Here is a 918,809-nt window from a genome sequence, read left to right as displayed (position 1 = left end):
AAACCTCCCCCGCCGCCGTGGTACTGGACGTGATGCTGCCGGACGGTAGCGGTCTGGAACTGCTCAAGCAATTGCGCAGCGACCATCCGGACCTGCCGGTGCTGATGCTGTCTGCGCGTGGCGAGCCACTGGATCGTATCCTCGGCCTGGAACTCGGCGCCGACGATTACCTGGCCAAGCCGTGCGACCCACGGGAACTGACAGCCCGTCTGCGCGCCGTACTGCGCCGCAGTCATCCAACGGCGGTGTCCAGCCAGCTCGAACTGGGCGACCTGTGCTTCAGCCCGGTGCGTGGTGTGGTCAGCATCGACGAACAGGAATTCACCCTCACCGTCTCCGAAAGCCGTCTGCTCGAAGCCTTGCTCAAGCAACCCGGCGAGCCGCTGGACAAACAGGAGCTGGCGCAAATCGCCCTAGGCCGCAAGCTGACCTTGTACGACCGCAGCCTGGACATGCACGTCAGCAACCTGCGCAAAAAAATCGGCCCGCATCCCGACGGCCGCCCGCGCATCGTTGCCCTGCGTAGTCGCGGTTACTACTACAGCCTGTAAGCACCAGGAAGAACTGGATAAGAACAACCTGTGGCGAGGACGCTTGCTCCCGTCGGGCTGCGAAGCGGCCCCAAACGAAGGCCTGCTGCGCAGTCCAGCGGGAGCAAGCTCCCTCGCCACAGGTCACTGCCGGCAAAGTTTGTAAGGACGCCACGAACTCGTCTTTACCCAAGCTTTACGCTCCGCTGACCGCCGCTGACCTTGATCTCCGTAATCTGAACTCATCCGGAACGTACCGGGAACGAGACAAGGAGATTCACCATGCGCAAGACTCTTATCGCTCTGATGTTCGCTGCCGCCCTGCCGACCGTTGCCATGGCCATGCCTGAAGGTGCCGGCTCGATGGGTGGCCCGATGGACGGCCCGCGCCACGGCGGTCAGATGCACGGCATGCACGGTAAAGGCCCGTACAGCCAGCTGGACCTGAGCCGCGAACAGCGTGAGCAGATCCGTAAAATCATGGGCGAGCAGATGCACGAGCGTAAGCAAGTGGTCGAGAAGTACCTGGAGAAACTCTCGCCGGCCGACCAGAAAGCCATGAAGGACGAAATGGCCGCCAACCACAAGAAAGGCGAAGCCGAGGTCCGTGGCCTGCTGAAACCGGATCAACAGAAGAAATTCGACGAGATCCAGAAGAAACAGGCTGAGCGCCGCGCCGAATGGGCCGAGTTCAAGGCGTGGAAAGCGCAACAACCGCAAAAAGCGCAATAATGCGCTGACCCAGGACCCGACGGCTAACCCCGTCGGGTCTGTCTCCACCCAGTTAAATGTGGGAGCGGGCTTGCTCGCGAAGGCGTCCTTTCAGTCACGTTGATGTTGAATGTACCGACGCTTTCGCGAGCAAGCCCGCTCCCACATGGGATTTGTGTTTGTCTGAGGATTTTCTGTGCGCTCATTGTTCTGGCGTATCCTGGCCAGCTTCTGGCTGGCCATCGCTCTGGTTGCTGGGCTTTCCATTCTGTTGGGGCACATGCTCAACCAGGACGCATGGATTCTCAGCCGCCACCCGGGCCTCAACACCCTGGCCGAACAGTGGACGCAAACCTACGAAGCCCAGGGTGAGGAAGCCGCTCAGGACATCCTGGAACAGCGCAAGCGCCAGTATCACATCGACGTTCAGGTGCTCAACGAGAGCGGCGACCCGGTGGTGCGCGGCACCTTCCCCCGGCGTGCGGCGGCTTTCGAAGCACGGCAGAACAACGACGATCGCCGCCTGCCGTGGCGACGTCTGACCGACGAATACACCAGCGCCAAAACCGGCGACACCTACCTGCTGATCTACCGCATCCCGCACCCGGAACTGGACGCCTGGCACCGCGAAAGCCTGCTCTGGCCGCTGAGCGCGCTGGGTATTGCGCTGGTGGTGCTGACCCTCTTCAGCCTGTTCGTGACCCTGTCCATCACCCGCCCGCTGAACCGCTTGCGCGGCGCGGTGCATGACCTTGGGCAAACCACCTATCAGCAGAACAGCCTGGTGAAACTGGCTAACCGGCGCGACGAATTTGGTGTATTGGCCAACGACTTCAACCGCATGGGTGCGCGCCTGCAAAGTCTGATCGGTAGCCAACGACAATTGCTGCGCGATGTGTCCCATGAACTGCGTTCACCGCTGGCGCGACTGCGCATTGCCCTGGCACTGGCCGAACGGGCCACACCCGAGGAACGGGAAAAACTCGCGCCACGCTTGACCCGTGAATGCGATCGACTGGAAGCCTTGATCAGCGAAATCCTGGTATTGGCGCGGGTCGATGCCGACAACGCCAGCGCTGAAGAAGTGGATCTGAATGCGTTGCTCAGTACGCTGCAAAAGGATGCGCAATTGGGTTCATCGGAGCAGACCGTTCACCTCGACGCCGAACCGCAGCTGAACCTCAAGGGCTGGCCGACGATGATCGAGCGCGCCGTCGACAACCTGCTGCGAAACGCTCAGCGCTTCAACCCCGTGGGGCAGTCGATTGAAATGCAGGCGGTGCGCCAGGGTGAGCGAATTGTGGTCAGCGTCAGGGACCATGGGCCCGGTGTCGATGCCGAGCATCTGACTCAGTTGGGTGAGCCATTCTATCGGGCGCCGGGGCAAACGGCGGCCGGGCATGGCTTGGGACTGGCCATTGCGCGACGTGCGGCGGAGCGACATGGCGGGAGTCTGGTACTGGCCAATCACCCGCAAGGCGGGTTCATTGCCAGCCTGGAATTACCGTTGGTGCCCGGAGCTGTCGTCCAGCCTTGAAAGCTTCGCGGGCAAGTCGGATCGCCGCCCGCTCGCTCCTACAGGTCCTATGCCGAACACAATATCGAGGCATGACACATAAACCTGAGCGAGGCTTGCCCGCGAAGCATTTGATTTCAGGGTTTAGAAGGCCAGGCGCTGACGAACTCGGCGAGGTCGACTTTCTCCGCCACCCGCGGCTCTTTCTGCGGCGTGCCCAGGTACAGGAAGGCAATCACCTCTTCCCCTTCTGCCAACCCCAATCCCTTGGCCACATGCGCCGAGTACGCCAGCTCACCGGTGCGCCACACCGCGCCAATGCCTTGCGCGTAAGCGGCCAGCAGAATCCCGTGAGCCGCACACCCTGCCGCCAGCAATTGCTCGGATTTCGGGTATTTGACGTGGTCCTGCAACCGTGCGATCACCACGACCACCAGCGGTGCGCGCAACGGACCGTTACGCGCCTTGTCCAGCGCCGCCTCGGACACTTCGCTGTCTTGCAGCTTCGCCGCTTCGGCCAGCAACTCGCCCATTTGTTCGCGCGCCGCACCTTCGACTGTCAGGAAGCGCCAAGGCTGCAAATGGCCGTGGTCCGGCGCACGCATCGCGGCAGAAAACAGCACTTCACGCTGCGCTGCGGTCGGTGCCGGTTCGAGCAGTCGTGGAACGGAAACACGGTTGAGCAAAGCGTCGAGAGCCTGCATCGGCCACCTCCTGAAAAATATGTGCAGCTATTCTAGCTTCAACTGCCGTGGCAGTGCCGGTTTACATGCCCTGCCCCGCAGGTAGAATGGCGGCCTTCCCTTCTTCAGCCCGAGCGGACTTCATGGCGTTGCCGACCTTACGGATTATTGGTTTCATCATCGGCATCTTCCTGATCACGCTGGCCATCGCCATGGTCGTGCCCATGGCGACCCTGGTGATTTTCGAGCGCACGAGCGATCTGCCGTCGTTCCTCTGGGCGAGCATGATTACCTTCGTCGCGGGTTTGGCTCTGGTCATCCCCGGTCGTCCCGAACACATACATCTGCGCCCGCGAGACATGTACTTGCTGACCGTCAGCAGCTGGGTGGTGGTGTGCATCTTCGCTGCGCTGCCATTTCTGCTGACCCAGCGCATCAGCTACACGGACTCGTTCTTCGAAAGCATGTCCGGCATTACCGCCACAGGGGCCACGGTGCTCACGGGCCTGGACAGCATGTCCCCCGGCATCCTGATGTGGCGCTCGTTGCTGCACTGGATCGGCGGCATCGGCTTTATCGGCATGGCGGTGGCGATTCTGCCGTTGCTGCGCATCGGCGGCATGCGGCTGTTCCAGACCGAGTCGTCGGATCGCTCCGAAAAGGTCATGCCGCGTTCGCACATGGTGGCGCGTTTGATCGTTGCGGCCTACGTCGGCATCACCATTATCGGCAGCCTGGCGTTCTGGTGGGCCGGGATGAGCCCGTTCGATGCGATCAACCACGCGATGTCGGCGATTTCCACCGGTGGTTTCTCAACGTCCGACCAGTCTTTGGCAAAGTGGCCTGAGCCTGCAGTGCATTGGGTCGCGATCGTCATCATGATTCTTGGTGCCCTGCCGTTCACCCTGTATGTAGCGACCTTGCGCGGTAACCGCAAAGCACTGATCAAGGACCAGCAGGTGCAAGGCTTGCTCGGCATGTTGCTGGTGACCTGGCTGGTGCTAGGCACCTGGTACTGGTGGACCACCCAGCTGCATTGGCTGGAGGCGCTGCGGCATGTGGCGCTGAACGTGACCTCGGTGGTGACGACCACCGGTTTTGCGCTGGGGGACTACAGCTTGTGGGGAAATTTCTCGCTGATGCTGTTCTTCTATCTGGGTTTTGTCGGTGGTTGCTCGGGTTCGACTGCCGGCGGGATCAAGATTTTCCGTTTCCAGGTCGCCTACATCCTGCTCAAGGCCAACCTTAACCAATTGATTCACCCGCGGGCGGTGATCAAACAGACGTACAACGGTCACCGCCTCGACGAAGAGATCGTGCGTTCGATCCTTACTTTTTCCTTCTTCTTCGCCATCACTATTTGCGTGATCGCCCTGCTGCTGTCGCTGCTCGGCGTGGAATGGATGACTGCCCTGACCGGCGCCGCCAGCACCGTGTCCGGCGTCGGTCCTGGCCTGGGCGAGACCATCGGCCCGGCGGGCAACTTCGCCACCCTGCCGGACGCCGCCAAATGGATTCTGTCGTTCGGCATGCTGCTGGGCCGACTGGAGATCATTACGGTGTTTGTTCTGTGTATTCCTGCGTTCTGGCGGCACTGACAACCGCCGGCGCTTGCGTCAGCCGCGCCCGATATTCACCGGGCGTGGCGTCGAACCAGCGTCGAAAGGCGCGGAAGAAGTTGCTCGGATCGGCGAACCCCAACAGGTAGGCAATTTCCAGCAAGGTCATGGTGGGCTGCGCCAGGTATTGCTCGGCCAGTTCACGTCGCGTGTCGTCGAGCAAGGTTTGAAAACTCGTGCCTTCCTCCTGCAAGCGGCGCTGCAAGGTGCGTTGTGACAGGTGCAGCGTCTGCGCCACCGTATCGCGCTTGGGTTCGCCCTGGGGCAGCAAACGGCACAGCACCTGCCGCGCCTTGTGGGTCACGCGGCTTTCGGAAAACCGCGCCAGGTATTCGCCGGCAAACCGGTCATGCAACAGCGCCATCGCCTCGTTGGCCGTCGGCAGCGGCGCTTCCATGTCGGCGCGTTCGAAGATCAAGGCGTCATAAGGAGCGTTGAACACCAACGGCGCATGGAACGCTTGTTTATAGGGTTCCAGATCGACAGGCTGATCGCCCTGTATCAGCACCTTGCGCGGTTGCAACGTGCGCCCGGTCAACCAGCCGCACAGCGCCAACGCACAGGCCAGCGAAGCTTCGGCGCTCTGTCGGGTCGGCGGCAAGTGATCGCCATGCACCGTTAGAATCAGCGCATAGCCTTCATCCAGCAGTCGGAAACTCAGGTCGGCACTTTCGGCAATGATCCGCTGATAACGCACCAGCCGCTGAAAGCCTTCGGCCAGGGTCTGGCTGGACATCAGCGCGTAGCCAGCCACATGGAAGGACGCCGGTCGCACCACCTTGCCCATGTTCAGGCCAATCGCCGGGTTGCCGGACAGCTCGACCGCGCGCTGCCACAGGCGTGTCATGGAATCTTGCGGGAAGCGTGCATCCGGATCATCCAGTGAGGCGTAGTCGAGCCCCAGCTGCTTGAACAGAGCCCGGCAATCCAGGCCGTCCATCTCCAGTGCTTTGACAATCCCCATCGCCCAGCTTGCAGAAGTCGTTCGTTCGCTCATGGCGTTTTCTTACTGTTTTGTGAGCCGTCTACACGCGGCAAATTTGCGAAGGATACTAAAGTGGCGCCTATTGTCACTGGCCGATGCCAATGATCACTCTAGACTTAAATAGGCTACCCGCAGAACAACTTGCAATCAGAACAACAACCACAGAGATCGCAGTCGTGGAAAACGTCAAACGTTTCAATACGTTCGCTGAGTTTTACCCGTATTACCTCAGCGAACACAGCAACAGCACCTGTCGGCGACTGCATTTTGTCGGCACCACCCTGGTCATCTTCATTCTGGCGCTGACCATCGGCAAAGGCGCCTGGTTGATGTTGCTGGCCTTGCCGCTGGCAGGTTACAGCTTCGCCTGGGCCGGGCATTTCTTCTTCGAGAAGAACCGTCCTGCCACGTTTCAACACCCCCTTTATAGCCTGCTCGGCGACTTTGTCATGTACCGCGACATGATTCTGGGGCGTGTGCCGTTCTAGGCTCCACTCGCCATCAAAACGTCCTGCGCAGTCAGTGCGATAGTGGATCCAAGTCCTACACTCAAGGCATCCCTGTCGCCAAGAACAAGAGGATAGCTGATGAACGCCAATGCACGATTCACCCACATGCAGGATGGCACGCAGGAAGACTGGGCGATCATCGCCGCCGACTTCAGTGCCTACGCCAGGCAATTGCCGTCACGGATTGTGGCGCACCTGAAATTGCTGGAGGGTGATTTTGGCGGCTTCCCGGTGGATCGCCTGACCCACTCCTTGCAAACCGCCAGCCGTGCCTGGCGCGATGGCAGGGATGAAGAATACGTGGTCTGCGCCCTGTTGCACGACATCGGCGACACGCTCGGTTCCTATAACCATCCGGACATCGCCGCGGCGATCCTCAAGCCGTTCGTCAGCGCCGAGAATCTGTGGATGGTGGAGAAACACGGGATATTCCAGGGGTATTACTTTTTCCATCACCTGGGAATGGATCGACACCTGCGCGAGCAATTCAGCGGGCATCCGCAGTATCAGGCGACTATCGAGTTTTGCGCCAAATATGACGCGGCGGCGTTTGATCCGGCATACGAGACGTTACCGCTGAGCTTCTTTGAGCCGATGATGGAGCGCTTGTTTGCGCAGCCGAAGAACTCGATCTACAAGGCGGCGATGGAAGAACACGCACCGGCCTGACAGGTCCAGGGTATCCGGCTTGGCCCCATCGCGGGCAAGCCTGCGATGGGCCAGCCAATACACCTGATCTTTTAAGCAGGCTCTGGGACCTTCACTGCCTTCAACTCCGCTTCCCGCGCTTGGGCATCCGCCAACCGGTACAACTCGATCGACCCGTCCCAATGCTCGATCAACGCCGTGCACGACTCCACCCAATCCCCGCAGTTGAGGTAATCCACCCCGCCGACTTTGCGAATCTCGGCATGGTGAATGTGCCCGCACACCACCCCGTGCAACTCGCGTTTGACGCACTCGTGGGCGATGGCTTCTTCAAAGTCGCTGATGAAACTGACCGCCGTTTTCACCTTGTGCTTGAGGTAGGCCGACAGCGACCAGTAGCCGTAGCCATAACGCGCGCGCCAGTGATTCAGCCAGCGGTTGAGGGTCAGGGTAAATTCGTAGGCCGAGTCACCGAGAAAAGCCAGCCAGCGGTGATACCGGGTAATCACGTCAAACTGGTCGCCGTGGATCACCAGCAGATGGCGGCCATCAGCGGTCACGTGCACCGCTTCGTCCACCAGTTGGATGTTGCCCAGAATCAGCTTCGAATAGCGTCGCAGAAACTCGTCGTGATTGCCGGTGACGTAGATCACCTCAGTGCCGCGCTTGCTCATGGTCAGCAGGCGGCGAATCACGTTGGTGTGCGCCTGAGGCCAGTACATGCCGCCGCGCAGTTTCCAGCCGTCGATGATGTCGCCGACCAGGTAGATCTTGTCAGCGTGGTAGCCCTTGAGAAACTGCGACAGGTGTTCGGCTTGGCAGTCCCGGGTGCCCAGATGCACGTCGGAAATCCACAAGGTCCGCACACGTTGCTTACGGCTGGGTTTGGCGAGCTCGGCGCTGGTCATGGGCAACACTCAGGACAAGTTTTGGCAAGCTTGCGCCGGTCGGGTTAATGGTCCATGACAGCTGCGAGTCAGTCCTGTGACAACGCCCGGCCGGTGTAGACTGGCCGCATCTTGACCGGGAGACCTGCGATGAGACCGATCCTCACGCTGCGCCAATACACCAAGGACCTGATCGTCCACAGCCACGACCACGCGCAATTGGTGTTCGGGTTGTCGGGTGCGCTGGACTTCGAGGTCGACGGGCTTGGCAGCCAGGTGGTTCAACAGAGTTTCGTGGTGGTGCCGTCGGGTTTCCATCACGCCTGCGGCAGCAGCAATGGCAGCCGTTGTCTTGTGCTGGATATACCGAGTGATCAATGGGTTTCGCAGTCCCTTGGCGATCACGCCGACGCCAGCCGCCGTTTGCTCGACAACGCCGGGCGCCTGCCGCTGGACGCAGGGCAAAGCCAATTGGTGAGTTGGCTGGCGGGCAGCCAGGTCAGTGACCCATTGATTGCCCAGCAGGGCGCGGTGCTGTTATTGGCCAGCCTCAACAACGCCAAGCCTGACATCGTGGGCGGTCGGCGTCTGCCGTATGCGGCGCTGAATGCGCATATCGATCAGTACGCGGCGTGTCCGCTGCAGGTCGCCGATCTGGCGCGCGTTGCCGGGCTGTCCAGCGCCCGGTTGCATGCGCGGTTTGTCGCTGAGTGCGGGCAGACACCGATGGATTACATCCGCAGTCGGCGGCTGCATAGTGCGGTGCGACTGCTGCGGGATTCACCGTTGCCCATCGGCGAGATTGCCAGTCGGGTCGGTTACAGTTCTCAGAGTGCCTTTGCCGCGGCGGTGTTGCGAGAGTTTGGGGCGACACCGGGCAAACTGCGGCGCGAGGCTGGCGACAAAAGTCGATAGTCTGCCGACAGACTGGCTGGGGGCTGATGCGGTCAAATGTAGCAGCTGGCGAAGCCTGCGTTCGGCTGCGAAGCAGTCGTCATCAGGACACATGCGATTTACCTCACGCACCGCGTTTACTGGTTTTACGACTGCTTCGCAGCCGAACGCAGGCTGCGCCAGCTGCTACAGGGGGGCGATGGTCGTCTGGCAGCCCGTTTTAAATACATTTATCAAGGATCGCAATGACTCCCCGTACCGCCCTTGGCGCCCTGCATATCGGCGCACTGATGTTCGGCCTGACCGGTGTATTCGGCAAACTCGCCGCCGCCTCGCCCGCCGTCATCGTGTTTGGCCGTGCGGCATTTGCCGTCCTCGCCCTGGCGGTGTTCGCGCGGTTCGCCAGCAACACGCGCTGGTACAAACTCGAAGCGCTGGACTGGCGCCGTCTGTTGCTCAGCGGTTTACTGCTGGCCGGGCATTGGGTGAGTTTCTTCATTGCGGTGAAAGTGGCCGGAGTGGCGATCGCGACCCTGGGTTTCGCCAGCTTCCCGGCGTTTACCGTGATCCTCGAAGGGCTGATATTCCGTGAGCGGATCCGCGCCAATGAAATCCTCTTGGTGGTGCTGGTGAGTGTCGGGTTGGTGCTGGTGACGCCTGATTTTGATCTGGCGAGTGGCGCCACCACGGGCCTGCTCTGGGCGGTCGGCTCAGGCTTGCTATTCGCCCTGCTGTCACTGACCAACCGCGCCAGCTCCGGCAGAATCCCGCCGGTGCAGGCCGCGCTGTGTCAGAACGTGGTTGTCGCGCTGTGCCTGCTGCCGGTGGCGGCGCCGCAGTTGAGCGACGTCCGCGCCATCGACTGGCTGTGGATCGGTTTGCTCGGGGTGTTCTGCACCGGCGTCGCGCACAGCTTGTTCGTCGCCAGCCTGGCGGTGATCAAGGCGCGCACCGCCGCCGTGGTGTTCGCCCTGGAGCCGGTGTACGGGATCACTGTGGCGTGGCTGTTGTTCGATGAAAACCCGACGCTGCGCATGCTGCTCGGCGGCGCCTTGATCATCGTCGCGATTGTGGTCTCCAGCAGACTGTCCGGTTCAAGCAAAAAGACCGTGGCAGCCGAAGCCGCGTCTCACTGAGTGCGGTCGTTGTGGCCGAGGTCGCGGTCCGGGTCGATCTGATCGCGAACCCGCTGCTTGAGCACCTTGGCCTCCGGAAAACCGCCGTCGGCCTTGCGCTCCCAGATCTGCACATCGTCACAGAAAATATGAAAAACCCCACCGGTGCCGGGCACCAGCGACACTTTGCCCAGGTCGTCGCCAAAGGTGCTGAGCAGTTCCTGGGCCAGCCAGGCCGCACGCAACAACCATTGGCATTGCGTGCAATAGGTGATGACGATTTCCGGTTTATGCGCGGTCATGATGGGCAATACTCCTGAGCCAGAGGGCGCCGCTATAGTAGTGGCTCAGCGGATTCCCGCCAACAGGCTCCGGGCAGTCTGCTTGAGCGGCTCATCGCCCTCCTTCAGCAGCTCGTTGAGCAGTTCGATGGCACTGTCCAGGTCGCCATCATCGATACAGGTCTGGGCTTGTTCCAGTTTACCGGCACTGATCGGCGTGGCTGGCTCCAGACTGAGCGGTTCAAGTTCCAGTGACTGGCCGGGATCGCTGAAGGTATCGAGAAAGTCGTCATCCAGGGCCTGTGCATCGGGTTCGGCGACCCATTCGAGTTCAGGTTTGTCCAGCGGCGAATCCTCGGGCATCTCGAACACATCGGGCAACACGTGCAGGTTCGAAGTGAACGCTGGCTCTACAGCCTTTGTCGGTGCGTCTGAAGATTTAGCGCTTTCGAAGGGGCTGACCAAATCCCAATTCGCATCCATCGACAGATCATCCAGGTTCAGCTGAAATTCGTCGTCAGGCGCGCCTTCGGCTTTCATCGGCGGGTTGATTGTCGCCGCCGCAGGCACCGGCACTGCAATACTCAGTTTCGGATAACAGACACGGATGTCCTGCAGTTTTTGTGGGTCGACCCCTGCGTCGCGCAAACTGTTTTCCTGTGTCTCATAGGCGGCAGCGTCACCTTGTTTGCCGAGGACTTCCAGCAACTGCAAGGCAAGATCGGTACGCTGTGGCTCCTTGACTAATGCCTCTTGCAACAAACCGGCCGCTTCGGCAAAACGGCCATACGCCAGGTAGATCCCCACGCCTTCCAGCACATCGCCTGACGGCGTCTCTTCATGATGGGCCTGGGCAGGTTTGAGCACAGAACCGTGTGCCTGCGGTTCCGCAGTTCGATCAAGTGCAGGCTCATGTCGCGACGGCAGAACCGGGAAATCCGGAGCCAACGCCTGAACCTGCTGGCGTTGACGTCGAACAAACAGCCCCAGCAACACCAGAGCGATCAGCGCCAGCAAGCCGATAATCAGCGGCCAATGGCTAGCCTCGGGTTCTTCAACGACGACAGGGGCAGGTGCCACCGCTACCGGCGTCACCGGCGGCGCCTGGTTGACCTCCGACAGCCGGGTTTGCAGCTCGCTCACCTGTTTCTTCTGGCCAGCGATCTGTTCATTTTGAGCCTGAAGCGCTGCATTCAACTCATCGATGGTTTTTTGCAACTGCTGGTTTTGCAACACGCTGGCGGCCAGTTGTTCGGCAGCGGGATCGGTCGCAGGCGCGGCAGGTTGAACGACGGCCGGCGCCGGTGCGGACTTCTTCGCCGCCGGTGCCGGCGCAGTGGCCGGTTTGACGCTCGGGAATGGAGAGTTCTGTGGGCTGACGGCAGGTTCGTCTTCTGCCGGCACGATCCCCGGTGAGCCCGGCGGGTCGATCAGCACCGTGTACTCGCGCAGCAAGCGCCCATTGGGCTGATTGAGCTGCACCAGGAAATTCAGGAAAGGTTCATTGACCGGTTTGTTGGACGTCACCCGGATCAAGCTGCGATTGCCCCGCAGGATCGGTGTGAACTTCAGATCATTGAGGAAGAACACCCGATCGACGCCGGCGCGGGTGAATTCATCCGCCGTCGCCAGGCTGACCGAGAGTTCGTCCTCCTCCAGCCCACCGACATCCATCAAAACGATGTCAGCACTCAACGGCTGATTCAACGCGGAATGAAGGGTAATGTCGCCCAATCCCAGCGCAGGGGCCAATGCCGAGTAAGTGACAGCACCACCGACCAGAAGCAGCCTGGCGCAACACCGCAATACAACGTGCCAACTCTCGAGCATGAGCATCCCTTAGATAACCAGAACCAACCTGTACGCGTTCGCACATCCGGTACGAACACGATATTGCCTAGTAGTTCTTTATAGTCTGCCCAACGGGGTATCTCAAAAAGCTGACGCGCGGTTATGCCTCAAGATTTTTCCAGGTTGGCCAGAATGTGCCCGTGAACACGCATGCAGACCTTTAAGTCAGCCTCATCGACGCCGTCGAACAGTTCGTGGCGCAGTTGATTGGCAATGGTTTCAATTTGTTCGATCAGAGGACGGGCCGGGGCACAGAGGACGATTTTTTTCGCCCGGCGGTCTTCCAGCACGGATTGGCGCTGGACCAGGCCCTGGGTTTCCAGGCTGTCGAGCAACCGGGCCAGGGTCGGCCCTTCGACGCCGACGCTTTGCGCCAGTTCACGCTGGGTCGGTGCTTCTTCAAAGCGCGCCAGGTGCAGCAGCACCAGCCAGCGCGCCTGGGACAGACCCAGGCCAGCCAGACGGCGATCCAGTTCGGCACGCCAACCGCGCGACATCTGGGCCAGTTGCATGCCAAAACGGTGTTGATCAGTTAACGGCATAAAAAACTCATGATTAGACTGAAAATAGAGAAAAACTAATTATTAGTCAGCTAAGCATGACCGTTGGCTTGAGGCAAGGTCTGGTCTGTAGTGAATCGTTACATCACTGTAACAGGTCATTTAAACCTCGAATTCGGATTGCAGCGCCGCCCGAACGCAGTACAAGACACCTTCCGGCACTCTCCCGGCGAACAGCGCGGCAATCTCCGACACCGGCGGCAATTCGCCCTCGCCATCGAGGAAGGCATCCTGCACCTCGCCCATCAACTCTTCGGGCAGGTCCAGTGCTTGCTCCAGCGACAACTGCTGCTTGCCAATCGCTTCAGCGAGCATCGTGTAGACATTCTTTTCCGAGCATTGCAGCTGACCGGCGATCTGCAGCGGCGTCATGCCGGCGCGAGCGAGGGTGATCAACTCGTGGCGCACGTCGGCAACGACTTTCGGCGCCTCGACCTGACCTCCCAGCACTTCGAGGAAGGCCTCGCCGTAGCGTTCGAGCTTGCGCGCGCCGACGCCGCTGACCGTGGCCATTTCCGCCAGCGAGGTTGGCTGGCTGCGGAGCATTTCCAACAGTGTCGAGTCGGGGAAGATGACATACGGCGGCACGCCGTGTTCCTCGGCGAGCTTGCGACGCAAGGCGCGCAAGGCTTCCCACTGTTCGCGTTCTTCGCCGCGAACCAGCTGACTCGCCTGGCTCTTGCTGCTTTTGGCGGTGGTTTGCGGCTTGAGGTCGCGGCGCAGTTCCAGGGTCACTTCGCCCTTGAGCAGCGGTCGGCACGTGTCGCTCAGGCGCAGGCCGCCGTAGCCTTCGAGGTCAATGTCTGCCAGGCCACGGGCCACCAGCTGGCGGAACAGGGAGCGCCATTCACTCTCGCCCATGGCCTTGCCAACGCCATACACCGACAGGTGTTGATGGCCGAAGCTGCGGATCTTTTCGTTGTCCTTGCCCAGCAGCACGTCCACCAGATGCCCGACGCCATAACGCTGGCCGGTGCGGTAGATTGCCGAGAGCGCCTGCCGGGCCGGCTCAGTGGCGTCCCAGGTCTGCACGCCATCGACGCAGTTGTCGCAATGGCCGCACGGCTCGGGCATGTCTTCGTCGAAGTAGGCCAGCAAGGTTTGCCGACGGCAGCGGGTTTCTTCGCAGAGCGAAAGCATTGCGTCGAGCTTGTGCTGCTCCAGACGCTTGTGGCGCTCGTCGCCTTCGGAGTTTTGCAGCATCTGCTTGAGCATCACCACGTCTTGCAGGCCGTAAGCCATCCAGGCATCCGCTGGCAGGCCATCACGACCGCCGCGACCGGTTTCCTGGTAGTACGCCTCAAGGGATTTCGGCAAATCGAGGTGCGCGACAAAGCGCACGTTGGGCTTGTCGATGCCCATGCCGAACGCCACGGTGGCAACCATGATCAGGCCTTCTTCGTTGAGGAAGCGCTTCTGGTGATGGGACCGGGTGTCGTTGGGCAAACCGGCGTGGTACGGCAGCGCCGGGAAGCCTTGCTCGCTGAGAAACACCGCGACTTCGTCGACTTTCTTGCGCGACAGGCAATAGACAATGCCGGCATCACTGCGGCGCTCGGCAAGGAACGCCAGCAACTGCTTGCGCGGCTGCTCCTTGGGTACGATGCGGTAGAAAATGTTCGGACGGTCGAAGCTCGAGAGAAAGCGTTCGGCGTTCTGCAGATGCAAACGGTCGACGATTTCTTCACGGGTGCGCTTGTCGGCCGTGGCCGTCAGGGCAATACGCGGGACGTTGGGGAACAACTCCGCCAACTGACCCAGTTGCAGGTATTCGCGACGGAAGTCATGGCCCCATTGGGACACGCAGTGCGCTTCGTCGATGGCGAACAAGGCGATTTCAAGGCTTTGCAGGAAAGCCAGCATGCGTGGCTGGACCAGACGCTCGGGCGCCAGATACAGCATCTTCACTTCGCCGCGCTTGATCCGCGCCGCCAGATCACGCTGCTGCTCGGCGCTCAGCGTGGAGTTCAATGCAGCGGCGGCGACACCGAGTTCTTCGAGGGTCGCGACCTGATCGTCCATCAGTGCGATCAACGGCGATACCACCACCGCCAGGCCTTCACGCAGCAGCGCCGGCACCTGGAAGCACAAGGATTTGCCGCCACCGGTAGGCATCAGCACCAGGGCGTCGCCGCCACTGGCCACGCGCTCAATGATTGCACCCTGGCGGCCACGGAAACTGTCGTAGCCGAAGATGTCCTTGAGGACGCGTTGAGCCTGTTCGAGCATAAAAACTCCAAAAATCACAAAAACATCCCTGCAAGGCTGGTTCAGAACCACGCAGGCTGCACCGACAAATCGTAAGTGCGCATTGCATGACGCTTCACATCTCAGCCGCGACGCCAGCAGGGCATCACAAAACGCGCGAGTATACCCGAGGCCTCCCTTGCAAAGGGCACCGCTGAGAAGACACATAAGGACAAACACCGCACAACCTGTGGGAGCGAGCCTGCTCGCGATGGCGGCGTGTCAGGCGATAAATGTATTGGATGTACCGGCCTCATCGCGAGCAGGCCGCTCCCACAGGGATTGCGGTGTTTGTGAGGTCCCGGCAGCGCAAATATCCCGCGCGGCTGGCCTGAGCGCTCAAGAAGGCCTAGAATTCCCGCATCTGTTAATTCCCCCAAGGTAGCCCTTTAATGTCCTTCGCTGAGCAACTAACCCGTTTGCAAGTCTTCCTCGACGCCGACGAACTGCATGACGAGGCGCTGGACTACGTGGCCGCCCACGGCTACCTCACTGCGCTTTCGATCTGTTCCGAAGTCGTTCCGGATCGTGAATGGATCGACGCCCTCTTCGCCGAAGAGCCGCATTACGCCGACGATACCGAGCGTGAAGCGATCGAATCCACCCTGCTGGCCCTCAAGGCTCACATCGCGCGCCAACTGGCTTCCGATGAAGAGTTCGAGCTGCCATGCGACCTGGACCTGGGCGAAGAGCCGGACGATTCCGACCTGCGCGGCTGGTGCATCGGTTTCATGGAAGGCGTGTTCCTGCGCGAAGCGGCCTGGTTCGAAACCGCCGAAGACGAAGTCAGCGAAATGCTGCTGCCAATCATGGTCGGTTCGGGTCTGTTCGACGAACAGCCTGAGTTCGAAGACATCGCCAAAGACGCCAACCTGATGGACGACATGATCGTGCAGATCCCGGAAGCCCTGACCGCGCTGTACCTGCTGTGCCAGGCGCCCGACGAAAAACCGGCGATCCTCAAGCCACGTCACCACTAAGGTTTTGCCTATGGACAACCCCATAGGCAACCGCTCCCTGATGTTGCGTTACGTGCTGCTGGCCATCGGCTGGCTGAGCGTAGCGCTGGGGGTGATCGGGATTTTCCTGCCGGTGTTGCCCACCACGCCCTTTCTGCTGTTGGCGGCCGCCTGCTTTGCCCGCAGTTCGCCACGGTTTTACCAGTGGCTGGTGGGGCATCCACGGCTTGGCCCGTGGATTCGCGACTACCTCGACGGCAACGGCATCCCGCTCAAGGGCAAGGTCTACGCCATCGGCCTGATGTGGGTGAGCATCCTGTTCTCCTGCTACCTGGTGCCCCTGCCGTGGGCGCGGGGGATCATGCTGACCAGCGCGGTGCTGGTGACGATCTACCTCCTCAAACAGAAAACCCTGCAAAAACCCTGAGCTTCTGTGGCGAGGAAGCTTGCTCCCACTGGGTTGCGAAGCAGCCCCAAAACCTCCCCCCCATTTCTCCTGACAAACCTCATTGATTGGTATGGCGACTGCTTCGCAGCCGAACGGGAGCAAGCTCCCTCGCCACAGGGTCCATCTGCCGACCCGACAATTAGTCCTGTCTTTTAAAGAACTCCGCCTAGACTTCAGTCATCTGCACCCGAGCAGCCAGACATGTCCCGTCGCCGGCGTAGTCCAGGAAGGTCAACGCTCCGATTTCGGCTCGGCGGATGGCTGCTGTTGGCCAGTTTTCTGCTGACCGGGCTCGGCAGTGTCTGGGCCGACTGGAACTTTACGCAGATCCTGCAAATCGCCGAAAAGCGCTATGGCCCGCTCGGCCCCGCCCAAGGAAGAATCGAGGCCTGGAGTCAAATGCTCAAAAGCGAACTCAACCAACCCGAGCGCGAGCAACTGAACGCGGTCAATCGCTTCTTCAATCAACAGCTGAATTTTCAGGACGACACGCGCATCTGGCGCCAGACCGATTACTGGGCCACGCCAGAAGAATCGCTGATCAAAGGCGCCGCCGACTGCGAAGACTACGCCCTGGCGAAATATTTCAGCCTGCGCCAACTCGGGATTCCCAGCGAGAAACTGCGCATTACCTACGTCAAGGCACTCTCCCAAAACCAGGCGCACATGGTGCTGACCTTCTACAGCAGCCCCACCGCTGAGCCGCTGGTGCTCGACAACCTGATCGGCGAAATCCGCCCCGCCTCCCAACGCAAAGACCTGCTGCCGGTGTACGCCTTCAACGCCGAGGGCCTTTATTTGCCGGGGACGAATGGCGGAAAACGCAGCAGCGACTCAAAAAAGCTGTCGCGCTGGCAAGACGTGTTGAAAAAAATGCAAGCCGAAGGGTTCGCCGTGGGCGAAGGTTAGCCGCCGTCGCAAGGAGCGTTTTATGTCGCTGCGCAAACAGTTGTTTCTCGCCATTTGCCTGTTCTTGCTGGTGGCTTTCAGTGGCAGTTTTTTTGTCAGCCTGGAAAGCTCCCGTGAACAGATGCTCGGCCAGTTGCGTTCCCACGCCCAGGACGCCGCCACCGCCTTGGGTTTGTCACTGACCGCGCAGATCGACGACCCGGCGATGACCGAATTGATGGTCAGCTCGATTTTCGACAGCGGCTATTTCCGCAGCATCCGCGTCATCAATATCGTTGATGGACAAGTGCTGGTGGAGCGCAGCGCATCGGTGCAGATCGAAGGCGTGCCCGGCTGGTTTGTGAGTCTGGTCAACCTGCGCCCGGAAGGTGGCGACGCGCTGGTCATGCGCGGCTGGGAACAGGTGGCGCGGGTCGAAGTGTTGAGCAATCCGCAGTTCGCCCTGGCCAAACTCTGGGACAGCACACTTGGCAGCCTTATCTGGCTGTTGATCTGCGGGCTGCTCAGCGCCGTATTCGGTGGATGGTTGTTACGCCGGCAATTGCGCCCGCTCGACAAAATGGTCAGGCAAGCCGAAGCCATCAGCAAACGCGAGTTCCTCAGCCTGCCAAAACTGCCACGCACCCCTGAACTGCGGCGCGTGGTGCTGGCAATGAATCAGATGGTCGAAAAGCTCAAAGCGCTGTTCTCCGAAGAGGCCACGCGCAGCGAAAAACTGCGGGCCGAATCCTATCAGGACAGCCTCACGGGCCTGGCCAATCGACGCTTGCTGGACGAACAACTGGCCGACCATTTGTTGGTCTCCGAGCAAAGCAGCGACGGCCATTTGCTGATGCTGCGAATCAACGACCTGATCGGCCTCAACCAACGCCTGGGCGGCCAGCGCACCGATGGGCTGATCAGCGCCGTCGGCGAATTGCTCAAACGACTCACGCAACTGCCGGAACGGCGTACCTGGCTGGCGGCGCGCAATCGTGGTGGTGAATTCAGCCTGCTGACACCGGGCCTGGACAGCACCGAAGCGGCCCGCCTCGCTTCGGAAATCAGCGCCACCCTGGAAAATCTGCGCCTGACCGGCGCCAGCGATTGCATGCCCGTGGCGCACTTGGGCGTGGTCGCCTATCAGCCCGGCGAACCGGCCGGCGACGTCCTGCTGCGCCTCGATCAAGCGCTGGCCCAGGCCCAGCAACATCCTGAGCGACCGTGGGTGCATCTGGCCCGTTCCGATACCGCGACGAACCACTCGCAACACGACTGGCGCACCTGGATCGACGACGCGCTGACTGAGGGCAAAATGCAGCTGTATTTCCAACCCGTCGTGCAATGCGCCGACACCAGCCAGGTGCTGCACCACAAAGTCCTCGCGCGCCTGCTCGACCCACAAGGCGAGGCCATCGCCGCCGGGCATTTCCTGCCGTGGATCGAGCGTCTCGGCTGGTCGGCACGGTTCGACCTGGCGATGCTCGAAGCCACCCTCGACTACCTCATCGTCAACCGCTGGCCCCTGGCGTTGAGCCTGTCCGGCAGCACCTTGCGCGACCCGGTACAACTGCGACAAATCATCGACATGCTCGAATCGCTGCCTGATCTGGCCCCCCTGCTGACACTGGAAATCGACGAACGCCAACTGCCGCCCCCCGATGAATTACAACGCCTGAGCCATAGCCTGCTCGACACCGGATACCGCATCGGTTTACAGCACTTCGGCGGCAGCTTCAGCCAGATCGGCAACCTGACGCAGTTGGGATTGGCATATCTGAAAATCGATGGGGCGTACATCCGGCACATTGATGAGCAGAGTGACAAGCGGCTGTTTATTGATGCGATTTACCGGGCAACCAACAGTATTGATTTGCCGTTGATTGCGGAGATGGTCGAGACGAAAGGCGAGCTGGAGGTGATTCGGGAGTTGGGGTTATTTGGGGTGATGGGACGGTTGATCGGGCCGCCGGAGCCAATGTGAGGGATTGACCGTTCGTCTTAAAATCATCGCTACCTGTCAGATCTGACAGTAGGCAAACTACCACGCCAACTATCTAATCCATCCATATCGGTGCCGCACATTCGGGAAGCCGGCGCCTCTACGGAAGGTACGCATTCATGAATACCCCAGTGACAAACTCTGCCCCCGCACATAATGGACAGATCGTGGTATTTCCACCCGATCGCGGGCTCGGCGTACTGGCTGTCGTCCCGCCCTACCCTGTTGGTTTCAAACCGCAGAGCGATGGAGCTTTGGGGATCAATATCAACATGGTGCATGGCGACCGCGACGGCTTGCTGGTTTACATCCTCGCCTATCTGAACATGGCCATTGGCGACAACATCAGGGTTTACATCGAAACAAAAAACGCTCCCGTCGCTGAATTTTCGGTCACCGAAGCGCATTTCGATGCTCCCCCCGGTGTCAGGATAGTTGTCGCCTCTCCGATTTTTCCTTAAAAAGCATATCGGGGGCGGAAAGAGACTGGTCGTGCCGTACTATTCACCTGAACGCAGAGCCGCATTACTCAAGATGCTGCTTCCCCCGCAGAACCTGTCGATGGCCGAGGTTTCCCGGCGCGAAGGGGTCAGCGAAATGTCTTTGTCCAACTGGCGCAAGCAGCTCAGTTCTGAAGGAAGTGCAGTGTCCGAAAACAAGTCGTTGGCCGAAAACTGGTCAGCCGAAACCAAGTTTGCTGTCGTGCTCGAAGCCGCCGGTTTATCCGAGATCGACCTGGGTGAATACTGCCGCCGCAAAGGCCTTTACCCTGAGCAAATTACGGCCTGGCGGCAGGCCTGCATCAACGGTCAGAAGGCAGATAAAGCCCAGCAAAAAGAAGATCGCGAGCAAGCTCGCAAAGACAAGAAACGCATCCAGGAACTTGAGCGCGAACTGCGCCGCAAAGACAAGGCGCTCGCTGAAACAGCCGCGTTGTTGGTGCTGCGAAAAAAGCTCAACGACTACTGGGGGACGAACGACAACGAGGACAACTAACGTCTTTGCCAGAGCGCCAGTTGCTCGTTGCCTGGCTGGGTAGCGCGGTCGCGGCAGGCGCCAGAAAAATCAGGGCCTGCCGGGAAGTCGGTCTATCGCTGCGAACCTTGCAGCGGTGGACTGAAACAGACGTTATCCCGGCAGATGCCCGAACGACTGTCACACGGCCAACACCGCGAAATGCACTGAGCGAAGTCGAGCGTCAGACCATCGTGACGCTGTGTAACAGCCCGGAGTACGTCCACTTGCCGCCGAGCCAGATCGTGCCACGACTGGCCGATCAAGCGTGTTATCTGGCGTCGGAGTCGACGTTTTATCGCGTTCTACGTGCGGCAGGCCAACAGCAACATCGAGGCCGCAGCCAGCGACCCAGAAGGCACGCAGCACCGACGACGCATGCGGCCAAAGCGCCCAATCAGGTGTGGTCATGGGACATCACGTATCTGCCCTCGCCGATACGCGGCAAGTATTACTACCTCTATCTGATCGAGGATATTTACAGCCGCAAGGCCGTGGGCTGGGAGGTCTACGACGCAGAAAGCGGGGAGAAAGCCGCCGCACTGCTGCAACGCAGCGTGATCGCAGAGCAGTGTTTGCACGAACCGCTGGTGCTGCACTCGGACAACGGCGCGCCGATGAAGTCGGTGACGCTGCTGAGCAAGATGTACGAACTGGGCATCACGCCCTCGCGGGGCCGGCCGCGTGTGAGCAACGACAATCCCTACTCGGAGTCGCTGTTTAGAACGCTGAAATACTGCCCGCAATGGCCGCAGGATGGCTTTGTCAGTTTGGACGCTTCACGCGCTTGGGTGAGGGACTTTATGCGCTGGTACAACAACGAGCACCGGCATAGTCGTATCCGGTTCGTCACACCGGCTGAGCGGCATCGGGGGCTGGATCATCAGGTCTTGGCCCGGCGACATGAGCTGTACGAACGAGCCAAGGAGAAAAAACCGGAACGATGGTCAGGCCAGACGCGTAACTGGGAGCCGATCGGCACCGTGCTGCTGAACCCGGATCGAGAGCAACAGATCGAGAAAATAGCGGCATAGTTAGACGGTTGACGCGACAACTACCTTGAAAAACGCCGGCTCAAGGGAAAGCGAAAGACATTCCGTTCTATATTTCGGCCCAAAAGATGGAAGCCAGGTTTCTGCCGCTGAAACCAGAGAACAAAGACTTCTGGCTCGAGGTTGAGCGCGTGAGCGGCAACGGCACTGAACAAGCGCCGCCCGTTCCGCTGTTTTACAAATACCCGGCACCGGGCGAAGCGGACACCGACGGCGGCAAGCCATTTAACCAGGGCCTCAAATTGCCTGTCGCCTCGGAAAGCGTCGTCGATCAGACAGTGATCGATGACGGCATGTTCGTGACCGTGCTGGAATATTTCAATCAGTCCATCGGCGACGTGGTGGTGCTTGCCTTCGGGTCTTTGCTTCTGGAGAGCACTGTCACCGCATTGGGGGATGTAGTCTTTGAACTGACCCCGGAAATGCTCGCCACCCTGGCGCCCACCAACAGCCTGGTGGTGCGCTGGGAAGCGTTCGACGTGGTGGAGAACGCCAGCGGCTGGTCAGATGCGCTCATCCTCACGTTCAAACCCGGCATGGTGTTACTGGCCGCACCGATTTTTGAGAAGGCTGATCCCGACAATGTGGTGAATCACAATGGGCTCGCAGGCGCAGTCATGGTGATCCTGGTCACCGGTGTCTTTGCGATCAACGATCTGATCAAGCTGACCCTGGACGGGCTCACCAAAGGGGGCGACCCGGTCACCCACACTTTCAGCGTGACGCTGACCGCTGCGAGCAGATCCCTGGACTTTCCGGTGTTAAACGAGTGGGTACGCAACCTGATTGGCGGTTCGGCGCGGGCCACCTATACATTGACCAAGGCAGGCAAGACCCAGCGTTCGAAACCCGCCGATGCCACGTTCACTGGCACGTCCCAGCCATTGGGGCTACCGACTGTTGCACCTCTGGTAGACAACAAGCTGCCGGTCGACACCGCCACGGCCACGGTGCAGGTCGCCGAATACTGGCCTTTGAAAAAAGGCGCGATCGTCAAACTTTACTGGCAAACCACCGATCAGGACGGGATTACGGCGCTGTTCATTTTCCAACTGATCGTCACCGACCCGGCACAGCCGGTCATCTTCCAGGTGCCTGCCAAATACATCGCCCCCTACGCCAGCACTCCTTTGACGGTGCAATGCACGGTGACCAACCCGGGTGAGGTCGAGGTGTTTTCGCAGTTGCTGCAGTTGATGTTTGGCGATGCGGCGAAAATTGTACTGGAGCCACCGGTTCTGCTACCGCCGGCCACTAACCCCCTCGACCTGCTGAATCACGCCCAGGGCGTAAACGTTCGCGTCGCATTCACGGGGGCGTTATCCGGAGATCAGGCGCAACTGAAACTGCTCAATCGCTTGCCAGATTCACCGGCGTTTGCGGTTCAACCGCTCGATCAGAACCGTCAGACCGTCTTTTCCCTCAATGCGGTGTTTCTCGGCGCATGGCTCGGTAAAGTACCGCAATTGTCGTGGGTGCTGATTCGGGGAGGGCGAGAGATTGCCGAGTCGGACGCGCTGATGTTGAGGGTGAATCCGATAGTAGATGGGGATCCGCGGCTTCCAATGCCGGTCATCGCGAATCGCACAGGACTGGATCTGGATGTTACAAAACTGGTGGCTGGCGATACATCAAGTATTGCGCAATGGTTGCTTCAATTGGCGGGACAATTTGTGTGGCTACGGTATGAAGGGTTTGATAGCAACGGTACGCCAGTTTTTTACGATGACCTCAATGGCGTGCCGCATTACGAAACGCATGGCCTGACCCGACCGATCCCATTGAAGTGGTTGCAGACTCTCCGGAACGGAAGTGCTCTGACGATTACGTTCAAGGTTAATTTTGGCAAAGTGGCTGACCTGAACAGGGTGAGTTTTCCAATACGGCGCTATACGGTCAAAGTGGCGCCAGCTCTTCCGGAGCTTATTGTGGATACCTCGCGTTTGCTCTTGCTAGGGGAGAATTTCTCTTTTAAACATACTTTTGCCACTGAAGGTTATTATTCGGGTGTCGATGCCCTCGGCACGGCTGCAAACCGGGCAGCATCGGGGGGCGTTCCTCCCTATACCTATGAGTCAGAAAACGAAAAGATAGCGACAATAGATCGTCACGGAGTGGTTCGTAGCGAAAGCAATGGCACCACTAGAATCTGGGTGCGCGATGCTGCTCGTCAGCAAAAATCTTTTGAGGTTCAAACGGCTAACGTCATCCATGTCGAATACACGCCAAGATCAACTTTAGCGAATGGAAAAGCGCACGTTCGTAGCGTTGGCGGCACGATGATTGCCAATAGCTTGACAGATCGCCGAGTACAAATCGCGTCTAGACGGTCAAGTAGATTCGCTGTGAATCTCGGCATCATCGCTCCAGAAAACTCCAAAACTCAAATTTCAATTGTTCGAAATACGGGTGGACCCGTTCAGTTCAGTCGATCATCGCTCTATGCGGACGCCCCCGGTGTCAGGATAGTTGTCGCCTCTCCGATTTTTCCTTAAAAAGCATATCGGGGGCGGAAAGAGACTGGTCGTGCCGTACTATTCACCTGAACGCAGAGCCGCATTACTCAAGATGCTGCTTCCCCCGCAGAACCTGTCGATGGCCGAGGTTTCCCGGCGCGAAGGGGTCAGCGAAATGTCTTTGTCCAACTGGCGCAAGCAGCTCAGTTCTGAAGGAAGTGCAGTGTCCGAAAACAAGTCGTTGGCCGAAAACTGGTCAGCCGAAACCAAGTTTGCTGTCGTGCTCGAAGCCGCCGGTTTATCCGAGATCGACCTGGGTGAATACTGCCGCCGCAAAGGCCTTTACCCTGAGCAAATTACGGCCTGGCGGCAGGCCTGCATCAACGGTCAGAAGGCAGATAAAGCCCAGCAAAAAGAAGATCGCGAGCAAGCTCGCAAAGACAAGAAACGCATCCAGGAACTTGAGCGCGAACTGCGCCGCAAAGACAAGGCGCTCGCTGAAACAGCCGCGTTGTTGGTGCTGCGAAAAAAGCTCAACGACTACTGGGGGACGAACGACAACGAGGACAACTAACGTCTTTGCCAGAGCGCCAGTTGCTCGTTGCCTGGCTGGGTAGCGCGGTCGCGGCAGGCGCCAGAAAAATCAGGGCCTGCCGGGAAGTCGGTCTATCGCTGCGAACCTTGCAGCGGTGGACTGAAACAGACGTTATCCCGGCAGATGCCCGAACGACTGTCACACGGCCAACACCGCGAAATGCACTGAGCGAAGTCGAGCGTCAGACCATCGTGACGCTGTGTAACAGCCCGGAGTACGTCCACTTGCCGCCGAGCCAGATCGTGCCACGACTGGCCGATCAAGCGTGTTATCTGGCGTCGGAGTCGACGTTTTATCGCGTTCTACGTGCGGCAGGCCAACAGCAACATCGAGGCCGCAGCCAGCGACCCAGAAGGCACGCAGCACCGACGACGCATGCGGCCAAAGCGCCCAATCAGGTGTGGTCATGGGACATCACGTATCTGCCCTCGCCGATACGCGGCAAGTATTACTACCTCTATCTGATCGAGGATATTTACAGCCGCAAGGCCGTGGGCTGGGAGGTCTACGACGCAGAAAGCGGGGAGAAAGCCGCCGCACTGCTGCAACGCAGCGTGATCGCAGAGCAGTGTTTGCACGAACCGCTGGTGCTGCACTCGGACAACGGCGCGCCGATGAAGTCGGTGACGCTGCTGAGCAAGATGTACGAACTGGGCATCACGCCCTCGCGGGGCCGGCCGCGTGTGAGCAACGACAATCCCTACTCGGAGTCGCTGTTTAGAACGCTGAAATACTGCCCGCAATGGCCGCAGGATGGCTTTGTCAGTTTGGACGCTTCACGCGCTTGGGTGAGGGACTTTATGCGCTGGTACAACAACGAGCACCGGCATAGTCGTATCCGGTTCGTCACACCGGCTGAGCGGCATCGGGGGCTGGATCATCAGGTCTTGGCCCGGCGACATGAGCTGTACGAACGAGCCAAGGAGAAAAAACCGGAACGATGGTCAGGCCAGACGCGTAACTGGGAGCCGATCGGCACCGTGCTGCTGAACCCGGATCGAGAGCAACAGATCGAGAAAATAGCGGCATAGTTAGACGGTTGACGCGACAACTACCTTGAAAAACGCCGGACGGTACGTTGCTGTTTGGGTACTGGACTGAATCTACAGGTCTCTAGTTTTAGCGAGTCAGATGAGCCGTTCGAACCAAAAATAGACGAGGAGTAGGTCCGGTTAGTTATCTGTCTCTATCTCGAACGTTAGCGAGCATTAAACGGCGATGTTTAAAAGACATCTCCAGACACTGACCAAAGCTACACAACCTTGCGCCGTTACCTACGACTGCGCCAGAATCCGCCGGCTTGTGCGCCTTGTGCCGGGGCTCTATCGTTTCCCGGTCGCTGACAAATCAGCGATCGGGTTTAGCGACCCGAACCTATGTAGGCGCAACAGCGCTCCAAACTCTCTTGCAGACTGTTCATGTCTGCGGTTGATGTCATGGCGGCTGTGCGCGGGAGACTTTCGAGTCTGCCGGGCGCCTACACCCGGTTCGCTAACCTGCGTGCAGCCGCCACCCTTACTTGTTTAGCGACAGGTCTTGGTGGCTCCATTTCTTGTAGGAGTTTCACCATGTTCAAAATCACACCCAACCCGCCCGAAACCGACGATGTTTCCCCCTACGAATCCATCGATTCGAAAAAGCTCAACAACGCCGCCGACCGCGCCCTCGATTACTACCTCAAACCGGTCGTTCCCAAAGACATCCCGCGCAAACCGAGCACTATCTATTCCATCGACCCCGACACCAACGACGAGACCCTGCTGGTCAACGCCTGCGAAACCCTGGCGTCGGCGAGTGTAATGCTGAGTAATTTCGCGGGGTTGATGGAGGGTTCACATCGCAACACGGTGCTGGGGATTCAGCAGGTGGTGATGCTGGGGGAGTTGGCGGTGAACCGGATGCTGGATAATTTCGTGCCGCAGGGTTAGCGAAGAACCTGCGGCAAACGCATTCCTGTGGCGAGGGAGCTTGCTCCCGCTCGGCGGCGAAGCCGTCGTCATTCAGGCGCATGCGGTTTAATTGCAGAAATCGCGGTGAATGGTTTGGGGGCTGCTTCGCAACCCAGCGGGAGCAAGCTCCCTCGCCTCAACAGCGTGTCAGGCTGTGAGTTTTGTGGTGGTCTTTTGGGCCTCTTCGCGGGCAAGCCCGCTCCCACAGTTGATCTGGGTTGTTCGCCTGTTTTGTGTTCACTGAAGATCAAATGTGGGAGCGAGCCGGCTCCGGGCGGCGATCCGACGAAGGCGATCTCACAGACAACAAAAAACCCGCCATTCCTTACCCAGGAATGGCGGGTTTTGTCGTTTCAGCCTTCAGGTCACACGGCGTCAAGGCAAAAGGCAAGGCAAAAGGGGACGGATCTATTTATCCATTCGGTGTATGGATCACCGGACCTTGAGTGTGTATTAAACGGCGATGTTTAAAAGACATCTCCTGACACTGACCAAGGCTACACATCCTTGCGCCGTTGCCTACGACTGCGCCAGAATCCGCCGGCTTGTGCGCCTTGAGCCGGGCCTCTATCGTTTCCCGGTCGCTGACAAATCAGCGATCGGGTTTAGCAGCTCGGAGAATATCAAGGCACGTCAGTGTCGCCTCTGATCAACCGACACAGTTTTCGTCAGTTGCTCTACGTTATGGCGGCTTTGCGTGGGGCACTTCGGTGCGCCGGGTTCCTTGATGCCTGGTCTGCTAACCCGCGTACAGCCGCCACCCTTTTCGTTTAGCAGCGATGGGTGACGACTCCAATCATCAAGGAGTTTCACCATGTTCAAGATCACACCCAACCCACCCGAAACCGACGACGTTTCCCCCTACGAAACCCCCGATTCCAAAAAACTCAACGAGGCCGCCGACCGCGCCCTCGATTACTACCTCAAACCGGTCGTTCCCAAAGATACCCCGCGTAAACCGAGCACGATTTACTCCATCGACCCCAACACCAACGACGAGACCCTGCTGGTCAACGCCTGCGAAACCCTGGCGTCGGCGAGTGTGATGCTGAGCAATTTTGCGGGGTTGATGGAAGGTTCGCATCGCAACACGGTGTTGGGGATTCAGCAGGTGGTGATGCTGGGGGAACTGGCGGTGAACCGGATGCTGGATAATTTCGTGCCGCAGGGTTAGCGAAGAACCTGCGGCAAACGCATTCCTGTGGCGAGGGAGCTTGCTCCCGCTCGGCGGCGAAGCCGTCGTCATCCAGGCGCATGCGGTTTAATTGCAGAAATCGCGGTGAATGGTTTGGGGGCTGCTTCGCAACCCAGCGGGAGCAAGCTCCCTCGCCACAACAGCGTGTCAGGCTGTGAGTTTTGTGGGGGGCTTTCGGGCCTCATCGCGAGCAGGCTCGCTCCTACAGTTGATCTGGGTTGTTCGCCTGCTTTGTGTTCACTGAAGACCGAATGTGGGAGCGGGCTTGCTCCCGGCGGCGATCCGACGAAGGCGATTTCACAGACAACAAAAAACCCGCCATTCCTTTATCGGGAATGGCGGGTTTTGTCGTTTCGGATGTCAGCCTTCAGATCACACGGTATCCACCTTCAACGAATGGTCATTCAACATGCCATTGATGATGGTCGCGGTATCGTGCCCGCCCGCGACCAGCCCGCCCGCTCCCGGTGTGACGCCGTAATGGCTCGCCAGGTTGACACCCGCCAGGTCGATGGTCTGGTTCGGTGCCGCACCGGCCATGGCGCTGACGTCGATGCTGGTCAGTACCGAGGCGCCGCTGCCGATGACTTTGAAGTGCAGGTAGTCATCCAGCGATGCCGCCGTGCCGTTTTCGCCTTGTAGCAGTTGCGACAAATCGAGTTTGTCGGTGCCTGGGGTGAAGTCGGTAACGACGTCGTGGCCGCTGTTGCCTTTGAGCCACTGGAAGGTGTCGGCCCCTGCCCCGCCGGTGAGGGTGTTGTTGCCCAGGCCGCCGATCAGGAAGTCGTCACCGCCGCCACCCTTGAGGATGTCGTCGCCCAAACCGCCGGTTATGACGTTGCTGAAGTTATCGCCCGTGAGCGAGTCGTTGAAGTTGGAGCCGGTGAGGTTTTCGATGGCGGTCAGGGTGTCGGTGCCAGCGCCGCCGGTGTTTTGCGCGGTGGCCAGGCTCAGGTCGACCGTGACCCCAGCGGTGGCGTGGGCATAGCTCACGGTGTCGGTGCCGGTGCCGCCGTCGAGCAAGTCGTTGCCGGTGCCGCTGAACAGCAAGTCATTGCCGGCGCCGCCGTGCAGCTCGTTGTTGCCAGAACCGGCAGTGAGCACGTCGTTGCCGTCGCCGGCATTGAGGACGTTGTTACCGGTGCCCGCCACCAACACATCGTCGCCTGCGGTGCCGGTGAGGGTGTGGCCGTCCTGATAGCTGATGGTCACGCCCGCGCTGTCGCTGCCACCGTGGTTGTCGTTGGCGGTGTAGGTGCCGTGGGCATCGGGGGCGATGTCATGGCCCCCGGCGTAGTTGAGGGTCATGGTCAGCTGGTAGTTTTCCGCCCCCTTCCCGCTGTTGCCCGGACCACCGTCGTCGATGTTGGTGATGTGAATCTGATACGTCCCGTCCGCCGCCGCAGTAAGGGTTTGCCCGTCCGCGAGGGCGATCCACGCGCCGCCGTTGAGCGAATACTTCATGACGATATGACCGCCCGCCAGGTTGTGGTCCAGGTTGAGGGTTTCGCCCTGTTTGAGGTTGACGGTGATCCGGTCCTCATCGTTGGCATTGGCGTTGGTCACCCCGCCCAGATAACCACTGACCACCAGAACCGCCGTCATGGTCGCCGCGTTTGCCGCAAAGGCGTTGCGCACATTCGCCAGGACCTGGTTGGCGGTGTTGTTGCCGGTCGAGGAGAAGCTGATCGCGCCAGTGCCGGTGAAGTCGGCGCTTTTTGAAATCCAGCCGGTGTTGAAGTTGGTGGGTGAAGCCGTCAGCGGATCGCCATCGGCATCGGTGTCGTTGGCCAGCAGCAATTCACCCGGCACCACGATGTTGCCCGAGAGCACGTTGGTGATGATGTGGTCATCGGCCGCCACCGGCGCCGCGTTCGGAATGACTTTGACCGTGAGCGTGGAGCTGGCCAGGTCGCCGTCGTTGTCGCTGGCGGTGAAGCCGATGTTTTCGGTGATCACCACTGCCGTGGTTTTTTGCGAGGTGTAGGTGTACTCGCCGGTGTCGAGGTTGACCACCAGGGTGCCGCCATTGTTGGTGGCGATGCTGATGCTGTTGTTCACCGTGTTGAACGTGCCGTGGTTGGCGCCGCCACTGAAGTTCAACGAACCCTGATTGCTGTTGCCTTTAGGGTCGTAGGTGTACGTCGTGCCGTCGACCACGAGGGTTTTGATGAAGCCGCCATCGGCGCCGAACGTGCCGCCTTCGAGCAAGGTGCCGGTGACTGGCGCACCGACTACCGTGCCCGACAGCACCGAGTTGAGTTGGTTGAGATCGGTCACCACCACCGCGTTGGTGTTGGTATGCGTACTGCCGTCATAGGCCAGCGGATCGAGATTGGCGTTGCTCACGCCGCTGCCCAGGCCGATCGCGTAGTTTTTGATGCTGTTGGCGTCGAGGAAGGCTTTGAGCGCGGTTTCGTCTGCGGTGCCAATGTCGCCTTCGTTGGGTTTGCCGTCGGAGAAGAAGTAGCCGACGTTCTGCGCCCCGGTCAGTTTGCCCGAGGTGTTGAACGCGGTTTGCATCGTCGCGACAGCCGCGTCGTAGTTGGTGCCACCGCCGGCAGTCAGGCCGGAGATGATCGACTTGGCGGTCGCTACATCCACCCAGATCGATGTCTTGTCAGTGGCGTTGCTGCTGAAGGTGACGATCTGCACTTTCACATCGCCCAGGTCATCGTATTTGTCGAGCAAGGCACTGATCGCCTGCTTGGCCAGCGCCAACCGCGACAACCCGGGAACGCCGGACGCATCGGCCATACTGCCGGAGACGTCGATCACCAACAGCAGGTTGGAATCGATCTCGACCGCGGCGACCGAACGATCGGAAGCGACCGCCTTGGGTACGTCGTCGACGATGCTCACTACGATGGTGCTGGTGGAGCTGTTGCCCAGTGCATCCGTGGCTTTGTAGGTGAAGCTTTCGCTCAGGGTGTTGGGCCCGTCGTTGGCATTCGGCGAGGTTTTCGGTGCCGAGGTCAGGGTGTAGGTGTAGGTGCCGTTGGGGTTGAGCAGCATTTGTCCGAAGGTCCCGGTGGCACTGCCGACCAGGGTGTACGTGACCGCGCCACTCGCGCCGGTGACGGAGCCGACTAGGGTGCCAGTGGCCGTTTCGCCGGTGTTGCCGGGCTCGCTGCCCGTGACAGTACCGGCCGCCAGGTCTTGCCCGTCCTTGGTCAGGTCCAGCGCTTTCTCGTAGACGGTGACATCGGTGTCGGTGACCGCTTTGATGCAGCTGTTCGACACATCGATGGTGATGGTGGTGGTGCTTTCATCGCCGTCGGCATCGCGCACGGTGTAGGTGAACGTGTCGGTGGCGCCCGCACCGCTCACCGCGTTGGGATTGCTGTGATAGGTCGCGTTGCCGTTGGCATCCAGCGTCAGGTAACCGTAGGTGCCGTTGATGTTCGTGCCCAGGCCGCCAATGGCCGAGGACGACGTGTCCGAGCCTGCCCGCACACCAACCACCGCACCACCGGCTGCCGCGCCGTCGGCGCCCTTGATGTCGTTGCCCAGCACGTTGCCGCTGACGGTGCCGCCTTCGACCACGCTCGCCGTGTCCGCTTTGGCCGTCGGCAAATCATCGACGATGTTGACGTTGATCTGACCCGTCGCGGTGCTGCCGTCGGTGTCCGTCGCCACCACGTTGAAGTTCTCAGTGAGGCTGTTGGCACCGTTGGCGTTCGGATGGGTTTCGTTGTCCGCCAGGGTGTAGCTGTAACTGACCACGCCGGTGGTCGGGTTGTAACCGGTGATGGTCAGCGTGCTGCCGAGCGGGGTGACCACCGATTGCGGGAAGCCTGCCGCCACGCCACCGGTGACCAGCGCAATGCCGCCCACGGTGAGGGTTTGCAGACCGTCCAGTGCGGTCACGGTGAAGGTGCCGTTCTGGGTCAGTGCGGGCGCGTTCGGGCTGGTGCCGTCGCTGAGGTTTTTCTCGTAGACGGTCAGTTCGCCGCCGTACACATCGAGGCCGTTGAGCGTGACCGGGTCGTTGTTGTTCTGGATGTTCAGCACCAGGTTGGCGGTGCTGGTATCGCCGTCGGCATCCGTAAGGGTGTAGGCGAAGGTTTCAGTGCCCGTGCCGCCACCGTGCAGGTTTTTGAAATCGGCATCGTTGGTGTTCAGCGTGTAGGTGTACGTGCCGTTGGCGTTGAGCACCAGGGTGCCGTAAGTACCGGTGAAAGTGCCCGGGGTGACAGGCCCGGCGTTCGGGCCGGTGGCGACGCGGTCCGCGCCCTGGACGTCGTTGGTCAGAACATTGCCATTGAGCGTCAGCGCGGCCTCCGACGCTGTGCCGGTGTTGCTGTCGTTGAAGGCTTTTGGCACGTCATCGACGATTTTCACCACGATGGTGCTGGTGGTGCTGTTACCCAGCGAATCGGTGGCCTGGTAGGTGAAGCTTTCAGTCAGCGAATTCGCGCCGTCGTTGGCAGGCGGCGTGGTGGTCGCAGGCGATGTCAGGGTGTAGGTGTACGTGCCGTTGGGGTTGAGCTGGATCTGCCCATAGTTGCCCGTGGCGCTTCCCACCAGCGTGTAAGTGATTGCGCCGGTCGCGCCGGTGACCGAGCCGACCAGCGTGCCCTTGGCGGTTTCGCCGGTGCTGGTTGGATCGCTGCCGATGACCGTGCCGGCCGCCAGGTCTTGTCCGTCCTTGGTCAGGTCCAGGGCTTTTTCGTAGACGGTCACGTCGGTATCGCTGACCGCTTTGATGCCGCTGTTGTACACATCGATGGTGATCGTGGTGGTGCTTTCATCACCATCGGCATCGCGCACGGTATAGGTGAACACGTCAGTCGCGCCAGGGCCGTTCACCGCGTTGGGATTGCTGTGGTAGGTCGCGTTGCCGTTGGCGTCCAGGGTCAGGTAACCGTAGGTGCCGTTGATGTTCGTGCCCAGGCCACCAATGGCCGAGGTCGAGGTGTCCGAACCTGCGCGCACGCCAATCACCGCGCCGCTGAGCGCCGGGCCGTCGGCACCGCCGATGTCGTTATCCAGCACGTTGCCCGAGACGGTCGCGCCCTCGCCCACCGAGGCGTGATCAGGGTTGGCGGTGGGCAGGTCATCGACGATGTTGACATTGATCTGGCCCGACGCGGTGCTGCCGTCGGTGTCCGTCGCCACCACGTTGAAGTTCTCGGTGAGGCTGTTGGTGCCATTGGCGTTCGGGTGGGTTTCGTTGTCCACCAGGGTGTAGCTGTAGCTGATCACGCCGGTGGCCGGGTTGTAGCCGGTGATGGTCAGCGTGCTGCCCAACGGGGTGACGATCGATTGCGGGAAGCCTGCGGCCACGCCCCCGCTGACCACCGAGATGCCGCCGACGGTCAGGGTTTGCAGGCCATCGAGGGCGGTCACGGTGAAGGTGCCGCTCTGGGTCAGGGCGGGCGCGTTCGGGCTGGTGCCGTCGCTGAGGTTTTTCTCGTAGACGGTGATTTCGCCGCCATTGACGTTGAGGCCATCGATGGTCACCGGATCATCGTTGTTGTGGATTTGCAGCACCAGGTTGGCGGTGCTGGTGTCGCCGTCGGCATCGGTCAGGGTGTAGGTGAAGGTTTCCGTACCGTTGCCATTGCCGTGCAACGCTTTGAAGTCAGCGTCGCTGGTGTTCAGGGTGTAGGTGTATGTGCCATTAGCGTTCAGCACCAGGGTGCCGTAAGTCCCGGTGAAGGTGCCGGGGGTGATCGGGCCGGCATTCTCACCGACGGTCACGCGGTCAGCGCCTTGCACGTCGTTGGTCAGCACGTTGCCGTTGAGGGTCAGCAGGGTTTCCGAAGCAGTGCCGGTGTTGCTGTCATCCACGGCCTGAGGCAGGTCGTCGACGATGTTGACGTCTAGATTGCCGTTGGCGGTGGTGCCGTTGTCATCGACCACGGTGACGGCGAACTGCTCGGAGATACCGTTGGCGCCGTTGGCGGTCGGATGCGCTTCGTTATCGGCCAGGGTATAGCTGTAACTGACCACGCCGGTCGTGCTGTCGAACCCGGTGATGGTCAGCGTGCTGCCGAGCGGCGTGACGATCGATTGCGGAAAGCCGGCGGACACGCCGCCAACCACCACGTTGATGCCGCCGACGCTGAGGGTTTGCACGCCGTCGAGGGCAGTGATGGTGAAGGTGCCGCTCTGGGTCAGTGCCGGTGCATCGGGGCTGCTGCCGTCGCTGAGGTTTTTCTCGTAGACAACGAGTTCGCCGCCCTCGACGTTGAGACCGTCGATCGTGACCGGGTCGTCGTTGTTTTGAATTTGCAGCACCAGGTTGGCGGTGCTGGTGTCGCCATCGGCATCGGTCAGGGTGTAGGTGAAAGTTTCGGTGCCGCTGCCGCCGCCGTGCAGCGCCTTGAAATCGGCATCGCTGGTGTTCAGCGTGTAGGTGTAACTGCCGTTGGGATTGAGCACCAGCGTGCCGTAAGTCCCGGTGAAGGTGCCACCGATGATCGGCCCGCTGTTGGGGCCGGTGGGAATGCGGTCAGCCCCCTGCGAGTCATTGGGCAGCACATTGCCGGTCAGGGTCAGCAGGGTTTCCGAGGCAGTATTTGCGTTGCTGTCATCGACCGCTTTGGGCACGTCGTCGGTGATGTTGACGTCCAGCGTGCCGGTGGCGGTATCGCCATTGGAATCATTAGCGACGACGGTGAACTGTTCGCTGAGGTTGTTGGCCCCCTCGCTGGCCGAATGGGTATCGTTGCCGACCAGGGTGTAGCTGTAACTCACAACGCCGGTGGCCGGGTTGTAACCGGTGATCGTCAGGGTGTTGCCCAACTGGGTGGTGATCGACTGCGGGAAGCCGGCAGCCACCCCGCCGGTGATCACGTTGATCCCGCCTATGCTCAGGCTGTTCAGCCCGTCAGGCGCGGACACGGTGAAGGTACCGTTCTGGATCAACGCGCCCGGATTGCTGGCAGAACCGTCCGCGAGGTTGGCTTCGTTGAGGGTCAGTTCGCCGCCCGCCACCGACAGGCCCGCGAGGGTGACCGGGTTGTTCGGCGCGTCAGGAACGGGAATAACGCCTGTGCCCCCTGAACCGGCACCGTTGTCGCCGTTGTCGCCGTTGTCCGGGTCACCGGCCAGACGTTCCAGCGGAAATTCGGGAATGCCGTTGAAGCCCGCGGTAGGGAAGCCAATGATGGGATCAACCCGCCCGCCCACTTCTTCAAGCATGACAAAACTGTGGCCGCCGCCTGCCGCCCCACCAGGTGCGCCAGTCGAAGCAGGTCCGGCCGCCGTGGCTTCAGCGGTTTGAGTCGGGTCATCGCCGGCCGCGATGGCTTTTTGCAGTTGCTCGACATCGGTCAGTTGCGCCTGGGTCGGCGTCACCGCTTCAGCGGTATCCACATGGGGCGCCTGATTCGCCAGTAGCTGGGAGGTCATTTGCAGGCTGCTGCCACGCCCGAGGGTCAGTTCCCGGCCGTTTTGCAGATGCACGGCCACCGCGCCTTCGGCCCCGGTGATCAATTGGTCGCCGGCGAACAATCGATCGCCCTCGACCAGCGCACGTCGTGTGCCGCCGCTCGTTTCCGCGAACACCTGACCAATGACTTTACTGACGATACCGATGAGCGTTGCCATGTGCATTTCCTCCGCTGCCAACCGCTGTCGGCACCCTGTTTGTGCGAAGAACGTGCTCATGGTTGAAGCAGGTTGCCTGGCGGATCGCCTGCGGGGCGCGTTTACCCGAGTAAGCCGCTGCCCCGGCGAAATTCTCGCCAAGCGTGTCGCTCGTGGGCAATGTGTCCGTTTTTGGCAAAACCCCAATGTAATCAACAACCTTGGGGCTCCAATCGCAGCCGTATTGCCTTTTGTGCGATGCGTAACGATTTTGAACCTGTAGAGCGACAAAAAACTGTCGCCTCAAAACCGTTTCGCTTCCCTCCCCTCCAGCACTTCTCCGCCCTATGTCGATAAGTGGATGGAACTTTCCTCAACCCCTCGAATGCTCCCTAGAGCTCCTAAATCAAGGGCTTTCAGAGTGAACAATGTGCTGGATTTTGCAGAGCGCATAAGTTTTTTTTGGAATAAACCCTATGAAAAAAATTTCTTAGCTACGCTCTAGAATGTTCTTAGCTACGTTGTTACAAGCATGAAACGGTTTTGCTTATAAATGCCGTCAAATAATTGGCGACTGATAAAGAACCATCAGGAATCAGGGAGATGTACTCATGCGCGTTTTAACCCCCCTATGCAGCGCAGTTCTGCTGGCCATGGCCTGCACATCCCAGGCCCAAGCCATGTCGGTGACCGAGGCGATCCAGAGCACCATTGCAACCCACCCGGAACTGGCGTCGCGCGTAGACTCGCGCCTGTCCGCGGATGAGCAAGTCAAAGTCGCCAAGGGGGGCTTTTATCCATCAGTTGATCTGAACGCCGCCTACGGGCGCGGGTACAGCGATAACACCAACACCCGGGCGTTCGGCAATCACAACACCAGAATCCTCACCTACACCCAATCGGAGCTGCGTTTGCGGCAAATGCTCTTCGACGGGTTCAACACCGCCAACGAAGTCGAACGCACCAAAGGCGTGGTCAACTCCCGGGCCTATTACGCGCAAGGCACCGCTCAGGATTTGGCATTGCGCACCATCGAGGTCTACCTCGAAGTGCTCAAGCGCCGCGAACTGGTGACCCTGGCCACGAACAACCTGCAGGCTCACTTGCGGGTCAACGACCAGATCGGCCTGCGCACCCAGCGTGGCGTCGGCAGCAACGCCGACTCCGATCAGTCCAGTGCTCGCCGGGCATTGGCGCAAAACAACCTCGACACCGCCGAAGTCGATCTGGCGGATGCCGAATCGAATTTCTACGCCGTCGTCGGGCGCGTGCCCGATGAACTCGAAGCGCCGCCGTCGATCCGCGGCGAACTGCCCGGCACCCTGCCGGAAGCCCAGCAGAGCATGGTGGAAAACAACCCGTACCTGAAATCCGCCCAGGCTGACGTGCAATCGGCCGAGAGCCAATACGAAGTCGCCAAGTCGCCGTTCTACCCACGTTTCGACGCTGAAGCAGCGGTGGGCGCAAACAACAACATTCAGGGCGATGAAGGCCACGACAACGAATGGCGCGTGGGCGTGGTGATGAACTACAACCTGTTCCGCGGTGGCAGCGACAAGGCTCGCCTGGCTTCCGATGCGCATCAGATCAACCAGGCAATGGACATCCGCAACAACGCCCTGCGCCAACTCAACGAGAACATCCACCTGGCCTGGAACGCCATGGTCAATGCCAAGAAACAAACCCCGACTGCGCGCGAATACGCGGATACCAGCCGGCGCGTGCGCCTGGCGTATCAGGACCAGTTCGGCCTCGGCCAACGCACCCTGCTCGACTTGCTCGACAGTGAAAACGAGCTCTACAACGCCAATCGCCGCTACACCGAAGTGCGCTACACCGAGGAATACTCGATGTACCGCGTGCTGGCGAACATGGGCGAGTTGCTGAGCAAGCAACGGGTGGTGCTGCCCGCCGATGCGATCGCCCAGACAGAAGTGAAAAACGAAGCGCGTTTGCCTGAACTGAAATAGCTCACTGGGGGCGATCAATGTGACCAGCATGGAACCCGGCAACACCGGTGTCGATCCGCGCCTGAGCTTCGATGACCCGCTTCTGGACGGTCTGTTGATCCTCTGTAAACTCCACGGCGCGACGGTCAGTCGCGCCAGCCTGAGTGCCGGGCTGCCCCTCAACAAACAACGCCTGAGCCTGGACCTGCTGCCCCGCGCAGCAGCCCGGGCCAGCTTGCAGGCGCGGGTGCTGCGCCGCGAACTGGCGGACATTTCCGCGCTCAACCTGCCTGTGATGCTGATCCTCAACAACGGCCGCACCGCCATCCTGCGACGCTTCGGCGATGACGGCCGGTTGCTGATCCTGCCCAGCGAAGCGGACGGTGGAGAACAATGGGTCAGCCGTGAAGAATTGGCCGAAAACTACAGTGGCCAGGCCTTGTTCGCCCGGCCACGCCATGAACTCGAAGACTTGCGCTCACCCCTGGTGCCGCGTGTGGAAGCGTGGTTTCGCGACACCTTGAAGCTGTCGAAATGGCTGTACAGCGATGCGATTCTGGCGAGTTTTCTGATCAACCTTTTGGGGTTGATGGTGCCGCTGTTCGTCATGCAAACCTACGACCGCGTGGTGCCAAACCAGGCCACGTCGACCTTGTGGGTGCTGTCGATCGGCTTGCTGATCGGCACCGGTTTCGAACTGGTGCTGCGGGTGGTGCGCGCGCACTTGCTGGACACCGCCGGGAAGAAGACCGATGTGATTCTTTCCGCGACCTTGTTCGAACGCATCACCGGCATGGCCATGAAAGCGCGGCCGGCGACCATTGGCGGCTTCGCCCAGAGCATCCACGACTTCCAGGGCCTGCGCGAATTCCTCACCGCCGTCACGCTGACCAGCCTGATCGACCTACCCTTTGCTGTGCTGATGCTGGTGGTGATCGGCCTGCTCGGCGGCTGGCTGGTGGTGATTCCATTGTTGGCGTTTCCGATCACGATCATTTTCGCGATGATCATTCAGGTCCGCCTGCGCGACACCGTGCAGAAAAGTCTGAGCCTCGGCGCCGAACGCCAGGCCTTGCTGATCGAAACCCTTGGCGGCCTGGAAACCCTGAAAGCGTGCAGCGCCGAAAGCGAACGCCAGCACAAATGGGAAAGCACCCACGGCGCCCTCACCCGCCTCGACAGCCATGCGCGCAACCTCTCGGCGCTGGCCACCAACGGCACGCTGTTCATCCAGCAATTCTCCGGCATGGCGACCATCGTCGCCGGGGTCTACAGCATCATCGCCGGCAACCTCAGCGTCGGTGCGCTGGTGGCGACCTACATGCTCGGCAGCCGCGTGCTTGCACCCTTGGGACAGATCGCCGGTTTGATCACCCGCTACCAGCAAGCGCAACTGACCATGAAAAGCACCGATGCGCTGATGTCCCTGCCGCAAGAGCGCGACGCCAACCAGCGGCCGCTGGAGCGCACGCAACTGCAAGGCGCGATGGATGTCAGCGGTGTGACCTTCCACTACAACGGGCAGAACGCCCCGGCCCTGGCCAACGTCAGCTTCAGCGTCAAACCCGGCGAACGGATCGGCATCATCGGTCGCAGCGGCTCGGGCAAAAGCACCCTGGCGCGCTTGGTGATGGGGTTCTATGCGCCGGAAGAAGGCCAGTTGCTGCTCGATGGCCTGGACCTGCGGCAACTCGATGTCGCCGACCTGCGCCAGCAAATCGGTTATGTCGCCCATGACCTGCCGCTGCTGGCCGGCAGCCTGCGCGACAACCTGACGCTGGGCGCGCGTTACATCAGCGATTCACGAATGCTCGAAGTCGCCGAACTGACCGGCGTCACCGAGCTGGCGCGTCAACATCCGCAAGGTTTTGACCGGCCCGTGGGCGAACGCGGGCAGTTGCTGTCCGGCGGTCAACGCCAGGCAGTGCTGCTGGCCCGGGCCTTGTTGCTGGATCCGCCGATCATGTTGCTCGACGAACCCACCAGCGCCATGGACAACAGCAGCGAAGACGTCTTGCGGCAGAAACTCCACGGCTGGGTGCAGGGCAAGACTTTGCTGCTGGTGACTCACCGCACCTCGATGCTCAGCCTGGTGGATCGGCTGTTGGTGCTGGATAACGGGCGGATCGTGGCCGACGGTCCGAAAGAAGCGGTCATCGATGCACTGCGCAAGGGCCGTGTCGGCTCTGCGGCTGTCTAGGAGCTACCCATGGCCCGTTCATCATCCGACACGCCACAAGACCGGGGCTACTTCGGCAGCTTCGGCAAAACCGCCGAGAGCGAATTCATGCCGGAAACCGCCGGCGCCTCGCTGCAGGATTCTCCGCGCTGGTCGCGAATCACCGTGTGGCTGGCCGCAGCCTTGCTGATTACGGCACTGGTCTGGGCCAAGTTTGCGGTGCTGCAAGAAGTCACCATGGGCGAAGGCAAGGCGATCCCGTCGAGCAAGGTCCAGGTGATCCAGAACCTTGAGGGCGGCATCGTCACCGAGATCTTTGTGCGCGAAGGGCAAATGGTGAACAAGGGCGACACCTTGCTGCGCCTGGATGACACGCGCTTTCTGTCGAACAAGGGCGAGAGCGAAGCGGATCGTTATGCCTTGACCGCGCAGGTCGAACGTCTGTCGGCTGAAGCGGAAGGCCGGCCATTCAAGCTGTCGCCTGAGGTCATCGCCAAGGCACCGCAAGTGGCCGAGGACGAGCGCTCGCTGTATGAACAACGCCAGCGCCGATTGGCCAGTGAGCAACGGACGCTGAGTGAACAACTTCGGCAGAAAACCCAGGAACTGGCGGAATTCCGCTCCAAGCAGGGGCAGTTCAGTTCGAGCCTGGCCTTACTGCAACAAGAGATGAACATGTCCGCACCGCTGGTGGGCACCGGGGCGGTTTCACCGGTGGAAATCCTGCGGCTCAAACGCAGCGCCGTGGAGATTCGCGGCTCGCTGAACGCCACGACACTGGCAATTCCTCGGGCGGAATCGGCGATCAACGAGATCAAAAGCAAGATTGATGAATCGGAACAATCCTTCCGCTCGGACGCGGCGAAAGAGCTGAATGAGAAACGCACCGACCTGTCGAAAATCACAGCGTCGAGCATTGCCATCGATGACCGTGTGACCCGCACCACCGTGGTGTCGCCGGTGCACGGGATTATCAAAGTGCTGAAGGTCAATACCATCGGCGGCGTGGTCCAGCCCGGCAGCGACATGGTGGAGATCGTCCCCATTGAAGACAACTTGCTGATCGAAGCCAAGGTGCGGCCGCAGGACGTGGCGTTTCTGCATCCGGGGCAGAAAGCGATGGTCAAGTTCAGTGCGTACGACTACACGATTTATGGCGGGCTGACTGCCAAGCTGGAGTTGATTGGTGCGGACACGATTACCGATGACAAGGGCAACAGCTTTTATCTGATTCAGGTGAGGACCGACAAGAATCACTTGGGCGGGGATGTGAAACCGTTGCTGATTATTCCGGGGATGGTGGCGACGGTGGACATCATTACGGGCGAGAAAAGCGTGTTGGATTACCTGTTGAAACCGGTGTTGAAAGCCAGGACCGAGGCGATGCGGGAACGGTAGTTTCTTGCCGGGTTAGTTGGTGATTGTGCTGCCGTCTTCGCGGGCAAGCCTCGCTCCTACGGGGTTGATGTCGTTCACAAAACATCGGCACACCTCAATCCTGTAGGAGCGAGGCTTGCCCGCGAAGAGCCCCCTCTGTCACCCACTATTTTGGCCCATGGTTACGCAAAAAGGTCTCTTCTCCCATCGCCGCAATCTGCCCCTCGATCAACGCCTCGAACGGTTTCAACAAAGGTTCAAAAGAGCTCGGCGCTTCCAGCGTCTGCAACGCTTGAACAATCGCTTCCACCGTCGACAACGCTCCCGGCCCGGGGGCTTTGCGCAGTCGATAGCGAGACACGCCGCCCTCCGCCAACGTCACCCTCGGCAGCGCCGCCAGCAATGGATTGAGGTGCAACATCTTGCGCGCCTTGCGCCAGGTACCGTCCGGGACGACCAGCAACAGTGGCTCGTCATTCGAGGTGTACGCCTGCAACGGCTGCGCATCGTCGGCCGGAAACAACAACCGCGCTTGATACCCCGGAGGATTCAGCAGCACCGGCAAATCCTCGAACACCTCGCCGACAATCAACTCGGCATTCTTCAAGCCCAACGCGGCCAGTCGCGCCGTGTTCAGCGCATGGTTCACTTCGCTCGGATGCTGCAATAGCAACACCCGGGTGCGGCTGTCGAGGCTCGGGATCAACGGGCACAGGCAATGGGTTTGTGGGCGCAGGCAACGTGGACACTGGATTCTGGACATGTTCTCAGGCCTGGTTCAGTTGTGCTTTGAGCAGATCGCGGAAGGTCTGGATCAGCGGCTCGCGACTGCGGCCACGGCGCACGATCATCGAGAACGGTGCCTGATAGCCGAAGGTGGCGGGCAGCAGGACGCGCAAATCGCCCTTGTCCGCCCAAGCCTGGGCGTAGTGCTCCGGCAGGTAGCCGATGTAGGCGCCGGAGAGCACCAGAATCAGCTGCGCCTCCATACTTTCCACAGTGGCGGCGCTGTGTTTGAAGCCGTGACGCGCTAGCTCGGCCTGGCTCCAGTAACCACGGCCCACCATGCGCTGCTGGGTGATGACTTGCTCGGGGATGCGCCGTTCGGTGAACAGCGGATGACGACTGCTGCAATACAGCCAGTGTTGTTCGCGGTACAGCGGCATGTAGACCAGACCGCTCATGCGCGTGGAGAACGCGCCGATGGCCAGGTCGAGACGGTTGTCCTGCACGCCGAGCTGCAGTTCGTAGGGGCTCATGACCGACAGGTGCAAATGCACGGCCGGGTGTTCCTGGCTGTAGGCGCCGATGGCTTCGGCGAAGGGCAAGGCCTTATCGCTGACGGTGGAGTCGATCACCCCAAGGTTGAGGGTGCCGCGCAGCTCGCCCTTCAACGCCGCTGCATATTGTTCGAAGCCTTCAAGCTCGCCCAACAGACGCAGGGTTTCCTGATGGAACAGCTCGCCCTTGCTCGTCAGGCTGAAACCACCGCGACCGCGATGGCAGAGCACCAGGCCGAGGGCGGCTTCGAGCTGGCTCATGTAAGTGCTGATCGCCGAGGTCGAGAGGTTGAGCTCTTGCTGGGCATTGGCGAACCCCTGATGACGCACCACGCTGACGAAGATGCGTAACAGTTTCAGGTCGGGTAAAGCGTTGGCCATGGGGGGCTCCAGCAAAAGCACATGTAGACGATGAGGCCTGTAGCAGCTGCCGAGCCCGCGAGGCTGCGTTCGGCTGCGCAGCAGTCGTAAAACCTGAGCGCGAGGTTTTTTCTGAAGCACCGCGTTGCCTGATTTGACGACTGCTGCGCAGCCGAACGCTGCCTCGCGGTGCTCGACAGCTGCTACAAGGCCAAGTGTCAGTTGCGAAATAAAGCAGCGCCAGTCTATCGGCACGTCAGCCATTAGTTTAGAAAAATCTGAACTAAGTATTTGCCCGTAGCGATTCTTCCCGTGCACTACATTTCGCAGAATCGGCCCCCAACGGTGCCCGTACCTCCCCGGAGCGGCGCAACCGACATAAATAAAACAACGACGATGAGGCCTTACCCGTGGACAAGATTCTTCACCAACCACTGGGCGGCAATGAAATGCCGCGCTTCGGCGGCATCGCCACCATGATGCGACTCCCCCATTTGCCTACCGCTGCCGGTCTGGATGCTGCCTTCGTCGGCGTCCCGCTGGACATCGGCACCTCGCTGCGCCCCGGCACCCGTTTCGGACCTCGCGAAATCCGCGCTGAATCGGTGATGATCCGCCCGTACAACATGGCGACCGGCGCTGCGCCGTTTGACTCGCTGTCGGTGGCCGACATCGGCGACGTGGCGATCAACACGTTTAACCTGCTGGACGCCGTGCGGATCATCGAAGAATCCTACGACGCCATCCTCGAACACAACGTGATCCCCCTGACCCTGGGCGGCGACCACACCATCACCCTGCCGATCCTGCGTGCCATTCACAAGAAGCACGGCAAGGTCGGCCTGGTGCACATCGACGCTCACGCCGATGTGAACGATCACATGTTTGGCGAGAAAGTCGCCCACGGCACCACCTTCCGTCGCGCGGCCGAAGAAGGCCTGATCGACTGCGATCGCGTGGTGCAAATCGGCTTGCGCGCTCAGGGTTACACCTCCGAAGACTTCAACTGGAGCCGTAAGCAAGGCTTCCGTGTGGTTCAGGCCGAAGAGTGCTGGCACAAATCCCTGGCACCGCTGATGGCTGAAGTCCGCGAGAAAGTCGGCGGCGGTCCGGTGTACCTGACGTTTGACATCGACGGCATCGACCCTGCGTGGGCGCCAGGTACCGGCACCCCGGAAATCGGTGGTCTGACGACCATTCAGGCGATTGAGATCATTCGCGGCTGCCAAGGCCTCGACCTGATCGGCTGCGATCTGGTAGAAGTCTCGCCCGCTTACGACACCACCGGCAACACCTCGCTGCTGGCCGCCAACTTGCTGTACGAAATGCTCTGCGTACTGCCTGGCGTGGCCCACCGCTGAGGATCGGTCATGAACGAACGTGATCAGGTGTTGAAAGCCGCCGCCGATCTGGTGACGGCCTTTGCCCGTAACGATCGCGAAGCCTACTTCGGCGCGTTCAGCGCCGACGCCAGCTTCGTGTTCTACACCCTCGAGCAGCCCCTGCTGTCGCGCGACGCCTATCAGGCGTTGTGGGACACCTGGCGCGCCGAGGATGGCTTCGAGGTGCTTGCGTGCACCTCGAGCAACGCCTTCGTCAGCCTGCAGGGTGACATGGCGATTTTCATCCATGACGTGGCCACCGAGCTGCGCATGCAAGGGGAGCAACACTTCAGCCAGGAGCGCGAGACGATTGTGTTTCGCCGACAACAACAAGGCCTATGGCTGGCCTGCCACGAACATTTGTCCGCAATGCCGGAAGGGCTGCCACCCCCTTAGCCAAACAGGTGACGCTCACACACGATGAGCGCGCCTTTATGATCGGAGCTGATCATGAATAACAACAACAAAGACCAAAGCCTTACGCACATCGAAACCTACGGGGTCGAACAGATCCCGGACAACGAACGCACCGCAGGCCCGACGGACTTGTTCCGGATGATCTTCGGCGGTTCCAACACTTTTGCCACCGCCGTGCTCGGCAGTTTCCCGGTGCTGTTCGGCCTGTCTTTTCAGGCGGGCGTCTGGGCGATTGTGCTGGGCGTGCTGCTGGGCTCGCTGATCCTCGCACCCATGGGCCTGTTCGGCCCGATCAATGGCACCAACAACGCCGTGTCTTCCGGTGCGCACTTCGGCGTGCACGGGCGGATCGTCGGTTCGTTCCTGTCACTGCTGACCGCCATCGCCTTCTTCTCGCTCTCGGTATGGAGTTCGGGTGATGCGCTGATTGGTGGTGCGAAACGCCTGATTGGTCTGCCGGAAACCGACCTGACCCTGGGCCTGGCCTACGGTCTGTTCGCGATTCTGGTGCTGACGGTTTGCATCTATGGCTTCCGCTTCCTGCTGTGGGTCAACAAGATCGCCGTGTGGAGCGCCAGCCTGCTGTTCCTGCTGGGCATCTTCGCCTTTGCCGGGCCTTTTGATGTGAACTACGCCGGCACCGTCAGCATGGGGCAACCGGGTTTCTGGGCAGCGTTCATCGGTGCTGCACTGGTGGCCATGAGCAACCCGATTTCCTTCGGTGCGTTCCTCGGTGACTGGTCGCGCTACATCCCGCGGGACACTTCCAAGCGCCGGATCATGGCCGCCGTGGTGATCTCGCAGATCGCGACTTTCATTCCGTTCCTGTTCGGTCTCGCCACCGCCACCATCGTTGCGATCAAGGCACCGGACTACATCGCGGCCAACAACTACGTCGGCGGTCTGCTCGCGGTTTCGCCGAGCTGGTTCTTCCTGCCGGTGTGCCTGATCGCAGTGATCGGCGGCATGTCCACCGGCACTACTTCGCTGTATGGCACCGGGCTGGACATGTCCAGCGTGTTCCCACGGGTGCTGTCGCGGGTCAAGGCGACGTTGCTGATCGGTGTGATGTCGATTGCCTTCATCTTCATCGGGCGCTTTGCGGCGAACCTGGTGCAGAGCGTGTCGACCTTCGCCGTGCTGATCATCACCTGCACCACCCCGTGGATGGTGATCATGATCATCGGTCTGCTGGTGCGCCGCGGCTTCTACTGCCCGGATGACCTGCAAGTGTTCACCCGCGGCGAGAAAGGCGGCCGCTACTGGTTCACCCATGGCTGGAACTGGCGTGGCCTGGGTGCCTGGATCCCGAGTGCACTGGTGGGTCTGTGCTTCGTGAACCTGCCGGGGCAGTTTGTGGGTGTGCTGGGTGATCTGGCCGGCGGCATCGACATCAGCCTGCCGGTCACCCTCGGCCTGGCCTCGCTGGTGTACCTCACGCTGCTCAGCCTGTTCCCGGAACCGGCCGCGGTGTTCGGGCCGAATGATGCACGCAGCAAAGGCACGGATTCGCTCGGAAAACCGGCGATGCGACAAGCCGCCTGATTCGACACAAACGGTGGTCAACGGAACCTCTGTGGCGAGGGAGCTTGCTCCCGCTCGACTGCGCAGCAGTCGCAAAACAGGCTAATGGTGTTTCTCCTGAAGAAACGCGGTTACCGGATTTGGGGCTGCTTCGCAGCCCAGCGGGAGCAAGCTCCCTCGCCACAAAAAGCGGACTGATTGCCACATTGCTTTTCAGCCTCACCATAAAAAAGACAATCGGAGACACGCCATCATGGCTTTGGATTTATTCGTCGTACTCATCTACGCCGCCGCGATGCTGATACTCGGCTACTACGGCATGCGCAAGGCCAAGACCAACGAAGACTTTTTGGTCGCCGGTCGTAACCTCGGCCCGAGCCTGTACATGGGCACCATGGCCGCTACCGTTCTGGGCGGCGCGTCCACTGTGGGCACCGTGCGCCTGGGCTACGTCCATGGCATCTCCGGTTTCTGGCTCTGCGCCGCACTGGGGTGCGGGATCGTGGCGTTGAACCTGTTTCTCGCCAAACCGCTGCTGAAACTGAAAATCTACACCGTTACCCAGGTGCTGGAAAAACGCTACAACCCGATGGCCCGCACCGCGAGCGCGGTGATCATGCTGGCGTATGCGCTGATGATCGGCGTGGTCTCGATCCTGGCCATTGGCACCGTGTTGCAAGTGCTGTTCGACCTGCCGTTCTGGCTGTCGGTATTGGTCGGCGGTGGCGTGGTGGTGATTTACTCGGCGATCGGCGGCATGTGGTCCCTGACTCTGACCGACATCGTCCAGTTCGTGATCAAGACCGTGGGCCTGATGTTCATCCTGTTGCCAATCTGCCTGTACCGCGTCGGTGGTTGGGATGAGTTGGTGTTGAAACTGCCGGCATCTGCCTTCAGCTTCACCACGATTGGCTGGGACACCATCATCACCTACTTCATGATCTACTTCTTCGGGATCCTGATCGGCCAGGACATCTGGCAACGTGTATTCACCGTCAAGAGCGCCAAAGTGGCTCAGGTCGCCGGTACATTCGCAGGCCTCTACTGCATCCTTTATGGACTGGCTTGCGCCCTGATCGGCATGGCCGCTCATGTGCTGATCCCGGACCTGGACAACGTCAACAACGCCTTCGCCGCCATCGTCAAACTGTCTCTGCCGGACGGCATCCGTGGCCTGGTGATTGCGGCTGCCCTGGCGGCCATGATGTCCACCGCCAGCGCCGGCCTGCTCGCCGCCGCCACCACCCTGACCGAAGACCTGCTGCCGAAACTGCGCGGCGGAAAACAGTCAAGCCTGGGTATCAACCGCCTGTTCACCCTGCTGACCGGCATCGTGGTGCTGGGTATCGCGCTGGTGGTAAACGATGTGATCAGTGCCTTGACCCTGGCCTACAACCTGTTGGTGGGCGGCATGCTGATCCCGCTGATCGGTGCAATCTTCTGGAAACGCGCAACCACCGCCGGCGCTATCGCCAGCATGGGCCTGGGTTTTGCCACTGCGCTGCTGTTCATGATCAAGGACGGTATGGACGCCAACACTCCGATCTACTACAGCCTCGCCGTAGGCCTGGTGAGCTTCGTTGTGGTCAGCTTGCTGTCCCCTCGTCCGGCAGCGGTGGCCAGCGCCGCCTAAGCTGAACCTAACGACTTGATGCTTTCTTCGACGGGTGTGGCGTCGGTTGCCACATCCGTTTTTTTTCGTGTGGAGAAAACTGTTGATGAAGATTGTTTCTCGCGATCAGTGGTTCGAAGTCAAACAGCTCAGTGACGGCATTCGGTTGATTCACGAGCCTTACATCCGGCCGTTCTATCGCTGCAACCTCTGGCACATTCAGGGCCGCGACAAGGACTTGCTGCTGGACAGCGGTTCCGGGCTGGTGAGCCTGCGCGAACAGCTGCCATGGATCACTGAGCGGCCGTTGGTCGCCGTGGCCAGTCATTGCCATTTCGACCACATTGCCGGGCATCACGAGTTTCCGGAGCGGCTGGTGCATCCGGCCGAAGCGCAGATCCTGGCCGCGCCGGACGGCGAAAACGATTTGAGCCGGGCGTTCGTCGGCGACGACATGTTCGAGGCGCACCCGGACTGCCCGTTGTGCTACGCCGAGTATCGAGTCAAAGCCGCCCCGGCCACAGGGATGATTGAAGAAGGCGACGTGCTGGATCTGGGCAATCGCGTGCTGCAAGTGCTGCACACGCCGGGGCATTCACCGGGCGGCATCAGCCTGTACGAAGCCGCGACCGAGACGCTGTTCAGCGGCGACATCATCTACGACGGCCCGCTGATCGAAGACGCCTACCATTCCAATCTCGACGACTACGCTCGCAGCCTGCAACGCTTGCACGCGTTGCCGATCCGAACGGTGCACGGCGGGCATTTCGGCAGTTTTTCCGGGGAGCATTTGCGCACGATGATTGACGAGTGGCAGCGCTCACACGCCTGAAGCCTGCTGTACTCAAGCCCAGGGACAACAACAATAACGCCCTCGAAGAACCACCATGAAAAGAGCTGCCGTTCGTGCCGCCGTGCATCGCTTCATCAGCCGCCTGCTGGAGGGTCAGGATGACTTCGACGATAACGCCAGCCTGGCGCAGTTGGGATTGGATAAACAGGAGATCGAAGAGCTGATCTTCCATCTGGAGGATGAGCTGGGGTTGACGGCGTTTACGGCGGAAGAAGACAGGATGCTCAAGGACGCCAGGACGGCGAATGATTTGAGTCGGTTTTTGATGGAGATCGGGCGGCATTGATACGGGCTGCCAACTACGGACTATTTGGCATCCGAAAACCTGTGGCGAGGGGATTTATCCACGTCCGGCTGCGAAGCAGTCGCAAATCGCCTAGCGCGGTCAACCAGATACAACTCCGGTTGAATGGTCTTGGGGCTGCTTCGCAGCCCAACGGGGATAAATCCCCTCGCCACAACAGCCCGCTCACCACAATAAGCCCGCTCGTCACGGGCCCTGTGTCGGCAGTTTACCGACGGCGCTGCTGGCGTCGACGCTGTTCGTCGTCAGTGCGAATTGGCACAGGTTGCAGAGGCGGTTCGATCAGACCGAGTGCAACACCCAGATCGTGCAGCCAGTTTTGGATTTTCTCTTTCATGGTGCCCCCTTCAGGGTAGTGCCGAGCGGCTGAAATTCTGTAGCCCCTTCGCACTGATAATAGTCCGAAGTCCTACGCAATGCTCGGCCAAATCCGCAATGATCTGTTACTGAATTGATCAGAATACCTGACCGATAGTTCAAGCAATCGCCGAAGCCTGCACTGGCGCCGATGGATAGACCGCTTGTTGCTGCTCAATCCACGCGTTCAGGTTGGCCCCGACCATGCCTTTGCGCCACATCAGCCACGTCGTCGCGTGGGCAAACGGCTCCGCCAACGGGTGCACCGCCACGCTTTCGCGGCCCGGCAGGCTGGCCAACATCGACTCCGACATCAGCGCCACGCCCGAGCCGGCAATCACACACGCCAGCATGCCAGGGTAGGACTCGATCTCCATCGCCCGCCCCATGGCCGCGTGGTCATGGGCGATTGTGCGTCCGGTCACTGCTGCCCAAGGGCTTTGCGCAAACGACGGCGCACCCACTGCTCAGCGCTGACAAACGTGATGCCCAGCAGCACCAGCACCGCGCCGATGACGAAGTTCAGGCTCAGCGCTTCACCCAGCAACACCACGCCGAACGTGACACCGAACAGCGGCGTCATGAACGAAAACACGGCCAGGTTCGCCGCCAGATAACGGCGCAACAACCAGAACCACGCCAGGTAGCTGAAGAACGACACCACCAATCCCTGGAACAGCACGCTCGCCACCGCCACGGCAGTCAGGCTGACATGGGTCACCTGACCGCTGAGGATCGCAATCAGCAACAGCCCGACGAACCCGACGATCAGCTGATAGAACAGGGTCAGCGTAACCGGGGCTTCCGACAGTCTCGAGGCGCGCACCACCACCGTGGTTGCGCCCCAGGATGCACCGGCCAGCACGCCCAACGCGTCGCCCATCAACATGCGATGATCGAGGTTGTCCCAGGACACGCCGCCAGCAAACGCGATGGCGATCCCGACGAACGCGAGGAAAATCCCCAGCCATTGCACGGGCCTCAGACGTTCGCTCGGCAGCAGCCAGTGCACGCCCAACGCGGTGAAAATCGGCGCGGTGTAAAGGAACACCGACATGTGCGCGGCCGTGGTCAGTTGCAAACCTTCGGAAATGAAAAAGAACTCCAGGCCAAACAGCGCACCCGCCAGCAAGCCTCCGCGCCAGGTGCTGCTGACTTGGTCCCAACCGCCCTTCCAGCAGATCAACAATCCTACAAGCAAGGCGGAAATGCCCGACCGCCCTGCCGCTTGCATGACCGGCGCAATGTCTGGCGCCGCCCACTTGATCATCACCTGCTGAATACCCCAGATCAGGCACAACCCGATCATCACTTGCAGGGCAAACCCATCGGCGCTACGCCGGGTGGCGCTCACCGGAACACCTCGACAACACACAACATGGCAGTGGCTCGACAGTAAAAAACAAAGCCCCGGCCTGCTTGCTGAACAAACGGCGCCGGGGCGAAAAATGAGGCTGTCGATTATTAACCAAGTGGCCAGAAAATGCCGCTTCGGGGCGACCTTTAAATACGTACGACAACAATCAACTGTAGGAGCGAGCCTGCTCGCGATGACGTCATCTCAAACCACGGAGATCATCGCACTTTGCGCGCAGCCCAATACCCAACGCTACATGCAACACACGTGGCAAAAGCACCCCACGCCATATCCATCAACGCCAACTGAACCGACCACCCCTTTAACGTCGCCCAGTTGCTCAGGTCATACGTGCCGTAAGCCACCAACCCCAACAACGCGCCCAGCGCCGAAGCGCGTCGCCAAGTCTTCGCCGGCAACACCACGAACACCACACAACCCAATACATAGAGCAGATAGAACACCGCTGCTGGGGCCAGCAGCGGTTGGTCGAGCATCAGCGGACCGAGCAGCGCCCGATAAGTCGGCGCCATCAGTACGCCCAGCCAAAGGCCGTCGAGCACGAGAAACGCGAGCAAGGAGCCCGCGTAGGCAAACAGCCCTTTTTTCATAACCTACCCCCATGTAATCGTTCTAGATGGGGCCGGAGCGAGGTCAGCTTAGTTCAATGCGATCCGCATGAATGACGATCTGGCCGTTCTTGTACAGCGCACCGATGGCCTTCTTGAAGTTGCCTTTGCTGACACCAAACAGGCTGGTGATCACTGTCGGGTCGCTCTTGTCGCTGACCGGCAGGGTGCCGTTGTTTTCGCGCAACTTGGCGAGGATCTTCGAGTTGAGGCTGGTGGCGGCTTCTTCGCCTACCGGTTGCAGGCTCAGGCTGATCTTGCCGTCGGCACGGACTTCCTTGATAAAGCCCTTCTCTTCCTTGCCGGCGCGCATGAACTTGAAGATTTCGTTCTTGTGGATCAGGCCCCAATGCTTGTTGTTGATGATCGCCTTGAAGCCCATGTCGGTCGCTTCAGCCACCAGAAGGTCAACTTCCTGGCCTGGGGTGTAGTTGCCCGGGGTCTTGTCGAGGTAGCGGTCCAGGCGTGCCGTCGCGGTGATGCGGCGGGTGTGTTTGTCGAGGTAGACGTGCACCACGACATACTCGCCTGCCGTCATCTGGCGCTTTTCTTCGGAGTACGGCAGCAGCAGATCCTTCGGCAGACCCCAATCCAGGAAGACACCGATGCTGTTGACTTCAACGACTTTCAAACTGGCGAATTCACCGACCTGAACTTTCGGCGTTTCGGTAGTTGCGATGAGTTTGTCATCGCTGTCCAGATAAACAAAAACGTTGAGCCAATCTTCATCTTCGCTGGGAATATCTTTGGGAATATAACGATTAGGCAGGAGGATTTCGCCGTCCGCGCCACCGTCAAGATATAAACCGAAGTTAGTGTGTTTAACCACTTGCAAACTGTTGTAGCGCCCGACTAAAGCCATTTCCAATACCCTCATTGCGTGGGCGGCATTCTACCCGTTTTTGCGGGCAACGTTTCTGTGGCCAGCCCGGTGACACCAGAAATTCTTCTGAAGGCCTTAATTTTCCTAGGCCCTGCCTCAGGCTTTTGGCCGCTCGTCAGGCCGAACGGGTGATTTTTACCCCTGCCAGACCATCAGAAGCCCTGACGTTTCTACCGTCGTTCTTAGTTAAAACAGCAGCTTAGGGGCGTATTTCTAATATTAACTTGTGAGTAATTGTGCCCCTACGATGTGTATTTTGAGGGGATATTTGCCAAGCAATTGTCAAGTATTTCCTGTACGATGCCTGGCCAAGTTAATTTTCTACAGGTTAATGGCCGCCATGCGTGTAAAAGCATCCAACAGCAAAGCAAAGCCAGCTCCAGCCGTTGAAACCAGCGAATCGATCAACAACCAGATTGCTGCGTTCCTCAAGTCCGGCGGCGAGATCCAGCAAATTGCCAAAGGCGTCAGCGGCCAGACGTTCGGCCCGTCCAAGCAGATCACTTTGGGCAAGAAGTAACACTCCCCCAAAGATCCGCCGCGTCACCTGGTCCGTAAGCGCTTTGAGCTTCGAAGCGCTTGGACTGGAACCTCCCCGCAACACCCCGCCAAACACACCCATATTTCAAAAATCGACGAACGGCCTTCAATGCCGAGCATTCGCCGGTATGCTTGCACACGTCTAGATCAAGCGTTTCAGTAGGTTTTCGTTCCTGCTCCTCGCGGTCATGGAGTGACGCATGCTCAAACCCTCCTATTTATTGCTCGGCAGCCTGCTGTCGTGTTCATTCGCCAATGCGCAAATCTTTCAGCGTGAACTGGGCGACTTCGACCTCAAACTCGGCACCACCCCCAGCCGCAGCATGGCCCAAGGGCTGGTCAAACCTTCCAGCACCGGTTCGTTTCACGGTGGTCTCGACCTGAGTCATGACAGCGGCTTTTATGTGGGCCAATGGGCACCAAGCATGGGTCTGTCGCCCGGCGCCAACCTGGAAGTCGACTCCTACATGGGCTTTAAACAGCCTTTCGATAATACCCTCGGCTACGAAGTCGGCATGATCCGCTACAGCTATCCGAAAGTAGACACCCTCGACAGCCAGGAGCTGTTCGGTGGCCTGACCTTTCTCGGCAGCCGTTTCGGCGCAGCGTTCAGCAACGACCCGGACAAACAGAACAGCACCGTCTTCGCCGACCTGGGCGGCAATCAGCCGTTCGGCATCGGAGTCAGCATGAAATACACCACCCACCAGCTCAACACGCCGGCGTCCGTCGACGGTGGCTATATCGGCAGTTTCACCGATTGGTCGGTGCAACTTTCGCGGCCGGTCATGGGCGTCGACCTGAACCTGATCTACAGCGATTCAAGCCTCAGCGGCAGCGACTGTTCCGCCTATTCCGGGCACAACAGCCAATGCGACGGGTTGGTCACCCTCAAGGCCGAGCGCGCCTTCTATTGATCGGCTGAACTGCCGGGCCCATTCTGCGTTCACATAAGAATCCCCTCAAGAAGCCAGGCCTTCGCAAGGACTTGCCCATGTCGCGCTGGTTGAAGTATCTCGCCGTCATCATCACCCTCAGCCTCGCCCTTGGCGCGTGCAGCCGCGTGGGCCTGGCCTACCGCAATCTCGACGTGATCATTCCGTGGACGCTCAGCGACTACCTGGACATGAACGGCGAACAAAAAGGCTGGTTCAACGAGCGCCTCAAGGAACACTTGAGTTGGCACTGCACTACGCAATTGCCGGGCTATCTCGACTGGCTGGACCGCTTGCAGACCATGGTCGAGACCAATCAGGTCACCGAAGCCGCGCTGCAAACCCGTACTCAGGAAGCCAAAGCCGCCATCGCCCAGACCGCCCGGGAAATCACGCCCTCGGCCATCGAGTTGTTACAGGGGCTGGATGACAAGCAAGTCGCGGAAATGAACGACGCCTTCGCCAAGGATCAGCGAAAACGCCAGGAGGATTACGTTAAACCGTCTCTCGATCAGCAGATCAAGCAGCGCGCCGAGCGCATGGAAAAGCGCCTGAATGACTGGCTGGGTCCGCTCAGCCCGACTCAGCGACAACGGGTGGTCACTTGGTCGAACGCCTTGGGTGACCAGAACACGCAATGGATCGCCAACCGCGTCCATTGGCAGAAGCAGTTCAGCGCGGCGGTTGCGCAGCGCCAGAGTCCGGAATTCCCACAGCGTATCGAGACACTTCTGGTGAATCGCGAGAGTTTGTGGACGACGGCGTACCGTCAGGCCTACGCCAATACCGAAGCGCAGGCGCGAAGCTTGTTTGTGGATTTGATGGCTGAGAGTACACCGGCTCAGCGCCAGCGGCTGCTGAAAAAGATTGAAGGGGTGCGCAAGGACTTCAACGATTTGAAATGCCTCAAAGCCGCTCAGAAAGGTTAGGCCCAACACAAATCAAAATGTGGGAGTGAGCCTGCTCACTCCCACATTAGTTATCGGTGGTGTTCAGGCAATCTGCGCCTTCGACGCCACCTCATCAAACGTCACCTCATCCAGCGCATCTTCCTGCTCGTCCAATACCTGCCGCGGATGGTCATTACCCGGAATGCTGCTGTCGATCAGGCTCAACAAACTCGAGCCCCGAGCCGTCAAAATGTAATTGGAGCCGGTGCCACCCTGTTCCACGGGCCGAGGCTCGATATAACCGCGCGCCAGCAGTAATTTTTCGTACTCGCCGGCCACAGCCTTGAGGTGATCGAGGTTTTCAGTCTGCTCGCCTTCCGCCGCTTTCTCCGCAGCGTACTGCTCGGCATACGGGCGCGGCGTGAAACTGGACTCACCGTGTTGCACTTCGTGCAGCAAGCGTTCAATCAAATCCCAGTTGTAAGTTGTCATCCTGATTCAACCTCCAAAGCCTGTGAGTGAGATGGCCTTCTTAAGTTGTGACCGACACCGCACGCAGCCGTTCAGCCGAGTTTTTTGCGGCTAACGACCGACGGCATGTCGATTTGGACGCAGGTCAAACGACTAGGCTCTGTAAGACACCTCCCAGCATTGCGAAGGAGAAACCTGATGAACGTTCAGAATCATCCCGTCGTGTCCCGCGAAGAATGGCTCGCCGCCCGCAAACAACACCTGGCCCACGAAAAAGCCTTCACCAAAGAACGAGACAAACTCAGCGCCGAACGCCGCGCCCTGCCTTGGGTGAAAATCGACAAGGACTACCACTTCCAAGGCCCCAACGGCGAACTGAAACTCGCCGACCTGTTCGGCGGCCGCAGCCAATTGGTCATCTACCACTTCATGTTCGCCGCCGGATGGGACGAAGGCTGCCCCGGCTGCTCGTTCCTGTCCGACCACATCGACGGCGCCAACCAGCATCTGGCCCACCATGACGTCGCCGTGGTGGCGGTTTCTCACGCACCGTTTGCCGAATTCCAGGCCTTCAAACGGCGCATGGGCTGGAAATTCGACTGGGTGTCGTCAGAAGGTTGCGATTTCAACTACGACTTCGGCGTCACCGCCCGAGCCGAAGACGTCGCTGCCGGTAAAGCTACCTACAACTACGAAAAATCCGACGGCGCCGAAGAAGAACTCCCCGGCCTCAGCGTGTTTTATCGCAATGAAGCGGGAGAAATCTTCCACACCTATTCCACTTATGCTCGTGGCCTAGACATGTTGGTAGGGGCCTATAACTACCTCGACCTCATGCCCAAGGGCCGTAACGAAGAGGAAATCATGGAATGGGTGCAGCACCACGACAAATACGACGACAAGACGTCATCCAGCTGCTGCCATGGGGGATAGTGAGCTAGAACACATAACAACTTTCAGGCCGCAGAGTCTCGAAACGCCACGACCGGATCACTCCATCGGCCGTGGTGTACACCGAGTAGCTGCAATCGAATAGCCAGTTGAAGTAGTAACGATTGCCGTCACCCTCGACCACTCGCTGGTAGCGGCGTTCGTGATTGTTCGGGGACCACAACATGAGTCGACAGCGAACATCGCAAGGGCTGTTTTCGAGGTCGGGTATTGGTTGCCCTACCAGGTTGTTGGCGCTATCGATCCATACTGAACGAGAAGGTCCGCAGGCAGAAAGTGACAGGGCTAAAAACATCAACGCTAATTTGGAAAACATGTCCGATCCTTGGGCATAAAGAGGGGGATATCAATTCAAGAAGTCGTTGTGCCAATCACGATCCGGGGCAAAAAGGCTTTGAATCCTGCTCCCTCTGTCCCGTTCTGAATAAGATTTACGCCTTCTGATCCATTTTCAGGATGGAACAGTGAAGAAAACGGACGACCTTAGGGTTGCCCGTTTTCCTGATAGGCACAAGATCTGAGGGGCTTACGGTAATTTGAACATAACTACCGTTTCTGCCGATTCTGGCAGCCCCAAGAAAAGCTTCCACTGCTCCAGAACCTGACGCCACTCTTGCAGGGTAAATTTACCTTCGGGCTGTCCAACCCAGTCGTCGTTGATCAGGATGTCGACCTGGACACCTGTAGCGTCCATGGTCAGCTCAACATCATTGCCCCCCCCGACCTCTGATGATTCGGAACCATCTTCGATCGAAGTTATGCAATCTAGTAGTCGATCACAATCCCCTTGTGTCTGAGCAATCGCGTTAAGAACAGTGCAAATATAGAGCTCATACCGCTCAGCATTCTCTCCAGAAGAAACCAACGCGGCCCTGTAAAGCACTGTCCCAGCAATAGGGTGAATTCCTCCGGGAATATAGTAATACTTCAGTTCCATGTGCCTGCCTCTCGTCAAGGTCTATAAATTGGATAGATAGTTGTCCTTGGAGAAACATATCCCTCGACCTCAACCCCAGATGGGGTTGTCGACCGCCATATGGTTCCTGTTACAACCTTATCAGGACTATTCCATGCGCCATCAATTTCATTTATCAATCGTGCCTTATCCCAAGTGGAAGGGAACATCGAATTCTTCAATTTATTAGATGTTTTGGTCAACCATTGGCCAGGATTCTTCGGATCCCAATAAAAGGGGACAGATTTATTTTCCGGGCACACAGCAAAATAAATAAATCTGTCCCCTTTTCTCCAGCCAAACAAGTAAGTCCGCACCATGGCTCCCGAAGGTTAACGTAATATATCTCCATACTTATCCCAAACCAAACCACAGGACAAAATTGAGTCGTCGACATCGTGCAAGATACAATTCCAACGCTTACCAAAATTCAAGAAAACGTTCAGATACATTAATCTAGACCTCCGAGTATGGTCCAATCTCATTTCAATGAGTGTCTGTGGAGTTGCACCTAGAACACCCTCCCACTCAAGAATATCCTCCGCATCATAAAAACCCTCACAAACATCTTTTGGCAACATTGCCAACCATATATCTGACTCGCCTTCACTTATCGCTCCTCGAGGGAATTCGCCAAATTTAACAGACCCTCCGTTGCTATATATAAACACCTGAAACTCTTCTACCGTCAATAGCGCTGAAGAAATAATCATTGCAGAATCCGCCATAACTACAAACCTCCTTTGCTTGCGCCGTAAGAAAAAAAGCTGCTCAATACTACTCACAACCTTAACACCTATTTTTTTAACAAAAAGGGGACAGATTTGAATGGCACTTACTTAGCAGCTAACCAGTTGAGCTAAAAGCAAAAAATGAAGAAGGGCTGGTCTTGGTCTACGGTGATAGTTGCGAACACACACCGACGAACCAAGGACACAGCCCCAATGAATCGTAGACGTCAAATTCTCCAGCATCAACAGCAACGTTTCCATCGACACGCTTCGAACTGTGATGCCTATGCGTTTTTTAATCTTCTCACCGCTCCCGAACTGTTACAGCGCGTCGAGTCTGCACTGCCAGAATATCGGGAGCGTCTGTTTCCGCCGACTGAAACGCTGTCTATGTTCCTGGCTCAAGCGATGAGTGCCGACCGTTCCTGCCAGAACGCCGTCAACGACTTGTCCATCAAACGGTCTTGTGGCGGCATGAAGCCCAATAGCACTCGCACGGGCGCCTACTGTAAAGCCAGAGAGCGGCTGCCTGTTGAGATGGTTTCCACGCTGGTCAGGCACACCGGTGCTTCGATAAGTGAAAAAGCACCCTCGTCGTGGCGCTGGATGGGACGGCCTGTACGCCTTGTGGACGGTACGACGGTCAGCATGCCCGACACCGCAGCCAATCAGGGTGCCTATCCGCAGTCTCGCGGTCAGAAAGTCGGTCTTGGTTTTCCGCTGTGTCGAGTGGTTGGCATCGTTTGCCTCTCCAGCGGCGCCGTTTTAGATGCTGCCCTTGGGCGTTTCCGAGGCAAGGGCGGCGATGAACAGACGCTGCTCAGATCAATGCTCGACACGTTGAAAACAGGTGACATTTTGTTAGGCGACGCTTACTACGCTACCTATTTCTTGCTGTGCGAGTTGCAACGAAGAGGTATCGATGGCGTGTTCGAACAATACGGTGCTCGACGGCGCAGCACGGACTTTCGCTTGGGGCAAAGTCTCGGTTCGGAAGATCATCTGATCGAGTTGAAAAAGCCCGAAAGAAGGCCGCCTTGGATGAGTCAGTCGCATTACGAACAGGCGCCTGAAGGCTGACAGTGCGAGAGCTGAAGGCTGGCGGAAAGACGTTGGTGACCACGTTGCATTGCCCGAAGCAGACACCCAAAACAGCCCTCAAATCGCTGTACAAGGGGCGATGGCATGTCGAGTTAGATTTACGCAATCTCAAAGCTACGCTGGGACTTGGAAAGTTAAGCTGCAAAACCCCAGGCATGGCAGTCAAGGAGTTATGGGTCTATCTGTTGGCACACAATCTGATCCGAATGCTCATGGCGCAATCGGCTTTATTAGCTGACTGCTTACCTCGCGAACTGAGTTTCAAACACAGCCTTCAGTTATGGCTGGCCATGCGACAATACGGCCGCCTTGAAGAAGAGGATGACCTGTCAAATTTATTGACGCTGATCGCTCAAAGGCGCGTTGGAAACCGACCTGGTCGTATCGAGCCGCGAGCCATAAAACGAAGACCTCAAGCCTACCCCTTGCTGACCAAACCGCGTCGGTCAGCAAGGGCAGATGTCAGGAAAAATGGGCACGCAAAACATGTTAAGTAAGTGCCATTCGGGACAGATTTATTTTCCGGTCATTTCACCGATGCCAAACAAATAAATCCGTTCACTTTGCGTTCAATACGACCGAGCCAATGCTGCTAGCGGTAGCCCCTGAACCTATGCGAAACACATCTCCTATTCACAATTTATTAGAACACATGTATTGCCAAATTTTACAACCAAGCTAATCGGTTTTTGGGTCGCACCATCGTCCGTTGATATCTCAACTTGCAGTTCTTGATTTTCGAACGACTGCAGTTCCTTCACGAGTTGCTTAATTGTTTTCCCTCGACTGACCCAATCAGATTTCTTTTCATCAGCCATATTAATCACCGATACGATTCAAGTTAAAATCGAAAGTCGCAGATCGCGCTTCTTTACTCCGAAAACAAATAAATCCGCCCCCTTACCCTAACCACTCGCTCATACCGGTGTTCGTGATTGTCGCGGACCACAACATGTGCCGGCGGCGAGCGTCGCACGGGCTGCTTTCGACTCCAATTTTATGTATGTTTCAGAATTAACAAGAGACATTCAAACCGCAAGCAGAGATAAAATCACGTATCGGTATATCAAGAAAGCTACTCTCTCCAGCGGAAAGAACATCTTGCAATGTGACGATGCCTTTTTCAAAGTCCAAAGAAACGTCAAAGCAATTAAACTCGAACTCCCTGAGCAGAACGCTCTTTGAGCACATCCGCTCATCAAAGGCATCTTTCAAAATAGAGCGAACGCTGTCGTCCAACTCTTGGGCGACAAATCGTTCTATTAGTGTGCCGCCACTGCTCATAACCATTCCTAACTAGTACGGGAATGCAGTCTGAATCACACCATCCCGAACATTTATTTTGATTGTCGATGTTGGAGCGCCTGAGACGTTTGTTCCAATCACCTTACCTGCGTTGTACTCAATAACGTGCCCACCTGGGCCATTAGGAGTTACCTTCCCATATCTCAGTGCGTTATCAACATAACTAGAGACATCTTTAACAGATGTTCCCTGCGAGAACTTACTAACATTCCCAAATCCTGAGTCAGGCCCATGGCGATAGAATACATGCTCAATTCCTGTCATCAAACCGCCTTTGTTATAAGTGCTCGCGCTCCACGATGCATCTATTTGTCTTGGGGCTGGTAATGCCTTGATCGTGTCATCTACAACAGCCCCAGTTCCTTTTGCCCCAACTATAACTGACTCTTTTGCAAACCACGACCCCGCCTTCCCTAGTAACGCAGCCAACCCTAATCCGGAAAGCTCTCCCGCAGTGAAGGCGCCCCACGCCTTGACGAACTCATTTGCAGGCAGGACGCCATCAAAACCTTGCCCTTGAGCCAGTGCCAATTGCGTTTGGGCAATTTCTTCTGCTGAGGCTTTATTTTGCCGCATGAATTCCGTGAGGGACGTTGCTGCTTGTCCATACTCCGTCAAACCTGGCGGCATGTGAATTTCAAAATTGTACTGCGTAGCATTGTTGGCAACCCATGCCCCACTTTGCAGCGTTTCTGCATCCCCCTCTTGCGTCGACGCCGCCAGTACCCCGACGATCTGAGATGCCATGGAACGCAAATCAGGGTCGCCAGCAACCAATTTATTCAGGTCTACGATGAGGGCTTCATTCGCACCTGCTGCCAAGGCGCCCGTTGCAAAATCACCACCCGATATTTCTGAAAGCAACCCACCGACCATCGCGTGTATCGCGATTTTCTGAACAGATCCGTCGGCATAGGCTTTCGTATAGTCACCGACCGCGTTGAAACTGGCTGCCGCCAATGTATTGAACAGAGCTGTTTTCAATACATCACTGACACTGACGTCCTGCCCCAACGCCTTGCCCAGCAGTGCTGACGTCCCAACTTGCAGCACTTGGCTTGAAGCAAACTGACCGACGCCCGTCCAGGTGTTCAGTGGGGGGCCAGTGACTTTGCCAGTGAAGGAGTTTGTAGTCGTCCCAGTCAAATCATTGATGTAAGCGGCCGTGAAACCCGCCGTCACCCCTGAAATCACGTAGCCCTTGAGCGCATCCGAAGACGTCACATCCTTGAACACCGCCCCAAGATTCCCACCGTTATTGATAAAACTAGTGGTCGCGTTTGTTGCAGCACCTGTAGCCACTGCTGCAAGACCTGCAGCCCCTATGGTCCCCGCACCGGCGAACGCCGTCAGCGCAGCTGGGCCGACAATGGCCGCCATGATGATTGCGATGATGATTTGAGAAGCAGGCCCAAGCCCCGAGGTTTCATACTTGAACGACTCATGGATTTCCTTGACCAACTGCCAATCGACATCACCCCGAGCTTCGGCTTGCTTCAGCCAGGCCAGTTGCGGATCGGCCTGGACCATCGCATCAATGGTCTGACTGACGCTTTGCTGATCGACCTGTTTGATGTCGATTTTCAGGCCATCCACAGCCTTGATCACGATGTTGCCTTTGGCAATCATCTGGGTCTGGCGCAGTGTCTCGTCGGTATTGCCCTTGCCTTTCGATGAGGTCCAGAAGGCGTCGCCATCACTCTTGGTATGGCTCTCGTCATGCAGGTCCTTGACTGCTTCAAACGTGATGGAACCACCGCTGTCGAGAACGATGTTATTGCCGCTGTCGAGCTTCGCCACCTGATACCGCTGATCCCCCCCACTGGACAACGTCAGGTCACCACCGGATTTGATCTGCGTACCGATGTGGGTGATCTGCGTCACCTCATCGCGCTGGGTTTTCTCGGCGCCAAAGCCGCCCTTTTTCTTCATGTCATACAGCGAGTAATCACTGTCTTGCGCGGCCAGCAGTTGCAGGTCGCCGTCGGCGTGCAGGTAGGCTTCTTTGCCGGCGCTGATGTCGCTGGCGACCAGGGTCATGTCCTTGCCGGATTTGAGCGTGAGTTTGCCTCCCGCCTCCAGTGAGGTGCCGATCTGACTGATGTGGTCTTCCTGACGGGTTTCCTTTTTGTCCTTGAAATAGGAATGCTCTTCGTCGGCAGCGGCACCGAAGAACACATCGCGCTTAGCCTCGATGGTCACGTCGCCCTTGGCGTCGATCTTGCTGGCGACCGCCGCCATATCGCGGCCGGCATCGATTGTCAGGCCGGCACCGGAACTGACCTCTGCGCCGTGCTGGGTGAGGGTTGAGTCGAGGAAGTTGGTACGGCTTTCGGAGTGGCGCTCCTCCACGGAGGTGATGGTGACGTCGCGCTTGGCATCGATGTCCATGTCGCCACCGCTTTTCAACACACCACCGGTGTTGATCACATCGCGCCCGGCGTTGATCACCAAGTTGTTGGCGGCTTCGATGCGGGCGGCGTTGTCCACGAAGTCTCGTGCGTGACTGTAGTCGCCGACGCTGCTGTCGTGGGAGGTCACCGTGCGTTCATTGATCACGTCGCCTTTCGTGGTCGCGAGCGTCACGTCCCGCCCGGCAATAATGCCCCCCGCCTTGTTGGTCAAATTATTGGTGGCGAGCACCTTCAACCGGTCCCCCGCCTCCAGCAACCCGCTGCTCACCAGATCATTCTTGGCCGTCGCATCAAGGTTCTGGCTGGCGCGCAGGGTGCCGGCGTTGTTCAGGTCTTTGCCGGCGATCAGGGTTACGTCGCTGCCCTGGATCAGCGCGCCGTTGGCCGCCAAGCGATGGTTGGCGTTGGCCAGGTACAGCACTGGCACCAGGACTTTTTCGCCGTTCACTTCGTGCTCTTCGAGCCAGACGATGTCGTGGGTCAGGGCCGCGACTTGTTGTGAAGTGAGGGTCACGCCGAGGCTCAGGTTGAGCTGCTCCTTGCTGGCGATGGCGTTGTTCATCAGGTACTTGTAGAGCGCTTCGTCGGAGGTCTGGCCGTCGATGAAGCGTTGGCCGGTGCGGGCGACCACGGCTTGCTGGACCAGTTTCTGCTCGTAGAGACCGTCGCCCAGGCGCTTGGCGCTCTGGTCGGGGTCGTAGCCGAGGCCGGACAGCAGGTAGTCCGAGCTCATGAATTGCTTGAGGTCGGTGAGTGCCGGGTTGGTTTCGATCAGGTATTTGTGCGGGTGGGATTTGCCGGCGTTGCTCGGCAGGCCTTGCACGCGGTTGATAGTGACCGGCGTACTGGTAGACGAGGTGACGGTGGCGCCGGTGAGGGTCCAGCTTTGTGGGCCGGTGCCGGTCGGGTTGGTACTGCCTTCCTGACTCAGACGGAACAGGCCGTTCTGGCTGGTGGGCAGGCTGAAGCCGGGGAGCGCCAGCGGGTTGACTTGTTGCTGGGCCAGATCGGGGGCGAGTTGCTGGTTGATCTGGATCCGCGTCGAGTAGCCACTGCCCGCGCCGGTGTCGGTTGTGGTGCGACCCGCCGCCACATAGGCATAGAACGGGCGGACCACGCTGTTGTTGATGTTCTGGGTGGCATCGAGGGTGACGTTTCCGCCCGCCTGGATGATGGCATCCAGAGACTCGCCGTTGATGATGCGACTGCTGGTCGGCAGTGTTTCGCCCATCCAGGCCAGAAAGTTGCTCATGTCCTGTTCGACGGTGGCCGAGGGTGTCGGGTTGTTTCGTTGGGTGAAGAGATCAGCCATGCCAATGGCCGAGGCGGTTTCGTTGACCCAGCTCACGAATCGTCGGGTGGTTTCGATGTCCTGCTCTTGCACCCCCTTGTTGTTGATCGTCGACGCCGTGATCTTTAAATCCCCGGCGGCGGTCATGCTACTGCTGGTGTTGTTCACTTCTCCCGCATTAATCAACAGGTCCGCGCCGCTGTTGATCGAGGCGGCTTCAGAATGAAGCGTGATCTTCAAACGATCGGTTTCTGCAATTTCCCAAAGGCCGTTGATGCGGCCACCGCCACGGCTGTCACATCCATAGGCAATCAGCGTGCACGACAACTGAGTGATGGTCGCGACACTTTTCTCATGCTCGGTGTACTGCAACACATCCATGACGTTGTTAACCGTCGTGGCGGCGATTGTCAGGTCGCCGGTGCTCTCAATCCCTCCAGACCTGTTGTCCAGCAGATCAGCCTTGGCCTTGTTTTTGTCCCTGGCGATGAGCGTGCTGCCCAGGCTGTAGACCTGCCCGTAGTAGTTGGTGAAGCTGGGGCTCAGGAGCTGCATGTCTGCGCCACTGAAGATCAATCCGCGGTCGTTGCGTAACACGTCTGTGGTCAACGTCAGGTTCTCGCCGGCGCCCACGGTGCCGGTGTTGTTTACGCTACCGGCCGTCAGGGTCAGGTCGGCAGCCGACGTCAGGCGACCTGCGTTGTTGAGCTGCCCTCCCACGGAAATGGTTGTGTTGCCGCCACCGGCGAGGCTCGATGCGGCATTGAGGTTCAGTTGTGCAGCACTGAGGCCGAACGTTCCCAGGCTGCTGACCCGGCCATTGCCGGAGTACGTGCCACCGAGCGTCAGGCTCAGGCTGTCGTCGCTCGCGATCAGGCCATCGTTATTCCAGTTACCGCCGTTACCGGTCAGTGTGCTGACGGCCAGCAGTTGACCGCTGGCGGTCTGGTTGAGGCTGTTGATGTTGACGGTCAGGCGATCGGCCTGGATCACACTGCTGTTGGTCCAGTTGGCGGCGGTCAGGGTCAGGCCACCACGGGTGACGAAGTTGCCGCCAGCGCTGCCCAGTTGCCCGGTGGCGATGTCGAAGAGGCCGGTGCCGACGTGTAGCACGTTGCCGCCGGCGTTCAGCAAGCTACCGGCAGCGAGGGCTAGGTTGGTGTTGGCGGATTCCACGGTGCCATTACGGTTGTCGAACAGACCGCCGAGGGTGAACGCGGTTTTACCATTGTTGCCTAGTGCACGAAGTTGACCGGTCTGGTTGTCGAGGCTGGCGGCGGAAATGGTCAGGGTGCTTTCGCTTTCGATGATGCCCAGGCGGTTGTTCAATGCACCGCGCAGGCTCAGGTCGATCTGCTGCCCGCCGATCTGCCCGTCGTTGTCGCCGCTGTTGTCGAAGTCTTTAGCCGTGACGCTGACCAACCCCTTGGCGTAGAGACCGCCATTACGGTTGTCGATGTTGCCGTTGGTGCCGGCATCGACGATGGCATCACCGGTTTGCGCGGTAATCCGCCCGCCGTAGTTGTCGATGCCGGCCAGTGCCTTGAGGTCCAGGCTCTGGGCCTGAATGATCCCGCCCTGACGGTTGTTGTTCAGGTCATAGCCGTTGCGCAGTACACCAGTGATGCGGCTGCTGAAGGCGCCTTGCAGGCTGGAGAGCACACCGCCGCGGCTGTCGAGGCTGGCGGCGGTGATGTCGAGGTTGCCGGCCTTGGCGACGATGCGCCCGCTCTGGTTATCGATGGCGCCGCTGGTTTTTACCGTCAGGTCGCCCTCGCTTTGCAGGGAGCCCTTGGCGTTGTCGAGGCTGGCGGCATTGAGCGTCAGGCCAGCGTTGCTGCTGAAGACCTGACCGTTCGCGCTGTTCTGCACCACGCCACTGGCCGTGAGCGTCAGTAGATCGTTGGCCGCGACAATGCCGCTATTGCGGTTATCGAATCCGCCGGTCAACAGGCTCAGCAAACCCTGGCTGGTCAGTTGGCCGCCCTGGTTGTTGATCTGCACCGCGCGCTGAATGACCAACGGGCCTTTGCTCGCCAGTTTGCCGCTGGTATTGGTCAAGGTGCCGAGCAGATCGAGGGTGATCGCGCCATTGCCGGCCAAGGTACCGGCGCTGTTGTTCAGGTCGGTGCCGGTGAAGCTGATGTCCTGTTGTGCGTTGATCGTTGCGTTGGTGTTGCTGAGGGTTTGGGCCTGAATATCCAAAGCGGCGCCGCTGTCGATCAAACCACCGTGGGCATTATTCAGTGCTCCGGCGATGACCAAGGTTTGCGCGCCGGCACTGGAAAGAATGCCGTTGTCACTGTTGTCGAGGCTGGCCGCCGTGACCTTCAACGTGCCGTTACTGACCAGAGCGCCGGCGTCGCTGTTGCGCACAGCGCCGGTGAGGTCCACCAGCACATCACCGTCGCGGCTCGACAAGGTGCCCTGATTACGGTTGTCGAGGCTGCCGCCTAGAAGGCTCAGGCTTTGCCAACCGGAAATCAGACCATCGAGGTTAGTGGTGGTATCGGCCGTAAGGTCCAGTTGCTGACGACTGATGAGTTTGCCGTCGCTGTTGTCCAGGTTGCGGCCCTTCAGCGTATAGCTTTGGCTGCTGGAGAGTTCACCGCCACGGTTGTTCAAGTCCCGCAGGTTGCGGATGCTCAGTTGCCCGGCGGTGGTGATCAGGCCGTTGGAGTTGTTCAGGTCGCCCATGGCGCCGCTGAAGTCGATGGTAATGGCGCTGCCGAGCAACGAGCCGCCGTTCTGATTGTTCAAACTCGCCGTGTTGATGTTCAGGTTTTGGGTAGCGTTGATCAGCCCCTTGTCCTGGTTATCGAGCTGGCCGGTAACCCGAAGATCAACGTTGGTGCGACTGGTAAGGGTGCCGCCGTTGTTGTTCAGGCTACCGGCCTGTACATCGACGCTTTCCGCCGCGATCACGCCTTTGACGTTGGTCATCGACTGCAGCACGCGCAGGGTCACGGTCTGGTTGCCGAGCAGTTTACCGTTGCTGTTGTCGAGGCTGTCGGCCGCCAGCGTGAACGCTTGGGCACTGGAAATTTCGCCGTTGCGGTTGTCCACCTGCGCGAGGTTTTTTAGCACCAGCAACGGGGCGTTAATCAAACCGTTCTGGTTGTTCAGCTCGCCGTGATTCAGATCCAGCGCCAACGACGTAGCGCTGGTGAGCTGCCCACCATCATGCTGATCGAGACTGATGACACTGGCGGTCAGCGCTTTGTTGCTGGCGATCCGGCCCCCGCTGCTGTTATCGACCTTGCCGGCGTTGAGGCTCAAGGCGTCGAGGCTGGTGAGTTTGCCACCCTGATTGCTCAATGCCGCCGTGGCGGTGATGCTCAAGGCCTGACCGGCGTTCACCAGCCCTGCCACGTTATCCAGAGTCGCCATGCGCAACGTCGCGGCGGCCAGGCTCGAGAGTTCGCCAGCGCGATTGTTCAGGTAACCAAGGGTGGCGTTGAGATTACCGGTACTGGTAATCAGACCATTGCCATTGAGTACCTGATTGGCCGCGAGATTGAGACTGCCGTTACTCAACACTCGACCTTTGTTCTGGTTATCCAAGGTCCCGGCGGTGATGTTGGCAGTTTGCCTAGCGCTCAACGTACCGCTCGGGTTATTCAGGGCCTGAGCGGTGTTCACCGTCAGATTACGGCTGGCAACCACGCTTTTCCCGCTGTTGTTAAGGTTCTGCGCCACTAGGCTGACATCGCCGTTGGTGTTGCGACTGTCATCGGCATTGACCCCGGCCTCGATGATGCCGTTGTTGGTCAACTGCCCGCCGGCACTCAGCGCGATACCGTCCCGGGCGGCGAGGGTTTGCTGGTTGGTCAGGTTGCCTTGGGTTTGCACGTTGACGGAACTGCCGGCATAGACCGGACCCTGGGCGTCGAGGCTGGCGGCGTTGACGTTTACCGCGCCGACGGCAGAGGTCTGCGCCAGGCTCAGATGGCCATTGGCGTCGATCTGGATATCACCGCCACTGGCCGCCAGGTTGCCGGCCAGTTTCACCCCGACCCCGGCCTCGGTACCGACCAGTTTGATCGCCCCGGCGTACATCCCGCCCAGCGCCGACGAGTCGATAGCCAGTTGCGGTTTGGCGCTGCCGTCATCGGCACGTGCGGTGGCGTTGAGGCTCTGTGCATTGACGTCGTTGCGACCGGCCACAATGGTCAGGTTCTTCGCCTGAATCTCGGCGTTGATCTTCGCGCTGCGGGTGATGATTTCGAAGCTGTCGACGTTGTTGGCGTTGAGCCCGGCGCCATCGATGGAGACGCTGCCCTGATCGACCTGAAAACGATCCAGTCGCCCGTTGTCGAGCACCGGCTTGCCGGTGGTCAGCGTCACACGCGGCGTGTTGATAAACCCGCAACCGTTGCAACTGATGCCGTAAGGGTTGGCGACAATCACCCGCGCCGACTGCCCCGCCACTTCCGTGTAACCGCGCAACTGGCTCGGGCTGCCGCCGATCACTTCGTTGAGGATGGTTTGTGCGGCGACGCGGTTGGTGAGGTTGGGGTTGCCGACGATTATGCCGCCCAATTGCGTTGCGCCGGTCTGGTTGGCGACGTTGTTGAGGATGACGCCCTGGGTGCCGACGTTGTAATCGTGAAACTGGTTATGCGACAGGCCGGTGCCATTGGGCGTGGCGATGTGGACGATCGGCACGCCATTGCCCGCCTGGCCGAGGCTGGTGCCCGGCGAGGCCACGACGATCCCTTCCGCCTGCGCCCACATCGGTTGCCAGAACATCACATTCGCCAACAGGAACGCCAGTCCGCGCTTGGGCATGCCCCAGAAGTGCTCGCGGGTTTTGACGGCAGAAGAAGGCTGACGGCTCAGGAAGGCGAATTGACGGGCGTCCATGTCGAAGGTCTCGATGAGGCGAAATTAGAGGAAGAAATCCATGCGGAAATAGATCGGCGCTTCGCGCTCGGTCAGGGTGTCCGGACGTTCCAGGGAATGAGCAAAGGTCACGCTGGCGGCCAGGTGCTGACCGCGGGCAAACACCTCCACCGAGTTGCTGGACATACGGCCGTGCTGGTCGCCGTTGTAGCGATCGCCACGGATCACGCCCTGGTCGTAACCGAGGCTGGTGCCGTATTCGGCGAACACCGGGCGCAGCCATTCCAGCGTTACCGGGCGGGTCCAGCGCAGGTCGTTGCGCCAGTAACCACCGCTGTCGCCGGACAAGGATTGATCCTTGTAACCGCGAATCGACGACTGACCGCCGAGGCTGGTGCGCTGCGGGCTGAACAGCACGTCTTCACTGCGCTGGCCGGTCATCAGGCTGCTGAAACTGAACGATTCGCCCCACACCTTGAACGGTTGCAGGTAGCTCGCGGTGGCGGTGTATTTGCGGTAGCGCGCATTCGGTTCGCCGGGACCTGGATCGCCATTACCCTGAGCATCGAACACGCCGATGCCTTGCTGCATGCCGAGGTCAATGTTGACGAACGCGCTGCCGACTCGCCGACCGTGGTTGATGCCGAACTGCGCTTCGCTGATGCGGTTGCTGCTCAGCTTGAGCTTGCTGTCTTCGATGAAGTTGTTGGTGCGCAGGTAAGAGAGACCGGTGCTGAGGGATGTCTTGCTCACGGCGTCGCGATGGATCACCCGCTCGGCGCGCAGCTGATGGTTTTGGCTATCGCCGGTCTGCTTGAAGTTGAAGCCGTTGGCTTGCGCCTGCGAGCGGTACTCACTCTGGCTGTAGGTGTAATTGAAGTTCCACCAGCCCCACGGCAGGTTGTAATTGAGCAGCGCGTTATTGGAGGTGTGCTGGTGATCGGTCATCGCATCGTGACCGCCGCGCAGATTCAACTGATCCGCCAGACCCAGCGGACTGTCCCAATCAAACGTGGTGCCCCACTGCTGTTCGCCGGTGCTGCGCTGGCCGTCGTTGCTGCGAGACAATCCGGCACGCCAGGGCTTTTGCGGCGTGTTCTTGACCAGCACTTCGCTGCCGCCGACGTTCTTGCCCGGCGCCAATTCCATCTGTGCCTGATTCGATGGCAAACGGTTGAGCTGATCGACCAGTTGCTCGATTTCCCGCAGGTTGACCAGTTCGCCGGTCTTGCCGGGAAACGCCATGCCCAACTCGCGGTCCGACAGCTTGCTGCCCTCCGCGCCCTTCAACCCTTCGAGCTTGCCCTCGACCACCAGCACCTTCAAATGCCCGCCGGACAAATCCTGCTGCGGCAAGTAGGCACGGCTGGTGACCAGGCCTTTTTCGATGTAGTGATCGGTGATGACTTTCAGCAACTCATTGAGCTGCGTGACGCCCAGGCATTGGCCGATGTAAGGCTTGAGCAGACGGTTTTTCTCGCGCTCGGAGAGGCTGTCGGCGCCTTTGAGTTCGATGTCTTTGATCGGGAAACAACGGGTGTCAGCGGGTGCCGTCGGTGCGGCGGGCTTGGCTTCCTTGCCGGGTAATTCCTTGAGCTCTTCGAGGCGCCGACGTTGCTCTTCGAGCAGGCGATCCTGGCGTTCACGGATGAGGTCGGTTTCCCCTGGGGTGGGGGCGGCATGAGCAAGATGTAGGGGAGAAAGGCACAGCAAAGCCAGGCACAACCTCGCCGCGAGGGCGGCTGGGTACATGTTCGATCCCTCGAAATGGAGACTGATAGCACAATAGTGGCGCGATATTAGAGAGCCATCATTCTGACGTCAATTCCTGGATCCAAGGGAGATAAAAATGCGACGAACGGTAATGTCTACCCTACTAAAGGATGATGAGTGAACTTTCATAATCCTGCGGCCTCAACCGATTAACCGCCCGACACGGAACCGAGGCTCACGATGAAAACCCTGCTGAAACTCACCCTCGCCATCACCATCACCCTTGCCAGCGCCCTCCCCGCCTGGGCCTGCACCCCCGATGAAGCCACCGCCAAGCGCGAACAACTGGCCAAGGAAGTGACCAGGCTCACGGAGCAGAATCCGGCCAAGGCCAAAGAGATCAATGCCGAGTTGCAGAAGATGGATCTGGGCACCGCCAGCGCGGATTTGCCCGACAAGTGCCAGCTGATTGATCAGCGATTGAAAGAGCTGCAGACGGCCGATAAAAAGGCCGAGAGCTGAAACCAGAGCGTTCGGATAGCTCCTACGCAAACAACGACGGTTCCTCCGGCGCTGCTAAAGGCGTCGTTCTTTCGATCTGGAATTTGCACTAGCGCATTTAATTATTTGCACAAACGCATATCCATGCCTAAGGTTACCTCGAGCCTGGATCGGAGCCGGCCATCCAACATGGCAAACCGCACACGCCGATCGCTCAGTCACACCGCTACAGACCCACTAGCTGGACGCTTGTTTTCACTCATGGAGGATTGAAAAATGTTAACCACTGAAGCAACGTCATTCACCGGCGAAACCCTGCCAACGTGCCTGACCGGTCATCTGCTGAACCCGCAACTGTCCGATGTCGAATCGGCTGCCCCCCTCAACGCACTGGCCGCTGCCAGCCTCAACTTCACGATGCAGCCACAAACCCAGACCAACTGGTGCTGGGCAGCGGTTTCCGCTTCGGTCGGCAACTATTACGGTACCGGGTCCTGGACTCAATGCGGTGTTGCCACCACTGCGCTGGACCGCAACTGCTGTAATCAACCGGGGCCATGCAACGTGTACGGTTATCTGGATACAGCCCTGAGGATTACCCGCAGTTTCAACGGCATGAACCAGGGCTCGCTGCAGATGTCGGCCATCCAGAACCAGATCAACATGGGCCGACCGATCGGTTTGCGCTGTGCCTGGTACGGTGGCGGTGCGCACTTCCTGACGATCTATGGCACCAACGGCAACTACGTGCTGGTCGCAGATTCGATCTACGGCTACTCGACCCGAGCGTTGAACTCGTTCCCCGGCTCTTACAACGGCGGCGGCAACTGGACCAACACTTACTTCACCGTAAAAAACTAGGAGGGCGACATCATGCAACTGACTTATCCAAAGGCGCCTTCCAACGGCGTGCAGACCTTGCGTCCGGCGCTGCAAGCCGCCCTGCAAACCCAAGGCTTCGGCATCAATCGCCAGTTTGCAAACGCCACGCCCGGCAAGATCAGCCTCAGCGAGGCCTACCGTGGTTACTCGCTCAGCCTGGAGGACGTGAGCCAGGGCAAAGGCCTGAAAGACGCCAAGGTCGGCGATTGGCATTACCTGGTGTTTTCCGATGGCGTGACGATTGCCGATGCGCAATTGGCCGATGTTCGGGGTCATGTCGAGTTTTCCTCGCTGAACCACGGGGCCATGGCCGCCGCGACGGTCGGTGCGTTGAAACTGGCGGAACAGTCGCCGCAACTGCAGGGTAAAACCGTTGAGCTGCGGGTGCTGTTTGTTTCGGCGCTGCACTTGGTGGCGATCTGGCTGCATGCAGACACTGAAGACGTGCTGATCCCGATTGAGCCGACGCCAAAGGAACTGGCGGTCACTCGGCTGTACAGCGAGGCTGCCTTGCTCGCCGTGCTCAAACCGAAGGCTGATCAAGCCAAGCAACGCTTTGATGCGGACACCAGTGGGCTGTTGGGGAGCTGACAAACGCTGGACACAAAAAAAACCCGGACACTGTCCGGGTTTTTTATTGGATCGCTACGGCTAATACCAGTCAGTGAGGAGCAACACGGATCCTGTGGCGAGGGAGCTTGCTCCCGCTGGACGGCGCAGCAGTCCCTTCTTTTCAGGGCCGCTTCGCGTCCCAGCGGGAGCAAGCTCCCTCGCCACAAGGTGTTGTGTTCGCCGTACCTACCCTAACTGACCTGACAACGCGTTACTCAGCAGCCGGCGCTTCCGGCTTGCGGCGCTTGAGCGGCGCCATGCCGTCCTTGCTGACCAGCGACAGGGCGTCGGTCTTCGGGCGGTTGGCGATCTTGCGTTTGGTCGGGGCCTTGGCGCCGGTTTTCTTCTTGTCGCCTTTGGCGTCGACTTTTTTCTTCTTCACGCCAACGGCTTTGCCCGAGGCCTTGACCTTTTTCGGTCCGCCGTAGGTGCCTTTGACTTCCTTGATGGTGCGGCGCTCGAAGCTCTGCTTGAGGTAGCGCTCTACGCTCGACATCAGGTTCCAGTCGCCGTGGCAGATCAGCGAGATGGCCAAGCCATCGTTGCCGGCACGACCGGTGCGACCGATGCGGTGAACGTATTCGTCGCCGCTGCGCGGCATGTCGAAGTTGATCACCAGGTCCAGGCCTTCCACGTCGAGGCCGCGAGCGGCGACGTCGGTGGCTACCAGGATCTTAACGCCGCCCTGCTTCAGGCGGTCGATGGCCAGCTTGCGGTCTTTCTGGTCTTTGTCACCGTGCAGGACGAACGCTTTATATTCCTGCGCCACCAGACGGCCGTAGATACGGTCAGCCATGGCCCGGGTGTTGGTGAACACGATGGCCTTCTGGTAGGTCTCGTTGGCCAGCAGCCAGTTCACGATCTGTTCTTTGTGCTGGTTATGGTCAGCGGTGATGATCTGCTGACGGGTGGTCGCGTTCAGATCGCTGACGTTGTTCAGCTGCAAGTGTTCTGGATTGTTCAGGACCTTGGCGACCATCTCGCGCAGGCCCGACCCACCGGTGGTGGCCGAGAACAGCATGGTCTGCTGGCGGTTGGTGCATTCTTCGACCAGACGCTGGACGTCTTCGGCAAAGCCCATGTCGAGCATGCGGTCGGCTTCGTCGAGGACAAGCACTTCAACTTCTTTCAAGTCGAGGTTGCCGGCGTTCAGTTGCTCGATCATCCGGCCCGGCGTACCGATCAGGATGTCCGGTACCTTGCGCAGCATGGCGGCCTGGACCTTGAAGTCTTCACCGCCGGTGATCAGACCGGACTTGATGAAGGTGAACTGAGCGAAACGCTCGACTTCCTTGATGGTCTGCTGGGCCAGCTCGCGGGTCGGCAGCAGGATCAGGGTCTTGATGCTGACGCGGACTTTCGCCGGGCCGATCAGACGGTTGAGGATCGGCAAAACGAATGCAGCGGTCTTGCCGCTACCGGTTTGCGCTGTCACCCGCAGGTCACGCCCTTGGAGCGCCAGCGGAATAGCCGCTGCTTGCACAGGCGTTGGCTCGACAAATTTAAGCTCGGCCACGGCTTTGAGCAGGCGTTCGTGCAGGGCGAATTGGGAAAACACGGGTGCTACCTCGAAGAAATACAAAAAAACAGCTGCATAGGGTAACGGTTTCGAGCGCCGAGGCCGAGTTTCTTTATGCAAACGGCGGTAAACAGTGGCTTTTTTGTTGCCTGATTTGTCTCAAAACGTCATGCAAAGCGTCTTAGATGCTCTAATCGCCCCGTCGCGTCCTACAGAAGAACCGTTTTTACCCATGGATATCAAACAGCTCTGGCTCAACGTCCAAGACCTCTGGGGTGCCCTTGATCAGCATCCGCTCCTGCATTCCAGCCTGGCGCTGATCCTGTTGCTGGTGGTGGCGCTGGTCCTCGGACGAGTGGCGCGCTACCTCATTATTCACGCGACCAAAATACTCGGCCGGCAACCGGCCTTGCACTGGATCAACGACTTTCGGCATAACAAGGTTTTCCACCGCCTGGCGCAAATGACGCCGTCACTGGTGATCCAGTTCGGCCTGCATCTAGTGCCGGAACTGAGCAAGACCAGCCTGATTTTCCTCGGCAACGTCGCGCTGGCGTTTACCATCCTATTCCTGATGCTGGCGGTCAGCGCCCTGCTCAGCGCCTTGCTGGACATCTACGCGCGCACCGAACATGCCCGCACCCGCTCGATCAAAGGCTACGTGCAACTGACGAAAATGGTCCTGTACGTGTTTGGCGCGATCATCATCGTCGCCACGCTGATCGACCGTTCGCCCCTGTTGCTGCTGTCGGGCTTGGGCGCCATGTCGGCGGTGATTCTGTTGGTCTACAAGGACACGCTGCTGTCGTTCGTCGCCAGCGTGCAGCTGACCAGCAACGACATGCTGCGGGTCGGCGACTGGATCGAGATGCCGCAAGTCGGTGCCGACGGTGACGTGGTCGACATCACCCTGCACACGGTGAAAGTGCAGAATTTCGACAAGACCATCGTCTCGATACCGACCTGGCGCCTGATGTCCGAGTCATTCAAGAACTGGCGCGGCATGCAGCAGTCCGGCGGACGACGGATCAAGCGCAGCCTGTTCATCGATGCCAGTGGCGTGCGATTCATCCGTGATGACGAAGAGCAGAAGTTGTCGCAGGTGCATCTGCTGACCGATTACATCAGCCGCAAACAGGCCGAACTCAAGGCCTGGAATGAGGCTCAGGGCAACGTCGCGGCGATGTCGGCCAACCGGCGGCGGATGACCAACATCGGGACGTTCCGGGCCTATGCGTTGGCGTATCTGAAAAGTCACCCGGAGGTCCAGCCGAACATGACCTGCATGGTCCGTCAGATGCAAACCACCGCACAGGGTATTCCGCTGGAAATCTACTGCTTCACCCGCACCACGGCGTGGGCGGATTACGAGCGGATTCAGGGGGATATTTTTGATTACCTGCTGGCGGTGCTGCCGGAGTTTGGGCTGAGCCTGTATCAGCAGCCGAGTGGCGGGGATTTGCGGACCGGGTTGCTTCCGGCGGTGTTGGGCGCAAGCCATATCCCCGAGCCCGAGAAACACATCATGTAGCCCCTCATCTCCCCCTGTGGGAGCGGGCTTGCTCGCGAAGAGGGAGTGTCAGTCGAGATTAATGTTGAATGACACACCGCATTCGCGAGCAAGCCCGCTCCCACAAGGTTTAGTGGACGGCCAGAGGTTTTCGTATACCCAACCGACTGACCCACACCGCCATCAAAATCACCGATCCGCCCAAGAACAACCGCCCCAGCTCTTCATGCTGATTCCAGATCAGCAGATTGATCAGCAACCCCACCGGTACATGCAGGTTGTTCATCACCGCCAGCGTCCCGCCATTCACCAGGCAGGCGCCCTTGTTCCACCAATACAAACCCAACGCGGTCGAGACCAGGCCGAGGAACACCAGCACGCCCCATTGCAGCGGCGCCTCGGGCAGGAAATTCTGTTTGCCGAACATCAGGAATGCCGGTAACGCCACCGCCAGCGCGCCCAGGTAGAAGTAGCCAAAGCGCCGGTAATGCGGCAAATCGCTCGGATGACGCGCCACCAGGTGCTTATAAAGGACTTGTCCAGCGGCGTAGGTGAAGTTGGCCAGTTGCAACAGCAAGAAGCCCATCAAGAAATCCGGGTTGATCCGGTCGTAACGAATCACCGCCGCACCGAGCACCGCCACCAGTGCCGCCACCAGCGCCCACGGATTGAAACGCCGGTTCAGGGCATCTTCGATCAGGGTCACGTGCAGCGGCGTGAGGATGGTAAACAGCAACACTTCCGGGACCGTCAGCACCCGGAAGCTCAGGTACAGGCAGACATAGGTCACACCGAACTGCAGCGCACCGATCAACAGCATGCCGCGCATGAACGCCGGCTCGACCGAACGCCAGCGCGTCAGCGGAATAAACACCAGCCCCGCCAACAACACCCGCACCAGCACCGCGAAGTAACTGTCGACATGTCCGGCCAGGTATTCGCCGATCAGACTGAAGGAAAACGCCTGGATCAGCGTGACAAAAAGTAGATAGCCCATGCTCGCCTCGATTCGAATGGCGGCGACGATAGCGGGTTTGGCCCTTCACCGCGAATCGTCAGGCAATGCAAAACCTGTGGGAGCGGGCTTGCTCGCGAAGAGGCCGTGTCAGTCGACATCTCTTTTGGATAACACACCGCTTTCGCGAGCAAGCCCGCTCCCACAGTGGATTTGTGTGTATACCCACAAAATCGCAGGCAAAAAAAAGCCCGATCTCGCTAAAGCGTTCAATCGGGCAACAGCACTCAGGAGCAACAAGTGCAAAGGGAGGTTCGATGCGCGTAAAGCCTTGAAGGGGTTGCGCCAGGCCACTTGAACATCAAGGGATTATCTGACGATTAAAGCCTCAAGCCACTTGGGAAAGCTTGGCGTTGGCCTGGTTCAGGCCTTTCTCCTGGAAGTCACCGCCCAGGTTCATGCCTTCGGCGTGAATGAAGGTCACGTCGTGAATCCCGATGAAAGCCATCACCTGGCGCAGGTACGGTTCCTGGTGATCAGCGGTGCTGCCGGCGTAGATCCCGCCACGAGCGGTCAGCACATAGGCGCGCTTGCCGCTGAGCAAACCTTGCGGGCCGGTCTCGGTGTACTTGAAGGTCACACCGGCACGCAGCACATGGTCGAGCCAGGCTTTGAGCGTGCTGGGAATGGCGAAGTTGTACATCGGCGCGGCCATGACCAGCACATCGGCAGCCAGCAGTTCGTCAGTCAATTGGTTGGAGCGTTCCAGGGAGACCTGTTCGATGTCGCTGCGCTGTTCGGCGGGTTTCATCCAGCCGCCCAGCAAATTGATGTCCAGGTGCGGCACCGTGTTGACAGCGAGGTCACGCACGGTGATCTGGTCGTTCGGGTGAGCGGCTTTCCACTGGCTGATGAACGTCTGGGTCAACTGTCGGGAAACCGAGTCTTGCTGACGGGCGCTGCTTTCGATGATCAGAACGCGTGACATGGGATGTAGGCTCCATCTGAGAATGCTGTAAGGCGATGGAGTGAAGGTTAAACAGAGCTATATCGATGAAAAAGCGCAAATAACTGCTATAACCCATCAACAAATTCGTTTATAAGCTGAGCATGCCCTGCACCTGTAGGAGCGAGGCTTGCCCGCGAAGGGGCCGTGTCATTCAGCATCTATGTCGACTGCACACCGCCTTCGCGGGCAAGCCTCGCTCCTACAGGGTTTTATGTCATTTGGGGGTGCAGGTCAGGTTGATTCGCATCTTGATAATGGTGCGGGTGAACTTGGCGGTCGCATTTTTGTGTTTGCCGGCGGCCACTTCGATAGAGCGGGTGCGCGGCGCTTCCGGACCATTGTTGAAAACCACCTTACAGATCGCATCGGTGGTGCCGTAGTTATTGACCTGAATGGAGGCTATGTCGTTATCCGTGTCGTAGGCGTTGTAGTCGATCTTCATGCCATTGAGCTGCTTTGTTACATCGATCGGATAAGCAAACGCCGTCAGCGGCAGCATCGCCAACAATACACAACAGAATTTTTTCATTCAGCAGTCTCCAATAAGGACTGCCAGCTTAGGACAAGAGGAGCTATTCATGAAAGCGCCCCGCGTGACCCTTGATCAATGGCGAACCTTGCAAGCCGTGGTCGACCACGGTGGTTTCGCCCAGGCCGCCGAAGCGCTGCACCGCTCGCAATCGTCGGTGAGCTACACCGTGGCGCGTATGCAGGACCAGCTCGGCGTGCCGCTGTTGCGCATCGACGGCCGCAAAGCGGTGCTGACCGAAGCCGGTGGCGTGTTGTTGCGTCGCTCGCGGCAACTGGTGAAACAGGCCAGCCAGCTCGAAGACCTGGCCCACCACATGGAACAAGGCTGGGAAGCGGAAGTGCGGCTGGTGGTCGATGCGGCCTACCCGAGCGCCCGCCTCGTCCGCGCGTTGACCGCGTTCATGCCGCAGAGCCGTGGTTGCCGGGTGCGTCTTCGTGAAGAAGTGTTGTCGGGCGTCGAGGAGGTGTTACTCGAAGGCGTGGCCGACCTGGCCATCAGTGGTTTCAGCATTCCGGGCTACCTGGGTGCGGAATTGAGCGACGTCGAGTTTGTTGCGGTCGCCCACCCCGAACATGCCTTGCATCGCCTCAACCGCGAACTGAATTTCCAGGACCTTGAAAGCCAGCTGCAAGTGGTCATCCGTGACTCCGGTCGCCAGCAACCACGAGACGTCGGCTGGCTCGGCGCCGAACAGCGCTGGACCGTCGGCAGCCTGGCCACCGCGGCGACTTTTGTCAGCAGTGGCCTGGGGTTCGCCTGGTTGCCCCGGCACATGATCGAACGCGAGTTCAAGGAAGGCACGCTCAAGCTGCTACCGTTGGATCAGGGCGGCAGCCGCAACCCGAGTTTTTATCTGTATTCGAACAAGGACAAACCCCTGGGCCCGGCGACGCAAATTCTGATCGAACTGCTGCGCACCTTCGACACCGCGCCGCTGGATGCGCCGTTCGCCGCCCCTGAACAAGCCTGACACGGAGTATCCGCATGGCCTATTTCGAACATGAAGGTTGCAACCTGCACTATGAGGAATACGGCCAAGGCACGCCGTTGCTGCTGGTCCACGGGCTGGGCTCCAGCACCCTGGACTGGGAAAAGCAGATCCCGGTGTTATCCGCCCGTTACCGGGTGATCGTCCCGGACGTGCGCGGTCACGGTCGCTCCGACAAACCCCGGGAGCGTTACAGCATTGCCGGGTTCAGCGCCGACCTGGTCGCCCTGATGGAACACCTGAACCTCGGCCCCACCCATTACGTGGGCTTGTCCATGGGCGGCATGATCGGTTTTCAACTGGCCGTGGATCAGCCGCACATGCTCAAAAGCCTGTGCATCGTCAACAGCGCGCCGGAAGTCAAACTGCGCAGCCGCGACGATTACTGGCAGTGGTTCAAGCGCTGGAGCCTGATGCGTGTCCTCAGTCTGGGCGCCATCGGCAAGGCCTTGGGTGCCAAGCTGTTCCCCAAACCCGAACAAGCTGATTTGCGCCAGAAAATGGCCGAACGCTGGGCAAAAAACGACAAACATGCTTATCTCGCCAGCTTCGATGCCATCGTTGGCTGGGGTGTTCAGGAACGACTTTCCAAAGTCGCCTGTCCAACCCTGATCGTCAGCGCCGACCGCGATTACACGCCCGTCTCGCTGAAGGAAACCTATGTAAAACTGCTGCCCGATGCGCGGCTGGTGGTGATCGCCGATTCGCGCCACGCCACCCCGCTGGATCAACCCGAACGCTTCAACCAAACCCTGCTCGAGTTTCTCACCGCAGTCGACACCACCTCACTCAGGATCACTGACCCATGCTGAAAAAAATCGCCCTCGTCGCCGGCTCCGTTCTGTTTGCCGCCAACCTGATGGCTGCAACGCCCGCCGCCAAGGCGCCGCACGTATTGCTGGAAACCACCAACGGCCAGATCGAAATCGAACTGGACCCGGTCAAGGCACCGATCAGTACCAAGAACTTCCTTGAGTACGTCAACAGCGGCTTTTACAACAACACGATTTTTCACCGTGTGATTCCTGGCTTCATGGTCCAGGGCGGTGGTTTCACCAAAGAGATGACGCAAAAAGACACCAAGGCATCGATCAAGAACGAGTCCAAGAACGGCTTGCATAACGTGCGTGGCACGCTGTCCATGGCCCGCACCTCGAACCCGGATTCGGCCACCAGCCAGTTCTTCATCAACGTCAAGGACAACGATTTCCTCGACAGCGGTGATGGTTATGCCGTGTTCGGTAAAGTCGTCAAAGGTATGGATGTGGTCGATGTCATCGTCAACTCCCAGACCACCACCAAAAGCGGCATGAAAGACGTGCCGGCCGACCCTGTGTTCATCAAGTCAGCCAAAGTCATCGACTAATCTGCACAGGAGTGCTTGAGCGGCTGCCGGTATCCGGTGCCGCTCATATCGTTTAAAGGAGAGCCCGTGCGCGGGCGGAGAACTGATGCTTTATCGCCGTTTCGAGAAACTGATCGACATATTCCGCGACGCTCCGACGGCGGCTCCGCCAGATCGGGTTCTCCCCTTCTATACCTATTATTTGAAGCAGGTCTGGCCGAGTTTCGCCGCCCTGCTGATTGTCGGCCTGTTCGCCTCCTTGATCGAAGTCGCGCTGTTCAACTACCTGAGCCGCATCATCGACCTGGCCCAAGGCACCCCGAACCCGGATTTCTTCCAGGACCACGCACTTGAGCTGACCTGGATGGTGGTGGTGACCCTGGTTCTGCGACCGATTTTCTTCGGCCTGCACGACCTGCTGGTGCACCAGACGCTGAACCCCGGCATGACCAGCCTGATTCTCTGGCAGAACCACCGCTACGTGCTCAAACAGAGCCTGAACTTCTTCCAGAACGACTTCGCCGGGCGCATCGCCCAGCGCATCATGCAGACCGGCAACGCCCTGCGCGATTCCGCCGTGCAAGCGGTGGATGCCCTGTGGCATGTGCTGATCTACGCCATCAGCGCGCTGGTGCTGTTTGCCGAAGCCGACTGGCGCCTGATGATCCCGCTGACGACCTGGATCGCTGGATTCATCGGCGCGCTTTATTACTTCGTGCCTCGGGTCAAGGACCGCTCGGTGCAATCCTCCGATGCGCGTTCCAAACTCATGGGACGGATCGTCGACGGCTATACCAACATCACCACCTTGAAGTTGTTCGCCCATACCAACCATGAACAGCAATACGCCAAGGAAGCCATCAAGGAGCAGACCGAAAAAGCCCAACTGGCCGGGCGCGTGGTCACCAGCATGGACGTGGCCATCACCAGCATGAACGGCCTGCTGATCGTCACCACCACCGGCCTGGCCCTGTGGCTATGGACGCAGTCGCTGATCTCGGTGGGCGCGATTGCCCTGGCGACAGGCTTGGTGATTCGTATCGTCAACATGTCCGGCTGGATCATGTGGGTGGTCACCGGCATCTTCGAAAACATCGGCATGGTCCAGGACGGTTTACGGACCATCGCCCAACCGGTCAGCATCACCGACCGTGATCAAGCCAAACCGCTGGCCGTGCCCCGAGGCGAAGTGCGCTTCGAGCACGTGGATTTTCACTACGGCAAGAAGAGCGGGATCATTGGCGATCTCAACCTGACGATCAAGCCCGGTGAGAAAATCGGCTTGATCGGACCGTCCGGCGCCGGCAAATCGACCCTGGTCAACCTGCTGCTGCGCCTCTATGACGTGCAGGGCGGGCGAATCCTCATCGATGGGCAGAACATCGCCGAAGTCGGTCAGGAAAGCCTGCGCGAGCGCATCGGCATGATCACCCAGGACACCTCGTTGCTGCACCGTTCGATCCGCGACAACCTGCTTTACGGCAGGCCCGACGCCACCGACGCCGAGCTGTGGGAAGCCGTGCACAAGGCCCGCGCCGATGAGTTCATTCCGTTGTTGACGGACGCCGAAGGCCGTACCGGTTTCGATGCGCATGTGGGTGAACGCGGGGTGAAACTTTCCGGCGGCCAGCGTCAGCGGATTGCGATTGCTCGCGTGCTGCTCAAGGACGCACCGATCCTGATCATGGACGAGGCGACCTCGGCGCTGGATTCGGAAGTCGAAGCGGCGATCCAGGAAAGTCTGGAAACCCTGATGCAGGGCAAAACCGTGATCGCCATCGCCCACCGGCTCTCGACCATCGCCCGGATGGACCGGCTGGTGGTGCTGGAAAAAGGCAAGATCGCCGAAACCGGCACCCACGCCGAACTGCTGGCGCATGGCGGATTGTATGCGCGGCTGTGGCAGCACCAGACGGGTGGGTTTGTCGGTATAGATTGAATTGAATTCACCCCGCCCCTGTGGGAGGGAGCCTGCTCGCGATAGCGGTGTAACAGTCAACATTTTTTTCGACTGAAACTCCGCAATCGCGAGCAGGCTCGCTCCCACATTAATCGGCGACAACCTGAAAAACCGTCAGAGCCCTCTAACCACAGGCCCTGGCGGTTTTTCATGGCCGCTGGATATCCGCAAAAACCCTGCTGTACTCAGCCTAGGCTCTAGAGATGAGCCTGTCGTAAACCTGCAGGATGCATCACGCGATACAGTCTCGATAGCTTGCCTATCAAGGACGCTCTCATGTCTCTGTTCAAACGTTCAGTCACTGAGTTGTTAGGTACGTTCTGGCTGGTATTGGGCGGTTGCGGCAGTGCGGTACTCGCCGCGTCTTCGCCTTTGGGAATCGGGGTGCTGGGTGTGGCCATCGCGTTTGGTCTCACCGTGTTGACCATGGCGTTCGCCATTGGCCATATCTCCGGTTGTCACCTCAACCCTGCCGTCTCCGTTGGCCTGTGCGTTGGCGGTCGGTTTCCGGCGCGGGAGTTGCCCGCGTACATCATCGCCCAGGTGATTGGCGCCATTATCGCCGCCGCGCTGATCTACTACATCGCCAGCGGCAAGGAAGGCTTCGATCTCTCGGCCGGCCTGGCTTCCAACGGCTACGGCGAACACTCCCCAGGCAAGTACTCAATGGCCGCAGGCTTTGTCTGTGAAATGGTGATGACCGCGATGTTCGTGCTGATCATCCTCGGCGCCACCGACAAACGCGCGCCCGCCGGGCTTGCACCGATTGCCATCGGCCTGGCCTTGACACTGATTCACTTGATCTCGATTCCCGTCACCAACACCTCGGTCAACCCGGCACGCAGCACCGGTCCGGCGTTGATGGTCGGCGGCTGGGCCATCGCGCAATTGTGGATGTTCTGGGTGGCACCGCTGCTGGGTGCGGTGATCGGTGGCGTGACCTATCGCTGGCTCGGCAAGGAAGGCACTTGAGGCCACGGGCGAGGATCATGCTTGCCGATAAGGCAACGCGGTCCTCGCTTCCTCGGCATACGCCAACACCCCAAGACGCTCCTGCTGCAGGAAGTCTTTGACGGCGGCCTTCAGGCCAGGGTGACGCAGGTAGTGCCAGGAATGGGTGATGACCGGTTCAAACCCGCGAATCAACTTGTGTTCACCTTGGGCGCCGGCATCAAAACGCTGGAAGCCATGGGCAATCGCGTAGTCCATGCCCTGGTAGAAACAGGTCTCGAAATGCAGGCGGTCGAACTCCGCCAGGCAGCCCCAGTAGCGGCCGTAAAAACTATTGCCGCCCACCAGACTGAAGGCCATGGCCACGGGTCGTGAACCCTGTTTGGCCAGCACCACACGAATGGATTCGGGCATGCGCTCCGCCAGCAGGCTGAAAAATTCCCGCGTCAGGTACGGCGCTTGTCGACGCACCGCGTAGGTATTGGCGTAACAGGCATAGACAAAATCCCACTGCGCCTGATCCAGCTGGCTGCCTTCAAGCCATTCAAACTCAATACCCTGCCCCGCCACTTGCTCGCGCTCTTTGCGCATCTGTTTGCGTTTGCGCGAACTGAGGACGTCGAGGAAGTCCTGAAAATCCCGATAACCGCGGTTCTGCCAGTGGTACTGACAGCCGATCCGCTGCAACCAGCCGGGTTGTTCGGCCAATGCGGCGTCGGTGAATGGGTCCGTGAAGTTGATGTGAGCGCTGGAGAGTTCTTCGATCTCAAGATAGCCCGGCAGGCTCTTCAGTAATTCAAAGCCATCCTCGACCGTGGCCGCCAGCAATCGCGGCCCGCTGACCGGGCTGAACGGCACGGCGGTCAACAGCTTTGGGTAATAGTCGATGCCGGCACGCTCGCAGGCCTCGGCCCAGGCGTGGTCGAACACATACTCACCGTAGGAATGCCACTTGCGGTAGCTGGGCAACGCGGCAATCAGCCGCCCTCCTTCGATGTGCAACAAGTGCTCGGGCTGCCAGCCGGAATGGGGCCCCAGGCTGCCGCTGTCTTCCAGCGCGCTGAGAAAGGCATGGCGCAGAAACGGCTGATTATCCGGCACCAGGGCATCCCACGTGTGCGGACCAATATCGGACAGGCTTTCCAGACGTTGCAGCGGCATCGACACCCTCTCTACTTCTTCGCGTAACAGCCCGGCGAGTATCGCTTATCGCCCGCCATTACACATCCGACAAAACCGCCGACAGAGCTCTGGATCAAAAGTTCAGAGAGTCTTTGTATCGTCATCGACACGCCATCACTTTGCCACTGTTCTGTAATAAACCATCGCGATACTGACGCCAGTTTTTAGAGCGTCGGGTTCTACCCGGCCACTGTTTCCGTCCATCAACGGTCGGTTGTGTCCCGGATGGCTCTGTCATCCCCTTACATCTTCGGAGATTGATATGCGTCTTGCTTCCACGAAAACTGCGGCGGCCCTGTGTGGCGGTCTGCTGCTGGCCATGAGTGTTCCGGCCAGTGCCGCAGTCGACGCCAAACTGCTCGACATGCTTAAGGCAAACGGCTCGATTACCAACGCGCAATACAGCGAACTGCAAGCCGAGCTGGCCAGGGATCAGAAAGACCAGCAAATCGCGCGTCAGGCTCAGCAAGAGACCAACGAGCAGATCGCGGCCACCGCGAAGAAAACCAATGAACTGAGCACGTTCGACCAGAAACTGGCCTGGGCTGCCAAGACCCAGTTCAAGGGCGACGTGCGTTTCCGTCAGGAAACGGTCAAGAACGATGGCGTGTCGAACACCGGCGACCAGGATCGTCAACGTATTCGCGTACGCCTGGGTGCCTACACCGAAATCAATCCGCAAGTGGACACCGGCATTCGTATCGCCACGGGCAACAACAACGATGCTCGCTCCACCAACCAGAGTCTGGAAGGCAACTTCTCCAAGAAAGATATCTGGCTGGACCAGGGCTACGTCGACTACCACCCGAATGCCATCAAGAACCTGCACTTGATCGGCGGCAAGATGGCACAACCATGGGTGAGCATGGGCGACATCATCTGGGATAACGACATCAACCCGGAAGGTCTGGCCCTGACTTACAAATACCCGCTAGGCAGCACGGCCGAGCTGTTCGGTAGCGCCGGCCACTACACCCTCCAGGACAACGTCGACGGCGAAGGCAAGCAGTTCCGTCATGACCTGCGTCTGTACGCTGGCCAGTTGGGGGCGCGCTTCGCGATCACTGACAACCTGAAAATGACGCTGGGTGGCAGTGTCTACGCTTACGACAACGACGAGGACACCGCCACACTGGCCATCAACGGCAACAGCGCGGGCGAAGAGTTCAAAGTGTACGAAGGCTTTGGTCAGATCGACATCGGCGGCCTGCCAATGCCGCTATCGTTGTACGGTCAAGTTGCCAACAACGACAGTGCGAGCAACGATCAGGACATGGCCTGGCTGGCCGGTGTCAAGACCAAAGTCTTCGGCTTCGGCGTGGACTACAACTATCGCGACGTACAGCGTAACGCGGTGGTCGGCGCCTTCACCGACTCCGACTTCGCCAACGGCTTCACCGGTGCGCGCGGCAGCAAGTTGAAAGTGAGCTACGAGCTGGACAAGAACTTCGCCCTCGGCGCGACGTACTTCATGGCTGACTCCGACTACACCAACGCCACCCTGCGGGATTCGAAGATCAACACCCTGCAACTGGACGCCGAAGCCAAGTTCTAAGCAAAGCCGTTCCACGCCTCAGGTCATGGATGCTTGAGGCGTTTTTACAGTCTGGCGTGGATGGATCGATCCCCATCATCCGTTCGATGCCTCCACGCCGGACTGCTTCTCTTCCCTGCGATCACGCCACGACTCTACGGAATGTCCTTGCGACGCTCCGCAGCAAGACGTTCGGCGAGTGCATCGACCTCCTGCACCGCTTCCTCCGGCAAGACCCGCAGCGTCGCCTGCATCAGACGCATCTGACGAATGAACCGCCGGCAATTGGGGCAGAACATTAAATGATGCCGCACCAGCAACTTCTCCCGAAAGCTCAACTGGCCATCGAGATAGTCACTGGAACGTGCCACTTGCTCCTTACAGGTCAACATTCACCGGTTTCCTCAAAATGCTCCACGGTCGCAAAGACCTTCAACCGTGCCCGATGCAGCAGCACGCGGACATTGGAGAGCGAGATGTCCAGAAGATTACAGATAACTTCCAGCTCCAGGCCCTGACGCTCCCGCAGGAGCAACACACTACGTTGCAGTTCCGGCAGGCTGAGCAACGTATGTTCGAGGCATTCGCGCAGCTCGCTTTCGGTGAGCAACGCCTCTGGGGTGTCCTGATGCCAGGCGAACGGCGCCACCAGCCAATGGCCATCGCCGGATGAAAAACGATCGTCATCGATCGTCCCATGGGGCGATGGAATGTCGTCGAGCAGCACTTCGCGACGGTTCTGCTTGTATCGCCCTTTTGCCGCATTGGCGGTGATGGTCAGCAACCAGGTCTTGAGGCTCGAACGCCCCTCGAACTTGCTCAGATTGCGCACGACCGACAACCACGCATCCTGCACCACTTCGTCAGCATGCCGGCTGCCGACGATCGCATATGCCACCGCTCGCATAGCGCTCTGGTAAGTGCTGACCAACTCTTTGAAAGCTTGTTGTTCACCTGACAGCAATCGTTGCAGCAGTTGTGCGTCGTCAGCCGCCATTCACAAACCCCTTGTCCTGACCTCGAAAATGACTCAGCAGGGCGTCGCCGTCGGCAACGTCCTGCTGTCATTTCCGAAAATTACAGCGTCCCGACTGTTTCGGCTGTAGGAAAAGCCGTCGCGAATCAGAGGAAAGAACGACAGCCGTCCCCATCAACGCTTGCGCAAAATCACGCTGCCAATCGAGTAACCCGCGCCGAACGAACTGAGCACGGCCAGGGAACCGGCGGCCAGATCGTCCTGATGTTTGTGAAACGAAATCACCGACCCGGCGGAGCTGGTATTGGCGTAGGTGTCGAGAATCACCGGGGCTTCTTCTTCGGTGGCTTCGCGGCCCAGCAGTTTCTTGACGATCAGGTGGTTCATGCTGAGGTTGGCCTGGTGCAACCAGAAGCGCTTCACGTCACCGACGTTGAGCTTGTTCTCTTCCAGGTGCTTAGCGATCAGCTCGGCGACCATCGGGCAGACGTCGCGGAACACCTTGCGGCCTTCCTGTACGAACAGTTTGTCCTTGGCACCGATGCCCTCTTCCGCCGCGCGGTTGAGGAAGCCGAAGTTGTTGCGGATGTTGTTGGAGAACTTGGTCAGCAGTTTGGTGCTGACCACGTCGAACTGATGCTTGGACGTCGCCAGGTCTGCACGTTCGATGATCACCGCCGTCGCCGCGTCGCCAAAGATGAAGTGGCTGTCACGGTCGCGGAAGTTCAGGTGACCGGTGCAGACTTCCGGGTTGACCATCAGGATCGCCCGGGCCTGGCCCAGTTGCACGCTGTTGGTGGCGGCCTGGATGCCGAAGGTCGCCGAGGAGCAGGCCACGTTCATGTCGAAACCGAAGCCCTGGATGCCCAGCGCTTCCTGGACTTCGATGGCGATGGCCGGGTAGGCGCGTTGCAGGTTGGAGCACGCCACAATGACGCCGTCGATGTCGGCAGCGGTCTTGCCGGCACGCTGCAAGGCCTGTTCGGCCGCGCCGATGGCCATCTGGCAAAGCACCGACCATTCGTCGTTGGAACGCTCAGGCAGACGCGGTGCCATGCGTTGCGGGTCGAGGATGCCGTCCTTGTCCATGACAAAGCGGCTTTTGATGCCGGAGGCTTTTTCGATAAACGCAGCGCTGGATTCGGTCAACGCTTCGACTTCACCACGGGCGATGGCGTCAGCGTTGTCGGCGTTGAATTGCGCGACGTAAGCGTTGAAAGACTGCACCAGCTCTTCATTGGAGATGCTGTTGGCCGGGGTGTACAGGCCGGTGCCGCTGATGACGACGTTATGCATGGTCGTTTCTCTAATCTGTTCAGGCAGAAAGCGTTGGCACCGACGTACCAACACACAAAGGGTCTGTTCCCGTCACGGGGAGCACACCTGGCATCGCTTTATTCCGATCCGCCCGAACCTTGAAGAGGCTCAAAACCGCGGGGCCGGCGTTTATAGGCGCGAAGTTTGCCATAAACGCTGGGATTTGGCCCTATTTGCAAGAGCAAACGCCCGCCGAAGGAACGACACAATACCTGTAGGAGCCAGGCTTGCCGGCGAAGGCGCCCTCAAGAACGCCTTCGCCGGCAAGCCTGGCTCCTACAAAAGCAGTCCCCGCTAGGGTTCAACCTGGGTCCATTGCTTGTTCAGGCGCTTGTCGGAGATCGGCACTTTGGTCCCCAACTGCTGGGCGAACAGCGAAACCCGGTATTCCTCCAGCCACCAGCGATAGAGCTCCAACTGCGGATCACGCTTGCCTTCCTGGGCGTGCTTGTTGGCGCGGGTCTGGTATTGGGTCCAGAGACCGGACAGTTCGCCACTCCAGACCCGATCCCTCTGCACCTGAGCGCCGATCTTCTCGAAGCGCTGTTCGACGGCCTTCAGGTAACGCGGCAATTCCTTGAGCCATGCCATCGGCGTTTCCCGGACAAACCCCGGATACACCAGATGACTCAGCTGCTGCTTGATGTCGTTCAGGGCCACGGCTTGCGCCAGATCAATCTTGCCCTTGAAGCGTTTTTGCAGGCTGTGCCAGAGCTTGAGGATCTCCAGCGTCAATTTGGCCAGGCGCTCGGCGTGCTCGGTCCAGCCACCGCGCTTGCGCTCGGCCAACGAGGCCAACCCGGCGCCATCCCGTGGCAACGGGTCTTCACCCTCGAGAATGCAGCTGTCGAGGCTGGCCAGCAGGATGTCCTCCACCAGCGCATCAATGCGCCCCAGCTCACGGTACATCAGCCCCAACTCGGTCAACCCTGGCAGCTTGCCCCGCAGGAACTTCGCCGGCTCGGCCAATTGCTGCATCAGCAATCGTTGCAAAGCGCGGCGATGCTGGAACTCGGCTTCGGCCGGGGTCGAAAAACGCCCCTCCTTGACTGTGCCGCCCTCTTCCACCAGCGCCGGATACACCGTCATCGACAACCCGGCGATCTTCTGCTGGGTTTTCTCGGCGACCGCGGCAAACACTTTCGGCTCCACCGGCTGCTGGTTTTTCGCGGTTTGCGGCACGGCCAGCGCGGCTTGGCTGGCTTCGGCAAAGCGTGCGGTCAACTCCGCCAGATCACGCCCTTCACCCAGGAACTTGCCCTGGCCGTCGACGATTTCCAGGTTCATCCGCAAATGACTGTCGACTTGCTGCGAAGCTTCCGCCCACGCCTCATCGCTGACCCGCGCGCCCGTCATGCGCAGCAGCTCGCGGCCCAACGCCTGCGGCAACGAGCCCTCGGCGAAGGTCATGCGCTGCAACGCGGCTTTGACGAAGTCCGGCACCGGCACGAAGTTCTTGCGCAGGGCCTTGGGCAGGTTGCGCACCAGCGCGATGCACTTGGCCTCGATCACCCCCGGCACCAGCCATTCCAGGCGTTCCGGCGGCAGCATCGGCAACAACGGCGCCGGCACGCGCAGGGTCACGCCGTCACGCGGGTGGTTCGGTTCGAAGTGGTAACTCAGGGCCAGTTCCAGATCGCCGATGTGCAAGGTGTCCGGGTAATGCAGTGCGGTGACTTCGCTGGCCTCACGGGCCAGCACGTCTTCTTCGCGCATGATCAGCAGTTGTGGGTCTTTCTGGCTGTTGATCCGGTACCAGCTGTCGAAGGTTGCGGTCTGGTGGATCTCCGCCGGCAATCGCGCATCGTAGAAGGCGAACAGGGTCTCCTCGTCAGCGAGAATGTCGCGACGCCGGGCCTTGGCTTCCAGTTCGTCGAGTTGTTCCAGGAGTTGCGCATTGGCCGTCAGGCACTTGGCTTTGGATTGAATCTCGCCGCGCACCAAGCCTTCGCGAATAAAGAACTCACGAGAAACGACGGGATCGATCGGCCCGTAATGCACCGGCCGGCGACCGACCACGATCAGCCCGAACAGCGTGATCTGCTCGAAGGCCACGACCTGGCCGCGCTTCTTCTCCCAGTGCGGTTCGAAGTGGTTTTTCTTGATCAGGTGACCGGCCAGCGGCTCGATCCAGTCCGAGTCGATCTTGGCGACCATGCGCGCATAGAGCTTGGTGGTTTCCACCAGTTCGGCGGTCATCAGCCATTGCGGGCGCTTCTTGCCCAACCCGGAGGACGGGTGAATCCAAAAACGCCGCTGACGGGCGCCAAGGTAATCGCCTTCATCGGCTTTCTGGCCGATCTGGCTGAGCAGTCCGGAGAGCACGGCTTTGTGCAGCTTCGGGTAATCCGCCGGCTCTTTGTTCAGGCTCAACTGCATGTCGCGGCAGATCAGGCTCAACTGACGGTGCGAGTCGCGCCATTCGCGCAGACGCAGGTAATTCAGGAAATTCTTGCGACACCAATTGCGCAGCGGGCTCGCCGTCAGCGCCTGGCGCTGCTCTTCGAAACCGCGCCACAGATTGACCAACCCGGCAAAGTCCGAGTCCACGTCTTTCCACTGCGCGTGGGCCTGATCCGCCGCTTGCTGCCGCTCCGGCGGACGCTCGCGCGGGTCTTGAATCGACATGGCACTGGCGACGATCAGCACTTCCTGCAAACTGCCGAGTTTCGCCGCTTCCAGCAGCATGCGGCCCATGCGCGGGTCCACCGGCAGGCGCGCCAACTGGCGACCGAGCGGGGTCAACTGGCTGTTGCGGTCCACTGCCGAGAGTTCTTGCAGCAGGTTGAATCCGTCGCTGATGGCCTTGCCATCCGGCGGCTCGATAAATGGGAAGTCGGTGATTTCGCCGAGACGCAGGTGCAGCATCTGCAAAATCACCGCCGCGAGGTTGGTGCGCAGAATTTCCGGATCGGTAAATTCAGGGCGACCGATGAAGTCGTCTTCGCCATAGAGGCGAATGCAAATACCCGGCTCGACCCGACCGCATCGACCTTTACGCTGGTTGGCGCTGGCTTGGGAAATGGCTTCGATGGGCAGGCGCTGAACCTTGGCGCGGTAGCTATAACGGCTGATGCGCGCGGTGCCGCTGTCGATCACGTAACGAATGCCCGGCACGGTCAGCGAGGTTTCCGCGACGTTGGTCGCCAACACCACGCGACGGCCAGGGTGCGACTGGAAAATCCGCTGCTGTTCGGCCGGCGACAACCGCGCGTACAGCGGCAGAATCTCGGTGTGCTTGAGCTGGGCCTTGCGCAGCATGTCGGCGGCGTCGCGAATTTCGCGCTCGCCGGGCAGGAACACCAGCACATCGCCGGGGCTCTTGCGTTCGCTGCGTTCGAACGCGGCAATTTCGTCGAGGGTGGCGAGGATCGCCTGATCCACGGTCAAGTCGTCCTCGACGCGGTTGCCCTCTTCGTCCTGCTCCAGGGTCAGCGGGCGATACCAGGTTTCCACCGGGAAGGTGCGGCCGGAGACTTCGACAATCGGCGCGTCGTCGAAATGCTTGGAGAAGCGCTCCAGGTCGATGGTCGCCGAGGTGATGATGACTTTCAGGTCCGGACGACGGGGCAGCAGGGTTTTCAGGTAACCGAGCAGGAAGTCGATGTTGAGGCTGCGTTCGTGGGCTTCGTCGACGATGATCGTGTCGTAGCGTTCGAGGTAGCGGTCGTTCTGGGTTTCCGCCAGCAGGATGCCGTCGGTCATCAGTTTGATCAGGGTGTTGGAATCGCTCTGATCCTCGAACCGCACCTGATAGCCGACCAGCGCGCCCAACGGCGTCGCCAGTTCTTCGGCAACTCGGCTGGCCACGCTGCGCGCAGCGATTCGACGCGGCTGAGTATGGCCGATCAAGCCATGCTGGCCACGGCCGATTTCCAGGCAGATCTTCGGCAACTGGGTGGTTTTACCCGAGCCGGTCTCGCCGGCGATGATCAGCACCTGATGCTTGAGCAGCGCTTCCTTGATTTCGTCGCGCTTGGCGGCGATCGGCAAACTGTCGTCGTAACGAATCACCGGCAGGCTGGCCCGCCGTGCCAGTACCTGGTCACAAGACGCCTGCAGGCGCGTCGCCCACTGGGCCAGCTTGGCCTCGTCAGGTTTCTTGCGCAGCTCAAGCAACTGCCGCCGCAGCCGGTGGCGGTCGGCGAGCATGGCGTGATCGAGGTTTTTCAGCAGTTTGTCGATGGAAGGCGATTCGTCAGTCATCAGGTACGCAATAAGTCGTCAAGTGGCGCAGGGGGGCGATTGTCGCAGATTTGCGTGCACGGCGACGAATGCAACCTGCTTTTGTGGCGAGGGAGCTTGCTCCCGCTCGGCTGCGTAGCAGTCGTAATCCGGTCATCGCGGTGTATCTGAAACACGACGGTGGATGGTTTTGGGGCCGCTTCGCGACCCAGCGGGAGCAAGCTCCCTCGCCACAGGGGGTTCACTCAGGGGAGTTATTCGTTATCGAGGCCCTTGCGCCGATACGGGAACACGTCGATGACCTTGCCGGCGCGGATGGCTTCCTGCAGGCTTTTCCAGTAATCGGCGTTGTATAGCTCGCCATGCAACTGATCGAACAACTTGCGCTGCCCGGAATCGGCAAACAAAAACGGCGGAAACTCCTCGGGAAACACATCCAGCGGCCCGATCGAATACCACGGTTCGGACGCCATCTCGTCTTCCGGTGTACGCGGTTGCGGGATGTGGCGGAAGTTGGCTTCGGTCAGAAAGCAGATCTCGTCGTAGTCATAAAACACCACGCGACCGTGCCGGGTGACGCCGAAGTTCTTCAACAGCATGTCGCCGGGAAAGATGTTCGCCGCCGCCAGTTGCTTGATCGCCAGCCCATAATCCTCCAGCGCCTCATGGACCTGCGCCTCGTTGGCGTTTTCCAGGTACAGGTTCAGCGGCGTCATCCGCCGCTCGGTCCAACAGTGGCGGATCAGCACGGTGTCGTCTTCCACCGACACTGTGGACGCGGCCACCTCCAGCAGCTCTTCCAGGCACGCAGGGTCGAACTTGCTCAACGGGAAGCGAAAGTCGGCGAATTCCTGGGTATCGGCCATGCGCCCGACGCGGTCGACGCTTTTCACCAAACGGTATTTTTCGATCACCGTGGCACGGTCGACGTTTTTCGACGGCGAGAAACGGTCCTTGATGATTTTGAACACGGTGTTGAAACCCGGCAGGGTAAACACGCTCATCACCATGCCGCGCACGCCGGGGGCCATGATGAATTGGTCGTCGGTGTTGGCCAGGTGATTGATCAGCGCCCGATAGAACTCGGACTTGCCGTGCTTGTAGAAGCCGATCGAGGTGTACAACTCGGCGATGTGCTTGCCCGGCAGGATGCGCTTGAGGAAACCGATGAACTCCGCCGGCACCGGCACATCCACCATGAAATACGAGCGGGTGAACGAGAAGATGATCGACACGTCCGCTTCGTCGGTAATCAACGCATCGATCTGGATCCCGCGACCTTCACGGTGCAGCAGCGGAATCACCAGCGGCCATTGTTCGTCCCGGGTGTAGATGCGCCCCACCAGGTACGCGCCCTTGTTGCGGTAGAGCACCGAGGAAAACAACTCGACGCTCAGTTCCGGGTCCTTGCACACCCAATCCGGCAGGTTCTCGCGCAGTTGGGCTTCGAGGCGACGCAGGTCGCCGGCCAGGTCGGCGTAATCCTCGCTGAAGCTGTAATCGGCAAAAATGCTCGTGAGCATGCCGGACAACTGCCCCTGGGGCTTATAGGTTCGGGTTTGCGCGGCGCGGGCCCGGCGTAGGCTGGGCCGGGTGGTGTGGATGAACATGCAGCCATCGCTGATCAGGTCATGGCTGAACAGCCCGCAGAAAATCGAGTTGTACCAGGTCTCAGACAGCTCATCGTCGAAACGCAGGTCGATCAGGGTGATGTAAGCGCTTTTGACCAGCGGCCAGCAGCTGACGTCCAGCGTGTCGCTGTCAAACGCGATGCGCAGCCGTTCTACCGTTTCGCTGACTTTTTCTTCGTACAGATTGATCCGCGCAGCCGAGGCGACCTGCGCCTCCTGCCACTTGGCCTGCTCGAAGCGGGCCCGGGCGCCGTCGGTGATCTGGCGGAAATGCTCGCGGTAATCGTCAAAGCCATCGAGGATCATTCGGGCGATGTCGGCGGCTGGCCATTGCTGCGGCATGGTGAGACCTCTGCGGGAATTCGTGAGCCCTGAGCTTAGCCAGTGAATAGGGTGCAGGAGAAGCGTAATTTTTTCCGCCGCCTCGCCACCGGGGTCTTCCAGAATTAAATGCTCGTTTTTCGGTTGCCTTGGATAAGGCGCTCGGCAACACTCTCGTCCCCATCAAGGAAGGAGTGCCCCGTGAGCCCTGTCGATATTTTTCGTTTACTGTCGCTGGCAGCGATCTGGGGCGCGAGCTTTCTGTTCATGCGCATCATCGCCCCCGTGATTGGCACAATCCCCACGGCCTTTTTCCGCGTGTCGATTGCCGCCGTCGGCTTGCTGGTGATCCTCGGCCTGATGCGCATCAGCTGGGACTTCAAAGGCAAGCTCAAGACGGTGATGCTGCTCGGGGTGATCAACTCCGGGATTCCGGCGACCCTCTATTCCGTGGCGGCCCAGGTGCTGCCGGCCGGTTACTCGGCGATTTTCAACGCCACCACGCCGCTGATGGGGGTGTTGATCGGCGGCCTGTTCTTCCATGAAAAACTCACCGCCGCCAAGCTTGGCGGGGTGTTCCTCGGGCTGTTTGGCGTGGGCGTCCTGACCCGTGCCGGTCCGGTGGCGTTCGACATGGAGTTGCTGATGGGCGCCGCCGCCTGCCTGCTCGCCACCACCTGTTATGGCTTTGCCGGGTTCCTGGCCCGCCGCTGGCTTGACCACGCGGGCGGTCTCGACAGTCGTCTTTCGGCGCTGGGCAGCATGCTCGGGGCGACGCTGTTCCTGTTGCCGTTGTTCGGCTACAGCGTGATCAGCCAGCCGCCGGCAAGCTGGGGCGGCTGGAATGTCTGGTTGTCGTTGCTTGGATTGGGGCTGATGTGTACCGCGCTGGCGTACATTATTTACTTCCGCTTGCTCAGCTCGATCGGGCCAGTGAGGTCGATGACCACGACCTTCCTGATCCCGCCGTTCGGGGTGTTGTGGGGAGCGCTGTTACTGGATGAGCCGTTGTCGATGGCGCATATCTACGGCGGGGTGTTGATTGCGGCGGCGTTGTGGTTGGTGTTGAAGTCGGTGGCGGTGAAGACGCCGAAACTTGGGGAGCAGTAAGCTCAAAGCCCCATGGACCTTGAGCCTGGCGGATACCCTGCGGGAGCGAGCTTGCTCGCGAAGGCGTCAGCCGCGACGCCGCTAAACCGCAGCCTTGAACCCCTCCTCCCGCTGCAACGCCCGCGCCTGGATCACATCCAGCATGGCGCAGCCTTCGCGCGTCAGCAGATGCACCGCCCGGGTGATGCGGGTCAGGTCGCAGTCGGAAATACCTGTGAGGTTGAGGCTGGACAGGGTGTCGGTCAGATCGCGGACCACGGTGAACCGGTGCATGGCGCAGGCGGCCATCTCGCTGAGCTCTCTGTGGGTGTTGATATACAGCACCGGGTTGTCGGCGTCGTAGGTGTCGATGGGGAGGTAACGGGGCATGACTTGGTCGAACATGGGTACAACTCCAAATAGAGCTACCACCGCTCGCGGCCAAGCGAAAAAGGTGGCAGCTGTGTACGGGTTGGCCGACCGGCACCCATCAATCCGGCACACCCGAAGGTGTCCCGCGCACAGCTGCCATAACACGATGTCCAGGCAAGAAAAGCCCTGAACAATGACGCTGATGCGTTTTTGGATGACCGACCGGCCAAGGTCGTTCGCGGTGTTTTCCGCGAGCCCGAACTATAGCGGTCGGTACCGAAACGCGGCAACAGGGTACGTCGTAGGAAACGTCTTGGAAAGTTGAGCGTTACTGCATCATCGCCCTCATCCGTTGTAGGACCACTAATTCCCTCCCCCACAAAACCCCCTCGCCACAATCAGCGAGACTTACGGAATACGAACACCAATCCGACAATAATCAGCAGCATGCCGAGCATGCTCAATGCCGCCAGCCGATTACCAAAAATCAGGTAGTCCATCACCGCCGTTACCGCCGGCACCAGGTAAAACAGACTGGTGACATTCACCAGGTTGCCCTGGGCGATCAAGCGATACAGCAGCAACGTCGCCAGCACCGACACCACTAACCCCATCCACAACACCGGCACGATGAAACCGCTGCTGTGTTCGAAATGAAACGGCTGGAACGGCACGAAGATCCCGCAGAGCAGCAATCCCGCGAGGTACTGCACCGGCAGCGTGCCGAGGGGATTGTCGGTGATGCGCTTCTGCATGATCGAACCGAAGGTCATGCTCGCCAACGCCAGCAAACCGAAGAGCATCCCGGCCAATGACATGCCGGCCAGACCGATGCCCTGATAAACCACCATGATCAATCCGGCGAGGCCCAGTGCCAGACCAAACATGCGGCTGGCAGAGCGCTGCCGCTCCATGATCACCACCGTGAGAATCGGCTGCACCCCCATGATCGTGGCCATCACCCCTGGGGTGACTTTCAGGTCCAGGGCCAGCAGATAAAAAATCTGATAAGCCCCCAGCAGCACCACACCCGTGGCCATCGCATACAGCATCGGCTTGCCGCCCTTGGGCAACTTCAGCTTGAGCAACGGCACCAGCAGCATCAATCCGCACAAGGCGATGGCAAAGCGAATCAGCAAAAAGGCAAAGGGCGAAGCGTGGGCCAGGCCCCATTTGGAGAAGATCGCACCGCTGCTCCACAGCAGAACGAACAGGCTCGTGGACGCCGCCGCGAGCGCGGTTTTTTTCGAAAGGACAAACATGAATACCACCTGTCATCAGGCAAAAAGCCAACTCAGCCGAAGCTGAAGTTCAGTAGTTTTTTCAGACGGGCAAAGGGGAACAGCAGGAACAGCTGATCAGCCCGAAATGCCAACGCCTGGCGGTGATACGACGGCGCACACCGGCGAGCTACTGACAGGTGGGGGGTAATGACTGATCTGCGCAGGCTGCTGATCCCCGCACGGCACGACGCCAGCGTTGACCGCTGAATCGACTACCGCATTGATGAGGGAAGCTGGCATGGGCTGATCTTTTTTGATGGCCGTGCTCGGGAAAGCAGACGAGCGCCGACTATAACCAGCGCGCGGCATAGATTGCAATGACTTGAACAAAGGGCCAGTAACGACAGCGTGATCGCTCGATCTGCCTTGAAGGGAATACAGACAATAGCGGGGACATGGAATGCAAGCGATCACAGGCCAAGGGGACGGACTCAACTTCGGCATCAGCTGTACAGGTCGAAAGCTCGAAAGCAGGTCGCTGTAGGCAAATCCTGTAGCTGAAGAGCCTGACGGTGTTCTCGCGGGCGCGTCGTTTGAATTCCCTCATAAAAAAACCGCTCACAAGGAGCGGTTTTTTTCCATGACTGGAATCACCCAAACAACCAATACCCCAACAACGTCAACACCAGCACCGCCAACACCGGCCGCAGTACACGGTATGCCTTGGGATTACGACGCTTCCAGCGTTTGACCACGCCGCTGACCTTGTCACTGAAATTCTTGCTCCAGGCATACGCCTGGTTAATTCCACCGACGCGTTCATCATCAAGGTTCTGAGGTGCGGTGGCGCGACCGAGCAAGCCGCTGATCCAGCGATTGATGCGGGTCATGATGCGGTTACTTAGCGGTCGTTCGATGTCGCAGAACAGAATGACGCGGGTTTTCTCGGTTTCGTTCTTGACCCAATGCACGTAAGTCTCATCGAACATCACGTCCTCGCCATCGCGCCAGGCGTAGACCTGACCGTCGACGAAAATGCGGCAATCATCGGAGTTCGGTGTCGACAACCCCAGGTGATAACGCAGGGAACCGCCGAACGGATCCCGGTGCGGGTTTAGGTGGCTGCCACCCGGCAGCAACGCAAACATCGCGCCCTTTACGCTGGGAATACTGCTCAACAGCGCCACAGTTTTCGGGCACAAGGTTTCAGCGGATGGCAAGGGTTTGTCGTACCACTTGAGGTAGAAACGTTTCCAGCCTTTCTTGAAGAACGAACCGAATCCGGCATCGTTGTTCTTTTCGGCGGCGCAGATGTAACCCTCGTCAAACAGGTGCATGGCTTCGTCGCGGATGACTTCCCAGTTGTCCTTCAGTAAATCGAGTTCAGGGAACTTGCAGCGGTCAAGAAAGGGTTTGGACGGCACGCCGGAGAATAGGTACATCAAGGCGTTGTAAGGCGCAAACAAGGCCGAGTGATTGACGAATTGACGCAGAACCGGCAATCGCGCCTTGCCGCGCAAATGCACATAGAGGGTGCTGCCCAGGAATAGCAGCAACACTGACGCTTTCGCGGCAAAGGAAAAGGTCATCTACGGCTCCTTGAGATTAGACTCTTCGCACCACGCCATTTACCCGACGTGGCAGCCGGCCATGATAAACATTCCCGGCCACGGGAAGAACCCGCAAAACTAGACATTCAGTATTAAGGTTTGTGCAACAAAGCACTTATTAACATAAGGTTCCTGAACGGGGGCTGACGTGAATCAGCCCTCTTACCAGAAGATCAACAGATCAACAGATCAAGCAACGCCTACTGCTGATTCTCCTGATCCGTAAACAGATCACTGAACAGCATGCTCGACAGGTAGCGCTCGCCGGAATCCGGCAGGATCACCACGATGGTCTTGCCCTGCATTTCCGGTGTTTCGGCCAGACGCACCGCCACCGCCATCGCGGCGCCGCAGGAAATACCGCACAAAATCCCTTCTTCTTGCATCAGGCGCAGCGCCATGGCCTTGGACTCGTCATCGGTGACCAACTCAACCCGATCGACCATCGACAAGTCCAGATTCTTCGGGACAAAACCGGCACCGATCCCTTGGATTTTGTGCGGGCTTGGCTTGATCTCTTCACCGGCCATCGCCTGGGTAATCACCGGCGACACCACCGGCTCCACGGCTACCGAGATAATCGGTTTGCTCTGGGTATTCTTGATATACCGCGAAATGCCGGTAATGGTTCCGCCGGTTCCGACACCCGCAACCAGCACATCGACCGCGCCGTCAGTATCGTTCCAGATTTCCGGGCCGGTGGTTTTCTCATGAATGGCCGGGTTGGCGGGGTTGTCGAACTGCGCTGGCATGAAGTATTTGGCCGTATCGCTGGCCAGGATCTCGGCAGCCTTCTCGATCGCGCCCTTCATGCCTTTGGCCGGTTCGGTCAGCACCAGTTCGGCGCCCAGTGCCTTGAGCACCTTGCGTCGCTCGATACTCATCGACGCCGGCATGGTCAGCATCAACTTGTAGCCACGGGCAGCCGCGACAAAGGCCAGGCCAATACCGGTGTTGCCCGACGTCGGTTCGATAATGGTCATGCCAGGCTTGAGTTTGCCGGAGCTTTCGGCGTCCCAGATCATGCTCGCGCCGATCCGGCACTTGACCGAATAACCCGGATTGCGCCCTTCGATCTTGGCCAGGATGGTCACACCGCGCGGGGCAATGCGGTTGATCTGCACCAGCGGCGTATTGCCGATGGAATGGGCGTTGTCAGCGTAAATACGGCTCATGGCTGGGTCCTTGTACAGCGTTGAATAAGCTCCCAAAGGTATGCCTGTTGCCGGTGGTCGTCCAGTCAGGTCGAACGTCCGGTCATCACCGCAGTCAATCGCTTTACACCGCCAGAGATTTGCCGTCATGAAACGTCGATACAGTTGGCCCCTGTGGACCCTCGCCGGCCTCGTTGTGCTGCTGATTGCCCTGCATATCGCCCTGCCCTACCTGGTGCGCGACTACCTGAACGACAAGCTCGCGGACATGGGCGATTACCGAGGCCAGGTGACCGACGTGGACCTGGCCCTGTGGCGCGGCGCTTATAAAATCAATGGACTGAAAATCGTCAAGATCGACGGCAAGGTCCCGGTGCCTTTCGTCAACGCGCCGCTGATCGACCTTTCTGTCAGTTGGCACTCACTTTGGTCCGACCGCGCTGTGGTGGCCGAAGTGCAGTTCTTCAACCCAGAGGTGAACTTCGTCGACGGCGGCGCCAACAAACAAAACTCCCAGACCGGTCAAGGCACCGACTGGCGCGCACAGTTGAGCAAACTGGCGCCGTTCACCTTTAACGAAATACGCATTTACGACGGCAAGATCAGCTTTCGAAACTTCAATTCCAAGCCCCCCGTCAACATGAACGCCACCCAGGTCAACGCCAGCATTTACAACCTGACCAACGTGGTCGATACCGAAGGCAAACGCGACGCCCGTTTTGAAGGCAAGGCGCTGTTGCTGGGGCACGCACCACTGGAAACCACGGCCACCTTCGACCCTTTAAGCAACTTTGAAGACTTCGAGTTCCGCCTGCGGGCCAGGGACATTGAACTCAAACGCCTGAACGACTTTGCCTCGGCCTATGGCAAATTCGACTTCAACGCCGGTCACGGCGACGTGGTGATCGAAGCGCAGGCCAAGAAGGCCAAACTGACGGGCTACATCAAACCGCTGCTCAAAGACGTCGACGTGTTCAACTGGCAGCAAGACGTGGAAAACAAGGACAAAGGGATTTTCCGCTCCATCTGGGAAGCCATCGTCGGCGGTTCCGAAACCGTGTTGAAAAACCAGGGCAAGAACCAGTTTGCGACTCGCGTTGAACTGAGCGGCAATGTGCATCGACAAGATATAAGCGCGTTCCAGGCGTTTTTGCAGATTTTACGTAATGGTTTTGTCCAGGCGTTTAATGCGCGGTATGAGCGGCCGAAACCGGAGGCCGGTTAAGGTTTGCGCGTAACGGTGTAGCGACCGGTTTCTTCCGCCGCCCGTGCCGAATTCGATTGCTGTTGCAGGAAATCCCAGCCCAGACAGGCCAGTGCCAATGATCGAGGCACGGCTTCACGGCCACTGCTGTATCGGGTGATGCTGCGGGCGCTGACGCCCAGCGCCTCGGCCGCCTGATTGAGCGGCAACCCGGTACGGGCGCGCCAATCGATAAAGATCCGGGTGTTTTCGTCCGACGCATTTTGCGCGAGCGCATCCAGATACAGGGTGTCGGCGCCGATCTGGATATCCTGCTCGGGCCACTCGACGCTCCAGCCATCATCACCCGACATTGCACGTTCGAACGCGCCAGCCTCCAGCAACAGCTGCAAGCCTGGATAGGTGTGCAGATCGCGACTCAAATCGAGGGTCAGTTGCTGGCCGTCGATAAAGGTCAGTGCCAGGCGGTAGTCCGGCAACGCTTGCACAGCCGACAGCCGTGGTCGTTTCATGGGTAACATCGTTTCCAGTCCTCCAGCAATTGCATCTGATGGGCCCTGACCCACTCCAGTGCTTCCTTGATAATCAGCGGCGGCGCCTTGCCCACCCTCACTTCGACGGTTTCCAGGCTGAGCATCACATCGAGCCCGCCACCGGTCAGGTGGACATGGGCGGCGGATGATCTTTCTCGCGCAACTGAATGCGGTACGTATCGCGAAATCGGTATTTAGTAGACATGCCGGGCAAGCTATCGCCAAAATGGCGATAGCTCAATACTGGCCAGCCGCCGAGACTGAGTCAAGATGTGACGCCCCATTCAGGGACTGAATAAGCCGTCTGCGTTCACAGTCGACCGGCCTGCGCGTTATAGTCGAGGACTACAATTATTGCGCTCCGCCCTGCCTCTTTCAGGTCGGCGTTACCGTTCGAGGATTAGCAGATGAAGTTCGAAGGCACCCAGGCCTACGTCGCCACCGATGACCTGAAGCTGGCGGTCAACGCCGCCATTACCCTGGAGCGTCCACTGCTGGTCAAGGGCGAGCCGGGCACCGGCAAAACCATGCTCGCCGAGCAATTGGCCGAGTCCTTTGGCGCCAAATTGATTACCTGGCACATCAAGTCCACCACCAAGGCGCATCAGGGCCTGTACGAGTACGACGCGGTCAGCCGCCTGCGTGACTCGCAACTGGGCACGGAAAAAGTCCATGACGTTCGCAACTACCTGAAAAAGGGCAAGCTCTGGGAAGCGTTCGAGTCCGAAGAGCGAGTGATTCTGCTGATCGACGAAATCGACAAGGCCGACATCGAGTTCCCGAACGACCTGCTGCAAGAACTCGACAAGATGGAGTTCTACGTTTACGAGATCGACGAAACCATCAAGGCCAAGAAACGCCCGATCATCATCATTACCTCCAACAACGAGAAAGAGCTGCCGGACGCCTTCCTGCGCCGTTGCTTCTTCCACTACATCGCGTTCCCGGATCGCGTGACGCTGCAAAAGATCGTCGACGTGCACTATCCGAACATCAAGAAAGACCTGGTCAGCGAAGCGCTGGACGTGTTCTTCGACGTGCGCAAGGTCCCGGGCCTGAAGAAGAAGCCATCGACGTCGGAACTGGTGGATTGGCTGAAGCTGCTGATGGCCGACAACATCGGCGAAGCGGTATTACGCGAACGCGATCCGACCAAAGCGATTCCGCCGCTGGCAGGCGCCCTGGTGAAGAACGAGCAGGATGTTCAATTGCTTGAGCGCCTGGCGTTCATGAGCCGTCGCGGCACCCGCTAAGAGGCTGATCGCCATGCTGCTCAACCTGTTCAATGAAATGCGCGCAGCCAAGGTGCCGGTCTCGGTGCGTGAGCTGCTGGACCTGATCAATGCGCTGAAGCAGCGCGTGACCTTCGCCGACATGGACGAGTTCTATTACCTGTCCCGGGCGATTCTGGTGAAGGACGAACGGCATTTCGACAAGTTCGACCGGGCGTTCGGTGCCTATTTCAACGGTCTGGAAAAACTCGACGATCACCTTCAGGCCTTGATTCCTGAAGATTGGCTGCGCAAGGAATTCGAGCGCTCCCTGACCGAAGAAGAACGGGCCGCGATCCAGTCCCTCGGCGGCCTGGACAAGTTGATCGAGGAGTTCAAGAAACGCCTCGAAGAACAGAAAGAACGCCACGCCGGCGGCAACAAGTGGATCGGCACCGGCGGCACCAGCCCGTTCGGCTCCGGCGGTTTCAACCCGGAAGGCATCCGCGTCGGCGATGCCGGCAAGCGCCAGGGCAAAGCGGTCAAGGTGTGGGATCAGCGCGAGTACAAGAACCTCGACGATTCGGTGGAACTGGGCACGCGCAACATCAAGGTCGCCCTGCGCCGCTTGCGCAAATTCGCTCGTCAGGGTGCGGCGGAAGAACTGGACATCGACGGCACCATAGACCACACCGCACGCGATGCCGGCCTGCTGAATATCCAGATGAGGCCGGAGCGGCGCAACACCGTCAAGCTGTTGCTGCTATTCGACATCGGCGGCTCGATGGACGCGCATGTGAAGATTTGCGAGGAGTTGTTCTCGGCCTGCAAGACCGAGTTCAAGCACCTGGAGTATTTCTACTTCCACAACTTCATTTATGAATCGGTGTGGAAGAACAACATGCGCCGCACTTCCGAGCGCACTTCAACCCAGGACTTGCTGCACAAGTACGGCGCCGACTACAAAGTGATCTTCATTGGCGATGCTGCGATGGCGCCTTACGAAATCACCCAGGCCGGCGGCAGTGTCGAGCACTGGAACGAAGAAGCCGGTTATGTGTGGATGCAGCGGTTCATGGAGAAGTACAAGAAGGTCATCTGGATCAACCCGTATCCGAAAGATACGTGGGGCTATACGTCGTCGACCAATATCGTGCGGGACTTGATTGATGACCAGATGTACCCGTTGACGTTACGGGGGTTGGAGGAAGGGATGCGGTTTCTTTCCAAATAGAGATTTTTGTTGTCTGTGAGAACGTCTTCGCGGGCAAGCCTCGCTCCTACAGGTTTCGGTGTTCGTGCGTCGTGCACCAACCCTGTAGGAGCGAGGCTTGCCCGCGAAGCTTTTAGCGGTCTGAAAATCGCCGCAAATACTCGATCTGCTCCCTATGCGCCACCTCCTGCACCACCGGCCGCAACCGCACTTTCGCCCCCGGTAGGCACTGCGCCAGTCGCGCCAGTGCCAGCGGCGTCAACGCCCCCAATCGCGGATAACCGCCGATGGTCTGCCGATCATTGAGCAACACAATGGGCTGCCCGTCCGGCGGCACCTGGACCGCGCCTAGCGGGATGCCCTCGGAAATCATCGGTTTGCCCTGGTACTGCAACGCCGTTCCCAGCAAGCGAATGCCCATGCGATCAGCACGGCTGTCGAGGGTCCAGACGCTATTGAAGGCGTCGAACAGACTTTGCCCGCTGAACTCACCAATCTGCGCGCCGAGGACCACATCCAGTGGCGAATCGACTTTGAAGTCCGGTCGGTGTTCTGCCGGTAACTCCCGCAGCAATATCAACGCGCTCCCGCGATAGCTTAACGAAGCGTCTTTTGCCAACGGCCGGCCCATGCCATCCAGGCCGCCGAGTTCTTCACGGACCACCGTCGCGCTGCTGCCCAGCACCTTTGGCGCGTCGAACCCGCCGGGCGCCGCCAGATAAGCCCGAGCGCCGAGCAGCGGTTGAGTGAACTGTAATCGCTGGCCTTTGTTCAGCCGGAAACTGCGCCAAGGTGCCAGCGCTTCACCTTCCACTTGCGCGCCCAGATCCGCCCCGGCCAGCGCCAACACGCAATCGTCCTCGGCCACCACGCTGAATCCGCCGAGGGTGATTTCAATCACCGGCGCATCCACTCCATTGCCCAGCAGCCAGTTGGCCCACGACATCGAGCGCCAATCCAGCCCGCCGCCCTGAGTCACGCCCAGATGCCGCACGCCGAAACGACCCGCGTCCTGCAACAGGCACAGCGGCGTACTCGCCTCAATCAATAGACGGCTCATGCCTGGGCCTCCAATGGCGTGTCGTCACCACCCAGGTTGATGAACTGCGCATGGCTGACCGCTTCAAAGCGCACGGTGTCACCCGGTTGCATCAGGCTGTAGCCGTCGCGCTCGCGGTCGAACAATTTGGCCGGCGTGCGGCCGATCAGGTTCCAGCCGCCGGGGGACACCACCGGGTAGGCGGCGGTTTGCCGCTCGGCGATGCCGACACTGCCGGCAGCAACCTTTTTGCGCGGCGTATTCAGGCGCGGCGCGGCGAGCACTTCCTCCACCAGCCCCATGAAGGCAAACCCCGGCGCGAAACCCAGGGCGAACACCTGATACTCGCGCTCGCTGTGGCGGCGGATCACCTCGTCCACCGACAGCCCGCTGCGCTGAGACAACACGCTCAACTCCGGACCGACGCTCAAGTCATACCAGACTGGCAGCACATGGCATTTGCCGCCGGTGCTCGCGTTGGGCGACAGGTCGATCAGCGCTTCGGCGATCAATTCCCGGGCCTGAGCCGGACTCAACGCGGTCAGGTCGTAATGGACCATCAACGTCGTGTAAGACGGCACCAGATCGATCAGATGCCCGGCGAACGCAACGCGCAGGTTTTCGCTGGCCGCCAGCATCCACGGCATGTTGGCTTCGGCAATCTCATCGAACAGACGCACCATCAGGCAATCCAGCGCCACCACCTCAACCCGCGGTTTCATGGTGCGCTCTGCTGATCAAGGGCTTCGCGAATCCGGCGCACGGCCGCCACCGAACTGGCGTTGTCACCGTGGACGCACAGGGTATTGGCCCGCAAGTGCAAGGCGCTGCCGTCGCTGGCGGTGAGGTTGTCGCCACGGGCGATGGTCAGCGCTTGCTCGATAATGCTCTCGGGATCGTGGTGCACGGCCCCAGGCAGTTGCCGCGAAACCAACATGCCGGCGCTGTCGTAAGCGCGGTCGGCGAAGGCTTCGAACCACAGGGTCACTCCGTATTCATCGCCCAATTGCTGGGCGGCGCTGTTGTCGCGCGTGGCCATCAGCATCAACGGCAAGGTCCGGTCATACGCCGCCACAGCCTGAAGCACCGCGCGCAATTGCGCCGGGTTGGCCATCATGTCGTTGTACATCGCGCCGTGGGGTTTGACGTAACTGACGCGCCCACCCTGGGCCCGGCAGATGCCGTCTAGGGCACCGATCTGGTAATGCAAAATGTCCTGAAGTTCCTGGGCGGCGTAGGCCATGGAACGGCGGCCGAAACCCACCAGATCCTGATAGGCCGGATGGGCACCGATCTGCACGCCGTTGCTCAGGGCCAGGCTGACGGTCTTGCGCATGATGCTCGGGTCGCCGGCATGGAAGCCGCAGGCGATGTTGGCGCAATCGATGAAGGGCATGACCTCTGCGTCCAGACCCATGGTCCAGTTGCCGAAACTCTCGCCGATGTCGCAGTTCAATAGCAGGCGGCTCACGGTGAACACTCCTGTAGGCAATTTCTTTTTTTCTGCGGGGCAGTTGCCCACAGATTATCAGTTGCTGTCGTTTTGTTATTGGGCTTCAAGTTGCTTGCCACGGGTTTCCGGAAGGCTCAACGCCGCAAGGATCACCACACCGTAGGACACCGCCGCAAACGCCCCGATGCCGACGCTTAATGGCACCTTCTGGCTCATCAAACCGATCAGCAACGGAAACAACGCCGCCAACGCCCGGCCGATGTTGTAGCAAAAGCCCTGCCCCGAACCGCGAATCCGCGTCGGAAACAGCTCGGTCAAAAACGCGCCCATGCCACTGAAAATCCCCGAAGCGAAGAAGCCCAGCGGAAAGCCCAGCCACAGCATCACGCCGTTACTGACTGGCAATTGGGTGTAAAGCAGCACGATGGTGAACGAGCCCACGGCGAACAGGATGAAGTTCTTTTTGCGGCCGAGGATGTCAGTCAGATACGCGCTGATGACGTAGCCGACGTAGGAACCGACGATCACCATCGCCAGATAACCGCCCGTGCCGAGTACGCTCAAACCGCGCTCGTTTTTCAGAAACGTCGGCAGCCAGGACGTGATTGCGTAGTAACCGCCCAGTGCGCCCGTGGTCAGCACCGAAGCGCGAATCGTGGTGAAGAGGATGCCGGGGGCGAAGATCTCGTAGAACTTCGCTGCATTGCCCGGCTCCTGCTTGGCCTTGGCTTCGCGATAGATCTCCGGGTCCTTGACCAGTCGACGGACGAAAATCACGAAAATCGCCGGCACGATGCCGAGGATGAACAGCGCACGCCAGGCATCTTCCGGCGGCAATACCGAGAACAGCAGTGCATAGAGAATCGCTGTCAGCCCCCAACCCAATGCCCAGCCCGATTGCACCATGCCCACCGCCTTGCCGCGGTCCTTGGCGCGAATCACCTCGCCCATCAGCACCGCGCCGGCGGTCCACTCACCGCCAAAACCGAAGCCCATCAAGGTACGGCTGATCAACAGTTGCTCGTAGTTTTGCGCGAAGCCGCAGAGGAAGGTGAAGAAGGCGAACCACAATACCGTCAGTTGCAAGGTGCGCACGCGACCGATGCGGTCCGACAGAATCCCCGCCACCCATCCGCCGATGGCCGACGCAATGAGCGTGCTGGTATGAATCAACCCGGCCTCGCCAGTGGTGATGCCCCACATGGCAATCAGGGTCGGCACCACGAAGCTGAGCATCTGGGTGTCCATGCCGTCCAGGCCATAGCCGATCTTGCAGCTCCAGAAGGTGCGGCGTTCCTGCTGATTGATGTTGCGGTACCAGTCGAAAGGTCCCGGGCGAGGCGTGGCTTTGGGGATGTCGAGCGTGTCGGGCGCACTCATGGCAAATCTCCGTGCAAATTTTATTGGTATTGTTCTGAGCCCCGACGACGCCTATCGTGGGAACCGGATGGCCTGATTTTTGGGCGCCCGGCCCTGCTGCGTCCAACTAATAAAACCCCGCCCTAGACATAAGAAAACTTTATCCGCCACGAGCCGACCCCATGAACCTGAAGTTTCTCGAGACCTTTGTCTGGGTCGCCCGACTCAAGAGTTTTCGCCTGACGGCAGACAAGCTCTTCACCACTCAGGCGTCGATTTCCAGCCGCATCGCGGTGCTCGAAGGCGAGCTCGGGGTGAAGTTGTTTTTGCGCGACTCGCGGGGCGTGAGCCTGACGCCCGAAGGCCTGAAAGTGCTCGAATATGCCGAGCAGATGATGGACACCATGCAAGCCCTCAAGCAGTCGATCGAGACGCGCTCAAGCAAAGTCGGGCGCGTGCGGATCGGCGTGATGGACACGGTGATTCACACGTGGCTGAGCCCGCTGGTGGCACAGATGATGGATCACTATCCGCTGGTGGAAATCGAGCTGGTGGCCGATACAGCGCTCAACCTCTGCGATCAGCTGCAAAAAGGCTTTCTCGATCTGATCCTGCAAACCGATCTGGTGCGTCAGGAAAGCGTGCGCAGTCTTGAACTGGCGAGCCATCCGATGGGTTGGATTGTGGCCAGCAATTCGATCTACAACCGCGAGTACACGGGCATTGCCGATCTGGCGCGCGAGCGGATCATTACTTACTCGAAAAACTCACATCCGCATCAGGACATTCTGAGTCTGATGCAGGCGAACGGGGTGATGACGCCGCGGCTGAACTGCGTGAACTCGGTGTCGGCGATTACCCGGTTGCTGCGCGACGGATTCGGCATTGGTGCGTTGCCGCCGGTCCTGGTGGCCGAGGAACTGGCGCGGGGGGAGTTGACCCTGCTGGCCATCGATCAACAGCTGCCTAGTTTGCAGGTCGTGGTGTCGTGGCGGCTGGGTGTGGAGTGGGTCGAGGAGATTGTGGCGTTGTGTCAGCAGGTGCTGGAGGGGTATGCGAAGAAGGTTGGTGAGAACTACATCCTCCTCGCGCGCTAACCTTGTAGCAGCTGGCGAAGCCTGCGTTCGGCTGCGAAGCAGTCGCGAAACCAGGCACCGCGGTGTTTCAGGTAAACCGAGACCGCCGGATTGACGACTGCTTCGCAGCCGAACGCAGGCTTCGCCAGCTGCTACAGGTCGGTGGCGCTCATTAAAGGCCGCGCACATCCCGGTCTTCGATCGGCCGGCTCTGGCGCAGGCGTTTGCCGCCCAGCACCACCCAGTCGATCAAACGGAACAGGCATTCAATGCCGAAGGACAGCAGCAACGCGCCACTCATGCCCCAGATCATCGCTTCCGGCGTCAGCAGGATCTGGTAGCTGTAGCCGTTCCAGGTTTCCTTGCGAATATCCGGATCAGCCGCCAGCGCCACCTGCAGGACGCGGATGTACCACGGGCCTTGCATGGCCTGGAACTGTTTATCGAGCGCCAGCTGACGGGTGAGCAAGGTGCTCAGGCTCTCGGCGTCGCTGCGGAAAATCGGGTCTTCACTGGCGCGGTAATGGGCCACCAGCGCCTGCATATCGCCCTTGAAGAACTGATTGGCGGTGCCCTGGAAACCGCTCAGGCTGGTCTGCGCTTCAATCAGATGCGCTTCGACCCGTTTCGCGTAATCGCTGATGAACCCCGGCACCTGGACACCGATCAACAGGCCCGCCGCAAACAACACCAGCCGTAGATAACTGAGCAACATCGGGTGAGATCCTTATTCGGTCTTGCCCTGGCTGACGCATTCGCCGCGTCGCCAGAGGCTCCATTGGCCCGGTTCGTAGCGGGTCCAGGTTTCGTTTTCGGTCAAAGGTTCAGTGGCGATCACCGTGACCACATCGTTGGGCGTGGTTTCGGCCTGGAAATCGACGATCACATCGACATCCTTCAACCGCGCCGGGCCGAATGGCGCGCGCCGCGTGATCTGGGCCAACTTGGTCGAGCAATAACAGAACAGCCAGTCGCCGTCGCTCAGCAGGCAATTGAACACGCCTTTGCTGCGGTATTCGGCGCAAGCGGCCACCAATTCCGGCAGCAGTTCTTCGATTTCTACCGGTTCGGGAAAGGCTGCGCGCACACGGTTGAGCAAATCGCAGAATGCCGCTTCGCTGTCGGTGTCACCGACGGGACGGTAAAAGCTTTTGATCGGCTGAAAATCCGCCAACTGGCCGTTGTGGGCGAAACACCAGTTGCGGCCCCACAGTTCACGCACGAAAGGGTGCGTGTTGGACAGACAGACCTTGCCGACATTGGCCTGGCGGATGTGCCCGATCACCACTTCGCTTTTGATCGGATAGCGCTGCACCAGGTTCGCCACTTCCGACTCGCTGCTGGCCGCCGGGTCCTGAAACAGCCGCAGGCCGCGCCCCTCATAGAAGGCAATGCCCCAACCGTCACGGTGCGGCCCGGTGCGGCCGCCGCGCTGCATCAGCCCGGTAAAGCTGAACACGATATCGGTCGGCACATTGGCGCTCATGCCCAATAACTCACACATGCTCGGACTCTCGATGGAAGGCAGGGGCAAGGTTACAAACGCGGTTCGACCCGCAATCGCTGAGGGTTGCTCGGCACTGGCGGACGACCGTAACGATCATCGCCAGCACCGCCGAACGGAAGATCGTCGTCAGGATCGTCGGCCCGGGCCGCGGCCTTGGCGGCGGCAGCCTGTTCCTTGCGAGCGTTGGAAGCCCGTTCAATAGGGAACCGGATCGCCACGAACACGAGGTAAATGCCGAAGGCGATCATGCCGTACATGAACAGGTCGGAAACCGCCCGCCAGGCGTTGTTGCCCACCTTGAACAGCAGATCGAGCGCAGTGATGGCGATGGCCGGGGCCACTTTTTCCTTCACCGGGTCGATGATGGTCGGGCTGAACAGCAGCACCGCAACCAGCAGCCGCAGCGGTTCGCGCAACCAACGCCACATCCAGCGGGTGATGCGCATCCACACCAACAGGCAGCCTAAAGCGGCAAAGGCGTAGAGGCCCCAGGCGATCAGATAGTCGTTCTCGGTCATGGTGTCCATGGCAACGCAGGCAAAGAGGCGCTTATAGTAACGACTTTTCGCCCGTCAGGCGTAATCCATGTGGGAGCGAACTGTGGCGAGGGAGCTTGCTCCCGTTCGGCTGCGAAGCAGTCGCAGAGCTTTTGGGGTCGCTTCGCAACCCAGCGGGAGCAAGCTCCCTCGCCACACAGGCTCACTCCCACAGGGTCTGCACAGGCATCAAGAGTTGCATTGCGCCTGCAAAAACCTATTTTTCGTACAACGTCCGAGAGCCATTCATGCCCTTATCCGCCAACGTCACCAGCGCCCCGATTGCCCACAAGGCTGAAGGTTCAGACCCGTATGCCTGGCTGCAGGAGCGCGACACCGACGCGGTGCTCGACTACCTCAAGGCTGAAAACAGCTATCAAGAGGCACAAACCGTCGATCAGGCCGCGCTGCGAGAAACCCTGTTCGAAGAGATCAAGGGCCGGATTCTCGAAACCGACCTGTCGCTGCCCTCCCCCTGGGGCCCGTACCTGTATTACACGCGCACCACCGCCGGTGACGAATACGCCCGCCACTATCGCTGCCCGCGTCCGGCGGATGACAGCCTGCAACTCGACGAAAGCCAGGAACAGCTGCTGCTGGACCCAAACGAACTGGCCAACGGCGGCTTCTTTTCCCTGGGTGCATTCAGCATCAGCCCGGACCACCAGCGCCTGGCCTACAGCATCGACTCCACAGGCGATGAGATTTACACGCTGTTCGTGAAGGAATTGTCCAACGGCCGTGTCAGCGAACTGGAGTTTCAGGACTGCGACGGCAGCATGACCTGGGCCAATGACAGCCTGACGCTGTTTTTCGGCGAACTGGACGACACCCACCGTCCGCACAAACTGCTGCGCTATCGACTGGACGGCACGGCGGCCGAAGAAGTGTTCAACGAGCCGGACGGCCGATTCTTCCTGCATTGCTATCGCTCCAGCTCCGAGCAGCAATTGCTGCTGTCCCTGGGCAGCAAGACCACCAGCGAAGTCTGGGCCCTCGACGCCTCGCAGCCGCAGCAGGCCTTTACCTGCCTGGCCCCACGGGTTGAAGACCATGAATACGACGTCGACCACGGCACGCTGAACGGTGAATGGGCCTGGTTCATCCGCACCAACCGCGACGGCATCAACTTTGCCCTGTACACCGCCGTGGATGCCGGTGTTGCGCCCACCGAGGCCGACTGGCAGAACCTGATCCCCCACAGCGACAGCACGATGATCGAGGGCATGAGCCTGAACGTCGGCGCGATGACTTTGAGCCTGCGGGTCGGCGGTCTGCCGGTCATTGAAGTCCACCCGCAGGACCTGCCGAGCTACCGCGTGCAACTGCCGGATGCGGCGTACAGCCTGCATGTGCAGAACAGCCTGGAATTTGTCAGCGAGCGGATCCGCCTGCGTTACGAAGCCTTGAACCGTCCGGCGCAAATCCGCCAGCTGGAGCTGGACAGCGGCGAGCAGAAAGTGCTCAAGGAAACCCCGGTGCTCGGCGCGTTCGACGCCGACGCCTACGTCAGCCAGCGCCTGTGGGCGACGGCACCCGATGGCACGCAAGTGCCGATCAGCCTGGTGGTCAAACGCGAAGCTCTCGGTCAGCCGACGCCCCTGTATCTCTACGGCTACGGCGCGTATGGCGAAAGCCTCGACCCGTGGTTCTCACACGCCCGCCTGAGTTTGCTGGATCGTGGCGTGGCGTTTGCCATCGCCCACGTGCGCGGCGGCGGAGAGCTGGGCGAGGCCTGGTATCGCGCCGGCAAGCAGGAACACAAGCACAACACTTTCAGCGACTTTATCGCCTGTGCCGAACACCTGATCGACAACGGCTTCACCACCTCAGCGCAATTGGCGATCAGCGGCGGCAGTGCCGGCGGTTTGCTGATCGGCGCGGTGCTCAATCAGCGACCAGAGCTGTTTGGCGCGGCCATTGCCGAAGTGCCGTTCGTCGACGTGCTCAACACCATGCTCGACCCGGACCTGCCTCTGACCGTTACCGAATACGACGAGTGGGGTAATCCTGAAGAGCCGGACGTCTATGATCGGATCAAGGCTTACGCCCCGTACGAAAACGTCACCGCGCAAGCCTATCCGGCGACCCTGGTGATCGCCGGCTACAACGACAGCCGCGTGCAGTACTGGGAAGCCGCGAAGTGGGTAGCGAAATTGCGTGCGACCAAAACCGACACAAATCCCCTGCTGCTCAAGACTGAACTGGGCGCCGGGCATGGCGGGATGAGCGGTCGTTATCAGGGATTGCGTGACGTAGCACTCGAATACGCATTTGTTTTCAAGGTTTTGGGGATTGCCTGAGGAACTTGGCCCGGTGCGCTGGTCTTAACACCAGACACCGGGCTACACGCCTCACACATCCCCTGTGGGAGCGAGCTTGCTCGCGAAAGCGGCGGATCAGTTACATCGATACTGGATGTGCTGGCCTCTTCGCGAGCAAGCCCGCTCCCACAAGGGGTTGTGCGGTGGTTCAAGATCCGGAACAGATCCAGACACAAAAAAAAAGACCGTGCCAACATGTCAGAACCGACCTTACTGAACAACGAAATCCGCGACTGGCTGATGGACTGCGGCCTGTTCGATCAACTGCTGCCGGCAGACTTCGCCGCCGCTTCCGGCTACTTCAGCATCAGCACCATCCCCGAAGGCGAAGAGATTTTCCATGAGGGTGATGCCGGCAGCTTCATGTGCATCATCCACACCGGCCAAGTGTCGGTGCAGAAGACCAGCGGCGACGGGCAGTTGGTGACCATGGCTACCCTGCGCAGCGGTCGCTCGTTCGGCGAAATGGCTGTGCTTGATGGCGAACGCCGCTCGGCCAGTTGCGTGGCCGCCAGCAACTGCCAGCTGCTGAACCTGGGCAAGGACTCTCTGGAAAAGATGATCAACGACGCGCCGAAAATCGCCGCCAAAATCATCCGCGCCCTCGCCGTTGCCCTGTCCAAACGCTTGCGCATGGCCGACGGGCAACTGCTCTTGCAGCAGGTTTAACCGCCTGGGGATTTGGTTTTCGTGTTGTTCGGCTCAATCCCCGGCACCGGTTGATCCTTGGTCGGAGGGCTGGGCATCTCGATCGGCACCAGTGGCGGGCCGCCGCTGCCCGGCCCGGTCCTGGGCGCGGTGGAGGGGGTAATTTGCGGATAGGGCGTCGGGGTCGCGGTGCCGGGCGAACCGGGCATCGGCGCCGGGCTGATCGGAAGAGGTTGCAACTGCTGGGCCTGCACTGCAGTTATCGAGAGCGCGGCCAAGGCAATGACCGTTAGAATGGTGCGCTTCATCAATGGCTCCGTTGGCCTTGTTGTCATTGGCAGGCTACTCCCAACTGCCTCTGTTTGCCTTCCCCCAATTTGAGATTTCCATGAAACGTTTCGTTCTCCTCGACACCGCCCCTATCCCTGAAAACGGCGGCGCCTTGTGCCTGTTCGAGTATGGCGAGGATTTCGTCATCAAGATCCAGGGCGGCGACGGCGGGCAGTTGATGAACACCCGCATGCACGGTTCCGAAGATGCCCTGGCCGAGATCCCGTGCCGCAAGGTGGCCGGCCGGCCGAACTCACGGGTGCTGATCGGCGGCCTCGGCATGGGCTTCACCCTCGCCTCCGCCCTCAAGCATTTGGGCAAGACCGCTGAAGTGGTGGTCGCCGAACTGGTGCCTGGCGTGGTGGAATGGAATCGCGGGCCGTTAGGCGAGAAAGCCGGGAATCCGCTACTCGATCCGCGCACCGTGATTCGCATGGAAGACGTGGCCAAAGTCCTGCAAGCCGAGCCGCAAGGCTTCGACGCGATCATGCTCGACGTCGACAACGGCCCCGAAGGCCTGACCCAAAGGGCCAACAGCTGGCTCTACTCCGCCGGGGGCCTAAGTGCCTGCGCCAAGGCCCTGCGGCCCAAAGGCGTACTGGCGGTGTGGTCGGCCAGCGCCGACAAGCAGTTTTCCGACAAACTGAAGAAGGCCGGTTTCAAGGCCGAAGAGGTCCAGGTCTTCGCCCACGGCAACAAAGGCACGCGCCACACCATCTGGATTGCCGAGAAGCTCAAGGGCTGAGCTAAACTCCGGTCATAACCGTCATTAGTCTTTTACAAAGGTGAACCCATGAGTTCGTCAACGCCGACCAATACCTCGAAGCTGGATCGCATCCTCGCCGACAACCAGCGCGACAAGGAAATGGGTTACCGCGACAAGGCCCTGAAAATGTACCCGCACGTGTGCGGCCGCTGTGCCCGCGAGTTCTCCGGCAAGCGCCTGAGCGAACTGACCGTGCACCACCGCGACCACAACCACGACAACAACCCGCAGGATGGCTCGAACTGGGAATTGTTGTGCCTGTATTGCCACGACAACGAACACTCCCGGTATACCGACCAGCAGTATTTTCACGAAGGCTCGCTGAGCACGCCGAAGATTGCCAAGGCGACGCATAACCCGTTTGCGGCGTTGGCGGGGTTGATGAAGAAGGACGACTGAAGATTTTCATTGGCTGGACTGGCCTCTTCGCGGGCAAGCCTCGCTCCTACGGATATATGTCGTTCACCAGATTGTGATCGGCTCTGTACCTGTAGGAGCGAGTCTTGCCCGCCAAGACAATCTCCCAGGCACCACCAATCTCCAAACTGAACACCCCTCCCCCAATCCCCGTATAATCGCCGTTTTTTCCCGAAGGCACCCCGCTCGTGGCAGACAAACGGTACAGCTGCATTGGTTTGTATAACCCCAAATCACCGGAAAACGTCGGCTCGGTCATGCGCGCCGCCGGCTGCTATGGCGTGGCGTCCGTGTTCTACACCGGCAAGCGTTACGAACGCGCCGCCGACTTCGTCACCGACACCAAGCGCGTCCACTACGACATCCCGCTGATCGGCATCGACGATTTGAAGAAAATCCTGCCATTGGGCTGCGTCCCGGTCGCGGTGGAACTGGTCGAAGGCGCCCGCTCGCTCCCCGAATACACCCACCCGGACCGCGCGCTGTACATCTTCGGTCCGGAAGACGGTTCACTGGATAAAGAGATTCGCGACTGGTGCGAAGACGTGGTCTACATCCCGACCACCGGTTGCATGAACCTGGCTGCCACCGTCAACGTCGTCCTCTACGACCGCATGTCCAAGGGCCTCAACACCCGCTCCGGGGCAAAATTCCGCTGAATCACCGCACATTCGATGGAACGAGCCGACCGCCCCGGCAGTCAGCTTAACTATCTATTGTTGAAGCAGTCATTCCTGCCTGGAGACAGATCATGAGCGAACTCAAACGCGTAGAACGCATTGAATCCACCCCGTTCCAGACTCATTCCGAACAGAACGTACACGGCTGGGAGCGCGTCGGCTCCCTGGCTGGCGGCGTGGTGATGATGAGCAAGGGCCTGCGTCGCGGCGGTATTTTCGGGTTGATCCAGGTGGCCATCGGCGGAGTCGCGCTGGCTCGCGGAATTACCGGGCACAGCTCGGCGAAAAGCCTGCTGGAGAAAAGCCGTCAGGACATGAACAACGTTCGGGCGAAGATCGAGCGGGCCGGGGAAGAATTGAGCAAGTTGAAGGCGAATGCCGAGGCGGCGACCCATACCGCGACGGTGACGGGCAATGATTCGCTGAAATCGCCTAAAACCGGGGTTTGATTCGGGAGTTTCGCCGAGACTGACGGCCTCTTCGCGGGCAAGCCTCGCTCCTACAGGATTGGCGTGATAACACCAAAACCCTGTAGGAGCGAGGCTTGCTCGCGAAGGCGGTTTTACTGAAGCAACTCGGTGTCGAGGACTTTGGATGACTCGCCGATCACACTCACGGCCAGTTGAATAAATTCCTTGGTATCCACACTCCCCAGATGCATCGCCCCGCGCAACACATCATCGAGCGAGCGCTTGTTGCGCGTTTTCAAACGGATCTCGCGATCCAGCTCCTGTAGCAACACCACCGCTTTCGAGACCTGCGCCGGGTTCACCTGTTCGCCACGCAACGTGGTGACTTTCTGGCTGTCCTTGACCAACCTGCGGTGCAAACTCTCATACCGCTCATCACTCATACCGCCGGCGCGGCGCACCAGTTCGATGGCGTAATACTCGGCAAATCCTTCGCTGATCCAGTCGCTGCGCTGCTGGTCGTTGATCCGCCCGAACACCTGCGCCAATTCACGCACCACCGCGCTGGTGCCGCTTTCGCTGACCAGCGGCAGACGGGTATTCAGATAGATCGATTCGTGCGCGGCCAGGCTGCCGCGCCACATCGGATCGTTGGCACCGACGATCAGCAATTTAACGGGATGACGGGGGAACACGGCTTGAACCTGCGGCCAGACAAAGGTCAGCAGCGTCAGCACGTCCATGCGGCGCATGCCCTGGCCTTGGGGCGAGGCGACGGTGACTTCGGTTTCCCCCAGCCGTGTGCGACGGCTGCCGAGGTGGCCGGCGAGCATCCAGCCCGTCGGCCGGTCGAACAGTCGAGAGACGTTATCGATGCGGAATTTGTTCTTGCCGATGCGCGGCCAGGCAGTCTCGACGCTTTTCCAGCCGCTGGGCAGTTCGAATTCAAGGCGTGAAACCAGCTCGATGCCGTCCTGCTGATCGAGTCTGGCCGGTGGCACGAGGTCGTCACCGCGCATCAGCGCCCAGGTGGGCGTCATGCGCGTATCGAAGCTGCCGCTCTTGCGTCCATGGCTGATGCGCACGCGGTAGGTCAGGCTCGCCTTGTCAGTGGTCGGACGCCAAACCCCACGCGCCTGCTTGCCCGGCGTGAGCTGCCATTGGCCGTCGGCCTTGAAATCGCTGTAGTGGCTGCCGTCGCCCAGATCGAAATCAAGACTGCGCACCGCCGAGCCCTGGGCCAGGGTCAGCCGCACTTCGGCTTGGTCGCTTTGCGGCAACAGGCGCACGTGATAATCCAGATCGACCTTCTTCGCCGCCCACACGGGCGAACTCAGGGCCCATAGCCCAACGACCAACGCCCGCCGCAATCCCACAGCCATAGACACTCCTGTTGTGGCGAGCGAGCTTGCTCGCGCCGGGCTGCGTAGCGGCCCCGATTTTAGTAGTTATCGCCTGTTTGGTGAGTGCTGCGCACTCAGGCGGGAGCAAGCTCCCTCGCCACATTAACCCGCGCGGAAAATCAGATGATCTTCCCAATCGTCTTCGGCCACGCTGCCTTCGGCGAGCATGCGCCCGGACTGGGAAATGCGTTCGTGGTGCACCGCATCACGATCACCGCACACCAGGTGATGCCACAGGGGCAAGTCCTTGCCTTCACTGACCAGTCGATAACCGCAGGTCGGCGGCAACCAGCGGAACTCTTCGGCCTTGCCCGGCGTGAGCTGGATGCAGTCCGGCACAAAGTCACGACGGTTCGGGTAATCACTGCACTGGCAGGTTTTCAGGTCCAGCAGTTTGCAGGCGATGCGCGTGTAATAGACGGAATTGTCTTCTTCATCTTCGAGCTTTTGCAGGCAGCACAGACCGCAACCGTCGCACAGCGATTCCCACTCCTGCGGATCGAGTTGATCGAGGGTTTTGCGTATCCAGAACGGTTCGACTTTGGCGGCCATGGTTCGAGCATCAACATCAGGTGGTGAAAAGGCCGCCAGTCTAGTGCCAAGGCCCTTGCGGGCCAAGCATTGGCGACTGCCGGTAGAACGGGGCTTGTCAGTTTTTGCGCCGCCACGTAGCTTTGCCAGTCGCAAGGAGCCATGCCCAAATGCCATTAACGCTCAACCGCGTTGCATTCAGGTGAACTGCCAGGCTCTGGAAAAACCTTAGCGCTCAGCCCAACTGCGCCCGCAGGTTTTCGCCGACCCTCACTTTCAAACGAAGCAAGGAATCTCTGATGAGTGCCAATCCACGCGTTGCCGATTATGCGATCCACCCTCAGTTCACCGATCGCTGGTCGCCCCGCGCCTTCACCGGCGAAACCATTCCCGAAGAAACCTTGCTGAGCTTCTTCGAAGCCGCACGCTGGGCGCCATCGGCCTACAACTCGCAACCTTGGCGGTTTCTCTACGCGCGTCGCGATACGCCGAACTGGGAGCGTTTTCTGGGCCTGCTGAATGAATTCAACCGCGGCTGGGCGCAACACGCCTCGGCATTGGTGATCGTGGTTTCGAAAACCACCTTCGCGGTACCCGGCGCCACCGAAGAAACCCCGGCCCTGTGGCACACCTTCGACACCGGTTCTGCCTGGGGCCACTTGGCGCTGCAAGCGAGCATCAGCGGCTGGCACACCCACGGCATGGCCGGTTTCGACCAGGACCTGACCCGCAAAGAGCTGAACATTCCTGAAGGTTACGCACTGCACGCGGCGGTGGCCGTGGGCAAACTGGGCGATAAAGCGACGCTGGCCGATTACCTGCAAGCGCGCGAAGAGCCAAGCCCGCGCCGCCCGCTGAGCGAACTGGCGGCCGAAGGCAACTTCACCCTCTAAGCGACACCGCAAAAACAATGTGGGAGCGAGCCTGCTCGCGATGGCGGTGTATCAGTCTCCGTAAATATTGACTGACAGACCGCTATCGCGAGCAGGCTCGCTCCCACAGGTTTTGCACACTATTCGAGTGGTTCAGTAGCCACGGTTGAAGTCGACTTCCCCGCGCAACGCCTCGCCCGCCTGATACGCCCGCAGGTTTTCGACAAACAGGTTGACCATCATCGATGGCGAGGTCGGTGCCGAGCTGTGGCCGGTCAGCAGCAAGCCCCAGGCGGTCCAGAATGGATGACGCTGCGGCAGCGGCTCCTGACGGCAAACGTCGATGACCGCGCCCGCCAGATGCCCTTCTTTCAGGGCTTCGACCAGGTCCGCGTCCACCACGGCCACGCCACGCCCGACGTTGATGAACAACCCGGTCGGCTTGAACTGCTTGAACAGCGCCGCGTCGTACAAGTCGTGGGTATTGGGGGTGTTGGGCAGCAGATTGATGACGAAATCCACGTCACCGACCAGCCGTGGCAAGTCCGCCAGCGCGCCGACTTCAACAAATGGCGCCTGCTCGCGGGCGGTGCTGGCGATGCCATACAACTCGACGCCAAACGGCACGAGGAACTGCGCCACGGTCAGACCGATGTCACCGGTGCCGACGATCAACACCTTACGTCCCGCCAGGCTCTGACCCTGACGACTGTCCCACTTGCGTTCGACTTGGCTGACCAGCCGCGCCAGCACTTCGCGCTCGTGGCCGAGCATGTAGGTCAGGACGTATTCGGCCATGACCTGACCAAAAATCCCCACCGCTCGCGTCAGCCGATAATCGCGGCGCAAACCGTCGGCCAGCAGCGGCGTGATGCCGGCCCATGTCGATTGCAGCCATTGTGGCTGGTGGCCCTGGCGCAACAGGTTCGCCAACAGGTCCGGCTGGCCCAGCCAGATCGGGCAGTCGGCCGCCTGGCTGGCCAGTTCGGCGGAGTCGCCGCTGGTCAGCACTTCCAGATCAGGCGCAGCCTGACGCAACAGTTGGGCGTACACGGGGTGGTCGTGTTCAGCAATCAGAACGCGCATGGTTCAAACCTTTCGAAAACAGTGCAAACGGCCGCCGACGGAGTTTCGCTCCGTCGCCCTGGCCATCGCCAAAATCATTCCAGTGTTTCACACAGACTCTGAACTGAGCCTGTCTGCCGATCACATCGGGTCGTTGCGTCGCAGCAATTCTTCCGGCAAGTGTTCGATGTATTCGTCTTCGGCCGGCGGCATTTGCAGGTGGTAGCCCTGCTTCTCAAGGTTTTCCAGGACCACGGTGATGTCCTCGCGCGACAGCTTGCGCTCGGGGGTCAGCACCAGGTCGAAAGCGTGATGAGGTTTGCCGAAGGCGGCCATCAAACTTTCCGGGACACGTTCCAGTGCATCGCTTTTGAGCACATAGAGGTACATCTCGTTTTTCTTCAGGCTTCGATAGATGGAGCAAATACGTTTCAAGGCTGTTCTCCGGCGGTGGCCAGGCTGTCGAGCAGCGCCTGGCCCATCAATTCGCGGCGCCAGCCACGCAGCGAATCAGGCAATTGGTAAGGACCGTTGGGGTAACCGCTCTTCAGCAGCGCTTCCAGGGTTTTCTTGCGCAGCATCAGTTCCGGCGCAATGTTCAGGCGCTCGGCTTCGGCCTGGCCGATCGCACGCAGCTGTTTGACCAGGTTGGCGGCGTCCACCGGCAAAGGCTCTGGCACGGCGAGCGGCCATTGATCTGGCGACACACTGCCAGAGCGCTTGATCAGATCAAGCAGAAATTCGCCGTCCTGACGCACGGTACGCGGGTGCATGTCTTCGATTTTCGCCAAGGCGCCGAGGTTGTCCGGTTGCGTGCGCGCCAATGGCCACAGGGAGTGCTCACGCACAATGCGATTGCGCGGCAGGTCGCGGGCGCGTGCTTCGCGCTCACGCCAGGCGCAGAGCTCGCGCAACACGGCGAGTTGGGCGCGGGAGAGCTTCCAAGCCAGTTTGGCTTCGCGATAGACCTCGTAGGGATCGATCTCGCGGCGCAGGTTGGCCACCAGCTCGGCGCCGTCTTCCAGGACCCAGGCGTACTTGTCGTCAGACAGCTTCGGACGCAGCTGTACGAAAACTTCCGCCAGGTGCAAAGCATCTTCGGCGGCGTAGCTGATCTGGGTGTCGGACAACGGACGTTGCAGCCAGTCGGAACGGGTTTCGCCCTTGGGCAGGTCGATGCCGAGCACTTCCTGCACCAATCGCGAATAACCCATCGAGAAACCGAGGTTCAGGTAAGCGGCGGCCAGTTGCGTATCGAACAGCGGCGCCGGCAGGCTGCCGGTCAGACGCAGCAACACTTCGAGGTCTTCGCTGCACGCATGGACGACTTTGACCACGGCCGGGTTTTCCAGCAACGCGGCCAGCGGCTGCCAGTTGTCGATGGTCAGTGGGTCAATCAGGTAAGCGCGTACGCCATCGCCGATCTGCAGCAGGCCTGCGATCGGGTAAAAGGTGTCGACCCGCATGAATTCGGTGTCGAGGGCAACGAATGGCAGCTGCTGCCACTCGGCGCAAAACTGACCGAGGCTATCGTTGTCGCGAATCCAGTGAATATCGATGGCCACACGGCTCTCCCTTGAAGAATGGCGCGCAGTATATATCGCCCCCGGCGATTTCCGCGCATCCACTGAACAAGAGCTTTAGCGAAAAGACCTGCCAGACGGCAAGAAATGTCTGACAAGCGGAGGTTAACTGGCCTTGCGCAGCACGTAGACCCGCATCCGTGCACAACCGGGCAGGAAGTCCTGGTGACTGAGCAAGCTGAAACCCGCGAGCCTGAATTCGGCTTCGACCTCGGCCTTGCCGGCCAGCTGCCGGGCATTAGCGCCCGATTGGCTGAGTTTGAAATGGGCATCGACCCGTACCGCCAAAATCACCGTATCGCGACTCACACGGTGGAACTCCGACAGCAGGGCTAGCCGATGCACCGGGCTGTCGATGTGCTGAAACAGTTGCATGCAAAAAATGCTGTCGACCGCGTTCGCCGACAAGCCAAGGGTGAAGGCTGAACTCTGGAACGTCTTGATCCGCTTGAGCAAGCTTGGCGAATGGTGAGTCTGGGCGTGGTTGAGCATGTCCTGCGAAGGGTCGGACGCGAGGATCACGCGGTTCATATGCTCGGCCAACACCGGCCAGAAACGCCCGGCACCACAGGCCACATCAAGAATCAAGCCCGGCTCACCGGCGACCTTTAACGCGTTGCGCACCAGTTGCTCGTCGCGCCAGAACGTCAAGCGCCCCACCAAGCCACGCGGCCGCGACTGAAGACAGACGCGGGCGTGTTCCTGATCGTAGCGCCGGGCGAACTCAAGCTCGATGGCGGAAGGGGGCTGCGCGGACATGTGCAATGACTCTTGTCGGAATATGTACCGGTCGCAGGCTAGCGACCGGTACGTGAAAAAAAGGTCGAAACGCTTACTCTTTGGCCAACACACCGTCGATCACGGCGCCGCGGCAACCGGCAAACATGTCCAGATCCTGGTTGTAGACCTTGCTGTTGACCTCCAGCAGACCGAGCATCGAATGGAACAGGTTGTCCTGGCTCAGGGGCTTGTCGCGGCTAAGTTGCAGGCAATGGGTGTCCACCGAGAACGACTTTTGGTAGCTGTCGGAGAACCACGCCAGCATGGCCACGTGTTTCTGTTGTTCCGGTGCCAGCATGTAAGGCGTGCCATGGAGGAACAGGTTGTATTCGCCCAGGGATTCGCCGTGGTCCGACAGGTAAACCATCGCGGTATCGACTTTGTCCTGGTTGCTGCGCAACGTATCAATCAACGTCGACAGAACGTGGTCGGTGTACACCAGCGTGTTGTCGTAGCCATTGACGATACTTTCGCGACTGCAATTGTTCAGCGCATTACTTTCACAGACTGGAGTAAAGCGTTCGTACTCTTTCGGGTAGCGCTTGAAGTATTCCGGGCCATGGCTGCCCATCTGGTGCAGGACCAGCACGGTGTCTTTATCCAGGGTGTCGATAAAGTGCTGCAGGCCTTGCAGGAGAATTTCGTCGCGGCATTCACTGTTGGCGCACAGCACCGGGTCCTTGAGGTTGCTGACGTCATCGAGGGTGACCCGGTCGCACGTGCCTTTACAGCCCGATTGATTGTCACGCCAGATCACGTCCAGACCGGCACGCTTGAGCACGTCCAGCAGGCCCTCTTCATTCTTCGCCGTGCTGGCGTTGTAATTCTTGCGGCCCATGTTCGAGAACATGCACGGCACCGACACGGCCGTTTCCGTGCCGCAGGAATGCACATCGGTGAACGCGATCAGGCCGGCTTCCTTATCCAGTTTTGGGGTGGTGTCGCGGTTGTAACCCAGAACGCCGAAGTTCTCGGCCCGGGCACTTTCGCCGACGACCAACACCGTCAGGGATTTACGCCCATGAGTCTGCCAGGCGGGATTGCGCTGGGCATCCTCACCGACTCTGACGAACGGCTGCCGGGCGGAAACGACTTGCTCGCGCATAAAACCGAGCGAAGCACCGATGTAGTTACTCGGCACCACCATCAGACGCAATTCATGGTGATTGCGAAACAACGAGGACAGCCCCTGATAGTTCACCAGAGCGACACCACCGATGACCGCGACTGAAGCGACACTCACCAGTGCCTTACTTAACAACTCACGGTGCCAGCGGCGGTAATTAACCGGAACTTTCCACAATAACCACGAAGGCAAAATACCGAGCAGAAGACTATAGACCAACAACTTCAACGAGAGTAAATCACGCACTTCCGTCGCGTTGGTTTGCGCAAAGTTGCGCAACATGCCGGTGTCGATCAGCACACCGTATTGGCTCATGAAGTAAGCCACTCCAGCACTGATCATGAAGATCAGCATCAACACCGGTTTCATCACCCGCCGGAACGCCAGGAAGGTCAGCACAATATTGAACGCCGCGAGAATCATCACGCCGAACGCGACGCGCAGGACGATGCCCTTGCCGTCGGACGCGGTGATATCAAACAGGTGCTGCCAGAGCACTAAATTAAAGCCAGTCAAAAGAAAGGCGCTGGCAATCAGTGTCACCCACTCCGGGCGCACGGGCTTGAACTTCAACATGATGATTGGCTGTTCCTGAAAAGAAGGGCCCTCGGCAAATGTGAAAATTTCATTTACCGTGACAGCACTAACTTTAGGCAGCCAACCATCAATTTTTTGTGAAAAAGAAGCCAACGATTAGTTGGCTCCTGTTATGAGATCGACACTTTTAACTTATTTGAGAATGGTTCAGCTTTTGTTCAGGCCTGATGTAAATACCAACGCCAGTCCTGCTCCCCGACTTCGCCCATGAACTGCCGATACTCGGCGCGCTTCACCGCCAGGTACACGCCAAGGAATTCTCCGCCGAACGCTTCACGCGCCCAGCTCGAACCTTCCAGCGCCCGCAAGGTGGTCAGCCAATCGGTTGGCAACAATTCCGCGGCCTGAGCGTAACCATTGCCTTCCACGGGTGCACCCGGGTCGAGCTGTTCGCGAATACCGCGATGGATGCCGGCCAGAATCGCCGCTGCCGCCAGATATGGGTTGGCGTCGGCGCCGCAGATGCGGTGCTCGATGTGCCGGGAGAACGCCGGGCCGCCGGGCACGCGCAAACTCACGGTGCGGTTGTCCACCCCCCAGGTCGCTGCCAGCGGCGCATAGCTGTTGGTCTGGAATCGACGGTAGGAGTTGGCGTTCGGGCAGAACAGCAGCAACGAATCGAGCAAGGTACTGAGCATGCCGCCGACCGCGTGTTTGAGCAGTGGCGTGCCGTCCGGGGACTCGCTGGCGAACAGGTTGTTGCCGTCCTTGTCCGCCAGGCTGACGTGCATGTGCATGCCGGTGCCCGCCAGGTCATCGAACGGTTTGGCCATAAAGCAGGCGGCCATCCCGTGTTTATGCGCGACACCTTTGACCAGCCGTTTGTAGCGCACCGCTTCGTCCATCGCCTGCAGCGCGTCGGTGCGGTGTTCGAGGGTGATTTCCACCTGCCCCGGCGCGTATTCGGAAATCGCCGTGCGTGCCGGAATACCCTGCAGTTTGCAGGCACTGTAGAGATCCGCCAGAAACGGCTCGATTTGCTCCAGCTCACGCAAACCGTAGACCTGCGTCGAGCGCGGTCGTCCGCCATCGACGTCCCGCGCCGGTTGTGGCCGACCGTTGCTGTCGCGCTGCTGATCCAGCAAATAGAACTCCAGCTCCGCCGCCATCACCGGGTAATAACCGTCGGCCTGCAAGCCTTCGATCACCTTCGCCAGCAGATGCCGAGGATCGGCAATCGTCGCCGGCATGCCTTCCTTCGGGTGCATGCTGACCTGCACCGCCGCCGTCGGAATCAACCGCCACGGCATGCGCGTCAAACTGCCGCTGATCGGGTAGGCCCTGCAATCGATGTCGCCGACGTCCCAGACCAACCCGGAGTTTTCCACGTCATCGCCGTTGATGGTCAGGCCGAGAATGGTGCTGGGCAACGGCCGCCCGCTTTCGTACACCGCCAGCAGTTCATCACGATGCAGCAACTTGCCCCGAGGCACGCCGTTGTTGTCGAGGATGAACAACTCGAACATCTCGATATCCGGGTTCTGTTCGAGAAAGGTCAAAGCTTCTTGCTTCGTGGCGAAGGAGGTCGTGGCACAACTCATGGGAATTCTCTTATTTCCGCGTCAGGCAACGCGCGGGCGCTGCCGGTTTGATCCCGGCGCACAGCGCAGGACCTGTCAGAAGAATCAACGGGAAAGGCAGGAATCCGGTGGGCGCGCGTGACGGCAGTGCCAGAGCGCCCAGAAGGCTAATTCGGAGGGAAGTGCGACGGGGCAACCGTCCATAGAAATGACCGCAGAAAACAGATGAGCAGCAGCGTCACACGGGTGGTCAGGTCGTTAAATCGGGATTTGAAGAACTTTGGGTGTGGGCAGACTAAACAATCCATCTCCCAAACACCAATAGCCCCTGTGGGAGCGAGCCTGCTCGCGATTGCGCAATGTCAGCCAACACATGCATCGACTGACACTCCGCAATCGCGAGCAGGCTCGCTCCCACAGGGGAACCGTGTTGAGGCGAAGGTATTTGATTTTTAAATACCGCTACGGACTATCTGATTTGCGGCCTCCCGCCCTCGCGCGCCTAATCGGCTCCTGATTATTCAAGGTCCGATTGATGGAAAACGTTCGCGCAACTTCCCGCCCTGCCCTCTGGCTGATGGTCAGCATCCTCCTCGTCGCCCTGAACCTGCGGCCGTCGATGGCGGCTGTCGGGCCCTTGCTGTCGGCGATTCGCGGGGACATCCCGTTGAGTTTCAGCCTGGCCTCGCTGCTGACCATGTTGCCGGTCATGGCCATGGGGCTGGCGATGTTCTTCGGCTTGAGCGTCAGCCAACGCCTCGGCGAACAGCGCACGGTGGTGATTTCGCTGCTGATCATTGGCCTGGCCACGGTCACGCGGCTGTTCGTGGACTCGGCCACCGAACTGATCCTCAGCGCCATGTTGGCCGGCATTGGTATTGCGCTGATCCAGGCATTGATGCCGGCGCTGATCAAATCCCGATTCAGCGACAACGTTCCCGTCTGCATGGGGCTCTATGTGACGTCGATCATGGGCGGTGCGGCAATAGCGGCCTCGTTTGCGCCCCTGGTGATGGCCCATACCGGCAGTTGGCGCGTGGGGCTGGCAATCTGGGCCGCGCTGGCCCTGGTAGCATTGCTGTTCTGGACGGCCGGACGCCACGTGGCACCAAAGCCCGAGGAACAAGTCCCACGAAAGGCATCCTACTTCACCAATTCCCGCGCCTGGTTACTCGCCATCTTCTTCGGTTTGGGCACTGCGTCCTACACCTGTGTGCTGGCCTGGCTGGCGCCGTACTACGTGGAAAAGGGCTGGAGCGAACAAAATGCCGGTTTGCTGCTGGGCTTCTTGACGGCCATGGAAGTGGTGTCCGGGCTGGTGACCCCCGCCATCGCCAACCGCAGCCGTGACCGACGTCTGGTGCTGATGGTGTTGCTGGCGCTGATCATGGCCGGTTTCTGCGGGCTGATCCTCAGCCCGCAACACTTCAGCCTGCTCTGGCCGTGCCTGTTGGGGCTGGGCATCGGCGGCCTGTTCCCGATGAGCCTTATTGTGTCGCTGGATCACCTCGACAACCCGCAACGCGCTGGCGGGCTGACGGCTTTCGTACAGGGCATTGGCTACTTGATCGCCGGCCTCTCGCCGCTGATGGCCGGGAGCGTGCGCGATCAGTCGGGCAGCTTCGAATGGGCCTGGTGGTGCCTGATCGGTGTCATGGCGCTGATGATCCTGATGGCCCTGCGTTTCAATCCACAGTATTACGCCCAACAATTTCCTGAAGAGACCTAAGCCGCCTTCATCACCTTGCCATGCAATGCCTGCCACCGTTCGGGATAGAGGCTTCTGGCCATGTTTTGTGGGATCAGATTCAGGCGTCGTGTTCGCAACATTTTCTGTCCCACAACCGACAGCGAAACTTCTTACAGGGCATTCTCCTGGCACCATCGTTCCGTTAGGATCGTTCGCACACGTTTGCGCACAGTCAGCGCAAGGAGCACAGCGAGACAGAACGGATGCTGAACAGTAACTTGCTTAGAAAGCTCGATATGCAGGACCTCATGGTGTTTGTCGCCGTGTATGAGCAAAGCAGCGTCACCGGTGTGTCGGAGGCGCTTTGCGTCAGCCAGTCCACCGTGAGTTACTGCCTGAAGAAACTGCGCACCAGTTTTGAAGACGAGTTATTCATCAATACCCGCACGGGTATGCGCCCCACCTACAAAGCCAGCACCATGTACACCCATGTGCTGAAGATCCTCGAAAGCATCAACCTCTGCCACGCCGGCGCCCAGGCGTTCGACCCGACCTTGCAACCGGTCACGTTCAATATCTGCGCACCGGAATACTTCGAGCAGTTGATCCTGCCGCGCCTGTTGAAAAGCTTTGATTTCGCCGACCTGCCGGTGATGGTCAACATGCACAAGTTCGAAACCGACATCCCCGCCGAAGACCTGCGCGATGGCAGCCTCGACCTGGTGATTTGTTTCGGCCCCCATCTTCATCGCAGCCACAGCGACTTCAAATCCCGGTTGTTGCTGGAAGATGATCTGGTCTGCGTCTTTGACAAACGCGCCACGCCACTGGAACCACGTTTAAGCCTGAAGGCGTTTGTCGAACGCCGGCATGTGTTTCCGACGCCGTGGACGTCCACCACTAACATGGTCGATGGCTGGCTGGCGCGACAGGCGCACAAACGGCAGATTATCGCGCGCTCCAACAGCTACAGCGCGGCGCTGAAAATGATCACCGGCACCGACTTCATCCTGACGTTGCCCCGCCGTATCCAGCAATTGCTGGCCAACGAGGCGGTCTTCAATCACTGCGAAGCGCCCAACGGCTTGCCGGGTTTCACCCTGGAGATGCAGTGGAATCAAAGCGTCGATCAGGACAGCGCCCACACGTGGTTGCGCGAGCAAGTGATCAAAGCCTGCGCCGAGCAGGAAATGGCCTGAAAATCAGTGGCCGATGGCGGTCTTGGTGTAGGACTCACGGTCGATATCGAGGATCTCCACGCACAACTGGACTTCAACCCCCGTCGGCCATTCACACAGTTCCTGCACCACGGCCAGCAGGCTATCGGACAACTGCTTTTTGATCTGCGGCGGGCGACCGCTCAGCAGCGCCAGCTTCACATGCACAAACGCCCTTTCCCCCATCGCCGTGCCGACCTTGAACGTCTCGACCTTCACCGCACGGCTCTTGATATCGAACTCCGCAGCAAACTGACCGGAAGCCACCAAGGCATTATTGAGCCGAATCAACGCCACGTCGGCGTTCAGGCCGGGCAGGTTGGCGGTGTATTCCATGTGCAGGTGGGGCATGGTTTGGCTCCTGGTAGTGTGCAGAAAGGACTTACATATAACACAGCGTCGCCTGACTCATTTGGGCAGCGGCAACTCCGGGCGCTCACTCATGAACGCCTCCAGCCGCGCGCGCAACCAGCGTTCGGCCGGGTCGGTATCGACATGGCTGAGCCAGACCATGGACAAGTCCAGCGTCGGGGTTTTGAACGGAAAGGGTTCCCTGAATAGATGGCCGGACGCGGCCATCGCCTCGGCGGCGTAGTCCGGCAGGCTGGCGATCAGGTCGGTGCCGGCGAGCAAGGCCGGCAACGAACTGTACTGCGGCACCGACAGCACGACCTGACGGGTACGGCCGATTTCTGCCAGCCATTCATCGGCGTAGCCACTGACGTTGGCCGTGTGCGACACCAACACATGTGGGCGCGCGCAATATTCGTCGAGGGTCAGCGGGGTGTCCGAAGCATCGGCGCGCAAAATGTTCGGCTGGATGTGCCGCAGTAACTTGCGTTTAGCGTTGGCCGGCAGGCCGCGGGTCTGGCTGATGCCGACCGTGATATCGCCGGAGGCCAACAAGTCGGGAATGCGCCAGTAATCGACATGCTGAACCACGAACACCACCTTCGGCGCTTCCTGGCGCAAGGCGCGTAGCAGCGGCGGCAGCAGGCCGAACTCGACATCATCCGACAGCCCGATGCGAAAGGTCATGGTGCTGCTGGTCGGGTCGAAATCGTGGGTCAGGCTCAGGGCTACCGACAACGAATCCAGCGCCGGCGACAGATGCAGGATGATTTCTTCGGCCCGCGCGGTCGGTTCCATGCGATGGCCTACCCGAATGAACAGCGGATCGTTGAACATCGTCCGCTGGCGGTTGAGCGCGGCACTGATGGTCGGTTGGCCGAGAAACAGCTTCTCCGCCGCCCGCGTGACGTTGCGCTCGAGCATCAACGTTTCGAACACCACCATCAGGTTGATGTCAGCCTTGCGCAGTTCGTTGCGATTCATTCCTTGCCCCCGGGCCCCAACACAGCAGGCAGTGTAGAAAGGCACGACGGGGGCGTCTACGTGCCCCCGTCCTCAATTGACCGTCAAGGTCTTCAACCCGAGCGCGAGTTTTCGCTCGTCCTGTCCTATCCCGAATTGTTTCGGGCTGACGGCGTCGGCAAACTGCAATTGCAGACTCAACACGCCCTGACTCGATACCCTTTGTTGCATCTCGGCAGTGAGGCGCACATCGATAATGTTGCCATCGGCCTGTTCTAGTTGGGTATTCATTGCCGGCAGGCCGTTGATGCTGATGCCGACACGTTGGCGCCCATGGCCGGGAGGCAGAAACGCCGTGGTCTCCAGACGCAAGGAGTGCACGGGCGCCAGGGTCCGGAACATGACTTCAGCGTCCGGGTTTTTGGACCAGACACCCCAGGGTTCGGTCTCGGACCAGCCCTTGGCCAGCAACGCGCCGCCCTTGTTGCCGTAAGTGAACAGCGTCTTTTGTCCGGGTTCGAGGGCGGGTACCAGGTCCAGCGGATTGATTTGCGAGGTCGCCTGCAAGCAAGTGCTGCACTGCTTCCAGCCCGGAGCCAACACCGTGAAGCCGTCAATCCGGGCGAAGAGATCCGTTTGGGTATTAATGTTTCTCACAGACTGGATCAACGCACGCTCATCGAGCAGGTACAACGAGTCGGCGTCATATTTACCCGACGCCATTTCCCGGGCCGTCTGCTGCTCGGATTCAATCCAGTTGGCCGTGTCCATCCGCCCCAGGTAAACGGCATTCGTCGCCAGACCGTGGGCGCCGGCAAAATCAGCCACCGACATCCAGTGCGGGGACAGATTCTGCGGAACGATCCAGCGAACGTTCTTGTAATGGGCTGCCGCGCTTTCCCAGAACGGATCGACCATGGGCGACGCCCACTTCGACGCCGGTTCCATCATCAATTGCTTGCGCACCCCCACCCAGCCGGCGTGGGTGTCCACAATCTGTATCAGCAACGCCAGCGACAGCAGACTCAAGGCCGTGCGCGGCGTGTTGGCGCGAATGACCAGGAAAATGATGGCGAAGATGATCGCGTAGTACACCGGCCAGAACATTCGCCCCGAGGCGCGAAAGATGTTGGCAATGGAAATCACCAATGGCGGCAGCGGATAGGTGAACTCGAGCAAACCCAGCGCCACATGGTTTGAAATGGCGAACACCGTCAGCCCTATCAACGCCAGCAGCAGAAAGGGTCGCCGCCGCACCTGTTGCCCGAAACCGGTATTGCCTTGCAGTAAACCGACCACGGCACAGATGCCCAGCGTGATCAGACCAAGTCCCAGAAAAACAAACCCTTCGCCGTCACCGAACCCTTGGACACCGGGCAGATCCTTCAACACATAGGACCAGTTCCCCGAATCGAACAGTGACAGCAGGTTCATGCCGTAGATGCCAAAACCACCGGAGATCGCGCCTTCGGTGCCCACCGAAAAATACCCGGCCTGCCAACAGCAAAAGCTGACCAGAGAAAACAGTGCAAGAAATTCGATCGACGCAGAGCGCAGCGTCAGTTTCTTTCTGAAATACCCGGCCACCAGATCGGCGATCCAGATCAGTGCAACCATTGCCAGAAAGTACGCGTGGACCAAAGCGGCGGCCGCCAGTAACGCGCCCCAGGCCAGGCGTCGATGGCGCAGGTGCGGATGCAGGCTCAGGTAAAACGAGGCCAGCAGCAGAAAATGCCCGCCCAGGGACAAATGAAAGGGCATGCGCATGAGCATTGGCGGAACAAAGAGCAACAACGCCGTACTCACGGCACGCACCCCCACGTGCGACGACATCAGCCCCACTACCTTCCAGGCGAACCAGGCCTGCAAGACAAAGCAGGTCAGGAACCAGAGGCCGAAATACTGAAAAGGCGTCGGTAACAGCGCAGCGAAGGGTTTGAACAGAAATGCCAGCAGCGGGTTGGAGTCAGAAAAAATGATGCCATTGCTTAACTCCAACCCGTAGGAAGGATTGAGCCCTATGGGAAAAGTCCACGGCGACTGCCGGAAAAAAGCCCATCCCAGGTAATGCGTCGCCGGATCGCCATTGCCCAGCCACGCGATGTTTTGCGGGTTCAGCGCCCGTGGCCCGATGATGAGGAAAAAGGCCACAACACCGATCAACAGCGGCAAGAGGTTGAGCGGCAGGCGTTTAGCTAAATCCTTCATCGATACGTCCAGAAGTTATGCAATACAAAAGTGAAGGCCGGAATGGTCAGCGCCACCGCGCAGATGCCCAACAAATAATGCAGTCCGGCCATTTGCGCGACCCAGGCCACCAGCATCGCCAGCAGAAAACCGGCAGCGGAAACCATCATGAAGCGCAGCAGCGTTCGGCCGTGCAAACGGGCGGAAAAGCTCCAGGTGGTATTGATCAGGTAAGACACCACAGTCGCCACGGCGAATGCCGCGCCATTGGCCAAAGGCGGCAGAGGCAGCACGTAATGGATGAACAACACGGCCACCAGCGCATGCAGGGCCGTGACGAACAGCCCGGTCACGGCAAAGCGCAGGCCACGCTTGATCAAGGCGGATTTTTCGGCTGACGTCACGGCTTCTGCGCCAGGACAAACACCGTCAACCCGGCCAGACGATTCGCACCCATGAACGGCAGTTCGAGGCTGCACAGCGTCTTCAACAGCGTATTCACCAGCGGATGGTGCTGCTTGAGTTGCGAGCGTGGTGGCGACGGTTGTGCACCCTTAGGCAACAAACGCAGGGTGGCGGCAATCGGGAACACCAGGCCGAAGTAGTAAGCCCCTTGCTTCACGGTCAAGCCGGCCTCCCGCGCCACCTTCTCCAACTGCGGCAAGGTATAGCGGCGCTTGTGTTCCAGGAACTCATCGTGCCCGCTCCAGAGAAACTGGAACGCCGGCACCGTCATCAGGAAACGGCTGCCGGAGGGGACTTTATCGACGTAAGCCTTGAGCAACCCGACGTCGTCGTCGACATGCTCCAGCACGTCCATCAGCAGCACCAGATCGGCGTCCACCGAGTCGATGCCGCGACGGTAATGCACCGGTTTACCGGCGGTGGTGGCGTCCGAATCATCGTCGTAACTGATGTCGACGCACCAGGCTTCACGGGCCGCCGAATGCGTCAGCAAATGGTGGGAAAAGAACCCGGAGCCTGCGCCCACGTCGAGAATCCTTGTGAACGGCGTGTCGCCCAGCATTCGCGTGGTGGCCGCCGCTTTGGAGGCGTAATACCAATGCTGATCGATGCTTGAACCGAGGATGTCGGTTTCCTTGAGATCCATGGTTCAGTCCTTGGGGTCGTAGACACGCCGCACCAGATACACCGGGCGGCGTTTTGACTCGATGTACGTCCGGCCCAGGTATTCACCCAGTACGCCGATGCCGATCAATTGCAGGCCGCCCAGAAACGTGACGGCAACCATGAGCGAGGCATAACCCGGCAGATCGACACCGGAAACCAGGGTGCGCAAGATGATGAAAATGGCGAACGAGAAAGAGATCAGCGAAACGAGCAGCCCCAGATATGTCCAGATGCGCAGCGGTTCGGTGCTGAAACTGGTGATGCCTTCCAGCGCGAAATTCCACAAGCGCCAACCGTTGAACTTGCTCGCCCCGGCTACCCGCTCGAGACGTTCGTAGTTCACGTAGGTGGTGCGAAACCCGACCCAGGCAAACAGGCCTTTCATGAAGCGCCGGGACTCGGGCAGGGTTTGCAGGGCATCCACCACACAACGGTCCATCAGCCGAAAATCGCCGACGTTTTCCGGCAGGTGTTGCTCAGCAATTTTGTTGTGCAGGCGGTAGAACCAGTTGGCCGAGGTTTGCTTGGCCCAGGAGTCGGTCTTGCGACTCACACGATGGCCCAGCACCACTTCATAGCCTTCACGCCAAAGGGCGATCATCTCGAGGATGACTTCGGGCGGGTCCTGCAAATCGACATCGATCGGCACCACGACCTGGCCAGTGGCGGTCTGCAAGCCGGCGGTCAGGGCCGCTTCCTTGCCGAAATTGCGGCTCAGATCGACGATGCGCAGGCGCGAATCGGTCTGTTGACGCTCCAGCAGCAGGTCGAGCGTGGTGTCGGTGCTGCCGTCGTTGACGAACACCATTTCCAGACCGATCAGCGTTTCATCCTTGAAGACGTCAGTGATCCGCGCGATGAACAAATCAATGGTCGCCGCTTCATTGAACACCGGGATCACGAGTGAAAGCTGCACATGCCCGGTCAGTTGCGTTCCGTGCTGATGAGTCAATTGATTGCTCTTTTTTATAGTGATTTTTCTACAATCCGAGGTCGCCGACAGCTGCTCGACGCCATGAGCCGTTTCGTATTAAGCAGGACCGCGGGAGGTGATGCAAGGGCGAAACTGCGGGGGTTTTGGCCATTGGTGCCGGCCCGGTTGCGCTGGCTGAAATATTTTCAAATGCTTGGAAACAAATGCCTGATGGCCAAAAAACCCAGCTCCGCTAGGCTTGCCCCCGATGCGGCACACAGGTTGTCGCAATGACCCATCGCATGGAGCGAGCAGAATGTATTTCGAGATTTACAGGCAATCCAAAGGCACGCCGAGCACCGGAAAAGGACAATGGCGCTGGCGCTTGAGGGCGGGGAACCACGAGACGATCGCCAGTGGCGAGTCGTATGTGAACAAGGCGGATTGCCTGCATGCCATCGGGTTGATCAAAGGGGTTGAGGGTGAAACGCCGGTGAAGGAGATTTAAACCCGATCACCTCTGCCGAACCTGTTCTGGTGTTGGAACAGCTTCGGCATTTCGGGTTGAACTCACTGGCCCCATCGCGAGCAAGCCCGCTCCCACAGGAGACCTGTGAACGCCACAGATCCAATGTGGGAGCGGGCTTGCTCGCGAAGAGGCCCGAAAGAACACCTCAAGCCCCAGCCAAAAGCCCCTTTCAACCAGGCAACGGATACAACGCCTCATCAAACTGCGACAACCGCGGAAACTGCATCGGCCGGTCATCATTCAGATGCTCCAGACGCTGCTGATAACTCTGCAGGAAATCCTTGCGCGCTTCGTCACTGATGTACGGCACATGCCAGGCCACGAACGGCTCCAGCACGTCAAACCCGACATAGGCCAGCGTGCCGCGCAGGATCGGCCGCAGCATGTCTTCCAGCGGACCGTGAATCGCGCCATCACCGAACATATGCTCACGGCCGCCCAAGGTGACGGTAACCAGCGCCTTCTTGCCGCTCAATCCACCCTGATCGTAAAAACGCTTGCCGCCGTAGCAGATACCCGATACCAGCACCCGATCAATCCAGCCCTTGAGCATGGCCGGGGCCGAGAACCAGAAAATCGGGAAATTCAGGATCAGCAAGTCGGCCCACAACAGCTTGTCGAGTTCCTGCTGGATGTCCGGCGCCAGCGACTGGCTTTTCACCCCCAGTCGTTGCTCCAGTGCATACACCAGGTACTCGGGGTTCTCCCGCGAGGAAAAGTCATCGGCGCTGGCCACCGGGTTCCAGTTCATCGCGTACAGGTCGCTGACCCGGACCTCATGCCCCTGGGCCTCAAGGGTCGCCACCGCCTGGTCACGCAGGGCAGCGGTAAAGGATTTCGGCTCCGGGTGAGCGTGGACAATCAAAACTTTCATGGCAATTCCCTAAACGTTTACAGGTTTTATGGGTGGGCGATAACGGTGCGCAGATCGTCGGTGTCGTCAAAGCTCACACCTGGATCGCCTTCACTTCCACAAATTCGTTGAGCCCTTCTTCTCCCCATTCCCGGCCATTGCCCGACTGTTTGTAGCCCCCGAACGGCGCCTGATAATTGAACGCCGCGCCGTTGAGAAAGCACTGCCCGGCACGCAACTGCCGCCCAAGGTGCAAGGCGCGCTCAGTGCTGCCGGCCCAGACACCGCTGGACAAGCCGAACGGCGAATCGTTGGCGATCTGAATCGCTTGCGCTTCATCGGTGTAAGGAATCAGGCACAGCACCGGACCGAAGATTTCTTCCTGGGCGATACGCATGCGGTTATCGACATCGGCGAACAGCGTCGGGCTGACGTAGTAGCCGCGCTCGAACGCTTGCGTTGCATCGCCGCCATACACCAGCCGCGCGCCTTCCTGCTGACCGACCTGAAGGTAGTCCCGCACGGTGCGACGCTGCGCCGCCGAGCACATAGGCCCGAGGAAACTCTGCGGGTCCAGCGGATCGCCCATGCGCAGGCTTTGGGTTTCGGCAATCGCCAGTTCCACGGCCTCGGCGTAACGGTTGGCGGGCAGCAACATGCGGGTCAACGCGGTGCAGGTCTGCCCGGAGTTGATCATCACGTCCTGCACGCCGTAGCGCACGGCGGCGGCCAGGTCCGCGTCTTCGGCAATCAACAGCGCCGACTTGCCGCCCAGTTCCAGGCACACGCGCTTCACCGAAGGCGCCGCCGCTTGTGCTACGCGAACTCCGGCGCCGGTGGAGCCGGTGAACGAAACCATGTCCACGTCCGGGTGCTTGGCCAGTGCTTCACCGACCTTCGAACCCGGACCGCTGACCAGGTTGAACACCCCCGCCGGCAAGCCGATCGCTTCGATCATCTGCGCCAGCAAAAACGCGTGCAGCGGGGTTTCCTGGCTCGGCTTGACCACCACGGTGCAACCGGCGGCCAACGCCGGCGCGAGCTTGCCAATCAGTTGATGCAGCGGGTAGTTCCACGGGTTGATGAAGGCGCACACACCGACCGCCTCGCGGATGACCAGCGAATTGCCGACCTCGCGCACTTCATCCATCAAGCCGGCGAGTTCGACGTATTGCTCCAGGCCGATGATGGGCCCGTCGACCTGCACCGAGCGGCACCATTGCACCGGCATCCCCAACTCAGTGGTGATGACCGCTGCCATCTCGTCGGCCCGCGCACGTAACTGCTCGGCGAGCGCACGCAGGTAACCGGCGCGAACACTCGACGGCGTCCGCGACCATGGACCGAAGGCCCGGCGCGCCGCAGCCACCGCGTTGTTGACATCGCGCTCATCGCCCAGCGGCACCGAGCCTGCGACTTCTTCAGTGGCCGGGTTGATGACCTCGGCGATGCCCTGCCCCGACGGGGTTTGCCAGCGTCCATCGATAAACAGCGTCTTGTGGTTATGCATAGACGTGGGCTTCCATCAGTTCAGTGGCGCAACGAGTAATTCGCTGGCAGGCGTCACGCAACGGCGCCGCCCCCAGCACCAGTCCCAGGCGAATGTGCCCAGCAGCGCTCGGGCCGAACGCTTCGCCGGCCAACACCGAGACGCCGTAGCGATCAAGCAAGCGGTCGGCGAACGCCTGGGCGCTGAGCCCGGTGTCGCGGATATCGACCATCACGAACATCCCGCCATCGGGTTTCAAGGCGTGCACGCCGGGGCAATCGGCCAGGCAGTCGCAGACCAGATCGCGGCGTTGGCGATAGGCTTCGCGCATCGCCTCCAGCTCCGGCAAATGGCTTTCGAGTGCGACGACGGCGGCGTCCTGCACGAAATCCGGCAAACCGTAGAGCATGCACAGCGCGAGGTTTTCCAGGTGCTCGGCCAGGGCGGGCGGCGCGATCGACCAGCCGATGCGCCAGCCGGTCATGGCATGGGATTTCGACAAACTGTTAAGCGTCGCGGTGCGCTCGGCCATGCCCGGCAAACTCGCCGGGCTGATGTGTTCGCCGTCGAACAGCAACTCGCTGTAGACCTCATCGGAAATCAGCCACAGGTCGTGGGTGATGCACAGCTGCGCCAGCGCCTGCCACGTACCGCGGGACAAACTGGCACCCGACGGGTTATGCGGACTGTTGAGTGCGAGCGCCCGAGTGCGCGGGGTGATGCGTGCGGCGACGTCTTCAGGCAACACCCGAAAGCCGTTTTCAGAACGCACCGGCACCGGAATCACCACTGCGCCACAGGCACCGAACACCGCTTCATAGGTGACGTACATCGGTTCGGCGACGATCACCTCGTCCCCCGGATTCAGTACGCACTGAGCCACGCAGAACAACGCGCATTGTGCACCGGCGAGCACGGTGACCTGCTCCGCCGAGACCTGCTGGCCACTGCGTTTGGCGTAATGCAGGGCGATGCTTTCACGCAGTGCGCGTTTGCCACGCACGTCGGCGTAGTGGGTGTTGCCGGACAACAGGCTGTCGATGGCTGCCTGCACAATCAGCACCGGGGTGTCGAAATCCGGGTCGCCGACTGACAGCAGCAGGATGTCTTCGCCCTGCTCTTGCAGCGCCAAAGCGCGGTAATGAATGCCCCAGGCGGCAGCGCCGTCACCAGCGATGCGTTGAGTCAGATCGGAAAAGCGCATGGCCCCATCCCCTAAAAAAAAGCCTTTAAAAAAATGGAGTCACTGCGCGCACGCATGCTTGAGTTCGATCAGGGTCACGCCGTTGCGCTTGAAACCGTGGCGCAAGTCGGTTTGCAACTCGGCCAAGCTTTGCGGCTCGGTCACCGTGCAACCGAACGCGCGGCCAAGGGCGGCAAAGTCCGGGTTGCGCGGCAGCACGCCAATCGGCTCGATATCCAGCCCGATCATGTCGTCGCGAATCTGCCCCAGCGCATCGTTGTTCCAGAGCAACACCACCAGCGGGCTGTCCAGTTCTTCGACGGCGGTGGCCAGTTCTTGCGCGGTGTAGAGAAAACCGCCGTCGCCAACCAGCACCAGCCCCGGCCGCTGCGGCGCGCCGAACTTGGCGCCAATGCCCGCCGGCAAGCCATAACCCAGCGTGCCGTAGCCGGTCGGATGCAACCAGCTGCGTGGCGCCAGGCTGTTGAAGGCGTAGTTGCCGGTGTAGGCCAGTTGGGTCATGTCGGTGCTGATGAAGGCATCGTCCGGCAGCTCCGCAGCGATACGTTCGAGAATCGCTTGATGGATCGACTGCAATGGACCGTGGCTGTTTTGCACCGCCTCACGCAGTGCTGCGACGGACGCGATCGCTGCACTGGCATCGCGGTTGGCGGGAGACAGACGTTCCAGCAACGCGGCGAGGGTGTGTTGCGCATCGCCTTGCAGCGCCACCGCGCACGGGTAGAAATCGTTGAACTTGCGCGAGTCGATGTCCACGCGCAGCAGTTCGGCATTCAGCGGCAGACGCTCGCGCCAGAAATCGGTGTCGGCCATTTCGGTGCCGACGGCCAGCACCACGTCCGCCTCGGCGATCAACTGCCAGCCGGGTTCCACACACAGGGTCGAGCCGGCGTTGAGCGGTGCATCCGGCGGCAACAGGCCTTTGCCGGCAACGCTGGTGAACAGTGGCGCGGCGAGTCGGGTGCTGATGGCTTGCAGTTCTTGCTGCGCATTCAGCGCACCGCCACCGGCAATGATCATCGGACGTTCGGCGCTTTGCAGTTTGGCGACGGCTTCATCCAACGCAGTCGTTGAAGCGGCGCCACGGCTTGGACGACGCACCACGTCATTGCTCCAGTCGCGGCTGACTTTTGCCGACAACACGTCCAGCGGCACGGAGATGTGCACCGGGCGCGGGCGTTCACTGTCAAACACCGCATAGGCACGAGCGATCAACTCGGGCAGGTCTTCGGCGCTGAGCGCCACCGCCGAGAACGCGGTGATCGGCGCGGTGATTGCGCGCTGGTCCTGGGTTTCGTGCAGGCAACCCCAACCTTTGCCGAGACTGGCGGTGTGGTTGACGCTGGAAATCACCAGCATCGGAATCGAGTCGGCATAGGCCTGGCCGATGCCAGTCGCGGCATTGGTCACGCCGGGCCCGGTGATGATGAAACACACGCCCGGTTTGCCGCTGACCCGCGCGTAGCCGTCGGCCATGAAACTGGCGCCTTGCTCGTGGCGCGTCAGCACATGGCGAATGCCGCTGCCGGGCAGGCCACGGTACAACTCCAGCGTGTGTACGCCGGGGATTCCGAACACGGTGTCGACGCCGTAGTTGGCCAGCAGACGTACCAGGGCCTGGCCGCCGGTCAATGTTGTGCTTTGCATGTTTACTTCCTCACTCGTGGCCGAGGCGAATCAACGCATCGACCGCAGTCGTGCCATCGGCACCGACCAACAATGGGTTCACATCGAGTTCCAGCAATTGCCCGGTGTTCTCGCAGGCGTAGTCGGCCACCGCACGAATCGCCGCCACCAGCGCGTCCAGATCCGCCGCTTCGCGACCGCGAAAACCTTGCAGCAACGCCGCGCTGCGCAGGCTCAACAACGCTTGGCGAATCGCGCCATTGGTGGTCGGCAGCAACAGGCTGCGACTGTCCTTGAGCAACTCCACCAGAATCCCGCCCGCGCCGATGACCAAGGCCAGGCCGAAGTCGTTTTCGCGTTTGATGCCGACGATCAATTCGGCCAACGGCGGTTTGGCCATCGGTTCCAGCAGCACCTGATCGAATGGCACCTGCGGCGCGTAATCGGCAATGCTCGCGCGCATTTTTTCCAGTGCTGCGCTCAGGGCGGCGGCATCCTTGAGGTTCAACGCCACGGCGCCGGCTTCGGTTTTGTGCGGCAGTTGGGCACTGACCGCTTTCAATACCAACGGATAACCCAGCGCGTTGGCGTCGCTCAACGCCTTGTCCGGGGTGCTCAACACGCCGTTGGGCGTCTGCAGGCCGAAGGCGCGCAACGCTTTTTTGGAATCCCATTCATTGAGCAAGCGACCTTCGCCTTCCAGCGCCTGCGGGCAGTGCGGCACCAGCGCCGACTCACCGAGCGCCAGCAACGCCTGACGGTTGCGTTGATAGCCCGCGATTCGGCCCCACGCCGCCAGCCCGTCTTCCACCCCTTGCAACGCCGCCACGCCTTGGGCGTGCAGACGTTCGCGAGCGTGGGGCGGCAGCAATTCCGGGAACGCCGAGGTGACAAAACCGGTCTTGCCGTGGCGGATCAGGGCAGCGCAGAACAGCTCCAGCAGAAGGTCGCATTCCTTACGCTCGCCGGTAAATTCCGCCGGGAAATCGAGCACCAGCATCGCCGCATCGGCTTCGGTGCGCAGGGCGCTGTCGAGCATGCGGTTCAAGGCTTCGCCGTCGCCCCAGATCGCCGTGGTGAAATCCAGCGGATTGACCAGGTTGGCGTAGGTTGGCAGCACCTGCGCCAGTTCTCCGATCTGGCCTTCATCGAGTTTGGGCAGATTCAAGTCGTTGCGCTCGGCGTAGTCGGCAATCAGCCCGGCGTCGCCTCCCGAACAGGCCAGCGCAATCAGGCTGTTGCCCGCCGGCAACTTGCCGCACGCCGCCGCTTTCAGGGTTTCGACAAAACTCACCGGGCCACTGACGCGGATCACGCCGAGGCGCTCAAACAGACTGTCGTACAGCGCATCGGAACCGGATAGCGAGCTGGTGTGACTGAGCGCCAGTTCGGCACCGATCTGCGACACGCCGGTTTTCAGGGCGATGATCGGAATGCCCTTCTCCAGTGCCTTGTGCGCGGCGCGGGCGAAACCCGGGACGTTTTTCAGGCCTTCGAGGTGCAAGCCGATGGCTGTGACGCGCGGCTCATCGAGCAACACGTCCATCAATTCAGCGACGCCCAGTTGCGCCTGATTGCCGACCGACGCCATGTAGGCGATGGGCAGCGAGCGGTCGCTCATGGACACGTTGTAGGCAAAGTTGCCGCTTTGGGTCAGGACGGCGACGCCCTTCTCCACCGGTTTGCCGCCATGCGCCACCGGCCACAGCGCGGAGCTGTGCAGGTAGTCGAGCAGGCCGTAGCAGTTGGGGCCGAGCAAGGCCATGTTGCCGGCGGCTTTCAGCAATTGTTGCTGCAAGGCCTGGCCATCGGCACCGGTTTCGGCGAACCCGGAGGCGTAGCAGATCGCCCCGCCTGCGCCCTTGTCGGCCAGTTCGGCAACGCAGGTCAGGGTCAGCTCACGGTTGGTCGCGATGAACACCGCGTCCGGGCCGCACGGCAGTTCGGCAATGCTGCGCACACACGGCACGCCTTCAAGGCTGTCGTGCTGCGGATTGACCAGCCACATCTCGCCAAGGTAACCGCCGTCGGCGCAGCGCTTGAGCGCGCGGGCCATGCTGCGGCCACCGATAAACGCCAGGTGGCGCGGTGCGAGCAAGCGTTTGAGGTTGTCACGAATCGTTTGCGACATAGCAATTCTCCGGGCCGGTCAGCGCAACAGTGGCCGCAGCAATTCGCGGGAAATGATGTGGCGCTGGATCTCCGAGGTGCCTTCCCAGACGCGCTCGATCCGCGCGTTGCGCCAGATGCGTTCCACCGGGCATTCGTCCATCAGGCCCATGCCGCCAAAGATCTGCACCGCCTCATCGGCGACCTTGCCGAGCACTTCACTGGCGAACAGCTTGGCCATGCCGGCCTCGCCGTCGGTCATGGTGCCCTGGTCCATTTTCCAGGCGGTGTGCAAGGTCAGCAGCTCGGCGGCGCGGATCTGCGTGACCATGTCGGCGAGCTTGAACGAGATGCCCTGATAGGTGCCGATCGGCTGGCCGAATTGCTTGCGGTCCGCGGCCCATTGCAGCGAAACATCGAGCGCGCGTTGCGCCTGGCCGACGCAGTTGGCGGCGACCATCACCCGCCCGGCGGTGAGCCAGGCGTTGGCCACGTCCCAACCCTTGCCGACTTCGCCCAACACTTTGTTGGCGGGGACGCGGCAGTCGTCGAAGAACATTTCAAAGGTGTGGTAACCGCGGTTGCTCACGCACTTGGGACCACGGCGAATGGTCATGCCCGGCGTGTCGCGGTCGACCAGGAACGAGGTCACGGCGTTGCGCTGTTTGCCGTTGTGTTCGTAGGTGTCGGTGACGGCGAAAACGATGGCGAAATCGGCGTGGCCGGCGTGGCTGATGAAGTGCTTGCTGCCATTGAGAATGAAGTCATCGCCATCGCGCACGGCGCGGGTCTTGATCGCGTTGGCGTCAGAACCGGCACCCGGCTCGGTCAGCGCGAAGCAATCGATCTTCTCGCCCTGGATGCACGGCAGCAGGTAGTCGTTTATCTGCTCGCCGGTGCAGGCCATGAGGATTTTCGAAGGCCGCGCGACGAACACATGCAGCGCCCATGAAACCTTGGACAGTTCACGCTCGATCAGCGCCTGGGACAAGTAATCGAGGCCGCCACCGCCCACTTCTTCCGGCATGTTGAAGGCATAGAAACCCGCCGCAATCGCCTTGCCACGGATCTGTGCCGCCAGCTCCGGGGAGACTTCGTCGGCGCGGTCGACCGCTTCCTCATGAGGCAGCAGTTCCTTGGCGACAAAGCTGCGTACCGCGTCCACCAACATGTCTTGTTCTTGGGTCAGTTGGAAATTCATGGGGCTACCTGTTGTTCATGTGCTGAGTAGGTGTACGAGGCCAGTCATCGGGCCTATTGGCCGCTGAAGTGTGCCGGGCGTTTTTCGATGGCGGCGCGCAAGGCTTCGGCGCCGTCTTTGCTGCGACCGCAAAGCAGGCCGGCGGCGAGCTCGGCTTGCAGTTGCTCCGGCAGGCTGCGCTGGGCGCCTTCGCGCATGAGTTTTTTGGTCTGGGCGAAAGCGAACGTCGGACCGTTGGCCAGGCGCGTGGCCAATTCAGTGGTCACGTCGTGCAGTTGATCATCGGCGCAGACTTCGCCGACGAGACCGGCGGCCAGGGCACGGTCGGCGCCCCACAACTCGTCGAGGAACAACAGGCGCTTGGCTTGCTCGGTGCCGATCAGGCGCGGCAGATGCCAACTGGCACCGGCATCCGGCGAGTAGGCCATGCTGGTGTAGCCAGCCTTGAAGCGCGCCGATTGCGCGGCGATGCGCAGATCGCAACACAGCGTCAGGTCCATCCCGGCGCCGACGGCCGTGCCGTTGATGGCGGCGATGGTCGGTTTTTCCAGGCTGTACAAACGGCTCATCAGTGCGTGGGCGGTTTCGGTCCAGCCGTAGCTTTCGAGGGCGCCACGGGCTTCGGCTTCGGCCCACTCGGCGAGGTCCGCGCCGGAGCAGAAACTGCGGCCGCTACCGGTCAGCACCACGACTCGAACGGCGGGATCGGCGTTGTACTCGTCGAGCAAGGCGTGCAGGTTTTTCAGGGTCGGAATGTCCAGCGCATTGCGCTGAGCGGGGCGATCGAGGGTGATCCAGGCCACGCCTGCTTTTACCTGGCAGAGCAGAGAAATGTGAGTAGTCATGCGAATCCTCGAATTATTGTGTTTGGCGTGAGGTGATGCGACTTGAGGCCATACTAAACGAGTGTTCAGTAAGACGGCAATTGGCAAGAAAATAAGCTGTAACAACGCCATTCACTTAATAAGTAGTTGATTTTATTGAATTAATTAGTGGCTACCGACCTTTCGCCGACCGTGCTGTTACAACTTTGAACAAATGCGTGCCGCATCGCCGATTTACAGCCCGCCGCAAACAACTGTGGGAGTGAGCCTGCTCGCGATGACGGAATCCGGTTCAACATCTCTGTTGACCGATCCACCGTCATCGCGAGCAGGCTCGCTCCCACATGGTTTTGTCTTGGTGTGTGCGGTTACGCCGTCGGCAAGCTCGGTGCCAGCGCCGCATGGCGCTTGCGTTGAGTCAGGAAATACGCGGCGTAGCACACCGCGATAAACCCGAAGCCCCAATACAGCGAAGGACGTTGCGTCTCATCCAATGCCAGGAACACGAACAGCGAACAGCACAACGCGATGCACGTCAGCGGCAACAGCGGAAACCACGGCGCGCGGTATTTCAGGTCGCTGAGCTTGCCGCCATCGCGCAGGTAAGCCTTGCGGAATTTGTACTGCGCCAGTGCGATCACGATCCAGGTCACCGTGCCCGACATACCGCTCACCGCCATCAGCACCATGAACAGCGTGTCGGCCGCGACGAAACTGGTCATCAACGACACCAGCGCGAAGCACAAGGTGATGCTCAGCGCCCGCAACGGCACGCCGCGCTTGCTCAACGGCGACAGGCTTTTCGGCGCCATGCCGGTCTTGGACATCGCCCACAGAATGCGCGTCGAGGCATACAGGCCCGAGTTGCCCACCGACAAAATCGCCGTAAGAATCACAAAGTTCATCAAGTCAGCCGCATAAGGAATGCCGACCATGTCGAACACCTGCACGAACGGACTTTCCATCAACCCGGCCTGCTGCCACGGCACGATCGCCGACAGCACCACGATCGCCAGCACATAGAAAATCAACACGCGAAACACCACGTTGCGCACGGCGCGCGGGATGCTTTTTTCCGGCTGGTCGGTTTCGCCAGCGGCCACGCCCATGATCTCGCAGCCCTGGAAGGCATAGACCACAGCCATCATCACTGCGAACACCGCCGACAAACCGTTGGGGAACAGCGAGTCGCCGATCAGGTTGGTCATCATCGGTGCCGGGGCGCCGCTGGACAGCGGGATGGCGCCGAAAATCACCAGCACGCCGACCACGATAAAGCCGAGAATCGCCGCGACCTTGATCCCGGAGAACCAGTATTCCGCTTCACCAAAAGCGCGTGTCGCCAACGCATTCAGGCCGAACAGTACCACCACGAACAGCGCCGACCAGTACCAGATTGGAATGGTTGGAAACCAGCGTTCCATCAGCATGCCTGCCGCCGTGAACTCCAGGCCCACAGTGGTCGCCCAACTCATCCAGTACACCCAGCCGATCATAAACCCGGTGGCCGGCCCGATGTATTGGGTCGCGTGGGTTTGAAAAGAGCCGGAAACCGGCATGTGCACGGACAGTTCGCCCAGGCACACCATCACCAGGTACATCAGGAAACCGGCGACCAGGTAGGCCAGAATCGCCCCCACCGGCCCGCCCTGATTGATCGTCAAGCCAGAGCCCATAAACAGCCCGGTGCCAATCACGCCGCCCAGGGACAACATGAAAATGTGCCGGCTCTTCAGGGCGCGGGTCAGATGGATGCCTTTGCGTTCGGTAGCTTCGCTCATATCGGCACCTCAATAATCAGCAAGGTGCGCGTGGCGCAAGGATGGATGAGCTTTACGGCAGTTCATTATTATTATCTCCAATAAGCTTCGAATACCGCGCTGGGGCGGTTGTCTCGATTATTGGAAGACCATGTAAGCTCGCGTTGACCTTAAAGCTCGAAGTTGTGAAAAGTCGTAACAAACTTGTACGTCAGGGGTGCAGCAGGTCGGTCAGCGTCTGTTGCGACTGCTGCAATTGCGCATGAACCTGCGGCGCCAATGCGCGCAACCTTGATTCGTCGTTGACCAGCGCGGCTTCCTCCAGCGCGCGCAACACAGTGGCCAATGCACGGAAACCCAATGAGTCGCTGCTGCCGGCCAGGCGATGCGCCAAGTGAGCGACTTCGGTGCAGTCGTCGGCCTCGATCGCTTCGGTAAGCGCTTCGCGATGCTGACTGATCGAGTCGCGCAACACCGCCAGCAATCCCTGGAGTTTCTGTTCGCCGAGCAAGGTGCGGTGAGTGTCCAGCAGCGGCCAATCCATCGTCTCGTCAACAGGTTGCGGCGCGGGTATTGGTGAATGCCCGGCCAGGGCCTGACGCAGATTGTCGAGCTTCAGCGGTTTGGCGAGGATGCCGTCCATCCCGGCATCCAGATAACCGCGCACCAGCGCCGGTTGCACACTGGCGGTCAGGGCGAAGATGCGGCTTTGGCGGTTCGGGCCTTCGGTGCGGCGTATCAGCGTGCACAACTCGACGCCGCTGATGCCCGGCAGGTGCACGTCGAGCAGGATCAAATCGAACGCCTGCCCGGCGCATTGCATCAGCGCTTGTTCGCCGTCTTCAGCGAGCCAGACCTGATGCCAGTCCCGTTGCAGCAAGCCGCTGACCACTTCACGGTTCAGCGCCACGTCCTCGACCACCAGAATCTTCAGCGGCCTGCCGGGTTCGCTGCTGGACGCCACATCGGTGATGCCGGTCGACGGTTGCAACGTCACTTCGAACCAGAAACAGCTGCCCTGCCCGACCTGACTGTCAACACCGATCTGCCCGCCCAACTGCTCCACCAGATGTTTGCAAATGGCCAATCCGAGACCGGTTCCGCCGAAGCGTTGCGCCACCTCCTCGCTGGCCTGAGTGAAGCGCTCGAAAATCTTTTCCTGCACCGCCGGAGCAATGCCGATGCCGTTGTCCGTCACGCTCACGCGCAGCCGTTGCCCGGTCTGTTGCGGGTTGGGAGCCAGCAGCACGACCTCGACTCTGACCTCTCCACCCTCGGTGAACTTGATCGCGTTGGCCAGCAAATTGCTCAACACCTGACGCAAGAATTGTTCGGCGCCGTGGTGACGATCAGCGACCTGCGGATCCATCCGGCAGTGCAGCGTCGAGTCGTTGCTCAACGCCCGCGGTTCCAGCAGCGTCAGCACCTCATCCAGCAATTGTCGGAGCGAAAAATCGACGGGTTCCGGGTGGCTGACGCCCTCCTCCAGACGCGCGAAATACAGCACTTCGTTAAGAATCGACAACAACCCTTCGCCCGCCTTGTACAACGCATCCAGACGTTTTCCGTTGCGCTCATCCAGGTGGGCGTCACGCAGCAATTCGGCCATGCCGAGGATGCCGTTGAGCGGCGTGCGCAGTTCGTGGCTCATGGTCGCCAGGAATCGTGATTTCGCGAGGTTGGCCGCTTCGGCTTCATCCTTGGCACGCATCAGGCTGGCGGTGCGGCGCTCGACCATTCGGAACAGTTCATCGCGGTTGTCTTGCAGGGCCAGTCGATCAGTTTCCCGGCGGTCAATGTCACTGACGATCGCCCGGCGCATGTCGTCCAGCGCATAGGCCACGGTGTCGATCTCATCCGGGTGGACGCTGCGCCGCTTGTCCAGATGCATCGGCTCGTACCAGTCACCGGCGGCGATACGCCGCGCAAACTCGGCCATGACTTGCAGGTGCCGGGTTACCAGGCGATAAAACAACCACGATAGCGCGACTGCCAGCCCGCACAGAAACACGCTCATCCACAGCAAACTGGTCAAACCGGTGGCATACAAACGCTGATGCACGGCGCCCAGATCGGTGCTGACTTCCAGTTGCCCGAGATGCCGCTGCGGCCCGGACGGCGGTTGATAGTCCAGTTGAAAACGCTCGATGCGCAGCGGCCCGACCGGCGCCGGATTGCCTTGCAGCAAGTCGAAATCCGGGCTGGTCAGGCGCACCCGCGTCACGTCGGAAAAATCCACCAGCCCGCGCAATTGCACATTCAGTTGTTCCTGATTCAAATCCCAGAGGCTGCGCTCCAGGCTGGCCAGATAACCGGCGCGAATCAACGCCATGCGCGAATCGATCTCGCGCATCTCGCGGCGGTATTCGAAGTACAACTGCACGCTGCTAGCCACCACGGTGAAGCACAGGCTGAACAACAGAATAAACAGCAGCAGACGCCGCAGCAGTCCCCCGGGCCGGGCTCGAATCATTTCTTGTCGGCCGGCAGTTTGATCATGTCGCGGTAAGTGACCTGACTTTCGTGAAGTAAACGATCGACCTCCCCCGAGTCGACCATGCGCTTCAACTGCGCATCGATTTCAGGCATGCGCCCCGCCAGCGCAGAACGGCGCGACACGGCCACCCGCAAGTAATCCACGCCAAAGGAATTGGACAAGGCGACGATGTCTTGCGCCCCTGGCAGGGTCTCGACCCGCATCTGCCCGGTACGCCGCTCCGAGACGATGAAGTCGATGCGTCCGCGAATCAGTTTTCCGAAGTTTTGACTGCTGTCAGAGACCATTTCGATGTTCTGATGCTCGGCGACGAAGCGGTCGAACACCACGCCGTAACTTTCACCGAACAACAATCCGCCGCGGTAATTGGCCAAGTCCTCCAGCCGCTCGATTGTCACCGGATGCTGACGATTGATGAACACGGCGACTTCTTCGCGCAACACCGGGACAGTCGAAAAGACCATGCTCTGCTCGCGTTCCGCGGTGCTATACATCAGTACCACGTCGACCCGGCCTTCGGCGGCATCGCGCACGCAGCGATTCCAGTTGTCCAGCTCGACGATTTCGACTTCGTAGCCCAGCTGTCCAAAAAGCGCTTTCACCACGCCGGGCGCTACGCCGCGCACCTGTTTGCCGTCACTCCAGGAGATCGGGGGGTAGACCGGATAATCGCAATAGCGGACTTTGTCCGCCGCCATCGCGCTGTCGGCGAGCAACGCCAACAGCAAGCAAAAACGTCGCAGCATCGTGTTCAGGCTGCCACGCTGGCGGTGAACAGATAACCGGCGCCGTGGATGGTGATGATCAATTGCGGCTCGGCCGGGTCATCGTGCAACTTGCGACGCAGACGTCCGACGAGCACGTCGATGGAGCGGTCGTTGGGCACCCATTCGCGGTTGCGAATCTGGTCCATCAACTGATCGCGGCTCAGGGTGTGACCGCTGTTGCGCAAGAACACGCTGAGCAATTGATACTCGCCGTGGGTCAGCAGGGTTTCGCTGCCGCTGTTGTCGATCAACCGTCGGCGATCCGTGTCCAGGCCCCAGGCGGCGAACTGTTTGACCGGTCGAGAAATGGCTGCAACCGATTTAGGCGTATGGGCATGACGCACCCGGCGTATCAGGTTCTTCGCCCGGGACACCAGTTCACGTGGATTGAGCGGTTTGATCACGTAATCATCGGCGCCGCACTCTAGGCCGACGATGCGGTCGATTTCATCGTTGCGCCCGGTGATCAGAATGATCCCGACTTCCGAACGGACCCGCAGCTCCCGGGTCAGGGTCAGGCCGTCCTTGCCGGGCAAGCGGATATCGAGCATCACCAGATCGACCGTCTGGGTCGCCAGAAAGGTTTCGGCCAGCTCCGCGGTCGCGGCGCAATGCACCTCATAACCTTCCTGGCTCAAGTAAGCCTGCAGCAGTTCGCGAATCAACGGATCGTCGTCGACGATCAATACTCGAGGAGTCATCGCATGGTGTCCTGCGTGTGCCCGTAGGCGTGTTTCTTATTAGAGTTTTTTCCTGCACCGACGCCTGAGAGTATCCATTGCTGAACGATCGATCAACAGCCCGTCGTCTGTAAACAGAAACGCTGACGTCCACCGGCCTGTAAACCATCAACCCAGGCTTCGCAGATCTGCATGCCCTGCTCAGGGGTAAATGTTCCGGGGTTGAGTCCAGACTCCAGCCACAACCCGTCGAGCAGAGCACTGAGGCTGATGGCCGCCAGATCGGCGTCGAAGTGTTCCCAGCCCTCTTCATGCGCCAGTTCGGTCAGCACCTTGCGCAAAATGCCGCGATACTCGCCATAGGATTGTTCGTGCGCGAGGTTGATCGCCTCCGCAGTCTTGACCGCGCCCCAGAACGCCAGCCAGGCATCGAGCAGTTGCGGGTCCAGCAGTTCAGCGGAAAACGAGCCGCGGAAGAACGCTGACAGACGCTCGCGGGCATTGGGGGCTGCCTGTTCCATGGCGGCGCGCAGCAACCCCATGACCCGACCGGTCACTGCCAGGTAGGCCTCGGCGACCAGTTCGTCCTTGCCGGAATAGTGATGACTGATCAGACCGACCGAGACACCGGCCTCGGCGGAAATCTTGCGTATTGATGCGCCCTGGAAGCCGTCGCGCTTGAGGCACACGAGCGTGGCCTCGATGAGATTGGTTTTGCGCAGCTCCGGCGTCATTCTGGAAAATCGGACTTCCTGAGTCATGGGGCAGCGTTCCTGGAGGCGAAGGTTGAGCTCTGGATGAGCCGTTCGCGAGCTGAACGACTGTACAGCAACAACCCTCGCCTACTCCAGATGTTGAAGCTTTTTACATATCGGGCAGTACATCAGGTGGAACAATCGCACCGCCCTTCATCACGATCGGTGTTTTTTCAAGGATCGAGATGTCTGCGAGCGGATCACCGTCGACAGCGATCATGTCAGCGAATCGACCCGAACTGACGGCACCGACGTCCGCCTGCCAATTGAGCAGGTCAGCGGCAACGACCGTCGCGGACTGGATGGCCTGCATCGGGGTCATGCCGTACTTCACCATGTAGGCAAACTGTTTGGCATTGGTGCCGATCGGATAAACGCCCGCATCGGTGCCGTAGGCGATTTTCACCCCAGCCTTGACCGCTTTACGAAATGCCTGGCGCTGTACGTCGGTTGTTTCAGTGTTCTTGCGCAAGTAACTTTCAGGCCAGTTTTCCTTGCGCCCCACTTCATCGATGTAGTCACCGTTGTAAATATCCATCACCAGATAAGTGCCGTTGTCTTTCGCCAACTTGATGCCCTCATCATCCAGTAGCGAGGCATGTTCAACGGATCTGACACCTGCGCGGATAGCGGTCTTGATGCCTTCTGCACCATGGGCATGAACGGTGGCATAGCTTTTATGAACCTTGGCCTCCTGTACGACGGCGCGCATTTCTTCTTCGGTCATTTCCATTTGGCCCGGCTCGGTACCTTCGGCCAGTACGGAACCGGTGCCCATCATCTTGATGGTATCGACGCCGTGCTGGAACAGATAACGGGTCTTCAACTTGGCGTCATTGGCATCACGGTAAACGCCGACGCGCATATCCGCCGGAATCTCCACGCCCGGGGCAAATCCGGTCACTTCGCCACCACCGCCCGCGACGGTGATGTAAGCCCCGACGACGTTCATCCGTGGCCCCAGCACCCGATTCGCGTTGATTGCATCACGCAGTGCGACGTCGGTGAAGGCTCGATAAGTGCCCAGGTCATGCACGGTTGTAAAACCCGCACGCAACGTTTGATAGGCGTGTTTCGCGCCCATGAGCGCAACATCCTGAGGGGAATGCAAGAGCGGCTCAGCCACGTTGTTGGTCATGTCCCAGTCGGAGATATGCGTGTGCATATCGATCAGACCCGGCAGGACCGTCTTGGCGGACCAATCAATCACTTTGCTATCAGCCGGTGGAGGACTCCACGGTTCCACGGCAACGATGCGCTCACCGTCAATTTTGATGCGTTGATCGGTCAGCACCTTGCCACGCTCGACATCCACTAGGCGGCCGGCATGGATGTACACCGTGCCGGCTTGTGCGGACAACGCCATCGACGACAGCGCAATAGCCAATGCCACACACTTTATTGGAAAGTTTTTCATGTAGAACCTCTTGTTTTGGACGCAGGGCAAACGACTCAGAAGAGATCGAGCGGGTATTCGGTGATAATCCGCAGTTGTTTCACACTGTCACCGGTAAAGGCGTGTTCGGCGTAACGCACTCGCACGGACAGATCTTTCAGGGCGCCACTTTCGACAACGGTTTTTATATCCACATCACGTTCGATCTGTTTATCCGCGTGAGCAAAATAAGCATACAGCCCGTCCGGATCGACTTTTTCATTGTCGATATCAAACCCATAGATATACCGAAGCCCCAGCGTTGTTCGTAAATAGCCAGTCGAGCCAAAATCATATTCGTAGCCAATTCCGACTGACTGTTCACCGGGACCGTTGAAGTCTCCATACTGCGAAGAGTTCGCCAAATAGATCGAGTCCATGTAAGTGCCGTCTGACGACATCAAATAATCAAACGGTTCACTGCCATGCACTTTTTGATAACTCAGCGTAACGGTGTGTGGGCCATTCCCATAGGCCGTCGCCAAGGACCACGCGGTGACATTTATATCACCGGCATTGGCCTGCCCTTGATCCAGCGAACGATAAAGATTGAAGTCGAAGCCGAGTGTTTGTTCATGGGGCAGAGCAAAGCTGTAGTTGGCGTTGAAGTAATACTGGCGCCACAAGTCTTCCGCACGAGACACATAAAAGCCGACACCACCCTCCTCGACGGGTTGGTAGGTCAAACCGGCATAATCGACATCGCCGCTATCTACGCCAGCGTAACCGGCCTTGAAACCACCGTCATGGTTCGTGCTTGTATAACCCCTGGAGGAATAGAAGTGCCCAATATCGATGCTGACTTTGTCGATATCATCGCTTAACAACTGAATGCCTCTGGTCGTCATCGGCATGAGGCGCAAATCGGGTGTTGCAAAAACAGGGTTATAGGGACGCAAATCGCCATACTTGATAACTGTGTTTGACCATTTCATTTTTACAGAACCATTGAGTGTCGATGACTCTGTTCTTTCACCCTCACCCTCACCCTCGGCAGGAAACATTCCCGTCCCCACCGTGCCACGGCCACCATCCAGTTTGTAGGCGGTATAGGCACTTGCATCGATACCGAATCCGATTTCACCTTGTGTAAAACCGGATTGATAGTCCATCAAAAAGCCCTGCCCCCAACCTCGCGCATCGGGATAATCGGACAGTGAATTTCGATTGAAGTACATATTGCGTGCCAGTACTTTGGCTGCCCCACCCTCGACAAAGCCTTCTTGAGGATCGGCAGCCTGCGCTTCCAGCGAACTTGCTGACATTGAAACTACAAACATACCCAACAGGGAACGCTTCTTCATTGATGGCCTCAGGACTTGTTTATTATTGTTTTATGCAACGCCTGTACAACCCAATGGTAGTCAGAGCCAATCCGTAAATAACAGCATTGAAATGTATAGAATTGACGATCATTTGTAAGCCGAGTAACAGCATGTAACGTTGCCGACACATAAAAAACAAAGGCCCTGCCGTGCATTCCCAGGCTCGTCCCCCGGGAGTCATGCAGAGAGGAATCGCTTGAGGACGCCAGTAAAAAAATTATTTGATTTTTTACTAGAGGTAAATTCTTATAGAAAAATAATAATGCCGAAAACCGGCCTTTCGGCTTCAGCCTGCCTGGAGTAATCGCACCATGTCGACCGATTCCCCTGCCTTCGCGCACCTGTTCGAACCCTTGCAACTGCGTGGCAAACGCCTGAAAAACCGCATCATGTCCAGCGGTCACGACACCTCGATGCCCACCGAAAACCTGGTCAACGAGCAACTGATCGCTTACCACACTGCACGAGCCGAAGGTGGCGTCGGGCTGATTGTCTTGCAAGTGGCCGGAGTACATGACAGCGCGCGGTACACCTCGCACGTGCTGATGGCCACCGACGACGCTTGCATCGAGGGCTATCGAACGATCGCTGAGCGTTGCCATGCGCATGGCACCGTGGTGCTGTCGCAGATCTTCCATCCGGGTCGGGAAATCATGGAATCCAGCGATGGCTTGCTCGCTGTCGCTTACTCGCCTTCGGCGGTGCCTAACGAACGGTTTCGGGTGATGCCGCGTGCGCTGGACCAAGCGATGATCGACGAGATCGTCGCCGGTTACGGCGCCGCTGCCCGACGCCTTTATCAGGCCGGAATCGACGGTGTGGAAGTGGTCGCCAGCCATGGCTACCTGCCGGCGCAATTCATCAACCCACGGGTCAACCGTCGCACCGATGACTACAACGGCGAGCTGGAACAGCGCCTGCGTTTCCTGCGTGAAGTGATCGCTGCGGTGCGCGCCAACACTGATGAGCACTTCATCGTCGGCCTGCGCATTTCCGCCGACGAACGCGATCCCGAAGGGCTGACCGAGGATGAATCCCTGGCCGCCGTACAATCGCTGCAACCGATTCTGGATTACGTGCACATCGTCGCCGGCACCTCGGCGTCTTTAGGCGGCGCTGTGCACATCGTGCCGCCGATGGCGATCGAAGCCGCTTATCTGGCCAAGGAAGCTGGAACGTTCAAGGCCGGGTTGTCGATTCCGCTGTTCGTCACCGGGCGCATCAACCAGCCGCAAGAAGCCGAACTGATTCTTGCCCGCGGCCAGGCCGATGTCTGCGGCATGACCCGCGCCCTGATCTGCGACCCGCAAATGCCCAACAAAACCGACACCGGCCACGTCGAAGACGTGCGCGCCTGCATCGCCTGCAACCAGGCGTGCATCGGCCACTTCCACAAAGGCCTGCCGATTTCCTGCATCCAGCACCCGGAAACCGGTCGCGAACTGATCTTCGGCCAGCGGCAACCAGCCGCCCAACGCAAACGCATCATGATCGCCGGCGGCGGACCGGCCGGGATGAAAGCCGCCGCCGTGGCCGCCCAGCGTGGACATGACGTGACCCTCTACGAAGCCAGCTCGCAACTCGGCGGCCAGGTCTTGCTGGCGCAATTGCTACCTCGACGTGCCGAGTTCGGCGGCGCCAGCACCAACCTGCAACGTGAAATGGAACTGGCCGGGGTGCGCGTCGTGCGCAACACCCGCGTCGACCGGGCGCTGGTCGAACGCGAACGGCCGGACATGGTGATCGTCGCTACCGGCGCCGAACCGTATTGGCCGGAGTTCGAGCGCGGCGGCGAATTGCAGGTCGTAGACGCTTGGCAAGTACTGCGCGAGGAGGTGCAAATCGGTCGTTCCGTGGTGGTCGTCGACTGGCGCGCCGACTGGATCGGCCCCGGCATCGCCGAACGACTGGTACGCGCCGGGCACCAGGTGCAACTCGCCGTCAACGGCACCCATTGCGGGGAAAACCTGCCGCTGTATGTGCGCGATCAACTGGCCGGCGAACTGCACAAACTCGGCATCCCGATCACCCCCTACGCCCGCCTGTACGGCTGCGACGACAACACCGTCTACCTGCAACACACCGCCAGCGGCGAACCGATGCTCTTCGAAAACATCGACACTCTGGTGCTCTGCCAGGGCCATCAACCCGTCGATACCCTCGGCGCCGAGCTGCAAGGCCTGGTGGAATTCCGTCGCATCGGCGATTGCCTCGCGCCTCGCACCGCCGAAGAAGCCATCTACGAGGGTTTGAAAGTCGCCTGGGAGCTTTAAGGCTGTTTATACTCCGGGGCTTTTACACACCCCGGTTTGGAGCACGCCATGAGCAACAGCAGCAAGATGCCGCCTGCCAGCAGCGCGCCCACACAGGACAGCGCCACGGCAGAACCGCATTTTCTCGGCACACGAATTCGTGGGTTGCGTAAACGTCGTGGCATGACCTTGGCGGAGCTGGCGCAGATGAGCGAGCTGACGGCGGGGTATATCAGCCAGCTGGAAAGGAATCTGGCCTATCCCTCTATTCCTGCGCTGTTCAATATCGCTCGTAGTTTGGGAGTGACCATTCAATGGTTCTTTGCCAGCGAGGGCAATACGGCGCCTGAAGATAATGGCGTTGTGGTGCGCAAGAACACTCGGATGAGCGTGCATTATGAGGATGGGATTGTGGATCAGTTGCTGACGCCGCAGCCGAATCGGCAGTTGGAGATGCTGCATTCACGGTTTCCGCCCGGGACTTACAGTCAGCAGAGTTACAGCCATGAAGGGGAAGAGGCCGGGTATTTGCTGTCGGGGAATTTTGAGCTTTGGGTGGGGGAGCGGCACTTCCAGCTGAGGGAGGGGGACAGTTTCAGCTTTTCGAGCCAGGAGCCGCATCGGTATGGGAACCCTGGGAAGGTGGATGCGGTGGTGATCTGGGTGATTACGCCGCCTTCGTTTTGAGGGGCTGGCGACCTCAGAGCGGAGACAAAATCAGGGTGTCGGCAAATTGCACGAAAAAACCGGCGTTTAGCCGGTTTTTCTTTTTACTCGCTCATTTACAACCAACCGAACCCTTTTCCCATCATGGCTGCCAAGCCCAGCGCCGTGGTGATCAACGCGCCGAACAGTAAACGAAAATCCGTTCGAGCTTCTTTGCGGTGCTCCCGAAAATCCGTTCGAGCCTCTTGACGGTGCTCACGAAACTCCACGCGAAGGTCACCAATGTCACGCCGGACGTATTCGATATGCGTCTCAAGTTTAGATACTCGCGGTTCCAATGGGTTTTCTCCTGGAGGACCTGGTGGTCTTCGTCCATTCTCGTCAGTGCCACTTCTTTTGTTGCTCGGGAAGCGGTCGGGGTAATGCTCATCAAGGTTTACCAGCACAAAAGGTTCACTCATCGCAGACCTCCAGCGCTACGGTTTTGCTGCTGTCTTCGACGACGATATCTGCCAGCACATTGAGCGAATGCAGGCGAATAAATCCGCAGTACTTGCAATTAAGCATCACCGCCGGCGTGCCGGAGCGTAAATACTCTTTGCCACACGCCCAAGGCAACCCTACACCCGTCGCCCCGGCCTGGAGTGGTAACTCCCACTCATCATGCTCACAGAACGGGCACCCGGTATTCTTTATTCGCGCTTTGAAAATGTTGGCCAACCGCCCGGTATCCAGATGAAGATCCCCAGGCATTGGCTTGCCTCGTGCCCCCCCGGTCTGATCATCACTCTGAAAACCATCTTCACTGCTGCTGTGCATCGCTACCTCCTCCTTGAGGGAATAAATCATCGATTAACCGATCAACCAGAAGATGGTGCGTAACGTCCAGCCACCTGCTCGACCACGAAGTCATTACGGATGCCTTCGCTGAAAAACGAATATACCTTCGATCAATCTCGGACGTATCCGCGTGCGAAGTAGGACGATTCTCTTGTTTGTGTCAGCCCGGAATTACACCTGTGAGATCCGTCCACGGGGCTCTTGCGAAAGCTGCCAGCGCAAGGTCACAGGTTTCTCTGATGAGTGGGGTCTTCGGTTGAAAAGGTCAGTGGCCGTTCCGGCATTGCACCGGCATCGCCTTCAGGTTCTGCTTGAGGTCTGGAAATGATCGGGGCCACCAGTCGCAACACACCCCTTTCAATCAATGAGAGAAGTCCAAAAGTAATGAAGCCAAAAATCAGCCCGACAACCAGAATGCTCAATGGGTGGATTTTCACGGCGTCGGAGCTTTCCAGCATGTAGAAAAAAGCCTGAACAGCGACGGCCACGCAGGCCGCCAGGGCTGCTATCAGCTTGATAATCAACCAAAGCCGCCGCCATCTGTTCATGCGTCCCCCTGCTATCCGGTGATTTAGCGTTTTATTGCATGATAGCTAATGACTGGGATGCGCTGTGTTTTCCAGATCCATCTGCGCGGCCCTGACCGCTCGTCGAGATAAAAACGGAGACACCAGAAACAAAAAAGCCCCGTAACTTTTCAGCTACGGGGCTTTTTCTATGTAATGGCGGAGAGATAGGGATTCGAACCCTAGGTACCGGTGAAGGTACAACGGATTTCGAATCCGTCCCATTCGGCCACTCTGGCATCTCTCCAACGGCGCGCATCATAACAACACTTTCGCCGGAAGCGAACCCCCTAAGCGAAATTTTTCCGTGCTATCAGATGCTTGCGTCGATTAAAGCGGTACGCCCAGACGATTGGCGACTTCTTCGTAGGCTTCGATGACGTCACCGAGGCCCTGACGGAAGCGGTCTTTGTCCATTTTCTTGCCGGTGGCCTTGTCCCACAGGCGGCAGCCGTCCGGGCTGAATTCGTCGCCCAGGACGATGGAACCGTCGGAGAACACGCCGAATTCGAGTTTGAAGTCGACCAGCAGCAGGCCGGCGTCGTCAAACAGTTTGCTCAGGACCTCGTTGACCTTGAGCGACAGTTCTTTCATGCGAACCAGTTGCTCGGCGGTGCCCCAACCGAACGCCACGACGTGGGATTCGTTGATGAACGGGTCGCCCTTGGCGTCGTCCTTCAGGAACAGTTCGAAGGTGTAAGGATTGAGCTTCATGCCTTCTTCGACGCCCAGGCGCTTGACCAGGCTGCCGGCGGCGTAGTTACGCACGACGCACTCGACCGGGATCATGTCGAGTTTTTTCACCAGGCATTCGTTGTCGCCCAGCAGTTTGTCGAACTGGGTCGGCACGCCGGCGGCTTCGAGTTTCTGCATGATGAAGGCGTTGAACTTGTTGTTCACCATGCCTTTGCGGTCGAGCTGCTCGATGCGCTTGCCGTCGAACGCCGAGGTGTCGTTGCGAAACAGCAGGATCAAGCGGTCAGCGTCGTCGGTCTTGAAAACCGATTTGGCTTTGCCGCGGTAGAGTTCTTCACGTTTTTCCATGATGGGCTCCGCTTGCTAAGTAGGTGGGCTAGGCGATGTGTCGCCAGTCGAGCCCTGAATCTTGATCGGCCAGTTGCAGCCAGTCCGGGTCGCACCCGAGGGTGTCGACAAAACATTGCCGGGCCAGCTGCGGCAGGTTGTTCTTGCTGCTCAGATGGGCCAGGACCAGGTGTTGCAGGCCTTGCCAGCCCAACTCAGACACCAGGAATGCCGCCTGGTGGTTGTTCAAATGTCCCAATTCACCACCCACCCGCTGCTTCAGGAAGTACGGGTAGTGACCGCGAGCCAGCATGTCACGGCAATGGTTGGACTCGATCATCAACGCATCGAGGTCCCGATAGCCGTCCAGCACCTTGTTGCAATACGAGCCCAAGTCGGTCAGCAGGCCGAAGCGCCGCTCACCGTCGCTGAAGACGTACTGCGTCGGTTCCTGTGCATCGTGGGCCACAGCAATGACGCCGATGCTCAGTGCGCCGATCTGCAGTTGCTCGCCGCCAGCCAGAAGGCCAGCCGGTTCAATCGGTTTGCGCATCCCGCGCAGGGTCCCGCGACTGAGGTAGACAGGCAGATTGTAGCGCCGAGACAGCAAACCCACGCCATGCACGTGGTCGGCATGTTCGTGGGTCACGAGTATCGCGCTCAGCTGCGCAGGGTTCACACCCAGGCGCAGCAGGCGTTTTTCGGTTTCCCGCAGGGAGAAACCACAATCCACCAGCACATACGTGTCAGCGCTGGCTATCAGCGTGCCGTTCCCTTGGCTACCGCTGCCGAGAACGGCAAAACGCATGTGATCAGCCCAGGTTGTCCTGAATCACGCTCAACACTTTGCGCGCCACTTCTGCCGGCGCCACGGTGTTGATGTTTTTCTCGACGGTGACCTGGACGTTGTCGCCTACCTTGCTCAGGCGAACCTGATAACGCTCGGCACGGGCTTCAACTTCTTCCTTGCTCGGCGCGCTGCCGAACAGGCTGCTGAGGAAGCCAGGCTTCTCGTCTTTCTTCTCGGCTTTTTCGGAGAGGTTGATGTAGTACAGGCCCAGGCTGCGGTTGATGTCTTCAACGCGCCATTCGCCCTGTTCCAGCGCACGACCGACGCTCGACCAGGCACGATCCAGGTCATTGCCGACGTTCAGAACCGGGTTGCCGCTACCGTCTTCGCTGAGGCTGACACGACTCGGCGTATCGAAATCACGCGAAGCCAGCATGGAAACCGAACCGCCCTTCTCCGAGATGCGGCTCATGCTCGCGAGCATGTCGTCGACCAGTGCTGCGTCCAGGCCAGTGTTGACCGAACGGTTGGTGAAGGCCACGTCGGCCGTGCTGCCGGCAGGACGCTCGGCGCTGACCACGTAGATTTCGCTGGTGTTGCGCTGAACGCCCGGCTCGATACGCACTCGAACGCGGGTTTCGCTGTCGGTGCTGACGCCGGCGGCGCTCAGGCGCTTGGCCATCGCTGCCGACAGTTCGTCGGAACGCTGCCAGGTGGTGGTGAATTCACCGGTTTGCGGCTTCTGTTCGTCCAGACGGAAACCGTTGTCCTGGAAGAACTGTACAGCCACTGGCCAGGCTTCGGCGGGTGGATTCTGGGCCAGGATCGAACGCGAATCACCGCTCTTCTGCAGCGAGTAGGCGCTGGCGTCAGCCGATGCCGACAGTGGCTGCGGACGCGGCACGATGTATTCGCCTTTGGCGGTGTCATCAGCCACGTTGCGCGGGATCGGCAGCAGCGGATCCAGACGTTTGGCGGTGCTGACATCCGTTGGCAATTGCATAGGTGCAGTCTGTTGCGCTTCCAGGTAATCGCTACCACGGTCACGGAAATAACCTTCCGGGCCCCAGACCCATCCACAGCCACTGGTGCTGGAGATAATCAAGGCAAGTGCGGAAAGTCCGGCCAATCGCTTCATGCGTAGTGCTTCCTCAATTAAACCAGTACGCCGGACTGGCGCATGGCCTGCCGCAGCGGTTCGTGACAGGCAGCGCTGAGCCAGGTGAGCGGCAGACGGATACCGTCCGGCATCAAGCCCATTTCATGCAGCGCCCATTTCACGGGGATAGGGTTGGATTCGATAAACAGGGTTTTATTGAGCGGCATCAGCTTTTCGTGAATCGCGCGGGCCGTGACGGCGTCGCCTTTCAGGGCAGCGTTGCACAGGTCGCTCATGTCGCGCGGGGCGACATTGGCGGTGACCGAGATGTTGCCTTTGCCGCCGAGCAGGATCAGCTCAACTGCGGTGGCGTCGTCACCGGACAGCACCAGAAAGTCTTTGCTGACGCCATCGATGATGGCTTTGGCACGGGCCAGGTCGCCGGTGGCTTCCTTGATGCCGATGATGTTTTTCACGGTCGACAGGCGGATCACTGTTTCGGTCAGCATGTCGCAGGCGGTACGGCCTGGCACGTTGTACAGGATCTGCGGGATGTCGACGGCTTCGGCGATGGCCTTGAAGTGCTGATACAAGCCTTCCTGGGTCGGCTTGTTGTAGTAAGGCGTAACCAGCAGGCAAGCATCGGCGCCGGCGGTCTTCGCATTGGTGGTCAGCTCGATCGCTTCGCGTGTCGAGTTGGCGCCGGTACCGGCGATCACCGGAATGCGCCCTGCCACCTGCTTCACCACGTAACGAATCACTTCGATGTGCTCGTTCACGTCAAGGGTGGCCGATTCACCTGTAGTGCCGACGGCCACGATCGCGTGGGTGCCGTTCTGCAGGTGAAAGTCCACCAGTTTGCTCAGGCTGTCCCAGTCGAGACGACCTTGTGCATCCATGGGTGTGACCAGTGCCACCATACTGCCCGCAATCATGCAACCGCTCCTGCCGGAAAAAGAGAGCGGTAATGGTACTGGCGCCAAGATGCTTGTACAAGCGAAGTACTGCGCTGCTGCCATTCCCCTTGGCGCTGCTTTTCGCTACCCTTCAGACTTTGATCGGTACTGATAAGCTCGCACGTCGGGTTTCAGCCTCCATTTTCGGCATCACAAGCCCCGATCCAGCGTTGCCACCCCTCGCTTCTGCCTTGATGGAGCACGGTGCAACCTTCGGCCCGGGTTTTCTGAATTCGCATCCGCAGGCTCGCCCCCGGTAGTAAAAGCCCGTAAAAGTATCGACCGCTCATCGCTTTAGGAATGCTGCATGTCCACCCCCACAGTTCGCGAACAATTCCTTGTCATCAGTGCCCTCGGCGCCAACCCCATGGAGCTGACTAACGTCCTGTGCCGCGCCAGCCATGAAAACCGCTGCGCCGTGGTCACCTCTCGCCTGACCCGTCATGGCGAGTGCAGCGCGTTGATCCTCGAGATCTCCGGCAGCTGGGACGCCCTGGCTCGCCTGGAAGGCAGCCTGTCGGGCCTCGCCAAGAAGCACGCATTCACCGTGAATGTGGTGCGCAGCGCGGCGTTGGAGAATCGTCCCCAGGCCTTGCCTTACGTCGCTTATGTCAGTTCGGCCTATCGTTCGGACATCATCAACGAGCTGTGCCAGTTCTTCATGGACCACAACGTCGAGCTGGAAAACCTGACCTGCGACACGTATCAGGCGCCGCAAACCGGCGGCACCATGCTCAACGCCACGTTTACCGTGACTTTGCCGGCCGGCGTGCAGATCAGCTGGTTGCGTGATCAGTTCCTGGATTTCGCCGACGCGCTGAACCTGGACGCACTGATCGAACCGTGGCGCCCACAAAACCCAATGTAAGGAAGCTTTCATGGCCGTTGCCATCGACCAACCGGTTGCCGACTTCGAAGCACCCGCCACCAATGGACAGACCGTCAGCCTCGCGGGCCTTAAAGGCAAGCAAGTGGTGATCTACTTCTATCCGAAGGACAGCACGCCGGGCTGCACCACTCAGGGCCAGGGTTTTCGCGATCAGCTTGATGCCTTTAAAGCGGCCAACACTGAAGTGTTTGGCGTTTCACGCGACAGCCTGAAATCCCACGAGAACTTCAAGGCCAAGCAAGCGTTCACCTTCGAGCTGATCAGCGACAAGGAAGAAGCGCTGTGCCAGTTGTTTGATGTGATCAAGCTGAAGAAGCTGTATGGCAAGGAATACATGGGCGTTGATCGCAGCACGTTCCTGATTGATAAGGATGGCGTGCTGCGTCAGGAATGGCGCGGTGTGAAGGTGCCGGGGCATGTGGATACAGTGTTGGCGGCTGCACAGGCGTTGAACAAGGCCTGAATTTATCGGCGTCCGCTCTGATGCCTTCGCGAGCAAGCCCGCTCCCACAGGATTTAGGTGATCCTGTGGGAGCGGGCTTGCTCGCGAAGAGGCCCTCAGCCTCACTGAAAAAATCAGGGTTATCCGTTAAAGCAACGGCGCCACCACCGCCTCCTTCCTCGGCCAGGCATCCAGCACAGCTTTAAATAGCGTCGCCAGCGGAATCGCAAAGAACACCCCCCAAAATCCCCACAAGCCGCCAAACAACAGCACCGCACAGATAATCGCCACCGGATGCAAATTCACCGCCTCCGAAAACAGCAGCGGCACCAGCACATTCCCGTCCAGCGTCTGGATAATCCCGTAGACCGCCATCAGGTAAATGAACTGATCGCTCCAGCCCCATTGGAACAGCGCAATCAGCATGACTGGCACCGTCACCACCACTGCGCCGACGTAAGGCACCACCACCGACACCCCCACCAGCAACGCCAGCAGCGCTGCGTAGTTGAGCCCCAGCACGACAAAACCGATGTAGGTCACACCGCCACAAATGAAAATCTCAATGACCTTGCCGCGAATGTAGTTGGCAATCTGCCGGTTCATTTCATGGGCTACACGGGTGATCAATGCCCGTTCACGCGGCAGGTAGCCGCGCACCCACTGGCCGATCATTTCCCGGTCCTTGAGGAAGAAGAACACCAGGATCGGTACCAGTACGAGGTAGATCATGATGTTCACCAGCAACGGCAGGCTCGACAGCGAGAACGTCAGCGCCCACTGGCCAAACTTGCCGATCTCGCCCCGCGCCACCTCGATGGCCTGCAGCACCTGCTCGTCCGATACCAGATGCGGATAGCGTTCGGGCAGCAGCAACAGCAGCGACTGCCACTTGGCGAGCATGCCGGGTAGTTCATTGAACAGCGTGATCAACTGATGCCAGAGCAACGGCACCACGACAATAATGAACACCAGCAAAACGCCCATGAACAAGGCGAAGACCAGCCCTACCGCCACCCCACCGGGCATGCGCAGGCGTTCGAGGGTGACAACCAGGCCTTGCATCAGATACGCCAGCACCATCCCGGCCAGCACCGGCGCAAGCATGCCGCCCAACGTGAGCACGGCGGTAAAGGCCAGAAACAGCAGCACGGCCAGCACCACGGCTTCTTCATCGGAAAAGTAGCGCTGAATCCAGTCGCGTAACACCTTGAACATCAAAAATCCTTAGAAATGAACGCAGCAGGTTTCAGGCTTTTTTCAACCAGTAGCGGTAAACACCCGCCTCATCTTCTTCGCGAAGCAGCACATGACCGGCCAATCGGGCAAAGGTGCGGAAGTCGCGCTGGGAACCCGCATCGGTGGCGATGACCTTGAGCACCGCGCCACTGGCCAGTCGATTCAGCTCCAGCTTGGCCTTGAGCAACGGCAAGGGGCAATTCAGGCCACTGGCGTCCAGTTCGGCGTCATGGGCTACAGCGTCGGTCATTACATCGCTCCGGGTCAGGTGGTAGTGCTGCCTAGAATATCTGGTCCCAAGCCAAGTGTCCGGCTACAGTAAGGTCTTTGTCGACTAAGGCTTTGTGCATGACTTTTTTGCGCCCTACCCTGCTGACGCTCGCTTGCCTGCTCGCCTCACCGGGCTTCGCCGACGACCTGCCGTCACTCGGCGACGCCAGTTCTGCCATTGTCTCGCCGCAACAGGAATACCAACTGGGCCGTGCGTGGCTGGCACTGTTGCGCAGCCAGGTCTCGCAGCTCAACGATCCGCAGCTCAAGGATTACGTCGAATCCAGCGTTTACCGCCTGGTGGAAACCAGCCAGGTCAATGACCGGCGCCTAGAGTTCATCCTGATCAACAGCCCGCAGCTCAACGCCTTTGCGGCGCCGGGTGGGATTGTCGGGGTCAACGGCGGTCTGTTCCTCAATGCGCAGACTGAGGGCGAATACGCTTCAGTACTGGCGCACGAATTGGCTCACTTGTCGCAACGCCACTTTGCCCGAGGCGTTGAAGCCCAACAGCGCATGCAAGTGCCGATGATGGCAGCTCTGCTGGCCGGTATCGTCATTGCAGCTGCCGGTGCCGGTGACGCCGGGATTGCGGCGATTGCGGGCACTCAGGCGGCGGCGATTCAGGAACAACGACGTTTCTCGCGCCAGAACGAACAGGAAGCCGACCGCATCGGTATCCTCAATCTGGAAAAGGCCGGTTACGACCCGCGGTCAATGCCGACCATGTTCGAGCGGTTGATGCGTCAATACCGCTTCGACGCCAAGCCGCCAGAATTCCTGCTGACTCACCCAGTGACCGAATCGCGGATCGCCGACACACGCAACCGCGCCGAACAGGCCAAAGCGGGCGGCGTCGAAGACACCATGCGGTATCAGCTGATTCGTGCACGCGTTCAGCTGGTCTATGAAGAAACCCCAGGCTTGGGCGCCAAGCGCTTCCGCGCGCAGCTCGACGAGAACCCGAAAAACGACGTCGCCCGTTATGGCCTGGCAATCGCCCAGATCAAGGGTGGCCAGTTGAATGAAGCTCGCGAGAACCTCAAGCTGCTGCTGGCCAAATCACCGAACGAGATCATCTACAACCTGGCGCAGGTCGATCTTGATATCACCAACAATCGTCTGCCCGATGCTCAAACACGGGTTGACCGGATGCTGACTCAGTACCCTGGCAACTATCCGTTGAACCAGGTGCGTGTCGATCTGTTGCTGAAACAAAACCGCGCCGCCGATGCTGAAAAGGCGCTCGAAGGCCTGCTCAAGTCGCGCCCGGACGATCCGGACGTGTGGTATCAGGTGGCCGAGACTCGCGGCCTGTCGGGCAACATCATCGGCCTGCATCAGGCTCGCGCGGAGTACTTCGCCCTGGTTGGCGACTATCGCCAGGCCATTCAGCAACTGGACTTTGCCAAGCGCAAGGCCGGCACCAACTTCCCGTTGTCGTCGCGTATCGACGCCCGGCAACGTGAGTTGATGGAGCAGGAACGTATGGTCAAGGACATGATGGGCTGACCTGCTTCAGGAACATAAAACGCAGACACAAAAAAACCGCCTCTTTCGAGGCGGTTTTTCATTCAACCGACAACCGGTTTATTCAGCCAGTTTGAAGGTGATGAAGCTGGCACGACCTTGACGCAGAACCCGCATGGACACCGAACGATTCTTCGGCAGTGCCTTGGCGATTTCAGCGAACTCCTTGCTATCGTTGATTGCCTGGTTGTTCAGGTGAGTGATCACATCATTTGGCTGCAAGCCGATGAGCGATGCAGGACCGTCCTGAACCTCCTTGATCACCACACCACCTTTGAGGTCGTAGGTTTTCTTCTGCTCAGCGGTCAGATCAGCGACAGCAACACCCAGTCGATTGCTGTTGGTTTCAACGCCTGACTTGAGTTTCGAGCCCAGCTCTTTACCTTCGTCAGGGATCGCACCAACCGTCAGCTCGACATTCTTGCGCTTGCCGTCGCGAATCACTTCAAGATTGGCCTTCGCGCCTTCTTTCAGAGCGCCCACCAGGTGCGGCAGATCGGCTGACATGACGATCGGTTGACCGTTCATGCTCAAGATCACGTCGCCGACTTGCAGATCACCCTTGGCAGCCGGGCCATCTTCCTGGATCTGGGCTACCAGCGCACCGGCCGGCTTCTCAAGACCGAACGACTCGGCCAGATCCTTGTTCACTTCCTGGATCACGACACCCAACCAGCCACGGCTGACTTTGCCGCCACTTTTCAGCTGATTGGATACGTCCATTGCCACATCGATAGGGATCGCGAACGACACGCCCATGAAGCCGCCAGAACGGGTGTAGATCTGTGAATTGATCCCGACCACTTCACCGGCCAGGTTGAACAGTGGACCACCTGAGTTACCCGGGTTGATGGGTACGTCGGTCTGGATGAACGGCACATAGTTTTCGTTCGGCAGGCTACGACCGACAGCGCTGACGATGCCCTGGGTCACGGTGTGGTCGAAGCCGAACGGCGAGCCGATCGCTACGACCCATTGGCCGGCCTTCAGGTTCTGGGATTTACCGAGTTTCAGGACTGGCAGATCCTTGCCTTCGATTTTCAGCAGCGCCACGTCGGAACGTGGGTCGGTGCCTATCAGCTTGGCTTTCAACTCACTGCGGTCGGAGAGACGAACGAGAATTTCGTCGGCATCGGCGATCACGTGGTTGTTGGTCAGGATGTAGCCGTCAGGCGAGATGATAAAGCCCGAGCCCAGGGACTGCGCTTCACGCTGGCGATCACCGCGAGGCGAGCGCGGTTGCGGCATGCCCCGCTCGAAAAACTCGCGCAGCGCTGGCGGCAAGCCTTCAAGGTCGGGCATCTGGTCGGACACCCTGCGGTCCGGCAACTTTTGCGTGGTGCTGATGTTCACCACCGCGGGCGAGGCCTGCTCGACCAGCTGGGTGAAGTCAGGCAATTCGACTGCTTGAGCAGTGACCGCCTGACCGAGCACCAGCACGGTGGCAAAAATGGAAAGATAAGACTTCAAGCGTGGTATCGACATACGGCTCCCGTTACAACGAGCATGGTTAAGCGATATGGAGCAAGGAACACCGGGAAAGATACGCCGGTATTTTTGTTCCGGGAACAACAAAACAAGGCCAGAGCCGTGAGGTTCTGACCTATAGAAAAATTCAGGTTTTTTTGCAAATTGAAATGCTCACCAAACATTTCGATATCAGCTCACTACTTGGTTGCAGTGGCATCGGAGCGCATGGACAGCGCAATCCGTTCAGCAGTACCTATCGGAATCTCACCGACCACGGTCACCATCATCTCGCCTTGAGGGGTCGTCAAGCGTCGAGAAACAGCAACGGTTGGGCCTAACTGGGTGCGGGTATCGGTAACGGTGGCACCGTTCAACGGTTCAAGGAATACCGAAAACCGCGCCAGACCATCGTCGTACATCAGACTGTTGACCTGGGTTTTGGTCTCTGGATCTTTGCGGGCGCTGCTGCTGGTCAACTCGAAACCGGGCGGGAGCCAGTCCGAATGCCAGACCTGGGCGGCCTTGACGGCGGAAGCCTTGTCACTGTCTAGGGTGACAACCTTGCAATCCTCGCCTGCCTGCAAGTCGCGGTCAGACGGCACATTGTCGGTATCCAGTTGGGTAAACTGGAAGCGTTCCAGCAACTGCCCTTTGTCATTCAGTAGCAATGACTTCAACGGCAAGCCGGTTTCCTTATCAAGGTGAAGCTCAAAACCGTAGCGATGCTGATCACGTGGCTTCAAAGAAACAATCACTGCCGCACGCCCAGCCACACGCGACTTGCCAATGACGGCAAGCTCGTACCAATTCTTCAGCTTTTGTGGATCGAGTGCACGAGCAGCGGAGCTGGGAGAGTCCCCAAGCCCTGCTATCAGGGTGCCGCTGACGCATTGAGTATGCCCATCAATGCGCACGACTTCCTGTGCTGAGCCGTCGAGCTGGAGTAAACGCTCACGGAGCTTGCCATCCTGGACACGATGCCAGATGTTATGGGTAGAAAAACTACCGTTACGCTCGTAAACGAAAGTACCGTTAAAGCTTTGCTGTTGCTCTGCCTGACCAAGACGGGTCAACCAGTCCTGGGCTTCATCGGCGTGGGCTGGAACAATGAACCAGCCACTGAGCAGAAGCGAAAGTAGAGGTATGGCGCGCATGATCCTCCTTAACGGTTTTCCAGGCTTGCTGCACGAGCGTAAGGCAGAGCGCTCTCAGTACCTTTCAGTGCAGCCTGTTGAGCATGTTGGCGCAAGTAGCCTGGCAGACGCTGATCGTGCCAGCCTGGTTGACCTTGCAATACGCCGTTGGCCATAGGACCAGTGGCTTCCGAACTCTCATTGTAGCCTGCTAATACAGCTGGACCCTTGACCTGAGGAACGGCCAGACCCGGTTGACTGGATTGCTGAGCCAATTCGACACCCGCGATCTCGTCTTGGTTGTACAGACGCACACCGGCCAGCACGGCGACGGTCACCGAAGCAGCAACAGCCAATCGACCCAGGCTGCGCCATGGACCACGGGAGGCTTTTGCCGGTACGGCTTCGTCGGCCAAAGCAGCAGAAACTGCCGCGGCGATGTCCAGACGTGGAAGCAGAAGATCCTTGTGCATAACTGCCCGAGCGATTTGATAACGAGCCCAGGTTTCACGGGTTTCAACATCGTCAAAGGCATTTAATACCCGACGCAATTCCAGTTCGTCCGCTTCGTTATCCATCACTGCGGACAGCGATTCCTGCAGGGCTTCACGACTCATGGCGTTCCTCTCTTGGCTATCGCCGCTGTCTCAGTTTTCCTGCAACAACGGCTGCAGGGCTTTATCGATGGCCTCCCGAGCGCGGAAAATCCGGGAGCGCACGGTACCCACCGGACATTGCATGACCGCCGCAATGTCCTCGTAACTCAGACCATCGAATTCACGTAAAGTTAAAGCTGTACGCAAATCTTCTGGCAGTTGCTGAATGGTTCGATGGACGGTGCCTTCGATCTCATCCCGCAGCAATGCACGCTCTGGCGACTCGAGATCCTTGAGGCCATGATCGCCATCGTAGAACTCTGCATCTTCAGAACTGACATCGCTATCCGGCGGCCGACGGCCGCGTGAAACCAGATAATTCTTCGCCGTGTTGATGGCGATGCGGTAAAGCCACGTATAAAACGCGCTATCTCCGCGAAAGTTTCCAAGTGCGCGGTAGGCCTTGATAAAGGCTTCCTGTGCCACATCCTGGGCTTCATGGGTGTCGTGCACGAAACGCACGATCAACCCGAGAATTTTGTGCTGGTATTTCAGCACTAGCAGATCGAAAGCTCGCTTGTCGCCGCGTTGAACGCGCTCGACGAGCTGCTGATCCTCTTCCTGGGTTAGCATGAACACTCCTCGATAAGCTCGGAGGAGGCTTGCATAACTAAACGACCAGACTTGCAAACATAGACTCGGGCTTTTCGCAAAAGTTCTCCCCCTCCAAGCAAGTTTCCTGCGGGCTCTGATTTGGCACGCACGAAAAGCGCAGCTCGGCATGACCCGGCTGCGCGAATAATCTTGTCATCGGACTCACTGACCAGGACCAAACCACAAGCCCCGCCCTGAAACCGACACTGTCCTTCTTTTCAGGCACCGTCTATTGATCTTGGGCCTTTGGCAAAAGTTCCAAATATTTATAGCCGGGCGAAAGCGACATCATGCAACCCTGAACAGAAAAAGACTGTTAAATCGTTGATACAGTCGCCTTGCCGCAGAACCGCCCGAAAAACCATCCGACGAAGCGTCAGGTATTTTCTGTCACGGTAGTTTCACAATGCCATATGCGCTCGGGTATTGTGCCGCTCCCCCCCTCTATATACTAGTGGGCTGTGTGGCTGCCTTGACTCGCCGTTCCAGGAGTCTTGCGCCAACCCCGACCCGGGTCGCTTTGAGCGGAATCCTGAAATGAGCCAACAGTTTCAACACGATGTTCTGGTCATTGGCAGCGGCGCTGCCGGTTTGAGCCTTGCGCTGACCTTGCCCGGTCATTTGCGCATCGCCGTACTGAGCAAAGGCGACCTCGCCAACGGCTCGACTTTCTGGGCCCAAGGCGGCGTCGCTGCCGTTCTGGATGACACTGATACTGTCGAATCCCACGTTGATGACACCCTTAATGCCGGCGGTGGCCTCTGCCACGAAGACGCCGTGCGCTTTACCGTCGAGCACAGTAAAGAAGCCATCCAATGGCTGATCGACCAAGGTGTACCGTTTACCCGCGATGAACAATCCGGCACTGAAGACGGTGGATTCGAGTTTCACCTGACCCGCGAAGGCGGTCACAGCCATCGGCGCATCATTCATGCGGCCGATGCCACAGGCGCGGCGATTTTCAGAACCCTGCTCGCCCAAGCCAAACTCAGACCGAATATCGAACTGCTGGAGCAGCGAGTCGCCATTGACCTGATCACCGAAAAACGCCTGGGCCTGGAAGGTGATCGCTGCCTCGGCGCCTACGTCCTCAATCGTGGCACTGGTGAAGTCGACACCTACGGCGCACGATTCGTAATCCTGGCATCCGGCGGCGCAGCCAAGGTCTACCTCTATACCAGCAACCCCGACGGAGCCTGCGGAGATGGCATCGCCATGGCGTGGCGTTCGGGCTGCCGAGTGGCAAACCTGGAGTTCAACCAGTTCCACCCGACCTGCCTTTACCACCCGCAAGCCAAGAGTTTCCTGATCACTGAAGCCCTGCGCGGCGAAGGGGCACACCTGAAGCTGCCCAACGGCGAACGTTTCATGCAGCGTTTCGACCCGCGTGCCGAACTCGCGCCCCGGGACATCGTCGCCCGCGCCATCGACCATGAGATGAAGCGCCTGGGTGTCGACTGCGTCTATCTGGACATCAGCCACAAGCCCGAAGCGTTCATCAAGACTCACTTCCCGACGGTGTATGAACGCTGCCTCGAGTTTTCCATCGACATCACCAAGCAACCGATTCCCGTGGTTCCCGCGGCGCACTACACCTGCGGCGGCGTAATGGTCGATCAGAATGGTCGCACTGACGTGCCGGGGCTGTATGCCATTGGCGAAACCAGTTTCACCGGCCTGCACGGCGCCAACCGCATGGCCAGCAACTCGCTGCTGGAGTGTTTCGTCTACGCCCGTTCGGCGGCGGCGGACATTCTGAAACAGCTGCCGCAGGTTTCGATTCCGATCACCCTGCCCGTCTGGGATGCCAGCCAGGTCACTGACTCCGACGAAGACGTGATCATTGCGCACAACTGGGATGAACTGCGGCGATTCATGTGGGACTACGTGGGCATCGTGCGCACCAACAAGCGCTTGCAACGCGCGCAGCATCGCGTGCGGCTGTTGCTGGACGAGATTGACGAGTTCTACAGCAACTATAAGGTCAGTCGGGATTTGATCGAGTTGCGCAACCTGGCCCAAGTGGCGGAGCTGATGATCCGGTCAGCCATGGAGCGCAAGGAGAGTCGTGGCCTGCATTACACCCTCGACTACCCGGACATGCTGCCGGTCGCGCTGGACACTATTCTGGTGCCGCCCACCTACGCCGACTGAATGTGAGCCTGACCCGCAGGCGTCGGTGCACATCCGCCGCCTGCGAGTCCCGGGGAACGCAGATCGATCTGACCCGCCGCTCCTCTCGCAGTCGAAAACGCAGGACCACCATCATCGGCAACGCCAGACTGTCCGGTCGTAGTTGCACGGGCTGCCAGCCTGAGCCCTGATTCCACAACTGCCAGCCATCGGCATCGCGACGCAAGCCGCGAAATGCCTGTGGATGTGTCAGCAAAATCTGACGCGGCAGCAGCCAGACGCCATGAACCACACACAGCGTCATGCCGAGCAAACTGGCCCAGAGCGGTATGGAAAGAAGAAACAACGAACCCAGCGCGAACAGCTGGGCCACAAGATACGCCGCCAGCAACTGCCGCGAGGCATGCCAGCGGCATTCGAACGCATTACTTGGGCTGGACACGATCCAGGATCATGCGGACCATGCGCTGAAGCTCCGGATCTTCTGATTCGGCGCGTTCCATGAACCAGCCGAACATGTCCTGATCTTCGCATTCGAGCAGCTTGCGGTAGCAATCGCGGTCGACGTCGTTGAGATGCGGGTAGACCTCCTTAACGAACGGCACCAGCAATACGTCAAGCTCGAGCATGCCGCGGCGGCTGTGCCAGTAGAGGCGATTCAGTTCAACATCTTCGACCATGGAGCGCTCCTCAAATAGGCGGCAAGTATACAGGCCCAAGCCCGGTCGAACACTCGGCTTTGGTCGGGCGCCATCGATCCTTTGCGAACTACCCATTTCGAGAGCGCCCCCTTATGATGTCCCCCAGATTCTTTACCCTGCGATGACCCATGGCCGATTCTGCTTTTTTCTGCACCCTGTCCCATGAAAGCGTTCTTGCAGTCCGCGGCGCGGACGCCAGCAAATTCCTGCAAGGCCAATTGACCTGCAACCTCAATTACTTGAGCGATATCCAGGCCAGTCTTGGCGCCCGCTGCACGCAGAAAGGCCGGATGCAATCGAGCTTTCGCATTGTGCTGGAAGGTGACGGCGTGCTGATGGCGATGGCCACCGAACTGCTCGAGCCACAATTGGCGGACCTGAAAAAGTACGCCGTGTTCTCCAAGTCCAAACTGACCGATGAAAGCGCCGCCTGGGTCCGCTTCGGCCTCGATCATGGCGATGCCGCACTGAGCAGCCTGGGTCTTGAGCTGCCGGCAGACACCGACAGCGTCGTGCGTCTTGAAGGTCTGATCGCCATTCGCGTCTCGCCGGACCGCGCGGAACTGTGGGTCGCTGCCAATCAGGCCGACGTCACCAAGGGCAAGCTCTCCGCCCTGTTGACCGAAGGCACTCTGAATCAATGGCTGCTGGGCCAGATCCGCGCAGGGATCGGCCAGGTCATGCCGAGCACCCGCGAGCTGTTCATCCCGCAGATGCTCAATCTGCAAGCCGTCGGTGGAGTGAGCTTCAAAAAGGGTTGCTACACCGGCCAGGAAATCGTCGCGCGCATGCAGTACCTGGGCAAACTCAAGCGTCGCTTGTATCGCCTGACACTGGATGCCAGCGAATTGCCCGAGCCCGGCACGCAACTGTTTTCCCCGTCCCATGGCAGTTCTATCGGCGAAGTGGTGCTGGCCGCCAGCGCCGGGCAAAACATTGAACTCCTGGCCGTGCTGCAAGCCGAAGCAGCAGAAGGTGGCGATATTCACCTGGGCGCCCTCGAAGGGCCGGCCCTGCACCTGCTCGACCTGCCTTATCAACTGGATCGCGATCGCGAAATCCAGCGTTAACCGCAGCACTTGTTGCAACACCCTAGAGAAAAGAAATGAGCGATCTGGCGGATAAGGTCCAACAGGATTTGGTTGAGGCCATCGATAACGATGACCTGGTTCTGCCAACGTTACCGGAAGTGGCCCTGCAGATTCGCAAGGCCGCTGAAGACCCGGAAGTCAGTGTCAGCGCCCTGAGTAAAGTGATCGGCCGTGATACGGCGTTGTCGGCGCGCCTGATCAAAGTGGTCAATAGCCCGCTGCTGCGCGCGACTCAGGAAGTGACTGACCTGCACACGGCGATCACCCGGCTGGGCGTCAACTACAGCAGTAATCTGGCGATCGGCCTGGTGATGGAGCAGATTTTCCACGCCCGCTCTGAAGTGGTGGCGCAGAAAATGCGCGATGTCTGGCGTAAAAGCCTGGAAATCGCCGGGGTCAGCTATGCGCTGTGCCGCAGTTACACGCAACTCAAGCCTGATCAGGCAGCCCTTGGCGGACTGGTGCATCAGATTGGCGTACTGCCGATCCTGACCTACGCCGAAGACCATTATGAGTTGCTGTCTGACCCGGTCAGCCTCAACCATGTCATCGATCGCATTCATCCCTTGATCGGCGACAAGCTGCTCAGGGTCTGGGAATTTCCGGAAATGCTGGTGCAGTTGCCGGGGTTGTACCTGGATTTCACACGCCAGTCCGAGCGGGTCGATTATGTCGATTTGGTTCAGGTGGCCAGCCTGTATTGCCACAAGGACACCGATCACCCGCTGGCCCGTATCGATGCGTTCAGCGTGCCGGCGTTCAAGAAACTGGGGATCGACCCGGAGAATGAGGCGATGTGCCGGGATCTGGAAGAATCGCGGTCGATGTTTTATTGATCATTGTGGCGAGGGGGCTTGTCGGATTGCCACAGGTAATGTGTTTCACTCCCCCGCAATAAAACTCACCCGCACTTTCAACCCCGCCGACTCGCCATCGTGCAGGCTGATCTGCGCCAGGTGCGCGCGACAAATCTCACCGACAATCGCCAACCCCAGCCCGGACCCTGCCACTTGCTGGTTGCGCCGATAAAAGCGCTCGAACACCCGATCCCGCTCATCAAAGGGAATCCCCGGCCCGTCGTCCTCGACCTCCAGGACCGCCGGCGCCGTGACCCGCAGAATCACATTGCCCCCCGACGGCGTGTGAGCGAGGGCGTTATCCACCAGATTACTCAGCAGCTCATTCAACAGCGTCGGCTCGCCACGCAGCCACACCGGTTCGTCCGCTTCCAGCGCCAAGGCGACGCCGCGGGCATGGGCCAACGGCGCCATGGCCATGCCCAGCTCGCGCGCCAACTGACTCAAGTCCAACAACTGCGCACCGCCCTCGGCAATCGCCCGGGCCCCGTTCTCTACCCGCGCCAGCGAAAGCAATTGATTGGCCAGGTGGGTCAGGCGATCCGTGCCTTGAGCAGCGGTTTCCAGGGTGCTGCGCCAGGTTTGCGGTTCGTTTGAACGCAGGCCCAGCTCAAGTCGCGCTTTGAGCGCCGCCAACGGCGTGCGCAGTTCATGGGCGGCATCGGCGATAAACTGCGCCTGCCGCTCGAACTGCCCGCGCAGTCGCTCGGTAAAGTGATTGAGCGCGCGCACCAGCGGCCACAATTCATGCTGCACTTCCACCAGTGGCAATGGCCGCAAATCATCCGGCTGACGCTCTTCCACCGCCGTGCGTAAGCGCTCCAGCGGACGCAGCGCCGCGCTGACCGTAAACCACACCATCAGCAACGCTCCGATGGCCAACATGCCCAAACGCAGCAACGTGTCCGCCGCCAGACTGCGAGCCATCGCGACCCGAGCCTCGTCGGTTTCTGCCACACGGATTTCCGCCATGCCATTCATGTTCGGCTCGCTCACCGGCTTGAGCAGGCTCACCACGCGCACGTTCTGCCCACGGTATTGGGCGTTATAGAAGCGTGCCAGTGCCGGATAGTCATCGGTACGTGGCGTTCCCGGGGGCGGCGGCGGGAGGTTTTCGTAACCGGAAATCAGCTTCTGATTGATGTCGTTGACCAGGTAAAAAATCCGCCCGGCGCTGTCGTAGGCGAACGTATCGAGGGCCACGTAAGGCACGTCGGCGCTGAGGCTGCCATCGCGCTGGGACACGCCGGCGGCGATGGTCCGCGCCGACGCCAGCAGGGTCCGGTCATAAGCCGTATCAGCGGCTTCGCGACCATTCCAGTACGCGCTCAAACCGCTGGCCAGCATCAACACCACCAACAACAGCGCGAGGTTCCACAACAACCGCCAGCGCAGGCTGCTGGGCTTATGCATCGCGGCTTTCCAGCAAATAGCCGAGGCCGCGGAAGGTCACGATGGCGACCGGTTGGCCGTCGAGCTTCTTGCGCAGGCGGTGGACATAGATTTCGATGGCATCCGGGCTGGCTTCTTCATCGAGGCCAAACACCTGAGCGGCCAGTTGCTCTTTGCTCATCACCCGACCGGGTCGGGCGATCAATGCTTCGAGGACCGCCTGCTCGCGAGAGGTCAGGGTCAGCAATTCCTCACCGAGGGTGAAGCGCCGAGTATCCAGGTCATAGGCCAACACGCCGCAGCGCTGCTGACGTTCACCGCCCAACACGCTGCGCCGCAACAAGGCTTTGACCCGCGCTTCGAGTTCGGTCAGTTCGAAAGGTTTGGCCAGGTAATCGTCGGCGCCAAGGTTGAGCCCGTGCACCCGATCCTTGACGTCGCTGCGCGCGGTCAGCATCAGCACCGGCAGGTTTTTGCCCCGGGCCCGCAGGCGCGCCAGCACTTCGAAACCATCCATGCGCGGCAGGCCGACATCGAGGATCGCCATGGCGTACTCCTCGCTGCTCAAGGCCAGGTCGGCCGCCACGCCGTCGTGCAGCACGTCCACGGTCAGCCCGGTGCTCTTGAGCGCCTGGGCGACGCTTTCGGCGAGCTGCAGATGGTCTTCGACGAGCAGAACACGCATGGATTTTTACCTCATTCAGGGATGGTCGACGCCATTCTTTGGCGCGGAGTTTACAGTCGCATTCGCCGCTGTGAAGCCTGAAAACTGTGAAAGCCAACTGAAAGGTTAGTGAAAGGTTGGCCCGTTAGAGTCGACCCACGGATGGTTTCGACTGCGGACCACCCGATCGTGCTTTGAAATGTAGCTCCCGAAAAATGCCTTGATGCATTTTCGCCAATAAGAACAATAACGAGGTACTGCACCATGCTGGCCAGACAGCTTCAGGTTTGCCCGTCCCACCCGTTTTTTCAATCCCCTTCGTTCACGCTTGTCAGCGCCCCTACCGGCTGCACGACGCGAAATCGCCGCACCTGAAACATCCCCAAAAACAAAAACTCCCGTGGAGACAAAAATGAATCAATCACTGCGCCGTTTCGCCCTCGCCGCCAGCTGCATGCTGTTCGCCGGCCAATTGATGGCCGAACCAAAACGCCCGGAATGCATTGCCCCAGCCTCGCCAGGCGGCGGTTTCGACCTGACCTGCAAACTGGCGCAAAGCGCGCTGGTGAACGAAAAACTGCTGACCAAGCCAATGCGCGTGACCTACATGCCCGGCGGTGTCGGCGCGGTGGCGTACAACGCGGTGGTTGCTCAACGTCCGGCCGATGCCGGCACCTTGGTGGCGTGGTCCAGCGGTTCGCTGCTGAACCTGGCCCAGGGCAAGTTCGGTCGCTTCGATGAAACCAATGTTCGCTGGCTCGCGGCCGTAGGCACCAGCTATGGCGCCATCGCGGTAAAAAGCGATTCGCCTTACAAGACCCTCGACGATCTCGTTCAAGCACTGAAGAAAGATCCAAGCAAAGTGGTGATCGGTTCCGGCGGCACCGTTGGCAGCCAGGACTGGATGCAAACGGCACTGATCGCCAAGGCCGCCGGGATCAACCCGCGCGACCTGCGTTACGTCGCCCTTGAAGGCGGCGGTGAAATCGCCACCGCCCTGCTCGGCGGCCATATCCAGGTCGGCAGCACCGACATCTCCGACTCCATGCCGCACATCCAGAGCGGTGACATGCGCTTGCTCGCCGTGTTCTCCGAGAAGCGTCTGGACGAGCCGGAAATGAAAGACATCCCGACCGCCAAAGAGCAAGGCTACGACATCGTCTGGCCAGTGGTTCGCGGTTTCTACCTCGGGCCAAAGGTCAGCGACGAAGACTACGCCTGGTGGAAAGAGGCCTTCGACAAACTGCTGGCGTCCGAAGACTTCGCCAAGCTGCGCGATCAGCGTGAGCTCTTCCCGTTCGCCATGACCGGCCCGGAGCTGGACACCTACGTGAAGAAGCAGGTTGCCGACTACAAAGTGCTGGCCAAAGAGTTCGGCCTGATCCAGTGATCGCCTCTGTCTAGCGGCTGCGGCCCCCGATTTGCGGGGCCGTGGCACAGGAGTTTCCCATGCTCTTACAACGCATTTTTGCTTCGGTGCTGTTGCTGGCCTGTATTGGCCTGGCGCTGATGGCCTGGCCGTACCTGGCGGCTTTTTCCTACGAACCGGTGGGGCCACGCGCCTTTCCATTGTTGATGCTCGGCCTGATGGGTCTTGGCTTGCTGTACATGGTGTTTCGCCCGACTCCGATCATCCACAGCGAAGACGACCCAAAACTGGACCGTGAAACGCTGATCAAGATCGGCATCTGTGTGGTGCTGTTGCTGGTGTTCGCCGGCACCTTCGAACCCCTTGGTTTCATCGTCGCCAGCATCCTGATCGGCGTCCCCATGGCTCGCCTGTATGGCGGCCGCTGGCTACCGAGCGCGGTGATCATCAGCCTGATGGCCATTGGTCTTTACCTGCTGTTCGACAAGTTGATGGACGTGCCACTGCCCTTGGGCGTACTCGACGTTCTGGAGAACTGATATGGATACTCTTGGCTATTTGGGTCAGGGCTTCGGCGTCGCGCTGACCCCGTACAACCTGGTGACCGCGCTCTGCGGCACACTGATCGGTACCGTTGTCGGCCTGTTACCCGGCCTGGGCCCGATCAATGGCGTGGCGTTGTTGATCCCGATCGCGTTCGCCCTCGGCCTGCCACCGGAGTCGGCCCTGATCCTGTTGGCGGCGGTCTATCTGGGCTGCGAATACGGCGGCCGGATCAGCTCGATCCTGCTGAACATCCCGGGCGAAGCTTCCACCGTCATGACCACGCTTGACGGCTACCCGATGGCCCGCAAAGGCCTGGCCGGTGTAGCGCTGTCGCTGTCGGCGTGGAGCTCGTTCATCGGTGCGTTCATCGCGACTTGCGGCATGGTGCTGTTCGCCCCGCTGCTGGCGAAATGGGCGATTGCCTTCGGACCCGCGGAATACTTCGTGCTGATGGTGTTTGCGATTGTCTGTCTCGGCGGCATGGCCGGCGACCGACCACTTAAGACGTTTATCGCCGCGCTGATCGGTTTGTTTCTATCGACCGTCGGGATCGATGCCAACAGCGGCGTGTATCGTTTCACCGGGGATAACATCCATTTGACGGACGGCATTCAGTTCGTTGTGCTGGTACTGGGCTTGTTCTCCATCAGTGAAATCCTTCTGCTGCTGGAAAAAACTCATCGTGGCCAGGAAGCGGTAAAAGCCACCGGGCGCATGATGTTCAACTTCAAGGAAGCCTCGGCGGTGTTCGCGGTGAACATCCGTTGCGGCCTTCTGGGCTTCATCATGGGCGTGTTGCCGGGTGCGGGCGCGACCCTCGCCAGCGCCGTGGCCTACATGACCGAAAAACGCATCGCCGGCGCCAAAGGCACGTTCGGCCAGGGTGACATGCGCGGCCTCGCTGCGCCGGAAACCGCCATCGGTGGCGCGGCCTGCGGCGCGCTGGTGCCCATGCTGACTCTCGGCGTTCCAGGTTCGGGGACCACAGCGGTGATGATCGGCGCGCTGTCGCTGTATAACATCACCCCCGGCCCGCTGTTGTTCCAGCAACAACCTGACATCGTCTGGGGCCTGATCGCCTCGTTGTTCGTCGCCAACGTCATGCTGGTGATCCTCAACATCCCAATGATCCGAATCTTCACCCGCATCCTCGCCGTGCCGAACTGGGCGCTGGTGCCGGTGATCGCGATCATTACCGGGATCGGCGTCTACGCGGTACACGCCACCACCTTCGACCTGTTTCTGATGATCGGCATCGGTATCTTCGGTTACATCCTGCGCAAGCTGGACTTCCCGTTGTCGCCGGTATTGCTGGGCTTCATCCTAGGCGGTTTGATGGAGCAGAACCTGCGTCGCGCCCTGTCGATCTCCAACGGTGCGCTGGAGATCCTCTGGTCCAGTCCGATCACCTTCGGCTGCTGGGTGCTGACCGCGATCATGCTGCTGATGCCGATCCTGCGGATCTGGCGCAAACGTTCGGTCGCCCGGCGCGCAATCGCCGATGTCTGATCGAACACCCTTCAAAGCCTGGTGGGGTACGCCGCTGGTCGGTGCGCTGGGCGGTTACCTCGCCAGTTTGGTCGGCTGGCCGCTGCCGTGGATGGTCGGCTCGTTGCTGGCGATCATCCTGGTGCGCTGCCTGACACCCTGGCAGTTGGCGGAAATCCCTGGCGGGCGCAAGTGCGGCCAGTGGGTCGTCGGTATCGGTATCGGCCTGCACTTCACCCCAGTGGTGATGGAGCAGGTGTTGAGTCACTTCGGTCTGATCTTCTTCGGTGCGTTGATCACCAGCCTGTCCGCCGTGGTCGGGGTCTGGTTGATGCGGCGCACCGGGGAGGATCGCGCCACCGCGTTCTTTTCCAGCATGCCGGGCGGCTCCGGGGAGATGGTCAACCTCGGCGCGCGCAACGGTGCGGTACTCAGTCGCGTGGCGGCGGGGCAAAGTTTGCGGGTGTTGGTGGTGGTGCTGTGCGTGCCGGCGGCCTTCAAGTATTTGTTGGGTTACGGTGCACCGGTCCTGCATCCAACCGTCGTCAATTGGTGGCTGTTGGCCCTGCTGTTCCCTGCGGGCGCTTTGGCGGCCTGGATTTGGGAACATCTTCGTCAACCCAATCCATGGCTGTTCGGGCCGTTGCTGGTGAGTGCAGCGGTGAGCATTGGTTGGGATTTGCACATCGGTTTGCCCAATGGCGGCAGTCAGATCGGCCAATGGCTGATCGGCAGCGGGTTGGGCTGTCACTTCAATCGGCAGTTTTTCCGTCGGGCACCTTCATTCATGGGCCGGACCTTGATCGGGACGGTGCTGACCATGTTGATCGCCACGGCGGCGGCACTGGGATTGAGTGCGCTGACCCATCTGGACCTGCGTTCGCTGACGTTGGGCATGATGCCCGGCGGCATTGCAGAGATGAGCCTGACGGCAGAGACACTGCAATTGTCCGTGCCGCTGGTGACGGCGATGCAAGTGATGCGGCTGTTGTTTGTGCTGTTTCTGGCGGAGCCGTTGTTCAGGTATTGGAATCGGGTGCCTGAGTCAGACTGAGGACCGAGTCGCCTTCTTCGCGGGCAAGCCTCGCTCCTACAAATTCGCGCAGGACCTGTAGGAGCGAGGCTTGCCCGCGAAGTTTTTAGACTGGCGGCAACCGCCACTCGATCGGCGTTTCGCCATTCTGCTCAAGAAACTTGTTGGTCCGGCTGAAATGCCCGCATCCCAGAAAACCGCGATAGGCGGACAGCGGTGATGGGTGCACCGACGTCAGCACCAGGTGCTTGGTGGCATCGATGAGTTTCTGTTTGCTCTGTGCATGCGCGCCCCACAGCATGAACACCAGATGCGGTTGCTGCTGGCTGACCACTTCAATGATCCGATCCGTGAAAAACTGCCAGCCCTTGTCCTTGTGCGCATTGGCGTTGGCGCGCTCGACCGTCATGGTGGTATTGAGCATCAACACGCCCTGCTCGGCCCAGCTCTGCAGGTAGCCGTGATTGGGGATATCGATGTTCAGGTCGCGTTTCAACTCTTTATAGATGTTCACCAGCGATGGCGGCGCCGGTACGCCCGGTTGCACCGAGAAGCACAACCCGTGGGCCTGTCCCGGCCCGTGATACGGGTCCTGGCCAAGGATGACGACCTTGACCTTGTCCAGCGGCGTGGAGTTAAGTGCGTTGAAAATCATCGGCCCCGGAGGATAGATTTCCTTGCCCGCCGCGCGCTCCTGTTGCAGGAAGTTGCGCAACTCTTCCATGTAGGGCTGGTCGAATTCGGCACGTAGCGCCTCCTTCCAGCTTGGTTCGAGTTTGATACGGTCATCAGCAGTCATGGTTACATCCGGCAAAAACAATGGGGCGAACCCTAGGAAAGCCCACCACGCTTGTCAATTGATCTGACGCAGATCCGGCACTTTCCTGTACAGCGATCATACTGAACGCTCAATTTCCCGATCGAGGTCACGATGAATCTGCACTTCGAAGAACTCACCGGCACCGACGGCGCGCGCATCGGCATTGCCAGCCTGGATGCCGAAAAATCGCTCAACGCCCTCTCCTTGCCCATGATCAACGCCCTGCGCGATCAGATGGACGCCTGGGCCAAAGATCCGCAAATCGTCTGCGTTTTGCTGCGCGGTAACGGCGCCAAGGCCTTCTGCGCCGGCGGCGAAGTGCGCAGCCTGGTCGAAGCCTGTCGCGCTCATCCGGGGGAAGTACCGCCCTTGGCCGCACATTTCTTTGCAGCGGAATATCGCCTGGACTTCAATCTGCACACGTACCCCAAACCGCTGATCTGCTGGGGCCATGGTTATGTGCTGGGCGGTGGCATGGGGCTGCTGCAAGGGGCAAGCATCCGGATTGTCACGCCGAGCAGCCGCCTGGCAATGCCGGAAATCAGTATCGGTCTGTACCCGGACGTTGGCGCCAGTTGGTTCCTGTCACGCCTGCCTGGCAAGCTCGGGTTGTTCCTGGGGCTGACCGGTGCACACATGAACGGTCGTGATGCGATCGACCTGGACCTGGCCGACCGTTTCCTGCTCGATGAGCAGCAAGAAGAGCTGATCGAAGGCTTGCTGCAATTGAATTGGCAGGAACAGACGCCAATGCAGCTCAACAGTCTGCTCAAGGCCTTGCAGCAGGAAGCCGTCGCGCAAATGCCCGAAGCGCAATGGCTGCCTCGACGCCAGCAGATCGATGAGCTACTGGATGTCAGCGATGTGCGCTGCGCCTGGAAAGCCATCAGCCCTCTGCGTGACCATACGGACCTGCTGTTAAGTCGAGCGGCGAAGACCATGACCGAAGGTTCGCCCCTGACCGCTCATCTGGTCTGGGAACAGATCGCCCGCGCCCGGCACATGTCGCTGGCCGAGGTCTTTCAGATGGAATACACGATGAGCCTCAACTGCTGCCGTCATCCGGAGTTCAGCGAGGGGGTTCGGGCGCGGTTGATCGACAAGGATCAGAAACCTCATTGGCATTGGCCTGACATCAATAATGTGCCGGATGCGGTGGTGGAAGCACACTTCCACAAGGTCTGGGAAGGCCGGCATCCGTTGGCCGATCTGTCGGAATACTAAAAAAATGTGGGAGCGGGCTTGCTCGCTCCCACACTGGTATTGCATTAGCTCATATTAACGATGGCCACCTCGGCCATCGTGATCACCGCGACCGTTATGGTCCCCTCGCCCACCGTGATTGTTGCGTCCGCCATGACCACGGTAGTCGTTGTTCCAGCCGCCACGGTTACGGCCGTCCCAACCATGGGCCCGGTATTCGCCCCGCTGCGACTGGTAATAACGGGGTGCCGGTTGATAAACCCGCGGCTGGTGGTAATACCGCGGCGTTGGCTGGTAATACCGCGCTGGTGGCGCGTAGTACCGGCGTGGCTGCGTGTAATAACCGCCGCCACCTGAATAGTAAGGTCCGCCACCGGCATAATAGGTGGGCGCTGGCGAGGTATAGACCTCGGAACTGTAGTAGCTGCCTCCTCCATCGGAATAGGGCACGCACGCACCAAGAGACAATCCCAATACTGCAATCAGAAGAATTCGGTGGGGCTGTTTTCGACAGAGCATGGCGGCCTCCTGGACCGCGAGTGAGCCATACCAGCGACGCTGGCAGGCGACAGTCAATTATTCGGTGACTGTCGAAAGATCAGACATCGTTTTCCAAATCTGGTGCGTCTCTGAAACAGATTGAAACAAGTCGCCGATGAAAGGTTTTTCATCTATTCACCCGCTGATTAATGGTGGCCATGGCGATATCCACCGCCGTAATGACGTGGCCCGTGCCCGCCCCAATAGTAGTAGCGATAGCCACCATAGAAGCGCGGGCCGTAGTAGTAACGCGGGCCGAAATAGTAGGAATAGGGTGAATAGCCGGGGTAGTAATAAGGCGCGGAATACACATCGTAACCACCGGCGTAGTAATAGCAGCCGGACAGCCCAAGACCGAGAACCATACCGAACAACAGTCGACGAAACATGGCGGCCTCCTGAAAGACCCACAGCCGGAACAGGCCGGCTGACACCCATTTGACTGGCAATGCCGGGGTGAGTGCCGAGAGGGGCGGACCTTCAGATCAGCGGCCACGACGTCCCATAGCGGTGCACCTGCGCACCATCACAAGGCAACACCGCCTCGCCTGCCCCAAGCGCTCATCGCGCAATCCCCCACCCTAGAGCCCTCAAGCTAACTTGGCACGGCTCTCGCTTTAGCAAACCCGTGCAGGAGTCATCACAAGGTTCGCGGCACCACAATTTGCAATGGCTGACTAGGGTTCCGGCTCGCTAAGGCGAGTGGCTGGTCCGAGAGTTGGCGACCTCCAGTTGAGGTTACACGGCGGGACAAAAGCCCGGGAGACAAGCCACCGTTCGCGGTGCCGCGTTGACTCCTGCCCGCCCTTGATCAACTGGAGAACCACCCATGCTCAAGCTTCGTTTACCCGCCCTGCTCGCCGCTGCTTTCGCAGCCCTCGTGAGCGTCTCGTCCCAGGCTGCACAAAAAGACCACTTCAGCGTTTGCTGGACCATCTACGCCGGTTGGATGCCGTGGGAATACGCCGGCAGCCAAGGCATCGTCGACAAATGGGCGAAGAAGTACGGCATCAAGATTGATGTGGTGCAGCTCAACGACTACGTCGAATCCATCAACCAGTACACCGCCGGCCAGTTTGACGGCTGCACCATGACCAACATGGACGCACTGACCATTCCGGCAGCCGGCGGCGTCGACAGCACCGCGCTGATCGTCAGCGACTTCTCCAATGGCAACGACGGCATCGTGCTCAAGGGCGAAGGCAAGAAGGTCACCGACCTCAAGGGCATGGACGTCAATCTGGTCGAACTCTCGGTGTCCCACTACCTGCTGGCCCGCGCACTGGATTCGGTCGACCTCACCGAGAAAGACCTCAAAGTGGTGAACACTTCCGATGCCGATATCTCGGCCGCCTTCAACACCGATCAGGTCAACGCCGTCACCACCTGGAACCCGATGCTTTCAGACATCAAGGCCAAGCCTGCGGTGACCGAAGTCTTCAACTCCAGCCAGATCCCCGGCGAAATCATGGACATGATGGTGGTCAACAGCGCCACCCTCAAAGACAACCCGGCCCTGGGTAAAGCGCTGACCGGTGCCTGGTTCGAAGTGGTCGAGTTGATGAACGCGAAAAACGCTGCCAGCAAGGTCGCACTCGAACACATGGCCAAAGCTTCGGGCACCGACCTGGCCGGCTTCCAGTCGCAACTCGACACCACCAAATTGTTCGCCACGCCCAAGGAAGCCCTGGACTTCTCCACCAGCAAGCAATTGCCGGAAACCATGCGCAAGGTCGCCGAGTTTTCGTTCCAGCACGGCTTGCTGGGTGAAGGCGCCAAAGACACCAGCGCCGTCGGCATGGCCTTCGCCAATGGCGTGACCAGCGGCGACAAGACTAACCTCAAGCTGCGCTTCGACCCGACCTACGTGCAGATGGCCGCTGACGCCAAGCTGTAAACAGGAGGACCTGGCCATGCGCCTGATCAATCGCCACCCGGATCGCCCGAGTCGCCTGCTGTTGGTGATCCTGCCGTTCGCCCTGGTGCTGTTCGCCTACTTCATGGGCTCAGCCGAACGGCTGACGGACAACCCCAACGACAAGCTGCTGCCGAGCGCCGTGCAGATGGCCGACGCAGTCAAACGCCTGGCTTTCACTGCCGACACCCGCACCGGTGAATACCTGTTGTGGCAAGACACCGCATCAAGCCTGCGCCGCCTGGCCATCGGCCTCGGCATCAGTGCGCTGGCCGGGCTGTGCCTGGGCATCGCCGCCGGGACGTTGCCGCTGTTCGGCGCACCGTTGTCACCGTTGCTGACGGTGCTGTCGATGGTGCCGCCACTGGCAATCCTGCCGATTCTGTTCATCGTCTTCGGGCTGGGGGAATTGTCGAAAGTGATGTTGATCGTGATCGGCATCACCCCGTGTCTGGCTCGCGATCTGGAACAGCGCGCCCGGGAAATTCCGGTCGAGCTGCTGATCAAGGCCCAGACCCTCGGCGCTTCAACCTGGACGTTGATGCTGCGCGTGGTGCTGCCGCAATTGCTGCCGCGCCTGCTGATCTCGTTGCGGTTGATGCTCGGTTCGGCGTGGTTGTTCCTGATCGCCGCCGAAGCCATCGCGTCGACCGACGGCCTCGGCTACCGGATTTTCCTGGTGCGGCGCTACCTGGCGATGGACGTGATCCTGCCCTACGTGGTGTGGATCACCCTGCTCGCCTGGCTGATGGATTGGGGCCTCAAGCGCCTGACCCAACGCGCGTTCCCCTGGTATGAAGGAGCGCGGGCATGAGTTTCATCACGGTAAAAAACGTCTGGCAGCAATATGCTGATCAGGTGGTGCTCGAAGGGCTGAACCTGACTGTCAACGAAGGTGAGTTCTGCACCTTGGTCGGTGCGTCGGGTTGCGGAAAATCGACCTTCCTTCGGCTACTGCTAGGCCAGGAACGCACCAGTCGCGGCGAGATTCTGCTCGACGGTCAGGCGCTGGCCGGCGAACCGGATGCCAGCCGTGGCGTGGTGTTCCAGCGCTACTCGGTATTCCCGCATTTAACCGTGCTGGACAACGTGGCGCTAGGCCTGGAACTGCCACGCTCGCCCTTGCTCGGGCGCCTGTTCGGCAGCGCCAAAAAAGACGCCCGCGAACAGGCCTCGGTGCTGCTACACAAAGTCGGCCTCGGCCACTCGCTGGACAAGTACCCGGCGCAGCTGTCCGGCGGCATGCAACAACGGCTGGCCATCGCCCAGGCGCTGATCATGAAACCTCGCGTGTTGCTGCTCGACGAACCGTTCGGCGCCCTCGATCCAGGCATCCGCAAGGACATGCACGCCTTGCTGCTGGAGCTGTGGCGCGAGACGCAACTGACGGTGTTCATGGTCACCCACGACTTGTCCGAAGGCTTCAGCCTCGGCACCCGCCTGCTGGTGTTCGACAAGGTCCGCGTCGACCCGCACGCCCCCGGCGCCTATGGCGCGCGCATCACTTACGACATCCCTTTGAACAGCGACCGCCGCGTCAACCGCGCCGCCGTCGATGCCTTGCCGGCTGCGCTGGCGGGCACGCTTCGTATCGCTTAGAGGAATTTTGAAATGACTGATTCGACTCAACTGTTCCCACCCTTCGCCGAAGAAATGCTCCCCGGCGGCGGGCACCGTTCGTTCGTGTTGAAACGCGGCCAATTGCTGCGCCTGACTGACCTGCGCGGGGGCGCCAACGTCAGCCTGACGCTGCTCAACGCCAATGAAAAAACCGAACGCCTGAACCTGCCCGACAGCCTCAAATGCCAACACACCGCCAAACTCACCAGCGGCCATTGCCTGTACTCGGACATGGGCCGCGTGCTGGCGGCGATCACCGCCGACACTTGCGGCTGGAGCGACAGCCTCGGCGGTGTGCTCTGCGCTGAAGAAGTCGCGGAAAAATACGGCGCCGGCCGCTATCAGGAACTGCGCAACGGCTTCTTCCGCAACGGCACCGACAACCTGTTAGTGGAACTGGGCAAGTGGGGGTTGGGCCTGTCGGATCTGCTGATGACCCTCAACCTGTTCAGCCGCATCAACGTCGATGAGGCCGGGCGTTTCCACTTTGTCGCAGGCAACTCGAAAGCCGGCGACTACATCGAGTTGTACGCGCCGATGGACACGCTGGTGGTGCTCACCGCGCTGCAACATCCGATGGACCCATCGCCGGACTACGCCCCCAAACCCCTGAAGCTCAGCTGGATGAACCCCGACGCCAGCGTCGCCGAACACTGCCGCACCTCGCGCCCGGAAAACGAGCGCGGCTTCATCAACACCGACCGTTTGTTCGCCTGAGGATCGCTGCCATGTCACTCGCCGTCGCAACCACACACCAGCAGCCTGAAAACGCGGTGTATCGCGCCACCATCGCCGCCGGCGAACCCTGGTTAATGGAGGTCAAGGCCGGCCAGACCCTGCGCATCCTCGACCTGGAAGGCAATCAGGCCGTCGATACCTTGTTCTACAGCGTCGCCAACCCGAAGGAGCGCTATGACGTGCAACGCACGTTGCGTCGGCAGAACAGCGTCTACCTGAGCACCGGCAGCGTGCTCTATTCCAACCTCGGTAAACCGATGCTGACCATCGTCGCCGACACTTGCGGACGCCACGACACCCTCGGCGGCGCCTGCGCGCAAGAGAGCAACACCGTGCGTTACGCGCTGGAAAAACGCTACATGCACAGCTGCCGCGACAACTACCTGCGGGCCTGCGTCCACGACGGGCGACTGGGCAAGGGCGACATCGGGCCGAACATCAACTTCTTCATGAACGTGCCGGTCACCGCCGACGGCGGGCTGACGTTTGAAGACGGCATTTCGGCACCGGGCAAATACGTCGACCTGCGGGCGGAGATGGACGTGATCGTGCTGATCTCCAACTGCCCACAACTGAACAACCCATGCAACGCCTACAACCCGACCCCTGCGGAGCTTTTGGTATGGAACTGAAATTCGTGCGGTTGCGACGGTGGTTGTTTGCGTTGTTCCAGGCGCGTTCGGGCCAGTGCCTCAAACCTCCGGAACACCACTAATCCCCCTGTGGGAGCGGGCTTGCTCGCGAAGAGGCCGTCACATTCAAAATTGATGTCGACTGACACGCCGCCTTCGCGAGCAAGCCCGCTCCCACAGGGGTTGTGTGGTGGGTTTGAGTGAAGTGTTTTTGCTGTCGGGGACGACCCCGGCGCCTATCGAAAAACTGCGGGACGGCCCGCATCCCAGGTCGAGGCTGATGCGCTATCGCCTCCGGGGGTTATGCCATGTTCGAAAAAGTCCTGATTGCCAACCGTGGCGCCATTGCCTGCCGCATCCTGCGCACCCTGCGTGACGTGCAGGTCAAGGGCGTCGCCGTTTACTCCGAAGCGGATGCTGCCAGTTTGCACATCTTGCAGGCCGATGAAGCCCACAGCCTCGGTGACGGCGCAGCCGCCGGTACTTATCTGGCCGTCGATAAAATCCTTGCCATCGCCAAAGCCACTGGCGCCACGGCGATTCACCCCGGCTACGGTTTCCTCTCGGAAAACGCCGCATTCGCTGAAGCCTGCGAAGCCGCCGACATCGCCTTCATCGGCCCGACGCCGGAGCAACTGCGCGTGTTCGGCCTCAAGCACACCGCGCGCGCCCTGGCCAAGCAACACGGCGTACCGATGCTCGCAGGCACCGAACTGCTCGACAGCCTCGACGCGGCTCTGATTGCCGGTGAACAGGTCGGCTACCCGGTGATGCTCAAAAGCACTGCGGGCGGCGGTGGCATTGGCATGCGCGTGTGCCGCAGCGCAGCCGAGTTGAGCGAATCCTTCGAAGCGGTTAAACGCCTCGGCCAGAACAACTTCAGCGACGCTGGGGTGTTCATCGAGAAGTACATCCGGCGCGCCCGTCATCTGGAAGTCCAGGTGTTCGGCGACGGTCGCGGCGAAGTCATCGCCCTCGGCGTGCGCGACTGCTCGGTGCAGCGCCGCAACCAGAAAGTCCTAGAAGAAACCCCGGCGCCGAACCTGCCCGACGGCATGGCCGAAGCGCTCTGCGCGGCGGCGATCAAACTGGCGAAAGCAGTCAACTACCGCAGCGCCGGTACCGTGGAATTCGTCTTCGACAGCGAAGATCAGCGCTTCTACTTCTTGGAAGTGAACACCCGATTGCAGGTGGAGCACGGTGTCACCGAACAAGTGTGGGGCGTGGACCTGGTGCGCTGGATGGTAGAACTGGCGGCCGGTGACTTGCCGCCCTTGGGTGCGTTGAGCAAGGGCTTGAACGCCAGAGGTCATGCCATTCAGGCACGGCTCTACGCCGAAGATCCGGGCCGCGATTTTCAGCCGAGCCCAGGCTTGCTGACCGCCGTGAACTTCCCTGTCGCCGATGGCAAACACCTGCGCATCGACACCTGGGTCGAGGCCGGTTGCGAGATCCCGCCGTACTTCGACCCGATGATCGCCAAGGTCATCAGCTGGGCTCCGACCCGTGAAGAAGCGCGTGCCGATTTGCATCAAGCGTTGAGTGAAAGTCTGCTCTATGGCGTGGAAACCAACCGCGATTACCTGCGGCAAATTCTGCTCGATGCGCCGTTCGCCAGCGGCCAGCCGTGGACCCGTTGCCTGGAAGGTCTGGCCTATCAGGCCAACACCTTTGAAGTGCTCAGCGCCGGGACTCAGACCAGCGTTCAGGACTATCCCGGCCGTCTCGGTTACTGGGCAGTGGGCGTGCCGCCATCAGGGCCGATGGACAGTCGCGCGTTGCGGCTGGGCAATCTTTTGCTGGGGAATGACGAAGGCGCCGCGGCGCTGGAAATCACCATGAGCGGGCCGTTGCTGCGCTTCAACTGCGATGCCGTGGTGGCGGTGACCGGCGCGGTGATTCCATTGATGCTCAACGGCGAAACAGTGCCGATGAACACGGCGCTGCTGATTCCGGCTGGAGCCACGTTAAGCCTCGGCACAATTGCCGGTGCCGGCGCTCGCAGCTATCTGTGCCTGCGCGGCGGCTTGCTGGTGCCGGATTATCTGGGCAGCAAAAGTACGTTCACCCTTGGACAGTTTGGTGGGCATGGCGGTCGTGCGTTGCGGGCGGGTGATGTGTTGCACGTCCCTGCTTTGATTGATCGTAGCGTCGGTCAGCAAGTGGACCACGTCACCGAGTTACCTGTCGTGCGGCAAATTCGGGTGATCTATGGCCCGCATGGCGCTCCGGAGTATTTCACCGAAAACTACATCGGCACCTTCTTCGCGACCCAGTGGGAAGTGCATTTCAACTCCAGCCGCACCGGCGTGCGATTGATCGGGCCGAAGCCGGAATGGGTGCGTGCCGACGGGGGTGAAGCCGGGCTGCATCCGTCGAACATTCATGACAATCCGTATGCCATCGGCGCGGTGGATTTCACCGGGGACATGCCGGTGATCCTGGGGCCTGATGGTCCGAGCCTGGGCGGGTTTGTCTGCCCGGTGACGGTGATTGAAGCGGACCTTTGGCAGCTTGGGCAACTGAAGGCCGGAGACAAAGTCCAGTTTCTCCCCGTCGATCTAAAAACCGCCCGCACACTCGCCTTGAAATGGAATTCCCCCTGTAGGAGTGAGCCTGCTCGCGATGGCGACAGTACAGCCAACATTGATGTGAATGACACACCGCTATCGCGAGCAGGCTCACTCCTACAAGGGGTTGTGTCGCCTGTGGTGTTGGATTTGGGTCAGGACGATACGCGTCTGGTTGCGAGGTTATCGGGGGATACTCACCTGCTGCTGGAAATCGGAGCACCCGAGCTGGATCTGGTCCTGCGCTTCCGCGCTCACGCCCTGATGCAAGCCCTGGAAAGCAAAACCCTGCACGGTGTCATCGACCTCACCCCGGGCATCCGCTCGCTGCAAATCCACTATCAACCCGAGCAACTGCCGCTGGCCGATCTGCTCGGCATTGTCGCCGGTGAATGGGACGCCGTGTGCGCCGCCAAAGACTTGCAAGTGCCGTCGCGCATCGTGCATTTGCCGCTGTCCTGGGACGACCCGGCCTGTCAGTTGGCGATCGAGAAATACATGACCACCGTGCGCAAGGACGCACCGTGGTGCCCGAGTAATCTGGAGTTCATCCGCCGCATCAATGACCTGCCGAACCTCGACGAAGTGCAGCGCACGGTCTTTGATGCAAGCTATCTGGTGATGGGCCTGGGCGACGTTTACCTCGGCGCACCCGTCGCCACCCCGCTCGATCCGCGCCATCGCCTGGTCACCACCAAGTACAACCCGGCCCGCACCTGGACTGCGGAAAACTCGGTGGGCATCGGTGGCGCCTACATGTGCGTGTACGGCATGGAAGGCCCTGGCGGTTATCAGTTTGTCGGTCGCACGTTGCAGATGTGGAACCGTTATCGCGAAGTCGCCGCGTTCGACGGCAAACCGTGGCTGCTACGCTTTTTCGACCAGATCCGTTTCTACCCGGTGAGCGCCGAGGAACTGCTGCGCATCCGCCGGGACTTCCCGCTCGGGCGCTTCGAACTGAACATCGAACACAGCCAGTTGAACCTCGCGGATTACCAGGCCTTCCTGACGAAAGAGGCCGAGACCATCGACGCGTTTCGCGATCAGCAAAAAGGCGCATTCAACGCCGAGCGCGAGCGCTGGATCGCCAGCGGCCAGGCGCATTTCGACAGCGAGGAACCGGCCCCCGAAACCACCGAAGACGCACCGCTCGCCAGCAATGAAATGAGCGTCGACAGCCACATCGCCGGCAACCTCTGGCAGGTTCAGGTGGAGACCGGCAGTCGGGTCGCCGCTGGTGATGTGCTGGTGATTCTGGAGTCGATGAAGATGGAAATTCCGCTGCTCGCACCCATGGCCGGCGTGGTGCGCGAGGTCCGCGTGCAACCGGGTTCGGCGGTGCGCGCCGGACAGCGCGTCGTGGTGCTGGAACTCGACTGAACCCATTTGAAAAAGGATCAAGCCATGAACATCAATCTGCAACTCGATGCCCTGCGCAACGCTTATCGCATCGGCAACATCACGCCCCGTCAATTGCTGCTGGGCCTGCGTGATAAAGGCGCAGCGCTCAACCCGGATTATCACCTGTTCATCCATTTGCTCAGTGTTGAAGAACTGGAACCGTACCTCGCCGCACTCGACGGTCGCGACCTCGAGAGCCTGCCGCTGTACGGCGTGCCCTTCGCGATCAAGGACAATATCGACCTGGCGGGTATTCCGACCACGGGGGCGTGCCCGGCGTTTGCCTATGTGCCGCAGCGTTCGGCGACCATCGTCGAGCAGTTGCTGGCGCTGGGCGCGATACCGCTGGGCAAGACCAATCTTGATCAGTTCGCGACCGGGCTGAACGGTAGCCGCTCGCCCTATGGCGCGTGCCCGAACAGCGTATTGCCGGAGTATCCGTCGGGCGGTTCCAGCGCTGGATCTTCGCTGGCGGTGGCGCTGGGCGTGGCGAGTTTTTCATTGGGTACGGACACGGCGGGTTCCGGGCGCGTGCCAGCGGCACTGAACAATCTGGTCGGATTGAAAGCCACCAAAGGGCTGATCTCGACGGCGGGTGTGGTGCCGGCCTGTCGCACGCTCGATTGCGTGACGACGTTCACCGCAACGGCTCGGGAGGCCAGCCAGTTGCTGGCGCTGACGGCGCACCTCGATCCGCGAGATGAATACAGCCGCAGCAACCCGTTGTGGAATGACGGCTCGGCGTTCGGCACGCCGCGTCCTTTCCGTTTCGGCGTACCGCGTGCGCAGGACCTGGAATTCTTCGGCTGCCCTGAAGGCCCGTTGTTGTTCGGTGATGCCATCGATCGGCTCAAGGCATTGGGGGGTGAAGAGGTGGAACTGGATCTGACGCCGTTCCTCGAAGCGGCGCGTTTGCTCTATGAAGGGCCGTGGGTGGCCGAGCGATACAGCGTGGCCGGCGAGTTGATGGAGCAACATCCCGAAGCCGTGTTGCCGGTGATTCGCGCGGTACTGGCCAAGGCACCGGCGGTGACGGGCGTGCACACATTCCGCGCCCAGTATCGGCTGCAAGCCTTGAAAGCGCTGTGCGATCAAGCGCTGGAAAATCTTGATTGTGTCGTTACCCCCACCATTGGCCGCCCCGTTACGTTGGCGGAACTGGACGCCGAACCGGTCCTGCGTAATTCGGAACTGGGTTACTACACCAACTTCATGAACCTGCTCGATTACGCGGCTGTCGCCGTGCCCAGCGGTTTCATGGGCAACGGTTTGCCGTGGGGTGTGACCGTGTTTGGCCGGGCGTTTACCGATCAGTATTTGTTGGGGGTGGCGGATGCTTTGCAGCGCTGCTCGGCTGAGCCTGCACCGACGACGGTCGCTCGCCATGATCGCGCACGACTGGTGGTGTGCGGCGCGCATCTGGACGGGTTGGCGTTGAACTGGCAATTGAGGAAGCGCGGGGCTCGGCTGGTCGAGACGACTTGCAGTTCGCCTGACTATCAGCTGTATGCGTTGGCCGGTGGCCCGCCGTTTCGTCCGGGGATGGTGCGGGTGAAGGATGGTGGCGTGGCGATCGCGGTGGAGGTTTGGGAGTTGCCGAGCACTGAGTTGGGCTCGTTTCTGACCGGGATTCCGGCGCCGCTGGGGTTGGGCAAGGTGCAACTGGCGGACGGGCGTTGGGAGAGTGGGTTTATTTGTGAGGGGTACGGGTTGGAGGGGGCCGCCAATATCAGTCATCTCGGCGGATGGCGCGCGTATCTGCAATCCCTGGCTTAACGGCAAGAACCTGCTCGCGATGGCGGTGCATCAGTCGACATCAATTTTGAATGTGCTGCAGCCATCGCGAGCAGGCTCACTCCCACAAGGTCCGGGTACAATCTTCGAGGGACGTGGGAGCCATCATTCGCGCTGCACATAGAGCAGTCATTTTCCCGCAGTGCCATTAGAATGCGTGCCATCGGGTCACTGCCAACGGGATCGTCATGCCGCTTCGCTCGCCGCTGTATTCGCAACGTTCGTTGGTCCTTACGCTTATTGCGTTGCTGGGCGCAGGCTTTCTCGCGACCTCCTTCCTGAGTTACTACGCCTCGCGAGCCTCCATCCGCGACAGCATCGTCAACACCGAGCTGCCGCTGACCTCGGACACGGTCTACTCGGAAATCCAGAAAGACCTCGTCAGACCGATCCTGATTTCCTCGATGATGTCCCGCGACACCTTCATGCGGGACTGGGTGGTAAACGGCGAGCAAGACCCCGAGAAAATGACCCGCTACCTCAACGAGGTCATGACCCACTACGGCGCCTACACGGCATTTTTTGTCTCCAACACCAGCCTCACCTACTACCACGCCAAGGGCGTCCTCAAACAGGTCAAGTCCACGGAACCTCGCGATGCCTGGTATTTCCGCGTCCGCGACATGGCCGATCCCTACGAGATCAATGTCGACCCCGACCTTGCCAACAAGGACAACCAGACCTTCTTCATCAACTACAAGGTCTACGACTACAACAACCGTTTCATCGGCGCCGCCGGCGTTGGGCTGACGGTCGATGCGGTGATCAAGCTGATCGACAAATACCAGCAGCGTTACCAGCGCAGCGTGTACTTCGTCGACAACTTCGGCCGCCTGGTGCTGACCGGTGCCGAGGGCGGCCCGCAAGGCGCGCACATCGGCCAGAAGCTCGGCGAACTCGACAACATGAAGGACCTGGTCAGCCAGCTGCCCAAACCCCACAGCGGCAGCTACGAATATTCCGTCCACGGCCAGGGACATTTCCTCAACGTGCGGTTCATTCCCGAGCTGAACTGGTACCTGTTTGTCGACAAGCGCGAAGACGGCGCCCTCAGCGAAATCCGCCAGTCGCTGTACCTCAACCTGCTGATCTGCCTGCTCGTCACGCTGATCGTGCTGGCCTTGCTCAACCGCGTGATCAAGCGCTACCAGGGCAAGATCCAGGCGCAAGCGACGCTCGACAGCCTGACCGAACTGCCGAATCGTCGTGGTTTCGACCTCTTGGCGGCACAAGCCATGCTCGAAGCCGAGCGCGAGCCCAAGCCGCTGACCGCGTTATTGCTGGATCTGGACCACTTCAAGGTCTTGAACGACACCTACGGTCACCTGGCCGGCGATCAGGTGCTGATCGGCTTCGCGCGGGATCTGGAGAGTTGCCTGCGGCACTCCGACATCGTCTGCCGCTGGGGGGGAGAAGAGTTCATCGTGTTGCTCAAGGACACCGACGGTGAGACAGGTCTGATGATCGCCGAGAAAATTCGTCAACATGTCGAGCAACAGCGTTATGCCTACGACAACAAGGAACTGCAGCTGACAGTGAGCATCGGCCTCACCACCTTGCAGGTCGATGAAACCTTGCACACCCTGCTCTCCCGGGCCGATCATGCGATGTACCGGGCCAAACAGGCCGGCCGAAACCGAACCTGCGTGGAAATGCCTCACTCCCGTTATGAATAATTCTGCATGAACAAGCCTGACCAATGCCCCGCCTGCGGCGCCTCCAACGCCTGCACCCTCGCCGACCCGCGCACCATCGATCAGGCGTGCTGGTGCTTTGGCGTCAGTATCGACCCGGCGGTGCTCGAAGCGCTGCCGGCAGAACTGCGCGACAAATCCTGCCTGTGCCCGCGTTGCGCCGAGGTCGAGGCGCAGTTGTAAGCAACCGCCCGGCCGATCACGTAAGATACGCGGCCCTTTTCCGACTGATCCCCAGCCATGCGCGTTGACCGTTTCCTCAGCAACCTGCCGCGCTTCAACCGTAAGCAGGTGCGCCTGTTGCTGGTGGAAAAGCGCGTTCGTGTCGACGGAAAAATCGTCAGCGACCCGCATGCCGAAGTACTCGAGTTCAGCCGCGTCGAGGTCGATGACGAAGTCCTGCAGGTCGGCAAACCTGCACGCTACTTCATGCTGCACAAACCGCCCGGCTGCGTCAGCGCCACCCGCGACCCGGAGCACCCGACCGTGCTCGACCTGATCCATGAGCCGGACCGCGATGACCTGCACATCGCCGGTCGCCTGGATTTCAACACCACCGGCTTGATGCTGATCACCAACGACGGCAGCTGGTCGCGGCGCCTGACCCAACCGCAGACCAAACTGCCCAAGGTCTATTACGTCGAGACCGAGCAGGAGATTGGCCCGCAATACGCATTGAAATTTGCCGAAGGTCTGTACTTCGCGTTCGAAGACCTCACCACACAACCGGCCGAACTGATCGTGCTCGGGCCGAAAGCGGCGCGTCTGAGCATCATCGAAGGCCGGTATCACCAGGTGAAGCGGATGTTCGGCCACTTCGACAACAAAGTATTGAGCCTGCACCGCGAAAGCATGGGCCCGCTGGTGCTCGATAACGCGCTAAAACCGGGCGAGTACCGCGCATTGCGCACCGAAGAGATCCATTTGATCTAAGCAGCCTACCGCTCAGCAGAAGTTGTCGAACAATTTACGAATGACACTTGCGCGAAGACGTGACCCCTGCTTGAATCAGGACGTCGGCCGAAATGTGACCGACGAGTCACAACATACTTCTAAGAAACTTTTTGCCGGTTAGAGAACCCTCAGGTTCCGCCTCAGACCGGCAGACTGCCCGCCAATAACAATACCCGTCGACCGGACTGCACTGGATCGACATGGGCCTCCAAATTTCAGGCGTATGCCTACCTGTCACAAAGCTCGTGCAATCTCATTTGCGCGCATACCCGCTTGCTTGGAGTCTGATGACATGAGGCCAGAAATCGCTGTGCTGGATATACAGGGTCAGTATCGGGTTTACACGGAGTTCTATCGCGCAGACGCCGCAGAGAAGACCATCATCCTGGTCAACGGCTCGATGGCCACGACTGCGTCGTTTGCACAAACCGTGAAAAATCTTCATCCGCAGTTCAATGTGGTCTGCTACGACCAGCCCTACGCGGGCAAGTCAAAAGCGCACAACCTGCATGAGAAATTGCTGACCAAGGAAGTCGAAGGGCAGATCCTCCTGGAGTTGATCGACCACTTCGCCGCCGAACACGTGCTGTCGTTTTCCTGGGGCGGCGCCGCGACCCTGGTCGCCCTGGCCCACCAGCCACGGCGCATCGAAAAAGCCGTGATCAGCTCGTTCTCCCCGGAGATCAACGCGCACATGCTCGATTACCTAGAGCGCGGCATTGATTACCTCGGCAGTCGGGATGGGGATCGGGTCGGCAACTTGGTAAACAGCACCATCGGCAAACACTTGCCGACGCTGTTCAAGCGCTTCAACTATCGCCACGTAAGCTCCTTGGCCGAGCATGAATACGGGCAGATGCACTTCCACATCAGCGACCTGCTGCACAGTGATCGCCAGTGCTTCCTCAAAGCCGCAGAAAAAATCAACGTGCCGGTGCTATTCATGAACGGCGAATGGGACGAATACACCGCCGCCGATGGCGCCCGGTTGTTCGCCAACCATGTGCAAAACGCCACGTTCAGCACCCTTCAGGCCACCGGCCACTTTCTCGACATGGAGCACAAAGCTGCCTGCCGAGACAGCCGCAACGCACTGCTGGGCTTCCTGAAACCGGCGCAACACGCCAGCCGACCGCGTTACCACTACGTCCAGGACCAACATGCATTGGCCATCTGAAACAGCGTCATCGCGAGCACGCTTCGCCCTACAGTGTTGAATGCATTCCTGTAGGCGCGAGGCTTGCCCGTGATAGACCGTTTCACCTGCGCCAAACGCATCGCACACAAAGAAAAACTTCATTTCCACGCGCACATCTGGTACAAAGTCAGCCGCTCTGAGCGGGTGTCGTATAATGGCATTACTCCAGCTTCCCAAGCTGATAACGAGGGTTCGATTCCCTTCACCCGCTCCAATCGAATTTTTGTCTCACGTTGATTTTTGACGGGGGATGCAGGTAAAGAAAAAACCGGCCTTGATGGCCGGTTTTTTTGTGTCTGGGGTTTGTGTTTCGAAGGCGGAAATTAACGTTTTCGCGCAAAACCGGTGTTTTGTTAGCGTTTTTCTTGCCTCATTAACAGATTTCATCATTGCAAGTTGGTTTCAAACCCCTTGCGAACCATTGCGGCATGGCACAGTGACGTTGCATCTCTCTTGAGCGAAGACCACTATCTCCCAAAACGGGAGGATGTGCGGTGCGTGTGATTGCAAAAGGGACCTCGCGGGAATTCTGGGAAAGCAGTCCGGCTTACACTGACGCCGAAACACCGCTTGTTGAATGGTATCGACATATGGAAAAAGCCATTTATCGCACGCCACAAGAGGTCAAGGCGGAGCTGAGAACGGCGAGCATCCTCAAGGGCGGCAGGGTTGTATTCAACATCGGCGGCAACAAATATCGAGTGATTCTGGCAATCGACTATCTGCGACAGCTTGGTTTCATACGATTCGTCGGCACCCACGCCCAATATGATCAGATCAACGCGGAGACCGTGTAATGGACATTAAACCGATTCGCAGCCAGGAAGATCTGACCGCTGCATTTGCTCGTATAGAGCAACTGTGGGGGGCAGACATTGGTTCGCCTGAAGGTGATGAGCTGGAAATTCTGGCGCTGCTCATCGAAAAGTACGAAGACGAGCATTACCCAATGCCGCCCTCCGATCCGATTGAGGCCATTAAATTTCGTATGGAACAGCAAGGGCTGACCCCTCGCGACCTGGAACCCTTCATTGGGACGAGCGGGCGCGTATCCGAAGTGCTGAACCGCAAGCGCAAACTGAGCTTGTCGATGATCAAACGTCTACACGACGGGTTGCGGATACCTTACGAAAGTTTGCTTGCGGGTGTTGCCTGACGTGCAGCCCTGACAAAAAACCGGTCCTTGATGGCCGGTTTTTTTCTGGGTGGGATTCAGGTGATTTTTCCTGCTGAGGATGTGGCAGAAATCTGCGTACAGGCGTAAATCATTGCCAGGACGGGACAGACTGCGCCAGTGCTCCTAGTCTTTCCGCTCTACCATCTGCTTTATTTTTACGGCCTTTTCAAAATGGTCGAGCTTGTGCTCAGCGATCCACCATTGGGCGGCTTCCATTAAAAGCACGGGATCATCATTTTTGTTTGCAAAGAAAGCGTAGAACGAGAGTCCGACAGTCGGCCCCTTCTGCTCCATTTTCTTGTTGCAAACCTCGATCATCTTTTGCCTCAAGCTTTCTCGCATCATTTCTCTCAATCCATTAATGGTCTCGGTCGCGGCCAAATTCAGTACCAATTGCCCATCTTTCGGGGCTTCTAGCGAAGCCGACTTTCAGAAAGGCAAGGTCCTACACGACGGTGGGAATTGTCCGTAGACTTGCGCATTGCTGTCCATTTGCATCGAGGCCTATAGTCGAGCCGGCGCCAAAATGGCGCTTCGGGTTTGGCGACTCGATCCAATGAACAAAAGCTTCCGAGCAGTTTTCGGATCGCTTTAAAGCACTTAGCTGCCTGCTTTTTGGTGGCTGTGCGCGGGAGACCTTCGGGTCTGCCGGGTTGTCCATTGTCCGGTTCGCCAACCTGCGTACAGCTGCCACCCTTTTCGTTTGGCGACGATTGAGTGGTAGACCTCTTAACCCAATGGAGCTCTACTCATGAACGAATACATGGCTTTAACCAGCAACGCCGACGATCTTCCCTCGCTCTACGTCAACACCACCCAACCCCTGCATTCACTGCTCAGCACCGCCAGTTACAGAATCAGGGCCGTGACGCAGATCCTCGAAAATCTCGCAATGCGAGGCGACATTACCACCGATACGGTAATCCTCAGCGACTTTGCACTGCTGTGCTGCGTGCCTTTGCGCGACGGTTGCGATGTGCTTGATGTCATTGCTCGACGCATGGATGCGGAATAGTTCTGACGTAAAATGGGGGCGCCGTTCTTGGCGCCCTTTGCGGGTCATGACCGGCTAACATTGGTCAGTAAAAGATCGCACGAGCGATGTATTACTGTGGCGAGGGAGCTTGCTCCCGCTGGGTCGCGAAGCGGCCCCAAAAAAAGGACTGCTGCGCAGCCCGACGGGAGCAAGCTCCCTTGCCACAGGTTCGGTGTCACGCTTAACTACCTGGCATTGTTATGGATCGCCGGTTTGTCATGAAATCGAGCTTACAAATCCCCAACGCTCAACCCGTTCCCCCTCCCCGCCCAACCCGCTAGCATCTCCCTATCTTCAACCACCCTCTTCCCTGCGCGGCCATCGACGAACACGCGCCATCACTCTCCGAGGGAACCCAATCGGCCGCACATCAGGTGCCGCCCGTGAACGATCTCAACCGAGCAACCCAAACATGAATCAAAACATCTACGACGACCCAGCATTTTTCCAGGGCTACAGCCAAATGCCCCGCTCCATTGGCGGCCTCGACGCAGCCCCTGAATGGCCTGCCCTAAAAGCAATGTTGCCACCCATGCAGGGCCTGAAGGTCGTAGACCTCGGCTGCGGTTACGGCTGGTTCTGCCGCTGGGCCAGTGAATCCGGCGCCGACAACGTGCTCGGTCTGGACGTCTCGGAAAAAATGCTGGAGCAGGCACGCAAGACGACGTCGACAACCAATATCCAGTACGCCCGCGCCGATCTGGAACAACTGGACCTTCCCGCAGCCAGTTTCGACCTCGTCTATAGCTCCCTGGCGCTGCACTACATCAAGGATCTCCCGGGCCTGTTCGCCAAAATCCAAACAGCCCTTAAACCCGGCTCACGCTTCGTATTTTCCATCGAACACCCGATCTTCATGGCTCCACGCAATCCTGGCTGGCTGATTGATGGCGAAGGAAACAAGCGCTGGCCGCTGGACAGTTATCAACGGGAAGGTGAGCGGGTGACGAACTGGCTGGCCGAAGGCGTGATCAAACAGCACCGCACCATCGGCACTTTGCTCAATACGCTGATTGGCGCAGGTTTCAGCATCCGGCATGTCAACGAATGGGGACCGACTGATGCTGAGGTGGCAGCACAACCGGCCCTGGCCGAAGAGCGGGAGCGACCGATGATGATGCTGGTCAGTGCCCAACGCTGAGTGTCGTGCCGGGTACTCGTATAGTTTGCGTATAGATGCCTGCAAGCCGGTAAAGAAGCCGTAGCGCTGCGGTGGGCCTGTCCGCAGATACTTTATGCTCCAGGCTCACCTACCACCTAGAGATCGACATGGACAATTCAGAGTTGGGGATCATGATCATTTCGATGATTGGGTTGTTCGGCTTTGCTTCGTTTATTTTTGAATACTTGAGTGCCAGACAAAGGGACAGATAGCGTTCGGCGTTATCCGTCCCTTTTTGCCCTAGCGCGTCGCGACGATGAACAAGCGCGGAAATGGCAACAGTACCGAACCATCGCTCAGTGCCGGATACGCTTGCTCAACTGCAGCTTGATACTGCTTGAGGTATTGCGCTTTTTCCGCCTCATCCAGCGGATCGAGAAACGGCCGCAAGCCGCTGCCCTTGAACCACTCGACCACACCCGAAGCGCCGCCCGCGAGCGGGTGATGGTAGGTGGTGCGCCACACGTCGACTCGCGCACAGTGCGGTCGCAGCATCGAGTAGTAATCGCTGGCACTCGCCATTTCCGTGCGTTGCCCGGCTGCGTCCGCCAATTTGCTGGCCCACGGCCCATCGGCAGCGACTTCACGCATCAGGCGATGGGACGGTTCGTTGAGGTTATCGGGCATCTGAATGGCCAGGCTGCCGCCATCGGTCAGTCGGGCGGCCAGCGAAGGCAGTAACGTCGCGTGGTCAGGCACCCACTGCAACACCGCGTTGGCGAAAATCACATCGAACGGCCCCGTTTCGTTCCAGGTATCGATGTCAGCCGTGTCGAATTGCACCTGAGGCAAGCGCTTGCGGGCGGCCTCGATCATATCGGTCGAACTGTCCAGGCCACGCACCGTGGCATCGGCGAAGCGCTCCACCAGCAACTCGGTCGAATTGCCGGGGCCGCAACCGATGTCGATGGCCGTGCGCGCATCCACCGGCGGAATCGCCGCGAGCAAATCACGGGCCGGGCGGGTGCGTTCATCTTCAAAAGCGACGTATTGTCTGGCGGACCAACTCATTGCGTTCTCCTGTCGGTGCGTTGTTGTGGCCAGCGGCGCACAACCGGTTCGCTACGATACCTCGATCGGCGCGCGCAGCCAAAAACAGGCCTCAAGGGCCGGTTTCTTTTGCATACCAGTAAACGTGGTTAGTCGTAGTACCCAACAGTCTTCTTCAAATGATCCGAGTACTCGTAGATATCGTCTATCGAGTTTATGGCGTGCCGCGTTTCGTTCTTCTCCTCATCAAAAATACCGATGTATTTTTGTGACCGATTGAAGTGCAGACGGCAGATCGGTTTGCGGTTGTTATCGTCGAGCAGAATACCGAAGTAACTCTGCGTGTCGCGCTGAACAATCCGCTTGGCATCTACAACTGACCGAACCACGGCACGGACGATATGGTAGCCCTCCAGTTCTTCCAGCGTCGTCAGGACCTTGTCCTCTAACTCATCTCGCACATCCGGCTGCTCGGTACTGCCGGAAGAAACTGGCAAAGAGGCCAAGGCGGGTTGAATAGCACCGCTCATGGCCGACTTGAGTCTGTCGTTGATTTGGTCGTTTAGAAACTGAACGACGGCCTTTCTCGTTAGCTCATGGAACTGTTCACGGACCTTCTGTGTAATCACCCCGTCGTACACACGCGAGGCGAACACTTTCACAAAGTCGTCATCAGGTTTGCTGACCTGCGAAGCAATGACTTTTTTGATTTGGCTGACGTACTTCAATTCACCTGCGGCGCTGATGATCGAGTCCACATCGAAGGCTGATTTAGTGAGCTTGACCAACTCTGGGACGGAGTACTCGTCGATGTCCAACAGGTCGAGTTCAAGAAACGGCTTCTCATCCATCTTGTTGGGCGCGTCCAGGTCAGTGAAAAACTTGTAGACCTGACCGTTGGTCAGGATGGAGATTCGAGCACTGGTGACATGGAAGTAACGAAACAGTTGGGAGGCGTGATTTATGTGCAACGGCTCGCCTATTTTTTTGCACTCGATAAGAATCTGTACCTCTCCGCCTTTCATGATTGCGTAATCAATTTTTTCTCCCTTTTTCGTTCCGATATCGCAAACAAATTCAGGAGTCACTTCAGTCGGATCGAAAACATCGTAGCCCAGCACCGTGCTGATAAAGGGCATGACAAACGCGTTCTTGGTCGCTTCTTCCGTCTTGATTGCAGCGCCTTGCAAACGAACTTTGGCGGCTAGACTTGTGAGCTTTTCGAAGAATTCCATGAGTGACCTCTTAGCTGGGTTTCGATCCGTGGTTTGCATGCTGGCAAATTGACTGCTCTAGATACTAGACACAAACCGGCACAAAGAAAGATTCAGGCCAATAAAGGGGAAAGAAGAGGCGTGGCAGAAAACCGTTTTTTCATTGAACAGGGTCTTATTAAGTAGAATTTTCAACCCGCCGTCGCTGTCTGAAAATCAGGCGCATCCCTATAAGGAACACGGCAATGAAATTCGCAAAAATCTCGCAGAAACTCGCCCTGTGGGCCGGCAGTCCCAAGACGTTCATGGGGGCCTTGATTCTGATTGCGCTGTGGGGGATGAGCGGGCCGATTTTTGATTACAACGACACTTGGCAACTGATCATCAACACCTCAACTACGATCATCACGTTCCTGATGGTGTTTCTGATCCAGAACACGCAGAACCGCGACACCGACATCCTGCATTTGAAAATCGATGAGTTGCTGCGGGTAAACAAGGAAGCGCAGAACGCGATGCTGGGGCTTGAGGCACTGGACCTCAAGCAACTGGAGGCGCTGCGTAAACACTATCGCGCCATGGGCGAAAAAGAAGTGCATGGCCTGGCGGGGCTGGCGGCTTCGAGCAAGCGCAAACAGGATTTGAATGAGTGCTGAGCACAAACAAAACGGCGCGTGATGTGAATCACGCGCCGTTTGCCTTATCCGTCGTCAAACAGGGTTATCGACCGGCTTGAAGCGCCCTGGCCATTTGCAGATGGTTTTGCAATTTTGGCAGCGTTTCCTCAGCAAAGGCTTTGATTTCCGGCACGTCGGTTGTCTGAGCGACCTGTTGAAGCTGCTCGATGGCTTCCTGGGTCGTCTTCACCTGACTGGCGGTATACGCCTGGTCAAAGGATGTGCCGTCTTTCACTTCCGGCATCAAGGCTTTGGCCTTGTCGACCACTTCTTCGCGAGGGGCAACCGGCAAATCCAGTTGCTTGGCGATTTTCGCCAGGTGCTGGTTGGCGGTCGTGCGGTCATTAATGACCACGATGGTGTAGTCCTTGACCTCTTTGGATTCGGTTTTCTGGTGCGCCACGCGACTGGCTTCGATGTCGGCCATGCCTTTGGCCGACGCATCGTTGATGAATTCGGCGGGCGACTGGGCGAAGGCACTGTTGGCAAACAGGCCCAGTAACGTGACAAAACTAGCGGTGCGTAATCGGGTGGCCATCCGGCTCATGGTCGCGCCCTCCTTCTATAAAAATTCAAGCGGGAGCTTTCGCCCCCGCCTCTCAATCAAAACTACCCTCACCGACTACTTCGATTTCTGACCGCCTTTACGGCCCATATCGGGTTTCGCAGGGTCTTTATCGACAGTCGTGGTGGTAGTTTTCCCACCTTTGCGACCGGCTTCTGACGCCTTCGTTCGATCGTTGGCGAAGTTTCCCGAGTTCGAGTTTCTTGAGTTAGGCATGATTCTCTACCTCTTGGTGATGATCGCGGCGAGCAGGAGCCCGCATAGAATCTGAATTTCGATCACCGCAAAGGTTTAGAAAAAATGAAATCGCCGCGACGAACGGTGGCCGATTTTTCAGGCGCCGAGCCGCTGGTGATGTTGGCGCTTGGCCGCGTACATGGCCTCATCGGCATGCCGGAACAGCTGCTTTTCCTCGGTGCCGTGCTCGGGGTAATGCGCAACGCCAATACTCGGCTGGATGTTAACGCTGTGCCCGTCCAGGCGCAGGGGTTGCGCCAGCACTTGACGGATTTTTCCCGCGACGTTGTCAGCATCTTCCGACGCGTGGATGCTGTGCAACAACACTACAAACTCATCCCCACCGATGCGCGCCACCGTGTCGGTCTCGCGCACGCAGCCCTTGAGCCGATTGGCGACCGCTTGCAACAGCATGTCGCCGACCGCATGGCCGTGGGTGTCGTTGACTTCCTTGAAGCGGTCGAGGTCCACGTACAAAAGAGCCATTCGTCCGGAACCCGCTCGCGCCAGCGTGAGGGAGTCTTTGAGCCGGTCACGCAGCAACTCCCGGTTGGGCAGTTGGGTCAGTTGATCGTACTGCGCCATGCGCTGCAGTCGGGCATGTAATTGTTTACGCTCGATCGCGGTCGCGACCTGGGCGCAGACGAATTGCAGCAATTCCTTGTCTTGCTCGGTGTAGCGCTCGCCACCCGGTACACTTTTGACGATGAGCGCGCCGATGGTGCCATTTTGCGAACTCAGCGGAACACCCAGCCAGCAAGGCGACTCCTGCCCGGTGACCGGCAACTCAAACCCTTCTGGTAGAGGGTCCTGGTCCAGGCTCAGCAAAATCGGCTGGCCGCTGCGAATCACTTCGGCGCAGAGGCGCCCGGTCATGGTGCCGGGCTGCTCGGGTTGCAGTTCATGGTCGTCGACGTGGTACGGGAAATTCAGCTGCGCGCAATGTTCGTCATACAGTGCCACGGAGAAATTCAGCGCCGGCAGCCATTCGCCGATGATCAAATGGATGCGCTTGAACAACGCCAGCAAATCTTCCGCCGCGTGGGCCGCCTCGGAGATCGCGTACAACGCCGCTTGCCGGGACTCGGCCTGCTTGCGCTCGGTGATGTCCCGGGCCACGGCAATGCGCAACTGATCGACTTCAGACCAGCGCGCCGACCACAGGATATGCACCACCGCGCCGTCCTTGCGCAGGTAGCGGTTTTCGAAGTTGAGCTTGGGCTCGCCGCCTATGATCTCGCGCGCGGCGTCCAGGGTGCGCTGGCGATCTGCGGGATGCACCAGGTCGATCATCGGCTGGCCGATCAACTCGTTCGGGGTATAGCCGAAAATACGCTCGCAGGCCGCGCTGACAAATACGAAGCGACCTTGTTTATCGACCGCACAGACGGCGTCCAGCAAGAGATCGATGTAGCTCGCCAACGGCGCGGAATTTCTGGTTGCCATAGTGCGATGAGCGTATCCGGACAATGCAGCAATAAAGAACCCTCCCTGACCGATCAGTACAACTGACGCATCCGTGCGCTCAACCCCAAGCCTTGTTCGTCACCAGCCCCGGCAGCGCATGAGCGAGGGCGTTGATGGCGAAACCGATAAACATCACCCCGCATAACCGGGTGATCGCCAGTTCATGGCGCTGATACAAGGTGCGAACTTGCCGCGCACCGACGATGCCAATGAGGATAGCGTAGGCCATGAGGCCACCGACAAAGCTCAAGACAATCAACCACGGCAGCATTGACCAGTGCAGCAATTCCGCACGGCTGGACAGCAGCGCAGTGAACGTCGCCACCGCCACGGGGTAGGCCTTGGGATTGGTGAGGCCAAACAGAATGCCGTGCCAAAAGGGCTGGCGAGCCGGGCCTTGAGGGGCATCGGCGCTGCTGCGCTTCGCCCGTATGGCGCGCAAACCGAGCCAAAACAGGTACAGCCCGCTGAGCACGCCCAGCACATCAAACGCCGTGCTGCCGATTTCCCGTGCACCGACGATCGCAATCAGCGCCGTGCTGCACCAGACCACGTCCCCCAGCAAATGCCCACAGAGAAACCCCGCCCCGGCCCGTCGTCCCCGCGCCGCGCCAATCCCGAACACCGCCAATACGCCCGGCCCCGGTGTGATGCCATAAATAAAACCCGAGGTGAGAACAGCCATTAGCAGCGATGGGGTCATTGAAAGTCCGTTTAACTATTTGGTGAATGGGCGCAAGTCTATATCAGGTCCTGAGAATATCGACTGACTGATCGTCGAAGAACTTCATTCCCGCGTACGGGCGTTCACGGCAGGCTGCCAGCCGAGACGCCAGGTCTCCGACGTGGGCTTCAAGCTTGTGGCCATCCGGGTCGAGGAAATAGAAGGACGCGCCTTCGCTGCGGTTGTCGCGCCATTCTTGTACGTTGGCGGATCGCAGGCGTTCGACGAATAACGGGAAATTCGATGCGCTGATGGTGAAGGCGTAATGGGTGTAATCGGCAGCGGGTTCCGAGCTGCGCAGCGGATCAACAGACAGGCACAGCCACAAACCCGGCAGCGAAAGATAGGCGCCGGTGTCCCACGAGGCTTCAAGGCGCAGTTGCAGCAGCTCTTGATAGAACGCCACGCTGCGGTTCAGGTCGGTGACGGCCAGGGTCAGGTGGTTGAGGCCGGTGAGCATGGGTCATAAACCTTTGAGAGCTTCGGGGACTACATATTGTTTACCGTCGTAACGCAAAGTGGTTATCACGGGTTTTGCTGTCGTTGATCTGGATTCACATGCCTCGCCCTCACCGTTCCCAACCATAGTGGTAGATACCGATTTGACGATTAGGTCTGTGAAACCATGGGAGCTGGTTCTGCCGATTTCGACGGTGCGAACGACTTCCGAACGCTCACCGGCACAGTTGCCATCCCATTCGCCGCTGTATTGATAGGTGATCAACCGATCCATGACCGGACGCACCATTTCACCGTCTTTCACGTAGAGCGATAGCAACGTTTGATCGAATGGATTGATGCGTGATGAGCCTTTGAACAAAACTCGCACACCAAACGCGCGCAAATCGGAAGTGAGTTTGTATCGCGCGGTGTCGAGTTGCAGGTCGTCCAACGCAATCGCATCCGACTCAAAAACGGATGCGCGATGATACGTCGCCACGGGCTTCAACCCGTCAGTAGAAACCAAGGCAAGGTTGAGATCGTAAATCCCATCGCGGCCAGAGCTATCAGACGAAGGCCGGGACTCAAGTTGCGACAACGCGGTAATCGACAATCCCGGATAGGCTGGCCAGTCCTTGCACACTGAATATCCGAACTCGCTCGAAAGCGGCGGCTTTTCACATCTCGCCAGTGCTTCGCTGGTCACCAGGAAACTGCACACGACAGCACAACCGATCAATCCAGACCTCAATGTCATTTCCTTGCTCCTTATGCACTTATAGCGAGTGATTTCAGCCACGCACTATCCCCGGCTCGATGAATTCGCTCAATCAGTTGTTATGCCAGACGAAATTGAGGCTCATGGTGCTTTCTCCTGGCGGACTTCCTTTGGGTGTCCGATTGTTTTTGTTGTCTGGTTGAGAGGGTCGATGTCGCCCTGCTGAAAAAGTCGCGCCACTTGATGTAGCTTTACGCACCCACGACGGGGACGTCGGTTTCTGAAACACAAGGAAGACTCAATGAAGAGCAGCACCACGCTCCTCGTCACCTGCAGTACGGTGTTTCTCGCCCAACTGGGCATGAGCATTTACCTGCCGGCGCTGCCAGACATCGCCCGGGATCTGTCCGCCGACGCCTCTCAGGTGTCCTGGGGGTTGGCGGTGTACCTGATCGGAATGGCGCTGCCGATGTTGTTCTGGGGCAGCCTGGGTCAGCGCATTGGCCGAAAACCGGTGTTGCTCGCCGCACTCGGTATCTACGGGCTGGGTAACCTTGCCCTGCCCTTGGGCCAGACGCTTGAAACGTTCCTGTTCTGGCGACTGGTCCAGGGGATTGGCGCCAGCGGGATTTCGGTCATGGCGCGGGTACTGATCCGCGACAGTTTCCGCGGAGACCTGCTGGCCAAGGCACTGTCCTGGCTATCGATTTCTTTTGTAGTGGCGCTGGGGATCGGCCAGTACCTGGGGTCGATCATTCAGGTGGCGCTGGGCTGGCCGGCGATTTTTTATCTGTTGGGCGGCGTGAGCCTGTTGATGGCGATGGTGGTGGCGCGGGTCACGTTCACGGTGCTGAACGAGGAGCCTGTTCAGTCGTCCGCCTGGCCGAGCTACAGGCGCATTCTGCGTGATCGAGCCTTCCTGTTGCCGGCACTTGCCGGCGGCCTCGGTTATGGGGTGATCATTGCGTTCAACACCGCGGCGCCGCTGATTCTGCAAGGTCCCTTCAACTGGTCGGCCGTGGAATACGGGCTGTTGGGCTGGCCGATCAGCGCGGCGTATTTTCTGGGGGCGTTGGGGGTCAATGCTTTCGTGCTTCGCACCGGTCAACGCTGGCTGATGACCGTGGGCGTGGGCCTGGTATTGGGCGGCAGCGCGGTGATGTTGCTGGGGAGCATCGCGGGCACCTCCGTTGCGCTGCTGTTCTGGTTGCCGTACTGCTTTGCGGTGTTCGGGCAGTCTTTGAACTACCCGATCAGTCTATCCCTGGCCAACGACGGCTCACCGGTCGGTGGGGCTTATGCGATGGCGTTGAGCGGTTTCATTCACCAACTGATGGCCGCCATCATCGGCGCGATTGCCAGCCTGATCGCGAGCCAGCAAGCATGGCCACTGTCCCTGTTTTGCACCTTGCTGGCCTTGGGCGCGATGCTCTGCGTGATGCTCGCGCGCGGTCGTCAAACCTATTAAAACGCGTTGCGGAAAATCTCCTCGATCTGGCGCTGATCCGCCACCCGTGGATTGGTCAGGCCGCAGGCGTCTTTCAGCGCATTGGTGGCGAGCGTCGGGATGTCGTTGAGCTTGGCCCCAAGTTCACGTAAACCGGTGGGAATCTCCACGTCGCGGGACAGACTGCGGATCGCCATGATCGCCGCTTGAGCGCCTTCTTCCGAGCTTAAGCCGCGGATATCGGCGCCCATTGCGTGGGCGACATCGGTCAGGCGCGGGGCGCACACCAGCGCATTGAAACTCTGCACATGGGGCAGCAGCACCGCGTTGCACACGCCGTGCGGCAAGTCGTAGAAGCCGCCCAACTGGTGAGCCATCGCGTGGACATAACCCAGGGATGCGTTATTGAACGCCATGCCGGCGAGGAACTGCGCGTAGGCCATATTTTCCCGTGCGGCCATGTCGCTACCGTCGCGCACGGCCAGGCGCAGGTTGCTGCTGATCAAGGTGATGGCTTTCAGTGCGCAGGCATCGGTGATCGGATTGGCTGCGGTGGACACATAGGCTTCGATGGCATGAGTCAGCGCGTCCATGCCGGTGGCGGCGGTCAGGCCCTTGGGCATGGCGACCATCAGCGCCGGGTCATTGACCGACAGCAGCGGCGTGACGTTGCGGTCGACGATGGCCATTTTCACGTGGCGCGATTCGTCGGTAATGATGCAAAAGCGGGTCATTTCGCTGGCCGTGCCGGCGGTGGTATTGATCGCGATCAGCGGCAGTTGCGGCTGGGTCGATCGGTCGACGCCTTCGTAGTCGCGGATCTGCCCACCGTTGGTCGCACATAACGCGATGCCCTTGGCACAGTCATGGGGCGAACCGCCTCCGAGCGACACCACGAAATCACAGCGACTTTCCTTGAGCAGGCCCAGGCCGCGCTCGACGTTGGCCATGCTCGGATTCGGTTTGGCGCCGTCGAAGATCACCGAGTCGATGTCCTGCATCGCCAGTTTTTCAGCAATCATCTTCGCCACACCGGCCTTGGCCAGCCCGACGTCGGTGACGATCAGCGCCTTGCGAAAGCCGTACTTGCGAATGGCGTCCATGGCTTCGTCGAGGCATCCGTTGCCCATAATGTTTACGGAAGGGATGAAAAACGTGCTGCTCATGGGCGACTCTCCTGGCTGGGGCCGAATCGGCAGCGCCGATCCAGCGGGTACCCACAGGATCGACCTTTCGGTTACGCCGTAACTTGATCTGGCTCAAGTCCCCGTCGTGATAAAGTCGCCGCCCATCAGACCACTTGCTTTGAGACTTTGAATCGCAATGACCGATTTCCAGGATGTTGATGCCCAACTTGAAGACTGGAACGCCTTGCGCGCCACCGCCTCGTTCAGCGGCTTGCTGGTGGGCAACGGCGCCAGCCGTGCAGTGTGGGACGACTTCGGCTACGACTCGCTGTTCGAAAACGCCCGCACCGTCGAAGAAAAACCCCTGAGCCAGTCTGAGCTGAGCGTGTTTGACGCGATGCAGACGCGCAGTTTCGAACAGGTGCTGAGTGCGCTGAAAACCACCAGCCGGGTCAACAAGGCCCTGGCCGTCAGCTCCGCCGCGCCGCGCAATCGTTACTACGCGATCAAGGAAGCGCTGATCAACACGGTTCACGCGGTGCACATCCCATGGCGACTGGTGGTGCCGTCGACCCTGGCCGCCATCAGTCAGGAGCTCGGCCGCTATCGAACGGTGTTCACCACCAATTACGACTTGCTCAACTACTGGGCAATCCAGCATCAGCCTGATGCCATCACCGATCTGTTCCAGGGTGCAGAACCGGGTTTTGATCTGAGCGTCACGGCGACCGACAAAACCCGTTTGCTGTACCTGCACGGTGGCCTGCATCTGGTGCGCAATCAGGACGGCACGGCGCGCAAGCTGATGTCGACCGAGGGCACGTTGCTGGGCAGTTTTGCGATCAACAACACCATCAAGACGCTGGACGATGTGCCGCTGTTCATCAACGAAGGGCCGGCGCAGGACAAGCTCAAGACCATTCGCAGCTCGGATTATCTGTCGTTTTGCTACGACCAGTTACTGAGCCATGGCGATGGGTTGTGCCTGTTCGGGCATGCCCTGGGCGAGCAGGACAGCCACATCATCCATGCGTTGCGCCAAGCGAAACCGAAGGTGGTGGCGATCTCGATTTACCCGCGCAGCAAGGCGTTTATCCAGCATCAGAAGCGGCATTACGCGAAGGTGTTTGAGGGGACGGGGTCAGAATTGCGGTTTTTTGATTCGAAGACCCATGCGCTCGGCAGCCCGAAGCTCACAGTTCCCGTCGAGGTCTGAAGCGAACACCGAACCTGTGGCGAGGGAGCTTGCTCCCGCTGGGCTGCGAAGCGGCCCCTGCATTTTTTCAGAGAAAACGCATTGTCAGGTTTTACGACTGCTTCGCAGCCGAGCGGGAGCAAGCTCCCTCGCCACAACAGCCTGGCGACTTTATTCCTCAGCGCTATGCACCACCACCAGCAACTGCGCCTGAACCTCGCCCACTGAGCGAATCCGGTGCGGTTTCTGCGCATTGAAGTGCAGCGCATCGCCGCGATTGAGCAGCACGCGCTCGTTCATGAAGTCCACTTCTACCTGCCCTTCGTGGACAAACAGAAACTCTTCCCCCAAGTGTTCCTTGAAGGTTTTATCCGCGAATTCGCTCGGAGGATAAATCATGAACGGCAGCAGGCTGCGCTCGCTGACCTGGTGGGCCAGCACCGCGTAGCCGGGGCTTTCATCGTTGGCCGCCAGGGACTGGCGTTCGTCGCTGCGCACCAGGCTGTAACTGTCGAGGCTGATGTTGTCTTCGGAGAACAACTCCTCGACCTTCACGTTCAGCGCCTTGGCCAGTTTCAGGGCCGCCGCGATCGACGGGGTATTCAGCCCGCGCTCGACTTTCGATAGATAGCTCTTGGTCATGCCGGATTTTTCGGCCAGGGCCTCCAGCGTCACGCCAAGTTTTTTTCTCAGTAATTTCAAACGGATAGACATGAAGAACGATTAATCCATCAAGGAGGCGACGATTTACCCTTGCCAATGACACAGTGTGTCATATAGCCTCTTTAGTGTCATTTACATGAACCACCTAAGGACACCGATATGGCCAAGACCTTAGCACTACCCAAAGCGCAACTGGTCAAGCAAGCGCTGACCCAGATGCAAAACACCCTGGTGGATAATACGTGGACCGACCGGCAAAAGCTGGCCCTGACCTGCCGGATTCTGTTCGAGAATGGTCACGACTCTGGCCTGGCCGGGCAAATCACCGCCCGAGGCCCTCTGCCGGGCACCTATTACACTCAACAATTGGGACTGGGTTTCGACGAGATCACCGCGAGCAATCTGCTGCTGGTCAACGAAGACCTGGAAGTGCTCGAAGGCCACGGCATGCCCAACCCGGCCAATCGGTTCCACAGTTGGGTATACCGCGCCCGGCCCGACGTGAACTGCATCATTCACACCCACCCGACTCACGTCGCGGCGCTGTCGATGCTCGAAGTGCCGCTGCAGATTTCCCACATGGACCTCTGCCCGCTCTACGACGATTGCGCGTTTCTCGAAGGCTGGCCGGGTGTACCGGTGGGCAACGAAGAAGGCGATTTGATCGCCGGCGCCCTGGGCGACAAACGGGCCATCCTGCTGTCGCACCACGGCCAGTTGTCCACCGGCACGACCATCGAAGAAGCCTGTGTCATCGCTCAGCTGATCGAGCGTGCCGCAAAGCTGCAACTGCTGGCGATGAGTGCCGGGACCATCAAGCCGATCCTGCCGGAGCTGGGCCGCGAAGCCCATGACTGGATCTCGAAACCCAAGCGCCACGGCGCTGCCTTCAACTACTACGCCCGGCAGAACCTGCGTCAACACGCCGATTGCCTGAACTGAACCCGATCATTTTCTGAAGGAGACGCAACATGTCGACCCCAACCATTCACGGCATCATCGGCTACACCATCACCCCGTTCACCGCCAATGGCGAAGGCGTTGACCTCGACGCGCTCGGGCGCTCCATCGACCGTTTGATCGACGGCGGCGTCCACGCCATCGCACCGTTGGGCAGCACCGGCGAAGGCGCTTACCTGAGCGACGCAGAATGGGATCAGGTCAGCGAATTCAGCATCAAGCATGTGGCCAAGCGCGTGCCGACCATCGTCAGCGTGTCCGACCTGACCACCGCCAAAGCCGTGCGCCGCGCGCGTTTCGCCGAAGCTCACGGGGCTGATGTGGTGATGGTGCTGCCGACGTCCTACTGGAAACTCAGCGAAGCGGAAATCCTCGCCCACTACCGCGCCATCGGCGAAAGCATCGGCGTCCCGATCATGCTCTATAACAACCCGGCCACCAGCGGCACCGACATGTCGGTGGACCTGATCCTGCGGATCGTCAACGCCGTGGAGAACGTGACCATGGTCAAGGAGAGCACCGGCGACATCCAGCGCATGCACAAACTGCAACTGCTCGGCGAAGGTCGGGTGCCGTTCTACAACGGCTGCAACCCGCTGGCGCTGGAAGCGTTCGCGGCGGGTGCGAAAGGTTGGTGCACAGCGGCGCCGAACCTGATCCCGCAGCTCAATCTTGATTTGTATGAGGCGGTTCTGGCTAACGATCTGGGCAAGGCGCGTGAACTGTTCTATCGCCAATTGCCGCTGCTGGACTTCATCCTCAAGGGTGGCTTGCCGGCGACGATCAAGGCGGGATTGCGTGCGACCGGGTTGGAAGTAGGCGATCCGCGGTTACCGGTGTTTCCACTCGGTGAGGCCGGGATCAACCAGTTGCAAGACTTGTTGAAAGCCTTGCGCTGATCTCAAAGTTCACAAAAACCAATGTGGGAGCTAGCCTGCTAGCGATAGCGGCCTGACATTCAACATCTTCGTCGAATGTTAAGCAGCCATCGCTAGCAGGCTAGCTCCCACAATGGATTTGTATTGGGTTTAAAGGTGTGTTCACAGCACCGGCAAGGTCTTGTCCTTGATCACGGTAGTCGGCCCATTGGCCTTGACGCTGGCGATGCCTTTATCCATCGCGCCAGTGGAAGAGTAGGTCTCGCTACTCCCGATGATCTCGTGGTTGCCGGCCTTGAGGTTGAAGTAAGGATGGCCATCCTTGGTGGTTTTCTTTTCGTAGCGCTCATCCAGCGGGCTGTTCTTCTGCACCGAAGCAATGCCGTTGTCGGCAGCGCCACGAGTGGTGTACAGCTCGCTGGTCAGAATGGTTTCGGCGTTGGCGGCCTTCAGTACAAACTTGAACTGACCATTGCTGCTTTTGCTCACTTCGTACCATCCGGACATGCTCTTTCTCCTTGGCAATTGAAAGGTTTCGCGCTTCAGAGTAAAGACCAGCCAGGGATATCTGTCGCCTGTACCGGCCTCTTCGCGGGCAAGCCTCGCTCCTACAATGGAAATGCGATCCACTGTGGGAGCGAGCCTGCTCGCGATTGGGTCGACGCAGTATTCGCTACTTAGCTCCCGCCCGCACCACCGACAACTCCGGCACCTGCACCCGCCGCTGAGTCAAATACCGCGTACAACTCACCCGCAAAAACGAGGCGAAATTCACTACCTCGCCGCGATAGTCCATCACCTCTTCATACAGCTTGGCGATCAACTGGTTGGTAGTCATGCCATCGACCGCGGCGATTTCGCTGAGGATGTCCCAGAACTGATTTTCCAGGCGCAGGGTGGTGACCACCCCGCAGATGCGCAGCGAGCGGGAGCGCGATTCGTAGAGAATCGGATCGGCTTTGACGTACAGCTCGCACATGAAAAAGTCCCTCGTTACAGCGTGATTTTGGTGCCCAGCAACCCGAGGAAACCGGCGAGCCAGCTCGGGTGCGCCGGCCAGGCAGGCGCAGTGGCCAGATTGCCTTGAACGTGACCTTCCGTCACTGGGATATCGATGAACGTACCGCCCGCCAGACGCACTTCCGGCGCGCAGGCAGGATAAGCGCTGCACTCGCGACCTTCGAGAATCCCCGCTGCCGCCAGCAATTGCGCTCCGTGACACACGGCGGCGATCGGCTTGCCGGCCTTGTCGAACGCGCGCACCAGTTCCAGGACTTTTTCATTCAGACGCAGGTATTCCGGCGCACGACCGCCCGGGATCAGCAGCGCGTCGTAGTCGGCTTCGGCGACCTTGGCGAAATCGAAGTTCAGGGCGAACAAGTGGCCGGGTTTTTCGCTGTAGGTCTGGTCGCCTTCGAAGTCGTGAATCGCCGTGCGCACGGTCTGTCCGGCGGATTTGTCCGGGCAAACGGCATGCACTGTGTGGCCGACCATCAGCAGCGCCTGGAAAGGCACCATCACTTCGTAATCTTCGACGTAATCGCCGACCAGCATCAGAATTTTCTTGGCAGCCATGGGGAGGACTCCTCTGGGAAATACGCAGGAGTATTCAAGGTAGTCCTTATCCGCGAGGTCGGGTAATAACCACCTACTACTGACAATGTAGGTTTGAGTTCGGCCTTTGTGGCGAGGGAGCTTGCTCCCGCTGGGCTGCGAAGCGGCCCCCCTGCATTCTTCCCGGAGAATCAGGTCTCCAGGTTTTACGACTGCTGCGCAGCCGAACGGGAGCAAGCTCCCTCGCCACAAGAATCGCGGTCACTGTACGGATATTTCTGTTCCCAGCTGTAAGCGCCAAAACCATTGATTTATGGCTAGATGAATACACCCCCAATCACTCTAGATTCTGGTCCCCCATCATGTCCTCGCGCGAAAACACCGGCATGGCCCTCGGCCTGCTCGGCGTTGTGATCTTCAGCCTCACCCTGCCCTTCACGCGGATCGTCGTGCAGGAACTTCATCCGCTGCTCAACGGCCTGGGTCGGGCGCTGTTTGCGGCGGTGCCGGCGGCGATCTTGTTGGTGTGGCGCCGGGAAAAATGGCCGACCTGGAAACAGGTCAAAGGCCTGACACTGGTGATCGCAGGCGTGATCCTTGGCTTCCCGGTGTTGTCGGCCTGGGCCATGCAAACCTTGCCGGCGTCTCACGGCGCGCTGGTCAACGGTTTGCAACCGCTGTGCGTCGCGCTGTACGCCGCGTGGTTGTCCCACGAACGACCGTCGAAAGCCTTCTGGGCCTGCGCCGCGCTGGGCAGTGCGCTGGTGCTCGGTTATGCGCTGATCAGCGGGGCCGGCAGTATTCAGGCCGGTGATTTGCTGATGCTCGGGGCGATTGCCGTGGGGGGATTGGGTTATGCCGAGGGCGGCCGGTTGGCCAAGGAGATGGGCGGCTGGCAGGTGATCTGCTGGGCGCTGGTGTTGTCGACGCCGCTGCTGATCGGACCGGTGGTGTATTTGGCGCTGCAACACCAGGGTGAGATTTCGGCCAAGACCTGGTGGGCGTTTGGTTATGTTTCGCTGTTCTCGCAGTTCATCGGGTTCTTTGCCTGGTACGCCGGGTTGGCGAGGGGCGGCATTGCCCGGGTCAGTCAGATCCAGCTGTTGCAGATCTTCTTCACCATTGCGTTTTCCGCGTTGTTCTTCGGTGAACACATCGAGCCGATCACCTGGCTGTTTGCGGCCGGGGTGATCGTGACGGTGATGCTTGGACGCAAGACGGCGGTGAAACCCGCACGCATTGCCACCGCGTGACCTGTAGGAGCCAGGCTTGCCGGCGAAGGCGTCGGCACTATCGCCTTCGCCGGCAAGCCTGGCTCCTACAGGGTCATGCGATGTTTTAGAGGTAGCCGTCGGCTCGGAGCAGGGTTTCAAGGCAATGTTCGGTGATCTGGTAGAAGTCCTTCAGTTCCTGGATCTTCACCAACAGCTGGGCCGGGTCCACCGGCTCGGCGCGTTTGACCGCCAGAATCATCTTGTTCTTGTTGGTGTGGTCCAGTGAGATGAACTCGAACACCTTGGTTTCATAACCACAGGCTTCCAGGAACAACGCACGCAAACTGTCGGTGACCATTTCCGCTTGCTGACCCAGGTGCAGACCGTATTGCAGCATCGGCTTGAGCAGCGCCGGGCTCTGGATTTGCAGGCGGATCTGTTTGTGGCAGCACGGCGAGCACATGATGATCGAGGCGCCGGAGCGGATGCCGGTGTGAATCGCATAGTCGGTGGCGATGTCGCAGGCGTGCAGCGCGATCATCACGTCCAGCTCGCTCGGCGCCACGCTGCGCACGTCACCGCACTTGAAGACCAGCCCCGGATGCTCGAGCTTGGCGGCGGCGTCATTGCACAGGTTGACCATTTCTTCGCGCAACTCGACGCCGGTCACCACGCCTTCGGCCTTCAGGGTGTTGCGCAGGTAGTCGTGGATCGCGAAGGTCAGGTAACCCTTGCCCGAGCCGAAATCCGCAACCTGCACCGGTTTGTCCAGCGCCAAGGGCGAGGTGGTCAGTGCATGGCTGAAGACTTCGATGAACTTGTTGATCTGCTTCCACTTGCGCGACATCGCCGGGATCAGCTCGTGCTTGCTGTTTGTAACGCCCAGGTCGGCGAGGAACGGACGGCTCAGGTCGAGGAAGCGGTTTTTCTCGCGGTTGTGCTCGGCGGAAGGCACTTCGCGCAATTGCTGAGGTTTGCTCTTGAACAGCGAAGACTTGCCCTTTTTGCTGTATTCCAGCTGCGCTTCATCAGTCAGCGACAGTAAATGCGCATTTTTGAACGAGGCTGGCAACAGCGCGGCGAGGGTCGCCACGCCCTCGGCAAGCGGCAGGTTCTTGGTGATGTCGCGGGTCTTGTAGCGGTAGACGAAGGACAGGCAGGGCTGATCCTTGACCGTGAGCTGCTTGATGATCAGCCGCTGCAAATCGGCTTCGGTGCCGACGTACTTGGCCAGGACCAGTTTGATGAAGGCATTCTGGTCGAGGCTGGTTTGCAGCAAGTCGATGAACTGGGCATGGTGATCCGGCGCGAGGCTGGCGGGAGTGGCGGTGACAGACATGGAAAAAACGGCCTCGGGCGGAGCGAATCGGGGAATGGCGGGTATTTTAGGGGGGATGGCCGGCCGGGACACGCAGTTATTTACCGAACGGTGCGATCTGTAGCAGCTGGCGAAGCCTGCGTTCGGCTGCGAAGCAGTCGTAAAACCGGTATGCATGGTTTGCCTGAATGACCGCACCGCCTGAATTCACGACTGCTTCGCAGCCGAACACAGGCTGCGCCAGCTGCTACAGGGAATGAGTTGCAGCAAAGCTTTAGCCCAAAACCACCAACCGATTCGGCAACTCATTCCTCACATGCGTCACCGGCACGTGCACCTTGAGCAACTCGCCGCACGCCTCAACGCACGTCACAAACCCCTGCAACGTCTGGCCCTGCTTCACTTGCTGCGTAAACGCCGCAACAATCGCGTCCCAGTTCTTGTTGTCCAGCCGTTTCGAAATCCCTTCGTCCACCAGAATCTCCACATATCGCTCGGCTTCGCAGACGAAAATCAGCATCCCGGTGCTGCCCACGGTGTGGTGCAGGTTCTGCTCCAGAAACTGCCGTCGTGCCAGGTTTGACGCTCGCCAATGGCGTACCGAGCGCGGGATCAGGTGGGTGGTGATTTTCGGAATCCGAAACACCAGGCACAACACGATGAACGTGATCCATTGCACCAGCAGCAGACTGTGCATGGTCAGCCAGCCTGTCAGGTAATGCACGACACCCGGCACCACCAGCGCCAGCAGGCTGGCCCAGAGCAGCGGGATGTACGCGTAGTCGTCGGCGCGGGCCGCAAGCACGGTCACCAGTTCGGCGTCGGTGTCGCGCTCGACCCGGGCAATCGCCTCGGCGACTTTGCGTTGTTCGTGTTCAGTCAGTAAAGCCATGTTCACCAATGCCCATTCATTATTGTTATCACCAGCCGCCCGACGAACCGCCGCCCCCGAAACTGCCGCCACCGCCGCTGAAGCCCCCGCCGCCTCCACCGCCGCCAAAACCGCCACCGCCGAAACCGCCCCCCGAACGGCCTCTGCCACCTCCACCGCTGGGCAGGATCCCGAACATCTGGCAGACGAAAATCGTCAGGATGAACAGCAACACCAGAAACACGAAGACACCCGGGTGGCGGGACACGAAATCGTCACCTTCATCGCCGCGCGGCTCATAGACCGTCGACGGTTCATCCAGCGGATTGCCGCCCAACACCACCAGCATCGCAGCGACCCCGTCGCTGATGCCCTTGCTGAAGTTGCCGGTCTTGAACGCTGGTGTGATCACTTGATTGATGATCACCGAACTCTGCGCGTCGGTCAGACGATCTTCCAGGCCGTAACCGACTTCGATGCGCAATTTACGATCATCGCGCGCAACGATCAGCAACGCGCCGGTGTTTTTGTCCTTCTGGCCGATGCCCCAGTAGCGTCCCAGCTGATAACCGAAATCGGCAATGTCGGTGCCCTGCAAGTTCGGCAACGTCACCACGACCAACTGCTCGCCAGTGGCTTTTTCATGGGCCTGGAGTTGCTGCGTCAGTTGCTCGCGCACCGACGGCTCGATCATCTGGGCGTTATCGACCACCCGCCCGGTCAGCTGCGGAAACTTCAACTCGGCCTGGGCCGCCAGGGCAAACACCCACAGCACCAGCACCAGGCCCACTTTCAACACGCGCATTGGCAACCTCATCCGTGGTGATGCGTCAAGCCGATCAGAACTTCACTTCAGGCGCTTTTTCAGCATTGGGGCTGGTGGCCTCGAAGGTTTCGCGAATCGGCAAATCGCTGTACATCACCGTGTGCCACAGCCGACCCGGGAAGGTGCGGATTTCAGTGTTGTACTTCTGCACCGCGAGGATGAAGTCGCGACGCGCCACGGCGATGCGGTTCTCGGTGCCTTCGAGCTGCGATTGCAACGCGAGGAAATTCTGGTTGGCCTTGAGGTCCGGGTAACGCTCGGACACCACCATCAAACGGCTCAAGGCACCCGTCAGCTGATCCTGCGCCTGCTGGAACTGCTTGAGTTTTTCCGGGTTGTCCAGGGTGCTGGCATCCACCTGGATCGAGGTCGCCTTGGCCCGGGCTTCGATCACCGCGGTCAGGGTTTCTTCTTCGTGTTTGGCGTAGCCCTTGACGGTTTCCACCAGATTGGGGATCAGGTCGGCGCGGCGCTGGTACTGGTTCTGCACCTGCCCCCAGGCGGCCTTGGCCTGTTCGTCGAGGGTCGGAATGTTGTTGATGCCGCAGCCGGCCAGCAGCGTGGTGAGCAACATCAAGGCCGCAACCTGCAGGCTCGATCGATAGTGGTGTCGTACATTCATCTGGTTGACGCTCCCTTGCACATTCCGTTTGAAAAACAACCCGCGACCTTCTGTCCGGTCTCTTGGGGCATAATCTGCCACCACCACTGGATTGCATCGAGCCAATGGGCTAAAAGATGCCCCTGCGCTAAAACACTGCGCAAGTGTGCATGCATTTACTTGAACAACAATAGTCGCTCCCTAAATTTTGGCTGACCGGCGCGTATTCACTGCCGTTTAGGCTTTTGAGAAAACTATTCATGAAGAAGCTGTGTTTGCTGGGACTGTTCGTCAGCCTGGCCAGTCATACCGTATTGGCCGCCACGACCCCTGCACCTCTGGAAAACAAGGACGCGTTCATCAGCAAACTGATGAAGCAGATGACCCTCGATGAAAAGATCGGCCAGTTGCGCCTGATCAGCATCGGCCCGGAAATGCCTCGCGAGCTGATCCGCAAGGAAATCGCGGCCGGCAACATCGGCGGCACGTTCAACTCGATCACCCGTCCGGAAAACCGTCCGATGCAGGACGCGGCCATGCGCAGCCGGTTGAAGATCCCGATGTTCTTCGCCTATGACGTGATCCACGGCCACCGTACGATTTTCCCGATCCCGCTGGCCCTGGCCTCGAGCTGGGACATGGACGCCATCGGCCTGTCCGGGCGAATCGCCGCCAAGGAAGCCGCGTCGGACAGCCTCGACATCACCTTCGCGCCAATGGTCGACATTTCCCGTGACCCACGTTGGGGCCGCACGTCCGAAGGCTTCGGCGAAGACACTTACCTGGTGTCGCGCATTGCCGGCGTCATGGTCCGGGCCTTCCAGGGCACTGGCGCAAACGCGGCCGACAGCATCATGGCCAGCGTCAAGCACTTTGCCCTGTACGGCGCGGTCGAGGGCGGTCGCGACTACAACGTCGTCGACATGAGCCCGGTTAAAATGTACCAGGACTACCTGCCACCGTACCGCGCCGCCATCGACGCCGGCGCGGGGGGTGTGATGGTTGCGCTGAACTCGATCAACGGCGTGCCGGCCACGGCCAGCACTTGGCTGATGAACGACCTGCTGCGCAAGGAATGGGGTTTCAAAGGCCTGGCAGTCAGCGACCACGGGGCGATTTTCGAGCTGATCAAGCACGGCGTTGCCGCTGACGGTCGCGAAGCCGCGAAGCTGGCGATCAAGGCCGGCATCCACATGAGCATGAACGACACGCTCTACGGCAAGGAACTGCCAGGTCTGCTGAAGGCCGGTGAGATCCAGCAGAGCGACATCGACAACGCCGTGCGTGCGGTGCTCGACGCCAAGTACGACATGGGCCTGTTCAAGGACCCTTACCTGCGCATCGGCAAGGCTGAAGATGATCCGGCCGACACTAACGCCGACAGCCGTCTGCACCGCACCGAGGCCCGTGATGTTGCGCGCCGCAGCATGGTGTTGCTGAAAAACCAGGGCGAAACCCTGCCGTTGAAGAAAACTGCAAAAATCGCCCTGGTCGGCCCGCTGGCCAAGGCACCGATCGACATGATGGGCAGTTGGGCCGCCAACGGTCGTCCGGCTCAATCGGTCACCTTGTTCGATGGCATGACCCAAGCGCTGGGGGATAAATCGACGCTGATCTATGCCCGTGGCGCCAACATCACCAGCGACAAGAAAGTGCTCGATTACCTGAACTTCCTCAACTTCGATGCCCCGGAAGTGGTCGACGATCCGCGTTCGGCCCAAGTGCTGATCGACGAAGCGGTGAAGGCGGCCAAGGACGCTGATGTCGTGGTCGCAGCCGTCGGCGAGTCCCGTGGCATGTCCCACGAGTCATCGAGCCGCACCGACATCAATATCCCGGCCAACCAGCGCGAGCTGATCAAGGCACTGAAAGCCACTGGCAAACCGCTGGTGCTGGTTTTGATGAACGGCCGCCCGCTGTCGATTCTCGAAGAGAAGGAACAGGCGGACGCGATTCTGGAAACCTGGTTCAGCGGCACCGAAGGCGGCAACGCCATCGCCGATGTACTGTTCGGCGACTACAATCCGTCGGGCAAACTGCCGATCACCTTCCCGCGTTCCGTAGGCCAGATTCCGACCTACTACAACCACCTGAGCATCGGCCGGCCGTTCACGCCGGGCAAACCGGGCAACTACACCTCGCAGTATTTTGATGACACCACCGGGCCGCTGTTCCCGTTCGGCTTCGGCCTGAGCTACACCGATTTCAGCCTGACCGACATGGCGCTGTCGTCGACCACGCTGAACAAGACCGGCAAGCTCGACGCCAGCGTCATGCTGAAAAACACCGGCAAGCGCGACGGCGAAACCGTGGTGCAACTGTACATCCAGGACGTGACCGGCTCGATGATCCGCCCCGTCAAGGAACTGAAGAACTTCCAGAAAATCACGTTGAAGGCCGGCGAACAGAAAGTCGTGCACTTCACCATCACCGAAGATGACTTGAAGTTCTACAACGCCCAGCTCAAGTACGCGGCGGAGCCCGGCAAGTTCAACGTGCAGATCGGCCTGGATTCCCAGGACGTGACGCAGCAGAGCTTTGAATTGCTGTAACCCCTGACACACCGCAATAAACCTGTGGGAGTGAGCTTGCTCCGGGCGGCGTTCCGACGATGAGGCCATCACATTCAACATCTCTGTTGACTGTCACGCCGCCATCGCGAGCAGGCTCACTCCCACAAGGGATTAGCGTCGTACACACAATTTGATCGCAACTTGAAACCACTGTCGGAGTGAGCCTGCTCCTACAGTGGTTTTTTGGTGTGACGACTATCCGCGTCGATCCAGCAGATTCACCACCAATCGATCCACCCATCCCCACACCCTTTGCTTGACTCGCCGCCACAGCGGTCGGCGTTGCCATGCCTCCAGGCTCACTTCCTGGCTCAACGCAAAGTCCTTCTCGAAACTCTCCACCACCGCTCGCGTCAGCCCCGGGTCCAGCGCTTCAAGGTTGGCTTCGAGGTTGAAGCGCAGGTTCCAGTGATCGAAATTGCACGAGCCGATGCTCACCCAGTCATCGATCAGCACCATTTTCAGGTGCAGGAAACACGGCTGGTATTCGAAGATCTTCACTCCGGCCTTGAGCAGTCGCGGGTAATAGCGGTGCCCGGCGTAGCGCACCGACGGGTGATCGGTGCGCGGCCCGGTCAGCAGCAGACGCACGTCGACGCCCCGGCCGGCGGCCCTGCGCAATGAGCGGCGGACTTTCCAGGTCGGCAGGAAATAAGGCGTAGCCAGCCAGATCCGCCGCTGGCCGCTGTTCAGCGCACGAATCAGCGATTGCAGGATGTCGCGGTGCTGGCGGGCGTCGGCATAGGCCACCCGGCCCATGCCCTCGCCCATGGGCGGCACCCGGGGCAAACGCGGCAAGCCGAAGTGCGATGAGGGTTTCCAGGCGCGGCGGTGGCGGTTGGCGATCCATTGCCGATCGAACAGCAACTGCCAGTCGATGACCAAGGGACCGGTGATTTCCACCATCACTTCATGCCATTCGCTGGTGTCTTCGCCCGGCGTCCAGAACTCATCGGTGACGCCCGTGCCACCGACCACCGCCATGCTCTGATCGACCAGCAACAGCTTGCGGTGATCGCGGTAGAAGTTACCGAGCCAGCGCCGCCAGCTCAGGCGATTGTAGAAACGCAGCTCCACGCCCGCGGCCGTCAGACGCTGACGCAAGGTCAGGGTGAACGCGAGGCTGCCGTAGTCATCGAACAGGCAGCGCACGCGCACGCCGCGCTCGGCCGCCTGAACCAACGCCTGGACCATGGCCTCGGCGCAGGCCCCCGCCTCCACCAGGTACAGCTCCAGTTCGACCTGTTCTTCAGCGCGGGCAATCGCGACCAACATGCGCGGGAAGAACTGCGGGCCGTCGATCAGCAGTTCGAAGTGGTTGCCTGCACGCCAGGGGAAGATTGCACCGGCCATGTCAGCGCGCCGTGAATATCAGTACCGCACCCACCGGCACCGACAGACTGATGGCCGACAATCCGGCGACCTTGCGCAAACTTTCCAGGCCCGGTGCCAGATCAAAGTCTTCGGCATTGATGATAATCGGTTCAAGGGTCACCACCTGGAAGCGCCGGTCATCGAGACGAGTTGCCAGCAGTTCGGCGTTGTATTCGTGGGTTTTACCGTGAAGGTTGACGGTCAGCGGCAAGCGCAGCTCCAGTTGGGCACCGGGTGCGAGGTCGTTGATCGGGCGCAGATCGATCTGCGCGGTGATCAGCGCTTCGGGAAAGGTCTGGATCTCGAACAACTCCTTGCGCATGCGTTCGTCACGCAACGGGATGCCGCTGTTCACCGACTCCATCTCGACTTCCACCTCGGCCAGGCCTTTGGGACTGACCTTTCCGTGCAGCACCAGAAAGCGCTGCACTTCGGAGATGTTGGCGTTTTTGGTGCTGATGAACGACAGCCGCGAGGACTCGCCGTCGAGGTACCAATTGGCTTGGGCCGACAGGGTGGTGCCGGCCAGCAGCAGGAAGGCGAGGGTTTTGGAAAGGGACCGCTTGAACATAGAGACTCGTGGGGCAAATAAACCTGCACGAACCTTAACCGCCCTGAGGCAGGTTGCAAACTCTAATGCCACCGAACTTGAACCAATGACATATCCCTTTGGTGAAGGGCTGTTGTGGCGAGGGGGTTTACCCCCGTTCGGCTGCGCAGCAGTCGTAAATTCAGCAACCTCGGTGTGTCAGATAAAACACTGTTGCAGGTTTTGGCACTGCTTCGCAGCGCAACGGGGGTAAACCCCCTCGCCACAATAGCCCTACACCACAAGAAATTTCAGCACATTCAGGGTTGCAGGCGGCAACCCTGGCGTTCGCCGATCCATTGCGCGCTGTTGCTGCGGCCCATGCCGCTGACGGTCACGCGCTTGCTCGCGGGGTCATCGGTAAAGTCGCTGGTGGGCAGCCACTGTTTTACATAGGTGTGGCAGTACCCGGCCTGATTGTTCATCACGTACCGGCACGAGCAATATTCCTTGGCGGTGTAGGCGCTGATGATGTCGGGGAATGCCCACAACGCCACCCGCTCCTGCCAGATCCAGCCGAGCAAGGCGACCAGCAGTACCAGCCACATCGTGCTGAACGGTCGGCGACGAATAAAGTTGTTCATGGCTGCACCTTCCCGGCAAAGGCCTTGAGCGCGAGCTTGAGCAATTCGTTGTGCAGGTAGAGGTCGTCGCGGTCATCGCCGTAGCGCACGATCACCAGGTTTTCACTGGGAATCACGTACATCGCCTGCCCCCAATGGCCTAGTGCGGCAAAGGTGTCAGCAGGGGCATCCGGCCAGGGACTGGCAGCACCCTCCCCCGCGCGATTGAGCCACCAATGGCCGCCAGGAACCGCATCGTCCTGATTGGCTTGATAGCGGGCGAAGGGTTCGCGGTTAAAGGCGACCCAGTCTTTGGGCAGCAGCTGTCGATCACCCCAACGACCGTCACGCGCCATCAGCAGACCGACTCGCGCCAGGTCACGGGCGGTGAGGTAGGCATAGGACGAAGCGACGAAGGTTCCCGTGGCATCGCTTTCCCAGACGGCGTGGCGAACCCCCAGAGGCTCGAACAGTGCCGTCCATGGATAGTCGGGATAACGTACCGGGCCGACGATGTTTTTCAGCGCCGCAGACAACAGATTGCTGTCACCGCTGGAGTAACGGAATGCCTCGCCGGGTTTGGCGTATTCACCGTGATCGGCGGTGAACGCGGCCATGTCCGGGTGCCCCCGGGTGTAGAGCATCGCGACCACCGAGGATTTCAACGGCGCGTATTCATAGTCTTCCTGCCAGTCCAGACCCGAGGCCCAATGCAGCAGGTCGGCCATGGTCAGGGTCGGGTGTTTTTCCAGCAGTGGATAAAACTTCAGCACCGGGTCCTGGAGTTTGAACAGACCTTCGCCATAGGCGACGCCAAGGACCGTGGCCATCAGGCTTTTGCTGATCGACCAGGTCAGGTGGGGAGTTTCAGCAGTGGTTTGGCCGGCGTAGCGTTCGTAGATCAATTGGCCGTCACGGATCACCAGCAAGGCGTCGGTGCGGATGCCTTTCCGAGTTGAATCATCGCGAGGTGGGAAGGCGTAGGTTTCCAAGGCTTTAACTGCTGGCCCGGTGACCGTCGGAGCGGTCGACCATTGCTCGGCGGGCCAGGTTTCGGCGTGGGCGGTGAGGCTGATCAGCAGCGTGAAAATCAGGGGCAAGCCTTTGAACATGGCGGGGGCTCGGAGGGATGAACCTGCAGAGCCTAGTCGAGGTTGATGACAATTTAGGAATTTGTGTCGCCTATGCGGCCGCCTTCGCGGGCAAGCCTCGCTCCTACAGGAGTTCGCGATCCCATGTAGGAGCGAGCGGTGCGGCGATCCGACTTGCCCGCGAAGAGGCCAGTCAGATCGCCGCCAACGCCTTGGCCAATCGCTTAACTCTGGCTCCCGCCGCCAGATCCATCACGCTCTGATCACGCTGCCACATCGCCGCCCAGTGCTGCGGGCCATCGACCAGTGCCTGATTGACCTCAGCCTTGAGCCCCTCGAATTGCGCAAACAATCCCCCCAGCACCACATGCCCGGCCAAATTATTCGGCGCTTGCCGGCTGACTTCCGCACACCCGGCCAGCAGCGCCAGCAACCGCAATTGCAGGGCCTGAGACCAATCACTGTCCTGCCCCACCCCATACAGCCACGCGGTCATCGCGCTCAGTACATAAATGTCTTCCAGCGTGCGGAACGGTTTGACGTAGGCATCCCAGCCATCCCCCGCGAGCAATTCGCACTGGGCGTTGTCCAGAAACAACCGACCGTGGCTGATGTCCGGCATCAGCGCGATGGCCGGGAGTTTTTCCAGGCGCACGCCCGGTTCATCGGGATAGACCACCGCCAGACTCAAGCGCGCAGTTTCGCCGGGCGCTTCGCTGCGCGCGGCTATCAGCAGCCAGTCGGCCGCATCGCCAGCGGTGACAAAATCCTTGCGCCCACTCACGCGTAAATCGCTCAGGCGAGTCTGCATGTCGGCCACCCGCAGGCTGCGCTGTTCGGTGGCACACAACGCGCCAAGGCTCAGCGGTGCACTCGGCCAAAGCATGCGCAGCGCCGCCTGATAGCCCACCAGAAACGCGAGCCCCGGCGTCGCCATCAGCCGACCGCCGACCACCGCCAGCTCGAAAGGCGTGACCGTCCCCAACGTGTGCAACAAGGTCGCGAAACCCTCCGCCAGGTCCGGGTTAACGGGCAGGCGATCGCGGCGATTCAACAGGTTTTGCCAGGGCATAAGAGGCTCCTTGAGGGCTGTCATATAAGCATCACCAAAGCTTCATGGCGATGACACCGGGGCTACATAGCCTGACTTTGCACAACACGGCTGCATAAAGAAAGTCGATCGGCTCTAACCCAAGACGGGTTGACCAGCCCGCACGGAGATTCCCAATGACTCAGATCGCCCGCATCAGCGACACCGGCAATGAACGCCGCCTGCAAGCCGAACGCCTGGTGGGCGCCGAGGCATTGCAGGAAGCCCAGGCCTTGCGTTTCAACGTCTTCAGCGGCGAGTTCAACGCCAAGCTCAAGGGCGCGGAGCTGGGTCTGGACATGGACGACTATGATGTTCACTGCGCCCACATTGGCGTGCGTGACTTGAACACCGGTCGCTTGGTAGCGACCACCCGTTTGCTCGATCACACGGCCGCCAGCAGTCTGGGCAAGTTCTACAGTGAAGAAGAGTTCAGCCTGCACGGCCTGGTCCACCTGAAGGGTCCGATCCTGGAAATCGGTCGCACCTGCGTCGACCCGGCTTATCGCAACGGCGGCACCATCGCGGTGCTCTGGGGTGAATTGGCTGAAGTGCTGAATCAGGGCGGCTACAGCTATTTAATGGGTTGCGCGAGCATTCCGATGCAGGACGGCGGGATTCAGGCCCACGCGATCATGCAGCGACTGCGCGAACGTTACCTGTGCACCGAACATTTGCGGGCCGAGCCGAAAAAGCCGCTGCCGGTTTTGGACCTCCCATCCAACGTGATCGCCGAAATGCCGCCGCTGCTCAAGGCCTACATGCGCCTGGGCGCGAAGATCTGCGGCGAGCCGTGCTGGGACGAAGACTTCCAGGTCGCCGACGTGTTTATCCTGCTCAAGCGCGACGAACTCTGCCCGCGTTATGCCAAGCACTTCAAGGCGGCGGTCTGATGAGCCGGTTACGGGTGTACGCGCGGATTGCGCGAGTGCTGGTGGTGGTCGCGTTGGGGTTGAGCATGGCCAGTGTGTTCGGGCTGTTCGAGCGCTTGGGGATTGCCCATTCGATGGTACGCCGCCAACGCTGGTCGCGATTTTTCATGGCGCGGTTGAGCAACGCCCTGCCCTTTCGCGTGACGGTTCACGGTGAACTGCCGAAAGAGCCGATGCTGTGGGTCAGCAATCACGTGTCCTGGACCGACATTCCGTTGCTGGGCATGCTCACGCCGATGTCATTTCTGTCCAAAGCCGAAGTGCGCACCTGGCCGGTGGCCGGTTGGTTGGCGGCCAAGGCTGGCAGCCTGTTTATCCGTCGCGGCTCGGGTGACAGCCAACTGATTCGCAAACAGATGACGCGCCACCTGGCGCAGGCACATCCGCTGCTGATGTTCCCGGAAGGTACCACCACCAATGGACGTTCATTGCGTACCTTTCATGGCCGCTTGCTGTCAGCGGCGATTGATTCTGAAGTGAAGCTGCAGCCGGTGGCGATTCGTTATCTGCGTGACGGTGAACTTGATTCGCTGGCGCCGTTCATTGGCGATGATGATTTGCTGTCGCACCTGATGCGGTTGTTTGCCAATGATCGCGGGGAAGTGGAAATCAAAGTGCTCAAGCCGATCGCTTGCGAAGGCCGGGAGCGTGCGGCGCTGGCGTTCGAGGCACAGCAGGCGGTGCAGAAGGCGTTGTTTGGGGCGATCCCTCAGGCGCAACCGGAACCGCTGCGCCCCGCAATCGCGGCGTGATGCAGATCCCCTGAACAAACACTAATCCCCTGTGGGAGCGGGCTTGCTCGCGAATGCGGTGTATCAGTTGGTATCAATGCTGAATGACACACAGCATTCGCGAGCAAGCCCGCTCCCACATTAGATTCGCGGTGTTGCAGCGAACTTCTGAAGCTGCGGATAGAACAACCGGAAATCCTCACTGAGCGGCTCATACAGAACGCGCAATTCCTGCATCGCCCCCGCCAGTTCCTCTGGTCGGGTCAACCGCCGGGAAATCCCCCGTAGCACCTGCTCCAGCACGTCGAATTCCTGATAAGACCCCAACCAGTCATTCGCCACCATGTGCGGCGCAATCCTCGCCAACCGTTCCGGCAATTGTGGCTCCGCCGACAGCACCCGATACACATCCGAGGTGAACCGCTCCAGCGGCTGAGCCGAATAAAGTGTCCAGTCCCGCGCCAGGCAGTGGTCGAAAAACACGTCGAGCACGATCCCGGCGTAACGCCGGCGCGTGATGGAAAACCGCGACAGCGAGGCATCCACCAACGGATGGCGGTCGGTAAACACGTCGATGCTGCGATGCAGCTGGATGGCCGCTTCAATCTCCGGGTCGAACTGCCCTTGCAGCCGTCCCTTGACGAAATCGCCATACAGACTGCCGAGCAATTGACCGGGACGCTGGCCACCGAGGTGAAGATGGGCGAGATAGTTCATGGGCGCAGCTTAGCATTGCGCCCTCGAATGTTTACACTCAGCGCATCGTTATAACCCGATATAGCGATTTATGCGGTCGCCAGACCAAAATCATATTTGTATATCGCGATCTACCGATTTAAAGTTCGCCTCATCGCGATATAGCGTTTTACTCATCACGAGCCCAAACCCATGACCATCGACCTCGACGAAATAATAAAAGCCCTGGCACACCCAGTCCGCCGAGACATCCTCATCTGGCTGAAAGACCCCAAGACCCAGTTCCCGGAACAGATCCACAACCACGAGTACGGCATTTGCGCCGGACAGATCGATCAACGCTGCGGCCTGTCGCAGTCGACCGTGTCCGCCCATTTGGCGACCTTGCAACGTGCGGGACTGATCAGCAGCCAGAAAGCCGGTCAATGGCACTTCTTCAAGCGCAACGAGGACGTGATCCAGGCGTTCCTCGCGGCCATCGTCAAGGAGCTCAGCGCTCCGACAAGGAATTAACCAATGCCCCTCTCGCTTATCATTCTGGCCTTGAGCGCCTTCGCCATCGGCACCACCGAGTTCGTCATCATGGGCCTGCTGCCCGACGTGGCGGCTGATCTCGGCGTATCGATCCCGGGCGCTGGCTGGCTGGTGACCGGTTACGCCCTGGGCGTGGCCATCGGTGCGCCGTTCATGGCACTGGCCACCTCCAGATTACCGCGCAAGGCTGCACTGGTAGCGTTGATGGGCATCTTCATCATCGGCAACCTGCTCTGTGCCATGGCGACCGATTACAACGTGCTGATGTTTGCCCGTGTGGTCACCGCCCTCTGCCACGGCGCGTTCTTCGGTATCGGTTCGGTGGTGGCGGCAGGTCTCGTTCCGGCGAACAAACGCGCGTCCGCCGTGGCCTTGATGTTCACCGGCCTGACCCTGGCCAACGTACTCGGCGTTCCGCTGGGTACCGCGCTCGGTCAGGAAGCCGGCTGGCGTTCGACCTTCTGGGCAGTGACCGTGATTGGTGTGATCGCGTTGATTGGCCTGATCCGCTTCCTGCCGGCCAAGCGCGATGAAGAGAAACTCGACATGCGCGCCGAATTGCGCGCCCTCAAAGGCGCCGGGATCTGGCTGTCGCTGAGCATGACGGCGCTGTTCGCGGCGTCGGTATTCACCCTGTTCACCTATGTCGCCCCGCTGCTCGGTGATGTCACCGGCGTCTCGCCCAAAGGCGTGACCTGGACCCTGATGCTCATCGGCCTGGGCCTGACGGTCGGCAACATCATCGGCGGCAAGCTGGCTGACAAAGGCATGGCCGCGACGCTGATCGGCGTCTTCATCTCGATGGCCGTGATCTCGACCGTACTGACCTGGACCAGCGTCGCACTGATCCCTGCCGAAATCACCCTGTTCCTCTGGGCCACCGCGTGCTTTGCCGCCGTGCCCGCCCTGCAAGTGAACGTGGTGACCTACGGCAAGGCCGCGCCGAACCTGGTGTCGACCCTCAACATCGGCGCTTTCAACATCGGCAACGCCTTGGGCGCCTGGGTCGGCGGCAGCGTCATCGCCCACGGTTTCGGCCTGACCAGTGTTCCACTCGCGGCAGCCGCACTGGCGGTACTCGCCCTGCTGGTGACCCTGATTACTTTCCGTCAGCGCGGTAATCCCGAACTGGCCCCTGCTACCAACTGATACCTCACGAGGGTTGTACTTAAATGACGACTATTTTCGATCCGATCAAACTGGGCGACATCGAGCTGGCCAACCGCATCATCATGGCGCCGCTGACCCGCTGCCGCGCCGACGAAGGCCGTGTTCCGAACGCCCTGATGGCCGAATACTACGTACAACGCGCCTCGGCCGGCCTGATCCTCAGCGAGGCCACGTCGGTCACGCCAATGGGCGTCGGCTACCCGGACACCCCGGGTATCTGGTCCAACGATCAGGTGCGCGGCTGGGCTAACGTGACCAAAGCGATCCACGGCGCCGGTGGCAAGATTTTCCTGCAACTGTGGCACGTCGGCCGGGTTTCCCACGAGTTGTACCTGAACGGTGAAGCGCCAGTCGCACCGAGCGCCATCCAGCAAAAAGGTCACGTCAGCCTGGTTCGCCCTCTGGCTGATTACCCAACTCCGCGCGCCCTGGAAACCGCTGAAATCGCCGACATCGTCGACGCTTACCGCGTGGGTGCCGAGAACGCCAAGGCCGCCGGTTTCGACGGCGTGGAAATCCACGGCGCCAACGGTTACCTGCTCGACCAGTTCCTGCAAACCAGCACCAACCAGCGCACCGACAATTACGGCGGCTCCCTGGAGAACCGTGCTCGCCTGTTGCTGGAAGTGACCGACGCTGCGATCGAAGTCTGGGGGGCAGGCCGCGTGGGTGTGCACCTGTCACCACGTGCCGACTTGCATGACATGGGCGACGACAATCTGTCCGAGACCTTCACCTATGTCGCTCAGGAGTTGGGCAAACGTGGCATCGCGTTCATCTGCTCCCGTGAGCAAGACGCAGGCGACAGCCTCGGCCCACAACTTAAAGAAGCGTTCGGCGGCCCGTACATCGTCAACGAACGCTTCACCAAGGACACCGCCAACGCCTGGCTGGCTTCCGGCAAAGCCGATGCAGTCGCCTTCGGTGTGCCGTTCATTGCCAACCCGGATCTGCCTGCACGTTTGAAGGCCGATGCGCCGCTGAATGAGGCGCGTCCTGAATTGTTCTACTCCAAGGGCCCGGTCGGCTACATCGACTATCCAGTGATGTAAGCGTCCCCCTTGAAATGCAAAAGCCCCGACTCGAAAGAGTCGGGGCTTTTTGTTGCGCCATGGTTATTCACAGGGCTTCACACTGATTCACACGCTCGACACAAAATCCCTACAAAATACGTAGTTCGCTACCTTTCAACCTGACGAGCGTGCGTATATAAAAGCATCCCATTGCAATAAGGCGTGCATTGAAGGGATCAATACTCGCCTTAATGGTTGACATAACCGGATCCAATTACGCATTTTGTTTCATTTGCGCAGGCTGGGGCTCAAGCGCAGCATGTCCAACCCTGTATTGACCCAACGCTCGGCTTCAGTGTGCAGTTGAAAACTGTCGGGGGCCAATAGCCACTGGTAAAGCATGCCATCGATGTAGGCGTGCAGGCTGATGGCCGCGCGGGCCGTGTCGAGGTCCTCGGGCATTTGCCCCCGATTCACCGCATTACTCAGGGCCAGGGCGATTCGCACATTGCATTCGAGACTGACCTCTCGGCGCTGCTGACGCAGGTCGCACATTTCATCGGTGAATTCGCACTTATGAAACAAAATCTCATTGATGCGTCGGGTTTTCGGGTCCAGGGCAACTTGATGAAACAAATGAATCAGCAGTTTGCGCATGCAGCCCAGCGGGTCGAGTTCATCTTCGCTCTCACTGGCCCTGGCCATTTCATCGAGCGGCTCTTTCAAGCTATCGAGCATGGCCTGCACCAGGTCCGCCTTGTTGCTGAAATGCCAGTAGATGGCTCCGCGAGTCACACCGGCCAGGGTCGCGATGTCCGCCAGCGTCGTGCGCGCCACGCCCCTTTCATAAAAGGCCTTCTCTGCCGCTTCGAGTATCTGGCTGCGGGTTTCTTGAGCTTCCTCTTTGGTACGACGGACCATGGCAGTAAAACCTCAATCAGGATGCTTCAGCGATGTCTGAACAGCCGCTGAACAAAAGTGGGGCGAGCGCTCTTGGGTCTCGTCCCCGGCTTACAATTCGAACCTTTGACGGGCGTTGGTAACAGGGTGGATACGCAGTCAAGGTGTTTACAAACAACCATGAACGTAAGTATATTCCTTAGCAAGCTACTTATCCACCCGGCACCTATTTTTACCCTTCCACATTTCTTGTGCGCTTCATGCGCGCCTGACCCGAGGATTTTCATGCAATTCAAGCCAGCTGTTACCGCTCTGGTCACTGCCGTCGCCTTGGCATCACTGCTCAGCGGATGCAAAAAGGAAGAAGCGGCACCCGCCGCGCCACCTCCTCAGGTCGGCGTTGTAACCCTGCAACCTCAAGCCTTCACCCTGACTTCCGAACTTCCGGGTCGTACCAGCGCGTTCCGCATTGCCGAAGTGCGCCCACAGGTCAACGGCATCATTCTCAAACGTCTGTTCAAGGAAGGCGGCGACGTCAAGGCCGGCCAGCAGCTGTATCAGATCGATCCGTCGGTCTATGACGCTACGCTGAAAAGCGCCGAAGCCAACCTGCAACAGACGAAGTCAATCTCGGATCGCTACAAGCAACTGGTCAACGAACAGGCTGTCAGTCGTCAGGAATACGACACGGCCGTGGCCAACCGCATGCAATCGGAAGCTGCTCTGCAAACCGCGCAGATCAATGTGCGCTACACCAAGGTCTACGCGCCGATCTCCGGCCGCATCGGTCGCTCGAACGTGACCGAAGGCGCGCTGGTGACCAGCGGCCAGGTCGATGCCATGGCTGTCATCCAACAACTGGACCCGATCTATGTCGACGTCACCCAGTCCTCCGTAGAGTTGCTTGAGCTGCGCCGCGAACTGGAAAGCGGTCGTCTGCAAAAGGCCGGTGACACCGCGGCAGCGGTCAAGCTGACCCTGGAAGACGGCAGCCAGTACAAGCAGGAAGGCAAGCTCGAGTTTTCCGAAGTCTCGGTTGACCAGACCACCGGTTCCGTGACCCTGCGTGCCGTGTTCCCGAACCCTGATCACACACTTCTGCCGGGCATGTTCGTTCACGCCCAGCTGCAGGCCGGTGTGAACAGCGCAGCGATCCTGGCGCCACAGCAAGGCGTGACCCGCGACCTCAAAGGCACGCCGACCGCGCTGGTCGTCGGTGCGGATAACAAGGTCGAACTGCGTCAGCTCAAGGCCAGCCGCACCGTCGGCAGCCAATGGCTCATCGAAGACGGCCTGAAGGCCGGCGATCGACTGATCACCGAAGGGCTGCAATACGTCAAACCTGGCATCGAAGTCAAAGCCAGTGAAGCGACTAACGTTGGCGCAAAGAACCCGGCCCCCGCACAGGCAGCTGACAAGGCTTCCAGCGGCAAAGGGGAGTAAACCATGTCGAAATTTTTTATCGACCGTCCGATTTTCGCCTGGGTAATTGCCCTGGTGATCATGCTGGTCGGGGCTCTATCGATCCTCAAGCTACCGATTAACCAGTACCCAAGTATTGCGCCACCGGCCATTGCCATCTCCGTGACCTACCCAGGCGCGTCTGCACAAACCGTGCAGGACACCGTGGTGCAAGTGATCGAGCAACAGCTCAACGGTATCGATAACCTGCGTTATGTCTCCTCGGAAAGTAACTCCGACGGCAGCATGACCATTACCGCGACCTTCGAGCAGGGCACCAACTCCGATACCGCGCAGGTCCAGGTCCAGAACAAACTGAACCTGGCCACCCCGCTGCTGCCGCAAGAAGTGCAGCAACAGGGTATCCGCGTGACCAAGGCAGTGAAAAACTTCCTGTTAGTGATCGGCGTGGTCTCGCGCGACGGCAGCATGACCAAGGACGACCTGTCCAACTACATCGTGTCGAACATGCAGGACCCGATCTCGCGGACCGCCGGTGTTGGTGACTTCCAGGTCTTCGGCTCCCAGTACGCGATGCGTGTCTGGCTCGATCCGGCCAAGCTGAACAACTTCAACCTGACGCCAGTGGACGTGAAAGCGGCCATCGCAGCGCAGAACATCCAGGTGTCCTCCGGTCAACTGGGCGGCCTGCCTGCTGCCCCCGGCCAGCAGTTGAACGCCACCATCATCGGCAAGACCCGCCTGCAGACTGCCGAGCAGTTCAACAAGATCCTGCTCAAGGTCAACAAAGACGGCTCGCAAGTGCGCCTGTCCGATGTCGCCGATGTGGGCCTGGGTGGTGAAAACTACAGCATCAACGCTCAGTTCAACGGCGCACCGGCTTCCGGTCTGGCGGTGAAACTGGCCAACGGTGCCAACGCTCTCGACACCGCGAAAGCGCTGCGCAACACCATCAACACGCTCAAGCCGTTCTTCCCGCAAGGCATGGAAGTGGTCTTCCCATACGACACCACCCCAGTGGTGACCGAGTCGATCAAGGGTGTGGTTGAAACCCTGGTCGAAGCGATCGTGTTGGTGTTCCTGGTGATGTTCCTGTTCCTGCAAAACTTCCGCGCCACCGTCATCACCACGATGACCGTGCCGGTGGTATTGCTGGGTACATTCGGGATCCTCGCGGCGTTCGGTTTCAGCATCAACACCCTGACCATGTTCGGTATGGTGTTGGCCATCGGTTTGCTGGTGGACGATGCCATTGTCGTGGTGGAAAACGTCGAACGGGTCATGAGTGAAGAAGGCCTGTCACCCAAGGAGGCCACCAAGAAATCCATGGGGCAGATCCAGGGTGCACTGGTCGGTATCGCCCTGGTGCTGTCAGCGGTACTGCTGCCGATGGCGTTCTTCAGCGGCTCCACGGGCGTGATCTACAAGCAGTTCTCTATCACCATCGTCTCGGCCATGGCCCTGTCTGTGCTGGTTGCCCTGATCTTCACCCCGGCACTGTGCGCCACCATGCTCAAGGCGATTCCGAAAGGCGAGCACGGCACACCCAAACGCGGCTTCTTCGGCTGGTTCAACCGCAGTTTCGACCGCGGCGTCAAAAGCTATGAGCGCGGCGTAGGCAACATGCTCACGCACAAGGCGCCGTACCTGCTGGCCTACTTGATCATTGTCGTCGGCATGATCTGGCTGTTCACCCGCATCCCAACGGCGTTCCTGCCGGAAGAAGACCAGGGCGTGCTGTTTGCCCAGGTCCAGACCCCGGCCGGCTCCAGCGCCGAGCGCACGCAGGTGGTGATCGATGAGATGCGCTCTTACCTGCTGGATAAGGAATCGAGCGCCGTCGCCTCGGTCTTTACCGTCAACGGCTTCAACTTCGCCGGTCGCGGCCAAAGCTCGGGCATGGCGTTCATCATGCTCAAGCCGTGGGATCAGCGGGATGCGGAAAACAGCGTGTTCAAACTTGCCGCCCGCGCCCAGCAGCACTTCTTCACCTTTCGCGATGCGATGGTGTTCGCCTTCGCGCCACCCGCGGTACTGGAGTTGGGTAACGCCACCGGTTTCGACGTGTTCCTGCAAGACCGCGCCGGTATCGGTCACGACAAGTTGATGGCGGCTCGCAACCAGTTCCTCGGCATGGCGGCACAGAGCAAGGTGCTTTATCAGGTGCGTCCGAACGGCCTGAACGACGAGCCGCAATACCAGTTGGAAATCGATGACGAGAAGGCCAGCGCGCTGGGCCTGACCCTCACCGACATCAACAGCACCCTGTCGATTGCCTTGGGCAGTAGCTACGTCAACGACTTCATCGACCGTGGTCGGGTGAAGAAGGTCTACGTGCAAGGTCAACCCGGTTCGCGGATGAGCCCGGAAGACATCAAAAAATGGTATGTGCGTAACGCCGCAGGCACCATGGTGCCCTTCTCAGCCTTCGCCAAGGGCGAGTGGATTTACGGTGCGCCGAAGCTTTCGCGTTACAACGGTGTAGAAGCGATGGAAATCCTCGGTGCCCCGGCTCCGGGCTACTCCACCGGTGACGCCATGGCGGAAGTCGAAGCCCTGGCCAAGAAACTGCCGGCCGGTGTCGGTATTTCCTGGACCGGTCTGTCATACGAAGAACGACTATCGGGCTCACAGGCGCCAGCGCTGTATGCGTTGTCGCTGCTGATGGTGTTCCTGTGCCTGGCGGCGCTGTACGAAAGCTGGTCGATTCCGATCGCAGTAATGCTGGTGGTGCCTCTGGGGATCATCGGGGCGCTGTTGGCCACCAGTCTTCGGGGACTCTCCAACGACGTGTACTTCCAGGTAGGTCTGTTGACAACCATCGGTCTGGCAGCGAAAAACGCCATTCTGATCGTCGAATTCGCCAAGGAACTGCATGAGCAAGGGCGTAGCCTGCGCGATGCGGCAATCGAAGCGTGCCGGATGCGTTTGCGACCGATCATCATGACCTCGCTGGCCTTCGTGCTCGGTGTGGTACCGCTGGCGATTTCTACGGGCGCCGGTTCAGGTAGCCAACATGCAATCGGCACGGGCGTTATCGGCGGTATGATCACCGCCACCGTATTGGCGATCTTCTGGGTCCCACTGTTCTTCGTCACCGTGTCGTCCATTGGCCAACGCAAAAAAGCCGACCAGGACGACGCTATTGAACCTTCTAAAGAGGCTGGCCAATGAGCAAGTCGCTACTCTCCATCGCAGTTGCCGCCTTCGTGCTGAGCGGCTGCTCGCTGATCCCCGATTATCAGCAGCCTGAGGCGCCAGTGGCGGGCCAATACCCGCAAGGTCCGGCGTATTCGCCGGCCCAGGCGCCAAGCCAGGCGGCTGCGGAACAGGGCTGGAAGCAGTTTTTCCATGACCCGGCCCTGCAACAGCTGATCCAGGTTTCGCTGGAAAACAACCGTGACCTGCGTGTCGCAGCCCTGAACATCGACGCGTTCGCCGCTCAGTACCGCATCCAGCGTGCCGATCTGTTCCCGGCTGTTTCGGCCAATGGCACCGGCAGCCGTCAGCGCGTTCCGGCTAACGCTTCGCAGACCGGTCAAGCAGGGATTACCAGTTCCTACTCGGCCACCGTCGGCATCAGCGCTTATGAACTCGACCTGTTCGGTCGGGTTCGCAGCCTCAGCGAAGAAGCCCTGCAGAAATACTTCGCCACTGAAGAAGGCCGCCGCAGCACGCAGATCAGTCTGGTGGCCAGCGTGGCCAATGCCTACCTGACCTGGCAGGCCGACAAGGAACTGCTGAAACTGACCCAGGACACCCTCGGCGCGTTCGAGGAGAGCTACAAGCTCACCGCGCGCAGCAACGAAGTCGGTGTGGCCTCGGCCCTGGACCTGGCCCAGTCGCGCACCTCGGTGGAAAACGCCCGGGCACAATTGGCCAAGTACACCCGTCAGGTCGCGCAGGATGAAAACAGCCTGGCGCTGCTGCTCGGAACCGGCATCCCGGCCAATTTGCAAGCCGCCAAACCACTGTCTGACAACCTGCTGAGCGACGTACCGCCCGGTCTGCCATCGGACTTGCTGCAACGTCGTCCGGACATTCTCCAGGCCGAGTACAACCTGAAAGCGGCCAACGCCAACATCGGCGCGGCACGGGCGGCGTTCTTCCCGAGCATCAGCCTGACGGCCAACGCCGGGACCCTGAGCCCGGACCTGTCCGGTCTGTTCAAGGGCGGTTCGGGCACCTGGTTGTTCTCGCCGCAGATCAACCTGCCGATCTTCAACGCCGGCAGCCTGCGCGCCAGCCTGGATTACTCGAAAATCCAGAAAGACATCGGCGTGGCGAACTACGAGAAGTCCATTCAAACGGCCTTCCAGGAAGTCGCCGACGGCCTGGCCGCCCGCCAGACCTACACCGATCAGTTGCAGGCGCAGCGTGATTTCGTCACCGCCAACCAGGACTACTACCGTCTGGCCGAGCGTCGCTACCGTATCGGTGTCGACAGCAACCTGACCTTCCTCGACGCCCAGCGTCAGCTGTTCAGTGCCCAACAAGTGCTGATCACCGATCGTCTGGCGCAGCTGGTCAGCGCGGTCAATCTGTACAAGGCGTTGGGTGGTGGCTGGAACGAACAGACGGCGAAAGTCGAACCGCTGAAAGAAGAAGCGCCGAAGATGAAGTTGTTCTGATAGCGCTGTGAAAACATCAAGCCCACCTTTTTGGTGGGCTTTTTGTTGGCTGCGGGAAAAGGTGTGTTGTCAGGACTGCCCCCTTCGCGGGCAAGCCTCGCTCCTAAATCATATTCCATGAACCCGGCACAACCCGTAGGAGCGAGGCTTGCCCGCGAAGAGGCCAGCCCAAACAACACAAAAGCCTCAGACCAACATGCGTTCGATAACCGCCCAAAACCCGCTTTTGCCGATTGAACCCTCAAGTCCATCCCCCGCACCATTCGTCGCACAAGACCAATAACATCAGGTTCGACACCATGCCCCCGCGCCCTGCCCTGTCCGGCTGACCCCACCCCGTTTTTCACGACATCGAATCCCTTGTCTGCAACCCCAACGTTGCGGCAGCGCCCCGTTTCATCCCTAACAATTAGAGAGACCCGAGCCCATGACGCCTTCCACCACGCCTTACTACTTCCCAAGCCTGATCGCCATCGCCCTGGCCAGCGCGGCACTGCCCGCCATGGCCGAGGAGTCGGGTTTTGTCGAAGGCGCCAAGGTCAACCTGAACCTGCGCAATTTCTACATCAACCGCAACTTCACCAACCCGACCAAGGCCCAGGGCAAGGCGGAAGAGTGGACACAAAGTTTCATTCTCGACGCCAAGTCTGGCTTCACCCAGGGCACCGTCGGGTTCGGCTTGGACGTGCTGGGGTTGTACTCGGTGAAGCTCGATGGCGGTAAAGGCACGGGCGGGACGCAGTTGCTGCCGCTGGATCACGACGGCCGCCCGGCGGACAACTTCGGTCGCACCAACGTAGCGTTCAAGGCCAGGTTGTCGCAAACCGAAGTCAAGGTAGGCGAATGGATGCCGGTGCTGCCGATCCTGCGCTCGGACGACGGTCGCTCCCTGCCGCAAACCTTTCGTGGTGGCCAGATCACCTCGAAAGAAATCGCCGGCCTGACGCTCTATGGCGGCCAGTTCCGCGCCAATAGCCCGCGCGACGACAGCAGCATGAGCGACCTGTCGATGACCGGAAAACCGACCTTTACCTCCGACCGCTTCAACTTCCAGGGCGGCGAATACGCCTTCAACGACAAGCGTACCCAGATCGGCCTGTGGAACGCCGAACTCAAGGACATCTACAGCCAGCAGTACGTGAATCTGATTCACAGTCAGCCCATTGGCGACTGGACCCTCGGCGCCAACCTGGGTTTCTTCTACGGCAAGGAGGACGGCAGCGCCCGAGCCGGCGACCTGGACAACAAGACCTGGTCAGGTCTGTTCTCGGCCAAATACGGCGGCCACACCTTTTACGTCGGCCTGCAAAAACTCACCGGCGACAACGCCTGGATGCGGGTCAACGGCACCAGCGGTGGCACCCTGGCCAACGACAGCTACAACGCCAGTTATGACAACGCCCGGGAAAAATCCTGGCAGCTGCGCCACGACTACAACTTCGTCGCCCTCGGCATCCCCGGCCTGACCCTGATGAACCGCTACATCAGCGGCGACAACGTGCACACCGGAGCCATCACCAACGGCAAGGAATGGGGCCGCGAAAGTGAACTGGGTTACACCGTGCAAAGCGGCGCGCTCAAGGACCTCAACGTCAAATGGCGCAACTCGACCATTCGCCGGGACTTCAGTAATAACGAGTTCGATGAGAATCGGTTGATCGTCAGCTATCCGATCAGCCTGCTGTAAACACCGATCAAATGTGGGCGCGACGGTACGGCGATCCGACCTGCTCGCGAAGGCAGCGGCACATTCCGAACTGGGGTGGCTGACAGACCGCTTTCGCGAGCAGGCTCGCCCACACTGGATTTGCGCCACCTGTCCGATTGGCTGGCGCTTTACCGACCTTCAATTACAGTGAAAAAACCTGACAGGACTCAGGCGCCCCCCCCTTCCCGCTTCCGTTATCTGTTGATGTTGGTCCGCAAGACTTGAGCCAGGCTGTCATCGGAAGACAACCACTTGATCACCAGAGGACCACCTCATGATCACTCCACTCAAATCGGATCCCGTCAAACGCGACTGGGACGCCAAGGCCTACCAGCAATTCTCACATCTTCGACAACGACCGGTGAACGAGCTAATCGACCGTGTCGACATTAAAAACCCCAAGCGCATCTACGACCTGGGGTGTGGCACCGGCATCGCGACGCAAGTTTTGGCCAAACGCTGGCCCCGCGCACACCTGATGGGCATCGACAGTTCGGAACAGATGCTTCAGGAAGCCCGATGCTTGCCGATCAACGCGCAGTGGAAGCAGTGCGATCTACAGAACTGGCAACCGGAGCGACCCGCCGACCTGCTCTTTGCTGCCGCCGTGCTGCACTTCATCGACGGTCACGAACAGTTGCTGCCGCGTTTGCTAGGTTATCTCAATCCGGGCGGTTGCCTGGCGGCGCACATGCCTGACTGGCGGGATTCGGTCTGGTATGGACTGATGCTCGATACACTCAACGTTGGCGGCTCCGACGGCAAACCGCTCGGCTCCCCACAACTGCGCGAGACGATGGCGGCGCGGCCGTTATTGTCGCTGGAAAATTACCACCGGTTGCTTTCACCGATCACACGGACGCTGGATATCTGGGAGACCGAGCAGTTGCAGGTCGTGGACGGCAAGTCGCCGATTTATGACTGGATCAAGGTCTCGGCCTTGCGGGCGGTGATGCAAGGCTTAAAGGATGAGGAACAGGCGCGGTTCATTTATCACTTCATGATGCGGGTGCATGCGCATTACCCGCGAGAATGCGATGGACGCACGCTGTTTCCGTTCAAGCGGATCTTCATTGTCGCCACCGCTTGACCCTGTGGTCGCGGGGCTTGCCCGCGATGGCGGTGTGTCATTCACCATCGATGCAAGCTGACCTACCGCTATCGCGAGCAGGCTCGCTCCCACAATGGTCCTGTGCGAATACAAATCATGTATTCACCGGACATCCCCTGTGGGAGCGACCCTGCTCGCGATGGCGTCAGCTCAGACACCGCAAATCGCCAGGATCACTCCCGCGATTCAACCCCCAATTCATCCCAAACCGACTCCGCCAAATGAAACGTCGCATTCGCCGCCGGGATACCGCAGTAGATCGCGCTCTGCATGATCACTTCCTTGATCTCGCCGCGGGTCACGCCATTGTTGGCGGCGGCGCGCAGGTGCAGTTTGAGTTCCTCGTTGCGGTTCATGCCGATCAGCATGGCGATGGTGATCAGACTGCGGGTATGGCGTGGCAGGCCCGGACGGGTCCAGATGTCGCCCCACGCGTGGCGGGTGATCATTTCCTGGAACTCCGAGTTGAACTCGGTCAGGGCATTCAGGCTGCGGTCGACATGGGCGTCACCGAGCACCGCGCGACGGACTTCCAGGCCTTCGTCGTATCGTTGTTTTTCGTCCACGAAAATCTCCTCAATGACCCAGTAGAAACGCAAGCACCCGCTCGCTGAACGCGCTGCCAGCCTGAACGCTGGACAAATGCGCAGCGTAGAACTCCGCGTACTCGGCGCCCTGCACATGTTCCTGAATAAAGTGCCCACCGGACGGCGGCGTGACCGCGTCTTCGGTGCCGGCGATGACCAGCAGCGGCACCTTGATCGCGGATAGCTGATCACGGAAGTCGGCATCACGCACGGCGGCGCAGTTGGCGGCATAACCTTCAGGCGAAGTGGCCGCGAGCATGTCGGTAATCCGCTTCGCGGCAGCCGGGTTGGCCTCGGCAAAGTCAGGGGTAAACCAACGAGCAATCGACGCATCGCGCAAGGCGACCATCGCGGCCGAACCGTCACGCAGCACGGTTTCGATCCGTGGGTTCCACACCGACGGATCACCAATCTTCGCGGCGGTGTTGCACACCACCAGTTTGTTCAATCGATCACCGGCATTGATGCCCAGCCACTGGCCGATCAGGCCACCCATGGACAGCCCGCAAAAATGCGCGCGCTCGATGTGCAACGCATCCATCAGCGCCAGCACGTCGTGGCCCAGTTGCTCGATGCTGTACGGACCCGGCGTGACCAGCGATTTGCCGTGACCACGGGTGTCAAAACGCAGCACCCGGAAATGCTCGGAGAACGCTGCGATTTGCGCGTCCCACATGTGCAGATCAGTGCCCAGCGAATTGGAGAGCACCAGCACCGGCGCGTCGTCCCGCCCGTCTATTTGCGGCCCTTCAATTTGATAGTTCAGTTCGCCCTCGGCGAGTTGTACGAAAGCCACAGCAATCTCCTTCAGGCAGTCAACGCAGAATGTTCAGCCACCGCCCGCTCGACCCAGGTACGGGCCTGGCCGAGGTAATGGGCGGGGTCCAGCAGACGATCGAGTTCAGGGGCAGAAAGCTCGGCGGTTACTTGCGGCTCTTCGCCGAGTACCGCTCGCAGATGCCGTTGCTCGGCCACAGCACGTTTGCAGCATTGCTCCAGCAGATGGTGCGCGGTGTCGCGGCCAACCCGTTGCGCGAGGACGATGCTCACCGCTTCGGCCAGCACCAAACCCTGGGTCAGGTCGAGGTTGCGGGCCATGCGCTCGGCGTCCACTTCCAGTGCGTCCGCCACCAGCAACGCTTGCTTGAGGCTGCCGGACACCAGGCAGCAAATCTCTGGCAGGGTTTCCCATTCGGCATGCCACAAGCCCAGGCTACGCTCGTGTTCCTGCGGCATGGCGCTGAACAGGGTCGAGAGCAAACCGGGAACCCGAGTCGCCGCACCGATCAGCACCGCGGCGCCCACCGGGTTGCGTTTGTGCGGCATGGTCGAAGAACCGCCCTTGCCCGGAGCCGACGGCTCGAACACTTCGCCGGCTTCGGTCTGCATCAACAGGCTGATGTCGCGACCGGTTTTGCCGAGGCTGCCGGCGATCAAACCGAGTACCGCGCCAAATTCCACCAAGCGATCACGCTGGGTGTGCCAGGGTTGATCCGGCAACGTCAATTGCAGCTCACCGGCCAAGGCTTGGGCAATCGGCATCGCCTGGTCGCCGAGGGCTGCCAGGGTTCCCGAGGCGCCGCCGAATTGCAGCACCAGCAGGCGCGGCTTGAGTTCTTGCAGACGTTGTCGGCTGCGGGTGATGGCGCCCAGCCAACCGGCGATTTTCATGCCGAGGGTGACCGGCGTTGCGTGCTGCAACCACGTGCGTCCAGCCAGCGGTGTGGCGACGTAACGCTGAGCCTGGATGGAGAGCGTTTCGCCCAGTTGCGCCAAATCGCTTTCGATCAGTTCCAGCGCGCGGCGCAGTTGCAACACCAAACCCGTGTCCATCACGTCCTGACTGGTGGCGCCCAGATGCACGTAGCGTTCGGCTTCGGCATCGTGAGTGGCGATCTGTTTGCCCAGCGCCTTGACCAACGGAATCGCCGAATTGCCCGCCGAGGCAATCGCCTCGCCGAGTGCGGCAAAGTCGTAATGCCCCGCCTGACAAGCCGCTTCGATCGACGCGACAGCCGATGGCGGAATCAAGCCCACCCGCGCCTCGGCCCGGGCCAATGCCGCTTCGAAATCGAGCATGGCCTGCACCCGGCCGTGATCGCAGAACACTTCCCGCATGCCGCGGGCGGTGAAATAGGCATCGAACAATTGATTGCCCGGTCGCTGGTTCATAAACAGTCCCTGAAGGCATGGGCCGGTGAGGCCCACGCGTATGGATCAAAGGTCGTGATGCGTCCCCAATACACCGAACCACAGCATCGAGTTACGTCGGCCGATCTTGTCCGCGAGCATGCCGAACAGCGGCTGCATGCACATATAAACCACGAAGTTACCGGACGAGGCGCCGACAATCGCGAAGATCCTTTTGCTGCGCTCTTCGCCGGTGTAATGCGCTGGAATAGCGGTGGGGGTTGTCATTGTTCTTCACTCTTTGGGGACCATGGCAGTCTAGACACACTCTGCAACAGTCCCATTCCACAGATAGATCAGCGACACATGTCCCTGTGGGAGCTGTGTTCATTTAATAGTCGAAGAACACCGTCTCGGCATCGGTGCCCTGCAGGACGACATTCCACTGGTACACACCGGACGCATCCTTCTTCGCCAACAAGGTGTTGCGGCGTTCAGCCGGCACACACTCCAGCAGCGGATCCGCCACATTGGCCTGTTCGCCCTCAAAATAAATCCGCGTCAGCAAGTGCTTCACCAACCCGCGAGCGAACACCAGCACCACCAGGTGCGGCGCCTGGGTCGAGCCCTTCAGGCCTTGCACCGTTCCGGGTTTGATCGTGGTGAAGCGGAAACGCCCTTCAGCATCCACCGGCACCCTGCCGAAGCCTTCGAAGTTCGGGTCCAGGGGCTTGGCCTGGTCGTCTTCGGGGTGGTCGTATTTGCCGGCCGCGTTGGCCTGCCAGACTTCCAGCATCGCATCGTTGACGAAGTCGCCATTGCCATCGACGACTTGCCCGGTGATCGCCACGCGCTCGCCGAGGGTGTGTTCGACGGTCAAGTCTTCGCGGTTCAGCCAGGTCAGGCCGATGTGGTAATACGGCCCGACGGTGTGGGACGTGGTCGCGTTCAGCGTCATCTTATTTCTCCATCGGCGTGGCTTCACGGCCGCGCAAGACGATGTCCCAGCGATAACCGAGGGCATAGGAAGGGATGGTTTTTTCCAGATCGAACGTGGCGATCAAACGCTCTTTGGCGCGGGTATCCGGTACGCAGTTGTAGATCGGGTCGTAGGCCAGCAGCGGGTCGCCCGGAAAATACATCTGCGTGACCAACCGCGTCAGAATGCTCGGCCCAAACAGCGAGAAATGGATGTGCGCCGGGCGCCACGCATTGTGGTGGTTGCCCCACGGATAGGCGCCGGGTTTGATGGTCTGGAACTGGTACCAGCCATCAGCGTCGGTCAAGGTGCGGCCGGTGCCGGTGAAGTTCGGGTCCAGCGGCGCGTCGTGCAGGTCGCGGGCATGGTTGTAGCGACCGGCGGCATTGGCCTGCCAGATCTCCACCAGAATCCCCGGCACCGGCAAGCCGTCCTCATCCAGCACGCGGCCGTGGATGATGATGCGCTCGCCCAACGGTTCGCCCGCATGCTGCACCGTCAGGTCGTTGTCCTTTTCGTTGATACGCTCGGCACCGATGGTCGGGCCGGTAATTTCCGACAACGAATGCGGCAAAAACACCAACGGCTTGGACGGCGCGCGACGGTTGGTGGATTGATACGTCGGGTGCAGGTAGTCCGGCTGGGTGCCTTCCTGCGGGCGACGGTAACCAGGCTTGTCAGTCATTTCGCTTTCCTCTGTTCTTATTAGTCTGCCGGGCGTCAGACGCGCTCGATGGCCAAGGCCAGACCCTGGCCGACGCCGACGCACATGGTCGCCAGCCCCTTCTTGCCACCCGTTTTTTCAAGCTGATGCAACGCTGTAAGGACCAGACGCGCACCGCTCATGCCCAACGGATGGCCCAAGGCGATGGCGCCACCGTTCGGGTTGACCTGAGCCGCGTCGTCCGCCAAGCCCAGCTCGCGCAGTACCGCCAACCCTTGGCTGGCGAAGGCTTCGTTGAGTTCGATCACGTCGAAATCGCTGACAGCAAGCCCGAGGCGCTCGGTCAATTTGCGCACTGCCGGCACCGGGCCGATGCCCATCACCCGAGGTGCGACGCCGGCGCTCGCCATGCCCAGCACTTTGGCGCGGGCGGTCAGGCCATGTTTCTTTACAGCTTCAGCGGAGGCCAGGATCATCGCCGCCGCGCCGTCGTTCACACCGGAAGCATTGCCGGCGGTCACGGTTTTGTCTGGACCGTTGACCGGCTTCAGCTTGGCCAGGGTTTCCAGCGTGGTGTCGGCACGTGGATGCTCATCCTGGCTGACGACGGTTTCGCCTTTCTTGTGGGCAATCCGCACTTCGACGATTTCTTCAGCGAAAAATCCTGCAGCTTGCGCGGCGGCTGTCCGCTGCTGACTGCGCAGTGCGAAAGCGTCCTGATCCTCGCGGGAAATTTCGTAATCTTCAGCCACGTTGTCGGCGGTCTGCGGCATTGCATCGACGCCGTATTGCGCTTTCATCAACGGGTTGATGAAGCGCCAGCCAATGGTGGTGTCTTCCAGTTTCATGTTGCGCGAGAACGCCGCATCGGCCTTGCCCATCACGAACGGCGCGCGGGACATCGACTCGACGCCGCCGGCAATCGCCAGCTCCATTTCGCCACTGGCGATGGCGCGGAACGCGGTGCCGATGGCGTCCATGCCCGACGCGCAGAGGCGATTGAGGGTAACGCCGGGAATGCTTTCCGGCAGGCCCGCCAGCAGCAGCGCCATGCGGGCGACGTTGCGGTTGTCTTCGCCGGCCTGGTTGGCGCAGCCGAGGAACACCTCGTCCACAGCCGTCCAGTCCACCGACGGGTTGCGCTCCATCAGCGCCTTGATTGGCACGGCAGCGAGGTCATCAGCACGCACCGCGGACAGGCCACCGCCGAAACGGCCGATGGGGGTGCGAATCGCGTCGCAGATATAAACGTCACGCATCACGCTTCTCCAAGGGCTTGGCCGTGGGCGGCGGCGGTGCGGGCTTCCAGGTCCCTGAGCGCCTTCAGCTCAACATCCGATGGCTCAGCCGTATTTTCGACATTTTCTGCAAAGCGAATTGCCCAACCAGTGGCGGCAATCACTTGCTCGCGAGTCACGCCCGGGTGCAGCGCGGTGACCACGAATTCATGGGTGTCCGCTTCCGGCTCCATGATGCACAGGTCGGTAATGATGCCGACTGGCCCTGCGCCCGGCAGGCCGAGACGCTTGCGAGAATCACCTCCCTCGCCATGTCCGACCGAGGTAATGAAATCGAGTTTGTCGACAAAGGAACGCGCGGACTGTTTAAGGATGATCAAAACGCTTTTGGCCGAACCGGCAATCTCCGGCGCGCCGCCAGCACCTGGCAGGCGGACTTTCGGCGCGTGGTAATCGCCCACCACCGTGGTGTTGATGTTGCCGAAGCGGTCGACCTGCGCGGCGCCGAGGAAACCGACATCGATACGCCCGCCCTGCAGCCAGTAGCGAAAAATCTCACCGGTGGGGACGACGGTGTCGGCGGTTTCCGCCAGTTCGCCGTCACCGATCGACAGCGGCAACACGCTTGGCTTGGCACCGATCGGACCCGACTCGTAGATCAGGACGACATCCGGTGAGGACGTCAGCCGCGCCAGGTTGGCGGCTTTCGACGGCAGTCCGATGCCGACGAAGCACACCGAACCGTTCTTCAAGCGGCGGGCGGCGGCGACGGTCATCATTTCATTGGTTGTGTAAGTCATTACTTGGCCTCCGAAGCAGCGGCCAGCTTGGCCTGAAACTCGCTGAAGTCAGCGCAGCCGTGGATGTATTCGTTGATCCACGCAGTGAAGGTTTCACGGTCGCGGGCAATCGGGTCCCAAGCCTGGTAGAAGCGGTTGTCGCGCTCGTTGTAACCGTGGGCGTAGGACGGATGCGCGCCACCAGGGACGTGGCAGACCGCGCTCAGGGCCCAGGTCGGCAGCACGCAGGCGTTCATCGGTGCATTGAGGTCGTCGACGATTTCTTCAACGGTAACGATGCAGCGCTTGGCAGCCAGCGCTGCTTCTTTTTGTACACCGAGAATGCCCCAGAGCAGCACGTTGCCTTTGCGGTCGGCTTTCTGTGCGTGAATCACGGTGATGTCCGGGCGGACCGAAGGCACGGCCGCCAATACTTCGCCGGTGAACGGGCAGGTGACGGTTTTGATCAGCGGGTTGACCTTCGGCAAGTCGGAACCGGCGTAGGCACGCAGCACCGCGAACGGTAGGCCGGAGGCGCCAGCGACGTAGGCATTGGCCAGGTCGGCGTGGCTGTGCTCTTCGATTTCCAGCGCGTGCGGCCACTGCTTCTCGACCGCGTCACGCAGACGGTGCAGCGAACCGACACCCGGGTTGCCGCCCCAGGAGAAAATCAGCTTGCGAGCACAACCGGCGCCGATCAACTGGTCGTAGATCAGGTCAGGCGTCATCCGGACCAGCGTCAGATCTTTCTTGCCCTGGCGAATGATTTCGTGACCTGCCGCCGTAGGGATCAGGTGAGTGAAGCCTTCGAGCGCGACGGTATCGCCGTCGTTGACGAATTGCTTCACCGCGTCGTGCAGCGAAAGGATTTCAGCCATGGGGCAGGCTCCCGTTTTGTTTTGAACCGACAGTGGATGAAAAAGGCGCGAGGTTAAGCGCCGGAATGCCTGAAGGTTAAGCCTGTGCAAAACGCCAAACAATCCGATAATCGACTGAGTGTTCGTTTATCGAACAGATTGTTGTCTCGCTACCGATCCTTAAAGGCTTCGCGGGCAAGCCTCGCTCCTACGGTTTGGTGGTGTTCGCGAAATCACGGACATCATCATTCCTGTAGGAGCGAGGCTTGCCCGCGAAGAGGCCATCAAACGCGCCAAAGAATCCGGATCAGACTGTCAGGTCGCATCCGCATGACTGACCATGCCCTTGATCACCACCGCCGTGGCCGCCACGGCCGCCGGAATCACAAGCGCCGTCAGCACTTGCTCAAAATTCCAGCCCAATCCAAGCAGCGTCGCGCCCATCCACGCCCCGAGAATCGCGCCGAACCGGCCAATCCCGAGCATCCACGACACCCCGGTCGCCCGCCCCTGAGTCGGATAAAACCGCGCCGCCAGCGACGGCATCGCCGATTGCGCACCGTTGACACACATCCCGGCCACTAGGACCAACGTCGCCAAAATCGTGATGTTGCCCAGACTCTGTCCTACCGCGTAGGCAAACACCCCGGCCAGCAGGTAGAAAATGCCGATGACCTTGTGCGGATTGAACCGGTCCATCGCCCAGCCCACGCCTACTGCGCTCAGCACCCCGCCAAACTGGAATAGCGCCCCAATGAACGCCGCTTGTTCCATGCTCGCGCCACTGTCACGCATCAGCGTCGGCAGCCAACTGGTCAGCAGGTAAACAATCACCAGCCCCATGAAGTAGGTCAGCCACAGCAGCAAGGTGCCGGTGCTATAGGTGCCAGAGAAGATCACCGCGAACACGTTGCGCGCCTTCACGGTTTTCTGTTCCGGCACGCTGAAGCTCGACGCCTGGGCGACGACGGTCGGATCGATCGGTGCGAGGGCCTTGCGCACTTTGTCGGTGCCGCGGTTACGCACGACCAGGTAACGCGCCGACTCCGGCAGCCAGAACAGCAACACGACGGTGAGGATCAACGGCAGAATCCCACCGATCAGCAGCAAACTGTGCCAGCCGAAGGCCGGAATCAGCTTGGCCGAGATAAACCCGCCACCGGCCATGCCGAGGTTGAAGCCGCAGAACATGCTGGTCACCAGCAGGGATTTTTTGCGCTCCGGGGTGTACTCCGACAACAGGGTGGTGGCGTTCGGCATGCCGGCGCCAAGGCCCAGACCGGTGAGGAAGCGCAGCACCAGCAGTTGATCGACGTTGGTGCTGTACGCCGAGGCCAGGCTGAAAGCGCCGAATAACAATACCGCGCCGACCAGTACGACTTTTCGCCCAAAGCGGTCAGCCAAGGGACCGGAGCCCAGTGCGCCGAAGACCATGCCGATCAACGCGGCACTCATTACCGGGCCGAGACTCGCCCGATCGATGCCCCAGTCCTGAGACAGGGCCGGCGCGATGAAGCCCATGGCCGCGGTATCGAGGCCATCGAGGAAAACAATCAGGAAACACAGGATCACCACTCGCCATTGGTAGCGCGAAATGGGTTGAGCATTGATGAAGGACTGCACATCGAGGCAGTTCCCTACAGCAGACTGAGGCTGGTTCATTATTTTTATTCCACGCAAGAACGCAGTCGGACAGGTGCCAGCCTGGGGCTGGCGCTGCCGCGACAGTAATGATCCAGGGGAAACAGCGTCAATTCGATAAACGCGACTCTGTGCGTTTATCGAACAGCTTAGGCAAACAACTGGGCGCTGAGGTCACGACTGGCGCTCAACAAACCAGGCAGGAAACGCTGCTCCAGCTCGTTGCGGCTGACCCGTCCGGCGTGGGTACTGACGTTGAGCGCGGCCACCACCTGGCCCGAAGCGTCGTACACCGGAACGGCAATCGAACGCAGGCCCTGCTCCAGTTCCTGATCGACGATGCACCAGCCTTGTTGCCGCACTTCCTGCAGGCATTCGAGCAACGCCTCGGGGGTGTGCAAGGTTCGGCTGGTCTTGGCCTGGAACTCTGCATGGTCGAGGTATTCACGAAGCGACGTGTCGTCCAGTGCCGCGAGAAGAATCCGGCCCATCGACGTGCAATAGGCCGGCAACCGCCCGCCCACCGACAGGTCGACGGAAATCAGGCGCTGGGTGGTTGCCGAGCGAGCGATGTACAAAATGTCGTCGCCCTCCAGCGTGGCCATGTTGCAGGCCTCGTGAAGTTGCTCGCTCATGCGGTCCAGATACGGCTGGGCGGACACCGCCAAAGGCGTCGAGGACAAGTAGGCATGGCCGAGCGTCAGCACTTTGGGCAGCAGCGAATAGGTGCGACCGTCGGTGGTGGCGTAGCCGAGTTTGATCAGAGTGTGCAGGCAACGTCGTACAGCGGCGCGGGGGATTTCCGTGCGGTGGCTGATCTGGGCAATGGTCAGGTGCCGTTTGCGCTCCTGGAACGCTTGAACCACCGCCAATCCCCGGGCCAGGGACGTCATGAAATCCGGGTCGCCGGTCAGGGCCTGGATTCGCTTGGCGGGCGAGGCCACGATCGGCGGCGCCACTGAAGCGAAGGAATTGCGCATTTGATCGTTCATATCAGGTCCTTTTCCTACACGGATCAGCGGCTATTAAATTCGGCTTCGGGTCCTGCACACAAGCCACAGGTCGCAAGATTGGGCGATTATCGAACCATCGACCGATAATCGCAATCGGCGTCACCGGAAATACCAACCTGCGCGTCCTGATTTTCGCGGTGCCCACTACATGCTTTTATTCTTGTTGGGTCGCTGATTTAAAGGGCGATGTAATCGGGGTAACTTGTTCGACTTTATGGCGTCAGAAAGACATCGTCGCAAGGTGACATCATCCACACCGTAGTTACCGCTGAAAGTTGCGAGTAACAAAACAATCACACAGGTAGAACTACTTTTAACTCTCAAGAGATAGTGTTATTCGGATCGACCGCTATAATGCACCTCAGTGGCGAAGCGGTTTTTACGTGCCGATTACGCTACTCCGCAGCCCGGTATTCTATCGTCGCTGCGCGCAGCAAGCGCTTGACGCTCATTTCATATGCTCCGCCAACACGCTCGCTGAAACAGGTAACTGATGCTACGTCAGCTGTTTTTCTCTGGTGCCGTGGCCGCCTGCAACATGGAAGTATTGTTCGCACGCCGTAAAAAACGATGCTTTTTCAGGCATTGTCCTTTCGACGAGTGTGGTCAATAGATTCCTGCAGTGCGTTTCACCAGAATTTATCTCAACTCATACAGGTAGCACTGTGACGAAAGACGAACTGCGCGCGGAACTTGAGCGCCAGGAACAACGTTACAAGGAAGTTTACGGCGGGGAAGTCACCACCTACGCCGCTCAGCCCGAACCCGAACGCAAACCCTGGCGTAAACGCGCCACCGTTCAGGATCAGGCATTCACCCAGGAATTGCAGAAGATGGAAAAGGAACTCAAAGCCGAAGAGCCATAATCACCTCGGCCTGAATCCTTTCAAGGGTCTGCATCGGCACCCGTTAAAAGCGGGGTGTTCTGATGATGCCTTTCGCGCCCGCTACAAGCGGGCAGCGGCCACCTCACCCTACCGATGAGGCAAATGGCACTTGCCTGACCCTCTTCTCAGATATTTCACACAAGTGTTCAAGCCTCTCGGCCTCACGAGAGAAACCCTTGCGGCTGCGGCCTTTTCATCTGAATTCAATGACTTGCAAAACCCGGTAAAAACCTCGGGGACAGGCTATCGTCACAAACTAATTCGTTGAAGAATGTTACCGATGAGCACCTAGTGCATCGATTAGCAGTCTTTTCTGGCATAATCGCGCCCCCTTATGACCGGGTCAGAAAACCTTCATGATCGATTTATTCAGCGGACTGGATGCTTGGGTGCTTGTGAGCCTCTTGCTCGCCCTGGCCTTTGTCCTCGCCTTCGAGTTCATCAACGGCTTTCATGACACTGCTAACGCGGTGGCCACCGTTATCTACACCAAAGCCATGCCGCCTCATCTGGCGGTGTTCTTTTCCGGTGTGTTCAACTTTCTCGGCGTGCTGCTGGGCGGTGTCGGCGTGGCGTATGCCATCGTCCACCTGCTGCCGGTAGAGCTGCTGATCAATGTGAACACCGGTCACGGGCTGGCCATGGTGTTCTCGCTGCTCGCCGCCGCCATCACCTGGAACCTGGGCACCTGGTACTTCGGTATTCCGGCCTCCAGTTCCCACACGCTGATCGGTTCGATCCTCGGTGTCGGCTTGGCCAACGCGTTGATCAACGACATTCCGTTGGCCGATGGCGTGAACTGGCAGAAAGCGATCGACATCGGTGCGTCCCTGGTGTTCTCGCCAATGGCGGGCTTCCTGGTCGCAGCTCTGATACTTATCGGCCTTAAATGGTGGCGTCCCCTGTCGAAGATGCACAAGACACCGGAACAGCGCCGCAAGATCGACGACAAGAAACACCCGCCGTTCTGGAACCGCCTGGTGCTGGTCATTTCGGCCATGGCCGTGAGCTTCGTGCACGGTTCCAACGACGGCCAGAAAGGTATCGGCCTGATCATGCTGGTACTGATCGGTATCGTGCCGGCGCAGTTCGTACTCGACCTGGGCAGCACGACCTACCAGATCGAACGGACCCGCGATGCGACCCTGCACTTGAGCCAGTTCTACAAGCGCAACGCCGACACCCTGGGCGAATACCTGGCCCTGGGCAAAAGCGTGGAAGGCGATCTGCCGGAGAAATTCCGTTGCAACCCGCAACAGACCGAACCGACCATCACCGCCCTGCTCGACACCCTTAAAGGTGTGGCGGATTACCACTCCCTGTCGCCGGAAAGCCGCATCGAAGTGCGTCGCTACCTGCTCTGCCTGGATGACACGGCGAAGAAAGTCGGCAAGCTGCCTGGCCTCGCTGCCCGTGAAAAGGCTGACCTGGACAAACTGCGCAAAGACCTGACCACCACCACCGAATACGCCCCGTTCTGGGTGATTCTGGCGGTCGCCCTGGCCCTGGGCCTGGGGACCATGGTCGGCTGGAAACGCGTGGTGCTGACCATCGGCGAGAAGATCGGCAAGCAGGGCATGACTTACTCCCAAGGGATGTCGGCACAGATCACCACCGCGAGCCTGATCGGCATGGCCAACATCTTCAGCCTGCCGGTCTCCACCACCCACGTCCTGTCCTCAGGCGTTGCCGGCACCATGGTCGCCAACAAAAGCGGCCTGCAAGGCGGCACCGTGAGAACCATCCTGCTGGCCTGGGTCCTGACCCTGCCCGCGACAGTGACCCTGTCGGCTGGCTTGTTCTGGCTGGCGTCGAAGGCACTGGGCAACTGATACATCGCTGCGACAAAAGAGGCGCGCTCCGTGAGGTTCGCGCCTTTTTTATTGCCTGAAATTCGGCCTTCGTAGTTGTCAAAAGAGTTGGTTGCCCATGAGGAAGCCTTCGCGGGCAAGCCCGCTCCCACAGGGGAACTGGGCACATCTGCAAGAAACTGGTCGGCTGTCAGGCCGCCATCGCGAGCAGGCTCACTCCTACAAGGATTCGGTGTGCACGCTTCGCTCCTCACCACTCAACAGGCCGAGCGTTAGCTCGCCTGCAGCTTTTGATCTTGAACTGCCCGCCCCGTCGGGAGGCTGAGTGGAGGCGTTCATCTGGGGGGTGGGCGCGTAGCGCCGTGCGGCGAAGCCGCACACATCGAGAGGAGGTCGAGCGAAGCCGACCGGAGGCGATGCCCCCAGATGAATGCCGGAGCGAAGGAACGCCGAGCCTTAGCGAGGGGCCGGACGTTGGGGCGAAGCCTTTTGGTTCCTTTTTGCTGGGCCGGCACTCCGGCGTCTGAAAAAGGGACTCGCTGTAAGAGCGAAACCATAAGTGGCCGTTACCGCAGGAATGGATATGTATAGCTCAGAGAAATAGGTCGGCTACTAGGCCGCCTTCGCGGGCAAGCCTCGCTCAGGTTGAACTGCGTACATCAGTAAAAGGCGCAGGCAAAAAAAAGGGCAACCGAAGTTGCCCAAAATGCCTTGCGTGCTCATTACATCCAGAAAGAACTACGGTTTACGCTTATGCGAATCCTTCCAGATAAAAAATCCGAACCCTGCGAAAAACAGAACCATGAGGCCGACTGTCAGCACCCCGGCGATCACCACGTTGTCGAAAAACATGACGGCTCTCCTGCACTTGCCCTGTTGCGATAGGGCTAAGTTAACCAATCAGGCAGAAGAGAAAATTGACCGGGATCAATGTCGCCCAAGACAGGGCGTAAAGGAGGGGAAATAACTGACCTACATCAACCGATGCAGGGTATTTCAACGCTTTTTCGGTTTGTTCTTCGGCTTTTTCTTGGCTTTACCCAACGGCATCGCCTGCTCAAACGCCTGCCGCACTTCATTCAGACGCTTTTCATTAAGGTCATGAACCCGCTTGGCGCGTTCGGAATTGAGATCAATCAGCTTGTCGTCTTGGCTCATGGTGCTCAGTACATCGTATGGCAGGGTTGTCACAATAATGCGGTCTCACGGCAGCGCTGACCAGCCACAACCTCAAATCTGGATATCGACCCACAACCCCTGGCGCGGCTGATCTTCCATCAACGGCGCCACCGGCACGGTATTGTCGGCATTGAGCTCGACACCCGGTACCGCGAGATGCTCCTCCGGGTCCTCATCGGCTTCACGACGCCGCCGTTCCCGCTCCTGCTTGCGCCGCTGTTCTTCGCGCAGCTGAAAAGCCGCTTCCTCGGGGTCGCGTTGTTGCAAGTCGATGGTGCTTTCGTTGGAGCTTTCCTGCACCGGCACGACAGGCGGAATATCCGGGCGCTGACGGATCGGGTCCTGCTGTGACGTGATCGGCACGGCACTCAAGGGGAGCATCGGTGGCAGCATAATTATTTAGTCTCCTGTCAGCATGCTGTCGGCTGCGGGGATGGCGACTTGAGCCATCGGTCGCAAACTGTGACCGGTTTGGCACCGATTGGTGCCCCGACCTGCAAGCATCGCGTCGCTGGGCTAACGTAAGAGTGCGAGTTTTTATGAGAGTCCTTTGGCCCTGAAGCCCTCATTCCGTTAAGATAGCCCGCTTTTTCAAGGTGGGAGTCAGGCAGCATGGCGCAGCAGTATCAACCGGGGCAACGCTGGATCAGTGACAGCGAAGCCGAGCTGGGTTTAGGCACCGTTCTGGCACAGGACGGCCGCTTGTTGACCGTGCTCTATCCGGCCACTGGCGAGACTCGCCAGTACGCGCTACGGAATGCGCCCCTCACCCGCGTGCGATTTTCGCCGGGCGACTCCATCACTCACTTCGAAGGCTGGAAACTGACCGTCCAGGAAGTCGACGACGTCGATGGCCTGCTGGTCTACCACGGCCTCAACGCGCAGAACGAAGTGGTCACCCTGCCGGAAACCCAACTGTCGAACTTCATTCAGTTCCGGTTGGCCAGCGACCGTTTGTTCGCCGGGCAGATCGACCCGCTGGCCTGGTTCTCCCTGCGCTACAACACCCTGGAACACACCAGCCGCCAGTTGCAGTCCGCGCTTTGGGGCCTCGGTGGCGTGCGTGCGCAACCGATCGCGCACCAATTGCACATCGCCCGTGAAGTCGCCGACCGCATCGCTCCGCGGGTTCTGCTGGCCGACGAAGTGGGCCTGGGCAAAACCATTGAAGCCGGCCTGGTGATCCATCGCCAACTGCTCTCGGGCCGCGCCAACCGCGTGCTGATCCTGGTGCCGGAGAACCTGCAGCACCAGTGGCTGGTCGAGATGCGCCGCCGCTTCAACCTGCAAGTCGCGCTGTTCGACGAAGAACGCTTCATCGAAAGCGATGCCGCCAACCCGTTCGAAGACACCCAGCTCGCGCTGGTTGCACTCGAGTGGCTGGTGGAAGACGAGAAGGCCCAGGACGCGCTGTTCGCCGCCGGTTGGGACCTGATGGTCGTCGACGAAGCGCACCACCTGGTGTGGCACGAAGACAAGGCCAGCCCTGAATACACGCTGGTCGAGCAACTGGCCGAAGTCATTCCCGGCGTTTTGCTGCTGACTGCGACCCCGGAACAACTCGGTCAGGACAGCCACTTTGCGCGTCTGCGCCTGCTCGACCCGAACCGTTTCCATGACCTGCACGCCTTCCGCGCCGAGAGCGAAAACTATCGCCCGGTGGCCGAAGCCGTCCAGGAGTTGCTGGACAAGGGGCGTCTGTCGCCTGAAGCGCACAAGACCATTCACGGTTTCCTCGGCAACGAAGGCGAAGCGCTGCTGGCCGCCGTCAACGATGGCGACATCGAGGCCAGCGCCCGTCTGGTCCGCGAACTGCTCGACCGCCACGGCACCGGCCGCGTGCTGTTCCGTAACACCCGCGCCGCCGTGCAGGGTTTCCCGGAGCGTAAACTGCATCCGTACCCGCTGCCGTGCCCGGACGAATACCTCGAACTGCCGCTGGGCGATCACGCCGAGCTGTACCCGGAAGTCAGCTTCCAGGCCCAGCCGGACGCCAATGAAGAAGAACGCTGGTGGAAATTCGACCCGCGCGTCGAGTGGCTGATCGATCAACTGAAGATGCTCAAGCGCACCAAAGTGCTGGTGATCTGCGCCCACGCCGAAACCGCCATGGACCTGGAAGACGCCCTGCGCGTGCGCTCCGGTATCCCGGCCACGGTGTTCCATGAAGGCATGAACATTCTTGAGCGTGACCGTGCCGCTGCCTATTTCGCCGATGAAGAGTTTGGCGCGCAAGTGCTGATCTGCTCGGAAATCGGCAGTGAAGGTCGTAACTTCCAGTTCTCGCACCACCTGGTGCTGTTCGATCTGCCGTCGCACCCGGACCTGCTGGAGCAGCGTATCGGTCGTCTGGACCGGATCGGCCAGAAGCACATCATCGAGCTGCACGTGCCGTACCTGGAAACCAGTCCGCAAGAACGGCTATTCCAGTGGTACCACGAGGCGCTGAACGCGTTCCTTAACACCTGCCCGACCGGCAACGCCTTGCAGCATCAGTTCGGCCCGCGCCTGCTGCCGCTGCTGGAAAATGCCGACGATGGCGAGTGGCAAGCGCTGATCGACGAAGCCCGTGCCGAGCGTGACCGTCTGGAAGCCGAGCTGCACACCGGCCGTGACCGCTTGCTGGAACTCAACTCCGGCGGCGCGGGCGAAGGTGATGCGCTGGTCGAGGACATTCTCGAACAAGACGATCAGTTCGCCCTGCCGATCTACATGGAAACCCTGTTCGACGCCTTCGGTATCGACAGCGAAGACCATTCGGAAAACGCCCTGATCCTCAAGCCGAGCGAAAAAATGCTCGACGCCAGCTTCCCGCTGGGCGACGAAGAAGGCGTGACTATCACTTACGACCGCAACCAGGCGCTGTCTCGCGAAGACATGCAGTTCATCACCTGGGAGCACCCGATGGTGCAGGGCGGCATGGATTTGGTGCTGTCCGGCTCGATGGGCAACACCGCCGTGGCATTGATCAAGAACAAGGCGCTGAAACCGGGCACCGTGTTGCTGGAACTGCTCTACGTCAGCGAAGTGGTTGCGCCGCGCTCGCTGCAACTGGGCCGTTACCTGCCGCCGGCCGCCCTGCGCTGCCTGCTCGATGCCAATGGCAACGACCTGTCGGGCCGAGTGTCGTTCGAAACCCTGAACGACCAGCTGGAAAGCGTGCCACGCGCCAGCGCCAACAAGTTCATCCAGGCCCAGCGCGATCAGCTGACGCCACGGATCAACGCCGGCGAAGAGAAAATCTTCCCGCGTCACGCCGAGCGGGTTGCCGAAGCGCAACGTCGTCTGGCGGCCGATACGGACGAAGAACTGGCGCGCCTGACCGCACTGCAAGCGGTCAACCCAACCGTGCGCGACAGTGAACTGGTTGCCCTGCGCAAACAGCGCGAGCAAGGTTTGGCGATGCTGGATAAAGCCGCGTTGCGACTGGAAGCGATTCGGGTGTTGGTGGCGGGTTAAACCGCCCTGCTCCACCGCTGAAACAAGAAGGCCCGCAGTGATGCGGGCCTTTTTTATTGCCAGTTATCTATCCGGTGATGCTGATGGCCCCTTCGCGAGCAAGCCCGCTCCCACATTGGAATGCATTTCAAAATGTGGGAGCGGGCTTGCTCGCGAAGGCGTTTATGCAGTCGCCGCTGTAACCTCAGGCTCAACCACCCCGACCAACCCTTCCTTCATCCGCTTCGCATCCCGAACAAAACACCGCGACGCCAAAAACAGAAACACCATGGTGAAAAACAGCGCCACCGGAATCAGGTACATCGCGTCATGCAATCCGACCGCCTTGAACGCCTCGGTCATCTGCTCGGCGCCTGCCGCAGCCATCGCCGTATGCGCGAAGTGGTCGGACAAACCGCCCACCACTACCGGCCCCAAACCACCGCCCAGCAAGTACAAGCCGGCGAAGAACAGCGCCATCGCCGTGGCCCGCAAGCGCGGTTCGACCACATCCTGAATCGCCGTGTAAACGCAGGTATAGAAGTTGTAAGCGAACAGCCAGCCCACACTGAACACCGCCACGAACACCCCAATCTCGATCCGCCCGGCATGCAGCGCCCACGCCGTGCACACAGTCGAGACGATCAGGCTGAACGCCGCAAACAGCAGTCGCCCACTGGCCACTCGCTGGTGAATCTTGTCGGCGACCCAGCCGCCGAGCGTCAACCCGAACAAACCGGTCACGCCGACGATCACCCCGGTCGCCACCGCCGCTTCCTGCAACGGCATCAGGAAGTAACGCTGCAGCATAGGCACCAGAAACGAGTTGCAGGCATAAGTAGCAAAGTTGAAGCACAACCCGGCCATGACCAGCCAAAGAAAGGTCGGCACCGCCAGAATTCGCCGGATCGGCTTGTCGACTTTCTCTTGCGAGACCTGCACGGTTTCCGCCGCGCCGCGCTTCGGCTCTTTAATGAAGAACATGAAGATCGCCAAAATCAGCCCCGGCACCGCTGCGATGAAGAACGGCGCACGCCAGCTGTCGAATGCTTTGACCATTGCGCCAATGGTGAAGAACGCCAGCAGCAGGCCCAGTGGCAGGCCGAGCATGAAAATGCCCATGGCCCGCGCGCGACGGTGAGCCGGGAACAGGTCGCCGATCAGCGAGTTGGCAGCCGGTGCGTAACTGGCTTCGCCGATGCCGACGCCCATGCGCACGATCAGGAACGCCCAGAAATTGCCCACCAGCCCATTGACCGCCGTCAGGCCACTCCACGCCGCCAGGCCCCAGCCCATCAGTTTGCTGCGCGAACCGGTATCAGCCATGCGCCCCAGCGGCAGGCCGGCAATGGCGTAAACGATGGTGAATGCAGTACCGATGATCCCCAACTGAAAGTCGCTGAGGTGCCATTCCATGCGGATCGGTTCGATGATGATGGCCGGGATGGTGCGATCGAAGAAGTTGAACAGGTTGGCCAGGAACAGCAGGAACAGAATGCGCCAGGCATTCGCCGCTTGGGTCGAGTTCTGCATGGGGTCCGTCTCTTTTATTGTTATTGGGGCCTCGCTGTCCCCGGAACCTCCAATCTAGTCAGGCCCGCTGGAGCTGTCTGTAATTATTCGTAATGCTGATACCAGCCCATGGCGCAACACCCTACCTGTGGGAGCTAGCCTGCTAGCGATAGCTTTTTATCAGTCACCAGATTCTTTGAATGTCAGACCGCAATCGTCGGAACACCGCCCGGAGCAGGCTAACTCCGACAAGGGATTTGTAGTGTGACTAAGGTCGGTGTTTTCACCGCCGCTGGTCGCCTTGAAAAATACCTTTGCGCCCCCCTTCCCAAGTCCACGGCGAAGCCTAGAATAGCGGCCTTGTCCACCCCACCGTGTCCCCCATCCCTCCTTTGATTATCGCCCATGTCCGAAGCCAGTCCGTGTCTGAACTGCGGTGCCTGCTGTTCTCATTTTCGCGTGTCTTTTTTCTGGGGTGAATGCACCTCGGCCGGGGGAACGGTGCCTGACGAGCTTGTCGCACCCATCAGCCCCAGCCGGGTGGCCATGCTGGGCACGGACTGCAAACCCACTCGCTGCGTCGGGCTGGTCGGCGAGGTCGGCAACACCGTGCAGTGCTCGATTTACGATCAGCGCTCCAGTACCTGCCGGGAGTTCGACGCATCTTGGGCCAATGGCGAGGCAAATGTGGATTGCGACGCGGCGCGGGCAGCCTTTGGGCTGCCGGCTCTGCAACCGGAGTTCGAACTCCCTTATGAGCAAATTGCCTAAAACCTGAGCCCACTAATTTCAAAATCATCGAGAGCAATATGCCACCACGGCTTGCACTCTTTGTATGACTTCTATACTCCACCACATTCGCCAGGGTTCATGGTGTCGGCAGGGACAAATACGAGGCGTCCGATGGATTGGCCTGCTTTATATTTCACGACTCAACTGCCTGAGACCGGCCAGGTCATCCTCAATTGCTCCCATAACCCCTTTCTGGTGTTGCTGGCTTATGTGGTCGCCTGTGCGACCGGCTTCGCCACACTGGACATCACCGAACGGGTCGGCCATGCCGAAAAATCCACGTCCCAACGACTCTGGCGCTGGATCGGCGCCGGGTGCCTGGCGGGCGGTATCTGGGCCATGCACTTTGTCAGCATGCTGGCCTTCCAGGTCCCGATCGAAATCCATTACCAGTTACCCATCACCCTGATCTCGTTGTTGTTTGCACTGACGGCCTCATGGCTGGCGATGCATACCCTCAGCCATCCTCATCTGACTTTCTGGCAAACCCTGCGGGCCGCGGTATGGATCGGCCTGGGTATCGCGACCATGCACTACGTGGGCATGGCCGCCATGCGCTCGAATGCGACGGCTTATTACAACCCCGCCCTGTTCGCCCTCTCTATCGTGATCGCGATTGGCGCCAGCCTGGCGGCCCTGTTGATTTCCCGTCATCTGCGCGAAGGCAGCGGCGTGGTTCATCAACTGCTCAAATACACCGCTAGCCTGGTGCTCGGAGCCGGCATCGTCAGCATGCATTTCACCGGCATGGCGGCGCTCAACCTGGTGCTTCCCATCGATAGTCCCCAGCCGCTGCCCAGCGACAACAACCACCTGCAACTGGGGCTGACGGTGGCGGTGATGACCTTGCTGATCATCGGCAGCAGCATCAGCGCGGCATTGGCCGACAAGAAGCTGCAACACAAGGATTCGGACCTCAAGCGGGTCAACACCCTGCTCAGTCAACTGGATCAGGCGCGCTTGTCGCTGCAACAGGTGGCGCACTACGACGCGCTGACCAACCTGATCAACCGCCGTGGCTTCAACCAGATTTTCGCCGAAAAACTGCTCGAAAAGACCAATGAAGGCGGCATGCTGGCGGTGATGTTCCTCGACATCGATCACTTCAAACGCATCAACGACAGCCTCGGCCATGACGCCGGCGATGAATTGCTCAAGGTCCTGGCCAGCCACATCAAGGGCACGGTGCGCAGCCACGACGATGTGGTGGCGCGCTTCGGTGGAGACGAGTTCTGCATCCTCATCGGCCTGCATGACCTTGAAGAAGCCCGGAACATGGCCCAGCGCATCATGCTGAAAATGAAAGACCCGATCGAGCTGGCCGGGCGCAGCATGGTCATGACCACCAGCATCGGCATCAGCGTTTTTCCGCAAGATGGTACGACCTGCGAGGAGTTGCTGAAAAACGCCGACCTGGCGCTGTACCAGTCCAAGGGCAGCGGGCGCAACGGGCTGCATTTTTTCAGTCCACACATGAGGGCCCGCGCCACACTGGAACTGCAAGTCGAAGAAGAATTGCGCGACGCCCTGCGTAAAGACGACGGGTTGATACTGTATTACCAACCGATCTATGACCTGAAAACCGGCCTGGTCACCAAACTCGAAGCGTTGATTCGCTGGCAACACCCGGTTCACGGGCTGCTGACACCGGATCGATTCATTGCGATTGCCGAGGCTAACGGCCTGATCGCCGAACTGGACAACTGGGTCTTGCGCAAGGCCTGCGAAGACCTTGGCGAACTGTCCCGCCAGGGGTGCGAAGACCTCAAGATCGCCGTGAACTGCTCGACCCTGAACCTTGCGCGCGAAGAGTTGGCCGATGAAATCGAGCACGCCCTGCGCGTCACCGGGGTGGCGCCACAACGGCTGGAAGTGGAAGTGACTGAAAACGCCTTGATGGGCAACCTTGCCAAGACCCTGGTGCTGTTGCGGCAGATTCGCGCCCTCGGAGTCTCGTTGTCGATCGACGACTTCGGCACCGGCTATTCATCCCTGGCCTACCTCCGGCGCCTGCCCCTGAACACTCTGAAAATCGACCGCTCTTTCATCCAGGACATTCCCAAGGCCACCCAGGACATGGAAATCGTCCAGGCCATAATCATGATGGCCCACACCCTGCATCTGCAGGTGGTCACCGAAGGCGTCGAAACCATCGAGCAATATGACTTCCTCAAACGCCAGGGTTGCGACTTTGTTCAAGGCTATCTGCTCAGCCGTCCAGTGCCTCTGACCGAATTGCCTGGGGTGCTGAACGAAATCAACCAGCGCAAACACCTGCGCATCGTCAGTCCCTTGAATCTGGCTTACGGTACATCCGCACTAACGTCGACGGATCCTTTTCCAAAAAGCCCTGCCCCCCATGCAGGCGCATCAGTTGTGCGGCCAATCCACTGATCGGCGTGGCCGAACCCTGTTCGCGGGAGAATTTCACCGCGGTGTCTAGGTCTTTAAGCAGCGTGCGCACGTGCCACTTCACTGGTTCGAAGCGACTCTCGGCCATTTGCGGGGCGAGGATCTGCAGCGGTTTTGAATCGGCGAACCCTCCCGCCAGCGCCTCGGCGATCAGGCTGGCGTCGACCCCGGAGCGCTCGGCCAGTGCCACCACTTCAGCAATCACCAGCGCATTGCAGGCAACAATCATCTGATTGCAGGCCTTGGTCACCTGCCCGGCGCCGACACCGCCCATGTGAGTCACCCGTTGACCGAGGTTCAGCAGCACCGGCCTGACTCGCTCAAGGTCTGGTGCTTCGCCGCCGACCATAATCGCCAGGCTGCCGGCCTCGGCGCCGACGACCCCACCGGACACCGGCGCGTCCAGCCAGCGCATGCCGCATTGGCTGGCCAGCGCCGATGCCATTTCCCGCGTCGCCGTCGGTTCCAGACTGGAAAAGTCCACCAGCAGCTGACCACTTTTCGCCCCCTCGGCAATCCCTGCCGGGCCGAAAACCACCTCGTGCACCACCGCCGTGTCCGCCAGACACAGCATCAGCACATCGGCGTGCTGAGCCAGTTCAGCCGCCGTTGCCACTTGCCGGGCACCGGCCTCGACCAACGCTGCGCATTTGGCCGGATTGCGATTCCACACCGTCAGCGGATACCCCGCCGCCAACAGACGCAGGCACATGGGCAAGCCCATCAGGCCGATTCCGGCAAAACTCAACGAAGGTAGGGTTGACATCATTTAGCCTCCTTTTGATTAAAGATCGCCGAATATTGGCCGATTCTTCATGACTAAGGAAAGGATTCCCCCGAGCGACGCTCAGGCTTTGTCCCTGACGCTTGGGCAAAATACGCGCTAAAAAAGTCGCGAGTTCCTATTCCGTGAAGGTTCGACGACACCGTGTCGCCGAGCTAACCAGCCCAGGTACATGGCGCCCAATGACTTCTAAAAATAATCCGGCCACTACGGTTTCCGACCTGACACTAAGCCCCGCGGCGAACAGCCCCTCATCGTCGAAGCCATTGATCCCGTCACGTCCGCTGGCCAGTCAGCAATACCTGTATTTCACCGAAACCAACACCGACCGCATCCTCGATAACCTCGATGGCCTGCGCGACATGGTGTTCCCGCGCCCACCGCACCTGGAAGGCGACAACGAACAGCACAGCGATCAGGAATTTCCCTCGGTGTGCCTGATCGGCCTCGGACGTTGCGGTTCCAACATCGCGCTCGACGTCGCGGAACTGGTGTACAACGCGCGCAAGTTCTACCTCAACGAATTCAACAACGAAGATCGCCTGTCGCCGGACAAACGCTACGCCGAAAAGGGCTACAGCCCGGCCCAGTGGATCCGCAACAACCTGCGCCTGGGGCCGAACAAGGCCACCAAACCGGTGTTCCTGGTCGAGCCGCTGGTGATGCTTGGCGACCTGGACAAAGACATCGCCGGTCGCATCCGCTTCTCGCGCAAGGGCGAAAAGAGCGGCTTCCTGCGCGACTACAGCAAAATGAAGATCATGGACTTGTCGGAAGTCCACGCCGGTGGCGCCGGTAACGCGCCGATCCTCGGTCAGTACCTGGCCAAGATCATCCTGAACAAGGACACCCAGCGTTTCTCCAGCCCTGACTGGAAGATGATTCACTCGTACCTGATCGACAGCTGCGGGATCAAGGCCAACCAGTCGCGCCTGTATTTCTCGATCTTCAGTGCCGGCGGCGGTACCGGTTCGGGCATGGCCTCGGAATTCGGCCTGGCCCAGCAGCACTCGTACATGAACAAGACGTTCGACACCAAGCCGATGGATGAACACGACGGCAAGAGCGGTCATTCCTTCGTCTTCGAGCCGATCTTCACCAGCGGCATCTGCGTGCTGCCGAACATTTCCGACCACCGCAGCGAAATGTCCGAGGCGTTGCACATCAACGCCGGTCGCCTGTTGTGCAAATACCTGTCGGAAGAGTGGGACTTCTCCTACAACTTCGCCAACGAAGACAGCAGCGAAGCCAGTGTCATGGGTCGGATCCGCCCCTGGAACGCCATGATGCTGATCTCCAACGACATCATGCGGTATGCCGAAGAAAGCGATGACGGCAACATTCAGAACATCGACGTCAACGCGATGGAAAAGCACGCCAACCAATACATCTCGCAGCAGATCTTCAACATTCTGACGGCGCAAGCGGTCACGACTGACTACGACCAGAACTATTTCCGTCGCGCCGGCATCGACATCGGCGAAACCATTCGCCTCGACGCCAATGACTTGTTCATGAGCCTGGCTGGCCCGGTGGCGATCGCCTACGCCGAGTCCGTGGTGCCGGAAACCCCGCCGCCGAGCAGCGACAAGTTCAAGGTATTCGAGAAAGAACCGCAGCGCCTGAACATCGACGACTTGTTCTTCCGTTCCATCGACCTGCCGCACTTCAACAAAGTGACCCAGGCGATCGAAGGCATCAGCCTGTTGCCGATCGAGTCCAAGCGCTATCGGGCTTCGCTGGAGCAGTACAAGAATTCCGGTTACGACGCGGCCGCGTTGCACGACCTGCACTTCTTCAAGAACTGCTCGTCGGTGGTGTCGATTGTCTCGCTGCCGAAAGACTACAAGCTGTCCTACATGGACCTGAACCGGTTGAAGACCCACCTCAACAGCCTGTTCCCGAACACCACGCTCAAGCGTTATGCGCTGGTGATCGGTGCTTCGGCCAACTTGTCGTTGACCACGCTGATCGCCAAGAGCCCATGCCTGTCGGACGATTTCCTGACGCTGATCGTGGCCTTCATCAAGCGCTGCTTCGCGAAGAACCCGTACCGCTTCGACGACACCCTGGATAACTCGATTCTCGACTTCATCATCAACGAAGACTTCGACGAAGACTTGATCGACGACCTGCTGAACGAGTTCGAGAACCCGGCGAAGATCCTCGACACCAACTGGTACGCGATCAAACCGATGTACGAGAAGAAGTACCGCGAGCTGATCAACGACAAGGACAAGTTCGTGTCGATCAACGACATTCGCCTGTCGCGCGATTGCGTGAAGAAGGCGATCAAGTACCTGCGCGAGATTTACCGTCACCGGATTGGCAAGACCAAGGTTATTTCGCTGAATAACCATACCGGTAGAACTGCTTAGTCAGTGACGGCCTCTTCGCGAGCAAGCTCGCTCCCACAGGGATCGCGTTCCTTCAGAAAGAATGCGAACCACTGTGGGAGCGAGCTTGCTCGCGATGGCGGCATCGGATTCACCACAAAACCCAACATCCAGAAACAATTAAGCAGCCCGAAGGCAGCTCAATAAACTGTTCCCGTTACGTTTACGTCACCCTCGCCAAGACCCTTCTGTGGCCTTTCTCTACGGCAACATGCCATCACGCTACTCACCTACACACTTTGAGTCGCCCGCCAGGCGCACCAACAAAGCGCAGGCAGTCAGCTCGTCGCCCTTTCCTGGATCAGAATCCAAGGCGAAACCACCACAGCCCACAGCTGCGGATCGCGTTCAAAAAGATCCAGCGCCCGCGTTTCAGAGAGCTTGGCGACCTTGTCGGCAGCCAGCCAGGCAGCCACTTTCTCGCCTTCATCCGTTGCAACAGCTTCGGCTGCGGCGATCAAATCCAGGCCGGGGTCGACCCACAATAGGGCACCCTTGGCAAAGAAGGGCTCCAACTCTTTCCACGTAATAGATGCGGTCTCACCAAGCAGCTTGGCATAGAGGGTGCTAGGTTCTTGATTCATGGGCGCTGTCCGGAAAAGAAATCGACGCGAATGATAACGTCGGTGGTCCGGCAGAAAAACCCGGATGCAATTGAGTCACCGAACGAAAAGCGCAGAAAAGCCAAGGAATGCTGATGAATCAAGCAATTAGCCAGCTAACATCCCGCCGCTATTCTGTCTTTTTCTTTCAATAAAGCGACACCCTCAGGTTTTGCCCCCCGGCGCCAGCTTCCCAGGCTGACAATTGGCGCTCTACACTGTACCGGTACAGTTGTCGGGGGCATTTTCCGGAGGATATCGAAGATATCTGACCCGGTTCTGCTGCTACGGCGCCAGGACTATAAAAACTACAACAGTAAGAGTGGAGCACTATGACTAAGGCTACTAAGCAGATTTCCAAACTGTTTGCCGCTATGGTTCTGGCCGGGGTTGCCAGCCATTCGTTCGCAGCTGACACCATCAAGATCGGCATCGCCGGCCCTAAGACCGGCCCTGTAGCCCAATACGGCGACATGCAGTTCAGTGGCGCCAAAATGGCCATCGAACAGATCAACGCCAAAGGCGGCGTAGACGGCAAGCAACTGGTCGCCGTTGAATACGATGACGCCTGTGATCCAAAACAAGCGGTAGCGGTCGCGAACAAAGTCGTCAACGACGGCGTCAAGTTCGTGGTCGGTCACCTGTGCTCCAGCTCCACCCAACCGGCTTCGGACATTTACGAAGACGAAGGCGTGATCATGATCACCCCGGCTGCCACCAGCCCGGACATCACCGCTCGTGGTTACAAAATGGTGTTCCGCACCATCGGTCTGGACAGCGCCCAAGGCCCTGCCGCCGGTAACTACATCGCCGACTTCGTAAAACCGAAAATCGTTGCTGTTCTGCACGACAAACAGCAATACGGTGAAGGCATCGCCACCGCCGTGAAGAAAACCCTGGAAGGCAAAAACGTCAAGGTTGCCGTGTTCGAAGGCATCAACGCCGGCGACAAAGACTTCTCTTCGATGATCTCCAAGCTCAAGCAAGCCAACGTCGACTTCGTCTACTACGGCGGCTACCACCCAGAGCTGGGTCTGATCCTGCGTCAAGCCCAGGAAAAAGGCCTGAAAGCCAAGTTCATGGGCCCGGAAGGCGTGGGTAACGACTCCATTTCGCAGATCGCCAAAGACGCTTCCGAAGGCCTGCTGGTAACCCTGCCGAAATCCTTCGACCAGGATCCGGCCAACGTCGCCCTGGCTGACGCGTTCAAAGCGAAGAAAGAAGACCCGAGCGGTCCGTTCGTGTTCCCGGCCTACTCGGCGGTAACCGTGATTGCCGACGGCATCAAGGCTGCCAAGTCCGAAGACACTACCAAAGTGGCTGAAGCCATCCACAAAGGCACCTTCAAGACCCCGACTGGCGACCTGAGCTTCGACGACAAGGGCGACCTGAAAGACTTCAAATTTGTGGTTTACGAGTGGCACTTCGGCAAACCAAAAACTGAAGCCAAGCCTCAGTAAGGCGTTGCCTGACTGACTGCCAATAAAGCCCACGGCGTGCCGTGGGCTTTGTTTTACGAATGTATTGGGCCGCGCTGGCGTGATCCGCCAGTCTCCCCACCTGAAAATCTCAAAACCGTCATCAGCGGTTCGCTGGCAAACCTCGCGTTCGAAGTGGATGCAGATCCACGGGGCTCGAGCGGGAAAATGACTCCACCAGTGAAATGCGTATCAGGTTTTTAGGAGCGCTGTAATGCCTGACATCTATCACTTCTTCCAACAGCTGGTTAATGGTCTGACCATTGGCAGTACGTATGCCCTGATCGCCATCGGCTATACGATGGTTTACGGCATCATTGGAATGATCAACTTCGCCCACGGCGAGGTGTACATGATCGGCTCCTACGTGGCGTTCATCGCCATCGCCGGGCTGACCATGATGGGACTCGACAGTGTTCCGCTGTTGATGACCGCCGCTTTCCTCGCGACCATCGTCGTGACCAGTGCCTACGGTTACAGCATCGAACGGATCGCCTACCGCCCCCTGCGCGGCAGCAACCGTCTGATCCCGCTGATCTCCGCCATCGGCATGTCGATCTTCCTGCAGAACACGGTTCTGCTGGCGCAAGACTCCAAGGACAAATCCATCCCCAACCTGATTCCGGGCAACATTGCTTTCGGGCCAGGTGGCGCACATGAAGTGCTGATTTCCTACATGCAAATCGTGGTGTTCGTGGTGACGTTGCTCGCCATGCTCGGCCTGACGCTGTTCATCTCCCGCTCTCGCCTGGGTCGTGCCTGCCGCGCCTGCGCCGAAGACATCAAGATGGCCAACCTGCTGGGTATCAACACCAACAACATCATCGCCCTGACCTTCGTCATCGGTGCCGCCCTGGCGGCCATCGCGGCCGTGCTGTTGAGCATGCAATACGGCGTGATCAACCCGAACGCCGGTTTCCTCGTCGGCCTCAAGGCCTTCACCGCTGCGGTACTGGGCGGAATCGGCAGCATCCCCGGCGCCATGCTCGGCGGGCTGGTGCTCGGTGTCGCGGAAGCCTTCGGTGCCGATATCTTCGGCGACCAGTACAAGGACGTTGTGGCGTTTGGCTTATTGGTTCTGGTGTTGTTGTTCCGGCCAACCGGCCTGCTGGGCCGTCCGGAGGTTGAAAAAGTATGACTAGGAATCTTAAACAGGCGTTGTTCAGCGCCTTGCTGGTGTGGGCGGTTGCCTACCCGGTACTGGGTCTGAAGCTGACCATCGTCGGCATCAACCTCGAAGTACATGGCACCAGCAACGCAACGCTGATCACCATCGCCGTGTGCTCGGTCCTGATGTTCCTGCGTGTGTTGTTCGATCAACAGATCAGCTCGGCTTGGCGCTCTTCGCCCAACATGCCGCTGATTCCGGCCAAGGCCAGTAACTTCCTGACCCTGCCGACCACCCAGCGCTGGATCATCATTGCGTTGATCGCCGGTGCCATGGTCTGGCCGTTCTTCGGCTCCCGTGGTGCGGTGGACATCGCCACCCTGGTGCTGATCTACGTGATGCTCGGCCTTGGCCTGAACATCGTGGTCGGTCTGGCCGGTCTGCTCGACCTGGGTTACGTCGGCTTCTACGCCGTCGGTGCCTACAGTTATGCGCTGCTGTCGCACTACTACGGTCTGAGCTTCTGGATCTGCCTGCCGATTGCCGGCCTGATGGCGGCCACGTTCGGCTTCCTGCTCGGCTTCCCGGTGCTGCGTCTGCGCGGTGACTACCTGGCAATCGTGACCCTGGGCTTCGGTGAAATCATCCGTCTGTTCCTGCGTAACCTGACCGATCTCACCGGTGGCCCGAACGGCATCAGCAACATCGAGAAACCAACGTTCTTCGGCCTGACCTTCGAACGCAAGGCTGCCGAAGGCATGCAGACGTTCCACGAGTACTTCGGCCTGGAATACAACTCGATCAACAAGGTGATTTTCCTGTACCTGGTTGCCCTGTTGCTGGCCCTCGGCGCGTTGTTCGTGATCAACCGTTTGCTGCGCATGCCGATCGGCCGTGCCTGGGAAGCGTTGCGTGAAGACGAAATCGCTTGCCGTGCGCTGGGTCTCAACCCGACGGTCATCAAGCTGTCAGCCTTCACCCTCGGCGCCAGCTTTGCCGGTTTCGCCGGCAGCTTCTTCGCTGCCCGTCAGGGCCTGGTGACACCGGAGTCGTTCACCTTCATCGAGTCGGCGATCATTCTCGCCATCGTCGTATTGGGTGGCATGGGCTCGCAGCTGGGCGTAATCCTTGCGGCCGTGGTGATGATCCTGTTGCCGGAAATGATGCGTGAGTTCAGTGAGTACCGCATGTTGATGTTCGGCGCCTTGATGGTGCTGATGATGATCTGGCGTCCTCAAGGCCTGCTGCCCATGCAACGTCCTCACATGGAGCTGCGCAAATGAGCCGCGAGATCCTTAAAGTAGAAAACCTGAGCATGCGCTTCGGCGGCTTGCTGGCGGTCAACGGCGTGGCCCTGACCGTAAAAGAAAAACAGGTGGTTGCGTTGATCGGCCCTAACGGCGCTGGCAAAACCACGGTATTCAACTGCCTCACCGGTTTCTACAAGCCGAGTGGCGGCAGCATCCTGCTGGACGGCGAGCCGATCCAAGGCCTGCCGGGCCACAAGATCGCCCTCAAAGGCGTGGTGCGCACCTTCCAGAACGTGCGGTTGTTCAAGGACATGACCGCGGTCGAGAACCTCTTGATCGCGCAGCACCGTCACCTGAACACCAACTTCCTATCCGGCCTGTTCAAGACCCCGGGGTTCCGCAAAAGCGAACGCGAGGCCATGGAATTCGCCGAGTTCTGGCTGGACAAGGTCAACCTCACCCAGTTCGCCAACCGCCCGGCCGGCACCCTCGCCTACGGTCAGCAACGTCGTCTGGAAATCGCCCGCTGCATGATGACCCGCCCGCGGATCCTCATGCTCGACGAACCGGCCGCCGGCCTGAACCCGAAGGAAACCGAGGACCTCAAGGCGCTGATCAGCATGCTGCGTGAAGAGCACAACGTCACCGTGCTGCTGATCGAACACGACATGAAACTGGTCATGAGCATTTCCGACCACATCGTCGTGATCAACCAGGGCACACCTCTGGCCGACGGCACGCCGGAACAGATCCGCGACAATCCTGAAGTGATCAAAGCCTACCTGGGGGAAGCGTAAATGCTGCAATTCGAAAACGTTTCCACCTTCTACGGCAAGATCCAGGCGCTGCACAGCGTCAACGTCGAAGTCCGCCAGGGCGAGATCGTGACCCTGATCGGCGCCAACGGTGCCGGCAAGTCGACCCTGCTGATGACGCTCTGCGGTTCGCCGCAAGCCCACAGCGGCAGCATCCGCTACATGGGTGAAGAGCTCGTCGGTCAGGACTCGTCGCAGATCATGCGTAAAAGCATCGCGGTCGTGCCGGAAGGTCGTCGGGTGTTCGCCCGCCTGACCGTGGAAGAGAACCTGTCCATGGGCGGATTCTTTACCAACAAGGGCGATTATCAGGAACAGATGGACAAGGTTCTCGGACTTTTCCCACGCCTGAAAGAACGCTTCGCCCAGCGCGGCGGCACCATGTCCGGCGGCGAACAGCAAATGCTCGCCATCGGCCGTGCGCTGATGAGCAAACCCAAACTGCTGCTGCTCGACGAACCATCGTTGGGCCTGGCACCGATCATCATCCAGCAGATCTTCGACATCATCGAACAGCTGCGCAAGGATGGCGTGACCGTGTTTCTGGTAGAGCAGAACGCCAACCAGGCGCTGAAAATTGCCGACCGTGCCTACGTTCTGGAGAACGGCCGGGTGGTGATGACCGGCACTGGGGAAGCACTGCTGACTGATCCGAAAGTGCGCGAGGCGTATCTGGGGGGTTGAGTCTTTGCGCTAAACAAAAAACGGCCTTCGGGCCGTTTTTTTGTGGCTGACATAAGCGGTTATAACGATGAAGATCCCCTGTGGGAGCGGGCTTGCTCGCGAAGGCGGAGTGTCAGTCGACAAAAATGCTGAATGACACACCGCCTTCGCGAGCAAGCCCGCTCCCACAGGGATTGTGGTGTTTTGAGTTTTTTAAAAAAGTTTTGCACTGGGCTGTAACGCATCGCGATGACCTCTCTCTAGAGGGGTAAGCCAGCACAAACACGGCTTACCAAAACTCAAACAACGGAGAAACATCATGACTGCTACCACCCGCACCCTGTCCGCCACCGCCCTCGTTCTGGCCCTTGGTTCTGCGCTGAGCATGACCGCTGTCTCCACTGTCCAGGCCGCCGACAACAGCAACATGGAAAAATGCTTCGGCGTGGCCATGAAAGGTCATAACGATTGCGCGGCTGGCGCTGGCACCACGTGCGCAGGCACCGCGAAAACCGACTACCAGTCCAACGCCTGGAAACTGGTTCCTAAAGGCACCTGCGCCACCACCGAAAGCAAGACTTCGCCGACCGGTTTCGGTCAGATGGAAGCCTTCAAAGCCAAAGCCTGATCCCCCTGCCAGCCTGAGTGTCGACCATGAACAATTCACCGTTCGGGCTCCCGCCCCGCGCCGGGCTGGGGCTCAAGACCGGGCACTTGCGTGAAGTGCTCGGTTCACAACCGGACATCGGTTTCTTCGAAGTCCACGCCGAAAACTACATGGTGGCCGGCGGCCCTTTTCATCACTATCTGGGGTTGATCCGCGAGCAGTATCCGCTGTCGCTGCATGGCGTTGGCCTGTCCATCGGTGCCGATGGTCCGCTGGATATTCAACACCTGCAACGCCTTGCCGAGCTGATCGAGCGCTATCAACCCCACTCCTTTTCCGAACACCTGGCCTGGTCCAGCCATGGCCCGGTGTTCCTCAATGACCTGCTGCCGCTGGCCTACGACAACGCCACGCTGAACCGCGTCTGCGAACACATTGATCAGGTGCAAACCGCGCTCAAACGCCCAATGCTGCTGGAGAACCCGGCGACGTACCTGGCGTTCAAGCGGTCGACGATCGATGAAGCCGACTTCATCAGTGAAGTCATTCGCCGCACAGGCTGCGGGCTGTTGCTGGACGTGAACAACGTCTATGTGTCGAGCATCAATCATCAACGCGATCCTATGGCCTACATCAATGCCTTGCCCCTTGACGCGATCGGTGAGATTCATCTGGCCGGATTTGCCGAAGACACCGACAGCCTCGGTGACCGTCTTCTGATCGACGATCACGGCGCCCCCATCGATAACGCCGTGTGGGCTCTGTACGTGCAAGTGCTGGAACGCGTCGGCCCGATAGCGACGCTGATCGAGCGCGACAATCAGCTGCCGGCCTTCAGCGTGCTGCACGCCGAAGCGCGTCAGGCCGATGAATTGTTGCTGTGCGCCGAGGTCCGGTCATGAGCAATCACGCCGATTTCGCTGCTGCATTACTCAATCCGCAACTGCCCTGCCCCGACGGATTAATCAGTGCCAATGGCGCCGATCCGGCCAGCCGTTTTGCGGTGTATCGCAACAATGTGCAGGGCTCGTTGATCAACGCGCTGGCGGACAGTTACCCGGTGGTTTTGCAATTGGTCGGCGATGAATTCTTCCGGGCCATGGCTGGTATTTATGTGCAAGGCACCCCGCCCCGCAGCCCGTTGATGAATGAATACGGGCATGATTTCGCAGACTTCATCGAAGGCTTTGCACCCGCGGCCAGCGTGCCTTATCTGGCCGATGTCGCCCGACTGGAGCGCCTGCGCGTCATCGCCTATCACGCGGCTGATGCGCGGCCCCTGGGGCATGAGCAGATCGCCCCGGCGCTTGCCGACCCGCAAGCCCTCAGCGAGTTGACCGTTGAACTCCATCCCTCCCTCAACCTGCTGGATTCTGCCTTCGCCGTGGTCGCAATCTGGGCCGCGCATCAAAAGGAAGCGACGCTGGCGGGGATTGATCTGAACCTTGGTCAACACGCGCTGGTGCTGCGCAATGGCCTGGACGTTGAAGTATTCGCCATCGATCAAGGTGCCAGTGCGTTCATCCAGAACCTGCAGAACGGCCTGTCATTGATGCAGGCGCTGGAAGCCGCCCCCGCTTTCGACCTCAGCCAAACCCTGGCGCTGCTGATCAGCCGCAACGCCATCACTCACTTGCATAACAACAAGGCATCGACATGAATATCCGCACCGAATCACAGAACCCCATCGTTCGCGCCATCGCGCTAATGGAGATGATCCCCCACAGCCTGATCGCCTTTATTGCGCGCTTCTCGATTGCGGCGGTGTTCTGGAAGTCCGGGCAAACCAAGGTCGAAGGCCTGGCCATCGACCTGGTTGACGGCTCCTTCCAGCTTGGCGTGCCGCATCTGGCGGACTCGACCATCCCGCTGTTCCAGAGCGAGTACCACGTGCCGTTGCTGTCCCCGGAACTGGCGGCGCACCTGGCCGCCTTCGCCGAGCATTTCTTTCCGATGCTGATCCTGATCGGCTTCGCCACGCGGTTTTCGGCGTTGGCCTTGCTGGGCATGACCCTGACCATTCAACTGTTCGTGTACCCCGACGCCTACCCGACCCATGGCACTTGGGCGGCGGTGCTGCTGTACCTGATGGCGACCGGACCGGGCAAATTGTCGATCGATCACCTGATCGCCCGACATTTCGCCCGCTAAACACTTTCCCCTGTAGGAGTGAGCCTGCTCGCGATAGCGGTGTGACATCCAGCATTGATGTTGACTGATACTCCGCTTTCGCGAGCAGGCTCACGCCTACAAGAGATTGGGGGGGGCGGCTATTGTTGGAGACGCGCCAAGGCCTCGCCGCTGCGTTTGAACCAGTCGATGAGATAGTTCGCCAACACCTGCGTGCGTTTCGGCAGGCCGCCCTGATACGGATGCACCAGGTACATCGGCATGCTCCGCGTCTGATAATCGCGCAGGAGCCAGCGCAATCGCCCGTCAGCCAATTCCGTTTGCAGCAGGTAAGAAGGCAACCGCGCAATGCCAGCACCCGCCAGCGCTGCTTTTTTCAGCAGGCTGTAGTGATTACTGGCAAACGGCCCCGACACCCGCACCCGCAGCAACTCGTGCTGTTGGTGATACAGCCATTCTTCACGACCGCTGTAATGGCTGTTCAGCAGACAACGATGGTCGGCCAATGCCTGGGGCATCTGCGGCTCACCGTACTGTTCGAGATAGGCCGGGCTGGCGCAGGTCATTTCGTGCCAGGCCAACAACGGACGTGCGACCAGTCGTTGGTCATTGGCCACTTCGGAGCGGATGGCCAAGTCAAAACCGTCTCGGGACAAATCGTGAAAGCTGTTATTGAGGTCCAACTCAATCTGCACCTCGGGATATTTGCGGGAAAACTCCAGTAGCAAGCCATCGAAGAAGGTCTCCCCCAGCGAGACCGGAACCGTCATGCGCACCGGCCCTGCCATGTCGTCCTTCAATCGCGCCAATGCCTGACGCGCCTTCTCGACTTGTACCACCAGCGCCTGAGCTTGAGGCAACAGCGCCGCGCCCGCCGCCGTCAAACTCAAACGGCGGGTGGTGCGTTGCAACAGGACCACCGAGAACCGTGTTTCCAGCAAGCTGATGCGCTTGGACAACTGCCCCTTGCTGCAGCCCAATTGCTGCGCCGCCAGGGTAAAACTGCCCGCTTCGATCAACACCGCGAACGCTGCCAAATCATCCATCTCGCTCATGGATTGTTTCCATTTGAAAACCAAAGATTGCCTATTAGCGCGCTTATCAACGGAAAAAACCACTCTAGACTGCAACCTCGTTCAACCACTTCGAGGAACAGCACGATGAAAATTCTTTTGATAGGCGCAGGCGGCACCATCGGTTCAGCGGTCGACAAGGAACTGTCCCAGCGCCACGACATCATCCGCATCGGCCGTAACAGCGGTGATTTCAATGTGGATATCAGCGACAGCGCCTCGATCCGCAAGCTGTTCGAGCAAACCGGCAAATTCGATGCGCTGGTCTGCGCAGCCGGCAACGTCACCTTCGCGCCACTGGATGAAATGAGCGAAGACAGCTTTGCCCTGGGTTTGAAAGACAAGCTGATGGGCCAGGTCAACCTGCTGCTGATCGGCCGTGAATTCGCCAATGACGGCGCCTCGTTCACCTTCACCACCGGCGTGCTCAGCCACGACCCGATTCGCAGCGGCGCCTCGGCGGCATTGGTCAACGGCGCGCTGGACAGTTTCGTGCGTGCGGCGGCCATCGAACTGCCTCGCGGCTTGCGGGTGAACTCGATCAGCCCGACCGTTCTGCTCGAAGCCATGGGCAGTTACGCGCCGTACTTCCGGGGCTACAAGCCGGTTCCCGCAGCGGATGTGGCGTTGGCCTACGCCAAAAGTGTGGAAGGCTTGCAAACAGGTCAGACCTTTCACGTGGGCTGACACACCAGTCTCACTGTAGGAGCGAAGCTTGCTCGCGAAAGCGATGTGTCATTCACGACGATGCTGGATGTACTGGCCCCTTCGCGAGCAAGCTTCGCTCCTACGGGAGATCGAACATCGCCGGGGTTGTGATGAACGGTCAGGCTGCGTAACGTGGCGGCACTTGTCTGGAGAGCCAAAGATGCGTGTTGCCCGTTCCTTAGTCCTTGTTGCCCTGCTTCCGCTGTTTGCCGCCTGCCAATTGTTTGATGGCCCGCGTGAAAATGCCTCCCATGTCAGCCAGACCCGCCTGCAGGGCCAGTTGACGGCGGCGGACGGCAAACTGCTGTTCCAGCCGTGCAATGAGCAGCGCAGTTATGTGGTCAACGACACCGGCGGCACCAGCGTCCTGCAAGAGGCCGCGACCCTTGCCGATGCCCAGGGCAAGCTGTTCGCCGACGTGCGCGGGCGAATTGTCGATAGCCGTCTCGATCTTGAGCAGCTGTACCGTGTCGAACGCTCAGGCACCGCGTGCGACGATCCCAATTTCAAACTGCTGATCCTGCGCGCCGCCGGCCACTCGCCGGACTGGAACGTCAAGGTCAGCGGCAAAGGCATGGTCATCGACCGCGCCGGCCAGCCGCCCTTGGCCGTGCCTTACGTTGAAGAACAGCTGGGCGATGGCCGTTTCAATCTCAGCACCGAAGCCAATAACCAGCACATCGAACTGTGGGTCGCGCCGCAACGTTGCGTCGACAGCACCACCGGCAGCGTCCAGCACATGAGCGCCGAACTGCGCGTCGACGGCCAGGTTCAGCGTGGTTGCGGGTATTTCGGCGGATCGCGTAACGACTGATCGTTTTAGCCTCACGGGAATCATTCTTTGAGGCTTATAATCGCGGGCTTCAAACGCCTTGGCGCAGTTGTGCGCCCCGCGAACCGGATCCCGTCATGTTACGAATCACCGAACTCAAGTTGCCGATCGACCATCCCGATGAAGACCTGCGCCCTGCCATCGTGCAGCGCCTAGGCATCGCCAGCGATGACCTGCTCGATTTCACCTTGTTCAAGCGCAGCTACGATGCGCGCAAAAAGTCCTCTGAACTGTGCTTCATCTACACCATCGACCTCAACGTTCGCGATGAGGCCGCGGTGCTGCACACGTTCGCCGATGACCGTAACGTCAACGTGGCGCCGGATGTCAGCTACAAAGTGGTCGGCCAGGCGCCGGCTGATCTTGAGCAACGTCCTGTCGTCGTGGGTTTTGGTCCGTGCGGGATTTTCGCCGGGCTGCTGCTCGCGCAAATGGGCTTCAAGCCGATCATTCTCGAGCGTGGCACCGAAGTGCGCCAGCGCACTAAAGACACCTGGGGCCTGTGGCGTAAAAACGTGCTCAACCCGGAATCCAACGTGCAGTTTGGTGAAGGCGGCGCGGGGACGTTCTCCGACGGCAAGCTCTACAGCCAGATCAAGGACCCGAAATTCATCGGTCGCAAAGTCCTGCACGAGTTCGTCAAGGCCGGCGCACCGGAAGAAATCCTCTATGTCAGCAAACCGCACATCGGCACGTTCCGCCTGACCGGCGTGGTGGAAAACATGCGCGAGCAGATTCGCGCGCTGGGCGGCGAAGTGCGCTTCCAGCAGCGGGTCACCGACGTGTTGATCGAAGACGGCCAACTGGTTGGCGTCGAGCTCAATGGCGGCGAACAGATTCATTCGAAGCACGTGATTCTTGCCTTGGGCCACAGCGCCCGCGACACCTTCCGCATGCTTCACGGCCGTGGTGTGTTCATGGAAGCCAAGCCGTTCTCGGTGGGTTTCCGTATTGAACACCCGCAGTCGCTGATCGACCGCGCACGCCTGGGCAAATACGCCGGCCACCCGAAACTCGGGGCTGCCGACTACAAACTGGTGCACCACGCCAAGAACGGTCGCTCGGTGTACAGCTTCTGCATGTGCCCGGGCGGCACCGTGGTGGCGGCGACGTCCGAGCCGGGCCGCGTGGTCACCAACGGCATGAGCCAGTACTCGCGTAACGAGCGCAATGCCAACTCCGGGATCGTTGTCGGGATCACCCCGGAAGTCGATTACCCGGGTGGCCCGCTGGCGGGTATCGAGTTGCAGGAACGCCTGGAATCCCACGCTTTTGTGCTGGGCGGCAGCAACTACGAAGCGCCGGCGCAACTGGTGGGCGACTTTATTGCGGGCAAGCCGTCCACCGAATTGGGCAGCGTTGAGCCGTCCTACAAGCCTGGCGTTGCCTTGGGTGATCTGGCGTTGGCCCTGCCCGCGTTTGCCATCGAAGCCATTCGTGAAGCCTTGCCGGCGTTCGAAAAGCAGATTCGCGGTTACTCGCTGCATGACGCGGTGTTGACTGGGATCGAGACGCGCACCTCGTCGCCGCTGCGGATTACCCGTAACGAGTCGATGCAGAGCCTGAACGTCAAGGGGTTGTTCCCGGCGGGCGAAGGCGCAGGTTATGCGGGCGGGATTCTGTCGGCGGGTGTCGACGGGATTCGGATTGCCGAAGCGGTTGCCCGCGACATCCTCGGCCTCGAAGCCTGAAGCAACACCACCCTTGTAGGAGCGAGGCTTGCCCGCGAAGAACGATAATGCGGTCTTTCAGGAAGACCGCGTCAACTTCTTCGCGGGCAAGCCTCGCTCCTGCAGGGGTGGTGCTTGGTATCAGATATTGGCGCGCAGCACGGTGGCGGGAAGCGGCTCGCCGCGCTCGACACTCGCCGCGACAACATCCATCAATCCACTCAACTCATACCCCTGGGCCTTGAGCCAATCCTGGTCGTAATAGCTGGTCTCATACCGCTCGCCGCCGTCGCACAGAATCGCCACGATCGACCCCGACTCCCCCGCCGCCGCCATCTGCCCGGCCGCCATCAAGGCGCCGATCAGGTTGGTCCCGCTCGACCCACCGACACGCCGTCCCAAATGCTGCGCCAGGTAATGCATGGCCGCCAGCGACAAGGCGTCCGGCACCTTGACCATCGCATCGATCACCTTGGGCAGGAACGACGCTTCCACCCGTGGCCGGCCAATCCCTTCAATCCGCGAACCGCAGTCCAGACGCAGGCTCGCATCACCGGTCTTGTAGTAATCGAAGAACACCGAACGCTCGGCATCGGCGCACAACACGCGGGTGCAATGCTGGCGATAACGTACGTATCGGCCCAGCGTCGCGGTGGTGCCGCCGGTGCCAGGGCTGGAAATCAGCCAGCTCGGTTCCGGGTGCTGCTCGAATCGCATTTGCTGGAAGATCGACTCGGCGATGTTGTTGTTCGCCCGCCAGTCGGTGGCGCGTTCGGCGTAGGTGAACTGGTCGATGAAATGCCCGTCGTGTTCGCGAGCCAGACGCTCGGACTCAGCGTAGATCTGGGTCGGATCGTCGACCAGATGGCTCTTGCCGCCGTAGAAAGCGATCTGCGCGATCTTCTCTTTGGACGTGGTCGCCGGCATCACTGCAATGAACGGCAAGCCCAGCAACCTGGCGAAGTAAGCCTCGGAAATCGCCGTCGAACCGCTGGACGCTTCAATCACCGGCGCGCCGGGTTTGAGCCAGCCGTTGCACAAGGCATAGAGGAACAACGAGCGCGCCAGCCGGTGCTTGAGGCTGCCGGTGGGATGGCTGGACTCATCCTTGAAATACAACTCGATACCCGGAAAACCCGGGAGCGGCAAAGGGATCAGGTGGGTGTCGGCGCTGCGCTGGAAGTCGGCTTCGATGATCCGGATGGCTTCGCGGGCCCACTGTCGGTTGTCGCTCATGATGGTTTTCTCGTTGAATCGGACAAGAGTCGGCCTTGTCGCAAGGCTCAGCCAACAAGCTTAGGAAAAATCCCACGCTACGCACAGATACAGCTGAGGCCCAATACGTCTGGCAACTGCTAGGCTCAGGTCGGTGCCGGCCTTTCGTGCTGTAACGGCATATAACAAAAAAGAATATAACTTTTGTTTTAACAACTAACGGTACAGGTTAGGGTGTGCCACCTTTTTGATTATTCGATGGAGAGCGACCTTGCCTCTGCGTAGCACTTTCACGCGTTTCTTTCAGTTGGAAGCTGCCAGCGGTCTGTTATTGATCGCCGCGGCAGCCCTGGCTTTGATCATCAACAACTCCCCGTTGTCGTGGATGTACAGCAGTTTCCTGGACACGCCGGTGGTGGCGCAGATCGGTGCGCTGCAAATCGCAAAACCGGCGCTGCTGTGGATCAACGATGGCTTGATGGCTCTGTTTTTCCTGCTGATCGGCCTGGAAGTGAAGCGCGAAGTCCTCGACGGCCAGCTGTCGAAACCTTCGCAGATCGTCCTGCCCGGCGCGGCAGCGATTGGCGGCATGGTGGTTCCGGCGCTGTTCTACTGGTTTCTCAACCGTGACAACCCGGCCGCCCTGAGTGGCTGGGCCATCCCGATGGCCACCGACATCGCCTTCGCCCTCGGCGTCCTCGCCCTCCTGGGCAAGCGCGTGCCGGTGTCGCTGAAACTGTTCCTGATGACCCTCGCGATCATCGACGACCTCGGCGCCATTATCGTCATTGCAATCTTCTACTCCGGCACGCTGTCGACGCTTTCGCTGGCATTGGCCGCGTCGTGCATCGTCGCCTTGATCGCGATGAACCGGCTTGGCGTGGTCAAGCTCGGGCCGTACATGATCATCGGTTTGATCCTCTGGGTGTGCGTGCTCAAGAGCGGGGTCCACGCGACACTGGCCGGTGTGACCCTGGCGTTCTGCATTCCTTTGCGCACAAAAAACGCCGAACCCTCGCCGCTGCTGACCCTCGAACACGCCCTGCATCCCTGGGTGGCCTATGGCATCCTGCCGCTGTTCGCCTTCGCCAACGCGGGCTTGTCGCTCAGCGGCGTGACCATGGAAAGCTTCACTCACCACGTGCCGATGGGCATTGCGGTGGGCCTGCTGCTGGGCAAAACCCTCGGTGTGTTCGGCCTGACCTGGCTCGCCGTGAAAATCGGCATCGCTGCCCTGCCCCAAGGCGCCAACTGGGGCCAGGTGCTGGGTGTGGCGATCCTCTGTGGTATCGGCTTTACCATGAGCCTGTTTGTTGGTTCCCTGGCCTTCGAGCCGGGCGTCAGTGAATACGCCGGGATGGACCGGATGGGCATTTTGACCGGTTCGATTCTGGCGGCATTGATCGGTTATGCGGTGACGGCGGCAGCGAGCCGCAAGCGCACCGCGCTGCCATCCTGAGCGAAAGAGAACCCTCTGAGCGACAATCAGGATTCGTCCTACAGCCACGTTTAACCTCGTTCGTTAACGTCGCACAGCCCCTTGTTCGGGGCTGTCGATGTACGAACGCAAGGAAGATCAGTGGCTGGAAACAAGGATATCCCCAGGGTTAAAAACCCACCGTCCGGCGACGGACATCACGTCACTCACCGCTTCATGACGGCCACCGAACTGGCCAAGCGGGAGGCCCGGCAAAACGCCTACGACGCCATGCTTGCGCGGCAAGACGCTTTCGAGCGCAGTCGTGAGATCGTCGCCAAAAAGGACGAATCCGTTCGTGCCGGATGCGTCTTCGCCAAGTCCTGCAAACTGCCGGACGCCATCATCGATTACTCGAATCCTTCGGGCATGGTGCCCACTGACAGCCTCAAGGATTATGGGGAAGTCGTCTGGCTCGGCGCTCGCGAAGCAGACGACGCCGGGCTGCTGAATCTCGAAACCATCAGTGGCAGTACCGTCTCGCTTGGCATTGGCCGACTTGCGCTGAGTGCGCCGGCGCTCGCGGCTCCGGTTGCAGCAATCGGCGCTGCTGGAGCCACCGCATTGGCAACGGTGGTCGCGCTGTTCTGGACACCAAGTCTGGGCGACAGCGCGCTTTACACCGAAGATCAGTTGCGCGCCCTGAAACAGGCCAGGACCCGAGTTCGCCTTCGGGTTGAGCAACAGGCTGATGGCCGTCTCAAGGGGTATGGCTTTTACACTGGCAAGAACCGCGATTGGGAAATGGTTGATGTTGCGCAGTTCACGTTGCGCGGCAGTCAGCAGGTGGCTGACCTTGGCAACGGCGTAGAGCTGATTTGGACACCGGCTGTGGATGGGTCGGACATCCTTGGGATACCAGCGCTAGAGGCTGCTCCGCAAGCGCCGCATATTTGGGTGTATCCGCCGACGGAAGCGGCTGACGGGATTATTGTGAATCCGGTTTATCCGCCTGATTACAAGGATTTCATTCTTGTGTTTCCGGCGGGTTCGGGGGTGAAGCCGGTTTACATTGTGGTTAGTGTTTCAGGACGAAAACTTCCTAACCCCGATCACGACTATCACTCCGCGCCCGAAACAGAAGAAATCACCGGTTTTTCAGGCTTGCGCGAGGCGAAGAAGAAGACACCACGACAAGGAGGCGGCGGCCTTCGAGAACGTTGGATTGATGCCAAAGGCCGAACCATTTATGAATGGGACTCTTTGCATGGGGAGTTAGAAGCCTATCGTGCAAGCGATGGAAGTCATCTCGGCTCGTTCGATCACAAAACTGGTGAGCAAATAGATCCACCCAAGAAAAACCGCAGCATTAAAAAGTATTTGTGAGGACTACATGGGACTGAAAGTCAGATTGGACTGGTATGACAAGGAAACGGAAATAGCGGACGGAAAGGAATACTCCGCCGACCTTGGCGATAACGGCTCAATAATCGCCGCGTTGGGTTTGATGGCGGAAAACGAGATATACGACGGAGGATTCGATGTTTTGGTGGCTTGGATTCCTGAAATTCAGCCTCTGTTCAAACATCAAATTGATGTTTCCGCTTTTGACTACCAGATTGCGTTTCGATATCGGAAAGAATGGTGAGAGAAGCCAGGTCGTTTTTTACCCGGCAAATAACTATCCATCACAAAAGAAACCATGAAACATCTAATTATGGGATGGGCTCATGACGAAGACTCGTTACATGATTACCGATTAACCGACCAACAGATTCTCGGCATAGAAAAAGCGTGCGCAATGGAGCTACCTGAAAATCTTGATTTGTTTCTGACTTCACGCGACTAACAAAATATCCAAAACCAGTTCTCATAGGACGTCTTTCAGCACCCGAGTCATCCTGAGCAATCCCCAAAAACACAAAACCCCAACCAGTCACCTGATCGGGGTTTTCTTTTACCGCTCGTTCCCGCTTAGTGCGAAACGCGGCTCGTACCGTCAACAGTAGCAATCCGCACCCGCTCACCCACACGGAACACTTCGTTCTCCTGAACCTGCTGCACATAGGCGCGCATGCTGCCGTCGTCTTCGCGAACGGTGATTTCGACGCCCTGGGTGCGGGTCAGGCCTTCTTCTGTGGCTGAACCGAGCAGGCCGCCAGCCACAGCGCCGATGACCGCAGCGACGATGCTGCCTTTACCGCCACCGATGGCGCTACCGCCGACACCGCCGACGACTGCGCCAGCTGCGCCGCCGATCGGGGTCTTGGTGCCTTCGATTTTCACCGGGCGCAAGGATTCGATGGTGCCCATGCGAACGGTCTGCACACGACGCGCTTCATCACGGGAATAGGAGTCACCGGTCAGGCTCGATTGGCAGCCGGTGAGCAACATCGCCATCGTGGAAAAGGAAGCAACCAGCAGAACAGACTTACGCATAGCATCAACTCCAAAGGACAGGTATTCATTAAACTCCGCAGCTTGACGCCTGTCACGGCATCGCACGGATAAAATTGGTTTCATTCAGGCCCGGTACAGGCGCCTCGGAACTCACCACACAGTAGCGGCAAACTGAAAAATCTGCGCCACTGACCCAAGGATTTTCATGGATTACTTCATCATTGTCGTCACCACGGTCGCCGGTTTGTACTTCCACTGGTGGTTGTACGTGCGGATCAAGCGCTGGATGGACCGCGATCTGGCGTTGGCACTAGCGGGTAAAGACGAGCAGAAAAAAGCGTTCATGCTCGAGCAACTGGCAAGCGCTCAGGCGCAGAAGATCAAGCGCCGGGACCTGCCGCAGTGGCTTGAAGCCGCTGCAGCGGGCTATCCCGATCGGTAGACTGCCTAAGGTGCCAGACGTTCAAGAATCCAGTCGGCGCCTTGCAGGCGGTAGTTGAGGCGATCGTGCAGGCGGCTCGGACGGCCTTGCCAGAACTCGATGCGCTCGGGTAGCAAGCGATAACCGCCCCAGTGTTCCGGGCAGTGCGGTTGTGTGTCGCTGAAACGTTGCTCGGTGTTCTTGAGCAGCGCTTCCAGTTCAGCGCGATCGGCGATCACCCGACTCTGGGGCGAAGCCCAGGCACCAAGACGACTGCCCAACGGGCGGACCTGAAAATAGGCGTCAGACTCTTCAGCAGTCACCTTCACCACCCGCCCTTCGATGCGCACCTGGCGCTCCAGGGTCGGCCAGAAGAACGTCATGGCGGCGAGCGGGTTCGCCGCCAGATGCTGGCCTTTGGCGCTGTCGTAATTGGTGAAGAAGGTGAAGCCCTCTTCGTCCAGGCCCTTGAGCAGCAGAATGCGGCAATGCGGCCGACCGTCGTGATCGACGGTGGCCAGGGTCATGGCATTGGCCTCCACCGGCGGTTGCTCGGTTTTCACCGCGTCGGCAAACCACTGGTGGAACAGCCCGAACGGCTCGGCCGGGGCTTGCGCCTCGGTCAGGCCATCACGGGTGTAGTCGCGACGCATATCAGCCAGGCCCTGGGTCATGGCGCATTCCTTTTGGTTAACGAATTACTTTTTGACCGCATCGGCGGCAACGACTTTCTTGTCCGCTGCAGCGGCTTTCGCTGGCGCAGTCTTCTTCGCCGGGGTCGCGGTTTTAGCCGGTGTTTTCTTGGCTGGAGCCTTGGCGGCTTTCTTGGCCGGGGCTTTTTTCGCGGCTGGTACATCCGCTTTCTTCGCGGCTGGCGCAGGGGTAGCCGGCTTGGCCACTGGCTTGACGTCCTGGGCAGCGACCAGGCGCACTGGCGCCGGGGCCGGCATGTTGTACTTGCTCAGCAGCGCGACCATGGTGTTCTGCGGAGTGACCAGTAATTCCACGCGACGGTTCAAGGCACGACCTTCGTTGCTGTCGTTGGCAGCACGCGGAGCTTCACCACCCATGCCGCGCAGCATCAGACGATCACGCTGCAAACCACTGAGGCGGAAGATCGCGGCCACGGATTGTGCACGCTCCTGGCTCAGTTTCACGTTGGCCGGTGCGGCGCCCGAGGTATCGCTGTGACCGAGCACCAATACGGCGGTCTTTGGATCGACCTCCAGGATTTTCGCGACGCGAGTGAACGGGCCGAGGGTCACCGGCAGCAACATGGCCGGACGGTCCGGGTTGAACGAGCCTTCTACCGGCGCTGTCACCACCAATACGTTTTCACGGCGCTCGAGCTGCAGGTTGCTGCCCTTGATGGCCTCGCGCAGGCGCGGCTCGTAATCGTCGAGCCAGGCTTGAGTGACTTTAGGATCCGGCATCGGCACGGCTTTGGCAGTGGGTTGATCTTTACCACCGAACGGCCACCACCATTTGCCACCGGCATCGGCTTCAGCCTTGGCGACTTCGACAGGCTTGGCTTCGGGTTTTACTTCCGGCTTTTTGTCGAGCACTTCATCGGAGCCGAACGGCCAGTACCAAGGGTTGGAGCTTTCAGCTTTGGCCGCTGGAGCAGCGGCGGCAGTTTTCAAAGGGGCTGGGGCTGGAGTTGGGGCCGGAGCCGGCTCTTTCGCCGCGACTTTGTCGGAGGAGCCGAACGGCCACCAGCTGCTGCCATCCGAGTCATTTTGTGGGGTCTGTGCACAACCGGTGATCGCGACACACAGGGCCAAGGCAAGGGTGGTTTTATTGAATGACATTGGATATCCACAAAAATGAAATCATAAAAAATCAGGCCGGCGTGACCGGATAAACAGACGCTTGGAAAACATAAAGGCATTCGGGTTCCGGCCCTGGAGCCCGAGAGTGCGTTTTACAGACAAGTGGCCAGTACCCGCGCAAGCTTCTGCGCACGCGGATCCATCAAGACGTAAGGCCCCAGTGTATTTGTCACAAAACCGAAAGCCACATCATGTTCCGGGTCAGCAAAACCGATGGAGCCGCCAGCGCCAGGATGGCCGAATGCCCGTGGGCCGAGGCCATAGGTCGCATTGGGAACATCCGGTTGATCGAGCATGCAACCCAGGCCAAAACGGGTCCGGGTCAATAAAGTCTTGTCTTCGCCAACGCTGTGTTCGCGGGTCAGCTCCTCGAGCATTTCGCTTTCCAGCAGGCTGCCATCAAGCAGGCCGGCGTAGAAACCAGCGAGGCTACGGGCGTTGCCGTGGCCGTTGGCGGCCGGCTGTTGCATCCGGCGCCATTCGGGCTTGTTAGTGCTGGTCATGATCGACGGCGGGTTGGTGAAGGCCCGGGTGGTCATGGCGGTCGGCTCGCGCAGGGTCACTTGCAGCAAACGCTGGGCCGCGGCATCGCCAACATTGCCCTTGCCACGGGCGATGTGCGCCACGCGGTGGAACTCTTCGTCCGCCAGGCCGACATGGAAATCCAGTCCCAAAGGCTTCGCTACCCGCGCCACAATCGATGCGCCGGGCCCACGACCGTCGGCACGGCGCAGCAACTCGCCCACCAGCCAGCCATAGGTGATTGCCGCGTAACCGTGGCCTTCGCCCGGCGTCCACCACGGCGTTTCGGCGGCCAAGGCATCGACCATGGTGTGCCAGTCGTAAAGCGCTTCGGGCACCAGCAACTCGCGCAGCGCCGGCAGGCCGGCCTGATGGCAGAGCAACTGGCGCAAGGTGACGGATTCTTTGCCGGCGGCGGCGAATTCGGGCCAGTAGCGAGCCACCGGGGCATCCAGTTGCAGCTTGCCTTCGGCCACCAATTGCAGGGCGGTGACGGCAGTGAAGGTCTTGGTGCAGGAGAACAGGTTGGCGATGGTGTCGCTGTGCCAGGCTTCAAGGCCATCCTTGTCGGCGGTACCGGCCCAGAGGTCGAGGACGGTTTCGCCACCGACCCGGATGCACAACGCCGCGCCACGTTCCTGAGGATCGTCGAACAGCGCCACGAACGCTTCGCGTACTGCTTCGAACTTAAGCTCGTAATGACCCTGAATCTGCACCCGCAACTCCCCGAAATCTACAAAGTGGTCCGCATTGTTCCAGCCCTTGCGGGATTTGGGAACAGGTGCGGGCTGGGCGGTCGGTTGCCCATGGATTGGATCAGAAATTTGTTGTGCCTTTGAGGGCGCTTTCGCGGGCAAGCCTCGCTCCTACAGGGGATGCGTAATCCCGTAGGAGCGAGCGGGCGGCGATCCGACTTGCCCGCGAAGAACGATAACGCGGTCCGGCAGGACTCAGTGGCCGTTGGCGGAATGCCCGCCAGCATGACCGGCACCCTGCCCTGCGCCTTTGCCAGCATCACCTTTTTTGCCGCCCTCGCCCTCATTGCTGGCTTTGTCCGCTTCAGCCTTGGCCTTCTCAGCCTCCTTGCCCAACTGATCGACAGTCGCCAGGTTGCTCTTGCGCACGCTGTCGACGAAGCCCTGGAACGGCAGATCGGTAATGCCTACCAGGCCAAAGTGACCGTTCTCGCCATCCAGCAGACGTCCTGTCACCGGTTGATCGAGGTACTGGAACCAGTGCACGCCGACAATCGACGGTTCACTCAACGCCTGTTTGAGAAAGTTGGCATAAGCCGGGCCACGGTCTTCTTCCTTGGCCAATTGCGTCACGCCGCCCCAGAACGGACCGCGATCGGCGGAGCCGAAGTTGAATTCGGTGATCAGCACCGGTTTGTCCAGGCTGCGCAACTTGGCAAAGTCATAGCCGTCTTGCGGTTTCAAGGTGTACAGGTTGAAGCTCAGCACGTCGCAATACTGCGCGCAGGACTCAACGGCTTCCGGGGTGCTGATGGCAAAACGACCGCCCAGCAGCAATTGGTTCGGCGCGTGCCACTTGAGCGAGTCGGAGAGGGTCTTGAAGTAGGTATCGGCGAAGACCTTCTGGAAGTATTTGAAATCAGCCTCGATTTCCGGGTGTTCGGCGCTCGGCAGCGGCGGCACGAAGCCCGGGTCTTCCATCAATTCCCAGGCCGGCAAGTCGATGCCCCAGGCCTTGGAAAGGCCGGCCTGATTGCGGTACTTGTCGCGCAATTGCTTGAGGAACGCACGTTTGGCCGGCACGTCGGTGGTCATCTTCAAAGTGCCGTAGGCCAGTGCGTAACGGGCTTTCGGATCATCGCCGGGGCCGGCCCAGGCCAGTTCGTTGTCGGCGAAGTAACCGATCAGCCACGGATCGTCGCGATGGTCACGGGCGGCGATGGCCACGGCGCGTTCGGTGGCCATGGCGAAGCGTGGGTCAAACGGGTCGGGCATGCCGCCCCACCAGTCGGTGCCGGTACTGATGCTGGCGTAATCGCCGACGATCGACAGCGGCAAGGTGTACGGCACACGGTCAGCATTGGCCAGCGCCGGGGCGCTCCAGTTGCCGACCGTGTTGAAACCCCAGGCTTGCAGGCGATCCAGGGTATGGCTGGCCCAGCGTTGTTCATCAACCACGGCATTGCAGGGCTCAGCAGGTTTTTGCTCGACGGCTTTGGCGACAGTAGCTTCGTCTGCGCCGGTCTTGGCGGCTTCGGCGACGCCGGATTCGGCAGTCGTAGACGCGGCAGGTTGCTCGGCGGCCTTGTCGGCCGTGGCCTCGACCGCATCGGCCTTGGCCGCTTCGGCGACACCGGCCTTGGTGTCGCTGCCCAGCGCACACGGTTCGCCGTAAAGGCGCTGCAAGTTAGCGCCATAGAAATCGTACCAGCGACCGGCGTTATAGCCACGGCCCTGATCGGCGCCGTTGCCGCCACGGTTGTCGCCTTCGCCATAATGGCTGGCCAGGGGTTCTTCCGGTTTCGGCAGGGATTCAAACATCCACTCGCGGCCAGCGATGTAGGTCTGGTTGACGTCCGGGGTAACGGTGTTGACCCCGAGTGAATAGAATGGATGCCCTTCCGGGGTCACCAGGTACCAGCGACCGTCGCGCTTTTCAGTACGGAAAAAGCCGCTGGCCTTGAACGCAGGGCCTTTGTTCCAGCCGCCGAACTTGTCCAGGGACAGCTTCTCGCGCTCGGCGAGCCAGGTTTTCGTTTGTTGCTGTTCCTTGGAAGCGGCGCTTTTCAATTGCTCATCGCTGCTGACCTTTTCCGGCCATTTTGCCCGGGTCGATTGACCAAAGGCGTCCACCAGACCGCCATAAGCCGCCTTGGTCACCGCTTCACCGTCCTGCACGCCGAAGCGCTCAAGCAAGATGCTTTGGGCCGCTTTCGGCTGATCCATCGACAACGTGACCGACACCACCTGGCTGCGATCCAGCTCACCGGCGCTGCTGGCCAGCAATACCCGTTGACCGTCAAACGTCATCGGCATCGGTGGCCCGGCCTTCATGCCCTGGCTCAGCGGCGAACTCGGTTGCAGCGGCACCAGCAGGGTCTGCGCCGGTCCGGCGGGCAAATCGACACGACTGATCAACGTCTTGCCATCGTTGCTCTGGATTTTCACGTACAGGGTCACGGCCCAGTCCATCGCGCTCTGGATGCGCAAGCTCATGACACCCGACTGCGACCAGTCCCAGGCCCCGGTTTGCGGGGTCAGACGCAAGGTCGGTTGCGCCACCGGGTTGAACGTCACCCGACGCAACACTTCGCCTTCGGCCGTTTGCTCCGCATTGGATTGCGGCAGGCTGGCATCCTGAGTCGCCACCTGGACCACATCGGCGGGGCGCACAAAGTTGAACAGCGTCTGTTGGCCGGCAGGGGCTGCCAGCAAAGGGGCTGAGAAGATCAAGGCGAAAACAGCAGGCAACGAACGGCGAATCATAGGAACGTGGTTCTCCCTGACGACCCTCAACGGGCCAATGGAAAAGCGATGGCTGAACGATAGACAACGCGGCGGGCTAAAAAGCCCACCGGTGTTTCAGGAAATTTCGCGACGGAATGGCGGCAATGCGTTGAGGATCGCTTTGCCATAACGCTGGGTGACCAGACGTCGATCCAGCAGGGTGATGGTGCCGCGGTCTTCTTCGGTACGCAGCAAGCGACCGCAGGCCTGGACCAGTTTCAGCGAGGCGTCGGGCACGGAGATTTCCATGAACGGATTGCCGCCACGGGCTTCGATCCATTCGGCCAGGGCTGCTTCGACCGGGTCGTCGGGCACCGAGAACGGAATCTTCGCGATCACCACGTGCTCGCAATACGCACCGGGCAAGTCGACACCTTCGGCAAAACTCGCCAGGCCGAACAGCACGCTGGAGTCTCCGCCATCAACACGCGCCTTGTGCTTGTTCAGGGTTTCCTGTTTCGACAGGTTGCCTTGAATGAACACTTGCTTGCGCCAGTCGCGGTCCAGGCCGTCGAACACGTCCTGCATCTGCTTGCGCGAGGAGAACAACACCAGGGTACCGCGCGAACCTTCCACCAGTTGCGGCAGATCGCGGATGATCGCCGCGGTGTGGGCCGGCGCATCACGCGGATCAGCCTTCAGGTCAGGCACCCGCAGCACACCGGCGTCGGCGTGATGGAACGGGCTCGGGACCACGGCGGTCACGGCTTTTTTCGGCAGGCCGGCGCGCATGCGGAAGCGGTCGAAGGTGCCGAGCGCGGTCAGGGTGGCCGAGGTCACCAGCGCGCCATAGGCCACGTTCCACAGATTGCGACGGAGCATTTCCGCCGCCAGGATCGGGCTGGCATTGACCTCGATATCGAACAGCGAACCGCTTTCGGCCAGGGTCAGCCAACGGGCCATGGGCGGGTTGTCTTCCGGGTCTTCAGCGGTGAATGCGACCCACAACTCCCAGTTGCCCGAAGAACGCGACAACAGGCTGCCAAACAGCGGATACCACTCTTCGGCCTGGTTGCTGGCGATGCCGATGTTGACCTCGCCGTCCATGCCTTCCTTGAGCAGTTCGGTGAGCCGGGTGAACAGGTCGGTCAGACGGGCAAAGCCCTTCTTCAATTCGATGCCCATTTCACGCATGTGCTCGGGAATCACACCGCCGACGAAGCGGTGACGCGGCCGCTCGCGGCCTTCAACGTCTTCGCCGGGTTTGAAATCGGCGACCTGCTCGCACGCGGTGAACATGAACTGCTGCTGGGTCTTGATCTCGCGGGCCAGTTCCGGCACCTGCTCGATCAACTTGCCCAGGTCACCCGGCAGCGGATGCTGGGCCAGCAGTTTGGTGAGGTTCTTGGCGGTGGTTTCCAGCCAGTCGGCGGTGGAACGCAGGCGCGTGTAGTGGGCGAAATGGCCGATGGCCTTGTCCGGCAGGTGATGGCCTTCGTCGAACACGTAGATGGTGTCGCGCGGGTCCGGCAGCACGGCGCCGCCGCCCAACGCGAGGTCGGCCAGGACCATGTCGTGGTTGGTGACAATCACGTCAACCTTGCCCATGCCTTCGCGGGCCTTGTAGAAGGCGCACTGGCCGAAGTTCGGGCAATGACGGTTGGTGCACTGGCTGTGATCGGTGGTCAGGCGCGCCCAGTCGGCGTCTTCGAGGGCGGTGGACCAACTGTCGCGGTCGCCGTCCCATTTATTGCCGGCGAGTTTCTCGATCATGCTGGTGAACAGCTTCTGGCTGGCCTCATCGACCTCGATCTTGAAACCTTCTTCTTCGAACAGCTGAGCCGTGGCGGTTTGCGCGTGACCTTCCTGAAGCAACATGTCGAGCTTGGACAGGCACATGTAGCGCCCACGGCCCTTGGCCAGGGCGAAGCTGAAATTCAGCCCGCTGTTGCGCATCAGGTCAGGCAAATCCTTGTAGACGATCTGCTCTTGCAGGGCAACGGTGGCCGTGGCGATGACCAGGCGTTTGCCGGCGGCCTTGGCGGTGGGGATCGCCGCCAGGCTGTAGGCCACGGTTTTACCGGTACCGGTGCCGGCTTCCACCGCGACAATCGCGGGGTCGCCACTGCGCCGGCCTTCGTCGTCGGTGTCGATGTCACCGAGGACTTTGGCAATTTCGGCGATCATCAGGCGTTGGCCGTAGCGCGGCTTGAGGCTCTTGGCTTCAAGAAAACGCGAGTAGGCGCCCTGGATCGTGGTTTTGAGTTCGGTGCTGATCATGGATTGTCGGGCGCAAAAAACGCTGGATAAATTTTCAGTGGTTCGTATGGGCCGCTATCATACCCCGCTAATTAATCCCGCGCAGAACGGAGTACCTCAATGACACCTTTTGGCATCGTTTACACCCTGCATGTCCTGTCCGCCCTGGTGTGGGTGGGCGGCATGTTTTTCGCCTGGATGGTCTTGCGGCCCGCCGCGATGAAGGCGCTGGAGGGCCCTGCCCGTTTGAAGCTGTGGGTGGAAGTGTTTCAAGGTTTTTTCCGCTGGGTCTGGGTGGCGGTGGTGCTTTTGCCGATCAGCGGGGTGGGGATGATTCATCTGCAATACGCCGGGTTTGAGGCCGCGCCGCGGTACGTGCAGGTGATGATGGGGTTGTACGTGGTGATGACCGCGCTGTTTATCCGGATTCAGGCGTTGTTGTTGCCGGAGTTGCGCACGGCAGTGACGGCACAGGATTGGCCGACCGGGGCAACGACGCTTGGGAAGATTCGCAAATTGGTGGGGATCAATTTGATCGTCGGGCTGGTGCTGGTGGCGATTGCTGCGGCCAGACCGATGTTCTGACTCTTCACAGCTTTTGTGGCGAGGGGACTTGGCGAAACGTCGCACCGCCCCGTTCGGCTGCGGAGCAGTCGTAAAACCTGTGAGTGCGGTGTATGTGGAAGAGTGCAGGGGACCGCTGCGCGGTCCAACGGGGACAAGTCCCCTCGCCACAAAGTCCCCTCAACCAAGCTCCCTCGCCACAGGGGTTCTCGGTCGTTATTACAATCGCTGTACGGTCACCGAACCCGCCGCCCCGGCTGGCCCCGGCTGGCCATCTACGCCAGGGCGCCCGCTTTTGCCGCCATCGGCCTCGTAAACGAAACAGCCCTTGGCCTTGCCGCCCGCGCCCGGCTTGCCACCAGGACCCGCGAGGCCACCGGCACCACCCGCCACCTGAACCTTGATCTGTTCAACCGGATAATCACGAGGCACTTCCAGCCTGACCAGCGCCCCCGGCGCACCCGGCTGACCATCACTGCCATTGCTGCCATCGGCACCACGACCGGCCTGGCCCCAGGTGCAACCCGGTGCCTGACCGTTGGCCCCGTCGAGGCCGACAAAACCCGGCGCGCCCGCGCCACCGCGAGCGTCTACCGACAACTGCGGCGCATTCAGTGCCTTGATCTGCACATTCAGGTTGCGTCCCGAGCGGGCGGCCTTGAGGTAAGTCCCCGGCGCCCCCCTAGCCGTGATCTGGCTGCCTTCGGACAACTCGGCACGGCTGACTTTCAATTCCAGTGCCTGTTCACTTGGCACGATGGCGATCCGCGCCTCACGCCCCAGATGCAATTCGCCGACGATGACTTCGGTCACGTTCGAAGGAATCAACAAGGTGCCGTAATCGGCGACTTCCAGGCGTTCAAGCTGCAAGGTGCTGGCGGTGTTGGGCAGGCGCATCAACGAATTGGTTTCGACACTGACCACCTGAGCGCAGGCCAATGGGCTGATGAGTGCGGCGAGCAGACAGAGTTTACGCATGGGAAGCCTTCGATACGGTCGGAGCCGGGAGGGTTTGCAGGTGGAATACGCCGAAAAACAGGATCTTCAAGCGATCGCGCCAAGGGTGGGCGCGACCCCGGAGGCTGCGGAAACAGAACACCGCCTCAAGCAGATGAAGAGACGCCAACAAGCCGCCAGCCAGATTGACCAGCAGGTGCAGCGGATTGACAAACGGCATAAGCAGATTGACCAGCACCACCAGCCAGAACAGCAGGGTCAACAACTTCCCCAGCCCCCAAAACACCTTCATACGCCCCCCCGTTGAGAATTATTCTTTGCGCGCACAGTAACGGCATCCGCGAGGGATAAGCCAGAGGGCAACGGAAAATTCTTCATGAAGGCCGCCGAATGGCCGTCGGATCAACTGCAATTGCTGCCCGACGGCTCTATTTCGCGGCTTAGCGATTGATGTGCAACTCCACGCGACGGTTTTTCGCGCGTCCTTCATCCGTTTCGTTGTCGGCCACCGGCTGGCTTTCGCCTTTGCCTTCGCTGGTGAGTTTGCTCGGCGCAATGCCCTGGCTCAACAGATAAGCCGCCACACTGCTGGCGCGACGCTCCGAAAGTGCCTGGTTGTATTCATCCGAACCGACGCTGTCGGTATGACCGATCACCTTGATGCTCACCACATCGGCGAGTTGCAGTTTGAACATCAGCGCATCCAGCTGACTCTGCGCTGCGGGACTGAGGTCAGACTTGTTGAAGGCAAACAGCACGTCGCTGGGCAGAGTGATGACTTCGGGCTCCACAACTTCGACAGGTTTCACGCTGGCCGGGTACTGCGGCAGCGGACAACCATGGTGTTCAACAGGTGTGTTGGCGGGTGTATCGGGGCAGCGATCACGCCGATCGAAAACCCCGTCGTCGTCCTCATCGCCATCCTGGGCGTAACAGATCAAGCCGCCGGTCAAAATACCGAGCGCCGCACCACCGCCTGCCCAACCGGCACTTTCAATCGCGCCCAGGCCTCCACCGACCAGTCCGCCGATGAGGCTGCAGATCGGCCATGTACGTTGATTGAGAGGGGCGGTGCCATCGCTGTGAGTGGCGCAACCGGTCAACAGGCTGCCAAGCAGCAGAACCGGCAAGACGGTCCTTGTGAGAACGCTCATTGTGAAAGCTCCTGTGTTACCGGCCCATACCGGTTACACAGGAGTAAAGACCCGCATCCGCGACTGCACAAGCCGCGGAGCGGATGGGACTTAGCGGTTGATTTTGATTTCCGTGCGACGGTTCTGTGCACGGCCGTCAGCGGTTTTGTTATCGGCCACCGGCTGGCTTTCACCGGCACCGGTCACAGACACGAAGCTGCTGCGTGGTACGCCTTGCTGGATGAGGGATTCAACCACCGAATGAGCACGCTTATCCGACAGTTTCTGGTTATAGGTATCACTGCCCACGCTGTCGGTGTGGCCGGTCACGGTCAATTGAGCGGAGGAGGCTTCCTGTTTCAGGCGCGTGGCGATTGTGTTGAGTACATCTTTATCGGAAGGCGTGAGTGTGGCTTTGTCGAACTGGAAGTGGACATCTCGGATGACAATGACTTCTTCCTTGACCACCACGACCTCTTCGACCACTGGCGCAGGGACTGGTGGAGGGCAACCGTCGGCATCGACCTTCACGCCTCGAGGCGTACCCGGGCACTTGTCGCGACTGTCCGGCACGCCGTCGCCGTCTTCGTCGCCATCACCGTGAACCCAGCAATAGGCCGCTGCCGTGCCGCCAACGAGCAGCGCGCCATAGCCCGCCCACGCCGAGCTCTCGGTCGCGCCGAGACCTGCACCGATGACACCACCGACCGCCGCACAGGTCGGCCAGTCGGTTTTCTGCAAACCTGCACAACCAGTCAACACACTGGTTAGCAGAACCAAGGGTAATGCTGTCCGAACTATGCTCATCTAGTTTTCTCCTGAGGGATCGGCTTAGAACCGATTCAGGGAGTAAAGACCCGAGTTTTAATCTCCGCCAGCAATAGGCCATTGCTGTTTTGCCCCGTGTTCACGGCAGTTCGCCGATTTTGGCGCAAACCCGCTCTAGGCCCGGACGTTTGGGCAGGCTAGTCTTGGTGCTCTGATTGAGGAACTCTGATGATTGCAGGTATTTCTTCGCGCACGCCCCAGCAGGCGTTGGCCGCTTTGCTTGATCGATACGCCCCCGCGCGCCTGTTGTTGATCGGCGCCAGCGAGTTCCCCGCACTTGAGGCGTTCAAGCTCGCGCACCCGGACAGCTGCGTGGCGCATGCGGCACCGGGTGCGTTGCCGGCCGAACTGGCGGCGCGCCGCTTTGACCTGGCGCTGGTGGTCGATTGCCTTGAACACCTGCCAAAGCGTGACGGTCTGAATTTGTTAGGCGGGATCCGTAATCTCAACGCCAGTCGCATTGCGGTGCTGGCGGATTTGCCGGCCAGCGGCTGGCAGGAGACGGATTTCTTTTCCCTGGCCTTGCAAGCCAGTGAACGTTTCCAACGCGACGATCAAGTGCTGACGCTGTTCACCTACGATCTGCTTGACTATAAACAGGTGCCCGATTGGCTCAACTCACGGTTCTGGGCCAATCCGGAAAACTTCGGGAAATATTGGTGGTAACGCAATGAGTACATCCATTTGCCCTTGCGGCAGCGGCACCCTGCTCGACGCCTGCTGCGGCCATTACCATGCCGGGCATCCGGCGCCGTGTGCAGAAGCCTTGATGCGCTCGCGTTACAGCGCCTATGTGCTGGGGCTGATCGACTATCTGGTGGCAACCACCCTGCCCGCGCAACAGGCTGGCCTGGATCGGCAGTCCATCAGCGACTGGAGCGCAAAAAGCACCTGGCTGGGACTTGAGGTGGAAAGCTCCGAGGTATTGGGCGGTCAACCGGAACACGCATTCGTCACGTTCACCGCACGCTGGCATGACGGTGGCGGTGAACACAGCCACCGCGAGCGCTCCTCGTTCGTGCAGAACGCCGGGCACTGGTACTTCATCGACCCCACCGTGCCACTCAACGCCGGACGCAACGATGCCTGCCCGTGCGCCAGCGGGCAGAAATTCAAGAAGTGTTGCGCGGGGTATTTCGGCAGTTGAGGTGAACCCTGTTGTAGCAGTTGGCGAAGCCTGCCCGACCCGTAGGAGGGAGGCTTGCCCGCGAAGAACGATCACGCGATGCCCCTGAAGGATCGGGGGGGCCTTCTTCGCGGGCAAGCCTCGCTCCTACAAGGAGACGTCACCATGACCACCCAGCGACGCGTGTTACAGATGCTTACCCTGCTCCTGTTTCTCGGGCTCGGCGGCTGCGCGTCCTGGTTCGGTGAGGAACTGCCGGATCCGCAAGTGCATCTGGTCAAGGTCGAAGTGGTTCGGGCCAAGTTGATGGAGCAGAAATTCATCCTGCACTTTCGCGTCGACAACCCCAACGACAGCGACCTGACGGTGCGCGGCCTTGAATACCGCATTCACCTGGGCGACATGCTGCTGGCCGAAGGCGAGCATGAACACTGGTTCACCGTCGGCCCAAAGCGAAGTGCCTATTTCAAGGTGCCGATCCGTACCAATCTGTGGCCCAAGGTACGGGACTTGGTGAAAATGCTGAAAAAACCCGATCAGCCCATCCCCTATCGTCTGGAAGGTGAAATGGAAACCGGTTTATTCATCGCGCACTACGTGCACCTTGCGCGCAATGGCGTGATAATCCCCGCCGATTTAATTCCGGAGCAGAACCGATGACCCAGCAACCCCATGTCCATGGCCCTGACTGCAACCACGATCATGACCATGACCATGACCATCACGATCACCATGATCACGACCATGGCCATGTCCACGGCCCGAACTGCGGCCACGCCCACCAGGAACCGGTGCGAAACGCCCTGAAAGACGTCGGCCGCAACGACCCTTGCCCATGCGGCAACGGCAAGAAATTCAAGAAGTGCCACGGCGCTTGATGCTTCGGGCGAGTTTATTCTTCGCCAGTTGAATCGCCTTCGCGGGCAAGCCCGCTCCCACATTAGAACTGCGCCCGACACATGTTTTGTATCCGCAGCAGATTTAATGTGGGAGCGGGCTTGCTCGCGAAGGGGCCCTCAAACTCGCCGTCCATTCAAGATCTGCGCGGTACTCACAACCGTGGCATATTCCCCCTGCAAATTCCCCAGCGACATCGCATGCACCTCTTCCGCTGAATGCGCATTGCCAAAATAATCCGCCTTGTCGAACGTAAAGCACGCATCCTCCGCCACCCACGCGTCAAACCCCAGGTTCCCGGCCGTGCGCGCCGTGGATTCCACCGAGTTGTTGGTTGCAACGCCAACGATAATCAACTGCTCGATGCCTGTCTCGCGCAAACTCGCCTCCAGCCCCGTCGCACAAAACGCATCCGGTACCTGTTTCTGAATTAGTTGCTCGCCAGTCTGTGGCATGAAGCGTTCCTGAAACTCAACACCTGATTGCTGCGGCCAGAACACCGATTCCGGTGAACGGGACAGGTGCTGCACATGAATCACCGGCCGCCCGGTTCGACGCCAATAACCCAGCAAATCGAGAATCCGTTCCTCGGCCTGAGGATTATTTCGACGACCTAACTTGGGGTGCAGGATGCCTTTTTGTTGGTCGATGATGATCAGTGCTGCGTTGATCTTAATCTCCATGCCGACTTTTCTCACAACAGGTCATTGAATTTCACGCACTTCAACATCACCTCCTCTTACAGGCAAGCCATCAAATGCAAACAGGACGACCTGGTGCCCGCGGTCGCTGTCCGACCTATCGACGTCTCTTGATTGGAGTACTTCATGATCGACCTGTATTACTGGACCACCCCCAACGGCCACAAAATTTCGATATTCCTGGAAGAAGCCGGCCTGCCGTATAACGTGCACCCGATCAACATCAGCCAGAACGAACAGTTCCAGCCTCACTTCCTGAAAATTTCCCCGAACAACAGAATCCCGGCCATCGTCGATCACGAGCCCGTCGACGGTGGAGAACCGTTGTCGGTGTTCGAGTCGGGGGCGATTTTGTTGTACCTGGCGGAAAAAACCGGCAAGTTCCTGCCCACAGACCTGCGCGGTCGCCAACAAGCGCTGCAGTGGCTGTTCTGGCAGATGGGCGGCCTGGGGCCGATGGCGGGGCAAAATCATCACTTCAGCCAGTTTGCACCGGAGAAAATTCCTTACGCGATCAAGCGCTATATCGATGAGACCGCCCGTCTCTACGGGGTGCTCGACAAACAACTGGCCGACAAAGCGTTTGTCGCCGGTAGCGAATACAGCATTGCCGACATGGCGATCTACCCGTGGATCGTTTCCCACAAATGGCAGAGCCAGAACCTTGAAGACTTCCCTAACGTGCTGCGCTGGTTCAACCACATCCAGAACCGTCCGGCGACGGTGAAGGCCTATGCCCTGGCGGCCAAGGTCAACCCACCAAAACCCTGACCCCGACGCAGACGCAGACGCAGCCCCTATGGTGATGTACTAAATGTGGCGAGGGGACTTGTCCCCGTTGGACCGCGTAGCGGTCCCCTGCATTCCTCCAGATACACCGCATTCACAGGTTTACGACTGCTACGCAGCCGAACGGGGGCAAGCCCCCTCGCCACAGGTAATGCATCGCCCGGGAGATTGTGTTTATCGGACAAATCCTGAAATAACCTGAAGCCCCGCTTGCGCGCCCTCCTCCTGCTCACTAACGTAGCGCCTTTAATGACGCTACCCCCCGCAGGAGCTTTGCCATGGCCTCGCCAGCCCTTACACATTTTCTTCCCCGGTTCGGCGTTGCCGCAGCAGTGGCCGGTGTTTTGAGCCTGACCGGTTGTCAGACCTGGAACACCCAGGACACCCTCCCGCCGACCACCGGCGTGCAGCCGCTCAAGGGCCTGGCGCAGAACGTTTCGGTGCGCCGCAATGCCATGGGCATGCCGCTGATCGAAAGCAACAGCTTCCACGACGCCCTGTTCGCCCTCGGCTACGTCCACGCCAGCGACCGCATCACGCAAATGGTCACTCTGCGCCTGCTGGCTCAGGGCCGTTTGTCGGAGTTGTCCGGTTCGGACCTGCTGGACGCCGACCGCTACATGCGCGCCGTCAATCTGAAGAAAAGCGCGGGCGAGTTGTACAAGGCTTCATCGCCGCGCCTCAAACGCTTCTTCGAAGTCTATGCCCGCGGCGTGAACGCCTACCTGTTCCGCTTCCGCGACAAGTTGCCGGTCGACCTCACGGCCAGCGGTTACAAGCCTGAATACTGGCAACCGGAAGACTCCGCGCTGATTTTCTGCCTGCTGAACTTCAGTCAGTCCGCCAATCTGCCGGAAGAAATCAACGCACTGATGCTGGCCCAGACCGTCACCACGGACAAACTCGGGTGGCTGACGCCGTCCGCTCCCGACGAAAAACTGCCGCTGGGCGAAGCCGAAAAACTGCAGGGCTTTAAGCTCAATGGTGCTATCCCGGGCCTGACGGAAATCAGCAAAGCCACCGGACAACTGTCCGACCTGAATCTGCTGGGCGCCACCTCGTCGAACAACTGGGCCATCGGCCCGCAACGCAGCCGCAGTGGCAAAAGCCTGCTGGCCAGCGACAGCCACGGCCCACTGGGCGTGCCGTCGTTGTTCAGCTACGTGCAGATTCGCGCACCGAAATACCAGGCCTCTGGCGTGACGATCGCCGGTTTGCCCATGGTGCTTGGCGGTTTCAACGGCAAAGTGGCGTGGAGCATGACCTCGGTCATGGGCGACAACCAGGACCTGTTCCTGGAAAAAATCAAACGCCAGGGCAACGGCCTCACTTATGAGGTCGGCGGCAAATGGCAGCCGGCGATCGTGCGCAACGAAACCTACTTTGTCAAAGGCCAGCGGCCGATTCGCGAAGTGGTGTACGAAACCCGCCACGGTCCTTTGCTCAACAGCGCCCAAGGTACGGCGCTGGCCAACGGTTACGGCTTGGCCTTGCAGACACCAAACTTCACGGACGACAAAACCCTGGACGCGTTTTTCGACCTGTCCCGGGCGCAGAACGTCGAGAAAGCCTCGGACGCCAGCCGTGAAATCCGCGCCATCGCCTTGAACCTGGTGTTCGCCGATGCCAGCAACATCGGCTGGCAAGTCACCGGGCGTTACCCGAACCGTCGCGAAGGCGAAGGCCTGCTGCCGTCGCCGGGCTGGGAAGGTCGCTACGATTGGGACGGTTACGCCGACCCGATGCTCCATCCGTATGACCAGGACCCGGCCCAAGGCTGGCTCGGCACCGCCAACCAGCGGGTCATTCCCCATGGCTATGGCATGCAGTTGTCCAATTCCTGGTCGGCACCGGAACGTGGCGAACGCCTGGCCGAACTGGCGGGTGTGGGCAAACACGACACTCGCAGCGTGATCGCAATGCAATACGACCAGACCACGACGTTCGCCGCCAAACTGAAGAAAATGTTTGAAGCACCGGGCATGTCCCAGCCGCTCAAACAGGCCATCGAAGCCCTGCCGGTTGCCGATCGCGGCAAGGCTCGCGAGGCGTACACCCGTTTGATGGCGTTTGACGGCAAACTCAGCCCGACTTCCGCGGATGCGGCGATCTACGAGCTGTTCCTGCAGGAAAGCACCAAACAGATCTTCCTCGACGAACTGGGCCCGGAAAACAGCCCGGCGTGGAAAGCCTTTATCGCCAACGGCAAGTTGTCCTACGCAGCTCAGGCCGATCACCTGCTGGGCCGTGAAGACAGTCCGTTCTGGGATGACGCGCGCACGCCGCAGAAAGAAGACAAGCCGGCGATCCTCGCCCGCAGTCTGGCGGCGGCGATCAGCGCTGGTGACAGCCAATTGGGTAGTGATCACAAAGCCTGGCAGTGGGGCAAATTGCACCGCTATGAGTGGAAGAATGCCAGCGGCCAGACCGTGCGCGGTCCGCTCGCGGCCGGCGGCGATCACACGACGCTGAACACGGCGGCCTTCACTTGGGGCCAGGACTTCAACACCACGCTGGCGCCGGCCATGCGCTTTATCGTGGACTTCAGCCAGGCAGAACCGCTGATGGGGCAGAACAGCACCGGTCAGTCCGGCAACCCGGCGAGCCCGCACTACCTCGACAGCATTGATCCATGGCTGAAAGGGCAATACATGAGCCTGCCGATGCAACCGCAGAACTTTGACAAGGTATACGGCAAGACGCGATTGACCCTGACTCCCGGCAAATAAGGTCAAGCCGACCCAATGTGGGTTAACCAATGTGGGAGCGAGCCTGCTCGCGATAACGGTGTGTCAGTCACTAAAAGCGGTGGCTGACATGGCCTCATCGCGAGCGGGCTCGCTCCCACAGGGGAATATCTCTCTGCCATGAACATTTGATAGAACTTCTGGCTTCGCGCAAACCTCATAGCTAACAAGTCCCCCCATTTTGGTAACAACATGGATCTTGTTATCGCGCGTCCTGAAGGTCTCTACTGCCCCGCCGGCGATTTCTATATCGACCCGTGGCGGCCGGTCGAGCGTTCGGTCATCACGCACGCCCACGGCGACCATGCCCGCACTGGCAACCAGCATTACCTGGCAGCCGCGCCCGGCGAAGGGATTTTGCGTGCGCGATTGGGCCAGGACATCAACCTGCAAACGCTGCCCTACGGCGAGCGTTTGCGGCACCACGGCGTTACCCTGAGTTTTCACCCCGCCGGCCATGTCCTCGGCTCCGCGCAGGTGCGCCTGGAATACGGCGGCGAAGTCTGGGTGGCCTCGGGGGATTACAAGATCGAACCCGACGGCACCTGTGCGCCATTCGAACCAGTGCAGTGCCATACATTCATCACTGAGTCGACCTTCGGCCTGCCGATCTATCGCTGGCAACCCCAGGCGCAGGTCTTCGACGAGATCAATCAGTGGTGGCAGGCCAATGCCGCCGCCGACAAAACCAGCGTGTTGTTCTGCTATTCCTTCGGCAAGGCCCAGCGGATTCTCCATGGCATTGATGCCAGTCCAGGCCCCATTTTGGTGCATGGCGCGGTGGAACCGCTGAACCGGGTGTATCGCGAGAGCGGCGTTTATATACCGCCGACGATCTATGCCGGCGACGTGCAAAAGAGCGATCCGATGATGCGCAAGGCGCTGGTCATCGCCCCGCCATCGGCTGGCGCGAGCACCTGGATGCGCCGGTTTGGCGATTACAGCGATGGCTTTGCCAGCGGCTGGATGCGATTGCGCGGCACGCGGCGCAGACGCGGCGTGGACCGTGGCTTTGTATTGTCCGACCACGCCGACTGGCCCGGCCTGCTATGGGCCATCGAACAGAGCGGGGCCGAACGGGTCATGGTCACCCACGGTTCGGCGGGGGTGCTGGTGCGGCATCTGCGCGAACAGGGCCTTGATGCCATGGCCTTCAGCACCGAATACGGCGGCGACGATGAGGAAGAAAGCGCAGAGGTCGAGCCCGAGAGCGCCGAGGTGCCGGCATGAAAGCCTTCGCCGAGCTGTATGCCGAACTCGACGCCACCACATCAAACAATGCCAAATTGGCCGCCATGCAAACCTACTTTGCTCAGGCCGCCCCCGAAGACGCCGCGTGGGCGGTGTACTTTTTGTCCGGCGGGCGATTTCGGCAGTTGGTGCCAGTGCGCATGCTGCGTGAGCTGGCCGTCGAGTTTTCCGGCCTTGAGCCCTGGCTGTTCGAAGAAAGTTACCAGGCGGTCGGCGATCTGGCGGAAACCATTTCGCTGGTCCTGCCCGAAACCCAGCACAGCTCCACCGACGGGCTGGCGGTGTGGATTGAAGACAAACTGCTGTCACTGCGCGGTGAGTCCCCGGAAGTTCTCGCAGAGCGACTGCCCGCGCTCTGGGCGCAACTGGACCGTCACAGCCTGATGCTCTCCATCAAACTCATTACCGGCAGTTTCCGAGTCGGCGTCTCCAAGCTGCTGGTGACGCGAGCCTTGGCGGCCATGGCGGGGCTCGACAGCAAACGCGTGGCCCAGCGGTTGGTCGGGTACACCGACTTGTCCAATCGTCCGAGCGCTGCCAGTTACCTGAAATTGATCGCCGCCGAATCGTCCGACGAACATGCCCAACGCGGTGGCCAGCCCTACCCGTTTTTCCTGGCCCACGCCCTGTCACAACCGGTCGAACAGTTCGAAACCGTGCTCGGCCCGGCAAGCCAGTGGCAAGTGGAGTGGAAGTGGGACGGCATCCGCGCCCAAGTGGTCAAGCGTGAGGGGCGCCTGTGGATCTGGTCACGCGGCGAAGAACTGGTGACCGAGCGCTTTCCCGAACTCGACAGCCTGTTGCACGGACTGCCTGACGGTACGGTGATCGACGGTGAAATCGTCGCCTGGAAAGCCCCTCGACCCAACACTGACGATGCTTTCAATCCACCATCGCCATCCGCTCCTGCGGTACTGCCGTTCGCGCTGTTGCAGCAGCGAATCGGCCGCAAAACCCTGGACAAGAAAATTCTCGAAGACGTGCCGGTGGTGGTCCTCGCCTACGATTTGCTGGAATGGCAAGGCGAGGACTGGCGCCGTCAGCCTCAGGCCAAGCGCCGCACGCAATTGGATCAGCTCATCACCACCTGCAACAACCCGGTGTTACTCGCCTCACCGGTGCTTACCGGCGAAGACTGGTTCGACCTCGCCCGGCAACGCGAGGCCTCCCGCAGCCTCGGTGTCGAAGGCATGATGCTCAAGGCCCGGGATGCTTTGTATGGCGTCGGCCGGACCAAGGACATGGGCGTCTGGTGGAAATGGAAAGTCGACCCCTTCAGCGTCGATGCGGTGCTGATTTATGCGCAGCGCGGCCATGGTCGCCGGGCGAGTCTTTACAGTGACTACACCTTCGCAGTGTGGGACGGCCCGCCGGACGCCAGCGAACGCACCCTGGTGCCGTTCGCCAAAGCTTATTCAGGGTTGACCGACGAGGAAATGCGCCAGGTCGACAGCATAGTGCGCAAGACCACGGTGGAGAAATTCGGGCCGGTGAGCAGTGTGAAACCGAGCCTGGTGTTTGAGCTGGGGTTTGAGGGTATTGCCCTGTCGAAACGCCACAAGAGCGGGATTGCCGTGCGGTTTCCACGGATGTTGAGGTGGCGACAGGATAAGTCGGTTGAGGAGGCTGACAATCTCGGAACATTGCAGGATTTGCTGGGCTGAAATAAGCCTTTGTGGCGAGGGAGCTTGCTCCCGTTTCGGCTGCGAAGCAGTCGCAAATTTTCAACAGCGGGACCGCTTCGCGCTCCGGCGGGAGCAAGCTCCCTCGCCACAGGATTTGAATCCGTTTGACCTTATTTGGTGCAGCTATTTTCCGACGCCCGTTTTCGTGCACAAATCCCCTATTGCCACTTCTTGTATCACCTTTTAAAACGCTTGTTCGGGACTCTGGTTCGGAAATTGCTACTTTCAATGGGTCTTACGCTTTCCAGTAACAATAATTCTGCGCCACAAGCGCTCATATTGGTTCTTAGGGATTGAATAATGAAAAAAGCATTGCTGACCCTTTCTGCACTGGCGTTGTGCATGGCTGCTGGTTCCGCCATGGCAAAGGAATACAAAGAACTGCGTTTTGGCGTTGACCCTTCCTATGCGCCATTCGAGTCGAAAGCGGCAGACGGCAGCCTGGTGGGCTTTGACATCGATCTGGGGAACGCGATCTGCGCCGAGCTGAAGGTCAAGTGCAAATGGGTCGAAAGCGATTTCGACGGCATGATTCCGGGCCTCAAGGCCAATAAATTCGACGGTGTGATCTCTTCGATGACCGTCACCCCGGCCCGCGAAAAAGTCATCGACTTCTCTGAAGAGCTGTTCTCCGGCCCAACCGCTTATGTATTCAAGAAAGGTTCCGGCCTGAGCGAAGACGTTGCTTCCCTGAAGGGTAAGACCGTCGGCTACGAGCAAGGCACCATCCAGGAAGCCTACGCCAAGGCCGTGTTGGACAAGGCTGGCGTGAAAACCCAGGCCTATCAGAACCAGGATCAGGTGTATTCCGACCTGATGTCGGGTCGTCTCGACGCTGCGATCCAGGACATGCTGCAAGCCGAACTGGGCTTCTTGAAGTCGCCAAAGGGCGAAGGTTACGAAGTCAGCAAGCCGGTTGACAGCGAATTGCTGCCGGCCAAAACAGCTATCGGTATCTCTAAAGGTAACAAAGACCTCAAAGCACTTTTGGATAAAGGTATCAAAGCGTTACACGACGATGGCACCTACGCCACCATTCAGAAGAAACACTTTGGCGATCTGAATCTGTACAGCGGCAAATAATGCCCGGCGCCCATCTCGCGATGGGCGCTTTTTTCACCCGATCAGGTTGCTGATTTATGTTCGAAAACCTATTACAAAACCTGGGGCTCTCAGCCTTCAGCCTCAAGGGCTTCGGTCCGTTGCTGATGGAAGGCACCTGGATGACCATCAAATTATCAGCGTTGTCGCTGCTGGTGGCCGTATTGCTCGGCCTGCTCGGCGCCACTGCCAAATTGTCAAAAGTCAAACTGGTGCGGGTTCCAGCACAGATCTACACCACTCTGATTCGCGGCGTACCGGACCTGGTGCTGATGCTGCTGATTTTCTACAGCCTGCAAACCTGGTTGACGTCGTTCACCGATTTCATGGAATGGGAATACATCGAGATCAACCCGTTCAGTGCCGGGGTCATTACCCTGGGATTCATTTACGGCGCGTACTTCACCGAAACCTTTCGCGGGGCGATTCTCTCCGTGCCTCGGGGCCAGGTCGAAGCGGCTACCGCGTATGGCCTCAAACGTGGTCAGCGCTTTCGAATCGTGGTGTTCCCGCAAATGATGCGTTTCGCCCTGCCGGGTATCGGTAATAACTGGATGGTGATGCTCAAGGCCACCGCGCTGGTCTCGATCATCGGCCTCGCCGATCTGGTCAAGGCGGCACAGGATGCCGGCAAAAGCACCTATCAGCTGTTTTACTTCCTGGTGCTCGCAGCGCTGATTTACCTGGTGATCACCAGCGCCTCGAACTTTGTCCTGCGCTGGCTCGAACGCCGCTACGCCGCCGGTTCCCGGGAGGCCGTACGATGATCGAACTCTTGCAGGAGTACTGGAAACCTTTCCTTTATACCGACGGCTACAACATCACCGGCCTGGCCATGACCCTGTGGCTGCTCAGTGCCTCGATCTTCATCGGTTTCCTGGTGTCGATCCCGCTGTCCATCGCCCGGGTCTCGCCGCATTTCTACATTCGCTGGCCGGTGCAGTTCTACACGTACCTGTTCCGCGGCACACCGCTGTATATACAGTTGCTGATTTGCTACACCGGCATCTACAGCCTGGCCGCCGTGCGCGCCCAGCCGGTGCTGGATGCGTTCTTTCGCGATGCGATGAACTGCACGATCCTGGCGTTTGCCCTGAACACCTGTGCCTACACCACTGAGATTTTCGCCGGGGCGATCCGCAGCATGGCCCACGGTGAAGTCGAAGCGGCCAAGGCTTACGGCCTGACAGGCTGGAAGCTGTATGCCTACGTGATCATGCCGTCAGCCCTGCGTCGCTCGTTGCCTTATTACAGCAACGAAGTGATTCTGATGCTGCACTCGACCACCGTAGCGTTCACCGCGACCATCCCGGATGTTTTGAAAGTCGCACGGGACGCCAACTCGGCGACCTTCTTGACGTTCCAGTCGTTCGGCATCGCCGCGCTGATCTACCTGACCGTTACCTTCGTGCTGGTCGGCCTGTTCCGCCTCGCCGAACGCCGATGGCTGGCGTTCCTCGGGCCGACCCACTAGGACCCGCTTTCAGGAATAAAGAGACGAACATGCGCCACCAGATACATGACTTGCTGGCCCCACTGCCGGGGACCGCACGACAGATTCACAGCTTCCACTTCGGCCCAACGTCGGCCAAAGGCAAGATCTACATCCAGTCGTCCCTGCACGCCGATGAAATGCCCGGCATGCTGGTGGCCTGGCACCTCAAGCAGCGTCTGGCGGAGCTGGAAGCCGCCGGTCGCCTGCGCAGCGAAATCGTGCTGGTGCCGGTGGCCAACCCGGTCGGCCTGGAACAGGTGCTGATGGATGTGCCACTGGGCCGCTACGAGCTGGAAAGCGGGCAAAACTTCAATCGCTGGTTCGTCGACTTGAGCGAAGCGGTCGGCAACGAGATCGAAGGCCAGCTCGGCGAAGATCCGCAGCGCAACCTCGAGTTGATCCGCGAAAATCTACGCAACGCCCTCGCCAGGCAGACCGCTAGCACGCAACTGCAATCCCAACGCCTGACCCTGCAACGGCTGGCCTGCGATGCGGACATGGTGCTGGACCTGCATTGTGATTTCGAAGCGGTCGCCCACCTTTACACCACACCCGACGCCTGGCCCCAGGTCGAGCCGCTGGCCCGTTACATCGGTGCCGAAGCGAGCCTGCTGGCCACCGATTCCGGCGGTCAGTCGTTCGATGAATGCTTCACCCTGCTCTGGTGGCAGTTGAAAGAACGCTTCGGCGAACAGTTCAACATCCCGCTGGGCAGTTTCTCGGTCACCGTCGAATTGCGCGGCCAGGGCGACGTCAATCATCCTCTGGCCAGTCTCGACTGCCAGGCGCTGATTGATTACCTGATTCACTTCGGCGCCATTGCCGGCGAAGCGGCGCCATTGCCCGAGCTGCCCTACCCCGCCACCCCGTTGGCCGGCGTCGAGCCGGTGTCGACACCGGTGGGTGGCCTGCTGGTGTTCACCGCGCTGCCGGGGGAATACCTCGAAGCCGGGCAACTGATCGCCGAAATCATCGACCCGATCAACGATCGCGTCACTCCCGTTCATTGCACTGCCGCCGGCCTGATGTACGCCCGCTCGCTGCGGCGCATGGCCACTGCCGGCATGGTGATCGCGCACGTCGCGGGCACCGAGGCCTATCGCAGCGGCTACCTACTTTCGCCTTGAGGATGCATGCCCCATGTACAAACTGACCATCGAAGGCCTGCATAAAAGCTATGGCGATCATCATGTGCTCAAAGGCGTTTCACTCAAGGCCAACACCGGCGACGTCATCAGCCTGATCGGCGCCAGCGGCTCGGGCAAAAGTACCTTTCTGCGCTGCATCAACTTTCTCGAACAACCGAATGACGGCGCCATGAGCCTGGATGGCCAGAACATCCGCATGATCAAGGACCGCCACGGCATGCACGTGGCCGACCCCGATGAACTGCAAAAAATCCGCACCCGCCTGGCCATGGTGTTCCAGCACTTCAACCTGTGGAGCCACATGACGGTGCTGGAAAACGTCACCATGGCGCCGCGCCGGGTGCTGGGTTGCAGCAAAGAGGAAGCCGAAGACCGCGCGCGGCGTTACCTCGACAAGGTCGGGCTGGCGGCACGGGTGGCGGATCAATACCCGGCGTTTCTTTCCGGTGGCCAGCAGCAACGCGTGGCGATTGCGCGGGCATTGGCCATGGAACCGGAAGTCATGCTGTTCGACGAACCGACCTCGGCACTCGACCCGGAGCTGGTGGGTGAGGTGCTGCGAGTGATTCAAGGCCTGGCTGAAGAAGGCCGGACCATGATCATGGTGACTCACGAAATGAGCTTCGCCCGCAAAGTGTCGAGCCAGGTGTTGTTTCTGCATCAGGGCCTGGTCGAGGAAGAAGGCGCGCCGGAAGACGTACTGGGCAATCCGAAGAGCGAGCGGCTGAAGCAGTTCCTGAGCGGCAACCTCAAGTAACACAGCAAACCCTGTAGGAGCGAAGCTTGCTCGCGAAGGCGGTGTGTCAGACAACGATGATGTCGGCTGACACACCGCCTTCGCGAGCAAGCTTCGCTCCTACAGGGTTCAGGTGTCGATCGGCAGTACTGCAATTAAACTTGTTCACCCGCGCCGCGGTCACTGAAAGAAGACTTTCAGAGCGCACACCGCCGGCATGGGATCTTCCACCGACTACGCATCACAATGGTTCAGCGCCCGCGACTGGAAGCCATTCGCCTTTCAGAAGCAAGTGTGGACGGCCGTCAAGCGCGGTGAGTCCGGATTACTGCACGCCAGCACCGGTGCCGGTAAAACCTATGCAGTCTGGTTTGCCGCGCTCAATCGCTACGCCACGCCCACCGCCCCTGTTGAAAACCCTCGCAAACGGAAACCGCCGGCCGAACCGCTGACGGTGCTGTGGATAACCCCCATGCGCGCCTTGGCCGCCGACACCGCTCGCGCCCTGGAAGCGCCGCTGCACGACCTGCAGATCCCCTGGAGCGTCGGCCTGCGCACAGGCGACACCCGCAGCAGCGAACGTGCGCGACAGAGCCGACGCCTGCCCACCACGCTGATCACCACCCCCGAAAGCCTGACCCTGATGCTCGCACGTGCCGATGCGCAAACCGCGCTAGCGACCTTGCGCATGGTGGTGGTCGACGAATGGCACGAACTGCTCGGCAACAAGCGCGGCGTGCAGCTGCAACTGGCCCTCGCCCGTTTGCGCCGGTGGAAGACGGACCTGATCGTGTGGGGCGTTTCCGCGACGCTGGGTAATCAGGCCCACGCCGAACAGGTATTGATCCCACAGGGTGACGGCATCAGCGTGCAAGGCCAGACGTCCAAGGAACTGCGGGTCGACACGCTGCTGCCGCCCGCCATCGAGCGCTTTCCTTGGGCCGGGCACATTGGCTTGAAGATGTTGCCGCAAGTCGTCGCTGAAATAGACTCCAGCCCCAGCAGCCTGGTGTTCACCAATACTCGCGCGCAATCCGAGATCTGGTATCAGGCCTTGCTGGGCGCGCGCCCCGATTGGGCCGGGCTGATCGCCTTGCACCACAGCTCACTGTCGCGCGACACCCGCGACTGGGTCGAGCGAGCGCTGAAGGAAGGCCAGCTCAAAGCGGTGGTCTGCACCTCAAGCCTCGACTTGGGAGTGGATTTCCTGCCGGTGGAACGGGTGCTGCAAATCGGCTCGGCCAAAGGCGTGGCGCGCCTGATGCAGCGGGCCGGGCGTTCCGGTCATGCGCCGGGGAGAGTGTCACGGGTGACGCTGGTGCCGACCCACAGCCTGGAGCTGATCGAAGCGGCCGCGGCTCAAGACGCCGTGGCGCAACGCCGTATCGAGCCCCGAGAGTCGCCGCACAAACCGTTGGATGTGCTGGTTCAACACCTGGTCAGCATGGCGCTGGGCGGTGGGTTTCTTCCCGATGAGTTGTATGAAGAAGTCCGTGGAGCCTGGGCCTATCGAGACCTTACCGTGGAGGATTGGACCTGGGCATTGGCTTTCGTACGCCACGGAGGTCTTTCTCTGACAGCCTATCCGGATTATCGCCGGGTCGAGCCTGACGAGCTTGGCGTCTGGCGTGTACCGGATGCTCGGCTGGCGCGGCGACATCGCATGAGCATCGGCACCATCGTCAGCGATGCGAGCATTCAGCTGAAGTTCTGGAGCAAGGGCGGCGGCGGCAAGCAGTTGGGCAGTGTCGAGGAAGGTTTTATTGCGCGACTCAAACCGGGCGACGGTTTCCTGTTCGCGGGGCGCTTGCTGGAGTTGGTACGCGTGGAAAACATGACCGCTTATGTCAAACGCAGCACCGCGAAAAAAGCCGCGGTGCCGCGCTGGAATGGCGGGCGGATGCCCCTTTCCAACGAACTGGCACAGGCGGTGGTCGCGCGTTTCAGTGCGGCGGAGCAAGGCGAGTTCATCGGCCCGGAGATGCGGGCGCTACGGCAGCTGCTGGAGGTGCAGCAACGCTGGTCCGGGCTGCCGACCTCGAATTCGTTGCTGGCCGAAGCGCTGAAATCCCGCGAAGGCTGGCACCTGTTTCTATACCCCTTTGCCGGGCGCCAGGTGCATCTGGGCCTGGCGAGTTTGCTGGCGTGGCGGGTCAGCCAGCAGCAGGCGGTGACGTTTTCCATCGCGGTCAACGATTACGGGCTGGAGTTGCTCAGCGCCACCCCTGTGGATTGGTCGCAGGTGTTGAACCCTGGCCTGTTGAGCCCCGAACACTTGTTGAACGATGTCCTCGCCAGCTTGAATGCCGGCGAACTCGCGCTCCGCCGCTTTCGGGAAATCGCGCGAATTGCCGGACTGGTGTTTGCCGGCTACCCCGGCGCACCGAAAAGTACACGGCAGGTCCAAGCCTCCAGCGGACTGTTCTTCGAGGTGTTCAAGCAGTACGACGCGGGGAATCTGTTGCTGGCGCAGGCTGGGGAAGAAGTCCTACGGGAAGAACTGGATATTGATCGTCTGGAACAGACGTTGGCGCGTATCAATCGACTGAAACTGGACCTGCATCAGATCAAACGTCCTACGCCGCTGGGGTTTCCCCTGTTAGTTGAGCGCATGCGGGAAAGCATGAGTTCGGAAAAACTCGCGGACCGTATCCGACGCATGGTCACCGACCTTGAGAAAACCGCCGAAACCGGGAAAACCTGATGAGTACGCCCTATCCCGTGCGACTGGCCGGTGAGGAACTGTGGCTGCTGCCGGAAAAAGCCATTTACTGGCCGGCACAACAAGCCCTGCTGATCGCCGATGTGCATTTTGGCAAAGCGGCGGCGTATCGCAGCCTTGGCCAGCCGGTGCCCCATGGCACCACCGCCAGCAATGTCGCGGTGCTGGACGGGTTGTTGGCCGCTTTACCCTGCCGTCAGCTGATTTTCCTCGGGGATTTTCTGCACGGGCCTGGCTCCCATGCTTGCGGCACGTTAAGCGCCCTGGCTGAGTGGCGAGCGCGACACGCGGATCTGCCGATGACGCTGATCCGCGGCAACCACGACAAACGTGCAGGGGACCCGCCGGCGTCGTTAAACATACGCGTGGTGCCTGAGCCGTTGTTACTCGGGCCGTTCGCCTTGCAGCATGAGCCCGATCCGCATCCGCACCGGCATGTACTCGCCGGACATGTGCATCCGGTTTATCGGCTGAACGGCAGAGGTCGGCAGCGATTGCGCTTGGCATGTTTCAGATTGGGCGAGCAGATCAGCCTGCTTCCGGCTTTGGGCGCGTTTACCGGCGGGTATCAGGTTGAGCGCGACGACAGCTGCAGGATCTTTGTCATCGGCGACAACGAAATATGGCCAGTCAGCTGAAGTCTTCAAGGACTACAGCTGACTGACCATTCATTGTCGACGGCAGATCAGGCTACAGGCGCGGGAGGCGGCTCATCCGGCAGGGTGGGTTCACCGGGCTCGGTAGGCTGTTCGTTCGGGGTATCAGGATCAGGCTGGCCGGGGATGCCCCCTGCCATGCTGATGGCTGGATGTGCCAACAAGGACCAGGCCAGGACGCCAATCTGATTGGGCTCAAGCCTTGCCAGTTCGGCACTTATTCGCGGATCGATCTTCATAAAGCACTCCTGAGCGATGGCCCCGTCCGCTGTACGCGAACCGGGCAGTACACCCAATAGAGTGTCTACCCGCTCAAGAATTCCCGCGACCTGCCAGATGAATGGCTCAGGTGCGTGGCAGGGTCACGCCGCGTTGGCCCTGATACTTGCCGCCACGGTCCTTATAAGACACTTCGCACTCTTCGTCGGATTCAAGGAACAGCATCTGCGCCACGCCTTCGTTGGCATAGATTTTCGCCGGCAGGTTGGTTGTGTTCGAGAATTCCAGGGTCACATGCCCCTCCCACTCAGGCTCAAGCGGGGTGACGTTGACGATGATGCCGCAGCGGGCGTAGGTGCTTTTACCCAGGCAAATGGTCAATACGTTGCGCGGAATACGGAAGTATTCGACGGTGCTGGCCAGGGCGAAAGAGTTCGGCGGGATGATGCAGACATCGCTGTGGATATCGACGAAGCTGCCGGCATCAAAATTTTTCGGGTCGACAATGGCCGAATTAATGTTGGTGAACACCTTGAAATGACTAGTGCAACGAACGTCGTAGCCGTAACTCGACACGCCGTAGGAGATCACACGGTTATCGTCGCTGCCGCGCACCTGGCGCTCGACGAACGGCTCGATCATGCCGTGTTCCTGCGCCATGCGGCGAATCCACTTGTCCGATTTGATGCTCATGGCGGGTGTCCTGAATAGCGAGGTGGAAAAATTCTGTCCGGCATCTTACCGGGCGCGCGCTCCGGGTTCAAAGTCCGGGGGTGTAATTCTCGCCAATCCCCCGTGATATCTGGGTCTTCGCCGTAATCCGGTGCACCGTCAGTCATGAAAATAGAGAAACCTTCGCAGGAAGCATTGGCACGTTCCGGAAAAAGGGTTAAGGTGGCGCCACTGTGCTGCTTGTGTCACTGAGAATCTCTACACGATATGTTGAATTTCGATCCAACCATCTACAAGAATTTTTCCTGCTCTTTGCACTCAGTCTCGGCCAGGGTTCTTCCTGCGTCGCAGTTATCTTTGTTCAAGGAGTTACACCATGTCTAATCGCCAAACTGGTACCGTTAAGTGGTTCAACGATGAAAAAGGCTTCGGCTTCATCACTCCACAATCCGGTGACGACCTGTTCGTTCACTTCAAAGCTATCCAATCCGACGGCTTCAAAAGCCTGAAAGAAGGCCAACAGGTTTCTTTCATCGCTACCCGCGGTCAGAAAGGCATGCAAGCTGAAGAAGTTCAAGTTATCTAACTTGTACTTGCTTTAGTAAAAGGCCCCGCCCTCAAAAGCGGGGCTTTTTTGTGCCTGTGTGTTTTACAGGCACAAAAAAATCGCAGCCAATGGCTGCGATTTTTTTGCGCGCTTACCAGGCTACGCCGAATCCTGCGGTGTACCGGGTCTTGTCCAGATCGGCATCGTCTGTGCCGCTGATGATGTCTCGCTCGGCCTTAAGGTTAAGCGACGCCCAGTCGGTGACCTTGTAGCGCAAGCCCATTTCGGCATCGAGCGCGTACTCGGCAACGCCCGACAACGGCTTGCCCACTTCACCATTCGTGAAGAACTCCACCTTTTTACCAATCAGGTAACGGTTGTAGTCCCACTTCATCGCCAGGGAATAGAAGTTTTCTTTGCCGCCATCAGCGAACTCATAGTCCGTGCGGTTGACCAGCGAACCCAGCGAGAATGCGCCCAGCTCGTCGTCCCAGAACTGGTAACCAGGGCCGGTACCGACAGTGCGCTGGCGGGAGAGGTCTTCAACCTTGTCACGTTTATAGACGGCACGGCCCTGCCAGAACCATTTCTCGGTCAGGAAGCGGTCGAGCGAGTATTCGCCCCGCCAGTTATCAGTGGTGACCACGTCATCCTGGAACTCGCGGTTGTACTCGCCTTCAGCCGTGTGCCGCCATTTGCCGTGACGGGCACTGGTCTTGAAGTCGATGTCGTAGTCGTCGGTGTCTTTTTCCGCACGCTGATAATCCAGCGCCATGTCGACATTGCCCTTCCACACCAGGTCTTCGACCACCGGCTTGGGCTTGAGGATCTGCTGGATACTGGCCAACTCGACCGTCTTGGGCACCTCGCCGTTTTCCAGCGTCACCTTGCCGTCGTCTGCCGCATGCAGCGACTTGGCCTTCTCACCGGTGTAGGCATCCTGCTTGACCAGCAACTCCTGATCACTTTCCAGGGTCTTGACCTGTTTCCAGTCGATCGGGACCGCACCGGCATATTCGGTCTGGATCAGCAATTTACCGCCATCGAACAGCGTGATCTTGCCACTCAGTTTGTCACCGTTCTTCAACCAGACGGTATCAGCGAGCAACGGAGTGGAGGCACTCATGACAGCAAGGCACAGCAGGGTTCTGGACACCATAAGCAAATACAGGCTCAAGTTTGCGAAAAAAAGTCGGCATTATCCCTGAGAATAAGACCCTAGCAAGGACTGACCCGACTATTTCTATTGAGTTCATTTCTCAATTGCGCATCCAGGACTTACTCTACGGACGGTAAAGCGAAATTCTTCAGGAACCACGGACGTGACCGACCCAACCACTGAAACCGAAAGCGCAGCGCAAATCCGACGCACGGCGCTCTACTTGACCCTCGCGCAGGTGCCCAAGGGCAAAGTGGTGAGCTATGGTCAACTCGCCGAACTGGCCGGACTGGGCCGAGCCGCGCGCTGGGTGGGACGCACACTGAGCCAACTGCCCGGCGACACCAAGCTGCCATGGCACCGCGTGCTCGGTGCCGGCGGTCGGATCAGCCTCCCAGTGGGCAGCCCTTCAGGGGATGAGCAGCGCGCGCGATTGCGCTCCGAAGGCGTCAGTATCCTGAACAATCGTGTTGATATTCAGCGCCATGGCTGGCGCCCGGTAGAGCACAGCGGTTAGAGTGCGCGCTTTGTTTCCGTAATTCTTGAGGCAGACTCCAGCCCATGCCCCGTAAAACCTGGCGCGCCGCGCTCGCCGCCTATGCCAGCCCCTCGACGCTTGTGTTGTTGTTGCTTGGTTTCGCCGCCGGCCTGCCCTACATGCTGGTGTTTTCGACGCTTTCCGTCTGGCTGCGTGAGGCCGGTGTGGCCCGCGAAACCATCGGTTATGCAAGCCTGATCGGCTTGGCCTATGCCTTTAAATGGGTCTGGTCCCCGCTGCTCGACCAATGGCGCCTGCCATTTCTCGGCAAGCTCGGTCGACGACGCTCCTGGTTGGTGCTGTCACAGGGGCTGGTGATCCTGGGCTTGATCGGGATGGGTTTCTGCGACCCGCAAAAGCATTTGTCCTGGCTTATCGCCATCGCCGTGGTCGTCGCCTTTGCCTCGGCGACGCAAGACATTGCCGTTGACGCCTATCGCCTGGAAATCGCCGATGACACTCGCCAGGCGGCGCTAGCGGCCAGCTATATGTCCGGCTATCGGATCGCCGCACTGCTGGCGACGGCCGGCGCGCTGTTCTTCGCTGAAGGCTTTGGCTCCACAGGTTTCAATTACCAGCATTCGGCCTGGGCCGGCACCTACGTGCTGTTTGGCGCCCTGATGGTCCCGGCGCTGCTGACTACGCTGTTCATGCGCGAACCACCTGTGCCCCTGCGTACTCAACTTCAAGCCGGCCGCTACAGCTTTATGCATCAACTGATGTCGGTGTTCGTGCTGATCGTGCTGCTGGTGTCCGTGCCAGCCATGTTCACTCAGCTCTACAACACTGATTTCGCCAGCGTGCTGTTCGAAGGCGCGAGCCCGCTCGACCTGCTGCTCGAAGACCGCGCTTTCCTGCGCGCGATCCTCTACACCACACTTACGCTAATGTGCTTGTCAGCCATGGGCCGTCGCGGCCTGGCGCCGGTACTGACGCCGATCAACGACTTCATTCTGCGTTACCGCTGGCAAGCGTTCCTGTTGCTCGGGCTGATTGCGACTTACCGGATGTCCGATACGGTCATGGGTGTGATGGCCAACGTGTTCTACATCGACCAAGGCTTCACCAAGGACCAGATCGCCAGTGTCAGCAAGATCTTCGGCCTGATCATGACCCTGGTCGGCGCCGGCATGGGTGGCCTGCTGATCGTACGTTTCGGCATCCTGCCGATTCTGCTGATCGGCGGCATAACGTCGGCCGGCACCAACCTGCTGTTCTTGATGCTCGCCGACATGGGCGCCAACCTGAACATGCTGATCATGACCATTTCCCTGGATAACTTCAGTTCAGGGCTGGCGACGTCGGCGTTCGTGGCTTACCTGTCGAGCCTGACCAACCTGAAATTCTCCGCCACCCAGTACGCCCTGCTCAGCTCGATCATGCTCCTGCTGCCACGCCTGATCGGCGGTTATTCAGGGGTCATGGTGGAGAAATTCGGTTACCACAACTTCTTCCTGATCACGGCGTTGTTGGGTGTTCCGACCCTGCTGTTGATCGCCCTGCACTGGTTCCAGGAGAGCCGCCGCGCAGGTCCGACGCCGACACCCGAACCGGTGCCGACCCAGGTCGCGGAAGAATCGTAGGATATTTCGCAGAGGGCGCGACGATTCCCGCCCTCGTGCCACACCGCCGACCGCACGCCTGTACGCCAGCGGATCTCGCCCGTACAATGCTCCGTCATTTCTCGTCATCAGCAACCGACAACGGCCAACCATGCGCACCAGTCAATTTTTGCTCGCCACACAGAAAGAAACGCCTTCCGACGCGGTCGTCATCAGCCATCAGCTGATGCTGCGCGCCGGCATGATCCGCAAACTCGCCTCGGGCCTCTACACCTGGCTGCCGATGGGCTTGCGAGTGATGCGCAAGGTCGAAGCCGTCGTTCGTGAAGAAATGAACGCTGCAGGCTCTCTCGAAGTGTTGATGCCGAGTACCCAACCGGCTGAGCTGTGGCAGGAATCCGGGCGCTGGGAAGAATACGGCCCTGAATTGCTGCGCTTCAAGGATCGCCACGGCCGCGATTTCTGCGCCGGCCCGACCCACGAAGAAGTCATCACTGACCTGATGCGCAACGAGTTGAGCAGCTACAAACAGCTGCCGATCAACCTGTACCAGATCCAGACCAAGTTCCGTGACGAAATCCGTCCACGCTTCGGTTTGATGCGCGGTCGCGAGTTCATCATGAAGGACGCTTATTCGTTCCATGCTGATCAGCCTTCGCTGCAGGTCACCTACGACCGCATGCACCAGGCGTACTGCAACGTGTTTACCCGTCTGGGTCTGAAGTTCCGCCCTGTAGAAGCCGACAACGGCTCCATCGGCGGCGCCGGCTCCCACGAATTCCACGTACTGGCCGAATCCGGCGAAGACGATATCGTCTTCAGCAACGGTTCCGACTACGCCGCGAACATCGAGAAAGCCGAAGCCGTACCGCGTGAAACTTCCCGCGCGGCGCCGGCTGAAGAGCTGCGCCTGGTCGACACACCGAACGCCAAGACCATTGCGCAACTGGTCGAAGGCTTCAACCTGCCGATCGAAAAGACCATCAAGACCCTCGTGGTTCACGCCGAAGAGCAAGGCAAGCTGATTGCCCTGATCATCCGTGGCGACCATGAGCTGAACGAAATCAAGGCCGGCAACCAGCCAGGCGTTGCCAGCCCGCTGGTCATGGCTTCCGAAGCCGAACTGCGCGACGCCATTGGCGCCGGCGCCGGTTCCCTCGGCCCGCTGAACCTGCCACTGCCGATCATCATCGACCGTTCCGTCGAGCTGATGAGCGACTTCGGCATCGGTGCGAACATCGACGACAAGCACTACTTCGGCGTGAACTGGGAGCGTGATCTGCCGGTTCCGACCGTTGCCGACCTGCGTAATGTCGTCGCCGGCGACCCAAGCCCTGATGGCAAGGGCACCCTGGAAATCAAGCGCGGCATCGAAGTCGGGCACATTTTCCAGCTGGGCAACAAGTACAGCAAGGCGATGAAGTGCGAAGTGCTGGGCGAGAACGGCAAGCCGGTGACCCTGGAAATGGGTTGCTACGGCATCGGCGTTTCCCGCGTGGTGGCTGCGGCCATCGAGCAGAACAACGACGCTAACGGGATCATCTGGAGCGACACGCTGGCTCCATTCCAGGTCGCTTTGGTGCCATTGCGCTACGAAACCGAACAGGTTCGTGAAGCCACTGACAAGCTGTATGCAGAACTGACTGCCGCCGGCTTCGAAGTGCTGCTGGACGATCGTGACAAGAAAACCAGCCCGGGCATCAAGTTCGCTGACATGGAGCTGATCGGCATTCCTCACCGGATCGTGGTCAGTGACCGCGGCCTCGCCGAAGGCAATCTGGAATACAAGAGCCGTACCGAACCTGAAGCGCAAGCGCTGCCGGTCGATGACGTGCTGTCTTTCCTCCAGGCCCGTATCCGCCGCTGACACCAGATAGAGAAGTCATGTTCAAGCGAAACACCTTAGGCCTCGGTGGTGCCGCCCTGTGCGGCACCCTGCTGGTCAGCGGCTGTGCCAATCACATGTCGCAACGCAGCGAGCACGAGGAGCGTGTCGAGCGCAAATTGCTCGATCACAGCCTGCAGATCGATGTCGGCGAGCCCAAGGTGCTCGAGTTGCCGCAACGTCGGGTCAAAATCCACGAGCAAAAAACGTTCGAAGTCACCGAATTCGAAGTCACGCGTCACTACGATCGCTACACGCCTTACCAACCCTGGCGGGAGGTCTACGAGATCCCGCTGGGCGCAGTAGCGGTGGTGGGCGGTGTCGGTGCGAATGTGGTCAACGTATTCACCCTCGGCAGTCTGCCGGACAGCGTGACCAAGGATTGGCTGAGCTACGGTTTTGCCGGGCTCAACCCTCTCATGAACGTGCAGTCCAACGGTCGCGCGCAGCAAAACCTGGCAGGGATCGATGAGGTCCAGCTCGACAAGCGCACCGAATACTCGAGCCTGCCCTGGAGCGAGCGCCCGGTGGTGGTGAAAGCGGGCAAGGAAACGTTCGAGCTGAGCACCGACAAAAACGGCGTGTTGCGCCTGAACCTGCTGGACAGCCCGTTCGCCGAACATGACATCAATCATCTGAGCCGCCTGTTGATCAGCGTCGAAGACGGCCAGGACGATGTACACAGCGATTCGTCCCTGGCGGTCAGCCGTTCATTGCGCGGCAAGCTGCTCGAAGCCCATGGCCTGATTTATGACGACCTCGAAGACGACGAAGTGAGCCAGTGGGTACACCGGGTCAAACGACTGTCGGAACTGGGTCTTGAAGAAGAAGCCAGCGAGCTGGAACAAAGCCTGATCGAACTGACTCGCAATGACCCTGAGTTGCAGACCGAATTCCTCAAGTCATTGACCAAGGATGCCGGGCGACTGGTGGCGGATCCGGGACCGAATTAAAAGTAAAAGCTTCGCGGGCAAGCCTCGCTCCTACAGCATTGGGTTGAACGCGGTATCGCGCATGACACAAATCCGTAGGAGCGAGGCTTGCCCGCGAAGAGGTCTTAAGATTCAACGCAAAACTACCGCTCAAACAACTCCATCTGCTCAAACCCGCCCCGCAAATCCTCCAGCCGCACGCCAATCCCCAACAACCGCACCGGTTTCCCGCCGCGATTGAACGCCTGGGTCAGCAACAACTGATAACTGCCCAAATCCCGCCCTGCCCCGGCCTGCTCCAGCGTCGTCTGGGTAAAGTCATGGAACTTCACTTTGACGAACGGCTTGCCGGGCCGATAGCTGCTGTCGATCCGCGCCATGCGACCCGCCAGGGTTTCCAGCAACTCCGGTAATTTATCCAGGCAACTGACCAGATCCGGCAGGTCCACGTCGTAAGTGTTTTCAACACTGATCGATTGCCGGCGGCTGTCGTTGTGCACCAACCGCTCATCGATCCCACGGGCCAGGCTCCAGAGTCGCTCGCCGAAGCTGCCGAATTCACGCACCAGCGCCAACTTGTCCCACTCGCGTAAATGCGAGCAATCAACAATGCCGAGCCTGCCCAGCTTGTCAGCGGTCACTTTGCCAACGCCGTGCAACTTGCTGACGGGCAAACCGCTGACAAAGTCCTCGACCTGATCCGGCGTGATCACAAACAAACCGTTGGGTTTCTTCCAGTCACTGGCAATCTTGGCCAGAAACTTGTTCGGCGCCACGCCGGCCGAGACCGTGATGTGCAACTGATTGGAAACTCGACGGCGAATGTCCTGGGCGATGCGCGTGGCGCTGCCACCGAAATGCGCACAGTCCGACACGTCGAGGTAAGCCTCGTCGAGGGAAAGCGGCTCGATCAAGTCGGTGTAATCGCCAAAGATCGTATGAATTTCCTTCGACGCTTCTCTATAGGCGTCCATGCGCGGCTTGACGATGGTCAAGTCCGGACACAGCTTCAGGGCTTGCCCGGAAGACATGGCAGAGCGCACGCCGTAGGCCCGAGCCTCATAGTTGCAAGTGGCGATCACCCCGCGCCGATCCGCCGAACCACCCACCGCCAGAGGTTTACCCGCCAGGCGCGGGTCGTCACGCATCTCGATGGCAGCGTAGAAGCAGTCGCAATCGACGTGGATGATTTTTCGCTGACTCATATAAAAGCGGTGTTCATGGTGAAGAAATGGCGTATTTGCGTGTCGGATCGGCAGTATCTCACTGACACCTGTATATAGCACCAGTAGTCTGAATCTTCTTCCCCACCGGTAGGAAAAGTAACCGGTGAATTTATTTTCTCAATCGAAAAGCACCACCTGATAGAGCTGCAAGCCTTGCCACACCTGCCTCGCAGACGATAACCCTGCCCCACCTTCCCGCTAAGCGATTGAACCAGAACAGGTTTTATCCGAATTGAAGGTTGACAGCCCGGCGATCCTCTGTAGAATGCCGACACACAGACGCGGGATGGAGCAGTCTGGTAGCTCGTCGGGCTCATAACCCGAAGGTCGTCGGTTCAAATCCGGCTCCCGCAACCAAACATCAAAAAAGGCTACTCGAAAGAGTGGCCTTTTTTGTGCGCGTCTATTTTAGGTAGGAAATGAGAAATCGTTCTGATTCCGAAACTTAAGTCTGCCCTGCGACCGTTCGCCGCTTATTCACGCTTATTTGACCCGGTTTCAGATTAACGGTTGACACACCGGCGTATCTCTATAGAATGCCGCCACACAGACGCGGGATGGAGCAGTCTGGTAGCTCGTCGGGCTCATAACCCGAAGGTCGTCGGTTCAAATCCGGCTCCCGCAACCAAACATCAAAAAAGGCTACTCGAAAGAGTGGCCTTTTTTGTATCTGTTGAAAAAGTCCTTTCGCAACAATGACCTGTCACTGTGTAGTGAAGCGTTCGGGATCACCCAGGCTGTGAGTGCAGACTATGCTGAATCGCAGACAGAACCCTCTACGACCCATGACATGCCATCGCCGCTACCCGGTGAGAGGCGTTAATATTTGTGATTATTTTTTTCTACAGGGATTGGTAACTTGGCTGGATACCCCCATCCTGTCGCGCACAATCCAAGAGGTGATTGATGCGCGCCAACTCGTCTGATCCACAAGACACTGTCACAGCGACACAACCGATCAAGGCCGAGCGTTTGCGCTTGCTGGATCTGGTCAGCAAGTACCGTCAGCCCATCGGCCTGGCGGTGACGTTGCTGTTGTTCGCTATCGCGCTGATTGCCTGTCGTCATCTGCTGAGCGAACTCGACCTGTACGCTTTGCATGACTCGATCCTGGAAGTACCGAAGCCGGCATTGCTGGGCGCATTAGGTGCGACCGTGATCGGCTTCATCATTCTGCTCGGATACGAATGGTCGGCCAGCCGCTACGCGGGCGTGACACTGGCGCCGCGCATCCTGGCGCTGGGCGGCTTCACGGCATTTGCCATCGGCAACGCCATCGGCCTTTCGATGCTCTCGGGGGGCTCGGTCCGCTACCGTTTATATGCACGTCATGGCCTAGGCGCTACGGACGTCGCTCAAATGACTCTGTTCGCCAGCCTTTCTCTTGGCTGCGCCTTGCCACCACTGGCCGCCTTGGCGACCCTCAGCAACCTGCCTGCCGCCTCGGCGGCCCTGGGATTGTCCGAGGGTTTGCTGGGGGGCGTTGCCGCGGCGGTTTTGCTGCTGTTCGGCGGATTGGCCATCGGCATCTACCGCCGTCGCCTGCCGGAACAGCCTTCCCCGGACAACCTGCGGGTCAAGGTCGGACGCCGTACCTTGCGCCTCCCCGGCCGTCGCCTGACCTTCCTGCAACTGATCATCACCGCCCTGGACGTGGCCGCCGCCGCGACCGTGCTCTATTTGTTGCTGCCGGAAGCGCCGCCCTTCGGTGCGTTCCTGCTGGTGTACCTGCTGGCCCTGGCCGCCGGCGTGCTCAGCCATGTGCCCGGCGGTGTCGGCGTATTTGAAGCCATCCTGTTGGCCGCCTTCGCCGACACACTCGGCGCCGCTCCATTGGCCGCCGCGCTGCTGCTCTATCGCCTGATCTACGTGGTGCTGCCAATGCTGGTGGCCTGCGTACTGCTCCTGATCAACGAAGGTCAGCGCCTGTTTCAGACACGTCAGTCACTGCGCGCAGCCTCCGGCCTGGCCGCGCCGATTCTGGCGGTACTGGTGTTTCTGTCCGGCGTCGTCCTGCTGTTTTCCGGCGTGACCCCGGAAATCGACACCCGCCTGGAACACATCGGCTTTCTGATTCCTCACCGACTGGTCGACGCCTCGCACTTCGGCGCCAGCCTGGTTGGCGTGCTCTGCCTGCTGCTGGCTCAAGGCCTTCGCCGTCGCCTGTCGGCGGCATGGATGCTGACTACCGTTTTGTTGCTGGTTGGCGCCCTGCTCTCGCTGCTCAAGGGTTTCGACTGGGAAGAAGCCTGCCTGCTGATTCTGACGGCAAGCCTGCTCGGGGTATTCCGGCGCTCGTTCTATCGTCCGAGCCGCCTCACCGAATTGCCATTCTCGCCGCTCTATCTGGTCTCCAGCCTGTGCGTGCTCGGCGCCTCGATCTGGTTGCTGCTGTTTGCGTACCAGGACGTTCCCTACAGCCATCAACTCTGGTGGCAGTTCACCCTCGACGCCGACGCCCCGCGCGGCTTGCGCTCATTGTTGGGCGCCGCCGTTCTGCTGGTGGTCGTGTCGCTGACCTGGCTGCTGCGCACCGCGCGCCCGGTGATCCATCTGCCAACGCCCGATGAACTGGACCGCGCGATAAAGATCCTGATGGCCTCCGCGCAACCGGACGGTGGCCTGGCCCTGACCGGTGACAAGGCGCTGCTGTTTCACCCCAACGACGAGGCGTTCCTGATGTACGCCCGCCGTGGCCGCAGCCTGGTGGCCTTGTATGACCCGATCGGCCCGACCCAGCAACGGGCGGAAATGATCTGGCAGTTCCGCGACCTCTGCGACATCCACCACGCCCGGCCCGTGTTCTATCAAGTGCGCGCCGAGAACCTGCCGTACTACATGGACATCGGCCTGACCGCGATCAAGCTCGGCGAAGAAGCCCGGGTCGATCTGAAACGCTTTGATCTCGACGCCAAGGGCAAAGAGATGAAAGACCTGCGCTACACCTGGAACCGCGGCACTCGCGATGGCCTGTCGCTGGAGATCTTTGAACCGGGCCATGCGCCGATGGACGAGCTCAAGGTGATTTCCGATGCGTGGCTGACGGGCAAGAACGTGCGCGAGAAAGGCTTCTCGCTCGGGCGTTTCAGTGATGATTACATCAAGCATTTCCGCGTCGCGGTGATCCGCTTCGAAGGACGCCCGGTGGCCTTCGCCAACCTGCTCGAGACCTACGGCCATGACCTGGCCAGCCTCGACCTGATGCGCGCGCACCCGGACGCCCCCAAGCTGACCATGGAGTTCATGATGGTCGGCCTGATTCAACATTATAAAAATCATGGATACGCGCGCTTCAGCCTGGGCATGGTGCCGCTGTCGGGGTTGCAACCCCGGCGTGGCGCACCGCTGACCCAGCGTCTGGGCTCGATGGTTTTCCGCCGTGGTGAGCAGCTCTACAACTTCCAAGGCTTGCGCCGCTTCAAAGACAAATTCCAGCCTGACTGGGAACCCCGTTATATGGCCGTGCCCGCCGGACTCGATCCGCTGGTTGCCCTGGCCGATACTGCTGCCCTGATTGCGGGCGGCTTGACTGGATTGGTGAAACGCTGATGATTCAACGCTCCTTGCGGTACGTACTGGGCACGCTGGTCGTGTTGGCCCTGATTCTCGGTGCAGGTTTCTGGTACCTGAAACGCCCGGCCCCCGAGCCTACCCTCGAACAGCTGACACCGGCCGATGGCGCGGCGATGACCCGCGTCATCCCCGGCAACATGCCTCGCGCCCAGGTGCTGGTGGCGGTCAATGAAGACCAGAAACTCAGCGACAAACAACTGATGACCCTGAGCCGCAGCGCTTCGGCACAGATCGTTCAGGTCATTCTGCCAAAAGACTGCCTGCTGCAAAGTCGCGCCCTGCAATCAGGCCTGCGAGAACTCAAAGGCCCGGCGACTCTGGTCAGCGGTATCGGCCCCGGCGCGGTGCTGGCGTGGCGCTGGTTGTCCGAGCAAAAAGACGACAAGGCCCAGGCTATCTCCGTCGACCTGGCCCTGGAAAAACCCGGCTGCACCCACTTGCTGCCGAAAAGCGCCGCTCACGGTCACTGGCTGGTGGCCTGGAACGACAACCCGGACGACACCAGCGCCGGCTTCGTGCGCGACCAAGCCAACGCCGAAACCAGCATCAGCGACTACGACATCAACCTGCCGCAAGTCCTGAACAACGAACTGCGCAAGATCCTGGTCGGCGGCGATAAAGCGGCCGGTGGCTTGCAGATTCCGGTGGTTGAAGTCCCGGCCGGGCAAGCCAAGGACACCGTGACCCTGTTCCTGTCCGGTGACGGCGGCTGGCGTGACCTGGACCGCGACGTCGCCGGCGAGATGGCGAAGATCGGCTACCCGGTGGTCGGTATCGACACCTTGCGCTACTACTGGCAGCACAAGAGCCCGGAGCAAAGCGCCCTGGATCTGGCCGAACTGATGCAGCACTACCGGCAGAAATGGGGCACCAAGCGCTTCATCCTGACCGGCTACTCGTTCGGTGCCGACGTCCTGCCGGCGATCTACAACCGCCTGGAACCCGCAGAACAGCAACGCGTCGACGCAATCATCCTGCTCGCCTTCGCCCGCACCGGCAGCTTCGAAATAGAAGTCGAAGGCTGGCTCGGCAACGCCGGCAAAGAAGCCGCCACCGGCCCGGAAATGGCCAAGCTGCCGCCGGAGAAAGTGGTGTGCATCTACGGTGAAGAAGAAGTCGATGAGAGTGGCTGTACTGACAAGACCGCCGTGGGCGAAGCGATGAAACTGCCTGGTGGGCATCACTTCGACGAAAACTACCCGGCGCTGGCAAAGCGGTTGGTGGACATCATCGAGAAGCGCCAGGCCAAGGGTGAGACGGCTCAGGAGTGATCTGAGGCCCCGCCCACGAAAAAGCCCCCGCAGCTGTTTGGTTGCGGGGGCTTTTTTACATGCGACATGAAGCGCTTCTAGCTAGCCGGACTTTATGTCGAATTCAACTCAGATTCCATTTCCCAAATCGTTTTTCTTCTTGGGCGTGCAGGCTGGCGATCTTAAGCAAAAGCAAAACGTCTTGACTCTTCATCAAGCTAGAAACTCCAAGTGTCCACATTCCATAAAACGTGGACACTTTTTTCTTTGAAAAAATCGAGCCGTCAAGACCTTTCGATAGGTCCTGACCTCGCGACCAGCCCGGACAAAGACCAATCTGAAGAAAAACTGCCTGAAAGCAAGCAATACCGTAGTTCGCCTATAAGAGCGAGCTTGCTCGCGATAGCGGACTGATATTCGCTATTGGTGTTGCCTGACAGACCGCTATCGCGAGCAGGCTCACTCCCACGAGATGGTCAGTGGTTTCAAGTGATCGGACACAAAAAAGCCCCCGCTACCTTCACGGCAACGGGGGCTTCCTACTTATAGGCGACGCTCTGCGGCGTCATAGACCTCTTCGTCACGTCGGGCCCCGACTGCGACAATCAACACTTGAATGGCCTTACCATCGACTCGATAAACAATCCGCGTATCGCCGGTGCGAATCCGTCTGCAGCCCGCGAAGCTGGCTCTTAGGGGGTTGCCACTCTTGTCCGGCTCACCGTTGATAATCCGCTCTTCGATAACATCAAGAATGCGATTCGCCGCTACAGCTCCCAGCAGATCCAGATCCTTCTGAACCTCCGGATGATAGATAACGCCCCAAACCATCCACAGCTCCTTTAGTCTTTCCTGGCGTACCGTGCCCGCATATCGTCGTGACTAACTCCCTTGGCCTGATCAAACCCGATCAGTCGCTCCCGGACAGCAGCTTCAATGCGAAGATCCTCAAGCTCGTCGAGCATTTCCTGATACGCCTCGACATTGATAATGACCGCCGCTGGCTGATTGTCTTTGAAAATGACCAGTCGTTCGGTGGCTCGGCTGGAGATTTCCTTAAGCCTCGCGCTGAACCCCCTGACCATCGCTGTCACCGATATCGCTTGGTCAGCACGCTCTAATAATGCCGTCATACTCACCTCTCTACCTACTCGTGCAAATTTGAACACACAGTTCTACGCAGAGTATTGCGTTGAATTCGGCATACAGCAAGCTGCAATAAAACGCGAATCTGACGAGCTGCGTTTTTTCTCACTCACTGAGCATGTTTAGTTTTGTTTACTCAAGGTGTCGCAATATCGGATGACGCCCGCAGACCTTGTAGGCAAACTCCGAATCTCGTGTTTGGGCACTTTGCCGCCTTGTTGCGCTTTTCTTCGACGGGATACTCTCCGGACGTCGCTGACCTTTCAGCGATCGGGCTTGGAAACCCGACGAGCGTACAGCAACAACGTGCCCAACATGACCGCAGGCCTTTACGGCTGCAATCTATTGTCATGGCGGTTGTGCGTGGGACGTCTTCGGACGTGCCGGTTTCCTAGGCTCCCGGTTTTCCAACCTGCGCACAGCTGCCACCCATTCGCTTGGAAACGAACGTGGCAGCTCCTCAAGCTTAGGAAATAGACATGACTAAAATTGATGCTTCCACGATTTCAGAATTAAAAACCATAGGCTACACCCCACTCATCTACTGCTCCGACCAGGCGTTGTTCAACGTCCGCGCCGGTGTCCCCATCGTTGATGCCTTGTCACAAGCCTCTGACCTGCTGTTCCTCGGCAAATCATTCGCCGAGGATGCCGCCTCGCAAGAGACACCGACCGCCACGCCTGGGCCGCGCATTACCTGACGGCGATGGGCAAGGCGGTGATTGATGATGTGGTGAAGGTGCTGACGCCGCGACCGGCTCGGACGAAGACTGAATCTGAAGAAGAGCTGCACGAAAGCAGATAACACCGCAAATCCTCTGTAGGAGCGAGCCTGCTCGCGAAGCGTTGTGTCAGTTGATACTTGCATCGGCTGATACACCGCCATCGCGAGCAGGCTCGCTCCTACAGGGGTTCATCGCCCGCCTCTGAATCCTGGGCACAAAAAAGCCCCCGCTGCCGCACTGGCAACGGGGGCTTTTTGCTGTGGCTTACATCTCGACCTGTGTACCCAGCTCAATCACCCTATTCAGCGGCAAATTGAAGAAGCGCAAATTGCCGTTGGCATTCTTCAACATGAAGGCGAACAGCGCCTCGCGCCAGCGGGCCATGCCTTCGAGTTTGGAGGCGATTACCGTCTCGCGACTGAGGAAGTAGGTGGTACGCATCGGACTGAAGTCCAGGTCATCGAGATGGCACAACTTCAGTGCTTGCGGCACGTCCGGCTCGTCGACGAAGCCAAAGTGCAGAATCACCCGGAAGAAACCTTCGCCGTAGGAATCGACCTCAACGCGTCGTGTCGGCGGTACCCGCGGGATGTCTTCGTACACCACCGTCAACAGCACCACTTGCTCGTGCAGCACCTGGTTATGCAGCAAGTTGTGCAACAACGCATGAGGCACGGCGTCCGGGCGCGCGGTGAGGAACACCGCGGTGCCCTGGACGCGATGCGGCGGTTGCACACGAATACTGCTGATGAAGATCGGCAGCGGCAGCCCGCCCTCGTCCATGCGCTCCACCAGCAGCTGCTTGCCGCGTTTCCAGGTGGTCATCAGCACAAACAGCACGATACCGGCGATCACCGGGAACGCCCCGCCCTGAATGATTTTCGGCACGTTGGCAGCGAAGTACAGACTGTCCACCAAGAGGAATCCAAGCAACAGCGGAACCGCGAGGACCGGAGGCCATTTCCACAGCAGCAATATCACCGCCGACACCAGGATGGTGGTCATCAGCATCGTGCCCGTCACGGCCACGCCGTAAGCCGCAGCCAGCGCGCTGGAGGACTCGAAGCCCAGCACCAACAGGATGACGCCGACCATCAGCGCCCAGTTCACCGCGCCGATGTAGATCTGGCCTTGTTCGGCACTGGAGGTGTGCTGAATGTGCATGCGCGGTATGTAACCGAGCTGAATCGCCTGACGAGTCAGGGAGAACGCACCGGAAATCACCGCCTGAGAAGCAATGACCGTGGCCAGGGTCGACAACACCACCAACGGAATCAGCGCCCAGCTCGGAGCCAATAAGTAGAACGGGTTGCGAGCGGCTTCCGGATCACCGAGCAGCAACGCGCCTTGGCCGAAGTAGTTCAGCACCAGCGCCGGCAGAACAAGGATGAACCAGGCGCGTGCGATCGGCTTGCGACCGAAGTGGCCCATGTCGGCGTACAGCGCTTCGGCACCGGTCAGCGCCAGCACCACCGCGCCAAGAATCGCCACGCCCATGCCCGGGTGAACGATGAAGAAACGCACGCCCCAGATCGGGTTCATCGCTTGCAACACTTCCGGGTGCTGCATGATGCCGTAGACACCCAGCGCCCCCAGCACGACAAACCAGGTCACCATGATCGGCCCGAACAGAATGCCGATCCGCGCGGTGCCGTGACGTTGAATCAGGAACAGCGCCACCAGCACGACCAACGACAGCGGCACCACCCAATGGTCGATGCCGTCAAACGCCAGCCCCAGCCCCTCAATCGCCGAAAGAACGGAAATCGCAGGAGTGATCATGCTGTCGCCATAGAACAGCGCCGCGCCGATCAGCCCGCAGACCACCAGCAACGTGCGCAACTTCGGATGCCCGGCCGCAGCCCGCCGAGCGAGGGCGGTCAAAGCCATGATCCCACCTTCGCCCTGGTTGTCGGCACGCAGCACGAACAGCACGTATTTGATTGAAACGACCCAAATCAGCGACCAGAAAATCAGCGCCAGAATCCCGAAGACTCCGTCATGATTGACCGGTACCCCATAGTGGCCGGAGAACACCTCTTTAAGGGTGTACAGCGGGCTCGTGCCGATATCGCCGTAAACCACCCCGACCGCCGCGACCAGCATGCCGATCGGCTTTGCCGCCGAATGCTCGGCACCCGCTGCCTGACTACTTGCCTGCCCCATCCAATACTCCTACTACCCTGACCCGGACTTCTTATAAGAAGCACTATGCTTTGCCGTGCAGCATGCGCTGTTTCACATGACGTTACAGACGTTTCATTGACTGTAAAAATTCGGTAAAGCGTAACGGCGCGAAGCATAGCGCAGCACTCGTCGTATTTCCCTGCATAAAGCTGGTCAAGTGCGCGTCTCATCGCTAGAATTGCGCACTTTTTGACCAGAGGCGCAACATAGCGCCCGTCTGTCGCCTTGCCGTCTTCGGCTGGAGGCGTCCCAAATACCGAGGTTAGACATGTCCACCACTCCTGCGCCGGCCAATCCAAAGGTTGGCTTTGTATCTCTGGGTTGCCCTTACGATGCTTTATCTATACTAAAAATCTGACTTCGCCTTTCTCCTACCACTCGTCCCCCAAACGCTGAGAATCACAAGCGAATACAAGTGACAGCTTGTACAAAACCGAATAACTCCCTATCATCCGAACTACGCCAATGACGCACAGCAGGGATTGCATGATCTTCATCGAAACCCCAGTTTTTACCTCCGATCTCAAGGAGCACTTGGACGATGAAGAATACCGAGCTTTGCAAGCTTATCTGGCTGAGCACCCGGAAGCTGGTTCCCTCCTAGAGGAGACCGGTGGTCTCAGAAAGATCCGCTGGGCAGCCAAGGGCAAAGGCAAGAGTGGGGGCGTTCGAGTGATCTATTACCATGTCACCGCAGCCCACCAGATCCGAATGATTCTGATCTATCGCAAGGGGATTATGGATACCTTGACCAGTAGTCAGAAAGCGCAGCTTCGCGCACTTAATAAAGGGTGGAAATAATGGAAAAGAATCTCTTCGATCGTCTTGTGGAAAGCATGACTCAGATGGATGAGATCGATCGCGGTGAGCGTCAGCCATCGCGGGAGTTCCACGTAGACGCGGTTCAAGTCAAAAAGATACGTCAGGCCACTGGCCTTTCTCAGGCTACGTTCGCCAAACGTATCGACGTAGCGGTAGGGACCCTAAGAAATTGGGAACAGGGTCGTCGTGAGCCTGAAGGTCCAGCTCGTGCCTTGCTTCGAGCGATTCATAATGATCCAAAGCATGTACTTGCTGCATTGAGCTAAATACTTCAAAGCCCGCACAGCGGGCTTTTTTAGGCTCGCAGTTTGGAGAAAATACTCAGCTAACCCATATCAAAAAAGGCCGCCCAAGGCCGCTGGTTCCCAGTTCATTATGACCAGCTCGCCGCTGAGATCAGCCTTCCCCTCTCGCTGGTTACCGTTGCTGTAGCGAATGCTCAAAGTCTCAAAATGAAACCCATCAAAAACCGCACGAATGTCCGGGTGGTCGTTGATGCTGACCATCACCTTCCCCTTGCATCGCCGCATGAAATCGGCCATTCGCTCGTACTCCGCAAACGGAAAGTCATTCCCGTACCCAGCGGTCTGCCAGTATGGCGGGTCCATATAGAAGAACGTGTGCGCTCGGTCGTAGCGTTCAGCACAATCGAGCCAGGACAAATTTTCCACGTATGTACCGGCAAGACGTTGCCAGGCGGCGGACAGGTTTTCCTCGATGCGCAGTAGATTGATGGCAGGCCCCGTCGTGGCGGTGCCGAACGTCTGGCCCGTCACCTTGCCTCCGAAGGCATGCTGCTGCAGGTAGAAAAACCGAGCGGCTCGCTGAATGTCAGTCAACGTCTCGGGGCGTGTCATCTTCTGCCATTCAAAAATCTGGCGTGAGCTGAGTGCCCATTTGAATTGCCTGACGAACTCCTCAAGGTGGTTCTGGACTACGCGGTAGAGCGTGACCAGGTCGCCGTTAAAGTCGTTCAGCACCTCCACAGGGGCAGGCTGAGGACGGAGAAAGAACAACGCAGCGCCCCCAGCGAAGGCTTCGACATAGCAATCGTGCGGGGGAAAGAGAGGAATTAAGCGATCGGCGAGACGGCGTTTGCCGCCCATCCACGGAATGATAGGTGCAGACATCAAGACAGTACCTTACTGTATAAATAAACAGTGCCATCATACTGCATTCATCCTGAGGATCCAGGCTCTATCCCGAATCGCGGGCACTACGACACTGTGCAATGCGCATCCGTCTGCACAAAGCGCTGAAAGCCGCGTCTCGTTTGATTTACGAGTGTGGAGCGAATCACGTTGACTTGCTCCTGGTGAGTCAGAGTAGAGAGCAGTGTGAATTTTAAAATCTGCCCTATTTTAAGGTTTTTCAGTTTTCCGCCCAATGAAACCGGGCACTTTAACGACACTCCCTCCGTGACCTCCCCTTACACCGATGTGCGAACGCGCTGCATTTTCCTTCAAAACTTTGCACTTTGTGAAAATAACCATCGCCCGCCGAGCCCCACGGACAGCCTGGGCTGCAGACTCGTTTGCACAACATCCGGATTTGCACAAAAAACGGACGCAAAGCCCGTCGGCGGGAGGGGGATAAGTGCTTTTTCCTGGGTTTTTTTCTTCGTCCGACATTTTTCTCCGCGGCACTCATCCGTCGCTCTGGTCGGCTTTTCATTGGACAGACGTAGCCCAAACATCCCCCATTGATATACTGTGTATACGTACAGTATTTAAAGAGCTAATGAGGGCATGCGTGATGAACCAGGAACACGTTGAAGTACCGGGTGATAAGTCCAGCGCGATCGCGTTGTGGGAAGTAATGCTGCGGGACGACGTCGCGTTGCTCGATCACCCCGGCGCTCACCATAAAGCTCTTCTGACTCAGGCACACGCTCTGCACCGTTCCCATGTGATTGATCGGGATGATCTTAGCGATCTCTTGGAGCAGGCCGACGGGGCCCTGGCTTATGCGGTGGAAGCCTTGCTTGACCGTCAAAGTGGTGAGTAGATAGGGGGCATCATGCATATGCTTGTAACCCCTATGCGGCGCAATGGCATTGCGCTCACGTCTCAGGACCGGCGGCGCTATCCTCCGATCAGAGGGAACGTAATGGTAAATTCAGAGAACTGCCATGAGCTCGGTCGGAGCGCGAATGTCGCTCGCGTAGTTGTGGGGATGCCTAAAGACCCAAATCCGTTGCCCCTGCTGTTGGATGCAACACTGGCAGGAATGGCTGTCACCGGTTTTGTTTTGAGCGGCATCGAATACATCGACGGTTGCGCGTACGCTCAGTCTTGGTGGTGTCGTCTAGAATGAGGAAGCGAGATCGATGATATCTGTGAAAATTAAAGCGACGTACTCTATTAGCAACAAGGTCGAAAAATGCTCTTAGCCAAAAGTTGCAAAGCGGCACATCATGCAAGCAAAGGGACGATTCAGCTCGGTACGCTGCATCACTACAGGACAATCGAGAATGCGGCTTTAGTTGATCAGGAGGAAGGAGTTCTCAGATTCAATCTTTTATTCGAAGAGGAGATAACGCTCCCAACAAAAATCATCAACACCCTCTATGGGACCACAATGCAATTTGGTGAACACCCAGTCGAGCATTACCCAGGATATTCAAGCGCTAAATTTGATCTTTCCGCTGTGACGCAGTGTGGTGACTACGTAACCATCGGCAAGTCAAAAGCACTAATAAAACGGGAGTCGTTGAACAGTTTTATTTTTTGTCTTTCTCATATATCAGACATTAAAGAATGTGCCGAGATATTCCCCCACTATGAAGATAATTGGCACATCGCCCTTGCTAAGGCAAACGAATTTTCCACCATCGTAGCAGGCCTACTGATCGAAAAAATCCACAAAACTCGGTATGAAGGACCGCCAATTATTCCAATTGACACGCCCCTGAAAAACCTCACAATACATATTAGATTTGGCTTGGTCACTTATATAGATAGGCAAATCACAGTTACCAAAGCCAAGGAAATCGAATTCGAAAAATTCACTCAAAGAATACGAAATATGGAATTCGTTAAACCTAAAGACCCTTACGAACCTGAAAAAGAATTCAGATTCCAATTCACTATACTGGACGGCAGACGAATAGTTGAACCATGCGTAAAAACGGTTCTGCTTGAGACTAAACGCTTTATGCATCTAGTCAGATAATTTATGAGCGCTGACAAAAAAAAACCGCTCGATCCTAATCCTTTACCTCGTCACCTCGACGCGACATTGACAATGGCGGTTATCGGTTTTGTTTCGAGTGGCACTGATAGATGTGTCTTCGTACAATCTAGTATTGATTATCACTGTTAAAGAGAGGGTCACTGCCCCCTCTTGAGACATCCCTACAATGGCTCTAATCGTTTGTCCAAGGTGGAAAAATGCTGCGACAGGAATTTAGCTTTAGCTATAAACTGCTCGATTACAGCAGCTTCATTACTAATTACCTCTTGCGCCCTTTCTAATGCATCTTGCGCATAGTGTTTTCTAAAAATCGCAACGGCGCCAGCATCGACCGAAAGTTCAACCAGCAAGTTTCTCAGCGACGTCAAACTCTCTCCGCGAGGCTGCTTACTTAAAAAGACATCAAGGACAGAATAAAGCTCTTTCCTTCTCCCCAACCTATGAAGACACTGAATTTTGAATTTCAAATGCAGAAACGCTGTATCATTCGAACTTCCATACGAAAGATACTTTCTGATAGTGGTTAAACATTTTTTATACTGATCCGAATTAAACAAATACAAAACTTGCGCAATAGAGCCTTGTTGCTCGGATAGAGCCGCGCCATCAAAAATACATTTCTGCAACTCCATGAATGACTTGTATAAAATCTCTAAAGGTCCATCCATATACGTTAACGATGATACGGCGGGCCTAAAAACTTGGTTAATCGGGTTACTCGGGTTACTCGAAAGCAGATCACCTCTGAAGTCAAACCGCTTTAGTTCTTGCCTAATTCTTTCCAACAGCAAGACTTCTTTTGCATTTGCAAAATGACTAAGCTGTAACGCTTTCGAGATTAAGACAAGCGCCTCATCAGCGTCTTTTTCAAGATAGCTGCCGATCGGGACAAGAAATGGTGCAGCAACTGGATCATACAAGTAGTGATTATTAAGACACTTATTTTGCAAGCCAATACGAATATCATAATTAAGTAATTTCCCACCTACTATCTTCCGCTGATAAAACCCCGTCGTCATAAAAGGCCCCTGACTCATCACACTGTCAATCATGACGAACAACTTCCCTCTTAATTGCAACAAATCAAGGTCGAAAACAGGCCTCAGCTTTTTTCTTCGCCGGATATAAGGCAACCAATTAAAAACAATCCAAAAAATATACGCCGCAGCAATGGACAGAAAAAGTTGATAAAAGAATATGCTACCTTTCGCCCAATCGTGGACGAAATGATAATCGTCTACCACTACATCAGTTACCGACTGCCAAATGTGGTGGATAAATACTGACAGCTCATTCATTCCCTCCATCAAAACTATATCTCCTGAATATGCTGGGCACTAAACGTCAATGCGGTCGAAAAACAACCTTCCAAAAACAGTTAGCTAAAGCGTAATAAGACTGAGTTTTTGTGAAAGTAGCAATGCCTGCGCAGCTTTCTGTGTGAATGCCCCCGCATCTGTCGGGCTCGGCGTCGGCCCTGGTACGTGCGTGTGAGCCGCCAGCTGAGTATTCATCTGCTGCAGTAGATCGAGCATGTCGCAAACAACCTGAAACAGGTTCACAGTTCCGGAGCCGATCCAGTTCTTCGGCGCCTGCAGCTGCTGACTGATCCCGGTCACGCTTTCGCGTATCCCTTCGATCCGCTCGTGCATGTCGCCACCTACCGTGGCGTTGTGCTTCTGCCCCACCACTAAATTAAGATCCCGGCCAGTCGCCAGGTGCAAATCGTCCACCGCTGCCAGGCTCGCGGATCCACCCGACAGCAACTTGAGCGCGCCCATCGCCTCGATCTTCTTGATGCCCCCCACCGATTCGGTCGAATGATCGTCCACCGTCCTGGTGTGATTCTGAAAGCTCTCCGTGTTATCCAGGGCTTCGACTTCGCGCTCGATCGCCTTGTCCTGGATCTTGCCATCGGTCTGGCGCAACCAGTTGCCGTCGGCATCTACACGCTGCTGGCAGGCCTCGCTGTGTTGCCACACCTGGTCGCCTTTCGGCACCCGGGGCAGGCTCAGGCCGTGCGGCAGGATCTGCGTGATGAAGGGTTTGTGCGGCAGACCATAGGCGAAACTGATCACCACCGTGGTGCCTTCCTCGGGAAAGCCAAACATGCCCGCCTCTTGCCCGCCCATCGGCGCCGGCAACGGCAGGCTGCTCAGGATTGGCAGATCCGGATCGGGCTCGCCATCAGGCAGCAGCACTTCGACGTCGACGCCAAAGCGCGGCCGGAAGTCGTCGCACAAACCCGGGGCCGCTGGCGCATCCGGGACGGCGACCACCCGACCAAAGCGCGGCAAGTGGTAGCCGCCAGTGAGTTCTGGAAATTGCCGCTCTACGCTGCGACGGATTGCGTCGTCCATTTGATCGCCATTTGATTGCCGGCCAGGGTCACGCTGGTGATCCTCTCGCCTTGGTTAATAGTTGCACCTGGGCGAAGTCCCGGAAGGACCGCGACCACCGCGCTTTGATTACCCTGGTAGCCGTCGAATAATTCCACTGGCAGCTGCAGCGGCGATCGAGCGCCAAAGAAGCTGTCGGCCCAACTGCCCACGAACACCTCACCGTCACCCTGTTGCTGCCAGATGAAGTCGGGGATGTTGAACACGTTGGCCAGACTGTCCATGGCCAAATACCCAGTCGCAAGGCTGTAGAAAAACGGCGCCTTGACCTTGGCATAGGGTTGCTCTGGAACACGGAATCGCAGCCCGGTTTTGCTGCTAATCTCGGCCAGCACCGCCGACAGATCGACATGGCGCAGGTTCAGCGGCAACGGGTTGGCCAGGACCGCCGCCAGTTCGCGGCAGACGATGATCTGCTGCAGGTTGTTGGCCGCCGTCGATCGTTCGACGTAGCCAATGAAGTGCCGCTGCAGGGTGCGCTCGTTGTAGCCGATATCGAGCATGACCAATCCCTTCACCGGGGCATCGGCCTGAATGGTGAACGTCGCACGCCCCGGGCTTTTCGCGTCCAGGCGCACATCGTCTTTCACCAGGGAATACGCTTTGCCTCCGATGGTCAGCACCTTGTGCAGTTTCATGTCTTGCCGCCCAGGTAGTCGTCCACGCGCTTCAGGACGGATTCAAACCCGCCCAACGCCTGGCTCTCGCCTGCGCCACTGCTACCCTCGCCCGCTGCACCACCGACTGCCTGCCCGGGCGCAGACTGCGCGCTGACCGCATTGCCGGCGCGGCGGTTTTCCACTTTCTCGGGGTTCGATAGCTTCTCGGACAGGGTGAACTGCACCAGCCACGCGTTGAGCGAGTCGTCTTCCCGGGCACTGACACCGTCCGAGAACTGCACCTCACGGATCCCAAAAGCAGCAGCCGTGTCATTGACGATGCGGTAGAGCTTGAGCTGTCCGCCGCCGGCCGTGGCTTCAGCCATTCGCATCAGATCGCGCAACTGCACCTGGTCAACAAAAGGAATCATCAGCGTCACTGCCAGGGTTTTGGGCTTGAAGCCCTTGTGCGCTGTCTCGGTGTTGCTGGTTTGCCCCGACAGGTCATCGCTTTCAATGCGCAGATTGGCGGTGATCTTCATGCGCTTACCGAGGACTTGCTGACCATCAAGTAACAGCGTCATAGGCCGACCAGCTCCCGAACAAAACTCAATCCTTCCAGCGAGCCGACCAGCAGCACGCCGGCGCAAACCACCCACTCGTGTCCCGGGGCATCGCCGGCCAGCAGCTCGTGACGCAGGTCGCTGACGTGCCCCGGACCGATCAGGCGTGCCCGCATGCTGGAATCAGGGTTACCCCCAGCCAGCAGCGCTTTCAGATCCGTCAATTGCTGGTCCCGTCCCAGTTGCTGGGCGGCTTTACGGATCGCCAGCGCGGCCAGATCTTTCATCGGCGAGCTGTCGGCCGCGTAACTTTCCAGCACTGCCAATTGGCCGGACATCGACTGCTTCGCCGCCTTCACCACCGTGCAGCGTTCCAGCGGTAGTGACTGCCACCGGGGCAAAGGACCGGCGCTGGGCATCTGCCACTTTTCGGTTTCCAGTTGGGCCAGATGGCGGGAGCGTCGTTCGGTGCGCACCAGGTCAGGCACTGGCAACAACGCGTTGAAGCGCGACAGGGTTGCGGCCAGTTGGTCATAGCGCGTGCCTAGGAACAGCAGCGACAAGGCGTATTGCTCACCGACCGGCAACCCGCTGTCGCTGCCATCGCCAAGTTTGGCGGCCAGTTGCTGCAGCAAATTCGGCGCCGATAGAAAACGTTGGTGGCCCCGACCTTGACCGATCCCGCTTTGAAATGGCGTGACCGTCAAACACGCCGGCGCCTCGCCCATCTGCCCGGCAAGCGCCGCCCGACCGGCCGCAATCGCATTTTCGGCAGCAGCACCCACCGGTCCCGGGTTGGTGCTGGTCATGCCGTCGAGGCCGGCCAAGCGCTGCACGGTGCTGCCCAGCTCGCCGCTGGCCAGATCCTTGGCTGCTGACAACTGCCCCATCCATTGCGTGGCCTGCTCAGGCCAGCGCATCGTCACTGGCGCCCAGGTGCTGTCATTCATGAGGCAACACCAATGCCGGTAACTCGGCGATCAACTCGGCAGTCGTTGGCACTCCCCGTTGTTCGCTTTCGACCGCCGCCAGTTGCTCGTAACAGTAGGCCCAGCACAGTGAACGCCAGGTGCGAAACGCCACACCCTCAGCCTGGAAGCGCGGCACGGCGGGCTCATCGGCGTAGGTAATGGCGCTTTTAATATCGTCGTAGCCGGCAGTTTTGGCGGTCTTGTCCAAAAATGTCTGGACGGCAGCGACGTACACGCCGGTGCGCTGATCCCAGGTCAACGGCGGCGGATCTACCGCCACTGGATACTTGCCTTCGGCCCTGAGCACTTTTCCGCGTGACTGAGCGTCAAACAGTTCCTGATACTTGCTTGGCGTGATCTCGCACAGCTCGCTAGCCGGCGGCAGATGGCAGTCCGGATTGACGACTTCGATCAGCGGCGGCTGGGCTTGCTGGTCGTCGACCAGTACCCACGGAGCCTGTGCCTCGGGATCATCGTCGGGTGCACTCCAACTCGGGTCTGACACCCTCACCTTTGGAACGATCCAGTCCGGATCGGCGAGCCACAGGGTGCGCTCCCCATGGGCGCGGGTGTCATAGAAACCGGTACTTTTTGCGTGAAAAAAGATTGTCATGGTCAGTAACCCTCAGCCATCCAGTAAATTTCGTCCGGTGAATCGAATGGCCCGGAAATCACCGAGAAGCGTTCCCGGCTGACAATCAGGGTGTTGGTACCGGACGTAACGTCGGAGTAAAAAAGACTGGTCCGGGATGCGACCAGGGACGTGCACGCATTGGGAAAGGCGATCGGAAAACTGCGATGCGTGACCGTATCGGAAGCGCCGAGGGTAAGACCCCATTGCTTGATCCTTCCCGTCTCGTTGCATTTCCACCAGCCATTGGGGCCGAGGGAAGCCACGTTTTTGAACACGGCTCCTGGTACAAAAGGCGTTGCTCGCGGCAGGTTGGTTAAGCCCGAGGCGTTGCCGCTATAAATACCGGTGATGCTGAGGTGCCCACCTTCCGACAGGGTCATAGCGTTATCGGTGGTGCCCACATGGCTGACGATCATCGCTGGCGAGCCAGTGCCGCCATTCGAGAATGCTTCCATTGCGCCGATGTGGCGGTCACTCCAATCGGTTGCTCTCCACAGCAAGTACGTGAACGATCTGTTCGCACAATCGATCTGTAACGCTGGCGGTCGGGTACGCCAATGGACAAAGCCGCCGCCCATTTCGGCAAATGAAAAACGGGCGGTACCGGTCATGATCCCACCGGTAAGGGGCAGTTTGGAGCCATCCGCGATACCAATGTCTTGCGTGCCGTCAAACGGCACGCCGTTGATGGTCCTGGACGTGGCCAACTTGGTGGCACTCGCCGCGTTGCCGGACACGTTGACGTTGTAGGTGCCGCTCAGGCGGGCAGCGGGCAACGTCCCTTTCGTTATCGAACTGGCATCCAGCCCGGTGAGTTTGCCGCCATCGCCATAGTAGGAACCCTTGATCGTAAGATGCCCGGTGCCGTCGAAGGTAAACGCACTGCTCAAAGCACCGACATGCATCACCACCATCGGGATGGAACTGCTGCTTCCGCCGGAAAAAACGTCCATGGCGGCCAAATGGCGCTCGCTCCAATTCGAACTTTTCCAGATCGAATAGGCCAAGTTGTTCAGCGGGCAATCAATGTGCAGGGCTGATTGACGTTCCTGCCAACTCACCAGCCCACCAGCGATCTGCGGGACGCTAAAGCGCAAGCCGCCCGTGAGCGTGCCGCCGCCGAGTGGCACCTTGGTGCTGTCATCTACCGTGATATCGGTGCTGCCATCAAACGGCACGCCATTGATCAGGCGCGGCATGGCCAGCTTGTCCGAGGCCCCAGCGCGAAGGCCTGGGTAGTAGCCAATGCGCGCGGCAAAATGCTGGATCAGCGGCCCATCAATCGGTTCGATCGTACGCAGATCCGTCACCGAACCACCGGCCACGATATTGGCCACGGGGATGCAATGAACCCAGCTTTCCCCCTCCAGATAATCAGCGGGGCACGGCGAGCAGTTGACAGTCCAGTTGCTCACCACGTCGCTCAGTTCGCGGCGCAGACTCACGCCAATCCAGACTTGCGTGGGTAGCGATGGCGCTGCGATCGGCAAGGCGCTGGTCAGCTCGACGCGAATGCCTTCGACGTAAACCACGCCCGGGTTGAGCTGATACCCAGCCCCAACCTTTACCAACTGCAGGGCGTCATCGAAAAAGCAGGCACGCCCGAAAATATCTCGATTACTCTGGCGCTCGCGCTCATCGATGCCCTTGAGGCGGACGGTAAAGTCATGCTGCCAGGTGCTGGCATCGATCGTGATTCCGGTCAGCGCCTGGGCCCCGTCAAACACCACCAGAAAATTGCGGGTGACGTTGTTGCCCAACTGCAGCGGCGGAATGTTTTTACGCTTCTGCTGGACCGGCACGTAGGCCACGGCGAACAGCACGCCCTCGGCGCTTTCCAGCCCCAACCAGTTCCAATCGAAGTCGCCGATGTCGCTGCCCATCATCAGGCTGTAAACCACCTGATTGGGATTCACAAAGCCTTTTTGCGTGACGTCGTAACTGCCGACGATCTGCGCCGCCGCAGGTTTGCCAGCGGCACGGTCCACTGCTGCGTTGGGGTTGAGCCCCGGGACGTTGGCCAAGACAAAGCGGCTGATAGTCAGCGGTTGCCCGCCGCCCTGTTTTTGGGCAATCAGGCTTTCGCCGGCGAGGGTAATACTGGCTCCCATGGCGGGCTCTCCTACAGGGTGGCAACCAGCGTTTGCTGGTCATCGTTAAAGTCCACCGCGACGATGCGCAGTGACAAAGGGGTGATGGTGACGAAGTCGTAGCGCCGGCAAGTGCGGCCGTATTGCTGGATCAACACCCGCAACAGCTCGGGGTTCTGTGACAGCTGCGAGTCCGAGAGACGCAGCAGCACCACGTCCCAGTCCCGATCGGGCATGCGTTCGTCGATCTCGACATAGCCGACACCCAAGCGCACCAGGATCCGTTTGAGGCCGGCGGTGCTGCCGGCGTCCACCGCATTGATGAAGGCAAACTTCACCCGCAGGCGGTATAGGCTCTCGGGCTCATCCTTGAAGCGGGTGATGTCGCGCTGCCAGGCCAACAACTCGAGGATGGTCAGGTGGCAGGTTTCGGCGTCCAGTTGCAGCAGGGGCCACTGCAACCAGCCCTCGACCTTTTCCCACCAGGCTTGGCTGGCAGCCCTGAGTTTTGCCAGCTGTGGACCGTCCAGCCAAAACGGCAAATTAAGTTTGATCACGACAGCGCGACCTCTAGGCTGGCAATGCGCGGGATGCTCAGTTCCGAAACGATGTCGGCGTTTTCGAAATGCAACGACTCGATGCCGGCAAACTGTTGATGCAGCTCCTCCACCAACCGGCTGAAAGAGAACCGCGCCTGTGGGTAAGTCAGCGTCGGCTGGAAGTCGCCCGGAGTGCTCTCGCGAAACGCGGCACGGATGAACAGCGCCACATCGGCTTGCAGGGCTGTCCGTTTCTCAGCCGTCAGAAACGGTCGTGGCCAGACCGTCACCTGCAGCGCGTGCTGAGTTTCCGGCATCACCATCACCAGCAGATCGTCACCATGGCCATGGTTGCCCTGGTCGCGGATATGCGCGTTGATCTGCTCCAGATAGGTCGCTGCCGGCACATCCGCATCGAACAGCACATAGGCGTTGGCACTGCCTGGTCCACGGGGCGCGCCATGCAGGAAATACACGCCATCCGGGCGCACGCCCTGGAAGCTAGAAATCATGGCGCGATACACCGCGTCGGTGTGCCACTGGTTGACCGCCGAAAACTGATTGCGCACGCGCAGACGCAGCTGTTCATCGGGTTCCGGATCCGCACCTGGTGCAATCAGCCAACCGTCCGCATTCACCACCTGCACGATGCCCGGGACTGGTACCGGCAGAATCGCGTAGTACCCCGGGGCCAGGTTGTAACCACTGCCGACGTCCTGCGCTTGCACCGGCACTTCCAGCTGCAGGACGCCATCGGCGAAGGTGGCCGCCGTGGTCGTGACCAACTGATAGACGTGTCCATTGATGGCGGCCGATTGCACCTGGATGCCCGCTGGAAGTTCCAGCACGCCGGCGTTGGTATCACGAGTGAAGAGCAAGACACCCTTCGCTTTGGTGGCGCCTTTGCGCTCGACGTTGACTGCCCAGGCGAGCATGTCCAGCCACTTGTCGCGGGCCGTCTTCACAAAGAAGTTGGGCAAGATTGTGTCGCTCACAAAGCCGATCAACCAAAGTACCGGCTTGGTCACCAGCGCTGTGATCACGCGCCAGAATGGCGAGTAAGCCCCGGTGTTGCTGAGCTTACTGCCCTGTGCGGCTACTTCCGCTTCCCATACCTTGCGCAGCCCTTCCTCGGTCGTCGGAATGCCGGCGTCCGTGAGTGCTTGTTTAAAGTCCACGTCGCTCACAGCGTCACCTCGATCTCGCCGAATCTCAGGGTTTTCGCCGTCACCAGGAATTGACCTGGTGCAAGCTGGCGGATCAAAGCGGTGCCCGGTACCAGGCGTTCGTCATCCTCCACCCGCAACTCCAACTGCTGGATGCAGTCGCGTTGCCGCAGGCTGTTGCGCTCGGCGACCAGAGTCACCAGCAAGCCGCTTTCGCGGATCATGTGCGCGATGTCCTGGGCGATGCTGGCCCGGTCATCTATCAGCAACGGCTGACGCGACGGATCCAACGACAGGTCGTTGCCGACTATCAACAGATCGATGTACTCACTCATCCCGGCACCGCCATGCTGACCATCTGTTCCATCTCCAGCGGCGTCATTGCTTTGCTGGTGTGAATGTTCACGTTCTCCACATGGGTGCCCTTGTTCTGGTTGCTGGTGTTCTGGATGCTGGCGAGCAGACCGCCCACTGGCACAGCCGAGGCACGCGACGGCGAAAGACTGGGAACGGCCGCGTTGATGGATTGCTGGGTTTTCTGCGCTGCGCTGGCGGACTCCGCCGCCTTCACCGCCGCGTCGACACCCGGCACCTGTGGCAACCCGTGCGAACGCGGTCCGGTTGGCGCGGATGCGTTCAGCGCCCGCTCGAGCCCCGGCACCTTGGACACTTCGCCGGTTTGCGCACTGACGGGCACGCTCGCGCTCACGGCGGTGTCGATGCCCGGCAGCTCGGGGATGTCGCCGAAACGGGTCTCGATGTTCACGCCTGGGATGGTGTTGATCATCTCGATCAGGCTGTTGATGGCTTTGTAAAAGACGCCGACGATGCTGTCCCATGCGCCTTTGGCCATGGCTGACCAGCCTTCCATGGAGTTGAACCAGTCCGACAGTGCGGTGAGTTGTTCGCTCACCCACTTGAAGGCTTCACTGTTGAGCAGTGCGGCGGTCCATTCGTCCCAGTAGTAAATGGCGACGGCGACCAGCGCGACCAGCGCCGCAATCCCCATCACAACAACGCCAATCGGGTTGGCGGTCAGGGCAAAGTTGACCAGCCAGATAGCGGCCTGCCAGGCCAACATGACGCCGCGAACGACCAGCATGGCCGCACCGAACAGCGTCAAGATGGACAGGTAGGCCAGGATGGCCAGCTTCTGCAGCACGAAGCCGGCTATGGTGCGCAGGTTCAGCAGCTGCACCACTTTCCAAACCGTCACCAGCCCAAGCCAGGTCATGCGGCTGATGCCGATCACCATGGTCAGCGCGGACATCGCGAAGATGATCCCGAAGACGGTCAGCGTGACGATGCCGATCACCCGGGCGATGTTCGGGAACAGTTGAGTCCAACGTGTCAGCGTGGCGCCGATCGCCACCAGCTTGTTCATCAGTGGTGTCAGGATCGGGATCAGCACCTGGCCAAACACCACGCGCAAGGCTTCGACAGCGGCCGCAAATTGCTGCCACGGGTCCACCATGGCCTTGGCCATGTTCTCGGCATTCTCCAGGCCGCGCACCTTGCCGAGTTGATCCATGCCGTTGCGCAGGCGATCGGTGTCCTTGGTCAACGCGGTAATGACGCGAGCACCTTCACCGCCGAAGGCCTCGATCAACTTAGCGCCGGCGTCTGCGCTGTTCAGGTCGCCGAACTTGCCCTCGAGCTTGCTGAGGATGTCCATCATCGGCAGCAACTTGCCGTTCTGGCCGGTGAATTTCATCCCCAGCTTTTCCGAGGCGGCGCCGATGTTTTCGAAGAAGGCCTTGTAGATCCCGCCGGCGTCGCCACCTTCCATGGTGCTGCTGAGCGAGCCGATCACCGCGAACTGCTCGGCCAGGTCGACGCCAAAGGTCGTGGCGATCGAGCCAACCTCCTTGAACGCGTCCTTGAGCTGGGCGCCGTCAGTACGAAACAGCTTCACCGCCAGCGCGGTCTGGCCACCGAGTTTTTCAACCCACTCGGCTTTGCCCATGGCGTCGGCTTGGCCCTTGAACAGGTTGTACATGGTGCCTACGTAGGCGCCCATGGTTTCCGCATCGCCCTTGGTCGCCTTGGCCAGCAGGTTGCTGGTGTTGGTGAACGTGGCCAACTGGTCACCGGTAAGCCCTTTTATCGCGCCTTCGATGCTGTACGCCGACGCCACAAAATCCCGGGCGTTTTCACCGTAGGCCACGGAGAACTCCAGGGACTTGCGATTGAGTGCGTTCAGCGCGTCCTCGGCCACGCCCAGCGATCTCACCTCGCCCAGGGCGCGGTTCATCTCCAAGGCAGGGGCCAACGACTCGGTGATGGCTGCACCGGCGCCGACCATCCCGCCCAGCCCCATGCCCATCGTCTTGATGTTCTTTTCGCTCTTCTCGGCAAGGTCGGAAAAGCCCATTTTCACCTTGCCCAGAGGCGCGGTGACCTTGTCGGTCAGACTCAAAATGAAGGCCAGGCGGGCAGCGCGGTCAGCCATGCGTGTTTATCCGTTCAGTGCTTGAGCAATGCCGTTGGCTACGGCGATCTCAAAGCGTTTCCAGTGGTTGTCCTCCAGCCACTTGGCAGTGCCCATCACCTCAGGTGTGGGCGCTTCACCAGGTAACCAGCGACCGGCCAAGGCCAGCAGCTGACCTAGGCCGTCTTCGCTCAGGCGCTCAGCGTGGTCGAGGGCTTTTTTACGAGCACTTCAACGTCCGGGCCGTACTCCTCGACCAGCGCGCCGGCGAGTGTCATCACCATTACCGGGTTACCCAGCAGTGCTTTCAAAGTGGCGCGTTCTTCCTGCTTCACCGTGTTGACCAACAGGTTGTTGGCCGGGGCGACCTTGTTGTTTTGGGTCAGGGTGTTGAAGTACTTGGTCACGTCTTGGGGCGTCAGGGTGAAAGTGAATTCTTTGTCGCCGACTTCCAGGGTGATATCGCGTGTTTCGCTCATGATCTTTTCCGTTGTGGTGGTTGGTTAAAAAGGTGCTGCAGCCGCTGTTCCAGCCGGTCTTCCAGCTTTTCCATGGCCTTATCGATGTGCTCGGCCCGGACGTATCGCTCAGCGACCTCGATGCGAAACTCGAGGTGTTCACGGCGGGCCGCGCTGATCTGTTTAAAGAGGTACACCTGAAAGCCCGCGACACCGGTCAGGACCAGCTCGGTGATCATCAGCAGTACGCTCACGGTCATGGATGAAAGCTCCATTTCATGCGCTCCAGTTGCCACGGCCGCCAATCCGGACGGCGGTGTACATCAGCCAGGCCAACGGCTTGGGCATGCCCTCCTCGAGCAGGGCGTCGTAGAACACCTGGTCGGCCTCGGCCTTGGTGAATCGGTCGGTGGCGTTGGTGTAAATGAAGTCATGCACCACCGAAGGCCGGCGGGCGCATTCATCGTCACGCGGAATCAGCCACCAGACCGGGCGCGGTACGCTGGCCAGATCGGTGCGGTAGCACTGCGGCACCGTCACCCACTGATTGCGGGTGGTCAGGTACATCAGCGGCCGCACCAACTGCCATTGCTTGGTGCCCATCACCGCCTTAACGACTAGGGAGCTTTTAAAGGGCATCGGCGGTGCACTCCACGCGGATTTTGTTCGGTGCCGCGCTCACGTCGATTACTTCACGAAGAGCCAGACGCAGCTTTTCCGGAGCCAAGCAATAAGCCCCCGCGATCGCCGCGACTTCCTCGCCATACGAGCGATCAAAGGCGATGGCGATGTTCTCCAGCTGGCTGCCGAACAACACTGCGCCCAGGGCAACAACGACATGGGTGTGATTCAGGCGCATTCAGTAGCTCCAGATCGCAGGGCTGGGGAATCGGCCACCGGTCGGCGCCATGCCCAGGTGAAGAAAACGCGAGTTACCGCGCTGGCTGATGCCGAAGCGGGTGAACTTCAGGTTCATCGCCAGGCGCAGGATCTCTACGGCGTCTTCGCCACGGCAGCGCACATCAACGGCCAGGCCGGTGCAGTGTTCACCTGGTGCAGGCTTGTTCACTTCCACCGGGTGCTTCGGGCAGCGGTAGGCACTGCTCAGCGTCATCGGCCGGCCAAATTGCTGACGCAGAGTCACCAGTTCGGCCATGAACGCCGGATCCATCTCGGCGCCGGTGCTGTTGCATTTGCCGCATTTGCAGCGCAGTTCAGCCGCGGCGAAGTGCGGCCAGGTGGTGAGGCTCATCGGCGTTGTCCTTGCTCGGAAAGAGACTCGCAGGGCGTGCAGCGGATTTTTCCGCCCAAGGCACGGCGCTTCTCGGGAATCGGGTTTTCGCAGTCCAGGCAGTGGGTCCGGCTTGGCCCGATCGGGCGCACCTGGGCGAGCTGGGCCGCGATCGCCCGGTCACGCTGGCGTTGCTCCAGCGCCTGGGCACGGTCGAACGGGCACACCATCAGCGCAGGCCCTCGATCTCGGTAGCGTCCAGGTACGGCACGCCGTTGATGCGGATGAAGTCCGGGCTGGTGACGTCGAACGGCACCTTGTGTTTGGATTTCTCGCCGCCCTTGGGATCGACTGCCAGCAGGCTGGACACCTTCAACTTGCAGCCGAAGGCCTCGACGCGCAGCTCCTCATCGCCGGCGGCAGCGAAGAACACCACGTCGAAGGTTTCCATCTTGCGAAAGCTGCCCGCCGATCGGGCGGCCTCGATCAGCAAGTTGAAGTTGCTAGTGTCGAATTCCATCTCGCCGCTGGCCGAGACATCGCCGTCGACGTGCCCATTCGGCACGCCTGCGCTCTGTGCCACGGCGGTGTTGTCCGTGATGTCGAGCGTGCAGTTGTCGACGTGAACCTGCAGGTCGCCCAGGTTCACGTCGAAGTTCTTGCCGCCAATACGTGCTGACATAGGGGCTTACTCCAGATCGTCGTTGGAAAGGTCGAGGGCGATGTTGGCCGTCAGGTCTTTCGGGCAATTGAGCGGCCGGATCTTGATGTAGATCTCGACCTTGGTTTTGCTGTGCCACACCAGGACGATGTCGCCGTCCTGGGGCGATTCGATTTCGCCCGGGAACACCAAGCCAGCGAAGGTGGTGGACTTGGCCATCTGGCGCAGCGGCTTCATGAACGCGCTGATCGCGGCAGCCATGCTGTTCGGCGTGTTGTTCAGGCGGCGATCGCCGACGCGGCGGATCAGCAGCGGGCGAACCTGACGGGCAGCTTTGTCGGCCAGGCGCAGGTACTCGACCACCTGAAAGTCACTCGCCGGCGCGTCGAGCATGTTGCCGTCACCCCAGAACACGCCCGGGTAGTCGGGGTAGGTCTGCGAGACAGAGAACCGCGCTTTGTCCAACTCGGCACGGATCGCCGACGGCAGTGGTACGCCCTCCTTGTCCACGGGCACAGGCCCCAGACCCAGTACTGCGCCAGACGCCACACGCATGGGGCTGTCGGCAATGCTCACGGCAGCGTTGGCCAAACGACCAGCCAGCACGCCCAGGTCATTGCCGTGCAGTTGGGGCACGACCAGAACACGCGGCGCCGCGACGTCGGCCGTGAGGAGCTTTTGCTCGAGCAGGTATTCCGACCAGGCCTGCAGCACGGTGATGCCGGCAGACGCCGCCATCACGAAGGCGCGACGACCGTAGGTGTTGTTCAGGGCGATGGCCGCATCATGCATTTGCGACAGATCGGCCTTGGCGTCGATCGGTGTGGTGATCACCACCGCCTCGACGGAAAAGCCTTGCTGCTGGGCTTTTTCCAGAGCTTCGGACCACTCGCCGTCTGCCGCGATCGGAGCGGCCAGGCACGCCCAGCGATCGCCGCCATTAAGGCGTGCGGCGGTGATCTGGGTTTTCAGGTCACTGGCCGGAATACCCAGGGCGCCGTCGAGGTCACTGTCGGTGTTCAGGGGGAGCAACTGACCGACGTTCTTCGCGCCGGTGCCGATGAAAAGGAAATAGCGCTCGATCTCAGTCACGGCACCTTGGCCCAGATTGAGATTGTTAACGCTGACTTTGCCGAGTGCCATGCAGTGCCTCGCTAGCGGGGAGAATTAAGGATTTGTTGGAGCACCTGGTTCAGCAGCAAGCCAGTGTCTCGTTCGGTGCTGACGCCGATGAACTGGCGCTTGGGCAAGGTGATTTCCCAGCTCTGCGCGCCGCTGCTCTCGGTCTTTTCATCGTCCAAGATGCGGATCAGCAGCCCCGCCTTGGCGTAATTCACGTGCTCTTGAATCCAGGCTACGGACGGCCGGGTCAGGGCTTTTTTACCTTCCTGGCGAACCTTGAAGCCCAGGCGGCGCAAGCGCCTTGCCTGCTTGTCGGTGGCAGCCAGGCCGGCAGGAACATTGTTCCAGCGCTTCATCTGAGCCGCCGTGCGGCGCTCGCTCACGCCGTTGTGTTGCTGCGCCGCGACCCAACTGGTCAGGGCGTTACGCCAGCCCAGTTCGGCTTCGTCAGCGCTGACGCGGGTGACGATCATCAGCTTGGCCAGGCCGGCTTCCATCTTCTTCTTGCCCTTGCCCGAGCCTCTGCGCTCGGCGAAAGGCGAGCCGTCCAGGTTCTGCTGATCACGCGCGCGCTTGCGGCTCATGGTCCGCACACGCTTGGTCACGTTGTTCAGCAAACGCCGGCGCAGTTGCGGCGGCAGGCTGAGCAGGGCCAGTTGCTCGCGCACGCCGAGGTAGCCCCGGGCATCGAGTTCGAAGGTGCTACGACCGGCCATGGCTGGACACCTCGCCCTGTTCAGCGACCCACAGGTCAAACGGCACGAACGACCAAGTCTTTTCGAAGGCCAGGATCTCGCCGCTTGGGTCCTCGGCCAGGTACTGCGGCTCGATGAATTCGAGGGTGATGTCGACGTCGGCCAGGTCGTTGTCGAGCATGGTGATGTCGAACTTCGCCGCCGGCAGATCGTCGCGGTCCTGGTCGTTGCTCTCGAGCCAGCTGCCCACCAATGCCATCAACCGCCCCGGATGATCGGCGAAACGCTCCAGGGCGATCGTGGCGATGTAGCGCATATCACCCATGCGCATGCCGCCGACGTCGGGCTTCCAGATCAGTTCGAGATTCACCTGGTCGGTCCAGCTGTCGAGCTGTTCAGCCTCGACCAGGCGGCGCTCGATCAGGTAGGTGGTCAGGGCGCGGAGTTTGATCACAGCAGTGCCGCCGTGATGCGGCCACGGCCCTGCAGAGAGCGGACGGCCTGCTGGCTGAACTCAAGGAAGGTTTCGCCACGCTCGGGCATTTCTTTGCCGGTGTTTTCCGCGCTTTCGCGACGGGTCACGGTGGCGAACTGGGTCAGCAAGCTGGCCTTGGCACGGCAATAGACAGCGCGCTTGTACGTCGCTACGTGAAAAGTGCGCTCGGGCAGCACCGTGGTGTCCGCAGATTCCACGGTGGTGACGCCCACGTTCTGCCATTGGCTTTTGCGCTTGGCCAGGTCGTGATTGACCTCGATCATCGCAGTGGTCAAATCAGTGACCAGCATCTCTACCAGGTACTCCGCCGGCAGGCGATAACCCTTCTGGAACTCGGCCACGGAGAGGTCCGGCCAGAAGCCGTCGTTCTCGATCGCCTGCTCCACAAAGGTCGTGGGTTTCCCGGAAAAGCTCATTGCTGGGCACTCGAATAGGGGCGGGAAAACTGTTTCAGTGGGTCAGGGCCATAAATGGTTGGCTCACATCCACAGTTTCTCGCCGGGGGGGGGTAGTCGGGTTATTCGGCGGCTTTGGTAGCCAGTTCTTTTGCCAGGGCCTTGCGAGCGCCCTCCAGGCGTGTGCCCACACCAACAGCGGCATGCAGTTCAGTGGCGCGCTCAAAGTGCGTGATGGCCTTCGTCCACTCCCTGGCGTCCAGGGCGCGGATCCCAAGCAACTTGTGGTACTTGGCCGGGATCTGCTCAGTGAGCTGCCATTCGCCATCGACACGCGGCAGCAGGTCGGACACATACGGCTCCGGACTGCGACCGGCCTTCTGCTCAGCCTCGGCCCACTCGATCACAGCATCGGCAACGAAGGTCGGCACATCGCGCTTGAAGCGCTCAGGCATCGGCTGGTTTTGCTCCATGGCGAAGTTCGCCAAGTCGAGGCCTGCTTCGAATTGCACCGTGTCGAACAGCCACACCAGGACCTGCATTACTACCGAGTTCGGGAAACTCAATCCGGAATCGCGGTAGCGCTGCACGTAGTCCAGGTACTTGGGCAGCAGCTCGTCACGCTTGAGCTGCTGACGCAGTTCGCGGCTGTTGATCGCGCTGACACGCTCCAGATCCTGGGCTAATGCGTCTTCCATGAGCTTCAGGTGCTTCTTGGCGTTGGCTGGGCTGGACAGCGCGGTGGCGGATGAATACACCACCGCTTCGGCACCGGCGCGTGCAGCCGCTGCAGGGCCTTCGGCTTGAATGCGGCGCTTGTGCGCCAGTGCCAGGCTCATCAGATCAACTCCACGTTTTCAGCGGCCGCGAATTTCTCCAACTGCTCAATCACGTAGCCTTCGTTGCGGCCGTTGTAATCCTCGACGCGGGAGCGCTTCGGATTCTCGAGCAGGTGACGACGCCAGCTGCTGTCCTGGAAGTAGATCGACAGGTTGTCCCAGCTGGTGACGACCACGGCGTTAACCGGGAAGTGCGGCACGGTGAAGGTCGGCAGGCCACCATAGGTCGCAATAACCTGGGCGCTTTCGATGCGCTCTTTCTCAGTTGGCTTGCCCGCCTGGCTGGAATAAAGCTTGGCCTTGTCGGCTGCCAACAGGTCGCTGCCAACGATCGCCACCAGGTCACCGCCATCACGGAACACGGAGCTGATCATCTGCTTGGTGTCGTGCACCAGGGCGTCGAGGTTTTCGTAATCGCCGCCGGCGCCGAGGGTGATTTTCCCGTCGACCGCGCCTTCCTGCAGAACCTGCTCAGGAATCTGTTCGCGGGCCAGCTGCAGCCAACCCTTGTTCACGTCCTGCAGCATCGGGTTGGTGGCCAGATTGGTCTGGATTGCAGCAGTGACGCCGTGCCAGCCGATCATGATGCGATCGAGGGCGATCTGTTTTTGTACCGCCGCCGAGTAGCGATCGGCGAAGTCCGGAAACTTCGCCCAGCTGTCGATTTTGGCGAAAGGCAAACCAACGTCCGACTCGGTGGCGAACAGCTCGTAACCCTCGCCAGTCAGGTCGGAAACATCCTTGGCTTCGCGATCAGTGGTCTTGGTGTTGGTGCGGCTGGTCACCGGACCGTTCACGCCGAACATGACCTTTTCGCCCTTGATCTCAGTGACAGGCACGACGTTGATGCGCTCGAGGAAATCGGCGCGCTCGGTGATCTTGTCGTTCAGTTCCTGGGCAATGCTCGGCTCGACGTTGAACTGGCGAGTCACGTCGACGCCATAGGTTTCGCCGATCGCCAAACACAGTGCGGAGTATTGCAACAGAGCGCGGTTGGACAGGGATTTCTGGCTCATATCACAGCACCCGCGCTTTGGTGCCGGCGGGGCCAGTGGAACGCGGCAGCTGGCGACCTTGAGGGGTGTTCGACAACGTAGCGAATTGCTTTTGCAGTTGCGCCAGGCTAGCCAGGACGGCTTTGTTGCCGGACTGTTGGCGACTGAGGTTCTTTTCTTCCTCGGCCGTGGTTACGATCGCATCGACCGCCGTTTGCACGTCATCGATCGGCGCCTGGTCCGGCTCTTCTTCGGTGACGATCGGCTCAATCAATACTTGCAGGCCTGCGGCCACAATCATCAATTGCTCGATCAGGGCTTTGACGGCCTTGGCTGTAGCTTCATCCATTGGGGGTTTGCTCTCGGTGGGGGTTTGCGGGTCTGCTGGGGTTTCTTCAATACCGAAGCGCTTGAACAGCCCGGTGAACATGCCCAGAAGCTTGGTCAATTCGCCTTGAGGCTGATCGTCGCGAAGAGGGCCAAGCTCATGAGAGGCGGCGAAATACGCGGCCTTGCTTGTCTTGTTTGAAAAGTAGAGTTCCTGAGTGCCCAGGCTGGCCGGTTCGTCGGTCACACCCAAGCCAGTCAGGTAGGCTTTGCCGGTGTTCGCGAAGTTGGGGGTGATCTCGATGCTGGTGAACAACTTTTCGCCCTGGTCGTTGAGCCACAGCAATTTGTTGTTGGGCTTCAACTGCGCCTCAAGGGCAATCTGCCCCGGGGCCAAATCGTCACCCTCTTCCACCAGGCGCACCGCAAAGACAGTACCGTGGGAACCCGGCCAGCGTTCGTGGTCGCACCAGATCACAGCTGTGTAAAGGGACGGCTTGTAGGTATCAGCGATATCACGCAGTTCCTGGGGAAGGATCTCGCGGCCATCTACGGTCGGGCCGCTGGTGGCGACACGTTTCCAGAACGAAACAAGGGAACGGGGCATGGGCGTTAACTGCGCTCAATCGGTGATTTGAGCCGCCACGATAGGGAGCCAACGCGCCCCAAACAAACGGTTCAATTGCGCGTTTCTCCTATATCCGTGATCTAGGTGAAACGCGGAGTTTAACCCCGCGTTTTCACTGTTTTCGCCGCATAGACTGCGGCCATGCCATACGCCCCCGAACTAAAAGAAGCCGCCAAACGCCTGTATCTACGCCGCTGCAAGCCGCGTGAAATTCAGGCGCAATTGTCCCTGCCCAACATCCGGATCGTTTACTACTGGATCCGCCAGGGCGAGTGGGACGACATGCTGTCGGATGAAGAACCGCTGACCGCCGTCGGCCGGCGAATCACCCTCCTCCTGGACAAAGCCACGTCGCTGACCAAGGCCGATCTGGACGAGCTCGACCGATTGACCACCGTTCGCGAACGGCTGTTGAAGCAATCGGCGAAACCGGCACCGGCGCCGATCGGCGATCCGCCGGCGGACGATGGCCAGCGCCGAGATAATCAACGCAGTGAACGTCGGGACAGAGGCGAGCGCAGCGACAAGGGCGGAAAAAAACGCGAGAAGAAGGCCAAAAACGAAGTCGGCGAGCTGACGGAAGTGGATTTTCTCGACAAGTTCATCAGCAAAATGTACGGCTACCAGAAAGAGCTGTTCGCCGCCAAACAGAACCCGCTGACAGCGCGGATCCGCAACATCCTGAAAAGCCGTCAGGTCGGCCTGACCTATTACTTCGCCGGCGAAGCGTTCATGGACGCCGTGCTCACCGGTGACAACCAGATCTTCCTGTCGGCCAGCCGCGCCCAGTCGGAGATTTTCCGTAGCTACATCGTGTCGTTCGCCCAAGAGTGGTTCGGCCTCGAGCTGACCGGCAACCCGATTGTGCTGAGCAAAGACGGCAAGCCATGGGCCGAGCTGCGCTTTCTCAGCACCAACAGCAGTACCGCCCAGGGGCACCATGGCCACGTCTACGTTGACGAGTACTTCTGGATCCGCGACTTCGAGAAACTGAACACCGTCGCCAGTGCCATGGCCACCCACAAGAAGTGGCGCAAAACCTACTTTTCAACGCCCAGCGCGGTGTCGCATCAGGCGTACCCGTTCTGGACTGGCGAGAAATTCCGCAACAGCAAACGCAAAAACGCCAAAGATCCATGGCCCAGCGAAGCCCAAGCGGCGGCTGGCTCACTTTGTCCGGACGGGCAATGGCGCAAGGTCATCACCATCCTCGACGCCATTGCCGGCGGCTGCGATCTGTTCGACCTCGAGCAGCTGCAGCTGGAGTACGACGAGGACAAGTTTCAGCAGCTGTTCATGTGCAAGTTCATCGACAGCACGCAAAGCGCCTTTTCACTGGTCGACCTGGAGCGCTGCTACTCCGACTTGTCGTTGTGGACCGACTACGACCCTGACGACCCGCGCCCGTTTGGCAACAGCCCCGTATGGATCGGCTACGACCCGAGCCGCACCCGCGACGATGCCAGCTGCGTGGTCATTGCCCCTCCGCTCGAGGACGGCGGCAAGTTCCGGATTCTGGAAAAGCACAGCTGGCGTGGGCAGTCATTCAAGTACCAGGCCGAGCAGGTCAAGAAACTCACCGAGCGCTTCAACGTGCAGCACATCGGCATCGATACGACTGGCATCGGTTACGGCGTGTTCGACCTGGTGCGCGATTTCTATCCGCGTGCGACCTCGATCCACTACAGCCTCGAAACCAAAAACACCCTAGTGCTCAAGGCGCAGGACACGATTCAGGGCAGCAGGATCGAGTGGGACGCCGGCTGGAACGACATCGCTCAGGCCTTCCTGACGATCAAGCGTGGCACTACTGGCGGTGGCCAGGTCACGTACAGCGCGTCGCGTACCGACGCCTCCGGGCATGCCGATATCGCCTGGGCAATCATGCACGCCCTGGCCCACGAACCCCTCAATACCAACAAACAGCGGCGCAGCCGCTACACACTCAGCGGACCAAGCACCCATGGGCAAACCAGTAAAAAACCAGCCGCAAAAACCAGTACCAGGTCCGATGCGGGCATTTTCATTCGGTGCACCGGAACAGGTTTTGACCGAGAACATCGGGCACTACCTGGGCGTGTTCGCCACCCACGACGGCAAAACCTACACGCCGCCGGTGTCACGCCAAGGCCTGGCCAAACTGCTGCGCGCCAACGCACACCACGGCGCCATTCCCGGGTTCAAGCGCAACCTGCTGCTGCGTGAATTCATTGCCTCAGAGGGCTGTTCAGTCCAGACCATGAGCCGCGCCGGGTTGGATTTCATGGTTTTTGGCGAGGCGTACTTTCGGCGCAACCGCAATGCGTTCGGCCAGGTGCTGGAAATGGAACACCTGCCGACAATCAATATGCGGGTCAGGGTTGGTGGCGGGTTTGTGATGCTGCTGCCGGACGGCAAGGAAGTCGAATTTGAAGAGGATGAAGTCGAGCACGTCATGAACTACGACGTGGAACAAAACATATACGGCGTGCCCGACTACCTGGGCGGCATGCAGGCGCTGTTGCTCAATGAGGCCGCCACCCTCTTCCGCCGTCGCTACTACAGCAACGGCGCACACGCCGGTTACATCTTCTACACCAACGACCCGAACCTGACCGAGGAGGACGAAGAGTCACTGCGTGATCAGATCAGCGCGAGCAAGGGCGTGGGTAACTTCCGATCGATGTTCGTGAACATCCCGGGCGGTGCCGAAAAGGCGATCCAGATCATTCCGGTCGGGGACTTTCAGGCCAAGGACGAGCTGGAGAAGGTCAAGAACATCACGCGCAACGACGTGATTGCCGCCTGGCGCATGAACCCCGCGCTGGCCGGCATCATCCCGGAAAACAGCGCCGGCTTTGGCGATATTGAAAAGATCGATCGGGTATACACCAGCAACGAGATTCGGCCGATCTGCCAGTTGTTCAACCAGGTCAACGACACCCTGCGACAAGACAGGAGAATTAGCTGGAGAACCCCAGCTGAAGAAGCAAAAACCACTGACTAAATAGACAGTATTTGGTGATTATCACTAAAAGCGACGGCATAATAGTGGCTCTGCAACCCTGGGGAGGGAAACATGCGAATTTACTGCACTGCCTGCGACCACAAAGGGCGCATAAGTTCACGGGAGGAGATTACCCGGGGCTATGTGAAGCTGTATTGCCAGTGTTTGGATGCTCAGTGCGGACACACATGGGTATCCGAACTGACTTTCAAGCACTCATTGCGGCCTCCGGGACAACGCCTCGACACACTCCTGCTGGAGAGAATCAGAAGCTTGCCAGCGGAGCAGCAGCAAGAACTGTTCCTGCAGGTCGGCTCCTCCCAACGAGGCTGACCACAGGACCAGATTCGCAACCTCCCCGACGCATCCAAGCCTCTCCGCTCCCGTGCCCACAGTGGGTATATTTCAACATCGATCTCAAATCATGCATCGTAATGCCTGCACCGCAGGCATATAAGCCGCCAACACAATCTGAGCTGATACTCATAATCTCGGCGCGGCGGAACCCGCGTAGCGGCCGGTTGTCGGACAAATTCGCACCCAAAAATCTGAGCAGCGCCGGCCGATCCTGTCCGCGAGCGCTGCCCGTGAAATTTGCAGCTCACCTCGGCGCGCCCAATTGCCGCTTTGTGCCCGCTGGATGCCCGGCACGGAGTGCAGGGCATCCAGCATGGGTGCAGGGCACTGCCCTGCCGCTGGGCGGGCGCGTAGCCCGCGATCCTCATAAAAAGCTGAGCGCAGCGAACTGAGCCCTTGGGCGAAGGCATCATCTTGTACCCAACACACTGACCCTGTGGACACCTCGGAAGTCTCTTTTTTTACCCTATGGGGGGTACTGAGCGGGGTTTAAAATCCCATTTATTTCAAAGACATCCTGGTAGCCCTGCGTGCGCGCCGGCGGCGCAGCAGAATTGCGGCAGATAGTCGACGCAGACGTGGCCGATGGCCTCTACCGCGATGCGTGCAGGCGATGCAGGTACGGATGTGGGATGGTTTTTCGATGGCCAGGCGTGACCTGGCCTCGCGGGATCCGCGATTATTCCGAAGGGGTGTTGTCTTTCTTGACCTGAACACTGCGCATCAATCGCGCCAGCTTATCGTTCACGGTGCGACCATGCGGCTTGTCAGGCTCATACGGAGGGCTGGTGCCGCAAGGCGTCTCTTGCCTAGGCGTTGCATCCTGTGGCTGCCCCTGAGCAACAGCGGCCTTCCGAGCCTCGCTTTTCTGCCAATTGCTACGCGATTGCTGCCTCTTAAACTCTTCCAGGGACGCTTTCTCTTGACGTGCATTGCGCATCGCACCGACCTCGCGCAGCTCACGCTCCCGCTTTTTGATGGCCGCTTTCTTAGCGCGGAACCAAAGATAGCTAAGGCCTAGATCGGCAAAAAACTTTTCAGTGAAGCGCACCAGAACACGGGTGCGAACTAGGTGAAGCCCCTGCGAATCTTTTTCATCCAGACGCACTTTCTCAATGCGCCGGTAAACATACTCGGCCTGCTCCAAGCCTTGCATGAAGCGACTGAAAGACGAAGCGGAGACCTCGCTGTCTTCAGCGATATTGCACTGGGTGCTCAGGCAGTACCGCCCCTCCTCTACCTCCAGCCAACCTAATACGCCCGTAGCCAGGTCCAACCGTAGCAACATCTGCTCAGCTGTCTTGGCCAGCATTGAAAACTTCTCGGATCGAGTGCGTCGACCACCATGGATGGTGTCCAGCGAACGCAGATATGTACCGCGCAGCTCGTCACCCATCCGGCTGAGCCGTTTGAACGCCTGGCGTATCAAAGGATTACTCAATTGAGCCGCGGTTAGATGACGCTTTTCTCGGTAGCGAGCCGGTCGGATAGGTGCATGCAGGGCCGCATGCGGGTTTTTCTTATCGCGATGCACAGCAGTAGGCCGACCCTTTGTGGGGCCGGCCTTGCGGTCGCTCGTTCGCGATTTGATGTCCTTATCCGGCTGAGTCACAGGCGCTAGTTCACCTGGTGCAGGATAGGTTTCTGGGGCTGCTCGAGCAGCACGTCTTGGGCACGCGAGCGCAATTCGCAGCACCGCGCTTCGACTGACCGGAGCCGATCGACAAAGCAAGGTAGCTTGTCGATGTCCTGGAGGTCGATATGGCCGTCTGCAAGGATCTCGCTGCCCAGGGCAACCGTATCGCCCAGCCTAGCCACAAGCAGACCAAACGCACACAGAGGGTTGCCGTCACCGTCCTGCTCGCGTGCACCGGTCAAGCCGTGACGGCTGGCCAGCTCGTTAATGCAAGCGTCTTTGAAGTCGCCCTCAAGAGCAGCTACCCACGCCTCCTCCAGCCAGCACGGCAGATCTACCTCACCGTTGAGCCAGCGGCCAACGCGGCGCAACCAGGCCCCTGATGCTCTGAGGAAAGCCGGCGCTTCGTTACCCTTGGCCAACTCGTCGAAATCGGGCACGTCCTTGCTTACGGCCTTATCGGGAACAATGCGATGCAGGTTGCTGCTAAGCAACTGGGCAAAGTCGTCCTGGCTGAAACCGGTACGCGCGATCATCTCAACGGCATGGGCGACCAGCACCTGGTCACGGGACGTGGACATCTGTCCTAGATTGGACGTGTTCATAGAAGCTTCTGCGCAATAACCTGCGAGTCCCCAGCAGCGCCCCCTAGCTTGGGGGATGGCAGGACTTTTTGGAATGGAAACGGGCGCAGTTCTTGAGCTGTGTAGGAGCCATCATCATGCACTGACACGATGATCTGCCGACCCAACTTAATTGCCTTATGCACGGCTGCGGGAGTGACCCCGAAGGCCTCGGCAACCGCTGCCTGCCCAATTTTGGCGGCTAATTCAGACAATGGGATTTGGTTCATAGCAGGGCATCTCTAAGCAGACGCCAGAATATTAACCTGAGGTATCGCTGACCGCAAGGAAAAAGAAACCTATGGTATTTTGCTTTCCTCAACAAAGAAACCCCACGTATTAAAAAGCAGCCAACAACGATGCCGCAGGTAAATTATTTAAATTTACCTCCGGTTTATCATTACCCCTATGAATAAAAAGCCACCACTTCCACGCGAGCTTTTCGATGAGTGCAAAGCTGCAAATGAGCTTTACCTCTCGAAGAAAAAAGAACTCAACCTAAACAAGCGAAAGATTGCCGATGAAATAGGTGTAAGTCCTGCTGCAGTGGCTCACTACCTGAATGGCATCAACGCTCTAAACATCAGGTTTGCGTCCGCCTTAGCAAGGCTTCTGGGCGAACCGGTTGAAAAGTTCAGTCCGCGTCTCGCTGCGGAAATTTCAGAGTTTGCGGCAACCACTGCGCACTCCAATGTCAGCCCAATGCTGCAGCCGTATCGAGAAGCCAAGGAATACCCGTTAATAACATGGGTTGACGCTGGCCAAGGCATAGAGTCGTCTGCCAGTTACCCGTCGGGTATCTCTGACGAGTGGCTTAGCTCCACCGAAAATGCAGGGGCCAAGGGCTACTGGTTGAGGGTCAAGGGCAAGTCCATGACCTCGGACACCCCACCTACCTTTCCAGAAGGCACCCCGATACTGATCCGCCCAGAGGGCTTCGATGTCATCAGTGGAAAATTCTATGTTGCCCGCAACACAGTCAGTGGGGAGACCACATTCAAGCAGTACGCGATGGATGCCGGTGTCGGCTACCTGGTACCGCTCAACCCCAGCTATCAGCCAGTTGTATTGGACAACAACTGGGAAATAATCGGTCGGGCGATCGACGCCAAGATAACCGGAATGTAAGCGGAATGACTTTATGTTGATCTCTCAGGCGCCATGCCCAGACTCACAATACGTACTTGATTTCTGCCGTTCAGTAGTCCAAGGCCAGTCCCCCATCGTCATCCCTCATAAACCGTTGGATGGCGAGCCAATCGGTGAAAGTTTCGACACTGTCCCAAAGCAGATTGTTGCTCATAAGGGAAAACAGCTGAATGGCTGGGCTATTTGGCAAGTCGCTGATCTTTACATCGAAGCTGAGTTTCACGCTGTCTGGCAAGACACTCATGGAGCTTTGATCGACCTCACTCCCCACTGGACGGCGCATGAGTCCATCTTGTTCCTCCCTGAACCTGGCCGTGAATATGGACGAAGAAACATCGATGGCGTGAGACACGCCCTTACTGACGACCTGGACGTGGTTAGGTTTCTTCATCTCGCCAAAAGGCGTTTTGATATAATGAACAAGGGTGACTTGGCCTATCAGTTCGGGGATATCGAACTTCCCCCTCGCTCGCGTAGAGAGGTTCGGAAAATATATAAGGAGATGATGCAGCTTCAGCACAGACTGACTCTCCGCTACGAGTAGCGTTGGCCCAACAGACCTAGCTTTGTAGATAAACGTCTTCACGGTCAATCTCCCCCTTGAACAAGGCTTGTATTTACCACTGCCCCTCCAGGAGGGGCGCTATGTACCACAATGTGCCCTTGGCCGATTTTGAAATTCTTGATTACAGCGATGCACACATTCCACGCCTCACGGGCAACAGCCTCGCCAGACTCAACCACATTGCCCTGGTCATCGATGATGGCCAGACGCGCAGGTCGGCCATCCGCAGTAGTGAACTTGTAGCCGCTGGTGACGTTGGCAGCGATACGGCCATTTTCCAGGGTGCCTGTCTCTGGGATACCAATCATGACCGTGCTCCTTGTTCAATTGGGTCTGTGTATTTGTTTACGATCAGCGCGATGGTGTTCGCGTGCGATGACCGATCGATTTGGGCGCTGTCGATAGCAGTCCAGTTTTCGGACTCGATAGCGGTATCGATTTCCACGTTCGCGTTCCTCCAGCCAGACACGCTGTGGGAGAGAATTTGTCTGTCTTGCTCTGAAAAATCGAAAGTCATAGTCATGCCCTCCTCAAGCGGTCACATAGCCGGCGGTGGTTTTTCGCAACTCGCCCAGATCGAGCGCTGCACGAAATAGCTTCATGGCGCGTCGATTCCCGACACGAGCTGCAGCAGTGAAGTCACGGAGCGATATTGGCGTGCCTGGCGCAACTGTTCGCGTGATGTCGAGCAATGTCTTCATCAAGGCACCATCTGGTGAACCGAACAGATCCTGTTGTTCGCCAGATGCTGGATGTTCTGGGGCTGTTGTCACTGTTGCCGTGACCGTTGCCGGTGTTGTCGAGGCCATAGCCTCTGGCAACGAGGCATCGGATAGGCTGCCAACGCGCAGTGCCGATCCAATAAGCGCAGGCACCGCTTCCAGGGCGATAGCAAACCCAGCACATAGCAAGATCGCCAACAGCTCAGGCAGCCCAACCGATGCAGTTGGCCTGGCACGCAGTTCAGTCAGTTCTACCGATGCACGATCGAGCCGCTGTAGCACCTGCTCACGTTGACCATCGATCCGTCCCAGGGCAGACGCTTCCAACTCTTGCGCCTTGCTTACAATGCCGCGCTCGCGCAGTTGTCGTGCCTGATCTCCGATCGAGCGGGCGTCTTTGTCTAGGGAATCGAGCTGCCGTAGCCCATCGGATCTGACCGCCTGCAGGTCAGCCATGCGTTGTTCGGTTACAGCGGCGTACCGCGCCTGGCCCGAAACGATGGAGGTCAGTAATCGGTCATAAGTAGCCCACGCTGATACCGCTGCCAGCATCAGAGCCGATATGATCATCAGGACGGCATAGGCACGCTTACTTGCTGCCAGCATGCCCAGGGCGATCGGCCAGGCTAAGTATTTATAGAAATCCAGCAGCACTGCTGCAGAGGCGAACACCGCAGCCAGCATCGGGTCAGCAATCAGCGTCGACATAGCCATGCCAACAGAGAGAGCAGTGACACTGGAAAGGGCTACAGCAATGGCCAGCAGCAGCCAGCGAACCCGCTGGCAGATAAGGTGCTTAGGCATAGCTCACCCCCTGTTCGATTTGGCGAATCAGGGCATGGGCCGAAGATAGCTCCGCTCGCAATCGTTGGATCTCGTCCTGGAGCGATGCGGTGGCAGCTGTCTGGCCAGACCTCCATCCCATCCAGTAAGGCAGAGCCATGGCTATCACCTGGCAAACAGCCAAGCCGCCCAATATCACCAGGAGCTGAGAGGTAGTCATTGCCACTCCTCAACTTCACGGACGAAATTGGAGAGCAGTTCGTAGGCTTTATCAGGGTCCGTGGGCATCAGCATCGGAGCCGAGATCCCGGCACCACCCAGTAGAAATCTGAAATACGTCTGATCTGGATTACCGGCGGCGGCTGTCAGTAGCAACCTGAGGTCGTGCATTCCCGACCGGGGTAACAGATAGAGGCCTCGGCGACTTGTTGCAGCATTGCGCAACAGAAACTCCAGATCCCGATCGAGAATAGGCTGGGCCATCTGTTCGTAATGCATGTTCGCCAGCTCTCCTACGAAATGCTCGACCCTATGAGCCGGATCGTCGAGAAGCCCAACGGTAAGAGTGTTTACCGTCTCACCCAACCGGACCTGCACAGTAACGTCTGAAGCGCATTGCTCGATCGTCAAATGGGCTAGTAGGAAACTTGGGGCATAGTTGCAGACGAGAGATAGAGGAAAGACGCCGTTTTGTTTGACGTGCTCGGCCAGTTGCGCGCAGGCATCATACGAAAGGCTAAAGGTAGGGCGAATCATGCAGTGAACCTCCGTTGAAATCAGGACACCACATGGGCTCCTGAATTGACGGACATAGATTAACCGCGGGTATCTTTTTAAATCAATACCTCAGGTAAATAAAACGACCTAAGGTATGTTTTCCTTGTTGGTCAGCTCGGATGTTGATTGGTCCAAGTCAGGCCAACCGCGCCGCACTCCAATCGTGTCACTCGCACGCTGTCCTCTGTGTCCAGCTGGTCAAGCAAACAATCCCAGTCATCCAGCTTTTCACCTGATAGCCTGGCAATAATCGTACGTCTTCGCGTCTGCGCGGCTGAGCTGTTTACCTGCCGGTGAATGCGCCGGGTAAGCTGCTCAAATGGGGTATGCGAAAACTCAACACCACGAGGATAGACACTGTGAGACATAAACATTCCTTGCTTATACTGTACATCCAACCAGTATATAAGAGCTGTTCGCCACCCTTCAAGATCAGTCCCAGTCTTCGCTGGCCACCCACTCCCCTGAACGCCTGTTGATTTGTAACACCCTGTGTTGACCCGTGCGGGAGATCAGTTGCACATCGATAAACTTGCTCTTGCGATCCTCGTCGCCCATCCCTCGCATATAAACGACGATCCGCTGGAATGTATCCATGACCATCTGGCGCACCTTTTCCCTGGCACCGTAGTCACCCGCATTGACCAGGGCAGCTAGCGCAACCCATTGTTCCTGCTGCGCTGGCTTGCCAGATCCGGAAGCTGCCGCCAATTCATATTCAATATTCGCGACGTTCTTTTCAGCATCAAGCTGCTGCGCCTCCAGCTCGCGAGCTTTGCGCACGAATGAGATCGGCGCGGGGCCGTCATCGTCAGCGAGCAGCGCGGCTGTGACTCTTTGAAGCTGATCCGAAATTTTCTGCACTGCAGCCCGCGCAACCACCAGTTGATGGCGAAGGCCTTGCCCATCATCACCAACCTGCATCAATCGCTGCAGGTTGAGTCGGTCAGAACAGAAGTTCAGCAGTGCTTTCTCAATTGGGACGACGCTGCACGAACCACCGGAACCGCAGCCGTCGTTACGGCTGTATGACACGCAATGCAGACGGCGATGGCCATCGGCAAGTGTGCCGTCAGCGCGAGCGCGGCTCATATAGTTCTGCCCAATGACGGCAGTACCGCAATAGCCGCAATATGTAAGACCGATCCCAGTGATAATTCCTGGAATTTCACCTTTCATTCGCCGCCGTAATCGTTGGCCGCCCATGTGCTGCAGTTCGGCCCATTCCGTCTCCGACAACAGGCGCGGGTAGTAATCCTCCAAGACATATTCCTCACCATTAATGGTCAGGCTCTTGGCTCCCCGAAGGGCCTTGAGCTTGATCAGCCGGTAGATCTGCAGAGCGGTAATTCCGATATCGCTGTAGCTAAGCCCCTCGTCGTGCAGGATACGAATTGCCCGAGCGGCACCCATCCCCTCCAAATACAGCTGCAGGGCTCGACGCACAGTAGCAACTCGCTCAGGAATAAATTCCCAGTCGGTACCAGTCCATTTGAGCCACTGAGGATCTTTGCCGTTGCGGATCTGACCGCGATAGGTTCCAGCCTGCCAGGCTTCGCAAAGTCGCCGGATCGAGGCTTTAACTCGCTTGCTCTTCGTGTCCGATTCTTCGTGCGCACGGATCATGACCAGGAGCGAATAAACAAGGTCCATCGGCTGGGCCTTTAAACCGGCACGGTTGTATTCACGGCCATCACTGGCGGTTACAACGGTAATGCCGGCATTGATAATTTGCGCAAGTTGGGCTTGAGCCTGGATCGGCTCAGCACGGCTCAAGCGGTCCAGCCCTTCCACGACCAGGACTGAGCCGGAAGCGATGCGGCCTTCCTCGATCGCAACCAGGAACACTCCTAGTGCTCCCTGGGTTATGTGACGCTGGTGATATGCAGATAGACCTTCATCACGCATGGATAGCGATTCGTCGAGCAACAGGCCTTTTTCGGCAGCCCACTTCTGGGCGTATTGCAACTGACGATCGGCACTACTACCAGTGGACTGCCGAGGGTCTGAGAACCGCAAATAGCTGTATACTCGCGCACCGTTTTTAGCCATTAGAAAAAAGACCCTGATGAGGATCATCCTATGATGACAGTAAAAGCCCCGCGTGTAGGAATGATATCGTTAGGGTGCCCAAAAGCACTGGTCGACTCCGAGCGCATCCTTACCCAGCTGCGTATGGAAGGCTATGACGTCGTGTCCACTTATGAGGACGCCGACGTCGTGGTGGTCAATACCTGCGGCTTCATCGACTCGGCAAAAGCCGAATCCCTGGAAGTGATCGGCGAAGCCATCAAGGAAAACGGCAAGGTCATCGTGACCGGCTGCATGGGCGTCGAAGAAGGCAACATCCGCAAGGTGCACCCAAGTGTGCTGGCCGTGACCGGTCCGCAGCAGTACGAGCAAGTGGTCAATGCCGTGCACGACGCCGTGCCACCGCGCCAGGATCACAACCCGCTGATCGACCTGGTGCCGCCACAAGGGATCAAACTGACCCCGCGCCACTACGCCTACCTGAAGATTTCCGAAGGCTGCAACCACAGCTGCAGCTTCTGCATCATCCCGTCGATGCGCGGCAAACTGGTCAGCCGTCCGGTCGGTGACGTGCTCGACGAAGCCCAGCGCCTGGTCAAGGCCGGCGTCAAAGAGCTGTTGGTGATCTCGCAAGACACCAGCGCCTACGGCGTCGACGTGAAGTACCGCACCGGTTTCTGGAACGGCGCGCCGGTGAAAACCCGCATGACCGAACTCTGCGAAGCCCTGAGCACCCTCGGCGTCTGGGTGCGCTTGCACTACGTTTACCCGTACCCGCACGTCGACGAGCTGATCCCGCTGATGGCCGCCGGCAAAATCCTGCCGTACCTGGACATCCCGTTCCAGCACGCCAGTCCGAAAGTCCTGAAAGCCATGAAACGCCCGGCCTTCGAAGACAAGACCCTGGCGCGGATCAAGAACTGGCGCGAAATCTGCCCAGACCTGATCATCCGTTCGACCTTCATCGTCGGCTTCCCCGGCGAAACCGAAGAAGACTTCCAGTACCTGCTGAACTGGCTGACCGAAGCGCAACTCGATCGCGTCGGCTGCTTCCAGTACTCGCCAGTCGAAGGCGCCCCGGCCAACCTGCTGGACGCGGCCATCGTGCCGGACGACGTCAAGCAAGACCGCTGGGACCGCTTCATGGCGCACCAGCAAGCTATCAGCTCGGCGCGCCTGCAAATGCGCGTTGGCCGTGAAATCGAAGTGCTGGTCGATGAAGTCGACGAGCAAGGCGCCGTAGGCCGCTGCTTCTTCGACGCCCCGGAAATCGACGGTAACGTGTTCATCGACAACGGCAGCAACCTCAAGCCGGGCGACAAAGTCTGGTGCAAAGTGACCGACGCCGACGAATACGACCTGTGGGCTGAACAGATCTAAACGCAAAAAATACGAAAAGCCCCGCTCTCTTGACGAGATGCGGGGCTTTTTTACGTCTATCGTTTTGTGGGAGAAAGGACTCGCACACTCAACGGTAAAAAGGGGCATTCGGCCATGCGCCAACATTCGGTCATCCACACGCCGAAACAGAGCGACTACGAAGAACTCACCCAAGTCTGGGAAGCCTCGGTGCGCGCCACCCATGACTTTCTGCCGGACAGCTACATTGAATTGCTGAAGAACCTGGTGCTGACCCGCTACCTCGATGCGGTGATGCTGATCTGCACCAAGGACTCGCGCCAGCGCATCACCGGGTTTGCCGGGGTGGCGGCGGGCAAGATCGAAATGCTCTTCATCGACCCCGCCCACCGAGGCCAGGGCCTGGGCAAACAGTTGCTACGCTATGCCATGGAGCACTTGAACGCGGATGAACTGGACGTCAACGAGCAGAACCCGCAAGCGCTGGGGTTTTACTTCAAGCAGGGCTTCGAGGTGATTGGTCGGTCGGAAGTCGATGGCATGGGCCAGCCTTATCCGCTGTTGCACATGCGCTTGCGCCAAAACCAGCAGCGCTCACAACATGCCTGACACACCATAGAGCCCCTGTGGGAGCTGGCCTGCCAGCGATGCAGACGCTACGGTTTGTCAGATACACCGAGGTGATGCAATCGCTGCGATGCGGCGACCCGACAGGCCCGCTCCCACAGGAAATACAACCGCATTGAAATGGAGCCGGGATTAACCAGCGCCCAGCAGGTACAATGCCCACCCCTTTTTTGTTACGGCCCCTGTCATGACTGACCCGATTCGTCTCTCCAAACGCCTCATCGAACTCGTCGGCTGTTCCCGTCGGGAGGCTGAGCTGTTCATCGAGGGCGGCTGGGTCACCGTGGACGGCGAAGTCATCGACGAGCCGCAATTCAAGGTCGACACCCAGAAAGTCGAGCTCGACCCTGAGGCCAAGGCCACTGCGCCGGAGCCGGTGACCATCCTGCTGAACGTGCCCGTGGGCATGGACGCGGAAACCGCGATGGCGACCATCAGCGCCGAGACCCTGAGCGAAGAACACCGCTTCAGCAAACGTCCGCTCAAGGGCCACTTCCTGCGCCTGACCGCCAGCACCGACTTGCAGGCCAATGCCAGCGGTCTGCTGGTGTTCACCCAGGACTGGAAGATCCTGCGCAAGCTCACCGCCGACTCCGCCAAGATCGAACAAGAATATGTCGTCGAGGTAGAAGGCGACATGGTGGCTCACGGCCTCAACCGCCTGAACCACGGCCTGACCTACAAAGGTAAGGAACTGCCGCCGGTCAAGGCCAGCTGGCAGAACGAAAACCGCCTGCGTTTTGCGATGAAGAACCCGCAACCGGGCGTGATCGCCCTGTTCTGCCAGGCCGTTGGCCTGAAGGTCGTCGCCATCCGCCGCATCCGCATTGGCGGCGTGTCCATCGGCAAAGTGCCGTTGGGGCAATGGCGTTACCTGTCCGGCAAAGAGAAGTTCTAAGACTTTTCACGCCGCCACACATTTCGGCGCCGCTGCTTATGCCGCGCCCACTGCTGAATATCAGGATTGCACACCATGATTCATAACGACGTACTGCGCAGCGTGCGCTACATGCTCGACATCAGCGACAAGAAAGTCATCGAGATCATCAAGATCGGTGGCATGGACGTGTCCCTGGAAGACCTGCTGACCTACCTCGACAAGAAAGAGGAAGACGAGGAAGGCTTCGTGCGCTGCCCGGACGAAGTCATGGCGCATTTCCTCGACGGCCTGGTGATCTTCAAGCGCGGCAAGGACGAAAGCCGTCCGCCGCAGCCGATCGAAGTGCCAGTGACCAACAACATCATCCTGAAGAAACTGCGCGTGGCCTTCGAACTGAAAGAAGACGACATGCACGCGATCCTCAAGGCATCCGAGTTCCCGGTGTCCAAGCCTGAGCTGAGCGCACTGTTCCGCAAGTTCGGCCACACCAACTATCGCCCTTGCGGCGACCAGTTGCTGCGTAACTTCCTCAAGGGCCTGACCCTGCGCGTTCGTCCGCAGTAAGCCCACGCCATCTTTGAGCCGCACGCCTGCGGCTCAAAGGGCAGGCTGTATAGACCTTCATTCCGCGCAAAAATAGTGGCTCCGCTTCAGGCGGCTGACGACTAGGGTGTATGGACCCTCAGCTCTCAGGATTCGCCATGCACCCGTACTTTTCCCTGCAAGGCCGCACCGCTCTGGTGACCGGCGGCACCCGTGGTATCGGCAAAATGATCGCCAAGGCTTTTGTCGAGGCCGGCGCCACCGTGTACGTCTGCGCCCGGGATGCCGAAGCCTGTCAGCAAACGGCTGATGAACTGAGTGCCTTCGGCGTTTGCCACGGCGTGGCCGCCAACCTGGCCAATGAAGAAGGCGTACAGCAACTGACCACGCGGCTGGGCGAGCAAATCAGTCATCTGGACATTCTGGTGAACAACGCCGGCACCACATGGGGCGCACCTCTGGAAAGCTATCCGGTCAAGGGCTGGGAGAAGGTCATGCAGCTCAACGTGACCTCGGTGTTCAACTGCATCCAGCAGTTTTTGCCACTGCTGCGCAAGGCCGGTTCAGAGGCGAATCCGGCGCGGATCATCAACATCGGTTCGGTGGCGGGGATTTCTTCCTTTGGCGAACAGGCGTATGCCTACGGGCCGAGCAAGGCCGCCCTACATCAACTGTCACGGATTCTGGCGCGGGAGCTGGTGAGCCAGCACATCAACGTCAACGTGATTGCGCCGGGGCGTTTCCCGAGCAAGATGACGCAGCACATTGGTAACGATGAGCAGGCGCTGGCGGAGGATACGGCGCTGATTCCGATGAAGCGCTGGGGGCGCGAGGAAGAGATGGCGGCGTTGGCGATCAGCCTAGCGAGTACGGCTGGGGCTTATATGACCGGGAATATTATTCCGCTGGATGGTGGGTTCAGTCTCTGATACCCGCTTTTGTGGCGAGGGAGCTTGCTCCCGCTCGGTTGCGAAGCAACCGCCTACAGCACCGAGTTTCCCCTGGAGAAACTCGGTGAAGGTGTTTGGGGGCGCTTCGCACCCCAGCGGGAGCAAGCTCCCTCGCCACAGAGTGCGCATGGGCTATCATGTTCGCCCTCATTGCCGCCTCGACCCCAGACCATGACCTACAGCGTTTCCCCCATCGGCTTCGTGCGCTCCTGCTTCAAGGAGAAGTTCGCCATCCCGCGCCAGCCGCAACTGGCCCCGGCTGCTCGTGGTGTGTTGGAACTGGTGGCGCCGTTCGATCAGGGCGACGCGGTGCAAGGTCTGGAACAGGTGAGCCACGTCTGGCTGCTGTTCCAGTTTCATCAGGCCCTGGAAGAAAAGCCCCGCTTGAAAGTCCGCCCTCCTCGCCTGGGCGGCAACAAATCCATGGGCGTGTTCGCCACCCGCGCGACGCACCGGCCCAATGGCATCGGGCAATCCGTGGTGAAGCTGGACAAGGTTGAAGCCAATCGGCTGTGGATATCGGGCATCGACCTGCTCGACGGCACGCCGATTCTCGACATCAAACCCTACGTGCCTTACGCGGACATCGTCGACACGGCCTCGAACAGCATCGCCAGCGCCGCGCCACTGCTGATTCCCGTGCAGTGGACGGATTCAGCGCTGCAACAGGCTCATGACCATGCTCAGCGCCTTGAAGAGCCATTGGTGGAACTGATTGAGCAATGCCTGGCACAAGACCCACGTCCGGCGTACCAGATTCCTACGCCTGAGCGGGAATATGGCGCGCAGTTCTGGGATCTGGATGTGCGCTGGCATTATCCCTATGCGAGCGTCATCCGCGTCCTGGAAGTCATTCCCGCAAAAACCTGAACACCAGAAACCACTGTGGGAGCGAGCCTGCTCGCGATAGCGGTATGTCAGTCGACAGTAATGCTGACTGATACACCGCTATCGCGAGCAGGCTCGCTCCCACAGGGAAAGCAAAGCCGTCAGGCGTTGTGCTTATTTCTCGACGAACGCACGCTCGATCAGGTAGTCACCCGGCTCGCGCATCCGCGGCGAAACTTTCAGGCCGAAGCTGTTCAACACTTCGCTGGTCTCGTCGAGCATGCTCGGGCTGCCGCACAGCATGGCGCGGTCGTCCTGCGGGTTGATCGGTGGCAGGCCGATGTCGCTGAACAGCTTGCCGCTGCGCATCAGGTCGGTCAGGCGACCTTCGTTCTCGAACGGCTCGCGGGTCACGGTTGGGTAGTAGATCAACTTGTCGCGCAGCGCCTCGCCGAAGAACTCGTTCTGCGGCAGGTGTTCGGTGATGAACTCGCGGTAAGCGACTTCGTTGACGTAGCGGACGCCGTGGCACAGGATCACTTTTTCGAAACGCTCGTAGGTTTCCGGGTCCTGGATGACGCTCATGAACGGCGCCAGGCCGGTGCCGGTGCTGAGCAGGTACAAATGTTTGCCAGGCTTCAAGTCATCCAGCACCAGGGTGCCGGTAGGCTTCTTGCTGATGATGATCTCGTCGCCTTCCTTCAGATGCTGCAACTGGGAAGTCAGCGGGCCATCAGGCACCTTGATGCTGAAGAACTCGAGATGCTCTTCCCAGTTCGGGCTGGCAATCGAGTAAGCGCGCATGAGCGGCCGGCCGTTGGGCTGTTGCAGGCCGATCATCACGAACTGACCGTTCTCGAAGCGCAGGCCCGGATCGCGGGTGCACTTGAAGCTGAACAGAGTGTCGTTCCAGTGATGAACACTGAGGACACGCTCGTGGTTCATGTTGCTCATGTACGTGGGACTCCTGGAGATTTTGCCTGCGCCGCTGATGTGCGCAATTGCATCGCATTCTAATGGCAGCGACAATATCTGTTAAATGGATTATTAAGATAAGGGTTATCGGTTATATAGATATGCGATTTACTCTCCGTCAACTTCAAGTATTCGTCGCCGTCGCCCAGCAGGAAAGCGTATCCCGGGCTGCCCTGACGCTCAACCTCTCGCAATCGGCGGCGAGCACCTCGATCACCGAGCTAGAGCGTCAGTGCAGCTGCCAGCTGTTCGACCGCGCCGGCAAACGGTTGAGCCTCAACGCCCTCGGCAAACAGCTATTGCCGCAAGCGGTGGCGCTGCTCGACCAGGCCAAGGAAATCGAAGACTTGCTCAACGGCAAGTCCGGCTTCGGCTCCCTGGCGGTCGGTGCGACCCTGACCATCGGCAATTACCTGGCCACCTTGCTGATCGGCAGCTTCATGCAGCGCCATCCGGAAAGCCAAGTGAAACTGCACGTGCAGAACACTGCCAATATCGTGCAGCAAGTCGCGCACTATGAAATTGACCTGGGTCTAATCGAAGGCGATTGCAGTCATCCGGACATCGAGGTGCAGAGCTGGGTCGAGGATGAACTGGTGGTGTTTTGCGCACCGCAGCATCCGCTGGCCAAACGTGGCTTGGCGACCATGGAAGAACTGACCCACGAGGCCTGGATTCTGCGGGAGCAAGGTTCTGGCACGCGGCTGACCTTTGACCAAGCCATGCGTCATCACCGCAGCGCGCTGAATATCCGACTGGAACTGGAACACACCGAAGCGATCAAGCGCGCGGTGGAATCAGGCTTGGGGATTGGCTGCATTTCGCGCCTGGCGCTGCGCGATGCATTTCGCCGCGGCAGTCTGGTGCCGGTGGAGACACCGGATCTGGACCTGGCGCGGCAGTTCTATTTCATCTGGCACAAACAGAAATATCAAACGTCAGCGATGCGCGAATTCCTCGACCTGTGCCGCGCGTTCACCGCAGGGGTTCAGCGCAGCGACGAGATCGTGCTGCCCTCCATCGCTTAAATCAGAATCACCGCCCACACCAGCGCGATCATGCTCAACGCCACTAACTGCGCGGCGCTACCCATGTCCTTGGCATTTTTGGACAGCGGGTGTAACTCAAGGGAAATGCGGTCGATGGCCGCTTCCACTGCCGAATTAAGCAGCTCGACGATCAACGCCAACAGGCAGACCGCGATCAACAATGCCTGCTCGACGCGGCTGACGTTCAGAAAGAACGAAAGCGGGATCAGGATGACGTTGAGCAACACCAGCTGCCGAAAAGCCGCTTCACCGGTGAAGGCTGCGCGCAGGCCGTCCAGCGAGTAACCGGAAGCGTTAAGGATGCGTTTGAGGCCGGTTTGGCCTTTGAAAGGAGACATAGAGTAGGCAACTGACCAAAAAGGAGTGGGAAAGCTAGATCAACCAAAGTCAAAAAAGCGTGAACAGGCCAACTCTTAGTGGCTCGAAATTGACTCAAGTTGTTGCAAGAGCAACGCTGCCTGGGTGCGAGTCCGCACATTCAGCTTACGGAAAATCGCCGTGACATGAGCCTTGATCGTCGCTTCGGAAACGCTCAACTCGTAGGCAATCTGCTTATTCAGCAAGCCTTCACAGACCATGGTCAGCACCCGGAACTGCTGCGGCGTCAGGCTGGCAAGGCCTTCACTGGCCGCCTTGGCTTCAGCGGAAACACTCACGGCTTCGAAAGCCTGAGGCGGCCAGAACACATCGCCATCAAGTACCGCACGCACGGCTTTCTGGATGACGCTCAGGTCACTGGACTTGGGAATGAAGCCGCTGGCGCCGAACTCACGGGACTTCACCATGATCGAGGCCTCTTCCTGGGCCGACACCATCACCACCGGAATCTGCGGGTATTGACCGCGGAGCAGCACCAGCCCTGAGAAACCGTAGGCCCCCGGCATGTTGAGGTCCAGCAGCACCAGATCCCAGTCAGACTTTTCGTCCAGTCGGGTTTCCAGCTCGGCAATGCTTGCCACTTCCACCAGACGGACATCCGGCCCCAGGCCCAGGGTCAACGCTTGATGCAAGGCGCTACGAAAAAGAGGGTGGTCATCGGCAATCAGGATTTCGTATGTGGCCATTTTTCTAATGATCCTGTTTTTCAAACAACTCAAGGCACAGCCACGGAGCTGCACCAACAGGGCACGTTCAACCCCAATTACGTGGCTGTCACGTATAGAATACGGCGTATCAAACTTTGGCCGCGCCCTAATCGGCGCCAAGCATGCCCAGCGTAACCGGGGTGGTCAAGGTGCATGGCCGGTACAGTTCTTTGCAGTATGGGCGACAATCAGCAAATGCCCGGGGCCGGGTTCTGCACGAAAGGCATTAGCTCGGTGTGGGCCGGCGTTGCCACGTTCATGTCCAGCTGATGTTTCGCGTCCAGGTAATGCTGGCTGAACACGTCGAAATAAGCGTCCAGCGCCGAGGCCGCCTCGGTATCGCCCGCCAGGTCCAGGCACAGTGCCGCCACTTCGGCGGTGCACAAGTGCTCACTGCGGGTGGAGCGGCGCAACCGGTACCGTGACAATTTCTCAGGCAACAGGCTCAGGATCGGCAGTCGATCAAAATAAGGGCTCTTGCGGAAAATCTTCCGGGCTTCGGTCCAGGTCGCGTCGAGCAGAATGAACAGTGGCCGCTTGGCGCTATCGGCTACGACGGTGTTTGTCACTCGCTCAGGCTCGACGTATTCACCCGGAAAGACCAGATACGGTTGCCATTGCGGGTCGGCCAGTAATGCCAGCAACTGCGGATCTGTTTCCGTGCGTGACCAGATAAAGGCATGGTTATCGCGCACCACGTCGGCGATCAGCCAACCGGTGTTGCTCGGTTTGAACACTTCTTTGTTGGTCATGATCAGGCACACGCCGGAGCGGGCCTCGACCTGCGGGCGCCAGGCGCACAGGCAATGACTCTCGATCACGCGGCAGGCACGGCAACGTGGCGCCCTCCAGCCACGGGCCTGAATCGGCTTGATGCCCTCCTCCTCTCGTTCGTCGCGCAAGCGGGCGACGGCGTTTGCCGCAAAGGCTGGGGTGACAGGGCTCATCGCAGGCAGCACCGGAGGGGAAAGAAAATCGACACGAATAACACTCGGCAAGTCAGGAAGTGGCGGCAGTTTATCAGAGCGACCGGCGCAAGCCTGTACCGTCCAGGCCCCGTCCCCTATAATTCGCCGCCACTGAACGCACAGTCATGTGACGGGTCGAACCACCAGTCACTGAACCAGGAGAGTTTCATGCTGCGCCTTATCGTTCCCACCGCTGCCATTTTGCTGGCGTCGTCCTTCAGCGCTCAGGCTGCGTCCTTGAGTGAGCAGAATCTCAACAGAGAACTGCAAAACGTCGCCACACAAAGCAGTGTCGGTACTCCACGGGCGATCAACGAAGACATTCTTGATCAGGGCTACACCGTCGAAGGCAACACGCTGATCAACCACCTGAGCGTACAAAGCAGCCACGCCAACAAGATGCGCGCCGACCCCAAAGCCGTGTATTTCCAGTTGGGTGCCTCTGTGTGCAACAACCCATCGTTCCGCAAACTGATGGCCAAGGGCGCGGTGATGCGTTACGACTTTACTGAAGTGAAGACCAACCGTTCCGTCGGCTCCGCCAGCTATCAGGACTCGGATTGCCCGAAAGCGGCCCCGGCCAAGAAGAAATAATCATCGGGATTTGGCGCGCCGCTGTTCCTCCTCGGCGCGCAGTTCTGCTACCAACGCCTGCAAATAACGCGAACGCTGCTCAGCGCCTTCCAGACGCCGGCAGCACTCCTCTTCAAGACTCAAATGATGGGTCTCGGCGGATGACTTCAGTAATCGATACAGATGCGTATCGATTTCCAGAACGACTCTGGCCATGGTTTCCAGCCTCCCTGCACCTCGCCCTGTTTGAGCGAAAAATCCTTGAAACGCTTGAACGGTGCGTCCCGCCTTTGACGCAAAGTTGTCGTGTCACGCCTGTAACTTAGTAAATCAGAGCGCCGGGCCTGCTGCTTGCGTTCAGACGAACGGTGAATGCACCTTGCAAATCGTCAATAAGCGGTTGCCAGGAAAGACTTTGCGGCGCAATGATCAACTCAGCGAGAATCTCTGCAAGGGTCTAGATTCAGAGTATTCACGATCACTTTTCAGGGCAGGAAAGGGGCTGCCCGTCGCTTGTCTTGTTGTGCGAACGTTTCTTTCATCCAAGGGAAAAACAGAGCCTGTATGGACGACTCGAACCGAGTCGAGTGGAGCGCCCAGGCATGGGCTTGGGCAGACAGCGACACATGAAGTGTCGCGGCGCTGACGACTGCTTTGTCGGTGCCAAGGGTTCTGTGCAGAAGGAGAAGTTGAATGCCTTACCAACCGAATGACCTCCTGAGCCGTCATTTCGAAGAAAGCGGCCACGACCTCATCAGCAAGGTCGAAGAGCAACTCAACCTGGTTTCACCCAACAGCCCCAATATCCCGATTTACCGCGACATGATCCTGACCGTGCTGCGCATGGCCCAGGAAGATCACAACCGCTGGAATGCCAAGATCACCCTTCAAGCCCTGCGTGAACTGGAACATGCCTTTCGCGTGCTCGAGCAGTTCAGGGGGCGACGCAAGGTCACGGTTTTCGGCTCGGCGCGCACACCGATCGAACACCCGCTGTATGGCCTGGCCCGGGAACTCGGCGCCGCACTGGCGCGCTCGGACCTGATGGTCATCACCGGAGCCGGTGGCGGGATCATGGCGGCGGCCCATGAAGGTGCCGGCCTGGAACACAGTCTGGGGTTCAATATCACCCTGCCCTTCGAGCAGCATGCCAACCCCACCGTCCAGGGCACAGGCAACCTGCTGCCCTTCCATTTCTTCTTTACCCGCAAGTTGTTCTTCGTCAAAGAAGCCGATGCGCTGGTCCTGTGCCCGGGCGGTTTCGGCACCCTGGATGAAGCGCTCGAAGTGTTGACGTTGATTCAGACCGGCAAAAGCCCACTGGTGCCGGTGGTGCTGCTGGATGCGCCGGGCGGCAAGTTCTGGCAAGGCGCGCTGGACTTCATTCACCATCAACTGGAGGAAAATCGCTACATCCTGCCCACCGACATGAAGCTCGTGAGCTTGGTCTACAGTGCCGAAGAAGCGGTAGAGCAGATCAATCAGTTCTACGGCAACTTCCACTCCAGCCGCTGGCTCAAGCATCAGTTCGTGATCCGCATGAACCACAAGCTCAGCGACCCAGCGCTCGAAGACATGCAGGAAGCGTTCGCCGACCTGTGCCTGAGCGATCACTTTCATCAGCACGCCTATAGCGGCGAGGAGCACGATGACGCGCAGTTCAGTCATCTGGCGCGGCTAGCCTTCAACTTCAACGCCAGGGATCATGGCCGCCTGCGGGAACTGGTGGACTACATTAACCTGCCGGAAAACTGGGCCCATTCCAAACCCCAGGCGCAACAGCGCACGCGAGAGCCGTCCAAGGTGACGTAAAGCAAAAAAAAGGCCCGCTATCGAAATAGCGGGCCGTTTTTATTCAATCATCCATTCCCCGACCGCTGAACAAGCGGCCGATCATTTCCATGGAGTATCCCCGATAACTCAGGAAGCGCCCTTGCTTGGCGCGCTCCCGAGCGTCTATCGGCAGATGCCCGGCAAATTTGCGTCGCCAGGTCTCCTCCAGTTGCTCCTGCCAATTGAGACCGCTCTCGCGCAAAGCGAGTTCGATGTCGTTACGTTGCAGGCCGCGCTGGCTCAGTTCTTCACGAATACGCAAAGGGCCGTAGCCGGAACGGGCACGGTAGGAAACGAAGCTTTCGAGGTAACGGGATTCGGACAGCAGACCCTCTTCCGTCAAACGGTCGAGTGCTGTGTCGATCATTTCAGGGGGAGCGCCGCGCTGACGCAGTTTACGGGTCAGCTCGACTCGACCGTGCTCGCGTCGTGCGAGCAGGTCCATGGCGGTTCGCCGCACCGCGACGAGTGTATCGAGTACGGCGGTCATCGGATCAATCAGATATCAGCGTCAGCCAGGTCATCAGCCGTCGCTTTGACTGGCGATGCTTTGACGTCTGGTGCAGGGGTCAGCAACTTGTCACGCAGTTGCTTCTCGAGCTTGGCGGCGATTTCCGGATTGTCTGCCAGGAACTTGGCCGAGTTGGCCTTGCCCTGACCAATCTTGGTGCCTTCATAGGCATACCAGGCGCCGGACTTCTCAACGAAACCGTGCAGAACACCCAGGTCGATCATCTCGCCGTTGAGATAAATGCCCTTGCCGTAAAGAATCTGGAACTCAGCCTGACGGAACGGCGAAGCCACCTTGTTCTTCACAACCTTGACGCGGGTTTCGCTGCCGACGACTTCATCGCCTTCTTTCACCGCGCCAGTACGACGGATGTCCAGACGAACCGAGGCGTAGAACTTCAACGCGTTACCACCGGTGGTGGTTTCCGGGCTGCCGAACATCACGCCGATTTTCATACGGATCTGGTTGATGAAGATCACCAGGCAATTGGCGTTCTTGATGTTACCGGTGATTTTACGCAGAGCCTGGGACATCAGACGGGCTTGCAGGCCCACGTGCATGTCACCCATTTCGCCTTCGATTTCAGCCTTCGGAACCAGCGCGGCCACGGAGTCGACGATGATCACGTCAACCGCGTTGGAGCGCACCAGCATGTCGGTGATTTCCAGGGCTTGCTCGCCGGTGTCCGGCTGGGAAACCAGCAGGTCGTCGACGTTGACGCCCAATTTGCCGGCGTATTCAGGGTCGAGGGCGTGTTCGGCGTCGACGAATGCGCAGGTCGCGCCGGCTTTTTGAGCCTGGGCGATCACGGACAATGTCAGTGTGGTTTTACCGGAAGATTCAGGACCGTAGATTTCAACGATACGGCCTTTTGGTAGACCGCCAATGCCGAGCGCGATGTCCAGACCCAGAGAGCCAGTGGAAATAGCCGGGATCGCCTGACGGTCCTGATCGCCCATACGCATTACGGCACCCTTGCCGAATTGACGTTCGATCTGACCCAGGGCCGCAGCCAAGGCTTTCTTCTTGTTGTCGTCCATTAAAGTCCTCACGTAATCAATAAGGCCTGACGGCCAACACCTGTATAAGTAGCCAGTATTATTCCACAGCGTTTCAGGATCGCCTACCCCTGATTTGAGATTTCTCCAGTGGCATGGCGCAGCAGCCCCTCTAGCGCGGCCTTAACCGTTTGTCGGCGGACCTCGTCGCGGTTGCCGGGGAAGTGCTGGACCTCGCTAAACACTGCCTCCCCGACGCCCCAGGCCAGCCAGACGGTGCCCACCGGCTTGCTCGCGGAACCACCGTCCGGCCCCGCTACACCGCTGACCGCGACGGCAAAACGCGCGTGACTTTTCTCCTGCGCGCCACGAACCATGGCCTCGACCACCTCGCGACTGACCGCTCCCACCGTTGCAAACAGAGCCTCGGGAACATTCAGTTGCAGGGCTTTCTGGCGGTTGGAGTACGTCACGTAACCGGCCTCGAACCACGCCGAGCTCCCGGGAATGCGGGTGATCGCCTCGGCGATCCCACCGCCGGTGCAAGACTCGGCGGTCGTGACCTGGGCATTGAGAACCTGCATGCGTCTGCCAAGTTCAGCGGCCAGCTGGGTGAGTTCTTTCACGGGCATCTCCTGAGCGAGCGGAATGAGAACTACCGTACACGAGCAGATCGCGCTTGCAAGGCACAGGATCGATCAAAATGTTAGCGAACGATGGCTCTGACATAGGCCTGACAGGCCTGCAAAGCAATCAGTGCGCTGTCGCCGGCGTCGGTGATGGCGATAATTCGTTGAGCATGCGCCGGGTCAAGTCGGGCTCGCGCAGTTCCATGATCCACGCCGCCGGTGCTGGAGGTGGGTGACATTGAACAGCCTGAGGCAGCGTCATCGACGTCGAGGAGGACTGACAGGCGCAGATCAGCAGTGGCGAGACGATCGCGCAGGCGACCTTGATCACGTCGGGCATCGCTAAGCGCTCGATAATGGGTTTGTTCACTGACCGATAGACGTTGCTCAAGCGCCAGACGCTTGTCGTGCTCGGCCTGCTGCTGCGTTGCGGCGGCCAGTGTCAGCTGATTGAGTGCCTCGGCGTGCAGCCTGGCCAGATCCGCGAGTTGCTGGCCATACCGCCAATCCTGAAAGTGCCAGGCCAGCGCCGCCGAACAGCCGGCCAACACCGCCAGTAACACAATCATGACGATTGCCCGATAAGAAACCGGCATCACACCGAAGGCTGACATAGCACCGCCCTCGCCCGCGCCCACAGTTGCAAGCGATCCTGCAAACCGTTCAGGCCACCGTTGATACGGCGAGTGATGCTGTTGAACTGATCGCGGTCCGCCAGTTCGTTGAGGCCGTTCTGTTGCCAGAACCAGGCGGCTGATTCGGCGGCCCATTGGGGTTTTTCCAGCAGCTGCGGAATAAACACCAAGCGATCATCGCCGAACAGCCCAAGACTGCATTGGCGGTAGTTGTCGCGACCGGTGATCTGGATCAGGCCTCGACCGCGGTATTTTTGGCCGTCGCCGTCGGGCTCCGGGGTATTGCCCAAACGTGCGGCCAACGTGCCGGTGTCGTACTTGCTCAAATACTGATCGCTGCCGAGTTCTCGCACGTATTGAAGCTGTCCAGATTCATGGCCAACTTGTGCAAGGAAGGCGGCGACGCGTTTCGGGGTATTGATGTTGAAGCGAACCATTGCGCTGTTGAGAGCGGAAATGAAAACGCCCGCTTGGCTGCGGGCGTTGGGCATGATGGTTTCCAGCAGTTGCTGCGTAACAGTCATGGTTATACCCATAGACAGGATGGAAAAGTGACTCGGTCGCCACCGGCAGAAATCAAAAAATGTCCGTCAGGACCGAGCGTCCAGACAGGTCGCCTCGATCGAACACCGATAGCTGTTCTGACGACTGCCGCTGGCCGTAACCTTGTCGATTGACCAACGACCACGCATGAAATCGGGCCATGTACTGTCCAGCAGCACCAGACCTTCGGCGGACAATCCTGGATTGCCGGGACAGTCGATCTTCACCTTCAATGCTTCACGCATCATCCGGCGTACCTCGCCCTCACTGGCAGCCCGGGCATCGCCTGCACTCTGGTAGCGCTGGCGCATCGTCTTGAACGGCGCGATGCCGCTCTCCACCACCTGCACTTTGCCGGCGACCGCGTCCCACCAGCCGGTTTTGCAACCCTGATATTTCGCCCGGGCGGTTTCCACCAACACTGCGGAGATAAAGGCGTTATCGCCCGGGCGATTGTTGGTCGTCACCGACAGCTTAATGTTCGGTAGAACTTTGCCCGACAAGGATTTCGTCTGACCGCGCCGCGCCAACACATACAGTTCGTTGATCGGTTTGGCGACAGCGTCATGAAGGTGGGCCAGCCGGGTCAGAAAACCCATGTCCGTTTCGTTGGACTGATCGATGTGTTCGATTCTGATCAGCGCCAGCTCGGGTGCGACACGAGGCGAAAACCCATGCCTGGACGTCAGTTGGCGAAACAGTGCACCCAACGTCGTCGGACCATGGCTGACCGATCGACGCTGCTTGAAACCGGTCAGGTCCGCAGCGCTGAACGGTGCCGCCGTGGCCACTAGCGTCAGACGCAACGGGAACAGCGTCGGTGTACGTCGTGTAATGACGAACTCGCCTTTGTCCACCAGTCCCGACTCCCGATAACCGACTCGCAGACCGATCTTTCCACCCAGGTCCGGCAAGCCTTCAATCCCGTCCAGACTGAGGGTCAGCGTCAAACTATCGGACTCGATTCCCGCCGCATCGACGTGCTGCCAGGAGAGCAATCGTTCGTTGAGCAGCGCAGCATTGGCGCCATAAATTTCCACCGCGGGGGTGAATCCCAGTGACATGTTGCCTCCTTAATCCCAAGCCGAAACCGGCGTGGGTGCAACGGGTTTTGCATCCACTTCCGGCAGGACCACCCACACCCCCGCCGGCAACACTGCAGCGTATTCGGCCAGTCCCGGATTGAGCCGCCAGAGCGCTTCCTCGACGGCGTCGTCACAACGCCCGAGCTCGCGGTAGAGCAACAGGTTCACCGAATCACCGGCAATACTTCGAACCCTACGCATTGACGACCTCCATCAACTCGATCGACCAGTCGACTACCATCGCGGTACCGTCATCGATGATGTTGTTCTGGGTTTCGGACACATCGTTGATCCGCCACAAGCCCCAGTTACGACCAATGCCGTCAACCAATGGCAAAGGGATGCGTAGCGCCTGCAAGGCACGCAGTTCATCGAGCCGATCCATGGCGGTCGCGTACATTGATTTGCCCGAAATCGTCAGGGTTTGCAGGCCTTGGCCGATCTGGCTGGACTTGGGTTTGCTGGTGAGAATGTCGATGTTCGTCCAGCCACCGCTCGACTTGTGCACCAGGGCGCTGTAGGCGAAGTTTCTGGACAGGCCGAAGATGAAACTGCCCAGGACCATTTGCTGGCGCATTACGTACCTCCGTCGGTCAGGGCCGCGTCACTTCGTGCAGAGAGCGGATTGATCATCATCGGCATAAACTCGCCGTTGAACTGCATGCGCAGATTCGCCATGATTTTCTCAGTCAGTCGATCAGAGTCCGTCGGATCGGCACCGGTGATCTGGATGACGGGCGAGTAGTTGAACTGCCGGTTGTCCATGGGGTTGCGGGTCAGGTCCTTGCTGACCTGATCCGGTGACCTAAGCTGGTCAACCTCGGTGTAGAGAGATTCACCAAGTATTTCCCCGCCCTTACTGCCGGCGTAGGAACCGATCAGGCCGCCGACCAAAGCGCCAATTGCAGTGCCCACGACCGGGACCGGGATGAAACTGCCGATCAACGCGCCGGCGGCAGCGCCCGCATAACCGCCGGCCAAACCGCCGACGCCCGATCCGAGCGCACCGGAAGCGGCTTTGTAATCACCCGCCAGCAGCGCTTTAACGCCGTCGTAACTCGCGCTGGCGACCGCCATGGGAGCGCCCAGCCGGCCGGTGAAGGTCTTGGCTCTGGCCATCGAAGTGACCAGTCGACTGTGCATCGCAGGACGTGGGGCTTTGGTGTTTGCGGCCCCCAGTGGTTTCTGTTTGCCGTTGTTGTCCGGCGTACCGTCGCCTGTCTTTCTCCGGTCTTGACCAACGACCTCGTCACTTCCCGGCAGCTTGATGGCAGCGTCCGGTTTCAGCAGCTCTGTTTTTGCGGAAGAAACAATCGACGTCAGCTTGTTCATGATCGCCCCGCGAAACGGGGTCGCGAGCGCTGCGCCCAGCAAGGACAATCCGGCGATGACCTTCGGGAACGTCTCAACCACCGAACTGAGGCCACTGACCACCAGATCGGCGCTGACCATCGCGAGATCAGCAATGGGCGCCACTGCGTTAGCGAGCCCCGTATTGAGACGGGTCCCGCTTGCGTCCAGTGCATTCCAGCGCGCTTGCGAGGTATTGCCACGGGCGTCGGCAGTCTCTGCCATTGAGCCTTTGCTCTTATCGGCCGCCACCGTAAACGCGGTGTTCAGGTCCTTGGGGCTCTTCAGCAATTCGCGGATGCCGGCATCGCCCTCAAACAGCGTCTTGATCAATGCACCCTGTTGCTCGGCAGGCTTGCTACTCAGCAGCGCCAGCACTTCCTTGATTGCTCCCGATGCGTCCGTGCGCATCCTACTGGCCAGTGCCCCCGGCTCGATATCAAGCTCGGCCCAGGCAGCCCGTTGCTCAGGTGTAGCCTTGTCGCTCTTGCCGAACGCCGTGCCCAGTGTTTTCAACGATGCCCCGGCGCCGTCCTTACTCACGGAAGCGCTCAACAGGGCCGCAGCGATTGCAGCCACATCCTCAGGCTTCATGCCCGCCGCGAGGCCAGTCTCGCCGCCGTTTTTCACCACCGAACCGATGTCCGCTGCCGTGGCTTTCAGATCGACACGGGTGCCAAGGCGGTTGACCGCGTCGCCCAGGTCAAGACTTTTTGCCCGATCAAGTCTAAACGAGCTATGCCAACCGGACATCAACTCGCCGGCCTCCTTCACGTCAATTTTGTACGCAGACGCCATGATGCCGGTGTCGCGAGCGAAATCCGTCAGCACTTGCTCAAAGTCATCCGACTTGACGTTTTTGACCAGGCCCGCATTGACCGCTGCCAGTTGCACCTGCACCAGCTGCACACCCGTCGTGCCACTAGGAGAGATGCGTTTTTCGGCGGCAATTTTCGAGGCTGCATCCGCCAGCGCCTGAAGAGTTTCCGGGTCCAGCTGCAACTTTTGATTGAGGTCAACCAGAGCCGTCTGCATCGCCATTGCCGGCTTCAAATCTTCAGGTGGCGCACGCTGGTCAACCTCGGCCTTGAGCTTTGACTTGGCCTCCCCGGCTGGCGCAGGTGCCGGCGCATTTGCCTTGAGCAGCGACTGCTGCGAAGACAGGGTGCTGTTCAACGACACCAGCGTTTCGCGCAGCTTTTCCTGGGCCTCCACCAACAGACGGATGTCGAGGCTGGCGGTGGTGAGTGCCAGGTTCAACCCCGACAAAGGATCCGTGATACCGGCTAGTCCCGGTGTTTCTGATGCACTGCCGAGTGGCGGCAGCTCAATGTTCTTGATCTGCGCACCGGGCGGCGAATATTTACTCTCTGCCATCCCGCTCTACTCCTGTTTCACGCCAAGGCGAGTGATCGCGATGTCGTAGCGGCGCAATGCCTTGCCGGCGTCCCATTCCAGAATTTCCGCCTCACTTACCGAGTAAATGAGCGGCACCACATCGAGGATTACTTCGATGTCGCGCTCCGAAAGAAGTCCGCCGGTTTGTTTAAAAAATCGTCGATGCGTACCTGAAGCTGTGTCCAGTCGGGCACGGTCAGCAGGTCCAGATCGGGAATCATCAGGCCGGTGCAATGGGCGGTGATGAACTCGGCGCGTTCCTTGGCCGTTTTCAGTTTTTTCATCGCTTTGGTGGCACGCAGTACCGGCATTTCCAGGGTCAGAGAGGTCAGGCTGCGGCCCGCTGCATCGAGCGGTTGCAGCAGTTGAACTTGGTCGGGATCGTTCGATGCTGATTCAGCTTCGGTGTCCCGCTGTAGAAAATACGACGCCGGAAGGGTCGACATCTCATGCACGTACTGCGCGATGCTCACGTAGTCCGGGCGTTTGAGCTGGTCGAGTTCCTTGACCGAGAGGCCGGTAGCCAATTTCGCCAGCTCGAAGAACTGATCGTCTTCATCGTTGCCGGCGCGAGTCAGGGCTTCTTTCTGTGCGGCGTAAAACAGTGGCTTGAGCTGGATTTGCTCGAGTGGCGATTGGTCGTCGGCGGTGATCGACGACAACAAGACGTGAACGGGAGGCGTCCAGGACATGAAATGAATTCCTTGGGTGTGCAACCTGTGGAAGCCGGCCTGTAGCGATGGCGGCGACAAACCCGACATCAATGTGTCAGGCACGCCGCTTTCGCGAGCAGGCTCGCTCCCACAGGGACTGCGTTTAACCGGGTTGCATGGGGGTAGTGCGAGGGGTTACGGAATCAAAACAGCGCGGCGGGCATCACCGAGAATGTCCACGCCGTTGAGCACGAACTTTTGCGTGCGCACGTCGATGTCGATCACCGGAATGCCATTTTCGAGGCGGTTGTAGGTGCGGCAGGAGAGTTCGAGCGTGGTGGTGGGTTTATCGTTCATCTTGAGTGTGGCTTCAGTCAAAGACTTAAGTTGACCGCCAACGGTGTGGTACGTGAACCAGGTATTGCCGTCCTGATCCTGACCCGCCTCGCGCACGTTGAGCAGAATGTCTTCCCCCAGCTTCACGCCTAGGGCGAGCATGATTTCCGGCCCCATACCTTGCAGAACCAGTTTGGCTGATAGCGCGGTGGCACTTTTGGCCATTGACTCGCTAATGAAGCGCCCGCCCACCATTGTTTCCATTACAAAATCAATCTTCGGCGGTTCGAAACTTTCCACCGTCGCCGACAACGGCAGGCCTTGTAGGGTGGCCGCGATGGCCTGTCTTACGCGGTTGGTAAACATTAGAGAACGTCCTCCAGGAACTGCTCGATGATTTCATCGCGGGCATTGAGTTGATAAACCATGTGTTCGTTCGGCGCGTAGCGGCCGTAGTCGATGACGATGAACCAGGTGCCGTTCTTGTACTTCTCGACGCTGTTCAATTCCGGGTGCAGGTACACGCTGCCGCCCGGGATGGTTTCGTCGGCGACCAGGGTTTGCAGCCAGTCGTTGATGCGTTTGACCTCCTGGTCCATGAACGACTTGGTCAGATTCTTGGCCATGGCTTTCTGACCCGCCTTGACCAGCTTGCGGCTGATGGCATCTTCGAGGCCGACGTAGCTGATGAACTTGCCGGTGATGGAGCGGTTACCCAGAAGCGAGAAGCCGCCAAGGATGGTCCGGGCGTAGTAGCTGATGCCGTAGCGGTTGAGCAGATCGCCTTCGGTGGATTTGTCGAGGATGTTGTATTCCACGACCCGCGACACGTCTTCGGCGTAGGTCACCTGGTTGCCCGGGCTTTCCCATTGCTTGACCTTGGCCAAGGCGGCGATGGCCAGACTCGATGGCGACAGGAAGACGTTTTTCTTCGCCGCCTTGGAGTACACCGACGGCATGTTGTGCACCAACAGGCAACGGTCGAAACCGAGGTCCGCACCGCCGAGTTCCTGGCTGTAGGTCACTTGATCGGCCACCGCGGCATCCTTGCCGTCGAGTACCACACGCGCCTTGATGCGCTTGCCGAACGAGGCAAACTCGCTGGCCACGGCTTTGGTGCCGGTGAAGCCTGGTGCGCCGATGATGGTCAGGTCTTCCGGGACGCCGCTCAGTGCGGCCAGGCCCAATTTGCGACCGGTCAGGGGCTCAACGCCGCCAATCACGTTATTCGCCGTATCCGCCGGAGTCGCCCCCTCTTCGACGATGACCACGTAGACCGGCACCTTGACCACTTTCAGGATCTGGAACACCGCGTGAAACAGCGTGCCCGACTCTGTGCCGGTCGGATCGAGCAGCGCCTGGGTGGTGAAGCTGTTGATGCGGAAAGGCGCATTGCGCGGAATCAGCAGATCGGCTTTCGGCGCAGTGCCGATCAGACCGATGACGTTGTCACCGAGGCCACCCATGGCCTCGGGGGATTCGGTGGCATTGACGCTAATGCCGTTGTGCTCGAAGTTCAGAACCTCAGCCATGTTATTCAGCCTTCTTGGCAGCGGCCTTCACGGCCTTGGTGGATGTGGATTTCAGCTCCAGGCGACCGGCGCTGAGCAGTGCGTTGGCTTCGACGTCGAGCAGGTCGAGTTCCTGGCCGGCGGTGGACCAGTGACCGCGTCCGACGGGGAATGGGATGAGGACGGTGTAGGTTTGGCGTTCTGCCATTTGGGTTTCTCCAGATATGAAAAAGCCCCTGAGAGAAGGGGCTGTCGGGTGTTGGTTAGCGGATAAGAAAACGCCCCGACGGTGCGGGGCGTTTATTTGAGCTGGCCAGACAGCCAGGTGGGTGCAACCGGGCGGTGATACGCCTGGGGAAACTCCGCCCCTTGCGGCCAGTCGCGCAACTCGCGACGGTAGACTTGCAGCTCGGCGTATTGCTCGGTTGTCAGGGTCGTTGCGCCGCCACCATCCAGTTCGTCGCGCTGACGTGCCACGATGCCATCGGTTTTCGCCAACTGCCCATCACGCCAGGTGCGCTCTAAGTCAGCCAATTGCTCAGGAGCCATCGGCGGACGCTCAATCAAAGAGGGTGGATCCGTATCAAAGTTGATCTTGATCAACTGCGACTGGCCGTTCAAAAGCTCGGCGTGCAGTTCGAGCGATATTTCGACAGCGTCCGCGGGAAGCTCTCCGCCCAAATCTGAATCGTGAAAAAGACCGGTTGTCTTACTGCTGTAAATCATCTGATTTCCCCTTTACATCCCGAAGGCAAGTACGCGGACTGCCGATTGGCTGGCGGTGTAGTTGGACTGCACAACGACCTGTCCCAAGCCGTTGGCCATCCCCGCCACAAACGGGGAACCGGTGGAGCTGTAAATAGTGCTGTCTGTCATTGAAACGTTGCAGCCGAAGTTCTTGCTCGGAAAAGCAATTGGCAAATTAAATGGAGTGCTCAGCGCCGCGCTTGAAAACAGCGCCGTCATCCACTGAATGATCAAACCGGAAGGGAGTTTCTGATAGCCGTTCGCCGACATAAGTGCACCAAACGGTGCAGTCTTGCCAACGGCACCGGTACCCAGCAAAACCCAGGCCCCGTCGCCAACGCAGATCATATCCAGATAGGTATCTGGTGGAACCGACCTGCTCGCAGCGGAAGGCGGAATAGAGAGACTTTCCTGCATTTTGTCCGCACCCTGAGTGGACAGAATCAGGGTTGCAATTGACCAGTTCTGCAATCGAATGGTGGCGCCTGCCTGAATGCCATTAGCCACCGAGTCAGGAATACTGTAGGAAACGGGCCCGCTACCGTAACAGTGAACCATACTGCCCACGTGCGCCGCGATACCGGTCAACGGGGCAACAAACGAGTAAAAACCACCCAGTTCGAACCCTCTGGCCTTGATCCATTCAGTCGTTGCAAGCTTTTTGGTGTTATCAAATCGGGGAGGTGTGTTGCCGAGCACCGCAGCATATTGCAACTGAGCGGAACCCGAAGCCCACCAGCCGGAGCCACCAGCACTGGCCAACTCCAAAGTAGCCCCTGGCACCATTACCAGACTGGTAGCCGACGCTTGGCCGGCGCCGGCGTTGATCGTGTCAGCCCCGGCACAAACAACTGTAATGTTGCCACTGCCAATATTGCGGAAATTGATCGCCCCTCCAGACGGCAGACTGCCGGCAGTCGGTAAGGTGACCGAGAACGTTCCAATCATGCTCACGAGGGTGCCGGCTGCTGTCGTCGTTAACGTGGCGGCACCGGTCACGCTGGTCACACCGCGATAGTTGCCTTGGCTGCGCCGGGTAAACTCCGTCGTGGCGATTGCTTTAGAGTCGTCGAACAGCACAGGCGTAGTTGCTGTTGGGCTGATCAGCGCCGGCGAATTGAGCGGCGCAAAGCCTTGCGTCAAGTTCTGGAACGTCAGCGCCGTGGAGCCCAGGACAATCGCCCCGTCAGTGACCAATTGCCAACGAGTATCGGCCAGCGTCGCCCCCTGTTCTACGGAGACGATCAAGCCCGACGTCACCTCTGTGCTGACGTCCGCGTCTTTCGCCCGAACCCAGTCAGCAAACGCGGCAATATAGAGGCCGTTATCTTTCGCGGCCGTCTGGTTTTTAACCAAGACGCGATCGCCAGCGACAACGGCCACGCCATCGATTACTTGAGGCCCGGCCAGCGCGATGTTGGCGGTAGTCGCTATGCGCACCGATTGCTTGCTGTCGAGTTTGGCCAGTTCGTCAGCGACATAGGACGTCACCCACGCACGGGTCGCTTTAACCACCGTGTCGTCAATCAACAACGTCACCAACGCCGCATTACTGGTCTCGAAAATCGAGCGAATGTAAAACTCTTTCCCCGAACCCGACGTCGCCAATACCGGCTTGAACGACTCCGGGTATTTGACGATGGCGTACAGAATGCCGGTATCAGTCCAGATCCCGGCCTCACGCACATACCAACCACCAACATCCGGCGGGATGGTCACTTCAGCCAGCAACCAGCTCGGATTTTTCTCATCCTGAAACAGTGCATTGAGCGGCCCGCGCCAGACTTCGCGCTTGAGCGCGGTGTCGGTTGCCGCCGGGTTGTAAACCGCGCCACCGCCGTCACCGACGGAAAGCTGAGACAACTTGATTGGCAGGCCCGCCGCTTTGCAGGCAGTTTCGTAGGCAATCCCCGCATTGGTAAGCAGGGTGTAATAGTCGGCCATTTAGGACCCCTGAGGATAAATAGTGGAGGTTTCGACGGTGTAGAGCCCGACGGCCATGAAGGCCTGCCCCGAGGCTTCAAGCCCTTCGATGACAATCGGGTAAACCGTGGTCAGTTCGCCGCACACGGTGGCTGCGCCGATGACGTGATTGCCAAAGGCGCTCAAGCCGACGGAGACCGTCAAGGTGTCGCGTTCGCTTTTTGCGTCCGCCAGACGTCGATCAAGACGGGCATCGATCTCTTCGCTGTAGGGCTGTTCGGTAAAGGCCCGAACGGAAAAGCTGTAAGGCGGGCCTGGCGGTGTTTGCTCGTACCAGGCACGCACGTCGGGTCGCAACTGCAGCCCCTTGGCAGCGTTTTCCAGGGCCATGCGTGTCCCGGCCTGGCGAGCGGTGGGCCAGGCGAGTTCTACCGTCAAACGCTTTTCGATTTCGCCAGCCGTGGAACTCCATTCGCTGACACCACGATCCGCGCCGAGGTACGGCAGGAATGCCAGCGGTGTTTCAGCAGGATTCATCAACGCCGGAAACGGCGGAGCAATCCGATCAAGCAACCGGGCAAACCCCAGATCAAGCGCCCTTTCCAGCGACGAACTGTTGGCCGGCAGCAGGCTCGGACGATGCGTATCGTCACTCATAATGTGTCCACCTCGACCTCGACACCCGTGCAATACGGGGCCTGGAAAGGCGTTGTCACAATCGGCGCCAGCGGCTCAAGAATCTGCAACTGAACCGCGCCGGCACTGTGCAACGTGTAGTCGATCCAGCTCGGGTCAACTCGCCCTTCCAGGCGATGACAGGCATCGGCATATGCCTGCAACTGCTGCTGCGCGGCCACCTTGGTCAACCCGGAATCTGGCCCGGCGTTGATCTTCGCCACGACCCGGATTTTATAGTTCGAGATGTGCGCCCCCTGCACCGTGACAAGGTCCGTTTCGGGGCGCACATCAGGTCGGGCGAAATGCTGGCGAACACCGTCAAGCAACGCTTCGGAGGGCGTGCCATCACCCTCACGGGCAAGTACGGTGACCATGACCTCTCCGGGGGCAGTACGGCGTCCGTTGCCATCCTTGACCTGCGCCGCGTAGCCGTCCGGGTCGAACGTGTAGGTGACCGTCACCACGCCTGAGGCGGTGGTTTCCACCTTCACGGCGGGACGCTCTCCGAGGGTGAACACCTCACGACGGTATTGCATGCGCGACCCGGCCGCCGGTGCATGGGGCGCCAGGTAGTAACGCAACCGGGCGTCATCGTCGCTTTCATAAACAGGGGCCACTGGCGGGAACGCCGCCGGGTCGCCCGGGTCCAGCAATTGCCTTTCCAGGCCCATGTCCGCCAGTCGCGCATCGAGGTTGCTGCCCGTGGCCCACCACGCCAACATTTGCTTGATCCGGGCGTTGTATTTGCGCTCATGAATTTGCAGACGCACACAAAAGGCTTCAAGGGCCAGAGTCAGCAACTCGCTCTCGTTGTCGAGGCTGACCTTGAGTTTTTCCGCACGCTCGGGAGAGCGGGCGCCGACGTACTCGACGACGAACGTCTTGAACTCTGCGAGCAAATCTTCGAACGCTTCGACGGTGACGATCGCAGGTTCGGCCAGCTGATTCTGACCAGGTATCAACATACTCATGTCACCACCTCGAATGTCTGATTATGGTTTTTCCAGAGGCCGGCGAAACGCAGCAGCAGCCCTGCCCCGTGTCGGCTGGCAACAATCACCTGAGGCTGGAAATCACCAATGCCGTTCTGCTCGTTGTAAAACGCCTGCGCCGCATGGCTCTGGGCAAGCATCAGCAGGTCGTCACCGAGGTTTTGTCCCAAGAGATTCGGGATCAACGAGCCATACAAGGGACGCTTCTGACGAGTGCCCAAAGGCGTGGTCAGCGCCCGGGTCGCGCGCTGTACAAACTGCGGCCAGTCGTCGACCGCTATGCCGGTGTTTCTATCGATTCCGATCATGGAAATCTCTTTATGCAGTGCTAATGACTCGCCCCTGGTGATCCACCAAGGGGCCGCTCAGGTGCACACCGGATGCGTCGAGCAGTAAGCCGGTCGCGCCCAGTTGCAGCTGGATCGCCTCAGGCGTCATGACTAACCGGGCCAGGCCGATGCTTAGTTCGAGCGATTCGCGAGTGCCGGTGAATGTGGCCGGACCGTTTTGCCAGCGCAGGGCGTGACTGACGTCGTCGTAACCACTTTCGGTGTCGTCCTGATAGCGGCGACGCGTCAGCGAAGCCTGCGTTGAGACCGGCGGAAACTGGCCACCATTGAGGCCGAACAACGCGACGGACTGACCGCCGCTGTCGCCGCCGCCATGGTTCAGCAATACGCACTGTTCACCGACAGAGGGAATGCGCGACTCGCTTTGTGCCCCGGCACTCGGGTTGAAAAACCTGATGGCAGGGGTCAACAACTCCCCGTGGCGGACCCTGCACGTGTTGCTGGCCGCATCGACTACCTCGCACACGCCAATGCGGCAGAGACTGTCGGTACGCCGATGCAAGTCTTCAATCTCGGTTTCCATTTCTGCCAGGCGCTCGATGATCGGGCCCAGTTGCTGGTTGAACAGTGCGTCGAACATGGATTACTCCTCGAGTGGCTGGTACTGGCCTGGATCGTCGATGTCCGACACCTCCCAGGTACGGGCGAATTTCGGAGTGCCCAACGGGTCGTCCAGCATTAATGGGCCGAGGTACAAGGTCTGGGTGAAGGAAACGGTCCAGGTGGCGTACTCCCGGGCACCGCTGACGAATGTGGATGCAATGCCATCGATGTTCATCGGCAAATCGCATTGATCGCCGGGCAATTTCCAGCGGTTGTCAGTGATCAGGTTTTTCAGTTGGCTGCCCAGATCGCAGGCCGCCAGCGCGGATATGGGCGACACGACCTGCAACGAAACCGTCATGACATGAGCGATACGCCCGTCATTGCCACGGGCACCGGGGGCGTCGTGTTCCAGTGCAATCAGAACCCAGTCGGAATCGACCGTACTGTCGAAGTCTTGATGACGGGTTACTTTCAAACCTGAAATTACAGTGCGCAGCGCCTCGGAGACGGCGTAAGCCAGCTGCGAAGGTTTTTCGATGATGGCGGGCATTAATGGCCTCCTTTTCCTTTTAGCGATGCGAAGATCAACGAGGCCCGCTCACTGTCGATCAGAGCCAGAATCGCGCGGCGGCACCTCGCAAACACCTATCCGCTTGGCCGCCCAGCGCTCATAAAGTCCGATGGCCACGTCCGCCCCGGCCATCGCTGTCAGACAGCCAAACGCACCAGCAGCCCACATCGACATACCCGAGGCGTACAGCAGCATGATGGCCGACACCCCGCAGACCATGCAGGCTCCGGATCGCAACGCCAGGCGCCGCAGCAATGACCAGCCGCGGGCGCCTTCCTTGTCAGCGCGCCACATTTCGCCAGACACCCCACCCACCAGCGCAAGCACGATGACGAGCCAGATCGGCATGTCCAGCAACGCTTGTTGCTCGTTTGTCATGTCACGCCTCCCGGGGTGATTGATGCGTGCTCGAATGGCACGACGTGAAAAGGCATTGAAAAAAAACGGGCGAGCGCCGGGTTATTCGGTAAGGCAGTGCAATACGCTGCGATCGCTTGAACGAACTGATGGATTACCAGGGAACGACGGGCCAATTGATGTTTCGCGGATAGCTCGGTTGATTTTTCACTTCACTCACGGCAACGACGTATTGCTTGTATGCCAGTAGCAAAGTTTCGTCCGACGGTGTGGCGATGCCGAGATCAACCTTGTAGGGCAAAGGATTGAACATCAGCCAACGGCCTGCCTCTTCCAGAAATTGCTGTGTGCGACCAAGCGCCTGATTGAGCAGCTCTTCGTAGGGAGGCTCCGTAAACGTCCAGACATCGTCGATTTGCTCTGCCTTCCATCCCACCCGGATTTCCGTGTTACCCGTTACATCAACCCAGATAATCCACGGTGCGATGGGAATCGGCGCTTGCTCGGCATCCACCAGTGCGGTGACCTTGCCATTCATCCCGTCTGCGCATGCATATCGGTTCATCTTCCAACTCCCTGTAAGGTTTGCAGCGGACGCTGCTTTTCATTTCTGCATGCCGGGTCTCGCAGCGATTGCGATTGCACGCGCTGCGGACGGGTCATGCGGTCTTTGTCTTGTTGCGATTTCAGATCGTGTTCAAGGCAGCTCAGGCCAGACAATGGTCAGCGGAAAACCAGGCTGTTTATTGACCTGATTGAAGGCGATGCAGTACTCCTTGAAAGCCAGCAGGTAAGCCTGCTCCGCGGCCGTGGCCACACCGAGGTCGACTTTGAATTGCAAGGCCAGGGACTCAACGCTGGCCGTGACATTGTCGAGTCGACGGACCTTTTCATTGCGCAGTTGCTCACCGAGCGGCGAGCTGGGATAAGGGAAGCCCGAATTGAAGCTCCATACACCGTCGGTGTTGACGGCGTTGTACGAGTAGTCGACCTGGTTGCTGGACAACCCGGTGACCTCGACCCAGAGCTGGTCGGACGGAAACTCGTCAGTTATCGGGTTTACGGTCTGGAAGATGTTGTCGACTTTGCCACCGACAATGCGTGCGTACTTTTTCATGCTTATGTCCTTATTGTTCACCGGCATCCCGGTGTTTCGACTCCTGCCCCGAGGTGGGCATTCCAAAAAGCCCGGCGCTTGCCGGGCTTTTCAGTAATGCGGTCCTTCGCGTTGATCTTTCGGCGCTACTGGCGCGGTACGGATCCATTCAGATTGTTTTTCCGACCGCGGTCCCTGCCCGCCGGATAACTGCTTCTGGTGCTTTACGCTGCACACCCGGGTCAGTTGCCAACCCTCTGAACCGTTGAGGCCGGTTCATCGCTGCCTTTGTGGTGGAACTAAAGAGCTTCGTTTCGAGCTGCTTTGTTGAGCGGCTTGAGACAAAGAGTATGCATGAATGCATATACAGTCAATGCATTAATGCATTTAGTTATGCGCAACTCATGCGCTGGCGCATAGAACCCTTGTAGACAAAAGGCGCCTAAGGTTTTCTGGAGGCGAAAAAAAACCCGCTGGATGGCGGGTTTTAATGCAGAGAGGTGAGGTTAGCGGGCGTACATGCCCCACCAGAAGACGTGACCCAGGATGACGATTTGCTCTTCCTGGACTTCCTGGAAGGTGTAGTCCTCGTCCGGGTGTTCATCGCGATTGAAGCTGCGCAGGCGAATACCGGTGGGCAAACGGTAAAGCTGTTTCACACGTAACTGACCGTTGTGATTGATGGCGTACAGGTCGCCATCGACGATGTCGCCAATCCCGCACTTACCCGCATTCACGCCAACGGTGGCGCCATCGCGCAGCACCGGCAACATACTGTTGCCGCGCACCGTCACGCATTTGGCCTGATCGAACTGCACACCGTTATGGCGCAAGCTGCGCTTTCCGAAGCGCAGGCTAGAGCGCTCGCTCTCTTCGATGACGAATCTTCCTGATCCAGCAGCCAATTCAACCTCGCGAAGAAAGGGGACCGACACCTCGTCGTCATCGACGGGCGTGTCGTCGTCCCACAGACTTATGTCCTTGAGTTCGGAATGCAATTGATCGCGCCCGGCATTGACGGTGGCAGCGACATCCGCGCGCCCGCGCAACTGGTCGGTGCTCACGGCGAAGTACTCGGCGATCTTCGAAATGTGTTTATCCGAAGGATCGACGATCTTCCCGCTGAGGATCCGCGAGAGAGTGGATTGAGGCACGCCGGTGCGACGGTGAAGCTCCGTGGGGGAGATCCCGTGCTGATCGAGCAGCGCTCTTAAGACGGTAGAAACATTGCGTTTTTGCATAACGGGCATAGTGCTTGATCTTTTTTTGGAAGACAAATGCTGATTAGCATAATCGTGCATTTCTCCAACCCTCGCTGACCCGTTTGCCACCTTCTGCATGCGGCGAATTGCTGTAGAATCCCGCGAAATTCAGGAGGGCGCGATGCCGACTTCATCTTTACGATCTGGAAATATTCCAGCTCTCACCGGACTGCGCTTCTTCGCTGCATTGATGGTGTTTTTTTCGCATTACACGATTTCAGGCATCAACGATAAAGTCGGAACGTTCTTCGCTTCCGGTTATTCCGGCGTTGTTTTCTTTTTTGTGCTTTCCGGCTTCATTATTGCCTACACCTATCTGGACAGATTTGAATCCCGACCACTCGTTCACACACCACGGTATCTGTGGGCGAGGTTTTGTAGAGTGTATCCGCTGTACTTTTTGACAATGGCATTTGCCTGGCTTCAAGAAGGAGGCGAAAGGTCAACTGCGATTTACCTGTTGGCCCTGCAGTCCTGGCATCCGGACATACATGTCATTGGTGCACTTAATGGTCCCGCCTGGAGCATTAGTGTTGAAGCCTTTCTTTATCTTGCTTTCCCCTTCCTGCTACCTCTATTTAATAAAGCCGGGATTATCCATTCCAAAAACCGCCTGATCTGCATGGCCATTCTGATTATCGTGATTCAGTTCGGACTGGCGTACTACCTGTCTTTGCCGCCAAGGGACGCACTCTCCCCGGCAGATCCAAACTCTGCACATCGCTGGCTCTACAACTTCCCGCTGTTTCGTGTCCTGGACTTTAGCCTCGGTATACTGGCCGCTATCTTTTTTGCTCGACACTCGCACATCCTGAGCAATGTAAAAATGTGGCGCGTGATGTCTTACGTCAGCCTTGCAGTCGTTCTTGCCGTGATGTCTTGCAAACAACTTTATTACTCTGCCTATAGTTGGGACGCCGCTTACGCAGGTGCCTTTACATTGCTGATCTTGTCTCTGGCAATCGACCGCGCGGGGTACCTGAGCAAATTTCTATCGACAAAGAAAATTGTATTGTTGGGCGAAGCCTCTTTTGCTTTTTACATGATTCATATGATCACCTACCCAATATTTGCCGTAAAGACAACGAGTTCCCTAGGGATCAATATCGCCTTTGAGCTGATTTTCCTGGGTCTGATCATTACGATGTCCATAGGACTGCACTTGACGGTTGAAAAACCATGTCGCGACTTTTTGAACAAGTTGTTCCCCAAACCCAAGGTCGCGAAAGCTGAAATGGCACCTGCAGAGCGGTAATACATCCGCTCGACTCAGTATCTTGTCGTCGCAGAATTCAGGCCAAAAGGCGCGTGCCCCTGACACGCAGCCTGTTCCTGGAGGGGGTCACGCCGGTGAGCCCGCAACGGATAGGCAGGTGTCAGTCGATGTAGAGGCGCAACTGGCACATGAATGATGGCGCGCAGTCAGCGCGCCGTTTAGACTTCGCGCCTCTTCAGCAAGTGCATAACGACCCGAGCACCGGACGCATGATAAAAAACATCCAATACCTGCGCTTCTTAGCGGCCTTTCTAGTCGTTTGCGCCCACGCGAACCTTCAGATTTACGGAATTCCGTCGAGCGTGACGAACCTCGGCGGATTCGGCGTCGACATCTTCTTCATAATTAGCGGCTTCATCATGCCGTTCATTTTGTACGGTGGGTTGTACAAGCAAGGTTCAACCGCCCTGATGGGGCCGACCGGCTTCCTGTGGCGCCGGATAACCAGAATTTGGCCAATGTACTGCTTCACCATCTGCGTGGTGGTATTCGTTTCCTGGCTGGTGATGGCCGGAAAAATCGACAACGTCACCCCCGAGCTTGCCTATTTCTTCAATGGCTCACGGATGGACTGGGGCTGGTTCGTGGAAACCATGACGTTCACTCACTGGACGCGCCCTCCTATCCTCGGGATCGGCTGGACACTTCAGGTTGAATTCATGTTTTACGCGGCCATCGCTGTCGTGCTGCTGTTTCGCTCGCAGAAGCTGGCCACCCTCGAAGTGGGCTTAATCGTTTTCTTCTTCGCTGCGATGCTGCTCGCTTCAAACGCTCATGTTGGCGCGGTGGCGACCTCGTTCGCGAACCCAATGATTATTGAGTTCATGCTCGGCATCTTTCTGTACCGCCTGGTATCGGGCGGCACGTTGATGCCAAAAGGCGTGGCGATTGCGTGTGCTGTTCTCGCAATACCCCTGTTCCTGTTTGTTGAACTGAAGGGATTGATACAGGTTCCCGGCCTGCTATATCGACCAATCGCCTGGGGCATGCCCGCGTTCCTTCTAGTGTGGTCCGCGTTGAGCCTTGAGCGGGACACCAAAGAGTCAAAGGTATTTGGCTTACTCGGTGATGCGTCCTATAGCCTTTACCTGATCCATGGGTTTGTTGCGCCAATCTTTTTCTTCCTCTGGATGCGCTCCGGCCTGGATCAAACAGTCAACGTCTGGATCTACCTGGCCTGCTATCTGTTTGTTTGCCATGCCGCTGGCATCGTCGGGCACCTCTACATTGAAAAGCCAATGAACATGGCAATCAAAAAATACATGCGAGTCAGTCCAAGATGCGTCACCTCTTAACCTCCCTGATACTTGTCGTTGCGGGTGCCGCTAACGCTGCGAATGGGCCGGACGGCGTGCCCATTGAAGAAAACTTTCAGACCTGCGCCAATCTTGATTGCAGTGCAGCAGTCGTCAGCAAATTTCACACTGATCAGCGCAGCCTGGCCGGGCCTACGGTATTCGGCGAGACCTTCTACACGGAAGAAGGGCGATCGAACTTTGTCAGAACGATGTTTGCGCCAACGAAAATCCGGCTGGTGTACAACCCTGCTACCGGCCAGGTATTCAAGCCGATGACGGACTACATACCGACGAAAGAAGGAATCAAGATCACTCCCGGCAGCGCCATCAAACGAGCGCCGCGAGGATTTTCAGGCGATCTTACTGAGACCGATCTAAAGAACTATGGTGTGCGCGTGACACCAGGATTCCAGGAATTTCAATACGCAATCACTTATGACAAGCGCCAAAGCTTCGCGACTAAGACCATCGGTAATCTGGGTGATTTGAGGAACGTGGTCGGGAAAGTCCCGCTTTCCATTACCTTCTTCGGGGATTCAATCACTGTTGGAGCCAACGCCACCAGCATTTACTCCGCCCCCAATCAGCCCGGGTACGCGGGTCTTGTCATGGCGTATTTAAATAACAAATATCCAATGATGTTTGAGTCGCGCAATAACGCAGTGGGTGGATGGAGTTCTATCAATGCCGTCTCAGCTGTCGGATATCGAGTCAACGACAAGAAGTCCGATCTTGTTATTTTGGCCTTTGGGATGAATGACGGCGGCGTGTTTAAACCCGACGAATATAAGACAAACATGCAGACGGTCATCAGTGCCATCAGAGCAAAGCAGCCAAGAGTGCCGATACTGCTGGTGTCACCGCTGCGGGCAAACCCTTCGACGTTCATTCAAAAGCGTTCGAACATTACAGGTTATTTGCCTGTTCTCCGAGAGCTTGCCAGGCACAACCCGTCAGTCGCTGTGGCCGACATGACGTCGGCATGGGACATGATGATGTCCAGGAAAAACTATCTGGACGTCACAGGAAATGGGTTGAACCACCCCAACGATTTCGGACACCGGATCCTCACTGAAGTGGTTCTGTCGGCCATCCTTGGGCCGAAATACTAGCCAGGCAGGCGGACACACCTGCGCCTGCAGGTGCCTGACTGCCCGTGGTAACCTTGCGTTCATTGCAAATGGGCCACAAGGATTTCAACCTGCTTGTCGAGGTGTATGCCAAGTGGAGGGTCGACGAGTTGCCGACTTAGCTTCTACACATCTGGTCAGGCATTCAACATGCAAACCCTAAAGCCCCATTTTCGCCCCACACTTTTGAACGAATAATGCTAACTCACTGATGAATAAAGCTATCTCAGATTTATCCAGCCACACGCCGATGATGCAGCAATACTGGCGCCTGAAGAACCAGCACCCCGACCAGCTGATGTTCTACCGCATGGGCGACTTCTACGAGATCTTCTACGAAGACGCGAAGAAGGCCGCCAAGTTGCTGGACATCACCCTGACCGCCCGTGGGCAGTCGGCCGGTCAAGCGATTCCGATGTGTGGGATTCCTTACCACGCCGCCGAAGGTTACCTTGCGAAACTGGTGAAGCTCGGCGAATCGGTGGTGATTTGTGAGCAGGTCGGCGATCCGGCCACCAGCAAGGGTCCGGTGGATCGTCAGGTGGTGCGGATCATCACGCCGGGCACGGTCAGTGATGAAGCGCTGCTGGATGAGCGTCGGGACAACCTGATCGCGGCGGTGCTGGGTGACGAACGTCTGTTCGGTCTGGCGGTGCTGGACATCACCAGCGGCAACTTCACCGTGCTGGAGATCAAAGGCTGGGAAAATCTGCTGGCGGAACTGGAGCGGGTCAATCCGGTAGAGCTGATGATTCCGGATGACTGGCCAAAGGATCTGCCGGCGGAAAAACGTCGTGGGGTTCGTCGCCGTGCGCCGTGGGATTTCGAGCGCGACTCGGCGCTGAAAAGTCTTTGTCAGCAGTTCTCCACCCAGGACCTGAAAGGCTTCGGCTGCGAGAACCTGACCCTGGCCATCGGCGCCGCCGGTTGCCTGCTCAGCTACGCCAAGGAAACCCAGCGCACCGCCCTGCCGCACTTGCGCAGCCTGCGCCATGAACGTCTGGACGATACCGTAGTGCTGGACGGCGCGAGTCGTCGCAACCTGGAACTGGACACCAACCTGGCGGGCGGGCGCGACAACACGTTGCAATCGGTTGTCGACCGCTGCCAGACGGCCATGGGCAGTCGCCTGCTGACCCGTTGGCTGAACCGTCCGCTGCGCGACCTCAGCGTATTGCTGGCGCGCCAGACTTCGATCACCTGCCTGCTCGACGGTTACCGTTTCGAAAAACTGCAACCGCAGCTCAAGGAAATCGGCGACATCGAGCGGATTCTGGCGCGGATCGGCCTGCGCAATGCCCGTCCTCGTGACCTGGCTCGCCTGCGCGATGCACTCGGTGCGCTGCCTGAGCTGCAAGCGGCGATGACTGAGCTGGAAGCACCGCACATCATTCAACTGGCGAAGACCACCAGCACCTACCCGGAACTCGCGGCGCTGCTGGAAAAAGCCATTATCGACAACCCGCCAGCGGTGATCCGTGACGGCGGCGTGTTGAAGACCGGTTACGACAGCGAACTCGACGACCTGCAGTCACTGAGCGAAAACGCCGGGCAGTTCCTGATCGATCTGGAAGCACGGGAGAAGGCTCGCACCGGCCTGTCGCACCTGAAGGTCGGTTACAACCGCATTCACGGTTACTTCATCGAATTGCCGAGCAAGCAGGCTGAATCGGCACCGGCCGACTACATCCGCCGCCAGACGCTCAAAGGTGCCGAGCGCTTCATCACGCCGGAACTGAAAGCGTTCGAGGACAAGGCGCTGTCGGCCAAGAGCCGCGCCCTCGCCCGCGAGAAAATGCTGTACGAAGCGCTGCTCGAAGACCTGATCGCCCAATTGCCGCCGTTGCAGGACACCGCCGCTGCACTGGCCGAACTGGACGTGCTGAGCAACCTGGCCGAACGCGCCCTGAACCTCGACCTGAACTGCCCGCGCTTCGTTGACGAGCCGTGCATGCGCATCTCCCAGGGTCGCCACCCGGTGGTCGAGCAAGTGCTGACCACGCCGTTCGTGGCCAACGACCTGAGCCTCGACGACAATACGCGCATGCTGGTAATCACCGGTCCGAACATGGGCGGTAAATCCACCTACATGCGCCAGACCGCTTTGATCGTGCTGCTGGCGCACATTGGCAGTTTCGTGCCGGCGGCCAGTTGCGAATTGTCGCTGGTGGACCGGATCTTCACCCGGATCGGTTCCAGCGATGACTTGGCCGGCGGGCGCTCGACCTTCATGGTCGAAATGAGCGAAACCGCGAACATTCTGCACAACGCCACCGAACGCAGCCTGGTGCTGATGGACGAAGTCGGTCGCGGCACGAGTACTTTCGACGGCCTGTCCCTGGCCTGGGCCGCCGCCGAACGCCTGGCGCATCTGCGGGCTTATACGCTGTTTGCCACCCACTACTTTGAGCTGACCGTGCTACCGGAAGCCCAGCCGCTGGTGGCCAACGTTCACCTCAATGCCACCGAGCACAACGAGCGCATCGTGTTCCTGCACCATGTGCTGCCCGGGCCTGCCAGCCAGAGCTACGGCCTGGCGGTTGCGCAGTTGGCCGGTGTGCCGAGCGAAGTGATCGTGCGTGCTCGCGAACACCTCGGCCGACTGGAAGCGACTGCCCTGCCCCATGAGGTTCCGAAACCTGCCAAAGGCAAACCGGCCGCGCCGCAGCAGAGCGATATGTTCGCCAGCCTGCCACATCCGGTGCTGGATGAACTGGCCAAACTTGATCTGGATGACATGACACCGCGCCGCGCGTTAGAAATGCTCTATACACTAAAGACACGGATCTAACGCACTTGCCTGCAAGCTGTTAGAATCTCGCGCGGTTTGGGATGCTGCAGGCTAATAGCCTGGCCTGCAGACTATCGCTCCCAAACCTGGCGACCCCAACATGAAGGGGCTCCGCTGCCGCCGCCTGAGGAGAAAATCAGAAATGACCTTCGTCGTCACCGACAACTGCATCAAGTGCAAGTACACCGACTGCGTAGAAGTCTGTCCGGTGGACTGCTTTTACGAAGGCCCGAACTTCCTGGTGATTCACCCGGATGAATGCATCGACTGCGCACTGTGCGAACCAGAATGCCCTGCCGTGGCCATCTTCTCCGAAGATGAAGTACCGGAGGACATGCAGCAGTTCATTCAGCTGAACGTTGAGTTGGCCGAAATCTGGCCCAACATCACCGAGAAGAAAGAATCGATGCCCGATGCTGAAGAGTTTGATCGCGTCATCAACAAATCTGTAGGTAGCAAGCTCAAAGACCTCGAACGCTGATTTCCCCCGCGTTCCCAAAAGGCCCCTAGCGGGCCTTTTTGCTTTTCGGCAGGCAAAAAAAGGGGCGGTTTGACCCGCCCACATTTTTTCCTTATTCCCTGTGTTCCTTTTCATCGTCCTGATGAATCGCTTCCTGCGATGTCCATCCCCCTCATCCTTGAAGGGTGTGTCTGTCCGTCGACACAGTTCAGATACTAGAGAGTTCCCCACCAAGAGCAATCGCCCCCAATCCGCAAAAGTCTCTGTCACATGCTTTTAATATTTATTAATAACCATATAAATCAATTAGATAACTCGAGCAGACGTAGCAGATGGGCGACTGCCACACTGTAAAAATAACGAACACTTACGAAAGAGTAAGCAAAGACTTACAGCGCGAAACTACAAACCTGAGGCGCTTGCCAGCCATCTCCCAGGCATTAAAAAACCCCGAACCAGTCGGGGTTTTTTAATGTCACTCAAGCGCGTTGCTTACTGAAACAGCGACTCGCTCGACAGGCCGTTCTTTTCGAGAATCTCTCGAAGACGTTTCAGGCCTTCCACCTGAATCTGTCTGACCCGTTCCCGGGTCAGGCCAATTTCCAGGCCCACGTCTTCAAGTGTGCTGCTCTCGTGACCACGCAGGCCGAAGCGGCGTACCACCACTTCGCGTTGCTTGTCGGTCAGTTCCGAAAGCCATTGATCGATGCTCTGGGACAGGTCGTCATCCTGCAACAGTTCACATGGATCGGTTGGGCGGTCATCCGTAAGGGTGTCCAGCAGGGTTTTATCCGAATCCGGACCCAGCGAGACGTCGACCGAAGAAACCCGCTCGTTCAAGCCGAGCATGCGCTTGACCTCCGCCACTGGTTTTTCCAGCAGGTTGGCGATTTCTTCGGGTGAGGGTTCGTGATCGAGTTTTTGGGTCAGCTCCCGTGCAGCCCGCAGGTACACGTTGAGCTCTTTGACCACATGGATCGGCAACCGGATGGTCCGGGTCTGATTCATGATTGCGCGCTCGATGGTCTGACGAATCCACCAGGTAGCGTAGGTCGAAAAGCGGAAGCCGCGCTCAGGATCGAATTTCTCCACTGCCCGGATCAGTCCGAGGTTGCCCTCTTCGATCAGGTCCAGCAGCGACAGCCCACGATTGACGTAACGCCGGGCGATTTTCACCACCAGCCGCAGGTTGCTTTCAATCATGCGCTTGCGCCCGGCCGGGTCGCCACTTTGCGACAGACGCGCAAAATGAACTTCTTCTTCCGGGGAGAGCAGCGGGGAAAAGCCAATTTCGTTGAGGTACAGCTGCGTGGCATCAAGTGCCCGCGTGTAGTCGATGTACTTGTGTTGCTTTAGCGAAGCGGAGTGTTTGGATTTGGCACGAACGGAAGGTGGAGCAGCCCCTTCATCATTCGACATCGAATCCGTAGCGATGCCGGTCTCCATAAGGAGAACCTCATCGTCGATGTCAAACTCCGGCACTTCTTTACTGAGAGCCATTGTTATAGTCCTTTGGTGAGTTCGACCCCAAGCTCAAGCGGCGCCTTTATCCTTGGCAACGCTGGAGCCTGTCCCCTCTACGTGACGGAACAGGCTGGTAACAAATCAACGACGTGGCAGGAACTGCAGTGGATCTACAGGTTTACCTTGTCGGCGAATCTCAAAATGCAGTTTCACCCGGTCTGTACCCGTTGACCCCATTTCGGCAATTGTCTGTCCGACCTTGACCTGCTGCCCCTCCCGAACCAACAGCCTGCGGTTATGTCCGTAGGCACTGACGTAGGTATCGCTGTGTTTGATGATGACTAATTCGCCGTAGCCCCTTAAGCCACTCCCGGCGTATACCACCGTCCCATCAGACGCAGCTAAAACAGGCTGTCCCAAATCTCCGGCGATATCAATTCCTTTATTCAAACTACCGTTTGAGGAGAACTTTCCAATCAGAATGCCATTAGATGGCCATCCCCAGCCGGTCGGGGCCGGGCCGGCAGGAGGCATCGGAGCAGGGGTCGGCTTGTTGGCGACGGACGGTGCAACCACCGCTGTGCTGGTCGTTGCGCCATTCGGCTGACGCCGGATTACCGTGGTTTTCAGCGAAGACGAAGGCGCTGTATCGGCAGCACTGGCCACCGACGCCGACGTTGATCCGGTGCGACCGTCGAAGCGAATTGTCTGACCCGGATGGATCGTATACGGCGTAGGAATGTTGTTCCGTGCGGCGAGGGCTTTGTAGTCCCAGCCGTAGCGAAAAGCGATCGAGAACAACGTATCTTTTGGTCGAACGACGTATTGACCCGTGGTCACCGCCGGACGCTGGGCGACGGTCTTGTTGCGATCGACGACACGCACGTCACTCGTTTTGGAACTGGAGCAACCGACCAGCAAGGTGCTCATGACGAGGCCAGTCACCAGGCGCTGAAAGCTCTTTGTACCCATACGCTGCGCAATGACTGTGAGACTCACCCGCCGCTCCCTTTGTGGTGGCTGAAATTGTGGATTGCCGTGTTTCGGCACGAAATGTCGCAAGTATAACGGGCCGAACAGGCTTTACCTTTAATCAAGCGAAATCGCTCCGCGCACACGTTTGCTGCCTGCCGATGAATCCTGTTTAACCCATCGATGCCGCTGTAAGACCCGAGCAATCGAAGAGAATTCAGCGTGCCTGAACAAATGATCAGGCCAGCGGCCCGTTGAGCAGTGGTACGAAGCGCACCGCCCCCAGAACGCGGCGTGAAAAGCCTTGTTCTTCGCGGATGATCAGCATCAGTTGCTGCACCTCACCGGAGCCGACAGGAATCACCAGTCGCCCGCCAGGGGCCAATTGATCGAGCAGCGCCTGAGGCACATCGGTGGCCACGGCCGTCACGATAATGCCGTTATACGGCGCCAGCGCCGGCCAGCCTTCCCAACCATCGCCCCAGCGGAAGACCACGTTACGCAAGTTGAGATCGACCAGACGTTCCTTGGCCCGGTCCTGCAATACCTTGATGCGCTCGACCGAGAAAACCCGCTCGACCAGTTGGGACAGGATCGCTGTCTGATAACCCGACCCGGTGCCGATCTCCATCACCTTGTCCAACGGGCCCGCCTCAAGCAGCAACTCGCTCATGCGGGCCACCATATAAGGCTGGGAGATCGTCTGGTTATTGCCGATCGGCAACGCCGTGTCTTCGTAGGCGCGGTGCGCCAGCGCTTCATCGACGAACAGGTGACGCGGTGTACGGCGGATCACTTCCAGCACCTTGGCGTTGGAAATGCCTTCCTCATACAACCGCTGGATCAGGCGCTCGCGCGTGCGCTGCGAGGTCATCCCGATGCCACGATGCATCGGGTCTTGTTCACGAGCCATTAGCGCAACCCCTCCAACCAGCCATCGAGACTTCTGAAGGCATCATTGAAGGTGCGATCCAGTTGCAGCGGGGTAATCGACACATAACCCTGCATCACCGCATGGAAATCTGTGCCAGGGCCGCCATCTTCGGCATCCCCGGCGGCGGCGATCCAGTAACCGGACTTGCCGCGGGGGTCGACCACTTTCATCGGTGCCGCAGCACGTGCGCGGTGCCCGAGGCGGGTCAGCTGAATGCCGCGAATATGATCCAGCGGCAAATTGGGAATGTTCACGTTGAGTACCGTGCGCGGTGGCAAGTCGAGGTCGGCGTGGGCCTCGACCAGTTTGCGCGCAAAGTAAGCGGCCGTGGGAAGGTTCTCCACTTGCCGTGAGACCAACGAAAAGGCGAACGAAGGACGCTCAAGGAAACGCCCCTCGAGTGCCGCCGCAACGGTGCCGGAATACAGCACGTCGTCGCCCAGGTTGGCGCCCAGGTTGATGCCGGAAACTACCATGTCCGGTTCGCGCTCCAGCAAGCCGTTAAGGCCCAGGTGCACGCAATCGGTGGGTGTGCCGTTCAGGCTGATAAAGCCGTTGGCCAGGGTTTGCGGGTGCAACGGACGGTCGAGCGTCAGCGAGCTGCTGGCGCCGCTTTTGTCCTGGTCCGGGGCGATAACCACGCATTCGGTGTAATCCGCCAGCGCAGCATAAAGCGCGGCGAGACCGGGTGCGGTTACCCCATCGTCGTTAGAAATCAGAATACGCATGGGCTGTCCGTCTGCCCCACCGGCACCAGATCAACAAGCTCGCGCACCAATACGGTGGCAAAGCATCCGGCCGGGAGGACGAATTCCAGTTGCAGAATGTCAGGCTCGGGATAATGCCACGTCAACCCACCAATGGGCAGCCGCAGGATGCGACGTTCGTGGCTCATTCCGGCGTTAATCAACCAATCGCGCAGATCCGCTTCGCGAGCGGCGACTGCCTGCTCCAGTACATGGACAGCGCCGGTCGCCGGCGAGTCACCTTCGCCCCACTGAGGGCCGGTCGGGTGCAGGTCGAGAATCGCCAGGCGCGGGTCGCTGCACTCGGCTTCACCGGCCGGGAAAAAACTGCGGCTGTCAGTGAAGGCCAGCAGATCGCCCACCAGCGCTTTCTGCCAGGTGCCATCGGCCACACGCGCCGCCAATACCTGATTGAACAAAAAGCTACGGGCGGTGGAGAGCAGACGCGAACGGACATTGCGTTGCTCCGGCAGCGCTTTGCGCGCGGCCCAGGCACGGGCATCGACCACGTTGCCGCCGTCAAAGCCGAAACGCTGGGCACCGAAATAATTCGGAATACCTTGCTTGGCGATCAACTGCAACCGCCCTTCAATCGCGGCTTTATCGCCAGCGAATTGCGTCAGCCGCAAGGTGAAGCCGTTCGCCGAATGGGCACCGCGTTGCAGCTTGCGCTTGTGCCGACCGGTCTTGAGGATTTTCAGCGTGTCGTTTTCGGCCGCAGACAAATCAGGATCAGCCTTGCCCGGCAACTGCACGCTGAACCACTGGCGAGTCAGCGCCTGACGATCCTTGAGGCCCGCATAACTGACGGTGCGCAATGGCACACCCGCTGCCTTGGCAATGCGCCGTGCCGCTTCTTCGGTATTCAGGCCGCGCTTTTCCACCCAGATCCACAGGTGTTCGCCATCACCACTGAGGGGGATATCGAGCACTTCATCGACCTGAAAATCTTCCGCCGTGGCTTTTAAAACCGCCGTACCGAGGGCGTCACCATAGGCCCGCGGGCCGAGCAATTGCGCTTCGTTCATGCGCGCAGCAACAAGGCAACGGAATGCACGGCAATGCCTTCTTCGCGACCGACAAAGCCGAGCTTTTCGGTGGTGGTAGCTTTCACGTTCACTTGATCCAACTCAACTTGAAGATCCGCGGCAATCAGCGCGCGCATCGATTCGATATGCGGGGCCATTTTCGGCGCTTGGGCGACGATGGTGTTATCGACGTTGCCGACTTTCCAGCCTTTGGCGTGGATCAGTGCGACGACGTGACGCAACAGCACGCGACTGTCGGCGCCCTTGAATGTCGGGTCAGTGTCCGGGAAGTGCTTGCCGATATCACCCAGCGCAGCGGCGCCGAGCAAGGCATCGCTCAAGGCGTGCAGCAGGACGTCACCGTCGGAGTGAGCGAGCAGCCCGAAGCCGTGTGCGATACGCACGCCGCCCAGAGTAATGAAATCGCCTTCAGCGAAACGGTGCACATCATAGCCGTGGCCAATACGCATAAAAAAACGCCCCGATTTTTGTCAGGGCGTGATTCTACCTGCTTTGTCGGATATTAGGCGCTTAGAGCACGTCCATGATGTTGCAAGTGGTCATCAATGAAGCTGGCGATAAAGAAATAGCTGTGGTCGTAGCCCGGTTGCAAGCGCAACGTCAGCGGATGACCGGCCAGTTTGGCGGCCTGTTGCAAGGCTTCAGGCTTGAGCTGAGTGGCCAGGAAATCATCGCGATCACCTTGGTCGACCAACAGCGGCAACTTCTCGCTCGCCTCGGCAATCAGGACGCAGGCATCCCACTCACGCCATTTCGATCGGTCCTCCCCCAAGTAGCGGGAAAACGCCTTCTGACCCCAAGGGCAATCCATCGGATTGTTGATCGGCGAGAACGCCGACACCGACTGATAACGCCCAGGATTGCGCAAGGCGCAGACCAGTGCACCGTGGCCACCCATGGAGTGACCGCTGATGCCGCGCTTGTCCGACGCCGGGAAATGGGCTTCGACCAATGCCGGCAATTCCTGCACGACATAGTCATGCATCCGATAGTGCCGGGACCAGGGTTCCTGCGTGGCATTCAGGTAAAACCCGGCACCGAGACCGAAGTCCCACGCGCCATCCGGATCGCCCGGCACATCGGGGCCGCGAGGGCTGGTGTCCGGCGCGACGATAATCAATCCAAGCTCGGCAGCCATGCGCATCGCGCCAGCCTTGTGCATGAAGTTCTCGTCGGAGCAGGTCAGGCCGGACAACCAATACAGCACCGGCAGCTTGCCGCCCTGCTCCGCTTGCGGCGGCAGGTACACGGCGAACACCATGTCGCAGCCGAGCACATCGGAGCGGTGCTTGTAGCGTTTGTGCCAGCCGCCGAAGCTTTTCTGGCAGGAGATATTTTCCAGGCTCATGACCGACCTCAGAAATGGATGACGCTACGGATGCTTTTGCCTTCGTGCATCAGGTCGAAAGCCTTGTTGATATCTTCCAGGCCCATGGTGTGGGTGATGAAAGTATCCAGCGGGATTTCGCCGGTTTCGGCCATCTCGACGTAGCTTGGCAACTCGGTACGACCGCGCACGCCGCCGAATGCCGAACCGCGCCAGACGCGACCGGTCACCAGCTGGAATGGACGGGTGGAGATTTCCTGGCCGGCACCGGCCACGCCGATAATCACCGACTCACCCCACCCCTTGTGGCAGCACTCAAGGGCCGCACGCATCAATTGCACATTGCCGATGCACTCGAAGGAAAAGTCGACGCCGCCGTCAGTCATGTCGACGATGACTTCCTGGATCGGACGATCGAAATCTTTCGGGTTCACACAATCGGTTGCACCCAACTGCTTGGCGATCTCGAACTTGGCTGGGTTGATGTCGATGGCAATGATGCGCGCAGCCTTGGCCTTGACCGCACCGATCACGGCCGACAGGCCGATGCCGCCGAGACCGAAAATGGCCACGGTATCACCCGGTTTTACCTTGGCGGTATTGAGCACCGCGCCGATGCCGGTAGTCACGCCGCAGCCCAGCAGGCAGACTTTTTCCAGTGGCGCTTCTTTTGGAATTTTGGCGACGGAGATTTCCGGCAGCACGGTGTACTCGGAGAATGTCGAGGTCCCCATGTAGTGGAAAATTGGCTGACCCTTGTAGGAAAAGCGCGAAGTGCCATCCGGCATCAGGCCCTTGCCTTGAGTCGCGCGAATCGCCTGACACAGGTTGGTTTTGCCCGACAGACAGAATTTGCACTGACGGCATTCCGGGGTGTACAGCGGGATCACATGGTCGCCGACCGCGACGGAGGTCACGCCCTCACCGATCGCCTCTACCACCGCGCCACCTTCGTGACCGAGGATCGACGGGAAGATGCCTTCCGGGTCCGAGCCCGACAGGGTGTAGGCGTCGGTATGGCAGACACCGGAGGCCACCACTCGCAGCAGGACTTCACCGGCCTTGGGCATGGCGACATCGACTTCGACAATCTCGAGAGGTTTCTTGGCCTCGAAGGCAACGGCAGCGCGCGACTTGATCATGTGGATTCTCCAGTGAATAAAAACGAGACAGGGAGTGTAATACAGCGCCTTACGAGGAATAATCCGGACAAAAGCAAAACATTATTGCCACACAGGGATAATCCTTGATGTCTGAAAACCGCTGGGAAGGGATCGACGAGTTCGTCGCGGTGGCCGAGTGCAGCCAATTCACGGCGGCGGCGGAACGCCTTGGGGTTTCTTCCTCTCACATCAGTCGACAAATCGCACGCCTCGAAGAACGCCTCCAGACGCGGCTGCTTTACCGCAGCACTCGCCGGGTTACGCTGACCGAAGCCGGGCAAACCTTTTTGCAACATTGCCAGCGCTTGCAGGACGGTCGCGAAGAAGCCTTGCGCGCAGTCGGCGACTTGACCAGCGAACCCAAGGGCATGCTGCGCATGACCTGCGCCGTGGCGTATGGCGAACGCTTCATCGTGCCATTGGTGACCCGTTTCATGGGCCTTTATCCACAATTGCGCGTCGACATTGAACTGAGCAACCGCCCTCTCGACCTGGTGCACGAAGGGCTGGACCTGGCGATCCGCCTCGGACGTCTTCAGGATTCACGATTGGTCGCCACACGCCTCGCACCACGGCGCATGTATTTGTGCGCGTCGCCTTCCTACGTGGAACGGTATGGTCGCCCACACAGCTTGTCGGAACTCAGCCGCCACAATTGCCTCATCGGCAGTTCGGACATGTGGCAACTTGAACAGAACGGGCGGGAATTTTCGCAACGGGTGCAAGGAAACTGGCGCTGTAACAGTGGGCAAGCAGTTTTGGATGCGGCGTTACAGGGCGTGGGTTTGTGTCAGCTGCCGGATTACTACGTGCTGGAGCATCTGAAAAACGGCGAATTGATTTCACTGCTGGAGGCTCACCAACCGCCGAACACGGCGGTTTGGGCGCTTTATCCACAGCAGCGGCACCTGTCGCCGAAGGTGCGCAAGTTGGTGGATTATTTGAAGGAAGGGTTGGCGCAAAGGCCGGAGTATCGGAGTTAGACCTGCCAATGCATTCAGCGATAAATTCGTTGACTGGACCACCGCTTTCGCGAGCAAGCCCGCTCCCACATTGGTTCAGCGTCATACCACCAAACATGTAACCGACCGAGATCTCGTGTGGGAGCGGGTTTGCTCGCGAAGGGCGCGACTCGGTGGCCCGTATGAACACGAAAAGGCTTAGCGGCGATTAGCCCAGCGCTGCCGCAACCACTCAAGGTCTTCAGGCCGAGTAACTTTGAGATTATCGGATCGCCCTTCAATCAGACGCGGCGCCAAACCTGCCCACTCCATGGCCGAAGCTTCATCAGTCACCAAGGCATCCGCAACCAGACTGTCCGCCAACGCCCGATGCAACGCGCCGAGGCGAAACATCTGCGGCGTGTACGCCTGCCAGATCACGCTGCGATCCACGGTTTCAACCACACGACCGTGCTTGTCGACCCGTTTGAGCGTATCGCGGGCAGGAACTGCCAGCAGCCCGCCCACTGGATCGTCCGCCAACTCACTCAACAACTTATCAAGATCATCACGTGCCAGATTCGGCCGTGCGGCGTCGTGAACCAGCACCCAGTCTTCATCGTCAGCACCTTGAGCGTGCAGATGAAGCAAGGCATTGAGCACCGACCCGGAACGCTCGTCGCCGCCCTCGACCCGCTGAATACGCGGATCGGTAGCACACGCCAGGTTCGGCCAGTAAGGATCATCTACAGCAAGACTGACCACCAACCCCTTCAGGGCAGGATGATCAAGGAAACAGCCAAGGCTGTGTTCGAGAATAGTGCGCCCGCCCAGTTGCAAGTATTGCTTGGGACGGTCCGCGGCCATACGGGCACCGACGCCCGCGGCAGGAATCACGGCCCAGAAGGCCGGTAACGACTGGATCATTGGGCCAACTGGTAAAGGGTTTCACCGTCCTTGACCATGCCCAGCTCATGGCGAGCCCGCTCTTCAACGGTCTCCATGCCTTTTTTCAACTCACTGACTTCAGCGTCCATGACCCGATTGCGTTCCAGCAACCCTTCGTTCTCAGCGTGTTGATCTGCGATCTGCTGAGTCAACTCGGCCACTTGCGCCAGACTGCCATTACCCACCCACAGGCGGTATTGCAGGCCAGCCAGCAGCAAGAGCAAGACGAGGAACAACCAATTGGGACTGCGCATCGAATATCAGGTATCCAGTGAAAAAAGACAGCCATGCCAAAACTTTGAAGCTTCTGATAGCACGAAGCCTGGAAGACCCAGGCTTGTGCTTATAAGGCATCAGATTAGTGGCAAATCCATCGCTGTAGCGATTTTTCCGACACAATCCGGTGTCTTTTTACCAGTTAACGATTAACCGCGGAATTCGCTGCGACCGTTGTACTTGGCTTTGCCGTTCAACTGCTCTTCGATACGCAGCAGTTGGTTGTACTTGGACACGCGGTCCGAACGGCACAGGGAGCCGGTCTTGATCTGGCCAGCCGAGGTGCCCACCGCCAGATCGGCAATGGTCGAATCTTCGGTTTCGCCGGAGCGGTGCGAGATCACGGCGGTGTAACCAGCGGCCTTGGCCATCTGGATGGCTTCCAGGGTTTCGGTCAGGGTACCGATCTGGTTGAACTTGATCAGGATCGAGTTGGCGATCTTTTTATCGATGCCTTCTTTCAGGATCTTGGTGTTGGTCACGAACAGGTCGTCGCCTACCAGCTGGGTCTTCTCGCCGATCTTGTCGGTGAGGATTTTCCAGCCAGCCCAGTCGGACTCGTCCAGGCCGTCTTCGATCGAGATGATCGGATAACGCTCGGTCAGGCCTTTCAGGTAGTCGGCGAAACCTTCAGCGGTGAACACCTGGCCTTCGCCGGACAGGTTGTATTTACCGTCTTCGTAGAACTCGCTGGCCGCGCAATCCAGTGCCAGTGTCACGTCGGTGCCCAGCTTGTAACCGGCGTTGGCCACGGCCTCGGAGATCACTTTCAAAGCGTCTTCGTTGGAAGCCAGGTTCGGTGCAAAACCACCTTCGTCACCCACGGCAGTGCTCAGGCCACGGGCCTTCAGGACGGCTTTGAGGTGATGGAAAATCTCGGTACCCATGCGCAGACCTTCCGAGAAAGACTTGGCGCCAACCGGCTGAACCATGAATTCCTGGATGTCGACGTTGTTATCGGCGTGCTCGCCACCGTTGATGATGTTCATCATCGGAACCGGCATCGAGTAGACACCCGGGGTGCCGTTCAGGTTGGCGATGTGAGCGTACAGCGGCAGGTCCTGGTCCTGTGCTGCAGCCTTGGCCGCGGCCAGGGAAACGGCGAGGATCGCGTTAGCGCCCAGGGAGCCTTTGTTTTCGGTACCGTCGAGCTTGATCATCGCGTGATCCAGCGCTTTCTGGTCGCTTGGGTCCATGCCTTTCAACAGCTCACGGATCGGACCGTTGATGTTGGCCACGGCCTTCAGAACGCCCTTGCCCAGGTAACGGCTCTTGTCGCCATCACGCAGCTCGAGTGCTTCACGCGAGCCAGTGGAAGCACCGGACGGCGCGCAAGCGCTGCCGATGATGCCGTTATCGAGAAGCACGTCCGCTTCCACGGTGGGATTGCCACGGGAGTCGAGAACTTCACGACCTTTGATGTCGACGATTTTTGCCATTGTTGTAAACACTCCAAAGTTGACGAAAACGACGCAGCTAGAGGAAATCTTTTACCGTCGGCAAGTGGTGTGCAGCGGGCAGACTTGCGGACGATAAGGCTCAGGCCCGAGGGCCTGAGCAACAAATCGTGCGGTACTTTACCGGAGAAATGAGGTTTACGCGGTTTCTACCGTCGGAAAACTCTTCACCAGTTCGTCCAGGGCTTTGAGCTGGGCCAGGAATGGCTCCAGTTTGTCCAGGCGCAAGGCACAAGGGCCGTCGCACTTGGCGTTGTCCGGGTCCGGGTGGGCTTCGAGGAACAGACCGGCCAGCGACTGACTCATGCCAGCCTTGGCCAGGTCAGTGACCTGGGCGCGACGACCGCCGGCGGAATCGGAGCGACCGCCGGGCATTTGCAGCGCGTGGGTCACGTCGAAGAACACCGGGTATTCGAACTGCTTCATGATGCCGAAGCCGAGCATGTCGACGACCAGGTTGTTGTAGCCAAAGCTCGAACCGCGTTCGCAGAGGATCAACTGATCGTTACCCGCTTCCACGCACTTGCTCAGGATGTGTTTCATCTCATGCGGGGCGAGGAACTGGGCTTTCTTGATGTTGATCACCGCGCCGGTCTTGGCCATCGCGACCACGAGGTCGGTCTGGCGCGACAGGAAGGCCGGCAGCTGGATGATGTCGCAGACTTCAGCGACGACCGCGGCCTGCTCAGGCTCGTGGACGTCGGTGATGATCGGCACGCCGAAGGCTTGCTTGATGTCCTGGAAAATCCGCATGCCCTCTTCCAGGCCGGGGCCACGGTAAGAGGTCACGGAGGAACGGTTGGCCTTGTCGAAGCTGGCCTTGAACACGTAAGGGATACCGAGTTTCTCGGTGACCTTTACGTATTCTTCGCAGACCTGCATCGCCATGTCGCGGCTTTCCAGCACGTTCATGCCACCGAAAAGCACCATTGGCTTGTCGTTGGCAATCTCGATATCGCCTACACGGATGATCTTCTGCGCCATCGGATTTACGCCTTCTTCTGGTGTTGAACCAAAGCTGCTTTAACGAAACCGCTGAACAACGGGTGACCGTCGCGAGGTGTCGAGGTGAACTCAGGGTGGAACTGGCAAGCGACGAACCATGGATGATCCGGGGCTTCAACCACTTCTACCAGCGCGCCATCACCGGAGCGACCGGAGATTTTCAGGCCGGCTTCGATGATTTGCGGCAGCAGGTTGTTGTTCACTTCGTAGCGATGACGGTGACGTTCGACGATCACGTCCTTGGCGTAGCAATCGTGCACCAGGGAACCCGGTTCCAGCAGGCAATCCTGAGCGCCGAGGCGCATGGTGCCGCCCAGGTCGGACGATTCAGTACGGGTTTCAACCGCGCCGGTGGCATCTTCCCACTCGGTGATCAGCCCCACGACCGGGTGACCGCTGGCGCGATCGAACTCGGTGGAGTTGGCGTCTTTCCAGCCCAGCACGTTACGAGCGAACTCGATCACGGCCACTTGCATGCCCAGGCAGATGCCGAGGTATGGAACCTTGTTTTCACGAGCGTATTGAACGGCGGTGATCTTGCCTTCCACGCCGCGCAGACCGAAGCCGCCCGGTACGAGGATCGCGTCGACACCTTCCAGCAGCGCGGTGCCCTGGTTTTCGATGTCTTCGGAATCGATGTAGCGCAGGTTGACCTTGGTGCGGTTGCTGATGCCGGCGTGACTCATCGCTTCGATCAGCGACTTGTAGGCGTCCAGCAGTTCCATGTACTTGCCGACCATCGCGATGGTGACTTCGTGTTCCGGGTTCAGCTTGGCGTCAACCACGGCTTCCCACTCGGACAGATCGGCGCTGCCGCATTGCAGGCCGAAACGCTCGACGACGAAATCGTCCAGGCCCTGGGAGTGAAGGATGCCCGGGATCTTGTAGATGGTGTCGGCGTCTTCCAGCGCGATCACCGCACGTTCTTCAACGTTGGTGAACTGCGCGATCTTGCGACGCGAAGAGATGTCGATCGGGTGATCGGAACGACACACCAGCACGTCTGGCTGCAGGCCGATGGAACGCAGTTCCTTGACCGAGTGCTGGGTTGGCTTGGTTTTGGTTTCGCCGGCAGTAGCGATGTACGGCACCAGCGTCAGGTGCATCAGCATCGCGCGCTTGGCGCCGACTTCGAAACGCAATTGACGGATCGCTTCGAGGAACGGTTGCGACTCGATGTCACCCACGGTGCCACCGATCTCGACCATCGCCACGTCGGCATCGCCGGCGCCCTTGATGATGCGGCGCTTGATTTCGTCGGTGATGTGCGGGATGACCTGGATGGTTGCACCCAGGTAGTCACCACGACGCTCTTTGCGCAGGACGTGTTCATAGACACGGCCGGTAGTGAAGTTGTTGTTCTGGGTCATGGTCGTGCGGATGAACCGCTCGTAGTGGCCCAGGTCCAGGTCGGTCTCGGCGCCGTCGTGGGTGACGAACACTTCACCGTGCTGGAACGGGCTCATGGTGCCCGGGTCAACGTTGATGTACGGGTCCAGCTTCAGCATGGTGACCTTAAGTCCCCGCGCCTCCAGGATGGCCGCCAATGAAGCCGATGCGATGCCTTTCCCCAATGAAGAAACAACACCGCCCGTGACGAATATGTAGCGCGTCATGAAAAACCCTAGAAGTCTGCGTTAAAGCGGTCCGAGCCGCCGGGGAAAGCGAAGGAAGGCCGAAGCCCCCGATCACCTGCATTAATCACAGTGCACCTTTCAAAAAAACCGCCGCGTTGGGACAGACCGGCAGATGGAACACCGGTACGTTGCTCGCTACACATTTTTTGGAATCGCCCAGCAAAGACTGCTTGGTAATCGGCAACTCCTGCAATTCAGGCGAATCCACAGAAGTTGTATCAAGAAGGGAGCGTAGTCTACCGGAAAGCCCCTTTCAGCTCAAACCTTGATCTTCGCAAGGTGGCTGCCAATGCAAATGCCAGCCCCAGTGCTCACTGCCACTCAAGCCCCGCACATTAGCCACCGCCAGCAATTCTCCGGCGCGATAGACCAGCGGCAATCTGCCACGGACGAAGCCTGGAATACCGCGTTCGTTGAGCAAACGCTTGAGATCCCGGTGCCCGCGACCAGACAGACTCATGACCTCGCCTCCTTCACGATAGCGGATCTGCAGCGGGCCAGCGGGGATTTGGCCGGTGAAGGTGAGCACGCCATTTTCCGGCAATGCCAGCGCAGTCGAGGGGTCAGCCCAGACGCTGGCGGAGGGCGGAATGCGCAGCCAGCAGCCCGAAAGCCACCAGATACGCCCACCCGCCCGATGTAATTCGCCCTCCGCCAATCGCCAGATTGGACGGGCATCAACCGTGGCATCGCGCAAATCATCCCAACCCGACCAATGGTCGCTATCCGGCAACCGCGTCAACGCTGTGAGCCAGTGACTCACTGCGTTGCGCTGGCGCGCGGCAGAAAGTTTTGCCAGCGGCGCCAACTCCAGGGACGGTAACCCCAGCCAATCGAAATCGCTGACGGTGCTCGCGCTGACCAGATCGATTTGCGCCAGGTCATCGAGCAACCCCTGCGCTTCGCTCAGATGCGCGGCGCTGCGGGCCATGGTCGTCATCGCTTGCGGCCAGCGCTCGGTCAATACCGGGAACACTTGATGGCGCAGGTAATTGCGCGAGAAATGGCGGTCCTGGTTTGAAGGGTCCTCGATCCAGCTCAACTGATGCTCGGCCGCATAAGCCTCAAGCTCGGCGCGCGTGACATCGAGCAACGGGCGCAGAAGATGCCCGCGACCCAGGACGCGCTCGCGAGGCATGCCCGACAAGCCCCTCACTCCTGCCCCGCGCAACAGCCGAAACAGCAGGGTTTCCGCCTGATCGTCGCGGTGCTGCGCGGTGAGTAGCAGTTCGTTCGCTTGAGTGGCCTCAATGAACGCGCCATAGCGCGCATCCCGGGCGGCACGCTCAAGGCTGGCGCCGGGCTGAACCTGAACGCGAACCACCTGTAGCGGCACGCCCAGGGCATCACAGACGGATTGGCAATGTGCCGGCCACGCATCGGCCGCAGCCTGAAGGCCATGGTGGACATGGAGGGCGCTGAGCGCTGGCAGGGATTGGGTTTTTGCGAGGTGGGCGAGAAGGTGCAGCAGGACAGTGGAGTCGAGCCCGCCGGAGAAGGCGATGCGCCAGGTATTGGCGGTGCGCCATGGCGCGAGACTCAGCAGAAGCCTGGTAGACAGATCAATCATGGGCTGACTCATATCGATCACTCCACACAAAACAAATGTGGGAGCGAGCCTGCTCGCGATGGCGGTCTAACATTCAACTAATCGGTTGGCTGTTATACCGCTTTCGCGAGCAGGCTCGCTCCCACATGGGTGAAGCGCGGTCAGATCAGAGACCGTAGCTCATCAGACGCTCGTAACGACGGGCCAGCAGCGCCTCGTTATCGAACTTCTTCAGCATCGCCAGTTGCGAGCTGAGCTCGGCACGGATCGAAGCCGCCGCCGCCGCAGGATCGCGGTGCGCGCCGCCCAATGGCTCGCCGATCACTTTGTCGACGATGCCCAGGCCTTTCAGGCGCTCGGCGGTGATGCCCATGGCTTCAGCGGCGTCCGGGGCTTTCTCGGCGGTTTTCCACAGAATCGAGGCGCAACCTTCCGGCGAGATCACCGCGTAGGTCGAGTACTGCAGCATGTTCAGCTGATCGCAAACGCCGATCGCCAGAGCGCCACCGGAACCACCTTCACCGATCACGGTGGCAATGATTGGGGTTTTCAGGCGGGCCATGACGCGCAGGTTCCAGGCAATCGCTTCGCTCTGGTTGCGCTCTTCAGCGTCGATGCCAGGGTAAGCGCCCGGGGTGTCGATGAAAGTCAGGATCGGCATTTTGAAACGTTCGGCCATTTCCATCAGGCGGCACGCCTTGCGGTAGCCTTCCGGACGCGGCATGCCGAAGTTGCGGCGAACTTTCTCGCGCACTTCACGGCCTTTCTGGTGGCCGATGATCATCACCGGCTGATCGTCCAGACGGGCGATACCGCCCACGATCGCAGCGTCGTCGGAGAAGTGACGGTCGCCGTGCAGTTCGTCGAACTCGGTGAAGATGTGTTCGATGTAGTCCAGGGTATACGGACGTTTCGGGTGACGCGCGAGACGTGCGATCTGCCAGCTGGTCAGCTTGCCGAAGATGTCTTCGGTCAGCGTGCTGCTTTTGTCCTGCAGGCGGGAGATCTCATCGCCGATATTCAGCGAATTGTCGTTACCGACCAAGCGCAACTCTTCGATCTTGGCTTGCAGGTCGGCGATCGGCTGTTCGAAATCTAGAAAATTCGGGTTCATAGGCGTCCGTCTTGGGTCGACATCCAAGAGAGCTTGGGCCGGCCGGTTGTCTATTCGCGCCCTACCTTAAGGGACAGGCGCGTTCAGGTCGAGATTAAAAATGCTGGTCGAGATCGGGGCCTACGGATAGCCCCCGACCGTCAACGGTATTGGAGGAAGACGTTGTCTCGCCCGAACTGGTCACGCAAGGCTTGAATCAACGCATCCGCCGGGTCGATCCGCCAGGTCTCGCCAAACTGCAGCAAAGCCTTCGCATCGGGGCTCGTGTACTCCATGGTGATCGGGCACGCGCCGCGGTGACGCTTGAACAACTCACCCAGCCAGCGTAGCTGATCGCCCTTCAAATCCTTGGTCTGCAGCTTCAGGCGCAAGCTTTCGGCGAGGTTGGTGCGCGCATCTTCCATGCTCATCACCCGCTTGACCCGCAGCCGCAGGCCACCGGAGAAGTCGTCATTGCTGACTTCGCCTTCGACCACCACCATCGCGTCCGTCTGCAACAGCGATTGCGCCGAATGGAAAGCCTCGGCAAACAACGAGGCTTCGATCCGCCCGGAGCGGTCATCGAGGGTGATGAAACCCATCTTGTCGCCCTTTTTGTTCTTCATCACCCGCAAGGCGATGATCATGCCCGCGACGGTTTGCGTATCACGAGCCGGCTTAAGGTCGATGATGCGCTGGCGGGCAAAACGGCGAATCTCGCCTTCGTATTCGTCAATCGGGTGACCGGTCAGGTACAGGCCCAGGGTGTCTTTCTCCCCTTTCAGGCGTTCCTTGAGGGTCAGCTCCTTGGCCTTGCGGTGATTGGCGTAGACATCGGCGTCTGCCTCGACGAACAGTCCGCCAAACAAGTCGGCGTGACCACTGTCGTGGGTGCGTGCGGTTTGTTCGGCGGCCTTGATCGCCCCTTCCATGGCGTTCAGCAAGACCGCTCGGTTGCGGTCGATATTGGCCTGATAGGCTTTCTGCTCGTCATGGAAGTAAGGCCCCAGACGATCCAGCGCACCGCTGCGGATCAAACCATCCAGTGTGCGTTTGTTGATTCGTTTGAGGTCGACACGGGCGCAGAAATCGAACAGGTCCTTGAACGGACCGTTCTGACGCGCCTCGGTGATGGCTTCGACCGGACCTTCACCCACACCTTTGATCGCACCGAGGCCGTAAATAATTCGGCCTTCGTCATTCACCGTGAACTTGAACTCCGAAGTATTCACATCCGGCGCGTCGAGACGCAGCTTCATGGTGCGAATTTCTTCGATCAAGGTCACGACCTTGTCGGTGTTGTGCATATCCGCTGACAGTACCGCAGCCATGAACGGCGCCGGGTAGTGCGTTTTCAGCCAAGCGGTCTGGTACGACACCAGGCCATAGGCGGCGGAGTGGGATTTGTTGAAGCCGTAACCGGCGAATTTTTCTACCAGGTCGAAAATGTTACCGGACAGGTCCGGGTCGATATTGTTAGCGGTGCAACCTTCAATGAAACCGCCGCGCTGCTTGGCCATTTCTTCGGGCTTTTTCTTACCCATGGCTCGACGCAGCATGTCCGCACCGCCGAGGGTGTAACCGGCCATGACCTGGGCAATCTGCATCACCTGTTCTTGATACAGGATGATGCCGTAAGTCGGTGCCAATACGGGCTTGAGGCCTTCGTACTGATAGTCCGAGTGCGGGTACGCCAGTTCGGCGCGACCGTGCTTACGGTTGATGAAGTCGTCCACCATGCCCGATTGCAGCGGGCCCGGACGGAACAGAGCCACCAGTGCGATCAAGTCTTCCAGGCAGTCGGGCTTGAGCTTTTTAATCAGCTCTTTCATGCCGCGCGACTCAAGCTGGAACACTGCGGTGGTTTCGGCTTTTTGCAGCAACTGGTAAGTCGGCTTGTCATCCAGCGGGATGAACGCGATATCCAGCGGCGGCTCATCGACCTTGGCACGGTCGCGGTTGATGGTTTTCAGCGCCCAGTCGATGACCGTCAGGGTCCGCAGACCGAGGAAGTCGAACTTCACCAGACCCGCCGCCTCAACGTCATCCTTATCGAACTGGGTGACCAGACCATCACCGGCCTCATCGCAGTAAATCGGCGAGAAGTCAGTCAGCTTGGTCGGCGCGATAACCACACCACCCGCGTGCTTGCCGACGTTACGCACAACGCCTTCAAGCTTGCGGGCCATTTCCCAGATTTCCGCGGCTTCTTCATCGACCTTGATGAAGTCACGGAGGATTTCTTCCTGTTCGTAGGCCTTTTCCAGGGTCATGCCGACTTCGAACGGAATCATCTTCGACAGACGATCCGCCAAACCGTAGGACTTGCCCTGCACCCGCGCCACGTCACGGACCACAGCCTTGGCCGCCATGGAACCGAAGGTGATGATCTGGCTCACCGCATTGCGGCCGTATTTCTCGGCCACGTAGTCGATCACGCGGTCGCGACCGTCCATGCAGAAGTCGACGTCGAAGTCGGGCATGGAAACCCGTTCCGGGTTAAGGAAACGTTCGAACAGCAGGTCATATTCCAGCGGATCGAGGTCGGTGATCTTCTGCACATAGGCCACCAAGGACCCGGCACCCGACCCCCGGCCAGGCCCCACGGGCACGCCGTTGCTCTTGGCCCACTGGATAAAGTCCATAACGATCAGAAAGTAACCGGGGAAGCCCATCTGGATGATGATATCCAGTTCGAAATTCAACCGGTCGACGTAGACCTGACGCTTGGTTTCGTAGTCTTCGGTGGTGTCTCGGGGCAGCAGAACGCTGAGGCGCTCTTCCAGACCATCGAACGAGACCTTACGGAAATATTCATCGATGGTCATGCCATCTGGGATCGGGAAGTTGGGCAGGAAGTGAGTACCCAGCTTCACTTCGATGTTGCAGCGCTTGGCGATCTCGACGGTGTTGGCCAGCGCCTCGGGGATGTCGCTGAACAGCTCGGCCATTTCCTCGGCGCTTTTGAGGTATTGCTGATCGCTGTAATTCTTCGAACGCCGCGGATCGTCGAGGGCGCGGCCCTCACCAATGCAGACGCGGGTTTCGTGAGCGGCAAAGTCTTCCTGCTTGATGAAACGCACGTCGTTGGTGGCGACCAGCGGAGCACCGATTTTTTCGGCCAGGGCCACAGCGCCGTGCAACTGCTCTTCGTCGTTGGGGCGGTTGGTGCGCTGGATCTCCAGATAGAATCGATCCGGGAACACGGCCATCCATTCGCGCGCGAGGTTTTCCGCTTCTGCCGGATTACCACTGAGCATGGCCAGGCCAATCTCGCCCTCTTTGGCCGCCGACAACATGATCAAGCCTTCGCTGGCTTCGGCCACCCACTCGCGCTCGATGATGACCGAGCCATTGCGCTGGCCGTCGATGAAGCCGCGGGAAATCAGTTCGGTGAGATTGCGATAGCCGACAGCGTTCATCGCCAGCAGGCTGATCCGGCTCAGGGCGTTGTCCGGGTCCTTGTTCGACAACCACAGGTCGGCACCGCAGATCGGCTTGATGCCTGCGCCCATGGCGGCTTTATAGAATTTGACCAGGGAACACATGTTGTTCTGGTCGGTGACCGCAACGGCAGGCATGTTCATGCCGACCAGGGTCTTGACCAGCGGTTTGATCCGCACCAGACCGTCGACCAGGGAATATTCAGTGTGCAGGCGTAGGTGAACGAATGAAGCCGGCATAGTGATCCTGTCTGTGAACGTGAAGACAACAAGGCCCGGATTGTACCGGGCCTTGGTAAAAACATCAGCCTTGCGACTAACTCTCGATCAGGTTTGCGCGAGCCTCGTAAGCCAGGCGCACCGGGGCGAATGAGCGGCGGTGAATCGGCGTTGGCCCCAATCGGGCCAGGGCTTCCAGATGAACGGGAGTCGGGTAGCCTTTGTGGCCGCCGATCCCGTAACCCGGGTAAATCAGTTCGAAAGCGGCCATTTCACGGTCACGGCTGACCTTGGCCAGAATCGATGCCGCAGCGATGGCCGGCACCTTGCCGTCACCCTGCACCACCGCTTCGGCGCGCATGGACAGTTTCGGGCAGCGGTTGCCGTCGATCATCGCCAGTTTCGGCTGGATGTGCAGCCCTTCGATCGCGCGCTGCATGGCCAGCATGGTGGCATGCAGAATATTCAGCTCGTCGATTTCTTCGACTTCGGCCCGGGCGATGCACCAGCTCAGGGCTTTTTCGCAGATTTCGTCGTAGAGCTTTTCGCGGCGGGCTTCGGTGAGCTTTTTCGAGTCGTTCAGGCCCAGGATCGGACGGTTCGGATCGAGGATCACTGCAGCCGTGACCACGGCACCGCAGAGCGGACCGCGACCGACTTCGTCAACACCGGCAACCAAGTCTTCCACTTCAGCGACCAAGGTGAAATCCAGCCCCATTTGCATGTTTGTCTTACTCATTTCACTTGGCCAATCAGTTTCAGCACGGCATCCGCCGCCTGGTTGGAGGCATCCAGACGCAAGGTCCGGTGGATTTCGTCGAAGCCACGGGTCTGTTCTTCGCCCCCTTCGATCAGCGGCGACAAGGTCTTGGCCAGGGCGTCGACCGTCGCATCGTCCTGCAGCAGCTCGGGCACCAAAAGACGCTGGGCCAACAGGTTCGGCAGCGAGATGTAGGGGCTTTTCACCATGCGCTTGAGAATCCAGAACGTCAGCGGCGCCAGGCGATAAGCGACCACCATCGGCCGCTTGTACAACAACGCCTCAAGGGTCGCTGTGCCGGAGGCAATCAACACGGCGTCGCAGGCTGCAAGGGCCAGATGGGATTTGCCATCGAGCAGGGTCAGCGGCAGATCGCGGCCGGCCAGCAACTCTTCAAGCTGCGCGCGGCGTTCGGGGCTGGAGCAAGGCATGACGAACCGAACGCCGGGGCGCAAGGCCCGCAGGCGTTGGGCGGTATCGAGGAACAATGCACCGAGACGGCCGACTTCACCGCCACGGCTGCCCGGCATCAGCGCAACCAGCGGCCCGTCCGGCAAACCGAGTTCTGTTCGCGCGGCGGCGCGATCGGCTTCAAGCGGGATCGCATCAGCCAGGGAATGCCCGACAAACCGCACCGGGACCCCCTTCTCTTCATAGAACTTCGCTTCGAACGGAAACAGCGTCAGCATCAGGTCGCAGCCTTCGCGAATCTTCAGCACCCGCTTCTGCCGCCACGCCCACACCGAAGGGCTGACGTAATGCACGGTCTTGATCCCGGCCTGACGCAGCTTGAGTTCGATATTGAGGTTGAAGTCCGGGGCATCGATACCGATGAACACGTCCGGCTTCTCGGCGATCAGATCGGCAACCAGCTTCTTGCGGCGTGCCAGCAGCTCGCGCAAGCGGCCCAGCACTTCCACCAGGCCCATGACCGAAAGACGTTCCATCGGGAAATACGAAGTCAGGCCCTCGGCCTGCATCAGCGGACCACCGACACCGATGAACTCCACTGCCGGATGCTGAGCCTTGAGGGCGCGCATGAGGCCCGCGCCCAGAATGTCACCGGAAGCCTCACCCGCCACCAGCGCAATACGCAGATTAGCCATGATTAACGTGTGATGCCGCGGGTCGAAGACTGGATGGAATCACGAAACACCGCGACTTCAGGGAACTGGTCCGAAGGTTCGGCCAATTCGGCGAGTGCCTGCTCAACCGTCAGGCCCTGGCGGTAAACCACCTTGTAGGCACGACGCAGGGCGTGGATCGCATCTTCACTGAAACCACGACGACGCATGCCTTCGAAGTTCATGCTGCGGGCTTCGGCGGGGTTGCCGAACACCGTAACGTAAGCTGGAACGTCCTTGCCGATGGCGGTACCCATGCCGGAAAAGCTGTGGGCGCCGATGTGGCAATACTGGTGAACCAGGGTAAAACCGGACAGGATCGCCCAGTCTTCAACGTGCACATGGCCCGCCAACGCGGTGTTATTGACCAGAATGCAGTGGTTGCCGATTACGCTGTCGTGGCCGATGTGGGCATAGGCCATGATCAGGTTGTGATCGCCCAGGGTCGTTTCCGAACGATCCTGAACGGTCCCGCGGTGAATCGTCACGCCTTCACGGATGACGTTGTGGTCACCGATAACCAGACGTGTTTCTTCGCCTTTGTATTTCAGATCGGGCGTGTCCTCGCCTACCGAAGAAAACTGGTAGATCCGGTTGTGCTTTCCGATTCGGGTCGGGCCCTTGAGAATCACATGCGGCCCGATCACTGTCCCCTCGCCGATTTCCACACCAGCGCCGACGATCGACCAAGGGCCGACCTCGACACCTTCGGCCAGAACGGCCGTCGGATCGATGATTGCGCGAGGGTCAATCAAACTCATAGTTTGCGTTCCGCGCAGATGATTTCAGCGGAGCAGACTGGTTTGCCATCGACCGAAGCCTGGCACTCGAACTTCCAGATCTGACGCTTGCAGCTGATGAAGCGGGCTTCGAGGATCAATTGGTCGCCTGGAGTGACGGGCTGGCGGAAACGCAGCTTGTCGGAGCCGACGAAGTAGTAGAGCGTGCCGTCGGCAGGCTTCACGTCGAGCATTTTGAAGCCAAGGATACCGGCAGCTTGAGCCATCGCTTCGATGATCAATACGCCCGGCATGATTGGATGCGCGGGGAAGTGACCATTGAAGAAGGGTTCGTTGATGCTGACATTCTTGTAGGCGCGAATGCGCTTGCCTTCCACATCCAGATCCACGACCCGATCCACCAGCAGGAACGGGTAACGGTGAGGCAGGTATTCGCGAATCTCGTTGATGTCCATCATTTCGGGGGGAAGCCTATGTAAAGATTGGGAGCGCGCGACTGACGCGCGCCCCTCTAGCAAATCAAGGAGGCAGTCTAGCGGCTGTGCACACTTGATATGGAAATGGTATCAGCCATCTGATGAAGCATTACCGTCAGGGGTCACGTCCCCTACACGCTTTTCCAGCTGTCGCAGACGTCGCGCGATGTCATCGAGCTGACGGATACGGGCCGCGCTTTTGCGCCATTCGGCGGCTGGTTGCATCGCCGTACCGGAAGAATAGGCACCCTTTTCGGTAATCGAGTGGGTCACCATGGTCATCCCGGTGATAAACACGTTGTCGCAGATTTCGATATGCCCCACCAGCCCTACACCACCGGCGAGCATGCAATGCTTGCCGATTTTGGTGCTGCCGGAGATCCCCACACACGCGGCCATGGCAGTGTGATCACCGACCTGTACGTTGTGGGCGATCTGAATCTGATTGTCGAGCTTCACACCGTTACCCAATACGGTATCGGCCAGCGCTCCGCGATCGATAGCGGTATTCACGCCAATCTCCACATCATCACCGACCAATACACCGCCGATCTGGGCGATTTTCTGCCAGACACCTTTCTCGTTGGCAAAGCCGAAGCCTTCGCCACCCAGCACGGCACCGGACTGAATCACTACCCGCTTGCCGATGCGCACGTCGTGGTACAGCGTGACCCGCGGGGCCAGCCAGCCGCCTTCGCCGATTTCGCTACGGGCACCGATGAAGCAATGCGCCCCCACGGTCACACCGGCACCAATACGCGCGCCGCTTTCGATCACCGCAAAGGCACCGATGCTCGCCGCTGGATCAACCACTGCGTCCGAGGCCACTACCGCTGTCGGGTGAATACCGGCCGGCGCCTTGGGCTTGGGATCGAACAGATGGGAAATACGCGCGTAGGCCAGATACGGATCAGGCACCACCAATGCATCGCCGGCAAAACCTTCAGCGTCAGCGGCCTTCAGCAACAGGGCTGCGGCCCGGCTGTCGGCCAGGTATTTACGGTATTGGGGGTTTGCGAGAAAGCTCAACTGAGCTGGGCCAGCCTCTTGCAAAGTGGCTAGCCCAGTAATTTCTTTCTCCGGGTCGCCACGTAGCGTGGCGCCGAGGAACTCGGCCAACTGGCCGAGCTTTATAGTCGCTGTCATGGATTACTTCAGCTGATTCATGCGCTCGATAACCTGGCGAGTGATGTCGTACTGAGGTTTGACATCAATCACTGCGCCACGCTCGAAGACCAGGTCAAAAGCACCTTTCTTGATGACTTCTTCCACAGCGCTGTCCAGTTTCGGCTTGAGCTGCTTCAGCATTTCACGGTCGGCAACGGCTTTGGCTTCGTTCAGTTCCTTGGACTGGAACTGGAAGTCACGGGCCTTTTGCTTGAACTCGAGCTCAAGGCGTTCACGCTCGCCTTGCTGCATCTTGTCGCCGCCAGCCATCAGACGGTCCTGGATGCCTTTGGCGCTGCTTTCCAGCGTCTTGAGTTTGGACAGTTGCGGGCCAAACTTCTTCTCGGCATCCACAGCATATTTCTTGGCCGCGTCGGATTCCAGCAGGGCCATCTGATAGTTCAGAACGGCGATTTTCATGTCGGCAAAAGCCGGACCTGCTACCAGTACGGTTGCCAGGAGAACCAATTGAGTCAACTTACGCACGATGCACTCCTACAAAATCCATTGTCGTTATTTTGAGGCAAACGCTTAGAACGTCTGACCAAGAGAGAATTGGAACACTTGAGTCTCAGCTTCATCCGGTTTCTTGATCGGCATAGCCAACGCGAAGCTCAGAGGACCCAGTGCGGTAACCCAGGTCACGCCCACACCGACGGAACTCGCGACGTTGCTCAGGCTGATTTCGTTACACTCTGTTTGAGAGGTCGAACCGACATTTGCGTTCGTCGTTTTGTCGCACTTGGAATCGAATACGTTACCCACGTCCCAGAATACCGAAGTACGCAGGGAACGCTGATCCTTGACGAATGGCAGCGGGAACAGTAACTCGACACCACCCTGCATCAAGACGTTACCACCGAACGGCAGCGGATCCTGGTCCGGGTCGGCAAGCGTACCAGTGTTACCCGTTACAGCTTGACCACGGCTAGGTGTACTGCGCGGACCCAGGGTACTGTCCTTGAAGCCACGAACCGAGTTGAAACCACCAGCATAGTAGTTTTCATAGAACGGCAAGCCATCGGTGGAACCGTAGCCGTCGCCATAACCCAGTTCGGTATGCAGGCGAACGGTGTAGTTTTCAGTGATTGGCTGGAACAGCTGACCACGATAATCAAGTTTGAAGAACGACAGGTCGCTACCCGGCGTGGTGGTTTCCAGCGTCAAGCTCTGGGAATGGCCGCGGGTCGCCAGTACGCCTTTGTTCAACGTCGACTCGGACCAGCCGGCAGACGCCTTGAAGTTCAGGTAGTTATCGCCTTCACGGTTAACGAAGTCGAAAATCTCGTCGACGGTGTATTGACCGGTCTTGATCTTGTCCTGTTGTGCAGTCAAGCCGAAGGTCAGACGCGAAGTCTCGCTGATCGGGTAGCCGACGTTGACGCCAGCACCCAGGCTGTCTACGGCATAGCTGGCTACGTCGACATCGAGGTCTTTGTAGTCGGTGGTGCGATAGAAAGCGTTGTAACCCAGGCTCACGCCATCAGCAGTCCAGTACGGGTCGACATAACCGAAGTTATAGCGGCTCTGGTATTCACTGCGGGTCAAACCGATGCTGACCTTGTTACCCGTACCCAGGAAGTTGTTCTGGGTAATCGAACCACCGAGGATCAGACCGGCGCTCTGGGCGAAACCGACGCTGGCGGTGATCGAACCGGAAGCCTGTTCTTCAACGCTGTAGTTCACGTCAACCTGGTCATCGACACCCGGTACAGCCGGGGTTTCGACGTTGACTTCTTTAAAGAAGCCCAGACGCTCAAGACGGGTCTTGGATTGGTCGATCAGGTAGGTCGAAGCCCAACCGCCTTCCATCTGACGCATTTCACGGCGCAGCACTTCGTCTTCGGACTTGGTGTTGCCACGGAAGTTGATGCGGTTGACGTAAGCACGCTTGCCCGGATCGACGGCGAACGTGATGTCTACCGTGTGATCTTCATCGTGCGGCTGAGGCACGCCGTTGACGTTGGCGAAGGTGTAACCCTCGTTACCCAGGCGACGGGTGATCAGCTCGGACGTGGTGGTCATCAGCTTGCGCGAGAACACCTGGCCTTTCTGAACCAGCAGCAGGGACTTGACCTGGTCTTCAGGGACTTTCAGGTCGCCGCTCAGCTTGACGTCACGAACGGTGTACTTCTCGCCTTCGTTGACGTTGACGGTGATGTAGACGTGTTTCTTGTCAGGGGTAATGGACACCTGGGTCGAAGCGATATCCATGTTGATATAGCCACGGTCCAGGTAGTAGGAGCGCAGACGCTCCAGGTCACCGGACAGTTTTTCACGGGCGTACTTGTCATCGTTCTTGAAGAACGACAGCCAGTTGGTGGTCTTCAATTCAAACAGGTCGATCAGGTCTTCGTCAGGGAAGACCGTGTTACCCACCACGTTGATGTGCTGGATAGCCGCAACGGTGCCTTCATTGATGTTGACCTTCAGGCCGACGCGGTTACGCGGCTGCGGCACCACCTCGGTGTCGACGGTGGCCGAGTAGCGACCCTGAGCGACATATTGGCGCTGCAGTTCGTTACGCACACCTTCGAGGGTGGCGCGCTGGAAGATCTCGCCTTCGGCCAGACCGGATTGTTTGAGGCCCTTCATCAGGTCTTCAGTAGAGATCGCCTTGTTACCTTCGATCTCGATACTGGCGACCGACGGACGCTCGACTACCGTGATGACCAGGACGTTGCCATCGCGACCCAGCTGGATATCTTGAAAGAACCCGGTTTTGAACAGCGCACGAGTGGATTCCACCAGGCGACGATCATCCGCCTGTTCACCGACGTTTAACGGCAAAGCACCAAAGACGCTACCCGCGGAGACCCGCTGGAGGCCATTGACGCGAATATCAGAGATAGTGAAGGACTCGGCGTGAACTTCGGCGATCATCAATACGGTGAGAACCGCAGTTAGCAGCAGACGTTTCATGAAGTCCTTTCTTATTCCAACTGGCAATAAACAAACTGCCGCAAAATGCGGCAGATTCGCAATTCAGCGAAGTGTTACAGACGGCTCAAATCATTGACCAGAGCAAGCAACATCACCCCGACCACCAAACTGATACCTATCTGTATCCCCCAACCCTGCACCCGATCCGACAAGGGACGACCACGCGCCCACTCGATCAGATAAAACAACAAATGTCCCCCATCCAGTACAGGAATGGGCAACAAATTCAGAACCCCCAAGCTAATACTCAGATAAGCAAGGAAATTCAGGAAATCAGCGACACCCGACTGGGCAGAAGCGCCCGCCACTTTAGCAATGGTTATCGGTCCACTCAAGTTTTTTACCGAGAGCTCGCCGAACAACATTTTCTTGAGCGAATCGAGGGTCAGTACGCTCATGGTCCAGGTGCGTCGAGCACCCTCGCCAATTGCGGCCACCGGGCCATAACTGACCTCACGAATCATCTCTGGTGGCCAATCGACCGCCTTCACCCCTGCCCCCAGATAACCGGTGGGCGCCTTGCTCTCGCCGCGAGCGGCCAAGGTCACAGGGACGTCGATTTGAGCACCATCACGCTCAACGCGCAGCATGATTTTGGTATCCGGTTGCATACGGACCGTGTCGACCACCTGCTGCCAGTCATCGAGTGACTTGCCATCCAGCGCCAACAGCCGATCACCGGTCTTCAGGCCCGCAGCCTGTGCCGGCCCTTTCGAATCAAGTTCAGCCAATACGGGCGGCAACGCTGGACGCCAAGGACGAATACCCAGCGAACGAATCGGATCCGGTTCGTCAGCCCCCTTGAGCCATTTATCCAGCATCAGCTCACGGGGTGAATCCGCCGTGGAGCCCTGCTCACGCACCAGCAATTGAAGAGAACCGCTCTCGCCAAGACGACGAACCAGTTGCAGATTGACTGCGGCCCAACCGGACGTTGGCTCGCCATCGATGGCAATAATTTCCTGACCAGCACCCAGACCGGCCTTGGCGGCGATACTACCGGACTCGACCGCGCCGATGACTGGCCGCACCTGCTCGCTGCCGAGCATGGCCAACACCCAGAAAAACACCATTGCCAATAGAAAGTTGGCAATCGGCCCGGCCGCCACGATGGCAATGCGCTGACGGACCGATTTGCGATTGAAGGATTGATCGAGCTGATCGGCCGGCACTTCGCCCTCGCGCTCGTCGAGCATCTTCACATAGCCGCCCAACGGAATGGCAGCCACCACGAACTCGGTGCCTTTCTTGTCGTGCCAGCGCAGCAGCGGCATGCCAAAGCCTACGGAGAAGCGCAGCACTTTGACCCCACAGCGACGTGCGACCCAGAAATGGCCGAACTCGTGGAAGGTGACCAGCACGCCCAATGCAATCAGGGTGCCGACAATCATATAGAGCGCGCTCATCTACTTTCTCCGCAATCCTATCCAGTGCCGCATGGGGCCAACGTATTGCAGCACTTACCGCCCGTGACGGTTCAACCATTGCACGGCGAGTACTCGCGCTTTCGCGTCGGCCGTAAACACCGCCTCGAGATCATCCAGCGCAACGACCGGCTCGAGGTTTAACACTTCCTCGATGATACTCGCGATTTCCGGGTAGCGAACCCGCCCGTCGAGAAACGCCGCGACAGCCACTTCATTCGCTGCATTAAGTATGGCCGGAGCACTATTGCCCGCTTCAGCGGCCTGACGCGCAAGGCGCAGGCAAGGGAAACGCTCTTCATCGGGCACCTCGAAATCCAGTCGCGCGATGGCAAACAGATCCAGCGGCGCCACACCCGAATCGATGCGCTCCGGCCAGGCCAGGGCGTTGGCGATCGGCGTGCGCATGTCCGGATTGCCTAACTGCGCCAGCACCGAACCATCGATATAGTCGACCAGCGAATGAATCACGCTCTGAGGATGAATCACCACTTCGACCTGGGACGGCTTGGCGTCGAACAGCCAGCAGGCTTCGATCAACTCGAGCCCTTTGTTCATCATGCTGGCCGAATCGACAGAAATCTTGCGACCCATGGACCAGTTCGGATGAGCGCACGCTTGCTCAGGGGAAACATGCGCCAGTTCGGCCATCGGCGTCTGTCGGAACGGACCACCAGAGGCTGTCAGCAGAATCCGACGCACGCCCACCGCGCCAAGCCCACGGGCGAAATCCTGTGGCATGCACTGAAAAATCGCGTTGTGCTCGCTGTCGATCGGTAGCAGCACCGAACCGCTTTTGCGCACGGCCTGCATGAACAGCGCACCCGACATGACCAGCGCTTCTTTGTTGGCCAGCAGGATCTTCTTGCCTGCCTCGACCGCCGCCAGGGTCGGACGCAAGCCCGCCGCGCCAACGATGGCCGCCATGACCGCATCGACCTCAGGGTCGGAAGCCACCTGACACAGCCCCTCTTCCCCAACCAGCACGCGGGTCGACAGGCCTGCGGCGCGCAAGTCGTGCTGCAAGGTTCGGGCAGCGCCCGCTTCCGGTACGACGGCAAACTGCGGCGTATGGCGCACGCACAAAGCCAGCAGCTCACTCAGGCGAGTAAAACCGCTCAAGGCGAACACTTGATAACGCTCGGGATGGCGAGCGATCACGTCGAGGGTGCTCAGACCGATCGAACCGGTCGCCCCCAGAACGGTAATCTGTTGTGGACGGCTCACGGTGCAGCCATCCACAACAACACGGCGAATACCGGGATCGCGGCCGTCAGGCTGTCGATGCGATCCAGCACACCGCCGTGGCCCGGCAGCAAGTTACTGCTGTCCTTGATCCCCGATTGACGTTTGAACATGCTCTCGGTGAGGTCGCCCACGACCGAGATGAAGACGATCACTGCCGCACCGATCAGGCCCATCAGCATTTGCACGAAACTCCAGTCGCGCACAAATCCAACGATCGCCGTAATCAACAGACTCAGCAGCAAGCCGCCGTACACGCCTTCCCAGCTCTTGCCAGGACTGACCTGCGGCGCCAGCTTGCGCTTGCCAAAGGCCCGGCCGGAAAAATACGCGCCGATATCGGCACCCCAGACCAGCACCATCACCGCCATGATCAACCAGTTACCCAAGGGTTCCTGCTTGATCTGGACCAGACCCTGCCAGGCTGGCAGCAGGATCAGCAAACCGATCACCAGCTTGCAGGCGGCGCTGGACCAGTGCTCGCTGGAACGCGGATAAGTCAGCACCAGATACGTCGCCACGCCCCACCAGAGCACCGAAGCGCCCAGTACCCAGGGCGCGAGCCCCGGCAGGATGTGCATGACAAACAGCATCAAGGCGACCCCAACCGCGTAGCCCACGCGAATCGGCTGGGCGTTGAAGCCTGCCAGGCGAGCCCACTCCCATGCGCCGAGGGTCACGACCAACCCGATGAACAGCGCGAAGCCTGTACCCTCGAGCAGGAAAAACCCGCACAAAGCGATCGGCAGCAGGATCAGCGCAGTGATGATTCGTTGTTTAAGCATTAAAACCGGGCTCCAGCCTCGACCTGCTCGCTCGTTTTACCGAAGCGGCGCTGGCGAGAAGCGAAATCGGCCAGCGCGTTACGCATGGCGTCGTGTTTGAAGTCCGGCCAGAACAGGTCGGAGAAGTACAACTCGGCATAAGCCAGTTGCCAGAGCAGGAAGTTACTGATGCGGTGTTCGCCACCGGTGCGGATGCACAAGTCCGGCAACGGCAGATCGCCGGTGGCCAGACAGGTCTGCAACAGCTCCGGGGTGATGTCCTCCGGACGCAGATGCCCGGCCTGAACCTCCCGCGCCAGACGCTGCGCGGCTTGCGCGATGTCCCACTGACCGCCGTAGTTGGCGGCGATCTGCAAGACAAAGCGGTTCGCGCCGGCGGTCATCGCCTCGGCTTCACGCATGGCGACCTGAAGCTCGGGATGAAAGCGCGAACGATCACCGATGATGCGCAGACTGATGTTGTTGTCATTGAGGCGCTTGGCCTCGCGACGCAGCGCCTTGAAGAACAGATCCATCAAGGCACTGACTTCATCGGCCGGGCGCTGCCAGTTCTCACTGGAAAAGGCGAACAGGGTCAAGACCTCGACCCCGGCCTCGGCACACACCTCGATCACTGCGCGAACCGCATCGACGCCCGCTTTATGACCGGCGACACCGGGCATGAAGCGCTTTTTCGCCCAGCGATTATTACCATCCATGATGATCGCGACATGGCGCGGCACCGCGGACGGCGCAGTCTGCTTAGTCTTTTCCATGAAAACGCGACCCTTATACGGCCATCAGGTCTTTTTCTTTCTGCGCCAGATTCGCGTCGATTTCAGCCACGTACTTCTTGGTCAAATCGTCGATCTCGCCAGTGGCGCGACGCTCTTCGTCTTCGCTGATTTCTTTTTCCTTGACCAGATCCTTCAGCGAGCTGTTGGCATCGCGACGGATGTTGCGCACGGCAACACGGGCATCTTCAGCGACGTCACGAGCCTGCTTGGTGAAGCCCTTGCGGGTTTCTTCGGTCAGGGCCGGCATGGAGATCAACAGCAACTCACCCAGGTTGGTCGGGTTGAGGTTCAGACCTGCACTGCCGATCGCCTTGTCGACGGCACCGAGCATGTTGCGCTCAAAGGCAACGACTTGCAGGGTACGGGCGTCTTTGACCGTGATGTTCGCCACCTGCTTGATCGGCGTGTCTGAACCGTAATACGGCACCATCACGCCTTCAAGAATGCTTGGGTGCGCCTGGCCGGTACGAATGCGGCCGAAGTTGTGCGCCAGCGATTCAACGGATTTTTTCATGCGCTCTTGAGCGTCTTTCTTGATTTCATTGATCATTGTTGGCCTTCCTCGATCAGGGTTCCTTCAGCGCCGCCATGTACGATGTTCAGCAGGGCGCCGGGCTTGTTCATGTTAAAGACGCGCAACGGCATCTTGTGGTCGCGACACAGGCAAATGGCCGTCAGATCCATCACGCCCAGCTTGCGATCCAGCACTTCATCGTAAGTCAGATGATCGAACTTCTCGGCATGCGGGTCTTTGAATGGGTCAGCGGTGTAAACACCATCAACCTTGGTGGCCTTGAGCACCACGTCCGCGTTGATTTCGATGCCGCGCAGACAAGCTGCCGAATCGGTGGTGAAGAACGGGTTGCCGGTACCGGCAGCAAAAATCACAACTTCCTTGGCATCCAGGTGGCGCATGGCTTTGCGCCGATCATAGTGATCGGTTACGCCGACCATGGAAATAGCCGACATCACGATAGCGGTGATATTGGCTCGTTCCAGGGCGTCTCGCATGGCCAGGGCGTTCATCACAGTGGCCAGCATGCCCATGTGGTCGCCGGTGACCCGATCCATGCCGGCCGCGCTCAGCGCTGCACCGCGGAACAGGTTGCCACCGCCGATCACCAGACCGACCTGAACACCGATGCCGACCAGTTGTCCGACTTCCAGCGCCATGCGATCCAGCACCTTGGGATCGATCCCAAACTCTTCGGACCCCATCAGGGCCTCGCCGCTAAGCTTGAGTAGAATGCGTTTATAGCGAGCCTGATAACCACTGCCCTGCTGAGCCATTGCGAATCTCTCCTGCGGCGTATTTTAAAAATTCTTTGCTAGCTGTTTACAGCTGGCTGTTCACTCTAGCTTGGCGCTGCTTCAGCGCCATCGGAACATGGCTTTGTAAGCCAGTTCCAAAGGGAAACCAATTAAAAATTGGTGCCCCATCTGAAAAGAGGCTGCGCGCGTAAGCGGGCAGCCTCTTCAGGGCGACAGTTAAAAAACCGTCTTATTGCTTGGCGGCAGCCAGCTGGGCAGCAACTTCTTCAGCGAAGTTGTCGACCGGCTTCTCGATGCCGTCGCCTACTTTGAAGTAGGTGAAGGAGACGATTTCAGCACCGGCTTTCTTAGCCAGTTCGCCAACCTTGATTTCAGGGTTCTTGACGAACGCCTGCTCAACCAGGCTCGCTTCAGCCAGGAACTTGCTGATACGGCCTTTGACCATGTTTTCAACGATGTTTTCTGGCTTGCCAGCGATCTTGTCAGCGTTGAGGGTCAGGAAAACGCCCTTCTCGCGTTCAACCGCTTCAGCGGAAACTTCCGATGGCAGCAGGAATTCAGGGTTGGTCGCCGCTACGTGCATGGCGATGTCTTTGGCCAGCTCAACGCTGCCGCCTTTAAGGGCAACCACAACACCGATCTTGTTGCCGTGCAGGTAACCACCAACAACGTCACCTTCAACACGAGCCAGGCGACGAATGTTGACGTTTTCGCCAACCTTGCCGACCAGGACCAGACGATCGGCTTCTTGAGCGGCGATCAGCGGAGCAACGTCAGTCAGCTTGTCAGCGAACGCTTTTTCAACGCTGGAAGCGACAAATGCCTTGAAGTCATCCTGCAAAGCCAGGAAGTCGGTCTGCGAGTTCACTTCCAGCAGAACGGCGGATTTACCGTCTTCTTTCAGAGCGATTGCGCCTTCAGCAGCGACGTTGCCTGCTTTCTTGGCAGCCTTGATAGCGCCGGAAGCACGCATGTCATCAATGGCTTTTTCGATGTCGCCGCCGGCCTTGGTCAAGGCCTTTTTGCAATCCATCATGCCTTCGCCGGTACGCTCACGCAGTTCTTTAACCAACGCTGCAGTAATCTCTGCCATTTCAAAAATCCTCTTGGATAGGTTATCAACCATTCCACCCGATCGAACGGGCGTTCAATTCTTCCCGAAACACCTTTGTAAGTCGCTGCACGTTACAGAAGCTGTAGCTGCGCTACCGACAAACGGTTTCCGAGGTGGCAAAAAGGGGGCCAAGCCCCCTTTTTGCTTACTGAGTCAACGCCAAGGCGTCAATTACTCAGCTGCTGCTACCGGAGCTTCTTCAACGAACTGCTCGGTGCCGCCAGCAACGTGGTTGCGACCGCGGATAACAGCGTCAGCCATCGAACCCATGTACAACTGGATAGCGCGGATTGCGTCATCGTTGCCTGGGATGATGTAGTCAACGCCTTCCGGGCTGCTGTTGGTATCGACTACGCCGATTACCGGGATGCCCAGCTTGTTGGCTTCGGTGATCGCGATGCGCTCGTGATCAACGTCGATAACGAACAGTGCGTCTGGCAGACCGCCCATGTCCTTGATACCACCCAGGGAACGATCGAGCTTCTCAAGATCACGAGTGCGCATCAGCGCTTCTTTCTTGGTCAGCTTGGCGAAAGTACCGTCTTCGGCTTGCACTTCAAGGTCACGCAGACGCTTGATGGAAGCACGGATGGTTTTGAAGTTGGTCAGCATGCCGCCCAACCAGCGGTGATCGACGTAAGGCGAGCCGCAACGTGCTGCTTCTTCAGCAACGATCTTGCCAGCGGAACGCTTGGTGCCGACGAACAGAATCTTGTTTTTGCCCTGGGCCAGACGCTCTACGAAAGTCAGAGCTTCGTTGAACATTGGCAGGGTTTTTTCAAGGTTGATAATGTGGATCTTGTTACGCGCGCCGAAAATGTACTTACCCATTTTCGGGTTCCAGTAACGGGTCTGGTGACCGAAGTGCACACCGGCCTTCAGCATATCGCGCATGTTGACTTGGGACATGATAGTTCCTTAATAAGTCGGGTTTGGCCTCCACGTATCCCAATGACCAACCAGCAGCATCAGCTGAAGGCACCCAGGTCATCGTGTCGACACGTGTGTGGATTTAAGCCTTTCGGGGTATCCCCGGAAAGCGGCGCATTTTATATCACAGGACTGAAAAAAACGGAACCCGGATTCTCAATTCCTGGTGCGCGACTTCAACCGCGCACTTGGAATCGCCCAAGAATGCGCCAATCTATAGAGAGAAGCGATGCACAGAGGCTCAGATTTGCGCTGATCGTCTGTTAGAATCGCGTTTTTCAGGGCCGCGAAGATCGATCGCGCAATGCCCATTTCGTTTCAGCAAGCGCCATCGAGCGCAGAGAGAGCCTGTATGACCGTCACCCTCAAAACCCCCGAGGACATCGCAAAGATGCGTGTCGCCGGCAAACTGGCCGCCGATGTGCTGGAAATGATTGCCGAACATGTCAAGCCGGGTATCACCACCGAAGAACTGGACCGCATCTGCCACGACTACATCGTCAACGAGCAGAAAGCCATCCCGGCCCCGCTCAACTACAAAGGCTACCCGAAGTCGATCTGCACCTCGATCAACCACGTGGTCTGCCACGGCATCCCGAACGAGAAGCCGCTGAAGGATGGCGACACCCTGAACATTGATGTCACCGTCATCAAGGACGGTTTCCACGGCGACACCAGCCGCATGTTCCACGTCGGCAGCGTGCCGGTCTGGGCCGAGCGCCTGTCGCAAGTGACTCAGGAATGCATGTACAAGGCCATCGAAATCGTCAAACCCGGCTGCCGCCTGGGCGACATTGGTGAAATCATTCAGAAACACGCTGAAAAGAACGGTTTCTCGGTGGTTCGCGAGTTCTGTGGTCATGGCATCGGCAAAGTGTTTCACGAAGAGCCGCAAATCCTGCATTACGGCCGCGCCGGCACCGGCATGGAGCTGAAAGCGGGCATGACCTTCACCATCGAGCCGATGATCAACCAGGGCAAGGCTGACACCAAGGTATTGGGTGACGGCTGGACCGCGATCACCAAGGACCGCAAGTTGTCGGCCCAGTGGGAGCACACCCTGCTGGTGACCGAGACCGGTTACGAAATATTCACCTTGCGCGCCGATGACACCATCCCGCGCGTTTCGGCCTGATCCGCCCCCAGGCAGCTCCCAACCTTATAGATAGATAGGAAAGCCAATCGATGCCGCAGGTGGATCCCGAACTCTTCGACCGCGGCCAGTTCCAGGCTGAACTGGCCCTGAAGGCAAGCCCGATCGCGGCCTTCAAGAAGGCGATCCGCCAGGCCCGCGAGGTGCTCGACGGGCGCTTTCGCAGCGGCCGGGACATTCGCCGGTTGATCGAGGATCGCGCCTGGTTCGTCGATAACATCCTGCAAAAGGCCTGGGAGCAATTCAACTGGAGCGAAGACGCCGACATCGCGCTGGTCGCGGTCGGCGGCTACGGTCGCGGCGAGTTGCACCCTTATTCCGACATCGACCTGCTGATCCTGCTGGACAGCGCCGATCACGAAGTATTCCGTGATTCCATCGAGCGTTTTCTGACGCTGTTGTGGGACATCGGCCTGGAAGTCGGCCAGAGCGTGCGCTCGGTGGACGAATGCGCCATTGAAGCCCGCGCCGACCTGACGGTTGTCACCAACCTGATGGAAAGCCGCACCATCTGCGGCCCCGAGCGTTTGCGCCAGCGCATGCTTGACGTCACCAGCACCGCGCACATGTGGCCGAGCAAGGACTTCTTCCTGGCCAAGCGCGCCGAGCAAAAGGCCCGTCACCACAAATACAACGACACCGAATACAACCTGGAACCCAACGTCAAAGGATCGCCCGGCGGCCTGCGGGACATTCAGACGATTCTGTGGGTGGCCCGTCGCGAATACGGCACCCTGAACCTGCGAGCTCTGGCCGGTGAAGGTTTCCTGGTCGAAAGCGAGAACGCCCTGCTCGCCTCGTCCCAGGAGTTTTTGTGGAAGGTCCGGTACGCGCTGCACATGCTTGCCGGTCGCTCCGAAGATCGCTTGCTGTTCGACCACCAGCGCTCGATTGCCGGGCTGCTGGGTTTCGAGGGCGATGACGCCAAGCAAGCCATCGAAAACTTCATGCAGCAGTATTACCGGGTGGTCATGAGCATTGCCCAGCTCAGCGACCTGATCATCCAGCACTTCGAAGAAGTCATCCTCGCCCCGGAAGACGAAGCGCCGCCGCAGCCGATCAACTCGCGGTTCCAGCTGCACGATGGCTATATCGAAGCGCGTAACGACAACGTGTTCCGTCGCACACCGTTCGCCATGCTCGAGATCTTCGTGCTGATGGCCCAGCAACCGGAAATCAAAGGCGTGCGCGCCGATACCATTCGTCTGCTGCGCGAGCACCGCTACCTGATCGACGACGATTTCCGCAACGACATTCGCAATACCAGCCTGTTCATCGAGCTGTTCAAGTGCAAGATCGGCATCCACCGCAACCTGCGCCGCATGAACCGTTACGGCATCCTCGGGCGTTATTTGCCGGAGTTCGGCTTTATCGTCGGGCAGATGCAGCACGACCTGTTTCACATCTATACGGTCGACGCCCACACCCTGAATCTGATCAAGCACCTGCGTAAGTTGCAGTACACCCAGGTGTCGGAAAAATTCCCGCTGGCCAGCAAGCTCATGGCCAAGTTGCCCAAACCCGAGCTGATTTACCTGGCTGGCCTGTACCACGACATCGGCAAGGGCCGGCATGGCGACCACTCGGAAATCGGTGCTGTGGATGCCGAAGCCTTTTGCCAGCGCCACCAACTCCCGGTGTGGGACAGCCGCCTGATCGTCTGGCTGGTGCAGAACCACCTGGTGATGTCGACCACCGCCCAGCGCAAGGACTTGTCCGACCCGCAGGTGATCCACGATTTCGCCCAGGCCGTCGGCGACGAAACCCGTCTCGACTACCTGTACGTACTGACCGTCGCCGACATCAACGCCACCAACCCGACCCTGTGGAACTCGTGGCGCGCCAGCCTCTTGCGCCAGCTCTACACCGAGACCAAGCGCGCCTTTCGCCGTGGCCTGGAAAACCCGGTGGACCGCGAAATGCAGATCCGCCAGACCCAAAGCGCAGCGTTGGACATCCTGGTGCGCGGCGGCACCGATCCGGACGATGTGGAACAGCTCTGGTCGCAACTGGGCGATGACTACTTTCTGCGTCACACTGCCGGCGACGTCGCCTGGCACAGTGACGCGATCCTCCAGCAACCGGCTGATGGCGGGCCGTTGGTGCTGATCAAGGAAACCACCCAGCGCGAATTCGAAGGCGGTACGCAGATCTTCATCTATGCACCTGACCAGCATGACTTCTTCGCCGTGACCGTGGCCGCGATGGACCAGCTCAACCTGAACATTCACGACGCCCGGGTCATCACGTCCAGCAGCCAGTTCACCCTCGACACTTACATCGTGCTCGACGCTGACGGCGACTCGATTGGCGATAACCCGACGCGGGTCAAACAGATCCGCGACGGCCTGACCGAAGCCCTGCGCAATCCGGACGACTACCCGACCATCATCCAGCGCCGCGTGCCGCGCCAGCTCAAGCATTTTGCATTTGCGCCTCAAGTGACGATCCACAACGACGCGCAGCGTCCGGTGACGGTGCTGGAACTTAGCGCGCCCGATCGCCCGGGCCTGCTCGCGCGCATCGGCACAATCTTCCTGGAATTCGACTTGTCGCTGCAGAACGCCAAGATCGCCACCCTGGGCGAGCGCGTGGAAGACGTGTTCTTCATCACCGACGCGAACAACCAGCCGTTGTCCGACCCATTACTGTGCAGCCGCTTGCAGGATGCAATCGTCGAACAGCTGAGCGTCAGTCATGAACCGGATATCAAACTGTCGCGTTTGAGTATTTGAACTAACCAACTTTCCCTGTGGGATAGAGCTTTTGTGGCGAGGGGATTTATCCCCCGTTCGACTGCGAAGCAGTCGCAAACGCGGTTTAATTTTGAAATGCCAGGGCCGCTCCGCAACCCAACGGCGATAAATCCCCTCGCCACACAGGCTCGCTCCCAGATTTAAAGAGGCCCCTCATGAACAACGCTCTGAACCAGTTGCAGCCCTACCCGTTCGAGAAGCTCCGCGCCCTGCTCGGCAGCGTCACGCCAAACCCGGAAAAGCGCGCCATCGCGCTGTCCATCGGCGAGCCGAAGCACCGTTCGCCAAGTTTCGTCGCTGAAGCCCTGGCAAGCAATCTGGATCAGATGGCCGTGTACCCGACCACCCTCGGTATCCCTGCCCTGCGCGAAGCCATCGCCGCCTGGTGCGAACGCCGCTTCAGCGTCCCGAACGGTTGGCTCGACCCCGCGCGCAACGTGCTGCCAGTCAACGGCACTCGTGAAGCGCTGTTTGCCTTCACCCAGACCGTGGTCAACCGTGGCGAAGACGCACTGGTGGTCAGCCCGAACCCGTTCTACCAGATCTACGAAGGCGCGGCGTTCCTCGCCGGGGCCAAGCCGCACTACCTGCCATGCCTGGACGAAAACGGCTTCAACCCGGATTTCGACGCTGTCTCGCCGGACATCTGGAAACGCTGCCAGATCCTGTTCCTGTGCTCGCCAGGCAATCCGACCGGCGCGCTGATTCCGGTCGACACCCTGAAAAAACTGATCGCCCTGGCTGACGAATACGATTTCGTGATAGCTGCGGACGAGTGCTACAGCGAGCTGTATTTCGACGAACAAACCCCGCCGGCCGGTCTGCTCAGTGCTTGCGTGGAGCTGGGCCGCAAGGACTTCAAGCGCTGCGTGGTGTTCCACAGCCTGTCCAAGCGCTCCAACTTGCCGGGCCTGCGTTCAGGTTTTGTCGCCGGTGACGCCGACATCCTCAAGGGCTTCCTGCTCTATCGCACCTACCACGGCTGCGCCATGCCGGTTCAGACCCAACTGGCCAGCGTCGCCGCGTGGAATGACGAAGTGCATGTCCGCGCCAACCGTGCGCTGTACCGGGAGAAGTACGATGCGGTGCTGGCAATCCTCAGCCCGGTGATGGACGTGCAGCGTCCGGATGGTGGTTTTTACCTGTGGCCGAATGTTGAAGGCGATGACGAGGCGTTTTGCCGTGATCTGTTTGTGGAGGAACACGTGACCGTGGTACCGGGCTCATATTTGTCCCGTGCGGTTGATGGCTTCAACCCGGGTGCAGGTCGCGTCCGCTTGGCGCTGGTTGCGCCACTGGCAGAATGCATAGAAGCCGCAGAACGCATTCGCGCCTTTATTACGCGCAACAAGTAACACTGCCCCCCCGCGCCATACCCATGGCGCGGGGCGTTGTTGCAAAGCCGAACTTAACCCACTACAAACATCCAAACTACTTGAGCGCCCTTCTAACTCTTTAGTAGCGCCTTCGCATGCCCACAATAAAAGAAGCCACCCAGCCACCTCTATCCACTCTTAAATATACAACCAAATAGAGGACTTTTAGTATTCGCAGCGCGCAATGCAATGCGAAAGAGCCAAAACCACAAACATAATGAAACACCACAACATTCGCTACTTATCTTTATATCGATTACAACTTACCGAATGCGGAACACCTGAAACTGCCACGCGAGTAGCTTTTCCTGCATCTTAAAAAATCAAAACTATTTAAACACTTACAAGCAGCGATAACATATGAACATTCCAAAACCCTGCTGCCGCATGTACGACCTCAACGATGCCGGCTCTACAATTAACGCTTCCGAACCCCCCGATAACGAGGCCAGTGGCAACTACCTATCCCCCTTCGCACGAAGCGTCGCGGCGCCTACCAAATTCTGGACCAACGGCCAAACGCTGCGCATTGCTATCACACGCTATGACGAAGCCATGTTTCAGACCGTCGTCGCTGCCATCAAACAATGGGCACCCCACGTAAACCTGAACTTTGAATTCATCGAACTGGACGATAACGACGAGTTGTATGACGGCGACATACGTATATTACTGTCTCACCTGAACGATGGTGCAGACAGCTCTGTCATTGGGACAGACGCACAAAACATTCTCCCGCATCTGCCCACAATGGTGCTGGGCACCGACTACCAGTCTCCTTTTTCACGATAGCAGTCATGCATGAGTTTGGTCATGCCCTTGGGGTTGAACATGAACACCAACATCCCGATGCGCCGCTGGACTGAAATCTACCTGCCCTCTATCGCGAATTCAAAAAACACGGTTGGACCGAAGAAGAGATTTACCGGAATGTCCTGAAAAAACTTGATTACCGCCAGATCCGTCAAACACCTTATGACCCGAAATCAATCATGCATTACGCCTTTCCCGCGAGTGTCATGTGGGACAAGATCGAAGTTCCTCAAAACAACCAACTGTCCGAGCAAGATATCAAGTTCATTAGCTCGGTTTATCCACGCTGAAAACCGTCAGGTCGCCTATTCGCTCATGACTTCACTTGACCCAGGTTGGCCTCACTCAAATCCAGTTCCCCCAACACTTCTCGCAACACGTCATCGCCAATCTGGTGATGACGGCTGAGCTTGTACAATTCCAGGCGCTGCGCTCGCAGCGCCTTCAACCGCAGACGCCGCTCCAGCAAATCCATCTGAAATGCCAGTGCCTGGGCCTCCGCCGAATCATTGAACACGTCCAGTTGATGACGATACTCGGACATGATCCGCGCCTTCAGTTCGGCGGCCAACGCGGACTGAGCGGCGTCCTGGGGAGTGGCCTCTTCGGCTTCGAGCGCATGAATCGCCGCTTCGGCCGTCTTGCGCCAGGCGTCACGCACTTCATTGCGGCGTTTGTCGTCGGGACTTTTCTCAATGCCGCGCAGCAACAACGGTAGCGCAATACACGCGGCAATCAGCGACAGCAGAATCACCCCGGCCGAGATGAAGATCAGCAGATCCCGCTCGGGAAACGCGTCGCCGCCCATCAGCAGCGGCACCGACAGTACACCCGCCAGCGTCACGGCCCCGCGCACGCCGCCGACCGTCAGCAGCCAGCAGGAGCGCGCGGTCGGCACTTGAGTCATTTCGCCTTTGCCGCGCAATCGCCGCAGCAGAACCGACAAACGCCAGATGCTCTGCACCCAGACAAAGCGCAACACCAGCAGCACCAGAAAAATCGCCACCACGTCCAGGCAGCGGTAAAGCAAGGTCGGCCACAGCGAAGTTTCATGGCTGGCCACGGCCTTGATGATGTCCGGCAACTGCAAGCCCAGCAGGAGGAAGATCAAGCCGTTGAACGCGAACTCCAGCAACGACCAGACACTGCGGTTGAGCAGCCGGGTACTGGTCTGGCGCGGCAGCAGATCGAGCCAGCTCTGCATCATCCCCGCCGCGACCGCCGACAGAATGCCCGAGGCGCCAAGACGCTCGGCCAGCACGTAGGCGGCAAACGGCAGCAACAACATGAAAACGACATGGGTCGCCGGATCATCCCAGCCACGAGCGATCATCCACGACCTCAAACGCCCGACCAGCCAGCTCAGCGTCACGCCAACGGCCAGGCCGCCGACCGCCACCAACACGAATGTCACACTGGCGTTGGCCAGTGAAAACACGCCGGTTACCGCTGCGGCCAACGCAAACTTGAACGTCACCAGGCCCGAGGCATCGTTCATCAGCGCCTCGCCTTGCAGCATGTGCATCAGCGGCGTCGGCAAGCGGTTCTGAGAAATCGCCGAGACCGCTACGGCATCCGTCGGCGACAGCACGGCCGCCAGCGCAAAGGCCACCGGCAAAGGAATGCTCGGCAACAACCAATGAATGAAATAGCCGGCGCCGACCACCGTAAACAACACCAGCCCCACCGCCAGCGTCAGGATCGGCCCGCGCAGGCGCCACAGTTCTCGTTTGGGCATACGCCAGCCGTCGGAGAACAGCAGCGGCGGCAGGAACAGAAAAAGGAACAATTCGGGATCCAGCGCCACATGCAGACCCAGGGTCGGCCAGGCCAGCACCGCACCCGCAGCAATTTGCACCAAGGGCAACGGCAGCGGGATCACCCGTCCGATCAGGCGTGAAACGCTGACCAGCATCAGCAGGATCAGGACGGTGTAGGCGGTTTGCATAAAGCGCGGTTCCCAGGCAATCGACAGCATTGAAGTGCCATATTAGCCGCTTAGACTGCGGGCTGACCGTTGCACCAATGTCGCACGCCGTCGCGAACTGCCTGACAACCCCTGTGGGAGAGAACTGGCTCACACAGGGGTTGCGATGACTTAACGACCGCGGCCGCCGCGAAACCGTCCGGTCATGGCATAATCCTTCACCTTTTATTTCCAGCACCTGCAAAGGGGGCAATTCCTTGACCGTTTCAAGCAAAACGTTGCACCTTTTCGGCATCAAAGCCTGGGATGCCGTATAAAAATCAAGCAAGGCCTTTATAATCAAGGCCTTGAGCTACAAACCGGCCCCGAAAACCAGCAACTTTTGCACCCCTTTAGAACTCAAAAAACATTGGTCCAAACGGTTGCGTTTTGGGGAAGAATTTCCCGCAGAAAATCCTATCTCCGGCGTTCTGCCGAACGACAAACCACCAACACACCACTGATGCAACAGTTGTAGTACCGGGGATTGGCTACAGGCCACGTATTCAAAGGGTATGCATCGAGAATCGTCTAAAACTCTAACCCGATATCGGTGCCTTTCGGCCCAATGAAACCGACTAAGGTTTAGGTGGTACTAGACAGCTTTTTTTCACCCCTACGGCGTCCTGCCGAACGAAAAAACCCCTCTACCAAGAAACTCGAAAAAGATAGACGCGACATTAAATTATGACGTCACACGGGGATAGACGGGGAGCCGGCCTTTGAATTCAAGGGCTAAACCCAAAGGATTCCCCGCATTACTCCGTCATTCCCCGAGAAATTGCCCCAAGAATTGACCCATCCATCTAAGGCGTCCTGTTAGGCGAAAGCCCTACACTAGATCACAACTCATCGATGCAAAATGATGAGCCACAAAAATAGATTACTTTACGACATTTTGATAATAATTAAACATTGCTCTAAACGGTTGTGTTTTTGGGGAAGAATTCCCCGCTGAAAATCCCACCTCCTGCATTCTGTCGAAAGAACAAATAGGGTTAAGAACCGCATATTATCCAATCGTGCCGACAATGTAAGCCGCGCTCTGCTCACAATCGACCGCAATGAGGAACAACTCAGCATGACGCTCGCGGTGAGTCTCCGTCCGGCGGAGTCATCTATCGCGTATCAAAGCCCTAGTACGCTCAAGCCTGGGTGGTCGTCCGGACGCCGCCCCAAAGGCCAATGGTACTTACGCTAGAACTCAGCAATCTGCAGGTCATTAATGCAGGCAAAACGCCGCTGCATAAGCCCGTTCGCAGCAAACTCCCAATTCTCGTTACCGTACGACCGGAACCAGTTGCCCGAGTCGTCGTGCCATAGATCGCCTCCCCGCAAACATAAGCATCTTTCAAACTGGGAATATTCATGCTGCGCATGCTTGCCGGCAATCTGTTCGGGAGACAAACTCTAACGCAACATATGAGTCCCGAAATCAAAGCGCTCACTGCCTCGCAACAGTTTGCACTTGGGTCGACAGGGCCGACGGCGAACCTTCATGTAGCGCTGCACTATCAGGGCTGAGTAACGGCCGCAACTCTCCCGATAACGCCTCAACTCCCGACTGATGGTTGAGGGCGAGCGCTTGATCAAGAGGCCAATCTGAGCAGGCTGAGGCCTTGGACGTGATCGAGCTGGATGGTTACCCGCTCTTCGACGCTAAGTTCATGATAGGACATAGTGCAACACCGAACCGGAACGGTCAGGTGTTGCACTCAGTTCCCTCGGCCGCCCCATGACTACTTCAGACCTTCCTCGAAGGGAAAAATATTTTATATTAGTCGCTATACAAATTCTTTGCAGGAATGAATATGCCTAGATTGCGCGTCTGGGCAACCGATCCATAACCCCAAAATGGTGAAGTCCATTTTGAGGCAAGTCCAGGATCATAGATCGCGCATCTTGAGCCATTCTGGTATGACCAGCAATTGTCTGTAGCATTATTTGCAGTTCGAGAGTATTGAGTGGAAACGTCATAGTAATCCTCCCTCGCAAAATTAGTAGCAACATGACCAAAGCGAGTCCAAAGTGTCGGTCTTGCCGCAATCCGGTAAGCGGCAATATTGTATTTGCCAAATCCAGATGGATATAACGATGACTCAAACGTCCAATTCTCGCCAGCTAAGTCAAACACATATGTACCGCCACTACTGGGCAATTCTACGTAACATGTGCTGTAGTATAGAATTTCCGACGAACCCTGTGGGGTTACACCGTTGCAAAAGAGCACTTGTGTTGTCGTTCCAATAAACGTTCCAGTCAAAGAGTCGTAGTTACCTCTTTTAACATTGACATTTACTCCAGGGGGCACCTTGACGACCAACGTCCTTGTCACGGTCGGCGCAGTAGTATCTCCTCCGCATACAGCTTGCGCCCTCGTCTTATTGGAAGGGTATTTCAGATCAGTGTGACCGATAAATGTTGAACTACCGTCATTCAAAAGGTAAGAACATACCGCCTGCCTTGCGGACACGCCTCTCCATGGAAGTGGATGTTCCACCCCAATGGGTGTATTACGAAATACTGGCTCATTGAGGTACAATATATAAGGGCGACTAAAATTTAACCGACTTGCAACTTCCGCAGTCGGAAAACCTGTTGCATCGTCGACAGCCATCCCATTTTCACCTACACCCCATGAACCTAAGTTAGTAATTTGGTCATCCGAAAATGCACCGGGAACTGGTATATTTGAATACACTTCAAAACCAACATCATTAATTTTCTTGAATTTGTACTTGGTGAGATTTTGAATAAGACGGGCTCTGGCACCTGAGCTTGAATCGGCCGTACCATCAATGCCCGCTTCAATATTCAGAAGCCATCCATCAATATGAAGCGTTCTCGCCAATGCTGCAAGCTTGTCTATTGTGGGGGTGTTTATCGTGCAATCGTTATCCAATAAGGAACAACTATAATCAGTTCCGATTAATGCATCAGTCAAGTCAGTAAAGCTATTGTCATTTGCAATAAAAACCGTACCATAAATAGGTACGCCATTTGAGTGCGCCGCTCGTACCCAGTCCGGATGAGGGGCCACGACATGACTTCCCTCGCTACTTGCGCCGCCAAATGCAATGAACTTCCTGAAAAAGGCCCATCCACTAAAATATACTGACGTGTCGACGCCTGATTCATATGGATTTACAGAACCAACGGTTCGGTCTATCAGGGTGTAGTCTCTGGTCGTTACTGGTCGGACGCCAACTCCGGCCCACTCTGTTGTCATAGCAGGTTTCGTCCACGCAGGTGCAGGCGCAACGTAACTTGCTGGGAGCGGGCTGTTCAAATCTAAAGATGAGAGAAGAGGATAGCCTCTTTGATTATGTGTTGCATTCAAAGCCCAGACATGGTTACGCTTAACATTGACAGCGCCTGTTATTTCATCTTTTGGCACGCATGTAATAGCGACCGGAGTCATCCCTGCAGTAAGGGTACCTTGCGCCCTGGATGCATCAACAGAGCACAACTCTTCTCTTGGTTGGCATCCTACATAAATCGTGTATTGACTCCCGACAGCAATATATCGAAGTACATTTTTTGCAGTATGCCCTCCGCTAAAATTGCCAGTGGTCCGAACGGCGGAAGAGTATGGATTTTGTGTAATACATATTTCCTCTGGCCTAGAGCTTCCAAGAATACGTATCGGAATACCTCCCCCAGCCACTTCGGGGGGCATTATTGCCGCCGATAACGTGGTCTTTTCTTGTAGTTGAATTACTGTCTGAGTCAAATTTTTATTCGGCTCTGGCTCACTTCCATACACTGGAAGCACAACTGATGCCAAAAACATCATAGTTATACAAAGAAGCTTCATGATTTCCTCCGTAGTAATAAAAATCAATTGTGAACCGGATCAAGCTGTACATTCCCTCTGTAGCCAAAAAATTGCTGACCTGGCGTATACTCAATGAGCATTTTACCGTACAACACATTTTTCTCAATATCTGGGATTAGGCAGAGTATTTGGAGTTCGTTATATTGTACGCTTGCTGGAAAATCCGCGTTACCAACAAGGCAATTTATAGCACTCCGATTATTGATGATAATTTTTGCACTTATCTTTGAATTTCTTCAGGCACTGGCAGATAGACATCTTTAATTATTATTCCTGCATACGCGCCTTGAGTTACCCTATGACTCTCTGTATAGCTTGACGAGGCGATTGGGAACTTATAGGCAACTTTATCACGAAGCTTTTTGCACCAGTGATCACCGGTATAACCAGTTTGACCATAAAGCGCTTGATGCATTTTGCCACATACCAACGGCTGAACCGTAGACTTCTGAGAGTTTGTTGGATTACGACTTCCCCAATCGCATGTTTCACCATTACTAGAGAAACACATGATATCTCCAGCTGGCGAAACAAAGTAGAGAACATCTAAATCGGCAATCATGCCATCGTTCCATCGTTCCATCGTTCCATCGTTCCATCGTTCCATCGTTCCATCGTTCCATCGTTCCATCGTTCCATCGTTCCATCGTTCCATCGTTCCATCGTTCCATCGTTCCATCTGGCGTAAAATTGCGCATAAACTTTCGAACACCAATGATTAGAATCATAGCCGCTTGTTCCATAGATGGTGTTATGCATAGCACCGCAAACCAGAGGGGTTATTGTTTCGGAAGCACTTAACGAGGACCGTCCCCATGCGCAATTTCTTCCATCACTCGAAAGACAAGCGACGTTACCGTCAGCGGCAATGGTCATTTGCGTGCCGTTCCAGTCTCGCCACAAGAGACACTCTATATAGCCAATAAAAAATATGCTCTTATTATTCGCACTTAAAGACAGTCTGAAATAACCATGTATTTCTGCTTGACTTCGGCGACTGCCGATACTGAAAGTACTGAGTTGAACCCAAACGTTCCTCTGCCCATCTCCTTGGACGGTGGCCGGCTGGATATTGAAGCATCCCAACCGGTCGCTCTTTTTCCACTTCGGTACTAATTGAACTCACGTCAGCAGCGGCTGCCAGGCGGCTTCAAGCTCTCGCTTCAGCGGGCGGCTGGAAGGCTTGTCTTTGCCCGCCAGCTTGCGAAACACACGGACGCCCTGGTAAATGATCCAGCGCTTCCAGGCCGGCACCCCCAGCACACCCATCGACTCATCAAAAATCTCATCGCAGCGCTCACGCGTGATGCTCACCAGCTCGCCCGCGACCACGATCGTCAAGTACTCACAAAGCAGGTCGTGCACCACAGCGGCCTGGCCGTAACTGCCCCAGGGCGGAATCAAATTCCACAGCAGCTGCGGCACGCTGGCCCCGTCGGTCAGATACCCCGTCGGGACCGTGACCCACTGCTCGCTGTACTGGCTGCCCAGGTAATAGCGATAGGGCGTGATCACGCGCCAGTGATCGGCCCCCAGCACCTGACTGGCTGCCGTGTCGTAGCGTATATCCAACGGGGCGGTGAATGACTGCATTAGCCTCTCCTCACGAAAATGTTCCGCCCGCAAGGCGAAACTGTTTGAGCAAATCCTCCAGGCGCTGCTCATGCTGGCCATAACCGGCCCCGGGCAGGCTGGCCCAGATGCTCCGGCACTTGTTGATCGCCGTTTCAATGCGCCCCGCATGTACGTCGGGCAGTGCCCGGCATTCGCGCAGGTGCTGCAAAGCCAACCGATCCTGACTGATTGGACAGAAATCCGCCAGCTTGAACAGCGTCCGGTAATGCGGTCAGTCCTTGAGCATCTGCTGATAGCGGCCAGAGGCGCTTGAGGTCAATCCACCCGTGTTGATAGTCTTGGACGATTGGCCTCGGACGAAGGGGGGATTGGTGAAACCCTTGAACACCTCCGATTCCTGTCGATGCCGGTCACAATACCGAGGTGCCTGATGGCAAGAAATCATCGCTCCTTTTCGATCCTATTCAAATGTGAAGCTGTGAGTCTGATGCTCGACCAAGGCTACCGTTATATGGAAGCAAGCCGCTCGCTGGGATGTTGACGCATCCTTTCCGGTCGCTCTTTTTAACTTTGCGGGATCAGCTCGACGAGACGCATAACACTGCCCTCGCCCGCTCCCACAGCTGCAGTCGATCTGCCAGGCCATTGAGGCCGCCATTGATCTTGCGCGTGATCGCTTCGAACTCATCCCGATCGGCTAAAGCGTTCAGCTCGCGCACCCACCAAAACCACGCGGCCGACTCGGCGGCCCATTGCGGCAGCTCGAGCAGCTCTGGCGTGCGCAGCAGACGCTCGTCACCAAACAGTGCCAAGCTGCAGCGCAGGTAGTTATTGCGGCCGGTCACCTGGATCAGGCCGCGACCGCGATAGCGCTGGCCGTCACCGTCCAGTTCTGGGGTATTGCCCAGCTTCACCGCCAAATTACCGATGTCGTATTTGCTCAGGTACTGCTCCCCGCCCAGCTCACGCACGTACTGCAGCTGGCCCGACTCGTGGCCCACCTGAGCCAAGAACGCGGCCTGTCGTTTCGGCGTATTAATTTGCCGGTGCGTCATGGCGGCATTTAAGACGGATACAAAAACGCCCGCTTGGTGGCGGGCGTTGTGCATGAGGCGTTGCAACTGTTGCTCACTTATAGCCATACAGACTCCAGAGGAAAAATAGAAACAACAATCTGAGGAATGGCCCGCACCGACAGCCAAACGGACAGCGCGGGATGCTTCGTGGTGGATGGCACCGCAGTACTGCCACCGGTGGTAACTGTTCCATTTAATTGGAAAGTTCCCGACCAACGGACTAGATTATATTTATGCGCTTTCTCCCTGACTCAGGCCAAAGACAGCCATTTTGCCGAGCAGAAATGCGGACGCGCATCTCCAGCGGAGGTCGTCATGCTGCAAACTAAAATCAGTGGACAGGTTCAAGTCGTTAACCCCATTGCGGATAGGAAACTCGCGCTTCATCTGGAAAGTTGCTTTCGGGAAAGTGATCCGGGGCTGTTGCCTGGAGCGCTGCGGCACATTGCTAAACTCAAAGGGTTTACCGAACTTTCACGTGAGACGGGTATTAGACGTACAACACTCTATCGGCTGCTCTCCATTGATGCGGACCCGAGCTTTTCAGACATCCTCAAAGTAACCCGTGCGCTGGGCTTCAAGCTACGCCTTGAACCAATTTCCACACTAGAGGCTCCAAACAATGAGTGCCAGTAACGCCCCTCCAGAGGATGAACAACCGAAAAAACGGAGTGTGTTAGCCCCAGACACACCGAATCACGCTGCACAAAATGACGCGCTGTCGGAAGTAACGTGGTTCGATGTCGGGAGTGCCCTGGACTTGCTGAACTCAATGACTCGTAGATCACGCACAAGGCCGGCAGCGAAACCGTTGGAGCGTAAATAAGAACTGGATCATCTCTTCCCCTTCAAAGAAAACCGGTAACGCGGGGTGGCGAATCGCTACTCCGCATTTTTTTGTGGGTGTTCTCATGAAGATCATCGTCCCGGCCGAGGGTGAATGGCCGTTCTTCCATTAGGTGAGGACCTCCACCTTGAGTGGCTTCGCGGCTTTTTTCGGTTTCTTGCCCTTGGCTTTCGCCTTGCCATGCTTGCCGCCATTGCACTCGACGGTGGTCGACCAGCCGGCTTGGGTGTACACCTGCTCGACCGAGTCCGCTAGGTACTCGCCATCGAGGCCGACCTTGAAGCCCTGAGCAATGATCGGGCGTTCGGCAAACATGTCCGTGCGCCCAGGCATCTCAAAGCGCACCCCGGCGCTCGATCGGTTGAACGCAGCCAAACGCGCCTTGGCAGCCGATTCGGCGGCGGTTTTGTTGGGGTAGATATGGCGATCGGTATGCACCGCCGGCAGCCCATCCGGCAGGTCGTCATTGTCCAGCGACACGACCACCAGCTTTCCGGTTTTCGGGTCTTGGTGCTTAGCCCCAACAGTCTTGTGCGTGTTGCGATCGCCGAGGGTGAATTGCCAGCGACTGACATCACTGCGCGTCAGGATGATCGCGCCAAACGCCTTACCGCTGGCCGTCTGCCCACCTTGGCGCGGCATGACCAACAATTTGCCGTCCGCGACCTTGGCCGTGCAGTCGTATTGCTTAGCCAGGCGCGTGATGAAATTGAAGTCAGACTCGCCGAGCTGATCGGCCCGGGCGACCTTGGTCGACACTGGACACCCCGGCGCCCAACCGTTACGCGTGGCGACATCACCGACGATCGTCGACAGCGGCACGTCCTCCCAGCTCCCGCTACGCACGGTCTTGCCGCTGCCGCGCATGTCGCTGGCCTTGCCCTTGATCACGATCGTATCCGGCGGACCGGACACCGTGACCTCATCGACCACGTAACGACCCATGCGGGCCAAACCTGTCTCGGCATAGCCCAGGTACACCTCGATTCCGATGCCGCGCCGGGGCAGTGTCACCAGCCCATCGCGGTCATCTATGCGCAACTCAAACGTGTCCGAATCCATACCCGGTTTGTCTGTGGTGCTGAGCTGGATCAGCCGATCGTTGATCAGTCCGGTGATATCGGCGCCATCGGCCACGATACGAAATTGGGGTGTCATCGAATTTTTCCCAAAAAAAAACCCGCACAAGGCGGGCAAAAAAGTAAGGATTGAAGCGATTAACGACACGAGTGTAGTCCATCAATCCCACAGCGTGATTTGTTCTTGAGCGGGCGCCGCCAGATCCGGCAGTATGATCAGCACACCTGCGCGGTACGGCTGGGGCTCATCAGCCAACCCCTGATTGACATCAAGGACCGCCTCCACGCTGCCGTTGAGGTGGCCATAGAAGTTATGGCAGATGGTGTCCAGCAGATCCCCGTCAGACGTTCTGCATGTCGTCGCCATAGCGCACAAACTCCAGAGTGAACCCTTGTTTACGCGGGATGCCGCCCTGCATCAGCGAGCTTTGTTCTTCGTCGACGCTTTTCAGGCACCAGGTGCCCAGCACGTCGCCATAACCCGTGGTCAGCGTCAGCGGCTTAAGCTGGGCGCCGAGTGCGCGCAGCGTGTCGAGTTGCTTTAGTCCGCCCTTGAAGCCGGGAAAAATCGCGCCCTTGAGCGTGATCTTTTCGTCACCCATGCCCACGCCTTGCTGCGCCGGTCGACGCGACAGGCGTTCCTGAGAGGCCCAACGGAATTCGGTCGAGCGCCGCAACTCGTCAAAGGCCGCCGTGTCGAGGTTGAAGAAATACGGCTGCGCCTTGGGGTCTTCAGGCTGGATGATCAGCAGGTGCGGAAACGGCTTCACCGCCTCCGGCGCCGGCGTCTGATCCGTGGCAAAGGCCCCCGTGGGCACGATGTTGGCCAGTGACGGACTGACCTTGCCGGCAATCTTGTTGATCGCCGTCGCCGCCTTGCCCGCCTGTTCCTTCAGCACGCCCAGGCGTTCGTCAATTTGCGACAGCGCCCGGGTGGCCGTGCCGTACATGGCCACCACTTGCCCGACCTTGGCCTGAGCCGCATTCACCCCGCGCATGACGCGCTGAAGCTTGGCCCCGACCGCCGGCCCGACAAAGGGCAAGCCCTCCAGCTCGGACGCCGCGCCGGTGATTTCCCCGATCGCGCCATTCACCGGCCCCAACATGCCGTCCAGGCTGCGCCGCCCGGTTTCCCCGGCCGAGGCCAGAAACTTCAGCCCCGACTGTAACCGCTGCAATGAAGTCTTTTCCTGATCAGACATACGCCCTCCTGATTAAACGTGCGGCGCATCAAAGAGCTGTGCGCTCCCCATTTTCTTGGCCATGTCGCGATAGTGCTGATCGAGCAACGGCTTGAGCTGGCCATAGAGTTGCGCCGCGTCCTTGACGTCACCGTTGACCGTTAGCGAAAACGGTGCCTGAATCGCCACGTTGGACTCGACTTTGGGCGCCTCCGCTTTCGCGGCCATCGGCTTGACCAAGGCCCCCGCTGCCGCGTCGGCACTGGCCGGCGGCAACATCATGGCTTTGGCCGCCTCCCCCGGTTGCGGCGCCGGATCTTCCAGGCCCGAACGAATGACTTTCGGTCGACGCAACTCAGAGCCCGGAAAGCGCACCTTGTTGGCAAAGTGCGGCATCAGCATGGCGTCTTTTGAGTTGAGGTCGCGCGGGTCATACGACACCGGCGGCGCGGCTGGCACGAGCGGCGCGGCGGCTGTCGTCGCGGCGACACTCGCCCCCGGGCCAGCGCCGGGATTGGCCAGCATCAGCGGCCCGGTGGTCGACGGTCCGAATGATTGGGCAATGCCGCCCAGCACCGGCGGGATGTCCTTGCCAGCATTGGCCATCATTAGCGGCCCAGCGGCCGGCAGGCGCTTCAGCTCGTCAGGCGTGCCAAACGCGGCCTTACCCAGCGCACCGCCCAAGGCGTCACCGCCCTGGCTGCCGAGATAGCCGCCAATCAAACCGCCGACGAAAGTGCCGATCACCGGCAGCACCATCGAACCGAGCGCCGCCCCAGCGGCCGCCCCGGTCAGCGTACCCGCCAAGCCCCCAGCGGCCGCGCCGTAACCTTCGGCCTTTTCGTCCTGCGTCACCGCGTTGTCGTAGGTGTCCTGGGCCTTCAAGCCGGCCTCGACGACCGCAAAGATGGCCGGCCCTTTCACCCCCGACGCCACGGTCCGCCCGACGCCACTCACCGCCCGGCCGACCGAACCGGCAGTGCCGGCCGCCTTGGCCGTGTTTGCGGCGGTCGAGGCGACGGTGGCCAATTTGCCGGCTTTGCCCCCACGGCCGCCCTTCCTGCCCTTCTTACCGCGTTTGCCGTCGTCGTCCAGATCGCCGGCATCCAGACCACCACCCCCGCCACCACCCCCCACCACAATGACCTTTTGCGGGATGTTCGGATTCCCCATCAGCGAGCCACGGCCGATATTGAGCAAGCCCTTGGCGATCTTGAAAGTACTCATGGCGCTCTGAAAGGCAATCACCGCCGCCACGGCCGCGCCGATCCCGGTCACCACCTTGGGCGATTCGTCCGACAGCTTGCTCAGCCCCTGGGTGACGTAGGTCAGTCCATCCGCCACCTTGTCCGTGACCGGGCGGAACGCGTCGCCGATAGCGCGCATGGCGTCGTCCATGCCCTGGGCCATTTCCGACCACTTCTGCGCCGACGATTGCCGGCGCTCCTCAAGGTTCTTGTCCAAGATCCCGGTGGCGTTGGCCGAATCCTTTTTCAGACTGGCGTACAGCTCCTTGTTCTGCATGAACGCCGTCAGCGCGCCCTTAACCTGCATGTCGGCGAACAGATCGCCGGTGCGCAAGGCTTGTTCCAGGGACGCGATCATGGCCTTGGCTTTTTCCGGGTCCGCCTCCTTGCTGATCTTGGCCGTGGCTTCTGCCATGGCGGCGGCCTTCTTCGGATCGGTCGCCGCGATGTATTTTTGCGCCAGCTCAAAGCTGGACTCCAGAGTGGATTTGCCATTCTGCAGCCCGGTATTCATCGACGCCTGATAATCGATCCCGGCCTTTTTGTAGGCCTCGACCGTGTCACCCGAGCCGATCTTTTCCATCCAGTTTTTGAGGTTGTTGGCCGCCTCATCGGAACCGCCGGCGGTCTTCATCTGCACCTGAAGCATGGCGCCCAGTTGCGACACCGAGTCCATGCCGGTGATACCCAGCTTGCCCATGCCCGCCAGCAACTCGGGGAACCAACGCGCCATGTCGGCCGCTTCGAAACTGCCCGCCTGCCCTTGATAGGCGATCGCCTCCAGGGCCTTTTGCATCATGGCCGGGTCGGTGATCTTGGCGTTTTGCCCCAGGGCGTTGATCATGCGCGCCGTTTCGCCACCGTCGGAGCCCTGCCCCACGGCGAACTTGGCGGCTGTCGGGGCGTATTGCAGGGCCTTGTCCAGCTCCATGCCGGCGCCCACCAGGGCGTTGACCACCTCGGCCACCTGGTTGCGCGCCATGCCCGTGTCCCGCGACGTGTCGACGATCTTTCTCGACAGCTGCGCTTCTTCGGGTTTGTTGGCAATGTTGGACTTGATCGCAATGTCCCGAATGATCGCGCCATAGTCCGCGCTGACCTTGGTCGGAATCGCCATCGCCGCCGTGGCGGCCACGGCTTGGCCAACGCTGCTTTTGAGCTTCTGTTTGCCTTCATCGAGTTGCTGGTGACCTTTGGCCTTCAGCTCGGCCTTGTTCGCCGCCTGCCCCATGGCCGCATAGGCCTTGGTCAGATTGCGCACTTCCACGCCTTCTTTCTTCAGGCTGTTCAGGTTGCTTTCGAGTTGCTTTTGCAACGCCGCGGCGCCCTTCTCGCCGGCCATGTGCGCCCGGCGCCATTCGTCGCGCAGGCGCATGGTGTCGCCAATGGTCTTTTCCAGCACCCGGGCTTTTTTGCCTTCCGTCTCCAGCCGCTTGATGCGACTGGTGACGTCCTTGAACGCCGAGCCCACCGTGGAGCTGACCGCCCCGCCAATGACCAGACCGAGCGCGAGTTTGTTCGCCATGTGCGTGCCCTATACGTCGGGGAGTTCAAAGGCGGCTCAATCCGTGAGCCACCACAGCATCTGATCGAAGGGCAGGCCCTCAATCTCGGCCGCCGAGAACCCTGTCTCTTTGGCCAAGCGTTGAGCCGTGTCCCGCAGCGTGACGGCGTTAAACGTCGTCTTCGTCGACCAGGCGAAAATAGCCCGCCGAAAGGCGCTGATAGTCCCTGAATTTCAGGGTCGACAGTTCGGCCTCAGACAGCCCGGTGAGGCTGCTGAACAACGACAGCTCCTGCTTTTCAAAGTCGCCATTGCCGGCGATCTTGGATGCGCGCCAGTCCTTGACGCTGGGCGCGCGCATGGTCAGCGCGTCCGTGAGGACGTCACTGATCAAGGTTGGGTATTTGAGCGTTACGGTCACGCCCTCGTCGCTGAGCTTCAGCCACTTCGGCAAGGTCAAATCGCTGGTGACTTGGGTTACTTGAGTCATGTTCTTTTAGTCCTTAGAGGCCGAGGGCCGAGCGTTCTGCCGCCAGTTGATCGACGCCGTCGACCACCTGAATCATGTTGACCGGGTCGATCTCGTACATCACGCGGCCGTCGATTTCGAGCTTGTAATAAACGCCCTTGATCGCGTGCTTGATTTCCGCTTTATCGCCCGGCTTCCAGTCGCCCATGTCGACCTCTTTAATGCCGCCGCGCAGGGTGACCACGACCGGCGTCACCACGCCTTTCAGGCCCCGGAAGGCCCCCCGAAAAACGATGGTGCAGGCGGTCTGATCGGCCAGACCGAAGTACTTCAGCGACTCGCGGCGCACGCCGTTGGTGGTAAACGCCGCCTCGAGCTTTTCCAGGCCCATGGCCATTTCGATCGGGGCGGACATGCCGCCGCCCTGATAGTCGTCGGTCTTTTGCGTCAGCTTGGGCAGCGACAGGGTCGGCACGTCGCCGGCGAAACTCACACCGTCGACAAAGGCGTTCATGTTGGAGAGAACTTGAGGAATCATCGTGCGAGCCCCTTAGGCGGTTTCAAGAACTTCGGTCAACCATTCGTTGGTGACTTCAATGAGGAAATTCGGGTTTTCGGCCGGCGGCACGTCGGTAAAACGGATGCGCCAGTAAATTTTGCCCTGCTCGATTTGGCTGGCCGTGTTCATCTCCTTGTCCGCATAGACTTCGAAGTTGATCACCGCGCCGGCATTCTTCTGGTCGCGCATGAACGCCTGAAGGCCTTCGGTCACGTCCTGCACGTAGGTTTTGGTGATCGAGCGGTCGACCGCCCATTTGTGCCCCGCCTGGATCGCATCCATCAGGATGTCGCAGGTGCGCACCCGGGTGACGAACGCCCATTTCGGATCAGCGGACAGCGTGCGGTTGCCCCACAGGCGATAACCGCCATCGCGCAAAATCGTGGCGATGTTCGCGTTATTCAGCAGGTTGGCCCGGCAGGTTTCGTCACCGTCCAAGTACTCGATCGGGCGCGTGGTGCCGGTGATGCCGACAAACTCTTTGTTCGACGGCGACGCCCAGTAGCCGTAATTGGCATCGGTCCAGGCAAAGAGCCCAGCGACCCACGCCGAACCCGGGGCGTCGACCGTGGCACTGAGAACGGTGTCCCAGTACTTGACGCCGGGGTCGACCAGATACAGGCGCTTACTGCCGAACTCCAGGGCGTAAGCCATGGCCGCCTCATCGGTGGTGTTCGGGCCGTCGAGGATGGCGATCGCGCGCAACTTGCTGGCCAGCGCGTCCATGGCGGTGGCCACCGCTTGGGTCGACGAATGCCCCGGGGCGATCAGCAGCTTGGGCTGGGCGTTGTGCTTGCTCTTGCCGTCCAGCAGCGCTTGCAGGCCGGTACGCTGGCCATCGGCCAGAACACCACCAATGATGGCGGACGTTTGCAGCGCGGCGTCTTCCAGCTTGGGCACGCCGATGGCGACGATCACCGCCTTGGCGCGCACGTAGATCGCCTTGGCGGCCTTGGTGATTGCCGAGTCAGGGCCGAACGCGGCAATGGCTTCGCGCTCGGACGTGAGCAACACCAGCTCGCCGGCCAGGGCCTTGCCACCGCCCAACAGGCCCGGGGTGAAGGTGTCGCACAGGCCGATGATCGACGACGACGGCAGCGAGATGGTGCGCGCGCCGGTGTCGATCAACGTGGTGGTGACGCCGTGAAAGAAACTCATAAGGCTTACTCTCCAGAAACGAAAAAGCCCCGCATAAGCGAGGCTGTCAGGGATGGTCGTGTTACGCGTAACGGAAAAGAAAACGCCCCGTCAGTGCGGGGCGTTAGTTCGGCTCGGGCTCCAGCTCGGGGGCCGGCCCTGGATCAGGAAGTGGCAACGAATCGGGCCAACCTTCAGCCAGCATTTCGGCGCGATACTCGCCTGCCTCGACCGCGCTTAACAGCGTCATTTCCCGGTCAAAACAGGCTTGCACATGCGCACGAACGGCTGTCGCCGTTTCGATCAGTTGCGGCGCTGTCAACTCGACAAATCCGCTGCCGGTCTTCCAGCTGCATTTGTAGGCCGGATCGAGGATTGCCGACACTGCCGCGCTGGCAATCAAGCCCTGGCCATCACGAGTGGTCTCAATCTCAAGCCCGTTGACGGTAATGCCAACGCCTTCGCGCTTATAGCGCTCGGCGGCGATCAAGGCGGGATAATCCACTAAGGGAGAAGACCCCGCCGCGAGCGCGAGCGCCTCAGCCTCGTTTATTGGCAGTAGGTCCGCTGGGGCCTCCGTCTTGCTGGCAAACGCATAAACGTTTTGCCCGGCATCAATGAAGTAATGCATTCAACGAATCTCCGACCAAGTAAGCAGGGTGTAGTTGTTCGGCGGAACCTTATAGGTCGCACCAGCGGGAACAATGGCGGTTACCGAGACACTGGAATTGGCAGTTGGAAAAGAAGATCCGTAAATAGACACCCCACCGACAATTAGCAGCGCTGTCTCGTTAGTGATGGTCGTAAGCAACCCCACGTTAACGAGAATGGGGCGGTCCAGGGTGTTGGTGTAGGTGACGTTAATCGCCCGCGACGCCCGCAGGTCAGTGACCGTCTTGAAGAGCTGGGCAAACCGGCTGTTGAACGTCAGGACCTGCGTTTCTAGCGCCGCAATGTCGATGTTTCCCTGATTGATCGGCGCGTTCCAGGCCTTGATGCACCACATCACCGCCAAGTTGCGCGGGCGCGCCTCGGCGCCACCCGATGACTGGGTTACGACGTTATTCGTTGCGTTGTATTGCTGGACAAAGAATCTTGACGTTGCTCCCGGCGCGAAGGTGTCATTCACCGTCTCGTAATCGGTGGCATGGGCATGCGCCTTGTTTTCATCGGCCTGCCAGCTACCAATCACCCGGCCAGCGTCAACGCCGCGCCCATGGTCCCAGCCCCGCAAGAACTCCCCTCGCGACTCCGGCAGTCGGAAGTTGCCGGCACCTTCATTGCCCAGGTTGAACACGCCACCCAGGAATGCCGCCAGATCGGGATAGGTCGCGATGCTCTGCACACTGCCGTCAATTTCCAGAAACCCCGGCGCGACCTTGTTCACCGGAAACGCCACCATCGCCCCCACCGGCAGCGCCGAAGCCTGGGCGATCATCGACTCGATTTGCGGCTTGGTGTAGGTGTCCGTAATGCCCATCGCAGCCAGCGTGCTGGGGTTGTCACCCGACACCACCACGCCACGATTGTTGACCTTCACCCGGGTGAACTCGCCGGCCGTTTTATTCGCCGGCAACACCTCCAGAATCGCCGCGTCGACGTAGGATCGTGAGGCCAGCACCACCGCCGGATCGATCTTGAGCGTGATGTTGCCGGAGTTGTTGACGATGAAATTCATCCGCATCACTTGCGTGCGGCCGGAGCCCTGCGACAACAACGGTTTATAGCTCGGCGCACAGTTGGCCACCGCCACCAGATCGCCGGCCTCGTCGTACAGGCCGATTTCGCGAATCCAGCGCCCGCCCTCATCGGCCGGAATGATCTGCTCGGCGATGATGATCGCCGGGTCTGCCGCGTCGACCTTGAGCTGATTCAGCGGCCGGCGACGCCATTCGTTGATCAGGCTGGTTTGCGTGGCGGTCGGAATCGGGTCGGTCAGGTTGGCATCGCCCACGCCCATTTCGGTGATCTTCCAGGGAATGCCGAGCGCGTCGGCGTTCGCCTGCTTGGCCAGCCCTACGTTGGTAAGGATGGCGAAAAACTGGGAATTCGCATCAGTCATGGTAAACGTCCAGGGGGTCTATGGAGTGTTCGCGGCCGATCACGGCAAAGCGGCCTGTGACCTCGATGTCACGCATCACCGGCGGGTACACGTCGATTTCGTCGCCTTCGTAGAGGCAAGCGGCAATGTTCAAATGGCCTTTGGTTTCGAGGCTGATCGCCAGCCCCGTGAGCTGCCGCGTGACGGGCTTGGCGTCGTCAATCAGGCGCTCCAGCTCCTGATACATTTCCTCGGTGATGCCGGTATCCAGCACGCCGACCTTCAGCGCAAAGGTGCCCGGCGGCCCCTCCGGCACCGTCTTGAACCACTCGATAATTTCGATCAGATAGCCCAGGGGCTCGACCACCCGGCGCAACGCGCCGATGGTCCCCTTGTGGGCATGGATGTAATAAGACGCCTTGATGGCCGCGCGCTTGGTCGCTTCCGACCACCGATAGTCCCAGCGATCGACCGACCACGCCCACGCCAAATGCGGCAGCAAATGGACCGGGCAGGTGTCGGGGTTGTACAGGGTGCGCAGCGGGACAATGGTTCGCTCGTAGAAAGCCGCCTCCAGGGCGCGCTCCAGTTGCGTGCTGTTGCTCGGCAGCAGACTTTTCATGTAGCCCCCGCCAGCTTCACCTCATACCCCGCGCACCACGCCGCCTGCGCCTTGGTCGGCGCCAAGTCCACCCAGTCGACCAGCTCCACCCTGGCCACGCCGGCAACGTGCAATTGCGCGTCCACCGCCGACCGCGCCACCTCGACACCCAACCGCTTGCGCGGATTGATCCACGCCGCCAAACGCTTTTGAGCCTCGGCCAAACTGGCGTCCCCCTCAGGCCCGGCGCCAGTCATGTGCAGAATGGCGTCAACGCGATACTCGATAATCTCCGCGCTTTGCACCGTGACCCGATCGCACACCGGCCGCACGTCGTCGTCATTCAGGGCGGCCTTGACCGCGTCCAACAGCGCGGGACTGGCCTTGCCGCGCCCTTCAGACCCCAGCACCGTTACCGTAACGTAGCAAGGCGCCGGGCTTTCGGCCGTAGCATCGGCCACCAGCCCCGAGGCGTTGCGCGCGTGCAGGATGTAGCTGTTACGCGGCCCGGCCGTGGTCAGGCCCTCAAAAGCCAACTGGATGCGCTCGCGAAACGGGTCGTCCAGCTCCTTGACCTCAGGCACCGGTGGCACCGCGGCCAGATTCGCCGCCTGAATCACCAGACGTTTCTGGTTGTAGTTCGCCCCCAACTGATCAAGGTCAGGGCCGATCGCATGGGCCAGCAACAACGCCTTGCCGGCATCGTTGACTCGGGCGCGGTTACCGACCTTCAGATAGGCCGCCACTTCCAGCAATTTAACCACCGGATCGCTCTCCAGCGGCGCGCTCCAGTTTTCACCCATGTGGCCACGAAAGGTGGACAGCGCTTCGTCGTAAGTGTCTTCGAAGTCCAGCCCTTCCAAAACGTCCGGCGCCGGCAACGCCGATAGATCCACGATGCTCATACGCTCACCTCAAACAGAAAACGGTCGCCGAGGTATTCGCCGGCAAGACTTAGCTGAACCTTGCCGCCCAGCACCGACAGGATGCGGATGCGTTCCAGCTTGACGCGCGGTTCCCAGCGCCCGATCGCGCGGACCGCCTCGGCTTGAACCGAGCTTTTCCAGCCTTCGTTCATCGGCATGTCGACGTATGAGGGCACCTTGCTGCCGTACTCCGGCCGGTGCCGGCGACTGCCCAGCCGCGTGCCCAAGATGTCAGCGATGCACTGGCGCAGATGCGCGATGCCGGAGATGGGTTGGCCGGTGTGGCGATCCATTCCGATCATTGGGTTACTCCGACAATGGCTCCAGCTCTGGATGCGCTTTCAAAAACGCGTATTGATCGTCACCGCTGGCAGTGACACGACCCGCAACGACAGACAACGTACCGCCGCTGGGCAGAATCAGCGTTCGTGACGTAAAAACCTTGTCGCGAAAAACGTGCGGCGGCCCAACGGCCTCAACTGCGGCGGAGGTAGCAGGAAACCCCAGCGGTGCCGGCTTCAATCCCGGCACTGCAATGGCTTCGGCGGACTCGGCCGGATCGCCATCGGCTCTAGACTTACTCATAAGGCATACTCCGGGTATCAAAAAGCCCGCACTTGGCGGGCTGAAAAAGTTGTCTGTTAAAACTGCTGGTGTTTTGTAATGTCTCTCACCGCATCAGCAATTGCACCGGGATCAGCCCCATGACAGTTGACGGTGATATTCACCATCCTTGAGCGCGGCTCGCGAGCGACGTACTGCCCGCCGCTCAATACCCGCACCAGCGCCTCGGCGACTACAGCGGGATCAGCCTTACTCAAGACAATTGGCCAGCGCTCGCGCATTCGATACGCATCAAACTCTTGAGCGATCTGCCCCCTGAGCAGCTTCTCGATCACATCAACGCTATAAGTTTTTTCAGCAGAGCTCTGGGCTTCGACCATGTCGACCTCAATGCACGTGGTGGTTACTGTTGCCACCGGCGTCGATGATGGTGCCGGCACTGGTGATGTTTTGTGTGACGTGTAACGGTCCGTCGATCAGCACCGCGCCGACCAGTTTGACGGCCGGGGCTTTGAGCGTTGCCGACTCCGGTGTCAGCGCCACTTGAGTGCCACCGACCTTGGCCGTTACCGCATCATCCGTAACGACCACCTGCGTGCTACCGACCTTGATGGTTACCGTACCGGTCGGCAGGGTGATGCTGTAGGTCATGGCTTGCCAGTCGTAGACCAACGAGCCACCGTCATCGAAACGCCAGACCTCCACATGGTCGCGGTTATCCGGCGGCGCGCCGGCGTTACCGAACAAGCCCGGAATAAAGGTTCCCATGCCGGCCTGACCGCTGGGGTTAAACAACACCCCTTGCTCGCCAATGCTCGGTGCTCGCCAGTGCCGCGCCTTACCGGCCGCGAGACTGTGCCAACGCACCCAGGCGCTCGTCCACTCGCCATTCGATACTCGCACCATGGCCGCCGGCAGATCCAACCCGACCACCGCACACGGCATCAACATGGCCGCGATCATGCGGTCATGCTCACCTACCGCGAAACTCATAGTTCCTCCGGCTTAACCGGACCATCGCCCGGTTCAATGTCGAAAATCAGCGAGCCCGGCGGTTCGTCCGGCCATGGCCATTCCTCAACGCCCAAATAGAGTTGGTGAGTCCACTCCACCAACCAGACCACGTAGCCATCCAACTCCGGCTTGGTCCAATCCTGCAGCGCGTGGACAAACTCGGCGGGCTCAACTTCAAGCCCCCAGGTTTGCAAGCGCAGCAGGACGGCCAGTTGCGCTGCTAGGTGCGCGGCTTGCTGGCAGTGCTGTGGGCGTATCGGGTCGACAATGATCCGCGCTTCGAATTTACAAACGAGGGTTGTTTGCCCCGTGCCGATGTCGAGCCCCGGTTCCATTTCAGCCAGTTCGATGAACACCGCCGGCAGTGCAATACGGTCCTTGATGTTGGGCCACGCCGTCACGGCTTGAACGCCCGGCAGATGAGCCCTCAGGTTCTGTTCTATTGCCGTGTAGAGCTGGTCGAGACTAAAAGGCTCGTCAGACATTGGCCGCCCCCTTCAGGTACTTTTGCAATTCAAAGTTGAATTCCTGCCGCAGGATTTCCAGCAGGCGCGCATCCGCGCGTTTGACCCAACTGTCGAAGTGCGGCCGGGCTTGTTCCAGTGACACCTTGGCTTTGGCCAACGGAAAGCGATTGCCATTTTCCGCAACCCAGCCCGAACTGGCGCCGCTACGGGACGACACCGTGCTATCGGGATAGTCAGCCGTATTGAAATGTTTGCTCGCGGTGCGAATCCAGATATCGGGCTTGTTGCCGTAGACCTGCTTGAGAAAGGCGCCCTGATAACGCCGACCGGCCACCGACACGCCAGTGCCAGACTGTCGTGCCCGACCGATCCGACTGGACTCGATGGCATTCAAACCGAACCACAACTTGCCGCTGGTGGCCCCGCCAGCGACCGGGTAGCTGCGCAAGCGCTGACGAACCGCAGCAACTGCAATACGTTCCTGCCGACTCACGGCCCGGGCAATGTGCGTACGCAGCCAACCCAGCGTTTTGTTGATCGCCCGACGTTGGGCGGCGGCGGCCGCCTTGGGCACCAGCTTGGCGAAGTCCTCGAACGCGTTCAGGTCCGCCGTCGAGGACTGGATGGAAATCATCCCGCCACCGGCCGAGGGCTTGAAGTGACTGCCGACACTCATGGGCGCATCCTCAGAATCAAGGCAACCAGACCGTCGCCGCTCGGTTCCAGCTGCAGCAGGTCGTAGTCGCCACCGCCATCCAGCGCCGGCAGATCAATGCTAACCAGCATGCCCTGCTCCAGGCCGTGCGAATCGCTGACGCGAATCTCGAATCTCGGCTCTCGCAGCCCGGTGTTGAGCTTGCCGAATTTGGGCTGTAACCAGGGCGCGGCGAACATGCCAAGCACAGGTTCTGCTCGGCCCTCGATCCGGGCGCTGTCGCCCAGCGTTTCGAATACCACCGCGTCGACCTCGGCAATCAGATCGCGAAATCCCACGGTCAGAGTTCCAGCAGGATCTGTGCACGCGGCCGGGTGCACAGGTGCAGCGGGTTAGACTGGGCTTCGCCGGCCATGCCCTTGCCGAACTGCATCGGCTCAATCTTGCTGTAATACGGGATACCCTGGGTGTTGACCGTTTCCATGTAGTCAGCCGGTGCGAACACCGAGATGTACAAATCAGGAACTCCTTCAGGAACCAGCAACGCCTTATCGTCGTGGACGAACGACACACCGGCAACCTTGCCACGGTAGCGCTCCCAAGTAATACCGCCGAACTCAAAACTCTCCCGCGCATCGCCACGTAACGCCGCAGCCTGTAACGTTCCTTCGTAAGTTTTAACTACTGCCTTATGAGCGATCAGCTTGCTCCAGAAATGCTTGCCGCAGAAGGCGCGGGAACTGGTGCTGGTCACGGCGCCGAGTGCATCCTCCTGCATGTCCAGCGCTTCGAGGCACTTGACCCGCAGTTCAGTGCTTTGATCATTCAGGCCCATGGAGAGCTTCTGACGCTCTACACCGAAGCGGTCATACAGGTCCAGCAGCACCGTCGAACCATCGGCATCCAGGATCAGGCCATTGAGCGCGCCCATACGCTGAAACTCGTGGGTTGCGTCCAACTGACGACGCGCTTTGGCCAGACGGGTGTTGACCACGTCCTGCACCGCCTGCAACTCGGTGCGGGTACCGAAGGCGCGAATGCCCTGGATCTCATCGGCCTTGATGGTGAAGCGTTCCGGCAGGTGCACGGTATTGAACGGGATCAGGTTGCGCTTGCTCGCCGCGACCACTAGACCCGAACTGCCCCGCTCACCGGCCGGAACCAGCGCCAGGGTGTCACCATCCTTTTCGATCTGGACGGTCAGTGTGGTGATACCTTCCTCACGGAACAGGCCCAGGGCACTGATGCGGCCCGGCAGGTAGGGTTGATCGTTAAGTGCAGCAGTCAACGCGGTCACGGTAAACGCTTCGTCGTCAAAAATGGCGATCTCGGCCATGGGTACTCTCCAGAAATGAAAAAACCCGCGCAAGGCGGGCCGGGCAAACGTAGGGGATAGCCTTAGCGGACAATCAGGAAATGGCTGGCCAGGTCTTTTTCCGCCTCAGGGTCAAGCCCGGTCAGGTGCGCTTCGCTGACTTCCGCCAAGCGCACGACGGCGCGACCACGGCGCACGATGTCCGACTCTCCCAGGGGGCCGTAGAGGATCGCCACGGCAGACTGGGTACCGTCCTCAGCGGCCGGGGCATAGGGTGCGAATTCGCCTGTGGTTGTCACCAGGCCCAGAACCTGACCCGGATTCAGCGCAGGGCCCGCTGCAACGTTGATCGTCTCCCGAGAAATGTTCCCTGCGCCCTCGGACAGCAGAAACTCCCCCGCGTGAATTGACTCTTTTTTGATGCTCATGCTCTTGCTCCTTTCGCGCCGCGCGCAGTTCCAGATTGAGCCGCTTGTCGCGAGGCCCAGATCGAGGTGGGGTCAGGTTGTTTGGCCAGCACCTTGGGTGCCGGGTCGTGGTCCAGCGGCAGGCTGTTGTCGATTTCAAAGCCCTTGCCGCTGGTGACAATCTTGTCGAACAGGCGCGCACGGACCGCTGCAGCATCCAGCCCCGCCGAAACATACTCGGCGCTGAACTCTGGCAAGCGGGCGGCCACGCACAGGTCATTCACCGCTTTGGCGCGAGCCAGCCCGGCGAGGACGACCTCCTCACTTTCGAGCCGGGTCGAGCTGAGCAGCGATTCGACCAGGTTGCTGATGCCCGCCGCCGTGCAACGCTGGGTGATCATCAGTGCCAACTTGGCGGAATCGACGACCGGCGGCACCATTGGTGGATCGATCGGTTCCAGCTCCAGGTCCGGATCCGCTTCGGGTGGTTCGTCAAGCTGGGCCACCAGTTCAGCCGGTGCATGCTGGTAACGCTGCAACACAGCACCTTGACCGAGGCACGCCTTGACCGTGATGCCGTCGCCGACTTCATCGGCCAGGCCCAAGGCCACTGCTTCATTGGCGGTGAGCCAGGTTTCGGCGTTGACCATGCGTCGCAGCTCAGCGTCATCAATGTTCGGCGCCTTGGCCTTGTAGGCCGCAATAATCGCCTCGAGCGTCTGATCCAGCACATCAGCGACTCGGCGGAAGTCCTCAGCGTCGCCACCGGCATAGGTGTATGGGTTGTGGATCATCAGCATGGCGTTGGACGCGATCACCACCCGGTGTGCACCGCACACTGCCACACTCGCCGCGCTGGCAGCCAACGCATCAATCCGGCCAGTGCAGCGCTCGCCCAAACGCGACAGCGCGTTGTGCATGGCCAACCCATCAAACAAATCGCCACCGATGCTGTTGAACGCCGCGATCACCGGCGAGACGCCGTCGTCCATGGCGCGCAGGTCCTGTACAAATTGATTGGCCGTGATGCCCCAGGTGCCAATTTCGCCATAGACAAAGACTTCGATCACTCGCTCGGCGGCCTCGCCGCTGATCTGCAGCGCGTACCAGGTCTTGTCCTGAACCTGCACCCGCTGACCCGCGCGGTTGTAAACGCGCGGTCGCGTTTTTTTGCTCATGGTTGCTCCTTGTCGTCGTTGGTGTCGACGGCATCCAGGGTGTTGTAGTTGAGGCCGAGGGCGGTGGCCCGGGCCAGATCGGCGGCGTTTTCGGCATCGACTGTCTCGGCGTCGTAGCCCGTGCGCAGAACCATTTCGCTGCGCGAGGCAAAGCCGGCCTGCACTTCCATGCGTCGTGCCTGCACGTCCTGTACGGGCTGGATGTAGGCCCAACCTTGCGGCACCCAACGGGTTCGCAAATAGTTGCGGCGCTGCTGCGCGTAATCGGCCAGCACCAGGACACCGGATAACACGGCCATGTCCATCCAGGCCGCCCGCACCGGACGGCAGAGCTGGTGCACGTACACGCTGAATTGCAGTTGCTCCAGGCGGCGGCGAAACTCGTTGAGGACCACCCTTAGCGCTCGATCATTAATCCCGCGCATGTCACCAGTGAGGATTTCGTAAGGCGTGCCCGACCCCGCAGCAGCAGCCATCAGTTGCTGGCGCATGAAGTCCGGATAGTTGTTGCCCGCGTCCGGCGGCTTGGAGAACTCAACCTCTTCACCGGGTCCCAGTTCCTGCATGGTGCCGGGTTCCAGCGCGACCATCGGGGTGAAGCCATCACCGTCGAGGTCCAACAGCTGGCCGGTGACTGGATCGCGGGGCGTCTGTCCCGCGTCCGGAGGCGGGCGACTGATGAAGCCGGCAAACAGGTTGGCGACTTCCTGGCGAAACAACACGGCGTCGTCGTAGTTGTCGAGACTGCGCAGGCGTTTGAGCACCGGCGACAAGCGCGGCACGCCACGCAACTGACCGGGCTCAATCGGCTCGAAGATGTGCAGCACCTGGGTGGCCGGCACGCGGACCAACTGGTTATAGCCGGTGTTCTGCGACGCCGCATCGCGGGGGTGCGACAAGTACATCCAATACGCCACGCGCTTGCCGCCGGGAGTGAACTCAATGCCGGCACGGATGATATTGCCGGTTTTAGTGCTCTCGAACTTGTCATGCGGAACAAACTCCGGCGCCAGAATCTGCAACTGCAGCGGAACCGCCAAGCCCTCATCCAGGCTGCGCGGTCGCAGCCGCACAAAACACTCCCCGGAGGTTTCCACCGTACGGGCCACCAAAGCCTGCTGGCCGTAGAAATCGGTACGCTCATCGGCGTCCGACTCATCGACCCAATCCCCCCACAGCTCCTGCAGCAACTTGCGTAACGCATCATCGTCGGTCGTCGGCCGGGGGGTGATGCCCGTACCGATCAGGTTGCTGACACGTTTGTCGATCACGTTGAAGGCATACGGGTCATTGCGAACCGCTGCCCGGGAACGCGAGCGCAGATTGCGCAGGGCCGGTGTATTAATGCTGTTGATGCCGTTGTCCGGCGCATCCCAGCCCGCGGAACGACGGCCTTCGCCGGCACCTTCGTAACTGGCCTTGATGTTAGAGGGCAGGACAAAGCCGTTGCGGGTCAACGTCGGAAAGTGACGAGCCATTAAATCCCCTTCCCTGCGTGATACAGCCGAACCACGCGCGAGCGCGGCCCAGCTGCGCTGACCAGTGACGTGCGGATCTGGTCGCGAGCCTTGAGCAGCTCATCGACCGTGCGGTACTCCACGGTGCGGTCGGTGTAGCGCACGGTTTTTTCACCGCGAGCGATGGCCGCCTCAACCGCGTCGAGGTGCTTCTGGGTAAATGACATATCAGCGTCTCTTCAGGTAGCTGCTGCTGGAGCTGCGGCGTGGAGGGGTTCGTAAGGGTGGTGTTGGAGCCGCGGTGGCTTTGGGTGGTACGGCGACTTCAGCAGGCTTTTGCATCGGCACCGCAGGGGTGCGAATACGTTCGGCGACAATGGGTTTCTCCTCAAGCAAACCAGACGATGTACCGGCCTGGCCCAAGGCATTTTTTACCCGCTGCCAGTCGTGCTCCTTGTAGCGGTTGAGCCCTAGGTAATGCGCCATGGCCAAGGCGTACACCATCAGGTCGAGGGCCTCGTTACGTTCAGCCTTACCCTTAACCCACTCGATTTTCTTGTACCCTTTGACATACCGGGCGACCTTGCGCTCGGCCACACACTGGGCAAAAAAATCATCTGGCAAATCGTTGGCAAAGTGCAGCGCACCCGGACCGTCTTCCACCGGGTAACGGTTATAAATCCAGTCCTTGGCCGTGTCCGTACCGATTAGCCAGAGCTCAACTCCATTGCGCTCCGTCAAACCTTTCCAGGTCACGTCCATCATGGACGGGCGTTGGGCAATCACCGGCCGGCCAGGCTTACTGGCACCCTTGACCGCAAAAACATTACGCCAACGGCGCAAACGACAGAACTGGTACACCTCATCCACATGGTTACCGCCGGAGTCGATGGCCGTTGCCAAGATGGCCAGGGCCACACCGCACGGATGGGGGTACCGAGCCTTGAGTTTTTCATCGAGCGCCGCCCACGTGCGCTCATCGGACGGGTCTCCCCAAATGACCTGGTAGTCGATAATCCAGCGCTCCATACCAGCGCCCCAGCCCACCACCATGAACTCCAGGCGGTTGCCTTGGGTGTCGACCGATGCGGTGAGCATCAGTACCGCGGACGGCATGGATCCCAGTCCATAATTCTCCAAGCGTGCCCGGGCCATCAGGACATCAGCTTTGGTTTGTTCCTGGGCGCTGTCCCAGACCTTGGCCAGGCGCGTGTTGTAAAACACCTGCATGGGCTCAAGATCGCCTTTGTTCTGAGCCACCTTGGCCTTTTCAAACTGCATGGCCAATGCCGCCCAACCGGTCCAACCGGGTGGCGAGTACAACGCATTGAGGTTAAAGCCTACGGTTTCGCCATCGCCTTGGGCATGGGCGCGCCACTCCCCCTTCGCCAGCATCTCGCCCTTGTGAAATTCCTCAATCAGCACATCACAATCAGGACCGGCGCACTGGTAATGCACCACCTGGTAACCGGTCGAGTAATGCAGACGCTCCCACTCCAGAACCTGCATATGCCCGCAGGTCGGACAGGGCACGTAGTAATAGCGCTGGTCGCTGGACTCAAACAGATCCGCGATACGCGAGGCACCCTTGATCGTCGGCGAGCTGGAAAAATAGAACTTGGCATTGCGGCCAAAGGTACTGGCCCGCGTTTCGGCCAGCTCGACAGGGTCGCCCTCCTCACCCACGTCCACGACCCAGCGATCAACCTCATCCCCATAAATATAGCGGGCCGACAGCTCCGACAGGTTGGCGGCGGAGCCGGCGGTGGTAATGTACAACGACCCGCCTTCAAACTCCTTGGTGTCCATGGTGTTGCGCGCATCGCGCGAACGGTTGGCCGCCACACGCTCGCGCAGGACCGGTGTCGCCTTGATGGTTTTGCCGATCCGCGATGACACGCGCTTGGCCAAGCCCAGGCTCGGCAATAACGTCAGAACGTTGGACGGCGCCATGTGGATCAGGCCACCGATCCAGTTCAGCGCGATCTGTGTTTTCATCAGTTGCGAGGCCACCATGGTGACCACGCGCTTGCAGGGGTGTGCCGGGGACAGGCAACGCATGGGCTCCCGGGCATACGGTGTGCGCGAAGTGCGGTATTTGCCTGGCTCAGCAGCTCCGGTATCGCGCGGGATACGCATGTACTCGTCAGCCCATACATCAATCCAGACATCCGGTTCTGGTCTTAGCCCACGGAAATAAGCCTCACGGTACGCCTCTGCACCGTTCGGCATTTCCGGTGACATAGATTAGCTCTCAACAGTTAATACATGGGCAAGGTCCGCCAAAGACATGCGCTCTGCATCCTCAAGAACTCGGCGCAATTCTGCCGTCAAACGCCTTTCGACTTCCCAGTGACTTGTCATCGCTGCCAGTTCGGGGGCCAATTGCGGCGACATGCCCAGCAATAGATCGCGCAGCGTGCGACCAGCGCTGTAGGCTGCGATTTCCACTTTAGTCCGCTCAACCAAGAGACCTCGTCGCTCGCACAATTCGATCCCGGCTAGCTGCGCCATATTATGCTCACGCAGGGCACGGGCCTTCTGAAACTCGGGCTCCTGGTCCTGAACGAAAGACGCTGCAAAGGACATCGGCAGGCCGTGAGCATCCCGCTGAGCTCGATCCTGCTGGTGACGAGCGGCGACGGCGGCCTTGCTTGGATCGGCGGTTTCAAGAATCAAGGCCTCGGTTGCGAGGACATCGACCTTCTTCCCATCCGGGGCCAGCACCAAGCGGCTGCTTTCCTTGAGCTGAGTGATATAGCTGGGCGACCTGCCAATACGATCCGCGAAGGCCTTCTTCGATAGGTAAATGGGCGCCGTCACCGTCTTTTCCTTAGGTCTCTTCTTACTGAAATTTTTCGCTGAAAATTTTTCTAACTGAAATCCTTACTGAAATATCGCGCGACGAGCTTTAGCTCAGGGCTTTAAGCCCGTTTTTTTGAAATTTCAGTAAGGGATATTTCAGTAACTTTTCAGGGGGGCCGCTAACGCTTTTGCGCGGGTTTCCGACCCCGTATCCTTCGGAAAACCCCAGGGTCCCCGGCGATTTCGTCGCACCAACATCGTGCAAGGCGGTAGGCCTCCCTGGACAACGCCCCGCAAACAGGTCCGCGCAATGGCGGGCGCCTCCTCACATGGTTAAGATCGACTTGGAACCATCAAAACCAGAAGGACACATATGAAAAACCTCAACACTGAAGCTTATTCAACCCAGCTTGCACTGATGTCACTGATAAGGGCCCTCAATGAAAACGGCCAACAGGACATCGTCCGTCACGCAAAAACATTTCTCGACAATGAGCTCAATCATTTCCCCGAAGGCCTTAGACACGACTTGGAGGAAGTCAAAAAATCGACTGCTAATATTTTTGCGGTCAACGCCCCAACCTTAACGCCGAAACAATAAACTGCTCGCGCGGCACTTGAATGCCGCTAAATCGCTCCAGCTGTTGCTCAGGGCGCTCAACGGTGGCCTTGAGCATCTCAACTTCAGTCTCGCCCTCACTTTTTACTTTATCGCAGTGGCGAAGATCTCTTGGTGGTTGTAGACCATGGACAATCGCCGCGGCATACACCGACGCTTTTGAAATAGAAACGGGTGGATAGCTTTCTTGCATCTGCCCGTTATCCACCCGTTTGAAACTGACGCAGTCGTCATACACAACAACCTGCCAAGTCGAGATGGCTTGCTTGTCTCTAACGCTCATGATTCGCACCACTCCCCAATTTGTAATTTCTCGGGCCGCTTAGTGTGGTGCACAACTGCACGCGTTGCTCAGCCAACAAGGCATCTAAATGCTGAACCAATGGGCCAGGCGGGCCAACATGACCTGGGCGATCCCGCAACTTAAGATCCTCAACCAGTCGCGCCACAGAGTCGATCGCTTCAACCAGCGGGCTGACGGGTGACAAAAAGCTAGACACAACACCAGTGGTGTAGCTTATCGGCTCTGCGGCAGACAAAGCAGGCAATGGCTCCAGCTCATTCACCACGACACTTTCAATGTGCGGGAAATGGGCTTTGATTTGGTCACCAACGAACAGAGTCAGCTGCTTGTCGAGCAATTCCATACGCTCAGCCTTGACCAATACAGACGATTCTTGATGCGGAGTAATCCAGTATTTTTTCAATTAATCACCTCGTTGTGAGTTAAAGGAAGACGCGACCTACTTGCCCAGATTCGGCTGAAGGATCACGCGAGCAACCATCACCAGGACGCCCAACACGCCATAAGCAATCGGCGGCAGCACGGCCTGTAGTTGCGGCATCAGCTGTTCAGCGATGCCCAAGACAGCAATGGCGCCGCCGGCCTGCACACTGGTCATGCTCAGCGCTTGTTTCCAGTTGTCGATCAGTTGCATGGAATCACTCCTGCCGCTTGGGCAATTTGAAGTCGGTGAATCGGTCGGCCAACGCGGCGACCTTCTTGACGCCCAGCGTGCCGATGCAGGCGCCTACAGCGGCTGCAAGGCTCGAAGGGAGATTGAAGTACTCGAGCAGCGGGAAGGCCCCGGCAGTGATCGCACCACACAGGCAGGACTCCAGCAAAGCTTGTCGCCGCCCCCCGCCGCCGTAGATGACACGCAAGAAAGCGATCCAGCACGACAGCGCCGCAGCGTAGAACATCGGTGCATGCTGGCTAAGCCAGGCCATGACGATGAGCCAGGTGTCTGGTTTGTCGGGCATGTTCGGCATCTCAGATTCCTCCCTTTCGGGGAGCGAAATTGATTCAGCTCCAACAGCACTCCCAGCTCGGAGCGATGGGTGTGGTGGAGCCGAAAACGAAAAAGCCCCGCACGATGGCGAGGCCTTGGAACAGAAAGCAAAAAGCCCAGCGGATGGCTGGGCTTTGCTTGTCGTCTCTCATAACGCGCAAGATCGACATGATGGGAGTAAATTACGATCATTCCGTCACTACGTCAAGCAGCATCAATGAAGATTTCTTCCCTGTCGAATACCTCGGTCGCATGGATGACTGCGGCCTCTTCGAACGACTCAAGGCGCTTTGCAATCCCAGTCTTCCAGCGCCGGCGTGTCGACTCTGGCTTGCCCTCCAGGTCCCAGGTGTTCATGTCGTAGAACTCGGCGGGCAGCACGATCATATCGGTGGAGCGCTTGCCGATCTGGACACCCTTGAGTTTGGGGATTGCCCAAGCGGTAAGCGCCTTGTAGATGAACAGCTGCGGAGCCGGGGAAGTCATGCGTGCCACCAGACGGCCGATGGCGGCGACCTTATTAGCCTTGTGCGTCGAGTACTTGGCGACCAAAACATCCCACTGGGCTGGCTCAAGCTGGCGGTGCAGCAGCGCATAGAGGCAGCAGTCGTAATCGAACTTATCACGCGGTGACAGCGAGCTACCGGTGCCTCCTTGGCGTAGATCGGCGTCGATCAGCTTCTGCCACGACTGCTTGGTGCTGTTGTCGATGTTGTCGGCGGCCAGTACGCGCACCAGAGTGCCCATCACGTCTTTATAGATGCCCATTGATCAATCCCCCGTGAAATTCGATCCGCCAGCACCGCGGCGGTTGTTCTGGTGGTACTGCGCCGCTGGCCCTGACCTTAGCGACGCACGCTTCAATGCTTCGACCTCCTGCTCCACGGACTGCAGCTTCAGGCTCAACTGGGTTACCAGAAACTCCAATGACAGCGCGTAACCGGTGCCAGCCTCCACCCACCCTGAGGCATTGCACTGGACGCAAGCCAGTTCGTGGAAAACGCCCTTAATGAATGCCTTCCCCTTGCACGCCGGACACGATGCCAGTTCGATCTGCTGGGCGTTGAAGGCGGGGCCATGCTGCTTTTTCACCATTTTTTAACCTCGCCCTTAACAAATTGTGGAATTGACTCGCAGGCCACGTCATTCAAGGCGTCTACGAGGTTTTGCGAATCTTCATATCTAACGCCTGTCTGCTGGTGGATCGCCTTGAAGCCGCGCTCATCTAACCAGGTGTGCCACTTCACCAGTGCCAGTCGACGCTGTTCCTTGGCCTGGGTGTTGATGTAGGTCGAGGCGATCTTGCCGAGGGAATGGTTCAACAGCATCTCGCCGATGTGGCCGTCGACGCCAAGATCCGTCCACGCAGTACGGGCCACTTTGCGCAGGTCGTGACTGGTCCAGGCGCCCTGCCCCAGTCGGGTAAACACGGCACTGGCTTGGTTATCGCTCAGCGCCTTGCCTCGGCGGGACGGGAACAGGAACGGCCCCTCGTAGCCTTGGGCGGCCTGTCGATCACGGTAGCGGCGCAGCAACGCGCAGACCTGATCAGTCAGCGGCACCCGAAGTTCGGTCTTGCTCTTGGTGTGCTCGGCCGGCAGGAACCACTCACGTTCAGGCAGCGCAATGTCGGCCCAGCGAGACTGGCGGGTTTCACCGATGCGGGTGCCGTGGCACAGCATCATCAAGGCCAGCATGGCGTCACCGGGCGCACTCTCGAAACGCTCGGTCAGCTGCTCTACCAGCTCAGGCAACTGGACATCGCGCAGGCGGGCGGGTTTCGGCAGGATGCGCGCCGTCGTGAAGTGGATGAATTTGAGTTCGGCCATCGGGTTGGCCGGGATCAGATCCAGCTTACGGGCCTGCCGGAAAGCCACCGCTAGCATTCGATACAACTGCTGGACGTACGACAGCGACAACTCTTCCTGAGCAGGCCACATCAGCAGCTTGTCCAGAGTCTGGGCGTTGACGTCGCGAATCAGCAGATCATCCAGACGCGGCTTGAGCTGACAACTGATGGCAGACTTGCCGGCTGAGCGCCGCTTGGCCGAGAGCGCGCGGGAGCGGGCCATGCGATCAGCAAACCAGTCGAGCAGCTCGCCGACAGTGACCCACCCCGACACGCTGGCGGCGCCATCGGCCGCCACGCGCAGGCGCACCGCCGGCAAGGCTGAAACCACCTGTTTGGTGGACAGGTCGGGGAAACCGCCGATACGGTGCCACTGACGTTTGTTCAGCAGGTACCACGACCCGTGCGCGCGATTCTTCGCATAACGGAAGTGCAACGCGGGGTGACTGGCATCACGCAGGTCGCGCACATGTTCAAGCTTGGCGTTGCGTTGAATTTCAGTGTCTGACAGCTTCACCGTCAGGGTCTTGATCAGGGCGCTCAATCGGTCGCCTCCTGCTGGGCGAGACGGTCAACCACCTCGAACGTTGTCGGCCACATCCATGCACCATACCGATGGGCCATGGCCTCGTCGGCGAACAGCGCCAAGGCATGGTCGGGGGTGCTGCTCAAATCCATCTTGAAAGAGCAGCAGAACACCGCAAAGCGATAGGTGGACGGTTCGGGAACAGCGAGTCGCATAGAGTCCATCAGAATGTTTCCTTTTGGCGGTAACGGTTGGCCAGGCTGGTGACCTTGGCCGGCGGCTCGACAGGCTCTGGCTTCCATCCTGCAGCAAGGTTTTCAAAGCGGTTGTACTGCCCGAGAAATGCAGTGCGGACCGTGCCCATCTCGATGTCGCGGCCCTTGCCGATGATGATTTCGGCAATGCCCTTGGCTTCGGTGTTTTCGTGATAAACCTCGTCGCGATACACGAACAAGATCACGTCGGCGTCCTGCTCGATGGCGCCGGACTCTCTCAGATCCGAGGGGATGGGCCGCTTGTTGGGGCGTTCTTCGCATTTTCGGGAGAGCTGGCTCAGCAGAACGACGGGGATGCCCAGCTCCTTGGCGAGTAGCTTGCAACCGCGGCTGATGCTGCTGACCTCTTCGGTCCGGTTGCCGCCCTCGCCTTCCAGCAATTGCAGGTAGTCGATCATCAGCAGGTCGAGGCCGTAACGCAGCTTGTGGCGGCGGGCCAATGAGCGAATGCGCCCGATTGACGAACCGGCACGGTCGGCGATGTACAGCGGGGCGCGACGCAGCACGCCGGCCGCTGCGGCCAGTTCCGTGCCGTGGTTCTGGCACGCCGTGCCGTTTTTCACCTGGGTGAGCGGGATACGTCCCTCGGACGCCACGGCGCGGTCCAGCAGTTGGCCCTTGTTCATCTCCAGGCTGATGACCAGTGAGGACTTGCTTTGGCGCACGGCCGCATCGATGACAAAGCCCATGGCCAGCGTGGTTTTTCCCATGGCGGGACGCCCGGCGACGATGTACAGGTGGTCGGGTTGCAGGCCGCCGATCTTCTCGTCCAGGTCGCGCAACCCCGTTGATAAGCCGATCAGGGTTTCACCGCGAGCATGACGGTCATGGCGCTCCTGCCACACCTCCAGTTGGACGACCAGTACGTCACCGACTTTGACGATGTCGTCATCGCCCGAGCCGCAGTCAATGGCCATGGCGGCGGCCTGGACAGCGGCGATTTTCGTCTGCACGTCCTGATCGCTGTGCGCGATGTCCATGGCCTGGCCACCCAGATCGAACAGAGCGCGTTCGATTGCCCGGTCACGCACAATGCCGGCGTAGGTCTTGGCGCTGGCGACGCTGGGCGTGCCGTTGACGATTTCGGCGCAGTAAGCAAAAGCCGGCGTGCCATCCAGCAAGACGCCGACGTGATCTCCCACCGTGAGGAAGTCGACGGACTTGCCGGCGGAGCGCACCGCCAGAATCCCCCGGTACACCTCGGCGTTTTCCGCAAAATAAAACGATTCGGCGGACAGGTCATCGCTCAGGGAGTCGATCAGTTCGGGGCGCTGCATCATCGCGCCCAGCAGGCCGTGTTCAGCCTCGATGTTGTAGGGTTCACGCATGGTAATTACCCTCGACGACCTTGACGAAATTGCTCGGGGCGATCAGCCAGTCGAAGTTGCAGCGGAAAGGACTGCCACCAGCAGCGGACACCTCGCCCATCAGAAACTTGCTCGAACGCACCAGGGCGAAGTACTCAGCCCAGAACTGGAGATCCTGATGCACCGGGCTCTCGTTCCAGCGGGCACCGATTTTGGCGATCCGATCCTTGGTCAACATCACCACTCGGGGAAACTCTGGAATCGCCTTGTTGAACAAATCGACGATGGCCTGAGTCGGGCATTTCGCTTTCGAAATCTTCGACGGTTGCTCGTCGCCGACAAGAGGTGATGGTTCACTTGATGGTTCTATTACGGTTCTGGGTGCGGCTGCTGCGGGGGTTTGTGTCGTGAGCTGCGGGGGTGGTGGTGCATCTGCTGCGGGGTGCGGCGCTTGCGGGGGTGCGTATGCTGCTGGGGTTAGGGTGTAAATCGTCGAACGCCCCATGCGCTCACGAACGGACAACAGCCCGACTTGCCCCAGCCACTTGATGGCGGTCTGCACCGTCCTTTCGGAAAGACAGGTACGTTCCGAAATACGTGCAACGGATGGCCAGCAAACGCCCTCATCGTTTGCGTTGTCCGCCAACGAGATCAGCACAGCCTTTTGTGGGCCACTCATACCCTGAAGCGGCCAGCATAAGCTCATGATTATGGTGCTCACAGCGGATATCCAGTTGCAGATTCAACCGTGATAAGCCGCGATACGTTTTGCGATTGTTCGAAAGGTGTCGCGACATAGGGGGGATTGCTTGAATTGGGTTGGTTCTGCATAATCAGGCCTCTCTAGTTTTGCAGATCAGCCGACCTTCTCCGTCGGCTTTTTTGTGTCTGAAATTCAGGCAGCCTTTAGCGACTCGCGTAGAACCTGAAGCGCGTCAATTGCCTCAAGGATTGCTTTTTCGCCCTGGGCTTTTTCGTGCTGGCTGATGTGGTTGTCCGCCGTGGCGTCGAAGATCAACCGCCCCACGTCCCCGCACTCGGCCGACAGACTCCCCAGTGCAATCAGCAATGGCTTCGCCGCTGGGCGCTCCCGCGGCACCAGGTCAAACCCGAAGCGATCTGCCCAAGCCACCAAAGGTCGGAAGTCCTGAGTGAACGACATGATCCGATCAAGCTCAGGCACGTTCATGTTGTGACTGTCGTAATCAGGGTTGGCTTTCTGAGCCAGAAGCGTGCGTGACGTGAAGCTGGCGCCTTCCGCGATATTCTTGGTGCCGTGCTCGTCCACTACGTCGTAGATGGCTCTCATCAGTGATTGCATGTAACACCTCGAAATTTGTTACGTGGCTTGGTGCCAAGTGATGGGTGATCATTTCTGCGGCGACTTATGCGACCGATTTTTTGGGATGAGCTTCAGCGAGGAGCCAGTCGGCGTCGAATGGCATGCCCTTAGCGGCGGCCAGTTCGGCAATCTTTTTGGCGTATAGGGTTTCTCCTGTGTACTCGGTACGCGGTAACGCGTCCGCGGCGAGCCACTTATAAATAGCTCTCGGAGTTTTCCCGCAGCCCAAGGCAACGGCGGGAACACCACCAGCGTCATCAATCGATTTCTTGAGCGGCCGCATGAGGCCTCCGAGTTAAATGTGAACCTGAAGTACATATTATGTCGGAACTGAAAGTACATGCAAGGGCGTGCGATATTGAACCTATGGTTCACATAGAAGATATTCGCGCGGCTTTCGTGACGCGCCTCAAAAAGTCCTTGTCTGCCCACGGCATTGACCAGTGGGGCGCAGGCGCTCGGCTCGCTGAAATAGCCAAGGTCACGCCGAAAGCAGCGAGCAAGTGGCTAAATGGTGAGTCGATGCCGGGGCCCGCCAAAATGAGCGCTATTGCTGCTGCATTGGGCGTGAGAATTGAATGGCTGCAACACGGCGCAGGTAACGAGCCTGGCTTGTCAAAACTTCCGGCGGATGAAAGTCACGCTACTGAAAAGCCGTCCTTATCAGCAGCTGATGTAGTTCGGAACATGCTGACCCAGCAGGGGAAAGGGCTGACCGATGACGCTCGCAGACGGTTACTAGCAGTCGCTGAAGCCGAAGATGGCGGCGGCGTCATCGAACTCGATTACTACCGGCCCGGCGTCATGGGCGATGAAGTATGGATCGCGCATTACGACGTACGCGCCGCTATGGGTGGCGGACAGATCCCGCACGATTATCCTGAAATGCTTCAGGACGTTCGTGTCAGCCCGCAGCATCTGCGTGAGATGGGGGTTGAGTTCAAAGAACACTTTCATCTCAAGATGGTGACCGGCTGGGGTCAGTCGATGGCGCCCACGATCAAGCACCGCGACCCGCTGCTCGTCGATATCAGCATCCGAGAATTCGCGGGAGATGGGATCTACATGTTCTCTTGGGAAAGCCACCTCTACATCAAGCGCCTTCAGTGGCTGGGTGACGAGCAAATCACCATGCTCTCTGACAATCCTCGGCACCCACCGCAAACGATCAGGGCGGACGAGACCTACATCCAGGCTCGCGTGTTGCTGGTATGGAATGCTCATCTTCTCTAGTCGTTCGAATCCCAAGCCCTCACTTCCAATATTTAGAGCAAGGACGCCGTCATGGCAAAGAAGAAAAATAGTAAAACCGAGAGAACATATATCTGCAGCATTAACATCGAACATTTCCGAGGCCTTAAAAATCTGACCATACCTATCGGAAAGAGAATTACCTTGTTATGCGGAAAAAATGGTACGTCTAAATCTTCCATACTCGGAATTGCTGCGCAAGTATTCAGCTTCGAAACAGATTACGAGAAAAACACATCACTATCATACAAAACTATAACTGGAGGAAAGTTTGAGTCATTGGTATCAGAACATTTTCGGCTATCTAAAAAATTCGATATGCCTGACTCAATGCAAACCACTGTTTCGATTTATGATGGCTACACTTCGAATTACGGCGAATTAACACTAAAGCTCTACGACTCTAAGGATAGAGCTAAACCGCGACCTATTGTCCGCGGAAATACACTATCAGAGGGTAATAGCAGCCGAAATGCGACTCACCCCGTCATCTATCTTAGCCTAAAACGCCTAACACCAATTTCTCAGCGCGCACGATACGCAGAAGACACCAACGAATATATTGCGGAAAATCGGCGCGATTTTGTAGCGCTAAGCAATCGGCTTTTGAGCAAGCGTTCTGCGGTGGCCGTGACTGCAACTAAAGGGTCAATACTGTCGGCCTCTGCCCACGGATCTAATTACGATCATGACTCAGTTTCTGCTGGGGAAGACAACGCAGGACAAATATTGCTTGCCATTTTCTCCTTTAGAAAGCTCAAAGATGAATACCCTGATTACAAAGGTGGATTGCTGCTAATAGACGAGGCGGACGCTGGTCTATTTCCTGCCGCTCAGCGGCAACTCATCAAAATTTTGACAGAAGAATGTGATGATCTCAATCTTCAAGTAATCATGACATCCCACTCACCCACGATGATTGAAGATATTCATAATCTAAGTATTTTGGACAGAAACAACTATCAAAATATATATTTAACAGACAGCTACGGACCAATAAAGTTTTTTGAGAATGTCACATGGCCGCAGATATTCGCCGACCTGCACGTTCAACCCGTAATGGTAGATACAACATTGCTCCCCCAAGTCAACATATACTTTGAAGACAAGGAAGCATACGATTTTTACTCGGCAATAATAACCGATCGAAACATAAATAAAATAACGAATACACTTAAAGATGTGGCCTTAGGGTGCAGCGAATATATAAAGCTCGTTAAACGAAAGATTCCAGAATTTACCAGCAGAAGCCTCATCATTCTCGATGGAGATGTGGAAGCAGTAGCCGGCTTTGAAAGCATTATTAAACTGCCTGGAAAGCTTCCTCCTGACCAGTTAGTATTTGAGTTCCTCTACAACCTGGATCCGGCAGATCCTTACTGGCTCAACGCCTCAGGATTTACTAAACCGGTATTCCTATCCCTTTGCGAAAAAATCTCAGAAACCTTGGAAATCGACCCTGCCGAGGATCAAATCGACCTAGAAGCATTAGTCATTGCCTATAGGAAGGTTGCAGGCCCTGAGGACCAAAGGCTCCGCAGTCACTTCAAAAATTTTGCGAAGGACCCGAAGCTTTTAAGCATGGTGAGTGGCGGGGCCGCTAAAAACCCTTACCGAGCATGGGCCAAGCACAATCCGGGCCCAGCAACCGCTTTTAGAGAAGACGTGAGAAAGGGCTTGCGTTCAACATTGATCAATGGTCACGGGATCGAAGCAGCAATGCTCAAGGTACTAGATGCCCCGGACGATCAGAAAAAGCTTGTGCCGGCGGTTCCAGGCTGAGGCTGGCCAAGTATAATGCCGACCGCTAAACTGGGGCCCGCACGCCTCAAAGGAAGAGATCAAAATGTACTCCAACAAGCTATATAGCCCTTTGCGTTACCCGGGCGGGAAAGCCCGCTTTGCGCCGTTTATGGCGGAGGTGATGCGCGCTAATGGCTTGGAGAGCGGCCATTATCTGGAGCCCTTCGCAGGTGGTGCTGGTGTGGCCCTAGAGTTGCTTTTCGACGGGCATGCCGCACATGTGCACATCAACGACTTGGACCCAGCCGTCCATGCGTTCTGGTCGGCCGCCACAACAGATCCTGAAGGGATGCTGAAACTGCTGCATGAAACTCCCATCACAATGGATCAGTGGCATCACTGGCGATCAGTGATGCTTGAACAAGCCCCGAATCTTTCGCTTACAGAAAGAGGTTTTGCCACGCTGTTCGTGAACCGGACAAATCGGTCTGGCATCCTCAAAGGCGGCGTGATAGGTGGGAAAGCCCAGACAGGAGCGTATAAGCTCGACGCTCGTTTCAGCAAGACAATGATTGCGGCCCGTCTTGAGCGAATCGCGCTGAACTCAGACCGAATTTCAGTCTATTGCGAGGATGCGTTCGCCTTGCTAAGTCGTGCATCTGAGTTCCTGCCTGAACAATCATTGATCTATCTCGACCCGCCCTACTACGTCAAAGGGCGCGGGCTGTACAGAAACTTCTACAAGCATGCTGATCATCTTCAAATTGCTGAGTTGCTGAAGTCGCCAAGCTTCAACCGGCCCTGGGTGGTTTCATACGATAACGCTCCGGAAATCTGTGAAATGTACAGCCAGAACGAAGCATTGAAATATGGCCTGCACTACACCGCCCAAGCACGTTATGTAGGTGACGAGGTGATGTTTTTCCAAGAAGGAATCTCCGTTCCTGATGCGGAAATCCCTCGGGCCACTGCCGCTGCCTAACCACAGCCCGCTACTAAGCGGGCTTTTTTGTGCGCGTTAGAATGGCGCCACCTCCTCCACCTCTTCCATGCTGTCGACCTCAATCACGCGGTCTTCGTCGGCCTGGGGCTCCCACTTCAGCGTCACCGACTCATCGTCGTTGAGCGTCATGTCTATGCCGTCCGTCTCGGACAGCAAGCCCATCACCTCCTCCCATTCCTGATCACCATCCGTATCCAAACGGTAGATCGTCACCCTGCGCCGAGTCTGCGCGACGGGATGATTAATCATTGACGAGATACGTAGTCCAAGCCTCTCCATGGCACTGATCTCCCGTAGCTCCGACTTGTCTTGTTTTTTTACTTTTGCCATCCAACCCTCCGATAACTGTATGGACATACAGCAAACAAAGCATAACGAGCAGATTGTTTTCGGTAAATCGTAGATCCCCAATGTCGGCGAATTTTGTATTACGAAAAATTATGTACTTTTGGTACTTGACCAAATATGAACTATTGGTTCATATTACATCCACCGCAGCGATTCACCACCACTGCGAAGGGTCATGCAGAACCTGCCGCTCTTTAACAGTCAGCGCAACACACAACAGACCGCATTTCCTCTACCGGCGACCGGCGAGCAGACAGGCCCGAAAGCCTGCCAACGACAGGAAAGACCTGGACGGCTGCTCGATGGTGAAACGCCAAAACCGTGTGAATGACCCGGCAAGCAATGCGCCCCGCCCCTCCGGCGGTAATAGGACGGACAGCATCACTTCTGCACCTTTGCGACAGGGCGCAGCGGGATGACAACCGAGGGAAGGAACATGGCTTATTACAAAACAAGCGATGCCGGAGTGATGGCGGCATGGAGGACATACCGCGAAGGGTGCGATCGCCTCAAAGTATTGGCGGATGCATTTGCCGCCACGTTTCCGGGTGCTGAAGCGCTGCTGCGCACCGATTGGCACAGCGGGAATAGTTTCTACGGCCTCGCATTCAAACCTGCCATGCCACAACCACTATGGACGAAGCCGGACGAGAGAGCAGGCCGGTCCCAGTTCCCACGTCGTGCGCTCCCCGCAGGCTTCAAAGGTGAAGAGCGCAAAACGCTGAAAGCCGAGTTGCTCAAGCTGACTGAGGACTTCAATGCACGCAAGCCGAAAGAAAAAATCGACATGCAACCGTTCCTCGAATCCATGGGGCTGGGCGGCGGCGCGCTGTTCTTTGCGAGATACAAGCACGTCATCACCGCTGACTGCCTTTTTGTGAGCACGTCGGCGAAACCAAACGATTTGATGACGGAGATCCTCGGTAGCGAATTCGAAGCCGCCGAGAAACTCAACTCGATCTCCCAGCGCTCCTGATAAAGCTTGGCAACGGCCTTGGTGTTGTAGGTCTTGGCCGGCAAGGACGTCATGACGGTCTTTACTTTGCCTTGGACTTCATAGCTGACCTCGCGTACCTCCCAGTGCGATGGAAGAGCCGGATTTCGCTTTCTGGCCTGCGGCGAGACTTTCATGCGCACCAAACGGTCGTGCTGGCTGTAACGGGCCACTTCCTCACAGAGCATCCCTTTTTTGGCCGGGATCAACCAATGACGGTTGGTGCCTGCACTGCTCAGGCTCGACAACAGCTCGGCGCCCCAGAACCCTTTGTCGAACAGCGTCACCGAGTGGTCGGGAATCTGCTGCAAAAACTCGTCGGCCAAGCGCATTTCACTTCGTCGGTAAGGGCTCAATTGAGCATCCAGGATCACGTGCGAACGCACATTCATCAGCGCCACCAGGCGCAACATCGGAAACGGCGTCTGGCGGTCGTTCGGCGTGTTTCCCGACCCGAAGTGATCGCGGAGCTCGGGCGTATCCGGAGTGCGTAAAAGTGCACCGTCCACCGCGAATACCTGCAGGTCATGCCAGGCATCATCGTCGTAGAGCTCCGCGCCCCATTGGGTTCCGGTTTTGCGGAATAGCCACTCAACAGGATCGGCACCGAGCCGCTTTCGCGCCTCGGTTACACCACTGCGGGCCAACAAGTGATCAGAGGCCAGGCCTTGGGCGCAGATGTTCAAGCGTCTGGCCACCTCGTGAACCGGCTCGTCACGAAACAACGCCATGCCGAGCACCAGCCAAAGCACTTGGTCAGCGGGCAGGCGACGTCGGCGAATGGTTGCCTGACTCGACAGATCCAGCGCAGTCGCTACCCATTCAATGGGAATGTTTTGGGTGAAAGTGCTCAGGTCGCAGAAGTTGAAAAGGTCGCCGAGGTCGAGCAGGTCCTGTTGAACAGACATAAAAAATCCGATGCCAGAGGTCTGGGATCGGATTTTCGGTGAAGCCCGGCTTGGACTAAAATGCTTAAGTGAACAGCATTACGAACGTCCAACGGGCCTTTCTTTTTCACGCTTTTATCCGTCAGCACTCTCCCCTGCGCCCAACGGCAACCAGCAGACCGGCCGAGTGCTGACGAATACACGCAACCCACCATAAGGAATCGTCATGAACCAGACCATTCGCCAAAACCAATCGGTCCTGCAGGTGTTGCGGGAACGCGTTTCGTTGTCCACCTCGGAGATGCATCAAATGATTGGTCGCGAAGAGCCTTTGCGGACCCCGCGCTTCAACGTCGTGCCACTGGGTTCGAACAGCTTTGATGTGGTCGAGCGATCCACCGGCCAATCCCGTGGCGCACGCACTGGTCACGACAGTGCCTGCCAATACGCGCAGCAGCTTGAAGAGAACGCGGACTACATTGATTCGGTTGGTCTATCCGTGCGGCACTTCGGGCGAAACCTGCTTCGCTGGACCGTCGGCATCTCAGTACTGCTGACCGGGTTCGCTTTCTACGGTGCTGGTCATTGAGACGAATCAGTAACCAGGTGCGCCAGCGCCGACGATAGACATGGCCGGACCTACCGGCCCACGGAATTGAGGAGGCAGGCCATGGCCGAGGAAAAGCAGAAGCCGACGGCGGAGGCGATCAAGCAGCGCAATAAGCGCGAGAAGAAAGCGGTGGACGATGCGGCGAAAGGAATCAGCGTATTCAAGGTTGAAGTGGCCGGCGTGTTTATGCAGGACCTCAAGCGCCTGATGAAAGCACACGACTTCAACAACCAGCAGGAGGTGTATCAGAACCTGCTGCGCAATGCGATCGCTGCCGATTTCGACACCGCTGCTCGAATGCTTCGCTGTGTCACGACACCTTTTGTTGTTACGGAGAAGGTGTCACGCGATTTCCACAATCAAAGCCTCATAGAAATAAGCAAAGACCCTGATGACGAAATCATCGCGCCAGAGTAACGCCATCTTACTTCTCGCATGCGGTCATGGCGGGTGGGAGCTACTCGGACGGGTTCTTGATCTTGGTAACGGTTCATGGAGCCTGGTGCGCCACCATTCGAACTCAGCTATCAAGCGAAGCCCTAATTTAAACTCGACCTGAAGCTCGTCATCGGAAAGGCTGAGCAGCCGAACGGCTTCTTTGGCGATAAACCGAAGTGTAAGCCCAGCTTTAGCATTCATCTTGGCTACCTATCCCTATCGACCCAAACTTTTCGCTGGAATTGCCAACGTCAGGTCATCTGATAATTTTTCAAGCTTACCGCGGAGCCCCTTTAATGCCTCTCGGCTAAAGAAAATCAGCCAGGATCCATCGGGCCGCTGTAGGCAACTAACGAAGTATGTTCCGACCTCATCCTCCGTTAACCCTGCAAGATCAGCGATTTCTTTGTACGTAGGTCGACCTGGCATCAGCAATCTCCTTCCCGACCTGTGCGGGATCTTCAAGCAATAGCCCACTTCAACGAATCACGCCAGCAGACAAGGTAGGCGGGCGCCCTCACCTATTGCGCTGAACCTTCTGCTCTGGCCCATAGGCAATATCCCGCCACCGCGCAAGGTCAGCGATTAGGTTAAGCCCTGAGCGAACCTCAACATCAAGCCTGTCATCGGGAAGGCTGAGTAGTCGCACTACCTCTTCACCGATCAGCCGAATCGCTTCCACATCGGTTTTCGTAGTCATTGCAGTCACCGTCAGGTTTATGCCAGGTGTAAATCATCAGCCCAATTTGCGAATCACGCCAGCCGGCGAGGCAGGCGTCTGCCTGGAGATTTCCCCATGGATGACCAGTTCTACTTGCAGGACAGTCGCAGCAACACCGGTGATGGTCTGATGTTCTGGGCCCAGGGTGGTGGCTACTGCACCGACTTGGCCCGGGCCGAGATATTTACCAAGGCCCGCGCCATCCGCTACCACGAAGACCGCGAAAGCGACGTGCCCTGGCCGAAAGCCTACATCGATGAGCGCTCGCATCCCGGCGTCGATTGCCAATACGTCTGCGTAGAGGAAGCCGCGTCCCACTTGGTTGAAGGCTGCCAGTGCGTCGCGCAGATCCCGGGCGAGTGGAACGGCAACGATTTGATTTGGGCAAGATGGCCAATCAGTGGCTCGCCAAATCTGGATCGCGCCCATCGCATGGACTTGGCTTATACGCGACGCCTTGAGCCCACCGAGGTTGTTATCTGGCCTCTGTCCTATATCGAAGGCAAGGCACGTCGCTTGGTTCACGCCGGCAAGGTTTCAATCAATGAGGCCCTGATCGGGACCGGAATCAAGCTGATCAAGCCGAAGAAACCGCGCAGTGAGATATTCAACTGTTCCGGTTGCGGGCGGTTCATCACTGATATCCAACGCTACCAAGAAGACTGCCGCAACTGCGGGGCTAACAACTGCCCTTGACCTACCGCGCCGAAGGCTCTGCAAGTTGGTCAATCGCCTTCCTGTAGTTGGCCAGCTCAATGATCTGCCGCAAGCAAATGACGACCTCCAGCTTCTGCCTGTCGTCGGGAATCCCTATTCGCTTGAGCATCATTTGAGCGTCTTCTTCGATTGCCGCGAGTGCATCAATATCGCTTTGCAATCTCATGTCGGTCTCCTGCCAGGCTGAATTCGACATAGATACATAGACCACAAACTCACTTCACGCCACCGCCCGGGCATGACCAGTCGGATCGAAGTCAGAAGTCCATTTATTCCAAAGCCATCGATTTCCTAGAGCGACTGGGCAAGCTGTCAGATCGCTCTTTAGTGGCACGATGCAACAAAGAAACATTGTAATCGAAGGTCGATATCAACGGCATTGGCCCCTCGTTCCGAGCCATCCCGAGCCATTGCCTTGTTCGTTCAACGTCAAAGAATTCGTTCTTGAACTTCATCTTCGCAACAAGGTTCGCTGAGACCCTAAAGTGTCCACATCCGGCCGAGCATTTGACCTCGGACCAGCCCCCTACCATGTGAACAATTTTAGAAGCAGCCTGGCAAATTAAGCATTGCATGTCCGATCTCCATTTCGATGACTTACCTACTGTAGCCGAACATCGGCCAAGGCTCCCTCCATGCCCACAAAAAACAAACTCACCCTGAAGCAGCAGCGCGCCGAGCAGGTCAATCTGGCGATCCGTATCATCGCTGACCACGGGCGCCGGTTCTTCTACACCCAGGCGGTCAATCGCTACGCCAGCATGGAAGTCGACGCCCGCGGCAAGGTCTGGTTTATCGACGACTACACCGGCAAACGGGTCTTCACCCATGAAACGGTCTGGGGTGGTCGGTGGCGCGGGTTCAGTCACAGCGGAACGCTGAAGGATCTGGTCAAAGAATTTCGAGATTACATCTGCACCGGCCAGCCGCTGCACCGTGGCTATCTTGGGCCTGAACGGTTCAACGACGGCAACATCTGGGGTTATGACGAATCCGGCATGAAGGCTGTACGCGAGCAGGCGGGCGCCCTTCCCGTGTTCCGCCATTCGGTTGCGGAAGCCGCATGAAGCGCCTAATCCGCCGCAAGTTCGAAGCCTGGCTGATCCTGCTGGCAGCCTGGATCTTGAGCGGCAGAAACGTGCACCGCTCAGCCGTCGTATCCCGCCGCGACAACAACGATATGTTTGGCATGGCCGAGCAACTCGAAGCGATCGCCAAACGCATCAGCAAGAACTACCCCTAAACCCCTCTTCCACCTACCAGCCTGCCAGTGTACGGCGGGCGGAGCTATGCGCGTATGAACAAGAAAGCCGCGAAAGATGTTCTCGACGAAATGACCAAGGAGGACCTGGTGGCCTGGATCAAAAGCCATCACTTCTCGCGCCCAAAACGCAGCGATGTTCTGTACCTGCGCTGGGAGCGGCAGTCGGCCGAGGTGCTTGAAGAAATGCAGAAGGAAAATCGCGCACTCGACGGAGTGGATTTCAAAGAGCGCGACCGGCTGGCCGTCCGATTCAATGAGTCAAACGACTCTGCTGAGAGGATGCGGCTTCTTGATCTGATGACCCCTTACAACAAGGCAATGTCGGACCACATCAAACGATCCCAGGCCATCGAAAGAAAAAGCAAAAGGGTAGATGCCCTCTATGAGCAGATCTACGTAGAGCGCCAGAAAGAAAACGGACGCAGATCAGCGTAACCCCTCCCCACCCTCTGCCGCCACGCGCGGCATGGAGCATTCATGAGCAAAGTTACCCTAGACGAATGGGCGGCGGCCGAGTTCAAGACGCCACCAAGCCGCAACACCCTGCGCAAATGGGCACGGGAGGGCCGTATCACTCCGGTACCGGTCAAGCACGGGCGCAACTACTATGTAGAATCTGACGCCCACTACCAAGAACCTGACCAGCAGCCCGTCCGGATCGTCGGTGGCAGCCTGATCAGCAGAATAGAGAGAGCACGCAATGGCGCCCAGGCCGCGTAACACAGGGTCAAAGGATCTTCCGCCCAATCTCTACCGCAAGACCGACGCCCGTAACGGCGTCACTTATTACACCTATCGCGACCCGATCAGTGGTCGCGTGTTTGGTCTGGGCAAAGACAAAGAAGCGGCCATTCGCGAGGCCGTCGCAGCGAACCACACCGACGCCATCAAGCCAACCCTCACCGAACGGATCAGCACCCCGGCACCAGCGCCAGGAAAGTTGTTTTCCGAATGGCTGGTGGAGTACCGCGAACTGTTCGCCGAGCGCAAGTTGTCAGCCAGCAGCAACAAAAACGTGGGCATGCGAATAAATCGACTGGGCGCGATATTCGGTTCGAAGGGGATAAAGGACATCTCAACGATGGATGTGGCCGATTACCTGACGGCTATGGCCAAAGAGGGAAAGGCGCAGATGGCCCGGGCGATGCGCTCGCTGTTGCGAGACGTGTTCGCCGAGGCTCAGGCGCGGGGTTGGGCAGACACCAACCCGGTCGAGGTGACCAAGGCGGCGCGGGTGAACATCAAGCGCGAGCGGCTGACGCTGGAACTCTGGAAGGCAATCTACGCGGAGGCCACAAAGCCGTGGCTGCGCAGGTCAATGGAATTGGCGGTGCTCACCGGCCAGCGCCGGGACGATATCGCCTCGATGCTGTTCAAGGATGTGCATGACGGCTTTCTGCACGTCGTTCAATCCAAAACCGGTGCGCGGATCCGGATCAGCACCGGCATTCGGCTTGAGTCGGTCGGGATGGAACTGTCCCAAGTGATCAAGCAATGCCGCGATAGCGTTCTGTCACAACACCTGGTGCATCATGCGCAGGCCCCGGGGCGGGCCAAGGCTGGTCAACCGGTGGTGCTGGACACCCTCAGCTCAGCATTTGCCGACGCAAGGGACAAAGCCGGCGCGAAGCTGGGAATAACTTTTGGCCGGCAGCCGCCGACCTTCCACGAGCAACGCTCGCTGGCAGCGCGACTTCATGAGCTTGAAGGGCGTGATGCCCAGAAACTGCTCGGTCACCGTTCGGCCACCATGACGGATCTGTACCGTGACAGCCGAGGCGCGGAATGGATCGACGTGGCATAATGCACGGCTGAATTTTGGGGATATATTGGGGAGATTTTGGGGGATGATTTATGCCCAATAGAATCAAGCACTTACAGCTTTACGGCATCAAAGCCTGCGACACCATGAAAAAGGCGCGCACCTGGCTCGATGAACACGCTGTCAGCTATGACTTCCATGATTACAAGACGGCAGGAATCGACCGTGAACACCTGACCCAATGGTGCGACGATCACGGCTGGCAAGTGGTGTTGAACCGCGCAGGCACGACCTTTCGCAAGCTCGACGACGAACGCAAAGCCGATCTCGACCAAGCGAAAGCGATCGAACTGATGCTCGCACAACCCTCGATGATCAAGCGCCCGGTGCTCGATCTCGGTGACCGAACCCTGATTGGCTTCAAGCCAGATATCTACGCGGCGGCGCTCAAGTAAGCCTGCCCGTTCAATTTTGTTAGAGGTATTTACATGTCCACTACCCTGTTCAGCCTGGCCTTTGGTGTCGGCACTCAAAACCGTCAAGGCGCATGGCTGGAAGTGTTTTACGCACAGCCACTGCTTAACCCGTCGGCCGAACTGGTCGCGGCCATCGCGCCGGTTCTGGGCTACACCGAAGGCAATCAGGCCATCGCATTCAGCACCGCTCAGGCCTCGCAACTGGCTGAAGCGTTGAAAGGCGTCGACTCTGCACAAGCCGCACTGTTGACCCGTCTGGCCGAGAGCCACAAGCCGCTGGTCGCGACCCTTCTGGCTGAAGACGCCCAGCTGACCTCCACGCCTGAGGCGTACCTCAAGCTGCATTTGCTATCCCATCGTCTGGTCAAGCCGCACGGCCTGAACCTGGCGGGCGTGTTCCCGCTGCTGCCGAACGTGGCCTGGACCAGCCAGGGCGCCATCGACCTGGCCGAACTGGCCGAACATCAACTCGAAGCCCGTCTGCGCGGCGAGCTGCTGGAAGTGTTCTCGGTAGACAAATTCCCGAAAATGACCGACTACGTGGTTCCGGCCGGCGTGCGTATCGCTGACGCGGCACGTATTCGTCTGGGCGCCTACGTCGGCGAAGGCACCACCGTGATGCACGAAGGTTTCGTCAACTTCAACGCCGGCACCGAAGGCCCGGGCATGATCGAAGGCCGCGTTTCCGCTGGCGTCTTCGTCGGCAAGGGCTCGGACCTGGGCGGCGGTTGCTCGACCATGGGCACCTTGTCGGGCGGCGGCAACATCGTGATCAAGGTCGGCGAAGGCTGCCTGATCGGCGCGAACGCCGGTATCGGCATTCCATTGGGCGACCGCAATACCGTCGAGTCGGGCCTGTACGTGACCGCTGGCACCAAAGTCGCGCTGCTGGATGAAAAAAACCAGCTGGTGAAAGTCGTGAAGGCCCGTGAACTGGCTGGTCAGCCTGACCTGCTGTTCCGCCGCAATTCGGAAACCGGTGCCGTGGAATGCAAAACCCACAAATCGGCGATCGAGCTGAACGAAGCGCTGCACGCTCACAACTAAGCAGCGTCACACGATCACCTGTAGGAGCGAAGCTTGCTCGCGAAGGCCCTTGAGGCCGCCAAAAGCTTCGCGAGCAAGCTTCGCTACTACAGGTTCGGCGTAGACCCGACCATCAGGTCAGGCGTACACCCGCCCATGTTGACCAGGGCCCGATAGCATGATGATTCCCTCTCCCTGGCGCGCCGACTTCCCGGCCATCGCCGCGCTGCAACGGCAAGACCAGACCTATCTGGACAACGCCGCCACCACACAAAAACCTCAAGCCCTGCTGGACGCTTTGGCGCATTACTACGCCAATGGCGCGGCCAACGTGCATCGGGCGCAACACTTGCCCGGCGCCCATGCCACCCAGGCGTTCGAGGCCAGCCGCAGCAAAGTCGCGCAGTGGCTGAATGCCGGCGAATGCGGGCAGATCATCTTTACCCACGGCGCGACCTCAGCGCTGAACCTCCTGGCCTATGGCCTTGAGCACGTATTCAATCCGGGCGATGAGATTGTCATCAGCGCCCTGGAGCATCACGCCAACCTGCTGCCGTGGCAGCAACTGGCGCAGCGTCGCAACTTGAAACTGGTGATCCTGCCGCTGGAGGCTGACGGTTTGATCGACCTCGACGCTGCCGCGCAATTGATCGGTCCACGAACCCGCTTGCTGGCGGTCAGTCAGCTGTCGAACGTGCTCGGCGCCTGGCAGCCGTTGCCCGCCTTGCTGGCAATGGCCAAGGCGCACGACGCGTTGACCGTGGTCGATGGCGCGCAAGGCGTGGTTCATGGTCGCCATGACGTGCAGGCTCTGGGTTGCGACTTTTATGTGTTCTCCAGCCACAAGCTCTATGGCCCCGACGGTCTGGGCGTGCTGTTCGGTCGCCATGAAGCGCTCAAGCAACTGCGTCATTGGCAGTTCGGCGGTGAAATGGTGCTGGATGCGGATTACCACAGCGCACGCTTTCGCCCCACGCCACTGGGGTTTGAGGCCGGAACGCCGCCGATATCGAGTGTGATCGGTCTTGGGGCGACGCTGGATTACCTCGCGGGCCTCGATCAGGACGCGGTCTCGGCCCATGAAGCGGCGCTGCATGACTATCTGTTGAAGGGCCTTGAGGCGCGCAACGGCATACGGCTGCTGGGCAAACCGCAATTGGCGTTGGCGAGTTTTGTCGTCGAGGGTGTGCATAACGCTGACCTGGCGCATTTGCTGACCGAACAGGGCATCGCCGTGCGCGCCGGTCATCATTGTGCGATGCCGTTGCTCAAGAGCTTTGAACTGGCCGGGGCCATCCGGGTGTCGTTGGCGCTGTACAACGATTCCGAAGACCTGGAGCGGTTCTTTGAAGCGCTGGATCAGGCGCTGGAGCTGTTGCGATGAGTTTACCGGCCGACGCCGTTATCGCACTCGAAACCTTTCAAAATGCTGCGGGCTGGGAACAGCGGGCGCGGCTGCTGATGCAATGGGGCGACCGTCTGCCTGCCTTGAGTGATGTCGATAAAGTCGACGCCAACCGCGTGCATGGCTGTGAAAGTCAGGTGTGGCTGGTGGGTTCGTTGAATGACGGTCACTGGCAGTTTGCAGCGAGCAGCGATGCGCGGTTGATCCGTGGGTTGGTGGCGTTGCTGCTGGCACGGGTCAATGGGTTATCGGCGGATGAGTTGCGGCAGGTGGATTTGCCGGAGTGGTTCAATCAGCTGGGGCTTTCGCGGCAACTGTCACCTTCGCGCAGCAATGGCCTCAATGCCGTGCTACAGCGGATGAATGAGTTGGCTGGTTAACCGCTTTCGCGAGCAAGTTCGCTCTCACATTGGAATGCAATCCCCTGTGGGAGCGAGCCTGCTCGCGATGAGGCCATCACCCCCACCACTCAAACCTCAGGCTTGACCCGGTCCGCCGGCCGCCGCACACCCGCCACGATCTTATCCACAGCCTTGGTCGCCGCGACCATGCCGAACGTCGCCGTCACCATCATCACCGCGCCAAACCCGCCAGCGCAGTCGAGCTTCACGCCATCGCCGACAAAACTCTTCTGCAAACAGATGCTGCCATCCGGTTTCGGGTAGCGCAGTTGTTCGGTGGAAAACACGCACGGCACGCTGTAATGACGCGTCACGGTGCGCGAGAAGCCGTAATCCCGGCGTAGGGTCGAGCGCACTTTCGACGCCAACGGGTCATTGAAGGTGCGGTTCAAGTCGCAGACCTGGATCAGTGTCGGGTCGATCTGCCCGCCCGCCCCGCCGGTGGTGATGATCTGGATCTTGCGGCGTTTGCACCAGGCAATCAGCGCCGCCTTCGCATTCACGCTGTCGATGCAATCGATCACGCAGTCGATGTTCGGCGTGATGTACTCGGCCATGGTCTCGCGTGTCACGAAATCCGCCACCGCGTGCACCGTGCAGTCCGGGTTGATCCCGCGCAAGCGCTCGGCCATCACTTCGACCTTGGGTTTGCCGACGGTGCTGTCCAGCGCGTGCAACTGACGGTTGGCGTTGCTGACGCAGACGTCATCCAGGTCAAACAGCGAAATCTCGCCGACGCCACAACGGGCAATGGCCTCCGCTGCCCAGGAACCGACGCCACCGACGCCGACGATGGCCACATGGGCCGCGCGCAGACGCTCCAGGCCGTCGATGCCATATAAACGGGCGATGCCTGCAAACCGCGGATTTTCTGTACTCATGACCATTACCCCAAAAACCGGCGCGCATTATAGGGCTAGACAGCGACAAGATCTAAGTTCCCGCGACAAGTGTAAGAACTTATGCGAAACGGGATTGCCAAACGTAGGGCATTTCCCTGTCAGCTATACGCTCAGGGAATGCCCGGTGTAGGATGCGCGCCCCTTGGCACTCGCCGACCGGTCCTTCGTTCCACAGCCTTTGGAACCTGAAATAGCTATGTCATCGCGTAAATTTGGACTCAACCTGGTCGTGGTGCTTGCCATCGCAGCCTTGTTTACCGGCTTCTGGGCGCTGATCAATCGCCCGGTCACCGCCCCCAACTGGCCCGAACAGATCTCCGGCTTCTCGTACTCGCCGTTCCAGCAAGGCCAGTATCCGCAGAAAGAGCAGTACCCGACCGACGATGAAATGCGTCGCGACCTGGAGATCATGAGCAAGCTGACGGACAACATCCGTACTTACTCGGTCGATGGTTCCCTGGAAGACATTCCCAAACTGGCCGAAGAATTCGGCCTGCGGGTGACCCTCGGTATCTGGATCAGCCCGGACGAGGTGCGCAACGAGCGCGAAATCACCCGCGCCATCGAGATCGCCAACAGCTCGCGCAGTGTGGTTCGCGTGGTGGTCGGCAACGAGGCGATCTTCCGTAAGGAAATTACCGCCGCAGAACTCAGCGTTATTCTGGATCGCGTTCGCGCCGCGGTGAAAGTGCCGGTAACCACGTCCGAGCAATGGCACGTCTGGGAAGAAAACCCGAGCCTGGCCAAGCACGTCGACCTGATCGCCGCCCACGTCCTGCCGTACTGGGAACATGTGCCGATGGAGCAGGCGGGACAGTTCGTACTCGATCGTGCCCGTGATCTGAAAAAGATGTTCCCGAAAAAGCCGCTGCTGCTGTCGGAAGTCGGCTGGCCGAGCAACGGCCGTATGCGCGGTGGCGCCGATGCGTCGCCGGCAGACCAGGCGATTTACCTGCGCACGCTGGTCAACAAGCTCAATCGCCAGGGCTTCAACTACTTCGTGATCGAAGCGTTTGACCAACCCTGGAAGGCCAGCGACGAAGGTTCGGTGGGCGCTTACTGGGGTGTTTTCAACGCCGCGCGTCAGCAGAAATTCAACTTCGAAGGCCCGGTCGTCGCGATTCCGCAATGGCGCGTGCTGGCGGTTGGTTCGGTGGTCCTGGCCCTGTTGTCCCTGACCCTGCTGATGATCGACGGCTCGGCCCTGCGTCAACGTGGCCGTACCTTCCTGACCTTTATCGCCTTCCTCTGCGGATCGGTGCTGGTGTGGATCGGTTACGACTACAGCCTGCAATACAGCACCTGGTTCAGCCTGACGGTCGGTTTCCTCCTCGCCCTTGGCGCACTCGGGGTCTTTATCGTACTGCTGACCGAGGCGCATGAACTGGCCGAAGCGGTCTGGACCCACAAGCGTCGGCGCGAATTCCTGCCGGTGGTGGGCGATTCGGACTACCGACCGAAAGTGTCGATCCATGTCCCGTGCTACAACGAGCCGCCGGAGATGGTCAAACAGACCCTCAACGCCTTGGCCAACCTCGACTATCCGGACTTTGAAGTCCTGATCATCGACAACAACACCAAGGACCCGGCGGTCTGGGAGCCAGTGCGCGATTATTGCGAAACCCTGGGCCCGCGCTTCAAGTTCTTCCACGTCGCACCACTGGCCGGCTTCAAGGGCGGCGCGCTGAATTACCTGATTCCGCACACCGCCAAAGATGCCGAAGTGATTGCGGTGATCGACTCGGACTACTGCGTCGACCCCAACTGGCTCAAGCACATGGTGCCGCACTTCGCCGACCCGAAAATCGCTGTGGTGCAGTCGCCGCAGGATTACCGCGACCAGAACGAAAGCACCTTCAAGAAGCTCTGCTACGCGGAATACAAAGGCTTCTTCCACATCGGCATGGTCACCCGCAACGACCGTGACGCGATCATCCAGCACGGCACCATGACCATGACCCGGCGTTCGGTACTCGAAGAACTGGGCTGGGCCGACTGGTGCATCTGTGAAGACGCCGAGCTGGGCCTGCGCGTGTTCGAAAAAGGCCTGTCGGCGGCGTATTACCACACCAGCTACGGCAAAGGTCTGATGCCCGATACCTTTATCGACTTCAAGAAACAGCGGTTCCGCTGGGCCTATGGTGCGATTCAGATCATCAAGCGTCACACCACCAGTTTGCTTCGCGGCAAGGGCAGCGAACTAACCCGTGGCCAGCGTTACCACTTCCTCGCGGGCTGGTTGCCGTGGGTGGCGGACGGCATGAACATCTTCTTCACCGTGGGCGCCTTGTTGTGGTCGGCGGCGATGATCATCGTGCCGCAGCGGGTCGATCCGCCGTTGCTGATTTTCGCGATCCCGCCACTGGCGCTGTTCGTGTTCAAGGTGGGCAAGATCATCTTCCTGTACCGCCGTGCGGTCGGGGTCAACCTCAAGGATGCGTTCTGCGCGGCACTGGCCGGGCTGGCGCTGTCGCACACCATCGCCAAAGCGGTGCTCTACGGCTTCTTCACCAGCAGCATTCCGTTCTTCCGCACCCCGAAAAACGCCGATAACCACGGCTTCTGGGTGGCGATTTCGGAAGCGCGTGAAGAGGTGTTCATCATGCTGCTGTTGTGGGGCGCGGCGCTGGGGATTTACCTGGTGAACGGCATGCCGAGCAACGACATGCGCTTCTGGGTGACCATGTTGCTGGTGCAGTCGCTGCCGTACCTGGCGGCGCTGATCATGGCGTTCCTGTCTTCGCTGCCGAAACCGGCACCTGAGGCCGAGACGGTACCGGCAGTCTAAATCTGTGCAGATGCACTAAACGGCGGCCAATGGTCGCCGTTTTGCTTTAAGATAACCGCCATTTTGCGCGCCTTGCCTCAATTCCTGTAGGAGCGAGGCTTGCCCGCGAATGATGCGACTCGGTGTAACAGATACACCTCATTATCGTTCTTCGCGGGCAAGTCGGATCGCCGCATCGCTCGCCCCTACAAAAGCTTCCGGAGTTTTCCATGACGGCCCACGCCAACCTTTCGCCGACCCTTCAACTCGCCATCGACCTGATCCGCCGTCCGTCCGTGACGCCGGTCGACGCCGATTGCCAGAAGCAGATGATGCAGCGCCTGGGCGATGCCGGTTTCACCCTGGAGCCGATGCGCATCGAAGATGTGGATAACTTCTGGGCGACCCACGGCCAACACGACGGCCCGGTGCTGTGCTTCGCCGGTCACACCGACGTGGTGCCGACCGGCCCGGTGTCCGCCTGGCAGGTCGACCCGTTCAACGCGCTGATCGACGAACACGGCATGCTCTGCGGCCGTGGCGCGGCTGACATGAAAGGCAGCCTCGCTTCCATGACCGTGGCCGCCGAGCGCTTTGTCGCCGATTACCCGGACCACAAGGGCAAGGTCGCGTTCCTGATCACCAGCGATGAAGAAGGCCCGGCGCACCACGGCACCAAAGCTGTGATCGAACGCCTTGCCGCCCGTAAGGAGCGTCTGGACTGGTGCATCGTCGGCGAACCGTCGAGCACCACGTTGGTGGGTGATGTGGTCAAGAATGGCCGTCGCGGCTCCCTCGGCGCCAAACTGACCGTGCGCGGCGTGCAGGGTCACGTGGCGTATCCACACCTCGCCAAGAACCCGATCCACCTCGCCGCCCCGGCGCTGGCCGAACTGGCCGCCGAGCATTGGGACCACGGCAACGATTTCTTCCCACCGACCAGTTTCCAGATCTCCAACGTCAACTCCGGCACCGGCGCGACCAACGTGATTCCGGGCGATCTGGTGGCGGTGTTCAACTTGCGCTTCTCCACCGAATCCACCGTTGAAGGCCTGCAAAAGCGCGTCGCCGACATCCTCGACAAACATGGCCTGGACTGGCACATCGACTGGGCGCTGTCCGGCCTCCCATTCCTGACCGAGCCAGGTGCATTGCTGGATGCCGTGGCGTCGAGCATCAAGGACATCACAGGTCGCGAAACCAAGGCGTCCACCAGCGGCGGCACCTCCGACGGGCGCTTCATCGCAACCATGGGCACGCAAGTGGTCGAACTGGGCCCGGTCAACGCAACGATCCACCAGGTCAACGAGCGCGTGCTCGCAGCCGACCTCGACGTGCTGACCGAAATCTACTACCAGACCCTGATCAAGTTGCTCGCTTGATGCTCGCCTGCCCGATCTGCAGCGAACCGCTGAACGCGGTGGACAACGGCGTGGCCTGCCCCGCAGGGCATCGTTTCGACCGTGCGCGGCAGGGTTACCTGAACCTGTTGCCGGTGCAGCACAAGAACAGCCGCGACCCTGGGGATAACCTCGCCATGGTCGAGGCCCGTCGCGACTTTCTGAACGCCGGCCATTACGCGCCGGTGGCCAAGCGCCTGGCCGAACTGGCGGCGCAATACGCGCCCCAGCGCTGGCTGGACATCGGTTGTGGCGAGGGTTACTACACCGCGCAAATCGCCGAGGCCTTGCCGAATTCTGACGGTTACGCACTGGACATCTCCCGGGAAGCGGTCAAACGCGCCTGCAAACGCAACCCGCAACTGACCTGGTTGATCGCCAGCATGGCCCGGGTGCCGTTGGCTTCGGGGAGTTGCCAGTTTCTCGCCAGCGTCTTCAGTCCGCTGGACTGGGAAGAGGCCAAGCGCCTGCTCAGCCCTGGCGGTGGCTTGATGAAAGTCGGGCCGACCAGCGGCCACCTGATGGAATTGCGCGAGCGGCTGTACGACGAAGTCCGTGAATACACCGACGACAAGCATCTGGCCCTGGTGCCGGAAGGCATGGCGCTGCAACACAGCGAAACCCTGGAATTCAAACTGACGCTTTCAAAGGGTCAGGATCGCGCCAACCTGCTTGCCATGACGCCCCACGGCTGGCGTGCCAGTGCCGAACGCCGAGCGGCGGTCATCGAACAGGCCGAGCCGTTCGAGGTCACCGTGTCGATGCGCTACGATTATTTTGTACTTCAATAATTTTTGGTCTTGAGCAATGGCTCAAGGCCGGCTAAATCCGCGAATGGATTTTTCAAGACCGCAGTGAGGACATCCATGCGCCAACCCGATATCGAGATTTACCTGAAAGACGCTGACGTCGACTACAAAGCCGTCGCAGACTGGCTTAGCGAAGCGTTGGGCCAGTGCAGTGAATGGGTCAAGAAGGGCCAGACCTACAAGTGCAAGGCCGGCAACGTACCCGTGACCTGGCTACCGAAAGCCGTCGGTAAATGGAACAGCCTGTTCCTGGACAGTGACCAGACCCCGTGGGAAGACGACATCGCTTGCGCCCGCGCCGCGTTTGCCGCGCTGAATGTCGAAGTGCGTTGCGCACCGGGTACATGGGTCGAGGAAGAAGGAGAAGAAACCGCAGATCGCTGGATGCGTATCAGCGCTGATGGTGAAGAAGAAATCACCTGGAAAACTGCTTAACCCGCCACACACGAAACCTGTAGGAGCGAGGCTTGCCCGCGAAGGCGTCATCACTGGCGCTAAAAGCTTCGCGGGCAAGCCTCGCTCCTACAGGATTTTGGGCGATCTGAAGGGTGGGTTTACAGACCTACAACATCCTCAGCCTGCAACCCTTTCTCGCCGGTCACCACGGCGTATTCCACCTGCTGACCTTCAGCCAGCGAACGGTGCCCTTCACCGCGGATCGCGCGGTAGTGCACGAACACGTCCACCCCGTCCTCGCGCTGAATGAAGCCGTAGCCCTTGGCGTCGTTGAACCACTTCACATTGCCGGTTTCACGCGTAGCCATGTCTCGTTACCCCTTTGTTTTTATTTTGAGCGGTCGAGTATATGACAGGCGCAAAAACTCTCAACTACAGATTGGTTGAGCGCTTTTTTGCCGATTTTCGGCGAATACGGCACACTATCGGCCGCCCGAGCAATTGCTTGGTTTTACTCACTCACGCAGAAGCCGTATGACCCGTTCCCCGTTCCGCCGTCTTGTGTTTGGCACCCTGCGCCGACTGCTCTATCTCTGGGTTCGCTCGGAGACGATCAACCAGTCGTCGTTCACCCTCAACCTCGACCGCAGTCGTCCGGTGTTCTACGTCCTGCAAAACCCTTCGCTGACCGACCTGGCCGTGGTCGACACCGAATGCGGCAAGGCCGGCCTACCCCGTCCGGTGCTGCCTGTGTCTGTGGGTAATCTGGTGGAACCCGCCGCATTTTTCTACCTGACTCCGGAGCCCGATTGGCTCGGCCGTCAGGACAAACGCGGCGCACCGCCGACCCTGACCCGACTGGTCAGCGCCCTGAGCCAGAACGCCGCCGAAGATGCGCAGATCATTCCGGTCAGCGTGTTCTGGGGCCAGTCACCCGACAGCGAATCGAGCCCGTGGAAACTGCTCTTCGCCGACAGCTGGGCCGTGACCGGTCGCCTGCGTCGGTTGCTGAGCGTCATCGTGCTGGGGCGCAAGACCCGCGTGCAGTTCTCGGCACCGATTCACTTGCGAGAGCTGATCGACCACAACAAAGGCCACGAGCGCACGGTGCGCATGGCACAGCGGATCCTGCGGGTGCACTTCCGCAACCTGAAAACCGCAGTGATCGGCCCGGACATTTCCCACCGTCGCAACCTGGTCAAGGGCCTGCTCAATCAGCCGCTGGTCAAGCAAGCGATCCTCGACGAAGCCGAACGGGAAAACATCTCTCCGGAGAAAGCCAAGGCCCAGGCCCTGCGCTACGGCAACGAGATCGCCTCGGACTACACCTACACGGCGATCCGCTTTCTGGAAGTGGTGCTGAGCTGGTTCTGGAACAAGATCTACGACGGGATCAAGGTGAACCACATCGAAGGCGTGCAGCAGGCCGCCCAGGGTCACGAAGTGATTTACGTGCCGTGCCACCGCAGCCACATTGACTACCTGCTGCTGTCCTATTTGCTGTTCCGCAACGGCCTGACGCCGCCGCACATCGCCGCCGGGATCAACCTCAACATGCCGGTGATCGGCAGCCTGCTGCGGCGTGGCGGTGCGTTCTTCATGCGCCGCACCTTCAAGGGCAACCCGCTCTACACCTCGGTGTTCAACGAATACCTGCACACCCTGTTCACCAAAGGTTTCCCGGTCGAGTACTTCGTCGAAGGCGGCCGCTCGCGCACCGGGCGCATGCTGCAACCGAAAACCGGAATGCTGGCAATTACCTTGCGCAGCTTCTTGCGTTCGTCGCGTATGCCGATCGTTTTCATCCCGGTCTACATCGGTTACGAGCGTGTGCTGGAAGGCCGGACTTACCTCGGCGAATTGCGTGGCGCGAGCAAAAAGAAAGAATCGATCTTCGACATCTTCAAAGTCATCGGCGCGCTCAAGCAGCGTTTTGGCCAGGTGGCGGTGAACTTCGGCGAGCCGATCAAACTCGCGGAATTCCTCGACAGCGAACAACCTGACTGGCGCCAACAGGAACTCGGCCCACAGTTCAAACCGGCCTGGCTCAACGAAACCACCAACCGTCTCGGCGAGAAAGTCGCACATCATCTGAACGAAGCGGCGGCGATCAACCCGGTGAACCTGGTGGCCCTGGCGCTGCTGTCCACCACCCGACTGGCGCTGGATGATCGCGCCATGGCGCGGGTACTGGATTTATATCTGGCGCTGCTGCGCAAGGTCCCGTACTCGCCGCACACCACGCTGCCGGAAGGCGATGGCCGGGCACTGATCGAGCATGTGAAGGACATGGACCTGTTGTCCGAGCAAAGCGATGCCTTGGGCAAGATTCTGTATCTGGACGAGCAGAACGCCGTCCTCATGACCTACTACCGCAACAACGTGCTGCACATCTTCGCCCTGCCCGCCTTGCTCGCGAGTTTCTTCCAGAGCGCCTCGCGCATGAGCCGCGAACAGATCCTGCGCTACACCCGCGCGCTGTATCCGTACCTGCAATCGGAACTGTTCATTCGCTGGTCGCTGGACGAGCTGGATGGCGTGATCGATCAATGGCTCGAAGCGTTCGTCGAGCAAGGTCTGCTGCGTTTCGAGAACGACGTCTACCTGCGCCCGGCGCCAAGCTCACGGCATTTTGTGTTGCTGACATTGTTGTCGAAGAGCATCGCCCAGACCCTGCAACGCTTCTACATGACCGTGTCGCTGCTGCTCAACAGCGGCCAGAACAGTATCAGCGCCGAAGAGCTTGAAGACTTGTGCACCGTCATGGCCCAGCGCCTGTCGATCCTGCACGGGCTGAATGCCCCGGAGTTCTTCGACAAGAGCCTGTTCCGCCACTTCATCCAGACGATGCTGGATCTCGACGTACTCAAGCGCGACGAAGCCGGCAAGCTGAGTTATCACGAACTGCTGGGTGAACTGGCGGAAGGCGCGGCCAAACGGGTGTTGCCGGCGGAGATTCGTTTGTCGATTCGCCAGGTGGCGTTGCATCGAAGTGAAGATGCGGCGGACCAGACTTAGTTGAAGCCGGCTGTAACTTCCTGACAATGACTATAGGAACAAGGATGTTCTTATAATCTGTCAATTATGGATTAATAGAGGCCCATTTAATTTCGATACGGATATCGCGATGAGCCAATCAGATAACGCAACCCCCTATATCACCCTGACGTTTAGTTTGCCTGAAGACTTTCTGCCCCCCAGCGATGGCGAAGGTGAAACTTATATAAGCGTTCAAACTACCAACACTGCTACCCCGCTCAACGTAGCGCAATTGCGAGAACCGATGCTGCGCAGCGGGCGCTGGAACTTTTCGTTTGCACACAATTATTTCGATGTCAGCGTCAAATACCTCGTGACGATCAACATGACCCATAACGGAGTTCCTTTGCTGATTGATCTGGACTACGTCGTGATTGTCCATCGTGCGCCGCACCGACAGACCCTGCATCTGAGCCCCATTGGCCGTCTCTACATCCAGGCGCAAGCGCCCCGAGCGGTCGAACCCGAACATGCCGTCACCGTTGCCGCCCATGAGCATGACGACACTCACGCCCTCGTCACCCAAATCCATGTCAGCGAAAAAATGGCGGAGGCGTTTTATCTGGAATACGATCCAGCCACGGTCGTTCCCGGCAAGCGCTATACCCTGACCGCCACTGAAAACGAATACCGGAATTCAATAGCGGTCTATCCGGGATCCGTTGTATTGAAGCCCTTTAGCAAGGTTTGAAAGCCCCCCAACACGTTTATCTTCGTCGCTCGTTATCTCGCTACCTATTCGTTCAGCAAGTCAGGAAATGCCCTACATGGCGTTTATTGCTGTCGGGGATATGCTAACGACTCGTCATTCCGTCGATGCATTCGATAAGGAAATCAAAGTGAGCAACGACTACGAAAAGAGCATCAGCGGCACCGTGCACTATCTGCTGAGAACTGAGTTACCACCCAACTCGACACTTCACGTCAATCTATTGGATGTCACCTGCGCAGATACCCCTGCCAAAGAACTCGCCCGGCAAGTTACCCCTTGCGCAGAAACAACGGGTTTAGACTTTACCTTGCTGTACAAGATGGCCGATGTCCTGCCTGACCACCGCTATGCAATCCGTGCACGGATCGAAACCACCGAACAAGTGATCTTCTCGACCACTGAAGATCACGCAGTGCAGTTGGGTGTCGATCACCTGCGCCCTGAGGACGTTATTGTCCACAACGTTCGTACAAAACCAGACCGTAACTTCTAAGCCCTGCGCTGAAAAATTCCGTTAAATTGTCGTTGGCGCCGGTCTTCTTCGGGCGCCAAGGACAAGGATTCAATTCATGAAAAAACGCTCGCTTCTGGCACTGGCTGCTTTGCTCAGCGCCTGCCAAACCCTGCAACCTGCCACGAAAACCAGCCTCGATGGCGAAGTCTTCTACCTGCAACGCATCGCCCTGCCGCCGAGCGCCACCTTGAGCGTCAGCCTGCAGGACGTGTCCCTCGCGGATGCGCCCGCCGTTATCCTCGACGAACAGAAAGGCCCGGTCAAAGGCCAGGTGCCGCTGCCGTTTCATCTGAGTTACGATCCGGCCCAGGTCAAACCCGGCCATCGCTACTCCGTCAGCGCGCGCATCGAAGTCGACGGCAAGCTGATGTTCATCACCACCGAACATCACGCCGTACAGCTGGATGGCCGCGATCCGCAGCCACTGAAAATTCGCGTCGACGCCGTTCGCTAAACTCCTCTTTCGTACAAGGAAGCTGCCATGTTCCGCCCTACCCTTCGTTTCGCCGGCCTCTGCGCAGGCTTGATGATCTCCGCCAGCGCACTGGCGCTGTCGCTCAATGACCTGTCGCAAAAAGACGCCACCGGTGGCCTCAAGGACGCCCTGACCCAAGGCGCGCAACTGGCCGTCAAACAACTCGGCACGCCGGGCGGCTTCAGCAACAACCCGGACGTAAAAATCGAACTACCGGGCAAACTGGCTAAAGTCGCCAGCAAAATGAAACAGTTCGGCATGGGCGATCAGGTCACTGAGCTGGAAACCAGCATGAACAAAGCGGCCGAAACCGCCGTGACCCAGGCCCAGCCGATCCTGGTCGATGCCGTGAAGAAGATGAGCGTCGAAGACGCCAAAGGGATACTCAGCGGCGGTAACGACTCGGCGACCCAGTACCTGAGCAAAACCAGCCGCGAACAGATTCGCGTCAAGTTCCTGCCGATCGTCAAGCAAGCCACCGACCAGGTCGGCCTGGCCAAGCAATACAACACCTTCGCGGGCCAGGCAGCGACCATGGGCGTGCTGGATACCAAGAACGCCAACATCGAAAGCTACGTCACCGAGCAGGCCCTGAACGGCTTGTTCGAGATGATCGGCAAACAGGAAGAAACCATTCGCAAGAACCCTGCGGCTGCGGCGACGAGTCTGGCGAAGAAAGTCTTTGGTACGCTTTAATTCCAGGCAATTGAAACTCGCAAAAAAGCCCACTGGTCTTTACAGGTCAGTGGGCTTTTTCCGTTTGCGCTACTGGTGCGGATCAACCTGATCCAGAACGCGATTTACCGATAACTCCGCCAGCGACATCATCTGTTGAACCGCCAACATAAGATTGCATGTCGGTCCGTTCAGACCGAAGGCTAACTCACTGGCCATCACATTTGCCGAAGCGAGGGTTTCGCAGGCGTGAGCCAAAAGGGTTTCGGAATCAACGTTGGGGGCGATGACGAAAACTGAGCTGGGACGACGGTCAGCTTTAGCCTTTTTTTCGGGTGGTGGCGCCAAATAGTGATCAAGAGCGCGAATTGCCGCGTCGTGGAGTTTTTTGGAATCGAGAAAGGCGTAAGGGGAAACCGGGTCGGTTTCTTTTTCCAGTTCTGCTTCCGTGTCTGGAGGATTTGGGCTGTCTTTAATCATCGTGTAACTCCTGAAGTAGTGGAGCTGTCACCGTTCGCTGCGAAACGAACATAAGGTGGCAGCTGTACGCAGGTTCGCAGACCGGGACTTCAGGAACCCGGCAGACCCGAAGATCTCCCGCGCACAGCCGCCATAACACAGGCATAAAAAAACGCCCGCTTTCGGATGGTGGACGCTGTGCGTCTGAAGTTTAACCGGGCTGCGAAACCCGGTCGCTGCTTTTTGCAGCGACACCCAAAAGCCTAGAGATCGCGCTTCCGACAGACAACCTGAAAGTTTCGTGGGAAGGTTCTGATGTTTTGGCAGATCTTTAAACATAGTCGCCTGCCAGATCGCCATCGTCGGAACGCCGCCCGGGGCAAGCCCGCTCCCACAGGGTTTTGTGTCGTACACGGTATTTGTATTCAGAAGATTAACTGTGGGAGCGAGCCGGCTCCGGGCGGCGTTCCGACGAAAGCGGTCGTCCATTTGCGAAATGTATTGCCTGTCACGACGCCATCGCGAGCAGGCTCGCTCCCACAATTTAGAGCGGTGAACGTCAGCAAGAGAGCGGGCGGCCCGAAGGCCGCCGAGATTACACCGACTCGTTCCTGACCCTGAACCACGCCGCATACAACGCCGGCAAAAACAGCAGCGTCAGCGCCGTCGCCACAATCAACCCGCCCATGATCGCCACGGCCATCGGCCCGAAGAACACACTGCGGGACAACGGGATCATCGCCAGCACCGCCGCGAGTGCGGTCAGCACAATCGGTCGAAAGCGTCGCACCGTGGCTTCGATAATCGCTTGCCACGGTTTAAGCCCGGCGGCGATGTCCTGCTCGATCTGGTCCACCAGAATCACCGAGTTACGCATGATCATCCCGGACAGCGCGATGGTCCCGAGCATTGCGACAAAACCGAACGGCTGACGGAACACCATCAAGAACAGCGTCACGCCTATCAAGCCCAGAGGTGCGGTCAGGAACACCATCACCGTGCGGGAGAAACTGCGCAGTTGCAGCATCAGCAAGGTCAGCACCACCACAATGAACAGCGGCACGCCGGCCTTCACCGAGTTCTGCCCGCGGGCCGAGTCTTCCACCGTGCCGCCGACGTCCAGCAAGTAGCCGTCCGGCAATTCGGCGCGAATCGGGTCGAGGGTCGGCATGATTTGCTGCACCAGCGTCGCTGGTTGTTCCTTGCCGTAGATGTCGGCGCGGATTGTCACGTTCGGCAGGCGATTACGGTGCCAGATGATGCCCTCTTCAAAGCCATATTCCAGGGTCGCGATCTGCGACAGCGCCACGCTGCGGCCGTTGTCGGTCGGCACCGCCAGGCTCGGCAGCAACGACAGTTCGGTACGCTCATGCAAGGTGCCGCGCAGCAGGATCTCGATCAACTCGTTGTCTTCGCGGTACTGGCTGACACTGGACCCGGTCAGGGAGCTTTGCAGGAACTTCGACAGGTTTGCCGTGCTCACGCCCAGCGCCCGGGCACGGTCCTGATCGACGTTCAGGTAAACCACTTTGCTCGGTTCTTCCCAGTCCAGATGGACGTTCACCACATGCGGGTTCTCGCGAACCTTGGCCGCCACTTTGCGGGCCAATGCGCGGACTTCCTCGATGTGCTCACCGGTCACCCGGAACTGCACCGGATAGCCAACCGGCGGGCCGTTTTCAAGGCGTGTGACCCGCGAACGCAGGGCCGGGAATTGTTCGTTGAGGGTTTCGATCAGCCAGGTACGCAGGATTTCACGCTCCTCGATGGTCTTGGCCAGGACGACAAACTGGGCGAAGCTCGCCGCCGGCAGTTGCTGATCCAGCGGCAGGTAGAAACGTGGCGAACCGGTGCCGACGTAGGCCACGTAGTTGTCGATACCGGCGTGATCCTTCAGCAAGGCTTCAAGGCGTTTAACCTCGTCGGCGGTGTTGCTCAGGGAGGCGCCTTCGGCGAGTTTCAGATCGACCATCAACTCGAGTCGACCCGAGGCCGGGAAGAATTGTTGCGGCACAAAGCGAAACAGCACGATCGAGCCGATGAACAACACCGCAGTCAGCACGATGACGGTTTTACGCCAACGCACGCACCACTCCACCAAGCGTCTGACCCGCTGATAGAACGGCGTGCCATAAGGGTCGGGCTGACCCGTGCCATGTTTGGCGGCATGAATCTTCGCCAGGTCCGGCAGGAGTTTCTCCCCCAGGTACGGCACAAACACCACCGCCGCAATCCACGAAGCCAGCAACGCGATGGTCACCACCTGGAAGATCGAACGGGTGTATTCGCCGGTGCCCGACTGCGCGGTGGCAATCGGCAGGAAACCTGCGGCGGTAATCAGGGTGCCGGTGAGCATCGGGAACGCGGTGCTGGTCCAGGCATAACTGGCGGCCTTGATGCGGTCGAAGCCCTGCTCCATTTTGATCGCCATCATTTCCACGGCGATGATCGCGTCGTCCACCAACAGGCCCAACGCCAGGACCAACGCGCCGAGGGAAATCTTGTGCAGGCCGATGCCCAGGTAATACATGCAGGCGAAGGTCATCGCCAACACCAGCGGAATGGCCAGCGCCACCACCATACCGGTGCGCACGCCGAGGGAGAAAAAGCTCACCAGCAACACAATCGCCAGGGCTTCCACCAACACCTGAACGAACTCGCCGACACCGGTTTTCACCGCTGCAGGCTGATCGGAAACCTTGCGCAGCTGCATGCCGGCCGGGAGGTTTTTCTGGATGCGATCAAACTCGATTTCCAGCGCCTTGCCCAACACCAGAATATCGCCGCCGTCCTTCATCGCCACGGCCAGACCGATGGCGTTTTCCGCCATGAAGCGCATGCGCGGCGCCGGCGGATCGTTGAAGCCGCGACGCACGTCCGCCACATCGGAAATACGGAAGGTGCGATCACCGACGCGGATCGGGAAGTTCTTGATCTCATCGACTGTCTGAAAATTCCCCGAAACCCGTAGCTGCAATCGCTCGCTGGTGGTTTCAAAGAACCCGGCCGTGGACACCGCGTTCTGCTCTTCAAGGGCTTGCTGCACGGCGGCCAGTGGCAAGCCGAGCGTGGCGAGTTTGACGTTGGAGAGTTCGATCCAGATCTTCTCGTCTTGCAGCCCGAGCAGATCGACCTTGCCCACATCCTTGACCCGTTGCAGCTGGATCTGAATGCGGTCGGCGTAATCCTTGAGCACCGCGTAATCAAAACCCTCGCCAGTCAGCGCGTAGATGTTGCCGAAGGTGGTGCCGAATTCATCGTTGAAAAACGGCCCCTGAATACCCGGCGGCAAGGTGTGCCGAATATCACTGACTTTTTTGCGGACCTGATACCAGAGGTCCGGTATTTGAACCGAATGCAGGGAGTCACGAGCAATGAAGGTCACCTGGGATTCGCCGGGACGCGAGAACGACACGATGCGTTCGTATTCGCCGGTTTCCATCAGTTTCTTTTCAATGCGCTCGGTGACCTGGCGCGAGACTTCCTGCGCTGTGGCGCCCGGCCAGTTGGTGCGGATCACCATGGCTTTGAAGGTGAACGGCGGGTCTTCGCTTTGGCCGAGCTTGGTGTAGGAAAGCGCGCCGACGACGGCCAGCAAGAGCATCAGGAACAGTACGATCTGGCGATTGCGCAGCGCCCATTCGGAAAGATTGAAACCCATCGGGGATTACTCCTTGTCCGCCAGATTGACCACTCGGTTGGAGCGATCCACCGGGCGCACTTGCTGCCCTTCAAGCAAAACATGGACGCCAGCGGCCACCACCCAGTCGCTGGCATTCAGGCCTTCGAGCACCGGGACGGTTTTTTCGCCGAAGGCACCGACCCGGACCGGGGTTTTCTTCAAGGTATTGTTGGCACTGACGACCCAGACATAGGTCGCGCCGTTTTCCGCCGTCAGTGCCGACAGCGGCACAGACAGCGGAATCACGTCAGCGGTCTGGACGAACACCCGGGCGCTCTGGCCGAGTTCGGCCGGGACCTTGCCGCCAGTGAATGAAATCCGCGCGGCGAAGGTGCGCGACTTTGGATCGGCCGCGGGCGACAGCTCGCGGATGCGCCCGGCGAAACGCTGATCGGGTTGGGTCCAGAGTTCTACCGACACCGGCTGACCGACCTTGAAGCGGCCGAAGCTCTGCTCCGGCAAGCTGATCAACACTTCACGCTCGCCATCGGTGGCGAGGGTAAACACGGTTTGCCCGGCCGCCACCACTTGCCCGACTTCCACCGCACGCTTGGCCACCACGCCATCCTGGGGCGCTCGCAGCACCGCGTAGCTGGCCTGATTGGTCGAGACGTTGAATTCGGCTTTGATTTGCTTGAGGCGCGCTTCACCGGATCGGTAAAGGTTTTCGGCATTGTCGTACTGCGAACGGCTGACCATCTGACGGTCCATGAGGGTCTTGTAGCGATCACGCTCGGCGCGCACCAGGCTCAGATTGGCCTCGGCGGCGGCCACTTGCGCACGGGTGGCTTCCAGTTGCAGGCGGACGTCCTGGGGATCGAGTTCGGCCAATGGTTGGTCAGCCTTGACCCGCTGCCCCTCTTCAACCAATCGTCGACTGACCTTACCGCCAATGCGAAACGCCAAGTCCGGCTCATAACGAGCCCGCACTTCACCGGGAAAGCTTTCCATTGCCTGCGCCGAAGGCTCCGGCTGCACCACCATCGCCGGGCGGACAGTGGCTTTAGGCGCCTCTTCGTGGCCACACGCAGACAATAAAAGCGCCAGACAGACTGGCAACGCGACGGGCAAGGCATAGCGGAACATGGTGAAGGACCTTTCGCTAATGGTGCTTGGAATAATTATACTGGCGAGTATGTTATTAATAGCAAACTCACCAGTCCAGTATTAAAGCGAAGAATGTCGAACAATCTTTCAGCACCCAACGGCCCGGGCCGCCCCAAGGATCTGGCCAAGCGCCAGGCCATCCTTGATGCGGCGAAAATTCTGTTTCTGAGTAATGGTTACGCCAGCACCAGCATGGATGCCGTGGCGGCTGAAGCCGGCGTGTCGAAGCTGACGGTCTACAGCCATTTCAACGACAAGGAGACGCTGTTCTCCGCCGCCGTGATGGCCAAGTGCGAAGAGCAATTGCCCACACTGTTTTTCGAGTTGCCGGACGGCATTTCGGTAGAAACGGTGCTGCTGAACATCGCACGTGGCTTTCATCAGCTGATCAACAGCGATGAATCGGTGAACCTGCACCGGCTAATGATGGCCTTGGGTAGCCAAGACCCGAAACTCTCACTGATCTTCTTCGAGGCCGGGCCGCAGCGCATGTTGCATGGCATGGAGCGGTTGCTGACCAAGGTTGATCAGAGCGGCGCGTTGAGCATCGATAAACCGCGCAATGCGGCCGAGCATTTCTTCTGCCTGCTCAAGGGCGCGGGGAATTTCCGCTTGCTGTATGGCTGCGGCGAGCCGGTGACGGGCGACGCAGCCGAGGAGCATGTGCGGGAAGTGGTGGGGTTGTTTATGCGGGCCTATCGACCTTAGCGATGATCGTTCCCACGCTCTGCGTGGGAATGCAGCCCGGGACGCTCCGCGTCCCATCCCAAACCGAACGCGGAGCTTCCGTTGATGCATTCCCACGCAGAGCGTGGGAATGATCAGGGTTTCAGTGCTTTCTTCGGATAAATATCATACCGACTGGATTTGCCGTCCAGCGCATGACTGGGCTTGGGCCCCGCAATACACGGCGCTTTGCGCGGGCGCTTGACCACCACCCGATGGCTGGCCAGCGCCAATGCAGCTTCGAGCAGTGCCGGCGCATCGGGATCATCGCCAACCAGCGGCCGGAACAGGCGCATTTCCTTTTTCACCAACGCCGTTTTCTCACGGTGTGGAAACATCGGATCGAGGTAGATCACCTGCGGCGGCTCGCCTTCCCAGTTGCGCATGACCTCGATTGAGTTGCCCTTGAGCAACTTCATCCGCGCCACAATCGGTGCCACATCGAAATCTTCCGCAGCACGGGCCAGACCATCCTCAAGCAACGCCCCAATCAGCGGCTGACGCTCGATCAGGCTCATCTCGCAGCCCAGGCTCGCCAGCACGAACGCATCCTTGCCCAACCCCGCCGTGGCATCCAGCACTCGCGGACGCACGCCTTGGGCGATGCCAACCGCCTTGGCGATCATCTGCCCCGTGCCACCGCCGAACAACCGCCGATGCGCAGCACCACCCTCGACGAAGTCCACCCGCACCGGCCCTGGTGCGTCCGGCCCGAGTTGTTGCAGTTGCAAACCCTGTTCGCCCACCTGCAAGGCAAACTCGCCGTCATCCACGTGCAAAGGCAAGCCCAGGCGTTCGGCCCACTGCTCGGCTTGTGGCTGAAACGCCGGGGCCGAGGCCTCGACATGGATGCGGCAGGCCGCAGGTTGCTCAATCATGGGAAAACACGCTCAAAAAATTAATGATCGGCAAAAACGGCCGATAACAAAACTAACGAGCATTTTGCCAGAGCTGAGCGTCGACCGAGAAAAATGTCAGGCATTCAATCCACATCCGTAGGCTACCTATCGCGTCATGGCGATTATGGCCTGCGAAATTCACAGGCACTGAGCGGCGTCAGTCACCTGTGGCAGGATTTTTTTGCCCAGGCCCTGGCCGAACAGTCGACCGATGTGGTGCCGGCGTGTGGAACTTTCCCACCGGTTGATCTCGAAAGCCCAGTCGAGCCTACCGTCGGCAGCGAGCTGCTGGCGCATATCGTTTCCCAGCGCGAATGCGATGTGAAAGAGACCGAAGTCAAACCACCCGAGCCGCTGTTCCTGCCGATTGCCGAGTTCGAAATGGACCTGGCCGACAAGCCTTTCCCGCCGTTCCCGGCCGAAGAAATCGTCGCCCAGCAGAAGCAACAAGACTTTGAAAGTGGCTGGGTGCGGCCGATCGTGCTCACCGCCGGCCAGCCTGTACCGGAAGCCGGCCCGACGCCACAACCGCGTCCACTGCATTTGCCGATCGCCGAATTCGAGCTCGACCTGCTGGACAAAACGCTCCCGCCGTTCTCCCCTGAAGAGTTGGTCGAGCAACAAAAACACTTCGATTTCGATACCGGCTGGGCTCGCCCGATCGTCCTGCAAAACCTGCGCATCGCCGCTTAAGCCTCAGCGACACACCCACCACGGCCCGACATCGACATGAAAGTGATTTCGATGGGCGGCGTTGTAGTCCGGGCTCAACACCACACTGAACAGGCCACAGGCGCCATCGCGAACCTGGCGCAGAAACCGTGCGTCCTGATTATCCTTCGGCCAGTCCTTGAGCACGCTGATGGAGCGACCATCCGCCAGGCGGAAACCGGCGATGTCCAGCGCATCGGCGCTGGCGTGCTGGCTTCGCCTGCCGTTTTCGCGGCCATAGACGTTGCGACAGGCAAAGCTGCCAAGATGATCGACCCGGCTGACAGGCTGTCCATACACCGCTTGCGCGGCAGGTTGCAGGGCATGGTGTTCGAACAGGGCAAACGACACCGCCAGGCGGCAACTGGCGAGAAAGCTGCTGCTCAGCGCGACATCGCCGCCCTGCACCCGCAAGGTGTTGATCAATGGGCACGTCGCGCCGGGGCTGTCGGCCTGATGCGCAACGCGTAAACCGGAGCTGCTCAAGGCTTGATCACACAATTGCGGATCATCGCGCAGGCGCATCAGTTTGTAGCGCGTCAGAAAGTTCGGTTCGGCCTTTACGTCCAGCGGCGCCCAAGGGTTCCACTGGGGTGGCAGCGAGATCCAGCCGCGCCAGACGCCCACGCCCGCCGCACCGATCATCAACAACATCAACAACAGCCACCACCGAAACCGCATCGTCAGCCTTTGAACAATTGATTGGCCTTGGCGTATGGCATCGACCGTGACGTGAACCCAAAGGTGCCCGACGTCTTGATCTCTTCGGCCGCGCGGAAAAACTCGCCGTAGGCCGCCAAGGCCAGGGCCGAACCGACGCTGATGCGTTTGACGCCCATCTCGCTCAACTGCTCGACCGTCAATTTGAGCCCGCCGGACATCAACACGTTGACCGGTTTCGGCGCCACGGCGCGGACCACCGCCAACACGTCTTCAGCGCTGCGCAGACCCGGCGCGTACAACACGTCGGCGCCCGCTTCGGCGAACGCCTGCAAACGGCGAATGGTATCGGCCAGGTCAGGATTACCGTGCAGAAAATTCTCGGCACGGGCGGTCAGCATAAACGGGAAAGGCAGGCTGCGAGCCGCTGCGACGGCGGCTTCAATGCGCGCTACGGCATGTTCGAAACAGTAGATTGGCGCGTCTTCACGGCCGGTGGCATCTTCGATCGAACCCCCGACCGCACCGGCCGCCGCGGCCTGCAAAATACTCTGTGCGCATTCAGCCGGGTCGTCCGCGAAACCGTTTTCCAGGTCCACCGCCACCGGCAGTTCGGTTGCCGCGACAATCGCCCGGACGTTCGCCAGCGTATCGTCGAGCGTCAACCCGCCATCAGGGCGTGCGTTGGAAAAGGCATAACCGGCGCTGGTGGTCGCCAGCGCCTCGAAACCCAGGCTGGCGAGCATCTTCGCCGAGCCGGCGTCCCACGGATTGGGAATGACAAATGCGCCCTCGCGTTCGTGCAGTGCTTTGAACGCCTGGGCTCGAAGGGTTTGCGCATCCATTGGCAGGCTCCTGAAAAGGGGAACGAATCCGCCTCAGAGCAGGCCAAGTTGCTCGGCGGCGGGCTCTCTGTATAGCTCAGGCAACGGCGGCAAGCCAGGCAAACGCAGCATCAGTTTTGCGTGAAAACGTTGCGCCAGTCTGGCGGCCAGCAAGTTATCGGCGGTGTGCAGGAAGATATAGGGCGTGCGGCCCTCTTCGATCCACACGGCGATTTTCTCGACCCACGGCTCCAGGAACGGATCGTTCGCCTCAAGCTGTGGATGGCCGATGAAGCGCACCTGCGGAAACTGGGTAAACGCTGCCGGACGCGGCGGCACCCTGGGCTTTTTCGATTGGGCGTGGAGTACCGATGGATCGGTCGACGTGCAGCTGAACAGCGCTCGCGGATCAAGACAGATGCGTTCTACGCCCCGATCCAGCAGCAGACGATTGAGCCTGCGCTCGCTATCCCCTTTGGCGAAGAACTCGTCATGCCGCACTTCGACGGCCAGCGGTCGCTCAAGCGCATCGATGAAGCCGGCCAGTTCGGGTAATCGGTGCGGCGTGAAGCTTTTCGACAGTTGCAGCCACAGGGGCGAAACCCTTTCACCGAGCGGGCGGAGCAATTGCAGGAAAGTGTCGGCGGCGGTCAGTTGTTCGCGCAGGTCACCACCGTGGCTGATGTCGCCGGGAAACTTGGCGGTGAAACGAAAGTGTTCGGGCATGGTTTCGGCCCAGCGCTGCACGGTGCTGGCAGCCGGGCTCGCGTAGAAGGTCGTATTGCCTTCTACGGCGTTGAATACTTGGGAATAGAGATTAAGAAATTCGGCGGGTTTGGCATCCGGCGGATACAGATAATCGCGCCAGGCGTTTTCACTCCAGGACGGGCAGCCGAGGTAGTAAGGCTGCCGCATCAGATGTACAGGTCGAGGCCCATTACATCCGTATCCCAATCGACAAAACCGGCAGTGCTCAGGTAGCTGGCAAGTGCCGTGGCGACGCTTTTGCTCATGGCGCGGTGGTAGATCATGTCTTGCTGACGGGCCGGGAGATTGCTCAAGCGTTGCGCAGAAGCCTTGGCGGCACGGGCGGCCATTTGCTCTTCGGACGGAATTTCCAGTTCGCCGTCGATATCGACGTAGTCGTCATCCGCCACAGGGCCTTTGCGAGGCTTGCGCTTGATGGGGTAGGACTGGGAGGAAACGCCGTCTATACGCATGAGTACATGTCCGGTATCAGTAATGGCAGTTTAGTGGCACACAACCCACTTCGCAAACCGCCGAGTGATAACTAGAACACAGAAATACGAAAAGGTTTAAAAGCCGGGATCAGAAAGTGACGATTGGCTGAGTTGGGAATGTTTATTGTGGCGAGGGAGCTTGCTCCCGCTGGGCTGCGAAGCGGTCCCAATTATAGTCAGGTACTCCGCGCAGTCTGATTTTACGACTGCTTCGCAGCCGGATGGGAGCAAGCTCCCTCGCCACAAAAGCAGTCGGATCAACGCGCTTTCGGCGTCGCCACTTTGTCGCGCAGATAAACCGGCTGCGCCTCATCCGCCACGATCGCCTCACCACGCTCCCAGGCAAACCGCGCCAGCGTCAGCAGGTCTTCAGCGTGGGGCAGCATGCCCGCGTCCTGGCCGATCAGGTTGACGGCGATGCGCTCGGCATACCCCCAACCCGTGCCGGCGCCGAACCATTCACCCTTGGCATCGGCCGGCAATGCGGCCACTTCCGGTGCCAACACCGCTTCATTGCCGACCAGGCGCATCTCCCCCGCCGTTTCGCGGTAGCACCCCCAATACACTTCATCCATGCGCGCATCGATGGCGGACGCGACCTGGCTGACGCCGTGCTCGCGATACGCACGTTGCGCCAGTACCGCCAGGTTGGAGACCGGCAACACCGGGCGATCCAGCGCAAAGGCCAGGCCTTGCACCACACCGATGGCGATTCGCACGCCGGTGAATGCGCCCGGTCCACGACCGAAGGCGATGGCATCGACCGCTTGCAGGGTGGTCCCGGCGTCGGCGAGCAACTGCTGGATCATCGGCAATAGTTTCTGCGCATGCAGGCGCGGGATCACCTCGTAATGACTCGTGACCTTGCCGTCATGCAGCAAGGCAACGGAGCAAGCTTCAGTCGCGGTGTCCAGGGCCAGCAAGGTGCTCATCGATATTTCCGTAAGAGAGGTCAGAAAAAGTGCGCCAGTATAAACAACTACGGCCCGCAAGCGGGCCGTAGAAGATGAAGCAGTTCAGACTTTTCAGTTCAGCGCTTCAAGCACCTTGCCGGTGATCGCTTCAACCGAGCCGACACCTTCGATGTGGCTGTACTTCGGTTTGCCCTGAGCGACGGACAGCTCCTGGTAGAACTTCACCAGAGGCTCGGTCTGAGCGTGGTAGACGGAGAGACGATGACGCACGGTTTCTTCGGTATCGTCTTTGCGCTGCACCAGCTCGTCACCGGTGATGTCGTCTTTACCGGCAATTTTCGGCGGGTTGTAGACGATGTGGTACACGCGGCCTGAAGCCTCATGCACGCGACGACCGGCAATACGCTGGACGATGTCTTCGTCCTTGACGTCGATTTCGACCACGTGATCCAGCTCGACGCCGGCTTTCACCAGGGCTTCAGCCTGGGGAATGGTGCGCGGGAAACCGTCGAACAGAAAACCGTTGGCGCAATCCGCCTGGCTGATGCGTTCCTTGACCAGATTGATGATCAGGTCATCGGAAACCAGGCCACCGCTGTCCATGACGCTCTTGGCGATCAGGCCCAGCTCGGTGCCGGCCTTGACCGCGGCACGCAGCATGTCGCCGGTGGAGATTTGCGGGATGCCGAACTTTTCGGTGATGAACTTAGCCTGAGTACCTTTACCGGCCCCGGGAGCTCCCAGCAGAATGACGCGCATCGATGTGCTCCTCAATTTTTTATATAGATAACAACGGATTCGCCTCGTGGGGCCAATCTCAAAAACAGGGTCGTGGCCGCCCAAACGGCCAAAGGCTGCTCAAGATACACAGCAGGCCCGGACCACACAAGCCGCCGAAAGTCGGAGAAACCCGCGCCTTGCGTGACCTTTTGACGGGGTACCCCAAGTCGCAACCCCGTCATTAACTGTCGCCTGGCGGACCTTTTCAGCCCCTCGCCCACCGGCACCCGAAGCTCGCGCCGGGCTCCTTCCCCCACGACGAAAACCTTAGCCGGTATTTCGCAAACCGGCAGCGATCCCCGCCACAGACACCAGCAGCGCCTGTTCTACCGGGCTGCCCTGCGCCACTTCCTGTTGCCGCGAACGGGCCAACAGTTCGGCCTGCAATAGATGAAGCGGGTCGAGATAGGTGTTGCGCAAGCGGATGAATTCGAGGGTGTCGGGGCTATGTGCCAGTAGTTGAGACTGGCCAGTCAACCCGAGGACCACGGCGCAGGCCTGCGACAATAGGTCGCGTAAATGCGCACCCAAAGGGAGCAAATCCGGCTCGACCAGACGCTCATCGTAGGATCGGGCAATGTCGGCGTCGGCTTTGGCCAGGACCATTTCCAGCATGTCGATGCGTGTGCGGAAGAACGGCCACTGTTCGCGCATCTGCCCCAACAGCTCACCTTCGCCGCGCTCCAGCGCCTTGCTCAGCGCCGCTTCCCAGCCGAGCCAGGCCGGCAACATCAGGCGCGTCTGGGTCCAGCCGAAGATCCATGGAATGGCGCGCAGGCTTTCGATCCCGCCGGCGCGGCGCTTGGCCGGGCGACTGCCCAACGGCAAACGGCCCAACTCCTGCTCCGGGGTGGATTGGCGGAAATACTCGACGAACTGCGGATTTTCCCGCACCACGGCGCGGTAAGCCTTGACGCCGTCGGCAGCCAATTCATCCATCAAATGGCGCCACGCCGGTTCCGGCGGAGGGGGTGGCAGCAAGGTCGCTTCCAGCACCGCCGCGAGGTACAGATTGAGGTTTTGCTCGGCGATGTCCGGCAGGCCGAATTTGAAACGAATCATTTCCCCCTGCTCGGTGGTGCGGAAACGTCCCGCTACCGAACCGGGCGGCTGCGACAGAATCGCCGCGTGTGCCGGACCGCCGCCGCGCCCCACGGTGCCGCCGCGACCGTGGAACAACAGCAGCTCGACTTGCTGCTCGCGGCAGATATCGACCAAGCGCTCCTGCGCCCGGTATTGCGCCCAAGCCGCGGCGGTGGTGCCAGCGTCCTTCGCCGAGTCGGAATAGCCGATCATCACTTCCTGCGGACCTTGCAGGCGCGAGCGATAGCCCGGCAGCAGCAACAGCTGTTCAATCACCGGGCCGGCGTTGTCGAGGTCAGCTAGGGTTTCGAACAGCGGCACCACGCGCATCGGCCGCAACACGCCGGATTCTTTGAGCAGCAGCTGCACGGCGAGCACATCGGAAGCGGCGCCAGCCATGGAGATCACATAGGAGCCGAGCGAGGCCTCTGGGGCGGCGGCAATTTCCCGGCACGTCGCCAGCACTTCGGCGGTGTCGGCCGACGGCTTGAAGTACGCCGGCAGCAATGGCCGACGGTTGTTCTGTTCACGCACCAGGAAGGCGATGCGCTCTTCCTCGCTCCAGTCTTCATAGCGACCGAGACCGAGGTAATCGGTAATTTCAGTCATCGCCGCCGTGTGACGGGACGAATCCTGGCGCACATCGAGCCGTACCAGGAACAGCCCGAACGTCACCGCCCGACGCAGGCAATCGAGCAACGGCCCCTCCGCGATCACGCCCATGCCGCACTCGTGCAAGGAGTGGTAACACAACTCCAGCGGATCCAGCAGGTCGCGGTTGTTGTGCAGCACATCGGCCGGTGCCGGGGTGGTGGCTGTCAATGACGCATGCGCCCAGTTGCGCGTTGCCCGCAGTCGTTCACGCAACTGTTTAAGCACCGCGCGATAAGGTTCGGCGCTGTCCCCGGCCTGGGCTTTCAGCGCATCGCTGGCCTGTTGCATCGACAGTTCAGCCGCGAGGTGATCGACATCGCGCACGTACAAATCAGCGGCCATCCAGCGCGCCAGCAGCAGCACTTCGCGGGTCACGGCGGCCGTCACGTTCGGGTTGCCGTCACGGTCGCCGCCCATCCACGAGGCAAAGCGAATCGGCGCGCCTTCCAGCGGCAGATGCAGGCCGGTGGCGGCATGCAGGGCTTTATCGGCCTTGCGCATGTAATTCGGAATCGCCTGCCACAGCGAATGCTCGATCACCGCGAAGCCCCATTTGGCTTCGTCGACTGGCGTCGGGCGGGTGCGGCGGATTTCTTCGGTGTGCCAGGCTTCGGCGATCAGGCGCTGCAACTTCGCCTGGATCTGCTCGCGCTCGGCCGTTGTCAGGTCGCGATGATCCTGGGCGGCGAGTTGCGCGGCGATGGCGTCGTATTTCTGGATCAGCGTGCGACGCGCCACTTCGGTGGGGTGCGCGGTGAGGACCAATTCGATCTCCAGCCGTCCGAGCTGCCGGGCCAGGGATTCGGCGCTATGGCCTTCGGCACGCAGGCGCGCGAGCAGTTCCGGCAACACCCGTGCCTCGAACGGCGCCGGCTGCGACTCTTCGCGGCGGTGAATCAGCTGATACTGCTCTGCGATATTGGCCAGGTTGAGAAACTGGTTGAACGCCCGCGCTACCGGCAGCAACTCTTCTTCGCTCAATTGGTTGAGGCTTGCGCTCAGCTCGGCATCCATCGAACCGCGACGGTCAGCCTTGGCGCCCTTGCGGATCTGCTCGATCTTGTCGAGAAAGCCGTCCCCGTACTGTTCACGAATGGTGTTGCCCAACAGTTCACCCAACAGGTGAACGTCCTCGCGCAAGCGTGCATCAATATCGGTCATCAGCAGTTCTCCAGCGAAAATCCGGGTGTCTTTGAATGCCATGCTCTGAGCACAGAGAGTGCCGCTCTAAAGCGCTTCTTACAAGCAGACGACGAAGGGACGGTAAACCTTATGGGTTCGAGCTAGTCTGAAGAGTAAGCCGTACAACGGCTTGCCGCCGACCGATGGCGGACACTCACACGCCTGCCACGAGCAGGAGCGAAATGAGGTTTTTATGAAAATCCGCGAACTTGCCCTGCATTGGGAAGAAAACGCCAAGGGTCGCCTGACCGACACCGGTTACAGGATTCATCTGGACATGGAAGCGGCAGCACGGCTGGCGGCGATTACCGAGATGTACCCCAAACGCCAGCCCGAAGAACTGCTGGGCGAACTGATCGGCGCCGCACTGGAAGAGCTCGAGAAGAGCTTTCCCTACGTGAAAGGATCGACCGTGGTGGCCACCGATGAAGAAGGTGATCCACTGTACGAAGACGTCGGCCCGACCCCGCGTTTTCTCGCATTGTCCCGTCGTCACTTGCACGATTTGTCATCCGGTAATGACAAGCAGAAACACTGATTCCCCCGATATGAACCTGTAGAAGCGAGCCGGCTCCGGGCGGCGTTCCGACGATTGCGGTTGAACAGTCAACATTTCTGTTGGCTGACACACCGCTTCGCGAGCAGGCTCGCTCCTACATTGACCTGCATATCCCTTCGATAATTGCGTGCTCCCAGACCTTGAAAAGTTCGGGAATACCGCTGCACATCGCCAAAGTTCCCGATTTAGAGACTTGTCCGTTCGGTCAAAGTATTTTCGGGCGATAGGCCATCTTCTCTGAACTTTTGAAAAACCCCTCGGGTCACAGCCATTAACCACGCCTGGGACGGCCGTTTCAAAACACCCCGGAAATTGACGGTTACGGCTCCTTGCCCAGCATGGATTTTTAAGTTTTTCAGGAGTTATACCAATGGAGTTGAAGACCATGAAGACCCGAACTGCCAAATCCTCGTTCACCCACCTGCGCGGTCTGAAACTGGCTGCCCTGGCAATCGGCAGCAGCTTTGTACTGGCCGGTTGTGCCGGCAATCCGCCGACCGAGCAATTCGCCGTGACCCAATCGGCTGTGAATGGCGCCGTCAGCGCCGGCGGCACCGAGTTCGCCGCCGTTGAAATGAAATCCGCGCAGGACAAGCTCAAACAAGCCGAAATCGCCATGCACGACAAAAAGTATGCCGAGGCCAAAGTGCTGGCCGAACAAGCTGAGTGGGACGCTCGCGTAGCCGAACGCAAAGCTCAGGCGATGAAAGCCGAACAGGCTGTGAAGGACTCTCAGAAAGGGGTTCAGGAACTGCGTCAGGAAAGCCAGCGCACCGTGCAGTAAGCGCGCGTCCAGACCCACAGACCTGAAGCTCTTATCGATAGAAAGGACGAATTATTATGCGTACACAATTGATGATCCCCGCTCTCCTGGCCGCAAGCGTTGCACTGGCTGCCTGCTCCACCCCGCCTAACGCGAACCTGGAACAGGCCCGCACCAACTACAGCGGCCTGCAAGTCAACCCGCAAGCCAGCAAAGTAGCTGCACTGGAAACCAAAGACGCCAGCGATTACCTGGACAAGGCCGACAAGGCTTACCAGGACAAGAAAGATCAGAACGAGGTCGACCAACTGGCCTATCTGGCCAATCAACGTGTTGAAGTGGCAAAGCAGACCATCGCCCTGCGCACCGCCGAGGCCAACCTGAAAAACGCGGCGGCGCAACGTGCCCAGGCCCGTCTCGATGCTCGCGATCAGCAAATCAAGCAGTTGCAGGACAGCCTCAACGCCAAGCAGACCGATCGCGGTACGCTGGTGACCTTCGGTGACGTGCTGTTCGCTACCGACCGTGCTGACCTGAAATCCAGCGGTTTGGTGGATATCAACAAACTGGCGCAATTTCTCTCGGAAAACCCGGATCGCAAAGTGATCGTCGAGGGTTACACCGACAGCACCGGCACTGCGAGCCACAACCAGTCGCTGTCCGAGCGTCGTGCCGGCTCGGTGCGCATGGCACTGGTAAAAATGGGTGTTGATCCAGCGCGCGTCGTTGCGCAGGGTTACGGCAAGGAATATCCGGTTGCGGAAAACACCAGCACCTCGGGTCGTGCGATGAACCGTCGTGTGGAAGTGACCATTTCCAACGACAACCAGCCCGTGATCCCCCGTTCGGCCGTCAGCTCGAACTAAGCTTCCCCCGCTGAAACACAAAAGCCCCGCCTGAGTCGATCAGGCGGGGCTTTTTATGTCTGCAGATCACTCAACCCCTGTGGGAGCGAGCCTGCTCGCGATTGCGGTTTAACATTCAACACTTCTGTTGTCTGACACACCGTTATCGCGAGCAGGCTCACTCCTACAAGGGATCTTCAGTGAATGCAGGACTGGGTTACTGCTCGAGTTTTTGCGGAGTTTCTTCGCCCATGCAGCGCACGGCTTTTTTCTTGTTGTTGACCAGTACGCCCGTCAGGCCTTTTTGTTCGGTGTCGAACATCACCAGTACGCCGTCGATGCATTGGGCCACTTGCGAGGCAGGCTCCAGGGAGACCTTGTAGTCCTCTCCCGGCACGGTCTTGATCATGGTGAAGTCGCTGAGCAGCAGCGCATCTTCCGGTTTGGCGAAGTGCAGGTAGCCGTAGTACCACAGGGCACCCACCGTGCCGAGGATGCTGCAGATACCGGTGATGATCAGCGGGATGGCGTTACGTTCTTCACTCATTGCGGACTCTCTGGTGGTTCATCTTCTGAATTCGGGGGTGCCGGGTAATTGGGGATTTCACCCAACCGGCGCAGGCCGTTGAAATGCTGCGGGTCGTCGAGATAACGCAGCATGACCTTGCGCCAGACCGGGTCGGCAAATGTCTGCACATGTCCTCCACGGGTCAATTGCAGCACTCGCGGCGGCGGCGCAGCTTGATACAGACGGATGCCGTTGGAAAGGGGCACGATCGGATCGTCGATGCTGTGGTAGATCAGTTTCGGCACGCCATTGAGCTGCGCCATGGAGTGGATCGCGCTGTCGCCGTCCGGCACCAGCCACGAAAGCGGCACCTGGAACGCCCAGGTCAGCCAGGAATTGCTCAGCGCGAATTGGCCGATGCTGCGATAACTGGCCGGCACGCCGTCGAGGACGAAAGCCTTGAGTTGTTTCTGGCGCTCAGGATGTTGAACCAGATAATGCACGGCCATTGAACCACCAAGGCTCTGGCCGAGCAGGATCAGCGGCTTTCCTTTGACCTCGGGGGCCTGATCGAGCCATTTAAACGCGGCGTCAATGTCCTGATAGATCGCCGGCAGACTTGGTTCACCTTCGGACAAACCGTACCCGCGATAATCGATCAGCAACACTTGATAACCTTCCTCCGGCAACCACCAACTCCCGCCCAGATGCATCGGCAGATTGCCGCCGTTGCCGTGCAGATGCAGCACCGTGCCCTTGACCTCGACACCCTTTTTCGCCGGCAGCCACCAACCGTTCAACCTGAGGCCATCGGCAGTGGTCAGGGTCACTTCGTGGTAGTCGAGTTTGGCTTTTTCCGGAGTGAACAGTTGGCCGGGTTCGGGGTAGAACAGCAGGGAGCTGCAACCGCCGAGGGTCAGGAGAAGGCAGACGATGCCGAGGATTCTCATCCTATGAAACCTCGCGAAAATGGGTTGAAACACCGAACAAATGTGGGAGCGAGCCTGCTCGCGATGCGGTTTAACATTCAACACTTCTGTTGTCTGACACACAGCCATCGCGAGCAGGCTCGCTCCCACAGGGGGATTTGGTGATCACAAAATGTTGGAGTAATCCGCTTCGATCCGGTCCAGGCTCAGGTGGTTGAGGAAGTTGGAGAAGCACATCCACGCCGACAGTGCATTCAGGTCGCGGAACTGATCCGGCAAATACTTCGGTGGCACCACCAGCCCTTCATCCACTAACTGACGCAAGGTACGCATGTCTTCCAGCGTGGTCTTGCCGCAAAACAGCAGCGGAATCTGCTCAAGCTTGCCTTTACGCACGGCCAACTGAATGTAGTTGTAAACCATGATAAAGCCCTTGAGGTAGGACAAGTCTTTGGTAAATGGCAGGCCGGTCGGCACCGAACCACGGAACACCCGGCTGGCGTTGCCGTAGCTTTCCGGCATTTCGAAGCCTTGCTCGCGGAAGAATTCGAAGACCTGCAAGAAGTCCGCGCCCTCCTCCACCATGTGAATGGCCCGGGTGCGGTTGGTCAGTTTGCGCAGGCGGCTCGGGTAGGACGCGAAGGTGATGATTTCCATCAGGATCGCCAGCCCTTCCTGGGTCACCGTCGACGACGGCGGGCCTTTGGACAGGAAGGTGCAGATCGGCTGGTTCAGCCCGTTGAGCGTGGTGCCGACGTGTACCAGCCCTTCATGAACTTCCAGGGCGCGCACGTCACGTTCGTTGAACATCGCATCGGTGCGGATCTTGATGTAGTCGGCGCCGGCCGCCGCATCGGCGACAATGCCGTCGGACTCGAACACGCGAATGGTTTCTTCCGCCTCGCCAAATACTTTGCTCAGCCGGGTTTGCAATAAATGCACGGCCTCCTTGGCGGTAAGGATTTTCGGCTCGTCCTTCAGGTCACCCCGGCCATCGATGTTGTTCAGATAATCGGAGAGCATCAGGCCGAGGTCGGACAGGGTCGGGTCGCCGGCATGGAACGCGTCGGACGCAGCGCCGTACAACTCCTGGGAAATCAGGCCGAAATCCTCGGTGCCGCGCGCTTCAAGCATGCGCACCACCATCCGGTATTCCTTGCACATGCGCCGCATGATCTGGCCGACCGGGTTGAACTGGCCGAGCTGACGGGTGATGTCACGCTCGATGTTCTGGAATTCCAGTTTCACTTTGCTGGAATCGAACGACAGCGGCCGATTGAGGTAATAGTCGCGGTCAACGGCCGGCATTTCCTTGCCCTTGGCCTTGAGGAAACCCTTGCGGATGTTGTCGTCCCACTTGACCGCATCGAGGACGCGAATCGGCGTCTGCGCCAGCACAATGCGATCGGACAAAATGCGTATCGTCTGCTGGTAATCGTCCACCCGAAACTCCTGTAGTAAAACCGTTAGGTGCTGGCTTTATTTAACTTTAGCTTTGGCTTTGGCCAGGCGCTGATAACGCACCGCCTCGACGAAGACATCGGAATTGGCCGGATCATCGAGGTAAGCAAAGACCTGGTCCATGCTGTTGTTGATCAAGACACCGTCACCATCATCGGTCTGGAAGACTTCACCGCTCAGGGCTTCTTGTCCGAGGACTTGATTGATCTGCTCGAGATCGAGGTTGTAGACCACCAATTCGTGCTTATCGGTGAGTTCAAACCCGGCAATGATGAAATGCCCACCGAATTGCGCCGGCACTTTCGCCGACAGGTACCAGCGGCTGCCATGGCGTGACACCGTAAAGGGGTAGGCTTCGCGCTCTTTGGGTTTGGCCTTGAAGTAGCTGACCGCCTGGTAGCGATTGTCGCTCAGACGGGTCAACTCCAGATTCATCGGCTCGCCCCAGGCGTTGGTGCTGGTCCATTTGCCGAGCAAACCTTTGGGCGCGGGGTCGCTGGCGGGCAGCGGGTCCCGGAAGGTCACCAGACAGCCACTTAGCAGCAGGAACGACAAGGCGATCACAACGACACGCCAGGCTTTCATTCAACACTCCCTATGAACACACAGCCCCGAATGGTCACCGAACCTGTAGGAGCGAGGCTTGCCCGCGAAGGCGTTGTGTCAGTCAACACATATGTTGAATGTTAAACCGCCTTCGCGGGCAAGCCTCGCTCCTACAGGGTCGAGTGCCCTGCAGGATTTACACCGACGCCAATACCAAATGCATGTAGCGGGTCAGGATACCGAGCATTTCGGCTTCGGCGACAGGCTCGGCGTCGTTGAGCAGGCCCTGATATTCCATCCGTCCGATAATCGCCGTCAACACCTTGGCATCCTGTTGCGGTTCGCGCGAACCCAATACCTGGAAAAGCTGGCACGTACCCTGTAGCAGAATCTGCTGATGTGACCGTACCAACAGCGCCAGGCGCGGGTTCAGCAACGCTTCCTGGCGGAACGCCTGTTCCGCCATCAAGTGTTCGCGGCGGTTGATCAGTTGCCGGTGAACATAGTCCGCCATCAACCGCGCAATGTCGTCCGCCAGCTGCGAGCGCGACTCGGGGCTGCCGTCGCCGCTGACCACCATCTCGCGCAGCAGGCCCTCGTTGTTCACCCACAACTTGGCCATGAACGCGGCGCTGCGTTCCACGTATTGGGCGAAGGTATCGGTGAGCAAGTCATCAATATCCTTGAAGTAGTAAGTGGTGGCCGACAGCGGCACACCGGCCTCGGCTGCCACCGCACGGTGACGCACGGCCCGCACGCCATCACGCACGACAATGCGCATTGCCGCATCGAGAATGTCCTGTCGACGCTGCTCGCTGCCCTGTCGGCTGGCCTTGCGGCCCTGGTACTGAACACTTTCAGCGACTGCAGTGGCGACACCCGCTGCACCCTCTTGAGCCATTGCACGGTTCACGACAGGTCTTCCTCTCTTACTTCAAAAGTAACCATTTGATACGTTTGTACCAGACAGGCAATAAAAAGCCGCCTGTTATAGGCGGCTTTTTTATTGAAACACTTACGCTTGCGGCCGCATGTGCGGGAACAGGATCACGTCGCGGATCGACGGTGAGTTGGTCAACAACATCACCAGGCGGTCGATACCGATCCCTTCACCGGCCGTTGGCGGCATGCCGTACTCCAGCGCGCGAACGAAGTCGGCGTCGTAGTGCATGGCTTCGTCGTCGCCCGCGTCCTTGTCGGCCACCTGCGCCATGAAACGCTCGGCCTGGTCTTCCGCGTCGTTCAACTCGGAGTAGGCATTGGCGATTTCACGGCCACCGATGAACAGTTCGAAACGGTCAGTGACGTTCGGGTTGTCGTCGTTACGACGGGCCAGCGGCGACACTTCGAACGGGTACTGGGTGATGAAGTGCGGCTGCTCCAGCTTGTGCTCGACCAGTTCTTCGAAAATCATCACCTGCAACTTGCCCAGACCTTCGAAGCCCAGCACCTTGGCGCCGGCCTTCTTGGCGATGGCGCGAGCCTTGTCGATGTCGGTCAGGTCGTCAGCGGTCAGCTCAGGGTTGTACTTGAGGATCGAGTCGAACACCGACAGACGCACGAACGGTTCGCCGAAGTGGAACACTTTGTCGCCATACGGCACGTCGGTGCTGCCCAGAACCAGCTGTGCCAGTTCGCGGAACAGTTCTTCGGTCAGGTCCATGTTGTCTTCGTAGTCGGCGTAAGCCTGGTAGAACTCCAACATGGTGAATTCAGGGTTGTGACGAGTCGAAACGCCTTCGTTACGGAAATTGCGGTTGATCTCGAACACTTTCTCGAAGCCGCCGACAACCAGGCGCTTGAGGTACAGCTCAGGCGCGATACGCAGGAACATTTCCATGTCCAGCGCGTTGTGGTGCGTCTCGAATGGCTTGGCCGCCGCGCCGCCCGGAATGGTTTGCAGCATCGGCGTTTCGACTTCGAGGAAGTCGCGCTTCATCAGGAAGCTGCGGATGTGCGCAATCACTTGCGAACGAACGCGGAACGTCTGGCGTACCTCTTCGTTGACGATCAGGTCAACGTAGCGCTGACGGTAGCGCTGTTCGGTGTCGGTCAGGCCGTGATGCTTGTCCGGCAGCGGGCGCAGCGACTTGGTCAGCAGGCGCACTTCGGTCATTTCAACGTACAGGTCGCCCTTGCCGGAACGGGCCAGGGTGCCAACGGCGGCGATGATGTCGCCCATGTCCCAGGTTTTGACCGCGGCCAGGGTGTCTTCGGACAGGGTCTTACGGTTGACGTAGACCTGGATGCGCCCGGTCATGTCCTGGATCACCATGAACGAACCACGGTTGAGCATGATGCGACCGGCAACCTTGACCGGAATAGCAGCCTCTGCCAGCTCTTCCTTGGTCTTGTCCGCGTACTGTTTCTGCAAGTCTTCGCAGTAGTTGTCGCGGCGGAAGTCGTTGGGGAAGGCATTGCCCTTGGCGCGCTCGGCAGCAAGCTTTTCCTTGCGCAGGGCGATCAGGGAGTTTTCTTCCTGTTGCAGGGCCTGGTCGATTTGTAGGTCGCTCATGTCTTTAAAAATTCCATCACAGGTTCGTTGCCCCCACCGAGGGCAGGGGACTTAAGGTCTTGACTGACGGTTTACAGCCCTTGTTTCAGGCTTGCCACCAGGTATTCGTCGATATCGCCGTCGAGTACCTTGTCGCAGTCACTGCGTTCGATGTTAGTGCGCAAATCCTTGATTCGCGACGCATCGAGCACGTAAGAGCGAATCTGGTGACCCCAGCCGATGTCGGACTTGGTGTCTTCCAGGGCCTGGGAGGCGGCGTTGCGTTTCTGCACTTCCTGCTCGTACAAGCGCGCCCGCAACATTTTCATCGCGGTGTCTTTGTTGGCGTGCTGGGAGCGTTCGTTCTGGCAGCTGACCACAGTGTTGGTCGGAACGTGAGTAATACGCACGGCCGAGTCAGTGGTGTTTACGTGCTGACCACCGGCACCCGAGGAGCGGTAGGTGTCGATGCGCAGGTCCGACGGGTTGATGTCGATTTCGATGTTGTCATCGATTTCCGGCGACACGAACACGGCCGAGAACGAGGTGTGGCGGCGGTTGCCGGAGTCGAACGGGCTCTTGCGCACCAGACGGTGCACGCCGATCTCGGTGCGCAGCCAGCCAAAGGCGTATTCGCCCTTGATGTGGACCGTGGCGCCCTTGATCCCGGCGACTTCACCGGCCGACAGTTCCATGATGGTCGCGTCGAAACCGCGTTTGTCAGCCCAGCGCAGGTACATGCGCAGCAGGATGTTGGCCCAGTCCTGGGCCTCGGTACCGCCGGAGCCGGCCTGGATGTCCAGGTAGGCGTTGTTGGCGTCCATCTCACCGCTGAACATGCGACGGAATTCGAGTTTTTCCAGCGACTCGCGCAGTCGCTCGACTTCGGCAGCGACGTCATCGACGGCGGCCTGGTCTTCTTCTTCGGCGGACATCAGTAGCAAATCTTTGGCGTCGGCCAGACCGCTGTGCATTTCGTCGAGGGTTTCGACGATCTGAGCCAGCAGCGACCGCTCGCGGCCCAGTTCCTGAGCGTAAGACGGGTTGTTCCAGACAGACGGATCTTCAAGCTCGCGATTGACTTCAGTCAGACGCTCATGCTTTTGATCGTAGTCAAAGATACCCCCGAATAGTTTCGGAGCGCTCGGACAGGTCCTTGATACTGTTAAGGATCGGGTTGATTTCCATGGCGGGCAGCACTCGTTGGCGAACTTTTGAAAGCCGGCGAGTATAACGCAATCATGCTGTCACGGCAGCCCGCCTGGCGGCTTTAGGGCGAATGGTTTTGGCTGATTGTGATGTAGAGGCTGACACTTGTAGCAGCTGCCGAGCCTGCGAGGCTGCGTTCGAGGACGCAGTCCTCGTCAATTCTTTGCATGCGGTTTACCTGAAAGACTGCGCTGCCTGAATTTACGACGGTTTCGCCGCCGAACGCAGCCTCGCGCTGCTCGGCAGCTGCTACAGGAAGCATCGGGTTATTCGATGCCCACCTGATTGCGCCCATTGTTCTTCGCCAGGTACAGCCCCTTGTCCGCCGCCGAGATCAATTGCCGGCAGTCACTGCCCGGCTGCGGGATCATGGTCGACAGTCCGATGCTGATGGTCAGGCTTGAGCCTTCGCTGGGGAAAATGTGCGGAATCTTCAGCGCTTCCACGGTGAGCCGTAGTTTTTCCGCCACCAGCCGCGCGCCGCCCGGCGTGGTGTTGGGCAGCACCAAAACAAACTCTTCACCCCCGTAACGGGCGGGCAGGTCCGACGGTCGGGCGCTCGCGTCGCGAATCGCGGTCGCGACTTTGCGCAGGGCTTCATCGCCTTCGAGGTGGCCGAAGCTGTCGTTGTAGGACTTGAAGTAGTCGACATCAATCATCAGCAGCGACAGTTGACTCTGATCACGTAGCGACCGGCGCCATTCCAGCTCCAGGTATTCGTCGAAATGCCGGCGATTCGACAGCCCGGTCAAGCCGTCGGAGTTCATCAACCGCTGCAACACCAGGTTGGTGTCGAGCAACTGCTGCTGGCTGACCCGCAAAGCGCGGTAGGCCGCATCGCGCTGCAGCAGCGTCATGTAGGAACGCGAGTGATAGCGAATGCGCGCCACCAGTTCGATGTTGTCCGGCAGCTTGACCAGGTAATCATTGGCCCCGGCAGCAAACGCCGCGCTCTTGATCAGCGGGTCTTCCTTGGTCGACAGGACAATGATCGGAATGTTTTTGGTCGCCGGATGGTTACGGTATTCACGCACCAGGCTCAGGCCGTCCAGACCGGGCATCACCAGGTCCTGCAGGATCACTGTCGGTTTGATGCGGATCGCCTGCGCGATGGCCTGATGCGGGTCGGCGCAGAAGTGGAAGTCGATATTGACTTCGTTCGACAACCCGCGACGCACCGCCTCGCCGATCATCGCCTGATCATCCACCAACAACACCATGGCGGCGTTTTCGTTGGTCTTGAAGTCGTCGAGCTGTAAGTCAGTCATGTGCGGTCACCTGAATACTGCCTGCGCCAGGATTGCTGTGAAAAGTCTTCATTTTGGGAAAATCTCCAGCAATCGTGGCGCTATCTTGTCCAGTGGGCGAACTTCCACGGCAGCGTCGATGGCCGCTGCCGCTTTCGGCATTCCGTACACCGCACTGCTGTGTTGGTCCTGAGCGATGGTCAAGTAGCCCTGTTGGCGCATGAGTTTAAGCCCCTGCGCGCCGTCGCGCCCCATGCCGGTGAGCAAAACCCCCACGGCATCGCCGTTCCAGTAACTGGCCACGCTCTCGAAAAACACATCGATCGAGGGCCGATAGATCTCGTTGACCGGTTCGGCGGTGTAGGCCAGCGTGCCGTTTTTCAACAAGCGAATATGGTGATTGGTGCCCGCCAGCAACACCGTGCCGGCCAGCGGCGGCTCACCTTCCTGGGCCAGGCGCACATTCAGGCCGCTGGCGCTGCTGAGCCATTCGGCCATGCCGGCGGCGAATACCTGGTCCACATGCTGCACCAGCACGATGGCCGCCGAAAAATCCCGTGGCAGGCCCTTGAGCAAGACTTCCAGTGCGGCTGGCCCGCCTGCCGAGGAGCCAATTGCAACCAGGCGCTGGCGCGAGGCCGAGCTGCGCAGCGGACTGGGGACCGATCGCTCTCGATTGCCCTTGTCACCAATCAGCCAGCCAATGTTAATGATCTTGCGCAACAACGGCGCCGCCGCCTCCTGGGCATTGCCCGCCCCGAGGGCCGGAGTGTCGACCACATCCAGCGCACCGTGGCCCATGGCCTCGAACACCCGGTGCACGTTCTGCTGCCGGTCGACCGTGACGATGACAATGGCGCACGGGGTTTCGGCCATGATCCGCCGGGTGGCCTCGACGCCGTCCATCACCGGCATGATCAGGTCCATCAGGATCAGGTCCGGCGTATGTTCGGCGCAACGCTGCACCGCTTCAGCGCCATTGCCGGCAACCCAGACCACTTCATGCGCCGGTTCGAATGCCAGGGCGCGGCGCAGGGCCTCCACCGCCATGGGCATGTCGTTGACGATCGCTATTTTCATGCCCGCGCTCCTCCTATGAGCTCAACCACTGCATCAAGCAGGGCATCGTCATGAAAACTGGCTTTGGCTAGATAATAGTCGGCTCCGGCGTCCAGTCCACGACGACGGTCTTCTTCGCGATCTTTATAGGACACCACCATCACCGGCAGCGATTGCAGGCGATTGTCCTGGCGCAGTAAAGACACCAGTTCGATGCCGTCCATGCGCGGCATATCAATGTCGGTAATCAGCAGATCGAAATCCTCCGAACGCAGTGCGTTCCAGCCATCCATACCGTCGACCGCCACGGCCACGTCGTAACCACGATTGAGCAGCAACTTGCGCTGCAATTCGCGAACGGTCAACGAATCGTCGACCACCAGAATCCGTTTACGGGCCGCTTCTACGGCCTGGCTGCCCTGACGGGCAATCCGCTCCAGCCGCCCGGTGTTGAGCAGTTTGTCCACCGAGCGCAGCATGTCTTCAACGTCGACGATCAGCACCACCGACCCGTCGTCGAGCAAGGCCCCGGCGGAAATGTCCTGCACCTTGCCCAGACGTTCGTCCAGCGGCAGTACGACCAAAGTCCGCTCGCCGATAAACCGCTCGACCGCCACCCCGTAAACCGCCTCGCGCTCGCGGATCACCACGACTTTCAGGGTTTGCTGACTACTTGTGCTCGCCGGGCGCTGCAACAGCTGACTGGCGGCGACCAGCCCGACATGCCGACCTTCGTGCCAGAAGTGCTGACGCCCTTCGACCTGGACGATGTCCGCCGGTTCCAGATCGCACATGCGTTCGATGTGCGCCAGCGGAAACGCATACGCCTCGTCACCGACCTCCACCACCAGACTGCGCACCACCGACAGTGTCAGCGGCACTTCGAGGTGAAAGCGGCTGCCCTCGCCTGCCGTCTGCTCCAGCACCACCGCGCCGCGTAACTGACGGACCATGTGCTGAACCGCGTCCAGGCCGACGCCGCGCCCGGACACTTCGGTGACCGTGTCGCGCAGGCTGAAACCCGGCAGAAACAAGAAGGTCAGCAGCTCTTCTTCGCTCAACTGGGCAGCGGTTTCGGCGGGGGATAACTGCCGCGAGATGATGCTGCTGCGGACCTTTTCCAGATCGACGCCGTGACCGTCATCGCTCAACTCCAGCACCAGCAGACCGGCTTGATGGGAGGCGCGCAGCCGAATCAACCCTTCTTCGGGCTTGCCAGCGAGCAAGCGTTGCTCGGGGGACTCGATGCCGTGATCGACGGCGTTGCGCAATAAGTGCGTCAGCGGCGCTTCGAGCTTTTCCAGGACGTCGCGATCGACCTGGGTTTTCTCGCCCTCGATCTCCAGCCGCACCTGTTTACCGAGGCTGCGACCGAGGTCGCGGACCATGCGCACTTGCCCCGTCAACACGTCGGCAAACGGCCGCATGCGACAGGCCAGCGCGGTGTCGTACAAGACTTGCGCTCGCTGACTGGCGTGCCAGGCAAACTCATCCAGTTCTGCGTTTTTTTCCACCAGCATTTGTTGCGCCTCGGCCAGCAGCCGACGGGCATCGCCCAGAGCTTCCTGGGCTTCGAGGCTCAAGGCATGCTCTTTGAGATGGACGTTGAGGTTTTCCAGCGCCCGCAGGCCATTGTTCTGCATGCGCTTGAGGCGTTGCATCGTGGCCAAGTGCGGCTTGAGTCGCTGGGTTTCGACCAGGGATTTGCTCGACAGGTCGAGCAGGCTGTTCAAACGTTCGGCCGTGACGCGCAGTACGCGTTCGCCGTTTTCGGTGGTGCGCCGGGGCTTTTTCGGGGGTTCTGCGGGTGGAGGTTCGGCGGCCGGAACCAACTCTTCGACCAGTGGTGCGGGCGCTTCGGGCTCCCGCTCGGACTCGGTCATGAACGGGGCGATCGGCGTGCTGATCGGCGCGGCCAGCGCCAGCGGATCGAGCAACCGCGCCATCAATACCAGATAGGCCTCGATCTCCGCCGCAACGGAATTGTTGTTGGGCGTCGCAATGCGCATCAGCAAATCAGTGCCTTGCAGCAAGGCGTCAATGTGCTCGGGCCGCAGGTACAGGCGCCCTTCCTGCGCGCTGACCAGGCAATCTTCCATCACATGGGCGACGCTCACGCCGGCATCAACCCCGACAATCCGCGCCGCACCTTTGAGCGAGTGAGCGGCGCGCATGCACGATTCGAGGTGATCGGCCTGGGTCGGGTCGCGTTCCAGCGCCAGAAGACCTGCGCTCAGCACCTGGGTCTGGGCTTCGGCTTCGAGGCTGAACAGCTCCAGCAACGAGGCGTCGCGCATTTGCTCGGGGGTCATGTGAGGCTCCGGGTCACGGCGGACAACAGCTGTTCTTCATCCAGCCACCGCAGGCTGCGACCCTTGAATGGCAACACGCCACGGGTGAACTTGGCGCTGGCCTGGGTACCGGATTGCGACGCGGCATCGAGGATACGCTCGTCGATGGCATGAATCCCGTCCACTTCGTCCACCGGCACCACTACTGGCCCGCCGTGGGCGGCAATGATCAGCATCCTCGGCATCACGCGTGCGCCAGACACCACGCTGCCGGAGCCATCGAGACCGAGCAGTTCGACCAGCGACAGGCACGCCACCAACGCACCGCGCACATTCGCCACGCCGAGCAGGGCCCGGGAGCGCTGGTGCGGCAACGAATGAATCGCTTGCAGCGGTGCCACTTCGACCAGGCTGCGAGTGGCCAGGCCCAGCCATTCTTCGCCGAGACGAAACATCAGCAGCGAGCGGGTTTTCACGTCGATTTCGACCGCCACCGAGACCTGCTCGCGATCGTCTTGTTGCAAGGCGTAGCGGTCGAGCAAGCGCGTAGCCGCGGCGGAATACACCGCGCAATTACGGCAGTGAATGTGTTCGATCAGCAGCGGGCAGGACTTGTCGCCGTGGATCCCAATGCGGTTCCAGCAGTCATCGATGGCCTGGGCATCTTTATGGGTGAGGTTCAAGGAGTCGGAGGCGGTCATCGTTTACGCTCACTGTCGGCGGCGCGTTCGCTGCGGGCGGCGCGGTCTTGCAATCTTTTCGCACCCGCCGTGTCGCCCTGGGATTGCAGCAAGGCGGCCAAGTGCATCAACGCGTCAGGGTGTTGCGGTTCGAGGTACAGCGCCTTGCGATAAAAACCCTGGGCCTCGAGGACTCGGCCGGCGACATCGCTGAGCAGTCCCAGCCAATAAAACACTTGGGCCACCGGCTCGTGGCTGCGCAAATAGCCTTCGCAGGCGGCGCGGGCTTCGGCACTTTTGCCTTCGTTGGCGAGGGCCGCGATGTTGGCCAGCAAGGCGGTAGCGTCCGAAGCTTTTGGCGTGACGGCCGGCGGTGTGAGGGTTGCGAACGGACGATTGCGCACCGGCGGCGGTGTCACGCTGCGCACCGGCTGACGCACTGGCAGCGGTGTCGGAACAAAGACTGGCAGAGGCTCGGGCGCACTCTGGCGACTGAAGGCAAAAGACTGCGGGATGCCAATCGAGCGCATGCCGAAACGACCAAGCAAGCTGCCTTCGGCCGGACCGATAAACAGCACGCCGTCGACATGGGTCAGGCGCTTGAGCACTTCGAAGACTTGCTGCTGGGTGGGCAGATCGAAATAGATCAGCAGGTTGCGGCAGAACACAAAATCATAGGGTGGCTCGCTGGCCAGCAGCGCCGGATCCAGCAGATTGCCGACCTGCAAACGCACCTGATCGAGCACTCGCTCGCTAAGGCGGTAGCCGTCTTCTTCGGCCGTGAAATGCCGCTCGCGAAATTCGATGTCCTGGCCACGAAATGAATTCTTGCCGTACAGCGCACGCTTGGCTTTTTCCACCGACAGCGGGCTGACGTCCATGCCTTCGACTTTGAACTGATGCGGCTTGAATCCGGCATCGAGCAAGGCCATGGCGATAGAGTACGGCTCCTCGCCCGTCGAACACGGCAGGCTGAGGATCCGCAGTGCGCGCATGTTGTTGATCTCAGCCAGTCGTTTACTGGCCAGCTTCGCCAGGGTGGCGAAGGACTCCGGGTAGCGGAAAAACCAGGTCTCGGGAACGATCACCGCTTCGATCAGCGCCTGCTGTTCGTCCTGCGAACCTTGCAACGTGTGCCAATACTCATCGGCCGTCAGCGCCCTGGAGGCGGTGCTGCGCTGGCGCAGCGCGCGCTCGATGATCGCCGGCCCCACCGACGTCACGTCGAGGCCGATGCGTTCCTTGAGGAAATCGAAAAACCGCTGATCGCTGCTCATGGCTGTTCCTCAAGCGATGCCGGGTCCAGCGGTGGCGAAGGAAACAGCAGCGCGCGCACCTTTTCATCGAGCAGATCGGCCACTCGCACCCATTGCAGCAAGCCTTGGGCATCTTCACGGACCGGCCCCAGGTAGGGCGCCTGGCGATTGTCCAGGCCGTAGGGTTTAAAATCCGCCGGGTTGCAGCGCAAGGTGTCGGTGGCCTGTTCCAGAATCAGCCCGAGTAACTTTGAAGGCGTCTGCTCATCCGGCCAATAGTGCACCAGCACCAGCCGTGTGCTGGTGCGCGATTGCGCCGGTTCGCCAAAGGTCAGCGCGCTGAGGTCGATCACCGGCACCACCGCGCCGCGATAGGCGAACACCCCGGCGACCCAGTCCGGCGCCTTGGCAATCGGCTTCAATGGCAGACGCGGCAGCACCTCGGCCACTTCGCGCGCCTGCAAGGCATAACGCTCGTTGCCGATGCGAAACAGCAGAAACAACGCGTGCTTTGCCGGCATCACCGCGCTGCGTTTGGCCGCGAGTTCGCTCATCAGACTTTGAATCGCGAGACGCCGCCCCGCAGCCCTACGGCCACCTGGCTCAGCTCGTCAATCGCGAAACTGGCCTGGCGCAGGGACTCGACGGTCTGGCTGCTGGCGTCACCCAACTGCACCAGCGCGTGGTTGATCTGTTCGGCGCCGGTGGCCTGCGCCTGCATGCCTTCGTTGACCATCAACACGCGCGGCGCCAGCGCCTGAACCTGGTGGATGATCTGCGACAGCTGCTCACCGACCTGCTGCACTTCGGACATGCCGCGGCGTACTTCTTCAGAGAACTTGTCCATGCCCATGACCCCGGCCGACACCGCCGACTGGATCTCACGGACCATTTGCTCGATGTCATACGTGGCCACAGCGGTCTGGTCCGCCAGACGCCGCACTTCGGTGGCGACCACGGCAAACCCGCGCCCGTATTCGCCAGCCTTTTCGGCTTCGATGGCAGCGTTCAGCGACAAGAGGTTGGTCTGGTCGGCGACTTTGACGATGGTCACCACCACCTGGTTGATGTTGCCGGCCTTCTCGTTGAGGATCGCCAGTTTGGCATTGACCAGATCGGCCGCGCCCATCACCGAGTGCATGGTCTCCTCCATGCGCGCCAGGCCTTGCTGCCCGGACCCGGCCGCTACCGAGGCCTGATCGGCGGCGGTGGAGACTTCGGTCATGGTGCGCACCAGATCACGGGAGGTGGCCGCGATTTCACGGGACGTCGCGCCGATTTCGGTGGTCGTGGCAGCGGTTTCGGTGGCGGTGGCTTGTTGTTGCTTGGAGGTGGCAGCGATCTCGGTCACCGAGGTGGTGACCTGCACCGAGGAACGCTGGGCCTGGGACACCAGGGACGTCAGCTCGGTCATCATGTCGTTGAAGCCGGTTTCCACGGCGCCGAATTCGTCCTTGCGCGCCAGGTTCAGACGACCGCTGAGATCGCCGGTACGCATTATTTCGAGGATCTGCACAATGCGGTTCATCGGCGCCATGATCGCGCGCATCAATAAAAGACCACACAACCCGGCACTAATGACTGCGACCAGCAACGAAATGCCCATGATCAGCTTCGCCACCGCGACCGATGAAATGATCGAGTCAGTGGCTGCTTCAGCCGCCTCCCTGTTGAATTCAATGAGTTCATCCAGCTGTTTGCGGCCGGCAGCCCATGCTGGGGTCAGCTCTTCGGTGAATATGCGACGGGCCTGTTCGACGTCCTTATGCTGGTAGGCATCGAGTACCACTTCTAGCAGCTTGTCATATTGATCGTGCAGCTTTTCAAACTCGTCGAATCTTGCCTGATCATCTTTCTCGAAGATGGTACCCCGGTAGCTGGTCATCGAGCGTTGCAGCCTTTCCTCAATACCCTGGTACATATCCTTGTCAGCCTGGGTCATTCCCCGACCGCCACCCAGCCCTATCAGTTGCTGGGTCAGCACGTAATCATCGACCCAGGCACCGCGAATCAGGGAGCTGGAGTGAATCCCGGGAAGACTGTCCGAGCGCACAACGTTCTCACTGGACTCAATCGACAGTAAACGGGAATACGACACGACGACCATCAGCAACATGATGGCGATAATCACCGCAAAGCTCGCCAAGATGCGTTGGCGTAACGTCCAGTTCTTCACAGTCAGTCCTCGGGGCGGTACAAATGCTGCGGAGTATAGCTGAGGGTGTTTCATTTATAAGACGGCTGTCATGCCACTATTCATGGCGATGACAACGGATTGGCGGGAATGTGCGGTGAGGTCACCGGAATGGGGTGAGGCTTGAAACGCCTTTGCGAGAAGACTCGCGCCCACAGTTGTATGGGAGCGAGCCTGCTCGCAAAAAACAATGACGCGGTTTAACAGACCGTAACTTTACAGGGACGCCTGACGCACCTGCTTCTCCAACTCCGCCTTCAACCCCGGCTCCAGCTTCAACTGCCGTGCCAGTTCATCCAGGTAGGACTTCTCCATAAAGCTCTCCTCATCCACCAGCATCACGCTGGCGATGTACATCTCGGCAGCCATTTCCGGTGTGCTCGCCGCGCGGGCGACTTCTGTCGGGTCGAGCGGCTTGCTGAGTTCGGCATGTAGCCACTGCTGCAACTCCTGATCGTTGTCGAGCTTGGTGAACTCGCCTTCGATCAATGCACGCTCGCGTTCATCAACGTGGCCATCGGCTTTGGCCGCTGCAACCAACGCTTTGAGGATCGCCTGGCTGTGCAGTTCGACTTGCGCGGGCGGCAGGCGGTCGAGCGTTTGTGGCTCGCTCTTCGGCGCTGTGCCCTGCTGGGCCTGCCAGTTGCCGTAAGCCTTGTAGGCAATCACGCCAAGTGCCGCGAGGCCACCGTAGATGGCGACTTTGCCGCCGACATTGCGGGCCTTTTTGCTGCCGAGCAACAGGCCCATGGCGCCGGCCGCCAAGGCACCGCCACCTGCGCCGGAGAGCAGACCGCCGAGGCCGCCCGAACCACCGCTGCCGCCGAGCAATCCACCCAGTCCACCACTGGACGACTTGTTTTGATTTCCGCCGGCCTTGTTCTGCATCAGGTCCTGACCGGACTTGAGTAGTTGATCGAGCAATCCACGCGTATTCATTTTGCCGCCTCCACGAAAGGGGTTAACCGGACACATAAGGCCACCAGCCTAGAACGAAAGTGCCCGGCGACCGGGAACGAGAGTGCTTCTGGATGTTGCCTGGAAAAACAGGGCTATCGATTAAAGCGATATACACTCAAGCAAATCTATAAAAACCGCCCACCGGGTATTTTCCATGATGACCTTGCGTCAGATTCGTCACTTCATCGCCGTGGCCGAGACCGGATCGATCTCCGCCGCCGCGCAAACCGCGTTCATTTCCCAATCGACCTTGACCTTGGCGATCCAGCAACTCGAAGAAGAGATTGGCGTCGGCCTATTCAACCGACACGCCAAGGGCATGAGCCTGACCCATCAGGGCCATCAATTCCTGCGCCAGGCGCACCTGATTCTGGCAACGGTGGATAACGCCAAACGCAGCCTGCAACAAAGTACCGACCAGGTCGCCGGCCAATTGATCATCGGCGTGACCAGCCTGGTGGCCGGTTACTACCTCGCGGATTTGCTCACCCGTTTCCAGCGCGCCTACCCCAACGTCGAGATCCGGGTGATGGAGGATGAGCGCCCGTATATCGAGCATTTGCTGGTCAGCGGCGAGATCGATGTCGGCGTGCTGATCCTCTCCAACCTCGAAGACCGCCATGCCTTGCAGACCGAAGTGTTGACTCATTCGCCCCATCGGTTGTGGCTGCCAGCCCAGCATCCATTGCTGGAACACGACAGCATCAACCTCGCCGACGTGGCCCGCGAACCGCTGATTCAGCTCAACGTCGACGAAATGGACCGCAACGCCCATCGCATGTGGTGCGGGGCCGGACTGCAACCGCGCATCACCTTGAAAACCGCGTCGACGGAAGCCGTTCGAAGCCTGGTAGCCGCAGGTCTGGGCGTATCGATCCAGCCCGACATGACTTACCGCCCCTGGTCACTGGAGGGCGACATCATTGAAGCGCGCCCTATCGCAGACCTGAGCCAGACCCTCGACGTCGGCCTGGCCTGGCGTCGCGGCACCGCGCGCCCGGCGTTGGTGGACCCGTTTTTGACCGTCGCCCGCGAACAACCCCACGGCGGGCGCAAGCCATCTATTTAATCGAACGCCACCTTCAGTATTTAGAATTTGTCGACCTCGGGCCCGCGCACTAGTCTTGCTCCATCAATAAGACGGCCGAGCCCCAGTCACAGGGAGCACCATGGCCACACAAGAAAAGAGAACCCGAAAAATGGCTGGCGCGCAGACCCCGTTGTTCACCGCGTTGTTGATCGATGGCGAATTGGTCGCGGGCCAGGGTTTTGTCGAGCCAATCCTCAACCCGGCCACCGGGGAAGTGCTGACCCACATCGCCGAAGCCAGCACCGAGCAAGTCGAAGTCGCCATCCTTGCCGCCCACCGCGCCTTCGCCGGCTGGTCGCGGACCACACCGCAGCAACGCTCGAACCTGTTGCTGGACATCGCCAACGCCATCGAAAAACAGGCCGACCTCCTCGCCCGTCTCGAGTCCCTGAACTGCGGCAAGCCGTTGCACCTGGCCCGTCAGGACGACTTGAGCGCGACGGTCGACGTATTCCGCTTCTTCGCTGGCGCCGTGCGTTGCCAGACCGGCCAGCTCAGCGGCGAATACCTGCCGGGCTACACCAGCATGGTCCGGCGCGATCCGATTGGTGTGGTCGCCTCGATTGCGCCGTGGAACTACCCGATCATGATGGCCGCGTGGAAAATCGCCCCGGCCCTCGCCGCCGGCAATACGCTGGTGTTCAAACCGTCCGAACACACGCCGCTGTCGATTCTGGCCCTGGCGCCGGCGCTGGCCGAGATCCTTCCACGCGGCGTGATCAATATCGTCTGCGGCGGCGGTGAAGGCGTCGGCAGCCACTTGGTCAGCCATCCCAAAGTGCGCATGGTGTCGCTGACCGGCGATATCGTCACCGGACAGAAAATCCTTCAGGCCGCAGCAAAAACCCTGAAACGCACGCACCTTGAGCTCGGTGGCAAAGCGCCGGTGATCGTCTGCAACGATGCAGACATCCAGGCCGTGGTCGAAGGCGTGCGCACTTACGGTTATTACAACGCCGGCCAGGACTGCACTGCGGCGTGCCGGATTTATGCACAGGCCGGGATTCACGACCGCCTGGTGGCGGAACTCGGCGCGGCGGTCAGCAGCCTGCGTTTTGCCGGCAAACGCGACGCCGACAACGAAATCGGCCCGCTGATCAGCACCCGCCAGCGCGACCGCGTGGCCAGTTTCGTCGAACGCGCCCTTGGCCAGCCGCACATTGAACGGGTGACCGGCGCGGCGGTGCATTCCGGTGCCGGCTTCTATTACCAACCCACCCTGCTGGCCGGTTGCAAACAGAGTGATGAAATCGTCCAGCGCGAAGTGTTCGGGCCGGTGGTCACCGTGACCCGTTTCGATCAGCTCGAACAAGCCGTGGACTGGGCCAACGATTCGGAATACGGCCTCGCCTCCTCGGTCTGGACGCAGAACCTCGACAAGGCGATGCAGGTTGCGGCGCGCTTGCAATACGGCTGCACCTGGATCAACAGCCATTTCATGCTGGTCAGCGAAATGCCCCACGGCGGCCTTAAACGGTCCGGGTATGGCAAAGACTTATCCAGCGATTCGCTTCAGGACTACAGCGTGGTGCGGCACATCATGGCGCGCCACGGCCAGCATCTCTGACTACGCTAATAACAAGCCGCTAACGGCAAGCTTCACCACGTTCACAACTGCCCCGACCATAATTAAAGAAGAGGGAATCCCCATGTTCGTGCACAAGACCGCACTGCTCAGTGCAATCACCACGGCGCTGTTGGCCAGCGCCAGTCTCCAGGCCGCCGAACCGCTGAAAGCCGTCGGTGCCGGCGAAGGCCAGCTGGATATCGTGGCGTGGCCCGGCTACATCGAACGTGGCGAAAGCGACAAGGCCTACGACTGGGTGACCGGTTTCGAGAAGGAAACCGGCTGCAAGGTCAATGTGAAAACTGCAGCGACCTCCGATGAAATGGTCAGCCTGATGGCCAAGGGCGGTTATGACCTGGTGACCGCGTCGGGCGATGCGTCGCTGCGGTTGATCGCCGGCAAGCGTGTGCAGCCGATCAACACCGCGCTGATCCCGAATTGGAAGAACATTGACCCTCGTCTCAAGGATGGCCCGTGGTACGTCGTCAATAACCAAACCTTTGGCACCCCGTATCAATGGGGCCCGAACGTGCTGATGTACAACACCAATGTCTTCAAGACCGCCCCGGACAGCTGGAGTGTAGTGTTTGAAGAGCAGACCCTGCCGGACGGCAAGTCCAACAAGGGCCGGGTCCAGGCGTACGACGGCCCGATCTACATCGCCGATGCGGCGCTCTATCTCAAAGCGAAACAGCCGGAACTGGGGATCAAGGACCCGTACCAGCTCAACGAAACGCAATACAAAGCGGTACTGGACCTGCTACGCAAGCAGCAACCCTTGATCCACCGCTACTGGCATGACGCGACCGTGCAGATGAGCGACGTCAAAAACGAAGGTGTCGTGGCCTCCAGCACCTGGGGCTACATGGTCAATGGCCTGGTGGCGGACAAGCAGCCGGTTGCCTCGGTCATCCCGAAAGAAGGCGCCACCGGTTGGGCCGACACCACCATGCTGCACGCCGAGGCCAAGCACCCGAACTGTGCCTACAAGTGGATGGACTGGTCGTTGCAACCGAAAGTCCAGGGTGACCTGGCGGCCTGGTTCGGTTCTTTGCCGTCGGTTCCGGCCGGGTGCAAGGAGAGCGAATTGCTGGGTGCCGAGGGCTGCAAGACCAACGGTTTCGACCAGTTCGAGAAGATCGCCTTCTGGAAAACCCCGCAGGCTGAAGGGGGCAAGTTCGTGCCTTACAGCCGCTGGACCCAGGACTACATCGCGATCATGGGCGGCAGATAACACACCGTCCCCTGTGGCGAGGGAGCTTGCTCCCGCAGGGTGGCGAAGCCGCCCCAAAACCAGTCAATGCGGTCAATCAGAGAGACCGCATCAGTCCTTTTGGGAGTGCTGCGCACTCCAGCGGGAGCAAGCTCCCTCGCCACAATAAGTTTTCCAGGCAGAAAGTTGATCCAGATTTTTCAGAAGTCCAGGCAGGGCCGCTGTGACGGCCCTCGCCTTTTTGGAGCACCGCACCATGACGCTTGCAGTCCAGTTCACCAACGTTTCCCGTCAGTTCGGCGAAGTGAAGGCCGTTGACCGGGTTTCCATCGACATCCAGGACGGCGAGTTCTTCTCCATGCTGGGCCCTTCCGGCTCGGGCAAGACCACCTGCTTGCGCCTGATCGCCGGTTTCGAACAACCGAGCGCAGGCTCCATCCGTATTCATGGCGAAGAAGCCGCAGGGCTGCCGCCGTATGAGCGTGACGTCAACACGGTGTTTCAGGATTACGCGCTGTTCCCGCACATGAACGTGCTCGACAACGTCGCCTACGGCTTGAAAGTCAAAGGCGTCGGTAAAGCCGAACGGCGGAAACGCGCCGAAGAAGCCCTCGACATGGTCGCCCTCGGCGGCTACGGCGAGCGCAAGCCAGTGCAACTGTCCGGCGGTCAGCGCCAGCGCGTGGCCCTGGCCCGCGCCCTGGTCAATCGCCCGCGGGTGCTGCTGCTCGACGAGCCGTTGGGCGCCCTCGACCTGAAGCTGCGCGAACAAATGCAGAGCGAGTTGAAGAAGCTGCAACGCCAGCTCGGCATCACCTTCATCTTCGTCACCCACGACCAGACCGAAGCGCTGTCGATGTCGGACCGCGTGGCGGTGTTCAACAAAGGACGCATCGAGCAAGTCGACACTCCACGCAACCTCTACATGAAACCGGCTACTACATTCGTCGCGGAATTCGTCGGCACGTCCAACGTGATTCGCGGTGATCTGGCCAAGCAATTGAGCGGCAATCCACAGCCGTTTTCGATTCGCCCGGAACACGTGCGTTTCGCCGAAGGCCCGCTGGCCAGCCACGAGATTGAAGTCAGCGGCTTGCTCCACGACATTCAGTACCAAGGCAGCGCCACACGCTATGAACTGAAACTGGAAAACGGCCAGACCCTCAACATCAGCCAGGCCAACGTGCAATGGCTGGACGTCAGCGCCCAGCATCAGACCGGGCAACGCATCAGCGCACGCTGGGCGCGCGAGGCGATGATCCCGCTGCACGACAACGTTGTCGGCGGGGTGTGAGATGACCAGCGTGGCTATCCCTCAAACCCCGGCCGGCGGTTCGCCGTTGCGCAGGTTTTCCAACCTGCTGTATCGCCGACCGAATTTTTACCTGTCGCTGCTGCTGGTGCCGCCGTTGCTGTGGTTCGGCGCGATCTATCTCGGTTCGCTATTGGTGCTGTTGTGGCAAGGCTTCTACACCTTCGATGACTTCACCATGGCAGTCACCCCCGACCTGACCCTGGCGAACTTTGCAGCGCTTTTCCAGCCGTCGAACTTCGACATCATCCTGCGCACGCTGAGCATGGCCGTCGTCGTGTCGATCGCCAGCGCCATCGTCGCGTTTCCAATTGCCTATTACATGGCGCGTTACACCACCGGCAAGACCAAGGCGTTTTTCTACATCGCGGTGATGATGCCGATGTGGGCCAGTTACATCGTCAAGGCGTATGCCTGGACCTTGCTGCTGGCCAAGGGCGGCGTCGCGCAGTGGTTTGTTCAGCACTTGGGGCTGGAGCCGGTTTTGCACTTCGTGCTGGGCATTCCCGGCGTCGGCGGCAGCACCTTGTCGACCTCGCACCTGGGCCGTTTCATGGTGTTCGTCTACATCTGGCTGCCGTTCATGATCCTGCCGATCCAGGCTTCGCTGGAACGCCTGCCGCCGTCGCTGCTGCAAGCTTCTGCGGACCTGGGTGCCAAGCCACGCCAGACGTTTATGCAGGTGATTCTGCCGCTGTCGATTCCCGGCATCGCGGCCGGTTCGATCTTCACCTTTTCGCTGACCCTGGGCGACTTCATCGTGCCGCAACTGGTGGGCCCGCCGGGTTACTTCGTTGGCAGCATGGTGTACGCGCAGCAAGGCGCGATCGGCAACATGCCAATGGCCGCGGCCTTCACATTGGTGCCGATTGTGTTGATCGCCATTTACCTGACCATCGTCAAACGACTGGGGGCTTTCGATGCACTCTGAGAAAGCTTCCATTGGGTTAAAAATCGCCGCCTGGGGCGGGTTGGTGTTCTTGCACTTCCCGATCCTGATCATCTTCCTTTACGCCTTCAACACTGAAGAAGCCGCGTTCAGCTTTCCACCCAAGGGCTACACCCTGCATTGGTTCAGCGTGGCGTTTTCTCGGCCCGATGTACTGGAAGCAATCAAGCTGTCGGCCGAAATCGCCGCCATCGCGACACTGATTGCGATGGTCCTTGGCACCCTCGCGTCGGCGGCGTTGTACCGGCGGGATTTCTTCGGCAAGCAAGGCATCTCGCTGATGCTGATCCTGCCGATTGCGTTGCCCGGGATCATCACCGGGATCGCGTTGCTGGCGACGTTCAAGACATTGGGGATCGAACCGGGGATGTTCACCATCATCGTCGGCCACGCGACCTTCTGTGTGGTGATCGTCTACAACAACGTCATTGCCCGTTTGCGCCGCACTTCGCACAGTTTGATCGAGGCCTCGATGGACCTCGGTGCCGATGGCTGGCAGACCTTCCGCTACATCGTCCTGCCGAACCTCGGCTCGGCGCTGCTGGCCGGCGGCATGCTCGCCTTTGCGCTGTCGTTCGACGAAATCATCGTTACCACCTTCACCGCCGGCCATGAACGCACCCTGCCGCTGTGGCTGCTCAACCAGCTCAGCCGCCCACGGGACGTGCCGGTGACCAACGTCGTCGCGATGCTGGTGATGATGGTGACCATGCTGCCGATTCTCGGCGCCTATTACCTGACGCGGGGCGGTGAAAGCGTGGCCGGTAGCGGCGGGAAGTAACGAACAACGATTACTCACTGTGGAAACCGAATCCAGGGTGGGAGCGGGCTTGCTCGCGAAAGCGGTGTATCAGCCAACATCAATTTTGAATGTGATGGCCCCTTCGCGAGCAAGCCCGCTCCCACATTTGGATTCGGTTCCTAAAGGAAAAAAAACAATAGCTTCGAAGAGGACATGAACATGCAAACCAAACTCTTGATCAATGGCCAACTGATCGACGGCGACGGCCCCGCCCAACCGGTGTTCAACCCGGCCCTCGGTCGTGTGCTGGTGGAAATCAACGAAGCCAGCGAAGCTCAGGTCGATGCCGCCGTGCGCGCCGCCGATGCCGCGTTCGACAGCTGGGCGCAAACCCCGCCGAAAGAGCGCTCGCTGCTGCTGCTTAAACTCGCCGACGTCATCGAAGCCCACGGCGAAGAGCTGGCCAAACTGGAATCGGACAACTGCGGCAAACCCTACAGCGCCGCACTGAACGACGAGATCCCGGCGATTGCCGACGTGTTCCGTTTCTTCGCCGGCGCCAGCCGTTGCATGAGCGGTTCGGCGGGCGGCGAATACTTGCCCGGCCATACCTCGATGATCCGCCGCGATCCAGTCGGCGTGATCGCCTCCATCGCGCCGTGGAACTACCCGCTGATGATGGTCGCCTGGAAAATCGCCCCGGCCCTCGCTGCGGGGAATACCGTGGTGCTCAAGCCATCGGAACAAACCCCGCTGACTGCGCTGCGCCTGGCAGAACTGGCGTCGGAAATCTTCCCGGCCGGCGTGCTCAACCTCGTCTTCGGCCGTGGTCCTACCGTCGGCAGCCCTCTGGTCACGCACCCGAAAGTGCGCATGGTCTCGTTGACCGGCTCGATCGCCACCGGGTCGAACATCATTTCCAGCACCGCCGATAGCGTCAAACGCATGCACATGGAACTGGGCGGCAAAGCCCCGGTGATCATCTTCGATGACGCCGATATCGACGCTGCTGTTGAAGGCATTCGCACCTTCGGCTTCTACAACGCCGGGCAGGATTGCACCGCAGCTTGCCGCATCTATGCGCAGGCAGGCGTCTACGAAAAATTCGTCGAGAAACTTGGCGAGGCGGTCAGCAGCATCAAGTATGGGTTGCAGGATGATCCGTCGACCGAACTGGGTCCGTTGATCACTGCGCAGCACCGTGACCGTGTGGCCGGGTTTGTCGAGCGTGCCGTGGCGCAATCGCATATCCGCTTGATCACCGGCGGTAAGGCAGTGGAGGGCAATGGGTTTTTCTTCGAGCCCACTGTACTGGCAGATGCTCAGCAGGATGACGAGATCGTTCGTCGCGAAGTGTTCGGGCCGGTGGTGTCGGTAACCAAGTTCATCGACGAAGCCCAGGTGCTGGGTTGGGCCAACGATTCGGATTACGGCCTGGCGTCGTCGGTCTGGACCTCGGACGTCGGTCGCGCGCATCGCTTGTCTGCCCGCTTGCAATACGGCTGCACCTGGGTGAATACGCACTTCATGCTGGTCAGCGAAATGCCCCATGGCGGTCAGAAATTGTCCGGCTACGGGAAGGACATGTCCATGTACGGGTTGGAGGACTACACCGTCGTTCGGCATGTGATGTTCAAGCACTAAAAAATCGCGAGCAGGCTCGCTCCCACAGGTTCACCGCAGTACCTGTAGGAGCGAGGCTTGCCCGCGAAGGCATCACCTCGGTTTCAAGGAGAAACAGCAACACGCACCACCAGGGTTCAACGCCAGAAAACCAAAACAATAACCACCGATCCGGGCAGCGCCTCCACGGCCCCGCCACGGTTTCGGACATCCGAAATCTGCCGATTTTCCGGAGCTGACACACCATGAGTACACCCGAACTATCCCCATCCGTTGCCGACAGCGACGCCGAGCAACTACGCAAGTTGGGTTACACCTCGAACTTCAACCGCAGCATGAGCCTGTGGGAAAACTTCGCCCTGGGCTTCACTTACCTCTCCCCGGTCGTAGGGGTTTATACCCTCTTCGGCCTGTGCCTGGCCGCCGGTGGGCCACCGATGTTCTGGGCCTATTTGCTGGTCGGTTGCGGCCAGTTGCTGGTGTGCCTGATCTTCGGTGAAGTGGTCTCTCAATTCCCGATTTCCGGCGGCGTGTACCCATGGGCTCGTCGCTTGGTGGGCAAGCGCTGGGCGTGGATGGTCGGCTGGATCTACTCCATCGCCCTGTGCGTGACCATCGCTGCTGTTGCGGTGGGTGCAGGTCCGTACCTGGCCGCGATGATGGGCTTTGAACCGAGCAACAACACCAACATTGTCATCGCTCTGTTCCTGACGCTGTTCGCCACCCTGGTCAACCTCAGCGGCACCAAAATGCTCGCGCGGATCGCCATGTTCGGCTTCCTCTGCGAACTGGTCGGTGCGGTAATCGTCGGCGTTTATCTGCTGATCTTCGAGCGTCACCAGTCGATCAGCGTGTTATTCAACACCTTCGATATCAGCATCGACGGCTCGTACCTGCCGGCCTTCCTCACCGCCTCGCTGGCGGGGATGTTCCTGTACTACGGCTTCGAGGCCTGCGGCGATGTCGCCGAAGAAACCCCGAACCCGAGCAAGCAGATCCCGGTGGCCATGCGCATGACCATCTACATCGGCGGCATCGCAGCAATGTTCGCCTGCCTGGCGCTGATCCTCGCCGTGCCGGACATGCAAGCCGTGATCAACGGCACCGACAAAGACCCGGTCTCCACCATCCTCAACAACGCCTTCGGCCCGGTCGGCTCGAAAGTGGTGATGGGCGTGGTCATGATCTCCTTCATCTCCTGCGTCATCAGCCTGCAAGCGGCGGCGAGTCGTCTGCTGTACTCCTACGCCCGAGATGAAATGGTCATCGGCAGTTCACTGCTGAAGAAGATTTCTCCTACGACCCAAGTGCCGGTGGCCGCGCTATTCGTGTCCGGCGTCCTGCCGGCGCTGATCATCATCCTCGGCTTCTTCCTGCAAGATGCGGTGGCAACCATCGTCAGCTTCGCGGCAATCGGCATCTACCTGGCATTTCAGATGATCGTGCTCGCCGCGCTTTACGCACGCCTGAAAGGCTGGAAACCGAGCGGCAAATTCACCCTCGGCGGATGGGGTTGGGCGGTGAACATCGGCGCGCTGGTTTATGGTGTCGGCGCGATCATCAACATGGCCTGGCCGCGTACACCGGATGCGGCGTGGTACATCAACTATGCGATGGTGTTGAGTACGGCGATCGTGATTGGGTTGGGGTTGTTGTACATGTGGTTGGCCAAGCCGTATGACCACGGGACTGCGCCTGCGGGGGATGCGTGGAAGGTTAGTCGGTAATAGCCATTGTCCAGCCCGCAGCGATGCCGGCTGGACGCTTGGTGTTAGATCGGCTGAGGTTTGGAGAGGGTTTCGAACTCGTCCATCAGCAGATGGATTTCGGTACTCGGGTTGGGTTCACCGCTGATGGCGACATCCTCGATAATCTTTGGCGCTAAAGCTCTCGCCCTTTGAAATGGCTCACCCAGGAGTTGGGCGAAATAGTTGACGTCTTCGCCCTTGGCGTACTTATCCATGTTGGGCTTCTTTCTGAGGCTCTTGGCTACCAGGTCGCCAGGAGAGCGCTTCCCGACTGCACGAAAAGGCTTTCGATTGAATCCGAAGTGCAGAAGCAGCCAAAACTCAAAGCAAGGATACGAAGCGATGACTTTGATTTTCGGATGCGATCTCGCCAGATTGATAGCTCGCTCAAAACACAAATGCGTATCGCGATCCAATGCACAAAACACCTTGTCGAAGCCTTTCTGACGGGCGATCACTGTTTCAACAATGCCACTTGGGTGTGTGATGCCGCAGTGGGCAATTTCTACTAGAGCGCTGGCACGAAAATGAAAGGCGGCCTCCTCCAGATATCGTTTCCCTGACTTGCTGTCTTCACAGAGAATCAGCACTTTGGGTTGAGGCTTGAACCGGGGTTCCTTCCGATCAAACAGCCTTATTGAACGCGCCATGATCAACCCCGCCTTATCAACGGTAACCCACGATAACGACCTTCAAAGTAGCGTTTTTCGACGTCTTCTCCTTCCCTGCCTTCAAAATCGTGAACCGAAAAAAGACAGGTTGCACCGTTAGCATCGCGTTCGGTGATCCAGAACTGATCGCGCCGAAGTGCTTTGGTATTCATTAGATGAGTGTCATGGGTGGTAAAGATCAGTTGAGTACTCAGCCCACTGTCCAAGTGTTTTTCAATCAGGCCATCGACTATTGAGGGATGAAGGCTACTGTCCAATTCATCGACAGATAGAATTCCGCTGCCATCGGCGTGATTGATCATGAACCAGGGCAGCCAGAAACCGATCAGGTTTTTTTGTACCGCCGGACTCCTCTGAAAAATCGAACTCGGCTTTTCCTAAAAGGCTCGTATGCGTCAGGGTGACTTTGTCTTTTTGGGCCGCCGCAAAGAACTCCTTGAGTGTGAGTTTTTTTGTACGGTGAAAAGATTCTGCGTCTTCGGTGTTGAGGTGAATAGCTGACACCGGGATATCCACTTCCTTTAGAAAGTCTCGCAAGTTGCCAGTGTGATCCGAGGCCATCTGCAGAAATCTGATGGACGCTGCAGACAGCCCCATCATGTTGTTCTGCTCAATAACCAGTAGACCTGATTGAAACCAGCTAAACGGGGCCCGCAACTGGGTCAGCTCTTCGCTACTGTTCGCCACCGCCTGTGAAATAAACAACATTTTGGGGCTCGTCAGCCGCAGCCATGCACAGTGGACTTCTTTACCACCCTCAAGACTTGCCCCAAAAACATATTGCTCACCCTCCTCTACAAAACGACGCTGATACAACAGAGTTTCCTTTCCTTTGGGATATGAAACCAGTTGCTCCTCGATAATCCGCTGAGCCGTCAGTCGTAAAACAAAGCGATATCGGAGCCCGCGTTGAATGAAGTTGTACTCAAAGGAACTGGGTTCGTTTTGAAGTTGCGAGTCAAAACGAAATGGCGAGACCGGTAGTGGTTCATCATTTGAGGAAGGTAATGCGGTGAGCAGCTGTCCGATGATCCCCATCGCCCGGATGAGCGAAGATTTACCGGACGCATTCGGCCCATAGATCGCAGCAACCTTCAACAAATCCGGTAGTTTTTCCCCATTTACGGGCGGCGCGAACAGGTTGCGCTTTTTACTCAAGCGCGGCGTCGCAGCCATGGACAGGGTTTGCCTGTCGCGGAAGGAGCGATAGTTGGAAACAGAAAATTCGATCAGCATGCAGCGAACCCGCAGTTCATTCCTGAAAGCGCAAAAAATAAAGGAAAAAACAGCCGTTCGGCGCAGTCGGGCTGCACTTCACGCAAAAACAGGAAATTCCTACAGACCGAGCCTTCCGTTAGAAGCTCCAATTCCTACAACACGCGGCGCCAGAGTAGACTTGGCGCCGCGAGCGCCTGAACGATAGGCTTGACCTCGTCGCTGCCAAATCAGCGACCCGGAGTCGAAGCCGGGAAATGTCAGAACGGTGCTTACGCGCCCCCATAGAACTGTGGCTGTTTTCTGCCGTTAGTTCTGCATTATGGCGGGCCGTGTGGCGCGGGCCTTTCGGCTTCCGTTTTGACTGGAAGTGTCCCGACTTCGAACGCCACTCGGTTCGCCACCCTACCTGTCGAAGGGTTGGTGGCGACTTTCCTGATCAAAACGGAAGTCACTTCATGTCAGCTCACGCTCAAAATTCGCTTCAAGCTTACTTCACACCAATCGTCTTCACCCGTCACAACCGCTTCCTCCATGCGTTCATTCAGGACAACCAAGCCTGGTTCTGCGTCCAGGACCTCGGTCGCTTGATGGGCCGTCCGCTGGACCAACGTCTCACCCTTAAACTCGATCCCGATCAACGCCGATACGTCTTGTTGATGAAAGACGGCAAAACGGTCGAATCGCTGATGGTCAGCGAATCGGGAATGTATGCCTTGCTGGTCCACCATTTCATCCCGGAAAACCGAAACCTGCGTCAGTGGCTAAGCAACGAAGTCATCCCGAAGCTGCGTGAGTCGAAAGCGGCTGTGGAAAACATTCCAAGCCTGAGTTCATTGCAGTGGGCAGGCATCTCGGTGCCGCTGCTGCATTGGCAGCATCAGGCCTGGATCAAGTGGCGGGACATGCCTGATCTGATGCAGGTACAACGACCGTTCACGATCATGGGCACTTGCAGTTGAAGGCAGGGTGAAAAATGAACAAGGGGCAGACTTCTCAGTCCGCCCCTTGGTTTATCGCTCAAAACCGCGAAACACTCCGCATCGCATCCACCAGATACCGCATCGCAATCCGGTCGCTTTCCGACAACTCGCGGTACCGCTCCAGCAACTTCATTTCGTCCGAATTGAGACGATGCCTTCGCCGCCCGGTCGCCAGGCAGGGAAAGATTCCTAACATTTCGGTGATGCCTTGTACTTTCGTCATGGACGACGTCCTTCTATAAGACCGAGAAAACTTCAAAAACCGCATCGCCCTATCCTTTTATTAGTCGCCGGCCTGAAGGGCAGAAACCGGCCTTGAACACAGAATAGGAACATTCCCGGCGCTGAAAAGCGGTTTTTAGAGTAATTAGTCAAAAAAAAGCAGAAATGCCCTATAAATCAGAAAGTACTGTCGGAAAACTTAACCGACATTTCTTGTTTCATTGCCGCATCATCAAATTGCTACCAATCATTTTTTCTCTGCAACCGAACGGTTTAAGCTATTTGGCATCTCTTTAAGGTCCGTTGCGTTTGGCCAAGGTATGTCCGAACCGATATTTTTGATCCAGCACGTGCCAGGAACGGCGCGGGATTGTTCACGACAGGTTGTACTTATGCATCGCAGGAATTTGCTCAAAGCGTCCATGGCCATTGCTGCCTACACCGGTTTGTCGGCCACTGGCCTGCTGGCCTCACGTGCCTGGGCGGGCAATGGCACCGCTGATGGCGACGCCCAGGCGTTCGATTTCGAAGCGCTGAAGATTCAGGCCAAGCAACTCGCTGGCAATCGCTATCAGGACACCAAGCAGGTGCTGCCGCCGACGCTGGCGACCATGACGCCACAGAATTTCAACGCGATCCGCTATGACGGCAACCACTCGCTGTGGAAAGACTTGAACGGTCAGCTGGACGTGCAGTTTTTCCACGTCGGCATGGGCTTCAAGCAGCCGGTGCGCATGTACAGCGTCGATCCCAAGACCCGCCAGGCCCGTGAAGTGCATTTCCGCCCTTCCCTGTTCAACTATGAAAAAACCACCGTCGACACCAAGCAGCTCACCGGCGACCTGGGGTTTTCCGGGTTCAAGCTGTTCAAGGCCCCGGAACTGGACAGGCACGATGTGTTGTCCTTCCTCGGCGCTAGTTATTTCCGCGCAGTAGACGCCACTGGCCAGTACGGTCTGTCGGCACGCGGGCTGGCGGTCGATACCTACGCGAAGAAGCGTGAGGAGTTCCCGGACTTCACCAAGTTCTGGTTCGAGACGCCGGGCAAGGACAGCACCCGCTTCGTGGTCTACGCGCTGCTGGATTCGCCGAGCGCCACTGGCGCGTACCGCTTTGACATCGATTGCCAGGCCGAACGCGTGGTCATGGAGATTGATGCCCACATCAACGCGCGCACCGCCATCGAACAACTGGGCATCGCACCGATGACCAGCATGTTCAGCTGCGGCACCCACGAGCGCCGCATGTGCGACACCATTCACCCGCAAATCCACGACTCCGACCGACTGGCCATGTGGCGCGGTAACGGCGAGTGGATCTGCCGCCCGCTGAACAACCCGGCGACACTGCAGTTCAACGCCTTCGCCGACACCGACCCGAAGGGTTTCGGCCTGGTGCAGACCGATCACGAGTTTGCCAACTATCAGGACACCGTCGACTGGTACAGCAAGCGTCCAAGCCTGTGGGTAGAACCTACGACCGCGTGGGGCGAAGGCTCTATCGACCTGTTGGAAATTCCTACAACCGGCGAAACCCTCGATAACATCGTTGCGTTCTGGACCCCGAAAAAACCGGTCGCGGCCGGAGACTCCCTGAACTACGGCTACAAGCTCTACTGGAGCGCCCTGCCACCGGTGAGTACGCCTCTGGCGCGGGTCAATGCGACCCGTTCGGGCATGGGCGGCTTTATCGAAGGCTGGGCACCGGGCGAGCATTACCCGGAAGTCTGGGCACGACGCTTTGCCGTGGACTTCACCGGTGGCGGCCTGGACCGGTTGCCGGAAGGCGCAGGGATCGAGCCCGTGGTGACGTGCTCGAATGGGCAGGTGAAAGACTTCAACGTGCTGGTGCTGGATGACATCAAGGGTTATCGGATCACCTTCGATTGGTACCCGACCAACGACAGCGTGGCGCCGGTTGAGCTGCGGTTGTTCATTCGCACCAATGACCGGACGTTGAGTGAGACCTGGCTGTACCAGTATTTCCCGCCGGCGCCGGATAAGCGTAAGTACACCTGATAGTAAAAGGTTGTCTGGGCGGGCCTCTTCGCGGGCAAGCCTCGCTCCTACCAGAGCATGCGATCAACTGTAGGAGCGAGGCTTGCCCGCGAAGACGGCCTGACAGTCCACAAACATCCCGGCCCAGAAACGCAAAAGCCCCAATCAACTCGATCGGGGCTTTTTGCTTTTACAGCCGCATTCAGTCGCGCAAATCAGACTCATGAATCGGCTGATCCCGATGGGTCGCCCGTTGATACTGCGCAGGCCAGACGGCCTTGCGACCACCCAAATCATCATCTGCATGCAACGGCCAATATGGATCGCGCAACAGCTCCCGGGCGAGGAAAATGATGTCCGCCTGGCAGGTGCGCAAAATGTGCTCGGCCTGGGCCGGTTCGGTAATCATTCCGACCGTGCCGGTGGCGATGCCTGACTCCTTGCGCACCCGTTCGGCGAACCGGGTCTGATAGCCCGGACCTGTAGGAATCTCCGCGTTGGCTGCGGTACCGCCCGACGAGACATCAATCAGGTCCACACCCAGATCTTTCAGGCGCCGCGCCAGCTCCACCGTTTCATCCGGGTTCCAGCCGTCTTCCACCCAATCGGTGGCCGACACTCGCACAAACACAGGCAGCTCCTCAGGCCAGACTGCACGCACCGCTTCGGTGACTTGCAGCACCAGCCGGATCCGGTTCTCGAAAGAGCCGCCATATTGATCGCGTCGCTGATTGCTCAATGGCGAAAGAAACTGATGCAGCAGGTAACCGTGAGCAGCGTGCACTTCGACCACTTTGAAACCGGCCGTCAGCGCTCGCTTGGCTGAGGCGACAAAGGCCTGAATAACTTCGGCGATCTCGCTTTCATCAAGCTGCTTCGGATGGGTGTGCTGCGGGTCGAAAGCAATCGGCGAAGGCCCTACAGGCACCCAGCCGCCGTCTTCGGGTTTGACGCTGCCATGCTTGCCGATCCACGGCCGATGGGTGCTGGCCTTGCGCCCGGCGTGGGCCAGTTGAATGCCCGCCACGGCGCCCTGAGCGGCAATGAAGCGCGTGATGCGTTGCAGGGGTTCGATCTGTTCGTCATTCCACAAGCCGAGGTCCTCGGCGGTGATGCGCCCGTCGGCCGTGACCGCCGTGGCTTCGGTAAAAATCAGACCGGCCCCGCCGACGGCGCGGCTGCCGAGGTGGACCAGGTGCCAGTCATTGGCCAGCCCATCGACGCTGGAGTACTGGCACATCGGTGACACGGCAATGCGGTTGAGCAGGGTCAATTGACGAAGGGTATAGGGTTCAAGCAGCAGACTCATGGGGCACCTCTCGAATCAGTGGGCAGGCTCCAGGGTTCTGTTTGAAAAGTCGACGAGTGACAGGAAAAAGGCGCAGCACCCGCCCCCGCGGGCAAAAATTGGACGAGACGTCACAAGGATTATCAAGCAGTGCTTAGAGCCTAGTCGACATCGGGGGATGAGGGAGGGTTCCGAGGGATTGGCTGTCAGAAAGATCGTTTTCGCGGGCAAGCCTCGCTCCTACGGATCACTGATACCTGCGAGCGGTGCGACGATTCGACTTGCCCGCGATGGTGTCAACGCGGTTCGATGTGGGCAATCATCAACTGAACGGTCTCGTTCCCGCGAAACTCGTTGAGGTCGAGTTTGTAGGCCAGTTCCACCCATTTGATGGTCGGGTTCGGCCAGATGTCGCGGTCGATGCCGAAGGCAATGCCATCAAGCTTCACCGAGCCACATTCACTTTTGAGCACCACTTTGAGGTGCCGCTCGCCGACCACGCGCTGTTCAACCAACTGAAACACGCCATGAAACAAAGGTTCAGGGAAGTGCTGCCCCCAAGGTCCGGCATGGCGCAGGGCACGGGCCAGTTCGAGATGGAATTCTTCGACCGCCAAAACCCCGTCCGACAACAGACGCCCGGTCAGGTCTTCTTCGCGCAATTGCCTGCGCACTTCTGCGTCAAAGGCCTCGGCGAACAGCGGAAAATTCGCTTCCGGCAAGGTCAAACCGGCCGCCATGGCGTGGCCGCCGTACTTGCTGATCAGGTTCGGATGCTGCGCGGCCACCACGCTCAGGGCGTCACGGATGTGGAAACCCTGAACCGAACGCCCCGAGCCCTTGAGCAAACCATCACCGGCATCGGCAAAGGCAATGGTCGGACGGAAATAACGCTCTTTCATACGCGAAGCGAGGATGCCGATGACCCCCTGGTGCCACTCGGGATCAAACAGGCACAAGCCGAACGGCATCGACTCGACCGGCAAATCCTTGAGCTGAGCCAGCGCTTCACGCTGCATGCCCTGCTCGATGGACTTGCGGTCCTGGTTCATACCGTCGAGCTGCACGGCCATTTCCCGCGCCAAGCCTGCGTCGTCGGTGATCAGGCATTCGATGCCCAGGCTCATGTCATCCAGGCGCCCCGCCGCATTCAGGCGCGGGCCGACAATGAAGCCCAGGTCGGTCGAGGTGATGCGCGCCGGCTCACGCTTGGCGACTTCGAGAATCGCCTTGATGCCCGGACGGGCGCGGCCGGCGCGAATCCGCTCCAGGCCTTGGTGCACCAGAATCCGATTGTTGGCATCCAGCGGCACAACGTCGGCAACACTGCCCAGCGCCACCAGGTCCAGCAACTCGCCGATGTTCGGCTGCGGCGTGTTTGCGTACCAGCCGAGGCTGCGCAAACGCGCGCGCAGGGCCATCAACACATAGAAAATAACCCCGACGCCGGCCAGTGCCTTGCTCGGAAACTCGCAACCGGGCTGGTTCGGATTGACGATAGCATCGGCCAACGGCAGTTCGTCGCCGGGCAAGTGGTGGTCGGTGACCAGCACGTTGAGGCCAGCCTTTTTCGCCGCCGCCACGCCTTCGACGCTGGAAATGCCGTTGTCCACGGTGATCAGCAACTGCGGCGTGCGTGTCAGCGCCACTTCAACGATTTCCGGGGTCAGGCCATAGCCATACTCGAATCGGTTCGGCACCAGATAATCGACATGCGCCGCGCCCAGCAGCCGCAACCCCAGCACGCCCACGGTACTGGCCGTCGCGCCATCGGCGTCGAAGTCGCCGACAATCAGAATCCGCTGGCGCTGTTCCAACGCCGTGACCAGCAAATCCACCGCCGCATCCATGCCTTTGAGCTGCTGGAACGGAATCAGCCGCGCCAGGCTCTTGTCCAGTTCCGCCTCGGATTGCACGCCCCGCGCCGCGTAAAGACGCGTCAGCAGCGGCGGCAGATCACCGAGGAATGGCAGGGTGTCGGGCAACAGGCGAGGTTCGATGCGCATGGGGTGACAGGTGCTTCTCTTGAATACGTAGGATAAAACCGGATAACGCGGATGAACGGCGAAAAATCAGCCGCGTTCGCCGCTCAGCCACTGCAACTGGACTTCGTGCTGACCCCGGTCGTCGGTGACGAAAATCGTCCCTTCGCTGATCATCACGTCCCACTTGATAACACGGGGCATGTCCTTGGCGAGGGTTTCCAACACTTCCTGAGGCACGGCTGCGATGTGCACGTTTTTCAGGTTCTTGATCGCCGGGATCACCTTGGTTTCCCAGACGCGCAGACTGCCGTAGGCCAACAAGCTGGTGCGCTCGGTACGGCGCGAGCACCAGGTCAGACGATCGGCGTCTGGCTGGCCGACTTCGATCCAGTGCAGGACACGGTCATCCAGGCTCTTTTCCCACAGGGCGGGTTCATCCACGTCTGACAGACCGCGACCGAACGACAGCTGCTCGTTGTACCAGAAGGCGTAGGCCAGCAGCCGCACGGTCATGCGCTCTTCGGTTTCCGAAGGGTGACGGGCGATGGTCTGCTTCACGCTCTCGTAGACGCTGCGGTCGAGGTCGGTGAGGTTCAGTTCAAACTTGTAGGTCGTGGACGGCTGGGCCATGAACGGGCTTCTTGATACGAGGAAAGGCGGCAAGTCTAACCGATGCAGTAGTCAATCAACGAATAGAAGGCGAGGAACCTTGCTCGTCTGACGTTGGGCTATGTTAAAAGGCTATATCCGCTCAGCCTTTGTCCTACAGGATCCAGTATGCCGTTCACCGCCAAACCGCTCTCAGGTCTGAAAGTCATCGAATTGGGCACCTTGATCGCCGGGCCGTTTGCCTCGCGCATTTGCGGTGAGTTCGGCGCCGAAGTGATCAAGATCGAATCCCCCGACGGCGGTGATCCGCTGCGCAAATGGCGAAAACTCTACGAAGGCACCTCGCTGTGGTGGTTCGTGCAGGCGCGCAACAAAAAGTCCCTGACCCTGAACCTGAAACACCCGGATGGCCTCGCGATTCTGAAAAAACTGCTGAGCGAAGCGGACATCCTGATCGAGAACTTTCGCCCTGGCGTGTTGGAAAAGCTCGGCCTGGGCTGGGACGTCCTGCACGCCCTCAACCCGAAACTGGTAATGGTGCGGCTGTCGGGGTTCGGTCAGACCGGGCCGATGAAAGATCAACCTGGTTTTGGTGCCGTCGGTGAATCCATGGGCGGCCTGCGCTACATCACCGGTTTCGAGGACCGGCCACCGGTGCGCACCGGGATTTCCATCGGCGACTCGATTGCCGCGCTGTGGGGTGTGATTGGCGCGCTGATGGCGTTGCGTCATCGCGAGGTCAACGGTGGCCAGGGCCAAGTGGTGGACGTGGCGCTGTATGAAGCGATTTTCGCCATGATGGAAAGCATGGTCCCGGAGTTCGATGTATTCGGTTTCATCCGTGAACGCACCGGCAATATCATGCCGGGCATTACGCCCTCCTCGATCCACACCAGCGCCGACGGCAAGCACGTGCAGATCGGCGCCAATGGCGATGCAATCTTCAAACGCTTCATGCTGGTCATCGGTCGTGAAGACCTGGCCAACGACCCAGTGCTGTCCAGCAACGACGGACGCGACAGCCGCCGTGACGAGATTTACGGGGTGATCGATCGCTGGGTCAATTCGCTGCCGCTGGACACCGTGCTGGCGCAGCTGAATCAGGCCGATGTGCCCGTCAGCCGGATCTTCAGCGCCGAAGACATGTTCAGTGATCCGCAGTATCTGGCCCGGGAAATGTTCCTGCAGGCCAAGCTGCCGGATGGTAAAGACTTCAAGATGCCGGGGATTGTGCCGAAACTCTCTGATACACCCGGCGATTGCGAATGGGTCGGGCCACAACTGGGTGAGCACAACGCACAGGTACTCCAGGAACTTGGCTATGACGCGTCGCAGATTGCACAACTGCGCAAAGACGGAGCCATCTAAGCTGAGGCGCCGGCTAGCGCAGTCCATCAGATTCTGCCTGGCGCATGGCGGGCGGGTAGTGCGCGCGTTGCTGGTTACGCTTCTGCTCGCCGGGCTGGCACCATCCGCGATGGCGCAACCCAAGGAAACGCTGATCTGGCTGATGCGTGATTTGCCGCCATTGACGATCTTCGAAGGACCGAAAAAACGCCAGGGCGTTATCGACCAACTGTTGCCGCTGTTGATCGCCGGCATGCCGCAATACGAACACACGCTGATGCGGGTCAATCGCGCTCGCGGCTTGCAAATGCTCCACGAGCCCTCCCTCACGTGCGACGCGGCGCTGAACAAAAGCAAGGAGCGCGAGCGCTGGATTGCGTTTTCCATTCCGGTTTTTCGGGCGATGAGTAATGGTGTGGCGGTTCGGCGCGTGGATCGTGAGACGCTGACACCCTTTATCCAGGACGGTGAACTGGACTTGGCCGCCCTGCTCGCCAGTGGCCGCGAGAAGCTGGGCATCATCGCCGAGCGCAACTATGGTGAGTACCTCGACGCACTGCTCAAGCAAGCGCCGCCCGACGCGCTGACGCTGCACTACGGCAACGACGCCTTGGGCAGTCTCCTGCAAATGCAACGTCTGGGACGATTGCGCCTGCTACTGGGCTATCGCCCGGAAATCCGTTACCAGGCCCAGCAGCAGGGAATCGCGGAGGATGAGCTGCAGTTTTACCCGATTCGTGGAGCGGAAAAATTCTTGTCCGGTTACATCGGCTGTACCGACACACCCAAGGGCCGGCAAGCGATCGTCGAGATCAATCAGCTGCTGCGCAAACTGCCCCGCGACCAGTTGAGCGAGGCTTACGCCGCGTGGCTCGACCCGGAAAGTCGCAGTGCTTACCTCGAAGAATCCCGAGTGTTCTTCGAGCGTCAGGCGCAGCCGTGACAAATCGCAGGCAAAAGAAACCCCGAGAAGTGGGGAGACGACTCGGGGTTAAACGTGGCCTACATAACGACCAGTGGCAGCAAGCTACAAGCACCGGAGCACAATGCTTGATCCTGCTGTTACATGGTCTGACGACCTGAGTGCAGGAAGGTTCCCACAAAAGAACAATTCAATTTCGACTGGCCAGGACCTTATCCTGAGCCGCATTGCGCAGCGCCGCGATGACGCAGGGTTCCAGCCGTCCTTCGGCAATCAGTACGTCGCGGTGCAAGCCGTCGACGACATCCGTCAGCAGACGGTAATCGGTTAACTGGGCTTGATTGAACGCCCGTTCGACCACGATCTCGCCGGCCGCATTCTTCAGTGTCACCAGGCATTCGCCATGGGCGCCCGACGGGGTCAGCGTGACCTGATACGGGCTCAGAGCCTCACCGAGCAATAGACTGATACTTTCCATCTCGATCACCACTCAATAGTCCGAAAACAAAGTGCCTTGGGGCGTGTTCACAATAAATGACCACTGGCCCGAGAAGAAAGTTCTGGATTCCAGGTGCAGACGCGTCGGCGTCCCTGGTCGATAGAGCATGCACGGCAAAGATGACAGGGAAAAAACAGCCGATTCACAGTTGCCTTGTCCGGTGGCCGATATCAGTCCATCCCCCCAGCAACCCTCGCAATTGGCCATCGGCGCTGTAAAACGGCACCGTCCACTGGTAGATGTCCCGGACACCGTTGTTGAACAGCAATTGACGTTCACTGAAGCGTGGCTTTCGAGTCTCCATCTGCGCCATGAATTCAGCATGCAGCAGCGCTGCGGTTTCCGCCGGCAGCACTTCGAGCTCAACCAGCTGTCGCCCCTGAACCTGGTCAAGACGGGTGCCGAGGCTCTCCTCATAACTTTTGTTGCACATGATCAAACGCCCTTGCAGATCACGGACAAACATCGGATCGGGCATGGCGTCAATCAACGCATGCTGGAAAGCAAGCTGATCGCCGAGTCCCTTCTCAGCGTCTACGCGTTGCTTGATCAGCGCCGCGAGCCTGCGGTTCCAGAGCAAGGAAAGCAGTCCGAACAGGCTGACGATAAACATGCCCCAGCATACCCAGTGAGTCATCTGCCGCCAGCGAGAAGGTGACTCGACGGGAGCGATACCGTTGAGCCATTTCAGGCGAATGGCACGCAAGTCGGCCGCAGGAAAGGCCTCCAGCGCCTTGTTGAGAATGCTCAGCAACGGCGACTGACCTTTGCGTACCGCAAGGTGATCGGCCTCCCATTTGCCCTCCAAACCGCGCCCGACCTTGAGCTGCCCCAACGGATAGAGCTGCGCTCCGATTTCATTTTCGATGGTGGCAAAGGCTTCACCACTTTCAACCAGCGCCCTGGCTTCAGCGTAAGTCTTGACCGTACGCAACTCGATCGCCGGGTAGTCGCGGCGAATCGTGCCTTCGAGTGCATGCCGGGCCGGCAACACCAGTACTTTTTTCGCCAACTGCGCCAGATCGTGCACGACCGGTGCGCCTGCCCGTCCGACAAACACCCATCCAGCGCCACCGAATGCATGACTGAAATCCAGGAACGCCTTACGCTCGTCATTCATTGCCAGCGTTGTGCTCATGTCCGCCTCGCCACTTTCCAGACGCCCAAGCAGCTGATCGGTGGAAAACGACTCTTCGTGAACAAACTGCAAGCCCGTCATGGCACTGATGCGATTGAGCAGATCGTTGTTCAGACCGCTCCACTGACCGTGTTCATCCTTGAACAGATAAAGCGGGTATTGCACCGACGAGACGATGACTTGCGGGTGCTCGGCAATCCACTTCAATTCCAGAGCATCCAGTTCGATGGTTGCGCCGACGCCCGCCCCCCTGGACTCGGGCGTCGCCAATTGCGCGGCCGCCCCTTCTTGAACAAAGCCCAGAACGCCGATCAAAAACATCCAGCACACGGCTGGTTTTAACCCTCTGAAAAACAGCATTACCACTTCCTTCGCAATCAACTCGCCCATCCTTTCTGGGGCGAAAACGAGACAAGTGTGGCATGCAGAAATGAGAAAGCCCGTCAGGAGACGGGCTTCAAAATGTGACAGCTTTTACCGGTTACAGAGGCTTGCCGCGGTTGCCATGCTGACTGACAAAGGCCTGCACGGCTTTCAAATCGTTCGGCAACACGGTGCAACGCTCATCTCGCTCAAACAAATCAGAAAGATGTGCAGGTAGTTCGAGCGCTTTTCCTACACCGGCTTTCTCCACTGCTTCCGGGAATTTGACCGGATGGGCCGTACCGAGGATCACCATTGGAATATCCAGGCTACGACGGCATTCGCGCGCAGCCTTCACACCGATAGCGGTGTGCGGATCCAGCAGTTCGCCGGTTTGCTCGTAGACTTCGGCAATGGTTTCGCAGGTTTGGGCGTCATCCAAGGCCAGGGAATCGAACAGTTTGCGGGCTTCGGTCCAGCGTTCCTGTTCGACGCTGAAACCGCCACCTTGCTTGAAGTTGTCCATCAAACCGGCAATCGCTGCGCCGTTGCGACCGTGCAGGTCGAACAGCAGACGCTCGAAGTTCGACGACACCATGATGTCCATCGACGGCGACAGCGTGGCGTGCAGGGTTTCCTTGACGTACTGGTTGCCGCTCATGAAGCGGTGCAGGATGTCGTTGCGGTTGGTGGCGACGATCAACTGATTGATCGGCAGGCCCATGTTGCGCGCCAGGTAACCGGCGAAGATGTCGCCGAAGTTGCCCGTCGGCACCGAGAACGACACCGAACGCGCCGGGCCGCCCAACTGCAGGGCTGCGTGGAAGTAGTAGACGATCTGGGCCATGATCCGCGCCCAGTTGATCGAGTTCACCGCCACCAGACGCGTGCCCTTGAGGAAGCTCTGGTCGGCGAAGCTGGCCTTGACCATTTCCTGGCAGTCATCGAAGTTGCCTTCAATGGCGATGTTGTGGATGTTCTCGCCGAAAAGAGTGGTCATCTGCCGACGCTGCACTTCGGACACGCGGTTGTGCGGGTGCAGGATGAAGATGTCGACGTTTTCGCAGTGCTTGCAGCCTTCGATGGCGGCCGAACCGGTATCACCGGAGGTGGCGCCGACGATGACCACGCGCTCGCCACGTTTTTCCAGCACATAGTCGAGCAAACGACCAAGCAGCTGCAGAGCGAAGTCCTTGAACGCCAGGGTCGGGCCGTGGAACAGCTCCAGCACCCATTCGTTGCCATTCAGCTGACGCAACGGTGCCACGGCGCTATGCGAGAACACACCGTAGGTTTCTTCAAGGATCTTTTTGAAATCGGCGTCAGGGATGCTGCCGGTGACGAACGGGCGCATCACCCGGAAGGCCAGCTCGTGATACGGCAGGCCAGCCCAGGAAGCGATTTCTTCCTGGGTGAAACGTGGCAGGTTTTCCGGGACGTACAGACCGCCGTCGGTGGCAAGACCGGCCAGCAGGACATCTTCGAAATTCAGGGCCGGTGCCTGGCCGCGGGTACTGATATAACGCATGACTGGCTCCAATAGACAGTGTTCGCAAACCCGGGCCCGCACGCAGGCCCGGTGAACGATAACGGCTTAGTTCAGGTGCTCGACGCGGATCCGAACGACCGGACCGACCACACCTGCCAGGGCTTCCAGCGCGGCGATCGCGTCGTTCATGTGCTGCTCCAGTACACGGTGGGTCAGCAGGATCATCGGCACCAGACCGTCATGCTCTTCGACTTCTTTCTGCATGATCGATTCGATGTTGATGCCACGCTCCGACAGGATGCTCGCGACCTGGGCCAGTACGCCCGGATGGTCTTTCGCCTGAATGCGCAGGTAGTAAGCGCTTTCGCAGGCCTCGATCGGCAGGATCGGGTGCGCCGACAGTGAATCCGGCTGGAAGGCCAGGTGCGGCACACGGTTTTCCGGGTCGGAGGTCATGGCGCGAACCACGTCCACCAGGTCGGCGATCACCGACGAAGCGGTCGGTTCCATGCCGGCGCCCGCGCCGTAGAACAGGGTCGAACCGGCCGCATCACCGTTGACCATCACCGCGTTCATCACGCCGTTGACGTTGGCGATCAGGCGATCGGCCGGAATCAGCGTCGGGTGCACGCGCAGTTCGATGCCGGACGCGGTGCTGCGAGCGACGCCGAGGTGCTTGATGCGATAGCCCAGCGCTTCGGCGTAGTTCACGTCAGCGGTGGTCAGCTTGGTGATGCCTTCGGTGTAAGCCTTGTCGAACTGCAGCGGAATGCCAAAGGCGATGGAGGCCAGGATCGTCAGCTTGTGGGCCGCGTCGATGCCTTCAACGTCGAAGGTCGGATCGGCTTCGGCGTAACCCAGGGCTTGCGCCTCGGCGAGTACGTCTTCGAAGGTGCGACCTTTCTCACGCATTTCGGTGAGGATGAAGTTGCCGGTGCCGTTGATGATCCCGGCAACCCAGTTGATGCGGTTGGCGGACAGGCCTTCACGGATCGCCTTGATCACCGGAATGCCACCGGCCACAGCCGCTTCGAACGCCACGATCACGCCTTTCTCGCGTGCCTTGGCGAAAATCTCATTACCGTGAACGGCGATCAGTGCCTTGTTCGCGGTGACCACATGCTTGCCATTCTCGATGGCCTTGAGTACCAGCTCGCGGGCAACGGTGTAGCCGCCCATCAGCTCTATAACGATGTCGATCTCAGGGTTCGTGGCCACTTCGAAGACATCGTTGGTAATCGCAATACCGGTCGTTTGGAACTGAGGCTTTGGCGTGCGCATGGCAATTTGTGCCACTTCGATTCCACGCCCGGCACGACGAGCAATTTCCTCGGCGTTGCGCTGAAGTACGTTGAAGGTACCGCCACCGACGGTCCCTAACCCACAGATGCCTACTTTGACCGGTTTCACTGTGAACTCCCCATAAAACGGCCGACTCAAGGCCGGCCGTGAAAACAGCCGCATACTCGCGGCTCTCTATTAATGGCCCGGCAAATGGTGCCGCCGGACCATGATCGTCAAAGGCTGGCCGTGACGATGCGAATTATTTCGCGCCCAGCGCCAGTTTGGCGACTTGTGGCGCAGGCTGGTAGCCCGGAATGACCTGACCGTCAGCCAAAACGATGGCCGGTGTGCCGTTCACGCCGATCGACTGACCCAGTGCGAACTGCTTGGAAACCGGGTTATCGCATTTGGCGGCCTTGATTTCCTTGCCGTCGACCATTTTGTCCATGGCAGCTTTCTTGTCTTTCGAGCACCAGACCGCTTGCAGCTGTTCGTCACCCGGCGAGCCCAGGCCCTGGCGCGGGAACGCGACGTAACGCACTTCGATGCCGCGCTTGTTCAGCTCAGGCACTTCGGCGTGCAGTTTGTGGCAGTACGGGCAGGTAGTGTCGGTGAACACGGTGATGTGCGATTTGGTTTCGCCGATCGCCGGGTAGACCACGGTTTCTGCAACCGGGATGGCGTTGACCAGTTTGGACACGCCCAGGCGTTCGGTCTTCTCGGTCAGGTTGACCGGTTTGCCGTCCTTGAGCTGGAACAGGTAGCCCTGCACCACGTATTGGCCATCGGCGCTGGCGTAGAGCACGCGACTGCCTTGCAGTTTGACTTCGTACAGGCCCGGCAGCGGACTGGCGGAGATGCTTTCTACGGGTACTTCCAGCTGGAGGTTTTCCAGGCTTTTACGAATGGCTTTGTCGGCCGCGTCATCGGCGACGGCAAAGGTACTGACCAACGCAATGGCTGCGGCGGCGAAAATCTGGATCAGACGCATGAGAACTCCTGAAGGCGGACAAATGGGACGATCAGAACGCCCGTGCCGAAACACCGGGTCATAACCGCCCATCGTGCAAACCGGCAAAGCCTACCACATAAGCCCCCTGTGGCCGAATGCGCCTGACGCAACACACATAATGGTGCGTATCTGATAACACTTGTTGTGGCGAGGGAGCTTGCTCCCGCTCGACTGCGCAGCAGTCGTAAAACAGGCACCTCGATTTTCCTGATTAGCCGTGGTCCATGGTTTTGGGGTCGCTTCGCGCCCCAGCGGGAGCAAGCTTCCTCGCCACCGGTGATTTGTTCCATCCGTCAGCCGCGCGGATGGTGTTTGGCGTGCAAGTCCTGCAAGCGGGCGCGGGCGACATGGGTGTAGATCTGGGTGGTCGACAGGTCGCTGTGGCCAAGCAGCATTTGCACCACTCGCAAGTCGGCGCCGTGGTTGAGCAGGTGCGTGGCGAAAGCGTGACGCAAGGTGTGCGGCGACAGCGACTTGCCGATCCCGGCGACCTTGGCCTGGTGCTTGATGCGGTGCCAGAAGGTCTGGCGGGTCATCTGCTCGCCGCGCTGACTGGGGAACATGACATCGCTGGGACGTCCGCCAAGCAATTCTTGGCGACCATCACGCATGTAACGCTCGACCCAGACAATCGCCTCCTCGCCCATCGGCACCAGCCGCTCCTTGCTGCCCTTGCCCATCACTCGCAGCACGCCTTGACGCAAGTTGACCTGTTCCAATGTCAGGCTGATCAGCTCCGTCACCCGCAAGCCACACGCGTAAAGCACTTCGAGCATGGCGCGGTCACGTTGGCCGATGGCTTCGCTCAGGTCTGGCGCCTTGAGCAGCGCTTCTACGTCTGCCTCCGACAGAGACTTAGGCAGCGGCCTGCCCAGTTGGGGCATATCGACACGTAGGGTCGGATCGACGGCAATCAGCTTTTCACGCAGCAGATAACGATAAAAGCCACGCACACCGGAGAGAAATCGTGCCGTGGAACGGGGTTTGTAGTTTTGCTCCAGGCGCCAGGCCAAGTGATCGAGGATCAATTCGCGGCCAGCATTGATCAGTTCCAGGCCCTTTTCCTGCAACCAGCCATTGAACAAGGCCAGGTCGCTGCGATAGGCATCGCGGGTGTTATCGGAAAGACCTTTCTCCAACCACAGCGCGTCGAGGAATTGGTCTATCAATGGATGATCGATGGCGGGCATAAAGGCTCAGGCAAGACCGACAGTACGGTCAGGGAAGATAAATCGCAGGCAACAAAAAAGCAGCCCGTAGGCTGCTTTTTTCTGCATCGGAAGCTGGACTTAAGCCAGTTTTTCCTTGATGCGAGCTGCTTTACCGGACAGGTCACGCAGGTAGTACAGCTTGGCTTTACGTACGTCACCGCGACGTTTAACGGCCATGCTGTCGATTTGCGGGCTGTAGGTCTGGAAAGTACGCTCTACGCCAACACCGTTGGAGATTTTACGAACGGTGAAAGCACTGTTTACGCCGCGGTTACGCTTGGCGATAACAACACCTTCGAACGCTTGCAGACGCGAACGGTCGCCTTCCTTCACTTTCACCTGAACGACAATGGTGTCGCCCGGGGCAAAGGTAGGGATCTCTTTGGTCATCTGCTCTGCTTCGAGTGCAAGGATGATTTTGTTAGTCATGCTGTGCTCCTAAGGTAAATCGTCGATTTACCATCGATACGTTGTTAACTATCGTCCCGCTCGCGGATGTATTCCTCGAGCAGCTTCTTCTCTTCTCCAGAAAGCGAGCGGCTTTCCAGAAGATCGGCGCGTCGTTCAAAGGTCCTACCAAGGGACTGCTGTAAACGCCAACGCCGGATATGCGCGTGATTGCCACTTAGCAACACGTCGGGAACACGCTGATCCGCATACACCTCCGGTCGGGTGTAGTGCGGGCAATCCAGCAAACCATCCGTAAAGGAATCTTCCTCGGCGGAGTCCGCATGCCCTAAAGCTCCAGGCAGCAGTCGTGTAACCGCATCGATCAGGACCATCGCCGGCAGCTCGCCGCCAGACAGTACATAGTCGCCAATCGACCACTCTTCATCGACATGAGCCTCAATAAAACGCTCGTCAATGCCTTCATAGCGGCCGGCAATAAGGATCAATGCATCCAGATTCGCCAACTCGCGTACCGCCGACTGAGTCAGTTGACGGCCTTGGGGGGACAGGTAAATCACCTTCGCCGCCTCCCCGGCTGCTGCCTTGGCCTGAACCAGAGCATCTTCCAGGGGCTTGATCTTCATCACCATGCCCGGACCACCGCCAAATGGGCGATCATCCACAGTGTGATGTCGATCCGTCGTGTAGTCTCGCGGATTCCAACAGGTGAGCTGCAACAGCCCCTGTTTCACCGCACGACTGGTGATGCCGTACTCGCTGACGGCGGAAAACATCTCGGGAAACAAACTGATCACTTCTACGCGCAAGTTAGCCACGCTTAGAAGTCCGCATCCCATTCCACCTTCATCTCGCCTGCGGCAAGGTCGACGGCCAACACGCATTGCTCCGTATAGGGCAACAGGCGTTCGCGATCATCCAGGCTGCCAGCGCAAGGCTTGACCACCATTACATCATTGGCGCCGGTTTCCAGAAGATGATCGATTTCCCCAAGCAATTGCCCGAGTTGATCAATAACCTTCAGACCTTCCAGCTGGTACCAGTAGTACTCGCCGTCGGTCAATTCAGGGAACAGGTTGCGCGGCACACAGATCTCATAACCGGCCAGAAGACGAGCTTCTTCACGATCATCAAGACCCTTGAGCTTTGCGACCAGGAACTTGTCGTTCCCTCGTCCGCTGACCAGCTCGACCTGTTTCACATTGCCTTCGCGCTTGAGCGTCCAGGTTTTGTACTGCAACAGGTTTTCAGTCGGATCAGTAAAGGAATAAACCTTCACTTCGCCGCGAACGCCATGAACAGAATAAATCTTGCCGATAACGATCAAATCATCAGCAATGGCAGGCGTCGCGCTCATATTGCTCAGGCCGCAGCCTTAGATGCATCCTTCAACAACTGAGCAACACGCTCAGAAGGTTGTGCACCAACGCTCAGCCAGTAGGCTACGCGCTCTTGGTTCACGGACAGACGGACTTCTTGACCACGAGCAACAGGGTTGAAGAAACCAACCTGTTCCTTGTGCGAACCGTCGCGCGGGTTGCGGCTGTCGGTTACGGTCAAGTGGTAAAACGGGCGCTTTTTGGAGCCGCCAAGGGCAAGACGGATTGTTAGCATGTGAACATCGTTCCTGTAGTCGGTGCTGCAAATCTAAAGGCACAGCGGGCATAGCTGCCCGAAAGGCCGCATATTCTAAGGAATATCCGGACTTTTGCAAATGACTTTTTCCGGCGGCCTTCCGGTCGCCATCAAGATTTGCTATAGAGCCGTCGTTGAAAACGGCCAGTCAGCTCCCGCCAAGTGCGGGTTTGCTGGAGTTCCCACATTGCTGTGGTACTGCGCCGACATGACTGCCGGCGCGGATTCTTTACATCTTGGGCATGCCGCCGCCGGGCAACATACCGCCCATGCCGCGCATCATTTTGGCCATTCCGCCTTTTGCGGAGAATTTCTTCATCATCTTCTGCATCTGCTTGTGCTGCTTGATCAAGCGACCGATGTCCTGCACCTGAGTGCCGGAGCCCATGGCGATCCGGCGTTTGCGCGAACCGCTGATCAGCTCAGGGTCGCGGCGCTCGGCCGGGGTCATGGAATTGATGATGGCTTCCATCTGCTTGAACTGTTTCTCTGCCGCGCCCTGGGCGTTGCCCATTTGCGCCAGATTGACGCCGCCGATGTTCGGCAGTTTGTCCATGAGGCCGCCAAGGCCACCCATGTTCTTCATCTGTTGCAGCTGATCGCGGAAGTCTTCGAGGTCGAAGCCCTTGCCCTTCTTCAGCTTCTTGGCCAGTTTGTCGGCCTTGTCCTTGTCGAGGGTCGCTTCCGCCTGTTCGATCAGACTGAGCACGTCGCCCATGCCGAGAATGCGCGAAGCGATCCGCTCGGGGTGGAACGGCTCGAGCGCGTCGCTCTTCTCGCCCATACCGATGAACTTGATCGGCTTGCCGGTGATGGCGCGCACCGACAGCGCGGCACCGCCACGGGCATCGCCGTCGACCTTGGTCAGGATCACACCCGTCAGCGGCAATGCATCGCCGAAGGCCTTGGCCGTGTTGGCGGCGTCCTGGCCAGTCATGGCGTCGACTACGAACAGGGTTTCGACCGGGTTGATCGCGGCGTGCAAGGCCTTGATCTCGCCCATCATCTCTTCGTCGATGTGCAGACGACCGGCGGTATCGACGATGACCACGTCGATGAATTTCAGTTTTGCTTCTTTAATAGCCGCTTGCGCGATGTCGACCGGCTTCTGGCTCAGGTCGGACGGGAAGAAGGTCACGCCGACTTCACCGGCGAGCATTTCCAGCTGCTTGATCGCCGCCGGACGGTAAACGTCCGCGGACACGACCATGACCGACTTCTTCTTGCGCTCTTTAAGGAAGCGCGCGAGTTTGCCGACGGTGGTGGTTTTACCCGCACCCTGCAAACCGGCCATCAGGACCACGGCCGGCGGAACGGCGCTCAGGTTCAGGTCTTCGTTGGCGGCGCCCATCAGGCTTTCGAGTTCGGCCTGGACGATCTTCACGAAGGCCTGGCCCGGCGTCAGGCTGCGAGACACCTCGGTGCCGACGGCGCGCTCCTTGACCGAATTGACGAAGTCTTTCACCACCGGCAAGGCGACGTCGGCTTCGAGCAACGCCATGCGCACTTCGCGCAGGGTGTCTTTGATGTTGTCCTCGGTCAGCTTGGCCTTGCCGGTGACATGGCGCAGCGTCTGCGAGAGACGGTCGGTTAAGTTTTCAAACATTGCGCGATCCTTTCAGGCCCTGTGTAGACCGGGATAATGGCGGCCCAGACCGGAATAAACATGAGCTCGGCGAGCCTGCGGCGTGGGCAGGTCGCGGATTATAGCGAAGACTGCGTCTGGCGGACACCTCGTCGTCAGGTTGCATGGTCTTTCGTGCTACAGGGGTTCTATGCCAAACTCAGCGCCTTTCGGGCTTGCCTAACAGGATTTATGCTCCCCTTGTCACCCAGTTTGCTGACTACCCTCGCCGCCGCCTGCTTATACGCCGCTGCGACCCTCTATCAAGGCTCTCGCCTGGCCACTGGTGCCAAGGCGAACAAGCGCCTGCTGGTCACGCTCGGCGTACTGGCCGTGCTGGCTCACAGCGCCAGCCTGTTCACCCACCTGCTGACCCCGATCGGCCTGGGCCTGGACTTTTTCAGCGCGGCCAGCCTGATTGCCGCGGCGGTCATCGCCCTGACCCTGCTGGCCTGTTCGCGGATCCCGGTGGAAAACTTGCTGATATTGCTGTTCCCGCTTGGCGCAGCCACGGTACTGCTGGCACAGTTCGCCCCCGCCGGCACGGTACAGGTCATCGACGAAGAACCGGGTATTCTTGCCCACATACTCTTGTCGATCCTTGCTTACGGCATGTTCACCATCGCCATGTTCCAGGCCTTGCTGCTGCTTGTGCAGGACCATCAACTCAAGCACAAACACCCGTCGGGCCTGATCAAGAACTTCCCGCCGCTGCAAACCATGGAAAGCTTGTTGTTTGGCTTCCTCTGGGCCGGCTGGACCCTGCTGTCGCTATCGCTGATTTCCGGCTGGCTGTTCGTCGACAACCTGTTTGCCCAGCACCTGGTGCACAAAACCCTGCTGGCTTGCCTGGCCTGGATCGTCTTCAGCGTGCTGCTATGGGGCCGTAACCGCCTCGGCTGGCGCGGACACAAGGCCATTCGCTGGACCCTCGCCGGCTTCTGCCTGCTGATGCTGGCCTATTTCGGCAGTAAGCTGGTCCGTGAATACATCCTGCATATCTGACGGGCGGCATTAATGGACGACTTGCCCATAGGGCCGATGCTCGCGGTATTGGCCCTGCTGATCTTATGGTCGGGGCTGTTTACCGCCATCGAAACGGCACAACAGCACTTGCTGGCCCAGCGCACCGCCTCGCGTTCCAGCGACAAACCGGTCGCGAAACTGAGCTTCCCGCTCAACAGCCTGATTTTCTGCAATACCCTGTGCCGGGCACTGGCGGTGGTCATCAGCACCTTGCTGGCGACCTTCATCTGGGCGGAAAACGGCCCATGGATTGCCTGCCTGGGTGCAGGGGTCGCGCTTCTGGTGTTCGCCGACTACCTGCCGCGCACCCTCGCCGTGCGCTATCCCGACGCAGTGCTGTCCCTGGGCAACACGCTGCTCGGCGCGCCACTGAAAATCATCTACCCGGCCGCCTGGCTGCTCAATGGCTTCACCCGGCTGCTGATGCGACCGTTTGCCCGCAAGGTCAAAGTGGTGCAACAAAGCGAAGACGAGAGCCCCAGCGAGCGCAAGGACGATCACGAAGCCGTCTGCCGCCCCCACCCGCTGGCGGGCATCCACGCGCTCGACAACATCACGGTCAACGACATTCTGGTGACGCGCAGTGACGTCGACGGGATCAACCTCGACGACTCCCTCGCAGAGATCATTGAGCAACTGCGCAACAACAAGCGTACCCGCCTGCCAGTGTTTCACAGCGACATCAACCAGGTCGAAGCGGTACTCAACACCCGGCAGATCCGCCATTTGCTACCCGATGCGAGCCTGACCCGCGAAGCGCTGCTGGCCGCCAGCCACGAGCCGTACTTCGTGCCGGAAAGCACGCCGCTGCAATTGCAACTGCTGAATTTCCACAAACAGCAGCGGCGCCTGGGCATGGTGGTCGACGAGTACGGCGAAGTGCTCGGCATCGTGACCCTGGAAGACATTCTCGAAGAAATCGTCGGCGAATTCGAAAGTCAACACAGCCTGGACAACCCGCACATCCACCCGCAGGCCGATGGGCGACTGATGATCGAAGGTGCGGCGTCGATTCGCGAATTAAACAAGAGCCTGGGCTGGCAACTACCCAGCGACGGCCCGAAAACCCTTAACGGCTTGGTGACCGAGGCGCTGGAGACGATTCCGGACAGTGCGGTGTGCCTGAAGATCGGGCGTTATCGGCTGGAAATTCTGGAGACGGAAGACAATCGCGTTACGCGCGTGCTGATCTGGCATACCAGCTCGGTTCCAGCCGTTATCTAAACCCTGACACCTGCCCTGGGGTGTGGGGTTTATCTGTGGCGAGGGGATTTATCCCCGTTCGGCTGCGAAGCAGTCGTCAACCAATTACATGCGGTTTGACTTTGAAGTGCTGGGGCCGCTTCGCAGCCCAACGGGGCGGTGAGACGTTTCGATAAATCCCCTCACCACAATTGCATTACCACCCCTTAGTCTTTGTTGTCTTTGCCAGCCTGTTCAATAGTGTCATCGCCAACCCAGGCCCCTTGTTTGATCGTTAGCCACCTTCCTATAATCGAACCCGCTTACCCAAGCCCCAGCCGAACCACGTGCTTACCCCGCACGCAGCAGGTTCCGGCCTGACCATCAACACTTTCCGCACTACACCGACGACTGTTCCTACCTTGAGCAGCGGCCGCGCCTCACTCCCACATCCCTGGGTGTTCGACCATAATAATTCGCTCCACTGGGGCACATGACTGTCAGGGATAACCGCATGACGACCAGCACGACTTATACCGAGACCACGCCCACCCAACCGACGAACTCCGCCACCCGAGTAGCCACGGCGAGCTTTATCGGCACCGCTATCGAGTTTTACGATTTCTACGTCTATGCCACAGCCGCTGCACTGGTGATCGGCCCGGTGTTCTTCCCGCAGACTTCCGGCACCGCCCAGATGCTCTCGGCATTCCTCACCTTTGGCATCGCCTTCCTTGCTCGCCCCTTGGGATCGGCGCTGTTCGGGCACTTCGGTGACCGCGTCGGGCGCAAATCGACGCTGGTCGCCTCGTTGCTGCTGATGGGCGTGTGCACCACGCTGATTGGCGTGTTGCCGGGTTATGACAGCATCGGGGCCTGGGCGCCGATCCTGCTCTGCGTGCTGCGGTTCGGCCAAGGCCTTGGGCTGGGTGGCGAATGGGGCGGTGCGGCGCTGCTGGCGACGGAGAATGCGCCCAAAGGCAAGCGCGCCTGGTTCGGCATGTTCCCGCAGCTCGGCCCTTCGATCGGCTTTCTGGCGGCTAACGGCCTGTTCCTGACGCTGGCCATGACCCTGAATGACGAGCAGTTCCGCTCGTGGGGCTGGCGGATTCCGTTCCTACTCAGCGCCGCGCTGGTGATGGTGGGTCTGTATGTGCGCCTAAAACTCCACGAAACCCCGGTGTTTGCCAACGCCATGGCCCGCCAGGAGCGAGTGAAGATCCCGCTGGTCGAGCTGTTCAGCCAGTACTGGGCGCCGATGCTATTGGGCGCCGGGTCGATGGTGGTGTGCTACGCACTGTTCTACATCTCGACGGTTTTTTCGCTGAGTTATGGCGTATCGACACTCGGCTACAGCCGCGAAACCTTCCTCGGCCTGCTGTGCTTCGCCGTCCTGTTCATGGCGGCGGCAACACCGCTGTCAGCCTGGGCCAGTGATCGATACGGGCGCAAACCGGTGCTGATCATCGGCAGCGTGCTGGCGATCCTGTCGGGATTCTTGATGGAACCGCTGCTGACCCAAGGCTCGACGTGGGGCGTGGCGCTGTTCCTGTGCATCGAGCTGTTTCTGATGGGCGTGACGTTTGCACCGATGGGCGCGCTGCTGCCGGAGCTGTTTCCAACGCATGTTCGGTATACCGGCGCGTCGGCTGCCTACAACCTGGGCGGAATCGTCGGGGCCTCGGCGGCGCCGTTCTTCGCACAGAAACTAGTGGCGATGGGCGGTTTGAGTTATGTCGGCGGGTATGTGTCGGGGGCGGCAGTGCTGAGCTTGATTGCGGTGCTGTGCCTGAAGGAGACGCGGCATAACGATTTGAATCGGGTGGCCTGAAGCAGAAGCATCGCCAGCAGGCTGGCTCCCACATGGAAATTGGGTGTACACAAAATCTGTGACCAACCAATAACCCTGTGGGAGCTAGCCTGCTAGCGATAGGCGCACCTCGGTTTACAACTCGACTACAACAGCCTGAGAAGCGCGGGTTGCCTTGGCACGAGCCGCTTCAATCGACTCATCCCGCGCCAACGCCACGCCCATCCGGCGCTGGCCATTGACCTCTGGCTTGCCAAACAGACGCAACGCCGTATCCGGTTCGCTCAACGCAGCCCCCAGGTTGGCGAACGCGGTCTGGGTCGACTGCCCTTCTACCAGAATCACCGCCGAAGCCGATGGGCCGAACTGACGGATCAACGGAATCGGCAAACCCAGAATCGCCCGTGCGTGCAACGCGAACTGCGACAGGTCCTGGGAAATCAGGGTCACCAGACCGGTGTCATGCGGGCGCGGCGAGACTTCGCTGAACCACACCTGATCACCTTTGATGAACAGCTCGACGCCAAACAGGCCGCGACCGCCCAGGGCTTCGGTGACGGCTTTAGCAACGCGCTCGGATTCGGCCAGGGCAATCGGGCTCATGGCTTGTGGCTGCCAGGATTCCTGATAGTCGCCCTTCTCCTGACGGTGACCAACGGGCGCGCAGAAAGTAGTGCCGCCGACGTGACGCACGGTCAGCAAGGTGATTTCGTAGTCGAAGTCGATAAAGCCCTCGACGATCACGCGACCTTTACCCGCACGGCCGCCTTCTTGAGCGTAATCCCAAGCGGTTTTCACATCATCAGCGCTGCGCAGCAGGCTCTGGCCTTTGCCCGACGAACTCATCACTGGCTTGACCACGCACGGGAAGCCCAGGTCCTGGACGGCCTTGCTGTAATCCTCGAAGGTGTCGGCGAAGTGGTACGGCGAGGTCGGCAGGTCCAGCTCTTCGGCGGCCAGGCGACGGATGCCTTCGCGGTTCATGGTCAGCTGCGCGGCACGAGCGGTCGGGATCACGGTGAAGCCTTCGGCTTCCAGTTCCACGAGGGTCGCGGTGGCGATGGCTTCGATTTCCGGCACGATGAAGTGCGGCTTCTCGGCTTCGATAACGGCACGCAGGGCGGCGCCGTCGAGCATGTTGATTACGTGGCTGCGATGCGCGACTTGCATGGCCGGTGCGTTGGCGTAACGGTCGACGGCAATCACTTCAACGCCCAGGCGTTGCAGCTCGATCACCACTTCCTTGCCCAACTCACCACAGCCACACAGCAATACGCGGGTCGCGGTTGGCGACAATGGAGTTCCGATACGGGTCATCTCAGGTCCTCAAGAAGCGGATCATCGAGGGTCGCGGCGCCTGGCGCGCTTCCCATGGGGAGAAAGCGCGGCATTTTACATGAACCGCAGGGTTTGGCTTCAGCTGGCGACAGCCTGTTTGCGCAAGCGCCAGGCCATGATCAGCCACACGACCGTTACGCCGGCGAACTTCGAGCCCATGGCGGTAAGGATCACGGCCGGGGTGAAGGCATCGATCATGCCGAAGAAGATAAAGGTGTCGAGGGGAATGCTCAGGGCCGAACTTATCCACAGGCGATCGTGCAACGGGCGTTTGGTGATGCTGAACACCAGCCAGTCAATGCACTCGGACACCGCGAAGGCCGTGGCGCTGGCCAGCGCGATGGACGGATCGGAAGTGACATAGGACAGGACCAGCGCCGCCAGCATCGCCGCAATGGCGCCATGGCCGAAGCGGGTTTGCACCATATCGCGCAGGACAAACACCAACCCGCCCCAGGCCGACCAGATGATGTCCAGGTGCGGGGCGGTGGAAAAGGCGTAGTTGATCAGCACGACGCTGCTGATGTAGGCGATCAGGAAGAACATGGGGTGGCGGGATACCTGTCAATTTGGCGCACAGGGTACTTTATCTTGGGCTCACAATTAACCCTGTGGCGAGGGAGCTTGCTCCCGCTGGGGCGCGAAGCGGCCCTGAAATCAGGGGGCGCGGCGTGTCAGGTTGAATGTGTTTGTCAGCTATGGGCTGCTTCGCAACTCAGCGGGAGCAAGCTCCCTCGCCACAAAAAACCTCATCAGCCACAAAAGCTCACAAGGCTCAGGAATCGGATCTTGAAGGCAGCATCCAGATCAACCCACTCGACTTGGCCCGCTCATGACACAACCCCAACACCCTGCGGCGCTCTTCGTTGTCCATCCGGCTCCAGCGCGTGATCTCTTCGACCGTGCGCTGACACCCGGTGCAGATATCATCCTCGTCCAGCGCACAAATGCTCACACACGGCGATGAAACCGGTCGTTCGGTGGCGCTCATTCTTCCTGCTCGACCAGATCACGGGCATAACGCTGCGAATTGTGCACATAGTGCGCAGCGCTGGCCTCCAGCATCTTCTTTTGCGGCTCGGTCAGCTCACGCACCACCTTGCCAGGCGAACCCATAACCAGCGAGCCGTCGGGAATCTCCTTGCCCTCACCGATCAGCGAGTTGGCGCCGATGATGCAGTTCTTGCCGATTTTCGCGCCGTTGAGAATCACGGCATTGATACCGATCAGGCTGTAATCGCCCACGGTGCAGCCGTGAAGCATGGCGTTGTGGCCAATGGTCACGCCGGTGCCGATGGTCAGCGGGTAGCCCATGTCGGTGTGCATCACCGTGCCGTCCTGGACGTTGCTGTTCTTGCCGATCAGGATCAATTCGTTGTCGCCACGCAACACGGCGTTGAACCAGACGTTGGCGCCCTCTTCCAGTTTGACCTTGCCCACCAGCACGGCATTGGGTGCGATCCAGCTCTGCGGATGGGTGTCGACGCGGGCATCGCCCAGGCGATATTTCATCTTGTTTTCCTCAAGGCTCAGGCAGCCGCGATTCACGCCATACGAACGATGGCTTCAACTATTGATAAAGCTTTTGGGCGGATGGTGCAGACTGATGTCGGCGTCATAGAGCAGGTTGATCAGTTCAACGATCATGATCGCCGTCAGCCCCCAGATTTTGTACTCGCCGTAACGATAACTCGGCACGTACCAACTGCGCCCCTGGTAATCGATGCGGTGGGTGTGTTCCCGAGGGTCCTCACGGAAAAACTCCAGAGGCACGCTGAACACCGCTGCGATCTCGGCATCGTTGGCCAGGTACTCGACAAAATCCGGAATCACCCCGACATAAGGCGTGACCTTGATACCGTGCAGGGAGATCAGCGGGCTCAGCGGGCCAATCACTTCGACCAGCCCAGGCGGCAAGCCGATTTCTTCTTCGGCCTCCCGAAGCGCGGTGAAAATCAGGTCCGGGTCTTCGGGGTCGCGCCGACCGCCGGGAAAGGCGACTTCTCCGCCATGGGTCGAGAGCCCGCTGGCACGCAGGGTCAGAATCAGTTCCGGTTCGTCGCTGCGGGTGATGGGCACCAGCACTGCGGCTTCGGGGAAACGTCGATCGGTTTCCAGGGTACGCGGCGTGTGGTTGCTTACCCGGTGAAGTAGCTCGTCCAGCATGAGTCTTCTCGATTTGTTCTCTACCTCGCATCATGCACCAATCACACCGGCCGCCCAACCCCATAACCACTGCATGTCGCTAAACGACAACTTGCCGACAGACACCGCTGCACGCCAAGATAGGCGCAGCATTCAGGAACCCCAGCATGAAATTTTGCAGTCAGTGCGGCAACCCGGTCACCCAGCGCATCCCCGAAGGCGATTCGCGCCAGCGTTTTGTCTGTGACAGCTGTCAGGCGATTCACTATCAGAACCCCAACATTGTCGCCGGCTGCGTGGCGACCTGGGGCTCGAAAGTGTTGCTGTGCCGGCGCGCCATCGAGCCTCGGCTCGGTTACTGGACCCTGCCCGCCGGTTTCATGGAAAACGGTGAAACCATCGAGCAGGCGGCCATTCGCGAGACCGCCGAGGAAGCCTGCGCGCGGGTGCGCAACCTGAACATCTATACGTTGATCGACGTGCCGCACATCAGTCAGGTGCATGTATTCTTTCGCGCGGAGCTGGTGGACCTGGATTTTTCCGCCGGCCCCGAGAGCCTGGAAGTGCAGCTTTTCGACGAAGCCGACATCCCGTGGTCCGAGTTGGCTTTCCGCACGGTGGGCCGTACCTTAGAATGCTTCTTCGCTGACCGGCGGACCGGGGTCTACCCCGTGCGGTCCGAATCGATCCCGCCGCTTGTCCAGCCTGCCATCACCTAAAAGCTCCTGGCTCCAAAATCACCTATAACTAACTAAATAGTCGCGACACCTTTCAGGGATATCGTTTCAATGCGCTGGTTGCTTGCCGTGTTTTGCTTGTCGTTCGTCGCTATGTCACAGGCTTCCGTTGCGGAAACCCTGAACGGCAAAGTCATCGAAAAAGTTCTGGTGCTCAAATCCGCCCATCAATTGCAATTGATCAATGACGGCAAGCCGCTCAAGACCTATCGCATATCCCTGGGCAAACGGCCCAAGGGGCCGAAACTGATGGAAGGCGACAAGCGCACGCCTGAAGGTTTCTACTGGCTGGACTGGCGCAAGGTCAGCGATAAATTCAATTTGTCGATGCACATCTCCTACCCGAACATCAGCGACTCTGCCCGTGCCCGGCGCGAAGGCGTCGAGCCTGGCAGCATGATCATGATCCATGGCACACCGGACACCGAAGAAACCCCGGAAGACCTGTTCCACACCCTGGACTGGACCGACGGCTGCATTGCCATGCGCAACATGGACATGCGTGAGGTTTGGGGCCTGGTGCCGGATGGCACGATGATCGAGATTCGGCCGTAATCCCGTAATCCCGTTACCTGTGGCGAGGGAGCTTGCTCCCGCTGGGCTGCGAAGCAGCCCCAAGTTCGGCCTGACACCGCATTCTCCGATTTCAGGGCCGCTTCGCGGCCCAGCGGGAGCAAGCTCCCTCGCCACACAAAGCCACCTGCTGCTATCCAGCTACGTGTCTGACCGCTACCTTCGGTCGCTCCTCGAAAAATAAATTCAAAAGATCGCAGCCTGCGGTAATGACTGCCGGGAAGATACCAATCCTCCCGGCAAGCGTTACCGCAGGCTGCGATCTTTGCGTTCAAAACCTCCACCTCTAATACCACTTAATACCAAACCCTAACCCCACCACCCAACAGGGCAGGCTTTCCGACGCCAACAGCAAAGTACTGGCATTGACATGGTATTCAAGTGGTATTAATTTTCGGCCATTCGCGGAACACAACACTCCAATATCCGCATCGGACATCCCTGACATGAATGACCTCCAGGCCCTACGCCCTGACGACACCCAGCCCACGCCGCTGTACCTGCAACTGGCGCGCAATCTGGAAGCGGCGATCCATGCCGGCCAGTGGAAAGCGGAGCAGGCCATGCCCTCGGAGCGCAACCTCAGCGAGCTGCTGGGCATCTCCCGCGTCACCGCCCGCAAGGCACTGGAAGTCTTGTTCGAACAAGGCCTGATCCGCCGCAACCAGGGTTCCGGCACGTTCATTACGCCGCGCCTGGAACAACCGCTGTCGCGCCTCTCGGGTTTCAGTGAGATGTTGCGCCTCAAGGGCTTCGTTCCCGGCTCGCAATGGCTGGAACGGGAAATCACCCCGCCGACCCACGAAGAACTGATCCGTCTCGGCCTCTCGCCCAACGACAAAGTCGCGCGGCTCAAACGCCTGCGCAAAGCCGACGACACGGTGATGGCGATCGAGATGAGCACCCTGCCCGCCTCGATCATCCCCAAGCCGCAAGCGGTGGGCGATTCCCTCTACGAATACCTCGACGGCATCGGCAAACCGATCGTCCGCGCGTTGCAGCACATCCAGGCGATCAACGCCTCGGACGAATTCGCCGCCCTCGTCGGTATCGCCCCCGGCACCGCCATGCTGCTGATGACCCGGGTCGGCTACCTGGAAGACAACACACCGATCGAAGTCACCGACACCTACTGCCGCAACGACTACTACGACTTTGTCGCAGAGCTTCGTCGATAACCCGCTTCGCCGCTAAAACCGAGAACAGATCATGTCCGAAGACAACATCCTCACCGCCCACGGCTGGGTTCGCGGCCGGCTGATTCACGAACACGGCAAGGTCGTGTCCATCGAAGGCGTGCCGTGCGATCCGGCCGACAACGACTTGCCCTACCTGCTGCCCGGCTTCATCGACCTGCACGTTCACGGCGGCGGTGGCAAAGACATTATGGAAGGTGCTCCGGCCTTCGAAACCATCACCAAAACCCACGTGCGTTTCGGCACAACCTCGCTGCTGGCAACCACCATGACCGCGCCGCCGGAGGAGATTTCCAGCGTGCTCAAAGCCGTCGGCGAGTTCTGCGAGCAGCGGCCAACAGGCTGCGCCCGGGTCCTCGGCGTGCACCTGGAAGGCCCGTACATCAACCCCGGCAAACTCGGTGCCCAGCCGAACTTCGCCCACACCGCGCTGATGGCCGAAGTCGAGGACTACCTGGCGCTGGCACCGATCCGGGTGATCACCATCGCCCCGGAAATCGCCGGCCACGATGCCTTGATCCGCACCCTCAGCGAGCGCGGCATCCGCATGCAGATCGGCCACACCCTCGGCAGTTACGAGGAAGGCGTCGCCGCGCTGGCGGCGGGTGCCAGCAGTTTCACTCACCTCTATAACGCCATGAGCCCGCTGCATCATCGCGAGCCGGGCATCGTCGGTGCGGCGCTGGCCCACGCCAAATACGCGGAGCTGATCCCGGATTTGCTGCACGTGCATCCCGGCGCCATGCGGGTGGCCCTGCGGGCGATCCCATGCCTGTATTGCGTCACCGATTCCACCGCCGCCGCCGGCATGCCGGACGGTGAATACAAGCTCGGCAGCCACACCGTGACCAAATGCCTGGGCGGCGTGCGCTTGCCCGACGGCACGCTGGCCGGCAGCACGCTGACCATGGATCAGGCGCTGCGCAATCTGGTGAAGATCGGTTTGCCGATCGCCGAGGCGTCGCAACGTCTTTCGCAATTTCCCGCCGACTACCTCGGACTCGAAGAACGCGGCCGCCTGCAACCTGGCAGCTGGGCCGACTGCGTGCGGCTGGATCGCTCACTCACACTCACCGCCGTCATGGTCGAAGGAGAAGACATTGACTTCAAAAATGCTTGAAGAGGCGCTGTCCTCGTTCGAGGCCGTGCAAGCCCAACTGCAGCAACTCGACCCGCAGATGATCGAGATCGCCGGACGCCTGCGCCGTCAGCCGCCGCAAGTCGTGATGACCGTCGCCCGCGGCAGTTCAGACCACGCCGCCAGTTACTTCGCCTACCTGACCATGCAGCAACTGGGCTTCCCGGTGGCGTCGCTGCCGATGTCGGTGGTGACCATGCTGCAAGCACCGCTGAAGGTCAGCGGCCAGGTGGCGTTTGCGTTTTCGCAGTCGGGGCAAAGTCCGGACCTGGTGAACAGCCTGCGCCTGTTACGCAAACGCGGTGCACTGAGCATTGCCATGGTCAACGCCGAAAGTTCGCCGCTGGAGGCCGCGTGTGAATTCAGCCTGCCGCTGTGCGCGGGTACAGAAACCAGCGTCGCCGCCACCAAGAGTTTTATCGCCACCCTCAGCGCCAGCGCCCGTCTGATCGCCCACTGGAAAGAAGACGTGGAATTGCTCGAAGCCGGCAATGCCTTGCCGGAAGGTCTGCGCGAAGCGGCGCAACAGGATTGGAGCCTGGCCATCGACGCCCTGCGCGATTGCCAACGCTTGATGGTGATCGGCCGTGGCGCCGGTTTTGCCATCGCTCAGGAAGCAGCCCTGAAGTTCAAGGAAACCTCGGCGATTCAGGCCGAGGCCTTCAGCAGCGCCGAAGTCCGTCACGGCCCGATGGCGTTGATCGATGAAAACTACCCTCTGCTGATCTTCGCCCCACGGGGTGCCGAGCAGGCCGGTTTGCTGAGCCTTGCCGCGGACATGCGCCAGCGTGGTGCCCGCGTTCTGCTGGCGGCACCGGATGACATTGCCGAACGTGACCTCACGCTGACCCGCGCCGAACACCCGGCCCTTGATCCGATTCTGGCAATCCAGAGTTTCTACGTCATGGCCGCTGGTTTGGCCGTGGCCCGTGGCATGGACCCGGACCAGCCGCGGCACCTCAGCAAAGTCACACGAACCCACTGAGCTGAATAGCCCCCCCGTAGCAGCTGATCCGAACCGTCGTTTTTACTGATGAGACCGAGCCATGCATAACAACAATAAAGAGCTGACCCTCAGCGCCCCGCTCAGCGGCCCGGTGCTCACGCTCGCCAAAGTCCCGGACCCGGTGTTCGCCAGCGGCGCGATGGGCGACGGGATCGCCATCGATCCACTGAACGACACCCTTCACGCCCCCTGCGCCGGCGTCGTGGTGCATGTCGCCCGCAGCGGTCACGCCGTCACCTTGCGTGCCGACAACGGTGCCGAATTGCTCCTGCACCTGGGCCTAGATACCGTCGAGTTGCAGGGCGAAGGCTTCTCGATGCTGGTCAAGGAAGGCGCCCGCGTCAGCAACGGCCAGCCGCTGTTGCGCTTCGACCTGGACAAGGTCGCGCAGCAGTGCAAAAGCCTGGTCAGCCTGATGATCCTGACCAACAGCCAGGAGTTTCAAGCGCGGCCCATCACGCTGAAATCGGTGAAGGTCGGCGACCCGCTGCTGCACATCATTCGCCGGTCGGAACCGGGCGCCCAGGCAGAGGTGGACCTTTGCGGTGAAGCACATTTCGGCCACGTGCGCATCGCTCATCGTGGCGGTCTGCACGCTCGCCCGGCCGCGCTGATTCGTCAGACCGCGCAAGGGTTCAAGAGCAAATCGCAGCTGCATTTCGCCGGAAAATCGGCGACCTGCGACAGCTTGATCGGGCTGATGAGCCTGGCCGTCGGCGAGCAGGATGAGGTTCAGGTCAGCTGCCAGGGCCCGGATGCCGAAGCGGCATTGCAAGCGTTGCTGATCGCCTTGTCCACCGCGTTGGCCGAAGACAGCCATGCCGCTGCGCCGGCGCCGATGACACGACGCCATAGGGCGGCCGAAGCCGGTGTACTGCACGGCGTTTGCGCAGCGCCCGGTCTGGTCGGAGGGTCGTTGTTTCGCTTGAACGCCATCAGCCTGCCGGTGGATGCCGGCCGCCACGATCCCGAGCAACAATTGCACGCACTCGATACCGCGCTGACCGTCGTGCGCGGCGAAATCGACCACACCCTGGCCCAGGCGAGGAAGCACAAAAGCACTGACGAAGAAGCGATCTTCACCGCGCACCTCGCCTTGCTCGAAGACCCGGCGCTGCTGGACGCGGCCAACGTTTCCATCAATCAAGGCATGGCCGCGACGCACGCCTGGAGCCAATCGATCGACGTGCAGTGCGACGTCCTTCAACAACTCGGCAGCGCGTTGCTGGCCGAACGCGCCAACGATCTGCGCGACCTCAAGCAACGGGTGCTGCGCGCCTTGCTCGGCGAAGCCTGTCATTACGACGTGCCGGCCGGCGCCATCGTCGCCGCCCATGAACTGACGCCCTCGGACTTGCTGCAACTGAGCCAGCAAGGGGTCGCCGGGTTGTGCATGGCTGAGGGCGGCGCGACTTCCCACGTGGCGATTCTGGCGCGGGGTAAAGGCTTGCCTTGCCTGGTTGCACTGGGTTCGGCGCTGCTGGACCAGGCGCAAGGCCAGGCGGTGGTGCTGGATGCTGATGGCGGTCGTCTCGAATGGGCGCCGACGGCTGAACGCCTGGCCGACGTGCATCAGGCGCAACGTGATCATCAGCAACGCCGTGCGCTTCAACAATCACAGGCTCATACCCCGGCACTGACCCTCGATGGCGTGCACATCGACGTCGCCGCCAATGTCGCGTCCAGCGCAGAGGCGGAAGACGCGATGGCCAATGGCGCCGATGGCGTCGGCCTGCTGCGCACCGAGTTTCTGTTTGTCGACCGCAACACCGCACCGGACGAACAGGAACAACGCCTCGCCTATCAAGCGGTGCTCGACGCCATGGGCGACAAGTCGGTGATCATCCGCACCATCGATGTCGGCGGCGACAAGCAACTCGACTACCTGCCGTTGCCAGTCGAAGCCAATCCGGTGCTCGGCTTGCGCGGCATTCGCCTGGCTCAGGTGCGGCCGGAATTGCTCGATCAGCAACTGCGCGCGTTGTTGCACGTCAGCCCGCTGTCACGCTGCCGGATCCTGTTGCCGATGGTGACCGAGGTCGATGAGTTGCTGCACATCCGCCAGCGCCTCGATGCGTTGTGCCTTGAACTCGGGGTAAATGAACGCCCGGAGCTGGGGGTGATGATCGAAGTCCCGGCCGCCGCGCTGCTGGCCGAGCAACTGGCCGAACACGCGGATTTCCTGTCCATCGGCACCAACGATTTATCGCAATACACCCTGGCGATGGACCGCGACCACGCCGGCCTCGCCTCGCGAGTCGACGCCATGCACCCGGCCCTGCTGCGGCTGATTGCCCAGACCTGCGCCGGTGCGGCAGTGCATAACCGTTGGGTTGGCGTTTGCGGCGCACTGGCCTCCGACCCGCTGGCCACGCCGGTCCTGATCGGCCTGGGCGTCAGCGAGCTTTCGGTCAGCCCGGTGCAGATCGGCGAAATCAAGGACCGCGTGCGCCACCTCGACACGGCCGAATGCCGACGCATCAGCCGCGACCTGCTCAAGCTGAGCAGCGCCAGCGCGGTGCGTCACGCCTGTCACCAGCAATGGCCTCTGAGCTGAACAACGACAACAACTCTCAAACAAAAAGAGCACAGGGAGAACCGCCATGTACCACTACTTCATCGAAGGCCTGCAGCGCCTCGGTCGCGCATTGATGCTGCCGATCGCGATCCTGCCGATTGCCGGCCTGTTGCTGCGTCTGGGCGACACCGACCTGCTGAACATCGCGATCATCCACGACGCCGGCCAGGTGATCTTCGCCAACCTGGCAATGATCTTCGCCATCGGCATCGCGGTCGGTTTCGCCAAGGACAACAACGGCACAGCAGGCCTCGCCGGGGTGATTGGCTACCTGGTGATGATCTCCACGCTCAAGGTGCTGGATGCGAGCATCAACATGGGCATGCTCGCCGGGATCGTCAGCGGCTTGATGGCCGGCGCGCTGTACAACCGATTCAAGGACATCAAACTGCCAGAGTACCTGGCGTTCTTTGGCGGCCGGCGCTTCGTGCCGATCGTTACCGGGTTCGCCGCCGTCGGTTTGGGTGTGATCTTCGGTTTGATCTGGCCGCCAATCCAACACGGCATCAACGGCTTCGGCACATTGATGATGGAGAGCGGCAGCATCGGCGCCTTCGTGTTCGGTGTGTTCAACCGCCTGCTGATCGTCACCGGCCTGCACCACATCCTCAACAACATGGCGTGGTTCGTCTTCGGCAACTTCACCGACCCGACCACGGGCGCCATGGTCACGGGCGACCTGTCGCGCTACTTCGCCGGTGACCCGAAGGGCGGCCAGTTCATGACCGGCATGTTCCCGGTGATGATCTTCGGCTTGCCCGCCGCGTGCCTGGCGATGTACCGCAACGCCCTGCCGGAACGCCGCAAGGTCATGGGCGGGATCTTCCTGTCCATGGCGCTGACCTCATTCCTGACCGGCGTCACCGAGCCCATCGAATTTGCGTTCATGTTCCTCGCACCGTTCCTCTTTTTGCTCCATGCGCTGCTGACGGGTCTGTCGATGGCGATCACCAATGCGCTGAACATCCACCTGGGTTTCACCTTCTCCGGCGGCTTCATCGACATGGTGCTCGGCTGGGGCGAATCCACCAACGGCTGGCGGGTGGTGCCTGTGGGGTTGGCGTATGCGGTGATCTACTACGCGGTGTTTGATTTCTGCATTCGCCGCTTCAACCTCAAGACGCCAGGGCGTGAAGAGGTGCCGGCGGGCGAAAAGGTTGTGGTCACCGAGAATGAACGCGCCGGGGCGTACATCAAGGCGCTGGGTGGGGCGCAGAATCTGATTACCGTGGGCGCGTGTACCACTCGGTTGCGGCTGGACATGGTGGATCGCAACAAGGCCAACGATGCGCAATTAAAAGCACTGGGGGCGATGGCGGTCGTGCGTCCTGGCAAGGGTGGGAGCCTGCAAGTGGTGGTCGGGCCGATGGCGGACAGCATTGCTGATGAGATTCGCTTGGCGATGCCTGCGTTGGGTCGCGCGCTTGTTTCCTCCCCTCCCGCGGTTATCGATGCACCGAAACCTGTGGCAGTGGCGAACTCAGAAGCGCAGCGATGGCTGGATGCCTTGGGCGGCGGGGACAATCTGTTGCAGATGGATTGCGTGGCCATGACCCGGATTCGACTGCAACTGGCGGATGGCAAGGCGTTGTCGGAAAGTGATTTGAAGGCGCTGGGTTGTCAGGGTGTCAGCCAGCTTGAAGGGGGTGTCTGGCACCTGGTGATTGGCGATAAGGCGCCGAGTTTAAGCGGAGCGCTGGAGGCGTTGGTTAATCGTAGCGAGGTGAGTGCCAAGGTTTGAAACCTACACAATCCTGTAGTGAGGGAGCTTGCTCCCGCTCGACTGCGAAGCAGTCGTCATCCGGTTTGATGGGGTTTACCTGAGAGAACGAGGTGGCTGATTCAGGGCCGCTTCGCAGCCCAACGGGAGCAAGCTCCCTCGCCACAATGGTTCGGTGTATTTAGATCCATTGTGGTAGCGAGGCTTGCCCGCGAAGAGGTCCTGACAAACACAGAAAAGTTCAAGGCACATAAGCTCAAACAGACGTTGCGTGTTGCTCAACTTCGTAATGTCGAGTCTGGAAAGGCATCAGCGTCTGAGCCTTCAGACCCAGCCCCTCATTCAGGCCCCAAGAATCCGCGAGTTCATCGCGACGTTTGCGAAGCGGAACAGTAGCTACCTGCGACTTCACTTCAAGTCTGGATGTCGAGCGTGAAAAAAGCTTAAGAGCGTCGAAGGTTTCCAATACACGGCTATCAGAAACACATGCAAAGCGCGTGAACCGCTCGAGCAAATAACCTGCGCGGCGAACTTCGAGCTCGTCAGCGTGAAGACTCAGGAAGGCTTCGACTTCACTCATAAGGTCTTCCTTCGAATACCAGACAACTTTGGCTGCGCACACCAGCGCAGCGTCATCTGCTTGATTCAAAGGTTTTTTGACCAAGGTGTCCAACGCGGATGAGAGGACGTGGCCGCTATGGGGCGTCGCCATCTGTAGTCTCCAGGTAATCTTGCAAAATACTGGTGAGAACTGAGGTCGGTGGCTCTTTGTTGCCAACATATACATCAATTGCCTGCAATGCCAGACGACGAAGTTCAGTGGTCAGTATGAAACCCGCCCGAAGCAGCGCCATGATGTCGCCAATATCCTGGTCTGTCGCTCTACCCAGTTTGGATATTGCGATGTCGACAGGAGCAGCAATATGGACATGCAGCGGTGACTCTACGGAGAAATCTGCAAGGGGGGACTGCGTTCCCAGTAGTCTTCATGAATGGGACCGAAGCTGGTGTTGTATTGAAGGTCGTAGTTCAGCTCCATCAACCGACCGGATTGTTCATCAACAAATTGTTCAGGCACCTCTGCGAGCAAGCTCTGCAGGTGAAGACCCGGTGGGAGTTTTGCATAGTAAATCTCAGCGTCAACATCAGTTGACACACGGTGATGAGTGTAGAGGTGAACGGCGCACCCTCCGAACACAATAACCTTGACCGCCCCTGGCTCTGCGCGGTGTTCGAGTTAACCCTGGGAGCAATTGCGTCCGGCAATTCCATCTTTGAACCTCAAGTGGATTGAAGTGTTTGTGATGGACATAGGCTGGACTTGGCACTTCCGACGGACAACCTGAAAGGGTTGTCGGATATTTCCTCGAGCGATGTAGCCGTTACCGTAAGAATAGGTATGAATACCTTGACTAAAATAGGCGGCTATCAGGCAGCCATCGCAGCGATGCGGCGACCCGACAAGCCAGCTCCCACAGCATTGGTCTCCATACATTCATCATATCGCAGGCAACAAAAAACCCGCTGAACGCTAATTCAGCGGGTTTCTCATTTCAGCAGCCGGAAGATCAGAAATCCTCCAACCGCCACACTTCATAAGCCGGCGTCTCATAGGGATGGCTGAGTTTCAGCGCGGCCACCACGGCCACGATCAACTCATCCGCCACCACCAGCTCAACCTTCCATTCCTCGACCTGCTCGACCTGCCCCGCTTCACCAATGAACGGTTGACTGCCATCCAAAGGCCGAAACTGGCCCAACCCAAGCACTTGCCACGCGCAGTGATCATAAGCACCGATCCGCCCGCCACCGGCAGCGAACACAGCGCTCTTGACCACCTCGACATGACTGGCCGGAACAAAAAAGCTGAGCTTATACACAGCCCTTAGTTCACCCAAACCCGCGCATTACGGAACATGCGCATCCAAGGAGCGTCTTCGTTCCAGTCTTCCGAACGCCACGAGTTCTGCACAGCGCGGAACACGCGTTCCGGGTGCGGCATCATGATCGTTACGCGACCGTCGCGGCTGGTCAAACCGGTGATCCCGCGCGGCGAGCCGTTCGGGTTGGCCGGGTAGTTTTCGGTGACCTTGCCGTGGTTGTCGACGAAACGCATCGCCACACAACCCGACAGATCGGCTTCCAGCAACGCTTCTTCGCTGGCGAACTCGGCATGACCTTCACCGTGAGCGATGGCGATCGGCATACGCGAACCGGCCATGCCTTGCAGGAAGATCGAGTTCGATTCCTGGACCTGGACCATCGCCACGCGCGCTTCGAACTGCTCGGAACGGTTGCGCACGAAGTGCGGCCAGAACTCGCTGCCCGGGATCAGCTCGTGCAGGTTGGACATCATCTGGCAACCGTTGCACACGCCGAGGGTGAAGCTGTCGGTACGTTCGAAGAAACCCTGGAACGCATCGCGAGCACGGCTGTTGAACAGCGCGGACTTGGCCCAGCCTTCACCGGCACCCAGTACGTCGCCGTAGGAGAAACCGCCGCACGCCACCAGCCCCTTGAACTCGTTCAGGTCGACACGGCCGGCCAGAATGTCGCTCATGTGCACGTCGATCGCGTTGAAACCGGCGCGGTCGAACGCGGCCGCCATTTCCACCTGACCGTTGACGCCCTGCTCGCGCAGCACGGCAACCTGTGGGCGGATGCCTTTCTTGATGTAAGGCGCGGCGACGTCCTGGTTGACGTCGTAGCTGAGCTTGACGCTCAGGCCCGGATTGTCTTCTTCCAGCAGCACGTCGAACTCTTGCTCGGCGCAGTCGGCGTTATCACGCAGACGCTGGATCTGGTAGCTGGTCTCAGCCCACTGACGTTGCAGCAGACGACGCTGACCTTCGAACACGGTTTCGCCGTTGAAGGTGATGTTGATCTGGCCGTTGTTCATCGGCTGACCGACCACCGAAACGCAGTCGCCCAGACCGGCAGCGCTGAACTGCGCGAGGATGTCCGGCGTGGCGTCCTGGCGAACCTGAATCACGGCGCCCAGTTCTTCGTTGAACAGGATTGCAGCGATGTCGGCAGACGTTTCTGCCAGACCGTCGAGGTTCAGGCTCAGGCCGCAGTGACCAGCGAAGGCCATTTCCACGGTGCTGGTCAGCAGACCACCGTCGGAACGGTCGTGGTAAGCCAGCAAGTGACCGTCGGCGTTGAGGCCCTGGATCACTGCGAAGAAGGCTTTGAGGTCTTCGGCGTCGTCGACGTCCGGCGCTTGCGAGCCGAGCTTGCCGTGAACCTGGGCCAGGATCGAGGCGCCCATGCGGTTCTGGCCACGGCCCAGGTCGATCAGGATCAGGTCGGTGGTGCCCTTGTCCATACGCAGTTCCGGCGTCAGGGTCTGACGGATGTCAGCCACAGGCGCGAAACCGGTCACGATCAGGGACATCGGCGAGGTCACGGTCTTGTCGACGCCTTCGTCGTTCCAACGCGTGGCCATGGACATGGAGTCCTTGCCCACCGGAATGGTAATGCCCAGCTCAGGGCACAATTCCATGCCGACCGCTTTCACGGTGTCGTACAGACGCGCGTCTTCACCCGGGTGACCGGCAGCGGACATCCAGTTGGCCGACAGTTTGATATCGGAGATCTTGTTGATGCGCGAAGCCGCGATGTTGGTCAGGGTTTCGCCGATGGCCATGCGGCCCGACGCCGGAGCGTCCAGCAGAGCCAGCGGAGTGCGCTCGCCCATGGCCATGGCTTCGCCGGTGTAAACGTCGAAGCTGGTGGCGGTGACGGCAACGTCAGCCACCGGGACCTGCCACGGGCCGACCATCTGATCACGGGCAACAAGGCCGGTGATGGTGCGGTCGCCGATGGTGATCAGGAAGCTTTTGCTCGCCACGGCCGGGTGATGCAGGACACGCTCGACGCAGTCGGCGATGTCGAGGGTCGACGGATCGAAATCGTCGCCCAGTTCATTCTCCCGAACGGCCGAACGGTGCATACGCGGGGCTTTGCCCAGCAGCACTTCGAGCGGCATGTCCACCGGGCTGTTGCCGAAGTGGCTGTCGGTAACGGTCAGCTGCGGTTCCGCAGTGGCTTCGCCGACGACGGCGAACGGGCAACGCTCACGTTCGCAGATCGCCTGGAAGCGTTCGAAGTCAGCCGGGCCGACCGCCAGAACGTAGCGCTCCTGGGATTCGTTGCTCCAGATTTCGTGCGGGGCCATGCCCGGCTCGTCGTTTGGAATGTTGCGCAATTCGAAGCGGCCACCGCGGTTGCCGTCGTTGACCAGTTCCGGGAAGGCGTTGGACAGACCGCCCGCACCCACGTCGTGGATGAAGCTGATCGGGTTGTGTTCACCCAACTGCCAGCAACGGTCGATGACTTCCTGGCAGCGACGTTCCATTTCCGGGTTTTCGCGCTGTACCGAAGCGAAGTCCAGGTCCGCCGAGCTGGTGCCGGTGGCCATGGAGGATGCCGCGCCGCCGCCCAGGCCGATCAACATCGCCGGGCCGCCGAGCACGATCAGCTTGGAGCCGACGGTGATCTCGCCTTTCTGTACGTGTTCGGCACGGATGTTACCCATGCCGCCGGCCAGCATGATCGGCTTGTGGTAACCGCGAACTTCGTCGCCACGGGGAGTGGTGATCGACTGTTCGAAGGTACGGAAATAACCGGTCAGGGCCGGACGACCGAATTCGTTGTTGAACGCGGCACCACCCAGTGGGCCTTCGATCATGATGTCCAGCGCGGTAACGATGCGCTCAGGCTTGCCGTATGGCACTTCCCACGGCTGTTCAAAGCCCGGGATCTGCAAGTTGGATACGGTGAAACCGGTCAGGCCGGCCTTTGGCTTGGCGCCACGACCGGTAGCACCTTCGTCGCGAATCTCGCCGCCACTGCCGGTGGATGCGCCCGGGAACGGGGCAATCGCGGTCGGGTGGTTGTGGGTTTCGACTTTCATCAGGATGTGCACCGGTTCCTGCACCGCGCCGTACTGGCGGGTTTCAGGGTCCGGGAAGAAACGACCGGCGACGTTGCCGACGATCACCGAAGCGTTGTCCTTATAAGCCGACAGAACGCCTTCGCTGTGCATCACGTAGGTGTTCTTGATCATGCCGAACAGGCTTTTTTCCTGGCTCTGCCCGTCGATGTCCCAACTGGCGTTGAAGATCTTGTGACGGCAGTGCTCGGAGTTCGCCTGGGCGAACATCATCAGTTCGATGTCGTGAGGGTTGCGCTTCAAGCCGACGAAGGCGTTGACCAGGTAGTCGATCTCGTCTTCGGCCAGGGCCAGGCCCAGCTCGGTGTTGGCTTTTTCCAGCGCGGCGCGGCCGCCACCCAGCACGTCGATCGCGGTCAACGGCTTCGGCTCGGCGTGGCTGAACAGGCCGGCGGCTTGTTCAAGGTTACCCAGCACGATTTGAGTCATGCGGTCGTGCAGACCGTCCGCAATAAGCTGCGCGTCGGCGTCACTGAACTGCCCGGCCACGTAAAACGCGATGCCGCGTTCCAGGCGCTGGATCTTGCTCAGGCCGCAGTTGCGAGCGATGTCGCTGGCTTTACTGGACCACGGCGAGATGGTGCCGAAACGCGGCAACACCAGGAACAGACGACCGGTCGGTTCTTGTACCGGAACACTTGGGCCGTACTTCAGAAGGCGCGCGAGCACCTGCTGTTCGTCGCCGGTCAGGACGCCGGTAACTTCGGCGAAGTGAGCGAATTCAGCATACAAGCCGCTGACAGCCGGGACCTTCTGGCTCAGTTGCTCAAGGAGTTTGCTGTGGCGAAAGGCAGAAAGGGCAGGAGCGCCGCGCAGGATCAACATCTTCGGGACAGCCTCGGGAAGGGGTGTGCTTTGAGGCCGTGCATTCTAGCCTAAACCGCCCGCGACATCACCCGAAACGGTGCGCGCGACCGCACCCGAACGTCGGGCCGGGCATTTGGACCTTAAACAGCGGTGCGCCGAGGGTTATTTTTTATGTCAAAAATTGCCGTTCTGGCCCATTCCTGCGGGCTCCAAGCGGGTTTTACGCTGCCTAGCAGACAAGCCCTTCGCTGTCGAGATATGGCGCTCGTGGTCCTTTGCGTATACTGCGCAGATGTTTTCCCCAACGGCTTTGCGTCCGCGATACGCCAAATGGCTGATCGCAACCGGACTCTTCCTGATGCTCAGTGGCTGTGTTGATAAACCCAACACGCTGGAGCGCGTAAAGGAGGATGGTGTGCTGCGGGTGGTTACCCGAAACAGCCCCGCCACCTACTTTCAGGATCGCAACGGTGAAACCGGCTTCGAATACGAGCTGGTGAAGCGCTTCGCCGACGATCTGGGGGTGGAACTCAAGATCGAGACCGCCGACAACCTCGACGACCTGTTCAATCAGGTGGGCAAGCCTAACGGCCCGGTGCTGGCTGCTGCCGGTCTGGTCAGCAGCGAGAAACGCAAACAGCAGGTGCGGTTTTCCCACTCCTATCTCGAAGTCACCCCACAGATCATCTACCGCAACGGCCAATCGCGGCCGACCGATGCGGGCGACCTGGTCGGCAAGAAGATCATGGTGCTCAAGGGCAGCACCCACGCCGAACAGTTGGCGGAGCTGAAAAAGAAATACCCCGGCATTGAATACGAAGAATCCGACGCGGTTGAAGTCGTCGACCTGCTGCGCATGGTCGATGAAGGCCAAATCGATCTGACCCTGGTCGATTCCAATGAAGTGGCGATGAACCAGGTCTACTTCCCCAACGTGCGAGTGGCCTTCGACCTCGGCGACGCCAGCAACCAGAGCTGGGCCGTGGCCGCTGGTGACGACAACAGCCTGCTCAACGAGATCAATGCGTATCTCGACAAGGTGAAGAAAAACGGCACTCTGCAACGCCTGAAGGACCGTTACTACGGACATGTCGATGTCCTCGGCTACGTGGGCGCCTACACCTTCGCCCAACACTTGCAGCAACGCCTGCCCAAGTACGAACAACACTTCAAGGCATACGCCAAGAAAGAGAAAGTCGATTGGCGCCTACTGGCGGCCGTCGGCTATCAGGAATCGTTGTGGCAAGCCGCGGTGACGTCCAAGACCGGCGTTCGCGGGCTGATGATGCTGACCCAGAACACCGCGCAGGCCATGGGCGTGTCCAACCGGCTCGATCCCAAACAAAGCATCATGGGCGGCGCAAAATACCTGGCCTACATGAAAGAGCAGTTGGACGAGTCAATCCAGGAGCCGGATCGCACATGGTTTGCACTGGCGGCCTACAACGTCGGCAGCGGCCATCTGGATGACGCGCGCAAACTGGCGGCGAAAGAAGGACTGAACCCGGACAAGTGGCTGGACGTGAAGAAGATCCTGCCGCGTCTGTCCGAGAAAAAGTGGTACAGCAAAACGCGTTACGGCTACGCCCGAGGCGGCGAACCGGTGCACTTCGTGGCGAACATCCGTCGTTACTACGACATCCTGACGTGGGTCACGCAGCCGCAGCTTGAAGGCAATCAAGTGGCGGAAGGCAACCTGCATGTGCCGGGGGTCGACAAGACCAAGCCGAATCAGGAAACCCCTCAGCTTTAGATCTTTGGTGTTTTCAATGGCGTCTTCGCGGGCAAGCCTCGCTCCTACGAGCCGGCGTCGATCACACCATCGCGAATCAACACAATCCCGTAGGAGCGAGGCTTGCCCGCGAAGGTAGCGCCGCCTATCTCAACCCTTGAGCGCAGCCGCCAGAATCAGCGCCTTCATTTCCGATACCGCCGACTTGAACCCGACAAACAACGCATGCGCCACCAGCGCATGGCCGATGTTCAGTTCGTTGATGCCCTTGATCGCGGCCACCGCTTCAACGTTGTGATAATGCAGGCCGTGACCGGCATTGACGATCAGCCCCTGAGCCAGACCAAACGCCACGCCATCTGCCACACGCTTGAGTTCTTCAGCCACTTCGGTCGGCGTCTCGGCATCGGCATAACGACCGGTGTGCAGTTCGATAGCCGGAGCACCCACACGACGGGACGCTTCGATCTGCCGCTCGTCCGCATCGATGAACAGTGATACCTCACAGCCAATCTTCGACAGACGATCCACCGCAGCCTTGATCCGCGCCTCTTGTCCCGCCACGTCCAGGCCACCTTCGGTGGTCAGTTCCTGACGGGTTTCCGGGACCAGGCATATGTGTGCCGGGCGGATGCGCTCGGCGAACACCATCATTTCTTCGGTGACGCCCATTTCGAAATTCATGCGGGTTTGCAGTACATCCTTGAGCAACAGCACGTCGCGCTCCTGGATGTGGCGGCGGTCTTCGCGCAGGTGCACGGTGATGCCGTCGGCGCCCGCCTCTTCCGCGTCCAGTGCTGCCTTGACCGGATCCGGGTAACGAGTGCCCCGGGCCTGACGCAGGGTGGCCACGTGGTCGATGTTCACGCCAAGAAGAATGCGATTGCTGGTGGTCACGGAAGCGCTCCTGAATTTAAAGATTCGGCGCACAGCATACGGGGAGACTAAGGCTTGCGAAACAGCTCGCGACTGACCAGCGGACGACCGCCCAAGTGAACAGCCAGCGCCTGACGCATCAGACGCTTGGCAGCGGACAACGCGCCAGGCGCGGTCCAGTCCGCCTCCGCCATGGCCAACAGCTCGGCACCGTTGAACAGGCCGGGTTGCAGCAGATAGACCTGCTCCAGGCCGGCGTCCACTTGCAAACGGTACAGACCGTCCGGGGCGATGGGCTCGCCGTGGATGTCGCTGGTCAGGGCGAAACCGTAACCGAGGTCGTCGAGCAGGCGCCATTCGAAAGAGCGCAGCAAAGGCTCCAGCGGACGACCTTCGGCCAGCGCGAGCAACGTCGCGGCGTAGTGATCGAACACACCGGGATGCGGGTCTTCGGCGGGCAACAGGCGGATAAGCAGTTCGTTGAGATAGAGGCCGCTGAACAAGGCCTCGCCGTTGAGCCAGGTTGAAACACCGCCCGCTTCCATTCGCCCAACGTTCTTCAGCTCACCCCGCCCCCGAAACTCCACTTCCAGCGGCACGAATGGCCGCGCCAATGTCCCGGCCTTGCCCCGCGCACTGCGCAACACCGCCCGCAGCCGACCTTGCGGCGTGAGGAAGTCCACCAGCGCGCTGCTTTCGCGGTAGGCGCGGGAGTGGAGGACGTAGGCAGGTTGGCCGATGGGCTGGGACATGGAGTTCTCAATGAAGAAACGCGATCTTATAAACAACCAGAAACCAATGTGGGAGCGAGCCTGCTCGCGATTGCGGTCTGTCAGTCAACAGTGATGTTGAATTTCAGGTCCTCATCGCGAGCAGGCTCGCTCCCACAGGGGTTCTTCGGTGTATCTGGATCCGGTGTTACAGGTCGCCGTAACCCAGCGAACGCAATGCGCGCTCGTCGTCGGACCAGCCGCCTTTCACTTTCACCCACAGGTTAAGCATGATCTTGGAGTCGAACAGCAATTCCATATCCTTGCGCGCCTCGGTGCCGATGCGTTTGATGCGCTCGCCCTTGTCGCCAATGATGATTTTCTTCTGGCCGTCACGTTCGACGAGGATCAAGGCATGGATGTGCAGGGTCTTGCCCTGCTGCTTGAACTCTTCGATTTCGACGGTGATCTGGTACGGCAGCTCGGCGCCCATCTGGCGCATGATTTTCTCGCGCACCAGTTCTGCGGCGAGGAAGCGGCTGCTGCGGTCGGTGATCTGGTCTTCCGGGAAGAAGTGATCGTTTTCCGGCAGGTAACCGGCAATCACCCGCTCCAGCGCTTCAAGGTTGTGCCCGTGCTGGGCCGAGATCGGCATGATCTGCGCGTTCGGCAGTTGCTCCTGCAACCAGCTCAGGTGCGGCATCAGTTCGGCTTTGTCTTCGATGCGATCGGTCTTGTTCAGCGCCACGATCAGCGGGCCGGTCACGTACTGGACGCGCTCGAGGACCATCTGGTCTTCGTCGGTCCACTTGGTGCGATCCACCACGAAGATCACCACGTCGACGTCTTTCAACGCCGCCGAAGCGGTCTTGTTCATGTAGCGGTTCAGAGCCTTTTCGCCGCCCTTGTGCATGCCCGGGGTGTCGACGTAGACAGCCTGGATGGCGCCTTCGGTCTTGATGCCCAGCATGTTGTGGCGGGTGGTTTGCGGCTTGCGCGAGGTGATCGCCAGCTTCTGACCCAGGATGTGGTTCAGCAGCGTGGACTTGCCCACGTTGGGACGGCCGACGATGGCAACATAGCCACAGCGAGTTGCAGTTGAATCAGTCATTGCCATTCTCCACACCCAGGGCAATCAGTGCTGCGGCGGCCGCTACCTGTTCGGCAATACGACGACTCACACCCTGACCTCGGCTTTTTTCATTCAGTAAGGTGATTTCACATTCGACGAAGAACGTCCGGCAATGCGGCTCACCCTGGATATCCACCACTTCGTAACGCGGCAGCTCGCAACCACGCGATTGCAGGAATTCCTGCAGGCGGGTTTTTGGATCTTTGTTGGTGTCGACCAGCGTCAGGCCTTCGAACTCACCGGCCAGCCAGGCCAGCACGCGCTCGCGCGCCATGTCCATGCCGGCGTCCAGGTAGATCGCACCGATCAGCGCTTCGAGGGCATCGGCCAGAATCGACTCGCGACGGAACCCGCCGCTTTTCAACTCACCGGAGCCCAGGCGCAGGTATTCGCCCAGATCAAAACCGCGGGCCAGTACGGCCAGCGTCTCACCTTTCACCAGACGTGCGCGCAAACGCGACAACTGGCCTTCGCGAGCCAGCGGGAAGCGATCGAACAGCGCCTCGCCAGCAACGAAGTTGAGGATGGCATCACCGAGGAATTCCAGGCGTTCGTTGTTGCGCCCGGCAAAACTGCGGTGAGTCAGGGCCAGGACCATCAGTTCCTGATCCTTGAAGGTGTAGCCGAGCTGACGCTCTAGACGGCTTAAGGAGACGCTCACGGTTTACCCACGCTGAGTTCGTGGCTGGATTCCACCGCCATGGCCGTGATGCGGCGCAGGCTTGGGACAATTAACGCTGTGTTCAAAAATTACGTCCTGAATATCATTGTTTTCATGCTTTCGGCGCCGATTGTGTCGACTCCAGAAATGCATTCGGCGCTGTGTTCAACAGCGCCGTGTGTGATTACTTGATCAGGCCAACCCGCGAGAAATTCGGCAGGTGACTGAGTTTGGGTTCCGGCCAGCTCATCCAGACTGCGAAGGCCTTGCCGACGATATTCTTGTCGGGAACCATGCCCAGCAGATCCTTGGGAATGCTCGGATCGTCCCAGTAGCGACTGTCGTTGGAGTTGTCGCGGTTGTCGCCCATCATGAAGTAGTGCCCGGCCGGCACGGTCCACGAACGGTCCGGCGATGCGCGATAGCGGCTCATTTCCTTGCGGATCAGGTGCTCGGCGACACCGAGTTTTTCCTTGTAGAGCTCGGCACTGCCCAGCGTGCCCGGCTCGGAGCCGACCAGTTGTTCGGCAATCGATTCGCCGTTGACGAACAGACGCTTGTCGGCGGTATAGCGAATCTGGTCACCCGGCAGGCCCACCACACGTTTGATGTAGTTGACGTTCGGATCGCTCGGGTAGCGGAACACCATCACATCGCCGCGCTGCGGATCACCGACTTCGATGACTTTCTTGTCGACCACCGGCAAGCGGATCCCGTAAGAAAACTTGTTCACCAGAATGAAGTCGCCGACGTCCAGGGTCGGTTTCATCGAGCCGGAAGGAATCTGGAACGGTTCCACCAGGAACGAACGCAGCACCAGCACGATGAACAACACCGGGAAGAACGACTTGCCGTATTCAACCAGCAGCGGCTCTTTGTTCAGTTTCTCGACGACCACCATGTCAGCCTGGCTGACACTCCCCTGATAGGAGTTGATGGCAGCCCGGCGCCGAGGCGCCAGGAACAGCAGATCGAGCAACGCCAACAAGCCGCAGACGAACACGGCGATGACCAGCAACAGCGGGAAATTTAGTGACATAGGACCTAACTATCCAACCTGAGCACCGCAAGGAAGGCTTCTTGTGGAATTTCCACGTTGCCGACTTGCTTCATGCGTTTTTTACCGGCCTTTTGCTTTTCAAGCAGTTTTTTCTTACGGCTAACGTCACCGCCGTAGCATTTGGCCAATACGTTCTTTCTGAGTGCCTTGACGGAGGTCCGCGCAATGATCTGCCCGCCAATGGCGGCCTGGATCGCGACGTCGAACATCTGGCGCGGAATCAGTTCTTTCATCTTCTCGGTCAACTGGCGACCTTTGTAGTGCGCGTTATCCTTGTGCACGATCAGCGCCAGGGCGTCGACCTTGTCACCGTTGATCAGCACATCCAGTTTCACCAGATTAGCTGATTGGTAACGGTCGAAATGGTAATCCAGCGAAGCATAGCCGCGGCTGGTGGACTTCAGACGGTCGAAGAAGTCGAGGACCACTTCGTTCATCGGCAAATCGTAGGTCACCTGGACCTGCGTGCCGAGGAACAGCATGTCGTGCTGCACGCCACGCTTCTCTATGCACAGCGTAATGACGTTGCCCAGGTGCTCTTGCGGCACAAGAATATTGGCTCGCACGATCGGTTCGCGCATGTCTTCGATCGAGGACAGGTCTGGAAGCTTGGACGGGTTGTCGACGTAAATCGTTTCACCGGTTTTCAGCAACAGCTCGAAGATTACCGTCGGCGCCGTGGTGATCAGGTCCAGGTCGTACTCGCGCTCCAGGCGCTCCTGGATGATTTCCATGTGCAGCATGCCGAGGAACCCGCAACGGAAGCCGAAGCCCAGGGCGTCGGAGCTTTCCGGGGTGTACTGCAGGGACGAGTCGTTGAGCGTGAGCTTTTGCAGGGCTTCACGGAAATCTTCGAAGTCGTCAGAGCTGACCGGGAACAGACCGGCGTAGACCTGCGGCTGAATGCGCTTGAAGCCTGGCAGCACGTCGACGTCCGGCGTGGAACTCAAGGTCAGGGTGTCACCGACCGGTGCCCCGTGAATGTCCTTGATGCCGGCGATGATGAAGCCCACTTCGCCAGCTTTCAGGTCAACGGTGGCGGTGTGTTTCGGGTTGAAGACACCGACGCTGTCCACTAGGTGGATCTTGCCGGTGGATTTGACCAGGATCTTGTCGCCCTTCTTCACACGACCGTGCCGCACACGTACCAGGGAGACAACACCCAGGTAGTTGTCGAACCAGGAGTCGATGATCAACGCTTGCAGCGGATCTTCGTAGTTGCCGGTCGGCGCAGGAATGGTCTTGACCAGACGCTCCAGCACTTCGTCGACGCCCAGGCCGGTCTTGGCACTGCACTCGACTGCGTCGGTGGCATCGATGCCGATGATTTTTTCGATTTCTTCTTTCACACGGTCCGGATCGGCCTGTGGCAGGTCGATCTTGTTCAGGACCGGCATCACTTCCAGGCCCTGCTCAATCGCGGTGTAGCAGTTGGCTACCGACTGCGCTTCAACGCCCTGACCGGCATCGACCACCAGCAACGCACCTTCACAGGCCGCCAGCGACCGGCTGACTTCGTAGGTGAAGTCAACGTGGCCCGGGGTGTCAATGAAGTTCAGCTGGTACTTGATGCCATCGCGAGCGGTGTAATACAGGGTGACGCTGTGGGCCTTGATGGTGATCCCGCGTTCACGTTCCAGGTCCATGGAGTCCAGGACCTGGGCTTCCATTTCGCGCTCGGCAAGGCCGCCGCACATCTGGATGAAGCGATCGGCCAGCGTCGACTTGCCATGGTCAATGTGGGCGATGATGGAGAAATTGCGGATATGACTCAAATCACTCACGGATCAACACTCAAAAAGGCTGCAGGCATAGCCCGCCGAAAAATAGCCGGGAATTGTACCTGATCCACGGCGCAAGCGTCACGTTCGCAGGTCAGACGGCGCCTACAAAAACGCCCCGGTCTTGCGACAGGGGCGTTTTTTATCACCGGCGAGGTCGGGAAAACCCCCTGATCAACCGGCTCGACGCAACAGCCAGACACCGGCCAGGGCACAGACACCCGCTGGAACCAGCACCGCAAACAGTGGCGAGAAACCGAACACCAGGCTCGAAGGCCCCAGCAAATCCTGGACGATGCGGAAGGTGAAGCCGACCAGCACGCCAGTGAAGACCCGCTGACCCAGGGTCACCGAGCGCAACGGCCCGAAGATGAAGGAAATCGCCATCAGTACCAGCGCGGCGGTCACCAGCGGCTGCAACACCTTGACCCAAAATGCCAGCCAGTAACGGCCGTTGCTCAGGCCCTGATCAGCCAGGTAGTGGATGTAGCCCCACAGACCGCTGATCGACAGCGTGTCAGGCGACATCACCACGGTGCTCAGCAGTTGCGGGCTCAAGGCGACATCCCAGCGCTCGACCGGGGTGGTGACCACTTCGGTGCTCTTTTCATGGAACAGCGTGGTAGTCACGTCGCTCAACTGCCAGTGATCCTGATCGAACTTCGCCCGCTTGGCGAAGCTGGACGACAGCATATGACGCTCATTGTCGAAACGATAACGGGTGACACCGTACAGCAGACCGTTCGGTTGCACAGAGTTGACGTGAATGAACTCGTCACCCTGGCGATGCCACAAACCATGCTTGGCGCTCTGCGCATCGCCGCCACCCTGAGCCAGGGAACGGTTGGCCTGAGCGGTGACTTCGGTGGCCGGCGCGACGTATTCGCCGATCAGCACTCCCACCACCATCAGCACCAGCATTGGCTTCATGACCGCCCAGACGATGCGCCCGATCGACACGCCCGCAGCGCGCATGATCGTCAGCTCGCTGTGACTGGCCAGGCTGCCAAGGCCGATCAGACAACCGATCAGTGCCGCCATCGGCAACATGTCGTACAAACGACGGGGCGCGGTCAGCAGGACGTAGCTCAAGACGTCCACCAAGGTGTAGGTGTCGCTGACCTCACTCATCTCATCGATGAAGGCAAACAGGGTCGCCAGGCCAAGGATAATCCCCAGCACCGCCAGGATGGCTACGAATACGCTGCTACCAATGTAGCGATCGAGCTTATCCACGGGCCACCTCCAGCGCACTGCGGCGACTCGCCATCTTCAAGCGCAACGGCTCCCAGTAGAGTAAGCCCAGGCCAATGGCCAGGAAGATCGCGTGAACCCACCACAACCCCAGCGCCGGCGGGATCTTGCCTTTTTCGAGGGCGCCGCGCGCGGCAATCAGGATGCTCAGGTAAGCCATATAAAGAAGAATCGCCGGCAGTAACTTGAGGAAACGGCCCTGGCGTGGATTGACCCGCGACAGCGGCACCGCCATCAAGGTCACGATGAACACCAGCAACGGCAGGGACAGGCGCCATTGCAGTTCAGTGCGCGAACGAATGTCATCGCTGCCGATCAAGGAACGGGTGGTCATTGCATCGCGGTCGGTGACTTCGTCGCTGACGTCCGGCTTGGGCAGCAATACGCCGTATTCCTCGTACTTGATCGCCCGGTAGTCGGCCTGCCCCGGGTTACCGTCGTAGCGATAGCCGTTATCGAGAATCAGGTAACGATTGCCGTCAGGGCGGATTTCCTGACGGCCCCTCTCGGCCACCAGCACGGAAATCCCGCGATCCTTCTTATCGGACGAGACGTTCTTTTGCGAAATGAATACGCCGCCGAGGTTGATGCGATCATCCGACAGCGTTTCGGTGTAGGTCACCCGCGTCCCGTCACGCAGCGCCTGGAAGCGACCCGGCTCCAGGGTATCGAACTCGGTCAGCGCATCCTGCTTGTTCAGCAGCAGCTGGAACTGATTGGCACCTTGTGGCGCCAGGCTCAGACTCAGCCAGGCCACGACCAGCGCAACCAGCGTGGCCGGAAACAGCGTCATGGCAAACAGACGTTGCTGGCTCATGCCGGTAGCCGACAACACGGTCATTTCACTTTCAAGGTACAGGCGACCGTAGGCCAGCAGGATCCCGAGAAACAGGCCCAATGGCAGGATCAACTGCAGAAAACCCGGCAGACGAAAGCCCATGATCAGGAACAGGGAGCCCGGATCCAGCAGGCCCGAGGCCGCCTGGGCGAGGTATTTGATGAAGCGCCCACTCATGATGATGACCAGCAGCACGGCGCTGACGGCGCTCAAGGTCAACAGGACTTCGCGGGACAGATAACGGAAGACAATCAAACCAGACACTCCAGGGTTGTCAGGCTAAGGCGGCCAAACAAGCAAACGTATCAGACAGCCCGCAGGGCAGAGCCGCCGAAAAAGTTGGCGCATTATCCTGTGATTGAGTGCGCCTGTCACTGCGCATGCTCAAGCAGGCGGGGAATGCGTTGAAGATCGTACAACCGAGGGTTGTCAGGCGCAGGGAGCGAGGTTCAAACTGCGGCCTTTGTCGCGGGCCGAGACCTGCGTCTTTCTATCTATAAGCAAGCGTCTGTGCGCCGCCGTTTTTGCCCGCGCACGTTGACCATTCATTCAGGGACCCGGACATGGAACTGGTTGTAAAGAGCGTTAGCCCAGAAACGTTGAAGACCGCCACTCTGGTGGTCGCCGTCGGCGAAGGCCGCAAGCTCGGCGCCGCTGCCAAACAACTCGACGAACTAAGCGGCGGCGCCCTCAGCGCTGTACTCAAGCGCGGCGACCTGGCCGGCAAAGTCGGCCAGAGCCTGTTGCTGCACAGCCTGCCGAATCTCAAGGCCGAACGCGTTCTGCTGGTCGGCGTCGGCAAGGACGAAGAGCTGGGCGACCGCCCGTTCCGTAAAATCATCGCCGGCGTCCTCAACACCCTTAAAAGCCTGGGCGGCACCGACGCCGTGCTGGCGCTCGACGAAATCGTGGTCAAGGGCCGCGACAGCTACGGCAAGACCCGCCTGCTGGCCGAAACCCTGGTGGATGGTGAATACACCTTCGACCAGTTCAAGAGCCAGAAAGCCGAACCTCGCGCCCTGAAGAAAATCACCCTGGTGACCATCAAGGCTGCACAGGCCGAAGTCGAGCGCGCCGTGGCCCACGCCACTGCGATTGCCAACGGCATGGCGTTCACCCGCAACCTGGGCAACCTGCCGCCGAACATCTGCCACCCGACATTCCTCGGTGAGCAAGCGAAGAACCTGGGCAAAGAATTCAAAAGCCTGAAAGTCGAAGTCCTTGATGAGAAGAAGATCAAGGACCTGGGCATGGGATCGTTCTATGCCGTGGGCCAGGGCAGCGCCCAGCCACCGCGCCTGATCGTCATGCAATACAACGGCGGCAAGAAATCCGAGAAGCCGTATGCACTGGTCGGCAAAGGCATCACCTTTGACACTGGCGGCATCAGCCTGAAACCGGGCGCCGGCATGGATGAAATGAAGTACGACATGGGCGGCGCAGCCAGTGTGTTCGGCACCCTGCGTGCCGTGCTCGAGCTGAAACTGCCAATCAACCTGGTGTGCATCCTGGCTTGCGCCGAGAACATGCCGAGCGGCAATGCTTCGCGCCCAGGCGACATCGTCACCACCATGAGCGGCCAGACCGTGGAAATCCTCAACACCGACGCCGAAGGCCGTCTGGTGCTGTGCGATGCCCTGACCTACTCCGAACGCTTCAAGCCGCAAGCGGTGATCGACATTGCGACCCTGACCGGTGCGTGTGTTGTCGCGCTGGGCTCCCACACTTCGGGCCTGCTGGGCAACAACGACGAGCTGATCGGCCAACTGCTGAGCGCCGGCAAGTCCGCCGACGACCGCGCCTGGCAACTGCCGCTGTTCGATGAGTATCAAGAGCAACTGGACAGCCCGTTCGCCGACATCGCCAACATCGGCGGCCCGAAAGCCGGCACCATCACCGCCGCCTGCTTCCTGTCGCGCTTCACCAAGAACCTGAACTGGGCGCACCTGGACATCGCCGGCACCGCATGGACCAGCGGCGGCAAGGACAAGGGCGCCACTGGCCGTCCGGTTCCGTTGCTGACCCAATACCTGCTGGACCGCGCCAAAGCCTGAAACCGATGACCTCGGGCTGCGTTGCTTTCGAGTGACGCAGCCCCGGGCTCAGGAACCGCAATGACCAAAGTCGACTTCTATATCCTGCCCAGCGCTGATCCATCGGCACGGCTGGATTTCGCCTGCAAACTCACCGAAAAAGCCTGGCGCATGGGCCACCGCATTTACCTGCATTGCAGCGATGCCGCCCAACGCGAGGATCTCGACGCGCGTTTGTGGGCCTTCAAGGGCGAAAGCTTCGTGCCTCACGGTCCTGCCGAAAGCGAGCCGGATAGCTTGATTGTCCTGGGCCTTGGCGATGACTGCGGTCCGCATCAGGATCTGCTGGTCAACCTTGACCTGAAAGTCCCGGCCTTTGCCAACAAGTTCGCCCGCGTAGCGGAAGTGGTGGTGGAAGATCCGACGATTCGTGCGGCGGCGCGGGAGAGTTTCCGTTTCTACCGCGAACAGGGCTATCCTCTGCAAGATCACCGTTTACAGCGACTCTGAGCATTCCGATGGACACTCCAAAACCGCAACAACAGTCCGCGCACCTGCTGGACGACCTCGAGTCGATCCGTCAACTGCTCGGCGATGACAACCTGCAACCGCCACTGCTGACCGACACGGTCAATGACGGTGATCAGGAACAGATTCCGATGTTGTTCGACTCCGTCAGCGCTGCGTCGCAGACCGTCGAACCGACACCCCCCGCCCCGGCCGCGCAACCGGCACCCGCGGCCAGCAAAGGCCCCGACGCCTTGCTGCACCTGGACAGTGAACTGCGCGCGGCAGCGCAGTTGATCATGCAAGACGTGATCGACGACTTCGCACCGCATATCGAAACCGAGATCAAGCGCCGGCTGGATGCGCGGATGGAACGGTTGCTCAGCCAGTACGAATAACACTGAGTCGAGCGGGCTTCTGTGGCGAGGGAGCTTGCTCCCGCTCGGTTGCGAAGCAACCGCAAAACCTGAACACACGGTGTACCTGACACACCTGACTTGCTGTTGTCGGGGCCGCTTCGCGCCCCAGCGGGAGCAAGCTCCCTCGCCACAGGATCATTCCACATTTGATCTGCGCCCGGTCCGCCCCTGCTCGCCCTCTGCCCCATGCCCCGCTATACTTGCCGGCTTTTCCTGAATAAATGCCAATAGGGTCCCGCCGCGCATGGATAAGACCTACCAGCCGCACGCCATTGAAACTTCCTGGTACAACACCTGGGAGTCAGAGAATTACTTCGCCCCGCAAGGCGCGGGCGAGTCCTACACCATCATGATCCCGCCGCCGAACGTCACCGGCAGCCTGCACATGGGTCACGGCTTCAACAACGCGATCATGGACGCACTGATCCGTTTCCGCCGCATGCAGGGTCGCAACACCCTGTGGCAACCGGGTACCGACCACGCCGGTATCGCCACGCAAATGCTGGTGGAACGCCAACTCGAAGCCCAGGGCCAGAATCGCCACGATCTGGGCCGGGAACAATTCCTCGAGAAAGTCTGGGAGTGGAAGGATCAGTCCGGCGGCAACATCAGCCGTCAGATCCGCCGCCTCGGCTCATCCGTCGACTGGAGCCGCGAGCGCTTCACCATGGACGACGGTCTCTCGGAAGCGGTTAAAGAAGCGTTCGTTCGTTTGCACGAAGACGGCCTGATCTATCGCGGCAAGCGTCTGGTCAACTGGGACACCAAGTTGCACACGGCAATTTCCGATCTCGAAGTGGAAAACCACGACGAGAAAGGTTTCCTGTGGAACCTGAAATACCCACTGGCTGATGGCGCCAAGACCGCTGACGGCAACGATTATCTGATCGTCGCGACCACTCGCCCGGAAACCATGCTCGGCGATGCCGCCGTCGCGGTTAACCCGAACGATGAACGCTACAAAGCCCTGATCGGTAAATTTGTCGAGCTGCCGCTGATCGGCCGCCGCATCCCGATCATCGCCGACGATTACTGCGATCCTGAATTCGGCACCGGTTGCGTGAAAATCACCCCGGCCCACGATTTCAACGACTACGAAGTCGGCAAGCGCCATAACCTGCCGCTGCTGAACATCTTCGACAAGAACGCCGCCGTACTGCCGGCCTGTCAGGTGTTCAACCTTGACGGCACGCTCAACGAAAGCATCGACGGCACGCTTCCGGCCGAATACGCCGGTCTGGACCGTTTCGAAGCGCGCAAGCAGATTGTGGCTGCCTTCGATGCCGCCGGCTTGCTGGTCAGCATCGACGATCACAACCTGAAAGTGCCGAAAGGCGACCGTTCCGGGACCGTTATCGAGCCGTGGCTGACCGACCAGTGGTATGTATCGACCAAGCCGTTGGCCGAGCCGGCCATCGCTGCCGTTGAAGACGGCCGCATCGCCTTCGTGCCGAAACAGTACGAAAACATGTACTTCTCGTGGATGCGCGACATCCAGGATTGGTGCATCAGCCGACAGCTGTGGTGGGGCCACCGGATTCCAGCCTGGTACGACGAGTCGGGCAAAGTCTATGTCGGCCGCGATGAAGCCGAAGTACGTGCCAAGAACAACCTCGGCCCGGACGTTGCGCTGCAACAGGACAACGACGTTCTCGACACCTGGTTCAGTTCGGGCCTGTGGACGTTCTCCACACTCGGCTGGCCTGAGCAGACCGAATTCCTGAAGAAATTCCATTCCACCGATGTGTTGGTGACTGGCTTCGACATCATTTTCTTCTGGGTTGCCCGGATGATCATGCTCACCATGCACCTGGTGAAGAACGAAGACGGCACGCCGCAGGTTCCGTTCAAGACCGTTTATGTTCACGGTCTGGTCCGCGATGGCCAGGGCCAGAAGATGTCCAAGTCCAAGGGCAACGTCCTGGACCCGCTGGACATCATCGACGGTATCGAGCTCGAAGAGCTGGTGCAGAAACGCACCTCCGGCATGATGCAGCCGAAACTGGCGAAGAAGATCGAGAAGCAGACCCGCGACGAGTTCGCCGACGGCATCGCCAGCTACGGCACCGACGCCCTGCGCTTCACTTTCTGCTCGCTGGCGTCCACCGGCCGCGACATCAAGTTCGACATGGGCCGCGTCGAAGGCTATCGCAACTTCTGCAACAAGATCTGGAACGCCGCGCGCTACGTGCTGGACAAGGGAGAGGACTGCGGCCAGAACGGCGAAGCCTACGAGTTGTCCCTGGCGGATCGCTGGATCATCTCGCAGCTGCAACGCACCGAAGCCGAAGTGACCCGTCAGCTCGACCAGTTCCGTTTCGATCTGGCCGCACAAGCCTTGTACGAGTTCATCTGGAACCAGTATTGCGACTGGTACCTGGAGCTGTCCAAGCCTGTACTGTGGGACGAAAACGCGCCAGTCGAACGTCAGCGCGGCACCCGCCGCACCCTGGTTCGGGTGCTGGAAGTTGCCCTGCGTCTGGCGCACCCGTTCATGCCGTTCATCACCGAAGAAATCTGGCAGCGCGTCGCGCCGCTGGCCGGTATCGAAGGCAAGACGATCATGCTGCAACCTTGGCCAGTGGCCAATGAAGCGCGCATCGATCAGGGTGCCGAAGATGACATCGAGTGGCTGAAGACGCTGATGCTCGGCACGCGCAACATTCGCGCCGAGATGAACATTGGCCCGGGCAAGCCGCTGAACCTGTTCCTGAAAAACGTCAGTGCCGAAGATCAGCGTCGTCTTACCGAGAACGAAGCCCTGCTGAAGAAGCTGGCTCGCCTCGAATCGATCACTGTGTTGGCTGCCGGCGAAGAAGCACCGCTGTCCGCCACCGCACTGGTGGGCGAGATGGAAGTGCTGGTGCCGATGGCTGGCCTGATCGACAAGGACGCCGAACTGGCGCGCCTGGACAAGGAAATCCTGCGTCTGCAGGGCGAAGTTCAGCGGGTGGGCGGCAAGCTGTCTAACGCCGGTTTCGTCGACAAGGCCCCGGCCGAAGTCATCGAGAAGGAACGCGCCAAACTGGCTGAAGCAGAACAGGCTTTGGGCAAGCTGGCGGAGCAGCATGCGCGGATTGCCAGTTTGTAACGGCAAATCGCAATGAAAAAGGGAGGCCCTTGTGGCCTCCCTTTTTTGTGCCCGCCCTTTTCGCTTTCTGTAGGAGCGAGGCTTGCCCGCGAAAAACGATAACGCGGTGTACCTGATTGACCGTGTCGCGGCCTTCGCGGGCAAGCCTCGCTCCTACGGGATCCCCGCGCAGCCATTGTCTGTGGGACAATACCCGCCACTTTCAGCCATACCCGAATCGACCACACCCATGAACGCCCCCCGCACACCCCGCCCTGCGCGTAAAAAGCCTGACTCCGCGACCCCGGCCAAAGCCGTTGAGCCGCGCGAAAAGGCCAGCCTGCACCCGCGCAATCGCCACCAGGGTCGCTACGACTTCCCGTCGTTGATCAAAACCACGCCGGAACTGGCGAAGTTCGTGATCATCAACCCTTACGGCAAGGAAAGCATCGACTTCGCCAGCCCGGATGCGGTGCGGGTATTCAACCGAGCGCTGCTCAAGTCGTTCTACGGCATCGCCCATTGGGACATCCCGGCCGATTACCTGTGCCCACCGGTTCCGGGCCGTGCCGACTACGTGCACTTCCTGGCCGACCTGCTGGCCAGCGTCAACGACGGTGAAATCCCTCGCGGTGCGCCGGTCAAGGTGCTCGATATCGGCATGGGCGCCAACTGCGTCTATCCGTTGATCGGCTACAGCGACTATCGCTGGCACTTCCTCGGTTCGGAAATCGACCCGACGGCGGTGGCTGCAGCCAAAGCCATCGTGCAATCCAACGGTCTGAACAAAGCCATCCAGTTGCGTCAGCAAAGCAATCCCAAGCACATTCTGCTGGGCCTGCTCGAACCCGGCGAACGCTTTGACCTGACCATGTGCAACCCGCCGTTCCATGCCTCGATGGACGAAGCGACCAAAGGCAGCGAGCGTAAATGGCGTGCTCTGGGCCGCGCCGACCCGAAGCGCAAACTGCCGGTGCTGAACTTTGGCGGTCAATCGGCCGAACTGTGGTGTGAAGGTGGCGAAGCACGCTTTGTGACGCAACTGATCGCCGAGAGCGCGCATTTCCAACACAAAGTGCTTTGGTTCAGCACGCTGGTGTCGAAGGCTTCGAACCTGCCTTCGATCCAGACGGCGCTGAAAAAGGCCGGTGTTCTGGAAAGCCAGGTCGTGGAAATGTCTCAGGGCCAGAAGCAAAGCCGCTTTGTCGCGTGGACCTTCCAGACCAAATCCGAGCAACAGGTCTGGCGCGAGCGCTGGGTAAAGAAAAGCTGAGTAACTGACCGACGCAGATCAAAATGTGGGAGCGGGCTTGCTCGCGAAAGGGCCATAACATTCAGCATCAATATTGAATGTAAGACCGCTTTCGCGAGCAAGCCCGCTCCCACAATGGGTTTAGCGGTGTATGCGGGAGCACCTCTAAATCGCAGACACAAAAAAGCCGTGCCCGGATTGCTCCGGAGCACGGCTTTTTTTACTGCGTCTTACTTGTTAACAGCGTCGGTCAGGCCTTTGGCCACAACCAGCTTGATAACTTTCTTGGCAGCGATTTCGATGGCAGCGCCAGTCGAAGGGTTACGGCCGGTACGGGCTGGACGCTCAGTCACTTTCAGTTTGCCGATACCTGGCAGAGTGATTTCGCCGCCGTTTTCCAGCTGATCGGCAACGATTTGGCCCAGTTGGTCCAGAGCGTTACGCGCGGTGGTTTTTGGCGCGTCGATAGCTTCAGCGATGTCGGCGATCAGTTGGTCTTTAGTAAGAGCCATGTAGTGTTCCTTCCCTATCAAATTCATATGGATTGCAGAGTGCAGTGTCAGCCATCGAGCCCGATCTTCTGGATCTGGCACCCTCGGCCAATAACCACGGGATCGGGGTTATAGATACCGAAATCAGGGTTTGGTTCGACCTGACAAATGCTGAATGCACGCTTAACGCAGTGACTTCGCGTAAGACGGGGCAAAACTAGCACAGAGACGGGGAAATATCCGCCTCTAGCTACCCATTTGGTCAGCTTTATTGCTCTAAAACGGGAAAAAACTGCATAAGGTCCGTCGCACGGCTGCGAATTACCCTTCGAGCCGCGCCAAAACCAGTGGTTGCGGTACACTTGGCACTTTTTGGGGGAGCACGCCCTCCTCTCTTCAACCAGCCGAGAAGCCCATGCCGATCCGTCATTGCATCGTCCACCTGATCGACAAAAAACCCGACGGCACACCCGCAGTTCTCCACGCCCGCGACTCTGAACTGGCCGAGTCGAGCGCCATTGAGAACATGCTTGCCGACCTCAACGAAAGCTACAACGCCAAACAAGGCAAGGCCTGGGGTTTCTTCCATGCCGAGTCCGGGGCGCATCCGTTCAGCGGCTGGCTGAAGGAATACCTCGAGGGCGGCAAGGATTTCACGGCGTTCAGCCGGGTGGCGGTGGAACACCTGCAAAAACTGATGGAAGAGTCGAACCTCTCTGTGGGCGGCCACGTGCTGTTCGCGCATTACCAGCAGGGCATGACCGATTACCTGGCGATCGCCCTGCTGCACCACAGCGAAGGCGTTGCAGTGACCGACCAGCTGGACGTGACCCCGTCCCGACACCTGGATCTGGGCCAGTTGCACCTGGCGGCACGGATCAACGTCTCCGAGTGGCAGAACAACAAACAATCCAGGCAGTACATTTCGTTCATCAAAGGCAAGAACGGGAAAAAGGTGTCGGAGTATTTCCGCGACTTTATCGGTTGCCAGGAAGGCGTCGATGGCCCGGGCGAAACCCGCACCTTGCTCAAGGCCTTCAGTGATTTCGTTGAAAGCGAAGATTTGCCGGAAGAGTCCGCCCGCGAAAAGACCAAGACCCTGGTCGATTACGCCAGCAGCCAGGCCAAGCTCGGCGAGCCGATGGGCCTGGAAGAACTCTCCGAACTGATCGACGAAGAGCGCCCGAAAGCCTTCTACGATCACATCCGCAACAAGGATTACGGCCTGTCTCCGGAGATCCCGGCGGATAAGCGCACCTTGAACCAGTTCCGTCGCTTCACCGGCCGCGCCGAGGGTCTGTCCATCAGCTTCGAAGCGCACCTGCTGGGCTCGAAGATCGAATACGACGAAGAGGCCGGCACACTGATTATCAAGGGCCTGCCCACTCAATTGACTGATCAGCTGAAACGGCGCAACTGATGCTGAACGGCGTGCTGAAGAAATTCCTGCTGATCCTGTTGGTGGTCGTGGTTTACCAGAACTGGGGCAAGATCGAGCGAGTGTTCAATCCGAGCCAAGTGGTGTCCGAGCAAACCCAGGCCAAGGCCAGCGTCGTGCTCTACGCGACCGATTGGTGTGGCTACTGCAAACTGACCCGGCGCTTTCTCGATCAGAAAGGCATTCCGTACAAGGAATTCGATATCGAGAAAGACGCCGAGGCGCGCAAGGCCTATGAGGCGTTGGGTGGCGGCGGGATTCCGATTATCGATGTGAACGGGACGTTGATTCGCGGGTACGACCCCGATGCGATCCTCGCAGCCCTCAAATAGCTGATCAGGCCCACAATCCTTGTGGCGAGGGAGCTTGCTCCCGTTGGACCGGTCCGCGTTCGGGCGCAGCAGTCCCTTTTTTGGGGCCGCTTCGCAGCCCAGCGGGAGCAAGCTCCCTCGCCACAGGTTCAAGCCAGTCCACCCATCCGTGAAGTAGGCTACTTCGCTTCGATACGGAAACCAAACCGCGGAAAGTGCACATGCACCACACCGCACCGTTCGTCGTCACGACGCAGAATCAACTCCTCTCTCCCCGCAAACAGCAACTCACCCGCCACCGGATCAACGCCGTAGTCCGTTGCCGCGATGACCACTTGCTGGCCAGCCTCAAACCCATTCGGCTCATCGAACTGCTCATCTGGTAACGCGGCCGGTGTGGCATGTCGCGCAACGTCCAGCGCTTGCTCGGACGCCATCTCACTGAACGCGCCATGCCCGAACCCCATCACGCGACCCAACCACGCCGACACCGCCGGATAAGCATCCACCAGTGGTGAAGTCACGGGCGTGGCCTTGAGGAACCACATCGGATGGGCCAGCGCAAAGTCGGCAATCGACGGCTCGCCGAACAGAAAGTCTCCGCGCTCGCGCTGAAGCTGCTGCTCCAGGCGCGCCATGAGGGTTGGCCATTGGTGACGGGCTTGCTCGGTGGATAACTTTGTCGCGCTGCCCCCGCTGAAGAGTCCGGCGCGATCAGCCAGAAACGCCTTGATCGCTTCCGGCGGCAGGCTGGCGAAACGCACTGCTATCGATTCCGGTTGAAATACCAGGCTCACGGCATGCTGGAACACCACCGAATCGGCCCAGGCGGCGAAGGTCGCGGCTATCATTTCCTGACCTTCCGGGAAGAACGCCGGCAAGGCTTTCTCCTGCTCCAGACGACGGGCAATCAGCGACGTGTCGCAATAAATATCCGCGCCAATCTGCAATACGGGCGTCTTGCGGTAGCCACCGGTCAGGGCGGTCAGATCAGGTTTTGGCATGATCGGCGCGATCTTCACCGAGCGCCAGGACAGCCCCTTGAAACCCAGCAGCAAGCGGGCCTTTTCGGCGAAAGGGGACGTCGGGTAATGATGAAGAATTAACTCGGACATGCTCGGCTCCGCCGCACGGATAAGGAACCCGCAGCTTAGCGCGCAATCCAGGGGCAGCCTACAGATCTGCCTGATGGGCACTTATCAGTCAGGTTGATAAGCCCGCGGCAGCGCTGGCGACCAGGCATTCCTTGGCGCTTTTCCTGAGTTTTTTGATCAAGCGTTCCTGACGCAGTGCTTCGCCTTTGTCGCGGCAGACTTCTGTGTAGACCAAAGCCACAGCAGGGCTGGAAAGGAAGAAGCGTGCGCCCTTGCCACGTTGGTGGGTAGCGAAGCGGCGCACGGGATCGTCGCTGACCCCGCAGTACAGCGAACCGTTGGCCGCGCGAACGAGGTAGACGAACCAGGGTTTGCTCACCGGCGTGTCGGCGTCGACAGGGATTTCGCTGGGGGTAGTCACGTATCGATCAAGGCTTGAAAGGAAACAAGCCGCGATCTTATCAGCGACTGGCCTGGAATGCCTTCAGCCCCTTCAAGGCTTGAGCGCGAACGGCATTTTTCACCACGGGCGTCCAGCCCAGCAACAGCCCCTTGAAACCTAGCGCCTGGCGCGACCAGGCCCACAGATCGAAGCTGTCATGGTGCTCGCAGATCTTGCCGTCACGAAACACGAACTGCGCCTGAATATCATTGACCACCGTGTTGCCGGTCTGGCTGAACAGATAGGTCGCGACCCAATGCGCACCGCCGGTGCGGTCCTCGGCTCGAACATTGTCGAACGTCAGGGAAAAATCCTTCGCCCGAGTCGTGAGCATGCGCCACATGTCGCCGGCATCGCGGCCTCGCAGTTCGCCGAAGGCCGGATCACTGAACACCACGTCATCGGTGTAGCAGGCGCTCATGGCCTCGGCATCCAGCCGCTGGAAGGCTTGATAGAACTGGGTGATCAATGCGCGGTTGGCATCACTCATGGGCAGGCTCCGGACGTTTGAAGAATTGCCTGCACGATAGTCAACAAATGCGCGGAACACTATCGGTATTCGTGGCGGGAATACCCTGAGGTGCGCCGTCACCTAATGCACCATGCCGCTGTCCCGGGCGTAGGCAAAAAGGTCTACATCCGTGGAGATGCCCAGCCTCTGCATCGCCATGCTTTTCTGTTTGCTGATAGTCGACACGCTGCGTTTGAAGTAGGTCGCAATTTCACTGACGGTCATGCCGCTGGCGAGCATTCTCACCACTTCATGTTCTTTGGCCGACAGCGAAGGGGAATGCGACTGAGCCGCGATGTCTGCCTGAGCCAGCGCCGTACGCAACGACTTGCTGATAAAACGCCGTCCCTCACCTACCGACTTGATTGCCTGGGGTAGCTCTGTCGCCGAGGCATCCTTGGCGACGATCGCCATCACGCCCTGAGCGAATGCCACTCTTAGCGTCGCAACGCTGGCAAACATGGTGACCAGAATGATCGGCGTCGAAGCGTAGTGACGTCGAACCGTGTTCAGCATCTTCAGTCCGTCGGCCTGTTGGTTGCCCGGCATGGAGAAGTCCGTGATCAACAGATCACACGGTGTGGTTGAGAGAAGGCTCAACAGGCTGTCCGGGCCATCGGCCTCACCCACGACCACACACGTCCGGCTTAGATTGATGAGCATCCGTAACCCGATGCGGACGACAGGATGGTCGTCAGCAATAATTACGCGCATTGTCGGATTTATCCTGTTTGGTGACTGGAATATGCGAAAAATAACGCCGTCCTATTCCGACCACAACGACCAATCTCGACCGAATACCACCCTCCCCCAACGTATCCGGGGCCCTGTCCTTTCTCTGATAAAACAAAAGGAACCGCCCTACGTTTTAAAGCTACGCAGCTCACACCAAAAGACTACAGACAACACTTCGCACGATGACGATCTGTAGCCCGCCATGACCTTTCCTACCCCCGGCCAGCCTTTTTCGTATTAGTTGCATTCCGCCCGGCTACCTCGACCGATAGATTGCGCCCTGCCTGCACAGGGCAAACTCCTCAACAATCTTTCATCAAGGAAGAGCCGACGCATGAATAACAACATCCCCCTCCTGACAGCTGCTTTGCTTTTGACCGGCGCGGTGCCGGCGTTCGCAGCGTCCACTACCGAACTGAGCGTGACGGGCACCATCACTCCGGTGGCCTGCACACCTACTCTGGCCAATGGCGGCGTCGTCAATTACGACAAGATTTCGGCAAAGGACCTGAAGCCCACCTCCCACACCCGACTCGAGGACCAATCCATTCAGCTCACCATCGACTGCGATGCACCAGCGCAGTTTGCAATCAGTGTCTCCGATAACCGCAAGAACACAGCGAGCGTGGGCAACTCGGCCTTCGGTCTGGGTTTGATCAACGTGAATGAAAAACTGGGCTCTTACCAATTGAGCTTCATCAACCCGGTCGGCAATGTCCCGGTGAACTCGATGTATTCGAGAAACAAAGGCGACACCTGGAGTCGGCTTGACGCTGACTCCGCGATTTTTCCGACGGACTGGGTCGGGTTTGGCAACCGGATCGACAGTAATTGGACACCCGATTTCCTTCAGACCGTGACGGTGGATATTGCACTGACAACCCTGATTGCCCCCGCCAACAACCTGACCCTGACCGACAAAGTGAATCTCGACGGCTCCGCAACCCTGCAAATCGAGTACCTGTAACTCGACTTCATTTAACGGGCAGCGTGAGCAATGCGGCGTTGCCCGCTCATTCAAAGGATTAACGCTCATGGACAGAAGCTCCCTTGCGCTTTGGCCGCTCCTGTTGATCACCTGCGCACCCGCGGTTTTCGCCGCCAGCAATGCCGGGTTGAGCATCACCGGGTTGATCACCCCTGGCGCTTGTACACCGACCCTGTCCAACGGCGGCATCGTTAGCTACGGCAAACTGACGGTGAAGGATCTGAATCCAGACCAGCCCACAAGCCTGCAAAACGGCACGCTTTACCTGGAGGTGAACTGCGAAGCCGCCACTCTGTTTACCCTGACGACAATCGACAATCGTGATGGTTCTTCGGCTATTCACCCCAGTCACCATGGACTGGGCGTGATCAACGACGATCAGAATCTTGGCAGTGTGGCATTCGGGCTGTTTGATACGGTGGCTGATAAGGCTCCGGTAAGAACCATCATGTCCCGTAACGACGGTGCCAACTGGCGGGTCTCCTCCTACCTGGGACATGCCGCCCTGACCTCGTTCGCGGAGCTGACGGACCTGACCTCACCGATCGCCATTAAAAACCTGAACGCCCGGCTCACGGCGTTTACCACCATCGTTCGCGCGAACGACCTGACGCTGAACGACGAAATCCCCATCGACGGGCAAGTCACCGTGCAGCTGAATTATTGACAGGCCGGTGTTCCCGGCACCTATTTATTCGACCACTCAACGAGACACGTCATGACGTTGTTTTCATCTGTCACCCGCCCTCTACTCCTTGGCGGGATCGGTACACTCGCCTTCTTGCTGACCGCACCGGCCCAGGCCGACGGCATGGTTCCGAACACATCGGTGGTCATCGTCAACGAGGCCGACGGCGAAGCGTCCGTTTCAGTCACCAACACCGATGCCAACCTGGCATTGATGCATGTCACCCTCGAAAACATCCCAGAGGACAGCGAGCCCCTGGTGTTCGTGACGCCACCGCTGGCACGCGTCGAAGCCGGCAAAACCCAGTTGGTCCGGTTCATTCTGCAAACGGAAAAGCCCCTGCTGACTCAGCGATTGAAGCGGGTGATCTTCGAAGGCATCCCCCAAGGCAAACCGGCCGCAGAGGCTGGCCGGGCACGGGTAGGCGTGACCGTGCGCCAGAACTTGCCGGTGATCCTTCACCCCAAAAGCCTGCCGCCCAATCGCAAGCCGTGGACCGACCTGCAATGGTCGCTGAGCGACGGTCAACTGACCGTGCGCAACGACACCCCTTACGTGGTTCGCCTCAGCCAGGAAGTGCAATTACTGCCTTCCGGCGGCAACGCGATGTTGCCGAAAACCTACGTGCTGCCGGGCGAGCGCATCAGCATCAAGGCACCTGAAGGGGCCGCCACTCAGGTGCGCTTTCAACCGGCGACCGTCTATGGCTTTGCGGTGCAGCATTACGAGGCGCCGCTCCGGTCCTGACACCCACCTGAGAATGAGCGCCGACGTTTCAGGGCGACGGCCGGTTGGCCGTTGCCACAGGCGTGTCCGCAACCCCGACGCGCCGCTATAACTCCAAGTGAACCCGATGAACACAGTATCAACTTACCGTGACGGCGAAGCCGTGCCCGTCATTCGGGCCGCCACTCGCCCTGAACTTTTGTGGCGGCGGACCACGATGGCGATGCTGCTGAGCAACATGCTGATGATGCTCGACGCTCATGGAAACGTGTCATTGCCAACGTCGTTCGACAAAGACACGTTGCTGCAGCGGGGAATCGATCCGGGATTGGCGACGTCGCTGATGCAGGCACCGCAATTCACCGCAGGCCGGCACCCGGTCACGCTCACCGTCAACGGCCAGCGCCTCGGCCGGGTCGATGCCACGTTCAACCGTGAAGGAGACGTGTGCTTCGATCGCGTCCTGCTCGATGCGGCGAACCTGAACGTGCCGACCCGCCTGCTGAACGAGGGTCGGTGCCACGACTTTCTCGGCACCTCACCGCAGACCGTCATCGAACCTGACCCCGCCAGCCTTGCCCTGTCGTTGATCGTCCCCACCGATGCGCTACGTCCCGCCGTCCGGGATTTTTCCACCTATCAAACAGGCGGCATGGCCGGTTTGCTCAATTACGACGTCACCGGTTTGCACAGCCGTTCCGGCGACCGTTCAAACCGCTACGCCTCGGCCAACACCGAACTCGGTTTCAATGCCGGCGACTGGATCGTGCGCAGTCGTCAGGTGCAGACCTGGCAGGACGATGCTTCCCGAACGACACCGGTCGCGGCCTACGCCCAGCGCACCTTCGCCAGTCAGGAGGCGGTGCTGCAAGCGGGTCAGATCAACCTCTATAACCCGGTGCTGGCCGGTGCCCGGATCACCGGTGTGCAGGTGCTGAATGAGCAAGCGCTGCAGGTCGAGGGGCAAGGTGCGGTCATCGAAGGTATTGCCAACAGCCAGGCGCAGGTCGAGGTTCGCCAAAACGGTACGCTGATTCATTCCACCGTGGTGCCCGCCGGCCCCTTTGCGCTCGACAATGTGCGACGCCTCAACACCCGCTCCGATGTAGAGGTCACCCTCAAGGAAGCCGATGGCAGCGAACGCAGCTATGTTGTCCCCGCCGCGATGCTCGGCATCGGCTTGCCGGCGCCCGGTTATTCGTTGGCCGCCGGCCGAGTGCGCGGTGCTGGCGAGACACAGGGCGGCGAGCCGTGGGTGATCAGTGGTGGCTGGAGTGGTGCACTTCACCCGCAAGTCTTGTTCAGCACAGGCCTGACCGGTGCCGCCGACTATCACGCAGCGGCTGCCGGCGTGGGCTTGTTGCCCACGTCCGCGACACAGGTTCAGGCCACCCTGACAGGCACCGCCGCCCGTGGCGAGACTGCTCGGCAGGGACTTCAGGCTGCCCTGACCGTATCGCACCGTTTGAGCGAACAGTGGGCGCTCAATGCCGCAGGCTCTTACCGCACCCTTGGCTACCGGGAACTGGAAGATGCGGTGTTCGACAGCCCCTGGGACAACGATGAATCCACTTACCGCGACCAGCAAAGCGCCGCCCTGTCGTGGTCCCACCCATGGCTAGGCGCCTTTAGCAGCGGTTTCAGCCGCTCCCGTTCATTCGACGGCCAAAGCAGCAGCCGCGCGCTCGCCTCCTGGGGTAGCAACATCGAGGCGGTGTCTGTGTCCGTGACGGCCGAATGGCAGGTCAGCGGCAAGGACCGCAGCGATGACAGCGTCTACCTGAACCTGAGCATTCCATTGGGTGAGAACCGTCGGGCGCGCTCCTGGGTGCGCAGCGCCTCAGGTGAATACCGCAGCGGTGTGGGTTTGAGTGAGCAGATCAACGATCAACTGGCTTACCGACTTGGCATTGAACACGACACGCATGACAGACAGGTGCAATCCACTGCCGGTATTTCGCTGTTACCGCGCTACAGCCAACTGGACCTGAACTACACCCGCGCCGACGCCGAGCGTTCCAGCTATCAGGCCAGCGCCCGTGGTGGCGCCGTGTTGCACGGCGGTGGCGTGACGCTGTCGCCTTATCCAGTGAGCGACACGTTTGCGCTGTTGTCGGTAGGCAATATAGGCGCCATCAAAGTGGCAACACCCAGCGGCCCGGTCTGGACCGACTGGCAAGGTCAGGCCGTGGTCCCGCAAGTGGCGGCTTATGGTCGCAGCGCAGTGGAGGTCGACACCAAAACCCTGCCGCGCAATGCCGATATCCACAACGGGATGGCGGTGATTTCTGCCGGTCGCGGTGCCGTGGACAACATCGAGTTCGGCATCAGCCTGACCCGCCGCGCGCTGCTCAAAGTCACCACCAACGGCGCCCCCCTGCCGAAAGGTGCAGCCGTGAATACCGAAGATGGCGAGTTCGTCACCCTGGTGCAGGACGGTGGCCTGGTTTTCCTGCCCAACGTTCTGGACTCACGCGCACTGTGGATCTCCGCGCCTGGGCTGGATCGCTGCGAACTTCAGTTTGAACTGCCGGCCGCCCCCGACACCCAGGCGTATTACGAAACCGCCCCCGCCAAGTGCCAAGCGCTCTGAGAATAACGCCATGAACCTGTTCCGCTATTTGCTATTGCCACCCACCCTGTTACTGAACGGATTCGTTTCGCCCGCCTGGGGATACTCTGACGACTGCCAGTTCAACCTGAGCCAGCCGGTGCTGGATTACGGGCTGATGAACAGGGCAATTCGCCCCGATTCAACACCGGAGCGGAACCTGGGAGAACGCCAGCTGAACCTGAGCCTGAACTGCTCACAACCCATCGACATGACCCTGTTCTATCGAGCCATGGCCGCGACGGCCACCCGCTTTCACTTTGCCGAACGCGGCAGCTACCAACTGCGCATTCGCGACGCCGTACTGGATGGTCAGGTGGTCGATCTGGGGTTGGTCGGCGGTAGCGGCCAGCCACCCACAGAATCAGCGCGCAACCTGATTTGGCGACCCGGGTTCGGGATCACTCCGGTGCAGGCCGGCGTGCCGATACAGGGCCGACATTTCTCGGCACAGCTTGAGCTGACGGCTTGGGTCAAAGACCAAGGGATGCAAGTACGTGAAGCGGTCACCTGGGAAACTTCCGCTGTGTTCGACGCCGTCGCTGCCGGGCGCACCCAGGAGGTGATCTTGCGTGCCCGCTTCGCGCCTGCGGCCTGCGAACCGGTGTTGTCCAACGGCGGCGTGGTCGACTTCGGGAAGCTGTCAAAAAAAGACCTGAACCCTGACCAGAGCACTCGCCTGCCTCCCCGTTCTCTGACGTTAAGAGTGGGCTGCGACGCGCCCACTTCATTCGCCCTGATCATGCACGACAACCGCGATGGCACGGCGACCATCAGCAGCGAGATCGACTATGGCCTCGGCAGGGACCACCGCAATAACAGGATCGGCCGGTATTCACTCAACGTCGACCCGGCTAACGCCAGCGCCGACCGTTTCGCCCGTCTTTTACGCACCGACTCCACCACCGGTGGCATGACCTGGAACAGCGCCAGCGCCAACCCGATCCCCCTCGCCAAGACAAGTTACCTGGGGTTTACCGACGGCGCCGGCAGTAACTCTGGCCCGGTGCTGATCCAGAACCTCAGCACCACGGTGACTGTCGACGCGGTCATCGCGCCGGCCAACAGCCTGGAGTTGAGCAGCGCCATCGACCTCGATGGCTCGGCGACGGTCGAGATTGTTTACCTCTGACATCGGCTCAGACTTTTTCGCTTTCAACCTGAACGTACAACGAACGCCCGGCGCCGAGGCCGGCGATGATGGCGCCAAGACCGATCACGCCGAAGATCCAGCCCAGCGCGGTCCAGCCGCCCGTCCAGTCATGCACGATACCGACCGCGAATGGCCCCATGGACGCCAGGGTATAACCGAATCCCTGGGCCATGCTCGACAGGTTGGCGGCCACATGGGAATCGCGCGAGCGCAGCACGATCAGGGTCAACGCAAGACTGAACGCACCGCCCTGCCCCAGACCGAGCAGGATCGCCCATCCCCACAGGCCTTCGATCGGCGCATAGAGACAGCCGAACAGTCCGCCGAGTGTCAGCAGCATGACCACCACAATCGCCAGCCGCTGATCCTTGCCGCGCGTCGCCAACCAGGGCGCCGCCAGAGAACTGGCCAACTGCACAATCACCGAACCGGAGAGCACGAGACCGGCCTGGGTCGGTGTCAGGCCGCGACCGATCAGGATCGATGGCAACCAGCCAAAGACGATGTACGCCAGGGATGATTGCAGCCCCATGTACAACGTGACTTGCCAGGCCAGCGGATCACGCAACAGGCCGCGAACCCGATAGGCGACGTTGTGTGCACCGTGTTTCTGCCCGACTTGCGGTAACCAGAAAACCGCCGCAACCAGCGCAGGCACGACCCAGAAACCGAGGCCCAAGGCCCAGCTCTTGTCGAAATGTTCGCTCAACGGCACCGTCGCACCCGCCGCCATCGCCGCGCCCAGACAAAGAGCCATGGTGTAGACGCCGGTCATGGCGCCGGCCTGTTTCGGGAAGTCGCGCTTGACGATGCCCGGTAACAACACACCGATCACACCGATGCTCGCACCGGCCAATACACTGCCGGCGAACAGGCCGACCTCACCGAATGAACTGCGCAGGATGATACCGCCGGCCAGCATCAGCAGAATGCCCAATACCACGCGCTCGGCGCCAAAACGTCGCGCCAGCAAGGGCGCCAGCGGAGCAAACAAACCGAGGCACAGGACCGGCAACGTTGTCAGCAGTCCGGCCTGGGACGCCGACAAGCCGAGGGTCTTGGAGACTTCGCTGAGCATCGGCGCCATGCTCGACAACGCCGGGCGCAGGTTCAGCGCGACCAGAATCAAACCCAGCAGCAACAGCCAAGGACGACGCAGGATTGGATGCTGCTGCTGGACCTCTTCGTCATCGGCCTCGGCGTCGATCAGCAGCTCTTCGAGTTCTGCTGTGCGCTTGGGTTGAGTGATGTTGCTGTTGCTGCTCGACATGGAATTCTCGGTTTCAAGGTTCATTGATCAACTGCCTCGACAGGGCTTTGGCCCGTTCCGGGTCGCGTTGTTCGACGGCATCAAGCAGCTCGATATGAAGGTCGAACACTTCTTGGCGTCGGGGAGTGATGTTCAAGGTCTGGCGCAATTGCGCGCCGACGATGCTGGAGAAATAGCGATACAGCTCGCTGAGGGTCGGGTTGTGCGCGGCGTCCACCAGACGGCGGTGGAACACCAGATCGCAGGCAATGTAGCTGTCGAGATCGCCGTGATAGTGGCTGCCGCTGACGCCCAGCGCTTCGCGCAACGCCACCAGGTCCTCGTCAGTTCTGCGCAAGGCCGCGAGGCCGATAGCTTCGACTTCAAGGATGTGCCGGGTCTCGCGGGCCTGTTCGTGGGAGCAGCGGGACAGGGCCTTCATGGTATCCAGCGGATCGATCACCGCCCGCAAGTAACTGCCGTCGCCCTGACGGATTTCGATCAAACCGGAAAACGCCAATACACGCATGGCTTCACGCACGGTGTTGCGGCTGATGCCCAACTCGGCGGACAGCTCTGGCTCGGTAGGCAAACGCTGGCCGACCTGCCAAGTGCCAGCATTGATGCGTTGGCGCAGTTGATCCAGGGCCTGATCGACCAGGGATCGCTTAACGAGTGGTGAAATGTCTGACATAGGATTCGCCCTTTCATCCAATCATAGGATGAATTTTCTGACATGTTAGTCAGCTTCACGTAGGACGGCAACCGCCTAAGGTCAGAGGCAGGGAAATGGAGCGGGATTTTCGATTAGTAAAAATTACCCTTTAAGGGTAATTTCAGGGATAGGGTTTTTGGTTTCTTATGGAAAAGAGCACACCCCATTACGACTTGGCGGTGGTCAAGGCGGAGGTTGTCAGGCTAGGCAAAAAGGCATTCACCCGGCGGGCTCTCGAATCGGGCAATGACATGGGTTTCACCCTCTGGCAAATGATCCAGGCGATCTGTGAACTGGAGCGCCGAATGCTCTTCAAATCCATGACCACCTATGTCGACCACAGAGTCTGGCAAGACGTTTATCACACGAAATTTCATGGAATGGAGATTTACATAAAAGTGTCTTACCGCCCCGGCGGTGGACATCCAGTAGTCTCCTTCAAGGAGAAAAATCTATGAGAACGCAGCAATGCGTCAACTGCGGCACTCACGATGGAATGGGACACTTCGAAGGACGTACCCTCTCCGTCAATTACAAACAGATGTCCCGACTTGTTAACGATCTTGCAGGCTGGGAGTGCAGAGTCTGCGGTGAAATAGAATTCGATCATGACACCGACAGCGCCGACCGTTATTCGGATGCCGGCGATCAATTGCTCGCAGACTGCTTGCAACTGATCGGCTCTGAAATAAAGCGTATCCGCCGCAAACTCCACCTCACGCAAAAGAACGCAGTGAAGTTGCTGTCCGGCGGTGGGAACAATGCCTTTTCGCGGTATGAGCGTGGTGAGCTGCCTTTGCCCAAACCGTTGCTCACACTGATGCAGTTGTTGGATCGTCATCCCTATTTGCTGGCTGAAATTCAAGTCTTGAACGAAGGTGCCGCCCTCAAACAACTATTGGTCGCCCGTCATCCGGAATTTGAAGCGGCACTCACCTCCTGACCCCGAACCCCAGACAAAAATAAACCCGGAACACTGTCCGGGTTTATTTCACTGCCAAGCGTCGATCAATGCAGGATCTGGCTCAAGAACATCTTCGTCCGCTCATTCTGCGGGTTGTCAAAGAAGTCGTTCGGCGCTGCCTGCTCGACGATTTCACCCTTGTCCATGAAGATCACGCGGTTGGCCACGGTGCGGGCGAAGCCCATTTCGTGGGTCACGCAGAGCATGGTCATGCCGTCTTCGGCCAGACCGATCATGGTGTCCAGAACCTCTTTCACCATTTCCGGGTCGAGTGCCGAAGTCGGTTCGTCGAACAGCATGATTTTCGGTTTCATGCACAGGGCGCGGGCAATCGCCACACGCTGTTGCTGGCCGCCGGACAGTTGCCCCGGGAATTTATGCGCCTGCTCCGGAATGCGGACGCGCTCCAGGTAATGCATGGCGATTTCTTCGGCCTGGCGCTTGGGCATCTTGCGCACCCACATCGGTGCCAGCGTGCAGTTCTGCAGGATGGTCAGGTGCGGGAACAGGTTGAAGTGCTGGAACACCATGCCGACTTCACGACGGACCGATTCGATCTGCTTGAGGTCGTTGGTCAATTCCACGCCATCGACCACGATGCGACCCTGCTGGTGTTCTTCCAGACGGTTGAGGCAACGAATGGTCGTCGACTTGCCGGAACCCGACGGGCCGCACAGGACGATTCGCTCGCCCTGCTTGACGTTCAGGTTGATGTCTTTCAGCACGTGGAACTGGCCGTACCACTTGTTCACGCCCTGCATCTGAATAATGCCTTCAGGGCTCACAGGCTTTTTGATTGCTTCGCTCATTACAGAACTCCTAACGCTTGTGGCCAGTGTCGAGCTTGCGTTCCAGATGCATGGAATAGCGCGACATACCAAAACAGAAAATCCAGAACACCAGGGCCGCGAACACATAGCCTTCGGTGGCCATGCCCAACCATTTCGGGTCGGCGGCGGCTTGTTTGACGCTGTTGAGCAGATCGAACAGGCCGATGATGATCACCAGGCTAGTGTCCTTGAACAGCGCAATGAAGGTGTTGACGATGCCAGGAATCACCAGCTTCAGGGCTTGCGGCAGAATCACCAGGCCCATGCTGCGCCAGTAACCGAGACCCATCGCTGCGGCCGCTTCGTACTGACCTTTGGGAATCGCTTGCAGACCGCCACGCACCACTTCGGCGACGTAGGCCGACTGGAACAGGATCACGCCGATCAGTGCTCGCAGCAGCTTGTCGAAGTTCATGCCTTCAGGCAGGAACAACGGCAGCATCACCGAGGACATGAACAGCACCGTGATCAACGGCACGCCGCGCCAGAATTCGATGAAGGTCACGCAGACCACTCGAATCGCCGGCATGTTCGAACGACGGCCCAGCGCCAGTACGATACCCAGCGGCAACGCACCGGCAATACCGACGGTGGCGATCACCAGGGTCAGCATCAAGCCGCCCCATTGGCTGGTCGCCACCTGGGTCAGGCCGAAAACGCCACCATGCAACAGGCACCAGGCAATGATCGGGTACAGCACCAGGAAGCTCAGCCCGTACACCGCTTTACGCGGGAAGCGCGAGATGAACAACGGTGCCACGCCGATGACTGCCAGCCACACGGTCAGGTCCACGCGCCAGCGCAGGTCCACAGGGTAGTAGCCGTACATGAACTGGCCGAAGCGCTGCTGGATAAACACCCAGCAGGCGCCTTCCTTGGTGCAGTCGGCCTGGGAGGTGCCGACCCAGTTGGCGTCGAGGATCGCCCACCCAAGGATCGGTGGAACCACCAAGTAGATGAGGTAGAACGCAAACAGGGTCAGCAGCGTGTTGAGCCAGCTGGAGAACATGTTGGCGCGCATCCATGCGATCACACCGATGCTGCTGCTCGGTGGGGGCATGTCAGGTTTGAAAGTATGAGTACTCATGCGCTTTTCCTTACCGCTCGATCAGCGCAATGCGCTTGTTGTACCAGTTCATCAGCAGGGAAATGCTGATACTGATCGCCAGGTACACGCTCATGGTGATGGCAATCACCTCGATCGCCTGCCCGGTCTGGTTCAGCACCGTACCGGCAAACAACGACACCATTTCCGGATAACCGATACCGGCCGCCAGCGAGGAGTTCTTCGCCAGGTTCAGGTATTGGCTGGTCAGCGGGGGAATGATCACGCGCAGGGCTTGCGGGATGATCACCTTGCGCAGGGTCGGACCGTTGCGCAGGCCCAACGAGTGCGCCGCTTCGGTCTGGCCGTGGCTGACCGACTTGATGCCCGAACGCACGATCTCGGCGATGAACGCCGCGGTGTAAACGGTCAGGGCCAGGGTCAGCGCCAGCAGTTCCGGGATCAACACCCAGCCACCGACGAAGTTGAAGCCTTGCAGCTTGGGCATTTCCCAGTGCACCGGCGCGCCGAAGATCAAGGCGCCCAGCGCCGGAATCACCAGAAACAGCGCCAGGCCGACCCAGAATTTGTGGAACGGCACACCGGTCGCTTCGAAACGCTTGTTGGCCCAGCGGCTCATCAGCACGATGGCGACAATGGCCACGACGACACTGACCACAAACGGCCAGAAACCGTCCGCAGCCAACGCTGCCGGCATATTCAGGCCGCGGCTGCTGACGAAGAAGGTGTCGCCGAAGTTGTGGCTGTTGCGTGGCCCCGGCATGGTCAGGAACACCGCGAAGTACCAGAACAGGATTTGCAGCAGTGGCGGAATGTTGCGGAAGACTTCCACATAAACAGTCGCCAGCTTGGCAATGATCCAGTTCTTCGACAGCCGTGACACACCGACGATGAACCCGAGGATCGTCGCCAGGATCACGCCGATGAACGTCACCAGCAGCGTGTTGAGCAAGCCGATGACAAACACCCGGGCATAGCTGTCCGATTCGGTGTAGTCGATCAGGTGTTGAGCGATGCCGAAACCGGCACTGCGCTCCAGAAAGCTGAAACCGGAGGTAATGCCCCGGTGTTGAAGGTTGGTTTGCGTGTTGTCGAACAGGTACCAGCCCATCGAGACCACCGCCACAATGGTGATGATCTGAAATAGCCACGCACGCACTTTGGGATCGCTGAGGCTGAGCCTCTGCTTTGGTGCGCCGATTGAATTTTGCATGAAGTGCCCCGGATGTAATGGAACAGAACATCACCCGGTGGTTGGCCCACCGGGTGATAGAACCATCAGCGCACTGGTGGTGCGTATTGAATGCCGCCGTTGTTCCACAGAGCGTTCAGCCCGCGGTCGATGGCCAGTGGAGTGCCCTTGCCGAGGTTTTTCTCGAACACTTCACCGTAGTTACCCACTTGCTTGACGATCTGCACGACCCAGTCTTTCTTCACTTTCAGGTCTTTGCCGTATTCACCGTCAGCGCCCAGCAGACGAGCAACGTCCGGGTTCTTGGTGGATTTGGCTTCAGCTTCAACGTTTTTCTGGGTGATACCCATTTCTTCAGCGTTGACCATGGCGAACAGGGTCCACTTCACGATGCTGAACCACTCTTCGTCGCCTTTACGCACGACTGGGCCCAGAGGCTCCTTGGAGATGGTTTCCGGCAGAACGACGTAGTCGGTCGGGGTCGCCAGCTTGCTGCGTTGTGCGTAGAGCTGGGATTTGTCGGAGGTCAGCACGTCGCAACGACCCGATTCCAGCGACTTGGCGCTTTCATCGGAGGTGTCGAAAGTGATCGGGGTGTATTTCAGACCGTTACCGCGGAAGTAGTCGGAAACGTTCAGCTCGGTGGTGGTACCGGCTTGAATGCAGATGGTGGCGCCGTCGAGCTCTTTAGCGCTTTTCACGCCCAGCTTGTTGTTCACCAGGAAGCCGATGCCGTCGTAGTAAGTCACGCCGGCAAACACCAGACCCATGCCCGAATCGCGGGAGCTGGTCCAGGTGGTGTTACGCGACAACACGTCGATTTCGCCGGACTGCAGCGCGGTGAAGCGCTCTTTGGCGTTCAACTGGCTGAACTTGACCTTGGTCGCATCGCCGAAAACGGCAGCGGCCACAGCGCGGCAGACGTCAGCATCGATACCGATGATCTTGCCAGTGGAGTCCGGAACCGAGAAGCCCGGCAGACCGTCACTGACACCGCACTGTACGAAACCTTTCTTCTGAACTGCATCCAGGGTTGCACCCGCCTGAGCGAACCCGCTGACACCAAGCACTGCAGCTGCAGTCACGATAGCCAGGGTGGATTTCAACATCTTCATTCAAACCTCCAGTTTTGCTCTTGTTGTGTCGGAGCGTGAGTCCAGTCGCACCCTTATGAGGCGTAGTCGACCCGTGTTGGCTTTTTTTGGGGTCAACCGACGTAAAGACCTTAGCTATGAGTCTAGTAAGAGAAAATCCACATCATGGACAACTCACTTCTCACCAATCGGCCGAACGGGCTGTAGCCCTTTCACGTTCGCGAAGCCCGTAGCGGCCACTGGCGAACATCCATCACCGGATTCTTTGCTATCCCGCTGCCAGCAGTACACTGATAGTGTTACCGCAAGGCGCGAGATAGGTTGCACCGCTTTCACATAGCAAAGCCCGTACCAGACCGCTTGCCGATGCGGTTAAGGGACAGGTCAATAGCAAAACTTGTAGCCTTGCGACATCTTATTAACGGATCAACCTGACGCGCACTCACATCACGCACCCAATGAGAGCGCACGCACAAAACTGGAGCAGCCATGACCGAGCCCTTGATTCTTCAACCCGTAGAGCCCGCAGACGCCTGCGTTATATGGCTGCACGGCCTGGGCGCCGACCGCTACGACTTCCTGCCGGTTGCCGAGGCGTTGCAGGAAACCCTGCTGACTACGCGCTTCGTTCTCCCCCAGGCACCGACCTGCGCCGTGACCATCAACGGTGGCTACGCGATGCCCAGCTGGTACGACATATTGGCCATGAGCCCGGCGCGCGCGATCAATCGCGAGCAGCTGGAAGAGTCGGCGGACAGGATCGTTAAATTGATCGAAGTGCAGCGCGCCATCGGAATAGACGCCTCGCGGATCTTTCTGGCAGGCTTTTCCCAAGGTGGCGCGGTGGCGTTACACACCGCGTTTCTGAAATGGCAGGGACCGTTGGGTGGCGTACTTGCCCTCTCGACGTATGCACCGACCTTCAGCGATGAACTGGAGCTTTCCGCCAGCCAGCAACGCATTCCCGTACTGTCTTTGCATGGCCAGTACGATGACGTCGTTCAAAACTCCATGGGCCGCACCGCTCACGAGTATTTAAAGCAGCGTGGTGTCACCGTGACATGGCAGGAATACCCAATGGGCCACGAAGTGTTACCCGAAGAAATCCGCGACATCGGCGTCTGGCTGGTCGAGCGTTTACGCTAAAAGTTACCCATTGATCCATCCCACTACGCCGCGCCCGATTCTTGCATTACACTGGCCGGCGTATATTCCTTAACCAATTGATGAGATGACCGTGCTCAAAGCACTCAAGAAAATGTTCGGTAAAAGCGAGACTGAGCAGCTCGCGCCAGTTCCCAGCGCTCCGTCTCATATCCCCAGCCACCGCACCGACGGTAATCAGCCTGGCCGGACCGCAACCGTAGCGGCACCGAAACACGAGCCTGTGACCACACCGGCCGCCCCACCTGTCGAGATTCTCGCCGCCGAGCCACCGCGCAGCGAAACGCCGAAACCGGCAAAACCAAGTCGCGAACCGAAACCGAAACCGAAAGCGCCGGTCATCCCCTGGAAACTCGAAGACTTCGCCGTTGAACCCCAGGAAGGCAAAACCCGTTTCCACGACTTCAAACTCGCCCCGGAACTGATGCACGCCATCCAGGACCTGGGCTTCCCGTATTGCACGCCGATCCAGGCGCAAGTGCTTGGCTTCACCCTCGCGGGCAAAGACGCCATCGGTCGCGCCCAGACCGGCACCGGCAAAACCGCTGCGTTCCTGATTTCGATCATCACGCAACTGCTTGAAACCCCGCCACCCAAAGAACGCTACATGGGTGAACCGCGGGCGCTGATCATCGCGCCGACCCGCGAACTGGTGGTGCAGATCGCCAAGGACGCCGCCGACCTGACCAAGTACACCGGCCTCAACGTCATGACCTTTGTCGGCGGCATGGACTTCGACAAGCAGCTCAAGCACCTCGAAGCCCGTCACTGCGACATCCTCGTGGCCACCCCGGGCCGCTTGCTCGACTTCAACCAGCGCGGCGACGTGCATCTGGACATGGTCGAAGTGATGGTGCTGGACGAAGCCGACCGCATGCTCGACATGGGTTTCATCCCGCAAGTGCGCCAGATCATTCGCCAGACGCCGCCGAAGAACGAACGTCAGACGCTGCTGTTCTCCGCGACCTTCACCGAAGACGTGATGAACCTCGCCAAGCAATGGACCACCGACCCATCGATCGTCGAGATCGAGTCGCAGAACGTGGCCAGCGAAAACGTCGAGCAACACATCTATGCCGTCGCCGGTGCCGACAAGTACAAACTGCTCTACAACCTGGTCAACGACAACGGCTGGGAGCGGGTGATGGTGTTTGCCAACCGCAAGGATGAAGTGCGGCGCATCGAAGAACGCCTGGTGCGTGACGGCGTAAACGCCGCGCAACTGTCCGGCGACGTGCCGCAGCACAAGCGCATCAAGACTCTGGAAGGCTTCCGCGAAGGCAAGATCCGCGTGCTGGTCGCCACCGACGTGGCCGGTCGCGGCATCCACATCGACGGCATCAGCCACGTGATCAACTTCACCCTGCCGGAAGTCCCGGACGACTATGTGCACCGCATCGGCCGTACCGGTCGTGCTGGTGCGGAGGGCGTGTCCATCAGCTTCGCCGGTGAAGATGACTCCTACCAGCTACCGTCCATCGAGGCGTTGCTGGGTCGGAAAATCAGCTGTGAAACGCCGCCGACGCATCTACTGCGGGCGGTTGAGCGTAAGCGCCCGTAACCCGGCCCTTACTGAAAGAGGCGCAGCCGGAAACGGACTGCGCTTTTTTTTCGTCCCGATGTTGCTCGAGACAACTAAAAGTCCATAATGGACAAATTAGTTTACTTTCAGTGCCCGGAGCCGACCATGTCCAGTACGCCATATGTGATCACCCAACCCCAGGCCCGCGAACTGCTGGCGCAGGTCGACGTGCCGCAGATCCTGCGTAAGCTGTTCCGCGACCTGGCTGCCGGGCAAGCGGTGCAACCGACGCAACAGCTGGTGGAATTCCCTCAGGGTGCTGGCGACTTCATCAACTACTTGGGCGTGCTGGCCGAAGACGGCGTCTACGGGGTCAAGACTTCGCCCTACATCGTGCGCGAACAAGGTCCGCTGGTGACGGCCTGGACATTGTTGATGTCGATGCAGACCGGCCAACCGTTGCTGCTTTGCGATGCCGGCGAATTGACCACCGCACGCACGGCCGCAACAACCGCCGTCGCTGTCGATGCCCTCGCTCCGTTGAAGGCGCAGCGCCTGGCGATTATCGGAAGCGGCAAGGTGGCTCAGGCACATCTGCATTACGTTAAAAATCTGCGTGACTGGCAGAGCATCAGCCTCTATTCGCCAAGCCTGAACGATAAAAACCCTGAAACGCTGGCACAGCTCAAACGCCTCGATCCACGCCTGACCATCACCGACAGTCGCGAAGCGGCGATTCAGGACGCCGACGTGATCATGCTCTGCACCTCGTCCGCCGGCCCGGTGATCGATCCATCCAACTTGAGTAAACCGGCGCTGATCACCTCCATCAGCACCAACGCCCCGCGCGCCCATGAAGTGCCGCCGCAGAGCCTCAATGACATGCAGGTGTTCTGCGACTATCGTCTGACCACCCCGGGCTCGGCGGGTGAAATGCTGATTGCGGGGGAACAGCATGGCTGGGACACGCGCTTGATTGTCGGCGACCTGCCCGATTTGCTCAGCGGAAAAGTCCCGCGTCCCGACTACGACCGTCACGTGTTCTTTCGTTCTATCGGCCTGGGCCTGGAAGACATCGCACTGGCCAACGCCATCTACCGCCTACAGCCCTGACACCTAAATCCTGTGGGAGCGGGCTTGCTCGCGAATGCGGTCTGACATTCACCAATGAGTGGACTGACACACCGCTTTCGCGAGCAAGCCCGCTCCCACAATGAATCTCTACAATTTCGGCATTTGCGCTCGACAGGAGACGTTCATGAGCCAGGCAGATTTCATCATCATCGGCGGCGGGATTGCCGGCGCTTCCACCGGTTTCTGGCTGTCGCAGCACGCCCGGGTGATTGTGCTCGAACGCGAATCCCACCCGGCTTATCACTCCACCGGTCGATCCGCCGCGCTGTATACCGCAGCCTATGGCACACCGCAGGTTCGGGCACTGACCCAGGCCAGCCGCGACTTCTTCGATGCGCCGCCAGCCGGTTTCTGCGAACACCCGCTGCTGACCCCGCGCGGCGAGATGACCGTGGACTTCACCGGCGACCCGGCCGAACTGAACAATCAATACCTGAGTGCCAAGGCCACGGTGGCAGAGATGCAACGGCTCAGTGCCGACGAAGCCTGCGCGCGCCTGCCGATCCTGCGCCGTGAAAAAGTCCATGGCGCGATCTACGACCCTACTGCCAGCGACATCGACACCGATGCCCTGCACCAGGGTTACTTGCGCGGTATCCGTCGCAATAAAGGCGAAGTCCACACCGACAGCGAAGTGCTGAGCCTGACCCGCAATGCCGAAGGCCTGTGGCAGGTTCAAACCAACAGCCAGACCTTTAGCGCACCGGTCATCATCAACGCGGCAGGCGCGTGGGCCGACAAGATCGGCGAGCTGGCCGGCGCCAAGCCGTTGGGCCTGCAACCGAAGCGGCGCGCGGCATTCATCTTCGCCGGCCCCGAGGGCGTGGACATCCACCATTGGCCGATGCTAGTCAGCCTCGACGAATCGTTCTACATGAAACCCGACGCCGGAATGTTCCTCGGCTCGCCAGCCAACGCCGACCCGGTCGAGCCACACGATGTGCAGCCCGAAGAGCTGGATATCGCGATGGGCATCTACCAGATCGAAGAAGCCACCACCCTGACCATCCGCCGTCCGACCCGAACCTGGGCCGGTCTGCGCAGTTTCGTAACAGACGGAGACCTCATCTGCGGCTTCGATCAACATGTGCCAGGGCTGTTCTGGGTCGCGGCGCAAGGTGGCTACGGCATCCAGACTTCCCCGGCCATGGGCCAGGCCGGCGCAGCGCTGGTACGCGGTGAAGCCTTGCCCGAACAGCTCAGCCGTTTCGGCCTGGACGCCGAGATGCTCTCCCCCGCCCGCCTGGGCTGACTTTCGTCCTCAGGTGACGTGTCGACACGATTGCGGCACACTTCCAGCGCCCTTTTTGCAGGGCGCTGACGCTGCCTGGAGCTCCACTGTATGAACGCACCTGAAAAAGACCCGGCCCTGGACAACTACCGGGCAATCGCCGATGCGATCGCTACGTTGTTCTTCCCTCATGCCGAGGTGGTGCTGCACGATCTGCGCACGCAAAAAATCGATTACATCGCCAACAATCTGTCCAAGCGGGAAGTGGGCGATGACGCGGCACTGGAGGACATGCTCAGCGACGATGTCAGCGAACGGAACATCGGGCCGTATGAAAAGCTCAATTGGGACGGCCAGAAGATTCGCAGCCTGAGCAGTGTCTTGCGCGACAACGACGGCCATCCTCTGGCGGTGCTGTGCATCAACCTGAACATCTCGCTGTTCGAAAATGCCAAGGCCGCGCTGGACCTGTTCCTGTCACCAAGCAAGCTGATTCCGCAGCCGGACTCACTGTTTCGCGATGACTGGCAGGAGCGTATCAATACTTTCCTGCACGCCTGGCTGCGCGAACGTCAGCTGAGCCTGAACCTGCTGACACGCGACCACAAACGCGAACTGGTGTTGGCGTTGCACGCCGAAGGAGCCTTCAAGGGCAAAAGCGCTTCGAACTATGTGGCCAATGTGCTGAACATGGGGCGGGCGACTGTTTACAAGCATTTGAAGGAATTGAAGGGCTGAGCCCAACGATGTGTATTGGCTGATCCGGCCTCTTCGCGAGCGAGCCCGCTCCCACATTTTGCCTGTGTTCGCAGGACTAATGTGGGAGCGGGCTTGCTCGCGATATAGGTTGATCAGTCGCCGTAAATGTCCGACTTGAAGTACTTCTCGGAAATCTTCTGATACTCGCCACTCGCACGAATGCCATCAATGGCCGTGTTCAACTCGGCAACCAACTCGCTATTACCCTTGCGCACCGCAATCCCGGCACCCTCGCCCACGTATTTCGGATCCTTCAACTCCGGCCCGACAAAGGCGTAGCCCTTGCCACGCGGCATCGCCAGGAAGTCACTCAGTGGGATGGTGTCGGCAAAAATGGCGTCGAGGCGACCGGCTGCCAGGTCCATGTAGATTTCTTCGTTGTTGCCGTAGCGCTTGACGTTGATGCCCTTCGGTTCAAACACCTCGGTGGCGTAACGGTCGGTGGTGGTGGCGCGCTGCACACCGACGGTCTTGCCCTTGAGGCTGGCGTACTGGTCATCCACGGCCGCGCCTTCCTTCATCACCAGACGCGATGAAGTGAAGTAGTACTTGTGGGAGAAATCCACCGACTTCTTGCGGTCTTCGTTGATGGTCATGGACGACAGCGCCATGTCGATTTTCTTCACTTTCAGGGAAGGAATCAGACCGTCGAATTCGCCTTCTACCCACACGCACTTGACCTTCATCTGCGCGCACAGGGCATTGCCGATGTCGTAGTCGAAACCAACGATCTCGCCCTTGTCGGTTTTCGACGCGAAGGGCGGATAAGCGGCTTCAATGCCGATGCGCAGGGTTTTGTCGGCGGCGAACAGCGTGCTGCACGCTAACAGGCTCAGCGCCAGACCGGTGATGAGGGGGAGTTTCTTCATGGTCGTTCTCTCGCGGGTTGTTGTTGGTTTGGCAAGACAGAAGAAAGAGCTGAAACGGAGGAAACACCTTTTTTTGTACTTATAATTCCATACTGGACTTTTATGTATAAGTCGTCAATCGGGGTTATGGCCGATGGTCGGGTGGTGCGTCAGGAAGATATTGGGTGATGCGAATGGCCCTTCGCGAGCAGGCTCGCTCCTACAAGGGATCTACGTCGTACACAGATTTTGTGTTCATGGAGATCAACTGTGGGAGTGAGCCTGCTCGCGATGGGGTCAGACCTTTCGACAACAAAATAACAGGTTGTCTACTGCTTCCAGCGATCCGCCGCCGCATGATCACTGTCACGCCCTTCCACCCAACGCGGCCCGTCGCTGGTGTTTTCTTTCTTCCAGAACGGCGCACGGGTTTTCAGGTAGTCCATGACAAAGGCGCAGGCGTCGAACGCCGCCTGGCGGTGGGCGCTGGCGGCGCCGACGAAGACGATCGGTTCACCCGGCTCCAGGGCTCCGATCCGGTGCAGCACTTCAAGCTTCAACAGCGGCCAGCGCTGTTCCGCCTCCAGGGCGATTTTGCCGAGGGCTTTTTCGGTCATGCCCGGATAGTGCTCGAGAAACATCCCGGCCACATCGAGCCCGTCATTAAAGTCGCGCACGTAGCCGACGAAACTCACCACCGCCCCAACGCCGACATTGGCGGCGTGCATGGCATTGACTTCCGCCCCCGGATCGAAGGCCGTGGACTGCACGCGAATCGCCATGTCAGCCCCCAGTCACGGTCGGAAAAAACGCCACTTCGTCACCGTCAGTCACCGGTTCGTCGAGCTGGCAGAGGTCTTCGTTGCGGGCGCACATCAGGTTCTGCTCGCACAGCACCTCGGCACCGTCACGCTGAGCCAGCAACGCACGCACATCGTCGACGGTGGCGAAATCGCCTTCAACCTTGACCGAGTCCACGCCGAGCGCTTCGCGGTAGCGGGCAAAAAACTTCACGGTGACATTCATGGCTGATCTGCCTGGAAATGGCCGCTCTTGCCGCCAAGTTTTTCCAGCAGCCGCACGCTTTCGATGGTCATGCCACGGTCCACGGCCTTGCACATGTCGTAGATCGTCAACGCGGCGACACTGGCAGCGGTCAGGGCTTCCATCTCGACGCCGGTCTGCCCGGACAACTTGCATCGCGCGACGATGCGCACGGTGTCATCGCCTTCGGCACTCAGCTCGACCTTGACGCCGGTGAGCATCAGCGGATGGCACAGGGGAATCAGGTCGCTGGTTTTCTTCGCTGCTTGAATGCCGGCGATGCGCGCCACGGCGAACACGTCACCCTTGGGGTGACCGCCGCTGACGATCATCTGCAGGGTTTCGGGCAGCATGCGCACCAGCGCTTGAGCGGTCGCTTCACGGAACGTCACGGCTTTTTCGGTGACGTCGACCATGTTGGCGCGACCTTGGGAATCGAGATGAGTCAGCACAGGGTTACTCCTGATCAGGAGCGTCGATTGTAAACCTGCGGGTCAATTTTTCGCACGTTTGATTATTTGATGGATGGCCCTTGTAGGAGCGAGGCTTGCCCGCGAAGGCGGCGTGTCAGACAGATTGATGTTGAATGTGCCGCCGTCTTCGCGGGCAAGCCTCGCTCCTACAAGGGTTTTGTGGTGGGCATAAAAAACCGGGCAGCTTTGGGCCGCCCGGTTCTGGTTATGTGGTTACAAATGCGATTCGGCGTATTCGGCCAGAATCGAACGTGGCACCCCTTGCAGGGTGATGTGGACACCGTTCGGGAAATCCTTGAAGCGTTCGGTCAGGTAGGTCAATCCGGAGCTGGTCGCGGACAGGTAAGGGGTATCGATCTGTGCCAGGTTGCCCAGGCACACCACTTTGGAACCGGCACCGGCACGGGTGATGATTGTTTTCATCTGGTGCGGTGTCAGGTTCTGGCATTCATCGATCAGGATCAGACTCTGCTGGAAGCTGCGGCCTCGAATGTAGTTGAGGGATTTGAACTGCAACGGCACTTTGCTGAGGATGTAATCGACGCTGCCATGGGTGTTTTCGTCATCCATGTGCAAGGCTTCGAGGTTGTCGGTAATGGCGCCCAGCCAAGGTTCCATTTTTTCCGCTTCGGTGCCGGGCAGGAAACCGATTTCCTGGTCCAGACCCTGCACGCTACGAGTCGCAATAATGCGGCGATAGCGTTTGCTGACCATGGTCTGCTCAATCGCTGCGGCCAAGGCCAGGATGGTTTTACCGGAACCGGCAGCACCGGTCAGGTTGACCAGGTGGATATCCGGGTCAAGCAAGGCGTACAGCGCCAGGCTCTGATAGATGTCACGCGGTTTCAGGCCCCAGGCTTCCTGGTGCAACAACGGTTCCTGGTGCAGGTCAAGGATCAGCAGCCGGTCTTCCTCAATCTCCTTGATCCAGCCGACAAAGCCCTGCTCGTCGATGATGAACTCGTTGATGTGCACGGCCGGCAGGTTATCGATCAGCTTCACCTGGTGCCAGGTGCGGCCATGGTCCTGACGGGTTTCGACCTTGCTCACGAGGTCCCAGAAGGAGCCGGTCATGTTGTGGTAACCGTTGGGCAGCAGCGATACGTCATCGACCAATTGGTCGGTGCTGTAGTCCTCGGCCGCGATCCCGCACGCCCGGGCCTTGAGGCGCATGTTGATGTCTTTGGTGACCAGCACCACGGGCAGCTTGGGTTCGCGCGCGTGCAAGTCGATCAACTGGTTGATGATGATGTTGTCGTTCAGGTGTTCGGGAAGAATGATGTTCGGCTCGGCACGCTTGCTCATCAGAATTGACAGCAAACCCTTGGGCCCACTTTTGCCACGCTGGATCGGTACGCCAAGCTCGACGTCTTCGGGGCTGGCATCGCCCAGGGTCTTGTCGATCAGGCGAATCGCCTGACGGCATTCCGCAGCCACGCTGTGATGCCCGCTCTTGAGCTTGTCCAGCTCCTCAAGCACGGTCATCGGGATGGCAACGTGGTGTTCTTCGAAGTTTAGCAGGGCGTTTGGATCGTGAATCAATACGTTGGTATCGAGTACATAAAGGATTGGCTGGTTGGAGGAAGAACTACGTCCGTGATCATCCATACTCGGTCACCTTTGTGGGAGCCATTCGACGCAATACCTTGGCGGTGCTGCGCCTCGAAGTGACTACCGAATTCACCTGCGGGGACTCAAGTGAACTGCATCCATAGCGGGGTCTTGGGAGACGCCACCTGTGTTGCAGGTTTCGGCGGTCTGTCTTCGTAATACTCCAAAACCCATGACAGAAAAAAGTACTTTGACGTTTTTTTGAAGTTTATTTTTCAGAGTGACCAATAGCACTAGGCGGATGGCCATCACCCCGTTAAAGTCGGAAGTCCGCCTGCATCGAAATCTGCTCGAAAATCACCCCGCTTTGCCCTCCTCTCCAATGATTCCGGGCTTTTGACGGTTTCAACGAAACGCGTCCTGACAATCCTCCCAACCGATCCCGCTTTGCGCCGTTTGCGTAATGAGCCAGGGCATCGCCGTTTTCACGGCATCCTGCTTCACATTGAAGTTGATCACCCCGTGTCGCCACAGCAGCATCAGCGTCAACACGCGCTGGGCGCTCGGGTTGCCCTTGAGCTTGCCGGCGCCATCCTGGGCATCGATGTCCCACAAGGCTACTTGCAAACCCTGAGCCTTGAAGAAGCCTTCGGCATCCGAGCGGCGCTGGCCATCCGGCGGGCGAAACAGCGGCACGTAATTCTCCGGCAGTTTGCTTTTGACCAGGTCGACGCTACGGCGCACCGAATCCTGCCAGTCCTGCCAGTGGCTGTGGGAGCGAAACTCCCAGCCTTGCACACCGATGCACTGCGTCGAATACGTCACTTGCAGACTGGCCACCGAGCGCTCGGAAAGACGCGCCTGGATGTCTTTACCCAGCACAAAGAAGGTGCCGCTCATGTTGGACTTGCGCAGGTACTCCGTGACCCAGCCGGTGTTGTCCGGCGTGACATTGGCGGCGCTGTCGAACGTCAGCAAAAACAGCCGGTCATGCATCTCGTCGCCGTTGCGCTCATAGTCGCCAAAACGATCGACTTCGCTGCTGCTCTGTGGAAACAGCGCGGCCTTGCGCAGTTGCTCGTCCAGATACTGGGCGTGGAACAACCGGCTCGGCTCCGACCACTTGATGTAATAGCTGTCGTCGCTGACCTGAAACTTGGCCGCTTGCTGGCGCAGGGTGTCCAAGTCCTCGACGAGGAAACAAAAGGAGGCATCCTGATCGCAGCTCTGCTGGGCAAAGTTGTAGTTGGCGAGCAAGCGCTGCCACAGGCGCTGGCGCAGATTGTTGACGGCCTCCAGATTAATCTTGCGCAGGCCCAGGCGTTGGGCCAGGTTCGCTTCATCCAGCGATTCGCTGGCGAGCAGCACCCGCGCGAACATGAGGATTTCGGCGCGTGATGCCACGTCGAACAGCGTCGGGCTGCTGAGCTGTTCCGGCCATGTGCTGCGATCAAGCGTCGCCACATCGCCGGGCGCCGCCATGGCACCGAAGCTCAATAGCCAGGCCGATAATAGAAAAACGATACGCAAAGGGATGTCTCCATAACAAAACCCGCGCGGCACTATAGCTGATCCGGCCCACATTCCCGCAGCAGCACCGAACCCATTGTGGCGAGGGAGCTTGCTCCCGCTGGGCTGCGAAGCAGCCCCAAACCTGCGATCTGATTCCTTCTGGTGAAACCTGCGCAGCAATCTTGCGACCGCTTCGCGCTCGAGCGGGACGGTGCGGCGATCCGACAAGCTCCCTCGCCACAAAAGCCCATCCAGTCAAACCACCGATCACCTATGGACTTGATAGCTGGAGTGAACCGGCTCAACCCCCTAGAATCGCCCCCACGATTAAAGGAGACGACTTCATGCTGATGGTGATTTCCCCCGCCAAGACCCTCGACTACGAAACACCGCCGGCGACCCAGCGCTTCACCCAGCCGCAATACCTCGACCATTCCCAGGAGCTGATCATGCAGCTGCGCGACCTGACGCCAGCGCAGATCAGTGAGTTGATGCACGTCTCCGACAAGATCGGCGGCCTCAACGCCGCGCGTTTCGGCAGCTGGACGCCAGCGTTCACACCGGAAAACGCCAAGCAGGCGTTGCTCGCTTTCAAGGGTGACGTGTACACCGGTCTCAACGCTCAAACCTTCAGCGAAGCCGATTTCGATTACGCCCAGCAGCACTTGCGCATGCTCTCAGGCCTGTACGGCCTGCTGCGCCCTCTGGACCTGATGCAGCCTTATCGTCTGGAGATGGGCACCAAACTGGCGAATGCCCGTGGTAAGGATCTGTATGCGTTCTGGGGCACCCGGATCAGCGAATGGCTGAACGAAGCCCTGGCCGATCAGGGCGACGACGTGTTGCTTAACCTGGCCTCCAACGAATACTTCTCCTCGGTCAAACGCAGTGCCCTGAACGCGCGCATCATTAATACCGACTTCAAGGACTTGAAGAACGGCCAATACAAGATCATTAGCTTCTATGCAAAAAAAGCGCGCGGAATGATGAGTCGTTTTGTCATTGAAGAGCGCGTCAACGACCCGGCAGACCTCAAAAAATTTGACGTTCAAGGCTATCGCTACAGTGCCGAGCAGTCTAAACCGGACCATCTGGTATTCCTGCGCGATCACGCGCCAGAGTAAGCACCCGATCGGTGCACGACAGTAAAAATTCGTCGTGCACCGCCGTCTGATCGTCCAACAATTCCCCGCCATATTTGCCGTTTTATTGGCGCCAAAAATACATCACTCGATTTTCTAACTATTGTTTCACTCGACTTTGATTATTTTTTTCAGTAGTGGCACTGAAAATTTTTATCGGTAGTGGCACAAAACTATCTGACTCGATAATAAGCCTATATATAAAGGGCCAAACGGTAAGTGCTATCAATCTGAGAGCAGTGCCATCTTTCTCAATATTTCAAGAAATTTCAGAATTCGCGATGGGCGGGCTGGAACTATGTCCAAATGCGTAGCTCATACCACCGGTAACGATTCTCTCAATGCATGTACGAGATAACTTACGCAGAGAAGAGCGTCACGTAGCGAAGTTGTCACATTAACTTCTGCAGACTGGGCCTCTAATTTGGGCAACACATAAAGGACAGGAGATACGCTCATCACTATCCCCTTCAAGGCCAAGGCTGCGCCCCTATAAACGTGCTCTCCTGAGCACCCAACCGCTTGATTTACGGGCTTCCGCCTGACATTAAGCGCGCAAGACCATTGCACGAATGTCTTCTGATCAGAAGATCGGCTGCATAACAGGGCACATCAGAATAATAAGGCCTAGTTGCGCACATCTTGAGTGCACTTATTTAGACACTCGGAACTTTGTATGCCTGCACGCGGCGCTTCGGCGCCTGTAAGGCCGCACTTGCGAGTGCACTATACCGCTGAACACCATTAACTCCGGCCATGTAATGGCTTGATAAACACAGAGGTAATTGCGATGCGCATCAGCATATTTGGTTTGGGTTACGTCGGCGCAGTATGTGCCGGTTGCCTGTCTGCACGGGGCCATGACGTCGTTGGCGTCGATGTTGCCAAAGACAAAATCGATATGATCAACGCCGGCCGTTCGCCGATCGTTGAACCGGGTCTGGGCGAACTTCTGAAGAAGGGTATCGAGACGGGCAAACTGCGCGGCACGACCAACTTCGCCGAAGCGATTCGCGACACCGACCTGTCGATGATCTGCGTCGGTACGCCGAGCAAGAAGAACGGCGACCTGGAACTGAACTACATCGAAGCCGTGTGCCGCGAGATCGGTTTTGTCCTGCGTGACAAGACCACCCGCCACACTATCGTGGTTCGCAGCACCGTTTTGCCGGGCACCGTCGCAAACGTTGTCATCCCGATCCTCGAAGACTGCTCCGGCAAAAAAGCCGGCGTTGATTTCGGCGTTGCAGTGAACCCTGAGTTCCTGCGCGAAAGCACCGCGATCGCTGACTACGACCTGCCGCCAATGACCGTCATCGGCGAGTTCGACAAGGCCTCGGGTGACGTTCTGCAATCGCTGTACGAAGAGCTCGACGCACCGATCATCCGCAAGGACATCGCTGTCGCCGAGATGATCAAGTACACCTGCAACGTGTGGCACGCCACCAAGGTGACCTTCGCCAACGAGATCGGCAACATTGCCAAGGCGTGCGGCGTCGACGGTCGCGAAGTGATGGAAGTGGTCTGCCAGGACAAGACGCTGAACCTGTCCCAGTACTACATGCGCCCAGGCTTCGCGTTCGGCGGCTCTTGCCTGCCGAAAGACGTGCGCGCCCTGACCTACCGCGCCGGTGCCCTGGACGTGGAATCGCCTTTGCTGAACTCGCTGATGCGCAGCAACGAGTCCCAGGTGCAGAACGCCTTCGACATCGTTTCCAGCCACGACAAACGCAAAGTCGCCCTGCTGGGCCTGAGTTTCAAGGCCGGCACCGATGACCTGCGCGAGAGCCCGCTGGTGGATCTGGCGGAAATGCTGATCGGCAAGGGTTACGACCTGAGCATCTACGACAGCAACGTCGAATACGCCCGTGTCCACGGCGCAAACAAGGACTACATCGAGTCGAAGATCCCTCACGTCTCGTCCTTGCTCAACGCCGACTTTGACGACGTGATCGCCAACTCCGACGTAATCATCCTCGGCAACCGTGACGAGAAATTCCGCGCCCTGGCGCAGAACGCTCCACACGGCAAGCAAGTGGTCGACCTGGTCGGCTTCATGTCCAAAGCCACCAGCGTCAGTGGCCGGACTGAAGGCATCTGCTGGTAAGTCAGTTTTCCGGCCGGGGGATTTCACCCCCCGGCCGGTCTTTCGCCTGCCTTAACCCCATCGGGCCACCCGACAGGCTCGCCCGAGATAGAGACGGATGCAGATTATGCACAGGCTAAAGCACGGCCTACTTCAGGCCGCCGGTTGGCTGTTTTACTTAAGTATTTTGATGGGCATCGCCATGGCGTTGCCTGCGTCCACATTCGATTCCGATTCGAAGGACTTTATCTTCCTCATCGGTTTCATCGGCATCTGGCGCTACTCGATGGGCGCCACGCACTTTGTGCGCGGGATGCTGTTTCTGTACGTGGTCTACCCGCACCTGCGGCGCAAAGTGCGCAAGCTGGGTAAAGCGGCAGACCCGTCCCATGTGTTCTTGATGGTCACCAGCTTCCGTATTGACGCGCTGACCACCGCTCAGGTCTACGCCTCAGTGATCCGCGAAGCGATCGACTGCGGCCTGCCGACCACGATGGTGTGCTCCATCGTCGAAATGTCCGATGAGAAGCTGGTGAAAAGCCTTTGGACGAAAATGAATCCGCCGGATCGGGTCAAGCTCGACTTCGTGCGTATTCCTGGCACCGGCAAGCGTGATGGCCTGGCCTACGGTTTCCGCGCCATCTCCCGCCACCTGCCGGACGACCGCGCCGTGGTGGCCGTGATCGATGGCGACACCGTGCTCGCCGAGGGCACCGTGCTCAAGACCGTGCCGTGGTTCCAGCTGTTCGGCAATGTCGGCGGCCTGACCACCAACGAGTTCTGCGAAGTGCGCGGCGGTTACATCATGAGCGAGTGGCACAAACTGCGATTCGCCCAGCGCCACATCAACATGTGCTCGATGGCCCTGTCCAAGCGCGTGCTGACCATGACCGGCCGGATGTCGGTGTTCCGCGCCACCGTGGTCACCAACCCGGACTTCATCGCCGACGTGGAAAGCGACTCGCTGCAACACTGGCGCCTGGGCCGCTTCAAGTTCCTGACCGGTGACGACAAGTCGAGCTGGTTCAGCCTGATGCGCCTGGGCTACGACACGTTCTACGTGCCGGACGCCGCGATCCACACCGTGGAACACCCGCCGGAAAAAAGCTTCATCAAGGCCAGTCGCAAACTGATGTTCCGCTGGTACGGCAACAACCTGCGTCAAAACGCCCGCGCCCTGGGCCTGGGGGTTAAACGCCTCGGCCTGTTCACCTCGGTGGTGCTGTTCGATCAGCGCGTATCGATGTGGACCTCGCTGCTGGGCTTGACCGTCGCGCTGATCGCCAGCTTCAAGTACGGCACCGCGTTCATCCTCGTGTACCTGCTGTGGATCGGCATTACCCGCCTGATCCTGACCGTGTTGCTGTCGTTGTCCGGTCACCGGATCGGCCCGGCCTACCCGGCGATTCTCTATTACAACCAGATCGTCGGCGCGATGGTGAAGATCTACGTGTTCTTCCGCCTCGACCGACAGTCCTGGAGTCGCCAGCCCACTTCCCTGACCCGTGATCTCGCCAGCTTTCAAGGTTGGTTCAACACTTGGTCGTCTCGGACCATGACCTTCTCCGCCGGCAGCATTTTTGTTGCCGTGCTGCTGATGATGGTCTGACCGAACTCGCCTGAATTAACTAGGAAATCGCCCATATGAATACCGCCGTCAACGCCAACGTAGTGCATGAGTCAGAAGCCCAGCGCCAGCACGCCCGAGTAAAAATCCCGGCCAAGCTGCGCTTCTTCGGTCCCGACCGGACCCCGATGGAAGCTCGAGTGATCGACCTCTCCGCTGGCGGTCTGGCCTTCAACGCCGGTCAACTGCCGCTGAAAATCGGCGACGTGTACAAGGCTCGCCTGCAATTTGTCATCGATAACCTCGGCCTGGCCATGGACGTGGAGCTGCAAGTGCGCTCCTTCGACCGCCCGACCGGTCGTGTCGGTTGCCAGTTCCAGAACCTGGAACCACAAGACATTTCGACCCTGCGCCACCTGATCACCTCGCACCTGGCCGGCGACATCGTCAGCATGGGTGAAATGCTCGCGACCCTGCAGCGCGACAACTTCACCAAGGCGCGCAAGATGAAGGACGGCGGCCACGGCATGACCGCGTTCGGTCGTCTGCGTGCAGTGACCTTCAGCCTGGCGATTTTCATCGTCGGCCTGGCGGCGTTCGGTTTCATCTTCAAGTCGGTGTACGGCATGTACTTCGTCAGCCACGCCCAGGCCGGTCTGGTCAGCGTGCCGGGCATGAACATCACCATGCCGCGTGACGGCACCGTACAGAGCCTGATCAAGGCCGACGGCGTTGCCGCCAAAGGCGCTCCGCTCGCGACATTCAGCACCAGCATGCTCGATGTGCTCAAGGGCCATCTTGACGACAATCAACTGCAACCGGCCAAGGTTGAAGAGCTGTTCGGCAAGCAAATGACCGGCACCCTGACCTCGCCGTGCGATTGCACCGTGGCCCAGCAAATGGTCGCCAACGGTCAGTACGCCAGCAAAGGCGACGTGATCTTCCAACTGGTGCCGCGCAACAGCGAAGCCAACATTGAAGCGCGCTTCACCTATCGCCAGTTCGCCGATGTGCGTCCAGGCAGCACGGTCAGCTTCCAGATTGCCGGCGAAGAAACCACCCGCAGCGGCAAGATCGTCAGCAGCACCAGCCTGAAAAGCGCCGACCTTTCCTCCGACATCCGCGTGCTGATCCAGCCTGACGAGCCACTGGACAGCAAGTTCGCCGGTCGCCCGGTTGAAGTGAACAGCACCCGTGGTCCGAACCTGAACTGGCTGATCGACAAAGCCATGGCTTCCGGTCTTTAAGCAGAGGACATGCCCGTGACTAGCCCACTCAGAATCCTGCCGGTCCCGCTGACCCTGGCCATGGCAATTGCTCTGGCCGGTTGTGCCGGCCTTCCAGACCAACGTCTGGCCAACGAAGCCCTCAAGCGCGGCGATACCGCGCTGGCGGCGCAGAATTACCAGCAACTGGCAGACCTGGGCTACAGCGAAGCACAGGTTGGCCTGGCCGATATCCAGGTCGATAGCCGTGATCCGGCGCAGATCAAACAGGCCGAGGCGACTTACCGCGCCGCGGCCAGCGTCTCGCCGCGGGCCCAGGCTCGCCTGGGTCGTCTGCTGGTGGCCAAACCCGGTTCCACCGAAGCCGAACAGCACGAAGCCGAGGGCCTGTTGAAAAAAGCTTCGGCCGCTGGCGAAGGCAATACGCTGATCCCGCTGGCGATGCTGTACCTGCAATACCCGCACAGTTTCCCCAACGTCAACGCCCAGCAGCAGATCAGCCAATGGCGCGCCGAAGGCAAGCCGGAAGCGGGCCTGGCCCAAGTGCTGCTCTATCGCACCCAGGGCACTTACGACCAGCACCTGGACGAAGTGGAAACCATCTGCAAAGCCGCGTTGAACACCACGGACATCTGCTACGTCGAACTGGCCACGGTCTATCAGAAACAGGCCAAGCCAGAGCAACAGGCCGAGCTGATCAAGCAGATGCAAGCCGCTCAGGCTCGCGGCACGGTCACCGCTCAACGCGTGGACAGCGTCGCTCGCGTGTTGGGTGATGCGACCTTGGGCAAGACCGACGAGAAAACCGCTCAGTCGCTGCTCGAAGGCATCGCTCCGGGCTACCCCGCTTCCTGGGTCAGCCTCGCGCAATTGCTCTACGACTTCCCGGAACTGGGCGACGTCGACACGATGATGAAGTACCTGGACAACGGCCGCGCCGCCGACCAGCCACGTGCCGAACTGTTGCTGGGCAAGCTCTACTACGAAGGCAAAATGGTGCCGGCCGACGCGAAGGCCGCCGAAGAACACTTCAAGAAAGCCGTCGACCGAGAAGTGGCCGCCGATTACTACCTCGGCCAGATCTACCGTCGCGGTTACCTGGGCCAGGTCTATTCGCAGAAAGCGCTGGACCACCTGCTCAAGGCTGCGCGCAACGGCCAGAACAGTGCCGACTTCGCCATTGCCCAACTGTTTTCCCAAGGCAAGGGCACCAAGCCCGACCCGCTTAACGCTTACGTCTTCAGCCAATTGGCCAAGGCGCAGAACACCCCGCAAGCCACCGAGCTTGCGCAAACACTCGAAGCCCAACTGCCGCCTGCCCAGCTCGCCGAGGCCAAACGCCTGTTGAAACAAGAACAGGACGTTCGTGGTGCCTTGAGCCAGAACACGCTGGAACTGCATGCCCTGCAAGAAGAAGACGGCGAGGAATCCCTATGAAGTTGAATCCATTCGTGAAGGCCGGTATTGGCCTCTCATTCGCCCTCTTGTGGTCGTGCCCGACCCTGGCGGCCCTGACTGAAAGCAAAAACTACGGCCTTGACGTGAAAATCACTGCCCAGTCCGAAGACGACACCGACCTGGGTACCGCAAGCGGCGGCGACGTCAACGGCGTCGGCCTCGACCTGCGTCCATGGATCTACGGCGAGAGCGGCGCGTGGAGCGGCTACGCCATGGGCCAGGCCGTGACGTCCACCGACATCATCGAGACGGACACCCTGCAACAGTCCGACAGCGACGGCACCCAGGCCACCGACAACGGTGACCGCAAAAGCAAGAAAAACTACCTGGCGATGCGCGAGTTCTGGGTCGGCTACAGCGGCCTGACGCCGTACCCCGGCGAGATCCTCAAGCTCGGTCGCCAGCGCCTGCACAACGATGACGGCCAATGGCGCGACACCAACATCGAAGCCCTGAACTGGACCTTCGACACCACCCTGTTGCGCGCCAACGCCGGTGTGGCCGAACGCTTCAGCGAGTACCGCACCGACCTCACCGAACTGGCCCCAAAAGACAAGGATCGCCTGCACGCTTACGCCGATGCGGCGTATCAGTGGACGCCGGGCAACTGGGTCGGCATTCGCGGTCATCACACCCACGATGACGGCAAACTCGACTACGCGCAGCCGGGTGTTCCTGCCGATTCTCTGGACAAGAAACAGAACGGCGACATCAGCTGGATCGGCCTGACCGCCGACAGCGATGCCTACAACTGGCGCAACACCAACACCGTCAACTACTGGGGCAGCGTCACCGGCATGAGTGGCGACCGCGACGAGGTCAACCCGCTGAACGCCGACGGCACCGCGCCGGCACAAGCCAAAACCAGCGGCAACGTCGATGGCTGGGCCACTGACCTGGGCGTGCGTCTGCGCCTCGATCCGCAATGGCAAGTCGGTGCAGCCTATGCCCGCGCCAGCGCCGATTACGAACAGAACGGCCTGGAAAGCAACCGCTCGAACTACACCGGCACCCGCTCGCGGGTTCACCGTTTCGGCGAAGCTTTCCGTGGCGAAATGCAAAACATGCAGACCGCCACCCTGTTCGGTTCGTGGATGCTCAACGACGAATACGACGCCAGCGTGATCTACCACAAATTCTGGCGTGTCGACGGTAACAAGCCGGTCGGCAGCAATGGCATCAACGCCGTCGAGAACAATACCGACGACGGCACCGGGGCGATTCTTTCCAGCACGTCCCTGCCGCTGGAAGACGGTAGCAAGGACCTCGGCCAGGAAATGGACGTGGTCGTCACCAAGTACTTCAAGCAAGGCCTGCTGCCAGCCTCCCTCAGTCAGTCGATCGATGAGCCTTCGGCCCTCGTGCGTTTGCGCGGCGGTGTGTTCAAGCCAGGCGATGCGTATGGCAAAGGCGTCGACTCGTACATGCACCGCGCGTTTATCGACGTGATCTGGCGCTTCTGATGCGAACCGCTAAGGGAGTTCCTGACATGAACAGTCCGAAGAGAGGCTCGATAACCTTGCTGGCCGGCGCGATGCTGCTGGCCAGCACGGCAGCCTTCGCCACAGTGGAGCCGGCCTCGCCCATTCAAAAAGGGCAACCGGCGACCATTGCAAAAGGGTTGCAACAGGCCAAGACCTACACCGTCAGCAGCGCACCGACCGCACCGCTGGAACTGGAAAAACCGAAACTGCCGGACACCTCCGGCTACACCGCCGAAGCCATCGCCGCGAAAATCGTGCGCACCAAGGCTGGCAAAATCAGCGTGCGCCGGATGATGCAGGAAAACGCCCTGAAGGACTTCATCGGCGGCGATAACAAGATGGCCGAGTGGGTGGTTCGTCAGCACGGCATCCCGCAGGCGATCTTCATCGACGACGGCTACATGAACCTCAAGGACCTGGCCAAGAAAGTACCCAAGCAGTACTTCAGCGAAACATCGCCGGGCGTGTTCCTGGCGAAGTTGCCGATCGTGGTGGGTGAGAAAGGCATCCTGGAAATCGACAAGCAGACCCAGGAACTGCGCCTGTCCCAAGAGTCCGGTTCGTTCCTGGTCAACGACGGCCAATTGTTTGTGCGTGATACCAAGATCACTGGCTGGAGCGAGAAAGCAAACGGCCCGGCGGTCTTCAAGTCGCCGAAGGAATTCCGTCCGTTCATGCTGTCTTGGGGCGGCACCGAGACCTACATCGCCAACAGCAAGATCGCCAGTTTCGGCTACGCCAACAGTAAGTCCTACGGCGTGAGTATTTCCCAATACACGCCGAACATGGCCAAGGTGCTCAAGCGCCCTGAACCGACCGGCTGGATCGTCGGTTCCGAGTTCTCGGACATGTGGTACGGCTTCTACTGCTACGAAACCCAGGACTTCGTGGTCAAGGGCAACACCTACAAAGACAACATCGTCTACGGCATCGACCCGCATGACCGTTCACACGGTCTGATCATCGCCGACAACACCGTTTTCGGGACCAAGAAGAAGCACGGGATCATTATTTCCCGTGAGGTCAACAACAGCTTCATCTTCAACAACCGCAGCTACGACAACAAGTTGTCGGGCCTGGTGATCGACCGTAACAGCGTGAACAACCTGATCGCCTACAACGAGATCTACAAGAACCACACGGACGGCATCACCCTCTACGAGAGTGGCGACAATCTGATTTACGGCAACAAGGTGATCAGCAACCGTCGCCACGGCATCCGTATTCGTAACAGCGTGAACATTCGCCTCTACGAAAACCTCGCCATGGCCAACGGCCTGACGGGCGTGTACGGCCACATCAAGGACCTGAGCGACACCGACCGGGACATCAAGCTCGACCCGTTCGACGCGCAGGTCTCGCTGATCATCGTCGGTGGCGAACTGGCCGGCAACGGCAGCGGACCGCTGTCCATCGACTCGCCGCTGAGCGTCGAGTTGTACCGCGTGTCCATGCTCGCCCCGACCAAATCCAGTGGCATCAGCTTCAACGGGATTCTTGGCGAGCGCCAGGATGAAATTCTCGACCTGCTGGTGCGCCAGCAGAAAGCCGTGCTGATCGACCCTGTCGAACGCCAGACCGAAATGCAGGACTGAGGATAATTTTATGCACCCACACTTGATCAAATTACTCAGCCTGTCGGCCCTGACCGCCGGCATTCTCGCGGCCAGCGCCGGCGCTCGTGCCGATGAAGCCAAAGCACCTGCCTTCAGCGCCGAACCGTGCTGCAACCTGTGCCCCGAAGCCCACGACGCGAAGAACTACACCACGCGTTATCAGCAGAACTTCACCACGCTGGTGCAGGCTCAGGGCGATTGGTTGTTCCGTACCCAGGAAGACTTGCGCACCGAATTCGACACCACCCCCGCCGGCTACAAACGCATGAAAGAGCTGCACGATGCGTTCAAAAGCAAAGGCATAGAACTGGTCGTCGTTTACCAGCCGACCCGTGGCCTGGTAAACCGCAACAAGCTCAATCCGGAAGACAAAGCCAAATTCGATTTCGACAAGGCACTGAAGAACTACAAGACCATGCTCGGGCGTTTCGCCGCCATGGGCTACGTGGTTCCGGACCTGTCGCCGCTGACCAACGAATCGCTGCCCGACACCTTGCCGGCCCACGACTTCTACTTCCGCGGCGACCAACACTGGACGCCGTATGGGGCCCAGCGCACAGCGAAAATCGTCGGCGAGAAAATCAAGCAATTGCCTGAGTTCGCTGACATTCCCAAGCGCGAATTCGAGAGCCATAAGTCGGGTCGCATGGGCAAGACCGGAACGTTACACAACATGGCCGGTCAACTCTGTGGCACCAGCTACGCGGTCCAGTACATGGATCAGTTCACCACCGAGCCCAAGGGCGAAGCAGCGGACGGCGACCTGTTCAGTGACTCTGGCAATCCAGAGATCACCCTGGTCGGCACCAGCCACAGTGGCAAGAACTACAACTTCGCCGGTTTCCTCGAAGAGGCCATCGGCGCCGACATCCTCAACGTGGCGTTCCCCGGCGGTGGCCTGGAAGGTTCGATGCTGCAGTACCTGGGCAGCGAAGAATTCCAGACCAAGCCGCCGAAGATTCTGATCTGGGAATTCTCGCCGCTCTATCGCCTCGACCAGGAAACCATCTACCGCCAGATGATGGCGCTGCTGGACAACGGTTGCGAAGGAAAGGATGCACAGATGACCGGCAGCACCACGTTGAAACCGGGCAAGAACGAATTGATGGTCAACAGCAAGAACCTGAACCTGCAAAACAGCAGTCACCAGGTCGACATCCGCTTCGCCGATCCATCGGTGAAAACTCTGCAAGCCACCCTCTGGTACATGAACGGTCGCCACGAGGACATCAAGATCGATAAACCGGAAACCTCCGACACCGACGGGCGTTTCGCCTTTGAGTTGCGCACGGACGAAGACTGGGCCTCGCAGAATCTGCTGGCCGTCGAAATCCAGGGCCCTGAAGCGGGTGCCACTCCACAGAAAGTCGAAGCGAAGATCTGCAAACGCAATGTATTCCCTGGCGCTGGGCAACGTACCGCTCAAGCCGGGCAGTGAGGCAATCTCTTATGACATGCATGCAAACCCGAACTTTGAAAAAGTTAATCGCGCCCTCCCTGCTGACGTTGGCGATGTTCGCCGGCGCCACCCAGGCTGCCGCGCCACTGCGTCCGCCACAGGGCTACTTCGCGCCGATTGAAAAAGTCAAAACCGGCGACAAGAGCGAAGGCTGTGACGCGGTCCCGACGCCGTACACCGGCTCGCTGCAATTTCGCAGCAAATACGAAGGTTCCGACAAGGCCCGTTCGACCCTGAACGAAGCCTCGGAAAAAGCGTTCCGCGACACCACTGCCGACATCACCAAGATTGAGCGCGGCACCAGCAAGCTCGTGATGCAGTACATGCGTGACGGTCGTCCGGAACAGCTTGACTGTACGTTGAACTGGTTGACCGCCTGGGCCAAGGCCGATGCGTTGATGTCCAAGGACTTCAACCACACCGGCAAGTCCATGCGCAAATGGGCGTTGGGCAGCATGGCCTCGTCCTACATTCGCCTGAAGTTCTCTGACTCCCATCCGTTGGCGAACCATCAGCAAGAGTCGCAGTTGATCGAAGCCTGGTTCAGCAAAATGGCGGACCAGGTGGTCAGCGATTGGGACAACCTGCCGCTGGAAAAAACCAACAACCACTCGTACTGGTCCGCCTGGTCGGTGATGGCAACGTCCATCGCCACCAACCGCCGTGATCTGTTCGACTGGTCGGTGAAGGAATTCAAGGTCGGCGCCAATCAGATCGACGCCCAAGGTTTCCTGCCTAACGAGCTCAAGCGCCAGCAACGCGCCCTCGCCTACCACAACTACGCCCTGCCGCCGCTGGCGATGATCGCCAGTTTCGCTCAGGTCAACGGTGTGGACTTGCGTCAGGAAAACAACGGCGCATTGAAACGCCTGGGTGATCGAGTGCTCGCGGGTGTCGAAGACCCGGAAGAATTCGAGAACAAGAACGGTAAAGAACAGGACATGACCGACCTGAAAGAGGACTCGAAATTCGCCTGGCTCGAACCGTTCTGCACGCTCTACACCTGCTCGCCGGATGTGCTCGAGAAAAAACACGAGATGCAGCCGTTCAAGACCTTCCGCCTCGGGGGTGACCTGACCAAGGTCTACGACCCGGCCAACGAGAAAGGCAAAAAAGGCTCCTAGAGCCAAACACAAATCCCCGTAGGAGCGAGGCTTGCCCGCGAAGGCGGTCTGACATTCACCAATGATGTCGACTGACACTCCGCCTTCGCGGGCAAGCCTCGCTCCTACAGGGATCGCGGTGATTTGAATGCAATACATCCCCCGGTTTTCGGTGGGGGGTTTGGGGGGGCCGTTGGCCCTTGACTGTGGTTAAACATGGAGAGACCGGGATGGTATTTTCATCCAACGTGTTCCTGTTTTTGTTCCTGCCGATCTTTCTCGGCATGTACTACTTGAGCGGAATACGCTATCGCAACCTGCTGCTGCTGCTCGCCAGCTACATGTTCTATGCCTGGTGGCGTGTGGACTTCCTTGCGCTGTTCGCAGCCGTCACGTTGTGGAACTACTGGATCGGCCTTAAAGTCGGTGCCGCAGGCGTTCGGACCAAACCGGCACAACGCTGGTTGCTCCTGGGCGTGGGCGTCGACCTGTGCATCCTCGGCTACTTCAAGTACGCCAACTTCGGCGTCGACAGCATCAACGCGATGATGACTTCGGTCGGTCTGTCGCCGTTCATCCTGACCCACGTGCTGTTGCCGATCGGGATCTCGTTCTACATCTTCGAGTCCATCAGCTACATCATCGACGTCTACCGGGGGGACACCCCGGCGACCCGCAACCTGATCGACTTTGCCGCGTTTGTGGCGATCTTCCCGCACTTGATCGCCGGCCCTGTGTTGCGTTTCCGTGACCTGGCCGACCAGTTCAACAACCGCACCCACACCCTCGACAAGTTCTCCGAAGGTGCCACGCGGTTCATGCAGGGTTTCATCAAGAAAGTCTTCATCGCCGACACACTGGCGGTGGTGGCCGACCATTGCTTTGCCTTGCAGAACCCGACCACGGGTGATGCCTGGCTCGGAGCACTCGCCTACACCGCGCAGTTGTACTTCGACTTCTCCGGTTACAGCGACATGGCGATCGGCCTGGGATTGATGATGGGTTTCCGCTTCATGGAAAACTTCAAGCAGCCGTACATCAGCCAGTCGATCACCGAGTTCTGGCGTCGCTGGCACATCAGCCTGTCGACCTGGTTGCGTGACTACCTGTACATCACGCTGGGCGGCAACCGTAAAGGCACGCTGATGACCTATCGCAACCTGTTCCTGACCATGCTGCTCGGTGGTCTGTGGCACGGCGCGAACATCACGTACATCATCTGGGGCGCCTGGCACGGTATGTGGCTGGCGATCGAAAAGGCCCTGGGCCTCAACACCTCGCCACGCAGCATCAACCCGATCCGCTGGGCGCTGACTTTCCTGCTCGTGGTCATGGGTTGGGTGATCTTCCGCTCGGAAAACCTGCACGTCGCCGGTCGCATGTACCACGCGATGTTCAGCTTCGGCGAATGGTCGTTGTCGGAACTCAACGCGGCCAGCCTCACCGGCCTGCAAGTGGCGACCCTGGTGGTGGCTTACATGACCCTGGCGTTCTTCGGCATCCGTGATTTCTACACCAACCTGCCGCCAGAAAAGACCAAGCCTGTGGTGAATGTCGAGGCCGATGGCCCCGCTGCTGCCACGCCTGGAATGATCAAAGCCGTACCGGGCGACAACCCGGGCAGCATCCACGAACCGGGTTACACCGTCGGCGTTGAAGCCACCGTGCAACCGGCTTACTGGACCGCTGACTGGTCGCGTTACGTGATGCGCACGCTGGTGCTGGTGCTGTTCATCGCCTCGATTTTCAAACTCTCGGCGCAAAGCTTCTCGCCGTTCCTTTACTTCCAGTTCTGAGGGATCTGACTATGACCCGCTCATTACGCATCTTCTACATCGCCCTGTTCATGGTGACCCTGCTGGTGCTGGGCCTGTGGTCGACGCGCAGCTTCTTCGGCTTCAGCACCAACGCCGATGCGACGGTGCTCAACGGCCGCTGGGCCAAAGCCGTGGAAACCCATTACGACGAAGAGTTCCCGATCAAGCGCCTGGGCACCAACCTTTGGGCCGCGCTGGATTTCAAACTGTTCAACGAAGGTCGTCCGGGCGTGGTGCTCGGTCGCGATCAATGGTTGTACAGCGATGAAGAATTCAACCCGATCGTCAACGAAGAGTTGAACCTGCAAGGCAACTACGCGCTCGTAGAAGGCGTACGTCAGGAATTGAAGGCCAAAGGCGTGAAACTGGTAATGGCGATCGTGCCAGCCAAGACTCGCCTGTACCCGGAACACCTGGGCGCAGTGAAACCTTCGAGCATTCACGCCAACCTCTATGAAGACTTCCATGCTCGCGTGGCGGCCAACAAGATCATCGCGCCCGACCTGTTCGGCCCGATGCTGAAAGCCAAGCTGGACGGTCAGCAAGTGTTCCTGCGCACCGACACCCACTGGACCCCGGAAGGCGCGCAAATCGCCGCCGAGACCCTGGCCAAAACCATTGCCGAGAAAACCCCGCTCAGCGGCGAGCCGCAACGCTTCGTCACCGAACCTGCGGAGAAAGTCACGCACAAGGGCGACCTGCGGTTGTTCCTGCCGCTGGACCCGCTGTTCGAAAACCTGATGCCCAAGACTGAACCGTTGCAAAAGCGCAACACCGTGGTGGCGCAAGACCAGCCTGCCGGTGATGACGCGCTGTTCGCCAACACCGAAGTGCCGGTGGCCCTGATCGGCACCAGCTACAGCGCCAACCCTAACTGGAACTTCGTCGGGGCGCTGAAACAAGCGTTGCAAAGCGACGTGGTCAATTACGCCGAAGACGGCCACGGCCCGATTCTGCCGATGCTCAGCTACCTCAAAAGTGATGCTTTCAAGAACAGCCCGCCACAGGTGCTGATCTGGGAGTTTCCTGAACGTTATCTGCCTGTGAACAACGAAATCGGTGACGCCGACCCGCAGTGGGTCGCAGAGCTCAAAGCTGCCGGCGTAAACCAACAAAACGTAGCCGCAAACACTAAATCCGAGACGCCCGACCGGGCGCAAAACTGAAAGAGAGAGGTACTACCATGACTTTCACTACTACTCCTCGCCGTCTCGCCAAGACCTTCGCACTCGTTGCAGGCATGAGCGTGTTGTCGATGTCCGCCTTCGCTGGCGACGGCGCACTCTACGGCCCGACAGCACCAAAAGGTTCGAGCTTCGTGCGTGTCTACAACGCTGGTAACGCTGAAGTCAGCGCCACCGTCGGCTCCACCAACCTGGCCGAAGTCGCGCCGCTGTCCAGCACTGACTTCAGCTTCATGCCGGGTGGCGACTACAGCGCCAAGGTCGGTAGCCAGACCCTGCCGGTGAAACTGGCCGGTGATCACTATTACACCCTGGTCAACAACGCCAGCGGCGCGCCGCAACTGATCGAAGAGCCGCCGTTCAAGAACAAGCAAAAATCCCTGGTTCGCGTACAGAACCTCAGCGACAAGGCCCTGACCCTGAAAACCGCTGACGGCAAGACCGAAGTGGTTCCGTCTGTAGCGGCCAAGGGCCGTGGCGAGCGTGAAATCAACCCGGTCAAAGTCAGCCTGGCCCTGTATGACGGCGCCACCAAAGTCGGCGACGTGAAACCGGTTGCCCTGGAACGCGGTGAAGCCGCCGTGCTGTACGTCACCGGTAAAGGCAGCAGCCTGTCGCCAGTCTGGGTAAAACGCCCGGTTTCGACGCGCTAAATAGTTTTGTCAGGACGGTGATCCCTCTGTAGCAGCTGGCGAAGCCTGCGTCCGGCTGCGCAGCAGTCGTAAAACCGGCACATTCGGTCTTCCAGAGAGACCGGGTTGCCAGGATAACGACCGCTTCGCGCTCGAACGCAGCCTCGCAGGCTCGGCAACTGCTACAGAGATCGGTGAAACGGCCTGGCTACGGAATAAGAACAAGAGTGAAACGACAGAACGCAGTAGCTCTGACCCATACGATTTTCAAGGAGTAACAACATGATTCCGGTGATCTTGTCAGGTGGTAGCGGCTCACGTCTTTGGCCGCTTTCGCGTAAGCAATTCCCTAAACAGTTCCTCGCCCTGACCGGCGAACACACGCTGTTCCAGCAAACCCTGGAACGCCTGGTGTTTGAAGGCATGGACACCCCGATCGTGGTCTGCAACAAAGACCACCGCTTCATCGTCAACGAGCAGCTGAGCAACCGTAAACTGGAAACCCAGCGCATCCTGATGGAACCGTTCGGCCGCAACACGGCGCCGGCCGTGGCCCTGACCGCGATGATGCTGGTCAACGAAGGTCGTGACGAATTGATGCTGGTACTGCCGGCCGACCACGTGCTGGAAGACCAGAAAGCCTTGCAACGCGCACTGGCCCTGGCCACCGTCGCTGCGGAAAACGGCGAAATGGTGTTGTTCGGCGTACCGGCCACCAAACCGGAAACCGGTTACGGCTACATCAAATCGACCGCCGACTCGCTGTTGCCCGAAGGCGTCAGCCGTGTCTCGCACTTCGTCGAAAAACCGGACGTGAAACGCGCCACCGAGTTCGTCCAGTCCGGCGGTTACTTCTGGAACAGCGGCATGTTCCTGTTCCGTGCCAGCCGCTTCCTGGAAGAGCTGAAAAAACACGATCCGGACATCTACGACACCTGCCTGCTGACCCTTGAGCGCAGCGAGCAAGATGCCGACACCATCACCTTCGACGAAGCCACCTTCGCCTGCTGCCCGGACAACTCCATCGACTACGCGGTGATGGAAAAAACCCAGCGCGCCTGCGTCGTACCGCTAACTGCCGGCTGGAGTGATGTCGGTTGCTGGGCGTCGCTGTGGGAAGTGAATGAAAAAGACCTCAACGGCAACGTCACCAAAGGCGACGTGGTCATCCAGGACAGCAAAAACTGCATGATTCACGGCAACGGCAAACTGGTGTCGGTGATCGGCCTGGAAAACATCGTGGTCGTCGAAACCAAGGACGCCATGATGATCGCCCACAAGGACTCGGTCCAAGGCGTGAAACAAATGGTCAACACCCTCAACGAGCAAGGCCGCAGCGAAACCCAGAACCACTGCGAAGTCTATCGTCCGTGGGGTTCCTACGACTCGGTGGACATGGGCGGCCGCTTCCAGGTCAAGCACATCTCGGTCAAGCCGGGCGCGTGCCTGTCCCTGCAAATGCACCACCACCGTGCCGAACACTGGATCGTGGTCAGCGGCACGGCCGAAGTAACCTGCGACGAAAACGTGTTCCTGCTCTGCGAAAACCAGTCGACCTACATCCCGATCGCTTCGGTTCACCGTCTGCGCAACCCGGGCAAGATCCCACTCGAGATCATCGAAGTGCAATCGGGCAGCTACCTGGGCGAAGACGATATCGAGCGGTTCGAAGATATCTACGGTCGCTCTACCCCGATCGAACGCGGCGTGTCGGTGAAAACCATCGCGCAGTAAGCGTTAAGTAAAAACAAAAAGCCCCCGTCCAGTCCGCTGCGTTTTCCCTATCCGCAGCGGGTGGGTCGGGGGCTTTTTGTTATCCATTGCTGGACCTTTTCGCAGTGACCACCTGCTTGGCCATGGTCTTTCTGATCTTCGTCTGTGAATAAATGGAAACAGCAGCGTTCGAGCGATTGAACAAGCCCGTTTTGCCTGGTGCGTAGCGCTCGATACCGCTTGCCCCTTGAATGGTCTGATAATGAATATTCCAGGCACTTTGTTTTCGATCGTACTTCATAAATGCGAAACCGGTGGTGACTAACTCCTGTAGGCCTTGCCCGTCCGAGGCATAGGCGTAGTCCTGAAATTCCATCGCCGCGCCAAGCCCCATCCCATGTTCCCGTGCGGAAAGTTCGTTGTATTGCACATTTTCCTTCGAGCCCTCCACATGCCGGACGCGAAGCACACTGTCGTTTAGTTGATCCACGGTCAGAGAACAACCACTGAAGCCTGGAGTGAATACATGATCAGGCTCGGTTCCAGTGGGCCTGAGTGGTATATCCACATAACCGCCTTGCGGAGCCCAGAAACCAGACACCGCATTGGCTTTGTCGGGAATCTCGCCCTTTGGGATATCAACGATTCTTAATGCGTTGAACATCCCCTTTCTAGCTCCCGAGTAACTCAGTTGGTCCATGGTGAATATAAACTCGCCCCCGCCATTCTTATTACTTACGCCGGAAAGAATATCTTTCGAATATCGACCAGGAACCGGATCCAGAAACGTAGTGCTGACCTCCACCCGGCTAAACTCGCTTACCTCCAGGGCCTTGTGAATGTTGGTCGGCTTACCGGTCGCCGGCACACTCAAGTTAGGTTTTCCTCTATCAATAGATGGCGCATCCGGAATATCGCGCGCTGCACCTGCCGCAATGACCGGCTCCCACAATCCGTTGGCCAGTTTTTTGCGCGTGACAGCTCCATCATCATCAATAAAGGTGACCGGATTGTTCTGGGCCATCTGATACAGGTTAGGCCCATCAATACCTCCCTTCGGATCAGGATTGAGCCAACGAAACAACCACGGTACGTAGTAGCGCAGTCCGTAGTTATAGAGCCCGGTGGTCTCCCGCTCCTTGCCCGAATAACGAATGGTTTTATAGTCGCTGTCTACCACGTCCGCTCCGGCGTACCACGCGGTTTCGCCATAGGGATAAAAGAGTTCCTGGCTGATGATTTGCGCATCGTCGGCCAGTTCCACGGTGCAGGATTTCAGGTGGTCGACCAGGGTGTAGCGGTGCTGATCGTTGACGCCGGACGGCGGTACGCTTTCCCAATGCAACACCCGCACGGCGTTGAGACCGGCCTGTGCGGTGATGACCTGCCGCACCTCTCCGGTGCCACTGTCGGTACTAAGTACAAGCCCCGGCAAGTAGCGCACTTCCGCCATCATGGTTCTGGCGTTGGTCTGCAACGAACGAATTTTGCGCGTCCGCTGGCCAGCGCCGTCATAGAGATAGAGTTCACAGTCATTGCGTCCGGAATCGCGCTCTACCGGGCTGACCGAGTGCAATTGATTACGCACATTCCACGTCAGAAAGCGCCCCTGATCCAGTTCCAGCAAGTTGCCCTTGGCATCAAATGCAGCCGCGATATCTGCTTCGGTTGGCGGCACGCCGTTGCGCCAGGGCAGGCAGCGATTGCTGTAGCGCGCGGCTGTCAGTTCTCGCCCCGGGCTCTGTGCGCCGACATGTGTCAGCTTCAGCAGGTTGCAGCCCTCGTCATAGCGGTAGGTCTGATGGTAATTGCTGACCGCTGCCGGATCAGTGCGGCCGACTGAGTCCGGCCCCTGGTTGCGGCTGCCTGCCTCCCAGCCAAACGCCTGGATCAACTGATAAAGACTGTCGTAGATAAACCGACTGAGAGGGTCGATGCGTTGATTGTTGAAGTAGCGCACCGGCAGCGCCTTGTCTTCGATACTCAACACATTGCCCACACGGTCATAGACGTAGAACAGATGTTGCAGCAGTCCGGCTCGGTCGCTGTACGCACGCCGCTCCAGCAAGCGCCCATCCTCGGGGTCATACGTGAGCGTTGTTTGTACGCCGTTACCCGCCACTTCTCGTACGACCTGTCCCTCGGCGTTGTACTCGATGTCGCTGACCAGTGTTTGCCAAGCGGGCTTGCCGGCCAGTTTCAGGGCGCCTTGGCGTAACCGACCGTCCACGGTAAAGGCGAAGGTCTGGCCGTTCTGCCGGGCATCGACGGTTTCCAGCACCTCACCCAACGGACCGTAACGCCACGTTGAGCGGGCCCCTTCGCCTGGCTCGAGCAGGTTTTGTCGATCCACTATTGGCTCCGGCCAATCCGCTGCAACGGCTTCCAGGTTGAAGTGCTGGACATGCCGGGTGCATTGGCCGGTGATCGCAAACGCTTCAAACTGTACCGTCCCGCCGGGGCTGTCGTGGCGAATCAACTGCCCGAAGGGGTTGTGATCATCGTTGCCATGATCGGGGCGACCGTATTCCATGCGCTCGGCGCATCGGGGCGGCTGGGTGGCGACGTGCTCAAACACCGCCAGGGGACGCAGCAGGTCGTCGTAGCGAACCTCGCGTCGGGTACCGCGACTGTCCCAGCCCTGCAGCAATTCATTGGCCAGGCCGAGCAGACTGATCTGTAAGCCAGCATCGACACTGTCCGTACAGACGGGATGACCGGAAAGGGAATGCACGGTCGTGAGACTGGCCGGCGTCATCGGATCTTGCTGCTGGAGCAACCACAGCCGCGGATCCCAGCGCTTTACCGCGAATCCCGCGGCATTGTGGAAGGTTCGGTTGATGCGGGCCTGAGTCTGGACACCTTCGATCTCGCGCCAATAATCGACCGAACGAATTGGCAGCCCTCGCGGGTCGAAGGTCGACACTTTGGGTGTTTTGTGGTGCATTCCCAACGCTGAGGTCTGCATGCAGGCCCGTTCCTGTTTACTTTTGGATATCTAACCGTTCGTGGCCGGGGCTGGCTACTGTCAGAAATTACAGTGACGACCAACGGCAATCACGGCTGATCCTTGAATGTCCATTCCCGCAGCCGTTCGGTAGGATGGTGGTCATGAGTTCAAGGAGCGTTCAAACATGTTCATCGGCGTTTTGCTGGTCATCACCTGGCTGATTTTATTGTTGCGCTACCCAGCCAAGGCTTTGCCCGTCTCGGTGGCGGCCGCCATCGGCCTGGGCCTGGTGGCCACGTGGGTGATCTGGATGGACAATCGCGAGGTCAAGCAACTGGCGCGCCTGGAGTTGCGCATCACCTACGCGCCCGAACACTGCCCCGCAGACCGGCCGTTGAAGCTGACCATGAACAACGGCAACGACGTGCCGCTGACCGAGTTGCGCTGGCGCGTCGCCGCGTATGCGCCGGGCGATACGGTCAATCTGGCCGACAATCAATACGCCGCCCCGCGTTATCGCGGCCCCGGCGAACTGCAAGCCGGCGCCAACTGGGAAGACTGCTTGCCCCTGCCGCCGCTGCGCCCCGGCTATCGCCCGCAAACCCTGGAGTTTCGCGCCGAGCATTTGCAGGGTAGTTTCTCCGACTGATCCCCCCCTCTATTTTTTTGCACAAGGACCGCGCCATGCCCGTTGCGTTGATTACCGGTTGCTCCAGCGGCATTGGCCGCGCCCTCGCCGATGTGTTCAAAGGTGCCGGCTACGAAGTCTGGGCCAGCGCCCGCAAGGCTGAAGATGTGGCCGCATTAGCCGCTGCCGGTTTCACGGCCGTGCAGCTGGACGTCAACGACGGCGCGGCGCTCGAACAGTTAAGCGAGCGAATCAACCAGCAACATGGCGGCCTCGATGTGCTGATCAACAACGCCGGTTATGGCGCCATGGGGCCACTGCTCGACGGCGGTGTGCCGGCGATGCAGCGCCAGTTCGAAACCAATGTGTTCGCGATTGTTGGCGTGACCCGCGCGCTGTTCCCGGTGTTGCGTCGTGCCAAGGGATTGGTGGTGAACATCGGCAGCGTTTCCGGGGTGTTGGTCACGCCGTTTGCCGGCGCGTATTGCGCCTCGAAAGCCGCCGTCCACGCATTGAGCGATGCGCTGCGCATGGAGCTGGCACCGTTCGGTATCCGTGTGATGGAGGTGCAGCCAGGCGCGATCGAATCCAGCTTCGCCAAGAATGCCGGGCATGAGGCGGAGCAGTTGATCACTGAGCAATCGCCGTGGTTTGCGTTGCGTGAAGGCATTCGTGCACGGGCCAAGGCCTCACAGGACAAACCGACCCCGGCCAGGGAGTTTGCCGTTGGTTTACTCAAGGCTGTCCAACAGAGCAAACCACCACGGCTGATTCGCCTGGGCAATGGCAGCCGGGCGTTGCCGTTGTTGGCGGGGTTGCTGCCAAAGGGGTTGCTGGAGGCGGGGTTGATGAAACGGTTTGGGCTTAAGGGGCAACTCTAAGACCGAGTCGACGCCATCGCGAGCAGGCTCGCTCCCACAGGGATCTTTGGTGTGAATGCTATTTATGGCACCCAGTAGAATCCTGTAGGAGCGAGGCTTGCCCGCGAAGACGTCAGACCAGACGCTGCAAAAATTCAGGAAACAACCATGACCGACTACACCGACTACTTCGACGAAGTGATCCAGGCCCATGTCGCCATCGAACAATGGCTGGCCGAAGAACAAGACGACTCGGAACTTGAACAACTACTGAGCCGGTTTTCACCACAGTTTTCCATGATCTCGCCCCTCGGCCGGGTGCTGGATTTTGAGGCGTTGAGCGAGTTGTTCTTGCTGGCCGGCGGCAAGAAGCTCGGTTTCAGGATTAAGCTCAGCGAGTTGCGCGGTATCGCGCTGCACGACGGTGGTGCGGTAGTAAGTTATCGCGAGCAGCAGACCGATGCGACCGGCCTGCACTCGGATCGCCGCTCGACGGTGGTGTTTGAGAAACCGGCCAGTGGCAAGGTCATTTGGCGGCATTTGCACGAGACGTTTTGCAAGGGCTGACACGGTCGCTTTTTGAGGCGAGGGAGCTTGCCCCCGCAGGGCTGCGAAGCGGCCCCAAGAGGGGACTGCTACGCAGTCCAACGGCAGCAAGCTCCCTCGCCACAGGGTCACTCGCCAGCCGCAGATTTAACGACAACGGTGCAGGTAATCCCCGCCGCCAACAGGACCCCCTCCGGCACTTCATCAATGTGAATCCGCACCGGCACTCGCTGCGCCAGGCGCACCCAGTTGAACGTCGGGTTCACATCCGCAATCAGCTCGCGACTTTGCGGGTTATCGCGGTCGTAGATGCCCCGGGAAATGCTCTCCACATGCCCCTTCAACACCTCGCCGCTCATCAACTGCATGTCGGCCTTGTCGCCCACCCGCACGTGCGGCAGTTTGGTTTCCTCGAAGAAGCCATACACCCAGAACGAATTCATATCGACCACGGCCATTTTCGCTTCGCCGATGCGCGCGTAGTCACCGCGATGGACGTTGAGGTTGGTCACGTAACCGTCCACGGCGGCGCGCACTTCGGTGCGTTTGAGGTTCAGTTCAGCCGCTTCCAGTTGCGCCTGGGCATGCTGGTAATCGGCCAGGGCCGAGTCGGCGATATTGCTGGCGTCGTCGCGGTTTTCCTTCGAGATCACCAACGCATCCATGTCGGCGCGGCGATGGGCGTTGACCTTGCGCATCTCCCACGTCGACTTGCGCGAGGCCACCAGGGCCTGTGCCTGTTTGACCGCGATGCGGTAGTGCTCGGGGTCGATGCGCATCAGCAAATCGCCCTTCTTCACTTGTTGGTTGTCGCGCACCGGCACGTCCACCACTTCCCCGGTGACATCGGCGGCGACGTTGATGATGTCGGCACGCACCCGGCCGTCGCGCGTCCACGGCGTGTCCATGTAGTGCACCCAGAGGGTCCGGCCGATCCCTATCGCGAGGGCCAGCACCAGCAACGTGGCGAGCAGGCTGAAAAGCTTTTTCATCAGGGCATTCTTCAGAGATAGAGAGTCAGTGGTAGACAGTCAGCGCCAGGGCACCGAACAGACAGGTAAACAGGCTCAGGCGCAGCAACGCCGGGTGCCAGAAGAAGCGGTACAGATCGAACCCGGACAGCAACCGGTCCAGCGCCCAGGCCAGCGCCGCGGCGATGAAAAACATCAGCGTCATGGTCGGCATGTACACGCCGTGGAAAGCGATTTCACGAGGCATGTTTAAGTCCCTGGGGCGAGGTGTTGGCAACAGCATTTATGTAGCCGGCGAGCGGTGATTGCGGGTCCAACAGCGAGGTGCGGATGAAGTGCAGATAACTCTTCACCCGACGCAACGCGGAGGTGTCGAAGTGCGGCGCGAACGGTTCGTCGGTGGCTTGCACGCGGCTGATGGCATGGTCGACCGCGATCAAGCCGCGCTCCAGATTGCTCTGGCTCGGTTGCAGGAACAGCCGCACCAGCGAGCGGCCCATCACACGGATTGCCTGGCGCCACGGCTGGGATTCGGCGTAGGCCGGATGCACCGGCAGAATTGCCTGCTCCTTGCGCAACTCGATGATCGCGTGGCCGACTTCCAGCACCACGAACATCCAGCGCAGCAAGTCCCGTTGCACCTGCGGCTGACCCACCGCGAGGCCGTAAGCCTGATGCAGCAAGTCCCGGGTCCGGCTTTCGAAACTCGACGCCAGGCCCTTGAGTTTGCCGCTGATCGCATACACCACTTGCCCGCGCAAATCCTGTTCGAGTCGGCGCCATAACCAGCGGCTGTTCGGCGGCAAAATAATCGCCCCGGCCGCCGCGCACACGAGCATGCCGAGCACCATGGCGATGTAGTCGTTGATGAACGCGTAAGGGTTGTAGACGGTGAGGTTGTCCGGCACCGAACCGGTGCTGAAAAAGATCAGCAGCCCGAGGCCGACACCGGCATATTGCGGCCGCGATGTGAGGAACGAACCGAGCACAATCACCGGTGCGAGCATCACGCACAGCAACGGAAAACCGTCGATCCACGGGAAGATGAAAAACATCTCGACGAAGCCGATCAGCGCCCCGAGGAACGTCCCGCACGCCATCTGAAAGGCCATGCGCTTAGGGTTCGGTGTCGCGGCGGACAGACCGACGGTGGCCGCGGCGATCAGCGTCATGGTCGCCCCGCTCGGCCACGCCGTCGCTACCCAATAACTGCCCAGCACCACCAGAATGAACGCCGCGCGAATCCCCGACGCCGCCGACGCCATCCAGTTGGTTTGCGGAGTGAACGGTTCGTCCCAACGCTCGCGCGCGTGGCTGTGATCGGCCAGTGAGGCGTGGGTCTGTGCATAACTGTGCAACTCGTCGACGAAGCGATAGAGCAGTTCGTAGGCGGTATGGAAATCGAGCTGCTCGGTATCGCTCGGCGCACTTTCCTGAAAGGTCGTCCGCAGGCTGCGAACCCGCGCCGGCAAGTTCTCCTTGTAGGTCGCCAATGCGCTGGCCAGGCGCGCGGCGTCGGGGCTGGTCAAGGCGCGACCGCTGAAGCCATCGAGCAATTCCGCCAGGTCCTGCAACCCCGGTTTTATTGCCGCCACCACGTGGTCAGCGCCGCTGCTGCGCAAGCGTTCGAGCAATTGGTGTAAGGCGTTGAACCGCGTGGTGATGCCCATGAATTCGCTGTTCAAGCGACTCAGTCGTCCGTTGCGCCGGCGCATGTGCGGGTCTTCGAACACAGTGACGCTGCGCAGCCCTTCCAGCCCGACGGCCTCGGCGATAAAGCGCACGTTACTGGCTTCGAAAGCGTCCCGTTTGCTGCGACCGCGCAAGCCATCAGTGACGAACAAGGCGAACACGCCGAAGCGCTGATACAAGGCGTTGCGCATCGCCGCGCTGGCAGTTTGCGGCAGGATCGCGGCGCTGACCACGGTGGCGCAGAGAATCCCCAGGGAGATTTCCAATACGCGCCAGACCGCGGCCATGAACGCGCCATCCGGGTGGGCCAACGCGGGCAAACCGACCATCGCGGCGGTGTACCCGGCGAGCACGAAACCGTAAGCGCGAAAGTTGCGATAACGCGCCGCACCGGCCGAGCAGAGGCCGACCCAGATCGCCAGCGAGCCGAGGAACAGTTCAGTGTTTTGCGCGAACAAGGCGATCAACGCCACCATCACCGCCGACCCGGTCAGGGTGCCCAGGAAGCGGTAGAAACTCTTGGCGAACACCTGGCCGCTTTGCGGTTGCATGACGATGAACACGGTGATCATCGCCGTGCGCGGTTGCGGCAACTCCAGACGCATCGCCAGCCACAGGGTCAGGAACGCGGCGAACAGCACTTTGAAAATGTAGACCCAGGTCACGCCGTCGCTGCGTGCCCAGTCAAAGAACCCACGGCGCCATTCAAGGGAGTACAGCCAGCGCAGAGGTGCGGGCAAGGGGGTCATGGAATCCTGCTCACTTTAATTCAGTCAGGTGGCGAACCTGTGGGAGCCAGCCTGCTGGCGATTGCGGTGTGTCAGTCAATGCTGAGGTCACCTGACACATCGCAATCGCCAGCAGGCTGGCTCCCACAGGGTTTGTGTTCACTTGAGAAGCGTCGGGGTTTTCGGTGCAGCTGTCCGGCTGTCTTCCGGCACATCGTCACCCGCGCCGAGTCCACCGCCCAAAGCCGTCACCAGTTCAGCATGTGCACTTAGCCGCGCTGCCTGAACCTGCTGCTGAACCTGCTGCTGTTTGAACAACAAGGTCTGCGCATTGAGCACGTTGAGGTAATCGGTGAGCCCGCGCTGATACGCGATCATCGCGATGTCGTAGGTCTTCTGCGCAGTGGCCACCGACTCGGCGGCGAAGGTCTGCTGCTTGTCCATGGACTCGCGGCGGATCAACTGGTCGGAGATGTTTTTCAGCGCGTTGACCAGCGTCTGGTTGTACCTGGCCACGGCGATGTCATACCCGGCCGAGGCTTCGCCCAGCTCCGAACGCAAGCGCCCGCCGTCGAAGATCGGCAACGAGATCGCCGGGCCGACGCTGTAGTTGAGTTTCTTGCCGGTCAAAAACTCCAGCGCCCCGCCGCCGGTGGCCATGTAGCCGAGGCTGCCGACCAGATCGACGTTGGGATAGAAACCGGCATGGGCGACATCGATACCACGCGCCTGGGCCGCGACTTGCCAGCGACTGGCAACCACGTCCGGGCGTTGACCGAGCAATTGTGCGGGCAGCGCCGACGGTAGTTTCAGCGGCGCGGCCAATGACAGCGCGGGTCGTTGCAACTGCGCGCCCTCGCCCGGGCCTTTCCCGGCAAGGGCCGCCAATTGGTTGCGGCTCAGGGCGATTTCTTCGTCCAGCGCATCGATCTGACGATGGGTTTCCGGCAGCGGCGTTTCAGCCTGACTGACCTCGAAATGCGTGCCGATGCCGCCGTTCAGACGCTTCTGCGCAAGGTCGAGAATTTGCTGCTGTTGCTTCAGGGTCGCCTCGACAATGTCCCGCTGCGCGTAGTGCAACGAGAGTTCGATGTAGGCGCGCACGATGTTGTTCTGCAATTCGAGCTGGGCCAGACGCGCTTCGGCGGCCGTCATGTGCGCCATGTCCACAGCGCGCTCGGTGGCGTTGCTTTCGCGGCCCCAGAGGTCGAGGGCATAGCTGAAACCCAGCGCGGCGTTGTTGTCCCAAGTGGTCGTGTTGGCCAACGCCCCCGGCCCGTAGAACTGATCGGCGGGCCAGTTATGACGCTTGAGGGTGGACTCGCCATTGATCTGCAACGACTCGGCGGACTCGGCGATGCCGGCCATGGACTTGGCCTGCCGCACCCGCGCGGCGGCCAGATCCATGGTCGGGCTGCCTTGCACGGCGAGGTCGATCCAGCGGTTCAATTGCGGGTCACCATAGGCCTGCCACCATTGTGCGGTGGGCCAGTGAGCGTCCTGCGCAGCGTTTTGAATGGCTTCGTCGGTGGCCAGGGAATCGGCCTCCAGTGCCTTGCCCTGCGGGGCAATACCTCCGGTTCCGATGCAGCCGCTGATGGTCAGGGATAAAGCCAGAACACTGAGCGTCTGAAGCGCTCTGTTGATGCGACGCGGCACTGCTGCGATTTCCTGAAAGAAGGGGCGTACGAGGTCCTGTAGGAGCGAGGCTTGCCCGCGAAGACGGCGTATCAGTCGACATCGTTGGTGACTGTTACGCCGCCTTCGCGGGCAAGCCTCGCTCCTACAAAGACCGGCGCAATTCTAGGCGGCGGCCTGAATGGCGATAAGCTGGGAATCCTGTGAATCTTTGTTACCGTTAACGCGATAATCCCTTGGTCGGGGTCTCAGACCCTGAAACCTTGTGTCACAATTTGCCATCGCACCCGAGAGCACCCCATGGACACTTTGCAAAACATGCGCGCCTTCAGTTACGTGGCCGCGGCCGGCAGCTTCACCGCCGCCGCCGTGCAACTGGACACCACCACGGCCAACGTCTCGCGCGCGGTCTCCAACCTGGAAGCCCACCTGCAAACCCGCCTGCTCAACCGCACCACCCGCCGCATCGCCCTGACCGAAGCAGGCAAACGCTATTTATTGCGTTGCGAACAGATCCTGGCCTACGTCGAAGAAGCCGAAGCCGAAGCCAGCGACGCCCACGCGCGCCCGGCCGGGCAGCTCAAAGTGCACACCATGACCGGCATTGGTCAGCACTTCGTGATCGACGCCATCGCCCGCTATCGCAAGACTCACCCCGACGTCACCTTCGACCTGACCATGGCCAACCGCGTGCCGGACCTGCTCGACGAGGGCTACGACGTGTCCATCGTCCTGGCCAGCGAACTGCCGGACTCGGGCTTCGTCTCCCAGCGCCTGGGCATCACCTACAGCATCGTCTGCGCCTCGCCGGCGTATGTGAAAGCCAACGGCTGCGCGCACAAACCCAGCGACTTGCTCAACCACGCGTGCCTGCGCCTGGTGAGCCCGGTGATCCCGCTGGAAAAATGGACCTTCGACGGTCCGGAAGGCCAGGAAATGGTCACCATCAACAGCTCGCCGTTCCTGGTGAACTCGGCCGATGCCATGAAAACCGCGATCACCAGCGGCATGGGCGTCGGCGTGTTGCCGGTGTATGCGGCGATTGAAGGGCTGCGTGACGGCACGCTGGTGCGAGTGATGCCGAACTACCGCTCGCAGGAACTGAATCTGTATGCGATCTACCCGTCGCGGCAGTACCTGGACGCGAAGATCAAGACCTGGGTCGAGTACCTGCGCGGGTCGTTGCCGGAAATATTGGCGGCGCATCAGGCGGAATTGGTGGCGTATGAATTGAGTGGGAGTCTGGGTGGGGTCAGGGTGGCGAATTAGCCGCCACGCCTCATTGGCTTATGGCAAAGGAATGCCGACTCACCGGTTGATGTCGCGAAAAGACACTGTAAGTTCGTAATACCTGTAATTTCTGACAGTAGACGGCGTTTATTGGGTCAAGGAGACTTCATGACGTAGATTCGACTTATTGTCGTTATGAAAGGGAAAACGAAATGACAACTTACTTGATTGAACAAAACACAACCTCCAAAGCCGTATCGGGCACGTTGACAGCGGAGATTCAAAAATTTGGCCAATTTGATGGAAAAGCCACTCACTTTTACACCAATGACATCCAAGTTTTCCTTAAAGCCCTCCATCAAACTGACGACAAAAACTGGATGACTATCACTTTTCTATTTCCGGCGAATATTGAAAACCAGCGACATGAGTTTTATGAAAACAGCCCAGTTGAACCGCCTTCTTTCTCTCTACATTGGATCGATGAAAATGGACTCACCTGGTTTCGCCCCTATTACTCGAGGTTGGATGCGGGGCACATTGATATAAATTTCGATCTTGCCAAAGGTACGCTCGACGCTACGTTTAATTTCACATTTAAAGACAAACTTGATGCACGCCAAGTTGTGGGCCAGATGACGAACATCAAAGGTCTGGAGCACGTGAAATACAGTTTTGAGGGTGATAAGACGGGACACACAGTTTGAAAGTTCGTGAAACATTTAAACATCTGGTCCTACAGACGTGGTGATTTTGGCGGATGTTTCTGACAAGTTCTGTCGGTTGTTGGGTCAGACGGGAAATGGGTAGGCTTTGTGGGTCGCTGCAAAATCAGCGGCCAGGCTTGGAAACCTGATTCCCATCACAGCACATGGCATACTGCGGCGCTTTTTTCAGCACGCAATTCCTTGTTATGGCGGCTGTGCGCGGGAGACCTTCGGGTCTGCCGGTTTTGATGGGATATCGGTTTTCCAAACCGCGCATGGCTGCCACCCTTTCGCTTGGAAACGAAAATGGCAGCTCGATTAATCCCATTTCGAGTAACTGTCATGATCAAAGAAACCCCGAATCCCCCGGAAACCGACGACGTTTCCCCCTACGAATCCCTCGATTCCAAAAAACTCCACGATGCCGCCGAACGCGCATTGGATCACTACCTCAACCCCGCCGCACTCAGATCTCCTGCCGCGCGCAAACCCAGCACGATGTTTTTGATCGCACCGGATATCAAAGACGAAGACCTGCTAGCCCATACCTGCGAGTCGTTGGCCCAGGCCAGCGTGATGGCGAGCGACTTCGCGGACTATCTGGAAGGCCCACACCGGCACAAGGCGATGGCGATCCAGCAGATCGTCATGCTGGCCGAACTGGCAGCGAACCGGATGCTGGATAACGTAGCCATACCAAAACCTGCGCCACACAGCTAATCCCCCTGTGGGAGCGAGCCTGCTCCGGGCGGCGTTCCGACGATTGCGGTCCGACATCCGGCACTGATGTCGGCTGACACTCCGCCATCGCTGGCAGGCCAGCTCCCACAATTGGATTGGGTGCATCAGCAAGATATCGGTCGGCTGTCAGGCCGCCTTCGCAGGCAAGCCAGCTCCCACAATTGAATTTTGTACATTAGTAAGAGATTGGTCGGCTGTCAGGCCGCCTTCGCAGGCAAGCCAGCTCCCACAATTGGATTGGGTGCATCAGCAAGATATCGGTCGGCTGTCAGGCCGCCTTCGCAGGAAAGCCAGCTCCCATAATTGAATTTTGTACATCAGTAAGAGATTGGTCGGCTGTCAGGCCGCCTTCGCAGGCAAGCCAGCTCCCACAATTGGATTGGGTGCATCAGCAAGATATCGGTCGGCTGTCAGGCCGCCTTCGCAGGCAAGCCAGCTCCCACAATTGAATTTTGTACATCAGCAAGATATCGGTCGGCTGTCAGGCCGCCTTCGCAGGCAAGCCAGCTCCCACAATTGAATTTTGTACATCAGCAAGATATCGGTCGGCTGTCAGGCCGCCTTCGCAGGCAAGCCAGCTCCCACAATTGAATTTTGTACATCAGTAAGAGATTGGTCGGCTGTCAGGCCGCCTTCGCAGGCAAGCCAGCTCCCACAATTGAATTTTGTACATCAGTAAGAGATTGGTCGGCTGTCAGGCCGCCTTCGCTGGCAGGCCAGCTCCCACAATTGGATTGGGTGCATCAGCAAGATATCGGTCGGCTGTCAGGCCGCCTTCGCAGGCAAGCCTCGCTCCTACAAGGGCCCGGCGTACATCCGCTTCTCACCACTCATCAGGCCGAGCGTTAGCTCGCCTGCAGCTCTTGATCTTGATCCACCCGCCCCTTTCGGGAGGCTGAGTGGAGGTGTTCATCCGGGGAGTGGCGCGCAGCGCCGTTCGACGCAGTCGAACACGCTGCATGTAGGTCGTCGCGAAGCAGACCGGAGGGCAGTGTCCCCGGATGGATACCGGAGCGAAGGTACGCCGAGCCTAGGCGAGGGGCCGGACGCTTGGGGCGAGCGTTTTTTTGCTTACTTTTTTTAGGCGTTTGTAAAAAAAGTGAGTCGCCGTAAGGGCGAAACCGCCAGCCGCCGTTACCGCAGAAATGGATATGTACACCTGAGAGAGACAGGTCGGCTGTCAGGCCGCCTTCGCCGGCAAGCCTCGCTCCTACAGTTACCCCCGGCAATCCGCGAACTCGCACAACAACGGAGAAGAATGTTAGCGTGCTTGGCATTCACCAAGCCCCGACGAGCCCTCCTCCCATGAAAAAGACCGTCCTCGCCTTCAGCCGCGTCACCCCGGAAATGGTCGAGCGCCTCCAGCAAGACTTCGACGTCATCGTCCCCAACCCGAAAAACGGCGACATCAACGCCCAATTCAACGAAGCCCTGCCCCACGCCCACGGCCTGATCGGTGTCGGTCGAAAACTCGGCCGCGCGCAACTGGAAAACGCCGCCAGACTTGAAGTCGTCTCCAGCGTCTCCGTCGGCTACGACAACTACGACGTCGCCTACTTTAACGAACGCGGGATCATGCTGACCAACACGCCGGATGTCCTCACAGAAAGCACCGCCGACCTGGCCTTCGCCCTGCTCATGAGCAGCGCCCGCCGCGTCGCCGAACTCGATGCCTGGACCAAGGCCGGCCAATGGCAAGCCACCGTCGGCGCCCCGCTGTTTGGTTGCGATGTGCACGGCAAAACCCTGGGCATCGTCGGCATGGGCAACATCGGCGCAGCCATTGCCCGCCGCGGGCGACTGGGCTTCAACATGCCGATCCTCTACAGCGGCAACAGCCGCAAGACTGAACTGGAGCAGGAACTGGGCGCGCAGTTCCGCAGCCTGGATCAATTGCTGGCCGAAGCTGATTTCGTCTGCCTGGTCGTGCCCCTCAGCGAGAAAACCCGCCACCTGATCAGCCACCGCGAACTGGCCCTGATGAAGCCGAGCGCCATCCTGGTCAACATTGCCCGCGGTCCGGTCGTGGATGAACCCGCCCTGATCGAAGCGCTGCAAAACAACCGCATTCGCGGCGCCGGGCTGGACGTCTACGAGAAAGAACCGCTGGCCGAGTCGCCGTTGTTCCAGCTGAAAAACGCGGTGACGTTGCCGCACATCGGCTCCGCGACCCATGAAACCCGCGAGGCCATGGCCAACCGTGCGTTGGCTAATCTGCGTAGCGCACTGCTGGGCGAGCGGCCGCAAGATCTGGTCAACCCGCAAGTGTGGAAAGGCTAACTAAAACGGGCAGAGACTTATAAAGTCTCTGCCCGCCCGTTACATAACTTGCAATTCAGTCATCTCACTAAAAAAGTTCAAGGGCTATACACTCCACACTACTTATCCGACCCACGGAAAATAGTGATGGAGCACACTAACCTTGAACAGCCTTACCACCGACAAGATCGTCAGATACAGCAAATTATCATTAATGGCCTATATAAGCTTTTTCGGCCTTCTGGTGATGTACAGCAACTTCACCGACTACCCATCCAACTATGAATATGTCGGCCACATCCTGAGCATGGACACCACCCGAGAAAACATCAACCTGAACTACCGGGCAATCACTTCACCCATGCTCCACCACCGAATCTACTGGTTCATCATTACCCTTGAAGTGATCTATACCGCCTTTTGCCTGGTCGGTGCCTATCACCTTTACCGAAACATAAACGCGTCTTCCGAGATGTTCCATGAGGCCAAAAAGTTCTCAATCATCGGATTAATGATCGCCATATTTGTCTACTACGTTTGTCTGCAAGTGATCGGCGTCGAATGGTTCAACATGGACGAATCACAAACCTGGAACGCCAAGGACTGGGCCCGGCATATTGTCGATTTCATCCTTCCGCTGCTGATATTCATCGCGCTCCGGACCGAGCGCTAAGCGCACTCGGCCCCAACGTTTTCATGCGAGTTTGCCATTGCCTTGCGCTATCGGCGCCTTGGGTTTGCGGAACACCAGTACGTTGCCGAGCATCACCAACACCAACCCCGCCAATGCCGGCGCTGTCCATTGATAGCCTTCGGCAAACGCCGAGACATTGAGCGCCACGACCGGGAACAGCACGGTGCAATAGGCCGCCCGCTCGGGGCCCATACGCCCGACCAGCGTCAAGTAAGCGGTGAAGCCGATGACCGACCCTGGAATCACCAGGTACAGCAGCGAGCCGATGTAGCGCGCATTCCATTCCATGTCGAACGCAATGCCCCTGAACAGGCACCACACCGACAGCATCGCGGCGCCATACGCCATGCCCCAGGCGTTGGTGGTCAACGGCTTCAAACCGGCCTTCTGTTGCAGGCTCGAGAGCATGTTGCCGGCCGAGAAACACAGGGTCCCGAGCAGCGCCAGGCCAAAGCCGAGCAGGGTTTCAGGGCTGGCGGTGTGGCCCGCCAGTTCCGGCCAGAACAACAGGCCAAGCCCGGCCAACCCCAACGCACCGCCCATCAAAACGTTGCGGGCGATTTTCTGGCCGAAGAACACCCGTGAATTCAGGGCGTTCCACAACGTGGCCGTGGAAAACACCACCGCGACCAGACCGCTGGGAATCCACTGGCTGGCGGTGAGGAAACACATGAAGTTGACGCAGAACAGGCACAAGCCCTGCGCCAGACAGATCAAATGCCCGCGACGGTTCATCACTTGCAGGCGCCGACTGAGCAGCAACAGAACAAACAGCACCAGCGCCGCGAGGCCGAAGCGATAAACGATCGACACAGGAATGGCCACCACGCCCAACTGCCATTTCAAGGCAATCCAGGTGGTGCCCCAGATCAGCACGGTCAATAAATACAACGACAGGTTCATGGCAAAGGCTCCTCAATAGGGGCTCAGTGTCCTGCGCCAGGCCCTGGCGCACTTGCATAAACTTGCGGTTTTGTAGGCCGACAGGCTGGCAGGCCAACGTCTACGGAGTAGGATGCAAGGCGTTGGAGAGAACCGATCATGCCCGCATTGGAAACCCTGCAAGTCTTTCAAGCCCTCAAGCGCTCGCCCAAAGCTCGCCTCGAGCACAGCGCCGAGCTCGGTGACGGCATGGCTGCGGCCTTGTGGAGCAACCATCACGACGCCCAGGACTACGAGGCGCCTAGCCACCACACGCTGTCGTGCTACATCGCCGGCGGCACCGGCACATTCCGCCGCGACCAGCCCGGCACCAAGGGTGGCCCCGACAAGCTGTGCATTCTGCCGGCCGAGCATCAATCGGGTTGGGTGATCAACGGCGACATTCGCCTGGCCCACGTGTATTTCAGCCCCGAACAATTCGCCCTCGGCTGCGTCACGCTGCTGGACCGCGAGCCTCGCGAACTGCAATTGCGCGAAGCGACTTTCCTCGACGACCCGGCACAGGCCCGACGCTTTCGGCAAATGCTCACACTCAACTGGGATGAGCCAGGCGAACGTTTGCTCACCAGCAGCCTGGCTCATGAAATGCTCAGCCACGTGTTGCTCGGCCAGGTCGGGATGCGTGAGGGCTTGCGGTTAAAAGGCGGATTGGCGGCGCATCAGCGGCGGCAGTTGGTGGAGTTCATCAACCATCAGTTGGCCGAGGCGATCAGCCTGGGGCAATTGGCGGCGTTGTGTGCGCTGTCGGAATATCACTTTGCGCGGATGTTTCGCGAGAGCTTTGGCTTGCCGCCGCATCAGTATGTGTTGGCGCGCAGACTGAGCCGGGCGCGGGAGTTGTTGCGTTCGACCTCGCAGCCGTTGGGGGAGATTGCGCTGGCGTGTGGGTTTGCCAGTGCGAGTCATTTCACCAATCGGTTTCGGCAGGTTTGGGGGGGGACGCCTGGGGAGTATCGGCAGGCGTTTTTGCGGTAGTCCCTAAATTTGCAGCGCCTGTCATGCCGTCTTCGCGGGCAAGCCTCGCTCCTACAAGGACAACGTAAAACGTGTAGGAGCGAGGCTTGCCCGCGAAGAACGATGACGCGGTTTTCCGTCAGAACTCCAACGTGCTGGACAGCGAAATCTGCCGCGAATCCCCCATCGACACAAAGAACCGGCTCGCCGCCGAGGTGTAGTAGGTGCGGTCAAACAGGTTCTTCACGTTGAGCTGAAACTTGACCTTCTGCCCTTCAACCTTGGTGTCGTAGGTCGCGAACGCATCGGCCACGGTGTAGCTCGGCAGGTCGAAATCGTTGACGGCGTTACCCGCCCGCTCGCCGACATAACGCGCACCCGCGCCGACCCGCAATTGATCACCGCCCACAATGGTGCCGAAGTCGTAGACCGCCGACAGCGAGCCACTGTTCTTCGCGACGTTTTGCAGTTTTTTGCCCTTGTAGGTCGGGTCTTCAGTGACTTCGGCGTCGGTGTAGGCATAGCTGCCGATCATGCTCCAACGGTCGCTGAGCTGACCGCTCAAATCCAGTTCCAGACCACGGGAACGTACTTCACCGGCGGCGCTGTAAATCGTCACCGGGCCTTCGGAGTTGGCCACCAGTACGTTGCGTTTCTTGATGTCGAACAGCGCGACGTTGCCAGTCACGCGCCCTGGCATATCAAGCTTGGCCCCGACTTCCCAGGACTTGGCTTCTTCCGGCGCGATGCTGCCATCCAGCACGGTACTGCTGCCGCTCAACGGCGCGATGGTCGAGTTGGGTTTGAATGATTCGGTGTAGCTGCCGTAGAACGACAATTCATCGGTGAAGCGATAGACCAGACCGGCGCGCGGCACCCATTTCTGACCGTTGCTGTCGGTGTTGGCCTGGAACGGCACGCCTTTGCCAGCGTACTGGTCGTATTCCTGAAAGCGTGCGCCCGCGACGAAAATCCATTGATCGGTGAGGTGGATCGAGTCCTGCAGGAAGATCGAATCGCTGCGCAGCTCATCGGTCTGCGCGCTGTCCGCCGGGCTGACCGTGGTGCCGGCGACTTCGCGGCCATAGACCGGGTTGACGTAGCTGAAGGTGCTCAGGCTTTTCTGGCGGATCAGGTCTTCGCGGTAGATCTTGCGGTACTCGTCATCGACGCCGAACACCAGGTCATGTTGCAGGCCCAGCACGTTCACCTTGCCTTCGAGGCTGGCGGTGGTGAAACGGTCGGTGCTGATAGCGTTCTGGGTGCCGTCCATGCTGCGGGTCAACGTGCCGCGTCGGGTGTCGATGGCGGTGACGCGCACCTGGCTGGCGTCGTAGGTTTCACGGTTCCAGCTGTAGCCGAAATGGGCGTTCCAGTTGTCGTTGAGCTCGTGATCGGCTTCGAAGTGGTAAAGGTCCGAGCGGCCTTCCATGTTGTTGAACGGCTCGTCCAGGCGTTCATTGCGCGAGATGTCCAACGGGTGGTTGGTGCGCGGATCGATGATCGTGCCTCGGTCGAACGGGGTGAGGAACTCGCGGTGTTCGTAGGAGAACAACAGCTGGGTGCTTTCACCGAACCAGGCCAGTGACGGCGCCACCAGCGTCTCGCGGTGGGTGCCGAAGTTGCGCCAGTAATCTTCGTCTTCGTGGTCCAGCACCATGCGGTAAGCGAAGCCGGAATCACCGAGTGCGCCGGTGCTGTCGAGGCCGCCGCCGCTGCCGTTTTTGCCGTCGCCGTAGGTCGAACCGCGCAGCGTCAGGGCGTTGTATTGCTCAAGTTCGGGTTTCTTGCTGACCATGTTGACCACGCCGCCCGGGTCCTGGATGCCGTAAAGCAACGAGGCCGGGCCCTTGAGCACTTCGACTCGGTCCACGGTCGCATTCATGCCTCGACCCTGCACGATCGGCATGCCGTCGCGCATGATCGAGCCGTTGCGGTTGTCGCCGAAACCGCGGGTCATCACCGAATCCTGAGTGCTCGCCAGCGTGTTGCCCTGGGTGATGCCGCTGACGTTGGCCAACGCGTCATCCAGATTGCGCGGTGCCTGATCGCGAATGACCTGGCCCGTAATGACGTTGACGGTCTGCGGAATTTCCTGGAGCAAGGCCGACGAGCGCATCACCGAGCTGGTGGGCGGCGGCTGATAGCTCATGGACTGACCGGCCACCGAGTTGATGGTGGTGGTGCCCAGATTCAACGTGCCGGCACTGGGTAGCGGTTCAAGCACCAGGGTGTGAGCATCGCTACGGCGGAAGGTGAAACCCGAACCGCTGAGCAAACGCTGCAGGGCCTGCTCGGCGCTCAACTGGCCATTGATCGCCGGAGCGGTGAGGCCGTAGGGCGCTTCATCGGTGTAGACCACGCTGATACCGGTGACGCGACTGAAGTCGCTCAAGGCCTGGGGCAGCGGCTTGGCAGCGATGGCGAAACTGAACTGCGTGCGCTGCTGCGTGTTGCCCGCCTCAGCGGCCGATGCGACGCTCGATGGCAGCAAGGCCAACGCCGACATACTTAGTGCAGAAGCACCCAACCACTGTTTGACCGAACCCGATTTTGCCCTGGACTTCATTGCTCAATGACCTGTGTAGAACCTACGGGATGCGAATGACTCGCAGTTTCAGTCACTACACGGATGAGGGTCGGGTTTACCTCATCAAAAATCTGAAAATAATTTCATTGGGATTATGTATCGCCTGATCGGACGCCTTCGCGAGCAAGCCCGCTCCCACATTTGGAATGCATTCCCTTGTGGGAGAGGTGGTGTTTGAACTGGCCCCATCGCGAGCAGGCTCATTCCCACAATTTGGAATGCATTCCCTGTGGGAGCGGACTTGCTCGCGAAAGCGCCAGTGGCTTCAACGCAAGATAATGAGATGTCCCAAAACGCTGGTCTGCTCAAACCCCAAAACACCCTGCAACGAACCCAACACCGCCTGCGGATCCTTGCTCGGAAAACTGCCACTGACCCGCCGCGCCGCCAGTTCATCGTTGAGCAGCACTATCCGCCCCGGGTAATAACGCCCCAGATCCTGCACCACATCGGCCAGCGTCGCCTTGTAGTAATTGAGCCAACCCTGACGCCAGGCCAACTGCGCTTCGCCGTCGACCACACGCAGCTTTTGCGCCGAACCTTCGCCATAGGCCACTTGCTGGCCAGCGGTCAGAATCTGCTGCTCGGCGTACTTGTCCGCTGTCACGCCGACCCGTCCGGACAGCACCGTGACCTGCGCACCATGGGGCTGCAATCGCACTTCGAACTGCGTGCCGAGCACCCGCGCCTGACCCTTTTCAGCATCGACCACAAACGGATCGCCCGTGTGGGTCACGCTGAAGAATCCGGCACCGCGACGTAGCTGAACGTGGCGCTCGCCGCGACTGAAATCCACAGCGATGGCGCTGTCGGCGTCCAGCGTGACTTGCGACTGATCGGCCAGCGTCACGGTGCGAATTTCCCCCGGCGCGGACACATAGTCCGCCCCCAGATCATCGATCCAGCGCGTCGGCTGCCAACCCGCACCGAGGCCGATCATCAGCACCAGGCACGCGGCCATGGCCAGCGCGCCAGACCAGCGCCGCACGCTGGTACGTCGGGATCGGTTCATCGCATTGAGGTAACCCTGCAAGGCGAAAGCGTCTTCATCGGCCAGGGTTCGCGCTGGCACTTCGCTCAGTTCCCACAGCACTTGCGCCTGGGCGTAAGCCTCGGCGTGGGCGGGATCGGCCTGGAGCCAGCGGCTGAAAGTGAGTTGATCGCCGCTGCTCGGTTGGTCGTGCAACAGGCTCAGCCAGGCAAGCGCAGCCTGCTCTTGGGCGGGCGTCGTGACGCGGTCGAGTGGATTCACGGTGCTTTCCCTGGCGTGCGCGTTGGCGGTTCCTGCAGGCTGGCCTTGCAGGCATCGAGGGCGCGCATCATATGTTTTTCCACGGCGCTTTGGGACAGGCCCATGGCCTTGGCGATCTCCGCATATTTGCGGCCGTGGATGCGGTTGAGCAGAAAGATTTGCCGGGTACGTTCCGGCAACGCGCGCAACGCCGCTTCGACGTGCCGCAGGTCGTTGCCCGCCTCCAGCGCCGCTTGTGGTTCGCTGCCCTGACTGTCCGGTTGATCCGGCATCCAGCCTTCGTTGACCCGCACCCGCGTGCCTTCGCTGCGCAGATGGTCGATGGCAATGTTGCCGGCGCAACGCAGCAGGTAAGTGCTGAGTTCCTCGACCTGCACCAGCGGACGCCGCCAGAAACGCAGGAACAAGTCCTGCACCAGATCGGCGGCGGTCGCTCGGCAGCCGACACGCCGGCTCACCAGCGCTTCCATCTGCGAACGCTGGGACAGGAACACCTGAAGGAAATGCGCGCGGGCGCCACGATGTTCTTCGTCGCGCGATTCCGGAGGATTGGTGATCATCACTGCGCAAACACGGCGACGGGGCTGGCGAGCACGCTCAACCCGGCCAACGCCAAGGCCAGGCGCGGGCGATACGGCATCAACAACACCAGCAGCAAGGCGCTGAGCATCAACACCGCAAACCACTCCACCAACCCGAGCCCCCAACCGGTTTTCGCCACCGCCGCCCATAAAGAAACCGCCAGCAGCAACCAGCCGCTCAGCTTGAACGTTTTACGCCGCCGGGCCGACGACTTGCGCCCCAGCAGTTCGGCGTGATGCCGATCCATCGATAAACACAGCGCGGTGAAACCGCCGTAGCACAGCAGCAAAGCCAGCAACATTCAGTTCACCTTCTGCTCAAGCGCGATCGGTCGGGCACGCTCTTTGGCGACGCGAACGGTCTGCCCGGCGCGCTGCATTTTCCAGGCAGCCCAGGCCAGGAACAGGCCACTGCCCAGGCTCGTCAAATCGAACCCGGCGAGCGTCCAGTCGCCTTGAGCCAGCGTCACGCCCAAGTGGTACGGCGTGGTCAGCGCGTTCAAGAGCGGTACGCCGCAGAACAGCACTGCGGCCAACGCCAATTGCTCGACCCACGCCGGGCGACCACGGCGGAACACTGCGTGAACCACGCTCAAGCCCCAGACGATGAAAAAGCTGTTCACTTCCCAATCAGCCCGGGTGGCCATCTCGACCGGCAGCAGCCGATTGGCCCAGAAGAACGCCGCCACCGCGACCACCAGCCCGGACATGCTGGCAATGTTCAGCACTTCCACCAGCCGCAACTCGAAGGGCATCACACCGCTTTTGACATGTTTGAGCTGACGTTTGCCGAGCCAGATCACCAGCCCGGTGCCGATCATTGCCGTACTCGCCAAACCGCAAATGAAGTACAGCCAGCGCAGCACGGGGCTCGCGAAATGCCCCATGTGCAAGCCATAGAAACTGCCGGCGATGGCCATCGGCACCGGTTGCTGCGGCGTGGCGCTGAGTTGTTGGCTGGTCACGCCGTTGAAGGTCACCGCGCTGCTGGCGTCATAAATCACTCGGTCGGCGTCATCCCTCGAGACGACAATCGAGGCATTCGCATCCCCCGGATTGTTCACCGTCAGCCGTTCCATCCGGCCGCCCGACCACTGCGCGCGCGCCCGCTCCAACAGCGGCGCCATCGGTGCCAGTTCAGCCGGTGTGCCGGCAAGCTCGGGTGTGCTGGAGGCCGGAAACACCTCCGCGTAAAACGCGCGGGGATCGCCTTTGTACGAGGCCAGGATGCTCGCCGGCATCACCATCGCCATGAAAATCACCAAGCTGCTGTAAGTGATCATCAGGTGGAACGGCAACACCAGAACGCCCACCACGTTGTGCCCGTCCAGCCAGGACCGCTGGCCTTTGCGCGGGCGGAAGGTGAAGAAGTCCTTGAAGATTTTCTTGTGGGTGATGATCCCGGTGATCAGGCCGATGAACATCACCATGGCTGCGATGGTCGACAACCAGCGGCCCCACGGATAGGGCATTTGCAGCTGGAAGTGGAAACGATAGAAGAAGTCGCCGCCCATGGATTCGCGGCCCTGCACTTCGCGGCCGGTTTGCGCGTCGAGCAGTTTCTCGGTGAATTGCCCGCGCTCGCCGGGTTTGGCCGGGGTCTGTTGCCAACGCACCGACAGGCCCGGTTCCCGGGCGCTCGGCAAGTCGATCAGCCAGCGCGAGGCACCCGCGGCGTGTTGCTGGAGGTAGTCTTGCGCCAGGGTCAGACTGGCTTCGGAGGTCACCGCGCGCGCCGGGATCTCGGGCTGCATCCAGTGACTGATCTCGTCCTTGAAATAGGCGAGCGTGCCGGTCAGGAAAATCGCGAACAGCAACCAGCCGAAGGTCAACCCGGCCCAGGTGTGCAACCAGGCCATCGCCTGACGAAATCCCTCTTTCATGCGCGGCCCAACCAATACGCCAACCCTGATCCCGCCGTCAGCACCAGGCCCGGAACGATCAACCCGAACCAGGCCTGCCACGCGCTGCGACAGGCAAAACACCAGAGCACCGCCACCAGATAGACCAGAAACGAGGTCATCATCCCGGTCACCACCGCTTCGGCGCGGGCCATCGGCAACCATAAGCTCAGGCTGACGCTGGCCAGCGCCGCGACGATATAGCCGCCCACCACCGCAGCCAGCACCCGTGAAGTGACGGCCAATCGATAAGAAACGGAGAGCGTGCTGATTTTGCCTTTCATGTTTCGACCTTGAAACCGGGTGAGGCCGCGTGAAGATCACGGGCCAGCAAGCGCGCAATACTAATGATAAATATTCTCATACGCAAAACAGATCCGATTGCCGGGGGCCGTTGCACACCTCTACAATGCGAACAATTCTTGTTCTCTAACGTATCCGTTTGTGTCGGAGTGGTTCTGTTGCAGCCTGCCAATCCCGTCGAAGTCCTCTATCACGCCCACCACAATTGGCTCACCGGTTGGTTGCGGCGCAGGCTTGGCTGCCCGGACAGCGCGGCGGACCTGGCCCAGGACACGTTCATTCGTGTACTCACGGCCCGGGAAACACCGCAGATCATCGAACCGCGAGCGTTCCTCACCACGATCGCCAAACGCGTGCTGTTCAACCATTACCGTCGTCAGGATCTGGAACGCGCCTACGCCGAAGCACTGGCGCAAATGCCCGAGGTGTACGCGCCGTCCGAGGAAGAACGGGCAATCATCCTGCAAACCCTGATGGAGCTGGACCAGTTGCTGGACGGTTTACCACGCCGGGTCAAGCGCGCCTTTCTGCTCGCGCAGGTCGATGGACTGACTTATCCACAGATCGCGGCCGAACTGGGCATTTCCATTGCCACAGTCAAACGCCATTTGAGCAAAGCAGCCATGCGCTGCTATTTCGCAAGATGAACGGCACTCCGGACTTTTCTTCCCAGGTCGCCGAACAGGCCGTGCACTGGCTGATGGAAATGCAGCAAGCCCCGCTGAACCCGCGCCAGCAGCACGCCTGGCAACAATGGCACGATGCGCACAGTGAACATCAACGGGCGTGGGAGCATATCCAGCGGGTCAATCAGCGGCTTCGCGGTTTGTCCTCTCCGCTGGCCCACGCGGCGCTCAATGCGCCGAAGTCCGGCAGCCGACGTCAGACGCTGAAACTGCTGCTGATTCTCGGCGCAGGTTCTGCAGTCACTTGGGGCATGCGCGAGCAAAACATGCTGCCGCCGTTGCTTGCTGATTACCGCAGCCCCATCGGCCAGCGGCGCAAGGTGGCGCTCGGCGCAGGCAATCAGTTGCAGCTCAACACCGCGAGTTCGGCGGATGTGCGGGTAGAGGGTCAGCAGCGGCTGATCCGTTTGCTGGAGGGCGAACTGCTGTTGACCGCCAGCCAGGCGTTTCAGGTGCAGACCGCGCAGGGTGTGTTGACGACGCAAGGTGGGCGATTGAACGTCCGACAGTTTGCTGATCGCACCCAGGTGGCCGTGTTCGAGGGCAGCGTCGAGTTGACCCCGGACGGCGGCAAACCGCTGGTGTTGCCCGCCGCCCGGCAACTGGGTTTCGGCCCGCGTGGCGTGGGTAAACCGCTGCCGCTGGACGCCGACAGCGGCGCCTGGGCCGACGGCATGCTGGTGGCCGCCCACATGCGCCTCGGCGACTTTCTCGACGAGCTCGGCCGTTATCGTCGCGGGCAGCTTAATTGCGATGCGAAGGTGGCGGATTTGTTGATCTCCGGGACGTACCCGCTGGACGACAGCGAGCGGATTCTTGATCTGCTGGAAATCAGTTTGCCGGTGAAGGTAAGGCGCTTTACGCGGTATTGGGTGACCGTCGAAGCGAAGGCGTAATCCTGGAGCGAGACACCTTACCTGTGGCGAGGGAGCTTGCTCCCGCTGGGCTGCGAAGCGGCCCCAAATTTACGACTGCTGCGCAGCCGAGCGGGAGCAAGCTCCCTCGCCACAAAAAGCCAGCCAGTGTCAGCCCAGCAAAAGAGTTTTCATCCAGCGTGAGCCGTTTTTCAGATCTGGCGTGACAGAGAAGGAAAGCCCCCTTGATTCCACCTTCTCAGGATCGACCTCCATGCACCCCACCCGCCTCACCCCGCTGGCCCGAACCATGCGCCAACTCTTGCTGGGCGCCAGCCTGAGCTTCGGCGCGCTGCCGCTCGCACACGCCACCGACGCCAAGCCGTACCACATCGCACCGTCGTCCCTGGAAAACGCCCTCAACCAGTTCGGCCGTGAAGCCGGCGTGTTGATTACCTTTGGCTCGCAAGTCACCCGCGATGTGCAGAGTCCTGGCCTGGAAGGCAACTTCACCCCGTCGCAGGGCTTGGACGCTTTGCTCGAAGGCACCGGCCTGCAAGCGCGCGCCGAGGGCGACAATGCCTTCAGCCTGCAACCGGCGGGCGACACCGCGCTGGAGCTGGACACCTCGAAGGTAGTCGGCGACTGGCTCGGCGAGGCGGCGCCAATCAACGTCTTCGAGCACCCCGGCGCACGTGATGTGATCCGCCGCGAGGAGTTCGAGCGCCAGGGCGCGACCCAGGCCAAGGATGTGCTCAACCGCATCCCTGGGGTGAACGCGCCGGACAACAACGGCACCGGCAGCCATGACATGGCGCTGAACTTCGGTATTCGTGGCCTCAACCCACGCCTGGCGTCCCGCTCGACCGTATTGATGGACGGTATCCCGGTGCCCTTCGCACCTTATGGCCAGCCGCAACTGTCATTCGCCCCGGTGAGCATCGGCAACATGGACGCGGTGGACGTGGTCCGCGGCGGCGGCGCGGTGCGTTACGGCCCGCAGAACGTCGGCGGCGTGGTCAACTTCGTGACCCGCGCGATTCCCGACGAGCCGACCGTGAAAGGTGGTTTCCAGACCGAAACCAGCCCGTCTTCCAGCCACGACGGTTTCAAAACCACCGGCAACTTACTGGCCGGCGGCACCGCCGACAACGGCCTGGGCGGCGCGCTGTTGTATTCCGGCACCCGTGGTGGCGACTGGCGGGAACACAGCGATACCGAAATCGACGACCTGATTCTCAAGGGCAAATATCAGCTCGATGACGCCAACAGCTTCAACGCGATGGCTCAGTATTACGAAGGCAAGGCCGACATGCCCGGCGGCCTGAACGTTGCCGATTACGACGCCGACCCGTACCAGTCGACCCGCCCGAAAGATCAGTTCTGGGGCCGCCGGACAATGTTCAACTTCGGCTATCGCTATCAGGAAGACCGTCGCGAATTCACGGCCAACACCTTCTTCACCAAAACCCTGCGCAGCGGTTATCTGGACCAGGGCACGTTCCTGTCGCTGTCACCACGCGAGTATTGGGTGCGCGGCCTGGAAACCCGATTCGCCCAAGGCTTCGACCTCGGCCCGACCAGCCATGAAGTCGGCGTCGGCTATCGCTACATCAACGAAGCCGGCCACGAACTGCGCTACCGCGAGCCGATCGCCAACAACACCTTCCCGACCACCAACAGCCGCAATGACCGCGACACCCGTGGCGGCACCGAAGCCAATGCATTCTTTGTCGACGACCGGATCGACATCGGCAAATGGACACTCACGCCGGGCATTCGCTACGAGATGATCGACTCGCAGCAGACCAATAACCTGACGAACGTGAAGTACAAGGGCGACTACAACACCGCGCTGCCGGCATTGAACGTGCTCTATCACGTGACTGACACCTGGAATCTCTACGCCAATACCGAAGGCTCGTTCGGCAGCGTGCAATACAGCCAGATGCCGAACCGGGTGACCAGCGGCGAAGTCAAACCGGAAAAGGCACGGACCTGGGAGTTGGGTACCCGTTACGACAACGGCGCGTTACGAGCGGAAATCGGCGCGTTCCTGATCAACTTCGACAACCAGTACGAAAGTAATCAGACCAATGACTCGGTAATCGCTCGCGGCGAGACGCGTCATCAAGGGATCGAAAGCAGCATCAATTATTCGCTGGATGACTTGAGCCCGTCGCTGGCCGGCTTCGATGTCTACGCCACGTATGCCTTTGTGGATGCGACCATCCGCGAAGACGGACCGAACAAGGGCAATCGTGTGCCGTTCTCCTCGAAACACAAAGGCAACATCGGGGTGGGTTACACCGAAGGGGCCTGGAAGTTGAACCTGGACAGCAGCTACCAGAGCGACCAGTTTGCCGACAACGCCAACACCTCGACCGAAAGCGCTGATGGCAGCACCGGCAAGATTCCCGGGTACATGCTGTTCAGCAGCCGCGCGGCGTATGACTTCGGGCCGAAGTTGTCGGATTTGAATGTGGCGGTGGGGGTGAAAAACATTCTCAACCACCAGTATTACACCCGGTCGTTTGATGACAACAACAAGGGCAAGTACGTGGGCGAGCCGCGGACGGTTTATGTACAGACATCCGTGGCTTTCTGATTACTGTCGACATCACTTGAGTTTGTCGCAGCCCCTGTGGCGAGGGAGCTTGCTCCCGCTCGGCTGCGAAGCAGTCGCAAACCGGCTGAGACGGTTTGCCTGATAAAACTCGGTTGCAGGTTTTGGGACTGCTCCGCTGCCCAGCGGGAGCAAGCTCCCTCGCCACAGGTAATCGTGGAGCCAACGGATTCGGTGAACACCACAAACAAGAACGGGCCTGCATCAGCAGGCCCGTTTTCAGTGGGAAGGTAAAAAGTGAATCAGGCTTCAGCCGTTTTGTGCAGCCTGTTCGTTCTCGAGAAACTCTTCTTCCAGCAGCACATCAGCATGTGCGCCTCGTTCAAACGGCACAACAGCGGCACGTGGTTTGCCCCGCAGTTTGCCAAACAGGTGATCCAGCGCGTGTTCAAGTTTGGTGGCCGCACCGTCGATCGCTTGCTCCAGGGTGTCGGCTTTATGAGTGACAGAAATCGGTTGGTGGCCTTTTGGTCGCGCTTCCAGTTGGCAGCGCATGTCATGGGGACCTGGCTTGTCGCCATTCTCGTCCCGCAGATGAACCTCGACGCGTGTCAGGTCCTCTTCATAACGTTCGAGCGTGCTCTCAATGGTAGTACGTACCCACTCCTCCAGTCGGATGCTGCTTTGAATATGGTTATCGCTGTTGACTTGGATTTGCATAGTTCATCCCTTATTTCAGCTAGCTCGCGAGAGGCGCATCGGCTGGCCCTTGGGCGTCATCACCGTGACCTCTTACTTACACAATCGGTCTGCGCGCAGAACATTTCAACCCCTAAAAAAAGATAAATATGGATTCGCAAAAAAAGCCGGACAACCGGTAAAAGCGCTGTTAAGGTCGGGAGTTGGGTCGCCCCTCTCTTTAGTCACAATTGCTCACATCTGCCGCTCCGCCAGTGGGTGCAGACTCCGGAAAATCCCCGCCTCTTCTACCAGCCAGTCATGCACCGCGCGCACGCCCGGATGGCTCAGCGCCCCTGGCGCATAGAGCAACACATAACGCTTGTGATTGGGCACCGCCAGGCCGAACGGCACAATCAACGTCCCCCGCTCCAACTCGTCATTCAGCAACGTGCGCCGCGCAATCGCAACGCCCATGCCGGCAATCGCCGCTTCGATGGTCAGGTGATTGCGATTGAAGGTATGCCCGCGCCGCACGTCCGCGCCTTCGAAGCCGATGGCATTGAGGTAGAACTCCCATTCGGCGTACTCGTAACTGCCGCGCCAGGCGGTGATGTCGTGCAGCAACGCAAAATGCACCAGGTCCGCCGGGCCGTGCAGCGGCGGTCGGCCGCGCAGCAGGCTCGGGGCGCAGACAGGGAAGATCTGCTCGTCGAGCAGGGTTGTGGATAACAGTCCGGGATAACTGCCGTCATTCAGGTCGATCGCCAAGTCGAAGTCGCCTTCGTGCAAGGGCACGCTGCTGTCCTCAGCCACCAGGCGCAATTGAATGTCCGGAAAGCGCTGCTGCAAGCGTGGCAGGCGCGGGGTCAGCCACTTGCTCAAGAACGATGGAATCGAACGCACCCGCAAAATCCCGCTGATCATTCCGGCGTCCAGTCGTCGCAATTCTGCGTCGATGCTGCCGTAAGCCTCGTTGACCGTGATGGCCAGTCGCTGGCCCTCGGCGCTCAATTCCACGCCGCGTGCACGACGGTGGAACAGTCGAAAACCCAAACGCTCTTCCAGTTGGCGGATCTGCTGACTGACCGCACCCGGCGTGATGTGCAGCTCTTCGGCGCATCGGGTGAACGACAAGTGCCGAGCGGCACAGGAAAACACGTGCAGCCAGACGTAAGTCTGGGCGTGCAATTGGCGACTCATTGTTTAGTCCTGCTAAAGGCTGTCTTAGGAAGTTTCGTTGGTCACGTAGGACCGAGGTAGGCAGTATCGCCGACATTGCGCTTGTCCTACAAAAATGGCAGCGATTTCTCTCCCATTGCTTGTATAGGCTTTAGCATGGCTATCAGTGTTTTCGATCTCTTCAAAGTCGGCATCGGTCCATCCAGTTCCCATACCGTCGGCCCGATGCGCGCCGCAGCGACCTTCGCCCAGGCACTGATTGACCAGGATTTGCTCGACGCCGTCCGTCGGGTAGAAATTCGTCTGTACGGCTCCCTTTCGGCCACCGGCGTCGGCCACGCGACCGACCGCGCCTGCGTCATGGGCCTGATGGGCGAATGGCCGGACAGCATCGATCCGACCAGCATCGACAGCCGAATCCAGACCTTGCGCGAAACTGGTGAACTGTCTCTGGCCGGCCACAAGACCATCGCCTTCAACTGGCAACGCGATCTCCTGCTGCTCGACGAGAGCCTGCCTTACCACCCTAACGCCATGTCTCTGACAGCCTTTGGCGAAACCGGTGAGTTGTCGGAGCAAACTTACTACTCGATCGGCGGCGGCTTCATCATCGAAGCGGCGGAAGCCGAGTCGGGTATCGCGCCGGCCAGCGACGTGGTGCTGCCCTACGATTTCTCCAGCGCCGCCGAATTGCTCAAGCTCTGTAACCTGCACGGTCTGCGCGTTTCCGAGTTGATGATGGCCAACGAACTGGCCTGGCGCAGCGAAGCTGAAATCCGTCAGGGCTTGCTGCATATCTGGTCGGTGATGCGTGAGTGCGTCGAGCAAGGCCTGCGTCACGAGGGCATCTTGCCCGGCGGTCTGAATGTTCCTCGCCGCGCGGCGAAATTGCACCGTAGCCTGCTGGAAATCGGCAAACCGAATGTCATCACCTCGACGCTGTCGGCCATGGAGTGGGTGAACCTGTTCGCCCTCGCCGTGAACGAAGAAAACGCAGCGGGCGGGCGCATGGTGACGGCACCGACCAACGGCGCGGCGGGGATCATTCCGGCGGTGCTGCACTACTACATGAAATTCAACCCGGACGCGTCGGACGATGACGTTGTCGCGTTCTTTTTGGGCGCGGCTGCCGTAGGAATACTCTGCAAGAAAAACGCGTCCATCTCCGGTGCCGAAGTCGGCTGCCAGGGTGAAGTCGGCTCCGCCTGCGCCATGGCCGCCGCCGGTCTGGCCGACGTGCTCGGCGCCACGCCCGAGCAACTGGAAAACGCCGCCGAAATCGGCCTGGAACACAACCTCGGCCTGACCTGCGACCCGGTCGGTGGCCTGGTGCAAGTGCCGTGCATCGAGCGCAACGCCATCGCGGCGGTGAAGGCCATCAATGCCACGCAAATGGCCCTGCGCGGCGACGGCAAACACTTCATTTCCCTGGACCGGGTGATCCGCACCATGCGCGATACCGGCGCCGACATGCATGACAAATACAAAGAGACTTCACGGGGCGGCCTGGCGGTGAGCTGGGTGGAGTGCTGAGGAGCACTCCCTGACCGTCTGCAACACGTGAGCCCGAGCAAGAACAATAACGAGGCCAAACGATGACCGATGTACGTACACCTGCTGCCGATAATCCTGCTGTAGACCTGACACGCAATAGCGAAATAACCCACAAGGGCTGGAGCAAACACGACACCACCTGGATGCTCGGCCTCTACGGCACGGCCATCGGCGCCGGCACGCTGTTCCTGCCGATCAACGCCGGCGTGGGTGGTTTCTGGCCGCTGCTGATCCTGGCAGTGCTGGCATTTCCGATGACCTACTTCGCTCACCGAGGCCTGACCCGCTTCGTGCTGTCCGGCCGTTCCGGGGACATCACCGAAGTGGTGGAGGAACACTTCGGCATCGGCGCCGGCAAGTTGATCACGCTGCTGTATTTCTTCGCGATCTTCCCGATTCTGCTGGTGTACAGCGTGGCGCTGACCAACACCTTGAGCAGCTTCATGGAGCATCAGTTGCACATCGCCCCGCCACCGCGAGCGATTCTGTCGCTGGTGTTGATTCTCGGTCTGATGGCGATCGTGCGTTGCGGCCAGGGCGTCATCGTCAAATGCATGAGCGTGCTGGTTTATCCGTTCGTCGCGGCGTTACTGCTGCTCGGTGTCAGCCTGATCCCGAACTGGAACGGCGCTTTTTTTGCCACCGCCAGCGAAGGCATGCCGCTGCCGCTGTTCTTCAAAACCTTATGGCTGGCGATCCCGGTCATGGTGTTTTCGTTCAACCATTCGCCGATCATTTCCGCGTTCGCCGTTGACCAGAAACAGCGGTACGGCGAGCACGCCGAGCGCAAGAGCAGCGGCATCCTCGCCATTGCCCACGCGATGATGGTGGTGACGGTGATGTTCTTCTGCTTCAGCTGCGTGCTGGCACTGTCCCCGGCTGACCTGGCGGCGGCGAAGGCGCAGAACATCTCGATCCTGTCGTACCTGGCCAACCACTTCCAGACCCCGGTCATCGCTTATGCCGCGCCGCTGATTGCGCTGGTGGCGATCACCAAATCCTTCCTCGGCCATTACATCGGTGCCAGTGAAGGCTTTCAGGGCCTGATCGTGAAAAGCCTGCGCGGCCGTGGCCGGGTGATGTCGGCAAGCTGGCTGAACCGCGTCACTGCGCTGTTCATGATCCTCAGTTGCTGGGCCGTAGCGACCTTCAACCCGAGCATCCTCGGCATGATCGAAACCCTCGGCGGGCCGATCATTGCGTGCCTGTTGTTCCTGATGCCGATGTACGCCATCCGCCGCGTGCCGGCCTTGCGCCAGTACTCCGGGCAAGCTTCGAACGTGTTCGTGGTGTTGATCGGCTTGGTTGCACTGTCTGCGATCATCTATTCATTCATGCCCTGAATCGGGCAGACAAAAAGGAGGCGGGCTACAGTGCCCGTCTCTTTTTTGCCGTGTCTATTGTTCGACAATTTTTCCGGCATGGCCCTTGCTATATCCCTATAGGGGCTACCCAATGTTGCTCCTCAAAGAAGCAAGCGATGATGGCGATATGGCTATGGAATGGCCGATGGTCTGGTACTGCGAACCAACCCGATCATGGCCAGTCAACTACTGCACGTTCAATCAGGCGGTGACGCATCATGGACAATCCTTTTCAGCTCATTACCGATGCCTTTGCAGCGGATTATCAGATCAACCTGAGCATTCAGGGTCTGGACGGCAGCATCATGCTGACCCTCTCCAACAGCGGCCACGTGGTTGCCAAGCGGATGATCAGCGCAGAACAGCGCAATGACCCCAAGCGCCTCAAGCGCCTGGTGCAAAGCATTCAGTTCGGCATTGCCATCGAACAGGGCCACAGCGCCGTGGCCATCCTCGAAGCCATGACCGATGGCGACAATCGCAACCTGCCGCCACCCCGGGTCAAAGCCCGGCCCCGGCCGACCATGGGCCTTTAAATCTCGCCCTTCTCGACTTCGGGATGCTCACCGGAACCCGCACCGGTCTTGCGTTGCGGGTGTTCGATCTTCACCGATGGGAATTGCGACGAAGCGTAACGCACCACCAGAATTGCAAACGCCAGCAGCAGAATTCCGCCGCACAGGTAAATGATGCCCAGGTCCGGCGGATTATGGTGCGAGACGTTGGAGATCAGCAGTCGCGTCAGCGCCGTGATCGCCACATAGATCAGGAAACGCACCGGCATGTGGTTGGTCTTGAAGTAAATCCCGACCATCGCACCCAGTTCCAGGTAGATGAACAGCAGCAAGATGTCATCGATCTTGATGTCCCCTTCTTCGATCATCCCCAGAAATTCCATCACCGCCGCCCACGCGGTCACTGCACCGATGGCGAACAGCGCCAGGTAATGGAAGGTCTCGACAAACAGATTGCCCAGGGACTCTGCCAATTGATGCACGTTCTGCCGCAGGTTCTCGGCCCAGTTGATTTTCACGATGATTCTTCCTTAGCTCGGTTCGAGCGGATGATGCGGGTTTGACGTGACGGTTGTTCTGCATGCAGAAAAAAGGCCAGAGGCTGTTGGGTGAGATGGCGATGGGCTGCCACGGGACACTTCTCTGGTGTCTCGACGGGCCCCTTCGCGGGCAAGCCTCGCTCCTACAGATCACATCAACCTGTAGAAGCGAGGCTTGCCCGCGAATGGAGCAACACGGTTTAACTGACAAATGCTGATTTCGGTCTACATTAAAAAGCCACTACCCAAAGCGCAGGGATTCGCTTATCCTTTTCGCTGTATATAAATACAGTAGTCGAAACAGACAACTAATGTGAAGGCATGTGAGGTGGTGAATGGCCGTCGAAGTGGTATACCGCAGCAGCCGAGATCTGGAGCGCTTGTTCATGGATAAAGCCGAAGCTGACCGTCATGACAAAATGCTCGAACTGGCTGAATTGCTGGCTGAAGTGTTGCAGAAAGCCGTTCCGTCCCTGACCGAACAGCAAGTGGAAGAAGCCGGGATCTACATGGCGAAGAATCGCGATGTGTTCGCCAAGGCATTCAAGAGCCAGCCGGATGCGTTGTCCGAACTGCTGAATGCGCCGGTTGAAGTGGTTGAAAAGGTTGAACCGGTCGAAGAGGGTGAAGCCGCTGAGCCGACCAAGCCAGCCAAAGCCGCCAAGACACCGAAGTAAACAACGCCCGAATTGAATAGGCCCTGAGTCGAATGGCTCAGGGCCTTTTTCATGTCTGCCGTAAAGGAGTGGCTCAGCGGTACAGCACTTTCTCCGCCAACTCGTCCGCCACCCGTGCCGGAGAGCGTTTTTCCGCCTGGGCATGGGCGAAGACTTCAGTCAGTCGAGAGGCGATTTTCGACAGGTGCGCGGTAATGGTCGTGAGCTCTTCGCCACGGTGCTTGAGCGACACGTAGATCAGCCCGCCGGAATTGATCACGTAGTCCGGCGCATACAAAATGCCCCGCCGCTCCAGTTGATCGGCAACGTCCAGATGGGTCAGCTGATTGTTAGCAGAACCGGCCACCGCCGAGCAGCGCAATTGCGTCACGCTGTGGCTGTTGAGCACACCGCCCAGGCCGCAGGGCGCGAGAATGTCGCACGGCGTACTGAGCAACGCGTCATTGGCGATCGGGTGAGCCCCCAGTTGCTCCATCGCCAATTGCACTTTGCCATGATCGATGTCGCTGACCAGCAGTTCCGCACCGGCGGCGTGCAGCTGTTCGGCCAAGGCATAACCGACGTTGCCCAGGCCCTGGATGGCCACTCGCAGGCCTTCGAGGTTGTCGCTGCCCAGACGGGCCATGGCGGTGGCACGGATGCCAGTGAACACGCCCATCGCTGCGTGGGGCGCGGGGTCGCCGGCCGAGGTGGTGCTGGTGACGTGTTGGGTCTGTTGGGCGATGCAATCCATGTCCGCCACCGAGGTGCCGCTGTCGATCGCGGTAATGTAGCGCCCGTCGAGCTGATTGATGCAGCGGCCGAAGGCTTCGAACAGCGCCGCGCGGTTTTCCACATGCACCGGTCGAACAATCACCGCCACCCCGCCGCCTTGGGCCAGGCCGGCCAGTGCGGCTTTGTAACTCATGCCCTGCGCCAGGCGAATGGCATCCTCGACCGCAGATTCGTCGCTGGGATAGGCAAGGTAACGACATCCCCCCAGGGCAGGCCCCAGGCGGCTGTTATGAATGGCAATGACCGCCTTCAACCCGGTGACCGGGTCGACGCTCAGATGCAGCGATTCAAGGCGAGTGCTTTGCATGAGAGCGAACATCGTCGGGCTCCCGAATCACTTCTTGTAGTCGCCAGTATAGGCTTGCGCCCAAAATTTGCAGAAGCGCACCGGAATAAGCGGCGCCGCATTGCAGGCTTTCGGGCATAACCTGCTACCGCATGTGTGCGGTACTGGACGAATGCCGGCGACGGGGCTAAAACGAGGCATTGCCCGGAGATTTTGATGACGCCGCGCCAACGTTTTTTTGATTGCCTGCAACGATCACCGCCCGCGCTGTTCGAGGCTGCGCTGTGGATGGCGGCCGAGCACGACAAAGAGGTGAATCCCGAAAAAGTACTGGCCGAATTCCAGGACCTGCAACAGCGGGTGAGCTATGGCTTGCCGATGCTGCCGGTGAGCGAACTGGCCCAGCCGCTGTTGCGGCGCATGAATGACCTGGGGTTCGCCCAGGACGACTTCACCCCGTTGCGCCCGCAGGTCGCCCTGCTCAACAAAGTGCTGGAACTCAGGCGCGGCCAGCCGTTGTCCTTGGGGCTGATCGCACTGGAGTTGGCCAAACGCCTGGAGATCCCTTTGGTCGGGGTCAATTTCCCCGGCCATTTCCTGCTGCGGGTTCCGGGCGCCGATCATCTGCTGGACCCGTGCGGTGGCCGCCGCTTGTACCCCAACGATTGCCGTGAATTGCTGCAACGCCAGTACGGCCCGAACATGCAACTCAACGCCGAGCATATGCTGACCGCCGACCCGGTGCAGATGCTGCAACGGCTTTCGCGCAACCTGCGCCAGTTGCACCTTTCCCACGATGACTGCATCGGCGCCTTGATCGACGCTGAACGCGTGCTGGAACTGGGCAACGCCAACGCCGCCGATTACCTGGCCCGGGCCAGCCTTTATCAACGGCTGGACTGCCCGAATGCCGAGCGCTTCGACCTGGAGCATGCACTGCTGCTCAGTGATGACCCGATCCAGCGGATTCGCCTGACTGAACGTCTGGGGCATTTGCCCCCCAACTCGATTGTGCATTGACGCCACGGGTGCTCCACTGACGCTCTGCATTTTTTCGTCATCTGGATGAAGCCGCCATGTACTCCCCGTCCCCTGCGGAACGTTTCTTTGAGGACTTCCACCAACGCCGACCTGGCACCACCAGCGCAGCATTTGCCCACTTGCGCAGCGACCGGTATGAATCGTCTTACGCGGCACTGGCCGCAACACTCCCCTCCTCGTCTTCCCCCTTGACCGTACTTGATCTGGCCTGCGGTAACGGTTACTTGCTCAATCTACTCGACGAGCTTCGCCCCGGCCGCCTGCACCTGATCGGTGTGGACATGAGCCAAACTGAATTGGATATGGCCCGTTCGAAGCTGCCGAACGATGTTCGCTTACTCAAGGAGCGCGCCCAGGCGTTGTCAATCACCACCGCCAGTGTCGACGTCGTCGTCTCGCATCTCGCGCTGATGTTGATGGACGACATAGAACGGGTGCTCAGCGAAATACACCGAGTGCTCCACAAGGAAGGCAACGTTGTCGTCATCGTCGGTCGCGGTTTTCTCATGGGGCCAGTGGGAGAAGCCTATTCGCAGGTGTTTCGCGAAGTAGCCGCGCAAGATGCCCTGGCGCATTTGCCGATGGGTGATCCACGCATGCGCACTGAAACCGGTTGGCTGGAGTTGTTCAACAAGGATTTTGATGCCGTGACCTTTGAAGATATCGACGTGTCCTGGCAGCCAGACTTCGCCGAACTCTGGCAATCACTCAGCGAGACCTACGACATCGACCGGTTGACCCCGGCGGCCAGAGTGCAATTGAAGGAACGCTTAAGCACGTCAATCAGCGCACTGGAACAACCGGACGGGACCTATGTCACTGGTTGGGGGTTGCGCATGATCCAGGCTCGGGCTCGCTGACGAGAACACAGGCGCCTGCAGACTCACGGCGTATCGGGCTGATTCGCCGGATGCGCCTTGATGAACGCCGGATGCGTAGCCGCCAACACCGCCACCCGGCGAATCCGTGGATACGCCTCAAGCGCGATGTTGAAGCGCTCGGCCGCATACAACTGAGGGATCAAGTACACGTCTGCCAGGCCCGGTTCAGCGCCGAAGCAGTAGCCGTCATCACCGATCAACTGCTCCACCGTCGCCAACCCCTGGCTAATCCAGTGCCCGATCCACTCCACCACCTGCGTTTCATCGTGGCCCAACTGCCGCAGCTTGTTGAGCACGCTGACGTTGTGCAGCGGATGCACGTCGCAGCCGATCACCGCCGCAACACCACGCTCATGAGCCCGCGCAGCCAGGTCTTTGGACAGCAGCGGCACCTGTGGATAACGTTCCTCCAGGTATTCGATGATGGCCGGCGATTGAATCAGCAGGTCGCCTTCGTCGGTGCGCAAGGCCGGCACGCGGCCTTGTGGGTTGATGGCCAGATACGGCGCTTGCCGATGCTCGCCACCTGGCGGTGCGATCAGGTTGACCGGCAGTGCCTGGTAATCCAGGCCCTTGAGCGCCAACGCGATGCGCACCCGGTACGACGACGTCGAACGGTAGTAGGTAAAAAGCTCCATGACCCGATCCTCTTAGCGCGCCGCGATCACTTTGCCACGGCATTCACCGAAACCGATGGAGGCAAAACCGTCGCGACTGCAACGGGCGCGCAGGATGATTTCGTCGCCGTCTTCGAGAAATTTGCGCACCTCGCCCGACGCCAGCTCGATCGGCTTTTTCCCGCCTTCGGTGATTTCCAGCAAGCTGCCGAACTGACCGTTTTCCGGCCCCGACAACGTGCCCGAACCGAACAGGTCACCGGCCTGCAACTGGCACCCGTTGACGCTGTGGTGCGCGACCATTTGCGCCACGGTCCAGTACATGTGTTTTGTGTTGCTGAGGGTCAGGCGATGGGCCGGCAGTTTTTGCTCGCGCAGGCCTTCGGTGAGCAACAACACTTCCAGCTCGATATCGAACGCTCCTGCGGCTTGATCGCGCTTGTCGAACAGGTACGGCAGCGGCTGCGGATCGCCTTCAGGGCGCACCGGTTGTGCGCGACGGAACGGCTCCAGTGCTTCGGCCGTCACGACCCACGGCGAGATGCTGGTGATGAAACTCTTCGACAGGAACGGCCCCAGCGGCTGGTATTCCCAGGCCTGGATGTCGCGGGCCGACCAGTCGTTGAGCAGGCAAAAACCGGCAATGTGATCGGCCGCATCGCCAATGGCGATCGAGTCGCCCATCTCGTTGCCCTGGCCGATCCAGATGCCCAGCTCCAGTTCGTAATCCAGACGTGCGCACGGGCCGAAGGTCGGCTCGGTCTGACCGGCCGGCAAGGTCTGGCCTTTCGGACGGCGAACGTCAGTGCCGGAAGGGCGAATGGTCGAGGCACGACCGTGGTAGCCGATAGGTACGTACTTGTAGTTCGGCAGCAAGGGGTTGTCCGGGCGGAACAGTTTGCCGACGTTCTGTGCGTGCTCGATGCCGACGTAGAAGTCGGTGTAATCGTTGATTTTAGCCGGCAGGTGCATCTCGCAATTCGCCGCCAGAGGCAGCAGTTTTGCGCCTTGGGCCTCGATCTTGCCGTGCAGGGTGCTGCCTTCAGCGAACAGTTCCAGCAGACGTTCGCGCAGGGCAATGCGAGCCTCGCGGCCCAATTCAAAAAACGCATTGAGCTGGCCGCTACGGGTGGCTTCAACGGCCGTTTTTGCCACGCCTTCGAACAGACCGGCGTCCAACGCCGCTTCCAGATCAAAGATGTGTTCGCCAATGGCCACACCGCTGCGCGGTGCCGAACCTTTCACGCTGAACACGCCCAGCGGCAGGTTTTGCAGCGGGAAATCAGCATGGCCGTTGGCGGAAGAAACCCAGCTACGAGTGATGGAAGTCTGAGTCATGGGTTATCTCCGGGTCGGGTCGAAAGTTGCGGGCAGCGTGGCCCAGCAGGCATCGTAGTTGGTTTGCAGTTGCGGGCAATCCAGGGCAAAACGGCTCGGGCGCAGCACTTGGCTGGTCTCGAACATGAACGCCATGGTGTTGTCGATTTTCGCTGGCGCCAGTTCGGCGTTGATTGCCTTGGTGCAGGTTTCGCCGTCCGGGCCGTGAGCGCTCATGCAGCTGTGCAACGACGCGCCGCCGGGCACGAAACCTTCGGCCTTGGCGTCGTACTCGCCCTTGATCAGGCCCATGAATTCATTCATCAGGTTGCGGTGGAACCACGGTGGACGGAAGGTCTTCTCGGCCACCATCCAGCGTGGCGGGAAGATCACGAAGTCCAGATTGGCCAGACCGTGGACGCTGGTCGGCGAGGTCAGGACGGTAAAGATCGACGGATCCGGGTGATCGAAACTGACCGTGCCGATGGTGTTGAAACGGCGCAGGTCATATTTGTACGGCACGTTATTACCGTGCCAGGCGACCACGTTCAGCGGCGAATGATCGAGCTCGCAGCCCCATAACTGGCCGAGGAATTTCTGCACCAGGGTGGTCGGTTGCTTGAGGTTTTCGTAATGCGCGACGGGGGTCAGGAAGTCTCGCGCGTTAGCCAGACCGTTGCTGCCGATCGGCCCCAGGTCCGGCAGGCGCAGCGGTGCGCCGTGGTTTTCGGCGATGTAGCCGCGAGCGTGCGGGTCAAGCAATTCGACGCGGAATTTAAGCCCGCGCGGCAGCACGGCAATTTCCAGCGGTTCCAGGTCCAGCACGCCCAGTTCGGTGGCGATGCGCAGGCGCCCCTGCTCTGGCACCAGCAACAGTTCACCGTCGGCATTGAAGAACACGCGTTCCATGGAACGGTTGGCGCGGTAGCTGTAGATGCTGATCCCGGCTGGTTTTTCCGCGCCCGAGTTGGCAGCCATGCTCACCAGCCCGTCGATGAAGTCGGTCGGTTCGGTGGGGATGTCCAATGGGTTCCAGCGCAGGCGATTGGGAGTCACTTCACCCAACGGGCCACCGGCCAGTTGCCGCTCCAGTTTGACGAACGCCGGGTGATTGGCGGACGGCTGAATGCGGTACATCCAGGTGCGCCGCGCTTCGCTGCGGGCCATGGTGAACGCGGTGCCGGAAAACAGTTCGGTATAGAGGCCGTATGGGGCTTTTTGCGGGGAGTTCTGGCCGACGGGCAGTGCGCCGGGCAACGCTTCGCTGCTGAATTCGTTGCCGAAGCCTGACTGATAAGCCAGCGCTGGCGCCGTTGAATCGAGGTTCATGGAGCCTCCTGAACAGGGAGTAGGCAATGGCCTGTCGCTCTGCTGCAGAGGTCTCGGCACGCCTGGGTTATTTTTGTCGTAATTCGATTACGCATAACGTAATTTGATTGGTATTGACCGTCAAGCTATAAAGACGCCCATTCGTCCCGGGATCACATCGCCTCCATGGAAACGCCGCGCAACAACGACAAACAGAAAGTCCGCTCGGCCGAGGTCGGTACCGACATCCTCAAGGCCCTGGCCGAGTTGTCGCCCTCGACCTCACTGTCGCGCCTGGCTGAACACGTGCAGATGCCGGCGAGCAAGGTTCATCGTTATTTGCAGGCGCTGATCGCCAGTGGTTTTGCCGAGCAAAACGCAGCGACCAACCACTACGGCCTCGGCCGTGAAGCCTTGCGCGTTGGTCTCGCCGCCCTCAACAGTATGGACGTGTTGAAAGTCGCAGCTTTGCCCTTGGCCGAGTTGCGCGATGAACTGAACGAAACCTGTTTTTTGGCGGTGTGGGGCAATCAGGGCGCGACTGTGGTGCACATCGAACCGGCAGTGCGTGCGGTGACGGTGGTAACGCAATTGGGTTCGGTGCTGCCGTTGCTCAGTTCGTCCACTGGACTGGTATTTGGCGCGTTTCTACCGAAACGGGAAACCGTGGACTTGCGCGATCAGGAACTGCACAACGCCACTGACCACGTCTTGGCGGACGATCAAACCTATGCGGCCTTGTGCGAACAGATCCGCGAACGCGGCCTGCATCATGTGCACGGGTTGTTGATGCCGGGAGTGGATGCCTTGTCGGCACCGGTATTCAACGCCGTGGGGAACGTGGCGGCGGTCTTGACCATTGTCGGCCCGACTTCGTTATTTCATGCCGACGAAAACGGCCCGGCGGCGCAGCGATTGCTGGCGGCGACGCGGGCCGTGAGTTGGCGGATGGGGTATGAGACACCGCCGATGTCCGAAGACCGGAACTGATCAGCTCCGATCATTCATCCTCTGGATAACACCTTGATGTGCGTCCCGACTGTCAACCGATCACGCGGGTCGTACTCTCGGGGGTCCAGTGCGGCACAGCCACCGCAGTGACATAACTGACTCCAACCGGAACGCCCGTGACGGCCGAGAGCACGTCGGTCAGATCCCTGATCGTGGACAGCAGGCCAAGTGCAGAGGCCGCCGATCCTACCGAGGCGACCTTACCCAGGTACATGAGGATTGCCCCGCGCCATGCGGCAGCAAAATGTGCATTGGCGCCTGCAGAATCCCCATGGCTGGATGCAATGATGCCTTGCACGATCGAATGACTGATCTTCAACACGCTGACGGCGAAACCCACCGGCGGGACAAAGATCGAGATCACATCCAATGCCACTTCGAGAAGAATCTTAGTCTCCTGCCAGAACGCTTCGACTGGCGAGGTGGTCAGGACATCCAGATCATCGAGTGCGCGATTAATCAGGTTTTCGTATTCGGCCTTGAAGTTGTAAACCGGATTGGTGCCGCCCAACCCCGGTACTGGCAACGAACCTCGTGGATCGCGGGACTTGCTGATGTAGGCGCCGACCCTGTTCTGCCCACGTAATCCAGCCAGACTCCGAAGATGCTCGCCCAAAATACGATCGTTCTCGATAGCCTTGGATAAATCACCGACCCAGATAAAGGCCTTGCCAGGCGAATTCGGGATATAGGCAAACTTCATATGCCCCTCACCAAAAACATACCCCCCGGCTATGCGCGCACCTTCAAGCCAGAATTCATAAACCCCTTCGCCAGGCTCACTGCCAGGTGAAACACCGTCTGGCGTCCTTGTGTCTCGATCCAGCCCCTTGATCGACTCTATCAACCAATCATAATGCCCCGACGGCAACGTGCCATTGAGCTTTTGCGTCAATGCTGCTCGGAACATCTCGTTTTTCTTGAGCTCCCGGTACAGGTTGGCCCGCAGATCAATATCCGACTTCCATAGAAAGTTTGATTTCAGATAACGGCTGTAATGCTCGCCGGGCATCAGGTCGATAAGCTTGTTGAGCGTACTGGAATTCAGCTCAGTCATTGGCTTGCCCGTGTCTTTCCACCAGAACTCAGACACCCGGATACTGTCTCTGAGCGTACTCGATCCAGGCAGCACGATTTTCTCGAACACATTGGTATCGCTGCGCCACAGATGCCAATTAATAAACAACTGTGTCAGCGTCATTGCGCCTTTGTGGAATTTCACCATGACTTGATCAGGATCGATTTGGCGATCGCCCGTGCGGCCCAAATGTTCATTTAACCGGCTCATGACCAATTCACGAGAAAACTTGTGAAAGCCCTCAATATGAAATTTGTCTTTTGACGCGTTATAAATGGCCTTGAAGTCTGTGGTCAAACGATTGAACAGCTGGCGATCAGAGAGCGAGGCGTTTCGGTACCAATGGGGCGTGACTGCCTTTTCTTCGGCGTCTTCCCAGTCAAGGACACTTTGAATACTGCCCTTTAACCCATCGCTTTCAACCCAGGCAACAAGATTGACCTGGTCCCACCATGCTCGGCCCTGATTCCTCTCCCTCGGCTCACCACGCGGCCATTCCTTGCCGAAGACTTCATGCTCCAGATTACGTCGATCACTTTCATGCACTTGGGTTCGAAGGTAGGTACGTCCCTCTTCTTCAAGTGCCCACAACCCTATATACCGTTGCAGACTGTCCAGATCGGAGAATTCGTACCAGTCTTTATCCGTCGGGGAGCCGGGGGCATAAAGCACGTAAGCTTTGAGATTCAGGTCTCCTCCTTTCCTCCGGTAGACAATGAGATCCTTCAAGGGCTTGAAGTTATAGAAAGCTCTTAATGCGATACCAGACGCTTCAATAGAGGGATCGCCAAAGTTGTAGCGCTGAACAATATCCTGCGCAGCCGAGGTGATGTGTTTTTGCAAGATGGCGCCGAACAGGGTCAAAGCCGTCTTTCGACCCAGCACTTCCCGCAAAGCTTCCTTGACGTTCTGCTGGCCATACACCCGCTGCCGCGCGGGGCCATACGCCAGACGCAGATCCAGCGTTTCAATGGCGCGCATTATGTTTTCAGGCGTCAGCCTGGCGAGGTCATAGTTCTTCTCCAGCGTAATCGTGTAACGCCCTGCGCGATCATGTGCCCCATACATGAACGCCTGGGTCAGCGTTTTCCGCTCAATGTGTTCTATGCGTTTGCCATCCGCCATCCTGACCGAGTGCTGAATATTCACGAACACCGTGTCAGGATCGATTCGTTCGTCGGTTCCCGGCGAGATGAATGCCTCTACTGCCTGTCGGGCATAAGCTGTAAGAGTCGCCACATCTTTGGTCAATTCATGAAGCTGAATCTGGCTTTCCAGCAGGTTCTTCTCCAGACCGACATAAAGCTCCTGATTGGTGACATAGGCTTTTTTAAACCACTCGGGCCGGGCATTCGCCAGCATCGCCTTGATCAAGAAGACATTTCGCGCATTTTCAGAACGTACAAGTGCATCCATGGACAGAATAGGATCCAGCGGCTTCCACGCCGCCTCGGTATGCGCGCCGACGGTCACTAACTTTCGTACTTGATAGATGACATCACGACTTTGCCTTGCCAACAGACCGCCATTGCAATGCTCAAACAGTTCTTCAAGGATTCTCGCGTAACGAACCGCTGGAACAGTCGATACCAGAGCTCGCTCGTCCTCCGACAGGCCCTGCAAAAGGTCGGCGCGGGTCGACGCATTGGACAACCGTTGTTGCAATGCTTGATGAAGTGCACTCACGGTGCTGAATTTTTCAAATCCACCGAACGGCGAATAAAGAACAACCTCTTGATTGCCTGCTGGATTCAGCTCATTTGCAACAGCGCCGGAAAGAGAAATAACAAAGGTGGATGCCAGCGTCGCAAAACCTCCCTTTTGTTTTTCAACAGAGACGGCATAGCAGGAACTTGGCAGTCCCGAACCGATTAAACCATTGATGGTCGCGACATCGGCTTTGGACATCAGGTTCTCGCTGCCCGCCAAGTCCAGCTCGCGCCAGAAAAGTCGCGCCTGAAGAATGCGCAACTCCTGTTTAGGCGACGGCAAAGGACGATTTCTACTATCAACCAGATAGGATACGTTCCAATACTTACCTAATTCAGAACTGCATTTCTCAGGCAGCTTTTGCATCAGTTCGGCGATCATTTTTCCGACATTTGCCACATCCAGATGCTTCAGCCTGAAGGTTTCAGTGCCGATTTTATCCAGCTCATACATCCCGTATTTATCAGCAGTGTACTGGGGTGGCCTGCCGCGCTTTAAGCACTCAAAAAACACATCTAGCAGATTGCCAGTGGGTTCTGCAGATGTTGGACTTACACCCGAGCGAAGATTAACAAAACGCCGCGCTATAGAGGCGCCAGAGTCCATCTTCTGAAACTCGCCTATCAGGCCAACATGAAGAATCGCCTTAAACGAAGGAATTTTCCTGAGTGTTTCAAGTAAATTGTTACGCGCTTCACGCACTGGGTCCAGCATTGTATTTGTTGCTTGTTCGACTTGCATTTCCAACCTCATTTAGTTTGATCACAAAAACGGCACGCTGCTGCCGACTAACTTGAGATCAAACTAAAACAGACAGAACCATTATTAAAAACTCAAATCGTTTTTCAATAATTGTACAAGCAACTTAAATACAGAAAAAACACATAAAGAAAAAACGAAATACATGAACCAACAGCCTCCACAACAAAGCCGCGCACTCAGCCACTGCGGGCTTGGCACGGCAAAGACCACCCCACCCCTAACGTTTAATCAATCATTAAAACACCAGACCTTACAGATAAGATGAAACATCTCCCACCGGAAATTTCTTCCAATCCGAAGGGACTTTAAAGCAGAACCGGCCATTCGTACTCCGTGAGCGCTCATACTCACTAGCAAACAGTCTTGCACTCTTCAATCCAATAAACCGACACTCTTGGCTTTCGCAACCGCCTGAGTCCGACGTTCCACGCCCAACTTTCCGTGAATTCTCCGCGCATGTGTTTTTACCGTATGCAAGGAGATAAACAACTGCTCGGCTATTTGCTGATTCGAATTGCCCAGAGCAATCAGCTTTAGCACTTCCACTTCACGCTGACTGAGCGGATTAACTTCACTCATCGGCAGATTTTTTTCCGAACGCTCCCAACCATCATCAAGTGCTGGCAGAAGATCGGGCTTTCGCAATTGCAACTCACCGAGCGCCTGGCGAAGCCCATGGTGCTCAGAAAGATTCAATCCTTTGCGCAACCAATCCCGGGCTCCGACCCTGTTACCGTTCTGCCACGCGACTTCGGCTGCGGCGAACAGCAATTCGACCTCCAGCGCCAGCATGCCCGCGAGCTGCGATTGTTCGAGTGCCAGGGCGAAATGGCTCAGCGGGTCCTGGGCCTGGTGCAGATCGACTTTTGCCAGCACCAACAGATAATCGATCCGCGCGATCAACATCAGCGTCGCGGGAGGCGCCTGCCGTGCATGCGGGCCACGATAGTGGCGCAGTACTCGACTGAGCGCCTCATGGGCCAGTTCCGGGCGGCCCTGCTGAAGCCAGAGTTGACTGCTGATCTGCAACAGCACACCGCGGTAAACGGTGTCGGGAATCTGCCGTTGCTGCATCAAGCGCTCGGCATCGCGTAGATGGACAAATGCTTGGGCATAGTCGCGCTGATTGGCCGCCACCTGCGCCAAACCGAGGAAACCGTAAAGCACCCGTTTGTCGTGGTTGCGCAAACAAATAGACAGCCCCGCTTCGAAATACTCGGCAGCCTGCGTATCCAGACCCTGGCACAAACTCAAGCGTCCACGGTGCAAGGCAATCCGCCCAAGTAGAGGCTCGGCGATCCGCTCCTGTTGAGTGAGCATGCCCTCGACGTTGGCGAGCAAATGGTCGGCGCGTTGAGGAGCCCCACGTTGCTCCAGCAATTGCGCATGATCGAGTTCCAGCAGCCCTTCGAAAACCAGCGAGCCTTGAGCCCGTGCCAGGCATAACGCATCGCGGTTTATCGCCTGCGCCACTTCGAGCTCACTCCTGAGCAGGGCCTGTTGCGTCAAACCCGACAGGCACATCAAGCGCACGGGCCAGAGGTCAGGACCGAGCACAGTCAACGCGTCGAGAAAATGCGCGCGTGCCCCCTCCATGCGCCCCTGCAAATGCAGGAGCCACCCTTGCTGGGCCTGCCAGCGCGCAATCAATTGCTGCTGAAGGAGCGACGACGGCATAGGTGTGAATCGTGACAACTGCTCGATGCAATCGGCCGCTTGCTCGAATCGACCGGCAAACAGCAAGGCTGCGGTGATCAACCCGACCAGTTGCGGCGAACCGAACATCAGCGCGTCGCCTTGTTGCTCGTACAACTTCAACAACAGCACGACCGTCTGCTCCTCGAACAAATGCTCGAAACTGAAATGCTGCAGCAGGCTGACCGCGACCTCGAACTCTTCGGCCAGCAAGGCCTGTTCGAACGCCGCTTTCCAGTCCTGCTCGGCGGCGAACCACTGACAGGCGCGGCGATGCCAGGAACGTCCGGCCGGCCATTGCTCATCGCGCATCAATTGCGTGAGGGGACGGAAAATCTGTAGCCAGTCTGCCGAGTCCTGCCAGGGCTCGATAAAGCACCCCAGGTCCTGCAACGTCTTCAGACATTGCGCGCCCTCCGCTGCGCCAAACAGGTGATCGCACAGCCGTGCGTTGAAGCGTGGCAGATGCGCGAGCACCTGCCACGCTTCCGTCAACTCCGGGGTCAGGCTGGTGAACAGCTCGTGTTCGAGGTAATCGAGCAGCGTGTTCGGTCGATTGTGAAGCGGGTCGTTGCGCGACCAGTCGCATTTCTGCAGCAGTGCAACGCGCACGCCAGCACACCAACCACCGCTGCGCTGGATGATCTTGCTCGCGGTGGTGTTGGCATCGGCCGGTGTCAGGTGGCGCAACAGCGAGGCAATCTCAGTTTGATTGAAGGCCAGCGTGGCGCGTTCGCATTCGTACAACTCATCATCGAGCAGCAACCGCGGCCAGTTGCATTGCGGGCGACGGCGGGCGCCGAGCCACCAGGTCAGCATCGGGCTGCTGACGGCCAGCATGCGATCCAGCAGGTGATCGAGTTCCGGGTTCGGAACGCGGCAATAGTCATCGAGAAACAGCCAGGTCGGCGCCTGCAATCGAGCCAACGCGCCGAGCATCGCCGGCTCTTCTGACGAAGCCAGCCCCAGCGTTTCTGCCACACGCTGACGAAATTCCGCCGCGCTCATCGCTACACCCGATAACGGCAACCAGCACACCCGGTATGGCGGCGGCGCCTGCAACAGGCAGTCGGCAAGCAGCGCGGTCTTGCCGCTGCCGGCCGGCGCGCAGAGTAATTTCACTCGAGACGTGGACGCCAGCAAGGGCTCGGTCAATCGCTCACGTGATAGGTGATGAGAGGACAGACGGGGCAGGAATCCAGAACGGTCAAGACACGGGGTCATGGCGGTCATTGCGGCGTGCCTATTTATAATTGTCCGGCAACCCTAGCCCTCTCTAACCCGCTTGTTGAGAAGTATTCAGGACGCTGATTGGCAGCCATAAAAAAGGCGACCCACCGGTCGCCTTCTGCACTGCGAATGTATCAACTCCCTTACCGGACGCCCTCGGCACGCAACGCCGATGGCGTGTAGTCCGCCGCCTTGGCTTCAAAGCCGAATTCAAAGCTGTGCTTCTCTTCGTTCTTCATCCCCAGCGCAATGTATCGACCGGCAATGATGTCGTAGAGCGCTTCGAGCGTGTAAGCCTGGGCCTGATGATCGTAGTAGTACTGAGCGTGACCCTCGGCCACTCGCCACAGTTGACCGCGACCGTCGTAGTGATCCACCAGCGCCACTTGCCAGCTGTCTTCGTCGATGTACATGTGGCGTTTTGCGTAGATGTGCCGCTCGCTCGACTTGACCGTGCCGATCACTTCCCAGACGCGGTGCAGTTCATAGCGGGTCAGGTCCTGGTTGATGTGGCCGGCCTTGACGATGTCATCGTACTTGAGGCTCGGCGAGTCGAGTTTGTAGCTGTTGTAGGGGATGTACATTTCCTTCTTGCCGACCAGTTTCCAGTCGTAGCGATCCGGCGCGCCGGAAAACATGTCGAAGTTGTCGGACGTGCGCAAACCATCGGCGGCGGTGCCCGGCCCGTCGTAAGCGACTTGCGGCGCGCGGCGCACGCGACGTTGGCCGGCGTTGTAGATCCATGCCAGGCGCGGTTCTTTCACCTGATCGAGGGTTTCGTGCACCAGTAGCACGTTACCCGCCAGACGCGCCGGCGCCGTGACCGACTGCTTGAAGAAGGTCAGCACGTTGGCGGCTTTTTCCGGATCCAGGTCCTTCATCAATTGCGGAACGGCGATCTCTTCCTCAAAGCGGATCGGCGTGTAGCTGCCATTGGTCTGCGGCGTCACCTGGGTAATGATGCGTCGCAGGTTACCGCCGTGATAACGGGTGATGTGGTTCCACAACACCTCCACGCCCGTCTTCGGAATCGGGAACGCGTAATAACGGTTGCCAGTGAAATTGGCCAGGCCGTTACCCTCGTTGATGCTGTTCACGTTCAGCGCGCTGCGCTTGGCCGACTCGTAAATCTCCGGGGGTACGGCCACGGTGCGGTGAGTCGGGTAGACCGGGATCTTGTAGGTTTGCGGGTAGCGCTTGAACATCGCCACCTGACCTTCCGAGAGTTTGTCCTTGTACTTGTCGACGTTGGCGGGGGTGATCACGAACAGCGGTTTTTCGCTGGCGAACGGGTCAGCCAGGAAGCCTTTGCTGTCCACCGCGCCGGCATTTTTCGGGATGCCACCGGTCCACGCCGGGATCGAGCCATCCGCGTTACCGGCCTTCTCGGCGCCGAGCGGCGTGAGGGTGGTGCCGAGTTTGTTCGCTTCCTCCGGCGATACCGCCGCCATCACGTTGGCCGCCAGCAGGCTCAGGGCCAGGGCGCCGCATTGCAGAATCATCTTGCGCATCACATTCATCCTTCTCAGCCAGATCAGAAGTTCACGCCGAAGCTCAGTGCCAGGAAGTCGCGGTCTTCCAGGGTGTTGTAGTCACCGCCGAAGAAATCGGTGTAACTCAGGCTCGCGGTATAGGTGTTGCGGTAGTCGGCATCGACACCGACGCTGACGGCCTTGGCGCCTTCGTTGAACAGCCCGTTGGGGCCATAACCCGCGACGTCATGGGACCAGGACAGGTTGGGTTTGAGGTTGATCCCGCCGATCACGTTGGCGTAATCGAGGATCGCCCGGGCACGATAGCCCCAGGAAGTCGAGGTGACGAAACCTTCGGTGTCGCCGCCGAAACCGTACTGGCCGTAGACCGAGTCGCGGCCGTAACGCAGGTTGCTGCGCGACTCCAGGCCACCGACGTGCACCACCGCCGCTTCGCCGACCAGCGTCAACCGTTGTGCGCCCCACACCTGATCGAAGAACTGCGTGAGGGTGCTCTGGATCTGCGTGATTTCCTTGCGGCGGTAGCCTTTGTTGTCAGCGCCAGGGGTGGTGGCGATCGGTGACGCAGCGCCACCGGCAATCGGGTTGAGCAAAGCCAGGGTCAGGTCGTTGGTGCTGACCTGCACCGGAGCATTCGGTCGATAGCTGATCTCGCCGCTCCACGCGGTGCCGGTAGGCAAGGTGGTAGAGAAACTCGCGCCGTAGAGACGAATGTCTTTCGGGTAGTCGAGGTAATACTGACCGCGACCGAGCATCACGCTTTGGGCCAGGCCCGCACCGCTGCCCGGCGCAAGACGGTTGGCGATACTCACCATCCCCGGCAGGCTGGCCAGTGTCGATGCACCCGCGGTAACGGTGCCCACCGTCGGTGTGCGGCTGTGGTAATTCATGAAATACAGGCCGTACTCGGTGTCGTCACCGAGCCAGCGCAACGCCGTGCCCCACTGCCCGGAATCCCGCGCATCGCGGTCGCCACCACGGGGAACGACCACGCCTTCGCGGGTGACCTGGATAGGCTGACCGAAGGCTGCCGCCAGTGGCGCCAACGGGGCAATGGCGGGGCTGCCTACGGTGTAATTGTTGTTGCAACCATCCGCCACCACGTCGTTGCCGAAGAAGGTGCCGCAGTTGTCGACGACAGTCTGGTCCCACTCCAGTTGATAGAAACCTTCCACCGAGAGCTGATCGGTCAGGCCTTGGGAGGCGAACAGCATGTTCACCGGAATCAGCCCCTCCTTGATCTCGGCGCCTGGGCGACGGAACGCGGATACGTCGATCGGGTTGATGCTGTTGATCGAGTTGCCGATGAAAGTACTTTCACCCCAACTGACCACTTGCTTGCCGGCGCGCACGGTGCCCGGCAAATCGGCGATGGAATAGTTGTGATAAACGAAGGCATCGAGAATCTGCGCACCGGAGGACTTGGCGCCTTCCTTGCGGCCGCTGTCGCTGATCTGTTTGAACGGGCGGTCTTCATCCTTCAGCTCGAAGTCGTACCAGTACTTGCCACGGACGAACACGCCAGTGTCGCCGTATTTCAATTCGAGGTCGTGCAGGCCTTTGAAGATCTTGGAGAAGGTTTCGCCCTTCTCGAAGTTCTGCCGGCCATCATCACCGGTCGAAGACTGTCCGGTTCCGCCGTTGACGGTACCCACCAAAGATTTATCGGCATCGCGCATGCCCCAACTCGCGCCGACGGACAGCGAGGAGTCGAACGTCCCCTCGATTTCGCCAATGTTGAACGCAACAGCCTGCGCCTGGGCACAGCAGCCCAAGGCAACCGCAGCGGCCAGCGCTTGCGGCGTGAAGATGGCGCGCATTGTTGTTTTTGTCATGCGTCTTCCCCGGTGAGTGACAGAAGGCCCCACCCTACTGCCGCACGTTTGGAGCGATAAGCGCACCAAGGAGGTATTCGTGGTGTACCTCTAAAGGATGAATGGCCTGACGGGACGGGGGTTTACGCCGGATATGGATGGGCTGGATGGGGGGCTATCAGCAGAACGCATGGCGGGAGGATGACACCGACCTGTAGCAGCTGCCGTGGCGCGGCGGACTATTGCTCATGCTGCAACAGTGCATGTCGCGAATCGCTATTTTTCCTTTGGGCTCAAGGCCTTATTCTTGCCGGGCTTTCAAGGTGAACCGCCAGAAAGCACGAAGCGATGGTGTGTGATCAGCCCACGCCATTGGCGACAGAATCCAGATGAATCGACGCTTTATCGATTGATCGCCCTGTGTTCTCTGACGTTGATTTGTAGCTCCTTGATCCAACGTCTTACTTTGGCCGCTGCGTTTGCAGCGGCCTTTTTTATGGGCAAAGGTTTTGTAGCGAGGGGACAATCGGGGACTTGGCAGGATTCAGGCAAGCCCTGCGCAATACATCAACGTCAAATCGAATACTTCTGCAAATTCCCCATCATTTCCTTCAGCGCCTCAATATTGTCCTTCGGGTGCGCCGCCCCTTCGAAATCACAAATCTGCTGCCAATGCGCCGCCACATCCTCCGGCGAGAAGCCCGCCCGCGGATCAAACCCTGCGCCCAGGCTACGCTCCCAGCGAACCTTGCCCATCCAGCCGCCGCCAACTTCGAACAACCCGGACGTCTCCTGGCAATTTTCACTGGCCAGGTACACCACCAACGGGCTGACCAGTTCCGGCTTGAGTTGCTCGAACACTTGCGGCGGAATCAGGCCTTCGGTCATGCGGGTGCCGCCGGTGGGCGCGATGGCGTTGACCAGGATGTTGTTCTTGCGACCTTCGATGGCGAGTGTGCGAGTCAGGCCGTAGAGGCCGAGTTTGGCCATGCCGTAGTTGGACTGGCCGAAGTTGCCGTAGATGCCCGAGGTCGATGCGGTGAAGATCACGCGGCCGTAGTTTTGCTCGCGCATTTGCGGCCAGGCGGCGCGGGTGACTTTATAGGCGCCTTCGACGTGGACGCGGTAAACCAGGTCCCAGTCGGCGTCGTCCATTTTGTGGAAGGTCTTGTCACGCAGGATCCCGGCGTTGTTGACCACGACATCGATGCGACCGAAGGCGTCGAGGGCGTGCTGGACGATTTTGTCGCCGTCGGTAACGGAGTCGTGGTTGGCTTCGGCGATGCCGCCTGCCTCGCGAATTTCCGCCACCACGCGGTCTGCTGCCGAGGCGTTCGCGCCTTCCCCTTGCGCCGAGCCGCCGAGATCATTGACCAGCACTTTGGCGCCCTGTTTGGCGAACAGCAGCGCGTGAGCCCGGCCCAGGCCGCCGCCGGCACCCGTGACGATCACAACTTTATCTTCGAAGCGCACAGACTCATTCATGGGGGAACTCCAGCAGACCAGGGACAATAAGTCCGAGTGTCAGGCACCAGGCTGCTGGTCACAATAAACACAGGTAGAGCTGAATGGTGCCCGATAAGGCTGGGGGATAGTCAGGAACAGGCGGCCCTGCGCGGCGGAGAAACCAGCCGATCCCGAAACTCCAGGTAATGTTTGAGCACCTGCGCCGGCGCTTCGGTCTGAGGGTAATGGCCAATATCGGGCAGCAGCACCGTGTCCGGGTTGGGGACCAGTTCCCGATAGCGCTTGACCATGTGAGCGCCGGAAATGGGGTCGACCTCTCCATCGATGACCCGCAGCGGGACCTCGCCACGCTGCATGGCGCTGACCCAACGATCGCGCTGAACACGCCGCTCAGGGATATAAGCGATGAGTTTGTGCATGATCCGCTGGCCGTGATTGCTGTCGATCAGGCCCCAAAAATCATCCATCTCACTTTCGGTGGGTCGAGTTTGTGGACCAAATATCTGCCGGAAACTTTTCACCATCGCATCACGCGTGAAGGCGCGGCCAATCATCCAACCTAACGGGCTGAGCAATAGTTTTTGCGCCAGCAGCGGTCGATGGGTTTCGGGAAACAGGCCACCATTGAGGAACACGCAACTGGCGAGGTGAATGCGCGCTTCGTAATGCCGGGCCAACAGCTCCTGAGCCACGCTGTCGCCATAATCGTGGGCCAACACATGCACCGGCTGCTCGATGTTCAAATGCGCGAGCAAGGCCTGTTGCAGATCGGCCTGCTCCAGCAGGCTGTATTCGTGATTGACCGGCTTGGCGGAGTCGCCGAAGCCGAGCATGTCGCAGGCAATCACCCGATAGCGCTGCGCCAGCGGTTGCCACAGGTAGTGCCAGTCCCAACTGGCGGTGGGAAAGCCGTGGATGAGCAATAGGGGCTCACCCTGACCCGCCGTCCAGTAACGAATGGTCTGGCCACGGAACGCGAACTCCTGGCCGCGTTTGCGCCAGACACACAGGGGGATCTCGGCGAGCTGCATTAGAGTTTATAACCCGGGTCTTGTTGATCGAGTTTGCGCAGCAACGCCGGCCAGGCCAACGCGCCACCCATCCCTTGAGCACTTTTGGTCACGCCGGCGATCATCGCCTTGGCGCCCGCCAGAATCTGCGGCTCGATAGCAATCAGCTCGGCGCCACCGTTCTGCGCCAGCACCTGGATATCGCAGGCGCGCTGAAAGGTGAACATCATCAGGAACGTGTCGGCGATGGTGCTGCCGCAGGTCAGCAAGCCGTGGTTGTGCAGCATCAGGAAATTGTTTTCACCCAGGTCGGCTTGCAGACGCGCCTTCTCTTCATGGTTCAGGGCAACACCTTCGTAGGCGTGATACGCCAGGCTGGACAGCACAAACAATGACTGCTGACTGATCGGCAGAATGCCCTGCTTTTGCGCGGACACTGCCACACCTGCAGCGGTGTGGGTGTGCAATACGCACACCACATCGTGACGCACTTCATGCACGGCGCTGTGAATGGTGTACCCCGCCGGGTTGATCTCGTAAGGGCTGTCCATCAGCTTGTTGCCGGCCTGGTCGACCTTGACCAGGCTCGATGCGGTGATCTCGTGAAACATCAGCCCGAACGGATTGATCAGGAAATCTTCGGTGCCCGGCACCTTGGCCGAGATGTGCGTGAAGATCAGATCATCCCAACCATGCGAAGCAACCAGACGATAACAGGCCGCCAGGTCGACGCGGGTCTGCCACTCGGCGGCACTGACCTGGTCTTTCACACTATGGGGGGATTGGACGGGAGCAACTTTCACGGCAAGGACCTCCTGTTCTTATAGTTTTACTGTCGTTACCGCAGTCTAGTCGCCCCCGGATTTCGCGTAGTTGCATTGGCAGCCAGCTTGGTGACCTAACGAGTCAGTTCAGGAGAAAGACTGGATCCATGTCAAAGGACCGCCGCCAACAAGGGGGCGGCAAACAGGTTCAAAAGCCCCGTCAGAACCATGACAAGCCCCGCGACCGAGCCTTCCTCACCGCCCACTTCATGGGCCCGACTGACGCCGGCACCGTGCGCGCCGACGCCAAACAACGCGCCGCGCGCAAGAGCGCTGCGCAACGGTAGCCACTTCAATAAAAGGCCGCCGAGCATCGCCCCGAACACCCCGGTGAACATCACGAACACCGCCGTCAGTTCTGGCACGCCGCCGAGGTCGTGAGCCAGCGGCATGGCAAACGGCGTGGTGATGGAACGTGGCACCAGCGACATCGTCACCGAACTGTCCAGCGCCAGCGCCTTGGCCAGACCGAACGAGGTGCCGATGGAAGCTACACTGCCTGCCAGCATTCCGAGCAGCAACGCCGGCCAATGCCGCATCAGCATCTGCCGCTGTTGCCAGATCGGCACCGCGAACGCGACGGTCACCGGCCCCAGCACCCGCATCAGCCAATGGGTGTTGCTCGAATACTCGGCATATGCGGTGTGCAGCGGAACCGCGAGGGCCAGCAGCAGGGCCGGAACCAGAATCAGCGGCGACAGCAGATAACGCCCGGTGCGCCGGTAGATCCAGCGACTGAATAAATAGGCCGAGAGTGTGAAGGCCAGCCAGAACATCGGCATCAACTCAAGCTTCATGGGACCTCCTCAACCGCACCACCCCTTCCACGGTAAACGCGGTGACCAGCATCACCATCAGCGTACTGACACCAATCACCAGCAGAATCCGCCAACCGTCATCGCGCATCAGGCCGCCGTAATCGAGCAGGCTCATCAGCGCTGGAATAAAGAACAGCAGCATCTCGGCCATCAACAGGCCGGCGCCCATTTGCAACGCCGCCGGTTTGATCCCGCCAACCGCGAAGGCCAGCAGCAACAGCGCCATGCCGATGACGCCACCCGGGATCGGCCAGGCCAATCCTGCGGCGATTTCGCAGCCGAGCAGGTAGATGCCGAGCAGCACGGCCAGTTCAGCGGTCAATCGAGCCAGGCGTTTGAAGGTTGATGCATTCATGGTTTCAGTCCTCACAGGTGCTCATTTTACGGAGCGGGCTGCTATCCCCGAAACGAATTGTTAGACTCGGCTCTATTCCAATCTGGAATCACGCGCATGGAATTCAAGCAACTACGCAGCTTCGTCGAAGTGATGCACCAAGGGGGTTTCACTCAAGCCGCCAAAACCCTGCACATCAGCCAATCAGCGGTCAGCAAGCAAGTCGCTCAGTTGGAACAGAGCCTGGGCACACCGCTGCTCGAACGTTTGGGTTCGCAGCTTCGCCTGACCGCCGCCGGCAGCGTGGTACTGCAACGGGCCGAAGGCATGCTGCGGCTGCGCAACGAGTTGCTCAGCGAATTGGACGATTTGAGCCAACTGGCTCGCGGGGAATTGCGTCTGGGCCTGCCATTGCTGGGCAGTGACGCGCTGTTCGCCGGGCTGTTTGCCGAGTACCGGCGGCGCTATCCGAACATCAGCATTCAGTTACTGGAGGGCGGTAGCCTGAACATCGAACAAGCGGTGTTGAGCGGTGAGCTCGAACTCGGTGGCAGTCTGTTGCCGAAGGATCCGCAGTTCGCCTTTCAGCCTTTCTGTGATGAGCCGCTGGATGCGCTGCTGCCCGCCGATCATCCCCTGGCGACGAAGTCGGTGATCGGATTGGAGGAGTTGGCCGATACGCCGTTTCTGCTGTATCAGCGCAGCTTCGTGCTCAACGACCGTTTGCTGCAGGCCTGTCATCAGCTGGGGTTTACGCCCAAGGAAGGTGGGCGCAGTGGCCAGGCGGATTTTCTCGCGGCACTGGTGGCGGCCGGCCAAGGCGTGGTGCTGTTGCCCAGCGTGGTGGCACGCGGGCTGGTGCGGCCAGGTGTGGTGCGCCTGACCTTGAATGCCCCGAGCTATTTGCGCTGGGACATCGCCTTTATCTGGCGTCAAGGTGCGTACTTGTCGAAGGCTGCACAAGCCTGGCTCGCCCTGCTGCGCGAGCGGCCGGTCAGCCCTGCAGCGCTTTAATCAACTCCGTCAGCCAAGGTTCGGCGTCGGTTTCCGGGGTCACGCTTTCGCTGGCGTCCAGGCGCAGCATTGGCAGCACTTCGCGCAGGCCCAGTTCGCCGAACAATTCACGCATCTGCTCGCCGCCGCCGCAGAACGTATCGCCATAACTTGCATCGCCCAAGGCGATCACCGCCCCCGGCAAACCGCGCCAGGCCGCAGGCAATTGGTCACGGATCATCGAATACAGCGGTTGCAGGTTGTCCGGCAACTCACCCATGCCGGTGGTCGACGTCACCGCCAGAAATGCTTCCGGGCCGAAGGCCTGGACATCGGCAAGCATTGCCCGCGGGTTGTGCCAGGTTTCGAAACCCGCTTCTTTTAAAAGAGTGGCGGCGTGGCGGGCAACTTCTTCTGCCGTGCCGTACACCGAGCCGGAAATGATGGCAACTTTCATCAATCGATCCTGAAGCTGAGTAAAAGACACAGATATTAACAGCACAGGCTCATTTGATCTTTTAGAATGCAAATCCCTATCAATACGGAAAGGATTCTCCGATGATCAACGCTCAACTGCTGCAAATGGTGATTAACGCTTCCAACGACGGCATTGTGATTGCCGAAAAGGAAGGCGAACAGGACAACATCCTGATTTACGTAAACCCTGCGTTTGAGCGTCTGACGGGTTACACCAGCGAAGAAATTCTCTACCAGGATTGCCGTTTCCTGCAGGCCGGCGACCGGGATCAGGAAGTCCTCACTACGATTCGCGAATCCTTGAGCAATGACGGCTCCTGCCGGGAAATCCTGAGAAATTATCGCAAGGACGGCACGCCGTTCTGGAATGAGCTTTCCCTTTCCACAGTGAAAAACCCGAATGACGGGCAGACTTACTTTGTGGGCGTGCAGAAAGACGTCACCGTTCAGGTCAAGGCACAACAGCGAGTTGCGCAACTGGAAGCGCAATTGGCGCAGACGCAAGCCGAGCTTGCTGCGCTCAAAGCGACGAACGGCAAAAACAAAACGGCGAATTAATGGTCATTAACTACAATCACCGATGACTTTGTAACTATTCCTTTCGAGCAAGCCATGCAACGCGACGCACTCCTGACACAGGATGAGCTGGATTTCATCCAGACCATGCAACACAACCCGCAACTCAATGTGCGGGATGCAACGTCGAGTCTGCTCGTCAACGGTGGATCGCAAATCCGTGATTTGCTCACGCGCCTGGCAGCACATGAGCAAGTCACCATCCAGGCTAACTTCGAAAACCAGCAAATGACCTTTCCGCTGCACCTGGTGGAAGACGAATTTCATGCGCTGCATTTGCGCCTGGGTGTGCCGAGTATTTATGAAGACGGCCCGATGGTACGGCCATGGCGCCTGACGCTCGAAGAGCCAGTGGCGCTGGAAAATGCCAAAGGCCAGCCTGGCACGATGTGGGTGCACGAAATATCGTTCAAAGGCGTTTTGCTGGAAGTCCGCAACAAGACCAAACCCCCCAAGCACTTCGCGTTGTGGTTCAGCCCTTCAGGCTATGAGCGGATTGCATTGCGCGGTACTTTTGAGCGCGAAACCGAACAAGGTTTCTACGCCTACGAACTGAGCCAGAGCGACAAGGACGAGACCGAGCGTCTGCGCCAGTACATCCTTCAGCAGCATCGCCTGACACATCCCGCACTGCACCTCTGAATTCAGGTATCCAGGTTTCCTGCCAGGAACTGTTTCAGACGCTGACGCATCACCATCCCCTCATTCCCCAGACACCCGATCGACGATCCGGCCAGGCTGTCCTGTGCCAGATCCGACGCATCGCCGGCCAGCAACAACTGACAGTCCAGGCTCAAGGCCAGTCGACTCAGACGTCGAGGCAACTCAGGAGCCGGTGCGTGATGGGACACCAGCACCAGTGCCGTGGGCTTGATCCGCTCGCAAACCAGGGTCAACTCGTCGAAGGGCTGACCGATCGCCAGCAATTGAATGGCCGAGTCGACACTGCTCAAGTACAGCGCCGTGACCAGCACTTCGAGTTCATGGGCCTGATCGGCCAAGGCGCAGACAATCACACGTCGAGGCTGCATGACACGCACCAGCAGCATGCGCTGCAACACGCGTGAACGCAGGAAACCATCCAGAAACAGCCACCCACTGGTCTGACCGAACGCGTCATGGCGCTGCAGCATCAGCTTCCAAATCGGCATCAGGATGTCCTGGAACACCACTGTCAGAGGGTAACTGGAAAAAATCTGTCCATAGACTTGCTCCAGCTTCACCTCGTCAAACGCCGTTACCGCCACCTGCACCTGCTGCTGCCACTGGACGTAGTCGGCCTGAACGAGTTCGTCGGGAATGATCTTCGCCAGGGCTTTGAGCGGCTCGGTCTTGGCCAGTATCTTGCCGACCTTGCTCACCGCAACGCCGCGGTCGATCCAGCCGAGAATGCTGCGGACCTTTTCAATATCCGCCATCGAGTACAGCCGATGCCCGCTTTCGGTGCGTGTGGGCTGGATCAGGCCATATCGTCGCTCCCATGCGCGCAACGTGACAGGGTTGATACCCGTCAGGCGCGCTACTTCACGAATGGGAAACAGCTCTTCCTGTTCCAGTGCAGCACCTCGCTGCAAAACTGGGACACCTTCAGTCAGGACAGGCATGTGGCAATGACGTCCGCGTGCAAAATTGGATCCCATTCTAACTCTTCCACCCCATGCCTGTTCAAGACTGATAAACGACGAAGTCGCTGGTGTATCCGTCAAAATCAGGAATAATCCTTGCTTGTCTCAAGACGCAGCCCATCACCCCGGCGCTGCGCCTGGCGAAACTCCTACCCGGAGTGACGCGTCTGTTATACGGAGATTCACCATGTCTACCTCACCCGTCACGCTGATGGTTGCGCGCCGCGTCGCCGATGGGCGCTATCAGGACCTGATGGCCTGGTTGCGCGAAGGCGAACAACTGGCCACCGACTTTCCCGGTTATCTCGGCTCAGGCGTGCTCGCTCCGCCGCCCGGCGATAACGAATTCCAGATTATTTTCCGCTTTGCCAACGAGCAAACCATGCACGCCTGGGAGCACTCCGCTTCGCGTACCGCATGGCTGGCCCGCGGCAGCGATCTGTTTGCGCATAAGACGGAACATCGCGTGAGTGGCATTGAAGGCTGGTTCGGCGCGGTCGGCCAGCGCCCACCCCGCTGGAAGCAGGCTGTGGCGATCTGGCTGGCATTCTTTCCGGTTTCCCTGCTGTTCAACTTTGTATTGGGGCCGTTGCTCGACGACATGAGCCTGCTGCCGCGCGTACTCATCAGCACCCTATGCCTGACGCCATTGATGGTCTATTTCTTCATTCCGTTGTCGACCCGCCTGCTGGCCGGCTGGCTGAACAGCACGCCGGCACGCCCATTGCCCGCCGAGCCCACTCCCCAAAACCACTGATTTCCATGTAGGAGCCCCGCAATAGGTGAATGCCGCTGCGCGCTGGTATAGTTTTGCTCTTACCGCGACGCGAGCCGTTCATGACCTCTTCCGCAGCTCCGATCCTCATCACCGGTGCCGGCCAGCGTGTCGGCCTGCACTGTGCGCAGCGTTTACTCGAAGACGGCCATCCGGTGATCTTCAGCTACCGCAGCGAGCGCCCCGGCGTGCAGACATTGCGCAACCTGGGCGCCACTGCGGTATTTGCCGACTTCTCCACTGAAGCGGGGATCCTCGCGTTCATCACTCAACTGAAAACCCACACCGACAACCTGCGAGCCATTGTCCACAACGCTTCCGAATGGCTGGCCGAAACCCCGGACACCGACGCCGAGGCCTTCACCCGCATGTTCAGCGTGCACATGCTGGCGCCCTATTTGATCAACCTGCACTGTGCCGACTTGCTCGAATGCTCAAGCCCCGCCGACATCGTGCACATCAGCGATGACGTGACCCGCAAGGGCAGCAGCAAACACATTGGCTACTGCGCCAGCAAAGCCGGGCTCGACAGCCTCACCCTGTCCTTCGCCGCGAAATACGCGCCGACAATCAAGGTCAACGGTATCGCGCCAGCCCTGCTAATGTTCAACCCCGACGACAACGCGGCGTACCGCGCCAAAGCATTGGCCAAATCCGCGCTGGGCATCGAACCCGGCAGCGAAGTGATCTACCAGAGCCTGCGTTATTTGCTCGACAACCCTTATGTCACCGGCACGACCCTGACCGTCAACGGCGGACGGCACCTCAAATAAGCGGCCCCGCGAGGATGTTCCATGACGTTATCCCTGCCCCAGAATTCATTGTCCCAGAGCTATCGCGATATCCTCATCGGCCTCGGTGAAAACCCCGACCGCGAAGGACTGCAAGACACCCCGGTTCGCGCGGCCAAGGCCATGCAGTACCTCTGCCACGGCTACGACCAGAGTGTCGAAGAGATCGTCAACGGCGCACTGTTCGCTTCCGACAACGATGAAATGATCATCGTCGACAACATCGAGCTGTACTCGCTCTGCGAACATCACATGCTGCCCTTCATCGGCAAGGCGCATGTGGCTTATATTCCAACGGGCAAAGTGCTGGGCCTGTCGAAGATTGCACGACTGGTGGACATGTTCGCCCGTCGCCTGCAGATCCAGGAAAACCTCACCCGGCAAATCGCCGACGCGGTGCAGCAAGTGACCGGTGCGGCGGGCGTCGCGGTGGTCATCGAAGCCAAGCACATGTGCATGATGATGCGCGGCGTCGAGAAACAGAATTCGACCATGAACACCTCGGTGATGCTCGGCGCCTTCCGCGACTCGAGCAACACCCGCCAGGAGTTCCTGCAATTGATTGGACGGAGCAAGTAGCAATGCCACAACTTCAACCAGGAATGGCACGCATCCGGGTCAAGGACCTGTGCCTGCGGACCTTCATCGGGATCAACGAGGATGAAATCCTCAACAAGCAGGATGTGCTGATCAACCTGACCATCCTTTATGCCGCTCAGGAAGCGGTGCGTGACAACGACATCGATCACGCGCTGAATTACCGGACCATCACCAAGGCGATCATCGCCCACGTGGAAGGCAATCGCTTCGCCCTGCTCGAACGCCTGACCCAGGAGATCCTCGATCTGGTCATGGCCAACGCGTCGGTGCTGTACGCCGAGGTTGAAGTCGACAAGCCACACGCCCTGCGATTCGCCGAGTCGGTGTCCATTACGCTTGCAGCGAGCCGCTGACCGCGTCTGGCGCATTGTCCGTCAGACTTTTATCATCCGCGCCACGATTGAATTGCACAGAGCCCGCCATGAACGATCAACAACGCCTGGAACTTGAAGCCGCCGCCTTTCGCCGGCTGGTCGCCCACCTGGACAGCCGCAAGGACGTGCAGAACATCGACCTGATGAACCTCTCGGGTTTCTGCCGCAACTGCCTGTCCAAGTGGTACAAGGCCGCCGCCGATGAACGCCAGATCGAGGTCAGCCTCGATGACGCCCGCGAAGTGGTTTACGGCATGCCTTACGCCGAGTGGAAAGCCCAATACCAGCAAGAAGCCAACGCCGAACAACAAGCGGCGTTCGCCAAAGGAAAACCCAATGAATGATTTGACGACCCTGCGCACCAGCCTCAAGAGCGGCGATCACGTTTTCGCCGACACCCTGGCGTTCATCGCCGCGGGTTATGACTACCAGCCTCAGGCGTTCAACAACGGTGGCGTGGAAAACGCCGCCGGGCAGAACGAAGGTTCGTGCAAGACCCTGGGCCTGGCGCTGCTGGAAGGCCTGAGCGATGAAGAAGCGCTGTTGGCGTTTGGCGAGCATTACCGCTCGGTCGTGGCCACGCCTGAAGGCAACGACCACGGCAACATTCGCGCGTTGATTACGCATGGTCTGGCCGGCGTGAAGTTCTCGCAGCAACCGCTGACTCGTCGCTGATCAAAGCCCGCAAAACACTTCACAAGTGACACTGAACCTGTGGCGAGGGAGCTTGCTCACGCTGGACTGCGTAGCGGTCCATTTTTTTTGGGGCCGCTGCGCGCCCCAGCGGGAGCAAGCTCCCTCGCCACAGGTTACGCTTTGCCTGCCCATCTCTTATTCGCACACATCCCGACTTTTAAGATTGACCCGGTCACTTTATTTCGTTTGCCGGGTACCACTGCTCACGGCTTAGATAAAAGGAAGCATCCCTTCTTCTGAGTCAGGTACCCATGAGCAGCGAAACCATCAGCCAGTCGATCAACGTCGTTCATCCCGTCACGCTTAGCCACGGCAAAAACGCCGAGGTGTGGGACACCGATGGCAAACGCTATATCGACTTTGTCGGCGGCATCGGCGTACTTAACCTTGGCCATTGCCATCCGCGCATCGTCGAGGCCATTCGCGAACAAGCCACGCGGCTGACGCACTACGCGTTCAACGCCGCACCGCATGTGCCCTACATCGAATTGATGGAACGTCTGACGGCGTTCATGCCGGTGGACTACCCGGTCAGCGGCATGCTCACCAACAGCGGCGCAGAAGCGGCGGAAAACGCCCTGAAGATCGTGCGTGGCGCCACCGGTCGCACCGCGGTCATCGCGTTCGACGGCGCCTTCCACGGCCGTACCCTCGCCACACTCAATCTCAATGGCAAAGTCGCGCCTTACAAACAGAAAGTCGGTGTACTGCCGGGGCCGGTGTTCCATTTGCCGTACCCAAGCAAGGACAACGGCGTGACCTGTGCCGATGCCTTGAAAGCCATGGATCGACTGTTTAGTGTCGAAATCGACGTTGAAGATGTGGCCTGCTTTATCGTCGAGCCGGTGCAAGGCGAAGCGGGGTTCCTGGCGATGGACGTGGCGTTCGCCCAGGCGCTGCGCACGTTCTGCAATGAAAAAAAGATTCTGCTGATCGCCGATGAAATCCAGTCCGGCTTCGGCCGCACCGGCGAACGTTTTGCGTTTTCGCGCCTGGGCATCGAGCCGGACCTGATCCTGCTGGGTAAAAGCATCGCCGGCGGCGTGCCACTGGGCGCGGTGGTCGGGCGCAAGTCGCTGCTCGACACCTTGCCCAAAGGTGGACTGGGCGGCACCTATTCGGGCAACCCCATCGCCTGCGCCGCCGCATTGGCGACGCTGGATGAAATGACGGATGCCAACCTGCACGCCTGGGGTGCGCAGCAGGAAGAAGCGATTGTCAGCCGTTACGAGTCCTGGCGCGCAAGCGAACTTTCACCGTATCTGGGTCGTTTGACCGGCGTCGGCGCGATGCGCGGCATCGAACTGAGCCTTGCCGACGGCTCCCCGGCCTCGGCGCAGTTGACGCAACTTCTGAGCCTGGCACGAGACGCGGGTTTACTGCTGATGCCCAGCGGCAAGTCGCGCCACATCATTCGGCTACTGGCACCGTTGACGACTGAGGCGACAGTGCTTGAGGAAGGGCTGGATATGCTTGAGGCGAGCCTGAAGAAACTGGCCTGATCCCAAGCTCATGCAGCCCGCTCCCACAGTGGTATGTGATGAGACATTAAATCGCGGGCACAAAAAACCGGCCGAAGCCGGTTTTTTCATTTCAACGACTTCAGAACTTGGCGTTCTGCAGGTCATCGAGGTAACGCTCCGCATCCAGTGCCGCCATGCAACCGGCGCCGGCCGAGGTGATGGCCTGACGGTAAACGTGGTCAGCCACGTCACCGGCAGCGAAGATGCCTTCGAGGTTGGTCGCGGTGGCGTTGCCGTCGCGGCCGCCCTGCACAACCAGGTAACCGTCTTTCAACGTCAGCTGGCCTTCGAACAACGAAGTGTTCGGGGTGTGGCCAATGGCGATGAACACGCCGTCGACTGTCAGCTCGTCAAAGCTGCCGTCGTTGTTCTTCAAACGGGCACCGGTCACGCCCATGTTGTCGCCCAGGACTTCGTCCAGGTTCGAGTTCAGCTTCAGGATGATCTTGCCTTCGGCAACCCGGGCATTCAGCTTGTCGATCAGGATCTTCTCGGCGCGGAAGGTTTCGCGGCGGTGGATCAGGGTCACGGTGCTGGCGATGTTGGCCAGGTACAGCGCTTCCTCGACAGCGGTGTTGCCGCCACCCACCACAGCCACTGGCTTGTTGCGGTAGAAGAAACCGTCGCAGGTTGCGCAGGCCGAAACGCCTTTGCCCATGAACGCTTCTTCCGAAGGCAGGCCGAGGTAACGCGCGCTGGCGCCGGTGGCGATGATCAACGCGTCGCAAGTGTAAGTCGCGCTGTCGCCGATCAGGGTGTATGGCTTGGCAGCGAAGTCGACGGCATTGATGTGATCGAAAACGATCTCGGTTTCAAAGCGCTCAGCGTGCTCTTTCATGCGGTCCATCAGCGCCGGGCCGGTCAGACCGTGGACATCGCCCGGCCAGTTGTCGACTTCGGTGGTGGTGGTCAGTTGACCGCCGGCTTGCATGCCGGTGATCAGCAGTGGCTTGAGGTTGGCACGGGCGGCATAGACCGCGGCGCTGTAACCGGCAGGGCCGGAACCGAGAATAATCACTCGCGAATGACGGACTTCAGACATGACCTGCTCCTGTTGACCGGCCGTAAACATCTGGCGCGGAACGCCGGATTGCCGGCGGGAATAAAAAAGGACCGTTGAAAGCGCTTGGGGAAGGCTTGAGCTCGACAGTCCTGTAAAAGATTGGGTGCAGCGTATCGAGGGGGCGAAGATTAAGGAAATACGGTTTAACAATCCAGCTCATAGGTGGTCTCTATCCTGTCACGCTGAATATAGAGACGCCTTTGTTACAGTTGATGTCGATGCTGCGACCGCGCTTTCGCCTGTCAGGCAAAGCCGGTAAGGTCGGCGCGTTTTCCCTCTGCTCGGAGCACGTTATGCCCGCCCCCGTTCTGTCCGGCCCGCAATACCTGCGCGAAGGCCTCAAGCTGGTCTTGAGCCCCAGCCTGCGTTTGTTCGTATTGTTGCCCTTGGCGATCAACCTCGTGCTGTTCGTCGGATTGATCTACCTGGCCAGCCATCAATTCAGCCTGTGGGTCGATACGCTGATGCCGTCCCTGCCCGACTGGTTGAGTTTTCTCAGTTACGTCCTCTGGCCGATTTTTGTCGTGTTGGTGGTTCTGATGGTGTTTTTCACCTTTACCATGCTCGCCAACGTCATCGCCGCGCCGTTCAACGGCTTCCTGGCGGAGAAAGTGGAAGTGGTGGTGCGAGGCACCGATGACTTCCCAGCGTTCAGCTGGGGCGAACTGATCGAAATGGTCCCCCGGACCCTGGCCCGGGAAATGCGCAAACTCGGCTACTTCCTGCCGCGGGCGATCGGCTTGTTCATTCTCTCGTTCATTCCCGTGGTGAACATCATTGCCGCGCCGCTGTGGCTGCTGTTCGGCGTGTGGATGATGGCGATCCAGTACATCGACTACCCGGCAGACAACCACAAACTGGGCTGGAACGAAATGCTCGCCTGGCTGCGCGAAAAGCGTTGGCAGAGCATGAGTTTCGGCGGGATCGTGTATCTGGTGTTGCTGATTCCGGTGGTCAACATCCTGATGATGCCGGCGGCTGTGGCGGGTGCGACGCTGTTCTGGGTGCGTGAGCGCGGCGCGGAAAATCTGGTGACCCAACGCTGACACCGTCACAAATCCATCATCGAAACGCCACAATGACGACATGCCCCCAGCCGACACTGGGGTCATGACGACAGCTCTGCATATCACTCTGATCACCGAAACCTTCCCACCGGAAATCAACGGCGTGGCCAATACCCTTGGCCGCTTGTGCGATGGTTTGCGCGCGCGCGGGCATCAGGTCGAACTGGTGCGGCCGCGTCAAGGCTGCGATCAGCTGGCGGCCAGTAGCGATGAATTGTTGCTGTGTCGCGGCTGGCCGTTGCCGGGCTATCCGGGCTTGCAATGGGGTCAGTCGTCGGTGCACAAGCTGCTACGGCGCTGGAAGCGTCATCGTCCGGACGTGCTCTACATCGCCACGGAAGGTCCGCTGGGATTGTCGGCATTGCGTGCCGCGCGGCGCTTGGGGATTTCGGTGGTCAGCGGCTTTCACACCAATTTCCAGCAGTATTCCAATCAGTACGGGCTCGGCTTGCTGTCGCGCTTGCTGACTCATTATCTGCGCTGGTTTCACAATCGGTCCACGTTGACTCTGGTGCCGAGCATCAGCCAGCGACTGGAACTGGAGCGGCGTCATTTCGAACGTCTGGCGTTGTTGTCCCGAGGGGTCGACAGCCAATTGTTTCATCCGGTTAAACGCCTGCAATCTTTACGCGAACAGTGGGGGCTGACCGAGAAGGACATCGCGGTCATCCACGTAGGACGCCTGGCGCAGGAGAAAAACCTTGGCTTGCTCAAGCGCTGTTTTGACGCGTTGAAGGCCACTTATCCACAGCGCAAATTGAAATTGATCGTGGTCGGCGACGGGCCGCAGCGAGGTTTTTTGGAGAAGGAACTGCCTGACGCGATTTTCTGCGGCTCACAACGTGGCGAAGTCTTGGCCAGTCACTATGCGTCAGCGGATGTATTTCTGTTTCCAAGCATGACCGAAACCTTTGGCAATGTGGTGCTTGAAGCGCTGGCCTCGGGATTGGGTGTGGTGGCCTACGATCAGGCTGCCGCGGCTCAGCATATACGCCATGGCTACAACGGCGTGTTGGCGATGCCGGGGGACGAAGAGGCGTTCTGCGATGCCGCGACGTGGTTGTTGGAAGAGCGCGAAACCTTGCGCTGCGTGCGGCTCAATGCGCGTCAGCATGCGAGTCGTCAGGGTTGGGCGGCGATTATCGAGCAGTTTGAGGGGCAGTTGCGGGGGGCTTGTGTCAGGGAACAGGTGGTTCCTGGTGCAGCGTCCTTACCCTGAATCTTTGGTGACATTGAGTCAGCCATCGCGAGCAGGCTCGCTCCCACAGTGGTTCTGCGTCGAACACAAATCCAGTGTGGGAGCGAGCCTGCTCGCGAAGAAGTGAGTCCAGTCGCTGCTTAAACCAGCGTCATCAACGCCTCACGGCTGAACGGCAGGATGTCTTCCTCACGACCATCACGCACTTTCTGCGCCCAGTCCGGGTCGACCAGCAGCGCACGCCCTACCGCCACCAGATCGAACTCATCGTTGTTCAAGCGCTCCAGCAGTTTTTCCAGGCTGGCCGGCTGCGCGATCTTGTCGGTGTTGACCATGAACTGCAGGAACTCGCCATCCAGGCCAACGCTGCCCACGGTGATGGTCGGTTTGCCCGTCAGCTTGCGCGCCCAGCCGGCCAGGTTCAGCTCGGAACCGTCGAACTCCGGCTCCCAGAAACGGCGCGTCGAGCAGTGGAAAATGTCCACGCCAGCGTCGGACAACGGCTTGAGGAACTCACCCAGCGCCTCCGGTGTTTGCACCAGGCGCGCGGTGTAATCCTGCTGCTTCCACTGCGAGAAACGGAAGATGATCGGGAAGCCTTCGCCGACGGCTGCACGCACGGCCTGAATCAATTCGATGGCAAAACGCGAACGGTTGGCCAGGCTGCCGCCGTATTCGTCGGTGCGCTGGTTGCTGCCTTCCCAGAAGAACTGGTCCACGAGGTAGCCGTGGGCGCCGTGGATTTCCACGCCATCCATGCCGATGCTTTGGGCGTCTTTAGCCGCTTGGGCGAACGCGGCGATCACGTCCTGGATATCCTGTTTAGTCATGCCGTGAACCACGACCTGACCTTCCTTCAATTTCTCCGAGGGACCGTAACCCGGCACGCTGGCATCCGGCTCGGTGCCGATGCGGCGCACGCTGCCCACATGCCATAACTGAGGAACGATCCTGCCGCCCTCGGCGTGAACTGCGTCGACCACTTTTTTCCAGCCGGCCAGCGCGGCTTCACCGTAGAAATGCGGCACGTTCGGATAGCCGTTGGAGGCCTTGTGCCCGACGGTGGTGCCCTCGGTGATGATCAGGCCTACGCCTGCGGCGGCGCGTCGACGGTAGTACTCGATCACTTTGGAATTGGGAACGCCACCCGGCGAAAACGAGCGGGTCATCGGCGCCATGACGACGCGGGTCGGCAATTCAAGGGTGCCGAGGTGGAACGGTTTGAACAGGGCTTTGACTGGCATGGGACGCTCCACGTGAAAAGACTTTATGACGGCGATAATATGGAGAGCCGCAAGCTTTGAACAGCACTATTGATTTTGGTGATTAAGGGTCAAAAGACAGTAGGAGCGAAGCTTGCTCGCGAAGGTGTCAGGTCAGTCGATATCAATGTTGAATGACATGACGCCTTCGCGGGCAAGCCTCGCTTCTACAGAGGGGTTAGCTCAGCGCTTTTTCAATCGCATGGATGACCGTCGGATCATCCGGCGCTGTGCGCGGCGAGAACCGCGCCAACACACGGCCGTCCTTGCCCAGCAGGAATTTTTCGAAGTTCCAGGTGATGTCCCCCGGAAACTCCGCGCCCTCGCCCGCCAGCAGACGGTACAGCTGATGACGATCGTGACCGTTGACTTCCAGCTTGCTGGACAACGGAAAGGTCACGCCATAGTTGAGGCTGCAGAATTCCTGGATCTCTTGCTCGGTGCCCGGTTCCTGCCCGGCAAACTGGTTGCACGGCAGGCCCAGCACACTGAAACCCTGGCCTTTGTACTTCTGGTAAAGGTTTTCCAGTGCCGCGTACTGTGGGGTCAAGCCACATTTGGAGGCGACGTTGACCACCAGCACGACGTTCCCTTTAAAGGGCGCCAGCGGTAGCTCCTGTCCATCCAGGGCTGTCAATTTAAGGTCGTGAAAAGCACTCATGACGAACTCCAGATTCCCGTGTTCTACTCGAAACAGCCACTTGGCGTTGTCGCCAGGGACAGCCGCGGACTAAAAAGGCGCCCTCGGGCGCCTCTCCAGTTCTCTGAGCTTAGCGCAGAAAATCAGTGGTGATGGCCACCTTCGCCATGGACGTGACCATGAGCGACTTCTTCCTGGCTGGCGTCACGGATGTCGATGATCTTGACCTGGAAATTCAGGCGCTGACCGGCCAACGGGTGGTTGCCGTCGACGGTGACATCGTCGCCGTCCAGATCGCGGATGGTAACGATCTGCATCTGGCCGTCCGGCGCGGAAGCGTGAAACTGCATGCCCACTTCCAGTTCGTCGACGCCTTCGAACATGCTGCGGCTCAGGGTGCTGACCAGTTCGGCAGCGTATTCGCCGTAGGCATCTTCAGGTTCAACGGCTACGGTCAGCTCGTCGCCGACTGCTTTGCCTTCCAGAGCCTTTTCCAGGCCCGGGATGATGTTACCTGCGCCTTGCAGGTAGACCAGCGGCGCGCCGCCGGCGGAGCTGTCGATGACCTCACCAGCGTCGTTGGTCAGGGTATAGTCGATGGAGACAGCCTTATTGGCGGCGATCAGCATGGGGCGAGACCTTTTGCATAAGAATGAAGAAAGGCCAAGTTTAGCGAAGCAATCGTCCGAAAGCGAACACAACCCGGACAGACGGATTGCGGCGAAAGGCTCGACGGTCACCGGCTTCCATCAGGATGAGGACGGGCATTGGGTGGCCGACCTGTCCTGCGGCCATACTCAGCACCTGCGTCACCAGCCGCCGTGGCAATCACGTGCCTGGGTCCTGGATCCCGCGCAACGTATTGAAAAAATAGGCCAGCCCTTTGATTGCGGTTGGTGCGCACAAGGCTCGGTTAGCGATAACCTTGGCGACTGAATTTCGGTAGATCGTCAGATATAGATGATCGCCATTGCCATGCACCCTTAGAGAATCCGCATGCAAACTTTTTTTATCGCGCCCACCGATTTTGGTGTGGGTCTGACCTCCATCAGCCTCGGGCTGGTGCGCACCCTTGAGCGAGCCGGCCTCAAAGTCGGCTTTTTCAAACCGATTGCCCAACCGCATCCGGGTGACACCGGGCCTGAACGGTCCACTGAACTGGTGGCCCGCACTCACGGTTTGAAACCGCCTCAGCCGCTCGGTCTGGCACACGTCGAGCGTATGCTCGGCGACGGTCAGCTGGATGAGCTGCTCGAAGAAATCATCACTCTTTATCAGCAAGCGGCCGTCGGCAAGGATGTGCTGATTGTCGAAGGCATGGTCCCGACCCGCAGCGCCAGTTACGCCGCGCGGGTCAATCTGCATTTGGCGAAAAGCCTCGACGCCGAAGTGATCCTGGTTTCCGCGCCGGAAAACGAAGTGCTGACTGAACTGTCCGGCCGAGTGGAACTGCAGGCGCAATTGTTCGGCGGGCCGAAAGACCCGAAAGTCCTCGGCGTGATCCTAAACAAGGTCAAGACCGACGAGAGCATGGAGGCCTTCGCCTCGCGCCTGAAAGAACATTCGCCGTTGCTGCGCAGCGGTGATTTTCGCTTGCTCGGCTGCATTCCCTTTCAGCCGGAACTGAACGCGCCGCGCACCCGCGACGTCGCCGACCTGATGGGCGCGCAGATTCTCAATGCCGGCGATTACGAAACCCGGCGCATGACCAAAATCATCATCTGCGCCCGCACCATGCGCAACACCGTGGAGCTGCTCAAGCCCGGCGTGCTGGTGGTGACCCCCGGCGATCGCGACGACATCATCCTCGCCGTCAGCCTCGCCGCCATGAACGGCGTGCCCCTGGCCGGCCTGTTGCTGACCAGCGACACCATGCCCGACCCGCGCATCATGGACCTGTGCCGAGGCGCATTGCAGGCGGGCTTGCCGGTGTTGTCGGTGAGCACCGGCTCCTACGACACCGCCAACCAGTTGAACGGTCTGAACAAGGAAATCCCGATCGACGACCGCGAGCGTGCGGAGATCATCACCGATTTCGTTGCCAGTCATCTGGATGCCAACTGGCTGCACCAGCGTTGCGGCACCCCGCGTGAAATGCGCCTGTCGCCCGCGGTGTTCCGCTATCAATTGATCCAGCGCGCCCAGGCCGCCAACAAGCGCATCGTCCTGCCTGAAGGCAGCGAGCCGCTGACCGTGCAAGCCGCGGCGATCTGTCAGGCGCGCGGCATCGCCCGTTGCGTGTTGCTGGCGAAACCGGAAGACGTCGAGGCCGTCGCCCGCGCCCAAGGCATCGAGTTGCCGCCGGGGCTGGAAATCCTCGACCCTGATCTGATTCGCGAGCGCTACGTCGAGCCGATGGTGGCCCTGCGCAAAAGCAAAAGCCTCAACGCCCCGATGGCCGAGCAGCAACTGGAAGACACCGTGGTGATCGGTACCATGATGCTGGCGCTGGATGAAGTCGATGGTCTCGTCTCCGGGGTCATCCACTCCACCGCCAACACCATCCGCCCGGCCCTGCAGCTGATTAAAACCGCACCGGGCTGCACGCTGGTGTCGTCGGTGTTCTTCATGTTGTTTCCCGAAGAAGTGCTGGTCTACGGCGACTGCGTGATGAACCCGCACCCGAGCGCCAGCGAACTGGCCGAGATCGCCCTGCAAAGTGCAGACTCGGCTGCCGCGTTCGGCATCACCCCGCGTGTGGCGATGATCAGCTACTCCAGCGGTGAATCGGCCAGCGGTGAAGAAGTCGAGAAGGTTCGCGAGGCGACATTGCTCGCTCACGAACAACAAAACTCTTTGTTGATCGATGGCCCGTTGCAGTACGACGCCGCTGCCAACGAAACCGTCGCCCGGCAACTGGCACCCAACAGCCAGGTCGCCGGTCGCGCCACGGTGTTCGTGTTCCCCGACCTGAACACCGGCAACACCACGCACAAAGCCGTGCAGCGCAGTGCCGATTGCGTCAGCCTCGGGCCGATGCTGCAAGGCCTGCGCAAACCGGTGAACGACCTGCCGCGCGGCGCGCAAGTCGATGACATCGTGTACACCATCGCGTTGACCGCGATTCAAGCTGCCAACCGACCTATGGATCTTTAAATGCTGGCTTTCCTACCTGCCGCCGTGCGCGGCGTGATTGCATCGTTGTTGCTGGCGTTGAATACCATTTTGCTGTGCTCATTTCTGTTCTGCGTGGCGATCTTCAAGGTGTTGCCCTTTGCCCTCACCCAGCGTTTCACGCTCTGGTTGATGAGCCATACCCATGAAGCCTGGATCAGCAACAACAAGGCCTGGATGAACCTGGTCTGCCGCACCCGCTGGCACCTCAGCGGCCTGCAAGGGCTGGATTATCAGCACTCGTACCTGATCACCAGCAACCACCAGAGCTGGGTCGACATCATGGTGTTGCAGTACGTACTCAACCGTCGCATCCAGCCACTTAAGTTTTTCCTCAAGCAGGAACTGATCTGGGTGCCGGTGATTGGCCTGGCCTGGTGGGCGCTGGGTTTTCCGTTCATGAAGCGCTACTCCAAGGCCTATCTGGAAAAGTACCCGGAGAAGAAAGGCAAGGACCTGGAAACCACCCGCAAGACCTGCGACAAGTTCCGCAATAACCCGGTGGGGATTTTCAATTTCGTCGAAGGCACGCGCTTCACTGAAGGCAAGCATGCGCAGCAGAAATCACCGTTCAAGTACCTGCTCAAACCCAAGGCCGGCGGCATTGCGTTTGTGCTGGATGCGATGGGTGAGCAGCTTGAGTCGATCGTCAACGTGACCATTCACTACCCGGCCGGGCGTCCCGGTTACTGGGATCTGCTGTGCGGGAATGTGAAGGATGTGGTGGTGCATTTTCAGGAGCTGAAGATTGCGCCGCAGTTCATTGGCAAGAATTACGACCAGGATGGCGAGTATCGATTGCAGTTTCAGGGCTGGATCAACCAGCTATGGGAAGACAAGGATGCGTTGCTGGAGCAAATGCATCGGGAGTATCCGGCGAAGTAATCAGGCGCCTGTACCGGCCTCTTCGCGGGCAAGCCTCGCTCCTACGGATTTGGGATGATCGCAACATATGACGCGACACAAACCCGTAGGAGCGAGGCTTGCCCGCGAAGGCGTCCGAACAGACACAAAAAAACCCGCCGATGATCGCTCATCGGCGGGTTTTTTATTGGAGCGGCTAACGCTTAGATCGCGCCACGCTTGCGCAGCAGATCCAGCACTTGCTTGACGCTTTCTTCCAGCGACAGCGACTGGGTGTCAACCACGAGGTCGGCGTCCAGCGGCACGTCATACGGGAAGGAATCGCCCGGGATGTTATCCCCGGCCGCCGCGTACAGGCCTTGCGGATCACGCTCGGCACAGACCGTCGGCGAGGCCTGGACGTAGACCGTCAGCAGACGTTCCTTGCCGATCAGTTCCCGCGCCTGTTCACGACCTTCAGCACTTGGCGCAACAAACGCTGCCAAGGTCAGCAAACCGGCTTCGTTGAACTGACGCGCAACGTGGGCGGCACGACGCCAGTTCTCGGTACGCCCGGCGCGATCCTGTGGCAGGCCTTTATTCAGGTCGTGACGCAGGTTCTGGCCATCGAGGACAAACACCGCACGGCCCAAGTCGAACAGTTTGCGTTCAACCGCGTAAGCCAAGGTGCTTTTGCCCGCACCCGACAAGCCGCTGAACAACACGGTGGCCGGTTGCTGACCGAAACGCTGGGCGCGTTCTTCGGTGGCCACGTGCGCCAGTTTGCCGTGGTGCGTGCTGCTGCCATGCGCCAACGGCTGGGCGATGATCATGCCGGCGGCAACGGTGCCGTTGGTCAACCGATCGATGACGATGAACGAACCGGTGGTGCGGTTACTGGCGTAACCGTCCAGCGCGATCGCGGCGTCGAGGCTGACCTTGACCCGGCCGATCTCGTTCAGGTTCAACGAACTGGCCGGACCTTCTTCCAGGGTGTTCACGTCAACGCGATTGACGATGCTGGTGATCGAACCCGGCACGTAACTCGTGGCGCGCTTGATGTCGTATTTCTTGCCCGGCAGCATCGGTTCTTCGGCCATCCACACCAGCATGGCGTCGAAGGCGTCGGTCACTTGCGGCAGGTTATCGGCGTGCACCAGCAAGTCGCCGCGAGAGATGTCGATCTCGTCTTCCATGGTCAGCGTGACAGCTTGACCTGGACCGGCGTGTTCCAGCTCACCTTCGAAAGTGACGATGGATTTCACGCGGCTGCTCTTGCCCGACGGCAACACAACGACTTCGTCGCCCTTGTGCACGACGCCGCTGGCCAGAGTGCCGGCGAAACCACGGAAGTTCAGGTTCGGACGGTTGACGTACTGCACCGGGAATCGCAGGTCGGTGTAGTTGCGGTCGTTGGCGATCTCGACGGTCTCGAGAATTTCCATCAGCGACTGGCCGGTGTACCACGGCGAGCGCTCGGACTTGTTCACCACGTTGTCGCCTTTCAATGCCGACATCGGCACGAAAGCCATGGTGGTCGGCTTGAATGCGATGCCGTCGGCGAACTTCAGGTAATCGGCCTTGATCGACTCGAACACGGTTTCGTCGAAGCCGTTGAGGTCCATCTTGTTGATGGCGACCACGATGTGCTTGATGCCGAGCAACGAGGCGATGAAGCTGTGGCGGCGGGTCTGGGTCTGCACGCCGTAGCGGGCGTCGACCAGGATGATCGCCAGGTCACAGGTGGACGCACCGGTGGCCATGTTGCGGGTGTACTGCTCATGGCCAGGAGTGTCGGCGATGATGAATTTGCGTTTGGCGGTGGAGAAATAGCGGTAGGCGACATCGATGGTGATGCCCTGCTCACGCTCGGCCTGCAGGCCGTCGACCAGCAACGCCAGGTCGATGTCTTCGCCGGTGGTGCCGACTTTTTTCGAATCGCGGGTGATGGCTTCCAGATGATCTTCGTAGATCATCTTGGAGTCGTGCAGCAGGCGCCCGATCAGGGTGCTCTTGCCGTCGTCGACGTTGCCACAGGTCAGAAAGCGCAGCATTTCCTTGCGTTCGTGCTGGCCCAGGTAGGCGAGGATGTCCTCGCTGATCAAATCAGATGCGTGCGACATGACAACCCCTTAGAAATAACCCTGACGTTTCTTTTCTTCCATCGAGCCTGCGCCATCGTGATCGATGACCCGGCCCTGGCGTTCGGAAGTTCGCGTCAGGAGCATTTCCTGAATGATGTCGGTCAGGCTGGTGGCCTCGGACTCGACCGCACCGGTCAGCGGGTAGTCACCCAGTGTGCGGAAACGGACTTTCTTCTTGACGATGCGCGCCTTGTCTTCATCGCTCAGGTGATTGAGCAGGCGTTCGTCGTCGATCATGATCCAGGTGCCATTCATCTCGATGACGTCGCGCTCGGCGGCGAAATACAGCGGCACGATCGGGATGCCTTCGAGGTAGATGTACTGCCAGATGTCCAGTTCGGTCCAGTTCGACAACGGGAACACACGAATGGATTCGCCCTTGTTGACGTTGCCGTTGTAGACGTTCCACAGTTCTGGGCGCTGGTTTTTCGGGTCCCAGCGGTGCTTGGTGTCGCGGAAGGAATACACGCGCTCTTTGGCACGGGACTTTTCTTCGTCGCGGCGAGCGCCACCGAAAGCGGCGTCGAAGCCGTACTTGTCGAGGGCTTGTTTCAAGCCTTCGGTTTTCATGATGTCGGTGTGCTTGGCACTGCCGTGGGTCAGCGGGTTGATGCCCTGCGCGACGCCATCGGGGTTCACGTGTACCAGCAGGTCAAGGCCCAGCTCTTCGACCATGCGGTCGCGGAACGCGTACATCTCCTTGAACTTCCACCGGGTGTCGACGTGCATCACCGGGAACGGCAGTTTGCCCGGGAAGAATGCCTTGCGCGCAAGGTGCAGCATCACGGCGGAGTCTTTACCGACGGAGTACAGCATCACCGGGTTATCGAACTCGGCGGCGACCTCGCGGATGATGTGGATGCTTTCGGCCTCCAGCTGTTTCAGATGCGTCAGTTTGTCGACCATGGCTACTCACGAAAACGATCTTATGGACGGCCAGCGGGCCGTGTTCGAGCGGGGAATCCTAGCACAGCGACCTCTTCTAATCAGGCCGCCAGCTAGATCGAAAGGGCATATGAATATACCCCCTCGTTTGGGCAACACGGACCCGTAGAAGCGAGGCTTGCCCGCGAAGAACGATCACGCGGTTTAACTGATGGACCGCGTTATCGTTCTTCACGGGCAAGCCTCGCTCCTACAGGGAACTGTGTGAAATTCAGATCGGATTCGGGCAATCGATGAAGATGTGCTCGAGGGCAAACCGTCGGGCCAGGTAATCACCCAATGCCTGCACGCCATAGCGCTCGGTGGCGTGGTGGCCGGCGGCGATGAAGCTGATGTCGTTTTCCCGGGCGCTGTGGAAGGTCTGTTCGGAAGCCTCGCCGCTGAGGTACAGATCGACCCCGGCCAACACGGCCTGATCGATGTACCCCTGACCGCCACCGGTGCACCAGCCTACGCGACGGATCATTTCGCTGCCTTCGATCAGCAACGGCTCGCGGCCCATGACCTCCTGCACTCGGCGAGCGAAATCACGGGGCGTCATCGGTTCGCTCAACGAGCCGACCAGGCCGACCACTTTGAGGTTGTCCGGATCCAGCGGGCCTTCGACCGTGATGTCGAGCTGACGCGCCAGCTGCACGTTGTTACCGACGTCCGGGTGCAGGTCCAGCGGCAAGTGATAGGACAGCAGGCTGATGTCGTGCTTGAGCAGGGTTTTCAGCCGACGCTGCTTCATGCCGGTGATGCACGGGTTCTCGCCTTTCCAGAAATAGCCGTGATGCACCAGCACCAGATCGGCCTGAGCTTCGACCGCGGCGTCCAGCAAAGCCTGGCTGGCGGTGACGCCACTGACGATTCGCATCACCTGTGGGCGGCCTTCGACCTGTAAGCCGTTGGGGCAGTAATCGGCAATCCTGGCACTGTTAAGGTAACGGTCGGCTTCTTCGACCAGGGTGCTCAAGGCGACGGCCATAAAAGACTCCTAAATATCCCGTTCAGAGGCGAGCTGCGCCTCGTATAATGCGCGACATTATGGGCGGTCTCATACCGCCTGCAACCTCTCAGGACGTGCTTAATGCTCAAGGCGCTGCGTTTTTCCGGCTGGCCGCTGTTGGCCGGCGTGCTTATCGCTCTGTTGATCATCCAGCGTTACCCGCAGTGGGTCGGGCTTCCGAGCCTCGACGTCAACCTGCAGCAAGCCCCGCAAACCACCACGATGCAGCAAGGTCCGGTGTCCTATGCCGACGCGGTCACCACCGCAGCGCCGTCGGTGGTGAACCTGTACACCACCAAAGTCATCAACAAACCAAACCATCCCTTGTTCGAAGACCCGCAGTTCCGCCGCTTCTTCGGCGACAACTCGCCCAAGCAGAAGCGCATGGAGTCGAGCCTGGGCTCGGGCGTGATCATGAGCCCGGAAGGTTATTTGCTGACCAACAACCACGTGACCAGCGGCGCCGACCAGATTGTGGTCGCGCTCAAGGACGGTCGCGAAACCTTGGCCCGCGTCATCGGCAGCGACCCGGAAACCGACCTCGCGGTGCTGAAGATCGATCTGAAAAACCTGCCGTCGATCACCGTCGGTCGCTCCGATAACATCCGCATCGGTGACGTCGCGCTGGCCATCGGCAACCCGTTCGGCGTCGGCCAGACCGTGACCATGGGCATCATCAGCGCCACCGGTCGTAACCAGTTGGGCCTGAACAACTACGAAGATTTCATCCAGACCGACGCCGCGATCAACCCCGGCAACTCCGGCGGTGCGCTGGTGGATGCCAACGGCAACCTGACCGGCATCAACACGGCGATCTTTTCCAAGTCCGGCGGCTCGCAAGGCATCGGTTTTGCGATCCCGGTCAAACTGGCCATGGAAGTGATGAAGTCGATCATCGAACACGGGCAGGTGATTCGCGGCTGGCTCGGCATCGAAGTGCAGCCGTTGAGTCAGGAACTGGCGGAGTCGTTTGGCCTGTCGGGACGCCCGGGGATTGTGGTCGCGGGGATTTTCCGTGACGGTCCGGCGCAGAAGGCCGGCCTGCAATTGGGTGATGTGATTCTAAGCATCGACGGCGAACCGGCCGGCGATGGTCGTCGTTCGATGAATCAGGTCGCGCGGATCAAACCGACCGACAAGGTCACCATTCAGGTGATGCGCAACGGCAAAGAGCTGAAGCTCACGGCGGAGATCGGCCTGCGTCCACCACCGGCGCCGGTTAAAGAGAAAGAAGAAAACTGACCCTGGCCCGAGGATCTCGGGCTAACAGCAGACATTCTCATTAGGCATGTTATATTGTTTCAATATCTCAATTGGAACAACATAACATGTCGTCTAGAACAATGGCTTGCGTGGCAAGTCTTGCCCTCGGCCTGCTGGGGGATCCGGTCTTCGCCGAAGAGCCCGGCACCCTCGAACTGGACGCCATCAGCGTCACCTCCGACTACGAATCGCCCACCGGCCCGGTCCAGGGTTACCGCGCCATGCGGTCTTCCAGCGCGACCAAAACCGATACCGCGATCCGCGACATCCCGCAATCCATCAGCGTGATTCCCGTCAGTGTGCTCAATGACCTGGGCAGCACCAGTGTCGAGCGCGCCCTGGATTTTGCCGGCGGTGTGTCGAAGCAGAACAACTTCGGAGGCCTGACGCTTTACGAATACAGCGTGCGCGGCTTCACCACGTCGGAGTTCTACAAGGACGGCTTCAGCGCCAACCGGGGTTACCCGAGCACCCCGGACGTCGCCAACATCGAGCGCATCGAGGTGCTCAAAGGACCCGCCGCCAGTCTCTACGGGCGCGGCGATCCAGGCGGCACGGTAAACATCGTCACCAAGAAACCCCAGCCCGAAGCTTTCACCACCCTGCAAACCAGCGCCGGCAGTTGGGATCGTTATCGCACCGCCCTCGACGTCAACACGCCGCTGGATGACGACGCCAACGTGCTGTCTCGAATCAACCTGGCCGTCGAAGACAACCACAGCTTCCGCGATCACGTCGACAGCCAGCGAGTGTTTGTCGCCCCCTCCTTCAGTTGGCAACTGAACCCGGACACCAGCCTATTGGTGGAGAGCGAATTCGTCCGTCATAGCTCCACGTTCGATCGCGGCATCGTCGCGCCAAACAATAAATGGAGTGGCGTTTCCCGTTCGACGTTCCTTGGCGAACCCAATGACGGCAACATTGACAACCACAATAATCTGCTGCAAGCCGCGCTCGAACATCATCTCAATGACAACTGGAAACTGCGCCTGGCCAGCCATTACAAGGAAGGCAAACTCTGGGGCTACGCTTCCGAAAGTCGCCCGTTGAATGCCGACGGCCACACGGTGAATCGGCGGTATCGCGAGCGCGATACAAACTGGCACGACAGCATCACCCAACTCGAATTGCGCGGTGTGTTCGACCTCGGTAGTTGGCAGCACGAACTGCTGATTGGCAGCGAGTATGAAAACTTCCGCAAGAACGAACGGGTCACGACCATTGCCGGCGGCCCCTACGCCGTCGACATTTATCAGCCCGTCTACGGTCAGCCGAAACCCAACGGCAAGCGCTCCGGCACCGACCTTTTTGAACACGTCGAAAGCCGGGCGCTGAACCTGCAGGACCAGATTGTCTTCACCGACAAACTGCGCGGCATGCTCGGTGCTCGCTTCGAACATTTCGAGCAAAGCATCGACGATCACAGCCGCGGCGCCACCAGCCGCCAGAGCCACGACGCTCTGACCCAACGGGCCGGTTTGCTTTATCAACTGACACCCGAAGTCGGGCTATTCGCCAACGTCTCCACCTCGTTCAAGCCGAACAACGGCCTGGACGCTGGCGGCAAATCCTTCGACCCGGAAGAAGGCGTCGGTTACGAAGTCGGGATCAAGAGCGAGCTGTTCGATGATCGCTTGAGCACCACCCTCGCCGCCTTCCATATCGAAAAGGAAAACGTCCTTGCGCTCGACCCGGGCACGGACACCAGCCGCGCCATGGGCAAGGCCCGCAGCCAGGGATTCGACTTCCAAGTCACCGGGCAAGTGACCGACGCGGTGCGGGTGATCGGTGCCTTCGCCTACATCGACGCCGAGGTCACCGAGGGCGACAAGGTCATTCCCACCGGCAGCCGAATCCTCGGCGTCGCCAAGCGCAGCGGCAGTCTGCTGGGCGTTTATGAATTCCAGGATGGACATTTACGAGGCTCGGACGTCGGCGCGGCGTTCACTTACGTCGGCGATCGCTCGGGCGAGTCCGGCAGCGATTTCGAGCTGCCGGCCTACCACACCGTCGACCTGCTGGCCCATTACAAGGCCAGCGAAAACGTCACTGTCGGCCTGAACCTGAACAACATTTTCGACGAGAAATACTACGAGCGCTCGTACAGCAATTACTGGGTCAACCCCGGCGAGCCGCGCAATTTCACCGTCAGCCTCACACTCAATCTGTAAAAGGAAGTTCCCATGCAACACCTCAAACCCCTGGCATTGCTCGGCCTGCTGTTCGCAACCCAGGTGTCGGCCCATGGTCTCTGGACCGAACAACGTCGCGGCAACATCGAAGTGATTTACGGCCACGGCGCCGAAGACAACGCCTTCAAGGCACAAAAGATCAACGGCGCCTGGGCTTATGACGTCAACGGCAAAATGATCCCGGTGACCGTGCAGCGCCTGGCCGATCACGCACGTCTGCAACCGTTGAAGCCGCCCGCCGTGATGGCGGTGGCGCTGGACAACGGCATGTGGTCGCAGACAGCGGATAAAAAATGGATCAACGAAGGACGCAGCAAAGTGCCGGGGGCCATCGAGTCGACGCAGACCTTCAAATACAGCCTGGCGATTTATCAGCCAGGAGCGAAGTTGCCGAAGCTTGATCAGATGAAGCTGCTGATTCTGCCGGAGGTTGATCCGCTGACGGTAGGACCGGGCAAGTTGCTGCCAGTGCGGGTGCTACTGGATGGGAAACCGGCGGCGGGGGTGAAGTTGACTGGCGATTATCGCAGTGCGCCGAATACCTTGAGCACCGAGACTGATGCCAACGGCCGTGCGCAGGTGGTGGTGCGCAATGAAGGGTTGAATGTGATTTCGGCGCAGATGGAGATTGTGTTGAAGGACAATCCGGATGTCGCGACGCGCGGCGTGTTCAGTTCGCTGACCTTCCTCGGCGAACCGCATCACGAGTAACCCACAAAACCTTGTAGGAGCGAGGCTTGCCCGCGAAGAACGAAAACTCGGTGTAACAAGTAAACCTTGTCATCGTTCTTCGCGGGCAAGCCTCGCTCCTACAAGTTCAATGTTGGATCAGAGGTCGCCGAGGCCGTCGATCAGTGCCTGATTCTGCTCCGGCGTACCAATCGATATCCGCAGGAACTGCGCAATCCGCGCCTGCTTGAAGTGCCGGACGATCACGCCTTGCTCACGCAATTTCGCCGCCAGCCCGGCCGCATCGTGCTGCGGATGACGGGCAAAAATGAAGTTCGCCGCCGATGGCAGTACTTCAAACCCCTTCCCTTCCAATTGCGCAACAACCCACTCACGATGCTCGATGACCAACCGGCAGGTCTTGTCGAAGTACTCGCGATCCTCGAACGCCGCCGCCCCCCCGACATTCGCCAGGCGATCCAGCGGATAGGAGTTGAAGCTGTTCTTGATCCTCTCCAGCGCCTCGATCAAATCCGGATGCCCCACCGCCAGGCCCACCCGCAGGCCGGCCAGTGAGCGGGACTTGGACAAGGTCTGAGTCACCAGCAGGTTCGGATAACGGTCCACCAAAGTGATCGCCGTCTCGCCGCCAAAGTCGATGTAAGCCTCATCCACCACAACCACCGAATCCGGGCTGGCCTTGAGGATTTGCTCCACCGCATCCAGTGCCAACAGGCAACCGGTCGGGGCATTCGGGTTCGGGAAGATGATCCCGCCGTTCGGCTTGGCGTAGTCCGCAGGATTGATCTGGAACTGCTCGTCCAGCGGCACCGTGTCGAACTTGATGCCGTATAACCCGCAGTAGACCGGATAGAAGCTGTAGCTGATGTCCGGGAACAGCACCGCTTTGTCGTGTTGCAGCAAGCCGTGGAAAATGTGCGCCAGGACTTCATCGGAACCGTTGCCGAGGAACACCTGATTGGCCCGCACGCCGTAATACGCAGCCACAGCGTTTTTCAGCAGATCGCTGTTCGGGTCCGGATACAAACGCAGATTGTCGTTGAGTTCGGTCTGCATCGCTGCCAGGGCTTTTGGCGACGGGCCGTAAGGATTTTCGTTGGTGTTGAGCTTCACCAGTTTCGCCAGCTTCGGCTGCTCGCCCGGCACGTAAGGCACCAGATCCTTGACGAACGGGCTCCAGAATTTACTCATCTTCAGTTCCCCTGCTTGTCGTCGACGATGCGGTATTCAGCGCTACGGGCGTGGGCGGTCAACGACTCGCCACGGGCCAGCACGGAAGCGGTCTTGCCCAGTTCGGACGCACCTTGCTCGGAGCAGAAGATGATCGACGAGCGTTTCTGGAAATCGTACACGCCCAGCGGCGAAGAGAACCGCGCGGTGCCGGACGTCGGTAACACGTGGTTGGGACCTGCGCAGTAGTCACCCAGGGCTTCGGAGGTGTGACGACCCATGAAGATCGCGCCCGCGTGACGGATCAGCGGCAGCCAGGCTTGCGGATCGGCGACCGACAACTCCAGGTGCTCCGGCGCAATGCGGTTGGCCACTTCGATGGCTTGTTCCATGTCGCGAACCTTGATCAGCGCGCCACGGCCATTGATCGAGGTTTCGATAATCTCGGCGCGCTCCATGGTTGGCAGCAGTTTGGCGATGCTGGCCGCGACCTTGTCGAGGAACTCGGCGTCCGGGCTGACCAGAATCGCCTGGGCATCTTCATCGTGCTCGGCCTGGGAGAACAGGTCCATGGCGATCCAGTCCGGATCGGTCTGGCCGTCGCACACCACGAGGATTTCCGACGGTCCGGCGATCATGTCGATGCCGACCTGGCCGAACACGTGGCGCTTGGCAGTGGCGACATAGATGTTGCCCGGGCCAACCACCTTGTCGACCTTCGGCACGCTTTCGGTGCCGTAAGCCAATGCGGCGACCGCTTGCGCGCCACCAATGGTGAAGACGCGGTCAACTCCGGCGATGCACGCTGCGGCCAGCACCAGCTCGTTGATTTCACCGCGCGGGGTCGGCACCACCATGACCACTTCCGTCACGCCGGCGACCTTGGCCGGAATCGCATTCATCAACACCGAGGATGGGTACGACGCCTTGCCGCCCGGGACGTACAGGCCGGCGCGATCCAGCGGCGTGACCTTCTGGCCCAGCACCGTGCCATCGGCTTCGGTGTAGGTCCAGGACTCCTGTTTCTGTTTTTCGTGGTAGCTGCGCACACGAGTCGCGGCTTTTTCCAGCGCTTCGCGCTGAGGCACGGTGATCCGGGTCAGCGCCAGTTCCAGACGTTCGCGCGGCAGGATCAGGTCCGCCATGGACGCAACGTCCAGTCCGTCGAACTGCCGGGTGAAGTCCACCAGCGCGGCATCGCCACGCTCACGCACAGCCTTGATGATGTCCAGCACTCGCTGATTGACCGAGTCGTCAGACACACTTTCCCAGCTCAGCAGATGATCCAGATGATGCGCGAAATCCGGGTCAGCAGCGTTGAGTCGGCGAATTGCAGTCGGTGCGGTCATAGCGAGAGCCTCATAGGATTGGCAAAAACTCAGGCGCCCTAACTTAGCAGTCGTTTCCGCTTGGGCACCTGAGAATTCTGGCTATGAGGCGGATAGACGGGCGCGACTTAACGTCGCGCAGGTGAATCAGCCGCGGTGTCGAGACTCCACTGCCTTGCGCAGGGTGTCGATCAACGCCTGGATACGGGCGTGCTGCATTTTCATCGAAGCTTTATTGACGATCAGCCGGGAGCTGATGTCGGCAATGAAATCCTGGGGTTCCAGGCCATTGGCGCGCAGGGTGTTGCCGGTGTCGACCACGTCGATGATCTTGTCTGCCAGACCGATCAGCGGCGCCAGTTCCATCGAGCCGTAGAGCTTGATGATGTCGACCTGACGGCCCTGCTCGGCGTAGTAACGCTTGGCAACGTTGACGAACTTGGTCGCCACTCGCAGGCGGCCCTTGGGCTCGACGTCGCCGACACGGCCGGCGGTCATCAGCTTGCACAGGGCAATTCGCAGGTCCAAAGGCTCGTACAGACCCTGGCCACCATATTCCATCAGCACATCTTTACCGGCGACGCCCAGGTCCGCGGCACCATGTTCGACGTAGGTCGGCACATCGGTAGCGCGCACGATCAGCAGGCGCACATCGGCCTGAGTCGTGGGGATGATCAGCTTGCGGCTCTTGTCCGGATTCTCGGTCGGCACGATGCCCGCTTCAGCCAGAAGCGGCAGGGTGTCGTCAAGGATGCGGCCCTTGGACAGTGCGATGGTCAACATGGGAAACGTCAGTCCTTATCAGGCTACTGATGCCCGGTCGCAAATGGCGCCGGACACACATCGAGCCAGAAACAGGCTCGACTTGAAACAAATTCAACGGGCGCGTCCCTGCGCCCATGCAGCAGAAACTAGCCCGGTACGCGGCGGATCTTGGCGCCGAGCATCTGCAGTTTCTCTTCGATGCACTCGTAACCACGGTCGATGTGGTAGATGCGGTCGATCAGGGTGTCGCCTTCGGCAATCAGTGCCGAGATCACCAGGCTGGCCGAAGCACGCAGGTCGGTGGCCATCACTGGCGCGCCTTTCAGCTTTTCGGTACCGGTGACGATGGCCGTGTTGCCTTCGACCTGGATCTTGGCGCCCATGCGGTGCAGTTCGTAAACGTGCATGAAGCGGTTTTCGAAGATCGTCTCGATCACGGCGCCCGTGCCTTCGGCAATGGCGTTGAGGGAGATGAACTGCGCTTGCATGTCGGTCGGGAACGCCGGGTACGGAGCGGTCCGCACGTTGACGGCTTTTGGCCGCTTGCCGTGCATGTTCAGCTCGATCCAGTCTTCGCCGCAGGTGATTTCCGCGCCCGATTCCTTGAGTTTCTCAAGAACGGCTTCGAGGATGGTCGGATCAGTGTCCTTGACCTTCACACGACCGCCGGTTACGGCTGCGGCCACCAGGTAGGTGCCGGTTTCGATACGGTCAGGCATCACTTTGTACGTGGTCGGGTGCAGACGCTCAACGCCATCGATGGTGATGGTGTCGGTGCCGGCGCCAGTGATCTTGGCACCCATGGCAATCAGGAAGTTCGCCAGGTCGATGACTTCAGGTTCGCGAGCGGCGTTCTGCAACACGCTGCGGCCCTTGGCCAGAGCAGCGGCCATCATGATGTTTTCGGTACCGGTTACGCTGACGGTGTCGAAGAAGAAGTGCGCACCGCGCAAGCCGCCTTCAGGCGCCTTGGCCTTGATGTAGCCGCCTTCGACGTCGATGACCGCGCCCATGGCTTCGAGGCCACGAATGTGCAGGTCAACCGGACGCGAGCCAATGGCGCAACCGCCAGGCAGGGCGACTTCGGCTTCACCGAAACGGGCAACCATCGGGCCCAGCACCAGGATCGATGCACGCATGGTTTTCACCAGCTCATACGGTGCGATCAGGGTCTTGATGGTGCGCGGGTCGATTTCGACGCTGAGCTTCTCGTCGATCACCGGCTCAATGCCCATGCGGCCGAACAGCTCGATCATCGTGGTGATGTCGTGCAGGTGCGGCAGGTTGGCAACCGTTACCGGGCCATCGCACAGCAGGGTTGCAGCCAGAATCGGCAGGGCAGAGTTTTTCGCCCCGGAGATGCGGATTTCGCCATCAAGACGAACGCCGCCAGTAATAATCAATTTATCCATAAGAATCTCGACGCCCTTGGGCTCAGGTGCGCTCGGCCCAGGCCGCGCTGCTGAAAAATTTCATAGTGACCGCATGGATGCTGCCATCGGTGATCCATGGGTTCAAATGGGCATAGATCTGCTGCTGACGCTTCACCGGGCTCAACGCCGCCAGTTCATCGCTAATCACGTTCAGCTGGAAATTGCAGCCTTCGCCCTCAACTTCTACCAACGTTCCGGGCAGCTTTCCTTCAAGGAAGCTCTTCACTTCTACGGCCTGCATGCTCAACCTCAATCGGCGCCCTGTGCGCGCGGGTCGGACATCATACAAAAAAGCCCCGCGCCTGCGAACCCCGCGAAGCAGGACTCTGACGGGGGGCTTCTTAATAGATGCTGGTTAGGGATGCGCCAACAGCTCGGTCAATTCGCTGACCTGAGCGATTTCACGCATGTCTTCTGGCAGCCCGCGGATGCTCAGCGCCTTGCCGGCCGCCTCTGCATCGCGCATGAAGCACAGCAGCAGGGACAAGCCTACGCTGCTGGACTTCAACACTGCCGAACAATCGACTACCACTTCGGCAGCCGTGCTGGACTTGATCAACGCCTGCCCCTGCTTGCGCAGACCAGGGCCGGTGAGGTAATCCAGCATGCCGCTCAGTCGCAGCTCGCCGGTTTCGCTCATCCGAATGGCCGACACACTCATTGGACAGACTTCTCGGTGGCGTCTGCGGTTTTTTCCTTGGCCTTGGCGACTTCGCCGGCCCAATCATTGATGGTCTTGTCCAAGTCATTGCCATTGCGCTGCATCGCATCAGCGAACTGATCGCGGAACAGCTTGCCGATGTTGATGCCGTTGATGATCACGTTGCGCAGTTTCCACTCGCCATTGATCTTCTCGAGTGTGTACGACACAGGATAGATCGAGCCGTTGGTGCCTTTGACCGTCATGGCAACGCTGGTACGGTCTCCAGACTCATCCTTGGCAGGGTCGACGGTAATGCCCTGATTGTTGTACTCAAGCAAGGCGTTGCCATAGAACTGGAACAGACCTCTCTTGAAGTTTTCTTCGAAGGTCTTCATCTGCGCCGGCGTGGCTTTGCGCGAGTATTTGACCGTCATGATGCTTTTGGAAATGCCCTCGGCATCCACGACTGGCCCGACGATGGTGTTCAGCGCCGTGTAAAAGTCTTTCGGGTCCTGCTTGTACTTCTCTTTGTTGGCCGACAGGTCGGCAAGCAACCGAGTCGTGGTGTCCTGCACGATTTCGTGCGCTGAGGGCGCTGCCACGGCGTTAGCCATCAACGGCAGGGCCGCGAGTAATACCAACAGGCCACGTCGCAAGGTAGAGATCATTCAAAAGCTCCTCATTTGGCGTCTTTGCTAACGGTATTGAGCAGAAATTTACCGATCAGGTCCTCGAGCACCAGCGACGACTGGGTGTCGTGAATGGTTCCACCCTCCTTGAGCAAGCCTTCTTCGCCGCCCACGCTGATGCCGATGTACTTCTCGCCCAACAGGCCAGCCGTCAGGATAGATGCAGTGGAGTCAGTCGGCAGGTTATCTACGCGCTTTTCCAGCTGCATCGTCACTCGACCGGTGAAACTGTCGCGGTCCAGATCGATCGCCGTGACCTTGCCGATGGTCACACCGGCCATGGTCACTTTAGCTCTGACCGTCAAACCGGCGATATTGTCGAAATACGCATAAAGTTTATAAGAATCGGTGGTGGCACTTGGGGACAGGCCACTGACCCGCAACGCTAGCAACAGCAAAGCCAGGATGCCAGCCAGCAAGAAAAGGCCGACACCGATTTCCAGGGTGCGGTTTTGCATCAGAAATCTCCAAACATCAAGGCGGTCAAAATAAAGTCCAGGCCGAGCACAGCCAAAGAGGCGTACACCACGGTCTTGGTAGTGGCACGACTGATCCCCTCGGAAGTGGGCTCGCAGTCATACCCTTGGAATACGGCGATCCAGGTCACGACAAAGGCGAAGACGATGCTCTTGATGATGCCGTTGAGCACATCATCCGTGAACGTCACGCTGTTCTGCATGTTGGACCAGTAGGAACCTTCATAGACACCCAGCCAGTCGACGGCCACCCACGAACCGCCCCATATGCCCACCACGCTGAAAATCATAGCCAGCACTGGCAGGGAAATGAAGCCGGCCCACAGCCGCGGGGCAATGATGTACTTGAGCGGGTCGACGCCAATCATTTCCAGACTGGACAATTGTTCGGTGGACTTCATGTTGCCGATTTCGGCGGTCAGCGCCGAACCTGCACGCCCGGCGAACAGCAATGCCGTGACCACGGGGCCAAGTTCACGCAACAGCGTCAGCGCAACCATCTGCCCGACCGCCTGCTCCGAACCGTAGCTGGACAGAATGTTGAAGCCTTGCAACGCCAGCACCATGCCGATGAACACCCCGGAGACCACAATGATCACCAGGGACATCACGCCCACCGAATGCAGTTGCTTGACCAGCAGGCCAAAGCCGCCGCCGATACCACCGCGACCGAGCAAGGCATGAAACAGGAAAATCGCCGAACGGCCGAACACCGCCAGCACATCGATGCCGCCGTGGCCGAATCGACGCACGCGTTCCAATAGTGAAATCTTGCGCATCAACGCTTCCCCAGAAGATCTGCGCGGTAATCCGTCGCTGGAAAGTGGTAGGCGACCGGACCGTCGGGATCGCCGGTCATGAATTGACGAATTCGCGGCTCCTGCGAGTTCATCAGCTCCTCGGGAGTGCCCTGCCCCAAGACCTGGCCGTCGCCCACCACATAAATGTAGTCGGCGATGCTGGCAGTCTCGGCCAGATCGTGGGAGACCACGATACTGGTGATGCCCAGCGCATCATTGAGCAAGCGGATCAGGCGCACCAACACGCCCATGGCGATAGGGTCCTGACCGACAAAGGGTTCGTCATACATGAGGATTTGCGGGTCGAGGGCAATCGCCCGCGCCAGCGCGACACGGCGCTTCATGCCACCGGACAGTTCGTCGGGCATCAGGTCGATGGCGCCACGCAACCCCACGGCCTGCAATTTGAGCAGGACGATGTCACGGATCATTTCTTCCGGCAGCTCGGTATGAACGCGCAGCGGAAAGGCGACGTTCTCGAACACGTCGAGGTCGGTAAACAGCGCGCCGCTCTGGAACAACACGCCCATGTGCTTGCGCGCATCGAACAAATCGCTGCGCGACAGCTTTGGCAGGTTCTGGCCATTGACCCAGACTTCGCCCTTGGTGGGCCGCAACTGTGCGCCCATCAACCGCAACAGCGTGGTCTTGCCACACCCGGAAGGCCCCATGATGCCGGTGACCTTGCCGCGCGGGATACGGATATCGACGTTATTGAAAATGCTGCGCGCACCGCGCTTGAAGGACAGTCCCTTCAGCTCGACCGCGTAGGCGTTATCGGCACTCATCTAAACTCCTTGCGATGCAGCCTCACACTCGGACGCCTGGCTTTCTGACGAAAGCACATACCTCCCCGGGCAGGCCGAACTGGCGGCGAACTATATCACTGCAAAGGCCAAGCGCCCAAGGCCCAAGCCGGCCCATGTTCAGCAACATGACAGGCAAAAAGCCTCGTTCAGAGGGGATTCGGTAACAGGGAATGACAAAGCGTGACGAACTTGCGTGAGGGTTTTGATCATTACCGCTATAATCGCCGCCTTTTCATCAGGCTATACGATTTCTGACATGAGCCAATCCAGCGACCTGATTCAATCTGCACAACGCACCATCCGCCTCGAACTGGAAGCCGTACAAGGCTTGCTGCCCCATATCGACGCAGATTTCGTACGCGCTTGCGAGATGATTCTGGACAGCAAAGGCCGCGTGGTCGTGGTCGGCATGGGCAAATCGGGGCACATCGGCAACAAGATCGCCGCCACCCTGGCCAGCACCGGCACCACGGCCTTTTTCGTGCACCCGGCCGAAGCCAGCCACGGCGACATGGGCATGATCACCCGCGACGACATCATCCTGGCCCTGTCGAACTCCGGTTCCACCAATGAAATCGTCACCCTGCTGCCCCTGATCAAACGGCTGGGCATCAAATTGATCAGCGTGACCGGCAACCCGGACTCGGCGCTGGCCAAGGCCGCCGAGGTCAACCTCAACGTTCACGTCGAGCACGAAGCCTGTCCACTGAACCTGGCACCGACCTCATCGACCACCGCCGCGCTGGTGATGGGCGACGCCCTGGCCGTTGCTCTGTTGGAAGCCCGGGGTTTTACCGCTGAAGACTTCGCCTTTTCCCATCCAGGCGGCGCGCTGGGCCGACGCCTTTTGCTGAAAGTCGAAAACGTCATGCACGCCGGCCAGGAGCTGCCGCAGGTTCAACGCGGCACGCTGCTCAAGGATGCGCTGATGGAAATGACCCGCAAGGGCCTGGGCATGACCGTGATCCTGGAAGCCGATGGCAAACTGGCCGGGATCTTCACCGACGGTGACTTGCGCCGCACACTGGACCGCAGCATCGACATTCATAGCGCCACCATCGATCAGGTCATGACCGCGCACGGCAAGACCGCTCGCGCCGAGATGCTCGCCGCCGAAGCCCTGAAAATAATGGAAGACCACAAGATCAACGCACTGGTCGTGGTCGACAGCGAAGACCGCCCGGTCGGCGCCTTGAACATGCACGACTTGCTGCGTGCGGGAGTAATGTAATGAGCACGGACCTGCTGCAACGCGGCAAACAGATCAAACTCGCGGTGTTCGACGTCGATGGCGTGCTGACCGACGGGCGCCTGTACTTTCTCGAAGACGGCAGTGAATTCAAGACGTTCAACACGCTCGACGGCCAAGGCATCAAGATGTTGATGGCAGCCGGCGTGCAGACCGCTATCATCAGCGGCCGCAAGACCCCAGTGGTCGAGCGACGGGCGAAGAACCTCGGCATTCCACACCTCTATCAGGGTCGTGAAGACAAACTGGTGGTGCTCGACGAACTTCTCGCCCAACTCAACCTAAGCTATGAACAGGTCGCCTACCTGGGTGACGACTTGCCGGACCTGCCGGTGATTCGCCGCGTGGGTCTGGGCATGGCCGTAGCAAACGCTGCCAGCTTCGTGCGTGAAAACGCCCATGGCATCACCCTGGCCCGTGGTGGCGAGGGTGCCGCTCGCGAATTTTGTGAATTGATCCTGCGCGCCCAGGGCCGCCTCGATGCGGCCAACGCCGCGTACCTGTGAGCCCATTATGCTGAGCAAAAAGATTCGTAACATCTTGGTGTTCGGCTGCATCGCGGCGCTGTTCGCCGCGGTCGGCTACTGGAACATCAGCCCCGAACGCTTCCTCGACAAACCCGTGGTCAAGGTAGACGAAACCGCGATCGACTATTACGCGCTCAACGCCCACAGCGTGCAGTACCTGCCAGACGGCAAATTGCAATACGAGATGACGTCCGACAAGGTTGAACACCTGAAGGCGACCGAGGTGACGTTGCTGACCAACCCCGACCTGAACATGTTTCGTGGCACCCAGTTTCCCTGGCACGTCCAGAGTGAGCACGGCGAAGTCAACCCGGACGGCACTCAGGTCGAGCTGATTGACTCGGTGCGCATCACGCGTTTCGACGAGAAAAACCGCAGAACCCTGATTACCACCACCCGAATGACAGTGTTCCCGCAGCAGCAATATGCGCAGACCGATCAACCCGTTAGAATCGACGGCGCTGGCGGTGTATCGACAGGCAACGGAATGAAAGCGTATTTGAAAGAAAGCAGGATACACCTGCTATCGAACGTAAGAGGACAGTATGAGGCTCGTTAAAACTCTCCCTATTTTGCTCAGTCTGGGCGCAGCACTGGGAAGCGTGAGCGCCTGGGCTCTGCCGAACGATCAAGAGCAGCCTATCCGCATTCAGGCCGACGACGCCCAACTGGACGACAAGAATGGCATTGCCACCTATAAAGGTGACGTGATCATCACTCAGGGCTCGATGAAGGTCACCGGCAATACCGTGACCATCACCCGTACCCCGGCTGGCGACATCGATGTGGTGACCTCGGTGGGCAACCTTGCCTACTTTGAGCAGATGCAGACGGCTGGCGACACCAAGCCGGTTCAGGGCTACGGAGTGACCATCCAGTACCACGCCTCGCAAAACCGCGTCGTATTGATCGATCGTGCAAAAGTCATCGACAAGGACAACAACGTCACCCAAGGCGAGAAAATCGTCTATGACACGGTGAAAAAGCTGGCGAGCGCCGGTCGCGCCACGGGCAACAAGGTCACCGAGTCGCGTCCGCGCATCGACATGGTGATCCAGCCCAAGCCAAAAACCGACGAGAAAAAGGCCCCGTAATGGCAACTCTGAAAGCTCAGCATCTGGCCAAGAGCTACAAGAGCCGCCAAGTCGTGCGTGACGTCAGCCTGTCCATTGACAGCGGTCAGATCGTCGGCCTGCTGGGTCCTAACGGCGCCGGCAAGACCACCTGTTTCTACATGATCGTTGGCCTGGTACAGGCCGATCAGGGTCGCGTACTGATCGACGATCTAGACGTCAGCCACCAGCCGATGCACGGTCGTGCAAAGGCCGGTATCGGCTATCTTCCGCAAGAAGCGTCGATCTTCCGCAAACTGTCGGTGGCCGATAACATCATGGCCATCCTCGAGACCCGCAAGGAACTCGACAAGGCAGAGCGTCGCAAGGAGCTGGAAAGCCTGCTGCAGGAATTCCACATCAGCCACATCCGCGACAACCTCGGCATGAGCCTGTCCGGCGGTGAGCGTCGTCGGGTGGAAATCGCCCGGGCACTGGCCACCAACCCGAAATTCATCCTCCTCGACGAACCATTCGCCGGTGTGGACCCGATTTCGGTGGGCGACATCAAACAGATCATCTACCACCTCAAGGCCAAAGGCATTGGCGTGCTGATCACTGACCACAACGTCCGTGAAACCCTGGATATCTGCGAAACCGCCTACATCGTCAACGATGGCCAGTTGATCGCCGAGGGTGACTCCGCCACCATCCTGGCCAACGAACTGGTCAAGGAAGTGTATCTGGGCCATGAATTCCGCCTTTAAGCGCTAAGGTGTCTGGCTGATTGTCCGAGCGCTTGTCTCGATAAAAAATCAATACTTTTTTATTGTTACAGCGCTCTAGGCAAACGCTGCAGTTTCGGGCATATAATTTGCTTATGTTTGGCGCTCCGGCGCCCTGTAGTGGATGGCGCATGTGCGCCGGCGAATAAGGTGTTAAGCCCCTGCCATGAAACCATCGCTAGTCTTGAGAATGGGCCAGCAGCTGACGATGACACCGCAGCTGCAACAGGCTATCCGCCTGCTCCAATTGTCGACCCTGGACCTGCAACAGGAAATCCAGGAGGCCCTGGAGTCCAATCCGATGCTCGAACGCCAGGAAGAAGGCGACGACTTCGATAACGCCGACCCTTTGGCCGACAAAGCCGAACAGCTCCCCAACGCCGACATTTCGGAACCCTCCTACCAGGAAACCGCCCCGACGGTGGATAACCTCGAGGAAGGCGACTGGAACGAGCGCATTCCCAACGAGCTGCCCGTCGATACCGCGTGGGAAGACGTCTACCAGACCAGCGCCAGCAGCCTGCCGAGCAACGATGACGACGAGTGGGATTTCACCACCCGCACATCGGCCGGTGAAAGCCTGCAAAGCCATTTGTTGTGGCAACTGAACCTTGCACCGATGTCCGACACCGATCGCCTGATCGCCGTGACCCTGATCGACTGCATCAACAATCAGGGCTACCTGGACGAAACCCTTGAGGAAATTCTCGAGGCCTTCGATCCGGAACTGGACATCGAACTGGACGAAATCGAAGCCGTCCTGCACCGCATCCAGCAATTCGAACCGGCCGGCATTGGCGCCCGCAACCTGAGTGAATGCCTGCTGCTGCAACTGCGCCAACTGCCAGCCAAGACCCCCTGGCTGGCCGAAGCGAAACGCCTGGTCACCGACTACATCGACCTGCTCGGCAGTCGCGACTACAGCCAGCTGATGCGCCGCATGAAGCTCAAGGAAGATGAACTGCGCCAGGTCATCGAGCTGGTGCAGAGCCTCAACCCGCGTCCGGGCTCGCAGATCGAGTCCAGTGAAGCCGAATACGTTGTCCCTGACGTCATCGTGCGCAAGGACAACGAGCGCTGGCTGGTCGAGCTGAACCAGGAATCGGTGCCACGGCTGCGGGTCAACGCCCAATACGCCGGGTTTGTGCGCCGCGCCGACACCAGCGCCGACAACACCTTCATGCGCAATCAGTTGCAAGAAGCTCGCTGGTTCATCAAAAGCCTGCAAAGCCGCAACGAAACCCTGATGAAAGTGGCCACCCAGATTGTCGAGCATCAGCGCGGCTTCCTGGAGTACGGCGACGAAGCGATGAAACCGCTGGTGCTGCATGATATTGCCGAGGCGGTGGGCATGCACGAGTCGACGATTTCACGGGTGACCACGCAGAAATTCATGCATACCCCACGGGGCATATATGAACTGAAATACTTTTTTTCCAGCCATGTCAGCACCTCCGAAGGCGGCGAATGCTCGTCCACAGCGATCCGCGCGATCATCAAAAAACTGGTTGCCGCGGAAAATCAGAAAAAGCCGTTGAGTGACAGCAAGATCGCTGGTTTACTGGAGGCACAAGGCATTCAGGTGGCTCGCCGCACCGTCGCCAAGTACCGCGAATCCCTCGGGATCGCGCCTTCGAGCGAACGCAAGCGGTTGATGTAGAGCCACGCCACAGCGTTCCAGTGGTAGATCATCTGATCTACCGCTTTATGCACTGGCAACGAAGGAGAAGCTGTATGCAAGTCAACATCAGTGGACACCAACTGGAAGTGACCGAACCTCTTCGCACCTACATCGGCGAAAAACTCGAACGATTAGAGAGGCATTTCGACAAGATCACCAACGTGCAGGTCACGATGACGGTCGAAAAGCTCAAGCAGAAAATCGAAGCCACGCTGCATATTCCCGGCAATGAAGTGGTCGCCAACGCGGAGCATACCGATATGTATGCGGCGATCGACGCACTGACCGACAAGCTGGATAAACAACTCAAAAAGCATAAGGAAAAGACCCAAAGCCTCCTTCAGGGCGCTACCGGTCGTTAACACTCCCAACCCATGATCCGACTTGAAAGCATCCTGACCCCCGGCCGTTCCCTCGTGAACGTGCCGGGCGGCAGCAAAAAGAAAGCCCTCGAGCAAATTGCCAACCTGATCGCCCGGGAAGTGCCGGATCTGGAAATGCAAGATGTCTTTGAGGCTCTGATTGCGCGTGAAAAACTCGGTTCGACCGGTTTTGGCAACGGCATCGCCATTCCCCACTGCCGCCTGAAGGGCTGCACCTCGCCCATCAGTGCCCTGATGCACCTCGACGCACCCATTGATTTCGACGCCATCGACGGCGCCCCGGTTGACCTGCTGTTTGTTCTGCTGGTCCCGGAAGCAGCTACCGATGCGCACCTGGAACTGCTCCGCCAGATCGCCAGCATGCTTGATCGCAAGGAAGTACGCGAAAAACTGCGTAGCGCCCCGAGCAACGAAGCCTTGTATCAGGTTGTCCTGGACGAGCAAAACGGTCACTAATCATGCGTTTGATCATTGTCAGTGGCCGTTCCGGCTCAGGTAAAAGTACCGCACTCGATGTTCTCGAGGACAACGGCTACTACTGCATCGACAACCTGCCCGCCGGATTGCTGCCGGAACTGGCCGAGCGCGCACTTATTCATACCGAGCTGGCACAACCCCTGGTCGCGGTATCCATCGATGCACGCAACCTGCCGAGCCACCTTTCGCGGTTTCCGGAATTGCTCGAAGAAGTCCGCAGCCGGCATATCAAGTGTGATGTGTTGTACCTGGACGCCGACGAAGAAACCCTGCTCAAACGCTTCTCGGAAACCCGCCGCCGCCACCCACTGAGTACTGCCCACCGTTCGTTGGCGGAGGCAATTCAGGACGAAACCAGTTTGCTGGGGCCGATCGCCGATCTGGCGGACCTCAAAGTCAACACCACCAACCTGAACCTGTATCAACTACGCGATACCATCAAGTTGCGCCTGTTGAACCAGCCAGATAGCGGCACTGCGTTCCTGGTGGAATCTTTCGGATTCAAGCGTGGCATGCCGGTGGATGCGGATCTGGTGTTCGACGTGCGCTGCCTGCCCAACCCTTACTGGAAGCCGGAATTGCGCGATCAGTCCGGGCTTGATCAACCGGTGGCCGAGTACCTGGCGGCACAACCGGACGTCGAAGAGATGTTCCAGGACATTTCCACTTACCTGCTCAAGTGGTTGCCGCGCTTTGCCGCCAGCAACCGCGCTTATGTCACCATTGCCATTGGCTGCACCGGCGGGCATCACCGCTCCGTCTACCTGACCGAACGTCTGGGCCAGGTCCTGCAACAATCCCTGAAGAACGTCCAGGTTCGCCACCGCGACCTCAGCTAAAGGATTCACATCGCGATGCCTGCTCTGGAAATCGAAATCATCAACAAGCTGGGCCTGCATGCCCGCGCTTCGGCAAAATTCGTTGGCGTTGCCGGTGAGTTCAAGGATTGCACGATCCGGGTCGGACGTACTCCCGACTCCTTGGTCGACGGAAAAAGCATCATGGCCATGATGATGCTCGCCGCCGGCAAGGGAACAAAAATCCACCTCAGTACCGAAGGTGAACAGGCTGACGAGGCCTTGCAGGCATTGGTGGAGTTGATCAACGACTACTTCGGCGAAGGCGGTTAAGCACTCGCCTAGGCGAGTGCAGTATCCATCACCATCATCAAACAAAACCCGATCAACAAGCCAAGACTCGCCAGCTTGTCGTGACCATTGCGCCGCGACTCGGGGATGATTTCATGGGTGACCACCAGCAACATCGCACCCGCCGCCAACGCCAACCCTAACGGCAATAGCAATTCGGCCAGGCTCACCAGCCAGGCGCACAACAGCGCAAAGACCGGCTCAACCAGACCTGAGGCAGCACCGATCAGGAATGCCTTGACCCGCGACATCCCCGCCCCTGCCAGTACCAGCGCAATCACCAACCCTTCCGGCACATCCTGCAACGCAATGCCCATGGCCAGGCTGTCTGCATCCGGCATCCCACCACCGGCCGAAACACCGACCGCCATGCCTTCAGGAATGTTGTGGGCAATGATGGCAAACACAAACAACCAGATCCGTGGCGGGATGACCGGCCGCTCCAGGGTTCCGACGAGCATTTGCGGCGAGGCGCCAGACACCTTTCGGTCCACCAGAAACAGCCCGAACGCGCCGAGCATGATGCCGAAGCTGATCAGACCACTGGCCGCCCAGGGTGTCAGCCCCAGGCTTTCAGCAGCGGAAATACCCGGAACGATCAGCGAAAACGCCGTCGCCGCGAGCATCACCCCGGCACCAAAACCGAGCAACGTATCGCTGACCGCCTGCGGCATGCGGCGAATCACCAACACCGGCACCGCGCCCAACGCAGTGCCCAGGGCACAAACCGCCCCGCCCTGCAGTGCACGCAGCAGCTTGGGTTCCAGATCGAACCACGCCAGCCCATTGGCGACCAACAACGACATGCCCGCCAGCAGCAACAGCGATCCCAACGCGTAACGAAACATTCGTCCGCCTCCGATCGCCAGTGTTTCAGTGCCCATAGTCAGCCTTGGATTGTTTTTATAGAGGACTTAAACCAGCGCAGCCTGATAACGCGCAGCGACTTCAGGCCAATTGATCACGTTGTAGAACGCATTGATGTATTCCGGACGACGGTTCTGGTACTGCAGGTAATACGCGTGTTCCCAGACATCCAGGCCTAGGATTGGCGTATTGCCGTTAATCAATGGACTGTCCTGATTACCGCTGCTTTCAACGACTAGTGTCTTTTGCGGCGTCACACTGAGCCACGCCCAGCCGCTGCCGAAACGAGTCAGCGCGGCTTTGGTGAAGGCTTCCTTGAAACTGCTCAGGCCGCCCAGTTGCTCATCGATCGCCTCAGCCAAGGAGCCTTCAGGATTGCCGCCGCCGTTGGGCGCCATCACTTGCCAGAACAGCGAATGGTTGGCGTGGCCGCCGCCCTGATTGATCACCGCCGCCCGGAGTTTTTCCGGCAACTGCAGGACGCTGGCGACCAGTTTTTCCACCGGCCACTCGGCAAACTCGGTGCCTTCCACCGCAGCGTTGAGGTTGTTGATGTAAGTCTGGTGGTGCTTGGTGTAGTGGACTTCCATGGTCTGCGCATCGATGTGCGGTTCCAGGGCGTCGTAGGCGTAGGGCAAGGCAGGCAAGGTAAAAGCCATTTCAATGAACTCCATGATGTAGGGGCGCAGGCGAGGCGGCATCGATGTGCAGCAATCGATGCGTACGCGGGTATTCGCCGTGTTCGCTGATGAAATTCAGCAGCTCGACGTAGGTTTTGCTGCTCTGGCGCAACGCTGCTTCACGCAGGGCTGGCGCCAGTCGTGGGTCCTGCAAGGTCTGCAACAACCGCTGATGGATCGCGCACAGGTATTCGGCGCTCTCCTCTGGCTGGTTCAGACGCAAATGCAGGTCCGCCAGGTTGTGGTGGGAAATCACGCTGGCCGCCACCGCTTCGTCGGCATCCGCCCAGCGCTCGAACAACACCTGGGCCAAGGCAAGGGCCTGCAAGTAAGCCTCGCGGGCATCGACCAATTCGCCCAGCATGAAATGGCGATTGGCCCTTTCGATCGTGCGTTTCCAGTGCTCCATGGTGAGCCTCCAAAGCGGTAGCGGTGATTACACGCCGCCTGCGGTGAGCTTCTCTGGGTTGAGTAATTCTTCCAGTTGGCTGCGCGTCAGGTCGGTGTGCTCCAGGGCGACATCGATCACCGGGCGCCCTTGCTGATAGGCCTTCTTGGCGATTTCAGCGGCTTTTTGGTACCCAATGATCGGGTTGAGTGCGGTCACCAGAATCGGATTGCGTGATAGCGCTTCTTTGATTCGTGATTCGTTGACCTTGAAGCTGGCAATGGCCTTCTCACCCAGCAGATGACTGGAGTTGGCCAGCAGTTCGATGCTGCTCAGCAGGTTCTGGGCGATGATCGGCAGCATCACGTTCAGCTCGAAATTGCCCGACTGACCAGCGATGGTGATGACCGTGTCATTGCCGATCACTTGGGCGGCGACCATAGCGGTGGCTTCCGGGATCACCGGGTTGACCTTGCCGGGCATGATCGAAGAGCCCGGCTGCAAGGCTTCGAGTTCGATTTCGCCGAGGCCGGCCAGCGGGCCGGAGTTCATCCAGCGCAGGTCGTTGGCGATTTTCATCAACGAAACCGCTGTCGCTTTGAGCTGCCCGGAGACAGCCACCGCAGTGTCCTGGGAGCCGATCAGCGCAAACAGATCCTTGCCCGGCGTGAACTGAACATGGGTCAGCTCGCTCAGCTGTTGGCTGAAACGTGCTGCGAATTGCGGATGTGCATTGATCCCGGTACCGACCGCCGTGCCGCCCTGGGCCAGGGATTGCAGGCTCGGCAGCAGGTCCTGCAAATGACCGATGTTGGCCTTGAGCTGTTGCGCCCACCCATTGAGCACCTGGCTCATGCGCACCGGCATGGCGTCCATCAGGTGCGTGCGACCGGTTTTGACGTGGTGATGAACCTCTTCAGCCTTGCGTTCGATGACCTGCACCAGACGCACCAGCGCCGGCAGCAGTTGCTCATGCAACGCGAGTGCGGCGCTGACATGGATGGTGGTCGGGATGATGTCGTTGCTGCTTTGGCCGCAGTTCACGTGGTCGTTAGGGTTCACCGGCTCGCCGAGCAGGCGGCTCGCCAGGGTGGCAATCACTTCGTTGGCGTTCATGTTGGAACTGGTGCCGGAACCGGTCTGGAAGATGTCCACCGGGAAGTGCTGCATGAAGTCGCCCTTGAGCAGGCTCAGTGCCGCGTCAAAGATGGATTTGCCTTGGGATTCACTGATTTGCTTGAGCTCGACGTTGGCTTGGGCGGCGGCCGCCTTGGCCAGGATCAACGCACGGATGAACTGCACCGGCATCGGCTTGCCGCTGATCGGGAAGTTATCCACCGCACGCTGGGTCTGCGCGCCATAGAGCGCATCCACCGGGACTTGAAGCTCGCCCATGCTGTCGCGCTCAATACGAGTCTTGGTCATCTGTAAATCCTTGCACCAGTTCTATGAGAGGAATCGAGGGCTGCAACTCGCAGATCGAGAGTTGCCAGGTGTAGCTTTGCCAGCGCTTGAGGCGGCATTTGCACAGAGAGAGGCGTTCGAGTTCGCGCAGCGGGCGCCAGGCCTGATCCAGGCAGTAGGTCCGCCAGTGCCAGGGCAGCGCGACATCGGCGGCGGTGTCGAGCAACAAACGGAAGGACGTCTCGGCGATGGTCCAGGGAGAAGTGGCCGTGCAGCACGCCAGATACCGGCCTTCAGCCAGGTAATGTTCGATCAGGCGCGGCTCGTCGGGGTCCATCGCGCAACGGATCTGGCGACTCATCCAGCGCCAGCTTTCGAGGTAAGGTTGCTCGTGCAAGGCAGAACTCATAATCCGGGCTCGCTCGGTAATGAGATTTATTATTATATGATAATGAGAACCAAAACAACCCCGAGAGAACACACCGAAATCCATTCTGGGAGCGAGCCTGCTCGCGAAGGCGGCCGAATATTCAATATCCGTATCGTCTGACACTCCGCTATCGCGAGCAGGCTCGCTACCACAGGGGGCCGATGTATGGCGCATAAAAAAGGCGCGCCACCCAATGGGTGGCGCGCCTTTTTGTGTAGCGGCAAGCGTTAGCTGCCCGCGACGGTCATCCGCTCGATCAACACCGAACCGGTGCGAATGTTGCTGCGCAATTCCAGGTCATTACCGACGGCAACGATCTGCTTGAACATGTCGCGCATGTTGCCAGCGATGGTCACTTCCTGGACCGCGAACTGGATTTCGCCGTTCTCGACCCAGTAACCCGCCGCGCCCCGGGAATAATCACCGGTGACCATATTCAGCCCCTGGCCCATCAGCTCGGTGACCAGCAAGCCACGCCCCATGCGGCGCAGCAAGGCGGCCTGATCTTCATCACCATGGGTGACGAACAGGTTGTGCACGCCACCCGCGTTGGCGGTGCTCGGCATGCCCAACTTGCGACCGGAGTAAGTGCCGAGGATGTAGGACACCAACTCGCCTTTTTCGACGAACGGTTTCGCGTACGTCGCCAAGCCATCACCGTCGAACGCCGAACTGCCCATGGCGCGCATCAAGTGCGGACGCTCGTCGATGGTCAGCCATTCCGGGAACAGCTTCTGACCCAGCGTGCCTTCAAGGAACGACGATTTTCGATAGAGGCTGCCGCCGGAAATCGCCGAGAGGAAGCTGCCGAACAAGCCACCGGCCAGTTCCGCAGAAAACAGCACCGGCACTTCGCAGGTCGGCACCGGACGGGCACCCAACCGGCTCGCGGCCCGTTGCGCGGCACGTTGACCGATGCTCACCGGGTCGGCCAGCAAGTTGCCCTGACGGTTCACGTCGTACCAGTAATCGCGCTGCATCTGGCCATCGGCCTCGGCAATCATCACGCAGCTCAGGCTGTGACGGGTCGACGCATAGCCACCGATAAAACCGTGACTGTTGCCGTAAACACGGCAGCCTTGATGAGTGCTGAGGGTAGTGCCGTCGGCGTTCTTGATCCGGCTGTCGGTAGCAAATGCCGCGGCTTCACAGGTCAGCGCCTGCTCGATGGCTTGCTCCGGGGTGATGTCCCATTCATGGAACAGGTCGAAATCCTGCAGATCCCTGGCCATCAGCGCGGCATCTGCCAGGCCGGAAGCTTCGTCTTCGGAGGTGTGCTTGGCGATGGCCAACGCCGCCGCGACGGTTTCACGAATCGCTTCTGGGCCACTGGCCGAGGTGCTGGCCGAGCCTTTGCGCTGACCAACGTACAAGGTGATACCAAAGCCCTGGTCGCGGTTGAATTCGACGGTTTCGACTTCACGCTGGCGCACCGAGGTGGACAGGCCCTGTTCCAGGGATACAGCGACCTCACAGGCACTGGCCCCCTGACGCTTGGCTTCAGCGATGATCTGCTCGACTTGTTCTTGCAGTGCCGGCAACGCTTGTGGGCCGACGCTTTCAACTGCACTCATGCTGTTCTCCACTCAAATTCTGCTTTCGGCTGGGGCCTTCGAGCGACCGGGCCGGACAAGCGGCCCCCGACTGGTTATCATGGCGGCGTTTCTTTGCGGACGGCCACCATGGTTGATTCTTACGACGACTCCCTCGATACGGGAGAAAAAAGCAAATCCCAGGTTAAACGCGAGCTTCATGCTCTGGTTGACCTCGGCGAGCGCCTTACAACGCTCAAGCCTGACTTGCTGGCAAAACTGCCGTTGACCGACGCTATGCGCCGGGCACTGGCTGATGCGCCCAAGCACACCGCGAATATCGCGCGTAAACGGCACCTTATGTTCATCGGCAAACTGATGCGCGATCAGGACACTGACGCCATTCTCATGTTGCTCGATCAACTCGATGCCTCCACCCGGCAGTACAACGAACGTTTCCATGGCCTGGAACGCTGGCGCGATCGCTTGATCGCGGGCGACGATGCGGTCCTGGAGAAGTTCGTGCTCGACTACCCGGAGGCTGATCGTCAGCAGTTGCGCTCCCTGATCCGTCAGGCCCAGCACGAACTGGCGACCAACAAGCCACCGGCATCGAGCCGTAAAATCTTCAAGTACATCCGTGAGCTGGACGAGACTCAACGCGGTCTGCGTTAAATCTCGAATCGGGTGAGTCGCCAAGCGGCTCACCCGAAGCTCCATCCTTTTACGATCCTGTGCCACCCACAGTGATCGCATCGATTTTCAGCGTTGGCTGGCCGACACCCACCGGCACCGACTGCCCATCCTTGCCACACGTCCCCACCCCGCTGTCCAGCGCCAGATCGTTACCGACCATCGACACCTTGCTCATGGCTTCCGGGCCGTTGCCGATCAACGTCGCGCCTTTGACCGGGGCGGTGATTTTGCCGTCTTCGATCAGATACGCCTCGCTGGTGGAGAACACGAACTTGCCGCTGGTGATGTCCACCTGCCCGCCGCCGAGGTTAGCGCAATAGATGCCGCGCTTGACCGACTTGATGATTTCTTCCGGGTCGCTTTCGCCCGCCAGCATGTAGGTGTTGGTCATTCGTGGCATCGGCAAATGCGCGTAGGATTCACGGCGACCGTTACCGGTGCGGGCCACACCCATCAAGCGGGCGTTGAGTTTGTCCTGCATGTAGCCTTTGAGCACGCCGTTTTCGATCAGCGTGGTGCACTCGGTCGGGGTGCCTTCGTCGTCGACGCTCAGGGAACCGCGACGACCGGCCAGCGTGCCGTCATCGACGATGGTGCACAGCTTGGACGCAACCATCTCGCCCATGCGCCCGCTGTAGGCCGAGCTGCCCTTGCGGTTGAAATCACCTTCAAGACCGTGGCCGACCGCTTCGTGCAGCAGCACGCCGGACCAGCCCGAACCCAACACCACCGGCAACGTACCGGCCGGCGCAGGAATGGCTTCAAGGTTGACCAGCGCCTGACGCAGCGCTTCACGGGCGTAGCCCATGGCGCGGTCATCGCTGAGGAAATAACGGTAATCGGTACGACCGCCACCGCCATGCCCCCCGCGTTCGCGGCGGCCGTTTTGCTCGACGATCACGCTGACGTTGAAGCGCACCAGCGGCCGCACATCGGCGGCCAGGCTGCCGTCGGTCGAAGCGACAAGAATGCGCTCCCAGACCCCGGCCATGCTCACGGTGACTTGCTGGATACGCGGGTCAAGGGCGCGAGTTGCCACGTCGATACGCTTGAGCAGTTCGACTTTTTCCGCGCGGCTCATCACTTCCAACGGGTTGTCCGGCCCGTACAACTGGGCGACGTCCGCCGTGGTGAACGCCTGCACCGTGCCGTTCTGCCCGGCGCGGGAGATCGAACGCGCCGCACGGGCCGCTGCGCCGAGGGCTTCGAGGGTGATGGCATTGCTGTAAGCGAAACCGGTTTTTTCACCCGATTGCGCACGCACGCCCACACCTTGGTCGAGGTTGAAGCTGCCTTCCTTGACGATCCCGTCTTCCAGCGCCCAGGACTCGGAAATCTGCCCCTGGAAATACAGATCCGCGGCATCGATGCCCGGACCGGCCAGATCGCCGAGCACACCTTGCAGGCTCTCGATCGTTACGCCACCGGGCGCCAGGAGGTGTTCACTGACGGAGGACAACAACTCGCTCATATGTTTACGCCTTAAATTCGTCGTTCTGGGCAGGTCGCTGTGCGCCCTGCGAGAAAAAGCGCCGGTGACTGGACACCGGCATCCGCGCCCTGATGGACGCCTGTTCGCTGCTATCGCGTTCGGCCAGCAGCACGGCCTCGCCTTGATTCTGTTGTGCCAGCACCCGTCCCCAAGGGTCGACGATTGCGGCGTGCCCCCAGGTTTCTCGAGGTCCCGGATGCGTCCCACCCTGGGCGGCCGCGAGCACATAACATTGAGTCTCGATGGCCCGTGCGCGAATCAGCACATCCCAATGCGCCGCCCCGGTCACCGCGGTAAACGCCGACGGCGCGGTAATCAATTGCGCGCCCGCAGCTCGCAACTCGCTGTATAGCTCCGGGAAGCGCAGGTCGTAACACACCGTCAGACCGACCCGGCCGACGGGCGTGTCCGCCACCACGACCCCACTGCCATAAGCATAGTCATCGGATTCGCGATAACGCCCGCGGTTGTCCGCCACGTCCACGTCGAACAGGTGCAGCTTGTCGTAGCGCGCCACCGTTTCGCCCTGATCATTGACCAGCAACGAGCAGGCATGCGCCTTGGACGTCGGATGGTCCAGCGGCGGCAACGGCAAGGTGCCGGCCACTATCCATAACTTGAGGTCGCGGGCGGTCTGTTTCAACCACGGCAGGATCGGACCTTCGCCCAGCGCCTCGGCGCGACCGATGTCGGCAATGTCGCGACGGCCCATGGCGGCGAAGTTTTCCGGCAGCACCGCCAACTGCGCGCCGCCTGCTGCCGCTTCTTCAAGCAGATACCGGGCCCGGGTCAGGTTGGCCAGCACATCGCTCTGGCTGACCATTTGAATCACCGCAAAAGACATGGCCTTTTCCTTATCGGGAATCAACACAACCCTGTAGGAGCGAGGCTTGCTCGCGAAGGCATCTTGCCTGACACACCGCGGTGCGTCGATTCGCGGGCAAGCCTCGCTCCTACAAAGGTCAGGGGCGAAGCATCAGAACCGAGGACCATGCTACTCCATAGATCTGGAGAGTGGCTTTTCAAAAAGGCTTGTCGAAGGTGATTTTCGGCTCTTTCCATGGGCCTTTGACGGTGTATTTGACGCTGGCGAAACGTGCCACGCGGTCACCGATCAGCTTGTCGATCAGGAACAGCGCGCCGCCGATGGCCGGTGCGCCGACAATCAATGCGGCAATCGGCAGGTTGTTGGTCACCGGCAAAGTCACCAGCAGTTTCGCGTCAACCTGGTCGGCCACCAGGTTCAGGGTACCGTTCAGTTCGATGTTGCTCGACGGGCCGGTCAGCAAGATCGGTTCCTTCGTTACATAAACCCCGTTGGTCGCGGCCAGCAGACCTTTGACCCGGTCATAACTCAAACCTTTGCCGAACAGGTCGGAGAAGTCCAGGCGCAGACGACGGCCGATGGAGTTGAAGTTGAGCAGGCCGAAGACTCGCAGGGCCTGGGCGCTGCCCTCGACCTCAACGAACTGGCCTTTATTCAACGAGGCATCGAGGGTGCCAGAGAAACGTTTGGTGGCCAGCCACGCCGGAGAACCGGGCCAGCGACCGTCGACATCCATGTGAAACTCTTCACTGGTGACGCTCGGCGCAAAGCCCCAGCCTTTCAGCACGTCAGCGAGGTTCTTGCCGCTGATCCGCCCTTTGTACCAACTGCTGGAGCTGCCGGGTATGCCCTCCCAGCCGCCACTGCCCTGCAGCAGAACGCCCTTGAGGCCCATATCCAGAGTATTGAGCGCGATGCCCTTGGCGGTCGGACGGACTTTCAGGTACCAGGCGCCGACGAGGTCCTGCCCCTGGAACAGCTGATTGATGGTGATATCCAGTGCCGGGATCTTGGTCGGGTCCACCGAGGCCAGTGGATCCGGTGAGTTTTCGTCGGCAAGGACCGTCGGGTCTGGCGCCGGCAACCGCACGGTTTGCAGATTGATCGCAATCGGCGCGCCTCTCGCATCGGGGATGCTCGCGCTGCCCTTGACCTGCTGACTGTCGAGTAGCAAGGCCCACGCGGCCGGTTTGCGGTTCAACTGCACCGACGCCTGATCGAGCGTAGTGCCGATACCGCTGAGCTTGCCAACCTTGAAGTCCGCACTGCTGAGCAGCTGCTTGGCACTGCCGCCCGGATCCTGACCGGCGTACTTGTCCGCCAGATCTTTCCACGGTCCGACATCCAGCTCCGACAGCACGCCACGCACTCGCAACCCTTTGGCGCCCGGCAGCACGGCACTGCCGCCGCCCAGGAACAACTCGCCACGACCGTCGGCAAAATTGCCGGGCGGCGCCGCAAACGTGAAGTCTGCCAGCTCGCCATAGTTGACCCAGTAGCGCCGTTCCGGCCCCTGAAGGGTCATGCGGAACGTGGTGTCGCGGCCAGCATCGGCGGACATGCCGAACGGCGCCGGCAAATCGACCGCCACGCCTTTGAGACTGGAATTGACCGACAGTTGGCTGTCAGGGCCGTCGAGGCTCAGTTGCAGTTGATACGGGATCAGACCGGACACCGGCAATGGCTGGGTGACGCTCAACCAGTCAGTGAGCTTCTTGACCTCTACATGTCCGGAGGCGGCGACTCGGGTCTTGAGGTTGCCCGCATTGCCATCGGCAAAAATCTGCGCGGTGACCGGTTTATCGAAGGCGCGCGCGGTGATGTTCTGTCCGCTCAAGCCCTTGGCGCTGTCGAAACGGAAATCACCCTTGAGCTGTGTCAGCTCCAGGGAAGGCTCGGCCAGCTTCAAACGCGCCTTGGCGGTCTTGAAGTCGACGAGAATCTTTGGCTGCTCGCCTTTGACCAACGGAATATCCAGCTTCAGCTTGCCCTGCAGATCGCCCTCACCTTCCCAACCTGCGAAGGTGTCTGCGGTGCCGATCGGCGCTTCCTGAAGAATCTTCAGGCCGTCGCCCAATCCGCCGGAAAACCCACCGTCGAGGAACAGGTGAACGCTTTGACCTTCCGGTGCATGGGGAATATTGACGTAAATGTCGCGAACCTGAGTGTCGAGCAACTGGCCTTTGCTGGCCAGGATCCGCACGCCACTGTCTTCAACAAACACATCGCCCGTTACCTTGCTGACATGTGGCCAACCCGGCTGGAAGGACAGTTCGGCATCGTGCACCTTGAAAAACAGGCTGATGCTGCGCGCCGTCTCGGCGGCGCCATGGTTCAGCGAGCCCTGATACTGGAAAAAGCCCTGGTCCACCGCGCCTTTGAGAATCGCCGTGCGCAGCCATTCGTCCAGCGCCGGGCTGAGCATGGTCGGCAGGTACTTGGCGGTGTAGCGACCGTCGCCGTCCACCAGGCCGACCCGCAGGTCCATGTAGTCTTCCTGGGTGTGGTCGAAATGCAGGCGGATCAGGAAGTCACCGGCAATTTTGCCCTCCTCCCCCAGCACCTTCAGGTACGGCGCGATCAGGGTGAAGCTTTCTTTGTCGAGCTTCCAGGTCAGCCGGGCGTTGGCCTGAATGTATTGCCATGGCTTGGCGAAAATCGGGTCCAGGTGCAGGACAAAGTCTTTGCTGTCCATCCGCAATTCACCCTGACCGAGGTCACCGCTGATGCTGCCGCTGACATTTCGCGCTGCCGGAGCGCCGTGATACGCGTCGAAGCCGACCTGATCGAGGTTGGCGGCAAAGCTGAACTTACTGTCGTCGGTGGCATTGGGCCGCAGGTCGATCAGCACATTGCGCAGCCCACCGGTCACCTTGAGTCGTTCGATCGCCGTGGCAACGCCTTCGGGCAGAGGCCCCAAGGCGTTAATCAGCGGCGTGAGCGGGGTGAGATCGAGGCGGTCGGCTTGCAAATGCCAGAGTTCTTCAGCCTTGTCGGTGGCGGCGCTCTGTCGAAGTTGCAGATGCGATTCCCAGCGGGTCTCGCCGAAGTTCATGGCCAGAGAGTCCAGGGTCACCAGCATGCCTTCGGTGCTGCGCTGGAAATAACCGTTGAGCGCCAGATTGTTGATCTGGATCGGCTTGCGTTCGGCATAGGCGCCCTTGAGTTGCGGCGCGTTCAAGCGAATGGCGCCGCTTTGCAACGTGCCCTTTCCCCAGTTCACCCAGAGCTCGCCACCGGCCTTGAGCTCGGAGAAGTTCCATTGCCGGGTCAGACGCTCGGGCAGCCATTTCGACCAGTCACTTTGCGGCAGGCTCAGGTAGGCCTCGGCCTCCCCGTCCTTCCACTGGCTGGCGCGAATACGCGTGTGCACACTCATGGCCACCGGTTGGCCGTCTGGCAGGTTTAGACGGACATCGAGGCGCTGGCGGTAGACGCCGGTTTTCAGATTCAGGCCAACGTAGGTCAGGGTCAGCGGCGGGTGGTTCAGTGGCTGCAAGGTCACCTGGCTGTCGATCACCGACAGCTGCTGGACCATTTGCATGCGGTTGAGCAACTGCTCCGGATCAAGCGGCTGGTCCTGTTGCACCGGCAACCCTTCCAGCGCCCAACGACCATCCGCGCCTTCCTTGAGGCTGATCTTCAGGCCGTTGAGTTCCAGGTGGGCAATGCGAACTTCGCGAGCCAACAGGCTTTCCCAAAGGTCCGGCACCGCTCGCACCTGATCCAGGTGCAGGGCGTTGGCGCCCTCGCCGACCGTCACGTCGTGCGCCAGCAAAATCGGCGCGAAACCGCTCCAGTTACCTTCCAGCTTGCCAATTTGCAGCGGCATGCCCAAGGCGGCGCTGGCTTTGGTTTCGACGTCGGCACGGTATTCGGCCACCAGAGGCGTCAGCTCCCGGCCGAGGCTGACGTATAACGCCATCAATACCAGGACCAACGCGCACAGGCCAAGACCCCAGCGGGTCAGTGCGGCCAAAATGCGTGTCAGACGTTCCATGTCAGTTGGCTCCCATGGCAAAAATACTGCAAAAAGCTGAGGCCAGCCGTTCTAGTAAGGTAGAAACACAGCGATTCAGAGCAGCACCACGTCGTATTGTTCCTGGGAATACATGGTTTCCACCTGGAACCGAATGGTGCGTCCGATAAATCCTTCCAGCTCGGCGACATTGCCCGACTCCTCGTCGAGCAAACGGTCGACGACTTTCTGGTTCGCCAATACACGATAGCCTTCCGCTTGATAGGCGCGCGCCTCGCGGAGGATTTCGCGGAAAATTTCGTAGCAGACCGTTTCCGGCGTCTTTAGCTTGCCGCGGCCCTGACAGCTGCTGCACGGTTCGCACAACACTTGTTCGAGGCTTTCGCGGGTGCGCTTGCGCGTCATCTGCACCAGGCCCAACTCGGTAATACCGATGATGTTGGTCTTGGCATGGTCGCGTTCCAGCTGCTTCTCGAGGGTACGAAGCACCTGGCGCTGGTGCTCTTCGTCTTCCATGTCGATGAAGTCGATGATGATGATTCCGCCCAGATTGCGCAGACGCAGCTGGCGGGCGATGGCGGTCGCGGCTTCGAGGTTGGTCTTGAAGATGGTTTCTTCGAGGTTGCGATGGCCGACGAACGCCCCGGTGTTGACGTCGATGGTGCTCATGGCTTCGGCCGGATCGACCACCAGATAACCGCCGGACTTGAGCGGCACTTTGCGCTCGAGGGCTTTCTGGATTTCGTCTTCGACGCCGTACAGGTCGAAAATCGGCCGCTCGCCGGGGTAATGCTCAAGACGATCGGCAATTTCAGGCATCAGTTCGGCGACGAACTGTGTGGTTTTCTGAAAGGTTTCCCGAGAGTCGATGCGGATCTTTTCGATCTTCGGGCTGACCAGGTCACGCAAGGTACGCAACGCCAGGCCTAGGTCTTCGTAGATCACACTCGGCGCACCGATGGTTTTGATCTGCTCGTTGATCTGATCCCAGAGACGGCGCAGGTAGCGGATGTCCATGAGGATTTCATCGGCGCCGGCCCCTTCGGCGGCGGTACGCAGGATGAAACCGCCCGCCTCCTTGATGCCTTCTTTGGCCACGCAATCGGTGACGACTTGCTTGAGGCGTTCACGCTCGGCTTCGTCTTCGATCTTCAGCGAAATGCCGACGTGGGCCGTGCGGGGCATGTACACCAGATAGCGCGACGGAATCGACAGCTGAGTGGTCAGGCGTGCGCCTTTGGAGCCGATCGGGTCCTTGGTGACCTGAACGACCAGACTCTGGCCTTCGTGAACCAGCGCGCTGATGCTCTCCACCGCCGGGCCTTCGCGCAGGGATATTTCCGAGGCGTGAATGAACGCGGCGCGGTCCAGACCGATATCGACGAAGGCGGCTTGCATGCCCGGCAATACCCGCACGACCTTGCCTTTATAGATGTTGCCGACGATCCCGCGCTTTTGCGTGCGCTCGACGTGGACCTCTTGCAGGACACCGTTTTCGACCACCGCCACGCGCGATTCCATCGGCGTGATGTTGATCAGGATCTCTTCACTCATGGCAGGGTCTCGTTCAGGCATGTTCACGATAATGGCCGCATCTTGTCAGTACGACGCTCAGCGCGCGTTAAGGGTTTGCCAACAGGGTATGCCGAAATGGCCGAGCAGCTCAGCGGTTTCGCACAGCGGCAGTCCAACCACCGCCGAGTAACTGCCATTGAGCCCGGCGACAAACACCGCGCCCAGGCCTTGAATGCCATAGCCACCGGCCTTGTCCCGGGGTTCACCACTGGCCCAGTAGGCCGCCGCTTCATCGCGAGCGATGCTGCGAAAACGCACCAGACTGCGCACTACCCGCGACTCACAACGCTCACCGTCAAGCACCGCGATGGCGGTCAATACTTCGTGTTCCTGACCGGCCAACATCATAAGCATGGCGCACGCCTCGGCTTCGTCCACCGGTTTGCCGAGAATTTTCCCGTTGAGCACCACGGCGGTGTCGGCACCCAGCACGCAAAAATCGGCGGCGGACACGACCGCGCCGCGCCCGGCCTCGGCTTTGCCGCGCGCCAGGCGCTCGACATAGGCCGACGGGGATTCTTGAGCTAAAGGGGTTTCATCGATGTCCGCGCTGATGGCGGAGAACGGCACGCCGATCTGCGTGAGCAGTTCACGCCGACGCGGCGAGCCTGAGGCCAGATAAAGCTTTCTCATCAAGACATCTCCCTGTCGAGGTTATGGGCAAATGCCTGACCGAATTAATTGATCTTGTAGCGTCGACGCAACCCGCGCAAACCGTAGCTGACCCATGGCCAGAGCAATGCACTGACCAAGGCCGGCAGTACCAGCGCCAGGGTCGGCTGACGGTTGCCGGTCAGGGCGCTCAGCCATAGTTGAACCAGCTGCGCGAGGCCGAAAATCACCAGGATCACCAGGCTCTGTTGCCACATCGGGAACATGCGCAGGCGCTGTTGCAGCGACAGGACCAGGAAAGTGATGAGGGTCAGGATCAACGCGTTCTGGCCCAGCAAGGTGCCGTAGAGCACGTCTTCGGCCAGGCCCAGGCACCACGCGGTGACCATGCCGACTTTCTGCGGCAAGTACAACGCCCAGAAAGCCAGCAGCAAGGCCAGCCAGAGCGGGCGGAGGATTTCCATGAATTGCGGCAGTGGTGAAACGCTGAGCAGCAGGCCAATGGCAAACGTCAGCCAGATCATCCAGTCATTTCGGGATGCGGTAGCACCGACCATTATTCTCGTCCCCCAGTGGAAGCCGGCGCGGAGACAGGCGGTTTGGCGGCAGGTTTCACCGCAGCCGGTTGAGTGGCGGGCGGTTTGGTTGCGGCAGGTTGCGATGCGGGTGGCTTGGCGGCCGCCGGTTTGGCCGGGGTTGCCGCCGGTGCGGGTACTGCCGGCGTTGCGGCAGGCGCAGCGGCTGCGACGGGCACCACCACGGTCGCCGGCACGGGTTTAGGCACGGTCGCCGGAATGATCGGCCCACCACCGTGCTGGTCCAGCGCTTCTTGCGCCTGGGCAGCATCGTTGGCGCGCTCTTCGGCGGTGCGACCGTCGGTGAACACCAGCAGCAGGTAACGGCTGCGGTTCAACGCGGCGGTCGGCACGGCACGCACGATGGCAAACGGCTGGCCGGAATCGTGGATCACTTCCTTGACGGTCGCGACCGGGTAACCGGCCGGGAATCGCTGACCGAGGCCGGAACTGACCAGCAGATCGCCTTCCTTGATATCAGCCGTGTCCGCTACGTGACGAAGTTCCAGGCGTTCCGGGTTACCGGTGCCGCTGGCAATCGCCCGCAGACCGTTGCGATTCACCTGCACCGGAATGCTGTGGGTGGTGTCGGTCAGCAGCAGTACACGGGAGGTGTAAGGCATTAACTCGACCACCTGGCCCATCAGGCCGCGGGCATCGAGTACCGGCTGACCGAGGACCACACCGTCGCGCTCACCTTTATTGATGATGATGCGATGGGTGAAGGGGTTGGGGTCCATGCCGATCAACTCGGCCACTTCGACCTTTTCGTTGACCAACGCAGAGGAATTGAGCAACTCGCGCAGCCGAACGTTCTGCTCGGTGAGGGCGGCCAGCTTTTGCATGCGGCCCTGCAACAGCAGGTTTTCGGTCTTGAGTTTTTCGTTTTCGGCGACGAGTTCGGTACGGCTGCCGAATTGGCTGGCCACACCCTGCCATAGCCGCTGCGGCAGGTCGGTGATCCAGTAAGACTGCATCAGCACCAGCGACATCTGGCTACGCACTGGCTTGAGCAGTGTGAAGCGGGCATCGACCACCATCAGCGCGACCGATAGCACGACCAGCACCAACAAGCGCACGCCCAGTGAAGGCCCTTTGGTGAAAAGCGGTTTAATAAGCCGCTCCTCCCAGGCAAATGTTTTGTTTATTCATACGGCAGACCGGCCTGGATGCAGACTGACAGAAGATAAACGCCAACAGGCAGCACTGCAAAGTGCCGCCTGCGCGCTCAACAGCATAGATGCATCGGGCGAGATCACTCGCTCGACAGCAGGTCCATGGTGTGTTTATCCATCATTTCCAATGCACGGCCACCGCCGCGAGCAACGCAGGTCAGCGGGTCTTCGGCAACGATCACCGGCAGACCTGTTTCCTGGGCCAGCAACTTGTCGAGGTCACGCAGCAAGGCGCCACCACCGGTCAGCACCAGTCCACGCTCGGCGATATCGGAAGCCAGTTCCGGAGGCGATTGCTCCAGAGCACTTTTCACAGCCTGAACGATGGTGGCCAGGGACTCTTGCAGAGCTTCCAGCACTTCATTTGAGTTCAAGGTGAAGGCACGCGGAACGCCTTCGGCCAGGTTACGGCCACGAACGTCTACTTCACGCACTTCGCCGCCTGGGTAGGCCGTACCGATTTCCTGCTTGATGCGCTCGGCAGTCGATTCGCCGATCAGGCTGCCGTAGTTGCGACGCACGTAGGTGATGATCGCTTCGTCGAAGCGATCGCCGCCAACCCGAACGGATTCGGCGTAAACCACACCGTTCAGGGAGATCAGCGCGATTTCAGTGGTACCACCACCGATATCGACCACCATCGAACCGCGCGCTTCTTCAACCGGCAGGCCGGCACCGATCGCAGCAGCCATTGGCTCTTCGATCAGGAACACTTCACGAGCACCGGCGCCAAGGGCCGATTCACGGATGGCACGACGCTCAACCTGGGTGGATTTGCACGGAACGCAAATCAGCACCCGCGGGCTTGGCTGCAGGAAACTGTTTTCGTGAACCTTGTTGATAAAATATTGCAGCATCTTTTCGCAGACGCTGAAGTCGGCAATGACGCCGTCCTTCATCGGACGAATGGCAGCAATGTTGCCCGGCGTACGGCCGAGCATGCGCTTCGCCTCGGTGCCGACAGCAACGACACTTTTCTGGTTACCGTGTGTCCGAATAGCCACAACCGATGGCTCATTCAGGACGATACCGCGCTCGCGCACGTAAATAAGGGTGTTGGCAGTGCCCAGGTCAATGGAAAGATCGCTGGAAAACATGCCACGCAGTTTCTTGAACATGGGAAAGGGACCCTAGGCAACGCGTGGGTAAAAAAGTGCGGCAAACTCTAACAACGACAGGGATTTTGGGCAAGGCGCCAATATGTTAAATTGGCCGCTTTTCTGTGCACCAACCCCCACAATCGCGGCCTTACGACCGTAGAAATGCGGTAGTGTTCCGACAATCTAACACACGGACGCCGTCCGTTCTGTTTTCCACTGGAGATTCCCATGGCGCTTGAACGCTCCGACGTGGAAAAAATCGCTCATCTGGCCTGCCTTGGCCTCAATGATGCCGATCTTCCACACATTACTTCAGCCCTGAACAGCATTCTCGGGCTGGTCGACGAAATGCAGGCGGTCAATACCGACGGTATCGAGCCGCTCGCCCACCCACTGGAAGCCAGCCAGCGCCTGCGTGCAGACGTCGTGACCGAGACCAATCATCGCGAGGCCTATCAGTCCATCGCACCAGCGGTCGAAAACGGCCTGTACCTGGTTCCGAAAGTCATCGACTAAAGGGAAAGAGCCTGCAATGCATCAATTGACTCTGGCCGAGATCGCCCGCGGACTCGCCGATAAAAAGTTTTCTTCCGAAGAGCTGACCAAGACCCTGCTGGCGCGTATCGCCCAGCTCGATCCTCAGCTCAACAGCTTCATCAGCCTCACCGAAGACCTGGCGCTCCAGCAGGCGAAAGCCGCTGACGCACGCCGCGCCAACGGTGAGAGCGGCGCCCTGCTCGGCGCGCCGATCGCCCACAAAGACCTGTTCTGCACCCAGGGTATCCGCACCAGCTGCGGCTCGAAGATGCTCGACAACTTCAAGGCACCGTACGACGCCACGGTCGTTGCCAAGCTGGCCGCTGCCGGCGCAGTGACCCTGGGCAAGACCAACATGGACGAATTCGCCATGGGGTCGGCCAACGAGTCGAGCTACTACGGCCCGGTGAAAAACCCGTGGAACCTCGAATACGTTCCGGGCGGTTCGTCCGGCGGTTCCGCTGCGGCGGTCGCGGCGCGCCTGTTACCGGCGGCTACCGGCACCGACACCGGCGGCTCGATCCGTCAGCCCGCGGCACTGACCAACCTCACTGGCCTGAAACCGACGTACGGTCGTGTTTCGCGCTGGGGCATGATCGCTTACGCCTCCAGCCTCGATCAGGGCGGCCCGTTGGCCCGCACTGCCGAAGACTGCGCAATCCTGCTGCAAGGCATGGCCGGTTTCGATCCGCAGGATTCCACCAGCATCGACGAGCCCGTGCCTGATTACAGCGCCAGCCTCAACGGTTCGCTGCAGGGCCTGCGCATCGGTGTGCCGAAGGAATATTTCAGCACCGGCCTCGACCCACGCATCGCCGAGTTGATCCACAACAGCGTCAAGGAGCTGGAAAAGCTCGGCGCCGTGATCAAGGAAATCAGCCTGCCGAACATGCAGCACGCGATTCCTGCGTACTACGTGATCGCTCCGGCAGAAGCCTCGTCCAACCTGTCGCGTTTCGACGGCGTGCGCTTCGGCCACCGCTGCGAAAACCCGGTCAACCTGATCGACCTGTACAAGCGCTCCCGTGGCGAAGGCTTCGGCCCGGAAGTGCAGCGCCGGATCATGGTCGGCGCCTACGCGCTGTCCGCCGGTTACTACGACGCCTATTACCTGAAGGCGCAGAAGATTCGTCGCTTGATCAAGAACGACTTCATGGCGGCCTTTAATGAAGTCGACATCATCCTCGGCCCAACCACGCCGAACCCGGCCTGGAAGCTCGGCGCCAAGAACAGCGACCCGGTGGCTGCATACCTGGAAGACGTCTACACCATCACCGCCAACCTCGCGGGCCTGCCGGGCTTGTCCATGCCTGCCGGTTTCGTCGAGGGTCTGCCGGTCGGCGTGCAACTGCTCGCCCCGTATTTCCAGGAAGGTCGCCTGTTGAACGTTGCCCACCAGTATCAGTTGAACACTGACTGGCACACCCGCACCCCAACCGGCTTCTGAGGAGAAACACATGCAATGGGAAGTCGTGATCGGGCTGGAGATTCATACCCAGCTCACCACCCGGTCGAAAATCTTTTCCGGTAGCTCCACCACATTCGGTTCCGAGCCGAACACCCAGGCCAGCCTGGTTGACCTCGGCATGCCTGGCGTACTGCCGGTGCTGAACCAGGAAGCCGTGCGCATGGCCGTGATGTTCGGCCTGGCCATCGATGCCGAGATCGGCCAGCACAACGTGTTCGCCCGTAAAAACTATTTCTACCCGGACCTGCCCAAGGGCTACCAGATCAGCCAAATGGAATTGCCGATCGTCGGCAAAGGCCACCTGGACATCGCCATGGAAGACGGCACGATCAAACGTGTCGGCGTCACCCGTGCGCACCTGGAAGAAGACGCCGGCAAAAGCCTGCACGAAGAGTTCAACGGTGCCACCGGCATCGACCTGAACCGTGCCGGCACGCCGCTGCTGGAAATCGTCTCCGAGCCTGACATGCGCAGCGCCAAGGAAGCCGTGGCCTACGTCAAGACTGTCCACGCGCTGGTGCGTTACTTGGGCATCTGCGACGGCAACATGGCCGAAGGCTCGCTGCGTTGCGACTGCAACGTGTCGATCCGTCCGAAGGGTCAGGTTGAATTCGGCACTCGTTGCGAGATCAAGAACGTCAACTCGTTCCGCTTCATCGAGAAGGCGATCAACAGCGAAGTGCAGCGTCAGATCGAGCTGATCGAAGACGGCGGCAAAGTGATCCAGCAGACCCGCCTGTACGATCCGAACAAGGACGAAACCCGTCCGATGCGCAGTAAAGAGGAAGCCAACGACTACCGTTACTTCCCCGATCCGGACCTGCTGCCGGTGGTCATCGAGAACTCGTTCCTCGACGACGTGCGTGCCACGCTGCCGGAATTGCCACCGCAGAAACGCGAGCGTTTCCAGGCGCAGTTCGGCCTGTCGGTGTATGACGCCAGCGTCCTGGCCACCAGCCGCGAGCAAGCCGATTACTTCGAGCAAGTCGTGAGCATCAGCGGCGACGCCAAGCTGGCGGCCAACTGGGTCATGGTCGAACTGGGCAGCCTGCTGAACAAGCAAGGCGTGGAAATCGACCAGTCACCGGTCTCGGCCGAGCAACTGGGCGGCATGCTGCTGCGCATCAAGGACAACACCATCTCCGGCAAAATCGCCAAGGTGGTGTTTGAAGCGATGGCGAACGGCGAAGGCAGCGCGGACGAGATCATCGACAAGCGTGGCCTGAAACAAGTGACCGACAGCGGCGCGATCTCGGCGGTGCTGGACGAAATGCTCGCGGCCAACGCCGAGCAGGTCGAGCAATACCGCGCGGCAGACGAAGCCAAACGCGGCAAGATGTTCGGCTTCTTCGTCGGTCAGGCCATGAAAGCCTCCAAAGGCAAGGCCAACCCGCAACAGGTCAACGAACTGCTGAAAAGCAAGCTCGAAGGCTGACCGGAATGGAGCCAGCTCTAACTACTGGCTCCATTCCCTGTGGCGAGGGAGCTTGCTCCCGCTGGTCTGAGAAGCAGACCCAAATCGGTAACCGCATTCTTTCAGTAAGAATGCATCAAACGATTTGCGACCGCTTCGCGGCCGAGCGGGAGCAAGCTCCCTCGCCACATTTATTTTGGGAAGCTTTCAAATGAAGCGTCTACTGGGTGCTTGCGCCCTGCTCTCTCTGCTGGCCGGTTGCGCCAGCAACGATGCCATCGATCCACACGGCTACGACAAGACCGGCGTAGCTTCGTATTACGGCGCCAAACACCACGGTAAACGCACCGCCAGCGGCGAGCGTTTCAACATGAGTTCCCTGACTGCCGCCCATCGCCAGTTGCCATTCGGCACGCGGGTGATGGTCACCAATCTGAATAACGACAAGTCCTGCGTGGTCCGGATCAACGACCGCGGGCCGCACACCCGTGGCCGCCTGATAGATCTTTCACACGAGGCCGCCGAACAACTGGGTATGCTCCGTAGCGGCACTGCACGGGTTCGCGTGCAAGCCATCGACGATTAACTGACGGAGCCCCGACCATTTTCGGACTTGCCGATTTACCCCTGATCAGCCTGATCGAGTTGCTCGGTGGCCTGCTGTTGCTGATCGCCGGCGCCGAGCTGATGGTCCGTGGCGCCGTGCGCCTGGCGGCGCGCTTGCAGGTGCGGCCGCTGATCATCGGCCTGACCATCGTCGCCCTGGGCAGCAGCGCGCCGCAAATGGCCGTCAGCCTGCAAGCCACCCTGGCGCAAAACGCCGACATCGCCGTCGGCAGCGTGATCGGCAGCAGCATCTTCAACATCCTCGTCACCCTCGGGCTTTCGGCGCTGATCATTCCGCTGCGGGTTTCGCGGCAACTGGTACGCCTGGATATTCCGCTGATGATCGGCGCCAGCCTGCTGGTGTTTTTACTGGCGTGGAATGAAGAGCTGAACCGCGTGGACGGCATGATTCTGCTGGCCGCCCTGGCGCTGTATCTGGGTTTGCTGCTGCGTCAGTCGCAGCACTCGGCCCGTCCGCCCTCCCATGACGGAACACCCCGGGCACCGTGGTTCAGCAGCGTGCTGATGATCGTCGCCGGACTGGCGATGCTGGTCTACGCCGGCCATTTGTTACTGGGTGCCGCCGTGGCGGTCGCGACTGATCTGGGGTTGTCGGAGCGGGTCATCGGCCTGACCATCGTCGCCATCAGCACGTCCCTGCCGGAACTGGCCACCTCATTGATCGCCGCCTTGCGCGGTCAACGGGACATTGCCGTGGGCAACGTGATCGGCAGCAACCTGTTCAACCTCCTGGGTGTGCTCGGTCTGACTGCGCTCGTCGCCCCCTCGCCGCTGTCGGTCTCGCCCAACGCCCTGGATTTCGACCTGCCAGTGATGCTCGGTGTCGCGGTGTTGTGTCTGCCGCTGTTCTACACCGGTTACCGGGTGACCCGCGCCGAAGGCCTGCTGTTTCTGGGCTTGTACCTGGCTTACGGTCTGCACGTGGTGTCGTTCACCACCGGCATGCCCCTGGCCGGCAAGCTTGAACACCTGATGCTGTTTTACGTCCTGCCGGCGCTGGTGGCGTTTCTGCTGTTCACGTCGCTACGCGCCTGGCGTCGCCAACACCACAAGAGGGAAATGCCATGACCGACCATAAAAAGCCTGGCGTTGAAGTCCGCCGCCAAGTGATGGGCGATACGTTCGTCGACCGCGCATTGGGCAATGCCACCGAGTTCACCCAGCCGCTGCAGGACTTCGTCAATGAACACGCCTGGGGCGCCGTGTGGAACCGCGAAGGTCTGCCGCTGAAAACCCGCAGTCTGATCACCCTCGCCGCCCTGACCGCATTGAAGTGCCCGCAGGAATTGAAGGGGCACGTGCGCGGTGCGTTGAACAACGGCTGCACCGTGGAAGAGATCCGCGAGGCGCTGCTGCATTGCGCGGTGTACGCCGGTGTGCCGGCGGCGATTGATGCGTTTCGGGCGGCGCAAGAAGTGATCGACAGCTATCAGAAGCCTGAGTGACTCTTCAAAAGTTGTGGTGACAGGACTGGCGCCTTCGCGGGCAAGCCTCGCTCCAACAGGTTCGGTGAACTCCGTAGGAGCGAGGCTTGCCCGCGAAGAGGCCCTGGACACCAGCGAAAATCCCGAAGCTAGATCCACCCGCCCCACTGCAACAAGAAGATCCCGACATTGGTGGTCACCGCCGCCATCAACGTGGTGATCACGATGATCGCTGCCGCCAGTTCATGATTGCCATTGGCCTGACGGGCCATGACAAAGCTGGCCGCGGCGGTCGGGCTGCCGAAGTACAGGAACAAAATCCCCAACTCCGCACCACGAAAGCCCCAGAGCCATGCACCCAGTGTCGCCAGAACCGGCAGGCCGATCATCTTCACCAGGCTTGAGCTGAGCGCCATGTTGCCGCTTTTGCGCAATGCCGCCAGCGACAGCGTGCCGCCAATGCAGATCAACGCCAACGGCAAGGTGGTTTGCGCCAGGTATTGGCCGGACGTCTCCAGCCATCCCGGCAAGCTGATCTTGAAGTAGGCAAACGGTGCCGCCGCAAACACGCTGATGATCAGTGGATTGACCATCACGCTTTTGCAGATGCTCCAGGGGTCGGACTTGATCACGGGGCTGTACACCGCCAGCACAATGGTCGAGAGCGTGTTGTACAGCAGGATCACCAACGCCGCGAGAATTGCCCCGAGGGAAATCCCGTAGTCGCCGTACATGCTCGCCGCCAGCGCCAGCCCGATGACCCCGTTGTTACCGCGAAAGGCGCCTTGGGTGTAAATCCCCCGGTCTTCCCGTGGGCACTTCCAGATCGCCCAGCCCCAGGCGATGGCGAAACACGCCAGCGTGGCGAGCGAGAAATAGATCAGAAGCGCCGGTTGCAGTGCAGCGCGCAGGTCGGCATGCAGGATGCCCAGAAACAGCAACGCCGGCATGGTGACGTTGAACACCAGGGCCGACGCCGTGTGGATGAAGTTGTCGTTGATCCAGTCGATGCGCTTGAGCAGCACCCCCAGAAACAGCATGGCAAACACCGGCGCGGTGATGTTCAGGGTTTCGAGGAAAATTGCCAGCATGCCGGGGATAACCTTGGGTGAGCGTCGTTAGGGGGCTAATGATAAGCCACCAGGTCCCCCGGCGTCTGGACGAGCAGGCGATGACTCACCTGTGGCGAGGGAGCTTGCTCCCGCTGGACTGCGTAGCAGTCCCCTTTTTTGGGGCCGCTTCGCGACTCAGCGGGAGCAAGCTCCCTCGCCACAGTCTTAAGTAATCGGCGCCGGGTTGAACAGGGTGATGTCGTTATGCAGCTTATGCTGCTCGGCCCAAGTCTGCTTCGTGCCGCTGGCCACGTCCAAGTAGTAGTGAAACAACTCCCAGCCGAGGTCTTCGATCGAAGCGCGTCCGGTCGCAATCCGCCCGGCATCGATGTCGATCAAGTCTGGCCAACGCTGCGCCAGCTCGGTCCGGGTCGACACCTTCACCACCGGCGCCATCGCCAAACCATATGGTGTGCCACGCCCGGTAGTGAACACATGCAGGTTCATCCCCGCCGCCAACTGCAACGTCCCGCAGACAAAATCACTGGCCGGGGTCGCGCAGAAAATCAGCCCTTTGCGCTTGAAACGCTCGCCAGGGCCCAGCACGCCGTTGATCGCGCTGCTGCCGGATTTGACGATCGAGCCCAAGGACTTCTCGACAATGTTCGACAACCCGCCCTTCTTGTTGCCCGGCGTGGTGTTGGCGCTGCGATCCGCTTCACCCTTGGCCAGGTAACGGTCGTACCAGTCCATTTCCCGCACCAGTTCCTGAGCAACTTCCTCAGTCTCCGCGCGGGAAGTCAGCAGGTAAATCGCGTCGCGCACTTCGGTGACTTCGGAAAACATCACCGTCGCGCCAGCCCGCAGCAACAGGTCCGAGGCATAACCCAGCGCGGGGTTGGCGGTGATGCCGGAAAACGCATCGCTGCCGCCGCACTGCATGCCCAGAATCAGCTCGGACGCCGGCACGGTTTCCCGGCGACGCTGATCAAGCTTCTTCAAACGGGTCTCGGCCAGCGCCATGATCTGTTCGATCATCTCGGTGAAACCGTGACTCGAATCCTGCAAGCGGTACAGCCACGGATCGCTCAAATCCACCGAACTGTCGTTCTCGTGCATCACCTGCCCGGCCTGCAATTTCTCGCAGCCCAGGCTGATGACCAAGGCTTCGCCACCCAGGTTCGGGTTACGCGCCAGGTTACGCACGGTGCGGATCGGGATGTAGGCGTCGGTGGCGGTTATCGCCACGCCACAGCCGTAGCTATGGGTCAGCGCCACCACGTCATCGACGTGCGGATACTTGGGCAGCAATTCATTCTTGATGCGCTTGACCGCATGGTCCAGCACGCCGGTAACGCACTGAACGGTCGTGGTAATCCCGAGAATGTTGCGCGTGCCGACGGTGCCGTCGGCGTTGCGATAACCCTCGAACGTGAAGCCTTCCAGCGGTGCCTGCGCGGCCGGCACTTCGGTGGACAGCGGCAAGCTGTCCAGCGGTGGTGCGGTGGGCATGCGCAGTTGATCTTCCTTGACCCAGCTGCCGCGTGAAATCGGCTGCAACGCGTAGCCAATGGTCTGCCCGTAACGAATCACCTGGCCGCCCTCGGGAATATCCTCGAGGGTGACTTTATGGCTCTGCGGCACGAAGTCCACCGTCACCAGGCCATCGGGAAACTCGGTGCCGGCCGGTACGCCCTGGTCGTTGACCACGATCACGACGTTGTCCCGCTCGTGCAGGCGGATGTAGCGCGGCGAGTCGGAATGTTCAATCAACTGCATGACGCCGCTCCTCAGGAATGCGCTTGAGACAATTTGTTATTGGTTTCAGGACCGCTGACGGGCGGCTCTTTGAGCACCACACGCTTGATCGGACCGACGATCACCAGGTAGCTGAACACCGCGACCAGTGCGTTGCAACCGACAAACACCAGCGCCCATTTGAACGAACCGGTGGAGCTGATGATGTAGCCGATCACGATCGGGGTGGTGATCGAAGCGATGTTGCCGAAGGTGTTGAACAGGCCGCCGCTGAGACCGGCGATCTGTTTTGGCGAGGTGTCGGACACCACGGCCCAACCCAACGCACCCACGCCTTTACCGAAGAATGCCAACGCCATGAAGCCGACGACCATCCACTCAACATCGACATAGTTGCAGGCCACGATGCTGCTGGAGACCAGCAAACCGGCAATGATCGGCGCCTTGCGGGCGAAGGTCAGGGAGTGGCCCTTGCGCAGCAGGTAGTCAGAAATCACCCCGCCGAGCACACCCCCGATAAACCCGCAGATGGCCGGCAACGAGGCAATGAAGCCGGCCTTGAGGATGGTCATGCCGCGTTCCTGCACCAGGTACACCGGGAACCAGGTCAGGAAGAAGTAGGTGATGCCGTTGATGCAGTACTGGCCCAGATACACACCGAGCATCATGCGGTTGGTCAGCAACTGGCGGATGTAGTCCCACTTCGGACCGTCGGCTTTGGTGCCTTTGCCTTTGTCCTGGTCCATGTCGACCATGCCGCCGTTGTCGGCAATGTGCTTGAACTCGGCGTCATTGATCATCGGGTGCTGGCGCGGGCTGTAAATCACCTTCAGCCAGATCCCCGAGAAGATGATACCGATCACGCCCATGACGATGAACACGTGCTGCCAGCCGAAGCTGTAGACGATCCAGCCCATCAGTGGTGCAAACAACACGGTGGCAAAGTACTGCGCCGAGTTGAAGATCGCCGAGGCAGTGCCGCGTTCAGCCGTCGGGAACCAGGCCGCGACAATGCGTGCATTGCCAGGGAAGGATGGCGCTTCGGCCAGGCCCACCAGGAAGCGCAGCATGAAGAGCGCAACCACCGCCGTGGACATGCCGAACTCACCGACATAACCCTGCAGCACGGTGAACAGCGACCAGGTGAAGATGCTTAATGCGTAGATTTTTTTCGAGCCAAAACGGTCCAGCAGCCAGCCACCGGGAATTTGCCCGGCCACGTAAGCCCAACCGAATGCAGAGAAGATGTAACCGAGGGTGACCGCGTCGATGCCGAGGTCTTTTTGCAGGCTGGAGCCCGCGATGGCGATAGTGGCCCGGTCGGCGTAGTTGATCGTGGTCACCAGGAAAAGCATGAGCAAAATCAAATAGCGGACGTGAGTCGGCTTGGTCGCTTGCATGTAGATGTACTCCCACTGATTATTTTTATGCGCGGGTGAATCTTTGGTTTTTCTGTGGAAGCTGGCCTGTCGGGTCCCACAGGTATTGCGGTGTATCAGGAGCCGATGTAGCTGGTCTTCACGACCGTGTAGAACTCTTGCGCGTAGCGACCTTGCTCGCGGGAACCATAGGATGAACCTTTACGCCCACCGAATGGAACGTGGTAATCCACGCCCGCCGTCGGCAGGTTGACCATCACCATCCCGGCCTGGGAGTGGCGCTTGAAGTGGTTGGCGTACTTCAGCGACGTGGTGGCAATGCCTGCCGACAGACCGAATTCGGTGTCGTTGGCCATGGCCAGCGCGGCGTTGTAATCCGCTACGCGAAGCACGTTGGCGACCGGTCCGAAGATTTCCTCACGGCTGATGCGCATCGCGGCTTCGCTGTCGGCAAACAGCGTTGGCGCGAGGTAGTAGCCTTCGGTATCGCAGGTCACCAGACCGCCGCCGCTGACCAGACGCGCACCTTCGGACTGGCCGATGTCGATGTACTTCAAGTCCTGTTCAAGCTGCGCTTGCGAGACGACCGGGCCAATGTCGGTGCCGGTTTTCAACGCGTGACCAACCTTGATCGACTTCATGCGCTCGGCCACGGCTTCGACGAACTTGTCGTGAATCCCGGCGGTGACGATGAAGCGGCTCGACGCCGTGCAACGCTGACCGGTGGAGTAGAACGCGCTCTGCACCGACAGCTCGACCGCTTGTTTCAGGTCGGCATCGTCGAGAATGATCTGCGGGTTCTTGCCACCCATTTCCAGCTGAACTTTGGCCTGACGCGACACGCAGCTGACGGCGATCTGACGACCGACACCGACCGAACCAGTGAAGCTGATGCCGTCGACTTTCGGGCTCTGTACCAGCGCATCGCCAACCACGCGACCGCTGCCCATCACCAGGTTGAAGACGCCGGCCGGGAAGCCTGCGCGGGCGATGATTTCCGCCAGCGCCCAGGCGCAGCCCGGCACCAGATCGGCCGGTTTCAGCACGACGCAGTTGCCGTAGGCCAAGGCTGGGGCGATTTTCCACGCAGGGATCGCGATCGGGAAGTTCCACGGGGTGATCAGGCCAACGACGCCCAATGCTTCGCGAGTGACTTCGACGTTCACACCCGGGCGCACCGACGGCAAGTAGTCGCCGGACAGGCGCAGGCACTCACCGGCGAAAAACTTGAAGATATTGCCGGCGCGGGTCACTTCGCCGATGGCTTCGGGCAGGGTCTTGCCCTCTTCCCGGGCCAGCAAGGTGCCGAGCTCTTCGCGGCGGGCGAGGATTTCGGTACCGACTTTATCCAGCGAATCGTGACGAGCCTGAATACCCGACGTGGACCAGGCCGGGAACGCGGCGCGCGCGGCGTCGATGGCGGCGTGGACCTGAGCGAGGTCAGCCTTGGCGTAGTCGCCGATGGTGTCGGTCAGTTCGGACGGGTTGATGTTGGCGCAGTAATCGCTGCCCGCGACCCATTCACCGTTGATGTAGTTATCGAAACGCTTTGTATCAGCCACAACAATCTCCTCACGCAAAAGGCCGCTGATTGCTCAGCGGCCTTATTAATCGGGTGTGTTACTGCGCACCTTGCTTGTCGATCAGCGCGGCCAGAGCTTCGTACTCTTCTGGCAGCAGATCGGTCAGCGGTGCACGCACAGGACCTGCGTCATAGCCGGCAATTTTTGCCCCGGCCTTGACGATGCTCACCGCGTAACCGGCTTTGCGGTTACGGATGTCCAAGTACGGCAGGAAGAAGTCGTCGATGATCTTGCCAACGGTGGCGTGATCTTCGCGGGCAATGGCGTGATAGAAATCCATCGCGGTTTTCGGGATGAAGTTGAACACCGCCGAGGAGTAAACCGGTACGCCCAAAGCCTTGTAAGCAGCGGCGTACACTTCAGCGGTCGGCAAACCGCCAAGGTAGCTGAAGCGATCACCGAGGCGGCGACGGATCGACACCATCAACTCGATATCGCCCAGGCCATCCTTGTAGCCGATCAGATTCGGGCAACGCTCGGCCAGGCGCTCAAGCAATGGCGCGGTCAGGCGGCAGACGTTGCGGTTGTAGACCACCACGCCGATGTTCACCGATTTGCACACGGCTTCAACGTGGGCGGCAACGCCGTCCTGGCTGGCTTCGGTCAGGTAGTGCGGCAGCAACAACAAACCTTTCGCGCCCAGACGCTCGGCTTCCTGTGCGTATTCGATGGCTTGACGAGTGGAACCGCCCACACCGGCCAGAATCGGCACGCTGGTTTCGCAGGTGTCGACGGCTGTCTTGATGATTTCCGAATATTCGCTGGCCGCCAAAGAGAAGAACTCACCGGTGCCGCCTGCGGCAAACAACGCCGTGGCGCCGTATGGGGCCAGCCATTCGAGACGCTTGATGTAGCCCGCGCGATGGAAGTCGCCCTGAGCATTGAAATCGGTGACCGGGAAAGACAGCAGGCCAGAAGAGAGGATGGACTTCAGTTCTTGTGGATTCATTATTCGAACACCCTGGGTAGCGACGTATGTGTGAGAACAGCGTTCAGCCTGCGGCCGAGTTGTATGTCATCGTACAACTTAAATAATAACCGTCAACTGCATTTCATCGGTGTGGCTGGAATTTGTGTCGGAAAGGTATTTTCTTGACGTAGGAAGTTTCTCACCTAAGCTCTGATTGGCTGTATATACATACAGCTATCTTGAATCATACCGACGACATATCAAGGAGCCAGAAATGTCAGGTCTACAGACTCAACCGCAGGAAAAACCCAAGCAGGTCATCGCTAATCTTGATGAGCTTTTTACCGTGAAAGGCATTGTCATCAACGACAGCGATTCTCTGATGTTGCATCTCGCTGAACACCACGACGCCCCTCAACCCTCCGGCAAAGCCTTGAAAGGCAAGCCACAACTAAGGTTCGAGGGCGGCGAGCACACCGCCATCGGAGATGGCACGTTGCTGCGTTTCATCAAGGACGCGCCCGCTGTACCCGCCTCGCAGGTAGCGCTGCATCTACCAAACGGACTGGCGCTGACTTACGGTCAGGTCGTCGCCCTGGGCGGTGACTTTTATGGCATTCCCGATCAACCGGTCAGCGAAAGTGCCAACGCTGCCGATCGCATCCAGCGGTTTACCAATGCCTTCAACTCGCTGGCGGTGCTGCCGGCATCCAATGCCGAAGCCAAGCTGATCCTCGGCGTCATGCAGAAGGAAATCGCCGCCGTTAAACAGGCGATCAAGGACGGTAAACAGCCGCATGAAGCGTATGACGCCCTGGGAGATACGTTGTCCGAAGAGTGGAACAAAATCACCGGCGGCGGCAGTTTCGTCTCGGCGCTGTTTCCGTTGGGACGCTATTTGAAACTGGCCGCCAATAATGCCGATCACTTCGCCGAGTGGGCGCTGCTCGCCTATATCGCCGGGCACACGGCAGCCCTGCAACAAGCGGTGAAGGCACACAGCCGCAACGATGAAAAGCAGCTGGAACTGGCCTACGCCATGAACGCGTTTGCCGATCACTACCTGACCGACCTGTTTTCTGCCGGCCATTTGCGAGTACCGCGTAAACAGTTGGCCGCGGTGGTGACACCGAGTGATCTGGGCTCGCTGATTACCCGCTTCATGCACGACGAAGACAGCAAGTTCGGCCTCAATGTGCGCAACGGCAACGGCGATCACTGGCGTGGGTATGGCGACAAACGCTACTTCGACGCCATCGACAGCGCCAATCGCGTCCAGGTGAATCAGGCGGTGCAGGTGTCGGCGGACGAAGTGTTTGCGGCGTATCTCAGCGGCACCGCCACGGCACCCGGCAACTTCGGCGCCTTGAAAAAAACCCCGGACCTGCAAGCCGTGCTGAACCTGGCGAACAACTTTTCACCGCTGTTCCGGGTTGAAGGCAGCAAGGTGCTGCGGCGCAAGGACGTCAACAACCTGAACGATACCGCCACCGTCGATGACTGGTGGGGCTGGAGCACTTATTTGCTGCTCAAGGACTACAAACCCACTGGCAATCTGGCCTGATAAGGAGATCGATGATGACTATCAAATTGAAACTGGAACTGGCTTCGGGGCAATCGCTGGAGGGAGCGCCGCTTGAGTTGTTGTCCAAGGGCATGCCGATTGCTCGAGGGGTTGTGGATAAACAGGGCCGTGTGACGTTCGAGGTTAAATCTGCGAAGGCTGGGTTGGCGGTGCGGGTGGATCGTTCGATTCTGACGACCGGCTGAGGGCTCTGCGCCAGGGCTTCCGGCCTCTTCGCGAGCAAGCCCGCTCCCACATTGGATCTTCGGTGAACACATTTTTTGTGACCCGCCGAGGTCAAGTATGGGAGCGGGCTTGCTCGCGAAAGCGATTTGTCTGGCAACAAATCCTTCAGCCTGAAACCTACCCCCGCTGCGCCTCAGCCTCTTCATGCGCATGGCGCAGCCGCTCGCGACTGTTCGTCAAATGCAAGCGCATCGCGGCCCTTGCCGCATCTGAATCCTGGCGCGCAATCGCGTCGTAAATCTCTTCGTGTTCGCGGCTCAGGCGACTCATGTAGTGCTGCTGATCATCATGGGCGAGACGCGCGGAGTTGAGGCGGGTGCGTGGAATGATGCTGGTGCCCAGGTGGGTCATGATGTCGGTGAAGTAGCGGTTACCGGTCGCGAGGGCGATTTGCAGGTGGAACTGGAAGTCGGAGGCCACGGCATCACGGGCGTGTGCGGCACTTTCATTCAGGGCGTCCAGCGCGGCACGCATCAAGGCCAGCTGTTCCGGGCTGCGGCGTTGCGCGGCGAGGCCGGCGGATTCCACTTCGAGGCTGATACGCAGTTCCAGGATCGCCAGCACATCCCGCAGGGTGACCACGGTCGCCGGGTCGATACGGAAACCGCTCGGGCTCGGGGTGTCGAGCACAAAGGTGCCGATGCCGTGGCGGGTTTCCACCTGGCCAGCCGCCTGCAAACGGGAAATCGCCTCGCGCACCACGGTGCGGCTGACGCCATGGGCATCCATGATTGCCGACTCGGTGGGCAATTTGTCGCCGCGCTTGAGGCGACCGTCGCGGATCTGCTCGGACAGCACCGTCACCAATTCCTGTGCGAGGCTGCGGCGCTTGCGAGGGAGGCGTGGTGCGTCGATCGGGTTTTCCATGGTGAACGTCTGTCTCGAAAATTGCGGCTGAAACCGCATCATAGCTCAAGCGGGTTGTACGATCACCATCACCACTTTTGTAGGAGCGACCTGTGGCGAGGGGATTTATCCCCTCGCCACAAAAGCTCGCTCCCACACGGATTGCGGTGTTCAGGCGATCACGGTCTGGTCCACCAGATGACCATTTTCAATGCGCACATGCCGTGGGTGGAAACGCTTCAGGCTGCTGCGATGCCCGACGCTGACAATGCTCAGCCCCGGAATCTCATCGATCAACGCCTGATACAGCGACGCTTCATCCTCTTCATCCATTGCCGACGTCGCTTCATCCATGTACAGCCATTGCGGTGCGTAAAGCAGCGCACGGGCGAAGGCCAGTCGTTGCTGTTCACCCGGCGACAGCATGCGCTGCCAGTGGTTGGCTTCGTCCAGGCGCGCAACGAGGTGCGGCAAGCGGCAAGTCTCCAGCACATGCACATACCGCTCGTGCGGATAGGTCTCGCCGGCCTGTGGATAACTCAACGCCTCGCGCAACGTGCCAATCGGCAGATACGGTTTCTGCGGCAGGAACAGGTAGCGCGCCGCTGGCAGACGAATGCTGCCGTGGCCAGCCGGCCACAGGTGCCCCATCGCCCGCAGCAAGGTCGACTTGCCGCTGCCGGAGCGACCGCTCAGCATGACGCGTTCGCCCTCCTCCACGGTCATGTCGGCGTTGGTCAGCAAGTGACGACCGTCGGCCAGGTCGAGGCCCAGGTTGTGCACCTTCAATGCCGTCCCCGAATTCTGCACATCGATCGCCGGCGCACGCTCTTCGTTATCGGTCATGGCCTGGCGGAAACTCAGCAGACGATCGCAAGTGGCTCGCCACGACGCGAGGTTCTGGTACGCACTGATAAACCAGCTGAAACTCTCCTGCACATTGCCGAACGCCGAACTGATTTGCATCAGCTCGCCGAGTTCGATCTTGCCGGACAAGTAACGCGGCGAAGCCACGATGAACGGAAAGATGATGGCTGCCTGTTGGTAACCTGCGGTAAAGAACGTCAGACGCTTGGACACCTTCATGATGTCCCAGAAATTGTGCCAGACCATCCCGAAGCGGTTGCTCAAGCGACGGTTTTCATTGGGCTCGCCGTTGTACAGCGCAATGCTCTCGGCATTTTCGCGAATCCGCACCATGGAGAAACGCAGGTCGGCTTCGAAGCGTTGTTGTTGGTTGTTGAGGCCGATCAAGCGGCGACCGATCAAATGGGTCAGCCAGCTGCCGACCACGGCATACACCAGCACACACCAGAACATGTAGCCGGGAATGGTAAAACCAAACACTTCGATACTGCCCGACACGCCCCACAGAATGATCGAGAACGACACCAGGCTGACAATATTGCGAAGCAAACCGATGCCCAACTCCAGGGTATTGGAGGTGAAATTGTTGAGGTCTTCGGAAATCCGCTGGTCCGGGTTATCGGTGTAACCGCCCTGCTCCAGCTGGTAGTAATTCTTGTTGCCGAGCCAGCGGGCGAAATGCTTTTCCGTGAGCCAGGCACGCCAGCGAATGGTCAGCATCTGGGTCAGGTAGAGCCGGTACACGGCACCGACAATCGCCACAGCCGCAATCCCGCAGAAATACAGAATCAGCCGCCAGAACGCCGCTTCGTCTTTTTGCTGCAGCGCGTTGTAAAAATCCTTGTACCAGGTGTTGAACCACACCGAGATCCCCACGCTTATCAACGATAACGCAATCACCGCGATCAGCAGCGTCCAGGCCTTGACCTTCTCCTCGCTGCGCCAGTAAGGCGTGATCATCGCCCAGACTTTTCGAAAAAACTGCCCGCGCACAGCATCGTTGACCGCGGAGTACTCAGCGTTCTGATTCATGGAAAAGGCTCGATAAAGAAAAGAACACACACGAACCGATCATAGATGATCGGTTCGGGTTATCGCGAGGGCTGCCGATAATCGTTGAGCGTCCGTTCAACGGCGGACAGGACGCTTCTGCAGTTTGCGCTGCAGCGTGCGGCGATGCATGCCCAAGGCGCGGGCAGTGGCGGAGATGTTGCCTTCGTGCTCGGTCAGTACGCGCTGGATGTGTTCCCACTGCAGGCGGTCCACCGACATCGGGTTTTCCGGCACCAGGGTGTCGAGGTCGGCGTGCTCGGAGAGCAGCGCGGCCAGCACGTCGTCGGCGTCTGCCGGTTTGCACAGATAGTTGCAGGCGCCGCGCTTGATTGCCTCGACGGCGGTGGCGATGCTCGAGTAACCGGTGAGGATCACCACGCGCATTTCCGGGTCGAGTTCGAGCAGTTTGGGCAGCAACACCAGGCCCGAGTCGCCGTCCATTTTCAGGTCCAGCGCGGCGTAATCCGGGATGTCGGCCTGGGCGATGACCAGGCCCTCTTCGGCGGAACCGGCGGTGCTGACGCGAAAACCACGGCGGGCCATGGCGCGGGCCATCACCCGGGTAAAAGTTGCGTCGTCGTCTACCAACAGCAAATGCGGCAGTTCTTCGCCTTCGCCTTCGACTTGGATCTCGTCACTCATGTTCGTCTCCTCGGGCGACACGGGGCAGGCGCAGCTCGGTGAGCGTGCCGCCTTCCTCATGACTGTAGAGTTTCACTGAGCCGCCGGCGCGTGTCACGCTGGCCTTGCTCAAAAACAGGCCCAGGCCGAAACCTTTGCCCTTGGTGGTAAAAAACGGCTTGCCGATCTGTTCGGCAATGGCCAACGGCACGCCGGCACCGTGGTCGCGAATGCTGATGGTCAGGTCTTCGGCATTCCAGTCCAGCGTCACCTGCAGCCCTTCGGGGCACGCGTCGGCGGCGTTGTTCAGCAAATTCAGCAGGGCTTGCGTCAGGTCCGGTGGCGGTGCCATGCGCGGCACCGTGCCTTGGCCCAGGCGCTGGAAGCGGTAACTGGCTTCCGGACGCATCAAGTGCCAGCGGTTCAGCGCTTCGTCAAGCCAGTCGGTGACGTCCTGCATCTCCACCGCGAGGCGGCGATTGGCCTCGGCGGCGCGCACCAGCTGCTGCAAGGTTTCTTTGCAGAGTTTGACTTGATCCTGCAGCACGCTCAGGTCGTCCTGCAACAGCGGGTCGGGATGGTCCTGACGCATTTCCTTGAGCAGCACGCTCATGGTCGCCAGCGGCGTGCCCAGTTCATGGGCGGCGCCGGCAGCCTGGGTCGCAACGGCCAGCAACTGCTGGTCGCGCAGGCCTTCTTCTCGACGGATGGCGCGCAGTTCTTCCTGACGTCGCAACTCTTCGGCCATGCGGGCGGCGAAGAAGGTGATGACGGCTGCGGCGAGGGCGAAACTCAGCCACATGCCGTAGACCTGCAGGTTTTCCCGGGCAATCGGGAAAGTTTGCAGCGGATAAAAGCGCGCGAGCAGCAAGGTGTACATCGTCAACGCGATACCGGACAGAATCACCGAATAGCGCCACGGCAATGTCACGGCAGCGATGGTCAGCGGCACCAGATAATAAGAGACGAACGGGTTAGTCGAGCCGCCGGAGAAATACAGCAAGGCACTGTGGATAAACAGATCGCAGGCCAGTTGCAGGGCATATTCCAGCTCGGTGACCGGCCACGAGGTGCGCAGGCGAACCGCGGTGAACGCGCACAGCAGCGTCGAGCAGCCGAGGGTCATCGCCAGTTGCACCCACGGCAACGGCAGCAGATCGAACCAGTAGGCCAGGCCCACGGAACCGGCTTGAGCGGCGAGCACCAAAGTGCGGATGAACGTCAGCCGCCAGAGGTTCTGGCGAGTGGCAGAAGTGATTTGAACGGGGGCGAGCATGAGCTCTCCTGATGAGCGCTCCAGGCGGATCGCACGGAGTATAACCAAGCACGGGGGCTGACAGGCAAAAGTGCGGCAAACAGCCACAGTCTACCGACCTGATCCTTCCTCTGTGGCGAGGAAGCTTGCTCCCGCTCGGCTGCGCAGCAGACGCAACTCGGCTGACGCGTTTTGCCTGATGAATCGCGGTGGCAGGTTTTGGGACTGCTTCGCAGTCCAGCGGGAGCAAGCTCCCTCGCCACAGGATTCACCGACATCTGCATATCTGTATATCTGTATAGAAGTTGTAACTGTGCGAACCGGATCATTAAAGCTAGAGTCTGATGGTTTCACGCAGGCTCGGACCTAACCCCTGCGCACCGTCCAAGGAGTTTTCATGCACAGTTTCCGCCGCAGCGCCGCCCTTCTTGCCCTCAGCGTTGGCACCGTCGCCAGCCTCCCGGCCCTGGCCGCCGACGAGCTTCATTACAACCAGATCGCCCTGCGCGCCGAAGTCAGCCAGGAAGTGGCCCGCGACCTGATGATCGTGACCCTCTATACCGAAGAACAAAACACCGACCCGGCCAAACTCGCCGCCGACGTCAGCACCACCATGAACAAAGCGCTGGCCCAGGCCAAACAGGTCAAGGAAGTCACCCTGCGCCAAGGCAGCCGCAACAGCTACCCGATCTACGACACCAAGGGCCAGAAAATCACCGGCTGGCGTGAACGCGCCGAACTGCGCCTGGAAAGCTCCGACTTCGCCGCGCTCTCGAAGCTGACCGGCGAACTGCTGACCGACCTGAAAATGGGTGGCATGGACTTCGCCATCGCCACGCCAACCCGCAAGGCCAGCGAGGATGCGCTGCTGAAAGAAGCCGTCACCGCGTTCAAGGCTCGCGCCCAACTGGCAACCGACGCATTGGGTGGCAGGGGTTACAAAATCGTCAGCCTGAACCTGAACAGCAACGGTTATCCACAACCGTACATGCGTGGGCCGATGATGATGAAAGCGGCGGGCATGGACGGTGCGCCGGTGACGCCTGAGGTGGAGGCCGGCACGAGCCAGGTGAGCATGACGGCGGATGGCGCGATTGAAGTATTGATGCCTTGATTCGGTAACCCGTACACAGAAACGGCGGTCACCTGAAGTGATCGCCGTTTTTTGTTGCCTGGCGGAAAGCCGGCAGGTTTGTCTGATGATTTTGTGGTGATTGATCCACCGTAATCGCGAGCAGGCTCACTCCTACATGGGATCAGAGTCGTACACAAAATCCATGTACACACTCGCCCCCTGTGGGAGCGAGCCTGCTCGCGATAAACGATAACGCGGTCTACGCCGGATCGACGTTATCCAGTGCCCGATTCACCGCCAACTCCGCCAGCATGATGATCTGCTGGATCGCCAACACCGTATTGCGCTGCGGGCCGATCAGGTTAGCCGCGAAATCACTGGTCATGACACTCGCCGAAGCCAACGACTCGCAGGCTTGGGCCAGGAGACTTTCAGTGTCCATGTCCGGGGCAATCATGAACATAGTGCTGGGGCGGCGGGGTTTTGGGGCGTACTGGTCGGGGGGATCGAGGTAGTAGTCGAGAGCGCGTTTTATGGCTTCGCTGTCTTTGAGTAGTTCTTCATCGCGCAAGGCGTCGGCGTTTGGGTTAGTTTTATTGAAATTCGAATCGGAATTATCGTTGTCCATTTGCAGCTCCTAATCTTAATTGGAGCCATCACTTGCCGTTATGGTCGTGAGGGCCTTCGCCCTACTGATTCAGGTTTCCACTCCTGGCCGCTGATTTAGCAGCGACAGGAACGAGATTAGAGACACTGCTTCCTACCCGGCAACCTGAAAAATGCGTGGGAAAACGCTGTGTTTTTTACACATCTTTCAACACACAAAAATGGAACGCGGAGCGTCCCTGGCAGCATTCCCACGCGGAGCATGGGAACGATCAATCGGGAGCAACAGAAAGAGATTGGTCGGCTGTCAGGACGCCATCGCTGGCAAGCCAGCTCCCACAGAAATCGGCGTGTACCGCTCGCTTCTCACCACTCAACAGGCCGAGCGTTAGCTCGCCTGCAGCTTTTGATCTTGATCCACCCGCCCCTTCGGGAGGCTGAGTGGAGGCGTTCATCTGGGGGGTGGGCGCGTAGCGCCGTGCGGCGAAGCCGCACACATCGAGAGGAGGTCGAAGCGAAGCCGACCGGAGGCGATGCCCCCAGATGAATGCCGGAGCGAGGGTACGCCGAGCCTAAGCGAGGGGCTGGACGCTTGGGGCGAAGACCTTTGCTTCCTTTGGGGCGTTTGCCAAAGGGAGTCGCTGTAAGAGCGAAACCATAAGTGGCCGTTACCGCAGGAATGGATATGTACACCAGCGAGAGACTGGTCGGCTATCAGGCCGCCATCGCGGGCAAGCCTCGCCCCTACAGGAAACTGGGGTCATCTGGAAGTAAGGATCGGCAAACAGGCTCGTTGCCAACATTTGACCTATGCCTATCTATTAACAAAGGCTCAGGGATCAGACCTTCAACACGCGGGAAAAGCCAATAGTGCTACCGCAAGCAGCAAAAAGGTTGCACCCAAGGTACTACCCACCATGCCGATGTAGCCTCCATCACCTCCCGGATCCAAATCATCCCCACAGATGTCCAGTGCCAAACAGTAACGCAACAATCTGCCTCTACAGACACAACAACCCTTTAAACAACAAACACCTACCCTTCCAACCACAACTCAATCCCATTCACGCCCGCCCGCCCCATTCACACCCCTCAATGATGGGTATAAATAAGTAACACCGCGCTCCAATCGGGTGCGCAAGCCGTCCAGATTGCCCCGCGCAGGTGCGCCAGACGCACCGAAAAAACCCTGCGCAAACGGTCAAATGCGCATGAATTTATACATATGCGACATTAAGGTACGTTCGTGCCACCGTTTAACGCCTGTGGTCGCTCTGGATCTTGCATTGGGTATGGCCCCTGCATAAGTATCCGCAGGAACGACTCACGAGGTCGTCCTCTAATTCCAAAAATGACAACAAATCATGAGGCCAACATGCTTAAACACGCGGTCATTCCGTTTTTAGTCGGCGCAGGCTTGTTAGCCTCCGCACCTTTCGCCCAAGCGGCGACTAACCTGGTGTTTTGCTCCGAAGGGAGCCCGGCCGGTTTTGATCCTGGTCAGTACACCACCGGAACCGACTTCGACGCCTCTGCAGAAACCATGTTCAACCGCCTGACCCAGTTCGAGCGCGGCGGCACCGCCGTGATTCCTGGTCTGGCGACCAAGTGGGACATCTCCGATGATGGCCTGACTTACACCTTCCACCTGCGTGAAGGCGTCAAGTTCCACACCACCCCGTACTTCAAGCCGACTCGTGAGTTCAACGCCGACGACGTGCTGTTCACCTTCAATCGCATGATTGACAAGAACGACCCGTTCCGCAAAGCGTACCCGACTGAGTTCCCGTACTTCACCGACATGGGGATGGACACCAACATCACCAAGATCGATAAAGTCGACGACAAAACTGTCAAGTTCACCCTGAAAGAAGTCGACGCCGCGTTCATCCAGAACATGGCCATGAGCTTCGCGTCGCTCCAGTCCGCCGAGTACGCTGCCCAGCTGCTCAAGGAAGGCAAAGCCGCCGACATCAACCAGAAGCCGGTCGGCACTGGCCCGTTCGTGTTCAAGAGCTACCAGAAAGATTCCAACATCCGCTACACCGGGAACAAGGACTACTGGAAGCCTGAAGACGTCAAGATCGACAATCTGATCTTCGCCATCACCACCGACCCGTCGGTGCGTATCCAGAAGCTGAAGAAGAACGAGTGCCAGATCACTCTGTTCCCTCGTCCGGCCGACCTGAAGGCACTGCAAGAAGACAAGACCTTGAAGGTGCCTAACCAGGCTGGTTTCAACCTGGGTTACATCGCCTACAACGTGATGGACAAGATCAAGGGCAGCGATCAGCCGAACCCGATGGCTCAATTGAAAGTGCGTCAGGCACTGGACATGGCCGTCAACAAGCAGCAGATCATCGACTCCGTCTACCAAGGTGCTGGTCAACTGGCCGTCAACGCCATGCCGCCAACCCAGTGGTCTTACGACACCACCATCAAGGATGCGCCGTACAACCCTGAGAAAGCCAAAGAGCTGCTCAAGGAAGCCGGCGTCAAGGAAGGCACCGAGATCAACCTCTGGGCGATGCCGGTACAGCGTCCTTACAACCCGAACGCCAAGCTGATGGCTGAAATGCTGCAGTCCGACTGGGCCAAGGTCGGTATCAAGGCCAAGATCGTGACCTACGAGTGGGGCGAGTACATCAAGCGCTCCAAAGGCGGCGAAAACGGCGCGATGCTGATTGGCTGGAGCGGCGACAACGGTGACCCGGACAACTGGCTGAACGTGCTGTTCGGCTGCGACTCGCTGCAGGGCAACAACTTCTCCAAGTGGTGCGACAAGAAGTTCGACGGCATCGTCAAAGAAGCCAAGCGCACGACCGATCAGGGCAAGCGCACCGAACTGTACAAACAGGCGCAACACGTCCTCAAAGACGCAGTTCCAATGACACCTATCGCTCACTCGACGGTGTTCCAACCCATGCGCAACAACGTTGAAGACTTCAAGATCAGCCCGTTTGGCTTGAACTCCTTCTACGGCGTCAGCGTCAGCAAATAAGGTTTTGCAACGGCGACGTTTTTAACGTCGCCGTTGCTTTATCTGCCGAGAAAGTAGGAAACAGCCTACATCCAATTCCGTCACGGATGACCACTGTGACGTCGGATGCGTTGCCTTTTCCCACAAGTCTTTCGGACTCTACGCATTTACTGCCGGACCCACGGCTCATACCGTCGGGATCTGACCAGTGCATGCGTGGGTTCTCGGTTTTGCTGCACGTCATGGTTTGAACTCAGTGATGCCTCCATGTCCGCGGACGGGACGGAGGCTCATTGAAAACACTTAGCGAACGAGAAAAGGGAGCGTCATGCGCCATACCTTGGTTTTATCCGCATTGCTGGGCACCGGCCTGTTGGCCGCCACTTCCATCAGCCAGGCCGCCAATAACAGCCTGGTGTTCTGCTCCGAAGGCAGCCCGGCTGGCTTCGATACTGCGCAGTACACGACATCGACCGACAACGATGCCGCCGAGCCGTTGTACAACCGATTGGCAGAGTTTGAAAAAGGCGCCACCAACGTCGTACCGGGGCTGGCTACTCGCTGGGATATTTCCGAGGACGGCCTCAAGTACACCTTTCACCTACGCGAAGGGGTGAAATTTCACACGACCAAGTACTTCACGCCGACCCGTGACTTCAACGCCGATGACGTGCTATTCACGTTCAATCGCATGCTCGATCCGCAGCAACCTTTCCGTAAGGCTTATCCAACCGAGTTCCCGTACTTCAACGGGATGAGCCTGAACAAGAACATCGCCAAGGTCGAAAAGACCGGGCCGCTGACCGTGGTCATGACGCTCAACAGCGTCGACGCCGCGTTCATCCAGAACATCGCCATGAGCTTCGCCGCCATTCTGTCCGCCGAATACGCCGACAAACTGCTGGCCGAAGGCAAGCCGAGCGACATCAACCAGAAGCCGATCGGCACTGGCCCGTTCGCGTTCAAGAGTTACCAGAAAGATTCCAACATCCGCTACACCGGCAACAAGCAGTACTGGGACCCGAGCCGGGTCAAGCTCGACAACCTGATCTTCTCGATCAACACCGACGCGTCGGTGCGCGTGCAGAAGCTCAAGGCCAATGAGTGCCAGATCACCCTGAGCCCGCGCCCCGCCGACGTACCCGCGCTGAAGAACGATCCGGCACTCAAGCTCATCGAAAAGCCCGGTTTCAACCTGGGCTACATCGCCTACAACGTTCGGCACAAACCGTTCGACCAGCTCGAAGTGCGTCAGGCGCTGGACATGGCGGTGAACAAGCAAGGCATTCTCAACGCCGTCTACCAAGGTGCGGGTCAATTGGCGGTCAACGCCATGCCGCCGACCCAATGGTCCTACGACGACACGATCAAGGACGTCGCCTACAACCCGGAAAAAGCCAAGGAGCTGCTCAAGGCTGCCGGCGTGAAAGAAGGCACCGAAATCACCTTGTGGGCAATGCCCGTTCAGCGCCCTTACAACCCGAACGCCAAGTTGATGGCCGAAATGCTCCAGGCTGACTGGGCAAAAATCGGCCTCAAAGTGAAGATCGTCAGTTACGAATGGGGCGAGTACATCAAGCGCACCAAGAATGGCGAGCACGACGTCAGCCTGATTGGCTGGACCGGTGACAATGGGGACCCGGACAACTGGCTCGGCACGCTTTACAGCTGCGACGCCATTGGTGGCAACAACTACTCCATGTGGTGCGATCCGGCTTATGACAAGTTCATCAAGCAGGCCAAGGTCGTTACCGACCGCGACCAGCGCACCGTGCTCTACAAACAGGCGCAGCACTATCTCAAGCAACAAGTGCCGATCACGCCTATCGCCCATTCGACGGTCAACCAGCCGTTGAGCGCCAAAATCGAAGGATTCAAGGTGAGTCCATTCGGTCGTAACGTGTTCTCGGGCGTCAGTATCGACCAATAACCGATTAGCCAGAACGCTGGGGGCGCATTGCGCCCTCACGCATACGTATTGCCTTAATTTGCCAATCCGGCTGACAGCAAACGTTTGCGAAGCCTTGTATGAGTTCCAAACCAAATAGCCGGATCACCAAAAAAGACCGGAATTAAAAAAAGAAAGTAAGGAGCTTCACCCATGAAACTGAGCAGCACCGCGTTATTGGCCCTGGCCATCAGCAGCGTAACCGCCTCGGCTTACGCAGAAACCCAAAGCCAGGCGTTCACGCCGGTTACCGTCAAAGAGAAAAGCGCCCAAAGCGAAGCCACCGGTTTTGTTGAAGGCCAATCGGTCACCGGTTCCACGCGTAACTGGTATGCGAATGAGTCGTTCAAGCGGGGCGCGACGCTCAACTATCTTAAAAACGGTGAGACTCGCACGACTGACCGTCGCATCAACTGGGTGCAAGGCACAATCATCAAGTACAACTCGGGCTTCACCGAGGGTACTGTCGGTTTCAGCACCGAAGTGGCGGCCTACAACGCAATTGCTCTGGACCGGGATCGCAAAGACCTCGCGTCCGGTAACGGTGGTGCTCCTGAGCCAGGTCGCAGTGGCCGTGGCAACAACCGTACTTTGACTGAAAATGGCGGTGACGCCGTTGATCAGTGGAGCAAACTGGGCCTGGCCAACGTCAAGGCACGTTTCTCCAACACCACGCTGACGGCCGGTCGCCAGAACTTCAGCAGCCCGCAAGTGGATGTCATCGGTAACCGACCGCTGCCTTCAAGCTTCGAAGGTGTGACCCTGCACAGTGAAGAGCTGGAAAACCTGTCCTTCGACCTCGGCACCTTCGACCGTAACTCGCCGCGTACCGAACAGAGCCAGCGCAAATTCCGTTCCGAATACGGCGACGGTACCGCTGAAGCTGATCACGTCAACACTGCCGGTATCACTTACACCCCGTTCGCCAGCCTGACCACCAGCCTGTGGGGTACCCAGGCCGAAGACCTGTGGAACCAGTACTACTTCGGCGCCACCCACGTTCTGGGAGACAGCTCGGTACTGAGCCTGACCACTGGCCTGAACTACTACAAAACCGTCGACGAAGGCAAAAAACTGCTGGGCGAAATCGACAACGATACCTACTCCCTGTCGCTGGGCCTGACTCACCAGGCCCACAGCCTGACCTTCTCGTACCAGGAAGTGAACGGTAACGAGTACTTCGACTACCTGCACGAAACCAACGGCATCTACCTGGCCAACTCCCTGCTGTCGGACTTCAACGGCCCGAACGAGAAATCCTTCCAGATCGCCTACGGCCTGAACATGGCTGAATACGGCGTTCCAGGCCTGAAGTTCAACATCTACCAGGCTCGCGGCTGGGGCATCGACGGTACTCACTATGCCGGCGGCGGTTACGACGGCGTGCAGTCGATGGACGGCGAGCACCATTATGAATACGGCATCGGTACTTCGTATGCCGTGCAGAGCGGCCCGCTCAAGGCCACCACTGTTCGCGCGACCTACACCGCTCACCGCGCCAGCGAAAACCAGGCCGATGGCAGCCTCAACGAGTTCCGTCTCGTGACCACCATCCCGTTCAACGTCCTGTAATGCACCTGCCGAACGGCTGATTCAGTGATGGATCGGCCGTTCGGCTTTTGTCCTTTAACCGATTGCAGAGGGTTCTTGATGAAAATGCTTCCCCTACGTGCGGCCATTGCAGCCGCGTTGCTGAGTGTCGCTGTTGGCGTCTCGGCCAAACCCCTGGTGGTCTGCACCGAAGCCAGCCCGGAAGGCTTCGATATGGTCCAGTACACGACTGCAGTCACAGCCGATGCGGTGGCCGAAACCATCTTCAATCGTCTGGCGGACTTCAAGCCCGGCACCACTGAAGTGATTCCGGCACTGGCCGACTCCTGGGAGATCAGCGAGGACGGTCTGACCTACACGTTCCACCTGCGCAAAGGCGTCAAGTTTCACACCACCGAATATTTCAAGCCGACCCGCGACATGAACGCCGACGATGTGGTCTGGAGTTTCCAGCGTCAGCTGGACCCGAACCACCCATGGCACAAACTGTCTAGCGTGGGCTTCCCGTACTTTGAAAGCATGGGCTTCAAGGAACTGCTGAAAAGCGTCGAGAAAGTCGACGACAACACCGTCACCTTCACCTTGACCCGTCGCGAAGCGCCATTCCTGGCCGACATCGCCATGGCCTTCTCCTCGATCTACTCCGCCGAGTACGCCGACCAGTTGCTCAAGGCCAACAAGACCGGCGACCTGAACAACAAGCCTGTCGGCACCGGCCCGTTCATCTTCCAGCGTTACGCCAAGGATGCTCAGGTGCGTTTCAAGGCCAACCCGGAATACTTCCGTGGCAAGCCACCGGCTGAAGCGCTGATCCTGGCCATCGCCACCGACAACAACGTGCGCCTGCAAAAGCTCAAGGCCAACGAGTGCCAGATCGCGCTGTATCCGAAACCGGATGACATCCCGAGCATCAAGAAAGATGACAAGCTGAAGGTCGATGAGCTGAACGCGATGACCGTCGCGTATATCGCCATCAACACCACGCACAAATACCTGAGTGATGTGCGCGTGCGCAAAGCCATCGACATCGCCTTCGACAAGGAAGCGGCCGTCAACGCGCTGTTTGGCAAAGGCAATGCGACCGCTGCGGTCAATCCGTTCCCGGACACGCTGCTGGGTTACAACCACACTCTGAAAAACCCTGCCCGCGACCTCGACAAGGCCCGCGCCCTGCTCAAGGAAGCCGGCGTACCGGAAGGCACGGTATTCACCCTGTTCACCCGCAATGGCGGGGGTGCGACCAACCCGAACCCGATGCTCGGCGCGCAGATGATACAGGCTGACCTGGCCAAGGTCGGGATCAAGATAGACATTCGCGTCATGGAATGGGGCGAGATGCTCAAACGTGCCAAAAACGGCGAGCACGACATGGTTTCCGCCGGATGGGCGGGTGATAACGGCGACCCGGATAACTTCCTGACGCCTATGCTCAGTTGCGAGGCGGCCAAAAACGGCGAAAACTACGCGCGCTGGTGCAACGAGAAGTTCCAGGCACTGATCGACCAGGCCCGCGAGAAAGTGGACCCGGCCGAGCGTGCAGCGCTGTACGAACAGGCTCAGGTTATTTTTAACCAGGACCAGCCATGGATCAGCATGGCGCACACTAGAATGTTCACCGCAATGCGCAACAACGTAGAGGGCTATCACATTAGCCCCCTCACCACTAATAACTTCGCCACCACCCAGGTGAAGTAGATAAGAAACTACCGGCATTCCTGACCCAGGAATGCCGGGCACGCCTAACCGGCTGATGAGGTACACCACAAGATGTTTAGTTTTATTGCCCGCCGATTGGGGTTATTGATCCCCACATTCTTCGGCATCACCTTGCTGACTTTCGCGTTGATTCGCATGATTCCTGGCGACCCCGTGGAAGTGATGATGGGCGAACGTCGGGTCGACCCCGAAATGCACGCTCAGGCAATGGAACGCCTTGGCCTGAACAAACCGCTGTATGCCCAGTACCTGGACTACATCGGCAAGTTGGCCCACGGCGACCTTGGCGAATCCTTGCGTACCCGTGAAAGCGTCTGGAGCGAGTTCAGCTCTCTATTCCCCGCGACCCTGGAACTGTCCATGGCCGCGCTGTTGTTCGCCGGCATCCTGGGCCTTCTGGCCGGGGTGATTGCGGCACTCAAGCGAGGATCCCTGTTCGACCATGGGGTGATGGGTATCTCCCTGGCGGGATATTCGATGCCGATCTTCTGGTGGGGCCTGATCCTGATCATGTTCTTCTCGGTATCCCTGGGCTGGACCCCGGTGTCCGGGCGGATCGACCTGCTCTATGACATCGAGCCGCGGACCGGCTTCATGCTCATCGACACGCTGCTGGCCGATGACGTCGGGGCGTTCTTCGATGCCCTGCATCACCTGATCCTGCCGGCCATCGTGCTCGGCACCATCCCGCTGGCGGTTATTGCGCGGATGACCCGTTCGTCGATGCTCGAAGTGCTGCGTGAAGACTACATCCGTACCGCCCGTGCCAAAGGCCTGTCGCCGTCGCGCGTGGTCTTTGTTCACGGCCTGCGCAACGCGCTGATTCCGGTACTGACCGTGGTCGGCCTGCAAGTCGGCACATTGCTGGCCGGTGCGGTCCTGACCGAAACCATCTTCTCCTGGCCCGGCATCGGCAAATGGCTGATCGAAGCCATTGGCGCACGGGACTATCCCGTGGTGCAGAACGGCATCCTGTTAATCGCCTGCCTGGTGATTCTGGTCAACTTCGTAGTGGACATCCTCTACGGCTTTGCCAACCCACGCATTCGTCACCAGCGCTGAGATCATCATGACCATGACCACTCCAGCTTCAACTCAAAATCAAGCGGTAACAGTCGATCAAAGCCTGCTGTACCCGTCCCCGTACAAAGAATTCTGGCAAGCGTTCTCCAAGAACAAAGGCGCCGTCGCCGGCTTGATGTTCATGCTGCTGGTGATTTTCTGCGCGATCTTCGCGCCTTGGGTTGCCCCGCATGACCCGAGCGAGCAATACCGCGACTTCCTGCTGACCCCGCCGTCCTGGCTGGAAGGTGGGCAGCTCCAGTTCCTGCTCGGCACCGATGAACTGGGTCGCGACCTGCTGTCGCGGCTGATCAACGGTTCGCGCCTGTCCCTGCTGATCGGCTTGTCGTCGGTGGTGATGTCGCTGATTCCCGGGATCCTGCTGGGTCTGTTCGCCGGCTTCTTCCCGAAACTGCTCGGCCCGACCATCATGCGTCTGATGGACATCATGCTGGCCCTGCCGTCCCTGCTGCTGGCGGTGGCGATTGTCGCCATCCTCGGCCCTGGCCTGATCAACACCATTATTGCCATCGCCGTGGTTTCGTTGCCGTCCTATGTTCGTCTGACCCGCGCCGCGGTGATGGGCGAATTGAACCGCGACTATGTGACCGCCGCGCGTCTGGCCGGTGCCGGTCTGCCACGCCTGATGTTCGTCACCGTGCTGCCCAACTGCATGGCGCCGCTGATCGTTCAGGCCACCCTGAGTTTCTCTTCGGCGATTCTCGATGCTGCGGCACTGGGCTTCCTCGGCCTTGGCGTACAACCGCCAACCCCTGAGTGGGGCACCATGCTGGCTTCGGCTCGCGACTACATCGAACGCGCCTGGTGGGTGGTAAGTCTGCCTGGTTTGACCATTTTGCTCAGCGTGCTGGCAATCAACTTGATGGGCGACGGTCTGCGCGATGCGCTGGACCCGAAACTCAAGAACGCCGCCTGAGGAGATTCAAATGTCACTGTTAGAAATCAAGAATCTCAACGTTCGCTTTGGCGACAAGAACGCCGTTCCGGTGGTCGACGGGCTCGACATTACCGTGGACAAAGGCGAAGTCCTGGCCATCGTTGGCGAGTCGGGTTCCGGTAAATCCGTGACCATGATGGCGCTGATGGGCCTGATCGAGCATCCGGGGATCGTCACCGCCGACGCCCTGAATTTCGACGGCAAGAACATGCTCAAGCTCAGCAACCGTCAGCGTCGACAAATCGTCGGCAAAGACCTGGCCATGGTCTTCCAAGACCCGATGACCGCGCTGAACCCGAGCTACACCGTCGGTTTCCAGATCGAAGAAGTGCTGCGCCTGCACCTGAAAATGTCCGGCAAGCAAGCTCGCGCACGCGCCATCGAACTGCTGGAAAAAGTGGAAATCCCGGGTGCCGCCAGTCGTATGGACGCTTACCCGCATCAACTCTCCGGCGGTATGAGCCAGCGTGTTGCGATTGCCATGGCGATTGCCGGCGAACCGAAACTGCTGATCGCCGACGAACCGACCACTGCCCTCGACGTGACCATTCAGGCCCAGATCATGGACCTGCTGTTGGCGCTGCAAAAAGAGCAGAACATGGGTCTGGTGCTGATCACTCACGACCTCGCGGTCGTGGCCGAAACCGCTCAGCGCGTGTGCGTGATGTACGCCGGCCAGGCGGTCGAAGTGGGTCAAGTGCCGCAACTGTTTGACATTCCGGCGCACCCGTACAGCGAAGCGCTGCTCAAGGCGATTCCGGAACACAGCCTGGGCGCCACGCGCCTGGCCACGCTGCCAGGCATCGTTCCCGGTCGCTACGACCGTCCGCAGGGTTGCCTGCTGTCGCCGCGCTGCCCGTATGTGCAAGACAGCTGCCGCGCGCAGCGTCCTGGCCTTGACCCGAAAAGCAACAGCCTCGCCCGCTGCTTCTACCCGCTGAATCAGGAGGTGGCGTAATGGCCGTCGTACTTACCGCCCGCGACCTGACCCGTCACTACGAAGTGTCCCGCGGCCTGTTCAAGGGTCATGCGACCGTGCGCGCCCTCAACGGTGTGTCGTTCGAACTGGAAGCCGGCAAGACGCTCGCCGTTGTAGGTGAATCGGGTTGCGGCAAATCGACCCTGGCCCGCGCCCTGACGCTGATCGAAGAGCCGTCCTCCGGCTCCTTGAAAATCGCCGGGCAGGAAGTCGCCGGTGCCGACAAGGCTCAGCGCAAGCAACTGCGCAAAGACGTGCAGATGGTGTTCCAGAGCCCATACGCGTCGTTGAATCCACGGCAGAAAGTCGGTGATCAACTGGCCGAGCCGCTGCTGATCAACACCAACCTCAGCGCCGCCGAACGTCGCGAGAAAGTGCAAGCGATGATGAAACAAGTGGGCTTGCGTCCTGAGCACTATCAGCGTTATCCGCACATGTTCTCCGGCGGTCAGCGCCAGCGGATCGCCCTGGCCCGCGCGATGATGCTGCAACCGAAAGTGCTGGTCGCGGACGAACCGACCTCGGCGCTGGACGTGTCGATTCAGGCGCAGGTGCTGAACCTGTTCATGGATTTGCAGCAAGAGTTCAACACCGCCTACGTGTTCATCTCCCACAACCTGGCAGTCGTCCAGCACGTGGCCGATGACGTGATGGTGATGTACCTCGGTCGCCCGGTGGAAATGGGCCCGAAGAACGACATCTACGAGCGTCCGTTGCACCCGTACACCCAGGCGTTGCTGTCGGCGACCCCGACCATTCACCCGGACCCGAACAAGCCGAAAATCAAGATCGTCGGCGAGTTGCCCAACCCGCTGAACCCGCCGTCCGGCTGCGCTTTCCACAAGCGCTGCCCGTACGCGACCGAGCGCTGCAGCACTGAAGAGCCAGCCCTGCGCCTGCTCGACAGCCGCCAGGTGGCTTGCCACTACGCCGAGCAGTTCCTCGACGGCGCCGCGTAACAAACTGTGGGAGCGAGCCTGCTCGCGATAGCGTTTTCTCAGTCGACTTAGATGTTGACTGGAATATCGCCTTTGCGAGCAGGCTCGCTCCCACTGGGATTTGCGAGCTGTTCAATGACCTCTGCTTCTTCGGCTGCGCATCAGTCGGGGGAGAAGGGGTTTTCTTTTGCCTGCGGTTTACGTCTGGCTGTCGGCGTCATCAGTGTCTGGCTCTGCAGTGGTCGAGTCATCGTCGTCCGCACTGCCGCCCTGTCCCTTATCACCAGGCTCTGATTCGGATTTGGCAATCATCAACTCGCCCTGACCACCCTGCCCACTCGACGCTTGCGTATCGTGATCCTCGCACTCGGCCCAAACCGCCGAACTGCCGAGAGACAACATCACCACCACCTTCAACAGCAGTAAAACCCGTAGAAATCTGTTCATAGCCGATTCCATCCTTTTGCAGGTGAAACATAAGTGCCTGGCTGGCGCTGAGTGAAATCTAGTTCCGATCAGCCGGGTTCTCCAGATAGGACACTAACGAATGGGCAGAAATACCGTCCGAAGCCAGATTGGTTTCGAATAACCCTCATAATCGAATCAGCTAAGCGAAGTGACGCGCGACGTTTGTGAATCCAGGCCTTTCAAGGCGCCCAAACGTGTGGCCTGATAAATCAGCGGCGTGGACAACAAGGCCAGTGCGGCGCTGACCCACCAGACAATGTGCCCGCCGAAGTGGCCATAGAGCTGACCGCCAAGTACCGGTGAAAGCAGCGCGCTCGCACTCCAGCACATGAAGAACAGGCCGAAGTATTGGCCGCTTTTTCCCGCTTGCGCGTGCTGCATGACGAGTACATTCAGCGGCGGCATGAACAGTGCCTCCCCCAGCGTCCAGATCACCGTCGACAGGCAGGCATAAAACAGCCCGGAACCCAGCGGCAACATGCCAAGCCCGACCGCCAGCAACACACATCCTGCGACCAGTTGCCGGCGCGCATCCCAGCGTTCGCCCCAGTGCGACAGCGGTATTTGCAATACCACAATCAACATCGCATTGATCCCAAACTGCCAGCCGATGGCTTCAGTGCTCAACCGGTAGTAATCCCGCAGGTAATTGCCGAGCATGCTGTAGATCGAATCGAACGCCATGCCGAGGAGGATCACCGCTGCCAGCAACCAGAGGAACGGTCGATCTCGATAGGGAACGCCTGTGCCAGCGCCGGCATCGGGCGTTTCGTCGGGAATCAGCACCGGCCGGTGCCATGTCGTGCGGACAAACCAAAGCAATGCCAGAAGCGTCATGGCCGCGCTGACAAAAAATACCCAGCGAAAATCGGTCTGTGCCAACACCCCGCCCGCCAAGCCGGCGGCAGCCATGCCGAGGTTTCTGGCGACACGGCTCAAGGCCTGCGCGCGAGGACGCTGCGCCACCTCGCAGTACTCCATGATCAGCCGCTGATGCAGCGTACGAATAGCCCCGTCGAGTGTCCCGCTGAGCAACAGCAAACCTGCCAGCAGCGGCGCTTGAGTGACCAGCCCCAGCAAAACCAGAACCCACATCGAGGCAAAGAACAGGGCGGCCGTCAGCTGTGCCGTCCGGACATGATCGCTGAGCCATCCACCCAGCATGGAACCGATGAGCAGACCGGCGCCGTAAGCGGACAGCAGCCAGCCAACGGTCTCGATCGCGAAGCCCAGTTCCTGACGCAGGTACAACGCCATGAACAGCTTGACCATGCTGCTCAGGCGATTGATGAACAGTAGCGCCGCGAGCACCCACGCCATGGTGCAGAAATAGCCATCCAGCCGCAGCAGGTGGGTCAGCCGACTCATCATTCCATTGATCCCTTGTACTCTTGCTCGTAGAGAGACGCTTCTTACGAAGTGAACCCCGAACACTAGACGTCAACAATTGCGTTGTCGCTGGTAAAAACCAGCGGTGCTGGAAAAGTAGAGCAAAACTACGCCCGTGGAAAATCAGTGGGTCACGGAAGAATGAACGGTTGGATGTTCCATTAAACGGGTCGCCTGATAAATCAGCGGCATCGCGGCAAACGCCAAAGCTGCACTCGCGAGCCAGACGCTGTGCCCGCCGAAATAGGCATAGAGCTGGCCTCCAAGCGTCGGTGAAAGCAGCACACTCGCACTCCAGCACATAGAAAAAAGGCCGAAGTAATGCCCACTTTTACCCGCTTGCGCACGCTGCATTACCATTACGTTGAGGGTCGGCATAAAAAGAATCTCGCCAAGCGTCCAAACCACTGTCGACAGGCAGACATAAAGTACCCCGCCTCCCAAAGGCAACATTCCTAATCCGCAAGCCAGCAACGCGCTGCCTGCCAACAACTGGCGCCGCGCTCCCCACTTATCCCCCCAGTGAGATAAAGGTATTTGCAGCAGGACCACCAGTAAGGCATTGAGTGCAAATTGCCATCCGATGACTTCAGTACCCAACCGAAAGTAATCGAGCAGATAGTTGCCCAGCATGCTGTAGACCGGCTCGAAGGCAAGGCCGAGCAAGACAGAAGCCGCCAACAACCAGAGGAAGGGTCTATCTCGATAAGGTACGCATGTACCCGAAACCGAGTCAGGGGCCAGATCTGGTATCAGAACTTCTCGATGAAATGTCGCCCGAACAAACCAGATCAAAGCCAACAGCGTCATGGCCGCACTGACAAAAAACACCCAACGGAAATCCGCTTGCGCCAGAAACCCACCCACGACCCCGGCCACAGCCATGCCCAAGTTACTGGTAACACGGCTCAGTGACTGCGCACGAACACGTTGTGCATCTTCGCAATACTCCATGATCAACCGCTGATGAAGTGTACGAATTGCACCGTCGAGTATCCCGCTGAAAAGCAACAACCCCGCCAGCAAAGGCACCTCGGCGACCAGCGCCAGCAAAACCAGCACCCATGCCGAAGTAAAAAACAACACAGCGGTGAGCCGCGCCGCCGAAAAATGATCACTCAGGAGTCCGCCCGCCATTGCCCCGACCAACAAGCCGCCGCCGTAAGCGGACAACAACCAGCCAACGGTTTCAATCGCAAGTCCCAGGTCCTGGCGCAGGTACAACGCCATGAATAGTTTGACCATGGCGCTTATGCGACTGATAAAGATCAACGCAGCAAGTACCCAGGCCATTGGACAGAAGTAGCCATTACGGCGGACCACGTGAGCAAACCGACTAATCATGCCACTGGTCCAGGTTGTGGCTAACGGCGCTGTGAATGCCTTTTGATACGAAAGGAATGTCCGAGCGGATCTCATGATCGGCATCGTAAAAATACTGCGCTTGCAGCCGGCCGCCAGCATCCAGACCCATCAAAGGGTTGTTGATCAGAAACTGTCTGGAGGAAGCACAAAACGTCGGCGCTCGAATCAATATCCGCCACTGCCCGAATGCGTTATCCGGAATGAAGGCCTGAGCCCCGAAGCGTTTTTTATACTGAAACGTTCCCTTACTCAAAAATGGTTCGCAACCTTGGAAATCGACAAAATCGATGAGGAACTGATTCGATGCCCATTCCAGGATCGCGTGATATACAAAGTTCTGCGCTCCATTTGCGCGGTAAATTGCTGCACCACCTTTCACCCCGATTAACCGCGCATTCAAAGTGCGCATCGACGCATCAAGCTGGGAAACGCTTCCCGCCACCCACTCATCATGCAAGTGGACTCGAAACAACATTCCTCGCTTGAACAAATCTTGATAAGCCACTTGTTCCTGCACACTCCGAGCAAATGCCCCATAACGAGCACTCATTGTCGGCAGATGCATGGAGCGGTAGAAGGCAAAAAAATCCTCATCTTCAAGCGAAACATCGAAATCGAAACCTTGCCTGATCGATTGAACACGACGCTTGTTTTCTCGATGAGAGAGCTGCCCCTGGACATGTTCCCAACCGGCAGAAACGTCTACTTTCTGGTGAATCCTGCTAACACCCACAATATCGCCATGCCGTTGAAACGCCTGGACGAACTCCATGGGCGCCATCAACAAGCTCATGTTGGCTTGATTTTGTTTTATGAACGCCTCAAGTTCACTCCACTCCAGAGTTCCTTCCTGCTCCACAGAGGAATGCTTGAAAAAACATTGATCCACAAAGGGAACGATGTAGAGCAGCCCCTCTGCCACACCGACATAAACCAGCCGTGCAGGTATTCCAGCTTTGGAATACCCCCTGTAAACACGGAAATGGCAAAGCGTTTTCCAGCTTTTGAGAAGGTCTCCGCTCATGAGTTACAACGACTGCGAAGTATCCCCATCATCTCTTCAGCACTGCTAATAAATGACAACCCGTCGGCAGGAATGGCCTTAAAATCACCCCGGCAATAAGTGCCCGATGCATGAATGGTGCAACCGTCCATGCCCTCAAGTAACTGTCGATCAATTGCATTAAGGCAACCCGTCAGCGCCATCACCAATGACCACTCTTTCAGGTCCCGGGGATCGGTGGGCAATCTGACTGGCGTATTTGCGAGCAATCGAGTGCATTCGCTGTAGCGTTGCATGCACTCATGAAGCGAAACGACTATTCCCGAGCCGCCATTGGCCCTGACCTGCGCAGTCATTTCCACTGCGGTAGGCGGCAGGTGTGTATAAAAAGTGGATTCGAGCACTTCGTCTGGACTCCATGTTGCGGCAGGAAAGTGCGCAGACTCCGACTGCACCCATAAACCGTCGGCACTCTGCTTATAGCGTGGAGCAGAAGCGCCCTCGAAATTTCCGTCGAGCAAGTGCAGAACCATGTCGCTGGTTGCGAGATGTTGAACCAATAAAAATGAAGGAGTGGAAACTTTTGTCCCGTGACGTCTCATCACGTCTACACCTGAACAATATCCCAGAAGACCATAGGCACTCGACACCGCATGCACATGCACGGTCTTGCGGTCAGTGTCCCAGGCGTCACCATACTCAAAATCAAAAAAAGCCCGGGCCTGATCAGAAAACCGGTAGTTCTCGAGCCGCAGGGAATGCCACAACTTCGAATCACCCAATGGACGACGATTGAAGAGATCCTTGAACTGTTGTCCAACAACCTTCACTGCTTCCGGCGACTCGGTATCAAGCACGAACACAGGATTCAGAGCACGCAACCGAGGGTCGTCGTAAAGTTCGGTTCTACGCAGCTTTCCAGTCGTCTGGGCAGGCGTCAGCGTGACAATGCGTAATTGCTCTGGGTGGACCAACTTGTTCTTCAGTGCACGTAGAACCGCATCACGTAGAGCAATGGCTTTGTTTCCCGATGAGGGGGAAAACAACAGAATGCTGTCGCCGGTATCCTGAATATGGCGAATGGCGCGTGCAACGATCAGCGTCGAGGCAAAGGTCTTTGTGGTTTGAGTATTTGCGTTTTGCCTCAGATCGAACAAACGCAACGGCATACCTCGGTAACGGCCCATCTCAAAAAACTGCGCAGTGGCGACAGAAAGGAAGGCCTGCATACGCGGCTCCATTGCGGGCAGCTTCATGGAAGGCTCAAAAGCGTCGTCACTGGTGCTGACTTCGAAGCCGGGAGCACTGCTGACGATCAGATCGTAGTAACGTTCGATGACAGAAATGGGAGTCAGAGGTCGTTGGGTTGTCAGTGCAGCCGCATCGGTTTTCATTACATCCATTTGTCTTGTGCTCCTGCTCGTGGAAAGTCGCTACTTGCGAAATGTCCACCGAAAGCTAGACGTCAACGACTTCCATGTCTCGGGTAAAAGACCGGAGAAGTTAAAAGCAGAGCCAAGCTACAAAACTCCGTAAAAACACCTACAGAAATTCCTGACGCACGCGTACTGACTCATCGCTTGATGATGTTCGCGCGCCTTGCGGAATTTCACGTCCGGCCAGCACTCGCGAAAAACGTCAACGATAATGCGATCTGCCTGACAACCCGTGGCTTACTGACGACCATCGCGAGCAGGCTCGCTCCCACAGGAAATGGTGGCGGGTATGAAAAAGCCCCGGTGCTTTCGCGACCGGGGCTTTTGGTTTTGCGGCTCAGCGCTTAATGATGCTCACGCGTCGCCCTGAATTTCACGTCCGGCCAGCGCTCTTCCATCAGCGCCAGGTTAACCCGCGTCGGGGCCAGGTAGGTCAGGTGACCACCGCCGTCGACTGCAAGGTTTTCCACAGCCTTGACGCTGAACTCTTCAAGCTTCTTCTTATCGCTGCAATCAATCCAGCGAGCGGAGTACACGGTGATCGGCTCGTAAGAGCACTCAACCTTGTATTCCTCTTTCAAGCGGCTGGCGACCACATCGAACTGCAGCACACCCACGGCGCCGAGGATGATGTCGTTGCTGCGCTCGGGGAAGAACACCTGGGTGGCGCCCTCTTCCGCCAATTGCTGCAAACCTTGACGCAGTTGCTTGGATTTCAGCGGATCACGCAGGCGCACGCGACGGAACAGTTCCGGGGCGAAGTGCGGGATACCGGTGAAGCCCAGGACTTCGCCTTCGGTGAAGGTGTCGCCGATCTGGATGGTGCCGTGGTTGTGCAGGCCGATGATGTCGCCGGCAAACGCTTCTTCCAGTTGCTCGCGCTCGGAGGAGAAGAAGGTCAGCGCGTCGCCGATGCGCACGTCCTTGCCGGTGCGCACGTGGCGCATCTTCATGCCTTTTTCGTACTTGCCGGAGCAGATCCGCATGAAAGCGATACGGTCGCGGTGTTTGGGGTCCATGTTCGCCTGGATCTTGAACACGAAGCCGGCGAATTTCTCTTCAACTGGCTCAACGGTGCGCTCGTTGGCAACACGGGCCAGAGGTTTCGGCGCCCAGTTGACCACGGCGTCGAGCACGTGATCGACACCGAAGTTGCCCAGTGCAGTCCCGAAGAACACCGGCGTCAGTTGGCCGTCGAGGAATTCCTGTTGATTGAATTCGTGGCAGGCGCCCTGAACCAGTTCCAGCTGATCGACGAAGCGATCGTACTCGTCGCCCAAGTGCGCGCGAGCTTCATCGGAATCGAGCTTCTCGATGATTTTGACATCAGTGCGCTCGTGGCCGTGGCCCGCGGTGTACACGATGATGTAGTCGTCGGCGAGGTGATAAACGCCTTTGAAGTCGCGGTAGCAACCGATCGGCCAGGTGATCGGCGCTGCCTTGATCTTCAGGACCGCTTCGATTTCGTCGAGCAGTTCGATCGGGTCGCGGATGTCACGGTCGAGTTTGTTGATGAAGCTGACGATCGGCGTGTCACGCAGACGGCAGACGTCCATCAGCGCGATGGTCCGTGGTTCTACACCCTTACCGCCGTCGAGGACCATCAAGGCCGAGTCCACCGCTGTCAGGGTACGGTAGGTATCTTCGGAGAAGTCTTCGTGGCCCGGGGTGTCGAGCAGGTTGATCATGTGGTCGCGATACGGGAACTGCATGACCGACGTGGTAATCGAGATACCACGCTGCTTTTCCATTTCCATCCAGTCGGAGGTGGCATGGCGGTCGGACTTGCGAGACTTCACCGTGCCCGCAATCGCAATCGCCTTGCCCATCAGCAAGAGCTTCTCGGTGATGGTGGTTTTACCGGCATCGGGGTGGGAAATAATGGCGAAAGTGCGGCGTTTCGCGACTTCGGCGGCCTGTTTGGTCATGGGAAATCGCCTGGCAGGTGATTCAAAAAAGGGCGGCGAGTATAGCCCAAAACGTTACCTCCGGACCACCGTTCGCCCTGTAGCAGCTGCCGGTGTGGTGAGGGGATTTATCCCCGTTGGGCTGCGAAGCGGCCCCTGTTTTTCCAGCCACACCGCGTCCATTACGACGGCTTCGCCGCCGAACGGGGATAAATCCCCTCACCACACCGGCAGCTGCTACATCGGGTAATCGAGATCAACGGTGGCTAATTGCTGTTAATTATGGAACCTTTTAAAAGGTGCAGACGTCCACTCCCCTGTTACGGCACTCGTCTCAGGGGCCGAAAAATCAGCAAGTTAGCCTGACGAGGCTGCGCTTATGGCTCGATCTCATGCGGTTTCATCAGCATGAAGAGCTGCTTCTCGCGAACGTTGATTTCCCGGCAGCCAGGAATGGCATGCCACACGGGACTGCGTTCGCCGACAAAGAAAAAAGGAGTCCGCCTGTGGCTATTCGCTATGGCAAGGGGCTGATAGGAGGTGCGGTTGTCGTCGCTCTCCTGGCCCTGCTGGTCCACTGGATTGGCATCAACACGATCGAACATTACCGCGACGATTTATTGTTTTACCTGCAAGCTCACCTGATTCTCGTCCTTGTTTCCATGCTGGCCGCCCTCGTTGTAGGCATCCCCGCCGGTATCTTCCTCAGCCGCCCGACCATGGTAGGCCGCGCTGAACGCTTCATGCAGATCTTCAACATCGGCAACACCGTGCCGCCTCTCGCCGTACTGGCCATCGCCCTGGGGATCCTCGGCATAGGCAGCGGCCCCGCGATCTTCGCGCTGTTCCTCGCCTCGCTGTTGCCGATCGTGCGCAACACCTATGAAGGCCTGAAAAACGTCCAGGGTTCACTCAAGGAAGCGGCCGTCGGCATCGGCATGACCCCGACTCAGGTGCTGTGGCGGGTCGAACTGCCGAACGCTGTGCCGATCATCATCGGTGGCGTGCGCGTGGCGCTGGCGATCAACGTCGGGACGGCACCGCTGGCGTTCCTGATCGGTGCCAACAGCCTGGGCAGCCTGATTTTCCCTGGCATCGCCCTGAACAATCAGCCGCAACTGCTGCTCGGCGCGGCCTGCACCGCCCTGCTGGCCTTGCTGCTCGACGGCCTGGTGACACTCGCCAGCCGCCTCTGGCTCGAACGCGGCCTACGCCCGTCTTAAGCCTCGGCAAAGGAATATTTATGAAAGCTTTCCACCTAAAAGGCATGACCTTAATCATGGGCTGCGTTCTGCTGTTCGCAGGATTTGCCCAAGCCGCTGAAAAACCGGTGATCCGCATCGGCGCCCGGGTGTTCACCGAACAAACCCTACTGGCGGAAATCACTTCCCAATACCTGCGCACCAAGGGTTACGACACCCAGGTGACCGGCGGTCTGGGCAGCAATCTGGCCCGCAGCGCCCACGAAAGTGGCCAACTGGATTTGATGTGGGAATACACCGGCGTGTCGCTGGTGGCTTACAACCATGTCACCGAAAAACTCGACAGCGCCCAGTCCTACGCCAAGGTGAAAGAACTCGATGCGAAAAAAGGCCTGATCTGGCTGACCCCGTCGAAATTCAGCAACACCTATGCCCTGGCCTTGCCGGAAAGCACCGCGAAGGCTTACCCGCAGATCAACACCATCAGCGAGCTGAACACGGTGCTGCAGGCTGAGGCGAAGACCAATCACCTGGTGGCGCTGGACACCGAGTTCGCCAACCGTTCCGACGGTCTGGACGGCATGGTCGACCTCTACGGCATGAACCTGACCCGCAAAAACATACGGCAGATGGATGCAGGTTTGGTCTACACCGCCCTGCGCAATGGCCAGGTATTTGCCGGTCTGGTCTACACCACCGACGGTCGTTTGAATGCCTTCAAGCTCAAACTGCTTGAAGACGACAAGCACTACTTCCCGGATTACACCGCCGCGCCAGTGGTGCGTCAGGACTACCTCGACGCCCATCCAAAACTGGCGGAAGAAATAAAGCCGCTGGCGGAACTGTTCGACGACGCCACCATGCGCCAACTCAATGCGCGGGTCGATGTCGATCACGAAAGCCCTTCATCCGTTGCCGCCGATTTCCTGCGCCAGCATCCATTGAACTAAGGAGGAAAAGCCATGGAATTTCTCAACGCCTTTTCCCATCTCGACTGGCCGCTGGTGCTGCACCTGACCTGGCAGCACATCACCCTGGTCGGCATCGCCGTGACCTTGGCGATTCTGGTCGGCGTGCCGCTCGGCATTTTGATGACACGTTTCCCGACACTCGCCGGTCCCTTGCAAGCCAGCGCCACCGTGCTGCTGACCGTACCGTCGATTGCGCTGTTCGGCCTGCTGCTGCCGTTCTACTCCAAATTCGGCCAGGGCCTCGGTCCGATGCCGGCGATCACGGCGGTGTTTCTGTATTCGCTGCTGCCGATCATGCGTAACACCTACCTCGCCCTGACCGGCGTCGACCCCGGCATTCGCGAAGCCGCGCGCGGCATCGGCATGACCTTCGGCCAGCGTCTGCGCATGGTCGAACTGCCGATCGCAGTGCCGGTGATCCTCGCCGGTGTGCGCACCGCCGTGGTCATGAACATCGGTGTCATGACCATCGCCGCCACCATCGGTGCCGGTGGCCTCGGTGTACTCATTCTCGCTTCCATCAGCCGCAGCGACATGTCGATGCTGATCGTCGGCGCCGTGCTGGTCAGTCTCCTGGCCATCTTCGCCGACCTGCTTCTGCAATGGCTGCAACGCACGCTGACTCCTAAAGGACTGCTCAAATGATCGAACTTCAAAACCTCAGCAAGACCTTCCAAAGCAACGGCAAAGATGTGAAAGCCGTGGACTCGGTAAGCCTGACCGTCAATGAAGGCGAGATCTGTGTGTTCCTCGGGCCATCGGGCTGCGGCAAAAGCACCACGCTGAAAATGATCAACCGCCTGATCAAGCCGACCTCGGGCAAGATCCTGATCAACGGCGAAGACACCACCGACCTCGACGCCGTGACCCTGCGTCGCAACATCGGTTATGTGATCCAGCAAATTGGCTTGTTCCCGAACATGACCATCGAGGAAAACATCACCATCGTTCCGCGCCTGCTGGGCTGGGACAAACAGAAATGCCACGACCGCGCTCGCGAGTTGATGAGCATGATCAAGCTCGAGCCCAAACAGTATCTGAATCGCTACCCCCGTGAGTTGTCCGGTGGCCAACAGCAACGGATCGGCGTGATTCGTGCGCTGGCGGCGGATGCACCGCTGTTGCTGATGGACGAACCGTTCGGCGCGGTCGATCCGATCAACCGCGAGATGATCCAGAACGAGTTCTTCGAAATGCAGCGCGCGCTGAACAAGACCGTAATCATGGTCAGCCACGACATCGACGAAGCCATCAAGCTGGGCGACAAGATTGCCATCTTCCGCGCCGGCAAGCTGCTGCAGATCGATCACCCGGACACGCTGCTGGCGCATCCGGCGGACGACTTTGTCAGCAACTTCGTCGGTCAGGACAGCACCCTCAAGCGTCTGTTGCTGGTGAAGGCTGAGGACGCGGCGGACAACGCGCCGTCGGTGAGCCCGGAAACGCCGGTGGCCGAAGCCCTGGAGTTGATGGACGAACTGGACCGTCGTTATGTGGTGGTCACCGATGGTGATAACAAGGCGCTGGGTTATGTACGACGTCGCGACTTGCACCGTCAGACCGGTACTTGTACGCAATACCTGCGCGAATTCAACGCCACCGCAGCGTACGACGAGCATTTGCGCATCCTGTTGTCACGGATGTACGAGTTCAACCGCTCGTGGTTGCCGGTGATGGATGCCGAGCGAGTGTTCCTGGGGGAAGTGACTCAGGAATCGATTGCCGAGTACCTGAGTTCCGGTAAGTCCCGTGGCGGCAAGACCAGCATTGTTTCGCCGGCCGAGACTGCTGTCGCCTGATCTGACGCCTTCACGGGCAAGCCTCGCTCCTACAGGTGCGGTGTCGTACGCAACATCACGGCATGCCGCAACCCTGTAGGAGCGAGGCTTGCCCGCGAATGGGCCAACTCGATTTATCTGAATCCCGCCAAAATCCCCTTATCCGGGGAACATCACACTGTCATGCAGGTCGGTTACATCAGTAACTGTCGGGGACCGCACGACGGAAGCGTGCAAAAACGCGACATTTTTTGTTGATCTCAAGCCCCTCACGCCCTAAAGTTCGCGCCGAACGTCCATGCTGGAAACGATCCATCCGGCTCAAGTACTGACGACGAGACAGCAAGGCCAAGGGAAGCACCGCCTCCCATGGCCTTTTTGCTTTCGGCGACATGCCTTGGGAAGTAGGCGAACCAAAGTGGGGATACGGAGGACGTTCAGGAGGGTGTGTCATCAATGAAATCACGAGTGCGATTTCATTGATGACACACCCTCGCACCCATTGATAATTTCAGTTTGCCAGTAGGAGTTCCCAGCATGTCGATCAACGTCGAAGACTATTTCGCGCGCGATACCTTCAACAAAATGAAGGCTTTCGCCGACAAACAAGAAACCCCGTTCGTGGTGATCGACACCGCGATGATCAGCCAGGCCTATGACGACCTGCGCGCCGGTTTCGAATTCGCCAAGGTCTACTACGCGGTCAAGGCCAACCCGGCCGTCGAAATCATCGACTTGCTCAAAGAGAAAGGCTCGAACTTCGACATCGCGTCGATCTACGAGCTCGACAAAGTGATGAACCAGGGTGTCGGCCCGGATCGCATCAGCTACGGCAACACCATCAAGAAATCCAAGGACATCCGCTACTTCTACGAGAAGGGCGTGCGTCTGTATGCCACCGACTCCGAAGCCGACCTGCGTAACATCGCCAAGGCTGCACCGGGCTCGAAAGTCTACGTGCGCATCCTCACCGAAGGCTCGACCACCGCTGACTGGCCTCTGTCGCGCAAATTCGGCTGCCAGACCGACATGGCCATGGACCTGCTGATCCTCGCTCGTGACCTGGGCCTGGTGCCATACGGCATCTCGTTCCACGTCGGCTCGCAACAGCGCGACATCAGCGTCTGGGACGCGGCGATCGCCAAGGTCAAAGTGATCTTCGAACGCCTGAAAGAAGAAGACGGCATTCACCTGAAGCTGATCAACATGGGCGGTGGCTTCCCGGCCAACTACATCACCCGCACCAACAGCCTGGAAACCTACGCTGAAGAAATCATCCGTTTCCTCAAGGAAGACTTCGGTGACGAACTGCCGGAAATCATCCTGGAACCGGGCCGCTCGCTAATCGCCAACGCCGGAATCCTGGTCAGCGAAGTGGTGCTGGTCGCCCGTAAATCCCGTACCGCGGTAGAGCGATGGGTGTACACGGATGTGGGCAAGTTCTCCGGCCTGATCGAAACCATGGACGAAGCCATCAAGTTCCCGATCTGGACCGAGAAGAAAGGCGAGATGGAAGAAGTGGTCATCGCCGGCCCGACCTGCGACAGCGCCGACATCATGTACGAGAACTACAAGTACGGTCTGCCGCTGAACCTGGCGATTGGTGATCGTTTGTACTGGTTGTCGACCGGTGCGTATACCACCAGTTACAGCGCGGTTGAATTCAATGGATTCCCGCCGCTGAAGTCGTTTTACGTGTAAGCGCTAGACGCTCAAAACAAAAAGCCCATGACGTGTCATGGGCTTTTTTGTGTCTGACATTCCAGGCTGTCGGAGCAACTTTTATCGGTTTTCTCTCACATGCCAAAGACGAAGGATGTAGAGCGTGGAGCCTTGAATCTCATACCGCATTTCGTAATGGCCGACCAAAAGTCGTCGCACATCTCGCGGTTCAAACTCGTCGACTCGCTCTCCGATCCGAGGATTGCTGATTAACGCTTCGGGAGCCTGAGTGAGAGATTGCATGGTACGGGCTGCCGCAGGACGATTGACTACCGCAAAAAAATCAAAAAATCGGGCGAGATCCGATAACGCCTTGCTCGTCCACTTCAACTCCATCAGTACGGTACCGGCAACGGTTTATCAGTGCCCAAACTTTCTGCCCAGGCTTGGACAGACTGATGATCAATCACACGTCCGGCGTCAACGTCAGTCATTGCCTCACGAGTAAGCCGGCTGCGGTCCTCTTCCAGATCGACCCAGTCAGCAAGCGCTTGCTTCACGATCCAGCCCCGTGAACGCTCCAGCTTCGCAGCCATCTGATCGACTTTATCAGCTAGCTCCAACGGGACATGGGCCGTCAGCACTTTGGTTGCCGCCATGATTTCGTCTCCAGGAAGCAATTGATGAGATGTGATTAGTTTCCAATCATAGTGATTTAAACCAGCTCAACAACCCCTGACACGGACCGCTCATCGCTCATCTGAGCGACGCGCTGATGATAGAGAGCCGCTAACTCACGAATTTGTGGATTCAAGGCGCTCAACAGCGCCTTGCTCGCCACCCGCAGAAAATTCAGATTCCCCGCCTCCATCGCCTTGCGTAACCAACCCAGCGCTTCTTCGATATGTCCCTCGTCAGCCAGCACCGCGGCATAACTGAACTGCCCGCGAAAGTCACCGCCGAGCGCCGAGCGTCGATACCACTCACGCGCAGCTTGCGGATCCGCCGGACACTCCCGTCCTTGTTCCAGATAACGCCCCAGCAGGTTCATCGACTTCGCATGACCCAGCTCAGCCGCACGGCGATAAAGGTTCAACGCTTGCAACTGATCCTCAGTCACCCCGCGTCCGGTGGCCAGCAGATTGGCGTAGTTGTACATCGCCCAATCCAGCCCGGCGTCGACGGCGATTCGATAATGCCGCGCAGCAATCGAGGCATCCGCCGCACACCCCCAGCCATGTTCATGACAACGACCGAGCATGTTGCGCGCCATCAAGTGACCGCCCTGAGCCGCAATCGCGAACCAGCGCAGCGCCAGCGCCTGATCCATCGCGATGCCCTGGCCGTCCAGCAGAATCTGCCCGAGCAAGGCCTGAGCGTCGAGCACGCCTTCGCGGGCAGCGATCAGAATCGCCTGCGCCGCACGAGCGGGGCTTTCCTCCAGCATGGCTTTGAGCGAATCACCATCGAGGACTTCCTCGCGGCGCAATTGAAAACTCATACGTCGACCCAGCGACGCAAGAGGTTGTGATACGTGCCCGTGAGGCGGATCAGCGACGGGTGATCGGGCATGTCCTGAGTCAGTTGCTGGATCGCCCCGTCCATCTCGTACAGCAACGCGCGCTGACTGTCTTCGCGCACCAGGCTTTGGGTCCAGAAGAACGACGCATAACGCGTGCCGCGGGTGACGGCGTTGACCTTGTGCAGGCTGGTGCCGGGATACAGGACCATGTCCCCGGCGGGCAACTTCACGCGCTGGGTGCCGAAGGTGTCCTGGATTTCCAGTTCTCCGCCGTCATAGTCGTCCGGTTCGCTGAAAAACAGCGTCGCTGACAGATCGGTGCGAACCCGCTCGATACCGCCCTTGGGCTGGCGCACGGCATTGTCGATATGAAAGTCGAAACTGCCGCCCGCCGTGTAACAGTTCAGCAACGGAGGAAAAACCTTGTGCGGCAACGCTGCGGACATGAACAGCGGATTTTTCCACAGCCGCTCCAGCATCGCCGCGCCCACTTCCTTGGCCAGCGGATGACCTTCAGGCATTTGCAGGTTGTGCTTGGCTTTGGCCGACTGGTAGCCGGCGGTGATTTTTCCATCGGCCCAATCTGCCTGCTCCAGAGCCTCGCGGATGCGCTGCACTTCTTCTTTCGCGAACACGCCGGGAATGTGCAGCAGCATGGGATGACACCTGGAGGTAAAGAGGCGGCAATGGTATTGATTCTTATTGGCCGTGTAAAACCCCCACGACGAACGAATCATCAAAAACCGTAAGGTTAAATTGTAAAGAATGTAAATTCCTCGCGAATAGTAACGTTTCGCAATTGATACAAATACGCGTCTACCCTATATTCCGCGGCCTCAAATCCTTGGGGAGGGGAATTCACATGTCACGCCAACAATCACAATTACCGGTCAGTTCACCGCGTTTGCTCGCGTCTGCAATTGGCGTGGCGATCACGGCCGGCTCTGCCGGACACATGGTTTTCGCGGCGCAAGAGACCGAGGGAAAAGCGCCGGGCAATGCGATTTCCCTGGGCGCAACCGCCATCACTGGCGAAGCTCAGGACGCGACGTCCTACAACGTCGAAAAAGCCTCCTCGCCCAAGTACACCGCACCGCTGGTGGACACACCGCGCTCGGTCACCGTCATCCCGCAGCAGGTGCTCAAGGACACCGGCGCCCTCAACATGCAGGACGCACTGCGCACCGTTCCGGGCATCACCTTCGGTGCCGGTGAAGGTGGCAACCCACAAGGCGATCGTCCGTTCATTCGTGGTTTCGACGCTCAGGGCGACACCTATCTGGACGGCGTGCGCGACACCGGTTCGCAGAGCCGCGAGATCTTCGCCGTCGAATCGATCGAAGTCAGCAAAGGCCCGAACTCGGCCATTGGCGGCCGTGGCGCGGCGGGCGGCAGCATTAACCTGGTGAGCAAAAAGGCGCACTTGGGCGACTCGTTTGACGGTGGTTTTACCTGGGGTTCGGACCAGACCCAGCGTTACACCCTGGACGGCAATTACCAGTTCACCGACACCGCCGCTGGCCGTCTGAACCTGATGAGCCACGAAAGCAATGTCGCCGGCCGTGACAGCGTCGATTACGACCGCTGGGGCATCGCGCCGTCGCTGGCGTTCGGCCTGGGCACCGACACCCGGGTCAACCTCGATTACTACCATCTGGAAAGCAACGACACGCCAGACTCGGGCATTCCGTACACCATCCCGGTCGCCGGTTCCGCCGCCCGCACCAAGTCCAACCCGGACAAGCCGTTCGCCGGTGGCGATGACAGCAACTTCTACGGTCTGGATCGCGATTTCCGCAAGGGCCGCACCGACACAGCAACCTTCGCCATCGAGCACGACCTGACCGATGCGCTGACCGTCAAGAACACCCTGCGCCACGGCAACAGCATGCAGGATTACATCCTGACCCAGCCGGATGACAGCAAGGGCAACGTCAATAACGGCAGCGTCTGGCGCCGGGCCAACACCCGCGTCAGCAACACCGAGACCACCACGAACCAGACCGATCTGTTTGGCGACGTCTACATCGCCGGGTTCAAGAACAGCTTCTCCACCGGTATCGAGTTGAGCCACGAGGAAAGCGAAAAATCCTCGTACAGCGTCAACACCGACACCACCCCGGCGACGGCTGCAGCGACAAACAACTGCCGCCCGGCGATCATCGGCGCACCAAGCGGCTACAACTGCACCTCGCTGTCCAACCCGAACCCGAACGATCCATGGAACGGTGCAATCTCGCGTAACTACGCCGGCACCGATACCAAAGCCAACACCTATGCGCTGTACGTGTTCGACACGCTGGAATTGTCAGAACAATGGCTGGTGAACATGGGCCTGCGTTACGACCATTTCGACACGAAGTACAAAACCTACAACGCGTCCAGCGTGACCACCTCCAAAGGAGATGATGTCAGCGAGTTCGTGACCGGCCAGTTCGGCGTGGTCTACAAACCGGCCGAAAACGGCAGCATCTACGCGTCCTATGCCACCTCCGCCACGCCGCCGGGCAACACCCTGGGCGAAGGCCAGGAAGGCAATCCGTTGGGCGGCACTCCGGATCGCAACGGCAATCTGCTGAGCAGCGACATGGAGCCGGAAACCACCAAGAACTACGAAATCGGCACCAAGTGGGACTTGCTGAACGATCGCCTGTCGCTGACCGCCGATATCTTCCGCACCGAGAAAGAAAACGCCCGCGTACAAGTCGATACCACTTCGTATGAGAACGCTGGCAAAACCCGCGTTCAAGGTATCGAACTGTCGGCCACCGGCAAGATCACTGAAAAATGGCAAGTCTTCGCCGGTTACGCCTACATGGACAGCGAGCAAGTCGACGGCGGCCCACTGGGCAAAGCCAACGATGGTAACGAGCTGCCTAACACCCCGAAAAACAGCGCAAGCCTGTGGACGACCTATCAAGTCACGCCGAAGCTGACCATCGGTGGCGGTGCGTTCTATGTTGACGATGTATTCGGCAGTGTGGCCAACACCACCATGGTCGATTCCTACGTTCGTTACGACGCAATGGCCGCGTACAAGTTGACTAAAAACGTCGACTTGCAACTGAACGTGCAGAACCTGACCGACGAAACCTACTACGACAAAGCCTTCTCGACCCACTTCGCCAACCAGGCGGCAGGCCGCACGGCATTGCTGAGCACCAACTTCCACTTCTGATTGCCAGCCACACCGCAATCCCCTGTGGGAGCGGGCTTGCTCGCGAAGGGGCCATCACACCCGATAAAGGTGTCGACTGATACTCCGCATTCGCGAGCAAGCCCGCTCCCACATGGGATGTGGGTGAGGCTGAAATCAGGCCAGGCCCCGTTCATCTACATGAACGGGGCTTTTGTACGTAAAAAAGAATGTTTCTCAGCAACCCACGGCATAATGCGCGCCGTGATGATTATTTCGAACGAACAAGGCGAGCGACGTGTTGAAGAAAACCCTGTTCCAGTTGCACTGGTTTTTTGGCATCAGTGCCGGACTGGTCCTGGCCCTGATGGGCATCACCGGGGCGATGGTGTCGTTTGAGGATGAAATCCTCAGCGTGCTCAATCCTTCCGTGCTGCAGGTCGAAAAGCAGGTTGCCGGTGTGCTGCCGCCCGCCGAACTGGTGGAAAAAATCGAGGGCGCCTCCGGCAAAAAAGTCGCGATGCTCTGGGTCGATACCGACAGCGGCAATGCCGCGCGGGTGAGTTTCACACCGCCACCGGGCGAACGCCGTGGCGAGATGCGCTACTTCGATCCGTACACCGCCGAGTTCATGGGTGAAGCCACCGGCCAGGACTTCTTCGGCCTGATGCTGCAACTGCACCGTTTCCTCGCCATGGGCGATACCGGGCGGCAGATCACCGGGGCCTGCACGCTGATCCTGGTGTTTTTCTGCCTGTCCGGTCTGTACCTGCGCTGGCCGCGCCAATGGAAAAACTGGCGCGCCTGGCTGACCCTCGACTGGAAGAAAAAGGGCCGCAGTTTCAACTGGGACCTGCACTCGGTGGCCGGCACCTGGTGCCTGGTGTTTTACCTCCTGTCAGCGCTGACCGGGTTGTCCTGGTCCTATGAGTGGTACAACAAGGGCCTGACCCAATTGCTTTCCGACGCTCCGCAAAAAGAGCGCGTGCGCGGCGGTCGAGGTCCTGCGCCAAGCGGCCCGGCGCCCACCGCCGATTACGCCGCCATGTGGAGCAGCATCTACAGCGCCGCAGGTCCGGCACTCAGTGCCTACAACATCCGCATGCCGCCCGTGGCCGGCCAACCCGCCACCGTTTACTACCTGTTGAACACTTCGCCCCATGACCGTGCGCTGAACCAGATCACCCTCGATCCGGCCACCGGCCTCGTCAAACGGCATGACCGTTACAGCGACAAGAGCCTCAAGGCGCAGTTGCTGACCAGTATCTACGCGCTGCACGTGGGCAGTTACTTCGGCATCGTCGGGCGGATCATCCTGACCCTCACCGCGCTGACCATGCCGCTGTTCTTCGTCACTGGCTGGTTGTTGTACCTGGACCGTCGCCGCAAGAAAAAACAGATCAGGGACGCCCGCAAAGACTTCGCGCAAACGGGCAGCAATGCACCCGCTTGGTTGATCGGCTTCGCCAGCCAAAGCGGCTTTGCCGAGCAACTGGCGTGGCAGACCGCCGGGCAATTGCAGGCGGCCGGCCTGCCGGTGAAGGTTCAGCCGCTGGCGAATGTCAGCGAACAGGATTTGCGTGAATCCAGCAATGCGCTGTTCGTGGTCAGCACCTTCGGCGACGGCGAAGCACCGGACAGCGCCCGGGTTTTCGAGCGCAAGGTGCTGGGCCAGGCGTCGAACCTGGAAAGCCTGAATTATGCGGTACTGGGTCTCGGTGATCGCCAGTATCAACACTTCTGCGGCTTCGCCCGACGCTTGCACACCTGGCTGGGCGAACATGGCGGCAAGACCTTGTTCGCCCCGGTGGAAGTCGACAGCGGCGACCCTTACGCCTTGCGTCACTGGCAGCAGCAACTCGGTCTGTTGACCGGGCAAGCGCCGGTCGACACCTGGCAAGCCCCGAGCTACGACCACTGGACCCTGACCCGCCGCGAGTTGATGAACCCGGACAGCAGCGGCTCACCGGTGTACTTGCTGGGCCTGACCGCCCCGACGACCAGCAGTTGGCTGGCGGGGGATCTGGTGGAAATCCTGCCACGCAATTGCCCGTGGGCGATCGAGCATTTCCTTGATGGCCTGGGCATTGAAGGCCGGGCTATGGTGACCTTCGACGGACTGTCGCAACCGCTGGAGCAAGCCCTCGCCAGCCGACAACTGCCGGAAAACAGAACCCACCTGGTCGGCCTGCACGCGCAAGCGCTGGCCGACGCCCTGGTGCCCTTGGCCCTGCGCGAATACTCCATCGCCTCGATCGCCGCCGACGGCGTGCTCGAACTGATCGTGCGTCAGGAGTTGCATGCCGATGGCAGCCTGGGCATCGGCTCCGGTTGGCTGACCGAACACGCGCCGGTGGGTGGCACCATCAGCCTGCGAGTGAGGCGCAACAGTGGCTTCCACCTGCCGACCGAGCCGGTGCCGATGATCCTGCTGGGCAACGGCACCGGGCTGGCCGGGCTGCGCAGTTTGCTCAAGGCGCGCATTACCGATGGGCAGCAACGGCATTGGTTGCTGTTCGGTGAGCGAAATCGGGAATACGACTATCTGTGCCGCGATGAGCTTGAGGAGTGGTTGACGTCAGGTGATCTGGAGCGACTGGACCTGGCGTTCTCGCGGGATCAGGCCGAGAAGATTTATGTACAGGATCGGCTGCGTGAGTCTGCGGATGAGCTGAAAAAATGGTTGGCCGACGGCGCCGTGATTTACATCTGCGGCAGCTTGCAGGGAATGGCTTCAGGCGTGGATCACGTACTCAACGAAGTGCTCGGGATTGAAGAAGTGGACCGACTGATCGAACAGGGCCGTTACCGCCGCGACGTCTACTGACAACCCGCACTCCCTGCAGGAGTGAGCCTGCTCGCTATGAGGTCATCACATTCAACAGCTTCGTTGACTGTGAGATCGCCATCGCGAGCAGGCTCGCTCCTACAGGGGGCTGGCGTACGACCATCAGACCGGCTGCACTTTCTGCTCAAACACCGCCACCCCATCCAGATCCCGTAACACCACACTCATCTCCCCCGTCTGCCCATCGATATTCACCTCGCCAAAAAACTGAAAACCGGCAAACGGCGAGGTGTTTTGTGCCAGCGGAGCTTTCTCGAAAACCACTTCGGGCCCGAAGGTCTTGTCCAGCGGATTGGGTCCGAAGCTCCCGGCATTCAACGGCCCGGCCACAAACTCCCAGAACGGCTCGAAATCCTGGAACGCGGCGCGATCCGGGTGGTAATGATGCGCGGCGCAGTAATGCACATCCGCCGTCAGGAACACGTAATTGCGCACCTGCTGCGCCCGTAAAAAGCCCAAGAGTTCAGCGATTTCCAGTTCACGTCCCTGGGCCGGTCCGGGATCACCGTTGGCCACCGCTTCCCAGCGCGCCACACCCGGGCGGACCTCTCCGTCGGGAACGCCGAGGCCGATCGGCATGTCGGCGGCGATGACTTTCCATTGGGCAGTGGAGGCTTTTAACGAAGCCTTGAGCCAGTCGAGTTGCTCACGACCAAAAAACGGTTTGCCGGCGCCGAGGTTGTCGTCATTGGCTTCGCGATAGCTGCGCATGTCCAGCACGAACACATCCAGCATCGGCCCATAGCCAAGCTGGCGATAAATCCGCCCGCCGCCATCGGCGCTCTGTAGACGCATGGGCGCATATTCGAGCCAGGCCTGGCGGGCGCGGCCCACCAGGCTGTGGATATCTTTGCTCTTGTATCGGTCATCCAACTGCTTGCCCGGTGACCAGTTGTTCACCACTTCATGGTCGTCCCACTGCCAGATCTGCGGGACTTCGGCGTTGAAGCGACGGACGTTTTCGTCCATCAAGTTGTAGCGGTAATTGCCGCGGTAGTCGTCGAGGGATTCAGCGACCTTGCTCTTGGCTTCGCTGGTGATATTGCGCCACACCCGGCCGCTTTCGGTGGTCAGTTGCGCCGGCACCGGACCGTCGGCGTAGATGGTGTCGCCGCTGTGGATAAAGAAGTCGGGCAGGCGCAGACGCATGGCTTCGTAGATGCGCATGCCGCCGATTTCCGGGTTGATGCCGAAGCCCTGGCCAACGGTGTCGCCGCTCCAGACGAAACGAAGGTCGCGCCGGGTTTGCGGCACGCTGCGCAAGTGGCCGAACCAGGGTTCGCTGGCGACGCCGCTGTGGGCGTCTTCGAAATACACGCGATAGAAAATCGACTGATCGGCCGGCAGGCCCGTGAGTTCGACCCGTGCGGTGAAATCGCTGCGCGCATCGGCCAATGGCGAGACGAATCGACGGGGGTTGCTGAACAAGCTGCGGGTGTCCCATTCCACCACCATCCGCGCCGGCCGGTCGCTGCGGCTCCAGATCATCGCCCGGTCGCCCATCAGATCGCCGGACTGCACGCCATCGGTGAGTTGCGGACGGTCCTTGACCGAGGCGATGACGGCCGGCGCCAGCCCTGGAAGCAAAAGCCCGGCGCCGACGGCTTGCATGACACGCCGGCGGCCGAGGTCGAATTCGCTCATGGTGTTCTCCCTCAAAAGGAAAACTAAAGCACGTGCGCATGAAACCGGTGTGACACCGCGCGCCCATGTAGGAGCGAGGCTTGCCCGCGAAGACGGTTTAACATTCAACAAAATATGTGTCTGTCAGTTCGCCTTCGCGGGCAAGCCTCGCTCCTACAAGGTTGGTGTCAGGCCTTGGCGGGTTCCAGTGCCATCTCAACAACTTCCGGCCGCTTGAGCAGCGCATACGCCACCGCCGTCAACAAACTCCCCGCCACAATCGCCAGCAGGTACAACAGCGCATGGTTGATCGCATTCGGGATCGCCAACACAAACAACCCACCGTGCGGCGCCATCAGTTTGCAGCCGAAATACATCGACAACGCACCGGTCAATGCGCCCCCGGCAATGCTCGCTGGAATCACCCGCAACGGGTCTTTGGCAGCAAACGGAATCGCCCCTTCGGAGATGAAACACAGCCCCAACACCAGCGCCGCTTTACCCGCCTCGCGTTCGGCCTGAGCAAACTTGCGCCGTGCGATAAACGTGGCGATGCCCAAGCCAATCGGCGGCACCATGCCGGCGGCCATGGTCGCGGCCATCGGTGCATAACTTTGCGAGGCCAGCAGCCCGACCGAGAACGCATACGCGGCCTTGTTGATCGGTCCGCCAAGGTCGACGCACATCATTCCGCCGAGCAGCACACCGAGCAGAATTGCGTTGGTGGTGCCCATGCTGTCGAGGAAGTGTGTGAGCCCCTCGAGCATCCCAGCCACCGGTTTGCCGACGATGTAAATCATCACCAGGCCAGTGAACAGGCTCGCCAGCAACGGGATGATCAGGATCGGTTTCAGCGCCTCAAGACTTTGCGGCAAGCGTGCGTATCGATTGATCGCCTGCGCCGCGTAACCGGCGATGAAACCGGCAATGATCCCGCCGATAAAACCGGCGCCCAAGGTGCTCGCCAGCAGGCCACCGATCATCCCCGGCGCCAGCCCCGGACGGTCGGCGATCGAGTAGGCGATGTAACCCGCCAGCAACGGCACCATCAACTTGAATGCAGTCTCGCCACCGATCTGCATCAGTGCGGCGGCGAGTGTGCCTTCCTCCTTGAATGCGGTGATACCAAACACGAACGACAACGCAATCATCAAGCCGCCCGCCACCACCATCGGCAACATGAACGACACGCCCGTCAGCAGGTGTTTATAGACGCCGGTCTTCTCCTGTTTGGCCGGGCCTTTGGCGCCGGTCGATGCGGTTTCCTGCTTGCCTTCGGCCAGCGCTTTATTCAGCGTCGCCTCGGCTTGTTTCAACGCAATGCCAGTACCGCAGCGGTAGATTTTCTTGCCGGCAAAACGCTCGGTGGCGACTTCGATATCGCACGCCAACAGCACCACATCGGCATCGGCAATTGCCGCAGCGCTGAGTGGATTGCGCGCGCCGACCGAGCCCTGGGTTTCTACTTGCAGGTCGTAGCCCAGACGCTTGGCTGCTTGCTGCAAGGCTTCGGCGGCCATGAAGGTGTGAGCGACACCCGTCGGACACGCCGTGATCGCCACCAGGCGTGGCGCGTTTTGAACGGCAGCAGCAGGTTGCGCGACAGCTTCGGGCGCGACATACACCTGAGCGTCTTCAGCACCGCGTCGCAGCACCGCTTCGACATCCTGCAGCGCTTGAGCGGGCGTGCTCTGGAAGACGCGTTTGCCAACAAACCGCGACATATCCACCGGCGTACTGGTGACCAGCAGCACCCACTCGGCCGCTTCAATCGTGGCCGCTGACAGCTGACGTTCCGGGTGCGCGGCATCCACCACTTCGACGCTGGTGCTCCAGCCCTGACGCTGGGCCGCTGCATCGAGCAAACGGGCGCACAGCACACTGGTAACCATGCCGTTCGGGCAGGCCGTAACAATGGCTAACTTCATGACAAACCCTCTTATTGTTCTGTCAGGGTGCGGATGCGCACGCCCTGTTCGAGCCGCGCCAACTGCGCGACATCGCCCATTCCGAAACCGATCTGCGTGACCGCCATCGCGGCAATCGCCGTAGCGGTGCGCAAGGTCTGTTCAGGCGTGTCGGCGCTGAGCAAACCGTGGAGCATGCCGGCCAGCAACGAATCGCCCGCGCCCACGGTGCTGGCGACGCTGACCTTGGGCGGCGTGGCATGCATCGCCGTGCCGACACTGAACCAATTCACGCCATCGGCACCGTGGGAGATCACCACATGCTCGATGCCTTGAGCGCGCAAACGGCTCGCCGCTTCGGCTTGTGCCGCCACCGATATCACCTCGCAGCCCAGCGCGTCGGCCAGTTCTTCAGTGTTCGGTTTGATCAGCCAGGGGCCGGCCTTGAGCGCAGCACGCAAGGCTTCGCCGCTGGTGTCGAGGGCGACGTTCAGACCGAGGTTTTTCAAACGCTCAATCAACGCCTGCAACCACTGAGGACTGATCCCTTGTGGCAGGCTGCCGGCCACAACGACGGCGTCATGACCGGGCGCAATCTGATCAAGTCGATCCAGCAACGCTTGCTGCGCGGCCTCATTGACCATCGGTCCTGGCCCGTTGATGTCGGTGATGCGCCCATCGTTTTCCGCCAGTTTGATGTTGCTGCGTGTCTCACCGGGCACCCGGATGAACGCATCGACAAACCCGCGTTTGGCGAACAGGGTTTCGAACGCTTGAAGGTTGTCTTCACCGAGGAAACCGCTGACCGTCAGTTGATGCCCGAGGTCGGCCAGCACCTGCGCCACGTTCACGCCTTTACCGGCGGCGTGGGTGTGCATCTCGTCGCTGCGATTGACGTGGCCGGGCTCAAGACGCGGCAACTGCACCGTCAAGTCCAACGCCGGGTTGAGCGTAAGGGTCAGTATCTTGGCCATTACAGGGCCTCCACTAATGCGCGCACTTCATTGGCGCTGCCCACGGCCAGGGCCTGTTGGGCGAGAATTCTGGTTTGGCTCAGGCTGAGTTCGCGGATGCGCGCCTTGACCTCGGCAATGCTACGACCGGACACGCTGAGCTCGTCCACGCCGAGACCGACCAGCACCGGCACCGCCAGCGGGTCGGCCGCCAGCTCACCGCACACGCCGACCCACTTGCCGTTGGCATGGGCCGCGCGCACGGTGATGTCGATCAATTGCAGCACCGCCGGGTGCAAGCCGTCAGCCTGGGCCGACAAGGTTGGATGACCGCGGTCGATGGCCAGGGTGTATTGGGTCAGGTCATTGGTGCCAACGCTGAAGAAGTCCACTTCCTTGGCCAGCACTGGAGCAAGCAAGGCCGCCGATGGCACCTCGATCATGATCCCCAGTTGCAAGTCGGCGACGGGGATTTCCAGACGCAGGCGTTCGGTCATGTCCCGTGCCTGGCGCCACTCATCAACGCTGCCGACCATCGGGAACATAATCCGCAACGGGCGGTTGTCCGCCGCACGGAGCAAGGCGCGCAATTGCGCTTCCATGATCTGTGGACGCTGCAAGGTCAGGCGAATGCCACGCACGCCGAGGAACGGGTTTTCTTCTTTCGCAATCGGCCAGTACGGCAGTGGTTTATCGCCCCCGACATCGAGGGTGCGAACGACCAAGGGACGACCAGCCAGGCCATCGAGGACGCGGCGGTATTCGACTTCCTGGGTCGCCTCGTCCGGCGCCTGGGAATGGGCCATGAAAATCAGTTCGGTGCGCAGCAAACCAATGCCTTCGGCACCCTGCTCCACCGCGCTGGTCACGCCTGCGCTTTCGCCGATGTTAGCGAACACTTCGACCGCGTGGCCGTCGGTGGTCAGCGCCGGTTGATGACGTTGTTCGGCGGCGGCTTTCAGGCGTTGTTCGCGGGTGTCGCGTTCTTCGGTGGCGCGCTGCAAGGTCGCCGCGTCGGCGTCCACGTGCAGACGACCGCGCTGACCGTCAATCAGCAACGGCGTGCCCGGCGCCAGCAGCAACACCGCTGCACCGGCACCGACCAAGGCCGGGATGCCCAGCGCCCGGGCGACAATCGCGCTGTGAGCGGTCGCGCCGCCACGGGCCGTGAGAATGCCGGCCACGCGGGTTGGATCGAGACGGGCGACGTCGGACGGGCCGACTTCGTCCATCACCAGAATGTACGGCTGATCGGGTTCACTCGGGGTTTCGACGCCGCTGAGTTGCGTCAGCACCCGACGGCCAATGTCGCGCAAGTCAGCGGCCCGTTCGGCGAGCAAGGCGTCCTGCAGCGATTCCTGTTGTTTGGCCGCGGCTTCGATCACCGCCATCCACGCCGCTTCGGCGCTTTCGCCTTGCTTGAGGCGGGTGTCGACTTCATCGGTCAGTTCCGGGTCGTCGAGCATTTCCTGGTGGGTGATGAAAATCTCGCGAATGGCCTTGGATTTGCTGCGCTCGATCAAACCTTCGATGTCGCGACGCACGTGCGCCAACGCCTGTTTGAGACGCTCGCGCTCGATGGCGGCGGACTCGCCACGCAACGGGTAATCGATGGTTTGCAGCACTTGAATGTGCGCCGGGCCAATGGCGATGCCCGGTGCAGCGGCAATGGCCTGGACCAGGCTGCCGGACGCTGGCGCGAGGAGCACTTCGGCGACATCGGCAAACACCTCGCGCTGCTGGCTCACGGCGGGCAACGGCTCGACTTCTTCGCCCAAGCCCTCTTCGATGGCGGCGAGCAAGGCTGGCAAGGCGTCGGCGGCGATGCTCGGTTCAGCGACGAATTCCAGCACCTGACCGCGCCGGGCGCCGAGGCTGAGCAATTTGCTCAAGCTCTTCACCGACACGGCGCTGTCCTGGCCATCGACGATGCGCACGCGGATTTCGCCTTCAAAACTCTTCGCCAATTGCGCAAGGATTTTCGCCGGGCGTGCGTGCAAACCGTGGGCGTTGGCCAACGCAATGCGCGCGCTCGGCCAATCCGCCGGCAGTTCACCGCCCAGCACTTCGAGGACTTTACGGCTGCTGGTGGCGCGGCCCAATTCGTGGCCACGGCCTTCGATCAGCAACGCACAAAGACGCTCGAGCAAGGCCTGATGGGCTTCGCCGAGGCTGGCCAGGCAGAACAGACCGCTGAGCGGCTGGCCGAGGTAGCGCATGGGTTTGTCGGGGGTGACGAAGGCCAGGCCCGGGCGCTTGACCGTTTGTTCGCTGTGCAACCACCACAAGCCATCACCCAGCGGCAGCGCCTCGACTTGCTGCAAAACAGCGGAGAAACCGTTGCTCACGCAATCTGCCTGGCGCAGCAAGCGCGCACCGCGCCACACCAGTTCTTCGAAGTCATCGGCGGAGACACCAAGGCCGATCATTTGTGCATCCAGCGCCAGTTCTTGCGGCGCGCCTTGCAGCAGTTTCAACAAGGCTTCGGCGGAACTGGCGCGACGCAGGGCCTGGCCGAGGTCGGTTTCACCGAGGGCGCGGGTCAGCAGTTGCAGCAATCGCAAGTGCTCATCGGATTTGGCGGCGATACCGATCGCCAGGTACACGATCTGGCCATCGCCCCAATCCACGCCTTCGGGGAACTGCATCAGCCTCACGCCGGTGGAAAACACCAGATCGCGGGTTTGCGGCGTACCGTGGGGGATGGCAATACCTTGACCGAGAAAGGTCGAGCCCTGGGCTTCTCGCGCCTGCAAACCGGTGAGATAACCCTCGGCCACCAGGCCATCGGTGACCAGATGCCGGGCCAGCAATTGCAAGGCTTCGGACTTATCCACGGCAGACTGGCCCATGGATATCTGCTCTATGGTGAGCTCGAGCATGCTTTCTCCTTTTTGGCGTCTGTTGGCGCCAGGTATTGTTTTGAATGATTCAGCTTAGGCGCTTAGTCATCATTTTTGGCGGTTTCGCGGCAGAACCGGCCAAATGCGCTTATAACGTAGAAAATACGCCTGCTGAAACGTTTAATCTAGAATGATTGGCACGTTACTCGATAATGTCCCATCCTTGAAGTCCAACTTGTCGGATGTGTTCAGACCATGGTCGTCTGCCCGAATCGGGTAGGATTGGCGAAAATGTCGGCCGAAAAACAAGGAAAGCCCGCGTTGAAACTCAGTGATATCGCACAGTTGGCCGGTGTGTCCGTTACCACCGCCAGTTATGTCATTAATGGCAAGGCCGAACAGCAACGGATCAGCAGTGCCACCGTCGAGCGCGTTCGTGCGGTCGTCGAACAACATGGCTTTACGCCCAACCCTCAAGCGGCCGGGCTGCGCAGTCGGCACACCCGCACCCTGGGCTTCATTCTGCCGGACCTGGAAAACCCCAGTTACGCACGAATCGCCAAACTGCTGGAGCAAGGCGCCCGGGCGCGCGGTTATCAATTACTGATCGCCAGTTCCGACGATGCGCCGGACAGCGAACGGCAATTGCTGCAGCTGTTTCGTGCCCGACGCTGTGATGCGCTGATCGTCGCCAGTTGCCTGCCCGCCGGTGATGACAGTTATCGTCAGTTGCAGGCCAAAGGTATTCCGATCATCGCCATCGACCGGGTGATGGAGCCTGAGCATTTCTGTTCGGTGATCAGCGATGATCGCGAGGCCAGCCTGCAACTGACCCGCAGCCTGCTCGACCCTCTGCCCAAGCAAATCGCGCTGATCGGTGCCCGTCCTGAACTGAGCATTAGCCAGGAACGTGCCGCCGGGTTCAAGGAAGCGTTGAGCGGGTTCAAAGGCGACGTGCTGATCGAGCATGGCGAGTCGTTCAGTCGCGAGTGCGGCAAGCAGTTGATGGAAGAACTGCTGCAGCGCCTGGGGCATTTGCCGGATGCGCTGGTGACCACGTCCTACGTGCTGCTTCAAGGCGTGTTCGATGCCTTGCACGACTTCCCGCTGAAAACCCGTCCGCTGCGCCTCGGCACATTCGGCGACACGCAGTTGCTGGACTTCCTGCCGCTACCGGTCAACGCCATGGCCCAGCAGCATCAGTTGATTGCCGACAAGGCGCTGGCGCTGGCCCTGGCCGCCATCGAGCAGTCCGATTACCAACCCGGCGTGCAAGCCATCGCGCGGACCTTCAAGCAGCGTATTCGCCAGGACTGAACCGTGGAGCTGATCGACAGCCACACTCATCTGGATTTTCCGGACTTCGACGAGGACCGCACGGCGCTGCTCGCCGAAAGCCGCGCCCTCGGGGTGCGGCGGATGGTGGTGCTAGGGGTTTATCAGGGAAATTGGCAGCGGGTCTGGGACCTGGTGCAAAGCGATCCCGACCTGCATGCGGCACTCGGTTTGCACCCGGTGTACCTGGACCAGCATCGCCCTGACGATTTACTCGAACTTGGTGACTGGCTGACTCGCCTGGCGGGTCATCGGCAATTGTGTGCCGTGGGTGAGATCGGTCTGGATTACTTCATCGAAACCCTCGACCGAGACCGCCAGCAGGCTTTGTTCGACGCACAACTGCAACTGGCGGTGGACTTCAATCTTCCGGCGCTGATTCATGTGCGGCGCAGCCATGCCGCGGTGATTGCCACGCTTAAAAGGTTTCGACTGAAACGCGCGGGCATCATCCATGCCTTCGCCGGCAGCAAGGAAGAGGCTCGCGAGTACATCAAACTCGGTTTCAAACTGGGCCTGGGCGGTGCCGCGACCTGGCCGCAGGCGTTGCGCATGCACCGCGTCCTCGCCGATCTGCCCCTGGAGTCGGTGGTGCTGGAAACTGATTCACCAGACATGGCGCCTGCCATGTTTCCCGGTCAACGCAACAGCCCGGCGCACTTGCCGGCGATCTGCTCGGCACTGGCCGGGATCATGTCGATCAGCCCTGAGCAATTGGCGGCAGCGAGCACGGCCAATGCCTGTGAGTTGTTCAACTGGTAAATCAGCCCTGCACAAAAACCTGTGGGAGCGAGCCTGCTCGCGAATGTGGTGTGTCAGTCACTCATGAATTCGACTGATACACCGCTTTCGCGAGCAAGCCCGCTCCCACATTTTGATCCCTGTGTGCCGTCAGACCCGGAACGCACTGATCAGTTGTTTGAGTTCCACCACCTGGGCTGACAACGCACGACTGGCGTCCTCGGTCTGGTGCGCACCTTCGGCGGTGCGTTCGCCCGCACGGTTGATCTCTACGATGTTCTGATCGATGTCGTGAGCCACGGCGGTCTGCTGCTCCACCGCGGCGGCGATCTGTTGGTTCTGGTCGACGATCATACCGACGGCCCCGAGGATGTTTTCCAGCGCCTGCTGGACTTTTTCCGATTGCCCGACGGTGCCATCGGCCACCTGATGGCTGATGCCCATGGCTTTCACCGCCGCGCCGACACCGTTGTGGAGCTTGGTAATCATCTGCTCGATTTCTTCGGTCGATTGCTGGGTGCGCTTGGCCAGGGTCCGCACCTCATCGGCCACCACCGCAAAACCACGCCCCTGCTCACCGGCACGAGCGGCCTCAATGGCGGCGTTGAGCGCCAGCAGGTTGGTCTGCTCGGCGATGCTTTTGATCACTTCCAGCACGCGGCTGATGGACTGGCTGTCGCTGGCCAATTGGTTGATGACCCGCACCGACTGATCGATCTCACTGGCCAGTTGCGCGATGCTGCCCTGCTGGGACGCTACCAGGCCGCGACCGCTGATGGTCTCGTCGTTGACGCTGTGAGCGCTGCTGACCGCCGCGGCGGCACTGCGCGCCACCTCAAGGGAAGTGGCCGACATCTGATTCATGGCCGTGGCGACCTGCTCGATCTGCGAGCGCTGCCCCGCCACCGCCTGATTGCTTTGGGCAGAAACACTTTCGACCTGCCCGGCCTGGCGCTCGACCTCATTCACGGTCTGGCCTACGCGCTCGATCAGGTCATGGATTTTTTTCACGGTGCCATTGAACACCTCGCCCAGCTCGCCCAGCTCATCGCGACTTTCGGCGCGGAAGGTCACCGTCATGTCGCCCGCCGCCACTTTGTCCAGCGTCGCGCCCAAGCGTTTGAGGGTGGTACGAGTCGAAGCGTAGAAGCCGCCATAGAGGTAGAAAATCAACACAAACACCACCGACAGCGCCACGGCCTGCAAGACCATGTGGGTGCGGTTCTGCTCCAGTCGCTGCTGTAACTGGGTACCGAGGAATGTCAGGGTCGCTTCATTGAGTTGGTAGGTCTGGTCCATCAGGCCGGTGACCTGATCGTAAAAAGTCTGCCACGGCGCATCGAGGGTGTCGGCCATCACCACCTGTTCTTCGAACAGCTCACTGGCCTTTTTCAGCGAGGCCTTGCTGCTCTCGGCCTGGGCGGTCAGGGTGTCACGCGCCGCTTTGCTGGAGCCCAATGCATCATTGAGCTTCAGACCGTATTCGCCCTGAAGCTTTTCGATCTGCGCCAGCAACTCATCGAATCGGGTGCTCGACGACGAATTCAGAAAACCTTGCCCAAGCGAATAGGAACCCATCGCCCGGCCGTCGCCCAGGATCTGGGTCACCGGCGGAGTCACGTTGGTAATGAGTTCGCTGAGCTGACGCATGTCGCTCTGGGTATCGCGGCTCAGGCCGGCCTGACTGGCGATGATCTGGCTGAAAATCTGTGCGCTGCCGAGCAACTTCCCAATCATTCCACTTTTGCTTTGCAGGGAGGTTTCCGCTTGCTGGGCCTTGAACGCCGCGATCATTTCATCGCGTTTGCCATCGAAAACCGTGATCTGTTCCGGATCAGTGGTCATCGCCGTCAGCCCTTGCAGGCGGGCCAGAACGCTTTGCTCCAGGGCGCTGATCTTCGTCTCGACATTACCGGCCTTGCCAGACTGGCCAAGGGTGACGTTGATTTGCACCAGGTTGTTCAGGGTTTCCAGATCACGCCGCAGGGTCAGGCTGCTGCCGAGCAGGTCGAGGCTTTGCAGTTCGACCTGTGTGCCCTGGAATTCACGATAGGAGTCGCGGACCAGGTAGAAGTTGGTCACCAGCATCGGCACGAGGAACAGCACACTGATCAGGCTGAACTTCATGCCGAAGCTCAGGCGATTCATCAGCGCGACGGCGGGATAGAGCAAGCTCTTCACTGGAAGTCTCCCTTTTGATTCTTATTTTTATTGGCAGGCGCGGGTCGACGGCAGATAGCCACTATTCAGCGCTATCTCTGTATAGCTTAAATCGGCAGGGGGTTTTGTAACTTAAGGTTAACGGCAGATCGCCGGTCTTGAGATCGATGATCCTTCTTGTGGCGAGGGAGCTTGCTCCCGCTCGTCTGCGAAGCAGACGCAATGCAGACGAGCGGATTTTCCTGACATATTCGCGTGGCCGTTTGAGGGCGCTGCGCGCCCAGCGGGAGCAAGCTCCCTCGCCACAATGACGTTCACGTCAGACAGCTGTTGGGTTACGGGAGGACCGTCCACAACGCAAAACCTGCATACCAGAGCACCGCCGCACGCAGCAGCAATTCCCAGATCCGGTCCAGGCTGTTGATACCATCCGGTCCGACGACCGGTGCAGGAATTTCGCCAGCCACCAGGCCGACTTTCTCGATCAACTGGGCGGCGCTGATGTTCCAGTTCAGCAGTTCATGCAACATGACACGGCTGACCGCGACAAAGTTTCCGACCAGCGCGAAACTGGCCGCCAACAGACGCACCGGCACCCAATCAAACGCATGACGCAACTGTACAGCGCGCTCGACCACGGCCGGGTTCTGTCCGTGCTCTTCGACCAGCGCCAGCAGCCGGTAGCTGAGGGCGGCGACCGGGCCCAGCACGAAGTACCAGAAAATCACCGCGAAAAAGCTCTGGTAGGCCTCCCACAGCAAATGGCCTTCGACCCGCTCAAGCAGTTGTTCGCCGCTATCGGCGCAGATGTCCACGTCGCGCTTCGCCACATGGGCAGCGGCTTGCAGGTCTTCCCGGCGCCAGGCATCGCGAAACGGTCCCAGGCCAGCCAGCAAATCGCCGCGACCCAGACTGTAAATCACCACCAGCAGGTGCACCGGCAACGCCAGCAACCCGTAGGCCACCGGCTCAAGCACCACCAACAACAAACCCAGCAGCGCCACCGGCAACAACACCAGCACCACCAATATCAGCCATGGCCGATCGATCAGGCGCGGACTGACTTCAAGCTTGTTCAGTTCACGCACCCAACCGCCGTCACGTTGGACCCGATGGCGCAGGGCCGAAAACTTCTCGATCCAGACGGCCAACAGCAACACCAGAAAACTCATTGTTGTTCCTCTTTTTCCAGGGCGGCGCGATAGCGCGCCCAGTCGAACGCAGGTCCCGGATCCGTCTTGCGCCCCGGTGCGATGTCGCTATGCCCACAGATGCGCTGCGCGGTGATCGCCGTAAATGTGCTTTGCAGTTGTCGGGTCAGTGTCGTCAACGCCTGATATTGGGCGTCGGTGAACGGCAGATCATCCGTGCCTTCGAGCTCGATACCCACGGAAAAATCGTTACAGGTGTCCCGCCCCTCGAAACTCGAGACACCGGCGTGCCAAGCGCGCTCAAGGCAAGAGACAAACTGAGTGACGGTGCCGTCACGCTCGATCAGAAAGTGCGCAGACACCCGCAGGTCAGCAATCCCTGCAAAGTAGGGATGCTCCGTGACATCCAGACGATTCTGGAAAAATTCCTGCACCTTGCCGGTGGCGAACTGCGCTGGCGGCAGGCTGATGTTGTGGATCACCAGCAGGGAAATTTCGCCCGAGGGGCGCGCATTGAAGTTGGGCGAGGGGCATACACGCACGCCCTGACACCAACCACTCGCGGGGTCCAACTGCATACAGGTTCCTTCAACGACGACTGTGTTGGCGCCCAGTATGCCGCGATAGGCCCTCGGGGCGCGATCACTTGCCGCGATTGAGACGCCGCAGATTGCCCAGCACCGACTCCAGGGCCCGGTCGAACAGCAAGGTATCGTCCAGCGCCCGCACCGCGCCACGGCGAAATTCTAGGGCCAGGCCGGTGCGGCTGCGCTCCAGCACTTTCATGCCTGTGCGGTCGACAAAGATGTATTTGCCGGTGGAATCGATGATCGCTGCCAGCTTGCAACGCAGGGAGTTCTCGTCGTCTTCCTGAAACTCGACCCAGCAGCCCGGACGCATCTGATCGACCTGATGCAAACCGGCATCGTCCGCCGGCAACCGTACTGACACCGCATCGGTCGGGCCCTCGTCGGCGTTGTGCAGCACGATTTGCTGCAGCACTTCGACCATCACCGGCGGCTCGACGGGCTGTTCAGCCGCCTGGCCCGGGCGCTCGAACAATTGCACGTGCAAGGTTTCCAGCTCACTGAAAAACTCACTGGTGGCGAACGGATCGAATGCCGAGCTGCTCAGTCCATCGCGCAAGGCCTTTAGCAACCCCGGCACCAGCGTCAACAAGCGCAGGCCGGCATCGGGCTCCTCATGGCGCTGCACGCTCCAGATCAATTGCTCCATGGTCTGCACATCGGCATGCCATTGCGCCGACGCATCAACGTGTTTGAGGCAGGTCAACAACAGCACTTTGCTCCAGGCCTCCTGCAAGAAGACCACTACACCTTCGGGTAGCACTTTGCCCAATAACGCCTGATTCAGCGCCTGCTCGACACGCTGGCGAGCCAGTTCGGCCCTCGCGCGGCCTTCTTCGGCGTCACGGGTGCGTTGTTCCAGCAATTCACTGCGACGGCGCTCGTCACTGGTGAAAGCGAGAAAATCCGCGAGCAACTCGGAAAAGATCGCCGGATCGTCAACAAAGTCGTTCAACAGGCGCTGCACCACTTGCTCGATGCGCAGGTACAGGCTGTCACGCTCGTGGTCATCGCACTCGCCCCAGCCCATCGCGGCGGCAGCGATTTCGTTGAGCAGACGCCGGGCCGGGTGGCTGGCGCGGCTGAAGAAGCTCTTGTCGAGCACCGCAACCTTGAGCATCGGGATCTGCAACCGACCAATCAGCGCCTTGAGGGAGTCAGGCAGGTTGCGGTCATCAAGGATGCATTCGAAGAGCATGGCGATCAGGTTGATCACGTCTTCGTCAGCCACGCCGACCACGCGCGACTTGCCGCTTTTGACGCTGACCCGGGTCAGCAGTTGTTCGAGCTGGTTACGCAGATCGAAGTCGTCCTGGGTCGCCAGCGCCGGCACGTATTGCTGCAAGTGCGAGAGCAGGCGCAACAGGTCTCGGGTGGAAATGGGTTGGGTCTGGGCACTGGCCTCGAGGGTGGGTGCGACGCTGCCGCGCACGTGCAACAACAGCTCCTGCAACGCGGCAAAGACTTCCTGCACGCCATCGTCGACCGGCGTCTCGCCTGAGTGGATGCCGGCTTCGATCGGTTCGGCACGGGCGCTGGCGGCTGCATGATCGCTGGCACGTCGCATCGGTGCAGGCTTGAGGTCGGGCAACACGCCGGTTGCGATGAGCAGTTGATTGGCTTCGGCGTATAGCTGTTCAGCGCTGCTGAGCACGTAGCGGTCGAACAGTTTGAGAATGATCAGCTTGACCTTGATCTCCACCCCCAGGTTGCGCCAGGCCTGCAAGAAATACTCGCAGAGCCGCGCCGGTCCCAGCGGGTTGTGCTCATCGTCCAGCGCCTTGCCCAGCAAAGCACTGAGCCGGGCTGTCAGTTGGTCGAGGGCGAATCCGTCGCGGTTCAGCACTTTGCTGACCATGGACTCCACCGCGACGCTGCGCTCCAGATCGTCATTGGTCAATGCATCGGTTTCAAACGCCAATGCCTGAGGCATGGCCGCCTGGGTGCTGTCGTACTGCGAGAGGCTGACGAACGCCTCGAAGAATTGTTCGAGAAAACCGCGCTCGATGCTTTTTCGCTTGAGACGCAAGTCGCGCATGGCTTCGAAAAAGAGGTTCTGCTCGACATCGTTGCGGGCCCGATCAGCCATTTCGAACAGCGTGTCGTCGGCGTTATCAAACAGCTCCTGCAAGCCGTGCCTGAGCTGTTGAGTGGCCTTGTCGCGAACCTGAAGCAGAATCACAGGCAGGCGGGCGAGCGGCGATAGCGTCGCCTGATCGGTAGCCGCCTTGTGCAAAGGCACTACATTCCCGTCGTTGTGCATCCAAGCCTCCTGAAACGGTGATTCTGCAAATAGTCGTGAACCCAAGAATACGTCAAAGCCATGACGTCAAAAGCAAGGCGGATTATCTTGCAAAAGCGCCCCCAAGTACCAGCAGACTCTGCGCTTCGTATTGAAATAGACGCATTGGGAAGACGCTGACTTAGTGCCGATGACTCAAGGGAATCGACCAAATGCAGGTTTGCAGGTGAGGGGAACGCCTCTGATGCCTTGGGTTGCCTCGCGCCATGGCCCTATAATCGGGCCACTTTGTTTGTGGAGCCCCTTATGCCGAATCTACGTCTCGCCGATTTGACCGCCGAAATCGAAGCCAACGTGCGCCGTGCGTTGCTCGAAGACATCGGCAGCGGCGACATCACCGCACAGCTGATCCCGGCCGAACGCCTGGCAAAAGCCACCATCATCACCCGCGATGCGGCCGTCATTGCCGGTACTGCTTGGGTCGATGCCGTTTTCCGGCAACTCGACCCACGGGTCGCGGTGCACTGGCAGGTGCGCGACGGCGAACGGGTGAAACCCAATCAGGCGCTGTTCCACCTCGAGGGCCCGGCACGCTCGCTGCTGACCGGCGAACGCTGCGCACTGAATTTCCTGCAATTGCTTTCGGGCGTGGCCACCCGCGCGCAATACCTGGCGGATTTTGTCGCCGAGACGCAGGTGAAGCTGCTCGACACCCGTAAAACCCTGCCGGGCCTGCGTCTGGCGCAGAAGTACGCCGTGACCTGCGGCGGTTGCCACAACCACCGCATCGGCCTTTACGACGCCTTCCTGATCAAGGAAAACCACATCGCCGCCAGCGGTGGCATTCCTGAGGCCATTAGCGCTGCGCACAAGATCGCCCCGGGCAAGCCGGTCGAGATTGAAGTGGAGAGCCTGGAGGAATTGAAGGAAGCCCTGGCGGCGGGTGCAGACATCATCATGCTCGATGAGCTGAGCCTGGATGACATGCGTGAAGCCGTGCGCCTGAACGCGGGCAAAGCAAAACTGGAGGCCAGCGGCGGTATCAACGAAAACACGCTGCTGCCGATCGCGGAAACCGGGGTGGATTACATTTCGATTGGTGCGATGACCAAGGATGTGAAGGCTGTCGACCTGTCGATGCGTCTGAGCCTCTGAGAATGAAAAACGCCAGCCTCATTGAGGCTGGCGTTTTTGTCAGACCACCAGATTGTTCATCTCGCAGTACTCTTCCCACTCGACGCCCAACACCTCGGCCGCCTCCTTGTGCAGCACCAGGCGCGCAGCCTCGAACTCTTCAGGGGTCGAGGTGTACTTGAGCGTCAGCTCCCACGGCTGCAAGCCCTGGGATTCCGCCTCATCCTCGAACGCCCACTGGATCTGGTCTTTCTGATCGTCGGCTGGCAGGTCCTTGATCTCGTCCGCTAGCTGGGGCGTATCAAGCAGGTACTTTTTAAGCGCTTCTTCGTGTCTGGCTTCTTGAGTCAATTCTTTAACGGTCATGGCGTTCTCGCTGATCTGGGGAATGGAAGATGGATCTGGATCATCAAGGATCTCTCTGACGCAAAAAACCGTGTGAAGCCCGGTTTGTCTGGCCTTCAGAACCATTCGGGGATCATCTGAAAACTGCAAAGTGGTACGTGTGCAACGTCCGAATATAGGACGTTTGGTCGACGATTTATATGGACTTTTACATCAAATCTACAAAAAAACCGTTGATCGGGCTTTCTGAAAATTTTCCTTCGCTACCCAGGAACAACGTTCAAAAGGTAAAGTCATAGCGATGTGCCATCTAGGCACGTCACAAGGAACCCGTGATGCGCAATTTTTCCAAGCTTCCGTCCCTCCTGTCTGCAACTGGCATGGCCGCCCTTCTTCTCGGCAGCCTGACACTGCCAAATACGGCTCAAGCCAGTCTGGAATACAAGTCCGTCAGCGCTACGTCTTCGGATAAATTCCTCGTTTTCCACAACTATTACGGCAAAGACGTGATGGTCAGGTCCGACGTCAGTATCGAGGAGGTCGAACAATTACAAAGAATTGTTAAAACCAATACGGCTGATCTGGAAGTGCTGAAGAAAACCGCCAGTGAACAGGCGCGCCTCATCGAAGAGTTCAAAAAGAACACGGGGTCCAGTTCAAGCTCCAATGCCAACGAGGTGGCCAATCTCAAGCGCACCGTCAGTGAGCAGGAAACGGTTCTGAAAAACCTCGCAAAGGCCATGGACGAGTTCAAACGCAACAGCGGCTCGAGTTCCAGCTCCAACGCCAGCGAAGTTAACGACCTGAAACGCACGGTCAGCGAACAGAACACCGGTTTGGTAAACCTTGCCAAGGCAGTGGACGAAATCAAACGCAATAGCAGCTCGAATTCCAGCTCCAGTACCAGTGAAGTCAACGACCTCAAGCGCACGGTCACCGAACAGGACAATGGGCTGAAAAAGCTCGCCAGCCAAATGGACGACCTCAAGCGCAGCAGCAGCTCGAATTCCAGCTCCAGCTCCAGCTCCAGCGAAGTGAGTGATCTGAAACGCACGGTGAGCGAACAGGAAAACGGCCTGAAAAAGCTCGCCAGTCAGATGGACGATCTGAAGCGCAGCAGCGGCTCGAACTCCAGTTCAAGTTCAAGCTCCAGCGAAGTGAACGACCTCAAACGTACCGTCAACGAACAGGAAAACGACCTGAAAAGGCTTGCCAGTCAGGTGGAAGACCTCAAGCGCAGCGCCGGATCGAGTTCCAGTTCGAGCTCCAGCGACCTGTCCAGCCTAAAGCGGGAAGTCAGCGATCAGGACAATCAACTCGATCAGCTCAAACGCTCCGTGGAAGACCTGAGCAGAAAGGTGAAATAAAAGGGGAAATGGTGCCCGAGACAGGAATCGAACCTGCGACCTTCGCGTTACGAGTGCGCTGCTCTACCGGCTGAGCTACACGGGCGGTGGGCTAAACCTAGCACCGGGTTCGAGAGCCAGCAACTTCACACCCTGTTTCACAGACAAAAAAGGCCCCGCAGTTTTCACTGCGGGGCCTTTTTTATAACGTTGAAGCAATCAAGCGGGAGTAATTAAACGCCCGAAGCCTTGGCCGCTGCTACGTCTTTGATGGACAGCTTGATACGGCCGCGGTTGTCCACGTCCAGTACCAGTACTTCCACTTCCTGGCCTTCTTTCAGGATGTCGGTCACTTTCTCAACGCGAGCGTCGCTCAGCATCGAGATGTGAACCAGACCGTCCTTGCCAGGCAGGATGTTGACGAATGCGCCGAAGTCGACGATGCGCTCAACCTTACCGACGTAGATCTTACCGATCTCGGCCTCAGCGGTGATACCCAGAACGCGCTGACGTGCTGCTTCAGCCGCTTCCTTGGTTTCGCCGAAGATCTTGATCGAGCCGTCGTCTTCGATGTCGATCGAAGCCTTGGTCTCTTCACAGATCGCACGAATGGTCGCGCCGCCTTTACCGATGACATCACGGATTTTGTCGGTGTCGATTTTCATCGCGATCATGGTCGGAGCATTTTCCGACAGTTCAGTGCGGGACTGACCAATGATCTGGTTCATCTGACCGAGGATGTTCAGGCGCGCTTCCAGGGCTTGGCCCAGAGCGATCTCCATGATTTCTTCGGTGATGCCTTTGATCTTGATGTCCATCTGCAGCGCGGTAACACCTTTGGCGGTACCGGCTACTTTGAAGTCCATGTCGCCGAGGTGGTCTTCGTCACCCAGGATGTCAGTCAGGATGGCGAACTTCTCGCCTTCTTTAACCAGACCCATGGCGATACCGGCAACCGGTGCCTTCATCGGAACGCCAGCATCCATCAGAGCCAGGGAAGCGCCGCAAACGGAAGCCATCGAGCTCGAACCGTTGGACTCGGTGATTTCCGATACAACACGGATGGTGTACGGGAACACGTCGGCAGCAGGCAGCATGGCTGCAATCGAACGACGGGCCAGACGGCCGTGACCGATTTCGCGACGACCAGCGCCACCCATGCGGCCACACTCACCTACCGAGAACGGAGGGAAGTTGTAGTGCAGCATGAACGGGTCTTTTTTCTCGCCTTCCAGGGTGTCCAGCAGCTGTGCGTCACGGGCGGTGCCCAGTGTTGCAACAACCAGAGCCTGGGTTTCGCCACGGGTGAACAGAGCCGAACCGTGGGTCTTGGGCAGAACACCGACTTCGATGTTCAAAGGACGTACAGTCTTGGTGTCGCGACCATCGATACGTGGCTTGCCGTTTACGATGTTTTCGCGAACGGTGCGGTATTCGATTTCGCCGAAAGCGGCTTTGACTTCGCTGGACGAAGGCTGGCCTTCTTCACCGGACAACTTGGCAACGACCTGGTCTTTCAGCTCACCCAGGCGAGCGTAACGGTCGGCCTTGATGGTGATGGTGTAAGCCTGGGAGATCGCGTCGCCGAACTCGGCACGGATGGCGCCCAGCAGAGCGGTGGCTTCTGGCTGTGGAGTCCAGGTCCAGGTCGGCTTGGCAGCTTCGGCGGCCAGTTCTTTGACGGCGTTGATCACCACCTGGAACTCGTCGTGAGCAAACAGTACCGCGCCCAGCATTTGGTCTTCGGTCAGCTCTTTGGCTTCCGATTCAACCATCAACACGGCTTCCGAAGTACCGGCAACGACCATGTCCAGGCTCGAAGCTTTCTGTTGTTCGTAAGTCGGGTTCAGCAAGTAGCCGGTGCTTTCGTGGAACGCAACGCGCGCGCAGCCGATAGGGCCATCGAAAGGAATGCCGGAGATGGCCAGAGCAGCCGAGGTACCGATCATCGCAGCGATGTCCGGATCGGTTTTCTTGCTGGTGGAAACGACGGTGCAGACAACCTGCACTTCGTTCATGAAACCTTCTGGGAACAGCGGACGGATCGGGCGGTCGATCAGTCGGGAAGTCAGGGTTTCTTTCTCGGAAGGACGGCCTTCGCGCTTGAAGAAACCGCCAGGGATCTTACCGGCAGCGTAAGTCTTTTCCTGGTAGTGAACGGACAGAGGGAAGAAGCCCTTGCCTGGATCGGCTTGTTTGGCACCGACTACGGTCACCAATACGCTGACGTCGTCGTCAACGGTGACCAATACTGCGCCGGAGGCCTGACGGGCGATACGGCCAGTCTCGAGGGTAACGGTCGACTGACCGAACTGGAATTTTTTGATTACCGGGTTCACGGTGTCCTACCTTCTTTTGTGGCTCTTGGGGAACTTGTCTTCTTGCGAAATTCTTGGGCAATGTCGGGAATCGGCCCAACGCCTGTCCAGGGTAAAACGACTATCCAGATAAAACTTGAGGCTGGGAGCCTGCCATGTGCCAGCGGGAAACCCACTGGCGCACGACAGACAACCAACCTCTAGCGCAATCGCTTATTAGCGACGCAGACCCAGGCGACCGATCAGAGCCTGGTAACGGCCCAGATCCTTGCCTTTCAGGTAGTCCAGCAGCTTACGACGCTGGTTTACCATGCGGATCAGACCACGACGGGAGTGGTGATCTTTACCGTTGGCCTTGAAGTGACCTTGCAGCTTGTTGATGTTGTGGGTCAGCAGTGCAACTTGCACTTCTGGCGAACCAGTGTCACCAACAGCTTGCTGGTAGTCAGCTACGATTTGAGCTTTTTCTTGAACGTCGAGAGCCATGAGGCAATCCTTTTATCAGGAAACTGTTTCAAAGAAACAGCTTCAACAGGCCAGGGACAAATCCCTGTATCTAAAAATGAGTAGTGACCGTGCCTGTTAACAGCCACCCTCGTCCGGTCATTCTGACCGAATAAGCCGACGCGGCGCGATGCGCCCGTCTTCGCTCACTTCACCGATACCGATGAAGCGACCGTTGTGATCCTGTACCCGTACCATGCCGAACTTCGGTGCATCCGGGGCTCGTACCGGTTGGCCGTTAAGCCAGTAGAACGAACTGTGCTCCGAGAACTGCAACAGTGGCCAATCCAGCAGGCCGCTGTCCGATGGCATCAGGAAGCGGTCGACCGCTTCGTTGCCGCCTTCGGCATGTACAGCTTCCAACTCTTCAAGCGTGACCGTCTGCGCCAGCGTGAAAGGCCCGGCCTGGGTACGTCGCAATTCAGCCACGTAAGCGCCACAACCGAGTTGCTCACCGATATCCTCCACCAGGGTGCGAATATAGGTGCCTTTGCTGCAATCCACCACAAGCCGCGCAGTATCACCTTCAAAGGCCAGCAATTCCAAGCGCGCAATAGTAACAGAACGCGGTTCACGCTCCACTACTTCGCCCGCACGGGCCAGCTTGTACAGCGGCTGGCCATCACGCTTGAGCGCCGAGTACATCGGCGGTATCTGACTGATTTGCCCGCGAAAACCGGGCAAAACCGCTTCGACATCGGAGCGACCAACGGTCACCGGACGCTCCAGCAAAACATCACCTTCGGCATCCGCCGTGGTGGTGGTCTTACCCAGTTGCGCCAGGGTTTCATAAGCCTTGTCGGAGTCGAGCAAATACTGCGAGAACTTGGTGGCCTCACCGAAGCACAACGGCAACACGCCGGTGGCCAGCGGATCAAGACTGCCGGTGTGACCGGCCTTCTCGGCGTTCAGCAGCCAGCGAACCTTCTGCAACGCGGCGTTGGAAGTAAACCCCAACGGCTTGTCGAGCAAAATGATACCGCTGACGTTACGACGGATACGTTTGACCTGAGCCACCGATTACTCCTTGGCGTCTTCGGGTTCAGCCGCTACCGGGTGCTGATTGTCTTCAGCCACCGCACGCTCGATCAGGGCCGACAGGTGCGCGCCACGCACGACGCTTTCGTCGTAGTGGAAGTGCAACTGAGGAACGCTGCGCAACTTCATTTCGCGAGCCAACTGCATGCGCAGGAAACCGGCGGCGGAGTTGAGCACCTTGATGCTTTGCGCGATGTCTTCGGCGTTGTCCTGGCCCATCACAGTGATGAAGATCTTGGCGTGACCGACGTCACGGCTGACTTCAACTGCGGTAATGGTGACCAGGCCGACGCGCGGGTCTTTGACTTCACGACGGATCAGCTGTGCCAGCTCACGCTGCATCTGATCGCCGATACGTTGGGTACGGCTGTATTCTTTTGCCATGTCTTGTTACCTGTTACTGCCCCACGGTGAAACCCGAGGGGTCTGAAAGCGGCAAACGCCCGGCCTGACAAAAGCCAGACCGGGCGTTGCGTTTAGAGTCCTGACGCCGTGCCGCGCACTTGCATGCGACGGCTCGTCGTGGCCCTTGAAGTACGGAAGTTAGAGGCTGCGAGCAACCTGAACCTTCTCGTAGACTTCGATCTTGTCGCCAGCTTTGACGTCGTTGTAGCTCTTCACGCCGATACCGCATTCCATGCCGGCACGTACTTCGGAAGCGTCATCCTTGAAGCGGCGCAGGGATTCCAGCTCGCCTTCGAAGATAACGATGTCTTCACGCAGTACACGGATTGGACGGTTACGGTGAACAACACCTTCGATAACCATGCAACCGGCGATCGCGCCAAACTTCGGCGAACGGAACACGTCACGCACTTCAGCAGTACCCAGGATGTTCTCGCGAACATCGCTGCCCAACATACCGGTGAGGGCTTTCTTGACGTCTTCGATGATGTCGTAGATCACGTTGTAGTAACGCATATCCAGACCTTCCTGCTCGACGATCTTGCGAGCGCCAGCATCGGCACGCACGTTGAAGCCAAACAGTACAGCGTTGGAGGCCAGTGCCAGGTTAGCGTCGGACTCGGTGATACCACCGACGCCGCCACCGACAACACGCACTTGCACTTCGTCGTTACCCAGGCCGTTCAAGGCACCGTTCAACGCTTCCAGCGAACCACGGACGTCGGATTTGAGGACGATGTTGAGCGTCTTCTTCTCTGCCTGACCCATGTTTTCGAAGATGTTTTCCAGCTTGCCGGCGTGAGCGCGAGCCAGTTTGACTTCGCGGAACTTGCCTTGACGGAACAGAGCCACTTCACGGGCTTTCTTCTCGTCCGACAGCACGCTCATCTCGTCGCCAGCGTCCGGGGTACCGTCCAGGCCGAGGATCTCGACAGGGATGGAAGGACCGGCTTCCTTGATTGGCTTGCCGTTCTCATCGAGCATGGCACGTACACGGCCATAGTTCGAACCGACCAGCACCATGTCGCCTTGGCGCAGGGTACCGTCTTGAACCAGAACGGTTGCAACCGGGCCACGACCTTTGTCGAGACGCGATTCAACCACAACACCGCGACCTGGGGCCGATGGGGTTGCTTTCAGTTCGAGTACTTCAGCTTGCAGCAGGACCGCTTCGAGCAGTTCGTCTACACCAGTACCGACTTTCGCCGATACCGAGACGAAAGGCGTATCACCGCCCCACTCTTCGGAAGTCACGCCGTGAACCGACAGTTCGCTACGGATGCGATCGAGATCAGCGCCCGGCTTGTCGATTTTGTTCACTGCAACAACCAGTGGAACACCGGCAGCCTTGGCGTGCTGGACCGCTTCAATGGTCTGCGGCATTACGCCGTCGTCCGCTGCAACGACCAGGATCACGATGTCAGTCGCCTTGGCACCACGAGCACGCATTGCGGTAAACGCGGCGTGACCCGGGGTATCGAGGAAAGTGACCATGCCGCGATCAGTTTCAACGTGGTACGCACCGATGTGCTGGGTGATACCGCCGGCTTCGCCTGCAGCTACCTTGGCACGACGGATATAGTCGAGCAGCGACGTCTTACCGTGGTCAACGTGGCCCATTACGGTCACGACTGGCGCACGGGAGAACGTCTCACCTTCAAACTTCAGGGACTCGGCCAGGGAATCTTCCAGGGCGGTGTCGCTGACCAGGGTCACTTTGTGGCCCAGTTCTTCGGCTACCAGTTGAGCAGTTTCCTGATCAAGCACCTGGTTGATGGTCGCTGGAGTACCCAGTTTGAACATGAACTTGATGATTTCAGCAGCCTTGACCGACATCTGATTGGCGAGATCGCCAACAGTGATGGTCTCGCCGATCTGCACATCACGCACGACAGGGCCGGTTGGGCTCTGGAAACCGTGGGCGTTGCGTTTTTTCAGCTTGGCCTTGCCGCGACCACCACGACGGAAGCCATCGCTTTCTTCGTCGGTAGTACGTGGCGCAACACGTGGAGCAGGCGCTTTCTCTTTGACCGAAGCACGATGCGGAGCGTTTTTGCGCTCGCCATCGCCACTGCCGCTGCGACGATTGTTATCGTCGGCACGTGGTTTGTCCGGACGGCGCTGTTCGTTCTGCTTGTTGCGAACGTCAGCAGACGGTGCTGGTGCAGCAGCCACAACCGGAGCGCTTTCACGCACTGGCTCGGCAACCGCAGCAGGAGCTGCGACAGCGTCGTTAGTAGCGTTTTGCGCAGCAGTAGGCTGGCGACGCGCTTCTTCTTCGGCGCGACGCTTGGCTTCTTCTTCAGCCTTCTGACGAGCAGCATTTTCTACTGTGCGACGCTCTTCCAGTTCGCGTTTGCGCTCGGCTTCGATTTCTTCCGGGCTGCGCTGTACGAAGACTTTCTTCTTGCGTACTTCAACGCTGATGCTTTTGCTGCCAGCAACACGCAGGGTGCTGGTGGTTTTGCGCTGCAATGTAATCTTGCGCGGTTCTTCCACTTTCGCCTTGTGGCTGCTCTTCAAGTGAGTCAGCAAAGACTGCTTCTCACTATCGCTCACACCTTCATCGGCGGCGGTGTGCGGCAGACCTGCCTCACGCATCTGCTGCAACAGGCGCTCTACCGGTGTTTTGACCTCATCGGCCAGTTGTTTCACCGTGACTTGCGTCATGCACTTCTCTCCTCAGGCCGCGCCTAATTACTCGAACCAGTGGGCTCGGGCGGCCATGATCAACTTGCCGGCACGATCATCGTCAATGCCGTCGATGTCGAGCAGATCGTCAATAGACTGCTCGGCCAGGTCTTCGCGGGTAATTACGCCGCGCACCGCCAGTTCCATCGCCAAATCCTTGTCCATACCCTCAAGCGAGAGTAGGTCTTCGGCCGGATGGGCGTCTGCCAGCTTTTCCTCAGTAGCGATGGCTTTGGTCAACAAACGATCCTTGGCGCGAGCGCGAAGCTCGTTGACGGTTTCTTCGTCAAAGCCGTCGATGTTGAGCATTTCTTCCAACGGTACGTAGGCAATCTCTTCCAGGCTGGTGAAGCCTTCATCTACCAGCACCTGTGCCAGGTCTTCGTCGACTTCCAGCTCGTCGATGAAGTTGCGCAGGATGTCGCCGGTTTCTGCTTGCTGCTTAGCCTGGATGTCCGATTCGGTCATCACGTTCAGGGTCCAGCCAGTCAATTGGCTAGCCAGACGCACGTTCTGACCACCGCGACCGATGGCCTGAGCCAGATTGTCTGCGCCAACGGCGATATCCATTGCATGGGCATCTTCGTCAACGATAATTGCCGCAACCTCAGCCGGGGACATGGCGTTGATTACGAACTGAGCCGGGTTGTCGTCCCACAGGACGATGTCCACACGCTCACCACCCAACTCACCCGACACTGCCTGGACGCGCGAACCGCGCATACCGATGCAAGCGCCTTGCGGGTCGATGCGTTTGTCTTTCGAGCGGACCGCGATCTTGGCACGCGAACCCGGGTCACGGGAGGCCGCCATTACTTCGATCAGGCCTTCAGCGATTTCCGGCACTTCGATGCGGAACAACTCGATCAGCATTTCCGGCGCGGTACGCGACAGGATCAGCTGCGGGCCGCGGTTTTCGGTGCGTATTTCCTTGAGCAGCGCACGCAAGCGCACGCCAACCCGGAAGGTTTCGCGAGAGATGATGTCTTCACGAGCCAGCAACGCTTCAGCGTTGTTGCCCAGGTCAACGATCACGTTGTCGCGGGTCACTTTCTTCACGGTGCCGGAGATGATTTCCCCCAGGCGCTCGCGATAGGCGTCAACGACCTGAGCGCGCTCGGCTTCGCGAACTTTCTGCACGATGACTTGCTTGGCAGTCTGTGCAGCAATGCGGCCGAACTCGATGGACTCGATTTTCTCTTCGACTACATCACCCACCTGGGCGCCCGGGTGCGTTTCAGCAACCTTGCTCGGCCAGGTTTCGATGGCCGGATCATCCAGGTCTGCTTCTTCGACGACCGTCCAGCGACGGAATGTCTCATAAGCACCGGTGTGGCGATTGATTTCCACACGCAGATCGACTTCGTCCTCGAAACGCTTTTTGGTAGCAGTGGCCAGAGCCAGCTCCAGCGCTTCAAAAATTACGTTCGCCGGTACGCCCTTTTCATTGGATACCGACTCAACAACCAGCAGTACTTCTTTGCTCATCGTACGCCTCGCCTTTCGCAAGCCATTGGATCCGCGGGATCCGCGTCTCAGTCAAAACTGGGAATAATGTTGGCCTTGTCGATCATATCGATCGGCAACAGGAACTCATGGTCTTCTACCTGCACCACGACGTCCTGCTCTTCTACACCGCGCAGAAGGCCCTGAAAGTTGCGTCGTCCTTCAAAGGGCGAGCGCAGCTTGATCTTCACTTGTTCACCGGCAAATTTTGCAAACTGCTCAATAGTGAACAGTGGGCGTTCCATGCCAGGCGAGGAAACTTCAAGGGTGTATTCAACGGCGATTGGATCTTCAACATCCAGGACACCGCTGATCTGACGGCTGACGATGGCACAATCGTCCACCAGCACACCGCCCTCTTTATCAATATAAACGCGCAACATTGAGTGGCGACCTTGAGCCGAAAACTCAATACCCCAGCATTCATAGCCCAGGGCCACGACCACCGGGGCCAACAAGGCCTGCAACTCTTCTAGCTTGCTCGACACCTGAACCCCCTCGTGCATGTATGTGCATGCTATGCAAAATAAAAAAATGGGCGAAACGCCCATCCTTGAAACGCCGTCGAACAGCGGCGCAGAAAGTGTCCAGCTAACAAAAAGCCCCTCAAAAGGGGCTCCTTAAACTGGTTGCGGGGGCCGGATTTGAACCGACGACCTTCGGGTTATGAGCCCGACGAGCTACCAGACTGCTCCACCCCGCGACAAAGCTGGGGCGGAAGTATACGACCGATCCCTGACAGGGTCAATGTAACCTTCCACCTACAAGAAAGCCCGCAACAGCGGGCTCTCCTGATAATTGGTACCGAGAAGGGGACTCGAACCCCTACACCCTATGGGCACAACCACCTCAAGGTTGCGTGTCTACCAATTCCACCACCTCGGCAATACTACGTTTGAAACCCTTCTTACTTTTGCTCTTGAGCTGGAGGCACGTCAGTCGCTGGAGTAGCCGACTTTTGCTCTTGAAGCACCGGTACATCATCAGAAGCCGGCTGCTGCTTTGGAACTTCCAACACTGCCGGGTTTGGCAAACCTACTTGAGTCAGCTGGTGAGCTTTCTCTTTAGCAAAGTAACCTAACCCTAAGCTGGTTATGAAGAAACCGGCGGCAAGTATAGCAGTAAACTTACTAAGAAAGGTAGAGGAACCTTGGCTTCCGAACACAGTATTTGAAGCACCTGCTCCGAAAGACGCGCCAGCATCCGCACCTTTACCCTGCTGCAGCAATACCAGAGCAACTACGCCCAATGCACCCAGCAGATGAAAAACGACTACGACTGTTTCCAGCATTTTTTCAGTTTCCCGCGGCGCGACAAATCGCACCGAACTCATCTGCATTCAGGGAAGCTCCACCAATGAGCCCCCCATCGATATCCGGCATGCCGAACAGTTCGACCGCATTGGCCGCCTTCACGCTGCCGCCGTATAGAAGCCGCACACCTTGTGCGACCTCAGAATTCTCTGCCGCCAACTGAGCGCGAATGGCTGCATGCACATCCTGCGCTTGTTGCGGCGAAGCAGTCAGCCCGGTGCCAATGGCCCAGACCGGCTCGTAAGCAATTACTGCATTTGCAAAGGCACCTACACCCAGCTCCTCTATGATACTGCCTAGCTGACGCCCGACAACCTCAAGAGTTTTACCGGCTTCGCGCTGCTCAAGGGTTTCCCCTATGCACAACACCGGGATCAAGCCACATGCCTGCGCCGCTGCGAACTTGCGAATCAGCATACCGTCCTGCTCGCCCATAATCTGGCGGCGTTCGGAATGCCCGACAAGAACCAGGGAACAACCTGCATCCACCAATTGACTCGGCGCGATTTCACCGGTCAGTGCACCTTGCATGGCTTCCACCGCAGAGTTCTGCGCGCCGATCGAAATCGACTTGCCGTTCAAGCCATCAATCACTTGATTGATATGCAAGTAAGGCGGGAATACCGCTACATCAACACCGCTCGGCAAGGCCAGATGACGAAGGCCATTGATCAGCTCAGCGACGCTGGCGCGGGTACCGTGCATCTTCCAGTTACCAGCTACCATAGGGCGACGCATGCTGTACCTCGTCGGTCAAAGTGGGCGCAGATGTTACCCAACACAATCATGGCTGGCAAGCCGAATTCAGGCAGAAACTTCAGTAACCAGTTTTGCCAGCTCTTCGGCGTAGCCACGGACCTGTGTTTCGTCCTCGCCTTCGACCATCACCCGCACCAACGGCTCCGTCCCGGACTTGCGCAACAGCACGCGCCCGCGACCGGCCATAGCCTCGGTGACCCGGGCACTGGCTTCCTTGACCGCCGGATGGTCGAGCGGACTCGCACCCCCGCCGAACCGGACATTGATCAGCACCTGAGGGCACTTGCGCAGCGCCTGACGGGCCTGACCCAGACCTTCCGAGCGCGTTTTCAGCGCCATCAGCACCTGCAACGCAGCGATGATCGCATCACCTGTGGTGGTGTGATTGAAGCAGACGATATGACCCGAGTTCTCACCGCCTACCAACCAGTTGCGCTCTAGCAAGTCAGCGATTACATAACGGTCACCAACGTTGGCACGCACGAAAGGAATCGACAAATCCGCCAGGGCCAACTCCAGCCCCAGGTTACTCATCAATGTTCCGACCACGCCGCCTTGCAGCTTGTCGCGCTCGTGCAGATCGCGGGCGATGATGTACAGCAGCTCATCACCATCAACAATGGCGCCAGTGTGATCAACCATCAGGACGCGATCACCGTCACCGTCGAAGGCAATGCCGAGATCGGCGTGCTCGGCCAGGACAGCAGCCTGCAATTGGCCCATATGGGTCGAACCGCAATTGTCATTGATGTTCAGGCCGTTAGGCGAAGCGGAAAGCACAACGACTTCAGCACCCAGCTCGCGGAACACGCTGGGCGCAACTTTGTAGGTCGCGCCGTGAGCGCAGTCGATCACAATCTTCAGGCCAGCGAAGCTGGTACCGGTCGGCACGCTGCTCTTGCAGAATTCGATATAGCGGCCAGAGGCGTCGTTGATTCGCGAAACTTTGCCGATCTTGCTCGACTCAACCACGGTCATCGGGGTGTCGAGCAACTCTTCGATCATCAGTTCGACTTCATCCGGCAGCTTGGTGCCCTTTCCGGAGAAGAACTTGATGCCGTTGTCATCGTGAGGATTGTGCGAGGCACTGATCACAATACCGGCTTCAGCATGAAAGGTACGCGTCAGGTAAGCGATCGCCGGCGTTGGCATCGGGCCCAACAGCATCACGTCAGCACCCGCCGAGGTCAGACCGGCCTCGAGCGCGGACTCGAACATGTAGCCAGAGATCCGGGTGTCCTTGCCGACCAGCACTTTGCAGGCACCCATTTTGCGGAACGCCATGCCCGCCGCCCAGCCAAGCTTAAGCATGAAATCAGGAGTAATCGGGTACTCACCGACCCGACCACGGATACCGTCGGTGCCAAAGTATTTTTTGCTCATAATTGCTCCATCATTCTTATTCGGCTGATTCCACTGCGGCGATCATCCGCACCACATCCACTGTTTCAGCTACATCATGGACGCGCAATATACGCGCCCCCTTGGCCGAAGCCAGCGCCGCGAGCGCCAGACCGCCAAACAGGCGTTCTCCAACCGAGCGATTCAAGGCCTGACCTATCATGCTCTTTCGCGAAACCCCGACCAACAAGGGCCGCCCCAAGGCATGCAGATCTTCCATATGTTTGAACAAGCTTAGATTGTGCTGCAAGGTTTTCGCGAACCCAAAGCCTGGATCGAGAATAATCCGCTCAGCCGGGATTCCCACCAACGCACACTGAGCCATGCGCTCGGCGAGAAATTCGCCAACCTCTTTGGTCACGTCACCGTAATGTGGATTGTCCTGCATGTCGCCCGGCTCACCGAGCATATGCATCAGACACACCGGCAATCCGGTGGCGGCTGCCGCATCCAGAGCGCCGTCTCGACGTAGCGAGCGCACATCATTGATCAGGCCTGCTCCGAGCCGTGCGGTTTCGCGCATGACCGCCGGAGTGGACGTATCGACCGAAATAATCACATCCAGTTCGCGATTGATGCGCTCAACGATAGGCGCCACGCGCTCCAGCTCTTCAAGTGGCGAAACCGCCCTTGCACCAGGCCGGGTCGACTCACCACCAACATCGATCAGCGTGGCGCCCGCCGCTACCATCAACTCGGCGTGGCGCAGGGCCGCGTCGAGCTGGCTGTATCGGCCGCCATCAGAAAAGGAATCGGGAGTGACATTGAGAATGCCCATGACATGCGTCTGGGCCAAATCAAGAACCCGGTTGCCGCAAGGCAACCGGGTCGAGGACTGAACAGAAGTCATTTCAAACCTTATACGTCAGCAGCCGGACCGCCGATCGGTGTTTCCGGACGCTCATCCTGCACCACCGGAGGTGTCCCGGAAGTACCGGTGCCGCCGCCCGACCAATCGCGTGGTTCGCGAGGGGTACGACCCGCCATGATGTCATCGATCTGATCGGCATCGATCGTCTCGTACTTCATCAAGGCATCGGCCATGGCGTCGAGCTTGTCGCGGTTATCCGTGAGGATCTGTTTGGCCGTGCCGTAGCACTGGTCAATGATGCTGCGCACTTCGGAGTCAATCAGCTTGGCTGTCTCACCGGAGAAGCTTGCACCCTGGCCACCGCCGCCGCGACCGAGGAACACCTCACCCTCTTCTTCGGCATACATCAACGGACCGAGTTTTTCCGAAAGACCCCACTTGGTCACCATGTTCCGCGCAATCTGGCTAGCACGCATGATGTCGTTGGACGCGCCGGTGGTAACACCGTCGAAACCCAGGGTCATTTCTTCAGCGATACGACCACCGTACAGCGAGCAGATCTGGCTGATCAGTGCACGCTTGGACAGGCTATAGCGATCTTCTTCCGGCAGGAACATCGTCACACCCAGCGCACGACCTCGCGGGATGATCGACACCTTGTAGACCGGATCATGCTCTGGCACGACACGACCGACGATGGCGTGACCCGCTTCGTGATAAGCGGTGTTTTGCTTCTCTTTTTCGGACATGACCATGGATTTGCGCTCGGCGCCCATCATGATCTTGTCTTTCGCCAGTTCGAACTCTTTCATTTCGACGATGCGCTTGCCGGTACGGGCAGCGAACAACGAGGCCTCGTTCACCAGGTTGGCCAGGTCGGCACCCGAGAAACCAGGCGTACCACGTGCGATCACCGCAGGAGCGACGTCGTCACCCATCGGCACTTTGCGCATGTGGACCTTGAGTATCTGTTCACGACCACGAATATCCGGCAGACCGACCACAACCTGACGGTCGAAACGGCCCGGACGCAGCAACGCAGGGTCCAGTACGTCAGGACGGTTGGTTGCGGCAATGACGATAATGCCGTCATTCATTTCAAAGCCATCCATCTCAACCAGCAATTGGTTGAGCGTCTGCTCGCGTTCGTCGTGACCGCCACCCATACCGGCGCCACGGTGGCGACCGACGGCGTCGATTTCATCGATGAAAATGATGCATGGCGCGTGTTTCTTGGCCTGCTCGAACATATCGCGAACACGGCTGGCACCGACACCGACGAACATCTCGACGAAATCGGAACCGGAAATGGTGAAGAACGGCACTTTGGCTTCACCGGCAATCGCCTTGGCCAGCAAGGTTTTACCGGTACCCGGAGGACCCACCATCAGCACGCCGCGTGGAATGCGGCCCCCCAGACGCTGGAACTTGCCCGGATCACGCAGGAACTCGACCAGTTCACCAACCTCTTCCTTGGCTTCGTCGCAACCGGCAACGTCACCCAAGGTGGTTTTCACCTGATCTTCGGAGAGCAGTCGTGCCTTGCTCTTGCCGAAGCTCATCGGCCCGCCTTTGCCACCTGCACCGCCCTGCATCTGCCGCATGAAAAACATGAACACGGCGATGATCACCAGGATCGGGAAGCTGGCGACCAGGAGTTGAGTCCAGATGCTTTGCTGCTCAGGCTGCTTGCCTTCGACCACGACGTGGTTATCCACGAGGTCGCCGATCAGACCGTTGTCCTGGATGGCAGGACGAATGGTCTTGAAGCTGTCGCCATCGTTGCGCTTACCGGTAATCACATAGCCGTCAACTGCTACGCGCTCGACCTTGCCATCCTTGACCTGCTGGATGAAGTCGGAATAGTTGAGGGTCTGCGGCTCGTTAGGGCTGGAGAAGTTGTTCATCACTGTCACCAGGACAGCCGCGATGATCAACCACAGGATCAGATTCTTTGCCATATCGTTCAATTAACTACCCTCTGAAGCAAGCTCCGCTAATGGCGCGCGCTTCGCATGATATTCACCGGCCTAACTTACTACATTACCTACGACTCTGGCAGGCGCCGTCTGTAACCCTTTGTGAAACACTTTCTACACAATATTCGCTAATGCTCACGGGGCGAAATACGAAAAACCTATCGACCCGCAAAAAAACCTCGATTTACTCACTACGGCCGCGGTAGCCCCAAGCCAGCATGTATTGCTCGCGGGAACTGCCACGGGAAGAGTCCGGCTTGATCATCTGGACCTTGTCGAATTTCTGACGAGCGTCCTTCACGTAAGCATCAAACCCTTCGCCCTGAAACACCTTGATCACGAAATTACCACCCGGCTTGAGTATCCGAGCCGCCAGATCAAGAGCCAGCTCACATAGAAACATGGCTTTTGGCATGTCCACCTCAGGCGTACCACTCATATTGGGGGCCATATCGGAAATCACAAGGTCCACCTGCGAATTACCCACGGCTTCGAGGATCTGAGCGAGCACTTCGTCCTGGGTGAAGTCACCCTGGATGAAAGTCACGTCCGGAATGCTGTCCATTTCCAGGATGTCCGAGGCGATCAGACGCCCCTGACCACCGATCAGCCGACTAGTGACCTGCGACCAGCCGCCGGGCGCCGCACCCAGGTCGACAACGCTCATACCCGGACGGATCAGCTTGTATTTCTCCTGGACCTCCAGAAGCTTGTAACTCGCACGCGAGCGGTAACCATCCTTCTGCGCCTGCTTCACATAGGGATCATTGACATGTCTTTGCAGCCATTTAAGGCTTGTCTTGGAACGGGCCACGGGCCACCTCGAAAATAAAACGGGTCGTGATTAACTGGGCGGTCCCGGACTCGCTCGGGTAAACTGGCCGCCGCTTTTTACAAGATCAGACGCAGAGGTCAGATTATGCCGCTCACTCAAGAGCAGAAGAAACAGTACAAATCCATTGGCCACCATCTGAAACCAGTTTTGATAGTGGCTGACAACGGTTTGACTGAAGGTGTGTTAGCCGAACTTGAACGCGCTTTGGCGGATCACGAGCTGATTAAAATCAAGCTCAACATCCTCGATCGCGAGTCGCGCCTGGCGAACATTGCAGAACTGTGCAAGGTCGGCAAAGCGGACCTGGTTCAGGTCATCGGCAAGATGGCACTGATTTATCGCAAGAACTTCAGCGTCAACAAGCAGCTGTCGAACGTTCATCGCTTCAAGTGATGGCAAGGGTCAAGGGTGTGCTTCGCGCACCCTGCCACTCCATCCGGGCACCGGCTGCAACACCAGCACCAACCCGGAAAAGCCCAGAACAAGATAACTGAACACCTGCCAGCGCACGGCATCCGGCCAACCGACGCGCACCGCGAAGAACATCCCACACGCATACAGCGCCATCAGCAGCAGCTGCCCACGAATATCGCGCCATAGACTGGCAAGGCCCTCAGCCTGAATCAGCACCAAAGCCTGAAAAATCACACACGCTGTGGCAAAACCCACCATCAGCGCATTCAGCATGCCTGCAATTTCGTCAATCAGCAGCGGCGCCAGGCCTATCTGGCCTAGCACCGGCAGCAGACCGATGTGTAGCAACCACAGGCCGCCGACCCACAACATCTGAGTCAGTTGCCAAAGCAGGGCGCCCGCACGGACTGGGCGCCTGCGTTTAGATGTGGCGAACTTCGACAATCTCGTACTCGATAACGCCACTCGGCGTTTTCACGGCCACCACATCACCTTCTTCCTTGGCAATCAAGGCGCGGGCCAGTGGTGAGCCCACCGAAATCTTGCCAAGTTTGAAGTCAGCTTCATCCTCACCCACGATGTGGTAAGTGACGCGGTCGTCCGTCTCGACGTTGGCGATTTCAACAGTCGTACCGAAAATCACTTTGCCGGTGTGAGGAATGGTCGTGACATCGATGATCACCGCGTTTTGCATGCGGCCTTCGATGTCGCGGATCCGCGCCTCGACCATACCTTGCTGCTCGCGAGCAGCGTGGTATTCGGCGTTTTCTTTCAAATCACCCAACTCGCGGGCCGTACCGATATCCTGGCTGAGCTTCGGACGGACGACCTTGGTCAGGTGAGCGTGTTCTTCTTCCAGGGCCTTCGCGCCCTTGACGGTCATTGGGTACTTGATCATGCCTTCAATCCTGCGTGTAGATCCTGCAAGCGGCGCACGGTCTTCTCGGGACCGAACTTCAGCGCTTCGCAGATGGCTTCGCCAGCAGCAATGGTGGTGGTGCAGTAGATTTTGTGCTGCAAGGCATTACGACGAATGGAGTACGAATCAGCAATCGATTGACGACCTTCGGTGGTGTTGATGATCAGGGTGACTTCGTCATTCTTGATCATGTCGACCACGTGCGGACGACCTTCGGTCACCTTGTTCACACGACGCACTTTCAGGCCTGCGGCTTCGATCAGCTTGGCAGTACCGGCAGTGGCAACCACTTCGAAGCCCAAGTTGATCAGATCACGGGCCACGCCTGCAACCAGTGGCTTGTCGTCATCACGCACACTGATGAACGCGGTACCGCCGGTCGGCAGCACTTCGCTGGCACCCATCTGGGCTTTGGCAAACGCTTCACCGAAGGTGTCGCCCACGCCCATCACTTCACCGGTGGACTTCATCTCTGGGCCCAGAATCGGGTCCACGCCAGGGAATTTGGCGAATGGGAACACCGCCTCTTTCACGCTGTAGAAGTTCGGAATGATTTCCTTGGTGAAGCCGATTTCTTTCAGGGTTTTACCGGCCATCACGCGGGCAGCGATCATTGCCAGGGAAACACCGATGCACTTGGACACGAACGGTACAGTACGGGATGCGCGCGGGTTGACTTCGATGACGTAGATGTCTTCGCCTTGCAGCGCCAACTGAACGTTCATCAGGCCGACAACGCCCAGTTCCAGGGCCATTTTCTTGACCTGTTCGCGCATCTCGTCCTGGATGTGCGCCGGCAGCGAGTACGGCGGCAGGGAGCACGCGGAGTCACCGGAGTGAACACCGGCCTGCTCGATGTGCTGCATGATCGCGCCGATCACCACGTCGGTGCCGTCGCAGACCGCATCCACGTCCATTTCGATGGCGCAGTTGAGGAAGTGGTCGAGCAGCACCGGGCTGTCGTTGGACACTTTCACCGCATCACGCAGGTAGCGCTTGAGTTCTTCTTCTTCGTAGACGATTTCCATCGCACGGCCGCCCAATACGTAGGACGGACGCACCACCAGCGGGTAACCGATCTTGGCAGCGGCACGAATTGCTTCGTCTTCGCTGCGCACGGTGGCGTTTGGCGGCTGACGCAGGTTCAGGCGCTCGACCATTTGCTGGAAGCGCTCACGGTCTTCGGCGCGGTCGATGGCGTCTGGGCTGGTGCCGATGATCGGCACGCCGGCTTCTTCCAGGGCGCGCGCCAGTTTCAGCGGGGTCTGGCCGCCGTACTGGACGATCACGCCTTTTGGCTTCTCGACGCGGCAGATTTCCAGCACATCTTCCAGGGTCACTGGTTCGAAGTACAGGCGATCGGAGGTGTCGTAGTCGGTGGAAACGGTTTCCGGGTTGCAGTTGACCATGATGGTCTCGTAACCGTCTTCGCGCAGGGCCAATGCCGCGTGTACGCAGCAGTAGTCGAACTCGATGCCCTGGCCGATACGGTTTGGACCGCCGCCGAGGATCATGATCTTGTCGCGGCCCGACGGCGCGGCTTCGCACTCTTCCTCGTACGTCGAGTAGAGGTAGGCGGTGTCGGTGGCGAACTCGGCCGCGCAAGTGTCAACGCGCTTGTAGACCGGGAACACTTCGAGCTTGTGACGGTGGCGACGCAAAGCTTTCTCGGTCACGCCCAGCAGCTTGGCCAGACGCATGTCGGAGAAGCCTTTGCGCTTGAGCTTGAACATCAAGTCGCGGTCGATGCTGGCCAGACCCAGGGTCTTGACCTTCTCTTCGTCCTTGATCAGGTCTTCGATCTGCACCAGGAACCACGGGTCGATCATGTTCATGCCGAAGATGTCTTCGACCGACAGGCCGGCACGGAAGGCGTCAGCCACGTACCAGATACGCTCGGCACCCGGCACGGTCAGTTCGCGCTTGAGGATACTCATGCTTTCCGGATTGCTCAGGTCGAGCTTCTCATCCAGGCCGCAAACGCCCACTTCCAGACCGCGCAGGGCTTTCTGCAGGGATTCCTGGAAGGTCCGGCCGATGGCCATGACTTCACCGACCGACTTCATTTGAGTGGTCAGGCGTGCATCGGCTTTCGGGAATTTTTCGAAGGCGAAGCGTGGCAGCTTGGTCACGACGTAGTCGATCGACGGCTCGAAGGACGCCGGAGTAGCGCCGCCGGTGATCTCGTTCTGCAACTCGTCCAGGGTGTAGCCGATCGCCAGCTTGGCAGCAATACGCGCAATCGGGAAACCAGTGGCTTTCGAGGCCAGTGCCGAAGACCGGGATACCCGCGGGTTCATCTCGATGACCACCATGCGACCAGTGTCCGGGCAGATGCCGAACTGGACGTTGGAGCCGCCGGTTTCCACGCCGATCTCGCGCAGTACCGCCAGGGAGGCGTTACGCATGATCTGGTATTCCTTGTCCGTCAGGGTCTGTGCTGGCGCAACGGTGATCGAGTCACCGGTGTGCACGCCCATCGGGTCAAAGTTTTCGATGGAGCAGACGATGATGCAGTTGTCCTTCTTATCGCGGACAACCTCCATCTCGTACTCTTTCCAGCCGATCAGGGATTCGTCGATCAGCAGCTCTTTGGTCGGCGACAGGTCGAGGCCGCGAGCGCAGATTTCTTCGAACTCTTCACGGTTGTAAGCGATACCGCCACCGGTGCCGCCCATGGTGAAGGACGGACGAATGATGCACGGGAAGCCAAGCTTCTCGAGGACCACGTTGGCCTCTTCCATGCTGTGGGCGATACCCGAACGCGGGCAGTCCAGGCCGATGGACTTCATCGCCTTGTCGAAGCGCGAACGGTCTTCTGCCTTGTCGATGGTGTCAGCGTTGGCGCCGATCATCTCTACACCGAACTTCTCCAGAACGCCTTCGCGCTCCAGGTCCAGTGCGCAGTTCAGAGCGGTCTGGCCACCCATGGTTGGCAGCAGCGCGTCCGGACGCTCTTTCTCGATGATCTTGGCAACGGTCTGCCACTTGATCGGTTCGATGTAGGTCGCGTCGGCCATGTCCGGGTCGGTCATGATAGTCGCCGGGTTGGAGTTCACCAGGATGACGCGGTAACCCTCCTCGCGCAGGGCTTTGCAGGCCTGGGCGCCGGAGTAGTCGAATTCGCAGGCCTGGCCGATCACGATCGGGCCAGCGCCGAGAATCAGGATGCTTTTTATGTCTGTACGTTTTGGCATGGGTTTGTCACTCAAATCCGCAGGTCAGTCGGCAAGCCGTCTTGTTCAATCTGTGAAGCCTTGAGGGGGGCCGCCGGTTTTCGGGACCGCCCCTCAAGCTTTGCAACATCAAGGCGAGCGATTAGCGTCGCTTGGCCATTTCGTTGATGAAGCGATCGAACAATGGCGCTACGTCGTTCGGGCCAGGGCTGGCTTCAGGGTGACCCTGGAAGCTGAAGGCGCTCTTGTCGGTACGCTCGATGCCTTGCAGGGTGCCGTCGAACAGCGATTTGTGGATCGCGCGAACGTTGGCTGGCAGGGTCGCTTCGTCTACCGCAAAACCGTGGTTCTGGCTGGTGATCATCACCACACCGCTGTCCAGGTCCTGGACCGGGTGGTTGGCACCGTGGTGGCCATGGCCCATTTTCAGGGTCTTGGCGCCGGAGGCCAGGGCCAGCAGCTGGTGGCCGAGGCAGATGCCAAATACCGGAATTTCGGTTTCGAGCACGTCCTTGATCGCCTGGATCGCGTAGTCGCAAGGCTCCGGATCACCAGGTCCGTTGGACAGGAACACGCCGTCCGGGTTCATCGCCAGAACGTCGGCGGCCGGGGTTTGCGCCGGCACCACGGTCACGCGGCATCCGCGCTCGACCAGCATGCGCAGGATGTTCAGTTTGACGCCGTAGTCGTAGGCAACCACGTGGTAGGGCAGCTCGGAGGCTTCGATGGTTGCGTGGCTGTCGGTTTTTAAGTCCCAGACCGTCGAGCGCCACTCGTACTGCTCTTTGGTGCTGACGACTTTCGCCAGGTCCATGCCTTTGAGGCCAGGGAAGCCCTGGGCTGCAGCGATAGCGGCCGCTTCGGAGATGTTGTCGCCGGCCATGATGCAGCCGTTCTGTGCGCCCTTCTCACGCAGGATGCGCGTCAGGCGACGGGTGTCGATACCGGCGATTGCCACAACGTTGTTGGCTTTCAGGTAGTCGGACAGGGACATGGTGTTACGCCAGTTGCTCGCAACCAGCGGCAGGTCACGGATAACCAGGCCTGCGGACCAGACGCGGTCGGACTCGGCATCTCCAGGGTTGGTGCCGGTGTTGCCGATGTGCGGGTAAGTCAGGGTAACGATCTGTTGGGCGTAGGAAGGATCGGTAAGGATTTCCTGATAGCCGGTCATTGCGGTGTTGAACACCACCTCACCAACGGTTTGACCGTCGGTTCCAATGGCTTCGCCGCGAAAAATGCTGCCATCAGCAAGGGCGAGTATGGCTGGCTTAGTCAAGAAGACCTCCCGTAAATAAAGCCTGAAAGGGCGATCGCAGGTGTAAAAAAGCGGAGTGACGTATGGACACGTCACCCCGCTCATTCACTGAATTATTCTGCGCGCTTTTAGTGAACACACTAAAGCTGTAGCTTACAGAAAAAGGCATTTTTGGTCTACCGCCAATGAGCCTTAAAGGCCGGAGAATGCGACAGGACGTCGCTTGGCGGAATAAAACCGGGCTCAAACGCTGGGTTTGAACCCGATTTCGGGCGCATCTTAACGCAAGTCGAGCACGTCTTGCATGTCATAAAGACCCGGCTCGCGACCAGCCAGCCACAAAGCAGCACGTACTGCGCCCTTGGCGAAGGTCATGCGACTGGACGCTTTATGCGTGATCTCGACACGCTCACCATCAGCGGCGAACAGCACGGTGTGATCACCGACGATGTCACCGGCACGCACAGTGGCGAAGCCGATGGTTTCGCGAGCACGAGCACCGGTCTGGCCTTCACGACCGTAGACCGCCACCTTCTTCAGATCACGCCCCAGCGCATCGGCAATCACTTCTCCCATGCGAACGGCAGTACCGGACGGCGCATCGACTTTATGCCGATGGTGGGCCTCAGTGATCTCGATATCGACATCATCACCCAGCACGCGAGCAGCGGTGTCGAGCAGCTTCAGGCACAGGTTGACACCGACGCTGAAGTTGGCCGCGAAGACGATCGGAATGTCCCTGCCCGCTTCCGCCAGCAATTGCTTCTCTTCAACGCTGAAACCGGTGGTACCGATGATCATCGCCTTGTGATGCTTGCGGCAGAATGCAAGGTTCTTCAGCGTCACCGTCGGGTGCGTGAAGTCGATCAGCACGTCAAACTCGTCAACCACGCGATCCAGATCACCCGACAGAGGCACACCGATACGACCCAGCGCAGCCAGTTCGCCGGCATCTGCGCCGACCAGCGAGCTGTCCGGACGATCAATGGCCGCCGTCAGACCCGCGCCCGGCTGCTGCTGCACAGCTTCGATCAGGGTTTTGCCCATGCGCCCGGCGGCGCCCATCACTGCAATACGTCGCATGCCCGTCTCCTTACAAATCGCCGAAGAAGCGCTTCACGCCTTCGAACCAACCGGTGGTTTTCGGCGAATGGCTGTTGTCGTCCGCCAGCGAACTGCGGAACTCTTCCAGCAATTCGCGCTGTCGACGACCCAGGTTGACCGGGGTTTCGACCGCCACACGGCACATCAAGTCACCGGCACCGCCGCCACGCACTGGCGCAACGCCTTTGCCGCGAACGCGGAACTGCTTACCAGTCTGAGTCCCCTCAGGAATCTTCAGTTTGACTCGACCATCAAGGGTCGGAATCTCCAGCTCGCCGCCCAGCGCTGCATCAACAAAACTGATCGGCACTTCGCAGAACAGGTGCTTGCCGTCGCGCTGGAAGATCGCGTGCTCGCGCACATTGATCACCACATACAGATCGCCCGTCGGACCACCCTGCGCACCCGCCTCGCCTTCGCCGGACAGACGAATGCGATCACCGGTATCCACACCGGCCGGCACTTTCACCGAGAGGGTTTTGTACTCTTCGACACGGCCTTCGCCGTTGCAGGAGTTGCACGGGTCGGAAATGATCTTGCCTTGGCCATGGCAACGCGGGCAGGTCTGCTGCACCGAGAAAAAGCCCTGCTGCATGCGCACCTGGCCAATACCGCCACATGTCGGGCAAGTGACCGGCGAGGAGCCCTTCTTGGCACCCGAGCCGTCGCACGGTTTGCAGTTGACCAGTGTCGGAACGCGGATATTCACGGTCGTGCCGCGCACCGCTTCTTCCAGGTTCAGCTCCAGGGTGTAACGCAAGTCGCTGCCGCGCTGAGCGCCGCCACGGGCACCGCCGCGACCGCCACCGAAGAAATCGCTGAAAACATCACCAAAGATGTCGGAGAAGTTCTGACCGCCAAATCCGGCACCGCCACCACCCATGCTTGGGTCGACGCCGGCATGACCGTACTGGTCGTAGGCCGCACGCTTGCTGGAATCGGACAGAACTTCGTAGGCCTCGTTGGCCTCCTTGAACATCTCTTCCGACGCTTTGTCATCGGGATTACGGTCCGGGTGGTGCTTCATCGCCAGGCGACGGTAGGCCTTTTTCAGGTCTGCTTCGCTTGAGCCGCGCTCAACACCCAATATTTCGTAATAGTCACGCTTTGCCATAAGTCTTTGCACTCTTAAGGACGTCCGGCAAACCCCTCCTGAGCCTCGCCAAACTCGTTGAGCCCCAATACAGGCCCGGACCCAACTCACGTCAATTCAACGATCCTGGTCTTTGATTCAATGCGGTACTTTCGGCTCGAAAAGCAGGAGCATTCCCGGCCATACCGCCAGCATTCGAGCGTTGTCGCATGCTGTAAAAATTCTCTAACTCCAGACACGCCAACGCGGGAGCAAGCTCCCGCGCGGCGACATCCTACCAGTCACCGCCTGAAGGCAGTCAACCGGGCGACCAACAACTTACTTGTGGTCTTTGACTTCTTCGAACTCGGCATCAACAACGTCGTCGGCTTTTTCAGCTTTTTCGTCATTAGGTGCCGCGCCTTCGGCAGGCTGGGCCTGTTCGGCGTACATCTTCTGCGCCACTGGAGCAGAGACTTTCGACAGCTCTTCAACCTTGGCTTCGATTGCAGTCTTGTCGTCGCCTTTGACAGCGGCTTCCAAAGCGACAACAGCGGCTTCGATTGCAGTCTTCTCTTCAGCGCTCACTTTGTCGCCAGCATCAGCGACCATTTTGCGCGTCGAGTGAACCAGCGCATCGCCCTGGTTACGGGCAGCGGCCAGCTCTTCGAACTGGCGATCTGCGTCGACGTTGGCTTCAGCATCGCGAATCATCTGCTGAATCTCTTCCTCGGACAGACCGGAGTTGGCCTTGATCACGATCGACTGGGTCTTGCCGGTAGCCTTGTCTTTCGCGCCTACGTGCAGGATGCCGTTGGCGTCGATGTCGAAGGTCACTTCAATTTGTGGCACGCCACGTGGCGCTGGTGGAATCTCGGCCAGGTCGAACTTGCCCAAGGACTTGTTCTGAGCCGCTTGCTTACGCTCACCTTGCAGCACGTGAATGGTCACAGCACCCTGGTTGTCATCGGCAGTCGAGAACACTTGCGATTTCTTGGTAGGAATCGTGGTGTTTTTCTCGATCAGCGCGGTCATCACGCCGCCCATGGTTTCGATACCCAGGGTCAACGGACTAACGTCCAGCAGCAGAACGTCTTTCACGTCGCCAGCCAATACCGCGCCCTGGATAGCAGCACCCATGGCTACAGCTTCGTCCGGGTTCACGTCTTTACGAGCTTCTTTACCGAAGAACTCGGTCACCAGCTTCTGAACCAGTGGCATACGGGTCTGACCGCCGACCAGGATCACGTCGTTGATCGCGCCAACGTCTATACCGGAGTCTTTCAGAGCGATGCGGCAAGGTTCGATGGTGCGTTGAACCAGGTCTTCAACCAGAGCTTCCAACTTGGCGCGAGAGATTTTCACGTTCAAGTGCTTCGGACCGGTGGCGTCTGCAGTGATGTACGGCAGGTTCACGTCGGTCGACAGCGCAGAGGACAGCTCGATCTTGGCTTTTTCAGCGGCTTCTTTCAGGCGCTGCATTGCCAGCGGGTCACCTTTGAGGTTCATGCCGCTTTCTTTCTTGAATTCGTCGACGAGGTAGTCGATCAGACGAATGTCAAAGTCTTCACCGCCCAGGAACGTGTCACCGTTGGTGGCCAACACTTCGAACTGGTGCTCGCCATCGACTTCAGCGATTTCGATCACGGAAACGTCGAAAGTACCGCCGCCCAGGTCGTAAACGATCACGGTGTGATCGCCCTTCGCCTTGTCCATACCGTAGGCCAGAGCGGCTGCGGTTGGTTCGTTGATGATGCGTTTTACGTCCAGACCAGCAATACGGCCGGCGTCTTTGGTTGCTTGACGCTGGCTGTCGTTGAAATAGGCCGGAACGGTGATCACCGCTTCAGTCACTGGCTCGCCGAGGTAGTCTTCGGCGGTTTTCTTCATTTTCTTCAGAATTTCAGCCGAGATTTGTGGCGGCGACATTTTCTGGCCGTTCACTTCAACCCAAGCATCACCGTTGTCAGCCTTGGCGATCTTGTAAGGCACCATCTTGATGTCTTTCTGTACGACTTCTTCGTCGAACTTACGACCGATCAGACGCTTCACCGCGTACAGGGTGTTATGCGGATTGGTCACAGCCTGACGTTTGGCGGACTGGCCAACCAGGATTTCGCCGTCGTTGGCGTAAGCGATGATCGACGGCGTGGTACGCGCGCCTTCAGCGTTTTCGATAACTTTGGCTACGCCGTTTTCAAGCACGGAGACGCAGGAGTTGGTAGTCCCCAGGTCGATACCGATAATTTTGCCCATGTTAACTCTCCCGAAACTTTGGATTTGGTTGCCGCAGCAGTGGTGGCTAACTGCGGTAGCACTTAAACGCTTGACTTCTAAATGGGGGCCTTGCGGCTAATTTCAAGCCTGTTCGTCAATAGAAGGCGAAACTGGCGCAGGGGCCTTGCTGACCACGACCATGGCCGGGCGCAGCAGACGACCGTTAAGCTGATAACCCTTCTGGAACACCTTGAGCACGCTGTTCGGCTCAACATCAGCGCTTTCCTGCATGGCCATTGCCTGATGCTGAACAGCGTTGAACGGTTCGCCATGCGGATCGATCGTTTCCAGCTGATAGCGCTTCAGGGTGTCCTGGAACATTTTCAGGGTCAGCTCGATGCCTTCACGCATTGGGCGGATGCTTTCGTCATCCGGGTTGGACAACTCCAAGCCACGCTCCAGGCTGTCAATGATCGGCAACAAATCGCCAGCAAACTTTTCCAGGGCGAATTTGTGCGCTTTTTCTACATCCTGCTCGGCGCGACGGCGGACGTTCTGCAGATCGGCGGCAACACGCAAAGCCTGATCCTGCGCGCCTGCCAGTTGCTCTTCGAGCACTTGTACACGAGCCGCCAGGTCTTCACCCGAAGCCGCGGAGCCCTGGTTGGCGTCTTGATTTTGCGTATCCACTGTCTGTTCGTCAGCCATAGATTTCTCCTTTCAATATCGTCCGTGAGCTCAACTCACGCTTCTGTCCCGGTATATGGGGCCGCAAAAATCAGCTTCAAGGGGTTTGTTGCGATTAACCCTACAAAAAGCGCTGCATTGCGATGACCCGATGCTCTAGGCATTTCGTCAGACCGAGCAAATCGAGCTAAGCGAGGGCATTGTCAGGCGCAAATAAAACACTGTATAAATAACCAGACCTAAAGCCTGGGAGCGGCCTTTATGCTGGTGCACCTGTCCGTACATAACTACGCCATCGTTGAACATCTCGATCTCGAACTCGATCGCGGGATGAGCGTGATCACCGGGGAAACCGGCGCCGGCAAGTCGATCATGCTCGACGCCTTGGGCCTGACCTTGGGTGATCGTGCCGACAGCGGTGTGGTCCGCCTCGGCGCGGACAAGGCCGACATTCTGGCGACCTTCGACCTGGTCGATATCCCGGAAGCCAGCGCCTGGCTCGCCGAGCGCGACCTTGAAAGCGATGGCCCGTGCATCCTTCGCCGGGTAATCACCGCAGAAGGACGCTCACGCGGCTATATCAACGGCACGCCTTGCCCGCTCGGCGATCTCAAAGCCCTCGGCGAACTGCTGATCGATATCCACAGCCAGCACGAACACCAATCCCTGCTGAAGACCGACACTCACCGCCGCCTGCTCGACGAATACGCCGGCGCCACCGACCTTGCCCGTCAGGTGCAACTGGCCGCCCAACGCTGGCGCCAGACTCGCCAGGAGCTGGAGCGTCTCTCCAATTCCGGCGACGAGCAGCGCGCCCGCCATCAATTGCTCAGCTATCAACTCGAAGAGCTGGAAAACCTCGGCCTCGGCGAAAACGAGCTGGAGCAACTGGAACAGGAACACAAGAACCTGACCAATGCCGAAACCCTGCTGGGCATCTGCCGGCAAGTGGTCGAGCAGTGCAGCGAAAGTGATTCCGGCAATGTCCTGAACGCGCTGACCGCAAGCCTCAATCGTCTATCGAGCGTCAATAACTCGATCGGCGCACTGGGTGAAGCCAGCAGCCTGCTGACCAGCGCACAGATACAGGTCGAAGAAGCCGTGGGTGAGCTCAACCGCTTTCTCGACAACTTCGACGCCGACCCGGCGCGGCTTCAGTACCTGGAAGAACGCCTGGATGCGATCTACACGATGGCGCGCAAACATCGCATCCAGCCGACCGAAGTCGCCGAGATGCAGCAGCGCTTGCTGGATGAAATCGAAACCCTGAACGCCAACGACGAATCCATTGAGCGACTGAGCGATGAGCTGGCCTCTTATGCCCGTCATTATCAGGAGAAGGCTCGGGAGCTGAGCGACCTGCGCCATCAAGCCTCGAACAGCCTTGCCAACGCAGTGGAACAGGAAATCCAGCGACTGGGCATGCCCGGCGGGCGCTTCACTATCGAATTACGCCCTAACAGCAGCGACGAGCTGCTGCCCAATGGGCTTGAGCAGGTAGAGCTGCTGGTCAGCGCCAACCCCGGCCAGCCATTGAAAGCCTTGGCCAAAGTGGCCTCGGGTGGCGAGCTGTCACGGATCAGCCTGGCTATTCAGGTGATCACAGCGCAGACCTCACGCGTACCGACGCTGGTGTTCGACGAAGTGGACGTCGGCATCGGCGGCCCCACCGCCGAGATCGTTGGCCAGTTGCTGCGCCGCCTCGGTGAACGCGGGCAGGTGCTGACGGTGACCCACCTGCCGCAAGTGGCCGCTCAGGGCCATCAACATCTATTCGTGCACAAGGTGCGCGGCGAAGAGGCAACCCACACGGCTGTTTCCAAACTGAGCAAGAATGAGCGCGTTGAAGAAGTGGCGCGGATGCTGGGCGGCATCGATCTGACCAAGGAATCCCTGGCTCACGCGAAAAAAATGGTCGTTAGCGCAAAAATTTAAGGACGGCAGAAAGCACGAAGACGACCTTGGGGTCGCCTTCGCTCGTTTCGCGAATGTGAAATTCGCGCGACATGCTTACTTTTTCTTGCGTACGTACAACACCAGATTGTGATCAACCATCTCGAAGCCGTACTTATCGACGATGGCTTTCTGCAGGCGCTCGATTTCTTCGTCGAAGAATTCGATCACTTCGCTGGTTTCGACGTTGACCATATGGTCGTGATGCTTGCCGTCATCCAGCTCGAAGACCGCATGGCCTCCGTCGAAGTTGTGCCGCACCACAAGGCCAGCTGCCTCGAACTGAGTCAGTACACGGTAAACCGTGGCCAGACCGACGTCCTCACCAGCCTCCATCAGCGCCTTGTAAACATCCTCGGCACTCATGTGGCGTTGCTCGGCGGAATCGAGCATTTGCAGAATTTTGACCCGTGGAAGGGTCACTTTGAGGCCGGCTTTGCGTAGTTCGCTATTTTCAACCATGGTCAGCTTTCTCGCGATGCTGCTTCGCAGCTTCTCTTAATGCGGGTATGATCGGCGTTTACGTTGTCCCAGCCAAGATAGTGGAAGTCGCCCACCGATGCAAAACACCAAGCTCTTGCTAACCAGTTTCACCTTTGTGGGACTGCTCGCACTCGCCGGTTGTTCATTCCCCGGGGTTTACAAAATCGACATCCAGCAGGGCAATGTCGTCACGCAGGACATGATAAACCAGTTACGCCCGGGAATGACCCGTAAGCAAGTACGGTTTATCATGGGCAACCCCCTGCTGACCGACACGTTCCATGCCGATCGCTGGGATTATCTGTACAGCCTGCAACCGGGTGGCGGTGAACGCCAACAGGAACGCATTAGCGTTATCTTCAACCCAAATGACCAACTTGTCAGCCTCTCTGGTGATTTCATGCCAGGCGTGAGCCGCGACGAAGCCATTCTCGGCAAGGACAGTGGTACAACAGTCACTGCACCAGCAGAAAACGCCGAGAAGCCGAAACCGGAAAAACCGGTCAAGCCAGGTTCGTTGCTGGACCAGATCCAGAAGGACGTAGACGGTGTAGAAACCGTTCCGGTCCCGACGCCAGAACCGCTGGAAACTTCGCCGCAATAATTTGCGACGCAATAAAAAACCCGGACTTTCCGGGTTTTTTATTGCCCTGCGTTTGAACGGATCACTGATTTCGGGCTTTGGCCTCGGCAGCCTTGGCGGCACGCAGCCGACGAACCTCTTTCGGATCTGCCAGCAATGACCGGTAAATCTCGATGCGATCACCTGCCTGGACAGGACGACTGTCCGGGTCAGCGATCACCTTACCGAAGATCCCCACCGGGCAATTGGCCAGATCCAGCTCCGCAAAGGCCTCGCCAACGCCTGACGCCAGCAAAGCCGCGCGTACTGTCGTTCCTGCTGGCACCGACACAGCGAGAAGCACCTGACGATCAACTGCGGCGTAGACCACCTCGACGTCAACCATCGACTCAACCATGCATCTGTTTGACGCGCTGGCAAAACGCGTCCACCAGCGTGTTTGCGGCCTGGTTGAACAGCGGCCCCAAGGTTGCGCGAACAATCGGCCCGGCATAATCGAAGGACAGGTCCAGACTGATCTTGCAGGCCTTTTCGCCCAACGGCTTGAACACCCAAATGCCGTGCAACTGGGTGAAAGGTCCTTCCTCGAGGTTCATTTCGATCGAATGGCCAGGCACTAAAGTGTTTCTGGTGACGAAATGCTGACTCAACCCACCCTTGGCCACGCCCACACTGGCACGCATGTGTTCGGGAGTGCTTTCCAGCACTTCGGCGGTGGAACACCACGGCAGAAATTCCGGGTAACGCGCCACGTCGTTGACCAGGTCATACAGCGCTTGCGCCGGGTAGGGCAGCAGAGCCGAACGTTGAATGTGTGTCGTCATGTCAGCGTCACTTCCACAGCTGTGCGGCAAACACTACGAGAATGCCGATGGGCGCCACATAGCGCATCAAGAACAAGGACAGGGCGAACAACGCAGGGTTGCGGATCGACAACTCGTCGCGCACCGCTTCACGCCCCATCACCCAGCCTGCAAACACCACGAAACACAAACCACCGAGTGGCAACATGATCCGCGAAGTGAAGAAATCGATCACGCCAAAGAAATCCAGACCGCCTGCGGCACCCCATTGATAGAGATGGAACATCCCGCCTTCGTTCACGAAAAATTTGGCTTCCTTCCAGATATTGAAGGAAAACACCGTGCCCAGCCCCACAAACCAGCAGATAAACGCCAGCCAGAAAGTCACCCAGGCGCGACTGACTTTCGTGCGCTCGACCAGGTAAGCCACCATCGGCTCGAGCAGGGAAATCGCGGAGCTCCAGGCAGCCACCGCGACCAGTACGAAGAACACTACGCCCATCAACTGGCCGAACGCTACGTTACCGAAGGCAAACGGCAAGCTGACAAACATCAGGCCCGGGCCTTCGCTCGGGTTCAAGCCCGCAGCGAACACAATCGGAAACAATGCCAGACCGGCCACCAGGGAAACGAAGGTGTCGAGCAGCGCCACGCCGACCACGGTGCCGGAGATCGACGAATGCTTCGGCATGTAAGCGCCGTAAATCATGATCGAACCGACGCCCACGCTCAGGGAGAAGAACGCGTGCCCCATGGCCGGGAGTAAGCCGTCGAGGACTTTTTCCGGGTGGAAGTCGAACATGAAATGCACGCCTTCCATGAAATGCCCGGTGGTCATGCTGTAGCCCAGCAGCACCAGAATCATCACAAAGAGCAGCGGCATCATGATTCTTAGGCTGCGTTCAAGCCCGGCGACCACGCCTTTGGCGATCACGACGGCAGACAGCAGCATGAAAATCGTGTGCCAAAGTGTCAGGCGCCACGGATCGGCGATCACATTGCCAAAGTAAGCGCCGACCTGATCGGGCGTTGCCCCCTGGAAGTCGCCACGGCCCATGTCGATGATGTAATCCAGCGACCAGCCGCCGACCACACTATAGAAAGACAGGATCAACAACGCCGTCATCATCCCGGCGAACGCGCCCCAGGACCACTTGCCCGAATGCCCCGCCTCCACCGCCAGCACCTTCAAGGCGTTGGCCGGGCTCTGCCGCGCGCGGCGGCCTATCAGGGTTTCGGCCAGCATGACCGGCACACCGATCAGCGCGATACAGGCCAGGAACATCAGCACAAAGGCGCCGCCACCATAGACGCCGACCATGTACGGGAATTTCCAGATACTACCCAGGCCCACGGCCGAACCGGTCGCGGCGAGTATGAAGACCCAGCGGCTAGCCCAACTGCCGTGGACAGAAACCTTGTCTGTCGACATCGTTATCACGCCCAAGCGTTCAAAAAAGAGGCCGCATTGTCCGGGATTCAATCAACCTGCTCAAGCACGTAGCGATACCGTAGCCGACTTGCGTGCAACTCCCTATAATGCCGCCCCTATGGCTAAACAGAAGAAACACCCAACAGGGACCATCGCGCAAAACAAAAAGGCGCGACACGATTACTTCATCGAACATAAGTTCGAGGCTGGTCTGGTCCTGGCCGGCTGGGAAGTAAAAAGTCTGCGGGCAAGCAAGCTGCAACTGGTTGACAGTTACGTGCTGCTCAAGGATGGCGAAGCCTGGCTGCTCGGCAGCCACATTACGCCACTGATGACCGCCAGCACCCACGTCATCGCTGATCCAACCCGCACCCGGAAATTGCTGCTCAACCGCCGCGAGCTTGAAAAGCTGGCCACCGCCGTGCAGCAAAAAGGTTACGCCTGCGTGTGCCTGTCCTGGTACTGGAGCAAGCACATGGTCAAGTGCGAGATCGCTCTGGGCAAGGGCAAGAAGGAATACGACAAGCGTGATACCGAACGCGAACGCGACGCCGGTCGCGAGTTGCAGCGTGCAGTGCGTAACAAGGGCAAGGAAGACTAATCTTTCGGCCTGATTGTGGCGAGGGAGCTTGCTCCCGCTGGGGTGCGAAGCAGCCCTCGCTTGAAGACTGCCGGCGACTGCTGCGCAGTCGAGCGGGAGCAAGCTCCCTCGCCACAGTCATCCCTACATCCCCTTGCGCCGCTCCGCCCGGGCCATGCGCTGCACTTCCTGACGCACTTCTTCCAGCACTTCCTGCACATACAGGATATGTCGGCTGGAGACTTCTCGCGCCTGTTCCGCTCGCCCTTCGATAATCGCCAGGTACAACTCCCGGTGCTGCGTGATCAGCATGTCGCGGGTTTCCGTGCGCTGCTTGTACATCCCGCCAATGTTGGTCACCACGTTGCGCTTGAGCAGATCGAACAGCCCACGGATGGTGTGCAGCAACACCGCGTTGTGACTGGCTTCAGCAATCGCCAGGTGAAATTTCGCATCCGCCGCGCCCTCTTCCGCCCGGCTCACTTCATCGTGACGCGTGTAGCAGTCCTGTAATTCATCGAAAGCCGCGGTCAGTCGCTCGCGATCGACATCCGTAGCGCGCAGTGCCGCGTAATAGGCGCAGGACGCCTCCAGCGTATGGCGAAATTCCAGCAGATCGCGCTGGGCTTCGGGATTGCTTTCCAACAGATGCAACAGCGGATCGCTGAAGGTCGAACCCAGCGATTCCACCACATAATTGCCGCCCCCCTGGCGACTGACCAGCAAGCCTTTGGCCGCCAGTTTCTGGATCGCCTCGCGCAACGAAGGGCGCGACACACCGAACTGCTCGGCCAACGCGCGCTCGGCCGGCAAGCGCTCGCCAGACTTCAACGTGCCTTCGAGAATCATCCCCTCGAGCTGCTCGACAATATCGTCAGACAAACGGCGCTGACGAATCTGATCAAACCCCATAACTCAATTCTCCACGGTCCCGACGGCTCGCCGGGCTCTCTATTCTGGCCTATCGGCGCTGTGCCAGCACCTACCAGACGGCATTTGTTAAAGCGGATCAAGCCCACGACTCAGCACATATTCGACAAAAGTTTTAGGGCGACAAATTGACACACCGCATACAAGGCTTTTACCCTAGCCAACAGCGATTGTAAATTGGTATTACCAATTATCCAAGAACGCTGACCAGTGCCTGACCAACAACAATTAGGGGCCACCCCATATGCAAACCTGGCAACAGCTCTATACCCCGCTCGGCAGCCTTGGCGTCTCCGCGCTCGCGGCCGTTATCCCCATCGTGTTTTTCTTCCTGGCGTTGGCGGTGTTCCGCCTCAAAGGCCATGTGGCCGGCAGCATTACCTTGGCGTTGTCCATCGCCGTTGCAATCTTTGCTTTCCAGATGCCGGTTGATATGGCCTTCGCCGCTGCAGGTTATGGCTTTGCCTACGGTCTGTGGCCGATTGCCTGGATCATTGTCGCGGCCGTGTTCCTCTACAAACTGACGGTCAAGAGTGGTCAGTTCGAAGTGATCCGCAGCTCGGTGCTGTCGATCACCGACGACCAGCGTTTGCAGGTTCTGCTGATCGGCTTCTGCTTCGGTGCGTTCCTTGAAGGTGCCGCCGGATTCGGTGCGCCGGTAGCGATCACCGCCGCGCTGCTTGTAGGACTGGGCTTCAACCCGCTGTACGCCGCCGGCCTGTGCCTGATCGCCAACACCGCGCCGGTGGCCTTCGGTGCCTTGGGGATTCCGATCATCGTGGCCGGGCAAGTGACTGGCATCGACGCGTTCAAGATCGGCGCCATGACCGGTCGCCAACTGCCGTTGCTGTCGCTGTTCGTGCCGTTCTGGCTGGTTTTCATGATGGACGGCCTGCGCGGCGTTCGGGAGACCTGGCCTGCTGCGCTGGTGGCCGGCTTGAGCTTTGCCATCACCCAATACTTCACGTCGAACTTCATCGGCCCGGAGTTGCCGGACATCACCTCGGCCCTGGCCAGCCTGATTTCCCTGACGCTGTTCCTGAAAGTCTGGCAGCCAAAACGCGCCGCCGGCCAACACATCGCCGGTGCCGTTTCGGCATCAGTGGTGACCGCCAGCGCCGGCGGTTTCGGCCAGCCGCGCACCAGCGTGGCGTCGCCTTACAGCCTGTTCGAAATCGTCAAAGCCTGGTCGCCGTTCCTGATCCTCACCGTGCTGGTCACCATCTGGACCCTGAAACCGTTCAAAGCCATGTTCGCCGCCGGCGGTTCGATGTACAGCTGGGTGTTCAACTTCGCCATCCCGCACCTGGATCAGATGGTGATCAAGGTCGCGCCGATCGTGACTGCGCCGACTGCCATTCCAGCGGTGTTCAAACTCGATCCGATTTCCGCGACCGGCACGGCGATTTTCTTCTCCGCGCTGATCTCGATGCTGGTGCTGAAGATCAACATCAAAACTGGTCTGACCACTTTGAGAGAGACCTTCTACGAGCTGCGCTGGCCGATTCTGTCCATCGGCATGGTCTTGGCATTCGCCTTCGTCACCAACTACTCGGGCATGTCTTCGACCATGGCACTGGTATTGGCAGGCACTGGCGCGGCATTCCCATTCTTCTCGCCATTCCTCGGCTGGCTGGGCGTGTTCCTGACCGGTTCCGATACCTCGTCCAACGCCCTGTTCAGTTCGCTGCAAGCGACCACCGCGCACCAGATCGGCGTGAGCGATGTGCTGCTGGTGGCGGCAAATACCAGCGGCGGCGTGACCGGCAAGATGATCTCGCCGCAATCGATCGCCGTGGCCTGCGCCGCGACCGGGCTGGTGGGCAAGGAATCGGACCTGTTCCGCTTCACCCTCAAGCACAGCCTGTTCTTCGCAACCATCGTCGGCCTGATCACCTACGTCCAGGCCTACTGGCTCACTGGCATGTTGGTGCACTAGGGACTACAAGCCACATCGAAAAAACCGACGCCGGACCACGATTCCGGCGTCAGCTATTCACAACCCGGTCTGTAAGGCTGCTGAAAGCTTCCCTCTCTATATTCAGCAGCCTCAACAGACGGATAACCGGGCCCACCCGGAGACACGCCTGATGAGCGAGCTTTTTTACAACGCCGTGCCAAATGCGACCCGCGTCGCCCCGCCACTGCCCGAACCTCGGCAATACCCCAGCGAGAAACCGTCACGGGTCTACCTGTTCGGGACCTGCGTGGTGGACTTGTTCTACCCCGAAGCCGGGATGGATGCGATCCACTTGCTGGAGCGTGAAGGCATTCGGGTCGAATACCCGCAAGGACAGAGCTGCTGCGGACAACCGGCCTACACCTCGGGCTACACCGAGCAGGCTAGGACCGTGGCGCGCTCGCAACTGGCGCTGTTCGCCGGAGACTTTCCGGTGGTGGTGCCGTCGGGATCCTGTGCCGGGATGTTGCGCGAACACTACGCCGACTTGTTCAAGGACGAGCCGCAGACGTTGAAGCAGGTTCAGGCGCTGGCGGCCCGGACTTATGAACTGGCCGAGTTCCTGTTGTTCGTCTGCAAGGTGCAGCTCAAGGACAGCGGTGCGCCGGTAAAAGTGGCGTTGCACACCTCGTGTTCGGCACGTCGTGAAATGAACACCCACTTGCATGGCCGCGAGTTGCTGGCGCAGCTGGGCAACGTGGAACGCGTCGATCACAGCCACGAAAGCGAATGCTGTGGCTTCGGTGGGACTTTCAGCGTCCGTATGCCAGATATTTCCGGCGCGATGGTGGCTGACAAAACAAGGTCGTTGAAGGAATCCGGCGCACACAAGGTACTCAGTGCCGATTGCGGTTGCCTGATGAACATCAACGGCTCGCTGGAGAAACAGAAGGAAGCGTTGCGCGGCCAACATTTGGCCAGTTTCCTTTGGCAGCGAACCGGAGGTGCTCTATGAACGCTTCCGCGATTATTCCTACGGTTGCCGTGGAAGAAGATTTTCGCACCCGGGCTCACAAGGCATTGGGTGACAAGCAGCTGCGAAATAACTTTCGCAATGCGATGGATTCTCTGATGACAAAACGGGCAGCGTCCTTCAGCGATGCCCATGAAAGAGAACATTTGCGATCGTTGGGCAATGCTGTCCGCGCCCGTGCTTTATCAAAGTTGCCCGACCTGCTCGAGCAGCTTGAACAGAACCTGACCCGCAACGGTGTGACAGTGCACTGGGCGGAAACGGTGGACGAGGCCAATGGCATCGTTCTCTCGATCATCCGCGCTCACGAGGGGCGGCAAGTGATCAAGGGCAAATCGATGGTCAGCGAAGAGATGGAGATGAACCATGTCCTCGAAGCTCAAGGCATTGAATGCCTGGAGTCGGACATGGGGGAGTACATCGTCCAGCTCGATCACGAGAAGCCTTCACACATTATTATGCCGGCGATCCACAAGAATGCCGGTCAGGTCGCGTCCTTGTTCCACGACAAACTTGGCGTGGAGTACACCAAGGACGTTGACCAACTCATTCAGATCGGTCGCAAAGTCTTGCGACAGAAATTCTTCGAAGCGGACATCGGCGTCTCCGGCGTCAACTTCGCCGTGGCCGAAACCGGCACCTTGCTGCTGGTGGAAAACGAAGGCAACGGACGCATGACCACCACGGTGCCACCGGTGCACATCGCCGTCACCGGCATCGAAAAAGTCGTGGAAAACCTGCGCGACGTGGTACCGCTGCTGTCGCTGTTGACGCGCTCGGCCCTCGGCCAGCCAATCACCACCTACGTCAACATGATCTCCGGCCCGCGCAAGGCGCATGAACTCGACGGCCCGCAAGAAGTGCATCTGGTCCTGCTCGACAACGGCCGCAGCCAGGCCTTCGCCGACAGCGAATTGCGCCAGACCCTGAACTGCATCCGCTGCGGCGCCTGTATGAATCATTGCCCGGTCTACACTCGAATCGGCGGTCACGCCTATGGGGAGGTTTACCCTGGGCCTATCGGAAAAATCATCACCCCGCACATGGTCGGCCTGGCGAACGTCCCGGACCATCCGAGCGCGTCGTCGTTGTGTGGCGCCTGCGGTGAAGTTTGCCCGGTAAAAATTCCGATCCCGGCACTGCTGCGTCGCCTGCGGGAAGAGAATGTCAAAGCCCCGGACAGTCCGCATCAAGTCATGCGCGGCCAGGGCAGCAAGTATTCGCGCAAGGAACGTTTTATCTGGAACGCCTGGGCCAGACTCAACAGCTCGCCGACGCTGTATCGTCTGTTCGGCTTTTTCGCCACACGGCTGCGCGCCCTGGCACCGAACAATGTTGGTCCGTGGACGCAAAACCACAGCGCACCGAAACCCGCTGCCCGCTCACTGCATGACATGGCCCGTGAACATCTGGCCAAACAGGGAGATCGTTGATGAGCGCCAAGCAAAACATCCTCGCCAAACTACGGAAAAGTCTGACAGGCACCACGCCGGTGCCTGACGCGTTCGACGTCGAGCTGGTGACAGCGCCTTATACCTACACCGCCGAACAACGCATCCCACAACTGCGCAAACTGATGGAAGCGGTGCACACCGAAATCCACCTGACGTCCGGAGAAGGTTGGCCGGCGCTGCTCGCACAGTTGCTGCGAGACCGCCAGTTGCCGAGCTTGTTGATCGCACCGACTACGCCTCACGGCCAACGCGTCACTCAACACTGGGCGAACAATCCAGGCCTGCCGACACTCAAGTCCTACGACCGCCCGGTTGAAGAGTGGAAAGCCGAGCTGTTCAACGACACCCCGGTCAGCCTGACCACCACCCTCGGTGCAATCGCCGCCACCGGCAGTCTGATTCTCTGGCCGACACCGGAAGAACCGCGCTTGATGAGCCTGGTGCCGCCGGTGCATTTTGCCCTGCTGAGGGCCAGTGAAATCCGCGACAACTTCTATCAGGTCCAGCAGGAATTCAACTGGGCGCAAGGCATGCCGACCAACGCCCTGCTGGTGTCCGGCCCGTCGAAAACCGCCGATATCGAGCAAGTCCTGGCCTACGGCGCGCACGGTCCGAAAGACCTGGTGGTTTTGATTCTGGAGGACCAATGACTCTACCGGCGGCTTTCCTGCGAGATGCGCAGCAACTGATTCCCCAAGAGCGGCGCTTCGACGACCCGTTGTCGACATTGGCCTTCGGCACCGACGCCAGTTTTTATCGGCTGATTCCGAAACTGGTGATCCGTGTCGAGTCCGAAGACGAAGTGGTCGCGCTGCTCAAACTGGCGCAACGTGACCAGGTCCCGGTGACTTTCCGCGCGGCCGGCACCAGCCTGTCCGGCCAGGCCATCAGCGATTCGGTGCTGATCGTGCTTGGGGATAACTGGAACGGGCGTGAGATCCGCGGCCAAGGCACGCAAATCCGCCTGCAACCGGGTGTGATCGGCGCGCAGGCCAACGCCTGGCTGGCGCCGTTCGGGCGCAAGATCGGTCCCGACCCGGCCTCGATCAACGCCTGCAAAATCGGCGGCATCGTCGCCAACAACGCCAGCGGCATGTGCTGCGGCACGGCGCAGAACACATACCACACGCTGGCCGGTATTCGTCTGGTGCTGGCTGACGGCAGCCGTCTCGATACCGAAGATGCGGCAAGTGTTGCGGCGTTTCGCCAGAGCCATGCTTCGCTGCTCGAGCGTCTGGCAACATTGGGCCGCGAGACCCGCGCCAATGCCGAACTGGCCGCAAGAATCCGCCACAAATACCGTCTGAAAAACACCACCGGCCTGTCACTCAATGCGCTAGTGGATTTCGACGAGCCTGTGGATATCTTGAGCCACTTGCTGGTGGGCTCCGAAGGCACGCTCGGCTTCATCAGCGCGGTGACCTACGACACGGTCATCGACCACCCGAACAAGGCCTCGGCGCTGATCGTGTTCCCGGATGTAGAAACCTGCTGCAACGCCGTCACCGTGCTGAAAAGCCAACCGGTGTCAGCGGTAGAACTGCTGGACCGGCGCAGCCTGCGCTCGGTGCAGGACAAACCCGGCATGCCGGCTTTCGTACAACAGCTGTCGAACAATGCCTGCGCGTTACTGATCGAATCCCGCGCCGCATCGTCCACTTTGCTACAGGAACAACTGGCGCACATCATGGCGTCGTTGACTTCTTTCCCCGTGGAAAAACAAGTCGACTTCACCGAGGATCCAGTGGAAAACGCCCGGCTCTGGGCGATCCGCAAAGACACCTTCCCTGCCGTCGGCGCTGTGCGCAAAACCGGCACCACGGTGATCATCGAAGACGTGACCTTCCCGATTGAACAACTGGCCATCGGCGTAAACCGCTTGATCGAGCTGTTCGACAAACATCACTACGATGAAGCGATCCTTTTCGGACACGCACTGGAAGGCAATCTGCACTTCGTCTTCACCCAAGGCTTCAACAACCCGGAAGAAGTCGCACGCTACCAAGCGTTCATGGACGACGTGGCGCAGTTGGTGGCAGTGGAATTCGGCGGCTCGCTGAAAGCCGAGCACGGCACGGGTCGCAACATGGCGCCCTTTGTCGAGCTGGAATGGGGCAGCGATGCCTATCAACTGATGTGGCAACTCAAACGGCTGCTCGACCCTAACGGCATTCTCAACCCGGACGTGGTGCTCAGCGAGGATCCGCAGATCCACCTCAAGCACCTGAAACCGCTGCCGGCCGCAGACGAGATTGTGGATAAGTGCATCGAGTGTGGTTTCTGCGAACCGGTCTGCCCGTCAAAAGGCCTGACCCTGAGCCCGCGCCAGCGCATCGTGATCTGGCGGGACATTCAGGCGAAGAAACGCGCAGGCGTCGACACCTCCGAACTTGAAGCCGCCTACGAATACCAAGGCATCGACACCTGCGCCGCCACCGGTTTGTGTGCGCAGCGTTGCCCTGTAGGCATCAACACCGGCGAGCTGGTGAAAAAGCTTCGCAGCCGCAAGGCGACGCATACGAAAACCGCCAACTGGCTTGAAGGAAATTTCGCCACCGCGCTGCAAGGTGCACGCTTCACCCTGCATGTCGCCAACGGCGCGCGGATGCTGCTGGGCGCACCGCGCCTGGCGAAGATTTCGGCGACGCTGACTAAGTTGTCCAAAGGCCAGGTCCCGCAATGGACCAACGCCATGCCGCAGCCGGAAAAAGCCATTCGCTTCAGCCCGGTCGTAATGGATGAGCGCCCTCGCGTGGTCTATCTCGCGGCCTGCGTCTCACGCGCTATGGGACCGGCGGCTGGCGACAAGGAACAAATGTCACTGTATGACAAAACCCGTGGGCTGCTGGAAAAAGCCGGCTATCAGGTGGTGTTTCCGGACAACCTGGACAACCTCTGCTGCGGTCAGCCGTTTGCTTCCAAAGGTTACGCCGAACAAGCCGAGCACAAGCGCCAGGAACTGATCGGCGCGTTGCTGCACGCCAGTCGCGGCGGGCTCGATCCGATCTATTGCGACACCAGTCCGTGCACGTTGCGGCTGGTTCAGGATTTGGGCGAAGTTCGACTGGACCTGTACGACCCGGTGCGATTCATCCGCACCCACTTGATGGATCGCCTGGATTTCACTCCGCAGGAAGCGCCGATCGCGGTGCACGTCACTTGCAGCACCCAGCACCTTGGCGAGAGTCAGGCGCTGATCGACCTGGCGCGCAGATGCAGCAACAACGTGGTCATTCCCGAGGGCATTCACTGTTGCGGGTTTGCCGGGGACAAGGGATTCACCACGCCGGAGTTGAATGCTCATTCGCTACGCACGCTCAAGGATGCGGTGCAGCAGTGCAGCGAAGGGATTTCCACCAGTCGCACTTGTGAGATCGGATTGACGCAATACGGCGGAATCGATTATCACGGACTAGTCTATTTGGTGGACCGGGTAACGCAGGCAAGGGGCACGCAAGAAAAATAGAACCCTGACGCGCTGCCATAGTCCACTCATTAAGCCCGGACATTGCCGGGCTTTACCAAAACTCGGCAGCCCGTCCTGACGGCCAGCGATGCCTGGACCCTCAGTTCAAGGAGATACACATGAAACGTTCTGTACTGTTAGGTCTGTTCGTTACTGCCTCACTGATGGCGTCCACCTCGTTTGCCGCCGAAAAAGATCTGTGTACGACCAACTTGCAAACCATCGAAAATGCCAAGGCACAGATTCCACCGGATATGACTGAACAGGTCATGGAAAGCGTCAAAAAAGCCCAAGCCGATCATGCAAAAGGCACCAAGGAAGGGACTGACGATTGCATCGCCGAGACCAACCAAACCATCCAGGATCTCAAGAACGCGAGCAAAGGCGGGAAATAATCCCGCTCAGGGCCAACCCTCGGGTTGGCCTTGTTGGCGCAATGGCTCCACCCAATATGAAGCAAACCAAAACCCGCCTATTGCGGGTTTTGTTTCCTCTGGGGGTTTGGCAATCCCCTTTAGTGCCATTGCTCCTATCAAACAGTTTTTTCATAGCCTTTTTTGCAAAAACCGAATTCCTGCGCAGCGCCGTAGTCTTTTAAGTAGGCCCCATCAATCGTGGCTTGTTTTCGGACCTCGGCCGAGCCCCGCTCATATGGCAGCACCGAGACCATCAGTTCTAGGAGATATCCATGAAACGTACCGCACTCGCTGGTCTGTTCATTTCTGCTGCAATGTTGGCCTCTCCGGTATTTGCTGCGGACAACGACCTTTGTACGAGCAAACTGCAGGAGCTCGAAGCCAAAGTGAATACGCTACCAGCGACCTCCACCAACGCACCGGAGATCAAAAGACTGCTGGCCAGCGCCAAAACTTCAAAAGCCGCCGGGGACGACAAAAAATGCGCCACCGAGGCCATCCAGGCATTGGCGCTGACAAACTGAGCAACGAACCCAACCCATAATCACTCGCGGCCAACCTTCGGGTTGGCCTTCTCACGCGTTTGGCGTACACTGCGCAGGCTTGTTGCTCACCATGATTCACAGAGCAACAGGCTCGGGGCCGTTTAGGATTCGACGCCGGTTGCGAAACTTTAGGTGCATGCCGAGTTGGTAACAGAACTCGTAAATCCACTGTTGCAACTACTTATAGTTGCCAATGACGAAACCTACGGCCAGGAATTCTCTCTCGCTGCGTAAGCAGCTTTAGATCCTGAGCTTCTGGTACCTTCGGGTCCAGCAATCACCAGGGGATGTCTGTAAACCCAAAGTGATTGTCATATAGAACAGAATCGCCGTGCAGTACGTTGTGGACGAAGCGGCTAAAACTTACACAACTCGCCCAAAGCACCCTGCCCTTCGGGTCGCTGAGGGTTAACTTAATAGAAACGGCTACGCATGTAGTACCGACAGCGGAGTACTGGCGGACGGGGGTTCAAATCCCCCCGGCTCCACCAAATACGAAGCAAGACAAAACCCGCCAAGTGCGGGTTTTGTTGCATCTGGGGGTTGGTGATTTTTGGTTAAACACAACCAGACCGATGCTGGCGCTCTACCCGCAAGGATGCCGCCATGAAACTCAACGTACTGATCGTCGCGTTAACCCGTTCCCTGACGTCCGGCTGTGCGCACTACAACGACCGCACCACTTGTAAGTCGGCGCCGGATTTGGCACCGTGCGGCACGATGTTTGGCATTTTAACATCCACCTCAACCCCCCAGTTTTTTGCGGTTTGTTTGGCCCTCGGGTTTACGCCTCGACCGCCACCTAATAGCAGGACAAAAGCTCCCCCGATTGCGCTAGCTGCGGGGCGAATTTCTTTCAGAAATTTCCTACATATAAATTTTGTTCACACGTATCTAATTCAACTCGGGCGCTCCGCGGGAGGTGGCAGGCAGACAGTGTTTTCGCCGCCTTGTAGCGTCCACTCTAAGGTGTTTTTTTTGCGAAAATATTTGCGATGCGACTGCCCTCCAGGCCAGTCGCTTTTTTTTTGCGCTCTGATTTTCCTCTTCGCGGCGTTTTTTGTTCAGTCCACCGACTTAATTGCGAAAAAAAACGCCCCCGATTGCGCTAAGCAGTGGGGGCGTAAAGGGTTCACTGGCGATTATCGGAATAGCCGCCTAACACAGCGATAGCAGGTTCGACCTACGGCTCAAAAGTCCCGCCCGGGCATGGCTTCAGGCGATCAATATCTGTACCACTGCCTTCACTGCTATCAATGTCGCCGTTCGCATCAAGATAGATGTGCGTATTGGGCCACTTGGGCGTGATGCTGACGCAATGGTGACGTACGTTCCTACCCCACCAATCAACCATCATGAAAAAATTCTCATCCGGGAAAAAATGCCCGTAGTCGCTAATGGCCCCTCCGGGTATAAACATTTCCCCTTTGTATACTCGGTGCTGTACGTTCCAAATATACTTGAGGTCTTCCTTACCTTCTTTGGCGTAGTGGACGGTTACGGTGGGTAGAATTGCGGTCCATCCGATAAAAATCATTATAAGGATTACCGGAACCGCTAGCAGCCATGCGCACCCTGATCGTGACTTACGTACATTTGTGGTCATCGATCCCCCCCCCCCAATTTGCTGGCGAAACTGCCAAAACCTCGTCCATGATGATCTGCGCCGTAAGCCCACCATTGGGATACTGCTCGTAAAGTTTTATGCCGATTTTGATCGATACTCTATCAGCAACATCATCCCATGAACGCAGTTCCGTCCATGGACTGGCCGTAGGGTGGGGGCCAAGAAGCGTTCTTGCCTCCTTGGGCTTTGAATACAACTCTTGTACCTTCCGCACGGTGTCGGAGACGATTTGCTCAGCCCCCGCGCCATCCAAGAGCACGCTTTCTGAGAGCCCTCCAGCCACGCCAACGTAGCCATAGTGGATGTTCGACCAGATATCGTAGAAATAGAGGTACTTCCCCTGCTTGTGCCATACGACGCCGTGGTGCATCGCCTGTAACTTCGGTTTGTGGTCCCATTCCTGATTCTGGCCCACTTTCTTAGTCCAGATCGCCGCCGCTGTAACCTTCTTCGCCATTGCGATGCTGCCGAAGTTCGGCCGCCCACCCAAGCGTGCGAGCAATGGTAGCTCCGCAAACTGCTTTGCAACCGCGTCGGGATCGTAGTCAATCAGCCGTCTCATTTCCAACACGGCCGGGTCATGTATGTTGCGGTTCATCTCGCCAGCGATGTAGCTGGCCAGCCCTTCCATTTGATCCGGGTGATTGCAAACGATAGGCTTCGGCGGTTCTGCTTCCTGTGGTTTTGGGGCTGCGTTGGGGTCAACCAGTGCATTCGCAGCAGTAGCCTTTTCTGTCAGCCTCGGATCAGCCAACAGAGTCGCCATGCGTTCATCATCCACAGAGCCATCAGGTTGGAATGCTCCAAGCAGTGCGAAGTTGATGATTACAGTTTCGGCCCCACCACCAAACATGAACCCGCCGCCGACATCACTTGACCCTGTGAGGATCGTCCCGCCGTGGCTGGTTCGGCTGCCCAAGTGAGCCATGGGCCTCCCGTTTATCCGAATGGAAGGAAAACCGGTGATGATCACCGCGCCACAACCACATACATCACCCACACGGGCTGCGCCCATGAAATTAATATTCGTGTCAGCAGAAGCGGAGGCAATGGGGGTGGTACCGTGACCCGGCAATGGGCAGACATGTTTGTCCCCCAGTCGTGCAGAAGAAATCATGCTTCGTCCTTGATTGATTTTGAGAAATCCCCGGCCTAAGGCTGGGGTAAGATCGAACCTACAGGGGGGGGGCAGGCGCTGACTGTAAGAAAAATCCCAAGTGATGCGGTCCGATTTCCCAGTAACGCCATCCTATACATTGCAGATCGCTTGATTTGTTCTAGTCTACACGGAAGGGAAGCTCCGGCTGACATGCAGTGGTGAACTGCTGTTGGTGCCTTGTTGTCAGAAGTACGTCCCCCAATGACCCTCAACTGACAACAGGGCGCTTCCTACTTTCGAAGTTTCAACCCTCGTCCAATTCGATGCTGCGCTCGCAGTGTCCAGGATCGATCCGATCCAGCCACTTACAAAGCACACACCCCCAGCGCTTACCGGAGCGGGCTGCCTTTCCCGCCCGACTACTGATGGTCTCGTCTTCATTCCCACCAAACGCAGCGTTAGCGAGCTGGTCGTGGGCAATTGCCAAACGCCAGGCGCGAGTGCTTCCGGCCAGCGTGGCCAGAAGCATCCAGATAGCCGCCACCACGGCAGCTGCGACACAAATGATCCACAATCCCAGCAGGGTCAAACGATTCATTCAGCTTGTTCCTTCAGACCATTTCGAAACACCATAAAACAGAGCCACGCGGCCTCGCGTCCAGCCGGCGGGACCGCATGGCGATACGACGGGGCGAACTGGATCGCATCGCCGGCCGCGAGGATGTAGTCCCGACCATCGACGACCAGGTGCTGTTTGGAAAACAGCGCCATCAGGTAAAAGTCCACCGGAGTGCAGCGGTTTACCCATGCGTCCTGCTCGTCCAGAAAGTCGCCCTCGTCGAAGTACAGCATCCAGTGCGTGGCTTCACGATCCAGCACCGCCGGGAGCGGTTGCAGCGCGGCCTTGGATCCGGCCGGCCACGAATATTCCTTAAGCGTCCGATAGCGACTGAGGTTGTCGGTGTTATGGGCGCCCATTCGCTGCTGGTGACCGCGCACATAAGGACGCGGTTTTACATGCTCCTGGACGAGTTGCTGAAGGGGCTTCAACTGTTCGGCCGTCAACACCTTGCGGCTCACACTGACTGCGGGTAGTTGGCCCACCACTTGGTTGCGATAGACGGATTTAAGTAGGGTCACAGGATCACCGATACAGAAAAATGATGGAGAGACGCATGGCCGACACCACGGGCACCGCATGCACGATGGCCAGGCTGTCGAAGATCAACGCCTGGCCAATCTCGTCGACGACGTGATGCGCCGTACCCTGCTCGTCGTACCAGGTCACGCCTTGGACGGGATCGCTCTGCAAGGGCACGACGACCATGGCCAGGTGGCCTTCGCGGGTGTTGTCGCGGTGCGGTGGGATAAAACTGCCGGCCGGGTAAACATTGATGTAGGCCTGGTCCAGCTCGTGATCAGCTAGGCGCGGCGCCAAACGGGACAACTCAGCCAACATAAAAGCCGGGCACGCGTCATGGCGCACGCTGTAGTAATGGCCAAAGTCGCCCGCGATACCAAGGTTTACGAAGCGTTGCGAGCGGTCGACAAACCGGGAAGGCTCCCGTTCGAAGAGCTGGCACGCTTCATCGCGTAAAGCGGCGCAAAGCACGGGATCACACTGTTCTAGACGAACCATACGCACCTCAATGGAAAGGAGTCACGACGCTGCCCAGCGGGCTACCGATGACTTCGTGCAAACCACCTTCCAGCTCATCGAGCACGCGCTGCTCCAGCGCCGCTTTGCTCAGAAACTCGAAGTCCGGACTTTCAGCATAAGCCGCCTTGTAGCGCGCATTGCGCACCTGACATTCGTCGATATAAGCGCGCATGTCCCGGAACGCCTCCACGGTAGGCCCTGTGGTCTGTAGCTCGTTCACCAGCGCCTCGAGCAGGTCCCCCAGCACATTGAGCTGGCGGTGGATGGGGTAACGCTTGAGCACCTTGTCACTGCACCGAGCGTTGAGGGTGTACTCGTCAATTACCGGCGGTTGCTCGGCCTGCAGTACAATCTCAAACGCATCGACCGTGCCGCGAACCATTTCTAGGTCTGGGTCGATCTCCACCGGCTTGGCGATGAAGTGGGTTTCGTCTATCTCCAAGGCAGCTTCGCCCATGCGACCGAGCAACAGCACAAAGGCGCCAGAGAGGCGGTTAAACAGGGCATACATCGAGCGTTTGCCCTGCCCGAAGGGTTGGGGAACATCGAACATTTAGAGGCGCTCCATAATGACGTACCAACCGGCCTGATAGAGCCAGTAGGTGTAGACGCTGCGATAAGCACCGGCCGTACCGTTGCCGGTGCCGTACTCGTAATATTGCTGCCAGCGTACGAACAGCGTGTCGCCGGTTTTGATGGGCAGCACGGACGCCGCCAGAGACAGCGCTTGCCAAGTGGTGGTGGCGCCGTAGGAATAGACGTCGGAGTAATACGCACGGGCCGCGTTGGAAAACTCCGGGTGGGTATGATTGCCCGCTGCCACCTGACCGGCACCGGCGCCCACCCACATATAGGCGGCATTGCCCAAACTGGCTTTCAACACGTACTGCGTGTGCGGATCCGCCCCGTATCGGTGGGCATTCAGCTCGACCAGGCTGGCCAGATCCGGGTGGCCATGGTTGCCAATGGCGACTTGGCTGGCACCGGCCCCCACGTTCTTGTAGGCGGCATTTCCCAATTCGGGATGGGTGACGTAGTCACCAGCGGCGAGGGTGCCGTTGATGGCCAGGCGAACGGCCTCCAGCAGCTGATAGTTGTCGGCCTTGTTCAGCGCAGGCAGATACGCTTCGACCACGTGCGCCACTTCTTCCTGCAGCGCGTTCATGATGTCGTGAGTGACAACCGTGGCAGGCCGGTTCGTTTGCGGATCGCCCTTGTAGTGTAGGCCGCCCGTGGCCGTGACATGGTCATTACGATGCATGAGGCACCTCGGGGAACTGCGGTACGAAGCCTCGCAACCGGTCGCGATTCGCTTGGGTTTCGACCCATTGGGTCACTGCCCGGCGCCAGGCGATCACGCCACCGACCGCAGTTTTGTATCCATCGGCCTTGCTCAGGATGTTCAAACAAAGCGCTTCCATTTGCGTGCTATCCACATGGCCGGCAATTGCATCAAGCAACGGCGTATGCGCCGACGCGTTCGCCAACCATGCCCGAGCTTCAAGGCATTGCTCCGACCAGGAGTCGATTTCAGTCCGTGGGTACTGACTGGTGATGGGGATCAGCGCCGCATCGGCCGCCGCATTGATCGCCGCGACCGCGTTGGCGCGCAGCTCATCAACGGGGCGGTTATCCACTGGTTCCATCGACAGCGGTTTATGGCCTTCAGCTTTCCACGTCAGAAAGACATCCCAGCCGATACCGCCCTCGTTGATGAGGCCACTGTTGCCCTCATCGTCTTGCCATATGACGGCGTCTGGGGCGCCAGGAATCTGGAGATATTTCATAACTGCTCCTCAAAAATAGGTCGTGACAATGACAACGCCGTTAGTACCATCGCCGCCGGCTCCTGATAGGTTTGGTGCGATAGCCGCGCCACCGCCACCGCCGCCTGACCCATAGCCGCCAGCATGACCGCCATTGCCACCATTCCCTGTAGCGTTCCCGCCGCCACCACTGCCAGGAATCCCTGGATACAGATAACCTGACCAGGGTGAAGTCGTGGATGCACTGATACCGTCCGCCCCTCCTGCTGCACCACCCGCCGTCGCCAGGCCTCCAGCCGAATACAGAACGCTGTAACTCGCACCGCCGCCGTAAAAGGCAGCTCCTGCGCTGCTCACGGCACCGCCCCCGCCGCCCCCTTGACCTATAGCTACAGTAGATCCACCGCTAATGCCGCCGGGCCCCGCGTTTCCTCCAAGCCCCCCCAACCCTCCTGGAAACATACCCAAAGGAGGATTTTGCCCAACGTCACGTCCACCTTCGCCACCGTTTACCTTGTAGGCCGCCGGCGATCTAGCGAAGAAATAAGAAGCAGCTCCGTGACCTCCAGGATAGGAGGCGCCATTACTTCGGCCAGCACCTTTCCCGCCGACGCCAACGGAGACGGCGCAGGTGTCAGGGAGATACTGCGCATCAATATCCATTTCGAGCGAGGGGCCGCCAGCGCCGCCAGTCCCGCCTTTGGCGGCAGTTCCAACGGGACTCACCTGCCCGCTGGCGCCTCCTCCGGTCGCACCGATCATCTTCAGATGAATGGACTTGGCACCAGGTGGTTTGATCCAGGTTCCACTGACCGTGAACACTTCAACCTTGCAGCTCGCGGAGGACGCTGAGGGTGCGGCGGGGTTGAGCAGCTCCCATTTATCACTGTCTTGCTTGTACCGCAGGGCGATCCAGTGGCTGTTGCCGGGAATATCCCCAGGGGCGAGCGGCTGGCCGGTGCCTTTAATAATCTGCCGGCCGCTAAACAGTGCAGCGTTAGGCGTAAACGTCGGATTTGGCAAAACGTTGGCGTGCAGCGAGCGCACCTGCAAAATCATGCCGGGCGTCAGATCGGTCAGCTCAGGGAAAAACTCCGCTGTAATGGCGTCGGTTGAGCCGTCCGCTATCGCACTGACGTAAGTGCCTGCCTGTATTCCCGCGTGGGTGGCACGACGACCTATGGCATCGCGCACCTGCGTCCGACTGGCGGGGTCCAGGGCGTCACCGTCCATCGTGGCCGCCGCGCAAAGCTCCTCCTGTACGTCGTTGAGGAATTTTTCAGCGAGCGGCGTCGCTTCAACGTCCAGGGCAACATCGCCATCGGTAAACATACGGTCATCATCGACCTGGTCGGGGTTGTAAATACGGTCCATGGGGTCTCCTTAAGGGATTGAGGGCGGGGCCGCGACGACATGCACGTAATCGCCGGCCGGGGCGATACGACGCAGGTAGTCCTGCAACCAGACCAAGTCGACTTCAAGCGGGTTGTGTACGTGAACGATCCAGGTGCTGTACCAGTCAGTCGATAAGGCATCGCCCACCGCTGACATCCCGACGCGAAACGGTCGGACGAACTCGACGTCAGCCTGAATGCGCAACCGGTCGAGCAAGGCCTGGATGTCGGTACGGTTCAAGGTGCCGCCGGCCAGCCATTCGGCGGCCAGTGCCTGACGGCGCTGTTGTTCTGTGCCGGTGCCGGCTAGCTCGAAAAAAGCCTCCCAGTCTTTAAACAATTCTTTGGTGGTGCGCGGGTCCCACTCATCCAGCAAATTCCAGCCGCGCTGCTCTACGCGATACGCCTCTTCAGCCCAAGCGCCCATCAGGTCGGCGTCTTCACCATCGCGTGGCCATGCTCGGCCGCGAGGTAACAGGTTGAGCAGTTGCTGTTGAAAGTCCGCCTTGCTGTAGCGCCGGTAGCGCACCGGGCGCTCGGGTTGCAACGGCAGCCAGATAGCCCCACGGGCGCGGACTTGCGCCTCGGCGAGTACCGACGCTTCACCACGACGCAACCGGTAGGCCCGCGCTTGCAGCAAGGCGTAAGCGGTTATGCGCCCCTCGATTTGCCGCAAGCGATACCCGACCGCCCGCACCTCGGCGCTGGCCTGCAGCGCCGCGCTGGTACGCCGCAGGCGCTTGCCATCGCCGCGAACACTCGCCGTCGCGACGATAGACCCGGCCGAAGATACTACCCACGTCACGATGGGCAGACCGCAGGCCATACCGGCGCGCAAGGGGTTTTTGTAGGCCGCCATGGCTTTAATTCAACTTCACGGCAAGGTCGCCGGCCGCGACGAAAAACAGGTCGTTGGTCTCGATCAGCCGCGCAGCAAGCAAGGGGCCGTGATACCAGCGGTTACCACCGGCCGCTGCGTCAAAAATGGCAAAGTGGCTGACACTGCCCCACGGCGCGGTACTTGGTTGCGGCGAGCGCAAGTCGGTTTCATTGGCGCAAAAGGTGCTGCCATCGACATCCGCCACCGGCGCGGCAAACGTCGCCCGAATGCGCAGGTAACCATTGCCGACCACCTCACTGCCGACGCCATCGAGGTCGCCCGTCGCGCTGGTAAACAGCCCGATGTACAGCTCTGTCGGGGGCACGAAGGCCTCACCACGCAGCGTGGCGCGTAGGAGTATGTTTTCCGCGTAATCAGTAAAAGCGCTCACAGTATTTTTCCTTAAGGGGCCCAGGTGATGTTGCCGTGTACGGGGATTTCGCCAATGCCCATCGCGAGATTGGCGGCGGGCAACCGCAGCGTGTGCGAGCGTTCGCCCGCTGCCTTGCTGATCGCTTCGGAGAGGCGCGAGCGGTAAACGACACCGCCCGGTTTGATATCGGGGTCGATCAAGTACCAATCCTTGACCTCCAGAGTCACGGCGTCGCGCACTTCGGGGGTGTCCGGCTGGACGGATAGATCGGTGGCGACACTGACCGGTATGGGGGCAATCACATACAGTTCAGGCGTCGCTGGCATGATGGCCCGAACGTAGGCATACACCTCATCGAGCAGTGCCTGGTTGGGAATCAGCCCGGCCGGGTCGTGGTCACAGACCAGACGAACGGTGATGGTGTTGGCGCCCATCTCGTTGCGGTAGGACCACGCACGGGTCACTGCCGGATGCGCTTCACGCGCCCAGGCGACGTAGTCATACAGTGCGCCCGCTTGGGGCGGATGGCGCAGGCGGAACGTCACCCGCTCGCGGAATGACTCCAGGGTTTCGGCGTCCGCACCGGTGGCCACTTTGATCACCTTGGCACTGGAGCCGATGCCAGCGACCGCACGGGTCAAGCGCAAACTGGTGTCGGGGGCGCAGTTACCGGCGTAACCACCAAGCAGTGACACCACCGGCACGTTGGCTTTGCCCATGGCGTCCAGGTTCATGGTTTGCGAGACGACGTATTCCCAGCCATCGGCGCGCTGATAGACCTCGCCGGACTTGAGTAACGCCCGAGGCTGGCCAGTGACCGCCACCGTACCGTAAGCCCCGGAGGCGGTGAGCGGGTACAGGCCCCATAGGCTGCCCCAGCGCAATAAGGTCTCCCACTCCGCCTGGTCCGGCAGCAGTTGCTTGGCCAGCCAGGCCAGGTGGCCGTGGTGGCCATGGGCGGCCCCCGCGTTGACCTTGGTCAGCAGGTGCAGTTTGTGCCGCCGCACGTGAGCATCCCCGCCCGGCATCCAGGTTTCGATGTCGGCCGCTGCGCGCTCCATCAGCGCGGGTAACGTTGGGCGTTCAAAAGGCATGCTGAGCCTCCTTGTTCCAGATATCCGTAAATTCAAAGGTCTCGACTTCACCCGCTGGGCGGGTGATGCCGATGCGCAAGTTCAGATCGCCTTGGCCCGTGGTCCATGCCGCGGCCGTCACGGCACTGGCGGCGCCGTCCTCGAGCATCCAGTTCAAGCCTTCGCGGCTGTAATCCTCGGCACGGCGCAGCACTTCGGGCAGCACCTTTTCCCGCTCCAGCAGCCATAGGCGCGAGCCCTCCTGGTCATCGCCGGGCAGGTAGCTGTCACTCCAATGCCCACGGCGGTCACCGCTGTCATCGGGCAGGCGATCATCGGCCCGCGCCTGGCGGTCGGTGAACAGGCTGACCAGCACCGCCGTGCGCAAACCCTCATCCACGGCGAGGTCACTGCCGTCCAGGTGCAGATAACCAAAGCCGTTACGCCAGACCATGGCCAAGTCCATCAGGCACCTCCCAGAGGAGCGCTGGTCGGGACACCCAGGTTGCCGGTGTGTTGATGGCCCTTGCCGCTGATACCGCTGCTCAGGTGATCCAGCGCCTTGCTGGTCTTGGCGATTTCGACCGCGCCGCTGAAGGTGGCCAGCGGCGTTTCGAAGTGCACCTGTTCGCTGGCCTGGACTTCAAAGCGCTTGCACATCAGCAGCGCCACGCCGTTCTCCTTGAGCACCAGGTGGTGGTCTTCGCTGATGTGATAGATCGCGGCATCACCGGGCTTCAGGCCCTTGAGGCGTTTCTCCTTGTTCTCCAGGAGGAACGCCGCCAGCCCGGAACGCTTGCCGCCCGAGGCCAGAAACAAACCTACCGCACCGGCCAGTGGAACGCTGGTGAATCCGGCTTGCTGGTAGTGTTCGATCTCATCCGCAACTTCATCACTGAGCAGGCGCACCTGGACGTTTTGGCGTTGCAAGTTGTCATTAACGGCCACCAACAAGCAGCGACCAACCATCAGTTTTAGACGACGAGCCATGGGCTCAAGCAGTCGAGACGTACTCATTTCGCACCTGTCGGGCTAGTAAAAGAAACCTGCGTTTCGTCAGGACCAAAGCTCAAGCCAGCGGCGGCTTGTTTCTTTGCTGTTTTGGGCAAAATCGGATCGACCACAAAACCTTCACGCGGCATTAGCGACAGCTTGGTCCGGGTGCCTTGCTCGTTACGGGTAAAGTTCACGGCGGTGATCAGCAGCAACCGGGCGTCCAGCCCCAGCCACGGATCGGTCACCCGCACCTGGTAGTTGATCGGCCACAGCCGATTCGTGCCGTCCATGTTCCAGTCCATCACGGTGATCTCGATTTTTTCCGCACGAGCGCGGCGCCGACGCATTTCCCAGTCCGCTCGAAGACCGGCCTTGTGGTTGTCCAGGTTGTCGTCAGCAATGAGGACCTTGGGCCGATAACGACGAACGCCGTCGTCCGTTGCCCGGCCCACGCTCTGGGTGGCGGCCTCGCCGTCCTGGTGGTCAAAGTCCGCACCGCCGGAGGCGCTATCGCCCTTGACCACGTACTCGGAGAACCGCTCGCGCTGGTCGAAGTCGCCGTCGGCCGCAATGATCTGTTCGCCATGGCGCAGGTGGATCGGCAGCACCTCAGTGCCTGCACGCGTGATCACCAGGCGCCCGGCCGGGTCGCAGGTGAGCAAACACCGGCAGAAGCGTGCCGCACGCTCCAATGATTCAAACCCGGTCTCGCCCGGCTCCAGTTGCCAGTTCGCGCCGACCGGGCTATTGGCATCGGCCACGGTGTTGACGACTTCGATGCCAAAGGGTTTGCAAAACGCCTTGGCCAACTGCACCAGGCTCTGTCCCTTGAACTGTCCACCCTCCACCGCCACCGAGCAATCGACCAGGTCACAGGTTTTGGCCCGGCCGCTGACACTCAAGCGGCGCGCTTGGGCGTCATAGCCGGGACGAGGCGCGTCGATAAACCCATTGACCAGCGGTTGACCATTAAGAGACAGACCGCAGGCGTCGCCACCACGCACTTGGCGCGGCTCCTGGTTCACCGACCAGCGGTCCGTCAGTGACAAGTCAAAGCTCGACGCCACCTGTTCAATCGAGTGCGTGACCGACACCGAGGTCCAGCCCTCAAAGCGTGAACGGCCAATGTTCAGCTCGGCGCGGTTGGGGTGGTTGGCGCTATCGTTCATCGCACCACCTCCAGCGATTCACCGGCCGGCACAAAGCCCGGATGGGACAGTTGGTTGCGCTCCACCAGTTGTGCTTCACGTCGGCTGTCGCCGTACAACCGATACGCCTGCACCAAGGCCGGCAAGGTTTGGGTCGGCGTCACCCGTGTGACGGAAGGCAAGCCGGCGCCGCGTGATCCCAGGTCGTTGATCAGGTCGACACGGACGTTTTCCAGCGCCTGGTACACGGTGTCGCTGGCCCGCTGTTGCGCCTGCTCGATGGCGGCCATGAACACGTTCTGGACTTGCTGGGCCTGCTCCTGGTCGCGGTACTCCACCAGGCTGCTGGCTTGGCCGGCGGCGATCACCGTGGCGCTGTTGACCAGGTCCAACAGCCCGGCCTGCATACGCACTTGCTCCTGGCGGCTGGTGGTCAGGTTGACCGGGTGAATACGAGTGTCCTCCACCGACGGCAGATTGCGCAGGACGTCCAACACCTTTTCCGCCGAAGGGGTCGCCGGGGTGGTGGGCGTATTCAGTGACGGCGTGGCCGGGGTCGGGGCAGTGGGTGTGGTGGACGATGTGCTTTGCGATTGGCTGCTACTGCCTACGTGACCGAACACGCCAACAATGTCGCGCAGTCCGTAAAACAGTCCGCCGCCCAAGGCCATGGGGTCGCTGAAAGCGTTCGCGATGTCGCTGGCACGGGCCATCCAGCTTTGGCCGGTGGCAATCCAGCTTGTACCCAAGCCCACATAACCTTGGCCCTTGGACCACAAGTTCTGGCCTCTGGCCCACAGGTCTTGCAGGGGCGCGACCGTCTCCAGCGCGGTGTCATAGGCCAGCGCCAGTTCATCGACCAGCCCCTGCGTCATGCCCTCAGCGCTGAAGAACTCCACAAACTCGCTGAGCAGCGATTTTTCGGCAACGGCGCACGATTCCTGCAGCGCGATATCGGTGTTCGGCGCTTGGTTCGGCGTGACCGCCGGTGCTGCTTCCAGCAGCGCAATGGTGAAGGTACTGACGCCGCCCTCACGGCTGTTGTGGCGCAGGCCGACTTCACCGATCTGCACCTGGCGCGTACCGATGTAAGGGTGAACCAACTCGCCGGGACCGTACTTGTTAAGCGCCTCGGCCAAGCGCTGCGCCTGTGCCAGGTGATCGTCGCCCAGGACAAACGCCGACAGCGAGTCAGCCCACGCACGGCGGCCGAGGTCTTCCGGGAACGGCTCGTCGCGACCGGGGTACTCGGTTTGGACCGCACGGCGCCCTAGTTGCTGGTCGCTGCTTTCGACCAGGAACGGGACGCCACGGAACGAGGCCGGGCGAAGCTCATCACGCCAGCTCATGGCATCATCATCCCGGCACCGTTGTAGATGTCGGCGTTGAGGTCGGCGCCGCTGGTTTTCATCGACGTGACTTGGCCAGTGAGACCCGGCGCACCTTCAATTTTGACGGTGAGGTCCAGTGCGCTGTTGACCTTGTCGGCCGCCGCGCCGCCGAGTTCGGCACCGCCCCACGCGCCAATTAATCCGCCGAGCAAACCACCGATGGCCGTCCCGATCCCCGGCACAATCGCAGTGCCGATGGCCGCGCCCATGGCGGCGCCTCCCCAACCACCCAAGCCGCCGCCAACGGCTTCGCCAGTGGCCTGTACCTTTTGATCGATCGGCGCGTCACTCATCAAAACAGGGGCCAGCATCACCGCGTTAACCGCCGCACCGGCGGCCCCGGCTTTAATCAAACTACCGGTGCCAATGCCACTGGCGGTGTTTTTGAGCCCACCACCAACTTGCACGGCACCTTGTGCCAAGGTCTCGCCGATGCGTGCCAGGCGGCCAGCTTTGTTCGGCTGAGTACGTGACGGTGTTTTTTTGCCGTCCGGACCGTTCGCCGGATTCTGACGGTCAGGCATAACGCTCATCGGACCATCGACCAGGTACACCGGCACGGCGCCGCCGAAGCCGCCCAGGCCGCGACCACCGCCTCCGACTGGACCACCGACGCCGCCCACGCCCGGCATTTCGCCGGGTGCGCCTTTTCCACGCAGCTTTCCGTAGGTCCAGGCCGAACCTTTCCACGCGGCTTGGGCAATGGGGGCGCCACCTAAGCGCATGGCTTTGTTAATGAGATAGAGCGCCGCCAATGTCTTGGCCAGGTTGGCGTAGCCGACTTTGGCGTCAAGAAACTGCAGTGCCTTGCCGATGGCCTCGACCAGCGGTTTTAAGTCCGTCGCGACGTCCTTGATGGCGATGGCCGCTTCCTTGGCGGTCTTGAAACCTTCGACCAGGTTGGTGCCCACCGTTTCCACCAGCTTGTCGTATTCGCCGGTTTCCTTCATGCGGTCGATTTCAGTCAGCAGCGATTGCAACTCGGTTTTCAGGAAGTCGAAGGCGCCACTGGCCATGACATCCTTCTGGAACACGGTCCATTTATCCCCCAGGTTGGACGTCATGCCATCCCAGGTGGTGGACAGCTTGTCCATCGCGCCTTTGTACTTGCCATTCCAGATCCCTTCGATGGTGGCCTGAATCTGAGCTTTGGAGTTTTTACTCGCGGTGGACACCATGCTTTTGCCGTTTTGCTGCCACTGATAAACAATTTTGTTGCCGACGGTTTTGGTGGTGATGCCGAACTCTTTGAGGCGTTCGTTTTCACCGGTCATGGCATCGGCCAAGGCCTCGACGGCTTGCTCCAAAGGTTTGCCCATGGCCGCCGCAGCATCACCTGCAGAAGCTAGCGCCCCTGATTGCGGATCGATCCCATAGGCCTTGAGCTTGACGAAGGCGTCGGTGACCCCCGCCAGTTCGTAGGGGGTTTTCGCGGCAAAATCGGTCACCCAGGCCATGGAGGCCTTGGCCTTTTCTGAGCTGCCCTCAATCGTACCCAGGATGCTCTCGAACTTTTCAAACTGGGCCGCTGTGGTCAGCAGGGTACGCTTGAACCCGTAACCCGCCGCCGCACCGGCCAGCGCCGCGCGGTTGCCCCACCTGTCCACCGCTGCGCTGCTACGGCGAACACCGGCCCCCAGCAGCTGCATGCTCTGCTGCCCGCTACGGGAAAGGGTCGACAGGGCACGGCCGAAACGCTCCGCCCGCTCAGTCAGGTTTCCGTTGAGGTCAACAAAGATGGAGACTTTCTGTTCGCTCATGCGCTATCGCGTCCGAGGTGGTGGGGCGGTCAATTTCAGGTACTGGAGCATCTGGCTGAGTGGCCACTGGTGAATCAGTGGCAGCGCTTGCCCGGTGCGCAGAGCCAACACCAGGCAGGCTTCTTCAATCTTGGCCAGGTGCTTTATCAGTTCGCCCCCGGTCACTCAGCCTTTCCGCAAACACGGCGGCGTCCAAGGCAGAGGCCTCATCGACCAGACGGTCGTAATCCTCCAGGTGCAGGCTTTTGAGCTGCGTGATGGACATCGGGCCCTGGAGCTTGCCGATCTGCTTGATCTGGCGACGCAGGATGTTCAACGCGACCGTCTCGGGACTGAGCACCAGGCGCGGGCCATCCTCGGTCGCCAGCACGCGCTCGCTTTCCAGCCGGGCATCGATCAGATCGCCGGCCCCCAATTCGCGTAGTGTCACGTCGTATTGCAGTTCGGCGTCATCACCTTTACCGAAGGTCAGCCCGTGTTTCAGGCGAAATTCATGCTGGGCCATGTCAGACCTCCTTGCATTCGATGGCGGCGAATTTGACGTCCACGTCACCGCCCGACAACTTGGCCGGCTCGGTGCACCAGGCGCCAACGAGCATGTAAGTGAGGCCGATGTCCGTGACAAACTCGACTGTGGCGTCCTTGATCTTGTTGATGTCGAGCAGACTGTCGCCGACGCCCAGGGGAATCTTGCATTCCACCGTCGGCTCTTCGACGGCCTCGGTGTAGCCGTAGACCTCATAGCCCTTTTTGGTTTCGCGCTTTACACCGCCCGGATTGAGGGACGCACCATCGAGCGTGCGGTATTCCTTGCCGTCGACGCGGATCTTGGCTCGGCCTGCAAATTGCGTCATAGGGATTGCTCCTTTAGAGAATGAATTGGATCTGCATGGCCATCAGACGGTACTGATTGATCAGGTCCGGGTGGGCCAACACATCGAGACGGGTCGGGTTGTCTTTATTGCGCTCAACGATGAGGGAGGCCTTGTACTGCTCGAAGTTCTCCACCAGGCCTTTGGCTTCCAGCTCAGTGAACAGCGCCAGCAACTGGGCACGGATAATCGACGGAGTGACCACTGCCTGACCCGGCGCAAAGCGAGTGCCGTCGTCAGCCAGTTTGTGCCGGGGAAAGCGTTGCTGAATGCGCGACCGCGTGGCGTAGCGGATGTAGCTCAGGTTCGCCGGGGTGTTGATGTCCAGGTAACTGGGGTCCGGCTGGCCGTAGCTGTCGAGCTGGTAGGTGGTGATCTCGCGCTGGATCTGCACCAGATCACCCGGCCCGACGCTATGGGTCGCGATGCCGTCGTGCAGCAGCAGGTTGTTTTCCGGCGTATCCCAGCGCAGGCTCTTTTCGGCGGGCAAGATCCCCGGCAGGACCAGCGTTTGCAGCGGCCGCGCAGGATCAATCGACAACGACTGCGAGGCGATCAGGCCGTAAACCATGGCCCACTGATAAGCCGGCTGCGGCGCGATGTTGGCCCCCATGCAACTCATCAAATAGCCGTTGCGGCTATTGCCGAACGTGCCGGTCGTTGCATGCGATCCCCGCAACGCCGTAAACGTCAGCGAGTCGATCATGCGCATCGGTCCCCAACGGGTGACCAGTTCCTGCTCTAGGGCGTTGAGGTTGGCGGTGTCGGTGTACGGCATGATGATGCTGTTCCACCACTCATCACCAAAGGCCGCGATAGCGTCGACGACGTTCGGGTTAGCCGCGCCGCCGGCCATGGTGCCAATGGTCAGCGCCGTACCCGGCGGAGTCACTTCCCCAGGGTAATAATTAAGGCGCACATCAATGTCGTTGCCGGTGAGGCCTTTCCAGCGGCACGTCAGTTTGACCGTGGCGGTGGATTGGGCGTCTACCGTGGCGGTGACCGCCAGGCGAGTATTAACGTTGACCGTGGCCGCGATGGCCGTCGCGATGACGTCGGGGGCATCGCCGCTGGCGACGCCGACCAGGACTCGTTCACCACCAACCAGCAGGTACAAAGTGCCCGCGCTGGTGGCGGCAGCGGTGACGTTGATCGTCATACTGGCCGCCGCACCCGCCGGGGCGTCATCGAGCGCAATGGCCCAGGTCTCGATGTAGCTGTTGGCCGCTTTGCCCAGGCGGAACATCGAGGCGAGCATCGAGCCGCGTCCGAAAAACTGTTCGGCCTGGCTGGCTTTGGTGACCCGCACGGCCTTGCCTGCAGGTTGGGAGCCGTCCGAGGCGCGCTGCCCTAACACCAACACTTTCCACGCCAGTGCGGGCGTGCCCTGAACGGCGCCGCTGTTGTCGATTTCAATCGAGACCAGCGGCACCCGCAAGTCGTTGGGAATCTGGTTAAACGAAACGGACATGCTCGGTTACTCCGCTGGGGTTGGGGTGGTGGCCGCTGGCGCCGGTTTGGCGGACTTGGCTGGCTTGGCTTTTTCCTTGGGATCCGACCGCTCGATGTCGCCTTCCAGTTCGCGACGGCGCCAGTAGCTGCTCCAGGTCACGGTCTCGCCGGCCGGATCGAGCAACTGCCCATTAGGTTTGCGCACTCGCAGGTCGCCGGTTGGCTTGATCGAAACGGTGTCGCTGTCTGGTGTCGGCTTGCTCATGGCAACTCCTACGGATTCGGGTTAAGAGAAATGAACGCCTCGGCCAGCGGCTTGCCGTCCTGCTCGTCTTTGGGCACGACACCCCAAGAGGCGTATAGATGTTCGAATTCGGACAGGTTTACCGTGCCGGGAGCTGGTACAGCCACGCGGGTGTGGAGGGAGACCAGGGCAACGTACAGACCTCGCTCACGCAGTTCATTGAGCTGCATGAACTGATAACCGGTGGCGTACCAGGCGCCGCCCGGCCTCGGCGCTTCGTGCAATTGCGCCAGGCAAGACTCGACCATCTCGTACAGACCGATCACCCGTTGATCACCTTGACGCGCTGCAGCAGGACCTCGGGCGTTGCGGGCCACCAACACGATGGCGAATGGCGCGTTAATCCTGCCGTCATCCGTCACGCTGCCATCCTGCCCCGCGACATAGGCCGCCGGGGCATCGAGCCCCCAGCGCGTCACCAGATCTTTGTCCGGTACGTCCGGCAGGCTGGCCACCATCCGCAGACGCTTGCCCAGTTCGCTGTTTTTGAGGGTGTCGATCAGTTCGTTTTCCAGATCACCTAACATCAGGCACCTCCCGGTGAAGCCGTGCGAATCAGGTTGCTGATGTGGTGATTAACCAGGTCGAGCATGTCGTCCTGGTCATCACTGTTGATGCCCAGGTAGGGGCGGGCCGTAATGGTCACGGAGGGTTTGTTCATCCATCCCAGCCCCGGAATCTGGAAGCGCAAGCCCTTGCTGGTTTTGGCGGTGATGGTTCCGCCGAACTGGTGGATGGCTGCGTAGATGCGGTTACTGCCCCATTCGGCGGAGTGGTCGTCGGCACGGCTGGTGATCGAATCCCCCAGGTGGCCGTCCTTGGTCAGGGTCTTGCCGCCATAGAGCTGGACGCGCAGGCTCGGCTTCCAGCGCTGGCCATCCGGCCCGGTCTGGGTGCCGAAACGCTCGCGGGTGCTGTTCTCGCCCAGGAACGCAATTTTTTTAAGCAGTGGTTGAAAATGCGCGCCGAGTTTTTTCAGTTCGGCGAACAATGGCTGGAGCTTGGGCAGCTCGTCGGTGACTTGAAGACTGATCGTCATCAGATAAATCCCCGGCTACTGTCGCGGCCGAACGCCCGACCATCGCTGACCATCTCGGCGGTGGCTGCCGGTTGCGCACTGGCCCCGGTGGTGGTGACACCGAGCTGAACCTTGCCAACCGAGACACCCTCAAGGAACTTGATGCTGTCCTTGTAGAGCGTCTCGATGGACTCGGTTGCCCCGTCGTCATAGAGGAAATAGCGCGCCAGTTGGCAGGCGATACGCTCCAAGACTTCCGGGACATTGCTCAGCGGCAGCTCATAACGCCCCGCCAGATAGCTGTTAATGGTTTGCTCTGCATCCTGCAAAGCACGCTCGATTTTGGCCAGTGCCACGCCTGCGGCGGCCTGTTCGTCCGGCGCGTACCTGGACAAGTCTTCACCGCCTGCGGTTTGCTTCAACAGATCGCCGTAGACCAGGGGCGGGACGTTGGCGTCAGCACGCTGAGCAATTTCCTCGGCGTTGTAGCGCTGGAGTAACTGCGTGGCACTGGCGTACATCAGGCGTTTCCTGCTTCGGTGTCGGTGTGGCCTTCAGCGTCGGAGGCCGTTCCGCCATCCGGCAGTGGGGCCAACTCGATGCCACGAATGCTCAACATCGACTCAGCCGCAATGGCCTCGACCTGTGCCTTGCTCAGGTCATCGAGGCGAAAATCCTGACCTTCACGGGTGAACTCGATACCGGCCCGGCGAAAGGTCGGGGTGAAGCTACGGACGTTGATGCCCTGCACCGTGCCCTGAAGATCGTCGTTCGAACGAGCGGCCTTCACTGTCGGCGCCGTGGCACGGGTTGAAACCGCCGGTTTGTTTTTCGAAGACATAATTCGTTCCCCTTATTGACCGGTCGAGCCGAAGGCCAGTTGCCAGAAGCCGTAGCCCGAGGCACAACGTGCTTCGGCCCCGAACTTGTATTTTTTCTGGTTGAAGACGTCTTCGGCTTCGGGATTGGTCTGCTGCACAAACACCGGGGCTTTGCGCTCCTGGTACACGAACGGCAGGATCGGTTTGGTGGTATCGAGCAGATACCAGGCCGTGTCGGACTCGATGCGACCGTCCACCACAAGTTCGGCGGTGCCCTTGTAGATGTTCTCGCTGCCGTCATCGAATTTGCCGTTGGTGAGCAGCGCTCGGGCGGTGTCTTCCATCGCCGGGCCGACCAGCAGCACGTTGGGACTGATGTTAAGCGAACGGCCTTCGTCATCCTTGAAGCGTTTCATGGCCGAGCGCGCGGCACCGTAACCGGCCATCGCCAGTGCCTTGGTCGCCACCGACAGGGGGGCCGTGCTTTTGTTACTGACCGACTGACTGCCCACCGGGTGGTCGGTGTCAAAGAAGTACTGGCCGTCGTAACACAGCGCGGTAAAACCCTTGTTCACGGCCTCATAAACGATCTCGTCCGGCAACTGTGCCGACGAAAATCCGGCCATCTTGGCCTGCGGTTCATAGATGCCCAGTTGGTCGTCTTCAATGTCGTTCCGGTCGACCTCGACCGTGGCTTCGAAGTCTTCGTTGACCACGGCGTACTTGTAGGCCGCCAGACTCTTGACCTGTTTGGCACCGATCCAGCGGCGCATCTTGGGAAAATTGCTCAACCAGGCATAGTCGTTCTGCCCAGTGGTGGACGGCACCTTCATGGCGATTTTCTGCCAGGTGGAAGGCGCCGTTTTGAACGCGGTGTTAAAGATGGTTTTCAGGCTGACGAATGCCGCCTGAATACTGAGTTTGTTGACCAGCATGTGGGGTGTCTCCCTTGATTAGCGGGTTATTCGATCCAGACGCCGTCGGCTTCGATGCAGACGACGCGGCCGGCGGCGGAGCGCGTGCCGCCGCCATCGGTCAGCGCCACCGTCTGGTCATCCACGATGTAGGCGGTCTTCATCAAGGCCGCCTGCACCACGGTGCCGTCGTTGGCCCACTTGAATGCCCGACGGCGGCGAACACTTACGCGCTTGGCGCCATTGGCGCCGCCCGTGTTGTCGACTGACTCTTCGGCGCGACCGAGGTACATCAGGTTGAGCGCGGAGGTGCCCGGTGCGCCAAAGCCGGTGGCGTTGGCCACGACCAGGGCACCGGCATGAATCACCACCCCGGCCGCGACCGGCACGGACAGCACACCGGCGTCTTGCAGCGGGGTACTGCGATCACTGGTTAATGCCGTCATTGGTTATCTGCCTTCAAGGTGGCGAGGTAGTCGGCCGGTGCAACACCCATTGCTTTGCACACAGCTAGGGCTTCCGCGCCCAGCTCCTCGATGGTGGCCGGGATGACGGGTGTGCTCAGGGTCTGCTGACCCTTGAGTGCCGCAATGGCCGGGGTTTTTTCCAGGTACGTTTTGAGCGCGGCGACGTTGCTGGCGCCCAACTCACGTGCCCAAGCCTCCTGCACTGGCAATAAGCGACCGTCGGACAAACCGGCTTTCACCAGATCGTCCACCGCACCACCTAGCTGGTTGGCCTTGAGCGCCGCAACGTCTCCCTTCAAACCTTCGAACATGGCAATCGGCACGTACTTGGCCGGATCAACCCCTTGGGCCTTGGCGGCGGCCAAGGCCTCGGTCAGTTCCTGAGTTTTGCTCGCGTCGGTTTTGAGACCGGTCAGTGCGGTCTGGATATCTTCTTCAGTGGCGTCGCTGGATAATCCCAGCAGCGCAATCAGGGCTTCTTTAGTCACACGGGTGTGCTCCTTTACAGGGGTGGTGGCCGCCGGAGGGGCCGTATCGAATCGAGCAGCGGCCAACGCCATCAAGGGCGCCATGCCATCAAGTGCGGGGAAGTTGGTCAGGGCAACGTGGAACAGGTCCAGGACTTCGCCGGTTTCCGGGTCATAGCTGAATACCGGACTGAGGTAGCGGTATTCCTTGGCTTTAACCATGACGGCGGCGCTGTCGGTCCAGTCGACCTGCGTCGAGAAAAGGCCTTCGCCCTCGCGCCACTCCAGCGACGCACCTTTGAACCAGGCAGCGGCGGGTGCGGGTTTGCCGTTCTCGGCGCTGTTGAGGGTTTGGTGTTCGTAGTCCATCACCACGTCAGTGGCACGGGCGGACACCTGGGCAATCACACGAGCGGCGATCTGCGCATCAATGAACCAGTGACGTGACCGCACGTCGAATGGTCGACCGTCCCGCGCCTTGAAGGCACCCGATGGGAAAAGCTGGACGGCAGCGCCCGGCGCCTGGATCTCAAAGGAGCAGGTGGCGATGGCGGCGGTGGGGATCGGTTTGGTTTTCATGCCGCCAGTGTGTGGGGCATGACAATGGGCTTATAGATTGAGCGGGTTCAGTAAGAACCTACGGCTCGACCATCACCTTGGGCACGACAAAGCGGTCGTTATGTTTGAACTACCGCAGATGGCAGTCGCTTCACATCCTCGGCAAGGCCGTTAAAAGCCCGTTAGAAACGACAACAAGGTCTGCGCTAGGGCGATGGTAGCCTAAATCGAGTCAGGCGCCGCGTATCGCGTTACAGGCGCCTTGGCGTTTTACGGGCGCATCGGGCTTTATCAGGGGGGGATCGTGGTGCTGCGCTGCAGGCTGGCCAGGTGAATCTCGTGCCCCAGTTGCAGCAACTCGACCACCGTCACGCGACCAGGCTCATCCAGCCGAAAACGGAGCGTGTTGGGTAGAGCGCTGGGGATCTCCAGTCCGTCATCGAGCACCGACTGCACCAGGGCGTAATCCTCCAGGATGATGGCCGGATGCTCAGCCAGCTGTTTAGCCAGGGCGGCTTGAGACATCGACAACAGTTGGGTCTTGCCGCCGAGCCGAGCCGCCAACCCGGTTTCCAGTTGAGCCAAGGCAAACGCTCCCACCGGTTTCTGATACCAGGTTGCAAAGGCCGGACCGCTGACCAAGTTGGCAACGCTGGCCCTGGTGATGGCCGCAGGAGCCGACTCCAAGGTTTCGATCAGGTGCTGACTCAACCCCGCACGACGCCCCCCCGGAGGATAGTGGAAGGACGGGCTGACGCCAGCGGGGATCTGTTGGATTTCCCCGGTGCGCTGATTGATGTGAGGCACCAGAGGCACCTGCGGTGCAGGTCCCACCGGGCGGCCCAAGCGCTCGACCTGCCGTGGTGTTTTGGCAATCACCCGGCACTTGCAGCCGTAAGCCTTGATCGGAAAGTGCGCTTGCCAAAAAGGGTCGTCGACCGGCAACAGCAGGTTGTCCCAACCCGAATGTTCGTGATTAGGGTGCGCCGAGTTGTTGGCGTCGTACTGCAAATATGGGAAGGCCTCCTGATTGTCTTGGATGCGCTGCCACTGCCCTTCGCTGTGCGCCGTGCGCAGGTTGGTGTCATAGATCACCTTGAGCCGACGCGGACTGCCCAGTAGCACCTCCTGCACTTCGCCGGTCAGCGGGTCGGGCATGTCCTTGCGGCCCCACCAGCCTTTGGCTTGCAGCGCCGGGGTCAACGTTTTGGCAAACTGCTGATAGGGGATGCCGTCCACCAGGGCAACGTCGACGGCTTTGCGGATGTCGGCCAGGATGTCCTGTTGCATGACCTTGGCCACCGTGAAGGACGCCTGGTGTTCGGCTTGCCAGATGTCCCGGTAATCAAAGCCGAGGGCAAAACCTTTCTGCTGAAAGTACTCGATGGCTTCTTTCGGGGGCACGGCGACCAGGTCAATCATCAGACCGCCCCCGTCCGGCCAGCCACGCTGGCGGCAAACAATCCTCGGCTGATTTGCTCGGCCAGGTCCGTGGCATCCATCAGCGGCAGGAGCTCCGGCAACCGGGCCTGAAACTCCTCCAGACTGGAGCAGCGGGCCAGCAGTTGCTGCACCGGGCCTTCGATCATATGGGCCACCGGTTGCCAATGACTGGCCATCGATTCGGCCAGATCGCCGAGTGGATCGCTCGCGGTAGTGGTTTTGAGGGCCGCCACACGTGCCGCCGCCGAAACCGGGGCAGTAGGCGCAAGCACGGCGCCAAGCACCACGTCGTCCTTGGCGGGTTGCGGGATGCGCAATTTGTCGTGGGCCCAGGCAGCCGGGACCTGCATACCTACCCCAATGAGTTTGGGTAACGCCTCGGCATACACGGCAAGATCTTCGGCCTCGACCAAGTCAAACTGGAAGCGTGGTAAACGACGTGGATCTCGATCACCACCTTTATTGAGCGCCAGAAGCGGGTACAGCAGGTACTGGCGCAAAGTCGTGGCGACTTGTTTGGCATCGCCTTTAAGCAAGTCGTGGCGTACTTCGTTGTGTACGTTGCCCAGAGCGTTGGTGCTGCTGGCACCGTCGGCCTGGCTGGTCAGCGTGCCACCGAGAATTGCTTTGGACATGGACTTTTCAGCCCACTGCACCATCCAGTCGAAAGGATCGTGGGTGCCACTGGCCGCCGCTTTGAAGTCGACTTCCATGCCTTGAGGAATAATGCCCGCCGCGTTGTGCCCGATACTGACCACAGCCCGTAGCAAGGTCGCTTTTTCTTCATTGGTAGCGCCGTTGGGGTATTTGCCCAACCGGACGGGCAAACCATAGATTTCGAGAAACTCGGCCAAATCGCGCACGGCGTAGTTTTTGAATAAGTACGGCCATGCCAGCACGCGGAACAAACCTCCACGAGCGATGTAACCGGATTTGGCCTTGTGCCCATGGACGATCCAGCCGAATGGGTTGAGCGCTGCACCGTCTTGGCTACCATCACGCAAATGCAGCTGAGTTCGGGTAGCTGCATCCAACTGAAACCAGGACGACTCGCGATAGTTGAACGCGCTGGGAAGCCACTCGTTACCGTAGCGTTGCCAATCCAGCTCGGTGCAACTGAAGCCTTTACCAATGGCGTCGAGCATGTCGAACAGCAGATCCTCAAAGTCCGGAAGATCGAGCAGGACTTCGTTCAGCCAGTCGCATTCGGCCTTTTCCGCTGCCGTGGGATTGCGTGGGGGGACGACGGCCCATTCCACGGTGGCCAGTGCCCGACGACGCTTGCCGATTTCCGCCAGCAGGTGCGCGTCTTTTTCCTCCATGTCCTGGAACAACTCACACTGGGCTTTAATATCGCCACCTTCGGCTGCCTTCAGAATAGCGGCCAATTTGGCCGGGGTCAGTCCGCTGGATGGGTGCTCGGCGAATTCCTCATGCAGTTGCGCCAGACGCGAGGTCTGCGGTTCGCGCAAGGTCTGCTGCTCAAAGGGTTGGCCGTTAATGTCTACGATTGCCATGTTGGCTCCTTGCGGGCACCGTTGGTCTTAAAAGGGTGCACGCTCGGAAAAGGACTACATCCCGAGCGTTTGGGACGTAATTATCCTGCGCGCTTAGCTCAATATTTCTGGACGTTTTCATGTTAAGTACTTTCTTAATCCTCAATTCACGAACCAATGAGCTGATCGCTCGCACACTCGCGGTGTTCCAAGCAAGATCCGCCGATAAAGCTCTGATTAAAAAAAAGGAGCTTTTTAAAGTTATCGAAAATATTCAGACGGAGTTATTCGAGGTCCAAAGCGCCTACACGGCTTTGTCGGCCGACAAAGACGACCTTGAACAGCAATACGAGAATCTGAAGGCTTGGGCAGAAGATTGCTTGAGTTATGAAAAATACGTGTTGCCAGCAGGCAGCTATGTGTATCGCTATAAATCCGCACCCAATGAAGCCGCCAAAGAGTCCTATTTGTGCCCTCATTGTTATGAGAACCATACCAAGTCGGGACTGCAGGCGGCGCAAACGGTGAATTGGTACTGGATGCTCAAATGCCATACTTGCCATGCCTCAATTCGTGCCGCCTTTCATGCCTCTATGGGGAACGCCGGGTAACACAGCGTATGCGTTTGGTGACGGCACAATCTTTGGCACTACGCCTAGAACGCGCCACTCCAACCTCCAGGCTGGTCGTCGGTATCAACATCGCTCCACCGATCAGCGCGGGCCGGGGCGGGGATGTATTCGATGAGCCCACCTTCCATAAAGGACGCGCGTACCGCCATGACCAGCGCCACGGCAAAGTCACCGTGGCGCTTGCCCTTGCCGTCCCTAGCATCTAGATCTTTCTGTCGGCCCTTGTCGATCACGGGAATGCCGTTCACGACCTTGATATGCAGCAAGTCATCGAGTGTGCTCTGGTGACGGGGCACCAGCAGGTTAAAGGCTTCAAACTCGCCTTTGAGTTTGGGCATCCAAAGTGCGTACCAAGCTTGGCTTAAGTTGACCTGGTCAACGGAGCCACTGCCGTATTTGAGCGCAGCTTGTTCTGCGAGATAGCCACCGTTGGCTGTGGCGTCGAATGCGGCACCTGTGCGGCGAGGCAGGCGATCCATGATGTAAAACAACACCTGGCGCTGTTGCTCATAGGTCAAGTTGCGCAACTCGACCACAAAGGGCACGCGCTTGCGCAAGCTGGGGGCGATGGCCAGTGGGACAAATACGGTCAAGTCCCCGCGCCGGGCAAAATCTTCGCCCAGGACATGACGGTCAGTCAGGTTGAGGCGAGCTAGCTCAGGCTGCAGGTTTTCCACGCACCATTGCTCGACCTCTGCCTCACGCATCTGTGGGGTCCAACTTTCAAAGCCGGCCGGTGCCTCAAAGCGATAGATCCGGATAGAGTGGTCGGCGACCATGGACGCTTCGATCAGCACCCGCGACAAATAGGCGCCACCGGATTTTTTCGGCACGCAGCCGTATTCCTCGGCGGCGCTTTCCGGGTTGGGGGCGTTTTTGTAGAGGGCGTCGCGCCAGGCTTTTTCGGCCTCCGGCGACCAGTCCTGGCCGGTGACAAAGCAGATCCGCTGATACAAGCCTTCGGCAATCGCGGCATCCAGCGTTATGCGGTGGATGCTGTAGTCCTTGCGACCTTCGCGGGCGTCATTGATGTAGGTGTTGAAGGCGTTGTCCACGCCGTTGTGCGTACTGATCAGTCGCACCTTGTTGCCCCACATGGTAAGGGCCAAGGCAGCCTTGAGCAGTTCCTCCAATGATTCATGGAAGGCCGCTTCGTCGATCACCACGTCACCCTGCAAACCCCGCAGGTTGCTGGGACGTGACGACAGCGCCTGAATCTTGAAGCCGCTATTGGGGAAGCGGATCATGTAGGCGAGAATTTCTTCTTTCTTGCCTTCGTCCCAGAAGGTCTGCTCGTAGACGTCGGCCTCGGCCAACTGGTTGAACGCCTTGGCGAACAGCGCACAGGCGGCGATGTACTCCAAGGCCATTTCCTGTTTGCTGCCGACGTAGAAGGTATTACAGCCCCGACGGGTTCGCGGCTTGGCGGCATTGATCACGTTGCGGCCGGCTTCCGCCCAGGTCAAACCGGTCCGGCGGGATTTCTCCGCGATCATGATTGGGCTTTGATCCTCGAACCAGCGCTGCTGGTAGCTGAGAAACACCGGTTCATTGGCGGGCTGAGCGTCCACCATCGACTGCGGCACCACCACGCCGTGCAGCTCCATTTCCACAGCGAGGTCGATCTTGCGCGGGGCTGACGTGGCCGTCATACCCTTGAGCTGGGACGCACCCGTCGTTGCGACTCGGGCGGCCATCAGGCTTTACCCAGCAGAATGCCGCGAATACGGCCTTCCAGCGCCTCGCTCATGCCATCAGTGCCGCGCAATTCTTCACTGACGGCGTTCGCGGCTTCCTGGGCAAACTGTTTGCGGACGGTTTCGCGGTGTTCGGCTTTCCACTTTTGCTGGGTGACACTGGCGCGCCCCAGTTCGGCGACGGCCTTGGCCACCTTGCTGACGTCCATTTTTCCATCGCCGGCCAGCAGTAAACCGAAGATTTTTTCCTGCACCAGGCGGGTCAGCGCTTCATTGACGGCGCCCTCGTCATCGGGCGCCGCTGCCACCACCGCTTTAGCTTGTTCGCTGGCCAGTTTCAGCGCGCTCAGCCGGCTTTCAAAGTCCTGGCCATAGCGTTGCAGCGCACTGCGACTGATGGCAAAACCGCGCCCGACCAACTCATTGGCCAGCGCCTCATACTCGCTGAAGTTATTCTCGGCCAGTGCTTTGTCCAGCCAGGCTTTGACGCCCGCAGGCAGCCCCGCGACTTTGCTTCTAGGAGGCATATCAAACGCTCTGC

At 59.3% G+C, this 918,809-nt stretch carries 868 protein-coding genes, 7 tRNA genes, 1 other RNA gene, 13 pseudogenes and 1 riboswitch (2 of these 890 running past the window's edge); of the genes and pseudogenes, 355 read left to right on the top strand and 534 right to left on the bottom strand.

Going from position 1 to position 918,809, the window contains the following annotated elements; genetic code table 11:
- The 3 genes from ACA068_RS08605 to ACA068_RS08595 all read left to right on the top strand — a co-directional run.
- A protein-coding gene (locus ACA068_RS08605) for a response regulator transcription factor (protein WP_008010984.1) crosses the window boundary here: on the top strand, positions 1-551 show its 3' portion. The gene continues 127 nt to the left of window position 1, outside the view; 551 of the gene's 678 nt are visible here — the last part of the coding sequence; the start codon falls outside the window, past its left edge; its stop codon occupies positions 549-551.
- Positions 552-812: 261 nt separating this feature from the next.
- Positions 813-1,262, top strand: a complete 450-nt coding sequence (locus tag ACA068_RS08600) for an LTXXQ domain protein (RefSeq protein WP_497309127.1) — start codon at positions 813-815, stop codon at positions 1,260-1,262.
- Positions 1,263-1,437: 175 nt separating this feature from the next.
- Positions 1,438-2,778: a sensor histidine kinase gene (locus ACA068_RS08595; protein ID WP_497309125.1), complete on the top strand. Its 1,341-nt coding sequence runs from the start codon at positions 1,438-1,440 to the stop codon at positions 2,776-2,778.
- A gap of 116 nt (positions 2,779-2,894) precedes the next feature.
- Here ACA068_RS08595 and ACA068_RS08590 read toward each other — a convergent pair whose 3' ends face one another.
- On the bottom strand, positions 2,895-3,461 hold the full coding sequence (locus ACA068_RS08590; RefSeq protein WP_461957750.1) for an NAD(P)H nitroreductase: 567 nt from the start codon (positions 3,459-3,461) through the stop codon (positions 2,895-2,897).
- A gap of 122 nt (positions 3,462-3,583) precedes the next feature.
- Between ACA068_RS08590 and ACA068_RS08585 the strand changes: the two genes are divergently transcribed.
- Positions 3,584-5,038, top strand: a complete 1,455-nt coding sequence (locus ACA068_RS08585; protein ID WP_497309123.1) for a TrkH family potassium uptake protein — start codon at positions 3,584-3,586, stop codon at positions 5,036-5,038.
- Here the strand turns inward: ACA068_RS08585 and ACA068_RS08580 are convergent.
- Positions 4,995-6,056 carry an AraC family transcriptional regulator gene (locus ACA068_RS08580; RefSeq protein ID WP_497309122.1) on the bottom strand — a complete coding sequence of 354 codons (1,062 nt, stop codon included), beginning with the start codon at positions 6,054-6,056 and terminating at the stop codon, positions 4,995-4,997. The genes ACA068_RS08585 and ACA068_RS08580 overlap by 44 nt on opposite strands.
- Positions 6,057-6,220: 164 nt before the next feature.
- Here ACA068_RS08580 and ACA068_RS08575 point away from each other — a divergent pair, with 164 nt between their 5' ends.
- Both ACA068_RS08575 and ACA068_RS08570 read left to right on the top strand, forming a co-directional pair.
- Positions 6,221-6,532 carry an Mpo1-like protein gene (locus tag ACA068_RS08575; protein WP_497309120.1) on the top strand — a complete coding sequence of 104 codons (312 nt, stop codon included), beginning with the start codon at positions 6,221-6,223 and terminating at the stop codon, positions 6,530-6,532.
- 99 nt (positions 6,533-6,631) lie between these two features.
- Positions 6,632-7,222, top strand: a complete 591-nt coding sequence (locus ACA068_RS08570) for an HD domain-containing protein (protein ID WP_497309118.1) — start codon at positions 6,632-6,634, stop codon at positions 7,220-7,222.
- Between the two features lie 71 nt (positions 7,223-7,293).
- On the opposite strand, the gene ACA068_RS08565 is transcribed toward ACA068_RS08570, so the two are convergent.
- Entirely contained in the window at positions 7,294-8,109 is an 816-nt protein-coding gene (locus ACA068_RS08565; RefSeq protein WP_497309116.1) for a UDP-2,3-diacylglucosamine diphosphatase, read from the bottom strand.
- Positions 8,110-8,238: 129 nt separating this feature from the next.
- On the opposite strand from ACA068_RS08565, the gene ACA068_RS08560 reads away from it, so the two are divergent.
- Together ACA068_RS08560 and ACA068_RS08555 are read left to right on the top strand one after the other, a co-directional pair.
- Positions 8,239-9,003 carry a helix-turn-helix transcriptional regulator gene (locus ACA068_RS08560; protein WP_497309115.1) on the top strand — a complete coding sequence of 255 codons (765 nt, stop codon included), beginning with the start codon at positions 8,239-8,241 and terminating at the stop codon, positions 9,001-9,003.
- A 224-nt stretch (positions 9,004-9,227) separates the two neighbouring features.
- Positions 9,228-10,118: a DMT family transporter gene (locus tag ACA068_RS08555; protein ID WP_497309114.1), complete on the top strand. Its 891-nt coding sequence runs from the start codon at positions 9,228-9,230 to the stop codon at positions 10,116-10,118.
- Here the strand turns inward: ACA068_RS08555 and ACA068_RS08550 are convergent.
- The 4 genes from ACA068_RS08550 to recQ form a co-directional block, all read right to left on the bottom strand.
- On the bottom strand, positions 10,112-10,399 hold the full coding sequence (locus tag ACA068_RS08550) for an Rdx family protein (protein ID WP_084320512.1): 288 nt from the start codon (positions 10,397-10,399) through the stop codon (positions 10,112-10,114). The two genes, ACA068_RS08555 and ACA068_RS08550, sit on opposite strands and share 7 nt — an antisense overlap.
- Before the next feature lie 45 nt (positions 10,400-10,444).
- Entirely contained in the window at positions 10,445-12,208 is a 1,764-nt protein-coding gene (locus ACA068_RS08545) for a motility hub landmark protein FimV (RefSeq protein WP_497309112.1), read from the bottom strand.
- Positions 12,209-12,336: 128 nt separating this feature from the next.
- Complete coding sequence (locus tag ACA068_RS08540; RefSeq protein ID WP_497309110.1) at positions 12,337-12,771, bottom strand: MarR family transcriptional regulator; 435 nt, start codon at positions 12,769-12,771, stop codon at positions 12,337-12,339.
- A gap of 120 nt (positions 12,772-12,891) precedes the next feature.
- On the bottom strand, positions 12,892-15,018 hold the full coding sequence (gene recQ / locus ACA068_RS08535; protein WP_497309109.1) for a DNA helicase RecQ: 2,127 nt from the start codon (positions 15,016-15,018) through the stop codon (positions 12,892-12,894).
- A gap of 410 nt (positions 15,019-15,428) precedes the next feature.
- On the opposite strand from recQ, the gene ACA068_RS08530 reads away from it, so the two are divergent.
- The 10 genes from ACA068_RS08530 to ACA068_RS08485 all read left to right on the top strand — a co-directional run bounded on the left by ACA068_RS08530 (position 15,429) and on the right by ACA068_RS08485 (position 27,573).
- The gene (locus ACA068_RS08530) at positions 15,429-16,016 is read left to right on the top strand and encodes a UPF0149 family protein (RefSeq protein ID WP_497309107.1); all 588 of its coding nucleotides are present in this window, start codon (positions 15,429-15,431) and stop codon (positions 16,014-16,016) included.
- A gap of 10 nt (positions 16,017-16,026) precedes the next feature.
- A complete protein-coding gene (locus tag ACA068_RS08525) occupies positions 16,027-16,422 on the top strand; it encodes a YbaN family protein (RefSeq protein ID WP_497309105.1) in 396 nt (131 codons plus the stop codon).
- A gap of 222 nt (positions 16,423-16,644) precedes the next feature.
- Positions 16,645-17,352, top strand: coding sequence for a cysteine protease LapG (gene lapG / locus ACA068_RS08520; protein ID WP_497309103.1), 708 nt, complete (start codon positions 16,645-16,647; stop codon positions 17,350-17,352).
- A gap of 22 nt (positions 17,353-17,374) precedes the next feature.
- Positions 17,375-19,315 carry a cyclic di-GMP receptor LapD gene (gene lapD, locus ACA068_RS08515; RefSeq protein ID WP_497309101.1) on the top strand — a complete coding sequence of 647 codons (1,941 nt, stop codon included), beginning with the start codon at positions 17,375-17,377 and terminating at the stop codon, positions 19,313-19,315.
- Between the two features lie 137 nt (positions 19,316-19,452).
- The gene (locus ACA068_RS08510) at positions 19,453-19,794 is read left to right on the top strand and encodes a hypothetical protein (protein WP_497309099.1); all 342 of its coding nucleotides are present in this window, start codon (positions 19,453-19,455) and stop codon (positions 19,792-19,794) included.
- Positions 19,795-19,825: 31 nt separating this feature from the next.
- A protein-coding gene (locus ACA068_RS08505; protein ID WP_497303394.1) for an IS3 family transposase occupies positions 19,826-21,381 on the top strand; the annotation gives its coding sequence in 2 pieces (ribosomal slippage) (positions 19,826-20,290 and positions 20,293-21,381; 1,554 coding nt in all).
- A gap of 86 nt (positions 21,382-21,467) precedes the next feature.
- Positions 21,468-23,894 (top strand): immunoglobulin-like domain-containing protein, encoded by a 2,427-nt coding sequence (locus tag ACA068_RS08500; protein WP_497309097.1) that lies wholly within the window; start codon positions 21,468-21,470, stop codon positions 23,892-23,894.
- A 31-nt stretch (positions 23,895-23,925) separates the two neighbouring features.
- A protein-coding gene (locus ACA068_RS08495) for an IS3 family transposase (protein ID WP_497303394.1) occupies positions 23,926-25,481 on the top strand; the annotation gives its coding sequence in 2 pieces (ribosomal slippage) (positions 23,926-24,390 and positions 24,393-25,481; 1,554 coding nt in all).
- 537 nt (positions 25,482-26,018) lie between these two features.
- Positions 26,019-26,378: a DUF6124 family protein gene (locus tag ACA068_RS08490; RefSeq protein ID WP_497309095.1), complete on the top strand. Its 360-nt coding sequence runs from the start codon at positions 26,019-26,021 to the stop codon at positions 26,376-26,378.
- Between the two features lie 835 nt (positions 26,379-27,213).
- Complete coding sequence (locus tag ACA068_RS08485) at positions 27,214-27,573, top strand: DUF6124 family protein (RefSeq protein WP_497309094.1); 360 nt, start codon at positions 27,214-27,216, stop codon at positions 27,571-27,573.
- A 393-nt stretch (positions 27,574-27,966) separates the two neighbouring features.
- On the opposite strand, the gene ACA068_RS08480 is transcribed toward ACA068_RS08485, so the two are convergent.
- On the bottom strand, positions 27,967-35,154 hold the full coding sequence (locus tag ACA068_RS08480; protein ID WP_497309093.1) for a retention module-containing protein: 7,188 nt from the start codon (positions 35,152-35,154) through the stop codon (positions 27,967-27,969).
- Positions 35,155-35,744: 590 nt separating this feature from the next.
- On the opposite strand from ACA068_RS08480, the gene ACA068_RS08475 reads away from it, so the two are divergent.
- From ACA068_RS08475 to ACA068_RS08465, 3 genes are read left to right on the top strand one after another with little or no spacing between them, the layout of a single operon-like run.
- Positions 35,745-37,103: a TolC family outer membrane protein gene (locus ACA068_RS08475; RefSeq protein WP_497309091.1), complete on the top strand. Its 1,359-nt coding sequence runs from the start codon at positions 35,745-35,747 to the stop codon at positions 37,101-37,103.
- A gap of 19 nt (positions 37,104-37,122) precedes the next feature.
- On the top strand, positions 37,123-39,282 hold the full coding sequence (locus ACA068_RS08470; RefSeq protein WP_497309089.1) for a type I secretion system permease/ATPase: 2,160 nt from the start codon (positions 37,123-37,125) through the stop codon (positions 39,280-39,282).
- Positions 39,283-39,291: 9 nt separating this feature from the next.
- Positions 39,292-40,659, top strand: a complete 1,368-nt coding sequence (locus ACA068_RS08465) for an HlyD family type I secretion periplasmic adaptor subunit (RefSeq protein WP_094468566.1) — start codon at positions 39,292-39,294, stop codon at positions 40,657-40,659.
- A 145-nt stretch (positions 40,660-40,804) separates the two neighbouring features.
- Here ACA068_RS08465 and ACA068_RS08460 read toward each other — a convergent pair whose 3' ends face one another.
- Together ACA068_RS08460 and ACA068_RS08455 are read right to left on the bottom strand one after the other, a co-directional pair.
- Positions 40,805-41,401, bottom strand: coding sequence for a tRNA-uridine aminocarboxypropyltransferase (locus tag ACA068_RS08460; protein ID WP_497309087.1), 597 nt, complete (start codon positions 41,399-41,401; stop codon positions 40,805-40,807).
- Between the two features lie 4 nt (positions 41,402-41,405).
- Positions 41,406-42,299 carry a LysR family transcriptional regulator gene (locus ACA068_RS08455; protein WP_007945995.1) on the bottom strand — a complete coding sequence of 298 codons (894 nt, stop codon included), beginning with the start codon at positions 42,297-42,299 and terminating at the stop codon, positions 41,406-41,408.
- Between the two features lie 389 nt (positions 42,300-42,688).
- On the opposite strand from ACA068_RS08455, the gene speB reads away from it, so the two are divergent.
- The 6 genes from speB (at position 42,689) to ACA068_RS08425 (ending at position 48,352) form a co-directional block, all read left to right on the top strand.
- Positions 42,689-43,639 carry an agmatinase gene (gene speB / locus ACA068_RS08450; RefSeq protein WP_010462004.1) on the top strand — a complete coding sequence of 317 codons (951 nt, stop codon included), beginning with the start codon at positions 42,689-42,691 and terminating at the stop codon, positions 43,637-43,639.
- A 9-nt stretch (positions 43,640-43,648) separates the two neighbouring features.
- On the top strand, positions 43,649-44,056 hold the full coding sequence (locus tag ACA068_RS08445) for a YybH family protein (protein WP_497309085.1): 408 nt from the start codon (positions 43,649-43,651) through the stop codon (positions 44,054-44,056).
- A 54-nt stretch (positions 44,057-44,110) separates the two neighbouring features.
- A complete protein-coding gene (locus ACA068_RS08440) occupies positions 44,111-45,622 on the top strand; it encodes a purine-cytosine permease family protein (RefSeq protein WP_497309083.1) in 1,512 nt (503 codons plus the stop codon).
- A gap of 232 nt (positions 45,623-45,854) precedes the next feature.
- Positions 45,855-47,234, top strand: coding sequence for a sodium:solute symporter family protein (locus ACA068_RS08435; protein ID WP_497309082.1), 1,380 nt, complete (start codon positions 45,855-45,857; stop codon positions 47,232-47,234).
- A gap of 85 nt (positions 47,235-47,319) precedes the next feature.
- Positions 47,320-48,045 (top strand): MBL fold metallo-hydrolase, encoded by a 726-nt coding sequence (locus ACA068_RS08430; RefSeq protein ID WP_497309081.1) that lies wholly within the window; start codon positions 47,320-47,322, stop codon positions 48,043-48,045.
- Positions 48,046-48,100: 55 nt separating this feature from the next.
- Positions 48,101-48,352: an acyl carrier protein gene (locus tag ACA068_RS08425; protein ID WP_497309080.1), complete on the top strand. Its 252-nt coding sequence runs from the start codon at positions 48,101-48,103 to the stop codon at positions 48,350-48,352.
- A gap of 226 nt (positions 48,353-48,578) precedes the next feature.
- On the opposite strand, the gene ACA068_RS08420 is transcribed toward ACA068_RS08425, so the two are convergent.
- The 5 genes and pseudogenes from ACA068_RS08420 to ACA068_RS08400 form a co-directional block, all read right to left on the bottom strand.
- Positions 48,579-48,707, bottom strand: coding sequence for a PA1414 family protein (locus ACA068_RS08420; protein WP_007914492.1), 129 nt, complete (start codon positions 48,705-48,707; stop codon positions 48,579-48,581).
- 139 nt (positions 48,708-48,846) lie between these two features.
- Positions 48,847-49,119, bottom strand: a pseudogene (locus ACA068_RS08415) (LysR substrate-binding domain-containing protein); the annotation flags it as partial.
- 29 nt (positions 49,120-49,148) lie between these two features.
- Positions 49,149-50,081, bottom strand: coding sequence for a DMT family transporter (locus ACA068_RS08410; protein ID WP_497309079.1), 933 nt, complete (start codon positions 50,079-50,081; stop codon positions 49,149-49,151).
- A 221-nt stretch (positions 50,082-50,302) separates the two neighbouring features.
- Positions 50,303-50,695: a DUF2177 family protein gene (locus ACA068_RS08405; RefSeq protein WP_497309078.1), complete on the bottom strand. Its 393-nt coding sequence runs from the start codon at positions 50,693-50,695 to the stop codon at positions 50,303-50,305.
- Positions 50,696-50,738: 43 nt separating this feature from the next.
- The gene (locus ACA068_RS08400; RefSeq protein WP_497309076.1) at positions 50,739-51,575 is read right to left on the bottom strand and encodes a CvfB family protein; all 837 of its coding nucleotides are present in this window, start codon (positions 51,573-51,575) and stop codon (positions 50,739-50,741) included.
- Positions 51,576-51,927: 352 nt separating this feature from the next.
- Between ACA068_RS08400 and ACA068_RS08395 the strand changes: the two genes are divergently transcribed.
- From ACA068_RS08395 to ACA068_RS08385, 3 genes are all read left to right on the top strand, one after another.
- The gene (locus tag ACA068_RS08395) at positions 51,928-52,116 is read left to right on the top strand and encodes a PFL_1563 family small protein (protein WP_017337097.1); all 189 of its coding nucleotides are present in this window, start codon (positions 51,928-51,930) and stop codon (positions 52,114-52,116) included.
- Between the two features lie 220 nt (positions 52,117-52,336).
- Positions 52,337-53,053 carry a TorF family putative porin gene (locus tag ACA068_RS08390; RefSeq protein WP_497309075.1) on the top strand — a complete coding sequence of 239 codons (717 nt, stop codon included), beginning with the start codon at positions 52,337-52,339 and terminating at the stop codon, positions 53,051-53,053.
- Between the two features lie 77 nt (positions 53,054-53,130).
- Positions 53,131-54,000: a DUF6279 family lipoprotein gene (locus ACA068_RS08385; protein WP_497309074.1), complete on the top strand. Its 870-nt coding sequence runs from the start codon at positions 53,131-53,133 to the stop codon at positions 53,998-54,000.
- Positions 54,001-54,063: 63 nt separating this feature from the next.
- Here ACA068_RS08385 and ACA068_RS08380 read toward each other — a convergent pair whose 3' ends face one another.
- Positions 54,064-54,453 (bottom strand): transcriptional regulator, encoded by a 390-nt coding sequence (locus ACA068_RS08380; protein ID WP_497309072.1) that lies wholly within the window; start codon positions 54,451-54,453, stop codon positions 54,064-54,066.
- Positions 54,454-54,630: 177 nt separating this feature from the next.
- Here ACA068_RS08380 and ACA068_RS08375 point away from each other — a divergent pair, with 177 nt between their 5' ends.
- Positions 54,631-55,365, top strand: a complete 735-nt coding sequence (locus tag ACA068_RS08375; protein ID WP_497309070.1) for a DUF899 domain-containing protein — start codon at positions 54,631-54,633, stop codon at positions 55,363-55,365.
- A gap of 4 nt (positions 55,366-55,369) precedes the next feature.
- Here ACA068_RS08375 and ACA068_RS08370 read toward each other — a convergent pair whose 3' ends face one another.
- From ACA068_RS08370 to ACA068_RS08355, 4 genes are all read right to left on the bottom strand, one after another.
- The gene (locus tag ACA068_RS08370; protein WP_497309068.1) at positions 55,370-55,549 is read right to left on the bottom strand and encodes a hypothetical protein; all 180 of its coding nucleotides are present in this window, start codon (positions 55,547-55,549) and stop codon (positions 55,370-55,372) included.
- Between the two features lie 360 nt (positions 55,550-55,909).
- Positions 55,910-56,320: a hypothetical protein gene (locus ACA068_RS08365; protein WP_497309066.1), complete on the bottom strand. Its 411-nt coding sequence runs from the start codon at positions 56,318-56,320 to the stop codon at positions 55,910-55,912.
- Positions 56,321-56,334: 14 nt separating this feature from the next.
- Positions 56,335-56,658, bottom strand: coding sequence for an EndoU domain-containing protein (locus tag ACA068_RS08360; protein WP_497309064.1), 324 nt, complete (start codon positions 56,656-56,658; stop codon positions 56,335-56,337).
- A gap of 12 nt (positions 56,659-56,670) precedes the next feature.
- Positions 56,671-57,066 (bottom strand): hypothetical protein, encoded by a 396-nt coding sequence (locus ACA068_RS08355; protein ID WP_497309062.1) that lies wholly within the window; start codon positions 57,064-57,066, stop codon positions 56,671-56,673.
- A 216-nt stretch (positions 57,067-57,282) separates the two neighbouring features.
- Between ACA068_RS08355 and ACA068_RS08350 the strand changes: the two are divergent.
- A pseudogene (locus ACA068_RS08350) lies at positions 57,283-58,667 on the top strand (IS4 family transposase).
- A 517-nt stretch (positions 58,668-59,184) separates the two neighbouring features.
- On the opposite strand, the gene ACA068_RS08345 reads toward ACA068_RS08350, so the two are convergent.
- The 3 genes from ACA068_RS08345 to ACA068_RS08335 are packed head-to-tail and all read right to left on the bottom strand — an operon-like array spanning position 59,185 to position 69,777.
- Positions 59,185-59,454: a hypothetical protein gene (locus tag ACA068_RS08345; RefSeq protein ID WP_054916221.1), complete on the bottom strand. Its 270-nt coding sequence runs from the start codon at positions 59,452-59,454 to the stop codon at positions 59,185-59,187.
- A gap of 12 nt (positions 59,455-59,466) precedes the next feature.
- Positions 59,467-68,046, bottom strand: coding sequence for a two-partner secretion domain-containing protein (locus tag ACA068_RS08340; protein WP_497309060.1), 8,580 nt, complete (start codon positions 68,044-68,046; stop codon positions 59,467-59,469).
- A gap of 24 nt (positions 68,047-68,070) precedes the next feature.
- Positions 68,071-69,777: a ShlB/FhaC/HecB family hemolysin secretion/activation protein gene (locus ACA068_RS08335; protein ID WP_497309058.1), complete on the bottom strand. Its 1,707-nt coding sequence runs from the start codon at positions 69,775-69,777 to the stop codon at positions 68,071-68,073.
- A gap of 201 nt (positions 69,778-69,978) precedes the next feature.
- On the opposite strand from ACA068_RS08335, the gene ACA068_RS08330 reads away from it, so the two are divergent.
- From ACA068_RS08330 to ACA068_RS08320, 3 genes are all read left to right on the top strand, one after another.
- Positions 69,979-70,260: a hypothetical protein gene (locus ACA068_RS08330; RefSeq protein WP_497309056.1), complete on the top strand. Its 282-nt coding sequence runs from the start codon at positions 69,979-69,981 to the stop codon at positions 70,258-70,260.
- Between the two features lie 255 nt (positions 70,261-70,515).
- Positions 70,516-71,100 (top strand): papain-like cysteine protease family protein, encoded by a 585-nt coding sequence (locus ACA068_RS08325; RefSeq protein ID WP_497309054.1) that lies wholly within the window; start codon positions 70,516-70,518, stop codon positions 71,098-71,100.
- 12 nt (positions 71,101-71,112) lie between these two features.
- Positions 71,113-71,712 carry a hypothetical protein gene (locus ACA068_RS08320; RefSeq protein ID WP_497309052.1) on the top strand — a complete coding sequence of 200 codons (600 nt, stop codon included), beginning with the start codon at positions 71,113-71,115 and terminating at the stop codon, positions 71,710-71,712.
- A 232-nt stretch (positions 71,713-71,944) separates the two neighbouring features.
- On the opposite strand, the gene ACA068_RS08315 is transcribed toward ACA068_RS08320, so the two are convergent.
- Positions 71,945-73,291, bottom strand: a complete 1,347-nt coding sequence (locus ACA068_RS08315) for a DEAD/DEAH box helicase (RefSeq protein ID WP_008153197.1) — start codon at positions 73,289-73,291, stop codon at positions 71,945-71,947.
- 193 nt (positions 73,292-73,484) lie between these two features.
- Here ACA068_RS08315 and ACA068_RS08310 point away from each other — a divergent pair, with 193 nt between their 5' ends.
- A complete protein-coding gene (locus ACA068_RS08310) occupies positions 73,485-74,783 on the top strand; it encodes a mechanosensitive ion channel family protein (RefSeq protein WP_497309051.1) in 1,299 nt (432 codons plus the stop codon).
- Positions 74,784-74,892: 109 nt separating this feature from the next.
- Here ACA068_RS08310 and ACA068_RS08305 read toward each other — a convergent pair whose 3' ends face one another.
- The 3 genes from ACA068_RS08305 to ACA068_RS08295 all read right to left on the bottom strand — a co-directional run bounded on the left by ACA068_RS08305 (position 74,893) and on the right by ACA068_RS08295 (position 77,255).
- A complete protein-coding gene (locus tag ACA068_RS08305) occupies positions 74,893-75,759 on the bottom strand; it encodes a carboxylate/amino acid/amine transporter (RefSeq protein ID WP_497309050.1) in 867 nt (288 codons plus the stop codon).
- A 346-nt stretch (positions 75,760-76,105) separates the two neighbouring features.
- Positions 76,106-76,705: an FMN-dependent NADH-azoreductase gene (locus ACA068_RS08300; RefSeq protein WP_497309048.1), complete on the bottom strand. Its 600-nt coding sequence runs from the start codon at positions 76,703-76,705 to the stop codon at positions 76,106-76,108.
- A gap of 235 nt (positions 76,706-76,940) precedes the next feature.
- Entirely contained in the window at positions 76,941-77,255 is a 315-nt protein-coding gene (locus ACA068_RS08295; protein ID WP_497309046.1) for a 3-phosphoglycerate kinase, read from the bottom strand.
- A 49-nt stretch (positions 77,256-77,304) separates the two neighbouring features.
- On the opposite strand from ACA068_RS08295, the gene ACA068_RS08290 reads away from it, so the two are divergent.
- The 5 genes and pseudogenes from ACA068_RS08290 to aqpZ all read left to right on the top strand — a co-directional run bounded on the left by ACA068_RS08290 (position 77,305) and on the right by aqpZ (position 82,523).
- Positions 77,305-78,228: a PA3225 family LysR-type transcriptional regulator gene (locus ACA068_RS08290; protein ID WP_497309045.1), complete on the top strand. Its 924-nt coding sequence runs from the start codon at positions 77,305-77,307 to the stop codon at positions 78,226-78,228.
- Between the two features lie 14 nt (positions 78,229-78,242).
- Positions 78,243-79,048: pseudogene (locus ACA068_RS08285) on the top strand (alpha/beta fold hydrolase).
- Positions 79,049-79,051: 3 nt separating this feature from the next.
- Positions 79,052-79,612, top strand: a complete 561-nt coding sequence (locus tag ACA068_RS08280; protein ID WP_497309044.1) for a peptidylprolyl isomerase — start codon at positions 79,052-79,054, stop codon at positions 79,610-79,612.
- A gap of 85 nt (positions 79,613-79,697) precedes the next feature.
- A complete protein-coding gene (locus ACA068_RS08275; protein WP_497309042.1) occupies positions 79,698-81,530 on the top strand; it encodes an ABC transporter ATP-binding protein in 1,833 nt (610 codons plus the stop codon).
- A 297-nt stretch (positions 81,531-81,827) separates the two neighbouring features.
- A complete protein-coding gene (aqpZ, locus tag ACA068_RS08270) occupies positions 81,828-82,523 on the top strand; it encodes an aquaporin Z (protein WP_497309040.1) in 696 nt (231 codons plus the stop codon).
- Positions 82,524-82,538: 15 nt separating this feature from the next.
- Here the strand turns inward: aqpZ and ACA068_RS08265 are convergent, their stop codons facing one another.
- Positions 82,539-83,663 (bottom strand): GNAT family N-acetyltransferase, encoded by a 1,125-nt coding sequence (locus ACA068_RS08265; RefSeq protein ID WP_497309038.1) that lies wholly within the window; start codon positions 83,661-83,663, stop codon positions 82,539-82,541.
- Between the two features lie 283 nt (positions 83,664-83,946).
- Between ACA068_RS08265 and ACA068_RS08260 the strand changes: the two genes are divergently transcribed.
- On the top strand, positions 83,947-85,239 hold the full coding sequence (locus ACA068_RS08260; RefSeq protein ID WP_497309036.1) for a putative porin: 1,293 nt from the start codon (positions 83,947-83,949) through the stop codon (positions 85,237-85,239).
- Between the two features lie 134 nt (positions 85,240-85,373).
- On the opposite strand, the gene ACA068_RS08255 is transcribed toward ACA068_RS08260, so the two are convergent.
- From ACA068_RS08255 to aceK, 5 genes are all read right to left on the bottom strand, one after another.
- Positions 85,374-85,610, bottom strand: coding sequence for an anti-sigma factor family protein (locus tag ACA068_RS08255; protein WP_497309034.1), 237 nt, complete (start codon positions 85,608-85,610; stop codon positions 85,374-85,376).
- Positions 85,604-86,215: an RNA polymerase sigma factor gene (locus ACA068_RS08250; RefSeq protein WP_497309032.1), complete on the bottom strand. Its 612-nt coding sequence runs from the start codon at positions 86,213-86,215 to the stop codon at positions 85,604-85,606. Before ACA068_RS08250 ends, ACA068_RS08255 begins: the two co-directional genes overlap by 7 nt.
- 153 nt (positions 86,216-86,368) lie before the next feature.
- Complete coding sequence (locus ACA068_RS08245) at positions 86,369-87,490, bottom strand: beta-ketoacyl-ACP synthase III (RefSeq protein ID WP_497309030.1); 1,122 nt, start codon at positions 87,488-87,490, stop codon at positions 86,369-86,371.
- A gap of 315 nt (positions 87,491-87,805) precedes the next feature.
- Positions 87,806-91,717 carry an ATP-dependent RNA helicase HrpA gene (gene hrpA / locus ACA068_RS08240; protein ID WP_497309028.1) on the bottom strand — a complete coding sequence of 1,304 codons (3,912 nt, stop codon included), beginning with the start codon at positions 91,715-91,717 and terminating at the stop codon, positions 87,806-87,808.
- Positions 91,718-91,950: 233 nt separating this feature from the next.
- Complete coding sequence (gene aceK / locus ACA068_RS08235) at positions 91,951-93,669, bottom strand: bifunctional isocitrate dehydrogenase kinase/phosphatase (RefSeq protein WP_497309026.1); 1,719 nt, start codon at positions 93,667-93,669, stop codon at positions 91,951-91,953.
- 180 nt (positions 93,670-93,849) lie between these two features.
- On the opposite strand from aceK, the gene ACA068_RS08230 reads away from it, so the two are divergent.
- Positions 93,850-94,758: a DMT family transporter gene (locus tag ACA068_RS08230; RefSeq protein ID WP_497309024.1), complete on the top strand. Its 909-nt coding sequence runs from the start codon at positions 93,850-93,852 to the stop codon at positions 94,756-94,758.
- Positions 94,759-94,839: 81 nt separating this feature from the next.
- Here ACA068_RS08230 and ACA068_RS08225 read toward each other — a convergent pair whose 3' ends face one another.
- The 4 genes from ACA068_RS08225 to cysK form a co-directional block, all read right to left on the bottom strand.
- Entirely contained in the window at positions 94,840-95,142 is a 303-nt protein-coding gene (locus ACA068_RS08225; RefSeq protein ID WP_497309023.1) for a hypothetical protein, read from the bottom strand.
- A gap of 365 nt (positions 95,143-95,507) precedes the next feature.
- The gene (locus ACA068_RS08220; protein WP_497309021.1) at positions 95,508-96,371 is read right to left on the bottom strand and encodes a DMT family transporter; all 864 of its coding nucleotides are present in this window, start codon (positions 96,369-96,371) and stop codon (positions 95,508-95,510) included.
- A gap of 611 nt (positions 96,372-96,982) precedes the next feature.
- Positions 96,983-97,921: an aspartyl/asparaginyl beta-hydroxylase domain-containing protein gene (locus tag ACA068_RS08215; RefSeq protein ID WP_497309020.1), complete on the bottom strand. Its 939-nt coding sequence runs from the start codon at positions 97,919-97,921 to the stop codon at positions 96,983-96,985.
- 221 nt (positions 97,922-98,142) lie between these two features.
- Positions 98,143-99,117, bottom strand: coding sequence for a cysteine synthase A (gene cysK / locus ACA068_RS08210; protein WP_497309018.1), 975 nt, complete (start codon positions 99,115-99,117; stop codon positions 98,143-98,145).
- 127 nt (positions 99,118-99,244) lie between these two features.
- Between cysK and ACA068_RS08205 the strand changes: the two genes are divergently transcribed.
- Positions 99,245-100,321 (top strand): DUF748 domain-containing protein, encoded by a 1,077-nt coding sequence (locus ACA068_RS08205; RefSeq protein ID WP_497309016.1) that lies wholly within the window; start codon positions 99,245-99,247, stop codon positions 100,319-100,321.
- Here ACA068_RS08205 and ACA068_RS08200 read toward each other — a convergent pair.
- Both ACA068_RS08200 and ACA068_RS08195 read right to left on the bottom strand, forming a co-directional pair.
- A complete protein-coding gene (locus ACA068_RS08200; protein ID WP_497309014.1) occupies positions 100,318-100,821 on the bottom strand; it encodes a DUF2442 domain-containing protein in 504 nt (167 codons plus the stop codon). The two genes, ACA068_RS08205 and ACA068_RS08200, sit on opposite strands and share 4 nt — an antisense overlap.
- A pseudogene (locus ACA068_RS08195) lies at positions 100,809-101,038 on the bottom strand (DUF4160 domain-containing protein). Before ACA068_RS08195 ends, ACA068_RS08200 begins: the two are co-directional and overlap by 13 nt.
- 202 nt (positions 101,039-101,240) lie before the next feature.
- Here ACA068_RS08195 and ACA068_RS08190 point away from each other — a divergent pair.
- Positions 101,241-102,086 carry an AAA family ATPase gene (locus tag ACA068_RS08190; protein ID WP_010462104.1) on the top strand — a complete coding sequence of 282 codons (846 nt, stop codon included), beginning with the start codon at positions 101,241-101,243 and terminating at the stop codon, positions 102,084-102,086.
- 13 nt (positions 102,087-102,099) lie between these two features.
- On the top strand, positions 102,100-103,278 hold the full coding sequence (locus tag ACA068_RS08185) for a vWA domain-containing protein (protein WP_077749161.1): 1,179 nt from the start codon (positions 102,100-102,102) through the stop codon (positions 103,276-103,278).
- A 112-nt stretch (positions 103,279-103,390) separates the two neighbouring features.
- Here ACA068_RS08185 and ACA068_RS08180 read toward each other — a convergent pair whose 3' ends face one another.
- From ACA068_RS08180 to ACA068_RS08165, 4 genes are all read right to left on the bottom strand, one after another.
- A complete protein-coding gene (locus ACA068_RS08180; protein WP_497309012.1) occupies positions 103,391-104,317 on the bottom strand; it encodes a 5-oxoprolinase subunit C family protein in 927 nt (308 codons plus the stop codon).
- Positions 104,314-105,018: a 5-oxoprolinase subunit PxpB gene (pxpB, locus tag ACA068_RS08175; protein ID WP_497309011.1), complete on the bottom strand. Its 705-nt coding sequence runs from the start codon at positions 105,016-105,018 to the stop codon at positions 104,314-104,316. Before pxpB ends, ACA068_RS08180 begins: the two co-directional genes overlap by 4 nt.
- Positions 105,015-105,767 (bottom strand): 5-oxoprolinase subunit PxpA, encoded by a 753-nt coding sequence (locus ACA068_RS08170; RefSeq protein WP_497309009.1) that lies wholly within the window; start codon positions 105,765-105,767, stop codon positions 105,015-105,017. The genes pxpB and ACA068_RS08170 overlap by 4 nt, the downstream gene beginning before the upstream one ends.
- Positions 105,768-105,842: 75 nt before the next feature.
- A complete protein-coding gene (locus tag ACA068_RS08165) occupies positions 105,843-107,129 on the bottom strand; it encodes an MFS transporter (RefSeq protein WP_497309007.1) in 1,287 nt (428 codons plus the stop codon).
- A gap of 161 nt (positions 107,130-107,290) precedes the next feature.
- Here ACA068_RS08165 and ACA068_RS08160 point away from each other — a divergent pair, with 161 nt between their 5' ends.
- Positions 107,291-108,205, top strand: a complete 915-nt coding sequence (locus ACA068_RS08160) for a LysR family transcriptional regulator (RefSeq protein WP_497309006.1) — start codon at positions 107,291-107,293, stop codon at positions 108,203-108,205.
- Between the two features lie 151 nt (positions 108,206-108,356).
- Here ACA068_RS08160 and ACA068_RS08155 read toward each other — a convergent pair whose 3' ends face one another.
- The 3 genes from ACA068_RS08155 to ACA068_RS08145 are packed head-to-tail and all read right to left on the bottom strand — an operon-like array spanning position 108,357 to position 110,218.
- Positions 108,357-108,899, bottom strand: a complete 543-nt coding sequence (locus ACA068_RS08155) for a DUF2937 family protein (protein ID WP_219095179.1) — start codon at positions 108,897-108,899, stop codon at positions 108,357-108,359.
- 12 nt (positions 108,900-108,911) lie between these two features.
- The gene (locus tag ACA068_RS08150) at positions 108,912-109,688 is read right to left on the bottom strand and encodes a class II glutamine amidotransferase (protein ID WP_497309005.1); all 777 of its coding nucleotides are present in this window, start codon (positions 109,686-109,688) and stop codon (positions 108,912-108,914) included.
- A 32-nt stretch (positions 109,689-109,720) separates the two neighbouring features.
- Entirely contained in the window at positions 109,721-110,218 is a 498-nt protein-coding gene (locus tag ACA068_RS08145) for an MFS transporter (protein ID WP_497309003.1), read from the bottom strand.
- A gap of 257 nt (positions 110,219-110,475) precedes the next feature.
- Between ACA068_RS08145 and ACA068_RS08140 the strand changes: the two genes are divergently transcribed.
- Both ACA068_RS08140 and ACA068_RS08135 read left to right on the top strand, forming a co-directional pair.
- Positions 110,476-112,530, top strand: a complete 2,055-nt coding sequence (locus ACA068_RS08140) for a S9 family peptidase (RefSeq protein WP_497309001.1) — start codon at positions 110,476-110,478, stop codon at positions 112,528-112,530.
- Between the two features lie 216 nt (positions 112,531-112,746).
- A complete protein-coding gene (locus ACA068_RS08135) occupies positions 112,747-113,220 on the top strand; it encodes a cyclic nucleotide-binding domain-containing protein (protein WP_497308999.1) in 474 nt (157 codons plus the stop codon).
- Here the strand turns inward: ACA068_RS08135 and ACA068_RS08130 are convergent.
- The gene (locus ACA068_RS08130; RefSeq protein WP_497308997.1) at positions 113,217-113,507 is read right to left on the bottom strand and encodes a hypothetical protein; all 291 of its coding nucleotides are present in this window, start codon (positions 113,505-113,507) and stop codon (positions 113,217-113,219) included. The genes ACA068_RS08135 and ACA068_RS08130 overlap by 4 nt on opposite strands.
- Positions 113,508-113,587: 80 nt before the next feature.
- On the opposite strand from ACA068_RS08130, the gene ACA068_RS08125 reads away from it, so the two are divergent.
- From ACA068_RS08125 to ACA068_RS08110, 4 genes are all read left to right on the top strand, one after another.
- Positions 113,588-114,274 (top strand): spermidine synthase, encoded by a 687-nt coding sequence (locus ACA068_RS08125; RefSeq protein WP_027925870.1) that lies wholly within the window; start codon positions 113,588-113,590, stop codon positions 114,272-114,274.
- A gap of 48 nt (positions 114,275-114,322) precedes the next feature.
- A complete protein-coding gene (locus tag ACA068_RS08120) occupies positions 114,323-114,694 on the top strand; it encodes a YajD family HNH nuclease (RefSeq protein WP_010462132.1) in 372 nt (123 codons plus the stop codon).
- Positions 114,695-114,900: 206 nt separating this feature from the next.
- A complete protein-coding gene (locus tag ACA068_RS08115) occupies positions 114,901-115,371 on the top strand; it encodes an RNA methyltransferase (protein ID WP_008153126.1) in 471 nt (156 codons plus the stop codon).
- A gap of 92 nt (positions 115,372-115,463) precedes the next feature.
- Positions 115,464-115,841, top strand: a complete 378-nt coding sequence (locus ACA068_RS08110; RefSeq protein WP_094468629.1) for a YgaP family membrane protein — start codon at positions 115,464-115,466, stop codon at positions 115,839-115,841.
- Between the two features lie 113 nt (positions 115,842-115,954).
- Here the strand turns inward: ACA068_RS08110 and ACA068_RS08105 are convergent, their stop codons facing one another.
- Entirely contained in the window at positions 115,955-117,184 is a 1,230-nt protein-coding gene (locus tag ACA068_RS08105) for a hypothetical protein (RefSeq protein WP_497308995.1), read from the bottom strand.
- A gap of 123 nt (positions 117,185-117,307) precedes the next feature.
- A complete protein-coding gene (locus tag ACA068_RS08100) occupies positions 117,308-117,757 on the bottom strand; it encodes a YcgN family cysteine cluster protein (RefSeq protein ID WP_497297889.1) in 450 nt (149 codons plus the stop codon).
- A gap of 278 nt (positions 117,758-118,035) precedes the next feature.
- On the opposite strand from ACA068_RS08100, the gene ACA068_RS08095 reads away from it, so the two are divergent.
- Positions 118,036-118,629 carry a nitroreductase family protein gene (locus ACA068_RS08095; protein WP_497308993.1) on the top strand — a complete coding sequence of 198 codons (594 nt, stop codon included), beginning with the start codon at positions 118,036-118,038 and terminating at the stop codon, positions 118,627-118,629.
- 132 nt (positions 118,630-118,761) lie between these two features.
- Here the strand turns inward: ACA068_RS08095 and ACA068_RS08090 are convergent, their stop codons facing one another.
- The 6 genes from ACA068_RS08090 to ACA068_RS08065 form a co-directional block, all read right to left on the bottom strand.
- On the bottom strand, positions 118,762-119,694 hold the full coding sequence (locus tag ACA068_RS08090) for a D-2-hydroxyacid dehydrogenase (RefSeq protein ID WP_497308991.1): 933 nt from the start codon (positions 119,692-119,694) through the stop codon (positions 118,762-118,764).
- Positions 119,695-119,814: 120 nt separating this feature from the next.
- Entirely contained in the window at positions 119,815-120,108 is a 294-nt protein-coding gene (locus tag ACA068_RS08085) for a YcgL domain-containing protein (RefSeq protein ID WP_007898694.1), read from the bottom strand.
- Positions 120,105-121,238 carry a ribonuclease D gene (gene rnd / locus ACA068_RS08080; RefSeq protein ID WP_497308989.1) on the bottom strand — a complete coding sequence of 378 codons (1,134 nt, stop codon included), beginning with the start codon at positions 121,236-121,238 and terminating at the stop codon, positions 120,105-120,107. Before rnd ends, ACA068_RS08085 begins: the two co-directional genes overlap by 4 nt.
- Before the next feature lie 123 nt (positions 121,239-121,361).
- Positions 121,362-122,015, bottom strand: coding sequence for a class I SAM-dependent methyltransferase (locus ACA068_RS08075; protein ID WP_497308987.1), 654 nt, complete (start codon positions 122,013-122,015; stop codon positions 121,362-121,364).
- 73 nt (positions 122,016-122,088) lie between these two features.
- Positions 122,089-123,738 carry a phosphoethanolamine transferase gene (locus ACA068_RS08070; RefSeq protein WP_497308985.1) on the bottom strand — a complete coding sequence of 550 codons (1,650 nt, stop codon included), beginning with the start codon at positions 123,736-123,738 and terminating at the stop codon, positions 122,089-122,091.
- Positions 123,739-123,917: 179 nt separating this feature from the next.
- On the bottom strand, positions 123,918-125,300 hold the full coding sequence (locus ACA068_RS08065; protein WP_497308983.1) for a glutamine synthetase family protein: 1,383 nt from the start codon (positions 125,298-125,300) through the stop codon (positions 123,918-123,920).
- A 514-nt stretch (positions 125,301-125,814) separates the two neighbouring features.
- Here ACA068_RS08065 and ACA068_RS08060 point away from each other — a divergent pair.
- Together ACA068_RS08060 and ACA068_RS08055 are read left to right on the top strand one after the other, a co-directional pair.
- The gene (locus ACA068_RS08060; RefSeq protein WP_497308981.1) at positions 125,815-127,008 is read left to right on the top strand and encodes a cyanate transporter; all 1,194 of its coding nucleotides are present in this window, start codon (positions 125,815-125,817) and stop codon (positions 127,006-127,008) included.
- A gap of 224 nt (positions 127,009-127,232) precedes the next feature.
- Entirely contained in the window at positions 127,233-128,168 is a 936-nt protein-coding gene (locus ACA068_RS08055; RefSeq protein WP_497308979.1) for a LysR family transcriptional regulator, read from the top strand.
- 3 nt (positions 128,169-128,171) lie between these two features.
- On the opposite strand, the gene ACA068_RS08050 is transcribed toward ACA068_RS08055, so the two are convergent.
- The 6 genes from ACA068_RS08050 to ACA068_RS08025 all read right to left on the bottom strand — a co-directional run bounded on the left by ACA068_RS08050 (position 128,172) and on the right by ACA068_RS08025 (position 133,770).
- Positions 128,172-128,537: a 5-carboxymethyl-2-hydroxymuconate Delta-isomerase gene (locus ACA068_RS08050; RefSeq protein WP_497308977.1), complete on the bottom strand. Its 366-nt coding sequence runs from the start codon at positions 128,535-128,537 to the stop codon at positions 128,172-128,174.
- A 57-nt stretch (positions 128,538-128,594) separates the two neighbouring features.
- Positions 128,595-129,521, bottom strand: a complete 927-nt coding sequence (locus tag ACA068_RS08045) for a LysR substrate-binding domain-containing protein (RefSeq protein ID WP_497308975.1) — start codon at positions 129,519-129,521, stop codon at positions 128,595-128,597.
- 72 nt (positions 129,522-129,593) lie between these two features.
- The gene (locus ACA068_RS08040) at positions 129,594-131,708 is read right to left on the bottom strand and encodes a DUF6311 domain-containing protein (RefSeq protein WP_497308973.1); all 2,115 of its coding nucleotides are present in this window, start codon (positions 131,706-131,708) and stop codon (positions 129,594-129,596) included.
- Positions 131,705-132,091 (bottom strand): GtrA family protein, encoded by a 387-nt coding sequence (locus ACA068_RS08035; RefSeq protein WP_497308971.1) that lies wholly within the window; start codon positions 132,089-132,091, stop codon positions 131,705-131,707. Before ACA068_RS08035 ends, ACA068_RS08040 begins: the two co-directional genes overlap by 4 nt.
- The gene (locus ACA068_RS08030; RefSeq protein ID WP_497308969.1) at positions 132,088-132,798 is read right to left on the bottom strand and encodes a class I SAM-dependent methyltransferase; all 711 of its coding nucleotides are present in this window, start codon (positions 132,796-132,798) and stop codon (positions 132,088-132,090) included. The genes ACA068_RS08035 and ACA068_RS08030 overlap by 4 nt, the downstream gene beginning before the upstream one ends.
- A gap of 3 nt (positions 132,799-132,801) precedes the next feature.
- Positions 132,802-133,770, bottom strand: coding sequence for a glycosyltransferase family 2 protein (locus ACA068_RS08025; protein WP_497308967.1), 969 nt, complete (start codon positions 133,768-133,770; stop codon positions 132,802-132,804).
- 277 nt (positions 133,771-134,047) lie between these two features.
- Here ACA068_RS08025 and ACA068_RS08020 point away from each other — a divergent pair, with 277 nt between their 5' ends.
- Complete coding sequence (locus ACA068_RS08020; RefSeq protein WP_010462174.1) at positions 134,048-134,239, top strand: YegP family protein; 192 nt, start codon at positions 134,048-134,050, stop codon at positions 134,237-134,239.
- A gap of 190 nt (positions 134,240-134,429) precedes the next feature.
- Here ACA068_RS08020 and ACA068_RS08015 read toward each other — a convergent pair whose 3' ends face one another.
- The 14 genes from ACA068_RS08015 to ACA068_RS07950 form a co-directional block, all read right to left on the bottom strand.
- Entirely contained in the window at positions 134,430-135,134 is a 705-nt protein-coding gene (locus tag ACA068_RS08015; protein WP_497308965.1) for an NAD(P)H-dependent oxidoreductase, read from the bottom strand.
- Between the two features lie 73 nt (positions 135,135-135,207).
- A complete protein-coding gene (locus ACA068_RS08010; RefSeq protein WP_497308963.1) occupies positions 135,208-136,623 on the bottom strand; it encodes an aldehyde dehydrogenase family protein in 1,416 nt (471 codons plus the stop codon).
- Positions 136,616-137,806 carry a pyridoxal phosphate-dependent aminotransferase gene (locus ACA068_RS08005; RefSeq protein ID WP_497308961.1) on the bottom strand — a complete coding sequence of 397 codons (1,191 nt, stop codon included), beginning with the start codon at positions 137,804-137,806 and terminating at the stop codon, positions 136,616-136,618. Before ACA068_RS08005 ends, ACA068_RS08010 begins: the two co-directional genes overlap by 8 nt.
- A gap of 39 nt (positions 137,807-137,845) precedes the next feature.
- A complete protein-coding gene (locus tag ACA068_RS08000) occupies positions 137,846-139,453 on the bottom strand; it encodes a 5-guanidino-2-oxopentanoate decarboxylase (protein WP_497308959.1) in 1,608 nt (535 codons plus the stop codon).
- A 10-nt stretch (positions 139,454-139,463) separates the two neighbouring features.
- Positions 139,464-141,563: an acetate--CoA ligase family protein gene (locus tag ACA068_RS07995; RefSeq protein WP_497308957.1), complete on the bottom strand. Its 2,100-nt coding sequence runs from the start codon at positions 141,561-141,563 to the stop codon at positions 139,464-139,466.
- A gap of 18 nt (positions 141,564-141,581) precedes the next feature.
- Positions 141,582-142,742 carry an acyl-CoA dehydrogenase family protein gene (locus ACA068_RS07990; RefSeq protein WP_010462188.1) on the bottom strand — a complete coding sequence of 387 codons (1,161 nt, stop codon included), beginning with the start codon at positions 142,740-142,742 and terminating at the stop codon, positions 141,582-141,584.
- 53 nt (positions 142,743-142,795) lie between these two features.
- Positions 142,796-143,587, bottom strand: coding sequence for an enoyl-CoA hydratase/isomerase family protein (locus tag ACA068_RS07985; protein WP_497308955.1), 792 nt, complete (start codon positions 143,585-143,587; stop codon positions 142,796-142,798).
- 347 nt (positions 143,588-143,934) lie between these two features.
- A complete protein-coding gene (locus tag ACA068_RS07980) occupies positions 143,935-145,347 on the bottom strand; it encodes an amino acid permease (RefSeq protein ID WP_497308953.1) in 1,413 nt (470 codons plus the stop codon).
- A 190-nt stretch (positions 145,348-145,537) separates the two neighbouring features.
- Positions 145,538-147,799, bottom strand: coding sequence for an ATP-binding protein (locus ACA068_RS07975; RefSeq protein WP_497308951.1), 2,262 nt, complete (start codon positions 147,797-147,799; stop codon positions 145,538-145,540).
- Positions 147,796-148,569, bottom strand: coding sequence for a substrate-binding periplasmic protein (locus ACA068_RS07970; RefSeq protein WP_497308949.1), 774 nt, complete (start codon positions 148,567-148,569; stop codon positions 147,796-147,798). Before ACA068_RS07970 ends, ACA068_RS07975 begins: the two co-directional genes overlap by 4 nt.
- Positions 148,570-148,574: 5 nt before the next feature.
- Positions 148,575-149,291, bottom strand: a complete 717-nt coding sequence (locus ACA068_RS07965; protein WP_094468654.1) for a response regulator — start codon at positions 149,289-149,291, stop codon at positions 148,575-148,577.
- Positions 149,292-149,383: 92 nt separating this feature from the next.
- Positions 149,384-150,031, bottom strand: a complete 648-nt coding sequence (locus ACA068_RS07960; RefSeq protein WP_497308947.1) for a TetR family transcriptional regulator C-terminal domain-containing protein — start codon at positions 150,029-150,031, stop codon at positions 149,384-149,386.
- 103 nt (positions 150,032-150,134) lie between these two features.
- On the bottom strand, positions 150,135-151,442 hold the full coding sequence (locus tag ACA068_RS07955; protein ID WP_497308945.1) for a Xaa-Pro dipeptidase: 1,308 nt from the start codon (positions 151,440-151,442) through the stop codon (positions 150,135-150,137).
- Between the two features lie 35 nt (positions 151,443-151,477).
- Entirely contained in the window at positions 151,478-152,764 is a 1,287-nt protein-coding gene (locus tag ACA068_RS07950) for an OprD family outer membrane porin (RefSeq protein WP_497308943.1), read from the bottom strand.
- A 332-nt stretch (positions 152,765-153,096) separates the two neighbouring features.
- On the opposite strand from ACA068_RS07950, the gene ACA068_RS07945 reads away from it, so the two are divergent.
- Together ACA068_RS07945 and ACA068_RS07940 are read left to right on the top strand one after the other, a co-directional pair.
- Complete coding sequence (locus tag ACA068_RS07945; RefSeq protein WP_497308941.1) at positions 153,097-155,058, top strand: oxidoreductase; 1,962 nt, start codon at positions 153,097-153,099, stop codon at positions 155,056-155,058.
- A gap of 66 nt (positions 155,059-155,124) precedes the next feature.
- Positions 155,125-155,724 (top strand): cupin domain-containing protein, encoded by a 600-nt coding sequence (locus ACA068_RS07940; RefSeq protein WP_497310554.1) that lies wholly within the window; start codon positions 155,125-155,127, stop codon positions 155,722-155,724.
- A gap of 95 nt (positions 155,725-155,819) precedes the next feature.
- Here the strand turns inward: ACA068_RS07940 and ACA068_RS07935 are convergent, their stop codons facing one another.
- From ACA068_RS07935 to dapA, 8 genes are all read right to left on the bottom strand, one after another.
- A complete protein-coding gene (locus tag ACA068_RS07935) occupies positions 155,820-156,164 on the bottom strand; it encodes a hypothetical protein (RefSeq protein WP_497308939.1) in 345 nt (114 codons plus the stop codon).
- A complete protein-coding gene (locus ACA068_RS07930) occupies positions 156,157-156,522 on the bottom strand; it encodes a hypothetical protein (RefSeq protein ID WP_497308937.1) in 366 nt (121 codons plus the stop codon). The genes ACA068_RS07935 and ACA068_RS07930 overlap by 8 nt, the downstream gene beginning before the upstream one ends.
- A gap of 245 nt (positions 156,523-156,767) precedes the next feature.
- Positions 156,768-157,091: a hypothetical protein gene (locus ACA068_RS07925; RefSeq protein WP_497308935.1), complete on the bottom strand. Its 324-nt coding sequence runs from the start codon at positions 157,089-157,091 to the stop codon at positions 156,768-156,770.
- Positions 157,092-157,266: 175 nt separating this feature from the next.
- Positions 157,267-157,356, bottom strand: a tRNA-Ser gene (locus ACA068_RS07920).
- Positions 157,357-157,439: 83 nt separating this feature from the next.
- Positions 157,440-158,153: a phosphoribosylaminoimidazolesuccinocarboxamide synthase gene (gene purC / locus ACA068_RS07915; RefSeq protein WP_008034929.1), complete on the bottom strand. Its 714-nt coding sequence runs from the start codon at positions 158,151-158,153 to the stop codon at positions 157,440-157,442.
- A gap of 28 nt (positions 158,154-158,181) precedes the next feature.
- Complete coding sequence (locus ACA068_RS07910) at positions 158,182-158,940, bottom strand: MBL fold metallo-hydrolase (RefSeq protein WP_008153089.1); 759 nt, start codon at positions 158,938-158,940, stop codon at positions 158,182-158,184.
- A 4-nt stretch (positions 158,941-158,944) separates the two neighbouring features.
- Positions 158,945-160,060 carry an NlpB/DapX family lipoprotein gene (bamC, locus tag ACA068_RS07905; RefSeq protein ID WP_497308933.1) on the bottom strand — a complete coding sequence of 372 codons (1,116 nt, stop codon included), beginning with the start codon at positions 160,058-160,060 and terminating at the stop codon, positions 158,945-158,947.
- A gap of 17 nt (positions 160,061-160,077) precedes the next feature.
- Complete coding sequence (dapA, locus tag ACA068_RS07900; RefSeq protein WP_010462253.1) at positions 160,078-160,956, bottom strand: 4-hydroxy-tetrahydrodipicolinate synthase; 879 nt, start codon at positions 160,954-160,956, stop codon at positions 160,078-160,080.
- A 328-nt stretch (positions 160,957-161,284) separates the two neighbouring features.
- Here dapA and ACA068_RS07895 point away from each other — a divergent pair, with 328 nt between their 5' ends.
- Together ACA068_RS07895 and ACA068_RS07890 are read left to right on the top strand one after the other, a co-directional pair.
- Positions 161,285-161,845, top strand: coding sequence for a glycine cleavage system transcriptional repressor (locus ACA068_RS07895; protein ID WP_109628402.1), 561 nt, complete (start codon positions 161,285-161,287; stop codon positions 161,843-161,845).
- A gap of 10 nt (positions 161,846-161,855) precedes the next feature.
- Positions 161,856-162,329, top strand: coding sequence for a peroxiredoxin (locus tag ACA068_RS07890; protein WP_497308932.1), 474 nt, complete (start codon positions 161,856-161,858; stop codon positions 162,327-162,329).
- A gap of 126 nt (positions 162,330-162,455) precedes the next feature.
- On the opposite strand, the gene ACA068_RS07885 is transcribed toward ACA068_RS07890, so the two are convergent.
- Both ACA068_RS07885 and ACA068_RS07880 read right to left on the bottom strand, forming a co-directional pair.
- Positions 162,456-163,526, bottom strand: coding sequence for an AI-2E family transporter (locus ACA068_RS07885; RefSeq protein WP_497308930.1), 1,071 nt, complete (start codon positions 163,524-163,526; stop codon positions 162,456-162,458).
- Positions 163,527-163,557: 31 nt separating this feature from the next.
- Complete coding sequence (locus ACA068_RS07880; RefSeq protein ID WP_497308928.1) at positions 163,558-163,797, bottom strand: sulfurtransferase TusA family protein; 240 nt, start codon at positions 163,795-163,797, stop codon at positions 163,558-163,560.
- 98 nt (positions 163,798-163,895) lie between these two features.
- Between ACA068_RS07880 and ACA068_RS07875 the strand changes: the two genes are divergently transcribed.
- Positions 163,896-165,329 carry a M48 family metalloprotease gene (locus tag ACA068_RS07875; RefSeq protein WP_010462262.1) on the top strand — a complete coding sequence of 478 codons (1,434 nt, stop codon included), beginning with the start codon at positions 163,896-163,898 and terminating at the stop codon, positions 165,327-165,329.
- 78 nt (positions 165,330-165,407) lie between these two features.
- Here the strand turns inward: ACA068_RS07875 and ACA068_RS07870 are convergent, their stop codons facing one another.
- From ACA068_RS07870 to rpoE, 4 genes are all read right to left on the bottom strand, one after another.
- Positions 165,408-166,826 carry a DegQ family serine endoprotease gene (locus ACA068_RS07870; RefSeq protein WP_497310553.1) on the bottom strand — a complete coding sequence of 473 codons (1,419 nt, stop codon included), beginning with the start codon at positions 166,824-166,826 and terminating at the stop codon, positions 165,408-165,410.
- Positions 166,827-167,014: 188 nt separating this feature from the next.
- A complete protein-coding gene (locus tag ACA068_RS07865; protein ID WP_497308926.1) occupies positions 167,015-167,971 on the bottom strand; it encodes a MucB/RseB C-terminal domain-containing protein in 957 nt (318 codons plus the stop codon).
- Between the two features lie 8 nt (positions 167,972-167,979).
- Positions 167,980-168,567, bottom strand: coding sequence for a sigma-E factor negative regulatory protein (locus ACA068_RS07860; RefSeq protein WP_077749615.1), 588 nt, complete (start codon positions 168,565-168,567; stop codon positions 167,980-167,982).
- A gap of 30 nt (positions 168,568-168,597) precedes the next feature.
- Positions 168,598-169,179, bottom strand: coding sequence for an RNA polymerase sigma factor RpoE/AlgU (gene rpoE, locus ACA068_RS07855; protein WP_007944079.1), 582 nt, complete (start codon positions 169,177-169,179; stop codon positions 168,598-168,600).
- 558 nt (positions 169,180-169,737) lie between these two features.
- Here rpoE and nadB point away from each other — a divergent pair.
- Positions 169,738-171,354 (top strand): L-aspartate oxidase, encoded by a 1,617-nt coding sequence (gene nadB / locus ACA068_RS07850; RefSeq protein WP_497308924.1) that lies wholly within the window; start codon positions 169,738-169,740, stop codon positions 171,352-171,354.
- On the opposite strand, the gene ACA068_RS07845 is transcribed toward nadB, so the two are convergent.
- Both ACA068_RS07845 and ACA068_RS07840 read right to left on the bottom strand, forming a co-directional pair.
- Positions 171,323-171,775, bottom strand: a complete 453-nt coding sequence (locus ACA068_RS07845; protein WP_497308922.1) for a protein YgfX — start codon at positions 171,773-171,775, stop codon at positions 171,323-171,325. The genes nadB and ACA068_RS07845 overlap by 32 nt on opposite strands.
- The gene (locus ACA068_RS07840; protein WP_007944081.1) at positions 171,759-172,013 is read right to left on the bottom strand and encodes an FAD assembly factor SdhE; all 255 of its coding nucleotides are present in this window, start codon (positions 172,011-172,013) and stop codon (positions 171,759-171,761) included. The genes ACA068_RS07845 and ACA068_RS07840 overlap by 17 nt, the downstream gene beginning before the upstream one ends.
- Positions 172,014-172,162: 149 nt before the next feature.
- On the opposite strand from ACA068_RS07840, the gene ygfZ reads away from it, so the two are divergent.
- Entirely contained in the window at positions 172,163-173,104 is a 942-nt protein-coding gene (gene ygfZ, locus ACA068_RS07835) for a CAF17-like 4Fe-4S cluster assembly/insertion protein YgfZ (protein WP_497308920.1), read from the top strand.
- A gap of 35 nt (positions 173,105-173,139) precedes the next feature.
- On the top strand, positions 173,140-173,961 hold the full coding sequence (locus ACA068_RS07830) for an HDOD domain-containing protein (protein ID WP_497308918.1): 822 nt from the start codon (positions 173,140-173,142) through the stop codon (positions 173,959-173,961).
- Positions 173,962-174,006: 45 nt separating this feature from the next.
- On the opposite strand, the gene ACA068_RS07825 is transcribed toward ACA068_RS07830, so the two are convergent.
- Together ACA068_RS07825 and ACA068_RS07820 are read right to left on the bottom strand one after the other, a co-directional pair.
- Positions 174,007-175,395 (bottom strand): sensor histidine kinase, encoded by a 1,389-nt coding sequence (locus ACA068_RS07825; protein WP_497308916.1) that lies wholly within the window; start codon positions 175,393-175,395, stop codon positions 174,007-174,009.
- Positions 175,388-176,059: a response regulator gene (locus ACA068_RS07820; RefSeq protein WP_007941432.1), complete on the bottom strand. Its 672-nt coding sequence runs from the start codon at positions 176,057-176,059 to the stop codon at positions 175,388-175,390. The genes ACA068_RS07825 and ACA068_RS07820 overlap by 8 nt, the downstream gene beginning before the upstream one ends.
- Before the next feature lie 391 nt (positions 176,060-176,450).
- Between ACA068_RS07820 and ACA068_RS07815 the strand changes: the two genes are divergently transcribed.
- Genes ACA068_RS07815 through ACA068_RS07800 form a run of 4 tightly spaced genes read left to right on the top strand, consistent with a single transcriptional unit; the run spans position 176,451 to position 180,495 of the window.
- Positions 176,451-177,428: a Bug family tripartite tricarboxylate transporter substrate binding protein gene (locus tag ACA068_RS07815; protein WP_497308914.1), complete on the top strand. Its 978-nt coding sequence runs from the start codon at positions 176,451-176,453 to the stop codon at positions 177,426-177,428.
- 59 nt (positions 177,429-177,487) lie between these two features.
- The gene (locus ACA068_RS07810; protein WP_497308912.1) at positions 177,488-177,946 is read left to right on the top strand and encodes a tripartite tricarboxylate transporter TctB family protein; all 459 of its coding nucleotides are present in this window, start codon (positions 177,488-177,490) and stop codon (positions 177,944-177,946) included.
- Position 177,947: 1 nt separating this feature from the next.
- Positions 177,948-179,462 (top strand): tripartite tricarboxylate transporter permease, encoded by a 1,515-nt coding sequence (locus ACA068_RS07805; protein WP_497308910.1) that lies wholly within the window; start codon positions 177,948-177,950, stop codon positions 179,460-179,462.
- Positions 179,455-180,495, top strand: a complete 1,041-nt coding sequence (locus tag ACA068_RS07800; protein ID WP_497308908.1) for an AbrB family transcriptional regulator — start codon at positions 179,455-179,457, stop codon at positions 180,493-180,495. Before ACA068_RS07805 ends, ACA068_RS07800 begins: the two co-directional genes overlap by 8 nt.
- 85 nt (positions 180,496-180,580) lie before the next feature.
- On the opposite strand, the gene ung is transcribed toward ACA068_RS07800, so the two are convergent.
- A complete protein-coding gene (ung, locus tag ACA068_RS07795; RefSeq protein WP_497308906.1) occupies positions 180,581-181,273 on the bottom strand; it encodes a uracil-DNA glycosylase in 693 nt (230 codons plus the stop codon).
- Between the two features lie 132 nt (positions 181,274-181,405).
- On the opposite strand from ung, the gene dspII reads away from it, so the two are divergent.
- Positions 181,406-182,518 carry an enoyl-CoA hydratase/isomerase DspII gene (gene dspII / locus ACA068_RS07790; protein WP_497308904.1) on the top strand — a complete coding sequence of 371 codons (1,113 nt, stop codon included), beginning with the start codon at positions 181,406-181,408 and terminating at the stop codon, positions 182,516-182,518.
- 54 nt (positions 182,519-182,572) lie between these two features.
- Here the strand turns inward: dspII and ACA068_RS07785 are convergent, their stop codons facing one another.
- Positions 182,573-183,016, bottom strand: a complete 444-nt coding sequence (locus tag ACA068_RS07785; RefSeq protein WP_497308902.1) for a hypothetical protein — start codon at positions 183,014-183,016, stop codon at positions 182,573-182,575.
- Between the two features lie 167 nt (positions 183,017-183,183).
- Positions 183,184-183,426, bottom strand: coding sequence for a hypothetical protein (locus ACA068_RS07780; protein ID WP_497308900.1), 243 nt, complete (start codon positions 183,424-183,426; stop codon positions 183,184-183,186).
- Positions 183,427-183,703: 277 nt separating this feature from the next.
- Positions 183,704-183,804, top strand: a riboswitch (guanidine-I (ykkC/yxkD leader).
- A 62-nt stretch (positions 183,805-183,866) separates the two neighbouring features.
- Between ACA068_RS07780 and ACA068_RS07775 the strand changes: the two genes are divergently transcribed.
- The 14 genes from ACA068_RS07775 (at position 183,867) to ACA068_RS07710 (ending at position 198,709) form a co-directional block, all read left to right on the top strand.
- Positions 183,867-184,934, top strand: a complete 1,068-nt coding sequence (locus ACA068_RS07775) for a putative urea ABC transporter substrate-binding protein (RefSeq protein ID WP_497308898.1) — start codon at positions 183,867-183,869, stop codon at positions 184,932-184,934.
- Positions 184,935-184,950: 16 nt separating this feature from the next.
- A complete protein-coding gene (locus tag ACA068_RS07770) occupies positions 184,951-185,766 on the top strand; it encodes an ABC transporter permease (protein ID WP_497308896.1) in 816 nt (271 codons plus the stop codon).
- Positions 185,763-186,551 carry an ABC transporter ATP-binding protein gene (locus tag ACA068_RS07765; RefSeq protein WP_497308894.1) on the top strand — a complete coding sequence of 263 codons (789 nt, stop codon included), beginning with the start codon at positions 185,763-185,765 and terminating at the stop codon, positions 186,549-186,551. Before ACA068_RS07770 ends, ACA068_RS07765 begins: the two co-directional genes overlap by 4 nt.
- Positions 186,552-186,563: 12 nt before the next feature.
- Positions 186,564-187,289, top strand: coding sequence for an urea amidolyase associated protein UAAP1 (locus ACA068_RS07760; protein ID WP_497308892.1), 726 nt, complete (start codon positions 186,564-186,566; stop codon positions 187,287-187,289).
- An 11-nt stretch (positions 187,290-187,300) separates the two neighbouring features.
- Complete coding sequence (locus ACA068_RS07755; protein WP_497308890.1) at positions 187,301-187,942, top strand: urea amidolyase associated protein UAAP2; 642 nt, start codon at positions 187,301-187,303, stop codon at positions 187,940-187,942.
- A gap of 308 nt (positions 187,943-188,250) precedes the next feature.
- Positions 188,251-191,892 carry an urea carboxylase gene (uca, locus tag ACA068_RS07750; protein ID WP_497308888.1) on the top strand — a complete coding sequence of 1,214 codons (3,642 nt, stop codon included), beginning with the start codon at positions 188,251-188,253 and terminating at the stop codon, positions 191,890-191,892.
- A 24-nt stretch (positions 191,893-191,916) separates the two neighbouring features.
- Entirely contained in the window at positions 191,917-193,689 is a 1,773-nt protein-coding gene (gene atzF, locus ACA068_RS07745) for an allophanate hydrolase (RefSeq protein ID WP_497308886.1), read from the top strand.
- Between the two features lie 206 nt (positions 193,690-193,895).
- Positions 193,896-195,383: a sensor domain-containing diguanylate cyclase gene (locus tag ACA068_RS07740; RefSeq protein ID WP_497308884.1), complete on the top strand. Its 1,488-nt coding sequence runs from the start codon at positions 193,896-193,898 to the stop codon at positions 195,381-195,383.
- 6 nt (positions 195,384-195,389) lie between these two features.
- The gene (locus ACA068_RS07735; RefSeq protein WP_497308882.1) at positions 195,390-195,584 is read left to right on the top strand and encodes a cysteine-rich CWC family protein; all 195 of its coding nucleotides are present in this window, start codon (positions 195,390-195,392) and stop codon (positions 195,582-195,584) included.
- Between the two features lie 57 nt (positions 195,585-195,641).
- A complete protein-coding gene (locus ACA068_RS07730; RefSeq protein ID WP_497308880.1) occupies positions 195,642-196,334 on the top strand; it encodes a pseudouridine synthase in 693 nt (230 codons plus the stop codon).
- Between the two features lie 313 nt (positions 196,335-196,647).
- Positions 196,648-197,532 carry an alpha/beta fold hydrolase gene (locus ACA068_RS07725; RefSeq protein ID WP_497308878.1) on the top strand — a complete coding sequence of 295 codons (885 nt, stop codon included), beginning with the start codon at positions 196,648-196,650 and terminating at the stop codon, positions 197,530-197,532.
- A 161-nt stretch (positions 197,533-197,693) separates the two neighbouring features.
- Positions 197,694-197,767: transfer RNA gene (locus ACA068_RS07720), tRNA-Gly, on the top strand.
- 280 nt (positions 197,768-198,047) lie between these two features.
- Positions 198,048-198,350, top strand: a complete 303-nt coding sequence (locus tag ACA068_RS07715; protein WP_497308876.1) for a type II toxin-antitoxin system HigB family toxin — start codon at positions 198,048-198,050, stop codon at positions 198,348-198,350.
- Positions 198,350-198,709 carry a helix-turn-helix domain-containing protein gene (locus ACA068_RS07710; protein WP_010462431.1) on the top strand — a complete coding sequence of 120 codons (360 nt, stop codon included), beginning with the start codon at positions 198,350-198,352 and terminating at the stop codon, positions 198,707-198,709. Before ACA068_RS07715 ends, ACA068_RS07710 begins: the two co-directional genes overlap by 1 nt.
- A gap of 144 nt (positions 198,710-198,853) precedes the next feature.
- On the opposite strand, the gene ACA068_RS07705 is transcribed toward ACA068_RS07710, so the two are convergent.
- Positions 198,854-199,075, bottom strand: coding sequence for a DUF6500 family protein (locus tag ACA068_RS07705; protein WP_497308874.1), 222 nt, complete (start codon positions 199,073-199,075; stop codon positions 198,854-198,856).
- Positions 199,076-199,481: 406 nt separating this feature from the next.
- Between ACA068_RS07705 and ACA068_RS07700 the strand changes: the two genes are divergently transcribed.
- Together ACA068_RS07700 and ACA068_RS07695 are read left to right on the top strand one after the other, a co-directional pair.
- Entirely contained in the window at positions 199,482-199,745 is a 264-nt protein-coding gene (locus ACA068_RS07700; protein WP_497308872.1) for a short-chain dehydrogenase, read from the top strand.
- Positions 199,746-200,178: 433 nt separating this feature from the next.
- Positions 200,179-200,907, top strand: coding sequence for a class I SAM-dependent methyltransferase (locus tag ACA068_RS07695; RefSeq protein ID WP_497308870.1), 729 nt, complete (start codon positions 200,179-200,181; stop codon positions 200,905-200,907).
- A 261-nt stretch (positions 200,908-201,168) separates the two neighbouring features.
- Here ACA068_RS07695 and tam read toward each other — a convergent pair whose 3' ends face one another.
- The gene (gene tam, locus ACA068_RS07690) at positions 201,169-201,939 is read right to left on the bottom strand and encodes a trans-aconitate 2-methyltransferase (RefSeq protein ID WP_497308868.1); all 771 of its coding nucleotides are present in this window, start codon (positions 201,937-201,939) and stop codon (positions 201,169-201,171) included.
- Positions 201,940-202,067: 128 nt separating this feature from the next.
- Positions 202,068-203,153, bottom strand: coding sequence for a type I restriction endonuclease (locus tag ACA068_RS07685; RefSeq protein WP_497308866.1), 1,086 nt, complete (start codon positions 203,151-203,153; stop codon positions 202,068-202,070).
- A 224-nt stretch (positions 203,154-203,377) separates the two neighbouring features.
- Here ACA068_RS07685 and ACA068_RS07680 point away from each other — a divergent pair, with 224 nt between their 5' ends.
- Complete coding sequence (locus ACA068_RS07680) at positions 203,378-203,788, top strand: low affinity iron permease family protein (protein ID WP_497308864.1); 411 nt, start codon at positions 203,378-203,380, stop codon at positions 203,786-203,788.
- Positions 203,789-203,852: 64 nt separating this feature from the next.
- Here the strand turns inward: ACA068_RS07680 and ACA068_RS07675 are convergent, their stop codons facing one another.
- The 6 genes from ACA068_RS07675 to ACA068_RS07650 form a co-directional block, all read right to left on the bottom strand.
- Positions 203,853-204,356, bottom strand: coding sequence for a DUF4142 domain-containing protein (locus ACA068_RS07675; RefSeq protein WP_497308862.1), 504 nt, complete (start codon positions 204,354-204,356; stop codon positions 203,853-203,855).
- Between the two features lie 75 nt (positions 204,357-204,431).
- On the bottom strand, positions 204,432-204,590 hold the full coding sequence (locus ACA068_RS07670; RefSeq protein WP_010462447.1) for a KGG domain-containing protein: 159 nt from the start codon (positions 204,588-204,590) through the stop codon (positions 204,432-204,434).
- A gap of 117 nt (positions 204,591-204,707) precedes the next feature.
- Positions 204,708-206,057, bottom strand: coding sequence for a sensor domain-containing protein (locus ACA068_RS07665; protein ID WP_497308860.1), 1,350 nt, complete (start codon positions 206,055-206,057; stop codon positions 204,708-204,710).
- Positions 206,058-206,136: 79 nt separating this feature from the next.
- Positions 206,137-206,781, bottom strand: coding sequence for a LysE family translocator (locus ACA068_RS07660; RefSeq protein WP_497308858.1), 645 nt, complete (start codon positions 206,779-206,781; stop codon positions 206,137-206,139).
- A 43-nt stretch (positions 206,782-206,824) separates the two neighbouring features.
- Entirely contained in the window at positions 206,825-207,262 is a 438-nt protein-coding gene (gene fos, locus ACA068_RS07655; RefSeq protein ID WP_497308856.1) for a fosfomycin resistance glutathione transferase, read from the bottom strand.
- A 3-nt stretch (positions 207,263-207,265) separates the two neighbouring features.
- Positions 207,266-208,000 (bottom strand): PA3715 family protein, encoded by a 735-nt coding sequence (locus tag ACA068_RS07650; protein WP_497308854.1) that lies wholly within the window; start codon positions 207,998-208,000, stop codon positions 207,266-207,268.
- A 262-nt stretch (positions 208,001-208,262) separates the two neighbouring features.
- Between ACA068_RS07650 and ACA068_RS07645 the strand changes: the two genes are divergently transcribed.
- On the top strand, positions 208,263-209,429 hold the full coding sequence (locus ACA068_RS07645) for a multidrug effflux MFS transporter (protein ID WP_497308852.1): 1,167 nt from the start codon (positions 208,263-208,265) through the stop codon (positions 209,427-209,429).
- Here ACA068_RS07645 and yiaY read toward each other — a convergent pair.
- Positions 209,426-210,574, bottom strand: coding sequence for an L-threonine dehydrogenase (gene yiaY, locus ACA068_RS07640; RefSeq protein WP_497308850.1), 1,149 nt, complete (start codon positions 210,572-210,574; stop codon positions 209,426-209,428). The genes ACA068_RS07645 and yiaY overlap by 4 nt on opposite strands.
- Positions 210,575-210,731: 157 nt before the next feature.
- Between yiaY and ACA068_RS07635 the strand changes: the two genes are divergently transcribed.
- Positions 210,732-211,751 (top strand): DUF4917 family protein, encoded by a 1,020-nt coding sequence (locus tag ACA068_RS07635; RefSeq protein WP_497308848.1) that lies wholly within the window; start codon positions 210,732-210,734, stop codon positions 211,749-211,751.
- A gap of 150 nt (positions 211,752-211,901) precedes the next feature.
- On the opposite strand, the gene ACA068_RS07630 is transcribed toward ACA068_RS07635, so the two are convergent.
- Positions 211,902-212,444 (bottom strand): helix-turn-helix domain-containing protein, encoded by a 543-nt coding sequence (locus ACA068_RS07630; RefSeq protein ID WP_109628351.1) that lies wholly within the window; start codon positions 212,442-212,444, stop codon positions 211,902-211,904.
- A gap of 108 nt (positions 212,445-212,552) precedes the next feature.
- Here ACA068_RS07630 and ACA068_RS07625 point away from each other — a divergent pair, with 108 nt between their 5' ends.
- On the top strand, positions 212,553-213,335 hold the full coding sequence (locus ACA068_RS07625) for an aldolase (protein ID WP_497308846.1): 783 nt from the start codon (positions 212,553-212,555) through the stop codon (positions 213,333-213,335).
- 29 nt (positions 213,336-213,364) lie between these two features.
- Positions 213,365-214,252, top strand: coding sequence for a dihydrodipicolinate synthase family protein (locus ACA068_RS07620; protein WP_497308844.1), 888 nt, complete (start codon positions 213,365-213,367; stop codon positions 214,250-214,252).
- Positions 214,253-214,393: 141 nt separating this feature from the next.
- On the opposite strand, the gene ACA068_RS07615 is transcribed toward ACA068_RS07620, so the two are convergent.
- The 3 genes from ACA068_RS07615 to ACA068_RS07605 all read right to left on the bottom strand — a co-directional run bounded on the left by ACA068_RS07615 (position 214,394) and on the right by ACA068_RS07605 (position 215,806).
- Complete coding sequence (locus ACA068_RS07615) at positions 214,394-214,738, bottom strand: YegP family protein (protein WP_403098842.1); 345 nt, start codon at positions 214,736-214,738, stop codon at positions 214,394-214,396.
- A 166-nt stretch (positions 214,739-214,904) separates the two neighbouring features.
- Positions 214,905-215,210, bottom strand: coding sequence for a ribbon-helix-helix domain-containing protein (locus ACA068_RS07610; protein WP_497308842.1), 306 nt, complete (start codon positions 215,208-215,210; stop codon positions 214,905-214,907).
- Positions 215,211-215,224: 14 nt separating this feature from the next.
- On the bottom strand, positions 215,225-215,806 hold the full coding sequence (locus ACA068_RS07605; protein ID WP_192420596.1) for a DJ-1/PfpI family protein: 582 nt from the start codon (positions 215,804-215,806) through the stop codon (positions 215,225-215,227).
- A gap of 341 nt (positions 215,807-216,147) precedes the next feature.
- Here ACA068_RS07605 and ACA068_RS07600 point away from each other — a divergent pair, with 341 nt between their 5' ends.
- Positions 216,148-217,038 (top strand): DMT family transporter, encoded by an 891-nt coding sequence (locus ACA068_RS07600; RefSeq protein WP_497308840.1) that lies wholly within the window; start codon positions 216,148-216,150, stop codon positions 217,036-217,038.
- A gap of 85 nt (positions 217,039-217,123) precedes the next feature.
- On the opposite strand, the gene ACA068_RS07595 is transcribed toward ACA068_RS07600, so the two are convergent.
- The 4 genes from ACA068_RS07595 to ACA068_RS07580 form a co-directional block, all read right to left on the bottom strand.
- A complete protein-coding gene (locus ACA068_RS07595) occupies positions 217,124-218,338 on the bottom strand; it encodes a class I SAM-dependent methyltransferase (protein ID WP_497308838.1) in 1,215 nt (404 codons plus the stop codon).
- Positions 218,339-218,591: 253 nt separating this feature from the next.
- Positions 218,592-219,209: a TPM domain-containing protein gene (locus ACA068_RS07590; RefSeq protein WP_497308836.1), complete on the bottom strand. Its 618-nt coding sequence runs from the start codon at positions 219,207-219,209 to the stop codon at positions 218,592-218,594.
- Between the two features lie 28 nt (positions 219,210-219,237).
- Entirely contained in the window at positions 219,238-219,993 is a 756-nt protein-coding gene (locus ACA068_RS07585) for a TPM domain-containing protein (RefSeq protein WP_497308834.1), read from the bottom strand.
- Between the two features lie 34 nt (positions 219,994-220,027).
- Complete coding sequence (locus ACA068_RS07580; RefSeq protein ID WP_497308832.1) at positions 220,028-220,636, bottom strand: LemA family protein; 609 nt, start codon at positions 220,634-220,636, stop codon at positions 220,028-220,030.
- Positions 220,637-220,875: 239 nt separating this feature from the next.
- Here ACA068_RS07580 and bglX point away from each other — a divergent pair, with 239 nt between their 5' ends.
- Positions 220,876-223,167 (top strand): beta-glucosidase BglX, encoded by a 2,292-nt coding sequence (gene bglX, locus ACA068_RS07575; protein ID WP_497308830.1) that lies wholly within the window; start codon positions 220,876-220,878, stop codon positions 223,165-223,167.
- 216 nt (positions 223,168-223,383) lie between these two features.
- Here bglX and ACA068_RS07570 read toward each other — a convergent pair whose 3' ends face one another.
- The 5 genes from ACA068_RS07570 to ACA068_RS07550 all read right to left on the bottom strand — a co-directional run bounded on the left by ACA068_RS07570 (position 223,384) and on the right by ACA068_RS07550 (position 227,877).
- Positions 223,384-224,541, bottom strand: a complete 1,158-nt coding sequence (locus ACA068_RS07570; RefSeq protein ID WP_497308828.1) for a phospholipase D-like domain-containing protein — start codon at positions 224,539-224,541, stop codon at positions 223,384-223,386.
- Position 224,542: 1 nt separating this feature from the next.
- A complete protein-coding gene (locus tag ACA068_RS07565) occupies positions 224,543-225,133 on the bottom strand; it encodes a YceI family protein (protein ID WP_497308826.1) in 591 nt (196 codons plus the stop codon).
- Between the two features lie 278 nt (positions 225,134-225,411).
- Positions 225,412-225,735, bottom strand: coding sequence for an amidase (locus ACA068_RS07560; protein WP_497308824.1), 324 nt, complete (start codon positions 225,733-225,735; stop codon positions 225,412-225,414).
- Positions 225,732-226,826, bottom strand: a complete 1,095-nt coding sequence (locus tag ACA068_RS07555) for a serine hydrolase domain-containing protein (RefSeq protein WP_497308822.1) — start codon at positions 226,824-226,826, stop codon at positions 225,732-225,734. Before ACA068_RS07555 ends, ACA068_RS07560 begins: the two co-directional genes overlap by 4 nt.
- A gap of 172 nt (positions 226,827-226,998) precedes the next feature.
- Positions 226,999-227,877: an acyl-CoA dehydrogenase middle domain-containing protein gene (locus ACA068_RS07550; protein WP_497308820.1), complete on the bottom strand. Its 879-nt coding sequence runs from the start codon at positions 227,875-227,877 to the stop codon at positions 226,999-227,001.
- Between the two features lie 155 nt (positions 227,878-228,032).
- On the opposite strand from ACA068_RS07550, the gene olsB reads away from it, so the two are divergent.
- Positions 228,033-228,788, top strand: a complete 756-nt coding sequence (gene olsB / locus ACA068_RS07545) for an L-ornithine N(alpha)-acyltransferase (protein WP_010462503.1) — start codon at positions 228,033-228,035, stop codon at positions 228,786-228,788.
- Positions 228,788-229,579 (top strand): lysophospholipid acyltransferase family protein, encoded by a 792-nt coding sequence (locus tag ACA068_RS07540; RefSeq protein ID WP_219095247.1) that lies wholly within the window; start codon positions 228,788-228,790, stop codon positions 229,577-229,579. Before olsB ends, ACA068_RS07540 begins: the two co-directional genes overlap by 1 nt.
- 120 nt (positions 229,580-229,699) lie before the next feature.
- Here ACA068_RS07540 and ACA068_RS07535 read toward each other — a convergent pair whose 3' ends face one another.
- Positions 229,700-230,275 (bottom strand): acyl carrier protein phosphodiesterase, encoded by a 576-nt coding sequence (locus ACA068_RS07535; RefSeq protein WP_497308817.1) that lies wholly within the window; start codon positions 230,273-230,275, stop codon positions 229,700-229,702.
- 171 nt (positions 230,276-230,446) lie between these two features.
- Between ACA068_RS07535 and ACA068_RS07530 the strand changes: the two genes are divergently transcribed.
- Genes ACA068_RS07530 through ACA068_RS07520 form a run of 3 tightly spaced genes read left to right on the top strand, consistent with a single transcriptional unit; the run spans position 230,447 to position 233,010 of the window.
- Complete coding sequence (locus ACA068_RS07530; RefSeq protein WP_010462509.1) at positions 230,447-230,767, top strand: ArsR/SmtB family transcription factor; 321 nt, start codon at positions 230,447-230,449, stop codon at positions 230,765-230,767.
- 3 nt (positions 230,768-230,770) lie between these two features.
- Complete coding sequence (locus ACA068_RS07525; protein WP_497308815.1) at positions 230,771-231,937, top strand: MFS transporter; 1,167 nt, start codon at positions 230,771-230,773, stop codon at positions 231,935-231,937.
- Between the two features lie 23 nt (positions 231,938-231,960).
- Positions 231,961-233,010 (top strand): alkene reductase, encoded by a 1,050-nt coding sequence (locus tag ACA068_RS07520; RefSeq protein ID WP_497308813.1) that lies wholly within the window; start codon positions 231,961-231,963, stop codon positions 233,008-233,010.
- A gap of 249 nt (positions 233,011-233,259) precedes the next feature.
- Here the strand turns inward: ACA068_RS07520 and emhR are convergent, their stop codons facing one another.
- Entirely contained in the window at positions 233,260-233,892 is a 633-nt protein-coding gene (gene emhR, locus ACA068_RS07515; RefSeq protein ID WP_497308811.1) for an efflux system transcriptional repressor EmhR, read from the bottom strand.
- Between the two features lie 264 nt (positions 233,893-234,156).
- Here emhR and emhA point away from each other — a divergent pair, with 264 nt between their 5' ends.
- The 5 genes from emhA (at position 234,157) to ACA068_RS07490 (ending at position 242,722) form a co-directional block, all read left to right on the top strand.
- Positions 234,157-235,314: an efflux RND transporter periplasmic adaptor subunit EmhA gene (gene emhA, locus ACA068_RS07510; RefSeq protein WP_497308809.1), complete on the top strand. Its 1,158-nt coding sequence runs from the start codon at positions 234,157-234,159 to the stop codon at positions 235,312-235,314.
- Between the two features lie 3 nt (positions 235,315-235,317).
- The gene (gene emhB, locus ACA068_RS07505) at positions 235,318-238,467 is read left to right on the top strand and encodes an efflux RND transporter permease subunit EmhB (RefSeq protein ID WP_497308807.1); all 3,150 of its coding nucleotides are present in this window, start codon (positions 235,318-235,320) and stop codon (positions 238,465-238,467) included.
- The gene (gene emhC / locus ACA068_RS07500) at positions 238,464-239,924 is read left to right on the top strand and encodes an efflux RND transporter outer membrane subunit EmhC (RefSeq protein ID WP_497308805.1); all 1,461 of its coding nucleotides are present in this window, start codon (positions 238,464-238,466) and stop codon (positions 239,922-239,924) included. Before emhB ends, emhC begins: the two co-directional genes overlap by 4 nt.
- 427 nt (positions 239,925-240,351) lie before the next feature.
- A complete protein-coding gene (locus ACA068_RS07495; RefSeq protein WP_497308803.1) occupies positions 240,352-241,611 on the top strand; it encodes an OprD family porin in 1,260 nt (419 codons plus the stop codon).
- Positions 241,612-241,906: 295 nt separating this feature from the next.
- Positions 241,907-242,722 carry a methyltransferase domain-containing protein gene (locus tag ACA068_RS07490; RefSeq protein WP_497308801.1) on the top strand — a complete coding sequence of 272 codons (816 nt, stop codon included), beginning with the start codon at positions 241,907-241,909 and terminating at the stop codon, positions 242,720-242,722.
- A 194-nt stretch (positions 242,723-242,916) separates the two neighbouring features.
- Here ACA068_RS07490 and pcaC read toward each other — a convergent pair whose 3' ends face one another.
- The 11 genes and pseudogenes from pcaC to pcaR all read right to left on the bottom strand — a co-directional run bounded on the left by pcaC (position 242,917) and on the right by pcaR (position 252,610).
- A complete protein-coding gene (gene pcaC / locus ACA068_RS07485; protein ID WP_010462533.1) occupies positions 242,917-243,309 on the bottom strand; it encodes a 4-carboxymuconolactone decarboxylase in 393 nt (130 codons plus the stop codon).
- Positions 243,310-243,319: 10 nt separating this feature from the next.
- The gene (gene pcaD, locus ACA068_RS07480) at positions 243,320-244,126 is read right to left on the bottom strand and encodes a 3-oxoadipate enol-lactonase (RefSeq protein WP_497308799.1); all 807 of its coding nucleotides are present in this window, start codon (positions 244,124-244,126) and stop codon (positions 243,320-243,322) included.
- An 11-nt stretch (positions 244,127-244,137) separates the two neighbouring features.
- A complete protein-coding gene (locus tag ACA068_RS07475; RefSeq protein WP_497308797.1) occupies positions 244,138-245,502 on the bottom strand; it encodes a 3-carboxy-cis,cis-muconate cycloisomerase in 1,365 nt (454 codons plus the stop codon).
- A 60-nt stretch (positions 245,503-245,562) separates the two neighbouring features.
- Positions 245,563-245,655, bottom strand: a pseudogene (locus ACA068_RS07470) (hypothetical protein); the annotation flags it as partial.
- 196 nt (positions 245,656-245,851) lie between these two features.
- A complete protein-coding gene (pcaG, locus tag ACA068_RS07465; RefSeq protein ID WP_497308795.1) occupies positions 245,852-246,418 on the bottom strand; it encodes a protocatechuate 3,4-dioxygenase subunit alpha in 567 nt (188 codons plus the stop codon).
- A 1-nt stretch (position 246,419) separates the two neighbouring features.
- A complete protein-coding gene (gene pcaH, locus ACA068_RS07460) occupies positions 246,420-247,124 on the bottom strand; it encodes a protocatechuate 3,4-dioxygenase subunit beta (protein WP_497308793.1) in 705 nt (234 codons plus the stop codon).
- 35 nt (positions 247,125-247,159) lie between these two features.
- Positions 247,160-248,365 (bottom strand): 3-oxoadipyl-CoA thiolase, encoded by a 1,206-nt coding sequence (gene pcaF / locus ACA068_RS07455; protein ID WP_497308791.1) that lies wholly within the window; start codon positions 248,363-248,365, stop codon positions 247,160-247,162.
- A complete protein-coding gene (locus tag ACA068_RS07450; protein ID WP_497308789.1) occupies positions 248,362-249,141 on the bottom strand; it encodes a CoA-transferase subunit beta in 780 nt (259 codons plus the stop codon). The genes pcaF and ACA068_RS07450 overlap by 4 nt, the downstream gene beginning before the upstream one ends.
- On the bottom strand, positions 249,141-249,998 hold the full coding sequence (locus tag ACA068_RS07445) for a CoA transferase subunit A (protein WP_074874180.1): 858 nt from the start codon (positions 249,996-249,998) through the stop codon (positions 249,141-249,143). The genes ACA068_RS07450 and ACA068_RS07445 overlap by 1 nt, the downstream gene beginning before the upstream one ends.
- A 294-nt stretch (positions 249,999-250,292) precedes the next feature.
- Positions 250,293-251,639, bottom strand: a complete 1,347-nt coding sequence (pcaK, locus tag ACA068_RS07440; RefSeq protein ID WP_497308787.1) for a 4-hydroxybenzoate transporter PcaK — start codon at positions 251,637-251,639, stop codon at positions 250,293-250,295.
- A gap of 128 nt (positions 251,640-251,767) precedes the next feature.
- Positions 251,768-252,610 (bottom strand): pca regulon transcriptional regulator PcaR, encoded by an 843-nt coding sequence (gene pcaR / locus ACA068_RS07435; protein WP_010462552.1) that lies wholly within the window; start codon positions 252,608-252,610, stop codon positions 251,768-251,770.
- 686 nt (positions 252,611-253,296) lie between these two features.
- On the opposite strand from pcaR, the gene ACA068_RS07430 reads away from it, so the two are divergent.
- Together ACA068_RS07430 and ACA068_RS07425 are read left to right on the top strand one after the other, a co-directional pair.
- Entirely contained in the window at positions 253,297-253,497 is a 201-nt protein-coding gene (locus ACA068_RS07430) for a hypothetical protein (RefSeq protein ID WP_007935837.1), read from the top strand.
- 377 nt (positions 253,498-253,874) lie between these two features.
- Positions 253,875-255,350, top strand: coding sequence for an inorganic phosphate transporter (locus ACA068_RS07425; protein ID WP_497308784.1), 1,476 nt, complete (start codon positions 253,875-253,877; stop codon positions 255,348-255,350).
- A 717-nt stretch (positions 255,351-256,067) separates the two neighbouring features.
- Here ACA068_RS07425 and ccoM read toward each other — a convergent pair.
- From ccoM to ACA068_RS07410, 3 genes are all read right to left on the bottom strand, one after another.
- Positions 256,068-256,181 carry a cytochrome c oxidase subunit CcoM gene (ccoM, locus tag ACA068_RS07420; protein ID WP_010462558.1) on the bottom strand — a complete coding sequence of 38 codons (114 nt, stop codon included), beginning with the start codon at positions 256,179-256,181 and terminating at the stop codon, positions 256,068-256,070.
- A 144-nt stretch (positions 256,182-256,325) separates the two neighbouring features.
- Positions 256,326-256,487 (bottom strand): hypothetical protein, encoded by a 162-nt coding sequence (locus ACA068_RS07415; RefSeq protein WP_007935839.1) that lies wholly within the window; start codon positions 256,485-256,487, stop codon positions 256,326-256,328.
- 72 nt (positions 256,488-256,559) lie between these two features.
- Entirely contained in the window at positions 256,560-256,901 is a 342-nt protein-coding gene (locus ACA068_RS07410) for an aspartate-semialdehyde dehydrogenase (protein ID WP_403098763.1), read from the bottom strand.
- Positions 256,902-257,120: 219 nt separating this feature from the next.
- Here ACA068_RS07410 and rapA point away from each other — a divergent pair, with 219 nt between their 5' ends.
- Positions 257,121-259,967, top strand: coding sequence for an RNA polymerase-associated protein RapA (gene rapA / locus ACA068_RS07405; protein WP_497308782.1), 2,847 nt, complete (start codon positions 257,121-257,123; stop codon positions 259,965-259,967).
- A 162-nt stretch (positions 259,968-260,129) separates the two neighbouring features.
- Here rapA and ACA068_RS07400 read toward each other — a convergent pair whose 3' ends face one another.
- Positions 260,130-261,479: a spinster family MFS transporter gene (locus tag ACA068_RS07400; RefSeq protein ID WP_497308780.1), complete on the bottom strand. Its 1,350-nt coding sequence runs from the start codon at positions 261,477-261,479 to the stop codon at positions 260,130-260,132.
- A gap of 384 nt (positions 261,480-261,863) precedes the next feature.
- Between ACA068_RS07400 and ACA068_RS07395 the strand changes: the two genes are divergently transcribed.
- Together ACA068_RS07395 and ACA068_RS07390 are read left to right on the top strand one after the other, a co-directional pair.
- Positions 261,864-262,229 (top strand): YkgJ family cysteine cluster protein, encoded by a 366-nt coding sequence (locus ACA068_RS07395; protein WP_497308778.1) that lies wholly within the window; start codon positions 261,864-261,866, stop codon positions 262,227-262,229.
- A 132-nt stretch (positions 262,230-262,361) separates the two neighbouring features.
- Positions 262,362-264,644: a putative bifunctional diguanylate cyclase/phosphodiesterase gene (locus ACA068_RS07390; protein WP_497308776.1), complete on the top strand. Its 2,283-nt coding sequence runs from the start codon at positions 262,362-262,364 to the stop codon at positions 264,642-264,644.
- On the opposite strand, the gene ACA068_RS07385 is transcribed toward ACA068_RS07390, so the two are convergent.
- A complete protein-coding gene (locus tag ACA068_RS07385; protein ID WP_497308774.1) occupies positions 264,535-265,431 on the bottom strand; it encodes an NAD(P)-dependent oxidoreductase in 897 nt (298 codons plus the stop codon). The two genes, ACA068_RS07390 and ACA068_RS07385, sit on opposite strands and share 110 nt — an antisense overlap.
- Before the next feature lie 197 nt (positions 265,432-265,628).
- Here ACA068_RS07385 and ACA068_RS07380 point away from each other — a divergent pair, with 197 nt between their 5' ends.
- Positions 265,629-267,824, top strand: a complete 2,196-nt coding sequence (locus tag ACA068_RS07380; RefSeq protein ID WP_497308772.1) for a hypothetical protein — start codon at positions 265,629-265,631, stop codon at positions 267,822-267,824.
- A gap of 296 nt (positions 267,825-268,120) precedes the next feature.
- Here the strand turns inward: ACA068_RS07380 and ACA068_RS07375 are convergent, their stop codons facing one another.
- On the bottom strand, positions 268,121-268,426 hold the full coding sequence (locus tag ACA068_RS07375; RefSeq protein ID WP_403098749.1) for a DUF2288 domain-containing protein: 306 nt from the start codon (positions 268,424-268,426) through the stop codon (positions 268,121-268,123).
- Between the two features lie 350 nt (positions 268,427-268,776).
- On the opposite strand from ACA068_RS07375, the gene ACA068_RS07370 reads away from it, so the two are divergent.
- From ACA068_RS07370 to ACA068_RS07330, 9 genes are all read left to right on the top strand, one after another.
- Complete coding sequence (locus tag ACA068_RS07370) at positions 268,777-269,904, top strand: branched-chain amino acid ABC transporter substrate-binding protein (RefSeq protein WP_497308769.1); 1,128 nt, start codon at positions 268,777-268,779, stop codon at positions 269,902-269,904.
- A 232-nt stretch (positions 269,905-270,136) separates the two neighbouring features.
- The gene (gene livH / locus ACA068_RS07365; protein ID WP_219096865.1) at positions 270,137-271,060 is read left to right on the top strand and encodes a high-affinity branched-chain amino acid ABC transporter permease LivH; all 924 of its coding nucleotides are present in this window, start codon (positions 270,137-270,139) and stop codon (positions 271,058-271,060) included.
- The gene (locus ACA068_RS07360; RefSeq protein ID WP_497308767.1) at positions 271,057-272,313 is read left to right on the top strand and encodes a high-affinity branched-chain amino acid ABC transporter permease LivM; all 1,257 of its coding nucleotides are present in this window, start codon (positions 271,057-271,059) and stop codon (positions 272,311-272,313) included. Before livH ends, ACA068_RS07360 begins: the two co-directional genes overlap by 4 nt.
- Positions 272,310-273,077, top strand: coding sequence for a high-affinity branched-chain amino acid ABC transporter ATP-binding protein LivG (gene livG, locus ACA068_RS07355; protein ID WP_497308765.1), 768 nt, complete (start codon positions 272,310-272,312; stop codon positions 273,075-273,077). The genes ACA068_RS07360 and livG overlap by 4 nt, the downstream gene beginning before the upstream one ends.
- Positions 273,078-273,779, top strand: a complete 702-nt coding sequence (locus ACA068_RS07350; protein ID WP_083374874.1) for an ABC transporter ATP-binding protein — start codon at positions 273,078-273,080, stop codon at positions 273,777-273,779.
- 298 nt (positions 273,780-274,077) lie between these two features.
- A complete protein-coding gene (locus tag ACA068_RS07345; RefSeq protein ID WP_497308763.1) occupies positions 274,078-274,386 on the top strand; it encodes a BufA1 family periplasmic bufferin-type metallophore in 309 nt (102 codons plus the stop codon).
- 26 nt (positions 274,387-274,412) lie between these two features.
- A complete protein-coding gene (gene bufB / locus ACA068_RS07340) occupies positions 274,413-275,267 on the top strand; it encodes an MNIO family bufferin maturase (protein ID WP_497308761.1) in 855 nt (284 codons plus the stop codon).
- Complete coding sequence (locus tag ACA068_RS07335) at positions 275,264-276,025, top strand: HvfC/BufC N-terminal domain-containing protein (protein ID WP_497308759.1); 762 nt, start codon at positions 275,264-275,266, stop codon at positions 276,023-276,025. The genes bufB and ACA068_RS07335 overlap by 4 nt, the downstream gene beginning before the upstream one ends.
- The gene (locus tag ACA068_RS07330; RefSeq protein WP_497308757.1) at positions 276,022-276,516 is read left to right on the top strand and encodes a DoxX family protein; all 495 of its coding nucleotides are present in this window, start codon (positions 276,022-276,024) and stop codon (positions 276,514-276,516) included. Before ACA068_RS07335 ends, ACA068_RS07330 begins: the two co-directional genes overlap by 4 nt.
- Positions 276,517-276,635: 119 nt before the next feature.
- Here ACA068_RS07330 and ACA068_RS07325 read toward each other — a convergent pair whose 3' ends face one another.
- On the bottom strand, positions 276,636-277,550 hold the full coding sequence (locus tag ACA068_RS07325; RefSeq protein WP_497308755.1) for a LysR family transcriptional regulator: 915 nt from the start codon (positions 277,548-277,550) through the stop codon (positions 276,636-276,638).
- 105 nt (positions 277,551-277,655) lie between these two features.
- Between ACA068_RS07325 and ACA068_RS07320 the strand changes: the two genes are divergently transcribed.
- The 3 genes from ACA068_RS07320 to ACA068_RS07310 all read left to right on the top strand — a co-directional run bounded on the left by ACA068_RS07320 (position 277,656) and on the right by ACA068_RS07310 (position 280,799).
- Positions 277,656-278,255 (top strand): short chain dehydrogenase, encoded by a 600-nt coding sequence (locus ACA068_RS07320; RefSeq protein WP_497308753.1) that lies wholly within the window; start codon positions 277,656-277,658, stop codon positions 278,253-278,255.
- Between the two features lie 181 nt (positions 278,256-278,436).
- Positions 278,437-279,090, top strand: a complete 654-nt coding sequence (locus ACA068_RS07315) for a COG3650 family protein (RefSeq protein ID WP_497308751.1) — start codon at positions 278,437-278,439, stop codon at positions 279,088-279,090.
- 95 nt (positions 279,091-279,185) lie between these two features.
- Positions 279,186-280,799, top strand: a complete 1,614-nt coding sequence (locus tag ACA068_RS07310) for an NAD(P)/FAD-dependent oxidoreductase (protein ID WP_497308749.1) — start codon at positions 279,186-279,188, stop codon at positions 280,797-280,799.
- A 120-nt stretch (positions 280,800-280,919) separates the two neighbouring features.
- Here ACA068_RS07310 and ACA068_RS07305 read toward each other — a convergent pair whose 3' ends face one another.
- Positions 280,920-282,017: a PLP-dependent cysteine synthase family protein gene (locus tag ACA068_RS07305; RefSeq protein ID WP_497310552.1), complete on the bottom strand. Its 1,098-nt coding sequence runs from the start codon at positions 282,015-282,017 to the stop codon at positions 280,920-280,922.
- Positions 282,018-282,264: 247 nt separating this feature from the next.
- Between ACA068_RS07305 and nhaA the strand changes: the two genes are divergently transcribed.
- The 3 genes from nhaA to ACA068_RS07290 all read left to right on the top strand — a co-directional run bounded on the left by nhaA (position 282,265) and on the right by ACA068_RS07290 (position 285,058).
- Positions 282,265-283,452 carry a Na+/H+ antiporter NhaA gene (gene nhaA / locus ACA068_RS07300; protein ID WP_497308747.1) on the top strand — a complete coding sequence of 396 codons (1,188 nt, stop codon included), beginning with the start codon at positions 282,265-282,267 and terminating at the stop codon, positions 283,450-283,452.
- A gap of 120 nt (positions 283,453-283,572) precedes the next feature.
- Positions 283,573-284,796 (top strand): colicin E3/pyocin S6 family cytotoxin, encoded by a 1,224-nt coding sequence (locus tag ACA068_RS07295; protein WP_497308745.1) that lies wholly within the window; start codon positions 283,573-283,575, stop codon positions 284,794-284,796.
- Between the two features lie 7 nt (positions 284,797-284,803).
- Positions 284,804-285,058 (top strand): colicin E3-like toxin immunity protein, encoded by a 255-nt coding sequence (locus tag ACA068_RS07290; RefSeq protein ID WP_497308743.1) that lies wholly within the window; start codon positions 284,804-284,806, stop codon positions 285,056-285,058.
- Between the two features lie 326 nt (positions 285,059-285,384).
- Here ACA068_RS07290 and ACA068_RS07285 read toward each other — a convergent pair whose 3' ends face one another.
- Positions 285,385-285,849, bottom strand: coding sequence for an outer membrane lipoprotein (locus tag ACA068_RS07285; RefSeq protein ID WP_084321772.1), 465 nt, complete (start codon positions 285,847-285,849; stop codon positions 285,385-285,387).
- Between the two features lie 166 nt (positions 285,850-286,015).
- Here ACA068_RS07285 and ACA068_RS07280 point away from each other — a divergent pair, with 166 nt between their 5' ends.
- Positions 286,016-286,252, top strand: coding sequence for a hypothetical protein (locus ACA068_RS07280; protein WP_077749569.1), 237 nt, complete (start codon positions 286,016-286,018; stop codon positions 286,250-286,252).
- Positions 286,253-286,257: 5 nt separating this feature from the next.
- Here the strand turns inward: ACA068_RS07280 and pdxH are convergent, their stop codons facing one another.
- The 5 genes from pdxH to dinG all read right to left on the bottom strand — a co-directional run bounded on the left by pdxH (position 286,258) and on the right by dinG (position 294,287).
- Positions 286,258-286,905, bottom strand: a complete 648-nt coding sequence (gene pdxH, locus ACA068_RS07275) for a pyridoxamine 5'-phosphate oxidase (RefSeq protein WP_497308741.1) — start codon at positions 286,903-286,905, stop codon at positions 286,258-286,260.
- Between the two features lie 24 nt (positions 286,906-286,929).
- Positions 286,930-288,042: an OmpA family protein gene (locus ACA068_RS07270; protein WP_497308739.1), complete on the bottom strand. Its 1,113-nt coding sequence runs from the start codon at positions 288,040-288,042 to the stop codon at positions 286,930-286,932.
- A gap of 113 nt (positions 288,043-288,155) precedes the next feature.
- Positions 288,156-289,301, bottom strand: a complete 1,146-nt coding sequence (locus ACA068_RS07265; RefSeq protein ID WP_497308737.1) for a serine hydrolase domain-containing protein — start codon at positions 289,299-289,301, stop codon at positions 288,156-288,158.
- A 234-nt stretch (positions 289,302-289,535) separates the two neighbouring features.
- Positions 289,536-292,046 (bottom strand): beta-galactosidase, encoded by a 2,511-nt coding sequence (locus ACA068_RS07260; protein ID WP_497308735.1) that lies wholly within the window; start codon positions 292,044-292,046, stop codon positions 289,536-289,538.
- 96 nt (positions 292,047-292,142) lie between these two features.
- Entirely contained in the window at positions 292,143-294,287 is a 2,145-nt protein-coding gene (gene dinG / locus ACA068_RS07255) for an ATP-dependent DNA helicase DinG (protein ID WP_497297719.1), read from the bottom strand.
- A gap of 99 nt (positions 294,288-294,386) precedes the next feature.
- Between dinG and ACA068_RS07250 the strand changes: the two genes are divergently transcribed.
- Positions 294,387-294,851, top strand: a complete 465-nt coding sequence (locus tag ACA068_RS07250) for a CopD family protein (protein WP_497308733.1) — start codon at positions 294,387-294,389, stop codon at positions 294,849-294,851.
- A 198-nt stretch (positions 294,852-295,049) separates the two neighbouring features.
- Here ACA068_RS07250 and ACA068_RS07245 read toward each other — a convergent pair whose 3' ends face one another.
- The 4 genes from ACA068_RS07245 to ACA068_RS07230 all read right to left on the bottom strand — a co-directional run bounded on the left by ACA068_RS07245 (position 295,050) and on the right by ACA068_RS07230 (position 297,727).
- Entirely contained in the window at positions 295,050-295,808 is a 759-nt protein-coding gene (locus ACA068_RS07245) for a collagen-like triple helix repeat-containing protein (RefSeq protein WP_497308731.1), read from the bottom strand.
- A complete protein-coding gene (locus tag ACA068_RS07240) occupies positions 295,801-296,079 on the bottom strand; it encodes a DUF1145 domain-containing protein (RefSeq protein ID WP_497308729.1) in 279 nt (92 codons plus the stop codon). Before ACA068_RS07240 ends, ACA068_RS07245 begins: the two co-directional genes overlap by 8 nt.
- Before the next feature lie 148 nt (positions 296,080-296,227).
- Positions 296,228-296,941, bottom strand: a complete 714-nt coding sequence (locus ACA068_RS07235) for a PA1041 family peptidoglycan-binding anchor lipoprotein (RefSeq protein WP_497308727.1) — start codon at positions 296,939-296,941, stop codon at positions 296,228-296,230.
- A 90-nt stretch (positions 296,942-297,031) separates the two neighbouring features.
- Complete coding sequence (locus tag ACA068_RS07230; protein ID WP_497308725.1) at positions 297,032-297,727, bottom strand: PA1041 family peptidoglycan-binding anchor lipoprotein; 696 nt, start codon at positions 297,725-297,727, stop codon at positions 297,032-297,034.
- Positions 297,728-297,916: 189 nt separating this feature from the next.
- Between ACA068_RS07230 and ACA068_RS07225 the strand changes: the two genes are divergently transcribed.
- From ACA068_RS07225 to ACA068_RS07210, 4 genes are all read left to right on the top strand, one after another.
- Positions 297,917-298,414, top strand: a complete 498-nt coding sequence (locus ACA068_RS07225; RefSeq protein ID WP_403098674.1) for a DUF6231 family protein — start codon at positions 297,917-297,919, stop codon at positions 298,412-298,414.
- Positions 298,415-298,418: 4 nt separating this feature from the next.
- Positions 298,419-298,895, top strand: coding sequence for a YchJ family protein (locus tag ACA068_RS07220; protein WP_497308723.1), 477 nt, complete (start codon positions 298,419-298,421; stop codon positions 298,893-298,895).
- A gap of 144 nt (positions 298,896-299,039) precedes the next feature.
- Entirely contained in the window at positions 299,040-299,534 is a 495-nt protein-coding gene (locus tag ACA068_RS07215) for an LEA/WHy family protein (RefSeq protein ID WP_497308721.1), read from the top strand.
- On the top strand, positions 299,531-299,752 hold the full coding sequence (locus ACA068_RS07210) for an SEC-C metal-binding domain-containing protein (RefSeq protein ID WP_497308719.1): 222 nt from the start codon (positions 299,531-299,533) through the stop codon (positions 299,750-299,752). Before ACA068_RS07215 ends, ACA068_RS07210 begins: the two co-directional genes overlap by 4 nt.
- A 138-nt stretch (positions 299,753-299,890) precedes the next feature.
- Here ACA068_RS07210 and ACA068_RS07205 read toward each other — a convergent pair whose 3' ends face one another.
- Positions 299,891-300,454: a cysteine hydrolase family protein gene (locus ACA068_RS07205; RefSeq protein WP_497308717.1), complete on the bottom strand. Its 564-nt coding sequence runs from the start codon at positions 300,452-300,454 to the stop codon at positions 299,891-299,893.
- A 144-nt stretch (positions 300,455-300,598) separates the two neighbouring features.
- Here ACA068_RS07205 and ACA068_RS07200 point away from each other — a divergent pair, with 144 nt between their 5' ends.
- The 11 genes from ACA068_RS07200 (at position 300,599) to pdeM (ending at position 314,784) form a co-directional block, all read left to right on the top strand.
- Complete coding sequence (locus ACA068_RS07200) at positions 300,599-301,243, top strand: glutathione binding-like protein (protein WP_497308715.1); 645 nt, start codon at positions 300,599-300,601, stop codon at positions 301,241-301,243.
- A gap of 296 nt (positions 301,244-301,539) precedes the next feature.
- The gene (locus ACA068_RS07195) at positions 301,540-303,990 is read left to right on the top strand and encodes a penicillin acylase family protein (protein ID WP_497308713.1); all 2,451 of its coding nucleotides are present in this window, start codon (positions 301,540-301,542) and stop codon (positions 303,988-303,990) included.
- Positions 303,991-304,200: 210 nt separating this feature from the next.
- A complete protein-coding gene (locus tag ACA068_RS07190) occupies positions 304,201-305,238 on the top strand; it encodes a ligase-associated DNA damage response exonuclease (protein ID WP_497308711.1) in 1,038 nt (345 codons plus the stop codon).
- Positions 305,235-306,923, top strand: a complete 1,689-nt coding sequence (locus ACA068_RS07185) for an ATP-dependent DNA ligase (protein ID WP_497308709.1) — start codon at positions 305,235-305,237, stop codon at positions 306,921-306,923. The genes ACA068_RS07190 and ACA068_RS07185 overlap by 4 nt, the downstream gene beginning before the upstream one ends.
- 321 nt (positions 306,924-307,244) lie before the next feature.
- Positions 307,245-308,027, top strand: a complete 783-nt coding sequence (locus ACA068_RS07180; protein WP_497308707.1) for a transporter substrate-binding domain-containing protein — start codon at positions 307,245-307,247, stop codon at positions 308,025-308,027.
- A 56-nt stretch (positions 308,028-308,083) separates the two neighbouring features.
- The gene (locus ACA068_RS07175) at positions 308,084-308,812 is read left to right on the top strand and encodes an ABC transporter permease (RefSeq protein ID WP_403098650.1); all 729 of its coding nucleotides are present in this window, start codon (positions 308,084-308,086) and stop codon (positions 308,810-308,812) included.
- On the top strand, positions 308,809-309,519 hold the full coding sequence (locus ACA068_RS07170) for an ABC transporter permease (protein ID WP_497308705.1): 711 nt from the start codon (positions 308,809-308,811) through the stop codon (positions 309,517-309,519). The genes ACA068_RS07175 and ACA068_RS07170 overlap by 4 nt, the downstream gene beginning before the upstream one ends.
- A 29-nt stretch (positions 309,520-309,548) precedes the next feature.
- Entirely contained in the window at positions 309,549-310,667 is a 1,119-nt protein-coding gene (locus tag ACA068_RS07165) for a succinylglutamate desuccinylase/aspartoacylase family protein (RefSeq protein WP_497308703.1), read from the top strand.
- Positions 310,668-310,680: 13 nt separating this feature from the next.
- Positions 310,681-311,445 carry an ABC transporter ATP-binding protein gene (locus tag ACA068_RS07160; protein ID WP_497308701.1) on the top strand — a complete coding sequence of 255 codons (765 nt, stop codon included), beginning with the start codon at positions 310,681-310,683 and terminating at the stop codon, positions 311,443-311,445.
- A gap of 196 nt (positions 311,446-311,641) precedes the next feature.
- The gene (locus ACA068_RS07155) at positions 311,642-314,128 is read left to right on the top strand and encodes a ligase-associated DNA damage response DEXH box helicase (protein WP_497308699.1); all 2,487 of its coding nucleotides are present in this window, start codon (positions 311,642-311,644) and stop codon (positions 314,126-314,128) included.
- A complete protein-coding gene (gene pdeM / locus ACA068_RS07150; protein ID WP_497308697.1) occupies positions 314,128-314,784 on the top strand; it encodes a ligase-associated DNA damage response endonuclease PdeM in 657 nt (218 codons plus the stop codon). Before ACA068_RS07155 ends, pdeM begins: the two co-directional genes overlap by 1 nt.
- 47 nt (positions 314,785-314,831) lie before the next feature.
- Here the strand turns inward: pdeM and ACA068_RS07145 are convergent, their stop codons facing one another.
- Both ACA068_RS07145 and dcd read right to left on the bottom strand, forming a co-directional pair.
- Entirely contained in the window at positions 314,832-315,041 is a 210-nt protein-coding gene (locus ACA068_RS07145; protein ID WP_010462659.1) for a hypothetical protein, read from the bottom strand.
- A gap of 106 nt (positions 315,042-315,147) precedes the next feature.
- Positions 315,148-315,714 carry a dCTP deaminase gene (dcd, locus tag ACA068_RS07140; RefSeq protein WP_010462661.1) on the bottom strand — a complete coding sequence of 189 codons (567 nt, stop codon included), beginning with the start codon at positions 315,712-315,714 and terminating at the stop codon, positions 315,148-315,150.
- Positions 315,715-316,069: 355 nt separating this feature from the next.
- Here dcd and ACA068_RS07135 point away from each other — a divergent pair, with 355 nt between their 5' ends.
- Entirely contained in the window at positions 316,070-316,279 is a 210-nt protein-coding gene (locus ACA068_RS07135) for a cold-shock protein (protein WP_002554837.1), read from the top strand.
- 112 nt (positions 316,280-316,391) lie between these two features.
- Here the strand turns inward: ACA068_RS07135 and ACA068_RS07130 are convergent, their stop codons facing one another.
- On the bottom strand, positions 316,392-317,399 hold the full coding sequence (locus ACA068_RS07130) for a DUF481 domain-containing protein (RefSeq protein ID WP_497308695.1): 1,008 nt from the start codon (positions 317,397-317,399) through the stop codon (positions 316,392-316,394).
- A 163-nt stretch (positions 317,400-317,562) separates the two neighbouring features.
- Here ACA068_RS07130 and ACA068_RS07125 point away from each other — a divergent pair, with 163 nt between their 5' ends.
- The 4 genes from ACA068_RS07125 (at position 317,563) to ACA068_RS07110 (ending at position 322,337) form a co-directional block, all read left to right on the top strand.
- A complete protein-coding gene (locus ACA068_RS07125) occupies positions 317,563-317,916 on the top strand; it encodes an MGMT family protein (protein WP_497308693.1) in 354 nt (117 codons plus the stop codon).
- A 44-nt stretch (positions 317,917-317,960) separates the two neighbouring features.
- Entirely contained in the window at positions 317,961-319,520 is a 1,560-nt protein-coding gene (locus tag ACA068_RS07120) for an AmpG family muropeptide MFS transporter (protein ID WP_497308691.1), read from the top strand.
- Between the two features lie 130 nt (positions 319,521-319,650).
- Complete coding sequence (locus tag ACA068_RS07115; protein ID WP_497308689.1) at positions 319,651-321,366, top strand: proline--tRNA ligase; 1,716 nt, start codon at positions 319,651-319,653, stop codon at positions 321,364-321,366.
- 17 nt (positions 321,367-321,383) lie between these two features.
- Positions 321,384-322,337 (top strand): hypothetical protein, encoded by a 954-nt coding sequence (locus ACA068_RS07110; RefSeq protein WP_497308687.1) that lies wholly within the window; start codon positions 321,384-321,386, stop codon positions 322,335-322,337.
- Between the two features lie 122 nt (positions 322,338-322,459).
- Here ACA068_RS07110 and dinB read toward each other — a convergent pair whose 3' ends face one another.
- The gene (dinB, locus tag ACA068_RS07105; protein WP_497308685.1) at positions 322,460-323,521 is read right to left on the bottom strand and encodes a DNA polymerase IV; all 1,062 of its coding nucleotides are present in this window, start codon (positions 323,519-323,521) and stop codon (positions 322,460-322,462) included.
- A gap of 301 nt (positions 323,522-323,822) precedes the next feature.
- Here dinB and ACA068_RS07100 point away from each other — a divergent pair.
- The 4 genes from ACA068_RS07100 (at position 323,823) to ACA068_RS07085 (ending at position 328,386) form a co-directional block, all read left to right on the top strand.
- Positions 323,823-323,899: transfer RNA gene (locus tag ACA068_RS07100), tRNA-Met, on the top strand.
- A 194-nt stretch (positions 323,900-324,093) separates the two neighbouring features.
- Positions 324,094-324,170, top strand: a tRNA-Met gene (locus ACA068_RS07095).
- Positions 324,171-324,448: 278 nt separating this feature from the next.
- Positions 324,449-327,091 (top strand): bifunctional lysylphosphatidylglycerol flippase/synthetase MprF, encoded by a 2,643-nt coding sequence (gene mprF, locus ACA068_RS07090; RefSeq protein WP_497308683.1) that lies wholly within the window; start codon positions 324,449-324,451, stop codon positions 327,089-327,091.
- Positions 327,091-328,386, top strand: a complete 1,296-nt coding sequence (locus ACA068_RS07085; RefSeq protein ID WP_497308681.1) for a virulence factor family protein — start codon at positions 327,091-327,093, stop codon at positions 328,384-328,386. Before mprF ends, ACA068_RS07085 begins: the two co-directional genes overlap by 1 nt.
- 522 nt (positions 328,387-328,908) lie before the next feature.
- On the opposite strand, the gene ACA068_RS07080 is transcribed toward ACA068_RS07085, so the two are convergent.
- Positions 328,909-329,196 (bottom strand): type II toxin-antitoxin system RelE family toxin, encoded by a 288-nt coding sequence (locus ACA068_RS07080; RefSeq protein WP_497308679.1) that lies wholly within the window; start codon positions 329,194-329,196, stop codon positions 328,909-328,911.
- 11 nt (positions 329,197-329,207) lie between these two features.
- Complete coding sequence (locus tag ACA068_RS07075; RefSeq protein WP_497308677.1) at positions 329,208-329,498, bottom strand: type II toxin-antitoxin system Phd/YefM family antitoxin; 291 nt, start codon at positions 329,496-329,498, stop codon at positions 329,208-329,210.
- Between the two features lie 492 nt (positions 329,499-329,990).
- Here ACA068_RS07075 and ACA068_RS07070 point away from each other — a divergent pair.
- Positions 329,991-330,316: pseudogene (locus ACA068_RS07070) on the top strand (DUF3077 domain-containing protein).
- Between the two features lie 184 nt (positions 330,317-330,500).
- On the opposite strand, the gene ACA068_RS07065 reads toward ACA068_RS07070, so the two are convergent.
- Positions 330,501-332,402 (bottom strand): potassium transporter Kup, encoded by a 1,902-nt coding sequence (locus ACA068_RS07065; RefSeq protein WP_497308676.1) that lies wholly within the window; start codon positions 332,400-332,402, stop codon positions 330,501-330,503.
- Positions 332,403-332,909: 507 nt separating this feature from the next.
- On the opposite strand from ACA068_RS07065, the gene ACA068_RS07060 reads away from it, so the two are divergent.
- Both ACA068_RS07060 and ACA068_RS07055 read left to right on the top strand, forming a co-directional pair.
- Entirely contained in the window at positions 332,910-333,224 is a 315-nt protein-coding gene (locus ACA068_RS07060) for a hypothetical protein (RefSeq protein ID WP_497308675.1), read from the top strand.
- Positions 333,224-333,511, top strand: a complete 288-nt coding sequence (locus ACA068_RS07055) for a helix-turn-helix domain-containing protein (RefSeq protein WP_497308674.1) — start codon at positions 333,224-333,226, stop codon at positions 333,509-333,511. Before ACA068_RS07060 ends, ACA068_RS07055 begins: the two co-directional genes overlap by 1 nt.
- Before the next feature lie 69 nt (positions 333,512-333,580).
- Here the strand turns inward: ACA068_RS07055 and ACA068_RS07050 are convergent, their stop codons facing one another.
- The gene (locus tag ACA068_RS07050) at positions 333,581-334,375 is read right to left on the bottom strand and encodes a DNA adenine methylase (protein ID WP_497308673.1); all 795 of its coding nucleotides are present in this window, start codon (positions 334,373-334,375) and stop codon (positions 333,581-333,583) included.
- A gap of 625 nt (positions 334,376-335,000) precedes the next feature.
- Between ACA068_RS07050 and ACA068_RS07045 the strand changes: the two genes are divergently transcribed.
- The 3 genes from ACA068_RS07045 to ACA068_RS07035 all read left to right on the top strand — a co-directional run bounded on the left by ACA068_RS07045 (position 335,001) and on the right by ACA068_RS07035 (position 336,419).
- Entirely contained in the window at positions 335,001-335,252 is a 252-nt protein-coding gene (locus ACA068_RS07045; RefSeq protein WP_497308672.1) for a hypothetical protein, read from the top strand.
- A gap of 12 nt (positions 335,253-335,264) precedes the next feature.
- Positions 335,265-335,561: a hypothetical protein gene (locus ACA068_RS07040; protein WP_497308670.1), complete on the top strand. Its 297-nt coding sequence runs from the start codon at positions 335,265-335,267 to the stop codon at positions 335,559-335,561.
- 66 nt (positions 335,562-335,627) lie between these two features.
- Complete coding sequence (locus ACA068_RS07035; RefSeq protein WP_497308668.1) at positions 335,628-336,419, top strand: hypothetical protein; 792 nt, start codon at positions 335,628-335,630, stop codon at positions 336,417-336,419.
- A 182-nt stretch (positions 336,420-336,601) separates the two neighbouring features.
- Here ACA068_RS07035 and ACA068_RS07030 read toward each other — a convergent pair whose 3' ends face one another.
- From ACA068_RS07030 to ACA068_RS06905, 26 genes are all read right to left on the bottom strand, one after another.
- The gene (locus ACA068_RS07030) at positions 336,602-337,747 is read right to left on the bottom strand and encodes a hypothetical protein (RefSeq protein WP_497308666.1); all 1,146 of its coding nucleotides are present in this window, start codon (positions 337,745-337,747) and stop codon (positions 336,602-336,604) included.
- A gap of 75 nt (positions 337,748-337,822) precedes the next feature.
- Positions 337,823-338,800 carry a hypothetical protein gene (locus ACA068_RS07025; RefSeq protein ID WP_497308664.1) on the bottom strand — a complete coding sequence of 326 codons (978 nt, stop codon included), beginning with the start codon at positions 338,798-338,800 and terminating at the stop codon, positions 337,823-337,825.
- The gene (locus ACA068_RS07020; RefSeq protein ID WP_497308662.1) at positions 338,773-339,477 is read right to left on the bottom strand and encodes a hypothetical protein; all 705 of its coding nucleotides are present in this window, start codon (positions 339,475-339,477) and stop codon (positions 338,773-338,775) included. Before ACA068_RS07020 ends, ACA068_RS07025 begins: the two co-directional genes overlap by 28 nt.
- Complete coding sequence (locus ACA068_RS07015) at positions 339,474-340,022, bottom strand: baseplate complex protein (protein WP_497308660.1); 549 nt, start codon at positions 340,020-340,022, stop codon at positions 339,474-339,476. Before ACA068_RS07015 ends, ACA068_RS07020 begins: the two co-directional genes overlap by 4 nt.
- Positions 340,019-340,951, bottom strand: coding sequence for a hypothetical protein (locus tag ACA068_RS07010; RefSeq protein ID WP_497308659.1), 933 nt, complete (start codon positions 340,949-340,951; stop codon positions 340,019-340,021). The genes ACA068_RS07015 and ACA068_RS07010 overlap by 4 nt, the downstream gene beginning before the upstream one ends.
- Positions 340,944-341,585, bottom strand: a complete 642-nt coding sequence (locus tag ACA068_RS07005) for a hypothetical protein (protein ID WP_497308658.1) — start codon at positions 341,583-341,585, stop codon at positions 340,944-340,946. The genes ACA068_RS07010 and ACA068_RS07005 overlap by 8 nt, the downstream gene beginning before the upstream one ends.
- Before the next feature lie 2 nt (positions 341,586-341,587).
- A complete protein-coding gene (locus ACA068_RS07000; protein WP_497308656.1) occupies positions 341,588-343,717 on the bottom strand; it encodes a phage tail protein in 2,130 nt (709 codons plus the stop codon).
- Positions 343,718-343,728: 11 nt separating this feature from the next.
- Complete coding sequence (locus ACA068_RS06995) at positions 343,729-344,253, bottom strand: phage tail protein (protein ID WP_497308654.1); 525 nt, start codon at positions 344,251-344,253, stop codon at positions 343,729-343,731.
- On the bottom strand, positions 344,250-345,422 hold the full coding sequence (locus ACA068_RS06990; RefSeq protein ID WP_497308652.1) for a baseplate J/gp47 family protein: 1,173 nt from the start codon (positions 345,420-345,422) through the stop codon (positions 344,250-344,252). Before ACA068_RS06990 ends, ACA068_RS06995 begins: the two co-directional genes overlap by 4 nt.
- On the bottom strand, positions 345,419-345,736 hold the full coding sequence (locus ACA068_RS06985; protein WP_497308650.1) for a DUF2590 family protein: 318 nt from the start codon (positions 345,734-345,736) through the stop codon (positions 345,419-345,421). Before ACA068_RS06985 ends, ACA068_RS06990 begins: the two co-directional genes overlap by 4 nt.
- Entirely contained in the window at positions 345,733-347,853 is a 2,121-nt protein-coding gene (locus ACA068_RS06980) for a phage tail tape measure protein (protein WP_497308648.1), read from the bottom strand. The genes ACA068_RS06985 and ACA068_RS06980 overlap by 4 nt, the downstream gene beginning before the upstream one ends.
- Before the next feature lie 6 nt (positions 347,854-347,859).
- Positions 347,860-348,003: a DUF6890 family protein gene (locus ACA068_RS06975; protein WP_497310551.1), complete on the bottom strand. Its 144-nt coding sequence runs from the start codon at positions 348,001-348,003 to the stop codon at positions 347,860-347,862.
- A gap of 20 nt (positions 348,004-348,023) precedes the next feature.
- The gene (locus ACA068_RS06970) at positions 348,024-348,311 is read right to left on the bottom strand and encodes a putative phage tail assembly chaperone (protein ID WP_497308646.1); all 288 of its coding nucleotides are present in this window, start codon (positions 348,309-348,311) and stop codon (positions 348,024-348,026) included.
- Positions 348,308-348,550, bottom strand: a complete 243-nt coding sequence (locus tag ACA068_RS06965) for a hypothetical protein (protein ID WP_224795506.1) — start codon at positions 348,548-348,550, stop codon at positions 348,308-348,310. Before ACA068_RS06965 ends, ACA068_RS06970 begins: the two co-directional genes overlap by 4 nt.
- Before the next feature lie 16 nt (positions 348,551-348,566).
- Positions 348,567-348,929, bottom strand: coding sequence for a DUF1353 domain-containing protein (locus ACA068_RS06960; RefSeq protein ID WP_273902307.1), 363 nt, complete (start codon positions 348,927-348,929; stop codon positions 348,567-348,569).
- Positions 348,919-349,149, bottom strand: coding sequence for a hypothetical protein (locus ACA068_RS06955; protein WP_497308644.1), 231 nt, complete (start codon positions 349,147-349,149; stop codon positions 348,919-348,921). The genes ACA068_RS06960 and ACA068_RS06955 overlap by 11 nt, the downstream gene beginning before the upstream one ends.
- Positions 349,150-349,542: a D-Ala-D-Ala carboxypeptidase family metallohydrolase gene (locus ACA068_RS06950; RefSeq protein WP_497308643.1), complete on the bottom strand. Its 393-nt coding sequence runs from the start codon at positions 349,540-349,542 to the stop codon at positions 349,150-349,152.
- Positions 349,539-349,751, bottom strand: a complete 213-nt coding sequence (locus tag ACA068_RS06945; RefSeq protein ID WP_497308642.1) for a TraR/DksA C4-type zinc finger protein — start codon at positions 349,749-349,751, stop codon at positions 349,539-349,541. Before ACA068_RS06945 ends, ACA068_RS06950 begins: the two co-directional genes overlap by 4 nt.
- Positions 349,751-350,203: a phage protein gene (locus ACA068_RS06940; protein WP_497308640.1), complete on the bottom strand. Its 453-nt coding sequence runs from the start codon at positions 350,201-350,203 to the stop codon at positions 349,751-349,753. The genes ACA068_RS06945 and ACA068_RS06940 overlap by 1 nt, the downstream gene beginning before the upstream one ends.
- Positions 350,204-350,209: 6 nt before the next feature.
- Positions 350,210-351,325: a DUF2586 domain-containing protein gene (locus ACA068_RS06935; protein WP_497308638.1), complete on the bottom strand. Its 1,116-nt coding sequence runs from the start codon at positions 351,323-351,325 to the stop codon at positions 350,210-350,212.
- Between the two features lie 11 nt (positions 351,326-351,336).
- Positions 351,337-352,020 (bottom strand): virion morphogenesis protein, encoded by a 684-nt coding sequence (locus ACA068_RS06930; protein WP_497308636.1) that lies wholly within the window; start codon positions 352,018-352,020, stop codon positions 351,337-351,339.
- Positions 352,007-352,453, bottom strand: a complete 447-nt coding sequence (locus tag ACA068_RS06925) for a phage tail protein (protein WP_497308635.1) — start codon at positions 352,451-352,453, stop codon at positions 352,007-352,009. Before ACA068_RS06925 ends, ACA068_RS06930 begins: the two co-directional genes overlap by 14 nt.
- Positions 352,450-352,911, bottom strand: a complete 462-nt coding sequence (locus ACA068_RS06920; protein WP_497308633.1) for a head completion/stabilization protein — start codon at positions 352,909-352,911, stop codon at positions 352,450-352,452. Before ACA068_RS06920 ends, ACA068_RS06925 begins: the two co-directional genes overlap by 4 nt.
- A 101-nt stretch (positions 352,912-353,012) precedes the next feature.
- Entirely contained in the window at positions 353,013-353,729 is a 717-nt protein-coding gene (gene gpM / locus ACA068_RS06915; RefSeq protein WP_497308631.1) for a phage terminase small subunit, read from the bottom strand.
- Positions 353,729-354,745, bottom strand: a complete 1,017-nt coding sequence (locus ACA068_RS06910; RefSeq protein ID WP_497308629.1) for a phage major capsid protein, P2 family — start codon at positions 354,743-354,745, stop codon at positions 353,729-353,731. The genes gpM and ACA068_RS06910 overlap by 1 nt, the downstream gene beginning before the upstream one ends.
- A gap of 1 nt (position 354,746) precedes the next feature.
- Positions 354,747-355,658: a GPO family capsid scaffolding protein gene (locus ACA068_RS06905; protein ID WP_497308627.1), complete on the bottom strand. Its 912-nt coding sequence runs from the start codon at positions 355,656-355,658 to the stop codon at positions 354,747-354,749.
- A gap of 162 nt (positions 355,659-355,820) precedes the next feature.
- Between ACA068_RS06905 and ACA068_RS06900 the strand changes: the two genes are divergently transcribed.
- The 3 genes from ACA068_RS06900 to ACA068_RS06890 all read left to right on the top strand — a co-directional run bounded on the left by ACA068_RS06900 (position 355,821) and on the right by ACA068_RS06890 (position 358,998).
- A complete protein-coding gene (locus ACA068_RS06900; protein ID WP_497308625.1) occupies positions 355,821-357,884 on the top strand; it encodes a terminase large subunit domain-containing protein in 2,064 nt (687 codons plus the stop codon).
- The gene (locus tag ACA068_RS06895) at positions 357,796-358,665 is read left to right on the top strand and encodes a phage portal protein (RefSeq protein ID WP_497310550.1); all 870 of its coding nucleotides are present in this window, start codon (positions 357,796-357,798) and stop codon (positions 358,663-358,665) included. Before ACA068_RS06900 ends, ACA068_RS06895 begins: the two co-directional genes overlap by 89 nt.
- Before the next feature lie 72 nt (positions 358,666-358,737).
- Entirely contained in the window at positions 358,738-358,998 is a 261-nt protein-coding gene (locus ACA068_RS06890; protein WP_489266244.1) for an ogr/Delta-like zinc finger family protein, read from the top strand.
- 703 nt (positions 358,999-359,701) lie between these two features.
- Here ACA068_RS06890 and ACA068_RS06885 read toward each other — a convergent pair.
- From ACA068_RS06885 to ACA068_RS06875, 3 genes are read right to left on the bottom strand one after another with little or no spacing between them, the layout of a single operon-like run.
- The gene (locus tag ACA068_RS06885) at positions 359,702-360,634 is read right to left on the bottom strand and encodes a hypothetical protein (RefSeq protein ID WP_497308622.1); all 933 of its coding nucleotides are present in this window, start codon (positions 360,632-360,634) and stop codon (positions 359,702-359,704) included.
- A 5-nt stretch (positions 360,635-360,639) separates the two neighbouring features.
- Positions 360,640-361,263 (bottom strand): DUF8585 domain-containing protein, encoded by a 624-nt coding sequence (locus ACA068_RS06880; RefSeq protein WP_497308621.1) that lies wholly within the window; start codon positions 361,261-361,263, stop codon positions 360,640-360,642.
- The gene (locus tag ACA068_RS06875; protein ID WP_497308619.1) at positions 361,260-361,511 is read right to left on the bottom strand and encodes a Cro/CI family transcriptional regulator; all 252 of its coding nucleotides are present in this window, start codon (positions 361,509-361,511) and stop codon (positions 361,260-361,262) included. The genes ACA068_RS06880 and ACA068_RS06875 overlap by 4 nt, the downstream gene beginning before the upstream one ends.
- Before the next feature lie 178 nt (positions 361,512-361,689).
- Between ACA068_RS06875 and ACA068_RS06870 the strand changes: the two genes are divergently transcribed.
- Positions 361,690-362,409, top strand: coding sequence for a S24 family peptidase (locus tag ACA068_RS06870; RefSeq protein ID WP_497308617.1), 720 nt, complete (start codon positions 361,690-361,692; stop codon positions 362,407-362,409).
- 70 nt (positions 362,410-362,479) lie between these two features.
- On the opposite strand, the gene ACA068_RS06865 is transcribed toward ACA068_RS06870, so the two are convergent.
- The 7 genes from ACA068_RS06865 to ACA068_RS06835 form a co-directional block, all read right to left on the bottom strand.
- Positions 362,480-363,016: a hypothetical protein gene (locus ACA068_RS06865; RefSeq protein WP_497308615.1), complete on the bottom strand. Its 537-nt coding sequence runs from the start codon at positions 363,014-363,016 to the stop codon at positions 362,480-362,482.
- A gap of 2 nt (positions 363,017-363,018) precedes the next feature.
- Positions 363,019-363,303, bottom strand: a complete 285-nt coding sequence (locus tag ACA068_RS06860; RefSeq protein ID WP_497308613.1) for a hypothetical protein — start codon at positions 363,301-363,303, stop codon at positions 363,019-363,021.
- The gene (locus ACA068_RS06855; protein ID WP_497308612.1) at positions 363,300-363,512 is read right to left on the bottom strand and encodes a hypothetical protein; all 213 of its coding nucleotides are present in this window, start codon (positions 363,510-363,512) and stop codon (positions 363,300-363,302) included. Before ACA068_RS06855 ends, ACA068_RS06860 begins: the two co-directional genes overlap by 4 nt.
- A 13-nt stretch (positions 363,513-363,525) precedes the next feature.
- Positions 363,526-364,521 (bottom strand): hypothetical protein, encoded by a 996-nt coding sequence (locus ACA068_RS06850; RefSeq protein ID WP_497308610.1) that lies wholly within the window; start codon positions 364,519-364,521, stop codon positions 363,526-363,528.
- A 195-nt stretch (positions 364,522-364,716) separates the two neighbouring features.
- Positions 364,717-365,256 (bottom strand): hypothetical protein, encoded by a 540-nt coding sequence (locus ACA068_RS06845; protein WP_497308608.1) that lies wholly within the window; start codon positions 365,254-365,256, stop codon positions 364,717-364,719.
- A gap of 131 nt (positions 365,257-365,387) precedes the next feature.
- Positions 365,388-365,645 (bottom strand): DUF1654 domain-containing protein, encoded by a 258-nt coding sequence (locus ACA068_RS06840; RefSeq protein ID WP_497308606.1) that lies wholly within the window; start codon positions 365,643-365,645, stop codon positions 365,388-365,390.
- Between the two features lie 64 nt (positions 365,646-365,709).
- Positions 365,710-367,329, bottom strand: a complete 1,620-nt coding sequence (locus ACA068_RS06835) for a recombinase family protein (RefSeq protein WP_497308605.1) — start codon at positions 367,327-367,329, stop codon at positions 365,710-365,712.
- Positions 367,330-367,362: 33 nt separating this feature from the next.
- Here ACA068_RS06835 and rimO point away from each other — a divergent pair, with 33 nt between their 5' ends.
- From rimO to tsaA, 6 genes are all read left to right on the top strand, one after another.
- Entirely contained in the window at positions 367,363-368,688 is a 1,326-nt protein-coding gene (gene rimO, locus ACA068_RS06830; RefSeq protein WP_497310549.1) for a 30S ribosomal protein S12 methylthiotransferase RimO, read from the top strand.
- Between the two features lie 114 nt (positions 368,689-368,802).
- Positions 368,803-369,276: an acetyltransferase gene (locus ACA068_RS06825; protein WP_497308603.1), complete on the top strand. Its 474-nt coding sequence runs from the start codon at positions 368,803-368,805 to the stop codon at positions 369,274-369,276.
- A 205-nt stretch (positions 369,277-369,481) separates the two neighbouring features.
- Entirely contained in the window at positions 369,482-370,192 is a 711-nt protein-coding gene (locus tag ACA068_RS06820; RefSeq protein WP_010462687.1) for an rRNA pseudouridine synthase, read from the top strand.
- Between the two features lie 75 nt (positions 370,193-370,267).
- On the top strand, positions 370,268-370,738 hold the full coding sequence (locus ACA068_RS06815; RefSeq protein ID WP_083374900.1) for a YehS family protein: 471 nt from the start codon (positions 370,268-370,270) through the stop codon (positions 370,736-370,738).
- A gap of 137 nt (positions 370,739-370,875) precedes the next feature.
- Positions 370,876-371,646 carry an SDR family oxidoreductase gene (locus ACA068_RS06810; RefSeq protein WP_497308601.1) on the top strand — a complete coding sequence of 257 codons (771 nt, stop codon included), beginning with the start codon at positions 370,876-370,878 and terminating at the stop codon, positions 371,644-371,646.
- 192 nt (positions 371,647-371,838) lie between these two features.
- Positions 371,839-372,537, top strand: coding sequence for a tRNA (N6-threonylcarbamoyladenosine(37)-N6)-methyltransferase TrmO (tsaA, locus tag ACA068_RS06805; protein WP_497308600.1), 699 nt, complete (start codon positions 371,839-371,841; stop codon positions 372,535-372,537).
- A 132-nt stretch (positions 372,538-372,669) separates the two neighbouring features.
- Here the strand turns inward: tsaA and fpr are convergent, their stop codons facing one another.
- Positions 372,670-373,449: a ferredoxin-NADP reductase gene (gene fpr, locus ACA068_RS06800; RefSeq protein ID WP_003443014.1), complete on the bottom strand. Its 780-nt coding sequence runs from the start codon at positions 373,447-373,449 to the stop codon at positions 372,670-372,672.
- 122 nt (positions 373,450-373,571) lie between these two features.
- On the opposite strand from fpr, the gene ACA068_RS06795 reads away from it, so the two are divergent.
- Positions 373,572-374,498, top strand: coding sequence for a LysR family transcriptional regulator (locus ACA068_RS06795; protein ID WP_497308599.1), 927 nt, complete (start codon positions 373,572-373,574; stop codon positions 374,496-374,498).
- Here the strand turns inward: ACA068_RS06795 and ACA068_RS06790 are convergent.
- The 3 genes from ACA068_RS06790 to ACA068_RS06780 all read right to left on the bottom strand — a co-directional run bounded on the left by ACA068_RS06790 (position 374,495) and on the right by ACA068_RS06780 (position 376,551).
- Positions 374,495-374,857, bottom strand: coding sequence for a diacylglycerol kinase (locus ACA068_RS06790; RefSeq protein ID WP_497308597.1), 363 nt, complete (start codon positions 374,855-374,857; stop codon positions 374,495-374,497). The genes ACA068_RS06795 and ACA068_RS06790 overlap by 4 nt on opposite strands.
- Positions 374,858-374,932: 75 nt before the next feature.
- Positions 374,933-375,583 (bottom strand): response regulator transcription factor ErdR, encoded by a 651-nt coding sequence (gene erdR / locus ACA068_RS06785; RefSeq protein ID WP_010462704.1) that lies wholly within the window; start codon positions 375,581-375,583, stop codon positions 374,933-374,935.
- A 209-nt stretch (positions 375,584-375,792) separates the two neighbouring features.
- Positions 375,793-376,551, bottom strand: coding sequence for a tRNA-uridine aminocarboxypropyltransferase (locus tag ACA068_RS06780; protein ID WP_497308595.1), 759 nt, complete (start codon positions 376,549-376,551; stop codon positions 375,793-375,795).
- Positions 376,552-376,740: 189 nt separating this feature from the next.
- On the opposite strand from ACA068_RS06780, the gene ACA068_RS06775 reads away from it, so the two are divergent.
- Positions 376,741-377,166 (top strand): PA3611 family quorum-sensing-regulated virulence factor, encoded by a 426-nt coding sequence (locus ACA068_RS06775; protein ID WP_497308594.1) that lies wholly within the window; start codon positions 376,741-376,743, stop codon positions 377,164-377,166.
- Here the strand turns inward: ACA068_RS06775 and ACA068_RS06770 are convergent, their stop codons facing one another.
- Positions 377,167-377,361, bottom strand: a complete 195-nt coding sequence (locus ACA068_RS06770) for a hypothetical protein (RefSeq protein ID WP_497308592.1) — start codon at positions 377,359-377,361, stop codon at positions 377,167-377,169.
- 477 nt (positions 377,362-377,838) lie between these two features.
- Between ACA068_RS06770 and ACA068_RS06765 the strand changes: the two genes are divergently transcribed.
- Positions 377,839-378,957: an LOG family protein gene (locus ACA068_RS06765; protein WP_497308591.1), complete on the top strand. Its 1,119-nt coding sequence runs from the start codon at positions 377,839-377,841 to the stop codon at positions 378,955-378,957.
- Between the two features lie 43 nt (positions 378,958-379,000).
- On the opposite strand, the gene recX is transcribed toward ACA068_RS06765, so the two are convergent.
- The 24 genes from recX to ACA068_RS06645 form a co-directional block, all read right to left on the bottom strand.
- Positions 379,001-379,468, bottom strand: coding sequence for a recombination regulator RecX (recX, locus tag ACA068_RS06760; protein ID WP_497308589.1), 468 nt, complete (start codon positions 379,466-379,468; stop codon positions 379,001-379,003).
- A gap of 8 nt (positions 379,469-379,476) precedes the next feature.
- Positions 379,477-380,529 carry a recombinase RecA gene (gene recA, locus ACA068_RS06755; RefSeq protein ID WP_403106900.1) on the bottom strand — a complete coding sequence of 351 codons (1,053 nt, stop codon included), beginning with the start codon at positions 380,527-380,529 and terminating at the stop codon, positions 379,477-379,479.
- A gap of 83 nt (positions 380,530-380,612) precedes the next feature.
- Complete coding sequence (locus tag ACA068_RS06750; protein ID WP_497308587.1) at positions 380,613-381,119, bottom strand: CinA family protein; 507 nt, start codon at positions 381,117-381,119, stop codon at positions 380,613-380,615.
- 74 nt (positions 381,120-381,193) lie between these two features.
- Positions 381,194-381,730 (bottom strand): lysis system spanin subunit, encoded by a 537-nt coding sequence (locus ACA068_RS06745; RefSeq protein WP_497308585.1) that lies wholly within the window; start codon positions 381,728-381,730, stop codon positions 381,194-381,196.
- Complete coding sequence (locus ACA068_RS06740) at positions 381,712-382,275, bottom strand: glycoside hydrolase family 19 protein (RefSeq protein WP_497308583.1); 564 nt, start codon at positions 382,273-382,275, stop codon at positions 381,712-381,714. Before ACA068_RS06740 ends, ACA068_RS06745 begins: the two co-directional genes overlap by 19 nt.
- Before the next feature lie 66 nt (positions 382,276-382,341).
- Complete coding sequence (locus ACA068_RS06735) at positions 382,342-383,358, bottom strand: phage late control D family protein (RefSeq protein WP_497308581.1); 1,017 nt, start codon at positions 383,356-383,358, stop codon at positions 382,342-382,344.
- A gap of 9 nt (positions 383,359-383,367) precedes the next feature.
- A complete protein-coding gene (locus tag ACA068_RS06730) occupies positions 383,368-383,580 on the bottom strand; it encodes a tail protein X (RefSeq protein WP_497308579.1) in 213 nt (70 codons plus the stop codon).
- On the bottom strand, positions 383,573-383,956 hold the full coding sequence (locus ACA068_RS06725) for a phage tail protein (RefSeq protein WP_497308577.1): 384 nt from the start codon (positions 383,954-383,956) through the stop codon (positions 383,573-383,575). Before ACA068_RS06725 ends, ACA068_RS06730 begins: the two co-directional genes overlap by 8 nt.
- Positions 383,956-386,106: a phage tail tape measure protein gene (locus ACA068_RS06720; RefSeq protein WP_497308575.1), complete on the bottom strand. Its 2,151-nt coding sequence runs from the start codon at positions 386,104-386,106 to the stop codon at positions 383,956-383,958. Before ACA068_RS06720 ends, ACA068_RS06725 begins: the two co-directional genes overlap by 1 nt.
- A 128-nt stretch (positions 386,107-386,234) precedes the next feature.
- On the bottom strand, positions 386,235-386,819 hold the full coding sequence (locus ACA068_RS06715) for a phage tail assembly protein (RefSeq protein WP_497308573.1): 585 nt from the start codon (positions 386,817-386,819) through the stop codon (positions 386,235-386,237).
- A gap of 156 nt (positions 386,820-386,975) precedes the next feature.
- On the bottom strand, positions 386,976-387,482 hold the full coding sequence (locus ACA068_RS06710; protein WP_497308572.1) for a phage major tail tube protein: 507 nt from the start codon (positions 387,480-387,482) through the stop codon (positions 386,976-386,978).
- Entirely contained in the window at positions 387,482-388,648 is a 1,167-nt protein-coding gene (locus ACA068_RS06705) for a phage tail sheath protein (RefSeq protein ID WP_497308570.1), read from the bottom strand. The genes ACA068_RS06710 and ACA068_RS06705 overlap by 1 nt, the downstream gene beginning before the upstream one ends.
- A gap of 1 nt (position 388,649) precedes the next feature.
- Entirely contained in the window at positions 388,650-388,835 is a 186-nt protein-coding gene (locus tag ACA068_RS06700; protein ID WP_497308568.1) for a hypothetical protein, read from the bottom strand.
- A gap of 92 nt (positions 388,836-388,927) precedes the next feature.
- Positions 388,928-389,353, bottom strand: a complete 426-nt coding sequence (locus tag ACA068_RS06695) for a phage tail assembly chaperone (protein ID WP_497308566.1) — start codon at positions 389,351-389,353, stop codon at positions 388,928-388,930.
- 12 nt (positions 389,354-389,365) lie between these two features.
- Positions 389,366-391,318, bottom strand: a complete 1,953-nt coding sequence (locus tag ACA068_RS06690) for a phage tail protein (RefSeq protein ID WP_497308564.1) — start codon at positions 391,316-391,318, stop codon at positions 389,366-389,368.
- Positions 391,319-391,954, bottom strand: a complete 636-nt coding sequence (locus ACA068_RS06685) for a phage tail protein I (RefSeq protein WP_497308562.1) — start codon at positions 391,952-391,954, stop codon at positions 391,319-391,321. It abuts the gene before it with no gap.
- Positions 391,951-392,946 carry a baseplate J/gp47 family protein gene (locus tag ACA068_RS06680; RefSeq protein ID WP_497308560.1) on the bottom strand — a complete coding sequence of 332 codons (996 nt, stop codon included), beginning with the start codon at positions 392,944-392,946 and terminating at the stop codon, positions 391,951-391,953. The genes ACA068_RS06685 and ACA068_RS06680 overlap by 4 nt, the downstream gene beginning before the upstream one ends.
- Positions 392,943-393,275: a GPW/gp25 family protein gene (locus ACA068_RS06675; protein ID WP_497308558.1), complete on the bottom strand. Its 333-nt coding sequence runs from the start codon at positions 393,273-393,275 to the stop codon at positions 392,943-392,945. Before ACA068_RS06675 ends, ACA068_RS06680 begins: the two co-directional genes overlap by 4 nt.
- A gap of 10 nt (positions 393,276-393,285) precedes the next feature.
- Positions 393,286-393,897: a phage baseplate assembly protein V gene (locus tag ACA068_RS06670; protein WP_497308556.1), complete on the bottom strand. Its 612-nt coding sequence runs from the start codon at positions 393,895-393,897 to the stop codon at positions 393,286-393,288.
- 3 nt (positions 393,898-393,900) lie between these two features.
- A complete protein-coding gene (locus ACA068_RS06665) occupies positions 393,901-394,413 on the bottom strand; it encodes a hypothetical protein (RefSeq protein WP_497308554.1) in 513 nt (170 codons plus the stop codon).
- A 48-nt stretch (positions 394,414-394,461) separates the two neighbouring features.
- On the bottom strand, positions 394,462-394,812 hold the full coding sequence (locus ACA068_RS06660) for a phage holin family protein (protein ID WP_497308552.1): 351 nt from the start codon (positions 394,810-394,812) through the stop codon (positions 394,462-394,464).
- 133 nt (positions 394,813-394,945) lie between these two features.
- Positions 394,946-395,356: a tail fiber assembly protein gene (locus tag ACA068_RS06655; protein ID WP_497308550.1), complete on the bottom strand. Its 411-nt coding sequence runs from the start codon at positions 395,354-395,356 to the stop codon at positions 394,946-394,948.
- Between the two features lie 132 nt (positions 395,357-395,488).
- Positions 395,489-395,908 carry a tail fiber assembly protein gene (locus ACA068_RS06650; protein ID WP_497308548.1) on the bottom strand — a complete coding sequence of 140 codons (420 nt, stop codon included), beginning with the start codon at positions 395,906-395,908 and terminating at the stop codon, positions 395,489-395,491.
- Positions 395,909-396,393: 485 nt separating this feature from the next.
- Entirely contained in the window at positions 396,394-397,128 is a 735-nt protein-coding gene (locus ACA068_RS06645) for a LexA family transcriptional regulator (protein WP_497310548.1), read from the bottom strand.
- 142 nt (positions 397,129-397,270) lie between these two features.
- Here ACA068_RS06645 and ACA068_RS06640 point away from each other — a divergent pair, with 142 nt between their 5' ends.
- From ACA068_RS06640 to fdxA, 5 genes are all read left to right on the top strand, one after another.
- Positions 397,271-398,404: an acyltransferase family protein gene (locus ACA068_RS06640; protein WP_497308546.1), complete on the top strand. Its 1,134-nt coding sequence runs from the start codon at positions 397,271-397,273 to the stop codon at positions 398,402-398,404.
- A 149-nt stretch (positions 398,405-398,553) separates the two neighbouring features.
- On the top strand, positions 398,554-399,720 hold the full coding sequence (locus tag ACA068_RS06635) for an acyltransferase family protein (RefSeq protein WP_497308544.1): 1,167 nt from the start codon (positions 398,554-398,556) through the stop codon (positions 399,718-399,720).
- Positions 399,705-400,835, top strand: coding sequence for an SGNH/GDSL hydrolase family protein (locus tag ACA068_RS06630; protein ID WP_497308542.1), 1,131 nt, complete (start codon positions 399,705-399,707; stop codon positions 400,833-400,835). The genes ACA068_RS06635 and ACA068_RS06630 overlap by 16 nt, the downstream gene beginning before the upstream one ends.
- 241 nt (positions 400,836-401,076) lie before the next feature.
- Positions 401,077-403,644: a DNA mismatch repair protein MutS gene (mutS, locus tag ACA068_RS06625; protein ID WP_497310547.1), complete on the top strand. Its 2,568-nt coding sequence runs from the start codon at positions 401,077-401,079 to the stop codon at positions 403,642-403,644.
- A 142-nt stretch (positions 403,645-403,786) separates the two neighbouring features.
- The gene (gene fdxA / locus ACA068_RS06620; RefSeq protein ID WP_219096772.1) at positions 403,787-404,125 is read left to right on the top strand and encodes a ferredoxin FdxA; all 339 of its coding nucleotides are present in this window, start codon (positions 403,787-403,789) and stop codon (positions 404,123-404,125) included.
- A 471-nt stretch (positions 404,126-404,596) separates the two neighbouring features.
- On the opposite strand, the gene rpoS is transcribed toward fdxA, so the two are convergent.
- From rpoS to ACA068_RS06580, 8 genes are all read right to left on the bottom strand, one after another.
- Positions 404,597-405,604 (bottom strand): RNA polymerase sigma factor RpoS, encoded by a 1,008-nt coding sequence (gene rpoS, locus ACA068_RS06615; protein ID WP_010462770.1) that lies wholly within the window; start codon positions 405,602-405,604, stop codon positions 404,597-404,599.
- A 105-nt stretch (positions 405,605-405,709) separates the two neighbouring features.
- Positions 405,710-406,567, bottom strand: a complete 858-nt coding sequence (locus ACA068_RS06610; protein ID WP_497308540.1) for a peptidoglycan DD-metalloendopeptidase family protein — start codon at positions 406,565-406,567, stop codon at positions 405,710-405,712.
- 211 nt (positions 406,568-406,778) lie between these two features.
- Positions 406,779-407,414, bottom strand: a complete 636-nt coding sequence (locus ACA068_RS06605; protein WP_497310546.1) for a protein-L-isoaspartate(D-aspartate) O-methyltransferase — start codon at positions 407,412-407,414, stop codon at positions 406,779-406,781.
- A gap of 38 nt (positions 407,415-407,452) precedes the next feature.
- The gene (gene surE / locus ACA068_RS06600; RefSeq protein ID WP_131059177.1) at positions 407,453-408,202 is read right to left on the bottom strand and encodes a 5'/3'-nucleotidase SurE; all 750 of its coding nucleotides are present in this window, start codon (positions 408,200-408,202) and stop codon (positions 407,453-407,455) included.
- Positions 408,190-409,248 carry a tRNA pseudouridine(13) synthase TruD gene (truD, locus tag ACA068_RS06595; protein WP_497308538.1) on the bottom strand — a complete coding sequence of 353 codons (1,059 nt, stop codon included), beginning with the start codon at positions 409,246-409,248 and terminating at the stop codon, positions 408,190-408,192. Before truD ends, surE begins: the two co-directional genes overlap by 13 nt.
- The gene (ispF, locus tag ACA068_RS06590) at positions 409,245-409,718 is read right to left on the bottom strand and encodes a 2-C-methyl-D-erythritol 2,4-cyclodiphosphate synthase (protein ID WP_010462780.1); all 474 of its coding nucleotides are present in this window, start codon (positions 409,716-409,718) and stop codon (positions 409,245-409,247) included. The genes truD and ispF overlap by 4 nt, the downstream gene beginning before the upstream one ends.
- Positions 409,719-409,771: 53 nt before the next feature.
- A complete protein-coding gene (gene fghA / locus ACA068_RS06585; protein ID WP_497308537.1) occupies positions 409,772-410,617 on the bottom strand; it encodes an S-formylglutathione hydrolase in 846 nt (281 codons plus the stop codon).
- A gap of 8 nt (positions 410,618-410,625) precedes the next feature.
- Positions 410,626-411,738, bottom strand: a complete 1,113-nt coding sequence (locus ACA068_RS06580; protein ID WP_497308535.1) for an S-(hydroxymethyl)glutathione dehydrogenase/class III alcohol dehydrogenase — start codon at positions 411,736-411,738, stop codon at positions 410,626-410,628.
- A gap of 107 nt (positions 411,739-411,845) precedes the next feature.
- Between ACA068_RS06580 and ACA068_RS06575 the strand changes: the two genes are divergently transcribed.
- Positions 411,846-412,742: a LysR substrate-binding domain-containing protein gene (locus tag ACA068_RS06575; RefSeq protein WP_497297647.1), complete on the top strand. Its 897-nt coding sequence runs from the start codon at positions 411,846-411,848 to the stop codon at positions 412,740-412,742.
- 177 nt (positions 412,743-412,919) lie between these two features.
- Here the strand turns inward: ACA068_RS06575 and ispD are convergent, their stop codons facing one another.
- The 23 genes from ispD to rpsB form a co-directional block, all read right to left on the bottom strand.
- A complete protein-coding gene (ispD, locus tag ACA068_RS06570) occupies positions 412,920-413,627 on the bottom strand; it encodes a 2-C-methyl-D-erythritol 4-phosphate cytidylyltransferase (protein WP_497308533.1) in 708 nt (235 codons plus the stop codon).
- On the bottom strand, positions 413,624-413,902 hold the full coding sequence (gene ftsB, locus ACA068_RS06565) for a cell division protein FtsB (RefSeq protein WP_008028992.1): 279 nt from the start codon (positions 413,900-413,902) through the stop codon (positions 413,624-413,626). Before ftsB ends, ispD begins: the two co-directional genes overlap by 4 nt.
- Before the next feature lie 171 nt (positions 413,903-414,073).
- A complete protein-coding gene (eno, locus tag ACA068_RS06560; RefSeq protein WP_497308531.1) occupies positions 414,074-415,363 on the bottom strand; it encodes a phosphopyruvate hydratase in 1,290 nt (429 codons plus the stop codon).
- A gap of 156 nt (positions 415,364-415,519) precedes the next feature.
- Positions 415,520-416,365, bottom strand: coding sequence for a 3-deoxy-8-phosphooctulonate synthase (kdsA, locus tag ACA068_RS06555; protein ID WP_421139262.1), 846 nt, complete (start codon positions 416,363-416,365; stop codon positions 415,520-415,522).
- A 5-nt stretch (positions 416,366-416,370) separates the two neighbouring features.
- A complete protein-coding gene (gene pyrG / locus ACA068_RS06550) occupies positions 416,371-418,002 on the bottom strand; it encodes a CTP synthase (RefSeq protein WP_497308528.1) in 1,632 nt (543 codons plus the stop codon).
- 274 nt (positions 418,003-418,276) lie between these two features.
- On the bottom strand, positions 418,277-419,605 hold the full coding sequence (gene tilS / locus ACA068_RS06545; protein WP_497308526.1) for a tRNA lysidine(34) synthetase TilS: 1,329 nt from the start codon (positions 419,603-419,605) through the stop codon (positions 418,277-418,279).
- A gap of 133 nt (positions 419,606-419,738) precedes the next feature.
- Positions 419,739-420,686, bottom strand: a complete 948-nt coding sequence (locus ACA068_RS06540) for an acetyl-CoA carboxylase carboxyltransferase subunit alpha (RefSeq protein WP_010462799.1) — start codon at positions 420,684-420,686, stop codon at positions 419,739-419,741.
- Positions 420,687-420,826: 140 nt separating this feature from the next.
- Positions 420,827-424,348 (bottom strand): DNA polymerase III subunit alpha, encoded by a 3,522-nt coding sequence (gene dnaE / locus ACA068_RS06535; RefSeq protein ID WP_497308524.1) that lies wholly within the window; start codon positions 424,346-424,348, stop codon positions 420,827-420,829.
- A 76-nt stretch (positions 424,349-424,424) separates the two neighbouring features.
- Complete coding sequence (gene rnhB, locus ACA068_RS06530; RefSeq protein ID WP_497310545.1) at positions 424,425-425,051, bottom strand: ribonuclease HII; 627 nt, start codon at positions 425,049-425,051, stop codon at positions 424,425-424,427.
- 11 nt (positions 425,052-425,062) lie between these two features.
- A complete protein-coding gene (gene lpxB / locus ACA068_RS06525; protein WP_497308522.1) occupies positions 425,063-426,193 on the bottom strand; it encodes a lipid-A-disaccharide synthase in 1,131 nt (376 codons plus the stop codon).
- 2 nt (positions 426,194-426,195) lie between these two features.
- A complete protein-coding gene (lpxA, locus tag ACA068_RS06520) occupies positions 426,196-426,972 on the bottom strand; it encodes an acyl-ACP--UDP-N-acetylglucosamine O-acyltransferase (protein ID WP_131059164.1) in 777 nt (258 codons plus the stop codon).
- Positions 426,969-427,409: a 3-hydroxyacyl-ACP dehydratase FabZ gene (gene fabZ, locus ACA068_RS06515; RefSeq protein WP_008154051.1), complete on the bottom strand. Its 441-nt coding sequence runs from the start codon at positions 427,407-427,409 to the stop codon at positions 426,969-426,971. The genes lpxA and fabZ overlap by 4 nt, the downstream gene beginning before the upstream one ends.
- A gap of 108 nt (positions 427,410-427,517) precedes the next feature.
- Positions 427,518-428,573, bottom strand: a complete 1,056-nt coding sequence (gene lpxD, locus ACA068_RS06510; protein ID WP_497308520.1) for a UDP-3-O-(3-hydroxymyristoyl)glucosamine N-acyltransferase — start codon at positions 428,571-428,573, stop codon at positions 427,518-427,520.
- A 3-nt stretch (positions 428,574-428,576) separates the two neighbouring features.
- Positions 428,577-429,080 carry an OmpH/Skp family outer membrane protein gene (locus ACA068_RS06505; RefSeq protein WP_010462812.1) on the bottom strand — a complete coding sequence of 168 codons (504 nt, stop codon included), beginning with the start codon at positions 429,078-429,080 and terminating at the stop codon, positions 428,577-428,579.
- A 45-nt stretch (positions 429,081-429,125) separates the two neighbouring features.
- Entirely contained in the window at positions 429,126-431,516 is a 2,391-nt protein-coding gene (gene bamA / locus ACA068_RS06500) for an outer membrane protein assembly factor BamA (RefSeq protein WP_497308518.1), read from the bottom strand.
- Positions 431,517-431,590: 74 nt separating this feature from the next.
- Positions 431,591-432,943 carry a sigma E protease regulator RseP gene (gene rseP, locus ACA068_RS06495; RefSeq protein ID WP_497308516.1) on the bottom strand — a complete coding sequence of 451 codons (1,353 nt, stop codon included), beginning with the start codon at positions 432,941-432,943 and terminating at the stop codon, positions 431,591-431,593.
- 54 nt (positions 432,944-432,997) lie between these two features.
- Entirely contained in the window at positions 432,998-434,188 is a 1,191-nt protein-coding gene (gene ispC, locus ACA068_RS06490) for a 1-deoxy-D-xylulose-5-phosphate reductoisomerase (protein WP_497308514.1), read from the bottom strand.
- The gene (locus ACA068_RS06485; protein ID WP_497308513.1) at positions 434,185-434,991 is read right to left on the bottom strand and encodes a phosphatidate cytidylyltransferase; all 807 of its coding nucleotides are present in this window, start codon (positions 434,989-434,991) and stop codon (positions 434,185-434,187) included. The genes ispC and ACA068_RS06485 overlap by 4 nt, the downstream gene beginning before the upstream one ends.
- The gene (gene uppS / locus ACA068_RS06480; protein WP_497308511.1) at positions 434,991-435,746 is read right to left on the bottom strand and encodes a polyprenyl diphosphate synthase; all 756 of its coding nucleotides are present in this window, start codon (positions 435,744-435,746) and stop codon (positions 434,991-434,993) included. The genes ACA068_RS06485 and uppS overlap by 1 nt, the downstream gene beginning before the upstream one ends.
- A 13-nt stretch (positions 435,747-435,759) precedes the next feature.
- Positions 435,760-436,317, bottom strand: a complete 558-nt coding sequence (gene frr / locus ACA068_RS06475; protein ID WP_403104918.1) for a ribosome recycling factor — start codon at positions 436,315-436,317, stop codon at positions 435,760-435,762.
- Complete coding sequence (pyrH, locus tag ACA068_RS06470; RefSeq protein WP_048719949.1) at positions 436,314-437,057, bottom strand: UMP kinase; 744 nt, start codon at positions 437,055-437,057, stop codon at positions 436,314-436,316. The genes frr and pyrH overlap by 4 nt, the downstream gene beginning before the upstream one ends.
- Before the next feature lie 211 nt (positions 437,058-437,268).
- Positions 437,269-438,132, bottom strand: a complete 864-nt coding sequence (tsf, locus tag ACA068_RS06465; protein WP_033056302.1) for a translation elongation factor Ts — start codon at positions 438,130-438,132, stop codon at positions 437,269-437,271.
- A gap of 192 nt (positions 438,133-438,324) precedes the next feature.
- Entirely contained in the window at positions 438,325-439,062 is a 738-nt protein-coding gene (gene rpsB, locus ACA068_RS06460) for a 30S ribosomal protein S2 (protein ID WP_003219330.1), read from the bottom strand.
- Between the two features lie 373 nt (positions 439,063-439,435).
- On the opposite strand from rpsB, the gene map reads away from it, so the two are divergent.
- The 4 genes from map (at position 439,436) to ACA068_RS06440 (ending at position 445,160) form a co-directional block, all read left to right on the top strand.
- Positions 439,436-440,218 carry a type I methionyl aminopeptidase gene (gene map, locus ACA068_RS06455; RefSeq protein WP_010462836.1) on the top strand — a complete coding sequence of 261 codons (783 nt, stop codon included), beginning with the start codon at positions 439,436-439,438 and terminating at the stop codon, positions 440,216-440,218.
- A 50-nt stretch (positions 440,219-440,268) separates the two neighbouring features.
- On the top strand, positions 440,269-442,971 hold the full coding sequence (locus tag ACA068_RS06450) for a [protein-PII] uridylyltransferase (protein ID WP_497308509.1): 2,703 nt from the start codon (positions 440,269-440,271) through the stop codon (positions 442,969-442,971).
- Positions 442,972-443,147: 176 nt separating this feature from the next.
- Positions 443,148-444,347, top strand: a complete 1,200-nt coding sequence (gene dapC, locus ACA068_RS06445; protein WP_497308507.1) for a succinyldiaminopimelate transaminase — start codon at positions 443,148-443,150, stop codon at positions 444,345-444,347.
- 381 nt (positions 444,348-444,728) lie between these two features.
- Complete coding sequence (locus ACA068_RS06440; protein WP_497308505.1) at positions 444,729-445,160, top strand: zinc metalloprotease; 432 nt, start codon at positions 444,729-444,731, stop codon at positions 445,158-445,160.
- Positions 445,161-445,494: 334 nt separating this feature from the next.
- Here ACA068_RS06440 and ACA068_RS06435 read toward each other — a convergent pair whose 3' ends face one another.
- The 8 genes and pseudogenes from ACA068_RS06435 to ACA068_RS06400 all read right to left on the bottom strand — a co-directional run bounded on the left by ACA068_RS06435 (position 445,495) and on the right by ACA068_RS06400 (position 453,702).
- The gene (locus ACA068_RS06435) at positions 445,495-447,129 is read right to left on the bottom strand and encodes a Na+/H+ antiporter (protein ID WP_497308503.1); all 1,635 of its coding nucleotides are present in this window, start codon (positions 447,127-447,129) and stop codon (positions 445,495-445,497) included.
- A 1,146-nt stretch (positions 447,130-448,275) separates the two neighbouring features.
- A pseudogene (locus ACA068_RS06430) lies at positions 448,276-448,467 on the bottom strand (DUF1348 family protein); the annotation flags it as partial.
- Positions 448,467-448,826 (bottom strand): annotated as a pseudogene (locus ACA068_RS06425) (transposase); the annotation flags it as partial. The pseudogenes ACA068_RS06425 and ACA068_RS06430, both read right to left, overlap by 1 nt.
- 98 nt (positions 448,827-448,924) lie before the next feature.
- Positions 448,925-450,964: an endo-beta-N-acetylglucosaminidase gene (locus tag ACA068_RS06420; protein ID WP_497308501.1), complete on the bottom strand. Its 2,040-nt coding sequence runs from the start codon at positions 450,962-450,964 to the stop codon at positions 448,925-448,927.
- 241 nt (positions 450,965-451,205) lie between these two features.
- Positions 451,206-451,640 carry a hypothetical protein gene (locus ACA068_RS06415; protein WP_497308500.1) on the bottom strand — a complete coding sequence of 145 codons (435 nt, stop codon included), beginning with the start codon at positions 451,638-451,640 and terminating at the stop codon, positions 451,206-451,208.
- A gap of 467 nt (positions 451,641-452,107) precedes the next feature.
- Positions 452,108-452,578, bottom strand: a complete 471-nt coding sequence (locus tag ACA068_RS06410; protein WP_497308498.1) for a DUF1353 domain-containing protein — start codon at positions 452,576-452,578, stop codon at positions 452,108-452,110.
- Positions 452,579-452,588: 10 nt separating this feature from the next.
- The gene (locus tag ACA068_RS06405) at positions 452,589-452,768 is read right to left on the bottom strand and encodes a lysozyme family protein (RefSeq protein WP_497308496.1); all 180 of its coding nucleotides are present in this window, start codon (positions 452,766-452,768) and stop codon (positions 452,589-452,591) included.
- A 370-nt stretch (positions 452,769-453,138) separates the two neighbouring features.
- A complete protein-coding gene (locus ACA068_RS06400) occupies positions 453,139-453,702 on the bottom strand; it encodes a glycoside hydrolase family 19 protein (RefSeq protein ID WP_497308494.1) in 564 nt (187 codons plus the stop codon).
- A gap of 39 nt (positions 453,703-453,741) precedes the next feature.
- On the opposite strand from ACA068_RS06400, the gene ACA068_RS06395 reads away from it, so the two are divergent.
- Positions 453,742-454,272 carry an addiction module antidote protein gene (locus tag ACA068_RS06395; RefSeq protein WP_497308492.1) on the top strand — a complete coding sequence of 177 codons (531 nt, stop codon included), beginning with the start codon at positions 453,742-453,744 and terminating at the stop codon, positions 454,270-454,272.
- 319 nt (positions 454,273-454,591) lie between these two features.
- On the opposite strand, the gene ACA068_RS06390 is transcribed toward ACA068_RS06395, so the two are convergent.
- From ACA068_RS06390 to ACA068_RS06270, 25 genes and pseudogenes are all read right to left on the bottom strand, one after another.
- Positions 454,592-455,641: a phage late control D family protein gene (locus ACA068_RS06390; protein ID WP_497308490.1), complete on the bottom strand. Its 1,050-nt coding sequence runs from the start codon at positions 455,639-455,641 to the stop codon at positions 454,592-454,594.
- An 81-nt stretch (positions 455,642-455,722) separates the two neighbouring features.
- Positions 455,723-455,929, bottom strand: a complete 207-nt coding sequence (locus ACA068_RS06385; RefSeq protein ID WP_497308488.1) for a tail protein X — start codon at positions 455,927-455,929, stop codon at positions 455,723-455,725.
- Entirely contained in the window at positions 455,904-456,764 is an 861-nt protein-coding gene (locus ACA068_RS06380; protein WP_497308486.1) for a phage tail protein, read from the bottom strand. Before ACA068_RS06380 ends, ACA068_RS06385 begins: the two co-directional genes overlap by 26 nt.
- Before the next feature lie 12 nt (positions 456,765-456,776).
- Entirely contained in the window at positions 456,777-459,515 is a 2,739-nt protein-coding gene (locus ACA068_RS06375) for a phage tail tape measure protein (protein ID WP_497308484.1), read from the bottom strand.
- Between the two features lie 148 nt (positions 459,516-459,663).
- Positions 459,664-459,984: a phage tail assembly protein gene (locus ACA068_RS06370; protein WP_497308482.1), complete on the bottom strand. Its 321-nt coding sequence runs from the start codon at positions 459,982-459,984 to the stop codon at positions 459,664-459,666.
- A gap of 13 nt (positions 459,985-459,997) precedes the next feature.
- Positions 459,998-460,501, bottom strand: a complete 504-nt coding sequence (locus tag ACA068_RS06365) for a phage major tail tube protein (RefSeq protein WP_497308480.1) — start codon at positions 460,499-460,501, stop codon at positions 459,998-460,000.
- 12 nt (positions 460,502-460,513) lie between these two features.
- Entirely contained in the window at positions 460,514-461,680 is a 1,167-nt protein-coding gene (locus ACA068_RS06360) for a phage tail sheath subtilisin-like domain-containing protein (protein ID WP_497308478.1), read from the bottom strand.
- Positions 461,681-461,783: 103 nt separating this feature from the next.
- Entirely contained in the window at positions 461,784-462,290 is a 507-nt protein-coding gene (locus tag ACA068_RS06355) for a DUF4376 domain-containing protein (protein WP_497308476.1), read from the bottom strand.
- Between the two features lie 537 nt (positions 462,291-462,827).
- Positions 462,828-463,721: pseudogene (locus tag ACA068_RS06350) on the bottom strand (phage tail protein); the annotation flags it as partial.
- Positions 463,714-464,322 carry a phage tail protein I gene (locus tag ACA068_RS06345; protein WP_497308474.1) on the bottom strand — a complete coding sequence of 203 codons (609 nt, stop codon included), beginning with the start codon at positions 464,320-464,322 and terminating at the stop codon, positions 463,714-463,716. The gene ACA068_RS06345 and the pseudogene ACA068_RS06350, both read right to left, overlap by 8 nt.
- Positions 464,319-465,206 (bottom strand): baseplate assembly protein, encoded by an 888-nt coding sequence (locus ACA068_RS06340; protein ID WP_497308472.1) that lies wholly within the window; start codon positions 465,204-465,206, stop codon positions 464,319-464,321. The genes ACA068_RS06345 and ACA068_RS06340 overlap by 4 nt, the downstream gene beginning before the upstream one ends.
- A complete protein-coding gene (locus ACA068_RS06335; RefSeq protein WP_497308471.1) occupies positions 465,203-465,529 on the bottom strand; it encodes a GPW/gp25 family protein in 327 nt (108 codons plus the stop codon). Before ACA068_RS06335 ends, ACA068_RS06340 begins: the two co-directional genes overlap by 4 nt.
- A 4-nt stretch (positions 465,530-465,533) precedes the next feature.
- A complete protein-coding gene (locus ACA068_RS06330; protein ID WP_497308470.1) occupies positions 465,534-465,812 on the bottom strand; it encodes a hypothetical protein in 279 nt (92 codons plus the stop codon).
- 56 nt (positions 465,813-465,868) lie between these two features.
- The gene (locus tag ACA068_RS06325) at positions 465,869-466,171 is read right to left on the bottom strand and encodes a hypothetical protein (RefSeq protein WP_497308468.1); all 303 of its coding nucleotides are present in this window, start codon (positions 466,169-466,171) and stop codon (positions 465,869-465,871) included.
- Between the two features lie 7 nt (positions 466,172-466,178).
- Positions 466,179-466,784, bottom strand: a complete 606-nt coding sequence (locus ACA068_RS06320) for a phage baseplate assembly protein V (RefSeq protein ID WP_497308466.1) — start codon at positions 466,782-466,784, stop codon at positions 466,179-466,181.
- A complete protein-coding gene (locus ACA068_RS06315; protein ID WP_497308465.1) occupies positions 466,781-467,290 on the bottom strand; it encodes a hypothetical protein in 510 nt (169 codons plus the stop codon). The genes ACA068_RS06320 and ACA068_RS06315 overlap by 4 nt, the downstream gene beginning before the upstream one ends.
- Positions 467,283-467,948, bottom strand: a complete 666-nt coding sequence (locus tag ACA068_RS06310; protein WP_497308463.1) for a hypothetical protein — start codon at positions 467,946-467,948, stop codon at positions 467,283-467,285. Before ACA068_RS06310 ends, ACA068_RS06315 begins: the two co-directional genes overlap by 8 nt.
- The gene (locus ACA068_RS06305; protein ID WP_497308461.1) at positions 467,945-468,265 is read right to left on the bottom strand and encodes a head-tail joining protein; all 321 of its coding nucleotides are present in this window, start codon (positions 468,263-468,265) and stop codon (positions 467,945-467,947) included. The genes ACA068_RS06310 and ACA068_RS06305 overlap by 4 nt, the downstream gene beginning before the upstream one ends.
- Positions 468,266-468,267: 2 nt before the next feature.
- A complete protein-coding gene (locus tag ACA068_RS06300) occupies positions 468,268-469,263 on the bottom strand; it encodes a major capsid protein (RefSeq protein ID WP_497308459.1) in 996 nt (331 codons plus the stop codon).
- A gap of 62 nt (positions 469,264-469,325) precedes the next feature.
- Positions 469,326-469,670 (bottom strand): head decoration protein, encoded by a 345-nt coding sequence (locus tag ACA068_RS06295; RefSeq protein ID WP_497308457.1) that lies wholly within the window; start codon positions 469,668-469,670, stop codon positions 469,326-469,328.
- Complete coding sequence (locus ACA068_RS06290) at positions 469,667-470,827, bottom strand: head maturation protease, ClpP-related (protein WP_497308455.1); 1,161 nt, start codon at positions 470,825-470,827, stop codon at positions 469,667-469,669. The genes ACA068_RS06295 and ACA068_RS06290 overlap by 4 nt, the downstream gene beginning before the upstream one ends.
- Positions 470,824-472,305, bottom strand: coding sequence for a phage portal protein (locus ACA068_RS06285; protein WP_497308453.1), 1,482 nt, complete (start codon positions 472,303-472,305; stop codon positions 470,824-470,826). Before ACA068_RS06285 ends, ACA068_RS06290 begins: the two co-directional genes overlap by 4 nt.
- Positions 472,305-472,511 (bottom strand): phage head-tail joining protein, encoded by a 207-nt coding sequence (locus ACA068_RS06280; protein ID WP_497308451.1) that lies wholly within the window; start codon positions 472,509-472,511, stop codon positions 472,305-472,307. Before ACA068_RS06280 ends, ACA068_RS06285 begins: the two co-directional genes overlap by 1 nt.
- Before the next feature lies 1 nt (position 472,512).
- Entirely contained in the window at positions 472,513-474,528 is a 2,016-nt protein-coding gene (locus ACA068_RS06275; RefSeq protein WP_497308449.1) for a phage terminase large subunit family protein, read from the bottom strand.
- A 3-nt stretch (positions 474,529-474,531) separates the two neighbouring features.
- On the bottom strand, positions 474,532-475,107 hold the full coding sequence (locus tag ACA068_RS06270; protein WP_497308447.1) for a terminase small subunit: 576 nt from the start codon (positions 475,105-475,107) through the stop codon (positions 474,532-474,534).
- A 355-nt stretch (positions 475,108-475,462) separates the two neighbouring features.
- On the opposite strand from ACA068_RS06270, the gene ACA068_RS06265 reads away from it, so the two are divergent.
- Positions 475,463-475,690 (top strand): hypothetical protein, encoded by a 228-nt coding sequence (locus ACA068_RS06265; protein ID WP_497308446.1) that lies wholly within the window; start codon positions 475,463-475,465, stop codon positions 475,688-475,690.
- On the opposite strand, the gene ACA068_RS06260 is transcribed toward ACA068_RS06265, so the two are convergent.
- From ACA068_RS06260 to ACA068_RS06205, 12 genes are all read right to left on the bottom strand, one after another.
- A complete protein-coding gene (locus ACA068_RS06260; RefSeq protein WP_497308444.1) occupies positions 475,659-475,991 on the bottom strand; it encodes a hypothetical protein in 333 nt (110 codons plus the stop codon). The genes ACA068_RS06265 and ACA068_RS06260 overlap by 32 nt on opposite strands.
- The gene (locus tag ACA068_RS06255; RefSeq protein WP_497308442.1) at positions 475,981-476,415 is read right to left on the bottom strand and encodes a hypothetical protein; all 435 of its coding nucleotides are present in this window, start codon (positions 476,413-476,415) and stop codon (positions 475,981-475,983) included. Before ACA068_RS06255 ends, ACA068_RS06260 begins: the two co-directional genes overlap by 11 nt.
- A gap of 36 nt (positions 476,416-476,451) precedes the next feature.
- The gene (locus ACA068_RS06250) at positions 476,452-476,646 is read right to left on the bottom strand and encodes a DUF7940 domain-containing protein (RefSeq protein ID WP_497308440.1); all 195 of its coding nucleotides are present in this window, start codon (positions 476,644-476,646) and stop codon (positions 476,452-476,454) included.
- A 4-nt stretch (positions 476,647-476,650) separates the two neighbouring features.
- Positions 476,651-476,980 carry a phage holin, lambda family gene (locus tag ACA068_RS06245; RefSeq protein ID WP_497308438.1) on the bottom strand — a complete coding sequence of 110 codons (330 nt, stop codon included), beginning with the start codon at positions 476,978-476,980 and terminating at the stop codon, positions 476,651-476,653.
- Positions 476,981-477,204: 224 nt separating this feature from the next.
- Positions 477,205-477,768, bottom strand: a complete 564-nt coding sequence (locus tag ACA068_RS06240) for a hypothetical protein (RefSeq protein ID WP_497308436.1) — start codon at positions 477,766-477,768, stop codon at positions 477,205-477,207.
- Between the two features lie 3 nt (positions 477,769-477,771).
- Positions 477,772-478,092, bottom strand: coding sequence for a hypothetical protein (locus ACA068_RS06235; RefSeq protein ID WP_497310544.1), 321 nt, complete (start codon positions 478,090-478,092; stop codon positions 477,772-477,774).
- Positions 478,089-479,393 (bottom strand): tyrosine-type recombinase/integrase, encoded by a 1,305-nt coding sequence (locus tag ACA068_RS06230; RefSeq protein ID WP_497308434.1) that lies wholly within the window; start codon positions 479,391-479,393, stop codon positions 478,089-478,091. The genes ACA068_RS06235 and ACA068_RS06230 overlap by 4 nt, the downstream gene beginning before the upstream one ends.
- The gene (locus tag ACA068_RS06225) at positions 479,390-479,599 is read right to left on the bottom strand and encodes a hypothetical protein (protein WP_497308432.1); all 210 of its coding nucleotides are present in this window, start codon (positions 479,597-479,599) and stop codon (positions 479,390-479,392) included. The genes ACA068_RS06230 and ACA068_RS06225 overlap by 4 nt, the downstream gene beginning before the upstream one ends.
- Positions 479,599-480,978, bottom strand: a complete 1,380-nt coding sequence (gene dnaB / locus ACA068_RS06220; RefSeq protein WP_497308430.1) for a replicative DNA helicase — start codon at positions 480,976-480,978, stop codon at positions 479,599-479,601. Before dnaB ends, ACA068_RS06225 begins: the two co-directional genes overlap by 1 nt.
- Positions 480,971-481,678: a helix-turn-helix domain-containing protein gene (locus ACA068_RS06215; RefSeq protein ID WP_497308429.1), complete on the bottom strand. Its 708-nt coding sequence runs from the start codon at positions 481,676-481,678 to the stop codon at positions 480,971-480,973. The genes dnaB and ACA068_RS06215 overlap by 8 nt, the downstream gene beginning before the upstream one ends.
- 174 nt (positions 481,679-481,852) lie before the next feature.
- Positions 481,853-482,278, bottom strand: coding sequence for a phage regulatory CII family protein (locus tag ACA068_RS06210; RefSeq protein WP_497308427.1), 426 nt, complete (start codon positions 482,276-482,278; stop codon positions 481,853-481,855).
- Positions 482,279-482,342: 64 nt separating this feature from the next.
- Entirely contained in the window at positions 482,343-482,582 is a 240-nt protein-coding gene (locus ACA068_RS06205; protein WP_497308425.1) for a helix-turn-helix domain-containing protein, read from the bottom strand.
- Positions 482,583-482,665: 83 nt separating this feature from the next.
- On the opposite strand from ACA068_RS06205, the gene ACA068_RS06200 reads away from it, so the two are divergent.
- The 3 genes from ACA068_RS06200 (at position 482,666) to ACA068_RS06190 (ending at position 486,275) form a co-directional block, all read left to right on the top strand.
- A complete protein-coding gene (locus ACA068_RS06200; protein WP_497310543.1) occupies positions 482,666-483,532 on the top strand; it encodes a LexA family transcriptional regulator in 867 nt (288 codons plus the stop codon).
- A gap of 51 nt (positions 483,533-483,583) precedes the next feature.
- The gene (locus ACA068_RS06195) at positions 483,584-485,332 is read left to right on the top strand and encodes an ATP-dependent nuclease (protein WP_497308423.1); all 1,749 of its coding nucleotides are present in this window, start codon (positions 483,584-483,586) and stop codon (positions 485,330-485,332) included.
- Positions 485,333-485,396: 64 nt separating this feature from the next.
- Entirely contained in the window at positions 485,397-486,275 is an 879-nt protein-coding gene (locus ACA068_RS06190; RefSeq protein WP_497308421.1) for a DNA adenine methylase, read from the top strand.
- Between the two features lie 36 nt (positions 486,276-486,311).
- On the opposite strand, the gene ACA068_RS06185 is transcribed toward ACA068_RS06190, so the two are convergent.
- Positions 486,312-486,626, bottom strand: coding sequence for a DUF1654 domain-containing protein (locus ACA068_RS06185; RefSeq protein WP_497308419.1), 315 nt, complete (start codon positions 486,624-486,626; stop codon positions 486,312-486,314).
- 433 nt (positions 486,627-487,059) lie between these two features.
- Here ACA068_RS06185 and ACA068_RS06180 point away from each other — a divergent pair, with 433 nt between their 5' ends.
- A complete protein-coding gene (locus ACA068_RS06180) occupies positions 487,060-487,620 on the top strand; it encodes a Mu-Gp12 family protein (RefSeq protein ID WP_497310542.1) in 561 nt (186 codons plus the stop codon).
- Here the strand turns inward: ACA068_RS06180 and ACA068_RS06175 are convergent.
- Positions 487,554-488,546 (bottom strand): annotated as a pseudogene (locus ACA068_RS06175) (IS4 family transposase); the annotation flags it as partial. The gene ACA068_RS06180 and the pseudogene ACA068_RS06175 overlap by 67 nt on opposite strands.
- A 205-nt stretch (positions 488,547-488,751) precedes the next feature.
- Here ACA068_RS06175 and ACA068_RS06170 point away from each other — a divergent pair.
- The 3 genes from ACA068_RS06170 (at position 488,752) to ACA068_RS06160 (ending at position 490,990) form a co-directional block, all read left to right on the top strand.
- Positions 488,752-489,114 carry a hypothetical protein gene (locus ACA068_RS06170; protein WP_497308417.1) on the top strand — a complete coding sequence of 121 codons (363 nt, stop codon included), beginning with the start codon at positions 488,752-488,754 and terminating at the stop codon, positions 489,112-489,114.
- 81 nt (positions 489,115-489,195) lie between these two features.
- Positions 489,196-489,552 (top strand): hypothetical protein, encoded by a 357-nt coding sequence (locus ACA068_RS06165; protein ID WP_497308415.1) that lies wholly within the window; start codon positions 489,196-489,198, stop codon positions 489,550-489,552.
- 817 nt (positions 489,553-490,369) lie between these two features.
- Positions 490,370-490,990: a hypothetical protein gene (locus ACA068_RS06160; protein ID WP_497308413.1), complete on the top strand. Its 621-nt coding sequence runs from the start codon at positions 490,370-490,372 to the stop codon at positions 490,988-490,990.
- Position 490,991: 1 nt separating this feature from the next.
- Here the strand turns inward: ACA068_RS06160 and ACA068_RS06155 are convergent, their stop codons facing one another.
- On the bottom strand, positions 490,992-491,177 hold the full coding sequence (locus ACA068_RS06155; RefSeq protein ID WP_497308411.1) for a hypothetical protein: 186 nt from the start codon (positions 491,175-491,177) through the stop codon (positions 490,992-490,994).
- A 469-nt stretch (positions 491,178-491,646) separates the two neighbouring features.
- Here ACA068_RS06155 and ACA068_RS06150 point away from each other — a divergent pair, with 469 nt between their 5' ends.
- The 9 genes from ACA068_RS06150 to ACA068_RS06110 all read left to right on the top strand — a co-directional run bounded on the left by ACA068_RS06150 (position 491,647) and on the right by ACA068_RS06110 (position 497,324).
- The gene (locus tag ACA068_RS06150; RefSeq protein ID WP_497308410.1) at positions 491,647-492,078 is read left to right on the top strand and encodes a YoqU family phage-derived protein; all 432 of its coding nucleotides are present in this window, start codon (positions 491,647-491,649) and stop codon (positions 492,076-492,078) included.
- Entirely contained in the window at positions 492,075-492,254 is a 180-nt protein-coding gene (locus tag ACA068_RS06145; RefSeq protein WP_497308408.1) for a hypothetical protein, read from the top strand. The genes ACA068_RS06150 and ACA068_RS06145 overlap by 4 nt, the downstream gene beginning before the upstream one ends.
- 54 nt (positions 492,255-492,308) lie before the next feature.
- Positions 492,309-492,710, top strand: coding sequence for a hypothetical protein (locus ACA068_RS06140; protein ID WP_497308406.1), 402 nt, complete (start codon positions 492,309-492,311; stop codon positions 492,708-492,710).
- Between the two features lie 42 nt (positions 492,711-492,752).
- The gene (locus ACA068_RS06135) at positions 492,753-492,995 is read left to right on the top strand and encodes an excisionase (RefSeq protein ID WP_497308404.1); all 243 of its coding nucleotides are present in this window, start codon (positions 492,753-492,755) and stop codon (positions 492,993-492,995) included.
- Positions 492,976-494,079, top strand: coding sequence for a phage integrase Arm DNA-binding domain-containing protein (locus ACA068_RS06130; RefSeq protein ID WP_497308402.1), 1,104 nt, complete (start codon positions 492,976-492,978; stop codon positions 494,077-494,079). The genes ACA068_RS06135 and ACA068_RS06130 overlap by 20 nt, the downstream gene beginning before the upstream one ends.
- 50 nt (positions 494,080-494,129) lie before the next feature.
- Positions 494,130-494,492, top strand: coding sequence for an ArsC family reductase (locus ACA068_RS06125; protein WP_497308400.1), 363 nt, complete (start codon positions 494,130-494,132; stop codon positions 494,490-494,492).
- Positions 494,493-494,525: 33 nt separating this feature from the next.
- The gene (gene dapD, locus ACA068_RS06120; protein ID WP_497308398.1) at positions 494,526-495,560 is read left to right on the top strand and encodes a 2,3,4,5-tetrahydropyridine-2,6-dicarboxylate N-succinyltransferase; all 1,035 of its coding nucleotides are present in this window, start codon (positions 494,526-494,528) and stop codon (positions 495,558-495,560) included.
- Positions 495,561-495,717: 157 nt separating this feature from the next.
- Entirely contained in the window at positions 495,718-496,923 is a 1,206-nt protein-coding gene (locus ACA068_RS06115) for an aminotransferase class V-fold PLP-dependent enzyme (protein WP_497308396.1), read from the top strand.
- A complete protein-coding gene (locus ACA068_RS06110; RefSeq protein WP_497297624.1) occupies positions 496,920-497,324 on the top strand; it encodes a SufE family protein in 405 nt (134 codons plus the stop codon). The genes ACA068_RS06115 and ACA068_RS06110 overlap by 4 nt, the downstream gene beginning before the upstream one ends.
- An 89-nt stretch (positions 497,325-497,413) precedes the next feature.
- Here ACA068_RS06110 and tcdA read toward each other — a convergent pair whose 3' ends face one another.
- Positions 497,414-498,226: a tRNA cyclic N6-threonylcarbamoyladenosine(37) synthase TcdA gene (tcdA, locus tag ACA068_RS06105; protein WP_497308394.1), complete on the bottom strand. Its 813-nt coding sequence runs from the start codon at positions 498,224-498,226 to the stop codon at positions 497,414-497,416.
- A gap of 217 nt (positions 498,227-498,443) precedes the next feature.
- Here tcdA and ACA068_RS06100 point away from each other — a divergent pair, with 217 nt between their 5' ends.
- The 4 genes from ACA068_RS06100 (at position 498,444) to ACA068_RS06085 (ending at position 503,658) form a co-directional block, all read left to right on the top strand.
- On the top strand, positions 498,444-501,035 hold the full coding sequence (locus ACA068_RS06100; RefSeq protein WP_497308392.1) for a glycosyltransferase: 2,592 nt from the start codon (positions 498,444-498,446) through the stop codon (positions 501,033-501,035).
- A gap of 209 nt (positions 501,036-501,244) precedes the next feature.
- Positions 501,245-502,396 carry a succinyl-diaminopimelate desuccinylase gene (dapE, locus tag ACA068_RS06095; RefSeq protein WP_497308390.1) on the top strand — a complete coding sequence of 384 codons (1,152 nt, stop codon included), beginning with the start codon at positions 501,245-501,247 and terminating at the stop codon, positions 502,394-502,396.
- Positions 502,396-503,205 (top strand): putative RNA methyltransferase, encoded by an 810-nt coding sequence (locus ACA068_RS06090; protein ID WP_497310541.1) that lies wholly within the window; start codon positions 502,396-502,398, stop codon positions 503,203-503,205. Before dapE ends, ACA068_RS06090 begins: the two co-directional genes overlap by 1 nt.
- 75 nt (positions 503,206-503,280) lie before the next feature.
- Positions 503,281-503,658, top strand: coding sequence for a hypothetical protein (locus ACA068_RS06085; RefSeq protein ID WP_128872768.1), 378 nt, complete (start codon positions 503,281-503,283; stop codon positions 503,656-503,658).
- Between the two features lie 119 nt (positions 503,659-503,777).
- Here ACA068_RS06085 and ACA068_RS06080 read toward each other — a convergent pair whose 3' ends face one another.
- The gene (locus ACA068_RS06080) at positions 503,778-503,987 is read right to left on the bottom strand and encodes a cold-shock protein (protein WP_010462862.1); all 210 of its coding nucleotides are present in this window, start codon (positions 503,985-503,987) and stop codon (positions 503,778-503,780) included.
- A gap of 166 nt (positions 503,988-504,153) precedes the next feature.
- Between ACA068_RS06080 and plsB the strand changes: the two genes are divergently transcribed.
- The 5 genes from plsB to ACA068_RS06055 all read left to right on the top strand — a co-directional run bounded on the left by plsB (position 504,154) and on the right by ACA068_RS06055 (position 509,055).
- Positions 504,154-506,637, top strand: coding sequence for a glycerol-3-phosphate 1-O-acyltransferase PlsB (plsB, locus tag ACA068_RS06075; protein WP_497308388.1), 2,484 nt, complete (start codon positions 504,154-504,156; stop codon positions 506,635-506,637).
- A 109-nt stretch (positions 506,638-506,746) separates the two neighbouring features.
- Positions 506,747-507,349, top strand: coding sequence for a hypothetical protein (locus ACA068_RS06070; protein ID WP_497308386.1), 603 nt, complete (start codon positions 506,747-506,749; stop codon positions 507,347-507,349).
- A gap of 76 nt (positions 507,350-507,425) precedes the next feature.
- On the top strand, positions 507,426-507,863 hold the full coding sequence (locus ACA068_RS06065; RefSeq protein WP_497308385.1) for a YbaY family lipoprotein: 438 nt from the start codon (positions 507,426-507,428) through the stop codon (positions 507,861-507,863).
- Between the two features lie 76 nt (positions 507,864-507,939).
- Entirely contained in the window at positions 507,940-508,338 is a 399-nt protein-coding gene (locus ACA068_RS06060) for a YbaY family lipoprotein (protein WP_497308383.1), read from the top strand.
- 27 nt (positions 508,339-508,365) lie between these two features.
- On the top strand, positions 508,366-509,055 hold the full coding sequence (locus ACA068_RS06055) for a DUF4197 domain-containing protein (protein ID WP_497308381.1): 690 nt from the start codon (positions 508,366-508,368) through the stop codon (positions 509,053-509,055).
- Between the two features lie 69 nt (positions 509,056-509,124).
- Here the strand turns inward: ACA068_RS06055 and ACA068_RS06050 are convergent, their stop codons facing one another.
- From ACA068_RS06050 to ACA068_RS06040, 3 genes are all read right to left on the bottom strand, one after another.
- On the bottom strand, positions 509,125-509,514 hold the full coding sequence (locus tag ACA068_RS06050) for a DUF6124 family protein (protein WP_497308380.1): 390 nt from the start codon (positions 509,512-509,514) through the stop codon (positions 509,125-509,127).
- 574 nt (positions 509,515-510,088) lie between these two features.
- On the bottom strand, positions 510,089-513,154 hold the full coding sequence (locus ACA068_RS06045; protein ID WP_497308378.1) for an efflux RND transporter permease subunit: 3,066 nt from the start codon (positions 513,152-513,154) through the stop codon (positions 510,089-510,091).
- Between the two features lie 6 nt (positions 513,155-513,160).
- Positions 513,161-514,261: an efflux RND transporter periplasmic adaptor subunit gene (locus ACA068_RS06040; protein WP_497308376.1), complete on the bottom strand. Its 1,101-nt coding sequence runs from the start codon at positions 514,259-514,261 to the stop codon at positions 513,161-513,163.
- A gap of 93 nt (positions 514,262-514,354) precedes the next feature.
- Between ACA068_RS06040 and ACA068_RS06035 the strand changes: the two genes are divergently transcribed.
- Complete coding sequence (locus ACA068_RS06035; RefSeq protein ID WP_497308375.1) at positions 514,355-514,990, top strand: TetR/AcrR family transcriptional regulator; 636 nt, start codon at positions 514,355-514,357, stop codon at positions 514,988-514,990.
- Between the two features lie 113 nt (positions 514,991-515,103).
- Here the strand turns inward: ACA068_RS06035 and ACA068_RS06030 are convergent, their stop codons facing one another.
- Positions 515,104-515,886, bottom strand: a complete 783-nt coding sequence (locus ACA068_RS06030; protein ID WP_497308373.1) for a class I SAM-dependent methyltransferase — start codon at positions 515,884-515,886, stop codon at positions 515,104-515,106.
- A 93-nt stretch (positions 515,887-515,979) separates the two neighbouring features.
- Between ACA068_RS06030 and ACA068_RS06025 the strand changes: the two genes are divergently transcribed.
- Complete coding sequence (locus ACA068_RS06025; RefSeq protein WP_497308371.1) at positions 515,980-516,600, top strand: energy transducer TonB; 621 nt, start codon at positions 515,980-515,982, stop codon at positions 516,598-516,600.
- A 3-nt stretch (positions 516,601-516,603) separates the two neighbouring features.
- On the opposite strand, the gene ACA068_RS06020 is transcribed toward ACA068_RS06025, so the two are convergent.
- The 7 genes from ACA068_RS06020 to ppc form a co-directional block, all read right to left on the bottom strand.
- Entirely contained in the window at positions 516,604-517,299 is a 696-nt protein-coding gene (locus tag ACA068_RS06020; RefSeq protein WP_497308369.1) for an extensin-like domain-containing protein, read from the bottom strand.
- Positions 517,300-517,301: 2 nt separating this feature from the next.
- Positions 517,302-518,123, bottom strand: coding sequence for an isocitrate lyase/PEP mutase family protein (locus ACA068_RS06015; protein WP_219097637.1), 822 nt, complete (start codon positions 518,121-518,123; stop codon positions 517,302-517,304).
- 33 nt (positions 518,124-518,156) lie between these two features.
- The gene (locus ACA068_RS06010; RefSeq protein ID WP_497308367.1) at positions 518,157-519,017 is read right to left on the bottom strand and encodes a DUF72 domain-containing protein; all 861 of its coding nucleotides are present in this window, start codon (positions 519,015-519,017) and stop codon (positions 518,157-518,159) included.
- Positions 519,017-519,322, bottom strand: a complete 306-nt coding sequence (locus ACA068_RS06005; protein ID WP_219097639.1) for a hypothetical protein — start codon at positions 519,320-519,322, stop codon at positions 519,017-519,019. Before ACA068_RS06005 ends, ACA068_RS06010 begins: the two co-directional genes overlap by 1 nt.
- Before the next feature lie 278 nt (positions 519,323-519,600).
- On the bottom strand, positions 519,601-520,275 hold the full coding sequence (gene tsaB, locus ACA068_RS06000) for a tRNA (adenosine(37)-N6)-threonylcarbamoyltransferase complex dimerization subunit type 1 TsaB (protein ID WP_497308365.1): 675 nt from the start codon (positions 520,273-520,275) through the stop codon (positions 519,601-519,603).
- Between the two features lie 93 nt (positions 520,276-520,368).
- Positions 520,369-521,016 carry an adenylate kinase gene (gene adk / locus ACA068_RS05995; protein WP_497308363.1) on the bottom strand — a complete coding sequence of 216 codons (648 nt, stop codon included), beginning with the start codon at positions 521,014-521,016 and terminating at the stop codon, positions 520,369-520,371.
- Between the two features lie 288 nt (positions 521,017-521,304).
- Complete coding sequence (ppc, locus tag ACA068_RS05990; protein WP_497308361.1) at positions 521,305-523,935, bottom strand: phosphoenolpyruvate carboxylase; 2,631 nt, start codon at positions 523,933-523,935, stop codon at positions 521,305-521,307.
- Positions 523,936-524,149: 214 nt separating this feature from the next.
- Here ppc and ACA068_RS05985 point away from each other — a divergent pair, with 214 nt between their 5' ends.
- The 3 genes from ACA068_RS05985 (at position 524,150) to lptF (ACA068_RS05975) (ending at position 526,144) form a co-directional block, all read left to right on the top strand.
- Entirely contained in the window at positions 524,150-524,494 is a 345-nt protein-coding gene (locus tag ACA068_RS05985) for a pilin assembly protein (protein ID WP_462025727.1), read from the top strand.
- A gap of 391 nt (positions 524,495-524,885) precedes the next feature.
- On the top strand, positions 524,886-525,299 hold the full coding sequence (locus tag ACA068_RS05980) for a DUF4398 domain-containing protein (RefSeq protein WP_497308359.1): 414 nt from the start codon (positions 524,886-524,888) through the stop codon (positions 525,297-525,299).
- A gap of 56 nt (positions 525,300-525,355) precedes the next feature.
- Positions 525,356-526,144, top strand: a complete 789-nt coding sequence (gene lptF / locus ACA068_RS05975) for a lipotoxin F family OmpA-related lipoprotein LptF (protein ID WP_497308357.1) — start codon at positions 525,356-525,358, stop codon at positions 526,142-526,144.
- 196 nt (positions 526,145-526,340) lie between these two features.
- Here lptF (ACA068_RS05975) and ACA068_RS05970 read toward each other — a convergent pair whose 3' ends face one another.
- The 15 genes from ACA068_RS05970 to ACA068_RS05900 form a co-directional block, all read right to left on the bottom strand.
- A complete protein-coding gene (locus ACA068_RS05970) occupies positions 526,341-526,670 on the bottom strand; it encodes a PA3694 family proteiin (RefSeq protein ID WP_497297603.1) in 330 nt (109 codons plus the stop codon).
- Positions 526,667-527,581 carry an alpha/beta hydrolase gene (locus tag ACA068_RS05965; RefSeq protein WP_497308355.1) on the bottom strand — a complete coding sequence of 305 codons (915 nt, stop codon included), beginning with the start codon at positions 527,579-527,581 and terminating at the stop codon, positions 526,667-526,669. Before ACA068_RS05965 ends, ACA068_RS05970 begins: the two co-directional genes overlap by 4 nt.
- Positions 527,582-527,725: 144 nt before the next feature.
- Entirely contained in the window at positions 527,726-529,003 is a 1,278-nt protein-coding gene (locus tag ACA068_RS05960; protein WP_497308354.1) for a flavohemoglobin expression-modulating QEGLA motif protein, read from the bottom strand.
- A gap of 36 nt (positions 529,004-529,039) precedes the next feature.
- On the bottom strand, positions 529,040-529,606 hold the full coding sequence (locus ACA068_RS05955; protein ID WP_497308352.1) for a hypothetical protein: 567 nt from the start codon (positions 529,604-529,606) through the stop codon (positions 529,040-529,042).
- Between the two features lie 157 nt (positions 529,607-529,763).
- Positions 529,764-530,480 carry a TetR/AcrR family transcriptional regulator gene (locus tag ACA068_RS05950; RefSeq protein WP_497308351.1) on the bottom strand — a complete coding sequence of 239 codons (717 nt, stop codon included), beginning with the start codon at positions 530,478-530,480 and terminating at the stop codon, positions 529,764-529,766.
- Positions 530,481-530,582: 102 nt separating this feature from the next.
- Positions 530,583-532,082: a lysine--tRNA ligase gene (lysS, locus tag ACA068_RS05945; protein WP_497308349.1), complete on the bottom strand. Its 1,500-nt coding sequence runs from the start codon at positions 532,080-532,082 to the stop codon at positions 530,583-530,585.
- Between the two features lie 71 nt (positions 532,083-532,153).
- Positions 532,154-533,249, bottom strand: a protein-coding gene (gene prfB / locus ACA068_RS05940; RefSeq protein WP_095920368.1) for a peptide chain release factor 2 whose coding sequence is annotated in 2 segments (ribosomal slippage) — positions 532,154-533,176 and positions 533,178-533,249 — 1,095 coding nt in all. Because the reading frame shifts where the segments join, the coding sequence is not laid out codon by codon here.
- A 287-nt stretch (positions 533,250-533,536) separates the two neighbouring features.
- Positions 533,537-534,538, bottom strand: a complete 1,002-nt coding sequence (locus ACA068_RS05935) for a diguanylate cyclase domain-containing protein (RefSeq protein ID WP_497308347.1) — start codon at positions 534,536-534,538, stop codon at positions 533,537-533,539.
- 48 nt (positions 534,539-534,586) lie between these two features.
- On the bottom strand, positions 534,587-535,597 hold the full coding sequence (locus tag ACA068_RS05930) for a chemotaxis response regulator protein-glutamate methylesterase (protein ID WP_497308345.1): 1,011 nt from the start codon (positions 535,595-535,597) through the stop codon (positions 534,587-534,589).
- Complete coding sequence (locus ACA068_RS05925) at positions 535,594-537,888, bottom strand: hybrid sensor histidine kinase/response regulator (RefSeq protein ID WP_497308343.1); 2,295 nt, start codon at positions 537,886-537,888, stop codon at positions 535,594-535,596. Before ACA068_RS05925 ends, ACA068_RS05930 begins: the two co-directional genes overlap by 4 nt.
- A complete protein-coding gene (locus ACA068_RS05920; protein ID WP_497308341.1) occupies positions 537,885-538,568 on the bottom strand; it encodes a chemotaxis protein CheW in 684 nt (227 codons plus the stop codon). Before ACA068_RS05920 ends, ACA068_RS05925 begins: the two co-directional genes overlap by 4 nt.
- Positions 538,565-539,824 carry a CheR family methyltransferase gene (locus ACA068_RS05915; protein WP_497308339.1) on the bottom strand — a complete coding sequence of 420 codons (1,260 nt, stop codon included), beginning with the start codon at positions 539,822-539,824 and terminating at the stop codon, positions 538,565-538,567. The genes ACA068_RS05920 and ACA068_RS05915 overlap by 4 nt, the downstream gene beginning before the upstream one ends.
- A complete protein-coding gene (locus ACA068_RS05910) occupies positions 539,821-540,357 on the bottom strand; it encodes a chemotaxis protein CheW (protein WP_497308337.1) in 537 nt (178 codons plus the stop codon). Before ACA068_RS05910 ends, ACA068_RS05915 begins: the two co-directional genes overlap by 4 nt.
- The gene (locus ACA068_RS05905; protein WP_497310540.1) at positions 540,357-541,919 is read right to left on the bottom strand and encodes a methyl-accepting chemotaxis protein; all 1,563 of its coding nucleotides are present in this window, start codon (positions 541,917-541,919) and stop codon (positions 540,357-540,359) included. Before ACA068_RS05905 ends, ACA068_RS05910 begins: the two co-directional genes overlap by 1 nt.
- Before the next feature lie 294 nt (positions 541,920-542,213).
- On the bottom strand, positions 542,214-542,936 hold the full coding sequence (locus ACA068_RS05900) for a tellurite resistance TerB family protein (RefSeq protein WP_497308335.1): 723 nt from the start codon (positions 542,934-542,936) through the stop codon (positions 542,214-542,216).
- Between the two features lie 175 nt (positions 542,937-543,111).
- Between ACA068_RS05900 and ACA068_RS05895 the strand changes: the two genes are divergently transcribed.
- The 8 genes from ACA068_RS05895 to ACA068_RS05860 all read left to right on the top strand — a co-directional run bounded on the left by ACA068_RS05895 (position 543,112) and on the right by ACA068_RS05860 (position 553,180).
- Positions 543,112-544,026: a LysR family transcriptional regulator gene (locus tag ACA068_RS05895; protein ID WP_094468922.1), complete on the top strand. Its 915-nt coding sequence runs from the start codon at positions 543,112-543,114 to the stop codon at positions 544,024-544,026.
- A gap of 100 nt (positions 544,027-544,126) precedes the next feature.
- Positions 544,127-545,614, top strand: coding sequence for a gamma-aminobutyraldehyde dehydrogenase (locus tag ACA068_RS05890; RefSeq protein WP_497308333.1), 1,488 nt, complete (start codon positions 544,127-544,129; stop codon positions 545,612-545,614).
- Between the two features lie 82 nt (positions 545,615-545,696).
- On the top strand, positions 545,697-546,848 hold the full coding sequence (ydcS, locus tag ACA068_RS05885) for a putative ABC transporter substrate-binding protein YdcS (protein WP_497308331.1): 1,152 nt from the start codon (positions 545,697-545,699) through the stop codon (positions 546,846-546,848).
- Positions 546,849-547,083: 235 nt separating this feature from the next.
- Positions 547,084-548,121 carry an ABC transporter ATP-binding protein gene (locus ACA068_RS05880; protein ID WP_497308329.1) on the top strand — a complete coding sequence of 346 codons (1,038 nt, stop codon included), beginning with the start codon at positions 547,084-547,086 and terminating at the stop codon, positions 548,119-548,121.
- Between the two features lies 1 nt (position 548,122).
- On the top strand, positions 548,123-549,070 hold the full coding sequence (locus tag ACA068_RS05875; RefSeq protein WP_497308327.1) for an ABC transporter permease: 948 nt from the start codon (positions 548,123-548,125) through the stop codon (positions 549,068-549,070).
- Entirely contained in the window at positions 549,060-549,869 is an 810-nt protein-coding gene (locus tag ACA068_RS05870; protein WP_497308325.1) for an ABC transporter permease, read from the top strand. The genes ACA068_RS05875 and ACA068_RS05870 overlap by 11 nt, the downstream gene beginning before the upstream one ends.
- A 180-nt stretch (positions 549,870-550,049) precedes the next feature.
- Positions 550,050-551,474: a gamma-aminobutyraldehyde dehydrogenase gene (locus tag ACA068_RS05865; RefSeq protein WP_497308324.1), complete on the top strand. Its 1,425-nt coding sequence runs from the start codon at positions 550,050-550,052 to the stop codon at positions 551,472-551,474.
- A gap of 224 nt (positions 551,475-551,698) precedes the next feature.
- A complete protein-coding gene (locus ACA068_RS05860; protein WP_497308322.1) occupies positions 551,699-553,180 on the top strand; it encodes an APC family permease in 1,482 nt (493 codons plus the stop codon).
- Positions 553,181-553,224: 44 nt separating this feature from the next.
- Here ACA068_RS05860 and ACA068_RS05855 read toward each other — a convergent pair whose 3' ends face one another.
- Both ACA068_RS05855 and ACA068_RS05850 read right to left on the bottom strand, forming a co-directional pair.
- Positions 553,225-553,851, bottom strand: a complete 627-nt coding sequence (locus ACA068_RS05855; protein WP_497308320.1) for an RloB family protein — start codon at positions 553,849-553,851, stop codon at positions 553,225-553,227.
- A gap of 2 nt (positions 553,852-553,853) precedes the next feature.
- Positions 553,854-555,108 (bottom strand): annotated as a pseudogene (locus ACA068_RS05850) (AAA family ATPase).
- Between the two features lie 437 nt (positions 555,109-555,545).
- On the opposite strand from ACA068_RS05850, the gene ACA068_RS05845 reads away from it, so the two are divergent.
- The gene (locus tag ACA068_RS05845) at positions 555,546-556,049 is read left to right on the top strand and encodes a BRO-N domain-containing protein (protein WP_497308318.1); all 504 of its coding nucleotides are present in this window, start codon (positions 555,546-555,548) and stop codon (positions 556,047-556,049) included.
- Between the two features lie 58 nt (positions 556,050-556,107).
- On the opposite strand, the gene ACA068_RS05840 is transcribed toward ACA068_RS05845, so the two are convergent.
- Positions 556,108-556,293, bottom strand: coding sequence for a hypothetical protein (locus ACA068_RS05840; RefSeq protein WP_438662641.1), 186 nt, complete (start codon positions 556,291-556,293; stop codon positions 556,108-556,110).
- Between the two features lie 391 nt (positions 556,294-556,684).
- Here ACA068_RS05840 and ACA068_RS05835 point away from each other — a divergent pair, with 391 nt between their 5' ends.
- Positions 556,685-558,310, top strand: a complete 1,626-nt coding sequence (locus ACA068_RS05835; protein WP_497308316.1) for a glucan biosynthesis protein D — start codon at positions 556,685-556,687, stop codon at positions 558,308-558,310.
- A 181-nt stretch (positions 558,311-558,491) separates the two neighbouring features.
- Here ACA068_RS05835 and ACA068_RS05830 read toward each other — a convergent pair whose 3' ends face one another.
- From ACA068_RS05830 to ACA068_RS05820, 3 genes are all read right to left on the bottom strand, one after another.
- Entirely contained in the window at positions 558,492-559,598 is a 1,107-nt protein-coding gene (locus tag ACA068_RS05830) for an NADH:flavin oxidoreductase/NADH oxidase (RefSeq protein WP_497308314.1), read from the bottom strand.
- Between the two features lie 275 nt (positions 559,599-559,873).
- Positions 559,874-561,583, bottom strand: a complete 1,710-nt coding sequence (gene recJ, locus ACA068_RS05825) for a single-stranded-DNA-specific exonuclease RecJ (RefSeq protein WP_497308312.1) — start codon at positions 561,581-561,583, stop codon at positions 559,874-559,876.
- Positions 561,584-561,649: 66 nt separating this feature from the next.
- Positions 561,650-562,192, bottom strand: coding sequence for a YaeQ family protein (locus tag ACA068_RS05820; protein ID WP_007897614.1), 543 nt, complete (start codon positions 562,190-562,192; stop codon positions 561,650-561,652).
- Between the two features lie 147 nt (positions 562,193-562,339).
- Here ACA068_RS05820 and ACA068_RS05815 point away from each other — a divergent pair, with 147 nt between their 5' ends.
- Both ACA068_RS05815 and ACA068_RS05810 read left to right on the top strand, forming a co-directional pair.
- Positions 562,340-563,539: a CaiB/BaiF CoA transferase family protein gene (locus ACA068_RS05815; protein WP_497308310.1), complete on the top strand. Its 1,200-nt coding sequence runs from the start codon at positions 562,340-562,342 to the stop codon at positions 563,537-563,539.
- Positions 563,493-564,461 (top strand): TIGR02285 family protein, encoded by a 969-nt coding sequence (locus ACA068_RS05810; protein ID WP_497308308.1) that lies wholly within the window; start codon positions 563,493-563,495, stop codon positions 564,459-564,461. The genes ACA068_RS05815 and ACA068_RS05810 overlap by 47 nt, the downstream gene beginning before the upstream one ends.
- A gap of 169 nt (positions 564,462-564,630) precedes the next feature.
- Here the strand turns inward: ACA068_RS05810 and ACA068_RS05805 are convergent, their stop codons facing one another.
- The 11 genes from ACA068_RS05805 to ffh form a co-directional block, all read right to left on the bottom strand.
- Positions 564,631-564,918 carry a DUF3509 domain-containing protein gene (locus ACA068_RS05805; protein ID WP_497308306.1) on the bottom strand — a complete coding sequence of 96 codons (288 nt, stop codon included), beginning with the start codon at positions 564,916-564,918 and terminating at the stop codon, positions 564,631-564,633.
- Positions 564,919-565,081: 163 nt separating this feature from the next.
- Entirely contained in the window at positions 565,082-566,437 is a 1,356-nt protein-coding gene (locus ACA068_RS05800) for a transporter substrate-binding domain-containing protein (protein WP_497308304.1), read from the bottom strand.
- Between the two features lie 121 nt (positions 566,438-566,558).
- On the bottom strand, positions 566,559-567,968 hold the full coding sequence (gene thrC / locus ACA068_RS05795) for a threonine synthase (protein ID WP_497308302.1): 1,410 nt from the start codon (positions 567,966-567,968) through the stop codon (positions 566,559-566,561).
- 66 nt (positions 567,969-568,034) lie between these two features.
- Complete coding sequence (locus tag ACA068_RS05790; protein ID WP_010462982.1) at positions 568,035-569,339, bottom strand: homoserine dehydrogenase; 1,305 nt, start codon at positions 569,337-569,339, stop codon at positions 568,035-568,037.
- 133 nt (positions 569,340-569,472) lie between these two features.
- A complete protein-coding gene (gene dsbC, locus ACA068_RS05785; RefSeq protein ID WP_219095835.1) occupies positions 569,473-570,204 on the bottom strand; it encodes a bifunctional protein-disulfide isomerase/oxidoreductase DsbC in 732 nt (243 codons plus the stop codon).
- 314 nt (positions 570,205-570,518) lie between these two features.
- The gene (gene xerD, locus ACA068_RS05780) at positions 570,519-571,415 is read right to left on the bottom strand and encodes a site-specific tyrosine recombinase XerD (protein WP_010462986.1); all 897 of its coding nucleotides are present in this window, start codon (positions 571,413-571,415) and stop codon (positions 570,519-570,521) included.
- Between the two features lie 99 nt (positions 571,416-571,514).
- On the bottom strand, positions 571,515-571,865 hold the full coding sequence (gene rplS / locus ACA068_RS05775) for a 50S ribosomal protein L19 (protein WP_003175895.1): 351 nt from the start codon (positions 571,863-571,865) through the stop codon (positions 571,515-571,517).
- A gap of 44 nt (positions 571,866-571,909) precedes the next feature.
- Positions 571,910-572,683, bottom strand: a complete 774-nt coding sequence (gene trmD, locus ACA068_RS05770) for a tRNA (guanosine(37)-N1)-methyltransferase TrmD (RefSeq protein ID WP_497308300.1) — start codon at positions 572,681-572,683, stop codon at positions 571,910-571,912.
- Positions 572,665-573,201, bottom strand: coding sequence for a ribosome maturation factor RimM (gene rimM / locus ACA068_RS05765; RefSeq protein WP_497308298.1), 537 nt, complete (start codon positions 573,199-573,201; stop codon positions 572,665-572,667). Before rimM ends, trmD begins: the two co-directional genes overlap by 19 nt.
- Positions 573,202-573,206: 5 nt before the next feature.
- Entirely contained in the window at positions 573,207-573,458 is a 252-nt protein-coding gene (gene rpsP / locus ACA068_RS05760; RefSeq protein ID WP_010463010.1) for a 30S ribosomal protein S16, read from the bottom strand.
- 250 nt (positions 573,459-573,708) lie between these two features.
- The gene (gene ffh / locus ACA068_RS05755; protein WP_497308296.1) at positions 573,709-575,085 is read right to left on the bottom strand and encodes a signal recognition particle protein; all 1,377 of its coding nucleotides are present in this window, start codon (positions 575,083-575,085) and stop codon (positions 573,709-573,711) included.
- A 210-nt stretch (positions 575,086-575,295) separates the two neighbouring features.
- Here ffh and ACA068_RS05750 point away from each other — a divergent pair, with 210 nt between their 5' ends.
- The 3 genes from ACA068_RS05750 to ACA068_RS05740 all read left to right on the top strand — a co-directional run bounded on the left by ACA068_RS05750 (position 575,296) and on the right by ACA068_RS05740 (position 579,142).
- Positions 575,296-576,108: a cytochrome C assembly family protein gene (locus tag ACA068_RS05750; protein ID WP_497308294.1), complete on the top strand. Its 813-nt coding sequence runs from the start codon at positions 575,296-575,298 to the stop codon at positions 576,106-576,108.
- Between the two features lie 12 nt (positions 576,109-576,120).
- Positions 576,121-577,353 carry a transporter associated domain-containing protein gene (locus ACA068_RS05745; protein WP_497308292.1) on the top strand — a complete coding sequence of 411 codons (1,233 nt, stop codon included), beginning with the start codon at positions 576,121-576,123 and terminating at the stop codon, positions 577,351-577,353.
- Positions 577,354-577,825: 472 nt separating this feature from the next.
- Entirely contained in the window at positions 577,826-579,142 is a 1,317-nt protein-coding gene (locus ACA068_RS05740; RefSeq protein ID WP_497308290.1) for an MFS transporter, read from the top strand.
- A gap of 114 nt (positions 579,143-579,256) precedes the next feature.
- Here the strand turns inward: ACA068_RS05740 and purT are convergent, their stop codons facing one another.
- The 5 genes from purT to ACA068_RS05715 all read right to left on the bottom strand — a co-directional run bounded on the left by purT (position 579,257) and on the right by ACA068_RS05715 (position 582,625).
- Positions 579,257-580,438 (bottom strand): formate-dependent phosphoribosylglycinamide formyltransferase, encoded by a 1,182-nt coding sequence (gene purT / locus ACA068_RS05735; RefSeq protein WP_461957368.1) that lies wholly within the window; start codon positions 580,436-580,438, stop codon positions 579,257-579,259.
- 99 nt (positions 580,439-580,537) lie between these two features.
- Positions 580,538-581,005 (bottom strand): preQ0 transporter, encoded by a 468-nt coding sequence (locus ACA068_RS05730; RefSeq protein ID WP_010463021.1) that lies wholly within the window; start codon positions 581,003-581,005, stop codon positions 580,538-580,540.
- A 229-nt stretch (positions 581,006-581,234) separates the two neighbouring features.
- Positions 581,235-581,450: a DUF1289 domain-containing protein gene (locus tag ACA068_RS05725; RefSeq protein WP_497308288.1), complete on the bottom strand. Its 216-nt coding sequence runs from the start codon at positions 581,448-581,450 to the stop codon at positions 581,235-581,237.
- Positions 581,447-581,971, bottom strand: coding sequence for a gamma carbonic anhydrase family protein (locus tag ACA068_RS05720; protein WP_497308287.1), 525 nt, complete (start codon positions 581,969-581,971; stop codon positions 581,447-581,449). The genes ACA068_RS05725 and ACA068_RS05720 overlap by 4 nt, the downstream gene beginning before the upstream one ends.
- Positions 581,972-582,025: 54 nt before the next feature.
- Positions 582,026-582,625: a CoA pyrophosphatase gene (locus ACA068_RS05715; protein WP_497308285.1), complete on the bottom strand. Its 600-nt coding sequence runs from the start codon at positions 582,623-582,625 to the stop codon at positions 582,026-582,028.
- Between the two features lie 146 nt (positions 582,626-582,771).
- Here ACA068_RS05715 and ACA068_RS05710 point away from each other — a divergent pair, with 146 nt between their 5' ends.
- The 7 genes from ACA068_RS05710 (at position 582,772) to nagE (ending at position 591,573) form a co-directional block, all read left to right on the top strand.
- Positions 582,772-583,323 (top strand): NUDIX hydrolase, encoded by a 552-nt coding sequence (locus ACA068_RS05710; RefSeq protein WP_497308284.1) that lies wholly within the window; start codon positions 582,772-582,774, stop codon positions 583,321-583,323.
- Positions 583,324-583,392: 69 nt separating this feature from the next.
- A complete protein-coding gene (locus ACA068_RS05705; protein WP_497308282.1) occupies positions 583,393-583,896 on the top strand; it encodes a L,D-transpeptidase family protein in 504 nt (167 codons plus the stop codon).
- 464 nt (positions 583,897-584,360) lie between these two features.
- Positions 584,361-585,092, top strand: a complete 732-nt coding sequence (locus ACA068_RS05700) for a GntR family transcriptional regulator (RefSeq protein WP_010463034.1) — start codon at positions 584,361-584,363, stop codon at positions 585,090-585,092.
- Positions 585,093-585,123: 31 nt separating this feature from the next.
- On the top strand, positions 585,124-586,230 hold the full coding sequence (gene nagA, locus ACA068_RS05695; RefSeq protein ID WP_497308280.1) for an N-acetylglucosamine-6-phosphate deacetylase: 1,107 nt from the start codon (positions 585,124-585,126) through the stop codon (positions 586,228-586,230).
- Positions 586,223-587,233: an SIS domain-containing protein gene (locus tag ACA068_RS05690; RefSeq protein WP_497310539.1), complete on the top strand. Its 1,011-nt coding sequence runs from the start codon at positions 586,223-586,225 to the stop codon at positions 587,231-587,233. The genes nagA and ACA068_RS05690 overlap by 8 nt, the downstream gene beginning before the upstream one ends.
- Positions 587,234-587,294: 61 nt before the next feature.
- A complete protein-coding gene (gene ptsP, locus ACA068_RS05685) occupies positions 587,295-589,811 on the top strand; it encodes a phosphoenolpyruvate--protein phosphotransferase (protein WP_497308278.1) in 2,517 nt (838 codons plus the stop codon).
- Positions 589,812-589,857: 46 nt separating this feature from the next.
- Complete coding sequence (gene nagE / locus ACA068_RS05680) at positions 589,858-591,573, top strand: N-acetylglucosamine-specific PTS transporter subunit IIBC (RefSeq protein WP_497308276.1); 1,716 nt, start codon at positions 589,858-589,860, stop codon at positions 591,571-591,573.
- A 235-nt stretch (positions 591,574-591,808) separates the two neighbouring features.
- Here nagE and ACA068_RS05675 read toward each other — a convergent pair whose 3' ends face one another.
- The 3 genes from ACA068_RS05675 to purL form a co-directional block, all read right to left on the bottom strand.
- Entirely contained in the window at positions 591,809-592,264 is a 456-nt protein-coding gene (locus ACA068_RS05675) for a hypothetical protein (RefSeq protein WP_497308274.1), read from the bottom strand.
- An 856-nt stretch (positions 592,265-593,120) separates the two neighbouring features.
- A complete protein-coding gene (locus ACA068_RS05670) occupies positions 593,121-593,432 on the bottom strand; it encodes a YqfO family protein (protein WP_461957359.1) in 312 nt (103 codons plus the stop codon).
- 5 nt (positions 593,433-593,437) lie between these two features.
- The gene (gene purL / locus ACA068_RS05665) at positions 593,438-597,334 is read right to left on the bottom strand and encodes a phosphoribosylformylglycinamidine synthase (protein WP_497308272.1); all 3,897 of its coding nucleotides are present in this window, start codon (positions 597,332-597,334) and stop codon (positions 593,438-593,440) included.
- A 274-nt stretch (positions 597,335-597,608) separates the two neighbouring features.
- Here purL and mltF point away from each other — a divergent pair, with 274 nt between their 5' ends.
- Complete coding sequence (mltF, locus tag ACA068_RS05660) at positions 597,609-599,069, top strand: membrane-bound lytic murein transglycosylase MltF (RefSeq protein ID WP_497308270.1); 1,461 nt, start codon at positions 597,609-597,611, stop codon at positions 599,067-599,069.
- A gap of 129 nt (positions 599,070-599,198) precedes the next feature.
- Here mltF and pdxJ read toward each other — a convergent pair whose 3' ends face one another.
- The 8 genes from pdxJ to lptF (ACA068_RS05620) all read right to left on the bottom strand — a co-directional run bounded on the left by pdxJ (position 599,199) and on the right by lptF (ACA068_RS05620) (position 607,615).
- Positions 599,199-599,945: a pyridoxine 5'-phosphate synthase gene (gene pdxJ / locus ACA068_RS05655; RefSeq protein ID WP_497308268.1), complete on the bottom strand. Its 747-nt coding sequence runs from the start codon at positions 599,943-599,945 to the stop codon at positions 599,199-599,201.
- 47 nt (positions 599,946-599,992) lie between these two features.
- Entirely contained in the window at positions 599,993-600,676 is a 684-nt protein-coding gene (gene recO / locus ACA068_RS05650; RefSeq protein WP_497308266.1) for a DNA repair protein RecO, read from the bottom strand.
- A 166-nt stretch (positions 600,677-600,842) separates the two neighbouring features.
- Positions 600,843-601,745 carry a GTPase Era gene (gene era / locus ACA068_RS05645; RefSeq protein ID WP_010463054.1) on the bottom strand — a complete coding sequence of 301 codons (903 nt, stop codon included), beginning with the start codon at positions 601,743-601,745 and terminating at the stop codon, positions 600,843-600,845.
- On the bottom strand, positions 601,738-602,427 hold the full coding sequence (rnc, locus tag ACA068_RS05640) for a ribonuclease III (protein WP_010463056.1): 690 nt from the start codon (positions 602,425-602,427) through the stop codon (positions 601,738-601,740). The genes era and rnc overlap by 8 nt, the downstream gene beginning before the upstream one ends.
- A gap of 184 nt (positions 602,428-602,611) precedes the next feature.
- Positions 602,612-603,466, bottom strand: coding sequence for a signal peptidase I (lepB, locus tag ACA068_RS05635; RefSeq protein ID WP_497308265.1), 855 nt, complete (start codon positions 603,464-603,466; stop codon positions 602,612-602,614).
- A 5-nt stretch (positions 603,467-603,471) separates the two neighbouring features.
- Complete coding sequence (lepA, locus tag ACA068_RS05630) at positions 603,472-605,271, bottom strand: translation elongation factor 4 (protein WP_008151572.1); 1,800 nt, start codon at positions 605,269-605,271, stop codon at positions 603,472-603,474.
- Between the two features lie 171 nt (positions 605,272-605,442).
- Complete coding sequence (gene lptG, locus ACA068_RS05625; protein WP_497308262.1) at positions 605,443-606,504, bottom strand: LPS export ABC transporter permease LptG; 1,062 nt, start codon at positions 606,502-606,504, stop codon at positions 605,443-605,445.
- On the bottom strand, positions 606,497-607,615 hold the full coding sequence (lptF, locus tag ACA068_RS05620) for an LPS export ABC transporter permease LptF (RefSeq protein WP_497308260.1): 1,119 nt from the start codon (positions 607,613-607,615) through the stop codon (positions 606,497-606,499). Before lptF (ACA068_RS05620) ends, lptG begins: the two co-directional genes overlap by 8 nt.
- A 308-nt stretch (positions 607,616-607,923) precedes the next feature.
- Between lptF (ACA068_RS05620) and ACA068_RS05615 the strand changes: the two genes are divergently transcribed.
- The 5 genes from ACA068_RS05615 to rlmF all read left to right on the top strand — a co-directional run bounded on the left by ACA068_RS05615 (position 607,924) and on the right by rlmF (position 614,662).
- Entirely contained in the window at positions 607,924-609,414 is a 1,491-nt protein-coding gene (locus tag ACA068_RS05615; RefSeq protein WP_497308258.1) for a leucyl aminopeptidase, read from the top strand.
- A gap of 60 nt (positions 609,415-609,474) precedes the next feature.
- A complete protein-coding gene (locus tag ACA068_RS05610; protein ID WP_401329889.1) occupies positions 609,475-609,903 on the top strand; it encodes a DNA polymerase III subunit chi in 429 nt (142 codons plus the stop codon).
- 8 nt (positions 609,904-609,911) lie between these two features.
- Complete coding sequence (locus ACA068_RS05605) at positions 609,912-610,298, top strand: DNA polymerase III subunit chi (protein ID WP_497308255.1); 387 nt, start codon at positions 609,912-609,914, stop codon at positions 610,296-610,298.
- Between the two features lie 265 nt (positions 610,299-610,563).
- A complete protein-coding gene (locus ACA068_RS05600) occupies positions 610,564-613,410 on the top strand; it encodes a valine--tRNA ligase (RefSeq protein WP_497308253.1) in 2,847 nt (948 codons plus the stop codon).
- A gap of 229 nt (positions 613,411-613,639) precedes the next feature.
- A complete protein-coding gene (gene rlmF / locus ACA068_RS05595; protein ID WP_497308251.1) occupies positions 613,640-614,662 on the top strand; it encodes a 23S rRNA (adenine(1618)-N(6))-methyltransferase RlmF in 1,023 nt (340 codons plus the stop codon).
- Positions 614,663-614,871: 209 nt separating this feature from the next.
- Here rlmF and ACA068_RS05590 read toward each other — a convergent pair whose 3' ends face one another.
- Positions 614,872-615,153 (bottom strand): HU family DNA-binding protein, encoded by a 282-nt coding sequence (locus tag ACA068_RS05590; protein WP_007905514.1) that lies wholly within the window; start codon positions 615,151-615,153, stop codon positions 614,872-614,874.
- A gap of 394 nt (positions 615,154-615,547) precedes the next feature.
- Here ACA068_RS05590 and yejK point away from each other — a divergent pair, with 394 nt between their 5' ends.
- Both yejK and ACA068_RS05580 read left to right on the top strand, forming a co-directional pair.
- On the top strand, positions 615,548-616,552 hold the full coding sequence (yejK, locus tag ACA068_RS05585) for a nucleoid-associated protein YejK (RefSeq protein WP_219095810.1): 1,005 nt from the start codon (positions 615,548-615,550) through the stop codon (positions 616,550-616,552).
- Complete coding sequence (locus tag ACA068_RS05580) at positions 616,552-616,902, top strand: glutaredoxin family protein (RefSeq protein ID WP_497308249.1); 351 nt, start codon at positions 616,552-616,554, stop codon at positions 616,900-616,902. The genes yejK and ACA068_RS05580 overlap by 1 nt, the downstream gene beginning before the upstream one ends.
- A 158-nt stretch (positions 616,903-617,060) precedes the next feature.
- On the opposite strand, the gene ACA068_RS05575 is transcribed toward ACA068_RS05580, so the two are convergent.
- From ACA068_RS05575 to ACA068_RS05560, 4 genes are all read right to left on the bottom strand, one after another.
- Positions 617,061-617,996, bottom strand: coding sequence for a glutathione S-transferase family protein (locus ACA068_RS05575; protein WP_497308247.1), 936 nt, complete (start codon positions 617,994-617,996; stop codon positions 617,061-617,063).
- An 88-nt stretch (positions 617,997-618,084) separates the two neighbouring features.
- The gene (locus tag ACA068_RS05570; protein ID WP_497308245.1) at positions 618,085-618,396 is read right to left on the bottom strand and encodes a GIY-YIG nuclease family protein; all 312 of its coding nucleotides are present in this window, start codon (positions 618,394-618,396) and stop codon (positions 618,085-618,087) included.
- A 40-nt stretch (positions 618,397-618,436) separates the two neighbouring features.
- Positions 618,437-618,907 (bottom strand): nuclear transport factor 2 family protein, encoded by a 471-nt coding sequence (locus ACA068_RS05565; protein WP_497308243.1) that lies wholly within the window; start codon positions 618,905-618,907, stop codon positions 618,437-618,439.
- 102 nt (positions 618,908-619,009) lie between these two features.
- Positions 619,010-619,642, bottom strand: coding sequence for a response regulator (locus tag ACA068_RS05560; RefSeq protein ID WP_497308241.1), 633 nt, complete (start codon positions 619,640-619,642; stop codon positions 619,010-619,012).
- Between the two features lie 355 nt (positions 619,643-619,997).
- On the opposite strand from ACA068_RS05560, the gene ACA068_RS05555 reads away from it, so the two are divergent.
- The 5 genes from ACA068_RS05555 (at position 619,998) to ACA068_RS05535 (ending at position 625,808) form a co-directional block, all read left to right on the top strand.
- Entirely contained in the window at positions 619,998-620,630 is a 633-nt protein-coding gene (locus ACA068_RS05555) for a DUF1120 domain-containing protein (RefSeq protein WP_497308239.1), read from the top strand.
- A gap of 67 nt (positions 620,631-620,697) precedes the next feature.
- Positions 620,698-621,318, top strand: coding sequence for a DUF1120 domain-containing protein (locus ACA068_RS05550; RefSeq protein WP_497308237.1), 621 nt, complete (start codon positions 620,698-620,700; stop codon positions 621,316-621,318).
- Between the two features lie 51 nt (positions 621,319-621,369).
- A complete protein-coding gene (locus tag ACA068_RS05545; RefSeq protein ID WP_497308235.1) occupies positions 621,370-622,086 on the top strand; it encodes a fimbria/pilus chaperone family protein in 717 nt (238 codons plus the stop codon).
- Positions 622,087-622,192: 106 nt separating this feature from the next.
- Positions 622,193-624,658, top strand: a complete 2,466-nt coding sequence (locus tag ACA068_RS05540; RefSeq protein WP_497308233.1) for a fimbria/pilus outer membrane usher protein — start codon at positions 622,193-622,195, stop codon at positions 624,656-624,658.
- Between the two features lie 10 nt (positions 624,659-624,668).
- Positions 624,669-625,808, top strand: coding sequence for a DUF1120 domain-containing protein (locus ACA068_RS05535; protein ID WP_497308231.1), 1,140 nt, complete (start codon positions 624,669-624,671; stop codon positions 625,806-625,808).
- A gap of 7 nt (positions 625,809-625,815) precedes the next feature.
- Here the strand turns inward: ACA068_RS05535 and ACA068_RS05530 are convergent, their stop codons facing one another.
- Together ACA068_RS05530 and ACA068_RS05525 are read right to left on the bottom strand one after the other, a co-directional pair.
- A complete protein-coding gene (locus ACA068_RS05530; RefSeq protein WP_497308229.1) occupies positions 625,816-627,123 on the bottom strand; it encodes a CynX/NimT family MFS transporter in 1,308 nt (435 codons plus the stop codon).
- Positions 627,113-627,772: a FadR/GntR family transcriptional regulator gene (locus tag ACA068_RS05525; RefSeq protein WP_497308227.1), complete on the bottom strand. Its 660-nt coding sequence runs from the start codon at positions 627,770-627,772 to the stop codon at positions 627,113-627,115. Before ACA068_RS05525 ends, ACA068_RS05530 begins: the two co-directional genes overlap by 11 nt.
- A gap of 167 nt (positions 627,773-627,939) precedes the next feature.
- Between ACA068_RS05525 and ACA068_RS05520 the strand changes: the two genes are divergently transcribed.
- Entirely contained in the window at positions 627,940-628,251 is a 312-nt protein-coding gene (locus ACA068_RS05520) for a type II toxin-antitoxin system MqsR family toxin (RefSeq protein ID WP_497308225.1), read from the top strand.
- Positions 628,248-628,736: a type II toxin-antitoxin system MqsA family antitoxin gene (locus ACA068_RS05515; RefSeq protein ID WP_497308223.1), complete on the top strand. Its 489-nt coding sequence runs from the start codon at positions 628,248-628,250 to the stop codon at positions 628,734-628,736. Before ACA068_RS05520 ends, ACA068_RS05515 begins: the two co-directional genes overlap by 4 nt.
- 65 nt (positions 628,737-628,801) lie before the next feature.
- Here the strand turns inward: ACA068_RS05515 and ACA068_RS05510 are convergent, their stop codons facing one another.
- The 4 genes from ACA068_RS05510 to ACA068_RS05495 all read right to left on the bottom strand — a co-directional run bounded on the left by ACA068_RS05510 (position 628,802) and on the right by ACA068_RS05495 (position 632,960).
- Positions 628,802-629,566: an amino acid ABC transporter ATP-binding protein gene (locus ACA068_RS05510; protein ID WP_007944823.1), complete on the bottom strand. Its 765-nt coding sequence runs from the start codon at positions 629,564-629,566 to the stop codon at positions 628,802-628,804.
- Positions 629,567-629,576: 10 nt separating this feature from the next.
- Positions 629,577-630,674: an amino acid ABC transporter permease gene (locus tag ACA068_RS05505; protein WP_497308221.1), complete on the bottom strand. Its 1,098-nt coding sequence runs from the start codon at positions 630,672-630,674 to the stop codon at positions 629,577-629,579.
- A gap of 10 nt (positions 630,675-630,684) precedes the next feature.
- Positions 630,685-631,866, bottom strand: coding sequence for an amino acid ABC transporter permease (locus tag ACA068_RS05500; RefSeq protein WP_497308219.1), 1,182 nt, complete (start codon positions 631,864-631,866; stop codon positions 630,685-630,687).
- Positions 631,867-631,931: 65 nt separating this feature from the next.
- Positions 631,932-632,960, bottom strand: a complete 1,029-nt coding sequence (locus tag ACA068_RS05495; RefSeq protein ID WP_497308218.1) for an amino acid ABC transporter substrate-binding protein — start codon at positions 632,958-632,960, stop codon at positions 631,932-631,934.
- A gap of 468 nt (positions 632,961-633,428) precedes the next feature.
- Here ACA068_RS05495 and ACA068_RS05490 point away from each other — a divergent pair, with 468 nt between their 5' ends.
- From ACA068_RS05490 to ACA068_RS05470, 5 genes are all read left to right on the top strand, one after another.
- Positions 633,429-634,085 (top strand): alpha/beta hydrolase, encoded by a 657-nt coding sequence (locus tag ACA068_RS05490; protein WP_497308216.1) that lies wholly within the window; start codon positions 633,429-633,431, stop codon positions 634,083-634,085.
- A gap of 85 nt (positions 634,086-634,170) precedes the next feature.
- Positions 634,171-635,664 (top strand): ATP-dependent RNA helicase RhlB, encoded by a 1,494-nt coding sequence (rhlB, locus tag ACA068_RS05485; protein WP_497308214.1) that lies wholly within the window; start codon positions 634,171-634,173, stop codon positions 635,662-635,664.
- A gap of 126 nt (positions 635,665-635,790) precedes the next feature.
- On the top strand, positions 635,791-636,738 hold the full coding sequence (locus ACA068_RS05480) for an ornithine cyclodeaminase family protein (RefSeq protein WP_497308212.1): 948 nt from the start codon (positions 635,791-635,793) through the stop codon (positions 636,736-636,738).
- 145 nt (positions 636,739-636,883) lie between these two features.
- The gene (locus ACA068_RS05475) at positions 636,884-638,011 is read left to right on the top strand and encodes an NAD(P)/FAD-dependent oxidoreductase (RefSeq protein ID WP_497308210.1); all 1,128 of its coding nucleotides are present in this window, start codon (positions 636,884-636,886) and stop codon (positions 638,009-638,011) included.
- 90 nt (positions 638,012-638,101) lie between these two features.
- Positions 638,102-638,728: a helix-turn-helix transcriptional regulator gene (locus tag ACA068_RS05470; protein WP_219095797.1), complete on the top strand. Its 627-nt coding sequence runs from the start codon at positions 638,102-638,104 to the stop codon at positions 638,726-638,728.
- A gap of 113 nt (positions 638,729-638,841) precedes the next feature.
- On the opposite strand, the gene ACA068_RS05465 is transcribed toward ACA068_RS05470, so the two are convergent.
- The 6 genes from ACA068_RS05465 to ACA068_RS05440 form a co-directional block, all read right to left on the bottom strand.
- A complete protein-coding gene (locus tag ACA068_RS05465) occupies positions 638,842-639,618 on the bottom strand; it encodes an ABC transporter substrate-binding protein (protein ID WP_497297516.1) in 777 nt (258 codons plus the stop codon).
- Between the two features lie 308 nt (positions 639,619-639,926).
- Positions 639,927-640,379 (bottom strand): molybdopterin synthase catalytic subunit MoaE, encoded by a 453-nt coding sequence (moaE, locus tag ACA068_RS05460; RefSeq protein ID WP_219095795.1) that lies wholly within the window; start codon positions 640,377-640,379, stop codon positions 639,927-639,929.
- 1 nt (position 640,380) lies between these two features.
- On the bottom strand, positions 640,381-640,623 hold the full coding sequence (locus tag ACA068_RS05455) for a MoaD/ThiS family protein (protein WP_497308208.1): 243 nt from the start codon (positions 640,621-640,623) through the stop codon (positions 640,381-640,383).
- Positions 640,620-641,093, bottom strand: coding sequence for a cyclic pyranopterin monophosphate synthase MoaC (gene moaC / locus ACA068_RS05450; RefSeq protein ID WP_059406245.1), 474 nt, complete (start codon positions 641,091-641,093; stop codon positions 640,620-640,622). Before moaC ends, ACA068_RS05455 begins: the two co-directional genes overlap by 4 nt.
- Positions 641,094-641,327: 234 nt before the next feature.
- Complete coding sequence (locus ACA068_RS05445; protein WP_497308206.1) at positions 641,328-642,722, bottom strand: PhoH family protein; 1,395 nt, start codon at positions 642,720-642,722, stop codon at positions 641,328-641,330.
- A 348-nt stretch (positions 642,723-643,070) separates the two neighbouring features.
- Complete coding sequence (locus ACA068_RS05440) at positions 643,071-644,195, bottom strand: polysaccharide deacetylase family protein (protein ID WP_497308204.1); 1,125 nt, start codon at positions 644,193-644,195, stop codon at positions 643,071-643,073.
- A gap of 326 nt (positions 644,196-644,521) precedes the next feature.
- Between ACA068_RS05440 and yaaA the strand changes: the two genes are divergently transcribed.
- The 13 genes from yaaA to ACA068_RS05375 all read left to right on the top strand — a co-directional run bounded on the left by yaaA (position 644,522) and on the right by ACA068_RS05375 (position 662,685).
- Positions 644,522-645,301 (top strand): peroxide stress protein YaaA, encoded by a 780-nt coding sequence (yaaA, locus tag ACA068_RS05435; protein ID WP_497308202.1) that lies wholly within the window; start codon positions 644,522-644,524, stop codon positions 645,299-645,301.
- A gap of 808 nt (positions 645,302-646,109) precedes the next feature.
- Complete coding sequence (locus ACA068_RS05430; RefSeq protein WP_219095791.1) at positions 646,110-647,426, top strand: nucleotide sugar dehydrogenase; 1,317 nt, start codon at positions 646,110-646,112, stop codon at positions 647,424-647,426.
- Positions 647,427-647,532: 106 nt separating this feature from the next.
- Positions 647,533-649,014 (top strand): mannuronan synthase, encoded by a 1,482-nt coding sequence (gene alg8, locus ACA068_RS05425; RefSeq protein ID WP_497308201.1) that lies wholly within the window; start codon positions 647,533-647,535, stop codon positions 649,012-649,014.
- A gap of 35 nt (positions 649,015-649,049) precedes the next feature.
- On the top strand, positions 649,050-650,219 hold the full coding sequence (locus ACA068_RS05420) for a PilZ domain-containing protein (RefSeq protein WP_497308200.1): 1,170 nt from the start codon (positions 649,050-649,052) through the stop codon (positions 650,217-650,219).
- A gap of 9 nt (positions 650,220-650,228) precedes the next feature.
- Positions 650,229-651,635, top strand: a complete 1,407-nt coding sequence (gene algK, locus ACA068_RS05415; protein ID WP_497308199.1) for an alginate biosynthesis TPR repeat lipoprotein AlgK — start codon at positions 650,229-650,231, stop codon at positions 651,633-651,635.
- A complete protein-coding gene (locus ACA068_RS05410; RefSeq protein WP_497308198.1) occupies positions 651,632-653,119 on the top strand; it encodes an alginate export family protein in 1,488 nt (495 codons plus the stop codon). Before algK ends, ACA068_RS05410 begins: the two co-directional genes overlap by 4 nt.
- Before the next feature lie 26 nt (positions 653,120-653,145).
- Entirely contained in the window at positions 653,146-654,735 is a 1,590-nt protein-coding gene (gene algG / locus ACA068_RS05405) for a mannuronan 5-epimerase AlgG (protein ID WP_497308197.1), read from the top strand.
- 10 nt (positions 654,736-654,745) lie between these two features.
- On the top strand, positions 654,746-656,194 hold the full coding sequence (locus ACA068_RS05400; RefSeq protein ID WP_497308196.1) for an alginate O-acetyltransferase: 1,449 nt from the start codon (positions 654,746-654,748) through the stop codon (positions 656,192-656,194).
- An 11-nt stretch (positions 656,195-656,205) separates the two neighbouring features.
- A complete protein-coding gene (locus ACA068_RS05395) occupies positions 656,206-657,339 on the top strand; it encodes a mannuronate-specific alginate lyase (RefSeq protein ID WP_497308194.1) in 1,134 nt (377 codons plus the stop codon).
- A 209-nt stretch (positions 657,340-657,548) separates the two neighbouring features.
- Positions 657,549-659,114 carry an MBOAT family O-acyltransferase gene (locus ACA068_RS05390; RefSeq protein ID WP_497308193.1) on the top strand — a complete coding sequence of 522 codons (1,566 nt, stop codon included), beginning with the start codon at positions 657,549-657,551 and terminating at the stop codon, positions 659,112-659,114.
- A gap of 11 nt (positions 659,115-659,125) precedes the next feature.
- Positions 659,126-660,301 carry an alginate O-acetyltransferase gene (locus ACA068_RS05385; RefSeq protein WP_497308191.1) on the top strand — a complete coding sequence of 392 codons (1,176 nt, stop codon included), beginning with the start codon at positions 659,126-659,128 and terminating at the stop codon, positions 660,299-660,301.
- Between the two features lie 17 nt (positions 660,302-660,318).
- Entirely contained in the window at positions 660,319-660,972 is a 654-nt protein-coding gene (locus ACA068_RS05380; protein WP_497308190.1) for an alginate O-acetyltransferase AlgF, read from the top strand.
- Between the two features lie 261 nt (positions 660,973-661,233).
- Positions 661,234-662,685 carry a mannose-1-phosphate guanylyltransferase/mannose-6-phosphate isomerase gene (locus ACA068_RS05375; protein ID WP_497308188.1) on the top strand — a complete coding sequence of 484 codons (1,452 nt, stop codon included), beginning with the start codon at positions 661,234-661,236 and terminating at the stop codon, positions 662,683-662,685.
- Between the two features lie 79 nt (positions 662,686-662,764).
- Here the strand turns inward: ACA068_RS05375 and ACA068_RS05370 are convergent, their stop codons facing one another.
- On the bottom strand, positions 662,765-665,632 hold the full coding sequence (locus ACA068_RS05370) for an RHS repeat domain-containing protein (protein WP_497308187.1): 2,868 nt from the start codon (positions 665,630-665,632) through the stop codon (positions 662,765-662,767).
- 166 nt (positions 665,633-665,798) lie between these two features.
- Here ACA068_RS05370 and ACA068_RS05365 point away from each other — a divergent pair, with 166 nt between their 5' ends.
- The 3 genes from ACA068_RS05365 (at position 665,799) to ACA068_RS05355 (ending at position 667,669) form a co-directional block, all read left to right on the top strand.
- Positions 665,799-666,263 (top strand): multidrug transporter, encoded by a 465-nt coding sequence (locus ACA068_RS05365; RefSeq protein WP_497308185.1) that lies wholly within the window; start codon positions 665,799-665,801, stop codon positions 666,261-666,263.
- A 35-nt stretch (positions 666,264-666,298) separates the two neighbouring features.
- Positions 666,299-667,123, top strand: a complete 825-nt coding sequence (locus ACA068_RS05360) for an SDR family oxidoreductase (protein ID WP_497308183.1) — start codon at positions 666,299-666,301, stop codon at positions 667,121-667,123.
- 147 nt (positions 667,124-667,270) lie between these two features.
- Positions 667,271-667,669: a DUF4440 domain-containing protein gene (locus ACA068_RS05355; RefSeq protein ID WP_497308182.1), complete on the top strand. Its 399-nt coding sequence runs from the start codon at positions 667,271-667,273 to the stop codon at positions 667,667-667,669.
- A gap of 107 nt (positions 667,670-667,776) precedes the next feature.
- Here the strand turns inward: ACA068_RS05355 and ACA068_RS05350 are convergent, their stop codons facing one another.
- The 4 genes from ACA068_RS05350 to ACA068_RS05335 form a co-directional block, all read right to left on the bottom strand.
- The gene (locus ACA068_RS05350) at positions 667,777-668,640 is read right to left on the bottom strand and encodes an efflux RND transporter periplasmic adaptor subunit (protein WP_497308180.1); all 864 of its coding nucleotides are present in this window, start codon (positions 668,638-668,640) and stop codon (positions 667,777-667,779) included.
- A 25-nt stretch (positions 668,641-668,665) separates the two neighbouring features.
- Positions 668,666-668,866, bottom strand: coding sequence for a DUF1656 domain-containing protein (locus tag ACA068_RS05345; protein WP_497308179.1), 201 nt, complete (start codon positions 668,864-668,866; stop codon positions 668,666-668,668).
- Positions 668,856-671,060 (bottom strand): FUSC family protein, encoded by a 2,205-nt coding sequence (locus ACA068_RS05340; RefSeq protein ID WP_497308178.1) that lies wholly within the window; start codon positions 671,058-671,060, stop codon positions 668,856-668,858. Before ACA068_RS05340 ends, ACA068_RS05345 begins: the two co-directional genes overlap by 11 nt.
- A gap of 138 nt (positions 671,061-671,198) precedes the next feature.
- Positions 671,199-672,698, bottom strand: a complete 1,500-nt coding sequence (locus ACA068_RS05335) for an efflux transporter outer membrane subunit (RefSeq protein ID WP_497308176.1) — start codon at positions 672,696-672,698, stop codon at positions 671,199-671,201.
- 279 nt (positions 672,699-672,977) lie between these two features.
- On the opposite strand from ACA068_RS05335, the gene ACA068_RS05330 reads away from it, so the two are divergent.
- The 5 genes from ACA068_RS05330 to ACA068_RS05310 all read left to right on the top strand — a co-directional run bounded on the left by ACA068_RS05330 (position 672,978) and on the right by ACA068_RS05310 (position 678,287).
- A complete protein-coding gene (locus tag ACA068_RS05330; RefSeq protein ID WP_497308174.1) occupies positions 672,978-673,946 on the top strand; it encodes a LysR family transcriptional regulator in 969 nt (322 codons plus the stop codon).
- 173 nt (positions 673,947-674,119) lie between these two features.
- Complete coding sequence (locus ACA068_RS05325; protein WP_497308172.1) at positions 674,120-674,614, top strand: hypothetical protein; 495 nt, start codon at positions 674,120-674,122, stop codon at positions 674,612-674,614.
- A 342-nt stretch (positions 674,615-674,956) separates the two neighbouring features.
- Positions 674,957-675,334, top strand: coding sequence for a DUF6124 family protein (locus ACA068_RS05320; protein WP_497308170.1), 378 nt, complete (start codon positions 674,957-674,959; stop codon positions 675,332-675,334).
- Positions 675,335-676,660: 1,326 nt separating this feature from the next.
- The gene (locus ACA068_RS05315; RefSeq protein WP_497308168.1) at positions 676,661-677,635 is read left to right on the top strand and encodes a 2-hydroxyacid dehydrogenase; all 975 of its coding nucleotides are present in this window, start codon (positions 676,661-676,663) and stop codon (positions 677,633-677,635) included.
- Between the two features lie 142 nt (positions 677,636-677,777).
- Entirely contained in the window at positions 677,778-678,287 is a 510-nt protein-coding gene (locus ACA068_RS05310; RefSeq protein ID WP_497308166.1) for a DUF2165 family protein, read from the top strand.
- Between the two features lie 21 nt (positions 678,288-678,308).
- On the opposite strand, the gene ACA068_RS05305 is transcribed toward ACA068_RS05310, so the two are convergent.
- The gene (locus ACA068_RS05305) at positions 678,309-679,211 is read right to left on the bottom strand and encodes a DMT family transporter (protein ID WP_497308164.1); all 903 of its coding nucleotides are present in this window, start codon (positions 679,209-679,211) and stop codon (positions 678,309-678,311) included.
- Positions 679,212-679,349: 138 nt separating this feature from the next.
- Here ACA068_RS05305 and ACA068_RS05300 point away from each other — a divergent pair, with 138 nt between their 5' ends.
- A complete protein-coding gene (locus tag ACA068_RS05300; RefSeq protein WP_497308162.1) occupies positions 679,350-680,225 on the top strand; it encodes a helix-turn-helix domain-containing protein in 876 nt (291 codons plus the stop codon).
- A gap of 118 nt (positions 680,226-680,343) precedes the next feature.
- Here ACA068_RS05300 and ACA068_RS05295 read toward each other — a convergent pair whose 3' ends face one another.
- The 6 genes from ACA068_RS05295 to ACA068_RS05270 form a co-directional block, all read right to left on the bottom strand.
- Positions 680,344-682,773, bottom strand: coding sequence for a TonB-dependent siderophore receptor (locus ACA068_RS05295; protein WP_497308161.1), 2,430 nt, complete (start codon positions 682,771-682,773; stop codon positions 680,344-680,346).
- Between the two features lie 286 nt (positions 682,774-683,059).
- On the bottom strand, positions 683,060-684,046 hold the full coding sequence (locus ACA068_RS05290) for a FecR family protein (protein ID WP_497308159.1): 987 nt from the start codon (positions 684,044-684,046) through the stop codon (positions 683,060-683,062).
- Entirely contained in the window at positions 684,043-684,606 is a 564-nt protein-coding gene (locus tag ACA068_RS05285) for an RNA polymerase sigma factor (RefSeq protein WP_497308157.1), read from the bottom strand. The genes ACA068_RS05290 and ACA068_RS05285 overlap by 4 nt, the downstream gene beginning before the upstream one ends.
- On the bottom strand, positions 684,606-684,929 hold the full coding sequence (locus tag ACA068_RS05280) for a DUF3325 domain-containing protein (protein ID WP_497308155.1): 324 nt from the start codon (positions 684,927-684,929) through the stop codon (positions 684,606-684,608). The genes ACA068_RS05285 and ACA068_RS05280 overlap by 1 nt, the downstream gene beginning before the upstream one ends.
- On the bottom strand, positions 684,930-686,510 hold the full coding sequence (locus tag ACA068_RS05275) for a PepSY-associated TM helix domain-containing protein (protein ID WP_497308153.1): 1,581 nt from the start codon (positions 686,508-686,510) through the stop codon (positions 684,930-684,932). It abuts the gene before it with no gap.
- The gene (locus ACA068_RS05270; RefSeq protein ID WP_497308152.1) at positions 686,507-686,812 is read right to left on the bottom strand and encodes a DUF3649 domain-containing protein; all 306 of its coding nucleotides are present in this window, start codon (positions 686,810-686,812) and stop codon (positions 686,507-686,509) included. Before ACA068_RS05270 ends, ACA068_RS05275 begins: the two co-directional genes overlap by 4 nt.
- A 177-nt stretch (positions 686,813-686,989) precedes the next feature.
- Here ACA068_RS05270 and ACA068_RS05265 point away from each other — a divergent pair, with 177 nt between their 5' ends.
- The 3 genes from ACA068_RS05265 to fecA all read left to right on the top strand — a co-directional run bounded on the left by ACA068_RS05265 (position 686,990) and on the right by fecA (position 690,979).
- Positions 686,990-687,478 (top strand): sigma-70 family RNA polymerase sigma factor, encoded by a 489-nt coding sequence (locus ACA068_RS05265; protein ID WP_497308150.1) that lies wholly within the window; start codon positions 686,990-686,992, stop codon positions 687,476-687,478.
- Positions 687,475-688,413 carry a FecR domain-containing protein gene (locus ACA068_RS05260; protein ID WP_497308148.1) on the top strand — a complete coding sequence of 313 codons (939 nt, stop codon included), beginning with the start codon at positions 687,475-687,477 and terminating at the stop codon, positions 688,411-688,413. Before ACA068_RS05265 ends, ACA068_RS05260 begins: the two co-directional genes overlap by 4 nt.
- Before the next feature lie 232 nt (positions 688,414-688,645).
- Complete coding sequence (fecA, locus tag ACA068_RS05255) at positions 688,646-690,979, top strand: TonB-dependent Fe(3+) dicitrate receptor FecA (protein ID WP_497308146.1); 2,334 nt, start codon at positions 688,646-688,648, stop codon at positions 690,977-690,979.
- Positions 690,980-691,246: 267 nt separating this feature from the next.
- Here fecA and ACA068_RS05250 read toward each other — a convergent pair whose 3' ends face one another.
- Positions 691,247-691,657: an HPF/RaiA family ribosome-associated protein gene (locus ACA068_RS05250; protein WP_149418217.1), complete on the bottom strand. Its 411-nt coding sequence runs from the start codon at positions 691,655-691,657 to the stop codon at positions 691,247-691,249.
- Between the two features lie 213 nt (positions 691,658-691,870).
- The gene (locus ACA068_RS05245) at positions 691,871-692,818 is read right to left on the bottom strand and encodes a LysR substrate-binding domain-containing protein (RefSeq protein ID WP_497308144.1); all 948 of its coding nucleotides are present in this window, start codon (positions 692,816-692,818) and stop codon (positions 691,871-691,873) included.
- Positions 692,819-692,953: 135 nt separating this feature from the next.
- Here ACA068_RS05245 and ACA068_RS05240 point away from each other — a divergent pair, with 135 nt between their 5' ends.
- From ACA068_RS05240 to ACA068_RS05230, 3 genes are all read left to right on the top strand, one after another.
- Complete coding sequence (locus ACA068_RS05240; RefSeq protein ID WP_497308142.1) at positions 692,954-694,330, top strand: L-serine ammonia-lyase; 1,377 nt, start codon at positions 692,954-692,956, stop codon at positions 694,328-694,330.
- Between the two features lie 62 nt (positions 694,331-694,392).
- Positions 694,393-695,694 (top strand): HAAAP family serine/threonine permease, encoded by a 1,302-nt coding sequence (locus ACA068_RS05235; RefSeq protein ID WP_497308141.1) that lies wholly within the window; start codon positions 694,393-694,395, stop codon positions 695,692-695,694.
- A 239-nt stretch (positions 695,695-695,933) separates the two neighbouring features.
- On the top strand, positions 695,934-696,251 hold the full coding sequence (locus ACA068_RS05230) for a DUF3509 domain-containing protein (RefSeq protein WP_497308139.1): 318 nt from the start codon (positions 695,934-695,936) through the stop codon (positions 696,249-696,251).
- Here ACA068_RS05230 and ACA068_RS05225 read toward each other — a convergent pair.
- Positions 696,248-696,748: a phosphate-starvation-inducible protein PsiE gene (locus tag ACA068_RS05225; protein WP_403101274.1), complete on the bottom strand. Its 501-nt coding sequence runs from the start codon at positions 696,746-696,748 to the stop codon at positions 696,248-696,250. The genes ACA068_RS05230 and ACA068_RS05225 overlap by 4 nt on opposite strands.
- Positions 696,749-697,104: 356 nt before the next feature.
- Between ACA068_RS05225 and ACA068_RS05220 the strand changes: the two are divergent.
- A pseudogene (locus ACA068_RS05220) lies at positions 697,105-697,344 on the top strand (YebG family protein); the annotation flags it as partial.
- A gap of 175 nt (positions 697,345-697,519) precedes the next feature.
- Here ACA068_RS05220 and ACA068_RS05215 read toward each other — a convergent pair.
- Positions 697,520-698,539, bottom strand: a complete 1,020-nt coding sequence (locus ACA068_RS05215) for a Glu/Leu/Phe/Val dehydrogenase family protein (RefSeq protein ID WP_109628037.1) — start codon at positions 698,537-698,539, stop codon at positions 697,520-697,522.
- Between the two features lie 183 nt (positions 698,540-698,722).
- On the opposite strand from ACA068_RS05215, the gene ACA068_RS05210 reads away from it, so the two are divergent.
- Both ACA068_RS05210 and ACA068_RS05205 read left to right on the top strand, forming a co-directional pair.
- The gene (locus tag ACA068_RS05210; RefSeq protein ID WP_497308137.1) at positions 698,723-699,526 is read left to right on the top strand and encodes a SirB1 family protein; all 804 of its coding nucleotides are present in this window, start codon (positions 698,723-698,725) and stop codon (positions 699,524-699,526) included.
- A 56-nt stretch (positions 699,527-699,582) separates the two neighbouring features.
- Positions 699,583-700,407, top strand: a complete 825-nt coding sequence (locus tag ACA068_RS05205) for a class I SAM-dependent methyltransferase (RefSeq protein ID WP_497308135.1) — start codon at positions 699,583-699,585, stop codon at positions 700,405-700,407.
- 23 nt (positions 700,408-700,430) lie between these two features.
- Here ACA068_RS05205 and maiA read toward each other — a convergent pair whose 3' ends face one another.
- The 3 genes from maiA to hmgA are packed head-to-tail and all read right to left on the bottom strand — an operon-like array spanning position 700,431 to position 703,691.
- On the bottom strand, positions 700,431-701,066 hold the full coding sequence (maiA, locus tag ACA068_RS05200; RefSeq protein ID WP_497308133.1) for a maleylacetoacetate isomerase: 636 nt from the start codon (positions 701,064-701,066) through the stop codon (positions 700,431-700,433).
- Between the two features lie 12 nt (positions 701,067-701,078).
- Positions 701,079-702,383, bottom strand: coding sequence for a fumarylacetoacetase (gene fahA / locus ACA068_RS05195; RefSeq protein WP_497308131.1), 1,305 nt, complete (start codon positions 702,381-702,383; stop codon positions 701,079-701,081).
- A gap of 3 nt (positions 702,384-702,386) precedes the next feature.
- Positions 702,387-703,691, bottom strand: a complete 1,305-nt coding sequence (gene hmgA / locus ACA068_RS05190) for a homogentisate 1,2-dioxygenase (RefSeq protein ID WP_497308129.1) — start codon at positions 703,689-703,691, stop codon at positions 702,387-702,389.
- Between the two features lie 165 nt (positions 703,692-703,856).
- Here hmgA and ACA068_RS05185 point away from each other — a divergent pair, with 165 nt between their 5' ends.
- Positions 703,857-704,660 carry an IclR family transcriptional regulator gene (locus tag ACA068_RS05185; protein ID WP_497308127.1) on the top strand — a complete coding sequence of 268 codons (804 nt, stop codon included), beginning with the start codon at positions 703,857-703,859 and terminating at the stop codon, positions 704,658-704,660.
- 52 nt (positions 704,661-704,712) lie between these two features.
- On the opposite strand, the gene ACA068_RS05180 is transcribed toward ACA068_RS05185, so the two are convergent.
- The 9 genes from ACA068_RS05180 to ACA068_RS05140 all read right to left on the bottom strand — a co-directional run bounded on the left by ACA068_RS05180 (position 704,713) and on the right by ACA068_RS05140 (position 718,937).
- Positions 704,713-708,210 (bottom strand): dermonecrotic toxin domain-containing protein, encoded by a 3,498-nt coding sequence (locus ACA068_RS05180; RefSeq protein WP_497308125.1) that lies wholly within the window; start codon positions 708,208-708,210, stop codon positions 704,713-704,715.
- A gap of 393 nt (positions 708,211-708,603) precedes the next feature.
- Positions 708,604-711,159: a LuxR C-terminal-related transcriptional regulator gene (locus tag ACA068_RS05175; RefSeq protein WP_497308124.1), complete on the bottom strand. Its 2,556-nt coding sequence runs from the start codon at positions 711,157-711,159 to the stop codon at positions 708,604-708,606.
- A gap of 140 nt (positions 711,160-711,299) precedes the next feature.
- On the bottom strand, positions 711,300-712,667 hold the full coding sequence (locus ACA068_RS05170) for a DUF1329 domain-containing protein (protein ID WP_497308122.1): 1,368 nt from the start codon (positions 712,665-712,667) through the stop codon (positions 711,300-711,302).
- A gap of 23 nt (positions 712,668-712,690) precedes the next feature.
- Positions 712,691-714,484: a DUF1302 domain-containing protein gene (locus tag ACA068_RS05165; protein ID WP_497308120.1), complete on the bottom strand. Its 1,794-nt coding sequence runs from the start codon at positions 714,482-714,484 to the stop codon at positions 712,691-712,693.
- A 552-nt stretch (positions 714,485-715,036) separates the two neighbouring features.
- Complete coding sequence (locus tag ACA068_RS05160; RefSeq protein WP_497308118.1) at positions 715,037-715,948, bottom strand: SDR family oxidoreductase; 912 nt, start codon at positions 715,946-715,948, stop codon at positions 715,037-715,039.
- A 110-nt stretch (positions 715,949-716,058) separates the two neighbouring features.
- Complete coding sequence (locus ACA068_RS05155) at positions 716,059-716,961, bottom strand: alpha/beta fold hydrolase (protein WP_497308116.1); 903 nt, start codon at positions 716,959-716,961, stop codon at positions 716,059-716,061.
- Complete coding sequence (locus tag ACA068_RS05150) at positions 716,961-717,743, bottom strand: class II aldolase/adducin family protein (protein ID WP_497308115.1); 783 nt, start codon at positions 717,741-717,743, stop codon at positions 716,961-716,963. The genes ACA068_RS05155 and ACA068_RS05150 overlap by 1 nt, the downstream gene beginning before the upstream one ends.
- Positions 717,744-717,874: 131 nt before the next feature.
- Entirely contained in the window at positions 717,875-718,561 is a 687-nt protein-coding gene (locus ACA068_RS05145; protein ID WP_497308114.1) for an LrgB family protein, read from the bottom strand.
- Positions 718,551-718,937, bottom strand: a complete 387-nt coding sequence (locus tag ACA068_RS05140) for a CidA/LrgA family protein (protein WP_497308113.1) — start codon at positions 718,935-718,937, stop codon at positions 718,551-718,553. The genes ACA068_RS05145 and ACA068_RS05140 overlap by 11 nt, the downstream gene beginning before the upstream one ends.
- Before the next feature lie 96 nt (positions 718,938-719,033).
- On the opposite strand from ACA068_RS05140, the gene ACA068_RS05135 reads away from it, so the two are divergent.
- Positions 719,034-719,930 (top strand): LysR family transcriptional regulator, encoded by an 897-nt coding sequence (locus tag ACA068_RS05135; protein WP_497308111.1) that lies wholly within the window; start codon positions 719,034-719,036, stop codon positions 719,928-719,930.
- Here the strand turns inward: ACA068_RS05135 and ACA068_RS05130 are convergent.
- The gene (locus tag ACA068_RS05130) at positions 719,911-720,366 is read right to left on the bottom strand and encodes a flavodoxin (protein ID WP_497308110.1); all 456 of its coding nucleotides are present in this window, start codon (positions 720,364-720,366) and stop codon (positions 719,911-719,913) included. The two genes, ACA068_RS05135 and ACA068_RS05130, sit on opposite strands and share 20 nt — an antisense overlap.
- Positions 720,367-720,467: 101 nt before the next feature.
- Between ACA068_RS05130 and ACA068_RS05125 the strand changes: the two genes are divergently transcribed.
- The gene (locus ACA068_RS05125; protein ID WP_497308108.1) at positions 720,468-720,944 is read left to right on the top strand and encodes a PAS domain-containing protein; all 477 of its coding nucleotides are present in this window, start codon (positions 720,468-720,470) and stop codon (positions 720,942-720,944) included.
- 54 nt (positions 720,945-720,998) lie between these two features.
- Positions 720,999-721,604, top strand: coding sequence for a hypothetical protein (locus ACA068_RS05120; protein ID WP_497308106.1), 606 nt, complete (start codon positions 720,999-721,001; stop codon positions 721,602-721,604).
- A gap of 2 nt (positions 721,605-721,606) precedes the next feature.
- On the opposite strand, the gene ACA068_RS05115 is transcribed toward ACA068_RS05120, so the two are convergent.
- On the bottom strand, positions 721,607-722,566 hold the full coding sequence (locus tag ACA068_RS05115; RefSeq protein WP_497308104.1) for a MerR family transcriptional regulator: 960 nt from the start codon (positions 722,564-722,566) through the stop codon (positions 721,607-721,609).
- Between the two features lie 208 nt (positions 722,567-722,774).
- Between ACA068_RS05115 and ACA068_RS05110 the strand changes: the two genes are divergently transcribed.
- The 7 genes from ACA068_RS05110 to ACA068_RS05080 all read left to right on the top strand — a co-directional run bounded on the left by ACA068_RS05110 (position 722,775) and on the right by ACA068_RS05080 (position 727,325).
- The gene (locus ACA068_RS05110; RefSeq protein WP_497308103.1) at positions 722,775-723,344 is read left to right on the top strand and encodes an antibiotic biosynthesis monooxygenase; all 570 of its coding nucleotides are present in this window, start codon (positions 722,775-722,777) and stop codon (positions 723,342-723,344) included.
- A gap of 80 nt (positions 723,345-723,424) precedes the next feature.
- A complete protein-coding gene (gene folM, locus ACA068_RS05105) occupies positions 723,425-724,135 on the top strand; it encodes a dihydromonapterin reductase (RefSeq protein ID WP_497308101.1) in 711 nt (236 codons plus the stop codon).
- A gap of 21 nt (positions 724,136-724,156) precedes the next feature.
- Positions 724,157-724,732: a GTP cyclohydrolase I FolE gene (folE, locus tag ACA068_RS05100; protein WP_497308099.1), complete on the top strand. Its 576-nt coding sequence runs from the start codon at positions 724,157-724,159 to the stop codon at positions 724,730-724,732.
- Positions 724,733-724,734: 2 nt separating this feature from the next.
- Positions 724,735-725,106: a dihydroneopterin triphosphate 2'-epimerase gene (gene folX, locus ACA068_RS05095; RefSeq protein WP_007970304.1), complete on the top strand. Its 372-nt coding sequence runs from the start codon at positions 724,735-724,737 to the stop codon at positions 725,104-725,106.
- 68 nt (positions 725,107-725,174) lie between these two features.
- The gene (locus ACA068_RS05090) at positions 725,175-725,471 is read left to right on the top strand and encodes a DUF1244 domain-containing protein (RefSeq protein ID WP_095129425.1); all 297 of its coding nucleotides are present in this window, start codon (positions 725,175-725,177) and stop codon (positions 725,469-725,471) included.
- Positions 725,464-725,802 carry a HopJ type III effector protein gene (locus tag ACA068_RS05085; protein WP_497308098.1) on the top strand — a complete coding sequence of 113 codons (339 nt, stop codon included), beginning with the start codon at positions 725,464-725,466 and terminating at the stop codon, positions 725,800-725,802. The genes ACA068_RS05090 and ACA068_RS05085 overlap by 8 nt, the downstream gene beginning before the upstream one ends.
- A 272-nt stretch (positions 725,803-726,074) precedes the next feature.
- Positions 726,075-727,325: a 2-aminoadipate transaminase gene (locus tag ACA068_RS05080; protein WP_497308096.1), complete on the top strand. Its 1,251-nt coding sequence runs from the start codon at positions 726,075-726,077 to the stop codon at positions 727,323-727,325.
- Positions 727,326-727,425: 100 nt separating this feature from the next.
- Here the strand turns inward: ACA068_RS05080 and trxB are convergent, their stop codons facing one another.
- Positions 727,426-728,388: a thioredoxin-disulfide reductase gene (gene trxB, locus ACA068_RS05075; protein ID WP_497308094.1), complete on the bottom strand. Its 963-nt coding sequence runs from the start codon at positions 728,386-728,388 to the stop codon at positions 727,426-727,428.
- Positions 728,389-728,702: 314 nt separating this feature from the next.
- Here trxB and cysZ point away from each other — a divergent pair, with 314 nt between their 5' ends.
- Together cysZ and ACA068_RS05065 are read left to right on the top strand one after the other, a co-directional pair.
- A complete protein-coding gene (gene cysZ / locus ACA068_RS05070; protein ID WP_497308092.1) occupies positions 728,703-729,455 on the top strand; it encodes a sulfate transporter CysZ in 753 nt (250 codons plus the stop codon).
- 40 nt (positions 729,456-729,495) lie between these two features.
- Positions 729,496-730,695 (top strand): glycosyltransferase family 4 protein, encoded by a 1,200-nt coding sequence (locus tag ACA068_RS05065; protein ID WP_497308090.1) that lies wholly within the window; start codon positions 729,496-729,498, stop codon positions 730,693-730,695.
- 119 nt (positions 730,696-730,814) lie between these two features.
- Here ACA068_RS05065 and ACA068_RS05060 read toward each other — a convergent pair whose 3' ends face one another.
- The 3 genes from ACA068_RS05060 to ACA068_RS05050 all read right to left on the bottom strand — a co-directional run bounded on the left by ACA068_RS05060 (position 730,815) and on the right by ACA068_RS05050 (position 733,205).
- Positions 730,815-731,918, bottom strand: a complete 1,104-nt coding sequence (locus ACA068_RS05060; protein ID WP_497308088.1) for an NADH:flavin oxidoreductase — start codon at positions 731,916-731,918, stop codon at positions 730,815-730,817.
- 196 nt (positions 731,919-732,114) lie between these two features.
- Complete coding sequence (locus tag ACA068_RS05055) at positions 732,115-732,597, bottom strand: glutathione peroxidase (RefSeq protein ID WP_219095738.1); 483 nt, start codon at positions 732,595-732,597, stop codon at positions 732,115-732,117.
- Between the two features lie 122 nt (positions 732,598-732,719).
- The gene (locus ACA068_RS05050) at positions 732,720-733,205 is read right to left on the bottom strand and encodes an FKBP-type peptidyl-prolyl cis-trans isomerase (protein WP_045061434.1); all 486 of its coding nucleotides are present in this window, start codon (positions 733,203-733,205) and stop codon (positions 732,720-732,722) included.
- Between ACA068_RS05050 and ACA068_RS05045 the strand changes: the two genes are divergently transcribed.
- Genes ACA068_RS05045 through yihG form a run of 3 tightly spaced genes read left to right on the top strand, consistent with a single transcriptional unit; the run spans position 733,174 to position 736,575 of the window.
- Positions 733,174-733,512: a DUF3565 domain-containing protein gene (locus tag ACA068_RS05045; RefSeq protein ID WP_497308086.1), complete on the top strand. Its 339-nt coding sequence runs from the start codon at positions 733,174-733,176 to the stop codon at positions 733,510-733,512. The two genes, ACA068_RS05050 and ACA068_RS05045, sit on opposite strands and share 32 nt — an antisense overlap.
- Before the next feature lie 60 nt (positions 733,513-733,572).
- Positions 733,573-735,672: a phosphate acetyltransferase gene (pta, locus tag ACA068_RS05040; protein WP_497308084.1), complete on the top strand. Its 2,100-nt coding sequence runs from the start codon at positions 733,573-733,575 to the stop codon at positions 735,670-735,672.
- Positions 735,673-736,575, top strand: a complete 903-nt coding sequence (gene yihG, locus ACA068_RS05035; protein ID WP_497308082.1) for a 1-acylglycerol-3-phosphate O-acyltransferase, YihG family — start codon at positions 735,673-735,675, stop codon at positions 736,573-736,575.
- Positions 736,576-736,757: 182 nt separating this feature from the next.
- Here the strand turns inward: yihG and cysN are convergent, their stop codons facing one another.
- The 3 genes from cysN to ACA068_RS05020 all read right to left on the bottom strand — a co-directional run bounded on the left by cysN (position 736,758) and on the right by ACA068_RS05020 (position 740,592).
- Positions 736,758-738,656 (bottom strand): sulfate adenylyltransferase subunit CysN, encoded by a 1,899-nt coding sequence (cysN, locus tag ACA068_RS05030; RefSeq protein ID WP_497308080.1) that lies wholly within the window; start codon positions 738,654-738,656, stop codon positions 736,758-736,760.
- A gap of 9 nt (positions 738,657-738,665) precedes the next feature.
- A complete protein-coding gene (gene cysD, locus ACA068_RS05025; protein ID WP_010463281.1) occupies positions 738,666-739,583 on the bottom strand; it encodes a sulfate adenylyltransferase subunit CysD in 918 nt (305 codons plus the stop codon).
- 250 nt (positions 739,584-739,833) lie between these two features.
- Positions 739,834-740,592, bottom strand: coding sequence for a Nif3-like dinuclear metal center hexameric protein (locus ACA068_RS05020; protein WP_109628001.1), 759 nt, complete (start codon positions 740,590-740,592; stop codon positions 739,834-739,836).
- Between the two features lie 102 nt (positions 740,593-740,694).
- On the opposite strand from ACA068_RS05020, the gene algW reads away from it, so the two are divergent.
- From algW to ACA068_RS05005, 3 genes are all read left to right on the top strand, one after another.
- Positions 740,695-741,855 carry a Do family serine endopeptidase AlgW gene (gene algW / locus ACA068_RS05015; RefSeq protein WP_438659481.1) on the top strand — a complete coding sequence of 387 codons (1,161 nt, stop codon included), beginning with the start codon at positions 740,695-740,697 and terminating at the stop codon, positions 741,853-741,855.
- A gap of 86 nt (positions 741,856-741,941) precedes the next feature.
- Positions 741,942-744,047: a TonB-dependent siderophore receptor gene (locus tag ACA068_RS05010; protein ID WP_497308078.1), complete on the top strand. Its 2,106-nt coding sequence runs from the start codon at positions 741,942-741,944 to the stop codon at positions 744,045-744,047.
- 12 nt (positions 744,048-744,059) lie between these two features.
- On the top strand, positions 744,060-744,779 hold the full coding sequence (locus tag ACA068_RS05005; protein ID WP_497308076.1) for a DUF4198 domain-containing protein: 720 nt from the start codon (positions 744,060-744,062) through the stop codon (positions 744,777-744,779).
- 117 nt (positions 744,780-744,896) lie between these two features.
- On the opposite strand, the gene hisC is transcribed toward ACA068_RS05005, so the two are convergent.
- The 10 genes from hisC to ACA068_RS04955 form a co-directional block, all read right to left on the bottom strand.
- Positions 744,897-745,949, bottom strand: a complete 1,053-nt coding sequence (gene hisC / locus ACA068_RS05000; RefSeq protein WP_497308074.1) for a histidinol-phosphate transaminase — start codon at positions 745,947-745,949, stop codon at positions 744,897-744,899.
- 2 nt (positions 745,950-745,951) lie between these two features.
- Positions 745,952-747,277, bottom strand: a complete 1,326-nt coding sequence (gene hisD, locus ACA068_RS04995) for a histidinol dehydrogenase (RefSeq protein ID WP_497308072.1) — start codon at positions 747,275-747,277, stop codon at positions 745,952-745,954.
- Positions 747,278-747,403: 126 nt separating this feature from the next.
- Entirely contained in the window at positions 747,404-748,039 is a 636-nt protein-coding gene (hisG, locus tag ACA068_RS04990) for an ATP phosphoribosyltransferase (protein ID WP_007901570.1), read from the bottom strand.
- Positions 748,040-748,167: 128 nt separating this feature from the next.
- Positions 748,168-749,433, bottom strand: a complete 1,266-nt coding sequence (gene murA, locus ACA068_RS04985) for a UDP-N-acetylglucosamine 1-carboxyvinyltransferase (protein WP_010463300.1) — start codon at positions 749,431-749,433, stop codon at positions 748,168-748,170.
- Positions 749,434-749,455: 22 nt separating this feature from the next.
- On the bottom strand, positions 749,456-749,695 hold the full coding sequence (locus ACA068_RS04980; RefSeq protein WP_007912386.1) for a BolA family protein: 240 nt from the start codon (positions 749,693-749,695) through the stop codon (positions 749,456-749,458).
- A gap of 114 nt (positions 749,696-749,809) precedes the next feature.
- Positions 749,810-750,115, bottom strand: coding sequence for an STAS domain-containing protein (locus tag ACA068_RS04975; RefSeq protein ID WP_497308070.1), 306 nt, complete (start codon positions 750,113-750,115; stop codon positions 749,810-749,812).
- Positions 750,112-750,765 (bottom strand): MlaC/ttg2D family ABC transporter substrate-binding protein, encoded by a 654-nt coding sequence (locus ACA068_RS04970; RefSeq protein WP_497308069.1) that lies wholly within the window; start codon positions 750,763-750,765, stop codon positions 750,112-750,114. Before ACA068_RS04970 ends, ACA068_RS04975 begins: the two co-directional genes overlap by 4 nt.
- Before the next feature lie 11 nt (positions 750,766-750,776).
- Positions 750,777-751,244, bottom strand: a complete 468-nt coding sequence (gene mlaD, locus ACA068_RS04965; protein ID WP_497308067.1) for an outer membrane lipid asymmetry maintenance protein MlaD — start codon at positions 751,242-751,244, stop codon at positions 750,777-750,779.
- The gene (mlaE, locus tag ACA068_RS04960; protein ID WP_497308065.1) at positions 751,244-752,041 is read right to left on the bottom strand and encodes a lipid asymmetry maintenance ABC transporter permease subunit MlaE; all 798 of its coding nucleotides are present in this window, start codon (positions 752,039-752,041) and stop codon (positions 751,244-751,246) included. Before mlaE ends, mlaD begins: the two co-directional genes overlap by 1 nt.
- Positions 752,041-752,850 carry an ATP-binding cassette domain-containing protein gene (locus ACA068_RS04955; protein WP_131061203.1) on the bottom strand — a complete coding sequence of 270 codons (810 nt, stop codon included), beginning with the start codon at positions 752,848-752,850 and terminating at the stop codon, positions 752,041-752,043. Before ACA068_RS04955 ends, mlaE begins: the two co-directional genes overlap by 1 nt.
- A gap of 277 nt (positions 752,851-753,127) precedes the next feature.
- Between ACA068_RS04955 and ACA068_RS04950 the strand changes: the two genes are divergently transcribed.
- From ACA068_RS04950 to ACA068_RS04905, 10 genes are all read left to right on the top strand, one after another.
- Positions 753,128-754,102 carry a KpsF/GutQ family sugar-phosphate isomerase gene (locus tag ACA068_RS04950; RefSeq protein ID WP_462025519.1) on the top strand — a complete coding sequence of 325 codons (975 nt, stop codon included), beginning with the start codon at positions 753,128-753,130 and terminating at the stop codon, positions 754,100-754,102.
- Positions 754,102-754,626 (top strand): KdsC family phosphatase, encoded by a 525-nt coding sequence (locus tag ACA068_RS04945; RefSeq protein WP_497308063.1) that lies wholly within the window; start codon positions 754,102-754,104, stop codon positions 754,624-754,626. The genes ACA068_RS04950 and ACA068_RS04945 overlap by 1 nt, the downstream gene beginning before the upstream one ends.
- Positions 754,627-754,633: 7 nt before the next feature.
- Positions 754,634-755,206: an LPS export ABC transporter periplasmic protein LptC gene (lptC, locus tag ACA068_RS04940; RefSeq protein ID WP_497308061.1), complete on the top strand. Its 573-nt coding sequence runs from the start codon at positions 754,634-754,636 to the stop codon at positions 755,204-755,206.
- Positions 755,193-755,741 (top strand): lipopolysaccharide transport periplasmic protein LptA, encoded by a 549-nt coding sequence (gene lptA / locus ACA068_RS04935; protein ID WP_497308059.1) that lies wholly within the window; start codon positions 755,193-755,195, stop codon positions 755,739-755,741. Before lptC ends, lptA begins: the two co-directional genes overlap by 14 nt.
- Positions 755,741-756,466: an LPS export ABC transporter ATP-binding protein gene (gene lptB, locus ACA068_RS04930; RefSeq protein ID WP_010463322.1), complete on the top strand. Its 726-nt coding sequence runs from the start codon at positions 755,741-755,743 to the stop codon at positions 756,464-756,466. Before lptA ends, lptB begins: the two co-directional genes overlap by 1 nt.
- Before the next feature lie 184 nt (positions 756,467-756,650).
- Positions 756,651-758,144: an RNA polymerase factor sigma-54 gene (locus tag ACA068_RS04925; protein WP_497308057.1), complete on the top strand. Its 1,494-nt coding sequence runs from the start codon at positions 756,651-756,653 to the stop codon at positions 758,142-758,144.
- 74 nt (positions 758,145-758,218) lie between these two features.
- A complete protein-coding gene (hpf, locus tag ACA068_RS04920) occupies positions 758,219-758,527 on the top strand; it encodes a ribosome hibernation-promoting factor, HPF/YfiA family (protein ID WP_007941242.1) in 309 nt (102 codons plus the stop codon).
- Between the two features lie 12 nt (positions 758,528-758,539).
- On the top strand, positions 758,540-759,004 hold the full coding sequence (ptsN, locus tag ACA068_RS04915) for a PTS IIA-like nitrogen regulatory protein PtsN (RefSeq protein WP_347803529.1): 465 nt from the start codon (positions 758,540-758,542) through the stop codon (positions 759,002-759,004).
- Between the two features lie 2 nt (positions 759,005-759,006).
- On the top strand, positions 759,007-759,864 hold the full coding sequence (gene rapZ, locus ACA068_RS04910) for an RNase adapter RapZ (protein WP_145306962.1): 858 nt from the start codon (positions 759,007-759,009) through the stop codon (positions 759,862-759,864).
- Between the two features lie 15 nt (positions 759,865-759,879).
- Complete coding sequence (locus ACA068_RS04905) at positions 759,880-760,155, top strand: HPr family phosphocarrier protein (protein WP_497308055.1); 276 nt, start codon at positions 759,880-759,882, stop codon at positions 760,153-760,155.
- Positions 760,156-760,163: 8 nt separating this feature from the next.
- Here the strand turns inward: ACA068_RS04905 and ACA068_RS04900 are convergent, their stop codons facing one another.
- The 6 genes from ACA068_RS04900 to pmbA all read right to left on the bottom strand — a co-directional run bounded on the left by ACA068_RS04900 (position 760,164) and on the right by pmbA (position 765,516).
- A complete protein-coding gene (locus tag ACA068_RS04900) occupies positions 760,164-761,057 on the bottom strand; it encodes a ZIP family metal transporter (protein ID WP_497308053.1) in 894 nt (297 codons plus the stop codon).
- Positions 761,058-761,087: 30 nt separating this feature from the next.
- Entirely contained in the window at positions 761,088-761,699 is a 612-nt protein-coding gene (locus tag ACA068_RS04895; RefSeq protein ID WP_497308051.1) for a superoxide dismutase, read from the bottom strand.
- Between the two features lies 1 nt (position 761,700).
- Complete coding sequence (locus tag ACA068_RS04890; RefSeq protein ID WP_497308049.1) at positions 761,701-762,129, bottom strand: DUF2753 family protein; 429 nt, start codon at positions 762,127-762,129, stop codon at positions 761,701-761,703.
- Positions 762,130-762,156: 27 nt separating this feature from the next.
- Positions 762,157-763,533, bottom strand: coding sequence for a class II fumarate hydratase (locus tag ACA068_RS04885; protein WP_497308047.1), 1,377 nt, complete (start codon positions 763,531-763,533; stop codon positions 762,157-762,159).
- On the bottom strand, positions 763,514-763,921 hold the full coding sequence (locus tag ACA068_RS04880) for a FagA protein (RefSeq protein ID WP_497308045.1): 408 nt from the start codon (positions 763,919-763,921) through the stop codon (positions 763,514-763,516). The genes ACA068_RS04885 and ACA068_RS04880 overlap by 20 nt, the downstream gene beginning before the upstream one ends.
- Positions 763,922-764,169: 248 nt before the next feature.
- Positions 764,170-765,516, bottom strand: coding sequence for a metalloprotease PmbA (pmbA, locus tag ACA068_RS04875; RefSeq protein ID WP_497308043.1), 1,347 nt, complete (start codon positions 765,514-765,516; stop codon positions 764,170-764,172).
- A gap of 108 nt (positions 765,517-765,624) precedes the next feature.
- On the opposite strand from pmbA, the gene yjgA reads away from it, so the two are divergent.
- On the top strand, positions 765,625-766,149 hold the full coding sequence (gene yjgA / locus ACA068_RS04870) for a ribosome biogenesis factor YjgA (protein ID WP_054049927.1): 525 nt from the start codon (positions 765,625-765,627) through the stop codon (positions 766,147-766,149).
- 49 nt (positions 766,150-766,198) lie between these two features.
- On the opposite strand, the gene tldD is transcribed toward yjgA, so the two are convergent.
- The 8 genes from tldD to mreB all read right to left on the bottom strand — a co-directional run bounded on the left by tldD (position 766,199) and on the right by mreB (position 777,522).
- Complete coding sequence (gene tldD / locus ACA068_RS04865) at positions 766,199-767,641, bottom strand: metalloprotease TldD (protein ID WP_497297416.1); 1,443 nt, start codon at positions 767,639-767,641, stop codon at positions 766,199-766,201.
- Positions 767,642-767,645: 4 nt separating this feature from the next.
- On the bottom strand, positions 767,646-768,506 hold the full coding sequence (locus ACA068_RS04860; protein WP_497308041.1) for a carbon-nitrogen hydrolase family protein: 861 nt from the start codon (positions 768,504-768,506) through the stop codon (positions 767,646-767,648).
- A 178-nt stretch (positions 768,507-768,684) separates the two neighbouring features.
- Complete coding sequence (locus ACA068_RS04855) at positions 768,685-772,488, bottom strand: YhdP family protein (RefSeq protein ID WP_497308039.1); 3,804 nt, start codon at positions 772,486-772,488, stop codon at positions 768,685-768,687.
- A 75-nt stretch (positions 772,489-772,563) separates the two neighbouring features.
- Complete coding sequence (rng, locus tag ACA068_RS04850) at positions 772,564-774,021, bottom strand: ribonuclease G (RefSeq protein WP_010463355.1); 1,458 nt, start codon at positions 774,019-774,021, stop codon at positions 772,564-772,566.
- Between the two features lie 57 nt (positions 774,022-774,078).
- Entirely contained in the window at positions 774,079-774,675 is a 597-nt protein-coding gene (locus ACA068_RS04845) for a Maf family protein (RefSeq protein ID WP_497308037.1), read from the bottom strand.
- A 44-nt stretch (positions 774,676-774,719) separates the two neighbouring features.
- On the bottom strand, positions 774,720-775,211 hold the full coding sequence (mreD, locus tag ACA068_RS04840; protein ID WP_461957232.1) for a rod shape-determining protein MreD: 492 nt from the start codon (positions 775,209-775,211) through the stop codon (positions 774,720-774,722).
- The gene (mreC, locus tag ACA068_RS04835; protein ID WP_497310538.1) at positions 775,211-776,344 is read right to left on the bottom strand and encodes a rod shape-determining protein MreC; all 1,134 of its coding nucleotides are present in this window, start codon (positions 776,342-776,344) and stop codon (positions 775,211-775,213) included. The genes mreD and mreC overlap by 1 nt, the downstream gene beginning before the upstream one ends.
- A 140-nt stretch (positions 776,345-776,484) precedes the next feature.
- Complete coding sequence (mreB, locus tag ACA068_RS04830; RefSeq protein WP_002555108.1) at positions 776,485-777,522, bottom strand: rod shape-determining protein MreB; 1,038 nt, start codon at positions 777,520-777,522, stop codon at positions 776,485-776,487.
- A gap of 210 nt (positions 777,523-777,732) precedes the next feature.
- On the opposite strand from mreB, the gene gatC reads away from it, so the two are divergent.
- The 6 genes from gatC to ACA068_RS04800 all read left to right on the top strand — a co-directional run bounded on the left by gatC (position 777,733) and on the right by ACA068_RS04800 (position 782,995).
- A complete protein-coding gene (gene gatC, locus ACA068_RS04825) occupies positions 777,733-778,020 on the top strand; it encodes an Asp-tRNA(Asn)/Glu-tRNA(Gln) amidotransferase subunit GatC (RefSeq protein ID WP_007901429.1) in 288 nt (95 codons plus the stop codon).
- A gap of 16 nt (positions 778,021-778,036) precedes the next feature.
- Complete coding sequence (gatA, locus tag ACA068_RS04820; RefSeq protein WP_497308034.1) at positions 778,037-779,488, top strand: Asp-tRNA(Asn)/Glu-tRNA(Gln) amidotransferase subunit GatA; 1,452 nt, start codon at positions 778,037-778,039, stop codon at positions 779,486-779,488.
- A gap of 10 nt (positions 779,489-779,498) precedes the next feature.
- On the top strand, positions 779,499-780,944 hold the full coding sequence (gene gatB / locus ACA068_RS04815; protein WP_497308032.1) for an Asp-tRNA(Asn)/Glu-tRNA(Gln) amidotransferase subunit GatB: 1,446 nt from the start codon (positions 779,499-779,501) through the stop codon (positions 780,942-780,944).
- A 190-nt stretch (positions 780,945-781,134) separates the two neighbouring features.
- On the top strand, positions 781,135-781,509 hold the full coding sequence (locus tag ACA068_RS04810; protein ID WP_497308030.1) for a septal ring lytic transglycosylase RlpA family protein: 375 nt from the start codon (positions 781,135-781,137) through the stop codon (positions 781,507-781,509).
- 50 nt (positions 781,510-781,559) lie between these two features.
- Positions 781,560-782,618 (top strand): calcium/sodium antiporter, encoded by a 1,059-nt coding sequence (locus ACA068_RS04805; protein ID WP_497310537.1) that lies wholly within the window; start codon positions 781,560-781,562, stop codon positions 782,616-782,618.
- Positions 782,615-782,995: a carboxymuconolactone decarboxylase family protein gene (locus ACA068_RS04800; RefSeq protein WP_497308028.1), complete on the top strand. Its 381-nt coding sequence runs from the start codon at positions 782,615-782,617 to the stop codon at positions 782,993-782,995. The genes ACA068_RS04805 and ACA068_RS04800 overlap by 4 nt, the downstream gene beginning before the upstream one ends.
- A gap of 128 nt (positions 782,996-783,123) precedes the next feature.
- Here the strand turns inward: ACA068_RS04800 and ACA068_RS04795 are convergent, their stop codons facing one another.
- The 5 genes from ACA068_RS04795 to kdgD all read right to left on the bottom strand — a co-directional run bounded on the left by ACA068_RS04795 (position 783,124) and on the right by kdgD (position 789,695).
- Positions 783,124-784,065 (bottom strand): AEC family transporter, encoded by a 942-nt coding sequence (locus ACA068_RS04795; protein WP_497308026.1) that lies wholly within the window; start codon positions 784,063-784,065, stop codon positions 783,124-783,126.
- A gap of 186 nt (positions 784,066-784,251) precedes the next feature.
- Entirely contained in the window at positions 784,252-785,805 is a 1,554-nt protein-coding gene (gene garD, locus ACA068_RS04790; RefSeq protein ID WP_497308024.1) for a galactarate dehydratase, read from the bottom strand.
- 11 nt (positions 785,806-785,816) lie between these two features.
- A complete protein-coding gene (locus ACA068_RS04785; RefSeq protein WP_497310536.1) occupies positions 785,817-787,280 on the bottom strand; it encodes an MFS transporter in 1,464 nt (487 codons plus the stop codon).
- Positions 787,280-788,725, bottom strand: coding sequence for an aldehyde dehydrogenase family protein (locus tag ACA068_RS04780; RefSeq protein ID WP_497308022.1), 1,446 nt, complete (start codon positions 788,723-788,725; stop codon positions 787,280-787,282). The genes ACA068_RS04785 and ACA068_RS04780 overlap by 1 nt, the downstream gene beginning before the upstream one ends.
- Positions 788,726-788,783: 58 nt before the next feature.
- Positions 788,784-789,695 carry a 5-dehydro-4-deoxyglucarate dehydratase gene (gene kdgD, locus ACA068_RS04775; protein WP_219095707.1) on the bottom strand — a complete coding sequence of 304 codons (912 nt, stop codon included), beginning with the start codon at positions 789,693-789,695 and terminating at the stop codon, positions 788,784-788,786.
- Between the two features lie 235 nt (positions 789,696-789,930).
- Here kdgD and ACA068_RS04770 point away from each other — a divergent pair, with 235 nt between their 5' ends.
- Both ACA068_RS04770 and ACA068_RS04765 read left to right on the top strand, forming a co-directional pair.
- On the top strand, positions 789,931-791,220 hold the full coding sequence (locus ACA068_RS04770) for a phospholipase (RefSeq protein ID WP_497308020.1): 1,290 nt from the start codon (positions 789,931-789,933) through the stop codon (positions 791,218-791,220).
- A 14-nt stretch (positions 791,221-791,234) separates the two neighbouring features.
- Entirely contained in the window at positions 791,235-791,426 is a 192-nt protein-coding gene (locus ACA068_RS04765; RefSeq protein ID WP_497308018.1) for a hypothetical protein, read from the top strand.
- 157 nt (positions 791,427-791,583) lie between these two features.
- Here the strand turns inward: ACA068_RS04765 and ACA068_RS04760 are convergent, their stop codons facing one another.
- The 4 genes from ACA068_RS04760 to ACA068_RS04745 all read right to left on the bottom strand — a co-directional run bounded on the left by ACA068_RS04760 (position 791,584) and on the right by ACA068_RS04745 (position 796,129).
- The gene (locus tag ACA068_RS04760) at positions 791,584-792,333 is read right to left on the bottom strand and encodes a FadR/GntR family transcriptional regulator (RefSeq protein ID WP_497308016.1); all 750 of its coding nucleotides are present in this window, start codon (positions 792,331-792,333) and stop codon (positions 791,584-791,586) included.
- A 150-nt stretch (positions 792,334-792,483) separates the two neighbouring features.
- A complete protein-coding gene (locus ACA068_RS04755) occupies positions 792,484-794,211 on the bottom strand; it encodes an ABC transporter ATP-binding protein/permease (protein WP_403101126.1) in 1,728 nt (575 codons plus the stop codon).
- 96 nt (positions 794,212-794,307) lie between these two features.
- Positions 794,308-794,874 (bottom strand): response regulator transcription factor, encoded by a 567-nt coding sequence (locus ACA068_RS04750; RefSeq protein ID WP_497308013.1) that lies wholly within the window; start codon positions 794,872-794,874, stop codon positions 794,308-794,310.
- On the bottom strand, positions 794,867-796,129 hold the full coding sequence (locus tag ACA068_RS04745) for an ATP-binding protein (protein ID WP_497308011.1): 1,263 nt from the start codon (positions 796,127-796,129) through the stop codon (positions 794,867-794,869). The genes ACA068_RS04750 and ACA068_RS04745 overlap by 8 nt, the downstream gene beginning before the upstream one ends.
- Positions 796,130-796,505: 376 nt before the next feature.
- On the opposite strand from ACA068_RS04745, the gene ACA068_RS04740 reads away from it, so the two are divergent.
- Positions 796,506-797,222, top strand: coding sequence for an SIMPL domain-containing protein (locus ACA068_RS04740; protein ID WP_497308009.1), 717 nt, complete (start codon positions 796,506-796,508; stop codon positions 797,220-797,222).
- Between the two features lie 220 nt (positions 797,223-797,442).
- On the opposite strand, the gene ACA068_RS04735 is transcribed toward ACA068_RS04740, so the two are convergent.
- On the bottom strand, positions 797,443-797,811 hold the full coding sequence (locus tag ACA068_RS04735; protein ID WP_497308007.1) for a DUF6124 family protein: 369 nt from the start codon (positions 797,809-797,811) through the stop codon (positions 797,443-797,445).
- 1,353 nt (positions 797,812-799,164) lie between these two features.
- On the opposite strand from ACA068_RS04735, the gene ACA068_RS04730 reads away from it, so the two are divergent.
- The 8 genes from ACA068_RS04730 (at position 799,165) to ACA068_RS04695 (ending at position 809,942) form a co-directional block, all read left to right on the top strand.
- Entirely contained in the window at positions 799,165-800,790 is a 1,626-nt protein-coding gene (locus tag ACA068_RS04730) for an ABC transporter substrate-binding protein (protein WP_497308005.1), read from the top strand.
- Positions 800,791-801,097: 307 nt separating this feature from the next.
- Positions 801,098-802,699 carry an ABC transporter substrate-binding protein gene (locus tag ACA068_RS04725; protein ID WP_010463409.1) on the top strand — a complete coding sequence of 534 codons (1,602 nt, stop codon included), beginning with the start codon at positions 801,098-801,100 and terminating at the stop codon, positions 802,697-802,699.
- A 171-nt stretch (positions 802,700-802,870) separates the two neighbouring features.
- Entirely contained in the window at positions 802,871-804,289 is a 1,419-nt protein-coding gene (locus tag ACA068_RS04720; RefSeq protein WP_497308002.1) for an OprD family porin, read from the top strand.
- A gap of 78 nt (positions 804,290-804,367) precedes the next feature.
- Positions 804,368-805,963: an ABC transporter substrate-binding protein gene (locus ACA068_RS04715; RefSeq protein WP_497308000.1), complete on the top strand. Its 1,596-nt coding sequence runs from the start codon at positions 804,368-804,370 to the stop codon at positions 805,961-805,963.
- Positions 805,964-806,035: 72 nt separating this feature from the next.
- Complete coding sequence (locus tag ACA068_RS04710) at positions 806,036-807,046, top strand: ABC transporter permease subunit (RefSeq protein WP_131063110.1); 1,011 nt, start codon at positions 806,036-806,038, stop codon at positions 807,044-807,046.
- A gap of 7 nt (positions 807,047-807,053) precedes the next feature.
- A complete protein-coding gene (locus ACA068_RS04705) occupies positions 807,054-807,983 on the top strand; it encodes an ABC transporter permease subunit (protein WP_497307998.1) in 930 nt (309 codons plus the stop codon).
- Positions 807,984-807,993: 10 nt separating this feature from the next.
- On the top strand, positions 807,994-808,962 hold the full coding sequence (locus ACA068_RS04700; RefSeq protein WP_497307996.1) for an ABC transporter ATP-binding protein: 969 nt from the start codon (positions 807,994-807,996) through the stop codon (positions 808,960-808,962).
- Positions 808,962-809,942: a peptide ABC transporter ATP-binding protein gene (locus tag ACA068_RS04695; protein WP_462003975.1), complete on the top strand. Its 981-nt coding sequence runs from the start codon at positions 808,962-808,964 to the stop codon at positions 809,940-809,942. Before ACA068_RS04700 ends, ACA068_RS04695 begins: the two co-directional genes overlap by 1 nt.
- A 177-nt stretch (positions 809,943-810,119) precedes the next feature.
- Here ACA068_RS04695 and ACA068_RS04690 read toward each other — a convergent pair whose 3' ends face one another.
- The 6 genes from ACA068_RS04690 to ACA068_RS04665 form a co-directional block, all read right to left on the bottom strand.
- Positions 810,120-810,368, bottom strand: coding sequence for a hypothetical protein (locus ACA068_RS04690; protein WP_497307994.1), 249 nt, complete (start codon positions 810,366-810,368; stop codon positions 810,120-810,122).
- Positions 810,369-810,524: 156 nt separating this feature from the next.
- On the bottom strand, positions 810,525-811,760 hold the full coding sequence (locus ACA068_RS04685) for an MFS transporter (RefSeq protein ID WP_497307993.1): 1,236 nt from the start codon (positions 811,758-811,760) through the stop codon (positions 810,525-810,527).
- 141 nt (positions 811,761-811,901) lie between these two features.
- On the bottom strand, positions 811,902-813,122 hold the full coding sequence (locus tag ACA068_RS04680) for an MFS transporter (RefSeq protein ID WP_497307991.1): 1,221 nt from the start codon (positions 813,120-813,122) through the stop codon (positions 811,902-811,904).
- The gene (locus ACA068_RS04675) at positions 813,115-814,167 is read right to left on the bottom strand and encodes a hypothetical protein (protein WP_497307989.1); all 1,053 of its coding nucleotides are present in this window, start codon (positions 814,165-814,167) and stop codon (positions 813,115-813,117) included. Before ACA068_RS04675 ends, ACA068_RS04680 begins: the two co-directional genes overlap by 8 nt.
- On the bottom strand, positions 814,164-815,549 hold the full coding sequence (locus tag ACA068_RS04670; protein ID WP_497307988.1) for a DUF6002 family protein: 1,386 nt from the start codon (positions 815,547-815,549) through the stop codon (positions 814,164-814,166). Before ACA068_RS04670 ends, ACA068_RS04675 begins: the two co-directional genes overlap by 4 nt.
- 377 nt (positions 815,550-815,926) lie before the next feature.
- On the bottom strand, positions 815,927-817,510 hold the full coding sequence (locus ACA068_RS04665) for a peptide chain release factor 3 (RefSeq protein WP_407015110.1): 1,584 nt from the start codon (positions 817,508-817,510) through the stop codon (positions 815,927-815,929).
- 485 nt (positions 817,511-817,995) lie between these two features.
- Between ACA068_RS04665 and ACA068_RS04660 the strand changes: the two genes are divergently transcribed.
- The 5 genes from ACA068_RS04660 to ACA068_RS04640 all read left to right on the top strand — a co-directional run bounded on the left by ACA068_RS04660 (position 817,996) and on the right by ACA068_RS04640 (position 823,141).
- Positions 817,996-818,712, top strand: a complete 717-nt coding sequence (locus ACA068_RS04660; protein ID WP_054049992.1) for an ABC transporter permease — start codon at positions 817,996-817,998, stop codon at positions 818,710-818,712.
- A 20-nt stretch (positions 818,713-818,732) separates the two neighbouring features.
- Complete coding sequence (locus ACA068_RS04655) at positions 818,733-819,641, top strand: glycine betaine ABC transporter substrate-binding protein (protein WP_497307986.1); 909 nt, start codon at positions 818,733-818,735, stop codon at positions 819,639-819,641.
- A gap of 12 nt (positions 819,642-819,653) precedes the next feature.
- The gene (locus tag ACA068_RS04650) at positions 819,654-820,307 is read left to right on the top strand and encodes an ABC transporter permease (protein WP_046054361.1); all 654 of its coding nucleotides are present in this window, start codon (positions 819,654-819,656) and stop codon (positions 820,305-820,307) included.
- Complete coding sequence (locus tag ACA068_RS04645; protein ID WP_497307983.1) at positions 820,304-821,461, top strand: osmoprotectant ABC transporter ATP-binding protein OsmV; 1,158 nt, start codon at positions 820,304-820,306, stop codon at positions 821,459-821,461. Before ACA068_RS04650 ends, ACA068_RS04645 begins: the two co-directional genes overlap by 4 nt.
- Positions 821,462-821,977: 516 nt before the next feature.
- Positions 821,978-823,141, top strand: a complete 1,164-nt coding sequence (locus ACA068_RS04640; protein WP_033058084.1) for a type III PLP-dependent enzyme — start codon at positions 821,978-821,980, stop codon at positions 823,139-823,141.
- A gap of 81 nt (positions 823,142-823,222) precedes the next feature.
- Here ACA068_RS04640 and ACA068_RS04635 read toward each other — a convergent pair whose 3' ends face one another.
- From ACA068_RS04635 to ACA068_RS04620, 4 genes are read right to left on the bottom strand one after another with little or no spacing between them, the layout of a single operon-like run.
- The gene (locus ACA068_RS04635; RefSeq protein ID WP_497307981.1) at positions 823,223-823,498 is read right to left on the bottom strand and encodes a type II toxin-antitoxin system RelE/ParE family toxin; all 276 of its coding nucleotides are present in this window, start codon (positions 823,496-823,498) and stop codon (positions 823,223-823,225) included.
- A complete protein-coding gene (locus ACA068_RS04630; RefSeq protein WP_497307979.1) occupies positions 823,498-823,761 on the bottom strand; it encodes a CopG family ribbon-helix-helix protein in 264 nt (87 codons plus the stop codon). Before ACA068_RS04630 ends, ACA068_RS04635 begins: the two co-directional genes overlap by 1 nt.
- Before the next feature lie 56 nt (positions 823,762-823,817).
- Positions 823,818-824,603 carry a tetratricopeptide repeat protein gene (locus tag ACA068_RS04625; RefSeq protein ID WP_497307977.1) on the bottom strand — a complete coding sequence of 262 codons (786 nt, stop codon included), beginning with the start codon at positions 824,601-824,603 and terminating at the stop codon, positions 823,818-823,820.
- The gene (locus ACA068_RS04620) at positions 824,600-825,280 is read right to left on the bottom strand and encodes a Fe2+-dependent dioxygenase (protein WP_497307975.1); all 681 of its coding nucleotides are present in this window, start codon (positions 825,278-825,280) and stop codon (positions 824,600-824,602) included. Before ACA068_RS04620 ends, ACA068_RS04625 begins: the two co-directional genes overlap by 4 nt.
- A gap of 206 nt (positions 825,281-825,486) precedes the next feature.
- On the opposite strand from ACA068_RS04620, the gene ACA068_RS04615 reads away from it, so the two are divergent.
- Both ACA068_RS04615 and ACA068_RS04610 read left to right on the top strand, forming a co-directional pair.
- Positions 825,487-827,802, top strand: coding sequence for a TonB-dependent receptor (locus tag ACA068_RS04615; protein WP_497307973.1), 2,316 nt, complete (start codon positions 825,487-825,489; stop codon positions 827,800-827,802).
- A 256-nt stretch (positions 827,803-828,058) separates the two neighbouring features.
- Complete coding sequence (locus ACA068_RS04610) at positions 828,059-830,587, top strand: PepSY domain-containing protein (RefSeq protein WP_497307971.1); 2,529 nt, start codon at positions 828,059-828,061, stop codon at positions 830,585-830,587.
- Positions 830,588-830,710: 123 nt separating this feature from the next.
- Here ACA068_RS04610 and ACA068_RS04605 read toward each other — a convergent pair whose 3' ends face one another.
- From ACA068_RS04605 to ptsP (ACA068_RS04590), 4 genes are all read right to left on the bottom strand, one after another.
- A complete protein-coding gene (locus ACA068_RS04605) occupies positions 830,711-832,252 on the bottom strand; it encodes an alkaline phosphatase D family protein (protein WP_497307969.1) in 1,542 nt (513 codons plus the stop codon).
- 167 nt (positions 832,253-832,419) lie between these two features.
- Complete coding sequence (locus tag ACA068_RS04600) at positions 832,420-834,159, bottom strand: PTS fructose-like transporter subunit IIB (protein WP_497307968.1); 1,740 nt, start codon at positions 834,157-834,159, stop codon at positions 832,420-832,422.
- An 11-nt stretch (positions 834,160-834,170) separates the two neighbouring features.
- On the bottom strand, positions 834,171-835,112 hold the full coding sequence (pfkB, locus tag ACA068_RS04595; protein ID WP_497307966.1) for a 1-phosphofructokinase: 942 nt from the start codon (positions 835,110-835,112) through the stop codon (positions 834,171-834,173).
- On the bottom strand, positions 835,112-837,973 hold the full coding sequence (ptsP, locus tag ACA068_RS04590; protein WP_497307964.1) for a phosphoenolpyruvate--protein phosphotransferase: 2,862 nt from the start codon (positions 837,971-837,973) through the stop codon (positions 835,112-835,114). Before ptsP (ACA068_RS04590) ends, pfkB begins: the two co-directional genes overlap by 1 nt.
- Before the next feature lie 282 nt (positions 837,974-838,255).
- Here ptsP (ACA068_RS04590) and cra point away from each other — a divergent pair, with 282 nt between their 5' ends.
- Together cra and ACA068_RS04580 are read left to right on the top strand one after the other, a co-directional pair.
- Positions 838,256-839,251 (top strand): catabolite repressor/activator, encoded by a 996-nt coding sequence (gene cra / locus ACA068_RS04585; RefSeq protein WP_463852090.1) that lies wholly within the window; start codon positions 838,256-838,258, stop codon positions 839,249-839,251.
- A gap of 3 nt (positions 839,252-839,254) precedes the next feature.
- Entirely contained in the window at positions 839,255-840,031 is a 777-nt protein-coding gene (locus ACA068_RS04580; RefSeq protein ID WP_497307962.1) for a TatD family hydrolase, read from the top strand.
- Between the two features lie 129 nt (positions 840,032-840,160).
- Here ACA068_RS04580 and ACA068_RS04575 read toward each other — a convergent pair whose 3' ends face one another.
- The 5 genes and pseudogenes from ACA068_RS04575 to ACA068_RS04555 all read right to left on the bottom strand — a co-directional run bounded on the left by ACA068_RS04575 (position 840,161) and on the right by ACA068_RS04555 (position 846,171).
- A complete protein-coding gene (locus ACA068_RS04575) occupies positions 840,161-840,865 on the bottom strand; it encodes a methyl-accepting chemotaxis protein (protein ID WP_497310535.1) in 705 nt (234 codons plus the stop codon).
- 153 nt (positions 840,866-841,018) lie between these two features.
- Positions 841,019-841,222, bottom strand: a pseudogene (locus ACA068_RS04570) (HAMP domain-containing protein); the annotation flags it as partial.
- Between the two features lie 1,283 nt (positions 841,223-842,505).
- The gene (gene ampE, locus ACA068_RS04565) at positions 842,506-843,342 is read right to left on the bottom strand and encodes a regulatory signaling modulator protein AmpE (protein WP_497307961.1); all 837 of its coding nucleotides are present in this window, start codon (positions 843,340-843,342) and stop codon (positions 842,506-842,508) included.
- Positions 843,339-843,899 (bottom strand): 1,6-anhydro-N-acetylmuramyl-L-alanine amidase AmpD, encoded by a 561-nt coding sequence (gene ampD, locus ACA068_RS04560; protein ID WP_497307959.1) that lies wholly within the window; start codon positions 843,897-843,899, stop codon positions 843,339-843,341. The genes ampE and ampD overlap by 4 nt, the downstream gene beginning before the upstream one ends.
- A 64-nt stretch (positions 843,900-843,963) precedes the next feature.
- Entirely contained in the window at positions 843,964-846,171 is a 2,208-nt protein-coding gene (locus ACA068_RS04555) for a DUF1631 domain-containing protein (RefSeq protein WP_497307957.1), read from the bottom strand.
- Positions 846,172-846,456: 285 nt separating this feature from the next.
- Between ACA068_RS04555 and nadC the strand changes: the two genes are divergently transcribed.
- Positions 846,457-847,305 carry a carboxylating nicotinate-nucleotide diphosphorylase gene (gene nadC / locus ACA068_RS04550; protein ID WP_497307955.1) on the top strand — a complete coding sequence of 283 codons (849 nt, stop codon included), beginning with the start codon at positions 846,457-846,459 and terminating at the stop codon, positions 847,303-847,305.
- A gap of 39 nt (positions 847,306-847,344) precedes the next feature.
- Here the strand turns inward: nadC and ACA068_RS04545 are convergent, their stop codons facing one another.
- A complete protein-coding gene (locus tag ACA068_RS04545; protein ID WP_094469169.1) occupies positions 847,345-847,650 on the bottom strand; it encodes a DUF6388 family protein in 306 nt (101 codons plus the stop codon).
- 314 nt (positions 847,651-847,964) lie between these two features.
- Here ACA068_RS04545 and ACA068_RS04540 point away from each other — a divergent pair, with 314 nt between their 5' ends.
- Complete coding sequence (locus ACA068_RS04540; protein WP_497307953.1) at positions 847,965-848,996, top strand: hypothetical protein; 1,032 nt, start codon at positions 847,965-847,967, stop codon at positions 848,994-848,996.
- 9 nt (positions 848,997-849,005) lie between these two features.
- Here the strand turns inward: ACA068_RS04540 and ACA068_RS04535 are convergent.
- From ACA068_RS04535 to rlmE, 16 genes are all read right to left on the bottom strand, one after another.
- Positions 849,006-849,081, bottom strand: a tRNA-Thr gene (locus tag ACA068_RS04535).
- Positions 849,082-849,208: 127 nt separating this feature from the next.
- A complete protein-coding gene (pnp, locus tag ACA068_RS04530; RefSeq protein WP_046045794.1) occupies positions 849,209-851,314 on the bottom strand; it encodes a polyribonucleotide nucleotidyltransferase in 2,106 nt (701 codons plus the stop codon).
- 195 nt (positions 851,315-851,509) lie between these two features.
- A complete protein-coding gene (gene rpsO, locus ACA068_RS04525; protein WP_003176135.1) occupies positions 851,510-851,779 on the bottom strand; it encodes a 30S ribosomal protein S15 in 270 nt (89 codons plus the stop codon).
- Positions 851,780-851,896: 117 nt separating this feature from the next.
- The gene (gene truB / locus ACA068_RS04520; protein WP_497307951.1) at positions 851,897-852,814 is read right to left on the bottom strand and encodes a tRNA pseudouridine(55) synthase TruB; all 918 of its coding nucleotides are present in this window, start codon (positions 852,812-852,814) and stop codon (positions 851,897-851,899) included.
- Between the two features lie 3 nt (positions 852,815-852,817).
- Complete coding sequence (rbfA, locus tag ACA068_RS04515; protein WP_007942872.1) at positions 852,818-853,219, bottom strand: 30S ribosome-binding factor RbfA; 402 nt, start codon at positions 853,217-853,219, stop codon at positions 852,818-852,820.
- A gap of 159 nt (positions 853,220-853,378) precedes the next feature.
- Entirely contained in the window at positions 853,379-855,910 is a 2,532-nt protein-coding gene (gene infB, locus ACA068_RS04510) for a translation initiation factor IF-2 (protein ID WP_497307949.1), read from the bottom strand.
- A gap of 27 nt (positions 855,911-855,937) precedes the next feature.
- Complete coding sequence (nusA, locus tag ACA068_RS04505; protein ID WP_008024459.1) at positions 855,938-857,419, bottom strand: transcription termination factor NusA; 1,482 nt, start codon at positions 857,417-857,419, stop codon at positions 855,938-855,940.
- Positions 857,420-857,466: 47 nt separating this feature from the next.
- Positions 857,467-857,925 (bottom strand): ribosome maturation factor RimP, encoded by a 459-nt coding sequence (rimP, locus tag ACA068_RS04500; protein ID WP_010463487.1) that lies wholly within the window; start codon positions 857,923-857,925, stop codon positions 857,467-857,469.
- Positions 857,926-858,063: 138 nt separating this feature from the next.
- Positions 858,064-858,140 (bottom strand) — tRNA-Met (locus tag ACA068_RS04495).
- A gap of 96 nt (positions 858,141-858,236) precedes the next feature.
- Positions 858,237-858,322: transfer RNA gene (locus ACA068_RS04490), tRNA-Leu, on the bottom strand.
- Positions 858,323-858,344: 22 nt separating this feature from the next.
- Positions 858,345-858,728 carry a preprotein translocase subunit SecG gene (secG, locus tag ACA068_RS04485; RefSeq protein WP_017336473.1) on the bottom strand — a complete coding sequence of 128 codons (384 nt, stop codon included), beginning with the start codon at positions 858,726-858,728 and terminating at the stop codon, positions 858,345-858,347.
- 4 nt (positions 858,729-858,732) lie between these two features.
- The gene (gene tpiA / locus ACA068_RS04480) at positions 858,733-859,488 is read right to left on the bottom strand and encodes a triose-phosphate isomerase (RefSeq protein WP_497307947.1); all 756 of its coding nucleotides are present in this window, start codon (positions 859,486-859,488) and stop codon (positions 858,733-858,735) included.
- Positions 859,489-859,554: 66 nt separating this feature from the next.
- Positions 859,555-860,892 (bottom strand): phosphoglucosamine mutase, encoded by a 1,338-nt coding sequence (glmM, locus tag ACA068_RS04475; protein ID WP_497307945.1) that lies wholly within the window; start codon positions 860,890-860,892, stop codon positions 859,555-859,557.
- 16 nt (positions 860,893-860,908) lie between these two features.
- Positions 860,909-861,760, bottom strand: coding sequence for a dihydropteroate synthase (gene folP, locus ACA068_RS04470; protein ID WP_497307943.1), 852 nt, complete (start codon positions 861,758-861,760; stop codon positions 860,909-860,911).
- Between the two features lie 8 nt (positions 861,761-861,768).
- Positions 861,769-863,682, bottom strand: coding sequence for an ATP-dependent zinc metalloprotease FtsH (gene ftsH / locus ACA068_RS04465; protein ID WP_109627910.1), 1,914 nt, complete (start codon positions 863,680-863,682; stop codon positions 861,769-861,771).
- A 202-nt stretch (positions 863,683-863,884) separates the two neighbouring features.
- Positions 863,885-864,514 (bottom strand): 23S rRNA (uridine(2552)-2'-O)-methyltransferase RlmE, encoded by a 630-nt coding sequence (gene rlmE / locus ACA068_RS04460; protein WP_008005470.1) that lies wholly within the window; start codon positions 864,512-864,514, stop codon positions 863,885-863,887.
- 105 nt (positions 864,515-864,619) lie between these two features.
- Here rlmE and ACA068_RS04455 point away from each other — a divergent pair, with 105 nt between their 5' ends.
- Positions 864,620-864,928 carry a YhbY family RNA-binding protein gene (locus ACA068_RS04455; RefSeq protein ID WP_008057408.1) on the top strand — a complete coding sequence of 103 codons (309 nt, stop codon included), beginning with the start codon at positions 864,620-864,622 and terminating at the stop codon, positions 864,926-864,928.
- A gap of 9 nt (positions 864,929-864,937) precedes the next feature.
- Here the strand turns inward: ACA068_RS04455 and ACA068_RS04450 are convergent, their stop codons facing one another.
- From ACA068_RS04450 to grpE, 8 genes are all read right to left on the bottom strand, one after another.
- Positions 864,938-865,342, bottom strand: a complete 405-nt coding sequence (locus ACA068_RS04450; RefSeq protein ID WP_497310534.1) for an MFS transporter — start codon at positions 865,340-865,342, stop codon at positions 864,938-864,940.
- Between the two features lie 28 nt (positions 865,343-865,370).
- Positions 865,371-865,847: a transcription elongation factor GreA gene (gene greA / locus ACA068_RS04445; RefSeq protein WP_497307941.1), complete on the bottom strand. Its 477-nt coding sequence runs from the start codon at positions 865,845-865,847 to the stop codon at positions 865,371-865,373.
- Complete coding sequence (gene carB / locus ACA068_RS04440; RefSeq protein WP_497307939.1) at positions 865,844-869,065, bottom strand: carbamoyl-phosphate synthase large subunit; 3,222 nt, start codon at positions 869,063-869,065, stop codon at positions 865,844-865,846. The genes greA and carB overlap by 4 nt, the downstream gene beginning before the upstream one ends.
- Before the next feature lie 121 nt (positions 869,066-869,186).
- Positions 869,187-870,323 carry a glutamine-hydrolyzing carbamoyl-phosphate synthase small subunit gene (gene carA, locus ACA068_RS04435; protein ID WP_497307937.1) on the bottom strand — a complete coding sequence of 379 codons (1,137 nt, stop codon included), beginning with the start codon at positions 870,321-870,323 and terminating at the stop codon, positions 869,187-869,189.
- Positions 870,324-870,581: 258 nt separating this feature from the next.
- Complete coding sequence (gene dapB, locus ACA068_RS04430) at positions 870,582-871,385, bottom strand: 4-hydroxy-tetrahydrodipicolinate reductase (RefSeq protein WP_497307935.1); 804 nt, start codon at positions 871,383-871,385, stop codon at positions 870,582-870,584.
- Positions 871,386-871,395: 10 nt separating this feature from the next.
- On the bottom strand, positions 871,396-872,520 hold the full coding sequence (dnaJ, locus tag ACA068_RS04425) for a molecular chaperone DnaJ (RefSeq protein WP_010463516.1): 1,125 nt from the start codon (positions 872,518-872,520) through the stop codon (positions 871,396-871,398).
- A 297-nt stretch (positions 872,521-872,817) separates the two neighbouring features.
- A complete protein-coding gene (gene dnaK / locus ACA068_RS04420; protein ID WP_497307933.1) occupies positions 872,818-874,734 on the bottom strand; it encodes a molecular chaperone DnaK in 1,917 nt (638 codons plus the stop codon).
- A 102-nt stretch (positions 874,735-874,836) separates the two neighbouring features.
- Entirely contained in the window at positions 874,837-875,403 is a 567-nt protein-coding gene (grpE, locus tag ACA068_RS04415; protein WP_497307932.1) for a nucleotide exchange factor GrpE, read from the bottom strand.
- Positions 875,404-875,643: 240 nt separating this feature from the next.
- On the opposite strand from grpE, the gene recN reads away from it, so the two are divergent.
- Positions 875,644-877,317, top strand: a complete 1,674-nt coding sequence (gene recN, locus ACA068_RS04410; RefSeq protein WP_497307930.1) for a DNA repair protein RecN — start codon at positions 875,644-875,646, stop codon at positions 877,315-877,317.
- A 75-nt stretch (positions 877,318-877,392) separates the two neighbouring features.
- Here recN and fur read toward each other — a convergent pair whose 3' ends face one another.
- On the bottom strand, positions 877,393-877,797 hold the full coding sequence (gene fur / locus ACA068_RS04405) for a ferric iron uptake transcriptional regulator (protein ID WP_003197684.1): 405 nt from the start codon (positions 877,795-877,797) through the stop codon (positions 877,393-877,395).
- Between the two features lie 97 nt (positions 877,798-877,894).
- Here fur and ACA068_RS04400 point away from each other — a divergent pair, with 97 nt between their 5' ends.
- Positions 877,895-878,422 (top strand): outer membrane protein assembly factor BamE, encoded by a 528-nt coding sequence (locus ACA068_RS04400; protein ID WP_010463534.1) that lies wholly within the window; start codon positions 877,895-877,897, stop codon positions 878,420-878,422.
- 61 nt (positions 878,423-878,483) lie between these two features.
- Here the strand turns inward: ACA068_RS04400 and ACA068_RS04395 are convergent, their stop codons facing one another.
- The 3 genes from ACA068_RS04395 to ACA068_RS04385 are packed head-to-tail and all read right to left on the bottom strand — an operon-like array spanning position 878,484 to position 880,636.
- Complete coding sequence (locus ACA068_RS04395; RefSeq protein WP_497307928.1) at positions 878,484-878,798, bottom strand: RnfH family protein; 315 nt, start codon at positions 878,796-878,798, stop codon at positions 878,484-878,486.
- Entirely contained in the window at positions 878,791-879,225 is a 435-nt protein-coding gene (locus tag ACA068_RS04390) for a type II toxin-antitoxin system RatA family toxin (protein WP_497307926.1), read from the bottom strand. The genes ACA068_RS04395 and ACA068_RS04390 overlap by 8 nt, the downstream gene beginning before the upstream one ends.
- A gap of 7 nt (positions 879,226-879,232) precedes the next feature.
- Entirely contained in the window at positions 879,233-880,636 is a 1,404-nt protein-coding gene (locus ACA068_RS04385; RefSeq protein ID WP_497307924.1) for a sodium-dependent transporter, read from the bottom strand.
- 118 nt (positions 880,637-880,754) lie between these two features.
- Between ACA068_RS04385 and smpB the strand changes: the two genes are divergently transcribed.
- Positions 880,755-881,237, top strand: a complete 483-nt coding sequence (gene smpB, locus ACA068_RS04380) for an SsrA-binding protein SmpB (protein WP_008149046.1) — start codon at positions 880,755-880,757, stop codon at positions 881,235-881,237.
- A 123-nt stretch (positions 881,238-881,360) separates the two neighbouring features.
- On the opposite strand, the gene ACA068_RS04375 is transcribed toward smpB, so the two are convergent.
- Entirely contained in the window at positions 881,361-882,128 is a 768-nt protein-coding gene (locus ACA068_RS04375) for an FCD domain-containing protein (RefSeq protein WP_497307922.1), read from the bottom strand.
- 262 nt (positions 882,129-882,390) lie between these two features.
- On the opposite strand from ACA068_RS04375, the gene ACA068_RS04370 reads away from it, so the two are divergent.
- The 8 genes from ACA068_RS04370 (at position 882,391) to ssrA (ending at position 891,451) form a co-directional block, all read left to right on the top strand.
- Complete coding sequence (locus tag ACA068_RS04370) at positions 882,391-884,085, top strand: lactate permease LctP family transporter (protein WP_497307920.1); 1,695 nt, start codon at positions 882,391-882,393, stop codon at positions 884,083-884,085.
- Between the two features lie 151 nt (positions 884,086-884,236).
- On the top strand, positions 884,237-885,061 hold the full coding sequence (locus tag ACA068_RS04365) for a (Fe-S)-binding protein (RefSeq protein WP_497307918.1): 825 nt from the start codon (positions 884,237-884,239) through the stop codon (positions 885,059-885,061).
- Complete coding sequence (locus ACA068_RS04360) at positions 885,058-886,512, top strand: LutB/LldF family L-lactate oxidation iron-sulfur protein (protein WP_497307916.1); 1,455 nt, start codon at positions 885,058-885,060, stop codon at positions 886,510-886,512. Before ACA068_RS04365 ends, ACA068_RS04360 begins: the two co-directional genes overlap by 4 nt.
- Entirely contained in the window at positions 886,512-887,183 is a 672-nt protein-coding gene (locus tag ACA068_RS04355; protein WP_497307914.1) for a LutC/YkgG family protein, read from the top strand. The genes ACA068_RS04360 and ACA068_RS04355 overlap by 1 nt, the downstream gene beginning before the upstream one ends.
- Positions 887,180-889,999, top strand: coding sequence for an FAD-binding and (Fe-S)-binding domain-containing protein (locus ACA068_RS04350; protein WP_497307912.1), 2,820 nt, complete (start codon positions 887,180-887,182; stop codon positions 889,997-889,999). Before ACA068_RS04355 ends, ACA068_RS04350 begins: the two co-directional genes overlap by 4 nt.
- A gap of 119 nt (positions 890,000-890,118) precedes the next feature.
- Complete coding sequence (locus tag ACA068_RS04345; protein ID WP_497307910.1) at positions 890,119-890,394, top strand: PA2433 domain-containing protein; 276 nt, start codon at positions 890,119-890,121, stop codon at positions 890,392-890,394.
- Positions 890,395-890,687: 293 nt separating this feature from the next.
- Positions 890,688-890,939: a PA2433 domain-containing protein gene (locus ACA068_RS04340; RefSeq protein WP_094469201.1), complete on the top strand. Its 252-nt coding sequence runs from the start codon at positions 890,688-890,690 to the stop codon at positions 890,937-890,939.
- 114 nt (positions 890,940-891,053) lie between these two features.
- Positions 891,054-891,451: a transfer-messenger RNA gene (gene ssrA, locus ACA068_RS04335) on the top strand.
- Between the two features lie 692 nt (positions 891,452-892,143).
- On the opposite strand, the gene ACA068_RS04330 is transcribed toward ssrA, so the two are convergent.
- From ACA068_RS04330 to ACA068_RS04185, 30 genes are all read right to left on the bottom strand, one after another.
- Complete coding sequence (locus ACA068_RS04330) at positions 892,144-892,497, bottom strand: hypothetical protein (RefSeq protein WP_497307909.1); 354 nt, start codon at positions 892,495-892,497, stop codon at positions 892,144-892,146.
- 49 nt (positions 892,498-892,546) lie between these two features.
- The gene (locus tag ACA068_RS04325) at positions 892,547-893,704 is read right to left on the bottom strand and encodes a polymorphic toxin type 44 domain-containing protein (RefSeq protein ID WP_497307907.1); all 1,158 of its coding nucleotides are present in this window, start codon (positions 893,702-893,704) and stop codon (positions 892,547-892,549) included.
- Positions 893,705-893,990: 286 nt separating this feature from the next.
- Complete coding sequence (locus ACA068_RS04320) at positions 893,991-894,284, bottom strand: hypothetical protein (protein WP_497307906.1); 294 nt, start codon at positions 894,282-894,284, stop codon at positions 893,991-893,993.
- Complete coding sequence (locus ACA068_RS04315; protein ID WP_497307904.1) at positions 894,281-894,826, bottom strand: hypothetical protein; 546 nt, start codon at positions 894,824-894,826, stop codon at positions 894,281-894,283. The genes ACA068_RS04320 and ACA068_RS04315 overlap by 4 nt, the downstream gene beginning before the upstream one ends.
- A 4-nt stretch (positions 894,827-894,830) precedes the next feature.
- Positions 894,831-895,325 carry a hypothetical protein gene (locus ACA068_RS04310; protein WP_497307902.1) on the bottom strand — a complete coding sequence of 165 codons (495 nt, stop codon included), beginning with the start codon at positions 895,323-895,325 and terminating at the stop codon, positions 894,831-894,833.
- Between the two features lie 7 nt (positions 895,326-895,332).
- Positions 895,333-895,899, bottom strand: coding sequence for a hypothetical protein (locus tag ACA068_RS04305; protein WP_497307900.1), 567 nt, complete (start codon positions 895,897-895,899; stop codon positions 895,333-895,335).
- Positions 895,900-896,607: a hypothetical protein gene (locus ACA068_RS04300; protein ID WP_497307898.1), complete on the bottom strand. Its 708-nt coding sequence runs from the start codon at positions 896,605-896,607 to the stop codon at positions 895,900-895,902. It abuts the gene before it with no gap.
- Positions 896,597-897,133, bottom strand: a complete 537-nt coding sequence (locus ACA068_RS04295) for a hypothetical protein (protein ID WP_497307896.1) — start codon at positions 897,131-897,133, stop codon at positions 896,597-896,599. Before ACA068_RS04295 ends, ACA068_RS04300 begins: the two co-directional genes overlap by 11 nt.
- Before the next feature lie 9 nt (positions 897,134-897,142).
- Positions 897,143-898,486, bottom strand: a complete 1,344-nt coding sequence (locus ACA068_RS04290; RefSeq protein ID WP_497307894.1) for a hypothetical protein — start codon at positions 898,484-898,486, stop codon at positions 897,143-897,145.
- A gap of 9 nt (positions 898,487-898,495) precedes the next feature.
- Positions 898,496-899,365, bottom strand: a complete 870-nt coding sequence (locus tag ACA068_RS04285) for a putative phage tail protein (protein ID WP_497307892.1) — start codon at positions 899,363-899,365, stop codon at positions 898,496-898,498.
- Positions 899,366-899,369: 4 nt separating this feature from the next.
- Positions 899,370-899,777 (bottom strand): phage tail fiber protein, encoded by a 408-nt coding sequence (locus ACA068_RS04280; RefSeq protein ID WP_497307890.1) that lies wholly within the window; start codon positions 899,775-899,777, stop codon positions 899,370-899,372.
- 11 nt (positions 899,778-899,788) lie between these two features.
- On the bottom strand, positions 899,789-900,853 hold the full coding sequence (locus tag ACA068_RS04275; RefSeq protein ID WP_497307888.1) for a baseplate J/gp47 family protein: 1,065 nt from the start codon (positions 900,851-900,853) through the stop codon (positions 899,789-899,791).
- On the bottom strand, positions 900,843-901,298 hold the full coding sequence (locus tag ACA068_RS04270; protein WP_497307886.1) for a phage GP46 family protein: 456 nt from the start codon (positions 901,296-901,298) through the stop codon (positions 900,843-900,845). Before ACA068_RS04270 ends, ACA068_RS04275 begins: the two co-directional genes overlap by 11 nt.
- Complete coding sequence (locus ACA068_RS04265) at positions 901,298-901,849, bottom strand: phage baseplate assembly protein V (protein ID WP_497307884.1); 552 nt, start codon at positions 901,847-901,849, stop codon at positions 901,298-901,300. The genes ACA068_RS04270 and ACA068_RS04265 overlap by 1 nt, the downstream gene beginning before the upstream one ends.
- A complete protein-coding gene (locus ACA068_RS04260; RefSeq protein WP_497307882.1) occupies positions 901,846-902,997 on the bottom strand; it encodes a phage baseplate assembly protein in 1,152 nt (383 codons plus the stop codon). The genes ACA068_RS04265 and ACA068_RS04260 overlap by 4 nt, the downstream gene beginning before the upstream one ends.
- A complete protein-coding gene (locus ACA068_RS04255; protein ID WP_497307880.1) occupies positions 902,994-904,325 on the bottom strand; it encodes a DNA circularization protein in 1,332 nt (443 codons plus the stop codon). The genes ACA068_RS04260 and ACA068_RS04255 overlap by 4 nt, the downstream gene beginning before the upstream one ends.
- Positions 904,322-906,127: a tape measure protein gene (locus tag ACA068_RS04250; protein ID WP_497307878.1), complete on the bottom strand. Its 1,806-nt coding sequence runs from the start codon at positions 906,125-906,127 to the stop codon at positions 904,322-904,324. The genes ACA068_RS04255 and ACA068_RS04250 overlap by 4 nt, the downstream gene beginning before the upstream one ends.
- A 124-nt stretch (positions 906,128-906,251) precedes the next feature.
- Positions 906,252-906,632 carry a phage tail assembly protein gene (locus ACA068_RS04245; RefSeq protein WP_497307876.1) on the bottom strand — a complete coding sequence of 127 codons (381 nt, stop codon included), beginning with the start codon at positions 906,630-906,632 and terminating at the stop codon, positions 906,252-906,254.
- Position 906,633: 1 nt separating this feature from the next.
- Positions 906,634-906,981: a phage tail tube protein gene (locus tag ACA068_RS04240; protein WP_497307874.1), complete on the bottom strand. Its 348-nt coding sequence runs from the start codon at positions 906,979-906,981 to the stop codon at positions 906,634-906,636.
- Positions 906,982-906,994: 13 nt separating this feature from the next.
- Positions 906,995-908,470, bottom strand: coding sequence for a phage tail sheath subtilisin-like domain-containing protein (locus ACA068_RS04235; protein WP_497307872.1), 1,476 nt, complete (start codon positions 908,468-908,470; stop codon positions 906,995-906,997).
- Between the two features lie 6 nt (positions 908,471-908,476).
- Positions 908,477-908,716 (bottom strand): DUF2635 domain-containing protein, encoded by a 240-nt coding sequence (locus tag ACA068_RS04230; protein WP_497307870.1) that lies wholly within the window; start codon positions 908,714-908,716, stop codon positions 908,477-908,479.
- An 8-nt stretch (positions 908,717-908,724) separates the two neighbouring features.
- A complete protein-coding gene (locus ACA068_RS04225) occupies positions 908,725-909,282 on the bottom strand; it encodes a phage protein Gp37 (RefSeq protein WP_497307868.1) in 558 nt (185 codons plus the stop codon).
- Positions 909,282-909,794 carry a phage virion morphogenesis protein gene (locus tag ACA068_RS04220; RefSeq protein ID WP_497307866.1) on the bottom strand — a complete coding sequence of 171 codons (513 nt, stop codon included), beginning with the start codon at positions 909,792-909,794 and terminating at the stop codon, positions 909,282-909,284. The genes ACA068_RS04225 and ACA068_RS04220 overlap by 1 nt, the downstream gene beginning before the upstream one ends.
- On the bottom strand, positions 909,794-910,294 hold the full coding sequence (locus ACA068_RS04215) for a gp436 family protein (RefSeq protein WP_497307864.1): 501 nt from the start codon (positions 910,292-910,294) through the stop codon (positions 909,794-909,796). Before ACA068_RS04215 ends, ACA068_RS04220 begins: the two co-directional genes overlap by 1 nt.
- Entirely contained in the window at positions 910,294-910,614 is a 321-nt protein-coding gene (locus ACA068_RS04210; protein ID WP_497307862.1) for an HI1506-related protein, read from the bottom strand. The genes ACA068_RS04215 and ACA068_RS04210 overlap by 1 nt, the downstream gene beginning before the upstream one ends.
- Before the next feature lie 12 nt (positions 910,615-910,626).
- Complete coding sequence (locus ACA068_RS04205) at positions 910,627-911,529, bottom strand: Mu-like prophage major head subunit gpT family protein (protein WP_497307860.1); 903 nt, start codon at positions 911,527-911,529, stop codon at positions 910,627-910,629.
- A gap of 26 nt (positions 911,530-911,555) precedes the next feature.
- Positions 911,556-911,954, bottom strand: a complete 399-nt coding sequence (locus ACA068_RS04200) for a hypothetical protein (protein ID WP_497307858.1) — start codon at positions 911,952-911,954, stop codon at positions 911,556-911,558.
- Entirely contained in the window at positions 911,951-913,021 is a 1,071-nt protein-coding gene (locus tag ACA068_RS04195; protein ID WP_497307856.1) for a phage protease, read from the bottom strand. Before ACA068_RS04195 ends, ACA068_RS04200 begins: the two co-directional genes overlap by 4 nt.
- Before the next feature lie 270 nt (positions 913,022-913,291).
- On the bottom strand, positions 913,292-914,422 hold the full coding sequence (locus tag ACA068_RS04190; RefSeq protein WP_497307854.1) for a phage head morphogenesis protein: 1,131 nt from the start codon (positions 914,420-914,422) through the stop codon (positions 913,292-913,294).
- Complete coding sequence (locus ACA068_RS04185; protein WP_497307853.1) at positions 914,422-915,960, bottom strand: DUF935 domain-containing protein; 1,539 nt, start codon at positions 915,958-915,960, stop codon at positions 914,422-914,424. The genes ACA068_RS04190 and ACA068_RS04185 overlap by 1 nt, the downstream gene beginning before the upstream one ends.
- 119 nt (positions 915,961-916,079) lie before the next feature.
- On the opposite strand from ACA068_RS04185, the gene ACA068_RS04180 reads away from it, so the two are divergent.
- Complete coding sequence (locus ACA068_RS04180; RefSeq protein ID WP_497307852.1) at positions 916,080-916,550, top strand: hypothetical protein; 471 nt, start codon at positions 916,080-916,082, stop codon at positions 916,548-916,550.
- A 44-nt stretch (positions 916,551-916,594) separates the two neighbouring features.
- Here ACA068_RS04180 and ACA068_RS04175 read toward each other — a convergent pair whose 3' ends face one another.
- The 3 genes in view from ACA068_RS04175 to ACA068_RS04165 are tightly spaced (at most 1 nt apart) and all read right to left on the bottom strand, a layout consistent with a single transcriptional unit that may run on beyond the window.
- Positions 916,595-918,268 (bottom strand): terminase large subunit domain-containing protein, encoded by a 1,674-nt coding sequence (locus ACA068_RS04175; RefSeq protein WP_497307850.1) that lies wholly within the window; start codon positions 918,266-918,268, stop codon positions 916,595-916,597.
- Positions 918,268-918,795, bottom strand: coding sequence for a DUF3486 family protein (locus tag ACA068_RS04170; protein ID WP_497307848.1), 528 nt, complete (start codon positions 918,793-918,795; stop codon positions 918,268-918,270). Before ACA068_RS04170 ends, ACA068_RS04175 begins: the two co-directional genes overlap by 1 nt.
- Position 918,796: 1 nt before the next feature.
- Positions 918,797-918,809: the 3' portion of a hypothetical protein gene (locus tag ACA068_RS04165; protein WP_497307846.1), read on the bottom strand. It continues 299 nt past the right edge of the window; 13 of the gene's 312 nt are visible here — the last part of the coding sequence; the start codon falls outside the window, past its right edge; its stop codon occupies positions 918,797-918,799.

Source organism: Pseudomonas sp. LBUM1660 (assembly GCF_059695935.1).
The sequence above is the reverse complement of the archived record's forward strand: the minus strand, read 5'-3'. Positions and strand labels throughout refer to the sequence as shown.

Bases quoted from the DNA above. Each gene is read 5' to 3' on its own strand.
- ACA068_RS08600 (WP_497309127.1), top strand. From the start codon at position 813: ATGCGCAAGACTCTTATCGCTCTGATGTTCGCTGCCGCCCTGCCGACC.
- ACA068_RS08590 (WP_461957750.1), bottom strand. From the start codon at position 3,461: ATGCAGGCTCTCGACGCTTTGCTCAACCGTGTTTCCGTTCCACGACTG.
- ACA068_RS08585 (WP_497309123.1), top strand. From the start codon at position 3,584: ATGGCGTTGCCGACCTTACGGATTATTGGTTTCATCATCGGCATCTTC.
- ACA068_RS08580 (WP_497309122.1), bottom strand. From the start codon at position 6,056: ATGAGCGAACGAACGACTTCTGCAAGCTGGGCGATGGGGATTGTCAAA.
- ACA068_RS08570 (WP_497309118.1), top strand. From the start codon at position 6,632: ATGAACGCCAATGCACGATTCACCCACATGCAGGATGGCACGCAGGAA.
- ACA068_RS08565 (WP_497309116.1), bottom strand. From the start codon at position 8,109: ATGACCAGCGCCGAGCTCGCCAAACCCAGCCGTAAGCAACGTGTGCGG.
- ACA068_RS08560 (WP_497309115.1), top strand. From the start codon at position 8,239: ATGAGACCGATCCTCACGCTGCGCCAATACACCAAGGACCTGATCGTC.
- ACA068_RS08555 (WP_497309114.1), top strand. From the start codon at position 9,228: ATGACTCCCCGTACCGCCCTTGGCGCCCTGCATATCGGCGCACTGATG.
- ACA068_RS08550 (WP_084320512.1), bottom strand. From the start codon at position 10,399: ATGACCGCGCATAAACCGGAAATCGTCATCACCTATTGCACGCAATGC.
- ACA068_RS08545 (WP_497309112.1), bottom strand. From the start codon at position 12,208: ATGCTCGAGAGTTGGCACGTTGTATTGCGGTGTTGCGCCAGGCTGCTT.
- ACA068_RS08540 (WP_497309110.1), bottom strand. From the start codon at position 12,771: ATGCCGTTAACTGATCAACACCGTTTTGGCATGCAACTGGCCCAGATG.
- recQ (WP_497309109.1), bottom strand. From the start codon at position 15,018: ATGCTCGAACAGGCTCAACGCGTCCTCAAGGACATCTTCGGCTACGAC.
- ACA068_RS08530 (WP_497309107.1), top strand. From the start codon at position 15,429: ATGTCCTTCGCTGAGCAACTAACCCGTTTGCAAGTCTTCCTCGACGCC.
- ACA068_RS08525 (WP_497309105.1), top strand. From the start codon at position 16,027: ATGGACAACCCCATAGGCAACCGCTCCCTGATGTTGCGTTACGTGCTG.
- lapG (WP_497309103.1), top strand. From the start codon at position 16,645: ATGTCCCGTCGCCGGCGTAGTCCAGGAAGGTCAACGCTCCGATTTCGG.
- lapD (WP_497309101.1), top strand. From the start codon at position 17,375: ATGTCGCTGCGCAAACAGTTGTTTCTCGCCATTTGCCTGTTCTTGCTG.
- ACA068_RS08510 (WP_497309099.1), top strand. From the start codon at position 19,453: ATGAATACCCCAGTGACAAACTCTGCCCCCGCACATAATGGACAGATC.
- ACA068_RS08500 (WP_497309097.1), top strand. From the start codon at position 21,468: ATGGAAGCCAGGTTTCTGCCGCTGAAACCAGAGAACAAAGACTTCTGG.
- ACA068_RS08490 (WP_497309095.1), top strand. From the start codon at position 26,019: ATGTTCAAAATCACACCCAACCCGCCCGAAACCGACGATGTTTCCCCC.
- ACA068_RS08485 (WP_497309094.1), top strand. From the start codon at position 27,214: ATGTTCAAGATCACACCCAACCCACCCGAAACCGACGACGTTTCCCCC.
- ACA068_RS08480 (WP_497309093.1), bottom strand. From the start codon at position 35,154: ATGGCAACGCTCATCGGTATCGTCAGTAAAGTCATTGGTCAGGTGTTC.
- ACA068_RS08475 (WP_497309091.1), top strand. From the start codon at position 35,745: ATGCGCGTTTTAACCCCCCTATGCAGCGCAGTTCTGCTGGCCATGGCC.
- ACA068_RS08465 (WP_094468566.1), top strand. From the start codon at position 39,292: ATGGCCCGTTCATCATCCGACACGCCACAAGACCGGGGCTACTTCGGC.
- ACA068_RS08460 (WP_497309087.1), bottom strand. From the start codon at position 41,401: ATGTCCAGAATCCAGTGTCCACGTTGCCTGCGCCCACAAACCCATTGC.
- ACA068_RS08455 (WP_007945995.1), bottom strand. From the start codon at position 42,299: ATGGCCAACGCTTTACCCGACCTGAAACTGTTACGCATCTTCGTCAGC.
- ACA068_RS08445 (WP_497309085.1), top strand. From the start codon at position 43,649: ATGAACGAACGTGATCAGGTGTTGAAAGCCGCCGCCGATCTGGTGACG.
- ACA068_RS08440 (WP_497309083.1), top strand. From the start codon at position 44,111: ATGAATAACAACAACAAAGACCAAAGCCTTACGCACATCGAAACCTAC.
- ACA068_RS08435 (WP_497309082.1), top strand. From the start codon at position 45,855: ATGGCTTTGGATTTATTCGTCGTACTCATCTACGCCGCCGCGATGCTG.
- ACA068_RS08430 (WP_497309081.1), top strand. From the start codon at position 47,320: ATGAAGATTGTTTCTCGCGATCAGTGGTTCGAAGTCAAACAGCTCAGT.
- ACA068_RS08425 (WP_497309080.1), top strand. From the start codon at position 48,101: ATGAAAAGAGCTGCCGTTCGTGCCGCCGTGCATCGCTTCATCAGCCGC.
- ACA068_RS08420 (WP_007914492.1), bottom strand. From the start codon at position 48,707: ATGAAAGAGAAAATCCAAAACTGGCTGCACGATCTGGGTGTTGCACTC.
- ACA068_RS08405 (WP_497309078.1), bottom strand. From the start codon at position 50,695: ATGAAAAAAGGGCTGTTTGCCTACGCGGGCTCCTTGCTCGCGTTTCTC.
- ACA068_RS08400 (WP_497309076.1), bottom strand. From the start codon at position 51,575: ATGGCTTTAGTCGGGCGCTACAACAGTTTGCAAGTGGTTAAACACACT.
- ACA068_RS08395 (WP_017337097.1), top strand. From the start codon at position 51,928: ATGGCCGCCATGCGTGTAAAAGCATCCAACAGCAAAGCAAAGCCAGCT.
- ACA068_RS08390 (WP_497309075.1), top strand. From the start codon at position 52,337: ATGCTCAAACCCTCCTATTTATTGCTCGGCAGCCTGCTGTCGTGTTCA.
- ACA068_RS08385 (WP_497309074.1), top strand. From the start codon at position 53,131: ATGTCGCGCTGGTTGAAGTATCTCGCCGTCATCATCACCCTCAGCCTC.
- ACA068_RS08380 (WP_497309072.1), bottom strand. From the start codon at position 54,453: ATGACAACTTACAACTGGGATTTGATTGAACGCTTGCTGCACGAAGTG.
- ACA068_RS08375 (WP_497309070.1), top strand. From the start codon at position 54,631: ATGAACGTTCAGAATCATCCCGTCGTGTCCCGCGAAGAATGGCTCGCC.
- ACA068_RS08370 (WP_497309068.1), bottom strand. From the start codon at position 55,549: ATGTTGTGGTCCCCGAACAATCACGAACGCCGCTACCAGCGAGTGGTC.
- ACA068_RS08365 (WP_497309066.1), bottom strand. From the start codon at position 56,320: ATGGAACTGAAGTATTACTATATTCCCGGAGGAATTCACCCTATTGCT.
- ACA068_RS08360 (WP_497309064.1), bottom strand. From the start codon at position 56,658: ATGGTGCGGACTTACTTGTTTGGCTGGAGAAAAGGGGACAGATTTATT.
- ACA068_RS08355 (WP_497309062.1), bottom strand. From the start codon at position 57,066: ATGGCGGATTCTGCAATGATTATTTCTTCAGCGCTATTGACGGTAGAA.
- ACA068_RS08345 (WP_054916221.1), bottom strand. From the start codon at position 59,454: ATGAGCAGTGGCGGCACACTAATAGAACGATTTGTCGCCCAAGAGTTG.
- ACA068_RS08340 (WP_497309060.1), bottom strand. From the start codon at position 68,046: ATGGACGCCCGTCAATTCGCCTTCCTGAGCCGTCAGCCTTCTTCTGCC.
- ACA068_RS08335 (WP_497309058.1), bottom strand. From the start codon at position 69,777: ATGTACCCAGCCGCCCTCGCGGCGAGGTTGTGCCTGGCTTTGCTGTGC.
- ACA068_RS08330 (WP_497309056.1), top strand. From the start codon at position 69,979: ATGAAAACCCTGCTGAAACTCACCCTCGCCATCACCATCACCCTTGCC.
- ACA068_RS08325 (WP_497309054.1), top strand. From the start codon at position 70,516: ATGTTAACCACTGAAGCAACGTCATTCACCGGCGAAACCCTGCCAACG.
- ACA068_RS08320 (WP_497309052.1), top strand. From the start codon at position 71,113: ATGCAACTGACTTATCCAAAGGCGCCTTCCAACGGCGTGCAGACCTTG.
- ACA068_RS08310 (WP_497309051.1), top strand. From the start codon at position 73,485: ATGGATATCAAACAGCTCTGGCTCAACGTCCAAGACCTCTGGGGTGCC.
- ACA068_RS08305 (WP_497309050.1), bottom strand. From the start codon at position 75,759: ATGGGCTATCTACTTTTTGTCACGCTGATCCAGGCGTTTTCCTTCAGT.
- ACA068_RS08300 (WP_497309048.1), bottom strand. From the start codon at position 76,705: ATGTCACGCGTTCTGATCATCGAAAGCAGCGCCCGTCAGCAAGACTCG.
- ACA068_RS08295 (WP_497309046.1), bottom strand. From the start codon at position 77,255: ATGAAAAAATTCTGTTGTGTATTGTTGGCGATGCTGCCGCTGACGGCG.
- ACA068_RS08290 (WP_497309045.1), top strand. From the start codon at position 77,305: ATGAAAGCGCCCCGCGTGACCCTTGATCAATGGCGAACCTTGCAAGCC.
- ACA068_RS08280 (WP_497309044.1), top strand. From the start codon at position 79,052: ATGCTGAAAAAAATCGCCCTCGTCGCCGGCTCCGTTCTGTTTGCCGCC.
- ACA068_RS08275 (WP_497309042.1), top strand. From the start codon at position 79,698: ATGCTTTATCGCCGTTTCGAGAAACTGATCGACATATTCCGCGACGCT.
- aqpZ (WP_497309040.1), top strand. From the start codon at position 81,828: ATGTCTCTGTTCAAACGTTCAGTCACTGAGTTGTTAGGTACGTTCTGG.
- ACA068_RS08265 (WP_497309038.1), bottom strand. From the start codon at position 83,663: ATGCCGCTGCAACGTCTGGAAAGCCTGTCCGATATTGGTCCGCACACG.
- ACA068_RS08260 (WP_497309036.1), top strand. From the start codon at position 83,947: ATGCGTCTTGCTTCCACGAAAACTGCGGCGGCCCTGTGTGGCGGTCTG.
- ACA068_RS08255 (WP_497309034.1), bottom strand. From the start codon at position 85,610: ATGTTGACCTGTAAGGAGCAAGTGGCACGTTCCAGTGACTATCTCGAT.
- ACA068_RS08250 (WP_497309032.1), bottom strand. From the start codon at position 86,215: ATGGCGGCTGACGACGCACAACTGCTGCAACGATTGCTGTCAGGTGAA.
- ACA068_RS08245 (WP_497309030.1), bottom strand. From the start codon at position 87,490: ATGCATAACGTCGTCATCAGCGGCACCGGCCTGTACACCCCGGCCAAC.
- hrpA (WP_497309028.1), bottom strand. From the start codon at position 91,717: ATGACTGACGAATCGCCTTCCATCGACAAACTGCTGAAAAACCTCGAT.
- aceK (WP_497309026.1), bottom strand. From the start codon at position 93,669: ATGCCGCAGCAATGGCCAGCCGCCGACATCGCCCGAATGATCCTCGAT.
- ACA068_RS08225 (WP_497309023.1), bottom strand. From the start codon at position 95,142: ATGTTCGACCAAGTCATGCCCCGTTACCTCCCCATCGACACCTACGAC.
- ACA068_RS08220 (WP_497309021.1), bottom strand. From the start codon at position 96,371: ATGTTTGTCCTTTCGAAAAAAACCGCGCTCGCGGCGGCGTCCACGAGC.
- ACA068_RS08215 (WP_497309020.1), bottom strand. From the start codon at position 97,921: ATGACCTTTTCCTTTGCCGCGAAAGCGTCAGTGTTGCTGCTATTCCTG.
- cysK (WP_497309018.1), bottom strand. From the start codon at position 99,117: ATGAGCCGTATTTACGCTGACAACGCCCATTCCATCGGCAATACGCCG.
- ACA068_RS08205 (WP_497309016.1), top strand. From the start codon at position 99,245: ATGAAACGTCGATACAGTTGGCCCCTGTGGACCCTCGCCGGCCTCGTT.
- ACA068_RS08200 (WP_497309014.1), bottom strand. From the start codon at position 100,821: ATGTTACCCATGAAACGACCACGGCTGTCGGCTGTGCAAGCGTTGCCG.
- ACA068_RS08190 (WP_010462104.1), top strand. From the start codon at position 101,241: ATGAAGTTCGAAGGCACCCAGGCCTACGTCGCCACCGATGACCTGAAG.
- ACA068_RS08185 (WP_077749161.1), top strand. From the start codon at position 102,100: ATGCTGCTCAACCTGTTCAATGAAATGCGCGCAGCCAAGGTGCCGGTC.
- ACA068_RS08180 (WP_497309012.1), bottom strand. From the start codon at position 104,317: ATGAGCCGTCTATTGATTGAGGCGAGTACGCCGCTGTGCCTGTTGCAG.
- pxpB (WP_497309011.1), bottom strand. From the start codon at position 105,018: ATGAAACCGCGGGTTGAGGTGGTGGCGCTGGATTGCCTGATGGTGCGT.
- ACA068_RS08165 (WP_497309007.1), bottom strand. From the start codon at position 107,129: ATGAGTGCGCCCGACACGCTCGACATCCCCAAAGCCACGCCTCGCCCG.
- ACA068_RS08160 (WP_497309006.1), top strand. From the start codon at position 107,291: ATGAACCTGAAGTTTCTCGAGACCTTTGTCTGGGTCGCCCGACTCAAG.
- ACA068_RS08155 (WP_219095179.1), bottom strand. From the start codon at position 108,899: ATGTTGCTCAGTTATCTACGGCTGGTGTTGTTTGCGGCGGGCCTGTTG.
- ACA068_RS08150 (WP_497309005.1), bottom strand. From the start codon at position 109,688: ATGTGTGAGTTATTGGGCATGAGCGCCAATGTGCCGACCGATATCGTG.
- ACA068_RS08145 (WP_497309003.1), bottom strand. From the start codon at position 110,218: ATGGACACCATGACCGAGAACGACTATCTGATCGCCTGGGGCCTCTAC.
- ACA068_RS08140 (WP_497309001.1), top strand. From the start codon at position 110,476: ATGCCCTTATCCGCCAACGTCACCAGCGCCCCGATTGCCCACAAGGCT.
- ACA068_RS08135 (WP_497308999.1), top strand. From the start codon at position 112,747: ATGTCAGAACCGACCTTACTGAACAACGAAATCCGCGACTGGCTGATG.
- ACA068_RS08130 (WP_497308997.1), bottom strand. From the start codon at position 113,507: ATGAAGCGCACCATTCTAACGGTCATTGCCTTGGCCGCGCTCTCGATA.
- ACA068_RS08125 (WP_027925870.1), top strand. From the start codon at position 113,588: ATGAAACGTTTCGTTCTCCTCGACACCGCCCCTATCCCTGAAAACGGC.
- ACA068_RS08120 (WP_010462132.1), top strand. From the start codon at position 114,323: ATGAGTTCGTCAACGCCGACCAATACCTCGAAGCTGGATCGCATCCTC.
- ACA068_RS08110 (WP_094468629.1), top strand. From the start codon at position 115,464: ATGAGCGAACTCAAACGCGTAGAACGCATTGAATCCACCCCGTTCCAG.
- ACA068_RS08105 (WP_497308995.1), bottom strand. From the start codon at position 117,184: ATGGCTGTGGGATTGCGGCGGGCGTTGGTCGTTGGGCTATGGGCCCTG.
- ACA068_RS08100 (WP_497297889.1), bottom strand. From the start codon at position 117,757: ATGGCCGCCAAAGTCGAACCGTTCTGGATACGCAAAACCCTCGATCAA.
- ACA068_RS08095 (WP_497308993.1), top strand. From the start codon at position 118,036: ATGAGTGCCAATCCACGCGTTGCCGATTATGCGATCCACCCTCAGTTC.
- ACA068_RS08090 (WP_497308991.1), bottom strand. From the start codon at position 119,694: ATGCGCGTTCTGATTGCTGAACACGACCACCCCGTGTACGCCCAACTG.
- ACA068_RS08075 (WP_497308987.1), bottom strand. From the start codon at position 122,015: ATGTCCGCGCAGCCCCCTTCCGCCATCGAGCTTGAGTTCGCCCGGCGC.
- ACA068_RS08070 (WP_497308985.1), bottom strand. From the start codon at position 123,738: ATGTTGAAGTTCAAGCCCGTGCGCCCGGAGTGGGTGACACTGATTGCC.
- ACA068_RS08065 (WP_497308983.1), bottom strand. From the start codon at position 125,300: ATGAGTTGTGCCACGACCTCCTTCGCCACGAAGCAAGAAGCTTTGACC.
- ACA068_RS08060 (WP_497308981.1), top strand. From the start codon at position 125,815: ATGGAAAACGTTCGCGCAACTTCCCGCCCTGCCCTCTGGCTGATGGTC.
- ACA068_RS08055 (WP_497308979.1), top strand. From the start codon at position 127,233: ATGCTGAACAGTAACTTGCTTAGAAAGCTCGATATGCAGGACCTCATG.
- ACA068_RS08050 (WP_497308977.1), bottom strand. From the start codon at position 128,537: ATGCCCCACCTGCACATGGAATACACCGCCAACCTGCCCGGCCTGAAC.
- ACA068_RS08045 (WP_497308975.1), bottom strand. From the start codon at position 129,521: ATGAATCGCAACGAACTGCGCAAGGCTGACATCAACCTGATGGTGGTG.
- ACA068_RS08040 (WP_497308973.1), bottom strand. From the start codon at position 131,708: ATGAAGGATTTAGCTAAACGCCTGCCGCTCAACCTCTTGCCGCTGTTG.
- ACA068_RS08030 (WP_497308969.1), bottom strand. From the start codon at position 132,798: ATGGATCTCAAGGAAACCGACATCCTCGGTTCAAGCATCGATCAGCAT.
- ACA068_RS08020 (WP_010462174.1), top strand. From the start codon at position 134,048: ATGTATTTCGAGATTTACAGGCAATCCAAAGGCACGCCGAGCACCGGA.
- ACA068_RS08015 (WP_497308965.1), bottom strand. From the start codon at position 135,134: ATGAAAGTTTTGATTGTCCACGCTCACCCGGAGCCGAAATCCTTTACC.
- ACA068_RS08010 (WP_497308963.1), bottom strand. From the start codon at position 136,623: ATGCATAACCACAAGACGCTGTTTATCGATGGACGCTGGCAAACCCCG.
- ACA068_RS08005 (WP_497308961.1), bottom strand. From the start codon at position 137,806: ATGCGCTTTTCCGATCTGACTCAACGCATCGCTGGTGACGGCGCTGCC.
- ACA068_RS08000 (WP_497308959.1), bottom strand. From the start codon at position 139,453: ATGCAAAGCACAACATTGACCGGCGGCCAGGCCCTGGTACGTCTGCTG.
- ACA068_RS07995 (WP_497308957.1), bottom strand. From the start codon at position 141,563: ATGTCGCAAACGATTCGTGACAACCTCAAACGCTTGCTCGCACCGCGC.
- ACA068_RS07990 (WP_010462188.1), bottom strand. From the start codon at position 142,742: ATGAATTTCCAACTGACCCAAGAACAAGACATGTTGGTGGACGCGGTA.
- ACA068_RS07985 (WP_497308955.1), bottom strand. From the start codon at position 143,587: ATGACTACTCACATTTCTCTGCTCTGCCAGGTAAAAGCAGGCGTGGCC.
- ACA068_RS07980 (WP_497308953.1), bottom strand. From the start codon at position 145,347: ATGAGCGAAGCTACCGAACGCAAAGGCATCCATCTGACCCGCGCCCTG.
- ACA068_RS07975 (WP_497308951.1), bottom strand. From the start codon at position 147,799: ATGATTCGAGCCCGGCCCGGGGGACTGCTGCGGCGTCTGCTGCTGTTT.
- ACA068_RS07970 (WP_497308949.1), bottom strand. From the start codon at position 148,569: ATGCTGCGACGTTTTTGCTTGCTGTTGGCGTTGCTCGCCGACAGCGCG.
- ACA068_RS07965 (WP_094468654.1), bottom strand. From the start codon at position 149,291: ATGACTCCTCGAGTATTGATCGTCGACGACGATCCGTTGATTCGCGAA.
- ACA068_RS07960 (WP_497308947.1), bottom strand. From the start codon at position 150,031: ATGACTCAGGAAGTCCGATTTTCCAGAATGACGCCGGAGCTGCGCAAA.
- ACA068_RS07955 (WP_497308945.1), bottom strand. From the start codon at position 151,442: ATGAAAAACTTTCCAATAAAGTGTGTGGCATTGGCTATTGCGCTGTCG.
- ACA068_RS07950 (WP_497308943.1), bottom strand. From the start codon at position 152,764: ATGAAGAAGCGTTCCCTGTTGGGTATGTTTGTAGTTTCAATGTCAGCA.
- ACA068_RS07945 (WP_497308941.1), top strand. From the start codon at position 153,097: ATGTCGACCGATTCCCCTGCCTTCGCGCACCTGTTCGAACCCTTGCAA.
- ACA068_RS07940 (WP_497310554.1), top strand. From the start codon at position 155,125: ATGCCGCCTGCCAGCAGCGCGCCCACACAGGACAGCGCCACGGCAGAA.
- ACA068_RS07935 (WP_497308939.1), bottom strand. From the start codon at position 156,164: ATGAGTGAACCTTTTGTGCTGGTAAACCTTGATGAGCATTACCCCGAC.
- ACA068_RS07930 (WP_497308937.1), bottom strand. From the start codon at position 156,522: ATGCACAGCAGCAGTGAAGATGGTTTTCAGAGTGATGATCAGACCGGG.
- ACA068_RS07925 (WP_497308935.1), bottom strand. From the start codon at position 157,091: ATGAACAGATGGCGGCGGCTTTGGTTGATTATCAAGCTGATAGCAGCC.
- purC (WP_008034929.1), bottom strand. From the start codon at position 158,153: ATGGAAAAACGTGAAGAACTCTACCGCGGCAAAGCCAAATCGGTTTTC.
- ACA068_RS07910 (WP_008153089.1), bottom strand. From the start codon at position 158,940: ATGCGTTTTGCCGTTCTCGGCAGCGGTAGCCAAGGGAACGGCACGCTG.
- bamC (WP_497308933.1), bottom strand. From the start codon at position 160,060: ATGAAGCGATTGGCCGGACTTTCCGCACTTGCCTTGATTATCTCCAGC.
- dapA (WP_010462253.1), bottom strand. From the start codon at position 160,956: ATGATTGCGGGCAGTATGGTGGCACTGGTCACACCCATGGATGCACAA.
- ACA068_RS07895 (WP_109628402.1), top strand. From the start codon at position 161,285: ATGTCCACCCCCACAGTTCGCGAACAATTCCTTGTCATCAGTGCCCTC.
- ACA068_RS07890 (WP_497308932.1), top strand. From the start codon at position 161,856: ATGGCCGTTGCCATCGACCAACCGGTTGCCGACTTCGAAGCACCCGCC.
- ACA068_RS07885 (WP_497308930.1), bottom strand. From the start codon at position 163,526: ATGTTCAAGGTGTTACGCGACTGGATTCAGCGCTACTTTTCCGATGAA.
- ACA068_RS07880 (WP_497308928.1), bottom strand. From the start codon at position 163,797: ATGACCGACGCTGTAGCCCATGACGCCGAACTGGACGCCAGTGGCCTG.
- ACA068_RS07875 (WP_010462262.1), top strand. From the start codon at position 163,896: ATGACTTTTTTGCGCCCTACCCTGCTGACGCTCGCTTGCCTGCTCGCC.
- ACA068_RS07865 (WP_497308926.1), bottom strand. From the start codon at position 167,971: ATGCGCGCCATACCTCTACTTTCGCTTCTGCTCAGTGGCTGGTTCATT.
- ACA068_RS07860 (WP_077749615.1), bottom strand. From the start codon at position 168,567: ATGAGTCGTGAAGCCCTGCAGGAATCGCTGTCCGCAGTGATGGATAAC.
- rpoE (WP_007944079.1), bottom strand. From the start codon at position 169,179: ATGCTAACCCAGGAAGAGGATCAGCAGCTCGTCGAGCGCGTTCAACGC.
- nadB (WP_497308924.1), top strand. From the start codon at position 169,738: ATGAGCCAACAGTTTCAACACGATGTTCTGGTCATTGGCAGCGGCGCT.
- ACA068_RS07840 (WP_007944081.1), bottom strand. From the start codon at position 172,013: ATGGTCGAAGATGTTGAACTGAATCGCCTCTACTGGCACAGCCGCCGC.
- ygfZ (WP_497308920.1), top strand. From the start codon at position 172,163: ATGGCCGATTCTGCTTTTTTCTGCACCCTGTCCCATGAAAGCGTTCTT.
- ACA068_RS07830 (WP_497308918.1), top strand. From the start codon at position 173,140: ATGAGCGATCTGGCGGATAAGGTCCAACAGGATTTGGTTGAGGCCATC.
- ACA068_RS07825 (WP_497308916.1), bottom strand. From the start codon at position 175,395: ATGCATAAGCCCAGCAGCCTGCGCTGGCGGTTGTTGTGGAACCTCGCG.
- ACA068_RS07820 (WP_007941432.1), bottom strand. From the start codon at position 176,059: ATGCGTGTTCTGCTCGTCGAAGACCATCTGCAGCTCGCCGAAAGCGTC.
- ACA068_RS07815 (WP_497308914.1), top strand. From the start codon at position 176,451: ATGAATCAATCACTGCGCCGTTTCGCCCTCGCCGCCAGCTGCATGCTG.
- ACA068_RS07810 (WP_497308912.1), top strand. From the start codon at position 177,488: ATGCTCTTACAACGCATTTTTGCTTCGGTGCTGTTGCTGGCCTGTATT.
- ACA068_RS07805 (WP_497308910.1), top strand. From the start codon at position 177,948: ATGGATACTCTTGGCTATTTGGGTCAGGGCTTCGGCGTCGCGCTGACC.
- ACA068_RS07800 (WP_497308908.1), top strand. From the start codon at position 179,455: ATGTCTGATCGAACACCCTTCAAAGCCTGGTGGGGTACGCCGCTGGTC.
- ung (WP_497308906.1), bottom strand. From the start codon at position 181,273: ATGACTGCTGATGACCGTATCAAACTCGAACCAAGCTGGAAGGAGGCG.
- dspII (WP_497308904.1), top strand. From the start codon at position 181,406: ATGAATCTGCACTTCGAAGAACTCACCGGCACCGACGGCGCGCGCATC.
- ACA068_RS07785 (WP_497308902.1), bottom strand. From the start codon at position 183,016: ATGCTCTGTCGAAAACAGCCCCACCGAATTCTTCTGATTGCAGTATTG.
- ACA068_RS07780 (WP_497308900.1), bottom strand. From the start codon at position 183,426: ATGTTTCGTCGACTGTTGTTCGGTATGGTTCTCGGTCTTGGGCTGTCC.
- ACA068_RS07775 (WP_497308898.1), top strand. From the start codon at position 183,867: ATGCTCAAGCTTCGTTTACCCGCCCTGCTCGCCGCTGCTTTCGCAGCC.
- ACA068_RS07770 (WP_497308896.1), top strand. From the start codon at position 184,951: ATGCGCCTGATCAATCGCCACCCGGATCGCCCGAGTCGCCTGCTGTTG.
- ACA068_RS07765 (WP_497308894.1), top strand. From the start codon at position 185,763: ATGAGTTTCATCACGGTAAAAAACGTCTGGCAGCAATATGCTGATCAG.
- ACA068_RS07760 (WP_497308892.1), top strand. From the start codon at position 186,564: ATGACTGATTCGACTCAACTGTTCCCACCCTTCGCCGAAGAAATGCTC.
- ACA068_RS07755 (WP_497308890.1), top strand. From the start codon at position 187,301: ATGTCACTCGCCGTCGCAACCACACACCAGCAGCCTGAAAACGCGGTG.
- uca (WP_497308888.1), top strand. From the start codon at position 188,251: ATGTTCGAAAAAGTCCTGATTGCCAACCGTGGCGCCATTGCCTGCCGC.
- atzF (WP_497308886.1), top strand. From the start codon at position 191,917: ATGAACATCAATCTGCAACTCGATGCCCTGCGCAACGCTTATCGCATC.
- ACA068_RS07740 (WP_497308884.1), top strand. From the start codon at position 193,896: ATGCCGCTTCGCTCGCCGCTGTATTCGCAACGTTCGTTGGTCCTTACG.
- ACA068_RS07735 (WP_497308882.1), top strand. From the start codon at position 195,390: ATGAACAAGCCTGACCAATGCCCCGCCTGCGGCGCCTCCAACGCCTGC.
- ACA068_RS07730 (WP_497308880.1), top strand. From the start codon at position 195,642: ATGCGCGTTGACCGTTTCCTCAGCAACCTGCCGCGCTTCAACCGTAAG.
- ACA068_RS07725 (WP_497308878.1), top strand. From the start codon at position 196,648: ATGAGGCCAGAAATCGCTGTGCTGGATATACAGGGTCAGTATCGGGTT.
- ACA068_RS07710 (WP_010462431.1), top strand. From the start codon at position 198,350: ATGGACATTAAACCGATTCGCAGCCAGGAAGATCTGACCGCTGCATTT.
- ACA068_RS07705 (WP_497308874.1), bottom strand. From the start codon at position 199,075: ATGATGCGAGAAAGCTTGAGGCAAAAGATGATCGAGGTTTGCAACAAG.
- ACA068_RS07700 (WP_497308872.1), top strand. From the start codon at position 199,482: ATGAACGAATACATGGCTTTAACCAGCAACGCCGACGATCTTCCCTCG.
- ACA068_RS07695 (WP_497308870.1), top strand. From the start codon at position 200,179: ATGAATCAAAACATCTACGACGACCCAGCATTTTTCCAGGGCTACAGC.
- tam (WP_497308868.1), bottom strand. From the start codon at position 201,939: ATGAGTTGGTCCGCCAGACAATACGTCGCTTTTGAAGATGAACGCACC.
- ACA068_RS07685 (WP_497308866.1), bottom strand. From the start codon at position 203,153: ATGGAATTCTTCGAAAAGCTCACAAGTCTAGCCGCCAAAGTTCGTTTG.
- ACA068_RS07680 (WP_497308864.1), top strand. From the start codon at position 203,378: ATGAAATTCGCAAAAATCTCGCAGAAACTCGCCCTGTGGGCCGGCAGT.
- ACA068_RS07675 (WP_497308862.1), bottom strand. From the start codon at position 204,356: ATGAGCCGGATGGCCACCCGATTACGCACCGCTAGTTTTGTCACGTTA.
- ACA068_RS07670 (WP_010462447.1), bottom strand. From the start codon at position 204,590: ATGCCTAACTCAAGAAACTCGAACTCGGGAAACTTCGCCAACGATCGA.
- ACA068_RS07665 (WP_497308860.1), bottom strand. From the start codon at position 206,057: ATGGCAACCAGAAATTCCGCGCCGTTGGCGAGCTACATCGATCTCTTG.
- ACA068_RS07660 (WP_497308858.1), bottom strand. From the start codon at position 206,781: ATGACCCCATCGCTGCTAATGGCTGTTCTCACCTCGGGTTTTATTTAT.
- fos (WP_497308856.1), bottom strand. From the start codon at position 207,262: ATGCTCACCGGCCTCAACCACCTGACCCTGGCCGTCACCGACCTGAAC.
- ACA068_RS07650 (WP_497308854.1), bottom strand. From the start codon at position 208,000: ATGACATTGAGGTCTGGATTGATCGGTTGTGCTGTCGTGTGCAGTTTC.
- ACA068_RS07645 (WP_497308852.1), top strand. From the start codon at position 208,263: ATGAAGAGCAGCACCACGCTCCTCGTCACCTGCAGTACGGTGTTTCTC.
- yiaY (WP_497308850.1), bottom strand. From the start codon at position 210,574: ATGAGCAGCACGTTTTTCATCCCTTCCGTAAACATTATGGGCAACGGA.
- ACA068_RS07635 (WP_497308848.1), top strand. From the start codon at position 210,732: ATGACCGATTTCCAGGATGTTGATGCCCAACTTGAAGACTGGAACGCC.
- ACA068_RS07630 (WP_109628351.1), bottom strand. From the start codon at position 212,444: ATGTCTATCCGTTTGAAATTACTGAGAAAAAAACTTGGCGTGACGCTG.
- ACA068_RS07625 (WP_497308846.1), top strand. From the start codon at position 212,553: ATGGCCAAGACCTTAGCACTACCCAAAGCGCAACTGGTCAAGCAAGCG.
- ACA068_RS07620 (WP_497308844.1), top strand. From the start codon at position 213,365: ATGTCGACCCCAACCATTCACGGCATCATCGGCTACACCATCACCCCG.
- ACA068_RS07615 (WP_403098842.1), bottom strand. From the start codon at position 214,738: ATGTCCGGATGGTACGAAGTGAGCAAAAGCAGCAATGGTCAGTTCAAG.
- ACA068_RS07610 (WP_497308842.1), bottom strand. From the start codon at position 215,210: ATGTGCGAGCTGTACGTCAAAGCCGATCCGATTCTCTACGAATCGCGC.
- ACA068_RS07605 (WP_192420596.1), bottom strand. From the start codon at position 215,806: ATGGCTGCCAAGAAAATTCTGATGCTGGTCGGCGATTACGTCGAAGAT.
- ACA068_RS07600 (WP_497308840.1), top strand. From the start codon at position 216,148: ATGTCCTCGCGCGAAAACACCGGCATGGCCCTCGGCCTGCTCGGCGTT.
- ACA068_RS07595 (WP_497308838.1), bottom strand. From the start codon at position 218,338: ATGTCTGTCACCGCCACTCCCGCCAGCCTCGCGCCGGATCACCATGCC.
- ACA068_RS07590 (WP_497308836.1), bottom strand. From the start codon at position 219,209: ATGGCTTTACTGACTGAACACGAACAACGCAAAGTCGCCGAGGCGATT.
- ACA068_RS07585 (WP_497308834.1), bottom strand. From the start codon at position 219,993: ATGCGCGTGTTGAAAGTGGGCCTGGTGCTGGTGCTGTGGGTGTTTGCC.
- ACA068_RS07580 (WP_497308832.1), bottom strand. From the start codon at position 220,636: ATGAATGTACGACACCACTATCGATCGAGCCTGCAGGTTGCGGCCTTG.
- bglX (WP_497308830.1), top strand. From the start codon at position 220,876: ATGAAGAAGCTGTGTTTGCTGGGACTGTTCGTCAGCCTGGCCAGTCAT.
- ACA068_RS07570 (WP_497308828.1), bottom strand. From the start codon at position 224,541: ATGGCCGGTGCAATCTTCCCCTGGCGTGCAGGCAACCACTTCGAACTG.
- ACA068_RS07565 (WP_497308826.1), bottom strand. From the start codon at position 225,133: ATGTTCAAGCGGTCCCTTTCCAAAACCCTCGCCTTCCTGCTGCTGGCC.
- ACA068_RS07560 (WP_497308824.1), bottom strand. From the start codon at position 225,735: ATGAACAACTTTATTCGTCGCCGACCGTTCAGCACGATGTGGCTGGTA.
- ACA068_RS07555 (WP_497308822.1), bottom strand. From the start codon at position 226,826: ATGTTCAAAGGCTTGCCCCTGATTTTCACGCTGCTGATCAGCCTCACC.
- ACA068_RS07550 (WP_497308820.1), bottom strand. From the start codon at position 227,877: ATGCCCTGGCAAAACCTGTTGAATCGCCGCGATCGCCTGCCCGTTAAC.
- olsB (WP_010462503.1), top strand. From the start codon at position 228,033: ATGACTCAGATCGCCCGCATCAGCGACACCGGCAATGAACGCCGCCTG.
- ACA068_RS07540 (WP_219095247.1), top strand. From the start codon at position 228,788: ATGAGCCGGTTACGGGTGTACGCGCGGATTGCGCGAGTGCTGGTGGTG.
- ACA068_RS07535 (WP_497308817.1), bottom strand. From the start codon at position 230,275: ATGAACTATCTCGCCCATCTTCACCTCGGTGGCCAGCGTCCCGGTCAA.
- ACA068_RS07530 (WP_010462509.1), top strand. From the start codon at position 230,447: ATGACCATCGACCTCGACGAAATAATAAAAGCCCTGGCACACCCAGTC.
- ACA068_RS07525 (WP_497308815.1), top strand. From the start codon at position 230,771: ATGCCCCTCTCGCTTATCATTCTGGCCTTGAGCGCCTTCGCCATCGGC.
- ACA068_RS07520 (WP_497308813.1), top strand. From the start codon at position 231,961: ATGACGACTATTTTCGATCCGATCAAACTGGGCGACATCGAGCTGGCC.
- emhR (WP_497308811.1), bottom strand. From the start codon at position 233,892: ATGGTCCGTCGTACCAAAGAGGAAGCTCAAGAAACCCGCAGCCAGATA.
- emhA (WP_497308809.1), top strand. From the start codon at position 234,157: ATGCAATTCAAGCCAGCTGTTACCGCTCTGGTCACTGCCGTCGCCTTG.
- emhB (WP_497308807.1), top strand. From the start codon at position 235,318: ATGTCGAAATTTTTTATCGACCGTCCGATTTTCGCCTGGGTAATTGCC.
- emhC (WP_497308805.1), top strand. From the start codon at position 238,464: ATGAGCAAGTCGCTACTCTCCATCGCAGTTGCCGCCTTCGTGCTGAGC.
- ACA068_RS07495 (WP_497308803.1), top strand. From the start codon at position 240,352: ATGACGCCTTCCACCACGCCTTACTACTTCCCAAGCCTGATCGCCATC.
- ACA068_RS07490 (WP_497308801.1), top strand. From the start codon at position 241,907: ATGATCACTCCACTCAAATCGGATCCCGTCAAACGCGACTGGGACGCC.
- ACA068_RS07475 (WP_497308797.1), bottom strand. From the start codon at position 245,502: ATGAACCAGCGACCGGGCAATCAATTGTTCGATGCCTATTTCACCGCC.
- pcaG (WP_497308795.1), bottom strand. From the start codon at position 246,418: ATGACGCTGAACGCGACCACGTCCCACACCGTCGGGCCGTATTACCAC.
- pcaH (WP_497308793.1), bottom strand. From the start codon at position 247,124: ATGACTGACAAGCCTGGTTACCGTCGCCCGCAGGAAGGCACCCAGCCG.
- ACA068_RS07450 (WP_497308789.1), bottom strand. From the start codon at position 249,141: ATGACTTACACAACCAATGAAATGATGACCGTCGCCGCCGCCCGCCGC.
- ACA068_RS07445 (WP_074874180.1), bottom strand. From the start codon at position 249,998: ATGGCTGAAATCCTTTCGCTGCACGACGCGGTGAAGCAATTCGTCAAC.
- pcaK (WP_497308787.1), bottom strand. From the start codon at position 251,639: ATGAACCAGCCTCAGTCTGCTGTAGGGAACTGCCTCGATGTGCAGTCC.
- pcaR (WP_010462552.1), bottom strand. From the start codon at position 252,610: ATGAACGATCAAATGCGCAATTCCTTCGCTTCAGTGGCGCCGCCGATC.
- ACA068_RS07425 (WP_497308784.1), top strand. From the start codon at position 253,875: ATGATCGATTTATTCAGCGGACTGGATGCTTGGGTGCTTGTGAGCCTC.
- ccoM (WP_010462558.1), bottom strand. From the start codon at position 256,181: ATGTTTTTCGACAACGTGGTGATCGCCGGGGTGCTGACAGTCGGCCTC.
- ACA068_RS07415 (WP_007935839.1), bottom strand. From the start codon at position 256,487: ATGAGCCAAGACGACAAGCTGATTGATCTCAATTCCGAACGCGCCAAG.
- ACA068_RS07410 (WP_403098763.1), bottom strand. From the start codon at position 256,901: ATGCTGCCACCGATGCTCCCCTTGAGTGCCGTGCCGATCACGTCACAG.
- rapA (WP_497308782.1), top strand. From the start codon at position 257,121: ATGGCGCAGCAGTATCAACCGGGGCAACGCTGGATCAGTGACAGCGAA.
- ACA068_RS07400 (WP_497308780.1), bottom strand. From the start codon at position 261,479: ATGCAGAACTCGACCCAAGCGGCGAATGCCTGGCGCATTCTGTTCCTG.
- ACA068_RS07395 (WP_497308778.1), top strand. From the start codon at position 261,864: ATGTCCGAAGCCAGTCCGTGTCTGAACTGCGGTGCCTGCTGTTCTCAT.
- ACA068_RS07390 (WP_497308776.1), top strand. From the start codon at position 262,362: ATGGATTGGCCTGCTTTATATTTCACGACTCAACTGCCTGAGACCGGC.
- ACA068_RS07385 (WP_497308774.1), bottom strand. From the start codon at position 265,431: ATGATGTCAACCCTACCTTCGTTGAGTTTTGCCGGAATCGGCCTGATG.
- ACA068_RS07380 (WP_497308772.1), top strand. From the start codon at position 265,629: ATGACTTCTAAAAATAATCCGGCCACTACGGTTTCCGACCTGACACTA.
- ACA068_RS07375 (WP_403098749.1), bottom strand. From the start codon at position 268,426: ATGAATCAAGAACCTAGCACCCTCTATGCCAAGCTGCTTGGTGAGACC.
- ACA068_RS07370 (WP_497308769.1), top strand. From the start codon at position 268,777: ATGACTAAGGCTACTAAGCAGATTTCCAAACTGTTTGCCGCTATGGTT.
- livH (WP_219096865.1), top strand. From the start codon at position 270,137: ATGCCTGACATCTATCACTTCTTCCAACAGCTGGTTAATGGTCTGACC.
- ACA068_RS07360 (WP_497308767.1), top strand. From the start codon at position 271,057: ATGACTAGGAATCTTAAACAGGCGTTGTTCAGCGCCTTGCTGGTGTGG.
- livG (WP_497308765.1), top strand. From the start codon at position 272,310: ATGAGCCGCGAGATCCTTAAAGTAGAAAACCTGAGCATGCGCTTCGGC.
- ACA068_RS07350 (WP_083374874.1), top strand. From the start codon at position 273,078: ATGCTGCAATTCGAAAACGTTTCCACCTTCTACGGCAAGATCCAGGCG.
- ACA068_RS07345 (WP_497308763.1), top strand. From the start codon at position 274,078: ATGACTGCTACCACCCGCACCCTGTCCGCCACCGCCCTCGTTCTGGCC.
- bufB (WP_497308761.1), top strand. From the start codon at position 274,413: ATGAACAATTCACCGTTCGGGCTCCCGCCCCGCGCCGGGCTGGGGCTC.
- ACA068_RS07335 (WP_497308759.1), top strand. From the start codon at position 275,264: ATGAGCAATCACGCCGATTTCGCTGCTGCATTACTCAATCCGCAACTG.
- ACA068_RS07330 (WP_497308757.1), top strand. From the start codon at position 276,022: ATGAATATCCGCACCGAATCACAGAACCCCATCGTTCGCGCCATCGCG.
- ACA068_RS07325 (WP_497308755.1), bottom strand. From the start codon at position 277,550: ATGAGCGAGATGGATGATTTGGCAGCGTTCGCGGTGTTGATCGAAGCG.
- ACA068_RS07320 (WP_497308753.1), top strand. From the start codon at position 277,656: ATGAAAATTCTTTTGATAGGCGCAGGCGGCACCATCGGTTCAGCGGTC.
- ACA068_RS07315 (WP_497308751.1), top strand. From the start codon at position 278,437: ATGCGTGTTGCCCGTTCCTTAGTCCTTGTTGCCCTGCTTCCGCTGTTT.
- ACA068_RS07310 (WP_497308749.1), top strand. From the start codon at position 279,186: ATGTTACGAATCACCGAACTCAAGTTGCCGATCGACCATCCCGATGAA.
- ACA068_RS07290 (WP_497308743.1), top strand. From the start codon at position 284,804: ATGGGACTGAAAGTCAGATTGGACTGGTATGACAAGGAAACGGAAATA.
- ACA068_RS07285 (WP_084321772.1), bottom strand. From the start codon at position 285,849: ATGCGTAAGTCTGTTCTGCTGGTTGCTTCCTTTTCCACGATGGCGATG.
- ACA068_RS07280 (WP_077749569.1), top strand. From the start codon at position 286,016: ATGGATTACTTCATCATTGTCGTCACCACGGTCGCCGGTTTGTACTTC.
- pdxH (WP_497308741.1), bottom strand. From the start codon at position 286,905: ATGACCCAGGGCCTGGCTGATATGCGTCGCGACTACACCCGTGATGGC.
- ACA068_RS07270 (WP_497308739.1), bottom strand. From the start codon at position 288,042: ATGTCATTCAATAAAACCACCCTTGCCTTGGCCCTGTGTGTCGCGATC.
- ACA068_RS07260 (WP_497308735.1), bottom strand. From the start codon at position 292,046: ATGATTCGCCGTTCGTTGCCTGCTGTTTTCGCCTTGATCTTCTCAGCC.
- dinG (WP_497297719.1), bottom strand. From the start codon at position 294,287: ATGATCAGCACCGAACTCAAAACCACGATCCAGGGCGCCTACTCGCGT.
- ACA068_RS07250 (WP_497308733.1), top strand. From the start codon at position 294,387: ATGACACCTTTTGGCATCGTTTACACCCTGCATGTCCTGTCCGCCCTG.
- ACA068_RS07245 (WP_497308731.1), bottom strand. From the start codon at position 295,808: ATGCGTAAACTCTGTCTGCTCGCCGCACTCATCAGCCCATTGGCCTGC.
- ACA068_RS07240 (WP_497308729.1), bottom strand. From the start codon at position 296,079: ATGAAGGTGTTTTGGGGGCTGGGGAAGTTGTTGACCCTGCTGTTCTGG.
- ACA068_RS07235 (WP_497308727.1), bottom strand. From the start codon at position 296,941: ATGAGCGTTCTCACAAGGACCGTCTTGCCGGTTCTGCTGCTTGGCAGC.
- ACA068_RS07230 (WP_497308725.1), bottom strand. From the start codon at position 297,727: ATGAGCATAGTTCGGACAGCATTACCCTTGGTTCTGCTAACCAGTGTG.
- ACA068_RS07225 (WP_403098674.1), top strand. From the start codon at position 297,917: ATGATTGCAGGTATTTCTTCGCGCACGCCCCAGCAGGCGTTGGCCGCT.
- ACA068_RS07220 (WP_497308723.1), top strand. From the start codon at position 298,419: ATGAGTACATCCATTTGCCCTTGCGGCAGCGGCACCCTGCTCGACGCC.
- ACA068_RS07215 (WP_497308721.1), top strand. From the start codon at position 299,040: ATGACCACCCAGCGACGCGTGTTACAGATGCTTACCCTGCTCCTGTTT.
- ACA068_RS07210 (WP_497308719.1), top strand. From the start codon at position 299,531: ATGACCCAGCAACCCCATGTCCATGGCCCTGACTGCAACCACGATCAT.
- ACA068_RS07205 (WP_497308717.1), bottom strand. From the start codon at position 300,454: ATGGAGATTAAGATCAACGCAGCACTGATCATCATCGACCAACAAAAA.
- ACA068_RS07200 (WP_497308715.1), top strand. From the start codon at position 300,599: ATGATCGACCTGTATTACTGGACCACCCCCAACGGCCACAAAATTTCG.
- ACA068_RS07195 (WP_497308713.1), top strand. From the start codon at position 301,540: ATGGCCTCGCCAGCCCTTACACATTTTCTTCCCCGGTTCGGCGTTGCC.
- ACA068_RS07190 (WP_497308711.1), top strand. From the start codon at position 304,201: ATGGATCTTGTTATCGCGCGTCCTGAAGGTCTCTACTGCCCCGCCGGC.
- ACA068_RS07185 (WP_497308709.1), top strand. From the start codon at position 305,235: ATGAAAGCCTTCGCCGAGCTGTATGCCGAACTCGACGCCACCACATCA.
- ACA068_RS07180 (WP_497308707.1), top strand. From the start codon at position 307,245: ATGAAAAAAGCATTGCTGACCCTTTCTGCACTGGCGTTGTGCATGGCT.
- ACA068_RS07175 (WP_403098650.1), top strand. From the start codon at position 308,084: ATGTTCGAAAACCTATTACAAAACCTGGGGCTCTCAGCCTTCAGCCTC.
- ACA068_RS07170 (WP_497308705.1), top strand. From the start codon at position 308,809: ATGATCGAACTCTTGCAGGAGTACTGGAAACCTTTCCTTTATACCGAC.
- ACA068_RS07165 (WP_497308703.1), top strand. From the start codon at position 309,549: ATGCGCCACCAGATACATGACTTGCTGGCCCCACTGCCGGGGACCGCA.
- ACA068_RS07160 (WP_497308701.1), top strand. From the start codon at position 310,681: ATGTACAAACTGACCATCGAAGGCCTGCATAAAAGCTATGGCGATCAT.
- ACA068_RS07155 (WP_497308699.1), top strand. From the start codon at position 311,642: ATGGGATCTTCCACCGACTACGCATCACAATGGTTCAGCGCCCGCGAC.
- pdeM (WP_497308697.1), top strand. From the start codon at position 314,128: ATGAGTACGCCCTATCCCGTGCGACTGGCCGGTGAGGAACTGTGGCTG.
- ACA068_RS07145 (WP_010462659.1), bottom strand. From the start codon at position 315,041: ATGAAGATCGATCCGCGAATAAGTGCCGAACTGGCAAGGCTTGAGCCC.
- dcd (WP_010462661.1), bottom strand. From the start codon at position 315,714: ATGAGCATCAAATCGGACAAGTGGATTCGCCGCATGGCGCAGGAACAC.
- ACA068_RS07135 (WP_002554837.1), top strand. From the start codon at position 316,070: ATGTCTAATCGCCAAACTGGTACCGTTAAGTGGTTCAACGATGAAAAA.
- ACA068_RS07130 (WP_497308695.1), bottom strand. From the start codon at position 317,399: ATGGTGTCCAGAACCCTGCTGTGCCTTGCTGTCATGAGTGCCTCCACT.
- ACA068_RS07120 (WP_497308691.1), top strand. From the start codon at position 317,961: ATGCCCCGTAAAACCTGGCGCGCCGCGCTCGCCGCCTATGCCAGCCCC.
- ACA068_RS07115 (WP_497308689.1), top strand. From the start codon at position 319,651: ATGCGCACCAGTCAATTTTTGCTCGCCACACAGAAAGAAACGCCTTCC.
- ACA068_RS07110 (WP_497308687.1), top strand. From the start codon at position 321,384: ATGTTCAAGCGAAACACCTTAGGCCTCGGTGGTGCCGCCCTGTGCGGC.
- dinB (WP_497308685.1), bottom strand. From the start codon at position 323,521: ATGAGTCAGCGAAAAATCATCCACGTCGATTGCGACTGCTTCTACGCT.
- mprF (WP_497308683.1), top strand. From the start codon at position 324,449: ATGCGCGCCAACTCGTCTGATCCACAAGACACTGTCACAGCGACACAA.
- ACA068_RS07085 (WP_497308681.1), top strand. From the start codon at position 327,091: ATGATTCAACGCTCCTTGCGGTACGTACTGGGCACGCTGGTCGTGTTG.
- ACA068_RS07080 (WP_497308679.1), bottom strand. From the start codon at position 329,196: ATGGTTTGGGGCGTTATCTATCATCCGGAGGTTCAGAAGGATCTGGAT.
- ACA068_RS07075 (WP_497308677.1), bottom strand. From the start codon at position 329,498: ATGACGGCATTATTAGAGCGTGCTGACCAAGCGATATCGGTGACAGCG.
- ACA068_RS07065 (WP_497308676.1), bottom strand. From the start codon at position 332,402: ATGGGGCAGGCAAGTAGTCAGGCAGCGGGTGCCGAGCATTCGGCGGCA.
- ACA068_RS07060 (WP_497308675.1), top strand. From the start codon at position 332,910: ATGATCTTCATCGAAACCCCAGTTTTTACCTCCGATCTCAAGGAGCAC.
- ACA068_RS07055 (WP_497308674.1), top strand. From the start codon at position 333,224: ATGGAAAAGAATCTCTTCGATCGTCTTGTGGAAAGCATGACTCAGATG.
- ACA068_RS07050 (WP_497308673.1), bottom strand. From the start codon at position 334,375: ATGTCTGCACCTATCATTCCGTGGATGGGCGGCAAACGCCGTCTCGCC.
- ACA068_RS07045 (WP_497308672.1), top strand. From the start codon at position 335,001: ATGAACCAGGAACACGTTGAAGTACCGGGTGATAAGTCCAGCGCGATC.
- ACA068_RS07040 (WP_497308670.1), top strand. From the start codon at position 335,265: ATGCATATGCTTGTAACCCCTATGCGGCGCAATGGCATTGCGCTCACG.
- ACA068_RS07035 (WP_497308668.1), top strand. From the start codon at position 335,628: ATGCTCTTAGCCAAAAGTTGCAAAGCGGCACATCATGCAAGCAAAGGG.
- ACA068_RS07030 (WP_497308666.1), bottom strand. From the start codon at position 337,747: ATGGAGGGAATGAATGAGCTGTCAGTATTTATCCACCACATTTGGCAG.
- ACA068_RS07025 (WP_497308664.1), bottom strand. From the start codon at position 338,800: ATGGACGACGCAATCCGTCGCAGCGTAGAGCGGCAATTTCCAGAACTC.
- ACA068_RS07020 (WP_497308662.1), bottom strand. From the start codon at position 339,477: ATGAAACTGCACAAGGTGCTGACCATCGGAGGCAAAGCGTATTCCCTG.
- ACA068_RS07015 (WP_497308660.1), bottom strand. From the start codon at position 340,022: ATGACGCTGTTACTTGATGGTCAGCAAGTCCTCGGTAAGCGCATGAAG.
- ACA068_RS07010 (WP_497308659.1), bottom strand. From the start codon at position 340,951: ATGAATGACAGCACCTGGGCGCCAGTGACGATGCGCTGGCCTGAGCAG.
- ACA068_RS07005 (WP_497308658.1), bottom strand. From the start codon at position 341,585: ATGACAATCTTTTTTCACGCAAAAAGTACCGGTTTCTATGACACCCGC.
- ACA068_RS07000 (WP_497308656.1), bottom strand. From the start codon at position 343,717: ATGGGAGCCAGTATTACCCTCGCCGGCGAAAGCCTGATTGCCCAAAAA.
- ACA068_RS06985 (WP_497308650.1), bottom strand. From the start codon at position 345,736: ATGAGTGAGTACATCGATCTGTTGATAGTCGGCAACGACCTGTCGTTG.
- ACA068_RS06980 (WP_497308648.1), bottom strand. From the start codon at position 347,853: ATGGCTGACCGCGCTGCCCGCCTGGCCTTCATTTTGAGTCTGACCGAC.
- ACA068_RS06970 (WP_497308646.1), bottom strand. From the start codon at position 348,311: ATGAGCGAAACACGCGATATCACCCTGGAAGTCGGCGACAAAGAATTC.
- ACA068_RS06965 (WP_224795506.1), bottom strand. From the start codon at position 348,550: ATGACCGTGAGCGTACTGCTGATGATCACCGAGCTGGTCCTGACCGGT.
- ACA068_RS06960 (WP_273902307.1), bottom strand. From the start codon at position 348,929: ATGCCCTTTAAAAGCTCCCTAGTCGTTAAGGCGGTGATGGGCACCAAG.
- ACA068_RS06955 (WP_497308644.1), bottom strand. From the start codon at position 349,149: ATGCGCCTGAATCACACCCATGTCGTTGTTGCCCTGGGCGCAGTGTTG.
- ACA068_RS06950 (WP_497308643.1), bottom strand. From the start codon at position 349,542: ATGAGCCTCACCACCTGGCCGCACTTCGCCGCGGCTGAACTGCGCTGC.
- ACA068_RS06945 (WP_497308642.1), bottom strand. From the start codon at position 349,751: ATGGTGTGCCCGTTCGACCGTGCCCAGGCGCTGGAGCAACGCCAGCGT.
- ACA068_RS06940 (WP_497308640.1), bottom strand. From the start codon at position 350,203: ATGTCAGCACGTATTGGCGGCAAGAACTTCGACGTGAACCTGGGCGAC.
- ACA068_RS06935 (WP_497308638.1), bottom strand. From the start codon at position 351,325: ATGGCACTCGGCAAAGTCAGCGTTAACAATCTCAATCTGGGCCAAGGT.
- ACA068_RS06930 (WP_497308636.1), bottom strand. From the start codon at position 352,020: ATGGCCGGTCGTAGCACCTTCGAACTCGATGCCCGGGGCTACCTCGGC.
- ACA068_RS06920 (WP_497308633.1), bottom strand. From the start codon at position 352,911: ATGAGCTTTTCCGGGAAACCCACGACCTTTGTGGAGCAGGCGATCGAG.
- gpM (WP_497308631.1), bottom strand. From the start codon at position 353,729: ATGAGCCTGGCACTGGCGCACAAGCGCCGCATTCAAGCCGAAGGCCCT.
- ACA068_RS06910 (WP_497308629.1), bottom strand. From the start codon at position 354,745: ATGAGCCAGAAATCCCTGTCCAACCGCGCTCTGTTGCAATACTCCGCA.
- ACA068_RS06905 (WP_497308627.1), bottom strand. From the start codon at position 355,658: ATGCCCCGTTCCCTTGTTTCGTTCTGGAAACGTGTCGCCACCAGCGGC.
- ACA068_RS06900 (WP_497308625.1), top strand. From the start codon at position 355,821: ATGCCATACGCCCCCGAACTAAAAGAAGCCGCCAAACGCCTGTATCTA.
- ACA068_RS06890 (WP_489266244.1), top strand. From the start codon at position 358,738: ATGCGAATTTACTGCACTGCCTGCGACCACAAAGGGCGCATAAGTTCA.
- ACA068_RS06880 (WP_497308621.1), bottom strand. From the start codon at position 361,263: ATGAACACGTCCAATCTAGGACAGATGTCCACGTCCCGTGACCAGGTG.
- ACA068_RS06875 (WP_497308619.1), bottom strand. From the start codon at position 361,511: ATGAACCAAATCCCATTGTCTGAATTAGCCGCCAAAATTGGGCAGGCA.
- ACA068_RS06870 (WP_497308617.1), top strand. From the start codon at position 361,690: ATGAATAAAAAGCCACCACTTCCACGCGAGCTTTTCGATGAGTGCAAA.
- ACA068_RS06860 (WP_497308613.1), bottom strand. From the start codon at position 363,303: ATGATTGGTATCCCAGAGACAGGCACCCTGGAAAATGGCCGTATCGCT.
- ACA068_RS06855 (WP_497308612.1), bottom strand. From the start codon at position 363,512: ATGACTTTCGATTTTTCAGAGCAAGACAGACAAATTCTCTCCCACAGC.
- ACA068_RS06850 (WP_497308610.1), bottom strand. From the start codon at position 364,521: ATGCCTAAGCACCTTATCTGCCAGCGGGTTCGCTGGCTGCTGCTGGCC.
- ACA068_RS06845 (WP_497308608.1), bottom strand. From the start codon at position 365,256: ATGATTCGCCCTACCTTTAGCCTTTCGTATGATGCCTGCGCGCAACTG.
- ACA068_RS06840 (WP_497308606.1), bottom strand. From the start codon at position 365,645: ATGTCTCACAGTGTCTATCCTCGTGGTGTTGAGTTTTCGCATACCCCA.
- ACA068_RS06835 (WP_497308605.1), bottom strand. From the start codon at position 367,329: ATGGCTAAAAACGGTGCGCGAGTATACAGCTATTTGCGGTTCTCAGAC.
- rimO (WP_497310549.1), top strand. From the start codon at position 367,363: ATGACAGTAAAAGCCCCGCGTGTAGGAATGATATCGTTAGGGTGCCCA.
- ACA068_RS06825 (WP_497308603.1), top strand. From the start codon at position 368,803: ATGCGCCAACATTCGGTCATCCACACGCCGAAACAGAGCGACTACGAA.
- ACA068_RS06820 (WP_010462687.1), top strand. From the start codon at position 369,482: ATGACTGACCCGATTCGTCTCTCCAAACGCCTCATCGAACTCGTCGGC.
- ACA068_RS06815 (WP_083374900.1), top strand. From the start codon at position 370,268: ATGATTCATAACGACGTACTGCGCAGCGTGCGCTACATGCTCGACATC.
- ACA068_RS06810 (WP_497308601.1), top strand. From the start codon at position 370,876: ATGCACCCGTACTTTTCCCTGCAAGGCCGCACCGCTCTGGTGACCGGC.
- tsaA (WP_497308600.1), top strand. From the start codon at position 371,839: ATGACCTACAGCGTTTCCCCCATCGGCTTCGTGCGCTCCTGCTTCAAG.
- fpr (WP_003443014.1), bottom strand. From the start codon at position 373,449: ATGAGCAACATGAACCACGAGCGTGTCCTCAGTGTTCATCACTGGAAC.
- ACA068_RS06795 (WP_497308599.1), top strand. From the start codon at position 373,572: ATGCGATTTACTCTCCGTCAACTTCAAGTATTCGTCGCCGTCGCCCAG.
- ACA068_RS06790 (WP_497308597.1), bottom strand. From the start codon at position 374,857: ATGTCTCCTTTCAAAGGCCAAACCGGCCTCAAACGCATCCTTAACGCT.
- erdR (WP_010462704.1), bottom strand. From the start codon at position 375,583: ATGGCCACATACGAAATCCTGATTGCCGATGACCACCCTCTTTTTCGT.
- ACA068_RS06780 (WP_497308595.1), bottom strand. From the start codon at position 376,551: ATGAGCCCTGTCACCCCAGCCTTTGCGGCAAACGCCGTCGCCCGCTTG.
- ACA068_RS06775 (WP_497308594.1), top strand. From the start codon at position 376,741: ATGCTGCGCCTTATCGTTCCCACCGCTGCCATTTTGCTGGCGTCGTCC.
- ACA068_RS06770 (WP_497308592.1), bottom strand. From the start codon at position 377,361: ATGGCCAGAGTCGTTCTGGAAATCGATACGCATCTGTATCGATTACTG.
- ACA068_RS06765 (WP_497308591.1), top strand. From the start codon at position 377,839: ATGCCTTACCAACCGAATGACCTCCTGAGCCGTCATTTCGAAGAAAGC.
- recX (WP_497308589.1), bottom strand. From the start codon at position 379,468: ATGACCGCCGTACTCGATACACTCGTCGCGGTGCGGCGAACCGCCATG.
- recA (WP_403106900.1), bottom strand. From the start codon at position 380,529: ATGGACGACAACAAGAAGAAAGCCTTGGCTGCGGCCCTGGGTCAGATC.
- ACA068_RS06750 (WP_497308587.1), bottom strand. From the start codon at position 381,119: ATGCCCGTGAAAGAACTCACCCAGCTGGCCGCTGAACTTGGCAGACGC.
- ACA068_RS06745 (WP_497308585.1), bottom strand. From the start codon at position 381,730: ATGTCAGCCTTCGGTGTGATGCCGGTTTCTTATCGGGCAATCGTCATG.
- ACA068_RS06740 (WP_497308583.1), bottom strand. From the start codon at position 382,275: ATGACTGTTACGCAGCAACTGCTGGAAACCATCATGCCCAACGCCCGC.
- ACA068_RS06735 (WP_497308581.1), bottom strand. From the start codon at position 383,358: ATGTCACTGGGATTCACCCCCGCGGTGGAAATTTATGGCGCCAATGCT.
- ACA068_RS06730 (WP_497308579.1), bottom strand. From the start codon at position 383,580: ATGCGTAGGGTTCGAAGTATTGCCGGTGATTCGGTGAACCTGTTGCTC.
- ACA068_RS06725 (WP_497308577.1), bottom strand. From the start codon at position 383,956: ATGCGCCAGCAAATGGTCCTGGGCAGTTTCATCTTCGGCCTGTCCAGA.
- ACA068_RS06720 (WP_497308575.1), bottom strand. From the start codon at position 386,106: ATGGCAGAGAGTAAATATTCGCCGCCCGGTGCGCAGATCAAGAACATT.
- ACA068_RS06715 (WP_497308573.1), bottom strand. From the start codon at position 386,819: ATGTCCTGGACGCCTCCCGTTCACGTCTTGTTGTCGTCGATCACCGCC.
- ACA068_RS06710 (WP_497308572.1), bottom strand. From the start codon at position 387,482: ATGTTTACCAACCGCGTAAGACAGGCCATCGCGGCCACCCTACAAGGC.
- ACA068_RS06705 (WP_497308570.1), bottom strand. From the start codon at position 388,648: ATGGCTGAGGTTCTGAACTTCGAGCACAACGGCATTAGCGTCAATGCC.
- ACA068_RS06700 (WP_497308568.1), bottom strand. From the start codon at position 388,835: ATGGCAGAACGCCAAACCTACACCGTCCTCATCCCATTCCCCGTCGGA.
- ACA068_RS06695 (WP_497308566.1), bottom strand. From the start codon at position 389,353: ATGATTTACAGCAGTAAGACAACCGGTCTTTTTCACGATTCAGATTTG.
- ACA068_RS06690 (WP_497308564.1), bottom strand. From the start codon at position 391,318: ATGGCCGACTATTACACCCTGCTTACCAATGCGGGGATTGCCTACGAA.
- ACA068_RS06685 (WP_497308562.1), bottom strand. From the start codon at position 391,954: ATGAGTGACGATACGCATCGTCCGAGCCTGCTGCCGGCCAACAGTTCG.
- ACA068_RS06680 (WP_497308560.1), bottom strand. From the start codon at position 392,946: ATGAGTATGTTGATACCTGGTCAGAATCAGCTGGCCGAACCTGCGATC.
- ACA068_RS06675 (WP_497308558.1), bottom strand. From the start codon at position 393,275: ATGATCGGAATCGATAGAAACACCGGCATAGCGGTCGACGACTGGCCG.
- ACA068_RS06670 (WP_497308556.1), bottom strand. From the start codon at position 393,897: ATGTTCGACGCACTGTTCAACCAGCAACTGGGCCCGATCATCGAGCGC.
- ACA068_RS06665 (WP_497308554.1), bottom strand. From the start codon at position 394,413: ATGCCCGCCATCATCGAAAAACCTTCGCAGCTGGCTTACGCCGTCTCC.
- ACA068_RS06660 (WP_497308552.1), bottom strand. From the start codon at position 394,812: ATGACAAACGAGCAACAAGCGTTGCTGGACATGCCGATCTGGCTCGTC.
- ACA068_RS06655 (WP_497308550.1), bottom strand. From the start codon at position 395,356: ATGAACCGATATGCATGCGCAGACGGGATGAATGGCAAGGTCACCGCA.
- ACA068_RS06650 (WP_497308548.1), bottom strand. From the start codon at position 395,908: ATGAAAAAGTACGCACGCATTGTCGGTGGCAAAGTCGACAACATCTTC.
- ACA068_RS06645 (WP_497310548.1), bottom strand. From the start codon at position 397,128: ATGCAAAAACGCAATGTTTCTACCGTCTTAAGAGCGCTGCTCGATCAG.
- ACA068_RS06640 (WP_497308546.1), top strand. From the start codon at position 397,271: ATGCCGACTTCATCTTTACGATCTGGAAATATTCCAGCTCTCACCGGA.
- ACA068_RS06635 (WP_497308544.1), top strand. From the start codon at position 398,554: ATGAATGATGGCGCGCAGTCAGCGCGCCGTTTAGACTTCGCGCCTCTT.
- ACA068_RS06630 (WP_497308542.1), top strand. From the start codon at position 399,705: ATGCGTCACCTCTTAACCTCCCTGATACTTGTCGTTGCGGGTGCCGCT.
- fdxA (WP_219096772.1), top strand. From the start codon at position 403,787: ATGACCTTCGTCGTCACCGACAACTGCATCAAGTGCAAGTACACCGAC.
- rpoS (WP_010462770.1), bottom strand. From the start codon at position 405,604: ATGGCTCTCAGTAAAGAAGTGCCGGAGTTTGACATCGACGATGAGGTT.
- ACA068_RS06605 (WP_497310546.1), bottom strand. From the start codon at position 407,414: ATGACCTCGCAGCGCACGCGCGAGCGCCTGATCCAGCGGTTGTATGAG.
- surE (WP_131059177.1), bottom strand. From the start codon at position 408,202: ATGCGTATTCTGATTTCTAACGACGATGGGGTAACCGCACCCGGTCTC.
- truD (WP_497308538.1), bottom strand. From the start codon at position 409,248: ATGAACGAAGCGCAATTGCTCGGCCCGCGGGCCTATGGTGACGCCCTC.
- ispF (WP_010462780.1), bottom strand. From the start codon at position 409,718: ATGCGTATTGGCCACGGCTATGATGTGCACCGTTTCGCTGAAGGCGAT.
- fghA (WP_497308537.1), bottom strand. From the start codon at position 410,617: ATGAGCCTGGAAAATATCTCCTGCCAGAAAAGCTTCGGCGGCTGGCAC.
- ACA068_RS06580 (WP_497308535.1), bottom strand. From the start codon at position 411,738: ATGATCAAGTCGCGCGCTGCCGTTGCCTTCGAGGCCAAGAAACCTCTC.
- ACA068_RS06575 (WP_497297647.1), top strand. From the start codon at position 411,846: ATGTCTGAAAACCGCTGGGAAGGGATCGACGAGTTCGTCGCGGTGGCC.
- ispD (WP_497308533.1), bottom strand. From the start codon at position 413,627: ATGATCCAGTCGTTACCGGCCTTCTGGGCCGTGATTCCTGCCGCGGGC.
- ftsB (WP_008028992.1), bottom strand. From the start codon at position 413,902: ATGCGCAGTCCCAATTGGTTGTTCCTCGTCTTGCTCTTGCTGCTGGCT.
- eno (WP_497308531.1), bottom strand. From the start codon at position 415,363: ATGGCAAAAATCGTCGACATCAAAGGTCGTGAAGTTCTCGACTCCCGT.
- kdsA (WP_421139262.1), bottom strand. From the start codon at position 416,365: ATGGCGCAGAAGATCATCCGTGTAGGCGATATCGAGATTGCCAACGAC.
- pyrG (WP_497308528.1), bottom strand. From the start codon at position 418,002: ATGACGCGCTACATATTCGTCACGGGCGGTGTTGTTTCTTCATTGGGG.
- tilS (WP_497308526.1), bottom strand. From the start codon at position 419,605: ATGAGTCAGCCCATGATTGATCTGTCTACCAGGCTTCTGCTGAGTCTC.
- ACA068_RS06540 (WP_010462799.1), bottom strand. From the start codon at position 420,686: ATGAACCCGAATTTTCTAGATTTCGAACAGCCGATCGCCGACCTGCAA.
- dnaE (WP_497308524.1), bottom strand. From the start codon at position 424,348: ATGCCGGCTTCATTCGTTCACCTACGCCTGCACACTGAATATTCCCTG.
- rnhB (WP_497310545.1), bottom strand. From the start codon at position 425,051: ATGCAAATGGGGCTGGATTTCACCTTGGTCGCTGAAGTGGAAGACTTG.
- lpxB (WP_497308522.1), bottom strand. From the start codon at position 426,193: ATGGCTAATCTGCGTATTGCGCTGGTGGCGGGTGAGGCTTCCGGTGAC.
- lpxA (WP_131059164.1), bottom strand. From the start codon at position 426,972: ATGAGTTTGATTGACCCTCGCGCAATCATCGATCCGACGGCCGTTCTG.
- fabZ (WP_008154051.1), bottom strand. From the start codon at position 427,409: ATGATGGACATCAACGAGATTCGCGAATACCTGCCTCACCGTTACCCG.
- lpxD (WP_497308520.1), bottom strand. From the start codon at position 428,573: ATGACAGCGACTATAAAGCTCGGCCAGTTGGCCGAGTTCCTCGGCGCC.
- bamA (WP_497308518.1), bottom strand. From the start codon at position 431,516: ATGAAACGTCTGCTGCTAACTGCGGTTCTCACCGTATTGATGATCGCC.
- rseP (WP_497308516.1), bottom strand. From the start codon at position 432,943: ATGAGCGCGCTCTATATGATTGTCGGCACCCTGATTGCATTGGGCGTG.
- ACA068_RS06485 (WP_497308513.1), bottom strand. From the start codon at position 434,991: ATGCTTAAACAACGAATCATCACTGCGCTGATCCTGCTGCCGATCGCT.
- uppS (WP_497308511.1), bottom strand. From the start codon at position 435,746: ATGGAAAAGACTAAGCAGACTGCGCCGTCCGCGGTGCCGCGCCATGTC.
- frr (WP_403104918.1), bottom strand. From the start codon at position 436,317: ATGATCAATGAAATCAAGAAAGACGCTCAAGAGCGCATGAAAAAATCC.
- pyrH (WP_048719949.1), bottom strand. From the start codon at position 437,057: ATGGCTCAGCAGGGCAGTGGTTATCAGGCTCGCTATAAACGCATTCTA.
- tsf (WP_033056302.1), bottom strand. From the start codon at position 438,132: ATGGCAGAGATTACTGCAGCGTTGGTTAAAGAACTGCGTGAGCGTACC.
- rpsB (WP_003219330.1), bottom strand. From the start codon at position 439,062: ATGTCCCAAGTCAACATGCGCGATATGCTGAAGGCCGGTGTGCACTTC.
- map (WP_010462836.1), top strand. From the start codon at position 439,436: ATGACCGTCACCCTCAAAACCCCCGAGGACATCGCAAAGATGCGTGTC.
- ACA068_RS06450 (WP_497308509.1), top strand. From the start codon at position 440,269: ATGCCGCAGGTGGATCCCGAACTCTTCGACCGCGGCCAGTTCCAGGCT.
- dapC (WP_497308507.1), top strand. From the start codon at position 443,148: ATGAACAACGCTCTGAACCAGTTGCAGCCCTACCCGTTCGAGAAGCTC.
- ACA068_RS06440 (WP_497308505.1), top strand. From the start codon at position 444,729: ATGAACATTCCAAAACCCTGCTGCCGCATGTACGACCTCAACGATGCC.
- ACA068_RS06435 (WP_497308503.1), bottom strand. From the start codon at position 447,129: ATGCAAACCGCCTACACCGTCCTGATCCTGCTGATGCTGGTCAGCGTT.
- ACA068_RS06420 (WP_497308501.1), bottom strand. From the start codon at position 450,964: ATGAAGCTTCTTTGTATAACTATGATGTTTTTGGCATCAGTTGTGCTT.
- ACA068_RS06415 (WP_497308500.1), bottom strand. From the start codon at position 451,640: ATGGAACGATGGAACGATGGAACGATGGAACGATGGAACGATGGAACG.
- ACA068_RS06410 (WP_497308498.1), bottom strand. From the start codon at position 452,578: ATGCAGTCATTCACCGCCCCGTTGGATATACGCTACGACACGGCAGCC.
- ACA068_RS06400 (WP_497308494.1), bottom strand. From the start codon at position 453,702: ATGGCTATAAGTGAGCAACAGTTGCAACGCCTCATGCACAACGCCCGC.
- ACA068_RS06395 (WP_497308492.1), top strand. From the start codon at position 453,742: ATGGCCCGCACCGACAGCCAAACGGACAGCGCGGGATGCTTCGTGGTG.
- ACA068_RS06390 (WP_497308490.1), bottom strand. From the start codon at position 455,641: ATGACACCCCAATTTCGTATCGTGGCCGATGGCGCCGATATCACCGGA.
- ACA068_RS06385 (WP_497308488.1), bottom strand. From the start codon at position 455,929: ATGGCGACGACATGCAGAACGTCTGACGGGGATCTGCTGGACACCATC.
- ACA068_RS06380 (WP_497308486.1), bottom strand. From the start codon at position 456,764: ATGTCTGATCAGGAAAAGACTTCATTGCAGCGGTTACAGTCGGGGCTG.
- ACA068_RS06375 (WP_497308484.1), bottom strand. From the start codon at position 459,515: ATGGCGAACAAACTCGCGCTCGGTCTGGTCATTGGCGGGGCGGTCAGC.
- ACA068_RS06370 (WP_497308482.1), bottom strand. From the start codon at position 459,984: ATGACTCAAGTAACCCAAGTCACCAGCGATTTGACCTTGCCGAAGTGG.
- ACA068_RS06365 (WP_497308480.1), bottom strand. From the start codon at position 460,501: ATGATTCCTCAAGTTCTCTCCAACATGAACGCCTTTGTCGACGGTGTG.
- ACA068_RS06360 (WP_497308478.1), bottom strand. From the start codon at position 461,680: ATGAGTTTCTTTCACGGCGTCACCACCACGTTGATCGACACCGGCGCG.
- ACA068_RS06355 (WP_497308476.1), bottom strand. From the start codon at position 462,290: ATGCATTACTTCATTGATGCCGGGCAAAACGTTTATGCGTTTGCCAGC.
- ACA068_RS06345 (WP_497308474.1), bottom strand. From the start codon at position 464,322: ATGAAAAGTCTGCTGCCGAGCAACAGCACGCAACTGGAGCGCGCCCTG.
- ACA068_RS06340 (WP_497308472.1), bottom strand. From the start codon at position 465,206: ATGAGCATCGTGGATCTATCGGCGTTGCCGGCGCCGGACGTTTTGGAA.
- ACA068_RS06335 (WP_497308471.1), bottom strand. From the start codon at position 465,529: ATGATCGGAATGGATCGCCACACCGGCCAACCCATCTCCGGCATCGCG.
- ACA068_RS06330 (WP_497308470.1), bottom strand. From the start codon at position 465,812: ATGAGTAAGTCTAGAGCCGATGGCGATCCGGCCGAGTCCGCCGAAGCC.
- ACA068_RS06325 (WP_497308468.1), bottom strand. From the start codon at position 466,171: ATGGTCGAAGCCCAGAGCTCTGCTGAAAAAACTTATAGCGTTGATGTG.
- ACA068_RS06320 (WP_497308466.1), bottom strand. From the start codon at position 466,784: ATGAGTTTCGCGGTAGGTGAGCATGACCGCATGATCGCGGCCATGTTG.
- ACA068_RS06315 (WP_497308465.1), bottom strand. From the start codon at position 467,290: ATGTCTGACGAGCCTTTTAGTCTCGACCAGCTCTACACGGCAATAGAA.
- ACA068_RS06310 (WP_497308463.1), bottom strand. From the start codon at position 467,948: ATGAGTGTCGGCAGTCACTTCAAGCCCTCGGCCGGTGGCGGGATGATT.
- ACA068_RS06300 (WP_497308459.1), bottom strand. From the start codon at position 469,263: ATGGCCGAGATCGCCATTTTTGACGACGAAGCGTTTACCGTGACCGCG.
- ACA068_RS06295 (WP_497308457.1), bottom strand. From the start codon at position 469,670: ATGAGCATCAAAAAAGAGTCAATTCACGCGGGGGAGTTTCTGCTGTCC.
- ACA068_RS06290 (WP_497308455.1), bottom strand. From the start codon at position 470,827: ATGAGCAAAAAAACGCGACCGCGCGTTTACAACCGCGCGGGTCAGCGG.
- ACA068_RS06285 (WP_497308453.1), bottom strand. From the start codon at position 472,305: ATGGCTCGTCACTTTCCGACGTTGACCCGCAACGGCTTTGTCCTGCCC.
- ACA068_RS06280 (WP_497308451.1), bottom strand. From the start codon at position 472,511: ATGTCATTTACCCAGAAGCACCTCGACGCGGTTGAGGCGGCCATCGCT.
- ACA068_RS06275 (WP_497308449.1), bottom strand. From the start codon at position 474,528: ATGTCACCGGAAATGCCGAACGGTGCAGAGGCGTACCGTGAGGCTTAT.
- ACA068_RS06265 (WP_497308446.1), top strand. From the start codon at position 475,463: ATGAAAAACCTCAACACTGAAGCTTATTCAACCCAGCTTGCACTGATG.
- ACA068_RS06260 (WP_497308444.1), bottom strand. From the start codon at position 475,991: ATGAGCGTTAGAGACAAGCAAGCCATCTCGACTTGGCAGGTTGTTGTG.
- ACA068_RS06250 (WP_497308440.1), bottom strand. From the start codon at position 476,646: ATGCAACTGATCGACAACTGGAAACAAGCGCTGAGCATGACCAGTGTG.
- ACA068_RS06245 (WP_497308438.1), bottom strand. From the start codon at position 476,980: ATGCCGAACATGCCCGACAAACCAGACACCTGGCTCATCGTCATGGCC.
- ACA068_RS06240 (WP_497308436.1), bottom strand. From the start codon at position 477,768: ATGGGCATCTATAAAGACGTGATGGGCACTCTGGTGCGCGTACTGGCC.
- ACA068_RS06225 (WP_497308432.1), bottom strand. From the start codon at position 479,599: ATGGACTCTATGCGACTCGCTGTTCCCGAACCGTCCACCTATCGCTTT.
- dnaB (WP_497308430.1), bottom strand. From the start codon at position 480,978: ATGCGTGAACCCTACAACATCGAGGCTGAACACGGCCTGCTGGGCGCG.
- ACA068_RS06210 (WP_497308427.1), bottom strand. From the start codon at position 482,278: ATGCAATCACTGATGAGAGCCATCTACGACGTAGTGGACGAGCACGGC.
- ACA068_RS06205 (WP_497308425.1), bottom strand. From the start codon at position 482,582: ATGCGGCCGCTCAAGAAATCGATTGATGACGCTGGTGGTGTTCCCGCC.
- ACA068_RS06200 (WP_497310543.1), top strand. From the start codon at position 482,666: ATGGTTCACATAGAAGATATTCGCGCGGCTTTCGTGACGCGCCTCAAA.
- ACA068_RS06195 (WP_497308423.1), top strand. From the start codon at position 483,584: ATGGCAAAGAAGAAAAATAGTAAAACCGAGAGAACATATATCTGCAGC.
- ACA068_RS06190 (WP_497308421.1), top strand. From the start codon at position 485,397: ATGTACTCCAACAAGCTATATAGCCCTTTGCGTTACCCGGGCGGGAAA.
- ACA068_RS06185 (WP_497308419.1), bottom strand. From the start codon at position 486,626: ATGGCAAAAGTAAAAAAACAAGACAAGTCGGAGCTACGGGAGATCAGT.
- ACA068_RS06180 (WP_497310542.1), top strand. From the start codon at position 487,060: ATGACAACCGAGGGAAGGAACATGGCTTATTACAAAACAAGCGATGCC.
- ACA068_RS06170 (WP_497308417.1), top strand. From the start codon at position 488,752: ATGAACCAGACCATTCGCCAAAACCAATCGGTCCTGCAGGTGTTGCGG.
- ACA068_RS06165 (WP_497308415.1), top strand. From the start codon at position 489,196: ATGGCCGAGGAAAAGCAGAAGCCGACGGCGGAGGCGATCAAGCAGCGC.
- ACA068_RS06160 (WP_497308413.1), top strand. From the start codon at position 490,370: ATGGATGACCAGTTCTACTTGCAGGACAGTCGCAGCAACACCGGTGAT.
- ACA068_RS06155 (WP_497308411.1), bottom strand. From the start codon at position 491,177: ATGAGATTGCAAAGCGATATTGATGCACTCGCGGCAATCGAAGAAGAC.
- ACA068_RS06150 (WP_497308410.1), top strand. From the start codon at position 491,647: ATGCCCACAAAAAACAAACTCACCCTGAAGCAGCAGCGCGCCGAGCAG.
- ACA068_RS06145 (WP_497308408.1), top strand. From the start codon at position 492,075: ATGAAGCGCCTAATCCGCCGCAAGTTCGAAGCCTGGCTGATCCTGCTG.
- ACA068_RS06140 (WP_497308406.1), top strand. From the start codon at position 492,309: ATGAACAAGAAAGCCGCGAAAGATGTTCTCGACGAAATGACCAAGGAG.
- ACA068_RS06135 (WP_497308404.1), top strand. From the start codon at position 492,753: ATGAGCAAAGTTACCCTAGACGAATGGGCGGCGGCCGAGTTCAAGACG.
- ACA068_RS06130 (WP_497308402.1), top strand. From the start codon at position 492,976: ATGGCGCCCAGGCCGCGTAACACAGGGTCAAAGGATCTTCCGCCCAAT.
- ACA068_RS06125 (WP_497308400.1), top strand. From the start codon at position 494,130: ATGCCCAATAGAATCAAGCACTTACAGCTTTACGGCATCAAAGCCTGC.
- dapD (WP_497308398.1), top strand. From the start codon at position 494,526: ATGTCCACTACCCTGTTCAGCCTGGCCTTTGGTGTCGGCACTCAAAAC.
- ACA068_RS06115 (WP_497308396.1), top strand. From the start codon at position 495,718: ATGATGATTCCCTCTCCCTGGCGCGCCGACTTCCCGGCCATCGCCGCG.
- ACA068_RS06110 (WP_497297624.1), top strand. From the start codon at position 496,920: ATGAGTTTACCGGCCGACGCCGTTATCGCACTCGAAACCTTTCAAAAT.
- tcdA (WP_497308394.1), bottom strand. From the start codon at position 498,226: ATGAGTACAGAAAATCCGCGGTTTGCAGGCATCGCCCGTTTATATGGC.
- ACA068_RS06100 (WP_497308392.1), top strand. From the start codon at position 498,444: ATGTCATCGCGTAAATTTGGACTCAACCTGGTCGTGGTGCTTGCCATC.
- dapE (WP_497308390.1), top strand. From the start codon at position 501,245: ATGACGGCCCACGCCAACCTTTCGCCGACCCTTCAACTCGCCATCGAC.
- ACA068_RS06090 (WP_497310541.1), top strand. From the start codon at position 502,396: ATGCTCGCCTGCCCGATCTGCAGCGAACCGCTGAACGCGGTGGACAAC.
- ACA068_RS06085 (WP_128872768.1), top strand. From the start codon at position 503,281: ATGCGCCAACCCGATATCGAGATTTACCTGAAAGACGCTGACGTCGAC.
- ACA068_RS06080 (WP_010462862.1), bottom strand. From the start codon at position 503,987: ATGGCTACGCGTGAAACCGGCAATGTGAAGTGGTTCAACGACGCCAAG.
- plsB (WP_497308388.1), top strand. From the start codon at position 504,154: ATGACCCGTTCCCCGTTCCGCCGTCTTGTGTTTGGCACCCTGCGCCGA.
- ACA068_RS06070 (WP_497308386.1), top strand. From the start codon at position 506,747: ATGAGCCAATCAGATAACGCAACCCCCTATATCACCCTGACGTTTAGT.
- ACA068_RS06065 (WP_497308385.1), top strand. From the start codon at position 507,426: ATGGCGTTTATTGCTGTCGGGGATATGCTAACGACTCGTCATTCCGTC.
- ACA068_RS06060 (WP_497308383.1), top strand. From the start codon at position 507,940: ATGAAAAAACGCTCGCTTCTGGCACTGGCTGCTTTGCTCAGCGCCTGC.
- ACA068_RS06055 (WP_497308381.1), top strand. From the start codon at position 508,366: ATGTTCCGCCCTACCCTTCGTTTCGCCGGCCTCTGCGCAGGCTTGATG.
- ACA068_RS06050 (WP_497308380.1), bottom strand. From the start codon at position 509,514: ATGATTAAAGACAGCCCAAATCCTCCAGACACGGAAGCAGAACTGGAA.
- ACA068_RS06045 (WP_497308378.1), bottom strand. From the start codon at position 513,154: ATGGGTTTCAATCTTTCCGAATGGGCGCTGCGCAATCGCCAGATCGTA.
- ACA068_RS06040 (WP_497308376.1), bottom strand. From the start codon at position 514,261: ATGTTCCGCTATGCCTTGCCCGTCGCGTTGCCAGTCTGTCTGGCGCTT.
- ACA068_RS06035 (WP_497308375.1), top strand. From the start codon at position 514,355: ATGTCGAACAATCTTTCAGCACCCAACGGCCCGGGCCGCCCCAAGGAT.
- ACA068_RS06030 (WP_497308373.1), bottom strand. From the start codon at position 515,886: ATGATTGAGCAACCTGCGGCCTGCCGCATCCATGTCGAGGCCTCGGCC.
- ACA068_RS06025 (WP_497308371.1), top strand. From the start codon at position 515,980: ATGTCAGGCATTCAATCCACATCCGTAGGCTACCTATCGCGTCATGGC.
- ACA068_RS06020 (WP_497308369.1), bottom strand. From the start codon at position 517,299: ATGCGGTTTCGGTGGTGGCTGTTGTTGATGTTGTTGATGATCGGTGCG.
- ACA068_RS06015 (WP_219097637.1), bottom strand. From the start codon at position 518,123: ATGGATGCGCAAACCCTTCGAGCCCAGGCGTTCAAAGCACTGCACGAA.
- ACA068_RS06010 (WP_497308367.1), bottom strand. From the start codon at position 519,017: ATGCGGCAGCCTTACTACCTCGGCTGCCCGTCCTGGAGTGAAAACGCC.
- ACA068_RS06005 (WP_219097639.1), bottom strand. From the start codon at position 519,322: ATGCGTATAGACGGCGTTTCCTCCCAGTCCTACCCCATCAAGCGCAAG.
- tsaB (WP_497308365.1), bottom strand. From the start codon at position 520,275: ATGAGCACCTTGCTGGCCCTGGACACCGCGACTGAAGCTTGCTCCGTT.
- adk (WP_497308363.1), bottom strand. From the start codon at position 521,016: ATGCGCGTCATTCTGCTGGGAGCTCCCGGGGCCGGTAAAGGTACTCAG.
- ppc (WP_497308361.1), bottom strand. From the start codon at position 523,935: ATGACCGATATTGATGCACGCTTGCGCGAGGACGTTCACCTGTTGGGT.
- ACA068_RS05985 (WP_462025727.1), top strand. From the start codon at position 524,150: ATGAAAATCCGCGAACTTGCCCTGCATTGGGAAGAAAACGCCAAGGGT.
- ACA068_RS05980 (WP_497308359.1), top strand. From the start codon at position 524,886: ATGGAGTTGAAGACCATGAAGACCCGAACTGCCAAATCCTCGTTCACC.
- lptF (WP_497308357.1), top strand. From the start codon at position 525,356: ATGCGTACACAATTGATGATCCCCGCTCTCCTGGCCGCAAGCGTTGCA.
- ACA068_RS05970 (WP_497297603.1), bottom strand. From the start codon at position 526,670: ATGAGTGAAGAACGTAACGCCATCCCGCTGATCATCACCGGTATCTGC.
- ACA068_RS05965 (WP_497308355.1), bottom strand. From the start codon at position 527,581: ATGAGAATCCTCGGCATCGTCTGCCTTCTCCTGACCCTCGGCGGTTGC.
- ACA068_RS05955 (WP_497308352.1), bottom strand. From the start codon at position 529,606: ATGAAAGCCTGGCGTGTCGTTGTGATCGCCTTGTCGTTCCTGCTGCTA.
- lysS (WP_497308349.1), bottom strand. From the start codon at position 532,082: ATGAGCGACCTACAAATCGACCAGGCCCTGCAACAGGAAGAAAACTCC.
- ACA068_RS05935 (WP_497308347.1), bottom strand. From the start codon at position 534,538: ATGACTGACTTACAGCTCGACGACTTCAAGACCAACGAAAACGCCGCC.
- ACA068_RS05930 (WP_497308345.1), bottom strand. From the start codon at position 535,597: ATGAAAATAGCGATCGTCAACGACATGCCCATGGCGGTGGAGGCCCTG.
- ACA068_RS05925 (WP_497308343.1), bottom strand. From the start codon at position 537,888: ATGACCCCCGAGCAAATGCGCGACGCCTCGTTGCTGGAGCTGTTCAGC.
- ACA068_RS05920 (WP_497308341.1), bottom strand. From the start codon at position 538,568: ATGACCGCCTCCGACTCCTTGAACCTCACCCATAAAGATGCCCAGGCC.
- ACA068_RS05915 (WP_497308339.1), bottom strand. From the start codon at position 539,824: ATGAGCAGCGATCAGCGGTTTTTCGATTTCCTCAAGGAACGCATCGGC.
- ACA068_RS05910 (WP_497308337.1), bottom strand. From the start codon at position 540,357: ATGAGCGAACTCGCGGCCAAACGCAGCGCGGTGATGCCGGCAAAGCAC.
- ACA068_RS05905 (WP_497310540.1), bottom strand. From the start codon at position 541,919: ATGTTGCTGATGGTCGTCGTGTCGTATTCCCGTTTACTGTCGATTGAG.
- ACA068_RS05900 (WP_497308335.1), bottom strand. From the start codon at position 542,936: ATGAATACGCGTGGATTGCTCGATCAACTACTCAAGTCCGGTCAGGAC.
- ACA068_RS05895 (WP_094468922.1), top strand. From the start codon at position 543,112: ATGATGACCTTGCGTCAGATTCGTCACTTCATCGCCGTGGCCGAGACC.
- ACA068_RS05890 (WP_497308333.1), top strand. From the start codon at position 544,127: ATGGCCACACAAGAAAAGAGAACCCGAAAAATGGCTGGCGCGCAGACC.
- ydcS (WP_497308331.1), top strand. From the start codon at position 545,697: ATGTTCGTGCACAAGACCGCACTGCTCAGTGCAATCACCACGGCGCTG.
- ACA068_RS05880 (WP_497308329.1), top strand. From the start codon at position 547,084: ATGACGCTTGCAGTCCAGTTCACCAACGTTTCCCGTCAGTTCGGCGAA.
- ACA068_RS05875 (WP_497308327.1), top strand. From the start codon at position 548,123: ATGACCAGCGTGGCTATCCCTCAAACCCCGGCCGGCGGTTCGCCGTTG.
- ACA068_RS05870 (WP_497308325.1), top strand. From the start codon at position 549,060: ATGCACTCTGAGAAAGCTTCCATTGGGTTAAAAATCGCCGCCTGGGGC.
- ACA068_RS05865 (WP_497308324.1), top strand. From the start codon at position 550,050: ATGCAAACCAAACTCTTGATCAATGGCCAACTGATCGACGGCGACGGC.
- ACA068_RS05860 (WP_497308322.1), top strand. From the start codon at position 551,699: ATGAGTACACCCGAACTATCCCCATCCGTTGCCGACAGCGACGCCGAG.
- ACA068_RS05855 (WP_497308320.1), bottom strand. From the start codon at position 553,851: ATGGCGCGTTCAATAAGGCTGTTTGATCGGAAGGAACCCCGGTTCAAG.
- ACA068_RS05845 (WP_497308318.1), top strand. From the start codon at position 555,546: ATGTCAGCTCACGCTCAAAATTCGCTTCAAGCTTACTTCACACCAATC.
- ACA068_RS05840 (WP_438662641.1), bottom strand. From the start codon at position 556,293: ATGACGAAAGTACAAGGCATCACCGAAATGTTAGGAATCTTTCCCTGC.
- ACA068_RS05835 (WP_497308316.1), top strand. From the start codon at position 556,685: ATGCATCGCAGGAATTTGCTCAAAGCGTCCATGGCCATTGCTGCCTAC.
- ACA068_RS05830 (WP_497308314.1), bottom strand. From the start codon at position 559,598: ATGAGTCTGCTGCTTGAACCCTATACCCTTCGTCAATTGACCCTGCTC.
- recJ (WP_497308312.1), bottom strand. From the start codon at position 561,583: ATGCGCATCGAACCTCGCCTGTTGCCCGACACCCTGCCATTCCTCGGT.
- ACA068_RS05820 (WP_007897614.1), bottom strand. From the start codon at position 562,192: ATGGCCCAGCCGTCCACGACCTACAAGTTTGAACTGAACCTCACCGAC.
- ACA068_RS05815 (WP_497308310.1), top strand. From the start codon at position 562,340: ATGCCGTTCACCGCCAAACCGCTCTCAGGTCTGAAAGTCATCGAATTG.
- ACA068_RS05810 (WP_497308308.1), top strand. From the start codon at position 563,493: ATGACGCGTCGCAGATTGCACAACTGCGCAAAGACGGAGCCATCTAAG.
- ACA068_RS05805 (WP_497308306.1), bottom strand. From the start codon at position 564,918: ATGGAAAGTATCAGTCTATTGCTCGGTGAGGCTCTGAGCCCGTATCAG.
- ACA068_RS05800 (WP_497308304.1), bottom strand. From the start codon at position 566,437: ATGCTGTTTTTCAGAGGGTTAAAACCAGCCGTGTGCTGGATGTTTTTG.
- thrC (WP_497308302.1), bottom strand. From the start codon at position 567,968: ATGCGTTATATCAGTACCCGCGGCCAGGCACCGGCCCTGAATTTCGAA.
- dsbC (WP_219095835.1), bottom strand. From the start codon at position 570,204: ATGCGTCTGATCCAGATTTTCGCCGCCGCAGCCATTGCGTTGGTCAGT.
- xerD (WP_010462986.1), bottom strand. From the start codon at position 571,415: ATGCCCGCCATCGATCATCCATTGATAGACCAATTCCTCGACGCGCTG.
- rplS (WP_003175895.1), bottom strand. From the start codon at position 571,865: ATGACTAACAAAATCATCCTTGCACTCGAAGCAGAGCAGATGACCAAA.
- trmD (WP_497308300.1), bottom strand. From the start codon at position 572,683: ATGGGATGCGGACTTCTAAGCGTGGCTAACTTGCGCGTAGAAGTGATC.
- rimM (WP_497308298.1), bottom strand. From the start codon at position 573,201: ATGAGCGCGACGCCTGCCATTGCTGATGATTTGATCGTTATCGGCAAG.
- rpsP (WP_010463010.1), bottom strand. From the start codon at position 573,458: ATGCTAACAATCCGTCTTGCCCTTGGCGGCTCCAAAAAGCGCCCGTTT.
- ffh (WP_497308296.1), bottom strand. From the start codon at position 575,085: ATGTTTGAAAACTTAACCGACCGTCTCTCGCAGACGCTGCGCCATGTC.
- ACA068_RS05750 (WP_497308294.1), top strand. From the start codon at position 575,296: ATGCTCCCCTTGTCACCCAGTTTGCTGACTACCCTCGCCGCCGCCTGC.
- ACA068_RS05745 (WP_497308292.1), top strand. From the start codon at position 576,121: ATGGACGACTTGCCCATAGGGCCGATGCTCGCGGTATTGGCCCTGCTG.
- ACA068_RS05740 (WP_497308290.1), top strand. From the start codon at position 577,826: ATGACGACCAGCACGACTTATACCGAGACCACGCCCACCCAACCGACG.
- purT (WP_461957368.1), bottom strand. From the start codon at position 580,438: ATGACCCGTATCGGAACTCCATTGTCGCCAACCGCGACCCGCGTATTG.
- ACA068_RS05730 (WP_010463021.1), bottom strand. From the start codon at position 581,005: ATGTTCTTCCTGATCGCCTACATCAGCAGCGTCGTGCTGATCAACTAC.
- ACA068_RS05725 (WP_497308288.1), bottom strand. From the start codon at position 581,450: ATGAGCGCCACCGAACGACCGGTTTCATCGCCGTGTGTGAGCATTTGT.
- ACA068_RS05720 (WP_497308287.1), bottom strand. From the start codon at position 581,971: ATGAAATATCGCCTGGGCGATGCCCGCGTCGACACCCATCCGCAGAGC.
- ACA068_RS05715 (WP_497308285.1), bottom strand. From the start codon at position 582,625: ATGCTGGACGAGCTACTTCACCGGGTAAGCAACCACACGCCGCGTACC.
- ACA068_RS05710 (WP_497308284.1), top strand. From the start codon at position 582,772: ATGAAATTTTGCAGTCAGTGCGGCAACCCGGTCACCCAGCGCATCCCC.
- ACA068_RS05705 (WP_497308282.1), top strand. From the start codon at position 583,393: ATGCGCTGGTTGCTTGCCGTGTTTTGCTTGTCGTTCGTCGCTATGTCA.
- ACA068_RS05700 (WP_010463034.1), top strand. From the start codon at position 584,361: ATGAATGACCTCCAGGCCCTACGCCCTGACGACACCCAGCCCACGCCG.
- nagA (WP_497308280.1), top strand. From the start codon at position 585,124: ATGTCCGAAGACAACATCCTCACCGCCCACGGCTGGGTTCGCGGCCGG.
- ACA068_RS05690 (WP_497310539.1), top strand. From the start codon at position 586,223: ATGCTTGAAGAGGCGCTGTCCTCGTTCGAGGCCGTGCAAGCCCAACTG.
- ptsP (WP_497308278.1), top strand. From the start codon at position 587,295: ATGCATAACAACAATAAAGAGCTGACCCTCAGCGCCCCGCTCAGCGGC.
- nagE (WP_497308276.1), top strand. From the start codon at position 589,858: ATGTACCACTACTTCATCGAAGGCCTGCAGCGCCTCGGTCGCGCATTG.
- ACA068_RS05675 (WP_497308274.1), bottom strand. From the start codon at position 592,264: ATGGCGACGCCCCATAGCGGCCACGTCCTCTCATCCGCGTTGGACACC.
- purL (WP_497308272.1), bottom strand. From the start codon at position 597,334: ATGTTGATCCTGCGCGGCGCTCCTGCCCTTTCTGCCTTTCGCCACAGC.
- mltF (WP_497308270.1), top strand. From the start codon at position 597,609: ATGTTTTCCCCAACGGCTTTGCGTCCGCGATACGCCAAATGGCTGATC.
- recO (WP_497308266.1), bottom strand. From the start codon at position 600,676: ATGTCCCAGCCCATCGGCCAACCTGCCTACGTCCTCCACTCCCGCGCC.
- era (WP_010463054.1), bottom strand. From the start codon at position 601,745: ATGACTGATTCAACTGCAACTCGCTGTGGCTATGTTGCCATCGTCGGC.
- lepB (WP_497308265.1), bottom strand. From the start codon at position 603,466: ATGTCACTAAATTTCCCGCTGTTGCTGGTCATCGCCGTGTTCGTCTGC.
- ACA068_RS05615 (WP_497308258.1), top strand. From the start codon at position 607,924: ATGGAACTGGTTGTAAAGAGCGTTAGCCCAGAAACGTTGAAGACCGCC.
- ACA068_RS05610 (WP_401329889.1), top strand. From the start codon at position 609,475: ATGACCAAAGTCGACTTCTATATCCTGCCCAGCGCTGATCCATCGGCA.
- ACA068_RS05605 (WP_497308255.1), top strand. From the start codon at position 609,912: ATGGACACTCCAAAACCGCAACAACAGTCCGCGCACCTGCTGGACGAC.
- ACA068_RS05600 (WP_497308253.1), top strand. From the start codon at position 610,564: ATGGATAAGACCTACCAGCCGCACGCCATTGAAACTTCCTGGTACAAC.
- rlmF (WP_497308251.1), top strand. From the start codon at position 613,640: ATGAACGCCCCCCGCACACCCCGCCCTGCGCGTAAAAAGCCTGACTCC.
- ACA068_RS05590 (WP_007905514.1), bottom strand. From the start codon at position 615,153: ATGGCTCTTACTAAAGACCAACTGATCGCCGACATCGCTGAAGCTATC.
- yejK (WP_219095810.1), top strand. From the start codon at position 615,548: ATGCCGATCCGTCATTGCATCGTCCACCTGATCGACAAAAAACCCGAC.
- ACA068_RS05580 (WP_497308249.1), top strand. From the start codon at position 616,552: ATGCTGAACGGCGTGCTGAAGAAATTCCTGCTGATCCTGTTGGTGGTC.
- ACA068_RS05575 (WP_497308247.1), bottom strand. From the start codon at position 617,996: ATGTCCGAGTTAATTCTTCATCATTACCCGACGTCCCCTTTCGCCGAA.
- ACA068_RS05565 (WP_497308243.1), bottom strand. From the start codon at position 618,907: ATGAGTGATGCCAACCGCGCATTGATCACCCAGTTCTATCAAGCCTTC.
- ACA068_RS05560 (WP_497308241.1), bottom strand. From the start codon at position 619,642: ATGCGCGTAATTATTGCTGACGACCATCCTGTCGTCCGCATCGGGTTA.
- ACA068_RS05555 (WP_497308239.1), top strand. From the start codon at position 619,998: ATGAATAACAACATCCCCCTCCTGACAGCTGCTTTGCTTTTGACCGGC.
- ACA068_RS05550 (WP_497308237.1), top strand. From the start codon at position 620,698: ATGGACAGAAGCTCCCTTGCGCTTTGGCCGCTCCTGTTGATCACCTGC.
- ACA068_RS05545 (WP_497308235.1), top strand. From the start codon at position 621,370: ATGACGTTGTTTTCATCTGTCACCCGCCCTCTACTCCTTGGCGGGATC.
- ACA068_RS05540 (WP_497308233.1), top strand. From the start codon at position 622,193: ATGAACACAGTATCAACTTACCGTGACGGCGAAGCCGTGCCCGTCATT.
- ACA068_RS05535 (WP_497308231.1), top strand. From the start codon at position 624,669: ATGAACCTGTTCCGCTATTTGCTATTGCCACCCACCCTGTTACTGAAC.
- ACA068_RS05530 (WP_497308229.1), bottom strand. From the start codon at position 627,123: ATGAACCTTGAAACCGAGAATTCCATGTCGAGCAGCAACAGCAACATC.
- ACA068_RS05525 (WP_497308227.1), bottom strand. From the start codon at position 627,772: ATGTCAGACATTTCACCACTCGTTAAGCGATCCCTGGTCGATCAGGCC.
- ACA068_RS05520 (WP_497308225.1), top strand. From the start codon at position 627,940: ATGGAAAAGAGCACACCCCATTACGACTTGGCGGTGGTCAAGGCGGAG.
- ACA068_RS05515 (WP_497308223.1), top strand. From the start codon at position 628,248: ATGAGAACGCAGCAATGCGTCAACTGCGGCACTCACGATGGAATGGGA.
- ACA068_RS05510 (WP_007944823.1), bottom strand. From the start codon at position 629,566: ATGAGCGAAGCAATCAAAAAGCCTGTGAGCCCTGAAGGCATTATTCAG.
- ACA068_RS05505 (WP_497308221.1), bottom strand. From the start codon at position 630,674: ATGAGTACTCATACTTTCAAACCTGACATGCCCCCACCGAGCAGCAGC.
- ACA068_RS05500 (WP_497308219.1), bottom strand. From the start codon at position 631,866: ATGCAAAATTCAATCGGCGCACCAAAGCAGAGGCTCAGCCTCAGCGAT.
- ACA068_RS05495 (WP_497308218.1), bottom strand. From the start codon at position 632,960: ATGAAGATGTTGAAATCCACCCTGGCTATCGTGACTGCAGCTGCAGTG.
- ACA068_RS05490 (WP_497308216.1), top strand. From the start codon at position 633,429: ATGACCGAGCCCTTGATTCTTCAACCCGTAGAGCCCGCAGACGCCTGC.
- rhlB (WP_497308214.1), top strand. From the start codon at position 634,171: ATGACCGTGCTCAAAGCACTCAAGAAAATGTTCGGTAAAAGCGAGACT.
- ACA068_RS05480 (WP_497308212.1), top strand. From the start codon at position 635,791: ATGTCCAGTACGCCATATGTGATCACCCAACCCCAGGCCCGCGAACTG.
- ACA068_RS05475 (WP_497308210.1), top strand. From the start codon at position 636,884: ATGAGCCAGGCAGATTTCATCATCATCGGCGGCGGGATTGCCGGCGCT.
- ACA068_RS05470 (WP_219095797.1), top strand. From the start codon at position 638,102: ATGAACGCACCTGAAAAAGACCCGGCCCTGGACAACTACCGGGCAATC.
- ACA068_RS05465 (WP_497297516.1), bottom strand. From the start codon at position 639,618: ATGAAGAAACTCCCCCTCATCACCGGTCTGGCGCTGAGCCTGTTAGCG.
- moaE (WP_219095795.1), bottom strand. From the start codon at position 640,379: ATGGCGATTCGCGTGCAGTCCACGGCCTTCGATCCGGGGGCGGAAGTC.
- ACA068_RS05455 (WP_497308208.1), bottom strand. From the start codon at position 640,623: ATGAATGTCACCGTGAAGTTTTTTGCCCGCTACCGCGAAGCGCTCGGC.
- ACA068_RS05445 (WP_497308206.1), bottom strand. From the start codon at position 642,722: ATGGATGATCACGGACGTAGTTCTTCCTCCAACCAGCCAATCCTTTAT.
- yaaA (WP_497308202.1), top strand. From the start codon at position 644,522: ATGCTGATGGTGATTTCCCCCGCCAAGACCCTCGACTACGAAACACCG.
- ACA068_RS05430 (WP_219095791.1), top strand. From the start codon at position 646,110: ATGCGCATCAGCATATTTGGTTTGGGTTACGTCGGCGCAGTATGTGCC.
- alg8 (WP_497308201.1), top strand. From the start codon at position 647,533: ATGCACAGGCTAAAGCACGGCCTACTTCAGGCCGCCGGTTGGCTGTTT.
- ACA068_RS05420 (WP_497308200.1), top strand. From the start codon at position 649,050: ATGAATACCGCCGTCAACGCCAACGTAGTGCATGAGTCAGAAGCCCAG.
- algK (WP_497308199.1), top strand. From the start codon at position 650,229: ATGCCCGTGACTAGCCCACTCAGAATCCTGCCGGTCCCGCTGACCCTG.
- ACA068_RS05410 (WP_497308198.1), top strand. From the start codon at position 651,632: ATGAAGTTGAATCCATTCGTGAAGGCCGGTATTGGCCTCTCATTCGCC.
- algG (WP_497308197.1), top strand. From the start codon at position 653,146: ATGAACAGTCCGAAGAGAGGCTCGATAACCTTGCTGGCCGGCGCGATG.
- ACA068_RS05400 (WP_497308196.1), top strand. From the start codon at position 654,746: ATGCACCCACACTTGATCAAATTACTCAGCCTGTCGGCCCTGACCGCC.
- ACA068_RS05395 (WP_497308194.1), top strand. From the start codon at position 656,206: ATGACATGCATGCAAACCCGAACTTTGAAAAAGTTAATCGCGCCCTCC.
- ACA068_RS05390 (WP_497308193.1), top strand. From the start codon at position 657,549: ATGGTATTTTCATCCAACGTGTTCCTGTTTTTGTTCCTGCCGATCTTT.
- ACA068_RS05385 (WP_497308191.1), top strand. From the start codon at position 659,126: ATGACCCGCTCATTACGCATCTTCTACATCGCCCTGTTCATGGTGACC.
- ACA068_RS05380 (WP_497308190.1), top strand. From the start codon at position 660,319: ATGACTTTCACTACTACTCCTCGCCGTCTCGCCAAGACCTTCGCACTC.
- ACA068_RS05375 (WP_497308188.1), top strand. From the start codon at position 661,234: ATGATTCCGGTGATCTTGTCAGGTGGTAGCGGCTCACGTCTTTGGCCG.
- ACA068_RS05370 (WP_497308187.1), bottom strand. From the start codon at position 665,632: ATGCAGACCTCAGCGTTGGGAATGCACCACAAAACACCCAAAGTGTCG.
- ACA068_RS05365 (WP_497308185.1), top strand. From the start codon at position 665,799: ATGTTCATCGGCGTTTTGCTGGTCATCACCTGGCTGATTTTATTGTTG.
- ACA068_RS05360 (WP_497308183.1), top strand. From the start codon at position 666,299: ATGCCCGTTGCGTTGATTACCGGTTGCTCCAGCGGCATTGGCCGCGCC.
- ACA068_RS05355 (WP_497308182.1), top strand. From the start codon at position 667,271: ATGACCGACTACACCGACTACTTCGACGAAGTGATCCAGGCCCATGTC.
- ACA068_RS05350 (WP_497308180.1), bottom strand. From the start codon at position 668,640: ATGAAAAAGCTTTTCAGCCTGCTCGCCACGTTGCTGGTGCTGGCCCTC.
- ACA068_RS05345 (WP_497308179.1), bottom strand. From the start codon at position 668,866: ATGCCTCGTGAAATCGCTTTCCACGGCGTGTACATGCCGACCATGACG.
- ACA068_RS05340 (WP_497308178.1), bottom strand. From the start codon at position 671,060: ATGACCCCCTTGCCCGCACCTCTGCGCTGGCTGTACTCCCTTGAATGG.
- ACA068_RS05330 (WP_497308174.1), top strand. From the start codon at position 672,978: ATGGACACTTTGCAAAACATGCGCGCCTTCAGTTACGTGGCCGCGGCC.
- ACA068_RS05325 (WP_497308172.1), top strand. From the start codon at position 674,120: ATGACAACTTACTTGATTGAACAAAACACAACCTCCAAAGCCGTATCG.
- ACA068_RS05320 (WP_497308170.1), top strand. From the start codon at position 674,957: ATGATCAAAGAAACCCCGAATCCCCCGGAAACCGACGACGTTTCCCCC.
- ACA068_RS05315 (WP_497308168.1), top strand. From the start codon at position 676,661: ATGAAAAAGACCGTCCTCGCCTTCAGCCGCGTCACCCCGGAAATGGTC.
- ACA068_RS05305 (WP_497308164.1), bottom strand. From the start codon at position 679,211: ATGAACCTGTCGTTGTATTTATTGACCGTGCTGATCTGGGGCACCACC.
- ACA068_RS05300 (WP_497308162.1), top strand. From the start codon at position 679,350: ATGCCCGCATTGGAAACCCTGCAAGTCTTTCAAGCCCTCAAGCGCTCG.
- ACA068_RS05295 (WP_497308161.1), bottom strand. From the start codon at position 682,773: ATGAAGTCCAGGGCAAAATCGGGTTCGGTCAAACAGTGGTTGGGTGCT.
- ACA068_RS05285 (WP_497308157.1), bottom strand. From the start codon at position 684,606: ATGATCACCAATCCTCCGGAATCGCGCGACGAAGAACATCGTGGCGCC.
- ACA068_RS05280 (WP_497308155.1), bottom strand. From the start codon at position 684,929: ATGTTGCTGGCTTTGCTGCTGTGCTACGGCGGTTTCACCGCGCTGTGT.
- ACA068_RS05275 (WP_497308153.1), bottom strand. From the start codon at position 686,510: ATGAAAGAGGGATTTCGTCAGGCGATGGCCTGGTTGCACACCTGGGCC.
- ACA068_RS05270 (WP_497308152.1), bottom strand. From the start codon at position 686,812: ATGAAAGGCAAAATCAGCACGCTCTCCGTTTCTTATCGATTGGCCGTC.
- ACA068_RS05260 (WP_497308148.1), top strand. From the start codon at position 687,475: ATGAACGGCACTCCGGACTTTTCTTCCCAGGTCGCCGAACAGGCCGTG.
- fecA (WP_497308146.1), top strand. From the start codon at position 688,646: ATGCACCCCACCCGCCTCACCCCGCTGGCCCGAACCATGCGCCAACTC.
- ACA068_RS05250 (WP_149418217.1), bottom strand. From the start codon at position 691,657: ATGCAAATCCAAGTCAACAGCGATAACCATATTCAAAGCAGCATCCGA.
- ACA068_RS05245 (WP_497308144.1), bottom strand. From the start codon at position 692,818: ATGAGTCGCCAATTGCACGCCCAGACTTACGTCTGGCTGCACGTGTTT.
- ACA068_RS05240 (WP_497308142.1), top strand. From the start codon at position 692,954: ATGGCTATCAGTGTTTTCGATCTCTTCAAAGTCGGCATCGGTCCATCC.
- ACA068_RS05235 (WP_497308141.1), top strand. From the start codon at position 694,393: ATGACCGATGTACGTACACCTGCTGCCGATAATCCTGCTGTAGACCTG.
- ACA068_RS05230 (WP_497308139.1), top strand. From the start codon at position 695,934: ATGGACAATCCTTTTCAGCTCATTACCGATGCCTTTGCAGCGGATTAT.
- ACA068_RS05215 (WP_109628037.1), bottom strand. From the start codon at position 698,539: ATGTTCGCTCTCATGCAAAGCACTCGCCTTGAATCGCTGCATCTGAGC.
- ACA068_RS05210 (WP_497308137.1), top strand. From the start codon at position 698,723: ATGACGCCGCGCCAACGTTTTTTTGATTGCCTGCAACGATCACCGCCC.
- ACA068_RS05205 (WP_497308135.1), top strand. From the start codon at position 699,583: ATGTACTCCCCGTCCCCTGCGGAACGTTTCTTTGAGGACTTCCACCAA.
- maiA (WP_497308133.1), bottom strand. From the start codon at position 701,066: ATGGAGCTTTTTACCTACTACCGTTCGACGTCGTCGTACCGGGTGCGC.
- fahA (WP_497308131.1), bottom strand. From the start codon at position 702,383: ATGACTCAGACTTCCATCACTCGTAGCTGGGTTTCTTCCGCCAACGGC.
- hmgA (WP_497308129.1), bottom strand. From the start codon at position 703,691: ATGAACCTCGATTCAACGGCGCCAGCGCTGGCTTATCAGTCAGGCTTC.
- ACA068_RS05185 (WP_497308127.1), top strand. From the start codon at position 703,857: ATGGAAACGCCGCGCAACAACGACAAACAGAAAGTCCGCTCGGCCGAG.
- ACA068_RS05180 (WP_497308125.1), bottom strand. From the start codon at position 708,210: ATGCAAGTCGAACAAGCAACAAATACAATGCTGGACCCAGTGCGTGAA.
- ACA068_RS05175 (WP_497308124.1), bottom strand. From the start codon at position 711,159: ATGACCGCCATGACCCCGTGTCTTGACCGTTCTGGATTCCTGCCCCGT.
- ACA068_RS05170 (WP_497308122.1), bottom strand. From the start codon at position 712,667: ATGCGCAAGATGATTCTGCAATGCGGCGCCCTGGCCCTGAGCCTGCTG.
- ACA068_RS05165 (WP_497308120.1), bottom strand. From the start codon at position 714,484: ATGACAAAAACAACAATGCGCGCCATCTTCACGCCGCAAGCGCTGGCC.
- ACA068_RS05160 (WP_497308118.1), bottom strand. From the start codon at position 715,948: ATGAATGAGTCTGTGCGCTTCGAAGATAAAGTTGTGATCGTCACGGGT.
- ACA068_RS05155 (WP_497308116.1), bottom strand. From the start codon at position 716,961: ATGCAGCTCGCCGAGATCCCCCTGTGTGTCTGGCGCAAACGCGGCCAG.
- ACA068_RS05145 (WP_497308114.1), bottom strand. From the start codon at position 718,561: ATGAAGCTTGAGTTGATGCCGATGTTCTGGCTGGCCTTCACACTCTCG.
- ACA068_RS05140 (WP_497308113.1), bottom strand. From the start codon at position 718,937: ATGAATGCATCAACCTTCAAACGCCTGGCTCGATTGACCGCTGAACTG.
- ACA068_RS05135 (WP_497308111.1), top strand. From the start codon at position 719,034: ATGGAATTCAAGCAACTACGCAGCTTCGTCGAAGTGATGCACCAAGGG.
- ACA068_RS05130 (WP_497308110.1), bottom strand. From the start codon at position 720,366: ATGAAAGTTGCCATCATTTCCGGCTCGGTGTACGGCACGGCAGAAGAA.
- ACA068_RS05125 (WP_497308108.1), top strand. From the start codon at position 720,468: ATGATCAACGCTCAACTGCTGCAAATGGTGATTAACGCTTCCAACGAC.
- ACA068_RS05120 (WP_497308106.1), top strand. From the start codon at position 720,999: ATGCAACGCGACGCACTCCTGACACAGGATGAGCTGGATTTCATCCAG.
- ACA068_RS05115 (WP_497308104.1), bottom strand. From the start codon at position 722,566: ATGCCTGTCCTGACTGAAGGTGTCCCAGTTTTGCAGCGAGGTGCTGCA.
- ACA068_RS05110 (WP_497308103.1), top strand. From the start codon at position 722,775: ATGTCTACCTCACCCGTCACGCTGATGGTTGCGCGCCGCGTCGCCGAT.
- folM (WP_497308101.1), top strand. From the start codon at position 723,425: ATGACCTCTTCCGCAGCTCCGATCCTCATCACCGGTGCCGGCCAGCGT.
- folE (WP_497308099.1), top strand. From the start codon at position 724,157: ATGACGTTATCCCTGCCCCAGAATTCATTGTCCCAGAGCTATCGCGAT.
- folX (WP_007970304.1), top strand. From the start codon at position 724,735: ATGCCACAACTTCAACCAGGAATGGCACGCATCCGGGTCAAGGACCTG.
- ACA068_RS05090 (WP_095129425.1), top strand. From the start codon at position 725,175: ATGAACGATCAACAACGCCTGGAACTTGAAGCCGCCGCCTTTCGCCGG.
- ACA068_RS05085 (WP_497308098.1), top strand. From the start codon at position 725,464: ATGAATGATTTGACGACCCTGCGCACCAGCCTCAAGAGCGGCGATCAC.
- ACA068_RS05080 (WP_497308096.1), top strand. From the start codon at position 726,075: ATGAGCAGCGAAACCATCAGCCAGTCGATCAACGTCGTTCATCCCGTC.
- trxB (WP_497308094.1), bottom strand. From the start codon at position 728,388: ATGTCTGAAGTCCGTCATTCGCGAGTGATTATTCTCGGTTCCGGCCCT.
- cysZ (WP_497308092.1), top strand. From the start codon at position 728,703: ATGCCCGCCCCCGTTCTGTCCGGCCCGCAATACCTGCGCGAAGGCCTC.
- ACA068_RS05065 (WP_497308090.1), top strand. From the start codon at position 729,496: ATGCCCCCAGCCGACACTGGGGTCATGACGACAGCTCTGCATATCACT.
- ACA068_RS05060 (WP_497308088.1), bottom strand. From the start codon at position 731,918: ATGCCAGTCAAAGCCCTGTTCAAACCGTTCCACCTCGGCACCCTTGAA.
- ACA068_RS05055 (WP_219095738.1), bottom strand. From the start codon at position 732,597: ATGAGTGCTTTTCACGACCTTAAATTGACAGCCCTGGATGGACAGGAG.
- ACA068_RS05045 (WP_497308086.1), top strand. From the start codon at position 733,174: ATGGAGACAGCCTTATTGGCGGCGATCAGCATGGGGCGAGACCTTTTG.
- ACA068_RS05050 (WP_045061434.1), bottom strand. From the start codon at position 733,205: ATGCTGATCGCCGCCAATAAGGCTGTCTCCATCGACTATACCCTGACC.
- pta (WP_497308084.1), top strand. From the start codon at position 733,573: ATGCAAACTTTTTTTATCGCGCCCACCGATTTTGGTGTGGGTCTGACC.
- yihG (WP_497308082.1), top strand. From the start codon at position 735,673: ATGCTGGCTTTCCTACCTGCCGCCGTGCGCGGCGTGATTGCATCGTTG.
- cysN (WP_497308080.1), bottom strand. From the start codon at position 738,656: ATGTCGCACGCATCTGATTTGATCAGCGAGGACATCCTCGCCTACCTG.
- cysD (WP_010463281.1), bottom strand. From the start codon at position 739,583: ATGGTCGACAAACTGACGCATCTGAAACAGCTGGAGGCCGAAAGCATC.
- ACA068_RS05020 (WP_109628001.1), bottom strand. From the start codon at position 740,592: ATGGCCGTCGCCTTGAGCACCCTGGTCGAAGAAGCCGACCGTTACCTT.
- algW (WP_438659481.1), top strand. From the start codon at position 740,695: ATGCTCAAGGCGCTGCGTTTTTCCGGCTGGCCGCTGTTGGCCGGCGTG.
- ACA068_RS05010 (WP_497308078.1), top strand. From the start codon at position 741,942: ATGTCGTCTAGAACAATGGCTTGCGTGGCAAGTCTTGCCCTCGGCCTG.
- ACA068_RS05005 (WP_497308076.1), top strand. From the start codon at position 744,060: ATGCAACACCTCAAACCCCTGGCATTGCTCGGCCTGCTGTTCGCAACC.
- hisC (WP_497308074.1), bottom strand. From the start codon at position 745,949: ATGAGTAAATTCTGGAGCCCGTTCGTCAAGGATCTGGTGCCTTACGTG.
- hisD (WP_497308072.1), bottom strand. From the start codon at position 747,277: ATGACCGCACCGACTGCAATTCGCCGACTCAACGCTGCTGACCCGGAT.
- hisG (WP_007901570.1), bottom strand. From the start codon at position 748,039: ATGTTGACCATCGCACTGTCCAAGGGCCGCATCCTTGACGACACCCTG.
- murA (WP_010463300.1), bottom strand. From the start codon at position 749,433: ATGGATAAATTGATTATTACTGGCGGCGTTCGTCTTGATGGCGAAATC.
- ACA068_RS04980 (WP_007912386.1), bottom strand. From the start codon at position 749,695: ATGCAGGCCGTAGAAGTGAAGAGCTTCCTTGAAGGAAAGCTGCCCGGA.
- ACA068_RS04975 (WP_497308070.1), bottom strand. From the start codon at position 750,115: ATGAGTGTGTCGGCCATTCGGATGAGCGAAACCGGCGAGCTGCGACTG.
- ACA068_RS04970 (WP_497308069.1), bottom strand. From the start codon at position 750,765: ATGATCTCTACCTTGCGACGTGGCCTGTTGGTATTACTCGCGGCCCTG.
- mlaD (WP_497308067.1), bottom strand. From the start codon at position 751,244: ATGCAAAACCGCACCCTGGAAATCGGTGTCGGCCTTTTCTTGCTGGCT.
- mlaE (WP_497308065.1), bottom strand. From the start codon at position 752,041: ATGCGCAAGATTTCACTATTGGAACGCGTGCGTCGATTCGGCCACGGC.
- ACA068_RS04955 (WP_131061203.1), bottom strand. From the start codon at position 752,850: ATGAGTGCCGATAACGCCTACGCGGTCGAGCTGAAGGGACTGTCCTTC.
- ACA068_RS04950 (WP_462025519.1), top strand. From the start codon at position 753,128: ATGAGCCAATCCAGCGACCTGATTCAATCTGCACAACGCACCATCCGC.
- ACA068_RS04945 (WP_497308063.1), top strand. From the start codon at position 754,102: ATGAGCACGGACCTGCTGCAACGCGGCAAACAGATCAAACTCGCGGTG.
- lptC (WP_497308061.1), top strand. From the start codon at position 754,634: ATGCTGAGCAAAAAGATTCGTAACATCTTGGTGTTCGGCTGCATCGCG.
- lptA (WP_497308059.1), top strand. From the start codon at position 755,193: ATGAGGCTCGTTAAAACTCTCCCTATTTTGCTCAGTCTGGGCGCAGCA.
- lptB (WP_010463322.1), top strand. From the start codon at position 755,741: ATGGCAACTCTGAAAGCTCAGCATCTGGCCAAGAGCTACAAGAGCCGC.
- ACA068_RS04925 (WP_497308057.1), top strand. From the start codon at position 756,651: ATGAAACCATCGCTAGTCTTGAGAATGGGCCAGCAGCTGACGATGACA.
- hpf (WP_007941242.1), top strand. From the start codon at position 758,219: ATGCAAGTCAACATCAGTGGACACCAACTGGAAGTGACCGAACCTCTT.
- ptsN (WP_347803529.1), top strand. From the start codon at position 758,540: ATGATCCGACTTGAAAGCATCCTGACCCCCGGCCGTTCCCTCGTGAAC.
- rapZ (WP_145306962.1), top strand. From the start codon at position 759,007: ATGCGTTTGATCATTGTCAGTGGCCGTTCCGGCTCAGGTAAAAGTACC.
- ACA068_RS04905 (WP_497308055.1), top strand. From the start codon at position 759,880: ATGCCTGCTCTGGAAATCGAAATCATCAACAAGCTGGGCCTGCATGCC.
- ACA068_RS04900 (WP_497308053.1), bottom strand. From the start codon at position 761,057: ATGGGCACTGAAACACTGGCGATCGGAGGCGGACGAATGTTTCGTTAC.
- ACA068_RS04895 (WP_497308051.1), bottom strand. From the start codon at position 761,699: ATGGCTTTTACCTTGCCTGCCTTGCCCTACGCCTACGACGCCCTGGAA.
- ACA068_RS04890 (WP_497308049.1), bottom strand. From the start codon at position 762,129: ATGGAGCACTGGAAACGCACGATCGAAAGGGCCAATCGCCATTTCATG.
- ACA068_RS04885 (WP_497308047.1), bottom strand. From the start codon at position 763,533: ATGACCAAGACTCGTATTGAGCGCGACAGCATGGGCGAGCTTCAAGTC.
- ACA068_RS04880 (WP_497308045.1), bottom strand. From the start codon at position 763,921: ATGAGTTCTGCCTTGCACGAGCAACCTTACCTCGAAAGCTGGCGCTGG.
- pmbA (WP_497308043.1), bottom strand. From the start codon at position 765,516: ATGAGTGCAGTTGAAAGCGTCGGCCCACAAGCGTTGCCGGCACTGCAA.
- yjgA (WP_054049927.1), top strand. From the start codon at position 765,625: ATGGTTGATTCTTACGACGACTCCCTCGATACGGGAGAAAAAAGCAAA.
- tldD (WP_497297416.1), bottom strand. From the start codon at position 767,641: ATGAGCGAGTTGTTGTCCTCCGTCAGTGAACACCTCCTGGCGCCCGGT.
- ACA068_RS04860 (WP_497308041.1), bottom strand. From the start codon at position 768,506: ATGTCTTTTGCGGTGATTCAAATGGTCAGCCAGAGCGATGTGCTGGCC.
- ACA068_RS04855 (WP_497308039.1), bottom strand. From the start codon at position 772,488: ATGGAACGTCTGACACGCATTTTGGCCGCACTGACCCGCTGGGGTCTT.
- rng (WP_010463355.1), bottom strand. From the start codon at position 774,021: ATGAGTGAAGAGATCCTGATCAACATCACGCCGATGGAATCGCGCGTG.
- ACA068_RS04845 (WP_497308037.1), bottom strand. From the start codon at position 774,675: ATGAGAAAGCTTTATCTGGCCTCAGGCTCGCCGCGTCGGCGTGAACTG.
- mreD (WP_461957232.1), bottom strand. From the start codon at position 775,211: ATGGTCGGTGCTACCGCATCCCGAAATGACTGGATGATCTGGCTGACG.
- mreB (WP_002555108.1), bottom strand. From the start codon at position 777,522: ATGTTCAAGAAACTGCGTGGCATGTTTTCCAGCGATCTTTCCATTGAC.
- gatC (WP_007901429.1), top strand. From the start codon at position 777,733: ATGGCGCTTGAACGCTCCGACGTGGAAAAAATCGCTCATCTGGCCTGC.
- gatA (WP_497308034.1), top strand. From the start codon at position 778,037: ATGCATCAATTGACTCTGGCCGAGATCGCCCGCGGACTCGCCGATAAA.
- gatB (WP_497308032.1), top strand. From the start codon at position 779,499: ATGCAATGGGAAGTCGTGATCGGGCTGGAGATTCATACCCAGCTCACC.
- ACA068_RS04810 (WP_497308030.1), top strand. From the start codon at position 781,135: ATGAAGCGTCTACTGGGTGCTTGCGCCCTGCTCTCTCTGCTGGCCGGT.
- ACA068_RS04800 (WP_497308028.1), top strand. From the start codon at position 782,615: ATGACCGACCATAAAAAGCCTGGCGTTGAAGTCCGCCGCCAAGTGATG.
- ACA068_RS04795 (WP_497308026.1), bottom strand. From the start codon at position 784,065: ATGCTGGCAATTTTCCTCGAAACCCTGAACATCACCGCGCCGGTGTTT.
- garD (WP_497308024.1), bottom strand. From the start codon at position 785,805: ATGCAGTTGATTGAACATTCCGACTCGCCGCGCTACATCCGCCTGCAC.
- kdgD (WP_219095707.1), bottom strand. From the start codon at position 789,695: ATGAATCCACAAGAACTGAAGTCCATCCTCTCTTCTGGCCTGCTGTCT.
- ACA068_RS04770 (WP_497308020.1), top strand. From the start codon at position 789,931: ATGTCAGGTCTACAGACTCAACCGCAGGAAAAACCCAAGCAGGTCATC.
- ACA068_RS04765 (WP_497308018.1), top strand. From the start codon at position 791,235: ATGACTATCAAATTGAAACTGGAACTGGCTTCGGGGCAATCGCTGGAG.
- ACA068_RS04760 (WP_497308016.1), bottom strand. From the start codon at position 792,333: ATGGAAAACCCGATCGACGCACCACGCCTCCCTCGCAAGCGCCGCAGC.
- ACA068_RS04755 (WP_403101126.1), bottom strand. From the start codon at position 794,211: ATGAATCAGAACGCTGAGTACTCCGCGGTCAACGATGCTGTGCGCGGG.
- ACA068_RS04750 (WP_497308013.1), bottom strand. From the start codon at position 794,874: ATGAGTGACGAGATCCAAGTCGAAGGCGAAGGCGAAGAACTGCCGCAT.
- ACA068_RS04745 (WP_497308011.1), bottom strand. From the start codon at position 796,129: ATGCTCGCCCCCGTTCAAATCACTTCTGCCACTCGCCAGAACCTCTGG.
- ACA068_RS04740 (WP_497308009.1), top strand. From the start codon at position 796,506: ATGCACAGTTTCCGCCGCAGCGCCGCCCTTCTTGCCCTCAGCGTTGGC.
- ACA068_RS04735 (WP_497308007.1), bottom strand. From the start codon at position 797,811: ATGGACAACGATAATTCCGATTCGAATTTCAATAAAACTAACCCAAAC.
- ACA068_RS04730 (WP_497308005.1), top strand. From the start codon at position 799,165: ATGCTTAAACACGCGGTCATTCCGTTTTTAGTCGGCGCAGGCTTGTTA.
- ACA068_RS04725 (WP_010463409.1), top strand. From the start codon at position 801,098: ATGCGCCATACCTTGGTTTTATCCGCATTGCTGGGCACCGGCCTGTTG.
- ACA068_RS04720 (WP_497308002.1), top strand. From the start codon at position 802,871: ATGAAACTGAGCAGCACCGCGTTATTGGCCCTGGCCATCAGCAGCGTA.
- ACA068_RS04715 (WP_497308000.1), top strand. From the start codon at position 804,368: ATGAAAATGCTTCCCCTACGTGCGGCCATTGCAGCCGCGTTGCTGAGT.
- ACA068_RS04710 (WP_131063110.1), top strand. From the start codon at position 806,036: ATGTTTAGTTTTATTGCCCGCCGATTGGGGTTATTGATCCCCACATTC.
- ACA068_RS04705 (WP_497307998.1), top strand. From the start codon at position 807,054: ATGACCATGACCACTCCAGCTTCAACTCAAAATCAAGCGGTAACAGTC.
- ACA068_RS04700 (WP_497307996.1), top strand. From the start codon at position 807,994: ATGTCACTGTTAGAAATCAAGAATCTCAACGTTCGCTTTGGCGACAAG.
- ACA068_RS04695 (WP_462003975.1), top strand. From the start codon at position 808,962: ATGGCCGTCGTACTTACCGCCCGCGACCTGACCCGTCACTACGAAGTG.
- ACA068_RS04690 (WP_497307994.1), bottom strand. From the start codon at position 810,368: ATGAACAGATTTCTACGGGTTTTACTGCTGTTGAAGGTGGTGGTGATG.
- ACA068_RS04685 (WP_497307993.1), bottom strand. From the start codon at position 811,760: ATGATGAGTCGGCTGACCCACCTGCTGCGGCTGGATGGCTATTTCTGC.
- ACA068_RS04680 (WP_497307991.1), bottom strand. From the start codon at position 813,122: ATGATTAGTCGGTTTGCTCACGTGGTCCGCCGTAATGGCTACTTCTGT.
- ACA068_RS04675 (WP_497307989.1), bottom strand. From the start codon at position 814,167: ATGAGCGGAGACCTTCTCAAAAGCTGGAAAACGCTTTGCCATTTCCGT.
- ACA068_RS04670 (WP_497307988.1), bottom strand. From the start codon at position 815,549: ATGGATGTAATGAAAACCGATGCGGCTGCACTGACAACCCAACGACCT.
- ACA068_RS04665 (WP_407015110.1), bottom strand. From the start codon at position 817,510: ATGACCAAACAGGCCGCCGAAGTCGCGAAACGCCGCACTTTCGCCATT.
- ACA068_RS04655 (WP_497307986.1), top strand. From the start codon at position 818,733: ATGAAAGCTTTCCACCTAAAAGGCATGACCTTAATCATGGGCTGCGTT.
- ACA068_RS04650 (WP_046054361.1), top strand. From the start codon at position 819,654: ATGGAATTTCTCAACGCCTTTTCCCATCTCGACTGGCCGCTGGTGCTG.
- ACA068_RS04645 (WP_497307983.1), top strand. From the start codon at position 820,304: ATGATCGAACTTCAAAACCTCAGCAAGACCTTCCAAAGCAACGGCAAA.
- ACA068_RS04640 (WP_033058084.1), top strand. From the start codon at position 821,978: ATGTCGATCAACGTCGAAGACTATTTCGCGCGCGATACCTTCAACAAA.
- ACA068_RS04635 (WP_497307981.1), bottom strand. From the start codon at position 823,498: ATGGAGTTGAAGTGGACGAGCAAGGCGTTATCGGATCTCGCCCGATTT.
- ACA068_RS04630 (WP_497307979.1), bottom strand. From the start codon at position 823,761: ATGGCGGCAACCAAAGTGCTGACGGCCCATGTCCCGTTGGAGCTAGCT.
- ACA068_RS04625 (WP_497307977.1), bottom strand. From the start codon at position 824,603: ATGAGTTTTCAATTGCGCCGCGAGGAAGTCCTCGATGGTGATTCGCTC.
- ACA068_RS04620 (WP_497307975.1), bottom strand. From the start codon at position 825,280: ATGCTGCTGCACATTCCCGGCGTGTTCGCGAAAGAAGAAGTGCAGCGC.
- ACA068_RS04615 (WP_497307973.1), top strand. From the start codon at position 825,487: ATGTCACGCCAACAATCACAATTACCGGTCAGTTCACCGCGTTTGCTC.
- ACA068_RS04605 (WP_497307969.1), bottom strand. From the start codon at position 832,252: ATGAGCGAATTCGACCTCGGCCGCCGGCGTGTCATGCAAGCCGTCGGC.
- ACA068_RS04600 (WP_497307968.1), bottom strand. From the start codon at position 834,159: ATGAAGTTAGCCATTGTTACGGCCTGCCCGAACGGCATGGTTACCAGT.
- pfkB (WP_497307966.1), bottom strand. From the start codon at position 835,112: ATGGCCAAGATACTGACCCTTACGCTCAACCCGGCGTTGGACTTGACG.
- ptsP (WP_497307964.1), bottom strand. From the start codon at position 837,973: ATGCTCGAGCTCACCATAGAGCAGATATCCATGGGCCAGTCTGCCGTG.
- ACA068_RS04575 (WP_497310535.1), bottom strand. From the start codon at position 840,865: ATGTCGGCCACTTCCCTTGAGGTGGCGCGCAGTGCCGCCGCGGCGGTC.
- ampE (WP_497307961.1), bottom strand. From the start codon at position 843,342: ATGAGTTTTCTGGTGTTGCTGTTGGCCGTCTGGATCGAGAAGTTTTCG.
- ampD (WP_497307959.1), bottom strand. From the start codon at position 843,899: ATGCAGTTGGACCCCGCGAGTGGTTGGTGTCAGGGCGTGCGTGTATGC.
- ACA068_RS04555 (WP_497307957.1), bottom strand. From the start codon at position 846,171: ATGCACAACGACGGGAATGTAGTGCCTTTGCACAAGGCGGCTACCGAT.
- nadC (WP_497307955.1), top strand. From the start codon at position 846,457: ATGCCGAATCTACGTCTCGCCGATTTGACCGCCGAAATCGAAGCCAAC.
- ACA068_RS04545 (WP_094469169.1), bottom strand. From the start codon at position 847,650: ATGACCGTTAAAGAATTGACTCAAGAAGCCAGACACGAAGAAGCGCTT.
- ACA068_RS04540 (WP_497307953.1), top strand. From the start codon at position 847,965: ATGCGCAATTTTTCCAAGCTTCCGTCCCTCCTGTCTGCAACTGGCATG.
- rpsO (WP_003176135.1), bottom strand. From the start codon at position 851,779: ATGGCTCTCGACGTTCAAGAAAAAGCTCAAATCGTAGCTGACTACCAG.
- rbfA (WP_007942872.1), bottom strand. From the start codon at position 853,219: ATGGCAAAAGAATACAGCCGTACCCAACGTATCGGCGATCAGATGCAG.
- infB (WP_497307949.1), bottom strand. From the start codon at position 855,910: ATGACGCAAGTCACGGTGAAACAACTGGCCGATGAGGTCAAAACACCG.
- nusA (WP_008024459.1), bottom strand. From the start codon at position 857,419: ATGAGCAAAGAAGTACTGCTGGTTGTTGAGTCGGTATCCAATGAAAAG.
- secG (WP_017336473.1), bottom strand. From the start codon at position 858,728: ATGCTGGAAACAGTCGTAGTCGTTTTTCATCTGCTGGGTGCATTGGGC.
- tpiA (WP_497307947.1), bottom strand. From the start codon at position 859,488: ATGCGTCGCCCTATGGTAGCTGGTAACTGGAAGATGCACGGTACCCGC.
- glmM (WP_497307945.1), bottom strand. From the start codon at position 860,892: ATGAGCAAAAAATACTTTGGCACCGACGGTATCCGTGGTCGGGTCGGT.
- folP (WP_497307943.1), bottom strand. From the start codon at position 861,760: ATGACTTCTGTTCAGTCCTCGACCCGGTTGCCTTGCGGCAACCGGGTT.
- ftsH (WP_109627910.1), bottom strand. From the start codon at position 863,682: ATGGCAAAGAATCTGATCCTGTGGTTGATCATCGCGGCTGTCCTGGTG.
- ACA068_RS04455 (WP_008057408.1), top strand. From the start codon at position 864,620: ATGCCGCTCACTCAAGAGCAGAAGAAACAGTACAAATCCATTGGCCAC.
- greA (WP_497307941.1), bottom strand. From the start codon at position 865,847: ATGATCAAGTACCCAATGACCGTCAAGGGCGCGAAGGCCCTGGAAGAA.
- carB (WP_497307939.1), bottom strand. From the start codon at position 869,065: ATGCCAAAACGTACAGACATAAAAAGCATCCTGATTCTCGGCGCTGGC.
- dapB (WP_497307935.1), bottom strand. From the start codon at position 871,385: ATGCGACGTATTGCAGTGATGGGCGCCGCCGGGCGCATGGGCAAAACC.
- dnaJ (WP_010463516.1), bottom strand. From the start codon at position 872,520: ATGGCAAAGCGTGACTATTACGAAATATTGGGTGTTGAGCGCGGCTCA.
- dnaK (WP_497307933.1), bottom strand. From the start codon at position 874,734: ATGGGCAAAATTATCGGTATCGACCTGGGGACTACCAACTCCTGCGTC.
- grpE (WP_497307932.1), bottom strand. From the start codon at position 875,403: ATGGCTGACGAACAGACAGTGGATACGCAAAATCAAGACGCCAACCAG.
- recN (WP_497307930.1), top strand. From the start codon at position 875,644: ATGCTGGTGCACCTGTCCGTACATAACTACGCCATCGTTGAACATCTC.
- fur (WP_003197684.1), bottom strand. From the start codon at position 877,797: ATGGTTGAAAATAGCGAACTACGCAAAGCCGGCCTCAAAGTGACCCTT.
- ACA068_RS04400 (WP_010463534.1), top strand. From the start codon at position 877,895: ATGCAAAACACCAAGCTCTTGCTAACCAGTTTCACCTTTGTGGGACTG.
- ACA068_RS04395 (WP_497307928.1), bottom strand. From the start codon at position 878,798: ATGGTTGAGTCGATGGTTGACGTCGAGGTGGTCTACGCCGCAGTTGAT.
- ACA068_RS04390 (WP_497307926.1), bottom strand. From the start codon at position 879,225: ATGACGACACACATTCAACGTTCGGCTCTGCTGCCCTACCCGGCGCAA.
- ACA068_RS04385 (WP_497307924.1), bottom strand. From the start codon at position 880,636: ATGTCGACAGACAAGGTTTCTGTCCACGGCAGTTGGGCTAGCCGCTGG.
- smpB (WP_008149046.1), top strand. From the start codon at position 880,755: ATGGCTAAACAGAAGAAACACCCAACAGGGACCATCGCGCAAAACAAA.
- ACA068_RS04375 (WP_497307922.1), bottom strand. From the start codon at position 882,128: ATGGGGTTTGATCAGATTCGTCAGCGCCGTTTGTCTGACGATATTGTC.
- ACA068_RS04370 (WP_497307920.1), top strand. From the start codon at position 882,391: ATGCAAACCTGGCAACAGCTCTATACCCCGCTCGGCAGCCTTGGCGTC.
- ACA068_RS04365 (WP_497307918.1), top strand. From the start codon at position 884,237: ATGAGCGAGCTTTTTTACAACGCCGTGCCAAATGCGACCCGCGTCGCC.
- ACA068_RS04360 (WP_497307916.1), top strand. From the start codon at position 885,058: ATGAACGCTTCCGCGATTATTCCTACGGTTGCCGTGGAAGAAGATTTT.
- ACA068_RS04355 (WP_497307914.1), top strand. From the start codon at position 886,512: ATGAGCGCCAAGCAAAACATCCTCGCCAAACTACGGAAAAGTCTGACA.
- ACA068_RS04350 (WP_497307912.1), top strand. From the start codon at position 887,180: ATGACTCTACCGGCGGCTTTCCTGCGAGATGCGCAGCAACTGATTCCC.
- ACA068_RS04345 (WP_497307910.1), top strand. From the start codon at position 890,119: ATGAAACGTTCTGTACTGTTAGGTCTGTTCGTTACTGCCTCACTGATG.
- ACA068_RS04340 (WP_094469201.1), top strand. From the start codon at position 890,688: ATGAAACGTACCGCACTCGCTGGTCTGTTCATTTCTGCTGCAATGTTG.
- ACA068_RS04330 (WP_497307909.1), bottom strand. From the start codon at position 892,497: ATGATTTTTATCGGATGGACCGCAATTCTACCCACCGTAACCGTCCAC.
- ACA068_RS04325 (WP_497307907.1), bottom strand. From the start codon at position 893,704: ATGATTTCTTCTGCACGACTGGGGGACAAACATGTCTGCCCATTGCCG.
- ACA068_RS04320 (WP_497307906.1), bottom strand. From the start codon at position 894,284: ATGAATCGTTTGACCCTGCTGGGATTGTGGATCATTTGTGTCGCAGCT.
- ACA068_RS04310 (WP_497307902.1), bottom strand. From the start codon at position 895,325: ATGGTTCGTCTAGAACAGTGTGATCCCGTGCTTTGCGCCGCTTTACGC.
- ACA068_RS04305 (WP_497307900.1), bottom strand. From the start codon at position 895,899: ATGTTCGATGTTCCCCAACCCTTCGGGCAGGGCAAACGCTCGATGTAT.
- ACA068_RS04300 (WP_497307898.1), bottom strand. From the start codon at position 896,607: ATGCATCGTAATGACCATGTCACGGCCACGGGCGGCCTACACTACAAG.
- ACA068_RS04295 (WP_497307896.1), bottom strand. From the start codon at position 897,133: ATGAAATATCTCCAGATTCCTGGCGCCCCAGACGCCGTCATATGGCAA.
- ACA068_RS04290 (WP_497307894.1), bottom strand. From the start codon at position 898,486: ATGGACCGTATTTACAACCCCGACCAGGTCGATGATGACCGTATGTTT.
- ACA068_RS04285 (WP_497307892.1), bottom strand. From the start codon at position 899,365: ATGGCGGCCTACAAAAACCCCTTGCGCGCCGGTATGGCCTGCGGTCTG.
- ACA068_RS04275 (WP_497307888.1), bottom strand. From the start codon at position 900,853: ATGCCTTTTGAACGCCCAACGTTACCCGCGCTGATGGAGCGCGCAGCG.
- ACA068_RS04270 (WP_497307886.1), bottom strand. From the start codon at position 901,298: ATGGACTTGGCCATGGTCTGGCGTAACGGCTTTGGTTATCTGCACCTG.
- ACA068_RS04265 (WP_497307884.1), bottom strand. From the start codon at position 901,849: ATGAGTACGTCTCGACTGCTTGAGCCCATGGCTCGTCGTCTAAAACTG.
- ACA068_RS04260 (WP_497307882.1), bottom strand. From the start codon at position 902,997: ATGAACGATAGCGCCAACCACCCCAACCGCGCCGAGCTGAACATTGGC.
- ACA068_RS04255 (WP_497307880.1), bottom strand. From the start codon at position 904,325: ATGAGCTGGCGTGATGAGCTTCGCCCGGCCTCGTTCCGTGGCGTCCCG.
- ACA068_RS04250 (WP_497307878.1), bottom strand. From the start codon at position 906,127: ATGAGCGAACAGAAAGTCTCCATCTTTGTTGACCTCAACGGAAACCTG.
- ACA068_RS04245 (WP_497307876.1), bottom strand. From the start codon at position 906,632: ATGGCCCAGCATGAATTTCGCCTGAAACACGGGCTGACCTTCGGTAAA.
- ACA068_RS04240 (WP_497307874.1), bottom strand. From the start codon at position 906,981: ATGACGCAATTTGCAGGCCGAGCCAAGATCCGCGTCGACGGCAAGGAA.
- ACA068_RS04235 (WP_497307872.1), bottom strand. From the start codon at position 908,470: ATGTCCGTTTCGTTTAACCAGATTCCCAACGACTTGCGGGTGCCGCTG.
- ACA068_RS04230 (WP_497307870.1), bottom strand. From the start codon at position 908,716: ATGAGCAAGCCGACACCAGACAGCGACACCGTTTCGATCAAGCCAACC.
- ACA068_RS04225 (WP_497307868.1), bottom strand. From the start codon at position 909,282: ATGTTAGGTGATCTGGAAAACGAACTGATCGACACCCTCAAAAACAGC.
- ACA068_RS04220 (WP_497307866.1), bottom strand. From the start codon at position 909,794: ATGACGATCAGTCTTCAAGTCACCGACGAGCTGCCCAAGCTCCAGCCA.
- ACA068_RS04215 (WP_497307864.1), bottom strand. From the start codon at position 910,294: ATGTACGCCAGTGCCACGCAGTTACTCCAGCGCTACAACGCCGAGGAA.
- ACA068_RS04210 (WP_497307862.1), bottom strand. From the start codon at position 910,614: ATGTCTTCGAAAAACAAACCGGCGGTTTCAACCCGTGCCACGGCGCCG.
- ACA068_RS04205 (WP_497307860.1), bottom strand. From the start codon at position 911,529: ATGCTGGTCAACAAACTCAGTATTCAGGCGGCATTCGTCAGCCTGAAA.
- ACA068_RS04200 (WP_497307858.1), bottom strand. From the start codon at position 911,954: ATGACGGCATTAACCAGTGATCGCAGTACCCCGCTGCAAGACGCCGGT.
- ACA068_RS04195 (WP_497307856.1), bottom strand. From the start codon at position 913,021: ATGAAAACCAAACCGATCCCCACCGCCGCCATCGCCACCTGCTCCTTT.
- ACA068_RS04190 (WP_497307854.1), bottom strand. From the start codon at position 914,422: ATGATTGACCTGGTCGCCGTGCCCCCGAAAGAAGCCATCGAGTACTTT.
- ACA068_RS04185 (WP_497307853.1), bottom strand. From the start codon at position 915,960: ATGGCAATCGTAGACATTAACGGCCAACCCTTTGAGCAGCAGACCTTG.
- ACA068_RS04180 (WP_497307852.1), top strand. From the start codon at position 916,080: ATGTTAAGTACTTTCTTAATCCTCAATTCACGAACCAATGAGCTGATC.
- ACA068_RS04175 (WP_497307850.1), bottom strand. From the start codon at position 918,268: ATGGCCGCCCGAGTCGCAACGACGGGTGCGTCCCAGCTCAAGGGTATG.
- ACA068_RS04170 (WP_497307848.1), bottom strand. From the start codon at position 918,795: ATGCCTCCTAGAAGCAAAGTCGCGGGGCTGCCTGCGGGCGTCAAAGCC.